At 61.9% G+C, this 911,941-nt stretch carries 812 protein-coding genes, 14 tRNA genes, 1 other RNA gene, 2 pseudogenes and 4 riboswitches; of the genes and pseudogenes, 374 read left to right on the top strand and 455 right to left on the bottom strand.

What is annotated here, in order from left to right; genetic code table 11:
- The first annotated feature begins 194 nt into the window (after positions 1-194).
- From AC1DY9_RS04145 to folD, 3 genes are all read left to right on the top strand, one after another.
- Positions 195-2,762 carry a PAS domain S-box protein gene (locus AC1DY9_RS04145; RefSeq protein ID WP_477665859.1) on the top strand — a complete coding sequence of 856 codons (2,568 nt, stop codon included), beginning with the start codon at positions 195-197 and terminating at the stop codon, positions 2,760-2,762.
- 50 nt (positions 2,763-2,812) lie between these two features.
- Positions 2,813-3,439 carry a response regulator transcription factor gene (locus AC1DY9_RS04140; protein WP_348047552.1) on the top strand — a complete coding sequence of 209 codons (627 nt, stop codon included), beginning with the start codon at positions 2,813-2,815 and terminating at the stop codon, positions 3,437-3,439.
- An 83-nt stretch (positions 3,440-3,522) separates the two neighbouring features.
- Positions 3,523-4,389: a bifunctional methylenetetrahydrofolate dehydrogenase/methenyltetrahydrofolate cyclohydrolase FolD gene (folD, locus tag AC1DY9_RS04135; protein WP_477665858.1), complete on the top strand. Its 867-nt coding sequence runs from the start codon at positions 3,523-3,525 to the stop codon at positions 4,387-4,389.
- A 96-nt stretch (positions 4,390-4,485) separates the two neighbouring features.
- On the opposite strand, the gene AC1DY9_RS04130 is transcribed toward folD, so the two are convergent.
- From AC1DY9_RS04130 to rpsB, 20 genes are all read right to left on the bottom strand, one after another.
- Positions 4,486-4,923: a DUF4149 domain-containing protein gene (locus tag AC1DY9_RS04130; RefSeq protein WP_477665857.1), complete on the bottom strand. Its 438-nt coding sequence runs from the start codon at positions 4,921-4,923 to the stop codon at positions 4,486-4,488.
- Between the two features lie 17 nt (positions 4,924-4,940).
- Positions 4,941-5,417, bottom strand: a complete 477-nt coding sequence (greA, locus tag AC1DY9_RS04125; RefSeq protein ID WP_477665856.1) for a transcription elongation factor GreA — start codon at positions 5,415-5,417, stop codon at positions 4,941-4,943.
- 145 nt (positions 5,418-5,562) lie between these two features.
- Positions 5,563-8,793 (bottom strand): carbamoyl-phosphate synthase large subunit, encoded by a 3,231-nt coding sequence (carB, locus tag AC1DY9_RS04120; RefSeq protein WP_477665855.1) that lies wholly within the window; start codon positions 8,791-8,793, stop codon positions 5,563-5,565.
- Positions 8,786-9,976 carry a glutamine-hydrolyzing carbamoyl-phosphate synthase small subunit gene (carA, locus tag AC1DY9_RS04115; protein ID WP_477665854.1) on the bottom strand — a complete coding sequence of 397 codons (1,191 nt, stop codon included), beginning with the start codon at positions 9,974-9,976 and terminating at the stop codon, positions 8,786-8,788. Before carA ends, carB begins: the two co-directional genes overlap by 8 nt.
- 470 nt (positions 9,977-10,446) lie before the next feature.
- The gene (locus tag AC1DY9_RS04110) at positions 10,447-11,238 is read right to left on the bottom strand and encodes a TrmH family RNA methyltransferase (RefSeq protein ID WP_457280570.1); all 792 of its coding nucleotides are present in this window, start codon (positions 11,236-11,238) and stop codon (positions 10,447-10,449) included.
- On the bottom strand, positions 11,235-11,852 hold the full coding sequence (gene rnhB / locus AC1DY9_RS04105) for a ribonuclease HII (RefSeq protein ID WP_477665853.1): 618 nt from the start codon (positions 11,850-11,852) through the stop codon (positions 11,235-11,237). Before rnhB ends, AC1DY9_RS04110 begins: the two co-directional genes overlap by 4 nt.
- The gene (gene lpxB, locus AC1DY9_RS04100) at positions 11,824-12,960 is read right to left on the bottom strand and encodes a lipid-A-disaccharide synthase (RefSeq protein ID WP_457280568.1); all 1,137 of its coding nucleotides are present in this window, start codon (positions 12,958-12,960) and stop codon (positions 11,824-11,826) included. Before lpxB ends, rnhB begins: the two co-directional genes overlap by 29 nt.
- 92 nt (positions 12,961-13,052) lie before the next feature.
- The gene (gene lpxA / locus AC1DY9_RS04095) at positions 13,053-13,847 is read right to left on the bottom strand and encodes an acyl-ACP--UDP-N-acetylglucosamine O-acyltransferase (protein WP_457280567.1); all 795 of its coding nucleotides are present in this window, start codon (positions 13,845-13,847) and stop codon (positions 13,053-13,055) included.
- A gap of 155 nt (positions 13,848-14,002) precedes the next feature.
- The gene (fabZ, locus tag AC1DY9_RS04090; protein ID WP_457280566.1) at positions 14,003-14,443 is read right to left on the bottom strand and encodes a 3-hydroxyacyl-ACP dehydratase FabZ; all 441 of its coding nucleotides are present in this window, start codon (positions 14,441-14,443) and stop codon (positions 14,003-14,005) included.
- Positions 14,440-15,504, bottom strand: coding sequence for a UDP-3-O-(3-hydroxymyristoyl)glucosamine N-acyltransferase (gene lpxD, locus AC1DY9_RS04085; protein ID WP_457280565.1), 1,065 nt, complete (start codon positions 15,502-15,504; stop codon positions 14,440-14,442). The genes fabZ and lpxD overlap by 4 nt, the downstream gene beginning before the upstream one ends.
- Before the next feature lie 48 nt (positions 15,505-15,552).
- A complete protein-coding gene (locus AC1DY9_RS04080) occupies positions 15,553-16,059 on the bottom strand; it encodes an OmpH/Skp family outer membrane protein (protein WP_457280564.1) in 507 nt (168 codons plus the stop codon).
- A complete protein-coding gene (gene bamA / locus AC1DY9_RS04075) occupies positions 16,059-18,356 on the bottom strand; it encodes an outer membrane protein assembly factor BamA (protein ID WP_457280563.1) in 2,298 nt (765 codons plus the stop codon). Before bamA ends, AC1DY9_RS04080 begins: the two co-directional genes overlap by 1 nt.
- A 13-nt stretch (positions 18,357-18,369) precedes the next feature.
- Entirely contained in the window at positions 18,370-19,743 is a 1,374-nt protein-coding gene (rseP, locus tag AC1DY9_RS04070; protein ID WP_457280562.1) for an RIP metalloprotease RseP, read from the bottom strand.
- 1 nt (position 19,744) lies between these two features.
- Positions 19,745-20,932 carry a 1-deoxy-D-xylulose-5-phosphate reductoisomerase gene (gene ispC / locus AC1DY9_RS04065; protein ID WP_457280561.1) on the bottom strand — a complete coding sequence of 396 codons (1,188 nt, stop codon included), beginning with the start codon at positions 20,930-20,932 and terminating at the stop codon, positions 19,745-19,747.
- A gap of 13 nt (positions 20,933-20,945) precedes the next feature.
- Positions 20,946-21,806, bottom strand: coding sequence for a phosphatidate cytidylyltransferase (locus AC1DY9_RS04060; RefSeq protein WP_457280560.1), 861 nt, complete (start codon positions 21,804-21,806; stop codon positions 20,946-20,948).
- Positions 21,806-22,546: a polyprenyl diphosphate synthase gene (gene uppS / locus AC1DY9_RS04055; RefSeq protein WP_457280559.1), complete on the bottom strand. Its 741-nt coding sequence runs from the start codon at positions 22,544-22,546 to the stop codon at positions 21,806-21,808. Before uppS ends, AC1DY9_RS04060 begins: the two co-directional genes overlap by 1 nt.
- A gap of 26 nt (positions 22,547-22,572) precedes the next feature.
- Positions 22,573-23,133, bottom strand: coding sequence for a ribosome recycling factor (gene frr / locus AC1DY9_RS04050; protein ID WP_457280558.1), 561 nt, complete (start codon positions 23,131-23,133; stop codon positions 22,573-22,575).
- Between the two features lie 52 nt (positions 23,134-23,185).
- Positions 23,186-23,896, bottom strand: a complete 711-nt coding sequence (pyrH, locus tag AC1DY9_RS04045; protein ID WP_036838012.1) for a UMP kinase — start codon at positions 23,894-23,896, stop codon at positions 23,186-23,188.
- A 61-nt stretch (positions 23,897-23,957) separates the two neighbouring features.
- Positions 23,958-24,872 (bottom strand): translation elongation factor Ts, encoded by a 915-nt coding sequence (gene tsf / locus AC1DY9_RS04040; protein WP_457280557.1) that lies wholly within the window; start codon positions 24,870-24,872, stop codon positions 23,958-23,960.
- A 126-nt stretch (positions 24,873-24,998) separates the two neighbouring features.
- The gene (gene rpsB / locus AC1DY9_RS04035; protein ID WP_457280556.1) at positions 24,999-25,751 is read right to left on the bottom strand and encodes a 30S ribosomal protein S2; all 753 of its coding nucleotides are present in this window, start codon (positions 25,749-25,751) and stop codon (positions 24,999-25,001) included.
- 162 nt (positions 25,752-25,913) lie between these two features.
- On the opposite strand from rpsB, the gene AC1DY9_RS04030 reads away from it, so the two are divergent.
- The 3 genes from AC1DY9_RS04030 to AC1DY9_RS04020 all read left to right on the top strand — a co-directional run bounded on the left by AC1DY9_RS04030 (position 25,914) and on the right by AC1DY9_RS04020 (position 30,251).
- Positions 25,914-27,257, top strand: a complete 1,344-nt coding sequence (locus AC1DY9_RS04030) for an amidase (protein ID WP_477665852.1) — start codon at positions 25,914-25,916, stop codon at positions 27,255-27,257.
- Positions 27,258-27,378: 121 nt separating this feature from the next.
- Positions 27,379-28,638, top strand: a complete 1,260-nt coding sequence (locus AC1DY9_RS04025) for a D-amino acid dehydrogenase (RefSeq protein WP_477665851.1) — start codon at positions 27,379-27,381, stop codon at positions 28,636-28,638.
- Between the two features lie 71 nt (positions 28,639-28,709).
- Complete coding sequence (locus AC1DY9_RS04020) at positions 28,710-30,251, top strand: NAD(P)H-hydrate dehydratase (RefSeq protein ID WP_477665850.1); 1,542 nt, start codon at positions 28,710-28,712, stop codon at positions 30,249-30,251.
- A gap of 36 nt (positions 30,252-30,287) precedes the next feature.
- On the opposite strand, the gene AC1DY9_RS04015 is transcribed toward AC1DY9_RS04020, so the two are convergent.
- Both AC1DY9_RS04015 and rnr read right to left on the bottom strand, forming a co-directional pair.
- Positions 30,288-30,857, bottom strand: coding sequence for a YggT family protein (locus AC1DY9_RS04015; RefSeq protein ID WP_457280552.1), 570 nt, complete (start codon positions 30,855-30,857; stop codon positions 30,288-30,290).
- 75 nt (positions 30,858-30,932) lie between these two features.
- Positions 30,933-33,254 (bottom strand): ribonuclease R, encoded by a 2,322-nt coding sequence (rnr, locus tag AC1DY9_RS04010; RefSeq protein WP_477665849.1) that lies wholly within the window; start codon positions 33,252-33,254, stop codon positions 30,933-30,935.
- 167 nt (positions 33,255-33,421) lie between these two features.
- Here rnr and AC1DY9_RS04005 point away from each other — a divergent pair.
- Positions 33,422-33,506: transfer RNA gene (locus tag AC1DY9_RS04005), tRNA-Leu, on the top strand.
- 135 nt (positions 33,507-33,641) lie between these two features.
- Here the strand turns inward: AC1DY9_RS04005 and rimO are convergent.
- The 5 genes from rimO to AC1DY9_RS03980 all read right to left on the bottom strand — a co-directional run bounded on the left by rimO (position 33,642) and on the right by AC1DY9_RS03980 (position 39,303).
- Positions 33,642-35,051: a 30S ribosomal protein S12 methylthiotransferase RimO gene (rimO, locus tag AC1DY9_RS04000; RefSeq protein ID WP_457280550.1), complete on the bottom strand. Its 1,410-nt coding sequence runs from the start codon at positions 35,049-35,051 to the stop codon at positions 33,642-33,644.
- A gap of 65 nt (positions 35,052-35,116) precedes the next feature.
- Positions 35,117-35,695 carry a polyhydroxyalkanoate synthesis repressor PhaR gene (phaR, locus tag AC1DY9_RS03995; RefSeq protein WP_457280980.1) on the bottom strand — a complete coding sequence of 193 codons (579 nt, stop codon included), beginning with the start codon at positions 35,693-35,695 and terminating at the stop codon, positions 35,117-35,119.
- Between the two features lie 185 nt (positions 35,696-35,880).
- Positions 35,881-35,957: transfer RNA gene (locus tag AC1DY9_RS03990), tRNA-Val, on the bottom strand.
- A gap of 90 nt (positions 35,958-36,047) precedes the next feature.
- The gene (locus AC1DY9_RS03985) at positions 36,048-38,309 is read right to left on the bottom strand and encodes a RelA/SpoT family protein (RefSeq protein WP_457280549.1); all 2,262 of its coding nucleotides are present in this window, start codon (positions 38,307-38,309) and stop codon (positions 36,048-36,050) included.
- 82 nt (positions 38,310-38,391) lie between these two features.
- Positions 38,392-39,303: an alpha/beta fold hydrolase gene (locus AC1DY9_RS03980; RefSeq protein WP_477665848.1), complete on the bottom strand. Its 912-nt coding sequence runs from the start codon at positions 39,301-39,303 to the stop codon at positions 38,392-38,394.
- A 118-nt stretch (positions 39,304-39,421) separates the two neighbouring features.
- Between AC1DY9_RS03980 and AC1DY9_RS03975 the strand changes: the two genes are divergently transcribed.
- A complete protein-coding gene (locus AC1DY9_RS03975) occupies positions 39,422-40,204 on the top strand; it encodes a 3-hydroxybutyrate dehydrogenase (protein WP_477665847.1) in 783 nt (260 codons plus the stop codon).
- 3 nt (positions 40,205-40,207) lie between these two features.
- Here AC1DY9_RS03975 and AC1DY9_RS03970 read toward each other — a convergent pair whose 3' ends face one another.
- The 3 genes from AC1DY9_RS03970 to AC1DY9_RS03960 form a co-directional block, all read right to left on the bottom strand.
- Positions 40,208-41,311, bottom strand: coding sequence for an NAD(P)/FAD-dependent oxidoreductase (locus tag AC1DY9_RS03970; protein ID WP_477665846.1), 1,104 nt, complete (start codon positions 41,309-41,311; stop codon positions 40,208-40,210).
- Between the two features lies 1 nt (position 41,312).
- Entirely contained in the window at positions 41,313-42,359 is a 1,047-nt protein-coding gene (locus AC1DY9_RS03965; RefSeq protein WP_477665845.1) for a histone deacetylase family protein, read from the bottom strand.
- A 72-nt stretch (positions 42,360-42,431) separates the two neighbouring features.
- Positions 42,432-43,277: an N-formylglutamate amidohydrolase gene (locus AC1DY9_RS03960; RefSeq protein WP_477665844.1), complete on the bottom strand. Its 846-nt coding sequence runs from the start codon at positions 43,275-43,277 to the stop codon at positions 42,432-42,434.
- Positions 43,278-43,492: 215 nt separating this feature from the next.
- On the opposite strand from AC1DY9_RS03960, the gene AC1DY9_RS03955 reads away from it, so the two are divergent.
- Entirely contained in the window at positions 43,493-44,116 is a 624-nt protein-coding gene (locus AC1DY9_RS03955) for an outer membrane beta-barrel protein (protein WP_477665843.1), read from the top strand.
- A gap of 143 nt (positions 44,117-44,259) precedes the next feature.
- On the opposite strand, the gene AC1DY9_RS03950 is transcribed toward AC1DY9_RS03955, so the two are convergent.
- Complete coding sequence (locus AC1DY9_RS03950) at positions 44,260-45,168, bottom strand: LysR family transcriptional regulator (protein WP_477665842.1); 909 nt, start codon at positions 45,166-45,168, stop codon at positions 44,260-44,262.
- A 125-nt stretch (positions 45,169-45,293) separates the two neighbouring features.
- On the opposite strand from AC1DY9_RS03950, the gene AC1DY9_RS03945 reads away from it, so the two are divergent.
- The gene (locus tag AC1DY9_RS03945) at positions 45,294-45,836 is read left to right on the top strand and encodes a multidrug/biocide efflux PACE transporter (RefSeq protein WP_477665841.1); all 543 of its coding nucleotides are present in this window, start codon (positions 45,294-45,296) and stop codon (positions 45,834-45,836) included.
- Here AC1DY9_RS03945 and AC1DY9_RS03940 read toward each other — a convergent pair.
- Positions 45,805-46,521 (bottom strand): SIMPL domain-containing protein, encoded by a 717-nt coding sequence (locus AC1DY9_RS03940; RefSeq protein WP_457280540.1) that lies wholly within the window; start codon positions 46,519-46,521, stop codon positions 45,805-45,807. The genes AC1DY9_RS03945 and AC1DY9_RS03940 overlap by 32 nt on opposite strands.
- Positions 46,522-46,883: 362 nt before the next feature.
- Between AC1DY9_RS03940 and ompR the strand changes: the two genes are divergently transcribed.
- Together ompR and AC1DY9_RS03930 are read left to right on the top strand one after the other, a co-directional pair.
- Positions 46,884-47,621, top strand: a complete 738-nt coding sequence (gene ompR / locus AC1DY9_RS03935) for an osmolarity response regulator transcription factor OmpR (protein WP_007866319.1) — start codon at positions 46,884-46,886, stop codon at positions 47,619-47,621.
- A 345-nt stretch (positions 47,622-47,966) separates the two neighbouring features.
- Positions 47,967-49,343 carry a sensor histidine kinase gene (locus AC1DY9_RS03930; RefSeq protein WP_457280539.1) on the top strand — a complete coding sequence of 459 codons (1,377 nt, stop codon included), beginning with the start codon at positions 47,967-47,969 and terminating at the stop codon, positions 49,341-49,343.
- A gap of 101 nt (positions 49,344-49,444) precedes the next feature.
- Here AC1DY9_RS03930 and ispF read toward each other — a convergent pair whose 3' ends face one another.
- Positions 49,445-49,927, bottom strand: coding sequence for a 2-C-methyl-D-erythritol 2,4-cyclodiphosphate synthase (ispF, locus tag AC1DY9_RS03925; protein ID WP_477665840.1), 483 nt, complete (start codon positions 49,925-49,927; stop codon positions 49,445-49,447).
- A 49-nt stretch (positions 49,928-49,976) separates the two neighbouring features.
- Positions 49,977-50,711, bottom strand: a complete 735-nt coding sequence (ispD, locus tag AC1DY9_RS03920) for a 2-C-methyl-D-erythritol 4-phosphate cytidylyltransferase (RefSeq protein WP_477665839.1) — start codon at positions 50,709-50,711, stop codon at positions 49,977-49,979.
- A 157-nt stretch (positions 50,712-50,868) separates the two neighbouring features.
- Between ispD and mfd the strand changes: the two genes are divergently transcribed.
- The 3 genes from mfd (at position 50,869) to AC1DY9_RS03905 (ending at position 57,048) form a co-directional block, all read left to right on the top strand.
- Complete coding sequence (gene mfd, locus AC1DY9_RS03915) at positions 50,869-54,369, top strand: transcription-repair coupling factor (RefSeq protein WP_477665838.1); 3,501 nt, start codon at positions 50,869-50,871, stop codon at positions 54,367-54,369.
- Positions 54,366-55,076, top strand: coding sequence for a phosphoserine phosphatase SerB (serB, locus tag AC1DY9_RS03910; protein ID WP_457280535.1), 711 nt, complete (start codon positions 54,366-54,368; stop codon positions 55,074-55,076). The genes mfd and serB overlap by 4 nt, the downstream gene beginning before the upstream one ends.
- A gap of 115 nt (positions 55,077-55,191) precedes the next feature.
- Complete coding sequence (locus AC1DY9_RS03905; RefSeq protein WP_477665837.1) at positions 55,192-57,048, top strand: ABC transporter ATP-binding protein; 1,857 nt, start codon at positions 55,192-55,194, stop codon at positions 57,046-57,048.
- A gap of 171 nt (positions 57,049-57,219) precedes the next feature.
- On the opposite strand, the gene AC1DY9_RS03900 is transcribed toward AC1DY9_RS03905, so the two are convergent.
- From AC1DY9_RS03900 to AC1DY9_RS03885, 4 genes are all read right to left on the bottom strand, one after another.
- The gene (locus tag AC1DY9_RS03900) at positions 57,220-58,806 is read right to left on the bottom strand and encodes an alkaline phosphatase D family protein (protein ID WP_477665836.1); all 1,587 of its coding nucleotides are present in this window, start codon (positions 58,804-58,806) and stop codon (positions 57,220-57,222) included.
- Positions 58,807-58,815: 9 nt separating this feature from the next.
- Complete coding sequence (locus tag AC1DY9_RS03895) at positions 58,816-61,575, bottom strand: 7TM diverse intracellular signaling domain-containing protein (RefSeq protein ID WP_477665835.1); 2,760 nt, start codon at positions 61,573-61,575, stop codon at positions 58,816-58,818.
- Positions 61,576-61,583: 8 nt separating this feature from the next.
- Positions 61,584-61,871, bottom strand: a complete 288-nt coding sequence (locus AC1DY9_RS03890; RefSeq protein ID WP_457280531.1) for an HNH endonuclease — start codon at positions 61,869-61,871, stop codon at positions 61,584-61,586.
- A 68-nt stretch (positions 61,872-61,939) separates the two neighbouring features.
- The gene (locus tag AC1DY9_RS03885; protein WP_477665834.1) at positions 61,940-62,746 is read right to left on the bottom strand and encodes a DUF2726 domain-containing protein; all 807 of its coding nucleotides are present in this window, start codon (positions 62,744-62,746) and stop codon (positions 61,940-61,942) included.
- Between the two features lie 313 nt (positions 62,747-63,059).
- On the opposite strand from AC1DY9_RS03885, the gene AC1DY9_RS03880 reads away from it, so the two are divergent.
- The 6 genes from AC1DY9_RS03880 (at position 63,060) to AC1DY9_RS03855 (ending at position 67,407) form a co-directional block, all read left to right on the top strand.
- Positions 63,060-63,950, top strand: a complete 891-nt coding sequence (locus AC1DY9_RS03880) for a dienelactone hydrolase family protein (protein WP_457280529.1) — start codon at positions 63,060-63,062, stop codon at positions 63,948-63,950.
- A 177-nt stretch (positions 63,951-64,127) separates the two neighbouring features.
- Positions 64,128-64,895: a basic amino acid ABC transporter substrate-binding protein gene (locus AC1DY9_RS03875; protein WP_457280528.1), complete on the top strand. Its 768-nt coding sequence runs from the start codon at positions 64,128-64,130 to the stop codon at positions 64,893-64,895.
- A gap of 18 nt (positions 64,896-64,913) precedes the next feature.
- Positions 64,914-65,681: an amino acid ABC transporter permease gene (locus AC1DY9_RS03870; protein ID WP_457280527.1), complete on the top strand. Its 768-nt coding sequence runs from the start codon at positions 64,914-64,916 to the stop codon at positions 65,679-65,681.
- Positions 65,659-66,390 (top strand): amino acid ABC transporter ATP-binding protein, encoded by a 732-nt coding sequence (locus AC1DY9_RS03865; protein ID WP_457280526.1) that lies wholly within the window; start codon positions 65,659-65,661, stop codon positions 66,388-66,390. The genes AC1DY9_RS03870 and AC1DY9_RS03865 overlap by 23 nt, the downstream gene beginning before the upstream one ends.
- 69 nt (positions 66,391-66,459) lie before the next feature.
- Positions 66,460-66,987: an O-acetyl-ADP-ribose deacetylase gene (locus AC1DY9_RS03860; RefSeq protein ID WP_457280525.1), complete on the top strand. Its 528-nt coding sequence runs from the start codon at positions 66,460-66,462 to the stop codon at positions 66,985-66,987.
- A 3-nt stretch (positions 66,988-66,990) separates the two neighbouring features.
- Positions 66,991-67,407 carry a hypothetical protein gene (locus AC1DY9_RS03855; RefSeq protein WP_477665833.1) on the top strand — a complete coding sequence of 139 codons (417 nt, stop codon included), beginning with the start codon at positions 66,991-66,993 and terminating at the stop codon, positions 67,405-67,407.
- A 2-nt stretch (positions 67,408-67,409) separates the two neighbouring features.
- On the opposite strand, the gene AC1DY9_RS03850 is transcribed toward AC1DY9_RS03855, so the two are convergent.
- Complete coding sequence (locus AC1DY9_RS03850) at positions 67,410-67,976, bottom strand: TVP38/TMEM64 family protein (protein ID WP_457280523.1); 567 nt, start codon at positions 67,974-67,976, stop codon at positions 67,410-67,412.
- A gap of 225 nt (positions 67,977-68,201) precedes the next feature.
- Here AC1DY9_RS03850 and AC1DY9_RS03845 point away from each other — a divergent pair, with 225 nt between their 5' ends.
- From AC1DY9_RS03845 to AC1DY9_RS03835, 3 genes are all read left to right on the top strand, one after another.
- A complete protein-coding gene (locus AC1DY9_RS03845; protein ID WP_477665832.1) occupies positions 68,202-68,798 on the top strand; it encodes a cytochrome b/b6 domain-containing protein in 597 nt (198 codons plus the stop codon).
- A gap of 42 nt (positions 68,799-68,840) precedes the next feature.
- Positions 68,841-69,632 carry a molybdopterin-dependent oxidoreductase gene (locus AC1DY9_RS03840; protein ID WP_477665831.1) on the top strand — a complete coding sequence of 264 codons (792 nt, stop codon included), beginning with the start codon at positions 68,841-68,843 and terminating at the stop codon, positions 69,630-69,632.
- Between the two features lie 92 nt (positions 69,633-69,724).
- Positions 69,725-70,033 carry a pentapeptide MXKDX repeat protein gene (locus AC1DY9_RS03835; protein WP_457280520.1) on the top strand — a complete coding sequence of 103 codons (309 nt, stop codon included), beginning with the start codon at positions 69,725-69,727 and terminating at the stop codon, positions 70,031-70,033.
- A gap of 35 nt (positions 70,034-70,068) precedes the next feature.
- Here the strand turns inward: AC1DY9_RS03835 and AC1DY9_RS03830 are convergent, their stop codons facing one another.
- The 4 genes from AC1DY9_RS03830 to AC1DY9_RS03815 form a co-directional block, all read right to left on the bottom strand.
- Positions 70,069-70,266, bottom strand: coding sequence for a hypothetical protein (locus tag AC1DY9_RS03830; protein WP_477665830.1), 198 nt, complete (start codon positions 70,264-70,266; stop codon positions 70,069-70,071).
- A 492-nt stretch (positions 70,267-70,758) separates the two neighbouring features.
- Positions 70,759-72,444: a ShlB/FhaC/HecB family hemolysin secretion/activation protein gene (locus tag AC1DY9_RS03825; RefSeq protein ID WP_477665829.1), complete on the bottom strand. Its 1,686-nt coding sequence runs from the start codon at positions 72,442-72,444 to the stop codon at positions 70,759-70,761.
- A gap of 531 nt (positions 72,445-72,975) precedes the next feature.
- Complete coding sequence (locus AC1DY9_RS03820) at positions 72,976-73,266, bottom strand: hypothetical protein (RefSeq protein WP_477665828.1); 291 nt, start codon at positions 73,264-73,266, stop codon at positions 72,976-72,978.
- Between the two features lie 114 nt (positions 73,267-73,380).
- Entirely contained in the window at positions 73,381-78,531 is a 5,151-nt protein-coding gene (locus AC1DY9_RS03815; protein WP_477665827.1) for a two-partner secretion domain-containing protein, read from the bottom strand.
- Between the two features lie 395 nt (positions 78,532-78,926).
- Between AC1DY9_RS03815 and AC1DY9_RS03810 the strand changes: the two genes are divergently transcribed.
- Positions 78,927-79,622: a response regulator gene (locus AC1DY9_RS03810; RefSeq protein WP_477665826.1), complete on the top strand. Its 696-nt coding sequence runs from the start codon at positions 78,927-78,929 to the stop codon at positions 79,620-79,622.
- Between the two features lie 54 nt (positions 79,623-79,676).
- Positions 79,677-81,605 carry a sensor histidine kinase gene (locus AC1DY9_RS03805; RefSeq protein WP_477665825.1) on the top strand — a complete coding sequence of 643 codons (1,929 nt, stop codon included), beginning with the start codon at positions 79,677-79,679 and terminating at the stop codon, positions 81,603-81,605.
- Between the two features lie 180 nt (positions 81,606-81,785).
- On the opposite strand, the gene AC1DY9_RS03800 is transcribed toward AC1DY9_RS03805, so the two are convergent.
- The 4 genes from AC1DY9_RS03800 to AC1DY9_RS03785 all read right to left on the bottom strand — a co-directional run bounded on the left by AC1DY9_RS03800 (position 81,786) and on the right by AC1DY9_RS03785 (position 101,721).
- On the bottom strand, positions 81,786-89,036 hold the full coding sequence (locus AC1DY9_RS03800; RefSeq protein ID WP_477665824.1) for a two-partner secretion domain-containing protein: 7,251 nt from the start codon (positions 89,034-89,036) through the stop codon (positions 81,786-81,788).
- 504 nt (positions 89,037-89,540) lie between these two features.
- The gene (locus tag AC1DY9_RS03795; RefSeq protein ID WP_477665823.1) at positions 89,541-92,090 is read right to left on the bottom strand and encodes a two-partner secretion domain-containing protein; all 2,550 of its coding nucleotides are present in this window, start codon (positions 92,088-92,090) and stop codon (positions 89,541-89,543) included.
- A 421-nt stretch (positions 92,091-92,511) separates the two neighbouring features.
- Positions 92,512-101,265 carry a YDG domain-containing protein gene (locus AC1DY9_RS03790; protein ID WP_477665822.1) on the bottom strand — a complete coding sequence of 2,918 codons (8,754 nt, stop codon included), beginning with the start codon at positions 101,263-101,265 and terminating at the stop codon, positions 92,512-92,514.
- Positions 101,266-101,535: 270 nt separating this feature from the next.
- On the bottom strand, positions 101,536-101,721 hold the full coding sequence (locus AC1DY9_RS03785) for a hypothetical protein (RefSeq protein WP_477665821.1): 186 nt from the start codon (positions 101,719-101,721) through the stop codon (positions 101,536-101,538).
- Between the two features lie 84 nt (positions 101,722-101,805).
- Between AC1DY9_RS03785 and AC1DY9_RS03780 the strand changes: the two genes are divergently transcribed.
- The 4 genes from AC1DY9_RS03780 (at position 101,806) to AC1DY9_RS03765 (ending at position 105,413) form a co-directional block, all read left to right on the top strand.
- A complete protein-coding gene (locus AC1DY9_RS03780) occupies positions 101,806-101,940 on the top strand; it encodes a hypothetical protein (RefSeq protein WP_477665820.1) in 135 nt (44 codons plus the stop codon).
- Between the two features lie 232 nt (positions 101,941-102,172).
- The gene (locus AC1DY9_RS03775; protein ID WP_477665819.1) at positions 102,173-102,868 is read left to right on the top strand and encodes a response regulator; all 696 of its coding nucleotides are present in this window, start codon (positions 102,173-102,175) and stop codon (positions 102,866-102,868) included.
- Entirely contained in the window at positions 102,834-104,762 is a 1,929-nt protein-coding gene (locus AC1DY9_RS03770; RefSeq protein WP_477665818.1) for a sensor histidine kinase, read from the top strand. Before AC1DY9_RS03775 ends, AC1DY9_RS03770 begins: the two co-directional genes overlap by 35 nt.
- A gap of 156 nt (positions 104,763-104,918) precedes the next feature.
- Positions 104,919-105,413, top strand: a complete 495-nt coding sequence (locus AC1DY9_RS03765) for a hypothetical protein (protein ID WP_477665817.1) — start codon at positions 104,919-104,921, stop codon at positions 105,411-105,413.
- Between the two features lie 11 nt (positions 105,414-105,424).
- On the opposite strand, the gene AC1DY9_RS03760 is transcribed toward AC1DY9_RS03765, so the two are convergent.
- The 20 genes and pseudogenes from AC1DY9_RS03760 to AC1DY9_RS03665 form a co-directional block, all read right to left on the bottom strand.
- Positions 105,425-106,879: a cobyric acid synthase gene (locus AC1DY9_RS03760; RefSeq protein WP_477665816.1), complete on the bottom strand. Its 1,455-nt coding sequence runs from the start codon at positions 106,877-106,879 to the stop codon at positions 105,425-105,427.
- Entirely contained in the window at positions 106,876-107,907 is a 1,032-nt protein-coding gene (locus tag AC1DY9_RS03755) for an aminotransferase class I/II-fold pyridoxal phosphate-dependent enzyme (protein WP_477665815.1), read from the bottom strand. The genes AC1DY9_RS03760 and AC1DY9_RS03755 overlap by 4 nt, the downstream gene beginning before the upstream one ends.
- On the bottom strand, positions 107,904-108,893 hold the full coding sequence (gene cbiB, locus AC1DY9_RS03750) for an adenosylcobinamide-phosphate synthase CbiB (RefSeq protein WP_477666037.1): 990 nt from the start codon (positions 108,891-108,893) through the stop codon (positions 107,904-107,906). The genes AC1DY9_RS03755 and cbiB overlap by 4 nt, the downstream gene beginning before the upstream one ends.
- Positions 108,894-108,942: 49 nt before the next feature.
- On the bottom strand, positions 108,943-109,575 hold the full coding sequence (gene bluB, locus AC1DY9_RS03745) for a 5,6-dimethylbenzimidazole synthase (RefSeq protein WP_477666036.1): 633 nt from the start codon (positions 109,573-109,575) through the stop codon (positions 108,943-108,945).
- Between the two features lie 92 nt (positions 109,576-109,667).
- Complete coding sequence (locus AC1DY9_RS03740) at positions 109,668-110,507, bottom strand: CbtA family protein (protein WP_477665814.1); 840 nt, start codon at positions 110,505-110,507, stop codon at positions 109,668-109,670.
- Positions 110,508-110,532: 25 nt separating this feature from the next.
- Positions 110,533-110,724, bottom strand: coding sequence for a CbtB domain-containing protein (locus AC1DY9_RS03735; RefSeq protein ID WP_457280507.1), 192 nt, complete (start codon positions 110,722-110,724; stop codon positions 110,533-110,535).
- Between the two features lie 68 nt (positions 110,725-110,792).
- The gene (locus tag AC1DY9_RS03730) at positions 110,793-111,197 is read right to left on the bottom strand and encodes a DUF1636 family protein (RefSeq protein ID WP_457280506.1); all 405 of its coding nucleotides are present in this window, start codon (positions 111,195-111,197) and stop codon (positions 110,793-110,795) included.
- A gap of 9 nt (positions 111,198-111,206) precedes the next feature.
- The gene (locus AC1DY9_RS03725; RefSeq protein WP_477665813.1) at positions 111,207-111,758 is read right to left on the bottom strand and encodes a vWA domain-containing protein; all 552 of its coding nucleotides are present in this window, start codon (positions 111,756-111,758) and stop codon (positions 111,207-111,209) included.
- Positions 111,759-111,889: 131 nt separating this feature from the next.
- A complete protein-coding gene (locus AC1DY9_RS03720) occupies positions 111,890-112,972 on the bottom strand; it encodes a magnesium chelatase ATPase subunit I (RefSeq protein WP_457280504.1) in 1,083 nt (360 codons plus the stop codon).
- A complete protein-coding gene (gene cobN, locus AC1DY9_RS03715) occupies positions 112,969-116,787 on the bottom strand; it encodes a cobaltochelatase subunit CobN (RefSeq protein ID WP_457280503.1) in 3,819 nt (1,272 codons plus the stop codon). Before cobN ends, AC1DY9_RS03720 begins: the two co-directional genes overlap by 4 nt.
- A 168-nt stretch (positions 116,788-116,955) precedes the next feature.
- On the bottom strand, positions 116,956-118,017 hold the full coding sequence (cobW, locus tag AC1DY9_RS03710; RefSeq protein ID WP_457280502.1) for a cobalamin biosynthesis protein CobW: 1,062 nt from the start codon (positions 118,015-118,017) through the stop codon (positions 116,956-116,958).
- A 23-nt stretch (positions 118,018-118,040) separates the two neighbouring features.
- Complete coding sequence (locus tag AC1DY9_RS03705) at positions 118,041-118,886, bottom strand: ABC transporter substrate-binding protein (protein WP_457280501.1); 846 nt, start codon at positions 118,884-118,886, stop codon at positions 118,041-118,043.
- Positions 118,887-118,890: 4 nt separating this feature from the next.
- Positions 118,891-119,460, bottom strand: coding sequence for a cob(I)yrinic acid a,c-diamide adenosyltransferase (cobO, locus tag AC1DY9_RS03700; protein ID WP_457280977.1), 570 nt, complete (start codon positions 119,458-119,460; stop codon positions 118,891-118,893).
- Positions 119,461-119,754: 294 nt separating this feature from the next.
- A pseudogene (locus AC1DY9_RS03695) lies at positions 119,755-120,177 on the bottom strand (ABC transporter ATP-binding protein); the annotation flags it as partial.
- A 92-nt stretch (positions 120,178-120,269) separates the two neighbouring features.
- The gene (locus tag AC1DY9_RS03690) at positions 120,270-121,349 is read right to left on the bottom strand and encodes a FecCD family ABC transporter permease (RefSeq protein WP_477665812.1); all 1,080 of its coding nucleotides are present in this window, start codon (positions 121,347-121,349) and stop codon (positions 120,270-120,272) included.
- Positions 121,346-122,215 (bottom strand): ABC transporter substrate-binding protein, encoded by an 870-nt coding sequence (locus AC1DY9_RS03685; RefSeq protein ID WP_477665811.1) that lies wholly within the window; start codon positions 122,213-122,215, stop codon positions 121,346-121,348. Before AC1DY9_RS03685 ends, AC1DY9_RS03690 begins: the two co-directional genes overlap by 4 nt.
- Positions 122,216-122,355: 140 nt before the next feature.
- Complete coding sequence (gene cobU, locus AC1DY9_RS03680; protein WP_477665810.1) at positions 122,356-122,940, bottom strand: bifunctional adenosylcobinamide kinase/adenosylcobinamide-phosphate guanylyltransferase; 585 nt, start codon at positions 122,938-122,940, stop codon at positions 122,356-122,358.
- Positions 122,937-123,785, bottom strand: a complete 849-nt coding sequence (locus AC1DY9_RS03675; RefSeq protein ID WP_457280498.1) for an ABC transporter substrate-binding protein — start codon at positions 123,783-123,785, stop codon at positions 122,937-122,939. The genes cobU and AC1DY9_RS03675 overlap by 4 nt, the downstream gene beginning before the upstream one ends.
- Positions 123,782-125,122 (bottom strand): cobyrinate a,c-diamide synthase, encoded by a 1,341-nt coding sequence (locus tag AC1DY9_RS03670; protein ID WP_477665809.1) that lies wholly within the window; start codon positions 125,120-125,122, stop codon positions 123,782-123,784. Before AC1DY9_RS03670 ends, AC1DY9_RS03675 begins: the two co-directional genes overlap by 4 nt.
- 18 nt (positions 125,123-125,140) lie before the next feature.
- A complete protein-coding gene (locus AC1DY9_RS03665) occupies positions 125,141-127,051 on the bottom strand; it encodes a TonB-dependent receptor domain-containing protein (protein WP_477665808.1) in 1,911 nt (636 codons plus the stop codon).
- A gap of 84 nt (positions 127,052-127,135) precedes the next feature.
- Positions 127,136-127,421, bottom strand: a riboswitch (cobalamin riboswitch).
- A gap of 46 nt (positions 127,422-127,467) precedes the next feature.
- Here AC1DY9_RS03665 and AC1DY9_RS03660 point away from each other — a divergent pair.
- From AC1DY9_RS03660 to AC1DY9_RS03650, 3 genes are all read left to right on the top strand, one after another.
- Entirely contained in the window at positions 127,468-127,707 is a 240-nt protein-coding gene (locus tag AC1DY9_RS03660; protein WP_457280495.1) for a DUF904 domain-containing protein, read from the top strand.
- The gene (locus AC1DY9_RS03655) at positions 127,704-128,039 is read left to right on the top strand and encodes a cell division protein ZapA (RefSeq protein ID WP_457280494.1); all 336 of its coding nucleotides are present in this window, start codon (positions 127,704-127,706) and stop codon (positions 128,037-128,039) included. Before AC1DY9_RS03660 ends, AC1DY9_RS03655 begins: the two co-directional genes overlap by 4 nt.
- A gap of 337 nt (positions 128,040-128,376) precedes the next feature.
- Entirely contained in the window at positions 128,377-129,177 is an 801-nt protein-coding gene (locus tag AC1DY9_RS03650) for a sulfite exporter TauE/SafE family protein (protein ID WP_457280493.1), read from the top strand.
- An 11-nt stretch (positions 129,178-129,188) separates the two neighbouring features.
- Here AC1DY9_RS03650 and AC1DY9_RS03645 read toward each other — a convergent pair whose 3' ends face one another.
- Together AC1DY9_RS03645 and AC1DY9_RS03640 are read right to left on the bottom strand one after the other, a co-directional pair.
- Positions 129,189-130,148, bottom strand: a complete 960-nt coding sequence (locus tag AC1DY9_RS03645; protein WP_457280492.1) for a LysR family transcriptional regulator — start codon at positions 130,146-130,148, stop codon at positions 129,189-129,191.
- Positions 130,149-130,259: 111 nt separating this feature from the next.
- On the bottom strand, positions 130,260-131,168 hold the full coding sequence (locus AC1DY9_RS03640; RefSeq protein WP_477665807.1) for a LysR family transcriptional regulator: 909 nt from the start codon (positions 131,166-131,168) through the stop codon (positions 130,260-130,262).
- 144 nt (positions 131,169-131,312) lie between these two features.
- Between AC1DY9_RS03640 and gcl the strand changes: the two genes are divergently transcribed.
- From gcl to AC1DY9_RS03610, 6 genes are all read left to right on the top strand, one after another.
- Positions 131,313-133,109, top strand: coding sequence for a glyoxylate carboligase (gcl, locus tag AC1DY9_RS03635; protein WP_477665806.1), 1,797 nt, complete (start codon positions 131,313-131,315; stop codon positions 133,107-133,109).
- Positions 133,110-133,149: 40 nt separating this feature from the next.
- Positions 133,150-133,929: a hydroxypyruvate isomerase gene (gene hyi / locus AC1DY9_RS03630; protein ID WP_457280489.1), complete on the top strand. Its 780-nt coding sequence runs from the start codon at positions 133,150-133,152 to the stop codon at positions 133,927-133,929.
- A 30-nt stretch (positions 133,930-133,959) separates the two neighbouring features.
- Entirely contained in the window at positions 133,960-134,886 is a 927-nt protein-coding gene (gene glxR / locus AC1DY9_RS03625; RefSeq protein WP_477665805.1) for a 2-hydroxy-3-oxopropionate reductase, read from the top strand.
- Between the two features lie 446 nt (positions 134,887-135,332).
- Entirely contained in the window at positions 135,333-135,713 is a 381-nt protein-coding gene (locus AC1DY9_RS03620; RefSeq protein ID WP_457280487.1) for an HAD family hydrolase, read from the top strand.
- Between the two features lie 9 nt (positions 135,714-135,722).
- Positions 135,723-136,490 (top strand): fumarylacetoacetate hydrolase family protein, encoded by a 768-nt coding sequence (locus AC1DY9_RS03615; RefSeq protein WP_477665804.1) that lies wholly within the window; start codon positions 135,723-135,725, stop codon positions 136,488-136,490.
- A 23-nt stretch (positions 136,491-136,513) separates the two neighbouring features.
- Complete coding sequence (locus tag AC1DY9_RS03610; RefSeq protein ID WP_457280485.1) at positions 136,514-137,524, top strand: 2-dehydropantoate 2-reductase; 1,011 nt, start codon at positions 136,514-136,516, stop codon at positions 137,522-137,524.
- Between the two features lie 135 nt (positions 137,525-137,659).
- On the opposite strand, the gene AC1DY9_RS03605 is transcribed toward AC1DY9_RS03610, so the two are convergent.
- A complete protein-coding gene (locus tag AC1DY9_RS03605; RefSeq protein ID WP_457280484.1) occupies positions 137,660-138,556 on the bottom strand; it encodes a hypothetical protein in 897 nt (298 codons plus the stop codon).
- A gap of 313 nt (positions 138,557-138,869) precedes the next feature.
- Here AC1DY9_RS03605 and AC1DY9_RS03600 point away from each other — a divergent pair, with 313 nt between their 5' ends.
- The 3 genes from AC1DY9_RS03600 (at position 138,870) to AC1DY9_RS03590 (ending at position 142,104) form a co-directional block, all read left to right on the top strand.
- Positions 138,870-139,892 (top strand): Bug family tripartite tricarboxylate transporter substrate binding protein, encoded by a 1,023-nt coding sequence (locus tag AC1DY9_RS03600; RefSeq protein ID WP_457280483.1) that lies wholly within the window; start codon positions 138,870-138,872, stop codon positions 139,890-139,892.
- 112 nt (positions 139,893-140,004) lie between these two features.
- Complete coding sequence (locus AC1DY9_RS03595; RefSeq protein ID WP_457280482.1) at positions 140,005-140,526, top strand: tripartite tricarboxylate transporter TctB family protein; 522 nt, start codon at positions 140,005-140,007, stop codon at positions 140,524-140,526.
- A 48-nt stretch (positions 140,527-140,574) separates the two neighbouring features.
- On the top strand, positions 140,575-142,104 hold the full coding sequence (locus AC1DY9_RS03590; protein WP_457280481.1) for a tripartite tricarboxylate transporter permease: 1,530 nt from the start codon (positions 140,575-140,577) through the stop codon (positions 142,102-142,104).
- Between the two features lie 70 nt (positions 142,105-142,174).
- Here the strand turns inward: AC1DY9_RS03590 and AC1DY9_RS03585 are convergent, their stop codons facing one another.
- The gene (locus AC1DY9_RS03585) at positions 142,175-142,783 is read right to left on the bottom strand and encodes a Crp/Fnr family transcriptional regulator (protein WP_457280975.1); all 609 of its coding nucleotides are present in this window, start codon (positions 142,781-142,783) and stop codon (positions 142,175-142,177) included.
- A gap of 265 nt (positions 142,784-143,048) precedes the next feature.
- Here AC1DY9_RS03585 and oxc point away from each other — a divergent pair, with 265 nt between their 5' ends.
- The 6 genes from oxc (at position 143,049) to fdhF (ending at position 152,691) form a co-directional block, all read left to right on the top strand.
- A complete protein-coding gene (gene oxc, locus AC1DY9_RS03580) occupies positions 143,049-144,767 on the top strand; it encodes an oxalyl-CoA decarboxylase (RefSeq protein ID WP_457280480.1) in 1,719 nt (572 codons plus the stop codon).
- Between the two features lie 27 nt (positions 144,768-144,794).
- On the top strand, positions 144,795-146,066 hold the full coding sequence (gene frc / locus AC1DY9_RS03575) for a formyl-CoA transferase (protein ID WP_457280479.1): 1,272 nt from the start codon (positions 144,795-144,797) through the stop codon (positions 146,064-146,066).
- 110 nt (positions 146,067-146,176) lie between these two features.
- Complete coding sequence (locus AC1DY9_RS03570) at positions 146,177-146,623, top strand: PAS domain-containing protein (protein ID WP_457280478.1); 447 nt, start codon at positions 146,177-146,179, stop codon at positions 146,621-146,623.
- A 124-nt stretch (positions 146,624-146,747) separates the two neighbouring features.
- The gene (gene frc, locus AC1DY9_RS03565) at positions 146,748-147,995 is read left to right on the top strand and encodes a formyl-CoA transferase (protein WP_457280477.1); all 1,248 of its coding nucleotides are present in this window, start codon (positions 146,748-146,750) and stop codon (positions 147,993-147,995) included.
- 54 nt (positions 147,996-148,049) lie between these two features.
- Positions 148,050-149,744: an NAD(P)H-dependent oxidoreductase subunit E gene (locus AC1DY9_RS03560; RefSeq protein WP_477665803.1), complete on the top strand. Its 1,695-nt coding sequence runs from the start codon at positions 148,050-148,052 to the stop codon at positions 149,742-149,744.
- 109 nt (positions 149,745-149,853) lie between these two features.
- Positions 149,854-152,691 (top strand): formate dehydrogenase subunit alpha, encoded by a 2,838-nt coding sequence (gene fdhF / locus AC1DY9_RS03555; RefSeq protein WP_457280475.1) that lies wholly within the window; start codon positions 149,854-149,856, stop codon positions 152,689-152,691.
- 204 nt (positions 152,692-152,895) lie between these two features.
- Here fdhF and rraA read toward each other — a convergent pair whose 3' ends face one another.
- Positions 152,896-153,408: a ribonuclease E activity regulator RraA gene (gene rraA / locus AC1DY9_RS03550; RefSeq protein WP_457280474.1), complete on the bottom strand. Its 513-nt coding sequence runs from the start codon at positions 153,406-153,408 to the stop codon at positions 152,896-152,898.
- Positions 153,405-153,896 carry an Lrp/AsnC family transcriptional regulator gene (locus AC1DY9_RS03545; protein ID WP_007873193.1) on the bottom strand — a complete coding sequence of 164 codons (492 nt, stop codon included), beginning with the start codon at positions 153,894-153,896 and terminating at the stop codon, positions 153,405-153,407. The genes rraA and AC1DY9_RS03545 overlap by 4 nt, the downstream gene beginning before the upstream one ends.
- Positions 153,897-153,988: 92 nt before the next feature.
- On the opposite strand from AC1DY9_RS03545, the gene yedA reads away from it, so the two are divergent.
- The 8 genes from yedA (at position 153,989) to AC1DY9_RS03505 (ending at position 164,197) form a co-directional block, all read left to right on the top strand.
- Complete coding sequence (yedA, locus tag AC1DY9_RS03540) at positions 153,989-154,912, top strand: drug/metabolite exporter YedA (protein ID WP_477665802.1); 924 nt, start codon at positions 153,989-153,991, stop codon at positions 154,910-154,912.
- A 110-nt stretch (positions 154,913-155,022) separates the two neighbouring features.
- Positions 155,023-155,481 (top strand): SWIB/MDM2 domain-containing protein, encoded by a 459-nt coding sequence (locus AC1DY9_RS03535; RefSeq protein ID WP_122956824.1) that lies wholly within the window; start codon positions 155,023-155,025, stop codon positions 155,479-155,481.
- A gap of 415 nt (positions 155,482-155,896) precedes the next feature.
- Positions 155,897-156,907 carry an ABC transporter permease subunit gene (locus AC1DY9_RS03530; RefSeq protein ID WP_457280472.1) on the top strand — a complete coding sequence of 337 codons (1,011 nt, stop codon included), beginning with the start codon at positions 155,897-155,899 and terminating at the stop codon, positions 156,905-156,907.
- Positions 156,904-157,803, top strand: a complete 900-nt coding sequence (locus AC1DY9_RS03525) for an ABC transporter permease subunit (protein ID WP_457280471.1) — start codon at positions 156,904-156,906, stop codon at positions 157,801-157,803. The genes AC1DY9_RS03530 and AC1DY9_RS03525 overlap by 4 nt, the downstream gene beginning before the upstream one ends.
- 132 nt (positions 157,804-157,935) lie before the next feature.
- Positions 157,936-158,952 (top strand): ABC transporter ATP-binding protein, encoded by a 1,017-nt coding sequence (locus tag AC1DY9_RS03520; RefSeq protein WP_457280470.1) that lies wholly within the window; start codon positions 157,936-157,938, stop codon positions 158,950-158,952.
- Positions 158,949-159,959, top strand: a complete 1,011-nt coding sequence (locus AC1DY9_RS03515) for a peptide ABC transporter ATP-binding protein (protein ID WP_477665801.1) — start codon at positions 158,949-158,951, stop codon at positions 159,957-159,959. The genes AC1DY9_RS03520 and AC1DY9_RS03515 overlap by 4 nt, the downstream gene beginning before the upstream one ends.
- 136 nt (positions 159,960-160,095) lie before the next feature.
- Entirely contained in the window at positions 160,096-161,733 is a 1,638-nt protein-coding gene (locus tag AC1DY9_RS03510; protein ID WP_477665800.1) for an ABC transporter substrate-binding protein, read from the top strand.
- A gap of 238 nt (positions 161,734-161,971) precedes the next feature.
- Positions 161,972-164,197 carry a DNA/RNA non-specific endonuclease gene (locus AC1DY9_RS03505; protein ID WP_477665799.1) on the top strand — a complete coding sequence of 742 codons (2,226 nt, stop codon included), beginning with the start codon at positions 161,972-161,974 and terminating at the stop codon, positions 164,195-164,197.
- 32 nt (positions 164,198-164,229) lie between these two features.
- Here AC1DY9_RS03505 and AC1DY9_RS03500 read toward each other — a convergent pair whose 3' ends face one another.
- Both AC1DY9_RS03500 and AC1DY9_RS03495 read right to left on the bottom strand, forming a co-directional pair.
- Positions 164,230-165,936 carry a thiamine pyrophosphate-binding protein gene (locus tag AC1DY9_RS03500; protein ID WP_477665798.1) on the bottom strand — a complete coding sequence of 569 codons (1,707 nt, stop codon included), beginning with the start codon at positions 165,934-165,936 and terminating at the stop codon, positions 164,230-164,232.
- Between the two features lie 242 nt (positions 165,937-166,178).
- Complete coding sequence (locus AC1DY9_RS03495; RefSeq protein ID WP_457280465.1) at positions 166,179-166,487, bottom strand: hypothetical protein; 309 nt, start codon at positions 166,485-166,487, stop codon at positions 166,179-166,181.
- A 145-nt stretch (positions 166,488-166,632) separates the two neighbouring features.
- Here AC1DY9_RS03495 and AC1DY9_RS03490 point away from each other — a divergent pair, with 145 nt between their 5' ends.
- From AC1DY9_RS03490 to AC1DY9_RS03455, 8 genes are all read left to right on the top strand, one after another.
- On the top strand, positions 166,633-167,283 hold the full coding sequence (locus tag AC1DY9_RS03490; RefSeq protein WP_477665797.1) for a TetR/AcrR family transcriptional regulator: 651 nt from the start codon (positions 166,633-166,635) through the stop codon (positions 167,281-167,283).
- 160 nt (positions 167,284-167,443) lie between these two features.
- Positions 167,444-168,424, top strand: a complete 981-nt coding sequence (locus tag AC1DY9_RS03485; protein ID WP_457280463.1) for a Bug family tripartite tricarboxylate transporter substrate binding protein — start codon at positions 167,444-167,446, stop codon at positions 168,422-168,424.
- Positions 168,425-168,518: 94 nt separating this feature from the next.
- Positions 168,519-169,682: a Gfo/Idh/MocA family protein gene (locus AC1DY9_RS03480; RefSeq protein ID WP_477665796.1), complete on the top strand. Its 1,164-nt coding sequence runs from the start codon at positions 168,519-168,521 to the stop codon at positions 169,680-169,682.
- A gap of 63 nt (positions 169,683-169,745) precedes the next feature.
- Positions 169,746-170,927, top strand: a complete 1,182-nt coding sequence (locus AC1DY9_RS03475) for a dihydrodipicolinate synthase family protein (RefSeq protein WP_477665795.1) — start codon at positions 169,746-169,748, stop codon at positions 170,925-170,927.
- Between the two features lie 159 nt (positions 170,928-171,086).
- Entirely contained in the window at positions 171,087-172,052 is a 966-nt protein-coding gene (locus AC1DY9_RS03470; protein WP_477665794.1) for a Bug family tripartite tricarboxylate transporter substrate binding protein, read from the top strand.
- A gap of 11 nt (positions 172,053-172,063) precedes the next feature.
- On the top strand, positions 172,064-172,765 hold the full coding sequence (locus AC1DY9_RS03465) for an SDR family NAD(P)-dependent oxidoreductase (protein WP_477665793.1): 702 nt from the start codon (positions 172,064-172,066) through the stop codon (positions 172,763-172,765).
- A gap of 4 nt (positions 172,766-172,769) precedes the next feature.
- The gene (locus tag AC1DY9_RS03460) at positions 172,770-173,666 is read left to right on the top strand and encodes an NAD(P)-dependent oxidoreductase (protein WP_477665792.1); all 897 of its coding nucleotides are present in this window, start codon (positions 172,770-172,772) and stop codon (positions 173,664-173,666) included.
- Between the two features lie 32 nt (positions 173,667-173,698).
- Complete coding sequence (locus AC1DY9_RS03455) at positions 173,699-174,577, top strand: sugar phosphate isomerase/epimerase family protein (protein WP_477665791.1); 879 nt, start codon at positions 173,699-173,701, stop codon at positions 174,575-174,577.
- A 15-nt stretch (positions 174,578-174,592) separates the two neighbouring features.
- On the opposite strand, the gene AC1DY9_RS03450 is transcribed toward AC1DY9_RS03455, so the two are convergent.
- The 3 genes from AC1DY9_RS03450 to AC1DY9_RS03440 all read right to left on the bottom strand — a co-directional run bounded on the left by AC1DY9_RS03450 (position 174,593) and on the right by AC1DY9_RS03440 (position 177,342).
- A complete protein-coding gene (locus AC1DY9_RS03450) occupies positions 174,593-175,171 on the bottom strand; it encodes a histidine phosphatase family protein (protein ID WP_477665790.1) in 579 nt (192 codons plus the stop codon).
- A 25-nt stretch (positions 175,172-175,196) separates the two neighbouring features.
- Positions 175,197-175,994 carry a MipA/OmpV family protein gene (locus AC1DY9_RS03445; RefSeq protein ID WP_477665789.1) on the bottom strand — a complete coding sequence of 266 codons (798 nt, stop codon included), beginning with the start codon at positions 175,992-175,994 and terminating at the stop codon, positions 175,197-175,199.
- 112 nt (positions 175,995-176,106) lie between these two features.
- On the bottom strand, positions 176,107-177,342 hold the full coding sequence (locus tag AC1DY9_RS03440) for an MFS transporter (protein WP_457280447.1): 1,236 nt from the start codon (positions 177,340-177,342) through the stop codon (positions 176,107-176,109).
- A gap of 133 nt (positions 177,343-177,475) precedes the next feature.
- Here AC1DY9_RS03440 and AC1DY9_RS03435 point away from each other — a divergent pair, with 133 nt between their 5' ends.
- Both AC1DY9_RS03435 and AC1DY9_RS03430 read left to right on the top strand, forming a co-directional pair.
- Positions 177,476-178,312 (top strand): AraC family transcriptional regulator, encoded by an 837-nt coding sequence (locus tag AC1DY9_RS03435; protein ID WP_457280446.1) that lies wholly within the window; start codon positions 177,476-177,478, stop codon positions 178,310-178,312.
- 185 nt (positions 178,313-178,497) lie between these two features.
- Positions 178,498-179,334 carry a CAP domain-containing protein gene (locus AC1DY9_RS03430; protein WP_477665788.1) on the top strand — a complete coding sequence of 279 codons (837 nt, stop codon included), beginning with the start codon at positions 178,498-178,500 and terminating at the stop codon, positions 179,332-179,334.
- A gap of 26 nt (positions 179,335-179,360) precedes the next feature.
- Here the strand turns inward: AC1DY9_RS03430 and AC1DY9_RS03425 are convergent, their stop codons facing one another.
- The 4 genes from AC1DY9_RS03425 to AC1DY9_RS03410 all read right to left on the bottom strand — a co-directional run bounded on the left by AC1DY9_RS03425 (position 179,361) and on the right by AC1DY9_RS03410 (position 182,380).
- Entirely contained in the window at positions 179,361-180,107 is a 747-nt protein-coding gene (locus AC1DY9_RS03425) for a hypothetical protein (RefSeq protein WP_477665787.1), read from the bottom strand.
- Between the two features lie 63 nt (positions 180,108-180,170).
- Positions 180,171-180,533 carry a carboxymuconolactone decarboxylase family protein gene (locus AC1DY9_RS03420; protein ID WP_477665786.1) on the bottom strand — a complete coding sequence of 121 codons (363 nt, stop codon included), beginning with the start codon at positions 180,531-180,533 and terminating at the stop codon, positions 180,171-180,173.
- Positions 180,530-180,754, bottom strand: coding sequence for a hypothetical protein (locus tag AC1DY9_RS03415; RefSeq protein WP_477665785.1), 225 nt, complete (start codon positions 180,752-180,754; stop codon positions 180,530-180,532). Before AC1DY9_RS03415 ends, AC1DY9_RS03420 begins: the two co-directional genes overlap by 4 nt.
- A gap of 201 nt (positions 180,755-180,955) precedes the next feature.
- The gene (locus AC1DY9_RS03410; protein ID WP_477665784.1) at positions 180,956-182,380 is read right to left on the bottom strand and encodes a coniferyl aldehyde dehydrogenase; all 1,425 of its coding nucleotides are present in this window, start codon (positions 182,378-182,380) and stop codon (positions 180,956-180,958) included.
- A 211-nt stretch (positions 182,381-182,591) separates the two neighbouring features.
- Between AC1DY9_RS03410 and AC1DY9_RS03405 the strand changes: the two genes are divergently transcribed.
- From AC1DY9_RS03405 to AC1DY9_RS03375, 7 genes are all read left to right on the top strand, one after another.
- Positions 182,592-183,587, top strand: a complete 996-nt coding sequence (locus tag AC1DY9_RS03405; RefSeq protein WP_457280440.1) for a DnaJ C-terminal domain-containing protein — start codon at positions 182,592-182,594, stop codon at positions 183,585-183,587.
- Positions 183,584-183,898: a chaperone modulator CbpM gene (locus AC1DY9_RS03400; RefSeq protein WP_477665783.1), complete on the top strand. Its 315-nt coding sequence runs from the start codon at positions 183,584-183,586 to the stop codon at positions 183,896-183,898. Before AC1DY9_RS03405 ends, AC1DY9_RS03400 begins: the two co-directional genes overlap by 4 nt.
- Positions 183,899-183,975: 77 nt before the next feature.
- Positions 183,976-185,076 carry a DNA alkylation repair protein gene (locus AC1DY9_RS03395; protein ID WP_477665782.1) on the top strand — a complete coding sequence of 367 codons (1,101 nt, stop codon included), beginning with the start codon at positions 183,976-183,978 and terminating at the stop codon, positions 185,074-185,076.
- Positions 185,077-185,254: 178 nt separating this feature from the next.
- Positions 185,255-185,761 carry a CreA family protein gene (locus AC1DY9_RS03390; RefSeq protein ID WP_457280437.1) on the top strand — a complete coding sequence of 169 codons (507 nt, stop codon included), beginning with the start codon at positions 185,255-185,257 and terminating at the stop codon, positions 185,759-185,761.
- 110 nt (positions 185,762-185,871) lie between these two features.
- Positions 185,872-186,591: a glutathione S-transferase N-terminal domain-containing protein gene (locus tag AC1DY9_RS03385; protein ID WP_457280436.1), complete on the top strand. Its 720-nt coding sequence runs from the start codon at positions 185,872-185,874 to the stop codon at positions 186,589-186,591.
- A gap of 59 nt (positions 186,592-186,650) precedes the next feature.
- Positions 186,651-188,543: a PAS domain-containing hybrid sensor histidine kinase/response regulator gene (locus AC1DY9_RS03380; RefSeq protein ID WP_477666035.1), complete on the top strand. Its 1,893-nt coding sequence runs from the start codon at positions 186,651-186,653 to the stop codon at positions 188,541-188,543.
- 288 nt (positions 188,544-188,831) lie between these two features.
- Positions 188,832-189,545 carry a YebC/PmpR family DNA-binding transcriptional regulator gene (locus AC1DY9_RS03375; RefSeq protein ID WP_457280435.1) on the top strand — a complete coding sequence of 238 codons (714 nt, stop codon included), beginning with the start codon at positions 188,832-188,834 and terminating at the stop codon, positions 189,543-189,545.
- 36 nt (positions 189,546-189,581) lie between these two features.
- Here the strand turns inward: AC1DY9_RS03375 and AC1DY9_RS03370 are convergent, their stop codons facing one another.
- From AC1DY9_RS03370 to AC1DY9_RS03355, 4 genes are all read right to left on the bottom strand, one after another.
- Entirely contained in the window at positions 189,582-190,514 is a 933-nt protein-coding gene (locus AC1DY9_RS03370) for a histone deacetylase family protein (protein ID WP_457280434.1), read from the bottom strand.
- A gap of 275 nt (positions 190,515-190,789) precedes the next feature.
- Positions 190,790-193,390 (bottom strand): ATP-dependent chaperone ClpB, encoded by a 2,601-nt coding sequence (clpB, locus tag AC1DY9_RS03365; protein ID WP_477665781.1) that lies wholly within the window; start codon positions 193,388-193,390, stop codon positions 190,790-190,792.
- Positions 193,391-193,695: 305 nt separating this feature from the next.
- Positions 193,696-194,097: a hypothetical protein gene (locus AC1DY9_RS03360; RefSeq protein ID WP_457280432.1), complete on the bottom strand. Its 402-nt coding sequence runs from the start codon at positions 194,095-194,097 to the stop codon at positions 193,696-193,698.
- A gap of 184 nt (positions 194,098-194,281) precedes the next feature.
- Positions 194,282-194,854, bottom strand: a complete 573-nt coding sequence (locus AC1DY9_RS03355; protein WP_477665780.1) for a molybdenum cofactor biosynthesis protein MoaE — start codon at positions 194,852-194,854, stop codon at positions 194,282-194,284.
- Between the two features lie 318 nt (positions 194,855-195,172).
- Between AC1DY9_RS03355 and dapA the strand changes: the two genes are divergently transcribed.
- Entirely contained in the window at positions 195,173-196,084 is a 912-nt protein-coding gene (gene dapA / locus AC1DY9_RS03350) for a 4-hydroxy-tetrahydrodipicolinate synthase (protein WP_477665779.1), read from the top strand.
- Positions 196,085-196,103: 19 nt separating this feature from the next.
- Here dapA and moaD read toward each other — a convergent pair whose 3' ends face one another.
- From moaD to AC1DY9_RS03320, 6 genes are all read right to left on the bottom strand, one after another.
- Positions 196,104-196,355, bottom strand: coding sequence for a molybdopterin converting factor subunit 1 (gene moaD, locus AC1DY9_RS03345; protein WP_457280429.1), 252 nt, complete (start codon positions 196,353-196,355; stop codon positions 196,104-196,106).
- Positions 196,356-196,377: 22 nt separating this feature from the next.
- Complete coding sequence (locus AC1DY9_RS03340; protein WP_477665778.1) at positions 196,378-197,661, bottom strand: molybdopterin molybdotransferase MoeA; 1,284 nt, start codon at positions 197,659-197,661, stop codon at positions 196,378-196,380.
- 60 nt (positions 197,662-197,721) lie between these two features.
- A complete protein-coding gene (mobB, locus tag AC1DY9_RS03335; protein ID WP_457280427.1) occupies positions 197,722-198,270 on the bottom strand; it encodes a molybdopterin-guanine dinucleotide biosynthesis protein B in 549 nt (182 codons plus the stop codon).
- Positions 198,271-198,365: 95 nt separating this feature from the next.
- Positions 198,366-199,781: a threonine synthase gene (gene thrC / locus AC1DY9_RS03330; RefSeq protein ID WP_477665777.1), complete on the bottom strand. Its 1,416-nt coding sequence runs from the start codon at positions 199,779-199,781 to the stop codon at positions 198,366-198,368.
- A complete protein-coding gene (locus tag AC1DY9_RS03325; RefSeq protein ID WP_457280973.1) occupies positions 199,781-201,103 on the bottom strand; it encodes a homoserine dehydrogenase in 1,323 nt (440 codons plus the stop codon). Before AC1DY9_RS03325 ends, thrC begins: the two co-directional genes overlap by 1 nt.
- 96 nt (positions 201,104-201,199) lie before the next feature.
- Positions 201,200-202,423, bottom strand: a complete 1,224-nt coding sequence (locus AC1DY9_RS03320) for a pyridoxal phosphate-dependent aminotransferase (RefSeq protein WP_477665776.1) — start codon at positions 202,421-202,423, stop codon at positions 201,200-201,202.
- A 197-nt stretch (positions 202,424-202,620) separates the two neighbouring features.
- Here AC1DY9_RS03320 and AC1DY9_RS03315 point away from each other — a divergent pair, with 197 nt between their 5' ends.
- From AC1DY9_RS03315 to AC1DY9_RS03305, 3 genes are all read left to right on the top strand, one after another.
- Positions 202,621-203,019: an Mth938-like domain-containing protein gene (locus tag AC1DY9_RS03315; RefSeq protein ID WP_477665775.1), complete on the top strand. Its 399-nt coding sequence runs from the start codon at positions 202,621-202,623 to the stop codon at positions 203,017-203,019.
- Positions 203,020-203,142: 123 nt separating this feature from the next.
- The gene (locus AC1DY9_RS03310) at positions 203,143-203,619 is read left to right on the top strand and encodes a peroxiredoxin (protein ID WP_457280423.1); all 477 of its coding nucleotides are present in this window, start codon (positions 203,143-203,145) and stop codon (positions 203,617-203,619) included.
- A 178-nt stretch (positions 203,620-203,797) separates the two neighbouring features.
- Positions 203,798-205,480 carry a PhoH family protein gene (locus AC1DY9_RS03305; RefSeq protein ID WP_457280422.1) on the top strand — a complete coding sequence of 561 codons (1,683 nt, stop codon included), beginning with the start codon at positions 203,798-203,800 and terminating at the stop codon, positions 205,478-205,480.
- Positions 205,481-205,586: 106 nt separating this feature from the next.
- Here the strand turns inward: AC1DY9_RS03305 and AC1DY9_RS03300 are convergent.
- The 10 genes from AC1DY9_RS03300 to uvrB all read right to left on the bottom strand — a co-directional run bounded on the left by AC1DY9_RS03300 (position 205,587) and on the right by uvrB (position 214,683).
- Positions 205,587-205,661, bottom strand: a tRNA-Val gene (locus AC1DY9_RS03300).
- 45 nt (positions 205,662-205,706) lie between these two features.
- Positions 205,707-206,414: a DNA polymerase III subunit epsilon gene (gene dnaQ, locus AC1DY9_RS03295; protein WP_477665774.1), complete on the bottom strand. Its 708-nt coding sequence runs from the start codon at positions 206,412-206,414 to the stop codon at positions 205,707-205,709.
- A gap of 111 nt (positions 206,415-206,525) precedes the next feature.
- Positions 206,526-206,864 carry an ISC system 2Fe-2S type ferredoxin gene (gene fdx / locus AC1DY9_RS03290; protein WP_457280420.1) on the bottom strand — a complete coding sequence of 113 codons (339 nt, stop codon included), beginning with the start codon at positions 206,862-206,864 and terminating at the stop codon, positions 206,526-206,528.
- A 14-nt stretch (positions 206,865-206,878) separates the two neighbouring features.
- Complete coding sequence (hscA, locus tag AC1DY9_RS03285) at positions 206,879-208,741, bottom strand: Fe-S protein assembly chaperone HscA (RefSeq protein WP_457280419.1); 1,863 nt, start codon at positions 208,739-208,741, stop codon at positions 206,879-206,881.
- A gap of 301 nt (positions 208,742-209,042) precedes the next feature.
- The gene (gene hscB, locus AC1DY9_RS03280) at positions 209,043-209,561 is read right to left on the bottom strand and encodes a Fe-S protein assembly co-chaperone HscB (protein ID WP_477665773.1); all 519 of its coding nucleotides are present in this window, start codon (positions 209,559-209,561) and stop codon (positions 209,043-209,045) included.
- Positions 209,562-209,637: 76 nt separating this feature from the next.
- A complete protein-coding gene (gene iscA / locus AC1DY9_RS03275) occupies positions 209,638-209,961 on the bottom strand; it encodes an iron-sulfur cluster assembly protein IscA (RefSeq protein WP_074575253.1) in 324 nt (107 codons plus the stop codon).
- 42 nt (positions 209,962-210,003) lie between these two features.
- Positions 210,004-210,390 (bottom strand): Fe-S cluster assembly scaffold IscU, encoded by a 387-nt coding sequence (gene iscU, locus AC1DY9_RS03270; RefSeq protein WP_092128183.1) that lies wholly within the window; start codon positions 210,388-210,390, stop codon positions 210,004-210,006.
- 41 nt (positions 210,391-210,431) lie between these two features.
- The gene (locus AC1DY9_RS03265) at positions 210,432-211,649 is read right to left on the bottom strand and encodes an IscS subfamily cysteine desulfurase (protein ID WP_457280417.1); all 1,218 of its coding nucleotides are present in this window, start codon (positions 211,647-211,649) and stop codon (positions 210,432-210,434) included.
- A gap of 106 nt (positions 211,650-211,755) precedes the next feature.
- A complete protein-coding gene (iscR, locus tag AC1DY9_RS03260) occupies positions 211,756-212,292 on the bottom strand; it encodes a Fe-S cluster assembly transcriptional regulator IscR (protein ID WP_457280416.1) in 537 nt (178 codons plus the stop codon).
- 267 nt (positions 212,293-212,559) lie between these two features.
- Positions 212,560-214,683 (bottom strand): excinuclease ABC subunit UvrB, encoded by a 2,124-nt coding sequence (uvrB, locus tag AC1DY9_RS03255; protein ID WP_457280415.1) that lies wholly within the window; start codon positions 214,681-214,683, stop codon positions 212,560-212,562.
- 219 nt (positions 214,684-214,902) lie between these two features.
- Between uvrB and AC1DY9_RS03250 the strand changes: the two genes are divergently transcribed.
- Together AC1DY9_RS03250 and AC1DY9_RS03245 are read left to right on the top strand one after the other, a co-directional pair.
- Positions 214,903-216,099, top strand: coding sequence for an amino acid aminotransferase (locus tag AC1DY9_RS03250; RefSeq protein WP_477665772.1), 1,197 nt, complete (start codon positions 214,903-214,905; stop codon positions 216,097-216,099).
- Positions 216,083-216,685 carry a nucleotidyltransferase family protein gene (locus tag AC1DY9_RS03245; RefSeq protein WP_477665771.1) on the top strand — a complete coding sequence of 201 codons (603 nt, stop codon included), beginning with the start codon at positions 216,083-216,085 and terminating at the stop codon, positions 216,683-216,685. The genes AC1DY9_RS03250 and AC1DY9_RS03245 overlap by 17 nt, the downstream gene beginning before the upstream one ends.
- 130 nt (positions 216,686-216,815) lie before the next feature.
- Here AC1DY9_RS03245 and ygiD read toward each other — a convergent pair whose 3' ends face one another.
- Complete coding sequence (gene ygiD, locus AC1DY9_RS03240) at positions 216,816-217,670, bottom strand: 4,5-DOPA-extradiol-dioxygenase (protein ID WP_477665770.1); 855 nt, start codon at positions 217,668-217,670, stop codon at positions 216,816-216,818.
- Positions 217,671-217,941: 271 nt separating this feature from the next.
- On the opposite strand from ygiD, the gene AC1DY9_RS03235 reads away from it, so the two are divergent.
- Both AC1DY9_RS03235 and rsxB read left to right on the top strand, forming a co-directional pair.
- Positions 217,942-219,354, top strand: coding sequence for a polyhydroxyalkanoate depolymerase (locus tag AC1DY9_RS03235; protein WP_477665769.1), 1,413 nt, complete (start codon positions 217,942-217,944; stop codon positions 219,352-219,354).
- A gap of 74 nt (positions 219,355-219,428) precedes the next feature.
- The gene (rsxB, locus tag AC1DY9_RS03230) at positions 219,429-220,118 is read left to right on the top strand and encodes an electron transport complex subunit RsxB (protein ID WP_457280410.1); all 690 of its coding nucleotides are present in this window, start codon (positions 219,429-219,431) and stop codon (positions 220,116-220,118) included.
- An 8-nt stretch (positions 220,119-220,126) separates the two neighbouring features.
- Here the strand turns inward: rsxB and AC1DY9_RS03225 are convergent, their stop codons facing one another.
- From AC1DY9_RS03225 to scpA, 10 genes are read right to left on the bottom strand one after another with little or no spacing between them, the layout of a single operon-like run.
- On the bottom strand, positions 220,127-220,603 hold the full coding sequence (locus AC1DY9_RS03225) for a VOC family protein (protein WP_457280409.1): 477 nt from the start codon (positions 220,601-220,603) through the stop codon (positions 220,127-220,129).
- The gene (locus AC1DY9_RS03220) at positions 220,600-222,651 is read right to left on the bottom strand and encodes an acetyl-CoA carboxylase biotin carboxylase subunit (RefSeq protein WP_477666034.1); all 2,052 of its coding nucleotides are present in this window, start codon (positions 222,649-222,651) and stop codon (positions 220,600-220,602) included. The genes AC1DY9_RS03225 and AC1DY9_RS03220 overlap by 4 nt, the downstream gene beginning before the upstream one ends.
- A gap of 26 nt (positions 222,652-222,677) precedes the next feature.
- Positions 222,678-223,364, bottom strand: coding sequence for a hypothetical protein (locus AC1DY9_RS03215; protein ID WP_457280407.1), 687 nt, complete (start codon positions 223,362-223,364; stop codon positions 222,678-222,680).
- Between the two features lie 7 nt (positions 223,365-223,371).
- A complete protein-coding gene (locus tag AC1DY9_RS03210) occupies positions 223,372-224,904 on the bottom strand; it encodes an acyl-CoA carboxylase subunit beta (protein ID WP_477665768.1) in 1,533 nt (510 codons plus the stop codon).
- A gap of 31 nt (positions 224,905-224,935) precedes the next feature.
- Positions 224,936-225,808 carry an alpha/beta hydrolase family protein gene (locus AC1DY9_RS03205; protein WP_477665767.1) on the bottom strand — a complete coding sequence of 291 codons (873 nt, stop codon included), beginning with the start codon at positions 225,806-225,808 and terminating at the stop codon, positions 224,936-224,938.
- A complete protein-coding gene (gene meaB / locus AC1DY9_RS03200) occupies positions 225,805-226,833 on the bottom strand; it encodes a methylmalonyl Co-A mutase-associated GTPase MeaB (protein ID WP_477666033.1) in 1,029 nt (342 codons plus the stop codon). The genes AC1DY9_RS03205 and meaB overlap by 4 nt, the downstream gene beginning before the upstream one ends.
- Complete coding sequence (locus tag AC1DY9_RS03195) at positions 226,833-227,300, bottom strand: GNAT family N-acetyltransferase (protein ID WP_457280404.1); 468 nt, start codon at positions 227,298-227,300, stop codon at positions 226,833-226,835. The genes meaB and AC1DY9_RS03195 overlap by 1 nt, the downstream gene beginning before the upstream one ends.
- A complete protein-coding gene (locus AC1DY9_RS03190; protein ID WP_457280403.1) occupies positions 227,297-227,458 on the bottom strand; it encodes a hypothetical protein in 162 nt (53 codons plus the stop codon). Before AC1DY9_RS03190 ends, AC1DY9_RS03195 begins: the two co-directional genes overlap by 4 nt.
- A 4-nt stretch (positions 227,459-227,462) precedes the next feature.
- On the bottom strand, positions 227,463-227,951 hold the full coding sequence (locus tag AC1DY9_RS03185; protein WP_457280402.1) for a hypothetical protein: 489 nt from the start codon (positions 227,949-227,951) through the stop codon (positions 227,463-227,465).
- 32 nt (positions 227,952-227,983) lie between these two features.
- A complete protein-coding gene (gene scpA, locus AC1DY9_RS03180) occupies positions 227,984-230,146 on the bottom strand; it encodes a methylmalonyl-CoA mutase (protein WP_477665766.1) in 2,163 nt (720 codons plus the stop codon).
- A gap of 220 nt (positions 230,147-230,366) precedes the next feature.
- Between scpA and AC1DY9_RS03175 the strand changes: the two genes are divergently transcribed.
- Entirely contained in the window at positions 230,367-231,002 is a 636-nt protein-coding gene (locus AC1DY9_RS03175) for a GntR family transcriptional regulator (protein ID WP_457280400.1), read from the top strand.
- A 37-nt stretch (positions 231,003-231,039) separates the two neighbouring features.
- Here AC1DY9_RS03175 and AC1DY9_RS03170 read toward each other — a convergent pair whose 3' ends face one another.
- The 6 genes from AC1DY9_RS03170 to AC1DY9_RS03145 form a co-directional block, all read right to left on the bottom strand.
- Positions 231,040-232,599 carry a SpoVR family protein gene (locus AC1DY9_RS03170; RefSeq protein WP_457280399.1) on the bottom strand — a complete coding sequence of 520 codons (1,560 nt, stop codon included), beginning with the start codon at positions 232,597-232,599 and terminating at the stop codon, positions 231,040-231,042.
- On the bottom strand, positions 232,596-233,870 hold the full coding sequence (locus AC1DY9_RS03165; RefSeq protein ID WP_477666032.1) for a YeaH/YhbH family protein: 1,275 nt from the start codon (positions 233,868-233,870) through the stop codon (positions 232,596-232,598). The genes AC1DY9_RS03170 and AC1DY9_RS03165 overlap by 4 nt, the downstream gene beginning before the upstream one ends.
- Positions 233,871-233,933: 63 nt before the next feature.
- Entirely contained in the window at positions 233,934-235,856 is a 1,923-nt protein-coding gene (locus AC1DY9_RS03160) for a PrkA family serine protein kinase (RefSeq protein WP_457280398.1), read from the bottom strand.
- A gap of 453 nt (positions 235,857-236,309) precedes the next feature.
- Positions 236,310-237,257 (bottom strand): DMT family transporter, encoded by a 948-nt coding sequence (locus tag AC1DY9_RS03155; RefSeq protein ID WP_457280397.1) that lies wholly within the window; start codon positions 237,255-237,257, stop codon positions 236,310-236,312.
- Positions 237,250-238,320 (bottom strand): tRNA dihydrouridine(20/20a) synthase DusA, encoded by a 1,071-nt coding sequence (gene dusA, locus AC1DY9_RS03150; RefSeq protein WP_457280396.1) that lies wholly within the window; start codon positions 238,318-238,320, stop codon positions 237,250-237,252. Before dusA ends, AC1DY9_RS03155 begins: the two co-directional genes overlap by 8 nt.
- A 73-nt stretch (positions 238,321-238,393) precedes the next feature.
- Complete coding sequence (locus AC1DY9_RS03145) at positions 238,394-238,879, bottom strand: hemerythrin domain-containing protein (protein ID WP_457280395.1); 486 nt, start codon at positions 238,877-238,879, stop codon at positions 238,394-238,396.
- A 302-nt stretch (positions 238,880-239,181) separates the two neighbouring features.
- On the opposite strand from AC1DY9_RS03145, the gene AC1DY9_RS03140 reads away from it, so the two are divergent.
- The 5 genes from AC1DY9_RS03140 to AC1DY9_RS03120 all read left to right on the top strand — a co-directional run bounded on the left by AC1DY9_RS03140 (position 239,182) and on the right by AC1DY9_RS03120 (position 243,609).
- The gene (locus AC1DY9_RS03140) at positions 239,182-240,972 is read left to right on the top strand and encodes a M14 family metallopeptidase (RefSeq protein ID WP_477666031.1); all 1,791 of its coding nucleotides are present in this window, start codon (positions 239,182-239,184) and stop codon (positions 240,970-240,972) included.
- A 224-nt stretch (positions 240,973-241,196) separates the two neighbouring features.
- Positions 241,197-241,592, top strand: a complete 396-nt coding sequence (locus AC1DY9_RS03135; RefSeq protein ID WP_457280394.1) for an RNA-binding protein — start codon at positions 241,197-241,199, stop codon at positions 241,590-241,592.
- A gap of 75 nt (positions 241,593-241,667) precedes the next feature.
- Complete coding sequence (locus tag AC1DY9_RS03130) at positions 241,668-242,201, top strand: cupin domain-containing protein (RefSeq protein WP_457280393.1); 534 nt, start codon at positions 241,668-241,670, stop codon at positions 242,199-242,201.
- Between the two features lie 34 nt (positions 242,202-242,235).
- Positions 242,236-242,955, top strand: a complete 720-nt coding sequence (locus tag AC1DY9_RS03125) for a glutathione binding-like protein (protein ID WP_457280392.1) — start codon at positions 242,236-242,238, stop codon at positions 242,953-242,955.
- Between the two features lie 33 nt (positions 242,956-242,988).
- Entirely contained in the window at positions 242,989-243,609 is a 621-nt protein-coding gene (locus tag AC1DY9_RS03120) for a DsbA family protein (protein ID WP_477665765.1), read from the top strand.
- On the opposite strand, the gene AC1DY9_RS03115 is transcribed toward AC1DY9_RS03120, so the two are convergent.
- From AC1DY9_RS03115 to maiA, 6 genes are all read right to left on the bottom strand, one after another.
- Positions 243,606-245,315 carry a cation:proton antiporter domain-containing protein gene (locus AC1DY9_RS03115; protein WP_477665764.1) on the bottom strand — a complete coding sequence of 570 codons (1,710 nt, stop codon included), beginning with the start codon at positions 245,313-245,315 and terminating at the stop codon, positions 243,606-243,608. The two genes, AC1DY9_RS03120 and AC1DY9_RS03115, sit on opposite strands and share 4 nt — an antisense overlap.
- Before the next feature lie 234 nt (positions 245,316-245,549).
- The gene (phbB, locus tag AC1DY9_RS03110; protein WP_457280389.1) at positions 245,550-246,287 is read right to left on the bottom strand and encodes an acetoacetyl-CoA reductase; all 738 of its coding nucleotides are present in this window, start codon (positions 246,285-246,287) and stop codon (positions 245,550-245,552) included.
- A gap of 140 nt (positions 246,288-246,427) precedes the next feature.
- Complete coding sequence (locus tag AC1DY9_RS03105) at positions 246,428-247,606, bottom strand: acetyl-CoA C-acetyltransferase (protein WP_457280388.1); 1,179 nt, start codon at positions 247,604-247,606, stop codon at positions 246,428-246,430.
- A 78-nt stretch (positions 247,607-247,684) separates the two neighbouring features.
- Entirely contained in the window at positions 247,685-249,451 is a 1,767-nt protein-coding gene (gene phaC / locus AC1DY9_RS03100) for a class I poly(R)-hydroxyalkanoic acid synthase (protein WP_477665763.1), read from the bottom strand.
- A 356-nt stretch (positions 249,452-249,807) separates the two neighbouring features.
- The gene (gene pgeF / locus AC1DY9_RS03095; RefSeq protein ID WP_477665762.1) at positions 249,808-250,617 is read right to left on the bottom strand and encodes a peptidoglycan editing factor PgeF; all 810 of its coding nucleotides are present in this window, start codon (positions 250,615-250,617) and stop codon (positions 249,808-249,810) included.
- Between the two features lie 183 nt (positions 250,618-250,800).
- Entirely contained in the window at positions 250,801-251,439 is a 639-nt protein-coding gene (maiA, locus tag AC1DY9_RS03090) for a maleylacetoacetate isomerase (RefSeq protein ID WP_457280385.1), read from the bottom strand.
- 120 nt (positions 251,440-251,559) lie between these two features.
- Here maiA and AC1DY9_RS03085 point away from each other — a divergent pair, with 120 nt between their 5' ends.
- A complete protein-coding gene (locus AC1DY9_RS03085; protein WP_457280384.1) occupies positions 251,560-252,594 on the top strand; it encodes an NADP-dependent oxidoreductase in 1,035 nt (344 codons plus the stop codon).
- A gap of 38 nt (positions 252,595-252,632) precedes the next feature.
- Here the strand turns inward: AC1DY9_RS03085 and AC1DY9_RS03080 are convergent, their stop codons facing one another.
- Positions 252,633-253,097 (bottom strand): Lcl C-terminal domain-containing protein, encoded by a 465-nt coding sequence (locus AC1DY9_RS03080; protein ID WP_457280383.1) that lies wholly within the window; start codon positions 253,095-253,097, stop codon positions 252,633-252,635.
- A 169-nt stretch (positions 253,098-253,266) separates the two neighbouring features.
- Entirely contained in the window at positions 253,267-254,220 is a 954-nt protein-coding gene (locus AC1DY9_RS03075; protein ID WP_477665761.1) for a LysR family transcriptional regulator, read from the bottom strand.
- A gap of 121 nt (positions 254,221-254,341) precedes the next feature.
- Between AC1DY9_RS03075 and AC1DY9_RS03070 the strand changes: the two genes are divergently transcribed.
- Both AC1DY9_RS03070 and AC1DY9_RS03065 read left to right on the top strand, forming a co-directional pair.
- Positions 254,342-255,544, top strand: coding sequence for an MFS transporter (locus AC1DY9_RS03070; RefSeq protein WP_477665760.1), 1,203 nt, complete (start codon positions 254,342-254,344; stop codon positions 255,542-255,544).
- 12 nt (positions 255,545-255,556) lie between these two features.
- Entirely contained in the window at positions 255,557-256,813 is a 1,257-nt protein-coding gene (locus AC1DY9_RS03065; protein WP_477665759.1) for an SGNH/GDSL hydrolase family protein, read from the top strand.
- Between the two features lie 14 nt (positions 256,814-256,827).
- On the opposite strand, the gene AC1DY9_RS03060 is transcribed toward AC1DY9_RS03065, so the two are convergent.
- Positions 256,828-257,550 carry a GntR family transcriptional regulator gene (locus AC1DY9_RS03060; protein WP_457280379.1) on the bottom strand — a complete coding sequence of 241 codons (723 nt, stop codon included), beginning with the start codon at positions 257,548-257,550 and terminating at the stop codon, positions 256,828-256,830.
- A gap of 52 nt (positions 257,551-257,602) precedes the next feature.
- Between AC1DY9_RS03060 and AC1DY9_RS03055 the strand changes: the two genes are divergently transcribed.
- The 4 genes from AC1DY9_RS03055 to AC1DY9_RS03040 are packed head-to-tail and all read left to right on the top strand — an operon-like array spanning position 257,603 to position 261,178.
- Positions 257,603-259,015 carry a Rieske 2Fe-2S domain-containing protein gene (locus AC1DY9_RS03055; RefSeq protein WP_477665758.1) on the top strand — a complete coding sequence of 471 codons (1,413 nt, stop codon included), beginning with the start codon at positions 257,603-257,605 and terminating at the stop codon, positions 259,013-259,015.
- The gene (locus tag AC1DY9_RS03050; RefSeq protein WP_477665757.1) at positions 259,012-260,496 is read left to right on the top strand and encodes a glutamine synthetase family protein; all 1,485 of its coding nucleotides are present in this window, start codon (positions 259,012-259,014) and stop codon (positions 260,494-260,496) included. The genes AC1DY9_RS03055 and AC1DY9_RS03050 overlap by 4 nt, the downstream gene beginning before the upstream one ends.
- 27 nt (positions 260,497-260,523) lie before the next feature.
- Positions 260,524-260,856, top strand: a complete 333-nt coding sequence (locus AC1DY9_RS03045; RefSeq protein ID WP_457280376.1) for a 2Fe-2S iron-sulfur cluster-binding protein — start codon at positions 260,524-260,526, stop codon at positions 260,854-260,856.
- Positions 260,857-260,875: 19 nt separating this feature from the next.
- The gene (locus tag AC1DY9_RS03040; RefSeq protein WP_457280375.1) at positions 260,876-261,178 is read left to right on the top strand and encodes an antibiotic biosynthesis monooxygenase family protein; all 303 of its coding nucleotides are present in this window, start codon (positions 260,876-260,878) and stop codon (positions 261,176-261,178) included.
- An 88-nt stretch (positions 261,179-261,266) separates the two neighbouring features.
- On the opposite strand, the gene AC1DY9_RS03035 is transcribed toward AC1DY9_RS03040, so the two are convergent.
- A complete protein-coding gene (locus AC1DY9_RS03035) occupies positions 261,267-261,710 on the bottom strand; it encodes a MarR family winged helix-turn-helix transcriptional regulator (protein WP_457280374.1) in 444 nt (147 codons plus the stop codon).
- A 102-nt stretch (positions 261,711-261,812) separates the two neighbouring features.
- On the opposite strand from AC1DY9_RS03035, the gene AC1DY9_RS03030 reads away from it, so the two are divergent.
- The 12 genes from AC1DY9_RS03030 (at position 261,813) to AC1DY9_RS02975 (ending at position 274,183) form a co-directional block, all read left to right on the top strand.
- A complete protein-coding gene (locus tag AC1DY9_RS03030) occupies positions 261,813-263,006 on the top strand; it encodes a 3-hydroxybenzoate 6-monooxygenase (protein WP_477665756.1) in 1,194 nt (397 codons plus the stop codon).
- Positions 263,007-263,032: 26 nt separating this feature from the next.
- Entirely contained in the window at positions 263,033-264,031 is a 999-nt protein-coding gene (locus AC1DY9_RS03025) for a Bug family tripartite tricarboxylate transporter substrate binding protein (RefSeq protein WP_457280372.1), read from the top strand.
- Between the two features lie 16 nt (positions 264,032-264,047).
- Positions 264,048-265,412 carry an FAD-dependent oxidoreductase gene (locus tag AC1DY9_RS03020; protein ID WP_477665755.1) on the top strand — a complete coding sequence of 455 codons (1,365 nt, stop codon included), beginning with the start codon at positions 264,048-264,050 and terminating at the stop codon, positions 265,410-265,412.
- A 36-nt stretch (positions 265,413-265,448) separates the two neighbouring features.
- Entirely contained in the window at positions 265,449-266,543 is a 1,095-nt protein-coding gene (gene gtdA, locus AC1DY9_RS03015; RefSeq protein ID WP_457280370.1) for a gentisate 1,2-dioxygenase, read from the top strand.
- Positions 266,540-267,235, top strand: a complete 696-nt coding sequence (locus AC1DY9_RS03010; RefSeq protein WP_477665754.1) for a fumarylacetoacetate hydrolase family protein — start codon at positions 266,540-266,542, stop codon at positions 267,233-267,235. The genes gtdA and AC1DY9_RS03010 overlap by 4 nt, the downstream gene beginning before the upstream one ends.
- 192 nt (positions 267,236-267,427) lie before the next feature.
- On the top strand, positions 267,428-267,937 hold the full coding sequence (locus AC1DY9_RS03005; RefSeq protein ID WP_457280368.1) for a TRAP transporter small permease: 510 nt from the start codon (positions 267,428-267,430) through the stop codon (positions 267,935-267,937).
- Positions 267,934-269,253 carry a TRAP transporter large permease gene (locus AC1DY9_RS03000; protein WP_477665753.1) on the top strand — a complete coding sequence of 440 codons (1,320 nt, stop codon included), beginning with the start codon at positions 267,934-267,936 and terminating at the stop codon, positions 269,251-269,253. The genes AC1DY9_RS03005 and AC1DY9_RS03000 overlap by 4 nt, the downstream gene beginning before the upstream one ends.
- Positions 269,254-269,334: 81 nt before the next feature.
- Complete coding sequence (locus AC1DY9_RS02995) at positions 269,335-270,387, top strand: TRAP transporter substrate-binding protein (protein WP_477665752.1); 1,053 nt, start codon at positions 269,335-269,337, stop codon at positions 270,385-270,387.
- 278 nt (positions 270,388-270,665) lie between these two features.
- Entirely contained in the window at positions 270,666-271,634 is a 969-nt protein-coding gene (locus AC1DY9_RS02990) for an MBL fold metallo-hydrolase (RefSeq protein ID WP_477665751.1), read from the top strand.
- A gap of 130 nt (positions 271,635-271,764) precedes the next feature.
- Positions 271,765-272,319, top strand: coding sequence for an NUDIX hydrolase (locus tag AC1DY9_RS02985; protein WP_457280364.1), 555 nt, complete (start codon positions 271,765-271,767; stop codon positions 272,317-272,319).
- 147 nt (positions 272,320-272,466) lie between these two features.
- The gene (locus tag AC1DY9_RS02980) at positions 272,467-273,453 is read left to right on the top strand and encodes a recombination-associated protein RdgC (RefSeq protein WP_457280363.1); all 987 of its coding nucleotides are present in this window, start codon (positions 272,467-272,469) and stop codon (positions 273,451-273,453) included.
- Positions 273,454-273,472: 19 nt separating this feature from the next.
- A complete protein-coding gene (locus AC1DY9_RS02975; RefSeq protein WP_457280362.1) occupies positions 273,473-274,183 on the top strand; it encodes an aspartate/glutamate racemase family protein in 711 nt (236 codons plus the stop codon).
- Positions 274,184-274,189: 6 nt separating this feature from the next.
- On the opposite strand, the gene AC1DY9_RS02970 is transcribed toward AC1DY9_RS02975, so the two are convergent.
- The 10 genes from AC1DY9_RS02970 to AC1DY9_RS02925 form a co-directional block, all read right to left on the bottom strand.
- Positions 274,190-277,834 (bottom strand): molybdopterin cofactor-binding domain-containing protein, encoded by a 3,645-nt coding sequence (locus AC1DY9_RS02970; RefSeq protein WP_457280361.1) that lies wholly within the window; start codon positions 277,832-277,834, stop codon positions 274,190-274,192.
- Positions 277,831-278,325 (bottom strand): (2Fe-2S)-binding protein, encoded by a 495-nt coding sequence (locus AC1DY9_RS02965; RefSeq protein ID WP_457280360.1) that lies wholly within the window; start codon positions 278,323-278,325, stop codon positions 277,831-277,833. The genes AC1DY9_RS02970 and AC1DY9_RS02965 overlap by 4 nt, the downstream gene beginning before the upstream one ends.
- A gap of 57 nt (positions 278,326-278,382) precedes the next feature.
- Complete coding sequence (locus tag AC1DY9_RS02960) at positions 278,383-279,120, bottom strand: ABC transporter ATP-binding protein (protein ID WP_457280359.1); 738 nt, start codon at positions 279,118-279,120, stop codon at positions 278,383-278,385.
- The gene (locus AC1DY9_RS02955; RefSeq protein ID WP_457280358.1) at positions 279,120-279,899 is read right to left on the bottom strand and encodes an ABC transporter ATP-binding protein; all 780 of its coding nucleotides are present in this window, start codon (positions 279,897-279,899) and stop codon (positions 279,120-279,122) included. The genes AC1DY9_RS02960 and AC1DY9_RS02955 overlap by 1 nt, the downstream gene beginning before the upstream one ends.
- Positions 279,896-281,791: an ABC transporter permease gene (locus AC1DY9_RS02950; RefSeq protein ID WP_477665750.1), complete on the bottom strand. Its 1,896-nt coding sequence runs from the start codon at positions 281,789-281,791 to the stop codon at positions 279,896-279,898. Before AC1DY9_RS02950 ends, AC1DY9_RS02955 begins: the two co-directional genes overlap by 4 nt.
- A gap of 151 nt (positions 281,792-281,942) precedes the next feature.
- The gene (locus tag AC1DY9_RS02945) at positions 281,943-283,130 is read right to left on the bottom strand and encodes an ABC transporter substrate-binding protein (protein WP_457280969.1); all 1,188 of its coding nucleotides are present in this window, start codon (positions 283,128-283,130) and stop codon (positions 281,943-281,945) included.
- A gap of 93 nt (positions 283,131-283,223) precedes the next feature.
- Positions 283,224-283,808 (bottom strand): amino acid synthesis family protein, encoded by a 585-nt coding sequence (locus AC1DY9_RS02940; protein ID WP_457280356.1) that lies wholly within the window; start codon positions 283,806-283,808, stop codon positions 283,224-283,226.
- A 46-nt stretch (positions 283,809-283,854) separates the two neighbouring features.
- Positions 283,855-284,496 (bottom strand): amino acid synthesis family protein, encoded by a 642-nt coding sequence (locus tag AC1DY9_RS02935; RefSeq protein WP_457280355.1) that lies wholly within the window; start codon positions 284,494-284,496, stop codon positions 283,855-283,857.
- A 22-nt stretch (positions 284,497-284,518) separates the two neighbouring features.
- On the bottom strand, positions 284,519-285,427 hold the full coding sequence (locus AC1DY9_RS02930; RefSeq protein WP_457280354.1) for a UPF0280 family protein: 909 nt from the start codon (positions 285,425-285,427) through the stop codon (positions 284,519-284,521).
- An 11-nt stretch (positions 285,428-285,438) separates the two neighbouring features.
- Positions 285,439-287,076 (bottom strand): 6-hydroxynicotinate reductase, encoded by a 1,638-nt coding sequence (locus AC1DY9_RS02925; protein ID WP_477665749.1) that lies wholly within the window; start codon positions 287,074-287,076, stop codon positions 285,439-285,441.
- 363 nt (positions 287,077-287,439) lie between these two features.
- Here AC1DY9_RS02925 and AC1DY9_RS02920 point away from each other — a divergent pair, with 363 nt between their 5' ends.
- The 3 genes from AC1DY9_RS02920 (at position 287,440) to AC1DY9_RS02910 (ending at position 290,238) form a co-directional block, all read left to right on the top strand.
- Positions 287,440-288,213, top strand: coding sequence for a ferredoxin--NADP reductase (locus AC1DY9_RS02920; protein WP_457280352.1), 774 nt, complete (start codon positions 287,440-287,442; stop codon positions 288,211-288,213).
- Positions 288,214-288,315: 102 nt separating this feature from the next.
- The gene (locus tag AC1DY9_RS02915; RefSeq protein WP_457280351.1) at positions 288,316-289,014 is read left to right on the top strand and encodes a TetR family transcriptional regulator; all 699 of its coding nucleotides are present in this window, start codon (positions 288,316-288,318) and stop codon (positions 289,012-289,014) included.
- A gap of 30 nt (positions 289,015-289,044) precedes the next feature.
- Entirely contained in the window at positions 289,045-290,238 is a 1,194-nt protein-coding gene (locus AC1DY9_RS02910; RefSeq protein ID WP_457280350.1) for an amidohydrolase family protein, read from the top strand.
- A 176-nt stretch (positions 290,239-290,414) separates the two neighbouring features.
- Here the strand turns inward: AC1DY9_RS02910 and AC1DY9_RS02905 are convergent.
- The 12 genes from AC1DY9_RS02905 to AC1DY9_RS02850 form a co-directional block, all read right to left on the bottom strand.
- Positions 290,415-290,491, bottom strand: a tRNA-Pro gene (locus AC1DY9_RS02905).
- Positions 290,492-290,526: 35 nt separating this feature from the next.
- A complete protein-coding gene (locus tag AC1DY9_RS02900; RefSeq protein WP_457280349.1) occupies positions 290,527-291,015 on the bottom strand; it encodes a MerR family transcriptional regulator in 489 nt (162 codons plus the stop codon).
- A 171-nt stretch (positions 291,016-291,186) separates the two neighbouring features.
- Positions 291,187-291,513 carry an integration host factor subunit alpha gene (locus AC1DY9_RS02895; RefSeq protein WP_457280348.1) on the bottom strand — a complete coding sequence of 109 codons (327 nt, stop codon included), beginning with the start codon at positions 291,511-291,513 and terminating at the stop codon, positions 291,187-291,189.
- A gap of 48 nt (positions 291,514-291,561) precedes the next feature.
- Complete coding sequence (gene pheT, locus AC1DY9_RS02890; RefSeq protein WP_477665748.1) at positions 291,562-293,988, bottom strand: phenylalanine--tRNA ligase subunit beta; 2,427 nt, start codon at positions 293,986-293,988, stop codon at positions 291,562-291,564.
- A gap of 31 nt (positions 293,989-294,019) precedes the next feature.
- Positions 294,020-295,084: a phenylalanine--tRNA ligase subunit alpha gene (gene pheS, locus AC1DY9_RS02885; protein WP_457280346.1), complete on the bottom strand. Its 1,065-nt coding sequence runs from the start codon at positions 295,082-295,084 to the stop codon at positions 294,020-294,022.
- A 174-nt stretch (positions 295,085-295,258) separates the two neighbouring features.
- Positions 295,259-295,618, bottom strand: a complete 360-nt coding sequence (rplT, locus tag AC1DY9_RS02880) for a 50S ribosomal protein L20 (RefSeq protein ID WP_348046678.1) — start codon at positions 295,616-295,618, stop codon at positions 295,259-295,261.
- Positions 295,619-295,643: 25 nt separating this feature from the next.
- Complete coding sequence (gene rpmI, locus AC1DY9_RS02875; RefSeq protein ID WP_007870723.1) at positions 295,644-295,847, bottom strand: 50S ribosomal protein L35; 204 nt, start codon at positions 295,845-295,847, stop codon at positions 295,644-295,646.
- Between the two features lie 207 nt (positions 295,848-296,054).
- Entirely contained in the window at positions 296,055-296,654 is a 600-nt protein-coding gene (infC, locus tag AC1DY9_RS02870) for a translation initiation factor IF-3 (RefSeq protein ID WP_457280968.1), read from the bottom strand.
- A gap of 95 nt (positions 296,655-296,749) precedes the next feature.
- Entirely contained in the window at positions 296,750-298,657 is a 1,908-nt protein-coding gene (thrS, locus tag AC1DY9_RS02865; protein WP_457280345.1) for a threonine--tRNA ligase, read from the bottom strand.
- 288 nt (positions 298,658-298,945) lie between these two features.
- Positions 298,946-299,125, bottom strand: a complete 180-nt coding sequence (locus AC1DY9_RS02860) for a hypothetical protein (RefSeq protein ID WP_431095808.1) — start codon at positions 299,123-299,125, stop codon at positions 298,946-298,948.
- Between the two features lie 167 nt (positions 299,126-299,292).
- Positions 299,293-300,612, bottom strand: coding sequence for an isocitrate lyase (gene aceA, locus AC1DY9_RS02855; protein ID WP_457280344.1), 1,320 nt, complete (start codon positions 300,610-300,612; stop codon positions 299,293-299,295).
- Between the two features lie 322 nt (positions 300,613-300,934).
- Positions 300,935-301,369, bottom strand: coding sequence for a gamma-glutamylcyclotransferase family protein (locus tag AC1DY9_RS02850; RefSeq protein WP_457280343.1), 435 nt, complete (start codon positions 301,367-301,369; stop codon positions 300,935-300,937).
- A gap of 172 nt (positions 301,370-301,541) precedes the next feature.
- Between AC1DY9_RS02850 and AC1DY9_RS02845 the strand changes: the two genes are divergently transcribed.
- The gene (locus AC1DY9_RS02845; protein WP_457280342.1) at positions 301,542-302,489 is read left to right on the top strand and encodes a DMT family transporter; all 948 of its coding nucleotides are present in this window, start codon (positions 301,542-301,544) and stop codon (positions 302,487-302,489) included.
- Here the strand turns inward: AC1DY9_RS02845 and AC1DY9_RS02840 are convergent.
- From AC1DY9_RS02840 to AC1DY9_RS02825, 4 genes are all read right to left on the bottom strand, one after another.
- The gene (locus tag AC1DY9_RS02840) at positions 302,434-303,264 is read right to left on the bottom strand and encodes an ABC transporter permease (protein ID WP_457280967.1); all 831 of its coding nucleotides are present in this window, start codon (positions 303,262-303,264) and stop codon (positions 302,434-302,436) included. The genes AC1DY9_RS02845 and AC1DY9_RS02840 overlap by 56 nt on opposite strands.
- Before the next feature lie 61 nt (positions 303,265-303,325).
- Positions 303,326-304,267: an ABC transporter permease gene (locus tag AC1DY9_RS02835; protein WP_457280341.1), complete on the bottom strand. Its 942-nt coding sequence runs from the start codon at positions 304,265-304,267 to the stop codon at positions 303,326-303,328.
- Between the two features lie 36 nt (positions 304,268-304,303).
- Positions 304,304-305,407: an ABC transporter ATP-binding protein gene (locus AC1DY9_RS02830; RefSeq protein ID WP_457280340.1), complete on the bottom strand. Its 1,104-nt coding sequence runs from the start codon at positions 305,405-305,407 to the stop codon at positions 304,304-304,306.
- A gap of 100 nt (positions 305,408-305,507) precedes the next feature.
- Positions 305,508-306,671 carry an extracellular solute-binding protein gene (locus AC1DY9_RS02825; RefSeq protein ID WP_457280339.1) on the bottom strand — a complete coding sequence of 388 codons (1,164 nt, stop codon included), beginning with the start codon at positions 306,669-306,671 and terminating at the stop codon, positions 305,508-305,510.
- 512 nt (positions 306,672-307,183) lie between these two features.
- Between AC1DY9_RS02825 and AC1DY9_RS02820 the strand changes: the two genes are divergently transcribed.
- On the top strand, positions 307,184-309,319 hold the full coding sequence (locus AC1DY9_RS02820; RefSeq protein ID WP_477665747.1) for an acyl-CoA dehydrogenase: 2,136 nt from the start codon (positions 307,184-307,186) through the stop codon (positions 309,317-309,319).
- 9 nt (positions 309,320-309,328) lie between these two features.
- On the opposite strand, the gene AC1DY9_RS02815 is transcribed toward AC1DY9_RS02820, so the two are convergent.
- The 7 genes from AC1DY9_RS02815 to lgt all read right to left on the bottom strand — a co-directional run bounded on the left by AC1DY9_RS02815 (position 309,329) and on the right by lgt (position 318,197).
- A complete protein-coding gene (locus AC1DY9_RS02815; RefSeq protein WP_477665746.1) occupies positions 309,329-310,861 on the bottom strand; it encodes a malonate--CoA ligase in 1,533 nt (510 codons plus the stop codon).
- Entirely contained in the window at positions 310,848-311,678 is an 831-nt protein-coding gene (locus tag AC1DY9_RS02810; protein WP_477665745.1) for an enoyl-CoA hydratase/isomerase family protein, read from the bottom strand. Before AC1DY9_RS02810 ends, AC1DY9_RS02815 begins: the two co-directional genes overlap by 14 nt.
- Positions 311,679-311,685: 7 nt before the next feature.
- Positions 311,686-312,669 (bottom strand): Bug family tripartite tricarboxylate transporter substrate binding protein, encoded by a 984-nt coding sequence (locus AC1DY9_RS02805; protein WP_457280335.1) that lies wholly within the window; start codon positions 312,667-312,669, stop codon positions 311,686-311,688.
- Between the two features lie 55 nt (positions 312,670-312,724).
- Positions 312,725-314,851, bottom strand: a complete 2,127-nt coding sequence (locus AC1DY9_RS02800) for an alpha/beta hydrolase domain-containing protein (protein ID WP_477665744.1) — start codon at positions 314,849-314,851, stop codon at positions 312,725-312,727.
- Between the two features lie 62 nt (positions 314,852-314,913).
- Positions 314,914-316,392 (bottom strand): malonyl-CoA decarboxylase domain-containing protein, encoded by a 1,479-nt coding sequence (locus AC1DY9_RS02795; RefSeq protein ID WP_457280333.1) that lies wholly within the window; start codon positions 316,390-316,392, stop codon positions 314,914-314,916.
- Positions 316,389-317,057: a GntR family transcriptional regulator gene (locus AC1DY9_RS02790; protein ID WP_457280332.1), complete on the bottom strand. Its 669-nt coding sequence runs from the start codon at positions 317,055-317,057 to the stop codon at positions 316,389-316,391. The genes AC1DY9_RS02795 and AC1DY9_RS02790 overlap by 4 nt, the downstream gene beginning before the upstream one ends.
- 303 nt (positions 317,058-317,360) lie before the next feature.
- Complete coding sequence (lgt, locus tag AC1DY9_RS02785; protein ID WP_457280331.1) at positions 317,361-318,197, bottom strand: prolipoprotein diacylglyceryl transferase; 837 nt, start codon at positions 318,195-318,197, stop codon at positions 317,361-317,363.
- A 91-nt stretch (positions 318,198-318,288) separates the two neighbouring features.
- Between lgt and AC1DY9_RS02780 the strand changes: the two genes are divergently transcribed.
- Positions 318,289-318,882, top strand: coding sequence for a DUF4124 domain-containing protein (locus AC1DY9_RS02780; protein ID WP_457280330.1), 594 nt, complete (start codon positions 318,289-318,291; stop codon positions 318,880-318,882).
- Here the strand turns inward: AC1DY9_RS02780 and AC1DY9_RS02775 are convergent.
- Positions 318,869-319,840, bottom strand: a complete 972-nt coding sequence (locus AC1DY9_RS02775; protein WP_457280329.1) for a LysR family transcriptional regulator — start codon at positions 319,838-319,840, stop codon at positions 318,869-318,871. The genes AC1DY9_RS02780 and AC1DY9_RS02775 overlap by 14 nt on opposite strands.
- A 133-nt stretch (positions 319,841-319,973) precedes the next feature.
- On the opposite strand from AC1DY9_RS02775, the gene ilvD reads away from it, so the two are divergent.
- On the top strand, positions 319,974-321,674 hold the full coding sequence (ilvD, locus tag AC1DY9_RS02770) for a dihydroxy-acid dehydratase (protein WP_457280328.1): 1,701 nt from the start codon (positions 319,974-319,976) through the stop codon (positions 321,672-321,674).
- Between the two features lie 127 nt (positions 321,675-321,801).
- Here the strand turns inward: ilvD and AC1DY9_RS02765 are convergent, their stop codons facing one another.
- Entirely contained in the window at positions 321,802-322,047 is a 246-nt protein-coding gene (locus AC1DY9_RS02765; protein ID WP_457280327.1) for a TIGR04438 family Trp-rich protein, read from the bottom strand.
- 124 nt (positions 322,048-322,171) lie between these two features.
- Between AC1DY9_RS02765 and AC1DY9_RS02760 the strand changes: the two genes are divergently transcribed.
- Positions 322,172-322,486: a c-type cytochrome gene (locus tag AC1DY9_RS02760; protein WP_457280326.1), complete on the top strand. Its 315-nt coding sequence runs from the start codon at positions 322,172-322,174 to the stop codon at positions 322,484-322,486.
- A gap of 185 nt (positions 322,487-322,671) precedes the next feature.
- Here AC1DY9_RS02760 and acs read toward each other — a convergent pair whose 3' ends face one another.
- The gene (acs, locus tag AC1DY9_RS02755) at positions 322,672-324,669 is read right to left on the bottom strand and encodes an acetate--CoA ligase (protein ID WP_457280325.1); all 1,998 of its coding nucleotides are present in this window, start codon (positions 324,667-324,669) and stop codon (positions 322,672-322,674) included.
- 149 nt (positions 324,670-324,818) lie between these two features.
- On the opposite strand from acs, the gene AC1DY9_RS02750 reads away from it, so the two are divergent.
- Positions 324,819-325,433 (top strand): YqhA family protein, encoded by a 615-nt coding sequence (locus AC1DY9_RS02750; RefSeq protein ID WP_457280324.1) that lies wholly within the window; start codon positions 324,819-324,821, stop codon positions 325,431-325,433.
- An 18-nt stretch (positions 325,434-325,451) separates the two neighbouring features.
- Here the strand turns inward: AC1DY9_RS02750 and nhaA are convergent, their stop codons facing one another.
- Entirely contained in the window at positions 325,452-326,645 is a 1,194-nt protein-coding gene (gene nhaA, locus AC1DY9_RS02745; protein ID WP_457280323.1) for a Na+/H+ antiporter NhaA, read from the bottom strand.
- Between the two features lie 144 nt (positions 326,646-326,789).
- Positions 326,790-328,124, bottom strand: a complete 1,335-nt coding sequence (gene oxlT, locus AC1DY9_RS02740; protein ID WP_457280322.1) for an oxalate/formate MFS antiporter — start codon at positions 328,122-328,124, stop codon at positions 326,790-326,792.
- Between the two features lie 227 nt (positions 328,125-328,351).
- Here oxlT and AC1DY9_RS02735 point away from each other — a divergent pair, with 227 nt between their 5' ends.
- The gene (locus tag AC1DY9_RS02735; protein WP_477665743.1) at positions 328,352-328,672 is read left to right on the top strand and encodes a hypothetical protein; all 321 of its coding nucleotides are present in this window, start codon (positions 328,352-328,354) and stop codon (positions 328,670-328,672) included.
- Positions 328,673-328,734: 62 nt separating this feature from the next.
- Here the strand turns inward: AC1DY9_RS02735 and fumC are convergent, their stop codons facing one another.
- The gene (gene fumC / locus AC1DY9_RS02730; protein WP_457280320.1) at positions 328,735-330,126 is read right to left on the bottom strand and encodes a class II fumarate hydratase; all 1,392 of its coding nucleotides are present in this window, start codon (positions 330,124-330,126) and stop codon (positions 328,735-328,737) included.
- 182 nt (positions 330,127-330,308) lie between these two features.
- On the opposite strand from fumC, the gene AC1DY9_RS02725 reads away from it, so the two are divergent.
- Both AC1DY9_RS02725 and murI read left to right on the top strand, forming a co-directional pair.
- Positions 330,309-331,859 carry a fumarate hydratase gene (locus AC1DY9_RS02725; RefSeq protein WP_477665742.1) on the top strand — a complete coding sequence of 517 codons (1,551 nt, stop codon included), beginning with the start codon at positions 330,309-330,311 and terminating at the stop codon, positions 331,857-331,859.
- Positions 331,856-332,659 (top strand): glutamate racemase, encoded by an 804-nt coding sequence (gene murI / locus AC1DY9_RS02720; protein WP_457280318.1) that lies wholly within the window; start codon positions 331,856-331,858, stop codon positions 332,657-332,659. The genes AC1DY9_RS02725 and murI overlap by 4 nt, the downstream gene beginning before the upstream one ends.
- Before the next feature lie 79 nt (positions 332,660-332,738).
- Here murI and AC1DY9_RS02715 read toward each other — a convergent pair whose 3' ends face one another.
- Both AC1DY9_RS02715 and AC1DY9_RS02710 read right to left on the bottom strand, forming a co-directional pair.
- The gene (locus tag AC1DY9_RS02715) at positions 332,739-333,734 is read right to left on the bottom strand and encodes a Bug family tripartite tricarboxylate transporter substrate binding protein (protein ID WP_457280317.1); all 996 of its coding nucleotides are present in this window, start codon (positions 333,732-333,734) and stop codon (positions 332,739-332,741) included.
- Between the two features lie 287 nt (positions 333,735-334,021).
- Positions 334,022-334,927 carry a LysR substrate-binding domain-containing protein gene (locus AC1DY9_RS02710; protein ID WP_457280316.1) on the bottom strand — a complete coding sequence of 302 codons (906 nt, stop codon included), beginning with the start codon at positions 334,925-334,927 and terminating at the stop codon, positions 334,022-334,024.
- A gap of 131 nt (positions 334,928-335,058) precedes the next feature.
- Between AC1DY9_RS02710 and AC1DY9_RS02705 the strand changes: the two genes are divergently transcribed.
- The 5 genes from AC1DY9_RS02705 (at position 335,059) to AC1DY9_RS02685 (ending at position 340,732) form a co-directional block, all read left to right on the top strand.
- Positions 335,059-335,646 (top strand): cysteine dioxygenase family protein, encoded by a 588-nt coding sequence (locus AC1DY9_RS02705; RefSeq protein WP_457280315.1) that lies wholly within the window; start codon positions 335,059-335,061, stop codon positions 335,644-335,646.
- 58 nt (positions 335,647-335,704) lie between these two features.
- Positions 335,705-337,297, top strand: coding sequence for a rhodanese-like domain-containing protein (locus AC1DY9_RS02700; RefSeq protein ID WP_457280314.1), 1,593 nt, complete (start codon positions 335,705-335,707; stop codon positions 337,295-337,297).
- 68 nt (positions 337,298-337,365) lie between these two features.
- A complete protein-coding gene (locus tag AC1DY9_RS02695; protein ID WP_457280313.1) occupies positions 337,366-338,361 on the top strand; it encodes a Bug family tripartite tricarboxylate transporter substrate binding protein in 996 nt (331 codons plus the stop codon).
- Between the two features lie 26 nt (positions 338,362-338,387).
- Positions 338,388-339,593, top strand: coding sequence for a cystathionine beta-lyase (gene metC, locus AC1DY9_RS02690; protein WP_457280312.1), 1,206 nt, complete (start codon positions 338,388-338,390; stop codon positions 339,591-339,593).
- Between the two features lie 122 nt (positions 339,594-339,715).
- Complete coding sequence (locus tag AC1DY9_RS02685) at positions 339,716-340,732, top strand: YeiH family protein (protein WP_457280311.1); 1,017 nt, start codon at positions 339,716-339,718, stop codon at positions 340,730-340,732.
- 66 nt (positions 340,733-340,798) lie between these two features.
- Here the strand turns inward: AC1DY9_RS02685 and oppF are convergent, their stop codons facing one another.
- The 8 genes from oppF to AC1DY9_RS02645 form a co-directional block, all read right to left on the bottom strand.
- The gene (oppF, locus tag AC1DY9_RS02680; protein ID WP_457280310.1) at positions 340,799-341,785 is read right to left on the bottom strand and encodes a murein tripeptide/oligopeptide ABC transporter ATP binding protein OppF; all 987 of its coding nucleotides are present in this window, start codon (positions 341,783-341,785) and stop codon (positions 340,799-340,801) included.
- Positions 341,778-342,782 carry an oligopeptide/dipeptide ABC transporter ATP-binding protein gene (locus AC1DY9_RS02675; RefSeq protein ID WP_477665741.1) on the bottom strand — a complete coding sequence of 335 codons (1,005 nt, stop codon included), beginning with the start codon at positions 342,780-342,782 and terminating at the stop codon, positions 341,778-341,780. The genes oppF and AC1DY9_RS02675 overlap by 8 nt, the downstream gene beginning before the upstream one ends.
- Before the next feature lie 8 nt (positions 342,783-342,790).
- On the bottom strand, positions 342,791-343,714 hold the full coding sequence (locus AC1DY9_RS02670) for an ABC transporter permease subunit (protein ID WP_457280308.1): 924 nt from the start codon (positions 343,712-343,714) through the stop codon (positions 342,791-342,793).
- A 12-nt stretch (positions 343,715-343,726) separates the two neighbouring features.
- A complete protein-coding gene (gene oppB, locus AC1DY9_RS02665) occupies positions 343,727-344,647 on the bottom strand; it encodes an oligopeptide ABC transporter permease OppB (protein WP_457280307.1) in 921 nt (306 codons plus the stop codon).
- 165 nt (positions 344,648-344,812) lie between these two features.
- Positions 344,813-346,435, bottom strand: a complete 1,623-nt coding sequence (locus AC1DY9_RS02660; RefSeq protein ID WP_477665740.1) for a peptide ABC transporter substrate-binding protein — start codon at positions 346,433-346,435, stop codon at positions 344,813-344,815.
- 612 nt (positions 346,436-347,047) lie between these two features.
- The gene (locus AC1DY9_RS02655; RefSeq protein WP_457280305.1) at positions 347,048-348,553 is read right to left on the bottom strand and encodes an efflux transporter outer membrane subunit; all 1,506 of its coding nucleotides are present in this window, start codon (positions 348,551-348,553) and stop codon (positions 347,048-347,050) included.
- Entirely contained in the window at positions 348,546-351,725 is a 3,180-nt protein-coding gene (locus tag AC1DY9_RS02650; protein WP_477665739.1) for an efflux RND transporter permease subunit, read from the bottom strand. The genes AC1DY9_RS02655 and AC1DY9_RS02650 overlap by 8 nt, the downstream gene beginning before the upstream one ends.
- 12 nt (positions 351,726-351,737) lie before the next feature.
- On the bottom strand, positions 351,738-353,015 hold the full coding sequence (locus AC1DY9_RS02645) for an efflux RND transporter periplasmic adaptor subunit (protein WP_477665738.1): 1,278 nt from the start codon (positions 353,013-353,015) through the stop codon (positions 351,738-351,740).
- 174 nt (positions 353,016-353,189) lie between these two features.
- On the opposite strand from AC1DY9_RS02645, the gene AC1DY9_RS02640 reads away from it, so the two are divergent.
- Complete coding sequence (locus tag AC1DY9_RS02640; RefSeq protein ID WP_457280302.1) at positions 353,190-353,861, top strand: TetR family transcriptional regulator; 672 nt, start codon at positions 353,190-353,192, stop codon at positions 353,859-353,861.
- Here AC1DY9_RS02640 and AC1DY9_RS02635 read toward each other — a convergent pair.
- The 11 genes from AC1DY9_RS02635 to AC1DY9_RS02585 all read right to left on the bottom strand — a co-directional run bounded on the left by AC1DY9_RS02635 (position 353,858) and on the right by AC1DY9_RS02585 (position 365,866).
- Positions 353,858-354,493, bottom strand: a complete 636-nt coding sequence (locus tag AC1DY9_RS02635; protein WP_457280301.1) for a DUF6806 family protein — start codon at positions 354,491-354,493, stop codon at positions 353,858-353,860. The two genes, AC1DY9_RS02640 and AC1DY9_RS02635, sit on opposite strands and share 4 nt — an antisense overlap.
- Positions 354,494-354,556: 63 nt before the next feature.
- Positions 354,557-354,649 (bottom strand) — tRNA-Leu (locus AC1DY9_RS02630).
- Positions 354,650-354,731: 82 nt separating this feature from the next.
- Positions 354,732-354,805, bottom strand: a tRNA-Cys gene (locus AC1DY9_RS02625).
- Positions 354,806-354,904: 99 nt separating this feature from the next.
- Positions 354,905-354,980: transfer RNA gene (locus AC1DY9_RS02620), tRNA-Gly, on the bottom strand.
- 74 nt (positions 354,981-355,054) lie between these two features.
- Positions 355,055-357,484, bottom strand: coding sequence for an endopeptidase La (lon, locus tag AC1DY9_RS02615; protein WP_477665737.1), 2,430 nt, complete (start codon positions 357,482-357,484; stop codon positions 355,055-355,057).
- A gap of 116 nt (positions 357,485-357,600) precedes the next feature.
- Positions 357,601-358,866: an ATP-dependent Clp protease ATP-binding subunit ClpX gene (gene clpX, locus AC1DY9_RS02610; protein ID WP_477665736.1), complete on the bottom strand. Its 1,266-nt coding sequence runs from the start codon at positions 358,864-358,866 to the stop codon at positions 357,601-357,603.
- A 121-nt stretch (positions 358,867-358,987) separates the two neighbouring features.
- Positions 358,988-359,644 (bottom strand): ATP-dependent Clp endopeptidase proteolytic subunit ClpP, encoded by a 657-nt coding sequence (gene clpP / locus AC1DY9_RS02605; RefSeq protein ID WP_457280298.1) that lies wholly within the window; start codon positions 359,642-359,644, stop codon positions 358,988-358,990.
- A gap of 157 nt (positions 359,645-359,801) precedes the next feature.
- Positions 359,802-361,112: a trigger factor gene (gene tig / locus AC1DY9_RS02600; protein WP_457280297.1), complete on the bottom strand. Its 1,311-nt coding sequence runs from the start codon at positions 361,110-361,112 to the stop codon at positions 359,802-359,804.
- A 108-nt stretch (positions 361,113-361,220) separates the two neighbouring features.
- A tRNA-Leu gene (locus AC1DY9_RS02595) sits at positions 361,221-361,307 on the bottom strand.
- Positions 361,308-361,425: 118 nt separating this feature from the next.
- Positions 361,426-364,671 (bottom strand): efflux RND transporter permease subunit, encoded by a 3,246-nt coding sequence (locus AC1DY9_RS02590; protein ID WP_477665735.1) that lies wholly within the window; start codon positions 364,669-364,671, stop codon positions 361,426-361,428.
- A gap of 7 nt (positions 364,672-364,678) precedes the next feature.
- Positions 364,679-365,866 carry an efflux RND transporter periplasmic adaptor subunit gene (locus tag AC1DY9_RS02585; protein WP_457280295.1) on the bottom strand — a complete coding sequence of 396 codons (1,188 nt, stop codon included), beginning with the start codon at positions 365,864-365,866 and terminating at the stop codon, positions 364,679-364,681.
- Between the two features lie 134 nt (positions 365,867-366,000).
- On the opposite strand from AC1DY9_RS02585, the gene hpnC reads away from it, so the two are divergent.
- The 4 genes from hpnC to hpnE all read left to right on the top strand — a co-directional run bounded on the left by hpnC (position 366,001) and on the right by hpnE (position 369,946).
- Positions 366,001-366,864 carry a squalene synthase HpnC gene (gene hpnC / locus AC1DY9_RS02580; RefSeq protein WP_477665734.1) on the top strand — a complete coding sequence of 288 codons (864 nt, stop codon included), beginning with the start codon at positions 366,001-366,003 and terminating at the stop codon, positions 366,862-366,864.
- A 60-nt stretch (positions 366,865-366,924) separates the two neighbouring features.
- Positions 366,925-367,659: a hypothetical protein gene (locus AC1DY9_RS02575; RefSeq protein WP_477665733.1), complete on the top strand. Its 735-nt coding sequence runs from the start codon at positions 366,925-366,927 to the stop codon at positions 367,657-367,659.
- 39 nt (positions 367,660-367,698) lie between these two features.
- Positions 367,699-368,541, top strand: coding sequence for a presqualene diphosphate synthase HpnD (gene hpnD, locus AC1DY9_RS02570; protein ID WP_477665732.1), 843 nt, complete (start codon positions 367,699-367,701; stop codon positions 368,539-368,541).
- A 133-nt stretch (positions 368,542-368,674) separates the two neighbouring features.
- Positions 368,675-369,946, top strand: coding sequence for a hydroxysqualene dehydroxylase HpnE (hpnE, locus tag AC1DY9_RS02565; protein ID WP_477665731.1), 1,272 nt, complete (start codon positions 368,675-368,677; stop codon positions 369,944-369,946).
- A gap of 95 nt (positions 369,947-370,041) precedes the next feature.
- Here hpnE and AC1DY9_RS02560 read toward each other — a convergent pair whose 3' ends face one another.
- Together AC1DY9_RS02560 and AC1DY9_RS02555 are read right to left on the bottom strand one after the other, a co-directional pair.
- Entirely contained in the window at positions 370,042-370,674 is a 633-nt protein-coding gene (locus tag AC1DY9_RS02560) for a glutathione S-transferase family protein (RefSeq protein ID WP_477665730.1), read from the bottom strand.
- Between the two features lie 28 nt (positions 370,675-370,702).
- Entirely contained in the window at positions 370,703-371,398 is a 696-nt protein-coding gene (locus AC1DY9_RS02555; protein WP_457280289.1) for an HAD family hydrolase, read from the bottom strand.
- Between the two features lie 33 nt (positions 371,399-371,431).
- Here AC1DY9_RS02555 and hemH point away from each other — a divergent pair, with 33 nt between their 5' ends.
- Positions 371,432-372,562: a ferrochelatase gene (hemH, locus tag AC1DY9_RS02550; protein ID WP_477665729.1), complete on the top strand. Its 1,131-nt coding sequence runs from the start codon at positions 371,432-371,434 to the stop codon at positions 372,560-372,562.
- A 22-nt stretch (positions 372,563-372,584) separates the two neighbouring features.
- Here the strand turns inward: hemH and AC1DY9_RS02545 are convergent, their stop codons facing one another.
- The 5 genes from AC1DY9_RS02545 to AC1DY9_RS02525 all read right to left on the bottom strand — a co-directional run bounded on the left by AC1DY9_RS02545 (position 372,585) and on the right by AC1DY9_RS02525 (position 377,919).
- Complete coding sequence (locus tag AC1DY9_RS02545) at positions 372,585-373,580, bottom strand: Bug family tripartite tricarboxylate transporter substrate binding protein (RefSeq protein ID WP_477665728.1); 996 nt, start codon at positions 373,578-373,580, stop codon at positions 372,585-372,587.
- Between the two features lie 161 nt (positions 373,581-373,741).
- Positions 373,742-374,767, bottom strand: coding sequence for a Bug family tripartite tricarboxylate transporter substrate binding protein (locus AC1DY9_RS02540; protein ID WP_457280286.1), 1,026 nt, complete (start codon positions 374,765-374,767; stop codon positions 373,742-373,744).
- Between the two features lie 24 nt (positions 374,768-374,791).
- Positions 374,792-376,297: a tripartite tricarboxylate transporter permease gene (locus AC1DY9_RS02535; protein ID WP_457280285.1), complete on the bottom strand. Its 1,506-nt coding sequence runs from the start codon at positions 376,295-376,297 to the stop codon at positions 374,792-374,794.
- On the bottom strand, positions 376,297-376,815 hold the full coding sequence (locus tag AC1DY9_RS02530) for a tripartite tricarboxylate transporter TctB family protein (protein WP_457280284.1): 519 nt from the start codon (positions 376,813-376,815) through the stop codon (positions 376,297-376,299). The genes AC1DY9_RS02535 and AC1DY9_RS02530 overlap by 1 nt, the downstream gene beginning before the upstream one ends.
- A 144-nt stretch (positions 376,816-376,959) precedes the next feature.
- Positions 376,960-377,919 (bottom strand): Bug family tripartite tricarboxylate transporter substrate binding protein, encoded by a 960-nt coding sequence (locus tag AC1DY9_RS02525; RefSeq protein WP_457280283.1) that lies wholly within the window; start codon positions 377,917-377,919, stop codon positions 376,960-376,962.
- Positions 377,920-378,327: 408 nt separating this feature from the next.
- On the opposite strand from AC1DY9_RS02525, the gene AC1DY9_RS02520 reads away from it, so the two are divergent.
- From AC1DY9_RS02520 to AC1DY9_RS02510, 3 genes are all read left to right on the top strand, one after another.
- The gene (locus AC1DY9_RS02520) at positions 378,328-379,026 is read left to right on the top strand and encodes a response regulator (RefSeq protein WP_477665727.1); all 699 of its coding nucleotides are present in this window, start codon (positions 378,328-378,330) and stop codon (positions 379,024-379,026) included.
- Positions 379,023-380,486, top strand: coding sequence for a sensor histidine kinase (locus AC1DY9_RS02515; protein WP_457280281.1), 1,464 nt, complete (start codon positions 379,023-379,025; stop codon positions 380,484-380,486). The genes AC1DY9_RS02520 and AC1DY9_RS02515 overlap by 4 nt, the downstream gene beginning before the upstream one ends.
- A gap of 71 nt (positions 380,487-380,557) precedes the next feature.
- Positions 380,558-380,959, top strand: coding sequence for an RNA-binding S4 domain-containing protein (locus AC1DY9_RS02510; protein WP_457280280.1), 402 nt, complete (start codon positions 380,558-380,560; stop codon positions 380,957-380,959).
- Positions 380,960-381,085: 126 nt separating this feature from the next.
- Here the strand turns inward: AC1DY9_RS02510 and AC1DY9_RS02505 are convergent, their stop codons facing one another.
- Positions 381,086-381,844 carry an aspartate/glutamate racemase family protein gene (locus AC1DY9_RS02505; RefSeq protein ID WP_457280279.1) on the bottom strand — a complete coding sequence of 253 codons (759 nt, stop codon included), beginning with the start codon at positions 381,842-381,844 and terminating at the stop codon, positions 381,086-381,088.
- 161 nt (positions 381,845-382,005) lie between these two features.
- Positions 382,006-382,899, bottom strand: a complete 894-nt coding sequence (locus tag AC1DY9_RS02500) for a transporter substrate-binding domain-containing protein (RefSeq protein ID WP_457280278.1) — start codon at positions 382,897-382,899, stop codon at positions 382,006-382,008.
- 256 nt (positions 382,900-383,155) lie between these two features.
- On the opposite strand from AC1DY9_RS02500, the gene AC1DY9_RS02495 reads away from it, so the two are divergent.
- On the top strand, positions 383,156-384,367 hold the full coding sequence (locus AC1DY9_RS02495; protein WP_477665726.1) for a D-amino acid dehydrogenase: 1,212 nt from the start codon (positions 383,156-383,158) through the stop codon (positions 384,365-384,367).
- Between the two features lie 3 nt (positions 384,368-384,370).
- Here AC1DY9_RS02495 and AC1DY9_RS02490 read toward each other — a convergent pair whose 3' ends face one another.
- A complete protein-coding gene (locus AC1DY9_RS02490; RefSeq protein WP_457306945.1) occupies positions 384,371-385,294 on the bottom strand; it encodes a LysR family transcriptional regulator in 924 nt (307 codons plus the stop codon).
- Between the two features lie 53 nt (positions 385,295-385,347).
- Positions 385,348-386,211, bottom strand: coding sequence for a LysR substrate-binding domain-containing protein (locus AC1DY9_RS02485; RefSeq protein ID WP_457280275.1), 864 nt, complete (start codon positions 386,209-386,211; stop codon positions 385,348-385,350).
- A gap of 109 nt (positions 386,212-386,320) precedes the next feature.
- Between AC1DY9_RS02485 and bla the strand changes: the two genes are divergently transcribed.
- On the top strand, positions 386,321-387,229 hold the full coding sequence (gene bla, locus AC1DY9_RS02480) for a class A beta-lactamase (protein WP_477666030.1): 909 nt from the start codon (positions 386,321-386,323) through the stop codon (positions 387,227-387,229).
- Positions 387,230-387,525: 296 nt separating this feature from the next.
- Positions 387,526-387,852, top strand: a complete 327-nt coding sequence (locus AC1DY9_RS02475) for a hypothetical protein (protein ID WP_457280273.1) — start codon at positions 387,526-387,528, stop codon at positions 387,850-387,852.
- Positions 387,853-388,069: 217 nt separating this feature from the next.
- Here AC1DY9_RS02475 and AC1DY9_RS02470 read toward each other — a convergent pair.
- The 7 genes from AC1DY9_RS02470 to cysS form a co-directional block, all read right to left on the bottom strand.
- A tRNA-Ser gene (locus tag AC1DY9_RS02470) sits at positions 388,070-388,162 on the bottom strand.
- Between the two features lie 35 nt (positions 388,163-388,197).
- The gene (locus tag AC1DY9_RS02465; RefSeq protein ID WP_477665725.1) at positions 388,198-389,466 is read right to left on the bottom strand and encodes an aspartate kinase; all 1,269 of its coding nucleotides are present in this window, start codon (positions 389,464-389,466) and stop codon (positions 388,198-388,200) included.
- Positions 389,467-389,596: 130 nt separating this feature from the next.
- The gene (gene tilS / locus AC1DY9_RS02460) at positions 389,597-390,565 is read right to left on the bottom strand and encodes a tRNA lysidine(34) synthetase TilS (RefSeq protein WP_457280271.1); all 969 of its coding nucleotides are present in this window, start codon (positions 390,563-390,565) and stop codon (positions 389,597-389,599) included.
- Positions 390,562-391,158 (bottom strand): hypothetical protein, encoded by a 597-nt coding sequence (locus tag AC1DY9_RS02455; protein ID WP_457280270.1) that lies wholly within the window; start codon positions 391,156-391,158, stop codon positions 390,562-390,564. The genes tilS and AC1DY9_RS02455 overlap by 4 nt, the downstream gene beginning before the upstream one ends.
- Positions 391,159-391,190: 32 nt before the next feature.
- The gene (locus AC1DY9_RS02450; RefSeq protein WP_092131429.1) at positions 391,191-392,171 is read right to left on the bottom strand and encodes an acetyl-CoA carboxylase carboxyltransferase subunit alpha; all 981 of its coding nucleotides are present in this window, start codon (positions 392,169-392,171) and stop codon (positions 391,191-391,193) included.
- A 27-nt stretch (positions 392,172-392,198) separates the two neighbouring features.
- Positions 392,199-392,906, bottom strand: coding sequence for a DNA-3-methyladenine glycosylase family protein (locus AC1DY9_RS02445; RefSeq protein WP_457280269.1), 708 nt, complete (start codon positions 392,904-392,906; stop codon positions 392,199-392,201).
- Positions 392,907-392,982: 76 nt separating this feature from the next.
- On the bottom strand, positions 392,983-394,359 hold the full coding sequence (cysS, locus tag AC1DY9_RS02440; RefSeq protein WP_457280268.1) for a cysteine--tRNA ligase: 1,377 nt from the start codon (positions 394,357-394,359) through the stop codon (positions 392,983-392,985).
- A 322-nt stretch (positions 394,360-394,681) separates the two neighbouring features.
- Here cysS and AC1DY9_RS02435 point away from each other — a divergent pair, with 322 nt between their 5' ends.
- The 9 genes from AC1DY9_RS02435 to AC1DY9_RS02395 all read left to right on the top strand — a co-directional run bounded on the left by AC1DY9_RS02435 (position 394,682) and on the right by AC1DY9_RS02395 (position 402,992).
- Positions 394,682-395,725 (top strand): L,D-transpeptidase Cds6 family protein, encoded by a 1,044-nt coding sequence (locus AC1DY9_RS02435; protein WP_457280267.1) that lies wholly within the window; start codon positions 394,682-394,684, stop codon positions 395,723-395,725.
- Positions 395,726-395,811: 86 nt separating this feature from the next.
- Positions 395,812-397,056 (top strand): L,D-transpeptidase family protein, encoded by a 1,245-nt coding sequence (locus tag AC1DY9_RS02430; protein WP_457280266.1) that lies wholly within the window; start codon positions 395,812-395,814, stop codon positions 397,054-397,056.
- Entirely contained in the window at positions 397,056-397,772 is a 717-nt protein-coding gene (locus AC1DY9_RS02425) for a peptidylprolyl isomerase (protein WP_477665724.1), read from the top strand. Before AC1DY9_RS02430 ends, AC1DY9_RS02425 begins: the two co-directional genes overlap by 1 nt.
- Positions 397,773-397,798: 26 nt before the next feature.
- On the top strand, positions 397,799-398,308 hold the full coding sequence (locus AC1DY9_RS02420) for a peptidylprolyl isomerase (protein ID WP_457280264.1): 510 nt from the start codon (positions 397,799-397,801) through the stop codon (positions 398,306-398,308).
- Positions 398,309-398,371: 63 nt separating this feature from the next.
- Positions 398,372-399,148 carry a UDP-2,3-diacylglucosamine diphosphatase gene (locus tag AC1DY9_RS02415; RefSeq protein ID WP_477666029.1) on the top strand — a complete coding sequence of 259 codons (777 nt, stop codon included), beginning with the start codon at positions 398,372-398,374 and terminating at the stop codon, positions 399,146-399,148.
- Between the two features lie 37 nt (positions 399,149-399,185).
- Positions 399,186-399,953 carry a M90 family metallopeptidase gene (locus tag AC1DY9_RS02410; RefSeq protein ID WP_457280262.1) on the top strand — a complete coding sequence of 256 codons (768 nt, stop codon included), beginning with the start codon at positions 399,186-399,188 and terminating at the stop codon, positions 399,951-399,953.
- A gap of 194 nt (positions 399,954-400,147) precedes the next feature.
- Complete coding sequence (locus AC1DY9_RS02405; protein ID WP_477665723.1) at positions 400,148-401,059, top strand: hypothetical protein; 912 nt, start codon at positions 400,148-400,150, stop codon at positions 401,057-401,059.
- Between the two features lie 164 nt (positions 401,060-401,223).
- Positions 401,224-401,823, top strand: coding sequence for a sigma-70 family RNA polymerase sigma factor (locus AC1DY9_RS02400; protein ID WP_477665722.1), 600 nt, complete (start codon positions 401,224-401,226; stop codon positions 401,821-401,823).
- A complete protein-coding gene (locus tag AC1DY9_RS02395) occupies positions 401,820-402,992 on the top strand; it encodes an ankyrin repeat domain-containing protein (RefSeq protein ID WP_477665721.1) in 1,173 nt (390 codons plus the stop codon). Before AC1DY9_RS02400 ends, AC1DY9_RS02395 begins: the two co-directional genes overlap by 4 nt.
- Positions 402,993-403,099: 107 nt before the next feature.
- On the opposite strand, the gene trhA is transcribed toward AC1DY9_RS02395, so the two are convergent.
- The 3 genes from trhA to AC1DY9_RS02380 form a co-directional block, all read right to left on the bottom strand.
- Positions 403,100-403,777 carry a PAQR family membrane homeostasis protein TrhA gene (gene trhA / locus AC1DY9_RS02390; RefSeq protein WP_477665720.1) on the bottom strand — a complete coding sequence of 226 codons (678 nt, stop codon included), beginning with the start codon at positions 403,775-403,777 and terminating at the stop codon, positions 403,100-403,102.
- The gene (locus tag AC1DY9_RS02385; RefSeq protein ID WP_477665719.1) at positions 403,774-406,623 is read right to left on the bottom strand and encodes a DUF349 domain-containing protein; all 2,850 of its coding nucleotides are present in this window, start codon (positions 406,621-406,623) and stop codon (positions 403,774-403,776) included. Before AC1DY9_RS02385 ends, trhA begins: the two co-directional genes overlap by 4 nt.
- Before the next feature lie 455 nt (positions 406,624-407,078).
- Positions 407,079-411,275 carry a DUF748 domain-containing protein gene (locus AC1DY9_RS02380; protein ID WP_477665718.1) on the bottom strand — a complete coding sequence of 1,399 codons (4,197 nt, stop codon included), beginning with the start codon at positions 411,273-411,275 and terminating at the stop codon, positions 407,079-407,081.
- Positions 411,276-412,061: 786 nt separating this feature from the next.
- Here AC1DY9_RS02380 and AC1DY9_RS02375 point away from each other — a divergent pair.
- The 20 genes from AC1DY9_RS02375 to tolA all read left to right on the top strand — a co-directional run bounded on the left by AC1DY9_RS02375 (position 412,062) and on the right by tolA (position 432,239).
- Positions 412,062-412,946: a lytic transglycosylase domain-containing protein gene (locus tag AC1DY9_RS02375; protein WP_457280255.1), complete on the top strand. Its 885-nt coding sequence runs from the start codon at positions 412,062-412,064 to the stop codon at positions 412,944-412,946.
- A gap of 139 nt (positions 412,947-413,085) precedes the next feature.
- Positions 413,086-413,215, top strand: a riboswitch (ZMP/ZTP riboswitch).
- A gap of 44 nt (positions 413,216-413,259) precedes the next feature.
- Positions 413,260-414,504: a serine hydroxymethyltransferase gene (gene glyA, locus AC1DY9_RS02370; RefSeq protein ID WP_477665717.1), complete on the top strand. Its 1,245-nt coding sequence runs from the start codon at positions 413,260-413,262 to the stop codon at positions 414,502-414,504.
- Between the two features lie 100 nt (positions 414,505-414,604).
- The gene (gene nrdR, locus AC1DY9_RS02365; protein WP_457280253.1) at positions 414,605-415,054 is read left to right on the top strand and encodes a transcriptional regulator NrdR; all 450 of its coding nucleotides are present in this window, start codon (positions 414,605-414,607) and stop codon (positions 415,052-415,054) included.
- A gap of 107 nt (positions 415,055-415,161) precedes the next feature.
- Entirely contained in the window at positions 415,162-415,788 is a 627-nt protein-coding gene (locus tag AC1DY9_RS02360) for a GspH/FimT family pseudopilin (RefSeq protein WP_457280252.1), read from the top strand.
- Entirely contained in the window at positions 415,779-416,378 is a 600-nt protein-coding gene (pilV, locus tag AC1DY9_RS02355) for a type IV pilus modification protein PilV (RefSeq protein WP_457280251.1), read from the top strand. The genes AC1DY9_RS02360 and pilV overlap by 10 nt, the downstream gene beginning before the upstream one ends.
- The gene (locus tag AC1DY9_RS02350) at positions 416,375-417,376 is read left to right on the top strand and encodes a PilW family protein (protein WP_457280250.1); all 1,002 of its coding nucleotides are present in this window, start codon (positions 416,375-416,377) and stop codon (positions 417,374-417,376) included. Before pilV ends, AC1DY9_RS02350 begins: the two co-directional genes overlap by 4 nt.
- Positions 417,376-418,059, top strand: a complete 684-nt coding sequence (locus tag AC1DY9_RS02345) for a pilus assembly PilX family protein (RefSeq protein ID WP_477665716.1) — start codon at positions 417,376-417,378, stop codon at positions 418,057-418,059. The genes AC1DY9_RS02350 and AC1DY9_RS02345 overlap by 1 nt, the downstream gene beginning before the upstream one ends.
- 8 nt (positions 418,060-418,067) lie before the next feature.
- Positions 418,068-423,143 (top strand): pilus assembly protein, encoded by a 5,076-nt coding sequence (locus AC1DY9_RS02340; RefSeq protein ID WP_477665715.1) that lies wholly within the window; start codon positions 418,068-418,070, stop codon positions 423,141-423,143.
- A gap of 5 nt (positions 423,144-423,148) precedes the next feature.
- A complete protein-coding gene (locus AC1DY9_RS02335; RefSeq protein WP_457280247.1) occupies positions 423,149-423,655 on the top strand; it encodes a type IV pilin protein in 507 nt (168 codons plus the stop codon).
- A 339-nt stretch (positions 423,656-423,994) separates the two neighbouring features.
- Positions 423,995-424,309, top strand: a complete 315-nt coding sequence (locus AC1DY9_RS02330; protein ID WP_477665714.1) for a hypothetical protein — start codon at positions 423,995-423,997, stop codon at positions 424,307-424,309.
- A 42-nt stretch (positions 424,310-424,351) separates the two neighbouring features.
- Positions 424,352-425,452, top strand: coding sequence for a bifunctional diaminohydroxyphosphoribosylaminopyrimidine deaminase/5-amino-6-(5-phosphoribosylamino)uracil reductase RibD (gene ribD / locus AC1DY9_RS02325; protein WP_477665713.1), 1,101 nt, complete (start codon positions 424,352-424,354; stop codon positions 425,450-425,452).
- 240 nt (positions 425,453-425,692) lie between these two features.
- Complete coding sequence (locus tag AC1DY9_RS02320) at positions 425,693-426,343, top strand: riboflavin synthase (RefSeq protein WP_477665712.1); 651 nt, start codon at positions 425,693-425,695, stop codon at positions 426,341-426,343.
- Positions 426,344-426,346: 3 nt separating this feature from the next.
- On the top strand, positions 426,347-427,453 hold the full coding sequence (gene ribBA / locus AC1DY9_RS02315; protein ID WP_477665711.1) for a bifunctional 3,4-dihydroxy-2-butanone-4-phosphate synthase/GTP cyclohydrolase II: 1,107 nt from the start codon (positions 426,347-426,349) through the stop codon (positions 427,451-427,453).
- Between the two features lie 42 nt (positions 427,454-427,495).
- Positions 427,496-427,960 carry a 6,7-dimethyl-8-ribityllumazine synthase gene (gene ribH / locus AC1DY9_RS02310; protein ID WP_457280242.1) on the top strand — a complete coding sequence of 155 codons (465 nt, stop codon included), beginning with the start codon at positions 427,496-427,498 and terminating at the stop codon, positions 427,958-427,960.
- Between the two features lie 38 nt (positions 427,961-427,998).
- Complete coding sequence (gene nusB, locus AC1DY9_RS02305; protein WP_457280241.1) at positions 427,999-428,514, top strand: transcription antitermination factor NusB; 516 nt, start codon at positions 427,999-428,001, stop codon at positions 428,512-428,514.
- 25 nt (positions 428,515-428,539) lie between these two features.
- Positions 428,540-429,736: a pyridoxal phosphate-dependent aminotransferase gene (locus tag AC1DY9_RS02300; RefSeq protein WP_477665710.1), complete on the top strand. Its 1,197-nt coding sequence runs from the start codon at positions 428,540-428,542 to the stop codon at positions 429,734-429,736.
- Positions 429,733-430,179: a tol-pal system-associated acyl-CoA thioesterase gene (ybgC, locus tag AC1DY9_RS02295; protein ID WP_477665709.1), complete on the top strand. Its 447-nt coding sequence runs from the start codon at positions 429,733-429,735 to the stop codon at positions 430,177-430,179. Before AC1DY9_RS02300 ends, ybgC begins: the two co-directional genes overlap by 4 nt.
- Before the next feature lie 13 nt (positions 430,180-430,192).
- Positions 430,193-430,885 (top strand): protein TolQ, encoded by a 693-nt coding sequence (gene tolQ / locus AC1DY9_RS02290; RefSeq protein ID WP_457280238.1) that lies wholly within the window; start codon positions 430,193-430,195, stop codon positions 430,883-430,885.
- A gap of 18 nt (positions 430,886-430,903) precedes the next feature.
- The gene (locus AC1DY9_RS02285; RefSeq protein WP_477665708.1) at positions 430,904-431,344 is read left to right on the top strand and encodes a biopolymer transporter ExbD; all 441 of its coding nucleotides are present in this window, start codon (positions 430,904-430,906) and stop codon (positions 431,342-431,344) included.
- Between the two features lie 16 nt (positions 431,345-431,360).
- A complete protein-coding gene (tolA, locus tag AC1DY9_RS02280) occupies positions 431,361-432,239 on the top strand; it encodes a cell envelope integrity protein TolA (protein ID WP_477665707.1) in 879 nt (292 codons plus the stop codon).
- Between the two features lie 70 nt (positions 432,240-432,309).
- Here the strand turns inward: tolA and dnaE are convergent, their stop codons facing one another.
- Positions 432,310-435,792, bottom strand: a complete 3,483-nt coding sequence (dnaE, locus tag AC1DY9_RS02275; protein ID WP_457280235.1) for a DNA polymerase III subunit alpha — start codon at positions 435,790-435,792, stop codon at positions 432,310-432,312.
- A gap of 86 nt (positions 435,793-435,878) precedes the next feature.
- Here dnaE and AC1DY9_RS02270 point away from each other — a divergent pair, with 86 nt between their 5' ends.
- A complete protein-coding gene (locus AC1DY9_RS02270; protein ID WP_477665706.1) occupies positions 435,879-436,685 on the top strand; it encodes a sulfurtransferase in 807 nt (268 codons plus the stop codon).
- Positions 436,686-436,798: 113 nt separating this feature from the next.
- The gene (egtB, locus tag AC1DY9_RS02265) at positions 436,799-438,142 is read left to right on the top strand and encodes an ergothioneine biosynthesis protein EgtB (RefSeq protein ID WP_477665705.1); all 1,344 of its coding nucleotides are present in this window, start codon (positions 436,799-436,801) and stop codon (positions 438,140-438,142) included.
- Between the two features lie 14 nt (positions 438,143-438,156).
- Here egtB and AC1DY9_RS02260 read toward each other — a convergent pair whose 3' ends face one another.
- The 6 genes from AC1DY9_RS02260 to AC1DY9_RS02235 all read right to left on the bottom strand — a co-directional run bounded on the left by AC1DY9_RS02260 (position 438,157) and on the right by AC1DY9_RS02235 (position 442,105).
- The gene (locus AC1DY9_RS02260; RefSeq protein ID WP_457280233.1) at positions 438,157-438,852 is read right to left on the bottom strand and encodes a DUF599 domain-containing protein; all 696 of its coding nucleotides are present in this window, start codon (positions 438,850-438,852) and stop codon (positions 438,157-438,159) included.
- A 49-nt stretch (positions 438,853-438,901) separates the two neighbouring features.
- Positions 438,902-439,786: a pirin family protein gene (locus AC1DY9_RS02255; RefSeq protein WP_457280232.1), complete on the bottom strand. Its 885-nt coding sequence runs from the start codon at positions 439,784-439,786 to the stop codon at positions 438,902-438,904.
- Entirely contained in the window at positions 439,783-440,190 is a 408-nt protein-coding gene (locus tag AC1DY9_RS02250; RefSeq protein WP_477665704.1) for an OsmC family protein, read from the bottom strand. The genes AC1DY9_RS02255 and AC1DY9_RS02250 overlap by 4 nt, the downstream gene beginning before the upstream one ends.
- A 40-nt stretch (positions 440,191-440,230) precedes the next feature.
- On the bottom strand, positions 440,231-440,785 hold the full coding sequence (locus tag AC1DY9_RS02245) for a flavodoxin family protein (RefSeq protein WP_477665703.1): 555 nt from the start codon (positions 440,783-440,785) through the stop codon (positions 440,231-440,233).
- A gap of 96 nt (positions 440,786-440,881) precedes the next feature.
- Positions 440,882-441,277, bottom strand: a complete 396-nt coding sequence (locus tag AC1DY9_RS02240) for a DoxX family protein (protein WP_457280229.1) — start codon at positions 441,275-441,277, stop codon at positions 440,882-440,884.
- A gap of 126 nt (positions 441,278-441,403) precedes the next feature.
- Positions 441,404-442,105: a pirin family protein gene (locus AC1DY9_RS02235; RefSeq protein ID WP_477665702.1), complete on the bottom strand. Its 702-nt coding sequence runs from the start codon at positions 442,103-442,105 to the stop codon at positions 441,404-441,406.
- A gap of 124 nt (positions 442,106-442,229) precedes the next feature.
- Between AC1DY9_RS02235 and AC1DY9_RS02230 the strand changes: the two genes are divergently transcribed.
- The 5 genes from AC1DY9_RS02230 to AC1DY9_RS02210 all read left to right on the top strand — a co-directional run bounded on the left by AC1DY9_RS02230 (position 442,230) and on the right by AC1DY9_RS02210 (position 447,200).
- Positions 442,230-443,177 carry a LysR family transcriptional regulator gene (locus tag AC1DY9_RS02230; RefSeq protein ID WP_477665701.1) on the top strand — a complete coding sequence of 316 codons (948 nt, stop codon included), beginning with the start codon at positions 442,230-442,232 and terminating at the stop codon, positions 443,175-443,177.
- Between the two features lie 180 nt (positions 443,178-443,357).
- Complete coding sequence (locus tag AC1DY9_RS02225) at positions 443,358-444,431, top strand: NAD(P)/FAD-dependent oxidoreductase (protein WP_457280226.1); 1,074 nt, start codon at positions 443,358-443,360, stop codon at positions 444,429-444,431.
- A gap of 112 nt (positions 444,432-444,543) precedes the next feature.
- Complete coding sequence (gene gluQRS / locus AC1DY9_RS02220; RefSeq protein ID WP_457280225.1) at positions 444,544-445,524, top strand: tRNA glutamyl-Q(34) synthetase GluQRS; 981 nt, start codon at positions 444,544-444,546, stop codon at positions 445,522-445,524.
- Positions 445,521-446,261, top strand: a complete 741-nt coding sequence (trmB, locus tag AC1DY9_RS02215; protein ID WP_477665700.1) for a tRNA (guanosine(46)-N7)-methyltransferase TrmB — start codon at positions 445,521-445,523, stop codon at positions 446,259-446,261. Before gluQRS ends, trmB begins: the two co-directional genes overlap by 4 nt.
- 18 nt (positions 446,262-446,279) lie before the next feature.
- Positions 446,280-447,200: an RluA family pseudouridine synthase gene (locus tag AC1DY9_RS02210; protein WP_477665699.1), complete on the top strand. Its 921-nt coding sequence runs from the start codon at positions 446,280-446,282 to the stop codon at positions 447,198-447,200.
- 60 nt (positions 447,201-447,260) lie between these two features.
- Here AC1DY9_RS02210 and AC1DY9_RS02205 read toward each other — a convergent pair whose 3' ends face one another.
- The 6 genes from AC1DY9_RS02205 to AC1DY9_RS02180 all read right to left on the bottom strand — a co-directional run bounded on the left by AC1DY9_RS02205 (position 447,261) and on the right by AC1DY9_RS02180 (position 453,606).
- Positions 447,261-447,839, bottom strand: a complete 579-nt coding sequence (locus AC1DY9_RS02205) for a class I SAM-dependent methyltransferase (RefSeq protein WP_477665698.1) — start codon at positions 447,837-447,839, stop codon at positions 447,261-447,263.
- Between the two features lie 108 nt (positions 447,840-447,947).
- Positions 447,948-448,373 (bottom strand): hypothetical protein, encoded by a 426-nt coding sequence (locus AC1DY9_RS02200; protein WP_477665697.1) that lies wholly within the window; start codon positions 448,371-448,373, stop codon positions 447,948-447,950.
- A gap of 260 nt (positions 448,374-448,633) precedes the next feature.
- Positions 448,634-449,347: a hypothetical protein gene (locus AC1DY9_RS02195; RefSeq protein ID WP_477665696.1), complete on the bottom strand. Its 714-nt coding sequence runs from the start codon at positions 449,345-449,347 to the stop codon at positions 448,634-448,636.
- Between the two features lie 1,575 nt (positions 449,348-450,922).
- A complete protein-coding gene (locus tag AC1DY9_RS02190; protein ID WP_477665695.1) occupies positions 450,923-451,432 on the bottom strand; it encodes a hypothetical protein in 510 nt (169 codons plus the stop codon).
- A 352-nt stretch (positions 451,433-451,784) separates the two neighbouring features.
- Complete coding sequence (locus AC1DY9_RS02185) at positions 451,785-452,906, bottom strand: transglutaminase-like domain-containing protein (RefSeq protein ID WP_477665694.1); 1,122 nt, start codon at positions 452,904-452,906, stop codon at positions 451,785-451,787.
- Between the two features lie 142 nt (positions 452,907-453,048).
- Positions 453,049-453,606: a TlpA disulfide reductase family protein gene (locus AC1DY9_RS02180; protein WP_477665693.1), complete on the bottom strand. Its 558-nt coding sequence runs from the start codon at positions 453,604-453,606 to the stop codon at positions 453,049-453,051.
- A gap of 164 nt (positions 453,607-453,770) precedes the next feature.
- Between AC1DY9_RS02180 and AC1DY9_RS02175 the strand changes: the two genes are divergently transcribed.
- Positions 453,771-454,277 carry an N-acetyltransferase family protein gene (locus AC1DY9_RS02175; RefSeq protein ID WP_477665692.1) on the top strand — a complete coding sequence of 169 codons (507 nt, stop codon included), beginning with the start codon at positions 453,771-453,773 and terminating at the stop codon, positions 454,275-454,277.
- Between the two features lie 245 nt (positions 454,278-454,522).
- Positions 454,523-455,551, top strand: coding sequence for an L-histidine N(alpha)-methyltransferase (gene egtD / locus AC1DY9_RS02170; protein ID WP_477665691.1), 1,029 nt, complete (start codon positions 454,523-454,525; stop codon positions 455,549-455,551).
- Positions 455,552-455,654: 103 nt separating this feature from the next.
- Here the strand turns inward: egtD and alaS are convergent, their stop codons facing one another.
- Positions 455,655-458,315 (bottom strand): alanine--tRNA ligase, encoded by a 2,661-nt coding sequence (gene alaS, locus AC1DY9_RS02165; RefSeq protein WP_477665690.1) that lies wholly within the window; start codon positions 458,313-458,315, stop codon positions 455,655-455,657.
- A gap of 92 nt (positions 458,316-458,407) precedes the next feature.
- On the bottom strand, positions 458,408-459,823 hold the full coding sequence (locus AC1DY9_RS02160; protein ID WP_457280212.1) for an aminotransferase-like domain-containing protein: 1,416 nt from the start codon (positions 459,821-459,823) through the stop codon (positions 458,408-458,410).
- A gap of 200 nt (positions 459,824-460,023) precedes the next feature.
- Here AC1DY9_RS02160 and gabT point away from each other — a divergent pair, with 200 nt between their 5' ends.
- The 13 genes from gabT (at position 460,024) to AC1DY9_RS02095 (ending at position 473,628) form a co-directional block, all read left to right on the top strand.
- Positions 460,024-461,316, top strand: a complete 1,293-nt coding sequence (gabT, locus tag AC1DY9_RS02155; RefSeq protein ID WP_477665689.1) for a 4-aminobutyrate--2-oxoglutarate transaminase — start codon at positions 460,024-460,026, stop codon at positions 461,314-461,316.
- Positions 461,317-461,342: 26 nt separating this feature from the next.
- Entirely contained in the window at positions 461,343-462,428 is a 1,086-nt protein-coding gene (locus AC1DY9_RS02150) for an ABC transporter ATP-binding protein (protein ID WP_477665688.1), read from the top strand.
- Between the two features lie 67 nt (positions 462,429-462,495).
- Entirely contained in the window at positions 462,496-463,524 is a 1,029-nt protein-coding gene (locus tag AC1DY9_RS02145; protein ID WP_457280209.1) for an ABC transporter substrate-binding protein, read from the top strand.
- Positions 463,525-463,544: 20 nt separating this feature from the next.
- Positions 463,545-464,798 carry an ABC transporter permease gene (locus tag AC1DY9_RS02140; RefSeq protein ID WP_457280208.1) on the top strand — a complete coding sequence of 418 codons (1,254 nt, stop codon included), beginning with the start codon at positions 463,545-463,547 and terminating at the stop codon, positions 464,796-464,798.
- A gap of 39 nt (positions 464,799-464,837) precedes the next feature.
- Complete coding sequence (locus AC1DY9_RS02135) at positions 464,838-465,662, top strand: ABC transporter permease (protein ID WP_457280207.1); 825 nt, start codon at positions 464,838-464,840, stop codon at positions 465,660-465,662.
- Between the two features lie 62 nt (positions 465,663-465,724).
- A complete protein-coding gene (locus AC1DY9_RS02130) occupies positions 465,725-466,828 on the top strand; it encodes an ABC transporter substrate-binding protein (RefSeq protein ID WP_477665687.1) in 1,104 nt (367 codons plus the stop codon).
- 149 nt (positions 466,829-466,977) lie between these two features.
- On the top strand, positions 466,978-468,456 hold the full coding sequence (locus AC1DY9_RS02125) for an NAD-dependent succinate-semialdehyde dehydrogenase (RefSeq protein WP_477665686.1): 1,479 nt from the start codon (positions 466,978-466,980) through the stop codon (positions 468,454-468,456).
- A gap of 37 nt (positions 468,457-468,493) precedes the next feature.
- Positions 468,494-469,189, top strand: coding sequence for a response regulator (locus AC1DY9_RS02120; RefSeq protein ID WP_477665685.1), 696 nt, complete (start codon positions 468,494-468,496; stop codon positions 469,187-469,189).
- The gene (locus AC1DY9_RS02115; protein ID WP_477665684.1) at positions 469,170-470,672 is read left to right on the top strand and encodes a sensor histidine kinase; all 1,503 of its coding nucleotides are present in this window, start codon (positions 469,170-469,172) and stop codon (positions 470,670-470,672) included. The genes AC1DY9_RS02120 and AC1DY9_RS02115 overlap by 20 nt, the downstream gene beginning before the upstream one ends.
- A gap of 265 nt (positions 470,673-470,937) precedes the next feature.
- Positions 470,938-471,360: a tripartite tricarboxylate transporter TctB family protein gene (locus tag AC1DY9_RS02110; RefSeq protein WP_457280964.1), complete on the top strand. Its 423-nt coding sequence runs from the start codon at positions 470,938-470,940 to the stop codon at positions 471,358-471,360.
- Entirely contained in the window at positions 471,360-472,907 is a 1,548-nt protein-coding gene (locus AC1DY9_RS02105) for a tripartite tricarboxylate transporter permease (RefSeq protein WP_477665683.1), read from the top strand. The genes AC1DY9_RS02110 and AC1DY9_RS02105 overlap by 1 nt, the downstream gene beginning before the upstream one ends.
- Before the next feature lie 139 nt (positions 472,908-473,046).
- Positions 473,047-473,496 carry a DsrE family protein gene (locus AC1DY9_RS02100; RefSeq protein ID WP_477665682.1) on the top strand — a complete coding sequence of 150 codons (450 nt, stop codon included), beginning with the start codon at positions 473,047-473,049 and terminating at the stop codon, positions 473,494-473,496.
- Positions 473,497-473,554: 58 nt separating this feature from the next.
- Positions 473,555-473,628: transfer RNA gene (locus tag AC1DY9_RS02095), tRNA-Gly, on the top strand.
- A 109-nt stretch (positions 473,629-473,737) separates the two neighbouring features.
- On the opposite strand, the gene AC1DY9_RS02090 is transcribed toward AC1DY9_RS02095, so the two are convergent.
- From AC1DY9_RS02090 to AC1DY9_RS02045, 10 genes are all read right to left on the bottom strand, one after another.
- Entirely contained in the window at positions 473,738-477,358 is a 3,621-nt protein-coding gene (locus AC1DY9_RS02090) for an AAA family ATPase (RefSeq protein ID WP_477665681.1), read from the bottom strand.
- Positions 477,342-478,883 (bottom strand): hypothetical protein, encoded by a 1,542-nt coding sequence (locus tag AC1DY9_RS02085; RefSeq protein WP_477665680.1) that lies wholly within the window; start codon positions 478,881-478,883, stop codon positions 477,342-477,344. The genes AC1DY9_RS02090 and AC1DY9_RS02085 overlap by 17 nt, the downstream gene beginning before the upstream one ends.
- Positions 478,884-479,437: 554 nt before the next feature.
- Positions 479,438-479,875 (bottom strand): nuclear transport factor 2 family protein, encoded by a 438-nt coding sequence (locus AC1DY9_RS02080; protein WP_477665679.1) that lies wholly within the window; start codon positions 479,873-479,875, stop codon positions 479,438-479,440.
- A gap of 6 nt (positions 479,876-479,881) precedes the next feature.
- Positions 479,882-480,673 (bottom strand): SDR family NAD(P)-dependent oxidoreductase, encoded by a 792-nt coding sequence (locus tag AC1DY9_RS02075; RefSeq protein WP_477665678.1) that lies wholly within the window; start codon positions 480,671-480,673, stop codon positions 479,882-479,884.
- 6 nt (positions 480,674-480,679) lie between these two features.
- A complete protein-coding gene (locus AC1DY9_RS02070) occupies positions 480,680-481,228 on the bottom strand; it encodes a DUF3833 domain-containing protein (RefSeq protein WP_477665677.1) in 549 nt (182 codons plus the stop codon).
- Positions 481,225-482,538: an MFS transporter gene (locus AC1DY9_RS02065; protein WP_477665676.1), complete on the bottom strand. Its 1,314-nt coding sequence runs from the start codon at positions 482,536-482,538 to the stop codon at positions 481,225-481,227. The genes AC1DY9_RS02070 and AC1DY9_RS02065 overlap by 4 nt, the downstream gene beginning before the upstream one ends.
- A complete protein-coding gene (locus tag AC1DY9_RS02060; protein WP_457280192.1) occupies positions 482,535-483,062 on the bottom strand; it encodes a chalcone isomerase family protein in 528 nt (175 codons plus the stop codon). The genes AC1DY9_RS02065 and AC1DY9_RS02060 overlap by 4 nt, the downstream gene beginning before the upstream one ends.
- 50 nt (positions 483,063-483,112) lie before the next feature.
- Positions 483,113-484,390, bottom strand: a complete 1,278-nt coding sequence (locus AC1DY9_RS02055) for a class I SAM-dependent methyltransferase (protein WP_457280191.1) — start codon at positions 484,388-484,390, stop codon at positions 483,113-483,115.
- Between the two features lie 42 nt (positions 484,391-484,432).
- Positions 484,433-485,242 carry a DUF1365 domain-containing protein gene (locus tag AC1DY9_RS02050; RefSeq protein WP_457280190.1) on the bottom strand — a complete coding sequence of 270 codons (810 nt, stop codon included), beginning with the start codon at positions 485,240-485,242 and terminating at the stop codon, positions 484,433-484,435.
- On the bottom strand, positions 485,239-486,537 hold the full coding sequence (locus AC1DY9_RS02045; protein ID WP_477666028.1) for an NAD(P)/FAD-dependent oxidoreductase: 1,299 nt from the start codon (positions 486,535-486,537) through the stop codon (positions 485,239-485,241). Before AC1DY9_RS02045 ends, AC1DY9_RS02050 begins: the two co-directional genes overlap by 4 nt.
- Before the next feature lie 122 nt (positions 486,538-486,659).
- Here AC1DY9_RS02045 and AC1DY9_RS02040 point away from each other — a divergent pair, with 122 nt between their 5' ends.
- Positions 486,660-487,277 (top strand): TetR/AcrR family transcriptional regulator, encoded by a 618-nt coding sequence (locus AC1DY9_RS02040; RefSeq protein ID WP_477665675.1) that lies wholly within the window; start codon positions 486,660-486,662, stop codon positions 487,275-487,277.
- A 171-nt stretch (positions 487,278-487,448) separates the two neighbouring features.
- Here the strand turns inward: AC1DY9_RS02040 and AC1DY9_RS02035 are convergent, their stop codons facing one another.
- The 4 genes from AC1DY9_RS02035 to AC1DY9_RS02020 all read right to left on the bottom strand — a co-directional run bounded on the left by AC1DY9_RS02035 (position 487,449) and on the right by AC1DY9_RS02020 (position 492,020).
- Entirely contained in the window at positions 487,449-488,414 is a 966-nt protein-coding gene (locus AC1DY9_RS02035; protein WP_477665674.1) for an EamA family transporter, read from the bottom strand.
- Between the two features lie 81 nt (positions 488,415-488,495).
- Positions 488,496-489,488: a substrate-binding domain-containing protein gene (locus AC1DY9_RS02030; protein WP_477665673.1), complete on the bottom strand. Its 993-nt coding sequence runs from the start codon at positions 489,486-489,488 to the stop codon at positions 488,496-488,498.
- A gap of 155 nt (positions 489,489-489,643) precedes the next feature.
- Positions 489,644-490,633, bottom strand: coding sequence for a Bug family tripartite tricarboxylate transporter substrate binding protein (locus AC1DY9_RS02025; protein ID WP_477665672.1), 990 nt, complete (start codon positions 490,631-490,633; stop codon positions 489,644-489,646).
- Positions 490,634-490,712: 79 nt separating this feature from the next.
- Complete coding sequence (locus AC1DY9_RS02020; protein WP_477665671.1) at positions 490,713-492,020, bottom strand: Rieske 2Fe-2S domain-containing protein; 1,308 nt, start codon at positions 492,018-492,020, stop codon at positions 490,713-490,715.
- Between the two features lie 145 nt (positions 492,021-492,165).
- Between AC1DY9_RS02020 and AC1DY9_RS02015 the strand changes: the two genes are divergently transcribed.
- The 5 genes from AC1DY9_RS02015 to AC1DY9_RS01995 all read left to right on the top strand — a co-directional run bounded on the left by AC1DY9_RS02015 (position 492,166) and on the right by AC1DY9_RS01995 (position 496,138).
- Positions 492,166-493,161, top strand: coding sequence for a PDR/VanB family oxidoreductase (locus AC1DY9_RS02015; RefSeq protein ID WP_477665670.1), 996 nt, complete (start codon positions 492,166-492,168; stop codon positions 493,159-493,161).
- On the top strand, positions 493,158-494,357 hold the full coding sequence (locus tag AC1DY9_RS02010) for a Gfo/Idh/MocA family protein (RefSeq protein ID WP_457280183.1): 1,200 nt from the start codon (positions 493,158-493,160) through the stop codon (positions 494,355-494,357). The genes AC1DY9_RS02015 and AC1DY9_RS02010 overlap by 4 nt, the downstream gene beginning before the upstream one ends.
- On the top strand, positions 494,354-494,935 hold the full coding sequence (locus AC1DY9_RS02005; protein WP_457280182.1) for a MarR family winged helix-turn-helix transcriptional regulator: 582 nt from the start codon (positions 494,354-494,356) through the stop codon (positions 494,933-494,935). Before AC1DY9_RS02010 ends, AC1DY9_RS02005 begins: the two co-directional genes overlap by 4 nt.
- A 66-nt stretch (positions 494,936-495,001) precedes the next feature.
- Positions 495,002-495,157: a hypothetical protein gene (locus AC1DY9_RS02000; RefSeq protein ID WP_477665669.1), complete on the top strand. Its 156-nt coding sequence runs from the start codon at positions 495,002-495,004 to the stop codon at positions 495,155-495,157.
- 102 nt (positions 495,158-495,259) lie between these two features.
- Positions 495,260-496,138, top strand: coding sequence for a DMT family transporter (locus AC1DY9_RS01995; RefSeq protein WP_457280180.1), 879 nt, complete (start codon positions 495,260-495,262; stop codon positions 496,136-496,138).
- A gap of 42 nt (positions 496,139-496,180) precedes the next feature.
- Here the strand turns inward: AC1DY9_RS01995 and AC1DY9_RS01990 are convergent, their stop codons facing one another.
- Both AC1DY9_RS01990 and AC1DY9_RS01985 read right to left on the bottom strand, forming a co-directional pair.
- Positions 496,181-496,816, bottom strand: a complete 636-nt coding sequence (locus AC1DY9_RS01990) for a 3-oxoacid CoA-transferase subunit B (RefSeq protein ID WP_457280179.1) — start codon at positions 496,814-496,816, stop codon at positions 496,181-496,183.
- Position 496,817: 1 nt separating this feature from the next.
- Positions 496,818-497,525, bottom strand: coding sequence for a CoA transferase subunit A (locus tag AC1DY9_RS01985; protein WP_457280178.1), 708 nt, complete (start codon positions 497,523-497,525; stop codon positions 496,818-496,820).
- Positions 497,526-497,622: 97 nt separating this feature from the next.
- On the opposite strand from AC1DY9_RS01985, the gene AC1DY9_RS01980 reads away from it, so the two are divergent.
- Entirely contained in the window at positions 497,623-498,180 is a 558-nt protein-coding gene (locus AC1DY9_RS01980; protein WP_457280177.1) for a helix-turn-helix transcriptional regulator, read from the top strand.
- Between the two features lie 83 nt (positions 498,181-498,263).
- On the opposite strand, the gene AC1DY9_RS01975 is transcribed toward AC1DY9_RS01980, so the two are convergent.
- Together AC1DY9_RS01975 and AC1DY9_RS01970 are read right to left on the bottom strand one after the other, a co-directional pair.
- Complete coding sequence (locus tag AC1DY9_RS01975; RefSeq protein WP_477665668.1) at positions 498,264-499,736, bottom strand: protein kinase domain-containing protein; 1,473 nt, start codon at positions 499,734-499,736, stop codon at positions 498,264-498,266.
- Entirely contained in the window at positions 499,733-500,485 is a 753-nt protein-coding gene (locus AC1DY9_RS01970) for a metallophosphoesterase family protein (protein WP_457280175.1), read from the bottom strand. The genes AC1DY9_RS01975 and AC1DY9_RS01970 overlap by 4 nt, the downstream gene beginning before the upstream one ends.
- Before the next feature lie 262 nt (positions 500,486-500,747).
- Here AC1DY9_RS01970 and AC1DY9_RS01965 point away from each other — a divergent pair, with 262 nt between their 5' ends.
- Positions 500,748-501,233: a GNAT family N-acetyltransferase gene (locus AC1DY9_RS01965; protein WP_457280174.1), complete on the top strand. Its 486-nt coding sequence runs from the start codon at positions 500,748-500,750 to the stop codon at positions 501,231-501,233.
- Between the two features lie 8 nt (positions 501,234-501,241).
- Here AC1DY9_RS01965 and AC1DY9_RS01960 read toward each other — a convergent pair whose 3' ends face one another.
- The gene (locus AC1DY9_RS01960; RefSeq protein ID WP_457280173.1) at positions 501,242-501,598 is read right to left on the bottom strand and encodes an HPF/RaiA family ribosome-associated protein; all 357 of its coding nucleotides are present in this window, start codon (positions 501,596-501,598) and stop codon (positions 501,242-501,244) included.
- 198 nt (positions 501,599-501,796) lie between these two features.
- Positions 501,797-502,702, bottom strand: a complete 906-nt coding sequence (locus AC1DY9_RS01955; protein WP_457280172.1) for a LysR family transcriptional regulator — start codon at positions 502,700-502,702, stop codon at positions 501,797-501,799.
- A 134-nt stretch (positions 502,703-502,836) separates the two neighbouring features.
- Between AC1DY9_RS01955 and AC1DY9_RS01950 the strand changes: the two genes are divergently transcribed.
- Positions 502,837-503,862 carry a zinc-binding alcohol dehydrogenase family protein gene (locus AC1DY9_RS01950; RefSeq protein WP_457280171.1) on the top strand — a complete coding sequence of 342 codons (1,026 nt, stop codon included), beginning with the start codon at positions 502,837-502,839 and terminating at the stop codon, positions 503,860-503,862.
- Positions 503,863-503,896: 34 nt separating this feature from the next.
- Here AC1DY9_RS01950 and AC1DY9_RS01945 read toward each other — a convergent pair whose 3' ends face one another.
- The 3 genes from AC1DY9_RS01945 to katG all read right to left on the bottom strand — a co-directional run bounded on the left by AC1DY9_RS01945 (position 503,897) and on the right by katG (position 507,206).
- Positions 503,897-504,412 (bottom strand): GNAT family N-acetyltransferase, encoded by a 516-nt coding sequence (locus tag AC1DY9_RS01945; protein WP_457280170.1) that lies wholly within the window; start codon positions 504,410-504,412, stop codon positions 503,897-503,899.
- Positions 504,413-504,502: 90 nt separating this feature from the next.
- Complete coding sequence (locus AC1DY9_RS01940) at positions 504,503-504,892, bottom strand: carboxymuconolactone decarboxylase family protein (RefSeq protein WP_457280169.1); 390 nt, start codon at positions 504,890-504,892, stop codon at positions 504,503-504,505.
- A 103-nt stretch (positions 504,893-504,995) separates the two neighbouring features.
- Positions 504,996-507,206 carry a catalase/peroxidase HPI gene (gene katG, locus AC1DY9_RS01935; protein ID WP_477665667.1) on the bottom strand — a complete coding sequence of 737 codons (2,211 nt, stop codon included), beginning with the start codon at positions 507,204-507,206 and terminating at the stop codon, positions 504,996-504,998.
- 327 nt (positions 507,207-507,533) lie between these two features.
- Between katG and AC1DY9_RS01930 the strand changes: the two genes are divergently transcribed.
- Entirely contained in the window at positions 507,534-508,157 is a 624-nt protein-coding gene (locus AC1DY9_RS01930) for a peroxidase-related enzyme (RefSeq protein ID WP_477665666.1), read from the top strand.
- 81 nt (positions 508,158-508,238) lie between these two features.
- Entirely contained in the window at positions 508,239-509,141 is a 903-nt protein-coding gene (locus AC1DY9_RS01925) for a metal-dependent hydrolase (RefSeq protein WP_457280166.1), read from the top strand.
- Positions 509,142-509,247: 106 nt separating this feature from the next.
- Here the strand turns inward: AC1DY9_RS01925 and AC1DY9_RS01920 are convergent, their stop codons facing one another.
- From AC1DY9_RS01920 to AC1DY9_RS01905, 4 genes are read right to left on the bottom strand one after another with little or no spacing between them, the layout of a single operon-like run.
- Positions 509,248-509,670, bottom strand: a complete 423-nt coding sequence (locus AC1DY9_RS01920; protein WP_457280165.1) for an acyl-CoA thioesterase — start codon at positions 509,668-509,670, stop codon at positions 509,248-509,250.
- Positions 509,671-509,684: 14 nt separating this feature from the next.
- Positions 509,685-510,587, bottom strand: coding sequence for a DMT family transporter (locus AC1DY9_RS01915; protein WP_457280164.1), 903 nt, complete (start codon positions 510,585-510,587; stop codon positions 509,685-509,687).
- A 3-nt stretch (positions 510,588-510,590) separates the two neighbouring features.
- On the bottom strand, positions 510,591-511,241 hold the full coding sequence (locus tag AC1DY9_RS01910; protein WP_477665665.1) for a LysE family translocator: 651 nt from the start codon (positions 511,239-511,241) through the stop codon (positions 510,591-510,593).
- Between the two features lie 38 nt (positions 511,242-511,279).
- Positions 511,280-512,062 (bottom strand): SDR family oxidoreductase, encoded by a 783-nt coding sequence (locus AC1DY9_RS01905; protein ID WP_457280162.1) that lies wholly within the window; start codon positions 512,060-512,062, stop codon positions 511,280-511,282.
- 125 nt (positions 512,063-512,187) lie between these two features.
- Here AC1DY9_RS01905 and AC1DY9_RS01900 point away from each other — a divergent pair, with 125 nt between their 5' ends.
- The 12 genes from AC1DY9_RS01900 to AC1DY9_RS01845 all read left to right on the top strand — a co-directional run bounded on the left by AC1DY9_RS01900 (position 512,188) and on the right by AC1DY9_RS01845 (position 526,653).
- Complete coding sequence (locus AC1DY9_RS01900; protein WP_477665664.1) at positions 512,188-513,873, top strand: electron transfer flavoprotein-ubiquinone oxidoreductase; 1,686 nt, start codon at positions 512,188-512,190, stop codon at positions 513,871-513,873.
- Between the two features lie 460 nt (positions 513,874-514,333).
- Positions 514,334-515,446 (top strand): UDP-glucose 4-epimerase GalE, encoded by a 1,113-nt coding sequence (galE, locus tag AC1DY9_RS01895; RefSeq protein WP_477665663.1) that lies wholly within the window; start codon positions 514,334-514,336, stop codon positions 515,444-515,446.
- Positions 515,447-515,590: 144 nt separating this feature from the next.
- Positions 515,591-515,923: a hypothetical protein gene (locus AC1DY9_RS01890; protein WP_457280159.1), complete on the top strand. Its 333-nt coding sequence runs from the start codon at positions 515,591-515,593 to the stop codon at positions 515,921-515,923.
- Between the two features lie 2 nt (positions 515,924-515,925).
- Complete coding sequence (locus tag AC1DY9_RS01885; protein ID WP_457280158.1) at positions 515,926-517,449, top strand: lipopolysaccharide biosynthesis protein; 1,524 nt, start codon at positions 515,926-515,928, stop codon at positions 517,447-517,449.
- A gap of 126 nt (positions 517,450-517,575) precedes the next feature.
- A complete protein-coding gene (locus tag AC1DY9_RS01880) occupies positions 517,576-518,943 on the top strand; it encodes an O-antigen ligase family protein (protein ID WP_457280157.1) in 1,368 nt (455 codons plus the stop codon).
- Entirely contained in the window at positions 518,940-519,908 is a 969-nt protein-coding gene (locus AC1DY9_RS01875) for a glycosyltransferase family 2 protein (protein ID WP_457280156.1), read from the top strand. The genes AC1DY9_RS01880 and AC1DY9_RS01875 overlap by 4 nt, the downstream gene beginning before the upstream one ends.
- Before the next feature lie 3 nt (positions 519,909-519,911).
- On the top strand, positions 519,912-520,991 hold the full coding sequence (locus tag AC1DY9_RS01870) for a glycosyltransferase family 2 protein (protein ID WP_457280155.1): 1,080 nt from the start codon (positions 519,912-519,914) through the stop codon (positions 520,989-520,991).
- Complete coding sequence (locus AC1DY9_RS01865) at positions 520,988-522,091, top strand: acyltransferase family protein (protein ID WP_477665662.1); 1,104 nt, start codon at positions 520,988-520,990, stop codon at positions 522,089-522,091. Before AC1DY9_RS01870 ends, AC1DY9_RS01865 begins: the two co-directional genes overlap by 4 nt.
- A gap of 2 nt (positions 522,092-522,093) precedes the next feature.
- On the top strand, positions 522,094-523,272 hold the full coding sequence (locus tag AC1DY9_RS01860) for a glycosyltransferase family 4 protein (RefSeq protein WP_457280153.1): 1,179 nt from the start codon (positions 522,094-522,096) through the stop codon (positions 523,270-523,272).
- Entirely contained in the window at positions 523,269-524,960 is a 1,692-nt protein-coding gene (locus AC1DY9_RS01855) for an FAD-dependent oxidoreductase (protein WP_457280152.1), read from the top strand. Before AC1DY9_RS01860 ends, AC1DY9_RS01855 begins: the two co-directional genes overlap by 4 nt.
- Positions 524,957-525,985, top strand: a complete 1,029-nt coding sequence (locus tag AC1DY9_RS01850) for an NAD-dependent epimerase/dehydratase family protein (RefSeq protein ID WP_457280151.1) — start codon at positions 524,957-524,959, stop codon at positions 525,983-525,985. The genes AC1DY9_RS01855 and AC1DY9_RS01850 overlap by 4 nt, the downstream gene beginning before the upstream one ends.
- A complete protein-coding gene (locus AC1DY9_RS01845; protein WP_457280150.1) occupies positions 525,973-526,653 on the top strand; it encodes a serine acetyltransferase in 681 nt (226 codons plus the stop codon). The genes AC1DY9_RS01850 and AC1DY9_RS01845 overlap by 13 nt, the downstream gene beginning before the upstream one ends.
- On the opposite strand, the gene AC1DY9_RS01840 is transcribed toward AC1DY9_RS01845, so the two are convergent.
- The gene (locus AC1DY9_RS01840; RefSeq protein WP_457280149.1) at positions 526,612-527,379 is read right to left on the bottom strand and encodes a WecB/TagA/CpsF family glycosyltransferase; all 768 of its coding nucleotides are present in this window, start codon (positions 527,377-527,379) and stop codon (positions 526,612-526,614) included. The two genes, AC1DY9_RS01845 and AC1DY9_RS01840, sit on opposite strands and share 42 nt — an antisense overlap.
- A gap of 41 nt (positions 527,380-527,420) precedes the next feature.
- Between AC1DY9_RS01840 and AC1DY9_RS01835 the strand changes: the two genes are divergently transcribed.
- Entirely contained in the window at positions 527,421-527,825 is a 405-nt protein-coding gene (locus AC1DY9_RS01835) for a VanZ family protein (protein ID WP_457280148.1), read from the top strand.
- Here the strand turns inward: AC1DY9_RS01835 and epsG are convergent.
- From epsG to epsA, 6 genes are all read right to left on the bottom strand, one after another.
- Positions 527,812-528,711: a chain length determinant protein tyrosine kinase EpsG gene (gene epsG, locus AC1DY9_RS01830; RefSeq protein WP_457280147.1), complete on the bottom strand. Its 900-nt coding sequence runs from the start codon at positions 528,709-528,711 to the stop codon at positions 527,812-527,814. The two genes, AC1DY9_RS01835 and epsG, sit on opposite strands and share 14 nt — an antisense overlap.
- Positions 528,708-530,105, bottom strand: a complete 1,398-nt coding sequence (gene epsF / locus AC1DY9_RS01825) for a chain length determinant protein EpsF (protein ID WP_457280146.1) — start codon at positions 530,103-530,105, stop codon at positions 528,708-528,710. The genes epsG and epsF overlap by 4 nt, the downstream gene beginning before the upstream one ends.
- 3 nt (positions 530,106-530,108) lie before the next feature.
- The gene (epsE, locus tag AC1DY9_RS01820; protein WP_457280962.1) at positions 530,109-530,993 is read right to left on the bottom strand and encodes a polysaccharide export protein EpsE; all 885 of its coding nucleotides are present in this window, start codon (positions 530,991-530,993) and stop codon (positions 530,109-530,111) included.
- A 106-nt stretch (positions 530,994-531,099) separates the two neighbouring features.
- Positions 531,100-532,299, bottom strand: coding sequence for an XrtB/PEP-CTERM-associated polysaccharide biosynthesis outer membrane protein EpsL (epsL, locus tag AC1DY9_RS01815; protein ID WP_457280145.1), 1,200 nt, complete (start codon positions 532,297-532,299; stop codon positions 531,100-531,102).
- 20 nt (positions 532,300-532,319) lie between these two features.
- Entirely contained in the window at positions 532,320-533,747 is a 1,428-nt protein-coding gene (locus AC1DY9_RS01810) for an undecaprenyl-phosphate glucose phosphotransferase (RefSeq protein WP_457280144.1), read from the bottom strand.
- Complete coding sequence (epsA, locus tag AC1DY9_RS01805) at positions 533,740-534,528, bottom strand: XrtB/PEP-CTERM-associated transcriptional regulator EpsA (protein ID WP_477665661.1); 789 nt, start codon at positions 534,526-534,528, stop codon at positions 533,740-533,742. The genes AC1DY9_RS01810 and epsA overlap by 8 nt, the downstream gene beginning before the upstream one ends.
- A 375-nt stretch (positions 534,529-534,903) precedes the next feature.
- Here epsA and AC1DY9_RS01800 point away from each other — a divergent pair, with 375 nt between their 5' ends.
- From AC1DY9_RS01800 to AC1DY9_RS01755, 10 genes are all read left to right on the top strand, one after another.
- The gene (locus tag AC1DY9_RS01800) at positions 534,904-535,917 is read left to right on the top strand and encodes an acyltransferase family protein (protein WP_457280142.1); all 1,014 of its coding nucleotides are present in this window, start codon (positions 534,904-534,906) and stop codon (positions 535,915-535,917) included.
- 311 nt (positions 535,918-536,228) lie between these two features.
- The gene (gene denD, locus AC1DY9_RS01795) at positions 536,229-537,254 is read left to right on the top strand and encodes a D-erythronate dehydrogenase (RefSeq protein ID WP_477665660.1); all 1,026 of its coding nucleotides are present in this window, start codon (positions 536,229-536,231) and stop codon (positions 537,252-537,254) included.
- A gap of 92 nt (positions 537,255-537,346) precedes the next feature.
- The gene (locus tag AC1DY9_RS01790; RefSeq protein WP_457280140.1) at positions 537,347-538,318 is read left to right on the top strand and encodes a TRAP transporter substrate-binding protein; all 972 of its coding nucleotides are present in this window, start codon (positions 537,347-537,349) and stop codon (positions 538,316-538,318) included.
- A gap of 111 nt (positions 538,319-538,429) precedes the next feature.
- Positions 538,430-538,924 carry a TRAP transporter small permease gene (locus AC1DY9_RS01785; RefSeq protein ID WP_477665659.1) on the top strand — a complete coding sequence of 165 codons (495 nt, stop codon included), beginning with the start codon at positions 538,430-538,432 and terminating at the stop codon, positions 538,922-538,924.
- 202 nt (positions 538,925-539,126) lie between these two features.
- Positions 539,127-540,404, top strand: a complete 1,278-nt coding sequence (locus tag AC1DY9_RS01780) for a TRAP transporter large permease (protein WP_477665658.1) — start codon at positions 539,127-539,129, stop codon at positions 540,402-540,404.
- Positions 540,405-540,476: 72 nt separating this feature from the next.
- Positions 540,477-541,046, top strand: coding sequence for a hypothetical protein (locus AC1DY9_RS01775; RefSeq protein WP_477665657.1), 570 nt, complete (start codon positions 540,477-540,479; stop codon positions 541,044-541,046).
- Between the two features lie 27 nt (positions 541,047-541,073).
- Positions 541,074-541,189: riboswitch (glycine riboswitch) on the top strand.
- Between the two features lie 21 nt (positions 541,190-541,210).
- A riboswitch (glycine riboswitch) is annotated at positions 541,211-541,314 on the top strand.
- A gap of 55 nt (positions 541,315-541,369) precedes the next feature.
- Positions 541,370-542,530: a glycine cleavage system aminomethyltransferase GcvT gene (gcvT, locus tag AC1DY9_RS01770; protein WP_457280136.1), complete on the top strand. Its 1,161-nt coding sequence runs from the start codon at positions 541,370-541,372 to the stop codon at positions 542,528-542,530.
- A 54-nt stretch (positions 542,531-542,584) separates the two neighbouring features.
- Positions 542,585-542,950 (top strand): glycine cleavage system protein GcvH, encoded by a 366-nt coding sequence (gene gcvH, locus AC1DY9_RS01765; protein WP_457280135.1) that lies wholly within the window; start codon positions 542,585-542,587, stop codon positions 542,948-542,950.
- A 58-nt stretch (positions 542,951-543,008) separates the two neighbouring features.
- Positions 543,009-545,903: an aminomethyl-transferring glycine dehydrogenase gene (gene gcvP, locus AC1DY9_RS01760; RefSeq protein ID WP_457280134.1), complete on the top strand. Its 2,895-nt coding sequence runs from the start codon at positions 543,009-543,011 to the stop codon at positions 545,901-545,903.
- Between the two features lies 1 nt (position 545,904).
- A complete protein-coding gene (locus AC1DY9_RS01755) occupies positions 545,905-546,660 on the top strand; it encodes a sulfite exporter TauE/SafE family protein (protein WP_457280133.1) in 756 nt (251 codons plus the stop codon).
- Between the two features lie 11 nt (positions 546,661-546,671).
- On the opposite strand, the gene AC1DY9_RS01750 is transcribed toward AC1DY9_RS01755, so the two are convergent.
- The 9 genes from AC1DY9_RS01750 to AC1DY9_RS01710 form a co-directional block, all read right to left on the bottom strand.
- Positions 546,672-547,442: a transglutaminase-like domain-containing protein gene (locus tag AC1DY9_RS01750; protein ID WP_477665656.1), complete on the bottom strand. Its 771-nt coding sequence runs from the start codon at positions 547,440-547,442 to the stop codon at positions 546,672-546,674.
- 169 nt (positions 547,443-547,611) lie between these two features.
- Complete coding sequence (locus tag AC1DY9_RS01745; protein ID WP_457280131.1) at positions 547,612-548,760, bottom strand: mannitol dehydrogenase family protein; 1,149 nt, start codon at positions 548,758-548,760, stop codon at positions 547,612-547,614.
- 13 nt (positions 548,761-548,773) lie between these two features.
- Positions 548,774-549,784: a zinc-binding alcohol dehydrogenase family protein gene (locus AC1DY9_RS01740; protein ID WP_457280130.1), complete on the bottom strand. Its 1,011-nt coding sequence runs from the start codon at positions 549,782-549,784 to the stop codon at positions 548,774-548,776.
- Positions 549,785-549,806: 22 nt separating this feature from the next.
- Complete coding sequence (locus AC1DY9_RS01735; protein ID WP_457280129.1) at positions 549,807-550,136, bottom strand: L-rhamnose mutarotase; 330 nt, start codon at positions 550,134-550,136, stop codon at positions 549,807-549,809.
- A gap of 133 nt (positions 550,137-550,269) precedes the next feature.
- Positions 550,270-551,277, bottom strand: a complete 1,008-nt coding sequence (locus AC1DY9_RS01730) for an aldo/keto reductase (RefSeq protein WP_477665655.1) — start codon at positions 551,275-551,277, stop codon at positions 550,270-550,272.
- A gap of 50 nt (positions 551,278-551,327) precedes the next feature.
- Entirely contained in the window at positions 551,328-552,272 is a 945-nt protein-coding gene (locus tag AC1DY9_RS01725) for an ABC transporter substrate-binding protein (protein ID WP_457280127.1), read from the bottom strand.
- 68 nt (positions 552,273-552,340) lie between these two features.
- A complete protein-coding gene (locus AC1DY9_RS01720) occupies positions 552,341-553,324 on the bottom strand; it encodes an ABC transporter permease (RefSeq protein ID WP_457280126.1) in 984 nt (327 codons plus the stop codon).
- 31 nt (positions 553,325-553,355) lie between these two features.
- Entirely contained in the window at positions 553,356-554,930 is a 1,575-nt protein-coding gene (locus AC1DY9_RS01715) for a sugar ABC transporter ATP-binding protein (RefSeq protein ID WP_477666027.1), read from the bottom strand.
- A 235-nt stretch (positions 554,931-555,165) separates the two neighbouring features.
- Entirely contained in the window at positions 555,166-555,873 is a 708-nt protein-coding gene (locus AC1DY9_RS01710) for a FadR/GntR family transcriptional regulator (protein WP_477665654.1), read from the bottom strand.
- A 283-nt stretch (positions 555,874-556,156) separates the two neighbouring features.
- Here AC1DY9_RS01710 and AC1DY9_RS01705 point away from each other — a divergent pair, with 283 nt between their 5' ends.
- Positions 556,157-556,567 carry an FKBP-type peptidyl-prolyl cis-trans isomerase gene (locus AC1DY9_RS01705; RefSeq protein WP_457280124.1) on the top strand — a complete coding sequence of 137 codons (411 nt, stop codon included), beginning with the start codon at positions 556,157-556,159 and terminating at the stop codon, positions 556,565-556,567.
- Positions 556,568-556,570: 3 nt separating this feature from the next.
- Here AC1DY9_RS01705 and AC1DY9_RS01700 read toward each other — a convergent pair whose 3' ends face one another.
- Positions 556,571-557,446, bottom strand: a complete 876-nt coding sequence (locus AC1DY9_RS01700) for an alpha/beta fold hydrolase (protein WP_477665653.1) — start codon at positions 557,444-557,446, stop codon at positions 556,571-556,573.
- 471 nt (positions 557,447-557,917) lie between these two features.
- Between AC1DY9_RS01700 and AC1DY9_RS01695 the strand changes: the two genes are divergently transcribed.
- Both AC1DY9_RS01695 and AC1DY9_RS01690 read left to right on the top strand, forming a co-directional pair.
- Entirely contained in the window at positions 557,918-558,931 is a 1,014-nt protein-coding gene (locus tag AC1DY9_RS01695; protein ID WP_477665652.1) for an LLM class flavin-dependent oxidoreductase, read from the top strand.
- A 204-nt stretch (positions 558,932-559,135) separates the two neighbouring features.
- Positions 559,136-559,747 carry a DUF6198 family protein gene (locus AC1DY9_RS01690; RefSeq protein ID WP_477665651.1) on the top strand — a complete coding sequence of 204 codons (612 nt, stop codon included), beginning with the start codon at positions 559,136-559,138 and terminating at the stop codon, positions 559,745-559,747.
- 28 nt (positions 559,748-559,775) lie between these two features.
- On the opposite strand, the gene arfB is transcribed toward AC1DY9_RS01690, so the two are convergent.
- The 13 genes from arfB to AC1DY9_RS01625 all read right to left on the bottom strand — a co-directional run bounded on the left by arfB (position 559,776) and on the right by AC1DY9_RS01625 (position 571,073).
- Complete coding sequence (arfB, locus tag AC1DY9_RS01685) at positions 559,776-560,189, bottom strand: alternative ribosome rescue aminoacyl-tRNA hydrolase ArfB (RefSeq protein ID WP_457280120.1); 414 nt, start codon at positions 560,187-560,189, stop codon at positions 559,776-559,778.
- An 18-nt stretch (positions 560,190-560,207) separates the two neighbouring features.
- Positions 560,208-560,657 (bottom strand): type II 3-dehydroquinate dehydratase, encoded by a 450-nt coding sequence (aroQ, locus tag AC1DY9_RS01680; protein WP_457280119.1) that lies wholly within the window; start codon positions 560,655-560,657, stop codon positions 560,208-560,210.
- A gap of 137 nt (positions 560,658-560,794) precedes the next feature.
- Positions 560,795-561,577, bottom strand: coding sequence for an alpha/beta fold hydrolase (locus tag AC1DY9_RS01675; RefSeq protein WP_457280118.1), 783 nt, complete (start codon positions 561,575-561,577; stop codon positions 560,795-560,797).
- A 47-nt stretch (positions 561,578-561,624) separates the two neighbouring features.
- Positions 561,625-562,017, bottom strand: coding sequence for a carboxymuconolactone decarboxylase family protein (locus tag AC1DY9_RS01670; protein ID WP_457280117.1), 393 nt, complete (start codon positions 562,015-562,017; stop codon positions 561,625-561,627).
- A gap of 3 nt (positions 562,018-562,020) precedes the next feature.
- The gene (gene pcaB / locus AC1DY9_RS01665) at positions 562,021-563,259 is read right to left on the bottom strand and encodes a 3-carboxy-cis,cis-muconate cycloisomerase (protein ID WP_477665650.1); all 1,239 of its coding nucleotides are present in this window, start codon (positions 563,257-563,259) and stop codon (positions 562,021-562,023) included.
- Between the two features lie 124 nt (positions 563,260-563,383).
- On the bottom strand, positions 563,384-564,277 hold the full coding sequence (locus tag AC1DY9_RS01660) for a sugar phosphate isomerase/epimerase family protein (protein ID WP_457280960.1): 894 nt from the start codon (positions 564,275-564,277) through the stop codon (positions 563,384-563,386).
- 13 nt (positions 564,278-564,290) lie between these two features.
- Positions 564,291-565,193 (bottom strand): VOC family protein, encoded by a 903-nt coding sequence (locus AC1DY9_RS01655; RefSeq protein WP_477665649.1) that lies wholly within the window; start codon positions 565,191-565,193, stop codon positions 564,291-564,293.
- Positions 565,194-565,224: 31 nt separating this feature from the next.
- Positions 565,225-565,986 (bottom strand): ABC transporter ATP-binding protein, encoded by a 762-nt coding sequence (locus AC1DY9_RS01650; protein WP_457280114.1) that lies wholly within the window; start codon positions 565,984-565,986, stop codon positions 565,225-565,227.
- A gap of 127 nt (positions 565,987-566,113) precedes the next feature.
- On the bottom strand, positions 566,114-566,872 hold the full coding sequence (locus AC1DY9_RS01645; protein ID WP_457280113.1) for an ABC transporter ATP-binding protein: 759 nt from the start codon (positions 566,870-566,872) through the stop codon (positions 566,114-566,116).
- Positions 566,869-567,876, bottom strand: coding sequence for a branched-chain amino acid ABC transporter permease (locus tag AC1DY9_RS01640; protein WP_457280112.1), 1,008 nt, complete (start codon positions 567,874-567,876; stop codon positions 566,869-566,871). Before AC1DY9_RS01640 ends, AC1DY9_RS01645 begins: the two co-directional genes overlap by 4 nt.
- Entirely contained in the window at positions 567,873-568,748 is an 876-nt protein-coding gene (locus AC1DY9_RS01635) for a branched-chain amino acid ABC transporter permease (RefSeq protein ID WP_457280111.1), read from the bottom strand. Before AC1DY9_RS01635 ends, AC1DY9_RS01640 begins: the two co-directional genes overlap by 4 nt.
- Positions 568,749-568,865: 117 nt before the next feature.
- A complete protein-coding gene (locus AC1DY9_RS01630) occupies positions 568,866-570,077 on the bottom strand; it encodes an ABC transporter substrate-binding protein (protein ID WP_457280110.1) in 1,212 nt (403 codons plus the stop codon).
- Between the two features lie 27 nt (positions 570,078-570,104).
- Positions 570,105-571,073, bottom strand: a complete 969-nt coding sequence (locus AC1DY9_RS01625) for a shikimate dehydrogenase family protein (RefSeq protein WP_457280109.1) — start codon at positions 571,071-571,073, stop codon at positions 570,105-570,107.
- A 193-nt stretch (positions 571,074-571,266) separates the two neighbouring features.
- Here AC1DY9_RS01625 and AC1DY9_RS01620 point away from each other — a divergent pair, with 193 nt between their 5' ends.
- Positions 571,267-572,079, top strand: coding sequence for an IclR family transcriptional regulator domain-containing protein (locus AC1DY9_RS01620; RefSeq protein ID WP_457280108.1), 813 nt, complete (start codon positions 571,267-571,269; stop codon positions 572,077-572,079).
- Positions 572,080-572,350: 271 nt separating this feature from the next.
- Here AC1DY9_RS01620 and AC1DY9_RS01615 read toward each other — a convergent pair whose 3' ends face one another.
- The gene (locus AC1DY9_RS01615) at positions 572,351-573,385 is read right to left on the bottom strand and encodes an SDR family oxidoreductase (protein ID WP_477665648.1); all 1,035 of its coding nucleotides are present in this window, start codon (positions 573,383-573,385) and stop codon (positions 572,351-572,353) included.
- Positions 573,386-573,581: 196 nt separating this feature from the next.
- Between AC1DY9_RS01615 and AC1DY9_RS01610 the strand changes: the two genes are divergently transcribed.
- Complete coding sequence (locus tag AC1DY9_RS01610; protein ID WP_457280107.1) at positions 573,582-574,466, top strand: DMT family transporter; 885 nt, start codon at positions 573,582-573,584, stop codon at positions 574,464-574,466.
- Positions 574,467-574,596: 130 nt separating this feature from the next.
- On the opposite strand, the gene aroC is transcribed toward AC1DY9_RS01610, so the two are convergent.
- The 3 genes from aroC to AC1DY9_RS01595 form a co-directional block, all read right to left on the bottom strand.
- Positions 574,597-575,694 carry a chorismate synthase gene (aroC, locus tag AC1DY9_RS01605; protein WP_477665647.1) on the bottom strand — a complete coding sequence of 366 codons (1,098 nt, stop codon included), beginning with the start codon at positions 575,692-575,694 and terminating at the stop codon, positions 574,597-574,599.
- A 113-nt stretch (positions 575,695-575,807) separates the two neighbouring features.
- A complete protein-coding gene (locus AC1DY9_RS01600; protein ID WP_477665646.1) occupies positions 575,808-576,410 on the bottom strand; it encodes a hypothetical protein in 603 nt (200 codons plus the stop codon).
- Positions 576,411-576,444: 34 nt separating this feature from the next.
- The gene (locus AC1DY9_RS01595) at positions 576,445-576,891 is read right to left on the bottom strand and encodes a hypothetical protein (protein ID WP_477665645.1); all 447 of its coding nucleotides are present in this window, start codon (positions 576,889-576,891) and stop codon (positions 576,445-576,447) included.
- A gap of 309 nt (positions 576,892-577,200) precedes the next feature.
- On the opposite strand from AC1DY9_RS01595, the gene AC1DY9_RS01590 reads away from it, so the two are divergent.
- Complete coding sequence (locus AC1DY9_RS01590; RefSeq protein ID WP_092130677.1) at positions 577,201-577,623, top strand: cupin domain-containing protein; 423 nt, start codon at positions 577,201-577,203, stop codon at positions 577,621-577,623.
- Positions 577,624-577,933: 310 nt separating this feature from the next.
- Here the strand turns inward: AC1DY9_RS01590 and AC1DY9_RS01585 are convergent, their stop codons facing one another.
- Entirely contained in the window at positions 577,934-578,590 is a 657-nt protein-coding gene (locus AC1DY9_RS01585) for a glutathione S-transferase (RefSeq protein WP_477646252.1), read from the bottom strand.
- A gap of 169 nt (positions 578,591-578,759) precedes the next feature.
- Between AC1DY9_RS01585 and AC1DY9_RS01580 the strand changes: the two genes are divergently transcribed.
- Positions 578,760-579,980, top strand: coding sequence for a polyhydroxyalkanoate depolymerase (locus AC1DY9_RS01580; RefSeq protein ID WP_477665644.1), 1,221 nt, complete (start codon positions 578,760-578,762; stop codon positions 579,978-579,980).
- Positions 579,981-580,094: 114 nt separating this feature from the next.
- Here AC1DY9_RS01580 and AC1DY9_RS01575 read toward each other — a convergent pair whose 3' ends face one another.
- The 5 genes from AC1DY9_RS01575 to AC1DY9_RS01555 form a co-directional block, all read right to left on the bottom strand.
- Complete coding sequence (locus AC1DY9_RS01575) at positions 580,095-580,514, bottom strand: hypothetical protein (RefSeq protein WP_457280101.1); 420 nt, start codon at positions 580,512-580,514, stop codon at positions 580,095-580,097.
- On the bottom strand, positions 580,511-580,906 hold the full coding sequence (locus tag AC1DY9_RS01570) for a hypothetical protein (RefSeq protein WP_457280100.1): 396 nt from the start codon (positions 580,904-580,906) through the stop codon (positions 580,511-580,513). The genes AC1DY9_RS01575 and AC1DY9_RS01570 overlap by 4 nt, the downstream gene beginning before the upstream one ends.
- A 75-nt stretch (positions 580,907-580,981) precedes the next feature.
- Complete coding sequence (locus AC1DY9_RS01565; RefSeq protein ID WP_477665643.1) at positions 580,982-581,749, bottom strand: hypothetical protein; 768 nt, start codon at positions 581,747-581,749, stop codon at positions 580,982-580,984.
- Positions 581,750-581,817: 68 nt separating this feature from the next.
- Complete coding sequence (locus AC1DY9_RS01560; RefSeq protein ID WP_477665642.1) at positions 581,818-583,008, bottom strand: MFS transporter; 1,191 nt, start codon at positions 583,006-583,008, stop codon at positions 581,818-581,820.
- A 152-nt stretch (positions 583,009-583,160) separates the two neighbouring features.
- Positions 583,161-583,616 carry a CBS domain-containing protein gene (locus tag AC1DY9_RS01555; RefSeq protein ID WP_457280097.1) on the bottom strand — a complete coding sequence of 152 codons (456 nt, stop codon included), beginning with the start codon at positions 583,614-583,616 and terminating at the stop codon, positions 583,161-583,163.
- A 171-nt stretch (positions 583,617-583,787) separates the two neighbouring features.
- Between AC1DY9_RS01555 and AC1DY9_RS01550 the strand changes: the two genes are divergently transcribed.
- Genes AC1DY9_RS01550 through AC1DY9_RS01540 form a run of 3 tightly spaced genes read left to right on the top strand, consistent with a single transcriptional unit; the run spans position 583,788 to position 587,200 of the window.
- Positions 583,788-585,101 carry an O-acetylhomoserine aminocarboxypropyltransferase gene (locus AC1DY9_RS01550; RefSeq protein WP_477665641.1) on the top strand — a complete coding sequence of 438 codons (1,314 nt, stop codon included), beginning with the start codon at positions 583,788-583,790 and terminating at the stop codon, positions 585,099-585,101.
- 3 nt (positions 585,102-585,104) lie between these two features.
- On the top strand, positions 585,105-585,911 hold the full coding sequence (locus AC1DY9_RS01545) for an alpha/beta fold hydrolase (protein WP_477665640.1): 807 nt from the start codon (positions 585,105-585,107) through the stop codon (positions 585,909-585,911).
- Positions 585,908-587,200 carry a cytochrome P450 gene (locus tag AC1DY9_RS01540; RefSeq protein ID WP_477665639.1) on the top strand — a complete coding sequence of 431 codons (1,293 nt, stop codon included), beginning with the start codon at positions 585,908-585,910 and terminating at the stop codon, positions 587,198-587,200. Before AC1DY9_RS01545 ends, AC1DY9_RS01540 begins: the two co-directional genes overlap by 4 nt.
- Here the strand turns inward: AC1DY9_RS01540 and AC1DY9_RS01535 are convergent.
- The gene (locus AC1DY9_RS01535) at positions 587,193-587,570 is read right to left on the bottom strand and encodes a thioredoxin family protein (protein WP_457280093.1); all 378 of its coding nucleotides are present in this window, start codon (positions 587,568-587,570) and stop codon (positions 587,193-587,195) included. The two genes, AC1DY9_RS01540 and AC1DY9_RS01535, sit on opposite strands and share 8 nt — an antisense overlap.
- Before the next feature lie 159 nt (positions 587,571-587,729).
- Between AC1DY9_RS01535 and AC1DY9_RS01530 the strand changes: the two genes are divergently transcribed.
- A complete protein-coding gene (locus tag AC1DY9_RS01530) occupies positions 587,730-588,098 on the top strand; it encodes an Mpo1-like protein (RefSeq protein ID WP_457280092.1) in 369 nt (122 codons plus the stop codon).
- A gap of 63 nt (positions 588,099-588,161) precedes the next feature.
- Here AC1DY9_RS01530 and AC1DY9_RS01525 read toward each other — a convergent pair whose 3' ends face one another.
- The 4 genes from AC1DY9_RS01525 to AC1DY9_RS01510 form a co-directional block, all read right to left on the bottom strand.
- Complete coding sequence (locus AC1DY9_RS01525) at positions 588,162-588,392, bottom strand: hypothetical protein (RefSeq protein WP_457280091.1); 231 nt, start codon at positions 588,390-588,392, stop codon at positions 588,162-588,164.
- Positions 588,389-588,577 (bottom strand): DUF3606 domain-containing protein, encoded by a 189-nt coding sequence (locus tag AC1DY9_RS01520; protein ID WP_457280090.1) that lies wholly within the window; start codon positions 588,575-588,577, stop codon positions 588,389-588,391. Before AC1DY9_RS01520 ends, AC1DY9_RS01525 begins: the two co-directional genes overlap by 4 nt.
- A gap of 338 nt (positions 588,578-588,915) precedes the next feature.
- Positions 588,916-589,152: a hypothetical protein gene (locus AC1DY9_RS01515; RefSeq protein ID WP_457280089.1), complete on the bottom strand. Its 237-nt coding sequence runs from the start codon at positions 589,150-589,152 to the stop codon at positions 588,916-588,918.
- Between the two features lie 145 nt (positions 589,153-589,297).
- A complete protein-coding gene (locus AC1DY9_RS01510) occupies positions 589,298-590,512 on the bottom strand; it encodes a YihY family inner membrane protein (protein WP_457280088.1) in 1,215 nt (404 codons plus the stop codon).
- Positions 590,513-590,570: 58 nt separating this feature from the next.
- Here AC1DY9_RS01510 and AC1DY9_RS01505 point away from each other — a divergent pair, with 58 nt between their 5' ends.
- The 7 genes from AC1DY9_RS01505 (at position 590,571) to xth (ending at position 597,130) form a co-directional block, all read left to right on the top strand.
- A complete protein-coding gene (locus AC1DY9_RS01505) occupies positions 590,571-590,963 on the top strand; it encodes a DUF2069 domain-containing protein (RefSeq protein ID WP_457280087.1) in 393 nt (130 codons plus the stop codon).
- Positions 590,964-590,979: 16 nt separating this feature from the next.
- Positions 590,980-592,401: an FAD-binding oxidoreductase gene (locus tag AC1DY9_RS01500; RefSeq protein ID WP_457280086.1), complete on the top strand. Its 1,422-nt coding sequence runs from the start codon at positions 590,980-590,982 to the stop codon at positions 592,399-592,401.
- A gap of 70 nt (positions 592,402-592,471) precedes the next feature.
- Positions 592,472-593,302: a thymidylate synthase gene (locus AC1DY9_RS01495; RefSeq protein ID WP_477665638.1), complete on the top strand. Its 831-nt coding sequence runs from the start codon at positions 592,472-592,474 to the stop codon at positions 593,300-593,302.
- Positions 593,299-595,188 (top strand): M48 family metallopeptidase, encoded by a 1,890-nt coding sequence (locus AC1DY9_RS01490; protein ID WP_477665637.1) that lies wholly within the window; start codon positions 593,299-593,301, stop codon positions 595,186-595,188. The genes AC1DY9_RS01495 and AC1DY9_RS01490 overlap by 4 nt, the downstream gene beginning before the upstream one ends.
- 5 nt (positions 595,189-595,193) lie before the next feature.
- Positions 595,194-595,676: a dihydrofolate reductase gene (locus tag AC1DY9_RS01485; RefSeq protein ID WP_457280083.1), complete on the top strand. Its 483-nt coding sequence runs from the start codon at positions 595,194-595,196 to the stop codon at positions 595,674-595,676.
- A gap of 44 nt (positions 595,677-595,720) precedes the next feature.
- Entirely contained in the window at positions 595,721-596,311 is a 591-nt protein-coding gene (locus tag AC1DY9_RS01480; RefSeq protein WP_477665636.1) for a DUF4337 domain-containing protein, read from the top strand.
- Positions 596,312-596,353: 42 nt separating this feature from the next.
- On the top strand, positions 596,354-597,130 hold the full coding sequence (xth, locus tag AC1DY9_RS01475) for an exodeoxyribonuclease III (RefSeq protein ID WP_477665635.1): 777 nt from the start codon (positions 596,354-596,356) through the stop codon (positions 597,128-597,130).
- A gap of 298 nt (positions 597,131-597,428) precedes the next feature.
- Here the strand turns inward: xth and ntrC are convergent, their stop codons facing one another.
- From ntrC to AC1DY9_RS01430, 9 genes are all read right to left on the bottom strand, one after another.
- A complete protein-coding gene (gene ntrC / locus AC1DY9_RS01470) occupies positions 597,429-598,949 on the bottom strand; it encodes a nitrogen regulation protein NR(I) (RefSeq protein ID WP_477665634.1) in 1,521 nt (506 codons plus the stop codon).
- A gap of 94 nt (positions 598,950-599,043) precedes the next feature.
- The gene (gene glnL, locus AC1DY9_RS01465) at positions 599,044-600,153 is read right to left on the bottom strand and encodes a nitrogen regulation protein NR(II) (protein WP_477665633.1); all 1,110 of its coding nucleotides are present in this window, start codon (positions 600,151-600,153) and stop codon (positions 599,044-599,046) included.
- Between the two features lie 41 nt (positions 600,154-600,194).
- A complete protein-coding gene (locus tag AC1DY9_RS01460; RefSeq protein WP_477665632.1) occupies positions 600,195-600,725 on the bottom strand; it encodes a hypothetical protein in 531 nt (176 codons plus the stop codon).
- A 181-nt stretch (positions 600,726-600,906) separates the two neighbouring features.
- Positions 600,907-602,322 carry a type I glutamate--ammonia ligase gene (gene glnA / locus AC1DY9_RS01455; protein WP_431097519.1) on the bottom strand — a complete coding sequence of 472 codons (1,416 nt, stop codon included), beginning with the start codon at positions 602,320-602,322 and terminating at the stop codon, positions 600,907-600,909.
- A gap of 227 nt (positions 602,323-602,549) precedes the next feature.
- Complete coding sequence (locus tag AC1DY9_RS01450) at positions 602,550-603,374, bottom strand: competence/damage-inducible protein A (RefSeq protein WP_477665631.1); 825 nt, start codon at positions 603,372-603,374, stop codon at positions 602,550-602,552.
- A 24-nt stretch (positions 603,375-603,398) separates the two neighbouring features.
- The gene (locus tag AC1DY9_RS01445) at positions 603,399-604,325 is read right to left on the bottom strand and encodes an EI24 domain-containing protein (RefSeq protein WP_477665630.1); all 927 of its coding nucleotides are present in this window, start codon (positions 604,323-604,325) and stop codon (positions 603,399-603,401) included.
- 122 nt (positions 604,326-604,447) lie between these two features.
- Positions 604,448-605,404 carry a sterol desaturase family protein gene (locus tag AC1DY9_RS01440; protein WP_477665629.1) on the bottom strand — a complete coding sequence of 319 codons (957 nt, stop codon included), beginning with the start codon at positions 605,402-605,404 and terminating at the stop codon, positions 604,448-604,450.
- Between the two features lie 5 nt (positions 605,405-605,409).
- The gene (locus AC1DY9_RS01435) at positions 605,410-606,258 is read right to left on the bottom strand and encodes a polysaccharide deacetylase family protein (protein WP_477666026.1); all 849 of its coding nucleotides are present in this window, start codon (positions 606,256-606,258) and stop codon (positions 605,410-605,412) included.
- Positions 606,259-606,409: 151 nt separating this feature from the next.
- On the bottom strand, positions 606,410-607,426 hold the full coding sequence (locus tag AC1DY9_RS01430) for a YVTN family beta-propeller repeat protein (protein WP_477665628.1): 1,017 nt from the start codon (positions 607,424-607,426) through the stop codon (positions 606,410-606,412).
- A gap of 141 nt (positions 607,427-607,567) precedes the next feature.
- On the opposite strand from AC1DY9_RS01430, the gene AC1DY9_RS01425 reads away from it, so the two are divergent.
- A complete protein-coding gene (locus AC1DY9_RS01425; protein WP_477665627.1) occupies positions 607,568-608,374 on the top strand; it encodes an alpha/beta fold hydrolase in 807 nt (268 codons plus the stop codon).
- Positions 608,375-608,493: 119 nt separating this feature from the next.
- Here the strand turns inward: AC1DY9_RS01425 and AC1DY9_RS01420 are convergent, their stop codons facing one another.
- The 6 genes from AC1DY9_RS01420 to ompA form a co-directional block, all read right to left on the bottom strand.
- On the bottom strand, positions 608,494-609,087 hold the full coding sequence (locus AC1DY9_RS01420) for a putative pterin-binding protein (protein ID WP_477665626.1): 594 nt from the start codon (positions 609,085-609,087) through the stop codon (positions 608,494-608,496).
- A gap of 79 nt (positions 609,088-609,166) precedes the next feature.
- On the bottom strand, positions 609,167-609,913 hold the full coding sequence (locus tag AC1DY9_RS01415) for a pseudouridine synthase (RefSeq protein ID WP_477665625.1): 747 nt from the start codon (positions 609,911-609,913) through the stop codon (positions 609,167-609,169).
- 124 nt (positions 609,914-610,037) lie between these two features.
- Positions 610,038-610,424: a transfer-messenger RNA gene (ssrA, locus tag AC1DY9_RS01410) on the bottom strand.
- A 12-nt stretch (positions 610,425-610,436) separates the two neighbouring features.
- On the bottom strand, positions 610,437-611,102 hold the full coding sequence (locus AC1DY9_RS01405; RefSeq protein ID WP_477665624.1) for an HAD family hydrolase: 666 nt from the start codon (positions 611,100-611,102) through the stop codon (positions 610,437-610,439).
- 28 nt (positions 611,103-611,130) lie between these two features.
- Complete coding sequence (gene ubiG / locus AC1DY9_RS01400; protein WP_477665623.1) at positions 611,131-611,838, bottom strand: bifunctional 2-polyprenyl-6-hydroxyphenol methylase/3-demethylubiquinol 3-O-methyltransferase UbiG; 708 nt, start codon at positions 611,836-611,838, stop codon at positions 611,131-611,133.
- 66 nt (positions 611,839-611,904) lie between these two features.
- A complete protein-coding gene (gene ompA / locus AC1DY9_RS01395) occupies positions 611,905-612,543 on the bottom strand; it encodes an outer membrane protein OmpA (protein WP_477665622.1) in 639 nt (212 codons plus the stop codon).
- A 251-nt stretch (positions 612,544-612,794) separates the two neighbouring features.
- On the opposite strand from ompA, the gene gyrA reads away from it, so the two are divergent.
- From gyrA to AC1DY9_RS01330, 13 genes are all read left to right on the top strand, one after another.
- Positions 612,795-615,443 (top strand): DNA gyrase subunit A, encoded by a 2,649-nt coding sequence (gene gyrA, locus AC1DY9_RS01390; protein ID WP_477665621.1) that lies wholly within the window; start codon positions 612,795-612,797, stop codon positions 615,441-615,443.
- The gene (locus AC1DY9_RS01385) at positions 615,443-616,018 is read left to right on the top strand and encodes a DUF2059 domain-containing protein (RefSeq protein WP_457280059.1); all 576 of its coding nucleotides are present in this window, start codon (positions 615,443-615,445) and stop codon (positions 616,016-616,018) included. Before gyrA ends, AC1DY9_RS01385 begins: the two co-directional genes overlap by 1 nt.
- Positions 616,015-617,121 (top strand): 3-phosphoserine/phosphohydroxythreonine transaminase, encoded by a 1,107-nt coding sequence (gene serC, locus AC1DY9_RS01380; protein WP_457280058.1) that lies wholly within the window; start codon positions 616,015-616,017, stop codon positions 617,119-617,121. The genes AC1DY9_RS01385 and serC overlap by 4 nt, the downstream gene beginning before the upstream one ends.
- 83 nt (positions 617,122-617,204) lie before the next feature.
- Positions 617,205-618,287 carry a prephenate dehydratase gene (gene pheA / locus AC1DY9_RS01375; protein WP_477665620.1) on the top strand — a complete coding sequence of 361 codons (1,083 nt, stop codon included), beginning with the start codon at positions 617,205-617,207 and terminating at the stop codon, positions 618,285-618,287.
- A gap of 33 nt (positions 618,288-618,320) precedes the next feature.
- Positions 618,321-619,199 carry a prephenate dehydrogenase gene (locus AC1DY9_RS01370; RefSeq protein ID WP_457280056.1) on the top strand — a complete coding sequence of 293 codons (879 nt, stop codon included), beginning with the start codon at positions 618,321-618,323 and terminating at the stop codon, positions 619,197-619,199.
- Positions 619,200-619,210: 11 nt separating this feature from the next.
- The gene (locus AC1DY9_RS01365) at positions 619,211-621,199 is read left to right on the top strand and encodes a bifunctional 3-phosphoshikimate 1-carboxyvinyltransferase/cytidylate kinase (RefSeq protein WP_457280055.1); all 1,989 of its coding nucleotides are present in this window, start codon (positions 619,211-619,213) and stop codon (positions 621,197-621,199) included.
- A gap of 150 nt (positions 621,200-621,349) precedes the next feature.
- Positions 621,350-623,035 carry a 30S ribosomal protein S1 gene (gene rpsA, locus AC1DY9_RS01360; protein WP_457280054.1) on the top strand — a complete coding sequence of 562 codons (1,686 nt, stop codon included), beginning with the start codon at positions 621,350-621,352 and terminating at the stop codon, positions 623,033-623,035.
- A 63-nt stretch (positions 623,036-623,098) separates the two neighbouring features.
- On the top strand, positions 623,099-623,413 hold the full coding sequence (locus AC1DY9_RS01355; protein ID WP_348043247.1) for an integration host factor subunit beta: 315 nt from the start codon (positions 623,099-623,101) through the stop codon (positions 623,411-623,413).
- Positions 623,414-623,476: 63 nt separating this feature from the next.
- Positions 623,477-623,761, top strand: a complete 285-nt coding sequence (locus tag AC1DY9_RS01350; RefSeq protein ID WP_457280053.1) for a LapA family protein — start codon at positions 623,477-623,479, stop codon at positions 623,759-623,761.
- The gene (gene lapB / locus AC1DY9_RS01345; RefSeq protein ID WP_477665619.1) at positions 623,751-624,896 is read left to right on the top strand and encodes a lipopolysaccharide assembly protein LapB; all 1,146 of its coding nucleotides are present in this window, start codon (positions 623,751-623,753) and stop codon (positions 624,894-624,896) included. Before AC1DY9_RS01350 ends, lapB begins: the two co-directional genes overlap by 11 nt.
- 101 nt (positions 624,897-624,997) lie before the next feature.
- On the top strand, positions 624,998-625,945 hold the full coding sequence (gene rfaE1 / locus AC1DY9_RS01340; protein ID WP_477665618.1) for a D-glycero-beta-D-manno-heptose-7-phosphate kinase: 948 nt from the start codon (positions 624,998-625,000) through the stop codon (positions 625,943-625,945).
- Positions 625,946-625,972: 27 nt separating this feature from the next.
- Positions 625,973-626,977: an ADP-glyceromanno-heptose 6-epimerase gene (gene rfaD, locus AC1DY9_RS01335; protein WP_457280050.1), complete on the top strand. Its 1,005-nt coding sequence runs from the start codon at positions 625,973-625,975 to the stop codon at positions 626,975-626,977.
- 129 nt (positions 626,978-627,106) lie between these two features.
- Positions 627,107-627,667 carry a ComEA family DNA-binding protein gene (locus AC1DY9_RS01330; protein WP_477665617.1) on the top strand — a complete coding sequence of 187 codons (561 nt, stop codon included), beginning with the start codon at positions 627,107-627,109 and terminating at the stop codon, positions 627,665-627,667.
- A 117-nt stretch (positions 627,668-627,784) separates the two neighbouring features.
- Here the strand turns inward: AC1DY9_RS01330 and AC1DY9_RS01325 are convergent, their stop codons facing one another.
- The 11 genes from AC1DY9_RS01325 to AC1DY9_RS01275 all read right to left on the bottom strand — a co-directional run bounded on the left by AC1DY9_RS01325 (position 627,785) and on the right by AC1DY9_RS01275 (position 640,569).
- On the bottom strand, positions 627,785-628,330 hold the full coding sequence (locus AC1DY9_RS01325; protein ID WP_477665616.1) for a DinB family protein: 546 nt from the start codon (positions 628,328-628,330) through the stop codon (positions 627,785-627,787).
- Between the two features lie 410 nt (positions 628,331-628,740).
- A complete protein-coding gene (locus AC1DY9_RS01320) occupies positions 628,741-632,373 on the bottom strand; it encodes a hydantoinase B/oxoprolinase family protein (protein ID WP_477665615.1) in 3,633 nt (1,210 codons plus the stop codon).
- A 68-nt stretch (positions 632,374-632,441) separates the two neighbouring features.
- Positions 632,442-633,044 carry a nuclear transport factor 2 family protein gene (locus tag AC1DY9_RS01315; RefSeq protein ID WP_457280046.1) on the bottom strand — a complete coding sequence of 201 codons (603 nt, stop codon included), beginning with the start codon at positions 633,042-633,044 and terminating at the stop codon, positions 632,442-632,444.
- 18 nt (positions 633,045-633,062) lie between these two features.
- On the bottom strand, positions 633,063-634,025 hold the full coding sequence (locus AC1DY9_RS01310; protein WP_457280045.1) for a TRAP transporter substrate-binding protein: 963 nt from the start codon (positions 634,023-634,025) through the stop codon (positions 633,063-633,065).
- A 49-nt stretch (positions 634,026-634,074) separates the two neighbouring features.
- Positions 634,075-634,842, bottom strand: a complete 768-nt coding sequence (locus tag AC1DY9_RS01305) for a putative hydro-lyase (protein WP_457280044.1) — start codon at positions 634,840-634,842, stop codon at positions 634,075-634,077.
- 51 nt (positions 634,843-634,893) lie between these two features.
- Entirely contained in the window at positions 634,894-635,598 is a 705-nt protein-coding gene (locus AC1DY9_RS01300) for an ABC transporter ATP-binding protein (protein WP_477665614.1), read from the bottom strand.
- Positions 635,599-635,600: 2 nt separating this feature from the next.
- A complete protein-coding gene (locus tag AC1DY9_RS01295; protein WP_457280042.1) occupies positions 635,601-636,311 on the bottom strand; it encodes an ABC transporter ATP-binding protein in 711 nt (236 codons plus the stop codon).
- Complete coding sequence (locus tag AC1DY9_RS01290) at positions 636,308-637,324, bottom strand: branched-chain amino acid ABC transporter permease (RefSeq protein WP_477665613.1); 1,017 nt, start codon at positions 637,322-637,324, stop codon at positions 636,308-636,310. Before AC1DY9_RS01290 ends, AC1DY9_RS01295 begins: the two co-directional genes overlap by 4 nt.
- 2 nt (positions 637,325-637,326) lie before the next feature.
- Positions 637,327-638,193 (bottom strand): branched-chain amino acid ABC transporter permease, encoded by an 867-nt coding sequence (locus AC1DY9_RS01285; protein WP_457280040.1) that lies wholly within the window; start codon positions 638,191-638,193, stop codon positions 637,327-637,329.
- A 35-nt stretch (positions 638,194-638,228) separates the two neighbouring features.
- On the bottom strand, positions 638,229-639,494 hold the full coding sequence (locus tag AC1DY9_RS01280) for an ABC transporter substrate-binding protein (RefSeq protein WP_457280039.1): 1,266 nt from the start codon (positions 639,492-639,494) through the stop codon (positions 638,229-638,231).
- A gap of 121 nt (positions 639,495-639,615) precedes the next feature.
- Positions 639,616-640,569, bottom strand: coding sequence for a LysR family transcriptional regulator (locus tag AC1DY9_RS01275; RefSeq protein ID WP_457280038.1), 954 nt, complete (start codon positions 640,567-640,569; stop codon positions 639,616-639,618).
- A 121-nt stretch (positions 640,570-640,690) separates the two neighbouring features.
- Between AC1DY9_RS01275 and AC1DY9_RS01270 the strand changes: the two genes are divergently transcribed.
- The 3 genes from AC1DY9_RS01270 to AC1DY9_RS01260 are packed head-to-tail and all read left to right on the top strand — an operon-like array spanning position 640,691 to position 643,502.
- On the top strand, positions 640,691-641,674 hold the full coding sequence (locus AC1DY9_RS01270; protein WP_457280037.1) for a TRAP transporter substrate-binding protein: 984 nt from the start codon (positions 640,691-640,693) through the stop codon (positions 641,672-641,674).
- Positions 641,675-641,676: 2 nt separating this feature from the next.
- Positions 641,677-642,186 carry a TRAP transporter small permease gene (locus AC1DY9_RS01265; RefSeq protein WP_477665612.1) on the top strand — a complete coding sequence of 170 codons (510 nt, stop codon included), beginning with the start codon at positions 641,677-641,679 and terminating at the stop codon, positions 642,184-642,186.
- A 20-nt stretch (positions 642,187-642,206) separates the two neighbouring features.
- A complete protein-coding gene (locus AC1DY9_RS01260; RefSeq protein ID WP_457280035.1) occupies positions 642,207-643,502 on the top strand; it encodes a TRAP transporter large permease in 1,296 nt (431 codons plus the stop codon).
- Positions 643,503-643,514: 12 nt separating this feature from the next.
- Here the strand turns inward: AC1DY9_RS01260 and AC1DY9_RS01255 are convergent, their stop codons facing one another.
- Complete coding sequence (locus AC1DY9_RS01255) at positions 643,515-644,231, bottom strand: aspartate/glutamate racemase family protein (RefSeq protein ID WP_457280034.1); 717 nt, start codon at positions 644,229-644,231, stop codon at positions 643,515-643,517.
- A 48-nt stretch (positions 644,232-644,279) separates the two neighbouring features.
- On the opposite strand from AC1DY9_RS01255, the gene crcB reads away from it, so the two are divergent.
- Together crcB and AC1DY9_RS01245 are read left to right on the top strand one after the other, a co-directional pair.
- On the top strand, positions 644,280-644,666 hold the full coding sequence (gene crcB, locus AC1DY9_RS01250; protein ID WP_457280033.1) for a fluoride efflux transporter CrcB: 387 nt from the start codon (positions 644,280-644,282) through the stop codon (positions 644,664-644,666).
- A 127-nt stretch (positions 644,667-644,793) separates the two neighbouring features.
- A complete protein-coding gene (locus AC1DY9_RS01245) occupies positions 644,794-645,957 on the top strand; it encodes a helix-turn-helix domain-containing protein (RefSeq protein ID WP_477665611.1) in 1,164 nt (387 codons plus the stop codon).
- A gap of 15 nt (positions 645,958-645,972) precedes the next feature.
- Here AC1DY9_RS01245 and AC1DY9_RS01240 read toward each other — a convergent pair whose 3' ends face one another.
- The 7 genes from AC1DY9_RS01240 to AC1DY9_RS01210 all read right to left on the bottom strand — a co-directional run bounded on the left by AC1DY9_RS01240 (position 645,973) and on the right by AC1DY9_RS01210 (position 651,088).
- Positions 645,973-646,458 carry a copper chaperone PCu(A)C gene (locus tag AC1DY9_RS01240; RefSeq protein ID WP_477665610.1) on the bottom strand — a complete coding sequence of 162 codons (486 nt, stop codon included), beginning with the start codon at positions 646,456-646,458 and terminating at the stop codon, positions 645,973-645,975.
- A 57-nt stretch (positions 646,459-646,515) separates the two neighbouring features.
- Positions 646,516-647,088 (bottom strand): YcnI family copper-binding membrane protein, encoded by a 573-nt coding sequence (locus AC1DY9_RS01235; RefSeq protein ID WP_457280030.1) that lies wholly within the window; start codon positions 647,086-647,088, stop codon positions 646,516-646,518.
- A 209-nt stretch (positions 647,089-647,297) separates the two neighbouring features.
- Positions 647,298-647,678, bottom strand: coding sequence for a DUF2946 family protein (locus AC1DY9_RS01230; RefSeq protein ID WP_457280029.1), 381 nt, complete (start codon positions 647,676-647,678; stop codon positions 647,298-647,300).
- Positions 647,679-647,902: 224 nt separating this feature from the next.
- On the bottom strand, positions 647,903-648,676 hold the full coding sequence (locus AC1DY9_RS01225) for a molybdate ABC transporter substrate-binding protein (protein WP_457280028.1): 774 nt from the start codon (positions 648,674-648,676) through the stop codon (positions 647,903-647,905).
- A gap of 137 nt (positions 648,677-648,813) precedes the next feature.
- Entirely contained in the window at positions 648,814-649,659 is an 846-nt protein-coding gene (locus AC1DY9_RS01220; RefSeq protein WP_457280027.1) for an ABC transporter substrate-binding protein, read from the bottom strand.
- A complete protein-coding gene (locus tag AC1DY9_RS01215; protein ID WP_457306875.1) occupies positions 649,656-650,345 on the bottom strand; it encodes an ABC transporter ATP-binding protein in 690 nt (229 codons plus the stop codon). The genes AC1DY9_RS01220 and AC1DY9_RS01215 overlap by 4 nt, the downstream gene beginning before the upstream one ends.
- Positions 650,342-651,088, bottom strand: a complete 747-nt coding sequence (locus tag AC1DY9_RS01210; protein ID WP_457280025.1) for an ABC transporter permease — start codon at positions 651,086-651,088, stop codon at positions 650,342-650,344. Before AC1DY9_RS01210 ends, AC1DY9_RS01215 begins: the two co-directional genes overlap by 4 nt.
- A 333-nt stretch (positions 651,089-651,421) precedes the next feature.
- Here AC1DY9_RS01210 and AC1DY9_RS01205 point away from each other — a divergent pair, with 333 nt between their 5' ends.
- On the top strand, positions 651,422-652,534 hold the full coding sequence (locus tag AC1DY9_RS01205; protein WP_477665609.1) for a substrate-binding domain-containing protein: 1,113 nt from the start codon (positions 651,422-651,424) through the stop codon (positions 652,532-652,534).
- A 35-nt stretch (positions 652,535-652,569) separates the two neighbouring features.
- Here the strand turns inward: AC1DY9_RS01205 and senA are convergent, their stop codons facing one another.
- Positions 652,570-653,826 (bottom strand): selenoneine synthase SenA, encoded by a 1,257-nt coding sequence (gene senA / locus AC1DY9_RS01200; protein ID WP_477665608.1) that lies wholly within the window; start codon positions 653,824-653,826, stop codon positions 652,570-652,572.
- 393 nt (positions 653,827-654,219) lie between these two features.
- On the opposite strand from senA, the gene AC1DY9_RS01195 reads away from it, so the two are divergent.
- The 5 genes from AC1DY9_RS01195 (at position 654,220) to AC1DY9_RS01175 (ending at position 660,070) form a co-directional block, all read left to right on the top strand.
- Positions 654,220-655,986, top strand: coding sequence for a FimL-related protein (locus tag AC1DY9_RS01195; protein WP_457280022.1), 1,767 nt, complete (start codon positions 654,220-654,222; stop codon positions 655,984-655,986).
- 126 nt (positions 655,987-656,112) lie between these two features.
- The gene (selD, locus tag AC1DY9_RS01190) at positions 656,113-657,174 is read left to right on the top strand and encodes a selenide, water dikinase SelD (protein ID WP_477665607.1); all 1,062 of its coding nucleotides are present in this window, start codon (positions 656,113-656,115) and stop codon (positions 657,172-657,174) included.
- A 165-nt stretch (positions 657,175-657,339) separates the two neighbouring features.
- Positions 657,340-657,879 carry a TRAP transporter small permease subunit gene (locus AC1DY9_RS01185; protein ID WP_457280020.1) on the top strand — a complete coding sequence of 180 codons (540 nt, stop codon included), beginning with the start codon at positions 657,340-657,342 and terminating at the stop codon, positions 657,877-657,879.
- A gap of 47 nt (positions 657,880-657,926) precedes the next feature.
- Positions 657,927-659,468 (top strand): TRAP transporter large permease, encoded by a 1,542-nt coding sequence (locus AC1DY9_RS01180; RefSeq protein ID WP_457280019.1) that lies wholly within the window; start codon positions 657,927-657,929, stop codon positions 659,466-659,468.
- A 104-nt stretch (positions 659,469-659,572) separates the two neighbouring features.
- Positions 659,573-660,070 carry a hypothetical protein gene (locus AC1DY9_RS01175; RefSeq protein WP_457280018.1) on the top strand — a complete coding sequence of 166 codons (498 nt, stop codon included), beginning with the start codon at positions 659,573-659,575 and terminating at the stop codon, positions 660,068-660,070.
- A 205-nt stretch (positions 660,071-660,275) separates the two neighbouring features.
- Here AC1DY9_RS01175 and AC1DY9_RS01170 read toward each other — a convergent pair whose 3' ends face one another.
- From AC1DY9_RS01170 to AC1DY9_RS01145, 6 genes are all read right to left on the bottom strand, one after another.
- Positions 660,276-661,355 carry a TRAP transporter substrate-binding protein gene (locus AC1DY9_RS01170; protein ID WP_457280017.1) on the bottom strand — a complete coding sequence of 360 codons (1,080 nt, stop codon included), beginning with the start codon at positions 661,353-661,355 and terminating at the stop codon, positions 660,276-660,278.
- A 224-nt stretch (positions 661,356-661,579) separates the two neighbouring features.
- Complete coding sequence (locus tag AC1DY9_RS01165; protein WP_457280016.1) at positions 661,580-662,659, bottom strand: TRAP transporter substrate-binding protein; 1,080 nt, start codon at positions 662,657-662,659, stop codon at positions 661,580-661,582.
- 261 nt (positions 662,660-662,920) lie between these two features.
- Entirely contained in the window at positions 662,921-664,000 is a 1,080-nt protein-coding gene (locus AC1DY9_RS01160; RefSeq protein WP_457280015.1) for a TRAP transporter substrate-binding protein, read from the bottom strand.
- A gap of 259 nt (positions 664,001-664,259) precedes the next feature.
- Positions 664,260-666,161, bottom strand: a complete 1,902-nt coding sequence (gene dxs, locus AC1DY9_RS01155) for a 1-deoxy-D-xylulose-5-phosphate synthase (protein ID WP_477665606.1) — start codon at positions 666,159-666,161, stop codon at positions 664,260-664,262.
- Positions 666,162-666,226: 65 nt separating this feature from the next.
- Positions 666,227-667,147, bottom strand: a complete 921-nt coding sequence (locus AC1DY9_RS01150; RefSeq protein ID WP_477665605.1) for a polyprenyl synthetase family protein — start codon at positions 667,145-667,147, stop codon at positions 666,227-666,229.
- A gap of 70 nt (positions 667,148-667,217) precedes the next feature.
- Positions 667,218-667,478, bottom strand: a complete 261-nt coding sequence (locus AC1DY9_RS01145; RefSeq protein ID WP_477665604.1) for an exodeoxyribonuclease VII small subunit — start codon at positions 667,476-667,478, stop codon at positions 667,218-667,220.
- 278 nt (positions 667,479-667,756) lie between these two features.
- Here AC1DY9_RS01145 and AC1DY9_RS01140 point away from each other — a divergent pair, with 278 nt between their 5' ends.
- The 4 genes from AC1DY9_RS01140 to AC1DY9_RS01125 all read left to right on the top strand — a co-directional run bounded on the left by AC1DY9_RS01140 (position 667,757) and on the right by AC1DY9_RS01125 (position 671,340).
- Positions 667,757-668,875, top strand: coding sequence for an aromatic ring-hydroxylating oxygenase subunit alpha (locus AC1DY9_RS01140; RefSeq protein WP_477665603.1), 1,119 nt, complete (start codon positions 667,757-667,759; stop codon positions 668,873-668,875).
- Positions 668,876-668,971: 96 nt separating this feature from the next.
- Positions 668,972-669,967, top strand: coding sequence for a DMT family transporter (locus AC1DY9_RS01135; protein WP_477665602.1), 996 nt, complete (start codon positions 668,972-668,974; stop codon positions 669,965-669,967).
- Positions 669,968-669,977: 10 nt separating this feature from the next.
- Positions 669,978-670,877: a sulfurtransferase gene (locus AC1DY9_RS01130; RefSeq protein WP_477665601.1), complete on the top strand. Its 900-nt coding sequence runs from the start codon at positions 669,978-669,980 to the stop codon at positions 670,875-670,877.
- Positions 670,878-670,932: 55 nt separating this feature from the next.
- A complete protein-coding gene (locus AC1DY9_RS01125; RefSeq protein ID WP_477665600.1) occupies positions 670,933-671,340 on the top strand; it encodes a hypothetical protein in 408 nt (135 codons plus the stop codon).
- A gap of 130 nt (positions 671,341-671,470) precedes the next feature.
- Here AC1DY9_RS01125 and AC1DY9_RS01120 read toward each other — a convergent pair whose 3' ends face one another.
- From AC1DY9_RS01120 to AC1DY9_RS01090, 7 genes are all read right to left on the bottom strand, one after another.
- Positions 671,471-671,653: a hypothetical protein gene (locus AC1DY9_RS01120; protein ID WP_477665599.1), complete on the bottom strand. Its 183-nt coding sequence runs from the start codon at positions 671,651-671,653 to the stop codon at positions 671,471-671,473.
- A gap of 370 nt (positions 671,654-672,023) precedes the next feature.
- Positions 672,024-673,286, bottom strand: coding sequence for an FAD-dependent oxidoreductase (locus tag AC1DY9_RS01115; RefSeq protein WP_477665598.1), 1,263 nt, complete (start codon positions 673,284-673,286; stop codon positions 672,024-672,026).
- 416 nt (positions 673,287-673,702) lie between these two features.
- Complete coding sequence (locus AC1DY9_RS01110; protein WP_477665597.1) at positions 673,703-673,927, bottom strand: hypothetical protein; 225 nt, start codon at positions 673,925-673,927, stop codon at positions 673,703-673,705.
- Positions 673,928-674,086: 159 nt separating this feature from the next.
- Positions 674,087-674,932, bottom strand: coding sequence for a ZIP family metal transporter (locus AC1DY9_RS01105; protein ID WP_477665596.1), 846 nt, complete (start codon positions 674,930-674,932; stop codon positions 674,087-674,089).
- Between the two features lie 395 nt (positions 674,933-675,327).
- Positions 675,328-676,239, bottom strand: coding sequence for a dienelactone hydrolase family protein (locus tag AC1DY9_RS01100; RefSeq protein WP_477665595.1), 912 nt, complete (start codon positions 676,237-676,239; stop codon positions 675,328-675,330).
- Between the two features lie 137 nt (positions 676,240-676,376).
- Positions 676,377-677,177: a fumarylacetoacetate hydrolase family protein gene (locus AC1DY9_RS01095; RefSeq protein ID WP_477665594.1), complete on the bottom strand. Its 801-nt coding sequence runs from the start codon at positions 677,175-677,177 to the stop codon at positions 676,377-676,379.
- A gap of 158 nt (positions 677,178-677,335) precedes the next feature.
- Positions 677,336-678,241, bottom strand: a complete 906-nt coding sequence (locus AC1DY9_RS01090) for a helix-turn-helix transcriptional regulator (protein ID WP_477665593.1) — start codon at positions 678,239-678,241, stop codon at positions 677,336-677,338.
- A gap of 97 nt (positions 678,242-678,338) precedes the next feature.
- On the opposite strand from AC1DY9_RS01090, the gene AC1DY9_RS01085 reads away from it, so the two are divergent.
- The 4 genes from AC1DY9_RS01085 (at position 678,339) to AC1DY9_RS01070 (ending at position 680,951) form a co-directional block, all read left to right on the top strand.
- Entirely contained in the window at positions 678,339-678,911 is a 573-nt protein-coding gene (locus AC1DY9_RS01085; protein WP_477665592.1) for a GbsR/MarR family transcriptional regulator, read from the top strand.
- A gap of 79 nt (positions 678,912-678,990) precedes the next feature.
- Positions 678,991-679,512, top strand: a complete 522-nt coding sequence (locus AC1DY9_RS01080) for a thiol-disulfide oxidoreductase DCC family protein (RefSeq protein ID WP_477665591.1) — start codon at positions 678,991-678,993, stop codon at positions 679,510-679,512.
- Positions 679,513-679,564: 52 nt separating this feature from the next.
- Positions 679,565-679,987 (top strand): hypothetical protein, encoded by a 423-nt coding sequence (locus tag AC1DY9_RS01075; RefSeq protein ID WP_457279998.1) that lies wholly within the window; start codon positions 679,565-679,567, stop codon positions 679,985-679,987.
- A 25-nt stretch (positions 679,988-680,012) separates the two neighbouring features.
- Positions 680,013-680,951, top strand: a complete 939-nt coding sequence (locus AC1DY9_RS01070; RefSeq protein ID WP_457279997.1) for an SAM-dependent methyltransferase — start codon at positions 680,013-680,015, stop codon at positions 680,949-680,951.
- A gap of 55 nt (positions 680,952-681,006) precedes the next feature.
- On the opposite strand, the gene AC1DY9_RS01065 is transcribed toward AC1DY9_RS01070, so the two are convergent.
- Both AC1DY9_RS01065 and polA read right to left on the bottom strand, forming a co-directional pair.
- Entirely contained in the window at positions 681,007-682,032 is a 1,026-nt protein-coding gene (locus tag AC1DY9_RS01065; RefSeq protein WP_477665590.1) for a M28 family peptidase, read from the bottom strand.
- A gap of 21 nt (positions 682,033-682,053) precedes the next feature.
- Complete coding sequence (gene polA, locus AC1DY9_RS01060; protein WP_477665589.1) at positions 682,054-684,885, bottom strand: DNA polymerase I; 2,832 nt, start codon at positions 684,883-684,885, stop codon at positions 682,054-682,056.
- A gap of 153 nt (positions 684,886-685,038) precedes the next feature.
- Between polA and AC1DY9_RS01055 the strand changes: the two genes are divergently transcribed.
- The 4 genes from AC1DY9_RS01055 (at position 685,039) to AC1DY9_RS01040 (ending at position 688,077) form a co-directional block, all read left to right on the top strand.
- Positions 685,039-685,386, top strand: coding sequence for a hypothetical protein (locus AC1DY9_RS01055; protein ID WP_457279994.1), 348 nt, complete (start codon positions 685,039-685,041; stop codon positions 685,384-685,386).
- Positions 685,387-685,436: 50 nt separating this feature from the next.
- Positions 685,437-686,387: a homoserine kinase gene (locus AC1DY9_RS01050; RefSeq protein WP_457279993.1), complete on the top strand. Its 951-nt coding sequence runs from the start codon at positions 685,437-685,439 to the stop codon at positions 686,385-686,387.
- A 137-nt stretch (positions 686,388-686,524) separates the two neighbouring features.
- Entirely contained in the window at positions 686,525-687,361 is an 837-nt protein-coding gene (locus AC1DY9_RS01045) for a BPSS1780 family membrane protein (RefSeq protein ID WP_457279992.1), read from the top strand.
- Positions 687,358-688,077, top strand: a complete 720-nt coding sequence (locus tag AC1DY9_RS01040) for a FecR family protein (RefSeq protein ID WP_457279991.1) — start codon at positions 687,358-687,360, stop codon at positions 688,075-688,077. The genes AC1DY9_RS01045 and AC1DY9_RS01040 overlap by 4 nt, the downstream gene beginning before the upstream one ends.
- Before the next feature lie 21 nt (positions 688,078-688,098).
- Here AC1DY9_RS01040 and AC1DY9_RS01035 read toward each other — a convergent pair whose 3' ends face one another.
- Positions 688,099-688,935: an IclR family transcriptional regulator gene (locus AC1DY9_RS01035; protein WP_477665588.1), complete on the bottom strand. Its 837-nt coding sequence runs from the start codon at positions 688,933-688,935 to the stop codon at positions 688,099-688,101.
- A 209-nt stretch (positions 688,936-689,144) separates the two neighbouring features.
- Between AC1DY9_RS01035 and AC1DY9_RS01030 the strand changes: the two genes are divergently transcribed.
- On the top strand, positions 689,145-690,278 hold the full coding sequence (locus tag AC1DY9_RS01030) for an ABC transporter substrate-binding protein (RefSeq protein WP_477665587.1): 1,134 nt from the start codon (positions 689,145-689,147) through the stop codon (positions 690,276-690,278).
- Here the strand turns inward: AC1DY9_RS01030 and AC1DY9_RS01025 are convergent.
- The 3 genes from AC1DY9_RS01025 to AC1DY9_RS01015 all read right to left on the bottom strand — a co-directional run bounded on the left by AC1DY9_RS01025 (position 690,271) and on the right by AC1DY9_RS01015 (position 694,671).
- Entirely contained in the window at positions 690,271-690,672 is a 402-nt protein-coding gene (locus AC1DY9_RS01025) for a hypothetical protein (protein WP_457279988.1), read from the bottom strand. The two genes, AC1DY9_RS01030 and AC1DY9_RS01025, sit on opposite strands and share 8 nt — an antisense overlap.
- Positions 690,673-690,722: 50 nt before the next feature.
- Entirely contained in the window at positions 690,723-693,167 is a 2,445-nt protein-coding gene (locus AC1DY9_RS01020; RefSeq protein WP_477665586.1) for a UvrD-helicase domain-containing protein, read from the bottom strand.
- Positions 693,168-693,321: 154 nt separating this feature from the next.
- Complete coding sequence (locus AC1DY9_RS01015) at positions 693,322-694,671, bottom strand: NAD(P)/FAD-dependent oxidoreductase (RefSeq protein WP_457279986.1); 1,350 nt, start codon at positions 694,669-694,671, stop codon at positions 693,322-693,324.
- 233 nt (positions 694,672-694,904) lie between these two features.
- On the opposite strand from AC1DY9_RS01015, the gene AC1DY9_RS01010 reads away from it, so the two are divergent.
- Together AC1DY9_RS01010 and AC1DY9_RS01005 are read left to right on the top strand one after the other, a co-directional pair.
- A complete protein-coding gene (locus AC1DY9_RS01010; protein ID WP_477665585.1) occupies positions 694,905-695,630 on the top strand; it encodes a hypothetical protein in 726 nt (241 codons plus the stop codon).
- A gap of 78 nt (positions 695,631-695,708) precedes the next feature.
- On the top strand, positions 695,709-698,723 hold the full coding sequence (locus AC1DY9_RS01005) for a VIT domain-containing protein (protein ID WP_477665584.1): 3,015 nt from the start codon (positions 695,709-695,711) through the stop codon (positions 698,721-698,723).
- Positions 698,724-698,809: 86 nt separating this feature from the next.
- Here AC1DY9_RS01005 and AC1DY9_RS01000 read toward each other — a convergent pair whose 3' ends face one another.
- On the bottom strand, positions 698,810-698,944 hold the full coding sequence (locus tag AC1DY9_RS01000) for a hypothetical protein (RefSeq protein WP_477665583.1): 135 nt from the start codon (positions 698,942-698,944) through the stop codon (positions 698,810-698,812).
- Between AC1DY9_RS01000 and AC1DY9_RS00995 the strand changes: the two genes are divergently transcribed.
- Together AC1DY9_RS00995 and AC1DY9_RS00990 are read left to right on the top strand one after the other, a co-directional pair.
- On the top strand, positions 698,943-699,920 hold the full coding sequence (locus AC1DY9_RS00995) for a GMP reductase (protein WP_477646359.1): 978 nt from the start codon (positions 698,943-698,945) through the stop codon (positions 699,918-699,920). The two genes, AC1DY9_RS01000 and AC1DY9_RS00995, sit on opposite strands and share 2 nt — an antisense overlap.
- A 73-nt stretch (positions 699,921-699,993) precedes the next feature.
- On the top strand, positions 699,994-700,383 hold the full coding sequence (locus AC1DY9_RS00990) for a tautomerase family protein (RefSeq protein WP_477665582.1): 390 nt from the start codon (positions 699,994-699,996) through the stop codon (positions 700,381-700,383).
- A 9-nt stretch (positions 700,384-700,392) separates the two neighbouring features.
- On the opposite strand, the gene AC1DY9_RS00985 is transcribed toward AC1DY9_RS00990, so the two are convergent.
- A complete protein-coding gene (locus AC1DY9_RS00985) occupies positions 700,393-701,283 on the bottom strand; it encodes an alpha/beta hydrolase (RefSeq protein WP_477665581.1) in 891 nt (296 codons plus the stop codon).
- 136 nt (positions 701,284-701,419) lie between these two features.
- Here AC1DY9_RS00985 and AC1DY9_RS00980 point away from each other — a divergent pair, with 136 nt between their 5' ends.
- From AC1DY9_RS00980 to AC1DY9_RS00960, 5 genes are all read left to right on the top strand, one after another.
- Positions 701,420-702,106 carry a GntR family transcriptional regulator gene (locus AC1DY9_RS00980; protein ID WP_457279980.1) on the top strand — a complete coding sequence of 229 codons (687 nt, stop codon included), beginning with the start codon at positions 701,420-701,422 and terminating at the stop codon, positions 702,104-702,106.
- Between the two features lie 30 nt (positions 702,107-702,136).
- Positions 702,137-703,039 carry a phytanoyl-CoA dioxygenase family protein gene (locus AC1DY9_RS00975; protein ID WP_477665580.1) on the top strand — a complete coding sequence of 301 codons (903 nt, stop codon included), beginning with the start codon at positions 702,137-702,139 and terminating at the stop codon, positions 703,037-703,039.
- A gap of 15 nt (positions 703,040-703,054) precedes the next feature.
- Positions 703,055-703,630: a hypothetical protein gene (locus AC1DY9_RS00970; RefSeq protein WP_457279978.1), complete on the top strand. Its 576-nt coding sequence runs from the start codon at positions 703,055-703,057 to the stop codon at positions 703,628-703,630.
- 19 nt (positions 703,631-703,649) lie between these two features.
- Positions 703,650-705,008 carry an NAD(P)H-dependent oxidoreductase gene (locus tag AC1DY9_RS00965; protein WP_477665579.1) on the top strand — a complete coding sequence of 453 codons (1,359 nt, stop codon included), beginning with the start codon at positions 703,650-703,652 and terminating at the stop codon, positions 705,006-705,008.
- Between the two features lie 69 nt (positions 705,009-705,077).
- The gene (locus AC1DY9_RS00960; RefSeq protein ID WP_477665578.1) at positions 705,078-705,974 is read left to right on the top strand and encodes an NAD(P)-dependent oxidoreductase; all 897 of its coding nucleotides are present in this window, start codon (positions 705,078-705,080) and stop codon (positions 705,972-705,974) included.
- A 204-nt stretch (positions 705,975-706,178) separates the two neighbouring features.
- Here AC1DY9_RS00960 and AC1DY9_RS00955 read toward each other — a convergent pair whose 3' ends face one another.
- The gene (locus tag AC1DY9_RS00955; RefSeq protein WP_457279975.1) at positions 706,179-708,122 is read right to left on the bottom strand and encodes a DEAD/DEAH box helicase; all 1,944 of its coding nucleotides are present in this window, start codon (positions 708,120-708,122) and stop codon (positions 706,179-706,181) included.
- A gap of 380 nt (positions 708,123-708,502) precedes the next feature.
- Entirely contained in the window at positions 708,503-709,066 is a 564-nt protein-coding gene (gene orn / locus AC1DY9_RS00950; RefSeq protein WP_457279974.1) for an oligoribonuclease, read from the bottom strand.
- Between the two features lie 35 nt (positions 709,067-709,101).
- Between orn and AC1DY9_RS00945 the strand changes: the two genes are divergently transcribed.
- From AC1DY9_RS00945 to rsgA, 3 genes are read left to right on the top strand one after another with little or no spacing between them, the layout of a single operon-like run.
- Entirely contained in the window at positions 709,102-710,391 is a 1,290-nt protein-coding gene (locus AC1DY9_RS00945; RefSeq protein ID WP_457279973.1) for a M48 family metallopeptidase, read from the top strand.
- Positions 710,388-710,708 carry a 4a-hydroxytetrahydrobiopterin dehydratase gene (locus AC1DY9_RS00940; RefSeq protein ID WP_457279972.1) on the top strand — a complete coding sequence of 107 codons (321 nt, stop codon included), beginning with the start codon at positions 710,388-710,390 and terminating at the stop codon, positions 710,706-710,708. The genes AC1DY9_RS00945 and AC1DY9_RS00940 overlap by 4 nt, the downstream gene beginning before the upstream one ends.
- On the top strand, positions 710,705-711,688 hold the full coding sequence (gene rsgA / locus AC1DY9_RS00935; protein ID WP_457279971.1) for a ribosome small subunit-dependent GTPase A: 984 nt from the start codon (positions 710,705-710,707) through the stop codon (positions 711,686-711,688). The genes AC1DY9_RS00940 and rsgA overlap by 4 nt, the downstream gene beginning before the upstream one ends.
- 37 nt (positions 711,689-711,725) lie before the next feature.
- Here the strand turns inward: rsgA and hisC are convergent, their stop codons facing one another.
- From hisC to rpsP, 7 genes are all read right to left on the bottom strand, one after another.
- Positions 711,726-712,820 carry a histidinol-phosphate transaminase gene (hisC, locus tag AC1DY9_RS00930; protein WP_477665577.1) on the bottom strand — a complete coding sequence of 365 codons (1,095 nt, stop codon included), beginning with the start codon at positions 712,818-712,820 and terminating at the stop codon, positions 711,726-711,728.
- Positions 712,817-713,845 carry a CobD/CbiB family protein gene (locus AC1DY9_RS00925; protein WP_457279969.1) on the bottom strand — a complete coding sequence of 343 codons (1,029 nt, stop codon included), beginning with the start codon at positions 713,843-713,845 and terminating at the stop codon, positions 712,817-712,819. The genes hisC and AC1DY9_RS00925 overlap by 4 nt, the downstream gene beginning before the upstream one ends.
- A 294-nt stretch (positions 713,846-714,139) precedes the next feature.
- Positions 714,140-714,847 carry a CoA pyrophosphatase gene (locus AC1DY9_RS00920; protein ID WP_477665576.1) on the bottom strand — a complete coding sequence of 236 codons (708 nt, stop codon included), beginning with the start codon at positions 714,845-714,847 and terminating at the stop codon, positions 714,140-714,142.
- A gap of 66 nt (positions 714,848-714,913) precedes the next feature.
- Positions 714,914-715,279: a 50S ribosomal protein L19 gene (gene rplS, locus AC1DY9_RS00915; RefSeq protein WP_077595343.1), complete on the bottom strand. Its 366-nt coding sequence runs from the start codon at positions 715,277-715,279 to the stop codon at positions 714,914-714,916.
- A 142-nt stretch (positions 715,280-715,421) separates the two neighbouring features.
- Entirely contained in the window at positions 715,422-716,201 is a 780-nt protein-coding gene (trmD, locus tag AC1DY9_RS00910) for a tRNA (guanosine(37)-N1)-methyltransferase TrmD (protein ID WP_477665575.1), read from the bottom strand.
- 58 nt (positions 716,202-716,259) lie between these two features.
- Entirely contained in the window at positions 716,260-716,838 is a 579-nt protein-coding gene (rimM, locus tag AC1DY9_RS00905; RefSeq protein WP_477665574.1) for a ribosome maturation factor RimM, read from the bottom strand.
- Positions 716,839-716,961: 123 nt separating this feature from the next.
- On the bottom strand, positions 716,962-717,222 hold the full coding sequence (gene rpsP, locus AC1DY9_RS00900) for a 30S ribosomal protein S16 (protein ID WP_477665573.1): 261 nt from the start codon (positions 717,220-717,222) through the stop codon (positions 716,962-716,964).
- Positions 717,223-717,431: 209 nt separating this feature from the next.
- Between rpsP and AC1DY9_RS00895 the strand changes: the two genes are divergently transcribed.
- Positions 717,432-717,968 carry a GNAT family N-acetyltransferase gene (locus tag AC1DY9_RS00895; protein ID WP_457279964.1) on the top strand — a complete coding sequence of 179 codons (537 nt, stop codon included), beginning with the start codon at positions 717,432-717,434 and terminating at the stop codon, positions 717,966-717,968.
- A 7-nt stretch (positions 717,969-717,975) separates the two neighbouring features.
- Entirely contained in the window at positions 717,976-718,452 is a 477-nt protein-coding gene (locus AC1DY9_RS00890; protein ID WP_457279963.1) for a hypothetical protein, read from the top strand.
- A 140-nt stretch (positions 718,453-718,592) separates the two neighbouring features.
- Here the strand turns inward: AC1DY9_RS00890 and AC1DY9_RS00885 are convergent, their stop codons facing one another.
- The 11 genes from AC1DY9_RS00885 to AC1DY9_RS00835 form a co-directional block, all read right to left on the bottom strand.
- The gene (locus tag AC1DY9_RS00885; protein ID WP_457279962.1) at positions 718,593-719,630 is read right to left on the bottom strand and encodes an inorganic phosphate transporter; all 1,038 of its coding nucleotides are present in this window, start codon (positions 719,628-719,630) and stop codon (positions 718,593-718,595) included.
- Positions 719,631-719,757: 127 nt separating this feature from the next.
- Entirely contained in the window at positions 719,758-720,405 is a 648-nt protein-coding gene (locus AC1DY9_RS00880) for a DUF47 domain-containing protein (RefSeq protein WP_457279961.1), read from the bottom strand.
- 388 nt (positions 720,406-720,793) lie between these two features.
- Positions 720,794-721,156, bottom strand: a complete 363-nt coding sequence (locus AC1DY9_RS00875) for a DMT family protein (RefSeq protein WP_457279960.1) — start codon at positions 721,154-721,156, stop codon at positions 720,794-720,796.
- Between the two features lie 21 nt (positions 721,157-721,177).
- Entirely contained in the window at positions 721,178-722,140 is a 963-nt protein-coding gene (locus AC1DY9_RS00870) for an AEC family transporter (protein ID WP_457279959.1), read from the bottom strand.
- 60 nt (positions 722,141-722,200) lie between these two features.
- Positions 722,201-724,291 carry a TonB-dependent receptor gene (locus tag AC1DY9_RS00865; RefSeq protein WP_477665572.1) on the bottom strand — a complete coding sequence of 697 codons (2,091 nt, stop codon included), beginning with the start codon at positions 724,289-724,291 and terminating at the stop codon, positions 722,201-722,203.
- A 79-nt stretch (positions 724,292-724,370) separates the two neighbouring features.
- Positions 724,371-724,802, bottom strand: a complete 432-nt coding sequence (locus AC1DY9_RS00860; RefSeq protein WP_477665571.1) for a hypothetical protein — start codon at positions 724,800-724,802, stop codon at positions 724,371-724,373.
- Positions 724,783-725,364 carry a DUF3299 domain-containing protein gene (locus tag AC1DY9_RS00855; protein WP_457279956.1) on the bottom strand — a complete coding sequence of 194 codons (582 nt, stop codon included), beginning with the start codon at positions 725,362-725,364 and terminating at the stop codon, positions 724,783-724,785. Before AC1DY9_RS00855 ends, AC1DY9_RS00860 begins: the two co-directional genes overlap by 20 nt.
- A gap of 69 nt (positions 725,365-725,433) precedes the next feature.
- Positions 725,434-725,718 carry a hypothetical protein gene (locus tag AC1DY9_RS00850; RefSeq protein WP_457279955.1) on the bottom strand — a complete coding sequence of 95 codons (285 nt, stop codon included), beginning with the start codon at positions 725,716-725,718 and terminating at the stop codon, positions 725,434-725,436.
- A gap of 7 nt (positions 725,719-725,725) precedes the next feature.
- Positions 725,726-726,943 (bottom strand): ABC transporter permease, encoded by a 1,218-nt coding sequence (locus AC1DY9_RS00845; RefSeq protein ID WP_457279954.1) that lies wholly within the window; start codon positions 726,941-726,943, stop codon positions 725,726-725,728.
- Complete coding sequence (locus AC1DY9_RS00840; RefSeq protein WP_477665570.1) at positions 726,940-727,596, bottom strand: ATP-binding cassette domain-containing protein; 657 nt, start codon at positions 727,594-727,596, stop codon at positions 726,940-726,942. The genes AC1DY9_RS00845 and AC1DY9_RS00840 overlap by 4 nt, the downstream gene beginning before the upstream one ends.
- Positions 727,593-728,153, bottom strand: coding sequence for a Fur family transcriptional regulator (locus AC1DY9_RS00835; protein WP_457279952.1), 561 nt, complete (start codon positions 728,151-728,153; stop codon positions 727,593-727,595). The genes AC1DY9_RS00840 and AC1DY9_RS00835 overlap by 4 nt, the downstream gene beginning before the upstream one ends.
- A 174-nt stretch (positions 728,154-728,327) precedes the next feature.
- Here AC1DY9_RS00835 and AC1DY9_RS00830 point away from each other — a divergent pair, with 174 nt between their 5' ends.
- The 4 genes from AC1DY9_RS00830 to AC1DY9_RS00815 are packed head-to-tail and all read left to right on the top strand — an operon-like array spanning position 728,328 to position 731,127.
- Positions 728,328-728,483: a hypothetical protein gene (locus AC1DY9_RS00830; RefSeq protein WP_477665569.1), complete on the top strand. Its 156-nt coding sequence runs from the start codon at positions 728,328-728,330 to the stop codon at positions 728,481-728,483.
- Positions 728,480-729,274, top strand: a complete 795-nt coding sequence (locus tag AC1DY9_RS00825; protein ID WP_457280959.1) for a metal ABC transporter ATP-binding protein — start codon at positions 728,480-728,482, stop codon at positions 729,272-729,274. Before AC1DY9_RS00830 ends, AC1DY9_RS00825 begins: the two co-directional genes overlap by 4 nt.
- Complete coding sequence (locus tag AC1DY9_RS00820) at positions 729,274-730,176, top strand: metal ABC transporter permease (RefSeq protein ID WP_457279951.1); 903 nt, start codon at positions 729,274-729,276, stop codon at positions 730,174-730,176. Before AC1DY9_RS00825 ends, AC1DY9_RS00820 begins: the two co-directional genes overlap by 1 nt.
- Positions 730,177-730,212: 36 nt before the next feature.
- Positions 730,213-731,127 carry a metal ABC transporter substrate-binding protein gene (locus AC1DY9_RS00815; RefSeq protein ID WP_457279950.1) on the top strand — a complete coding sequence of 305 codons (915 nt, stop codon included), beginning with the start codon at positions 730,213-730,215 and terminating at the stop codon, positions 731,125-731,127.
- A gap of 69 nt (positions 731,128-731,196) precedes the next feature.
- Here the strand turns inward: AC1DY9_RS00815 and AC1DY9_RS00810 are convergent, their stop codons facing one another.
- Positions 731,197-731,466: a hypothetical protein gene (locus tag AC1DY9_RS00810; RefSeq protein WP_457279949.1), complete on the bottom strand. Its 270-nt coding sequence runs from the start codon at positions 731,464-731,466 to the stop codon at positions 731,197-731,199.
- A gap of 181 nt (positions 731,467-731,647) precedes the next feature.
- On the opposite strand from AC1DY9_RS00810, the gene AC1DY9_RS00805 reads away from it, so the two are divergent.
- A complete protein-coding gene (locus tag AC1DY9_RS00805; RefSeq protein ID WP_477665568.1) occupies positions 731,648-732,631 on the top strand; it encodes a M14 family metallopeptidase in 984 nt (327 codons plus the stop codon).
- Between the two features lie 300 nt (positions 732,632-732,931).
- On the opposite strand, the gene msrA is transcribed toward AC1DY9_RS00805, so the two are convergent.
- The 3 genes from msrA to AC1DY9_RS00790 all read right to left on the bottom strand — a co-directional run bounded on the left by msrA (position 732,932) and on the right by AC1DY9_RS00790 (position 734,900).
- Positions 732,932-733,474: a peptide-methionine (S)-S-oxide reductase MsrA gene (msrA, locus tag AC1DY9_RS00800; protein ID WP_457279947.1), complete on the bottom strand. Its 543-nt coding sequence runs from the start codon at positions 733,472-733,474 to the stop codon at positions 732,932-732,934.
- A gap of 118 nt (positions 733,475-733,592) precedes the next feature.
- Positions 733,593-733,871, bottom strand: a complete 279-nt coding sequence (locus tag AC1DY9_RS00795) for a hypothetical protein (RefSeq protein WP_457279946.1) — start codon at positions 733,869-733,871, stop codon at positions 733,593-733,595.
- Positions 733,872-734,006: 135 nt separating this feature from the next.
- On the bottom strand, positions 734,007-734,900 hold the full coding sequence (locus tag AC1DY9_RS00790) for a LysR family transcriptional regulator (RefSeq protein WP_457279945.1): 894 nt from the start codon (positions 734,898-734,900) through the stop codon (positions 734,007-734,009).
- 138 nt (positions 734,901-735,038) lie between these two features.
- On the opposite strand from AC1DY9_RS00790, the gene AC1DY9_RS00785 reads away from it, so the two are divergent.
- The 10 genes from AC1DY9_RS00785 to AC1DY9_RS00740 all read left to right on the top strand — a co-directional run bounded on the left by AC1DY9_RS00785 (position 735,039) and on the right by AC1DY9_RS00740 (position 746,593).
- Complete coding sequence (locus AC1DY9_RS00785) at positions 735,039-736,235, top strand: acyl-CoA dehydrogenase (RefSeq protein WP_457279944.1); 1,197 nt, start codon at positions 735,039-735,041, stop codon at positions 736,233-736,235.
- Between the two features lie 74 nt (positions 736,236-736,309).
- Positions 736,310-737,086: a YdcF family protein gene (locus tag AC1DY9_RS00780; RefSeq protein ID WP_477665567.1), complete on the top strand. Its 777-nt coding sequence runs from the start codon at positions 736,310-736,312 to the stop codon at positions 737,084-737,086.
- Positions 737,087-737,258: 172 nt separating this feature from the next.
- Positions 737,259-737,960: a TetR/AcrR family transcriptional regulator gene (locus AC1DY9_RS00775; RefSeq protein ID WP_457279942.1), complete on the top strand. Its 702-nt coding sequence runs from the start codon at positions 737,259-737,261 to the stop codon at positions 737,958-737,960.
- Entirely contained in the window at positions 737,957-739,150 is a 1,194-nt protein-coding gene (locus AC1DY9_RS00770; RefSeq protein WP_457279941.1) for an efflux RND transporter periplasmic adaptor subunit, read from the top strand. The genes AC1DY9_RS00775 and AC1DY9_RS00770 overlap by 4 nt, the downstream gene beginning before the upstream one ends.
- Before the next feature lie 12 nt (positions 739,151-739,162).
- Positions 739,163-742,393, top strand: a complete 3,231-nt coding sequence (locus AC1DY9_RS00765) for an efflux RND transporter permease subunit (protein WP_477665566.1) — start codon at positions 739,163-739,165, stop codon at positions 742,391-742,393.
- A gap of 62 nt (positions 742,394-742,455) precedes the next feature.
- Entirely contained in the window at positions 742,456-743,139 is a 684-nt protein-coding gene (locus AC1DY9_RS00760; RefSeq protein ID WP_457279939.1) for a protein-L-isoaspartate O-methyltransferase family protein, read from the top strand.
- 63 nt (positions 743,140-743,202) lie between these two features.
- Entirely contained in the window at positions 743,203-743,565 is a 363-nt protein-coding gene (locus AC1DY9_RS00755) for a rhodanese-like domain-containing protein (protein ID WP_477665565.1), read from the top strand.
- A 66-nt stretch (positions 743,566-743,631) separates the two neighbouring features.
- Complete coding sequence (locus AC1DY9_RS00750) at positions 743,632-744,993, top strand: TolC family outer membrane protein (RefSeq protein WP_477665564.1); 1,362 nt, start codon at positions 743,632-743,634, stop codon at positions 744,991-744,993.
- A gap of 56 nt (positions 744,994-745,049) precedes the next feature.
- On the top strand, positions 745,050-746,072 hold the full coding sequence (locus AC1DY9_RS00745) for a cupin-like domain-containing protein (protein WP_477665563.1): 1,023 nt from the start codon (positions 745,050-745,052) through the stop codon (positions 746,070-746,072).
- 77 nt (positions 746,073-746,149) lie between these two features.
- On the top strand, positions 746,150-746,593 hold the full coding sequence (locus tag AC1DY9_RS00740; RefSeq protein WP_457279935.1) for a hypothetical protein: 444 nt from the start codon (positions 746,150-746,152) through the stop codon (positions 746,591-746,593).
- Here the strand turns inward: AC1DY9_RS00740 and AC1DY9_RS00735 are convergent.
- The 3 genes from AC1DY9_RS00735 to AC1DY9_RS00725 all read right to left on the bottom strand — a co-directional run bounded on the left by AC1DY9_RS00735 (position 746,590) and on the right by AC1DY9_RS00725 (position 750,734).
- Entirely contained in the window at positions 746,590-747,969 is a 1,380-nt protein-coding gene (locus AC1DY9_RS00735; protein WP_477665562.1) for a 3-deoxy-D-manno-octulosonic acid transferase, read from the bottom strand. The genes AC1DY9_RS00740 and AC1DY9_RS00735 overlap by 4 nt on opposite strands.
- Positions 747,966-749,024, bottom strand: coding sequence for a lipopolysaccharide heptosyltransferase I (gene waaC, locus AC1DY9_RS00730; RefSeq protein ID WP_477665561.1), 1,059 nt, complete (start codon positions 749,022-749,024; stop codon positions 747,966-747,968). The genes AC1DY9_RS00735 and waaC overlap by 4 nt, the downstream gene beginning before the upstream one ends.
- 324 nt (positions 749,025-749,348) lie before the next feature.
- A complete protein-coding gene (locus AC1DY9_RS00725; RefSeq protein ID WP_477665560.1) occupies positions 749,349-750,734 on the bottom strand; it encodes a phosphomannomutase/phosphoglucomutase in 1,386 nt (461 codons plus the stop codon).
- 243 nt (positions 750,735-750,977) lie between these two features.
- On the opposite strand from AC1DY9_RS00725, the gene AC1DY9_RS00720 reads away from it, so the two are divergent.
- The 4 genes from AC1DY9_RS00720 to AC1DY9_RS00705 all read left to right on the top strand — a co-directional run bounded on the left by AC1DY9_RS00720 (position 750,978) and on the right by AC1DY9_RS00705 (position 754,340).
- Positions 750,978-752,486, top strand: coding sequence for a DNA-3-methyladenine glycosylase 2 family protein (locus tag AC1DY9_RS00720; protein WP_477665559.1), 1,509 nt, complete (start codon positions 750,978-750,980; stop codon positions 752,484-752,486).
- 215 nt (positions 752,487-752,701) lie between these two features.
- Positions 752,702-753,223 carry a methylated-DNA--[protein]-cysteine S-methyltransferase gene (locus AC1DY9_RS00715; protein ID WP_457279930.1) on the top strand — a complete coding sequence of 174 codons (522 nt, stop codon included), beginning with the start codon at positions 752,702-752,704 and terminating at the stop codon, positions 753,221-753,223.
- Positions 753,220-754,173 (top strand): DMT family transporter, encoded by a 954-nt coding sequence (locus AC1DY9_RS00710; protein WP_457279929.1) that lies wholly within the window; start codon positions 753,220-753,222, stop codon positions 754,171-754,173. Before AC1DY9_RS00715 ends, AC1DY9_RS00710 begins: the two co-directional genes overlap by 4 nt.
- On the top strand, positions 754,170-754,340 hold the full coding sequence (locus tag AC1DY9_RS00705) for a hypothetical protein (protein WP_477665558.1): 171 nt from the start codon (positions 754,170-754,172) through the stop codon (positions 754,338-754,340). Before AC1DY9_RS00710 ends, AC1DY9_RS00705 begins: the two co-directional genes overlap by 4 nt.
- 50 nt (positions 754,341-754,390) lie before the next feature.
- Here AC1DY9_RS00705 and AC1DY9_RS00700 read toward each other — a convergent pair whose 3' ends face one another.
- The 11 genes from AC1DY9_RS00700 to AC1DY9_RS00650 all read right to left on the bottom strand — a co-directional run bounded on the left by AC1DY9_RS00700 (position 754,391) and on the right by AC1DY9_RS00650 (position 767,385).
- Positions 754,391-755,050 carry a DUF1345 domain-containing protein gene (locus AC1DY9_RS00700; protein WP_457279927.1) on the bottom strand — a complete coding sequence of 220 codons (660 nt, stop codon included), beginning with the start codon at positions 755,048-755,050 and terminating at the stop codon, positions 754,391-754,393.
- A 32-nt stretch (positions 755,051-755,082) separates the two neighbouring features.
- Positions 755,083-756,237 carry an aromatic ring-hydroxylating oxygenase subunit alpha gene (locus AC1DY9_RS00695; RefSeq protein ID WP_477665557.1) on the bottom strand — a complete coding sequence of 385 codons (1,155 nt, stop codon included), beginning with the start codon at positions 756,235-756,237 and terminating at the stop codon, positions 755,083-755,085.
- 75 nt (positions 756,238-756,312) lie between these two features.
- Positions 756,313-757,137, bottom strand: a complete 825-nt coding sequence (locus tag AC1DY9_RS00690; RefSeq protein WP_457279925.1) for a siderophore ferric iron reductase — start codon at positions 757,135-757,137, stop codon at positions 756,313-756,315.
- Positions 757,134-759,017, bottom strand: a complete 1,884-nt coding sequence (locus AC1DY9_RS00685) for an IucA/IucC family protein (protein WP_477665556.1) — start codon at positions 759,015-759,017, stop codon at positions 757,134-757,136. The genes AC1DY9_RS00690 and AC1DY9_RS00685 overlap by 4 nt, the downstream gene beginning before the upstream one ends.
- Positions 759,014-759,619, bottom strand: coding sequence for a GNAT family N-acetyltransferase (locus AC1DY9_RS00680; protein ID WP_457279923.1), 606 nt, complete (start codon positions 759,617-759,619; stop codon positions 759,014-759,016). Before AC1DY9_RS00680 ends, AC1DY9_RS00685 begins: the two co-directional genes overlap by 4 nt.
- On the bottom strand, positions 759,609-760,847 hold the full coding sequence (locus AC1DY9_RS00675) for an MFS transporter (protein ID WP_477665555.1): 1,239 nt from the start codon (positions 760,845-760,847) through the stop codon (positions 759,609-759,611). The genes AC1DY9_RS00680 and AC1DY9_RS00675 overlap by 11 nt, the downstream gene beginning before the upstream one ends.
- Positions 760,848-760,868: 21 nt before the next feature.
- Positions 760,869-762,182 (bottom strand): lysine N(6)-hydroxylase/L-ornithine N(5)-oxygenase family protein, encoded by a 1,314-nt coding sequence (locus AC1DY9_RS00670; protein ID WP_457279921.1) that lies wholly within the window; start codon positions 762,180-762,182, stop codon positions 760,869-760,871.
- Positions 762,183-762,274: 92 nt separating this feature from the next.
- Positions 762,275-764,668, bottom strand: coding sequence for a TonB-dependent siderophore receptor (locus AC1DY9_RS00665; protein WP_477665554.1), 2,394 nt, complete (start codon positions 764,666-764,668; stop codon positions 762,275-762,277).
- Positions 764,669-764,843: 175 nt separating this feature from the next.
- Positions 764,844-765,911, bottom strand: coding sequence for a FecR family protein (locus tag AC1DY9_RS00660; RefSeq protein WP_477665553.1), 1,068 nt, complete (start codon positions 765,909-765,911; stop codon positions 764,844-764,846).
- A 99-nt stretch (positions 765,912-766,010) separates the two neighbouring features.
- On the bottom strand, positions 766,011-766,589 hold the full coding sequence (locus AC1DY9_RS00655) for a sigma-70 family RNA polymerase sigma factor (protein ID WP_477665552.1): 579 nt from the start codon (positions 766,587-766,589) through the stop codon (positions 766,011-766,013).
- A gap of 301 nt (positions 766,590-766,890) precedes the next feature.
- Complete coding sequence (locus AC1DY9_RS00650) at positions 766,891-767,385, bottom strand: Lrp/AsnC family transcriptional regulator (RefSeq protein ID WP_457279917.1); 495 nt, start codon at positions 767,383-767,385, stop codon at positions 766,891-766,893.
- A 270-nt stretch (positions 767,386-767,655) separates the two neighbouring features.
- Here AC1DY9_RS00650 and AC1DY9_RS00645 point away from each other — a divergent pair, with 270 nt between their 5' ends.
- Entirely contained in the window at positions 767,656-768,642 is a 987-nt protein-coding gene (locus AC1DY9_RS00645; RefSeq protein WP_457280958.1) for a Bug family tripartite tricarboxylate transporter substrate binding protein, read from the top strand.
- An 83-nt stretch (positions 768,643-768,725) separates the two neighbouring features.
- Positions 768,726-769,910, top strand: a complete 1,185-nt coding sequence (locus AC1DY9_RS00640) for an ABC transporter substrate-binding protein (RefSeq protein WP_477665551.1) — start codon at positions 768,726-768,728, stop codon at positions 769,908-769,910.
- 123 nt (positions 769,911-770,033) lie between these two features.
- On the opposite strand, the gene AC1DY9_RS00635 is transcribed toward AC1DY9_RS00640, so the two are convergent.
- From AC1DY9_RS00635 to pip, 10 genes are all read right to left on the bottom strand, one after another.
- Positions 770,034-770,110 (bottom strand) — tRNA-Asp (locus tag AC1DY9_RS00635).
- 105 nt (positions 770,111-770,215) lie between these two features.
- A tRNA-Glu gene (locus AC1DY9_RS00630) sits at positions 770,216-770,291 on the bottom strand.
- A gap of 83 nt (positions 770,292-770,374) precedes the next feature.
- Positions 770,375-770,450: transfer RNA gene (locus AC1DY9_RS00625), tRNA-Ala, on the bottom strand.
- Positions 770,451-770,524: 74 nt separating this feature from the next.
- Entirely contained in the window at positions 770,525-771,919 is a 1,395-nt protein-coding gene (gene gltX, locus AC1DY9_RS00620) for a glutamate--tRNA ligase (protein WP_477665550.1), read from the bottom strand.
- 8 nt (positions 771,920-771,927) lie between these two features.
- A complete protein-coding gene (locus AC1DY9_RS00615) occupies positions 771,928-773,142 on the bottom strand; it encodes an O-succinylhomoserine sulfhydrylase (protein ID WP_477665549.1) in 1,215 nt (404 codons plus the stop codon).
- Between the two features lie 2 nt (positions 773,143-773,144).
- The gene (gene purF, locus AC1DY9_RS00610) at positions 773,145-774,665 is read right to left on the bottom strand and encodes an amidophosphoribosyltransferase (RefSeq protein WP_457279913.1); all 1,521 of its coding nucleotides are present in this window, start codon (positions 774,663-774,665) and stop codon (positions 773,145-773,147) included.
- Positions 774,666-774,699: 34 nt separating this feature from the next.
- The gene (locus AC1DY9_RS00605) at positions 774,700-775,185 is read right to left on the bottom strand and encodes a CvpA family protein (protein WP_477665548.1); all 486 of its coding nucleotides are present in this window, start codon (positions 775,183-775,185) and stop codon (positions 774,700-774,702) included.
- Between the two features lie 22 nt (positions 775,186-775,207).
- Positions 775,208-775,999, bottom strand: a complete 792-nt coding sequence (locus AC1DY9_RS00600) for an SPOR domain-containing protein (RefSeq protein ID WP_477665547.1) — start codon at positions 775,997-775,999, stop codon at positions 775,208-775,210.
- 91 nt (positions 776,000-776,090) lie between these two features.
- The gene (folC, locus tag AC1DY9_RS00595) at positions 776,091-777,401 is read right to left on the bottom strand and encodes a bifunctional tetrahydrofolate synthase/dihydrofolate synthase (RefSeq protein WP_477665546.1); all 1,311 of its coding nucleotides are present in this window, start codon (positions 777,399-777,401) and stop codon (positions 776,091-776,093) included.
- 133 nt (positions 777,402-777,534) lie between these two features.
- Entirely contained in the window at positions 777,535-778,506 is a 972-nt protein-coding gene (gene pip, locus AC1DY9_RS00590) for a prolyl aminopeptidase (RefSeq protein ID WP_477665545.1), read from the bottom strand.
- Between the two features lie 190 nt (positions 778,507-778,696).
- Here pip and AC1DY9_RS00585 point away from each other — a divergent pair, with 190 nt between their 5' ends.
- The gene (locus AC1DY9_RS00585) at positions 778,697-779,041 is read left to right on the top strand and encodes an ArsC family reductase (RefSeq protein ID WP_477665544.1); all 345 of its coding nucleotides are present in this window, start codon (positions 778,697-778,699) and stop codon (positions 779,039-779,041) included.
- 206 nt (positions 779,042-779,247) lie between these two features.
- Positions 779,248-779,952: a glycine zipper 2TM domain-containing protein gene (locus AC1DY9_RS00580; RefSeq protein ID WP_477665543.1), complete on the top strand. Its 705-nt coding sequence runs from the start codon at positions 779,248-779,250 to the stop codon at positions 779,950-779,952.
- 186 nt (positions 779,953-780,138) lie between these two features.
- On the opposite strand, the gene AC1DY9_RS00575 is transcribed toward AC1DY9_RS00580, so the two are convergent.
- Positions 780,139-780,909 carry an anti-sigma factor gene (locus AC1DY9_RS00575; RefSeq protein ID WP_477665542.1) on the bottom strand — a complete coding sequence of 257 codons (771 nt, stop codon included), beginning with the start codon at positions 780,907-780,909 and terminating at the stop codon, positions 780,139-780,141.
- Positions 780,909-781,484 carry an RNA polymerase sigma factor gene (locus AC1DY9_RS00570; RefSeq protein WP_477665541.1) on the bottom strand — a complete coding sequence of 192 codons (576 nt, stop codon included), beginning with the start codon at positions 781,482-781,484 and terminating at the stop codon, positions 780,909-780,911. Before AC1DY9_RS00570 ends, AC1DY9_RS00575 begins: the two co-directional genes overlap by 1 nt.
- 210 nt (positions 781,485-781,694) lie before the next feature.
- Here AC1DY9_RS00570 and ppnP point away from each other — a divergent pair, with 210 nt between their 5' ends.
- The 5 genes from ppnP to AC1DY9_RS00545 all read left to right on the top strand — a co-directional run bounded on the left by ppnP (position 781,695) and on the right by AC1DY9_RS00545 (position 791,340).
- Positions 781,695-782,021 (top strand): pyrimidine/purine nucleoside phosphorylase, encoded by a 327-nt coding sequence (gene ppnP, locus AC1DY9_RS00565; RefSeq protein WP_477665540.1) that lies wholly within the window; start codon positions 781,695-781,697, stop codon positions 782,019-782,021.
- Between the two features lie 98 nt (positions 782,022-782,119).
- Positions 782,120-783,451 (top strand): argininosuccinate synthase, encoded by a 1,332-nt coding sequence (gene argG, locus AC1DY9_RS00560; RefSeq protein ID WP_477665539.1) that lies wholly within the window; start codon positions 782,120-782,122, stop codon positions 783,449-783,451.
- Positions 783,452-783,659: 208 nt separating this feature from the next.
- The gene (locus AC1DY9_RS00555) at positions 783,660-786,449 is read left to right on the top strand and encodes a site-specific DNA-methyltransferase (RefSeq protein ID WP_477665538.1); all 2,790 of its coding nucleotides are present in this window, start codon (positions 783,660-783,662) and stop codon (positions 786,447-786,449) included.
- Complete coding sequence (locus tag AC1DY9_RS00550; protein WP_477665537.1) at positions 786,446-788,194, top strand: GmrSD restriction endonuclease domain-containing protein; 1,749 nt, start codon at positions 786,446-786,448, stop codon at positions 788,192-788,194. Before AC1DY9_RS00555 ends, AC1DY9_RS00550 begins: the two co-directional genes overlap by 4 nt.
- On the top strand, positions 788,191-791,340 hold the full coding sequence (locus tag AC1DY9_RS00545) for a BPTD_3080 family restriction endonuclease (RefSeq protein WP_477665536.1): 3,150 nt from the start codon (positions 788,191-788,193) through the stop codon (positions 791,338-791,340). Before AC1DY9_RS00550 ends, AC1DY9_RS00545 begins: the two co-directional genes overlap by 4 nt.
- 40 nt (positions 791,341-791,380) lie before the next feature.
- Here the strand turns inward: AC1DY9_RS00545 and AC1DY9_RS00540 are convergent, their stop codons facing one another.
- From AC1DY9_RS00540 to murB, 3 genes are all read right to left on the bottom strand, one after another.
- The gene (locus AC1DY9_RS00540; protein WP_477665535.1) at positions 791,381-791,563 is read right to left on the bottom strand and encodes a hypothetical protein; all 183 of its coding nucleotides are present in this window, start codon (positions 791,561-791,563) and stop codon (positions 791,381-791,383) included.
- A gap of 271 nt (positions 791,564-791,834) precedes the next feature.
- Complete coding sequence (locus AC1DY9_RS00535; RefSeq protein ID WP_477665534.1) at positions 791,835-792,692, bottom strand: glycine-rich domain-containing protein; 858 nt, start codon at positions 792,690-792,692, stop codon at positions 791,835-791,837.
- Entirely contained in the window at positions 792,692-793,756 is a 1,065-nt protein-coding gene (gene murB / locus AC1DY9_RS00530; RefSeq protein ID WP_477665533.1) for a UDP-N-acetylmuramate dehydrogenase, read from the bottom strand. Before murB ends, AC1DY9_RS00535 begins: the two co-directional genes overlap by 1 nt.
- Before the next feature lie 45 nt (positions 793,757-793,801).
- Here murB and AC1DY9_RS00525 point away from each other — a divergent pair, with 45 nt between their 5' ends.
- Positions 793,802-794,287: a YajQ family cyclic di-GMP-binding protein gene (locus tag AC1DY9_RS00525; RefSeq protein ID WP_348050062.1), complete on the top strand. Its 486-nt coding sequence runs from the start codon at positions 793,802-793,804 to the stop codon at positions 794,285-794,287.
- Between the two features lie 7 nt (positions 794,288-794,294).
- The gene (locus AC1DY9_RS00520; protein WP_477665532.1) at positions 794,295-794,972 is read left to right on the top strand and encodes a retropepsin-like aspartic protease family protein; all 678 of its coding nucleotides are present in this window, start codon (positions 794,295-794,297) and stop codon (positions 794,970-794,972) included.
- 26 nt (positions 794,973-794,998) lie between these two features.
- On the opposite strand, the gene plsY is transcribed toward AC1DY9_RS00520, so the two are convergent.
- Genes plsY through AC1DY9_RS00505 form a run of 3 tightly spaced genes read right to left on the bottom strand, consistent with a single transcriptional unit; the run spans position 794,999 to position 797,275 of the window.
- Positions 794,999-795,637 carry a glycerol-3-phosphate 1-O-acyltransferase PlsY gene (gene plsY / locus AC1DY9_RS00515; protein ID WP_477665531.1) on the bottom strand — a complete coding sequence of 213 codons (639 nt, stop codon included), beginning with the start codon at positions 795,635-795,637 and terminating at the stop codon, positions 794,999-795,001.
- Between the two features lie 36 nt (positions 795,638-795,673).
- Complete coding sequence (locus AC1DY9_RS00510; protein ID WP_477665530.1) at positions 795,674-796,186, bottom strand: aminoacyl-tRNA deacylase; 513 nt, start codon at positions 796,184-796,186, stop codon at positions 795,674-795,676.
- 27 nt (positions 796,187-796,213) lie between these two features.
- Positions 796,214-797,275, bottom strand: coding sequence for an aldo/keto reductase (locus tag AC1DY9_RS00505; RefSeq protein ID WP_477665529.1), 1,062 nt, complete (start codon positions 797,273-797,275; stop codon positions 796,214-796,216).
- 272 nt (positions 797,276-797,547) lie between these two features.
- On the opposite strand from AC1DY9_RS00505, the gene AC1DY9_RS00500 reads away from it, so the two are divergent.
- The gene (locus tag AC1DY9_RS00500; RefSeq protein WP_477665528.1) at positions 797,548-798,213 is read left to right on the top strand and encodes a YiaD family glycine zipper/OmpA-like lipoprotein; all 666 of its coding nucleotides are present in this window, start codon (positions 797,548-797,550) and stop codon (positions 798,211-798,213) included.
- Between the two features lie 251 nt (positions 798,214-798,464).
- Here AC1DY9_RS00500 and AC1DY9_RS00495 read toward each other — a convergent pair whose 3' ends face one another.
- Positions 798,465-800,372 (bottom strand): acetate--CoA ligase, encoded by a 1,908-nt coding sequence (locus AC1DY9_RS00495; protein ID WP_477665527.1) that lies wholly within the window; start codon positions 800,370-800,372, stop codon positions 798,465-798,467.
- Between the two features lie 8 nt (positions 800,373-800,380).
- Here AC1DY9_RS00495 and AC1DY9_RS00490 point away from each other — a divergent pair, with 8 nt between their 5' ends.
- The 8 genes from AC1DY9_RS00490 (at position 800,381) to AC1DY9_RS00455 (ending at position 810,773) form a co-directional block, all read left to right on the top strand.
- Positions 800,381-801,316, top strand: a complete 936-nt coding sequence (locus AC1DY9_RS00490) for an alpha/beta fold hydrolase (RefSeq protein WP_477665526.1) — start codon at positions 800,381-800,383, stop codon at positions 801,314-801,316.
- Positions 801,317-801,389: 73 nt separating this feature from the next.
- Positions 801,390-802,494 (top strand): peptide chain release factor 2 gene (prfB, locus tag AC1DY9_RS00485; protein ID WP_457279890.1). Its coding sequence is split into 2 segments (ribosomal slippage): positions 801,390-801,470 and positions 801,472-802,494, totalling 1,104 coding nucleotides; the frame shifts between segments, so codons are not numbered across the junction.
- A gap of 68 nt (positions 802,495-802,562) precedes the next feature.
- A complete protein-coding gene (pepN, locus tag AC1DY9_RS00480) occupies positions 802,563-805,286 on the top strand; it encodes an aminopeptidase N (RefSeq protein WP_477665525.1) in 2,724 nt (907 codons plus the stop codon).
- An 18-nt stretch (positions 805,287-805,304) separates the two neighbouring features.
- The gene (locus AC1DY9_RS00475; RefSeq protein WP_477665524.1) at positions 805,305-806,162 is read left to right on the top strand and encodes a tetratricopeptide repeat protein; all 858 of its coding nucleotides are present in this window, start codon (positions 805,305-805,307) and stop codon (positions 806,160-806,162) included.
- Positions 806,163-806,220: 58 nt separating this feature from the next.
- Entirely contained in the window at positions 806,221-807,228 is a 1,008-nt protein-coding gene (locus tag AC1DY9_RS00470) for a class 1 fructose-bisphosphatase (RefSeq protein WP_477665523.1), read from the top strand.
- A 23-nt stretch (positions 807,229-807,251) separates the two neighbouring features.
- A tRNA-Thr gene (locus AC1DY9_RS00465) sits at positions 807,252-807,327 on the top strand.
- Between the two features lie 253 nt (positions 807,328-807,580).
- Positions 807,581-809,671 (top strand): tetratricopeptide repeat protein, encoded by a 2,091-nt coding sequence (locus AC1DY9_RS00460; protein WP_477665522.1) that lies wholly within the window; start codon positions 807,581-807,583, stop codon positions 809,669-809,671.
- Positions 809,672-809,867: 196 nt separating this feature from the next.
- Positions 809,868-810,773 (top strand): amino acid ABC transporter substrate-binding protein, encoded by a 906-nt coding sequence (locus AC1DY9_RS00455; protein ID WP_477665521.1) that lies wholly within the window; start codon positions 809,868-809,870, stop codon positions 810,771-810,773.
- Between the two features lie 42 nt (positions 810,774-810,815).
- On the opposite strand, the gene AC1DY9_RS00450 is transcribed toward AC1DY9_RS00455, so the two are convergent.
- Together AC1DY9_RS00450 and AC1DY9_RS00445 are read right to left on the bottom strand one after the other, a co-directional pair.
- Positions 810,816-811,658: a DUF2726 domain-containing protein gene (locus AC1DY9_RS00450; protein ID WP_477665520.1), complete on the bottom strand. Its 843-nt coding sequence runs from the start codon at positions 811,656-811,658 to the stop codon at positions 810,816-810,818.
- A 173-nt stretch (positions 811,659-811,831) separates the two neighbouring features.
- Positions 811,832-813,169, bottom strand: a complete 1,338-nt coding sequence (locus AC1DY9_RS00445) for a hemolysin family protein (protein ID WP_477665519.1) — start codon at positions 813,167-813,169, stop codon at positions 811,832-811,834.
- Positions 813,170-813,192: 23 nt separating this feature from the next.
- On the opposite strand from AC1DY9_RS00445, the gene AC1DY9_RS00440 reads away from it, so the two are divergent.
- Positions 813,193-814,059: a symmetrical bis(5'-nucleosyl)-tetraphosphatase gene (locus AC1DY9_RS00440; protein WP_457279883.1), complete on the top strand. Its 867-nt coding sequence runs from the start codon at positions 813,193-813,195 to the stop codon at positions 814,057-814,059.
- Here AC1DY9_RS00440 and AC1DY9_RS00435 read toward each other — a convergent pair.
- The 3 genes from AC1DY9_RS00435 to ypfJ all read right to left on the bottom strand — a co-directional run bounded on the left by AC1DY9_RS00435 (position 814,056) and on the right by ypfJ (position 817,837).
- Positions 814,056-814,976: a YihY/virulence factor BrkB family protein gene (locus tag AC1DY9_RS00435; RefSeq protein WP_457279882.1), complete on the bottom strand. Its 921-nt coding sequence runs from the start codon at positions 814,974-814,976 to the stop codon at positions 814,056-814,058. The genes AC1DY9_RS00440 and AC1DY9_RS00435 overlap by 4 nt on opposite strands.
- Before the next feature lie 194 nt (positions 814,977-815,170).
- The gene (locus tag AC1DY9_RS00430; RefSeq protein WP_477665518.1) at positions 815,171-816,616 is read right to left on the bottom strand and encodes a DEAD/DEAH box helicase; all 1,446 of its coding nucleotides are present in this window, start codon (positions 816,614-816,616) and stop codon (positions 815,171-815,173) included.
- 345 nt (positions 816,617-816,961) lie between these two features.
- Positions 816,962-817,837 (bottom strand): KPN_02809 family neutral zinc metallopeptidase, encoded by an 876-nt coding sequence (gene ypfJ, locus AC1DY9_RS00425; protein WP_477665517.1) that lies wholly within the window; start codon positions 817,835-817,837, stop codon positions 816,962-816,964.
- Between the two features lie 154 nt (positions 817,838-817,991).
- On the opposite strand from ypfJ, the gene AC1DY9_RS00420 reads away from it, so the two are divergent.
- Positions 817,992-818,714 (top strand): DUF4136 domain-containing protein, encoded by a 723-nt coding sequence (locus tag AC1DY9_RS00420; RefSeq protein ID WP_457279879.1) that lies wholly within the window; start codon positions 817,992-817,994, stop codon positions 818,712-818,714.
- Between the two features lie 148 nt (positions 818,715-818,862).
- On the top strand, positions 818,863-819,543 hold the full coding sequence (pcp, locus tag AC1DY9_RS00415) for a pyroglutamyl-peptidase I (protein WP_477665516.1): 681 nt from the start codon (positions 818,863-818,865) through the stop codon (positions 819,541-819,543).
- Here the strand turns inward: pcp and AC1DY9_RS00410 are convergent.
- Positions 819,536-819,799 (bottom strand): hypothetical protein, encoded by a 264-nt coding sequence (locus AC1DY9_RS00410; RefSeq protein ID WP_477665515.1) that lies wholly within the window; start codon positions 819,797-819,799, stop codon positions 819,536-819,538. The genes pcp and AC1DY9_RS00410 overlap by 8 nt on opposite strands.
- 52 nt (positions 819,800-819,851) lie before the next feature.
- Positions 819,852-820,268 carry a hypothetical protein gene (locus AC1DY9_RS00405; protein ID WP_457279876.1) on the bottom strand — a complete coding sequence of 139 codons (417 nt, stop codon included), beginning with the start codon at positions 820,266-820,268 and terminating at the stop codon, positions 819,852-819,854.
- Between the two features lie 177 nt (positions 820,269-820,445).
- Between AC1DY9_RS00405 and AC1DY9_RS00400 the strand changes: the two genes are divergently transcribed.
- The 3 genes from AC1DY9_RS00400 to AC1DY9_RS00390 all read left to right on the top strand — a co-directional run bounded on the left by AC1DY9_RS00400 (position 820,446) and on the right by AC1DY9_RS00390 (position 822,913).
- Positions 820,446-821,351 carry a delta(1)-pyrroline-2-carboxylate reductase family protein gene (locus tag AC1DY9_RS00400; protein WP_457279875.1) on the top strand — a complete coding sequence of 302 codons (906 nt, stop codon included), beginning with the start codon at positions 820,446-820,448 and terminating at the stop codon, positions 821,349-821,351.
- A 125-nt stretch (positions 821,352-821,476) separates the two neighbouring features.
- Positions 821,477-821,899: a universal stress protein gene (locus AC1DY9_RS00395; protein WP_457279874.1), complete on the top strand. Its 423-nt coding sequence runs from the start codon at positions 821,477-821,479 to the stop codon at positions 821,897-821,899.
- A 129-nt stretch (positions 821,900-822,028) separates the two neighbouring features.
- Complete coding sequence (locus tag AC1DY9_RS00390; RefSeq protein ID WP_477665514.1) at positions 822,029-822,913, top strand: alpha/beta hydrolase; 885 nt, start codon at positions 822,029-822,031, stop codon at positions 822,911-822,913.
- 72 nt (positions 822,914-822,985) lie between these two features.
- Here AC1DY9_RS00390 and dcd read toward each other — a convergent pair whose 3' ends face one another.
- Entirely contained in the window at positions 822,986-823,558 is a 573-nt protein-coding gene (gene dcd, locus AC1DY9_RS00385; RefSeq protein WP_477665513.1) for a dCTP deaminase, read from the bottom strand.
- A 297-nt stretch (positions 823,559-823,855) separates the two neighbouring features.
- Between dcd and AC1DY9_RS00380 the strand changes: the two genes are divergently transcribed.
- Complete coding sequence (locus tag AC1DY9_RS00380; protein WP_477665512.1) at positions 823,856-826,072, top strand: PAS domain-containing protein; 2,217 nt, start codon at positions 823,856-823,858, stop codon at positions 826,070-826,072.
- A 46-nt stretch (positions 826,073-826,118) separates the two neighbouring features.
- On the opposite strand, the gene AC1DY9_RS00375 is transcribed toward AC1DY9_RS00380, so the two are convergent.
- The gene (locus AC1DY9_RS00375; RefSeq protein ID WP_457279870.1) at positions 826,119-827,012 is read right to left on the bottom strand and encodes a response regulator; all 894 of its coding nucleotides are present in this window, start codon (positions 827,010-827,012) and stop codon (positions 826,119-826,121) included.
- Entirely contained in the window at positions 827,005-830,379 is a 3,375-nt protein-coding gene (locus tag AC1DY9_RS00370) for a hybrid sensor histidine kinase/response regulator (protein WP_477665511.1), read from the bottom strand. The genes AC1DY9_RS00375 and AC1DY9_RS00370 overlap by 8 nt, the downstream gene beginning before the upstream one ends.
- Positions 830,380-830,611: 232 nt before the next feature.
- Between AC1DY9_RS00370 and urtA the strand changes: the two genes are divergently transcribed.
- The 8 genes from urtA to AC1DY9_RS00330 all read left to right on the top strand — a co-directional run bounded on the left by urtA (position 830,612) and on the right by AC1DY9_RS00330 (position 838,219).
- The gene (urtA, locus tag AC1DY9_RS00365) at positions 830,612-831,874 is read left to right on the top strand and encodes an urea ABC transporter substrate-binding protein (protein WP_457279868.1); all 1,263 of its coding nucleotides are present in this window, start codon (positions 830,612-830,614) and stop codon (positions 831,872-831,874) included.
- A gap of 131 nt (positions 831,875-832,005) precedes the next feature.
- Positions 832,006-832,920, top strand: coding sequence for an urea ABC transporter permease subunit UrtB (urtB, locus tag AC1DY9_RS00360; protein ID WP_457279867.1), 915 nt, complete (start codon positions 832,006-832,008; stop codon positions 832,918-832,920).
- A gap of 45 nt (positions 832,921-832,965) precedes the next feature.
- On the top strand, positions 832,966-834,153 hold the full coding sequence (urtC, locus tag AC1DY9_RS00355; RefSeq protein ID WP_477665510.1) for an urea ABC transporter permease subunit UrtC: 1,188 nt from the start codon (positions 832,966-832,968) through the stop codon (positions 834,151-834,153).
- A gap of 33 nt (positions 834,154-834,186) precedes the next feature.
- Positions 834,187-834,930 (top strand): urea ABC transporter ATP-binding protein UrtD, encoded by a 744-nt coding sequence (gene urtD / locus AC1DY9_RS00350; RefSeq protein ID WP_457280956.1) that lies wholly within the window; start codon positions 834,187-834,189, stop codon positions 834,928-834,930.
- Between the two features lie 25 nt (positions 834,931-834,955).
- A complete protein-coding gene (gene urtE / locus AC1DY9_RS00345; RefSeq protein WP_457279865.1) occupies positions 834,956-835,645 on the top strand; it encodes an urea ABC transporter ATP-binding subunit UrtE in 690 nt (229 codons plus the stop codon).
- A gap of 43 nt (positions 835,646-835,688) precedes the next feature.
- The gene (gene fmdA, locus AC1DY9_RS00340) at positions 835,689-836,918 is read left to right on the top strand and encodes a formamidase (protein ID WP_457279864.1); all 1,230 of its coding nucleotides are present in this window, start codon (positions 835,689-835,691) and stop codon (positions 836,916-836,918) included.
- Between the two features lie 18 nt (positions 836,919-836,936).
- A complete protein-coding gene (locus AC1DY9_RS00335) occupies positions 836,937-837,278 on the top strand; it encodes a zinc ribbon domain-containing protein (protein WP_457279863.1) in 342 nt (113 codons plus the stop codon).
- A gap of 254 nt (positions 837,279-837,532) precedes the next feature.
- Positions 837,533-838,219 carry a hypothetical protein gene (locus AC1DY9_RS00330; protein ID WP_457279862.1) on the top strand — a complete coding sequence of 229 codons (687 nt, stop codon included), beginning with the start codon at positions 837,533-837,535 and terminating at the stop codon, positions 838,217-838,219.
- Here AC1DY9_RS00330 and guaD read toward each other — a convergent pair.
- The 4 genes from guaD to AC1DY9_RS00310 all read right to left on the bottom strand — a co-directional run bounded on the left by guaD (position 838,216) and on the right by AC1DY9_RS00310 (position 841,763).
- A complete protein-coding gene (gene guaD / locus AC1DY9_RS00325) occupies positions 838,216-839,508 on the bottom strand; it encodes a guanine deaminase (RefSeq protein ID WP_477665509.1) in 1,293 nt (430 codons plus the stop codon). The genes AC1DY9_RS00330 and guaD overlap by 4 nt on opposite strands.
- Positions 839,509-839,596: 88 nt before the next feature.
- Positions 839,597-839,959 (bottom strand): 6-pyruvoyl trahydropterin synthase family protein, encoded by a 363-nt coding sequence (locus tag AC1DY9_RS00320; RefSeq protein ID WP_457280955.1) that lies wholly within the window; start codon positions 839,957-839,959, stop codon positions 839,597-839,599.
- A 23-nt stretch (positions 839,960-839,982) separates the two neighbouring features.
- Positions 839,983-840,618 carry a 7-carboxy-7-deazaguanine synthase gene (gene queE / locus AC1DY9_RS00315; protein WP_457279860.1) on the bottom strand — a complete coding sequence of 212 codons (636 nt, stop codon included), beginning with the start codon at positions 840,616-840,618 and terminating at the stop codon, positions 839,983-839,985.
- A gap of 260 nt (positions 840,619-840,878) precedes the next feature.
- A complete protein-coding gene (locus AC1DY9_RS00310) occupies positions 840,879-841,763 on the bottom strand; it encodes a LysR substrate-binding domain-containing protein (RefSeq protein ID WP_477665508.1) in 885 nt (294 codons plus the stop codon).
- A gap of 133 nt (positions 841,764-841,896) precedes the next feature.
- On the opposite strand from AC1DY9_RS00310, the gene AC1DY9_RS00305 reads away from it, so the two are divergent.
- Entirely contained in the window at positions 841,897-842,301 is a 405-nt protein-coding gene (locus AC1DY9_RS00305) for a tautomerase family protein (protein ID WP_457279858.1), read from the top strand.
- A gap of 12 nt (positions 842,302-842,313) precedes the next feature.
- On the opposite strand, the gene AC1DY9_RS00300 is transcribed toward AC1DY9_RS00305, so the two are convergent.
- The 7 genes from AC1DY9_RS00300 to AC1DY9_RS00270 all read right to left on the bottom strand — a co-directional run bounded on the left by AC1DY9_RS00300 (position 842,314) and on the right by AC1DY9_RS00270 (position 850,688).
- The gene (locus tag AC1DY9_RS00300) at positions 842,314-843,600 is read right to left on the bottom strand and encodes a YbfB/YjiJ family MFS transporter (RefSeq protein ID WP_457279857.1); all 1,287 of its coding nucleotides are present in this window, start codon (positions 843,598-843,600) and stop codon (positions 842,314-842,316) included.
- A 59-nt stretch (positions 843,601-843,659) separates the two neighbouring features.
- Positions 843,660-844,712 carry an adenosine deaminase gene (locus AC1DY9_RS00295; protein WP_457279856.1) on the bottom strand — a complete coding sequence of 351 codons (1,053 nt, stop codon included), beginning with the start codon at positions 844,710-844,712 and terminating at the stop codon, positions 843,660-843,662.
- 108 nt (positions 844,713-844,820) lie between these two features.
- Entirely contained in the window at positions 844,821-845,969 is a 1,149-nt protein-coding gene (locus tag AC1DY9_RS00290) for a BMP family ABC transporter substrate-binding protein (protein WP_457279855.1), read from the bottom strand.
- Between the two features lie 99 nt (positions 845,970-846,068).
- Positions 846,069-846,989 (bottom strand): ABC transporter permease, encoded by a 921-nt coding sequence (locus tag AC1DY9_RS00285; protein WP_457279854.1) that lies wholly within the window; start codon positions 846,987-846,989, stop codon positions 846,069-846,071.
- Positions 846,989-848,098 (bottom strand): ABC transporter permease, encoded by a 1,110-nt coding sequence (locus AC1DY9_RS00280; RefSeq protein WP_457279853.1) that lies wholly within the window; start codon positions 848,096-848,098, stop codon positions 846,989-846,991. The genes AC1DY9_RS00285 and AC1DY9_RS00280 overlap by 1 nt, the downstream gene beginning before the upstream one ends.
- On the bottom strand, positions 848,095-849,678 hold the full coding sequence (locus AC1DY9_RS00275; RefSeq protein WP_457279852.1) for an ABC transporter ATP-binding protein: 1,584 nt from the start codon (positions 849,676-849,678) through the stop codon (positions 848,095-848,097). The genes AC1DY9_RS00280 and AC1DY9_RS00275 overlap by 4 nt, the downstream gene beginning before the upstream one ends.
- A 77-nt stretch (positions 849,679-849,755) precedes the next feature.
- Positions 849,756-850,688: a LysR family transcriptional regulator gene (locus tag AC1DY9_RS00270; RefSeq protein WP_477665507.1), complete on the bottom strand. Its 933-nt coding sequence runs from the start codon at positions 850,686-850,688 to the stop codon at positions 849,756-849,758.
- Positions 850,689-850,758: 70 nt separating this feature from the next.
- Between AC1DY9_RS00270 and xdhA the strand changes: the two genes are divergently transcribed.
- The 3 genes from xdhA to AC1DY9_RS00255 all read left to right on the top strand — a co-directional run bounded on the left by xdhA (position 850,759) and on the right by AC1DY9_RS00255 (position 855,246).
- The gene (xdhA, locus tag AC1DY9_RS00265; protein ID WP_457279850.1) at positions 850,759-852,345 is read left to right on the top strand and encodes a xanthine dehydrogenase small subunit; all 1,587 of its coding nucleotides are present in this window, start codon (positions 850,759-850,761) and stop codon (positions 852,343-852,345) included.
- 80 nt (positions 852,346-852,425) lie between these two features.
- Complete coding sequence (gene xdhB / locus AC1DY9_RS00260; RefSeq protein ID WP_477666025.1) at positions 852,426-854,777, top strand: xanthine dehydrogenase molybdopterin binding subunit; 2,352 nt, start codon at positions 852,426-852,428, stop codon at positions 854,775-854,777.
- Between the two features lie 49 nt (positions 854,778-854,826).
- A complete protein-coding gene (locus AC1DY9_RS00255) occupies positions 854,827-855,246 on the top strand; it encodes a hypothetical protein (protein ID WP_457279849.1) in 420 nt (139 codons plus the stop codon).
- Positions 855,247-855,390: 144 nt separating this feature from the next.
- On the opposite strand, the gene AC1DY9_RS00250 is transcribed toward AC1DY9_RS00255, so the two are convergent.
- Positions 855,391-855,729 carry an antibiotic biosynthesis monooxygenase gene (locus AC1DY9_RS00250; protein ID WP_477665506.1) on the bottom strand — a complete coding sequence of 113 codons (339 nt, stop codon included), beginning with the start codon at positions 855,727-855,729 and terminating at the stop codon, positions 855,391-855,393.
- Between the two features lie 102 nt (positions 855,730-855,831).
- Here AC1DY9_RS00250 and soxR point away from each other — a divergent pair, with 102 nt between their 5' ends.
- Positions 855,832-856,308: a redox-sensitive transcriptional activator SoxR gene (soxR, locus tag AC1DY9_RS00245; RefSeq protein WP_477665505.1), complete on the top strand. Its 477-nt coding sequence runs from the start codon at positions 855,832-855,834 to the stop codon at positions 856,306-856,308.
- Here the strand turns inward: soxR and AC1DY9_RS00240 are convergent.
- Positions 856,305-857,567 (bottom strand): Nramp family divalent metal transporter, encoded by a 1,263-nt coding sequence (locus tag AC1DY9_RS00240; protein WP_457279846.1) that lies wholly within the window; start codon positions 857,565-857,567, stop codon positions 856,305-856,307. The genes soxR and AC1DY9_RS00240 overlap by 4 nt on opposite strands.
- A 384-nt stretch (positions 857,568-857,951) precedes the next feature.
- Between AC1DY9_RS00240 and AC1DY9_RS00235 the strand changes: the two genes are divergently transcribed.
- From AC1DY9_RS00235 to AC1DY9_RS00215, 5 genes are read left to right on the top strand one after another with little or no spacing between them, the layout of a single operon-like run.
- On the top strand, positions 857,952-859,616 hold the full coding sequence (locus AC1DY9_RS00235) for a cbb3-type cytochrome c oxidase subunit I (RefSeq protein WP_477665504.1): 1,665 nt from the start codon (positions 857,952-857,954) through the stop codon (positions 859,614-859,616).
- Positions 859,606-860,208, top strand: coding sequence for a cbb3-type cytochrome c oxidase subunit II (locus AC1DY9_RS00230; RefSeq protein WP_457279844.1), 603 nt, complete (start codon positions 859,606-859,608; stop codon positions 860,206-860,208). The genes AC1DY9_RS00235 and AC1DY9_RS00230 overlap by 11 nt, the downstream gene beginning before the upstream one ends.
- 18 nt (positions 860,209-860,226) lie before the next feature.
- A complete protein-coding gene (locus AC1DY9_RS00225) occupies positions 860,227-860,826 on the top strand; it encodes a c-type cytochrome (protein ID WP_457279843.1) in 600 nt (199 codons plus the stop codon).
- Between the two features lie 35 nt (positions 860,827-860,861).
- Positions 860,862-861,494: an SCO family protein gene (locus AC1DY9_RS00220; RefSeq protein ID WP_457279842.1), complete on the top strand. Its 633-nt coding sequence runs from the start codon at positions 860,862-860,864 to the stop codon at positions 861,492-861,494.
- The gene (locus AC1DY9_RS00215; RefSeq protein ID WP_457279841.1) at positions 861,491-862,117 is read left to right on the top strand and encodes a hypothetical protein; all 627 of its coding nucleotides are present in this window, start codon (positions 861,491-861,493) and stop codon (positions 862,115-862,117) included. The genes AC1DY9_RS00220 and AC1DY9_RS00215 overlap by 4 nt, the downstream gene beginning before the upstream one ends.
- A gap of 26 nt (positions 862,118-862,143) precedes the next feature.
- Here AC1DY9_RS00215 and AC1DY9_RS00210 read toward each other — a convergent pair whose 3' ends face one another.
- The 5 genes from AC1DY9_RS00210 to AC1DY9_RS00190 form a co-directional block, all read right to left on the bottom strand.
- A complete protein-coding gene (locus AC1DY9_RS00210) occupies positions 862,144-863,106 on the bottom strand; it encodes a hypothetical protein (protein WP_477665503.1) in 963 nt (320 codons plus the stop codon).
- A 119-nt stretch (positions 863,107-863,225) separates the two neighbouring features.
- Entirely contained in the window at positions 863,226-864,284 is a 1,059-nt protein-coding gene (gene rtcA, locus AC1DY9_RS00205; protein ID WP_457279839.1) for an RNA 3'-terminal phosphate cyclase, read from the bottom strand.
- 19 nt (positions 864,285-864,303) lie between these two features.
- A complete protein-coding gene (locus AC1DY9_RS00200; RefSeq protein WP_457279838.1) occupies positions 864,304-864,945 on the bottom strand; it encodes a hypothetical protein in 642 nt (213 codons plus the stop codon).
- Positions 864,932-866,164 carry an RtcB family protein gene (locus AC1DY9_RS00195; protein WP_457279837.1) on the bottom strand — a complete coding sequence of 411 codons (1,233 nt, stop codon included), beginning with the start codon at positions 866,162-866,164 and terminating at the stop codon, positions 864,932-864,934. Before AC1DY9_RS00195 ends, AC1DY9_RS00200 begins: the two co-directional genes overlap by 14 nt.
- A 608-nt stretch (positions 866,165-866,772) precedes the next feature.
- Positions 866,773-868,326 (bottom strand): vWA domain-containing protein, encoded by a 1,554-nt coding sequence (locus tag AC1DY9_RS00190; RefSeq protein WP_457279836.1) that lies wholly within the window; start codon positions 868,324-868,326, stop codon positions 866,773-866,775.
- Positions 868,327-868,525: 199 nt separating this feature from the next.
- Between AC1DY9_RS00190 and rtcR the strand changes: the two are divergent.
- Positions 868,526-870,055, top strand: a pseudogene (gene rtcR / locus AC1DY9_RS00185) (RNA repair transcriptional activator RtcR); the annotation flags it as partial.
- A 103-nt stretch (positions 870,056-870,158) separates the two neighbouring features.
- Here the strand turns inward: rtcR and AC1DY9_RS00180 are convergent.
- The gene (locus AC1DY9_RS00180) at positions 870,159-870,770 is read right to left on the bottom strand and encodes a helix-turn-helix domain-containing protein (RefSeq protein WP_457279835.1); all 612 of its coding nucleotides are present in this window, start codon (positions 870,768-870,770) and stop codon (positions 870,159-870,161) included.
- Positions 870,771-870,845: 75 nt separating this feature from the next.
- Between AC1DY9_RS00180 and AC1DY9_RS00175 the strand changes: the two genes are divergently transcribed.
- The 3 genes from AC1DY9_RS00175 (at position 870,846) to AC1DY9_RS00165 (ending at position 874,765) form a co-directional block, all read left to right on the top strand.
- The gene (locus AC1DY9_RS00175) at positions 870,846-871,979 is read left to right on the top strand and encodes an NAD(P)/FAD-dependent oxidoreductase (protein ID WP_477665502.1); all 1,134 of its coding nucleotides are present in this window, start codon (positions 870,846-870,848) and stop codon (positions 871,977-871,979) included.
- Between the two features lie 63 nt (positions 871,980-872,042).
- The gene (locus AC1DY9_RS00170) at positions 872,043-873,041 is read left to right on the top strand and encodes a Bug family tripartite tricarboxylate transporter substrate binding protein (protein WP_457279833.1); all 999 of its coding nucleotides are present in this window, start codon (positions 872,043-872,045) and stop codon (positions 873,039-873,041) included.
- A gap of 206 nt (positions 873,042-873,247) precedes the next feature.
- Positions 873,248-874,765 (top strand): amidase, encoded by a 1,518-nt coding sequence (locus AC1DY9_RS00165; protein ID WP_477665501.1) that lies wholly within the window; start codon positions 873,248-873,250, stop codon positions 874,763-874,765.
- A gap of 65 nt (positions 874,766-874,830) precedes the next feature.
- Here the strand turns inward: AC1DY9_RS00165 and AC1DY9_RS00160 are convergent, their stop codons facing one another.
- Positions 874,831-876,189, bottom strand: coding sequence for a glycerate kinase type-2 family protein (locus tag AC1DY9_RS00160; protein ID WP_477665500.1), 1,359 nt, complete (start codon positions 876,187-876,189; stop codon positions 874,831-874,833).
- A 133-nt stretch (positions 876,190-876,322) separates the two neighbouring features.
- On the opposite strand from AC1DY9_RS00160, the gene AC1DY9_RS00155 reads away from it, so the two are divergent.
- Positions 876,323-876,658: a DMT family transporter gene (locus AC1DY9_RS00155; protein WP_457279830.1), complete on the top strand. Its 336-nt coding sequence runs from the start codon at positions 876,323-876,325 to the stop codon at positions 876,656-876,658.
- Between the two features lie 89 nt (positions 876,659-876,747).
- On the opposite strand, the gene AC1DY9_RS00150 is transcribed toward AC1DY9_RS00155, so the two are convergent.
- The gene (locus AC1DY9_RS00150; RefSeq protein ID WP_477665499.1) at positions 876,748-877,728 is read right to left on the bottom strand and encodes a tripartite tricarboxylate transporter substrate binding protein; all 981 of its coding nucleotides are present in this window, start codon (positions 877,726-877,728) and stop codon (positions 876,748-876,750) included.
- 79 nt (positions 877,729-877,807) lie between these two features.
- Positions 877,808-878,896: a tartrate dehydrogenase gene (locus AC1DY9_RS00145; protein WP_477665498.1), complete on the bottom strand. Its 1,089-nt coding sequence runs from the start codon at positions 878,894-878,896 to the stop codon at positions 877,808-877,810.
- 101 nt (positions 878,897-878,997) lie between these two features.
- Between AC1DY9_RS00145 and AC1DY9_RS00140 the strand changes: the two genes are divergently transcribed.
- On the top strand, positions 878,998-879,933 hold the full coding sequence (locus AC1DY9_RS00140) for a LysR family transcriptional regulator (RefSeq protein WP_477665497.1): 936 nt from the start codon (positions 878,998-879,000) through the stop codon (positions 879,931-879,933).
- 12 nt (positions 879,934-879,945) lie between these two features.
- Here the strand turns inward: AC1DY9_RS00140 and AC1DY9_RS00135 are convergent, their stop codons facing one another.
- Entirely contained in the window at positions 879,946-881,175 is a 1,230-nt protein-coding gene (locus tag AC1DY9_RS00135) for a urate hydroxylase PuuD (RefSeq protein WP_477665496.1), read from the bottom strand.
- A gap of 202 nt (positions 881,176-881,377) precedes the next feature.
- Entirely contained in the window at positions 881,378-882,214 is an 837-nt protein-coding gene (gene xdhC, locus AC1DY9_RS00130) for a xanthine dehydrogenase accessory protein XdhC (RefSeq protein ID WP_477665495.1), read from the bottom strand.
- Between the two features lie 170 nt (positions 882,215-882,384).
- Between xdhC and AC1DY9_RS00125 the strand changes: the two genes are divergently transcribed.
- A complete protein-coding gene (locus AC1DY9_RS00125) occupies positions 882,385-882,900 on the top strand; it encodes a hypothetical protein (RefSeq protein ID WP_457279824.1) in 516 nt (171 codons plus the stop codon).
- A 155-nt stretch (positions 882,901-883,055) separates the two neighbouring features.
- On the opposite strand, the gene AC1DY9_RS00120 is transcribed toward AC1DY9_RS00125, so the two are convergent.
- Both AC1DY9_RS00120 and uraH read right to left on the bottom strand, forming a co-directional pair.
- Positions 883,056-884,105, bottom strand: coding sequence for a tripartite tricarboxylate transporter substrate binding protein (locus AC1DY9_RS00120; RefSeq protein WP_477665494.1), 1,050 nt, complete (start codon positions 884,103-884,105; stop codon positions 883,056-883,058).
- An 84-nt stretch (positions 884,106-884,189) separates the two neighbouring features.
- Complete coding sequence (uraH, locus tag AC1DY9_RS00115; RefSeq protein WP_477665493.1) at positions 884,190-884,543, bottom strand: hydroxyisourate hydrolase; 354 nt, start codon at positions 884,541-884,543, stop codon at positions 884,190-884,192.
- A gap of 197 nt (positions 884,544-884,740) precedes the next feature.
- Here uraH and AC1DY9_RS00110 point away from each other — a divergent pair, with 197 nt between their 5' ends.
- From AC1DY9_RS00110 to AC1DY9_RS00095, 4 genes are read left to right on the top strand one after another with little or no spacing between them, the layout of a single operon-like run.
- The gene (locus AC1DY9_RS00110; protein ID WP_457279821.1) at positions 884,741-885,406 is read left to right on the top strand and encodes a GntR family transcriptional regulator; all 666 of its coding nucleotides are present in this window, start codon (positions 884,741-884,743) and stop codon (positions 885,404-885,406) included.
- 8 nt (positions 885,407-885,414) lie between these two features.
- Positions 885,415-886,350, top strand: coding sequence for an allantoinase PuuE (puuE, locus tag AC1DY9_RS00105; protein WP_477665492.1), 936 nt, complete (start codon positions 885,415-885,417; stop codon positions 886,348-886,350).
- 2 nt (positions 886,351-886,352) lie between these two features.
- Positions 886,353-888,128, top strand: a complete 1,776-nt coding sequence (gene uraD, locus AC1DY9_RS00100; protein ID WP_477665491.1) for a 2-oxo-4-hydroxy-4-carboxy-5-ureidoimidazoline decarboxylase — start codon at positions 886,353-886,355, stop codon at positions 888,126-888,128.
- Positions 888,125-889,378 carry a M20 family metallopeptidase gene (locus AC1DY9_RS00095; protein WP_477665490.1) on the top strand — a complete coding sequence of 418 codons (1,254 nt, stop codon included), beginning with the start codon at positions 888,125-888,127 and terminating at the stop codon, positions 889,376-889,378. The genes uraD and AC1DY9_RS00095 overlap by 4 nt, the downstream gene beginning before the upstream one ends.
- Positions 889,379-889,385: 7 nt before the next feature.
- On the opposite strand, the gene AC1DY9_RS00090 is transcribed toward AC1DY9_RS00095, so the two are convergent.
- Genes AC1DY9_RS00090 through AC1DY9_RS00080 form a run of 3 tightly spaced genes read right to left on the bottom strand, consistent with a single transcriptional unit; the run spans position 889,386 to position 892,237 of the window.
- On the bottom strand, positions 889,386-890,264 hold the full coding sequence (locus AC1DY9_RS00090; RefSeq protein WP_477665489.1) for a phosphate/phosphite/phosphonate ABC transporter substrate-binding protein: 879 nt from the start codon (positions 890,262-890,264) through the stop codon (positions 889,386-889,388).
- Complete coding sequence (locus AC1DY9_RS00085) at positions 890,261-891,346, bottom strand: hypothetical protein (protein WP_457279816.1); 1,086 nt, start codon at positions 891,344-891,346, stop codon at positions 890,261-890,263. The genes AC1DY9_RS00090 and AC1DY9_RS00085 overlap by 4 nt, the downstream gene beginning before the upstream one ends.
- A 3-nt stretch (positions 891,347-891,349) precedes the next feature.
- The gene (locus AC1DY9_RS00080) at positions 891,350-892,237 is read right to left on the bottom strand and encodes a phosphate/phosphite/phosphonate ABC transporter substrate-binding protein (protein ID WP_457279815.1); all 888 of its coding nucleotides are present in this window, start codon (positions 892,235-892,237) and stop codon (positions 891,350-891,352) included.
- A gap of 769 nt (positions 892,238-893,006) precedes the next feature.
- On the opposite strand from AC1DY9_RS00080, the gene AC1DY9_RS00075 reads away from it, so the two are divergent.
- From AC1DY9_RS00075 to AC1DY9_RS00065, 3 genes are all read left to right on the top strand, one after another.
- Positions 893,007-894,008, top strand: coding sequence for an ABC transporter substrate-binding protein (locus AC1DY9_RS00075; protein ID WP_457280953.1), 1,002 nt, complete (start codon positions 893,007-893,009; stop codon positions 894,006-894,008).
- A gap of 111 nt (positions 894,009-894,119) precedes the next feature.
- Positions 894,120-894,941, top strand: a complete 822-nt coding sequence (locus tag AC1DY9_RS00070) for an ABC transporter ATP-binding protein (protein ID WP_457279814.1) — start codon at positions 894,120-894,122, stop codon at positions 894,939-894,941.
- Between the two features lie 2 nt (positions 894,942-894,943).
- The gene (locus AC1DY9_RS00065; protein WP_457280952.1) at positions 894,944-895,711 is read left to right on the top strand and encodes an ABC transporter permease; all 768 of its coding nucleotides are present in this window, start codon (positions 894,944-894,946) and stop codon (positions 895,709-895,711) included.
- A 646-nt stretch (positions 895,712-896,357) separates the two neighbouring features.
- On the opposite strand, the gene AC1DY9_RS00060 is transcribed toward AC1DY9_RS00065, so the two are convergent.
- Both AC1DY9_RS00060 and AC1DY9_RS00055 read right to left on the bottom strand, forming a co-directional pair.
- Positions 896,358-896,846: a cyanophycin metabolism-associated DUF1854 family protein gene (locus AC1DY9_RS00060; protein ID WP_457282094.1), complete on the bottom strand. Its 489-nt coding sequence runs from the start codon at positions 896,844-896,846 to the stop codon at positions 896,358-896,360.
- 14 nt (positions 896,847-896,860) lie between these two features.
- Positions 896,861-899,203: a cyanophycin metabolism-associated ABC transporter gene (locus AC1DY9_RS00055; RefSeq protein ID WP_457282267.1), complete on the bottom strand. Its 2,343-nt coding sequence runs from the start codon at positions 899,201-899,203 to the stop codon at positions 896,861-896,863.
- A gap of 321 nt (positions 899,204-899,524) precedes the next feature.
- Between AC1DY9_RS00055 and AC1DY9_RS00050 the strand changes: the two genes are divergently transcribed.
- From AC1DY9_RS00050 to AC1DY9_RS00030, 5 genes are all read left to right on the top strand, one after another.
- Complete coding sequence (locus AC1DY9_RS00050; RefSeq protein ID WP_477665488.1) at positions 899,525-901,732, top strand: cyanophycin synthetase; 2,208 nt, start codon at positions 899,525-899,527, stop codon at positions 901,730-901,732.
- On the top strand, positions 901,732-904,326 hold the full coding sequence (cphA, locus tag AC1DY9_RS00045) for a cyanophycin synthetase (RefSeq protein ID WP_477665487.1): 2,595 nt from the start codon (positions 901,732-901,734) through the stop codon (positions 904,324-904,326). The genes AC1DY9_RS00050 and cphA overlap by 1 nt, the downstream gene beginning before the upstream one ends.
- A 232-nt stretch (positions 904,327-904,558) precedes the next feature.
- Positions 904,559-905,389, top strand: a complete 831-nt coding sequence (locus AC1DY9_RS00040) for an urease accessory protein UreD (protein WP_477665486.1) — start codon at positions 904,559-904,561, stop codon at positions 905,387-905,389.
- A gap of 257 nt (positions 905,390-905,646) precedes the next feature.
- Positions 905,647-906,132, top strand: a complete 486-nt coding sequence (locus AC1DY9_RS00035; RefSeq protein WP_457282098.1) for a hypothetical protein — start codon at positions 905,647-905,649, stop codon at positions 906,130-906,132.
- A gap of 302 nt (positions 906,133-906,434) precedes the next feature.
- Complete coding sequence (locus AC1DY9_RS00030) at positions 906,435-906,782, top strand: hypothetical protein (protein WP_457282099.1); 348 nt, start codon at positions 906,435-906,437, stop codon at positions 906,780-906,782.
- Positions 906,783-906,855: 73 nt separating this feature from the next.
- Here the strand turns inward: AC1DY9_RS00030 and alaC are convergent, their stop codons facing one another.
- Entirely contained in the window at positions 906,856-908,091 is a 1,236-nt protein-coding gene (gene alaC, locus AC1DY9_RS00025; RefSeq protein ID WP_477665485.1) for an alanine transaminase, read from the bottom strand.
- 187 nt (positions 908,092-908,278) lie between these two features.
- Between alaC and AC1DY9_RS00020 the strand changes: the two genes are divergently transcribed.
- Positions 908,279-909,478: a cation:proton antiporter gene (locus AC1DY9_RS00020; protein WP_477665484.1), complete on the top strand. Its 1,200-nt coding sequence runs from the start codon at positions 908,279-908,281 to the stop codon at positions 909,476-909,478.
- Here AC1DY9_RS00020 and AC1DY9_RS00015 read toward each other — a convergent pair.
- From AC1DY9_RS00015 to urtE (AC1DY9_RS00005), 3 genes are all read right to left on the bottom strand, one after another.
- Positions 909,459-909,917, bottom strand: coding sequence for a ribosomal maturation YjgA family protein (locus tag AC1DY9_RS00015; RefSeq protein ID WP_477665483.1), 459 nt, complete (start codon positions 909,915-909,917; stop codon positions 909,459-909,461). The two genes, AC1DY9_RS00020 and AC1DY9_RS00015, sit on opposite strands and share 20 nt — an antisense overlap.
- Positions 909,904-910,749 carry a DUF817 domain-containing protein gene (locus tag AC1DY9_RS00010; protein ID WP_477666024.1) on the bottom strand — a complete coding sequence of 282 codons (846 nt, stop codon included), beginning with the start codon at positions 910,747-910,749 and terminating at the stop codon, positions 909,904-909,906. The genes AC1DY9_RS00015 and AC1DY9_RS00010 overlap by 14 nt, the downstream gene beginning before the upstream one ends.
- 156 nt (positions 910,750-910,905) lie before the next feature.
- Positions 910,906-911,598, bottom strand: a complete 693-nt coding sequence (urtE, locus tag AC1DY9_RS00005; protein WP_477665482.1) for an urea ABC transporter ATP-binding subunit UrtE — start codon at positions 911,596-911,598, stop codon at positions 910,906-910,908.
- Between the last annotated feature and the right edge of the window lie 343 nt (positions 911,599-911,941).

Below are 911,941 nucleotides of genomic sequence, written 5' to 3'. Positions count from 1 at the left end.
TAGTGCCTATTGATTTCACATTAAGAAATTTCATGGAAATTCAGCAAATCGATTCCTGCGGGGAAATGCCCCTGGCAAATACCGGCTGCTTTACCGAAACCAGCGATGCAACAGCGCAGCCCGCAACCTCACATTAAAAGATCAGGGTCAACCCTGACCACAGAGGGGCATCTCACTTAAACTGCACCATCCCTATGACCCAGCAAGCACCTGCCCCCGCCGACACGATGGCGAACTCCGCCACCTTTGCCCTGTGGAGGCGGTGGTGGCGCAAGCAGTCGCCGTCGCGCCAGGACCGTTTCATCACCTTGGGTCCCCTGCTGGCCGTGGTACTGTTTCTGGCAGCCGTGATCGCAGCCTTCGGTTACCTGCGCATCGAAGAAATCGACCGGGAACAGCAGGCCGTCAAGCGCGATGTGGAATACGCCCAGCAACGCCTGCGCCTGCGCCTGCTGGAGCGCCAGGAGCAGCTCATGCGCATCGGGCGGGATGTCTCCAACAAGGAAGTGGACACGGAAGAATTCATCTCGCAGGCCGAATCCCTGGTCAACCAGTACCCCGAACTCATGGCAGTCACCTGGGTGGACAGCCGGCGGCGGATCAAGGTGGCTTATGTATCGCCCAGCGCCAATGCCAGCCAGCTGCGCGGCGCCGGCGAGCAACTCAAGGTCGGCGAAACAGACGGCACCTATGACCTGGCAAGAGACCTGCGGCAACCCGTGTATTCGCGCCCGCTGGTGACCAAGGAAGCCAGCGGCTACAACACCCCTACCCTGCAGTTGCAGGTGCCGCTCGATGACCAGGGGAAATTTGCCGGCGTCATCATGGGCGAATACTCCATCGACGGGCTGCTGCGCTTTGGCGTACCGACGGACGTGACGGCCAAATATGCGGTCACGCTGATCGACGACAAAAACACGGTGCTGGCGGGCAACCTCCCGCCGCCCCGCAACCCCGCGGCCCGGCTTTTGCCCTGGACCGATGCCGCCGCCGAATATGAAATACCGGTTTCACCGGTGGGCAACGGCCTGCTGATTCGTGCGGAAGGCTATCGGGCCTCACTGGGCGTGGTGGGCAGCGGCTTTTTCTGGCTGGTCAGCGCCCTGAGCGCACTGACGGTGTGGATGCTGCTGGGCACCTGGCGCCATACGCGCCGCCGTGTGCAGGCCCAGCAGGCGCTGATTTCCGAAACCAACTTTCGCCGCGCGATGGAGAACTCCATGCTGACCGGCATGCGCGCGCTGGACCTGCAGGGCCGCATCACCTATGTGAACCCGGCGTTTTGCCAGATGACGGGCCTCACTGAAGGCGACCTGGTGGGCCGTACGCCGCCCTTCCCGCATTGGCCGGAAGGCGAGATCGAGACCCTGATGCAGCGGCTGGACGATGAACTGCACGGCCGCACGCCGCCCGGTGGTTTCGAGGTGCGCGTCAAGCGCAAGAACGGCCAGATTTTTGACGCTCGCATGTATGTCTCGCCGCTGATTGATCCGCGCGGCCAGCAAACCGGCTGGATGACGTCCATGACGGACATCACCGAGCCCAAGCGCATTCGCGAAGAACTCACAGCTTCTTACGAACGTTTCACCACGGTACTTGAGGGGCTGGACGCGGCCGTGTCCGTGGCGCCGCTGGGCAGTGAAGAGCTGCTGTTTGCCAACAAGCTGTACCGTTCGTGGTTTGGCGGTGAAGTTTCCGGCCACCTGAACCTGATCGCGCAAGCCGGCGTGCCTTCAGCCGTACCCACCGAAGATGCGCTGGATGCAGTCGATGGCCTGGCGGGTCTCCCGACTGACACGCTGACGGCGGCACAGACGGAAAACGCCGAAATTTTTGTGCCCGAACTCAGCAAGTGGCTGGAGGTTCGCTCGCGTTACCTCACGTGGGTGGACGGCCGCCTGGCCCAGATGGTGATTGCCACCGACATCACACCGCGGCGCCATGCCGAAGAGCAGGCGGCCCAGCAGAACGAGCGGGCCCAGACTGCGAGCCGCCTGATCACCATGGGGGAAATGGCCTCCAGCGTGGCGCACGAGCTTAACCAGCCGCTGACGGCCATCAACAATTATTGCAACGGCATGGTGTCGCGCATCAAGGGCCAGCAGATCAGCAACGAAGACCTGCTGGTGGCGTTGGAGAAAACCGCCAAACAGGCGCACCGCGCCGGGCAGATCATCCAGCGCATACGGTCCTTCGTCAAACGCAGCGAGCCCAACCGCAGCTCCGCCGACGTGGCGACTATCGTGAGCAATGCGATGGAGCTGGCCGACATCGAGCTGCGGCGCCATCACGTGCGGCTCAGCCACTACATCGCCGCCCGCCTGCCCGACATCATGGTGGACCCCATCCTGATCGAGCAGGTGCTGATCAACCTGATGAAAAACGCGGCTGAGTCGATTGAACAGGCGCACCTGCCGACGGCGCGGCGCAGCGTCGAATTGCGCGTGGTGCCCAAGCAGATTGAAGACCAGGCCGTGGTGGAGTTTTCGGTGCTCGATACGGGGCGCGGCCTGTCGCCTGAAGTCATGGGCCGGCTGTATGAAGCCTTCTATTCGACCAAGGCCGAAGGCATGGGCATAGGCCTCAAACTCTGCCGCAGTATTGTCGAGTCCCACCAGGGAAGAATGGAGGCCCAGAACCTCTACAATGGGGACGAAGTGGTGGGGTGCCGGTTTACCTTCTGGATCCCCGTGACGCCCCTGCTGGCACCGGTGGTGCCTGCTAGCGATACCATAGCAACCAAGGATACCGGCGTTCATTGAAACCCCTTCAAGAACCGTCTTTTCGAGAAGTTCACGAAAGAAAGTTTGGCATGAGCTTGATTCCCAAAAAAGGTACCGTCTACGTCGTTGATGATGACGAGGGCGTGCGCGACTCCCTGCAGTGGCTGCTCGAAGGCAAGGACTACCGGGTCCGCTGCTACGACTCGGCCGAAACCTTTCTCTCCCGCTACGACCCGCGTGAAGTCGCCTGCCTGATAGTCGACATCCGCATGGGCGGCATGACGGGCCTCGAATTGCAGGACCGCCTGGTCGAACGCAAGTCACCGCTCCCCATCGTGTTCATTACCGGCCACGGCGACGTACCCATGGCGGTCAACACCATGAAAAAAGGCGCCATGGATTTCATCCAGAAGCCTTTCCAGGAAGAAGCCCTGGTCAACCTGGTCGAACGCATGCTTGAGCAGGCCAAGGAAGCCTTCAGCGACTACCAGCAATCTGCCAGCCGCGACGCCCTGCTCGCCAAGCTCACCTCGCGCGAAGCGCAGGTGCTCGAGCGCATCGTGGCCGGCCGCCTCAACAAGCAGATTGCCGACGACCTGGGCATCAGCATCAAGACGGTAGAAGCGCACCGCGCCAACATCATGGAAAAGCTCAACGCCAATACCGTGGCCGACCTGCTCAAAATAGCCCTCGGATCCAACGCACCCAAGGGTTGACCTCCTTTCGCTATCTTTTTGATAGCTGCTTGCGCCCGTGATGATTGGATTTGCGGGCGTTTTTACTTGAAAAATCGATAAAAATGACTGCCCAGCTGATCGACGGAAACGCCCTCTCCAAACAACTGCGCGCTGAAGTCGCCCAACGCGCCGCCGCCCTGCGCGCTCGCGGCATCACACCGGGCCTGGCCGTGGTGCTGGTGGGTGAAAACCCGGCCAGCCAGGTCTACGTGCGCAACAAGGTCAAGGCCTGCGAAGACAACGGCCTGCATTCGGTGCTTGAGCAATACCCTGCCACCCTGAGTGAAGCTGACCTGCTGGCACGGGTAGAGGCGCTCAACAACGACCCGGCCATCCACGGCATCCTGGTGCAATTGCCGCTACCGGCGCATATCGATGCGCAAAAAGTCATCGAATCGATCTCGCCCGCAAAAGACGTTGACGGGTTTCACGTCGCCAGCGCAGGCGCGCTCATGGTCGGCCAGCCTGGCTTCTGGCCCTGTACGCCATACGGCTGCATGAAGATGCTGGAAAGCATCGGCTACGACCTCAAAGGCAAGCATGCCGTGGTCATCGGCCGCAGCAACATTGTCGGCAAGCCGATGGCGCTGATGCTGCTGCAAAAGAACGCCACCGTCACCATCTGCCACAGCGCAACCAAAGACCTCAAGGCCATGACGCTGCAGGCCGACGTGATCGTGGCGGCAGTCGGCAAGCGAAACGTATTGACGGCCGACATGGTCAAACCGGGCGCCGTCGTGATCGACGTGGGCATGAACCGCAACGACGAAGGCAAACTCTGCGGTGATGTGGATTTTTCGGGCGTAAAGGAAGTAGCGGGCTACATCACACCGGTACCCGGCGGTGTCGGCCCCATGACCATCACCATGCTGCTGGTCAATACGCTGGAAGCCGCGGAAATGGCCCCCACGGTCGCTCACTCCGTGTAGCCTGCGGCATCTCCCTGCCCCTTTCATCACGAGAGGGGGCCGCTGCGCCTGCGGTCCGGCAGAGCCGGTCCCGCGGCCCCTGCTTGCCGGCGAAACTCAGGTGATTTCGGTTACCGTCGAGCGACTCAGGCGCCACAGCGCCAGGCCGGCGCACAGCCACTGCACCACATAGAAGGCGGTGCCCAGGCCATGCCAGAGCTTGAGATTGCCGCCTTCGGCGCGTGCGCTGATGATACGCGGCGCAACCCCGAACTCCACCAGCAGGGCCAGCAGCAAACCGGCCACTATGAATTTGATAGCTGCTTGCGCTTGCCACGCCAGGGCTGGATCGTCTTTTTTATTAAGAATCAGCAACAGGAACATCGCACAGCCCGTGCTCAGCCAGGTTTGTGCGGTAAAGAGCTTGGCGGCCATGGCACCAGCCACCGCGGGTGATCCCAAATTGGCGAACAGCATGGGGACCACGACAAATCCCAAACCGGTCAGGCTGCCCCACCAGAGGGCTGCCACCATCACATTGAAGCGTTGCTTCATGACTGTGAGATCTGGATTTAGATGTACATCACCGAGATAATTTCATAGCGCTTGAGGCCGCCTGGAGCCTGGACTTCAGCCGTATCGCCTTCGTCCTTGCCGATCAATGCACGTGCGATCGGCGAGCTGATATTGACCCGGCCGGCCTTGATGTCGGCCTCGTCTTCACCAACGATCTGATAGGTGACCTTGTCGCCGGTGTCTTCATCTTCCAGCTCGATGGTTGAGCCGAACACGACCTTGCCGCCAGCGTCCAGTGCGGAGGGATCGATGATTTGCGCGGCAGACAGCTTGCCTTCGATTTCCTGGATGCGGCCCTCGATAAAACCCTGGCGGTCTTTGGCGGCGTCGTACTCGGCGTTTTCGCTCAGGTCGCCCTGGGCACGCGCTTCGGAAATGGAATTGATGACCCAGGGGCGGTCAACGGTTTTCAGCTGGTGCAGCTCGGCCTTCAGGCTTTCTGCGCCGCGCTTGGTGATGGGGATGGTTGCCATGTTTTTTGYTCCTGCAAAAGCGAAACCGCCACCAGTCACCTGGCGGCGGCGCTCGAACTCAAAATTTCAATCAAACAAGTTTAATGCAAATCAGGTCTGGCTCAATCTGGAAATAGCCCGGGAAACCCCCGGCAAAACCCGACTATCAGGCCAGCTGGGCGTGCAGTTCCTGTACTGAATAAACATTCAGGTTGTCCAGGTACTTCATGCCCTCCACTGCGGCTTCAGCGCCGGCAATGGTGGTGTAGGTCGTCACGCGGGCCAGCAGCGCTGAAGTACGAATCTGCCGCGAATCGGTGATGGCATTGCGCCGCTCTTCCACCGTGTTGATCACCAGGACGATCTCGTTGTTCTTGATCATGTCCACCACGTGCGGCCGCCCTTCGGTCACCTTGTTGACCACAGCGCAGGCAATGCCCGCTGCCTGAATGGCCGCCGCGGTGCCTTTGGTGGCGACGATTTCAAACTTCAGGGCCGCCAGCTTGCGCGCGACTTCCACGGCACGTGGTTTGTCGTTGTTCTTGACGGTGAGAAACACCTTGCCCGACGTCGGCAGCTTGGTGCCGGCGCCCAGCTGCGACTTCACGAAAGCTTCGCCGAACGTTTTTCCCACGCCCATGACTTCGCCGGTGGACTTCATCTCGGGGCCGAGAATCGTGTCTACGCCAGGGAATTTAACGAAAGGAAACACCGCTTCCTTGACGCTGAAATAAGGCGGGGTCACTTCGTCCTTGATCCCCTGCGATGCCAGCGACTGGCCAACCATGCAGCGTGCGGCCACCTTGGCCAGCTGGATGCCGGTAGCCTTGCTGACAAATGGCACGGTGCGCGAGGCGCGAGGGTTGACTTCCAGCACGTAGATCACGTCCTTGCCATCGATGTTCTGGATGGCGAACTGCACGTTCATCAGCCCCACCACTGTCAACGCTTCGGCCATGGCGGCGGTCTGGCGTTTGATTTCCGTCACCGTTTCGGCACTCAGCGAGTACGGCGGCAACGAGCATGCGGAGTCACCGCTGTGCACGCCGGCCTGCTCGATGTGCTCCATCACGCCACCGATGAAGGTACGGCCTTCGGGGTCGCGCAGGCAATCGACGTCGCACTCGATCGCGTCGTTCAGGAAACGATCAAGCAGCACGGGCGAATCATGGCTGACCTTGACGGCCTCGCGCATGTAGCGCTCAAGATCGCGCTGCTCATGAACGATTTCCATCGCGCGGCCGCCCAGCACGTAGCTTGGACGCACTACCAATGGGTAGCCCAGCGCCGCGGCTTTTTCAAGCGCTTCGGGTTCGGTGCGGGCTGTGGCGTTGGGCGGCTGGCGCAGCTTCAACTCATGCAGCAACTTCTGAAAGCGCTCGCGATCTTCTGCCGCATCGATCATGTCAGGCGAGGTGCCGATGATGGGCACGCCGTTGGCTTCAAGGTCCAGCGCCAGCTTCAAGGGGGTCTGGCCGCCGTACTGGACGATCACGCCCAGTGGCTTTTCCTTGTCGACGATTTCGAGCACGTCTTCAAGTGTCAGCGGTTCGAAATAGAGGCGATCCGAGGTGTCGTAGTCGGTGGAAACCGTTTCGGGATTGCAGTTGACCATGATGGTCTCGTAACCATCTTCGCGCATGGCCAGCGCCGCGTGCACGCAGCAGTAGTCAAACTCAATACCCTGCCCGATGCGGTTGGGCCCGCCGCCCAGCACCATGATCTTTTTCTTGTCGGTGGGTGCGGCTTCGCACTCGCTGCCTTCGGCCTCGTAGGTCGAATACATGTAAGCGGTGTTGGTCGCAAACTCGGCGGCGCAGGTGTCCACGCGTTTGTAAACCGGACGCACGCCCAGCGCGCGGCGTTTTTCACGGATGGCCGTATCGGTGGTCTTGAGCTGCTTGGCCAGGCGGCGGTCGGAGAAGCCTTTTTGCTTCAGCGCGCGCAGCGTGACGGCATCAATCTTGTCGAGTGAAGTGGTTTCGAGCTCAAGCTCGATCTTGACGATCTGCTCGATCTGCACCAGGAACCAGGGGTCGATCTTGGTGAGTGCAAACACTTCATCGACGCTCATGCCTTGCGCAAAGGCATCGCCCACGTACCAGATGCGGTCAGGGCCGGGCGCGCCTAGCTCTTTCTCGAGCACTTCGCGGTCCTGGGTCTTCTCGTTCATGCCGTCCACGCCGACTTCCAGGCCGCGCAAGGCTTTCTGGAAGGACTCCTGGAAGGTGCGGCCCATGGCCATCACCTCGCCCACCGATTTCATCTGCGTGGTCAGGCGCGAATCAGCGGCCGGGAATTTCTCAAACGCAAAACGCGGAATCTTGGTGACAACGTAATCAATGCTGGGCTCGAAGCTCGCAGGCGTTGCACCACCGGTGATTTCGTTGCGCAATTCGTCGAGCGTGTAGCCCACGGCCAACTTGGCCGCGACCTTGGCGATCGGGAAACCCGTGGCCTTGGAGGCCAGTGCGGAGGAGCGCGACACGCGTGGGTTCATTTCGATCACCACCATACGGCCGTCGACCGGATTGATGGAGAACTGCACGTTGGAGCCGCCGGTGTCCACACCGATTTCGCGCAGCACCGCCAGCGAGGCGTTGCGCAGGATCTGGTATTCCTTGTCGGTCAGCGTCTGGGCGGGCGCCACGGTGATCGAGTCGCCGGTGTGCACGCCCATCGGGTCCAGGTTTTCAATCGAGCAGACGATGATGCAGTTGTCGGCGGTGTCGCGCACGACTTCCATCTCGTACTCTTTCCAGCCGAGCAGCGACTCTTCAATCAGCAGCTCGTTGGTCGGCGAGGCTTCGAGGCCGCGTTTGCAGATGACTTCGAACTCTTCGGAGTTGTAAGCAATACCGCCGCCCGTGCCGCCCAGCGTGAAGCTGGGGCGGATCACGGTGGGGAAGCCCACGGTCTTCTGGACAGCCCAGGCTTCGTCCATGCTGTGGGCGATGCCGGAGCGGGCCGAGCCCAGTCCGATCTTGGTCATCGCGTCCTTGAACTTCAGGCGGTCTTCGGCCTTGTCGATGGCTTCGGGCTTGGCGCCAATCAGCTCGACCTTGTACTTGTCAAGCACACCGTTGTGCCAGAGGTCCAGCGCGCAATTGAGCGCGGTCTGCCCGCCCATGGTCGGCAGGATGGCGTCGGGGCGTTCCTTGGCGATGATCTTTTCAACCGTCTGCCAGGTGATGGGCTCGATGTAGGTCACATCGGCGGTGGCCGGGTCGGTCATGATCGTGGCGGGGTTGCTGTTGATCAGGATGACCTTGTAGCCCTCTTCGCGCAGCGCCTTGCAGGCTTGCACGCCGGAGTAGTCGAATTCGCAGGCCTGGCCGATGATGATGGGACCGGCGCCGATGATGAGGACGCTCTTGATGTCTGTGCGCTTAGGCATTCTTCTTCTCCCCGGCCTGTTCCATCAGCGCGGTGAAACGGTCAAACAAGTATGAAATATCGTGCGGGCCGGGCGATGCCTCAGGGTGGCCCTGGAAGCAGAACGCCGGCTTGTCGGTGCGGGCCAGGCCTTGCAGCGTGCCGTCAAACAGGCTGATGTGCGTGGGCCGCAGGTTGGCGGGCAGGCTTTTTTCATCGACCGCAAAACCGTGGTTCTGGCTGGTGATGCTGACCCGGCCGTTGTCCAGGTCTTTCACCGGGTGGTTGGCACCGTGGTGGCCAAACTTCATCTTGAAGGTCTTGGCACCACTGGCCAGCGCCATGATCTGGTGTCCCAGGCAAATGCCGAAAGTCGGAATGCCGGTTTCGATCAGTTCACGCACCGCCTTAATCGCGTAGTCACATGGCTCAGGGTCGCCCGGGCCGTTGGCCAGGAAGATGCCATCGGGTTTGAGCTTGAGCACATCGGCTGCAGGCGTTTGCGCCGGCACCACTGTGATGCGCGCGCCGCGCTCGGCCATCATGCGCAGGATGTTTTTCTTCACGCCGAAGTCGAAAGCCACGACATGGAATTTGGGCGTGATCTGCACGCCGTAACCCGCGCCGAGTTTCCACTCGGTCTGCGTCCATTCGTAGGTTTGCTTGACCGAGACGACCTTGGCCAGGTCCAGGCCGGCCATGCTGGGCGCGCCGCGGGCAGCAGCGACGGCTTTTTCGATCGCTGGCTGGCTCACCGCTTCGCCGGCGGGCAAAGCCAGGATGCACCCGTTTTGCGCGCCCTTGGTACGCAGGTGGCGTGTGAGCTGGCGGGTGTCTATGCCGGCGATGGCGACGGTGTTTTCCTTGACCAGGTATTCGGACAAGGTCATGGTCATGCGGAAGTTCGAGGCCAGCAGCGGCAGGTCCTTGATGATCAGGCCGGCGGCGTGGACTTTTTCAGCCTCGACGTCTTCGGCATTGATGCCGTAGTTGCCGATGTGTGGGTACGTGAGGGTGACGATCTGCTGGCAGTAGCTCGGATCCGTGAGGATTTCCTGGTAGCCGGTCATGGCGGTGTTGAACACCACCTCGCCGACTGTGGAGCCTGCGGCTCCAATGGAATTGCCGATAAAGACCGTGCCGTCTGCGAGCGCCAGTATGGCGTGTGGGGATTTTTCGCGTGATCCCTGTAGAGACAAAAGCACTGGGTTCTCCGGGTTGGTTACGGTTCGCCCAAGCGTGCACAAGAAACGTCTCTGGGAGACTCTTGCTGGCTGCCTTAGTTGGCTGCTTTTGTGAGGGTGTTTGCTTTGTCTGCGCTCGGGCGAAGCTGTGTTTTGAAAAGCCCTTGATTATAGCCTAGGGATGTGGCCCCCACGCTCCCCCGCTTCGTGTGAGTCGCTGCCCCCGAGGGGGCCGCCCGCCTGCGGCCCGGCAAAGCCGAAAATGGCACACCCCTATCGGGCTCACTACGTGTAGCCCATTTCCCCTTGCAGGGGACTGCGCCTGCGGCCCGGCAGAGCCGGTTCCGCGGCTCATGCTGGCTTGAAGATTCAGGGCGAATGCAGGGGAGTATTTCACCAGTGGGGGCCGCGGGTCCGGCTTTGCCGGCCCCAGGCGCCGCCCCCTGCAAGGGGAAATGGGCTACACGCAGTGAGCCTGGACGGGGGTGGGTCTATATCTTCAGCGAACTTGCGTACAGGCAAATTGCGGCCGCGGCTGCCACATTAAGAGACTCCTCGCCCCCCGGTTGGTCGATGCGGACCTTGAGCGCCGCCCGGCTCATGAGGTCGTCGCTAACGCCCTGCCCTTCGTGGCCCATGGCCCACGCACACGGCATAGGCAACTTCTGCTGATGCAAAAAGCTGCCCTGGTGCGAGCTGGTGACAACGATGGGCACGGTCAATGCTGCCAGAGCCTCGGGCTCCAGGCCTTCCACCAGCTGCAGTGCAAAGTGGGCGCCCATACCGGCGCGCAGCACCTTGGGCGACCAGAGGGCCGCCGTGCCCTTGAGGGCGAGAACCTGGCCAAACCCAAAGGCCGCCGCGCTGCGCAGGATGGAGCCCACGTTGCCGGCATCCTGTACCCGGTCCAGAATGACCGAGGATGCATGGGGTTGCGGGCTGGCGGGCGCCGGCAAATCCATCACAAAACCCATGCGCGCGGGTGACTCCAGGCCGCTGATTTCCGGCAGCATTGCATCGGGAATCACTATGTTTTTGATAGCTGCTTGCGCCCATTCAGACTGGCTTGCAGACCAAAATGATTCAGAAAAAACTGCGATGGCAGGTTTCAGGCCGCGCGCCAGTGCAGCACGGCATAGATGATCCCCCTCCAGCCAGACGCGGCCCTGCTTGCGGTACGCGGTGCTGTCTTGCGACAGTTTGCGCAGCTCTTTGATCAGGGGGTTGTCGCGCGAAGTGATGTACGTGGCGGAGCCGGAGGACCCGGAGAAGCTGGAACTCACCGCAAGACCTCAGCCACCGGCGCAAAGGACCTGCGATGCTGGGGACAGGCGCCGTGTTCGCGCAACGCAGCCAGATGTTCGGCCGTGCCGTAGCCTTTATGGTCGGCAAATCCGTACTGGGGATACTCAAGATGGAACTCCGCACACCAACGGTCGCGGTAGACCTTGGCCAGGATCGACGCAGCGGAAATCGAAGGCACCAGCGCGTCACCACCCACGATGGCCTCGGACAGGATCACCAGTGTCGGCAGCCGGTTGCCATCGACCAGCACCTTGTTGGGCTTGAGGCGCAGGCCCTCTACCGCGCGCCGCATGGCCAGCATGGTGGCCTGCAGGATGTTGATGCTGTCGATTTCCTCGGCGGTTGCCAGCGCAATCGAGCAGCACAACGCTTTGGCGCGAATTTCGTCATAGAGTTTTTCGCGGCGCACGGCCGTGAGCTTCTTGGAGTCGGCCAGCCCCTGAATGGGATTGAGCTCATCAAGAATGACGGCGGCCGCGACCACCGGGCCCATCAACGGTCCCCGGCCAGCTTCGTCCACGCCAGCCACAAGGCCAGGCGTATCCCATGACAAGGGTGTCTGCTCAGCTTTCAAGAATTTGCTGGATCGCATCTGTCGCCAGTTTTGAAGTGTCCCGCTGCAGTTCCGCATGCAGCGCAGTAAATCGTTGTTCTACGGCCGCTATTTTGTCAGGTGCCGAAGACTTTGCGTCAACCCATTTCAGCACTCCCACTGCCAGCGCCTCAGGCGTAGCGGCGTCCTGCAGCAGCTCCGGAACGACAAACTCCCGGCAGAGGATATTGGGCAGGCCCACCCAGGGCTGCAATTTTTTGCGCCGCATGATTTGCCATGACAGCCAGTTCATGTTGTAGGCGATCACCATGGGCCGCTTGAAAAGCGCCGCCTCCAGCGTGGCGGTACCGCTGGCGATCAGCGTTACATCGCATGCCGCCAGTGCACTGTGGGACTGGCCCTCGATGATCTGCAGATGGGGTTTCATTCCTGCCAGGTCGGCATGGCGTTCAATCATGTGCTTCAACGCGGGAATGGCCGGCACTATAAATTTGATAGCTGGTTGCGCACGTTGAATAAGGGCTGCAGCCTTAAAGAATCGTTGAGCGAGGTACTCTATTTCGGATTTCCGGCTGCCGGGAAGAACGGCCACCACGGTGTCTTCATCCTGCAAACCCAGTTTGCGCCGGGCCGCTGCGCGGTCAGGCTGCAGGGGAATGACATTGGCCAGCGGGTGCCCCACATAGGTCGCGGCAATACCATGAGCGGCCAGCAGCGCAGGCTCAAAAGGAAAGATGCACAGCACGTGGTCCACACTGCGCCGTATCTTTTCAACACGGTCGGCACGCCAGGCCCAGATGGAGGGGCTGACAAAATGCACGGTCTTGATGCCTTGGACCTTGAGCGCCGCCTCCAGGTCAAGATTGAAGTCGGGTGCATCAATGCCAAGGAAAAGGTCTGGACGCTGATCCAGCAGGCGTTGCTTCAGTTGTTCGCGTATGCCGACAATCTCGCGGTAATGCCGCAATACCTCGACATACCCGCGTACCGCGAGCTTTTCACTGGGCCACCAGGCGTTAAAACCGCGACTCGCCATCTGTGAGCCGCCGATACCGTTTGACGTCAGTGCCGGCCAGCGGGCCTTGAAACCATCGAGCAGCAGGCCGGCGAGCAAATCTCCAGAGGTTTCGCCCGCGACCATCGCCACGCAGGGGGAACGGGCTCTCAGGGAATCCGCAACGGGGAGGCCTGCCTCTCTACGGGCTGGCAGAGGGCTTGGCTCCATCAACGACATAGGTCTTACCGGACAATGCCGCGCTGCGGCGAGGTTTGCTCCAGAAATGAAAGCATCATCTGCACGTCAGGCGCAGCATCCGGGTACTTTTCCGTCAGAGCGGCAATGCGCTCGCGCGATACGTCCAGGGTCAGGTCGTCACGGTACAGCGCTTTGTGCATGGCCTTGACAGCGGAAATTCGCTCCGGTGAAAAGCCCCGTCGCCGCAGCCCTTCAAAATTCATGGAGCGCGCCTCGGCCGGTTGTCCCTGCGCCATGACAAAAGGCGGTAAATCGGCAAACAGCAGCGAGCACATGGCGGTGAAGCTGTGGGCACCGATTTTCACGAACTGGTGCGCGACGGTGAAGCCGCCCAGAATCACCCAGTCGCCGACATGCACATGGCCACCCAGTTGGGTGTTGTTGGCAAAAATGGTGTTGTTTCCCACCACGCAGTCGTGCGCCAGATGCACATAGGCCATGAGCCAGTTGTCATCCCCCACACGGGTCACGCCAGTGTCGCCCGGCGAGCCGATGTTGAAGGTGCAGAACTCGCGAATGGTGTTGCGGTCGCCGATCACCAGTTCACAAGGTTCACCCGCGTATTTTTTATCCTGCGGAATTGCACCCAGTGAATTGAACTGGAAAATCCGGTTGTCACGGCCTATGGTGGTGTGTCCTTCGATTACGCAGTGGGCTCCCACGGTGGTGCCGGCACCAATCTTCACGTGCGGACCAATGACCGTATAAGGACCGACGCTCACCGATTCATGGAGCTGGGCTTGCGGACTAATAAGTGCGGTGGAATGTATAGCCGTCATGACAAAATCAACTGTTCAGCGAATAGGTCGGCCAAAAGCCGCATGGGCAAGTCCCCCTTCACACCGGGGCCGCGGGACTGGCTCCGCCAGACCGCAGGCGCAGCAGCCCCCTCGGGGGGCAGCGAATTACGCGAAGCGAAAAGCGTGGGGGCCATTCACGCGATCGTGCGCATGGTGCACATCAATTCGGCTTCGCAGGCAATGGTGTCACCTACCCTGGTGACCCCTTTGAATTTAAAAATGCCGGCCTTCATGCGGTCCAGTGTGACGTCCATGATCAGCTGGTCGCCAGGTTCAACGGGGCGCTTGAAGCGTGCGCCATCGATACCGGCGAAGTAATAGACCGTCTTGTCGTCGGGCGTGACGCCCAGCGTCTCGAAAGCCAGCAGCGCGGCCGCCTGCGCCATAGCTTCCAGTATCAATACCCCCGGCATCACCGGGTGATGGGGAAAGTGCCCCATGAAAAAGGGCTCGTTGATCGTGACGTTTTTGAGCGCCTTGATGCGTTTGCCTTTTTCAATTTCCAGCACACGGTCCACCAGCAGGATGGGATAACGATGCGGCAGCTGTTTGAGAATTTGGTGGATATCCATCATGATTTTTCTTGAGTGTGTCCTGAGTGCAGGATGGCTTTTTCGACCTCCCTGAGACGCTCACGAAGCGTATGAAGCTGCTTGAGCGTAGCGGCATTTTTTTCCCAGACAGCATTGTCGTCGATGGGAAAGAGCCCGGTGTAATGCCCGGGCTTCAAAATGGATCGGGTTACCACCGATGCAGCCGAGACATGCACACCATCGGCGAGCGTCAGGTGGCCCAGCACAATGGCGCCGCCCCCCACCGTGCAATGCGCACCAATCGTGGCGCTGCCCGCGACGCCGGCACAGCCGGCCATGGCGGTATGTTTGCCAATCCGGACGTTGTGGCCGATCTGAACCAGATTGTCGAGCTTCACACCATCTTCCAGCACCGTGTCCTGCAGCGCACCGCGGTCAATACAGGTGTTGGCACCGATCTCGACATCATTGCCGATCTGCACACCGCCGAGTTGCTCGATCTTCACCCACTGCCCCTGGTGCGACGCAAAGCCAAAACCGTCGGCGCCGATCACCGCGCCGGAATGTACGATGCAGCGCTCCCCGACGCGGCAGCCGTCGGCGACAGTCACGCGCGCCGACAATCGGGTGTTCGCGCCGATTTGCGCATGCGGCCCGACGACGCAATGCTCCGCAATCCGCGCATTTTCACCAATCGCCGCGCCTTGGCCGATGCAGGCAAATGCACCAATCGAAACGCCGGACGCCACAGTGGCAGAAGGATCGACATAGGCACTGGGGTGAATGTGCGGAACCACCTGCGGGGAATGCCGCCTCTTCCAGAGTTGGGTGACCAACGCAAAAGCGTGGTAAGGATCGTCTGTGACGATGCAGGCGCCCCGCTTGACTGCGGCCTCGCGCGCGGCGGGCGCCACAATGACGCAGACAGCCTCGGACTGCGCGAGCTTGGACAGGTATTTGGGGTGGCTGAGAAAACTCAGGTCCGCGGGACCGGCAGCCTCCAAAGTGGAGAGCCGCTCTATCTGCAGGCCGGGGTCGCCGACCAGTTCGAGCTGTACTGCACCGGCCAGGGATTCAACGATATCGGCAAGACGGAGTGTCACACTGCGCCTGCCATTTTCACGATGGTGATCGTGGTGAACACCCCGCAATCAACGGGAAGCGTTCAACGCCTTGATCACCTTGTCGGTGATGTCATGCTTGGGATTGACATAGACCGATTCCTGGAGAATCAGGTCGTACTTTTCCGTCTCAGCCAGCGTCTTCACAACTTTGTTGGCGCGTTCGATGACTTGCTGGAGCTCTTCATTTTTGCGGGTGTTCAGGTCTTCCTGAAACTCACGGCGCTTGCGCTGGAAGTCCCGATCCTGGTCAACAAGCTGCTTTTGCCGTGAAACGCGCTGACTCTCGGCAAGCGTTGGGGCTTCACGCTCAAACTTGTCGGAGAGTGTTTTCAGCTGGGTCGCCAGATCGTTCAGCTCTTTTTCACGCTTGCTGAATTCCTGCTCGAGTTTGGTTTGGGCGGCTTTCGCGGAATTGGCTTCCCGGAAAATCCGGTCAAGGTTGACAATCCCGACCTTGAACTCCTGCGCACTTGCGGAGAAACCCGCCAGTGCAATGGCAACGCCCAGGAAAATTTTGATTGAAAAATGCTTCATTAGAAAGATGTACCAATTTGGAATTGCAACCGCTCTATTCTATCGCCTGGCATTTTGCGCAGCGGCGTCGCAATAGCGATGCGCAAGGGCCCCACTGGGGAAATCCAGCTGATACCAATACCTGTGGAGGCCCGCAGGTCATTCACACGGAAACGTTCATTCTCACCAAAAACGTTGCCTGCGTCCACAAACCCATAAAGGCGCAAGGTACGGTCATTGCCCGCACCAGGAAACGGCGCAATGAGTTCGGCATTGAGCGTGAGCTTCTTCGGACCACCGATAGCGAGATCAGACGCATCGCGCGGGCCCAGTGAGCCCTGCTCAAATCCGCGCACGGAACCCAGGCCGCCTGAATAGTAGTTCTTGAAGAGCGGATAGGGCTGGCCACTCAGGCCTTTACCCCAGCCAAACTCGCCGTTAAGCGCAATCGTGAACTGCTTGTTGAGTGGAATGTATTTTTGAGCCTGGTAATTGGCTCGCACAAATTTAATATCGCCGGCAACACCCCAATCACCGTACACACGCTGGTACAGGCCCGAGGTAGGCACCAGCGCGCTGTCGCGGCTGTCGCGCGACCAGCCCACGGTCAACGGAATCGAGTTGCTTTTATAGCCAAACTGGTTCGCATAGTTCAGATAACTGACCGGCAAATTGGTACCCGGCACAATCGTCAATTGCTCGTAGCCAGTACCAAAATAAACCGTGTCGTTCTCGGTAAACGGAACACCGAAACGAATGCTTGCACCACGCGTTTTCAGGCTGTAGTCACCACCTTGGCCCGAGGTCGGCTTCGACGTACGGTCATAGACATCAATGGTGCGCGAAATACCGTCGGCCGTGAAATATGGGTCAATGGTGCTGAGCACAATCTGGCGGTTTGACTTGCTGGTGTTGACTTCAACGCCCAGGTAATTGCCGGAGCCAAAAACGTTTTCCTGCTTGATACCGAATACCAGTGAGAGGCTGTCCGCGCTGGAATACCCCGCACCAAGCTGCAAATTACCGGTTGGTTTTTCAACCACGTTCACCGTAATGTCGACCTGGTCGTTTGTACCGGTCACTTCCTGCGTTTCTACATTCACATCGGTAAAGAAACCCAGACGGTCGACACGGTCGCGGGAAAGCCGGATTTTGTCGCCGTCGTACCAGGACGACTCAAACTGGCGGAACTCGCGACGCACAACTTCATCGCGCGTGCGATTGTTTCCGGCCACGTTGATGCGCCGCACATAAGCACGGCGGGATGGTTCTGCCTGAAGCACAAATGCCACGCGGTTATTGACACGGTCAATTTCCGGCACCGCTTCGACGCGGGCAAAAGCGTAGCCAAAAGTACCGAAATAGTCGCTGAACGCCTTGGTCGTTTCAGCGACCTCGTCCGCGTTGTAGGCCTCACCAGGCGTGATTTTCACTAAAGTCTTGAATTCTTCTTCCTTGTTCAGGTAGTTGCCTTCAAGCTTGACGCCCGAAACCACAAAACGCTCGCCCTCGGTCACGTTGACGGTGATGGCAATGCTTTGTTTGTCCGGGGAAATCGCAACCTGGGTAGAGTCGATCTTGAACTCGAGGTAGCCCCGCGAAAGGTAGTAGGAGCGCAGCGTTTCAATGTCGGCGTTGAGCTTGGTGCGCGAGTAGCGATCCGACTTGGTGTACCAGCTGAGCCAGCCCCCTGTATCAAGGTCAAAGAGGCTCAGGAGGGTTGACTCGCTGAACGCCTTGTTGCCTGTAATGTGGATTTCCTTGATCTTCGCGACATCGCCTTCGGTCACACTGAAAGTCAGGTTGACCCGATTGCGTTCGATCGGCGTGACTGTGGTGACAATTTCAACGCCGTACAGGCTCTTGTTGATGTACTGGCGCTTGAGCTCCTGCTCCGCCTTGTCGGCGAGCGCCTTGTCGAACGGCTGGCCATCCGCAACACCGGCCTCGCGGAGTGCCTTCTTGAGCGCGTCCTTGTCGAACTCCTTGGCACCCACAAAGTCCACGTCAGCAACGGTGGGACGCTCTTCAACGATCACCACCAATACGTCGCCACTGACTTCAAGCCGCACGTCCTTGAACAGACCCAGCCCAAACAGCGCACGAATGGCGGTGGAACCCTTGTCGTCGTTATAGGTTTCGCCGACCCGAAAGGGCAAGGAGGCAAAAATGGTTCCGGGCTCAACGCGCTGCAAGCCTTCAACCCGGATATCACGCACCGTGAAAGGGTCAACGGCCCAAGCCGAACTGGCTGCAAAAAGACCGGCGGCGATAGCGCAAACTGCACGAACTTTGAAGCGATTTATTTGTTTTTGCATGAAATGTAAGGAATTAGCCCAAAAGCCGGGTGACATCGTTAAACAGGGCAACGCACATCATGCCCAGCAGGATAGCAACGCCACCGCGCTGCAACCGGTCCATCCAGGCGTCGGACACGCCCCGGCCGGTGATCCCCTCCCAAAGATAATACATCAGGTGCCCCCCATCCAGAACCGGCAGCGGCAGTAAATTCAGGACGCCAAGGCTCACGCTGATAAGGGCCAGAAACAGGAGATAACTGCTCCACCCAAGGCTGGCTGACTTCCCCGCATAGTCCGCAATCGTGAGCGGGCCACTCAGGTTTTTAAGCGACGCCTCGCCGATGACCATTTTCCCAATCATCTTGAGTGTGAGCAGCGAAACCTGCCAGGTGCGGACGGCGCCTTGCCACAAACCATCGACAGGGCCGTAGCGCACCGTGACAAACTCGGGAGGAGACCCCACGTAGGCTTCAATCCGAGGGACCATCACTCCGTTCACCGCCTTGAGCTCAGGCGTCACTTGCAGCACTACGGATGCGCCGGCACGGCTGATTTGCCATGCCTGCGGGACGACGGAAGCCCCGGCGCCGGGCGAGCGGGCAGAGGTACGTATCACCTCGCGCAGCTGTTGCCCATCCACAATGGCCGTCTCGCCGATGCGAAGCACGAGATCGTCGGCACGCAGTCCGGATTTTTCGGCGGCGCCCCCGGGCATCACATTACCAATTACGGGACGGGTCCAGGGGCCGAGAATGCCAATTTTCCTGAACAGGTCGGCATCTGCTTCGGGTGCACCCAGCGTACTGAGCGGCAACCGCACAGTCTGCCCTGACGCTGCGCCATCGCTGCCAAGCACCAAGGTGAGGTCGCGACCATCCAGTGCACCTTGCGTGAGCCTCCAGCGCAAGTCTTCAAAAGAATGAACGACCTCCAGGTCGTCACCTTCAAAAGCCGCCTGCTGAACCGTTTCTCCGCCATCCAGGCCAGCCTTTTCGGCAAGCGATCCTGCCACCGGGCTGGCCAAAATGGCTTTGGGCTCCTGCAAGCCACTCCAGTTGACCACGGCATACAGCACTATGGCCAGCAGCAAATTGGCGGCCGGGCCTGCGGCCACCACGGCAACCCGCGATTTCAGCGGCTGGGTATTAAAAGCCAGATGGCGCTCGGATGGATCCACCGGGGCCTCACGCTCATCCAGCATCTTGACGTAGCCGCCCAGAGGCAGCATGCCGATGGAAAACTCTGTCGACTTGTTTTTGAGCTTCCAGGTGTAAATCGGTTTGCCGAATCCGATGGAAAATTTCAGAACCTTTATGCCACACGCCACTGCGACGCGGTAATGGCCGTATTCGTGCACGGCAATCAGGATACCGAGAGTCACAACGAAAGAAACCAGTGTCAGCATCTCAGGACTCCAGACCTTGGGTGATTTGAGTGGCAACGCGGCGGGCCTGCTCATCCAGCGCCAGCAAGCCCGCTATATCGTCCACCTGAGAGACTGCCGCGGCCTCCAAAGTTGCATGGTTTACATGATGAATGTGGTCGAAGCGGATGCGCCGGTCCAAAAAGGCCGCAACAGCAATCTCATTGGCTGCGTTCAGTACCACGCAAGTGCCCGGCGGCGCACGCAAACTCTCCCAGGCCAAAGGCAGGCAGGGAAAGCGCTGAAAGTCCGGGACCTCGAATGTCATGGCGGCCATACGGGCAAAATCCAGGCGCGCCGTGCCGCTTTCGATCCGTTCCGGCCAGGACAAGCCATAGGCAATCGGCACCCGCATATCCGGCGTACCCAGCTGGGCCATCACCGATGCGTCATGGAACTGCACCATCGAATGGATGATTTGCTGCGGATGGATCACCACCTCGATCTGCTCCGGCACGACACCAAACAGGTACTTGGCTTCAATCACCTCCAAAGCCTTGTTCATCATCGTGGCCGAATCCACAGAAATCTTGCGGCCCATCGAAAAATTCGGGTGCGTGCAGGCCTGCTCGGGCGTTACGTCGCGCAGAGTTGCCGGATCACGGGCGCGAAAAGGACCGCCCGACGAGGTCAGCATGATTTTTTCGATGCGCCGGGGCCACACCGCCGGGTCTTCGGGCAATGACTGGAAAATGGCCGAATGCTCACTGTCAATCGGTAGCAACCGGGCACCCCCTTCACGAACCGCCCGCATAAACACTTCGCCGCCGACGACAAGGGCCTCCTTGTTGGCGAGCAGCAGGCGCTTGCCCGCCTTTGCGGCCGCCACGCATGGGCCTAACCCGGCAGCGCCCACAATAGCGGCCATGACGGTATCCACCAACTCGTGTGACGCTATCATTTCGAGAGCGTCTTGCGCCCATAGAACCTGCACCGGAAGCTGATTTACCTTGATCTTCTCCGCCAGCAAACGGGCATGCGGCTCACTGGCCATCACCGCGTATTGGGGTTTGAACTGGGCGCACTGCGCCAGCATCAAGTCCGTTTGGGTTGCCGCGCTGAGGGCAAACACCTCAAAGCGCTCAGGGTGGCGGGCGATGACATCAAGCGTGTTGACACCAATGGACCCCGTGGAGCCCAAAACGGTCACACGCTGCTTTTCAAAGGACATACGGGAGCAAAGCCTAAAGGGTAACCAGCATCATCGCCAGGGGCAGTGTGGGCAATAGCGCGTCGACCCGGTCGAGCACGCCGCCGTGGCCCGGCAACAGGCCGCTGGAGTCTTTCACCCCGGCACTGCGCTTGATAAGGGACTCGACCAGATCGCCCACCACACTCATGGCGGCCAGGAAAATAACCGCCAGCAGCATGACGACCATGCCGTGATGATCAGCCAGCCGGCTGTAAAGCGTGGCGTCAGCCCAGAAGCCACCGCCAATGCCCGCGCGGCCCAGCCACACCCAGGCCAGCGACAGCGCCACCACACCGGCCATGCCGCCCCACACGCCCTCCCAGCTTTTACCCGGGCTGATTGAAGGAGCCAGCTTGCCCTTGCTGAACCGGCCTCCCAGGGCGCGACCCGCAAAGTAGGCAAAGATATCGGCCACCCAGACCAGCAGCAGAACGGACAGCAAAAAGTCAATGCCTGCCACACGGGCCTGTGCCACAGCCAGCCAGGCGACCAACAACGCAGCCAGCCCCCCTGGAAGGCGAATTACTTTGGGTATGCGCGGCCAGCCCGCCACGCCATTGCGCAGCAACCAGCCACCGGCAAGCACCCAGGCAGCACCTGCAGCAGCCCAAAGAAGCGGCAGCGGCTTTACGAGCAGGCCAAAGTACCACGCGAGCGCGCACAGCCCGACACAAACGGCGGCGAGCCCCACAGAGGCTCCCTGCCCGAGTGCATTCAGCCGGCCCCACTCCCAGGCACCCGCAGCAATCAACAGCAGCGCGACGGCACAAAAGGGCTCTGGCGTCTTGTAGAAAAGGGCTGGCAGCAAAATAGCCAGAAGGACAATCGCTGTGATCACGCGCTGTTTAAGCATCAGGCAGCCTTTGTATTTTCATTGGTGCTGCGGCCGCTGACCTGGGCGGAGGTCTTGCCGAAGCGTCGTTCGCGAGTCCGAAAGACGGCTATCGCCTCGTCCAGCGCCGTCTCGTCAAATTCAGGCCACAACTTGTCGGAGAAATGCAGCTCTGAATAAGCTGCCTGCCACAGCAAAAAATTACTGATCCGCAATTCACCGCCTGTGCGAATCAGCAGATCCGGGTCCGGCACGTGCGCCAGTGCCATCTCCCTGTCCAGCGACAGCTCGGTAATGGCTTCACCGCGGCTGGCCAATCTGTTGGCAGCCTGGGCAATATCCCAGCGGCCGCCGTAGTTGAAGCACACATTAAAAACCAGCCGTTGGTTGGTGGAGGTGTCGAGCTCAGCTTGCGCCAGCCCTGCCTGGACTTTCTCGGAAAGCCGCAGGCGGTCTCCGACAAAACGCAGTTGCACGCCGTTGGCATTCAGGCTGGGGACTTCCTTGGAAAGAGAATAGGCAAGCAACTCCATCAGCCCGGACACCTCTTCAGCCGGCCGGTTCCAGTTCTCGGAAGAAAAAGCGAAAACCGTGAGGACGCCGATGCCGCGGTCCAGGCATGCGCGAACGCAGCGGCTGAGCGAATCAACGCCCTGCTTGTGGCCCGCAATGCGGGGTAAAAACCGTTTGGTCGCCCAGCGACCATTGCCATCCATAACGATGGCAACGTGGTGCGGGACTATGGGATGGGCGGTGGCCATGGTGAATCAGGCCAGACGACGAGGCGTCAAACCGCCATGATGTCTTGTTCCTTGCCGGCGACCAGTTTGTCGACTTCGGCAATGAAACGATCCGTGAACTTCTGGATATCGTCCTGCGAACGGCGTTCGTCGTCTTCAGAAGCGAGCTTGTCCTTGACGAGTTTCTTGACGCCATCATTGGCATCGCGGCGCAGGTTGCGAATAGCCACTTTGGCGTGCTCCCCTTCGGCGCGCACGACTTTGGTAAGTTCGCGACGGCGCTCTTCGGTCATGGCCGGCATGGGCACGCGGATCAGGTCACCCTGCGCGGCCGGATTGAGTCCCAGGTCTGAATCACGGATGGCCTTTTCGATCTTGGCGCCCATGCCTTTTTCCCAGGGCGAGACGCTGATGGTGCGGGCGTCGAGCAGCGACACATTGGCCACCTGGCTGATCGGCACCATGGAGCCGTAATAATCAACATGCACGGTATCGAGCAAACCGGGGTTGGCGCGGCCAGTGCGGATCTTGGTCAGGCCATTTTTGAACGAGTCAATGGACTGCTGCATCTTTTGCTCTGCCTGCTGCTTGACTTCAACAATGCTCATGGTCGAATCTCCGGATTTTTATAGCGAAAAAGAACAAGCTGGGACAGGAGGCTCAGACGTGAACCAGGGTTCCCTCGTCCTCGCCCTGCACGACGCGCTTGAGCGCACCATGCTTGAAAATACTGAACACCTTGATGGGCAGCTTCTGGTCACGGCACAGCGCAAAAGCGGTGGCATCCATGACCTCGAGGTTTTTGCCCATGGCTTCATCAAACGTGATGTTGGTGTAGCGCGTGGCTTTCGGGTCTTTCTTGGGGTCCGCAGTGTACACACCGTCGACCTTGGTGGCCTTCAGCACGATCTCAGCGCCGATCTCAGCGCCGCGCAATGCGGCTGCCGTATCGGTGGTGAAAAACGGGTTGCCGGTGCCGGCCGCGAAGATGACGACCTTGCCTTCTTCGAGGTACTGCAGGGCTTTGGGACGAACATAAGGCTCGACCACGCGCTCAATGCCGATGGCCGACATTACGCGAGCGATCAGCCCGGCCTTGTCCATCGTGTCGCCCAAGGCGAGCGCGTTCATCACGGTGGCCAGCATGCCCATGTAGTCGGCGGTGGCGCGGTCCATGCCGACGGAACCGCCGGCCACACCGCGAAAAATGTTGCCGCCGCCGATCACGACCGCCACTTCGACACCCATGCGGGTGACTTCGGCAATCTCTTCCACCATGCGCACGATGGTCGCGCGGTTGATGCCAAAGGCATCATCCCCCATCAAGGCCTCACCTGACAGTTTTAACAAGATTCGCTTGTAGGCTGGCATGTGAGAGCTTTCTTTGTTGGGTTGTCTGAAGTTTAGCGGCCTTCCGGCTGGACTGAAATGCTCAAGCAGCCTTGGCTGCGGCGACCTGGGCGGCGACTTCGGCAGCGAAATCGTCCACCTTTTTCTCAATGCCTTCACCCACGACATACAGCGTGAAAGACTTGATCGTTGTCGCTTTTTCCTTGAGCATTTGCTCGACGGTCTGCTTGTCGTTCTTGACGAAAGTCTGGTTGTACAGGCTGACTTCCTTCAGGTACTTCTGCACGCCACCTTCGATACGCTTTGCAACAATTTCAGCGGACTGGACGGCCTTGCCTTCAGCCTGTGCCTTGGCGGCATCTTCAGCGGCCTTGGCTGCAGCAACCGAGCGCTCCTTGGCGACCAGTTCGGCGGGAACTTCAGCGCTGGACAGGGACACGGGCTTCATCGCGGCCACATGCATGGCGACATCCTTGGCTGCGGCTTCGTCGCCTTCAAACTCCACGACTACGCCGATACGCGTGCCGTGCAGGTAAGAGGCCAGCTTGCTGCCCGAGAAACGCTTGAAGCGGCGCACGCTCATGTTTTCGCCGATCTTGCCGATCAGGCCCTTGCGCACGTCTTCGACCGTCGGGCCAAAGCCGTCAAGCGACAAAGGCATGGCGCCAACAGCTTCCACGTCGGCCGGGTTGTTCTTGACAATCCCTTCGACCACTGCCTTGGTGAAGGCCAGGAAGCTGTCGTTCTTGGTCACGAAGTCGGTTTCGCAATTGATTTCCACCAGCGCGCCCACATCGCCTTCGCGGTGCGCAGCCACAACGCCTTCGGCGGTGACGCGGGAAGCGGCCTTGCCGGCCTTGCTGCCGAGCTTGACGCGCAGGATTTCTTCGGCTTTTTCGAAGTTGCCTTCAGCTTCGGTCAGTGCTTTCTTGCACTCCATCATGGGGGCGTCGGTCTTGGCGCGCAGTTCAGCGACCATGCTTGCAGTAATTGCCATCTTTGTTTCTCCGTTTGTCGTTTTTGACACGCTGGAAGCGATCAATTCGCACCCAGCTTTTCGTTAGGTTGTGAAAAAGGGGCTACGCGAGCCCCTTTTTCGCGTCTGGCGCAGAGCCGAAAACTATCAGGCGGCTGCGTTTTCCACTTCCACGAACTCATCCGAGCTCTCAGCCGAAACCGCCTTGACGACGTCGTTCACGGCATTGGCGCGGCCTTCGATGATCGCGTCGGCGATACCGCGGGCGTACAGGGCGACAGCCTTGGAGGAGTCGTCATTGCCGGGGATCACGTAGTCGATGCCGATAGGCGAGTGGTTGGAGTCAACCACGCCGATCAGGGGAATGCCGAGTTTCTTGGCTTCCAGGATCGCGATTTTGTGGAAGCCCACGTCGATCACGAAAATGGCGTCCGGCAGGGCGTTCATGTCCTGAATGCCGCCGATGTCTTTTTCAAGCTTTTCGATTTCGCGCTTGAAGGTGAGCTGTTCTTTTTTGCTGATGGAATCAAGGCCGGCTTCCTGCTGGGCCTTCATTTCCTTCAGGCGCTTGATGGAAGTCTTGACCGTCTTGAAGTTGGTCAGCATGCCGCCCAGCCAGCGCTGGTCAACATAGGGAACACCGGCGCGCTTGGCTTCGGTGGCGACGATGTCGCGAGCCTGGCGCTTGGTGCCTACCATCAGGATGGTGCCGCGGTTGGCAGACAGCTGCTTCGCGAACTTCATCGCTTCCTGGTACATCGGAAGCGACTTTTCCAGGTTGATGATGTGAATACGGTTGCGATGGCCGAAGATGTAAGGGGCCATCTTGGGGTCCCAGAAGCGGGTTTGGTGTCCGAAATGAACGCCTGCTTCCAGCATTTCGCGCATAGTGGTCGACATAGGAATACTCCAAAAGGTTGTGTCTAAAATCAGCGCTTATCGTCCCGTTGGCCTCTTTCGAGATTTCCGGGGCAACACCTTGAGTGGCTGATTTGCGATTTGCCTTGCAAACAACAAAATCGTCATTTGCAAAGCCTGTCGAGTATAACACCCTCCTGACCCATGAGCCAGATACCCCCCTCAGGCGACCTCGATGCCACTCGCCAGGCCATGACCGCCGGTCAGACCTCCCCCCAGCGGGTTTTCGAACAGGCCCTGGCCACGGCCCAAAGTGACGCCTGCCGCCACGTTTTCATGCCGGGGAGCCCAAACCTCGCCGGAACGGCGGAAAACCCCGTTTCGAACGCTGCAGGCCTTCCGCTTGCCGGTATCCCGGTATCGGTCAAGGACCTGTTCGACGTGGCAGGCCACACCACCGCAGCCGGATCCACCGTACTGGCAGGCGCCGCGCCTGCCGCAGAAGATTGCCCTGCCGTGGCACGTCTGCGCGCTGCCGGCGCCACGTTCATGGGGCGTACCAACATGGTCGAGTTCGCCTTCTCCGGCGTCGGCATCAACCCGCACTACGGCACACCCGTCAACCCGGCCGACCCGAAGGTGGCGCGTATTCCCGGGGGCTCGTCCTCCGGTGCGGCAGTCTCGGTGGCCACGGGTGCGGCACTGGTCGGGCTCGGCTCCGACACCGGCGGATCGATCCGTATCCCGGCGGCGCTTTGCGGCATCGTCGGCTTCAAAAGCACCGCGCGCCTGGTGCCCACGCAAGGCGCCCTACCCTTGTCCACCAGCCTGGACACCGTGTGCGCCCTGACCCGTTCAGTGCGCGACGCAGTCACCGTGCATGAAGTCCTGGCGGCACGCAAGGTCCAACTGGCCGGCAAACCGCTCGCCTCCTGTCGCCTGGCCGTTGCCCGCACCGTGATGCAGGACCACCTGGACAACACCGTCGCCGAGGCGTTTGGGCGCAGCCTGCGAATCCTTCGCCAGGCGGGCGCGCATATTGAAGAAATCGACCTGGAAGAGATCGGCGAGCTGGCCGCCATCAATGCCACCGGCGGCCTTTCGGCGGCGGAAAGTTATGCCTGGCACCGAACGCTGATCACCAGACACCAGGCCGAATACGACCCGCGCGTGGCCTTGCGCATCCTGCGCGGCGCCGGCATGAGCGCGGCCGACTACATCGACCTGCTGGCCGCCCGCAAGGCCTGGGTGGCCCACATGGAAACATGCCTGCAAGGCTTTGACGCCGTGCTCTCGCCCACCGTCCCCATCGTCGCGCCGCCGATCACCGGTGTGCTGGATGACGATGCCGAATTTTTCCGGGTCAACGGCCTGCTGCTGCGCAACACCTCCGTGGTGAACATGCTCGACGGTTGCGCCATTTCCCTGCCTTGTCACACACCCGGCCAGTTGCCCGTGGGCCTAATGCTCTGGCATGCGGCGTTGCATGACGACGCGGTGCTGGACCTGGCCCTGCAGGTGGAGACCGCCCTGTCGAATTCGCTATAAAAACGATAGCTGCTCGCGCTCATTCCTATTGGCTTCAAAGCCTTTTTCTTATAAAAATGTACAAAAACATCTCCCCAGCCCCGCGCCCCGTGCCTGCCCCACATGACCGCGGGAGCCTCGCATGAGGGTTGCCGTCATTGGCGCCGGCATCATCGGCATCACCACCGCTTACGAGCTGGCCCTGGACGGCCACGAGGTCACCGTCTTCGAACGGCGCGGCGCGGCGGCCGAGGAAACCAGCTTTGCCAACGCCGGCCTGGTAGCGCCCGGCTACGTCACGCCCTGGGCTGCCCCCGGCATGCCGGGCAAGGTCATCAGCCATCTTTTCAGCCGCCACGCGCCGGTCAAGCTCGGCCTGCCACTGTCGGCCCGCGACCTGGCCTGGATGTGGAAATGGTTTCGCGCCTGCAAGCTCGAAACCTATCTGGCCAACCGCGCGCGCATGCAGCGCCTGGCTTTTTACAGCCGCGAAAGGCTGCACCACCTGACGGCCGAACTGGAGCTCGAGTACGACGGCAGCCCCGGCTACATGGTGCTGCTGCGCTCTGAAAAAGACGCGAAGCTGGTGCAGCCGGGCCTGGCCGTGCTGCGCGACGCCGGCGTGGTATTCAAGGAGATCGGCCCCGACGAGGTGCGCAAGATCGAGCCGGCACTGAGCCCCGACACCGACTTCCTGGGCGCAGTGCACCTGCCGAACGACGAGGTGGCCAATTGCCGCCAGTTTGCCCTGCTGCTGAAGAACGAAGCCCAGCGCATCGGCGTTAATTTTGAATTCAATACGGCTGTAGCCCAATTGGAACGGGCGCAACCAGCTAGTATTTTGATAGCAGGCGAAGCCAGCCCCCGCGGCTTCGACCATGTGGTCATGTGCGCCGGCCTGGCGTCTGCGGAACTCCTGAGGCCGCTGGGCCTGAAGATTCCCATGGCAGCGGTTTATGGTTACTCCATCAGCGCGCCGATCCGCGAACCGCTGAACGCACCACGCAGCGCACTGATGGACGAGCGCTACAAGGTCGCGATTTCCCGCCTGGGCAACCGCGTGCGCGTGGCGGGCAGCGCCGAAATCGGCGGCACGCTTGAAAGCAAACGGGCATCGTCCATCCAGACGCTGTACAAGGTGCTGCACGACTGGTTCCCGGGTGCGGCCCAGCTCTCCAACACCGGCGCCAGCGTGCAGGAATGGAAAGGCGCCCGGCCCATGCTCCCCGACGGTCCGCCCATCATCGGCGACAGCGGCATTCCCGGCCTCTGGCTCAACCTGGGGCATGGCTCCAGCGGCTGGGCCCTCAGCTGCGGCAGCGCGCGGGCGCTGGTCGACCTGATGGCCGGCAAAAGCGCGGACATCGACATGGAAGGCCTGGGCATCGCCCGCCTGGGCTGAAACCACCCCGCGGCTACGCCCAAAGCCCGGCCTGCCGGGCTTTTTACTTTGCGGGGCCGCACAATCGGGCCATGCGAAAAATTTCCAGCGCCCGCAGCGAGCCACTTCACAGTGTGGCGGCCTCGCGTGAACTTGAACGGCATGCCGCCGCCGGGCTGCCGCCCCACACGCTGATGCAGCGAGCCGGCCTCTCGGTGGCGCGCCTGGCGCTGGCCCTGGCGCCGCATGCGCAGCGCATCTGGATCGCCTGCGGGCCAGGCAATAACGGCGGCGACGGTTTTGAGGCCGCCATGCATCTGCACCAATGGGGCAAAGCAGTGGTCGTAACCTGGACCGGCCTGCCCGCCGGAAAAACCAGCCTGCCGCGCGACGCCCATGCCTCGCGCGAGCGCGCCATCGCCGCGGGCGTGCCCATGGCGGCGCAACCGCCCGATGATTTTGATTTCTGCATCGACGCCCTGTTGGGCATAGGCGGCGCGCTGGACCCTGAGCGCCCAGGCACGGCCTTAATCCTGGAGTGGCTGGCGCGAATGCAAGCCGGCAGTGCGCCGCGGCTGGCGGTGGACGTGCCGACCGGCCTGGACGCGGACACCGGGTCTGCTACACATTTGATAGCTGCTTGCGCCCATTCACCGGACGCTACGGCCATTTTTACCTTAAGCCTTTTAACCTTGAAGCCGGGGCTGTTCACCGCCGGCGGCCGGGATTGGGCGGGCCAGGTCTGGTTTAACGATCTTGGCGTCCATGAGACGCAGGCTGCAACACCAGGCCAGACCGACGCCTGGTTGCTGGGCGCCGACCGGGCCGGCCAGCCGCCCCGGTCAGCCAACGCGCATGCCAGCCACAAAGGCAGCTTTGGTGACGTGGCCGTGCTCGGGGGAGAGTCCGCCGCCCACAGCCATATGGCGGGCGCCGCGCTGCTGGCGGCGCGGGCCGCCCTGCATGCCGGCACCGGCCGGGTATTTGTGGCGCTGCTCGGCAAGCCAACCATCGCAGTCGACCCGCAACAACCGGAGCTGATGTTCCGCGCGCCCGAGGCGCTGGACCTCGCACAGCAGGTGGTGGTGTGCGGCTGCGGCGGCGGCGAGGCCGTCAGGGCCATGCTGGCCAGGGTGCTGTCGACAGCCAGGCGGCTGGTGCTGGATGCCGATGCGCTCAATGCCATTGCAGGGGACACGCAGTTCCAGGCGCAGCTCATTGCACGTCACGGCCGCGGCTACCGCACGGTGCTGACACCGCACCCGCTGGAAGCCGCCCGGCTGGCCGGAACCACAGCGGCCGCGGTTCAATCCGACCGGCTGGCTTCGGCCCGGCAGCTTGCCGAACGGTTTCAGTGTGTGGTGGTGCTCAAGGGCTCAGGAACGGTGATCGCGGCGCCGGGCCGCAGCAGCGCCATCAACAGCACCGGCAACGCCCTGCTGGCCACGGCCGGCACCGGCGACGTGCTGGCGGGCATGGTGGGCGCACGGCTGGCGGCCGGGCTGGAGGCTTTCGACGCCGCCTGCAGCGCCGTGTTTGCACATGGCCGCCTGGCCGATGACTGGGCCGCCCAGGCCCCGGGTATGGCCCTGACGGCGTCGGAACTGGCCCGTGCACAAGGCCATCACAAGTGACCTGCGCGGCAGATGGCAGATGAGGCCGATGAGGCCTTACACCAGGATCATCAGCGCGATTTGAATCAGGACGATGAGCACCAGCGCGGACAAATCCACGCCGCCCACCGTGGGGACCACGCGGCGCAGGGGTGCCAGCAAGGGCTCGGTCAGGCGCCCCAGCAAACCATACGCGGATGATCCCGGCTGCACCCACGAGAGGATGGCAAAACCGAGCACCAGGATGAACAGGGTTTGCAGCGCCACCCGGATCAGCATCTTCAGCGCAAAGGACAGCAGCGTCAGCAATACGACAGGCGCAGCCCCGGCAGTCCACACGGTACCCCCCAACAGCAGGCCAAACAACAGGCCCCACAGCAACGCATAGGCCACTGCCAGCAACACGGCCGCCAGAATGCTGGCCCAGTCCACCCGGGACTGCATCACCGGCCTGGGCAGCACGCGGCGCAAGGGCTTGACCAGCCAATCGGTCACGGCCATCACAAAACGGCCGGGCTGGGCCGTCATGTTGACCCGGACCCAGTTCATCCAGGCTCGCAGCAAAGCCGCTGCAATCAACAGGAAGAACAGCGTTTCAAGCAGGAAGGCCAATACGCGTATCAGCATGGGCGGCGTGCCTTATGCGCAGGGAACACAGTCGGGAAAAAGGGTTTGAACTGAAATCTCATGGTGTCCCGATGCCTAACGGCGCGGCTTCTTGCCCTGCTTGCGGCCCGGCGGATTGCCTGCCGCCTTCTTGACAGCCGCCTTGAGGGCCTGGATGGGCGATTTGGGCGCCCTTTCACTGCTGCTGGCGCCGCGGCTGGCTGTGCCGCCGCCGCGGCCGCCTGAGCGCGACTCCGAGCGTTTTCCAGCGCCTTTGCTGCCCGCCTTGCCGCTTCGGGGCTCCGCCGCATGGCGCGAGGCGCCGCGTTCCTGTACAGGCAGTTCCGCCGCATGGCCGCCTGTCTTGTCCTTCATGGCGCGTCCGACCAGGTCCTGGCCCTCGTTCACCAGGCGGAAGTCGATCTTGCGGCCGTCCAGGTCCACCCGGCTGACCTGCACCCGCACCCGCGTGCCGATGGCATATCGGATGCCGGTGCGCTCGCCGCGCAGTTCCTGGCGAGCTTCGTCGAAGCGGAAGTATTCGCCACCCAGCTCGGTGATGTGCACCAGACCTTCGACGTACATCGCATCCAGTGTGACAAAAATGCCGAAGCCCGTGGCCGCGGTGACGACGCCACCGAATTCCTCACCGAGATGCTCGCGCATGTACTTGCACTTAAGCCAGGCTTCCACGTCGCGGCTGGCTTCGTCGGCGCGGCGTTCGTTGGCGCTGCAGTGCAGGCCGGCCGCCTGCCAGGCGAGTTCGTCGGCGCTGGCTTTTTTCGGTTTTTGCGTTGGTTCCTTGACGCGCGCGGCCAGGCGTTTGGACAGCTTGGCCTCAGCCTCGCCCGGCGTGGGCAGGGTCGGGAGCTGGTACTTGGCCTTGTTCAGCACAGCTTTGATGACGCGGTGCACCAGCAAATCGGGGTAGCGCCGGATCGGGCTGGTGAAGTGCGTGTAAGCCTCGTAGGCCAAACCGAAGTGGCCGCTGTTCATCGGCGTATAGATTGCCTGCTGCATGGAGCGCAGCAGCATCGAGTGGATTTGCTGTGCGTCAGGCCGGTCCTTGGTGGCCAGCGCGATCTTCTGGAATTCGCCGGGCGCCGGGTCATCGGTGATGGTCATGCCGATGCCGGCCGCCTTCAGGTAGTTGCGCAGCATCTCCTTCTTCTCGGGCGTTGGGCCTTCGTGCACACGGTACAGGCCCACGTGCTTGCTTTGCGAGATGAAGTCCGCCGAGCAGACGTTGGCCGCCAGCATGGCTTCTTCAATCAGCCGGTGCGCCACGTTGCGGGTGCGGGGGACGATTTTTTCAATCCGGCCTGCTTCGTCGCAAACAATCTGGGTCTCGGTGGTTTCAAAATCCACCGCGCCGCGTTCGCCACGCTCCTTGAGCAGCGCCTGGTACACGTCGTGCAGGTCGAGCAGGTGCGGCACCAGCGCCTTGCGCTGCGCAGCTTCAGGGCCGCGTGTGTTGGCCAGGATGGCGGCGACCTCAGTGTAGGTAAAGCGCGCCTGGCTGAACATCACCGCCGGGTAGAACTGGTAGGCGTGGACCTCGCCCTTGGCGTTGACCAGCATGTCGCAGACCATGCACAGGCGCTCGACATTCGGGTTGAGCGAGCAAAGGCCATTGGACAATTTTTCCGGCAACATGGGAATCACGCGGCGCGGAAAATACACGCTGGTAGCGCGGTCGTAAGCGTCGATGTCGATGGCGCTGCCGGTTTCCACATAGTGGCTCACGTCGGCAATCGCCACCAGCAGGCGCCAGCCTTTGCCGCGGCCCACTTTGGCGGGCTCGCAATACACGGCGTCGTCAAAGTCGCGGGCATCTTCGCCGTCGATGGTGACCAGCGGCACGTCCGTCAGGTCAACGCGGTGCTTTTTGTCGGCAGGCCGCACGGCGTCCGGCAGGGTTCGGGCCAGGGCCAGCGCTTCGTCGCTGAATTCATGCGGCACGCCGTACTTGCGCACCGCGATCTCGATTTCCATGCCGGGGTCGTCGATCTCGCCCAGTACTTCCTTGACGCGGCCCACAGGCTGGCCGAACAGCGCCGGCGGCTCGGTGAGTTGCACCACCACCACCTGGCCGGCCTTGGCCGTGCCGGTAGCGCCCTTGGGGATCAGGACGTCCTGGCCGTAGCGCTTGTCTTCGGGTGCAACCAGCCAGACGCCGCTTTCCTGCAGCAGGCGGCCGATGATGGGATTCGAGGATCGTTCAACGATTTCCGTGACGCGGCCCTCGGGCCGGTTTTTGCGGTCGTGCCGCACGATGCGGGCCTTGACGCGATCCTTGTGCAGGACTGCACGCATCTCGTTGGGCGGCAGGTAAATATCTGCTTCGCCGTCATCGCGCAATACGAAACCATGGCCGTCTCGGTGGCCGGAAACGGTGCCCTCGAATTCAGCGAGCAAACCGGATGAATGGGCGGACGATCCGCCCGGATGGGAGTGAGTTGTTTTGATAGAAAGTCTCTTTTCGTTGGAGGCTGCCGGGTTTAAGTATGCAGCCGAAATATTTCAGGAAAATTTGAGGGGCCGAGCCTGAGAAAGCATTGAAGTAATGGTACACTGCTAGCTGTGCCCGGGTGGCGGAATTGGTAGACGCGCACGGTTCAGGTCCGTGTATCGCAAGATGTGGAGATTCGAGTTCTCTCCCGGGCACCAGATACACCAAACAGCTTCTCCAGACTCTTAAACTGACTCTGGAGTAAAGCAAGATTAAAGCCACTGTGACCCAGTGGCTTTTTTTGTGGCCGGGCCTCTTCTTCAGGCCCGGTTTAGCGTCCGCAGTATCGTTAATCAAACAGGCACGGCAACCAGGTCATGGCCCTGGGTTCCGACAATGCGGGCCCGGGTGAATTCGCCGACTTTCAGCGTCTTGCTGATTTTCTCGGGCGGTAACAGCTTGACGATGCCGTCGATCTCCGGCGCATCGGCATAAGAGCGCCCGGTGCCACCCTTTCGGCCTAGCGCCGGCGCCGAATCCACCAGCACCTGCATGGTTGCACCTATGCGCTGCTGCAGTTTCTGGCTGGACACCGCTTCGGCCACGGCCATGAAGCGGGCGCGCCGCTCTTCACGCAACGCCAGCGGCAGCATACCGGGAATATCGTTAGCCGTCGCACCTTCTACCGCGCTGTAGGCAAAGCAGCCTGCACGGTCGATTTTGGCCTCGCGCATGAAGTCCAGCAGATGGTCGAACTCTGCTTCCGTCTCGCCGGGAAAACCGGCGATAAAGGTGCTGCGAATCACAATTTCAGGGCAGATTTCGCGCCAGCGCGCAATGCGCTCAAGGTTCTTCTCGCCGCTGGCTGGCCGCTTCATGCGCTTGAGCACATCCGGATGACTGTGTTGCAACGGTACATCCAGATAAGGCAGCACCTTGCCGGTGGCCATCAGCGGCAGCACTTCGTCCACACTTGGGTACGGATACACATAATGCAAGCGCACCCAGGCGCCATACGGCTCGGCGATCTCGCCCAGTGCCTGCACCAGTTCCAGCATGCGCGTCTTGATAGGCTTACCATCCCAGAAGCCGGTGCGGTATTTCACATCGACGCCGTAGGCCGAGGTGTCCTGGCTGATCACCAGCAATTCCTTCACGCCGCCTTCAAACAGGGCGCGCGCTTCGTTGAGCACGTCTCCGATAGGCCGCGACACCAGGTCGCCGCGCATGGACGGGATGATGCAGAAGGTGCAGCGGTGATTGCAGCCTTCGCTGATCTTCAGGTAGGCGTAATGCTTGGGCGTCAGCTTGATGCCGGCAATGCCAAAGGCATTCGGCACCAGGTCCACGAAAGGATCATGCGGCTTGGGCAGGTTCAGGTGCACCGCGTCCATCACCTCCTGTGTGGCGTGCGGGCCCGTCACGGCCAGCACGCTCGGGTGCATCTGGCGCACCAGGTTGCCACCGCCCTCGCCCGCCTTGGCGCCCAGGCAGCCCGTGACGATGACCTTGCCGTTTTCGGCCAGCGCCTCGCCGATGGTGTCCAGGCTTTCCTTGACCGCGTCGTCGATGAAGCCACAGGTGTTGACGATGACCAGGTCCGCACCTTCGAAGGTCTTGGAGGTCTGGTAGCCCTCGGCGCTCAATTGCGTGAGGATCAGCTCGGAATCGGTCAAGGCCTTGGGGCAGCCCAGGCTGACAAAGCCGACGCGCGGTGCGGGCTTGGTGTTTACGGAAACAGGTGGGGAAATAACTTCGCTCATGGGGTGTATTGTCTCAGGTCCCTGATTTCCAGGGACCACCAGAGATTCAACCCCTGGCTTTTAACTCAACGTTTCAGGCCGAAAGCCTGCAGCATCTGCTCGCTCTGCTTTTGCATCTGCTCCTGCATTTGCGTAAAAACGGTTTTGGATTGCTCCACGTAATTGCCCATCATGCCCTGCATCATGGGTGACTGCGCATTCATGAACTGCGCCCACATTTCGGGGCTCAGCCCTTTGGACTGCTCGGCCATCTTGACCTGCAGGTCCATAAAACTCTGCACGTTCTTCTCGAGGTAAGCGCCCATGAAGCTCTGCATCGCATTGCCGTAAAAACGGATGATGTTGGCCAGCACGGCTTCGGTAAACATCGGCGCACCGCCGGTTTCTTCTTCAAGGATGATCTGCAGCAGGATGCTGCGCGTCAAGTCTTCATTGGTCTTGGCATCGCGCACCACAAAATCGGCACTGTCCATCACCAGCTGGCGGACTTCCGTGAGCGTGATGTAGGCCGATGTCTCGGTGTCGTACAGCCGGCGATTCGGGTACTTCTTGATCACACGTGAAGCCGCAGCCTTACCGGCAGCCCGGCCGCTTTTGGCGCCGGAAGTGCCGTCGGCAGAGGCGTCGCCCTGTGAAGGCGGCATGCCGGATGACGGGCTGGTGGATTTGCTTTTTGGCACTGATTTCTCCTCTGAATGACGACCGGCGTCGAAACGCCGGGACTCAATACATTCTAGGAATTCTGATGTACTCAATCCCCTTGGTTTACCCTGTGTGCCAGTCCGCATTACAAAGAATGCAGATCTGGATCAGGAACCGTCGAGGGAATTGGTAGGCGCGATTGGACTCGAACCAACGACCCCCACCATGTCAAGGTGGTGCTCTAACCAGCTGAGCTACGCGCCTAAGGACTGTTCGAAGCTCGTATTGTAGCAAAGCAAAACGGCTATCTTGCTTCGCCCCGAAAATTTGCCGAAAAAAGTCCTGCAGCCGGGTTCAACGTCTCCGCGCGGACCGCACGCCGGGCACTTCGGCCACGATGCCCAGCACCTGGTTCAGTCGGCCTGACTGCGCCACTTCCACCGTGAAGGTCATCCAGGCCGTGCCGCCGCGGTTGTCTTTCACCGACTGTGTCTGCACACCGATGACGTTCATCTTTTCCTTGGCGAATACTTCGGAGATATCGCGCAGCAGCCCCTGGCGGTCGGCGGCTTCCACCGCCACATCCACCGGATACACCGCACCGTCTGCGGTTTTGGGCGAGTTCCATTCAACCTCAATCACGCGGTCAGGACTGCCACTCGCCATGTTGCGGAAGTTGCTGCAATCGCTGCGGTGAATGCTGACGCCCTTGCCCTTGGTGACGAAGCCGAGGATTTCATCGGGCGGGGCGGGCTTGCAGCACTTGGCGAGCTGGGTCAACAAGGAACCCATGCCCACCACCAGCACACCGCCATTGCCTTTTTTGGCATTCGGGTTGGGCGCACGCGCCTTTTTGGCCAGCACGTAGTCGTCCTGGCTCATGGCCGGCTCGGGCGGCCTGAGCATGTTTTCGATCGTGCGCAGGGACAACTCGTCCTTGCCCACCACCTCGAACAAATCATCCGCCGTCTTGAATCCGAGCTGCACCGCCAGGTCGTCCAGCTTCATGGACGTCTTGCCTTCTCGCTGCAGCAGTTTTTCAACCGCTTCGCGGCCCCTGGCAACCGTCTGCTCCATCGCCAGCGCGTTGAACCAAGCGCGCACTTTTGACTTCGCGCGGTGACTGCACAAAAAGCCCAGTTCCGGGTTAAGCCAGTCGCGCGACGGCCCGCCCTCCTTGACGGTGATCACCTCGACCGTCTGGCCGTTTTGCAGCGGGGTGTTGAGCGGTACCATCACGCCGTCAAGGCGCGCGCCGCGGCAGCGATGCCCCAGGCTGGTGTGCACGCTATAGGCGAAGTCCACCGTGGTCGCGCCCTGCGGCAGCTCCACGATGGCCGCGTCCGGCGTCAGCACATAGATGCGGTCTTCAAAGAGCCCCTGCTTGTCATCACGCGCTCGCTGGGCAGCTGGCCCCGAGAGATCGCGCTCCCAGGCCAGCAACTGCCGCAGAACAGCAATCTTGGCGTCGTACTCGCTGCTGGCCGACACGCCCGCGTAGCCTTTGGCCCCCGCCTCCTTGTACGCCCAGTGCGCGGCCACGCCGTGCTCTGCGTGGTCATGCATGGCCTGCGTGCGCACCTGGATCTCCACCGCCCTGCCCGCGTCATCGCGCACCACGGTGTGCAGCGACTGGTAGCCATTGGTCTTGGGTTTGGCGATGTAGTCGTCAAACTCGCCGTCCACCGGCGTAAAGCGCGAATGCACGAAGCCCAGCGCCGCATAGCAGCCCTTCACGTCGGCGGCAATCACGCGCAAGGCACGGATATCAAACACCTGCTCGAAGTCGAGCGACTTGCCGCGCATTTTTTTAACGATGCTGTAGATGTGCTTGGGCCGGCCCTGCACCAGCGCGGCAATGCCGTTCTGGTTCAGTTCGCGCTCCAGCTGCGCACGCAAGGCCTCCATGAAGCCTTCGCGCTCCACGCGTTTTTCATCCAGCAGGCGGGCCGTCTGCTTGTAGGTATCGGGCTCCAGGAAACGGAAGGCCAGGTCTTCCATTTCCCATTTGATCTGCCAGATGCCCAGGCGGTTGGCCAACGGTGCAAACACATGCAGCGACTCGTAGGCCAGCGACAGGGGCGCGGTCTGCCGGGTCGAGGCGTAGTGGCGCAGCGTCTGCAGGCGCGAGGCCAGGCGCAGCATCACCACCCGCAGGTCGCGCGAAAACGCCAGCAGCATCTTGCGAACGTTCTCGGTTTGCGCAGCCGGGTCGTCCAGCAGTTGCGCCTTGGCATTGGCCGAACGCGCCTGGCGCTGCACCTGCACCAATTTGGTGGTCTCTATCGCCAGCGCCGCGTAGTTGGCGCCGAAGGCCTTGGTGATCACTTCCTGCGGCTTGGTCAGGTGCTGGCAGGCATACACCAGGTAGGTGGCCGCCTGCATGGCTTCCGAGCCGCCTATGGTTTTGAGGATGGCCGCCACCGCATCAGCGTGCGCCAGGATGTTTTCGCCTGTGTCGTGCGTTTCACTGGCAATCAGGGGCTCGGCAAACGCCCGGGCACGGGCCAGCGCATGCGGCTGGTCCGGCAGGCTGTCGGCCGTGGCGGTCACGATGGAGGCATTCACCCCCTGGGAGGCTGCGGGGCTACCGGGCCCGACCACATTGCTTTTCATGAAACTTCAGTCAAATAGTTGCGAGGCTGGCAGTGCAGCATTGCGGCACTTACCCAGCATTACCCAATTCAATACCAGGGTGCTACCCAAGCAGGAAACCCGCCACGGCGGTCACCTGGTCCGCAGCCACCAGCGTGGGTGCATGGCCTACGCCGTCAAACTCCACCACGCGGGCGCGCGGGCCGCGGGCCGTCATGGCCTGGGCCGTCTGGGGGCTCAGCAAGTCCGACTGCTTGCCGCGAATCACCAGCGTTTCGGCCTTGATATTGTCGTAGAGCTGCCAGAGCACGGCTTCACCCTGGCGCGCGGAGTCCTCGGTCTCCTGCTTGAAAGGCACGGCGATGGCCGGGTCGTAATGCAGGCGCCACTTGGTATCGGCGGCGTCCGAGACGCGCCTGAGCATGGGACGCGACAGCGCCAACCACTGTTCGGGCGTGTGCGGGCCGAAACTCTGGGAAATCGCCCACATCGCATCGGCCGCCTCCTGCACCGACCCGAAGTGACCGGCCTGCCCCAGATAGGTGCCGATTCGCACGATTGCCTGCCACTGGATGGCCGGCCCGACGTCATTGAGCACCAGCCGGCGCACTGCCGTGGGCAAGGGCAGACCAGGCGTCCCACACACCGCCACGCCGATCAAGCCGCCCATGCTGGTACCCACCCAGTCCAGCGAAACCACGGGCGCCTGCACGTGCAGCTGGCCCAGCAGCGCCAGCATGTCGGCGGCATAGCTCCGCAGCTGGTAGCCCATGGGGTCTTTGAGCCAATCGCTTTCCCCACGGCCCACCACATCGGGGCAGACCACGCGAATGCCGTCCGGCGCCTGCTCGCACAGCGTGCGCGCCAGTACATCAAAATCGCGCCCCTGCCGCGACAGGCCGTGCACGCACACCACGACGTGCGCGCTGTCCGGCCGGCCCCATTGCCAGTACGCCATGCGATGCCCGCCTGCGGCGTCCGGGCAATTTACGTAGTTCAGCGTAGGTTGGGTCATGGTGCGGCAGTTCAATTCAAAGGCTTGATAATTGCTTGAAAAATCGGTGATGCGCAGCCTGCACCGCGCGCTGTTCAGAATCCCAGCTCAACCATCGTAAATCATCCGGAGAAACATCATGCTCAAAGGTAAAACAGCCCTCGTCACCGGCTCGACCAGCGGGATCGGCCTGGGCATCGCCAAGGCGCTGGCAGCCCAAGGCACCAACATCGTCATTAACGGCTTTGGCGACGTGGACGGTCCGAAGGCCGAGATCGAGGCGCTGGGTGTACGCGTGGCCTACCATGGGGCCGACATGAGCAAGGTCTCCGACATCGAGGACATGATGCGGTTTGCTGCCGCGCAATTCGGCCAGGTCGACATCCTCGTCAACAACGCCGGCATCCAGCACGTGGCTCGCGTGGAGAACTTCCCGGTGGAGAAATGGGACGCCGTGATCGCCATCAACCTGAGCAGCGCCTTTCATGCCACCCGCCTGGCATTGCCTGCCATGCTGGCCGCCAACGGCGGCAAGGGCTGGGGCCGCATCATCAATGTGGCGTCCGTCCACGGCCTCGTGGGCTCTGCAGAAAAATCCGCCTACGTTGCCGCCAAGCACGGCATCGTGGGCCTGACCAAGGTCACCGCCCTCGAAAACGCCACCACCGGTGTCACCTGCAACGCCATCTGCCCCGGCTGGGTGCTGACGCCCCTGGTACAAAAACAGGTGGATGCCAAAGCCGCGGCGGGCAACATCAGCAATGAGGCCGCCAAGCAGCAACTGCTGGGTGAAAAGGAGCCTTCGCTGCAGTTCACCACGCCCGAAGAGCTGGGCGCGCTGGCGGTGTTTTTCTGCTCACCCGCGGGTAACAACGTGCGTGGCGTGGCCTGGAACATGGATGGCGGCTGGGCGGCACAGTAAAGATCAAGCCATTTGCAACATCCGGCCCACATAGTCGCCAATCGCCAGTGAGCTTGTCAGCCCCGGTGATTCAATACCAAAAAGATTGACGAGCCCTGCCACGCCGTGATCACGCGGTCCCTGGATCAGAAAATCTTTGGCGGCTTCATCGGGCGCCTGGATCTTGGGGCGTATGCCCGAGTAACCCGGCATGAGCGCACCGTCAGGCAACGCGGGCCAATACTTGCGTACTTCGGCGTAAAAGCCATCGCCGCGCTTCGGGTCCACCACCAGGTCGTCGGGTGACTCGACCCACTGCACATCAGGGCCGAACTTGGCCTGGCCGCCGAGGTCGATGGTCAGGTGCACGCCCAGGCCGGCTGCTTCGGGCACGGGGTAGATCAGGCGGCTGAAGGGCGAACGGCCGGGCAAGGTGAAGTAGTTGCCTTTGGCGTAGTGGCTGGGCGGCACATGCTGCGCCGGAAAGCCTGCAAAGCGGCTGGCCAGGTGCTGGGCCTGCAGCCCGGCGGCGTTGACGACAGTCCTGGCCTGCAGCTCCGTACCGTCTTTTGCTATTAAATTAATAGCTGCTTGCGCACACTCCGCATGGGTCAGGGGCGAATTGAGCACCACAAGTCCGCCAGCATTCTCAAGATCGCCCTGCAGCGCCAGCATGAGGCCGTGGCTGTCGACAATACCGGTGCTGGGCGAATGCAGCGCCGCCACGCATTCGAGTTGCGGCTCCATCGCCCGGGCTTCTTCGCGGGTCAGCAGCACCAGGTCCTTCACGCCGTTGGCGGCGGCCTTTTCACGGATGGCCTGCAGCTGCGCCACCTGAGCCTCGCTGGTCGCTACGATCAGCTTGCCGCAGCGCTTGTGGCCTATGCCGCGTTCCGCGCAGTAGTCGTACAGCAGGCCCTTGCCTTCCACACACAGCTGCGCCTTGAGCGAACCCTGCGGATAGTAAATGCCGGCGTGAATCACCTCGCTGTTGCGCGAGCTGGTGCCTGTGCCTATCGCGTCGGCGGCTTCCAGCACCATCACCTCCCTGCCCTGCAAGGCCAGCGCACGCGCCACCGCCAGGCCCACCACACCCGCACCAATCACCACGCAATCGACCTGGTCCATATCAAACGCCCTCAAAACCTTCAATGACGTTGACGGCATTGGTGCCCAGCGCCGCAGCGGCGTAACCGCCTTCGAGCACAAATACCGTGGGCAACCCCAGCTTGCCCAGGCGCTCGCCCAGGCGGATAAAGTCGCCAGGCAGCAGCGCGAATTTGGAGATAGGGTCTTCGGCAAAGGTGTCCAGCCCCAGTGACACCACCAGCGCGTCGGCGCGGTGCTGCTTGATGCGCAGGCATGCCGCTTCCAGCGCCTCAAACCAGCGCAGCACCGTACAGCCGGCGGCCAGCGGCAGGTTCAGGTTAAAGCCCTCGCCCTCGCCCGCTCCGGTTTCATCGGCATGGCCCAGGTAGAACGGGTATTCGGTCAAGGGGTCGCCATGCAGGCTCACAAAAAGCACGTCAGCGCGGTCATAAAAAATGCTTTGTGTCCCGTTGCCGTGGTGGTAGTCCACGTCCAGCACCGCCACGCGCGCGGCGCCGCCGTCCCGAAACGCCTGGGCAGCGACCGCAGCGTTGTTCAGGAAGCTGTAGCCCCCCATGAAATCGGCCCCTGCATGGTGGCCCGGCGGACGGCTGCAACAGAACACGCCGCGCGCGGCGGACTGACCAGTCGCCAACAAGGCGGCAGCCCCAGCGGCGGCATCTGCACCGGCCTTGGCGGCCGTCCAGGTCCCCGCGGAAAGCGGTGATCCGTTGTCCATCGAATAAAGCCCCAGCCGTGCGGTGAAATTGAGGGGCTCCACATCGCTGCGCAAGGTACGCACGGGCCAGACAGAGGGAAAAGGCTGCCGCTGGTCGTTGCCCTCTTCAAGCGCCACCCAGTCGCGCCAGGCATGCTCGAGAAACGCCAGGTAGCGGGCGCTATGCACTTTGGCCAACAGCGCGCGGCTGTCGGCCTGGGGTGTGCGCAGCTCGTGGCCGCGCTCGCTCAGGCGGGCCTTGATGTATTCGGCGCGCGCCGGGGTTTCAAAGCACGGCACGCGCTCACCGCGGTAAAACTCAAACACAGGGGCATGGTCGTGGTGGCTGTCGCTGAAAAAGGTGAGCATGGTGGCGAATGGTTTGGTTCGTTCATGAAAAGGAGGTGATGGTGGTCACCCGAACAGCGCAGCGCGCCGCCATCAAAGTGTGCGCGGGTCGGTCTTCAGCAACACCTCGACCAATGAGCGCAACGTCGCCTTCAGCGGCCCGGCGCCCGGTGTCATCTCCAGCGTGGTTTCGTCCATGTACAGCTTGCGGTTGATCTCCAGCTGGATGCTGTGCCGGTGCCCGGCCGGGTTGCTGTAGCGGCGCACCAGTTCCACGCCTTTATAGGGGTGGTTATAGGCCACGCTGTAACCATGCGCGCGCAGGTTCTCACACACCAGTGTCGACAACGCCTTGCTGGCAGTTGTGCCTTCACGGTCGCCGACCACAAAGTCCGCATGCGCCTCACCCGGAAAATCGGTGGCGCTGCCCGAAGCCACTGCCGGCATGGAGTGGCAATTGATGTGGATGCTGTAGCCGCGCTGCCGCCAGGCGGCGTCAATCGCCTGCGCCACGGCGGCGTGGTAAGGCTTCCAGCACTGCTCGATGCGCGCCTGGATTTCCGCCACCCCCAGTTTGCGGTCATACAGCGGCACGCCTTCGTCGGTGGTGCGCCAGATCAGCCCCTTGCCCAGGCGGACCTTGGACATGACACGGGGATCATCGTCTACCGGTTCGGGCCAGGGCGCATCCAGCAGCGACACATCCATTTCGGTGGTGTTGCGGTTGGCGTCCAGGTAGCTTCGGGGGAAATGCGCCTCAACCCAATGCGCACCCAATGCCGGCGCAAAGTCATACAGTTTTTCAACATGAGTGTCTTCGGCGCTGCGCAGCACGGCGAGCTCGCAGGCATGCCTGAAATCAGCCGGATACATCGTCCCGCTGTGCGGGGAATCAAGAACCAGCGGAGTGCTTCCGGGCAGGTAGGTAATGGAGGGCATGCCCTGACTTTAGCAGCAGCACATTGGCAAACCAGCGGTAGCGTCCCCGCGGTTCAGCCCCTTCGCAAACTTCCGTTTGTCCTACAGCGTTTTAACTTTTAGCCTCACAACGGCGTGTGGGTACGACCCTTAAATTTCACAGCGGAAAGCCAATCAAGCCGCTTTTTCCAGACGAAAAAGTGCATTCCGAAATTTCAGCCATTGAAGGAAACACCATGCCATCCTTGACCCGCAGACTCTCCGCAACCGTGCTGGCCGCCGCTGCCCTGGCTGCGGCCGCAGGGGCCAACGCCCAAAGCGGTTCGACATCGTCCAACACCACGTCCAGCAGCAATTATTCGTTTTACGCACCGGGCTCGCGCTATTTCGGCCTGAACGTGGGGAGCTCAGACTTTTCCCTGCCAAGCGGTGCCGGCGGTTTTCCTTCCGACAACAGGGACACGTCGTACAACATCTACGGCGGCAGCTATTTCAACAACAACTTCGGACTGGAACTGGGCTATACCGATTTCGGCAAGATCAACCGTGGCGGCGGGCAGACCGATGCAGAAGGCATCAACCTGAGCCTGGTCGGCCGTTTGCCAATGAGCAACTCCTTCAACCTGCTGGGCAAGCTGGGGACGACCTATGGACGCAGCCACGTGTCCGCTGCACCTGCGTCCGGCATTGCAACAGGCAGCGAAAGCAATTGGGGCGTGTCGTACGGCCTGGGTGCCGAATGGGCATTCACCCCTACCTTGTCGGCGGTGCTGCAGTGGGACGAACATGACATGAAGTACCCCGGTGGCGGCAAGGAACGCCTCAGTACCACCAGCATAGGCCTGCGTTACCGCTTCTAGACCGTTGTGGCAGCGTAGCCACCAGCCCAAAGCCCGCATGCCTTTCACGGCATGCGGGCTTTTTCACATTTTCGCTTCATGCATTCACTATCAATTTCATAGCTGCTTGCGCCCGTTCTTCTTTGCTTTCAAGCACTTTCTTCTTATAAAACCGCGGGCAGATGCGGTGCCAGCATCTCCTGCAACAGCCAGATTCCGGCACGGCCCAGGGGGCGCTGGCGTGACCACACGGCGTCCACAGGCACCCTGCGCGGCCAGCCGCGCGCATGAAGTTCGACCAGTTTGCCGGTCGCAAAGCGCGTCACCATCCAGCGTGGAATGGCTGCCCATCCAAAACCCAACACCGCCATTTCCAGCAGCATGAGGTAGCTGGGAGCGGACCAGGCGCTGCGCGACTGGCGCGCCCCATGCGAGCCCCGGGCTCCCTGGGCCCCCTGCTCCATCTCTATATAGGTATCCAGCCGCAGTTCCCTGAAATTGGCCAGAACGTCGGGCGTGATGTCTTTCATGCTGGCCAATGGGTGGGCGGTGGCCACAAACAGCGTGATTTCAGACTGCTCGGCAATCGTGGCCGAACCGATGTCGGGCGGATAAGTGCCCTGGGCGGCTACCACGCCAATGTTTGCCCGCCCTGTTTGCACCAACGACACCAGGTCGCCGTGCTCGGCAATCAGGCACTCAAACTCCAGGTCGGGAAAGCTTTTCTCAAAAGCCGAAAGCATTTCTTCAAACCGGTCTGACTGGTAGGTATCTGACCAGACCACGCTGAGCCTGGGCTCCAGGCCTCCCCCAAGCTGGCTGGCGGTGCGGTCAAGCCGGTCGCTGGCCGCCAGGATTTCCTGCACCTTGCCCAGCATGACCCGTCCGTGTTCCGTCAATGCCGGCTTTCGGCTGCTCCGGTCAAACAGGTTCAAGCCAAGGTCGATTTCCAGATTGGCAATCGCACTGCTCACTGTTGACTGGCTTTTTCCCAGCTTGCGGGCCGCGGCCGAGAACGAACCCAGGGTCGCAGCCTCGGCAAAAGCGGTCAAGGCTTCCGGGGAATGGCGCATGGCGGTCTTCTATCTATTTTTTCGATGATTATTGATTTTAATGTATTCGAAATAACGATGAAAATACCGTCATGACAGTAAGGCATCTCGCCTCAACGGTCGGTAAATCATTTAGAACGCGCGTCATGAGCCTCCAAAAATCCCTGAAAGAACGTTTTTTCCACGCCGTCGGCTTTGAAATTCTGGCCATTGCCATCTGCGCGCCGCTCGGCACCTGGCTCCTCGGTTATTCGCTGGCGCACATGGGCCTGCTGACCCTGATGGTTTCGCTGATGGCGATGAGCTGGAACATGGTGTTCAACGTCCTGTTTGACCGGGCGCAGCGCCGCATGGGCTTTCAGCGCACCCTGGCGGCGCGTGCCGTGCATGCCGTGCTGTTTGAAATCGGCCTGATCATCGCGGTGGTTCCGCTGGCGGCCTGGTGGCTGGACATCGGCCTGTGGGAAGCCTTTGTACTGGACATTGCGATCGTGCTGTTCTTCCTGCCCTATACCTTCTGCTTTAACTGGGCTTACGACCATGTCCGCTCACGGGTGGTGGCGCGCCACGCGCGCAAAGCCCAGATGGCCAGCCGTACGGCCGGCGGGCAGCAGCCGGCGCCCGCGCTGCTTTGTGCAGCGCCCGCCGGCAAGTGTCTTACTTCATCTGCACAGAGCCCGACACGATGACCAATACCGTGCTCTTGCCGGCTTCCACAGGCACTGATGCATCGGCCATTTCGGCCTTGGCCGACATTGCCATCATGCGGGGACGCGGTGGAGAGCCCTGGTCGTTGGCATTCACCGAGACTTCGCGCAGCGAGTAGCCGGCAAAACCAAAACTGCGCGCCACCTCGCTGGCTTTGGCCTTGAAACGCTCAATCGCGAGCGCCTGTGCCTCGCCCTCGACTTTGGCGCGCTGCTCCCGGCTCAATGCAAAACTGACGTTGCCCATGGTCAGGGTCTGGATCTTGCCCGCCGTGCTGGTGATGCGCGGGAAGTCCTTGCCTTCCAGCACCAGTTCGGTGGAGCCCTGCCAGCCATTGATCTTGCCGTCTTTGCCATAGCGCGGATACAGGCTGAAATTCCCGGTGCGCACGTCCATCTGTCCGGGCACTGCCGCCTGCTTGGCCTGGGTCAGCGCGGTCTCAAGCGCCTGCCTGAGCTGGCTTTGCACGACGCCTGCGTCAACACCGTCACGGGTTGTGGTCAATGAAATCGACAACAGGTCCTGCTGCACCTCCACCGAGCCACTGACCGATAACTGGGCCACGTTCTGCAGGGATTCGTGGAAGTTGGTCTGGGCCATGGCATGGCTACCCAGCACTGCGCCTGCCAACAGGACACACAAAGCGATCGATTTTGGAGCTCGCATCAGAATTACCTTTCGGGGTGGTGAATTTCAGCCGCTTCTGGCTAAAAAAGACAAGCGTGAAATGGAGGGGAAAATCGCGGTGAACATCCGGAACGCTGCAAATCAAGCAGCCTGTTCACCGCAAGTAACCAGGCGCATTCGCCCGGTATTGCTCTTGCAAAGGCCCGCCAGCGCGGTGCCCGGGGAGCGGCCGATTATTTTTACATGTGTTTTTTCAATCGAATGTAGGCGCATTGCCATAGTCAACACGCACACTTGCATGTGGCCGCAACTTTTGTAACAGTGTGTCAAACCGACTGAAAAATGCGACATCCCGCCTTTTCAGCCTTCAAAATGGCTCTGTTACAAATTACCAGATGACTATGACCCAAGCTCAACCCAACGCCCGTGCCGACAAAATCCTGATCCTTGATGACGATGCCCGCATTCGCGATCTACTGCGCCGCTACCTGGCCCAGGAAGGTTTTGAGGTCATCCTCGCCGAAGACAGCAAAGCGCTGAACCGCATCATGCTGCGCGACGCCGTCGACCTGATCGTCCTGGATTTGATGATGCCCGGCGAAGACGGCCTTTCCATCTGCCGCCGCCTGCGCGCCGCCAATGACCGTACGCCCATCATCATGCTGACCGCCAAAGGTGAGGACGTGGACCGCATTGTCGGCCTGGAGGTCGGCGCCGACGATTACCTGGCAAAACCGTTCAATCCCCGTGAATTGCTCGCCCGCATCCACGCCGTGCTGCGCCGCCGGCCGACGGCCGAAGTGCCGGGTGCGCCGTCCAGCGACCAGGAAGTGATTACCTTTGGGCCGTTTTCCTTCGATATGGGCTTGCGCACCCTGCACAAGAACGGCGAAGAGCTGCCGCTGACCACCGGCGAATTCGCCATGCTGAAAACCCTGGTGCGCCACCCGCGGCAGCCGCTGTCCCGCGAAAAACTGGCACAACTGGCACGCGGGCGCGAATTCGAGCCCTTTGACCGCAGCCTGGACGTGCAGGTATCGCGTTTGCGCAAACTGATCGAAGTGGACGCAGCGGTGCCCCGCTACATTCAGACGGTCTGGGGTATTGGCTACGTGTTTGTGCCGGACGGCACGAACTAGCCCCCACGCTTTTCACTGCGCCTTCGGCTTCGTGTAATGCGCTGCCCCCGAGGGGGCCGCCCGCCTGCAGTCCGGCAAAGCCGGCCCTGCGGCTCATGCTGGTAAAAACATGTGCTCCCACTGTGCCCGCTGGAATTTTTCAACCCAGCATGAGCCGCGGAACTGGCTTTGCCAGGCCGCAGGCGGGCGGCCCCCTCGGGGGGCAGGGAGCCACACGAAGTGAGCGACCGTGGGGGCCTGTATGGCGCGCCAGCAACAGGCGGCAACAGCTTGCCTGCCGCTGCCCAGCTGTATCGTGCTAACGTCCATTTTTCGCCCGCGCTTTGCGGTATGCACTGATCTCCTATGGACGCTACCAACCCAGTTCCCCTCGAAACCGCCCCGGCCCCGCTGGAAATGCGCCCGCGCAGGGGTTTCAGCCTGTTCTGGCGGACCTTCTTTTTCCTGGCGCTACTGCTGTTCGGCTCCATCGTTGCCTGGCTGCAGACCTTCCGGGCACTCGAATCCGAGCCGCGGGCCATCCAGAGTGCGCAGCAACTGGCCTCGCTGGTCAACCTCAGCCGCGCCGCGCTCCGCTATTCCGACTCCATCGCCCGCGTATCGCTGATCAAGACCCTGGCGGACGAGGAGCGCGTACGCATCACGCCGCGCGAGCCCAAGGACAAGTACGAGCTTTTTGAAAGCGATGAACTCGGTGAACGCACGGCCGAAGAGCTGAAGACACGGCTGGGTGCCGGCACTGTGGTGGCCAGCAGCGTCAACGGCCAGAAGGGCCTGTGGGTGGGCTTTACTATCGACGGCGATGCGTACTGGCTGCTCACTGACCCCTCCAAGATCGGGCCCTCACGCAACAGCACCTGGATCATCTGGCTCATCACGGCTGCAGCGCTGTCGCTGGCCGGGGCAGCCTTTATCGCACGCCTGATCAACCGGCCGCTCAAGCAGCTGTCGTTCGCGGCCAGCCGAATGCGGGACGGCGACTTCGATGCCAGCCTGCTCGATGAAAAAGTGGCGACCAGCGAAATCCGTGAGGTCAACATCGGCTTTAACCGCATGGCCGAGCAGCTGTCCAAAATCGAGCAGGACCGGGTCATCATGCTGGCGGGGATTTCCCATGACCTGCGCACCCCGCTGGCCCGGCTGCGCCTGGAAACCGAGATGAGCGTCACCGACATGGATGCGCGCGAGCACATGGCCGCAGACATCACCCAGCTGGACGCCATCATCGACAAATTCCTCGACTATGCCCGGCCCGAGCCACCGCGGCTGGAACGGGTTTCACTCAATGCGGTAGTCGATGCCGCCGTGTACGCCATCGCCGACTATGAAGACATGCGGGTCACCGTCACCATCCCGGACGATATGGCCGTGCTGGCCGACGAGGTCGAGCTGTCGCGCGTGATTTCAAACCTGCTTGAAAATGCCAGGCGCTACGGCAAGACGCCCGAAACCGGCATTGCCTTGGTTGATATTGCGGCCAAAGGCCGTGACCAGTGGGTGCTGATCAAGGTACGGGATCACGGCATGGGCGTGGCGCCCGAAACCTTGTCCAAGCTCACCCGCCCGTTTTTCCGGGGAGACGCCGCCCGCACCGCCGCCACCGGCGCGGGCCTGGGTCTCGCGATTGTCGAAAAGACGATTCACCGCATGGGCGGCGTGTTTGGCCTGGCCAACACAGGCTCCGGCGGGCTCGCCGCGCATATCAAGCTGCGCAGGAGCTGATTCCCCCTGCGGACGGTTGCCCGGCTCCGCAGCCGGCCTCAAAGGGAAATCACCTCTCCGACCAGGCAGGCCGTGCGCGAGAAGCTATCAAAACGATAGCACTAGAAAAGCAGAACAACAGCCCGGGCTTCCATGCTCAGGCCCTGTCCTACCGGGCCGAGCTTTTCGGCGGTCTTGGCCTTGACGTTCACCTGTCCCACTTCCAGCGCCAGCACTTCTGCGATGCGTGTCCGCATTGCCGCAATGTAAGGCGCAAGTTTGGGCGCCTGCGCAATGACCGTGCTGTCGATGTTGCCGATCTTGTGGCCGCGCTCTGCCAGCAAGCGCCCGACCTCTGCCAGCAAGACGGTCGAATCAGCGCCCTTGAAGCGCGCGTCGGTGTCCGGAAAATGCGAGCCGATGTCGCCCAGCCCGGCAGCGCCCAGCAACGCATCGGTGATTGCGTGCAACAGCACATCGGCGTCCGAATGGCCAAGCAAGCCGACGGTATGGGGAATGTCCACACCACCGATGATGAGCTTGCGCCCAGGCACCAACGCGTGGGTGTCCCAGCCTTCACCGATTCGAAAGTTCAAGGTGGTCATCGTCGGGCCTTGCGTGAATGGAATTGCGTGATTGAGTAGCAGCCATGAGCTATTTTCTGCGCCGCTCGAGAATAGCTTCCGCTAGCGCGAAATCCTCCGGATAGGTCACTTTGAAGTTCTGCGCACTCCCACTGACCAGCCGGGGAGAAAGCCCTGCCGCCTCCATGGCACTGGATTCATCCGTGACAGCGTCTCCGGCGCGCTCCAGCGCATCGATCAGCGCGCCGATACGAAACATTTGCGGCGTTTGCGCCAGCCATTTGTCGCTACGGTCCACAGTGGCGGCCACGCGGCCGTCCCGTTCGGTTTTAAGCGTGTCCGGCAGCTTTTGAGCCAGCAGGCCGCCCACGGAATCATTGCGGCATTCATGGATCAGGGCCTTGATCTGCCCGGCTGTGACCAGGCAGCGCGCCGCATCGTGCACCAGCACCCAGTCGGTCAGGGCCGCGCCGCCGGGTTTCCGCGCCACCATCGCTTTGAGGCCGTTCAGCACCGTGGCCGCACGGGTCAGTCCGCCACCAACCGACAGGGTTTCGTTCGCGTTGCCGAAATCGGGAAACACCTTCAAAAAATCGTCATCCGACGGGGAAATGACCACCCACAAACCGGTGAAAGTGCCTGGAAGCGCCCGAAAAGCCTCTACGGTATGGCGGACCATAGGGATGCCGTCAATCATCTGGTATTGCTTGGCTTGAGGGGTTCCGGCCCGGCTACCTTGCCCCGCACAGGGAATCAGCACAAAAAAACGGGGTTCGGAACGGTTATTGGCAGGGCTTGTCGTCATAACTTCATCATAGATTCTAAAATCGATGCTTGAACGCATGCAGGCACCCCACTCCGGATGGTTTGGGGTGTCTGGCTTTTGTCGTTTGGATTTTGGCCTTTCCTGCCTTCCTCTTTCCTGATTGTTTGAAACGACACACTCGCCAGCGCACCGATCAATGCACCTACCCTCACTCGTCACCGGCAAACGCTACACCCTGCCCCAGCCCGTCGGTTCTGCCGATGCCCTGCTGCTGGCACGTCTGGGCACCCGCGAAAAAGCCGCCGGCAAGCTCACCGCCATCATCACGTCGGACGCCACCACGGCCCAGCGCCTGATGGACGAGATCACGTTTTTTGCACCTGACCTGCGCTGCGCGCTGTTCCCGGACTGGGAAACCCTGCCCTACGACACCTTCTCGCCGCACCAGGATTTGATCAGCGAGCGCCTGGCCACGCTGTGGCGAATCCAGCAGCGCGACAAGGAAACTGGCGCCGACGTCGTCATCGTGCCCGCTACTACGGCGCTATATCGCCTGGCGCCGCCCAGCTTTCTGGCGGGCTACACCTTCCAGTTCAAGGTCAAACAAAAGCTCGATGAAACGCGGCTCAAGGCCCAGCTCACGCTGGCGGGCTACAGCCACGTGACGCAAGTAGTCAGCCCCGGCGAATACGCGGTGCGCGGCGGTTTGATTGACCTCTTCCCCATGGGCAGCCCTGTGCCTTACCGCGTCGATCTGTTTGACGACGAGATCGACAGCATCCGCACCTTTGACCCTGACAGCCAGCGCAGCCTCTATCCCGTGCCCGAGGTGCGCCTCTTGCCTGGACGCGAATTCCCGATGGACGACGAGGCGCGTGCCCGGTTCCGCAGCCGCTGGCGCGAACTACTCGACGGGGACCCAACCAAGAGCCGCATCTACAAAGACATGGGCAACGGCGTAGCCACCGCCGGCATCGAGTACTACCTGCCGCTCTTCTTTGAAGAAACCGCCACCGTGTTTGACTACCTGGGCGGCAATGCCACCGTGGTGCTGCACGGTGACCTGGAGCCGGCCTTCCAGCGTTTCTGGCAAGACACCAAGGACCGATACCGGCTGGTGCGTGATGCACCCGACCGCCCGGCGCTGCCGCCCGAGTCGCTCTTCCTGGGCACCGAGCAGTTCTACGCGCGCGCCAACGACTACGCGCAACTGGCCATACGCGCCACGGTCGAAGACGTGGCCGACAACGCGCAGTTTCAAAAGCTGGGCGAAATGGCCGTGGTGCGTGGCGCCGAAGATCCGCTGGCCAAATTCAAGGGCCACGTACGCAACACGGCCCACCGGGTGCTGGTGCTGGCCGAAAGCGAGGGCCGGCGCGAAAGCCTGCTGGACTTCCTGCGCGCGAGCAGCGTCAGCCCGCCGGCGTTTGATTCCCTCGAAGACTTCCAGGCCAGCGACGAAAAGCTCGGCATCGCCACCGCGGCGCTGAACACCGGTTTCAGCTGGCTGGAAGAAGGCATCGACTTCATCACCGAGACCGAGCTGTTTGCCGCGGGCGCCACCGTGCGCCGCCGCAACAAAAAGCAGGAACAGGTCAGCGACGTTGAAGCACTGATCAAGGACCTGTCGGAGCTCAACGTGGGCGATCCGGTGGTGCACAGCGCCCACGGCATTGGCCGCTACCGCGGCCTCATCAACATGGACCTGGGCCAGGGCACCAATGCCGACGGCACGCCGCTGCTGCAGGAGTTTTTGCACCTCGAGTATGCCGACAGCGCCACACTGTATGTGCCCGTCAGCCAGCTGCACCTGATCAGCCGCTACACCGGCGTCAGCGCCGAAGAAGCCCCGCTGCACAGGCTGGGCAGCGGCCAGTGGGAAAAAGCCAAGCGCAAGGCCGCTGAGCAGATCCGCGACTCGGCCGCCGAGCTGCTCAACATCTACGCCCGCCGCGCCGCGCGCGAAGGCCATGCTTTCCGCTATTCGCCCGGCGACTACGAAACTTTCGCCAACGACTTCGGCTTTGAAGAGACCGCCGACCAGCGCGCCGCCATCCACGCCGTGATCCAGGACATGATCAGCCCGCGGCCCATGGACAGGCTGGTCTGCGGCGACGTGGGTTTCGGCAAGACCGAGGTCGCGCTGCGTGCCGCCTTCATCGCCGTGACCGGCGGGCGGCAGGTGGCCCTGCTGGCGCCCACCACCTTGCTGGCCGAGCAGCACTACCAGACGCTGGTGGACCGCTTTGCCAAATGGCCGGTCAAGATCGCCGAGATGAGCCGCTTCCGCTCGGGCAAAGAGATTACCGCCGCCATCAAGGGCCTGGCCGACGGCACGGTCGACATCGTTGTCGGCACGCACAAGCTGCTGAGCCAGGACGTGAAGTTCGAGCGCCTGGGCCTGCTGATCATCGATGAAGAGCACCGCTTTGGCGTGCGCCACAAAGAAGCCATGAAGGCCATGCGCGCCGAGGTTGACGTGCTGACGCTGACGGCCACGCCGATCCCGCGCACGCTGGGCATGGCGCTTGAAGGCCTGCGCGATCTGAGCGTGATCGCCACCGCGCCGCAGCGCCGCCTGGCCATCAAGACCTTTGTGCGCAGCGAAAACAACGGCGTGATCCGCGAAGCCGTGCTGCGCGAGTTGAAACGCGGCGGTCAGGTCTACTTTCTGCACAACGAGGTCGAGACCATCCAGAACCGGCGCGAAAAGCTCGAAGAGATATTGCCCGAAGCGCGCATTGCTGTGGCGCACGGCCAGATGCCCGAGCGCGAGCTGGAGCGCGTGATGAAAGACTTCATCGCCCAGCGCTACAACCTGCTGCTGTGCTCGACCATCATCGAAACCGGCATCGACGTGCCGACCGCCAACACCATCGTGATGAGCCGCGCCGACAAGTTCGGCCTGGCACAGCTGCACCAGCTGCGCGGTCGCGTGGGCCGAAGCCACCACCAGGCCTATGCCTATTTGATGGTTCCCGACATCGAGGGCCTGACCAAGCAGGCAGGCCAGCGGCTCGAAGCCATCCAGCAGATGGAGGAACTCGGATCGGGCTTTTACCTGGCAATGCACGACCTGGAAATCCGCGGCACCGGCGAAGTGCTGGGCGAAAACCAGAGCGGCAACATGCTCGAGGTGGGCTTTCAGCTCTACAACGAGATGCTGAGCGAAGCCGTGGCCTCACTCAAGGCCGGGCGCGAGCCCGACCTGCTGTCGCCGCTCAGCGTGACGACCGAAATCAACCTGCACGCCCCGGCCCTGCTGCCCAACGACTATTGCGGCGACGTGCACCTGCGCCTGTCTTTCTACAAAAAACTGGCCACGGCGAAGAACACCGACCAGATCGACGCGCTGCTGGAGGAAATCGTCGACCGCTTCGGCAAGCTGCCGCCGCAGGCACAGACACTCATCGACGTGCACCGCCTGCGCGTGATCGCCCGGCCTTATGGCGTGGTCAAGGTCGATGCCGCGCCCGGCGGCATCAACATCACCTTCAAGAAAGACCCGCCCATCGATTCGATGGCCATCATGCACCTCATCCAGAAGAACCGGCACATCAAGTTGGCCGGCAACGACAAGCTGCGTATCGAGCGCGAGCTCCCCGAACCCAAAGACCGCGCGCAAATGGTGCGCGACATCCTGCGCTCTCTCGGTCAACCCAAAACCCCCTCCACCACAGAAGCAACGCCCGCATGACCCCCGCTGAAATCTCCCCCGGCCTCGTCGTCAACGTCTCTACGCCAGACCTCAAGCTCAGCAATTTCAGGCTGATCGCCTTTGACATGGATTCCACGCTCATCAATATCGAGTGTGTGGACGAAATCGCCGACGCTGCGGGCCGCAAGGCCGAGGTGGCAGCCATCACCGAAGCCGCCATGCGCGGCGAGATCACCGACTACAAGGAGAGCCTGCGCCAGCGCGTGGCCCTGCTCAAGGGCGTGAGCGTGGCCAGCATGGACGAGGTCTACCGCGAGCGACTGAAACTCAACCCCGGCGCGGCCGAACTGGTGCAGACCTGCAAGAAAGCCGGCATGAAAGTGCTGCTGGTCAGCGGCGGCTTCACCTTTTTTACCGACCGCGTGCGTGACGAACTCGGCATCGACTACACGCGCTCCAACGTGCTGGAGGTGAAAGACGGCTTTCTCACTGGGAAGATGGTCGACCAGCCCTGGGGCGACATCTGCGACGGCGAAGAGAAGCGCAAGATGCTGCTCGAGACCTGCGGCAATCTGGGCATCAACCCGCTTGAGGCGATCGCCATGGGCGACGGCGCCAACGACCTGCCCATGATGGGCGTGGCCGGCCTCTCGGTGGCCTATCACGCCAAGCCGCGCGTACGCGAGCAGGCCATGGTGGCCATCAATGAAGGCGGCCTGGACCGGATGCTGGAGCTCTTCAGCTGAAGCCCTGGTGTTGCCGGCATCACAGCCGGCGCATCAATCACTCCGAAATAAGTCAACGATCCCACAGCCATAACACCTTATAAGCAGACACCTGAACCAAAGACAAACGACATCCATGGTTTTTTTCAAACGATTCGAAAGCCAGCTTCCCGCCTACCCTGACGCCGACCCTTCCTTGCCGCCCAAGGGTTTCATGGCTTTTCTGTGGGCCTGCACCGAAGGCGCGCGCGGCTACATCCTGCAGCTGGCGCTGCTCTCGGCGGTGATGGCGGTTTTTGAGGCTTTGCTGTTCGCCATGCTGGGCCGCATCGTCGACTGGCTGGGCGCGACGGCGCCCGCCAACCTGTGGGTCGAGCACGGCAACACACTGGGCTGGCTCGCCTTCATCGTGGTGGCCAGCATCGCCGCCGTCGCGCTGCAGACCACCGTGAAGCACCAGACGCTGGCCATCAACTTCCCGATGCGGCTGCGTTGGAACTTTCACCGCCTGATGCTGGGGCAAAGCATGTCCTTCTACCAGGACGAATTCGCCGGCCGGCTGACCACCAAGGTCATGCAGACTGCACTGGCGGTGCGCGACACGCTCTTCGTGCTGGCCGACGTGCTGGTGGCCATGGGCGTCTATATCGCCACCATGACGGTGCTGGCCGCCGCGTTCGACACGAAACTGGTGGCGCCCTTCCTGGTCTGGCTGGCGCTCTATATCGCCAGCCTCTATTACTTCGTGCCGCGGCTGGGCCGCATTGGCAAGCAGCAGGCCGACGCCCGGTCGCTGATGACCGGCCGCATCACCGACGCCTACACCAACATCACCACCGTCAAGCTGTTCTCGCACACCCGGCGCGAGGCCGGCTTCGCGCGCGACGCCATGAGCGAGTTCATGAAGACCGGCTACACCCAGATGCGCCTTGTCAGCGCGTTCGAGATCGTCAACCACACGCTCAGCATGGGCCTGATCCTCGGCATGGCCGGCACGTCCTTATGGCTCTGGCACCTGGGCCAGGTCGGCGCGGGTGCGGTGGCCGCGGCCACTGCCATGGCACTGCGCCTGCAAGGCATGTCGCACTGGATCATGTGGGAGACCACCAGCCTCTTTGAAAGCGTGGGCACCGTGCAGGACGGTATCAACACGCTTTCGCGGCCGCACACCATCGTCGATGCGCCCGATGCGGCCGCGCTGGACGTGCCGCGCGGCGAGGTGCGCTTTGAAGCCGTGAACTTCAGCTACGGCAAGAACAAACCCGTGATCGACCAGCTGACACTGACCGTCAGGCCCGGTGAAAAAATCGGCCTGATCGGACGCTCGGGCGCCGGCAAATCGACGCTGGTCAACCTGCTGCTGCGGTTCTATGACCTCGACGGCGGGCGCATCCTGATCGACGGCCAGGACATCGCCACCGTGACGCAGGACAGCCTGCGCAGCCACATCGGCATGGTGACGCAAGACACCTCGCTACTGCACCGCTCGGTGCGCGACAACATCACCTACAGCCGCCCCGGCGCCACGGACGACGACATGCGCCTGGCCGCGCGGCGTGCCGAGGCCGACACCTTCATCGCCGACCTGACCGACCCGCACGGCCGCCACGGCTACGACGCCCACGTGGGTGAACGCGGCGTGAAGCTTTCAGGCGGGCAGCGCCAGCGCATCGCGATTGCGCGCGTGATGCTCAAGGACGCGCCCATCCTGCTGCTGGACGAAGCCACCAGCGCGCTCGACTCCGAAGTGGAAGTCGCCATTCAGAGCAGCCTCAACACTTTGATGCAGGGCAAGACGGTAATCGCCATCGCCCACCGCCTCTCAACCATCGCCGCCATGGACAGGCTGATCGTGCTGGACCAAGGGCGCATCGTCGAAGAAGGCGACCACCGCAGCCTGCTGGCCAACGGCGGCCTGTATGCACGGCTCTGGGCGCACCAAAGCGGTGGCTTCCTCAGCGACAACCTGGAAGAAGAAGAGCTGGCGGCTTGACGCTGCTGGCCGCGCCGGGTGCCGCGCCTCAGGTACTCATCTGGGGCGGGCACTCGTTTGCTATTGTTTTAATAGCTTCTCGCGCATGCACTGAAAGGGCTAGAGCCCGATTTTTCTTACGAAAAAGCCTCAAAATACCTGAACCCGGGGCCTGCTGCACTCATGCCGGATTCAGGCTTTCTCGATCACCGGGCGCCCCGCCTGCACCGCAAACTGCGCCAGTGTTCGCACACCGCTGTCGGCGCGCGTCACGTCGCTCACCACACGCAAGGTGGTAGTGAGCTTGCGCGGGGTCAGTTCCACCACGCCGTAGCCCTTCCGTTCTGAGTCCGCAAACACGAAATGCGGATTTTCGGCGAGGTAGTCCGGAATTTTCGCGTTACCGGCTGAACGGGACGTGATACTGGTGCCGCAGAATTCGGTGCCCACGGACGGGCTGGAAGTATCCGCGTAGTCGGCCTTGATGTGGCCAACCCAGTTTTCATGCACATCGCCGCCCAGGATGACCGGGTTCGCAACGGCGTGCTTGCGCAGGGAGTCCGTGAACCGCATACGCGCCGCGGCATAACCGTCCCAGCCGTCGTTCCAGAAGACCTGCTCAGGCCCACGGCGAAAGTCCCGCTGGCCAAAAAGCGATTGCTGGCCGACCAGATTCCAGCCGCTCTCCTTGCTGGCGGCCCGGCTCCATTCAGCATCCAGCCAGCTTTCTTGCTGCGCCCCCAGCATGCTGCGGGCCGGATCTTTCCACGCAGCGCAAGTGGCGGGGTTCAGTGTGCCGGAGCCAGCTTTGCCGTCACGCGTGCAGGCCTGCGCATCTTTGTATTGGCGGGCGTCCAGCATGTAGAGCGAGGCCAGGCGGCCGTAGGGAACGCGCTGGTAAATGCGCATTTCTGCGCCGCTTGCCAGGCCGCCCACGGCCCGCGTCAGCGCCGAAGCGCGCACGGGCATGTGTTCATAAAACGCCTGGTAAGCGGCAGCGCGGCGGGCGGCAAAGTCCGGCGCCGGCGGCCCGCTGTTGCCGGGTGTGGCGCCCGCGTAGTCGTTTTGCACCTCGTGGTCATCCCACGTCACCAGCCAGGGGCAGGCTGCATGCATCGCTTGCAGGTCGGCGTCAACCTTGTGCATGGCATAGCGCTGGCGGTAGTCGTCCAGCGTGAGCACCCAACCGCCCGTGGGCACACGCACCGGCTGGCCGGCGTTGGGGTACTCGTAGATGTAGTCGCCCAGGAAGAGCACGAGATCAAGCTCTTCAGCAAGCATATGGCGGTAGGCGCTGTAGTAGCCGTGTTCCCAGCGTTGGCAAGAGGCATAGGCCAGCCGCAGCCGCCCCACAGCGGCATCGGGTGCCGGAAAGGTGCGGGTGCGGCCGGTGGCGCTTAACGCATCGCCCACCGCAAAGCGGTAGAAATACCAGCGGTCGGCTTCCAGGCCCTGCACTTCCACATGCACCGAGTGGGCCAGACCGGGTACGGCATGGGTCTGGCCGGCTTGCACGATGCGCGAAAAATGATCGTCGTGCGCAATCTCCCATCGCACGGCCACCGGCGCCGGCTGCAAGCGCATGGCCGCATCATTGTCCAGAAGCAGCCGCGTCCAGAGCACCACCGAGTCATGGGTGGGGGAGCCGCTGGCCACGCCCAGCGTGAAAGGATTGCCGGTCAGCCGTTGCTGGGCCGATGCCCTGGTTGGCAGGTAAAAACCAGCACCCGCCGCCGCCAGCGACTGAAGCAACCGGCGCCTGTGGATTACGGGAGTCATGTGGATCGCTCAGTGCCTGGCCGGCAGGCGCACAATGAAGGTGGTTCCCGAGCCGGCGCTGCTGTGCACATCGATGGTGCCGCCGTGGATGTCGACCGCGTTGCGCACAATCGCCAGGCCCAGGCCGGTGCCCTGGATGGTGCCCACGTTACTGGCGCGGTGAAAAGATTCGAACAGGTGCGGCAACTCGTCCTCCGGAATACCGATGCCCTCGTCCGCCACCTCCATGACGGTCATGTCCTGATCGATGCTCACGGTGAACCGCACAAGACCGCCCAGCGGCGAGTACTTGACCGCATTGGAGAGCAGGTTGCTGAAGATGTGGCGCAGGAGCTTCTCGTCGTACAGGCCTTCTCCCGCCCCGGCGGAATAATCCAGCTGCAACTCGCACAGGCTGTCCGGTTGCTGGGTGCGCGCCTCTTCCACCAATTGCTGGCACAGCCTGTGCAGGTCCAGCGGATGCGGTTCAAACTCCAGCATCTGGGCATCGGCCTTGCCCAGCAGCAGCACGCGGTCCAACATGCCCGTCATGCGTTTCACGCCGGCGGCAATGCTGTCCAGAATCTCCAGTTTTTCCGACTCAGGCAAGCGGCTGCCGTAATGCCTGAGCAATTCCTCGGCGGAAAGAATGCCAGACAGCGGTGTACGGAACTCATGGCTGGTCATGGCCACGAAGCGCGTGCGCAGTTCATTGAGCGCCTTTTGCTGCTCAAGGGCCTCGCGTGTGTCTTCTTCCGATTTCTTGCGTTCTGTGATGTCAAGGAACGCCCAGATCACGCCTGAATCAGGGTCATGGGGCTGAACACAGCTGCCGGCCATCTGCACCCAGAAGAGCTGTCCGTCCCGCCTTCTGAGCCGGCGTTCATTGATATAACTGCCGGTGGCAATCAGCGTCTCACGCGCCTCCTTGCCGAACTGCTCCCAGGTGGCAAGGTCGGGATGAATATAGCTGGAAGACTGCCCCATCAGTTCTTCGCGCGGGCCGCCGATCATCTGGGCGAATTTCTCGTTGACCCACTCATGGCGCCGGTTCACCGACAGCACAATGCCCACCAGCGCGCTATTAAGAATGGCTTCACGCTCCGAGGATGTCCGCAGCAGCTTGGCCTCCAGTTCCTTGCGCTGCGTGATGTTGATGATCACCCATACGGTGCCCTGCGAGAGGTCGCGTTCGGCAACGGACTTGCCCGAAAGCGACACCCAGATCAGCGTACCGTCAAACTGCCGGACCTGGATCTCACCTTCGTAGTTTTCACCGCGGCTCACGCAGGCGGCCACTTCACCGCCCACCGTCAGGTACTGCTCACGCGACAGGTAAAACGGCTCCATCGAGGTCAATGGATTGCTGCCTGCACCGAATACCTTGAGCATGGCCTGGTTGGCCCAGCGAAAGCGGCCATCCGGTGTCAGGAAGGCAATGCCCACAATGGAGTTTTCCAGGATCATTTCGCGCTCTTTCAGCAGGGTGCGAAAGTTTTCCTGGGAAACGCTCAAGGCCTCCACCATGGATTGCTCAGCCATGATGCGGGCCTGGGCCTGCTCTTTTTCCTGCCGGGTGACGTTGATGCGGTCCGCCAGCGCAAACGACAGCACCACCATTTCCAGCGCCGACCCGATCAACAGCGAATTGGCCGTGAGTACATTCGACGGCAGGACACCCGTGTTGTGCAACGCCAGCGTCACCACACCCACCAGCAGCAGGGCCCATGCCGCCAGGAAATACCGGGCCCCGGGATGCCCCATGCGCACGCTCAGCAAACCCACCGCGACCAGCGTGGTGACACTGAGAACCGCCAGCACGGTCACCATCCATGAAGACACCACATAAGGCATCGTAAAAGCGGCCAGCAGGGTCAGCAGCCAGCCGCCCACCAGCGCCTTTATAAAGCGGTCCATGCGGGGCATCTTGAGTGCACTGGAAAGAAAGCTGCGTGCAAACAAAATGCCGAAAGAGGCGGTCGCCGCCATGCCCGCAGGGGGCGAAATGCTGTTCCACCAGGTAAGGCCCGGCCAGATGAATTGCGCGCCAAAACCCGTCAACGCGGCCTGCGCGATGGCCATGCAGCCGACAAATGCCACATAGATCAGGTAGGCCCGGTCACGCACCGAGAAAAACAGCAGCAGGTTGTAGAAAAAGAGCCCGACCAGCAACCCAAAGTAGAGGCTGATCGTGGCGTACTCAGCCTGGTCGTGCCGCCACAGCGCCGCGGGCTGCCAGAGACGAACGGGCGCAGACACCGTGCCGTCCGACGTCACCCGAAGGTAGAGCGTATTGACGGCACCGGGCTTGAGACGCACCGGCATCACGTGGTTGCGGTGCACCACGGCCCGATCTGCAAAAGGCAACAGGTCACCGCCCACCTGCCACACAAAGCCGCCCTTGCCGTCCGGTGAATACAGCTCCAGCCGGTCCAGCGGCGGATAGGCCAGCTCCAGCATCCAGTCTGCGGGTGTGCTGCGTTCGGTCCGCAGGTTCACACGCAGCCAGATGGCCGAGCTGGTCAAACCAAAATTGGTGGCCGAGCCGGTTTGCGGCACCGGCTGAAAGCGCGCCTGGGCATCCGGTTTCAAAAGGTCGGCCAGTGTCAGCTCGCCGCCGGCGTCTTCAAGGTAGGTAAACGACTGCGACAGTACATATCTGTCGTCGCCGCCGATGGTGATCTCACCCGCTTCGGTGCGCTCCTGCACGGGCTCCTGCGGCTGCGCCCAAACCAATGGCCCGGCACCCACCAGCAGCAAGGCAAGCACAAACCGAAACAGGTACCGCAAGCAAGATGTCATGGATTGGCGGCAAGAAGCGGGGACTTGCGCCTTTGGACCTGCCCCGGCGAGACGGCAGAAGCCGGAACGGCACCTGCAGCGTGCCGCTGGCCGTTGCAGACTTCATGGCTGATCGCCAGGTTTTCTGCATGGCTGTTGCCCCCTTCGCTCAGGGGCAGGATGTGCTCCAGGGTGGCGGCCTGGGGCGTGACATGTTCGCCGCACACCCAGCACGGAACTATTCCGTGGAGCTGCCGCGCCACGGTTTTATAGATTTTGTCCCGGGTAAGCCCCAGCCTGCTCACGGCAGAGTTTTCATCTGGCGGCCGCCATGGGCAGACGCCTCGGCCTTGGACCCGCTCATGATCACGCCTTATTCGATCCTGGCCGGCCGCGCATCGGCGGGTTGAGTAAAGGAATCTTCCCACTGCGTGGCGAAACGATTGTTCTTGTCTATGCGAATGCCCCCCGTACCGTCGGGATTGAAGCCGACGTTACTCGTAGCCGCGGCCCGCGAGACTTCTGGCTGGTTGTCCTTGTTGAGTTCCTTGAGCGCGGCGTCCTTGGCGGCCTTGACACGTTCCCGGGTGAAAGATTCCAGGTCGGCGTGGAAACTGCTGTCGCCGCCGCGGGTTTCCTGGTGCTCCTGCACCAGCTCCTCCGGAATTTCCCCCAGGAAGGCGGCACGCATGGCGCTGACCGTGGGCGGACGGCCGGCCTTGATGGAGGTGTAGGCAATGCCGCAATCCGACAGCAGTGTCTCCTTGAGCTGGCGGGTGGCCTTGCTCACATCACGTTTGCCGCGCAAATCCACGCAACCGACGACCTTGCCATCCAGGCTGCAGATGGTGAAAGTCGTGTAGACGCCATTGAGCAGCTCAAGCAGGCGTTCGGTTTTTTCCTTGTCTTTTTCCTTTTCCTTGTCTTTTTCCAGCGGAATGGTAAAGCGCAGCACCGGCAGCTTGACCATCACCGCGTGGTCGTGGAAAGTGCTTCGCAGCCATTTCCATACCTCGTATTCATCGTTGGTAACCACCCCGCGGGCACGCAGCGGCCATTTGTGGGGTATCCGCAGCTTCGCACTCGCGCTTTTGCGCAGCCAGGCGGCATACAGCAAAACACCTGCAAGCGCGCCCACGGCGACGCCCAGCAACGTCATCAGCCAGGAAATCAGGTTCAAGATGCAGTTCTCCTCTATCGATTGGGGATGCCGCCGAAGCCAGGCAGTGCGAACAGCGACCCCAGTGAGTCACAGAACGGACGCCCTGTCAATTCAGGCCAGCGTCCCGGTGCGTTATTAAAACAGGTTTTGCCGGTTTTCCAGGGGTTTCAGGCACAAAAAGAGCCTCCAGCCCAACCCCGCCGTGCGCAAGCAGCTATATTTTTCATAGCATCCGGATGGCGCCGCAAAACACTGCGGCCCTGCGGGTTGACGATGACCTTTGCCACGCAGGCCACGAATCGGTATGCTCGATTTTTTGCAGGAGCCCAACATGCCACGCAAGACCGCCCAGGATTTTGACCAGGAACTGCTGATTCTGTTTGATGCCTATGTCCACGGCACCATTGACAGGCGCGGGTTCCTGGAGCGCGCCCAGAAATTCGCCACCGCCGGCCTGACCGCAACAGCCCTGCTGGCCGCCCTCAGCCCCGATTTTGCCGCGGGGCAGCAAATTGCCCGGGATGACAAACGCATCAAGACCGACATGGTCAGCTATCCGTCGTCCGCCGGCTCAGGCACAGTCAAAGGCTATCTGGCCAGGCCTGCCAATGCCACGGGCAAACTGCCCGGCGTGCTTGTCATTCATGAAAACCGCGGCCTCAACCCGCATATTGAAGACATCACCCGCCGGCTGGCGCTGGACAACTTCATCGCCTTCGCACCCGACGCACTCACCCCCCTGGGCGGCTACCCCGGCGACGAAGACAAGGCGCGCGAGTTGTTCGCCAAACTGGACCAGCGAAAGTGCGTGGAGGATTTCGTGGCGGCCACCACCTGGCTCAAGAGCCGGGACGACTGCACCGGCAAGCTGGGTGTGGTCGGGTTCTGCTATGGCGGCGGCATGTCGCACACACTCACCACGCGCCTGCCGGAGCTCAGCGCAGCCGTTCCCTTCTACGGAAACCTGCCGGCAGCGGAAGATGCCGCCAAGGTCAAGACACCGCTGCTGATCCATTTCGCTGCGGTGGATGAGCGCATCAATGCCGCATGGCCTGCCTACGAGGCGGCACTCAAGGCGGCAGGTGCGAATTACACCGCCTACCAGTACCCGGGCACGCAACACGGCTTCAACAACGACACCACGCCGCGTTATGACGCCGCCGCGGCCAAGCTGGCGTGGGAGCGCACCCTGGCGTTTTTTAACAAACAGCTCAGGGCCTAGAACCGGTCAGGCATCGCGGGCCCGCTGCCCGCCCATCCCTGCATCGTCCCCCGCGAAAACCCTGCCCGGAACGCGCCAGGCACGGCTTTTGCACGCGTTACCATTGGCTACTTTCGCTTTTCGGCCTCTCCGCGAGCCGGCGAGCGTTTCCCTCACTCAGATCCTCTGGACACAACCATGAACATTCTGCAAAAAATTGCCGCGACAGCCGGCTTGCTTACCTGTGCGCTGGGCGCAGCCCAGGCCCAAAACAGGGAGCTGGTCGTCGGCTCCAGCGCCACCTACCGTCCGTTTGCCTATGAAAGCCCGACCAAGGAAATTGTCGGCTATGACGTAGACATGATCAAAGCCATCGCCCAGAAATCCGGCCTGCAGATCAAGATCGTCAACACCCCCTGGACCGGCATCTTCGCGGCCCTCAACAACGGCGATGTGGACCTGGTCATCTCGGGCGTCACCATCAACGACAAGCGCAAGCAGTCCTACGACTTCACCGCCCCCTACTTCGAAGCCCGCCAGTTGATCGCCGTGCACAGCAACAGCACGGCCAAGAGCCTGAAAGACCTTGCCGGCAAAAAAATCGGCGTGGTCACCGGCAGCACCGGCGACGACATGGCTTCGCGCGAATTCGGCAAGACCAACCCCGACATCCGCCGCTTTGAAAGCACCCCGGTCGTGATCTCCGAGCTGGCCAACAACGGCCTGGACGCCGCCATCGGCGACAACGGGGTGATCGCCTTTCGCGCCCAGGAACACAAACAGCTCAAGACCGTCAGCGACGCGAGCTTTCCCAAGGAATACTTCGGCATCGTCGTGAAACAGGGCAACAAGGCGCTGCAGGACAAACTCAACGCAGGCCTGGCCGCCGTCAAGGCCGACGGCAGCTACGCCGCCATCTACAAGAAATGGTTCCAGGCCGACGCTCCCGCGTTGCCCGCCCAGTAAACATCAGGACACCTCCTTATGGAACACGTCCTCTGGTTCGGCTGGTTCCGGGCCGACATCATTGCCGAGTACAGCGTGCTGTTCTGGCGCGGCCTGCAGATGACCATCATGGTGACACTGATCTGCATCGTGCAGGGCACCTTGCTGGGCCTGGCGGTCGGCATGGCGCGCGTGGCCGAATCGCGCCACTCGCCCGCGCGCGCGATCTGCAAATACGCCCTGCGCTGGCCCTCTACCGTCTACGTCAGCTTTTTCCGCGGCACGCCGTTGTTCGTGCAGATCCTGCTGATCCACTTCGCAGTGCTGCCGCTGTTCATCAACCCGACTGACGGCCTGATCATCTCGGGCGAGACAGCGCGCGACATCAAGCAGAACTACGGCGCCTTCCTGTCCGGTATCGTGGCGCTCACGCTCAATGCCGGCGCCTACATTTCCGAGATCTTCCGCGCCGGCATCCAGTCCATCGACAAGGGCCAGGTCGAAGCCTCGCGTTCGCTGGGCATGTCTTTTCCGCGCACCATGTACCACGTCGTGCTGCCGCAGGCTTTTCGCCGCATGCTGCCGCCGCTGGGCAACAACGCGATCTCGCTGCTGAAAGACTCGTCGCTGATCTCGGCGATTGGTCTGGCCGAACTGGCCTACGCCGCGCGCACCGTCGCCGGCGCCTATTCACGCTACTGGGAGCCCTACCTCACCATCTCCCTCATGTACTGGGTGCTGACGCTGGGCCTGGCTTACCTTGTCAAAAAACTGGAGGCTCGTTATGGACGAGGTGATTCGCGTTAAGCGGCTGACCAAGCAGTTTGGCCACACGCCGGTATTGCGCGGCATCGACTGCGCCATCAAGGCCACCGAAGTCGTCTGCGTCATCGGCCCTTCCGGCTCGGGCAAAAGCACTTTTTTGCGCTGCCTGAACGGACTGGAAGACGCCAGCGGTGGCGAGGTGCTGGTGCACGGCGTGTCCGTACATGAACCCAAAACCGACGTCGATGCCCTGCGCTCGGAAATCGGCATGGTGTTCCAGCGCTTCAACCTGTTTCCGCACAAAACCGTGCTGGAAAACATCACGCTGGCGCCCACCAAGGTGCGCAAGCTGACGGCACTTGAGGCACGCAACCGCGCCAGTGAGTTGCTGGTCAAGGTCGGGCTGCTCGAAAAGATCGACGCCTACCCCAACCAGCTTTCGGGCGGGCAGCAGCAGCGCGTGGCAATTGCCCGTGCGCTGGCGATGCAGCCGCGCATCATGCTGTTTGACGAACCCACCTCTGCGCTCGACCCTGAAATGGTCGGCGAAGTGCTGGCCGTCATGCAGGCCCTGGCCGAAGAAGGCATGACCATGGTGGTCGTCACCCACGAAATGGGTTTTGCCCGCCAGGTGGCCGACCGCGTGATGTTCATCGACGAAGGCCTGGTGATCGAAGAGGGCTCACCGGCGGAGATCTTTGACAACCCCAAGGAAGAGCGTACCAAGCGCTTTTTGAGCAAGGTGTTGTGAGACAGCGCGCGCCCGCTCCTGCGGGCACGCGTTTCTCCCAGCAAGGTTCAGCCATCCAGAGAGGTCGCCATGCCTGCAACCCTCCGGGCCGTCCAGGCCGACATCACGAAACTGCAGCTTGACGCCATCGTCAACGCTGCCAATTCATCGCTGCTGGGCGGCGGCGGTGTCGACGGTGCCATTCATCGCGCTGCAGGGCCTGAACTGGTCCATGAATGCCGCCTGCTGGGCGGCTGTAAAACCGGCGAGGCCAAAGCCACCAAAGGCTACCGGCTCCCGGCGAAGTTCATCATCCACACGGTGGGTCCGGTCTGGCGCGGTGGCGGCAACGGCGAGCCTGAGTTGCTGGCCTCCTGCTACAGGCGCGCCATGGAAATCGCGGCAGCCAAAGGCGTCACGTCGATGGCCTTCCCCAGCATCAGCACCGGCATTTACGGCTACCCGATTGAGTTGGCTGCCCAGGTCGCAGTGGCCAGCGTGCGCCAGGCTCTGCAGCAACCCTCTTCCTTGACGGAAGTGGTGTTCTGCTGCTTTTCGGCGCAAGACCTGGCGGTCTACCAGCATGTGCTGGGCAAGGCCCTTGACTGCGGAGATTGACGCATGCCAGAACTTCCCGGCCTTGTCCCGATTGCATTCACCATTTTTTCGTATGTTGTCTGCGTCAAACTGGCGGCCTGGCTTTATCGCCGTACGCAACTGAGCTGGAAACACGCATTCATTTTCGGTGTTGTCCTGTTCATGGTTCTGTTCGCCGTCGGTGCTGTTGTCAGGTCGCTGGGCGCCGGCTCGGACCCCATACGCCAATCCCTTGTGGACCTGGCCACCGGACTGGCGGCACAACTGGGTCTGGGTGCATGGTGGCTCGGCTCGCGAGCCAGAACAAGGGCGGGTGCACCCCTTGAATTGAAAGGCGGAGCCTTGCTCGCCCTGATGACCTATGGGCTGGTTTTTTTCTTCTCTCTTGCGGCAGCGATTGCGCTGCCCTTCTTTGCCCGCATGGCAGGCAACGCCGTTTAGGTTCAGTACCCCGGCACCTTCAACACCCGCGCCAGGTAATCAAAAAACACGCAGTACAGCGCAATCGGCAGCGGCAGGCCCAGCAGGGTGCCCACCAGATAGTCACGAAACTTCACGCCTGACATTGCCAGCGCATAGTTCAGCGCCGGTACGGTCTGCAGCAGCGTGCGCAGCACCACGATGCTCGCCACCGGCCGCGCGTCCAGCTGGGCCAGCGTGCGTTGAGCCCACCGACCCTTGATCTGCCGCAAAGCGTCCCCGCCCATCAGGCGAATCAGCCAGAAGGTGAAGGCGCATGAGATCACGGCTGCGAGGTAAGTTGCCAGGCCACCCCACATCTCGCCGAGCGCCAGCACAGCCGCGGCCAGAAAAATCCAGCCGGGGATCTGGATCAGGTTGCCCAGCGCAAACAGCGCGATAAAAATCAGCAAGCCGCTGACTTCGTTGTCCAGGAATTTCTGGTGCAGGAAGACCAGGCTGAAGTTGTCGCGCAAACCGGAAAGCTGGAACACCGCCAGCAGCAGCCCCAGAAACGCGACCACGGCGATCAGTCTTTTGTAACGATGCATCTTGACTCTATTGCGGGTTTGGGCAGGGACACCGGCCGATTTTAGGTGCCAGCCAACCCATGGCCATCCAGCCAGCCCGGGGCCCTTTTTGCAAATAAATGCCATCAGCCTGTAAGAAGCGCCCGCCCGGCCCGACCAAACAGCAACACGCAGCAAGACTGCGGCGGAAATCCCGGCAATCCACTGGAAACCCGGGCGTTGCGGCCAGCACAAGAGGAGCATTTCATGAACACTTCCCGGCAGATCATCCACCCCGGCTGGTTGCGCGCCATGCACTGGCTCAACGCATTGGCCGTGGTCGTGCTGATGATGAGCGGCTGGCGCATCTACAACGCCACGGCCTTCCTGGGCTTCAGCATTCCCAAAGACCTCACGCTGGGTGGCTGGCTGGGCGGTGCGCTGCAGTGGCACTTTGCGGCCATGTGGCTGCTGTTCTTTAACGGCCTGCTCTATCTGGCGTTCAACATCGTCACACGCAGGCTCTTTCACAAATTCTTTCCGCTTTCACCCAGGGCGCTGGTCGCCGACCTGCTCGCTGCCCTCAAGGGCAAGCTGGCCCATGCCGACCCCAACCACTACAACACCGTGCAGCGCCTGGCCTATCTCTTCGTCATGGTGGACAGTGTCCTGCTCGTCGTTTCCGGCCTGGTGCTCTGGAAGTCTGTGCAGTTTCCGCTCCTGCGCGAACTGATGGGGGGTTACGAAGGTGCGCGCCTGGTTCACTTTTTCGCCATGGCCGCGCTGGCCGCATTCGTCGCGGTTCACCTGGTGATGGTGGCGCTGGTGCCGCGCACCCTCGTCTACATGGTTCGCGGCCGCTGACCCGCCGAACTGCCCAACCGCCGCAAAGCGCAAGGATTCCCCATGATCATCAAGCCCCCTCCCCGTATGGACATCGACAGCGCCGCTGTGCTGGACGAAGCCGTTGCACGCATTGCCCACACCCGCAAGCTCGGCACGGCGCGCCGCAATTTTTTACGCACCTCGCTCACGCTGGGTGGCCTTTCCATGCTGACCGGCTGCATGCTGGACGACAGCGAAAGCGTCAACACGGCTCTCAGCAAGATTTCGCGTATCAACGACGAAGTGCAGGGCTTGCTGTTTGACCCCAACCGCCTGGCGCCGACCTACCCCGAATCCATGATCACCCGGCCTTTCCCCTTTAACGCCTACTACGGCGAGGACGAAATCCGGGAAATCGAAGAAAGCAGCTACCGGCTGGAAGTCACGGGCATGGTGTCCGACAGGCGCAAATGGGCGTTGCCCGAGTTGCGCGCCATGGCACAAGTGGACCAGGTCACCCGCCACATCTGCGTGGAAGGCTGGAGCGCGATCGGCAAATGGGGCGGCGTGCACTTCGGCAGTTTCCTGCGTCATGTGGGCGCCGACCTGAGCGCGAAGTACGTCGGCTTCAAATGCGCCGACGACTACTTCACCAGCATCGACATGCCCACCGCGCTACACCCGCAAACCCTGCTGGCGCTGACTTACGACGGCCAGCCGCTGCCGCCCAAATACGGCTTCCCGATGAAGCTGCGCATGCCCACCAAGCTGGGCTACAAGAACCCCAAACACATCCAGGCGATTTTTGTCACCAACACCTACCCTGGAGGCTACTGGGAAGACCAGGGCTACAACTGGTTCGGAGGTAGCTGAGCGCCGCTCAGAGACCCTGCAACGCGGGCAATCATTTAACGATTGCCTTTTTTCAACAATCCATTCATTCACTACCACTCAAGGACAACACCATGAACAAATTGACTGCAACCCTCCTGTCTGCCTGCATGCTCTTCGCCGGCGGCAGTGCCATGGCGCAAGACGCGATGAAAAAGGACGCCATGGGCAAAGACGCCATGGCCAAAGACGGCATGAAGAAGGATGCGATGAAAAAAGATGCCATGGCCAAGGACCCGATGGCGAAAGATGCCATGGGTAAAGACGCCATGGCGAAGGACGGCATGAAGAAGGACGACAAGATGGCCATGGCCAAAAAAGACAAGATGAAAAAAGACCCCATGGCCAAGGACGCCATGGGCAAGGACGAAATGAAAAAGTAAGGCCGCTGCGCGCCGCGCCGCTTGTGGCCGGCCCGCTATGTCCCGTCTGGGGCCGGCACAACCGGCTTGAGCCACAGCGCCGCGGCGTCAGCGGGCGCCATGCGCCGCAGGTTCACGTCCTGCCAGATGACTGCTGCGACCTCTTCAAGCTGGTCAGGCCCGACGGTGTGCCATCGCTGGTGCAGCCTTTCAGCGCAGCGGGCAATCCATTCGGGTGGGGTGTTTGTGTCCATGGGTAAATCATAGTTGAAGACTGTATATATGTACAGTACCATTGTTCTTCAAAGTGATTCCATAGAACAACCCAACCCAGAGACTGACATGCAGCTTCTACATGACCCGCCCACCAGGCCACCTTTCACTCCTGTCACCCTGGCCACGCCAGTCACTCCGGTCACCCGGCCGCCACAGGGCCGCACCTCTGCAAACTGGCCGTTTTACGTACAAGCTCCGAAGCAGCTCTCAAGCGATGTCCGGGCAAACGCCTTGCGCGTCCTGGAAACCTCGGCGCGCTATTTTTTCAGCGCGCCTAGCGCGCGATAGTGCCTCCCCTTACCGCCCTGCTCCAGATCACCAGGCCGCAAAAACTTCTACACGGCAACCCGCAAGGCAGCGCCCTGGTGTTGCTATGTTTTTGATAGCTTCTTGCGCCCGTCCTTATTAGCCAAACATCCGTTTACTTCGGGAATTTGAGAGCCGCCGGCAGGCCTCAGATACCTGGCCCTTCAGAAGGCCATGGACGCCTGCAGCCACAGCGTGGGCCGTTTGGCCGATGAGGCCGGGATGGAAGTTGGCAGGCCGCCGTCGGTGCGCCAGGCCAGCGAAGAACGCAGCTGCACACCCGCCAGGCTGACATTCAGGCCAAAGCCCGCGCCGGCCAGCTGGCGGCTGTTGGAAGCCGCCGCGCCGAAAGGGTTGCGGTTGATGGTGACCTTGCCCCAGTCGTAGAACACCGTGGCCTGCACATTGGCCATCACGTTGTGGCGCAACTCAACCGTGCCGCGGTAGCCCTCATCGCCGCCAGCCTCACCCTGCGGATAGGCGCGCACGCCGTTGACGCCGCCCAGGGAGAACTTCTCGGACGAATCCAGGTTTTTGCTGGCCAGCTGGCCCGTCACTGACACGGCCAGGAAGGTGCTGTCGGTAAAGCGTTGCAGCCGGGTGGCGCCGTAAGAAACCCGGGTGTAGCTGCCGTTGGACTGGGCCGAGGCCGCGTCAATGGCCAATGCGGTGGGCGAGTTGATGCGCAGGTTGCCCATCGCCACCGACAGGTCCAGGCCGGTGATGCCCCCGCCGCCCAGGGCGTCCTGCAGGTTGCCTGAAAGGCCGAAGGTGGTGACCAGGATTTTCTTGGGTGTGAAGGTAGAGGTGGCGTCTACATAGTCTTTGAGCTGCTTGTCTTCCACCGACACCGTGCCGTTCAGGTTTTTAAGCTGGCTGCGGATGAAGGGGTAAGCGGCAAACAGGCTGGCAGAGGTGGCCGTGCCATGGGCCTGCAGGGTTTCAAATTCCTGGCCCAGCTTGTAGCGCGTATCGAAGTACGCGGCGCCTACCTTGAGGCCGTCGCTACCGACAGGCAACTGATAGGCCAGCCGCGTGAAGTTCAGGTTGCGGCCGCTGGTCAGCGCATTGACGGTGAGCTGGTCACCGATCTTCAGCGGGCTGACGAGGTTGAACGTACCGGCCACGCGGTATTCGCCGGTGTAGCGGCTGCCGTAGTTGTCGACCACGACATTGCCGCTGTAGGGCTTGGCCGGGTTGACCTCAATCAGCAGCTCGGACGTGCCCACGCTGGCGCCGGGCTGCAGCGTGGCGCGCGAGGTGCTGACGCCTGGCGTGTCTTGCAGCAGCAACAGGCCGCGGTCAATCTGGTCGGACTTGATGACGTCGCCGTCCTTGACCTGGCCCAGGTAGGCCTGCGCGCGTTCGTCACTCAGTAGTGACTGGTTGTTGATCTTGTGGCTGGAGATGCGGCCTTCAATCACGCTGATGGTGACAGCGCCGTCGGTGATGTCCTGCGCGGGCAAATAAGCGCGGGCCACGGCAAACCCCTGGCTGCGGTAGTAGGCGGTGATGCGGCGGGCAGCAGCGTTCAGCTGGCTCAGCGACCGCTCGGCGCCGACCAGGCCGGCCACCAGGGGCTGCAGCTGTCCGGTGGGGATCTCCTGGTTGCCGGTGATGGTGATGGATTTGACGAGCACCCTCGCCTCGCCCTTCTGGCTGGGGTCGGCTGACTCTTCGATGCGCTGCAGCGGAACGCTCTGTGGCGGCGGCAAGGCGGGCGCCTGCTGCAGGTCGCGCAGCACCTGGCCGGCGTCGGGGGCTGGGGCAGTCTGCGCCCAGGCGCCGGTATGCAAGGCCAGCATCAGGGCTGAAGCCAGCGCGGAAAGGGGTAACGAATTCTGTTTCATTGTTTCGCTCTACTTTTCTTAATGCTCATCCAACACAAGCCACTGCTCCTTCATGGCAGCTGACCATCCATACACCCCATCGCCCCCCCAGGGCCATGGCTTCGATGCCCCGGGCGACATCCTGCAATTGTGTGTACCCGACTCTCATGCAGCCATACTGCGGATGCAGTACGTCCAGCGTGACCGCTCCGGCAATGTCGCAGAGACAGCTCATCCTGTATGTCCCCATTTTTAGGGACATGAAACCAATCGTAACTATATCTGCCGGTTTTGCCTGTAGCACAAATGCGCTATGAGGCCCACCCTAATCCGTCGCCCAACGTCGCCCAACGGCGCCCCAATTGATGTAAGCGCTCAGCCCAACCAGGGATTCCCTGCAGGCTCCGAAATGGCCAGGCCGCGCGTCCAGCTTGCCATCGTTGGGGGACGACTTGGCTTTCGCGGAGTCATTGCTACATTTTTAATAGCTGCTTGCGCCCGCCCATAAATGGCTACAGCCCGACTGAGCTAATGAAGAGCCATGAAAATGGTTTATTCACAAGTGGCACGGCTAACGCTTTTGGGCATCAATAAACCGCAGCTGACGATACTGACCAGCGAGTTCAACAGCCTGGCGTTGCCGCTGTCACCGCTGTTGCCGTTACTGCCGTTACTGCCGTTGCCATTCCCGCCTGCCTCATCGTCGCGCTTGTCGGGCTCAATGAAGCTGGCGGGGCCGCTGTTGACCGTCTCGCGGCTGGTTTGGTAGACGGTTTGCAGCGCGATCCTGTACTGCACTGTGTCTGGCGTGCCGGGCGTAGTACTGCCTGTACTGGCAGTCACCAAAGGCAAGCCAGTGGCCAGCAAGGTCACCACACCCGTGCAGGCTGCCTGCGCAGAGTCTCACCGCAGGCCCACCAGGGCCTCGCCTACCCCGCCTCCTCCCCAAGCTGCCGCCTATTCGCCTCTGTCCTGGCGGGCTGCCTCTGCGGCGGCATTCAACGCCTTCATGCGCGCGCCATCATCCAGTATGTTGAACGGATCGTCGTCCACCGCGCTCGATATGCTGCCTGTGCCATCTCCATTGGCGCTATCGGCGCCACCCGTGACGCCACCCATGGCATTGCCCGTGCCGGCAATGGTGTTGAGCGCGGTCACATAAGGCCCATCCAGCGCTGCCGTCACGCCGAAAAGGGATGCAGGCAAAGGCGGCGTACCGGTCATCGTCAGCGTGCCGTTGGTATAGACGACGTTGTAACCCAGGGCCGATGCCAGCGTGCCCTGCGTGATGGCATGTGTGGGGCTGGTCGTGGCGGCGCCTGTGGGCGCCGACAGCGCACCGTTCAGCGCGCTGGCCGCGGTGTCGCCCGCCACCAGGCCGCTGTTGACGGCGTAGGTGAGAGCCGGGTCGGCGCCGCCGTAAGCCTTGCTCTGGTTGTCGCCGCTGACGTTGAGCGTCGGCACAACGCTGTAGACAAAGCGGTTGCCGGTGATCGAGGTCATCGACGCATCGCTGGGCGCATTGGCGGCGTAACTGCGGCCAAAGGCATTGCCGGTGGAAGCCATGCCGCCCAGGGTGCTGGCAGCCGGATCGGTCGAATACACGAGGAAACGGCCGCCCGCGCCTGGGTTGAGCGCGCCAGCCCCGGCGTTGTTCACAAAGTTGCGCCCAGCGGCCAGCACCAGCGAATCGTTGGCTGCGCTGCCGGACGTGACGCTGTTGGCCAGCGTGAGGTCGCTGGCCGCGCCCGTGGTCCGCACCAGCACCTTTCCGGTGCCCGTCAGGCCTGCCGTGTTGACGGTGCCCACCGTCAACGCACCGGCCTGCGCGTAGGCCACATCGCCTGTGTTGCCGGCCAGCGTCGTGACCGCATTGCCTGCATTGTTGAGGATGTGCGTGCCCGTGCCCAGCAGCTCCAGGCCGGTGGCCGTGATGCCCGCGGTTTGTGTGCTGGTACCGGCGGTGCTCAGCGTGAGTTCGCTGGCCGTCAGCGCGCCGTTGATGGCGATGTTGCCACCGGTCGTGATCAGCTTGAACTTGTCCTGCGCATTGCCGAAGGCGTTGTCGACCGTGATGCCGGCCGCGGATGACACGCTGACTGTCTGCGCAGACCCGGCGTTAGTGCTGATGGCGAGATTGCTGGTACTCAGCGCATTGGCGGCAGTGAGGCTGATGTCGCCCGCAGCGCCAGGTTCTGTGGTCGCCAGCGTTTGCAGGCCGGTCACATTGGTGCCCAGCGTGATGCTTTCCCGTGCGGTCGCGTTAAGCGTGGTGCTGGTGATGTTGTTGGCCGCGCCATTGGCGTCAAGGATGGCTCCGAGCGAGGAGCTGAGAGTGACCGAGCTGCCGGACACCGTCTTGACCGCCAGGGCGAAGGCAGCGGTGACGTTCACCGCGCCCGTTGCACTGACGTTTTCCAGGGTGCCGCCGTTGGCCAGGTCCAGGTTGACCTGTGAACCGGCGCCGCTCGCCACCGCAACGACCGGGCCGGTCGTGTAAATGGTGATGGGGCGGGCGGTGCTGGCGCCTATGCTGCCGTTGCCCGCCTCCAGGTAGACCGAGCCACCCGAGAGGGGATTGATGTTGGTCTGGACAGTTTGCGTACTGATGCCGCCCGTGGCCACCATGCTGAAGCCGGCGGTGCCCGCAGTCGTACCCGTGGCGTTGCTCAAAAAAGGCATGTAGGAGCCCACCATCAAGATATTGCCCGTGTTGGCGATATCGACGCGGCCGGCGCTGTTGAAGCTGCCCTGGAAGCTGGCGGTGGCGGCGGTGTTGCGAAGGGTGATGTCGCCCGATGTACTGTTGTTAAGTCTGCCGAAATTCTGGATCTGGTTGCCTGCGTTGGCCAGCGTCATGCCCCCGAAACTGGTGGCCTGCAAGGTGTTCGCGACGATGGCCTGGGTTTGCGACAGCGCGCCGCGGCTTAGCAGCGCAACAAGACCGGTGCCGGACTGGGTGATGCCGGCCGTTCCGTCCACCGTCCCCACCGACAATGCAGAGTAGGAGCTAACCTCGAAATTGTTCGTTCCGTAGGCGCGACCGCTGACCTGGCTGATCTGGTTGAGTGAGTTGGCCAGGATGACGGTTTGTGCATCGGCCTTCAGGTTGGCAACCGTGAATGCCGCTGTTTGCGAGATGCCCGAACCTGCAGCGTTGCTGTTTATCAGGCTCAAGCTGGGTGCGCTGGCCAGGTTGATCGCGCCGCCGGTGTTGCCGATGACTATGCCGCCTGTATTGGAAGTGCTGCCGATCGCGATCACCGACGCGGTGATCCGGTTAAGCTCGGCGTTGCTCAGGTTCATGGCGGCGGTTTCTGATGCGCCGCCGAGTGTGATCGGCTGGTTGGCGCTGAAGATGTCCGTGTTGACCAGCACCTTGCCCGCGCCCGCGTTGACGGCGGAGCCGATGTTGATGCGGTCGCCCAGCAGCGTGATCGCACCGCCTCCGCTGGTGATGCTGGTGCCGTCGATGTTCAGGGCGTAGCTGCCGGCCGGCGCAATTGCACCCGCTGGAAAATTCATTCCGCGCAGCGTCATGGCCGCCGTGTTGGAGTTGATGCTGCCGCCGGTCAGGCTCACGGCATGCCCCCCGCCCATAGAACTTGTCCCACCGAGGTTGCCGATCATGGTGATCTCGCCGGTCGAGTTGATGCTGCCGCCCACCATGGAGATGCCGGTAATATTCGCCGTTCCCCCGTTTGAACTACTGAACAAACCCGTACTGTTAAAACCAAGCCTGCCCGCGATGATGTCTGCGCCTGCATCGATGAGGACGCCGGAGCCGCTGATCCCGGCAGCATTTAACGAGGACGAACCGTCGAGCGTGATGCTGCGCAAGGTGCCGGACTGCACTTTTCCTCTTGCTATAAGGCCCTTGACCTCGGTGGCGGCACTACTGACACCGGCCCGGCCGGTAGCGGTGATATAGCCGCCGGTGCTGGATACCTCCGAGCCGGTGCCGAGTTCCACGCCGGCAGTACCTGCCAGGGAAAACAACCCTGTACGCCCGGTGATGTCGATGTTGCCCGCACCCGTGATCCTGGCCAAAGAATCCAGCCGTACCCCGCGGGCCACCTGAGCAATGACCCCGGTCGTGCCTACGTCACCGGCGATAGTGACGGTGCCGGTACCGCCGGTCACGCTGGAATTGGTGACGACCACGCCGCCCGAAGAGCCGCCCGTGGCGCTGCCGCCGCCGTTCACCAGTCTGCCGGTGATGTTTATCGTTCCGCCCCCGCTGACGCCGACGTTGGTTTGCGTGGCGCCTTCATTGACGAGCTCGAGCGCGTGGTGGCTCGTCCTGGCACCCGACGCTTCGACGGTAATGTTTCCGGTGCTTGCCACGCTGGTGCCCGCCAGCTTCACGGCGCTATCGGCGCTGTTGATGTTGGCATTGCCGCTGGTAAGCGTGGAGCGGTCCAGCAGCACGCCATACTGCGACTGGTCTGTCGTGGTGCCGTTGATGGTGAGGGCGCCGGTGCCGGCGTTCAGGGTGCTTTGGGACACCAGCACGCCCGAGTTCCCGGCCTGGCCCGCCCCGGTCAGCGAGATGGCCCCTCCGCTGGTCTGCACAACCGCGTTGCTGATATCCAGCGAGCCGGCGGAGTTGATGTTGATCGTGCCGGCGCCACTGGTCACGGAAATTGCGGAGGTCTTGATGGCCTGGGTGGCCGCCGCTGTGGTCACGCTCGCCGAGCCCCCGCCGGAGACCTTGAACGTCAGGCCGGCGCCATGCGTGCTGCCCGTGAGGTCGATGCCGGTACCGGTGGGGCCGGTGGTTCTGATTGTGAGATTGAGGCCACTGAGGAGCTCCACATCGGCATTGCCGAAAGTGCCCGTGACGTTGATCGAATCCGTGGCTTCGATCAGCATGTTGGAGCTTGCCGACTCAATAAAGTCTTCGTAAATGGTGTCGGCCGCCCCGCCATTGCCGCCCGCGATGGTCATCGTGGCCGGGTCGAGCAGCCAGGTGCCGGTCTTGCCCTGCGGCGCCCGCGTGTTGACCTTGAAGCCCGGCAGGATTTTGAAGTTCGAGGCACTGGTCTCGATGAAGCCGCCGTCACCGCCATCCGGGGCGCTGGCATCCAGCGTGCCGCCGATGTTGACCAAGCCGTGTTCCATGTCGCCGATCAGCATGATGCGGCCGGCCTTGTTGGCAATCGTCTTCGCTTCAATGACGCCGGTGTTGTTGACGGTTCCCATGGTGAGGCTGTCCAGCGCTTTGGCGCCGAGCAGCACCTGGCCGCCGTCGGCCTTGATGAGCTGTTTGTTCTCGGCCAGTGCGTTGATCGCGCCCTGATCGATGCTGTAACCGAGCAGGCTCCCGTTGTCCAGATTCAGGGTGATCTTGTTGCCGGCTGCCAGAAGCGCCGTGCCAAGGCTCGCGGTCATGACGCCTTCGTTGCGCACCTCGGGCGCCAGCAGTGCCAGATAGCCGCCCTGCCCTGCGTTCAGCGTGCCCTGATTCACCACCGAGCCACCGGAACCCGTGAACACGTTGTTGCCGGCCATGAAGTCGGCATTGCTCATGGAAAGGGTAGAAGCCACCAGGCCGCCAACGTTGACCTGAGAACCCGCACCAAACAACACACCGTTGGGATTGAGAATGAAGACCTGGCCGTTGGCCGTGAGGCTACCCAGCAGCTCGCTCGGGCTGCTGCCGGTGATGCGGTTCAGCGCAATCGCCTGCGCATTGGGCTGGTTGAATCTCAGCGCTTCGTTCGCTGCGGTAGACAGGGATGTCCAGTCGATGGCTACCCGCTGGGAGCTTTGGTTGATCGTGGTGGTGTTGCCGACCGTGGTGATGCCAGCCGCACCCGCGGTCACGCTGGCATTGGCCGCATCGGCAGCACGCGCCTGGTGCGTGACCACGGCAAGAGAAGTGAGCAATACCAGCGCTGCGCGGCAGGCGGTATTGAGCCTGAAGCCCGCGCCTTCGCCACCCCCTTCAGCCGATTCGGCCGGTGCCGAGCCGAACAGCACGCTGCTACGCGCAGAGCCGCCCTTGCTTTTGCCTCTGGCGTTCTCAGCCACAGCCACCCACAACCCTAAAGCCGCGTTCCAGACGAGGCGGTAAATACGGTTCATGCTGGCGTGGCTTTTCATGGAAGACTTTCGTTGAAGGGCGGAGCTTGCAGCGGACCAGGCGGTTCGCCAATCAGCCGGGCCCGCGCCCCGGCTGTTATGGAACGCTCTGGCCGACTGGCCGTCATCGTACGAATCACGAAAGCCGCTGTCTGTAGCGCATATGCGCTACGCCAGATACCTTCAGGCGCCCCGTTCTAGAGACGAGATCGGGCTGCATACCAACAGAAATGGGCGCAAACAGCTATCAAAAATATAGCGATCCGGTCGGCCGGATGGCATGATGATCGGCACCGACGGGGCAGCGAACAAGCCCTGCCGGCGACCAGACACTCGCTACCGGCTTGCATGTAGAACAAACGATCTACACAAATAGCGAGTGGTGCGCCCGAAAACCGTCGCAAAATGTCTGCCTGATGAATGCACCTCCCGCTGAACAAGACCTGCCCATGATCCATGTCGCCATCGTCGAGGACGATCCGGGCTTTCGCGGAGCGCTGAGCCGCGTGGTGCAAGGCGCTTCTGACATGCGCCTGGTGGGCGCGGCAGGTACCCGTGCCGAAGGCTTGCAGATGCTGATGCAGCCGCCGGCCGATGTGCTGCTGGTTGATTTGGGCCTGCCCGATGGCTCGGGCATCGACGTGATCCGCGCGGCTTCCCGACAGTGGCCGGCATGCAGCATCATGGTGAGCACCAATTTTGGCGACGAGACGCACGTGATGCAGTCGATTGAGTCCGGCGCCGCCGGCTACCTGCTGAAAGACAGCTCACCGCTGAAAATGGCGGCAGAGATTCGCAGCCTGGCCAGCGGCGGCAGCCCGATCAGCCCCATCATCGCCCGGCAGGTGCTGGCGCGCTTTCGCCGCAGCACCGCAGCCGGCGTCGGCACGACGCCCGCCGATATCGACGCGTCATCGCTGCTGTCGGCACGTGAAAAAGAAGTGCTGGACTACATCACCAAAGGCTTCACTGCGGTGGAAATCGCCAGGCTGATGGAGTTGTCGCACTTCACGGTGCGCACCTTTGTGCGGCGCATCTACAGCAAACTCAAGGTTACCTCCAAGGCTGAAGCGATCTACGAAGCCAGGAACCAGGGCATTTTGGCGCAGTAGTTGCCCGCGCGAATGCCCTTTCATCACCACCGCCTCCTGCGTTTTTCGCCCCGCATGTTAGCGCTGCTGGCAGCAGCTGCGGCGCTGACGGGTCTTGTCGCCTGTGATGCTGTGGGCACCCGCGCGGGTGATTCCCCCAGCGCAGCGGCCCTGCATCTCACCCAGGCTGACTGGCAGGTGCAAACCGATGCGGGCTTCACCTCGCCACCGCTCACCCTCGACGGCCAAATCCTGCTGGACCGCTGGCAAGCCGTTACGCTGCCGCACGCCTTGCCCGTGGCATTAGTGGGACAGGCCCGGGCTGCAGCATCCGCCGGCGAGGCACCCGTCACACGCACCAGCTGGTTTCGACTGACCGTGCCGCGGGCCCCGGCATCGTCCACGCCACTGGCGCTGTATGCGGCCCGCGTGCGCACTGACGGCACCCTCGCGGTGTATGCCGACGGTCACCTGGTACACACCGCACAGCAGCAAGGCCCGTTATGGAACAGCCCGCACACGCCGCTGTGGGTGCTGCTGGAGAAATCAGCCGATGGCCGGCCGCCGCACGAGATCACGCTGCGCATCGAGCACACGGCTGCGACGCAGGTGGCGCTGTCATCACTGTGGCTGGGCCCGGTGGATGCCATCAGCTGGCGCTACCGCGGCCGCCAATGGCTGCAGCAGGAATTGCCGGGCATGTTCAGCTCGGCTTTCCTCGCGGTCGGCATCTTCGCCTTGCTGGTGTGGTTGCGGCGCCGGCATGAGCCGGGCTATCTGCTGTTTTTTGTGCTGGCGGTCATGTCCTTCGTGCGGGGCCTGCATTTTTATGTGAGCTTCCCGATTGCCAACGACTGGTTTGCCTGGTTCACCGTCAACTCGCTGTTCTGGCTGGTCACGGTGGTGCACTTTTCAATCGGCCTGCTGCACCGGCGCCAGCAACTGTGGCTGACGCGGGCACTGATCACCGCGTCCGTGCTGATGGCCCTGCTGACCCTGCCCCTGTGGTCGGCCCTGCCCAACACGCCGAGGACCACACCAGTGCTGTATGTGGTGGCCGCACTGATGGGCGTGAGCGTCAGCGTGGCGGGCGTCATCAACGCCTGGGGGCGCTCTCGCAGCGCCATGGTGGTGGCCATCGGGACGGTGCTGGCCACGCTCTTTAGCGCGACCGACTGGCTGGTGCAGAACAATTTCATCAGCCCCGAAAGCTGGTATATGGGCCCGCATACCAACGCGATCACCTTCAGCGTCTTCGGTTATGTGATGTACCGCCGTTACACCGGCGCCATTGCGGAAGTCGAGCAGGTCAACGCCAGCCTGGCCGAGCGCCTGCGGGCGCGTGAAGCCGAACTTGAAGCCAGCCACCGCAGCCTGCGCGAGATCGCCCAGCAGCAGATGCTGAGCGATGAACGCCAGCGCATGATGCAGGACATGCACGACGGCCTGGGCTCGACGCTGATCAGCGCCATCCGCTCCATCGAAGTCGGCGGCATGAGCGACGAACGCGTGACGCAGACCCTCAAGGACTGCATGGACGACCTGAAGCTCGCCATCGACTCGATGGAGCCGGTGGAGGCCGACCTGTTGCTGCTGCTGGCCACACTGCGTTTCCGGCTCGAACCCCGGCTGGAAGGCACCGGCGTCACGCTGCTGTGGGAAGTGCAGGTACTTCCCACGCTGGACTGGCTGAACCCTTCCAGCGCGCTGCACATCCTGCGCATCATCCAGGAAAGCGTGGCCAACATCCTGCGCCATACGCATGCGACCGAGATCCGCTTTAGCACTGCCATCGAAGGCGCCGGGGTGCAGGTCATCATCGAAGACAACGGCCAGGGCTTTGATGTCGACCAAGCCTTTGGCGACGCCGCGGGGAAAGGCCTGCAAAACCAGCGGCGCCGCGCGCAAACCATTGACGGCACGGTCAACTGGCAATCGGGGCCGGCGGGCACGCGCTTTACCTTGTGGCTTCCATTGGCCCCCACAGTCACTCACTCCGTGTAGTTCCTTGCCCCCCGAGGGGGCCGCCCGCCCGTGGCCCGGCAAAGCCGGTTCCACGGCTCATGCTGGTTGAAGAGTTCTGGGCGCATAAACGGGGGTCGCGGGACTGGCTTTGCCAGACCGCAGGCGCCGCCCCCTGAGGGGGGAACAGGCTACACGAAGTGAGGCTGGACGGGGGTTGGCTTATTCCTCGTTCGTATTTCCGGCTTCGGCAGCGGCGGCTTTCAGGGCGTCACTGGGATCTGCACCACCACCCTGTGCGCCGCCACCGTCACCTGAAGCGCCAAGGCTCGCGATGTTCCGCAGCGCACTCAGGTAAGCGTCGCTTGCCGGGTTGCCGCCTGGCACTGCGGGCACCGGCACTATCGGCACAGGCACTGCTACAGGGTTGATGGTCAGCACACCGTCCAGGTACGACAGCGCGTAGTTGCCGGCACTGTAGCCGCCGGGCGTAATGGCGTAGCTGCCCACGGCGCTCGCGCCTTGCGAACTGCCGCCGTAGGTCAGCGCGCCGCCCAGCACGGCGGCCGTTTCGCCGCCCACAAAGCCGTTGAAACTCACGCCGTTTCCGCCGGTATAGGCGGCGCCGCCGACCGTCCTGCTGTCGTTGTTAGCTGTCACGCCCAGATTGGCCTTGGCGATGTCTGCTGTCGTGGTGACGGGCGCCGCCGCCAGCTGGTAGTTGCTGGCCAGGCCGCCCGCGCCGTTGGCCAGGCCGTAAGTGGCGGTCACGGTCTTGCCGTTGGCGGCATTCGCGTCGGAGAAGCTGGCACCCGTGGAATTCAGGGTCAATAGCTCGCCGTAGGCCAGGCCCGTCAGGGTGCCGACGTTGCCCAGGGTCGCTGTTGCGCTGCCATCGTAGGTTTTGTTGTTGGCCGCCATGCCCGTCACGCTCACCGTGGCTTTGCCCACCGTCAGGGTGCCGTTGGTGTACGCAATGCCGTAGCCCAGGGCTGAAGCCAGCGTGCCCTGGGTGATGGCGTGCGTGCCCGCGGAGGCCGCGGAACCCGTCGGCGCTCCCAGCACACCGGCCAGCGCGGTTGCGGCCGTGTCGCCGGCCACCAGCCCGGAATTCAGCGTGTAAGTCAGGCCCGGGTCGGCCGCGCCATAGACCTTGGCCTGGTTGTCACCCGTGATGGTGAGCACCGGCGTCACGCTGTACACCATGCGGTTGCCGCTGAGCGAAGTCATGGAAGCATCGGTGGGCGCATTGGCCGCATAAGTGCGGCTAAAGGCGTTGCCGGTAGAGGCCAAGCCGCCCATGGTGTTGGCCGTCGGATCGGTTGAATACACCAGGAAGCGGCCCGCGCCCGGGTTCAGCGGTGTGGCGCCAGCGTTGTTGATGAAGTTGCGCCCGGCGGCCAGCACCAGCGAGTCGTTCGCCGCGCTGCCTGAGGTGACCGCATTGTTCAGCGTGATGTCGCCCGCCGCGCCGGTGGCGCGCACCAGCACCTTGCCGCTGGCGGTCAACCCTGCCGTGTTGACGGTACCGATGGCCAGCGCGCCGGCCTGCGAATAACTGACGTTGCCGGTGTTGCCGGCCAGCGTGGTCACCGCGTTGCCTGCATTGTTCAGCGTATGGCTGCCGGTGCCCAGCAGTTCCAGGCCCGTGGCAGTGATGGCCGCGCTCTGGGTGCTGGTACCGGCGGTGTTCAGCGTGAGTTCGCTGGCCGTCAGCGCGCCGTTGACGGCAATATTGCCGCCGGTCGTGATCAGCTTGAGCTTGTCCTGGCTGTTGCCGAACGCGCCGCCCACCGTAATGCCGGCATTCGAAGCCAGGCTGACGGTCTGGGCGGAACCCGCGTTGGTGCTCACGCTGAAGTTGCTGGTGTCGATGGCATTGGCGGCGGTGATGGTGATGTCGCCGGCTGCGCCCGTGGTGCTCAGCGCCTGCGCACCGCTCACATTGGTACCCAGCGCGATGCCGTTTTGTGAGGAAGCAGTCAGAGACGTCCCTGAGATGTTGTTCGCCGCGCCGTTGGCGTCGGTGATGGCGCCGGCCGCGGCGCTGAGGCTGACCGAGCTGCTCGACACCGTCTTGACCGCCAGGTTACCGGTCGTGGCCGTGACATTGACGCTGCCCGCCGCGAAGATGTTTTCCAGCGTGCCGCCGTTGGCCAGGCTCAGGTTGACCTGCGAGGCGCCGCCTGCCGCCACCGCAGTGACGGACGCAGCGGAAATACCCACCGCACCGGCGGGGCTGGTGCCTACACTGCCTGCGCCGCCGTCGAGGTAGACCGAGCCGCCCGCCGAATTGCTGATGTGCGGAGCCGCGCCGCTGGCCACAATGCCCTGCGAGCCTTTGACGCGCACCGCCGCTGTGCCGGCGGTGGTACCCGTGGCCGTGCCGCTGCTGGTGATGCCGCTTGACGCCAGCGTGACCGTGCCGATGTTGTCGACGTCAATGCGGCCCGTACCGGTATTGGTGAGGGACGTGAGTGTGGTGTTGATGCCGTTGCGCAGCACGATATCGCCCGCGCCGCTATTGGTCGCCGTAAAGGCGCCGATCTGGTTGGCAGCCAGGTTGAGATTGACGCCACCCACACCGCTGCCGGTGAAGCTGCTGGCCACAATGGCCTGGGTCTGCGCGATGGCGCCGTTCAGGTTGGTGAGCGTGGTGGCGTTGCTGCCCGAGTTGATGCCTGTGTACCCGTCAACCGTACCAACCGTGAGCGGCGCAGCCTTGCTGCTGGTGGCGGCGAATGCGCCGGTGGTAGAGCGCCCGCTGATCTCGTCGATCTGGTTGCCGGCGTTGGTCAGGGTCACGGAGGAGCCTACCGCGTTGAGCTTGCCAACACTGATGGCCCCCGTCTGGCTGATGGTGCTGGCATTGAGCAAACTGATGACCGGCAAGGGTCCCGGTGCGGCAGTTATGGCACCACCAATCTCAATGCCGCCCGTGCTCGTCAGGGTACCGATCTGCAACACCCCCGCCGTGATGTTGTTGATCTCAGTGGTACTCAAATTCAGTGTTACGGCTTCAATACCCCCCACCGGTGACGAGAGCGTGATCTCCCGGTTGGTGCTAAAGGGCGCAATCACCACACGGCCGGCCCCTGCATTGACCGTACTGTCAATCTGGACCCGGTTGCCAATAATCTGGATTTCACCGCCACCGCTGGTGACCGTCGTACCGCTGAGATTGACATCACGGGAAGCCACAGGCGCAGGCGCAGGCACGCCGGAGCCACGCAAAACGATGTTCGCGCCATTGGAGTTGATGGTGCCGCCCTCCATGACCAAGCCGGAGCCTCCGACGATAGATCCCCCGTCGAGGGTGCCCGTGATGTCCATTGCACCGGTGGAGCTGACAATGGGGCTGACGCCACCAATGCTGACGGTGATGGATGTGCCGACGACGCTGGTGGCAGTGGTCGCGGAGCTGGTGGTGCCCACAATGGTCAAACCACCCGTGCCCGCGAGCAGCTCCGCCGCCCCATCGATCAGCACACCCTTGCCTGCGCTACCGCCCACCGTAGCCGAGCCCGTAAGCGTGATTTTTTTGCTGGCGCCGGACTGCACCTTGCCGCTGACATGCAGGCCCGTACCATCAAGGATGGAATGATTGGTTAGCGTGCCAGTGAGCGCAACGTCTCCACCGGTGCTGGAAACTTCCGCCCCGCCGGCCAACTGCAGGCCTTTGCTGGTGGCCAGCGAACTGCTGCCGACCCGGCCCGTGATGCTGATGTTGCCGGCGCCGGTAACTTTCGCGCCCGAATCCAGGCGCACGCCACGTGACACTTGCGGTAAACCGGAAGGCCAGCCCGCATCGCCCGAAATGGTGATGACTCCGTTGCCTGCGGTGATGTTGGAATTGGTGACGACCACGCCGCCCGCCGAGCCGCCGGTGGCGCTGGCGCCGCCGCTCGTCAGGTTGCCGTTGATGGTGATGTTGCCTGTGCCGGTGGTAGTAACGTTCGATTGGGTAGCGCCGTTGTTCACGATCTCCACCGAATGCGTCGCGCTGGCGCCAGCCGCGCTAAGCACAACGTTGCCGCCGGCCGCGCTGACCGTGCTGCCCAGCACCTGGATGCTGCCGTTGGTCGCTGCCAGGCTGACGTTGCCGCCCACGACGCTGTTCTGTATGCCATCGCCCTGCCCCAGGTCTGTTACCACCAGCGTGCCCGTGCCGGTGTGCGACAGTGCAATATGGCCGCCGACTGAATTGATGGCGCTCAGGCGCGCCGCATCAATAGCCGCTGCACCGCCGATGCCATTGCCTATGCCGCCTGCCGCCGTCAGCATCAAGTCGCCCGTGCGCAGCGTGGCACCGGTCTGCACGTTGATGGCGCCGCCCGAATTGACGTTCAGGCTGGTCAGCGCCGTGGTGGCGCCTACCGACGCATTGAAATTGGTGGGCCCGGCGCTCGTGGTGCTCAGCGCATTCGCGCCATTGACCGTGTTGGCAAATGTGATGCCGCCGCCGGTGCTGACCAGGCTGACGGTGCCGGCAACCGTTACTGCGCTGTTGAAGGTCTGCGCGCCGCCCGTCTGCAGCGTTCCGCCGAACAGGTTGATGCCACCGGCCGCCGTCAGCGCGAGGCCGCCACTGAAGGTTTGCGTGCCCAGGTTGATGGCTCCGACGTCCCTGATCATTGTCAGTGTGCCGGAGTAGGTGGGCGTGGTGGGAAAGGCAAAGCCCGTGCCATAACGGAAGGCCATGTCTCTGACGCTGCCACTGCCATTGACCGTCACGCCGCCGCCGAAGGTGTTGGCCGAAGTGCCCAGCAGCACGTCCTTGCTGGTGCCGTTGAGCGTGAACGTGGAAGCACCCGTCACATTCAATGCACCGGCTTGCGAAATGGAGCCGTTGCCAGACGTTGCCGTCAGGCTGCCGCCCACGGTGGATGGGCCCAGCACCAGGTCGTTCACATTCCGGATGGCCACGGCGTTGTTGCCGGAATTATTGAGCCCGACCGCGCCCGTGAAATTGTTGCCCGCGTTGCTCAGGTCTATCGCGCTGGCGCCGCCGTTGATGGTCACCGCGCCCGCGCCGGCGGCCTGCGTGATCGCGCCCGTCTGCGCGATGTTGTTGCCGCTCAGGCTCAGCGTGCCGCTGCCGACCGACACAGTGCCCAGGGTCAGCGCACCGCCCGCGTTGTTGATCGCGACGTTGTTCACGCCCAGGTTGCTGACGCTGACTGCGCCGTTGAAATTGTTGAGGCCGCTCAAGTTGACGCTACCCGCGCCGGCATTGACGGTCGTCGTGCCGCCCGCGACCAGGACGCCGGCGGTTTGCTGGATGGCCGCATTACTCGCGGTGAGCGCCAGGTTGCCCGTCGCCGTGAGGTTCCTGTTGATGTTCAGGCCGCTTGTTGCGGTCAGGCTGAGGTCTTTGGCGCCCAGGTCGCCGCCCAGGGACATAGAGCCGCCCGACAAGGTCAGGTTGCCTGCGCCGGTGTTCAGGGCCCCCAGCGTCGTTAGCGTGCCACCGCCGGCCGCCAGGCTGACGTTCTGGTTGGCGCCCGTCAGGGTCAGGGCATTGAGGTTGAGGCTGCCAGTCGCGCTGACGTTCACGTCCTGGGCTGCCGTGATGGAAGCGTTGGCGATGGCTGAGGCACTCAAAAAGTCGACCTGGCCACCTCCGCCTGTCCCCAGGGCGGTCAGGTTGAGCGTGCCTATGGCATTGGAGAAGCTGTTGATGCGTATTCGGCCATTACCCGTGTTGCCCGCAGATGCGGTGAAACTGCCGCCGGGGGCACTCATGGTGGCGTTGACGGCGCCGGCATTTCCCCGGATGTTGGTACCCGCGTACAGGTCGAAGGAAGAACCCTGCCAGTCCACGCCGCTATTCATGACCACTTCACCCGTGGTGGCTTTCAGCTTCAAACTGCCGGCAAAGATCTGCCCCAGGCCGTCGGTGCCGCCGATGCTGCCGCCGGCCGTCATGTCCAGCGCACCGCCGTTCAGGTTCAGGGTTCCCGTGCCGGTAATATCGCCGGCAGCGTTGGCCGTCACAGAAAGAGTTGTGGAAGGCCCGCCCACACCGATATTGCCGTTGAGGAGGATGTTGCGCCCGGCGGTCATGGTCATACCGGCCGCGCCCGCATTGGTTTTGGTGATGTTCGCGAGGCTATTGATGTTGATGTCGCGCTCGGCAGTCAACGTGAAGGTGTTGTTGTCCGTCCGGTTGATCGCCTGGTTGACGTGGATGTCGCCGTTGCCGCCGGCCGTGCCCATGGTCGCGGTCTGGATTTCAAAGTTGCCGCCAGTCAAAGCGGCCGCGACGGCTGCGGCCGTCATGTCGCCCCCGGCGGAGATGGTGAAATCGTTGGGGTCTATCAGCCATTTACCGGTGTTGCCGGCGGAAGCCAGCGTGGTGACCCTGGCGCTGTCGGCCACCTTCACATGCGCGGCGCTGGTTTCGACAAAGCCGCCATTGCCGCCATCGGGAGCCGAGGCATCGAGCGTGCCGCCGACATTGACCGTACCCGTCTCCATGTCACCCATCAGCAGGATGCGCCCGGCCTTGTTCTGCAGGGTTTTGGCTTCAATGACGCCGGTGTTGTTCACCGTCGCCGTGGTCAGCTGGTCCATGGCCTTGGCGGACAGCAGAACCTGGCCGCCATTCGCCTGGATCAGCAACTTGTTTTCAGCCAGCGCGTTAATGGCGCCCTGGTCAATGCTGTAGCCCAGCAAATTGCCGTTGTCCAGGTTCAGGGTGATCTTGTTGCCCGCTGCCAGCAAGGCGGTTCCCAGCATGGCCCGGATGACGCCTTCGTTGCGTACCTCGGGCGCCAGCAAGGCCACATAGCCGCCATTCGCAGCCGTCAACGTGCCCTTGTTGGTAACCTTGCCGGCGCTGCTGCCGGTGCCAGCTTGGCCGGGGTCTGTGCCAAACGTGGTGCTGCCGGCCATGAAGTCAGCATTGCTCATGGAAAGCGTCGAAGCCACGAGGCCGCCGACATTGACCTGGCTGCCCGCACCAAACAGCACGCCGTTCGGGTTGAGGATAAACACTTGGCCGTTCGCCGTCAGGCTGCCCAGGAATTCGCTCGGGCTGCTGCCGGTGATGCGATTCAGCGCGATGGCCTGCGCATTCGGCTGGTTGAACACCAGCGCCTCATTGGCCGCGGTGGAAAGATGCGTCCAGTCGATCGCCAGGCGCTGGCTGGCCTGGTTGATCGTGGTGGTGGCGCCGCTGGTGCTGACATTGCCGCTGCCCACCACCACGGTGGAATTCAGCGCATCGGCAGCATGCACCTGCAAGTTAAAGACGGACATCGCCAGCAGCATGACCACGGCAGCGCGGCACCGTTCATGCAGGACAAAAACGAGGCCCCCACGAGGGCCGGCGGAAGCAACTTCAACACCGCTGCGCGCGGAGCCGCCCCTGCTTCGGCCTTTGGCGGTTTCAGCCACGGCCACCCACAGGCCAAGCGCGGCGTTCCAGACCAGGCGATAGATGCGGTTGATGCTGGCGTGACTTTTCATGGGAGTCTTTTCGGAAGGTCAGGAAATCCGGCTACCGCCTGGGCGAGCGGGGTAACAAGGGCCCCGTGAAGGTAACCATAAGTATCCTTGAATTACCCCCGAAATGCATGGGGAAACGACTGCATGTGGCGTTTCAACACCGGCGTACCTACGCGGGTGCGGGAACCAACGATGCCCGCGCGTGTTGGAGGGGGATTTTGACGCTATGTTTTTAATAGCTGCTCGCGCACGTCCATATTGCGCTGGAGGCACTTTTTGCATTAAAGAACAGGCCGGAATTGGCTGAAAAAAACGTTTAGCGCTGTTTTCCAGCCCTGTCGGGGTGCGTAGATCCCAAAAATCCCATTTTGTTGGCAATTTTTGACCAAGAAATCACGCCTACAGGCAATACAGACGTGCGCCAGCAGCTATAAAAAACATAGCACCCCTCCAGTCACTTCCTGACTTCCTGGGTGGTACCGCATGACGAGAAGCGTTTCCTGTCCTCCACCGCCAGCTTGACACTTACTCGTCTTCACCCGTGTTGCCGGCTTCGGCGGCGGCCGTCCTCAGGGCATCGACCTGGGCGTCGGGGCTGAGGCCGATGCGGGGGTTCGCGGAGCGGTTCACGCCGGCCAGGTAGATCATCGCGCTGCGGTAGGCCTCGTCGATCAGGAAATTGCCACCCGAAATCGTCAGCGTGCCACCCGTGATGTCGTAGCCCTCCTGGTCCGACCAGGCGAAGTAGCTGCCAGGGTTGGTGCCGCTGGCGGCCGTGACGCCCGGCGCACCGGCGCCCGACTGCTGCGCACCGTTGTAGGCCACGCTGGTGTCGGGCAGCGCGAGCGGCTGCAGAAAGCTGCGCAGCAGCGGACCGGTCTGGCCTTCATAAATGCGCCACGTGGCCGTGGAGCCGCCTTGGGTGGCGATGTCCCAGCCGCTGAAAGTGCTGGCCTGCGTCAGCTGCGCACTGGTCTTGCCGGTGCCGCCCGCGCTGGTGGCCTGCCCAGAAGTGCCAATGTCCCAATAGCTGTTGTTTGTCGCTGCCGTTCCAACCTGTTCGGCCACCAGCCCGCCTGCCATGCCGGTGGCAGTGACGCGGCCGGTGCTGTAGGCGCGCGTGATGATGCCGTCCAGCGAGCTGCCGACCAGTCCGCCCACCTTGTCGGCGCCGCTCACGGCGCCGCTGGCGTACGCGTCGGTGATGCCGCCCTGGCTGAGTTCGCCCACCAGGCCTCCAACCTCGTCGTTGCCCTGAACCGATGCTGTGCTGTAGACATTGCTGAAGGTGGTGCAGCAGCCCTGCCCCGCGATGGCGCCCACAAAGTCGGCGCCGGTGATGCTGCCGCCCACCAGCCCGAGGTTCTGGATGCTGGTGCTCTGCGTAAGGCCGAACAGGCCCACGAAGTTGTCGCCCGGGCGGTTGATGAAGAGGTTGCGGATCTTGTGGTTGAGGCCGTCAAAACGCCCCTCGAAAATACCCGGCGCGCCGACGCCACCCAGGGTATCGAAACCCGCGCCGGCGTTCCAGTTCACCGTGTCGCTCGCGTCGATGTCGGCGCCCAGCACGTAGTTGCCGGTGGGATTGCCGTTGATGCCCTGCAGGTCGGTGCCGGTGGTGCTGCCTGCCACGCCCAGGCTGGTGATGACTTTGTACGGGTCGGTGACGCCGTCGCTGCCCAGCCGGGTGCTGAAGTTGTCGCCAGCCCGCAGGTTGACTGTCGCCCTGACGTTGTACGTTGCAGTGTTCCCCGCATTGATGGCGCCCAGTCCGTATTCCAGTGCCAGCTTGCCATTGGCGTGCTGCGAGGTGATGGACGCGTTGATGTTGATATTGCGCCAGGCGCTCAAGGTCAGCGTGGTGCCCGCGTTCCAGGTGAAGGCCGCGTTGACGTGAATGTCGCCGTTATCCGTACCACCGGCATTGTTGGTCGCCAGCGCCACATTGCCCAGGTTGAGGCTGGCGGCCAGGGTACCCGCGCCTATGCCGCTGCCGGTCAGCGCACCGCTGCCTGCGGCGACGGTGAAGTCGGTCGGGTCTATCAGCCAGGTGCCGTGGTGGCCCCCACCGCCTGCAGCGGCCAGTGTGGTGATGACGGCACCGTCAGCCACCTTGACGTGTGCCGCCGACGTTTCGACAAAGCCGCCATCACCGCCCATGGGTGCCGATGCATCCAGCGTGCCACCTGCGTTCACCGTGCCGGTGTCCATGTCGCCCATCAGCAGGATACGGCCGGCCTTGTTCTGGATCGTTTTGGCTTCGATGACACCGGTGTTGTTCACCGTGGCGGTGGTCAAGCTGTCCATGGCTTTCGCGGAAAGCAGTACTTGCCCGCCGTTCGCCTGGATCAAATGTTTGTTCTCGGCCAGCGCGTTAATGGCGCCCTGGTCGATGCTGTAGCCCAGCAGGCTGCCGTTATCAATGTTCAGCGTGACCTTGTTGCCTGCGGCCAGAAGTGCAGTGCCCAGCGATGCCGTCATCACGCCTTCATTGCGTACTTCGGGCGCCAGCAAGGCGAGGTAGCCACCCTGCCCCGCGTTCAGCGTGCCCTGGTTGACAACCGAGCCGACCGAGCCTGTGAACACATGGTTGCCGGACATGAAGTCGGCGTTGCTCATGCTGAGCGTCGAGGCGACCAGGCCGCCGACATTGACCTGGCTTCCGGCGCCAAACAGCACGCCGTTCGGGTTCAGGATAAACACCTGGCCGTTGGCCGTGAGGCTGCCAAGCAGTTCGCTCGGGCTGCTACCGGTGACGCGGTTCAGCGCAATCGCCGACGCATTGGGCTGGTTAAAGATCAGCGCCTCATTGGCCACCGTAGACAGGCTGGTCCAGTCAATCGCCACGCGCTGGCTGGTCTGGTTGACGGTGGTGGTGTTGCCCACCGTGGCCAGGCCGGCGGCGCCCGCAGACACGCTGGCGCTGGCGGCGTCTGCGGCCCGGGCCTGCTGGGCACCTCCGGCAAGCAGGAGCAATGCAGCGCTGCAGGCAGCGTTGAGTGTGAACCCGCCCGTTGCACTGGCGCGGCGTCGGGCCAGGCGGTAAATGCGGTTGATGCCGGCATGGCTTTTCATGTGTAGCCTTTCGGGACAGGACGGGCGGCGAAGCCCCCAAGATCTCTCTTTTCCTGCCGGCGATGGTATGCCAGTTGGGGCCACAGGCCCATGCGCCGCGCATGACAAATGCCATATTACGACGCCCCGGACCGACGCGATAGCCTGGGTTTCACGCACAGCGCAGCCTTGCGCCCCTTGTTTGCTACAGTTTTGATAGCTGCTTGCGCCCATCTTTATTGCGCTGCAGCCTGATTTCGCTATCAATCCTGGTGCAGGCGCCCAAACGACTGCTACGAGCGCATCAGCCGCGGCGTTGCCGCCGAAACCACCACCGCCCGACGAGCCAAGCAGGGGCCGAGGGTCCGGCTTCGCCGGCCCCAGGCGCCGCCCCCTTTGAGGGGGAACGGACTACACGCAGTGAGTCTGAACGGGGGTGAGTCTAGTTCTCGTCGGTATTGCCCGCTTCCGCCGCGGCGGCCGCCAGCGTGCCGGCCATGGCGTCAGCGCTGCCGCCAAATCCACCACCACCWGCACCACCACCTGCACCACCGCCGGACGCGCCGCCCATGCCGGCCACAGCCTGCATCGCGCTGTCATAGGCGCCGACCAATGCTTCACTGCCAAGCGCCACGGTGCCGGCGTCGGAGGTCTTGATGCTGAGCGCGCCATTCGCAAAGCCCAGTGCGTAGTTGCCGGAGATCGAGTTCAGCCCGCCCGGCGTGATCACATAGCTGCCAGCGGCCACGGCCCCCTGAGAAGATCCGCCATAGCCCACGGTTCCGCCGATATCAGCCGACGTATCGCCCGCCACAAAACCGCTGTAGCTCACGCCGTTGCCACCGCTGTAGGCCGTGCCGTCGTAGTTCTTGCTGTCGTTGTTGGCTGTCACCGTCAGTGCCTTGGGCGTGATGCTGGCCGTGGTCGTTGTAGTGGTGTTCAGCAGGTTGTAGTTGCCGGCGTCGGTGCCTGAAGTGCTGATGCCGTTCACGCCGACGGTCTTGCCCACACCGGCGTTCTTGTCGGCAAAGGATGCAGTGCCCGTGACGCCCAGCACATCACCGGCCACACGGTTGTCGCCGTAGCCCACGGTGGCTGCCGTCGTGCCGTCATACACCTTGTTCACGCCAGCGGCTGTCACCGTCAGGTCCCTGGCGGTGATGTTGGCTGCAGCAGTGCCGCCTGCCGCGATGCTGTAGTTGCTGGCCAGTCCGCCGTTGCTGCCGTCTGCCAGCGTCGCGCTGTTGACGGTGACCAAATTGGCCGTGGCCACGTCCTTGCTGTTGAAAGTTGCCGTTCCGTTGGCGTTGACGGTCTCCGTACCGGCCAGACCTGTCAACCCGCTCAGGGTTGCGGTGGCCGTGGTGTTGCCGTCATAGGTCTTGTTGGCGGCGGCCGTGCTGTAGGTCAGGGCCTTGGCGGTGATATTGGCAGCAGCGGTACCACCTGCTGCGACGCTGTAGTTGCTGGCCAGCCCGCCGTTGCTGCCGTCCGCCAGCGTCGCGCTATTGACGGTGACCAGGTTTGCCACCAGCACATCTTTGCTGTTGAAGGTGGCGGCATTGCCCGCCACACTGACAGTTTCCGTCCCGACCAGGCCGGTCAGGCCGCTGATCGTGGCCGTTGCACCCATGCTGCCGTCGTACTCCTTGTTGGCCGCTGCCGTGCTGTAAGTCAGGGCTTTGGCCGTGATGTTGGCGACAGCAGTGCCACCTGCCACGATGCTGTAGTTGCTGGCCAGGCCTCCGTTGGCGCCGTCTGCCAGCGTCGCACTGTTCACGGTGACTGTGTTGGCGGCCAGCACATCTTTGCTGTTGAACGTTGCCGTTCCGTTGGCAGTTACGGTCTCCGTCCCCACCAGGCCAGTCAGCGCGCTCAGGGTTGCAGCGGCTGTGGCATTGCCGTCGTAGGTCTTGTTGGCAGCAGTCGTGCTGTAGGTCAGCGCTTTCGCAGTGATGTTGGCCGCAGCGGTACCGCCAGCGGCGATGGAATAGTTGCCGGCCAGCCCGCCGTTGCTGCCGTCTGCCAGCGTGGCGCTGTTGACGGTCACGAGGTTGGCGGTCAGCACATCTTTGGTATTGAACGTTGCACCGGCACTGGCCGTCACTGTCTCGATACCCACCAGTCCCGTCAGGCCACTCAAGGTTGCGGTGGCTGTGGTGTCGCCATCGTAGGTCTTGTTGGCAGCGGTGGTGCTGTAGGTCAGTGCCTTGGCGGTGATGTTGGCCACAGCAGTGCCACCTGCCGCAATGCTGTAGTTGCTGGCCAGCCCGCCATTGCTTCCGTCGGCCAATGTGGCGCTGTTGGCGGTGACCAGGTTGGCCGTGGCAACGTCTTTGGTGTTGAACGTTGCACCGGCACTGGCTGTCACCGTCTCGGTACCCACCAGACCCGTCAGCCCGCTCAAGGTTGGGGTGGCCGTGTTGTCACCGTCGTAAGTCTTGTTGGCAGCTGCCATGCTGTAGGTCAGTGCCTTGGCGGTGATGTTGGCCACAGCAGTGCCGCCTGCCGCGATGCTGTAGTTGCTGGCCAGCCCGCCGTTTGTTCCATTGGCCAGCGTGGCCGAGTTCACTGTCACGAGATTGGCGGTCAGCACATCTTTGGTGTTGAACGTTGCACCGGCACTGGCCGTCACCGTCTCGGTCCCTACCAAGCCAGTCAGTCCGCTCAGGGTGGCAGTGGCCGTGCTGTCACCGTCGTAGGTTTTGTTACTTGCAGTAGTACTGTAGGTCAGCGCTTTTGCGGTGATGTTGGCTGCCGCAGTTCCGCCGGCGGCAACGGAATAGTTGCTGGCCAGTCCGCCGTTGCTTCCGTCGGCCAGCGTGGCTGAATTGACGGTCACAAGGTTGGCCGTGGCGACATCTTTGGTGTTGAACGTCGCATCGGCACTGGCCGTCACCGTCTCGGTCCCTACCAAGCCAGTCAGTCCGCTCAGGGTGGCAGTGGCCGTGCTGTCGCCGTCGTAGGTCTTGTTCGCCGCTGCCGTGCTGTACGTCAGCGCCTTGGCCGTGATGTTGGCCGCAGCAGTGCCGCCTGCTGCGATGCTGTAGTTGCTGGCCAGTCCGCCGTTTGTTCCATTGGACAGCGTCGCGCTATTGACGGTGACCAGGTTGGCCGTGGCAACGTCTTTGGTGTTGAACGTCGCACCGGCACTGGCCGTCACTGTCTCCGTACCAACCAGGCCTGTCAATCCACTCAATGTCGCAGCGGCTGTGGCGTTTCCGTCATAGGTCTTGTTGGCAGCTGCCGTGCTGTAGGTCAGGGCTTTGGCTGTGATGGTGGCTGCCGCAGTTCCGCCCGCGGCGATGGAATAGTTGCTGGCCAGGCCGCCGTTGCTGCCATCTGCCAAGATGGCACTGTTAACGGTGACCAGGTTGGCGGTCAGCACGTCCTTGCTGTTGAACGTTGCCGTTCCGTTGGCAGTTACGATCTCCGTGCCCGCAAGCCCGGTCAGCCCGCTCAATGTCGCAACGGCTGCGGCGTCACCGTCGTAGGTCTTGTTGGCGGCTGCCGTGCTGTAGGTCAGGGCTTTGGCGGTGATGCTGGCTGCAGCGGTGCCACCAGCCGCGACGCTGTAGTTGCTGGCCAGCCCGCCGTTTGTTCCATCGGCCAGCGTAGCCGAGTTCACAGTCACGAGATTGGCGGTCAGCACATCTTTGGTATTGAACGTTGCACCGGCACTGGCCGTCACCGTCTCGCTACCCACCAGGCCGGTCAGCCCGCTCAGGGTTGCTGTGGCGGTGTTGTCACCGTCGTAGGTCTTGTTAGCGGCTGCTGTGCTGTAGGTCAGCGCTTTTGCGGTGATGTTGGCTGCAGCAGTTCCGCCAGCAGCGATGCTGTAGTTGCTGGCCAGCCCACCGTTGTTTCCGTCGGCCAGTGTGGCTGAATTCACGGTGACCAGGTTGGCCGTGGCAACATTCCTGGTGTTGAATGTTGCACTGGTGCTGCTGGCCGTCACCGTCTCCGTACCCACCAGACCCGTCAGGCCACTCAAGGTTGCGGTGGCTGTGGTGTCGCCATCGTAGGTCTTGTTCGCCGCTGCCGTGCTGTAGGTCAGGGCTTTGGCCGTGACGTTGGCTGCAGCGGTACCGCCAGCGGCGATGCTGTAGTTGCTGGCCAAGCCGCCGTTTGTTCCATTGGCCAGCGTCGCGCTATTGACAGTGACCAGGTTGGCCGTAGCAACGTCTTTGGTGTTGAACGTCGCACCGGCACTGGCCGTCACCGTCTCGGTACCCACCAGACCCGTCAGGCCGCTCAGGGTTGCGGTGGCCGTGTTATCGCCGTCGTAGGTTTTGTTGCTTGCAGTGGTGCTGTAGGTCAGCGCTTTCGCGGTGATGTTGGCTGCAGCGGCACCGCCGGCGGCGATGGAGTAGTTGCTGGCCAGCCCGCCATTGGTGCCATCGGCCAGCGTAGCCGAGTTAACGGTCACGAGGTTGGCAGTCAGCACGTCTTTGGTATTGAACGTTGCACCAGCACTTGCGGTAACCGTCTCGGTACCGACCAAGCCCGTCAGGCCGCTCAGGGTTGCGGTGGCCGTAGTGTCACCGTCGTAGGTCTTGTTGGCAGCTGTGGTGCTGTAGGCCAGTGCCTTGGCCGTGATGTTGGCCGCAGTGGTGCCGCCAGCGGCGATGCTGTAGTTGCTAGCCAGCCCGCCGTTTGTTCCATTGGCCAGCGTGGCACTGTTAACGGTAACCAGGTTGGCCGTGGCAACGTCTTTGGTATTGAAGGTAGCGCCAGCAGTACTTCCCAGGGTTTCCGTATTGACCAGCCCTATCAGGTTCAAGCTGGCCGAAGCCGTAGTGTCGCCGTCGTAGGTCTTGTTGGCAGCGGTGGTGCTGTAGGTCAGTGCCTTGGCGGTGATGTTGGCCACAGCAGTGCCACCTGCCGCAATGCTGTAGTTGCTGGCCAGCCCGCCATTGCTTCCGTCGGCCAATGTGGCGCTGTTGACGGTGACCAGGTTGGCCGTGGCAACGTCTTTGGTGTTGAACGTTGCACCGGCACTGGCCGTCACCGTCTCGGTACCCACCAGGCCCGTCAACCCGCTCAAGGTTGCGGTGGCCGTGTTGTCACCGTCGTAAGTCTTGTTGGCAGCTGCCGTGCTGTAGGTCAGCGCCTTGGCGGTGATGTTGGCCACAGCAGTGCCGCCTGCCGCGATGCTGTAGTTGCTGGCCAGGCCGCCGTTGCTGCCGTCCGCCAGCGCCGCGCTGTTCACGGTGACCAGATTGGCCGTGGCTACGTCCTTGCTGTTGAAAGTTGCCGTTCCGTTGGCGTTGACGGTCTCCGTACCGACCAGACCTGTCAACCCGCTCAGGGTTGCTGTGGCCGTGGCGTCACCGTCGTAGGTCTTGTTCGCCGCAGTGGTGCTGTAGGTCAGTGCCTTGGCCGTGATGTTGGCTGCCGCCGTACCACCTGCCGCAATGCTGTAGTTGCCGGCCAGGCCGCCATTGCTTCCGTCGGCCAATGTGGCGCTGTTGACGGTGACCAGGTTGGCCGTGACAACGTCTTTGGTGTTGAAGGTGGCACCGGTGCTGGTAGCCGTCACCGTTTCCGTCCCAATCAGGCCGGTCAATCCACTCAATGTCGCCGCGGCTGTGCTGTCACCGTCGTAGGTCTTGTTGGCAGCGGTGGTACTGTAGGTCAGGGCTTTAGGCGTGATCGTGCTGCTGGTGTTGTCTGCATAGCTGACGTTGTAGTTGCCACCGCTGTTGCCGTCGTTCAACGTGGCGCCGCCCACGGTCACCGTCTTGCCGGTGCCCGCATTTTTGTCGAGGAAGGCAAAGCTGCCGCCAGTGGCGGTGTCGGTGTCAAACAGTTGGGTGCTGCCGGTGGCGGTGAACGTGCCGGCCGCATCGAGCTGGCCGTTGTAGGTTTTGCTGACGTCGGTGGTGGTCAGCACCAGGTTGGCCTGGGTGATGGTGAGGTTCCCGCCGCTGATGTCGTAGCCCTGCTGGGTGGAGTAGTAGCCGTTGTATAAGCCCGCATTGCGGCCGCTGGCTGCCGCTCCCAGCAGGTTGGCATCGACCAGGGTGGTCGCTGCGGCGGTTTGCGTGGTGCCGTTGTAGGTCTGCGTGGCGTTGAGGGCATCGGCCAGGTTCAGTGGCGTGAGGAAGCTTCTCAGCAGCGGCATGCTGTGGCCCTCATAGATACGCCACACTGCGTTGCTGCCGCCTGCAGTGGCAATGTCCCAGCCGGCGAAGGTGCTGGCCCGCTTCAACTCGTCATCGGTCTTGCCAGTGCCGAAAGCGTCTGGCAGCCCCGGGTTGGCGGTGGCGCTGTGGTAGCTGTTGCTGATCGTTCCGTTGTTGTAGCCGATCAGCCCGCCGACATCGCTGCCGCCGGTGACCGTACCCGTCGTGGCGTAGCTGTCGCTGATCGTGCCGCCGTTGTAGCCGATCAGCCCGCCGACATAGTCGCCGCCGCTAACGTCGCCTATAGCGTAGCTGTTGCTGATCGTGCCGCTGTCGTTTGACCCCACCAGCCCGCCGACATTGGCGGCCCCGCTGACGTCGCCCGTGGCGTAGCTGTTGCTGATCGTGCCGCCGTCGTTTGACCCCACCAGCCCGCCAACATTGGCGCCCCCGCTGCCGCTGACGTCGCCCGTGGCGTAGCTGTTGCTGATCGTGCCGCCGCTGCTGCTCCACCCCACCAGCCCGCCGACATAGTAGCCGCCGCCGCTGACGACGTTGCCAATGGCGTAGCTGTTGCTGATCGTGCCGCCGTCATTTGACCCCGCCAGCCCGCCGACATAGTAGAGGCTGCCGCTGACGTCGCCCGTGGCGTAGCTGTTGCTGATCGTGGCGTTAGTGTTCTGCCCCACCAGTCCGCCGACTTCCTCGCCACTGCTGACGCTGACGTCACCCATAGCGTAGCTGTTGCTGATCGTGGCGTTAGTATTCTGTCCCACCAGTCCGCCGGCAAGACGGCAATAACCGCTGCAGCTGACGTCACCCATAGCGTAGCTGTTGCTGATCGCGCCGCCGCTGCTGTTCGACCCCACCAGCCCGCCGACATAGCCGCCGCCGCTGACGACGTTGCCAACGGCGTAGCTGTTGCTGATCCTGCCGCCGTCGTTTGACCCCACCAGCCCGCCGACAAGGCCGCCGCCGCTGACGTTGCCAATGGCGTAGCTGTTGCTGATCGTGCCGCCGTCGTTTGACCCCGCCAGCCCGCCGACATAGTCGCCGCCGCTGACGTCGCCCGTGGCGTAGCTGTTGCTGATCGTGGCGTTAGTGTTCTGCCCCACCAGCCCGCCGATATTGTCGCCGCCGCTGACGTCACCCGTGGCGTAGCTGTTGCTGATCGTGCTTCCGTTGTAGCTATATCCCACCAGACCGCCGACATAATTGACACCGCGAACGCTGCCACCCACCAGCCCTACGTTGCTGATTTGCGCTCCGCTGGCCCTACCAAACAGGCCAACGAACTGCGCGCTCCGGTCGATGGTGAGGCTGGACACCGTATGACCGAGGCCGTTGAAACGGCCGTTGAACGTATTGCCAATTGGATCGAATCCTGCGTTGCCGTTCCAGGCGGAAGTGACGCTGGCGTCGATGTTAGCGCCCAGGGCGTAGTAGCCGTTCAAATCGCCGTTCATACCCTGCAGGTCGGTGCCGGTCGTGCTGCCTTCGCCCCCCAGGCTGTTGATGACGGTGTAGCCATTTCCGTTGATGGTGAGGAAGCCGGTGCCGTTGCGGGCGAAGTCCACCCGGCCGGTAAAGCCGGTTGAGGTCAGGCCAACCTTGACGGTGCCGCCTGCCACACCCGCATCGGCGCCGTTGGTCGCGCCAGTGTTCAGGGTCAGCGCGGAGTTGCCGCTGGCGGTCATCACCGCATTGATATTGATGTCGCGCGCTGCCGTGAGGGTCAGGGTGTTGGCGCTCCAGGAAACGTCGTCGTTGACGTGGATGTCGCCATTGCCGGCCGTGCCGCCGCCGCTGCTTTGCAGTTCCACGTCGGTGGTACCAAGGTTCGCGCTCAGGGTTGCACCGGTCATGTCGCCACCCGATGCGGCGATGGTGTAGTCCTGCGGGTCAATCAACCATTTGCCGGTGCGGCCTTGCGGCGCCTGGGTGGTGACACGTGTGCCCGCTGCCACTTTGACGTGCGCGGCAGATGTTTCAATAAAGCCACCATCACCACCATTCGGGGCGGATGCATCGAGCGTGCCCGCCACATTGACCGTGCCGGTCTCCATGTCGCCCATCAGCATGATGCGGCCGGCCTTGTTCTGAATCGTTCTGGCTTCTATCACACCCGTGTTGTTGACGGTTGCAGTGGTTAACGCATCCATGGCCTTGGCCGATAGCAGCACCTGCCCGCCATCGGCCTGAATCAGTTGTTTGTTTTCAGCCAGCGCGTTAATCGCACCCTGGTCGATGCTGTAGCCCAGCAAGGAGCCGTTGTCCAAATTCACGGTGACCTTGTTGCCGGCTGCCAGCAGGGCGGTACCCAACGAGGCGGTCATCACGCCTTCGTTGCGAACTTCTGGAGCCAGCAGGGCGAGATAGCCGCCGTTCGCCGCCGTCATCGTCCCTTGGTTGACCACCGAACCGTTGCCGCCCGAATTCGTGAAAACGTTATTGCCGGCCATGAAGTCGGCATTGCTCATATTGAGTGTCGAGGCGACAAGACCACCGACGTTCACTTGCGACCCGGCGCCAAACAGAACGCCGTTCGGGTTGAGGATAAACACCTGGCCATTCGCCGTCAGGCTGCCGAGGAATTCGCTGGGGCTGCTGCCGATGATGCGGTTCAGGGCTATCGCTGAAGCATTGGGCTGGCTGAACACCAGCGCTTCGTTGGCGCGGGTGGACAGGCTGGTCCAGTCGATCGCCAGGCGCTGGCTGGCCTGGTTGATGGTGGTGGTGTTGCCGAGTGTGGAGACATTGCCCGCGCCGGCAGTTACGCTGGCGTTGGCCGCATCGGCCGCGCGGGCCTCGTGCGTAACCACGGCCAGGGAAGTGAGCAGCACCAGCGCAGCGCGGCAGGCGGTGTTGAGCGTAAAGCCTGAGCCTTCACTTCCGCCTTCACTTCCACCTTCAGCCCCTTCGCCAGGGGCCGACCCGAACAGCACGCTGCAGCGCGCCGAGCCGCCCTTGCTTCTGCCCTTGGCGTTTTCCGCCACCGCCACCCACAGGCTCAGTGCGGCATTCCAGACAAGGCGGTAAATGCGGTTCATGCTGGCGTGGCTTTTCATGGTTGTGGCTTTCTGGAAAAACGGGCGGTTTGGGAGCGCCTGCGCGCACCCCAAAGGTGGCGCGCGCAATGGTTACAAAACGTGCAAATCGTAGGATGGGCATTGCCGTCTGTATGTCCCCAGTTCTAGGGACAGGGCTGTAACGCCGGGGGGAATAATCCCCTCTGAAACGCACTTCCGGTCACCGCACAAGCGCTGCCATACAACGTCCCAGGACGTGAAGAGATGTATGCACGAGGAAGCAAGGCCGCGTCGCGGCTCGTTACCTGGCTATTCGACCCATGCAGCGAGGCGGAACAGATGGCTGTCTGTCCCCAGTTTTGGGGACACGCCTGCAAGACCACTCACCGCAAAATCGGCAATAGACGTCAGCAGGTTGACGTGGCCCAACCTTTCGCTACGTTTTTGATAGCTGCTTGCGCCCGTTGATACCGGGCTGGAGACCGATTTGCCCATTATTTCATTCCGCGGAAGGGTTCGTTACCGATGGCGGGCGGGATTGTTGACGGGGTGTCTGGCGGCTGAAGCACTGGCTGCGCTGTGACCGCAGCAGCACAGGCCAGCGAGATGCGCGTGACTACCGGTGCGACTGGCGGCTGGGTCAGTGTCAGCACTGCCGACAACGGCAGGGGCTTTGCGGTGAAACGGGCGCTGGACAGCAGCGGCAAGGGCTGATCGAACCAGCAGCGCTGCGCACAGGCGGTAGGCGGCGACGTGGAGTTTGAATCTTCGCTGGCAGGCACGCGGCTGACCTTGCACCTGCCGCAACGCCGCCCATTGCGGCCCCGATCGCCTGAGCCAGGGCGGCCGCAACAGCAACGTGTCGCTAAATATGGGGACACGCGCAGGCCGTGCATTGACGCACAATGCATGTTTGCGGATGCGGCACCCCGCAGGAAGCGACGACATGCAATCCAGTTCGACCCCATCCCTGATCCACGTGGCGCTCGTCGAGGACGACGTTCACTTCCAGAACGCCATCGTGACTGCTATCGCGGCCTCGCCCGACATACGCCTGATGAGCCTGGCCAGCACGCGCGCGCAAGGCCTGCAGTCGCTGCAAAGCGCACCGGCCGACGTGCTGCTGGTCGACTTGGGCCTGCCCGACGGCTCGGGCATTGACGTGATCCGCGCGGCACATACGCTGTGGCCGACCTGCGCCGTGATGGTGTGCACGGCTTTCGGCGACGAGGCGCATGTGCTGCAGTCCATAGAGGCCGGCGCCTCGGGCTACCTGCTGAAAGACAGCGAGCCGGACAACATGCTGCACGAGATCCGCAGCCTGCACGGCGGCGGCAGCCCCATTAGCCCGCTGATCGCGCGGCAGATCCTGATGCGCTTTCGTGCCGCACCGGCGCCGGCTGCCGCGCCCGCAGTGGCACCGGTTGCGTCTGCCAATGAGCAAGCCGCGCTGTCCAGCCGCGAAAAAGAAGTGCTGGAGCTCATCACCAAAGGCTTTACCGCCGAGGAGATTGCCCGGCTGATGCAGGTGTCGCAGCACACGGTGCAGACTTACGTGCGGCGCATTTACAGCAAGCTCAATGTGAATTCGCGGGCCGAAGCGATTTATGAAGCCAGGCACCAGGGCATTCTGGCGGCCTGAGGTGCACAAGGGCCTGGCGCGCCGGCTGCTGCTGGGCGCCTGGCTACTGGCCTGCGGTGCCCCCATTTGGGCCGCGGGACCGGTGGTGCATTACACCGAAGCCGAGATGATCCGTGAAGAGGCGGCCAGCTTCAAGCCGCTGGCCGCTGCGGTGGACGAAGCCGCCTTGCCGGGGCCCTGGACGAAGGTGAAGTTGCCTTCTGTCATTCAAAAACCGGTGGTATCAAGCGGCGGCAAGCTCCCCGTCGTCACGACCTGGCTGCGCATACGGCTCGATGAACTGCAGGGCATGAAAACCCCCACGCACTTCTACCTGACCCGCTGGCTGGCAGCCGGCCAGATCGCGGTGTATGCCGACGGCCAGCTACGCTTTCGCTCCACGGGCAGCCCGGTCTGGAACCTCTTCAGCCACCCCGCGCTATTGCTGCCGCTGAACCTGGCCGCAGACAGCCCGCCGCCGCAAACCCTGTTGATACGCCTGGACAGCCTGCCCTCGCCCGAGGCCGGGATTTCCTCGTTCTATGCCGGCGACTCCGACAGCCTGGTCGAGATGGCCGCCAAACGCGACTGGCTGGCCAACCAGTTGCCCTTTATGTGCAGTGCGGCTTTCCTGGCGGTCGGGCTGTTCTCGCTGGCCGTGTGGGTGGTGCGACGTCACCCCGCCAGCCTCTACCTGTTTGCGATTGCCGTGCTGAGCGCGACACGGCGCTGGCATTTCCAGCTGGGGCCGGAAAAGCTGATCGTCAGCGACGCCTGGTTTATCTGGCTTACCCTCAACGCGCTGATGTGGCAATCATTGATTACGCATTATTTCCTGCAGTTTCTGCACGGCCGGCTCATGCGCTGGCTCAGCCGCGTGATGCTGGGAATGGCTGTGGTGTTTTCCGTCGTCACGCTGCCCTTTGCCTCCGTCTTTCCCAGCCTGCTGACACTGCGGCCCCACGCTTACCTGCTGCTGATCGGCATGGCCACGGTGATCCTGGTGGTCGGGCTGTGGCATTCATGGCGCAGCCGGTCGCTGGACGCCAAAATGCTGTCGATCGCCTTTTTGCTCAACTATGTGTTCGGCGTCTACGACTGGGCCCGGCTCAAGTACGTGCTGGACCTGGAAAGCTACTACCTCACACCCTACGCGGCCATGGCGCTGTTCGGCGTGTTCGTCGTGATCATGTTCCGGCAGTATGTGGGCGCGCTGGGTGGGGTGGAGCAGCTGAACGCCAGCCTGGAAGAGCGGCTGCAAAGCCGTGAAGCAGAATTGGCGGTGAGCTACGACAAGCTGCGTGAAATCGAGCAACGCGAAACGCTGAGCCAGGAACGCCAGCGCCTGACACAGGACATGCACGACGGGCTGGGCTCCTCGCTGGTCAGCGCACTGCGCGTGGTGGAAGGAGGCCAGCTCAGCGAGGCCGATGTGGCGGAAGTTCTCAAGGGCTGCATCGACGACCTCAAGCTGACCATCGATTCGATGGAACCGGTGGAGGCTGACCTGCTGTTGCTGCTGGCTACCCTGCGCTTTCGCCTGGGCCCGCGGCTGGCGGGCGCCGGTGTGTCGCTGCGCTGGGAGGTTTCCGATGTACCACCGCTGGATTGGCTGAACCCGCGCAACGCGCTGCACATACTGCGCATCCTGCAAGAAGCCTTCACCAACACCCTCAAGCACACCCAGGCCAGTGAAATCCGCGTCGGCACCGGGGTTGAAAACGGTGGGGTCAGTGTCGTCATCAGCGACAACGGGCAGGGATTTTCGCTGGAAAACGCCTTGCAAAAAGGCGGCAAGGGCCTGCAAAACCAGCAGCGCCGGGCACAGTCAATCGGCGGCGAGATCCACTGGCACTCTGATGACCGCGGCACCCGTGTCACCTTGTGGCTGCCGGAGAAACGCCCGCCGGGTTGACGGCAGAGAGCAAGCCCTTATTAGCTATGATTTTTATAGCAGCCCGCGCTTATCCCTATTGGTCTATGGGCTTGTTTTCCTAAAGAATAACACTTGGCGACAAAGGGATGGCTCTGCACGCAGAAAGCTGCGCTGCGGCCTCTTCATAATCACCCCATGAAGTTTTCACACCGCTATCCCCATTCCATGGCCAGGAGCCACCCCTTGCGCAAGCTGACGGGTTTGGCCCTTGCCACCTTGTTCTGTGGCCTTGCCGCTGCGCAGACGGCCAAGCCCACACCACCCGCCCCAGCGTCAGTACCCTCGCCCCACCCTCTCGTGGGCACCTGGAGCTGGACGCTGGCAGGAAAAGCCTGCACCGAAACCTGGCAATACAGCGCCAAGGGCACCCGGCTTAACACCAGCGGCGAAGAAGTCACGCGAGGCGACTACGAAATATCCGCAGCGCCGAGCGCGCAAGGGTTTTACCGGCTCACCGACACCGTGACCGACAGCAATGGCAAGCGGGACTGCTCAGGCGACCTGCACGAAGCGTCGGACCCGCCAGTCGTGCGCTTCATCCAGTTCAGCCCCAAGCAGGACCAGTTCATTGTGTGCAAGGCCGAGTCGTTGCAGGCCTGCTTCGGGCCTTTGAAGCGGATGCCTGGATAGGCCTGAGAGGCTTACCGGTCGCTGATCAGCGATTGCAGTACACCGGGTGCAAAGTGCTCGCCGATGTAGTCGGCCAACCCATCAAACACCGAGTCCAGCGTGGGCACCGTGGCGCCAAACAGCGCCTGCAATACCGCCGGGTCTTCAAACATGCCGTGCAGATACAGGCCCAGCACATTACCGCGAATGTTCTGCCAGGCCAGGCCTTCTGCCATCACCGCGCTGGCCGTGTCGCCCGCTGCGGCCAGCGCCGGGTGCTGCGCGGTCTGGCCGTGGTGAATTTCATAGCCCTGCAGGGCCACGCCTGACAGTGCCGCCCAGGCGCCGTCCAACGCACCAAAGCGGGCCTGCCGCTGCCGTACCGTTTTGCTTTCTTCGAAGACGGTGACCACCGGCAGCAGGCCCAGCCCTGGCGCATTGCCGTCGATGCCATGCGGGTCAATCAACGCTTCGCCGAGCATCTGCAGGCCACCGCAAATGCCCAGCACCGCGCCGCCCTGCCCTGCGTGGGCGGCAATGGCCTGGTCCAGCCCCTGCGCGCGCAGCCAGGCCAGGTCGCCGCTGGTGTGCTTGGAGCCGGGCAGGATGATCCAGTCGGCGCCGGCCAGGTCGGCCGGGCTGCGCACCCACTTCAAACGCACGCCGGGCACATTTTTCAGGGGCTGGAATTCGTCGAGGTTGCTGATGCGCGGGTAGGCAATCACGGCCACGGTGGTGGAGACTTCCCCTGCCGCGGTGCTGCGGTCGTCAAACACACCATCCTCTTCAGGCAGGCCGTGTTGCCACCACATCGGCAGCGTCGCCACCGCGGGAATGCCGGTCAGGTCCTGCAGCATTTGCGGGCCGGGCGCCAGCAGTTTGGCATCGCCCCTGAATTTGTTGAGCACAAAGCCCTTGATGAGTTTGCGCTCGGCTTCGTCCAGCATGGCCCAGGTGCCATACAGGTGGGCAAAGGCGCCGCCGCGGTCGATGTCAGTCACCAGCAGGCAGGCCGCATTGGCGTGCTGCGCAGCGCGCATATTGACGATGTCGCTGGACTTGAGGTTGATCTCGGCCGGCGAGCCTGCACCCTCCATCACGACCACGTCGTTGTCCGCAATCAACTCATCGAGCGCCCGCGACACCACCGGCCAGACCGAGGCGCTGCGGCCGCGCCATTCCATGCGCGCGAGTTCGGCGTTGACCTGGCCCATCAACACGACCTGGCTTTGTGTGTCTTTTTCGGGCTTGAGCAGCAGCGGGTTCATGCGCACGTCGGGTACAGCTCTCGCCGCCAAGGCCTGGAAGTATTGCGCGCTACCGATCTCTCCTTGCGCGACCACCCTTGCGTTGTTGCTCATGTTCTGCGCCTTGAAGGGCGCAACCTTGAGCCCCTGCCGCGCGTAGTAGCGGCACAGCGCTGTCGTCAGCCAGCTTTTACCAGCGCCGCTGGTGGTGCCCAGCACCATGACACTTTTTGCACTCATGAACTTGTCCTGGAGAGTTGTTGCCATGCGTTGTGCAGGGCATCCTGCGCGGCTGGCGGCTGCACGCCCAGGCGCACATGGCCGGGTAAGCCGAATGATGTCGTGTCGCGCAGCTTGGTGCCTTGGGCGCGCAGTGTGGACAGCGCCTGCTGCAAGCTCAGGCCTTCGGGCAAGGCCGGCTGGGCGCAGAAAAAATTGGCATCGCTGGGCAGGCAGCGCCAGCCCAATGATTCGCACAAGCTGATCTGCCGGGCTTTCCATTCGCGCAAAGTATGAAGGCTGCCGGCGAGCCAGGCTTGTGCCTCGTCGCTCACCCAGGCTTGCAGCATGGCCTCACCATGCGCGCCCACCGGCCATGAGGGGCAGAGCTGCTCCAGCGCTGCAGCGTTGTCCGATTGCTCCATCGGTGCAATCACATAGGCTGCACGCACGCCGGTCAGGCCCAGCGCCTTGTTGGGCGTCCAGAGCTGCCAGGTGGTTTGCAGCTGCTGCGGCGTGAGCGTGGGCACAGCGCTGAGCCGCAAGGGCTCGTAAGCGCGGTCCAGCACGACAAGGGCTGACACTTCCACCACTTTCCGGCCGTCAACCAGCTCACCCAGGCCGCGATGCGCAGCACCCAATGGGCTGGAAGGCTCACAGGCCCAGAGCAGCTGCACATCCTCGGGTTTGTCGGCCACCTCCAGGCCATGCGCCCCCGCTGCCTGTGCGTAATCGCCGTAGCTGTGCGGTGGCAGCCACACCGCGCGTGCGCCCTGCTGCGCGGCCAGGGTGGTCATGCGAAAGATGAATTCGCTGGCGCTGGCCGCCAGCAATACACGCGCCTCATCGACACGATGAAAGACCGCCAGTTGCCTGCGCAACTGTGTGTAGCCGGCGTCGGGGTAACGGGTGGCGTCAGCCTGGGCGACAGCAGCCAACGCTGCAGGGCAAGGCCCGCAGGCATTGCTGTTGGTGGAAAAATCGTACAGCGGCACACCCAGCGCGTCGGGTCCGCCGTGAATGCGCGTGGTGACGAGGCTGGTGCTCATGCCGATACCGCCAGCGCCATCAACAGCATCGCCAGAGTGGCAACCAGGGTTTGGGAGAACACCGCCTTCGAGGCCAAGGTTTGGGCCAGGGCCGTGTCCGATGCTTCAGGTGGCCGCCCTTGGGGGTTCAAGATATATACGCCCGGCTTGCCGAGCGAGATACCCAGCGCCAACGCCATGGCCGCCATGGGCCAGCCGCTGTTGGGCGACGGGGTCTTGCGGGCTTCTTCGTGCAATGCCTTGAGCGGCAGGCCTCTTGCCGCCAACGCCAGCAACAGTGCCGTCAGGCGTGCCGGCAACCAGGAGAGCACGTCGTCCGCGCGCGCCGCCCACTTGCCGGCCCATTCCCAATTTTTGCCGCGGTAGGTGCCGCGGTAACCCCACATGGCGTCCGCCGTATTGGCGAAGCGGTAAATGGCCGCCCCCGGCAAACCCAGCAACGCAAACCAGAAAACCGGGGCCACCACAGAGTCATTGAGGTTTTCGGCCAGCGACTCGATCGCGCTTTCCCGCACCTGGCTTTCAGTGAGCTGGGCGGTGTCGCGGCTGACCAGCCAGGAGAGGCGCTCCCGTCCTGCTTCCAGCGACTGGCCCAACGCCAGTTCGACCGCACCGACTTCTTCGCGCAGCATGCGCCATGACAGCATGCATTTGAGTAACCAGGCCATCGGCGCGGCCAGCAGCGCAGTGTCGATGGCGGCGCCCCAGGCCGGCGCCTTGATGTAGCCGGCGAGCTGCCAGAACACCAGTGCCTGCACTCCCCAGGCTGCTGCGCCCACCAATGCCACACCCACCCACCAGGCCAGCGTGCCGAGGAAAAAAGCCGGCCCGGGCGGGCAGCGCACGGTAATGCTTCCGCAGGCCCGAAGGTAGTTGCCCATCCAGACCACCGGATGCACACCTGTGGGTGGTTCACCGAAAGATTTGTCTACCCATAAAGCCAGCAACAGCACTACACCGAGCACGCACGCCGTGTGCCCTGCCATGGAAGCAGGAACGGACAAGGCATGAAGGCTGGCCCAGTGCGTGAACATCTCAGCCGGCTTCCGGCTCACGCGGGGTGGTCTGGCCCCAGCTGTCTTCAAACACCATGTCGGCCAGCGGGGCACGGCGCGCCCACTTTTCAGCCTGCAGCATGGGCTGGTCGTAAAAAGCGTGGACAGGGCCCAGGCACAACACCGCAATCGGCTTGCTGCCTTCGGGCATCTGCAACAACCCGCCCAGCTGCTGCGGATCAAAAATCGAAACCCAGCCCATGCCAAGGCCCTCGGCACGGGCCGCCAGCCAGAGGTTCTGGATGGCGCAGGCCGCCGAGGCCAGGTCCATTTCGGGCAAGGTACGGCGGCCAAACACATGCTGTTCGCGCCCCGGTGGCAAGGCCACGACCAGCACCTCGGCCGCATCGAGCACGCCTTGCACCTTGAGTTTCATGAACTCGTCTTCGCGCTCGCCCAGGGCCCGGGCCGTGAGCACACGTTCCTGCTCAATCAGCGCGTGAATACCTTCGCGCAAAGGCCGGCTGCGCACGCGAATAAAACGCCAGGGCTGCATGAAGCCGACGCTGGGTGCGTGGTGCGCGGCCGACAGCAAGCGCTGCAGTATGTCGTCAGTGACCGTGCCGCCGCTGAAGTGGCGCATATCGCGCCGCTCGAAAATGACCCGGTACACCGCCTGCTGCTCAGCGGTGCTGAAGGCGTGGCCGGGCCGGGCCGCATCGGCCGGGTCCGCATCGGCGGCGGAGACAAAGCCCGTCACACCATTCACTGAGGAGCTTGCACCGCGCCAACAGCAGGCACGTCAGCGCGCTGCAGTACCGCCAGCAAAGCCGGGCGCACCCAGCGCTGGAAGGCCAAACCACTGACCAGGCCCAGGCTCACCCAGAACGACAGAGACACCCAGGTCGTGGCCCAGATGAACTGCGTGCCGAGCTGTTCCAGCGCGGCATGGGCTTCGGGACCAAAACCGGCCAGGGCATCACCTTGAAGCTTGGGTGCACCCACCACAAACGGCAGCGCCAGCAAGGCTGCGGACACCAGCCAGCGCCAGGATGCGCGCGCAAAACCGGCTACGGCGCAGGCACCCGCTGCACTGCTCACTGCCAGCACCCACCAGACCTGGCGGGCCTGCAGCGGCGCGGCTTCCATGCCGGGTACTTCCGCATGCAAACCCAGCGAAGGCCAGAGGTGAAAGCTCAACCAGCCAGCTGCAGCCACCACACCGGCCAGGCGCAGTGAAGCCACCGCGCCACCGCGTTGTGCGTCACGTTTGTAAAGCCACACGCCCATCACCGCAAACACCAGCAGCGCCATGCTGAAGGCGTGCAGCATGTTGGCCACCCAGGTCCAGCCAATGCGCTCGGCGCCGTTCGTGGGTTCCCATTCCTTGGCAGCACCGTGCTCGTGCGTATGAGGGGCCGTACCTTCGGCATGCACGTGGGCAGCGGGAGCGGCGGCGGGCGCCGGAGCCTCCACCTTTTGCTCCTCGTACACCTCGGCCGCCAGAATCAGCGGGGCGGCTTGCCAGCGCTGCACGCCGGTTTGCACGCTACCCACCACCACGGCAGTGGCCAGCGCCGCCCAGATCAATCGTTGAAAAACCATAGCTGTCTCCCGGTGAAAGTGCTGCTCAATGGCAGGGTTTGACGGTGATATGGCGCACATCGTGCGCGGCGTTGTGGGCCAATGGGCTCTCGGCAAAGGCCACGCCGTACAGCACCACCAGGCCCAATGCGGCGGCGCCCAGCAGGGGACGCAGCACGGCCAGGCCGGGATTCAGGGTGTGAGAAGGGTTGTGGGTCAGCGTCGTCGGTTCAGTCATGGCGTTCTCCTTGAGGTAAGTGGGAGGGTGGGTGGGGTGAAAAAAACAAACTTAGTGCATTTGGCCGCTCATGTCGAGCCCAGGCCGTTCAAACCAACAGGAGGCAATCGGGCAAGGATACCGCTGCGCAGGCGATCGGGCCGTGCATTGCGGGCCAGGTTGCCGTCGGCACTCTGCACGTGCAGTTGCGCGCAGGCAATCACCTGGGCCGCGGTCTCGGCATCGGGGGCCAGGTCGCCAAAGTAGTAGCTGAATTTGCCCTGGGCTTGCAAGGTCACGGTGCAGGCGCGGGTGCAGCCGCTCATGCACGCCTGGCCGCGCACCTGAAGGCCCTTGTGCAGCCCGGTGTCCAGCTCACACACCAGCAGCGCTTCCTGAACCGCTTCGAACAAGGCCAGGCCATGGGCGGGCAGCTCACGCGAGGCGCCCGACGGGCGGCAGGTGGTGCAGACAATGATTTCGGTGTCGGACATGACGATCTTTTACGGTTGGTAACTCGGGGCCATGGCCAGGCGGTGCTCCGCGCCCCAGCGCATGGCCCAGGCGGCACAGCGGCCCAGGTTCTTTTTCGGATCGTCAAAATCGACAATCACCAGGTGCTGCGGGGTCAACGGCGCCTGCGGTTGCTCCAGCGTGCGGCCGTCGGTCAGCAGCCACAGCCAGCACTCCGTGGGGCCACTTTTGCGCAGCGTGCGTTGCAGCAAGCGGTCAGCCTGAAACAGCGCCTCGGCCAGCGGCGTGCCACCGCCACCGCCCAGCGGGCGCAGGCGCTGGCTGCCGGCGGCACGCGCGCGGCCAGGGGGCAGCAGCAGTTCCACACCCTGCCCGCCAAAGCGCAACAGCGCCACATCGTCGCCCTGCCGCGCGGCCTGCTCGATCATGAAGGCCGCATGGCCCTTGGCCAGCGCCAGACGGCCGCGCTGACGCATGGAGCCCGAGGTGTCGAGCACGATGCAATGCAAGCGCCCGGCGCGCAGCGCGACCGGCTGGTGGCGCAGGTGCGCGCGCTGCAACGGCGCAGGGCCTTTGGCCACGACGGTGGGCAGCCAGGCAATCGCACTGCTGCGCTGCCGTGCGTTGGGCGCGGCTGAACTTCCAGAGGGAGATTGGGGCGGAGGCCACCGCCAGCTGCCAGTCCCGTTGCGCGGGCGGCGGCTGGGGTGGCCTAGGCTTTTTTTGGCGGCCACCCGGCAATTTTTTGAACCTTGGTCGTTCCCTCGGGCTGGGCAGGCAAGGCGCCCCAATCGCCCTGGGGCGCGGACGCAGCAGCTTGCGGGTCTTGCAGGCGCTGCGGGTTGTGTTGCGGTTGCTGCTGCGGTGCGCTGTGGGTGCCGGGCGCTGGTGTCGCACTGCCTTCGGGTCGGCGGTGGGCCAGTGCCAGTTCAGCCACAGCGTCTACATCGGCCACAGACACTTCGCTGCGCCCTTCCAGCGCGGCAAGCGCGCGTGCGGCGCGCAGCATCACCAGATCGGCGCGCATGCCATCCACACCGGCGGCAATCGCGCAGGCAGCGGCATGGTGCAGCACCGCGTCCGACCAGATCAGGCGTGGCAAGGCAGCGCGGGCGGCCACCAATGCGGCGCTCAGCGCACCTTGTTCTTCGGCATGCTGCGCGCCCAAGGCCCCGGGGTTTTCATCAAAACCCAGGCGCGCGCGCAGGATGGCGGTGCGCTCTGCGGCATCCACCGGGTTGGCCAGCACCAGCGAGAGGCCAAAGCGGTCCAGCAGCTGCGGGCGCAGCTCGCCCTCCTCCGGGTTCATGGTGCCCACCAGCACAAAGCGCGCGGCGTGCTGTTTTGAGATGCCATCGCGCTCCACCGTGTTCACGCCGCTGGCTGCCACGTCCAACAGCGCATCCACCAGCGCATCGGGCAACAGGTTGACCTCGTCCACATAGAGCACACCGTTGTGGGCCCGCGCCACCAGCCCAGGCGCCAGGCGCACCTGGCCGTCGCGCAGCACGTCTTCCACATTCAGCGTGCCCACCAGTTGCTCCAGGCTGGCGGCCAACGGCAAGGTGACAAAGGGCGCACCGGGCAGCAGCGCGGCCAGCGCACGGGCCGCAGTGGACTTGGCCGTGCCACGCGGGCCGCTGATCAGCACACCGCCAATGCCGGGGTCTATGGCTACCAGCTGCAAAGCCAGCTGCAGCTGCGGCTGGCCGACCAGCGCGGTGAAGGGAAAGGCCGCGCGGGTGGCGGGCTCAACAGGAATGTTCAGTTCAGGAATGCTCATGGTCGTGCTCATGTCAAAGGTCCTTCTCCGTGTTCTTCAAGCCGGCGCTCCAGCGCCAGCAAATGGTCTTCGATGCGTTCGCGCTGGTCGCCCGGCGCCTCCCACAGGCCGCGCTGCATGGCCTCCAGCAGGCGCTCGCCAATGCTGCGCAGTGCGCCGGGGTTGTGCTGCTGCAAAAACGCGCGGTTGGTGTCGTCGTGCAAATAAGCATCGGCCACCAGCGCGTACTGGTGGTCGCCCACCACGCCTGTGGTGGCGTCAAATGCAAACAGGTAGTCCACCGTGGCGGCCATCTCAAAAGCCCCCTTGTAGCCATGGCGGCGCACGCCCTCCAGCCACTTGGGGTTGACGGCGCGCGAACGCACCACGCGCGCCACCTCTTCGCCCAGCGTGCGGATACGCGGCGCACCAGGCACGCTGAAGTCGCCGTGATACAGCGATGCGGGCGCACCCGCCAGATGTTCGACTGCCACCGCCATGCCACCCTGGAACTGGTAGTAGTCGTCCGAATCGAGCACATCGTGCTCGCGGTTGTCCTGGTTGTGCAGCACGGCATCCAGACCGGCCAGGCGCTGCTCGAAACTGCCACGCGCTGGTGCGCCGTGCTCGCCCTGCCCGTAGGCAAAGGCGCCGGCGCGCAGATAGGCCTGAGCCAGATCGGCGCCGTCGTTCCAGCGGCCGCTGGCCATGACCTCTTGCAGACCAGCGCCATAACCGCCGGGGCGCGGGCCAAACACGCGCCAGGTGGCTTCGCGCTGGGCGTCCTCTGCACTCAAGCCCTTGGCCTGTGCCTCGGCCGCTTCGCGCTGCACCCGGGCGCGGATGGGATTCACGTCGTCGGGCTCGTCCTCTTCACTGATCGCGGCCACGGCGCGCACGGCGGTATCAAACAGGTCAATCACATTGGGGAAGGCATCGCGGAAGAAACCCGAAACGCGCAAAGTCACATCCACGCGCGGACGGTTCCTGATAGCCATGGGCAGCACTTCAATGTCCACCACCCGGCTGCTACCGTCGGCCCACTTGGGCCGCACGCCCAGCAACGCAAAGGCTTGTGCAATATCTTCGCCGCCCGTGCGCATGGTGCTGGTGCCCCAGACCGACAGGCCCAGGCAGCGCAACATCTCGCCATGGTCTTGCAGGTGGCGCTCAATCACGCGCTCAGCCGCCGCGGCGCCCATGGCGTAGGCGGTCTGTGTGGGCACGGCACGCGTGTCCACCGAATAGAAGTTGCGGCCTGTGGGCAGCACGTCAGGCCGGCCACGCGAGGGTGCACCGCTGGGACCGGCGGGCACAAACTTGCCAGACAGGCCGCGCAGGCACTGCGCAATCTCCTGCGGACCACAAGCGTCCAGACGGGGGCGCAACACAATGCGCATGCGCTGCAGCACCGGGGCGGCGTGCGGCCAGGCAGTGGCGTCCCATGGCGCATCGGCCACCACATGGCTAGCTACCAATTGCCGGGCCAGCAGTTCCAGCCGCTCGCGTGTATGGCCGGCGTGACGCCAGGCTTCGGTACTCATGTCTTGCAACACCGGAGGGAATGGGCCGCCCCAAGGTGCGGCCCATTCGGGGCTCAACACGCTGAAGCCGTCCACACCATCCAGCTCCAAATCCTGAGTCAATGCCACCAGCAGGCTGCGCTGGCCGGCGGCCGTACCACCTGGAAAACGCGCCAGCGCCACCAGCGTGTCGATTTGCTGGCGGCCCTGTGGTGATGTGCCCAGGATGTGCAGCCCATCGCGGATCTGTGACTCCTTGATCTCGCACAGGTAGGCGTCCAGCCGCAGCAGCAGCGCTTCACGGCCCGCGTCATCGGCGGGTTTGGCAAAGCCCAGGTCAGTGTGCAGGTTCTCAGTCAGCACACGCTCCAGAATGTCGCCGCGCAGGCGTTGGGCGCGGCGTGGGTCCAGTGACAGGGCCTCGTAGTACTCGTCCATCTGGCGCTCGAGTTTTTGCAACGGGCCGTAGGTTTCGGCGCGGGTCAGGGCCGGCATCAGGTGGTCGATGATGACGGCCTGCGTGCGGCGCTTGGCCTGGCTGCCCTCGCCGGGGTCGTTGACGATGAAGGGATACAGGTGCGGCAAGGGGCCCAGGATGGCGTCGGGCCAGCAGGCTGCGCCCAGCGCCACGCTTTTGCCAGGCAGCCATTCGAGGTTGCCATGCTTGCCCACGTGCACCACCGCGTCCACCGCAAAACTGCGGCGCAGCCAGAAGTAAAACGCCAGGTAGTTGTGCGTGGGCACCAGGTCGGCATCGTGATACGTGGCCACCAGGTCCAGGTCGCGCCCTCGCGCGGGCTGGATGCCGACAAACACGTTGCCCAGGCGCAGGCCGGAGACCATGAAGCGGCCGCTGCGCACCATGGGGTCCTGTTCGGGGGAGCCCCACAGCGCGTTCACTGCGTCGCGGCTGGCAAGGTCCAGTTGGTTGAAGTCCTGCAGGTAATCGGCCATGGCAAGACTCTGGCCTGCCGGCCGGATGCCGTTCGCGTCCAGGTTGTTGGTCACGCCTGCCACCAGCGCGGCGATCAGTGCGTCACCGCCTTCGGGCAAGGCACCTGTGACATAACCTGCGTCCTGCATGGCGCGCAGCAGGCCCACCGTGGAGGCCGGGGTGTCCAGGCCCACACCATTCGCCAGACGGGCATCGTCGTTGGGGTAGTTGGCCAGGATCAGTGCGATGCGTTTATCGGCATTCGGCCTGTCACGCAGCACACACCAGCGGCGCGCCAGCTCGGCCACAAAGGCCATGCGTTCGGGTTCGGGCTGGTAACGCACCACGTCCACCTGGGTGCGCTCGTCACGCCACGCCAGGCCCTTGAAGCTGATGGCGCGGGTGCCAATGCGGCCGTCCACCTCGGGCAGCACCACCTGCATCGCCAAGTCGCGCGGGGCCAGGCCATGCGGGTCTTCTTGCCACTGCTCTTGGGAACAGCCCGCGGTGATGAGCTGTAGTACCGGTGCATCACCAGCCAATGGGGCCATCTGCGCGCCGTCCACACTGTCCACATCGTCGCCATCGAGTGCGGTGATGGCAAAGCTGGTCGCGTTGAGCACCACGCCCACGCCGTGTTGCGCGGCCAGCGACTGCAACAGCTCCAGGCTAGCGGGGTTCTTGAGCGAATCCACGGCCACGGCCACAGTGTTCAGCCCTTGATCATGCAATGCGACCAGCATCGCGTCAAACACCGCAGTGTTGCCGGCCTGCACATGGGCACGGTAGAACACCAGCAATGCCACCGGCGCGCCGTCTTGCCACGCTTGGGCGCCCAGCGATTCGTAAATTATGGCCGGTGGCAACACCGTAGGCGGTGTGGGCCGAGTCCCCAGGCCAAACGCGGAATAGCCTATCAATTCAAAAAAGTTACGGGCGTTGTCGCGGCCGCCTTCGCGCAGGCAGCGCCAGAGCTGGCGGCAGTCCTCATGCGGGGCGGTACTGCGCAGCAGCAGTTGCAAGTCTTCACTCGCGTCACCCGAGAAGAGCGCCAGCCACTGGCCGCGTTCGCGTGCGAGTTCGCGCACGCGCTCCACCACATAGGCCCAGTCGCTGGCAGCGCCCAGGTGGTCAATCACCACCACGCGCGCATGTTGCAGCACCTCGTCCACATACATGTCGGCCGAAGCGGGCTGGCGCAGCCACATCAGATTCGCCAGGCGGACCGTGGGAAAGCCTTCAGGCAATGCACCCGCCGCATCGGCCAGCAGCGACAGCGTGGTATCCGCCGCGCTGAGCACCACGATGTCGCCCGGCGTTTGCTCCACACGCACCACGCCCTGACCACCGTCTTCAACGTGGCCGCCAGGGCGGGTGGAGAGCAAATGCATGTTTTATTTCACAAGGTAAGGTTGAACAGCCCATCCTGGCGCAGGTCGATGGGGCGCTCTGCGCAGCGGCATAAAGGAGGAGCCCGCAGGGCGGAGGACAGCCGCGGAGCGGAGTGCCCCGTCGGCCTGTGCCCGCCACAAAACTAAAGCTTCAGCGTGCATTTGGATTCAAGCCGCGACGGGTGCCGCCAGCGCCGCACTCAACTCAGCCTGCAACACAGCCGCATTGAGCTCGGAACCAATCAGCACCAGGCGCGACTGGCGCACTTCATCCGCACGCCAGGGGCGATCGAAGTAGCTGTCAAAGCGCGTACCCACGCCCTGCACCACCAGGCGCATGGCCACGCCGGGCAAGGCCACAAAACCCTTGACGCGGTAAATCTCGTGGCGCCCCACCACATCGCGCAACGCAGCCAGCAATGCTTCGCGGCCGGTCACGTCCAGCGCCACCTGCACCGAGTCAAAGGCGTCGTGGTCGTGGTCTTCTTCCTCGTCGTGGTGGGTCTTGCGCTGGTCGATCTGGTCTTCCACTGCGCGCTCCAGGCCCAGCAGCACGCCGATATCGATGCGGCCATGTTGGGCATGCACCAGCTTCACGCCGGGCAAGGTCTCGGCGCGGATGGCGGCTTCCACACCCACCAATTCTTCGGCCGTCAGACCATCCGTCTTGTGCACGATCACCAGGTCGGCCGTTGCCAGTTGGTCTTCAAACAGCTCGTGCAAGGGCGAGTCATGGTCCAGGTTGTCGTCGGCGCGGCGCTGGGCGTCCACGGCCACCGGGTCGTCGGCAAAGTCTCCCGCGGCAACCGCAGGCGCGTCCACCACGGTCACTACGGCATCCACGGTGAAGGTATTGCGCAGCGCGGGCCACTGGAAGGCCTGCACCAGCGGCTTGGGCAGCGCCAGGCCCGAAGTTTCGATGATCAGATGGTCGATCTGGTCGCGGCGCTTGGCCAACTGCTCCATCACGGGCGCGAACTCTTCCTGCACCGTGCAGCACAGGCAGCCGTTGGCCAGCTCATACAGCTGGCCATTTTCTTCACCGTTCTCGTCGCAGCCAATGCCGCAGCCGCGCAGCAATTCGCCATCGATACCGAGTTCGCCAAACTCATTAACGATGACCGCGATGCGGCGGCCCTGCGCGTTGGCCAGCAGGTGGCGCAAGAGCGTGGTCTTGCCGCTGCCCAGGAAACCGGTGACGATGGTGGCGGGAATTTTTCGGGTTTGCATAAGAGTCTCTCGGGTAAAGAAAATTAACGGGGCGCGTCACGGGGAGGCAGGGCCTTGAGGCACTCCACCAGCATCTGGGCGGCCTCGCCCAGGCGGGGGCCAGGGCGTGACAGCAGGTCCATGCGTTCAGTATCCAGCAGGCACAGCTGCTGCTGGCGCACTGCCGGCAGTGCACTCCAGCCGGGGCGGTCTGACACGTTGGCCAGCGTGGCGCGCGGGCCAATGATGAGATCGGGCGGACGACGCAGCAGCAGCTCGGGGTTGATCCTGGGGAACAGGCCCAGGTCGCCGCTCACCACATTGACCAGGCCCAACCTGGCCACCGTCTCGCCAATAAAGCTTTTTTCGCTGGCTGCGGATGAACCTGCCCCCACTTCCACATACACGCTGCGCCCGCGCAATGCGGCGGGCATGCGGCCCGCGGCGATGTCGAGTTCGGTGTCGATACGGGCTATCAGTTCGGTGGCGCGGGCCGGTTCACCCAAGGTGTCGCCCAACTTCACCAGCATGCGTTTCAGATCCGAATGGGTGCGGGCATCCAGCATCATCACCGGCACGCCCAGCGCCTGCAGGCGTTCCCCCGCGCGGCTGCGCGGACCCAGCAAGACCAGATTGGGACGCAAGGTCACAATGCGCTCGACCTGCGCGTCTTCCAGCCCTCCCACCTTGGGCAGCGCCAGTACCGAAACGGGCCAGGTGGAGTGGCGATCAGTGCCCACCAGCTGCGCGCAGCGGCCCAACGCACACACCGCCTCGGTCAGCGAAGGCGCGAGCGTGACGATGCGCGAGACGGGTTGTGCGCCCTGCGCTGCGGCCAGGCTGGAGAACAGCCACAAAGCCAATCCACAAGCAATGAAAAGGAAACGCAAAACTCTAGTCCTCAATGCCGCGTTGGGCGGGAACGCCGGCTTTAAAGTGGTGCTTGATCAAAGTCATCTCCGTCACCGTATCCGCCAGGTCCACCAGCTCGCCCGGCGCATTGCGGCCCGTCAACACCACGTGCACATGCGGTGGGCGCTCGCGCAGGCAGGTGAGGATGGTCTCCAGCGGAATCCAGCCGTAGCGCAGCGGGTACATGATTTCGTCGAGCACCACCATGAAGTGTTCTCCCGCGCGTATCGTGGCCTCGGCCTTGGCCCAGCCGTCGAGTGCCAACTGGGCCGAGTGGTCCAGGTCGCGACTCTTCCAGCTGAAGCCGTCGCCCAGGCCTTCGATGGGAATGCCCAGTTGCTCAAACAAGCGGTGCTCACCAAAGCGCGCCGTAGGCACCTTCATGAACTGGTAGACCTTGACAGCCTTGCCCCGGCCATGGGCACGCAAGGCCAGGCCAAAGGCGGCCGTGCTCTTGCCTTTGCCGTGGCCGGTATTGATCATGATCAGGCCGCGGCGCTCGGCCGTGGGAACGACACGTTCGTAATCGACGGGTGGGGTTTCAATTTGCATGGGAGCTCTCTTTGCAGGATGGTTGACTTTGGGCAGCGCAATCCACTGCCCTTGCAAGGGATGAACAGCAAGGCGTCCGTCAAATACGTCTTCCAGTGCGCGGTGTGTGGCCAGATCGGCGCAGGCGCCTTGGTGGGTGATGCGGCCTTCAGCCATCACGACCATGGTGTCGGCTTGCAATGCCATGGTGATCTCATGCAGAACGCTGACCACGGTTTTTCCTTCGGCCACCAGCGCACGCACCACGTCCAGCCAGTCGGCCTGGTGCGGCGGGTCGAGGTTGGCCAGCGGCTCGTCCATCAGCAGCACCTGGGCCTGCACCGCCAGGGCGCGCGCCAGCAGCACGCGCTGGCGCTCGCCGCCCGACAGTTGCCCCAAGGCGCGCTCGCGCCAGTCCCAGGCACGGGTGGCGCGCAGGGCCTGCTCCACCGCTGCACGGTCGGCGACGCTGGGCGGGGCCAGCCAGGCCTGGTGCGGCAAGCGGCCCAGCATGGCCACGTCCCACACCGTCAGGTCATCGGCCGAGGTTTCGTTCTGGCCCAGCCAGGCCAGCTGGCGGGCGCGTTCGCGGTGCGGCAGGTTTTGCATGGGCCGGCCCAACAACGAGACGCTACCACTGTGTGGCAGCACACCGGCCAGCGCCCTGAGCAAGGTGGACTTGCCTGCGCCGTTGGGGCCGACGATGCTGGTCCACCGACCCGCAGCAATGTCCAGGCTGATGCCGTGCAGTACGTGTTGCTTTTGCAAGCCATTTCCGAGGCTGGCCCTTATAGAGTCTGCGCCGATAGCTATTGAATTCATAGCGTTTCTCATGCTGCACGGCCTCCGCCCAGGCTGCTGCTGCGGTGCATCAGCCACAACAAATAGCCGCCGCCCAGCACCGCGGTGAGCATGCCCACGGGCAGCTCCTGCGGCGCGATCAGCCAGCGTGCCAACGTGTCGGCCGCCATCAGCAACACGCCGCCCATAAGGCTGGAGAGCAGCATCAGGTGCGCGTGCGTGGTCTTGACCACCGAGCGCACCAGGTGCGGTGCGGCCAGGCCTACAAAAGCGATCAACCCGGTTTGAGCCACCGCGGTGCCCGTAGCCAGCGCCAGTACCGCCACCAGCGCCGCGCGCATAGGCGCCACCGGCAGGCCCAGGCTGATCGCCGTAGCGTCACCCAAACTCAAACCATCAAGGACGCGCGCCAGCAGCCATGCCGCCAGCACGCACACGCCCCAGACACTGGCCATGAGCACGCACGACGTCCAGCCCACAAAGGCCGTGGAGCCCAGCATGAAGGCCTGCATGGCCTGCAACGATTCGGGTGAGAACAGCAGCACCAGGTGCGTCATGGCACCCAGCACAACGCCCACCACCACACCGGCCAGCAGCAGGCGCAGCGTGTGGCCCACACCGCGCGACAGCACCAGCGTGAGCATCACCGCAAACACGGCGCCCAGAAACGCCGCACCGGTCAACCCCAGACGCACCCACAAGCTGCTGGAGAACACACTGACGGCCATACCGCCGCTCATCATGCTGCCGCCCAACATGCCGGCGCCCCCACCCAAAGCGGCCAATGCCAGCGCCACGCCCAGCGAGGCACCCGAGGCGCTGCCCAGCAAATACGGGTCAGCCAGGGGGTTGCGAAACAGGCCCTGGGCTACGGCACCGGCCAGGCCCAGCAAGGCGCCGGCGGCCCAGGCGCCCAAGGTGCGCGGCAGGCGGATCTGCCAAATGATTTGCTGTGCCATGGCGGTTTGCTGCGGGTCCTGTGCGGGGTTGAGCAGCGGACGAATCAGGTTCTCCAGTCCGGCGCTGCCGACACAGATACCCAACGCCACCAAAGCCAATGCTCCCAGCACACCGGCCCAGACCAGCCAGAAAACGCGGGTTTGCATCATGGTTTGGCTCCCGGGGCGGGCGCATTTTTCAGCAGACATTGGGCCATCAGGCGCGCACCTTCAGCCATGCGCGGGCCGGGACGCACCAGCATGTCGGCCTCGTCGGGTGGGAAAATGCAGACCCGCTGCTCGCGCAGTGCGCGGATGCTTTGCCAGCCGGGCCGCACCGTCAAACCGCCGGCGCTGCGCTGGCCGATCATGATCAGGTCAGGGTTGGCGCGGACGATGTATTCGGGGTTGAGCTTGGGGAACGGCCCGAGCTTGGCAGGCACGATGTTTTTGGCACCCAGGCGTGTGAGCGTTTCGCCAATAAAGGACGACTCGCCCGCTGCATACGGCCCCTGGTTCACTTCGAAGTAGATCTTCACATTGCGCACGCTGGTCGGCAACGACTGGGCTGCAGCCGAGACACCGGCATCAATCGCGCGCCAGATGCGTGCGGCATCACGCACCTCCAGCAACTGGCCGAGCTTGAGCATCACGCGCTGCACGTCGGCATGGCTTCGCGGCTCCAGCGCCACCACCTTGATGCCCAACGCCTGCAGCCGCTCGCCCGCGCGCGACGAGGTGGCCATCAGCACCACATCGGGCTTGAGAGAGACGATCATCTCGATGTTGGGGTCCAGCCCGCCGCCAACTTGGGGCAGTTTTTGCACGCTGGCCGGGAAGTTGGAATAGCGGTCTACCCCCACCAGGCGCTGGCATTGGCCCAGCTCGCACACGGTTTCGGTCAACGACGGCAACAGGCTCACAATGCGCTGCGGCGCGGCGGGGAAGGTGACGGTGACCCCTCGGTCATCGGTGACCTGCAAGGCACGAGCGACACCCGCCAGACCAAAGGTAAAGGCAAACGCAAAAACGAGCATCACCGAGACGCGGGGTGGCAGAGCGTTTTGCGCAGGTAAAGGAGGAGCCCGCAACGCGGGCGGGGGACACGGAGCAAAACGCTCTGCCACCCCGCGTCTGTGCAACAGAAAGGGGCAAAGAAAGCGGCGGATGTCCATCTTCATCCCGCATCCTTCAAAGTCAGTGGCAAGCCTGCCGCCATCAGCGTCACGCGCTGGCACGCAGCGGCCACATCCTGGTTCAGTTTGCCCAAGGCATCCACAAAGGCGCGAACCTCGCGCCCCATGGGAATTACGCCCAACCCAATCTCGTTGCCCACCAGCACCACCGGGCCAGGGGCCTGGGTAATTGCTATCAAAAGAGAAGCGGCTGGCGCACTGTCCATGGGGGCTAGAGGCTTATTTTGTTCAAAATCCACGGGCATCAACCGGTTGGTGAGCCACAGCGTCAGACAGTCCACCACTACCAAGGTGTCGGGCTGGCTGTGTTTTTGAATCGCCTCCGCCAGTGCCAACGGCTCTTCCACCGTGGTCATGCCGGGCACGCGCTCGGCGCGATCCGCCTGGTGGCGGGCGATGCGCTGGCGCATCTCCTCGTCCCAAGGCTGTGCGGTGGCAATCAGCACGGCGCGGTGGCCCAGTCGCTGGTCCAGCCACTGGCGCGCCAGCAGTTCGGCACGGCGTGACTTGCCACTTTTCTGGCCGCCCAGAATCAGTTCGCTTTTGGCAATCGTCATAGCGCTCATGATCGGAACGCTCCGGCTTGTTCAGCGTCCATCCACTGCAGGATGATCTGGTGCATCCTGGCCACGCCGTCGGTCAGCGCAGCGGGGCCGGGCTGCAGTATGTCGGGCGACTTGATTTCAAACAGCTGGTTGTGACGCACCGCATTCACCGCACCCCAACCCTCGCGTGCCACCACGTTCTCCGGCCGGAATTTCTTGCCGCACCAGGAGCCCAGTATGAGATCCGGGTTACGGCGGACGATCTCGGCCCCGTCGGCAATGATGCGGTTCTTGCCCAGCGATTCGGCGGCGAGCTCAGGAAAGCAATCGTCACCTCCCGCGATGCCGATGAGCTCCGACACCCAGCGGATCGCGCTGATGTGCGGGCTGTCCCATTCTTCAAAATACACCTTGGGGCGGCGCGCACCCTTGGCGACCCTGGCCGCGACGGCCGCCTGCATGGCACGCAAATCGGCCTGCATCTGTGCAATGCGCTGCGCACCCTGCTCTGCCTCGCCCACCATGGCGGCCAGCTGGAACAGCATGGAGAAAATTTCGGCCACGCTGCGCTGGTTGAAGATGGTGACCTGCACACCGCGCTTGACCAGGTCCGAAGCAATGTCGGCCTGCAGATCCGAAAAGCCCAGCACGCAGTCGGGCTGCAGTTCCATGATCTTCTCGATCTTCGCGCTCAGAAAGGCGCTGACGCGCGGCTTCTCGTCGCGCGCGCGTTTGGGCCGCACGGTGTAGCCCGAGATGCCCACAATGCGCTGCTGCTGGTCCAGCAGGTAGAGCCATTCGGTGGTTTCCTCGGTCAGGCAGACGATGCGCTGCGGGCCGGGCTGGTAGTGCAGCAAGTCCGTCATGCAGTCACCTCTACAGATGTGGTGAATAGCGCTGCCACCGCTTCGGGGCAGGATGGAAACCAGGCATGAAAGTAACTGGCGCGCACCGCACCATGCTGCCACACGGCCTCGCCCACGTCCGGCGCGGGCGCGGTGCCCGGCCGCGAGGTGCGTGCCGCGGCCTGTAACGGCGTGGCCGTGGTCGAGTAATGGAAAGTGTGGCCGCGCAAGGTGCCGCTTTCCAGGGCCAGCTGCTGCGGGCCCAGGCCGGCCAGCAGCTTTTGCATGGTCACTTCGCCAGGTAGCACACCCCATTGCACATGGCGTTTGCCATCCAGTGTGACCAGCGTCTCAAACAGGGCCATCATGCCGCCGCACTCGGCCCATACAGGTTTGCCTGCGGAAATGTGTGCGGCCAGGCTGGTGCGTAGCGCGGTGTTTGCCGCAATTGTCTCTGCGTGCAGTTCGGGGTAACCACCAGGAATCCACATCGCGTCGCAGGCCGGTACAGCCGCGTCAGCCAATGGCGAAAAGAACACCAGCTCAGCACCCAGCGCGCGCAGGGTATCGAGGTTGGCGGCGTAGATAAAACAGAAAGCGGCGTCGCGCGCAACAGCGATGGTTTTGCCTTTCAACATGGGAGCAATGGGCGCAGAGGCTTCCGGCGCCGCGAAGTCCACCGCCCATCGCTGCAAGTCGTCCAGGGTCATCTGACCCAGCGGCGTGGTGGCCAGCGTATCGGCTGCGGCGTCCAGCCTTTCCATGGCATCTGCCACTTCGGTCGCGACGGTCAGCCCCAGGTGGCGCTTGGGCAGGCTCATGGCGGGATTGCGCAGCACCGCCCCCAACCATTGGTCCGGTGCCACACTGGCCTGCAGCATGCCCGCATGCCGCGCATTGGCCACGCGGTTGGCCAGCACCCCGGCCCAGGGCATGTCGGGGCGATAGTGCTGCAAGCCAAAGGCCAGCGCGCCGAAGGTTGCCACCATGCCCGATGCATCCACCACCGCCAGCACCGGCAAGCCAAAGCGTTGTGCCAGGTCGGCCGCGCTGGGTTCACCGTCAAACAGGCCCATCACGCCTTCCACAATGATAAGGTCGGCCTCCAGCGCCGCCGCATGCAGGCGCGCGCGGCAATCGTCCTCGCCCGTCATCCACAGATCCATCTGGTACACCGGCGTGCCGCTGGCCAGGGCGTGCCAGCACGGGTCCAGAAAGTCCGGCCCGCACTTGAAAACCCGAACCCGGCGGCCCTGCCGCGCATGCAGGCGCGCCAGCGCGCAGGTCACCGTCGTCTTGCCCTGGCCGGAAGCCGGGGCGGCGATGAGTATGGCAGGGCAACGGGCGGAAGTTTGCATGGCTGGTGTGGATGAGGCTTACTGGGGTGCCCAGGTCAGGCCGACGTACACAGAGCGTCGGCCATTGGCGTAAGTACCGGCAGTCTGGTAGGCCTTGTCGGTCACATTGTCCAGCTTGGCGACCAGTTTCCAGTCGCGCGACAGCGCCGTCGTGGCGCTCAGGTTCACGAGCGAGTAGCCCGGCAGCACCACGTTGCTGGCGTCGCTGTCGAAGGTGTGCGAAGCCATCACAAGGTCCGTCGCCAGTTGCCAGCCGCCCACCGGCATCTCGGCGCCCAGCGTGCCGTATTGGCGGGAGCGGCGCTGCAGGGTTCGGTTGGTAACCAGGTTCTTGGGATTCTGCAGATCCAGCGAGCCGTGGATGTGAACATTGCCCAGCGTCTCGGCAGCCGTGAATGTCAGCCCTGTGTACTGGGCCTGCGCCGTGTTGGCATAGCAACCACGATTGCTCAGCACCGTCGGCGGGCCGCCATTGATGCAGGGACCGTTGCCCGTGACGAAGCTCAGCAGGTTGGTCAGGCGGTTGCGATAAGCGGTGACACCGTACTGGGCAGTCCCCTGGCTATATTTGAGCGCCATTTCCACGCTGCGGCCGGATTCGGGCTTCAAGGTCGAGGTGCCGTAAATGCTGAAACGCTGGTACAGCGTGGGGACCCGAAAGGAGGTGCCGGCGGATGCGGACACTTTCCACTGTGGCGTGAGCGCAAAGGCATAGGCGGCGGAGCCGGTGGTCTTTCCGCCGAATTCGCTGTCCGTGTCATGGCGGGCGTTGAACTGCACCGTGTGCGCGCCGCCGCTCCAGCCGTAGCCCAGGCTCACGCCATCCAGCGAACGGTTCCCGTTGAGGGTGCTCATGCCAGCCGGCACGGCCGAAGAGCCGACCAGGCGGAACACATCGCGACGGCTTTCCAGTGTAGCGCTCAGGAGATGCGCGCCAATGCGGTATTCGTTCTGGAACAACAACGTGCTGATGGTGCTCTTGTCGTAAGAAACCTGCGGGGTCGAGCCATTCAGGCCTTCTTCACCGGAGTCGGTACCCTGCGTGACCGCCAGCTTGGTGCTGTATTGGCCAGACCATTTGGCTTCCCACTGCAGGCCCAGGGTCTGCAGGTCGCTGATACGGCGAAAGTCGCGTGTGAGGCCGCCGTCGTACTGCGCATCCATATGGCTCTGCAACACATTGGCTTCAATGCGGTGGTCAGGATTGATTTGAAAACCCAGCTTGGCATTGGCACTCTGGCTTTTGTAGCCGTCGGCATCGGGGTTTTGAGCCGGGATGGTCCGGGCATTGAAGCCATCGCTTTGTCCCTGCGTCAAGCCCAGAGAATAGTCAAAGCCGCCCGCTGAACCGCTGGCGGCGAGCTCGACCCGGCTGGTATTGTAGGAACCGTAACCCACCGTCACGGAAGGCGAAAAAGGGCCTTGGCCGCGCTTGGTGAATATCTGGATCACGCCGGCCACGGCGTCGGAGCCATAGACTGCGCTGCTGGGGCCGCGCACGATCTCAATGCGATCAATCAGCGAGAGTGGAATGTTGTTCCAGGAGGCGGCTCCAGCCGTCGTCTGCGACTCCATCCTCACCCCGTCTACAAAAACCGGGGTGTGGCGGGTTTCACCGCCACGCACAAAAACGCTTGTATTGCTGCCGATACCGCCGTTACGGGTGATCTGTATGCCCGGCACGCGAACCAGAACATCAGCCAGCCCCACCGGGCCGGCCCGCTCTATGGTTTCACGGTCAATGACCGTGACATCAGCAATGACATCGCCGATGGGTTGGGCGCTGCGCGTAGCGGTTACCACCATTTCCTTGAGTTGTGGCGCCGCGCCGGCCTGGGCCGCCGGGGCAGTCTGGGACAAGGAGGGAAAGGCAGCGGCCACAGCCAGCGGAAGCACGGCAAGGCGTGTGTGGAAAACACAGGTTTTCATGGAATCAGACAATCAACAAAATACCCTCACTGGCTTCCCCGCCAGTGCATGAGCGTTACAAACGCTCATGCCAGTTCATGGACGTGCGCGTTCACCTTGTTGGCCGGTATCCGGGCTGACGGAACTGCCTCCATCGCCTTCCCAAGCGTGTGTTCAAAACGCTCAGTGGCTAGTGATGAAAGCTGAATGGGCTTCTGACTTGGCGTCAGGAGCCCATTCGTCCGTATTACCGTTGCGGGGGCAGCGCAGGTTAAAGGTCTCGGCGCCAGCGAATCAGGTTGACCTGATGCATGGCTTTGACCCCCTCCTGCTTCCCGTTGAACTGCAGCGTGCGAACCACACTGCGGGCACCAACAGGGCAGATTCTACGCGGGCCTTCCCCATGTCCGGCCGCAAACCCTACAATCGGAGCTGCCATGTCGAACCAAACCCAAATCGACCAGATCGTCGAACGCGTTGAGCGGCTCCTGCTGCGCTATGAGGAGCTGCAGCGTACCAACGAGCTCCTGGTGGAGCAGGTTGGCGTTCTGACGCACGAACGCGACTCCCTCAAATCGCGGCTCGGCGCGGCACGCGCCCGTGTGGATGCACTGCTGGAGCGCCTGCCCGAAACCAACGGGCATGCCGCCAAAAACACCGTGGGAACCGAGTCATGAAACAGCTCGAAGTGCAGATCATGGGCCAAAGCTATTTGCTGGGCTGCCCCGAAAATGGCGACGCCCGAATGCTGGACGCGGTCAACCGTGTTGACATGGCCATGTGCAGGATTCGCGATGCCGGGAAAATCAAGGCACGTGACCGCATTGCCGTTCTGGCGGCGCTCAATCTCGCCTTTGAGCTCCCCGAGCGCACGCCAAACGCTACGCCCACACCCGCCGCGACAACAGCGGAAACAACCGCCAGTGCTGGCGAAACAACGCATCCGCAACTCACAGCCTTGCTACAGCGGCTTGACACAGCCTTGGGCGTTGACGGCCGCCTGCTTTAAGCCCGCACCCCTGCGGTAAATCACTCCCCCACTTCGCGCGCGGGAGCCGCAAAGGCCTACAATGAACACGTCTGCGATGCGCATTGGGCTTTATATTTCCTTGAACCAATGCTCTTCGAGCACGGGCTTGGTAAATTGTCCGGCAGGTGTGATCGTCTCGCGTCAGACGAACCCGAAACCTGACTGCCCTCGCCCACCTGAACCCCGGTTCAGGATGACGGTCCAGTGGCACTCGCAGACACCTTTCTTTTCTTGTCCCGGATCCGAACGGAATCCAGGCCGCGAACAAAAACAATAGCCGGTTGCGGGCCCAGCCCGCCGTGCCACAGCAGATCTGATGTCTCTCGAACCCCAACTTATTGCCGAACTTCTCCTGTTGGGTCTGTGCACCGGTTTTCTCGCAGGCCTGCTGGGCATCGGCGGCGGCATGCTGATGGTGCCGTTCATCACCTTCATCCTCACGGCAAAAGGCTACCCGCAGGAATACACCGTGAAAATGGCGGTCGCCACCTCGCTGGCCACCATCTGCTTCACCTCGTTGTCGTCAGTGCGTGCGCACCACCGGCGCGGGGCCGTGCTATGGCCCATCGTTCGGCTGCTGGCGCCCGGCATTTTGCTGGGGTCATTGATTGGTGCCCAACTGGCGGTGGCCTTGCCGGGAAAAATCCTCAGCATCCTGTTTGCCGTTTTTGTGGCGTTTTCAGCCACCCAGATGTTTCTGGGCCGTAAACCCAAACCCAGCCGCACTCTGCCCGGCCGCCTGGGCACCTTTGGCATGGGTGGTGTCATCGGCATGCTGTCTTCGCTGGTGGGCGCAGGCGGCGCCTTCGTTTCGGTGCCCTTCATGACCTGGTGCAACGTGAAAATCCATGACGCCGTGGGAACCTCGGCAGCGCTTGGTTTTCCGATTGCGCTGGCCGGCACCTTGGGCTACATCTGGGCTGGCCAGAACCTACCTCAAATGCCGCCCGGCTCCATCGGCTTTCTTTACCTGCCAGGACTGGTCATCATCTCGGTGGCCAGCATTTGTACGGCGCCGCTGGGCGCACGCACCGCGCACCGCATGGACATCCAGCCGCTGAAAAAAGTCTTCGCCGTCGTGCTGTATATCCTGGCAGCCTATTTCCTGCTGCGCTAACCCTTGTTGTGCTAACGGCGGGTGACAGCACGCCGGGGCTGTGCCGTTTTGGGCCGAAAACCAATTGTCTGCTCGATCAACGCCCCGCCATCCGTCATCAAAAAAGTCTTGAACGCCTGCGCTACCGGCGTCAGCCGCTTGTTGCGACGGTGCACGACATACCAATTCAGCATCAACGGAAAACCCTGCACGTCGAGCACGGTCAGGCTGCCCACCTGAAGTTCGCGGCTGATGGTATGCGCCGACAGAAAACTCACCCCCATGCCCGCGATCACGGCCTGTTTGATGGTTTCCGTGCTCTTGATCTCCATCGCGATGTTGAGGTCGGCCAGGTGCGTGCCGAAACCCTCCTCCATCGAATTCCAGGTATCAGAACCTTTTTCACGCACAACAAAGGGTTCGCTGGCCAGGCGCGATAGCGGAATGCGCTTTTTGGCGGCCAGCGGATGGTTGGGTGCTGCCACAACAACATAGGGGTGCGGGGCGAAAGGTTCGCTCACCGTGTCCATATCCAGTGGCGGGCGCACCATGACGGCCAGATCTGTCAGGTTGTCGGTCAGTTGGCTCAAGAGTTCCTCGCGATTGCAGACGCCGAAGTCCAGCGTCACGCCCGAGTGGCGCCGTGCAAACTCAACGAGCAGGCGCGGAAAGAAATAGTCGCCGGCGCTGATCACCGCAACGTTCAGCTTGCCGCCGGAGATGCCCTTGAACTGCGCCATGGCTTCCTCCACCTCCTTGAACTGCTGGATGATGATCCGGCTGGAATGAAGCATCTCAATGCCCGCCGGCGTGAGATGAATTTTTTTGCCGAGCTGCTCAAACAGCGGAAGGCCTGCGTGGTCTTCCAGTTTGTTGACCTGGATGGACACTGCTGGCTGCGTCAGGTGCAGCTCTTCGGCGGCTCGCGAAAAACTCAAGTTGCGGGCCACAGCCTCGAACACCTTGAGCTGGCGCAATGTCGCATTCTTCATCTCGGCCCCTTTAGTCCATAACTCACAAGTAATTCATGGTATCAAATGGATTAGCAATAAATAATCATTCATTGCAAGCCGGTCGACCTGGGGGCAAGCTTTCGCCTGTGGCTATTTCTGGTCCGCCCACCAGGACTCGCCGAACTGGCCTTGCAGCCAGCCGACAAAACCGTTGACCTTGGCCGGCACCAGTTGGGGTGAGGGATAGACAGCATGGATTTCCTGCGACGGCAGCACCCAGCCGCTCAGGAGAGGCACCAGGGTGCCGCTGCGCACTGACTCATGCGCCACATACCGGGGCAAGGCCGCCACGCCCATACCGCCACGCGCTGCCACCAGCAGCGCCGAGAGATTGTTCGAGCGCAGCGGCCCACTGACCGAGACCTGCCACGCTTGGCCTTCGGCTCCGTTGAAATGCCAGCGCGCATCACCTTGCACCGTGCTGTAGATCAGCGCATCGTGCGTGACAAGATCCGCAGGATCGGCCGGCGCACCGCGCTTCCTGATGTATTCGGGCGAGGCCACGACCACCCACGGGTTGATACCCAGGTAACGCGCCCCCAACGTCGAGTCAGCGAGCGGTCCCATCCGGATCGCCACGTCAATGCCCTGCTCAACCAGGTTGACATAACGGTCTTCAAAGTTCAACTCGATTTGCAATTTGGGGTGCATCTGCATGAACCGCATGACCAGCGGCACCAGCACACGCCGTCCAAAAGCTACGGAGGTAGTGATTCGCAGGCCGCCCTGGACCTGCGACTGCAATAGCGCCGCCACCGTCTCGGCCTCTTCGACATGATGTGCAATCAGCTTGCACTTGGCGTAATACAGCGCGCCTATCTCAGTGGGCGTCACGCCGCGGGTCGAGCGGTGGAGCAGCCGCGAACCCAACTGCTTTTCCAGTTGCACCACCAGTTTGGTGGCCGACGGCTGGCCCATACCCATGTCGGCCGCCGCCTTGCTGAAAGAGCCGAGGTCCACCACGCGAATGAAAAGCCGGATGGCTTGAATGCGGTCCATGGCCACAAGTAGACCACGGCGACATCGGCCAGGCAATCATTTATTCCAGTTTGGAATAAGCGTAATGCACAGGATGGGGCTTCCCCGCAACCACCAACGCCGCGACCATCCGTCTCAACGATCAGCAACCTCTAGGAGACTTCGATGGCAAAAATGAAGGCCGCCATGGCCGCCATTCTGGTGATGGAAAAAGAAGGCATCACACAAGCTTTTGGTGTGCCCGGCGCGGCCATCAACCCGTTTTACTCCGCACTGCGTGAGCGCCAGTCGATCACGCATATCCTGGCCCGGCACGTCGAGGCCGCGTCGCACATGGCCGAAGGCTACACGCGCGCCAAGGCCGGAAACATCGGTGTGTGCATTGGCACCAGCGGCCCGGCCGGCACCGACATGATCACCGGGCTGTACTCGGCGATTGCCGACAGCATCCCCATTTTGTGCATCACCGGCCAGGCGCCGCGTGCGCGTCTGTACAAGGAAGATTTTCAGGCGGTCGACATCGAGTCCATTTCCAAACCGGTCACCAAGTGGAGCGTGACCGTGCGCGAACCGGCTTTGGTGCCGCGCTCCTTCCAGCAAGCCTTTCACCTGATGCGCTCGGGACGACCCGGCCCGGTGCTGATCGACCTGCCTTTTGATGTGCAGATGGCCGAAATTGAATTCGACATTGACACCTATGAGCCGCTACCGGTCTACAAGCCGGCTGCCAGCCGCAAACAAATCGAAAAAGCACTCGACATGCTTGCTGCTTCCAGCAAGCCTTTGATCGTCGCCGGCGGCGGCATCATCAACGCCGATGCTTCAGATCTGCTGGTCGAGTTTGCCGAGCTCACCGGTGTGCCGGTCATCCCCACCCTGATGGGCTGGGGCACCATTCCCGACGATCATCCCCTGATGGCCGGCATGTGTGGGCTGCAAACCAGCCACCGCTACGGCAACGCCACCATGCTGGCCAGCGACTTCGTCATCGGCATCGGCAACCGCTGGGCCAATCGCCATACCGGTTCGCCCGAGGTGTATTGCAAAGGCCGCACCTTTGTGCACGTAGACATCGAGCCGACACAAATCGGCCGGGTGTTCAATCCCGACTTTGGCATTGTCAGCGACGCCAAGGCCGCGCTGGAACTTCTGGTGCAAGTCGCCCGCGAACGCAAGGCTGCCAAGAGCCTGCCCGACTATGACAGCTGGGCCGCCCGTTGTGCCGAGCGAAAAAAGCTCATGCACCGCAAGTCTCACTTTACCGAGACACCCATCAAACCGATGCGTGTGTACGAGGAAATGAACAAGGTGTTCCCCCGCGACACCATTTACGTGACAACCATTGGCCTGAGCCAGATTGCCGGGGCGCAGTTCCTCAATGTGTACGGACCACGCCAGTGGATCAACTGCGGCCAGGCGGGTCCGCTGGGCTGGACCATCCCCGCGGCCCTCGGTGTGGTGGCCGCCGATCCGACACGTACCGTTGTCGGGCTGTCCGGCGACTACGACTTCCAGTTTTTGATGGAGGAGCTGGCCGTGGGCGCGCAGTTCAATCTGCCCTATGTGCAGGTGCTGGTCAACAACAGCTATCTGGGCCTGATCCGCCAGGCCCAGCGAGGTTTTGAGATGGACTACTGCGTCCAGCTGGCTTTTGAAAACCAGAACGTACCGGAAGGCGAAGGCGATCTGCGCAGTTACGGTGTGGACCACCAGGCTGTAGTGCAAGGCCTGGGCTGCAAGTCATTGCGCGTGACCGACCCTGAAAAGATCAATGACGCCATGGTCGAAGCACAGGTGATGGCACGCAAATACCGGGTGCCGGTGGTTGTGGAAGTCATCCTCGAAAAGGTCACCAACATCGCCATGGGCACGGAGATCGACAAGGTCAACGAGTTTGAAGACATCGACTGTCGCCACCCCAAGGGCCGAGAAGGCCTGGAACTGGCTGGCTTGCTCGAATAAGCCCCCCAGCAACGCCCAACGCCCCACCAGCAGAGAAACCATGCCTAAATTTTCCGCCAATCTCAGCATGCTTTATACCGAACATGCGTTCCTCGACCGCTTTGAACCGGCCGCCAAAGCTGGCTTCAAGGCCGTGGAGTTTCTTTTCCCCTATGCCTTCAGCGCCGCTGACATCAAGGCCAGGCTCAATGGCAATGGTTTGCAGCTGGTGCTGCACAACCTGCCCGCCGGCGATTGGGAAGCCGGCGAACGCGGTATTGCCTGTCACCCCGATCGCGTGGAAGAATTCCGTGCCGGTGTGGCCCAAGCCATCGCGTATGCCCAAGTGCTCGGTGTGGGTCAACTCAACTGCCTGGCCGGCAAAACACCCGCGGGGGCCAGTGACACCGTTCTGCGCAAGACTTTTGTCGATAACCTGCACTATGCAGCCAGCGAACTGAAAAAAAACGGCCTCAAATTACTGATCGAACCGATCAACACCTTTGACATTCCGGGCTTCTACCTGAACCGTACGGCACAGGCACTGGACATTCTGGACGAGGTCGGCGCCAACAACGCCTTCGTGCAGTACGACATTTACCACGCGCAGCGCATGGAAGGGGAAGTGGCGGCGACGATACAAAAACATCTGGCACGCATCGCTCACATCCAGCTGGCCGACAACCCCGGCCGCAACGAGCCGGGCACCGGCGAGATCAACTACGCATTTTTGTTCACGCATCTGGACCGCCTTGGCTATGGCGGCTGGATAGGCTGCGAATACAAACCTGCCAGCACGACGGACGCAGGACTGGGCTGGCGCCAGCGCCTGACAAGCTGACCCGCACCATCTCACAAGGAATACTTCTACATGACCTCCAACGCCCTGAAAATCGGCTTCGTCGGCCTCGGCATCATGGGCACGCCCATGGCCGGCCATCTGATCAAGGCCGGGCACCAGCTGTTTGTCCATACCCTCGGCAAGATGCCCGACGCGATTGCCAGTGGCAGCGCCACGCAATGCGTAAATGCCCGCGGCGTGGCTGAGCGCGCGGACATCATCTTCATCATGGTGCCTGATACCCCCGACGTGGAGGCTGCGCTGTTTAGCGACGGCGGTGTTGCAACCGGTCTGAAGGGCTCGTCCGCAGACGCAGGTGAACGCAAGGTTGTCGTCGACATGAGCTCCATCTCGCCCATAGCCACCAAAACCTTTGCGCAGAAAATCAACACACTGGGCTGCGACTACCTCGACGCACCGGTGTCGGGCGGCGAAGTCGGTGCAAAAAATGCGACGCTGTCCATCATGGTCGGCGGCCCGGAAGCCGTGTTTGAACGCATCAAGCCGCTGTTTGAATTGATGGGAAAGAACATCACCCTGGTTGGCGGCAATGGTGACGGCCAGACCGCCAAAGTGGCCAACCAGATCATCGTGGCGCTCAACATCGAAGCGGTGGCCGAGGCGCTGCTGTTTGCCGCCCGCGCCGGTGCCGACCCGGCGCGTGTACGCCAAGCCTTGATGGGCGGCTTCGCGTCATCGAAGATTCTGGAGGTGCATGGTGAACGCATGGTCAAGCGCACGTTTGGTCCGGGTTTTCGCATCGAGCTGCACCAGAAGGACTTGAACCTGGCGCTCTCCACCGCGCGCCTGCTCGGCATCTCGCTGCCCAACACGGCCACCGCGCAGGAGCTGTTCAATTCCTGCGTCGCACACGGTGGCAAAACCTGGGACCACTCTGCCATGGTGCGTGCACTGGAGAAACTGGCCAACTTCGAGATCGGCCAGCAAGCCGGGTGATCGTTGCCGGAACGCGCGGCACAAGCGGGGATCCGGCGTCTTTGCGTTGCGCCCGTTTGCACCGGGAGTTAACCGTCCCCAAAGTCGCACCGCTCATGCAGCCGGCATTGGGCCCGTTATTGGTCCAGCCGAAGAAAAAGTCTCGTGCGGCCGGATCGCATTCCGTGATGGAACTGCCGAAAAAACTCCAGCCTCCATTTCTGACCTCACTTGCTCGGGATTGGCGTCCGCACGCAGGCGCACCGGAAAGTCACTGCACTCTTACCCACCTGCGTGAACCACAACCCTTCGCGCCAGGCAATATTTATATATAACTCATAGATAATCATTTATATGAAATACTTTAACTATCATTAATCATCTATTCTTTCTACAGTTGTCTCAAGCCCGGTGCATCGCGCATCGAAAAGTGCCCCCAGAGCATCCACCCATCAAAGGAGACCTCCATGCTCAACGCCTCGCTTGACAACACCGCCGCCGACCGGACCGACCAGACCCGCCACGCCTACAACGCCGCATTCGAAGAGCTCGGTTTGACCTGGCACTGGGATGCCGCCACTTATGCCCGATTGCAGGCCCAAGGTCGCGATGCCGTGCGCACCTATCTGGAAACCGAGCAGGCGCATCTGCTGCGAGCCTACGAAGCAGATTTCCTGGTTGAGGCCATCGAAGCGGCCAAGGCCCGCTGCCATGCCAGCATGGTCGCCAGCCGGGCAAACCCGGCTCCTTATGCCGGCTGGTCCAGCCATTCACTCACGCCAGCCAATAGCCGGCCAAAAAACACCACCCCTGCACCCCGGTTCACGCCGAGTGCGCTGTACACGTGAAGGGCCGGAATGTCTAACCGTTGGCTACGTTTCAGGGAAGGCAATTCAACCGGCTTCGGAACTCTCGAGGGAGAGAACATCCGGGTTTGCCAGGGCAACATGTTCTCCGGTGCGACACCCACAGACCGGGCGTTGCCGCTGGCCAGCGTCGAGCTTTTGATGCCGGTACGGCCCAGCAAGGTCATCGCGATGTGGAACAACTTCCACGCCCTGGGTCAAAAGCTCAATCTGGCCGTGCCGGCCGAACCGCTCTACTTAATCAAGGCGCCGAACTCCTACCTGGATCCAAACGGAATCATCGTAAAACCTCCATGCGATGGCAAGGTTGTTTTCGAAGGCGAACTGGGCATCGTCATCGGCAAAACCTGCAAGCAGGTTTCCGAGCGCGATGCAATGGATCATGTGTTCGGCTACACCTGCGCCAACGATGTGACGGTCGCCGACATACTGAACCGTGATGCCTCGTTTGCCCAGTGGGTACGCGCCAAAGGGCTGGATACCTTCTGCCCCTTCGGCCCCGTCGTTGCCACAGGCCTTGATCCGGAAAAGCTGGTGGTTAAAACCATCCTCAACGGCGAGATCCGCCAGGACTATCCCATTAGCGACATGCGCTTTTCAGTGAAGCAGCTGGTGAGCTTGATATCCCAGGACATGACACTCTATGCAGGCGATATCATCCTGTGCGGTACGTCAATCGGCGTGGGATCCATGAAACCGGGAAGCACGATCGAAGTGGAGATTGCCGGTATCGGCAGGCTCAGTAACCGGTTCGAATAACGTTTTTTACCAGGAGCACGGGTGTGAAGATTGCGATCATTGGGGCCGGAGCCATCGGCGGTTATGTGGGTGTGAAATTGGCTTTGGCCGGTGAGGACGTAACCTTCATCGTACGGGGCGCCAACCTGGATGCTATTCGCAAAAAAGGCATGAAGCTCATCATGCATGATGGCACCGAACACGTTGCGGAAAATGTCAAGGCGACCAACAACTACACAGAAGCCGGCCCGCAGGATCTGGTGATCCTGGCCATGAAGGCACATCAGGTAGAGGCTGTAGCCAACGATCTTCCCAAGCTGTTTGGGCGTGACACCACAGTCGTCACCATGCAAAACGGCATCCCCTACTGGTACTTCCATAACCATGGTGGCCCGTTTGAAGGAAGCCAGGTCCATAGCGTGGACCCCAGCGGTACGCTGTCAAAAATGATCCCTCCGCAGCGCGTCATCGGCTGTGTCGTCTACCCGGCCTCTGAACTTGTGGCGCCAGGTGTCGTGAAACATATCGAAGGCGACCGCTTTCCGGTCGGCGAGCTTGACGGCTCAATCAGCGAACGTGTCACGCGAATTTCAGAATGTTTTGGCAACGCGGGGTTCAAGGCGCCCGTTTTGGACAACATCCGATCGGAGATCTGGCTCAAGCTTTGGGGCAATCTCACTTTCAACCCCATCAGCAGCCTGGCCCATTCCACACTGGTGGACATTTGCCAATATCCGCTGACACGCGAACTGGCTGCCAGCATGATGCGCGAGGCGCAGGAAGTCGCGCACAAACTGGGCATCGAGTTCCGCGTCACGCTGGACAAGCGCATCGCCGGTGCGGAGAAAGTGGGCAAGCACAAAACATCCATGCTGCAGGACATCGAAGCCGGTCGAGCCCCGGAAATCGACGCCCTGGTGGGTTCAGTAGTCGAACTGGGACGCCTTACGCAAACACCAACGCCGCACATCGACACGGTATATGCCCTGGTCAAGCTGCTCGCAAAAACCATGGACGAAGAGCGCGGACAGGTGCGCCTTCAGCTCGCGGCCTGATTGCCCGGTAACGCCGGGCTTTGGGCTTGGCACCGACAGGACTGTGCCAGCCAATCAGGCCTCATCCAATTGCTGCGGCGCACAACGGTTTTTCTTGTTGCCGCGACCTGCGGCAAGCCTCAAAAACGATCCGACTCAAGGTCCAAAGGCCAACGATTTCTTCATAGCCTCAACCACTGCGTCCGAAGGAGTGTCGAAATCGAACTTGGCCCCAAGGTCCAACGCCTTTAACAGAAGCGGGTTTGCGTTCTTGAGGGAGTCGAACAGAGTAGCCGCTTTTTTGGTCACATCTGCTGGAGCGCTAGGGTGAACGTACAGCCCGTAGCCCCAACTCGCGTTGGCGGTCGGCACAATCACCAGTTGCGCCATATGGATGCGTTCATCGGTACCGTGGTGGCTTTTCATGGTGGCAGCCTGTGCACTCTGTAGCCGGGTAATCAGGCCGGCCCACCGGTCCGCTTGCCAATGAAATGCCGCTTTGGTCGGCAAGTAGCTTTGCCCCAGCCCTTGTTGAGGCAATATTTCGACCACCGTGCCGCAAAAATTCTCGGCTTTTACGAGCGATGTGGTCACACCGCTTTTCATGCCAAAGCAACTGGTCGCCTTGAGCTTGGCGAGCACTTTGGCTTGATCAGCGGGAGGGAGCGTCTTCAACTCGACCGGTTTGCCGTCCTTGACCGTTCCGATGTCAGCCAGAATCAGTACAGCCGACTGGATCGGGTCCATGTTGACAGCCACCGGCTTATAGCCCGAGGCAAGACCGACCACGGGGTTGCCATAGACCCAGCATGGTGGAGCCGGCTTCTTGACGGCTGTCAAAACATCCTGCGTCTCCCGGATGTTGAGCACCGGCGTGACCGACAGCCCCGTGGGACGGATAAAGTCAACGAGTTCTTTCAGGGCACTTTCGGTTTGCGAGGCTCCCTCGCCCCGGATCACTTGCGGATTAAGGTAAAGCCCGCCTTCGCACGACTGCGCTTGGGCGGTCACACCGCAGGAAAACAGAACTGCCAGGAACAATGCGTTTTTCATGGTTTTTACCTTTCAAAGCATGTGTGAGGTTCCAGTCACGCACCTCGACGCGGAGCATCAGCTAGCCCGCTGAAATTCATGTTACGGCGTTGTCACACTTTCCTCCTAGGGACATACGCTATCTAGGCGCGCCATACAGCGCCGAAGCGGCTCCGGAGAAACCCTAGAGCGGCTCGAAAATCCCGCAAACTTGACCCCTGTCAAGAGTTTTTGGCCCACTTGGTAAGACCATACGTCTGCAATATGCTCGGCTAGGGAATCAGTAAAGAAATTCCAGCCAACAACAGAGTTACCCAATACAGGAGACAACGTGATGAAAACCAGATTTGCGAGCATCAAGAATAAAGTGGCTGCAGCAGGGACATGCGCCATCGCAGCAGCGGCGCTGACGGCTTTCCCGGCCCACGCGGCCTGGGAGCCCACCAAGCCGGTGGAGTTCGTGGTACCAGCAGGTACCGGTGGCGGGGCCGATCAGATGGCTCGCCTGATGCAAGGTATCGTCATCAAGCACAAGCTGATGAAAGAGCCGCTGATCGTCGTCAACAAGTCCGGCGGCGCGGGCGCCGAGGGTTTCCTCGAGGTGAAAGGGGCCACGGGCAATCCGCACAAGATCATCATCACGCTGTCCAACCTCTTCACCACGCCACTGGCAACCGGTGTTCCCTTCAACTGGCGCGACATGACCCCCGTGTCCATGATGGCGCTGGACCAGTTCGTTCTTTGGGTGAATGCGGAAAACCCCGCCAAGACCGCCAAGGACTACCTGGCAGCTGTGAAAACCGCAGGCCCCAGCAAAATCAAGATGGGCGGCACCGGCTCCAAGCAGGAAGACCAGATTATCACCGTCGGCATTGAGCAGGCCACCGGCACCAAATTCATCTATGTCCCCTTCAAGGGCGGTGGTGAAGTCGCTGTGCAGCTCGTCGGAAAACACGTTGACTCTTCCGTCAACAATCCGATCGAGGCAGTTGCCCAGTGGCGCGCCAACCAGCTCCGGGCCCTCTGCGTCTTCGATGACAAACGGATGACTTACAAGACCAAGGTCACCGATACCCAGTCGTGGGCCGATATCCCGACTTGCAAGGAAGCCGGTGTGCCCACCGACTACACCATGCTGCGCGGCATTTTCATGGCGCCCGGTGTGTCCAAAGACCAGCTCGAGTTCTACGTCACGCTGCTCAAGAAGATTCGCGACACGCCTGAGTGGAAAGACTACATGGAAAAAGGCGCGTTCAACCAGACCTCCATGTCCGGCGACGAGTTCGGCAAATGGCTGGGCAGCGCTGAACAGCGCCATCGCGAGCTGATGAAGGAAGCCGGCTTCATCGCGAAGTAACGATCAAGAAAGCCCCGTTCGCCGGGTTTTCCCCTGCGGGCTGGCCACGCGCCAGCCCCACAATCAATCAAGTTCGCCCTGGTGCAGGGCACTCAATCCAACGGAGTTGCTCATGGAGCCAAACCAAGAATCCGGCGCGGAAGTCCGCTCGGGCGTCGCGACCTATGTCGTTGAAGCAATCGTCGCCACCTGTATCGTCATCCTGGGCGCCATAGTCATCCAGGGCAGCTGGGCCCTCGGGTCCGGCTGGACCAGCGACGGCCCCGGCTCAGGCTACTTCCCGTTTTATATCGGCATCATCCTGTGCATTTCAGGCGCCGGCACCCTTTATCAAACCCTGTTCGGCAAGGAAAAAAATACCGAAGTATTCGTCGACGGCGAACAGCTCAAACGCGTTTTATCGGTCCTGATTCCTGCCATCGTTTACGTGGGGGCGGTCCAGTTTTTAGGCCTCTACGTTGCATCGGCCGTTTACATCGCACTGTTCATGATCATCCTGGGAAAATTTTCCCCGATCAAAAGCGTGATCACAGCCTTCCTTGTGAACGCACTTTTCTTCTTCATGTTCGAGGTCTGGTTCAAGGTTCCCTTGTTCAAGGGCCAGTTCGAGCCGCTGAGCTTCCTCGGCTACTGAGCCCCCTCTACCCACAACGAGCCCACTGAACTTTTACCGGATATCGAAATGGAAGAACTTAACTCGCTTTTTCACGGATTCAGCGTCATCCTGACGCCGATGAACATCGTCCTGATGTTCGTGGGCATCATTCTGGGTGTGCTGATCGGCGTGCTGCCCGGCCTGGGCGGCGCCAACGGTGTGGCTATCTTGCTGCCACTGACTTTCACGATGTCGCCCACTTCGGCCATCATCATGCTGTCCTGCATCTATTGGGGTGCGCTTTTTGGCGGTGCGATCACCTCCATTTTGTTCAATATTCCGGGAGAGCCCTGGTCGGTGGCCACCACCTTTGACGGCTACCCGATGGCCCAGCAAGGCAAAGCCGGCGCCGCGCTGACGGCTGCGTTCACCTCCTCTTTTATCGGCGCTTTCGTTGCCGTGGTGATGATCACCTTCCTGGCGCCACTCGTCGCCAAGTTCGCGCTCAAGTTCGGCCCTCCCGAGTTTTTCGCGGTCTACCTGCTGACTTTCTGCAGCTTTGTGGGCATGGGAAAAGGGTCTCCGTTCAAGATCCTCGCGTCCATGACGATCGGCTTTGCGCTGGCGTCTGTTGGGATGGACACCGTGACCGGCCAGTTGCGCCTGACCTTCGGCATCCCGGACCTTATGCGCGGTTTCGATTTCCTGATCGCGGTGATCGGTCTGTTCGGTATCGGCGAAATCCTGCTGTCCATGGAAGAAGGCCTGGCTTTCTCTGGCAAGAGCGCCAAGATCGACCCCAAGGTCGTACTGGAAACATGGAAGAAGTTGCCGAAATACTGGATGACGTCCCTTCGCAGCTCGCTGATCGGCATCTGGATGGGCATCACCCCTGGCGGCGCCACACCTGCCTCGTTCATGAGTTACGGCCTTGCCAAGAAGATGTCAAAGAACGGCTCGAAATTCGGCACCGGCGAAATCGAAGGCGTGATTGCGCCCGAAACCGCAGCGCATGCCGCCGGCACCAGCGCCCTGCTCCCCATGCTGGCACTGGGCATTCCAGGCTCACCCACCGCAGCCGTGCTGCTCGGCGGCCTGCTGATCTGGGGCCTGCAGCCCGGACCGCTGCTGTTTGTTGAACAGAAGGACTTCGTCTGGGGGCTGATCGCCAGCATGTACCTGGGTAACCTGGTGGGCCTGATCGTTGTGCTGACCACCGTCCCGTTGTTCGCATCCATCCTGCGCATTCCGTTCTCCATCATTGCCCCTGTGATTGTGGTGATCTGCGCGATTGGCGCCTACACCGTGCACAACGCCATGCTGGATATCTGGTTCATGATGCTGTTCGGTGTCATCGGCTATCTCTTCAAGAAGCTCGACTATCCGCTGGCGCCGCTGGTTCTGGCACTGGTTCTCGGAGACAAGGCTGAGGATTCATTCCGCCAGGCCATGCTTGTGTCGCAAGGTGAAATGTCCATCATGTGGTCTAACCCACTGGTCGGCGGCATCACCACGCTGGCCCTGGTGTTGCTGTTCTGGCCATTGATTTCTCGCGTCATGGCAAAGATTCGCCCACCCAAGAAGAGCGAATTCGCGGCAGAACAGCCGGTGGACTGACCTCCTGCGAAAAGCCACAAAAAAGCCGGGTACATCACCCGGCTTTTTTATTTCCGCTTCGCTGAACCTGTCAGATCTTGCCGCGTTGTTTAAGCCGGCTAAGGGTTTCTGCTGAGAGATTCAGGTAAGACGCCAGTTCCTTCTTCGGAATGCGGTCAAACAGCTCCGGATGTTTGCGCTGAAAGCGCTTGACGCGCCCCGGTGCATCCAGCAAATGCAGCGTGATGGTATGGGCCATGATTTCACTCATCAGGCGCATCACGTAATACTCGAACGACTGCTTGATTTCATGATGCCGCTCCAGGAAAGCCACCCATTCGGGCAAGGGCAGCTTTGCCACCCGAACCTTGGTAACGCAGACCGTGCTGTATGGCGTGGGGGTGCCCAGGCGCCAGGCCGCGTAGCTGGTTTCCATGTCCCGCTCGTCGGCAAAGCGAAGAATCATCTCCTTGGCCTGCTCGTTGGTCACCACCCGCTTGAGGATGCCCTCAAGAATGAAATATTGCTCCATTTCGTGCACGCCCTGCTCCAGCAGGGAATCACCTTTCTGGCCGTCAACAATGACCAGGTGCGACTCCAATTCTGCACTCTGTTCCGCCGTCATCCCCTTCAAAACAATGTTCTGCGCCAATTGCACGCGAATGACGTTTCTCTCGGGATGATTTGGTATGGACGACATGGAGGCAATAAGGATTGAGCGAGACGCAGATTGGCGGGTTTTTCGGGGTGGGGAATCCACCGAAAATTGACCGTGGTCAATGGCCAAATCTGAATCGATTCCTATGATACCTCGACGGTGCAAATGACCCGCCTGAGTGCAAAAAGTGAAGCAACGTGACCCACCGCGGAAGACCCTGATTCAGGTCAATACGTTTTCCAGGGCGGGACACACAGCCAACTGCTTTGCTCAACCTTTATCGAAGTCACACGAAGAGACATTCATTATGACCAACGCGACCTCCACGACAGAGCAGATCGACGGTTTTCACCTCGTCATCGATGCCCTCAAGCTCAACGGCATTGACACGATCTTCGCCCTGCCCGGCATTCCCATTACCGACCTGACCCGCAAGGCGCAGGCCGAAGGAATCCGCATGATTTCTTTCCGCCACGAGCAGCACGCCGGCAACGCCGCTGCGGCTGCGGGCTTCCTGACGCAAAAACCAGGGATTTGCCTGACGGTATCCGCGCCAGGCTTCCTCAACGGACTCACCGCCCTGGCCAATGCAACGACCAATTGCTTCCCGATGATCCTCATCAGCGGCTCCAGCGAGCGCGAGATTGTCGATCTTCAGCAAGGCGACTACGAGGAAATGGACCAGCTGGCAATTGCCAAGCCATTGTGCAAAGCAGCATTTCGCGTCCTCCATGCCGAAGACATCGGTGTCGGCATCGCTCGCGCCATCCGTTCGGCGCTGTCTGGCCGTCCCGGCGGCGTTTACCTCGACCTGCCGGCCAAACTGTTCAGCCAGTCGATGGACGCCGCAGCCGGCAAGAAATCGCTCATCAAGGTGGTCGATCCCGCACCGCGCCAGATTCCCGCCCCCGATGCGGTCAAACGCGCACTGGACCTGCTCAAGGGCGCCAAACGCCCGCTGATCGTGCTTGGCAAAGGCGCTGCCTATGCGCAGTGCGACGCCGATATCCGCACCCTGATCGAGAAAACCGGCATCCCTTATTTGCCGATGTCCATGGCCAAAGGCCTGCTGCCGGATACGCATCCACAGTCGGCTTCGGCCACCCGCTCTCACGTGCTGGCAGAAGCCGATGTGGTGATGCTGGTCGGTGCGCGCTTGAACTGGTTGCTCTCGCACGGTAAAGGCAAGACCTGGGGCGGCCAGAATGCCGACACCCGCCAGTTCATCCAGATCGACATCTCGCCGACCGAAATGGACAGCAACGTACCGATCGCCGCACCCCTGGTCGGCGACATCGGTTCGTGCGTCTCCGCGCTGCTGGCAGGCCTGGGCTCAAGCTGGGCCAAACCGCCGGCCGAATGGACTCAAGGGATCAACGAACGCAAGGACAAGAACCTGTCCAAAATGGCGGCGACGCTGGCGCTCAATCCGCCCACGATGAACTTCCACAGCGCACTGAACGTCATCCGCAATGCGGTCAAGGCGCGTCCCGACGCCATCGTGGTGAACGAAGGCGCGAACACCCTGGATTTCGCGCGCAGCATTGTCGACATGTATGAGCCCCGCAAGCGTCTGGACGTCGGCACCTGGGGCATCATGGGCATCGGCATGGGCTTTGCCGTCGCGGCCGCGGTGGTTACGGGTAAACCCGTAATTGCCATCGAAGGCGACAGCGCTTTCGGCTTTAGCGGCATGGAGGTAGAAACCATCTGCCGCTATAACCTTCCAATTTGTGTCATCGTCTTCAACAACAACGGCATTTACAAGGGCACTGACGTCAATCCGCTAGGCGGCGATGTGGCACCCACCGTTTTCGTCAAGAATGCACGCTACGAAATGATGATGCAGGCTTTCGGCGGCGTGGGCGTTCTAGCCAACACACCGGCAGAGCTGGCCAAGGCGCTGGACGAAGCCGTCAAGTCCGGCAAGCCGACCCTGATCAACGCGATCATTGACGAAACTGCAGGCACCGAGAGCGGCCGGATCACAAGTCTGAATCCGCAAAGCGCTGCAGCAAAGAAGTAATCCAAAGCATCCTAAGGAGAAATCAAAATGAGCAACAAACCACTCGCCGGCATCAAGATCATCGACTTCACCCACGTTCAGGCAGGACCCGCCTGTACCCAGATGCTGGCCTGGTTCGGCGCTGACGTGATCAAGGTCGAGCGTCCTGGCTCTGGCGACGTTACCCGAAGCCAGTTGCGTGACATCGAAGGCGCTGACGCGCTGTATTTCACCATGCTCAACAGCAACAAGCGCGGCCTGACGCTGGACACCAAAAAGCCCGAAGGCAAGGAAGTGTTGGAGAGGCTCATCAAGGAATCCGACGTGATGGTCGAGAACTTTGGTCCCGGTGCGCTGGACCGTATGGGATTCACCTGGGAACACATCCAGTCACTCAACCCAAAAATGATTCTGGCATCCGTCAAGGGTTTCTCTGACGGCCACCACTACGAAGACTTGAAGGTTTACGAAAACGTGGCCCAGTGCGCAGGCGGTGCAGCGTCCACCACCGGCTACTGGAAGGGCGAGAACTCAGGCCCCACCATTTCGTCTGCCGCCTTGGGCGACAGCAATACCGGCATGCACCTGGCCATCGGTATTTTGACGGCCTATATCGGCCGGCAGAAGACTGGCAAGGGCCAAAAAGTCGCCGTGTCCATGCAGGACAGTGTGCTCAACCTGTGCCGCGTCAAAATGCGCGACCAGTTGCGTCTGGACAACCTTGGCTACCTGGAAGAGTACCCGCAATACCCGCATGAAATGGAAGCTTTCAAAGACGGCGTGGTACCGCGCGGCGCCAATGCCGGCGGTGGCGGACAACCCGGCTGGATTTTGAAATGCAAGGGCTGGGAGACCGACCCCAACGCCTATATCTATTTCACGGTCCAGGGGCACGCCTGGGAGCCGATCTGCGACGCACTGGGCAAACCAGAGTGGAAAACCGACCCGGCCTACACCACGGCCAAGGCACGCCAGCCGCACATCATGGATATCTTCGCCACGATTGAAGCATTCATCGCCGACAAGACCAAGTTCGAAGCCGTGGACGTCTTCCGAAAATTTGATATTCCTTGCGCGCCCGTGTTGTCGATGAAGGAGTTGTTGCATGACAAATCCTTGCGTGCCAGTGGCTCCATCGTTGAAGTCCCGCATAAAGTGCGCGGTAGCTACTTCACCGTGGGCAGTCCGATCAAGTTCTCTGACACCAAGCCCGAAGTAACGGCATCGCCCCTGCTGGGCGAGCACACCGATGAGGTTCTGGCCGAACTCGGTTACAGCAAAGACCAAATCGCGGCCATGCACACTGCAAAAGCGGTGTGAGCGCAATCTTGAAGTAGCGGTCTTGATGGCCCAGAAAGACGGCGTTCAGATTGAGCGCCGTTTTTTTTAAGGCCTCAGTCAGCTTATTTTTCGGTAACAGGAGTGGACATATGCAAACAACAACCGACCTGAAACAGCTTGTGGAGGCTGTTGGCGATGCCATTGTGGCTTCCGATGCCGGTGGTGCAATTGTCTTGTGGAACCCTGCGGCCCAGCGGATGTTTGGCTTCACAGAAGAAGAAGCCCTGGGTAAATCGCTGGACATCATCATCCCGCAGCGCCAGCAGCAGCGCCACTGGGACGGCTACCACAAGACAATGGCGACCGGACAAACGCGGTATGGCAACGACGTCCTTCGTGTGCCCGCAGTGCACAAGGACGGGCACGGGTTGTCTATTGCCTTTACCGTCGCGCTGTTACATACCCCGGACAACAAGGTGTCGGCGATCGTCGCGGTGATCCGCGATGAAACCGCCCGCTTTGCCGAAGAACGCAATCTGAAAAAACGCCTGACGGAACTGGAGATGCAGCTTGTCCCTCAAGGCAAAACACCGTAACCCAAAAGACAAAGGCACATCACCGGTGCAGTGATTAACATAGGGGTTGAACCGGGCACCCAGGTGTCCTGCAGCATGGCGCAAGCCACACGAGCATCCATTTCAACCTCCAGCAGGAACTTTCATGAGCAAAGCGTTAGACGGCGTTCGCATCCTTGACTTCACCCACGTCCAGTCCGGGCCTACGTGCACCCAGTTGCTGGCATGGTTCGGCGCAGACGTCATCAAGGTCGAGCGCGCCGGCGAAGGCGACGCGACTCGCGGACAGTTGCGCGATATTCCCGGCGTGGACAGCCTGTACTTCACCATGCTGAACCACAACAAGCGTTCAATCACGCTGGACACCAAGAAGCCGAAGGGCAAGGAGGTCCTGGACACCCTGATCAAGGAATGCGATGTGCTGGTCGAAAATTTCGCGCCAGGCGCGCTGGACCGCATGGGTATCACCTGGGAACACATCCAGAAGCTCAATCCCCGGATGATCGTCGCATCGGTCAAGGGTTTTGGCCCCGGCCCCTACGAAGACTGCAAGGTTTACGAGAACGTCGCCCAGTGTGCCGGCGGCTCGGCCTCCACTTCCGGCTTTGACGACGGCCCGCCCATGGTCACGGGCGCACAAATTGGTGACAGCGGAACCGGCCTGCACCTCGCGCTCGGCATCGTCGCAGCCCTCTATCAGCGCAACACCACGGGGCGCGGCCAGAAAGTACTGGCGCCCATGCAGGATGCCGTGCTGAACCTGTGCCGGGTCAAACTGCGCGACCAGCAGCGCCTGGAGCGCACCGGCACCATGCACGAGTATCCGCAGTACCCCGACGGCAAGTTCGGCGAAGCGGTCCCCCGCGCCGGCAATGCTTCTGGCGGTGGCCAGCCCGGCTCCATCCTGAAATGCAAGGGCTGGGAAACCGACCCCAATGCCTACATCTACTTCATCACCCAGGGCGCCGTATGGCCAGCCGTGTGCAAGGTGATCGGCGAAGAGAGCTGGATCGACGACGAAGCCTTCGCGACGCCGGCCGCCCGCTTGCTGCACTTGAAGCCGATCTTTGCGCGCATCGAAAAATGGACCATGACCAAGACCAAATTCGAGGCCATGGAAATCCTCAACAAATACGACATCCCCTGCGGCCCCATTCTGTCGATGAAGGAAATTGCGGAAGAGCCCGCGCTTCGCGAAACCGGAACGATTGTTGAAGTCGACCACCCCACCCGCGGCAAATACCTGACCGTGGGCAACCCGATCAAGATGTCCGACAGCGCCACCGAGGTCACCCGCTCACCCCTGCTGGGTGAGCACACCGACGAAGTATTGACGCAATTGGGCTACGGCGCCGATTACATCGCCGAATTACGCGCCGAACGCGTCATCTAGGTCGGGCAACTCTCACGCCACCAACGCCAGCCACACAGCGAGCCCACACGCTTCATGAACCACCCCATCATTCCCATCGCCGTCATCGACGCCTCCAAGCAGCGAAAGCGTCAAGCACCCAAGGGGCGCCGCGTCGACCCGCAGTCGTTGGCCGAAGTGCAGAGCCTGTTGGGCACCGAGTCGCGTCAGCCGGACCTGCTGATCGAACACCTGCACAAGATTCAGGATAAGTTCGGTCATCTGTCGGCCGCCCATCTGGCCGCACTGGCTCAGGAGATGAGGCTGGCGCAGACCGAGGTCTATGAGGTGGCAACCTTCTATCACCACTTCGACGTGGTTAAGGAGGGCGAAGCCGCTCCAGCCGCACTCACGGTGCGGGTCTGCGATGGCTTGGCCTGCGAAATGGCAGGCGCCAAAGACCTTTTGGACAGGCTGCCCGCCCTGCTCGGCCGGGACATCCGCGTCATCGCAGCGCCTTGCATTGGTCGATGCGAGCAGGCCCCTGCGGCCGTGGTGGGACAAAACCCGGTGCCGAACGCCAGCTGCGAAACCATCGCCGCAACCGTGGCGGCAAGGGCCACCCAGCATGTTCCCGAAGGTTTTACCGACCTGCCCGCCTACCAGGCGAAAGGCGGCTACAGCCTGCTCAAGCAGTGCATTTCGGGCGAGCGGGATATCGAGACTGTTCTCAAGACCATGGAAGACTCCGGCCTGCGCGGTCTGGGCGGCGCCGGCTTTCCTTCCGGCCGAAAGTGGCGCATCGTACGTGCCGAAAAAGGCCCGCGCCTGATGGCGGTCAACATCGACGAAGGCGAACCCGGCACCTTCAAGGACCGCGTTTACCTGGAGCGTGACCCGCACCGCTTCCTCGAAGGCATGCTGATCGCTGCCTGGGCTGTCGGCATCGAAAAAATCTACGTTTACCTGCGCGACGAATACCACGGTTGCCGCAACATGCTGGAGGCCGAAGTGGCCAGGCTGAGGCTGGACCCCCTGATGACCGGCATGCCCGAAATCGAACTGCGCCGCGGCGCGGGCGCCTACATCTGCGGCGAAGAGTCGGCCATGATCGAATCCATCGAAGGCAAACGCGGCATGCCCCGCCTGCGCCCCCCCTACGTCGCACAAGTGGGCTTGTTCGGCCGGCCGACGCTCGAGCACAACTTCGAGACTCTGTATTGGGTGCGCGACATCCTGGAAAAAGGCGGTGAGTGGTTCGCTTCGCACGGCCGCAATGGCCGCAAAGGCTTGCGCTCGTTCTCCGTGTCCGGGCGGGTCAAGGAGCCTGGCGTCAAGCTGGCACCGGCCGGCATCACCATCCAGGAGCTGATCGACGAATACTGCGGCGGCATGCTGGACGGCCAGAAGTTTTATGCTTACCTGCCCGGCGGTGCTTCAGGCGGCATCCTGCCCGCCACGATGAACACCATCCCGCTGGACTTCGACACGCTGCAGCCTTACGGCTGTTTCATCGGCTCGGCCGCCGTGATGATCCTGTCCGACAAGGACACAGCCACCGATGCGGCACGCAACATGATGCGATTCTTCCACCACGAGTCCTGCGGCCAGTGCACGCCCTGCCGTGTCGGCACGGCAAAGGCGGCGCATCTCATGGAGCAACCCAAGTGGGATCTCGCTCTGCTGGCAGACCTGTCTCTGGTCATGCGCGACGCATCGATCTGCGGCCTCGGTCAGGCAGCGCCCAATCCCATGGACTGCGTCGTCAAGTACTTCTCCCATGAACTATGAGCCCCCACGCTTGTCGCTTTGCGTACTACGCTGCCCCCCGAGGGGGCTGGCCTTGCTTGGGGCGGCCCGGCGCTGCGGCCGGCCTAGCTGTGCACTTTAAGGATCTCCCATGAATGCAATTACCCGCCAGGAACTCGCCGAACTCGACTCGCCGCTCGTAAGCTTCAGCCTCAACGGCCGCGAAGTCCAGGGCCGCGCCACTGAATCCTTGCTCCAGGTCGCCAAGCGCGAAGGCGTGGAGATCCCCCACCTGTGCTTCAAGGAGGGCCTGGAAGCCGTCGGCAACTGCCGCTCCTGCATGGTCGAGATCAACGGTGAGCGCGTACTCGCTCCCTCATGCTGCCGGGCACCGGCCGCCGGCATGAAGGTCGTCACCGATAGCGAGCGCGCCGTGGCATCGCAAAAGATGGTGCTGGAACTGTTGCTGTCGGATATGCCCGAGAAGGAATACACCCGCAACAACGAGGTGGACCAGTGGGCGGCCAAAATCGGGGTCGGCAAGCCTCGCTTCGAGGCGCGCCCGCAGGTGCGTCAGGATGTGTCCCACCCGGCCATCGCCGTGAACCTTGACGCCTGCATCCAGTGCACGCGCTGCCTGCGCGCCTGCCGTGACGAACAGGTCAATGACGTGATCGGGCTGGCCTTCCGCGGCGACCAGGCCAAGATTGTTTTCGACATGGACGACCCCATGGGCGTGTCCACCTGCGTGGCCTGCGGCGAATGTGTCCAGGCCTGCCCGACAGGTGCGTTGATGCCGGCCCGTGAAGCTGCACTCACCGTGCCGGACAAGCAGGTCGAGTCGGTCTGCCCGTATTGCGGTGTCGGCTGCCAGCTGACCTACAACGTCAAGGACGACAAGATCCTGTTTGTTGAAGGGCGCGACGGCCCCGCCAACCATGAGCGCCTGTGCGTCAAGGGCCGCTACGGCTTTGACTATGCACACCACCCCCATCGCCTGACCAAACCCTTGATCCGCCGCGAAGGCATGCCCAAAACCGGCGACTTCACGATGGATCCGGACCGCGTGATGGACGTGTTCCGCGAAGCCAGCTGGGAAGAAGCGCTGGAATTCGCCGGCGGCAAGCTGGCCGCCATCCGCGACCAGCATGGCAAGAAATCGCTGGCCGGCTTTGGCTCTGCCAAGGGCAGCAACGAAGAAGCCTACCTGTTCCAGAAGCTGGTGCGCACCGGCTTTGGCAGCAACAATGTGGACCACTGCACGCGCCTGTGCCATGCATCGTCGGTCGTCGCCTTGCTGGAAGGCATTGGTTCTGGCGCCGTCTCTAACCCCGTCATGGATGTCACCAAGGCCGATGTGGTCGTGATCATCGGCGCCAACCCGACGGTGAACCACCCGGTGGCCGCCACCTGGATCAAGAACGCCGTGAAAAACGGCACCAAGCTGATCGTGATGGATCCGCGTCGCTCCGACCTCACGCGCGTGGCGCACCGTCACCTGCAGTTCAAGCCCGATACTGACGTGCCCATGCTCAACGCGATGATGAACGTCATCGTGACCGAGGGCCTGGTGGACCAGGCCTTTATCGACAGCCGCACCATCGGCTACGAAGAATTGCGCAAGAACGTCGAAGGCTACACGCCCGAATTGATGGCGCCTATCTGCGGCATCGATGCCGACACGCTGCGTTATGTGGCCCGGCTGTTCGCCACTTCCAAAGGCTCGATGATCCTGTGGGGCATGGGTGTGTCGCAGCACGTGCACGGCACCGACAACGCGCGTTGCCTGATCGCCCTTTCGCTGATGACCGGCCAGATCGGCCGTCCCGGTACCGGCCTGCATCCTCTGCGCGGCCAGAACAACGTGCAGGGCGCGTCCGACGCGGGCCTGATCCCCATGATGCTGCCAGACTACCAGCATGTGTCCAAGCCCGAGGTCCGCGCCAGTTTCGAGAAGGCCTGGAAGCTGGCCCCCGGCACCCTGGACGACCAGGTCGGCCTGACGGTGGTCGAAGTGATGCACGCCATCAAAAAGGGCGGCATCAAGGGGATGTACGTGCAGGGCGAGAACCCGGCCATGTCCGATCCCGACGCCAACCACGCGCGTGAAGCCCTGGCGGCGCTGGAGCACCTCGTGGTGCAGGACATCTTCCTGACCGAAACGGCCTACCTGGCGGACGTGATCCTGCCGGCCAGCGCCTTTCCTGAAAAGGACGGCAGCTTTACCAACACCGACCGCCTGGTGCAGATGGGCCGCAAGGCGATCAACCCGCCCGGCGATGCGCGCCAGGACCTCTGGATCATTACGCAGATCGCCAACCGGATGGGCTGCGGCTGGCATTACAACCATGTCAGCGAAGTCTTCGACGAGATGCGCCACACCATGCCGAGCATTGGCGGCATCACCTGGGACCGGCTTGACCGCGAGCATTCGGTCACCTACCCCTGCATGAAGGAAGGCGATCCCGGCCAATCGGTGGTATTCGTGGACGACTTCCCCCGCGAAGGCGGCCGCGCGAAGTTCGTGCCGGCCGACATCATCCCGGCCAATGAGCGCCCGGACACCGAATACCCGATGGTGCTGATCACCGGGCGCCAGCTGGAGCATTGGCACACCGGCAGCATGACCCGGCGCGCCACGGTGCTGGACGCGATCGAGCCCGATCCTGTCGCCCTGGTACACCCGCTCGACCTTGCCGCCATGGGTGGCAAGCCCGGCGACGTGGTGACCATTGAGTCACGCCGCGGCAAGGTGGAGCTGTATGCCCGCGCCGACGAAAGCTCGCCACGCGGCGCGGTTTTTGTACCTTTCTGTTACTACGAGGCAGCCATCAACAAGCTGACCAACGCCGCGCTGGACCCGTTTGCGAAGATCCCGGAGTTCAAATACTGCGCGATCCGCGTGTCGCTGGGCGGCGTGCCACCCGAGCAGGATAGCTACGGCGGTGGGCAAGCGCTGAAGAACTCGATCGCTCTTGCGGGGTTCTGAGTATTTTTTGGCAGCAATGAGAAGCAGGGCATGAGCGGCACGCCTCTGCTGCGTAAAGACAGCGCGTGAGTGCTATCAAATTTATAGCCGCTTACGCCCTTGTTTATTGGGTTTCAGGCCGATTTTGCCAATAATCCATCCAGCGCCCCCGCTGCAAACTTCTGCGCCCGGCGGCAGAGCGCCTGGATTGCAAGCGCCCTGCGTCTACGCTTGCGCAGGCGCCGGCATCACCACCACCCCGTCCTCGTCGGAGTAGAGCCAGTCGCCCGGCCGCACCCAGACGCCCTGTATCTGCACAGCGATGTCACGCAGGCCCGCCTGGCGCCTTTCCGTGGGCAGCGGCATGCTTGCCAGGGCGCGGATGCCGGTCTGGCATTGCGCCAGCTCCGCCACGTCGCGCACGCAACCGTCAATCAGCACCCCTGCCCAGCCGTTTTTGGCGGCGGCGGCGCCCAGATTGCCGCCCAGCAGCGCGCGGCGCAGCGAGGCGCCCCCGTCCACCACCAGCACGCGCGCCTCGCCGGGCGACTCCACCGCCGCCTTGACTGGCGAGTTGTCTTCAAAGCACTGAACGGTGACCACAGGCCCGCTGAACTTCTGATGCCCGCCATAGCTCCTGAAAACCGGCGGAAGCACCCTGAAGCGGCCCGAGGTGTCGCCTTTGTGGAGGTCGCAGAGATCGCAGGTGGCGAAGGAGGCGAGATTGTCTTGGCTCATTTTCCGGTGACTTTCTTGATGACGGGTTTGATGTCTTCGCGCCGGGCGGGCAAGACCACCGCATTCTCGCGGGGGGCGTTCAGCACGATGGAGGTCGAGGTCTCGGTGAGGATGCAGAACTTGGTCACCACCGCGTCCAGGTGCGCCACGTCGATCACCGCGATTTCCAGCACCCAGCTGTCCTCGCCGGTGACGTTGTAGGCATTGATCACTTCGGGCGTCTGCTCGATCAGCTTGACCACCCGGGCGTACTCGACCCGCCCTACCCGCGCGATAGCGCGTATGCCGTAACCCAGCCGCGCCAGGTCAACCTCGGCCCGGTAACCTTTGATCACGCCGCCCAGTTCGAGCTTGCGCACACGCTCCGTGACTGCCGGCTGGCTCAGGTGAACACGGCGGCCCAGCTCGGCCATGGTGATCCGCGCATCGCGCTGCAGTTCGCCGAGGATGCGGCTGTCGTAATGGTCCCATTCGGTGGTTTCGGTCATATCGCTTTTTAAGCTTTAAATTTAAAGGCCAGCTGCAGTTTTGCCGTTAGTTTTGCATAGTCTGAGGGCGTTTGGCAACCTACCATGCGGGCATGACCTCCGCACTCATTTCATCCTCCGCCACCGGCAAAGCGCCGGCGCTTTTGATCCCTGCCCTGCTCGCCTGTTACCTGGTGTGGGGCTCCACTTACCTGGCAATCCGCTTTGCCCTGATCAGCTTTCCGCCTTTCTTCCAGATGGGCACGCGTTTCCTGGCGGCCGGCCTTCTGATGATGGCTTGGGTGCTGATACGCGGGCACAAGCTGCCCAGCAGGCGCGAGTGGGCCAACGCCGCCGTCATCGGCACCCTGATGCTGGGCGGCGGGATGGGGCTGACAGCATCGGCTGAAGTTCACATCGGCTCCGGACTGATCGCCACCTTCATCGCGGTGGTTCCCATGATGGTGTCGGCCTGGGGCCTCCTGCTGGGCCAGCGGCCCAGCAGGCTGGAGTTCCTGGGCATGGTGGTGGGGCTGGCAGGTGTGCTGATGCTGGTGCAAGGCTCCAGCTTTAGCGCTGCTCCCGTCGGCATGGCGTGCATTGCGGGGGCGACCTTGCTGTGGTCACTTGGCTCGGTGCTGTCCACCACCCGGCTGCCGCTGGCGAACGGCCCCGCGGGTTTTGCCAGCGAAATGTTGTGTGGCGGCGCGGTGTTGATGGCGATTTCTCTTGCATTGGGTGAGCACCGCGAAGCCGCTGCCAACTGGCCCGCGCAGCCTGAAGCYGTGCTCGCGTGGCTCTATCTCGTGGTGTTTGGCTCGCTCATCGCCTTCAGCGCCTACCTCTATTTGCTGGCCAATGCCCCACCTGCAGTAGCCACGAGCTATGCTTTTGTGAACCCCTTGATCGCGATTTTTCTGGGTGCATTCTTCGCCGGAGAGCACGTCACTGGGGGCGAATGGGCCGCTTGCGGCGTGATTCTCATGGGCGTTTTCCTGATTTTCAGAGGTAAATCTGCAACATCCAGGCGCAAATAAAGTGCGTTTCCACTAGGAAACTGCGTTTTTCTCCAGTAGCATCCGCATTGCCACAAGGAAGAGTAGTTATCCGTGTGGTGATTTATCAACTTCTAGAAGGAAAATCAATCATGGCAACTGCAAAAAAAGCACCGGCTAAAAAAGCGCCTGCAAAAAAGGCTGCTCCGGCAAAGAAAGTAGCTGCGAAGAAAGCAGCTCCTGCGAAGAAGGCTCCTGCGAAAAAGGCAGCGCCTGCAAAGAAGGTAGCCGCGAAGAAAGCAGCTCCCGCCAAGAAAGTTGCGGCCAAAAAGCCAGCAGCGAAAAAAGCGCCTGCCAAAAAGCGCACTCCCAATGCAGCGTTCATGAAGGCACTGACCTTGAGCCCCGCACTGGCAGCCGTGGTGGGCGACAAGCCTCTGCCACGTACCGAGATCGTCAGCAAGCTGTGGGTTTACATCAAATCCAAGGGCCTGCAGGACAAGGTCAACAAGCGCATGATCAACGCCGACGAAAAACTGCGTGCCGTCTTCGGCAAGGCGCAGGTGTCGATGTTCGAGATGGCTGGCCTGATCGGCAAGCACGTCAAGTAATCGGCTCTTGCCGATATCAAAAGGCCGGTATCTACCGGCCTTTTTTTATGCGCGCGTGCAGCGGGGCCTATGCCAAAGCGCCCAGCCGCTGGCACGCTTCCTGCGTTACTCCGGCGCTCTTCCGCCCGCTTCCATTAACGCCCAAAACTACCTGAAACGTCTGCTAATGCCATAGGGTTACTCGGTAGCCTGCCACCAGCGGCACAGTCGAAAACAGACGCTATTGTTGCTAAGATAAAAAATTCCCCGCGGCACCGCCCGCACCAGACTTAACAAAACAAGACTCCATGTCGATGCCACTGCAGCTACTGCATTCAAAAACCGAGGCGGCGGAAAATTTCGCGCGCCCTGCCTGTCACCAGCGCGACGGTTTTCCCACACCCTGCGCCAAGTCCTGCCTTAGCATCCCGCGATAATGCTGCGCTTTATTTTTACCCGACTGAGCCTGATCATTCCCACCTTTTTGGGGATGACTCTGCTGGCCTTCTTCCTGATCCGCATGGTGCCCGGCGACCCGATCGAAACCATGGCGGGCGAGCGCGGCATCGATCCGGTGCGCCACGCGCAATTGCTCAAGGAATATGGCCTGGACCGACCCGTAATGGTGCAGTACGGCATCTACATCGGCCGGGTCCTGAAAGGCGACCTGGGCAAGTCCCTGATCACGCAGGAGCCTGTACTGCGCGAATTCCTCACGCTGTTTCCGGCCACCATCGAACTCGCCGTGTGCGCCATCTTGTTTGCACTGCTGATCGGCATCCCCGCGGGCATTCTGGCGGCGGTCAAGCGAAACTCCATACTCGACCATGGCGTCATGGGGGTGTCCCTCACGGGGTATTCCATGCCTATTTTCTGGTGGGGGCTGCTGCTGATCCTGCTGTTCTCGGTGCAGCTCGGCTGGACACCCGTGTCGGGCCGGCTCTCCGTGCAGTACTTCATCGAGCCCACCACCGGCTTTCTGCTGATCGACTCGCTGCTGTCGGACGACAAGGGCGCGTTCTGGTCGGCCGCCTCGCACCTGATATTGCCCATGATCGTGCTGGGCACCAACCCGCTGGCGGTGATCGCGCGCATGACGCGCTCGGCCATGCTGGAAGTGCTGGGCGAGGACTACATCCGCACCGCGCGCGCCAAAGGCCTCTCCAACCTGCGCGTGGTGGCCCTGCATGCGCTGCGCAACGCGCTGATCCCGGTGGTCACCGTGATCGGCCTGCAGGTGGGCGTGCTGTTCACCGGCGCCATCCTCACCGAAACCATTTTTTCCTGGCCGGGCGTCGGCAAGTGGCTGATCGAAGCCATCAGTCGCCGCGACTACCCCGTGCTGCAGGGCGGCATCCTGCTGCTGGGCGCCATCGTCATGGCCGTCAACCTGCTGGTGGACATCACCTACGGCATCATTAACCCACGCATCAGGCATCAGCGATGAGCACGGCCACCTTGAAACCCGCTACTGCGCCCGCGCCACCGCATCCGCTGCGCGAATTCTGGAACTACTTCAGTGCAAACAACGGCGCCGTGATCGGCCTGGTCATTGTCATTGGCGTGTTGCTGATCGCGCTGTTCGCGCCGCTGCTGGCGCCGCATGCGCCCAATATCACCAACAACGCGGTGTTCCTCAAACCCCCAGCCTGGCAAACCGGCGGGTCATGGACTTACCCCCTGGGCACAGACGCGATCGGCCGGGATATCCTGACCAGGTTGATGTACGGCGCCCGCCTGTCGCTGGTCATCGGCCTGGCTGTGGTGGCGCTGTCGGTGGTCGTCGGCACGGTGCTGGGCCTGCTGGCAGGCTTTTTCCGCGGCATCTTCGAGATCGCGGTGATGCGCCTGATGGACATCATCCTCACGCTGCCCAGCCTGCTGCTGGCCATCGTGATCGTGGCCATCCTCGGTCCCGGCCTGATGAACGCGATGCTGGCTGTCGCCATCGTCGTGCTGCCGCATTACGTCCGTATCACACGCGCCGCGGTGATTGCCGAAACCTCGCGCGACTACGTAACCGCCGCACGCATGAGCGGTGCCAGCCGCATCCGCCTCATGTTCAGCGAAATCCTGCCCAACTGCACGGCGCCGCTGATCGTCCAGGCCTCGCTCGGCGTGTCCACCGCCATCCTGGACGCAGCCGCCCTGGGCTTCCTGGGCCTGGGCGCCCAGCCGCCCTCACCCGAATGGGGCACCATGCTGGCCGACGCCCGCGAATTCGTCCTGCGCGCCTGGTGGGTAGTCACCTTCCCCGGCCTCGCAATTTTGATCACTGTGCTGGCCTTCAATTTGCTCGGCGACGGACTGCGTGATGCATTCGATCCCAAGCTAAAAAGATGAACAAGATTCACCCACCCCTCATGAACCTCTTCGCAAGTAACAGCGCGGAACCGGCTTTGCCGGGCCGCAGCTGTTGCCCCCTGCGGGGGGATCCGGCTACACGAAGTGAGCCGAGAAGGGGGAGTTACTAATATGGCCCTTCTTGAAATCGAAAATCTTTCTGTTGAATTTCCCTCACAAAACGGCGTGATGCACGCCGTCGACGGCATCAGCCTGTCGCTGGAAGAAGGCGAAGTCCTCGGCATCGTGGGCGAATCCGGCTCCGGCAAGAGCGTCACCATGATGGCCTTGATGGGCCTGGTGGCCTACCCCGGCCGCGTGAAAGCCGACAAACTGCGGTTTGCCGGCCACGACCTCCTCAAGCTGTCGCAAGGCGAGCGCAACAAGCTCATCGGCAAAGACGTGGCCATGATCTTCCAGGAACCCACGACCAGCCTGAACCCCTGCTTCACCGTCGGCTTCCAGATCACCGAAACCCTGCGTCTGCACCTGGGCATGGATAAAAAGGCGGCCACACGCAAGGCCATCGAACTGCTTGAGCAGGTCGGCATCAATTCACCCGAAAGCCGCCTGAAGGCCTATCCGCACCAACTGTCGGGCGGCATGAACCAGCGCGTGATGATTGCCATGGCGATTGCCTGCAACCCGCGCCTGCTGATTGCCGACGAGCCCACCACGGCGCTCGACGTCACCATCCAGGCCCAAATCCTGGACCTGCTGCGCAGCCTGCAAAAAGAGCGTGGCATGGCCCTGGTGCTGATCACGCACAACATGGGCGTGGTGTCCGAAATGGCACAGCGCATCGCGGTGATGTACGCCGGCCAGATCATGGAAGAGCAAAGCGCACACGCCCTCTTCAACACCCCGCAACATCCCTACACCGAAGCACTTCTGTCGGCCCTGCCCGAGCGCAGCGACGGTAGCGCGCGCCTGGCGACCATCCCCGGCATGGTGCCCGGCCTCTATGACCGCCCTGCCGGATGCCTGTTTGCCCCGCGCTGCGCCTATGCCACCGAACATTCCCGCAACGAGCGCCCGCTGCTGCGCGCCTGGAAGGACGGCATGGTTCGCTGCCACTACCCACTGGGTGATCCCAGCCGCGAGGCCAACATCGAACGCGACACCCCCGTGATGGAGGCCGCGCAATGAGCACCGCCACCGTCACTACCCCAGGCACCCTGCCTACCGGCCCCGTCGTCGAGGCCAAAAACCTCAAACAGGTTTACGAAATCCGCCGCGGTTTCATGCGCAAGTCCGACCACCTGCAAGCCGTCGGCGGCGTGTCCTTCTCGGTCCATGCCGGCAAGACGCTGGCTGTCGTGGGCGAATCCGGCTGCGGCAAATCGACGCTGGCCCGCATGGTGTCGCTGATCGAAACGCCCACGGGCGGCGAACTGCGCATCACCGGCATCGACGCCGTCGGCTCCCCCGAAAAGCGCGTGGGCCTGCGCAAGGCCGTGCAGCTGGTGTTCCAGAACCCCTACGGCTCACTCAACCCGCGCAAGAAAATCGGCGCCATCCTTGAAGCGCCGCTTGAAATCAACACCACCCTGAACGCTGCGGAGCGCGCCGAAAAGGCACGCGCCATGCTGGCCATGGTGGGCCTGCGCCCAGAGCACTATGACCGCTATCCCCACATGTTTTCAGGCGGCCAGCGCCAGCGCATCGCCATCGCGCGCGCGCTGATGCTCAACCCCACCGTGGTAGTGGCCGATGAGCCGGTGTCGGCTCTTGACGTCTCCATCCAGGCCCAGGTGCTCAACCTGCTGGCCGACCTGCAGCAGTCCATGGGCTTGGCTTACCTGTTCATCTCGCACGATCTGGGTGTGGTGCGCCACATCGCCCACGACGTGCTGGTGATGTACTTGGGCCATGCCGTTGAACAAGGCGAGAAAAATGCCCTGTTCAACCGACCCCTGCACCCCTACACCCAGGCCCTGCTGGCCTCCACACCCGGCTTGGCCGGCACCGGCGTCAAACAGCGCATCGTGCTCAAGGGCGAGCTGCCCTCGCCGCTGAACCCGCCCACCGGTTGCGTGTTTTCCACCCGCTGCCCCCACGTCACCGACCGTTGCCGCGCCGAAAGGCCGCAGCTGCGTGAAGTTGCAGAGCGGCAGGTTGCGTGCCACTATGCTGAAAACTTTCTCACTGCGTGACCTGAAACCATGCGCTCAAGCACCGGTTTCAGGCCACGTTTTTCAATGACCAGGGCGCACAACGTCACAAATGTTGTGCAATCTGGCCGCAAGCCCCGCTGCAAGAAGCAGCATTAACCTCCAAAGGGATCGTCAAATGATTCAGACCAAACCAAGTGCAAGCCGGCTGCGTCCGGTCCAGCGCGCATTGCTGTGCGCTGTTGCCCTGCCAGCGCTGCTGGCACTTTCACCCGTCTCCGCGAAGACGCTGGTGTTCTGCTCTGAAGGCAGCCCCGAAAACTTCTACCCCGGCGTCAACACCACGGGTACGTCGTTTGATGCCAACGAACCCGTCTACAACCGCCTCGTGGAATTCGAATACGGCGGCACCAAGGTCGTTCCCGGCCTGGCCGAAAAATGGGACATTTCCGCCGACGGCAAGGAATACACCTTCCACCTGCGCAAGGGCGTGAAGTGGCATGCCAGCAATAAGGCCTTCAAACCAACGCGCGACTTCAACGCCGACGACGTGCTGTTCATGTTCGAACGCCAGTGGAAAGAAGACAACGCTTTCTTCAAGGTCACCAGCCCCAACCACTCCTACTTCAGCGACATGGGCATGCCCAAGCTGCTGAAATCGGTGGAAAAAGTCAACGACTACACCGTCAAGATCACGCTGGACAAGCCTGAAGCACCGTTCCTCGCCAACCTGGCCATGCCTTACGCGGCCTTGCAGTCCAAGGAATACGCCGACGCCATGCTGAAAGCCGGCACGCCGGAAAAAATCGACCAGGACCCGGTCGGCACCGGTCCCTTCTACCTGGTGCAGTACCAGAAAGACGCGGTCATCCGTTACAAGGCCTTCCCGCAATACTGGGGCGGCAAAGCCAAGATCGACGACCTCGTGTACTCGATCACGCCTGACGCTTCGGTCCGCTGGGCCAAGCTGCAGAAGAACGAATGCCACGTCATGCCCTACCCCAATCCCGCCGACCTCGACGCGATCCGCAAGGACGCGAACGTGACGATCGTCGAGCAGGCCGGCCTGAACGTGGGCTACCTCGCCTACAACACGACCAAGAAGCCGTTTGACGACGTGCGCGTGCGCAAGGCCATCAACATGGCCATCAACAAGAAAGCCATTGTTGACGGTGTGTACCTGAGCACCGGTGTTGCCGCCAAGAACCCGATCCCGCCAACCATGGCCGCATACAACAACGCCATCAAGGACGACGAGTACAACCCCGAAGCCGCCAAGAAATTGCTGGCCCAGGCCGGCTTCCCCAACGGTTTCACCACCGACCTGTGGGCCATGCCCGTGCAGCGCCCGTACAACCCGAACGCCAAGCGCATTGCCGAGTTGATGCAGGCTGACCTGGTCAAGGTCGGTGTGACCGCCGAGATCAAGAGCTTCGAATGGGGCGAGTACCGCAAGCGTTTGCAGGCTGGCGAACACCAGATGGGCATGCTGGGCTGGACCGGCGACAACGGCGATCCTGACAACTTCATGTACACCCTGCTCGGCTGCGCTTCAGCCCAGTCCGCCAGCGGTTCCAACATCGCCAAGTTCTGCTACCAGCCTTATGAAGACCTGGTCCTGAAAGCCAAGACGGTGRCCAATCCTGCCGAGCGCATCAAGCTCTACCAGCAGGCCCAGGTCATCTTCAAGGAACAGGCTCCCTGGTTCACCATCGCCCACGCGGTGCAGCTCAAGCCCATCCGCAAAAGCGTGATCGGCTACAAGAACAGCCCGTTCGGCCGCCACAACTTCTACGCTGTCGACATCAAGGAATAATCCTTCATGGCTTGAAGCGGCTTTGTCATAAAGCCGCCTCCATTCAAAACCCTCCTTCTTCAAGGAGGGTTTTTTCATTGTGGCGCCTTGTTTTTCGCGAGCCGCTGTACGTCTTTACAGGTCTGCACTAACCCTGCTTGTGAAGCCTCCTCCGACTGGAGGGTGCATTTTCCCGTGGAATGGAGGAATATCCATTTCCCCGAATTCTGCAGGCCGAAGGCCGGCGAAGGAACAAGAAATGGGACAGACACTCGGAGCGGTCAAGACGAGGCAACAGGGCATCCTGACGGATGCGGCCCGGCGTTGGGAAGAGCGCATGAAGCAGCGCGAAACCGGCCTTGAAAAAATCCGGAACCAAGGCCCGGGCGCCGCCGACACACCCAAGCGCCAAGCGGAATGGACAGCCCGTCAATTGACCAGGGCCGCGGGCGGCTTTCCCCTTTTCCCCGAGCGTGTCATTGGTACGTGGAATCCCGTGGAATACGCGCCCAGCGTCCAGGCCTCGGACGCCGCGAAACCCGTGGCCCGCATCGTCCAGCAGCGCAGCGCCGGCCATACGCCCATCGGCGTGGCCACGGGCCTGCTGATCGGGTTCGACCTGCTACTGACGAATCATCACGTGTTTCCTTCGAAGATCGACGTCGACGGCCACGCGGCGAATTTTTTCTACGTGCGCGATGAGTACGGCATCAACAACGGCAAGTACTACGACTTCGATCCAGAACGTTTCTTTGTTACCGACCCGGACCTCGACTTCACGATCGTGGCGGTGCAGCCCCGCAGCCGCGAGAGCGACCAGATTGCCTCATGCGGCTGGACGCGGCTGATCGAGGCAACGGGCAAGGTGTTGACGGGCGCTCCGGTCAATATCATCCAGCACCCCGCCGGCGGGCCGCGGGCCTTCGCCATCAGCGACAACAAGTTAATGGACATCCTGCCCACCGGCTTTCTTCACTATGAGACGGACACGCGGCCGGGCTCCTCCGGCTCCCCGGTCTACAACACCGACTGGGAACTGGTGGCGCTGCACCACTGCGGCGTGCCGGCGATGCGGGACGGCCGGATCCTGGACAAACGGGGCGCCCCCTGGGACCCGGAGTCGCAAAGCGACGACGACATCCAGTGGATCGCCAATGAGGGCGCGCGCGTCAGTTTCATCGTTGAAAGGCTTAAATCCATGTCGATTCCAGAATCCATGCGCATGATCGCCCGGCAATTGCTGGCGACCACGGCAGACCCGCTCACCGGCACAGAGAGCGTGCCGGCCGGCCCCCCCTCGTCATCCCTCTTACCTCTCGCCTCACGGCCCGGCGGCGGCAACACCTTCAATTTCTCGGGGCCTGTAACCCTGCACGTCTATGGCGGGCAGGCGCTTCAGCCCGGCGTGCCTGCCGCCGCTGCGCCCGTGTCGGTGCCTGCACCCGCGGCGGCCGCGCAAGTTCGTTTGCCTGATGGTTCCGGTGCGCCTTCGGCGGATGGCCTCTTCACCGCCTTTCAGGAAAAGTCCCTGGTTTTCGACGAGGACTACGCGGGCCGCAAGGGATACAACCCGAAATTCCTCGGCCAGGAGGTTCCAGCCCCTGTGGCCCAATCGCGATGGGATGGTGCCCTCTATTCGGTTGCCGATTATGAGGAATTCAATGCCAGTGTGGACGACGTGCCCGCAGTGAAGACAAGCCACCTGGCGCCGGCCGATCCGCTACCGCTTGACTACCACCACTTTTCCCTCGTGATGCACAAGCCGACACGCATGTGCCTGTGGACCGCCTCGAACTACGACTACCGCCCCAAATCACGCACCGACCCGCGGAAGCGGGCGGATTTCGGAGGGGAAAACTGGCGAGAAGACCCGCGGCTGCCGCTGGAATACCAGTTGCTCAACAAGGACGTCTACGGCCCGGCCAAACGGATTGACCGCGGGCACATTGTCCGCCGCGAAGACAACTGCTGGGGCGCCGACGCGGACGAAACCGAATTCGCGAACGCCGACAGCTACCACTGGCCCAACTGCACGCCGCAGCATGAGGCATTCAACCAGGAGAACCCCAATGACCGCAGCGGCCAGCGCGTCTATGAAGGCGGAGTGGTCGGTATCTGGGGCCAGTTTGAGCGCCTGCTCACCGACCAGGTTCAGGAGTCGGGCGGGCGCGCCGTGCTGTTCGCGGGGCCGGTGCTCACCGAATTCTTCGAGTCCAAAAACTGGGGAACCGGCAAGGTCAAAATCCCCAAAAAATTCTGGAAGGTTGTGGTCGTGCCCGAATCGCAAAAACGCGGCGCGAAGCTGTTGGCCTATGGTTTCGTCTTCAGTCAGGAAAAACCGATCAGGCAGTTCGGCGACACCTATGAGTCGATAGACATGCCGGCCTTCGAACGCAACCAGGCCGCCATCGCGGAGATCGAGGAACTGGCCGGCTTGAAGTTCGACCCCAAAATCGTCGCCGCGGACCAGTACGCAGGCCAGTAGCTATCCGGTAGCGGCCCGCATTGCTGCAATGGTTACGGCGCCTTGGCCAGAGCGTTTTGCGTAATCGCCGACAAGGTGCCACGCGTGGTGATGACTTCCGGATCCAGCGCGACCTCAATCACCGTGCCCTCCTTGCGAGCCAGCGCCGCAAGCAATTCCGCCTCAAAATCCGCGGTGCGCGTGATGCGCACGCCGGCGTAACCGTAGGCGCGCGCCAGCGCCGCAAAATCCGGGTTGTTCAGGCTTGAACCACTTTGGTGTGTTGGATACTCCCGCTCCTGGTGCATGCGGATCGTCCCGTACATGCCGTTGTTGAGCAGCACGATGATGCTTTTGGCGCCGTGCTGCACGGCAGTGGCCAGCTCCTGGCCGTTCATCAAAAAGTCGCCATCACCCGCGATGGTGAAAGCCACCCGTCCTGTCGTGATGGCCGCAGCAATACCGGCCGGCACGCCATAACCCATCGCGCCCACGGTGGGGGCCAGCTGCGTCTTGTGGCCTTTGACGAGACCGTGATGCTGAAAGAAACGATGCACCCAGCTGGCAAAGTTGCCGGCGCCGTTGGTCAGCACTGCATCCGCCGGCAGGTGCTTTTGCAGCATGCCGACGATGGCGGGCATGTCGATATCACCCGGCAGGTTCGCGGAAGGTGTCGGCTTGAGGTTTTCCAGATAGTCCTCGTTCGCGGATGTGGTCCAGGCTTCCCAGGCCACAGACACCGGCGCCGTGAGTACCTCCAGCGATCGCGCAGCCGCGTTCATGGTGGCGTTGATGGCCAGATCGGCCTGGTAGACGCGGTTGAGCTCCTCGGCGCTCGAATGGATATGCACCAGCTTTTGCTTGGGCCGGGGCGCCTCCAGCAGCGTGTAAGTACCGGTCGTCATCTCACCCAGGCGCGGGCCTATGGCGATGATCAGGTCGCTTGCCTTCACGCGTGCGGCCAGCTTCGGGTTCAGGCCGATACCCACGTCGCCCGCGTAGAGCGGATGGTGGTTGTCAAAGGTGTCCTGGAAGCGAAAGGCATTGCCCACCGGCAGCTTCCAGTTTTCGGCAAAGCGCTGCAACGCCTGCGCCGACTGCGGCGTCCAGCCGCCGCCGCCGGCGATGACGAGCGGGCGCTCGGACTTGAGCAGCATCTCGCGCAGCGTACGCAGCGAGCCCGGGTCGCTCCAGGCCTGCACCGCCTCCACGCGCGGCAACGGTTGGGCGGCGGTCATCTGCGTCAGCATGTCTTCCGGCAGCACCAGCACCACGGGGCCGGGCCGGCCATTCATGGCGGTGGCGAAGGCGCGCGCCACGTATTCAGGAATGCGGTCGGCCTGGTCGATCCGCTCCACGCGCTTGGCAAAGCCTTTGGTACTCGGGCCAAAAAAGTTGAAGTAATCGACTTCCTGAAAAGCCTCGCGGTCGCGGCAGTCGCTGGCCACGTCCCCAACCAGCAGCACCATGGGGGTTGAATCCTGGAAGGCCGTGTGCACGCCGATGGACGCATTGGTGGCGCCCGGCCCGCGCGTAACCATGCACACGCCCGGCCGCCCTGTCAGCTTGCCGTGCGCCTCGGCCATGAAGGCCGCGCCGCCCTCTTGCCGGCAGGTGACGAACTGGATCTTGTCCTGGCGCGCATGCAGGCCGTCCAGCACAGCCAGGTAGCTTTCGCCGGGAACGCCAAACGCATGGGTAACGCCCTGGGCCAGAAGGCAATCGACGAGAAGGTGGCCAGCAAGTTGAGGGGTGGTCATGAGCCTATTGTGCCGCTGGAATGTGCACAGGCGCAGCGACCTAGCGGCGACTCTTCAACCAAGCGGGTGCCGCGGAACCGGCTTTGCCGGGCCGCAGGCGCCGTCCCCTGCAAGGGGAAAAGGGCTACACGAAGTGAGCCCGATAGGGGTGGCTCAATTTTTCGGCTTTGCCGGGCCGCAGGCGCCGCCCCCTTGAGGGGGGAACAGGCTACACGCAGTGAGCCTGGACGGGGGTGGAACAATTATTCGGGCGTAGCCGCGTCGCCGTCACCGCCGCCGGCGGCGAGGGCCTGACGCGCCAGCTCTTCGTCGCTCAGCGGCGGGGCCGATTCGAGGGCGGCCAGTTCGTCGAGGAACTCCTGCGTCGGCTCCTCGTGTTCGAGCAGTACTTCTTCCAGCTTCTGCCGGCCGGTCTCTACGTGCACCGAGGGAGAATGCAGTTCGGACGGCGGTACCGGGAATTTTTCACCCAGTTCAAATTTGAGCGCCTCGGCTTTCTGGTCTACCCAGTTTGCGAAGTCGCCGTCTTTCGGCGTGTCTGAATTGTTCATGACCATCTCCTTTGCCTCAGGGGCGCCGGCGCGGACGGCCGGTACCTGCTTCATTATGGAGGTACCCTTGGCCGCTGTCTGTCATCCAATAACGATGACTCTCGAGTGTTCTTGCTTTAATTCACCAAACAGTTAAATTCTTGCCATGCCGACCCCTAAAACCAAGCCCGCCGAACCCCGCTCGCGCGATGCCGACCGCTCCCAGCTGGCCATCCTGCTGGCGGCCCGCGACGAGTTCGCACAACACGGCCTGGGCGGTGCGCGGGTAGACCGGATTGCCGAGCGCGCCGACGTCAATAAACGCCTGATCTACTACTACTTCAAGAGCAAGGACGAGCTCTTCCTGGCGGTGCTGGAAAACGCCTATGCCGACATCCGCGAGGCAGAAACAGAGCTGCATCTGCGCGACATGGATCCGGCGCAAGCCATCCGCCGCCTCACGGAATTCACTTGGGAATACTACATTGCCCATCCGGAGTTTTTGACGCTTCTCAACAGTGAAAACCTGCACCAGGGGCGGCATCTGGCCATGTCCAGCCGCGTACAGGAAATGAACTCGCCCCTGGTCCAGACGCTGGCGGAAATCCTGGAGCGCGGGCGCGCAGACGGGCTGTTTCGCGGCGGCATCGACCCGGTGCAGCTCTACGTTTCCATTGCCGGCATGTCGTATTTCTACCTGTCGAACAACCACACGCTGTCGGCCATTTTCGGGCGCGATCTCATGACGCCCAAAGCCCGCCACGAGCGACTCTCGCACATGTGCGAGGTCATCCTAGGGTATGTCCTTAGAAACTGATTCCGGGCAGTCATTGACGCAGCGACGAGGCCATTTTTACAATTCGTAATTCACTTATTGGTGAATTATGAGTAAACTGCATTCCGGTAACCCAACAACACCGGCGGCATGCACAGGTCTTTCGCAGTCCTTCAATGACCCCTTTCAGGAGACAAAGCACATGAAATTCACACGTCGTGCCGCAGTGGCCAGCCTCACCTGCCTGGCGGCACTGTCACCCCTGGTGGCCAGCGCCCAGGGCGCCTACCCCAACAAGCCCATCCGGGTCATCGTGCCTTTTGCCGCGGGCAGCACCACCGACATCATTGCCCGCGCCATCACCGACAAGATGAGCCAAAGCATGGGCCAGACACTGGTGATCGACAACCGCGGCGGCGCCAGCGGCACCATCGGCCAGCAGGCCGTGGCCACGGCCGCGCCGGACGGCTATACCATCATGATCCACTCGTCCTCGCACACGGTCAGCCCCTCGACATTCGCCAAGCTGCCGTTCGACACCTTGGGCGACTTCACGGGTGTGACGCCGATCTCCAGCACGCCCAATGTGCTGGTCATGTCGCCGGCCAAAAACATCAAGACCCTGCAGGAGCTGCTGGCCGCGGCTCGCGCCAAGCCCGGCAGCATGAACTTCGCCTCGGCCGGCCAGGGCAGCGCCACCCACTTGAACGCCGAGAAATTCAAGCTCGCCGCCAAAATCGAAGCCACCAACATTCCCTTCAAGGGCTCCGGTGAAGCCGTGACAGAAGTGATGGCCGGCCGCGTCGACTACTACTTCTCGCCGATCGCACCGGTGATAGGCCAGATCAAGAACGGCCAGCTCGTGGCCCTCGCGGTCGGCTCGCCCAAACGCGCCAGCGCCCTGCCCCAGGTCCCCACCACGGCTGAAGCCGGCGTTCCGGGTTCAGAGTTCAACTTCTGGATCGGCATGATGGCCCCCGCGAAAACACCGCGCGACATCGTCAACCGCCTGCACGACGAAGTGATCAAGGCCCTGAACACGCCCGAAGTCAAGGAACGCTTCGCCGCCCTGGGCGCCGACACCTGGACACTCTCGCCCGAGCAGTTCGACACCTATATCAAGGACGAGATCAAGAGCAATGCCGTGCTGGTCAAGGCCGCTGGCCTGCAGCCCACCCAGTAACACCCGGTCAGTTTCCCCGCAGCGTCCCGTCCCTCCAACACCCCTGGCCGGACCAGGTAGGGCCGCCGCATTTTTCACCTCCTCAAAGGACCCCATGGCTACTCAACGACTAGGACTCATCATGCACGGCGTCACCGGACGCATGGGCATGAACCAGCATCTGATCCGCTCCATCGTCGCGATCCGCAAACAGGGCGGCGTCACGCTCTCCAACGGTGACAAGGTGATGCCCGACCCGATCCTGATCGGCCGCAACGCCGAAAAGATTGAAGCCCTGGCCAAAGCCCATGGCCTCGCGCGTTGGGGCACCGACCTCGACGAGGCGCTGAAGAACAAGGACGACACCATCTTCTTCGACGCCGGCACCACGCAGATGCGCCCCACCCTGCTGGCCAAGGCCATCCGCGCCGGCAAACATGTCTACTGCGAAAAGCCGATTGCCACCAACCTCAACGAGGCCGTCGAGATCGCCCGCCTGGCCGAAAAGTCCGGCCTGAAACACGGCGCCGTACAAGACAAACTCTTCCTGCCCGGCCTGCGCAAGCTTGACATGCTGCGCCGCGCCGGCTTCTTCGGCAAGATGCTCTCGGTACGGCTCGAGTTCGGTTACTGGGTCTTTGAAGGCGACCTGCAGCCGATCCAGCGCCCGAGCTGGAACTACCGCACCGAAGACGGCGGCGGCATGATCCTGGACATGATGTGCCACTGGCGCTACGTGCTGGACAACCTGTTCGGCGAAGTCAAGTCCATCTCCTGCATAGGCGCCACCCACATTCCCGAACGCTGGGACGAAGCCGGCAAGCCCTACAAGGCCACCGCCGACGACGCGGCCTACGCCACGGCTGAACTGGTCGGTCACAACGGTGAACCCGTCATTGCGCAGATGAACATGTCCTGGGCCACACGCGTGCGCCGCGACGACCTGGTCACCTTCCATGTCGACGGCACACACGGCTCGGCCGTCGCCGGCCTGTCGTCCTGCCGGGCCCAGTCGCGTGTGACCACACCACGTCCGGTCTGGAACCCCGACGAGAAGCAGACCATGAACTTCTTCGACCAGTGGCAGGAAGTGCCGGACTCCCAGACCTACGACAACGGCTTCAAGATCCAGTGGGAGCACTTCATCCGCCACGTGGTGGAAAACGAACCCTACAAATGGACGCTGCCCGAAGGCGCCAAAGGCGTGCAGCTGGTTGAAGCCGCGCTCGAAAGCTGGAAGGAACGCCGCTGGGTGGACGTGCCCGCGCTACAAGTTTGATAGCTGCTCGCGCCCATGAGATAAGGGCTACAGGCACATTTTTCATACAGAAAAGGTAGATTCATGGCTTTAACCCTTTCCCTGCCTGTCGCCGCGGGCGGCCTGCGGCCTTACACGCTGCAAGGCCGCACACCGGTGAAGCCCGCACCGGGCGTCAAATTCAACCGCATCGCCTACTCGGCCGCCCACGTGGTCGCCGACCCGCTGGCCGCGATCGACCCCTGGGTCAATTGCGCGATCGACTGGGACACGACTATTGCCTACCGCCGTCACCTGTGGTCGCTGGGCCTGGGTGTGGCCGAAGCCATGGACACGGCGCAGCGCGGCATGGGCCTGGACTGGCCCACTTCTCTGGAACTGATCCGCCGTTCACTCGACGCCGCCAAGGAAGTGCCGGGCGCGCTGGTCGCTTCCGGTTGCGGCACCGACCACCTGGTGCTGGAAAACGTCAAGAGCGTCGATGAAGTCATCGCCGGCTACGAAGAGCAGATGGCCGCGATTGAAAAACTCGGCGGCAAGCTCATCGTGATGGCCAGCCGCGCGCTCGCCCGCGTCGCCAAAAGCCCCGCAGACTATGAACGCGTCTACGACCGTATCCTGAGCCAGGCCAGGCAACCCGTGGTGCTGCACTGGCTGGGCGACATGTTCGACCCGGCGCTGGCGGGTTACTGGGGCAGCAGCGATGTTGAGAAAGCCATGAACACGGCGCTCGGCATCATCAACGCCCACCCCGACAAGGTTGACGGCATCAAGATCTCGCTGCTCGACAAGGACAAGGAAATCGCGATGCGCCGCAGGCTGCCAGCGGGCGTACGCATGTATACGGGCGACGACTTCAACTACGCCGAGCTGATTGCCGGCGATGGTTTCGGCAAGGAAGCGATGCACGGCCAGAGTGATGCGCTGCTGGGCATCTTCGACGCCATCGCACCGGCCGCCAGCGCCGCACTAGGCGAACTCGCGCAAGGCAATGTCGAGAAATTTCACGCCATCCTCGGCCCCACCGTGCCGCTGTCGCGCCACATTTTTGCCGCACCCACACGTTTCTACAAAACCGGCGTGGTCTTCATGGCCTGGCTCAATGGCCACCAGAAGCATTTCACGATGGTGGGCGGGCAACAGAGCACGCGTTCGCTGCAGCACTTCGCCGAGCTGTTCCGCTTGGCCGATGCCTCCAACCTGCTTGAACAACCGGACTTGGCAACCCAGCGCATGAAGACGCTACTGGCGCTGCACGGCATGTAATGGTTCCCCCCCGTTGCCGACTCACTGCGTGTAGCGGTCTCCCCCCTCAAGGGGGCGGCGCTGGCGGCCCGGCAAAGCCGGTTCCGCGGCGCCTGCTTGAAAAAACCGTCGCGATATTCCTGTCAGATCGTTCATAAATAAATTCACCTGGAGACAACCATGAAGACACGCACTTTCCTCAAGGCCACCCTGGCCACAGCCCTCGCAGCCGCAGCCTTCGGCGCCGCGGCGCAGGCTTACCCCAGCCGCCCGGTCAAGGTCATCATCCCCTTCCCGCCCGGCGGCACGCTGGACGCGGTGGGCCGGCAACTGGCGCAAAAGCTCAGCGAACAGATGGGCCAGCCCTTTGTGGTGGAAAACCGTGCGGGCGGCAACGGCACCATCGGCGCGCATGTGGTCGCGCAGGCGCCAGCAGACGGCTACACCCTGCTCTTCAATGCCTCCACTTTCACCACCGCACCCATGACGATGAAGTCGGTGCCTTACGGTGTGGTGAAAGACTTTACGCCCGTCTCGCTGGTTGCCAAGGCGCCCTTGTCGATTGCCATCAACAAGAACCTGCCGATCACCGACGTGAAGTCGCTGATTGCCCACGCCAAGGCCAATCCCGGCAAGATGACGTTTGCGGTCGGCTCCATTGGTTCGGCCGGCCACCTGTCAACCGAACTCCTCAAGCGCGCCGGCGGCATCGAATACACCGTGGTGCCCTACAAGGGCACGGCGCCGGCGTTCCAGGACCTGATCGGCGGCCAGATCGACGGCTTCATCGACCCCATCCTCGGCTCGCTGCAGTACCACAAGAGCGGCATGCTGCGCGTCGTTGCCGTGACCGGCGACAAGCGCGTGCCCAATCTGCCCGATGTGCCGACCGTGGCCGAGACAATTCCCGGCTACGAGTTTTACAGCTGGTACGGCCTGTGGGGCCCGGCAAAATTGCCGGCAGACATCACGCAGAAACTCAACGCCGAAACCAACAAGGCGCTCGCCAGCGACATGCGTGAAAAGCTCCTCCAGCAAGGCCTGGTGCTGACACCCGGCACGCCCGAAGACTTCGCGAAGTTCCAGAGCAGTGACATGGCACGCTCGCAGAAGATCATCACGGACGGCAACATCCGTGTCGAATAACATGCACAACCATGGCCACTGAAGATGTGAAACGCGCCCTGGTCACGGGCAGCAGCTCAGGCATCGGCCTGGCCATTGCGCAAGCGCTGCTGGACCAGGGTTGGGACGTGGTCGGCCTGGACCTGGCGCCTGCGCGCATCGTGCATCCGGCGTTTTCGTCCACCGAAGTCAATCTGTGCAATACCGAAACCACGGAGCGCGCCGTGCGTGCGGCTGGCGGGGTGCAGGCGCTCATCCACGCCGCCGGCGTGCTGCGCGTCGGCCAGCTTGGTGCGCTGCGCAACGAAGATTCAGCGCTGATGTGGCAGCTCCACGTGGATGCCGTCACGCGCATCGCCAACCTGGTGGTACCGGCCATGGCACAAGCGGGCACAGGCCGCGTGGTGCTGGTCGGCAGCCGCGTGGCGCGCGGCATGGCCGGCCGCAGCCAGTACGCCGCAACCAAGGCCGCGCTGGTGGCCCTGGCACGCAGCTGGGCTGCCGAAACCGTGGCTTCAGGCGTCACTGTCAATGTGGTGTCGCCGGCCGCCACCGAAACAGCCATGCTTGCCGACCCTGCGCGAACGACGGTCCCGCCGAAGCTGCCGCCGCTGGGCCGGTTGATCCAGCCGCGGGAGATTGCCGCGCTGGTCACCTTCCTGCTCTCACCCGACGCCGCGGCCATCACCGGCCAGGAGATCCAGATCTGCGGAGGCGCGTCGCTTGCGGCGTGAAGGCATGGCTCCAGCTGCAAACGCTATCGGCATTGTCGGTCTGGGCCTCGTCGGTACCGCGCTGGCGCAGCGCCTGATGGCCGCCGGTTTCCAGGTCACCGGCTTCGACCTGCGCGAAGAAGCCCGCGCGGCCCTCACCGCCCAGGGCGGCCGCGCTGCCGGCTCCCTGGCCGAAGTTGCCAATGCGGCTTCCTGCATGGTGTTGGCGGTCTTCAATACCGACGACGTGCTCAAGGTGGTCGAAGGGCCGGGCGGCCTGCTGTCCGTCTTCGGCGTTCGCAGCATCATCGACTGCTCCACCGGCACACCTCACGAACTCGCGGCCCTGGCCGCGCGGCTCGCAGCACGCGGCATCAACTTCATCGAAGCGCCGCTCTCGGGCTCCAGCCAGCAGATCGCCGCCGGTGAAGCCACCCTGCTGCTGGGCGGCGAGGCCGGGGCATTGCAAGCATGCGAATCCGTTCTGGCCGCCATTTCAGACCAACGCATCCACGTCGGCGGCGCCGGCATGGGCGCCAAAGCCAAGCTGGCTACCAACCTGGTGCTGGGCCTGAACCGGGCGGTGCTGGCCGAAGGCATGGTCTTTGCCGAAAACATGGGTATTCCCCCCGAGCAATTCCTGGCGCTGGTGCTGGCCAGCCCGGCCACATCAGGCGCGGCCGAGGCCAAGGGCCGGATGATGGTGGAGGAAAACTTTGCGCCGCAGTCGCGCATCCACCAGCATCTCAAGGACGTCAAGCTGATGATTGACAGTGCCGCGGCCGAAGGCCAGAAACTGCCCTTGTCCGAAGCCCATGCAGCGCTGATGCGTGCAGCCATTGCCGCCGGCGACGGCGAGCTCGACAACGCAGCCATCATCCGCGAACTGCGCCGGCAGAAAATCGCACCACCGTCCAACTGACTTCACTAAAACTACACCCCTACCTTTACCGCATGCGTAATTTTTCCCAGGACCACCGCTGGCTCTCCATCAACACCGCGACCGTGCGCAAAAGCCGCGGCGTCGAGCAGCCGCTGACCACCATCATCGAAGCCTGCGTGCAGCGCGGCATCAAGGCGATCTCGCCGTGGCGCGACCAGGTCACGGCCGCCGGCCTGCCCGCTGTTTCGAAACTCGTCAAAACCCACGGGCTTGAACTCTCCGGCTACTGCCGCGGCGGCATGTTCCCCGCAGCCGACGCCGCCGGCCTGCAGGCTGCCCACGACGACAACCGCCGCGCCGTCGATGAAGCCTGCGAACTCAAGGCCGCTTGCCTGGTGCTGGTGGTGGGCGGTTTGCCCGGTGCGCTGGCCGGCAAGGCGGCGCACAAAGACCTGGAGCTGTCGCGCAGCCAGGTCACCGACGGCATTGCCCAATTGCTCGAATACGCCACAAGCTGCAACATGCCGCTGGCCATCGAGCCGCTGCACCCCATGTATGCGGCAGACCGCGCTTGCATCAACACCATGGAGCAGGCACTCGACGTCTGCGATGCCCTTGACCCCTCAAGAAGTGGCGCGCTCGGTGTGGCGGTAGACGTGTACCACGTGTGGTGGGACCCGAAACTGCAGCGGCAAATCGAACGGGCCGGCAAGGAACGCCTGCTCGCCTTCCACGCCTGTGACTGGCTGACACCCACGGCCGATTTGCTGAACGACCGCGGCATGATGGGCGACGGCGTCATCGACATCCCGAAGATTCGCGGTTGGGTGGAAGCCCAGGGCTTTGCGGGTTACAGCGAGGTTGAGATTTTTTCGGCAGCCAACTGGTGGCTGCGGGATGGTGGCGAGGTGCTGGACACCTGCATTGCGCGCCATCGTTCAGCGGTGTAAATCAACACGGCGCGTTCAGGGTTTATGGGCGATCATCCGCCCCGCCACTTTGAAGCGGCCCTCGCCCTGCGGCGTGAGCACCACCATCTCGGCGGTGTCCGGCGATATGCCGGTCAGGGCCAAAATGGTCGAGCCGTGCGAGACCATCACCGTATTGCCCTTCACAGGAATCTGCCCGGCCAAGGGCCTAAGCGCGGCCAGTTGCCGGCCCGACTCCTCGCTGCGGCCGAAGAGGTTGCCCAGCGCCGGCGTCAGGTCCGGCGCTTTTCCAAAAGCCAGCTTCGCCGTCTCGATCGACCTGCACCACGGGCTGGAGAGCAGGCTCCCGACGGCAATGCCGCGCTGACGGAAGGCCTCGCCCAGCTGCCGCGCGTGCGCGCGGCCTTCATCGCTCAGGTTGCGCTGCGTACCGCAGTCGCCGATCTTCATGCCGGGCGGGTCGCCCACGCCGGGTGTGGTCAATGCATGGCGGACCAGCACCACCTGGCCGCCGCTCTTGAGCAGCGCCCACAAGGCCTCGTCCGCCCAGACAAAAGGCGCCCACACCAGTGCCGCCGTCAAGGCCAGCAGCCGCCCGATACTGTTGTGGGTCATCGCAGTCCCCATGGACCTTGCAGGCCTAGCGGAAGCGGTACGACACGGCGATAAACCCGGTGTCCTGCGTCCGGCGGCTGACCAGGGGACTGCCCTGAACCGAAGACCCCAGCCACTTGCGGCGCAGCTGCATCGTCAGCACCCAGGGGTCACCCAGCGGCACATCGACCCCCAGGCCCAGCGTGGGCGCTGTCGAGGCGCCGGCGTTGTAGGTTGTAAACCCGCTGGCGGCTGACTCGGCCGGGGTCACACCGTAGAGGTAGTTGTTGTATTTGGCGCTGGTGTGTTCCAGCCCCACCTGCGGAAAGAACGACCAGCTGCCGACCTTGAACTCCGCCGCGTAAGTGGCTTCCAGCAATGCACCGTGCGACTTGTTGGCGTCCACAAACGCGTTCACGAAAAACCCGCCGTAAGGCGTTTCCTGAAAGGTCCCTATGCCCAACGGGATCGGCCGCTTGCGGTCTTTCAGCCCCGACAGCGCGGCCGTATCGGCGCGCCAGCCGTCCTGGCTGATACGGCCAGAAAATTCCAGGTAGCCGTAGCCCATCCTTGCGGTCTTGATGCCCAGTGTGTCGACACGCGCAAAGAAGCGGCCATAGTCCGCATAGGCATAGGGCAGCAAGGCGGTGTCGTTGCTCTTGCTGCGGATCACGCTTTGCGTGCCATACACGGCGCCGCCGATGTCGCCCGTCAGCTGGTATTTGAGCGGGGTGGGTTGTGCCTGCGCGATGCCCGTAAACACCAAGCCGGTGAAGATCACAGCGGACGGCAAAAACCGAACACCCTGAGGTACAGGAGAAGAAGCCCGGGTAAGACGTTTCATCGCATGCCTTCTTTCCGGAAATGATGCGATCCAGTATAGGACCGGGCAGGAAAAACTGCGCACCCGTCCTGCAGGCGCGTCGCGGGGCCGCGACACTCAAGCCCCGGAACGCTCAGGCCGTGGCGAGTACTGTGCGGCGCACCCGGCGCACATTGAAGGCGCTGGCGATCAACACCGCCTGCATCAGCGCCAGGCCCAGCAGCACGCCGCGGTAGTAGCCATGGTCCATCATCGCGCCGAAGATCAGCGGCGACACGGCCTGGCCGATGTCCAGGCCTGCATACACCACGCCGTAAACCCGGCCCGAGGCGTTTTCGGGGGTTGAGCGCTTGACCAGCAGGTCACGCGACGGCCCGGCGATGCCGGTGGCGAAGCCCATGATGCCGAACAGCACAGGCACGACCCATGCGGGGTAGCTGCCCGCGGCCAGCAGCACCGCCACGGCAGCCGCCGCACCAAACCCGATGCCCACAATGCGCTCGCAGCGTGCGGGATCCGACGCCAGGAAGCCGCCAAAAACCATGCCGCCCGCGCTGCACACCATATAGACCGTCAGGCAAATGGCCACCAGCGCGAGCGGCACGTTGTGCAAGTGGCGCGCGGCTTCAGGTGCAAAGGCCTGCACCACGCTGAGGACAATGGCATACCAGAAGAAGAAAGAAAAACACATCCAGACGGCCGGTATCTTCAGAAAACCCAGACTGCTGTCGGCCGCGGGCGCGCCCTTGACCGGTGCCGCCATCGTGAGGGTGAGCTTGTCGCGGTTCATCACCAGCACCGCCAGCACCGCAAAAGCCAGCACACCGGCCGCCGCCAATGCCACGCGCCACGAATAGGCAAACGTCAGCGTCACCACCACTGCGGGGGCCAGTGCCCAGCCCAGACTGCCGGTGATGCCGTGCACGCTGTAGGCGTGGCCCAGGCGCGGCGCGCTGACTTTGCGGTTCAGCAGCGTGTAGTCCACCGGATGAAACACACCGTTGCCGACACCGGCAATCACGGCAAAGCCGGCCAGCATCCAGTAGCTGGTGCTGACGGAATACCCAAAAGCCGCCACACCGAGCAGGCTCAGCCCGGCAAACAGAATGGGGCGCGGCCCGAAGCGGTCGACCACAAAACCCGAGAGCGCCTGCACCGCGCATGACACCACAAAAAAGATCGTCATCAAGAAGCCCAGCTCCGCATAGCTGACGCTGAACTCTTCCTTGAGCCAGGGAAACAGCGGCGCCAGCAGCAGCTGACTGAAATGGCTGATCATGTGTGCGAGGCCCACCAGGCCGATCACGCTGGCGTCGGCACGAAAAGGGACTGCAGCGGGCGCGTTCAGGGTCGTACTTGAAGTATTCATGGCGCTATCGTAGTATTGGCCAAGCCTTCTGAAATGCGACATAAAGCCATGTTTCGGCGAATTTCAGACAAACCGCTTTGATGGCATTCGCCCCACGATCACATCCAGATTCAGGTGAACAGAATCTCCAACCATGCCGCAACGTAAAGCCCCGCTCCATTTCGTGCCGGTGGGCGACACCGACAACTTCACACCCAGCCGCCAGCGGCCGGTGCGCGTGCGGGCGCGGACGCTGGAAGCCGATACCCATTTCAAGCCCCATTCCCATGCCTGGGCGCAACTGGCTTACTGCTCTACGGGTGTCTTGCAGGTCACCGCCGAAAAGGCGGGCCATGCCGGCGGCGAAGTCACCTACATCGTGCCGCCCTCCCGCGCCGTGTGGATCGCGCCGGGGGCGCAACACCATGTCACCGTGCTGGAAGCGGCCGAATTCCGCACGCTGTACCTCGACGCCAGCGCCACCCCAAAGGGCTGGACTGGTTGCCGCGTGATGGTGGTGTCACCGTTGCTGCGCGAGTCCATCCACGCGCTCGATGCGGCCACCCCAGAGCACCCGCTGCCGACAGCCCGGGAACAACTCCTTTCCGGCCTTGTGCTGGACGAACTTGCGCGCGCCGACACCCAGGCGCTCGGCGTGCCCATGCCACATCCGCAAACCGGGGACAAACGGCTGCGCGCGCTCTGCGAAGCCGTGTTGCGCGCACCATCAGAGCGGGCCACGCTGGCCGAATGGGCTGCCGGCACCGGCGCCAGCGAACGCACGGTGGCCAGGCTTTTTCGCGACGAACTGGGCCTGAGCTACCAGCAATGGCGCCAGCAAGCCATCCTGGCCCACGCCCTGCCCCTGCTCACGCGCGGGCAATCGGTCAGCACCGTGGCGGCGGCCAGCGGTTATGCCAGCGACAGCGCCTTCACCGCGATGTTCAAGGCCGCCATGGGCCAGCCACCCAGTCATTTTCAGAGTAAATAGACCTACCCCCGTCCGGGCTCACTTCGTGTAGCCCGTTCCCCCCTCAAGGGGGCGGTGCCTGGGGCCGGCAAAGCCGGACCCTCGGCCCCACTGGTGAAATACCCCTCGCTGGCTATCATGGCTTGATGCAACTCCCCGCGACAAAGAATACCCAGCAAAGCCGACGGTGGCGTGCCGCAGCATGCGTGGCACTGACCGCCTGGCTGGCCGCGGCCAGCCAGGTACACGCACAGCCAGCCCCCTCAAACCACCCAACCCTGCTGCGCGAGCTGAACCGGGTACGGGAGGACGGTTGTGACGGGCGCGGCGCCAAGGTTTCCCTGCTGCGTGAAAACAGCGCCCTGTCGCGGGCGGCACAGCTCATGGGCGGCGGCCGCACGATGGACGAGGCGTTGAAAGCTGTCGACTACCGCGCCGTGCGGACCGCACAGATTGCCGTGCGCGGCGCGACCGGCCCCTCAGCGCTGGCGCGCAGGACCCTGGGCAAATCATGCAGCGCAGTCATGCATGCCGAGCTCGCTGAAGCCGGTTTCTACCAGCGCGGGGCACAAACCTGGGTCATTCTGGCCGCCCCCTTCTCGCCTCCCGCGGCGGCCCAGGCCGGCGATGTGCAAGCGCGGGTGCTGGCTTTGGTCAATGAAGCACGCGCCAGCCCGCGCCGCTGCGGTGCGCAGGCTTTTGCAGCCGCAGGACCGCTGCAATACAGCCCCCTGCTGTACAACATCGCCGGGGTGCATGCCACAGACATGGCGAGGTACAGCTACTTCAGCCACACCGGGCGCGATGGCAGCGACGTGGCCAGCCGCGCCACACGCGCGGGCTACGGCTGGAAGGCCATTGGCGAAAACATCGCCGCGGGGCAGATGCAGGCCGACACCGCCGTGCAGGGCTGGCTGAACAGCCCCGGCCATTGCGCGAACATCATGGCGCCCGCGTATACCGAAATGGGCACGGCCTTTGCGGTCAACACCCAGAGCAGCGCCGGTATTTACTGGGTGCAGGTGTTCGGGGCGCAGCGGTAAGTCACCTTGCCCGGGGCGCCCTGCTGTCAGTGTTTTTCAAACGCCGCGTTGAGGCGGCGCAGCAAGGGCTTGTTCAGCTCGCGTGTGTGCCTGTTCCAGCGTTCCATGGACCGCTGCAGCTCAATCTGCAGGCGCGCGCTGGTGGCGGTATCCCCGTTCATCGCGGCCCAGATGGCGTATTCAGCGCGGCTTTCAAAGCTGCCAAAACGGTCCACGGCGGATTCAAACTCCGCTTTCGCGTCCGCCCCCCTGCCGGCGCCGGCAAAGGCCTGGGCAAGCAGCAGCGACACCAGCTCCGCGCGAAAGGCGGGGTCGGTCTTGCGGATGAATTCAAGGTGAGTGATGGCCTCGGCATAGCGCTCGCAGGCGAAATAGGCCCTTGAGGCGCCCAGCCGGATTTCCAGGTCGGAGGCGAATGGGCCCTTTAGGCATGCGTCGTAACTCTGCGCAGCTTCCAGCGCCTGGCCGGCTTCGAGCAGCGCAGAGGCCAGCCGCATCTGGTTCTGCGCGGTGGGCGTGTAGTCAAACGCAGCGTGTGCTTCACGGAGTTCGCGTGTCGGGTCCAGTGTTTTTGCGGCTGCGGCCACGACCTTGCGCGCACCGCGTTCCAGCCGCGAATCCGGCAGGTAGACCGCCAGGAAGTAGACGAGGCTGCCCAGCATGGGAAACGAAAACAGGATGATCAGCCAGTACATCTGCTGGCCGCTACGCAAGGCATGAACGGCAAAGAACACCGCCACAATGAAATGAAGTCCCAATCCGACAAAAGGCATGGCCCATCCCTCCAGTTATTTTGGGGGGATTCTAAAGGGGCGTTAAGGAATGGGCCAGACCTTTCAGTTACCGGCAGGAAGCGCCGTCTCCTCCCCATCGCCATCAAATAGGCGCAAGGCGAGCAGGCCGTGCCCCACGCTGGCGCCTGCCCGCACAGCCGCCGCAACCAGTACCACTTCCGCCAGCTCCTCGCGCGTCACGCCCAGCCGCCTGGCCGCGCGGGTGTGCACGTCCAGGCAATAGCCACATTGGGTGGTAAGCGCCACCGCCAGCGAAATCAGCTCGCGCACACGGGGCTCAAGATGGCCGCCTTCGCGCTTGGCCGCATGGTCAAACGCGAGGAAAGCCCGGGCCTCCACAGGCGCCAGCCGCACGAAGGCTGGCGCCAGTTGCAGGTCTTGGGGTGACTGGTAACCGGCGCTCATGGCTGGCCTTTGCTGTCTGCTGACCTGCGGCGCCGCGCGATGGTTTCAAACAGGCCCACAAGCCAGCACATCGGGCAGCCGCGCATCAACACCAGCGCGCCCGCCAGGGGAAGCAACGCCCACAGGGAATGCACCTGGAAAACCAGAGCGGCGCACACGAGCAAGGCCAGCGCGCCTATCCCGCGCAGCAGATGTTGGGTGACCGAGGTGCTACAGAACATGGGCACCTCCGGTGGATGCGGTGCCACCCATGGTGCCGCCCGGCGCACAGTCAGGAAGATTTCGTTGCGGAAAAAACATCAGGATCTCCTTGTCGGTGGTTGATACCGGCAAAGAGGCCCACATTCAGCAAAAGGATTCGGGTTTCCTCAAAGAAATTTGAACGGCGCCATCACCAGAACGCCAGCCCTTCAGGTCAAACCTCAGATCAAGCGCTTGAGCAAGCCCATCACCTGGTCAAAGCGTTTGCCATAAGGCGGATAAAACAGGTCGCCCCTCGCCCACTTTGACTGCACCATCACCGGCTTTTGCTGCGTCAGCCGCAGGAAACCGGTTTCGCCGTGGTAGCTGCCCCAGCCGCTTTCGCCCACACCGCCGAAAGGCAGGTTCTCGTGCGCGATGTGCATCAGCGTGTCGTTGACAGTGACGCCGCCGCTCACGGTGCGCGCCAGCACGTGGTCGCGGGCACCGGCGTCGGTGCCAAACCAGTACAGCGCCAGCGGCCTGGGGCGGGCGTTGACATAGCCAATCGCGTCATCGATCGACGCATAGGGAATCACCGGCAGGATGGGGCCGAAGATTTCCTCGCTGAGCAGTTTCGAGCCGGCGGGCACATCGAACACCAGCACCGGCGCCATCTGGCGCGACGCCGCGCCCGCGCCGGGCGCACCGGCCTGGATGGTTTGCAGGCGCGCGCCCTCACCTTCGGCCTGGGCCAGCAGCGCCTGCAGGCGTTCATGGTGGCGCGGGCTGATGATGGCAGCGTAATCGGGGTTGCCGGCGATGGTGGGAAACAGCGCGGCCACGGCGCGCGCAAAGGCTTCGCCAAACGCGGCTTCACTGCCCTTGGGCAGCAGCACGTAGTCGGGCGCGATGCAGGTCTGGCCGGCGTTCAGCAGTTTGCCGTGGGCGATCTTGATGGCGGCCTTGTCGATGTCGCAGGACGCGTCGATGATGCAGGGTGACTTGCCGCCCAGTTCCAGCGTGGTGGGCGTGAGGTTGGCGGCGGCCGCTTCGGCGACCTTGCGGCCCACGGCGGTGGAGCCGGTAAAAAACAGGTGGTCAAACGGCAGCCCGGCAAATTCGGCGGCCAGGACGCCGTCGCCCTGCACCACGCAGAGTTCATCAGGTGCGAAGGATTGTTCAATCAGGGCCGCCAGCAAGGCAGAAGTTTTCGGCGTCAGCTCACTGGGCTTGAGCATGACGCGGTTGCCGGCCGCCAGCGCGGTGATGACCGGCCCGAGCGACAGCTGCACCGGGTAGTTCCACGGCGACACCACGCCCACCACGCCCAAGGGCTGGCGCTGCAGGTAGGCCCGCGCGGGCTGCAGGTACAGCGGCGTGCGCACTTTCACGGGTTTCATCCACTTTGGCAAATGCCGCAGGGTACTGGACAGCAGCGAGCGCAGCACAAAGATGTCGGCGATTTCGGTGAGCTGGGGCGACCGCACGCCGAAGTCTGCGTTGACGGCCTGTGCCAGCGCGCTGCCGTGCTCATCCAGCAAAGCACGAATACGCAGCAGGCGCTCCCGCCGCAGGGCCAGCGGAACCTCTGTCTGTGCCCGGCTGGCCTGGTGCTGGGCTTCGAACAATGTGCGAAGGACGGACGGAGGTGTGCTGGAACTCATGCGGCCATGATAGGGGCCACAGGGGCAGAGCAGTAGGGACGCAACTCCAGCAGCACTGCGGGTTGACCCTGAGGCACTTGACCCCATTTACAGACCTGATGCAGAACCTGTTGACGGTCTAAACGGGTTCTCAGGCATTTGGCTGACAATCGCGCCGGCACTTATCCGCTATGGTGGTTGGCAGGTAAACCATCCCTGATGAAAGTGTTTCATGGAATTCAAGGATTACTACAAGGTCATGGGCGTAGAGCGCAGCGCCACGCCCGACGAGATCAAAAAGGCACACCGCAAGCTGGCACGCAAATACCATCCCGACGTCAGCAAGGAAAAAAACGCCGAGGCACGCTTCAAGGAAATCGCCGAAGCCTACGAGGTGTTGCGCGATCCTGAAAAGCGCACCGCTTACGACCAACTGGGCGCCAACTACCAGGCCGGGCAGGACTTCCGCCCGCCACCGGGCTGGAACCCGGGGCAGGCCTCCAGGGGTGCCACCGGCGCTCCCCATTTTGGCGGAGCCGAAGGTTTTGACCACAGCGACTTTTTCGACGCGATCTTCCGCGGCATGGGCGGAGGGCCGCAAGGCCGGGGTGGTTTTGACGATATGCGCGGCAGCCGAAGCTTTGACATGCATGGCCAGGACCAGCACGCCAAAATCCAGATCGACATCGGCGACTCCTACAGCGGCGCCACGCGCAAGCTGCAGTTGCGCATGCCGATGGAGAGTGAAGCCGGCGTGACGATGCAGGACCGCAGCATCGAGTTCGTCATCCCCAAGGGCATACGCGCAGGCCAGCACATTCGCCTGGCGGGCCAGGGCTCTCCCGGTATGGGTCAAGGCAGCCCGGGCGACCTTTACCTGGATGTTGAATTTCTGCCGCATGCCCTGTACCGTGCCGAGGGCCATGACGTGTACATGAATCTGCCCGTCGCGCCATGGGAAGCCGCGCTGGGCGCCGAGGTGGAAGTGCCCACGCCCACCGGCGAGGTGGAGCTGAAAATCCCGGCGGGCTCTGCCGGCGGGCGCAAGCTCAGGCTCAAGGGACGCGGGCTGCCGGGCAAGACCCCGGGAGATTTTTATTTTGTGCTGCAGGTGGTCTTGCCGGCCGCGGACACGGATGCGGCAAAGAAAGCGTACGAAGACATGGCGGCGGCATTCAAGGCCTTCAGGCCGCGCACCGCCCTGCAAACCTCGGGAGCCAAGGCATGAACACCCCCACCCGCTACCTCGCCGGCTTCATCCTGGAAGACCAGGATGAACTCACCCTTGACGATCTCTGCCGGGCCTGCTCCGCGCAGTCGGAGCTCATCGTGGACCTGGTACACGAAGGCCTGCTGGCGCCTGTGGGAGAGGCTCCTGAGGTCTGGCGCTTCACCGGCGTGCACTTGCACCGGGCCACCGTGGCTGTGCGCCTGCAGCGCGACCTGGGGGTGAACCCAGCAGGTGCGGCGCTGGCAATGGAACTGATGGACGAGCTGGACAGTCTGCGCCGACAGCTGCACCGGCTGCAGGACAACTGACTCATCGGCGCGGGCAATCTTCTATATAGGACAGATCATGGCGCTCGCTGCCAAAGCAGCATGGGAGAATTCGCGCCATGTCCACCGAAGCAGCGCCCGCCCTGAAAAACATCTTTGACAAGGCGCGCTACCACCACATCGCGGCTGAAACCGCTGTGATCTACCCGCGTTTTGACGGTAAAAAATTTCTTGCACTCGCGCTCCCTGGCCTGGACGAGCTCTCGCTGATGCAGCGCCTGCGGCGCACCAGCGAGTGCCTGCACGCCACATTGCCGGCTGACTTCCCAAAAGCCATCGCCATCCTGCGCAAGCTGGCCCCGCGCATCAACAGCGGCTTCGTCACGCTGGTACTGCCGGACTATGTGGGCCTGTATGGGCGCGATGATTTCGACACCTCCATGGAGGCGCTGAAGTTTTTCACCGCCTTCGGGACCTCGGAGTTCGCCATCCGTGAATTCATCCGCCAGGACCCTGCGCGCACGCTGGCCGTGATGAAGGCCTGGGCCAAAGACGGGAGCGAGCATGTGCGGCGCCTGGCCAGCGAAGGCAGCCGCCCTCGCCTGCCCTGGTCTTTCAGGCTGGATGCGCTGATGGCCGACCCCGAACTTGCCGCGCCCATCCTGGAATCGCTGAAGTCCGACAGCAGCCTCTACGTACGCAAGTCGGTGGCCAACCACCTCAACGACGTCACCAAGCTGCACCCCGACTGGGTGCTGGAGCGTCTGAAGAGCTGGCCGCTGGACAACCCGCACACCGCGTGGATTGCCCGGCACGCGCTGCGCACACTGATCAAGCAGGGCGACAGGCAGGCGCTGGGTGTGATCGGCGCCGGTAAAAAGGCGGACGTCGGCATCAGCGGTTTGTCCATCACCCCCAAGAAACTCACCCTGGGCGAGCGGATGTCACTGTCGTTCACACTGCAATCCACCTCGCGCCAAAGCCAGCGGCTGGTGGTGGACTACGCGGTGCACTACGTCAAGAAATCGGGCAGCAGCTCGGCCAAGGTATTCAAACTCAAGGAGTTAACGCTGGCCGCCGGCGAAAGCGTGCAGCTGTCGCGCAGCCAGGTCGTGCGCGACTTCACCACCCGTGTGCACCATGCCGGGCGGCACGCGGTGGACATCATGGTCAATGGGGAACGCCTTGCGAGCGGGCATTTTGACCTGGTGAAGACCTGAAATGGCTACAGCCCAATAAAGACAAGAGCAAGCAGCTATCAAATATATAGCAATCCAATATACTACCTTGTCGCAGGGCCGCGCAGCCCAGGCACCTGGCGGCGGGCTTTGTACAGTAGCTACCTGACGCCCTCCCGCCGCCCTTCCGATTCCCATACCAAGCACCAAGGACATGTTCATGCGCCAACTCACCCTGCAACGATTCAGCCCCGCCTATTGCGCCCTCAGCCTGGTGCTGCTTCTGTCCGCCTGCGGAGGCGCCGGCGGTGAAGAGATCGGCGCGGTCGACACGGTCTTCAAATTCATCGGGCCGGACCACAAGATCGTGGTGGAAGCCTATGACGACCCCAAGGTGAGCGGCGTCACCTGTTATGTCTCGCGCGCCAAGACGGGCGGTATCAAGGGCGCATTCGGCGTGGCCGAAGACAAGGCCGAAGCCTCGATAGCCTGCCGGCAGACCAGCGTGATCAGTTTCCCGGGAGGCAAACCGATCGAGAAGCAGGAAGAAATGTTCAGCGAACGCATTTCGCTGGTCTTCAAAAAGCTGCGTGTGGTGCGCATGGTGGACACCAAACGCAACACCCTCGTCTACCTCACCTATTCCGACCGCGTGATCGAAGGTTCGCCGCAGAACAGCGTGACAGCGGTTCCGGTGCCGGCGGGCACGGTGATTCCGGTGAAGTAAAGGCCCGGCTACGGTCTTCGCGGCTGGCGGGTCTGAATACCCCCGCTGGCCAGCGGGACTAGCGTACTGTGCCATCGGCGTTTTCGCTTTTGACAACAGAATTCCGACCCATGACCCAAACCACCGCCACCTCCCTGAGCGATTTCCCCATCACCCGGAAATGGCCCGCCCAGCACCCTGACCGCATCCAGCTGTATTCGCTGCCCACGCCCAATGGCGTCAAGGTATCGATCATGCTGGAAGAGTGCGGCCTGCCCTACGAGCCGCACCTCGTCGACTTTGGCAGCAACGACCAGATGTCGCCGGCATTTCTGTCGCTCAACCCGAACAACAAGATCCCGGCCATCCTCGATCCGAACGGTCCTGGCGGTAAACCGCTCGGTCTGTTCGAGTCCGGCGCGATCCTGATCTACCTTGCCGAGAAGACCGGTAAATTCCTGCCAACGGACGCAGCTGCCCGTTACGAAACCATCCAGTGGCTGATGTTCCAGATGGGCGGCATCGGCCCGATGTTTGGCCAGCTCGGCTTTTTCCACAAGTTCGCCGGCAAGGACTATGAAGACAAGCGCCCGCGCGACCGCTACGTTGCCGAATCCAGCCGCCTGCTTGGTGTGCTGAACCAGCGGCTCGAAGGCCGCAGCTGGATCATGGGCGACGACTACACGATTGCCGACATCGCCACCTTCGGCTGGGTGCGCAACCTGATCGGGTTTTATGGCGCCGGTGAGCTGGTGGAGATCCAGAAATTCCCCAACGTGACGCGCGTGCTCGACGCGTTTGTGGCGCGCCCTGCGGTCGTCAAGGGGCTGGGCATACCCGCGCGCGGCTGACGCCCCCACGCGAACACGGCGGACAGGCCGGGATGGTCAAATTGGCTATCATGGCGGGCATGTCCGCCAAGCCAGCTCCTAGCCCGGAACAGATTACAACGGACCGCTTTCGCCTGCTGGTGGATGCGGTGCAGGACTACGGCATCTTCATGCTCGACACCGCGGGCAACGTGATGTCCTGGAATATCGGCGCCCAGCGCATCAAACAGTACCGGGCCGACGAGATCATCGGCCGGAATTTCTCCACCTTTTACCCCCCTGAGGCCGTCGCCGCCGGATGGCCCGCCGAGGAATTGCGCCGTGCGGAAAGAGATGGGCGCTTCGAGGAAGAAGGCTGGCGCATCCGCAAGGACGGCAGCCGTTTTTGGGCCAATGTCGTCATTACCGCGCTCAGGGACGAGAACGGACAACTCGCCGGCTTCGGCAAGGTCACACGCGACCTCACGGAACGCCGGGCTCACGAGGAAGCGCTGCGCGAGAGCGAGGAACGCTTCAGGTTCATGATCGAAGGGGTGCGGGACTACGCGATCTTCATGCTCAGCCCCGACGGCGTGATCGAGAGCTGGAACAGCGGCGCGCAGCTCATCAAGGGCTACAGTCCGAGCGAAGTCATCGGCAAACATTTCAGCCTGTTTTACCGTCCTGAAGACCTTGAGGCCGGCAAACCCCAAGCCGAACTGAAGGCGGCCCTGGAGCATGGCCGGGCTGAAGAAGAAGGCTGGCGCGTTCGGCGGGACGGCTCGGTGTTTTGGGCCAATGTGGTGATCGCCCCGGTGTATGACACGGGCCGGCAACTGCGCGGCTTTGTCAAAGTCACACGCGACATGACCGAAAGGCGGCGCCTGCACGAGTTGGAAAAATCCAGCAAGCGCATGAGCGAGTTCCTGGCCATGCTGGCGCACGAGCTGCGCAACCCGCTGGCCCCCATCCGCAACGCCATCACCATCCTGCAACTGGAACCCTCCCCCAGCCCGCTGGTTCGAAGCAGCCGCGACATGATTGACCGGCAGCTCACGCACATGACACGCCTGGTTGACGACCTGCTCGATGTCGGGCGGCTGACCACCGGCAAGATCCGGTTCAAGACGGAGCRGGTTTCCTACAACCAGGTGGTGGCCCGCTCCATTGAGGCCGTGCGCCCCTTGTTTGATGCGCGGCGCCACCGCCTGAAGGCAGACATCCCGGCCGCGTCGCCGCTGGTGCAGGGAGACGCCACACGGCTTGCCCAGGTCCTGCAGAACCTGCTGGTCAATGCCGCAAAGTACACCCCCGAGGCGGGCCTGATCGGGCTGAAAGTCTGGCAAGAGGGCACGCAGCTCTACACCTCGGTCCGCGACAACGGGCTGGGTCTGTCGTCCCAGGCGCTCAGCCAGATCTTCGAGCTGTTCTCCCAGGGCGACGCGCAGACAGCCGCGCGGGAAAGCGGGCTGGGCATCGGCCTGACGCTGGCACGCTCCCTGGTGGAAATGCACGGCGGCGCACTGCATGCTGAAAGCGAGGGCCCAGGCCGCGGCAGCACATTCACTTTTTTCCTGCCCAATGCGCAGACAGGCGTGCACGGCACCGATGACGCAAGCGGTCCGGGCGCGGCCATCCTGGTGGTGGACGACAACCGCGACGCAGCCAATAGCCTGGCGGAGATTCTCAGGCTGATGGACTGCCAGGTGAAAGTGGCCTATGACGGCCCCGCTGCGCTGGAGATGTTTCGCCAGCAGGCACCCCAGGCCGTTTTGCTGGACCTCGGCATGCCGGGAATGAACGGCTACGAGGTGCTGGCAGCCCTGCGCGCCCTGCACGGCGGCGAGCAGGTGACGGTCGCGGCCCTCACCGGCTTCGGCACGGACGAAGACAAAAGCCGCGCGCTGGCCGCCGGGTTCGACGAGCACCTCACCAAGCCGCTGGACTTTACCGCCCTGCAGGCATTTCTGCAGACCGCCGGCGTGGTGGTTTGAGCGTTTGGGCGGCCAGGAAGGCTGTTTCTGCCCCTTTTCAGGCATCAAAAATGTCTGCAGCCTAATAACATCGTGCGCCAGCAGCTATCAAATAGATAGCAATTTCAGGAATGCCAATGTGTGTAGCTCGCCCGCAAGGCCCGCCGGCAGGCCGCCGCGGCCATGGGTGTATAACCAGAGCCCCCGGTCCCGCGCTTTTTCCTCATCCCGCGCGTGGCCGCTCACCTCACATCAATAAGCATCAAGCCGGGCGCATCGGGCGCCACGACACACCAAGGAAGATCAAACATGGGCGCGCAGTGGAAAGCAAAAGGCAAGGAACTGGCCGCAAATGCCAAGGGCAAGGTATTTGGAAAACTGGCCAAGGAAATCATGGTGGCCGCGCGCAGCGGTGCCGACCCGTCATTGAACGCCCGCCTGCGGCTGGTGGTGGAGCAGGCCCGCAAGGTCTCCATGCCCAAAGACACGCTGGAGCGCGCCATCAAAAAAGGCGCCGGCCTCACGGGCGATGCGGTTCATTTTGAACACGTGATCTACGAAGGTTTTGCCCCCCACCGCGTGCCGGTCATGGTCGAATGCCTGACCGACAACCTGAACCGCACCGCATCCGAAGTTCGTGTGCTGTTTCGCAAGGGGCAGCTGGGCACTTCCGGCTCGGTGTCCTGGGATTTTGACCACGTGGGCATGATTGAAGCCGAACCTGCCGCAGCAGGCGCCGACCCCGAGCTGGCCGCCATTGAAGCGGGCGCCCAGGACTTTGAGCCGGGCGAAGAAGAAGGCACCACCCTGTTCCTGACCGACGCAGTCGACCTGGACCTGGTGAGCCGCGCACTGCCGGCCCAGGGTTTCAGCGTGCTGTCGGCCAAGCTGGGCTACAAGCCGAAAAACCCGGTCGATCCGGCAACCCTCAGCGCCGCCGAACTCGAGGAAGTCGAAGCCTTCCTGGCCGCCATCGATGCCAATGACGATGTGCAGACCATTTATGCGGGCCTGGGCAGCTAGGGCCTGTCTGTTTGCGTTCCCCGGGCGTTTCCCGGGTCAGTTGCCCATCAGCGCGCGCACATGCGCCGCCGTGCCGCTGGCCAGGCCTTCCATGCTGTAGCCTCCCTCGAGGACGGAAACCACACGGCCCTCGGCGGTTTCATCGGCCACCTTCATCAACTCCCGGGTGATCCAGTGGTAATCGTCGTCCGTGAACTTCAGGCCGCCCAGCGGATCCAGATGATGGGCATCGAAGCCCGCGGAGATGATCAGCAGCCCGGGCGCAAACTTGCGCAGGGCCGGCAACAACTGGTCGGTCATCGCGGCGCGGAAGGCGGCAGACCCGGTGCCCCGCGGAAACGGCACATTCACGATGTTTCCAGCCACGCCGGTTTCATGGCGCGCGCCGGTGCCGGGGTAAAACTGGGACTGGTGGCAGGAACCGTAGAACAGGTCCGGGTCGTCGTAGAACGAGTTCTGCGTGCCGTTGCCGTGGTGCACGTCGAAGTCCACCACCGCAACACGCTGGATGCCGTGCCGCTCGCGGGCATGCAGCGCTGCAATGGCCGCCTGGTTGAACACGCAAAAACCCATGGCCTGGTCGGCCTCGGCATGGTGGCCGCAGGGGCGGGTAGCGCAAAAAACGTTGCTCGCCTCCCTTGTCACCACATCGTCCACGCCGGCACAGGCCGCACCCACGCAACGCATCACCGCCTCCAGCGAGCCCGGCGACAGGATGGTGTCACCGGCATCGAGCGCGCGGTAACCCTCGGCCGGCGACACAGCCTGCACTTGCTCCACATAGCCGGGTGTGTGCACGTGGAGCACCTGATCGAAGGAGCCCAGCGGCGCATCGCGCCAGAGCGCCTTCGCAAACTCCGGTGTCTTCAGTGCCCGCAGCACGGCTTCGAGACGCTCGGGCGACTCCGGGTGGTGCGGGCCGGGACGATGGTCGAAACAGGCTTCGTGGGTGTAGATCAGGGTGCTCATGGGCGTTTGTCTCCTTTGCAGCGCCGGCGCCGCCATGCAGTCGATGGCTTTCATGGCTGCGGGTTTTTGTACGGTCTCGTGAATGACTTTAACGGATCCTGTCCGCAAGCCGCTCTGCCAGCCGCCTCAGACGGCGAGCAAGAAAAAACCCGTTGCCTGCGTGCGCAGGAACGGGTTTTTGTCTTTTTCACATCAATAATGGCCACCAGCCCCCGCTGGTAAGCGCGAGCAGCTATCAATCCGATAGCAAGCTGCAGGCGCCGCTCAGCCCGGCCTCACCCGGCCGCCGCTTCGAAGCTGAACACCCCCGGATTCTGGATCGGGTCCACATCCACCGGGATGGTGCTCTTGGGCGGGAACTTGCCCTCAAGCAATAACTTCGACAGCGGGTTTTCAATGCGCTGCTGAATCGCACGCTTGAGCGGGCGCGCGCCAAACACCGGGTCGAACCCGACCTTGGCGAGCTCGGCAATCGCCGCTTCCGACACCTCCATGTTGAGGTCCATCTTCTGCAGACGCGCTATCAGCGTACGCAGCTGGATGCGGGCGATGGACTCGATGTTTTTCGCGTCGAGCGAATGGAACACCACGGTCTCGTCGATACGGTTCAGGAACTCGGGCCGGAAGTAGTTCTTCAGCTCGCCCTCCACCGCTTCCTTCACATCCTCATAGGGCTGCCCCACCATGGACTGGATGATGGGCGAGCCGATATTGCTGGTCATGACGATCACGGTATTCTTGAAGTCCACGGTGCGGCCCTGGCCGTCGGTCAGGCGGCCATCGTCCAGCACCTGCAGCAGCACATTGAAGACATCGGGGTGGGCTTTTTCCACCTCATCGAGCAGCAGCACGCTGTAGGGCTTGCGGCGCACGGCTTCGGTCAGGTAGCCGCCCTCCTCGTAGCCCACGTAGCCGGGAGGCGCGCCGATCAGGCGGGCCACGGAATGCTTTTCCATGAACTCGCTCATGTCGATGCGGATCAGGTGGTCTTCGCTGTCGAACAGGAAACCCGCCAGCGCCTTGCACAGCTCGGTCTTGCCGACGCCGGTGGGGCCCAGGAACAGGAAAGATCCCGTAGGCCGGTTCGGGTCGGAAAGACCCGAACGCGAGCGGCGGATGGCATTGGCCACGGCGCCGATGGCTTCGTCCTGGCCGACCACACGCTCGTGCAGCTTGCCTTCCATGAGCAGCAACTTGTCGCGCTCGCCCTGCATCAGCTTGCTGACGGGGATGCCGGTGGCGCGCGCCACGACCTCGGCGATCTCTTCAGCGCCGACCTGGGTGCGCAGCAAGGTGGGCGCACTGGACTTTCCCTTGCTGGCTTCGCTAGCCTGCGCTTCTTTGAGGCGCTTTTCCAGCTCGGGCAGCTTGCCGTATTGCAGCTCGGCGACTTTGTTGAAGTCGCCCTTGCGGGTGAATTCCTCGATCTGGAAGCGAATGCGGCCGACTTCTTCCATCACGTCCTTGGAGCCGAGCGCCTGGGCTTTTTCGGCCTGCCAGATTTCATCGAGGTCGGATATCTCCTTTTGCAGCTTGGCGATCTCCTCTTCAATCAGGTCGAAGCGCTTTTTCGAAGACTCGTCTTTTTCGCGGCGCACGGCTTCGCGCTCGATCTGTAGCTGGATCAGGCGGCGGTCGAGCTTGTCCATGACCTCGGGCTTGGAGTCCATCTCTATCTTGATCTTGGCCGCGGCTTCATCGATCAGGTCGATGGCCTTGTCGGGCAGGAAACGGTCGGTGATGTAGCGATGGCTCAGCTCGGCCGCGGCCACGATGGCCGGGTCGGTGATCTGCACGCCGTGGTGCTCTTCGTATTTCTCTTGCAGGCCACGCAGGATGGCAATCGTCGCCTCCACGCTCGGCTCGCCCACCAGAATCTTCTGGAAGCGGCGCTCCAGTGCGGCGTCTTTTTCGATGTACTTGCGGTATTCGTCGAGCGTAGTGGCGCCGACGCAATGTAACTCGCCGCGTGCCAGCGCAGGTTTGAGCATATTGCCCGCGTCCATGGCGCCTTCTGCCTTGCCGGCGCCCACCATGGTGTGCAACTCGTCAATGAAGACGATGGTCTGGCCTTCGTCCTTGGCGAGTTCGTTGAGCACGGTTTTCAGGCGCTCTTCAAACTCACCGCGGAACTTGGCGCCGGCCAGCAGTGCGGCCATGTCCAGGCTCAGCACACGCTTGCCCTTGAGCGAATCCGGCACCTCACCGGCCACGATGCGCTGGGCCAGGCCTTCTACGATGGCGGTCTTGCCGACGCCGGGCTCGCCGATCAGCACCGGGTTGTTTTTGGTTCGGCGCTGCAGCACCTGGATCGCGCGGCGGATTTCATCGTCGCGGCCGATCACCGGGTCGAGCTTGCCCAGGCGGGCGCGCTCGGTCAGGTCCATGCAGTATTTCTTGAGGGCTTCGCGCTGGCCTTCGGCGTCGGCGCTGTTCACGCCCTGCCCGCCGCGCACGGCGTCGATCGCCGCTTCCAGCGCCTTGCGGGTCAGGCCGTTTTCTTTGGCCAGCCGGCCCACGTCGCTCTTGCTGTCGGCCACAGCCAGCAAAAAGAGTTCACCTGCAATGAACTGGTCGTTGCGCTTGATGGCTTCTTTTTCAGTGGCCTGCAGCAGCCTGGCGAGGTCGGGGCTGACCTGGATCTGGTCCTGGCCCTGCACCTGCGGCAGTTTTTTAACGGCCGCATCAGCTGCCTGCGTGAGGCCGCCCACGTTGACGCCGGCTTTTTCAAGGAGGGCACGCGGGCCGTCTTCCTGGCGCAGCATGGCTGCCAACAGGTGAACCGGCTCGATATAGCCGTTGTCGTTGCCCAGCGCGAGGGACTGCGCATCGCTCAGGGCTTCCTGGAATTTGGTGGTTAGTTTGTCTTGTCGCATTGAATTTGACTCCGCAAAGGGGCTCCGGGCTCACGAAGGAGCGGTTATTGCCGAGTTTGGGGCTTTTACGCCCCTTTTCAAGTCATCTAGCAGCAAGCAAGGCAAGCCATTGGGCCGCGTTTGATGTGCGTCAAGCCCGCCCGGTTCAGGCGTTGCCGGACCACCTTGTCCAGCGGCTTCGGGATCCACCAGCCAAAGACGCCTCGCTGCCCTTGGGAAAAGAGCCACTGCCGGTCACAGAGATCAAGGTGTTTTTGCTTGCGTGAAGCGCAACGGCCTGCTACCTGAACTTGAAAACCGCCAAACTACTGCGCCCTGACCTTGATAATTCCTGCCGCAGCCAGCTCCGCAACAGCCGTTCTTGCAAATTTGCCCGCCACGCTTTTGCTGTCACTGCCGATGGGCGTACCTCCCTTGATTTCAACGGACCAAGGCTTTGTGCCTGGCGGTGATTCCTTGAAGTGAACGGAAACAACCAGAACAGCCCCTGGACCCGTTATGGTGTGGTGAGTCCCAGTGACCCGGATACGAATCTGCGCATCATCGCCGCGCGTTGCACCGCCGTCTTTTAGCGCTGTTTCAATCTGGGCAGTCATTTGCCCCCGGATTTCAGTCAGCAGCTCTTCGACCTCTTTCCTGGCAGATACGACATATGCGCCGCTGACAGGCGGAGGGGAATAGCCGTAAGTGGAAACGGTGACGGCCATGGGTATGGCGCCAGGATTGACCCACACAACTTCGGCGCTGCTTACCCGCCTGGTCTGCACATCGGGTGTTTGTCGCGTGATATTGCTTGCACAACCAGCCAAGCCTATGAAGCAGATAAACAGCGATAGAACTCTGTAACAACGAAACATAAATACCTTCCAGAGAAATCAGAAAATTGCGGGGCTAAGCGTTTCGGGCCGAAATTCCCCATTTGGCCAGCGCCGCATCGTCGGTGACGCGGGCATCCACCCAGCGGGCGCCTTCCGGCGTTTCTTCCTTCTTCCAGAACGGCGCCTGGGTTTTCAGGTAGTCCATCAGGAATTCGCAGGCCTTGAAGCTTTCGCCGCGATGGGCTGACACTACGGCCACCATCACCACCTGGTCCAGCGGCTGCAGCAGGCCGACGCGGTGGATGACGCGGGCGCCAAAAATATCAAAACGCGACATCGCCTCATCGATCATGGCTTCGATGGCTTTTTCGGTCATGCCGGGGTAGTGTTCGAGCTCCATGGAAAGTACTTCTCCCGCGCCGGCCGACGAACGCAGCGAAGGGCCGCCCCGAGCAAGTTCAGCCCCCTCGGGGGGCAGCGAGGACACGCCAGTGCCGGGCGTGGGGGCCATATTGCGGTCCCGAACCGTGCCGGTGAAGGTGCAGACGGCGCCGACGCGCTTGTCGTTTGCGCGCAGCGCGGCAACTTCATCGGCGAGGTTGAAGTCGTCGGTGGTGATGAGGACGCGGGGGGAAGACTGGGCCATAGTGGCAATTTTGCCACTGGGCCAACCAGGCCGGTGCTTATTCGACGCCGAAACAGTGCCACAGCCCGGCCCCTCAAGTAATATGGCGGCATGACTGGCCACATTCACCTCCTTGCCACCCGGACGCCCGACAGCGCCCGTGGCTTTGAGGCGTGCGCCAGCAAATCGAAAAAACCGTTGCTCATTTGACCGGGGCTGCGGTTCCGTCGTCGAATGAGCGATGGAACCGCCGGTTACTTTTCCAGAGTCTTTTGCGGACACCTTCTCTTGTTCTGATGACGGCCTTTTTAGCCGGTCAGTTTTTTGGGATGTGTATTCATGCAAACAGCGCTCAATGCCGAGCAGGCGAATCAAGCCACTCAGGCAACTCACGATTTCTCGGGACTCTGGATCCCGCTCGTTACCCCGTTTGACCAGGACAAGGTCGACTACGGGGCCTTGAAGCGCCTGGTAGCGCACTACCAGGCCTGCGGCATCGCGGGGCTGGTGGTATGCGGCTCTACGGGTGAAGCTGCCGCGCTCAGCGATGAAGAGCAACTAGAGGTGCTGCAAACCGTGATGGCAGAAGCCCCCGACCTGCCGGTGATCATGGGCTTGTCGGGCTATCACCTGGGCAAAACAGTGGCGCGCGTTCGTGCTTTGAGCCCACTGAACCTCGCGGGCATCTTGCTGCCGGCGCCCAGCTATATCCGGCCCTCACAAGAGGGACTGATCGAATGGTTTACCACCCTGGCCGATGCCAGCGCGGTGTCGGTGGTGCTTTACGACATCCCCTACCGCACGGGGAGCCAGATGGCACTCGAAACCATCCGGGCGCTGGCGGCCCACCCGCGCATACAAGCCGTCAAGGATTGCGGGGGTGACACGGCAAAAACGCGGGCACTGATCGCCGATGGGCTATTGCAGGTGCTGGCCGGTGAGGATGCAAACATCTTCGCGACTGTGGCAGCAGGCGGCCGGGGCGCTATCGCGGCAGCGGCGCATTTGCATACGTCGCGATTTGCGGAAATTGTTCAGCGCCTTCGAGCGGGTGACGTAGCTGGGGCCGAGGCTTTGTGGAGACCGCTGCCGCCGCTGATTGAAGCCCTGTTTGCAGAACCCAATCCAGGCCCGCTCAAGGCATTGCTGGCGCGACAGAGTTTGCTGAGTGACGAGTTGCGCAGCCCGATGACGCGCGCGTCTGCGGCGCTGGTGGAGCGGCTTGTGAAGCTGGATGCGCTGGTGGTTTGAGCCGCCGAGAGTGAGTGAATCAACCGCCGGTGACGGGGGGAAAGAAGGCGACTTCGCAGCCTTCGCTGAGTACAGCCGACTCATCGCTCATGACCTGGTTGAGCGCCATGCGCACCGACTTGCCGCGCGCAAGCGCTGCAGCGTGCGCGGGCGTGGCCGCCAGCAACTCATCGCGCAGCGCGGCCAGCGTAGCGGCAGAAGTGTCGCGCAACTCGCTGCCCTGCCCTATGGCTTCGCGGATCGAGGCAAAGTATTTGACGGTGATTTTCATAAAGGTCTTACCGGGAATGCCCTCACGACATCAAGGCTGAAAACGGAAGGAACTGCACCACGTCCCCGTGCGCGATGGTCTGGCCTGCCGGGTTGTCGATCACGCCGTCGCCCCAGACCACCGAGGTCAGCACGCCGGAACTCTGGTTGGTGAACAGTTCCAGCCCGCCGGACGCGTTGCGCCTGACGCGCAGGAATTCGCGGCGCTTGTCGGCTTTGGGCCAATTGAAATGGGCCGGCGCCGCAATCGGGCTGACGGCGGTTTGCACAGCCCCTTGCAACTTGAGCAGGAAGGGCCGCACCAGGACCAGGAAGGTCACAAAACTGGACACCGGGTTGCCAGGCAGGCCGATGAAGTGGGAGCCTGCAATCTTGCCGTAGGCGAAGGGCTTGCCCGGCTTCATGGCGATCTGCCAGAGCGCCAGTTCGCCCAGCGCCTGCACGGCGGGCTTGATATGGTCTTCTTCGCCCACCGACACGCCACCGCTGGTGAGGATCAGGTCGTGCTGCTCGCTGGCGCCCTTGAGCGCGGCGATGGTGGCGTCCAGGCGGTCGGGCACGATGCCCAGGTCAGTGACCGTACAGCCCAGGCGCAGCAGCAGCGCACGCAAAAAGAAGCGGTTGGAGTTGTAGATGGCGCCGGGCTTCATGTCGGCGGGTGCAACCTCGCCAGGCATGACAAGTTCGTCGCCCGTGGAAAACAGGGCGACGCGCACCCGGGGCGCCACCTGCAATCTGTCGAAGCCGATGCTGGCGGCAAGACCAAGCGAGGCCGGCGTCAGGCGCTCGCCACGGTGCAGCACCACGGCGCCGGCAGCGACGTCTTCGCCCCGACGGCGAATCCACTGGCCCGCTCTGGGCGCTGTCTGAATGCGCACGCCGGCCTGGCTTTCGCTGCCGGCGTTGACCGTCTCGCAGTCTTCCTGCATGACCACCGCGTCGGCGCCCGGCGGAATGGGGGCGCCGGTGAAAATGCGCGCCGCAGAGGCTGGCGCGAGCATGTGGCCGCTGCTGCCGGCCGGAATGCGCTGGTTGACCTGCAGCACCGCATCGGCCGACCAGTCGGCAACACGCACCGCATAGCCGTCCATGGAACTGTTGTCGTGTGCCGGCACATCGAGGCTGGACACCAGGTCCTGGGCCAGCACCCGGCCGTCGGCATCGAAGGTGGAAACCGTCTCGGCACCGGGCAGCAATGCCGCGCGGCCCAGCAACTCGGCCAGCGCCTGGTCCAGCGGCTTCAAGGGGGCCCGGCCGGGCTGCGGCGCAAGCGCCGGGCCGGCGGGCGCGGAGGAAACAGAACTCATGGTCGGGGTGTCCGGAACAAAAACATGAACGGAACGAAAAAAGCCTGCTTTGGCGAACGTTTAACCGAAACGGTCTTCAAACGAATAGGCGAAGCGTTCCTGATTGTTGACCAGGTACTCCGCCACGGCGTCGGCGTCGTCCAAATCCAGCACCGGGCGCAAGGTTGCTTGGGGCAGCTTGCCGGGTGCATCCGTGGCAACGGCGACGATGAAATCGTCGTCCGGGTAGAGCGGGGGCTTGCCGGCATAGTCGGCCGAAGGCGCACGCCAGACTTCGATCTTGAGCAGGTCGCTGCTCTTGAAGCCCTCTACCAGCACCCAGTCCACGCCGCCATACAGCTCGGCGATCAGCTGGTGAACGGTGAGCTCGGACGGCTTTTCAAATTCACGCATCAGCGCAAGCCGGTTTGGCGAGGCCACGACCACTTCAAAGGCACCGGCCTGGCGATGCCGGAAAGTGTCTTTGCCGGGATGGTCAATGTCGAACTTGTGGTGCGCATGCTTGACCACCGACACGCGCAGGCCTCTGGCCTTCAGTGCCGGGATCAGCTTTTCGACCAGTGTCGTCTTGCCCGAACCGGAATACCCGGCAAATCCGACCACGTTCATGATGTCGCTCTCACAGAAAGAAAGGCCGGAAGACGCCCAGGCCGCTATTAAAAATATAGCTGCTTGCGCAAGTCAGATATGGGCTACAGCCCGATTTAATGCACATTGTCGGCAATGTAGCGTTTGATCACGGCTGCATCGGCCGGCAGCACCTTGACGCGTTTCGGCAAGGCCTCAATGCCTTCGAACTTCGCCGGCCGCGTGGGCAACCGGCCCAGGGCTTCTTCAATGGTCGCCGCGAACTTGATGGGAAGCGCAGTCTCCAGCACGATCATGGGCACACCGGGTTGCAACTGCTCGCGCGCCACCTTCACGCCGTCGGCGGTGTGGGTGTCGATCATGGTGCCGAAGCGTTTGTAGGTGTCGCGGATGGTGGCCAGCCGGTCGGCATGGGTGCTCTTGCCGCTCACAAAACCGTAGCGCTGCGCGGTCGACTTGAAGGCTGCCTCCGCGCTCAGGTCAAAGTAGCCCTGGCTGCCGAGCTGGTCATGGAACAAGGCTTTGGTCTTGGCGCCGTCACGGCCCAGCAGGTCAAACACAAAGCGCTCGAAGTTCGAAGCCTTGGAAATGTCCATGGACGGGCTGGAGGTTTCGTGTGTGTCGGCGCTGCTGCGCACGCGGTAGACACCGGTGCGGAAGAACTCGTAGAGCACGTCGTTTTCGTTGGTGGCCACTACCAGCTTGGCTATAGGCAGGCCCATCATGCGGGCGACATGGCCGGCGCAGACGTTGCCGAAATTGCCGGAAGGAACGGTGAAGTTGACCTTCTCGGCATTCGATTGGGTCGCTTGAAAATACCCCGCGAAGTAATACACCACCTGCGCCATCAGGCGCGCCCAGTTGATTGAGTTGACGGTACCGATCTTGTACTGGCGCTTGAAGGTCAGGTCGTTGGAGACGGCCTTGACGATGTCCTGGCAGTCGTCAAACACACCGTCGATCGCGATGTTGTGGATGTTCTCGTCCTGCAAGCTGAACATCTGCGCCTGCTGGAAGGGGCTCATGCGGCCGTTCGGCGAGGTCATGAAGACGCGCACGCCCTTTTTGCCGCGCATGGCGTATTCGGCTGCGCTGCCAGTGTCGCCGCTGGTGGCGCCCAGGATGTTGAGTTCTTCGCCTCGGCGGGCCAGTTCGTATTCGAACAGGTTGCCCAGCAGCTGCATGGCCATGTCCTTGAAGGCCAACGTGGGGCCGTTGGAGAGGGCTTCGAGGTAGAGGCCGTCTTCAAGCTTTTTCAGCGGGACGATGGCTTTTGTGCCGAACACCTCTTCGGTGTAGGTCTTGTTGCAGATAGCCTCGAGGTCGACGGCGGGAATGTCGTCGACGTAGAGCGAAAGAACCTCGAACGCCAGTTCAGCGTAAGGCAGGCCACGCCACTTCTGCAGCGTGGCGGCATCCACCTGCGGATATTGCTCGGGCAAGTAGAGGCCACCGTCGGGCGCCAGGCCTTCGAGCAGGATTTCACAAAAACGCTTGCGTTCGGCGTGGCCGCGGGTGGAGATGTACAGCATCAGGCCAGCTCCTCCTTGCGGATGCGCGTGATGGGCGCCAGCACCGTAGGCAGCGCCTGCATTTGCGCCAGGGCTTCGTTCATCTTCGCTTCCACGCACTCATGCGTGAGGATGATGAGGTCGGTGTGCGTGGAACCCACGCCGCCCACTTCATCGGCTTCGCGCTGCAGCACGGCGTCAATGCTGATGCCCGTGCCGGCCAGGATGCCGGTGACCTTGGCCAGTACACCGGCCTGGTCTGCGACTTTGAGGCGCAGGTAGTAGCTGGTGACGACTTCGGACATGAGCACCACAGGCAGGTCGCTCATCGCATCGGGCTGGAAGGCCAGGTGCGGCACGCGGTGCTCGGGATCTGCGGTGTGCAGACGGGCGATGTCCACAAGGTCGGCGATCACGGCGCTGGCGGTGGGCTCGCTGCCCGCGCCCTTGCCGTAGTACAACGTGGTGCCGACGGCGTCGCCCTGCACCACCACGGCGTTCATCGCGCCTTCAACATTGGCGATCAGGCGCTTGGCCGGCACCAGGCTCGGGTGCACACGCAGCTCGATGCCATTGGCGGCGCGCTTGGTGATGCCCAGCAGCTTGATGCGGTAACCGAGTTGTTCGGCATAGCGAATGTCTTGTGCGGCCAGGCCAGTGATGCCTTCGACGTAAGCCTTGTCGAACTGCACCGGGATGCCGAAGGCGATCGCCGACATCAGCGTGACCTTGTGGCCGGCGTCCACGCCTTCGATGTCGAAGGTGGGGTCGGCTTCGGCGTAACCCAGGCGCTGTGCTTCTTTCAGCACGACGTCGAAGTCCAGGCCCTTGTCGCGCATCTCGGACAGGATGAAGTTGGTGGTGCCGTTGATGATGCCGGCGATCCACTGGATGCTGTTGGCGGTGAGGCCTTCGCGTAAGGCCTTGATGATGGGGATGCCGCCGGCCACGGCCGCTTCAAACGCGACCATCACGCCCTTGCGGTGAGCCGCTGCAAAAATCTCGGTGCCGTGCACAGCCAGCAGCGCCTTGTTGGCGGTGACCACGTGCTTGCCGGCTTCGATGGCTTCAAGCACCAGTTGTTTGGCGATGCCATAGCCGCCTATCAGTTCGATCACGATGTCGACGTCAGGGCTGGCCACGACCTTGCGGGCGTCGTCCACGACCTGCACACCGGGGCCGACTGCGGCCTTCGCGCGCGCCACGTCGAGGTCGGCCACCATGGTGATCTCAATGCCGCGGCCGGCGCGGCGGCGGATTTCTTCCTGGTTGCGCTGTAGTACGTTGTAGGTGCCGCTACCCACGGTGCCAATGCCCAGAAGGCCTACCCGGATCGGGCTCAAATTCGTCGGTTTCATAGTCGCTGAGGTCTTGCTTTACGTTGATTTGGAGTCCTGCCCTCAAAAGAGCGAGGAAGAGGAATGGGGCCGAATGCAGGGTCAAGTTCGGTTGTTGCGGTAGTTCTCGAGGAACTTCGCAATGCGGCCAATGGCTTCGCGCAGGTCTTCCTCATGCGGCAGGAAGACGATGCGAAAGTGGTCCGGCTCGGGCCAGTTAAATCCCGTGCCCTGTACCAGCATGACCTTGGTCTCCTTGAGGAGCTCCAGGAAAAACTGGCGATCGTCCTTGATTGGGTAGACCTTGGGATCGAGACGGGGAAACATGTAGAGCGCAGCGCTGGGCTTGACGCAGCTCACGCCCGGAATGGCGGTGATCAGCTCATAGGCCAGGTCGCGCTGGCGGCGCAAGCGCCCGCCTTCGCAAGTCAGGTCGTTGATGCTTTGGTAGCCGCCCAACGCCGTCTGGATGGCCCACTGGCCGGGCACGTTGGAGCACAGCTTCATGTTGGCCAGCATGTTCAGGCCTTCGATGTAGTCCTGCGCCTGCTTCTTGGGGCCGGACACCACCATCCAGCCGGCGCGGTAGCCACATGAGCGGTAGCTCTTGGAAAGCGAATTGAAGGTCACCGTGAGCACGTCAGTCGACAGGCTGGCGATGGCCGTGTGCTTCACACCGTCGTACAGCACCTTGTCATAAACCTCGTCCGCGAGAATGACCAGACCGTGCTCGCGTGCGATGTCGATGATGCCTTTGAGCAGTTCGTCGGAGTACAGCGCGCCCGTCGGGTTGTTGGGGTTGATGACCGCAATGGCCTTGGTCTTTGGCGTGATCCTGGCGCGGATATCGTCCAGATTGGGCATCCAGCCATTGCTTTCATCACACCGGTAATGCACCGGCGTGCCGCCCGAGAGGCTGGTGGAAGCCGTCCACAGCGGGTAGTCTGGCGCCGGCAGCAGCAGCTCGTCGCCGTCGTCGAGCAATGCGTTGGTGGCCATCGAGATCAGTTCGCTCGCGCCGTTACCGAGGTAAATGTCGTCCAGCGTCACGCCCTTGATGCCCTGCTTCTGGGTTTCGTGCATCACGGCCTTGCGCGCCGCGAAAATGCCCTTGCTGTCCGAATAACCGGCCGAGGCAGGCAGGTTGCGGATCATGTCCTGCTGGACTTCTTCGGGCGCATCAAAACCAAACACCGCCAGATTGCCAATATTGAGCTTGATGAGCTTTTGGCCTTCTTCTTCCATCTGCTTGGCGGCATCCATGATCGGACCGCGGATGTCATAAAGGACATTGGCCAGCTTGGCAGATTTGGTGATCGGTTTCATGCGGTTTTATCGGTATGTGGGCAAGGCCTCGGGGCCCACCATGCTGGCAACGGGGAAGAAGCGTCAGCACTGCGGCGGGAAATTCGGGCGGAATCTATAATTTGACCACATAAAAGAGGGTTTTCGCCTCTAAAACCCGTCAAACCGCCCCGTGCATCGGCGCCCTCCGCACCATCGAAACGCCCAAATAATCCCGTATGAAACTTCAGCCAGACCGTCTCGATGTTCAGTCCATCCTTGGCTACGGTCCAGGCTGGGTCGGCCTGGGAAGCAATGGTGTCGCGGAGAAAATCGAACACAGCATCGTGATTGGCTCAAGGGGCGAGAAGTTTGACTGGAACTGCACGCGTTTTGAGCAACTCACGGCAGAGCATTTCGCCCTGCTGGCCGCGACGCAGCCTGAACTCGTGATTTTTGGCAGCGGCTCCCGGTTGCGCTTTCCGCCTCCGGCCTTCCTGCGCACGCTGATGGAGCGCCGCATCGGCATTGAGACCATGGACACATTGGCGGCATGCCGCACCTACAACATCCTCGCGGGAGAAGGCCGGCAGGTAATTGCTGCCCTGCTGATTGAAACAGAAGGAACAGAAGGCTGAAATGCCCTCTCTTTCAGGGTAAAATCTAGGGTTGCACTTGGCACCACATCCAGGACTCACGTCCCGGGCCGGTTGCCAAAAGGCGCGGCTAATTACAACTACTTTCGTCAGGGTCTACTCAGTATGGCAGTCGTCGTCAATAAACCACTCCCCGAATTTGAAGCGATCGCCACAAGCGGCATCAAGGTTTCCAACACATCCCACCTCGGCAAAGTCGTTGTGCTGTATTTCTATCCCAAGGACAACACACCGGGTTGCACCACGGAAGCCATGCAGTTCCGTGATCGCTACAAGGACTTCGTCAAGGCCGGCGCAACCGTGTTCGGCGTGTCCCGCGACAATATGAAGTCCCACGACGAGTTCAAGTCCAAGCTTGAACTCCCGTTCGAACTGATTGCGGACACCGAAGAAAAAATGTGCCACATGTTCGGTGTGGTCAAAAACAAGATCATGTACGGCAAGAAGGTCAAGGGCATCGAGCGCAGCACCTTCCTGGTGGGCGCCGACGGTCAGCTGAAAGAAGAGTGGCGCGGCCTGAAGGTGCCCGGCCACGTGGACGACGTGCTCAAGGCCGTCAAGGCGCTCAAAAAGGCTGCCTGAAACAGCCCTGACGCCAGTTAGCAACAAAGAATTGCAAAGGATTGCCCTGTCACGCGAGTTGTGCATAATGAACTCATGCTGTTGACCTTCGCAACTGCGCCAAAAGAACAAGCCGCCCTGGTTTCAAGGCGGCTTTTTCGCTTCTGGAACCCTTCTTTTTTAGAGAGTTTTAAGCACTATGCCCCTGCCCCCCGCCCCGACCAAACGTGCCGCCCTGCTCTCCCCCGACGCGCTTGACGCGCCTGCCCGCTCGCCCTCCAAAGCACGCAAGACGGAAAGTGCCGAATCCGCCCAGAAACCCCCGGTGATGGACCTGTTTGACAGCCGCGCAGCAGGGGATGGCAGCCAGCATCCGTCAGCGTTTCAAGGAAAAGAGCCTGCCAACCCTTCAAGGACGAGCGCAAGCAGCTATAAAAAAGAGAGCATTCCACTGCCGCAGCCGGCTGCCAAGCCCAAAAAGGCCAAGCGCACCGGCCCCACCAAATTGTTCGTGCTCGACACCAATGTGTTGATGCACGACCCAATGTGCCTGTTCCGGTTTGAGGAGCATGACATCTTCCTGCCCATGATCGTGCTTGAAGAGCTCGACGGCCACAAAAAGGGCATGACCGAGGTGGCGCGCAACGCCCGCCAGACCAGCCGGACGCTGGACGCGCTGGCAGGCACCCAGGGCGCTGACATTGCCAAAGGCCTGAAACTGGACACCACCGGCCACCCTGAAGCTGGTGGCTGCCTGTTTTTCCAGACCAAACCGCTGGATTACACCCTGCCCATGAGCCTGCCGCAGGGCAAGGCCGACAACCAGATCCTGGGCGTGGTCGAGGCCTTGCGCAAGGAATACGCGCCGCGCGAGGTGGTTCTGGTGTCCAAGGACATCAACATGCGCGTCAAGGCCCGCGCCCTGGGCCTGGCCACAGACGACTACCAGAACGACAAAACCCTGGAAGATGGCGACCTGCTGTATTCGGGCTCGCTGGCCCTGCCGGCTGACTTCTGGACGCGCCAGAGCAAAACCGTCGAAAGCTGGCAGCAAGGCAGCCACACCTTCTACCGCATCACGGGCCCCATCGTGGGTAGCCTGCTGATCAATCAGTTTGTTTTTTTTGAAGCCCCCGGCGAACCCCCGCTGTATGCCCGCGTGACGGAAATTCGGGCCAAAACCGCCGTTCTGAAGACCCTGAAGGACTACAACCACCTCAAAAACGCCGTCTGGGGCGTCACCACGCGCAACCGCGAGCAAAATTTCGCGATGAACCTGCTGATGGACCCCGAAGTGGACTTCGTCACGCTAGCCGGCACGGCAGGCACTGGCAAGACGCTGATGGCACTGGCCAGCGGCCTCACGCAGGTGCTGGATGACCGTCGCTACACCGAGATCATCATGACGCGCGCCACGGTGAGCGTTGGCGAAGACATCGGTTTCCTGCCGGGTACCGAAGAGGAAAAAATGGGCCCCTGGATGGGCGCACTGGACGACAACCTGGAAGTATTGGGCAAGACCGACAGCGGCTCGGGCGAATGGGGCCGCGCCGCCACCAACGAACTGATCCGCTCGCGCATCAAGGTGAAAAGCATGAATTTCATGCGCGGCCGCACCTTCCTGAACAAGTACGTCATCATCGACGAAGCGCAAAACCTGACGCCCAAACAGATGAAAACGCTGATCACGCGGGCCGGTCCCGGAACCAAGATCATCTGCATGGGCAACCTGGCGCAGATTGACACACCGTACCTGACTGAAGGCTCATCGGGCATGACTTTTGCCGTCGACCGCTTCAAGGGCTGGCCGCACGGCGGACACATCACGCTGGCGCGTGGCGAACGTTCGCGGCTGGCTGATTTCGCGAGCGAAGTGCTCTAAGCACGACGGCAAAAAAGCGGCGCTTATTGGCGCCTATCGGTGTTTACGGCGCCGAAATGAAAAAAGGCCAAGTCGCAAGACTTGGCCTTTTTTGTTCTTCAAATTCTGGTGGGCGGTGCAAGTTTCGAACTTGCGACCCCTGCAGTGTGAATGCAGTGCTCTACCCCTGAGCTAACCGCCCTATTGGTCAGCCTAAGATTATATGCTGTTTCGATGGCTTTATTGTTTACGCCGCCAAAACACGCCAAACCGTTTTACCCTTGCTGGCCTTGTCAATATCCACCAGCAGCTTTTCATGGTCGGCGATCTCCTGGTCGTTGGCTGCGAGCAGCGGCAGGTCAAAGGCGCTGAGATCCATCTGGGGCACGTCACTATCGCCTTCCCGGGCGCTGTCCCCAACGTCCATCACCAGCGCATTCTGGCCACGGGTCAGATTGATGTAGACATCGGCCAGCAGTTCAGCGTCCAGCAAGGCGCCGTGCAAGGTCCGGCCCGAATTGTCGACTTCCAGCCGGTCGCACAAGGCGTCCAGCGAGTTGCGTTTGCCCGGGAACAGCTCCTTGGCCATCATCAGGCTGTCGGTGACCTTGGCCACGCAATGCTTGATGGGCGGCTTGCCGATGAGTTCGAGTTCCTTGTTGAGGAAGCTCACGTCAAAAGGCGCGTTGTGGATGATGATCTCGGCGTCCTGCAGGTACTCCAGCAGTTCATCGGCCACGGCCGAGAACTTGGGTTTGTCTTTCAGGAACTCGTTGCTGATGCCGTGAACCTTGAGCGCGTCCTCGTGGCTGTCGCGTTCGGGGTTCAGGTAGAAGTGGCGGTTGTTGCCGGTGAGCTTGCGGGCTACCAGTTCGACGCAACCGATTTCGATGATGCGGTCGCCGTTTTCAGCGGAAAGACCGGTGGTTTCGGTGTCAAGAACGATTTGGCGCATGGCTGGATTATCGCTGTGCTGGGTCAGTGGATGTTTTTCCGCCGGGCCGCCCCTAGGAAAAATGCGCCCCCTCGGGGGGCAGCGCAGCACACGCGGTGGCAAGCGTGGGGGCTAATGATTTTCCTTTGCGTGATTGATGGAGTATTTGGGTATCTCCACCGTCACATCCGACTGGGCCAGGAAGGCCTGGCAACTCAGCCGTGAATTGGGTTCCAGGCCCCAGGCGCGGTCCAGCAGGTCTTCTTCGCTCTCGTCGAGCTCATTCAGCGAATTGAAACCTTCGCGCACAACGATGTGGCAGGTTGTGCAGGCGCAGCTGAGGTCGCAGGCGTGCTCGATGTTGATCTTGTTGTCGAGCAGGGCTTCGCAAATCGAGGTGCCGGCCGGCGCACTGATTTCAGCGCCCTGTGGGCAGTATTCGGGATGAGGCAGTATTTTGATGATGGGCATGGTTGTCAGTCGGTTCAGACCGCCTCGATGTTTTTACCGGCGAGGGCTTGCTTGATGCCCCGGTTCATGCGCTGGGCGGCAAAGCCTTCGGTGCCTTTGGCCAGCGCCTGGGTGGCCGCTTCGATTGCGGCCGCATCACCGTGGGCACGCGTGTCGGCGAGGCCGACGATCAGGCTGTCGATCTGCGCCCGTTCATTGGGACTCAGCAGGTCGGCATCCGCTGCCAGGGCGCTTTGTGTGGCCAGAATCATGCGGTCGGCATCGACCTGGGCTTCGGCCAGGGCACGGGCCTGCATGTCTTGCTGCGCGGTTGAAAAGCTGTCTTGCAGCATGCGCGCAATATCGTCGTCCGACAGGCCGTAGGAAGGCTTCACGTCGATGCGTGCCTCAACGCCGCTGACCTGTTCTTTCGCATTCACACTGAGCAGCCCGTCGGCATCGACGGTAAACGTCACGCGGATGCGGGCAGCGCCCGCCACCATGGGCGGAATGCCGCGCAGCTCGAAGCGGGCCAGGCTGCGGCAGTCGGCCACCAGGTCGCGTTCGCCCTGCACCACATGCAGCGCCAGGGCGGTCTGGCCGTCCTGGTAGGTGGTGAAGTCCTGTGCCATGGCCGTGGGGATGGTCTGGTTGCGCGGCACGATGCGCTCGACCAGCCCGCCCATGGTCTCGATGCCCAGCGACAGCGGGATCACGTCGAGCAGCAACAGGTCTGCGCCCATGTTGTTACCGGCCAGTTGGTTGGCTGAAATGGCCGCGCCCAGCGCTACCACTTCATCGGGGTTGAGGTTGACCAGCGGCTCGCGCCCGAAGAAGCTGGCAACCGCCTTGCGCACCTGCGGCATGCGGGTGGAACCCCCAACCAGCACCGCGCCCTGGATGTCTTCTTTGGCCAGTTTGGCATCGCGCAACGCCTTGCGGACGGCCGCCAGCGTGCGCTGTGTCAGGTGGGCGGTAGCAGTTTCAAAATCTTCCGCTTTCATTTCGAAATTGACGAGGGCTTTAGCCAGTTGCACCGAAAAAGGCACGGGGTCCGCAGACGACAACGCCTCCTTGCAGTTCCGGGCGGTACGCTGCAAGGCCGCCTTATCGGACGGCGTGAGCGTGTCCGCCGCAAGCCCGGCCTTGGCCAGCACCCAGTCGACAAGCGCACGGTCGTAGTCATCACCGCCCAATGCGGAATCGCCACCGGTCGCCACGACTTCGAAGACACCTTGCGTGAGGCGCAGGATGGAAATGTCAAAGGTGCCGCCACCCAGGTCATAGACGGCATAGACGCCCTCGCTACCGTTGTCCAGCCCGTAGGCAATGGCAGCCGCTGTGGGTTCATTGAGCAGGCGTAATACATTGAGGCCAGCCAGTTGCGCGGCGTCTTTGGTGGCCTGACGCTGGGCGTCGTCAAAGTAGGCCGGCACCGTGATTACGGCGCCATAAATATCGTCATTAAAAGTGTCTTCGGCGCGGTAACGCAACGTGGCCAGAATCTCCGCGCTGATCTCGACCGGGCTTTTCTCGCCGGCGACAGTCTGCAGCGTGACCATGCCCGGCTTGTCGTTCAACTCGTATGGCAACTGAGCGCGGCTGCCGATGTCGTCAATGCCGCGGCCCATCAGACGCTTGACAGAAGAAATGGTGTTGCGCGGATCTTCCACCTGCGCGGCCAGGGCTTCATAGCCGATCTGGCGCTTGTCGTCCTCAAGGTAGCGCACCACGCTGGGCAGCAGCACCCGCCCCTGCTCGTCGGGCAGGCATTCGGATACGCCACTGCGCACGCTGGCGACCAGCGAATGTGTGGTCCCCAGGTCAATCCCCACCGCGATGCGTCGCTGGTGCGGGTCGGGCGTCTGGCCGGGTTCGGAAATTTGCAGGAGTGCCATGCGCGGTTGTCGTACTTTTTCTGTAATGCCTTGGAACCTGTTCAATGTCTTTTTGGAGATCGCATTGGAGTGCAATCGGGATGAGTGGATACCTCGGATGCGCCGCATGGGCTGATGCCCATGCAAGCGGCCGGGGTGTCCAATCGCCCGATTTCACTCCAACCCTTCGGGCAAGTGCCTTGTCGGGCGGTCTGCGGCGTTGCGGCGCTTGCCAATAGCCCAGCTATTGGCGGTGCACCGCGCCTTGCATCCCATCCCGAAAAGGTACTTGTGCGACTCCAAAAAGACATTGAACAGGTTCCTATTGTCCCAGCTGGTCGATGCGTGCATCAACCTCACTGGCAAAGCGCTCAATAAACATAAGGCTTCTGACCTGCTGGGCTGCGGCAGGAAAGTCCTTGTCCACGTCCAGCAGTTGCTCTATCTTTGATAGCTGCTTGCGCTCGTCAGCTGTGGCTTGGGAGGCTATTTCTTCAAAATCTTCAGTTGTTTCGGCATCGTCGAGCGCTTCGCGCCACTGCATCTGCTGCATCAGGAAGTCGTGCGGCATCGTGGTATTGTTTTCGGCGTTAATGGGCGCACCGTTCAGCTCACACAAATAGCTCGCCCGCTTGAGCGGGTCTTTCAGCCGCTGGTAGGCCTCGTTGATGCGCACCGACCACTGCATGGCCACACGCTGGGCGGCCGTACCCTTAGCCGCGAATTTGTCAGGATGCGCTTCGCGCTGCAAATCCTTCCAGCGCGCGTCAAGCGCCGCGCGATCCTGCGCGAAGCGCTGGGGAACACCGAAAAGCTCGAAGTCGTTGGATTGGAGATTCATGCCGAGAAAAAGCCGCCAGCACAATCAGTGGAGGCGGCTTTGATAAGGGTGCAGCACGCGTTCGACCGCTCGCCCGTCAAACCCGGAAGCTTTCGCCACAGCCGCAACGGTCACGTTCGTTGGGGTTGATGAACTTGAAGCCTTCGTTCAGGCCTTCGCGCACAAAGTCGAGCTTGGTGCCATCGATGTAAGCCATGCTTTTAGGGTCGACCAGCACCTTGACGCCGTTGTCTTCAAACACGACATCTTCCGGTGCGATCTCGTCGGCGTACTCCAGCTTGTAAGCCAGGCCGGAGCAGCCGGTGGTCTTCACGCCAAGGCGAACGCCCACACCCTTGCCGCGTTTGGTCATGTAGCGGGTCACGTGGCGGGCGGCGGCATCAGTCAGGGTAACGGACATTTAAATCACTCGAAGGAAACAGGTGACGGGCAATGCGATTGATCAGTGCGTGTGCTTTTGCTTGTAATCGTTCACGGCGGCCTTGATGGCGTCTTCCGCCAGGATGGAGCAGTGAATCTTCACAGGCGGCAGGGCCAGCTCTTCAGCAATCGCGCTGTTCTTGATGCTTGCCGCTTCGTCCAGCGTCTTGCCCTTGACCCACTCGGTCACCAGCGAGCTTGACGCAATCGCGGAGCCGCAGCCGTAGGTCTTGAAACGTGCATCTTCAATCACGCCCGTCACCGGGTTGACCTTGATCTGCAGCTTCATCACGTCGCCGCAAGCAGGCGCGCCGACCATGCCGGTGCCTACCGTTTCGTCGCCCTTTTCAAAGGAGCCGACGTTGCGGGGGTTTTCATAGTGGTCTACCACTTTTTCGCTGTATGCCATTTTGTTTACCTCTTTAAGCTGTCTTGAATTGCGGGCTCGCCTTAATGGGCGGCCCACTGGATGGTGGATAAATCAACACCATCCTTGAACATCTCCCACAGGGGGGAGAGTTCGCGCAGTTTGGCCACGTTTTCCTTGATGGTGGCGACCGCGTAGTCGATTTCTTCCTCGGTGCTCCAGCGGCCAATCGTCATGCGAAGGCTGCTGTGCGCCAGTTCGTCGCTGCGGCCCAGGGCGCGCAGCACATAGCTGGGCTCCAGGCTGGCCGATGTGCAAGCCGAGCCGCTGGACACGGCCAGACCCTTGATGCCCATGATCAGCGATTCGCCTTCGACGAAGTTGAAGCTCATGTTCAGGTTGTGCGGCACGCGCTTGTCGGCGTGGCCATTGAGGAACACTTCTTCCACGTCCTTGAGCCCGTTGAGCATGCGCTCATGCAAGGCAAGGATGCGCTTGTTCTCTTCGTGCATCTCGGCCTTGGCAATGCGGTAGGCCTCGCCCATGCCGACGCACTGGTGCGTGGGCAAAGTACCCGAACGCATGCCGCGCTCATGGCCACCGCCGTGCATTTGCGCTTCCAGGCGTACACGCGGTTTGCGGCGCACGTACAGGGCACCAATGCCCTTGGGGCCATAGGTCTTGTGCGAGGTCAGGCTCATCAGGTCGACCGGCAAGGTGGCAAGATCGATGTCAACACGGCCGGTTGCCTGCGCGGCATCCACGTGGAAGATGATGCCTTTTTCACGGCACAGGGCGCCAATGGCCGGGATGTCCTGGATCACGCCGATTTCGTTGTTGACGAACATGACGCTGACCAGAATCGTGTCGGGGCGGATAGCGGCCTTGAGCGCCTCCAGGTCGAGCAGGCCGTCGGCTTGCACGTCCATGTAGGTCACTTCAAAACCCTGGCGTTCCAGTTCGCGGCAGGTGTCCAGCACAGCCTTGTGCTCGGTCTTGACCGTGATGATGTGCTTGCCCTTGGTCTTGTAGAAATGAGCCGCACCCTTCAGGGCCAAATTGTTGGACTCGGTCGCGCCGCTGGTCCAGACGATCTCGCGCGGATCGGCGCCAATCAGGTCGGCAATTTGTTCGCGTGCCTTCTCGACAGCGGCTTCCGCTTCCCAGCCCCAGGCGTGGCTGCGGGACGCGGGGTTGCCGAAGTGCTCGCGCAACCAGGGAATCATGGCGTCCACCACCCGCGGATCGCAGGGGTTCGTGGCACTGTAGTCCATGTAGATGGGAAAGTGTGGGGTGTCCATGTGGCTAGCTCTTTAAATTCACAGGCTGGCTGGCAGCGCGATCAATGAAGTCAATGCAGTCGGTTCACAAAAGGATGGTGCCGGGCAGACGCCCGGCATCGCTCCATCAGGATTTGGAAAATGCATTGCCCAGTGCGAAGACCGAGTTCGGTGCATTCACGCGGATCGGCTTGACAACCGGCGCTGTGAAAATGGCTTTTTTCACCTGCGGGGTATTCTCGATCACCACGCCCTTGGCGAGCTGGTCTTCCACCAGTTTTTGCAGGGTCACGGAGTCCAGGAACTCCACCATGCGGCTGTTCAGTGAAGCCCACAGCTCGTGCGTCATGCAGCGGCCGCCTTCGCCCAGGCAGTTTTCCTTACCGCCACACTGGGTGGCGTCGATCGGCTCGTCCACCGACACGATGATGTCAGCCACGGTGATCTCGGAAGCCTTGCGGCCCAGCGTATAACCGCCGCCGGGACCACGGGTGGATTCCACCAGTTCGTGACGGCGCAGTTTGCCGAACAGCTGTTCGAGGTAGGACAGGGAAATCTGCTGGCGCTGGCTGATGGCGGCCAACGTGACCGGGCCGTTGTTCTGACGCAATCCCAAATCAATCATCGCGGTGACCGCAAAGCGGCCTTTGGTCGTGAGGCGCATAACAAGCTCCTTTAAATGGCTTGACTGTCGTTTTCACCCTGAAAGCTTGTGACTTACAGGGAACTCTTCCTCCAGCCGCCCAGGTCAGTCAACCGGTATCGCGGGGGCTTTTTTGTTGTTCTGATATTGTTCTTGACTGTTTTCGTCAAGTATAACACGAGCAGGGTTTTTCCCGCTGAGGGTGCTCAAAACATGAGGGCTAACCCGTAGCTCGACTCACTTTATGCACCATATCCGTGCACAAAGTGAGTGGTCGGGTCGATCGGCCTAGGCGCGGGTTTGGCCTGCGGCGCTTAGCGGTACGACATTATCGGTGCCAGGCGCGCCAAAAGCCTGCTCCTTGAGGATGTGCAACTGGTCCCGTACCCGCGCGGCTTTTTCGAACTCGAGATTCTTGGCGTGTTCGATCATCTGCTTTTCCAGCCGCTTGATCTCGCGGGCGATGTCCTTCTCGCTCATGTCTTCCACCAATGCCTTCTGCATCTCGATCTTTTCGGCTTCCTTGCCGGATTTCTCGCTGTAGACACCATCGATCAGGTCCCTGATGCGTTTGACCACGCTGCGCGGCGTGATGCCGTGCTCCAGGTTGAAGGCAATCTGCTTGTTACGCCGGCGTTCGGTTTCATCCATGGCTTTTTTCATGGAGTCGGTGATGCGGTCTGCATACAAAATCGCACGGCCGTTCAGGTTTCGGGCCGCGCGGCCAATCGTCTGGATCAGGCTGCGCTCGGCGCGCAAAAAGCCTTCCTTGTCGGCGTCCAGAATGGCCACCAGCGACACCTCCGGGATATCGAGCCCCTCACGCAGCAGGTTGATACCCACCAACACGTCAAACGCGCCCAGCCGCAGGTCACGCAGGATTTCTACCCGCTCGACCGTGTCCACATCGCTGTGCAGGTAGCGCACCTTCACACCGTTGTCGCTCAGATAATCCGTCAGCTGTTCGGCCATGCGTTTGGTCAGCGTGGTGATCAGCACCCGTTCATTCTTCTCGACCCGGATGCGGATTTCCTGCAGCACGTCGTCGACCTGATGGGTAGCCGGCCTCACTTCCACCTGCGGATCCACCAGCCCGGTGGGCCTGACCACCTGCTCCACCACCTTGCCTGCGTGCTCTTTCTCATAATTCGCTGGCGTGGCCGAGACAAAAACGGCCTGCCGCATCTTGGCTTCAAACTCCTCGAACTTGAGCGGCCGGTTGTCCAGCGCGCTCGGCAGGCGAAAACCGTATTCCACCAACGTGGTTTTGCGTGCGCGGTCGCCGTTGTACATGGCGTTGAGCTGACCGATCATGACGTGGCTCTCGTCGAGAAACATCACGGCATCCTTGGGCAGGTAATCGCACAGCGTCGAAGGGGGTGATCCCGCCGGCGAACCGCTCAGGTGGCGGGTGTAGTTCTCAATGCCCTTGCAGTGGCCGATTTCACTGAGCATCTCCAGGTCGAACCGGGTGCGCTGCTCGATGCGCTGGGCTTCCACCAGTTTGCCGTCGGCGACGAACTGGGCCACCCGCTCGGACAGCTCCAGCTTGATGGTCTCCACCGCCGTCATGACCTTGTCGCGCGGCGTGACGTAGTGGCTCTTGGGGTAGACCACAAAGCGCGGGATTTTCTGGCGTATGCGGCCTGTCAGTGGGTCAAACAACTGCAGCGACTCGATCTCGTCGTCGAACAGCTCGATGCGTATGGCCAGCTCGGAATGCTCGGCCGGGAAAATGTCGATCACGTCCCCGCGCACCCGGAACGTGCCGCGCGCGAAGTCCTGCTCGTTGCGCGTGTACTGCATGCGGATCAGCCTGGCGATCACGTCGCGCTGGCCCATCTTGTCGCCGATGCGCGCAATGAACCGCATCTGTGTGTAATCCTCAGGCGCACCTATGCCGTAAATAGCGCTGACCGTACCGACGATGATGGTGTCGCGCCGCTCCAGCACGCTCTTGGTGGCCGACAGGCGCATCTGCTCGATGTGCTCGTTGATGGCCGAGTCTTTCTCGATGAAAAGATCGCGCTGCGGCACATAGGCTTCAGGCTGGTAGTAGTCGTAGTAACTGACGAAATACTCGACCGCGTTTTTCGGGAAGAACTCGCGGAACTCACTGTAAAGCTGCGCGGCCAGCGTCTTGTTGGGCGCAAACACGATGGCCGGCCGGCCCAGGCGGGCAATCACATTGGCCATGGTAAAAGTCTTGCCGGAGCCGGTCACGCCCAGCAGGGTCTGGAACACCTCGCCGTCGTTGATGCCCTCGACCAGCTGGTCAATTGCGGTGGGCTGGTCGCCCGCAGGCGGATAGGGCTGGAACAGCTCGAACGGCGAATCCGGGAAACGCACGAACTCGCCCACAGCGGGGTCGGTGTTGACTGAATCAGTTATGACTTCCATAGCTTCTGGCATAAAACCTCGATCAGGCCCCGTTAAAATTCAGGGCAACCAAACAGAATACGACATTCGGCCGAAAATGGAAATTGCAATCCCCATTCGCCTTGTAGTTGCCCCCGCTATCGCTTTTGACACCTCTTGTAGCCTTTTTTCCGGTCAGCTTGTGACCTAAATCCGTGACCTGAACCCCCTATCGTCGCTTTCGCCTTCTTTTCACTTCTCTGAGGATATTTCATGTCTTTGTTTACCGCTGTCGAAATGGCCCCGCGTGACCCCATCCTGGGCCTGAACGAGCAGTTCAATGCCGATACCAATCCTGCAAAGGTCAACCTGGGCGTGGGCGTGTACTACGACGACAACGGCAAGCTCCCCCTGCTGCAATGCGTACAGGCGGCAGAAAAACTCATGATGGAATCTCCCAAGGCGCGCGGCTACCTGCCAATTGACGGTATCGCCGCCTACGATGCGGCCGTCAAGGGCCTGGTTTTCGGCGTCGACAGCGAACCTGTCAAAAGCGGCCGCGTGGCCACCGCGCAGGGCATTGGCGGCACAGGCGGCCTGAAGATCGGCGCCGACTTCCTGAAAAAGCTCAGCCCCAATGCCAAAGTCCTGATTTCGGACCCGAGCTGGGAAAACCACCGCGCGCTTTTCAGCCAGGCCGGTTTCGTGGTTGAAAGCTATCCTTACTATGACGCAGCCAAGCGCGGCGTCAACTTCGACGGCATGCTCGCCGCCCTCAATGCAGCCGCCGAAGGCACCATCGTCGTGCTGCACGCCTGCTGCCACAACCCGACCGGCTACGACATCACCGCAGCCCAGTGGGACCAGGTGATCGCCGCCGTCAAGGCGCGAAAGCTCACGCCTTTCCTCGACATGGCCTACCAGGGCTTTGGCCACGGCATTGCGGAAGACGGCGCCGTCATCGGTAAATTTGTGGCTGCCGGCCTGAGCTTTTTCGTGTCGACGTCCTTTTCCAAGAGCTTCAGCCTCTACGGCGAACGCGTGGGTGCCCTGTCGGTGCTGTGCGAATCCAAGGACGAAGCCGACCGCGTGCTGTCGCAGCTCAAGCTGGTCATTCGCACCAACTACAGCAACCCGCAGATCCATGGCGGCATGGTGGTGGCCACGGTGCTCAATACCCCCGCGCTGCGCACCCAATGGGAGCAAGAGCTGAGCGAAATGCGTGTGCGCATCAAGGCCATGCGCCAAAAGCTCGTGGACGGCCTGAAGGCCGCCGGCGTCAAGCAGGACATGAGCTTCATCACCGCCCAGATCGGCATGTTCAGCTACTCGGGCCTCAGCAAGGACCAGATGGTGCGCCTGCGCAATGAATTCGGCGTTTACGGCACCGACACCGGCCGCATGTGCGTGGCCGCCCTGAACAGCAAGAACATCGACTACGTCTGCGCGTCGATTGCCAAGGTCGTCTGAGGCCGTACTCCCGGATGAATTCATCCGGGACGCGCTGAAAAACCGCCACAACCGGTTCATTCTGGAACACCTGCCTGCGCTGGGACTGCCCGACGCATGGCTGGTGGCGGGATGCCTCTTCCAGACAATCTGGAACCTGCACGCGGGCCAGCCACCCGAAGCCCACATCAAAGACTACGACCTGTTTTACTTTGACCCTGCCGACCTTTCAGGCGCAGGCGAAGCAGCCGTCAATGAACGTGTCAGCGCCTGCTTTGCGGGCCGGGGCATTGTGGTGGAAGCCAAAAACCAGGCCAGGGTCCATACCTGGTATCAGGAGTATTTCGGCTTCCCCTACCCCGCCCTGCAAAGCTCCCGCGATGGCATCGACCGGTTTCTGGTGAGCTGTACGTGTGTCGGCTTAAGGGCAAATACTGCGGAGCGGACGGATGTAGAGCTTTATGCGCCCAACGGCCTGGCGCAGTTGTACCAGGGCAAGCTCAGCCCCAACCTGCTGTGCAACCACCTGCCGCTGTTCGAGAAAAAGGCGAAGGCTTATCAGGATCGCTGGAGCTGGCTGCAGGTTATCCATCCGCAAGTGGCCTGACCGGCCCCCAGCACGGCAGTGGCAAAAGCCAGGCTCTTCAAAAAAAACGGCTGCAGACCATGACTGACAAGCGCAAGCAGCTATCAATTTAATAGCACAAAAAGCTATCTGACACTCCGCTCCAACGGATTCATCCCCAAATTACTGACCGCATGGAAATGGAGCCAGCCTGGAAGCTGGTGTTGAAAAACCGTATTGGCTCCTTCGCGTCAACCGCGCCCGCCGTATACAGCAGCGGAAGGTAGTGCTCGTGGGTGGGGTGCGCCATCTTCGCCACCTGGCCCAGCTTCTGGAAATTCTGCAGCGCATCCAGATTGCCCTGCTGCAGATAACCACCGATAGTCTGGTCAAACTCCAGCGCCCAGTCGTAGGCCTGGTTACCCGCGGCCCCGCGCTGCATCTGGCGCAGGTTGTGCACGATATTGCCGCTGGCCACGATCAGCACGCCGCGGTCCCGCAACGCCTTCAGCTGCTTTGCCAGCGCATAGTGCTCGTCGGGAGCCCGGCTGTAATCCATGCTGAGCTGGATGACCGGGATGTCCGCATCCGGAAACATGGGCTTGAGCACCGACCAGGCACCGTGGTCCAGTCCCCACTCGCCTTCGTCGAGGCCGAGCGGCGCCGATGCGCGCTGCCTGACCAACTGGCTGATCACCTGCGCCGCCGCGGTGTCGCCGGGCGCGGGGTATTGCTGGTCGAAGAGCTCCTGCGGAAAGCCGCCAAAGTCGTGGATGGTTTTGGGCTTGTCCATGGCCGTCAGCCACCAGCCTTCGGTCAGCCAATGGGCGGAAACGCACAGAATCAGCTGCGGCCTGGGGAATTTCGACCCAAACTCGGCGCCCAGCGCCTGCCAGCTGCGCCGGTACTCGTTGTCGCCGATGGCATTCATCGGGCTGCCGTGGCCCACAAAAAGCACCGGCATCCGGTCTGATTTCTTCAGGGAGGCCAGCTGCTCCAGTGCGGAGACGTCAATCGGGGGAAGCATGTTGTTTTTCCTGTTGAAGGGCTGCAGCTTCAGGGCGGGCAAAAACCACCGGCTGCAGGCAGAATGGTAAGTGTTCTTTCAATTCCGCAGGTGGTGGCGGTTTCTCGGTCCGCAAGCCAGGCTGGCACCATCGTGGTGCTTTTGGCGTCAACAGTGTGAAAACCGCCCGGTATTGGTGGTTATCCTCAAATCAGTGCGGCAACCCCCTGTTATATTGCACTGCAACATATTACGATTTACCGAAGTAACCCTAACCCCAAGGTCGACCCCGATGCTGTACCAAGTCTATGAAGCCCAACGCACCTTGATGGAGCCCTTTGTCGACTTTGCGCAAGCCGCTGCAAAGCTCTACGGCAATCCCCTGTCGCCCATGGGCCAAAACCCGTTTGCACAACGCGTAGCCGCCGGCTACAGCCTGATTTACCGATTGGGCAAAGACTACGAAAAACCGGCTTTTGACATCCGGACGGTGGATGTCAACGGCACCGAGGTCAGCATCCACGAACGCGTGGAAATCGACAAGCCCTTTTGCGAGCTGCGCCGCTTCAAGCGCTTCACCGACGATCCCGCCACGCTGACAGGCCTGAAGGGCGAGCCCGCCGTGCTGATCGTGGCGCCGCTGTCGGGCCACTATGCAACCTTGCTCCGGGACACGGTCAAGACCATGCTCAAAGACCACAAGGTCTACATCACCGACTGGAAAAATGCGCGCACCGTGCCGCTTTCTGAAGGTTCATTCAACCTGGACGACTACGTCAACTACGTCCAGGAGTTCATTCGCCACCTCCAGGGTATTTACGGCAATTGCCACGTCATCAGCGTTTGCCAGCCCACTGTGCCGGTGCTCGCTGCCGTGTCGCTGATGGCCTCCCGAGGCGAAACGACGCCCTTGAGCATGACCATGATGGGCGGCCCGATCGATGCCCGAAAATCGCCTACGGCCGTGAACAACCTGGCCATGAACAAGAGCTACGAGTGGTTTGAAAACAATGTGATTTACCGCGTGCCGAGCAACTTTCCGGGCGCAGGCCGCCGCGTCTACCCCGGCTTTTTGCAGCACACCGGCTTCGTCGCGATGAACCCCGACCGCCACGCCAGCAGCCACTACGACTACTTCAAGGACCTGCTCAAAGGTGATGACGCCAGTGCCGAGGCGCACCGCAAGTTCTACGACGAGTACAACGCCGTGCTCGACATGGACGCCGACTACTACCTTGACACCATCAAGACGGTGTTCCAGGAATTCAAGCTGGTCAACGGCACCTGGGACGTCAAGGGCGTGGATGGCCAAATTGAGCGTGTGCGGCCCGAAGACATCAAGACCACAGCCCACTTCACGGTCGAAGGCGAGCTGGACGATATCTCGGGCTCTGGCCAGACCGAGGCAGCACACGGTCTTTGCCACAACATCCCCAAGGCACTGCAAAAGCACCTGGAAGTCAAGGGCGCGGGCCACTACGGGATTTTCAGCGGCCGCCGCTGGCGCGAGATTGTCTACCCGCAGGTCAAGGCCTTCATTCTTGAGAACAATCGGGCTCCAACCCAATCCAAGCGTGCGCCAGCAGCTACCAAAACGATAGCAAAACCGGTGCGCACCGCAGCAGCAAAGCCTGCCGCCAAAGCCGCCCCGAAGGCCGCAGCAAAGCCGGCGGCAAAAAAAGCAGCACGCAGCAAGAAGGCTTGAGGGCGGCGGCAAGGCCGGAGTCGCGAAGGTAGAGCGCAGGCAGAGCGGGCCATGACTGGTAGGACAATAGGCGGGTGACCTCCCCCCCCGACTCCAGCCTTTTCGAGCGCATCAACGCCGCACTGCCCCAAACCCAGTGCACCCGCTGCGGCTATCCTGACTGCGCGGCGTATGCCACGGCCATTGCAACAGGTCAGGCCCCCATCAACCAATGCCCGCCAGGCGGCGCCGAAGGCGTGCAGCGGCTGTCGGCCATCACCGGTCAGCCCGTTCAGCCGCTCAATCCCGCCAACGGTACCGAAGGCCCACGTGCTGTCGCCTTCATCGATGAAGACTGGTGCATAGGCTGCACCTTGTGCATCAAGGCCTGTCCGACCGACGCCATCATGGGCAGCAACAAGATGATGCACACCGTCATCGAGCCCTGGTGCACAGGCTGTGAGCTGTGCATACCGGTCTGCCCTGTCGACTGCATCAGCCTGGAAAACGTCACCGGCGAGCGCACGGGCTGGACGGCATGGTCTCCGCAAGAGGCCGACACCGCCAGAGCCCGTTATGAATTCCATCAGAACCGGTACAGGAACAGCACAAGCCCGGAGGACAAAGGCGCAGGGAAAGCGAAAAACCCGCCACAGGCCCCGCTACCAGCTTCAGCTGCACGCCCCGAGGGCGACCCCGCCGTGGCGGACCGCAAGCGCATGGTGATTGAGGCCGCCCTGGCCCGGGCCCGTGTGCAGCGCGAAAAAAGCGGCAAAAAAGACTGAGCAGCCCCTCAGCCCAGGGCAGAGAAAGCCTTGATCACCTCGGGCGGTGCCTGCACCAATTCAATCAGTACACCTTCACCCGAAACAGGAAACTCATCGTTAGCCTTGGGGTGCAGGAAACAGATGTCAAAACCCGCTGCGCCCTTGCGAATGCCGCCGGGTGCAAAGCGCACCCCCTTGGCCGTCAGCCACTCAACGGCTTTGGGCAGGTCGTCTATCCACAGGCCCACGTGGTTGAGCGGCGTGGTGTGCACCGCGGGTTTCTTGTCCACATCCAGTGGCTGCATCAGGTCAACTTCGACCTTGAACGGGCCGCTGCCGATCGCGCAGATGTCTTCATCGACGTTTTCACGTTCGCTGACAAAGTTGCCGGTGACTTCCAGGCCCAGCATGTCGACCCACAGCGTGCGCAGCCGGTCTTTGCTGGTGGCACCGATGGCGATCTGCTGGATGCCCAGCACTTTGAAGGGTCGAGTGGCACTCATGCCTGGAACTCCACAATCGGCTGGTCCACGCTGAGCGATTCGCCCTTGGCCGCCAGCACCTTGCCGACCACGCCGTCGGCTACGGCAAACAGCACGTTCTCCATCTTCATCGCCTCAATCACGGCCACGCGCTCACCGGCCTGCACTTTCTGACCCACCTGCACGGCCACATCCACCAGCAAGCCCGGCATGGGCGAGAGCACATAGCGGCTCATGTCCGGCGGCGCCTTGTAGGGCATGAGCGCATGCAGTTGCGCCGCGCGCGGCGACAGCACCAGCGCATCCAGCCGTGTGCCGTTGTGCGCAATGCGGATGGCCAGCGGGTTGCGGCCCACACCGCGCTCCACCTGCGCGGCGAAAGGCTGCCCATTCACCGTGCCGCGTATGCGCGCGCCGCCCAGATGCCAGTTGCTACAAATTTCATAGCTACTAGCGCCCGTATCTACTGTGCCGGAGCCCGATTGGGCTTGATAATTTCGCACCGTTACAGGGTGCTGCGTGTTCTGCCCCGCAGAGCCCAGGCTCACCACAACGAACTCTTCCCCCACCGTCACGCCATGGCCCGGCAGCTGTCCGCTGATGCCGGCGGCACGGCCCAGCATGCGGCGATTGACGTAAGCAGCCAACGCCAGCAGGAACGAAGGATCGTCATGCGGCACGTCTTCGGCATGAAAGCCCTTGCTGTAGTTTTCGGCGATGAAGCCGGTATTGAAGTCGCCCGCCACAAACTTCGGGTGCGCCAGCAAAGCCGCCTGGAAAGGAATGTTGCTGGAGATACCGCGAATGACGAAACCGTTAAGCGCCTCGCGCATCCTGGCGATGGCGTCCTTGCGATCCTTGCCGTGCACGATGAGCTTGGCAATCATCGAGTCATAAAACATCGGGATCTCGCCGCCGTCCTGCACGCCGGTGTCCACGCGCACGCCGTACAACTGCGAGGTGTCGGCCGCGAACATCGTCTCCTTGGGCGGCTGAAAGCGCACCAGCCGTCCGGTAGAAGGCAAAAAGCTGCGGAACGGGTCTTCAGCATTGATACGGCATTCAATCGCCCAGCCATTGCGCTGCACGTCTTTCTGCGCGATCGGCAGCTTCTCGCCGGCCGCCACCCGAATCATCAGCTCCACCAGGTCCAGCCCCGTGATGCATTCCGTCACCGGGTGCTCTACCTGCAGGCGGGTGTTCATTTCGAGGAAGTAAAAGCTCTGGTCCTTGCCGACCACAAACTCCACCGTGCCAGCGCTCTGGTACTTCACGGCCTTGGCCAAGGCCACCGCCTGTTCGCCCATGGCCTTGCGCGTCGCGTCGCTGATGAAAGGCGACGGCGCCTCTTCAATCACCTTTTGGTGGCGCCGCTGAATGGAGCACTCGCGTTCGTTCAGGTAAATCACATTGCCGTGGCTGTCACCCAGCAGCTGAATCTCGATATGGCGAGGTTCCTCGACAAATTTCTCGATAAAGACGCGGTCGTCGCCAAAGCTGTTCCTCGCTTCATTGCGGCAGCTCGTGAAACCTTCGAATGCTTCCTTGTCGTTAAAGGCCACCCGCAAGCCCTTGCCCCCGCCGCCGGCCGAGGCCTTGATCATCACCGGGTAACCGATGCCCTTGGCAATCTCCACCGCCTTCTCGGCCGTTTCAATCGCATCGTTCACGCCGGGAATGCAATTCACACCCGCCGCACCGGCCAGCTTTTTCGATTCGATCTTGTCGCCCATGGCGGCAATCGAATAGTGCTTGGGACCGATAAAGATGATGCCCTCTTCCTCGACCCGCTTGGCAAAGCCCGCGTTCTCGCTCAGGAAGCCGTAGCCGGGGTGCACCGCCTGCGCGCCGGTCTGCTTACAGGCCGCGATGATCTTGTCGGCCTGCAGATAACTGTCACGGCTGGGCGCGGGGCCGATGTTGACGGCTTCGTCCGCCAGTTCGACATGGCGCGCGTCCTTGTCGGCGTCAGAATAGACGGCAACGGTCTGGATACCCATCTTGCGGGCTGTCTTGATGACCCGGCAGGCGATCTCACCTCGATTTGCGATCAGTATTTTTTTAAACATCATTGAGCCTGTCTTCGTTAACCGCCTCAGCGGTTGATAAACATCGTGTAAATCGGTGGATTTTGTGAGCGATCGACAAACACGTAAGCGATGCCGTCCGAGCAGAAGTTGGCGACCTCGGCCGCACTGCCACTCTCCAGTTCTACCCAGTTGTCAATCTGCAGAAACAGCCGGCCGGGCGGCATCCGCTGCGCACCGTTGGCGGTCCAATAGGGAACGCCTCCACTTTTGGTGCACCAGGGGCTCTCCCAGTCGTGGGGGTGTCCAAGCTCCGGCGGCAGCTCAAAGTGGCGGGTGTAATCGTAAAAGGCCTCTTCGAGCTCGGGCGGCGCGCCATCGTCGTCAGTGCGCCAGCTCACGACGCCCAACTCGGACAGCACAGCCGGCAGCCCGTCACTGGCAGCGGCGGGCGGGTCGGTTGCAAGCGTGCCCAGTTGGCTTTGCGGCACCGTGAAGGCGGCGTTTGCGCCGGCATCAGACTCCCAGAAGCTGCAGATACTGTCCCACTCGCACTTGAAAAGGAACAGCACTTCGCCATCCGCGAGCGGAAGTTCAGGAACAGCGGCCGGCAGTTGCGCAAGATGGCTCATGGCCCGCCCGCACTCCTTGCAAACGGGCCAAAGATGCGCGGGCAGCCCCCAGGGCAAGCCGCCCAGCTTGGGCACAAGGCCGGGTGCCGCGCCTTCGCGGAATCGGGGATAGTGGCTGATCATGCTACGTTCACAGCGGGATGTTGCCGTGCTTGCGCCACGGGTTCTCAATCTTCTTGTCCCGCAACATCACCAACGAACGGCAGATGCGCTTGCGCGTCTCATGCGGCAAGATCACGTCGTCGATAAACCCACGCGCGCCCGCGACGAATGGGTTGGCAAAGCGAGCCTTGTATTCGGCCTCTTTGGCAGCCAGCTTGGCCGGGTCGCCCTTGTCTTCACGAAAGATGATTTCCACCGCGCCCTTGGCGCCCATCACGGCAATCTCGGCGTTAGGCCAGGCGAAGTTGACGTCGCCGCGCAGATGTTTGGAGCTCATCACGTCATAAGCGCCGCCATAGGCCTTGCGCGTGATGACAGTGATCTTCGGTACCGTGCATTCGGCATAGGCATACAGCAGCTTGGCGCCGTGCTTGATGATGCCGCCGTATTCCTGTGACGTGCCGGGCATGAAGCCGGGCACGTCGACAAAAGTAATGACCGGGATATTGAAGGCATCGCAAAAGCGTACAAAGCGCGCTGCCTTGATGGAGCTCTTGATGTCCAGACAACCAGCGAGCACCAAAGGCTGGTTGGCGACGATGCCCACCGTCTGCCCCTCCATGCGAGCAAAACCAATGATGATGTTCTTCGCGTACTCGGGCTGAATCTCGAAGAAATCGCCGTCGTCCACCGTCTTGACGATGAGTTCCTTCATGTCGTACGGCTTGTTCGGGTTCTCAGGCACCAGCGTGTCCAGGCTGAGGTCCATGCGGCCAGCCGGGTCGGCGCTGGGGCGCACCGGAGCCTTTTCGCGGTTGTTCAGCGGCAGGTAGTTGTACAGGCGACGCAGCATCAGAAGCGCCTCGACGTCGTTCTCGAATGCCAGGTCGGCCACGCCGCTGCGCGTGGTGTGGGTGGTGGCGCCGCCCAGCTCCTCGGCCGTGACTTCCTCGTGGGTCACGGTCTTGACGACCTCAGGGCCCGTGACAAACATGTAGGAGCTGTCCTTGACCATGAAGATGAAGTCGGTCATGGCGGGGGAATACACGGCGCCGCCGGCGCTCGGCCCCATGATCATGCTGATCTGCGGAATCACGCCGCTGGCCATCACGTTGCGCTGAAACACATCGGCATAACCGCCCAGCGAAGCCACGCCCTCCTGGATGCGGGCGCCGCCCGAGTCGTTGAGGCCAATAACTGGTGCGCCCACCTTCATGGCCTGGTCCATCACCTTGCAGATTTTCTCGGCATGGGCTTCGCTCAGGGCACCGCCGAACACGGTGAAATCCTGGCTGAAGACAAACACCAAACGGCCGTTGATCATGCCGTAGCCAGTGACCACACCGTCGCCGGGAACCTTGTTGTTTTCCATGCCGAAGTCGGTGCAGCGGTGCTCGACAAACATGTCCCATTCTTCAAACGTGCCTTCGTCGAGCAGCAGTTCCAGCCGCTCGCGCGCCGTCAGCTTGCCTTTGCCGTGTTGCGCATCGATGCGCTTTTGCCCGCCGCCCAGGCGCGCCGCAGCGCGTTTCTTTTCGAGTTGTTCAAGGATTTCTTGCATGGTGTATTCCGCAATGGTGGGACGGTGAAATTTATTTAACGGGTTCAAACAAAAGGCGCGCGGCGGCCTGGCTCATACGGCGTGAGTCATGCCCCACGCCCGGCACGGTGACACGCTCCCAGGCCAGGGGGGTGCCCAGCTTCTGCGCCTGCGTCTGGGCCTGCTCGAAGAAGTGGGTGCCGCGCTCAAAGCGGTTCACGCCCTGGGCGGTGGCTTGCCTGGCCTTGGGAAGGTTGGCCTCATCGGTTTTTATGTCAGTTTCACCGAGCAGCACGATCAGCTTGCGGGCAAAAACCTGCCTGAGTTTGTCGGGGCTGACAATGCTTTCGTTAAGCGCGTAAGGGAATTTGTCTTCCATCAGACCTGGATAGCGGGGCATGGTGTAACTGCCGGCATTGGCCGCCACGGCGACTGAAACGCGGGGTGCCTCGGTCAGCAGCATGAAGCGGTGCACAAACTGCCCACCTGCCGAGTGGCCGAACAGCAGGTAGTCGCTCGCCGCGAGGCCCTCACCAGCACGGACAAAATCAAAAAGATGCTCGACGATCTGGAAAGACCACTGGGCACGATCACGGCTTTCAATGCCGCCCATGTTGAACAACCTGGAAGAAAACCGCGCCTCGTCAAACTCCGGGGCCAGCACGATGAGTTTATTTTTCTCCGCAAAGGGCATCCAGTTGTCGCGCATGCGCGAGCCCTGCCGCTCCGCGCCGTGGATCACCATCATCACCCGCGCATCCGGACCAGCGCTGCGCGCCTTGTAGTAATGCACCGTGACGGGCTTGTCCGCGAAATAGCCTTTGTCGGTGAAGACAAAACTCTGCGGCTCGCCGGCGACCATGCCGCCGGCCCAGGCGAGGCAGGCCTGCAGAAGCAGTACGCAAAGAATGGCGATTTTCTTCATGAGTTCCCCTCTTTGGATGCCAGGGCCAACAAGCTCCTCGCAGCTGTCGATGCCGCCACTTCGCCACGCGCCACCTCAGCGAGCAGGCCGGGCAGGCGCTCGCGCACTTGCGGATCCTGGCGGAAAGCCTGCTTGAGGCCGGCGTCTATGCGTTCCCACATCCAGGCCAGCGACTGCTGCTTGCGGCGTGCTGCCAGCTGGCCGTTGGCGGTCTGTAGGGCCTTGAACTGCGTCACGGCTTTCCAGAACACGTCCACGCCCTTGTTGTGAAGGGCGCTGAGCTGGATGACTTGCGGGTGCCAGTTCTTGTCGAAGCTGGCGGCCTGCGTGCTATTCATCGCGTTATTGACCAGGCCGAACAGGCGCATGGCGGAAGTAATCTGCGCCTCGGCCCGCATCGCCGCGTCGGCATCGATGTCGGCCTTGTTGATGATGACCAGGTCGGCCAGCTCCATCACGCCTTTTTTGATGGCTTGCAGGTCGTCGCCGGCATTGGGTAGTTGCATCAGCACAAACATGTCGGTCATATTGGCGACGGCGGTTTCGCTCTGCCCCACACCGACAGTTTCTACGATCACCACGTCGTACCCGGCGGCCTCGCACACCAACATGGCCTCTCGCGTCTTCTCGGCCACACCGCCCAGGTTGCCGCCGGAAGGGCTGGGACGGATGTAGGCACGCTCATGCACCGAGAGCTTTTCCATGCGGGTCTTGTCACCCAGGATGGAGCCACCCGAGACTGAAGAGGAAGGATCGACGGTAAGCACAGCGACACGGTGGCCCTGCGCGATCAGGTAGAGGCCCAGCACTTCGATGAAGGTGGACTTGCCCACGCCGGGCACGCCGCTGATGCCCAGGCGCATGGCTTTGCCGGTATTGGGCAGCAAAGCAGTCAGCAACTCGTCGCCTTGTGCCCGGTGGTCGGCGCGGGTGGACTCCAGCAGCGTGATGGCCTTGGCGATGGCGCGGCGCTGCACCATTGGGTCCGGGCCCATGATGGCCTGGAGGAAATCGGGCGCGGCCATCACGTCGCCAACTCCGTCACTGACCATACATAGTGCAGATCCACGCCCTCTTCGCCTTGCAGCACAAAACCGTGGCGCAGATAGAAACGGTTGGCATCACTTTCTTTCAGCGCGGTGAGCCTGACAACCAGACCGCCCTCGCGCGCCTGGGCCAGCACCAGCCGCAGTACCCATGCGCCTATGCCCTGGCCGCTGGCACTGCTGCGCAAATACAGGTGATCAAGCCGCAGGGCCGCTTCGCCTTCAGGCTTGAGCGTGAAAAAACCCACACGCTCGCCATCGAGCAGGATGTGTTGCATGTGCTGCGGAATGAATCCCGCTAACAGGCGCTCGCGCGAGCGCGCAAGGTCAAAGCGCCCGACACGCTCCAGGCTGGGGCGCATGGCGTCGACGCGCAAGGCCAGCATGTCCTCGAAGTCGCCGGCAAGCACCGGCTGCAAGGACAAGCGGGAACTGATGTCTGTCACCGCACACTCCTTTCGCAACAACGGCTTGAATCTGGTCCCGCACATCCGCGGTGCCGGCCAGGATCAACGCGGATGGACTCCATCAGCATGACGACTTTGGCGATGGCGCGGCGCTGGGCCATCGCATCGCCGTCTAGCAGGGCGGTCAGGGTATTCATTGCTTTACCAGCAGGCTTGGCAGTCAACATCAATACTCATGACCCGTCCACTCCTGTGCTCCAGCAGCAGACCGGCACATTCCCCCAGTAGCTTTATCGGGGAGGGCATCGTGGCGCTGATCGGCACCCCGAATTTCTGGCTCACAGATGAAAGCGTCTCGCCAATTTGAACTTGCCTGAGAAAATGCCAATGGGGTTCATTGACCTTGAAGGTCAAAACGCTGATGTCCTGCGACTTCTTCGTTACCAGCAACCTGGCGTTCAAGCCCACAAAATCGAGCGTCCTTATCTCGCAGGAATTTTCTGGCTCGCAATACTCCCCAGCAGACTCGACCGTCTGGCTTTTCACCTTACCCAAAGCCACAGCCTCGCTTAGCTTTTTAGGGAATGAGGACTGCAATTCGCTACAAATCAACGCTGGATCGGCTTTGCTTGTCCTGATCCACTCTTGCGGCGGGTTTGCATACGCATTGAGCGCACCGGCAAGCAGCATGATGGGACTGAGCCTCAAAAACACCCTGAAAATCACTTCAACGCAGCCCGAATCTGTTCCAGCACGTCCTTGGCACTCGCCGGAATCGGCGTACCCGGGCCGTAGATGCCTTTCACGCCGGCCTCGTACAGCATCTCGTAATCCTGTCGCGGAATCACGCCGCCGACAAACACGATGATGTCATCGGCGCCCTGCTTCTTGAGCTCGGCGATGATGGCCGGCACCAGTGTCTTGTGGCCGGCCGCCAGCGTGGAGACGCCCACCGCATGCACGTCGTTCTCAATCGCCTGGCGCGCGCACTCTTCGGGCGTCTGGAACAGCGGCCCCATGTCCACGTCAAAGCCCAGGTCGGCAAAGGCCGTGGCCACCACCTTGGCGCCGCGGTCATGGCCGTCCTGGCCGAGTTTGGAAATCATCACGCGCGGGCGGCGGCCCTGCTCTTCGGCAAATGCGTTGATTTCGGTTTTGAGGGTTTCCCAGCCTTCGGCGGAGTCATAAGCAGCAGCGTACACACCGGTCACCTTTTGTGTATCGGCGCGGTGGCGCCCGTAGACTTTTTCTAGGGCATCACTGACCTCACCCACCGTGGCGCGCAGGCGCACGGCCTTGATACTGAGGTCCAGCAGATTGCCGTTGTTATTTTCGGCGGCTGCCGTCAGTGCGTCCAGCGCGGCCTGCACCGCCGCATTGTCGCGGCTGGCCTTGATGGCCTTGAGCCTTGTGATCTGCCCGTCGCGCACCGCCACGTTGTCGATGTCGCGCGACTCGATGGCGTCTTCGGTTTTGAGCTTGTATTTGTTGACGCCGACGATGACGTCCTTGCCGCTGTCGATGCGCGCCTGCTTTTCAGCGGCAGCCGCTTCGATCTTGAGCTTGGCCCAACCGCTGTCGACGGCCTTGGTCATGCCGCCCATGGCCTCGACTTCTTCAATGATGGCCCAGGCAGCGTCAGCCATGTCCTGCGTGAGCTTTTCCATCATGTAGCTGCCGGCCCAGGGGTCGATCACGTGGGGGATATGGGTTTCTTCCTGGATGATGAGTTGGGTGTTGCGGGCGATGCGGGCGCTGAACTCGGTGGGCAGTGCAATCGCCTCGTCAAACGAATTGGTGTGCAGGCTTTGCGTTCCGCCAAACACGGCCGCCATGGCTTCGATGGTGGTGCGCACCACGTTGTTGTAGGGGTCCTGCTCGGTCAGGCTCCAGCCGGAGGTCTGGCAGTGCGTGCGCAGCATCAGGCTCTTGGGGCTCTTGGCGTTGAAGCCTTTCATGATGCGGCACCACAGCAGGCGCGCGGCGCGCATCTTGGCGACTTCAAGGTAGAAGTTCATGCCGATGGCCCAGAAGAAACTCAGGCGCCCGGCGAATTCATCCACGTCCAGGCCCTTGCCCAGCGCGGTTTTTACATACTCTTTTCCATCGGCCAAGGTGAAGGCCAGCTCTAGCGCCTGGTTGGCACCGGCTTCCTGCATGTGGTAACCCGAGATCGAGATCGAATTGAACTTCGGCATGTTCTGCGCCGTGTATTCAATGATGTCGCCAATGATGCGGATGCTGGGCTGCGGCGGAAAGATGTAGGTGTTGCGGACCATGAACTCCTTGAGGATGTCGTTCTGGATGGTTCCGCTCAATTTGTCCTGGCTCACGCCCTGCTCTTCGGCCGCGACCACATAGCCGGCTAAAACCGGCAGCACCGCACCGTTCATGGTCATGGAGACGCTGACCTTGTCCAGCGGGATCTGGTCGAACAGGATTTTCATGTCCTCGACCGAATCAATCGCCACACCGGCCTTGCCCACGTCGCCGGTCACACGCGGATGGTCGCTGTCGTAACCGCGGTGCGTGGCCAGGTCGAACGCCACCGACACGCCCTGCCCTCCCGCGGCCAACGCCTTGCGATAGAAAGCATTCGACTCCTCAGCCGTGGAAAAGCCGGCGTACTGGCGAATCGTCCAGGGACGCACCGCATACATGGTGGCCTGCGGCCCCCGAATGAAAGGCTCAAAACCCGGCAGCGTATTGGTATGGGGAAGGTCTTTGGTGTCCTCAGCGGTGTAGAGCGGCTTGACGCTGATGCCGTCAGGCGTCTGCCAGTTCAACCCGCCCACATCGCCGCCGGGCGCTGATTTGGCAGCGGCTCTGGCCCACACCTCGAGGCTGGCTGCGGGAAATTCAGGTTCTTTGCTGGGCTTGGACATGGGATGGGTTACCGTAACGGGTCTTCACGCCGGGCGTCGCGATGGGAACAGCATAGGCTCAGCATGAGAGGAAGTCATGAATCCGGTCAAGTTTACATCATTTATAATTATTGATGCAAAATTCAGTTTGAAGTAAAATGCCCACTAACTCGCGTGCAGCGCTGATCGAAAGCAACGCCCACTCGAAGCTTTCGCACATTCAAAACACACCTTTATGCCCATGGCCGCAGTGTCCCTGACCCCTCGAGCGCTTTACGAAGAAGTGGCGGAGCTTTTGCGCCAGCGCATCTTCAACCGCGAGCTGACGCCGGGCAGCTGGATTGACGAGCTCAAGCTGGCCGAGGAATACGGCATCAGCCGAACGCCGCTGCGCGAAGCCCTGAAAGTGCTGGCCACCGAAGGCCTGGTCACGATGAAAGTGCGCCGCGGCGCCTATGTGACCGAAGTATCTGAACGCGACCTGGCCGACGTGTACCACTTGCTCGCGCTGCTGGAAAGCGATGCGGCCAGCGTTGTGGCAACCCAGGCCACGCCTGCCCAGTTAAAAGAACTGCAAAGCCTGCACAACGAACTGGAAAAAGCCGTTGCCAATCGCGAACGGTTCTTCGAGATCAACGAAGCCTTTCACATGCGCCTGCTGGAAATCGCCAACAACCGCTGGCGCGACCAGATGGTGGCCGATTTGCGCAAGGTGATGAAGCTGAACCGGCACAACTCGCTGCTCAAAAGTGGCCGCATTGAAGAGTCGCTTGCCGAGCATCGCGCCATCATGCAGGCGCTGTCGTCAGGCGACGCGAATGCCACCGCGCAGCGCATGCGGGAGCACTTCAGGAACGGACTGGAAGCGGCGGCCTGACAACCTGGCCTTCGGCCGACCCCTGAATGGAATGGAATCAGGCCTGCGGCACCGCCTCCCAGTGCTGCACCACCTTGCCATGTTTGTCCACACTTTCAAGCAGGACGGGAAAACCCCAAAGGCGCGCAACATGCTTGATCACCTCCTGGACATCGTCGGTGAGCGTTCGGTCGTTGTGGCGGCTGTGGCGCAAGGTCAGGGAGCGGGTCCCGCGTACGTCAACGTCCCAGACCTGTATGTTGGGCTCGCGGTAATTCAGGTCATGCTGGCGCGACAGCGCCTCGCGTACATGCCGATAACCCGCGTCGTCATGAATGGCCGCCACTTCAAGCTCGGACCTGCTCGCGTCATCCACCACTGAGAAGAGGCGGAATTCGCGTATCAGACGCGGCGAAAGGTATTGCCCGATGAAACTCTCGTCGCGGAAATGCCGCATCGCGTAGTCCAGCGTCTCCAGCCAGTTGGAGCCGGCAACGTCCGGCAACCACTGCCGGTCTTCTTCCGTGGGAGATTCGCAAATGCGTTTGAGGTCGCTGAACATGGCAAACCCCAGCGCGTAGGGGTTGACGCCGTTGTAGCCCGGATGTGTCACCGGCGGCTGGTAAATGACATTGGTGTGGGACCGCAGGCATTCGATCATGAAGCCGTCGGTCAGCAAGCCCTCGTCGTACAGGGAATTGAGCAGCGTGTAATGCCAGAAGGTGGCCCAGCCTTCATTCATGATCTGCGTCTGGCGCTGTGGGTAAAAATACTGGCCGATCTTGCGCACGATGCGGATCACCTCGCGCTGCCATGGCTCCAGCAGGGGCGCGTTCTTCTCGATGAAATACAGGATGTTTTCCTGCGGCTCCGGCGGAAAACGGCGATGGGTTTTTTCGGCCGGCTTGTCGGCAGACCTGGGGACTGTGCGCCACAGGTCATTGAGCTGCTGCTGCAGATAAGCCTCGCGGTCCTTGCGGCGGGCTTCTTCCTCCGCCAGCGACAGCTTCTGCGAGCGCTGGTAACGGTCCACGCCGTGGCTCATCAGGGCGTGGCAGGAATCCAGCAGTTGCTCGACCGCCTCCCAGCCGTGGCGCTCTTCGCACTCGGCAATGTAGGCCCGTGCGTACACCAGGTAATCGACGATGGCGCCGGCGTCGGTCCACATCTGGAACAGGTAGTTGCCCTTGAAGAAGGAGTTGTGGCCGTAGCAGGCATGCGCCATCACCAGCGCCTGCATGGGCATGGTGTTTTCTTCCATCAGGTAGGCGATGCAGGGGTTGGAATTGATCACGACTTCGTAAGCCAGCCCCATCTGGCCGCGTCGGTAATTTTTTTCCGTCGAGATGAACTCTTTGCCGAAGGACCAGTGCCGATAGTTCACCGGCATGCCTACCGAGGCATAGGCATCAATCATCTGCTCGGCCGTGATGACCTCGAGTTGAACCGGGTAGGTGTCCAGGCCGAAGGACTTTGCCTTTCGCGCAATCTCGCCGTGGTAGAGCTCGATCAACTCGAAGGACCAGTCGGATGGGCTGGGCAGGCAGGCATGCCGGCGCCCGGTGCCGGACAAGCCAGGCGCCGCCACTTCGGCAGGCTTTTTTGCGGTCTTTGTCATGGCTTGGCGCCTTTTTTGAACAACTCCCTGAACACCGGGAAAATTTCGTCCGCAGCTCCGACCTTGCGCATCGCGAAATTCCGGTTGTCCTCTTGCACCTGGGTGTACTCCTCCCAGAGGTTCTGGTCCTCTTCACCGACCTGGACATAGGCGAAATACCGCGACACCGGCAGCAGCTTGCCGACCAACAACTCGCGGCAGCGGGCCGAGTCCTGGTGCCAGTTATCGCCGTCCGAAGCCTGGGCACCGTAGATGTTCCAGTCGCCGGGAGGGTAGCGCTCCTGGATGATCTGGTGCATCAAGGCCAGTGCGCTGGACACCACGGTGCCGCCGGTTTCGGTGGACTGGAAGAACTCCTCTTCGGACACCTCGGCGGCCTGGGTGTGGTGGCGAATGAAGATGACGTCGGTTTTCTCGTAATGCTTCCTGAGGAACAGGTACAGCAGGATAAAAAACCGTTTGGCGATGTCCTTGCGCGTTTCGTCCATGGAGCCCGATACATCCATCAGGCAAAACATGACCGCCTTGGCACTGGGCTGCGGCACTCTGACCCGGTTGCGGTAACGCAGGTCGAAGGGATCAAAAAACGGGATAGTCTTGAGGCGCCGGCGAAGCGCGTCGACTTGTGTCCTCAAGGAAAGAATCTCGTCAGGCAAATCCGGCGCGTCGCGCAGGGCCAGCGCCAGCTGCGCCTCCAGTTCATGCACCTGCCGCCGCGTCTCCCCGCCTATGGCGATGCGCCGGCTGAGCGCGACCCGCAGCGAACGCACCACGTGCAGGTTGGTTGGCGTTCCATCCGAGATGAAGCCGGCACGGCGGGATTTCCATTCCGGCGCATCGGGCAAAAGCTGGGTACGTATGAGATCGGGCAGCGCAAGGTCGTCAAAGAAGTACTGCATGAACTCTTCGCGTGTGATGCGAAAGACAAAGTCGTCTTCCCCCGCGCCGTCGGGACTGGCCTCACCGCCCGACCCGCCGCCGCTGCCACCCTGCGGCCGCGCGATGTGATCGCCGCGCACGTATTCACGGTTGCCGGGGTGCACGGTCTCGCGCGTGCCGCCGGTGTGCCCAAACACCGGCTGGTAAACATCGCGCCGCGGCAATGTGACGTCTTCGCCCTGTTCGATGTCATGGATGCTGCGGCCCGCGACAGCACGGCGCACGGCGTCACGTATCTGCCCGCGGAATCGGCGCAGGAAGCGCTCGCGGTTGCCGATGGACTTGTTCTTTCCCGCCAACCGCCTGTCAATGACTTGCTGGAGCACAGTGATCTCCGGTCACATACACATGACTACACCTGACACAGGACGCGCCGCCACGGCGCGCCGTGGGCCTCAGGAACTCTTGCGTACCCGCAGGTACCAGTCGCACAGCAACCGGACCTGCCGCGTGGTATACCCCTTGGCGACCATGCGGTTGACGAAGTCTTCGTGTTTTTGCTGCTCGTCCGCGCTGGCCTTGGCGTTGAACGAAATCACCGGCAACAGGTCTTCGGTGTTCGAGAACATTTTTTTCTCGATCACGGTGCGGAGTTTTTCGTAGCTGGTCCAGACCGGGTTCTTGCCCGCGTTGTTGGCGCGTGCGCGCAACACGAAATTGACAATCTCGTTACGGAAATCTTTCGGGTTGCTGATGCCGGCGGGCTTCTCGATTTTCTCGAGCTCGGCATTGAGCGCCGAGCGGTCGAAGATTTCACCGGTATCGGTATCGCGGTATTCCTGGTCCTGGATCCAGAAATCGGCGTAGGTCACATAACGGTCGAAAATGTTCTGCCCATATTCCGAATAGGACTCCAGGTAGGCCGTCTGGATTTCCTTGCCGATGAACTCGGCATAACGCATGGCCAGGATTTCCTTGATGTAGGCCAGGTACTTCTGCTCGGTCTCAGGCGGGAACTGCTCGCGCTCGATCTGCTGCTCCAGTACATACATCAAATGCACCGGGTTGGCCGCGATTTCGGTGGAGTCGAAGTTGAACACCTTGGACAAAATCTTGAAGGCAAAGCGCGTCGAGATCCCATTCATTCCCTCATCGACGCCCGCATAGTCGCGGTATTCCTGGTAGCTCTTGGCTTTCGGATCGGTGTCCTTGAGGTTTTCACCGTCATACACCTGCAGCTTGCTGAAAATGCTGGAGCTCTCGGGCTCCTTCAGGCGCGTCAGCACAGCAAACTGCGCCATCATCTTCAAGGTGCCGGGGGCGCAGATGGCGTTGCGCAGCGAGGAGTTGTGAATCAGCTTTTCATAAATCTTCACCTCCTCCGACACGCGCAGACAATACGGAATCTTGACGATGTAGATCCGGTCCAGGAAAGCCTCGTTGTTCCTGTTGTTCTTGAAAGCCTTCCACTCGCTTTCGTTGGAGTGCGCCATCACAATGCCGTCGAAGGGAATGGCGCCAAAGCCCTCCGTGCCCTTGAAGTTGCCCTCCTGGGTGGCGGTCAGCAAGGGATGCAGCACCTTGATGGGCGCCTTGAACATCTCGACAAATTCAAGCAGGCCCTGGTTGGACAGGCACAGGCCGCCGGAATAGCTGTATGCGTCGGGATCGTCCTGGGCGTAAGTCTCCAGCTTGCGGATGTCGATCTTGCCGACCAGCGAAGAGATGTCCTGGTTGTTCTCGTCGCCGGGCTCTGTTTTGGAAATGGCGCACTGCTTCAGGATAGAAGGAAAGCGCTTGACCACGCGGAACCGGCGAATGTCGCCACCGTACTCCTCGAGGCGCTTGACCGCCCACGGCGACATGACCCGCTGCAGGTAACGCGGTGCAATGCCGTACTGGGATTCGAGCAGCGGAAGGTCCTCTGCATTATTGAACAGGCTCAGCGGAGACTCATTAACAGGCGAGCCCTTCAAGGCGTAAAAAGGTACCTGCTCCATCAGCTGTTTGAGCCGCTCGGCGATGGACGACTTGCCGCCGCCCACCGGGCCGAGCAAGTACAGAATTTGCTTTTTCTCTTCCAGGCCCTGCGCGGCATGGCGGAAGTAAGAGACCACCTGCTCGATGGGATCCTCCAGGCCGTAGAAGTCGCGGAACGCCGGGTAGATCTTGATGACCTTGTTGCCGAACAGGCGCGACAGGCGCTGGTCATGCCGGGTGTCCAGCAGTTCAGGCTCGCCAATGGCGGCGAGCATCCGCTCAGCCGCAGTGGCGTAGACGAGAGGACTGCGCTTGCAGGCGTCGAGGTAGTCCTCAATGGACAGCTCCTCTTCTCGCGTCTGTTCATAACGCGTCAGAAAATTACGGACGACATCCATAAAGCCTCCTTTGCGCGCGGGAACCGAAGCACCCCGACTCGTGATGGAAATCTGCTTCAGATTCCGCGCAATGCATCGACTGTTATCTCACACCATGCGATTGATAGATCGCAGCGTCAACGGAAAGTTCCAAGGAACAATCGTCTCCATTATTTTCCAAATGCGCGAATAGGTACAGCGTATTTTTTAACGAATGCGGACGATATGTATGCGTGTGTGCACTATGTCGGCACCATCGCACGTCTGTCTTCATGGTCGTTGAGTTTGCTATTTTTTTAATAGCTCAGTGCGCAGGCAATCAGGCAGCTTTGAATGTTTTGTTGAAGAATGCAAAATCGCTGGCCGCGATTCATTTCAAACCCGGAGCGCATTCAACAGACAAAAATCACACACACGCATTGCATGGACAAACAGCAGGCCACTAGCTGAAGTCACCAATGCGTGTCAGGAATTTCAAGTGCCTTCTGTCAGTATCGGCCCTGAATGTTTTTTAGTCAGCCCCTTGTCGGCGCCCGTTACAAAAAATACGCCCGGCAATATCAATGCAGCACCCAACGCGTGGTGCCAGCCCAACGGTTCGCCCAGCACAACCCAGGCAGCCAGTGCCGCATAGAGGGGGCCCAGGTAAAGCGACACCGCCACACGGCTGGCGCCCAGGATTTTTTGCGCCCAGCCGTAAATCCAGTACGCGCCCAGTCCCGGCACAATCGCGGCCACCACGATCAGCCACAGCCCGTAGCCGCTTAACGGCAGGACATCAGGCCGCGACATTTCCCACACAGTCAAGGGAAGCAACACCAGGCTACCGCCTGCGCAGATGGCCGCCAGCCGGGCCGTGGCGCCAAGCGGGCTGGGCCACTGCTTTTGCAGCAAGGCATAGGCCGCCCATGACACCGTGGCAGCCACGATCCACAGGTCTCCCGCCGAGAACTGCACACCGGCCAGTGCCGTCCACTGGCCTTTGACCACCACATGCAGCACGCCGGCAATAGCCAGCACCACGCCCAAGCCCTGGCGCAGGCCCAGGCGCTCACCAAGCCAGATCACCGCCCCCAGACCTATCAGCACCGGCGACGCCGCATAAATAAGCGCGATATTCATCGCACCAGTGGAACGTGCCCCCTGGTAGACCCAAGCGCCACAAATCACCATGCCCAGGGTGCCCAGCACCAGGTACTGCCACCACACCTTGGCAATGTGGCTGCGCTGGCGCCACAGCTCGGACCGCGTGAGCACCAGCAGAAACAATGCCACCAGGCCCCAGCGCCCGAAAGCCAGCAGATAGGGGCCTATCACGCCCGGCGCCTTGCGCGCCACAATGTAGTTGACCGTCCAGAGCGCCGGTACCAGCCAGAGCAAGGCCAATGCCTGGCGCGCCTGTTTTTGCGCGGAATCAGGCATCGGCCATGGTGGTGGTGTCGACAAGCACTGATGGCGATAAAGCCGGCATTTCGTGTGCCAGCGCCATCACGGCATGCGGCGGCAAGTCGCGCAAGCGGTGGTCGCTCCAGACCTGGCGCCAACGCCGCGCACCAGGCAAGCCGTTGCGCAGACCCAGCATGTGGCGCGCAATGGCGCTCTTGGGCGTGCCATGCTCGGCAGCCTCGCGCACCATGTAGTCACACATCTGCGACTCCACAGCTTCACGGGTTGGCAGGGATTCGGCAGCGCCGAAGAAGGCGCTGTCCCAGGAAGCCAGCCACCAGGGGTTGTGATAGGCCTCACGGCCGATCATCACGCCGTCGAGCACGTTTAGCTGCTGTGACACCTGTTCCAGCGTGTTCAGGCCACCATTGATACAGATGACAAGGTGCGGAAATTCCTGCTTGAGGCGATGCACGAGCTCATAACGCAGCGGCGGCACCTCGCGGTTTTCCTTGGGGGAAAGGCCCTTGAGCCAGGCATTGCGCGCATGCACGATAAAGACCTTGCAACCGGCCTCGCTCACCGTACCCACAAAGTCGCGCACAAACTCATAGCTTTCAGCCTTGTCGATGCCGATGCGGTGCTTCACCGTGACCGGCACATCGACCACATCGACCATGGCTTTCACGCAATCAGCCACTAGCTGCGGCTCGGCCATCAGGCAGGCACCGAAAGCCCCGCGCTGCACGCGCTCGCTGGGACACCCGCAGTTGAGGTTGATTTCGTCATAGCCCCATTGTTCGCCCAGCTGCGCGCAGCGCGCCAGATCCACCGGCTCGCTGCCGCCCAGCTGTAACGCCACGGGATGTTCTTCGGCGTTGAAGCGCAAGTGGCGCTCCACGTCACCGTGGATCAAGGCACCCGTGGTCACCATTTCGGTGTAAAGCAAGGCGTGGCGCGACAGCAACCGGTGAAAGTGGCGGCAATGCCGGTCGGTCCAGTCCATCATCGGCGCCACGCTCAGCCGCCAGGGATGGCCCGGCAATGCGGCAGAGGCGCCAGATGCAGGCGCAGCGGGAAATGGGAAAAGGGCTGACATAGCCCCATTTTCCCAGAAAGGACGCACCCGCAGCTGCGCAGGGTCTTGGCCTGCGCAACCGGCTGAAACCCTGTCAGACTTCAGCGGTCTTGAATTCGTCCATCAGCTCCATTTTGCGCTGGCTCAGCTCGTCGGCCAATGCAACCAGGTCCAGCCTGGACTTGCGGGCTTTGACGAACATTTCCTCGCGCTCTTCCTTCACGTGGTGGTCGATGTATTCGCCCAGTACCGTCACGCGGGCGTCATACAGGTCGTCTTCCGGGTCCATTCCCGATATCTGCGCGATCAGGTCCTTGGCCGTACCGTGCTCCACTTCCGCCTCGTCGAGCAGCGCGTCGTCGTTGATGGCCGCGCGAACTTGAGGATAGAAGATTTCTTCTTCAATTTGCGCGTGTACCGTCAGCTCCTGGCAGATCTTGTCGGCTACTTCGCGCTTCTCCTCGCCGGACGCATGGCTGTCGCATAACTTCCTGAATGTGGTGAAAAGCTTTTTAACGGCAATATGGTCGGCATCCAGCAGATCTACAGCATCGTGCTTTTTTGGAGGTGCTTTGCTCATGGGGATCCTCTTTGGGGTTAATGGTCAGTCTGTTTGTGGGTTGAAATTCAATGCGGCCGGCAAAACCAATCGCCCAGCCAATTTAGGCCGACGCTCGCGCGAGATTTGTGGGAAACCCGGGAGCGCTTTTGTAGGAATACAGGAACCTGGCGGAGCCGAGCGAAAACCGTGGCGGCCTTGCTGCAGAGGTCCGTCTAATTCGCCCGAACCCGCGCGCTGCGGGCTGCCAAGCGGGTAATATGGGCGGCTACACCTCTTCGAACAGTTCAGGCCCTGAAGTGCAGGAACAAATGACGCCGACCATGCCGCACAACTCCACCTCACACGCACACGTTCCGCCCACATTCCGGATACATCCGCTTGTCGCACTGCTTCCGCTGACGTTGCTAATCGCCTGCACTTCAGTACCGCTTCCGCCATGGACGCCACCCTCCACGCAGACTTCTGCGCCCTCACCAGCCCCAGCGCCCGCCGCGCAACGTCCTGCGCCTGTGGCCGCTGCGGTCCAGACCTCGCCCGTCGCGCCCCCAACAGCAACGGTCGGCCAACCCGCACCTTATAGCGACGCGGTTGCCGCGCGCTTTCCGGCACCCTCCGTTGTTTACAACACGCCAGGGCTTCAAGCCGGCCGCACCACGTTCACCACGCAGGCCGAGATCCAGGCATGGCTGCGCGAGCAGGCCGCCGCAGCTTCCCGCACGCCCGGGGTCAGGGCTGCCGTGCTGCCCATTGGCCGGTCACAGCGCGGTGAAACACTTGAAGCACTGGTCCTGACCCGCGCCGGCGGCACGGACCCCACGGTAATGCAGTCAGCAGGCAAGCCCACGGTGCTGCTGGTAGGCCAGCAGCACGGCGACGAGCCTGCCGGCAGCGAAGCGCTGCTGGTCATCGCTCGGGAGCTTGCCCAAGGTTTGCTGCAGCCTGCCCTGGACCGCATCAATGTGGTGATTGTTCCGCGCGCCAATCCTGATGGTGCAGCGAATGAGCAACGTGCGACCACAGGCGGGCTGGACATGAACCGCGACCACATGCTGCTCAACACGCCGGAAGCCCAGGCGCTTGCCAGGCTCGCCCGCGATTACCACCCCACCGTGGTAGTCGACGCCCATGAGTACACGGTCGTGGGCCGCTTCCTGCAGAAGTTCGGCAGCGTGCAGAAATTCGACGCGCTGTTCCAGTACGCCGCCACCGCCAACCTGCCCGAGTTTTTGACCAAGGCCGCGGAAGAGTGGTACCGGCGCCCTCTGCTGGCAGCCCTCAAGGGCCAAAACCTCACCACGGAGTGGTACTACACCACCTCAAGCGACCTGGCCGACAAAAAAATCTCGATGGGCGGCACCCAACCCGACACCGGCCGAAATGTTTATGGACTGAAAAACGCCATCAGCCTGCTGATCGAAACACGCGGAGTTGGCATTGGCCGCCTGCATATCCAGCGGCGCGTTCACACCCATGTGACAGCCATCACCAGTGCGCTGGCGAGCACCGCCCAGCGCGCGAACGAGCTGCAACAGCTGCGGCCCTACCTCGACAAGGAAGTCGGCGCCAAAGCCTGCAAGGAGGAAGCAGTCGTGGAGGCAGCGCCTACTTCCGCACAGTACGACCTGCTCATGCTCGACCCCGTGACAGGCGCCGACAAGACCGTGTCCGTGGACTGGGATTCTGCCCTTGCGCTGCGCGTCCTTAAAGCTCGCGCACGCCCCTGCGGCTATTGGCTGTCGGCGGCCTCCACCGTGGCCGTCGACCGGCTGCGGCTGCACGGCGTCCATGTGCAGCGCGTTGCCGAACAGGGTTCCATGCTCGGCGACAGCTATCGGGAGACTTCCAGCACCTCGGGCGAACGCCAGGACGTACGCGGCACCATCGCCGACGCCAAGGCCGTTCTCAAAGTCCAGGTCAGCCTGACACGCGGCGTGGTGGACGTGCCTCGCGGCAGCTACTACGTGCCGCTGAATCAACCGCTTGGCAACCTGGTGTTTGCTGCACTGGAGCCCGACACCCAGAGCAGCTACTTCGCCAACCAGCTCCTGCAGGGCCTGCAAAGCACGGTGCGTGTGATGGCTGAGCCGACCATCAAGCTGGAAGACCTTTAGCCCCCACGCTTTTCACTTCGTGTAATGCGCTGCCCCCCAAGGGGGCGCTGCGCCTGCGGCCCGGCAAAGCCGGTTCCGCGGCCCCTGCTGGCATAAGAGGTGAGCCTCGGGCCTGACTTGACGTCTGCGTCTGACAGGAAGAGGATGTGATTGCTGACCGGGAATTTACAGTTTTCGCGCCTTAATGATTCGTTGAACCAACGCAATGCATGAAAGGACTCGCCATGAAGAACTTCGAACTGACCAAAAAAATGCTCAGTATGGGGGGTGTCTTTTACCCCACCGGCTACGCCTTCATCATGTTCCCGAATCTTGAAGACGCCAGGCACGTGGCCCATGAACTGGAAATGGCCAGTAACGGCATCATGCTGCTGACACCGGAAGACATCCTCGAAGACATCGGCAAGGCGGATGGCCATTCGGACGTGAGCCTGCCGCGTGTCGGCACTGAGGGCGCAACAGTTCACAAGTACGTGGACCTCGCACGGGAAGGCCACCACGCGCTGATGATTCCGGTGCCGTCCAAAGACGCCACGGAGCGCATCATGGAAGTCGTGCGGAGGGTGCCTTTTTCCTATGCGCAGAAGTACCACAGCCTGGCGATCGAGGACCTGGAGTAACGCCTGTCCCGCAGGTGCCCAAGGACCATCGGGGCAGATTGAAAACCGGCCCGGGTTTAAGGCACACTGCGCCTCATGCCCCTGCCCAGCCACACGCCAGATCCATTCACTACAGCGCCCCGCGCCCGCCAGCTCATTGAACAGCTGCGGCTGAAACCGCATCCCGAAGGAGGCTGGTACTGCGAGGTGTTCCGCTCCACACAGCAAGTTGCGCCGCAGGACGGAAGACCGGTGCGCAACGCACTGACCTCTATTTACTTTCTGCTTGACGCCACACAGCACTCTCGCTGGCACCGCGTTCTTTCTGACGAAGTGTGGGTCCATCTGGAGGGCGCACCACTCGATCTCTGGACATGGAACGCGGAGGACAACCGCCTGAGCAGCACGGCGCTGGGCCCTGTCAGCGTAGCAACCACCCCTCAACACGTTGTAGAGGCCGGCCTTTGGCAGGCAGCCAGGCCACAGGCGAATGCCGCGATGGGCTACACCCTCATGGCCTGCATGGTGGGTCCGGGCTTTGATTTTTCCGACTTCCGGATGATGGAGCCGGGCGGCAACGAAGCCCGGCAAATCGCCGCCGACCATCCACAGCTGGCGCCATTGATCTAACGCTCAACAAGTTCAAAAACCCCGAGGATTTCCCATGATTGACCTGCACTACTGGCCTACACCCAACGGCTGGAAAATTTCCATCATGCTGGAAGAATGCGGCCTGCCTTACCGGCTGGTCCCGGTGAACATCGGCAAGGGTGAGCAGTTCACGCCGGAATTTCTCGCGATCAGCCCCAACAACCGCATGCCGGCCATCGTCGACCACGCGCCTGCCGGCGGTGGGGCGCCTGTGGCGGTGTTTGAGAGCGGCGCCATACTGGTGTACCTGGCTGAAAAGACCGGCCGCTTTCTGCCTGCCGAATTGCGCGAGCGCTACCAGGCTATGCAGTGGCTGATGTGGCAGATGGGTGGGCTCGGTCCCATGGCGGGGCAAAACGGGCATTTTCTTTTGTATGCGCCGGACAAAATCCCCTATGCGATCGAGCGCTACAGCAAGGAAGTGGACCGCCTTTACGGCGTGCTCGATGCGCAACTGGCACGAACCGGTGTGCATGTGGCGGGTGCTGCTTACTCCATCGCCGACATGGCCATCTTTCCCTGGGTGCGTACACACAAGGCTCAGCAGGTTGACTTGCAAAAATTTCCCCATGTACAACGCTGGTACGACGCCCTGTTTGAAAGGCCTGCCGTCAAACGCGGGCTGAACCTGGGCAAGGAACTGCGCGCACCGGCGCTGACCGATGAGGCACGCAAGGCCCTGTTTGGCCAGACAGCGCAAAGCGTACGGGACGGCGCGCACAAGGTTTCCTGACCCCCTTTTCCTTCCTCAAAAATCGAGATACCCATGATTGAATTCTTCTTCGACTGCTCCAGCCCCTGGACCTACATCGCTTTTCGCAACATCCAGCCGCTGGCAGCCGAGTTAGGGGAAGCCATTCGCTGGCGGCCGGTGCTGGTAGGAGGCATCTTCAACAGCGTCAACAAAGGCATTTATGCCGCGCGGGAAGACATGAATTCGCCGAAGAACCGCTATACGCTCAAGGACGTGCAGGACAACGCGCGCCAAGCGGGCCTGAAGATTGCATTTCCACCCCAGGTATTTCCGGTCAACAGTGTCAAGGCCATGCGCGGCTGTCTGTGGATTGCACAGGATGCCACGGCCGAGCTGCACTACCTTGAGTTTGTCGAAGCCACCTTCGCGGCGTATTTCACCCGTGAGGAAGACATCTCCCAAGACGAGGTGCTGACCGCCATCTGCCGACAGACCGGCATCAACGCGGAGGCATTTTTGACCGGCATTGCACAACCCGATATCAAGGAGCAGCTCAAGGCCAACACCGACGAAGCGATCCGGCGCGGTGCGTTCGGTTCACCCACCTTCTTTGTGGGTGACGACATGTATTTCGGCAACGACAGGCTTGCGCTGGTGCGCTCCGCCGTGTTGCGGGCCAAAGCAAGCACCTAATGCGCTGCGGTTGACGCGCCCGCGGTGCCGGCGCGCTCCAGCACATGGCGCGCCATGGACTGCGCCAGCTCCTGTTCACCGAGGAAGACCTTGCCGGCCTTCTCGTTGTCGAGCAGGCGCGCCTCGGCCTCGTTGTGGGTGCGTACCACGGTTTCAATGGCCGGATTCAGTGAACGCGCAGTGGCGACCATACGTCTGACGTCCAGCGTGTCGGGCGTCGCGATCACGAGCATGCGCGCCTGCGCGATGTGAGCCTGAACCAGAACTTCCGCCTCCACCGCATCGCCAGACACGGCCGCAATACCCTGTTCCCGAAGCTGTTCCACTGCCTCGCGATTCTGCTCTGCCACCACAAACGGAATGTGATGGGACTTCAGTGCATCGGCGATGCGCCGTCCTACCCGTCCATAGCCCACCAGCACCACATGATTCGACAGATACTTCGGGTCGGTCGTGGCCGGCAGCTCCGCCGTCGGGTCATCGCGGGCCTCCAGCTTGCGCGCCAGGGGTGACTTCGCCAGGATCCATTGCTGCAAGGGTTCAACGGCCTTGAAGACCAGCTGGTTGAGTGCAATCGAGATCAGCGCACCCGCCAGCACCAGGCTTTGCCCTTCGGGGGGCAGCAGACCCAGCGATGCACCCAGGCCCACCAGAATGAACGAGAACTCGCCGATCTGCGCGAGACTGGCCGAGACGGTGAGCGCGGTGTTCAGGGGATAGCGAAATACCATCACCAGCAAGCCGGCCGCCAATGTCTTGCCGACGATAATGATGCCCACCACGGCCAGCACCTGCAGTGGCCGCTCCAGCAATACCCAGGGGTCGAACAACATGCCTACCGACACGAAAAACAGCACGGCGAAAGCGTCGCGCAATGGCAGCGACTCTTCAGCAGCCCGGTGGCTGAATTCAGATTCGCGCATCACCATGCCGGCGAAGAAGGCGCCGAGCGCAAAGGACACACCAAACAGCGCCGTCGCGCCGAACGCGATGCTCACGGCGGCGGCCACCACGCACAGCGTGAACAGCTCGCGCGAGCCAGTGCGCTGCACCTGCCACAGCACCCAGGGGAAGAAGCGGCGCCCCACCACCAGCATCAGCGCCACAAAACCGCCCACCTGCAGCAGCGTAATGCCCAGTGTTTTCCACAGCGCATTGACATCGGCATCGACCTTGCCCGACAGCCAGCCGCCCAGCGGCGGAAGAAGAACGAGCACCAGCACCATGGCCAGGTCCTCCACGACCAGCCAACCCACGGCAATCCGCCCATTGACCGAGTCGAGGATGCCGCGGCTTTCAAGGGCCCGAAGCAGCACCACGGTACTGGCGACCGACAGCGACAGGCCAAACACCAGCGCCCCGCCGAGGTTCCAGCCCCACCAGTGCGCAAGGCCCATGCCGAGCGCGGTGGCAACCGTCATCTGCACGATGGCGCCAGGCACCGCGATCTTGCGCACCGCCAGCAGGTCGTCCAGCGAGAAATGAAGCCCGACGCCGAACATCAGCAGCATCACCCCGATTTCAGCGAGCTGGCTCGCGATCTCCGCATCCGCCACAAAGCCGGGCGTGAACGGCCCGATGATCACACCCGCGAGCAGGTAACCCACCAGCGCGGGCAAACGCAGCCGCACGGCGAGAAAACCAAAAATCAGGGCCAGACCCAAGCCGGCGGCAATCGTGCTGATCAGGGAAACGCTATGGGGCATGCGAGAGGGATTCCTTCTGGAAACGATCAAGAGCCCGTTCAGACTCAAGGGAAAGCCTGCGACGCAGCCCGGCATACGGGCTGTCCCCGTAGAACATGTCTCTTTAATTTACTACAGACGATTGAAATGGCCCATGGCCAATTCCCCACGCGTTCGCAGGTTGTTTACGCCAAACAGTCAGACATTAAAAAACCCGCCGAAGCGGGTTTTGATCAACCGCCCGGACGACGGTGCTCAGCCCATGTGCAGGCCGCCATTGAGCGAGAAGTCGGCGCCGGTGGCGTAGCCGCCTTCATCGGACGCGATCCAGGAAATGATGGAGGCAATCTCCTCGGGCTGGCCGAGCCGTTTGGCGGGCACGCCTGCGACGATTTTCTCCAGCACGTCAGGGCGTATGGCTTTGACCATGTCGGTGCCGATATAGCCGGGGCTTACCGTGTTGACCGTCACGCCCTTGGCGGCCACCTCTTGCGCCAGCGCCATCGTGAAGCCGTGCAGGCCGGCCTTGGCGGTGGAATAGTTCACCTGGCCGAACTGGCCCTTCTGGCCGTTGACCGACGAGATGTTGATGATGCGCCCGAAACCCGCTTCAATCATGCCCTCGATGACCTGTTTGGTCACGTTGAACATGCTGTTGAGGTTGGTGGAGATCACGGCATCCCAATCGGCCTTGCTCATCTTGCGGAACTGGCCATCGCGCGTGATGCCGGCGTTGTTGACCAGCACAGCCACGGGGCCATGCTCGGCCTTGACCTTGTCAAAGGCCGTGACGGTGGAATCCCAGTCGCCGACGTTTCCCACGGAAGCATAAAAAGTATGGCCCAGGGCTTTTTGCTCGTCGAGCCATTTGGTGAAGTCGCGCGTGGGGCCGCATCCGGCGATCACCGTGAACCCATCCTTGTCCAGCCGTTGGCAGATGGCAGTTCCAATGCCGCCCATACCGCCCGTGACATACGCTACTTTCTTTGCCATTTCGCTCTCCTTGATTTTGTGAATTATTCGAAACCGTTTACCTGATGACTTCCCTGCCGAACGGCCCACCGTGATTCGCTATCGATTTAATAGCTGCTTGCGCACGGTGCAAGCCAGTCTCAGCCTCTTTTACCTTATATTCAGCGTTCCAGTGTGAGGGCAACCCCCATGCCGCCGCCGATGCAGAGGCTGGCAATCCCTTTTTTCGCATCGCGCCGCGCCATTTCGTGCAGCAGCGTCACCAGGATGCGGCAGCCGGACGCGCCAATCGGGTGGCCGATCGCGATGGCGCCGCCGTTGACGTTGACCTTGCTGGTGTCCCAGCCCATCTCCTTGTTCACCGCGCAGGCCTGGGCAGCAAAGGCTTCGTTGATTTCGAGCAGGTCGAGGTCCTGGGCCTTCCAGCCTGCGCGCTGCAGCGCCTTGGTCGACGCGGGTACCGGGCCCATGCCCATGTAGGCCGGGTCGAGACCGGTGGTTGCGTAGCTGGCGATGCGCGCCAATGGCTTGAGGCCCAGTGCGGCGGCTTTTTTGGCCGTCATGACCATCACCGCGGCAGCGCCGTCATTCAGGCCCGAGGCATTACCGGCCGTCACACCACCAGCCTTGTCAAACGCTGGGCGCAGGCCCGCCAGGCCTTCGGCGCTGGTTTTGCGGTTGATGAATTCGTCCGCGGCAAATACCACCGGATCACCTTTTTTCTGCGGAATGGTGATGGAGATGATTTCATCCTTGAACTTGCCGGCGTCCTGCGCGGCCGCGGCCTTGGTCTGGCTGCCCAGGGCCAAGGCGTCCTGCGCCTCGCGGCTAATCTCGTATTTCTTCGCCACGTTTTCGGCGGTAATGCCCATGTGGTACTGGTTGTAGACATCCCACAGGCCGTCGACGATCATGGAGTCGATCATCTTCCAGTCGCCCATGCGCTGGCCGTCGCGCGAACCGTTGAGTACGTGCGGCGCGGCGCTCATGTTTTCCTGGCCGCCGGCAATGACGATTTCGCTGTCACCCGTGGCCACAGCCTGCGCTGCCAGCATGACGGCTTTGAGGCCGGAGCCGCAGACCGCATTGATGGTCAGGCCCGGAATGCCGTTGGGAAAACCTGCCTTGATGACCGACTGGCGTGCCGGGTTCTGGCCGACACCGGCGGTCAGAACCTGGCCCATGATGACCTCGCCGAGCTGGTCGGCGCTGAGGCCGGAACGCTCCAGCACACCCTTGATGACGGCTGCGCCGAGCTCGGTTGCGGGTATTTTGGCGAGCGAGCCGCCGAATTTACCGACGCCGGTGCGGCCGGCAGCAACGATAACGATGTCTTCCATGATGTGTCCCTTTTGAAGTTTTAGGATGCGTTTATGAATGCGTTTATAAATGCGGTCTGAGAGGCGCGGCTTGCTGTGTCAGGCTTTTGCCTTGACATAGCGGCCCGGCGCAGGCTCGATGGCTTTGTACTTGCGGCTGCCATAGGTTTTGGGTGCAGCAATTTGCTTGCCAGCATGGCCCTTGAGCCATTCCGACCAATCCGTCCACCAGCTGCCAGGATGTTCTGTCGCGCCTTCGAGCCAACCGGCTTGCGTCGCGGGAAACTTCCCCTGTGGCAGCTTGTCACGGGTCCAGTAGCTTCGTTTTTTCTTGGCCGGCGGGTTGATCACACCCGCAATATGGCCGGAAGCACCCATGACAAAACGTTTTTTTCCAGGCAAGTGCTGCGTGGAGGCATAGGCGCCGCCAATCGGCACGATGTGGTCTTCACGCGAGCCGTAGATGTACACAGGAATGTCGACCTTGCGCAAGTCTACTTTCTGGCCGCACACCACGGTCTTGCCCGGCTTGATGAGATTGTTCTCAAAATAGGTATTGCGCAGGTACCAGGCGTAAAACGGGCCCGGCAGGTTGGTGGAGTCGCTGTTCCAGTACAGCAGGTCAAACGGAGGCGGTGTTTCGCCCTTCAGGTAATTGCCGACCACGTAATTCCAGACAAGGTCGTTTGGTCGCAGGAAGCTGAAGGTGGAAGCCAGGTCTTGCCCCTTGAGCAAGCCGCCCTCCCCCATCTCGGCCTCACGGTACTTGACCGAGGTTTCGTCGATGAAGATATCAAGGATGCCGGTGTCGGTGAAATCAAGAAACGAGGTGAGCAACGTGGCACTGGCCACCGGCTTTCTACCCTGTGCGGCCAGCACGGACAGCGCTGTTCCGAGGATGGTGCCGCCCACGCAAAAACCCAGTGCGTTCAGGGTCTTGGCGCCGGTGATCTCCTGCACTACCTCGATCGCCTTGATGGCGGCGTGCTCGATGTAGTCGTCCCACGTCTTCCGGGCCATCGACTCGTCCGGATTGCGCCAGCTCACCACGAAGGTGCGGTGGCCCTGGCTGACGGCATAGCGGATCAGCGAGTTCTCGGGCTGCAGGTCAAGGATGTAGAACTTGTTGATGCATGGCGGGATCAGCAGGAAAGGCTTTTCGTACACCTTTGCCGTCAGGGGCTTGTACTCCAGCAGTTGAAAGAATTCATTTTCAAACACCACCGCGCCTTCGGTGGTGGCAACGTTTTTACCGACTTCGAACACACGTTCGTCGGTCATGGATACGTGGCCCTGCTTCAGATCGTGCAGCAGGTTGGTGAGACCCTGGGCGATGCTTTCGCCCTGGCTCTCGATGGCTTTTTGCTGCGCCTCTGCATTGAGCGCCAGGAAATTGCTGGGCGCCGTGGCCGCCATCCATTGCTCGACCGCGAAGCGCACGCGTGCGCGGGTCTTTGCGTCGCCTTCGACGGCGTCGGCCAGGGCCATGAGGGTGCGGGCGTTCAGCAGATAGGTGGAAGCCGAAAATTTCGAGACGGGGTTGGTCTTCCAGGCCGCGCTTGAAAACCTGCGGTCAGAAGACACCAGCGTATCGGCGCCGTCCTGCAACCCCTGATTCCACAGGGCTGAGGCGTCCGCGATATAGCGCTGCTGCAAATCCTGGAGCCTGGCCGGATCGAACTGGAGTGCCGGTGGGGTCTGGCCTGTGCTGAATGCACCCATTGGCGCAAATCCGTTGTTTGCACCAGTATTGAAGCCGGCGCTTGATCCGGCGTTTGCCATGACACTCATGGCCTGCTGCAGGCCTGCCGCAAAGGTCTCTTGCATCTGCCGGGCCGCTTCGGCCTGCTTTGCGTCAAAATTCATCTTGTCTCCCCGATCCATGTTGAGTCCTGGTGACTCTTTTGAGCACACCAACAGTATCGTAGGATTTGCATTACAAATTGCTCACCAGGGCCGCGGAGTTCTACGTATTTATGTATTTGATTGTCATCGCCTGGATTTACGTTGTGCTCATGATGAGTGTTGCCGAAGCCACCAACAGCAACGGCACACTTCTGGGGGCACTGGTCACCTTTGTACTCTATGGACTGGGTCCTGTGGCATTGGTGGTTTACCTGATGGGTGCACCTGCCCGCAGCAAGGCGATCAAGAAGCGCGCAGCAGAGAAGCGCCTGCAGCAAACTGCAGACGCGGACGCAGCCCCAGACAAACCCTCACCGTCACACGCGCCAGATACAGGCGGCCATGCGCCCCGTGGTGCCAAACCCATTACCAGTGACGCCGGCATCCCGCCGGTGGGAAAAGAACCTTGACGGATTGCCCACGGTGCACCATGCATCGCTGCCATCATTGCCGTACACCTGTGTAATCCCCATCGCCTTGAGGCGCAACCGCGCCAGCGCCGGCAAGTCGGCCAAGTATTTATCGCTGCCGCACGGCGTAAAGCAGCGGCCGGCGTCAGACTGAACGGTTTCGAACGCGGCCTTGACTTCAGCGCCGACTTCGAACGCTGCAGGCCCGATGCACGGTCCGAGCCATGCTATTATTTTGATAGCTGATTGCGCTTGTTTTTGTTGGGCCAGAGCCCGAAATGACTCATAAACTGCCTCAAGTACACCGTGCGGGCCCGTCGGGCTTCCTGCCAGCCCGCGCCAGCCCGCATGCGCTGCGGCCACCACAGCGCCCTCTTCGCTCGCGAACAGCACCGGCAAGCAATCGGCCACCATGATGGTGCAGGCAAGTCCCGCCTGATCCGTCACGCAGGCATCGGCTGTCTGGCCGTCGGCGGCATCGGCGCTCAACACCAGCACCTCGCTGCCATGCACCTGCTGAAGGAACACCGGGTGGCTGCCCGTTGCCCGCCGCAGCACATCGCGGTTCGCCGCAACATTGGCCGGCTGGTCGCCGACGTGGTCACCCAGGTTCAGGCTGTCATAGGGAACGGGCGACACGCCACCGGCACGCGTGGTGAACACTGCACGCACGCCGGCAGGCACCGGCCAGTCGGGAATCAGCCAATCAGTATGCAAAACAGGCACCGGTAATTTTCCGACGGGCCGCCCCCAGGAAAATTGGCCCCTGAGGGGCTGGAGCCTGCGGCTCCGAACCTGCTTGAGCAGGTTTGGACAGGCGACAGAGGCGTAGCGTCTCGCAAGCCGCGGCCTGCAAGGCCTCGTGAACCACACGAAGTGGGGAACGTGGGGGCCACATATTTAGGCTTCGTTGTCGGGGCAGGCCGAAGGCTGGGCTTTCTGGAAGGCCGGCAGCGCCATACAGGCGTCGAACGCGGCCATGGTGCGCGGCAGTCCGTCAAAACTCACGTTAAAGCGTTTGGCATTGAATATCTGCGGCACCAGGCAGCAATCAGCCAGTGTCGGTGTATCGCCATAGCAATAGGTCGATGCCGGCAATTGGGCCAGCTGGCGTTCAAAGGCCTCCAGGCCTTCACGGCACCAGTGCACATACCAGGCGTTCTTTGCAGCTTCGTCGAGCTTGAGTTCCTTGACCAGGTATTTCAGGACGCGCAGGTTGTTGACGGGATGGATTTCGCAGGCAATGGACTGCGCCAGCGCGCGCACCTTGGCGCGGCCCAATGCATCCGCCGGCAGCAAGGCCGGTTCCGGGTGTTTTTCATCCAGGTATTCGATGATGGCCATCGACTGCGACAGCTTTTCCCCATCGACTTCCAGCAGGGGCACCAGGGTGTCGGCGGCCAGGGCGGCGTAAGGCGGCTGCTTGTGCTCCCCTTTGGCAATGTGCACAGGAATGTAGTCGTAGCTCAGGCCCTTGAGCTCCATCGCAATGCGTACACGAAACGACGAAGAAGAGCGGAAATAGTTGTGGAGTTTCATCTCTAAAGCATAAACCCAAACCTTGCCAGCCCGCCGCGCGAATCGCCTGCGCGACTGGTGCAAAGCCCGGTCGCCGCTACCATCCTGGCGACAACCTTCCCCAATTCAGCGGAGACCACCATGAGCGCCATCGCCACCTTAGCCAACCACCAGATTCGCCTGGCAAGCCGCCCCGTCGGCTTGCCCACACGCGACAACTGGAGCTTCACCACCGAGCCCGTGGCCGAACCCGGCCCGGGCGGCGTGCTCGTCAAAACCCTGTACCTGTCGCTGGACCCGGCCATGCGCGGCTGGATGAACGACGCCAAAAGCTACATCCCGCCGGTGGAAATCGGCGCCGTGATGCGTGCCGGCGGTGTGGGCAAAGTGATCGCCTCGCAAAACCCGGCCTTTGCCGTGGGCGACTACGTGAACGCCGCACTCGACGTGCAGGAATATTGCCTGATCCCGGCCGACCAGATCAAGCGCAGCGGCATGTTCAAGATCGACCCGCGCCTGGGCCTCACATCCTGGCTTAATGTGCTGGGCCTGCCCGGCATGACCGGCTACTTCGGCCTGCTGGAAGTCGGCCTGCCCAAGGCCGGCGAAACCGTCGTGGTTTCCGGCGCGGCCGGCGCCGTGGGCCAGACAGTAGGCCAGATCGCCAAGCTCAAGGGTTGCCGGGTGGTGGGCATTGCCGGGGGCAAGGCCAAGTGCGACTGGGTGGTCAAGGAACTGGGCTTTGACGCCTGCATCGACTACAAGAACGGCGACGTGCGTGCCGGATTGAAGGAACATTGCCCCAAGGGCATCGACATCTACTTTGACAACGTGGGCGGCGAGATCCTGGACATGGTGCTGGCGCGGCTGGCGCGCGGTGCCCGCATCATCATCTGCGGCGCCATCAGCCAATACAACAACACCACGCCCGTGAAGGGCCCCGCCAATTATTTATCGCTGCTGGTCAATCGCGCCCGCATGGAAGGCATCGTGGTATTTGATTACGCCGACCGCTACCACGTCGGTGTGGCGGAGATGGCCGGCTATCTCAAGGCCGGCACCATGAAAAGCAAGGAAGACATCGTCGTGGGGCTGGACACCTTCCCGGAAACACTGCTCAAGCTTTTCAACGGCGAGAACTTCGGCAAACTGGTGCTGCAGGTGGCCAAAGACTGAGGGCCGATGCGCCGGCTGCTGCCGGCGTTGGGTGCCGCTTACTTCGCATTGCGCACCAGGCGCACGACGGCCGCCGTGGCACGCGGGGCTTCACCGGCACTGCCGTCGCTGAAGCCCACAAAGGTGAAATAGCCCGGGCCGGTGCTGCTCGATGTCCAGAAGCGCGCCACGGGCGTGCCCGGAAAAGCATTCGGATCTATCGCCGCCTTGTCCACGTCAGCCTCTCGTGCAGAGACGATGCTGGAGAGTTCTTTGAGAATCGGCAAGCGCCATTGGGCCTCCGGCGCGGAAGCCGCCTTGGCACGCGCGGCCGCATCGGGATGGTTCAGGAAAGCCGGTTGCCCGGTGCAGGTCTTGCCCTTCCAGACCATGCCCTCCGCGCAACGCCGCCAGACCAGGCCGGTGCGGCTGTCGGTGACTTCCTGGTTGTCTGCGGATACGCTGAAACGCTCCTGCGCAAAACTTGCGCTGGACAATGCCAACAGCAAAAGGGAAAGACCCAAGGTGTGAACAGAATTGCGGTGCATAGAAATCTCCATGGCCGGAGCGGCCTTGCAGCCTTACGACTTGTTACCAATACTAGGCAAGTTATCTCGCTGCAACCATAGGGAACCTATGTAGGGGGTAGTACTTAGCGCTCACGCACTGTTTGTGTGCGGGCGCATTCAGGCGTCAGGGTTGATGCAGCTGGTAGTCATGCCCGAGCCCGCCACCATCAAGAACCTCCTGCGTGACCTGCTCAACCAGAAAATCCAGCAGCACGCGCACGCGCGCCGGCAAGCGGCCGCCCCGGCCGACAAATACTGCATGGATGGGTTCGCGCTCGCCCGGGTTCAGGCTTTCAGCCACCGGCACCAGGCGGCCCGCGTCAATGTCGCGGCCGACGTGGAACATCGACATGCGGGCTAGCCCCGCCCCCGCCAGTACCAGGTGGCGCAGCGCCTCGCCGTCGCTGGCACGCGCATAGCCGGTGATCGGCAACTGCTGAACCTGCCCGTCTACCCGTACCGGCCAGTAATGCATATTGCGCTTGAAGGTATGGGCCAGGCGCTGGTGCACTTCCAGCTCTTCCAGTGTGCGCGGTGTGCCGTGCCGGGCGAGGTACCCGGGACTGCCGACAATCACCTGCGCCGTATCGCCCAGGCGCCGCGCCACCAGTTGGGACGACGCAAGTGCACCCCAGCGGATTGCCACATCGGTGCGCTCGTCCAGCAAGTCGACCACGCGGTCTGTCAAGGTAATGTCCAGCGAGATATCCGGAAAGCGCTCGTGAAAGGCCGGCACCAACGGCAGCAGCAAGCAGTGCGCGGTGGGCATGCTGGCGTTGATGCTGACGCGCCCGCGCGGCATGGCGCCGGCGGCCGCACCGCGTTCGGCCTCGTCCATGTCGGCCAGCACGCGCGTGCTCTGCTCGTAAAACGTCGTGCCTTCGGGTGTGAGCTGCAACTTGCGCGTAGTGCGGTTGACAAGCCGCGTACCCAGCCGCGCCTCCAGCCGCGTCACCAGCTTGCTGACGGCCGAAGGGGTCATGCACAGCTGCCGGGCGGCGGCCGAAAAACCGCCCTTGTCCACGACCTGGACAAAGGCCTCCATCTCGCCGGAGCGGTTGACGTCTATGCGGGGCATGCTCTGGTATTTTTTCGTGAATTATTGTGAATTGAATTCATAAATGATTGTCTTTGCGGCATTCTAGTCAAGATATAACTTAGTCTTCACACTCAGCACATCCTCTTTTTAGGCGACTTTCATGGATGCGCGCAAATCACTCCCTTCACTTCCGTTAGGCCTGCTGGCCCTCACCGCGGGCTCCTTTGGTATCGGCACGACCGAATTCGTCATCATGGGCCTGCTGCTGCAGGTTTCCGCCGACCTGGGCGTGACCATCGCGTCGGCGGGGTTGCTGATTTCAGGCTACGCGCTGGGCGTGGCGGTGGGCGCGCCGGTGCTGACGCTGGCCACGCGCAAGCTGCCGCGCAAAACCGTGCTGCTGGCCCTCATGGCCATCTTCACGCTGGGCAACCTGGCCTGCGCGCTGGCGCCGGACTACGGCAGCCTCATGGCCGCCCGCGTCATTACCTCGATGGCGCACGGCACCTTCTTCGGCGTGGGCTCCATCGTGGCCACCGGCCTGGTCGCGCCCGAGCGCAAGGCCTCGGCCATCGCCATCATGTTCAGCGGGCTGTCGCTGGCCACCCTGCTCGGCGTGCCCGCTGGCGCCTGGCTGGGCCTGCACTACGGCTGGCGTTCCACTTTCTGGGTGGTGACGCTGATCGGCTTGCTCGCCTTTGTGGTGCTGGCCATTTTTGTGCCGCGCAGCGCGGCTGAAAACGGTACCTCGACCATCCGGCAAGAGCTGGCCGGCCTGGCCCGCCCGCAAGTACTGCTGGGCCTCTTGATGACGGTGCTCGGCTTCGCCGGCCTGTTTGCGATCTTCACCTACATCCAGCCCATCCTCACGCAGATCACCGGCTTCAGCGAAGCGGCGGTGTCGCCCATCCTGCTGGTGTTTGGCGGTGGCTTCTTTGTGGGCAATCTGCTGGGTGGACGCCTGGCCGACCGCGGGCTGCGGATGTCGCTGCTGCTCACACTGGGCGCGCTCGCGCTGGTGCTGGGCGTGATGGGCTTTGTGCTGCATTCGCCGGTGGCCACGGTGGTGTTTATCGGGCTGCTGGGCGCGGCCTCTTTTGCCACGGTGGCGCCGCTGCAGATGCGCGTGCTGCAGCAGGCGCACGGCGCAGGCCAGAACCTGGCGGCCAGCCTCAACATCGGTGCCTTCAATGTGGGCAATGCGCTGGGCGCGTGGCTGGGCGGCCTGGTCGTCAACAGTTCCTTCGGGCTGGGCGGCTTGAGCTGGCTGGCTGCGCTGATCACGGTGGCCGGCATCGCGGTCACTCTGTACAGCCTGTCGCGCGACAAGGCCGAGCCGCGCGCCATCCCCGTCACTTGCTGAGAGAACCACACCATGAACACATTTTTCCTTTCAAAGCGGCGCGTATTTCAAGCCGTTCTTTCATTCGCGCTGCTGTTTGCCAGTGCTTTACCGCAGGCGCAGGCAGCTGGTGCCGGCGTGTGGATGCCAAGCTGGACGGCAAGCCCCCAACCCACCTGGAGCAATGACTTTGTGCTGCCGCTGGGCCTTCCCGCCACGCTTCACGACCAGACCGTGCGCCAGACCGTCCGGGCCAGCGTGGGCGGCTCACGCGTGCGCATCGTGCTGTCCAACGAATATGGCTCACAAGCCTTGCAGGTAGGCGCGGCCCAGATAGCGCCTGCCGGCGAAGCCGGAAAGGCAGTGACCTTTGGGGGGCAACAGGCCGTTACCGTGCCGGCAAGCGCCGTCGTGATGAGCGACCCGATCGAGACGCGCGTCGCACCGTTGGCCCACCTGTCGGTCAGCCTCTACTTTCCACAAACGACACCACTCACCACCATTCACTGGGACGGCCTTCAGCCCGCGCAGATTGCGGCAGGCAATGCCGTGAACGCGAGCGTCCTCAAGGCAGATGCCACGGTGAACAGCCGCCTCTTTCTCAGCGCGGTGTTGGTCGACGCCGCACCGGGCACACGCAGCGTGGTGGCCTTTGGCGACTCCATCACCGACGGCGCGGCGTCCACGCCGGGCGCCGACCAGCGCTGGCCGGATTTTCTGGCGCGCCGCCTGGCCAGTCAAAACGTGGCCGTGCTCAACGCGGGTATTTCGGGCGGACGGGTGCTCAAGAACCACATGGGCATGAATGCACTGGCCCGGTTCGAGCGCGACGTGCTGGGTCAGCCCGGTATTGCCACCGTAGTGCTGCTCATGGGCATCAACGACATCAGCTGGCCTGGCAGCACCCTTGAACCCAAGGAGCCCGCCACACAGACTGACGCACTGATCGCCGGCTACCGGCAGCTGATTGCTCGCGCCAGGAGCCGCGGCGTGCGCATCGTCGGCGCCACGCTGACCCCATTCGAGGGCGCGCTGACAATGCCGGGCTCACCGATTGCCAATTACTACAGCCCCGCAAAAGACGCGGTGCGCCAGCGCGTCAACGCATGGATACGCGACAGCGGCGAATTCGATGCGGTGCTGGATTTTGATGCGGTGGCGCGCGATCCGCAGAACCCGCTGCGCATCCTGCCCGCCTATGACTCGGGCGACCACCTGCACCTGGGTGATGCCGGCAATAAGGCGGTTGCTGAATCCATCGACCTGAAGTTATTAATGGGAGAGCGCTAGACCGCGGGCAGGCGCTAGCCGCCCACCACAAGGCGCAAACCAGGCATCAGGCTTTCGGTTTCGGCGCGCCGCTGCAGCGCCATGCGCATGTTCATCTGTGCGACTTCCGTGTGTTCGACTGCCAGCGCCTGGGCACGCGCCCCCTCCCCGGCCTTGAGCGCTGCAAACAGCATGTGGTGCTGGCGGTGCGCGTAGTGCATCCAGTCGCGGTCCTGCTCCAGCGTGGACTGCATGGGCAACATGGCCGAGGCTGACGCGAAGGGGAGCTTGTCGTTCAATTCGATCGCGCGTTGCAGTGCACGGTTGCCGCTGGCCTCCAGGATAAGCGCGTGGAAGCGGTCGTTCATGGCCGCATAGGCCGCGTAGTTGTCATAGCCCAGCGGGTTGGCGGCCAGTGCGCGGTCGCCTTCGTCCAGGCAGGACTGCAAATCAAGTTGCAACTGGCGTGACACACCGTGCTCAGCTACCAGCCGCGCCGCCATGCCCTCCAGATGGCCGCGTACCGCAATGGCATCGGCCACCTCGCGCGGGGTGAACTGGCGCACCAGGTATTTGCCGGTGTCATTGGCCTCGACCAGCCCTTCCTGCTCCAGCGTGACCAGCGCGGCCCGCACCGGTGTGCGCGAGGCGCCCAGGCGCTCGGCCAGTTGCTGCTCGGCCAGGCGCTGGCCCGGCTCAAACTCGCCGCGCAAGATCAGGTCGCGCAACTGCATCAAAACGGTTTCTTGCAAGTTCATGCCCGAGAATGTACACTGAATTTTAATTTCGGTATACCGTTTTAAGGTCTCCATGAACGCTGAACAGAACGAACTGCTCACCCGCATCACCGCGGGCACGCCCTGCGGCAAGCTGCTGCGCCAGTACTGGCAACCTGCGGCGCTGGTCGATGAGTTCAACCCGGCGCTGGACCCGCGTATGGAGATCCGCCCGGTCAAGGCGCTCAAACTGTTCGGCCAGAATCTGGTGCTGTTCAAGGACACCTCCGGCGCATGGGGCCTGCTGGACCGCGACTGCGCGCACCGCGGCGCCGACCTGTCGTTTGGCCGCCGCGAAAGCGCCGCGCAAGGCGGCGGCCTGCGCTGCCCTTTTCACGGCTGGAAGTTCGCCACCGACGGCCGCTGCCTGGAAACACCGGCCGAGCCCACGGGCAGCAAGTTGTGTGAACGCATACGCCAGCGCAGCTACCCCGTGATTGAAAAAGCCGGCGTGCTGTTTGCCTGGATGGGCGACGAGGGCAGCACACCGCCGCCCTTTCCCGCTTTTGATTGCTTTACCGCACCGGCCACGCACAGCTTTGCCTTCAAGGGTTTGTGGAACGCCAACTGGCTGCAGGCTTTTGAAGTGGGCATCGACCCGGCGCACCCGTCTTTCCTGCATCGCTTTTTGCAGGACGATCCGCTCGACGAAATCGGCGAAAACCCGGCCGGCAAGCAGTTTCGCAGCGCCAGCGCCGGCACAAAGGACGGCGAGCAGTGGCCGATGACGCGCATCATGCGCGAGTTCGCCCAGCCCGACATCAGCTTTGAAAACAAGCCCTGGGGCATGCAGCTGACCGCACTGCGCGCCATGACCGACAAGCTCACGCATGTGCGCGTGACCAACGCCATCTTTCCGGCCACGTTTGTGATTCCGCTGTCGGAAACCATGACCATCACGCAGATGCATGTGCCGGTAGACGACACGAACACCTACTGGTACACCTTCTTCACCAGCTTTGGCGCCCCGCTGGACCGCGAGAGCATGCGCGCGCAGCGCCAGCAGTTCATTGCCCTGCCCGATTACATTCCCAAAGCGGGCCGCCACAACAACTGGGGCTTCAACGCCGAAGAGCAGATGAGCACCACCTACCTGGGCATGGGCGAAGAAGACATCAATGTGCACGACCAATGGGCCGTGGAAAGCATGGGCGAGATCCAGGACCGCACACGCGAACACCTGGGCACCTCCGACAAGGTCATCATGGCCAACCGGCGCGTGCTGCTCAAGGCGATTGAGACCGTGCAAAACGGCGGCGTGGCGCCCGGCATCGCCGACCCTGCGCTGGCCGCAGCGATCACCGGCCCGGACACGGTGGATGGCATTGCGCCGGCGGGCGAATGGTCTCAGTGGTGGCAGCAAACCGCGCGCACCAAACGCGAGAGTGCGCCGTGGCTGGGCGCCAGAGCCACCTCCGACTCACCCAGCACCGTCACTCAGCCATGAGCAGCTTTGCGGCGCAATGCGGCGTGCAAGACGCGGCAAGGCAGGCTGCGCTGGCCGATGCCACGCGGCGCATCGAGGCGGGCGGCCTTGAGCTGGTGCGCTTTGCCTGGTGCGACCTGCATGGCATGTTGCGCGGCAAGACACTGGTGGCCGCAACTGCCGCACAGGCCATGACCGAAGGCGTGGGCATGGTGAGCACGCTGCTGCTCAAGGACACGGCCGACCGCACCGCCTACAAAGTGTTCGAGGCTGGCGGCGCCGCTGAACTGCCGGGCTTTGAATTTGGCGGCAATGTGATGCTGCTGGCCGACCCGGCGAGCCTGAAAGAATTGCCCTGGGCGGAGAAGACCGGCTGGGTGCAGTGCCAGCCGTGGTTCCCCGACGGCAGCCCCGTGGAGTTCGACACTCGCCGCGTGCTGCAAAGCGCCCTCGCCAACCTGGCCGAAGCCGGCTACGGCATGAAGTGTGGGCTGGAAATCGAGTTCCACATTTACCGGATTGCCGAGGGTGGCAGCGTTCCCCAGCTTGACCCGACGCGGGCCGACTGGCCGGGCTTGCCGCCAGAGGTGACCATGATCCATCCCGGCTACCACCTGCTGTCAGAGCAATGGGTGGACATGGCCGAGGAGCCGCTTCGCATCGTACAGCGCACGGCGCAGGCGCTGGGGCTGCCCCTGCTGTCGCTGGAAATCGAGCTGGGGCCCAGCCAGGTCGAGGCGGTATTTGAAGCCACCGATGCGCTGACAGCCGCCGACAACATGGTGCTGTTTCGCAGTGCGGTGAAACAGGCCTTGCGGCGTGCCGGTTACCACGCCACCTTCATGTGCCGCCCGCCCTTTCCCAACATCATGTCCAGCGGCTGGCACCTGCACCAGTCACTGGTGCACCTGAAAACCGGTGCCAACGCCTTCAAACGCCAAAGMCCCGCGGACGGAAGCACACCCGCGCACGCGCAGTACACGCTGACCGAAACCGGCGAACACTACCTCGCCGGGTTGCTCGCGCATGCGCGCGGCATGACGGCCTTCTGCACGCCCACCATCAATGGTTTCGGCCGCTTTCGGCCGAATGCGCTGGCGCCCCAATCGATTTTGTGGGGCCGGGACAACCGCGGTGCCATGCTGCGCGTGGTTGGCCAATGCAACGACAACGGCACACGTATCGAGAACCGCCTCGGCGAACCCGCCGCGAACCCTTATCTCTATCTGGCCTCGCAAATCCACGCCGGGCTGGACGGCATCGCGCGCCGCCTGAAAGCCCCCCCAGCCACCGACGCGCCTTATGGTGACACCGCCAAAAGATTGCCCACCAGCCTCGAAGAGGCGCTGCAAGCCTTGCAAGGCGACACGACGCTGGCGGAGGCATTCGGCAGCGCGTTCATCGCTTACCTCACGCGGGTCAAACAGGCCGAAATCACCCGCCATGCCGAGGCCCAGGACCAGGACGACTGGCAAAGACGTGAATACTTCAGCCGGATCTAACCGCCGCGGCCCGCATAAAAAATAACCATGATCACCATCCATTTCATCGAATCGGGCGGCCGCTCCACGCCGGTAAAAGGCAAAGTCGGCAAAAGCCTGATGGAAGCCGCAGTGGCCGCAGGCATTGACGGCATTGCCGCCGACTGCGGCGGCCTGCTGACTTGCGCCACCTGCCATGTACACGTGCAGGAACCTTTTTCCTCGGACACGCAAACCCTGCCGCCACCTGATGGCGAAGAGCTCGGCATGCTGGCATTTACCGCCGCGCCGCGCCTTCCCAACAGCCGGCTCAGTTGCCAGATCAAGCTCACGCCCGCGCTCGACGGATTGACGGTAGAGTTGCCTTCTACCCAGTATTAATTACCTCAGAAAGTTGTTCATGATTCTCGAACTCGCCGACATCCGCATTCACCCGGGCCAGCAAGCAGCCTTTGACGAAGCCATCCAGCGCGGCATCCGCGAAGTCATTTCCAAAGCCAGGGGCTTTCAGGGCTTCAAGGTCAACAAGGGCATTGAAAGCCCCGAACGCTACATCCTGCAGATCTTCTGGGACACACTGGAAAACCACACCGTCGACTTTCGTCAGTCGCCCGCCTTTGCCGACTGGCGTGCCATCGTCGGGCCCTTCTTTGCCGGCCCGCCCACGGTGGAGCATTTCGACCTGGTGGCCAAGTCAGCCTGAGCCTTGAGCCAGGGCCTGGCAAACAGGCAGACAATAAAAACGGGGCTGACGGCCCCGTTTTTTTGTCTGCGCGCAGTTCTGATGCCGGCTACCTGGCCGCGTTTTCGTGGCCGCTGATCAGCTTACCAAGCAACAGGCCGAGCTGCACCCGCTCGTCATCATCCAGCGGGCTCACGATGCGCTGCTGTGCCTTGCTGACAGCACGCTTCATCTGCAGTGCAACTTTTTCCCCTTCGGGCGTCGTCCACAGCAGTTTGCGGCGCTTGTCGGATGGGTCAGCCTCCCGCTTGACCCAGCCTTTGGCCTCCAGCCGCCCGATCACCGACCCGAAAGTGGCCGGGTCAAAGGCAACGCGGCCCGACAGAGTGATCTGGTCTTCGCCCGGGTCGTCCATCAGCGCATTCAGGATGGCGAACTGCACGGGTGTCGCATCAAACCCGGCCGTCTCCTCCATGAAGATCGCGACCGCGAGTTGTTGTGCCCGGCGGATCAAGTGCCCGGGGGCCTCGCTGAAGTTAAAGCTTTTTGCCATTTACCGAGTTTACCGTTCAGCTTTGCGCTCAGGGTATGTACTAGCGTACATACATGATAAGCATACTTATCATTGTCGAAGCCCCCTGATACCCTCTCACACATGTCACACACATCCCCCATCCTCATCTCGGGCGGCGGCATCGGCGGGCTGGCCGCGGCCCTGGTGCTCGCGCAGGACGGGCATGCCGTGACGCTCATGGAACAGGCGGCGAGTTTTGGCGAGATCGGCGCCGGCATCCAGCTCGGTCCCAATATTTTCCGCATGTTTGACTACCTGGGCCTCACTGAAGCCGTCAACCGTGTGGCGTTCTTTCCCACCGGTCTTGGCATGAACGATGTGCGCACGGGCGAGAAAGTTGTCCGTGTCCCGCTTGGCGACCTGGCCCGCGCCACCTATGGGTTTCCTTATGGCGTGATTTACCGCGCCGACCTGCACCAGGTGTTCCTCAATGCCTGCCGGGCGCAGCCCAACGTCACCTTGCGCACCAGCGCCAGGGTGGAGTCGTTTGACCAGTCGGAAAGCGGCGTGACCGTGCACCTTGCAGACGGCGAAACCGTGGAAGGCAGCGCGCTGATAGGCGCAGACGGCATCTGGAGCCGCATCCGTGAAGCCGTGGTGGGCGACGGCAAACCTCGCGTGTCGGGCCATATCGCCTACCGCGCCGTGCTCAAGCGCGAGGATGTACCGGCCCATCTGTGGAGCGACGATGTGCTGCTTTGGGGTGGCGAGAAAACCCATCTGGTTCACTACCCCCTGCGCCGCGGCGAACTCTTCAACCTGGTGGCTGTTTTTCACAGCAACAAATACGACGAGGGCTGGAACACCTTTGGCGATACGGCCGAGTTGAACGAACGTTTCGCCGATGCCTGCCCGCAAGTCAAGGAACTGCTGGGAAAAATCGAGACCTGGAAGATGTGGGTACTGTGCGACCGTGAACCCGTGAAAAACTGGACCGACCGGCGCGTGACCCTGCTGGGCGACGCCGCCCACCCGATGCTGCAGTACCTCGCCCAGGGCGCCGGCCAGGCCATTGAAGACGCTGTCGTGCTGCGTGAAGCGCTGCGCTTTACCCGCGGCGATGTGCCAAAGGCTTTTCAGAAATACCAGCAAAAGCGCTACCTGCGTACCGGCCGCGTGCAATTGACTGCCCGTTTTTACGGTGATATTTACCATGCGGCCGGTGTTCAACGCGAATTGCGCAACCAGATGTTCCAGAGCGGCACCGAGAGCGCGGGTTTCGCCGGCCTGAAGTGGATGTACGACGGAATCGAGCCGTCAAAACTGTTCCAATGACGGTTTCAAAAGTCCCAGGGATTGTCATGACTCTTCTTCCCAACACCGCTGCTCTCCGGGTAATTGCTACGCTTTTGATAGCTGCTTGCGCTTATCCCTCTTGGGCTGCAGCTCCAAAAGACTTAAAAGATGCGGCCTGGCCGACCAGGCCGGTGCGCATCCTTGTGGGGTTTCCGGGCGGCTCTACGCCCGACATGGCGGCGCGCAGCCTGGCCGAACCCCTGGGCCACGCCCTCGGCCAACCCGTGATTGTGGAAAACAGACCCGGCGCGTCAGGCAACATCGCGGCCGACCAGGTCGCCAAAGCCACTGACGACCATACGCTGGGCGTCGTCATCAACGGCAACCTGACCTCGGCCAAGCTGCTGTACTCCAGGCTGCCCTATGACCCGGCCAAAGACTTTGCGCCCATTTCACTGCTGACCACGGCGCCCCTGGTGCTGGTAGCGCCTGCGGGCCAGCCTGGCGGCGCCGAATTCTTCGCTGCCGCGCGTCAGGGCGGCAGCCAGTGGAACTACGGCTCGGTCGGCAACGGCTCGGTGGCGCACCTGGGCATGGAGCTGCTGAAAAGCCGCATGCCCGGCGTCTCACCGGTTCACGTGCCCTTCGCCGGCAACCCGCAGGTGGTGACCGCCATGCTGGGCGGCCAGATCCAGATGGCGCTGATCCCGCCCGGCGTGGCCATGCCGCATGTGCGGTCGGGCAAGCTCCGGGCGATTGGCCTGGCCGGCGGACGCTCTTCCCTGGTGCCGGAAGTGCCGTCGCTGGCCGACGCCGGCGTGACGAATGTCAACCTGGAAGTCTGGACGGCCCTGATCGGCCCGGCCAGCCTTTCCAAAGCGGCCCAGGCGCGGCTGGCGCAAGAAGTGCCGCGCATCATTCGCGACGCCGACACGCGGCAAAAGTTGTTTAACCAGGGATGGCAGGCTGTGGGCACTTCGCCCGACGGCCTGAGGAGCCGCGTCAAAGACGAAGCCGCCATTTTGGGCGGCATCATCCAGTCGCGCGGTATCAAGCTTGAATAGGCAACTGAAGACAGCCATGCCCACCGTCACCGAACCCGCACGCTCCCTGCCCGTCTACGGCGAATTTGACGTTGTCGTAATCGGCGGCGGGCCAGCAGGGCTTGCTGCCAGCGTCAGCGCAGCTCGGCACGGCGCGCGCACCTTGCTGGTGGAGCGCTATGGTTTCCTCGGCGGCATGGGCACAGCCGGCGGCGTCACCAATTTCGCGGGCCTCTACGGCCGCAAAAACGGCCAGATGCAGCAGGTAGTGCGCGGCGTGGCCGACGACCTGCTGCAGCGCATTGACGCGCTGGGTGGCCTCAACGCGCCGCAAGACGGCATGCAGGGCCGCATCCGCGTGCGCTCTTATGACGTGTCGGCCTACAAGTGCGCAGCCGACCAGTTGCTGGTGGCGGCCGGTGTGCAAATCCTTTTCCATGCCTGGGCTGCTGCGGTGGTGATGGAAGGCAATCGCGTCAGCGCCCTGGTGGTCGAGACCAAATCCGGCCGCCAGGCAATCCGTGCCGCGCGTTTCATCGACTGCTCGGGCGACGCCGATGTGGCGAACTTCGCCGGCGTGCCGTTTGAGCTGGGCGACGGGCATGGCAGCGCACTGTTTCCCTCCACCATGTTTCGCGTCGGCCACGTGGATGCACCCCGCGCGCTGGCGGCTGTGGGCGAATTCAAAGCCATCAACACCCTGATGGCCGAGAGCCAGGCGCGCGAGCCAGGCCGCTACAAGTTTCCCCGTGAAGGTGCCATCCTCCGCCCCCAGAAGAACCCGACCGAGTGGCGCGCCAACGTCACGCAGATCCGCAACGCGCAAGGCACGGCCATGGATGCCACCGACGCGCGGCAGCTCAGCGAAGGTGAGCTTGAAGGCCGCCGCCAGATCACCGAATACTTCCGCTTCCTGAAGCATGAAGTGCCGGGCTTTGCGGAGTCCGCCATCGTCGACATCGCGCCGCAGGTCGGCATCCGCGAAACACGCCGCATTCAGGGCCTCTATGCCTTGAGCGGCGAAGACATCCTTTCATCGGCCCGCTTTGACGACACCATCGGCGTCAATGCCTGGCCAATGGAGCTGCATGCGGACGGCCGGATCGACTGGCAATTTCCGCGCAACACCGATGAGGCGCAGGGCCGCGTCTACAACGATCTCCCCTGGCGCATGCTGGTGCCTCAGGGCGTCGCCAACCTGCTGGTGGCCGGCCGCTGCGCCTCGATGACGCACGAAGGCCAATCGGCCGCGCGAGCCAGCGGCGGCTGCTTTGTGATGGGCCAGGCAGCGGGTACGGCGGCGGCCATGCCCGGCGCCGGGCAGGCTTTTTCCGATACCGACGTGAAACAGCTGCAGCAGTTGCTCATGCGGGACGGCGTGTATTTCGATAACGACCTTTAAGCGGCGATCTTTCACCCCAGAGACTGGACATCCATCATGGACATGACGCCCCCTACCGCCCCAGGCCAGCCCTCAGCACCCCACGGCGCTGCACGCAAGGCCTTTTATGAAGCCATCTCGGCGCACAGCATGACGCCGCTGTGGGAAGTGCTGCACGCGCTGGTGCCGCAATCGCCAAGCACCCCCTGCCAGCCGGCGCTGTGGAAGTACGCCGACGTGCATCCCTTCCTGATGAAGTCGGGCGAGCTGATCACCGCTGAAGAAGCAGTACGCCGCGTGCTGATCCTGGAGAACCCCGGCCTGCGTGGGCAGTCGTGCATCACGCAGTCGCTGTACGCAGGTCTGCAGGTCATCATGCCGGGTGAAATAGCGCCCAGCCACCGCCACACACAAAGCGCATTGCGCTTCGTGGTGGAAGGCCATGGCGCCTTCACCGCCGTGGATGGCGAGCGCACGCAGATGAAACCCGGCGACTTCATCATCACCCCCAGCTGGACCTGGCATGACCACGGCCACGAAGGCCGCGTGGAGTCCGATACACCGGTGGTCTGGCTGGACGGCCTGGACATCCCGATGCTGCGCTTCTTTGATGCAGGCTTTGCCGAAAACGGCACGGCCAAGCAACAGGAAGTCACCAAGCCCCAAGGCATCAGCAGCCACCGCTACGGCGCCAACATGCTGCCGATGCGGTATGACGCCCCGTTCGGTGAAACCTCACCCATCTTCAGCTACCCCTACGACCGCACGCGCGAAACCCTGCACCAGCTGGAAACCCATGCCGACATCGATGCCTGGGACGGCGTCAAGCTGCGCTATGTGAACCCGGCCACCGGCGGCTCGCCCATGCCGACCATGGCCACCTTCATGCAACGCCTGCCGGCCGGCTTTGAGGGCAAGTCATGGCGCCAGACCGACGGGGCCGTGTTCAGCGTGGTCGAGGGCACCGGTTCCGTCAGCATTGAGCGCGATGGCAAAACCTCGACTTTTGAGTTTGGCCCTTGCGACCATTTTGTGATTCCGTCGTGGCACACTGCGCAATTGCGTTCGGCGCAAGGTTGTGTGCTGTTCAGTTTTTCAGACCGCCCGGTGCATCAGGCCCTGGGCATACACAGAGAAGAAAGGTTGTCATGAGTTTTGTCATCACCCCACCGGCCGCAGTGTCCGTCCCTGTTGTGGGCACCAAAGACCGTTTTCCGGTTCACCGCATTTACTGCGTGGGCCGCAACTACGAAGAGCACGCCAAGGAAATGGGTTTTACAGGCCGTGAGCCGCCCTTCTTCTTCCTCAAGCCCGCAGATGCCGCTGTCGTGGTGGACGCCGGCGTCACCGGCACCATCCCCTACCCATCGCTGACCAAGAACCTGCACCATGAAATCGAGCTGGTCGTGGCCATTGGCACGGGCGGCAAAAACATCCAAGCCGCCGACGCGCACAAGCACATCTACGGCTACGCGGTGGGCCTGGACATGACGCGTCGCGACCTGCAGGGCGAGATGAAAAAGCAGGGCCGCCCCTGGTGCATTGGCAAAGCCTATGACCACTCCGCGCCCATCGGCCCCATCACACCCGCGGCCCGAGCCGGCGACGTGGCCAATGCCGAGCTCTACATCCAGGTGAACGGCGAGGACCGCCAGCGCAGCCATGTCTCCAAGCTGATCTGGAACATCGCGGAAACCATTGAACACCTGTCGGCAGCATGGGAGCTGCAACCGGGCGACCTGATTTATACCGGCACGCCTGAAGGCGTCGCGGCTGTGGTTTCGGGCGACACCATGGTCGGCGGTGTGGCGGGGCTGGAAACACTCACCGTCAAAGTCATCTGAACACGGGGTTAGCAAGCGCATGTCACGGCGGGGCAGCTGCGCGATAACCGCGCAGCTGCTTTAATCACCGCGCAAATACCCCGCTTTACCCGGGGTAACCCGCCTGACTGCTTGCCTCCTCAATTCTGATAATCGGCTTACCCGGTTTTTGGGAGCTCCCAAATGCCAAGACCTGCTTTTTGGAGAGCCTTCTTGAAAATCCTGCAGTCCCTTGCAAAATTCTGCGCTGTGCTGGCGGGCGTTCTGCTCACGGTGATCACGCTCATGACCTGCGCCAGCCTGATCGGCCGCAACCTGCTGGGCGCTACCCTCGTCGGCGACTTCGAACTCACCGGCGTGGTCACGGGGGCCGCGATCGCGCTGTTCATGCCCCTTTGTCAGATCAAACGCGGCAACATCATCGTCGACTTCTTCACCGCCAAACTGGGCGAAACCTCTAACGACAGGCTGGACCGTTTCGGTGCGTTGCTGTTGGGCCTGGTGTTTGCCCTGTTGGCCTGGCGCACGGTGCTGGGCGGCCTCAATTCGTACAACACGCACTCTGAAACCCAGATCCTGGGCTTTCCCGAATGGACGGTGTATGCCGCCATGGTCCCGCCTTTTGTGCTGACCTGCGTGATCGGTGTGTGCCAATCCGCGTTCGGCTTCGGCGACGCCCATGCGCCGCACAATCCGCTGGACGAGCTGGAGGCACACGTATGAGCTCCATCACCCTGGCTCTCGTCATTTTCGGCATCATGCTGGTCTTCATGGCCGTGCGTGTGCCTATCGCGGTCGCCATGTTTACCGCGGGCGCCATTGGTTACGTGATGCAGACCGGCTGGGGGCCGTTTTCCAGCTTCCTCAACACTCAGGCCTTCGCGCGCTTTGCCAGCTACGACCTGTCGGTGATCCCGCTCTTCATCCTGATGGGACATTTCGCAACGCAGGGCGGCATCAGCCGCGCCCTCTTCGGGTTCGCAGCAGGTGTGATGGGCCGGTTCAAGGGCGGTCTGGCCATGGCGTCCATCCTGGCTTGTGCGGCTTTCGGCGCCATCTGCGGGTCTTCTGTCGCCACAGCCGCCACCATCACCGGCGTGGCGCTGCCCGAGATGAAGCGCCACGGCTATTCGGGCCGCCTTGCCACGGGTACGCTGGCAGCCGGCGGCACGCTGGGCATTTTGATCCCGCCCTCGGTGCCACTGGTGATTTACGCCATCCTCACGGAGCAGAACATCGCCAAGCTGTTTGCCGCAGCCATGGTGCCGGGCATCATCGCGATGTTCGGCTACATGGTGGCCATTGCCATCTATGTACGGCTGGTGCCCGGACAGGCGCCCGAAGTAGACAACGACAGGCCGCCGATGACGCTGACTTCCCTGCTGGGCATACTGCCCATCGCCATCATCTTCATCATCGTCTTCGGCGGCATTTACGGCGGCCTGTTCACGCCGACTGAAGGCGCTGCGGTGGGTGCCGCCGCCACTTTCGTAGCCGCCTTGCTCAAGCGCGAGATCACCTGGGCCAAATTCAAGCTGTGCTTTTATGCCACGGCGGAAAGCTCGGCCATGATCTTCCTGATCTTTATAGGCGCCGACCTGATGAACTCAGCCCTGGCCCTGACGCAGGTACCCAACCAGCTCGCCGGCGTGGTCGGCGGCTGGGGACTGTCGCCACTGATGGTTGTCACGGCCATCCTGCTGTTTTACGTGGTGCTGGGGGCAGTGATGGACGAGTTGTCGATGCTGCTGCTGACGATTCCTATCTTTTTCCCGATGGTGATGGGCCTGGACTTCGGCATGACCAAGGAATCCACCGCGATCTGGTTCGGCATCATGGTGCTGATGACCGTCGGCTTTGGCATGCTGGCGCCGCCGGTGGGCCTGAACGTCTATGTGGTCAATGGCCTGGCCAAAGACGTGCCTATCAGCGAAAGCTACAAGGGCGTCATGCCCTTCCTGATCAGCGACACCCTGCGCACCACCCTGCTGCTGCTTTTCCCCGGCATATCGCTGTGGCTGGTGAAATACATCAGCTAGGGTCTATGGCTAGGGCTTTTACCGCTTCTCAAACCCATCCGCTTGCCTTAAGTTAGTCAAATTGTTTATAGGAGACACGCAATGATTCAGCGACGAACCCTTCTCAAGACCAGCGCCGCCGCAGCCTTGGGCGCACCGGCGCTGTCGGGCCTGGCCCAGCAGGCCGTGACACTGAAGTTCCATACCTTCATGTCGCCCTCGTCCAATGTCTGGCTGGCCATGCACAAGCCCTGGATGGAAAAAGTCGAAAAAGAATCCGGCGGCCGCATCAAGTTTGAAGGCTATCCGGCCATGCAGCTGGGCGGCACGCCTGTGCAGCTCTACGACCAGGCCAAGGACGGCGTGGTCGACGTGGTGTGGACATTGCCTGGCAACACGGCCGGCCGCTTCCCGCGCATCGAGGTGTTTGAACTGCCCTTCATGATGTCCAACGCCGAAGCGACTTCCAAGGCATTTTGGGAATACGTGCAAACCGTTGCACCCGATGAATTCAAGGATACGCAGGTGCTGGCACTGCAGGTGCACGGCCCCGGTGTGATCCACACGGTCGACAAGCCCGTCAAGTCGATTGCCGACATGCGCGGCCTCAAGCTGCGCGCGCCGACCCGCCAGGTCACCAAGCTCATGGGCGTGCTGGGCGCCACGCCCGTCGGCATGCCGCTGCCGCAGATTCCCGACGCGCTGAGCAAGGGCACCATTACAGGTTGCGTGATTCCCTGGGAAGTCGTGCCTTCGGTCAAGGTCAACGAGCTCACCAAGTTCCACGCCGAGTTCGACCCCGCCGGCGGCAGCCTTTACACCACCACCTTTGTGATGGCCATGAACAAGGCGAAATACAACTCGCTCGCACCCGACCTCAAGAAGGTCATCGACAACAACTCCGGCATGGCCACCTCGGCCTGGCTGGGCAAGGTGCAGCAGGGCAACGACGTTCCCGGCCGCAAGACCGCCAGCGACCGCGGCAACACGATTTACACCGTGAGCGCGGCCGAAGCCCAGGAATTTCGCCGCAAATCGCGTACGGTGGAAGTCGAATGGGTGGAAGACATGAACAAGAAGGGCTTTGACGGCAAGAAACTGCTGGACACGGCACGTAGCCTGATTGAAAAGCACACCAAGACGACCAAAGCCTGATCAATACCCGCGCTGGGTGCGCATTCATGAAACCGGGCTTATGTCCGGTTTTTTTATGCTTCACCTATGTTCTTGTGCCTTTTCGGCCTTCAGCCCAATGAATACGGGCGCAATCAGCTCCTGATTTGATAGCGATCCACTTCAGGCAAAACCTGCATGACAGCCGGGTTACTGCGGCGGCGGCTTCATTCATGGCGCGCCTGCATAAGAATCCACCCGGTCCCCGTATGGCGGGTGAGTCCGGTCCATCATTCCATTTACCCCAAGGAAGTTCTTTCATGTCACGCTTTTTGAAAACCCTGGCAGCCATCATCCTGGCCTCAAGCCTGAGCGCTTCTTTCACCTTGCCCGCTTTTGCGGCGGGCCCCATGGTCAAGACCCAGGCGCCCGGTTACTACCGCGTCACACTGGGCGATTTTGAAGTCACCGCCCTGTCGGACGGCACTGTCAAGCTGCCCGTGAAAAACCTGCTCACCAACACAACGCCGGCGAAAGTCGGCGCGGCACTGAAGCGTTCATTTTTACCTGACGCAGTCGAGACTTCAGTCAATGCCTACCTCATCAACACCGGCAGCAAGCTGGTGCTGATCGACACGGGTGCGTCCGGCCTCTTCGGCCCGACGCTGGGCAGCCTGCAGGCCAACCTCAAAGCCGCCGGCTACCAGCCCGAGCAGATCGACGAGATCTATATCACCCACATGCACCCCGACCACGTGGGCGGCCTCGTGGTGAACGGCGCCATGGCGTTTCCGAATGCCGTGGTGCGTGTGGACAAGGCGGACGCCGATTTCTGGCTGGATGAAGCCAAAATGAACGCAGCGCCCAAAGAATCCCAGGGCTTTTTCCAGGGTGCCATGGCGTCCATCAAGCCCTACGCAACGGCCGGCAAGCTCAAGACCTTTGAAGGCGCCACCGAGCTCGTGCCCGGCGTGAAGGCGCAGCCCACCCACGGCCACACGGCCGGCCACAGCGTGTATGTGGTGGAAAGCAAAGGGGAGAAGCTGATGCTGTGGGGCGACCTGATGCATGTGGCGGCAGTCCAGTTCGACAACCCGGAGGTCACCATCAAGTTTGACTCCGAGTCCCCACCGGCCGCCAAGGAACGCGCCAAGGCCTACGCCGATGCCGCCAAAAATGGTTACCTGGTCGGCGCGGCGCATATTGCCTTCCCCGGCCTTGGCCATGTGCGCAAGGGCGCGGGCAAGGCTTACACCTGGGTACCGGTGAATTACTCGTCGCTGAAATAAGAAAACAAACGAAATACGCGTTAAGCCCAATAAAAACGGGCGCGAGTAGCTACTTTTTTGATAGCACGGCAGCAAGCCTGCCGTGCGCCTCGGCAGGCCTCGGCCGGCGCAAAGCCGCTACACTCATCTGATGCAACGACCGCCCCTGAACCACTGCCGCGTCTGCGGCACCGCCGTGGCTTATCGCTTGCCGGACGACGGCGACACAAAAGAGCGGGCCGTCTGCCCGGCCTGCAATACGGTCCATTACGAAAACCCGCTCAATGTCGTTGGCACCGTGCCCAGCTGGGGCGAGGACGGCGCGCAAGTGCTGCTCTGCAAACGCAATATCGAGCCGCGTCGGGGCAAGTGGACATTGCCTGCCGGCTTCATGGAGTTGGGCGAAACCACCTCGCAGGGCGCAGCCCGTGAAACGGATGAAGAAGCCGGCGCCCAATATGAGATGCTGGGCCTTTTTACGGTCATGAACGTGGTGCGCGTCGGGCAGGTGCACATGTATTACCGGGCTCGGCTTTTGAGCACCGAATTCAATCCAGGCCATGAGACCATGGAGGCCAAACTGTTCACTGAGGCCGAAATTCCCTGGGACGAAATTGCCTTCAAGACGGTCAAGCAGACGCTGGAGCAGTACTTCGAAGACCGCCGCAAGGGTGCCTACGGCATCCATTCGTTTGATATTGAATGAAGGCCTTCAAGCCCGTGCCGGCCGTTACATTCTGCAGGCAGGACGCCCGGTAGAATTTCTCTGTATCCGGCTGGTTCTCACCGCGGATTTTCCGCCCCCTCATCGGCCTTCCGGCAGTCTCTTTTTTTAACCTCTTCCCCGGATTTCATGTTCAACACCGCAATCTTTTTCCGCATTGCCGACGATTTTGTGCTTCCTCCGCTGGAAGCGCTTGAAGAAATTTTCCAGTCCCACCGTTTCGTTCCCTGCGGCGCAACAGAGCCTGAATCCAGTGGCTGGGTGCCACCGCGCGGCAACAAAAGCACCGTCCTGCTCGAAAGCGTGGGCCGCCAGCTGATCGCCCGGCTCTGCACCGAGCGCCGCCCTGTGCCATCGTCCGCCATCAAGGCCGCGGTGGAAGAACGCATCGAAAAATACAAGGAAGAAACCGGCCGCGAACGCGTGGGCGCCAAGATCAAGAAGGAGTTCAAGCAGGAAGTCATGCTGGACCTGTTGCCGCGCGCCTTCACCAAGCGCTCGACCACCACGCTCTGGATCGACGTCGTCAACAAATTCCTGGTGGTTGACTCCGGCAACCTCACGGGCGCCGACAAGATCGTGAGTTATCTCGTGGAAGCGTTGAGCGAGGTGCCGGGCGCCCTGCCCGGCCTGAAGGCCAGCCCCATCCAGACGCAGATGTCGGCCGCTGCCGCCATGTCGCACTGGCTGTCGACGCGCGAAGCGCCATATAACTTCACGGTAGACCGCGACTGCGAGCTCAAGACGCCGGACGACCAGAAATCCACGGTGCGCTACTCGCGCCACACGCTGGAGATCGAGGAAGTGGCCCAGCACATTGCCGCCGGCAAGTTGCCGACGCAGCTGGCGATGACGTGGAACGAGCGCGTGTCTTTTGTGCTGACGGAAACCGCGCAGCTGAAAAAACTCAAGCTGCTCGATGTGGTGCTGGACGGCGTTCAGGAAAGCGGAAAGGACGACGACGGCTTTGACAGCGATGCAGCCATCATCACCGGCGAGCTGTCTTCGCTGATTCCGGACATGCTGGAGGCGTTGGGCGGGGAACTCGCCGAGGGAGAAGTCACACCGCACCCGGCCACCTCGCCTGCTGCCGACCCGGTACCAGAGCCCGCGTAGCAAATAAGGAAGACAGGTCATGCCCCAACACATCGGTATCGTCGGCTGCTCTGCCGAAGGCGCTGCGCTTTGTTATCAAACCATCTGTGTGGAAGGCGCCAAGGCCATGGGGCCGCATGCCCATCCTGAAGTGTCGATGCATACGCCGTCGCTTTCAGATTACATGGCGTGCATTTACCGCAATGACTGGAATGGCGTGGGCGACATCATGCTCGCTTCCGCGCACAAGCTCGCAAAAACCGGAGCTGACTTTCTTATCTGCCCGGACAACACCATCCATCAGGCTTTTGCTTACGTGCAGGAGCGATCCCCCTTGCCCTGGCTTCATATTGCGGAAGTCGTTGCCGAAGAAGCGGTCAGGCGCGGGTTCCGGTGCATCGGCATCACCGGCACGCGATGGCTCGTCGACAGTGAGGTCTACCCCGACAAGCTCGCGGCCCGCGGGCTGCAATACTTGCGTCCAGACAGCGCGGAGCGCGACGAAATCAACCGCATCATCATGGACGAGCTGGTGTACGGTGTCTTCAAGCCCGAAGCGATCGCATATTTCCAGAAAGTCATCGAGCGGATGAAAAGCGACGGCTGCGACGCAGTCGTCCTGGGCTGCACGGAAATCCCCCTGATCATGAGCGATTCAAACTCGCCCCTGCCGACTCTGGACTCCACACGCCTGCTGGCGCGCGCGGCGCTTGTCAGGGCGACGCAGGCCGTGCGGCCTTCGCCTGATTGAAAAGATTCAGTGCTGGCCCGGCGTAGCGCGGAGGCGTGAAACGGTTGCCGGCAAATCCTGCCAGGCCGGTTCCGAGGGTGCATAGCGTCCGCGCATATAAGCCACCAGCGCGGCAACCTGGGCATCATCCAGGCTGTGACGAAAAGCCGGCATGAACCCGATGTCTTTGCTCGCCGGTGACTGAATTCCCTCAAGGATCACCTGCACCAGATTGTCGGGCCGCTCGCTGTGCAGCTTGCTGTTAAGGGCCAGCGGCACGTTCACCCCCAGCAGTCGCGGGCCGTCGCCGTCGTGATGGCACGATGCGCAAGCGCCACTGAACAGGCGCTGGCCAGGGCCCGGCAAGCTGACAGCCGATTGCCGGGTGGACAAGACGATCTGCCCGGTGCGCTGGACGCTTTCAGCTTCCGTAGTTGGCTCATTAAAAGACACGAGATAAGTCGCCATCGCACGAATATCTTCTTCAGGCAAGGCGGCCAACTCCTTGATCACTGGTGCCATCGGACCCGCGGCAATGCCGTGCTGCGGTGAGTAGCCGCTACGCAGGTAGCGGTACAGCTCCGCAGCATTCCAGGGTACGGGCGCACGCGAGAGTGCAGTCAGCGCTGGAGCGTCCCAGCCATCCACCACGGCTCCGCTTAAAAAGGCCTTTCCGCTGCGCTCGGCGCCTGCGGCGTTGCGCGGCGTATGGCAGGCGCCGCAATGGCCCAGACCGTTGACCAGGTAGGCGCCACGATTCCATTCGGCAGTCTGCGCCGGGTCGGCACGGTAAGGCGCCGGCTCATGAAACAGCGCGTTCCACCCGGCCATCAACGGCCGCACGCTGAACGGGAAGGTCAGCCGCGTGGCCGGTGGTTCCGATCGCACGGGGGGCTGGGCCATCAGGTAGGCATACAGCGCGGTCAGGTCTTCATCGCTGGTTTTGGCGAACGCGGTATAGGGAAACGCGGGATACAAATAGCGGCCATCGCGGGAAATTCCTTCACGCATGGCGCGCTGGAAGGCGCTGAAGGACCACAAGCCTATGCCGGTGTCCGCATCGGGTGTGAGGTTGGTGGTGACAATCTTTCCGAAAGGCGTATCCATGGCCCTGCCGCCGGCATTGGGTATACCGCCGGGTGCTGTATGGCACACCACACAATCGCCCGAGGCCGCGAGCTGCCGGCCGCGTTCCAGCGTTGCGGCGGTGTAAACGGATGTGCCGCTTTGCACCACCGGAGCGATGACCGACCGGCCACCTGCCAGCGCCCACACGATGCCCACAACCCCCGCGAGCAAGGCGCCTGCGCGTGACCACCAGGCCACGCCTTTCGGCCATGCCGCGCCCTCAGGTACGGGATTGGGCAACCGAGCTGGAGCTGTTGGGATGTCCGGCTCGGGTGCCAGCCCGGGATTGAGCGCGGCACGCACCACTTCCGGCGTAAAAGGCGGCTGGCGAAAGCGCACGCCGGTGGCATCAAAAATGGCGTTGGCGATGGCTGCCGTACCCGGCACCGAAGACGACTCTCCGGCGCCAAGCGGTGGCTCACCGGGGCGCGCCATGGTCACGACCTCAATCACCGGCACGTCCCTGAAGTTGAGGATGGGGTAGCTTCCCCACTCCAGGCTGGTCACCTGATTTGTTTGGGGTGACACCGTGACCTGTTCCGTGAGTGCACGGCTGGTCGTCTGCACCACGTTGCCATGGATCTGGTGCTGAACCCCGGCGGGGTTGATCAGCGTGCCGGCGTCATGCCCTACCACGACGCGCCGGACATGCACCTCGCCCGTCTTGCGATTCACTTCGACGTCAGCCACCCAGGCCGCCCACGCCGCCCCGAACCCCGGCCATTTGCTGTGCATGTAGCGGGCATACGCAAAGCCCTGGCCGCGCACGACGTCCTGTGGATCACCAGGCGCTGTAGGCTGCTGCTGCGGCGTCGTATGCGCCATCCAGCCGGCGCGCTCGGCCGTGGCACGCACCAGCTCGGCGGCGCGCGGCTCCTTCAGGTACCGCAGCCGAAACTCCACCGGATCGACACCCGCTGCTGTTGCCAGTTCGTCGATGTAGGACTCATGCGCGAATGAATTGGGCAGCGCCGAGACACCGCGCAGCCATGACGCACGCAATAGCGGCGCCATGTCATTGACGGCGATGCGCATGTTGGCGTATTCGTAGGGTGGCCGGGCGGTTCGATCGCCCATTTCATAGGACTGCGCGACCGGTTCGATGGTGCGGGTGAGCAACAATGCCAGCGTGGGCGCGCCATTCGAAGGATAAGACGTTTGAAAGTCATATGCCGCGACCGACCCGTCGGCATTGAGCCCACCGTTCACCTGCATGAGCTGGGCTGCGCCTTTGGGTTCCCAGGCATGTTCCTGCTCACGCGTCAGCTGCACACGGACAGGGCTGCCCACAGCACGCGAAAGCAGCGCGGCATCTGCCGCCACATCGTCAGCGCAGTTTCGCCCGTAGCAGCCCGCCGCCTCCATGCGGATCACGTCGATGGCGACGTCGGCAAGGCCGGTCAGGCGCGACAGGTCAGCCCGCAGCACGTGGGGGTTTTGGGTTCCTGCCCATACCGTCAGGCGCTCCTGCTGCCAATCGGCCACGGCACACGAAGGCCCGAGGGAGCCGTGCATTTGATAGGGCCAGACGTAGTTGCGCGCCAGGGCTTGTGCCGCGCTTGCCATCGCGGTGTCCACGTTGCCGTCGTCGACAAGCCTGCGCTGCGTGGCCGGGTTGTTGCGGATCGCCTGCTCAAGGTCGCCCAGACTGGCGAGACCGGGCCACGGCTTCCAGCTGACACGCAATTCACGCAGCGCCTGTTCGGCCTGCTCTTCCCGCTCTGCAACGATGCCGACAAAGTCGCGGATCACCACCACCGCGCGAATGCCCGGAATGTGGGAAATCGATGATTCGTCCACCGATTCCAGCGTATTGCCGATGAAGTCGCCGTGGTCAGCCCCGGCATAGGGCGGGCGCACGACGCGGCCGTGCAGCATGCCGGGTACGCGCATGTCGTGCACAAATGTCAGTGCCCCGGTGGCCTTGGCCGGGATATCCAGGCGTGCCGCGCTGGTCCCCACCAGGCGGTAGTCGGCAGCATCCTTGACAGGGGTGCCCTGCACCAGCGAGAGATGTACATGCTCATTGGCCAGCAACGCGCCATACGTCACCGATTTATCTTCCTGCCCTGCCACCGAAACAACGCCATCTCGCACGGCGAGGAGGGAAGGATCCACCTGCAGTACGCCCGCTGCGCGCATCACCAGCCACGCGCGTGCCTGCGCCGCCGCGGCCCGCAAAGGGACGGCATGAACCTGGATGGACGCGCTGGCAATCGTGGCCCCCTGATTGGGCGCACGCGTCGTGTCCCCAAGAACCATGTTGACCTGCCCGAGCGCAACGTCGAGCTCTTCAGCCACGATCTGCGCCAGGGCCGTCCGGATACCGGTGCCTAGATCGACATGGCCGTTCAGGGCCGTCACGCTGCCGTCATCCCACACGGCAACCAGTATTTCAACGCCCTCTTGCGGATTGGCGCTGACCAATGCAGGTTGGCCACGGGCGGGTGGAGGCGCCGGCGGCGGCTCGCGGCTCACCAGCAAGACGCCGCTGGCCGCATGAAAATCGGCGCGTGTCAGGGGCGCATCGGCGCGACGCGTCATGGCGAGTTACCCCGGGCAAGGCTTTGGCGCGTCAGCTCTGCCGCACGCAATACAGCCCTCACGATCTCCAGGTGCGTGCCGCAGCGGCAGAGATTGCCGGACAGCTCGCGACGTATGTCGTCCTCGCCCGGTGCGGGGTTTCGCGCCAGCAATGCGACAGTCATCAGGATCATGCCGTTCAGGCAGTAGCCGCACTGGGCGGCCTGCTCTTCGATAAACGCCTGTTGGACCGGGTGAAGGGCCGCCGGCGTACCCAAACCCTCAAGGGTGGTGATTTCGCGGCCTGCCACGCCACATGCCGGAATAACGCAAGCGCGTGCCGCCACGCCATCGACCAGCACGGTGCATGCGCCACACTCGCCCAAACCGCAGCCATATTTCGGGCCATTCAGCGCGAAATCGTTACGCAGCACGGTCAGCAGGCTGGCCTGCTCCGCAACAGGCAGCGTACGCTCCAGCTGGTTAACGGACAGTGTGACGATGAAACCCATATTTACCGAACCGGTGCGGGCTCGCGTGGTGATTTCTCAACATCGATGAGATACGGCCTACACACTGAGATAGGCACGGCGCACTTCTTCATTGGCAGCCAGATCCGCCATGGATCCTTCAAAGCGGATTTGCCCTTTCTCCAATACATACGCCCTGTCGGAAACCAATTCGGCGAAATGCATGTTTTGCTCGGACAGCAGAATGCTGACACCGTGGGCCTTCAGCTCCAGGATCATGTTGGCCATTTGCTCCACAATGACGGGCGCTACGCCTTCGGAGGGTTCGTCAAGCAGAACCAGATAGGGATTGCCCATCAAGGTCCTGGCCACTGTCAGCATTTGCTGCTCGCCACCACTCATGCGGCCGCCGGGACGCGTGGGCATCTCACCCAGGTTGGGAAACAGCTTGAAGAGGCGTTCCGGCGTCCACAAGGGCGCCTCACTGCCGTCGGGCCAGCGGCGCGGCGCCTGCCGCCCTACTTCCAGGTTCTCGGTCACTGTCAGGTCGGTGAAGATTCGCCGGTCTTCCGGCACAAAGCCCAGGCCCATGCGAGCCGCATGGTGTGGTTCACTGCTGGAGATATCCTTGCCAAGAAAAGCCACGCTGCCGCGGCGCTTGTCGAGCATCCCGATCAGCGTCTTCAGGGTGGTCGATTTGCCGGCGCCATTGCGCCCCATCAGGGCAACGACTTCGCCGCGCCTGACAGCCAGGTTGACGCCAAACAGTATTTGCGCCGCGCCATACCAGGCCGACAGGTCTTTCGCCTCCAGCAGTATCTCGTTGCCGTTGCCCATCACGCAGTTTCCTTTTCAATGGCTTTTTTCTCGAAGGTCTTGCCACTGCCGAAATAGACTTCCTGGACTTTGGGGTGGTCGCGGATATCCTGCGGCTTGCCTTCCGCAATCAACCGGCCACGCGCCAGCACGATCATGCGGTCAGCATAGGCAAACACCACGTCCATGCTGTGCTCGGTAAAAAGCACCGCCATGCCCCGGTCAATGACCAGTTGTTTGGTCAGCGCCATCAAGTCGTTTCGCTCCCTGGGAGCCATACCGGCTGTCGGCTCATCCATGAGCAGCAACTTGGGGTTGTTGGCCATGGCCATGGCCAATTCCACACGCTTGACATCTCCATATGCCAGCACGCTGCAAGGGCGGTCAGCCTGCGGCTTCATGTTGACCTGCTCAAGCAGCGCCATGGCCTCGTCGCGCTTGTAATCTGCGGCACGGCGCCACATGGAAAAAAGCCGATGGTCTGCGGACAGCAAGGTCATCTGGACGTTCTCCACGACCGTGAGTGAAGAAAAGGTTTCGGCGATCTGGAATGTCCGGCTGACACCGCGCCGCCAGATTTCACGGGGAGCCAGGCCGATCAGCTCCTGCGAGTCCAGCTGGATGGAGCCTGTATCTGCGCGCAGCTGACCGTTGACCATATTGAACGTGGTTGACTTCCCGGCACCATTGGGTCCGATCAAAGCCAGCAGTTCACCCGCCGCCAGCTCAAAGTTCACACCATCGACAGCCCTGACACCACCGAACGATTTACCCAGTCCTGACACCTTCAGCAAGCTCATGACTTCTCTCCCGCACTGCGGCGACTGGCCAGCAGCTGTTTGGCAAAGCCTGCAATCCCCTGGGGAAACAGCAGCACAAGAACCAGGATGATGGCGCCCAGCATGGCGCGCCAATAGTCGGTATTGCGCGCCACGGTATCGTGCAGCCATGTGAACGTGACGGCCCCCACGACAGGTCCCAAAAGCGTCTGGATACCCCCCAGCAAAACCATCACCAGACCGTCGATCGACTTGCTGACGTGCAGGCTTTCAGGCGAGATGCTGCCTTTTGAAAAGGCATAAAGCGCGCCAGCCAGCCCCGCAAAAGAACCCGCAATCACAAACGCGGCCCATTGCAGACGTTTGACATTCATGCCGATGGCATCAGAGCGCAGCACCGAGTCGCGTGCCGCACGCATGCCATAGCCAAACGGCGAATACAGCATCCGGTGCATCAGCAAGACGCCCCCGGCCACCAAGACAAGGGTGAGGTAGTAATAAATACGTTTGTCCGCCAGCCACTCAGAGGGCCATACGCCGGTCAATCCGTTGCTGCCGCCGGTGAACACGTCCCATTGATAACAAATAGCCCAGGTAATTTGCGCAAAGGCCAGCGTCAGCATGGCGAGGTAAACACCGGACAACCTGACGCAGAACCAGCCATAGACAAAAGCGCCCAGGGCCGCCACGAGGGGTGCAACGACCAGCGCCAGCTCCATGGGCATGTTCAGGCTGCGCACCAGCAGCGCGGCACCATAGGCCCCAAGGCCGAAGTAGGCGGCATGCCCGAACGAGTGCATCCCCGCGGGTCCCATGATGAAATGCAGGCTGACAGCGAACAGGACGGCAACCAGCAGATCAATCAGCAGCACTGTCACGTAAGGCGACTGCGCCGCCAGCACAGGCATCAAAGCCAGTACCGCCAGCAGGCCCGCACAACCCCAGGCATACAAGCGGTGCGGCCTGCGCAGCGGTTCTTCAGCCATGCCTGTATGCCGGCTGGGCGCCTGGGGCCTGCCGAACAATCCCCAGGGACGGGCCACCAGGACAACCGCCATTACGACGAACTCCACCACCAGGGTCAGCTTGGAAAAAGAGATGCTAATGCCCGCAATTTCGACCAGCCCCAGCCAGATGCAAATGGCCTTGAGTTCGGCAATCAGCAGTGCCGCTACGTAGGCACCCGGGATGGAGCCCATGCCCCCGACCACCACCACCACAAACGCGGCGCCGATGATGTTGAGGTCCATTTCCAGGTTGGCGGGCTCGCGCGGTAGCTGAAGCGCGCCCCCAAGGCCCGCCAGAAGTGCGCCCAATGCAAAAACGGCTGTGAACAGCCACGCCTGGTTCACACCCAGCGCGCTGACCATTTCGCGGTCCTGGGTAGCAGCCCGGACCAGGGTACCCCATCGGGTTTTAGTGAGCAAAAGCCAGAGCAGGCCCAGGACAACAGGTCCCGCGACGATCAGAAAAATGTCATAGGAAGGAAACTGGCGTCCGAGAATCGCCACGGAGCCCGTCAGACCGGGCGCCCGGGGACCAAGCAGTTCTTCGGCACCCCAAAACCAGAGCACGCCGTCCTTGATCACCAGGCCCAGGGCAAACGTTGCCAGCAGCTGGAATAGCTCCGGTGCACGATATATACGGCGAAGCAACAAGACCTCGACCAAGCCACCGAGAACACCTACAGCCAAAGCAGCCATCAACAGAGCAGGCCAGAAACCCAAGGTATTGCCGAGAGCACTGACCAATGAATAGGCAACGTAGATACCCACCATGAAAAAAGATCCATGGGCAAAATTGACAATCCGCGTAACACCAAAGATCAACGACAAACCAGCTGCCACGAGAAACAGCGACGATGCGCCGGCCAGGCCATTAAGCAACTGCACGATAAAGCCTGAGAAGCTCATGAACAAACCTTTTTTCTGCGGGATAGCGTGGCCGGCAAGCAGGGCACTGCGTACACACCCCTAACATGACAGCGGCTCCGGAGCTGCCGGCAAACCGCGATGGGTGCATGCACGAGGCGCGGCACCTGCCGCCGTCAGCACTTGCCTCGGTCTAGTCGGCAGCGCGCATTTTTTTCACTTCAGCGTTGCTGGGCTGGACTTTTGAACCGTCGATATATCGATAGTCGACCATCACGCCCTTGCCGCCTTCATTTTTTGTGCGGCCCACATAGGCCCCCATGGTGGACTGGTGGTCTTCCGGTCGAAAAACCACGGGGCCGAAAGGTGTCGTCACATTCAGGCCGCGGAAAGCGGTAATCAGCTTTTCCGTATCGGTTGATTTCGCCTTTTTCATGCCTTCGGCCAGGGATTTGATGGCGCTATAGCCGACCACGGAACCCAGGCGCGGATAGTCTTTGTACTTACTGTGATAAGCAAGGAAGAAAGCCTTGTGTTCGGGCGTCTGGATGCCGTACCACGGATAGCCGGTAACCACCCAGCCGTTGGGCGTTTCTTCCTTGAGCGGATCGAGATATTCGGGTTCGCCCGTCAACAAGCTGACGACTTCACGCCCCTGAAACAGGCCGCGGGTATTGCCTTCACGAACAAACTTTGAGAGGTCGGCACCAAAAAGAACATTGAAGATGGCATCCGGCTTGGCGTCCGCCATGGCCTGCACAACACTGCCAGAGTCGACTTTGCCCAACGGAGGCGCCTGCTCGGCCACGAACTCCACATCGGGCTGTACGGCCTTCAGCAAGGTCTTGAACGTCGCGGCTGCGGACTGCCCATACTCATAATTGGGGTACACCACTGCCCAGCGCTTTTTCTTCATCGCGGCGGCTTCAGGGACCAGCATGGCAACCTGCATATAGGTGGAGGTCCGCAAGCGGAATGTGTAGCGATTGCCGTTTTGCCAGACGATTTTGTCTGTCAGAGGCTCGGCCGCCAGAAAGAAGAACTTTTTCTGCTTGGCAAAATCGGTCAGCGCCAGACCGATATTGGAAAGGAAGGAGCCCGTCAGCACGTCAACTTTTTCGCGCGAGACAAGCTCTTCGGCCGCACGAACCGCATCACCCGGATTTGCGTTGTCGTCGCGGATAACCAGCTGGACTTTCTTGCCGTTGATGCCGCCACCAGCATTGATTTCTTCAACGGCCAGCTCCATGCCTTTCTTGTACGGTTCCAGGAAAGCTGGCTGGGCCTTGTAGCTGTTTATTTCCCCTATCTTGATGACGCCCTGCGCATGCGCGTTCACGAATGAGGTCATCAGTCCGAGGAAAGCGACGGTGCTCAGCATTTTGTGGTGCAGCTTCATAAATACTCCTGGTTGTCGTGGATCAGATAGACGGCGATGGTGAGTCATTGGTGATAAGTAGGTTGGCAGCCGGGGCTACCTTAACCCATCCTCCCCCTTGATTTCGTGGATTTGAAGCCCCCCCACGCGCGGCAGGGGGCGGCCACTGTCCGTGACGACGACAGCCACCACGATTTCGTTGGCCCGGGGGGCATCGGCAATGCGCGCCTCCATGGCATCAAAGTGGCTGCGCACGAATGCGGCATCCTTGTGTCCCAGCGGCACGTCAATGGCAGTACCCAGGCCACCGCGCTTTTTACTTGACGGCACCAGAGCAGCACCCTTTTCCACCGCCAGGCGCAGTGGGGCGCCCAGTCTGGGATGCAGGATCGCTGCCGCATGCTCGAGCTCGCCTGCCTCACCCACGATGGCGGCCTTGCCGTAACTATGGGCCTGGCCCGGCGCAATGCCAAGGGCCTGCACGCACTTTTGCCCCAGCAGGCCGCCAAGCTCTTCGCCGATGTCAATCAGCGCATCGAGTTTTTCCGCGTACACCCCGGAAAAAGGATTCTCGATCACGGCCATCGCCAATGCCTTTCGCGTCGGAGGAGCGACGACCTTTCCCATCTCGATGTATGTTTCGTCGATTTGCACAACAATTTTTCGAATCCTGGCTGTCATGGTTTTTCCTTGTCTCGGTGACTGCTAAATATCTGGCGCATCGGGTTTAACGCAAGCCATCCCATTTGGCGATGGCGCTGGCGGCCAGCCCACCCACCCGGGCGTGAATGCGCGGGCCCGTGCTCATGGCCAGGATGAAAACGATTTCGTCTGGCAAGGGAGCCCCTGGCACACGCACCTCAATGGCGTCGAAATGGCTACGGACATAACTCGCATTGACGTGCGTTAAAGGAACATCCAGCGCCGTACCCGGCGCACCCACTTTTTTTGTCGAAGGAACGATGGACAAGGCATTACCGGGTTGGCCGGTTTTTTCCTCAGCCTGCCCACGGGCATAAGCGTTGCGATCACCTTTCCAGCCAAGCAGCTCACGCATCGCGTACCCGCCGGGCACATGCCAGAGCGCACCATGCTCCAGTTCCCCTGCCGCGCCCACAATCGCTCCTTTTCCGTAACCCTCAATATGTTCGGCCGGCACCGCCATTGCGGCGCGCAGACGCTCAGCCATCTGGATACCCACGGGCTGAAGCTGGTCCATCATCGGCAGGAGGTCGGGCTCATACCGCCCCGCAAACGGGTTGGTCAGCACCGCGCCAACTGCCCCGCGAAGCAGAGGCACCGGCGCTATCGGACCGAATTCATGCCGTATCTGCTCCACGTGCGTAAAAATACGCCGAATTTCAATCATGGTGTGAGGTCCATTCATTTCATTAAGCAAATACCGAACCAGCCGGCACTTCAGCACTGTGATTTTGCAATCGTTGCGACGTTTTATCAGAGGTGGTCATCAGCTGGTTTTGGCAAACCAGCGCAGCCGACCAGATCAATCCCGCCGCCTGCAGAGCCTGTGCGCGTTCAAGCCCGGTGCGCAGTGCGCGCCGAACCGTTTCCGCCTCCAGCAACGGCACCTCAATTGTCACCAGCATTTCGCCAAGGTCGGTGTCGTCCTTCACGTCACAAGCTCTGCTGCGTTTGATTCGCACGTCGGCAACATCGACCGCATTCGCAATCATGGTGGCTGCAGCATCCGCTTGCGCGGCAGTACGCGCAAGGACCGTCACGCTGTCGGCAATACCCAGAGAAAAGCTTCGCCCTCGCCAACCGCTGGTAGCGACGCCGCGAACAGGAAGCGCGCTGGAAACCTCGAATTGCCCGTCGGTATGAACGCCGGCCAATACCTCGTTCACATCGAGGCGCGCCAGATCTGCATACAGGCCGATCCGCACAGATTGCGCTGGCGCCAAGTGCAGGGCAATGTCACCGCCGTTGTTGACCCAGGCGCGGTCTATCCCGCCATTGGCATAACAGGCGACCAGCTCCTGCGCGACTGCACCGGCAACGGCCGCCATCGGGGTGATGAAGCCATGCCGGTAAGGGTGGCACGCATTCCACATGCGCCGGGCTATGACCCCTTCCAGATGGCACTCGTCCCGTACAGGCTGCCGCAGGAGAGGAAGTTCCCCGACCAGCTCGCCGAGGATATCGCTGAAACGCTCCCACGCTTTGGCATGAGCGTCCTCTACCGCAGCCGGCCTTCCATGGGCGCCAATGATGATATCCATCGGACCATGCTGGAAATGCCAGCGCCCGTCGGGAAGTTGCAAGCGTTGAGAGTTCATGTGCAAGTGCCTCAGCCCAATAACGGAGAACGCGCCAGAGGCCAGGGGTTGGCGGAAGGTAGCTTGGCCCATTCCAGAGCTACAGGTGCACCCTCGTTGTGCCAGGCACCGCGACACAACACATCCTCCAGCGTGCGCACATAGTCCATGTGCCCGCCCAGCGCGCGATAGTCGTCAAGCTTCATGCTGAATTCAATGGGAGCCACGATGGCCGGCGTAGGAACGGTTCCGAAACTGTTGTCCGGCATGCGCATGACATCGGCCATCACGGTGATCCCTCCACCGGGCCAGACGTAGGCAGGAGCCCCGCCACAGGTCACATTCACCAGGGAACTCTTGATGGCGCGCGTCAGCAAAACCGGATTTTCAGTGACACCGGCCCGCAGGCTGCCACCGGCTCCCGCAAGAAAGAGCACCGTCGCCAGCGAGGGCTCGCAGTTTTCACCGATACGCTCAACGACATGGCGCACTTCCGCCGGCATCTCTTGCTCCACGGGAACGAGCTCTTCATTGAGCACATACCAGCTTGCATGCTCACCGGTGGTGGACGTCATCAACAAGCGCAGGCCCGGCCAGGCGACATTACCGTCCCACGCCTCGATGATGGACAGGGGATCGGCGATATCCGTCCCACCCCAGCCCGTTCCAGGATTTGCCACCTGGAAATAGCGCCCCGGCGTGGACTTTCGTCCGCGCATCCGGATACCTGACGGGCGCATATCGAGACAACGCCCCGCCTGATGCTCGGTCAGCACACCGGTAATGTGGTCGTCGACCACCACCACCTCGTCAAGCTTGCCGAATAACTGCTTCGCAAAAATTCCGACCGTAGCCGACCCGCAACCCACGCGCATGCGTTCTTCCTCAACGCCATTCACGACAGGCGCACGGCCAGCCTGAATCAGTATCTGGGAACCGCCGTCAATCGTAAACTCCACGGCCTGCTTGTTGCCGAGCGCCTTCATCATTTCGACCGTGACACGGCCCTCTTTCTTGCTACCTCCCGTCAGGTGATGCACACCACCCAGGGACAGCATCTGCGAGCCATACTCGGCCGTCGTCACATGCCCGATTACCTCTCCCTTGCAGCGCACATTGGCCTGCTCGGCACCCAGGAAGCGGTCAGTGTCAATTTTTACCTTGAAGCTGCAATAGCTGAAAATTCCTTCCGTGACCACAGTGACCAGATCAACACCGGCCGCTTTCGATGAAACGATGAATGGTGCCGGCTTGTAGTCGGGATAGGTTGTTGATGAACCCACACCCGTGACAAACACTTCATCAGCCAGTAGAAGATCACCGCTCCATGGAACCGCTGATGCGCCATCCGTGCCACCGGACAGATCTTCTGGCGCGGGAAGTCTGGCATCTGTACGCCCCGCAAACGGCACAATATGCGCCCCTCCGACGGACAGCGTACGGCGCAACAACAACACCGGGTCGACCCGAACAAGCGTTCCGCCGTGGTTGGCATAGCGATCGCAGGCCCCGCTGCGCCCTTCGGATATCTGGCATAGAACCGGGCAGGCATTGCACTCGATTTTCTCGCTATTCATTCGCTCGTTTCGCGGCCGGGCCTTTTCCAAAACCAGCGGAAACGTCAAGGCATCCATGCCTGGCAAGCCGTCCGTCTTTGTATGTTCAGTCATCGTGCTCGTCCTTCTGCCACTCTCACCATCTTGGGGCGAATTCACCAATGTAGTGCCCGCTTAATTTACATGTTGCATTCACTACATATGAGATTCAATGTAGCGCATGCGGATTTCTCATGCAATAGTATTTACATGGCTGTCTTAAACTTATTTTAAAATGTTGTACACACTGAATTTAAATGTTGCGTTCACTACATTAATGTGGCACATTGCCTCCGTGGCGGCATCGTTTGGCCAGGGCATGCAAATACCTATCGAGACCGCGCAATGGAAAGATCGGCTCACAAGCCGGCAGATCCTGAAACCATGAGACATCAACGCAGCCTCTCCAATTCATAACCATCACTCCCGAATAACACCATGAGCGCTTTCAATGAAGAAACTGTGCTGTCCGTCCATCACTGGACTGACCGCCTGTTTACCTTTACCACCACACGCGACACATCACTGCGCTTTAGCAACGGCCACTTCACCATGATCGGGTTAAGGGTCAACGACAAGCCTTTGCTGCGCGCCTACAGCATCGTGAGCCCCAATCATGAAGAGCATCTCGAATTCCTCAGCATCAAGGTCGCGGAAGGTCCCCTGACGTCACGGCTGCAGCACATCAAGGTCGGCGACAAAATCATCGTTGGACGCAAGCCAACCGGCACACTGGTAATTGATTACCTGCTGCCGGGCAAAAGGCTTTACCTGCTCTCGACCGGCACGGGCCTGGCGCCATTCATGAGCATCATCCGGGACCCGGAGACTTACGAACGGTTTGAGCAGATAGTGCTCGTCCATGGCGTGCGGCAGGCAGACGAGCTGGCCTATCACGACCTGGTTGTGGATCACTTGCCCCAACATGAGTTTCTCGGTGAGCTGATCTCCAGGCAGTTGCTGTACTACCCTACCGTTACGCGGGAGGCTTACCGCAACATGGGTCGCGTCACCGACCTGATCGAAAGCGGGAAGATGTTGGCCGACCTGCAGTTGCCGGCACTGGATCCGGCGCATGACCGTGTGATGATCTGCGGCAGCCCCGCCATGCTCAAGGACCTCAAACACATGCTCGAAGGCAAAGGCTTCATCGAAGGCAATACGTCCAAGCCGGGAGATTTCGTGATCGAACGCGCCTTTGCCGAACAATGAAGATGGCCCAGCGCTTGCTTTCAAATCATTGCATTTCCCCGGGAAGCCATCCATCACACCTTTTCGCTTGATCACGCATAAACCGCGACTGGACACCTCTACATGACAGCGAAGACGGCCAAAACCATCAAGCCGCGCACTGCCACAACCAAACGCACGATTGCCAAGCGGCCCGGCGTACGGGAGCAAGCCGCGCAGACCACGCGCGACAACATCCTGCGGGCAGCCACCCGCGTCTTCGCGCGCTATGGGTATGACGGCGGGAGCGTAGAGAAAATATCCAGGTCGGCCAAGTCATTCGACCGCATGATTTACTACTACTTCGGCAGCAAGGAAGGCTTGTTCATCGAAGTGTTGGAAGACATGTACCGCCGCATGAATGACGCCGAGCTCGAGTTGTCGCTGGACATCGAGCATCCCGTGGAATCCCTGACCGACGTGATTTGCTTCGTGGTGTCCTACTACAGCAAAAATCCGGAGTTCATCACGCTGCTCAATACGGAAAACCTGCACCGCGGCAAGCACATTGCCAAATCGCAACGCGCCCGGGATTACTCGTCTCCCGCCATCGCCATCATCCGGCAACTGCTGGAAAGCGGTGTGCGCAAGAAAATTTTCCGGGCAGACATCTCCGCCCGCAATGTCTACCTGCTGATTGCCGCCACCGGCTACTTCTATATCTCTAACCGCCACACGCTGTCAGCCTTCCTCGGCGAAGACCTGCAAACACCTGAGGCGCTGGCGCAATGGCAGGCCTTCATCATCAGCACCGTGCTGCGCACTGTCATGCTGAATCCTTGAGCTCAACCCCACGCATTTGAAAGGCCACCCATGGCAGAAGCGGCATCAAGCGGAAAATCAGGAAAGGTCGTCATCAGGAACATTGGCCTGCTGCTCTCCGGAGACATCGACCAGCCTATCCTGGACGCGGACACCATCGTTGTGAACGACGGTCTCATCGTAGCTATCGGAAAGGCCAAGGACTGTGACACGGCGCATGCGCAGACCGTGATTGACGCGCACCAGACTTGCGTGGCACCCGGTTTGATCGACAGCCATGTGCATCCGGTTTTCGGCGACTGGACGCCGCGCCAGAACCAGATCGGCTGGATTGACTCCACCATGCACGGCGGCGTCACCACCATGATTTCTGCCGGCGAGGTTCACCTGCCAGGGCGCCCCAAGGATATCGTGGGCCTCAAGGCGCTGGCCATAACCGCACAACGGGCATTCGACAACTTCCGCCCAGGCGGCGTCAAGGTACTTGCCGGTGCACCCATCATCGAAAAAGGGATGACCGAACAAGATTTCAAGGACCTTGCCGACGCCGGCGTAACCTTGCTCGGCGAGGTGGGCCTGGGTTCAGTCAAGGCGGGCTACGAAGCCAAAGAGATGGTGGGTTGGGCGAGGAAATACGGCATCCAGAGCACCATTCACACCGGTGGCCCTTCCATTCCCGGCTCAGGCCTGATTGACAAGGACGTGGTACTGGAAGCAGACGCCGATGTCATCGGCCATATCAATGGCGGTCATACGGCACTGTCGGAAGCACATGTTTGCGAACTCTGTGAGAAATCATCGCGCGCCATTGAAATTGTCCATAACGGCAATGAAAAAGTCGCAATTGCAGCCGCGCAGGCGGCGCTGCAGCTCAAGTGCCCGCATCGCGTCATCCTGGGTACCGACGGGCCGGCCGGGTCCGGTGTCCAGCCGCTGGGTGTGCTGCGCCTTATCGCCCTCCTTTCCAGCCTGGGCAATATCCCGGCGGAGCTGGTTTTTTGCTTTGCCACGGGTAACACCGCGCGCATTCGCAAACTCAATTGCGGTTTGATAGAAACAGGCCGTGATGCTGATCTGGTCTTCATGGACAAAGCCCAGCACTCAGCGGGGCTCAACCTGCTGGACAGTGTGCAACGCGGGGATATTCCCGGCGTTGGCATGGTGATGATTGACGGCCTGGTTCGCTGCGGCCGCAGCCGTAACACCCCGCCGGCCACGCAGATCCCCAGCATTGTTCCGGCCTGATACGCAGGCGCTTGCGACTTGCCATCGCGTTTTCCCCAGACACAATTGCGTCGAGCTAATCGACGGGCAATCCTCTGACGTCGATCTCAAAGACAGCCGACCGGATACTTCAACAAATATTCGATCCAAACAAAAAAGCCGGTTAGCGTTAGCTAACCGGCTATCTGTTGGTTTTATGGTCGGTGTGAAAGGATTCGAACCTTCGACCCCTTGCACCCCATGCAAGTGCGCTACCAGGCTGCGCCACACACCGACAAGCCTTTTATTATAGCGTGCCGAAAATGCTTCTCAGTGCCCGGCGCTGAGGAGATCACGAATTTCAAACAACTCGCGCCGTACCAATTGCAGTCGTTGCTGAGCCGCGCTGCCGCTGGGCAAATCCGCGCCCTCCGGCTCGCTGTCTTCGAAGTCCGAGTGGTCACTGGAATCCTCAAAATCCTCCAGCAGGGACTCACCGCCTTCCAGCACTTCTACGCCGTCAAGCATGACTTCACCATTACGGCGCTTGTCGCGTTCGGTCTGAACGATTTCCTGAAGCTTGTTGCGTGCGCCGCTGATGGTGAAGCCCTGGTCATAGAGCAAATCACGGATCCGGCGGATCATCAGCACCTCATGGTGCTGGTAGTAGCGGCGGTTGCCACGCCTTTTCATCGGGCGTAGTTGCGTGAACTCTTGCTCCCAATAACGGAGCACGTGAGGTTTGACGCCGCACAAATCACTGACTTCACCGATGGTGAAATAGCGTTTCGCGGGAATGGGTGGGAGCGTTTTCTCCAATTAAATCAATGCGCTAAGGAGGAAACCTCCAAATCTACTCTAAGTCGAAACTTAGCGCAAAGAGTTGTACCGGTTTTTTGGCATGTGTTGTTCCGTCACACAGGTGACATTTAATTACAAACACCTACCAGGATACGTAAATCCGGCGGACGAAGCCACCGGGTTTAGTACTTATTCGGCAACAGTTTCGCCCTGGATCTGGTCCTTGAGCTTATGGCTGGCGTGAAATGTCACCACCCTGCGGGCCTCAATGGGGATGGCTTCGCCGGTTCGCGGGTTGCGACCGGGGCGGGGAGCTTTGGTGCGAATCTGGAAATTACCAAATCCGGAAATTTTCACGTCATTTCCGTCCACCAGGCTGTCCGAGATCAAGTCAAAAAACGCGTCGATCATGTCTTTCGATTCGCGTTTATTGAGCCCAATTTGTTCAAACAGCAACTCGGCCAGATGCGCCTTTGTCAGCGCCGGGGTTTCCAGGCTTTCTACAGAAAAATCCATGCAACGGTACTCCTGGCGACTTTTATTGTGAGCGGTATTCGTGAAAGGTCAGGCCCGCAAGCGGGCACCCAACTGACCTTGCAGATTGTCGAGCACCGACTGAACGGCCGCCTCAATCTCCTCGTCTGTCAGTGTAGCGGCGCCGCTCGAAAGCACCAAGCGCACGGCCAGGCTTTTTTCGCCGAGCTGCATGCTCGCGCTTGCCTGCTGCGGCCGATAGACGTCAAACAGCGTTGCCCCCTTGAGCAGGCCTTTCGTATTGGCGCCATGGATGGCCGACATCAGCGCGGCATGGCTGACACCCTCCGCCACGATGACGGCGATATCACGCTCTACCGGCTGTAGCTTGCTGACCGGCTTGAACTCGGGCACCGGCCGTTGCAGCACGGCATCCAGTTCCAGCTCAAACAGGAGTGGCGCCTGGGCCAGGTCGTAGCCCTGGCGCCACTGCGGGTGCAGCTCGCCCACAAAGCCGATCGACTTGCCGCCTACAGACACGCTCGCGCAGCGGCCGGGGTGCATGGCGGGGTGCGCCGCAGGCGAAAAGACAGCCTGAAGCGGCGCGAGCAAAGCCTCCACGTCGCCCTTGATGTCGAAAAAATCCACCCCCTTGTCAGGCTGGCTCCAGTTCAGTGCCGCCCGCGGGCCATAGGCCAAGCCAGCCACACGCATGGGCTGGTTGAAGCCGGCCACGGTGGTATCGGTATTCTGGACATCTGCGTCACGCAGGAAAACGCGGCCCAGTTCAAACACGTTCACGCGGGGCGCCTTGCGATCCAGGTTGAACTTGAGCACCTGCAGGAGCGAGCCCAGCAACGAGGAACGCATCACGCTCATCTGGCTGGCGATGGGATTGAGCAGCTTGATGGGGTTGGGATTACCGGCAAGCTCATGCTCCCAGCGCTCTTCCACGAAGCTGAAGTTAATGGTTTCCTGGTAACCCAGTGACGCCAGGGCGCGACGCACGCCAAAGGGGCTGCGTTCGGCTTCAGCGCGCAACCTGGCGGTGATGGGGGCCAGCGGCGGCGTCTCGGGAAGCTGGTTGTAGCCCACCATGCGCACCACTTCTTCAATGAGATCTTCTTCAATCTGCAGATCAAAGCGGTAGCTGGGTGGTGTCACGGTCAACGTGCCCTCGCCCTGCGTCACCGGCAGGCCGAGGCGCTGGAGCGCATCGAGGCATTGAGCCTGTGTGAGCGGCATGCCGATCACCTTGGCTGCACGCGCCACCCGCAAAGTGACTGGCACCGCTTTGGGAACGTTAACCTGCTGGTCATCCATGGGGCCGCACACCGTTTCCGGTGTGCCGCAGATGTCGATGATCAGCTGGGTGATGCGCTCGATGTGCTCGACGGTCTGCCCGGGATCAACGCCTCGCTCAAAACGGTGGCCTGCGTCGGTCGAGAAGTTATAACGGCGCGAGCGACCAGCGATGGCCTTGGGCCACCAGAAGGCGGCTTCGACGTAGACATGTTTCGTGTCGTCCGAGACGGCGGTCGCATCGCCGCCCATGATGCCGGCCAGCGACTCCACCTGCGCGTTGTCGGCAATCACGCCGACCTTTTCGTCAACCGTCACGGTATTGCCGTTAAGCAGCTTGAGCGTCTCGCCGGGCTTGCCCCAGCGGACATCGAGCCCGCCATGGATTTTTTCGAGGTCAAAGATGTGCGAGGGACGGCCCAGCTCGAACATCACGTAGTTGGAGATGTCCACCAGCGCCGTCACGCTGCGCTGGCCGCAGCGCACCAGGCGATCGACCATCCATTGTGGTGTGGCAGCTTTCGTATTGACGTTGCGCACCACGCGGCCGGAAAAGCGGCCGCACAAATCGGGCGCGCTGATCTTCACCGGCAGTTTCGCGGTGTCGGCGGCAGCCACGGCGGGAATGGCCGGCGTCTTCAGCGGTGCACCCGTGAGCGCAGCGACTTCGCGCGCAACACCGTAGACGCTCAGGCAATGCGCCAGGTTGGGCGTGAGCTTGAGGGTGAACAGGGTGTCGTCGAGCTTCAAATGCTCGCGGATGTCCTGGCCCAGCGGCGCATCGGCCACCAGTTCGAGCAGGCCGCCGTGGTCTTCAGAGAGCTTGAGTTCGCGCGCCGAGCACAGCATGCCCTGGCTTTCCACGCCGCGCAGTTTGCCGACCTTGATCAGGAAGGGCTTGCCGTCTTCACCGGGAGGCAACTCGGCGCCGACCAGGGCACATGGCACCTTGATGCCGACGCGGGCGTTGGGCGCACCGCAAACGATGTTGAGCAGGCTGCCCTGCCCCACGTCGACCTGGCAGACGCGCAGGCGATCGGCATCCGGGTGTTGGACGGCTTCCTTGATTTCACCAACAACAATCCTGGTGAACGGAGGTGCCACCGGCTTGAGTTCTTCGACCTCCAGGCCGGCCATGGTGAGTGTGTCGGCGAGCTGCTGGGTCGTCAAAGGCGGGTTGCAGAATTCGCGCAACCAGGATTCTGGGAATTGCATGGTCTAACCTTGTTTTCTTGTTCTTGTTATTTCAGGACTGAAACTGGGAGAGGAAGCGGATGTCGCCGTCGAAGAAGAGACGCAGGTCGTTGACGCCGTAGCGCAGCATGGTCAGGCGGTCAGGGCCCATGCCGAAGGCAAAGCCGATGTATTTCTCGGGGTCCAGCCCCATGTTGCGCACCACATTCGGGTGCACCTGGCCAGAGCCGGCCACTTCCAGCCAGCGGCCGGCGAGCGGGCCGGTCTGGAACTGGATGTCGATCTCGGCGCTGGGTTCCGTGAACGGGAAAAAGCTGGGGCGAAAGCGCAGCACCAGGTCATCGCTTTCGAAGAAAGTACGGCAGAAATCAGTGAAGACGAATTTGAGATCCTTGAAGCTTACGTTCTCGCCTATCCACAGGCCTTCGCACTGGTGGAACATGGGCGAGTGGGTGGCATCGCTGTCGACCCGGTAGGTGCGGCCCGGTGCGATGACCCGGATCTCCGGCATGCGGCCGCCTGCATCGATCAAGGCACGGTGTTTTTTGACATGCTGGACTGCATAGCGGATCTGCATGGGACTGGTATGGGTGCGCAGGAGATTGGGCGCGGCCTCGGTGCCGCCCTCGACATAAAAGGTGTCGTGCATCGAACGCGCTGGATGGTCTTCGGGCGTATTGAGCGCGGTGAAATTAAACCAGTCGGTCTCGATCTCGGGGCCTTGGGCCACGTCGAAACCCATGGAGCCGAAAATACCTTCGATGCGTTCCAGCGTCAGTGACACCGGATGCAAGCCGCCCTGCGTGCGCTGACGGCCGGGCAGGCTCACGTCGAGCGCTTCCGCCTTGAGCTGCTTTTGCAGTTCGGCGTCGGCCAGCGCCTGCCGGCGCTCGGTCAACGCGGTTTCAATCGCCTGTTTGGCGAGGTTGATAGCGGCGCCACGGGACTTCTTCTCTTCGACGCTGAGCGCTGCCATGCCTTTCATCAACTCCGTGACGCGGCCGGTTTTTCCCAGGAACTGCGCCTTGGCGTTTTCCAGGTCGGCGGGCGTGTTCGCCTGGGTAAAACTGGCCTGGGCGCTGCTAACCAGTTCTTGGAGGGCATCGGGTTGAGTCATACGTTCTCTTGTTCGAAATACAAAACAGCGAAGGCGCTTTCAGCAGCACTTCTGTTCCGTGAGTACTGCAGGAAGGCCATGAAAAAGGGCCAGAGCCTTTTCAAGCCCCAGCCCTTTATTTTCGTGCGCAAGCAGCTATTGATTTAATAGCACCAACACTGCCCGGCTTGAAAATCAGGCAGCCAGCTTGGCTTTCACCTGTTCAACGATGGCGCCGAAAGCAGCGCTGTCATGAATGGCCATGTCGGATAGAACCTTGCGGTCGATCTCGATACCGGCTTTCTTCAGGCCGTTGGCAAACTGGCTGTAGGTCAAGCCGAAGGAACGGCTTGCAGCGTTGATACGGGCGATCCACAACTGGCGGAACACGCGTTTCTTGGTACGGCGGTCACGGTAGGCATATTGCCCAGCCTTCATTACCGCTTCTTTGGCGATACGGAAGACATTGCCGCGGCGGCCGCGGAAACCTTTTGCAAGGGCTAAAACTTTTTTGTGGCGGGCGCGAGCCGTTACACCACGTTTGACGCGAGGCATGTGTGTACTCCTTGTTCGTCGTTAATTAAATGCCCTGGCCTGGGAGCATCTGTGCCATGTGACCCATATTGGTCTCATGAACAGTCACCGCACCACGCAGATGGCGTTTGTTTTTGGTGGTCTTCTTGGTCAGGATGTGACGTTTGAAGGCTTGGCCGCGCTTGACGGTACCACCCGGACGAACGCGGAAACGCTTTTTAGCGCCGCTCTTGGTCTTCATTTTGGGCATGTAAATGCTCCTTTTCATTTGTGCTCGTGAGGCGCTGCGAACCTTCCGCAGACTTGATGGCCCCGAGACACTTGTTAAGCGGGAAATCTTGCGACTTCCCGCTGCTCGCAAAAGGTTTGACCCTTCTGCTTTTGGAAAGCCGGCTTGCACCTGCTTTCACCGGAACGCCGCAAAGCGCCCCTTATCTTTACCCTCTGCTCGCCAGCCTCAGGCTGCGGACGGTGCCGGGGCCGTCTCGGCTGCCGGTTTGGCAGCACCCGGCTTTTTACGGCCCGGCGCGATCATCATGACCATCTGCCTGCCTTCAAGCTTGGGGAACTGCTCCACCACAATCAAATCGGCCAACTCATCACGAATACGCGCCAGCAGGGCCAAGCCCAGTTCCTGGTGCGTGATTTCGCGACCACGAAAACGCAAGGTAATCTTGCATTTGTCGCCTTCTTCCAAAAAGCGCTTGATATTGCGCAGTTTGATGTTGTAGTCCCCATCGTCAGTGCCGGGCCGGAATTTGATTTCCTTGATCTCGATCACTTTTTGCTTGGACTTCGCTTCCGCCGCCTTCTTCTGCTCGGCGTACTTGAACTTGCCGTAATCCATCAACCGGCACACCGGTGGAACCGCTGTGGGGGAGATTTCGACGAGGTCCACATCGGCCTCACCCGCAAGGCGCAAAGCCTCGGTGATGCTGACAATGCCCAGCGGCTCATTGTCTGGCCCGCTCAGACGTACTTCAGGGGCCATGATTTCACGGTTCAAGCGATGCTTGCGTTCTTCACGGTGACGGCGGTCACGAAATTCAGTAGCGATGGTTCTATCCTTTAACTCTTGCTATAAAAGCTATAGCTGCTTGCGCCCGTCCTGTAAGGACGACAGGCCAAATTCATCAACAATTTTGTTAAAAATCAGGCTTTTTTCGCGATGTCGGAAGCGATCGTTTCAGCGAAGGCTTCAAGAGGCATCACTCCAAGGTCTTTGTTACCCCGGGCGCGCACTGCAACGGCACCTGCCGCTTTCTCCTTGTCGCCTACGACAAGGATATACGGCAGCTTTTTCATCGAGTGCTCCCGTATTTTATACGTAATTTTCTCGTTGCGCAGGTCCAGATTGACCCTAAGCCCTTGATTTTGCAGTGTTTTGGCAACTTCCCGGGCATATTCAGCCTGGGAATCGGTGATATTGAGGACCGAAACCTGCTCGGGGGCCAGCCAGACTGGTAGCGCGCCGGCGTGTTCCTCGATCAAAATCCCGATAAAACGCTCCAGGCTGCCCACAATCGCGCGGTGCAGCATTACAGGCCGGTGACGGTTACCGTCTTCGCCCACATATTCGGCATCCAGCCGCTCCGGCATGGAGAAATCGACCTGCATGGTGCCGCATTGCCACTGGCGGCCGATGGCGTCTTTGAGCGTGTATTCGATCTTCGGGCCGTAAAAAGCGCCGTCGCCGGGGGCGATTTCAAATTCGCAGCCGGACGCGCGCAGGCTTTCCATCAGCGCATGCTCAGCCTTGTCCCAGCTTTCGTCCGAGCCGATGCGAGCCTCGGGGCGCGTGGCGACCTTGTAGATGATGTTCTTGAAGCCGAAATCTGTGTACACCTTCTGCAGCAAGGTCGTGTAGTCCACGCATTCCTTCAGGATCTGATCTTCGGTGCAGAAGATATGGCCGTCGTCCTGCGTGAAGCCGCGCACGCGCATGATGCCGTGCAACCCGCCCGAAGGCTCGTTGCGGTGGCACTGGCCGAACTCGCCGTAGCGCAGCGGCAGGTCGCGGTAGCTTTTAATGCCCTGCTTGAAGATCAGGATATGGCCGGGGCAGTTCATGGGCTTGAGCGCATATTCGCGCTTTTCGCTCTCGGTCGTGAACATGTTGTCACGGTACTTGTCCCAATGGCCGGTTTTTTCCCACAGCGTCTTGTCGATGATCTGGGGGCCCTTGACCTCCTGGTAGCCGTTGTCCTGGTAGACCTTGCGCATGTACTGCTCGACGCCCTGCCAGACCGTCCAGCCTTTGGGGTGCCAGAACACCAGGCCGGGCGCATGGTCGTCGATGTGAAACAGGTCCAGTTCCTTGCCGAGCTTGCGGTGGTCGCGCTTTTCAGCCTCCTCCAGCATCGTGAGGTACTGCTGGAGTTCGTCCTTCGTGGCCCAGGCCGTGCCGTAAACGCGCTGCAGCATTTCATTGCGGTGATCGCCGCGCCAGTAGGCACCGGCCACCTTCATGAGCTTGAAGAACTTCAGCTTGCCCGTGCTGGGCACGTGGGGGCCGCGGCACAGGTCTTCAAAAGCACCTTCGCGGTAGAGCGACACATCCTCATTGGCGGGAATGCTCGCAATGATTTCCGCCTTGTAATGCTCGCCTATGCTCTTGAAATGCGCCACGGCTTCATCGCGTGGCAGCACACGGCGGGTCACCGGCTCGTCCCTGGCGGCAAGCTCGGTCATGCGCTTTTCGATCGCCACCAGGTCTTCCGGCGTGAAGGGGCGCTTGTAGGAGAAATCGTAGAAAAACCCGTTTTCAATCACCGGGCCTATGGTGACCTGCGCATCCGGGAACAGTTCCTTGACGGCGTAGGCCAGCAAGTGGGCTGTCGAGTGACGGATCATGTCCAGTCCATCGGCGTCCTTGGCTGTGATGATGGAAACCGAGCTGTCCTTATCAATCAGATAGCTGGTGTCGACCACTTTGCCGTCAACTTTGCCGCCTAGGGCCGCTTTGGCCAGGCCGGTGCCGATTGAGGCAGCGACTTCGGCCACCGTAATGGCCTGGGGGTATTCGCGCTTGGAAGCATCGGGGAGCGTGATTTGAATCATGGGAATAACTTCTATAAGCAGGCTGAAATCAGAAAAAACAAAAAAGCGCGGAACCTGCCGCGCTTTGATAGGGGGATATGGATTTAAGCTATGAAATCAGTAGCTAACAATCACCAAGGGGTGCGGACTAGCGCCCTGGATGACTCCAGAAAACGGACGAGGGCGTAGTTCGCGGTGTMATAACCCGAACGATCCTTCCTGTTTCCAGCTTGATTGATTGCATGCGGCTATTTTACGGCAGCTTGCAGATGGCTCGCCGGCCACCTGTTCGCCTCGCGCCACAAAGTCCTATTGAGGCGAAGCCGGCGGCAAAAATCCCAGGCCAAGGCAACGCGGACATTCGGTAATCACCGTTTGTTTTTCGACTTCAAAATGCTCATTGATGTTTTCGCTTTCAATGCGCAGTTCGCCGGTGCCATTGCAATCGGGACAGGGAACACGCTTGAAACCCACGGTTAATTCCGACACGGCAACCTCCTCCGGTTAATGATGCACATCTTGTGTTTTATGTAACAAACTGCACTCTACGCTAAAAAACGCCCGTAAAAAAGCCCGGACAGGCCCTAGGTCCTGTCCAGGCTGAAAAGCTGCGCTTCAAGGGCGCAAGCGTCTGGGTAATCGTCGGTCAGGTGAGATCAGTGGAACTGCTCTTCTTCGGTAGAGCCGGTAAGTGCGGTCACGCTGGATTTGCCGCCCTGAATGGCGGTGGTCACTTCATCGAAGTACCCAGTGCCAACTTCCTGCTGGTGCGACACAAAGGTGTAGCCGCGGTCACGTGCTGCGAATTCGGGCTCCTGCACCTTCTCGATGTAAGCCGTCATGCCGCGCTTGACGTAGTCTTGCGACAGGTCGTACATGTTGTACCACATGGAGTGAATGCCAGCCAACGTGATGAACTGGTACTTGTATCCCATGGCGCCGAGCTCGCGCTGGAACTTGGCGATGGTGGCATCGTCGAGGTTTTTCTTCCAATTGAAAGACGGCGAGCAGTTGTAGGCCAGCATCTTGCCTGGGTGAACCTTGTGCACGGCATCGGCGAATTTCTTTGCGAAGTCGAGGTCAGGCGTGCCGGTTTCGCACCACACCAGGTCGGCGTAGTGGGCATAGGCGTTAGCGCGGGCGACAGCCTGCTCCAGACCCTTGCGCGTCTTGTAGAAGCCTTCGGCGGTACGCTCACCCGTCAGGAAAGGTTTGTCGATCTCGTCGTAGTCGGAAGTCAGCAAATCGGCGGCTTCGGCATCGGTACGGGCAATCACCAGCGTGGGCACGCCGCAGACGTCGGCCGCCATACGCGCGGCAATCAGCTTCTGGCAGGACTCGCGGGTGGGCAGCAAGACCTTGCCGCCCATGTGGCCGCACTTCTTGACGGAAGCCAATTGGTCTTCCCAGTGCACGCCGCCGGCGCCGGACTTGATCATGGCCTTCATCAGTTCGAAGGCATTCAGAACACCGCCGAAACCGGCTTCGGCATCCGCCACGATGGGTGCGAAGTAGTCGATGTAGTCTTTGTCGCCGGCATCAATGCCTTTGGAGTGCTGGATTTCGTCCGCACGGCGGAAGGTGTTGTTGATGGTTTCAACGACCTTGGGCACCGAGTCCACCGGGTACAGGGACTGGTCCGGGTACATGGCGGAGTAGCTGTTGTTGTCGGCAGCAACTTGCCAGCCCGACAGATAGATGGCTTTGACGCCGGCCTTGACCTGCTGCATGGCCTGGCCGCCTGTCAGGGCACCGAGGCAGTTGACGTAGGGCTCGTTGTGCAGCAGATCCCACAGTTTTTCGGCGCCGCGGCGGGCCAGCGTGTGCTCGATCGGGAAGGATCCGCGCAGGCGCACCACGTCGGCGGCGCTGTAGCCGCGCTTGATGCCTTTCCAGCGCGGGTTGGTGGCCCAGTCTTTTTCCAGGGCGGAAATTTGCTGGTCGCGGCTCAATTGTTCGGTCAGGGTTTGCGGCATGGTGGGCTCCGTAGGTTGAAAAAAAGAAATGGCGAATTCGATGGATCAACTTTAAGTCTTCTACAAGACCTTGTGAAGCTCTTATGTCTTATATAAGACAAAAATAAAATTCAATAAAATCAACGATATTTATTTAACTTATCGTAATATAAAATTCTATCTCTCATATTGAGAAATAATTTTGCACTGCAGCATTTATTGATTCCACATTGCGGAATCAATTTATTGAATGATGAAATGTGAACGGCGGCTTGCATCGGTGGTCAGCGCGCACATCAGCCCCTGCCCTCCTCTCCGGGTCCTGAAGCCCTTTGCGAACGACTCAGCTGGCGCCGCCGGTTCGATGCAACACCCAGTCGCCCAGCGTAATCACCGGTTTGCCGTGAATCCGTTCGGGGGCGATCTCATAGAGGAAACACACTAGTTCCCGCGCGCGCTCCGGTTGACCAGACCCGGATACCGGCTCAAGTTGCACCGCCACTTCGCGCTTGGTGTATTCACCGGTCTGCTGCGGCCAGACCTCCTCGATTTCATCCAGCACACGCTCCAGCTCGGGCGCCACCGCATACACCTCTCCCTGCACGGTTCCCGGTCCGGTCAGCGTCAGGCCCGGATAGCTACCCAGATGGTGCATCACGCCTGCCACGCTGGCGCGCCCTATCCAGCGGGGTGGCGGCTGCAAATGGTTGATGTCGCGCTGCTCACCCTTGCGCAGGGTGCCGTAAACAAAAACATAACGGACAGGAGATTGAGGCATTGTTTGAGTGTCGTCGCCAGAGAGTCGTCATCGGATTGTGGGCTGTCCAGGCTGCGTGTAACCGGCAATGCCCCACTGAAATTAAGGCATGATTTCAACCTCTGCCAGGCCGTTCCCGGCCGGTACAAACGCAGGCCCCGCACTGGCCCGCACCACAGGAGTCTCCAGTTTAATGAACCGAATCGTGGCTTACGCCTGCCTGGCGCTCAGCATGTCGCTCGTTGGCAGCTACGTAGCGCTTTCCAAACCCCTCGTCATCGCCTTCCCCGTCTTTTTGCTGGCCTGGCTGCGTTTTGGCATCGGTGGCAGCGCCATGCTGCACTGGCTGAAAAAACCGGCAGGCGAAGTCCCCATGAGCCGGCAAACCGGCCGACTGCTGTTCCTCGAATCCTTTCTGGGCAATTTCCTGTTTTCCATCTGCATGCTGTTTGGCGTGAGCATGACCAGCGCGGTTGCGGCCGGTGTGATCATGGCGTCCATTCCGGCAGCCGTTGCGCTGATGAGCTGGCTCTTCCTGCGGGAACGCATCGGTGCGCGCGTATGGGGCGCTATAGCCTGCGCAGTGGTCGGCATTGGCCTTGTTTCGCTATCAAAAAATGAGCTGGTTGCGCCCGTCAGCATTGGCCCGGAGGCCGATTTGGCACACAGAAATGCCTGGCTGGGCAATCTGCTGCTGGTGGGCGCGGTTTTATGCGAGGCGGCCTACGCCGTGATCGGCAAGAAGCTGACCGGCGTACTCAGCCCCAAACGCATCACCGCACTGATCAACCTCTGGGGCTTTGCCCTCGTCACCCCTTTCGGCCTCTGGATGGCCTGGGGATTTGACTTTGGCAAGGTGGCGCCCTCCGCCTGGCTGTTGCTGCTGTTTTATTCGCTCGCGGCCAGCGTATGGACGGTCTGGCTCTGGATGACCGGGCTCAGGAAGATTCCGGCGAACCAGGCCGGCGTTTTCACCGTATTGCTGCCGGTCAGCGCCGCAGCGGTCGGCGTCATTGTTCTGGGAGAAAATCTCAATGGCACCCAGATCGGTGCTTTTGCCATCGCGCTGACCGGCGTCGTGCTGGCTACTTTGCCCGGGCGGGGTCCGGGAAAGCCTGTTCCGGTCGAGCCGCCGCACTGATTTCGCGGTCCAGCCGTTTTTGCCGGCGCATCACGGAGATGCTGTAGGCAATGATGCCCAACGACACCACCGTGATCAAAATCGTGGCCGCTGCGTAAATCGACGGGTTCACACCGCGGCGGGCGTAGCTGAAGATCACCTGCGGCAAGGTCGTCACGCCGGGCCCCGACAAGAATTCGGAGATCACGACGTCGTCAAACGACAGTGTGAAGGTGAGCAGCCAGGCCGATACCAACGCCGGCGCAATGCTGGGCAAAGTCACCAGAAAGAACACCTGCACAGGCCGGCAACCCAGGTCCATGGCGGCTTCTTCCAGGGTGCGGTCCATTTCGCTGAGCCGCGACTGGATGACCACCGTGGCGTAGGCCATGCCGAGCAAGGTGTGCCCCGTCACGATGGTGATGAAACCCCGGTCCGGCCAGCCGATAGCGCGCTGCACCGCCACCATCAGCAGCAGCAGGGCCAGACCGATGATGACCTCGGGCATGACCAGGGGCGCATTGACCAACCCGTAGAACAGCGTACGCCCGGTAAAGCGCAAATAGCGAACCAGTACAAAGGCAGCGAAGCTGCCGAGCACCACCGACAGCGTGCCGGTGATCAGCGCCACCTTGAGCGACAGAAAAAATCCTTCCACCAACCGGGAGTCCGACAGCAGCGCCTCATACCAGCGCGTTGAAAAGCCGGTGAAAACACCGTCTTGCCGGGTACTGTTGAAAGAAAAGACGATGAGAAAGATGAGCGGAATGTACAGGAACAGGTATACCAGGCCCATCCAGATCCGGCCGACGTTGTTCTCAAAAAACCGGAGGATTGGTCTCAACACGTTTTTCATGTCAATGCCGTCCTTGCGCATCGCGGTCGCTGCTGGAGCGGTAGTAAAACGCCAGCGGCACCAGGATCAGGAGGATCATCACGACAGCCAGCGCGGATGCGCGCGGCCAGTTGTTGCTGCTGAACATCTCGTCCCACACCACGCGGCCGATCATGATATTTTCAGCGCCCCCAAGCAGCGACGGAATCACGAACTCGCCGACGCTGGGGATGAAAACCAGCATCGAACCGGCGATGATCCCGGACTTGCTGAGTGGAACAGTGATCAGCCAGAAAGCCTTCCAGGCGCTGGCGCCCAGATCATGGGCAGCCTCCAGCAGACGAAAATCCATCTTCACCAGGTTGGCGTAAAGCGGCAGGATCATGAAGGGGCAGTACACATAGGTCATACCGACCAGCATGGAAACGTCGGTGTAGAGCATCACCATCGGCTCCTGGATGATGCCCAGCGATAGCAGCAGGTTATTGAGCACGCCCTGATCGGCCAGGATGCCCTTCCACGCATAGACCCGCAGCAGGAAAGACGTCCAGAACGGCAACATGACCATCATCAGCAAGGCCGGGCGAATCGCCGGCCGCGAGCGCGCGATGAAGTAGGCAAACGGATAGCCGATCACCAGGCAAGACAGCGTGGTGAGCAAGGCGTACTTCAGCGAGGTCTTGTAAGCCTCCATGTAGATGGTGTTGCCAAAACCGCCTGCCGTATCGGCCGCCTTGTCGATGAAGATGGACGCATAGTTGTTGTAGCGCAGCATGACGTGCCAGGACCCCTGCACCGTCTCGATCAGCGGCGCGAAGGGATCCACGCCATTGCCCATGTCCGTGACACTGATCCGCAACAGGATCAGGAAAGGCAACACAAAGAACAGCAGCAACCAGACATAAGGCACGCCGATCACGAAGCGCCGCCCCAGGTTGAGTTGAAGCCAGGAATGAATTTTCATCGCGGTAGTGAGATAGCTTGGCGTCGCAGCAGCAGCTTATTGAGTCAGCACCACGGGCGCCGAATCGTCCCACCAGAAGAACACCGCGTCTTCCCAGGTGATCAGGGAGCTCTCGTGGCGCGTGGTGTTGGTCTCGGTGATTTTCACCCTGCGACCGCCCGGCATTTCCACAATGAAGGTGTTGTAGCTGCCGAAGTAAGCGATCTCCCGCACCTTGCCGGTGAACAGGTTGACGTTCACCTCAGGACGGGTCTTGGCAATGTGAATCTTCTCCGGCCGCACCGCGATGGCCACCGACATCCCCAGCGTGCCGCTGATGCCGTGGCCCACGTTCACCACGCCCTGCTCCGTCGTGACTTCACAGCGGTCCGCCTCGTCCAGCGTGAGCTCGCCTTCAAACATGTTGACGTTGCCGATGAAGTCGGCCACAAACCGGCAATTGGGGTGCTCGTAAATTTCCTTTGGCGTGCCGACCTGCAGGACGCGGCCGTGGCTCATGACGGCAATGCGGGAAGCCATGGCCATGGCCTCTTCCTGGTCGTGGGTCACCATCACGCAGGTGACGCCCACGGATTCAAGAATGTTGACCAGTTCGAACTGGGTGCGTTCGCGCAGCTTCTTGTCGAGCGCGCCCAGCGGCTCATCGAGCAGCAGCAACTGGGGCCGCTTGGCCAGGCTGCGCGCCAGGGCCACACGTTGCTGCTGGCCGCCTGAGAGCTGGTGCGGCTTGCGTTTGGCAAAGGTCTCCAGCTGGACCAGCTTGAGCATCTCCTGCACACGCGCCTCGATCTCACCCTTGGGCATGCCTTCGCGCTTGAGTCCGAAGGCAATGTTGTCCCACACCGTCAGATGGGGAAAGAGCGCGTACGACTGGAACATCATGTTGATGGGCCGTTCGTAAGGCGGAAAAGAGGCGATGTCCACACCGTCCAGGATCACCGAGCCTTCGGTCGGTTTTTCAAAACCCGCCAGCATGCGCAGCAAGGTCGACTTGCCGCAACCCGAGCTCCCGAGCAGCGCGAAGATTTCGCCCTTGTGAATCGACAGGGACACATCGTCCACCGCCGCCACGCCATCAAAGCGCTTGACCAGCTGCTCAGTCCGCAAAAATCCGTCACCGGCCGGGAGGGGTAGATTCATGAACAGGGGTTCTCACCAAGAAAAAAGCTGCGCACACAAAGCATTGCATGCACAGCCGGATTCACACTGAAATCAGCGCTTGCCAGAGATCAGTAAAACGTCACTTGCCTTTTTTGAAGGCCGTGAACACATTGCTCATGGATTCACGCGCTTCGTTGCTGAAGCTGGCCGGAGACACCATTTTCTTCAGATTGTCCGCATCGGGAAATACCGCCTTGTCCTTGGCGATCTCTGGCTTGACGTTGGCCAGGCTGGCCTTGTTGGCGGTGGCGTAACCCAGCTCGTTGGTCAGAGATGCAGATACCTCGGGACGCAGCGAGTAGTTGATGAAGGCCAGCGCGTTGTTCGGGTGCTTGGCATCCTTCGGAATGGCCAGCGTGTCAAAGAAGATCAGGCCGCCGGTGCTCGGCAACAGGGCCTCGACGTCATTGCCGCTCTTGTTTTCAAGGGCTCGGGCACGGGCGATGTTGATGTCGCCGGCCCAGGCCAGTGCCACGCAGGCCTTGCCGCCGGCCAGGTCGTCAATCATGGTGCTGGAGAACATGCGGATGTGCGGACGCACCTTGGCCAGCATTTCGGCCGCAGCCTTGTGGTCGGCCGGGTCGTTCGAATAGGCGTTTTTGCCCAGGTAATGCATGGCGGGCGGCAGCACTTCGGTTGGCGAGTCGAGGTAGGCAATACCGCAGGATTTGAGCTTGGCGGTGTAGACCGGGTTGAACACCAGGTCCCATGCGTTTTCAGGCATGGGGGTGGAGCCCAGCGCCTTGGTCACCTTGGCCTTGTTGATGCCGACCGTGGTGAAGCTCCAGGCCCAGGGGACGAGGTAGGCGTTACCCGGGTCGATGGTGCCCAGCTTTTCCATGATGGCGGGGTCGAGGTTGCCGTAGTTGGCGACCTTGGACTTGTCGAGCTTGGAGAGCAGGCCGCCGTCGATTTGCGGCTTGGCGAATACAGCGCCGGGCACCACGATGTCGTAGCCGGTGTTGCCTGCCACCAGCTTGGCATGCAGGGCTTCGTTGTTTTCAAAGGTCTGGTAGTTGACCTTGATGCCGGTTTCTTTTTCGAAGTTGGCGATCATGTCCTTGGCGACATAGTCAGGCCAGTTGTAGACATTGAGCACCTTTTCTTCGGCGGGGGCAGCGGCGGGTGCGCTGGCTGCGGGAGCCGGAGTGGCCGCGACAGGCGCCTCCTCTTTTTTACCGCAACCGGCCAGCATAGCTGCCAGGATGGTTGAAATCGCCAGATAGCCAAGATGCTTTTTCATAATGTCCGTAACTCCTCTTAAAACTTGGAAGTAAAAACCAGGAAACTCAAGCAAAAATCAGACCGGAGCAATTGTATAAGAGGGCTAGGGCCTGTCATCATATAAATCGCCCCCGCGCTGGGGCTGCAAGGGGCGCAGCGCTAGGCGCAGGCCCTTGACCGGGGTATCCCCCGGTCAAGGGCTGCAACAACGCGAGGCGCCCCTTGCAGCCCCAGCCCTACGGGTGGCACCCGGAAAAGGCCGCACTCGTCGTTGCGAAGCCTCACCGGGGGCCTACCCCGGCTTCATTTCGCGCCTAGATTGCGACCTTTTCCGGGTGCCACACAGCGGCGATTTATATGATGACAGGCCCTAGAGCCGCGGGAACTTTTTCTCCCCGGGGCCTGCCTCCACGGCAGCCCGGCATCTGGGCCAATTCGCCTACAGCCAGATACGCCCAAGGACGGCTGCCCAAATGGCTCGCGCTGCATACGCTAAGGGCAATTCCCTTACTTTCAGCTCAGGAGAAACCCATGGGACTTACCCAATGGTTAGGCCAGGCCGCCATGAAGCCCTTTGCCCGCGCGCTGCCCGCCATGGGCGACACCGAGCGGGCAGCGCTGGAGGCGGGCACGGTCGGGTTCGAAGGCCGGCTGTTCTCGGGAACACCCCATTTTGATGCCCTGCTGGCCGCTGGACCCAATGTACTGAGCGCCAAAGAGCAGGCCTTCCTGGACAACGAGGTCACGGCATTGTGCGCACTGCTGGACGATTTCGCCATCGACCAGGCCGGCGACCTGCCAGCCGAGGTCTGGGCTTTCATGCGCGGCAGGCGCTTCTTCGGAATGATCATTCCCGAGGAATGGGGTGGCCTCGGGTTCAGCCACTACGCCCATGCCACGGTAGTGACGCGTATCGCCACACTCAATATTTCTGCCGCCGTGACCGTCATGGTGCCGAATTCGCTGGGCCCGGCCGAACTGCTGCTGCGCTATGGCACAGCGGCACAAAAAGAGCACTACCTGCCACGCCTGGCCGATGGCCGCGACCTGCCCTGCTTCGGACTGACCTCGCCTTATGCGGGCTCCGATGCCGCGTCCATCCCTGACCGCGGCGTTGTCACCGAGCGCGAGATCGACGGCGTCATGGTGCGCGGCTTCAGTGTGGATTTCTCCAAGCGCTACATCACGCTGGCGCCCATCGCCACCGTGGTCGGCCTGGCCTTCAACGCGGTGGACGAAACCCTGCCTGAAGGCCAGCGCAACCTGGGCATCACCTGCGCGCTGATTCCCGTGCCGCAACCGGGCATGCAGATCGGCAGGCGGCACCGGCCGATGGACGCCGCCTTCATGAATGGCCCCATCGAAGGCCGTGAAGTCTTCATCCCCATGGACTGGATCATCGGCGGCGAGCAGCAGGTCGGCCAGGGCTGGCGCATGCTGATGGAATGCCTGGCCGCAGGACGCGCCATCTCATTGCCTGCGCTGGGCTCGGCCATGCAGCAAACGGCTCTTTTCGTCGCCAACGGTTACGGCCAGGTGCGGGAGCAGTTCGGGCTTCCCATCGGCCGCTTCGACGCCATTGCCGGCGTGATTGCGGAGATGGCCTGCGAGCTCTATGCGACGGACGCCGCACGCCGCTACACCGCTGCCGTGCTCGACAAAGGAGAGCAGCCCAGCGTGGCCAGCGCCATCCTGAAAGTGCACCTGACCGAAGCTGGGCGGCGCGCCGTCAGCCACGGCATGGACATTCTGGGCGGGAAAGGCATCATCCAGGGCCCGTCCAACCTGCTGTCGGTGGCCTACCGCGGTGCGCCCATCGCCATCACCGTCGAGGGCGCCAACATCCTCACCCGTTCCCTGATCATTTTTGGACAAGGCGCGGTGCGCTGCCACCCCTACGTGATGAAGGAAATGCAAGCCGTGCAGGGCAACGATGCGCAGGCGATGGGGGAAGCGCTGATCGGCCATGGCGGACACGTGCTGCGTAACTTCTGGCACAGCATCGCCGGCGCACCCTTGCGAGGCTCGCCCCCCGCGGGCCTGGAAAAAGAAGCCCGGCTGATCGCCCGCCTGAGCAGCCAGTACGCATTGACCTGCGACCTGGCCATGGGCTTGCTGGGCGGCAAGCTCAAGCGCATGGAGTTGCTGTCGGCAAGGCTGGGCGATGTGCTGGCCCATCTCTACATGGCCAGCGCCTGCCTTTGGCGCTATGCCTTCGACAAGGATACGACCATGCTGCCGGTCGCACAGGCGGCCATTCGCGTGCAGCTCGATGAAGCCGGCAACACGCTGGAGGCCCTCTACGCCAACTTTCCTTCGCCGCTAAGGCGTGTAGTGGGTGCACTGGTGCTGAACCGCAGCACGCGCCTGGCACCGCTTCGGGACGTTCAGCTGCTGGAACTTGCCAAACTTCTGCGAACCAAGTCCGCTGTCGTGAGGCGTCTGTGCCCCGATTTGGCTATGCCAACAAGCGGTGGGCTGCGCGACCTGATGGATGCGCTCGATCTGGCAACGCAGCTCGGCGAAGAAACCGTGGCGCTGAACAAGGCCGTGCGCAGCAATCAGTCCATGGAGCACGCCGCGCAAGCCTCAAGCCGCCCGAACCTGGCGTTGGCTTATTTGCGCGCCGCCGACAAGGTGATCCAGGTCGACGACTTTGCGCCTTAGAACCTGTTCTTAAGCCGCGGCCCGGGTAAACAATCCCTTGTACTGCTCACGCAGCAAATTCTTCTGTACCTTGCCCATGGTGTTGCGCGGCAACTCGTTGACCACAAAGCAGTGCTTGGGAATCTTGAAGTTGGCCAGCTTCGATTTCAGTTCGCCCACAATCCTGCTTCCCTCGAGCACGACGCCCGGCTTGGCGATCACGACGGCCACGCCGACCTCGCCGAAATCCGGGTGCGGCACACCGACCAGCGCGCTTTCGGCCACGCCGGGCATGTCGTTGATGTAGCCTTCAATTTCGGCGGGATAGACGTTGTAACCGCCGCTGATGATGAGGTCTTTGCTGCGGCCCACGATGACGATGTAGCCGCGCTCGTCGATCTTGCCCACGTCGCCGGTCTTGAAGTAGCCGTCTGCGGTGAACTCTTCTTTTGTCTTCTCCGGCATGCGCCAATAGCCCTTGAAAATATTCGGGCCCTTGACCTGGATGCCGCCGATCTCACCGGCCGGCAATGACTCGCCGCCTTCGTCCTGCACTCGCAGGCTGACACCGGGTAACGCAAAGCCCACCGTACCGCCGCGCCGCTCGGCACCCTTGTAAGGGTTGGACGTGAGCATCACGGTTTCCGACATGCCGTAGCGTTCCAGAATGGTGTGGCCGGTGCGCTCTTTCCACTCGTTGAAGGTCTCGATCAGCAAAGGCGCCGACCCCGCCACAAAGAGCCGCATGTTGCGGCAGGCTTCGCGGGTCAGCCCCGGCTCGGCCAGCAGGCGCACATACAGCGTGGGAACGCCCATGAACACCGTGGCTTGGGGCAGCCTTTTCACCACCAGCTTGGGGTCGAATTTGGCCAGCCAGATCATCTTGCTGCCGTTGATGAGCGCACCGTGAATGGCAACAAAGAGTCCGTGCACATGAAAAATCGGCAGGGCATGGATCAGCACATCGCCTTTTTTCCAGCCCCAGGCATCTTTGAGCACCAGCGCATTGCTCAACATGTTTCCGTGCGAAAGCATGGCGCCCTTGCTGCGGCCGGTGGTACCACTGGTGTAGAGGATGGCGGCCAGGTCGTCCGCCCGCCGTGTCACCACTTCATGCTGGTCGCTGCAATGCGCCGCACGGTCCAGCAGCGAGCCTGTGCGGTCATCGTCCAGTGTGAACACGTTCTGCGTGCCGGCCTTGAAGGCGATCTTGCTGACCCAGCCAAAATTCTTGCTGCTGCAGACCATCACGGACGGCTCCGCGTTGTCGATGAAGTATTCGATCTCGGCGCTTTGGTAGGCAGTGTTGAGCGGCAAAAACACATAGCCGGCGCGCAGCGTCGCCAGGTAAAGCATCATGGCTTCCACCGACTTCTCGACCTGCACCGCCACCCTGGCCCCTTCAGGTAACCCCAGCGAGGCCAGCAGGTTGGCCATCATCGCAGTGCCGCGTTCGAGGTCGCGCCACGAATAGCAGAGGCCGTTGTCAGTTTCGACGGCGACTTCATTGAGCGAAGAAGGAAATGCGGCTCGAAGCGCTGCAAACAGGTTATGGTTTTTCATGGGTCAGGCTGGCTATGGTTGGAATGTCGGCCGCCCGGCGATCAAACCGGGGCAGGCGTTTTTCAGTGAAAGCGGCAATACCTTCGCGGTGCTCGGCAGAAGGGGCATAACGGTAGGCTGTTGCTATCAAATCAGTAGCTGGTTGCGCTGATCCAGTGGGCGCCAGAGCCCTGAATGCCTGTTTATTCAGGCGCGCGGCGCCAGGCGCAAGGGCACAGGTGCGATCCACGCACGCCATGACCAGGGCCTCGACGTCCTGGCCTGGCGCAACCTGGTTGAGAAAGCCGCGCTGCTTCATCTCGGCGGCCCCCAGAACGGCAGCCGAAAGCAACATCTCCCGAGCGGTCAGCTCTCCGGCGGCACGCATCACCAGCGCAGCCTCGCGCGGCGCCATCGGGAAGCCGAGTTTGGCAATGGGTGCCCCAAACTTCGCTGTGTCGCCGGCAATGCGGATGTCGCAGCAGCAGGCAATCTCGACGCCGGCGCCCATGCAGTTGCCTTCGATCTGCGCGACGATGGGGACGTCGCAGTCCAGCATGGCCTGCAAGCCGCCCCATACATCGTCTTCATGAAACGCGCGCAGGCCCGCTTCTTCAAAGCGAAAGCCGGCGTATTCGGAGATGTCGCCGCCCGCGCAAAACTGCCCGCCCTCTCCCCGCACCAGCACGCAACACAACGCTGCGCTTTGCTGGATGCGCTCAAACGCCGCGCGCAACTCGCGCCACATGGCGCGAGACATGGCGTTGAGCTTGCCGGGATGGGACAGCGTCACAAAGGCAACGGGGCCTTTCACTTCCAGTAAAACGACACCGGTCATCAAGGGGTCAGTCGAGTTTGGCGCCGGAGGCCTTCACCACCGCCGACCAGCGTTTGACCTCGTTGCTCACAAACGTGCCGAACTGCTGGGGCGTGAGGTTGCCGAAGTCCGCGCCGTTGTTGGCCCAGATGGCTTTGAGCTCGTCGCTGGTGGCGGCCTTGCGCAGGTCTTCCACGATGCGTGCCTGCACGTCGGCTGGTGTGCCCTTGGGCGACCAGATGCCGTACCAGGTGGTCACGGTGTAGTCGGGCAGGCCGAGTTCGCCGGCGCAGGGCACGTCCGGGAAGGCCGGGTTGCGTTTCGTGCCCGACACCATCAGCGCCTTGATGCGGCCGCCCTTGATGTGGTTGGCGGAAGAGCCCAGGCCGTCAAACATCATGTCGACGTTGCCGCCAATCAAGTCCTGCAGCGCAGGGCCCGCGCCGCGATAAGGGATGTGCGTGATGAAGGTCTTGGTTTGCTGCTTGAAGAGCTCCCCGGCCAGATGGTGCGAAGTACCCGCACCGGCGGAGCCGTAGTTGTATCTGCCGGGTGCCTTGCGCACGGCCGCGATGTAAGCCTTGAAGTCTGCGAACGGCATGTTGCGGGGATTGACCACCAGCACCTGCGGCACATTGGCCATCAGGGCCAGCGGCACAAAATCTTTCTCGATGTCGTAGTCCAGCTTGGGATACATCGACGGCGCAATCGTGTGATGCACGGCACCCATGAACAGCGTATAGCCGTCGGGCTGCGCCTTGGCGGCGATGCTCGCGCCCAAGGTGCCGCCGGCTCCGCCGCGGTTGTCGATGATGAGCTGCTTGCCTGTGAGTTTGGCGAACTGCGCCGACAGCGGCCGTGCGAACGCATCGGTACCGCCGCCGGCTGGAAACGGCACGATCATCGTCACCGGCTTGGTGGGCCAGGCTGACTGCGCATGCAGCAGGGGTGATGCGGTTGCAGCGCTGGCCGCAGCGATGCGCAGGACGTCGCGCCGGTTAAATGAAATCATGGTTTGTCTCCTTTGATAAGTTTTACTACGGGATGATATTCGTTAAAAATCGCCTTCAACGCAGCACCGCGCTGGCTTCGGCAGCCTTGATTAAGCGCACCGCGTCTTCGGCCAGCAGGAAACCCTGGGCCTGGGCTTTGTCGGCGGCCTTGCGCACGGCGACCACATAGCCCTCGTGCGAACCGTAGCGCTCCTGCAGCGACAGGCGCGGGTCGCCGTTGGCACTGCGCTCCTGCGCCGTGCGGGCAAAGGGCACCATGCCGCCCACGTAATTGCAGATTTGTCCCTGATGGAACGGCCGGGCGCCGCCCGTCGTGATGTTCCAGCCCAGGTAGGTGCCCAGCGGCGCTTCGAGCAGCACTACCGGCACGCCGCCCAGCTCATTGCCGTCGGCGTCCACACGCGGCGCCAGCATGGGCAGCACCCGGCGGATGGGCGGCGGCGCATTGGATGCCACGCCCGAGCCATCGGCAGGGTTGAACGCGGGGCCCCAGTCATAGTCAAGCACCGGCATGATGAAGTCCGGCTCGGGCACGGTGGGGCGCAACTGCGGCAGCGTGGGAAAGCCGATGCCTTCCTTGGTGGCCAGCGCCAGCGAGCCGCGCGGCTCGCCGGCACGCGGCGCCAGGGTAGGCCAGCGGCTGGGCGGTGGCTCGGCGCCACGCATCACCCAGTTGCGAAAGTGCGCGCGCAGCGCGTTCACGGTTTCGGTATGCGGCACCGGGTTGGCGGGTAACACACCCATGCCGAAATTGTTGCCCGGACAACTGGCGCCTGCCGTTGGAAGGCCCACGCCCGGCAGGCTGGTGTCAAAGCCCCCTGCCCCGCCGCCGTGGCTGGAGCTGGCAATGTAATAGCGCCGCACGTTGGCAGGCAGAGGCAGGTCGGCCCTGGCATCGGTACCCACCCATTCCGGCGTAAGTTTCAGGGCCCAAACCTCGGCCGAGCCAAAGTGCTCAACGATTTTCGGGCAGGTCTTGCTGGCTTCGCAACGATCAAGAATACCGGCAGGCGGCCCACCGCGCACCGGGTCGGCCGCGCGTGCCCACCACTGCGGCCCTTCACTGCCGGCCTGGTACAGCTCCAGCACGCCATCGGGCTGGGCCCAGCGGAAGTTCAGCGCGATGCGCCGGCCCGCAATGATGGGCCAGAGGCCGTCATGCACCTGGCGCCCGGCTTCGTCCCGGTTAAAGCCCAGGTGCAGCCAGCCGCGCAGAAAGTTACCGGACTGCGAGACGCCCCGGCCAATGCTGTGGGTCACCACCCCAGCCACCGGGTTCGGTGTGCCGGCGTCATCGGCCCTGGCCGTCTTGAAGAACACCCCCATATCGCGCCAGGCGGCAAAGCCCACGCCCAGCAGGTAGGGGTCGGCGGCCTTGAACACTACCTGGTAAAGCTTGCTGGCATCGAAGCCGTTCTTCAGGCAAATCTGCGTGGCATCAGGTATGCCGGGAAAAGGATTGGCCGCATCGCATTTGGCCCAGGCCCAGTCGGTGGAAGGAATCACTGTCTCGCCGGTCACATCGCCACGGGTGGATTCAGCCGTGCGCGACACCAGGCGCGACTGGCGCGTGTCCAGGCTCACTGGCTTGTACGGAACAGGATTTGTTTGCACGATCAGCGGCTGCGAACCCGGGCCGGTGCGATTGACGATGCGGCCAAACACCTCACCGGTGACGGGTGAGCCATCGGCGTTTCTTGCCACCGGCACCTTGAGCCAGTGGGCAAGCTCGACCGCAGCAGTGGCCCGCACCATGGTGGCGCCGGCGTTGTCGCCCTGCCAGGCGCTGGTGAGGTCGATGTCACCCAGCGCACGCTCCTGCACCACATTGGGCCGGCGCAAACCACGGTTGGGCACCTCATGCCACATCAGGCCGCTGGCCCTGGACGAATCAACCGGCTTGGTCAACACAAAGGTGGCCACGTAACGCACCTTGCCATCGGCCTCTTTGCCCAGTTCAATGTCCTGGATGATGGCATTGCCAGGCGCCTTGGGGTCCAGCTCGCCGAACGCGCGGCCGGCAACCTGTTCAAAGGCAACACCACCTGACAGGTCTGCCGCCAGGGGAACGGTTTCGTCAATCACGATCCGCGTGACGCGGGCCTGGGCGGAATGTCCCAGCAAAAACACGGCGGCCAGCGACGCAAGCGCCAACCTTCCCATCAGGTGAACGGGTCTCATGTCTGTCTCCTTCGTTTTTATCTGTCTACATCTGTCTACTGCTCGTCTGCAACTGCAAAAAACTACAAAAGCGATTCAATAGCGCCGGACACAGCCACCTTTCCTTGGGCCAGCAAGGCGCGGTGCTTGTCCAGGCGCTTGAGGTCATAGAGGTAATTCACCATCAGGCCGTACGATTGCCTGAGCCCTTTGGGCGTCGGGTCGCCTGCCCAGTTGATGCGCTCTACGCGCGCCCCGTTGCCCAGATGAAAGCGTGCCACCGGATCCAGCGGCTTGCCCTCTTCCAGGGCCCGGCCCAGGTAATGGGCGGCGCAGTGCAGCAGCATCTTTCGCACCGGCGACTTTTCGTTGAGAGCCAGCGGATTCTCTGCGGCGGTCAGCAGGTGCCCCGCAGTGGGCGGCTCAAACCCCACCGCCCGGCCCAGGGCGGCAAGCTCCTTGTCTCCCAGCGTTTCCAGCATGGCCGCCGCGTTCTTGCCCAGCCAGCTGCGAAACCCCGGAATCGGTGAAAGGGTGGCAAAGGTCTTGAGCTTGGGAAACTCCTCTTTCAGGGTCTCCACCACGCGCTTGATCAGTGAATCGCCAAAGCTCACGCCGCGCAGGCCGGCCTGCGTATTGCTGATGGAGTAGAAAATCGCAGTGGTCGCACGGCTCAGGTCCGAGGGCGCTGCCAGCTCATCAAGCAAAGGCATGATGTCGCCCGCAATCGTCTCGACCATCGCGACCTCGACAAAAATCAGCGGCACTTCTGGAAGACGCGGGTGGAAGAAGCCATAGCAGCGACGGTCACTGTCAAGCCGGTTTTTGACGTCGGCCCATCCCTTGATGTCATGGACCGCTTCGTACTTGATCAGCTTTTCAATCAGTGACGCCGGTGAATCCCAGGTGATGCGGCGCAGGTCAAGGAAACCGACATCGAACCATGTCGAGAACATGTATTCCATTTCGACATCCAGCGCCAGCAGACGCTTGTCGGCCTTGAGGCTGGGCTGCATGTCGGCACGCATCTCGACCAGGAACTGGATGCCGCCCGGATAGACGCTGAAGCGCTGCAGCAGACGCCGGCGCGGCGAGACAGTGGCACGGCGGTAACGCACCTCGGCCACGGCCTCTTCGGGTGTACCCACGGCAGCCGCAAACTGCGCCTGCGCGGCCTTGACCTTCTGCGGATTGGCGACGAACTGCTCACTCATCAGCATCCACAGGTCGCGCCGGCGAGCCGGGGTGGCGCCCTGGTACCAGGCCGCGATGGCCATGGCGCGCCGGCCGCCTTCCACCTCACTGACGCGGGGATCAATGATGGCCTGCAACTCCTGCAAGGTGCGGCGAAGTACACGCGGCGACAGCGCTTCGTCCTTATGGCTCAAAGTTGCCAGAAGCCGTTCATGCGTGCTTCGTGCGGGCAATTCGACGCTAGCTGCTATCTTTTTTGTAGCTGCTTGCGCACGGTCTGTTTGCCCTGCGGCCGTTTTTTCTGTAAGGCCTTTCTCGCCTGCCGTGAGCCGCGAAACATTGCGGCTGAGCCAGTCTGCGGCGCTCATGAGGCCACCCTGGAGCGCTGGCTGCGGGAAAGGTCACGCAGCGCTTCGCGCTGGCGCGTCAGGTGCGTGCGCATGGCAGCATCGGCACCTTCGCTGTCACGGCTTTTGAGGGCCGCAAACACCGTCATGTGCTCTGAAAGACTTTGCGCCAGCCGGCCCGGCGCGTGCAACTGCTGGAGCCGGGCAAGCTTCAATATTTTTCGCAGGTCCGCAATCGCCTGCGCGAGCCAGCGGTTGTTGGCCAACAGGATGATGGCCTCGTGAATGGCGAAATTGGTCGCGTAATAGTCATTGATCCGGCCGGCTTTGGCGTGACTGTTAAGCCGCTCATGCAAAGTAGTGAGCGCAGCCAGATCGGCGTCGGTGGCATTGCGTGCCGCCTCATAGGCGCAGCGCCCCTCCAGCAAGGCGATGACCGGGAAAATGTCGTCCAGGTCTTGCTCGGTCACCTCATTGACAAAGCAACCACGCCGGGGTTCGTGGCGCAGAAGCCCTTCCGAGGTCAGTACCTTGAGCGCCTCGCGCAGTGGCGTGCGGGAGATTTCCAGCCGTTCGCATAGCGCCACCTCGTCCAGAAAACTCCCGGGCGCCAGCTGGCCGGCAAAAATCTGCTCGCGCAGGGTATTGGCGACCTCCTGATGCAATGAACTCTGGACCAGACGCATGACAGACCCCTTTTGACCGGCTGACGCAATGAACCCAAATACACGACACATCCACCGAACCCGGCAACTGCGGTGGCCCGGCACGTCCCGAAAAATCCACCTGCTTCCATACAACTGCCCCGGCAGCGTCTGGAGTTTTCAGAATTCCAGCGGTAATTTCAAGTAATTACACATAATTATGAGAGTTAAAAAGCAGTCAGACAAGTGAGTTGTGCCTGAAAACGACAGGGAGAAACCCTAGCGCCCCGAAGCGAGAGGCTCAGGGCACCAGACAGTCCTGACGCCCGGAGCTATCGCCACAAGTCAATAGCTGCCTGCGATGGATTTTTGGGGTTGACCCTGCCGGGAAGCCCACACCCAGAGCCAGGCACCCGCTGCGATCATGGGCACGCAAAGCCATTGGCCCATGCTCATGCCCAGGGCGAGGATGCCGAGGAAGTCGTCTGGCTCACGGAAAAACTCGGCGATGAAACGAAACACGCCGTAGCCGACCAGGAAGGCCCCGGAGACCTGCCCCACCTTACGCGGCTTGCGCGCGTACAACCAGAGCAGCACGAACAGCAACAAGCCCTCCATCAGGAATTGATAGATTTGTGAGGGGTGACGCGGCTGCATGGCGCCGCTGCCCGGAAATACCATGCCCCAGGGCAAAGCAGGGTCGCTGAAGCGTCCCCAGAGCTCACCGTTAATGAAGTTGCCAACGCGCCCCGCCGCCAACCCGGTCGGTACGCAAGGCGCGACGAAGTCCATGACCTGCAGCCAAGGCCGCTGGCGCGAACGGGCAAACCACCATTGCGAGGCCAGCACACCCAGCATCCCGCCGTGAAAGCTCATGCCGCCCTGCCACACAAAAAAGATTTCAAGCGGGTGCGACAGGTAGTAACCGGGCTTGTAAAAAAGGCAGTAGCCGAGCCGCCCACCGACCACCACACCCATGACACCCAGGAACAGGATGTCCTCAATGTCCCTGCGCGACCAGGCGCCGGGGCCGGTGATGGACGCATAGGGCTCGTGGCGAAGGCGCCGCGTAGCCAGGAAGAAGAAGAGGCCAAAAGCCGCCAGATATGTCAGGCCATACCAATGGATGGCCAGGGGACCCAACTGCAGGGCAACCGGATTGATTTGCGGATGAATAAGCATGGGCCGTATTTTTGCATGCGAGGCTCGTAGGAAAGGGCTTACAGTGAGCCCGCTCGCTTAAACTGGGAGCAACGCCGTACAGGATCACACCATGCGTCATTTATTCTGTTTTACCGTTGTTTCAGGCTTGGGTTTGTTGTGCATCCAACCCGCTGCGGCACAGGTCTACCAATGCCTTGATTCAGCCGGCAAAAAGGTGTTTTCACAAACGCCCTGTGCGACCGGCGGCGGTGGCAATGAAAAGCTCATTGTCCGCGCACCCGCCCCTGCCGCGGCACCAGCATCCACTGACGGCACACCTGTAACAGGCGTGCCCGGCGTGCTTTATGGCAATGGAGGAGCCGCCGCAGCCCCCAAGGATTGGGCGGCGGAAAACGCTGCAGCGAATGCGCGGGCGGCTGCTGCTGACCGATCCAGCGGCGGATCGCGCCAGGCCATGCCCTCGGCACTGGGCGGCCTGCGCAAAGGCGGTGCCCAAACCCAGGCGCAAGCCTCCGACAAACAGATCATTGCCAATTGCGAAGCCACCCACGGCGCCCGCTGCAGCAGTGCCGGCGAAATAGCCCAACGAAGAATGGAGCAGCGCGAACTCACCCCAGCGGAAAAGCAGCAGCAGCAAAGTGCGGTGGCGGCGCGCCGGCAACGCGAACGGGAAGAAGCCTTCGAGCGGTCTATGCGCCGATAAAGGTGATAAAGCGGGCAAGCGCCGGGTTGGCGCTGGCCCGCGGCCAGACCAGACTGGTCTCACAGCCAGGCACCACGGCCGAAGCACCCCGTGCACCACTACGCATGGAAGGCCTGCCACCAGGCAGGCTGCGATACACCACGCCAGGGCGCTGAAACTGCCGCACGCTCTCGGGAACCCAGGCCACGCCGAGCCCGGCGGATACCAGGTTCACGATGGTCTGCATCTGGATGGCTTCCTGGGCAACCTGCGGCAATTGCCCTGCGGCGTGATACATCGCAAAAATCGCGTCGTAAAGTGACGGAACGATTCGCCGCGGAAAGATCACTAAAGGCTCGCCCAGCAGATCAGGGAGCGCTAGCGTCGCCTTGCTTGCCAGCGAGTGCTGCCCGGGTAGCGCCACCACCAACGGGTCCTGGCTGATGTGCCGGCAGGCCAGGCCTGGCGGCGCGAAACCAGGGGAATGCAACATGAAGCCCGCGTCGATCTCTCCGCGCTCAAAAGCCTGCAGCTGCACGTCGCCGGTCGCCTCTATCAATTCCAGCTGCACCTTGGGGTATTGCTCGCGAAAGGCCTGCACCCAACGCGGCAACAACTCAAAACCGACCGTAGACACAAAAGCCAGCCGCAAGCGCCCGGCCTCGCCGTCCGCGCTGGCGCGCGCATATGCCGGAAGAGCCAAGGCACGTGTCAGCAGGTCACGCGCTTCGGGCACCAAGGCAGCACCTGCCGTCGTGAGCTGCACGCTACGCTTGGTGCGGTCGAACAATCTGAGGCCCAAATGCGCCTCCAGCTGCGCAATGGCCTGCGTGAGCGGCGGCTGGGTCATGTTGAGGCTTTTGGCAGCGCGGCCGAAATGAAGTTCCTCGGCCACTGCCAGAAACTGACGCCACAGGCGAAGCTCGATCAAGGGCGGTTTACGGGAAGCCATGCCCGTGGTGCCGAGAATATCTTTCATATGCCATACATATTAATAGATGATTAATAATGGATTGGAAAGAATCAATCAAAGCACGCATACTCTGTTTCTCCCGATGAATGCCCAAGGTCAAACGCGGGCAAGCCACAGTAGCCAACACCACGAGACACCCATGGAAACCAAAACCGTCAACATCGTTGCCAACCCACGCAGCAGGAACATCACCGAGGGTAAATCGCGCGCGCCGAACCGCTCCATGTACTACGCCATGGGCTACGAGGCCGACGATTTCAAAAAACCCATGATCGGCGTGGCCAATGGGCACAGCACGATCACGCCCTGCAACAGCGGCCTGCAAAAACTGGCCGACGCGGCAATTGCCGGTATCGAGGAAGCTGGCGGCAACGCGCAGGTATTCGGCACACCCACGATTTCCGACGGCATGGCCATGGGCACCGAGGGCATGAAGTACTCCCTCGTGAGCCGCGAAGTGATCTCCGACTGCATCGAGACCTGCGTGCAGGGCCAGTGGATGGACGGCGTGCTGGTGGTTGGTGGCTGCGACAAGAACATGCCGGGCGGCCTGATGGGCATGCTGCGCGCCAACGTGCCGGCGATCTACGTCTATGGCGGCACCATCCTGCCGGGCACCTACAAGGGCAAAGACCTCAACATCGTCAGCGTCTTTGAAGCCGTGGGCGAAAACGCCGCCGGGCGCATGAGCGACGAAGACCTGCTGCAAATCGAGCGCCGCGCCATTCCGGGCACCGGCAGCTGCGGCGGCATGTACACGGCCAACACCATGTCCAGCGCTTTCGAGGCCCTGGGCATCTCACTGCCCTACTCCAGCACCATGGCCAACCCGCATGACGAAAAAATGAATTCGGCCAAAGAGTCGGCCAAAGTGCTCGTCGAAGCCATCAAGAAGGACATCAAGCCGCGCGACATCGTCACAAAAAAGGCGATTGAAAATGCCGTAGCCGTGATCATGGCCACCGGTGGCTCCACCAATGCCGTGCTGCATTTCCTGGCCATCGCCCACACAGCCGGCGTCGAATGGACCATTGATGACTTCGAACGCGTACGCCAGCGTACGCCAGTGCTGTGCGACCTGAAGCCGTCGGGCAAATACCTTGCCGTGGACCTGCATCGCGCCGGCGGCATTCCACAAGTGATGAAAACGCTGCTGGCCGCCGGCCTGCTGCATGGCGACTGCCTGACGATCTCCGGCCAGACCATCGCAGAGACGCTCAAGGATGTACCCGAGGTGCCGCGCGCCGACCAGGACGTGATCCGCCCCATCAACAATCCGATGTATGCGCAGGGCCACCTGGCCATCCTGAAGGGCAATCTCTCGCCCGAAGGCTGCGTAGCCAAAATCACCGGCCTGAAGAACCCCGTCATGACCGGCCCGGCCCGGGTGTTTGATGACGAACAGTCCGCGCTGGCAGCCATCCTGGCCGGCAAGATCAAGGCCGGCGATGTCATGGTGCTGCGTTACCTCGGACCCAAAGGAGGCCCCGGCATGCCTGAAATGCTGGCCCCCACCGGCGCGCTGATCGGTGCCGGCCTCGGCGAAAGCGTGGGCCTGATCACAGACGGCCGCTTCTCGGGCGGCACCTGGGGCATGGTGGTCGGCCACGTGGCGCCTGAAGCTGCGGCTGGCGGCAATATCGCCTTCATTAACGAAGGCGATTCGATCACCATTGATTCGAAGCAACTCCTGTTGCAACTGAATATCAGTGACGCCGAATTGGCTAAACGCAAGGTCGGCTGGAAAGCCCCTGCGCCACGCTATACCCGGGGCGTCCAGGCCAAGTTCGCTTTCAATGCATCAAGTGCCAGCAAGGGTGCGGTGCTGGACGACTATTGATTTGATCCGCTGAAACGCAAAGAGCCCGTGAAGTTACAGACTTCACGGGCTCTTTGCTTTGGGGCCAGCTGCCAGTTGCGAAAACCGGGTAACTTGACTGGCGTCTTAGCTAGTTGCGCTGTATCAGCTATTTCTTTTTCTTCGCCGAAAGCATGCCCATGGCTTCACGCTGCTTGTCGATGCGGTCTTGCCTGCGTTTGTCCATCTTGTCCACTTCCTTACGCTTGGTATAGCCCGATGCATCCGCCCACCACCACCAGAGGGCTGCAAGCGCGAATGGAGAAAGCACAATCCACCAGCTCAATGTAGCAACGGGACCGATTTCGAGATACTTCAGTGCCAATGCAGCAATTCCAACCAATAGAAAAAACATCTGTAACTCCTCTGAATGTGTGGTGGTTTGGCCGGGTCAACCCTTGAAACCCGGGTCAACCGGCACCACTACAATGACGTTAATTGACTGTAACCGAATCCACAACTCCCCACGAGGACAATCCATGAAACGCATTCTTTCGGTCATCGCTTCCATGGCTGCAGTTTTTGCAGTATCAACCCCTGCACTGGCGGATCTGCAACTGGCAACCGCAAAAAACTGCATGGCTTGCCACGCCGTTGACAAAAAACTGGTTGGACCCTCCTACAAGGATGTCGCAGCCAAATATGCAGGGCAAAAAGACGCAGCAGACAAGCTGGCCGCCAAAGTCATCAAGGGTGGTTCAGGCGTCTGGGGCCCGGTGCCCATGCCAGCCAACGCCCAGGTAAGCCCAGACGAAGCCAAAAAGCTGGTTGCCTGGATCCTGACCCAGAAATAACCGAGGGCTTCTGGCCCAAAAAAAGCCCGTCATTGACGGGCTTTTTTTATGCCGCTTCAAATCACTGCTTTTCAGACAGCTGATCGAGAATGGCAGGGTTTTGTGGCCACGTCACATCGCTTCGCGATATGAGTGTCCCCCAACCCTGCCCCAGCTTCGCTGACGCGGCTACGCCACGTTCTCGATCACTGCTTTTCAGACAGCTGATCGAGAATGGCAGGGTTTTCAAGCGTCGAGGTGTCCTGGGTGATGGTCTCGCCCTTGGCGATGCCGCGCAGCAGGCGGCGCATGATCTTGCCGCTTCGGGTCTTGGGCAGGTTGTCGCCAAAGCGGATGTCCTTGGGCTTGGCGATCGGGCCGATTTCTTTGCCCACCCAGTCGCGCAGCTCCTTGGCAATCGCCTTGGCTTCCTCACCCGTCGGGCGTGAACGCTTGAGCACTACAAAGGCCACAATGGCTTCGCCCGTCAAGTCATCGGGCCGCCCCACCACGGCGGCCTCGGCCACCAGCGTAGAGTGCGCTACCAGTGCCGATTCGATTTCCATGGTGCCCATGCGATGGCCCGACACATTCAGCACGTCATCGATGCGGCCGGTGATGCGGAAGTAGCCGTTGTCGACATTGCGCACTGCCCCGTCGCCGGCCAGGTAAATCGTGCCGCCCATTTCTTCGGGGAAATAGCTTTTCTTGAAACGGTCCGGATCGTTCCAGATCGTGCGGATCATGGAGGGCCAGGGCCGCTTGACGACCAGCATGCCGCCTGCGCCATTAGGGAGATCCTTGCCGGTTTCGTCGACGATGGCGGTCATGATGCCGGGCAATGGCAGCGTGCAGCTGCCGGGCACCAGCGGCGTAGCGCCGGGCAGCGGCGTGATCATGTGGCCACCGGTTTCGGTTTGCCAGAAGGTATCGACGATGGGGCAACGCTCGCCACCCACGTTCTTGTAGTACCACATCCAGGCTTCGGGATTGATCGGCTCGCCAACAGAGCCCAGGATGCGCAGGCTGCTCAAGTCTGAGCGGGCCGGATGCACCTTCTCGTCAGCCTCGGCGGCCTTGATCAATGAACGGATGGCCGTAGGCGCCGTGTAGAAAATCGTGACCTTGTGTTTTTCGATCATCTGCCAGAAGCGGCCCGCATTCGGGAAGGTCGGTATGCCTTCAAAGATGATCTGCGTTGCGCCGGCAGCCAGCGGGCCGTAGGCCACGTAGGTGTGGCCGGTGATCCAGCCGATGTCGGCGGTGCACCAGAACACGTCGGCGGGCTGGATGTCGAAGGTCCAGTCCATGGTGAGTTTGGCCCACAGCAGGTAGCCGCCGGTACTGTGCTGCACGCCCTTGGGCTTGCCGGTCGAGCCCGAGGTGTAAAGGATAAAAAGCGGGTGCTCTGCGCCGACGAACTCGGGCTCACACACCGGTGCCGCCTTGGCGGTGATCTCGTGCATCAGGCTGTCGCGGCCGGCCACCATGTTGCAGGCAGTGGCGGTGCGCTGGTAGACGATCACGTTCTTGATCGACTCGCAGCCGCCCATGGCGATGCCTTCATCGACGATGGCTTTGAGCGGCAGCTCTTTGCCGCCACGCAACTGGTAATTGGCGGTAATAACGGCCACGGCGCCGGCGTCCTGAATACGCTCCTGAAGGCTCTTGGCCGAGAAGCCGCCGAAAACCACCGAATGCGTGGCGCCTATGCGCGCGCAAGCCTGCATGGCCACCACGCCTTCGACCGTCATTGGCATGTAGATGATGACGCGGTCGCCCTTTTTGATGCCGGCGCCTTTCAGCGCGCTCGCAAACTGACTGACCCTGGCATGCAATTCTTTGTAAGTGACGTTGGTGACCTTGCCGTCGTCGCTTTCAAAGATGATGGCTTTTTTGTTTTCGACCGGTGTGCCCAGATGGCGGTCCAGACAGTTGTAGGAAGCGTTGAGTTCACCATCGGCAAACCACTTGTAGAACGGAGCATTGGACTCATCCAGTGTCTGGGTGAATGGCTTCTTCCAGCTCAGGTTTTCGCGCGCCAGGCGAGCCCAAAACCCTTCAAAGTCCTTCTCGGCTTCGGTGCACAGCGCCTGGTAGGCCGGCATACCCGAAATACGCGCGGCCTTTACGGTGGCTGGTGTCGGCGGAAAGATGCGATTTTCAACCAGGGTGGATTCGATCGCGGATGAAGGGGCGCTCATTGGTTTTGTCTCCTGTTTGTCACTGAATGCGTGGTACTGTCTTCTGCCGCACTTACAAGCCACTGACTGGCTTGAACCTTACAACTTCTGCAATTCAGGGGATACCTGCGCTCCCCCTACAATGCCGCAAACCCCCAGCTTACGCCATCATGACTGAATCCACCCAATCCCCCACCCCCGCCAAAATTTCGCCCCTGCGCCCCTTGCCCAACCTGATTTTTGCCAGCCGCTGGCTGCAATTGCCGCTGTACCTCGGGTTGATCGCCGCTCAGGCCGTGTACGTGCTGCACTTTCTGGTGGAGTTGTGGCACCTGATTGAAGCCGCCTTCGGCAGCCAGACCGCACTGCAGTCGCTGATCACCAGCATCGGCTACAAGACCTCCACGCCCATCGTGTCGCTCAACGAGACGGTCATCATGCTGGTAGTGCTGGCGCTGATCGACGTGGTCATGATCTCGAACCTGCTGATCATGGTGATCGTGGGCGGCTACGAAACCTTTGTGAGCCGCATGAACCTCGAAGGCCATCGGGACCAGCCCGAATGGTTGAGCCACGTGAACGCCTCGGTATTGAAAGTGAAGCTCGCAACGGCCATCATCGGCATCAGCTCCATCCACTTGCTGAAGACCTTCATTAACGCCGACAATTACACCGACAGGGTCCTGATTGCGCAAACGGTGATCCACATCACCTTCCTGTTGTCGGCGATTGCGATCGCCTACACCGACAAGATCATGTCCGCCATCGCCGCGCAAAAGCACTAAGCGAGCCACGCCGGACAGCTAGTCCGGCGCCTTTTTTGGGGTGCTGGCGCGCATCAGCATCACCGCACCCAGCACCCCTGACAACAACGAACCGCACAGCACACCCAGCTTTAGTTGCGTCTCGTATGCCGCATCCTGGCCGGCAAATGCGAGCGCACCGATGAAAAGGCTCATGGTAAAGCCCACGCCGCACAGCAGGCAGACACCAAAAAACTGGCTCCAGCCAGCGCCGGCGGGCAGGCGTGCACCGACAAAGCGAATCAGCAGCCAGGAAGCCCCAAACACGCCGACCGCCTTGCCCACCAGCAGGCCTGCCGTGATACCCAAGGGCACGCTCTGAAGAAGCGTTCCGACGGTCACCCCCTGAAGCGACACTCCAGCATTGGCGAACGCAAACATCGGTAACACCGCAAAAGCCACCCAGGGGTGCAGCGCGTGCTCAGCGGTTTTCAACGGCGAGCCGCCTTTGCCGTCTGAAAGGGGAATCGCCAGCGCGGTAATGACGCCCGCCAGCGTTGCATGAATGCCCGACTTGTAGACGAAAAGCCAGATCACCAGGCCCACTGCCACGTAGGGCCCTACAACCATCACCTTCGCCCGGTTAAAGGCCAGCAAGAGCAACCCACCGATCGCGGCGGCCACCAACGCCATCACCGACAAACCCTCGGTGTAGAAAAACGCAATGATCAGGATGGCGCCCAGGTCATCAATGATGGCGACAGCCGTCAAAAACACCTTGAGCGATGCCGGCACGCGGCTGCCCAGCAGCACCAGGATGCCCAGCGCAAAGGCAATGTCGGTGGCGGCCGGAATCGCCCAGCCGCGCATCGCGACCGGGTCGCCGGCATTGATCGCCATGTAGATGAGCGCCGGCGCCACCATGCCGCCCAACGCAGCGCCCGCCGGCAACAGCGCCTGTGCACGCGAGGCCAGCTCGCCCTCGATCAATTCGCGCTTGATCTCCAGGCCCACCAGAAAGAAAAACACCGCCATCCACAGGTCATTGACCCAATGCAGTAGCGACTTGGAAAGCACCAGCAGATCACCGCCCACCCGCAGTTCGCCTGGCAGTTGCACAAACCGGTTGTAAGTCTCACTCCATGGCGAGTTGCTCAGTACCAGCGCCGCCACAGCGGCCAGCGCCAGCACCACGCCCGAAAGCGACTGCGAATTGATGAACTGGTTCAGTGTGCGGTAGACAAACTTGAGCATGCCGCCATTGTCCCAGAGACGCAGCCTGGCAGGCAGGTACTCCCACACAGCGGAGGCCGCAGCTCATGGCTCAGCCGTGATGTCAGCCATTGCGGCCAAGCGCCACTGAATGCATCGGACCGCAAGCCCTGACCTCTACTCTATTTATTGCGCGGACTGCGGAAGATGACCGAAGCTGGCAGCCTTGCCGGAGGCGGCCGCCGGCAGCACAGCCTTTTCCATCTCGGCGCGCCGCATCGGGCGCAGCACATACCACGCCATCAGGGCAGCAATCGCGTTCATGACGCTGCCGACAATGAACACGGCGTGCCAGTTGCCCGTCATCGCCGTGAGCACGCTGGACAGCGGAACCAGCAGCGACGCCGTGCCCTTGGCGGTGTACAGCAGGCCGGCGTTGGATGCGGCGTACTTGGAGCCAAAGGTATCGGCGCAGGTTGATGGAAAGAGGCTGTAGATCTCGCCCCAGGCGAAGAACACCATGCCCGTCAGTACCACGAAGGCAACCGGGTTGTGGCCAAACTGGTAGAGAGCCAGGATGCCCACCGACTCGATGCCAAAGGCGATCAGCATCGTTTTTTCACGGCCGATCTGGTCCGACACCCAACCAAAGAACGGACGGGTGAGCCCGTTAAGCACGCGGTCAATGGCCAGGGCAAATGTGAGCGCCGGCAGCGCCAGACCCATGATGCTGACGGGCACGTCGCCGACGTTGAAATCCTTGGCGATAGGTCCGAGCTGGGCCGTAGCCATCAGCCCGCCGGCCGCCACCATCACGAACATGACGTACATCACCCAGAACACCGGTGAACGCAGGACTTCGGACGGTGTGTAGTCGCGCCGGCTCTGCTGCACATTGATCGTGGAGATCGAGCCGCTCTTGGCCAGGTTCGCCGGTGCCCGCGTCAACAGGAACGACACGACAAATACGATCACGCCCTGAATGATCCCGAAGTACAGGAAGGCAGACTGGTAGCCGCTGCCCTTGATCATGGCCGAGATCGGAAGAATAGTGAGCGCGGAGCCCGCGCCAAAACCTGCAGCCGTGAGACCCGCAGCCAGGCCTCGGCGATCCGGAAACCACTTCAAGGCATTGCCGACACAGGTACCGTACACCGCACCCGCGCCAACGCCACTGATCGCAGCAGCGATGTAGAGCAGCATCAGTGAATCGGCAAAGGAATTAATAACCCAGCCCACGCCGCAAAGAATGCCGCCGACCATGACCACCGGACGTGGCCCGAAACGGTCGACGAGATAGCCTTCAATCGGCACGAGCCAGGTTTCAGTCAACACAAAAATCGTGAAAGCAACCTGGATGGCGGCCTTGCTCCAGCCGTACTTGTCGGCAATCGGATTGACAAAAAGGGTCCAGCCATATTGCAGGTTGGCAATCATCGCCATGCAGACGATGCCCAAGAGAAGCTGTATCCAGCGATGAGCGTTCGATGGCGCGGGGGTGGCCGTATTGGCGTGTGTCATGAAAGTCTCCTGTCGTTGTATGCCGTGGAAATTGCGTTTGCAATCGCTGATGCTGTTGTTGTGGGCGGATTGTGAGAGCGCGCATTTCGAAGCCCGCTTGATCGCGATCAAGTTTGGAAAAAACTTTACGCAACGCGAAAAAAACGAAAGCTGATTGAAAGAATCATGCAGCGTTACCCCCCGGTTTCTGCGACGGATTCAATTCACAAGATGAGGGTGTGCGGGTAATGGCCGAGCTGAGCCTGAACACGCAATTCGAGGGTCAGCAAACGCCCGGCGTTGCACCGGGCCTGGGAGGCACTGAAAAAAAAACGAGAGAGAGAAAAGCAACCGCGTCACGCGGTCTATCGATGGCGGCGCAAACCGCCCGGCAACAATTAGCGGGGCCGCAGCGCGCTGATAAAAATATGCAGAGGCGTAGCAGCAAGCAACTCACGCAGCACAAGGCGTGCGCGCGCCCTGACGGCGGGTTGGGCAATTTTCAGATACAGGGCGAAAGCGGTCATGAGTTTCCTTTGTTGCGTGAGCATCTACAGAAGCAATCATAGGGTAAACCCTTGGCCTCTTCAAACCATCAGCCAACCACCGCCGAACCGGGTTGCGGCCGGCGTCAGCCCACCATGTTTTGAGGCCGCACCCAGGCATCAAACTGCTCGCCCGTGACATGGCCCGAGGCCAGTGCCGCATCGCGCAGGCTGCTGCCTTCCTTGTGCGCCTTTTTGGCGATGAAGGCGGCCTTGTCATAGCCGATGTGCGTGTTCAGTGCCGTCACCAGCATCAGCGAGCGGTCAACCAGCTCGGCGATGCGTTCGCGATTCGGCTCAATGCCGACGGCGCAGTGGTCGTTAAAGCTCACCATGCCATCGGCCAGCAGGCGCACGCTTTGCAAAAAGTTGTGCGCCACCATGGGCCGGAACACATTGAGCTCGAAGTTGCCCGAGGCACCGCCGAAGTTGATGGCCACGTCGTTGCCGAACACCTGCGCCGCCAACATGGTCACGGCTTCGCTCTGCGTCGGGTTGACCTTGCCCGGCATGATGGACGAGCCAGGTTCGTTCTCGGGAATGCTGAGCTCGCCGATGCCGCTACGCGGGCCGCTGGCCAGCCAGCGCACGTCGTTGGCAATCTTCATCATGCTGGCTGCCAGTGTTTTGAGGGCGCCGTGCGCATGCACCAGGCCGTCGACCGAGGCCAGCGCTTCGAACTTGTTGGGTGCGGTCACAAAAGGCAGGCCTGTCAGCGTGGCCAGTTCGGCCGCCACTTGCTCCGCATACCCCTTCGGTGCATTCAGCCCCGTACCAACGGCAGTACCGCCGAGCGCCAGTTCATACAGGTGCGGCAAGGCGGCACGCACATGCTTTTCGCCGTGGTCAAGCTGCGCGACATAACCCGAGAACTCCTGGCCCAGGGTGAGTGGTGTCGCATCCTGCAGATGGGTACGTCCAATCTTCACGATGCTGTCGAAGTCTTTGGCTTTTTGCGCCAGCGTCGCGCGCAACTTCGCAATCGCTGGCAGGAGCTTGTGGGTCATGGCCTCTACAGCGGCAACATGCATGGCGGTAGGAAACACATCGTTGGACGACTGGCTGCGGTTGACATCGTCATTGGGGTGCACCAGGCGGCCCTCGCCGCGCTCGCCGCCCAGAATTTCGCTGGCGCGGTTGGCCAGCACTTCATTGACATTCATGTTGGTCTGCGTGCCGGAGCCCGTCTGCCATACCACCAGGGGGAATTCGTCCGCATGCCCGCCCGCGATCACCTCGTCGGCTGCGGCCACGATGGCTTTGGTTTTTTTCTCGTCCTGAAGGCCCAACGCATGGTTGACCCTGGCCGATGAGCGCTTGACCTGCGCCAGCGCCTTGATGATTTCACGTGGCTGCTGCTCGCCCGAGATGTCGAAATTCTGCAACGAGCGCTGCGTCTGCGCACCCCAGAGTTTGTTGGCCGGCACCTCGATAGGGCCAAAGGTATCGCGCTCCGTGCGCGTGCTGCTTGTCGTCATGGAAATATCCTGCGCGTCAAAAAAGATGGTTAAGAGTCCTAGTATGACTGCAGACGAGAAAGATTCTCATCTGAAGGGTTTTGGATCCTCTCGCCCGACATGCCCGAGTTGCCCGCCAAGGGCGGATAATTGCGGGGTTTGCCCGAAATTTCCCCGAAACGCCCTCATAACGACGACCCACCATGACCACGATCAAGCAAGCCGACCTCATCGAATCCGTAGCCGCTGCCCTGCAGTACATCAGCTACTACCACCCCACCGACTACATCGCCCACCTGGCGCGAGCCTATGAGCGCGAGCAAAGCCCGGCCGCCAGGGATGCGATTGCACAGATCCTCACCAACAGCAAGATGAGCGCGACCGGCCAGCGCCCGATCTGCCAGGACACCGGCATCGTCAACGTGTTCCTTAAAGTCGGCATGGACGTTCGCTGGGAAGGCTTTACCGGCAGCCTGGACGACGCCATCAACGAAGGCGTGCGGCGCGGCTACAACCACCCTGACAACACCCTGCGCGCCTCGGTGGTGGCCGACCCGCAGTTCGACCGCAAGAACACCAAGGACAACACACCGGCCGTGATCTTCACCGAGCTGGTGCCCGGCAACAAGATCGACGTGACCGTGGCGGCCAAAGGCGGCGGCAGCGAAAACAAAAGCAAGATGGTCATGCTCAACCCCGGCGATTCGGTGGTCGACTGGGTGCTCAAAACCGTGCCCACCATGGGCGCCGGCTGGTGCCCGCCCGGCATGCTGGGCATCGGCATTGGCGGCACCGCCGAAAAAGCCGTGCTGATGGCCAAGGAAAGCCTGATGGACGACCTGGACATGTATGAGCTGCAAGCCAAATCGTCTTCGGGCGCCAAGATGACCAAGACCGAAGAGCTGCGCCTTGAACTGTTTGAGAAGGTCAACGCGCTGGGCATAGGCGCGCAGGGCCTGGGCGGCCTGACCACCGTGCTGGACATCAAGATCAAGATGTACCCGACGCACGCCGCCAGCAAGCCCGTCGCGATGATTCCCAACTGCGCTGCCACACGCCACGCGCACTTCGTGATGGACGGCAGCGGCCCGGTCTATCTGGACCCGCCTTCACTGGACCTCTGGCCCAACGTGAACTGGACGCCCGACTACAAGAAGAGCAAGAAGGTCGATCTCAATACGCTGACCAAAGAAGAAGTTGCCAGCTGGAAGCCCGGCCAGACCCTGCTGCTCAACGGCAAGATGCTAACCGGCCGTGACGCAGCGCACAAGCGTATCCAGGACATGCTGGGCAAGGGCGAAAAGCTGCCGGTTGATTTCACCAACCGCGTCATCTATTACGTCGGCCCGGTTGATCCGGTGCGTGATGAAGCCGTAGGACCTGCCGGCCCGACCACCGCCACCCGCATGGACGGTTTCACTGAAATGATGCTGGCTGAGACCGGCCTGATCTCGATGATCGGCAAGTCCGAGCGCGGCCCGGTTGCCATCGAAGCCATCAAGAAGCACAAGAGCGCCTACCTGATGGCTGTCGGCGGCGCTGCCTACCTGGTCAGCAAGGCCATCAAGACCGCCAAGGTCGTGGGCTTTGCCGATCTGGGCATGGAAGCGATCTACGAATTCGACGTGGTCGACATGCCGGTGACCGTGGCGGTGGATGCGGGCGGCACCAGCGCGCACATCACCGGCCCAGCCGAGTGGCAAAAGAAAATCGCCACCGGCGAGTTCAAAAACATTCCCGTCGCAGCCGCGTGAGCGGAGGCCATGCCGGCGCCGACCGGCCGGTCGGCGTGTTCGACAGCGGCGTGGGTGGCCTTAGCGTCTTCAAGGCATTGCGGGCCGAATTGCCCGTGGAGTCCTTCGTCTACCTGGCCGACGCGGGCTTCGCGCCTTATGGCGAGCGCGGCGACGCTTTTGTCATTGAGCGCACGCGTGCCGTCGTGCGCAAATTGCGCGAAGAGCATGCGATCAAGGCACTGGTGATCGCGTGCAATACCGCGACGGCGGCCGCCGTTCACCTCGTACGAACCGAGCACCCTGACCTGCCGCTGGTCGGCGTCGAACCGGCACTCAAGCCGGCCGTCGCGTTGAGCAAGACACGCCGCATCGGCGTGATGGCGACGCGCGGCACGGTGGCAAGCGCCAAGCTGCGCGCGCTGCACGATTCGCTGAAAGGCCAGGCCGAGTTCATCCTGCAGCCGTGCGACGGGCTGGCCGATGCGATCCAGAACCATGATATTGCGCAGATCAGTGCTTTATGCCGTGAATACACGCAAGCGATCGGACCCTTCGGCGGCCAAGCCGGGCAGGTCGATACTCTGGTGCTGGGCTGCACGCATTACGCCTTCGCGTGGGACACACTGCAGAAAATGGTGGGCACCGACGTCCGCCTGATCGAGACCGGCGAGCCGGTCGCGCGGCAGACCCGCCGTTTGCTCGAAGCCGCCGGGCAGTTGCGGCAAGGCGACGCACCCGGCCACATCACTTTGCTGACAACGGGTCTGCAGGAGTCGCTGAACGCAGCCGCACGACGCTGGCTGGGCCTGCAGCTATAGCACCACAGCGCCGGCTGGACTCGCCGGCGCTGGTACTCATCGACTCAGTGATGAGCCGAATCCGTTGAAGCAACTGAAGTTATTGCGGCTTCAGTCCCACGTTACGCGCCAGGGTGCGCCAGCGCTCCGACTCCGCCCGAAGGAATCCACGCAACTGGTCGCGTGAAGTACCTTTCATTTCCACGCCCAAAGCAGACATACGTTCCACCACCTTGAAATCCGACATCGCACTCAGGAGTTCGAGGCGAAGCCGCTCGGTGACTTCAAGCGGCGTGGTCGCTGGCGCAACAAGCGCCCACCACTGCGCCACATCCATGTTCTTCAAGCCGAGCTCAGTCATCGTCGGCAAGGAGCGCAGGATGGGGACGTCCGAGCGCTTGCGGCCCGTCACCGCCAGCGCCTTGACCTTTCCGGCGGCCATGAGACTGGAGCCGGTCGCCAGCGTGGCGAAGTAAGAGGACACCTGGCCGGCAGCCAGGTCAACCATCGCCGGCGCGCCGCCGCGGTAAGGCACCATGTTGAACTTGATTTTGGTTTCCTGGGAAAACAGCTCACCCACCAGGTGGCTGATAGACCCTGTGCCGCTGTTCGCCATGGCAGGGGGCCCACCCTTGGTGGTCGAAGAAGTTTTCAGGAAAGTCTTGAAGTCGCTGTTTTCGGGACCCATGCCGGTAAACAGCACCATGGGCGATGTACCCACCAGCGTGATCGGCGTGAAGTCGCGCAGCATGTCGTAAGGCAGGTTGGCAACAACTGCGGGCGCGTACACGTGCGACAACTCCACGATCGCCAGCGTATAGCCATCGGGTGCCGACTTGGCGGCCTGGTCAATTCCGACGTGGCCCGCGCCACCCGGCTTGTTGTCGACGATCACGGGTTGCTTCAGCCCTTCGCTCAGCCGCTGTGCCAGCACGCGGGTAATGGCATCGGTGCTACCGCCCGTTGCCCAGGGAACGATGATCTTGATGGGCTTGTCGGGGTAGGCAGCCCATGCGGGCGCAGCGCCAAGCGCCAGGGTGGCTGCGGAACCAGCAAGCAGCGTGCGCCGCTTGATGGGGAATGTTGAAACTGACATGAACTCTCCTTGCATTGATCGGATACGCGAGACAACCCCACCTCCTCGTGGGCATCGTCAGCGTCCGGCGAGCGTACACCGCGGATGACGCATGCACCGTGTTACCACGCAGATACAACCGCTACATGTGGCTCGCGTCCAACGTTTTTCGCGCGTTTATTTTTTGTGATCTCGCGACACCGAAAATTCACACGCGATTATTTTTAGCAAAGTAATTAAAAAGTCTGCAGTGCATCGTGGATACGTTTTCCGCCGGAATTCTGGCCGTTTATTTTTCCCGACGCTGCTTAAATTTCCCGATCAGCACGCGCGGCAGGGATAGCCGGGTCCGCCGCGCTGCGAATCAAACCGAGGTTGGATTTCAGCATCTCGAACACCTTGCGTGTCACCGGGTTAATGACATTCTTTCGAACGAACAGGTAGTAATCAAGCTCAGGCAAGCGCGGCAGTCCATCGTTTTCGCCCAGCACGCGCAGGTCGCTGCCCGCCATCTCGATGCCGCGCGCAGTCACACCCAAACCCGCACGCAGTGCAGCCTTGATGCCGATCAGGCTGGAAGCGGTATAGCTCGGCGACCAGGGAATTCCGGCAGCGTCCAGCGCCTCGCGTGCCAGCCTGTGAAATACGCTGGGGCCCTCCACCAGGATCAGCGGCACCGGCTTGGCGCGGTCATGTACGTAGCTGGCTGAGCACAACCATACCGTGGGTGAGGTACGCAGCACCACGCCGTCGAGTGCCGGGTCGTTGCGGTTGGAGATAGTCATGTCGATCTCGCCGCGCTTGAGGGATTCCATCAGGAAAGGGCTGCGCCCCACATGGATGTCTAGCTGCAACAGCGGCGAAGCACGCGCCACCTGTGCCAGCAGCGTCGGCAGCATGGTGTCGGCCACGTCGTGCGGCGCGCCTATGCGCAGTACACCCTCCAGGTTGCCTTGCTGCAGGCTGCGCAAGGCATCGTCATTGATGGCCAGCAGGTGGCGCGCATAACCGAGCAGCTTTAACCCATGCGGCGTCAGGCGCTTCTGGCGCCCATGCTTTTCAAACAGCGGGTGGCCGATCTGGTCTTCCAGCCGCTGCATTTGCTGCGTCACCGCCGACTGTGTTTTGCCCAGCTGCACGGCGGCGCTGGCAAAGCTGTCCTGCTCGTCGATGGCCACCAGCGCTCGCAGCAATTCCAGATCAAGGGTTTTCATTTCCAGGCGTTTTGCAAATATCTACTTATTACAAATGCTAATGTATTTATCTCTATTTCTGAGTTGTTTCAGAAATACGAGTTGACTATATTAGGCCAAGTAAACCCAAAACCTCACTCAGGAAGATGCCCATGACCGCAGCAGCCGAGCGCAACCAGGTAGTTGGCGCCGCCATTCAAAACATTAAGATTATTGTTGGGAGCGGCGAAGCAAATCGCCAGTCGCTGGCCAAAGTGCTCGCGGTCCTGAACCAGCTGGCCGGCCAGAAGGAGCTGTGGAACGCTACGGATTTCGCTGCGCCCGAAAGCCCCGAACTGCAGGCGCGCTACCTGATCGCTGAAGACGCCGACCAGAGCTTCGCGCTTTACCTCAACGTGATGCGTCCCGGCAAACGCATCGTGCCGCACAACCATACGACCTGGGCCTGCATCAGTGCCGTGGAAGGCTCCGAGATCAACCGCGTGTACGAACGCCAGGACGATGGCTCAGTGCCGGGCAAGGCGCAGCTCAAAGAGGTCAACTCCGTCGTGGTCGAGCCCGGCACGGGCATCGCCCTGATGCCCGAAGACATCCATTCGGTGGAGATTCCGGCCGGCCAGGTGATACGCCACTTGCACATGTATGGCCGCGCGCTTGAAACGCTGAACACGCGCACCGGCTACGACCTGGAAAAAGGTACGTACGAAACCATGGGCATCGGCGTGCAGACGCGCCGCTGAACACCCGCGCGCCCTTACCCCCTTCCCTGAATTTCCGAACCTACACGCCCCCTATCCCATGACACGTTTTGTAGACGCGGCCACGCTGAAAGCCTGGCTGCACGACGGCGCGGAAATCGCCCTGTTTGATGTGCGCGAGCACGGCCAGTACGGCCAGTCGCATTTGTTTTACGGCATCCCTCTGCCCTACAGCCGGCTTGAGCTGGACGCACCGCGCCTGGCGCCGCGCCGCAGTGTGCGGCTGGTGGTGTATGACGACGACGGCAGCGGCGCAGCGCCTTTGGCCGCGCGCCGCTTCAGTGCACTCGGCTACAGCGATGTGCAGGTGCTGCAGGGCGGCACAGCCGGCTGGCAAGTCGCTGGCTTCCCGTTGTTTGCCGGCGTCAACGTGCCGTCCAAAACTTTCGGCGAACTGGCCGAGCAGGTCTATCACACGCCCCGCGTCAGTGCGACTGAACTTGCAGCCATGCTGGAGCGGCAAGACGACGTGGTGGTGCTCGACGGTCGGCCGTTTTCGGAGTTCCGCAAGATGAACATCCCGACGGCGATCAGTTGCCCGAACGGCGAGCTGGCCCTGCGCATCCGTGACCTGGTCCCCAGCGAAAGCACGCACATCGTGATCAACTGCGCAGGCCGCACGCGCAGTATCATCGGCGCGCAAACGCTGATCAACCTCGGCTTGCGCAACCCCGTATCGGCGCTGGAAAACGGTACCCAGGGCTGGTACCTGGCAGACTTCAAACTCGAGCACGGCGGCACGCGCCGCTACAAGGACTCGGCCCAGCCCACAGAGCCCGCCGGCATGCGCGCGGCAGCCCAGGCGCTGGCAAAGCGTTTCGATGTACCTGTCGTCAACGCACAGACTGTACGCGGCTGGGCCGGCGACGCGCAGCGCACGCTCTTTTTGTGCGATGTCCGCAGCCCCGAAGAATTTGCACGCGGCAGCCTGCCCGGCGCGCAGCACACGCCGGGCGGCCAGCTGATCCAGGCCACCGACCAGTATGTGGGCGTGCGCCAGGCCCGGCTGGTGCTGTTTGATACGGACGGCATACGCGCGCTGACGGTCGCCAGCTGGCTGCGCCAGCTGGGCCACGACGCCAGCGTGCTGGACCAGGGCCTGGCCAGTGGCCTGGCGCTGCCCGCCACGGCGCCCGTGGCCCTGCCCGCGCTGCCCGCCACCACCGCGCAGGCCCTGTCGGCCGGGCTGGCCGATGGCACCGTGGTCGCCATCGACCTGCGTCCCAGCATGCAGTTTCGCCAAAACCATATCGCGGGTACACGCTGGTCCATCCGCCCACGCCTGGCACAGGCTCTGGCCGGTGAACACCGCCCGGTGGTGCTGGTTGCCGACGAGCCCGCTGCGGCCGCCTGCGCGGCCGTTGACCTCCAGGCGTTGGGCCTGAAAGCCAGCCTGCTCGAAGGCGGCCTCGACGCCTGGCGCGCCGCCGGCTTTGCGCTGCAGGCCACTGACAACATTCCCGCCGACAGCGACTGCATCGACTACCTGTTCTTCGTGCATGACCGGCACGACGGCAACAAGGAAGCTGCCCGCCAGTACCTGGCCTGGGAAGTGAACCTGATCGGGCAGCTCGACGCACTGGAACTGAACGCATTTCACTTGCCCGATGCCGCGGCCACCCACCCCGCGTAATACCGATTTGGCCCCGCGCCGCCTCATTTTTTTATTCATCTTTTGCCCCAATTCATTCAGGAGCCCCCATGCTTGCCAAACTGAAATTGACCGCAGCCTCGCTGTGCTGCGCCCTCCTCTACGTACACGGCGGCGCCTCAGCCCAACCCATGCCGCAGGTCGGCGGCTTCCCGAACCAGGCCATCAAGTTTGTGTCGCCGTTCCCGGCCGGCGGCGGCAATGACGCCACGACGCGCTTCGTGACGAGCCGACTGTCCGACATCACCGGACAGAGCGCCATCGTCGACAATCGCGGCGGCGCCGGCGGCAACATAGGCGCCAAGGCCGTGGCCGACGCCAAGCCAGACGGCTACACAGTGCTCACGGGCCAGGTCTCGTTGATGGCCGTCAATCCCTCGCTGTATGCCTCGCCGGGTTTTGACCCGCTGAAAAACTTCCTGCCCATCACCCAGATCAATGCCGCACCGCTGGTGCTGGTAGTGGCCAGCAACTCGCCCCTGAAAAGTTTTGCCGACCTCGCCGCGCAGACCAAAGTCGCAGGCGGTCGAGTTACCTATGCCACGCCCGGCAATGGCACACTCTCGCACCTCGTCGGCGTGGTTCTGGAAAAAGACAGCGCCATCAGCATGACCCACGTGCCCTACAAGGGCGCGGCGCCGGCCATCACCGACCTGCTGGGCGGCCAGGTGGACGTGCTCATCACTTCCACCGCCTCGGTGTCCAGTTTCATCCAGAACGGCAAGATGCGCGCCCTGGCCGTCACCAGCCCGCGCCGCATCGGCGTGTTCACCAAGGTACCGACACTGGAAGAGCTGGGCTACAAGAACACGACCTTTGAAGACTGGTACGGTTTCTTCGCACCGGCGGGCACGCCACCCGAACGCGTGGCTTACCTGCACGACAGCATCGTGCGCTCGCTCAAGTCGCCGGAAGTCAGCAAGCTGATCACCGACGGCGGCAGCGAAGTGGTGGGCAACACGTCGGCGGCTTTTGCCGCGCAGCTCAAGGCGGACATTGCCCGCTGGTCGCGCGTCGTCAAGCTCTCGGGCGCCAAGCTAGACTGACCCCGGATTCATCAAACCGCCCCGACATGAGCAAAAAAACACCACCGGCCACCGCACCCAGTGCGTCACCCCTGACCCGCCTGGTCCACGCCGGCAAGCAGCCGGCCTATGACGGAGGCCGGCCGGTCAACCCGGCCGTGGTGCGCGCCAGCACAGTGCTGTTTGACAACACAGCGCACCAGCGCGAGATGCGCCTGCGCCGCGGCGATGAGCGCGTGTTCACCTACGGGGCGCGCGGCAACCCGACCAACTACGCACTGGAAGACATGGTCAGCGAGCTGGAAGGCGCCTGGCGCACCCGGCTCTTTCCCACAGGCCTGGCCGCCATCGCGATGACGCTGTTGTCCTACCTCAAGCCCGGTGACCACCTGCTGATGTCGGACAGCGTCTACGAACCGGCGCGCAAGCTGGTGGAGTCCTTCCTCACGCCCTACAACATCCGCTGCACTTTCTTCGCGGCTGATGGCAGCGACGTGGAAGAAAAAATCGAGGCCGGCACGCGCATGATTTATGCCGAATGCCCGGGTTCGCTGGTGTATGAAATGTGCGACCTGCCGCGCCTGGCCGGCATCGCCCGTGCACGCGGCCTGCTGCTGGTGGCCGACAACACCTGGGGCTCCGGCTACCAGTACCGGCCGCTGGCGCTGGGCGCCGACGTGTCCATCATGGCGGCCACCAAATACCTGTCGGGCCACTCCGACGTGATGATGGGCACCGTAGCCACCACGCAAGCCGCCTGGCAGGCGCTGAACGAACGCAGCGATGCCTTCGGCATGACGGTAAGCCCCGACGATGCCTACCTGGTGCTGCGCGGCACACGCAGCATGGCCGCGCGCCTGGCCCTGCATGAACGCGGTGCCCTGAAGGTGGCTGCCTGGCTGCAAACACGCAGTGAAGTGGCGACCGTGTTCTGCCCGGCCCTGCCCGGCCATCCAGGCCACGCCATCTGGCAACGCGACTGCAAGGGCACCAACGGCCTGTTGTCCTTCGAGCTTCAGCCCGCCTTCGACCAGACCGCCGCCGAGCGGCTGATCGACGGCCTTCGGCTGTTCGGCCTGGGCGCTTCGTGGGGCGGCTATGAAAGCCTGGTCACGCTGACCAACATGCGCGGTGCCCGCAGCGTGACCGACTGGTCGGGCCACGGCCAGATCGTGCGCTTGCACATCGGGCTGGAAGACCCGGCCGACCTGGTGAGCGACTTGCAGCAGGGGTTTGCCGCATTGGCGGCCTGAGGGTTTTACCTCTGCGCCCTTGCCCTTCGCATCACCCCCAGCCCCTTTCCTCTCCCCCATTCGATTTCATCCGCCCTCTGCGGCGGCCCTTGCCTGCCTTTTTCCTTCCGGTTTGCATCACCATGCCCAGCAACGCATACCTTTGGCTCCAACGCACCCGCAGCCTCTGGCCGGGCATCGCCTCGCCGCTGCTCATCATGCTGGCCGCTACCTTTGTCTCTGAACATTACGGCGGCCCACAACTGCTGTACGCCCTGCTGTTCGGTCTGGCCTTTCACTTCCTGCACCAGGACGAACGCTGCCGACCCGGCATTGAGTTCTGCGCCAAAACCCTGCTGCGCATCGGTGTAGCCCTGCTGGGCGCGCGCATCACGCTGGCGCAAATCGGCCAGCTCGGCATCGGTCCGCTGGCCACCGCCCTGCTGGGGGTTGCCAGCACCATTGCACTGGGCGCCTGGCTGGCGCGGCGCCTGGGCCTTGCCACCGACTTCGGCCTGCTCTGCGGTGCAGCCGTGTCCATCTGCGGCGCGTCGGCGGCACTGGCGGTTGCGGCCGTCATGCCGAAAACCGAGGAGAACGAGCGCCACACGCTACTCACCGTGGTCGGCGTAACAGGCTTGTCGACGCTGGCAATGGTGGTCTACCCCTTGCTGGTCAAGGTGCTGGGCCTGGACGAAACCAGCGCCGGCATCTTTCTGGGCGGCACGATCCATGACGTGGCGCAAGTGGTGGGTGCAGGCCTGATGATTTCCCATGATGCCGGCGATGTGGCGGTGATCGTCAAGCTGTTCCGTGTCACGCTGCTGGTGCCGGTGGTGGCAGTGCTGGCGTACTACTGGCGGAAGCAGGCCAGCACGCCAGGCGGTGCAGGACAGCGCGCACCTCTGCTGCCTTTTTTCCTGGTGGGCTTCATGGTGCTGGTGCTGCTCAACAGTGCGGGCCTGGTCAGGCAGCAACTCACAGACGCACTGGGTCATGTCTCCCGGGTCTGCCTGGTGATTGCCATTTCAGCGCTGGGCATTAAAACCTCGTTCGAGGAACTGGTGCGGCTGGGCTGGCGGCCCATGGCGTTGATGCTGGTAGAAACCGTGTGGCTCGCCGCGGTGTTCGCCGCCTACCTCTGCGTTCTTCGGGCCTGAACCAGATCGCTATAGTTTTGATAGCTGCTCGCGCCCGCCCTGATTAGGTCGCAGCCATAAAATCCCTCAAGCCAGCAGGCAAGCCGCTTCAGTCTGGTCGTCCAGGCGGCGAAGCTCGGGCACCTCTTCGGCGCAACGCGCGATGGCCTGCGGGCAGCGCGTTCGAAACACGCATCCCGAGGGCGGCGACATGGGCGACGGCAGGTCGCCTTGCAGCAACTGAATCACCTTCTTTCGCTCCAGCGCCGGATCGGGAATCGGGATCGCCGAGAGCAACGCCTGCGTGTAGGGATGGCGCGGCGCGGCATACAACGCTTTCTTTTTCGCCACTTCCATTTCATGCCCCAGGTACATCACCAGGATGCGGTCGCTGATGTGTTTGACAACCGCCAGGTCATGCGCGATGAAGATCAGCGCCAGGCCCATGGACTTTTGCAGGGCCTTGAGCAGGTTGATGATCTGCGCCTGGATCGAGACATCCAGCGCCGACACCGGCTCGTCGCAGATGATGAGCTTGGGCTCCAGGATCAGCGCCCGGGCGATGCCGATGCGCTGGCACTGGCCGCCTGAAAATTCATGCGGGTAGCGGTTGATCTGCTGCGGCATCAGGCCGACGCGGCTCATCATGGTTTTAACGCGCTGCATCACTTCGGCCTCGGGCATGCGCGGCCGATGCGTGCGCAAAGGTTCGGCAATGATTTGCGCGATGGTCATGCGCGGGTCCAGCGAAGCCAGCGGGTCCTGGAAGATCATCTGGATGTCTGACCTGACGCCCAGCCAGGCCCGGGGGGAGGCGCCGGTCATTTCCTGCCCCATCCACACAATGTTGCCGGCGGTGGCAGGAATCAGGTTCAGCACGGCACGCGCCAAGGTGGATTTTCCGCAGCCCGACTCACCCACCACGCCCAGCGTTTCGCCCGCATGGATGTCGAAGGAAATGCCGTCCACGGCCTTCAGGGTGCGGGCGGGCGACCAGGGCCAGGCGCCGCTTTTGATCCTGAAGTGCACTTTCAGGTCGCGCACCGACAAAATGGGTTGAGATGCATCACGCATGGACGGCTCCCTTGGCCGCAAGTTCAGACACAGCCTCGCTGGATTTGTGGCAAGCCCTCAGCACCGCCGGGTTGTGCGTGGCCGGCAGCAACGCGGGCATCACGTCACGGCATTGGTCACTGGCCAGCGTACAGCGTTCGCTGAACGGGCAGCCCTTGGGAAGCCGCGCCATGTTGGGCGGTGCACCGGGGATGGCCACAAGCGCTTCCTCATCCGCGTCCAGGCGCGGTATGGCGCCCAGAAGGCCCACGGTATACGGATGGGAGGCACCATAAAAAATGCTGTCGGCACTGCCCTGCTCCATCACCCGCCCACCGTACAGCACCATGACTTCATCGCACAGACCGGCCACCACGCCCAGGTCGTGCGTGATCATGACAATTGCGGTGCCAAAGTCGCGCTGCAGGTCGCGCAGCAAGGCGATGATCTGCGCCTGCACCGTCACGTCCAGCGCCGTGGTGGGCTCGTCGGCGATCAGCACTTCGGGCTCACAGAGCAAGGCCATGGCGATCATCACGCGCTGGCGCATGCCGCCCGAAAATTCGTGCGGGTACATGGTGATACGGCGGGCAGCTTCCGGGATCTTGACCGCATCGAGCAGTTGCACCGACCTGGCGCGGGCGGACTTCCGGTCCAGGCCCTTGTGGAACTGCAGCACTTCAGTCATCTGCCGCTCTACCGTCAGGTAAGGGTTCAGCGAAGTCATCGGGTCCTGGAAGATCATCGCGACGCGGTTGCCGCGTATCTTGTTGAGCTCGGCCGGCTTCATGGCCAGCAGATCCTGGCCCTTGTACAAGGCCTGGCCGGTGGCTTTGCCATTGCCCGCGAGCAGCCCCATCATGGCCAGCACGCTCTGGCTTTTGCCGGAACCGCTCTCGCCGACGATGCCCAGGGTCTGGCCGCGCTCCAGCGAAAAGTTGATGCCGTTGACGGCGTAGATCAGCCCGTCCTGGGTCTGGAACTGAACCCCGAGGTTATTGACTTCAATCAGGCTCATGGTGCGGCTCAGCGGTCTTTGGGGTCGAGCGCATCACGCAGGCCGTCCCCGATGTAATTGAAGCAGTACAGCGTCAGCGAGAGCATCCCCGCCGGAAACAGCAGCATCCAGGGCGAGACCTCCATGACGGATGCACCGTCGTGGATCAGCACGCCCCAGCTTGTCATGGGCTCCTGGATGCCCAGCCCCAGGAATGACAGCACGGACTCGACCAGGATCACGGCCGGCACGGTGACCGTGGTGTAGATCGCGACGATGCCCAGAAGATTGGGAACAATGTGCTGGAAGATGATGCGCCGCGTGGGCACGCCCAGCGCACGGGCCGCTTCAATGAACTCCTTGGAGCGCAGCGACAGCGTCTGGCCGCGCACCACGCGTGCCATGTTCATCCAGGAGAACACCGTGATGGTGATCACCACCAGGTAAAAAGCCCGCCCCAATATGGTCACCATCAGGATGGCGATCAGCAGGTAAGGCACGGCATACATCATGTCGACGACACGCATCATGAAGGCATCTACCCTGCCGCCTATGAAGCCCGCCGTCGCACCCCACACAATGCCCAGCGTCACGGCCGACAGCGTCGCCAGGAAACCCACCAGCAGCGAGACGCGGCCGCCCACCAGGCTGCGCACCAGCAGGTCGCGGCCCGACTCGTCGGTGCCGAAAAAATGGGCATTCTTGAGCGTGGGCGGCAGGCTCATCGCGTCCCAGTCGGCCGCATCGAAGGCATGCGGCAGCAGCCAGGGCCCGACGATGCAACACAGCGTGATGAATGCCAGCAGGTACAGGCTGAACACCGCGGCCTTGTTGCGCATGAAGCGTACGCGCGCATCCGCCCAGGGGCTGCGGCCGTGGATCTCGGCGTCGGCCAGCGTCTGGCCAACAGCCGCGGCGAGCTGGTCTTGTCTGGTTTTTTGTTCAAACAACATGCAGATCCCTGCTCAGTACCGGATTTTCGGGTCGAGCAAGGCGTAGGCCAGGTCCACCAGCAGGTTCAGCGTAACGGCGATCACAGTCACCAGTACAACGAGGCCCAGTACCAGCGTGTAGTCGCGGTTGGCGGCGCCATTGACGATCAGCTTGCCGATGCCCGGCAGGGAGAACACCGACTCGGTCACGATAGCCGACGTGATCGATGAGATCGCCAGAGGGCCCATGACGGATACCACCGGCAACAGCGCGGGCTTGAGGGCGTGGCGCAGGATGACGGTGCGCATGGGCAGGCCCTTGGCGCGCGCAGTGCGGATGAAGTTGCTGTGCAGCACCTCAATCAGGCTGCCGCGCATGACGCGCGCGATGGTGGCCACGTTGATGAAGATCAGCAGCAGCATGGGCAGGATCATGAAACGCGGGGCGAAATCGCTCCAGCCCCCGGCCGGCGCCCACTTCAGCCAGACGGCGAACACCAGAATCAGGACTGGGCCGATCACAAACGACGGAAACACATGCCCGGCGTTGCCGAGCAGCATCACGAGGTAGTCGACCGCGCTGTTCTGGCGCACGGCGGCCACCGTGCCCAGGAACACACCCAGAAAGAAGGAGATGACGATGGCACCCCCACCTATCGCCGCGGACACCGGCAGCGCGTTGGCCACCAGTTCATTGACAGACCAGTCGGCATAACGGAACGAAGCGCCCAGGTCGCCGTGCAGCAGGCTGTTGAGGTAATACAGGTATTGTTGCCACAGTGGCAGATCGAGGTGGTACTTGGCCTGCAGGTTGGCCAGCACCGCAGCGGACACCTTGCGTTCGTCGTCGAAAGGCCCGCCGGGCGTGCCGTGCAGCAGGAGATAGCAGACGGTGACGACGGCCAGCAAGGTGGGAATCGTCGCCAGGATGCGCCTGAAGGTGTAGGACCACATGGGGAATATCTCCGGGCTAGGTCTATGTCAGTGTGAGCGCCTGAGCGCGTCGGCCAGGCACAGCTTAGCCCTGAAAGACCTGCGAGGCATCAGAAAAAACATTGAAAGGCGGTGAAAAGCAGATCAAGGACAGGCAGGCACACAGGGCACCTGCCCGGACGGACATCAATGCTTGACGATGTACAGGTCCTTGCCGCGGTAGCGGTCCAGCGCGTTGGTGGTCGAGTAGCCACCCACATAAGGCTTGACCAGCCGCGGTACGGTGTATTGCAGCAAAGGGATGATGGGATAGTCTTCCATGATCATCTTTGCGGCTTGCGTCAGCAGCACCTTGCGCTTGGGCGGGTCCATCGACTGGTTGCCTTCGTCGATCAGCGCGGAGGCCTTGCGGTTGCAGCTGTTGTGGTAGTTCTGGTCAGAATCGCACTGCACCAGCGTGAGCCAGGTGGTGGCGTCGTTGTAGTCGGCGATCCAGCCGTTGCGGGCGATCTGGTAATCCTTGTCGGTGCGCTTCTTGATGAGCACCTTGAACTCCATCGCTTCGAGTTCAACGTCCAGGCCCAGCTTGGTTTTCCACTCCGAGGCCGCGAAGATGGCCATTTTCTTGTGATAGTCGCTGGTGTTGTAGGAGAACTTCAGCTTGGTGCCGGCCGGAAGGTTGGCCTCCTTCAGCAGCTTTTTGGCTTCGGCGATGCGCTTGTCGGCGGGCCATTTGGCCCAATCGTAAGAGGTGACGTCGGCGCCCGAGGTGCCTTTGACGATCACGCCGTAAGCAGGGGTCTGGCCGTCGGCCGTCACGCGCTGCGCGAGGATGTCGCGGTCCAGCGCCATCGACAGCGCCTTGCGCACACGGATGTCCTTGAGTGCCGGGTCTGCATTGTTGAGCGAGTAATAGCGCAGGCCCAGCATGTCGGTGTTGCGGATTTCCTTGGGGTATTGCGCCTTGTACTTGTCGAAGGTGCCGGGCGGGAGCTGGTAGACCCAGTCATTCTCGCCCGACTCATAGAGCTTCACATCGGCATTGCCGTCTTCGACAGAGAGATAGGTGAGTTTGGTGAGCTGGACATTCTTCGCGTCCCAGTACGACGGGTTCTTGACCAGGATGATCTTGCTGTTGACCTGCCAGTCTTTCAGCGAGAAGGCGCCGTTGTTCACCATGTTGGCGGGCCGGGTCCAGTCTTTGCCGAATTTCTCGATCGTGGCTTTATGCAAGGGCGCGAGCTGGGGATTGGAGACGACCTCGGGCAGAAAACCGACCGGGAAAGGCGTCTTGATCTCCAGGGTATAGGGATCGATGGCCTTGACGCCGAGTTCGGTGACGGGCTTCTTGCCTTCAATGATTTCTTTGGCATTGAGCAGGAAGACGCCGTAGGTGGAAGCGTATTTGGAGGCGGTCGCCGGATCGACGAAGCGGCGCATGCTGTAGATGAAATCTTCAGCCGTCACCGGGTCGCCGTTGGACCATTTGGCGTTCTTGCGCAGCTTGAAGACCCAGGTCAGAGGGTCGACCTGCTTCCAGCTCTCCGCTACGGCAGGGACGATCTTGCCGTTTTGGTCGGCAGCAGCCAGCCCTTCGAACATGTCGCGGATCACGTTGTTGGCCGGAACACCAGTCGCCAGTGCCGCATCCAGGGTTTCAGGCTCGGAGCCATTGTTGCGGACCAGTTCCTGCGTCTCGTGCAGCTTCACGCCCGCGGGCACCGTGGCCGCAGCCGCCAGGCCAGCCAGGCCGGCCAAGGCCAGCAGCACGGCGCTTGTCAGCGCCTTCATCGTCCAGTTTGAGTTCATGCCTGTTGCACTCCCGAATAGAAAATTGGCGGGCTTGTGGCCCGCCATGGTTGATGGAACGGGGACCCTCTCGTGAGAGGAGCCCCCGTTTGCCTGTCAGTCGGCGCGAATATACCGCCGCGTCAGGTGCGGCCCCGTAGGGAGTAACCCTTCAGCAATTAACGTGCCTTCACGAAGCCATGGGTGGCGCGGAAGTCAGGGGGATACATAGGGAACACTTGCTCACAATTGAACGAGCGAGGCGACAGGACGCGGCAGCCACCGGGCACGGGCAGGTACCGCGATTCAAGCCGTGCATCGCGGCACGGCTGGAGCCAGTGCCTGGCTCAAGCCTTCATGCAATTCCGGCGGCGAAGTGGCGGCGCCTTCTGACGCCATGGCGAGTGTCCGCAGGGTTGCTATTGTTTTGATAGCTGCTTGCGCCCACGATGATTGGCTTGCAGGCACAAATCACCTGAATTTTGGGTGCCGGAAGAAAACCGGCTGTCCTGCTTTTTGTGAGAATTCATACAAAAATAGCTGCCAGCCCAATAACCATGTGCGCAAGCAGCTATCAATCTTGTAGCACGCGTGTCTGATCCCCGCAGACGCCCTCAGGCGCCGCGCACCCGCTCAGCGGCTGAGCTGGGTGGACGCCTTCAGGCTCAAGGCTTCCTCAGGCGGCTCTTTCCAGCCGCCACCCAGGGTCTTGTACAGCGTGACCTGGCTTTGCAGCTGGGCCAGCCGGGTTTGCACCACCGCCTGACGTGCGGCGAACAGCGAACGCTGCGCATCGAGCTGGTCCAGGTAGCTGGCCACACCGTTCTGGTAGCGCAGATCAGCCAGCTTGAAACGCGTCGCCTCGGCATTGGCCTGCGCCTGCTGGGCACGCAGTTGCTCGCCCAGGGTGTCGCGGCCCGCCAGCGCATCGGCGACTTCACGGAAAGCTGTCTGGATGGACTTTTCGTACTGGGCGATGGCAATGTCACGCCCGGCGTTGGCCGAATCCAGCCCGGCACGGTTACGGCCTGCATCAAAAAGCGGAAGGATCAGCTGCGGCGCCAGCGTCCAGCCGTAGGATCCGCTCTTGAACAGGCCCGACAGGTGCGAGCTGGCGCTGCCGGCAGAAGCCGTGAGCGAGATGCGCGGGAAAAAAGCCGCACGGGCAGCGCCGATGTCGGCGTTGGCAGACAGCAGCTGTTGCTCAGCCTGGCGGATGTCAGGGCGGCGTTCCAGCAAATCAGACGGCAACCCCGCCGGCACGTCCACCATCATGGGTGCGTCGGCCAGGCCTTTGCCGGCAGGCAAGGCCACCGCCAGGTCACCGCTGAGGGGCTGGCCGATCAGCAGGGTCAGGGCGTTCTGGTCCAGCGCACGCTGGCGCACCAGTTGGGCCAGCGATGCACGGGCGGCTTCGGTCAATGACTCGGCCTGGCGGAAATCCAGCTCGGAAGCAACGCCGTTGTCAAAGCGCAGCTTGCTGAGCTTGAAGGACTCTTCCCGTGTAGCCAGCGTCTGCTGCGTGATGGCCAGCAGTTCTTCGTCGGCCAGCAGGCTGAGGTAGGTGTTGGCCACCGACGCAATCAGGCTGATCTGTGCCGTCTTGCGACCTTCTTCCGTAGCCAGGTACTGCGCCAATGCCGCTTCCTTCAGGCTGGAGACCCGGCCGAAAAAGTCGAGCTCATAGGACGGCATCAACAAACCGCCGGTGTAGGAGCTCGTGATGCTGCCGTTACCGTTGGCATTGGGCTGGCGCGAACCGGTGATGCCGGCATTGATCGTGGGGAACTGGTCGGCACGCTGGATCCGGTACTGGGCCCTGGCTTGCTCAATATTGAGCACGGCAATGCGCAGGTCGCGGTTGTTGCGCAGCGAGGCCTCGATCAGCTGCCGCAGTTTGGGGTCGCTGAAAAAAGCCTGCCACTCGATGTCGGCCGCAGCGACAGTCGGAGCCGGTGCGGTAGCAGCAGGCTGCGCCTTCGCGGAACCGGTGGTGAAACCGGAAACAGCCGGCCACTGGTCTGCAACAGGCGCAGCCGGGCGCTCATACTTCGGGATCATCGAGCAGCCGGCCAGCAGTGCCGCAGCACCAACCGCCAAAAGCTGCGGAAACCTGGGTTTCATGCTGGATTTATTCATGGGCTTTACCCTCACTTCCTTCTTCTCCGGTGATGCCTGCTGCTTTGGCATGCTCCGAATACATCCTGTTTTGCCGCTCGCTGCCCTTGAAGAGGCCGCGCACGACCACAAAGAACACCGGAACGAAAATCACCGCCAGGATCGTGCCGGTGATCATGCCGCCGATCACGCCGGTACCGATGGCGCGCTGGCTCGCGGAGCCGGCGCCGGAAGCCAGTACCAGCGGCAGCACGCCCAGGCCGAAGGCCAGCGACGTCATGACGATGGGACGGAACCGCAGATGCGCGGCGGCCAGCGCCGACTCGATGACACCTGTACCCTGCGCCTGCAGGTCCTTGGCGAACTCGATGATCAGAATCGCGTTCTTCGCCGACAGGCCGATGATGGTGATCAGCCCCACCTGGAAGTACACGTCATTCGAATAACTGCGCAGCAGCGTTGCCAGCAACACACCGATCACGCCTAGCGGCACCACCAGGATCACCGCGAGCGGAATGCTCCAGCTTTCGTACAGGGCGGCAAGGCACAGGAACACCGCGAGGATGGCAAAGCCGTAGAGCAGCATGGCCTGCGCGCCTGCGAGTTTTTCCTCGCGCGACTGGCCCGTCCATTCGAAACCGAAGCCCTGCGGCAGTTGCGCTGCGAGCTTTTCCATCTCGGCCATCGCTGCGCCCGAGCTGTAGCCTGGCGCGGCGCTGCCGCTGATACGCACGGCCGGGTAGCCGTTGTAACGCACCGTTTGCATGGCACCCTTGATCCACCGCGTGCTGGCAAACGACGACAACGGAACCGGCAGGCCGCGACTGTTGATGGCGTTGAGCCGGAGCAGGTCGTCGGGCTGCATGCGCGAAGGCGCGTCGGCCTGGACCACCACGCGCTGCAGGCGTCCCTGGTTGGGGAAGTCGTTCACATAGCTGGAACCCAGCGAGGTGGACAGGACCGCGTTGATCGCGTCAAACGGCACGCCCAGCGCATTGGCTTTGTCGCGGTCAATGTCGAGCTGCAGCTGCGGCGCATCTTCCAGGCCATCGGGCCGTACTTGTGTGAGCACCGGACTCTTGGCAACCATGCCCAAAAGCTGGTTGCGTGCGTTGATAAGCGCATCATGTCCCGCACCGCCGCGGTCCTGCAGGCGGAAGCTGAAGCCCGAGGCCGTGCCCAGTTCGGGAATGGGTGGGGGGCTGAGCGGAAAGATGAAGGCATCACGCACACCCATGAGGGCGCCGAAAGCCCGTCCTGCTATCGCTGAGGCCGAATGCGCTTCGCCGTCGCGCTCGTTCCAGTCCTTGAGCGTCACGAACGCCAGCGCGGCATTCTGGCCCTGGCCGGAAAAGCTGAAGCCAAGCACGCCGACCATGCTTTCGACTTCCGGCTGCTTGAGCATGAAACCCTCGACTTTTTCCATCACCGAAAGCGTGCGCTCGTAAGTTGCGCCCGGCGGCAACTGCACGTTCACCAGCAGGTTGCCCTGGTCTTCATTGGGCAGGAAGGATGTGGGCAAACGCAGGTATACCACCGCCACAGCGGCAATGATGGCCACATAGATCACCAGGTAACGTGCGGCGCGTTTGAGAATACGCGCGACCATGCTTTCATAGCTTTTTGCGGTGCGCGAGAACCCCCGGTTGAACCAGCCGAAAAAACCCTTTTTCTCGTGATGGTGCCCAGCCTCAACCGGCTTGAGCAGCGTGGCGCAAAGTGCCGGCGTGAGGGACAGGGCCAGGAAGGCGGAAAAGCCGATGGACGAAACCATCACGGCGGAGAACTGGCGGTAGATGTTGCCGGTCGAGCCCGCGAAGAATGCCAAAGGCACAAACACGGAAATCAGCACCACGGTCACGCCGATGATGGCGCCCGAAATCTGGCCCATCGCCTTGCGGGTGGCCTCCAGCGGCGGCAAGCCCTCTTCGGTCATGATGCGTTCGACGTTTTCGACGACCACGATCGCATCGTCAACGACGATACCGATCACCAGCACCATGCCGAACATGGTCAGCACGTTGATGGAGAAACCGAGCGCCAGCAAGGTGGCAAAAGTACCCAGCAGTGCAATCGGCACCACGATGGTCGGGATGATGGTGTAGCGCCAGTTCTGCAGGAACAGGAACATGACCAGGAACACCAGGGCTACGGCCTCGAACAATGTTTCAGCAACCTGGGAGATCGAAATCTTGACGAAGCGCGAGCTGTCGTAGGGGATGCTCCACTTCATGCCTTGCGGAAAATAGCGCTCGAGCTCGGTCATCTTGGTTCGAACGGCCTTGGCAGCGGCAAGCGCGTTGCCGCTGGGTGCCAGCTGAACACCGATACCGATCGCCGTCTTGCCGTTCAGGCGAGCCGACGTGGCATACGTCTGGCCACCCAGTTCGATGCGGGCCACGTCTTTAAGGCGCACCGACGACCCGTCGGTATTGGCGCGAAGGACAATGTTGCCGAACTGCTCGACATTGGCAAGCTGGCCGGTGACTACCACGGTGGCAGCAATGCCTTGTCCCGCCACATTGGGGCGGTCGCCGATACTGCCGGCCGACACCTGGGCGTTTTGCGCGCGGATGGCGTTGTTAACGTCATTTGCCGACAGGCTGAAGCCCGTGAGCTTGGCCGGGTCCAGCCAGATGCGCATGGCGCGCTCACTGCCGAAGAGCTGGGCCTGGCCGATTCCTTTGACACGCTGGATCTCGGGCACGATGTTGCGCGAAGCGTAATCACCGAGCGCGACGGGGTCGTGCGCGGGATTGTCGGACGACAGCATGATGAACAGCAGGAAGTTGGAGCGTGATTTGTCGACGCGAACGCCTTGCTGCGTGACGGCGGCGGGCAGCCGCGGTGAGGCGCGCGACAGGCGGTTCTGCACATCCACCTGCGCGAGATCGGGATTGGTGCCGGGCTCGAAGCTCAGCGTGATGCTGCCGGAGCCGTCGGCCTGCGCCACCGACTCCATGTAGATCAGGCCGGGTGAACCGTTCATCTCTCGCTCGATCACCGACAGCACGCTGTCTTCGAGCGTCTGGGCAGAAGCGCCGGGATAGGCGGTGTTGACGACAATCGAAGGCGGCGCGACCGGCGGGTACTGGGCTATCGGCAGCTGCGTGATCGCCACGCCGCCAACCACCAGGATGAACAGTGCGATCACCCAGGCAAAGATCGGCCGATCAATAAAAAACTTGGCCATGTAGTTGGCTCCTTACTTCGCTGCTGCAGAAGCAGCGGAGGCAGCAGGCGCAGCAGCTTGCGCACCGGAGGCGGCGGATGCGGGGGCGGAAGCCGCATCGGCCGGCTTCGCACCGGCCGGTTGCCACGGCACGGGCTTCACCGGTGCGCCCGGCTGCAGTTTCTGGAACCCGTCCACCATGACTTTTTCGCCGGTCTTTAAGCCGTCGAGCACCACCCACTGGTTGCCCTTGGCGGAGCCGATCTTGATGGGACGCGGGCTGACTTTTCCATCGTCGCCCACCACCATGACAGTGTCGCCCTGCGCGGTGCGCGTGACAGCTTGCTGGGGCAAGGTGATGGCGTTGCTGGCCTGCGCCTGCTCCAGGCGTACGCGCACATAAAGGCCGGGAAGCAGCTGGCCCCCGGGATTGGGCACTTCAGCCCTCAGGGTCACCTGCCCCGTCGTGGAGTCGACCGTCAGGTCGGAAAACAGCAGGCGGCCGGGACGGGCGTATTCGGTGCCATCTTCGAGCACGATGCGCACGCTGGCCGCTTCGGCGCCCGTGGCACGTTTGAACTGACCACTTTCCATGGCAGCACGCAGCTTCATGATTTCAGGGGCGGATTGCGTGAAGTTCACATACATCGGGTTGATCTGCTGGACGACAGCCAGCTGGGTGGCCTCGCCTTGGCCGACCAAAGCGCCTTCGGTGACCAGCGCACGGCCAATGCGGCCCGAGATTGGGGCTGTCACTGCGGCGTAGCTCAGGTTGATGCTGGCTGTCTGCACATTCGCCTTGCCCACAGCAACGTCGGCCTCTGCCTGCTTTTGCGCTGCAACGGCGTTGGCATATTCCTGCTTGCTGATGGCGTTGGCCTCTACCAGCGGCTTGTAACGCTCGGCCAATGCGGCGGCCTGCGCCAGGTTGGCCTCAGCGCGCGCCTGGCCCGCTTTCGCGCTGGCGGCGGCGGCGGCATATGGTGCGGGATCAATCGTGAACAGCGCCTGCCCTTCTTTTACGTCGCTGCCTTCACGGAACAGCCGTTTTTGCAGGATACCGGCCGCGCGGGCCCTGACCTGTGCCACGCGTGAAGCCTCCAGGCGACCCGGCAACTCGGTTACCAGACCGACGTCACCCTGGGTAACTGTCACCACACCCACTTCCGCAGGAGGCGGTGCCCCGCCGGGAGCACCGGCACCCTTGCCGCATCCGGCCAGGAACAATGTGAGTGCAGCAACCAGGACGAGAGGCTGGTATGGCGCAAAAGGGGAGAATAAAGGCGAATGGACAATGCGAGACTTGGGCATGCTGATCCTCAAAATTTGGGAAAAAAGCGGAAAGCGAAATATGTGAGCGGCGTTTGATGCAAGTCATCGTTTTGCCGAAAACAAAAAGAATAAGGGTTTTTACGAGTGATATAGTTTACATACATTTGTGAATGTATACGACAACCCGCTAAATTGACTTGCAGGAGACATGGATTGGCCCGTCGGACAAAAGAAGAAGCCATGGCGACCCGGCACAAGCTGCTGGATGCGGCTGAACATCTATTTCAGGCGCAAGGTGTCTCACGCACGAGCTTGCAGGACATTGCACGCCGCGCAGGCGCCACACGCGGTGCGGTCTACTGGCATTTCAAGGACAAGGCAGACCTGTTCAACGCCATGATGGAGCGGGTTACCCTGCCCATGGAGAACTCGTTCAACCAGGAAATAGATCCGCAGCAACATCCGGGCGAGGACTTCCTCAATCCGATGGACAGGATACGACGCTCCACTGCCAACGCGCTGCGACAAATTGTGACCGACGCGCAAACGCGGCGCGTCTTTGAAGTCGCGACCCAGAAGGTCGAATATGTGGAAGAACTCCAGGCGGTTCGCCTGCGTCATCTGGCAGTGCGCGGTGGTTTTTTATCCGGCATCCAGCAAAGCATAGAGGCGGCAGCTGCACAAATGCGCCTCCAGTTGCCTGCGCCGGCTTCAGCGGCGGCGCAGGGGCTGCATGCGCTGATCGATGGCCTGATACAGAACTGGCTGCTGGATCCGGGGGCTTTTGACCTGCTGGAAGTCGGCCAGCATGCGATAGACGTTTACCTGCGGGGACTCGGCTTTCCTGGCTCGCCCGCAGCCTCAGACTCACCCAAGCCGGCTTAGTGCAAATGCCGGGGCTTGCGGCCACCGCCGCCATGGCCGGAGCCACCTTGGGGTCCGCCCAGGCCGCGCGGCGGTTTACCGAGTTGCATGGAGTTCACCAGTGCATCAAAGCGCTGCTCGAACAGCTTGTCGACGGCCGCAACGACCTCACCGAGCTCTGATCCGTCAAAGTGGCGCTCCATCAGGCCGATCATGTCCTGGACCAGGAGATCGCGCTGCACCTGCATGATCGCTGCCGGCGTGGGACCTACAAAATACATCGCGAAATCATCACGGGCTTCCTCTTCGTCTGCGCCTTCATCTTCGTCAAAGTCGGAGTCGTAGAAGGTCACTTCGATGGGAGCGCCCGCTTCAGCGAGGTCGTTCAGGCCCATGCACATTTCGTCGAGCGCCTGGCGAAAGTCTTCGTCGCCAGGGACTGTCCAGCACATTTGAAGCAAATGTTTTTGCGCGTCGAACCGGATGCCCGGCTCTTCCTCATAAGCGCTGGCAGCACCGGCCGCCAAGGACTTGGAGCCGGTGTATTTCCACAGTGGCTTGAGAGCCTCCTGCAGCTGTTCAAAATTAACGTCCGCGCGCAATGGCACTTCGCCGTGGACGTGGATCTCAAAAGGTGTGTTGTAGCGGGACATGATGGAATTTATCTTACCCAGTTTTCGAAAGCGCGCCCGGCGCGTGGGTGAGCCGCCCAATCGTGGTGCCTGAGACCGGAATCGAACCGGTACGCCCGTTATTCACGAAGCGGCGGATTTTAAGTCCGCTGTGTCTACCTATTTCACCACTCAGGCTCAAACGCCGTTTTCAAACGGCCGGCAGCGTATTGTCAAACAAAAAAGCCCCATAACTGGGGCTGGTTGCAGGGAGCTGTGATGGAGGCGCGGGCCGGAGTCGAACCGACCTACTCGGATTTGCAATCCGGTACATAACCGCTTTGTTACCGCGCCGTATTCTGTCTGCTTGATAAAGCCCGACGGCTTTACCCAATAATCCAACGAAACCCCCAATGAAAAAGGACAGCATTTTTAAAGTGCTGCCCTTTGAATTGGAGCGGGAGAAGAGTCTCGAACTCTCGACCTCAACCTTGGCAAGGTTGCGCTCTACCAACTGAGCTACTCCCGCGATTACAGCCTCAAATTATAGCGCAGTTTTTTGGGCTTTTCCAAAAGCCGCAAAAAACTTTGCGAAAGGCCTCATTAATGCTTCACCGTACCGGCTGCTTCCGCAGGCGGAACCACAGCAGCCGGCGCAACAACAGCGGCTTCCTCGTCGGTCAGCGGAACAGGCTGGCGCTCGAGCGCAACCTGCAACACCTGGTCGATCCATTTCACCGGCACGATCTCCAGGCCGCTCTTGACGTTGTCTGGAATCTCCTGCAGGTCCTTGGCATTTTCCTCGGGGATCAGCACGGTCTTGATGCCACCCCTCAAGGCGGCGAGCAGCTTTTCCTTGAGCCCGCCGATGGCCGTGACCTCGCCGCGCAGGGTGATCTCACCCGTCATGGCCACATCACCACGCACAGGGATACCCGTCATCGCGGAAACAAAAGCAGTGGTCATCGCGGCGCCCGCGCTTGGACCGTCCTTGGGCGTCGCACCGTCCGGTACGTGGATATGGATATCGCGCTTTTCGAACATCTCGTCCTTGATGCCGAGAACCTTGGAGCGGCTGCGCACCACCGTGCGTGCGGCTTCGACGGATTCCTTCATGACATCGCCCAGCGATCCCGTACGTGTGATCACGCCCTTGCCGGGCATCATGGCAGCCTCAATCGTCAGCAAGTCGCCGCCGACTTCCGTCCAGGCCAGCCCCACCACCTGGCCGACCTGGTTTTGTTGTTCGGCACGGCCATAGTTGAACTTGCGCACCCCCAGAAAATCGTTGAGGTTATCGGGTGTCACGACGACCTTGGGTGTCATCTTCTTGAGCTGGATTCCCTTGACCACCTTGCGGCAGATCTTGGAGAGTTCGCGTTCAAGCGAGCGCACGCCGGCTTCACGTGTGTAGTAACGCACGATGTCGCGCACGGCCTGCTCCTGCACTTCAAGCTCTTCTTCCTTCACGCCGTTGTTCTTGACCTGCTTGGGCAACAGATAGCGCATCGCGATGCTGGTCTTTTCGTCTTCGGTGTAACCGGACAGGCGAATAACCTCCATGCGGTCCAGCAAGGCCGGCGGAATATTCATCGAGTTCGAGGTTGCCACGAACATCACATCGCTCAGGTCGAAGTCCACCTCGACATAGTGGTCACCGAAGGTGTGATTCTGCTCAGGGTCGAGCACCTCCAGCAGCGCGCTGGAGGGGTCACCACGGAAGTCGGTGCCCAGCTTGTCAATCTCATCCAGCAGGAACAGCGGATTGCGCGTGCCGGCCTTGGTCAGGCTCTGCAGAACCTTGCCCGGCAAGGCGCCGATATAGGTGCGGCGATGGCCGCGAATTTCAGCCTCATCGCGCATGCCGCCCAAAGCCATACGCACGTACTTGCGGCCCGTAGCTTTGGCGATCGACTGGCCCAGGGAGGTTTTACCAACCCCCGGAGGCCCAACCAGACACAGGATCGGAGCCTTGAGCTTGTCCACGCGCTGCTGCACCGCAAGATACTCAACAATACGGTCTTTGACTTTTTCAAGACCGTAGTGGTCTTCGTTAAGAACGTTCTCGGCGTTGCCCAGGTCGTGCTTGATCTTGGTCTTTTTGCTCCACGGCAGGCCGGTCAACACATCGATATAGGTGCGCACCACGGTCGCCTCGGCGGACATGGGCGACATGAGCTTGAGTTTTTTGAGCTCGCTCTCGGCCTTTTTACGGGCTTCCTGCGGCATCTTGGCGGTCTTGATCTTTTTCTCGATCTCTTCGATGTCCGCCCCCTCTTCGCCTTCGCCTAGTTCCTTCTGGATGGCCTTGACCTGCTCGTTGAGGTAGAAATCGCGCTGGTTCTTTTCCATCTGACGCTTCACACGCCCACGGATTTTTTTGTCGACGTTGAGGATGTCGACCTCACGCTCAAGCTGTTCGTACAGGTTCTCTAGCCGGGCCTTGACATTGTCAAGATCCAGGATCACCTGCTTCGCATCCAGCTTGAGGGGAAGGTGCGCGGCGATCGTGTCGGCCAGGCGTCCCGCATCGTCGATGCTGGAAATCGAGGTCAGTATCTCGGGCGGAATTTTCTTGTTCAGTTTGACGTAGTGGTCAAACTGCTGCATCACGGCACGGCGCAGAGCTTCAATCTCACTGGTCTTGTCACCGGCGATCACCACCACCGGCTCAACAGGTGTGACATTGGCCGTGAAATGCTGCTCGCCCTCTTCGATCTTGTTAACACTGGCGCGCTGCTGTCCTTCCACCAAAACCTTGACGGTACCGTCAGGCAATTTGAGCAGTTGCAGGATCGTGGCAACACAGCCCACCTGGAACATATCTTCCACCGAAGGCTCATCCTTGGCAGCGGCTTTTTGTGCCACCAGCATGATGCGGCGCTCGGCTTCCATGGCCGACTCCAGCGCCTTGATGCTCTTGGGGCGACCCACGAACAGCGGGATCACCATGTGCGGAAAGACCACCACATCCCGCAGAGGCAGGAGAGGAAGGTCAATGGGGGTGGAAGGCAATGAAGTTTGTCCGGACATATAAACCTTAAACGTTGGCCGTGGCAGCCAGTTGCATGGCCCGGCGAAACACAATCAACCCAGACATGGGGCGCAGGAGGCGCTTTTCAAGCATTCCGGCCAGCCTTTTGGGGTGTTCAGGCTTTCTTGGCCGCTTCACGGTACACAAGCAAGGGAGCTTTGTTTTCTTCGATTGTGGACTCGTCCACCACCACTTTATCCACATTGCTGGCATTCGGCAGGTCGAACATGGTGTCGATCAGCGACTGCTCCAGGATGGAACGCAAGCCGCGCGCACCGGTTTTACGGGCCAGCGCCCTGCGGGCAATGGCTTTGAGTGCGGAGGGCCGGATTTCCAGATCAACCCCTTCCATGGCCAGCAACTTGCTGAATTGTTTGACCACGGCATTTTTGGGTTCTGTCAGGATTTGCACGAGTGCGTCTTCTGTGAGCTCGGCCAGCGTCGCCACGACCGGCATCCGGCCGACCAGCTCAGGAATCAGCCCGAACTTGATCAGGTCTTCAGGCTCGACATCCTTGAAGGCTTCGGTCAGGCTGCGGGCCTTCTTGCTCTTGACGGCGGCGCCAAAACCGATCCCGGAAGCTTCGGTCCGGTTCTCGATGACCTTTTCCAGACCTGAGAATGCACCGCCGCAGATAAACAGGATATTCGTGGTGTCCACCTGCAAGAAGTCCTGGTTGGGGTGCTTGCGGCCGCCCTGTGGCGGCACCGACGCCATCGTTCCTTCAATCAGCTTGAGCAGCRCCTGCTGCACACCCTCGCCTGACACGTCACGCGTGATGGACGGGTTATCGGACTTGCGCGAAATCTTGTCAATTTCGTCAATGTAGACGATTCCCTGCTGGGCACGTTCAACTTCGTAATTGCAGCTCTGCAGCAGCTTTTGGATGATGTTTTCGACGTCCTCACCGACATAACCGGCTTCGGTCAGCGTAGTAGCGTCGGCCATCACAAAGGGAACGTTGAGCGTACGCGCGAGCGTTTGGGCCAGCAGGGTCTTGCCGGAACCGGTGGGGCCGATCAGCAAAATATTGCTTTTGGTCAGCTCCACATCGTCTTTTTTGGCTTTTTCCTTATGGCGCAGGCGTTTGTAATGGTTGTACACCGCCACTGCAAGGGTGCGCTTGGCCGGTTCCTGGCCAATAACATAGCCGTCCAGTGTTCCCTTGATCTCTGAGGGCGTGGGCAGGTCGGTGCGCGTCTCACGAACGTCGTCACCAGCGGGAAGTTCGTCGCGAATGATCTCGTTGCAAAGATCGATGCACTCGTCACAGATAAAAACCGAAGGGCCAGCGATCAGTTTTTTGACTTCGTGCTGACTTTTACCGCAGAAGGAGCAGTGCAAAGTCTTTTCGCTGGAGGAGCCTTTTTTCTCGGCCATTGGGGGGATGCCTTTAAGGAGCCTGAAGGGGGAACTGTTACCTAATGATAACCAATAAAAAAACGGCGTTTCTGTTACAGAAAACGCCGTTGTTGCAGTGCAACTGAAGAACTTTCGACGCTCAGGGCCGCTTGGAAATGACCTGGTCGACCAGCCCGTACTCTTTGGCGTCTTCCGCAAACATGAAATAGTCACGTTCGGTGTCGCGCTCGATCTTTTCGATAGGCTGGCCGGTATTGGCCGCCAGGATGCGATTGAGCTGATCCCGCGTCTTGAGAATGTCTCGGGCATGGATTTCAATGTCCGACGCCTGGCCTTGCGCACCACCGGATGGTTGGTGAATCATGACGCGCGAGTTGGGCAGCGAAAAGCGCTTGCCTTTGGTGCCGGCCGACAGCAGGAAAGCACCCATGCTGGCCGCCATGCCCACGCACAGGGTGGAAACGTCGGGCTTGATGAATTGCATGGTGTCGTAAATCGCCATGCCGGCCGTCACGGAACCGCCGGGGGAGTTGATGTAGAAGGAAATGTCCTTGTCCGGGTTTTCGCTTTCCAGGAAGAGGAGCTGGGCCACCACCAGGTTGGCCGTCTGGTCATTCACCGGACCCACCAGGAAAATCACGCGCTCCTTGAGCAGGCGCGAGTAAATGTCGTAAGAGCGCTCGCCGCGGCCGGACTGCTCGATGACCATGGGCACCATGCCCAGGCCTTGCGCATCCTGAGCGCCTGCTTGCGGGCCGGTATAGCTGCCGCCGTAAATACTGTTTCGGACCATCATGTTTTCTCCAGAGATGTTTGTACTGTACCCAAAAACTCCCCCAGGGAGTTTCGGCGATGGCTGACAACAGACTCGCGAGCCGTTGTGCCGTAGCTCAAAGAAATTGGGGCCTGTGCCGCAAAGCACAAGCCCCAATGTCAGCAATAGCGCTGAAGAATCAGTTCTGGCCCATCAGCTCGTCGAAGGAGATGGTTTTTTCGCTGACTTTGGCCTTGCCCAGCACGAAGTCGGTCACGTTGTTTTCAATCACAACAGCCTCGACTTCGGCCATGCGGCGGTTGTCGCTCAGGTACCAGCGCACCACGTCTTGCGGCTTCTCGTAGCTGGCGGCCAGCTCTTCGATGTGCGCCTTGAGCTGCTCAGGCTTGGCCTGCAGGTCATTGCTGCGCACCAACTCGGCCACCACCAGGCCCAGGCGCACGCGCTTTTCGGCTTGGGGACGGAAGATTTCTTCGGGAATCGGCGCCTTGTCGGCGTCCTTGATGCCGCGCTGCTTCAAGTCGGCGCGGGCGCCTTCGATCATGCGGTCCAGTTCGGCCTGGACGCTGGACTTGGGCAGGTCGAGTTCGGCGTTGGCCACCAGCGCGTCCATCACTGCGTTCTTGTTACGGGCCAACAGGCGGAACTTGACTTCGCGCTCGAGGTTTTTCTTGATGTCGGCGCGCAAGCCTTCGACCGTGGAGTCAGCGATGCCCAGGGACTTGGCCAGTGCTTCATTGACTTCGGGCAGGTGAGCTGCTTCGATCTTTTTGACCGTCACGAGGAAATCGGCCTGTTTTCCGGCCACATCTTTACCGTGGTAGTCGGCGGGGAAGTTCAGGGGGAATGTCTTGCTTTCGCCGCTTTTCATGCCGCGCACGGCGTCTTCGAATTCCTTGAGCATCTGCCCGTCGCCGATCAGGAACTGGTAGTCCTCGGCCTTGCCGCCTGCGAAAGGCTCGCCGTCGATCTTGCCTTCGAAGTCGATGGTGGCGCGGTCACCGTCTTGCGCCGGCGCATCGGCTGCGCGCTGGGCAAAGGTACGGCGCTGCTTGCGCAGGATATCCAGCGTCTTGTCGATGGCGGCGTCGCTGACTTCAGCGCTGACCTTTTCGACTTCGGCGCCCGACAGGTCGGCGATCTTGACTTCAGGGTAAACCTCAAACACCGCGTCAAACACCAGTTCGCCCTCAGGCGCACCTTCTTTTTCGCTGATGCGCGGCTGGCCGGCAACGCGCAGCTTGGCTTCGTTGGCGGCCACGGCAAAAGCCTCGCCGACCTTGTCGTTCATGACTTCGTAATGCACCGAATAGCCATAACGCTGGGCCACCACGTTCATGGGGACTTTGCCCGGACGGAAACCGTCCATCTTGACCGTGCGGGCCAGCTTCTTCAGACGGGTGTCAACTTCCGACTGGATGGTGTTGACGGGCAGCGTGAGCGTCATTTTGCGCTCGAGCTTTTCAAGGGTTTCAACAGTCACGGCCATGATGGTTCCTAAGATCAAAAATAGTCAAAACAGGTTTTCACCTGGCATGTTGCGGGATTTCCGCAACGGCTGAGCGCACGGGGCAACAGGTGCCCACAGGTCTCAGGGTGGTGCGCGGGGGGGGACTCGAACCCCCACACCATTGCTGGCGTCAGGACCTAAACCTGGTGCGTCTACCAATTTCGCCACCCGCGCGCCGGAAACAAAAACGGGAATCCGAAAAACCTCCGAATCCCCGCTTGAAATCGGTCAACTCTCTATTTTAGCCGTTATCGGGCCCGGTTTTCCGTCCGCAACCGGCGGCCAGAGAGAATCACGCCGGCAGTGGCTTGGCGCTGTCTTGTGGCTTGATGTCCTGCCCGTCTTCCCGTTTGACACGGAACCACGCTGCATACATGGCAGGCAGAGCCAGCAAGGTCAGCACCGTCGCCACCACCAGGCCGCCCATAATGGCGACCGCCATAGGCCCCCAGAACACGCTGCGCGACAGCGGGATCATCGCCAGCACCGCGGCGGCAGCCGTCAGCACGATAGGCCTCAACCGGCGCACGGCGGATTCGACGATGGCGTCCCAGGTGGGCACGCCTCGGGCACGGTCCTGCTCGATCTGGTCGATCAGGATGACGGAGTTGCGGATGATCATGCCGAACAGTGCAATCACGCCCAGCAGCGCGACGAAACCAAACGGCCGGTTCAGCAGTAGCAGTGCTCCGGCCACGCCTGCGATGCCCATGAAGCCCGTCAGAAAGGCGAGGATCGAACGGCTGAAACTGTGCAGTTGCAGCATCAACAGCGTGAGGATGATAAACAGCGCCACCGGCAATCCAGCAACAATGGAAACCGAACCCTTGCTGCTTTCTTCCACCGCGCCAGCCACCTGGATGCGGTAGCCCGTCATGCCATTGCCCTGCCATTTGGCTTCCAGCGCCTTGAGCTTGGGCATCAACTCCTGCGTCACCGTGGCGCCTTGCAGACCTTCAACGATGTCGCTCTGCACCGTGATGGCGTAGTCGCGGTTCTCGCGCCACATCACACCCGGCTCCCAGGTAAATACCGGCTTGGCAATCTGCGTCAGCGGAATCGCTTTGCCCGACGCCGTGGGCAGATAGGCGTTGCCGATGTCGGTGATGGCGTTGCGCTCGTCCAGCGGCTGGCGCAGCACGATGTCAATCAGCTTGTCGCCCTCACGGAATTGGCCCACCTGCGTGCCTGCCAGGATGGTGCGCGAAGCCTGTGCAATCGACTGGCTGGTCACGCCCAGCGTGCGCGCCTTGGCCTGATCCACTTCCAGCCGCAGCACTTTCACCGATTCATTCCAGTTGTCGTTGACGCCGCGCGTGTTGCCGCTTTCGCGCATCACCGCCTTGACTTCATCGGCGCGCTCGCGCAGCACCAGCGGGTCAATGCCCACGACACGGAACTGAACCGGGTAAGGCACCGGCGGGCCGTTGGGCAGCAGCTTGACGCGGCCCCGCACCTCGGGAAATTCGGTGGCCAGCAGCGCCGGCAGCTTGATGCGCAATGATTCGCGCACCTTCAAATCCTGAGGCACCACAATCATCTGCGACACGTTGGTCTGCGGAAAGACCTGGTCCAGCGGCAAATAAAAGCGCGGCACGCCCGAGCCTATCCAGGTGCTCACCGTGCTCACGCCCTCTTCCTTCATCAGGCGCGCCTCAACCCGTTTGGCCGTAGCCTCGTTGGCGGCGAAGGAAGTCCCTTCCGGGAACCAGATGTCGACCATGATTTCAGGGCGGCTGGAGTCGGGAAAGAACTGCTGCTGCACCTTGCCCATCCCCACGATGCCCAACGCGAAGATCAGCACGGTGGATCCGATCGTGATCCAGCGGTGCTGCACGCACCAGTTCACCGTTTTGCGGAAATTGCTGTAGAACGGGCTGTCGAACATTTCGTGCGGGCTGTCCTGGCCCGCGGCCACTTCCTGCACATGCGGCGRCACCTTGAGCAGCAGCGTGCCCAGGTAAGGCACGAAATACACGGAAACGATCCAGCTGAGCACCAGCGCGATCACGGTCACCGCAAAAATCGCGAAGGTGTATTCACCGGTGGTGGACTTGGCCAGGCCGATAGGCAAAAAGCCCGCGGCGGTAATCAAGGTACCCGTCAGCATGGGCATGGCGGTGATCTCATAGGCGAAGGTGGCGGCGCGCACCTTGTCGTAGCCCTCCTCCATCTTGCGCACCATCATTTCGACAGCGATGATGGCATCGTCCACCAGCAGGCCCAGCGCGATGATCAGCGAGCCCAGCGAAATCTTGTGCAGCCCGATACCGTAGTACCACATGGCCAGAAAGGTCAAGCTCAGCACCAGGGGAATGGTGATGCCCACCACCAGGCCGGGCCGCATGTCGATGTAATAGCGCTTCCACAACGGCAACTGGCCGGGGCCGTTGTGTGGCCGCTTGTGAAAGCCCAGGGCGATGAAACTGACCGCCAGCACGATCACCACGGCCTCGATCAGCACGCGCACGAATTCATTCACCGAGGTCGCCACCGCCTTGGGCTGGTTCTGCACGTTCACCAGTTTGATACCGGCGGGCAGGGTTTTCTCGATGCGGGCTGAGAGCGCGGTCAGCGACTTGCCCAAAGCGATGATGTCCCCGCCCTTACCCATGGACACGCCCAATGCAATCACTTCCTTGCCCTGGTGGTGCACCTTCACGGAAGGCGGATCCACATAGCCGCGCTTGATCTCGGCAATGTCACCCAGTTGTAGCTGGTTGCCCGAACTGCCCCGGATCGGCATCACCCGCAGCTGCTCAATCACTTCGAACTGGCCCGCCACGCGCACCTGCACGACATCCAGCGGCGTCTGAACCGCCCCGGCCGACTCAATCGCGTTTTGCTGGCCCAGCTGCGCCAGCACTTGGTTCAGGTCCAGCCCCAGTTGCGCCAGGCGCTTTTGCGAGATTTCGATGAAAACTTTTTCATCTTGCACGCCGAAAAGTTCAACCTTGCTCACGTCGGGTACGCGCAGCAGTTGCTGGCGCACATCGTCGGCAAAGGTCTTGAGTTCGGCGTAATTAAAACCGTCGGCCTCCAGCGCGTAGATCACGCCATAAACGTCGCCGAAATCGTCGTTGAAGAACGGCCCCTGGATACCGCCGGGCAGGGTGCCGCGCATGTCTGCGACCTTCTTGCGTACCGAATACCAGACGTTGGGCACGTCCGCGGGCTTGGACGAATCCTTGATCTGGAAAATGATCTGCGACTCGCCCGGCTTGGAGTAGCTGCGTATCTTGTCGGCGAAGGGCGCTTCCTGCAGCGTGCGCTCCAGCTTGTCGGTCACCTGCTCGGCCACCTGCTGCGCCGTGGCCCCCGGCCAGTAGGTGCGCACCACCATGGCGCGAAAGGTAAACGGTGGGTCTTCGTCCTGTCCGAGCTGAAAGTAGGCGGCAAAGCCCAGAATCATCAGCACCAGCAGGAGGTAACGGGTGAGCGCCGGATGGTCCAGCGCCCATTTGGAAAGGTTGAACCGGGTCGAGGGCGAAGCCAGTTCGCCGGCAGCGCTGCTGCTGTCTGGGTGGGGTTGCGTCATGCCGCCCTCACTTCGCAGCAGAAGCTGCGGAAACGGCAGCCGGCGCCGTGACAGGGGCCGCAGGCACCACAGGTGTTGCTACGGAATTAATAGCTGTTTGCGCAGGACTGGCACCGGCTACAGCCACACTCGGCTGGTAAATACTGACTTTCTGGCCCGGTGAGAGCACATGCACGCCGGCGCTGACCACCATCATCCCGGGCTGCAGCCCGGAAGCCACCACCACGTCGTTGCCGTCTGCCGTGGCAACCTGAATGAGTTGCGGCTTGACGGTCATGGTGGCCTTGTCAACCACCCATACCGCCGTGGCCTTGCCTTCCTGGCGCAGCGCCGTTGTCGGCAGCTTGATGACCGGCGCACCCACCACGCTGCCGGCCTGCGGCACCACATACACCGTGGCGCCCAGCGGCGGCGGTTCTTTCGCGTCAACAGAAACCTTGACGGTGTAGGTCCGCGTGACGGGGTCGTTGCTGGCCGCCACTTCGCGCACTTTTCCGGTCAATTCGGCGGTCTGGGACCACACGCGGATACTGACCGGCGAGCCGACCTTGATCGCCGCCACCTTGTCTTCGGGCACAGAGAACACCACATCACGCACACCATCCGCTGCAATCCGCACCACCGGCGCGCCGGCCGTCACGACCTGGCCCGGCTCGGCCTCGATGGCGGTGACGACACCTGACACGTCGGCGACCAGCGCCGCGTAGTTTGCCTGGTTGCCCTGCACTGCCAGCTGGGACTGGGCTTGCTCCAGTTGCGCCTGGGCCGCCTTCAGCGTGGTTTCACGGCGCTCAAGCTCGGCACCGCTGATGAAGTTCTGCTCTTTCAGCTCCCTGTAGCGCTTGAAATCGGCAGCAGCAAGGTCGCGGTTGGTGGCCGCAGCTGCCACCTGCGCACGGGCTGCATCGGCCGCGAGCTTGTAATCCTGGGGATCGAGGTTGGCAAGCACTTGCCCGGCCTTGACGCGCTGGCCCAGTTCAGCCTGCCGCTTGATGATCTTCCCCGCAACCCGAAAGCCGAGCCTCGATTCCACCTGGGCGCGGACCTCGCCGGCATATTCGTGGCTCGATGAAAAGGCGTTGGTCCCGACAGTGATCACCTTGACGGCGCGAACCGGCTCTTCTGGCGGGGCGGGTTTGGAACAGGCTGCCAGCAGGACGGCGGCGCCCACCAGGGAGAAAACGGTTTTGTTCATGATCTGATCGGGATGAAACCCGCTTGGATGGCAGGGTAAAAAATGAGCCTGGAAAAGAGTCAGGAAGCTGCTACTGACTGACCGGTTAGTAATCTAGGGTAATTGCCAGGGCTTGTCAAGCGACAATCGCCCGCATGACCCAAGGCTCCCAATCGCCAGCCACCCTGACGCCGTCTCTGCAGGGTGTGGCGCACTATGAAAACTTCCCGGTGGCTTCGCTGCTGTGCCCACCGCGCCTGCGCCCGCCCATCGCGGCGATTTACTGGTTTGCCCGCACGGCGGATGACATCGCCGATGAAGGCGATGCCCCGCCGCAAGCACGCCTGGATGACCTGGCGGCCTACCGCGCCGACCTGGTGGCCGCCTCCACAGGCCTGGCGCCCTCGTCTCGCTGGGCGCCGGTGTTTGCACAGCTGGCGCCCATGATGGCGGAATTCCAGCTGCCGGTAAACCTGCTGGCTGACTTACTCAGCGCTTTTGAGCAGGACGTCGTCAAGCAGCGTTATGCCGATGAGGCCGAACTGGCCCATTACTGCAACCGCTCGGCCAATCCCGTGGGCCGGCTGCTGCTGCACCTGTACGGCATCCATGACGCCGCCTCGCTGCACATGAGCGACTGCATTTGCACCGCCCTGCAGCTCATCAACTTCTGGCAAGACCTCAGCGTGGACATTCCGCGCGGGCGTATTTACCTGCCGGCCGATGCCTGGACTCGCCACGGCGTTGACGAAGCGCAGCTGCTGGCGCTGGATGCCAACCCCTCTACTATCAATTTGATAGCTGCTTGCGCACGCTCTGCAAGGGCCACGATGCTAAAAGGCTTGCCACTCACGAAAAGAATACCGGGCCGCGGCGGCTGGGAGTTGCGCCTGGTGGTGCAAGGCGGCTTGCGCATCCTTGAGAAGATCGAGGCCCAGGGATTCAATACCCTGCAGCGGCGCCCCAAGCTGGGCCCCCGGGATGTGCTGGTGATGGGCTGGCGTGCGCTGTTCATGTAGGCAAACAACCGGATCTCACCGGGGACGGACAGATCTATCAACAAACCCACAGAAAGCCACATGGCAACGCCACCGGCAAAACTGCCTCCTTCGGGACTCCATCGCGCGCTGGTGTGGGGCCTCTTTCTCTTTTGCATCAGCTTCGCGCTGATCGGCGGCGTCATTGCAGAGCAGGCCCTGGCCGCCCTCAATTGCCAATTCCATGCAGACCCGCGAGCCGGAACGTGTTCCTTCCTCCAGAACGCGTTGGCCTCAAGGCTCACACCCTTTTTGTCTGCAGAGACGCCGCTGGACTACCCCTTCATGCTGCTGCGCAGTTTCTGGGGGCTCATCCTGGCCTGGCTGGTTGCCATCGGCTGGAGCCGCCATGCCGCCCAGAACCCCCGCAAGCCCGTGACCACTTCGCGTGCGCCTGTCCCGGCAGCAATTTCCTTCCGGCGGGCCTTGCACCGTTTTCTGCAATCCAGCTTCTGGATTCTGCTGCTGGGGTTGATTGCGTTTTGCATCGCCTTCGGCACGCCCTTCCTGAGCACGTATGTATCGCGCGAAATACTGCAGGCCCTCGGATGCAATCCGGGCAGCTTCGATCCCCTGGTATCGGCCTGCATGTCCAGGCCTGGTTTCTGGACACCGCGGCTGCAGCCGTTCCTGCTGCCCTTGCTGGGTCAATTAGGCTCTCCGCTCTGGCTCTTCTGGCAATTCGGCGATGTATTGATCGTCTGGGTCGTCCTGATTGCCTTGGTGCTTGCGCTGAAGCTTTACGTCGCCGAACGCACTGCCCCCAAAGCATCCTGATACCCATCCGGCCAACAAGTCCCATGTGACAATTACCGTATGACGCCTGAGCAATATGTCCAGCAAAAAGCCGCCGCATCCGGCAGCAGTTTCTATTACGCCTTCCTGTTTTTACCCAAGGAACGGCGCGCCGCCATCACCGCGTTCTACGCCTTTTGCCGCGAAATCGACGACGTCGTCGACGAAATCACCGACCCCGGTGTAGCGCGCACCAAGCTCGCCTGGTGGCAAGGCGAAGTGCTAAACGCCTATGCCGGCACCCCGACGCATCCGGTGATGAAAGCGCTGATGCCGCACGCCCCAACTTACCGCATCGAAGCGCGCCACCTGCAGGCTGTCATCGACGGCTGCCAGATGGACCTGGAGCAGAACCGCTACCTGGATTTTCCCGGCCTGCGGCAGTATTGCCACCTGGTGGCCGGCATCGTGGGCGAAGTGGCGGCGCGCATCTTCGGCCAGACCGACGAAGCCACCACCGCCTACGCGCACAAACTCGGCCTGGCGTTCCAGCTCACCAATATCATCCGGGACGTCGGCGAAGACGCGATGCGCGGCCGCATCTACCTGCCCGTCAACGAGCTGCAGCAATTTGACGTGAAGGCGCATGAGGTCCTCAAGCGCCAGTACTCCGACCGCTTCAGCGCGCTGATGAAATTCCAGACCGACCGCGCGCTGGCACTTTACGACGAAGCGCTGGCCATGCTGCCCGAAGCCGACCGCCGCGCCCAGAAACCCGGCCTCATGATGGCCAGCATCTACCGCACCCTGCTGCGCGAAATCGCCGCCGACGGCTACCAGGTGCTGCACCAGCGCGTCAGCCTCACACCGCTGCGCAAATTCTGGTTAGCGTGGAAGACCCAGGCCTTCGGCAAAATCCAATGAGCCCCCACGCTCCCCACTTCGTGTGGTTCGCAGCCCCCCGCGGGGGCGCTGCGCCTGCGGTCTGGCAAAGCCAGTCCCGCGGCCCCGGCTGGTATGGAACTCGCGCAACCCCCGGCCTGCAAGCGTGCCCGTCATGAGAGTCGCCGTGATCGGCGCCGGCTGGGCCGGCTGCACTGCGGCTGTCGAGGCCACGCGCCTGGGTTATCAGGTCACGTTGTTTGAGGCCACCCGCATCGCCGGCGGGCGGGCGCGCCGCGTTGGCGGCACTGTGGCAGGCAAGCCGGTCGTGCTCGACAACGGCCAGCACATCCTGATTGGCGCTTATGCCGAAACGCTGCGCCTGATGAAGGACCTGGGTGTCGACGCAGAAACTTCCTTGCTGCGGCTGCCGCTGACGCTGCGGTTTCCGGACGGCAGCGGCCTGAAGCTTCCGCAACTGCCGGCCCCCCTCGATGCGCTGGCCGGCATCCTCCTGGCGCGCGGCTGGTCCTGGGCCGACAAACTTTCGATGCTCAAGGTCGCCGTTGGCTGGCAGCTCGCGAAATTCAAGTGCGACCCCGGCGTGTCGGTGGCCGACCTGTGCCGCAGCCTGTCACCCGGTGCCATGGCCTCATTGATCGAGCCCCTCTGCGTCTCGGCGCTGAACACCCCTGCAGAGCGGGCCAGCGGCCAGGTTTTCCTGCGCGTTATGCACGACTCGCTGTTTTCGGAAAGCGGCGGTTCCAACCTCTTGCTGCCGCGCGCCGACCTCAGCGCGCTGCTGCCCGACGCCGCCCTGCGCTGGCTGGCGGCCCAGGGCAGCACCGTGCGGCTGGGCGCCCGCGTGCAATCCATTGCGCCCCTCGGTTCCAGCTGGGTGGTCAACACCGACATCAGCGCAGCCTTCGACTGCGTGGTGCTGGCCTGCCCGCCCCATGAAGCGGCGCGGCTTGCGGAAGACAGCGGCCTGCAACCCGGCGACTGGCTGGCGCAGGTGAAAGGCCTTCAACACGAAGCGCTGACCACGGTCTACGCCTGGGCGGCAGGCGTGCGCCTTGAGCAGCCCATGCTGTCCTTACCCGCCGATGCGACCGCACCCGCGCAATTTGTGTTCGACCGCGGGCAACTGGGCGGACCCACCGGCCTGCTGGCTTTTGTGATCAGCGCCAGCACGGGCGATGGCGCGACGCTTGCCGCGCAGGTGCTGGCGCAGGCGGCCCAGCAACTGGGCCTGGACACCTTGCAGGTGGTGCAAACCATCGTGGAAAAACGCGCGACTTTTGCCTGTACGCCAGGCTTGCTGCGTCCGGCCACTGATGTGGCGCCTGGCCTTTACGCCTGTGGCGACTACATCGCCGGGCCTTATCCGGCCACGCTGGAAGGCGCCGTGCGCTCGGGGCTGGAAGCGGCGCAGCGCCTGCATTGATCTGCCCCGGCACATCCGCGCTCCGCGGTCATTGCGGCCACGTCACCCGTATTGCTATCAATTAAATAGCTGTTTGCGCAAAGCCACAAAGGGTTTCAGGCACTTTTCGCCATCAATCTCACTGCACGGTACGCCGGACGCGCAAGACAGCGCTTGAGCCACTCGTCCACTGCCGGGCATTGCGCCATCAGACCGGCAGCACCCTGAATCCACGCCAGCACGGAAGCCACGCAGATATCGGCCGCCGTAAAGCGTTCACCCGCCAGGTAGCTGCGCGACTGCAAATGCTGCTCAAGCACCCGCAGTGGGCCCAGCAGATGCCGCTCGGCGTCCTCGGCCAACTGGGGCTTGCGGCGCTCTGCCGGCATCATGATGCGATGCATCAGGAACGCCAGGGCGTCTTTCTCGCACTCGGTCACCACCCAGAAGCTCCAGCGCAGGATGTCTGCCTGCTCCGCAGGGTTCTGTGCGGCAAGGCCTGGCGCATCGTTTTTTTTGAATCGCTCGGCCAGGTAAAGCACGCAGGCCATGGACTCCCAGACCAGAACCCCATCGTCGTCCACTACCGGGATGCGGCCGTTCGGGTTGATGGCGAGAAATTCCGGCGTGCGCGTGGCGCCACCCACATACGGCAACGCAACGTGCTCATAGGTCAGGCCCATTTCCTGCGCTGCCCACAGGGGGCGCGCTGCGCGTGAGGCAGCTGTGCCGTAGATTTTGAGTGTCATGGAAAGCGCCTCCTGAAAGTCAACCCGTTCAGCGCGGGAACAAATCGCACAGCTCGGTCAGCGTGGTCACTGTTTCGTGCGGCACCGCGGGGTGTGCCCACATCTGGTCGGAGCGATTCACCCACACCGTCTGCATGCCGCAATTAAGCGCGCCCAGCACGTCCAGCGTGGCGTCGTCACCCACATGCAATACTTCCTGGGGCTGCACCTCCACGGCCCCAGCTGCCGCATGAAAAATGCGCGGGTCGGGCTTGCCCACACCGAACTGCTGGGCGCTGATGGCCGCCCTGAAATAGCGGCCTATACCGATTCGTTCGACGTCCGCGTTGCCGTTGGAAACCGCCACCAGCGGGTAACGCCCGGACAGGAATTCCAGCGCCAGCACCGCGTCTTCAAACAAGGTGACCCGGTTGCGCTCTTCAAAGAAGACGTTGAACGCGGCTTCCGCCAGCAACGGGTCTTCGCCGGAGCGGTACAGCGCCACCCGTATCGCCTCCCGGCGTATCGCGCTCAGGTTGTATTTGAGCTCCGGGCGCGAGCGTGTGACGTGCTCCCGGATCTCATGGCGCGCCGCCGGATTGGAGAACAGCGCCGCGGTCATCGGTGCATGCTGGCTGAGCCAGTCGTCCAGTGCTTTCTCGGCCCTTTCAATGGCAGGCCAGATGGGCCACAGGGTGTCATCGAGGTCAAGTGTGATGGCTTTTATGGTGGACAGGTCAAGCATAGGCAGCGTCAATGGGATAGGCGAGAATAACCCATGTCTTTTCGCTCGCGCATCCTCACACCTTTCAACCCTGAGCCCCCCTTCACGCACGGTGCAGCGCCGGCCACGCCCACGGCCTGCGGCACGGCCGTCCTGCTCTGCAACCTGGGTACGCCCGATGAGGCGACGGCACCGGCATTGCGCCGCTACCTCGCGGAGTTTTTAAGCGACCCGCGCGTGGTGGAGATCCCCAGAGCGCTCTGGTGGCTGATCCTGCACGGAATCATCCTGCGCGTGCGGCCCAAAAAGTCCGCGGCCAAGTACGCCAGCATCTGGATGAAGGAAGGCTCGCCGCTGCGGGTGTGGACGCAAAAGCAGGCTGTCATGCTGCGCGGTTACCTGGCAGTGCGCGGACTGCCCGTCGAGGTGCGTTACGCCATGCGTTACGGCCATCCATCCATCGCCTCGCAGCTTGACCAGCTCAAGGCCGACGGCGTCATGCGCATCCTCATCCTGCCGGCCTATCCGCAATACAGCGGCACCACCACCGCCAGCGTCTTTGATGCGGTCTACACCTGGGCGGCGCGCATACGCCGCATCCCCGAGTTCCGCTTTGTCAACCACTACCACGATCATCCCGGCTATATCAGCGCGCTGGCGGCACGCGTGCGCGAACACTGGCGCACCGCCGGCCGCGGCGAACAACTGGTGATGAGTTTTCACGGCGTACCCGAACGCACCCTGAAGCTGGGCGACCCGTATCACTGCGAATGCCATAAAACCGCCCGGCTGCTGGCCACCCAACTGAACCTGCAGCCTGCGCAGTACAAGGTGACCTTCCAGTCGCGCTTTGGCAAGGCCAAATGGCTTGAGCCGTACACCGAGCCCACACTGGTGGCCCTGGCAAAGGCAGGTGTCGGGCGCGTCGATGTAATCTGTCCCGGCTTTACCGGCGACTGCCTCGAAACGCTGGAGGAAATCAACATGGAAGCCCGCGAGGCTTTCCTGCACGCGGGCGGCAAGGAGTTCAGCTACATCCCCTGCCTGAACGACAGCCATGAATGGATTGCGGGGCTTGCCGAGCTGGCGCAGCAGCATCTTTCAGGCTGGCCGGCAGCCGGTGCAGACACCGCGGAATTGGCCAGCACACGCCAGCGCGCGCGGGCCCTGGGCGCCACCCAATAAGCCATATTCCTTGCGGTGGCTATCAAGCCTTGAGCTTGAGCAGCTGCATCATCAGCTGTGTGGTCTTGGTATCAAAGTCGATAAAGTTGGTAAGGTCAGCCCCGGACAGCCAGGACTGCTCCCAATAACTTTCCTTGAGCGTTTTTTTCCAGAGCTCATAGGCCAGCGACGCCTTGACGCCTTCAACCATCTCCGACTGGCGCGCGGGCGTGACGCCCTGGCCGGTGAAGACAGCCCGCCAGTTCGCCATGTCCAGATCCAGCCCCTGCTCTCGCACGGACCGCACACCGTAGCTTGTCTTCTTGGATGACACACCCACCGCGCGCAGCTTGCCGCTGGCCAGTTCTGCGCTGAAAGTTCCGTATCCGGAAACACCAGCCACTGCTTTCCCGGTCAATACCGCATCCACCAGCTCAAAATTGCGGGCAAAGGGCAGGTACACCGGGTCTTCAGGGCGGCTACCGGCCGACTTGGCCAGCAGGCCGGCGAACACGTGGTCCACACCCCCAACAGAACCAATCGCCATGGGCGTCAGCCTGGGGCTGGTGCGCAGGCGCTCAGCCAGTTCGTTGACGGTCTTGATGGGCGAGTTGCCAGCGACCACCACCACCAGGTAGTCACTGGTCAGGCGGGCCACCGGGCGGAGCCGGGTCAGGTCCACGGCTGGTTTTTGCAAAGCCACTGCGCCGACCAGGTTGCTGTCGCCCATGAAAAGCGCATTGGGATCGGAGCCGTACTTGCCGGCATACAGGGCCAGCCCCGTGGTGCCGCCGTTGCCCTCCTTGTTTTCGTATTCAATCTCGTCGCTCAGGCCCAGACCGACCAGGGCATCGCCGAGGGCACGGCCCGCTTCGTCCAGCGTGCTGCGCGAGGCGGCTGGTATGACGATGCGCAACCTGGGCGCAAGCTTGCCCTTCACGGCAGCCTGTGCCCACAAGGGTGCAGGGACAACGCCGGCGGCAGCTGCGCCCAGGCAAGAGAGCCCACCGAGAAAAATACGTCGTCGAACAGTCGGCATGAGATTCTCCAGCGGTGGTGGCATGTATCAGGCAACAGGCCGGCATTTGCCGGCTTCCCCAGCAGGTACAGCACTTTCCATGCCATCCATCAGATGGATGCCGGAGAAAGAAAAGGGGTGACCCACGCGGTCGCCCCTTCCGAAAACCCTGCCGCAGAGTGTCAGGCTTTGAGCTTGAGCAGGTGCACCATGACTCGCGAGGTCGTCAGGTCAAAGTCAATGAAGCTGGCAAAACCGGGCCCCGAGAGCAGCGAAGAGTCCCAGTGGTTCTGCTTCAGTGTTTTTTGCCAGGACTCATACCCTGCGGCGGCTTTCACCGCTTCGACCATTTCGGCCTGGCGGGCGGGTGGCACGTTTTGGCCGGTAAACACGCCACGCCAGTTGGCCATGTCCACATCGAGCCCCTGCTCGCGAATCGAGGGAATGCCAAAAACCGTGCGCTTGGACGACACGCCAATGGCACGCAATTTTCCGCTGGCGAGTTCATCGCTGAACTCGCTGTAGCCCGATATGCCGGCCACTGCCTTGCCACCCAGCACAGCCTGCACCACCTCGGCACCGCCGGCGAAAGGCAAATACACCAGTTCTTCCGGTTTGCTTTGGGAGGCTCGGGTCAACACCCCTGCAAACACGTGGTCCACACCACCGGCCGACCCGCCGGCGATCGGCACGTCTTTGGGGTTGGTGCGCAGCCGGCTGGCAAGATCGGCAACGGTACGGATCGGCGAGCTGGCAGCCACCACCACCACGAGGTAGTCACTGGTCAGGCGGGCTATCGGCTGGATGCGAGTCATGTCGACCGCGGGTTTTTGCAAGGCAACCGCGCCCACCATGACCATACCGCCCATCAACAGGGTGTTGGGATCGTTGCCGTATTTTTCGGCGTAATAAGCCAGGCCGATGGTGCCGCCCTTGCCGCCCTTGTTTTCGTATTCAATCTCGTCAGCGGCGCCGACACCCAGCAAGGCCGTACCCAGCGCACGGCCGGTCTGGTCCCAGCCCCCGCCGGCGTTGGCCGGTATCACAATGCGCAGTTTCGAAGTTAGTTTGGCGGCCTTACCTTTTGGAGAAGCGACAGCTGCCGCTGCCTTGGCGGATTGCGCCAATGCAGGGAATGTACTGCCCAATGTGGTCAGGCCCAACCCGGCGAGCCCACCCAATGCGGTGCGTCGTTTGATGTTCAGCATGTCATCTCCTTTTAGTAATAAAACTCAACTTGCAGGTTTTTTCGCCTTCCAGTATTTAGCCATACGCGGAAGCACCAGCACCGCAACCACAATCACGACCAGCGTGATCGACATGGGGCGCTGGAAAAACACGGCGGGGCTGCCTTCGCCAATCGACATGGCATTGCGCAATTGAGCCTCAGCCAGCGGGCCAAGGATCATGCCCACCACCACAGGGGCGGTCGGAAAGTCAAAGCGTCGCATCAGCACACCGAGCAGGCCGATGGCGTACAGCAAAAAGAGGTCGAATGCACTTTGCCGCATGCCGTATGCGCCCACCGTCGCAAAAATCAGGATGCCCGCGTACAGCTGCGGTTTGGGAATTTTCAGCAGTTTGACCCACAGGCCCACCATGGGCAGGTTCAGCACCAGCAGCATCACGTTGCCGATGTAAAGCGAAGCAATCAGCGCCCACACCAGGGCGGCTGACGTGGTGAACAGTTGCGGACCGGGCTGGATGCCGTAGTTCTGGAACGCGCCCAGCAAGATCGCCGTGGTGTTGGAGGTCGGTATGCCCAACGTGAGCAGCGGGATCAGCGCAGCCGTCACGGTCGCATTGTTGGCAGCCTCGGGGCCGGCCACGCCTTCGATGGCGCCTTTGGTGCCGAACTCCGCACTGTGCGGCTGGTTTTGGGCCAGCTTCTTTTCCGTTGCATAGCTCAGGAAGGTCGGGATCTCGGTGCCGCCCGCCGGGATGCACCCGAAGGGCGTGCCGATGGCCGTGCCACGCAACCAGGCGGGGATCGACCGCTTCCAGTCCGCCTTGGTCATGTGCACGCGGCTGAGCTTGTTCTGCTCTTCCACCATGCGGCCTTCATACAGCACCCCATAGAGCACTTCGGCAACCGCAAAGAGGCCCACCGCCACCAACACGATTTCAATGCCGTCCAGCAGTTCCGGGATGCCGCCGGTATAGCGCCCCTGGCCGGAGATCTGGTCGAGTCCCACGCAGCCTGCGGCCAGGCCGACCAGCAGCGCCGTCATTCCGCGCAAGGTGCTTTTGCCCAACACCGCACTCACCGTGGTGAAGGCCAGCAGCATCAAGAGGAAGTATTCCGGTGGACCCAGCTTGACTGCGAACTCGGCCACAAAAGGCGCAAACAGCGTGACGATGACGGTGGCAATGGTGCCTGCCACAAACGAGCCGATAGCAGCCGTGGCCAGTGCCGCGCCCGCGCGCCCGCTCTTGGCCATCTTGTTACCCTCCATGGCCGTCACCATGCTGGCGGTTTCGCCAGGCGTGTTCAGCAGGATGGACGTGGTCGATCCGCCATACATCGCGCCGTAGTAAATGCCTGAGAAGAAGATCATCGAGGCCGTGATATCGACCTTGCCGGTAATGGGCAGCAGCATCGCCACCGCCACCGCCGGGCCGATGCCGGGCAGCACACCCACCGCTGTGCCGAGAGCACAACCCACCAGACACCAGAGCAAATTAACCGGCGTGATCGCTGTCGCGAAACCCGCCATCAGGGCATTGAAAATATCCATCAGATCCACCCCGTGCTGGTCAGGCCCGGCAGATTAATCGCCAGGAATTTCGTGAACATCCAGAACACCGGCGCAGAAATCGCGAAACCCACCCCAAAATCGGTGACCCAGGTAAGCGGCGCATTGACGCTTGCCTGGCCACCCGCACGGCGCAGGCCTTGCACAGCCAGCAAATAACACAGCGTGCAGCTCAGAATAAAACCGATGGTGGTGATGAGGGCGGCATTAAGCAACAAGCCCGCCGAGACCCATACAAAACCCGGCCAGTAGGCCTGCGCCGCACCCGAAGGCAGGTCCAGGTCCCGAAAGCCGCCACTGCGCGCCTCCCAGATGATGAAGGCGCCACAAATGGCGAGGCCCACCGACACCACCCAGGGCAGGAAATTGGGGCCTACACCGCCATAACCTGCCTCGGAAGAAATGCTGATCGCACCAAAGGCCAGCGCCAGGCCGGTCAGCAGCACACCGGCACCGACCAGAGTTTGCGGCCAGACGGCCGAGGGATCTGAAGTTGTCATCGTTATAGTTCCCGAAAGGCGGGGAAGGTTGGCCAGACATGAGCAGTCTGGGGGCACGCGGGCCTTTCGTCAAATTTTCATCAAATTTGACGGAACCGCGTGCCGCTGGTACGCGAAGCGTGGGAAGCGTAAAAACGCGGAAGCTCAGACCATGCCGGACTTGACCATCGTGGCGCGCAGCGCCGCAAAATCGTCGTCCACAAACTTGGCAAATGCCTCGCCTGTCAGTACTGCGGGAGTCCAGTCGTTTTTCTTGACGGCCTCGGCCCAGGCGGGCGACTTGAGCGCGGCCAGCACCATGTCGGTCAGCGCTTTGCGCTGTGCGTCCGTGATGCCGGGCGCGCCGTAGACACCGCGCCAGTTGCCGATTTCGACGTCGATGCCCTGCTCCTTGAGCGTCGGAACATCCACACCGGGGAGGCGTTTGCCCGAAGTCACCGCAATGGCTTTCATCTTGCCGGCCTTGATGTACTCGGCAAATTCGCTGTAGCCGCTACCGCCCACCGTGACGTTGCCGCCCAGGATGGCTGCCGTGGCCTCACCGCCGCCGCGGAAAGCCACATAGTTGATCTTCGAGGGATCGGCGCCGACCTTTTGCGCGATCATGGCGGCCGCGATGTGCTCGGTGGAGCCGCGGGAACCGCCGCCCCACTTGACGCTGCCGGGATCTTTCTTGAGCTGCTCGACCACATCCTTCATGGACTTGAACGGCGAATTCGCGGGCAGCACAAACACGTTGTATTCGCTGGACAGGCGTGCAATCGGGGTGGCCTGCGACAGGCTGACCGGCGGTTTGCCGGTGATCAGGCCGCCCAGCATCACGGCGCCCATCACCATCAAGGCATTAGGGTCACCCTTGGAACCGTTGACGAACTGGGCCAGGCCCAGCGCACCGGCGGCGCCGCCCTTGTTGTCGTAGGTCACGGTGTCGGCGGCCTTGGAGTCCGTCAGGGCCTTGCCCAGGGCGCGGCCCGTGGTGTCCCATCCGCCGCCGGGATTGGCGGGAATCATCATCTTCACGTTGGCGGCGGCGAAAGCCGGCAGGGGCAAGGCGCCTGCGGCCGCCATGGCAGCCAGGGATTTGAGGAAGGTATCGCGACGCATGAATGTCTCCTTGAAAATAGGAATATGAAATTGTTGAGCTTGCCGGGCTGGCGAAGGTATCCAGCCGACCACGGGCTTATCATGCGCTTCGTTTCTGTCAAACGGCTGTCCGCAAGTATTGGGGAAAGTGCTAATGTCTAGGGCCTGTTAACACTATGTTTGCAAATGCGAATGGGGTGAGAAAGCCGCCAATCAAGGCGCGTGACGACGCCCAGACCTTCGTCTGGGCTAGGAGCGCAACGCCGAGTGGCGGCTTTCTCACCCCATTCCCTCCGGGTTGCGATCAAAAAAGCCTTGCGCGGCGTTGCAAAGCCTTGACGGGGTCCACCCCGCCTGCGTTTTGCGCCTTGCTCAAGGCCTTTTTGACTCGCAACGCATCTTGCAAACATAGTGTTAACAGGCCCTAACATGTTGCCCCCCATGAAATTGTTACTGATCGAAGACGATGCCTCGATGCAGGCCGCGCTGCAGCGAGCACTGGGCCGCCGCGGCATGGAGGTTTTCAGCTGCACCGACGGCCGCCAGGCGCTGGCGCAATGGACGGACACCCAGCCCGATGTGGTGGTGCTGGACCTCAGCCTTCCCGGCATGGACGGCTTGCAGGTGCTCGAGCAGGCACGTCTCAAGGGTCTTGCCGCACCGGTGCTGATCCTGACCGCTCGCGGCACGGTAGGTGACCGCATCATGGGCCTGAACACCGGGGCCGACGACTACCTGCCCAAACCCTTCGACCTCGATGAGCTGGAAGCACGCCTGCGTGCCCTGAGCCGCCGGCGTGCGGCAACCGCCCTTCCCATGGAAAACGACGCCGGCGCACAGATCGTGGGCGAGTTGCGCTATGAAAAAGACAGCGGGGCCATCTACCACCGCGACCAGGTGCTGGAGCTGACGCCCCGTGAACTGGCGCTGTTGCAGGCACTGATCGCCAAACCCGGCCATGCAGTGTCAAAAGAGCGCTTGTTCGAGCTGGTGTTTCCCGGCGAGGCGGACGTGCAATACGAGGCGGTGGAAGTGGTGGTGTACCGCCTGCGCAAGAAACTGGCGCAAACCGGCGTCACGCTGGTCACGCTGCGCGGCCTGGGCTATTTGTTGAAAGTGGATGCATGAGCTCCCCGCAGCCGCGACAGGACGTTCAGGCAGTTCCCCCCGCAGCACCCGAAACAAAACCCGGCGCAAGCGCCATCTCCCTGCGCAGATACCTGCTCATCGGCATTCTTTTGCCGGTGGGCCTGCTGGTAGTGGCCAACACCTTCAGCCTGTACCAGCAGGCATTGGGCGCGGTGAACACGGCTTATGACCGTACGCTGCTGGCTTCTGCCAAATCCATCGGCGAGCAGCTCGATGTTACGGGCTACGACGAGCAGTCCGAGCTGCGCGTCACAGTGCCCTACGCGGCGCTGGAAGCTTTTGAAGCTGACAACCAGAGCCGGCTTTTTTACCGGGTCTCCAGCCTCGGCGGCAGCATGGTGTCCGGTTTTTCGGAGTTGCCGTTCTGGCACGGGCGCATCCCGGCACGGCCCCCCTATTCGGCGCTGGTGGATTTTTATGACGACGTCTTCATGGGCGACGATGTGCGGGTCGCGGTTCTGCTCCAGCCCGTGTCCAGTGCAAAAGGCCGCGCCATGGCGGTAATCCAGGTGGCCGAAACCCTGGAACTGCGCAAAACACTGGCCCGCAAAATCCTGTTCGACACGTTGTGGCGCCAGGCCCTGCTGCTGGCGGTGATCGCCTTGGTGGCGATCGTCGTGGTGCAGCGCGCCACCCGGCCCGTACGGCGCCTCAGCGCCGAGCTGCAGGCCCGTCCCGAAGGCGACCTGACGGCAATTACCGCGCCCGATGCGCCCCGCGAACTTCTGCCGCTGGTGGATGCCACCAACGAGGTTATGGGCCGGCTGCAGCACCTGCTGGACAACCAGAAGCGCTTTGTCCGGGATGCGGCCCACCAGCTGCGCACACCGCTGGCGGTGCTCAAGGTACAGGTGCAATCCGCACTGCGCGGCGACATGGATGCCCGTGACGCGCTGGCGGAAATCAACCAGACGGTGGACCGCGCCACCGTCCTGGCCAACCAGATGCTGGCGCTGGCCAAGGTGGAGCAATTGCGCCAGCAGGCTGACCTGCAGGCCATCGACCTGGCGCAGGTGGTGCGCTCTGTGGCGCTGGACCTCTCGCCCCTGATTGCCGAGAAGGACATCGATTTCGAGATAGAAACCGTGCCGGCGCGCGTCACATCGCATGAATGGATGCTGGGCGAACTCACGCGCAACCTGCTGCACAACGCCATCAAGCATACGCCGGCCGGCGGCACGCTGACGGTGCGCATTGTGCGCGATGCAAGCGTTGTCGCCATGACCATCAGCGACAGCGGGCCGGGGGTGTCGGCAGAGTTGTCGGCGCGGCTCTACCAGCCTTTTTCCGCAGGCAACGTGCGCCACGGCTCCGGGCTGGGCCTGGCCATTTGCCGCGAGATCACCGAAACCATGCATGGCAGCATTACGCTGGAAAACCGCGTCGTGCACGGCCGTGTGACGGGCCTGGACGCCACGGTACGCCTGCCCACGACGTGAGAACCTGTTCACGATCCAAACGCGGCGCGATCCTACACAGCGCCCCATGCCTTGGTACAGAATAGGCCCCAATGGACAAATTGCGAATCGACAAGTGGCTGTGGGCCGCCCGCTTCTACAAGACCCGCGCCCTGGCAGTGGAAGAAATTGACAAGGGCCGCGTACGCATCAACGGCATCGAAGCCAAGCCCGCGCGTGAAGTCAAATCCGGCGACACCGTGACACTGCGGCAGGGCCCCTACACCCGTACCCTGATGGTGCGCGGCATCAGCAAGCTGCGAGGCGCAGCGCCGGTGGCCCAGCAGCTCTACGAAGAAACCGAAGAAAGCCTGCGCCTCAAAGCCGAGGCCGCCGAGCAGCGCCGGGTGGCAGCCGATCCGGCCGGCAGCCAGGAACATGGACGCCCCACCAAACGCGACCGGCGCACGCTCGACAAGGCCTGGGACAACCGCTGGAGCGCATCAGCCGATTGAGAGACTGGGAAACTGCCCCGTTTTCGCTATCATTTTTATAGCTACTCGCGCACATTCCCATTGGACTAGAGGCCTATTTGATTCAAAAATTGGCTGTTCTGAGCCATGCAGGATGGTGATGAACGCTCAGGCATACGCTCGCTGCGCCAGCGCCCGCGCCAGCAGGGCCGCCGGATCCACCAGTTCAAGTGAATCCATGCCAGGCACCGCGCTGAGTGCCAGCGGAATCTCGGTGCAGCCCAGAACCAGCACTGAAAGACCGTGCCGCCCTGCAAGCGCGCTGGCCACGCCTGCAAAACATTCACGCGCCAAAGCCATGTTGCCGGCTTTCACGCCCTCATAGATGCCGCGCATCAGGCGTTCACGCTCTTCAACGGAAGGAATGTGGCATTGCAGCCCCGCCTGGCGCAAGGCCTGGTCGTAGAGGCCCGCCCGGTACGTACCCTCGGTCGCCAGCAAACCTACTTGCCCTACCCCGCGGCCGGCCAGGTTTTGCGCGACCTCACGCGCCACGTGCAGCACTTCAAGCTGGGGAAAGCGCTCCTGCAATTCGGCGTGCCACGCATGGGCCGTGTTGCACGCCACCGCGACAGTGGTGGCACCTAACGCGGCGAGTTTCCCCATTGCTTGCAACATGGGATCCAGGGGCTGATGGCCGCCCGGCCCCGGTGAACCCAGCGCGTTGCTGCGGTCCGGCACCGGCACCTGGGCCAGCCAGTGCTCGGGGAATGCCTGGTCAGACACGGGAATCTGCAGCGACCGCATGTGATCCGCGCACGCCTGGACAAACAGCCGCGCAAAGTCCGCGCCGGCCGCCGGGCCCATGCCGCCCAGGATGCCGACCACATGGGCTCTGTGCAGGGCCTGTCTTTCAGTGCTGCTCATGGCTCAAACTCCAAAACAAAATTCAAGGCGCGCACCCACCCACTGGCGCCAAAGGCTCCGGGTTGGGGATTTCTGGGGGAGGAGAAGCTGCGGACCCGATCGGGCGCGGCAGCTGTGAAAGCAGGACGGGGAGCGGCGCGCAGGCGCTCCCCGTCTGGTGCTTACATGGCCGGCTTGTCGCTCAGCGCCTTGAGGTTGGCCTTCAGCTCTTCGCTCATCGGCAGGTTCAGGTTCACGCCCTTTGGCGGGATGGGTGAGGTGAACCACTTGGCGTACATCTTGGCAAAGTCGCCGGACTTGATCAGGCGGATGATCGTGCCGTCCACCAGCTTCTTGAACTCAGGGTCGTCCTTGCGCAGCATGCAGGCATAGGGCTCCACCTGCAGCGAATCACCCACCACTTCCAGCGACGCCGGATTCTTGGAGTTGGCCATCAGGCCGAACAACAGGATGTCGTCCATGGCAAAAGCCAGGGCGCGATCGCTCTCGACCAGCAGCAGCGAATCGTCGTGGTCCTTGCCCAAGATGAGCTGCATGTCGAGCTTTTTGTCGGCGCTGTACTTGCGGATCACTTGCGCGTTGGTGGTGCCGGTCGTGCTGGCCACCGTCTTTTTGGCCAGGTCGGCGTAGTTCTTGATGCCGGATGATTTTTTGACCAGCAGGCGGGTGCCGGTATAGAAGTGGTTGATGGCAAATGCCACGTCCTTGCCACGCGCGCTGTTGTTGGTGGTCGAGCCGCACTCGAGGTCGTAGGTGCCGTTGACCAGCAAGGGGATGCGGTTTTGCGAGGTCACGGGCATGTAGGCGACTTCGAGATTGGGTTTTTTCACCTTCTTGCGAATGTCGTCAATGATGGCTTCTGTCAGTTCTGCCGAAAAACCCACCGAGGTTTTGGACCCGATCAGGTAGCTGAAAGGCACCGAAGCTTCGCGATAGGACACGGTGATCTTGTTGCTGTCGGCGATCTTTTTCAGGGTCGGCACCGTTTGCGCGCCGGCAGTGGTGGCCAGGCCGGCTGTCAGCAGCACGGCGGTCATGAGGATAGTGAATTTCATGCTTGTCCTTTCGGGGGGGGGCGGTGGGTTGGTAGTTTCGGGAAGCTGGCATCGCTAGTGTAGGAACAGCAGCGTCTGGCGTGTCATTCATTTTCGCGGCAAACCCATGACCAAAACTCATGGTTTACCCAGAATCCCTTCGGCCACCCTTCGCAGGAGGGCATAACCACACGTCATGACCCTCGCGCATTCAGCATTGTTCAAACCTGTACCCACTGCGTAAAGTGGCGCTCTTTCAGGGAACAAAGAGGCTTCTATGCATGTGTGTGTGCTCGGTGCAGGAATCGTGGGACTGGCAACCGCCTACAGCTTGCGGCGGGCCGGCCACGAGGTGACAGTGGTGGACCGCGCCAGCCCCGGCAGCGGCGCCAGCGGCGGCAACGGCGCACAACTGAGCTACTCCTACGTGCAGCCGCTGGCAGATCCCGCCATCTGGCGGCAGCTTCCCAAGCTGCTGCTGTCGCCCTCTTCCCCGTTGAAGCTGCGGCCTCGCCTGGATGTGCGCCAGTGGTTGTGGGGCGCGCAGTTTCTGGCGGCCTGCAACAGCAAGACCTCACGCAACACCACCAGCCATTTGCTGTCGCTGGCGGCGCTCAGCCGCCAGTCTTTTGACGCGATGATGGCCGAAGAAAAACTGGATTGCGATTTCTCGGCCACGGGCAAGCTGGTGCTGTACGCCAGCGATGCCGCGTTCGCTGCAGCGCGCCGGCAGATGTTGCTGCAACGTGAACTGGGCAGTACCCAGGAGGCGGTCAGCGCCGACCGCTGCGTGGAGATCGAGCCCGCGCTCAAAAACCGCCACGGACAAATCGCCGGCGCCATCTACACACCAGGCGAGTGTGCGGCCGACTGCCAGAAGACCTGCGATGGCTTGTTCGCGGTGCTGCGCCGGGAAGGCGTGCGCTTCCTGCTGGACACACCCGTCGAGCAACTGGTTGTGCGCGGCAACCTGGTTGCAGCTGTCGCGACGCCGCAAGGCCATCTCGAAGCCGACCGCTATGTGATGGCGATGGGCGCCGGGTCTGCGCGCATGGCACGCACGCTAGGTGTGCACCTTCCGGTCTACCCGCTGAAGGGTTACAGCATCACGGTGGACGTCGCACCTGGCGATGGCGCAGCACCGCAGGTGAGCGTGACCGACAGCGCCCGCAAGGTGGTATTTGCCCGCATCGGTTCGCGCCTGCGCGTGGCAGGCATGGCCGAGCTTTCGGGCTACGACACCGCCGTCGACCCGGCACAGATTGCTTCGCTGAAAGCGTCGACGCAGACAGTGTTTCCGGATTGCAGCCACTTTGAAACCCTGAACCCCTGGGCCGGCATGCGCCCTGCTACTCCCACCGGGCTGCCGGTCATTGGCACGCATGCCAAAGGCCCGGCCAACCTGTTGTTCAACACCGGGCATGGCGCCCTGGGTTTCACCCTGGCGTTCGGCTCTGCGCAGCGCATCAGCCGCATGCTGGAGCGCTGACCTTCAGGCTTTGCGCAACGCGGGAGTTGAAGCGCGCTGCGTCAGGGCTTGCTGAAAACACTTCACAAATGACCGCACGATGACCGAGCCGGGTTTGCCTGCGGGCAACAGCGCATTGATCGGCACCGGGATCAAGGGTTCCAGTTCCAGCAGGTCCACACGCGTCAGATCGGCGGACGCCGCTGTGCACGTGTCAATCACCGCAATGCCCAGCCCGTGGTGGGCCAGCGCCAGCGCCGAGTGGTAGGTCTGCACGGTGATATGGAATTCGAGGCCCACCCCTGCCTCGCGGCAGGCCTGGTTGAGGCTGCGGCCCACCGGGTCCATCACATCAAGCCCGACGACCGGTACCTTGGTGAGGTCCTCAAGCGTGACACTGCCACGCTTGACCAGGCGCGCAGGCAGCATGCCCTTGGGCGCCACGCACACCATGCGGCCGTCGGCCAGGTGTTCCTGTGCCAGCGCCGAATGCGCTGCCGGGCTGAAAAGGAAACCGACATCCCCCTCCTGTAGCGCCAGCGCCGAGATAATTTGCGGCGAATGCAACGCCCGCACGGTAATCGCCACGTCAGCATGCTTGACCCGAAAGAGCTTGATCGCGTGGGGCAGGATTTCGTAGCTGAGCGCCAGCACCGTCAGGATGCGGAGTTCCCTGGCGCTTTCGCCGGTTTTCAAGTTGGCCGCCAGGCGCTGCACTTCATCGAGCTGGGCAAACAGCCGCTCGATGTGCGGGTACAGCGTCAACGCTTCGGAGGTCGGCGTCAGCCGGCCCTTGCTGCGCTGGAAGAGGGCAAAACCCAGCTGCAGCTCGGCATGCTGCAGGATGCGGCTGACGGCGGGCTGGGTGACATTGATCAGGCGGGCCGCCCCGCTGACGCTGCCGGTGAGCATGACCGCGTTGAAGACTTCGATGTGGCGCAGGCGCATGGGTGATTCCGTGGTGCGTGTTCAGGCGGGATGGTGCAGGCTCGGCACAGCAATTATCGTGCGCAGCATGTGCGGGTGATCCAGTCACGAAAAACGCCCATGGCCCCCGTCACGCGCCGGGATTTGAGCCGGGTCAGCCAGTAACTGCCGTTTTCAATTTCCAGTGGAAACGGCCTTGCCAGGCGCCCTTCGTGCAGCTCTCGCGTAAACAGATTCACCGGGAGCAAGGCAACGCCGGCGCCCTGCGCGGCAGCTTCCGCCATGGTCAGGGACGAATCAAACACCGCCCCCCTGACCACCGGGCAGTCCACACCGGCCAGGGCAAACCAGCTCACCCATTCATCGGACCGGTAAGAGCGCAACAGCACCTCACCGGCCAGATCAGCAGGTTCTCGCAGACGGGAAGCCGTTACAGGAGAGCAAACGGGTGACAGCGGCGAGGGAAAAAGCAGGTCGGCTTCGGTGCCGTGCCATGCGCCGTCGCCAAAGCGTATGGCGTAGTCCAGGCCCTCGCCGGCCAGGTCCACGCGGTTGTTGTTGGTGAACAACCTGAAATCAACAAAAGGGTGGACCTGCTGGAACGCCGCCAGACGGGGGATCAGCCAGCCCACGGCAAAAGTCCCGACAGCCCCGACGCTCAGTACCTCCCTAAAGCGGCCATCGCGGAATTGCTCCAGCAACGCGCCGATGCGGCCGAACGATTCCGACAGCGCGGGCAACAGTGCCTGGCCCTCGTCGGTCAGGGCAAGGCCGCGCGGAAGCCGCCGAAACAGGGGAACGCCCATGCGTTCCTCCAGGTTTTTAACGTGCTGGCTGATCGCGGTTTGCGTGACGTTCAGCTCGTCTGCGGCCCGTGTAAAGCTCAGGTGGCGCGCGGACACCTCAAAGGCGCGCAAGGCGTTCAAAGGAAGATGCATCTGTTCAAGCCCAAGATTTACTTATGAGTTGCCTCGATTATTCCCGTTTGCCGGAATTGCAGCCCTTCAATATCGTTACCGTTTTCATACCAACCCGAGAGTAAAAATGATGCAGAGACGACAATTTACCGGCGCACTGGGAAGCTTCATAGCGGCGGGCATGGTTTCAGCTCATGCCCAGAATTTATGGGGTATGAGCGGCGCACCGCAAGCCGCTGATTCAAGTTCGGTCATCGGGCGGCTCAAAGCCCTTGAACGGGAAAGCGGCGGCCGGCTCGGTGTTGCCATCCTCAACACCGGTACCGGCGTGCAGCATGGACACCGCGCGGCGGAACGCTTCCCCCTGTGCAGCACCTTCAAGCTGCTGGCCGCTGCGCTGGTGCTGCACCGGGTAGACACCGGAAAGGAACGGCTGGACCGCCTGCTGCCTGTTGACGGCGCGGCACTGGTTTCCCATTCACCGGTCACCGGGCCAAGAGCCGGTGGCAGCATGTCGCTCGCGGAGTTGTGCGAAGCCACTATCACCGTCAGCGACAACACGGCCGCCAACCTGATGCTGGCCAGCTTCGGCGGGCCCAAGGGCCTGACCGACTACGCGCGCTCGCTCGGTGACCGCATGACACGACTGGATCGCATTGAAACCGCGCTGAATGAAGCCACGCCCGGCGATCCACGCGACACCACTACGCCTGCCGCCATGCTGGGCACCGTGCAAAAAATCGTGCTGGGCAATGCGCTGTCAGACACCTCGCGCCAGCAGATGCGCCAGTGGCTGATCGCCAGCAAGACATCCGACCGGCGATTGCGCGCCCTGCTGCCGCGGGACTGCCCGGTTGGCGACAAGACGGGTACAGGCGCCCATGGCACCACCAACGACATCGGCGTTTTGTGGCCTGCGGGATGCGCGCCTGTGGTGATCACGGTGTATTTGACCGGGAGCCCAAAGCCCCTGGAGGAACGCGAAGCCATCGTGGCAAAGGCCGGTCAATTGGCGGCTTCTTTGGCCACGCCAGCTTGAGAACACGAGACAACATAGTTGGCCGCCTCCGGGCGACTTTTTTGCGTTGCGGGGAAACACATTCTCAAACGGCAACGCTGTCACCAAGGTAAAGAGGTCGGGCATGAGAGCCTGCAGTCTATTGCCGGGGTTTGGCGCTTAACAAAAACGTTGGTTCCGACGAATTTTCTATTGCAATTGATGAAATTATTGAAAACGAAATGCCGTATTAACTAGAGATTGGTTACAACAGAGATAGAAAAATGTAATACTAAAGATCGATAATCAGGAGATTCCTAGAAGAGCTCACATACAACATGAAAATAAACCCGCAGGTAGTGATCGATGAACTTATCGACCACCTCACTGCCCTCGTTCTTCACACGCCTGAGATTGAAAAATTACGGCAGCGAAGAAAAGAGGGCAGGTTCAGCCGGGCTGGTTATCAACTCCTTGGGGCGCTTCCCGACGGTCCCGAAAAGCTCGACTTCATCTGCGAAATCACACTGCAGACGGAGAAGCAGCGCAGTTCATTCCTTGTAAAAGTACTCGGCCAGGCAAGCCATGACGGTTCGCACTGGAAAATCACCGAAATCTATGACGTGGAAGTCGAGCTGGCGGACAGCAGTCCTCCCGTGCCGTAGCAAAGAAAAATGGACGGCCATATTTGCGTGGTCGTTGATTGATTTTCATGCCCGTGCCAGGTATCTGACCTGGAAAAGCTTGAGTCCAAGAGCGTGGCAAGGTAACAGCGCGACGGACGCTTCGCGTTGAAAGCAAGGTTACCCATTCTTGAAACAATCGCAGAAATCCGGCGMAAAAAAACCGACTCTGCCCCATGCGGGAGAGAGTCGGTAGTCTTGGCGGAAACGGAGGGATTCGAACCCTCGATGAGGCTCTACACCCCATACTCCCTTAGCAGGGGAGCACCTTCGGCCACTCGGTCACGTTTCCAATAAATCGATTATCTCACGACTTCTCAGCCATTTTCAGGTGGCGGGCTGGTCCAGGTCAAAAGCCTTGTGCAGGGCCCGCACGGCGAGCTCCATGTATTTCTCGTCGATGACGACCGAGGTCTTGATTTCGCTGGTGGAAATCATCTGGATGTTGATGCCCTCTTCGCTCAGCACGCGGAACATCTTGCTGGCGATGCCCACGTGACTGCGCATGCCGATACCGACGATGCTGACCTTGCAGATCTTGGCGTCGCCGGTGACTTCCTGCGCGCCCAGCTTGGGCACCACCTGGGTTTTCAGCAGGTCGATGGCTTTGGAGTAATCGTTGCGGTGAACCGTAAAGCTGAAGTCGGTCTTGCCGTCCTTGCTGACGTTCTGGATGATCACGTCGACTTCGATGTTGGCATCGGCCACGGCGCCCAGGATCTGGTACGCGATACCCGGGGTGTCGGGTACGCCGAGCACGGAAATTTTGGCTTCATCGCGGTTGAAAGCGATGCCCGATACGATGGCTTGTTCCATGTTTTCGTCTTCCTCAAAGCTGATCAAAGTGCCTGACTTGGCTTCTTCGTTGATGTCGATGTCCCATTCGGTGAAGCTGGACAGCACACGCAGCGGCACCTTGTATTTGCCGGCAAATTCCACCGAGCGGATCTGCAGCACCTTGGAGCCCATGGAGGCCATCTCCAGCATCTCTTCAAAGCTCACGGTGTGCAGGCGGCGCGCCTCAGGCACCACGCGCGGGTCGGTGGTGTAAACGCCGTCGACGTCGGTGTAAATCAGGCATTCGTGCGCCTTGAGCGCCGCGGCAATGGCCACGGCCGAAGTGTCGGAGCCGCCGCGGCCGAGTGTGGTGACGTTGCCGGCCTCGTCCACGCCCTGGAAGCCGGTGATGATGACGACCTTGCCGGCGTCCAGGTCGGCGCGTACGCGCTCACCGTCGATGGACTCGATGCGGGCCTTGGTGTAGGCATTGTTGGTCTTGATGGTGACCTGCCAGCCGGCGTAGCTCACGGCCGGCATGCCTTCGGCCTGCAGCGCAATGGCCAGCAGTGCGCTGGAAGCCTGCTCGCCGGTAGCGGCCAGCGCATCAAGCTCGCGGCCATAAGCATCGCTTGTCCTGGCGGGTGCCAGTTCTTTGGCCAGGCCGAGCAAACGGTTGGTTTCGCCGCTCATGGCACTGGGAACGACCACCATCTGGTGGCCGGCCCGCGCCCACTTGGCCACGCGCTTGGCGACATTGCGGATGCGCTCGGTGGAGCCCATCGACGTGCCGCCGTATTTATGAACGATCAATGCCATTGCAGGATGTCAATCAGGAGTTGTTGCGGATTTTTTGCCGGGAACCTGTGTAAAAGCGCCCGTTTGAGGGCTTTTAACGGCGATTTCGCGCCAGCAAAGCCTTCAATTATACCTAGGGACTACTACCTGGTTAGCTCGCCTTATCCCCTGCAGCCGCATAGTTCAGCACCTGGCCAGTGCGCGTGACATGCCCGGTCGCCACCTTGAGGTGGATCTGGTGCCCGCGCGTGGTGCAGGCGGCGATTTGCAGGAGCAGTTGGTCGAGCTGTGCTGCGCTGGGAGTGGCTTGTTGCAGCGTCAGCCAATAACGCAGCACATTGGCCTGCCGCGGCTGTGACAGGGATTGCAGGGATTTGATCACCGGGGGGGTTCCCACGACAACCAGGTCTTGCTGTGCCACCTCGACCAATAACCCGTGCGCCTGGGCCGCGTGACGCGCGCTGCGTGCAAAGGTTTCACGAAACTGCGGAAAGGTTTGCGCCAACGCGGGCAGCAGGCGGGCCCGGATGCGGTTGCGTGTGAACTGCTCGTCGGTGTTGGTCGGGTCTTCCACCCAGGTGATGCCGCGCGTCACCAGCCAATCGCGCAGCAATGCCCCGGGCACCGTCAGCAGCGGACGGTAATAGGTCATGCCGTCACGCTCCCATCTCGCCGGCATGGCGGCCAGCCCGGGCAGCCCCGCGCCGCGTGATAACGCCAACAGCATGGTTTCCACCTGGTCATCGGCGTGCTGGGCAATTGCTATGTTTTTAATAGCTGCTTGCGCATATCCTTCCTGGGCTGCAGCCTTAAACGCCGCATAACGTGCCTTGCGCGCCGCGTCTTCCGGACTCTCGCCAGAAGCATGACGGGCGTCCACACGCTGGACGATTAGCGGCACATTGAGCTGCGCGCAGAGGGCAACGCAGTGCTGCTCAAAGTCGTCGGCCGCCGCCTGCAAGCCGTGATGAATATGAATGGCGTGAACCTGCCCCGGCCATTTCTCGGCGCAGGCTACCAGCAAGGCGACAGAATCGGCGCCGCCGCTGAGCGCAACGGCCAGCGGCAAAGCAGGTTGAAATTGGGAAATCGCAGCGGCGATCACGGCGCTGTCATTCATGGCTTGGCTTCGGCGAATCTTTCCCGGTCAATCCTGGCACGCACCCATAGCACCCCGAGCGTGCCACCGATGGCGAACCAGCACCACAGGAGGTAGACGCCGCGTAGCGCTATGCCAAAAATACTCGAGACCAAACCATGGTCCCGCCAGGAGGGCACCCCACCGTCCGCAACAGGCCAGATGGCAGCAAAAACCAGCAGGAAACACCAGAACAGCAGGCTCCAGACCAACATACGGTTCGGGCTCTTGATTCGCGCGTAGCGGTCATGCTTGACTAGATAGTCCAGCCCAGCCCACAAGCCCACAAGGCCGGCAACAGGCGAAATCAGCCAGAGCACCGCGTAGTAAAAACGCAGAAAAGGGTCATAACCAGGAGTCTTAGGCAACTGGTCCAGCATGGGCACGACATGGGCCATCGAGTCCATAAAGGAAACCGCCAGCGGCTCGGCGGCAAGCTCGCGTGGAACGAAACCGAACATGACCGACAGAAAAATCGCATAGAGCGCGGCAGAGGTCAACCAAAATCGCCGGCGCAACTTCGCCAGGGCTTGCTCTTCCTCGGCACTGTAAGGACCGATACGGGGGCGCACCATGGTCTTGTCGCTCCAGCTTGTGCCGGGGCGCCTTACTTGCCGGCGTCGGCCTTGGTGTCGGTGAAGCGGCCGTAGCTTTGCAGGCGCTCGTAGCGGCGGTCGAGCAGCTCCTTGACCTTCAGGTCACTGACCTGGCGGAAGGCGTCGTTGAGCGCACGTTTCAGGAAAGCGGCCATTTGCTTGTGGTCGCGGTGGGCGCCGCCCACGGGTTCGTTCACGATCTTGTCGATCACGCCCAGGGCCTTGAGCCGGTGCGCCGTGATGCCCAGCGCCTCGGCGGCTTCCTGCGCCTTGTCGGAGGTTTTCCAGAGGATGGACGCGCAGCCTTCAGGGCTGATGACAGAGTAGATTGAATACTGCAGCATGACCACCTGGTCGGCCACCGAGATGGCCAGCGCGCCGCCGGAGCCGCCTTCGCCGATGATGGTGGTGATGATGGGCACTTCGAGCTGCGCCATCTCAAAGATGTTGCGGCCGATGGCCTCGGACTGGCCGCGCTCTTCGGCGTCAATGCCGGGGTAAGCGCCGGGCGTGTCGACAAAGGTGAACACCGGCAGCTTGAACTTCTCGGCAGTTTTCATCAGGCGCAGGGCCTTGCGGTAGCCCTCGGGCTTGCTCATGCCGAAGTTGCGCAGGCCGCGTTCCTTGGTGTCGCGGCCCTTCTGGTGGCCCAGCACCATGCAGGCGGTGCCGTTGAAGCGCGCCAGGCCGCCCACGATGGACAGGTCGTCGGCAAAATGCCGGTCGCCGTGCAACTCAACAAAATCCGTGAAGATTTCGTTGACGTAATCCAGGGTGTAGGGACGTTCCGCGTGGCGGGCGATCTTGGTGATCTGCCAGGGCGTGAGGTCGCTGTAGATGTCTTTGGTGAGCTGTTGGCTCTTTTTGGCCAGCTGGTCGATTTCTTCAGAGATATCGACAGCCGACTCGGTCTGTACGTAGCGCAGTTCTTCAATTTTTCCTTCAAGCTCCGCAATCGGTTGCTCGAAATCGAGGAAGGTCTTCTTCGCCATGTGCTGCTCCTCAGGGCTTCATGAAACTTAAATTTGCTCGGTACCCGTGGGGGTACCCAGAACCGGTAATGGGTCCAGAGAGCGCCAAATATACCAAGTTGCCACGCTGCAGTAAGGCGACCAGGCGGCGGCCACCTCTCGCGCGTCGCTTCGGCTGACGGATTCACCCGAAAAGTAATTCTGGCTGATGCCGGTGATCAGCCCCACATCGTCCAGCGGCAGGACATTCGGTCGCATCAGGTAAAAAATCAAAAACATCTCGGCCGTCCAGCGGCCGATGCCGCGAATGGCCACCAATTCTTCGATGATGGCCTCATCGTCCATCGCCGCCCAGTCTTTGACGTGGACGGTGCCGGCGTCAAAGTGGATCGCCAGGTCCACCAGGTATTCGACCTTGCGGGCGCTCAGCCCGGCCGCGCGCATGTCGTCAACTTTAAGGCGCAGCACATTGGCAGGCGTCACTTTTTTCGGCAACGCCGAAAATTTGGCCCAGACACTTTGCGCCGCCTTGACCGAAATTTGCTGGCCCACGATGCTGCGCGCCAGGGTGCCAAAGGCATCGCCGCGGGTTTGCAGGCAGGCGTCGCCGAACAAGGGAATCAGCCGCTTCATCACGCGGTCTTTTTTCACCAGGTGTTTGCAGGCATCGGCCCAATACTCGGGCACCGTGGTGGCCGGCTCGGGAACGTCGGCCAGCTCGGCGCTGCCCGGGCCGCTTTTCACTATCTTTTTCATAGCTGCTTGCGCCGGTCCTTATTGGTCTGGAGGCCGAAATGGCTTGAAAAACAGGGTGAAAAAACAACCCGGACCCTCACGATTGCACCTCCCAGGTGGTGCCGGCGGGCGAATCCTTCAACACAATGCCTTTGGCCAGCAGGTCCTTGCGGATACGGTCGGCTTCGGCGAAATCTTTTGCCAGCTTCGCAGCTGCCCGCTGCGCGATCAGCTGCTGGACGCTGGCGTCGTCAAGGCCGGCGCCTGCCTGAAGGTAGGCCCCAGGCGCGCCCTGCAGCAGGCCCAGGCAGCCGCCCAGGTTTTTCAACAGCCCTGCGAGTTCGGCAGAGCCCGTCCGGTTGACTTCACCCGCCAGCTCAAACAACACTGCCACGGCCTCCGGCGTTCCGAAGTCTTCGTCCATGGCCGCCTTGAAGCGCTGCGCAAACGGGTGCGCCCAGTCGGTCGGCAGCGCTGCCGGCTTGACGAGATCCAGCGACGTATAAAGCCGCTTGAGCGAGTTGCGCGCATCGTCCAGGTGGGCGTCGCTGTAATTCAGGGCGCTGCGATAGTGGGCGCGAACGATGAAGAACCGCACGGTTTCGGCATCGTATTTGGCCAGTACTTCGCGGATGGTGAAGAAGTTGCCCAGCGACTTGGACATTTTTTCGTTGTCGACGCGCACAAAACCGTTGTGCACCCAGAAGCGGGCCAGCGGCTTACCGTTGGCCGCCTCGCTCTGGGCGATCTCGTTTTCGTGGTGCGGAAACTGCAGGTCCGCGCCGCCGCCGTGAATGTCGAAGGTCTCGCCCAGCGTGCCGCGGCACATGGCCGAGCACTCGATGTGCCAGCCTGGACGGCCGGGGCCATAGGCGCTGTCCCACCTGGCGTCGTCGGGCTCGGTGGGTTTGGCGCTTTTCCAGAGCACAAAGTCCAGCGGGTCTTCCTTGCCGTCGAGCACAGCGACGCGCTCGCCGGCGCGCAGCTCGTCGAGTGACTTGCCCGAGAGCTTGCCGTAGCCGGGAAACTTGCGCACCGCGTAATTCATGTCACCGGTGGAGCCCTTGTAGGCCAGGCCTTTTTCCTCCAGCGTGGCGATCATGCCCAGCATCTGCGGCACGTACTCAGTCGCACGGGGTTCCAGCGATGGAGGCTCTATGCCCAGCGCGCCGATGTCCTGGTGCATGGCCGCGATCATCTCGTCGGTCAGCTGGCGGATGGTGATGCCGCGCTCAACCGCCCGCTTGATGATCTTGTCGTCGATGTCGGTGATGTTGCGCACATACGTAACCTTCAGGCCGCTTGCCTTGAGCCAGCGTTGCACCACGTCGAACGCCATCATCATGCGCGCATGGCCGATGTGACAGAGATCGTAAATCGTCATTCCGCACACATACATGCGCACATGGCCGGGATCAAGCGGGGAAAATTCTTCCACGGCACGCGACAGCGTGTTGTAAATGCGAAGGCTCATGAAAATTATGCTGCGAAGCCTGGCATCGGCCGGAAGCAGCCGGTGGTCAGGCAAAGGAAAGAAGCTTTATCTCACGGACGCCGCGGGCGGGCAAGGGCCATTCGGCGTACACGCGAAAACGTGCGATAAAAACGGAAAGTACGGGATTCTGGGGGCCATGAACTATACCCCCCTCAGTTACAATCGCCCAGTATATCCAGCCCGTCGGACAACGTTCAGCGGCTCCCGGAGCGCCCTGAAAAGCCTGGCTGTTTATGTTGACTTTCCGCCCAACGGCTGCCAAAACAGCACCGGGGGCTTTAAAACAAATCGCGAGAGTGCCATGCCCACGCCAAACTTCCTTACACGCAATCCGCTGTCCGCCGCCCTGCGCATGCTGGCCGTGGCGGTCACCCTGTCGGTGTCCGTTGCCCATGCCGACGACTACGCCGACGTCAGCCGCCTGATGCGTGCCGGCCAGTATGCCGAGGCGCAGGCCAAGGTTGACCAGTACCTCGCCAGCAAGCCGCGCGACCCGCAAATGCGTTTCTTCAAGGGCGTGATCCAGACCGAAACCGGCAAGACCAGCGACGCGATCGCGACCTTCACCAAAATCACCGAAGACTACCCCGAGCTGCCTGAGCCCTACAACAACATGGCCGTGCTGTATGCCGGCCAGAGCCAGTTCGACAAGGCCCGGGCGGCGCTTGAAATGGCGATCCGGACCAACCCCAGCTACGCCACCGCACATGAAAACCTGGGCGACGTCTACGCCAGGCTCGCCAGCCAGGCCTACAGCAAGGCCCTGCAACTCGACGGCGGCAACGCTGCCGTTCCGCCCAAGCTGGCACTGATCCGCACCCTGTTCTCCGCCGAATCAAAAAGCCCGACCAAGCCGGCTGCCGGCGCACCGACGTCTGGCCCGGCCACAACGGCCCCTGCGGCTCCCGCAGCGGCTGCCAAGCCAGCGCCGGCAGCCCCGGTGGCCGCAGCGCCTGCTCCTGCCGCGCCACCGGCAACACCCGTAGCACCGGCTGCCGCCGCAGGCACCGAAAAAGAAGTCGAAGCAGCCGTGCGCAGCTGGGCTCAGGCCTGGTCCGACAAGGACATGAACGGCTACCTCAGCAGCTACGGCCAGAACTTTGCGCCTCCCGGCAAGCAGGCACGCAAGGCCTGGGAAGAAGACCGCCGCGCGCGCATCGTCGGCAAGTCACGCATCAGCGTGAAGCTCTCCGACCTGGCCATCGCCGTACAGGGCGCCAAGGCCACGGCCAGGTTCAAGCAGGACTACAGCGCCGACTCCATCAATATTTCCAGCCGCAAGACGCTGGAGATGGCCAAGGCCGGTGATCGCTGGGTCATCGTCAAGGAATCCACAGGCGGCTGATCGCTGGCGGCCGGCCTGACCCAAGTGCATTGTTCAGCCTGTTCCTGTCCGTCTGTGTTGGCCGGCAAACTTTCGTGGAAGCCCGCATGAAAAAAGCGGCCGCAATGCTTCTCTTCATCGCACCGTCCCTGGTGCTGGCCTTTTCGCCTGCGCGGGCCGAAACCCGCGCGCACACAACCAAGCGGCCCGCCCCGGCAAAAGCCTCCGCCCCGCATGAGGCGCGCGGCGGCGAAGCGGAAGCCCGGTTGATTGAAATCTACAAACTGATCGGCCAGGCAAATTCACGCGAAGCCCTGCGCAAGGCCGAAGGCCTCGTGAAGGACCACCCCAACTTCCAGCTGGCCCAACTGGTTTACGGCGACTTGCTGGCCGGCTTTACACGCCCTGTGCGCACGCCCGGCGATGTTCCAGACGCTGCTGCCAAGGCCGCGGCAGCCCTGCTGGCCGAGTTGCGGCAGGAGTCGCTGCTGCGCCTGCGCGCGCTGCGCGAGAGGCCCGCCCCCGGCCTGGTGCCGTCGCAATTCCTGGTGCTTTCATCGCGTAACAAACACGCCATTGCCGTCGATGCGTCCAGGTCACGCCTTTACCTGTTTGAAAACACCAGCGCGGGCCTCAAACTCGTGGCGGACTATTACATCTCGGTTGGAAAATCCGGTATTGAAAAATCCGTCGAAGGCGACCTGCGCACGCCGGTCGGCGTCTACTACATCACCAGCAACCTGAACCCCAAATCGCTGCGCGACTTTTACGGCTCGGGCGCGCTGCCCATCAACTACCCCAACCAGCTCGATGTCAAGCGCGGCAAGACCGGCGGCGGCATCTGGCTGCACGGGACACCACCGGCGCAGTTTTCCCGGGCACCGCTGTCCACCGACGGATGCGTCGTGCTGGCCAACCCCGACCTGGAGCGCATCATCCGCACCGTCGAGGTGCGCAGCACGCCCGTCGTGATTGCCCACAGCCTCAAATGGGTGGCGCCGCAATCACTGGCGGCCGACACCCGGTCGTTCGAAACCGCGCTGCAAAGCTGGCACCATGCCAAGTCCAGCGGCGACATGGCCAAACTTACAACCTGGTACACACCCGACTTCACAAGCTACGGCAAGACGCTGGCCGAATGGACGCCGCTGCTGCAAAGCGAGCTCAAGCAACTCGGTGGGCGCGACATCCTGCTCAAGGACGTTTCTTACCTGCGCTGGACCGACAGCACCGATACGATGGTGGTAACCTTTGGCGAACTGATCAAGGGCGCCAAAACCGGCCGCACCAAACGCCAGTACTGGATCCGCCAGGGAAACCAGTGGAAGATTTTTTTCGAAGGAACCATTTGATGGCAGTTCACAGGACGTTTGCCGCGCTCGCGGTGTTTTCTCCCTTGCGCCGCGCCACACTCGCAGCAGTAGCGGCGGCGGGCGTGGCCCTCCTGGCCGGTCCGGCGCTCGCGCAAAGCGCACCCAAGGTCAAGTTCGTCACCAGCGAAGGCGACTTCGTGGTCGAGGTCTATCCCGACAAGGCGCCCAAGACCGTTGAAAATTTCCTGCAGTACGTCAAGGACAAACACTACGACGGCACGATTTTCCACCGCGTGATCAGCAACTTCATGGTGCAGGGCGGCGGCTACGACGCCACCTACGCCGAGAAGAAAACCCGCCCGCCGGTGCCGCATGAAGGCCGTGAGGCGCTCGCCAAGGGCGGCCCCAAAAACGTGGTCGGCACGCTCGCCATGGCGCGCACCAACGACCCAAATTCCGCATCGTCGCAATTCTTCATCAATGTGAAAGACAACGACTTCCTGAACCCCACCGTGATCCCCCCCGGCGACCCGGTTCCCAAATTCGAATACCAGGGCCGCGTGTATGAAAACACCCCACGCGCCCAGCTCGTCAACGCACCGCAGCTCTTCGGCTACACCGTGTTCGGCAAGGTCGTGAGCGGCATGGACGTCGTGAACAAGATCAAGGCCGTGCCCACCGGCGCCGGCGGCCCCTTCCCGACGGACGTTCCCAAGACGCCCGTTCTCATCAAATCAGCAACCCTCGTCAATTAATTGACACAGCCCTACAGGACACCATCATGAGCAATCCCAAAGTAGACCTCCACATCGCCGAATACGGCGTCATCACGCTGGAGCTCGACGCCGCCAAGGCACCCAAGACCGTTGCCAACTTCCTGAACTACGTCAACAAGGGCCATTACGCCAACACGGTGTTTCACCGCGTCATCCCGGGCTTCATGGTGCAGGGCGGCGGCTTTGAGCCGGGCATGAAACAAAAGCCAACCGACGGCGAAATCGAGAACGAAGCCAACAACGGCCTGAAGAACAACAACTACACCGTAGCCATGGCGCGTACCAACGCACCGCACTCGGCCAGCTCGCAATTCTTCATCAACGTGGCCGACAACGGCTTCCTGAACCACACCGCACCGAACGCATCGGGCTGGGGTTATGCCGTGTTCGGCAAGGTAGTGGCCGGCACCGACGTCGTCGACAAGATCAAGGCCGTCAAGACCGGCCGCAAGGGCTTCCACGACGACGTTCCGATGGAAGACGTGATCATCCAAAAAGCCGTTGCAGTGGCCTGAGTGCCCTTTCGGGCCGCGCTTGCCGAAATCCAGCCGGTGAACACCCCCCAGGCCGTGCCCCCCATGGCGGAGCTGCCGGCTCCGCCCGTGTGGCGCACGGTCGATTTCATTTCCGACCTGCATTTGCAGGCCTCGGAGCCGGCTACTTTTGCGGCCTGGCAGCACTATCTTGAAACCACGCCGGCCGATGCGGTCTTCATCCTGGGCGACCTCTTTGAAGTCTGGGTCGGCGATGACGCCGTGGAAGGCGACCTGCTGGACCCTGCCGCCGGCTTTGACGCGCGCTGCGTGCAGGCCATGGGCAATGCTGCAGGCCGGCTGGCCCTGTTTTTCATGCACGGCAACCGTGACTTCCTGGTGGGCCAGGCCCTGATGGACCTGTGCAACGCCACCTTGCTGGCAGACCCGACCGTGCTGGTTTTTCCCGCCGGCACCGGGCGGCGCTGGCTGCTGTCGCATGGTGACGCCTTGTGCCTGGACGATGTCGACTACATGCAGTTTCGCAGCCAGGTCCGCAGCCCCGAATGGCAGCGCGCCTTCCTGGCCAGGCCGCTGGCCGAACGCCAGGCGATTGCGCGCGGGCTGCGCGAGCAAAGCGAAGCGCGCAAGAAGTCCGGCGCACAATATGCCGACGTCGACACCCGGGCTGCGCGCCAGTGGCTGCAGGCGGCCAATTCCCGCACGCTGATTCACGGCCACACGCACAAGCCTGCCGTGCATGACCTGGGTGGCGGCCTGTCGCGCGTGGTGCTCAGCGACTGGGACCTGGGCGCCCCGGCGCCGCGCGCGGAAGTGCTGCGCCTGTCCGCAGGCGGGCTGCAAAGGATTGCGCTGTGCTGACCCTTGTTTCATTTCGCTTAACCACAACCTTCATCCCATGCTGAACTGGTTACGAACACTTGGCGGCTCCAAAGCCCCTGCCAAAACCATCCCGGAAACCCTGTGGATGGACACCCTGCTGCAGTTCCCTTTTCTGGCCCGGCGGCCGGTCACCGAGCTGCAAGAGCTGAACGCACTGACCGACAAATTCCTGAAGCAAAAGGAATTCACCGGCGCACACGGCCTGAAGGTCACCGATGAAATGGCGGTCGCGATTGCCGCACAAGCCTGCCTGCCGGTGTTGCACCTGGGCCTGCGCTGGTACGACGACTTCAAGGGCATCGTGGTTCACCCCGGCGCCATGCTGGCGCGCCGCCAGGTCACCGACCAGGCCGGCGTGGTGCACCACTACAGCGAAGAGCTGCTGGGCGAAGCCATGCAGGGCGGCCCCGTCACACTGAGCTGGCAGGACGTGGCGGGCGCGGGCGACTCGGCCGAGCACGGCCACAACGTGGTAATTCACGAATTCATCCACAAGATCGACATGCGCGATGGCGCCGCCGACGGCTGCCCGCCCTTGCCCACGCGCAGTGCCCTCACCTCGTGGCATGCGGTCATGCAGCCGGCTTACGACGGGTTCTGCGAAAAAGTCGCCATGGCCACACGTTTCGGCGCCGAGCCGCCATGGCTGGACAGCTATGGCGCCAGGTCACCGGCCGAATTTTTTGCCGTGGCCTGCGAAGCCTACTTTGTGAACCGCACACGGTTCACGCAGGACTTCGCGCCCCTGACGGTGCTGTTCGACAAGTTTTTTATGCCGAAATAAGCGCCCGGCGGCTTTCGGGCGCCACGCTGACAATTTCGGAGAGACAAATCGCCCCTTAACCCAATCTGAACGGGCGCAAGCAGCTATCAAATACATAGCAACCGGCCGACCCGGTCTGGCCCTTTTCAGGCCGGCTTAACCCCATTTCCCTCGCCCCTTCGTTTCAATGGGCTCCACCACTTTCTGGAGCTCACGTGAAAACCCCCCTTCTTGCCTCTTCGATCCTGCTGGCCATCCTCACCATGGCCGCCCTGCCCGCGCAGGCCGTCGGCCGGCTGGCCGATGTGACCGTGATTGACCGCAACACCGGCGCCACGCTGCCGCTGTACCACCACCGCGGCGAATACTGGGTGGCCGGCCAATACGGCGCCAAATACGCCATCGCCGTGCGCAACAAGCTCGGTGAACGGGTGCTGGCCGTGACCGCCGTCGACGGCGTGAACGTGCTGAGCGGCGAAACCGCCGCCTGGGACCAGACCGGTTATGTGTTTTCGCCCTGGCAGCAGTACCAGGTCACCGGCTGGCGCAAAAGCAGCAGCGAGGTCGCGGCATTTGAATTTTCTGCGCTTGGGGATTCTTACGCCGGCCGCACCGGCAGGCCCGGCAACGTCGGCGTGATCGGTGTGGCGCTCTTCAGGGAGCAAGCTCCCGAGCCGGTCGCCCAGGCGCCCGCCTATTCCGGCCGCAACGAGCGCGAGGCCGACGCATCACTGGGCCTGCGAAACGCCCCCTCGCCTTCATCAGCTCCACCGGTACCTTTGGCGGAATCATCCACCGCCGGAAAATCCGCGCTGGCCGACCGCGCCAGCGGCAGCGCGGAAGCTTCTGCCTTGTCCGAAGGCCGGGTCAGAAGGCTGCCTTCCGCCCCCCTGCCAGCCCCCAAACTGGGCACGGGCCACGGCGCACGGGAAAACTCACTGGTATCGCAGACCACCTTCGCGCGCCTGCAAACACAGCCCAACGAGGTCATCCGCATCCGCTACGACAGCCGCGAGAACCTCATCGCCAGCGGTGTGATCCGCGAACCCGTCGCGCGCAACCCCATCCCTGATCCGTTCCCGCAGTCAGGAAACCCGTCTTATGTGCCTGACCCTCCACGGTATTGAGCCCCCACGTTCGTTCACTTCGTGTAACTCTCTGCCCCCCGAGGGGGCGCTGCGCCTGCGGCCCGGCAAAGCCGGTTCCGCGGCCCCTGCTGGTCTGGAGAGCCCCTGCGCGGTGGTCTGTTGTCGTGAGAAAGATCGCGCGTTGCGCCGTGATAATCTGGTACATGCCCAGCGCCACGCCGACCAACGATGCAGCCGAAGACAGCGACGAATCGCTGATGCTGCGTTATGCGGCCGGGGACATGGCGGCTTTTGATGCGCTGTATGCGCGGCATGAACTGGGCGTGTGGCGCTATGTGTTTCGCAGTGTGCGGGTGCAGGCGGTGGCCGACGACCTGCTGCAGGATGTCTGGTTTGCCGTGGCCCGCAGTGCCGCCACCTATACGGTGACAGCGAAGTTCAAAACGTGGCTGTTCACCATGGCACACAACCGGATGGTTGATTACTTCCGCACGGCAAAGCAGCACGTCAGCATCGATGGACGCGGCGACGATGAAGAAGGCCTGGGCCTTGGCGATACGCTGGCAGCCGACTCGGGCTTCGGCCCGGTGCGCCGTTTGGAGTCCAGCGAGCAGGCCGAGGCCCTGATCGCCGCGGTGGAACGGCTACCGCTGGAGCAGCGCGAAGCCTTCCTGCTGCAAGCCGAAGCCGGCATGAGCGTAGAAGACATCGCCACCGCGACCGGCGTCAGCTTTGAAACCGCCAAGAGCCGCCTGCGCTATGCCCGGAACAGCCTGCGCCAGCAGCTACAGGAGTTTGCATGACAGAGCCTGATCACAGCCCGCACAGCGACGAGCTGTTGCAGCGCTACCGTGAGGCCAGCGCAGACGACACACGCCGCCCCGGCGCGCATGTGCGCGACGCCGTGCGCGCCCACGCGCAGATGGTGATCGAAGCCGGCAAGCAGGCAGGCGCACCACAAGCCGGGGCCACCATCGATGCAGCGCAACGCCCGGCAGCCAACCAGTCGCGCTGGAAAATCTCCGCGCTGGCGGGCTTTGCGCTGGCTGGCCTGACCGGGTTGCTGGTGCTGCAATTTGACCGCGGCACCGACGAGGAAAAAGAACTGGCGTTTGGCCAGCCCAGCGCCACAACACCTTCATCGTCATCGTCATCGTCGCCAGCTTCACCGCCGGCAGCTTCGCCATCGAAGGCTCCAGTTCCCGCTCTGGTGGCACCGCAACCACCCGCCACCGAGGCCGACGCCAAAAAACGATCTGCCGACATTGCAAAGCCGGTTTCGAAATCACCGGCTCCTGCGGCGCAGGACAAAGCAGTGGCCTCGCCCCCGGTGACTGAACCTGTTGTCCGGCAAAGAGAAGCTGAAGCCGCGCCAGCACTGGCTGCCGCAGCCCCTCCAGCCGCGCCGCCTCCCGCACCAGCGCCCGTTGCCGCGCCCGCGCCTGCCGCCGCCGTCCAGGAAAACACGCAGCCCTCGATCGTGCCACGCATGGCCGGCGCCGCGGCCGGATCGCTGTCGGCGCCACCAGCGCAGGCTGATATGGCCGCAGCAGCGCCGGCTGTACGCCCCGCACCTGCGGCGCCTGCCGCAGCAGCGCCCGCCGCGCCTGCAGCACGCGCCGTAGCGCCTCTACAAAAGCAGGAAAGCACCCTGCAATACCGCGCGCCGCGTGCAGAAGCAGGTGCCGGGCCCAACCGCCTGGCAGGTGCCTTGCAGGAGGCAGCACGCGCAGGACGCCTGGCGCTGCTGGAACGCCTGCTCCAGCAAGGCGCACCCGTCAATGCAGCCGATACAGCAGGCCGCACACCGCTGATCCTGGCTGTCATGCAGGGCCATACCGCCGTGGTTCAACGCCTCCTGGCAGCCGGGGCCAACCCGGCGCTGGTGGATCAGGAAGGACTCAACGCCCTGCAGCACGCACGGCGGCTGGGCTTTGACGGGATTGCCCACCTGATTGAAGCGGCTTCCTGAGCGCAAGAGCCGCATTGCGCTCGCGGTTTATATGAAAATCGGCCTCTAAACCAATAGAGGTAAGCGCAAGCAGCTATATTTTTAATAGCAGCTGCAGGCCGGGAATTTCAACCGGCGTAATACAGCACCGCCACAAAATGGCACACCGTACCGGCCGCGACAAACAGGTGCCACACAAAGTGGCCGTAGCGCAACCGTGAATCGGTGGCAAAGAAGCCGACACCGAGCGTGTAAAAAAGCCCGCCGGCCACCAGCCAGAAAAGCCCCCAGCCTGGAATCAGCTCCAGCATCGGCTTGATGGCGATCACGGCGATCCATCCCATGGCGAGATAGAGGATGGTGGACAGCCGTGGCCAGCGCACGCCCGCGAAGGCTTTGACGGCCACGCCGGCCAGCGCCATGGCCCAGACCAGGCCGAACAGCGTCCAGCCCCAGGGCCCGCGCAGCACGCCCAGCGTGAAGGGCGTGTAGGTGCCGGCAATCAGCAGGTAAATGGCGCCGTGGTCCAACACCTGGAACACCCGCTTGGCACGCATCGCCCGGATGGCAGGCAAGGCGTGGTACAGCATCGAGGTGAAATACAGCACCACCATGGTGGCGGCAAAAACGCAGACTGCCGCCACATCGAGCGCGTCACCGTCGCGCGCGCTGGCGATGACCAGGAAAGGCGCCGACACCAGCGCAGCGAGCAGCGCGAGACCGTGGCTCACGCTGTTGGCGATTTCCTCACCCAGCGTCTGTTGCCGCTCCTGGGGCAAGGCCACAGCAGCGCCAACCTCGCTCATCGCTTGAGCAATGCCTTCAGCACGTTCTGCACACGCCTGGCGTTGCCGGCGTCAAAGTCAGCAGCCAGCACCTGGGCGGTGTCTTCACCCCAGGTTTCAGCCGGCGCGGGGGCATTGCGCTTGGTCAGCAGCTGCAGCTGCAGCATACGGCGCGCACTGATGTGCTCGGCCGGTGTCGGCAGTTCGGCGGCAATTTCAAGGCGCAGCAGCGCTTCGGAAGCGTCCTTGCCGGAAGGCGTGCTGACAGCCTGCACCCAGCGGTTGCGCACGGCCGGTGCCACGGCTTTGCCCAGGTCCTGCGCGCTCGGCAGTTGTGCGGGGTCGCGCTTTTCCCAGGCGGTGAGCAAGTGCGTCAGCACTTCGCCATGCGCCTGCATCGCGAGTTTCTTGAGCGCCTGGTTGGCGGCTTCAAAGGCTTCGCGCTGGGCGCGGAAGGCCGCATCGCCCAGGCGTGGGCCGCGCTCTTCGAATGCAGGGCGTGCATTGCGGTCGCCACGGTCAGCGCCGCGCGGGCCGCGGTCATCGCGGCCTTCCCGGTAAGGCTCAAACTTGTTGTCGGTGCTCTGGCGCGGGCCGCCGGGCTTGCTGCCCGGGCGCGAATCCTTGCGGTCGCCAAACTTGCCGCCGCGTCCGGCCGCTGCGGGCTCAGGTTTCTTCATGCCCGGGCGGTCGTCCCCGCGCCGTGCCACCACGGGTTTGGGTGCGGGCTTGGGCGCGGGTGCCGGTTCGGCAGGCGCACTCGCCGGCTCGCTGGATTCGGCAAATTCGGTGGCCGCCGCTTCGCTGGCGGCTTCCGTGGCAGCAGGTGCATCTGCTACGTTTTCTGTAGCTGCTTGCGCAGGTTCCACGGGCGCTACAGCCTCATTTTCTTTCAAAACCGGGACAGCGTTCGCATCAGCCAATGCGGCTTCGACCGACGGCGCCGCCGGGGCAGCAGCAGGTACCGCAGCCGGTGCGGGCACAGGCACCTGTCCGCGCACGATGGCTTCCAGTGCCTTGGCAGCCGCGTGGATCTTCTGCACATCACCGCTGGCGGTGGCGGCTTCAACGGCCTTGGATGCGTCCAGCACCATGCGGTCGTATTCGCCCAGCGCCGCAGCGGCTTTTTCGCGTTCGGCAGTCTTGCGCTGGAAGGCATCGTCGATGGGTTTGCGGAAGGCGTCCCACATCTTTTGCTCTTGTTTGCGCTCGACCGGCACGGCCTGCGCTTCATGCTGCCAACGCTGTTGCAGCGACTTGACGGCGTCGATGCGCAACATCGGCTCGGCGCCCAGCACATTGGCTTCTTCAATCATGGCCTTGCGGCGTGCAATGCTGTCGTGGCGCGCAGCGGTCAGCGGAGCGTCTGCGGCGTCCATCGCGGCTTTCCATTGCGGCTGGATTTCGGCAAACGCCTTTTCACCCAGATGACCGGCTTCACGCCATTTTTCGACAAAGCCATTGAGGCTGCGGATGTGGTGCTTCCAGTCGGTGTTGCCCTTGTTGGCTTCGGCCCAAGCCAGCACTTCGTCGATCAGCAGCTTGCGCTCGGCCTTGACGGTTTCGCTTTGTTCTTTGACCTTCTCCAGCCAGGCCTCAACAACCTTGTGCGCTTCGTTGCAGGCATCGTCAAAACGCTTCCACAGCGCGTGGTTGGGCGTGCCGCCCTGGTCGCTGGTCTTCCACTGCTCGCGCATGGCGCGCAGGGCTTCCTGTTGCTTGCGTCCGCCCAGCGGCTTGGCCACCAGGGCCTCGGCTTTCACGACCAACTCTTCGCGGATCTGGTCGGCGCGCCAGCGCTGCCAGCCTTCGAGTTCGCCGGCAGCCGTCAATGCGGCGTGCGCGGCGGCTTCGAGCTTGCTGTCGATGTTGCGGATATGTTCCTTGAGCGCATGGCGCAGGTCGGCCGCTACCTTGGGGGTGGACTTGCCATGGCCTTCGGTGACTTCGTGCTCAAGCCGTGCCAGCGCTTCCTGCACGATGGCCGACGATTTTTCGCGCATGTCTTTGAGCACGGCCGGGTCGATCTTGGCCTTGGGCGCACGTGCAGGCTGCTCACCCGCTGCAGGGGGCAGGCCACGCGCGGCGCGCAGCTCGTCGGCCCACACCGGCACTGCGGGCAGCGGCGCCGCCGTATCTTCAGCAGCCTTCTGGGCCTGCGCGAGCGCACCTTGAAAGGCCTCCCACACGGCCAGCAACTGCGCGCGAGATGCGTCGAGCAGCGGAGGGAACTTGGCGTCCACACTGGCCCAATTGGCGTCGTGCGTGATGTCATCGGCCTGCGACTGCCAGTGCGTGACGTCACCGCGCAGGGATTCGAGAGCCGCTTCGGCATCACGCCAGGGCTTGAGCGACAGCACTTCGGTGCGCTGGGCCAGCAGCACGGCGGCTTCGCGCTGCACCTGGGTGCGGTGCTGCAGGTCTTCAATGGTCTTGACACGGTCGGCCAGCTGCACTTTCAAACCGGCCAGCGGCTCTTTGGACAGCGGCGCGCCGGCCTTGGCGGCGTCGCGCTGCCAGGCCAGGGCGTCGGCCAGGTTGAGCTTGGGCACGGCCAGCAGCGCCTGGGCTTTTTCGGCCCACTCGGCGGCCACGGCCTCCTGGCCCTTGCTGCGCTTGAGCTCGTCGAGCTTTTCTTTCAGCGGCTTGGCGGCGCCCTTGTCGCGGTTGGCCAGGTCCTTGTAGACCTCGGCCATCTGCTCTGCCGACGGCTCAGTCGCCAGCCAGGTGCGGATGCGCGCCGTGCGTTCACCGGATGTGGGCGCAGAGAATGCGCCGCCGGTCAGGCCGTCCAGCGGATGGGCTTCAGCCTGCTTGGTGGTGGGCGTTTTCACGGCGGGGGTTTCAGGTTTGGAAGATTTAAACATGGGAACGCAAGGTCAAAAAATAAGTGCCACCAGCCGCAAGGCTCCCCGGGGAATGGAGGACTTTGCGGGCGGCAGCGGGTGTTGGATTGGATGGGGGGCCGGCGCCGCAACCCGTGTTGCGCGCCCAGGCCCAAAGGCCCCATAAAAGCTTTATCAATAAAGCACTGACGCTATTTTCGCTGTTTTAAGAGCCTGTTCATGATCTATTTGGGGCCACGCAGGCATTTTTTCGGGATGGGATGCAAGGCGCGGTGCGCTGCCAATAGCCCCGCTATTGGCGAGCAGCGCAACGCCGCAGACCGCCCGAAAAAATGCCTGCCCTTCGGGTTGGGGTGAAATCGGGCGATTTGGCGCCCCGTTCCCTTGCATGGGCAGTAGCCCATGCGGCGGGATCCGGGCCACCAACTCATCCCGATTGCACCCCAACGTGGCCTCAAATAGATCATGAACAGGCTCTAAGGCATCGCCAAATTCAGCTCCGCGCGCGGTGTCCATTTGGCCTCCGGCGGCACGGCTTTGGCGGCCCCCAGAAAGAGCCTTTCAGGCGGTAAATCGCGCGAAGCCAGGTAGTCTTTCACCGCCACGCCGCGCTGCACGGCGAGCTCGCGCATGGCGTCGTCATTTACTTTAATGTCGGCCAGCAGCAGCTTTTCCATCTCGGGCACGGGCAGGTCTTTGGCCAGGCCGACCAGGTTGCGCGGCTTGGGCATGTCGGCGCGTTTATAGACTTCCTTGAGCAAGGCCGGATATTCGGCCGGGCTGATGCTGACTGCCGCCGTCGCGGTGCCGCCCTCTTTGGCCGTGGCGCGGCGCTTTTCGGCGCGCACCAGGGCGTCGAGCCGCTCGCGTTTGAAACCATCGCGCTCGGCGTCGACACTGCTGGTGCCCACCACGGTGAGCCGCAGCGATGGCCGGTCAACCAGCGCCTTGGCCACCTTGTCGAGGCCGGCTTTAGCCTCCGGGCCCAGCTCGGCGCTGCCGGTGGCAAAGCCCACGGTGCTGAGTTCTTCCCCGCCGCCGCCCAGCGCATTCGCCAGCAGGCTGAAAGGCGCGGTGATGGCTTTCACGATCACGTTGAGGATGACCTTGACGATGATGGGCCCGAGGCTGAACTGCGGGTCATTGAGCGAACCGCTGATGGGCAGGTCGATGTCGATCACGCCGTTGCGGTCGGCCAGCAGCGCCACCGCCAGCTTGACCGGCAGGCTGGCCGTGGAGCCCTCCACCTTGTCGCCAAAGCTGAGCTGGTTCAGGATGACCTTGTTGGTAGCGGTAAGCCGCCCGTCGGGTTGCACCACATAGCCCACGTCCACGCTGAGCTTGCCGCGGTTGATGCCGTAACCCGAGTACTTGACCGAGTACGGCGACAGCGGCGGCAGCTCAAGGTCGCGCACCTTGCCCTTGATGTCGAGCGCCAGCGGCTTGGCCAGCGGGTTGAGCTTGCCCAGGATTTCCAGCGAAGCCGTGCCTTCGGCGCGCCCGCGCAGCTCGAGGTCGGCCATGTTGGGCACGGTGGCCGTGGTACCCGGCACGGTGGGCGCCACCGATGAAAAAGCACTGAGCTTGCCGGTCAGGTCGCTCAGGTCGGCCGAGTAGTTGGGCTTGACGAAACGGTCGGAGAACAACACCTTGCCGTTGATCAGGCTGATCGGTCCGAAGTTAACGATGGGCGGTGGTGAGCCGCCAGCCGCCGCGGCGGAGGCCGTCGGGCTGACCGGCGCTGTTGACACGAATTTTGAGCCTTTTTGGCCGCCAGACGGCAATGGCTGTGCGCCAGCAGCTATCGTTTCAGTAGCAGATGAAGCTTGCGGTGAAGATGACGCCGATGATGGCGAAAGGGCCAGGGTGGCCGTTCCGCCTTCCGCACTGGCGGCCACGGCGTCTTTGCCGGGCTTCACCAGGTTCTGCAAATTGATGCGGCCATCGGGCAGGATGATCACGCGTGCAAAGAAGTCGGTGAGCACGGTTTCCCGCACGTCCACCCGGGTGGCTTTGGCCGGGTCCAGCGCCACATTCAGGCCGCGCAGGTTCAGGGCCTTCCACGCCAGCAGGTCTTCGCTGGGCGCCAGCGTGTTGGCCCTGAATTCCTCCAGCGACACATCACCGGCCACCTGCGCCTGCGGGCCGGCCGGTGTCTGCCGGTAAGCCACACGCCCCTTGAAGCTGGCATCTGCGCGCAGCAGTTCGATGTTGAGCACATCGGCAAGGTAGGGCTCGAAGGCCTGCACCGGCAGCCTGTCGACCACCAGCCGGCCCTGCGCCTGCACCGGACTCAAGCCGAGATTGCCGTTGAAGTCGACCTTGCCGGGTTCAAACCGGCCGGTGGCCAGGCGCAGGGAGGCGGTCAGCGGCATGGGTTTGGCGGCTTGCGCTTTGGCGTCCGGCCTGTCGTCCAGCACCAGTCCGCCCAGCTGGGCTTTGGCGGCGGTCACTTCAAACGCCACCGGCTTGCTACCCGACTGGTCGGAAAACGACATGGCGCCGCCGTCCAGCTGCACATCGGCAATGGCCACGGCCCATGAAGGCGCCGCCGCGCGTGTTGCCGCGTCGGTAGGGGGCGGCGCCGGCGTTGCGGTGCCCGGGCTCGCCATCCAGCGCTGGTACATCCAGCGCTTGTCGGTGTCGCGGTCGACTTTGGCTTTGGGCTGGTCCAGCTGCATTTTGGCGGCCTTGAAGGACTGGCCTGTCACGTCGATGTCAACCTGCGCGAGTTCGACACGCTTGACGGACACCAGCGACACCTTGCCCTGCGCCAGCAGGATGTCGCTGACAGCCAGTTGCGGGGCGGTGACCTGCAACTGCTGCGGCTTGTCACCGCTGGGCGCCTGCCAGTTCACGCCGAGCTGGGCGTCCAGTTGCCCGTTCAGCGCCGGCAGCAGGAACTGGCCGACGTATTTGGCGGCCATGCCCAGGGGCCAGGCGGCCACGGTGGCCGTAGCCTGGGCGGCCTGGTCAGTGGCTGTGCCGCTAAAGGTGAGCAGCGCCGGTGTTGCAATCGCTTGCGCAGTGGATGCCGCAGATGAGGCCGATGTTTTGGCCGGTTGTTTGGCGCCGGTTTTTGCCGGCGCGGGTGCCGGCGCTATGGCTGCTGGCTCCAGTCCCAGCGAACCATTGAACCGCAGGGGCGCGTTAGCCGCAAAAGGCATGGCGATGCCGGAGGCATCGAGCGTCAGCCCAGCCAAGCGGATGTCAGCGGGTGAGGCCAGTGATTCGTCCAGCCAGTTCACACGGCCGGCACGCACCGCCACGCGGGCGATCTGCACTTTCCAGGGGGCGGACGAAGGCGTGGTTTTAGTTGAAGGTGCAGACGCCGGGGCGCCAGCCGAAGCCGCACCGGCAGGTGCCTGGGCTTGAATATCGGAAGAGTTTTGGCCTGTAGCCCTTTCTGGCTGTGCGCCACCAGCTCCTTTTTTAATAGCATCCGGCGCAGGCGACAGCAGATTCAGCCGCCCTGCCCGGTCCCGGGCGAGGGACAACGTGGGGGCCGTGAGCTCCACCGCAGACAGTTTGACGAACTGCTCCAGCGGGCGCACGTCGTCCATCGTGATCTGCAGGCGCTCAAAGGCCAGCAAGTCGGCGCGGGCCGGTGGCTGGGCTTCGCCGCCTGCAGCGCGCTTGCCGGATGCACCGGGTTTTGCAGCCCGCGCCGGCGCCACAGCCGGCGACTGCCCGACCGTTTGCGCAGCCAGCACACGAACCTTTTCCGCCGTCACGGTTCCGGAAATCCGCACCACCGTGGCGGGTGTCTGCTCAAACGCGACTTTGGCGTCGGCATGCAGCACCGCGCTTTGCAGCCTGACGGGCAGGCTCGCCGGCCAGTACGCCAGGTAAGGGTTCAGGTCAAAACCGCGCAGCGTGAAGGTGGCGTCGGTTTTGTGGGTCTGGGCAAAGGGCGTGCCTTCGGCTGCGGTGTCAAAGCTGCTGCCATTGAGCTTGAAGGCCAGGTGCGGCGAGGTTTTGACCTCTCGCTGGGATTTGAGGTTGCTCAGGAAAGGCACCGACAGGCCCAGCTCCCGCAGTTCATGGGTCTTGCCGACGGACTGGTCGGTGAAGTCCATGCGCCCGCCGCTGACGACGATGTTGTAGACCGCGAACTTCGGCGGGTCGCCGGCAGGGGCATCTGCGGGTGTTTTGAAGCGCTCCAGGATGTCGTCGATGTCGTAACGGCCCTCACCTTGATGGGTAAGAAACGCGATGGGTTCGTCCACCTGAACAGCGTCGGCCACTGGGGCGAGGCGAAGCAGGGACTCCAGCTCTGCATCTATATATAGGCGCTTGACGGAAAACTGGGGCGTTGCCTGGGGAGAAGCTGCCGAAGCGCCACCCACAGGGCCGGCACGGGCGACGGCCAGGTCGCGAAGAGTCAGTTCGAGCGACCAGGGCTTGAAGTCGACCTCGCCCACGGTGACCTGGCGGCCCAGCTTTTCAGAGGCGATCTTCTCCAGTTGCGATTTGAGGATGGGCGGCACGGCCGCATAGGCCACCACCCACAACACCACCAAGCTGCCCACCGCCCAGGCCGCGCGACGCTGCCAGAGCGGCGACCGGCCCACGGCGGCCGCCCGTGCCGGCAGGGTTTTGCCGATTTCCCGCCAATTGGTCTCGCGCCAGTTGAATTCCTGCCATTTTTTCTTCAAATCTTTGATTGCCATAGCCGTCGAGTTTTTAGCGCCGGGGCCGCCAGGTCAATGATTTATTTGAAAAAGACGGTCAATCGAAGGGCATTGAAGCCTGTGAAAAGCGGCGCCTCAAAAGAAAAAACCCCGGGCAGTTAGACCGACCGGGGTTGACGGCGGGCGTTTATGCTCATGCCGTCGGGGTTCCGCAAAGAAGAGAGTTATCGTCTCCAGTGCGATGAAAGCAAGTGATTGCTTCCAGATTTTCCGGGGTTGGTTACCCGGTTGATGCGTGAGTGAACACGCAATTGCAGGTTAAACCCCTGCCGTCCCGCAAGCAAGACCATCTTTTCAATCACAGCGCAGGATGTGATTGCCGATGCCTTTTTGTGTGCTCCCAGGCAACCCAGGCCGGCCGCAGGCGCCGATCCGGCGACTACATGCAACATGGAAAACGGCCTACAACCGCAGCCGCGAAAGGCTGATCGCGCTTTTTAGAGGCAAAACTTAACTTAGAGCTCCATCTCAAATAAAGCCCGTAAACACCTTGATTCAGGCCGGTTTTGCCGGAAATCAAGGTTTTTATTTGACTTTTTGATATAAAGAATTGATTTGTTATTATTGACAGGTTATTAACCAACCCCATAGAATCCCGCCAGTCCCACGAATCCTAGGGACAACCCGAACCCGCTGCCCTATTCCTCAAAGAAGCCGGCAACGTCAAACAAGGGTCAACACCCACAAGGCTTGCCTTGGTTTGATGGCGACCCAATCAAAGCCTGCCTGGCCCCCAAAGGGCCTGCAAGCGTAGAAAGGAGTGCTATGACAGCGCTAGGACAATTCGGCCTTAACCTGAATGTCAACGCACACATCAAGAATGTGCGAAGCAGTGTTTCAAACATTGTTGATGACATCTCCCAAGGCTTTTTCGAGATTACCCACAACAGCTTCGCCCTTCTGGGCCTGGCGGTCGTGTTTGCGGTGATCACCCTGACAGCCCGGCCCGACTTGCGTCAGGCCGGTGAATTCAAGCTCATGACCTGGCTGCAGCAGCGCCAGGAGGCTGCCATCGGTTTTACCGAGCCGGCCGCCATTGAGCGCGCCACGGCGTCCAACCCGAAAGACCTGCCCGCCCAACAGGCGGCAGTGGCCTATTGGCTGAGCAAGAAGTACGGCGTCGCGCCCGAGCCGCTGAGCGTGCTGGTGGCCGAGGCCTTCGAGATCGGCCAGAAAGCCAAGCTCGACCCCACCCTGATCCTGGCCATCATGGCGATCGAGTCCGGTTTCAACCCGTTTGCGCAAAGCCCGGTCGGCGCCCAGGGCCTGATGCAGGTCATGACCAAGGTGCACCACGACAAGTACGACAACTTCGGCGGCAAGCTGGCGGCGTTTGACCCGGTGACCAACCTGCGCGTAGGCGTCAAGGTGCTGCAGGAATGCATCGCCCGCGCCGGCTCTGTCGAGGGCGGCCTCAAATACTATGTGGGCGCAGCCAACATGGACGACGACGGCGGGTACGCCGGCAAGGTGATGGGCGAACATGCCCGCCTGCTGGCCGTGGTGGCGTCTGCCTCCAAGCGCGGTGCGCCCTCGCCTTTCTTCACCACACCCGGTGGCACGTCGCGCCCGGTACCGGCCTCCCTGCCGGCCACACCCGACGCTGAAGGCAAGACGCCTGACAAGGTGGCGCTGCTGAACCAGTCCTGATTCGGCCGCTTTGTGGGGGCCTTTTCACCCCATGCACTGCCAAAAAGCCGGGCCGCTGCCAGCGCCCCGGCTTTTTGCTTTTCGGGCTGCAGGTGAAGAACCCCGGAGGCGGCAGGTTTTAGGCGCGCTCAGTTACACTAGCGAGGTGCGCGACTGGCGATAGGCTCAAGGTTTTCGCAACCATTGGAGCTGACGTGGGACACCACTGGGAAGCGCACCGCTGAAAGCCGTTGGGCCGAAGCGTTCAGCCGTTCGCCTGGGCAGCCCTTGTTTCATTCATTGAATAGCAGGGACCACGTCTTTAAGGACTGCCATGTACCACCGCAACATCCTGGTCGAACAAACCGATCCCGAAATCTTCGCCGCCATCCAGGCTGAAAATGCCCGGCAAGAGCACCACATCGAGCTGATTGCCAGCGAAAACTACGCCTCGCCCGCCGTCATGGCCGCGCAGGGCTCGCAGCTCACCAACAAATACGCCGAAGGCTACCCCGGCCGCCGCTACTACGGCGGCTGCGAGCACGTGGACGTGGCCGAGCAGCTGGCCATCGACCGCATCAAAACCATCTTCGGCGCCGAGGCCGCCAACGTGCAGCCGCATTGCGGTGCTTCAGCCAATGAGGCCGTGTTCCTGGCTTTCCTCAAGCCCGGCGACACCATCATGGGCATGAGCCTGGCCGAAGGCGGCCACCTGACGCACGGCATGGCCCTGAATATGAGCGGCAAGTGGTTCAACGTCGTCTCTTACGGCCTCAACGACAAGGAAGAGATCGACTACGACGCAATGGAGCGCAAGGCTCACGAGACCAAGCCCAAACTGATCATCGCGGGCGCGTCGGCTTACAGCCTGCGCATCGACTTCGAGCGCTTCGCCAAGGTGGCCAAGGCCGTCGGCGCGATCTTCATGGTCGACATCGCCCACTACGCCGGCCTGGTGGCCGCAGGCGTGTATCCCAACCCGGTGCCGCACGCCGACATCGTGACGTCGACCACACACAAGAGCCTGCGCGGCCCGCGCGGCGGCATCATCCTGATGAAGGCCGAGCACGAAAAAGCCATCAACAGCGCCATCTTCCCAGGCCTGCAGGGCGGCCCGCTGATGCACGTGATCGCAGCCAAGGCCGTGGCCTTCAAGGAAGCCATGGCGCCCGAGTTCAAGGCTTACCAGCAGCAGGTCGTGAAAAACGCGCAGATCGTGGCCGACACCCTGACGCAGCGCGGCCTGCGTATCGTCAGCGGCCGTACTGAAAGCCACGTCATGCTGGTCGACCTGCGCGCCAAGGGCATCACCGGCAAGGAAGCCGAAGCCGTGCTGGGCAGCGCCCACATGACGATCAACAAGAACGCCATCCCGAACGACCCGGAAAAGCCGATGGTCACCAGCGGCGTGCGCATCGGCACCCCGGCCATGACGACCCGCGGCTTCAAGGACGAAGAAGCCCGCATCACGGCCAACCTGATCGCCGACGTGCTGGACAACCCGCGCGACGCGGCCAACATTGAAGCGGTGCGTGCCAAGGTCCACGCCCTGACCAGCCGTTTCCCGGTCTACCGCTAATCATGACGGGCAGCGCGGACACTATGATTTTGATAGCTACCCGCGCATGTCCTGATTGGGCTGGAGGCCGATTTATGCCTTCAAACCCGGACCAACCCTGATGAAATGCCCTTTTTGCGGCCACCTTGAAACCCAGGTCGTAGAGACGCGGGTGGGTGAAGACGCCGAGTTCATACGCCGCCGCCGCCAGTGCGGCGCGTGTGAAAAGCGCTTCACAACCTATGAGCGGCCCGATGTCACCTTCCCGTCCATCGTCAAGAAGGACGGCAGGCGCATCGAGTACAAGCGCAGCAAAGTCCTGGCGTCCCTGAACCTGGCGCTGCGCAAGCGGCCCGTCAGCACCGAGCAGGTCGACTCGGCGGTTGAACGTATCGAGGAAAAGCTCCTGAGCCTGGGGCTGCGGGAAGTGCCGTCCAACCGTATCGGCGAGCTCGTCATGCGTGAACTCCGCAAGCTCGACAAGGTCGCCTATGTCCGCTTTGCGAGCGTCTACCGCAGCTTTGAGGATATTGACGAGTTCAAGACGCTGGTGGACGAGGTCCGGCGGTAGAAATCGCTCGCGGCGCAGAAAAGCGTCCTGTCCGCTACCAGATTAGTGGTAGCCAGAGTCCGACAGCCGGAGCCTCGCGCGACAAACCCGGTTCCTATACTCACGACATGCGAATGACCGTGTGCTCAACATCCTTACGCCGCCCAGCCAAAGCGGCCCCGCGCGCTTGCAACGCAGGCTTCACCATCATCGAAATCATGGTGACAGTTGCTGTTTTAGCCATGATTTTGGCCATAGGGCTGCCTAATTTGAGGCAGTTTGTGGTGCGAAACCAGGCTGGCGCCATCGCAGCCGAATTTACCAATGACATATCGCGTGCGCGGGTTGAGGCGATCAGCAGAAATAACTGCGTCACCATCTGCATGTCAACCAATACGTCAAACGCATTGACCGGCGGTACCCCCACGTGTGCAACCGCAGGGAGCAACTGGCAGACTGGCTGGATAGTTTTTTCCAACCCCAGCTGTAGTGCTACCCAAAACAACCCGACAACAGTCGGTTCAAGCCTGATTTCCGTGCGCCAGACCGGCAACGAAAGCTTTGAGCTGGCCTCTAGCGGATCGGATCGGCGCATGACCTTTGACTCGCGAGGGCTCGCTGCGGGTATTCAATCCAACTTCACGCTTGCCTATATCCTGGAAAACACCAGCAGTCCGCACTACCGGTCTATTTGTATCAGTTCTGCAGGTCGAGTGAGCGTTAAACAATATGCGGGAGTCAGTGCATGTCCATAAGTCGCCAGCGAGGTGCAGGCCTGATCGAGGCCTTGATCGCCATGCTTATCCTTTCCATCGGTGTGCTGGGCATGGTTGGCATGCAGACAGCCTCTCTCAAATTTGAACAAACCGGATGGGTGCGGTCAGCACTGTCGTCCAGCATCAGCGGCTTTGCGGACCGCATCAGGGCAAATGCCAGTGCGGTCGAGACTGATTACAGCTTCTCCCGGACCTATGCCGCCGAACGTGCATCCATTGATGGAACCCCAACCTACCTGAACCCGGCCAAAGATTGCAACACTGCAACCTGTACCCCGACCGAGCTGGCGGCCTATGACCTCGCTGTCTGGCGTCTTGACCTGAACAGCCAGCTGCCGGGCGCGGTGGGCATCGTGACGTCGACCGGAACCAAGGGCACCAACCTGCGCTTTCTGGTGACAGTGGCCTGGTATAGCAAGGACAACCTGGATGGCACGACTCTGCGTTCCCCCGATTCGTGCACAGCCACTACAACAGGCATCGCGTCGCGAAACTGCTGCCCCGCAGCGCTGGGCACCTCTACCGCCCTGGCCGGCGTGCAATGCGCCAATCTAGAGATGATTCCATGAAAACACTTCACACCGGAAGGGCGCAAGCGCGCTACCGCCAGCGCGGTTTGACACTGATCGAACTGCTGGTCAGTCTGGTCATCAGCCTGGTGCTCGCCCTCGCGGCAGCGGCGGCCTACCTGGGGACTCGCGCAACCGCCACTGCTTCCGCCAATATGGCGATGCTAAACGAGACCGGCAAGCTTGCGCTGGACATGGTTGGCCGGGACCTTCAGATGGCGGGCTTCTATCCCGCGATCATGGCCACCACCTCCGCGGCGCCCAACTTGTTGGGCAAGTTCAGCAACACCAAAAACTCAACGGCTCCAGCCTACGAGCAAGGGTTGTTTGGATGCGATGGCGCGGTATTCAACCCGACCACCAGGACTTGCGGTACCACCGTAGCCAACGCACCAGACTCGGTCGTTATCAACTATTTCGCCATGCCCGAGCTGGACGCGAGCACTTTTGGAAATGGGTTTGACTGCCTCAGGCAAGCAGTTTCACTTGACCCGAACAATGCAGGCCAGATCACCGCAGGACTGCCGCGCTACGTGTCCAACCGCTTTGGCCTGGTCGCCACCAGCTATACGGCCCAAGGGGTCGGCAGTACCACCCGAACAGTGAACACCAAAAGCCTGGGATGCAACGGCAATGGGAAAAACCCGGAAGACACTGTTTATCAACCGATTTTTGAAGGCATTGAAGACATGGTGATCCGGTATGGCGTGGCTGCCGGGGTAACCAGCCTGTCTCCTGAGACCTACCATACTGCTGCCGAAGTGACCGCATTGCCCAAGGTCGGAGATTTGACCTCGTGGCAACGCGTCACTGCGGTCAGGGTGTGTTTGCTGACCCGCACGCAGGAAAATTCACGCACCCAGGACAAGGCCGGCTCCTTGCGCAGCTATGCCAATTGCCGGGGTGCCAACGTCACCTATACGGCCTCGGACCGCACTATCTACAAAAAGTACGAGCGCGTGTTTGCCATTCGCAACAACTTGACAGGTATCTACTAATGCGAGCCGGCATACCAATCACCGCCCCACGCCTCGAAAGAGGAGTGTCCCTGCCTGTGGTCTTGATGTTCCTGCTGGTCATCACGATTCTCAGCACCATCGGCATGCGGCGCGCAACCACCGGTGAAACGCTCTCGAGAAATCAACTCGACTATGAAGTCGCCCGCCAGGCAACAGAAGCCGCACTGCGCGACGCAGAACGGGACTTGCGTTCGCTTGTACCCACGGTACTCCCCAATGCCCTGTGCGCGCGCAACGACGACAGGCCCGTAGGAGGAGCAACCAGGGCGCCGAACTTCGACAATACCTGCCCCAGAGGGCAATGCCGGTTCGAACGGACGTATTACGACACGAGCAACTACACCACCGTCACCAACCCTGAACCCTGGTGGCCGACCATCAACGGGAAAAAAGGACTCTGGGAGGGGCCACCTGCTTCGCCCAGTGCCAAACCGAGCGATGCGTTAGGTGTCGGCACCAATTGCACCTTTACCGGCGCAGTACCTCTGGGCACCTTTACCGGGGTCCCGAGATTCGCCGGCGTCGCACGGCAGCCTGAATACCTGATTGAGTACCTCGCCGCAGGCAACGACAAAGTCATGCGCATTACGGCCCGTGGTTTCGGTGCAGATCTCAATACTGAAGTTGTGATGCAGACTTATTTTCGCCCCTACATGAAGTGAGAAAATCCATGAAAAAAATCATTACTATTGCCGGATTTTTACTTGCAGCGCTCACTTCGCAAGGCGTGGCATTCGCGCAGGCACTGACTCCGGCCATCCCGCCAAACATCGTGACCTCGACCCCGAGGCCCATGATCATGCTGAACATGTCGAAAGACCATCAGCTTTTTTACCGGGCGTATGACGAGTTCTCGGATCTTGACGGCGACGGAATCCCCGAAACCACCTACAAGCACAGCTTCAATTACTACGGGTATTTCGACTCCTATAAATGCTATAGCTACAGCGGCACGACAAACCGCTTTGCGCCCGTCAGCACCAACACGGACAAATATTGCACGGGCAACTGGAGCGGCAACTTCCTGAACTGGGCCACCATGACCCGCATGGACGTGGTGCGCAAGGTGCTGTACGGCGGCTTGCGTTCCACCGACACCAATGCACTGACCATTCTGGAGCGTACCAGCCTGCCGACAGATGCCCATTCATTCGCCAAGTATTACAAGGGCGACGACCTGGATCAGCTTACGCCTTTTACGGCCAGCCAGCTTGCGGCTTCGAGCGTCATCAGCAACGACAACACCAATAACGCGCGGCGCCTTATCGAGTTTGCGTTCAATTCCAATAAGGCTCACAAGAACGGTCCCGGCACCGCGCCAGCGGCAGCCATTGCCACCACTTGCCAAACTCTTGTTGAAACTTACTATGGCGGTGCAACCAATGCCCCCCCTCAGTACAACTGTGTGACGCATTCCGTCGCCCAGGCCACCACATTCAATGTCGAGGTCGGCGACCAGATCAGGGCGGTGTACACGACCACGCCAGCCCAATACATGGAAGGTGTCGCGGTGGCCGTAGACCCTGCCTGGATCACCATGGTGATCACGCCAACGGGTTATGTCGGTGCGACCGCTGGAACACCTACGCTGACCATCAAGCAATGGACCATCCAGAACCTGACCCAGACTTCTGCCACCATCTGCAATACCACGCTGGGTGACAACCTGACCGCCAACTCGCCGTTCAATACCAACACGGCAGGCAACGGCGATTCCCACACCAATGCCAACCCGCCCTTGATGCGGATCGCCAAGGGCGACTACCAGCTCTGGAATGCCAATGAGCGGTGGCAGTGCCATTGGAGTGGAGAAAAAAGTGCCTCCAACGGTAACAACGTAGGCGTCACCGGATTGGGATCCGGCTCCAGCAATCCCACAAAGAGCACGGCGGGAGTCATCATTGGCACCACTGGCCCTGACTTTATCGTGCGGGTCGAGGTTTGCGCATCGGCGCTGCTGGGTACCGAAAATTGCAGGCAATATCCGTCCGCCAATTTCAAGCCAATCGGCTTGCTGCATGAGTACGGTGAAGGCAACCTTGCCGAATTCGGACTGATGACCGGCTCCTTTGCCAAAAATATCAGCGGCGGTGTCCTTCGAAGTAATTTGCAGACATTTCGCAATGAAGTGAACTACACCACCGATGGCACGTACACCGCCACGCAGGGCATTGTTTACACCATCAACAAGTTGCGCGTTTATGGGTATCGCTATAGCGACGGTACCTATATCGGGGACGGCAACTGTACTTTCCAGCTGACATCACTGACGGACAACCAGTGCACCAGCTGGGGCAATCCCATGGGTGAGATGTTCACCGAAGCGCTTCGCTATCTTGGTGGATTGTCGGCAAGCGGTACTTATGACTACACACAAACAGGCTCAAAAGATGCCGCCATGGGGCTGCCAAAGCCTGCCTGGATTGACCCGGTGAACCGGGCCAACGCCGCCGCCAAGACAGCTGCCGATGCCATTTTCGGCCAGGGCCAGTGCCGCGCCATCAATGCCATCAACTTCAATGCCAGCGTGACGTCTTATGACAACAACACGAGCACCCAGTGGAGTCCTTTCGCCACATTGCCGGGCAGCCCAAGCCTGGTCAACATGATCAATGTGATTGGTACGGATGAAGGGATTCATGGCAACAAGTTTTTCATCGGGAACAATGGCACCACAAACGATGGAACCTGTACCGGCAAGACAATTTCCACGCTGGCAGCAGTAGACGGTCTGTGTCCTGACGCCCCAACGTATGCCGGCTCGTATGCGCTGTCTGGTGCGGCCTATTGGGCCAGAACCAACGCCGTGCGAACACCGACTGCCGCGCAGCTGGTTGCCAATCCGGATGCATTCAAGGTCAAAAGCTTCTCGGTCGCGCTGTCGCCCGGAAAACCCCGCATTGAAATTCCGCACCCCACCATTGCGGGTCGCAAAATCATCATCCAACCGTCCTATCAATTGCTTGTGGGTGGCGCTGTTGGCGGTGGCACCCTGGTGGACTTCCGGGTGGTCGGTACCCCCACAGCTACATCCGGAAAGTTCCTGATCATCTGGGAAGACTCCGAGCAGGGTGGTGACTACGACAGCGATGCGTCCGGCATCCTGCGCTACGAAGTCGTGGGCAACAAGGTCTACGTCTACACCCGGGTTTTTAATGCTGCGTCACTGAACCCCCAGGGTTTTGGATACACCATATCGGGCAGCACCAAAGACGGCGCGCACTTCCATTCCGGCATCTATACCTACAACTTCACAGACAGCACCACGCTGACAGTGAAGAAGGCGGATGGTACCGTGCACCCCAACATCAATACATCGGGCGGCTGCAACAACTGCGAAGTGAACCAGGAAGAAAGCCGGGCTGAATACGATTTTGGAACAGCGACGGCAGCACAGTTGCAAGATCCGCTCTGGCTTGCCGCGAAATGGGGCGGATTCAGTAAAAATGAAAACGTTACCGTACCGCCATCAGTCCCGAAAATTTACTTCGAAAAACCCACCACCGACAAGGCCAACTGGGATGTGAAGAAGCTGGATGGCACGTCTGGCGCAGATGGCTTCCCCGACAACTATTTCCTGGCGATTCGCCCAAGCGAGCTGGAAAAAGCCTTGCGCGCCGCCTTCAGTGCCATCGTGGGAGCCTCCAACACCGCCCCTGCTGTCGCTTCTGCCCAGATCCAGACCGGCAGCCTGAAATACCTGGCCAGCTTTGACGGCGATGATGGTCATGGAGAATTGCTGACATTCATCGTCAAGCCGGACGGTGACTTTGATATTCGCCTCAAGAGTGACGGCACACTGGACCGGACGTACTATTACTGGGACGGCCATACCAAATTGACGGCATCCACCACTCGCCAGGTCATTACCAATGTCGGGAACTCAACCGGCACGCCGTTTACCTGGGCTGCACTGTCGAATGCCGTCAAAACCACCGCAGTGGGCGGTACCGATGCAACGGCCCAAGCCAAGCTCAACTGGCTGCGGGGCAGCCGGGTTGACGAAGCCCCGACAGGCCTCAGGTTCCGCAAACGCAACGCCAATTCCATCATGGGCCCCGTCGTCAACTCCAACCCCGTGGTGACGTCCAAGCCCAATGCAGACTACTTCGGCACTGTCTTTCCGGGCTACGGTACGTTTGTCACGGCGCAAAAAGACCGCAAAAACATTGTCTGGCTTGGCGCAGGTGACGGCATGTTGCACGGTTTCGACGCTTCCACTGTTGCATCAGTAGGCGGTACACCCATCATTTCGTACGTGCCACAACTTATTCATTCCCGCCTGCAAGATTGGGTGGACCCTGCCGGCGAAAAAGTTCAGTCATTTATGGATGGAACGCCCTACTCCGCAGATGTATTGCTGGGATCCACGATCACCAATGCGACAGCGCCGGGCTATGACGCACTGGCCCCTGCGGCTGCGTGGAAAACCTATCTGTTTGCGTCTTTGGGACGCGGCGCCAAAGGCGTGTTTGCTCTTGATGTCACGGATCCCACTACATTGACGGAAACGAATGCAGCGAACGTCTTCAAATGGCAGTTCTCCGAGGCAGACGACAGCAGCGGCGACCTCGGGTACAACCTGGCGCAAATGGGCACCACGAATCGTTCAAGTGAACAAGCCGGCGCTGTTGCCAAAATGAACAATGGCAAATTTGCCACGATTGTTCCGAACGGCATCAACAGCACCAACGGATCGGCGGCGCTCTATATCCTGTTTGCAAATGGCCCGTATAGCGGTGTCTGGACGCCCGGCGTGAATTACGTCAAGCTGGTGGCTGCCGCGGGGCCCAGCAATGGATTGTCGCAAGCCACCTGGGTGGACACGAACAATGACGGAGTCGCGGACGTCATCTATGCGGGCGACCTCAAGGGCAACCTGTGGAAGTTCGACGTTTCGAGCCCTAATCCAGCGCTCTGGAAGGTTGCTTATGCCAATACGGATGGCACCAACAAACGGCCGCTGTTCATCGCCAAGCCCACGGACGCATCGGTTGACCGCCTGCCCATCACGTCTGCCCCAGAGTATCGGTTCCATCCATTGGGTGGTGTGGTGGTGAACTTCGCCACCGGCAAATCCGTCGTCAGCTCCGACTTCCCCGACGGTAGCGGCCGCGTTCACGGGATTTTTGGCATCTGGGACAAACCCCTCTATTCCAGCGCTGCCTACATTGCCGACCCTACATTGCTCGACAACACGACGACCGGCCTTCCCCGCCTGCGGACGCAGCTGGCAGCCCGCACATTCGTACGCATTACTGTGGATGACGCGGACCCCACCAATGGCATTCTGGGCCAAGGTTATGTGACTGGCGCAGCCATGGACTGGACAAACAACAAGGGCTGGTACATCAATTTGCCGGACACCTCGGAAATGGTGGTGAGTAACCCGACCATGAGCCAGGGCCTGCTGGCTACTGTGTCTATCGCACCGGCGGCCACGAGCAGCAACATCTGCTTTAGTGGACCGGCTGCCTACATTACCTTTGTAGACCCCATCACCGGCCTGTTGAACACGGGACTCTTTGGCACCATCACGATTGGTGGAGTCACCTATAACACCGCATCCATCAAAATCACCGATCAGCGAGTCACTGTATCCGGGGATGCAACCACTTCCCAGTGCGCGTCGGGCCAGCTCAATTGCACACGTATTATTGGTGACACCACCGATGAAGGCGGTAGCTCAAACAATACAAATGCGCGAATTTACTGGCGCGAGATCCCCTCCTTCAAGACCAGGTAAATCCTATGAAAATTCTTTCTCACGAAACTACAAGGGAAAATCGATTGTTCGGCATTGCCCATCGAAGCAGAGGCTTCACGCTGATTGAGCTGATGATCGTGGTCGCCATCATTGGCCTCTTGAGCGCTGTCGCACTTCCGAGCTACAAGGAATACGTGGCAAGAGGACGCAGGGCTGAAGTCCGGACTGTGCTCCTTGAAGCATCGCAATGGATGGAGCGCCACTACACGGAAAACATGAAATACGACAGCAATACCGCAGGTACCCTCGTGGCCGATTTGTTTCCGGGAAATTTGAAGCAATCACCTCGTGATGGCGGCGGTGCCTACACCATCGCTGTATCTGCCGCGGCGGCAAGAACTTATACCGTCACCGCGACACGCAGCTCACCCGGTCCGATGTCTGCCGATAAATGCGGCGACTTCCAGATTACGAATACGGGGGTGAAAAGCAACGTTAATTATTCAGGGTATTCATCTGCTCTGGATGCCGCCACTTCTTGCTGGAAATGATGCGCCCAGCCATGCCAACCGGTGAAACATAAGACGGGAAGAGGCCTATCTCAACGGACGTGCTGGGTTCTTGCGGCCATCGTTTCACTGCTCATGCACGGTGGCTTGCTGTTATTGGTATCGCAATCTATCGAAAAGCCCAGAAAAACCTCGGCAGCGATAAGCCCGGTTAAGCGAAACATGGTCGCCCGGGTGATATCCGGGCCCGGCAACGCTGTTCAGGCGGAGCCGACCGAACCCACACCCGAGAACTCCGCCGCAACAAGCAAACCATCGCCTGTTGAAGGTGTGGTCACGCCCAGCCAGGTGCTTTCCTCCACGAGCCCGAGAAAACCGGGTATGTCTGACCTTCGCTTTTTTGACATTGAAGAGGTAGATCAACCTGCCCTTCCGATGCTCGACTGGAATTTCCCTGAGAAAATTGCAGCAAGCCTGAAACTGCGTCGTCTGGTCATAGAAATATGGATTGCAGAAGATGGCCGTTTGCTGGATATGAACATCATTTCTTCGAGACCGGAAATCAGCCGGAGCCAGCAGGCCCAGATCATAGAGTCCCTTATGCAAACGAAAATGAACCCCGCGACAAGACAAGGGAATATAGTCGCCAGTCGAAGGGTTCTCGAGATGGGCTTTGCCTCCGAGTCAAACCCCTGATCCTCCAGTTCCCCTCCCAAAATCTGAGCCGTTAGAAAATCCATGAACCTTTTGATGCTGCAGACCTTGCGGGTGTCCAAAGAAGCCCTGTACCTCAGCGCTCCAAACCCTCGCGTTGGTTGCATCTTGGCAGATTCAAGTGGGAACAATATTCTGGGAACGGGACATACCCAGCAGGCAGGCGGCCCCCACGCCGAAATCATGGCCCTGCGCGATGCAGCGAATAAAGGCCACTCGGTCAAAGGCGCCACCGCCTATGTCACCCTCGAGCCCTGCTCTCACCACGGGCGAACAGGCCCCTGCTGCGATGCGCTGGTTGCTGCCGGCATCAAAAAGGTGGTTGCATCGATAGCGGACCCCAATCCTCTGGTGGCCGGCCAGGGATTTGAGCGCCTGCGGGCCGCTGGCGTCGAAGTGGAGGTCGGGCCGGGCGCCGGGGAGTCCAGGGAACTGAATATCGGCTTTTTTAGCCGGATGGTCCGCAAAACCCCCTGGGTCCGCCTGAAAGTTGCCGCCTCACTGGACGGCACCACAGCGCTGGCCAACGGCCAGAGCCAGTGGATCACCTCGCCTGAGGCGCGGACCGATGGCCATGCGTGGCGGGCCCGGGCCTCCGCAGTGCTGACGGGCATCGGGACCCTGCTTGAAGACGACCCGCAGCTGGACGTCCGGCTGGTGGAAACGCCGGTGCAACCCTGCCGCGTGATTGTCGACAGCCTGCTGCAAACACCGCCTGGCGCCAAAATATTCCGGTCGGGCGGCCCGGTGTGGATTTATACCGCCACCCGGAGCTCACCCCAGGAAGCCGCGCTGGTCGCCAAGGGCGCGACGGTCACCTGCCTGCCCGACGCCCGGGGAAAAGTGGACCTGGCGGCCATGATGAAAGACCTGGCGCAGCGCGAAATCAACGAACTGCACGTCGAAGCCGGCAGCAAGCTCAATGCATCCCTGATCCGCAGCGGGCTGGTGGATGAATTTCTGGTTTACCTGGCGCCCAGGCTGCTGGGGCCGGGCCAGGGCATGGCTGCCCTGGAACCCTTGCAAACACTCGCCAACGGGCTCGAACTGCAGTTTGTGTCTGCCGAAAGGATTGGGCCCGACCTGCGTATCGTCGCCCGTGTGGCGGGTCGGGACGCTTTTTAGCGCGATGGTGGGCACCGGCCTGCCCGGTGAACGCAGACGAAACATCGCCCGGTCGCTATAAAAATAATAGCTGCTTGCGCTCGTCAATATTGGGCTACAGCCATTTTCCTTTGAATAAAGACGGCTAAACCGGCCCGCGAATCCCGCGCAAGCCCTGTGAATCACGGCTGAACGCCCTCTTTTCCGGGCCTTTGGCGCCGTCCGCGCCGCCGCACCCGGAATCCCTGCGAAAATGGCACCATGTTTACCGGAATCATTACCGGCTTGGGGCGCATCGTCGCCATCCAAAGCCTGGGCAGCTCTTCAGACCACGGCAAGCGCCTCACCATCGAGACGCCTGCGGGTTACCTTGATGACGTGGGCCTGGGCGACRGCATCGCCCTCAACGGCGCCTGCATGACGGCCACAACGCTGGACCTTCCCCTCAACCGCTTCACCATCGACATTTCCGCCGAATCCCTGGCCAAAACCACCGGGCTGGCGGAAACCGGCCCCATCAACCTCGAAAAAGCCCTCCGTGCGCATGACCGCCTCGGCGGCCACATCGTTTCCGGCCATGTAGACGGCATCGGCAGCGTGACGCATTTCGCCCAGGTGGGCGAAAGCTGGGAGCTGCGCATTCGCACCCCGCGCGAGCTGGGCAAGTACCTGGCCTACAAGGGCTCCATCACCGTCAACGGCGTGAGCCTGACCGTCAACCGCGTCACCGACCTGGCCGACGATGCGGGCGGCACGGAAATCAGCATCAACCTCATTCCCCACACCGTGCAGAACACCGCGCTGGGCCGGTTGGCTGCAGGCTCCGACGTCAACCTCGAGATCGACCTGATCGCACGCTACGTCGAGCGCATGCTGGGCGACACCCATAACAACATCCCCAAAAAGCCCTGAACCATGACCACTGCCATTTCCCCTGTTGAAGACATCGTTGCCGACATGCGTGCCGGCCGCATGGTCATCCTGATCGACGAGGAAGACCGTGAAAACGAAGGTGACCTGGTGCTGGCGGCGGACCACGTCACTGCTGAAGCCATCAACTTCATGGCGCGCTTCGGCCGCGGTCTGATCTGCCTGACCCTGACCCGCGAGCGCTGCGAGCTGCTGCAGCTGCCGCCCATGGCCACACGCAACGGCACCAAGCATTCCACCGCCTTCACCGTGTCCATTGAGGCCGCCGAAGGCGTGACCACCGGCATTTCAGCCGCCGACCGCGCCCGCACCGTGCAGGCCGCGGTGGCCAAAGACGCCAGGGTCAGCGACCTGGTGCAGCCCGGCCACATCTTTCCGTTGCAGGCTGTCGACGGCGGTGTGCTGATGCGCGCCGGCCACACCGAAGCCGGTTGCGATCTGGCCGGCATGGCCGGCTGCTCACCGGCCGCCGTCATTTGCGAAATCATGAAAGACGACGGCACCATGGCCCGGCTGCCGGATCTGTTGCTGTTTGCGGCGCAGCATGGCCTGAAAATCGGCACCATCGCCGACCTGATCGAACACCGCAGCCGCAACGATTCGCTGGTGGAAAAAATCGGCAGCCGCACACTGCAGACCGCCTTTGGCGAATTCACCGCCCATGCCTTCCGGGACAAACCCAGCCAAAGCCTGCACCTGGCCCTGGTCAAGGGTGCGTGGTCTGCCGACGATGTCGTGTCCGCGCGGGTACATGAGCCTCTGTCGGTGCTGGACGTTCTTGAAACAGGCCGCTCCATGCATTCGTGGAGTCTCGACCAGAGCCTCAAACACATTGCAGAACAAGGCAGGGGCGTTGCCGTGCTGCTCAATTGCGGTGAAAGCGCGGCGCAATTGCTCGCCCAGTTTGAAGGCACCGCGCGCGCCAGCCAGGCACCCGAACGCGGCCGCATGGACTTGCGAACCTACGGTGTGGGCGCACAGATTTTGCGTGAATGCGGCGTGCACCGGATGAACCTCATGGGCAACCCGCGCCGCATGCCGAGCATGACGGGCTACGGCCTTGAGATCGTGGGCTACACCACCAAAGACTAGTCCATTCATTTAGCTTAAAAAATCAATCAAAAGGGATACACCGTGTTTGGAGCAGAAAAAGGTTCAGGCGACAAGCTTGACGGCAAAAAACTTTCCATTGGCATCGTGCAGGCGCGCTTCAATGAAAGCATTACCAATGCGCTCGCAGAAGCCTGCAAACACGAGCTGTCCGCGCTGGGTGTGCAAGAGGACAACATCAAACACGTCAAGGTGCCCGGCGCACTGGAAGTCCCTGTTGCATTGCAGGCCTTGGCCGAAAGCAACAAATACGACGCGTTGATCGCCCTCGGTTGCATCATTCGCGGTGAGACCTACCATTTCGAACTGGTGGCCAATGAGAGCGGCGCCGCCGTCACGCGCCTGGCGCTTGACTACCAGTTGCCTATTGCCAATGCCATACTCACGACGGAAAACGTCGCACAGGCTGAAGCCCGGCAGGTCGACAAAGGGCGCGACGCCGCCCGCGTTGCCGTCGAAATGGCCAACCTGATCAATGAAATTGCCTGAGCGCCTGCTCCTGCATCCCTTAACCTGACTGGCACTTCATGGCAGACCCCATCACCAAACCCAAACGCCCGCCCCAAACCCGCACCGGCCTGACCGACACCGGCGTCAAAAAGGCGGCGGACAAATCCGCCCGCACGCGCGCACGCGAGTTCGCACTGCAGGCGCTCTACCAGCACCTGGTAGGCCGAAACGAAGCGGATTCGATTGACGCGTTTACCCGAGACCTCGTGGGTTTTCACAAAGCCGACTCCGCCCACTACGATGCGCTTTTGCATGGCTGCATCGAAGGCGCGGCAACGCTCGATGCAAACATCACGCCCCTGCTGGACCGGCCCATGGCCGAAATATCGCCGGTGGAGCATGCTGTGCTGTGGATAGGCGCCTATGAGTTCACCCACTGCCTCGATGTACCCTGGCGTGTCGTGATCAACGAGTGCATCGAGCTTGCCAAAGCCTTTGGCGGCACCGACGGCCACAAGTACGTCAACGGGGTCCTGAACAAAATGGCGCCCTCGCTGCGCGCCGCTGAAGTCGCTGCCGACAAATCCCGATAGGGGCTCGCCCCGTGAAAGGCCAGCCTTGAAAATCGCCCAGCGGGCTCAGCGGATTGAGCCCTTCTATGTCATGGAGGTTGCCAAAGCGGCCTCTGCGCTGGCGCAGGAATTTGCGCACAGCGCATCGCCCATGATCTTCCTGAACATCGGCGAGCCCGACTTCACGGCGCCGCCTTTGGTGCAACAGGCCGCAGCCCGTGCCATCGAGCGCGGCACCACGCAATACACCCAGGCCACCGGCTTGCCGGCCCTGCGAGAACGCATCAGCAGCTGGTATGCTTCCCGCTTCGGGGCGCAGGTGGCGCCCAACCGCATCATCATCACCGCGGGCGCCTCCGCTGCCTTGCAACTGGCCTGCCTGGCCCTGATTGAGGCGGGGGACGAAATCCTGATGCCCGACCCGAGCTACCCCTGCAACCGGCATTTCGTCAGTGCGGCAGAAGGCAATGCGGTGCTGGTCCCCACCACCGCCGAAGAACGCTTTCAGCTGACCCGCGAAAAGGTGGAAGCGGCATGGAACTCCAAAACACGCGGCGTGCTGCTGGCTTCCCCGTCCAATCCCACGGGCACCTCGATTGCACCGGAAGAGCTGCAGCGCATCCACGAATTTGTGCACAGCCGCGGCGGCATCACGCTGATCGATGAAATCTACCTGGGCCTGAGCTACGAAGAGCACTTCGGCCATTCGGCGCTGGCCATGCCCGGCGAGCTGGGCCACAGCGTGATCAGCATCAACAGCTTCAGCAAATACTTCAACATGACCGGCTGGCGCCTGGGCTGGCTGGTGGTGCCCGAAGCGCTGGCGCCGGTGATCGAGCGCATCGCACAAAACCTCTTTATCTGCGCCAGCACCGTGGCCCAGCATGCCGCCCTGGCCTGCTTCGAGCCGGAGAGCCTGCAAGAGTACGAACGCCGCCGCGCCGAATTCAAGGCGCGCCGCGACTACTTCATCCCCGAGCTCAACCGCCTGGGGCTCACGGTTCCGGTGATGCCGGACGGCGCGTTTTATGCCTACGCCGATTGCACTGCCGCGGCCGCCCGCCTGGGTGTCAGCGGCAGCTGGGACTTCGCCTTCGAGCTCATGAAGCGTGCCCATCTGGCCGTCACGCCGGGCCGTGACTTCGGACATGCGGCACCTGAACAATTCGTACGGTTTTCCACGGCCAACTCCATGGATCAATTGAAGGAAGCTGTGGCCCGGCTCAAGGCGGTGCTGGCATGAAGCCGGCTGCGCGCGTTTTTAGTTGGCCGGTAAGGGTGTATTGGGAAGACACCGACGCCGGCGGCATCGTTTTCTACGCGAACTACCTGAAATTTTTTGAACGTTCGCGCACCGAGTGGCTCAGATCACTCGGTGTTGAACAACAGCGCCTGAGGGAAAGTACCGGTGGCATATTTGTGGTGGCAGAAACCAGCATCCGCTACCATCGCCCTGCCCGCCTGGACGATGAACTCATTGTTACGGCAAGCCTGGTAGAAGCAGGCCGCGCGTCCATGATAATTGGGCAGCAGGTGCTATTAAAAACAGAGCAAAAAACAGAGCAGGAAGAGGGACAACCACCCATCTTGCTTTGTGAGGGAAGCATCAGGATCGGCTGGGTCGACGCCGCCAGCCTGCAGCCCAGGCGGATTCCTGCTGCCATTCTTGACAGCCTAAAAACTTGAGCAAAGCTTCAACATGAATCAAGACCTCTCCATCGTCAGCCTCATCCTCAATGCCAGCTGGGTCGTTCAGGCCGTGGTGGCGTTGCTGGTCGGCGTGTCCATCGCCAGCTGGGCCGCCATCTTCAGGAAAATCATTGCCCTGAAAAAAGTGCAGAAGCTCAATGACGAATTCGACCGCGAGTTCTGGTCGGGTACGAGCCTCAACGACCTTTTCGCCGGTGCTGCGCAAAACGCCAAGCACTCCGGCCCCATGGAACGCATTTTTGCCAGCGGCATGCGTGAATACCAGAAGCTGCGCGAGCGCCGCATCACCGACGCCGGTACCCTGCTGGACGGCGCGCGCCGCGCCATGCGCGCAAGCTACCAGCGTGAGGTGGACGCGATCGAAGCCAATCTCTCCTTCCTTGCCACCGTTGGCTCCGTCTCGCCTTACGTCGGCCTCTTCGGCACGGTCTGGGGCATCATGCACGCCTTCACCGGTCTGGCGGCCCTGGAGCAGGTCACGCTGGCCACAGTGGCACCGGGCATTGCCGAGGCGCTGGTCGCCACCGCCATCGGCCTGTTCGCCGCCATTCCGGCTGTGGTGGCCTACAACCGCTTCTCGCACGACATTGACCGCGTTGCCAACCGGCTCGAAACCTTCATCGAAGAGTTTTCCAACATCCTGCAGCGCAACCTGGGCGCCCAATCTCCTTCGGGACACTAGAGCTGTAAGGAGACCGCCATGCCAGCAGTCAATTCCCGCCGCGGCCGCAACCGGCGCACCATCAGCGAAATCAACATGGTGCCGTTCATCGACGTCATGCTGGTGCTGCTCATCATCTTCATGGTGACGGCGCCGCTGATCACGCCCAGCATGATCGCGCTACCCAAGGTCGGCAAGGCGCCCAGCCAGCCGCAGAACCCGGTGCAGATCCTGATCAGCAAGGATGAAACCGTGCAGATCAAAATCAAGACCGACAGCGTGCCCAGCAACGTGCGCAACGTCGCAGGCGACATCGCCCGGCTGGAACCGGCGGTGAAGGCCGCCGGCGCCGAAGCGGTACCCGTGGTCATCAGCGCCGACAAATCGATCAAGTACGAAACCGTGGTCCAGGTCATGGACAACCTGCAAAAAGCCGGGGTGTCACGCGTGGGCCTTTCGGTACAAACCGGCACCAAGTAGCCGCCCGTAACCCACCATGCCCAGCGCCGCAGATCGCCTCGAATTCGGACCGCCCCGCGACAGCGGGTCGTTGCGCGCGTTCGGGCTGGCCTTGTTCGCCCACATCCTGCTGATGGCCGCGCTGACCTGGGGCATCAACTGGAAACACAGCGACAAGGCCGTGTCGTTTGATGCAGAAATCTGGTCCAGTGTGCCGCAGGCGGCAGCGCCCAAACTGGTGGAAGCCCCTACCCCACCGCCGCCCCCACCCGCGCGCCCCACGCCGGAAGTGAAGACGCCGCCGCCGGCATCCAATGTCGATATCGCCCTGGAGCAGGAGAAAAAGCGCAAGCTGTTGCAGCAGCAAAAAGAGGCCGAGAACCAGAAGCAGGAAAAGCTCAAGGCCGAACAGCTCGCGAAAAAAGAAAAAGAACTGAAGGCCAAAGAAGAGCAGGCCAAACGCAAGGCTGCCGAAGACGCCAAAAAGGCCGAAGCGAAGAAGCAGGACGCGAAAGACGACGAGAAGCAAAAACTGGCCGATGCTGCTGCGAAGAAGCTGCGCGACGAAAACCTCAAGCGAATGATGGGCCAGGCCGGTGCCACCGGCGGCGCCGAGGCCAAAGGCACAGCGCAAAAAGCCGGTGGGCCCTCAGCGAGTTATGGCGGCAAGGTCAGGGCCAAGGTCGTGCCCAATATCGTGTTCACCGAAGACATTGCGGGCAACCCGACCGCCGAGGTGGAAGTGCGCACCACACTGGACGGCACCGTCATCAGCCAGCGCCTGGTCAAATCCAGCGGTAACAAAGCCTGGGACGATGCGGTGATCAAGGCCATCATCCGCACTGGCACCATGCCGCGCGACGTGGATGGGCGGGTTCCAACGCCCATGATTCTGGAATTCAGGCCCAAGGACTAGGCCCCGCGCAACAGTCCGCTATCAATTCAATAGCTGCTCGCGCACATCCTTATTGGCCCAGAGGCCAATTTCATTCATAAACAATCTGCACCAGCCCTTTGTCGGCCTGCGCCATCCAGCTGGCCAGCGCGGCATCGGTGGGGAAGAATTTGGCCGCTTCCCCCAGATGAAGCTCCGCTGTCACGCCGCCGGCCTCGCCTTGGCGCCTGAGGCTCAACCGTACCGGCAAACCGCGGCTCAACTCTCCCTGGTCTGACATCTCGCGGCGTGGCGGGAAGTCCCTGACCAGCCGGGAGATATCCGGTGCGGTACCGTTGACCGCCACCCGCAGGTACTTGCCGAATTTGCAGCGGGCAGTTTCCAGGTCCCAGACCTGCGTGACCTTGAAGCGGCGGCCGAAGCGCTCCGACGCACCCTGCAGCGTACCTTGCACGATCACCAGTTCGTCGTCCTTGAGCAGGTTGCGGTTGGCGTTGAAGGTCGTTTCGTCCACCGAGGCTTCAAGCACGTCGGTCTTGTCGTCGAGCTTGAAAATGATCAGCTTGCCGCGGTTGCCGTTGATGACGCGCAGGTCGCTCAGAATGGCAGCCAGAAGCTGAGGTTCGCGCGAATCGATCAGGTCCTCAATCTTGCGCTTGGCAAACTGGCGCACTTCGGTCTCCACCTCGTCAAAGAGGTGGCCCGAGAGGTAAAACCCGATCGCCGTTTTTTCCAGTACCAGCCGCGCCTTCACACCGAAAGGCATAGCCTCGACCAGCGCCGGCTCCTGGGTGCTGGCCGCGTGCGAGTCGGACATGTCGAACAGCCCGCCCTGGTTGGCATTGGCTTCGGTCGCAGCGGCAAACTCAAAGGCGCGGTCCACCGACGCCAGCAGCGACGCACGGTTGAGCTGCAGGTTGTCAAAAGCTCCGCCCTTGATGAGGGCCTCGACCGTGCGCTTGTTGAGCCGGCTGCGGTCCACACGTACGCAAAAATCGTAGAGCGAGGTGAACGGGCCGCCTTCCTTGCGCGCCGCCACGATGGCGGCAATCGCCTGCTGGCCCGTGCCCTTGACGGCGCCCAGGCCGTAACGCACCGATGTGGCGCTGATCGGCTCGAAGCGGTAGTCGCCGCGGTTGATGTCGGGCGACTCGAACTGGATGCCCATCTTCTGCGCGTCACCGAACAGGATCTTGAGCTTGTCGGTGTCGTCCATTTCCACCGTCATGTTGGCGGCGAAGAATTCAGCGGTGTAGTGCACCTTCAGCCAGGCTGTGTGGTAGGCCAGCAGCGCATAGGCGGCGGAGTGCGACTTGTTGAAGCCGTAGCCCGCGAATTTTTCCATCAGGTCGAAAACCTCGTCGGCTTTCTCCTCGCTCAGGCCGCCCTCGCCCGCACCCTTGCGGAAGATCTCGCGCTGGGCGTCCATCTCTTCTTTTTTCTTCTTGCCCATGGCGCGGCGCAGCAAGTCGGCGCCGCCTAGCGAATAGCCGCCCAGGATCTGCGCGGTCTGCATCACCTGCTCCTGGTAGACCATGATGCCGTAGGTCTCTTCGAGAATGGCCTTGACGCGCGGGTCCGGGTATTCGGGCACTTCCTTGCCCTGCTTGCGCGCGATGTAGGTCGGGATCAGCTCCATCGGCCCTGGCCGGTAGAGCGCGTTCATCGCAATCAGGTCTTCGAGGCGGTCCGGCTTCGCGTCTTTCAGCATGCGCTGCATGCCGATACTTTCAAACTGGAACACGGCTTCGGTCTGGCCCCGGCCGAACAACTCGTAAACCTTTCGGTCGTTGAGTGGCAGGTCTTCAAACTTGAAGTCTTTTTGCGCCGGGTGGCGCGCGATGATGAACTCCCGGGCGATTTCCAGGATGGTCAGCGTGGCCAGGCCCAAAAAGTCGAACTTGACCAGGCCGATCGCTTCCACGTCGTCCTTGTCGAACTGGCTCACGGCGGAATCGCTGCCAGGCTGCGCATAGAGCGGGCAGAAATCGGTCAGCTTGCTGGGCGCGATCAGCACGCCCCCGGCATGCATGCCGACGTTGCGGGTCAGGCCTTCGAGCTTTTGCGCGAGCGCCAGCAATGTTTGTACGTCCTCTTCCTTGCGCTCGCGCTCGGCCAGGATGGGCTCCTGCTCCTTGGCTTGTTCAATCGTGATGTGCTGGCCCGGCTTGTTCGGAATCAGCTTGGAAATGCCGTCGCAAAAGCCATATGGAAAGTCGAGCACGCGTCCCACGTCGCGGATGGCGGCGCGCGCGGCCATGGTGCCGAAGGTCACGATCTGGCTCACGGCTTCCTTGCCGTATTTGTCTTTCACGTAATCGATCACGCGGTCGCGGTTGCTCTGGCAAAAGTCGATGTCGAAGTCGGGCATGGATACCCGTTCCGGATTCAGGAAGCGCTCGAACAGCAGGTTGTACTGCAGCGGGTCCAGGTCGGTGATCTTGAGTGAATACGCCACCAGCGAGCCCGCGCCCGAGCCCCGGCCCGGCCCCACCGGGCAGCCGTTGTTCTTGGCCCAGTTGATGAAGTCACCCACGATCAGGAAGTAGCCCGGGAAACCCATCTTGAGGATGGTGTTGATCTCGAACTCCAGGCGCTTCACATACTCGGGCCGCTTCTGGTCGCGCACGGCCACGTCGCGGTACAGGTGAGTCAGGCGCTCTTCCAGCCCTTCAAACGACGCGTGGCGGAAGTATTCGTTGATCGGCATGCGCACGCCATTGACTTCCGGCGTGGGATAGTCGGGCAGCATGGGTTTTCCCAGCTCCAGCGTGAGGTTGCAGCGCCGGGCAATTTCCACGGTGTTGGCCAGCGCGGTGGGCACATCGGCAAAAAGCGCCGCCATCTGCGCGGCCGACTTGAAGTACTGCTCCCGCGTGAACTTGCGCACGCGGCGCGTGTTGCCCAGGATTTCGCCTTCCGAAATACACACCCGGGCCTCATGTGCCTCGTAATCGTCGTAAGTCAGGAACTGCACTGGGTGGGTCGCCACCACCGGCAGCTTGAGCCGCGCGGCCAGCTGAACGGCGGCCGCCACATGACGTTCGTCATCGGGACGCTGGGCGCGTTGCAGTTCGAGGTAAAAACGGTGCGGGAAGAGGCCCGCAAAGTACAGCGCACATTCGACGGCGCGTGCGCTGTCGCCCTGCAGCAGCGCCTGGCCCACAGCCCCGCCCTGCGCCCCCGACAGCGCAATCAGGCCTTCATTGAGTTCCTGCAGCCATTCGAGCTTGACCACCGCCTGGTCGCGCACCACGTTTTTTGTCCAGGCCCGCGTCAGGATCTCGGACAGATTCAGGTAGCCCTGACGGTTTTGCACCAGCAGCAGCAGGCGCGCGGCGGGCGCCCCGGCGTCCTTGCCCGGCACCTGCACCCACACATCGGCCCCAATCAGGGGTTTGACACCAGCACCCCGGGTTTCCTTGTAAAACTTGACCGTCCCGAACAGATTGCTGAGGTCGGTGATGGCCAGGGCCGGCTGGTGGTCGGCAGCCGCAGCGGCCACAACTTCATCGATGCGGTTGGTGCCGTCGACGACTGAAAACTCGGTGTGAAGGCGCAAATGAACAAACATAAAGGTCATTTTAGGGCCGAGGCTGTCCGCTGAGGCGCCGTGACGCAGTGCAAGGCCCCGCATGCCTGCCTACAATCGACCGGATCATGCAAATCCTGAACATTGCGGCCTATAAATTCGTCACGCTGGCGCACCCTGCGATGCTGCAGGGCAGCATCGAACAGGCGCTCCAACAACGCGCGATCAAAGGCACGGTACTGCTGGCAGAAGAAGGAATCAACCTCTTCCTGGCGGGCCCGGCGGCAGATATTCATGATTTTTTGGCATGGCTGAAACAGGATGCCCGCTTCAGCGACCTGCAAGCCAAGGAAAGCTGGTCAGCTGCCCAGCCGTTTCGCAAGCTGCTGGTCAAAGTCAAGCCGGAAATCATCCGCATGAACCACCCCGCTATCCAGCCGGCCGCTGGGCGCGCTCCGGCGGTGGACGCCGCCACGCTCAAGCGATGGCTTGACGCGGGCTGCGATGATACCGGCCGCCCGGTGGTGACGCTGGACACCCGCAATGACTTTGAGGCCGATGTCGGCACTTTCAAAAACGCCATCGACTGGCGCATCAGCAAGTTCACCGATTTTCCCCAGGCCCTGCTGGCACACCGGCAAGAGCTTGCGGGCAAAACTGTCGTGAGTTTTTGCACCGGCGGCATTCGCTGCGAAAAGGCAGCCATCCTCATGCGCGAAGCCGGGGTGGAAAACGTCTGGCAGCTCGAGGGCGGCATCCTTAAGTATTTCGAGGAAAGCGGACGCGCGCATTTTGACGGTGAATGTTTCGTGTTTGACGAGCGGCGCGCGCTGGACCCTGAGCTGAAACCTCAGGTCAATCCCGTGGCCAAACCACTGTCAAGGCCTGTTCCCCTGGCTGTACCTCCAGCATTCGGGGTCTTGTCTGACAGCTGAGGAATGAGTGCCGTGCGAAGCTTTTAGTTGCTCACCACCGTCACATCCACACCCTGCTTTATTTTGTGCATGCCAATGAGGCGGAGCCCGCCCCCAAATACACGGTAGCCATCATGCCCCTCGAGTCATCCCATTCACGCATCCCCGGCGCCAAGGCCCGGTCGTCCGCATTGGCCACTCGGTTCAGCGCGGTACGCCAGCAAACCGAAGCCCTGATCAAACCCCTGAGCCCCGAAGACTGCCAGCTCCAATCCATGCCGGACGCCAGCCCTGCCAAATGGCACCTGGCTCACCTGACCTGGTTCTTCGAGACTTTCATCCTCGAGCGGTTTGAACCGGACTTCAAGCCGTTTGATCCCGGCTTCAGGGTGCTGTTCAACAGCTACTACAACGGCGTAGGCGACAAGTACCCGCGGCCCAAACGCGGACTGATCAGCCGCCCCTCCCTCGATGAGGTGCTGGCCTATCGCGCACAGATCGACCAGTGCATGTTGGCCGTGATCGCACAGGTGGAGGCCGGCACCGACACCGCGCAGCGCAGAGAATTAGCGGAACTGGTCACCCTCGGTCTGCACCACGAGCAACAGCACCAGGAACTGCTGCTGACAGACATCAAACACGCGCTGTCTTTCAATCCGGCACGTCCCGCCTATGCCAGCCGCTGGCCGCTTGCCGGCATACATCCGCAACCGGTGGACTGGCTGCGCCACGACGCGGGTCTGGTGGAACACGGCTTTGACGCGGGACGCGACGGTGGGTTTGCCTTCGACAACGAAACGCCGCGCCACAAGGTGTATGTGGCGGCCTTCGAGCTGGCCAGCCGGCCCGCCACCAACGGCGAGTTCATGGCCTTCATCGCCGACAGGGGCTATCAGCGCCCGGAGCTATGGCTTTCCATGGGCTGGGACTGGGTCACTGAGAACGGCGTTAGCCTGCCCTTCTACTGGCAGGGCTCCAGTGGGCGCTACCAGCACTTCACGCTGCAAGGGCTGATTGATGTAGACCCGAACACGCCGGCCTGCCATCTCAGCTACTTCGAAGCCGATGCCTTTGCGCGCTGGTCCGGTGCACGCCTGCCGACAGAGTTTGAGTGGGAACTGGCAGCACGCAGTGTGGCGGCCAGCCCTGTGCCGCAAGGCAATTTTGTAGAAAAATCGGCATACCACCCCCTGCCACAGCAGGAGGAAAGCCAGGGTGTGCCGGCGCAGATGTATGGCGACGTCTGGGAATGGACACAGTCCAACTACAACCCCTACCCCGGCTACAAGCCCTGGGAAGGCCTGGTGGGTGAGTACAACGGAAAGTTCATGTGCAACCAGTTTGTGCTGCGCGGAGGCTCCTGCGCCACGCCGCAAAGCCACATACGTGCCAGCTACCGCAACTTTTTTCCGCCCGATGCCCGCTGGCAATTCAGCGGCCTGCGCCTGGCGCGTGACCTGCCCGACGGCCGGCCCTGAGAAGCACTGTCAGGCTATTCGCGCAACACGTCCAGCACATCCGAGTTGAATTCGCGGTTGTACAAAATCAGCACCACCACGGCGGTGGCCAGCGCAAACGCAAAGGTGGAAAAAAACCAGGCCATGATGCCGAAGCTGAAGTAGTAGGCCCGGAGCCCGTCGTTAAAGGTTTCGGCCGCCAGGCTCACCATGCGGCTGGCGCGCGTGGCAAACGCTTCACGGTCGAACTTCCCCACCTCAAACTCCTGCGGCGACGGCATGGAGCCAATCAGCAGAGCGACAAAGGTGTATTGGCGCATGGACCAGCTGAAGCGGAAAAACGCATAAACAAACACGGCCACCATCAGCAGCACCTTGAGGTCGAAAATCAGTACCGAGGTGCGCACGGCAAACGGGATTTCGCGCACCAGCTCGGCCGCCTTGTCGGTGGTGCCCAGCAGCGCGAACAGCCCACCGATGATGATGATCGTGGTTGAAGAGAAAAATGCCGGTGTGCTGGAAAGATTCTGCGTGATGATGCCGTCGATCACGCGCGGGTCGCGCGACGTGGCCTGTATCAGCCAATGGTGCCGGTAACGGTTGGTGGTACGCAGCAGCGAAGGCCGTTTGACCCCATAGTGCCGGGCGAACCATGCATAGCCCATCCAGCCGCCAAAGAACCAGACAATGGCCATCCAGTCGGACCAGGGAAGCAGGCTGAAAATTTGCATCGCGTGATCTTAAACGCTGCGCTTTCCCTGAAAAGGCTTTGATCGCGCCTCAGCCCGCAGTGAATTTCCGTTCAGGCAACGGGATGAATTCAGTCTCCCCGGGCACCTGCCCCATGGCCTGGGCGGCCCAGTCCTCGCCGGCCTGCACGATACGTTCCTTGCGGCTGGAAACAAAGTTCCACCACATGAAGCGATGTGCATCCAGTGCGTCGCCGCCAATCACCACCAGCCGCGTCGGGGTGTTTGCGCTGAGCTGTACTGCTGTGCCGGGCGAGAGGGTCGCCAGCGTGTGCATTGCCAGCGGCTCGCCGTCCAGCAGCAGGTCGGCGTCCACCGCATACAGAGCCATCTGCGCTGCCAGCGGCGGCAACGTGAAAGGCGTGCCCGCCGCCAGCGCCACATCCAGGTAAAGAGTTTTGGAGAAGGTCTTGACGGGCGAGACTTTTCCGAATGCCTCACCGACCAGCACACGCACCACCGCACCGTCCACGGATACCTCTGGGATGCTGTCCGCCGGCGTGTGTGAAAAACCCGGCGCTGTTTCTTCAAACTCTGCGGGCAAGGCAGCCCATAGCTGCAAGCCATGGTTCACATATGGGATGTCACGCAGGTCGTCGGGCGCGCGCTCTGAATGCACAATGCCCCGCCCTGCCGTCATCCAGTTGATGGCACCGGGTTCTATGCGCTGGGCAGAGCCGATGCTGTCGCGGTGCATCATGGCGCCTTCGAACAGATAGGTCACAGTGGCCAGGCCGATGTGCGGATGCGGCCGTACGTCATGGTTGGTACCGGGTTGTTCGGTCACCGGGCCAAAGTGGTCAAAGAAAATGAAAGGACCAACCGACTGCTGCTGCGCGGAAGGCAGCAGGCGGCGCACCATGAAGCCGCCGCCCAGGTCTTTGTGATGTCCTGTCAGTTTCAGCGCAACGCTCATGCCAGCCGCTCCACATCCGTCGTGATTTCCGTCGTGACCGTGCTCATGAGCTTGTGCACCGGGCATTTCTGGGCCACGGTGTGCAATTCCTGCAACTGGGCATCCGTCAGGGCGCCCTTGATCTGGAGTTTGGTGGCAAGCCTGTAGACACCGGCGCGCTCCTGAGAGTCGTCCCGCTCAACCCGCGTTTTTATCTCATCGACAGGAATCCCCTTCTTGCGGGCGTACCACATCACCGTCACGGCCTTGCAGGCGCCGAGCGCCGCGTCATACAGGTCGTGGGGTGAGGGGCCGGCATCGTCACCGCCTTCTGCCAGCGTAGCGTCGGTAATCAGCTCGTGGCTGCGGATTTGCAGATGCTGGGCCAGCTCCGCCGGAGGGTTGCGCCTGAGTTCAACGGTCATGACAATTCCTGTAAAAAGAAAGCTGGTTTAGAAAGCTGATTCAGGGAGCGAATCTCGCGGCGATACCGGCCACGCGCTGCCCGAAGTTGCGGGCGTTTTCCAGGTCGCCTGCATTCATTTCGCCGGCACCTGCATCCGATGGCGATTGTGCGACAGCGCCACTGTAAGAGCCAAGGTAGTTGGTGTCGCTGCGCACCGCCGCCTTGCTGTTGCTGGGCAGTACGCCCTGGCTGACCCAGATGCCGCCATGCTGCATGGCCAAAGTAAAGAGGTAATTCAGCGTCGACATCTTGTCACCGCCCATGGCTGCGCTGTTGGTGAAACCGGCAAACAGCTTGTCCTTCCAGGCCTGGGTGTACCAGGGTTTGGACGAAGCATCGGCAAATTTCTTGAACTGCCAGCTGACACTGCCCATGTAGGTGGGTGACCCCATGATGATGGCCGTGGCGGCATCGAGGGTTTCCCAGCCGCCTTCGGGCAGGTCGCCGTCGGCATTGATGGCCACCAGTTCAGCGCCTGCGCCTTCGGCGATTGACTGCGCCATGCGTTGGGTGTGGCCATAGCCGGAGTGGTAAATCACGACAACTTTGGACATTCGGTGTCTTTCGCGGCAGAGAGTTGAAATCTAAAGCAGGCAAACAAAAAGGCTGCAGCAGGGCTTCATGCCCAAAGCTGCAGCCCCGTTGATGGATCAGCCTTTGGTCTTGCCGTCTACGCTCCAGGCGCCGCCGCCAAAAGCTGCGACGGTGAACAGGCCGCCGACGATGGCCATGTTCTTGAAGAACGCCATCTGTTGCGCAGGATCAACCCAGAACGCGTGAAAGACGCAGGTGATGACGACGGTGAAGACGCCAATGGCCAGCGCGGCCCAGCGCGTCTGGAAGCCCACGGCCAAAAGGATGCCCAGGCCGAGCTCTACCACGATGGCAATGGCGGCAGCGACTTCAGGCAGCGGCACGCCTTTGGAGGCGATGTAGCCAACCGTTCCGGCAAAGCCGGCGATCTTGCTGAAGCCGGCAGGCACAAACAGCAGGGCCAGCAGCAAGCGGCCGATCAGGGAGAGAGGGTTTTGCAGGGAATTGAGCATGACGAGTCCTTATAAATAAAGTAAACGGGGAAATGATGGAGGAAAAAAACACTCTGGGCAAGCGCCATACTGCTGCCAGCATTCGGCGCTTGACCTGGGTGATGGGTTACAGCATGTGACCGGGCGTTACGGCGTCAGGTCAAACACCAGCACCTCGGCGTCCTGGCCGTGGCCCAGTTGCAGTGTGCCTTCTGCCTGCAGCGCAGCGGCATCGCCGGCCTTCAGCACCTGGCCGTTGACTTCAAGCTGTCCGCGAACCAGGAACACATAGGTCTTGCGTTTCGCGTCGAGCGACAGCGTGGCGGTTTCCGCGCCGTTGAAGAGGCCTGCATAGAGCCTGGCATCGGCATGGATCAGCACCGAGCCCTGGCTGCCGTCGGGCGAAGCCACCAGCCGCAACGTGCCGCGCTTTTCGGCATCGGCAAACGTTTTTTGTTCGTAGCTGGGGGGAATGCCGGTCACGTTGGGTTCAATCCAGATTTGCAGGAAATGCGTGGTCTGGCCGTCTGCGTGGTTGAACTCGCTGTGCTGCACGCCGGTGCCCGCGCTCATGCGCTGCACATCACCGGGCGGGATGCCCTTGATGTTGCCGATGCTGTCTTTGTGCGCCAGCTCACCGCTCAGCACATAGCTGATGATTTCCATGTCCTTGTGGCCATGGGTGCCGAAGCCGCGGCCGGCGGCAATGCGGTCTTCGTTGATGACGCGCAGGTTGCCAAAACCCATGTGGGCCGGGTCGTAATAGCCGGCGAACGAAAAGGAATGAAAAGATTTGAGCCAGCCGTGGTCGGCATAACCGCGTTCGCCGGAGGTTCTTAAAGCCATCATGAGGTGCTCCTTTCAAGGTGCGTTGAACTGCGTTGCAATGACTCCAATGTAGGCGCCGGCAGCCCGCTTTTCATTGCTGCGTTTTGATGGCATCATTCAAATTATTTGAATGATATTTCTCCCAATGAGCAATAACCGGATTCGCGATGCCCTGACCCCCGAGAGCATCAGCCTGATTGGCGCCGTGCACCGGGCCGGCAGCATGGCAGCTGCGGCACGCGAGCTGGGCCTCGTTCCCAGTGCCCTCACCTACCGCATCCGCCAGGTGGAAGACGCCCTGGACGTGCTGCTGTTTGACCGCTCTTCGCGCCAGGCCAAGCTGACCGAGGCCGGCAAGGAACTGCTGCGTGAAGGCAACCGATTGCTGGCCGAACTCGACGCCGTGGCCAATCGCGTCAAACGCGTCGCCACCGGCTGGGAGCCGCAGCTTACGCTGGCCGTGGACAGCGTGATCTCGCGCACCACCGTGATGGAGCTGTGCGAGGCTTTTTTTGCCCTGAACCCACCCACACGCCTGCGGATCCGCGAAGAAGCGCTCTCAGGCACGCTGGAAGCGCTTACCTCAGGCCAGGCAGACCTGGCCATCGGGGTGGCCATGGAACCGTCCGTCAATACATCGGTGCAGCACAAGACGCTGGGCAGCATTCATTTCATCTACGCAGTGGCGCCCCATCACCCACTGGCAAAAGCTGCTGAACCGATAACGGATGCGATGCTGATGCCCCACCGGGCCGTGGCCGTGGCAGATTCCGTGCAGCGTGGCAGCGGCATCACTGTGGGCCTGCTCGGCGGCCAGGACATTTTTACGGTGCCCGGCATGCAGGAAAAACTGCAAGCCCAGCTGCGCGGCCTGGGCGGCGGCTTCCTGCCTGAATACCTTGCGCGTCCGCATGTCGCCACCGGCAGGCTGGTCGAGAAAAAAATGCAGCGAGCCCCGCGCCTCGTGCCCATGAGTTATGCGTGGTTGCGCGCCGTGGACGGCCATGGCGGGCGGGCACTGCAGTGGTGGCTGAAGCAACTGGAAAATTCCGCCACACGAAAAGCCCTGCTGGAGCGCGACCAGTCTGCATGAAAACCCGTAGTGGCACGCAATAACTGCGCATGCGCTGCGGCTGCGTGTAGAGTGTGTGCGTAGAACAGCTTCCTGAAGTTTTCGTTTATGGTTGAGATGTGATGACATACGCCGGGACGCCGCAAATCACTTGAACGATCCGCAGCACCCCATTCGTCAAACCGCACAAAGTACAAAGACATGACAAAAAAATCCATCCGCTCCCCTGAATCCGCGGCTCCGCGCCGCATTGCCGTCATAGGCGCAGGCATTGCGGGCATTGCCTGCGCCCGTACCCTGGTGCAGGCCGGGCACCGCGTCACCGTGTTTGAAAAAAGCCGGGGCGCCGGCGGCCGGATGGCCACACGCGAAAGCGAATTCGGCGGTTTTGACCACGGCACGCAATATTTCACCGTGCGGGACGCGCGCTTTGAAAAGGCCCTGGCCACCGCTACCGGGCTGGTCCGGCCCTGGAGCGCCAACACCGTGCGCATCCTCGATGAACTGGGCCGTGTCGTGGCCTCGGCGCTGCCGCCCAAGGAAGCCCACTGGGTCGCCTCACCCGGCATGAACGCACTGGTGCGGCTGTGGGCCCAGCCCCTCGATGCCGCCGGCCAGCTCGCGCTGGAAACCGAAGTCATGCGGATCGAACCCGACAAGCTGCACGCCAGCCAGTGGCAATTGCAAACCGAAGGGCCCGGCGCAGACAGCCGCGTGCATTCGGGCTTTGACACCGTCATTCTGGCGGTGCCGTCTTCGCAGGCGCAGGCCCTGTTGCTCAGCTCGCAACAGGCCAAGCCCCTGGTGGCCGAGTTGTCAGAGGTCAGCGTTGCGCCCTGCTGGACACTGATGCTGGCTTTTCCGCAAGCGATGCAGCCCACCATGGCGCACCTGGGGCCCCATTGGAATGCAGCGCGCAGCACGCACCACCGCATTGCCTGGCTGGCGCGGGAATCGTCCAAGCCTGGGCGCAGCCCGATCGAACGCTGGACCGTGCAGGCCAGCCCGGAATGGTCGGAACGCCACCTGGAAGACGATGCCGAGCGTGTCAAGGCCAAGCTGCTGAAGGCCTTCACAGAAGTGACCGGCATCCGCGCCCAGCCGCCGCATGCGGCGGTGCACCGCTGGCGCCACGCCCAGACGCAACAACCCCTGGGCAAAACCCACGCCTGGGACGCCAAATCGCGCATTGGCGCGTGCGGCGACTGGTGCCTCGGCCACCGCGTCGAAGATGGCTTTGTCTCGGGCCTTGAGATGGCCCTCGAAGTTTGTTAGCCCCCACGCTTGTCGCTTCGCGTACTGCGCTGCCCCCCGAGGGGGCTGGCCTTGCTTGGGGCGGCCCGGCGCGGCGGCCGCCAGGTTAGCTTTCTCATAGTTTCTTCTGCTTATGGCCTCGGGCTACAAAGGTAGGTTTGCGCCTTCTCCCACAGGCCCGCTCCACGCGGGCTCGCTGGTGGCGGCCCTGGCCAGCTGGCTGGATGCCCGGGCGCACCACGGCCGCTGGCTGGTACGCATCGAAGATGTCGATACCCCGCGCTGTGTGCCGGGCGCAGACCGCGTCATTCTTGAACAGCTCGCCTGTTGTGCCCTGGTACCCGATGAAGCACCGGTTTACCAGTCACAACGCGGCGCCCTGTACCAGAACGCCCTGGATTCACTGGTCACCCGCGGCCTGGCCTACCCCTGTGCCTGCACACGGCAGGACATTGCGCGGGCGCTGGCCGCGTCCGGGCAGCCACGCGAACGCCATGGCGAACTGGTGTACCCCGGCACCTGCCGCAACGGGCTGCATGGCCGTGCTGCACGTGCATGGCGGTTTTTGACGCCAAATTATGTGCCAAATAGCGCCCTGGCCCAATCAGGTATTGCGCGAGCAGCTATTAATTTAATAGCAACTGATGCCACGCCGCTGGCTACCGCACAAGCCGAAGTCCGCTGGGACGACCGCCGCCTGGGCACACAGATGCAAGACGTCGGCCGCGATGTCGGCGACTTTGTCCTGAAACGGGCGGACGGCCTCTGGGCCTACCAGCTGGCCGTGGTGGTGGACGATGCAGCCCAGGGCATCACCGACATCGTCCGCGGTGAAGACCTTGCCGACAATACCGCGCGGCAAATCCTGCTGCAGCGCGCACTCGGCTTGCCGCTGCCGCGCTACCTGCACACGCCGCTGGTGCTGGGCGCCAATGGCGAAAAGCTGTCCAAGCAGAACGGTGCCCAGCCGCTGGACACCTCCCAACCGCTGACGCTGCTGGCCCAGGCGGGCCAAACGCTGGGGCTGGAAGTCGAGCGAATAGCCAACGCCGCGACACCCGCCGCCTGGCTGCAACTGGCCGCGCCACTCTGGGCGACTAAAATCGGCAAGTGATTGAAACCCTTCCCCCCGTGCCGCCTGCCTCGCCCGAAGGCGCGCCCGCCGACACCCACCCGCCCCACAACATCCGCAGCTTTGTGCGCCGCACCGGCCGCACCACGGCAGGCCAGGCCAAGGCCTTTGCCGATGTGGGCCCGAAGTTTTTGCTGCCATATGCCGATGCAGCGCTGGATTTTGAAAAAGCCTTTGGGCGTAGCGCCCCCACCATCCTCGAAATAGGGTTTGGCATGGGCGAGGCGACAGCGCACATTGCCGCGCTGATGCCCGAGAAGAACTTCATTTGCTGCGAAGTGCATACGCCCGGCGTGGGCGCCCTGCTCAAGCGTATCGACGAGCAGAGCCTGTCCAACATCCGCATCCTGCAGCACGATGCCGTCGAAGTGATTGACGACATGCTCCCCCGCGCCAGCCTCGACGGCGCACACATCTTTTTCCCCGACCCCTGGCACAAGAAAAAGCACAACAAGCGCCGACTGATCCAGCCGCCGCTGATCACCAAGCTGGCGGCCCGCCTCAAACCCGGCGGCTACCTGCACTGCGCCACCGACTGGCAGCCTTATGCCGAGCAGATCCTGGAAGTGCTGGGCGCCGAGCCGATGCTGAAAAACACCGCAGACAACAGCGCCGGCGGCTATGCCCCCAAGCCAGCCTACCGCCCACTGACCAAATTTGAAAACCGCGGCATCAAGCTCGGGCACGGCGTCTGGGACGTCGTGTTTGTCCGTGCCTGATTTTGCGGTTGCGCAGGTGTGAGTAAAACACCCAAGCTCGGGCTGCATGGTTTGGCCACGCGGGCTGGCATCAGCCCCAGCTGCGTCGGCCTTCCGGCCGGCAGCTGGCCCAGCATCACTGACTTTCTGGTGGAACGCTTCCCGGCCATCTCGCGCCAGGTGTGGCTGCAGCGCATGCGGGACGGCCTGGTGGTGGATGAATTCGGCGAAGCCGTCACCGCCGAGCGGCCCTACCGCGGCCACATGCGCGTGTACTACTACCGCGCGCTGGACGAAGAGCCCCGCATTCCCTTTGAAGAGACCGTGCTGTTCCAGGACAAACACCTTGTCGTGGCCGACAAGCCGCATTTTTTACCTGTGACGCCCTCCGGCCACTATCTGCAGGAGACCCTGCTGGTGCGCCTGAAAAACCGGCTCGGCATCGACGGCCTCGTACCCATCCACCGCATCGACCGCGAAACCGCGGGCTTGGTGCTGTTCTCAGTCAACCCGGCTGAACGCGATGCCTACCAGTCACTGTTTCGCCGGCATGAAGTGACCAAGCATTACGAAGCCGTGGCCCCATGGCGCAACGACCTCAGCTTTCCCCTCACACGCAAAAGCCGCATCGTCGAAGACGAGCCTTTTTTCCGGCAGCGTGAAATAGAGGGCCAGCCCAACAGCGAAACGCTGATCGATGTGATCGAAGTACGCGGCGGCCAAGCGCTCTATGCACTCAGCCCCGTAACAGGCAAGAAGCACCAGCTGCGCGTGCACATGAATGCGCTTGGCCTGCCGCTGATGAATGACCGCATGTACCCACCAGTGGAAGTGACACCGGAAGACGATTACCGCTACCCGCTGCAGTTGCTGGCCAAATCCATTGCCTTCATGGACCCGGTAACAGGCGAACAGCGACGCTTTGAAAGCCGGCTGGCGCTGCAGGATCTGCGGCCTTGATCAGGCCTTGGAATATCTCGCCCCAGCGCCAAGCCGAAGGCGGTCCGCTGGAACGATGGGTCAGGCGCCGCGTTGGACCACGACTTCCCACAACGCTTTCTTGCGAACGTACTTGTTAGTCGTTTGGTGCTCCCTGGACAAGACCTGCCATCCGGTTGCGAACAGTTCGTCGACGCCCTGCTCATCAAAGAACCTCTTGGCCTGGCCGTCAACAAGGTAGTAGTTCGGCTCAATGGCAGGATGCCCAGTGGCTCCAAAGTTCTTGTCCTCGACCGAGTTCAGCCGGCACAAGAGCAGCCCACCCGGCTTGAGCGTCTGCCTGATCCGGCTCACAAGTCCCAGGGTTTCATGCCATGGAAAGTAGTGCAGGGTGAGGCTTGCCACAACAGCACCAGCTTCGCCAGGGAGAAGGGGAAACGGATCTCTGATGTCCTGGCATGAGATGCGTGCCTGAGGCGCCCGGAGCCTCGCAGCGGCGACAGAAGTGGCGGAAAGATCGAAGGCGAGAACGGAAAGGCCGGCACCGACCAGGGTGGATGTGTCTGCGCCTGTTCCACAACCGATCTCAAGCACCGGCAGTGAGCCAGCGGACTCCTGGAGCATCGGAAGCCATCGGCTAAGCCACGGGTCGTGGAGCATGTGTTTCTCGGCTCCTAACGTTTGAAGTAAGCAGCACGTGACGGCGCCACCGATACGGACGAAGCGGGCAAGCCTGCCCCGCCGTTGTGTGTCCGTTTGGCTGAAGGGTTAGATGACTTTGGTGGCAGCATGAATGAACACCGCGAAGAGTGCAGCCAGAATACTGACGACAAGCCACATTGGAACTTTCACGCCCTGCGGCTTGAGCAGGCCAGCCTCAGTGGCCGCAAGGAATACCTTCTCTCGACGTGAAGGTGAAGCGAGCACGACCCCGAGAGGACCACCTGCACCGACGAGTACAAACAATGCGCCGCAAATGATGCGCAACCACACCTCGAACTGGAATGTTACGGCATGAGGGCCGACGGCATACGCAATAAAGGACGGGCCCAGTTTGCGGTAGACCGTGATTTGCCCAGACGCCCAGCCGTGCCAGCCGCTCCGGGAAAGAAAAATGCCGACTGCCAATATCGCAGCAAAGGCAAGAGCGAGGCGAACAATCGTTCTCTTGCGGATAAGTGAGACTTCCGACATGTATGTGCACCTAACGTTTGACTCAAGCGGACCGCCGAAGGCGGGACCATTCGAAGGAAGGGTTAGCCGTCAACTTCACGGGAACCTCGCCAGTAGACTGGCCCTTGTCATGTGGGCAGGCATGTGAAGACTGATACATAGGTAGGCAACGACGTTGCGAGAAGGCCCAGGCACATGACGCAGGCAGCCGCGGGAACGATAGGTTAGGTTTCATGGACTGCGAAAAGCGTAAGTGACTTACATCCCACCGGTCGTGCCACCTAATGTGCCTTTTTTATTTGTTGAGCAGCGAGTTGCGCCGTCCTCTTGATTCCATCTCGATACGCCTCAACCAGCTCCGCCGCTCTACTGAGGGCATCCTCGAACGATGCGAAGGTGTAATTCGCGTTGGCGGTGATCTCGTCATCCGAATTTTTGTTGGCGTCTGCGCCATAACTGATGGACTGCGAATAGATCGAATTCTCTGTCTTTATGTCTACGAGTTCAAACGAGACATTCAACCTGGGCGCGAACGTCGTCTTTAGCCGACTGGAATAAAGTCCCATATTCGATATGGTCACCGTCAGTATGCTGTCCGCGGCGATTACGCTATTTTTGTAGTCAATCGACGTCGGGTCGTCCTTTTCATATTTGATCCCATCTCCCGGTATGGCACTTTGGTTGGCCTCCTTCAAAGCACTCAAGGTGGCAGATGCAAGTTCCTCTTGTACGTTGAAGGCCTGCTTTTCCAGCGCCGCCTTAAGTTCGTTGATTCGATTCTTTTCAACCCCCTTCTTCACGAAGAAGGCCGGGCCGGGAAAGATAATATCCAGGCCGTTTGGCGCATTTTCAATTGAAAACTTTTCTACCGGCTGAACGGAGGCTACGGCGATAACTCTTTCACCGGGAGTCAAACTCGCCTCTGCTGCAGATAATTGCAATGGAAGAATCGAGATAAAGAATAGTGCGATGGTTGTTCGAGTCAAGTGAATCATGTCGTGGGCATAGCGTTTAAAAATTTAATGAAACCTGACATTGGAGTTGGCCGGCACGCAGTGGCAATGCGCCGCCAGACGTATGCTCCTGCACACGGCTCGCTACGCATTGTCGCGGCGTGTCCGTATCGAGCGACCCGCTAGACCGCGTAACCCTGCTAAGGACGTCGCTGGACAAAGAGCCTCCATGCGGGGTATCCGGCAAGTAGCAGGCAAGTGGCGAGTATTGCGACCAAGCCATAACCCGACACGATGCCCGGCGCTAGCCACTCGACCAAGCCCACGAGGGCAAAAAACCAGACAAGCCCCATCGCGAAGAGCGCGCCAATGAAATGAATGGCCTTGGACATGGGCGGCTGTTCTTACGCGACCAGACGTTTGACATGAGCTGCAGTCACAAGCGGACCAAACCAGCTTGTGACTGCCCATTCGATGAAAGGGTTAGGCGTCATTTCTAGCGGCCAACTCGCTCGACTCTTCCTGGCGTCGTAGCAAGAAACTGATACGACGACTTCCGAAAAGGCGGCATGTTCTCCGTAGCCACAACAGTGAGAACGACTCCCTTGCCCGGCTTCGGCTTGAGCGTTACGTCGAGCAAGGTGGTTCCTTCCGCTACGGGTAACAAGGGCGTTGCGGTGGAAACAACCTCAAAGTTGCCTCCGCGCGAGGACGGCGCTGCGACCGATTCAACTCGAAGCCTTGACCAAACATGTTCCCATCCTTCCTGAACAACCACGGCACGGTACGCCCCTTCACGCGATCCGTTCTTCCAGTACCCAGCCGTTCGAACCTGGACGACGTCGGGCGGCAAAGCGGTTTCGGGTGCAGCATGCGTTGCAACGGCAGTAAGGGCTATTCCAACGAGAAGGAGTGCAGTGCGTGGGTTCATGATGCCTAACGTCGACGTTGTACGGCGGGCAATACGCCGCGCAGCGGCATTTTGCTGCTGCATGTCCGTGACGAACAACCTGTTAAAACTCGTCGCACCTGACACTGCGAGACTCCTTTTTGGGATCATGTTCTGTGACCCGTCCATACGCTTTTGCGGAATACATACGAGCATTGTCATCGACGATCTCAACGACACAACCGAAAGGTTGCCCTCTTCCAAAGACCATATGCCGCTTCAAGTCGTCCTCCGATACTGAGAAGTCAATATGAACCCTTGCTACAACAACCCACGACGGCGAAAGTTGTTGCGTTGCCAATTGCTTGCCCAATTGCTTTCTGTATCGATCCGCTACGAGTCCAACTGTATTTTCGGGGAGAGGTTGATCGCTTGGCGCCAGTAAATCAATTAGGAGCTGCGTCGCACCTGAAACATTTGCGTACCTAAGGAGCTTCCCCATGGCCCAATAGCCATCAGCATCGTTATTTCTGCTTGCAAAAGATGTCGCGAGGCCACACGCAACTCCCTTCAGAGATCTTCGCCGCACCATTGTCTTTGTAGAGTTTTAACGTTCGAGCTAACCGGCCCGCGGAGGCAGGCGGCGTAAGCCTGGTACGAGATGATGCACCATGTGCCTCGGATCAGGCTTACGCTGCCTGCCGTAGCGGGTCCGGTTGAGCGAGTGGTTAGGCCTGCCCGCGAACGCTGCTGCCATCGATACTTGGCTTTGCTTCGGCAAGAAGCGTCCCTGATGCGATCCACCGGAACGTTGCCTTGTCGACCGTGAAGGCACTGCTGTCTTGGGACACGACAAACTTGTGTGAAGTGACGTTGGCTACCTTGAGTCGGATGTGCCCCGGTCCGGACAAGCGAATCAGTTCGACCTCAGGCGGCTCTTTGAATGGATGAGGGAATGGAATCTGAAGCGAACTGAACGCATCGATCACAAACTCGTCCTGTACCTTGGTTATCGTTCCAGTTCCGGTGGGGGACTCGTAGTGCCGCATGAGTTTCGCCGCAACATTCCGCTCTATCAGGTTGCCAGGCACAAACAGGACGTAGGTGACAAAGACCGCAGTAAGCACAAACAGAAGTGCCAGAACCCAAGAACGATAGTCTGTGAAGGCCGTAATGTAGAGGCCGACCAGTGATGCCCCTCCGGCCAAGACGTTGAAAGCAGCAAGTAGTCTTCCCAATCGATCTCCCCCAAGAGTAGGTTGGCAGGCCTAACGTAATGTATGCTGCAAAACCTGCGGTATAACCTGGCGCTTGCAATCTAATCTGGACATCTAAAACCCCTGTAAGCCGCTTGCATGCTGGGCTTCAAGCCCATACACGGTAAATTTATACAGTTATAAAAATTCCGTGAAACCCCGCAAATTTCCAGCCCAGTTTCACACAGCTTTTTGCATTGAGCAAGTTGATGACGCAAGCCAAAACGATGAAGAGCCCCGCAGCAAGCCGTCTTTAAAAATTCCGGTTCCAATCGCTGTCCCGCTATTTTTCTGCATCATCAGCCTTTTTTAGGCCGCACGCCGCAGGGACGCTTTAAGCCTTGACCTCTTTTGCCGTGATTTGGTACTTGAAATCATCCGGTGCGTAAGAATCAAAACGGCCGGCTGCGTTTTCAGCCACGGGGTACATGAAGAAGCCGAGCTTCTCGCCGCTGGCTTTGGGCAGCGCGACATCATGCGCGGTGTTGTAGGCCATCCAGTTGCCTTCCCAGCCGCCAAACAACGCCTTGTTGACAGGCGCCACCACCGGGTTGGCGGTGGTCTTGATCCATTCGGCCGTTTCCAGGCGCATGACCTTGGCCACATCGGCCGGATCCATCGCCACCCAGCCGTAGCCCTTGAGGTAGACCTCCGAGCGGCAATGCTGCGCGCCCTTGAGGCTGGCGGGGTTGCCCGAGAGCTCCTTGTAGCCAAAGGCCGAAGGCACCAGGCGAATGCCGTACACGTCGCGCGCAGGCAGGCCCACCGAACGGCACAGGCCCACGAACAGCGCATTCAGGTCGGCGCACTTGCCGCCCAGGTTGCCGGTTTCCAGCATGGTCTTGATGTCGCCTTCGCCGCAGCCGCGCACCTTGGGTTCACGGTAGGTGTTGGCCACGATCCAGTCGTAAAGCTTTTGCGCCTTTTCGACATCGGTTTTCGCGCCCTGGGTGGCGGCCAGCGCTGTCTTGCGCACAATGCCGTCGGTCGGGATCAGCGCCGTGGGGCGCGTGAAGTAACGCAGCGTGTCGGCGCTTTCGGCTGGGGCTGTTTTCTGCGACCAGTCCATCGCTCGGCCTTGCGTCTGCACGCGGCTGGTCAGCTCCACATAGGGCTTTGGCTCGCTCGCCGCAAACTCCACATACAGCATCTTCGCGCCGTCCTGACCGTCTTGCATGAGCTTGGCAGTGCCGTTGCTGGAGAAACCATTTTCGAGCGATTGCTGGTAGTCGCTGTTGACCGAGGGGATCGGCAGCCACACCTTGGTCACGCCTTGCGGTTTGAGGATGTCAACGCGCGTGGTCACGTCGAAAGTTCGCCAGGCGCCGCTTTGGGGTGCGAAGTTGCTGCGGCTGGGCGCGGTGGCGGGCGTCTGGGCAAAGTTGATAGTTGGCAATGCAGCAGCCACGGCGGCGGCTGCGGTGTTCTTCAGGAAAGTGCGGCGTACGGTCGACATGAAAGGTATCTCCGGGTGGGTGTGAGTGCGACGTGCACCGGGGCAGGTAAAGATGCTCCGGGATGTCTGGCAGCCCACACGGCCCGCAAAGGCAGCGCGAGGGCTGGCCTTCGATTATCGCTGGAGCCGTGCCGAGGCAGATTCAGGGCTTGAGCAAGCCGGCGATCAGCTTTTCTGCAGCCGGGCTGGTCCAGTCGACCTCGCCTGTCACGCGCTGGCGCGGCCGGCCGCTGCGGTCAATCATCAAGGTTGTCGGAAAAACCTTCACGCCCCAGCCCCGGGCGACTTTGCCATCAAGATCCAGCAGCACCGGCAGCGTCACGCCAGTGGTTTTGGCGAACTGCAGCGCACGCGCTGCCGGCTCCTTGAAGTTGATGGCCAGCACCAGCAGTTTGTCGTCGCCGTAGAGGTCGGCAATCTGCTGCAGCGTCGGCATTTCAGCGCGGCAGGGCTCGCACCAGCTGGCCCAGAAATTCAGCAGCACGGCACGGCCGCGCAAATCAGACGGGCGCCAGGTCTTGCCGGTTGTGTCCACCAGCGAGAACGCTGCCAACGGGCCCGCCCAGGGAGCCACCTCGTAGGCCGGGCCGGTCAGCCCCTGCGACATTGCGGGAAGCACGGCGACACCTGAGCCGGCGGCGATTGTCTGCTGCAGGAAATGGCGGCGGGAAATAAACGGGATCGGAAACGGGGTCGGCATGGGCCTGGCGTGATACGCAGGTTGAGGGGTAAAAATGGGGTGGATGACTTCTCTCTCGCAAGACAGCAAGATGACGCAAGAACATGCACTGCCTGCATTTTAGGGACCGTATAGCATCCGCTGCATGCGCCAGCCGGCGCCTTCACACAAATCACAGGAACTTCATGAACATCCATATCCGGAATGCGCAAGCCGGCGACGCCGCAGCGATTCACGCCTTTATCGTTGAACTGGCCATCTATGAAAAAGCAGAGCACGAGGTCATTGCGAGCGTCGCAGACATCGAGCGCAGCCTGTTTGAGGCCGGGACGCCTGCCCGGGCCCTCATCTGCGAGATAGACGGCCAGCCAGTGGGCTTTGCGGTGTATTTCCTCAGCTACTCCACCTGGCTGGGACGCAAAGGCATGTACCTGGAGGATTTGTACGTATCGCCCCAGCACCGGGGTAGCGGCGCCGGCAAGGGGCTGTTGCGTCACCTGGCCCGGCTGGCTTTTGACAGCGGCTGCGGGCGGTTCGAATGGAGCGTGCTGGACTGGAACGAGCCGGCCATCCAGTTTTACCAGTCGCTGGGCGCCAAGCCGCAAGCTGAATGGGTGCGCTACCGCATGGCCGGCGAAACCCTGCAGCACTTCGCGCAGGGGGACACAAGCCAGATTCGGCCAACGCCCTGAGCCGCTCGCGCAATACCGGGGCGGACCCGGCTTTTTGTAAGAAATGGCAGCATTCAGCGACCAAGTGACACAGGAAGTACAGATGGCGGTGATTGACCGCGCTCAGCCCAGCGGGCGGTCCAAAAGAACCCTATATAGGACAGCATTTGGCCGGCACCGCTTGCGCCCAAAGCGGTTCAGTCCTACAAAGGCGTTTCGCTATCTGCTTTTAAATCTGTCGATATCACTTAACTGGCTGATCCAACGTGAACCTGCCCCTCAAATTTCCCGGTCTCGCTGAGGCCCTGCCAACGGCATCGCCGCAGTTCATCAACCTCTACAACGAGTCGCAATCGGGCCAGACCCAGAATGTGGCGCAGGAGCTGGAAGAGGGTTTGCTTGAGCCCACGGCCACCATCAGCCCCAAATTCTTTTACAACGAGCTGGGCTCGAAACTTTTCGAGGCCATTACAGGCCTTGAGGAGTACTACCCAACCCGCACCGAGGCCGCCATTTTTGCGGCGTCCTACCCGCAGATCGCCGCCACGCTGAGCGCGGCTGGCGTTCACAACGCCTGCCTGATCGACCTGGGTGCCGGCAACTGCGCCAAGGCTGCAGCGCTCATTCCGCATCTTCAGCCGCGGCAATATGTGCCGGTCGACATCTCGGTGGAATTTTTGCGCGATGCCGCCGCGCAGGTGCAAAACAGCTTCCCCGCGCTCGACATCGTCGGCCTGGGCATGGATTTTTCGTCCGGCCTGGTGTTGCCGCGCGAAGTGCAAAGCCAGGAGCGGGTGTTTTTCTACCCCGGCTCCAGCCTGGGCAACTTTCATCCGGCAGAGGCCCTGCGGTTCTTGCAGCACATCGCCGACCCGGCACAAGGCAAGGCGCGCGGCCTGCTGCTGGGCATTGACCTGGTGAAGGACACCGCACGGCTGGAGGCAGCTTACGACGATGCGCTGGGCGTGACGGCTGCTTTCAACAAAAACGTGCTGCTCAACGTCAACGAGCTCCTGCAGGCGGATTTTGATGTTCGCCAGTGGCGCCACGTGGCGCTCTTCAATACCGCGGAGTCGCGCATTGAAATGCACCTGGAAGCCTTGTCGGACCTTACGGTGCGCTGGCCTGGGCATGCGCGGCGCTTTGGCGCCGGCGAACGCATCCACACCGAGTGCTCTTACAAGTACACCGTGGAAAGCATGACGGCGCTGTTGCGGCAGGCCGGATTCGGGCAGGTTCGCTACTGGACCGACCCACAAAGCTGGTTTGCGGTGTTCTGGGCCGCCGTTGAGTGAAAAAACAATGAAAAAAGGCCAATTTCTTGAACGAAATTGGCCTCCAGCCCTTTACTAGCTTGCGCGAGCAGCTATCAAATTAATAGCGATTTAACGGACCGCCTCAGGCGCGCTCGGTCACCCAGGCCTGCACCGACTTCAGCGCATCACCGAGCTTGGACGCATCGGTGCCGCCGGCCATGGCCATGTCGGCCTTGCCGCCGCCTTTGCCGCCCACCTGCTGGGCCACAAAATTCACCAGTTCACCGGCCTTGACCTTGCCCACGCTGTCGGCGGTCACACCCGCGGCGATCTGCACCTTGTCGCCATCGACGGCCGCCAGCACGATGACGGCGGTTTTGAGTTTGTCCTTCAGCTTGTCCATGGTGTCACGCAACGTCTTGGCGTCGGCGCCTTCGAGCTTCGCGGCCAGCACCTTGAGGCCCTTGACGTCAACAGCCTGCGTGACCAGTTCGTCGCCTTGTGAAGAAGCCAGCTTGCCCTTGAGCGCAGCGATTTCTTTCTCCAGCGATTTAACCTGGTCCAGCACCTGGCTGATGCGGCCCTGCAGCTCGGATGGGCTGGCCTTGAGCGAACCTGCCGCGGCTTCCACCGTGGATTCAAGCGACTGCAGATAGGCCAGCGCGTTTTCGCCAGTGACGGCTTCCACGCGCCGCACACCTGCGGCCACACCGCTTTCAGCCACGATCTTGAACAGGCCAATATCACCGGTACGTTTGACGTGAACGCCACCGCAGAGCTCCTTGCTGGAGCCGATCGTCAGCACGCGCACGGTCTCACCGTACTTTTCGCCGAAGAGCATCATCGCGCCGGACTTCTGCGCATCTTCCATGGCCATCACGCTGGCATCGGTCGCCACGTTGGACAAAATTTCGGCATTGACGCGTGCTTCGATCTCGCGGATCTGCGCGTCGGTGACGGGCGCGTTGTGCGCAAAGTCAAAGCGTGTGCGTTCAGCGTTCACGAGTGAACCCTTTTGCTGCACGTGGTCGCCCAGCACTTCACGCAAGGCCTTGTGCATCAGGTGGGTGGCGCTGTGGTTGCGCACGGTGGCGGCGCGCAGCGCGGTGTTGACCTGCGCGGTCACGGTGTCGCCGACTTTCAGCGCGCCCTCTTCCTGAGTGCCGTGGTGGCCGAACACATCAGCCTTGATCTTGAGCGTATCGTCCACCGTGAAGGTGGAACCGGCGGCCGTGAGCCGGCCCTGGTCACCAACCTGGCCGCCGCTTTCGGCGTAGAACGGTGTCGTGCTCAGCACCACCACGCCGCTTTGGCCTGCATTGAGTGCCTGCACGGCCACACCGTCGGCATACAGCGCGACGACTTTGGCGGGCTCTTCCAGCAATTCGTAGCCGGTGAACGCATGGCCTTCGCCGCTGTACTCCAGCGCACGATCCATCTTGAACTTGCCGGCGGCGCGCGCCTGGTTCTTCTGCTTGTCCATCGCGGCCTTGAAGCTGGCTTCATCCACTTCCACACCGCGCTCACGGCACACGTCGGCCGACAAGTCCAGCGGGAAGCCGTAGGTGTCGTGCAGCTTGAAGGCCACGTCGCCCGGCAGCACCTTGGCGCCACCCGCCAGGGCGGTGTCCAGGATGGTCATGCCGATTTCCAGCGTTTCGAAGAAGCGCTCTTCTTCGGCTTTCAGCACAGATGTGATGCGAGCTTCGTCGGCCTTCAGCTTGGGATAGGCATCGCCCATCAGGCGGGCCAGGTCAGCCACCAGCTTGTGGAAGAACGGTGTCTTCTTGCCCAGCTTGTAGCCGTGGCGGATCGCGCGGCGGATGATGCGGCGCTGCACATAACCCCGGCCTTCGTTGGACGGATTGACGCCGTCGCTCACCAAAAAAGCGGTGGCACGGATGTGGTCGGCAATGACAAACAGGCTCTTGTTGCCCAGGTCTTTTTCGCCAGTCTCGCGCGACGCCGCCTTGATCAGCTCGGCAAAGATGTCGATTTCATAATTGCTGTGCACGTGCTGCAAGATGGCGGCCAGGCGCTCCAGGCCCATGCCGGTGTCGACGCAAGGCGCTGGCAATTTGGTGACGCTGCCATCAGCGGCCATGTCGAACTGCATGAACACGTTGTTCCAGATTTCGATGAAGCGGTCGCCGTCTTCATCGGGGCTGCCGGGTGGGCCGCCGGGGATGTGGTCGCCGTGGTCGTAAAAGATTTCGCTGCACGGGCCGCAGGGGCCGGTGTCGGCCATCATCCAGAAGTTGTCGGACTTGTAGCGGCCGCCCTTGTTGTCGCCGATGCGGATCACGCGCTCGGGCGGCAGGCCAATCTCTTTGGTCCAGATGTCGTAGGCCTCGTCGTCCTCTTCGTACACCGTGGCCAGCAGGCGCTCGGGTGGCAGCTTGTAGACCTCGGTCAACAATTCCCAGGCCCACTTGAGCGATTCGCGCTTGAAGTAGTCGCCGAAGCTCCAGTTGCCCAGCATTTCAAAGAATGTGTGGTGGCGCGCGGTGTAGCCCACGTTCTCCAGGTCGTTGTGTTTGCCGCCGGCGCGCAGGCAGGCCTGTACCGAGGCCGCGCGCACGTAGGGGCGCTTGTCGGTGCCGAGGAAAACGTCCTTGAACTGCACCATGCCGGAGTTGGTAAACATCAGCGTCGGGTCGTTGCCCGGCACCAACGAGCTGGATGGCACCACGGTGTGGCCCTTGGACGCAAAGAAATCGAGAAATGTCTTGCGAATGTCCGAGACGGTGAATACGGGCGTTGAAGCTGACGTGGGGGCTGACATGGAAGTGGGATGGCTCATGGTCTGCAATAGTGGTTTTGGCAAGGCGGCGCCCTCGGGCTCACCCGCTTGGGCTAAGCCTTTGATTATAGGTTTGAGGGGGATGCCCCCGCTTATTGGGCAGCTTGCCGGCCCAGATCAATGCGGTGGGACAAAAAGCGCCATATGCGCTCATCGTCGCTGAAAGCCACGTTAAAGCGGAGCCAACCCGTCGGATGGGGCTCCAGCAGAAACAATTGTCCCGGGCCGAGCATGATGCCCTCGGGCGTAGCCTCTTTGGACAGGACGGCGCCATCGGGAAGGTCCGGGTGCCGGGCCCACAGGTACATGCCGGCCCCTGGCTCATGGAAAAGCTCAAAACCCAGGCTGGTCAGGTTCTTTTCGGTCTTGCGATGCGCTGCAGCCAGCTTCTCGCGAAGCGACTTGAGGTGCTTGCGCCAGCGGCCGTCTGTGACCACCCCGAAAGTCAGCCGTTCGGCGATATCGGACGAGGTAAGGCCCGAAATCATCTTGAGCTGGGCCAGGTCCTCGATCAGCTCGCCTCGCGCCAGCAGGTAGCCCACGCGCAGATTGGGAGAAATTGTTTTGGAATAGCTGCCGATATAGACCACGCGCTGCAGCTGGTCCAGGCTTGCCAGCGTGGACCGCGAGACCGGGTCCATGTCGGCGTAAATATCGTTTTCCACCAGCGTGAAGCCGTGCGCCTCGGCCAGTTGCAGCAAGCGGTGCAGATGGGCCGCGGACGCAATCGAACACGTCGGGCTTTGCAAACGGGGTTGGGTGAAGAAGGCCTTGGGCTTGTGCTCGGCCAGCAGCGCCTCCAGCGCGGCCAGGTCGTACCCGGTAGGGGTGCGCGGCACCCCCACAAGGTTGGCGCCCAGAAAACGCAGCATGAACATCAGGTTGGGATAACCGGGGCTATCGACCAGCACGGTGTCTCCCGGTTTGACCAGTTGCCGGGCCACCAGGTCCAGCGCCTGGCTGGAGCCTTGCGTCAGCAGCACCTGATCCACCTCGACCGATATCTGGTTTTCAGCCAGCGCCTCCGCAATGACCATACGCAGGGCCATATGCCCATAAGGCAGGCCGTAACCCTCAAGAGAGGAACCGTCCACCGACAGGTGCCGCATGCTGCGGCGGAGCGCGTCCCCGAACAGGAAATCGTGCGGCAACCAGCCACAACCGGGCTTCATCGGCAGGTTGCGGTTTTCAAAAATCTGCTTGAGGTACCAGCGGGCGTCAAATTTAGGTTGCGGGGGCTGCGCGTACGGCACACCCGATGCACCATCATCGCCCCTGCGCTTGACGAAAAACCCGGCATTGGCCCGGGAAACAAGCCATCCTTGGGCCACAAGGCGGTCGTACGCCTCCACCACCGTAAAGACGCTGACGCCGTGCATGGCGGCAAAACCGCGGATGGACGGCAGCTTGACGCCCGGTTTCAGCGCCTGCCCGGCAATCATGCCCCGCAGGCCGTCGACGATCTGGCTCACAAGGGGGGTCTGCAGTTCCGGGCGAAGTGTGAGCATCAAAAAACCAAAAAGGGCAGATTGTGCATCGCAATGCCCATGCACCGGGTTGGGGAATCCATGTACAGGATTCTAGACCCGCACAGTATGTCGAAAACAGCGCGGCGGTGTACATGGACGGGGCTGGCGCCGGCTTCTAAAGTCCGCTCATCTCCTTCCTCCACCCAGTCAATCCAGAACTTCCGGAAATCACCTTCACCATGCAGCCAAACCAGACTTCCAGCAACGCCGCCCTGATGGCGCGCCGCCAAGCCGCCGTGACACGCGGCGTAGGCCAGGCCCACGAGATTTTTGTCAGCCGGGCCAAAAACGCCGAGCTGTGGGATGTGGAAGGCCGCCGCTATATCGACTTCGCCGGCGGCATCGCCGTGCTCAACACCGGCCACCTGCATACCGAAGTCATTGCCGCAGTCAAGGCCCAGCTCGACCTCTACACGCACACCTGCTTTCAGGTCGTCGCTTATGAACCCTATGTTGAATTGGCAGAAAAGCTCAATGCCCTGGCGCCCGGCAACTTCGCCAAAAAGACCCTGCTGCTGACCACCGGCGCCGAAGCGGTCGAGAACGCGGTCAAGGTGGCCCGGTCTTACACCAAGCGCCCCGGCATCATCGCCTTTACCGGCGGCTACCACGGCCGGACCAACATGACACTGGGCATGACTGGCAAGGTGGCACCCTACAAGCTGGGGTTCGGCCCCTTTCCCGGCGAAGTGTTCCATGCCGAATACCCCAACGCGCTGCACGGCGTGAGCATCGACCAGGCGTTGCACTCGGTTGAACAGATTCTCAAAAACGATGTGGAACCCGAGCGCGTGGCGGCGTTCATCATTGAACCGGTGCAAGGTGAAGGAGGCTTCTACATTGCTCCGCCGGAGTTCATCAGCCGCCTGAAGGCGCTGGCCGACCGGCACGGCATCCTGCTCATCGCCGACGAAGTCCAGACCGGTGCCGGACGCACAGGCACCTGGTATGCCAGCGAACAGTGGCCGGTGGCGCCCGACCTGATCGCCATTGCCAAATCCATGGCGGGTGGCTTCCCGATCTCCGGCCTGGTTGGCCGCGCCGAGGTCATGGATGCACCCGGCCCCGGGGGCCTGGGCGGCACCTACGCAGGCAGCCCCATCGGTTGCGCGGCAGCACTGGCCGTCCTCAAGGCCTTTGAGAAAGAAAAACTCCTGGCGCGCAGCAAAACGCTGGGCAGCTACCTGGTCAAGGGACTGCTCGCCATCGCAGAGAAGGAAACGGCCGTTGGCGACGTGCGCGGCCTGGGTGCCATGGTGGCCATAGAGCTTTTTGAAAACGGGGACCCAGCCCGTCCCGATGCGGCGCTGACCAAACGCGTGGTGACCGAAGCCGCCCGGCGTGGATTGATATTGCTCTCATGCGGCACCTACGGTAATGTGATCAGGATTCTGGTTCCCCTCACGGCCGCAGACGCCCTGCTGGACGAAGGCCTGCAAATCCTGGCCGACAGTCTCGCCGCATCGCGCTGATCTCCGTGGACAGCTCAGGAAAAACGATGACCGATAACGATGTCCTTGTGCGCTTTTCTGGCGTGCAGAAAACCTATGACGGCGAGCAGCTTGTCGTGCAGCAGCTAGACCTCGACATTCATCGCGGGGAATTCCTGAGCCTGCTCGGCCCTTCCGGCTCGGGGAAAACCACCACACTGATGATGCTTGCCGGTTTTGAATCGCCGACTGCCGGGGAAATTTTCCTCAACGGTTCGCAGATCACCGGCACACCGCCGCACAAACGCAACTTCGGCATGGTGTTTCAGAACTATGCGCTGTTTCCGCATCTCACGGTGGGCCAGAACGTGGCCTATCCACTCACGGTGCGCAAGGTATCAAAAAGCGACCAGGCCAGCCGCGTCAAGCGTGCGCTCGACATGGTTCGCCTGTCGGGCATGTCGGACCGCCTGCCCGGGCAGCTGTCGGGTGGCCAGCAGCAGCGCGTTGCCCTGGCGCGGGCCCTGGTGTTCGAACCCCAGCTGGTGTTGATGGACGAGCCGCTGGGCGCACTCGACAAGCAGCTGCGCGAGCACATGCAGATCGAACTGAAGGAACTGCACAAGCAGCTGGGCGTCACGTTTGTCTATGTCACGCATGACCAGGGGGAAGCCTTGACGATGAGCGACCGGGTGGCGGTTTTCAACGACGGCGCGATCCAGCAGCTGGCGCCGGCAGAGGCACTGTATGAGACGCCCTCCAACCGCTTTGTTGCCGGTTTCGTCGGAGACAGCACGGTACTCAAAGGCAAGGGAAATGCCACAGGCATCGAATTGCCGGATGGCCGCGTTCTGGGCGGCACCAACGTGAATCAGGCAGTTGCTGACGCGCAGGTCGAAGCCTACATCCGGCCGGAGCGCATTGTGTTGCATCGCCAGGTGCCTGCATCGCCTGCCAATGCGCTGCCCGCACACGTGGCCCGCATCATCTATTTCGGCGACCACCTGCGGCTGCTGTGTGAGGTCGGTGCCGGCCAGGCGGAAGCGACAGTCAAGCTGCCGCTCACCCTGTTGAACGGCCAGCCGCCGCCGCAACCGGGCGAAGCGGTGCACCTCGAATTTCCGCCCGCATTTACGCGGATTTATGCGGTGTAACCGCTTTCTCTTTTCACCATTTTCAACGTTCCCTTCTGCCTTTATCAACCACCGAGGAAATAGCACCATGAAGAAAAACATCATTGCCCTTGCCATGGCTTCGTGCCTGGCCGTACCCGCGTTCGCGCAGCAGCAGATCACTGTCGTGAACTTCGGCGGCGCCAATGCCAATGCGCAGAAAAAGGCCTACTACGAGCCCTTCGAGAAAGCAGGCACCAAAGTCGTTGCCGTGGAATACAACGGCGAGCAAGCCAAGATCAAAGCCATGGTCGAGACGAAAAAAGTCACCTGGGATGTGGTGGAAGTCGAAGCACCTGATGTGCAGCGCGGTTGCGATGAAGGTTTGTTCGAGAAAATCGACTTCAGCAAAATCGGCCCCAAGGCAGACTTCTTGCCCGCAGCGGTCAAGGAATGCGGTGTAGGCGTTTTTGTGTGGTCCACCGTGATGGCCTGGAATGCCGACAAAGTCAAGACTGCGCCCACCAGCTGGGCTGACTTCTGGGATGTCAAGAAGATCCCGGGCAAGCGCGGCATGCGCAAGGGCGCCCGCTACAACCTCGAGTTCGCACTGATGGCTGACGGCGTCAAACCCGCCGACGTCTACAAGGTCCTGGCCACCAAGGACGGAGCCGACCGCGCATTTCGCAAGCTGACAGAACTCAAGCCCAGCATCCAGTGGTGGGAAGCCGGCGCCCAGCCCGCCCAGTTCCTCGTGGCAGGCGACGTCGCCCTCAGCACCGTTTACAACGGCCGCATCGACGCCGCCAACCGCGAAGGCCGCAACCTGAAGATCTACTGGCCCGGCGGCATTTATGACCTGGACTATTGGGTCATTCCCAAAGGCGCGCCCAACAAGGATGCGTCGATGAAATTCATCGCCTTTGCCAGCCAGCCCGCCACCCAGGCCGTCTATGCGCAGAACATTGCCTACGGCCCCGTCAACAACCAGGCTTTGGCCAAGCTCGACAAGAAGGTGCTGGACGATCTGCCAACGTCGCCGGCCAATGCCAAAGAGGCGATCCAGATGAATGTTGGTTTCTGGGCCGACCAGGGCGAGGCGCTTGAAAAACGCTTTGCTGCCTGGGCTACGCAATAAGCCGGCGGAGCAACCACCCCATGAGCAGCATCACCAGCCAGGGCGCCCCTCAGGGCAATGACGCCGTCACATTGCGTCAGGCGCTGTCGCGCGCAGACGCTCGTCGAAAATGGCGCGCCTTTGCACTCACAGTGCCCTTGCTGGTGTTTTTGCTGCTGACCTTGCTGGTGCCGATTGCGGCCCTGTTGCAACGCGCCGTTGAAAATCCGGAGGTGGCGAGGGCGCTGCCCCGGACGGCGAAAAGCCTCAAGGACTGGAACGCCCAGACGCCACCCGGCCCTGCAAGTTACGCAGCACTGGTGGAAGACCTGGGCCATCTTTCTGACAGTTCAGATGCCGGTGCACTGGCACGTCGCCTCAACTCCGAAGTGCCGGGTGCGCGCTCCCTTGTCATGGGGACCTATCGCGCGCTGCCTGTCACAGGCTCGCCTGAAGAAATACAGGCCAGGCTGCTCCAGCTCGACCCACGCTGGGCGGAACCCCTCTTCTGGCAAGCGATTGCCAAAAACAGTTCCCGCTGGACGCCCGACTATCTGCTGGCATCGGTGGACTTGCGGCGAGACAGCAAGGGCGAGGTGGAACGCATGCCGCCGGACCAGCGCGCGTTTGGCGCCATTTTGCTGCGAACTTTTCAGATCAGTTTTCTGGTCACCGTCTTTTGCCTTGCGCTGGGCTACCCCCTGGCCTGGTGGCTGGCCTCATTGCCGGCGCGCAAGGCGAACCTTTTGATGATTCTGGTGCTGGTGCCCTTCTGGACATCCATTCTGGTGCGCGTGGCGGCCTGGATCGTCCTGCTGCAATCAGAAGGCCTGGTCAACCGGGGGCTGATGGGTATCGGCCTCATAGACAGCCCCCTGGCGCTGCTGTTCAACCGCGCAGGCGTGGTAATTGCCATGGTGCACATCCTGCTGCCCTTCATGATCCTGCCGCTTTACAGCGTGATGAAGAATGTGCCGGCAACCTACGTGCGGGCCGCCGTGTCGCTTGGCAGCGCACCCCTGTCTGCCTTCTTTCGGGTGTATGTGCCGCAGACCTATCCCGGCATCAGCGCAGGCGCGCTGCTGGTGTTCATCCTGTCGATCGGCTATTACGTCACCCCCGCCCTGCTCGGTGGTGCGGATGACCAGATGCTGAGCTACTACATCGCCCGCTATACCAACGTCGAAGTCAATTGGGGCATGGCCTGTGCGCTGGGTGCAGTTTTGCTGACGGCCACCATGGTTCTTTACAGCGTTTACCGGCGCATCGGCAAGGCCGAACTCAGCATCGGTTGACATCCCTTTTTCTTTTACAGACGCAGACGCCAATTCATCATGCTCAAAATCAAAGGGCCCGCCTTTCCCCGCTATGCCACCCTGGCAGACAAGGCCGGCTGGTGGCTGGTGCGCGCCGCCTGCGTTGCCATTCTGGTTTTTTTGCTGGCGCCCATCCTGGTCATGGTGCCGCTGTCTTTCTCCGACAGCTCTTTTCTGAGCTACCCAATCCCGGGCTGGTCGCTGAAGTGGTACCGCAACCTGCTGGATTCACCTGAATGGGCCAGGGCCGCCAAAAACAGTTTCATCGTGGCCCCCGCCGCAACACTGATCGCCACCGCACTGGGCACTTTGGCGGCTGTCGGCCTGTCCAGAACCAACTTCCGGTTCAAGAGCCTGCTCATGGGCATCCTCATCGCGCCCATGGTGGTCCCCATCGTTGTCGTCGGGGTGGCCACCTACCTGTATTTCGCTCCGCTGGGTCTTGCCGACAGCTACTTCGGGCTGATCGTGGTGCATGCCGCGCTGGGTGCGCCTTTTGTGCTGACCACCGTGCTCGCAACGCTTGCCGGCTTTAACCACAACCTGGTGCGCGCGTCGCTCAGCCTTGGCGAGACCCCGTTGCGGACGTTTTTCAGGATCACCCTGCCGGTCATAGCGCCGGGTGTCATCTCGGGCGCGCTGTTTGCATTTGCCACCTCGTTTGACGAAGTGGTGGTCACGCTGTTTCTGGCGGGCGCGGACCAGGCCACCCTGCCGAGGCAAATGTTTACCGGCATCCGGGAAAACATCTCGCCCACCATCGCGGCAGTGGCCACCTTGCTCATCCTGTTCACCACCACCCTTTTACTGCTGCTCGAATGGCTACGCGGCCGCAGGGCCTGACAAGCCCGGGTGGACTCTACAAACTTACACCCTTGCCCTCAAGCACCCGGAGCGCTGCCTCAATGAAAACACCCCACACACTGACACTCGTGATAACACTCGGCCTGGCGCTCTCCGTACAAGCCCAGACGCCTGTTCAAGCGCCGATGCAGGGATTGACCGTCGCCAACTTCGGCGGAGCCAACGGCAAAGCCCAGGATGTGGCTTTCATCCAGCCTTTCAAGGCAGCCTACAAAACCGATGCACGAGGGGTCGAGTACTCAGGAGAGCTCTCGGCCGTCCGGACCATGGTGACCGAACGCAAGAGCGAATGGGACGTGGTTGAAGTGGAGTCCGCGGACCTGAAGGCGGGATGTGATGCCGGCCTGTTCGAGCGCATCGACCGCGCCAGCATTCCCCATGCCGGCATGTTGCTGCCTGGTACCGTGCAGGATTGCGGCGTCGGCGCTTTTGTCTGGTCCACCGTGATGGCCTACGACCCAGGCCGGTTCAAGGAGACACCGCGCAACTGGCAGGATTTCTGGAATGTGCAGCGCTTTCCCGGCAAGCGGGGCCTGCGCAAGGGTGCGCGCTACAACATGGAAATCGCACTGATGGCCGACGGGGTCCATCGCCGCGACGTGTACACCACACTCGCTACCGAGGCGGGCGTCAAGCGCGCTCTCGCCAAGCTCGAGCAACTCAAGCCCCATATCGTCTGGTGGGAATCGGGCTCCCAGCCGCCCCAGCGCCTGGCCTCCGGCGAAACCACGCTCTCCACCGCCTTCAATGGCCGCATCGCTGCGGCCAACCGCGAACGGCTCACCCCACTGTCTATCTCGTGGCAGGACGCCGTGTATGAACTGGACTATTGGGTCATCATCAAGGGCTCGCCGAGGCGCGAGCTGGCACGCGCCTTCGTCAGTTTCGCTACCTCTGAAGAAGCGCAGCTGGCCTTTTCGCGTGAAATACCCTATGGCCCCACCCACTTCAACGCCATCCTGCGCTACGACACCGGACACAGCCGCCCTGCCGCCAGCGCACCGGTCACGGACCTGTCCATGGCGAATAGCGACTTGCCATCGGCGCCCGGCAACATGCGCCGGTCGCTCGCCTTTGACCCCGCTTTCTGGACACGCGGTAGCGGGGCCGAGCTGGAAAAGCAGTTCGCCCAGCGCATGAAATAGCCTGCCGGCCGGCAACAGCCGCCGAGCCGCACTGGCTGACCGGCGCCCACACCTGCATTTCCCTCCTTTCATCCGGAAGCCCGAAAACTGTCAGAATAAAAGCAGTTCCGGGCTTTCCATCACGCCCCCCGTTTTTAGGACACCAGCACATGGACATGAAAACTTCCCCCATCTCCCTTCTCAAAGACCCCAGCATTTTCAAGACCAACGCACTGATCAATGGCCAGTGGGTCACCGGTTCATCCCGCTTTGATGTCAATGACCCGGCCACCGACCTGAAGCTGGCCGATGTGGCCAACCTGGGCGCCCAGGATGCCGAAGCCGCCATTGCCGCGGCCAACGCGGCCTGGCCCGCATGGCGCAGCAAGACCGGCAAGGAGCGCCACGCCATCCTGCTCAAGTGGTACCAGCTGCTGATGGCCAACCAGGAAGACCTGGGCCGCATCATGACCGCCGAGCAGGGCAAGCCCTTTGCCGAGGCCAAGGGCGAAATCGCCTACGGTGCGAGTTTTGTCGAGTGGTTTGCCGAGGAAGCCAAGCGCGTCAACGGTGAGACCCTGCCCCAGTTCGACAACAACCGCCGCCTGATGGTCATCAAGCAACCGATCGGCGTGTGCGCGGCCATCACGCCCTGGAACTTCCCGCTGGCCATGATCACGCGCAAGGTCGCCCCTGCCCTGGCAGCCGGCTGCCCGGTGGTCATCAAACCGGCCGAGCTCACACCGCTGACGGCCCTGGCCGCCGCCGAGCTGGCCATCCGCGCCGGCATCCCGGCCGGCGTGCTCAACGTGCTGACAGCCGACAGCGCCAATAGCATTGCCGTGGGCAAGGTGTTCTGCGCCAGCGACGTGGTGCGCCACATCAGCTTCACCGGCTCCACCGAAGTTGGCCGCATCCTGATGGCGCAAAGCGCGCCCTCCATCAAGAAACTGGCGCTGGAACTGGGCGGCAATGCCCCCTTCATCGTGTTCGACGACGCCGATGTGGACTCGGCCGTTGATGGGGCCATGGCCAGCAAATACCGCAATGCGGGACAGACCTGCGTCTGCGCCAACCGCATTTATGTGCAGGATGGGGTGTACGACCAGTTCGTTGAAAAGTTCGCTGCCAAGGTCAAGCTGCTGAAGGTCGGCAACGGTTTTGAGGACGGCGTGGTGCAGGGCCCGCTGATCGAGGACGCCGCTGTCGACAAGGTGCAGCGCCATGTGGATGACGCGATGGCTAAAGGCGGAAAACTACTTGCGGGTGGTCACAAGATCAAGGGCCAGTTCTTTGAGCCGACCGTCATCTCCGAAGCCACCGCAGACATGCTCTGCGCCCGCGAAGAAACCTTCGGCCCTTTCGCGCCGGTCTTCCGCTTCCAGAAAGAGCAAGAGGCGATTGACGCCGCCAACAACACCGAATTTGGCCTGGCCAGCTATTTTTACAGCCGCGACATCGGGCGCATTTACCGCGTGGCCGAGGCGCTCGAATACGGCATGGTCGGCATCAATGCCGGCGTGATCGCCACTGAACATGTGCCCTTCGGCGGCGTCAAGCAGTCCGGCCTGGGCCGCGAGGGTTCCCGCCATGGCATGGAGGAATACCTGGAGATGAAGTACCTGTGCCTTGGGGACATCCAGCGCTGAATCGATTCACTCACAGCAAACAGCGAATCGAACCAACATGCGCCTGCTGCTTGTGGAAGACGAAGCCGAGATGGCCTCGTGGCTGGTGCGCGCATTCAAGCAAAGTGGCTTTGTGCCCGACCATGCGCAGGACGCCGGCACCGCCGAGTCACTGCTGGCCGGCAATGACTACGACGCGATCGTGCTCGACCTGCGGCTGCCCGACAAACACGGGCTGAACCTGCTGGCCGATATTCGCAAGGCCGGCAACCGCACGCCCGTGCTGGTGCTGACTGCGCAGGGCTCGCTTCAAGACCGGGTCAAAGGCCTGAACGTCGGAGCCGACGACTTCCTGACCAAACCCTTTGCGATTGAAGAACTCGAGGCCCGCATCGCCGCGCTGGTGCGACGCAGCCGGGGGCGCTCGCACGCGCCGCTGCAGTGCGGTTCGCTCTCGTGTGCCCACGACAGCCGCGCCTTCACGTTGGCCGGCACGCTGTTGCAACTTACACCGCGCGAAAGCGCCGCGTTGTCGGTGCTGCTGGCGCGCAGCGGCTCGCCGGTAGAAAAGTCGCAACTCTCGGCCAAGGTCTTTCCGGCCGACAGCAATGCCGGCCCTGACGCCATCGAACTGGTGCTCCACCGGCTGCGCCGCAAGCTCGACGGCGGCGACGTGCGCATCGTCACCGTGCGCGGCCTGGGCTACATGCTGGAGGCCACCGCACGTGAAGCGCATGAAGATACTGCGGACTGACCTCGACCGCTTCGGCATACGCGCGCGACTGCTGACGCTTCTGCTCCCGGCCATCCTGGGCCTGCTGGCCCTGGACAGCTGGAACGACTATCGAGCCTTGCGGAACCAGGTGCAGGACGCCTACGACCAGGCCATGCTCGAATCCGTCCATGTACTGCGCGGCAGTCTGTCGGTAGGTCCGGACGGTTTGCTGCACCTGAATGCGCCATTGGCGGTACAGGCGGTGGTCGATGCCGCCGGCCCGCTGCAAAAGTACCTGCATATCGGATTGACTCCGCTAGGGGTGGACTCTGCAAGTGAGGTGACCTTGCTAGGCGCAACCGACTTGCCTGCACCGCCTGCGCAGCAGGCCCCCTCGCCCTCTTCCATCGCCTCCCCCGTGGTCTGGTACGACAGCGACTACCGGGACCATGCAGTGCGTGTGGTGGCGCTTCAAAGCAAAGTGCTTGACGAGCGTGGCCAGGCCTTTGACCTGCTGATCCAGGTGGCCGAAAGTACCGAGCCGCGCGACCGGGCGCAGGCGGCCACGCTGCGGCAGGAATTGATACGCGACACCCGCATGGTGCTGGTGATGGTTCTGCTGGTCTGGCTGGGCGTGACCTGGTCCTTGCGGCCGCTGGAGCGCCTGCGCAAAACCGTGTTGGAAAACAAGGGCCGTGACCTCAAGCCGCTGGACACCAGCGGCGTGCCGCATGAAGTGGCGCCGCTGGTCGATGCCGTCAACCAGCACCTGGCCAGCTACCGTGATTTGCTTGAGCAGCAGTCGCAGTTTCTGGCCGACGCATCGCACCAGCTGCGCACACCGCTGGCCATCATGCTGACCCAGGCCGGTGTCGCGCTGCGCGAAAAAGACCCTGAACAGCTTCACACCACACTGCGCGCCATGGTCGTGCAGATCTCGCGCAGCCGGCGCCTGTGCGAGCAACTGCTGTCGCTGGCGCATGCAAACGACAGCGCACTACCCGAAGACGCACCCGCCGTCGTCGACCTCAACGGCATCGCGCGGGACGTGGTGCTGCAGCACCTGACATTGGCCCATGAAAAAAACCAGGACCTGGGCTGGGTAGACGCGGCTGAAGATGCACCGGTGTCCGGCGCATCGCACGAAAGCCCCGCGGTCCCGGTGCTGGCTCGAGGCGCCGAACTGCACGAGGCGCTTTCCAACCTGGTGCACAACGCCATCGTCTACACGCCGGCAGGCGGACACATCACCGTGATGGTGAACATCGTTGATGAGATGGCGATGGCCGAAGTACGCGACGACGGCCCGGGTATTGTCAAGACGCGGCGTGCTGAAGTGTTTGAACGATTTCATTCGGCCGGCCCGACCGAGAAAGGTGCGCGCGGCGCCGGGCTAGGTATGGCCATTGCGCGCGCTTATGCCAGGCGCAACGGCGGCGATATCGAACTGGCCGATGCGCCCTCAGGCACCGGCTTGCGTGCCACCCTGCGGCTGCCGCTGGCATCCGGCCCACAGGGCTGAGCGCACCCGGTTGAGCCGCAGCCAGCGGCTTCACAGGCGCGCCTCTACCCGTTAGTGATAACACGTATTTTGAGTTCGGCTGCGTAAAACGAAAGCCGATTGGAAGCCTCGCTTCCTAACATCCGCTCCATCCCAAACGCCCCCAGTCGGTTGCAACTTGTGCACCGGCCAAAGGCGGGGCCACCACCAAGGAGACACGGATGAATCACCCCCCGTTTGTGACAACGCCCGCAGCGGCGCAGCCATGGAGAAAACCGCTATGAACATGAAGAACCGTAACTTCGTGCGGGGCCTCTGCCTCATGGCGATCGCCCTGCTCTTTGGCGGGGTGTCGCTGAATTACACAGTAGGCGAATTAAGCCGGTCCGGACCCGGCATGTTCCCCTTGATCGTGAGCTCCCTGCTGTTTGTGATTGGCGTGCTCACGGTGGTGCGCTCGCACTTCTATGACCCCGTCCCCCTGGACTACGGCGTCAAAAATATCGCCCTCATTCTGCTGAGCCTCGTCGGGTTTGCAGTGATCTCCCACTACATCAACATGATTCTGGCCATCATATTTCTGGTGTTTTGTTCCACGCTTGCAGGTACGTCGTATTCCGTGGTGCGCAACATCAAGATCTCGGTGGGTCTGATCCTGGTTGCCTTTGCCTTCAAAAACTTTCTCGGCCTTAGCCTGCCCCTCTACTGATGGACATCCTGCATAACCTCTCGCTGGGTTTCGAGCATGCGCTGACCTGGCAAAACCTCCTTTATTGCGCTCTTGGCTGTACGGTGGGAACACTCATCGGACTGCTGCCGGGACTGGGCCCTTTGTCGACCATCAGCCTGCTGCTGCCCCTGACCTATTCCATTCCCACCGGCGGCGCGCTCATCATGCTGGCCGGCATTTACTACGGGGCCCAATATGGCGACAGCGTGAGCGCCATCACCATGAAGATCCCGCATGCCAGCAGCATCGTCGCCTGTATAGACGGCTACCAGATGACGCTCAAGGGGAAGACCGGCCTGGCCCTGTTCACCGCGGGCATTTCCAGCTTCATTGGCGGCACCGTGGCCATTCTGGTGCTTTCGACCCTGGCTCAACCACTGGGTGAAGTGGGCTTCCTGTTTGGGCCGGCTGACTACTGCGCCCTCATGCTGCTGGGTTTTTTCTGCGTGAGCTTTGTCAGCAGCGGCAGCCTGCTCAACGGCCTGGCCATGGCCATGGTTGGCGTCCTGCTTGGGATGGTCGGCACCGATGTGAACAGCGGCACTGCGCGCTACACCATGGACCTGCCGTTCCTGATGGACGGGATTGGCCTGATCAGCATCGCCCTGGGCTGCTTCGGCATTGCAGAGGTGGTGAAAAATCTCGACAACAAAAACGTGCTCACCCCGTTCAACGGCGAGATCAAGCTCATGCCGACCTGGCCCGAGTTCAAGCGCATCATCCCCAGCGCCCTGCGCGGCAGCATCATCGGCTCGGTCCTGGGCATACTGCCCGGCGGCGGCCCCACGATTGCCCAGTTCGCCGCCTACGCCGCCGACAAGAAGTTCAGCAAGTACAAGCATGAGATCGGCACCGGCTGCATCGAAGGCGTGGCCGGGCAGGCCGCCGCCGACGAGGCCGCCGCACGCACCAGCTTTATCCCGCTCATGGCCATCGGCATTCCCGAAAATGCCGTCATGGCCCTGATGATGGCCGCCTTCGTCATCAAGGGGATCCAGCCCGGCCCCAATATGATCGCCAGCCACCCCGATTTGTTCTGGGGTCTGGTAGCCAGTATGTGGGTGGGTAATTGCTTCCTGGTCATCCTCAACGTGCCCCTGGTGCGCTACTGGCTGTCGGTCTTCAAGATTCCCTACACCGTGCTGTTTCCGGCGATTCTCTTTTTCTGCTGCATCGGCACCTTCAGCATCAACAACAGCCTGGACGACATCTACATCACAGCCGTGTTCGGCCTGGTGGGTTATTTGTTTTTGCGCCTGGAGATGGAAGCCGCGCCACTCCTGCTGGGTTTCATTCTGGGACCCATGCTGGAGGAAAATTTCCGCCGCGCCATGCTTCTCAGCCGGGGGAGTTTTAGCGTCTTCGTCAACAGACCCATCAGCGGAACCTTGCTGGCCATGATCGGAACGCTGGTCGTGTGGCAGGTCGTGGTGTTTGTCCGCAAGCTGATCAAGGCGCCCGACCATCACATCCACTCGGACGGCAATGCGCCCGCCGTACCGCTACCCGCAACCGGCGGTAAATGAGGTCGACGCGAGGCAAAGGCGGTAGAGCCCGCCGGTTCTCCCCCGACCCTGAAAGCCCCCAAGCCTCTCACGAGCTTGGGGCTTGTTTCATGCGGCCGTTGTGTTGAAATGAGCCCTCCCCTTCAGGAGACACACCAACATGAACCGCAGACTCTTCATCCAGGCCGGGGCCGTCGGCTCGCTAGCCCTTGCCGCTCCTTTTTTGATAGCTGCTCGCGCACAACCAGCGGGCGCCACAGGCACAAAACGTCCGGGAATTGTGATCCAGATCAGCGACAACGACCCAGCCAAGTGGAACCTGGCACTGAACAACGCCAAAAACCTGCAGGACGACGTGGGCGCCACCAACGTCGACATTGAAATCGTCGCCTACGGGCCCGGCATCGGCATGCTCAAGCTGGAGTCTCCCACCGGCGCGCGCGTCGGCGACGCCGCCAAAGCCGGCATCAAGGTCACCGCCTGCGAAAACACCATGCGCGGCCAGAAGTTGACGAAAGACGACATGCTCGCCGGCATCAGCTATGTGCCCGCCGGCGTCACCGAAATCATGAAGAAGCAGCATGAAGGCTGGGCGTACCTGCGGCCGTGATCGACAGCTCAGGCTTGGCTGGCTCCGCTGGGCGACCGCTTCTATAATCGACAGAGTCGCGGGTGTAGTTCAATGGCAGAACGGCAGCTTCCCAAGCTTCATACGAGGGTTCGATTCCCTTCACCCGCTCCAAACCCTTGTAAGTCCTTGATTTAGCAAGATTTACATAGCAATCTCACATTCGTTGCGTGAAGCCGCTGCAAAAAGCTTCACGACGCCCTTAAATCTCCAATAGCAACTGCTACGCGGAAATTTCGGACACCATTGGGCCCTCTGAGCCAATGGCTTGGAACCGATAAAACTTCGCAGATGTCCCCATATGACGGAATTTGTGGCGAGCTAGCTGCAATAGCTTCTCGTCGCAGGTAGAGATGACGAACTGCCGCTCGCCTTCCGGAGAACTCTGCAGGCCAAGAATCAGGTCGAGTAAGGCATACGTGTTCAGGTCATCGAAGTGAGTTACCGGATCGTCCATCATGATGGACGAAAAACCCGACCAGGTCTGCGAACTGCAAGCGGTGAGAAACAGACCCAAGACCAATGTCTGCACCTGCGACTGACTGAAGAAGTCCGTCGGCCTCAACGTCTCTCCCTTGCGATGGACACGGATGCTGATGGCAGCGTCCTTGCTGGACACCTCAATTTCGCCAAAGCCGTAGACCGGACGAAGCCGCTGTTGAATAACAGCGGTCCTTGGCCCGTACTCGGCGATGAAGTGGTCGGTCGCGAAGGCTTGCTGCGTGCTGAGAAGTTTCTTGACCTCAGTGAAATACCCGACCCAAGGCTGGACTTGCTGCGCGCGAGCGGTAGCTTCCTGAACCACTGTCTCATTCGCAAGAATGCGCTGGCGGATGTTCTCGAATGCGGCGGAAGTGGCGGCGGTGTCAACGGCCACCTCCAATTCCGCAACGCGGTCTCGCAACCCTAACGCTGAGGCTTCGCGTGCTGCGGCGACTTCCCCTTGCTGACGGAGCTCCTCCAGCGAAATCGCACTGTCGAACTTTGCAGCTGCCAGCTCCGACAAGATCGACTGAACGCCGGATTGATGCCCTGTCCAAGCTTGATTCGCCTGCTGGTGGCTAATTCGAGCGGCAGTAACGGCCGCCTTTGCCGCCGCCTGGGTTGCCTTCTGACGGTCGACGTGCTCATTCGCTGATTGGGCGGCCGCGCTTGTCAAGATCCTTTGTTCTTCGGTGGCGCGCTCCGCGTCTGTCAGAGCCTGGAGGCCGCTTGCCAGATTGATGGAGCCTCGATTGGCTTCATTGAGCAACTCGGTCAAGCGCTTCTGTGCAACGCTCAGCGCTGATTCAGCGGCCTGCCGCTGCTGGCCGAGCGCTTGATCGGCTGCATGGGCAGCTGTGAGCACGGCTTCGGCTGTTTCAAGCGATTGTCTCGCTGAGCCAATGGCCGCCGCGGCGTTCACCTCATCCTCATGAACCTTGATACTGAGGATTTGCGTCTGCTGCGACGTCTCGCTGGTTAAAGGAATCCCAATTGAGCTCAGCGACGCCTCGAAGTTCGCGCGCTGTTGCTCCAATTGCGACCGTTGGGTCTGCGCATGCGTGAGCTGCAACTCCTCCTGCTTCACTCGTTCGGCGAGTGCTTGACCTTGGCTTACAAGCATATAGAGCGCTGCCCGCTGTGTCACGGCAATATTGCTAAGCTGGACGATACGGTCACCGTGCTGCATTCGCCGGTCGATGGCTGCCAATAGGCCTTCCGTGCTTCCATGGTCGTGCCCGCACAGTTGACAATTTGGCCCATCCACATGGCCGCGAAGTTCCGAAATAAGCTCCTTGAGCCTCGAATCGCTGCTGCTGGCCTCTGCAAGCTCCCGCTCGGCCTGTGCAACTGAAAGCTCCTGCGAGTGTTCGTCCAACCGAACATCTCTGAGTTGCCTGCGAAGTTCCTCGATTGAGGCCTGTAGTTGAGCCTCAGCGCTCAGAAGATTAACGAGGGTTGGCGCAGCTTGTTCCCACGCTGCGGCGACTTCTCTGACCGATTGGAAATGAGCTCGCTTCTCCGATGCGGCTTTAAATGCGGTCTCGGCCCATTGGACCAACGCCACGGCTTCGAGTTGAGCCGCTTGCGCTTGCTCTAAGCTCGCACGTTGTTGACTCACACGCGAGGAAAGTGCGCTTAGCCCTGCCGCCAGACTTTGAGCTTGGTTTGTCAACTGTTCATACTCGGGTTGGACCGACACGGCCCAGTTCAACCAGTCCCGTCGAAGTTGAAAGCCCTGTTCCTGCATCTTTAGCTGCGCTAACTGGCTAGACACGGTGCCGAGATGTTCTGACGCCTCCTTCTCTTGCGCTTCAGCATGCTGCAGTTGGACCTGCCGCTCAGTCAACTGAACTCTCATCGGCTCAAGTTGCTCGCGAAGAACGCCGAGCTTCCCGACGTGATCTATAGCCCGCGACAACATCGCCCGCTGAGCGACTGTCTCAGTCGCCGCAGCGTCTAGCATGGCCCTCAAGCCTCTAGTGTCGCGTGACGCAATCCCGGAGATGTCGAAGCCGGCGGCCGAGATAGCTTCCTCCAAACCAGCGAAGCGGGCGTCCAGCGCTTCTGAGGAGGTATCCGAGGCAGCAAGTCCCTCCAGACGTTCTAGCTCTTTGCGCTCAAGCGCGATGGCCTGTTTGGCGTCGCCTATGTCGCTAGTTGCCTTGCTGTGTTCCTGCGCTGCGAGCTTCAGCACTTCCTCGGCCTTCTTGAGACCGTTCGCGTAGTCCTCGAAGGCGAGCATCCGCGAGACCAACTCTGACGATAGCTCGCACTTCGACGCCACGTCTTGCGTGAGTTCTTGGTTCTCTTGGCTGAACAGGTGCGTTGCTCGGAAAAGGTCCACTAGGCTGTCTACTCGATCGGCACCCGGGGTCGTTCCGCCGGTCAGCAGACTAAGAACTTCTTTACGTGGTGTGACCTTGCCGTCAACCAAGGCGTTGTTGTAATCAGCAAGATTACGCGTGATGACATGTGTCTTGCCTTCCCGCTCCAGCGTAAGTGAGACCTCTGTGGGGTCGCTCCCGCTGTCCAGGTGCTTTGCGATCCGGGTTAGCCCGCCAGGTGCCTTGGCGAGGCGACCGACACCACCAGTGACAGCGAAATCGATGGCATCGAAGAACGATGTCTTTCCGAAGCCATTGGGACCGTAGAGGATGGTCACTGCCGATCCGAGTTCGAACACCTTCTTCGTCCGATAGGCTCGAAAGTTCTCGATAGAGATGAACTTCAGGGTGGCTTGAGCCCGGTCTTCCCCGGTCTCAGTAATCGCACTGGGACCTGCTACCGACTGCAGTGCTTCGGAGGGGCCATAGATGCCAGCAAGACAGCCGTGCAGGATTGTCGATGCGCTACTCGTCGACGGCACCACGAGCGCCTTAGCAAGGTCCGCCTTGAGATTGCGCTGACGAAGCAGTGTCTGCGCTGACGGCGGCCTCGTCTGGGTGCCTGGAGTAATGGGCGAAAGAGGAAGAAAGGGCAACCTGGCCAAGCTATTGGCCAGGGCACCGTCAAGACGAACGACGTATTTCCTGCAGAAGTACACGTCGACCTCCACACGCGAACAGAAGTTTGCGTCCACAGTGACTTCCGCCGGAAGGCAGTACACGAAGGCCACGTCCTTCGTTGACCACTGCGCACTATTCTTCAAGTAGTGCTTCTTGAAGGCTTCATACAGCGGCAAATAATCGTCTTGGTCGCCGACGGCGAAGGCGGCCAACGAATGTTGGCGCAACATCATCACGACGGGCAGGCAGCCGTCCCGGAGGACCTCTTCAGAGAACGTCGCTCCCCCCATGAGGTCCGCCAAAGTGGCCCTCAGTTCTGCCGGTAGGCTCAAAGTCTCAGGAGAGCTTTGCATCGAGTGCCTCCTTCAACTTGTCTTGGTTCGCCGCATTCCGATACGCGCCAAGCACATCGTGGTAACCAACGCGAATGATCGCGCTGGTTGGTTGAGTGAATTTCGCTTCGGTAGATGGCTCATCTTGGACTTGATCGTAGATGGACTTGAAACGCGGGTCCCATGGGGTGTTGTCCTCGTCTCGGCTGACAACCACCAATTGCCCCCTGTGCTCAGGCAAGCAGTTGAGCACGTGCCTATCGCAGTCCTCATGGCTGGCTCCCATCACGGCAATAACCTCCAGACTGCTATCGTCCTTCATGATGGTCGCATGAGCCCCGTTTCCATGGAATGTTGCCGGGTAATGAGCCAAGTCGAGAATCGAGAAGGTGTGTAGAAGGTGCTTCACAGCATGGCTTTCGCCGCCCGTCCATTCGTCCGGCGTGCCTTTGCAAGCTGTGAGACTCGCAAAGTTCACGGTGGAACCGAGAGCACCTGCTTTCAGCTTACGTAGCTCACCGACCGCCCGCCGGTGTGCGACACCAGCCGCTGCGGTCAATGGCAGGTGTGCGTGCGCAGTGGCCAATGACTTTGAAGGCTCATCAAGTTCATCGTTCATCCACTTGACAACCGCAGGTACAGCGCCTCCGGGTGCCCTGGGATCATCCACGCCATGAAACGGGTGTACGGTAGGTTCACGTAGCGCGAATCGGCGCCCTGCCGATCCCGGAGGCAGCGTTGACGGATGAATGACCAAGAACGAGTGAATACAGGCTCCGCGCTCGCGAAAAACAGCGTCTCGAAAGTTCTCTAGTATTTCCCCTCCTCGCTGCGGCGTACCTCCGTTGCCGTATGTCGGCATGCACTTTGGGCGCGAGAAGCGGCTCTGTGTAACGATGACTGCGGACTGGCCGAACTTCTCAGCTTTGCCGGGCGTCTCCTTACCGGCGACGTTTGCCATTACCAAGCAGGTCTCGTCGCGAGTGACTCTCGGATATTGAGCGGGATCAAAGAATGGCCCCACCTGGCTCATGAAGGAAGCATGAGACGGCGCAGGGTTGCATTGCGCTACGAACAACCAAGTCAGAGGAAGCATGCCGCCTAACTGGCCAGCCCGTGTGGCAATCCCATCGAGTAGCCACTCCCACATTCGCTTCGCATCCGTTGACCCGATCCAATCGAAGCAAAGCAGGGTGGCGAACTGGTACGGGGCATCGGCGTTCGAGTGGACGCCTTTAAACACGTAGATTGAACGGCCTTGGTACATCGACATGTAATTGACGTCTAGTTCAACCCAAGCAGGGGAGAGCTTCGGCTGTACCCAACTGTGAACTTCACCGTTCGGCAGTTTCGCCCAGGTGACCACGCAATTCACCCATTGATGCGCCTGTATCCGGTCAAGTCGGTTTTCGACGATGTCATACGTCGTATTCGGCTTTTGAACCAGTTCAACAAACTGATCTTTAGTCAGTCCATCCACTCCGCCGATGACGAGCGTTTCCATTGGCCACTCGGCAGCTTCCATGACCGCCGTAATGCGATTCACGCCATCCAGTCCTGGAATCGTACATTCGGGAAAGATGGTGAAGTGAGTTTTTTCTAAGCCGTGCGCGCAACTCCGAGAGACCGCCAGAGTTTCATCTATGCACTGCAGACCCCGCTGTCGTTCTGCGAGAGTCCACGTAAAGGGCTCCTGCGGTAGGAGAACTAGGTGGGGTTGCGCGATGACCATAGCAACCTCCCCGCGCGGAAGGCGTACCCCTAGCAAACCCAAGTCAACCTCTGCGACCGCAACCATTGAGTCTCCCCGCTACTTTTGCAGGCGATTCTGACACGAATGGTGACAATTCAACTAATTTTGGTGTTCGAGCCTCTTGCTTGGCGATGCATCCTCAATGCACACCCTTTGCGGATTTGAATCGATAGAAGTCAGCCTCGCTTAGTCAGTTTGGTCCTCTTCTTCAGTGCTAGGCCAATTGCTGCTTTTACTGCCAACGGCGAGAGTGTCTTTGCGGCAATCTATTCGCATCTGTAACGGTCGACGCACCAACGTGCGTATTGACCCACTGACATAACTAGGAGCCGCCGCGCCTGCCCGCCTCACGAACTGCTGCGCCGCTTCAACCATCTCATCAAGCCACCGACCACAGGCAGCTTTTCATACAGCTCTTCCGCCGCGTCCCAGTAATCGCGATGCAGCGTGATGCGGCCTTCGCCGTCCAGCACCAGGTGCGAGCCGCCCAGGATGCACTGCGCCCTTCCCCGCTGAAAACGTTTGAAGGCAAAGTGGAACTCCCAGGTCAGAAAGCATTGCGTGCCTTGCACGATGCGCCCGGTGATGACGAAGCGCGGGTTCTCCAGGGTCTCATACATGTGGCTGTAGATCTGCTGGATCGCGGGCAAGCCATGCACATCGTTGAACGGATCTTTAAAACGTGCATCGGGAGCGTAGATGGCGCCCAGCTTTTCCACGCCCGCGGGGGTGAGGGTCTGGAAGGTGTCGGCAATGCGGTCGACAGCGTAGTTGGCGAAGTTCATGGATTTCTAGGCCTGCCTGAGGCGGCGGGTCGCCGCGAAAAATAGGAAATAGGGCAAAAGCCGCAGGGCTTTCATCCAGAGGGTAAAGCGTTTGGGGAAGTGGATTTCAAATTCTCCGCGTGCCCAGCCCTTGAGTATTTCCTGGGCCGCCTGTTCGGGGCTGATCAAGGCGGGCATTTTGAACTGGTTCTGTTGCGTGAGCGGTGTGTTGACAAAGCCGGGGTTGATCAGCGCAACACCCACACCCCGGGGTTGCAGGTCCAGGTACAAGGTCTCGGCGAGGTTGATGAGCGCGGCCTTGGTGGGGCCGTAGGCCAGGCTGTTGGGCAGGCCGCGGTAGCCGGCGACGCTGCCCATGAGGCTGATGTGGCCGCGCTGGCCGTTGCGCGGGTTCGGCGGCCGCGCCAGCAGCTGCGGCACCACGGCGTCCAGCAAGTAGAGCGCGCCGAGGTAATTGACTTCGTTGTGGCGTAGCAGGTCACCCAGGTCCATGTGGGCGGCGTCCATGGCGTGATAGTGGCCCGCGCAGTACACGACGCAGTCCAACGCATCCTGGGCGGCCAGGGCCGATGCCGCGGCCTTGACCGCGCACGCGTCGGTCACGTCCAGCGGCAGGGCCAGGGCGCCGGGGTGGGCGTCGACGAAGGCGTTGAGCGCATCCACGCCGCGGGCCGAAACCACCACCTTCGCGCCCCGGGCGTGCAGCGCCGAAGCGGTGGCCCGTCCTATGCCGGTGGATGCGCCTACCAGCCAGACCGTGCGGCCGCGCCAGTCCGCGATGCGAGAGTTCAGTGCCATGCTGATCTATCGCTTGATGAAGGACAGCGTCACTTCGCCCAGGCCCACACCCCACTTGCGCATGGCGGCCTTGTTGAGCATGACTTTGTCGTTCATGAGGTACATCCAGTCGTCAAACTGCACGTTGATGACCCGGCCGTCCACCGGCAAGGCCAGGGTGTAGGCCCAGTTGAAGGCGTTGCCGCTTTGCCGGCCCTCGGCGGTGCCCACGACGTCGTCGGCCTGGCCGGTGTAGCGGCCGTCGGCGTGGCGCGTCAGGCGCCAGATGCGCCGCTGGGTCGTGCCGTCGGAATAGCTGAAGGCTTCGTCGAGCACGCCGGCGTCGCCTTTCCAGGTGCAGGTCATCACCACGCTAAAACGCTTGACGACCTTGCCGGAGCGGTCGGTGAAGATGCCGTAGGCGTCGAGCGTGCCGTTGAAGTAGTCTCTCAACTCCAGCACCGGGGCCTCCTTGGCGTAGTCCTGCACTTGCGGCGTGCTGCATGCGCCCAGCAAGGCGGCGCACACCACGACGGCGAGAAGGCGTGAGCGGTGGAAAAAAGTGCGTTGTGTCATGGGGTGTGCGGCTGGGCCGTGGTTGGGAGGATGAAAAAATGGAGCGCACCGGCCGCCAGGGCTTTGAGCGCGCAGGGCAGGAGGCAGTAGGCGGCGGTGAGCAGGGCGGACGCGTTGGCATCCCGCACGCCGGGCACATAACCGAGCCAGCCCAGCAAAGGCAGGGCCAGGCCGGCGGCCAGCGCGAGATTGAGCTTGGTGGCGAAGTTCCACCAGCCGAAGTAAGCCCCTTCGGCGCGACCGCGGTCACCGGCCCTGGCGATGACGCCGGCCAGCAGCGCGCCGGGAAGGACCAGGTCGCTGCCCAAAGCCGCGCCCGACAAGGCGCACACCAGCAAAAACCAGGATGCGTCGCCCGCGCCCAGCCGGCTCGCGCCCAGAAAAACCGCAATGGACAGCAGCATGCCAAAGCGCCAGCTGTGCACCAGCCCCCAGCGCTTGACCCCGCGCAGCCACAGCGGCATGGACAGCGCGCCGCACACAAAGTACACGGCCAGCGCGGCGGACTGCATGGCCTCGCTGGCCAACAAACGGTCTTGCAGAAAAAACAGCACCAGCGTGGCAGGGATGGCGCTGGCGATGCCGTTGAGCAGGTAGACGCCCAGGAGGCGGCGAAAGTCGGGATTGCGCCACGGATGCCGGAGCACGCCGGCCGTTGTGTCTGCAGCGGTTGTCGCCGCATGGCGGCGCCCAGGCCGGGGCGCCGCACGCCAGGCCCACCAGCCGACTGCCAGGYCGGCGACCAGCAGGGCCAGCATGACGGGCACGCCCAGCAGCGCGGGCGTGACCGACGCGAGCAGCACGCCCACCAGGCCCAGCCCTTCGCGCCAGGCCACCACGCGGCTGCGATACAGCGCGTCGCCGCCCAGCATGGCGCCCCAGGACTGGTGCGCAATAGACAAAGCGCTGTAGGCCGCGTAGGTCACGACCAGCCAGAACCCCGCCCACCAGAGCAGTGCGGTGGGATCACTCACCAACGGCACAAACAAAAAAGAAAATCCCACGGCGAGAACGGCTCCGGCCAATGCGCCCATCACCAGCACGGCGCGAAGCGATACGACATAGAGTCGATCGCACAAGCGGCCCAACAACGGATCGATGACCGCATCGAGCAGACGTGCGCCCAGGAGCACGGCGCCCAAAGCCGCGAGCGAGACGCCCCAATGGCGCGTGTACAGATTGGGCATTAATACATACAGCGGCAAGGCGCAAAACGCCAGGGGCAACCCCAGCAGGCCGTAGCGCGCCCCGCCGCTCAGACCCAGAACCCGGGGCTCCGCTTCGATGCGCGCGGCCATAGAGGAATTCATGGTGCGGCACCCACCGGGGCCGGGGATTTCTCCTGCGCCAGCAGCGCGCGGCGCATTTGCGGCTCGGAGGTTTGCGGTGACAGCCAGATACCGAAGAAGAGTTTGGCAAACAGCGGGTCGCGCACTTCACCGAGCAGGCGGCCGTTGCTCCAGAATACCGCGCCCGTGGCGGGCTGGTGCACCCCGGTGATGCGATCGCCGGTTTTGACATCCGGGAACAGCGCGCGCATCTGGTTTTCCCAGGCAACTTCCTGCGCCGGGGTCATGGGGGTGACGGGCGCCTGGCGGCGCATCTCCGCAATGGATCGCCGGGCAATGTCGGCCCCTTTGAAGTCACGCAGGTAAGCCAGCTCCAGCGCAAACGGGCTTTTTTCATAGGCTGGCCCGTCGAATCCTGGTGCGACCCAGAGGGTCGCCCGGTAAACCTCAAGGCCCCAGAATTTCAAATTAGCCTGACCCGACAGGCTGGCCGCGGGCAAGGCGGAGCGCAGCTCTTGCGGCAGGGGCAGAGCCTGAACTTGCAAGCAAGACAAGCACCCAATGACCGCCAATATCGCGCAAGCAGATGCGTTTTTCATATCGAAAGCGCTTCAGGTTTGCGCAAGGTGTACTGCATCAGGTTGATATCACCCGTGTCAAAGGCAGCCTCGCAGTAGCCCAGGTAAAACTCCCAGATGCGCATAAACCGTTCGTCAAAGCCGAGCGCCGCCACCTCGGCCTTGCGGGCGATGAAGGCGTCGCGCCAGCGGCGCAGCGTCTCGGCGTAGTCCGCGCCGAAGGCGAATTCGTCCACCACCTCCAGCCCCGCGGCCTGGGCCTGGCAGCGGAACTCCCGCGGGCAAGGCAGGCAGCCGCCGGGAAAGATGTACTGCTGGATGAAGTCGGTCGAACCGACATAGCGGTCGAACAGTGCGTCGTTGATGACGATGCTTTGCACGCAGGCCCGCCCGCCGGGTTTGAGCAGGCGGCTCACGGTGGCGAAGTAGGTGGGCCAATAGGCCTGGCCCACGGCTTCCACCATCTCGATGGAGCAGATCGCGTCGAACGGCGCATCCTGGATGTCGCGGTAGTCCTGCAGGCGCAGGTCGGCCCGCCCGCCCGCGCCGGTGCCGACGTCCAGGCGCTGCATGCGGGCATTGGCATAGGCCAGTTGCTCGGTGCTCAGCGTCACGCCCACCACGGCCGCGCCGCGTTCGACGGCGGCCTGCTCGGCAAGCGCGCCCCAGCCGCAGCCGATTTCCAGCACGCGGTCGCCGGACTTCACATTGGCCATTTCCAGCGCGCGGCGCACCTTGGCGTTCTGCGCCTCGGGCAAGGAGCGGGACAGGTCGCCGTCAAACCAGGCGCCGGAGTAGTTCATGGTCTCGTCCAGCCACAGGCGGTAAAACGGGTTGCCCAGATCGTAGTGGGCATGGATGTTCTTGCGGCTGTTGGCGCGGCTGTTGTGGTGCAGCAGGTGCTTGACGCGGTACAGCAGCAGCCCGAACCATGTGCCGAAGATCATGGCGTCGACCTCCCGGCGGTTGGCGGAGAACAGCTTGAGCAGTTGGGTCAGGTCGGGCGTACTCCAGTCCCCGGCGATGTAGCTCTCGGCAAAGCCAATGTCGCCGGACTTGAGCGCGGCGCCGAACACCTTCCAGTTGTGCAAGGTGATGCTGGCGCTGGGGTGTCCGGGCATATGCATGTCGTGCTGCTGCGGGTGCTCGCCAAAGCGGCGCTGCGAGCCGTCGGGCAGGTGCAGGGTCAGCGCGCCGTGGCGCAGGTTTTGCAGCAGGCGCAGCGCGCTTCGGGCGGCGGCCGGCGCATCATTTGGAAACGCAAGGCCTTGGACGGTGCGGGTAACGGCGTTCATGTCGGACTCCTGGAATGGGGCTTATGCATTGCGCGTGCGCCTCTAGCGCGAGACAAGGCTTTGCGGCGGCGAGGGTTTGCGAAAGAAAGGCACTTTTTTCAGCCACAGGCGCAACGCCTGGACGTGGATGTGCAGCACCACGCCCAGCGTCATCGCGGGATAGCGCCACAGGGCGCCGCGCAGGACGGCGGGCGTGATGGCCTGCAGCGTGCCGCTCACGCTGGTCTGCAGCACGGCGGCGTCGGCGACGACTTCGTCGTAGAAATCCACGCGGGCCACCGTACGCGCCTGTCCGTCCTGTTCGCCGTGTTCGCTGCGCATGAAGCGAAAGCGGTAGTGGCCCTGCACCGGGTTGAAGGGGGAGACGTGAAACACCTTGTCCGCGCGCTGCTCCACGCCATAGCGCGGGGCGTCCAGCACATAGCAGTGACGCTCGCCGAAGGTGTTGTTGACTTCCACCACGATGGCACGCAGACCGCCCTCGTGGTCGCCCGCCGCGCGGTGGCAATACCAGAAGCTCACCGGCTTGAAGGTGTAGCCCAGCACGCGCGGATAGGTGTGCAGCCAGGCCTCGCCGGTCGCGTCATGGATGCCCTCGCGCCGCAACACTTCGTCCAGCCAGGCGATGGCGCCGCCCTGCTCCGGCGCGCGCCCGTCGCCGTGGTCGGCCTCGAAAAAGCTCAGCGCGCCCCCGCGATTGATGCGCCACTGGCCCGGTTGCGGCGCCTGCTTTTGCAGGCTGCGCAGCGGCAGCATCAGGAAGTACGTGGGGTAAACAAACGCGTGGCGCCGCGGGCGCAGGCGGGTGTGGCGCACCTGGCCGAAACCGATGAGCGGCACGGGCTGGCTCATGCGTCCGCCAACAGCTGCGCGGCGGCAGCCAGCCCGGCCTTGAGGCCGTCTTCATGAAAACCGTAGCCCATCCACGCGCCCGCAAAGTAGCGATGGTTTTTGCCCTGCAGCGCCGGCATGCGGGTCTGCGCCGCCACGGCGGCTAGGTCGAACACCGGGTGGGCGTAGTCGTACTCGCCGATGATTTTTTCCTGTGCGATGGGGCGCACCGGGTTCAGGGATACGACCACCGGCTGCTCCCAGGGCAGAGGCTGCAGGCGGTTGATCAGGTAGTGCAGGCACACCCGCGCGCCCTCCTGTTCGGCTCCGCCTGCACGCTCGTAGTTCCAGGCCGCCCATGCGGCCCTGCGCGTCGGCAGGGCGGAGGCATCCGTGTGCAACACGGCCTTGTTGGACTGGTAGTGAATGGCTCCCAGGGTTTCACGCTCCTGCGCCGTCGGCGCGGTCAGCATGCGCAGGGCCTGGTCGGAGTGGGTGGCGATGATGACCTTGTCAAACAGCTCGGCGCCCGCGTCGGTGTGAATGCGCACGCTGGCTTTGCCGTCCGGCGTGTTGCCAACGTGTTCGATACGGCGCACCGGGGTGTTCAGCCGCTTGTCCGCAATGCCCTCGATGATTTTTTCGACATAGCGCCTGGCACCGCCCTGCACGGTCCACCACTGGGGGCGGTTGGTGATTTGCAGCAAGCCGTGGTTGTGGCAAAAGCGCACCATGGTCGACACCGGGAACTGCAGCATCTGCGCGGTGGGGCAGCTCCAGATGCAGGCCATCATGGGCAGGAAGTACCAGTCGCAAAACGCGGCACCGAAGCCGTGCTCGTCCAGGAACTTTCCGAGGGGTTGGCCCAGTTGCGCATCGGTTCCGCTTTGGGCCATGCGACTGGTCAGGGCGTTAAAGCGCAGCAGGTCGCGTAGCATGCCCCAAAAGCGCGGGTTGGCCAGATTGCCGCGTTGCGCAAACACGGTGTTCAGGCTGGAGCCGCTCCATTCCATGGCGCGGCCGTTGGCAAAATCGTCGGTCTGCACCGAAAACGACATCTCTGACTTGACGCTTGCCACGTCCAGCTCCGCCAGGAGCTTGATCAGTTGCGGGTAAGTGCGCTCGTTAAGGACCAGAAATCCTGTATCCACCCCATGGGTGACCTCACCGCGCGGTGTGGGAAGCGTCACGTCGACGGTGTGGGTATGCCCGCCAAACCAGGCGCCCGCCTCCAGCAGCGTGATGTCTGCCTTGCCCCTGAGGGCGTGGGCGGCCGCCAAGCCTGAAATACCCGAACCGACGATGGCTACTTTGATTGACACCCGCACTCCTTGAATTGCTCAGGTCAATTATATACTACTCAGTATTTATTAAAACTATTCAGTATTAATATTTCCTCATAATTCTTTTTTCAAACTAAACTGGCTAAAATCACAGCATGACGAGCCCCCTCCCCCCCAAGGCCTCCTTCAAGGCACAAATGCTGCTGGCGCGTGAAGACGCCATCATCCAGTCGGTGAACCGTTTGCTGGCTGAAAAAGGGTTTGAAGCCATGACGGTGGACGAAGTGGCGGCCGACGTGGGCATTGCCAAAGCCAGCCTTTACAAGCACTTCCCCAGCAAGGAAGACCTCGCCGCGGCGGCCATGGTGTCCGTCATGCGCCGGGCGCAGGCCTTTCTGGACGACTTGCAGCCCGAGTTGTCCGCCGTGGACAAGCTGCGCAAAGTGGTGGCTTGGACCATGGGCCTGAAGCTGGCGGGTGAAATGCCCTCGCTACCCAGCCAGAACTCCAGCCTGCGCACCGCGCTGATCGCCAACAAGGACTACATGGACGGGCTCATGGACGTGAGTGACCGGCTGGGAGCCTGGATTGAGGCGGCGCAGGCAAAAGGAGCCCTCAACCCCAAGCTCCCGCCCATTGCGGTGCTGTATACCCTGTATGCCCGCGCCTGCGATCCCGTGCTGGAATTTTTGAAAATGGGAGAGCTGTACACCGACGATGAAATTGTCGCCCTGGTGCTGAGCACGTGCTTTGAAGGCCTTGAAGCCCGCTGATTGCCGGCGCACAGGGGGCCGACCTTAGGGACCGGCATAACTGCTTCGGAGCCTTCCAGGATATCTGTGCCTTGAGTTCCTTCGTAACCGCGTACCCCAATCATCGGGGCTGTGCCGGCTGGGTGCCTTTTTGGCACTGCGGTATTGAGTTTCCGGGTCAGGGTCGGTGCGTTAACGCATCACGATGATCACGATACCGAGCAAAGTCAAGCCACTGCCCGCCAGCGTGGTGGCCTTGATGGCGTCCTGGTCCTTGAACAGCAGATGGCTGAGCGGAAACACCAGGACCGGCGTGCACAACGTCACCAGCGTGGCAACGGACAGCGGGATGTAGCGCATGGCGCCGATCACGCACATCTGCGCTGAAATGGTGGTCACGCCGATCAGGGCGTAGAGCGCCATGCCACTGCGGCTGGCTGAGCGCAGGCGGGCCGCCATCGCACCCTTGTCGGCGCTGAAAACCAGGAGCAGCGCCAGGCCGCTGGCGGCGCCTATCAGCGCGCCCACGACGGGTTCATTCCAGCTGCGCACAGCTGACCCCCTGAGCACATTGCCGATCGCATACGCCAGCGAGCTACCCATGCCCAACAAAAAGGCGGACTGCAACGCCCGCTGAAGCGCCGTGGGCCGCGTGGCTGCGGGTGCGGGGCCTCCGTCGGGCGCCAGCGCTGGCGTGGAACCGCGGCGTGAAAAAAATCCGGGCTTGTAGCTGACCAGCATCAGGCCGCCAATCGTCATGACCATGCCCAGCGCCACCAGCAAGCTCAGGCGCTCACCCAGCAGCAGCCAGGCCATCAGTGCGGTGAACAGCGGGCTGCTGATCTGGAAAACACTGGCCTTGGCCGGTCCAAAACGCACCACGGATTCGTAAAAAAACCAGCGCCCCAGGTAAGTGGCAAACGCGCCAGCAGCGGCAAAAAGCCAGAACGCCTGCGCGTTCCACCGCAAGCCATCCGTGCGCAGGCCCATCTGCACCAGCGTGGCCAATGCGGAAAACACCACGTTGGAGGAAGCCGCGATGAGGAAGCCCAGGCCAAGCTCCAGGCGGCTGGACGCCACCTTGGTAACGAGGATGGAGACCGTGAAAAGCAACAGCGCAGCGCTGGCCAGCAGGTAACCGAAAAAGGTATCAGACATCCAGATCAAGCATCAAATCGGCATTCAGCCCTTATAAGACGGGCGCAAGCAGCTATCAAAACAGGAGCATTCATCACCATGTCAGATCTTGAAAGCTTCCAGTGACTCGGGGGCAAAGAGCTCCTGCGGCGTGAGCAACCGCTTTGAAAGGCCCTGCTCAAACGAGTACCGTAAAAAGGTCTGCAGCGTGGCTTCATTCTTCTCAAACCCGTAAGGCCAGAAGTCTTCGCCCATCTCACGCTTGACCTGCTCGACGTGCGAAGTCAGCCAGGGCAGCATGACCTTAAGCGCCGCTGTTTCGTACAGGTCTTCGTAAGTGCGCCGCTGGGACTCCTCCAGCGCTTTCATCAGCGAGCGTGCCACCCAGCGGTTGGCTTCATACACGTCGCGGCGAATCGCCACCGTATGCATGATGGGGAATATTTTCGTTTCCTTGAAGTAATTGCGTTCGACCTGTTCGTAGTCTTCAAAAAGGCGCTTGACCTTGCCGCCCCCCTTCAAAAAGCTCGAAGGCATGCGCGCGGTGTAAAGCGCGTCGATCTCGCCGTCGAGCAGCATCTGCGCCAATGTCTGCCCGGGCCCAATGCGCTCGACCTTGATGTTGGGCGGCAAATCCAGCTTGATCTTTTCGGATCGGCCGGGTTCTTCTTCGCCGCCGGTGAAGTAGGTCACGCTGTCAACAGGCACGCCGTAGTGGTCGGACAGGATACCGCGTATCCACACCGGCGCCGTCATCTGGTACTCGGGGTTGCCGACGCGCTTGCCTATCAAGTCCTTCGCCTCGCGAATGCCGGACCTGGCATTCACGTAGATGCAGGAATGGCGGAAAAATCGCGAGGGAAACACCGGAATCGCCACAAACGGCCGCGACTCGTTGAACAGGGACACGGTGTACGACGAGAGCGACATTTCAGCCGCATCAAATTCCTTGTGCCTGAGCATGCGAAAGAAGGTTTCCTCCACCGGCATGTTGAGGTAGTTCAGGTCGATGCCATCGGGCTGCACGCTCCCGTCCATCAAGGCGCGGGTGCGGTCATAGTTCCAGCAGCCGAAAGTCAGTTTCAGTTTTGACATGTCGCAGTGTGTTCCTTGAGAGATTTGATGGATTGAAGGTTTAGAGACGTTCACAAAACCCAGCGGAGCGGTCCTGGCTAGGCGCGTCGCCGCAGACAGTGCTACAGCACGGCAAGGCGGCGCAACAACGCCAGGAGGGTTTTGTGGGCGGCTCCTTATTCCGGCTTGATGCCGGAGGCCACGATGGCCTTGGCCAGGCGTTCGTTTTCACCGAGGATGGCCTTGTTGTAGTCGGCAGGGCTGCTACCGATGGGCTCGATGCCGGCGTTGTTCAGCGTGGTGATGACTTCCGGCATCCTGGCGATCTGGGCCATCTCGGCGCTGATGCGCTCTATCGCACTCGCCGGCGTGCCCGTAGCGGCCAGCACGCCCACGATGGGCGCGAAGTCAAACCCAGGAATGGTTTCCGCAATCGCCGGCACATTGGGCTCCTGGCTGGAGCGCTGGGCCGCATTGTTGGCCAGCAGCTTGACCTGCCCGCCTTTCACAAAACCGGCCAGGGACGGCAGCGCCGAGAACAACACGTCGACCTGTCCACCGATCAGCGCCGGAACCGACTGGCCCGTGCCCTTGAACGGCACATGCGTGATTTGCAGGCCGAGCGATGCCTTCAGCGCCTCCATGGTCAGGTGGTGCGTGCTGCCAATGCCCGAAGAGCCGTAGTTCAAGGTTCCCGGTTTGGCCTTGGCGAGCGCGATGAACTCCTGAAATGTATTGACCTGTACTTTGGGATGAACCGCCAGGTACAGCGGCGCGCGAGCCGCGAGCGACACGGGCATGAAATCGCGTTTGAAGTCGTAACCCAGGCTTTTGTAGATGGCGGGATTGATGGAGAACATCGAGCCGTCCGTTACCAGGAAGGTGTAGCCGTCTTTCGGGGCGGTGGCCAGCGCCTGCGCGGCCACGACGCCATTGGCACCCGGACGGTTGTCAACCACCACTGACTGGCCGAGCTTGTCGCCCAGCCGCTGCGCAAAAATGCGGGCCACGGTGTCGGGCAGGCCGCCGGCCGCGTAGGGCACCACGAACTTGATGGGGCGATTGGGGTAGGCACCCTGGGCGGCGGCAAACATCGGCAGCAGAGTGCCGGCTGCCAGGATGGCGCTGGCCCCTAGAAGATGAAGAAGATGACGGCGCTGTTTCATGAAATGTCTCCTGATGATTTTTTAAAGTGTCATGGCGGAAAAGAAGCACAGAGGCAGAAAAAATGCCCTATGTGGCGCCCTAGGTGGAATAGGACGGTTCCAGCGCTGGCTCGCGGGAATCCCACACATAGGACGCCTGGTAGGCACGCCAGTCCGTCGTTTTCGGAACAATAGCCTGAAAAGCGACCACACTGGGCGGAATACGGAGCTCGCCTGTGCCGATGGCGGCTTCCCCCGCCTGGAACGCGCTCACCGCCTCCAGCATCTGCCTGCGAAACTCCACCACCGCCATGTCGCTGGCGCCCAGACGTTCATGCGTTCTGTCGGCAATCGGGCCCATGGTCACCCACATGGCGATGTCCTGATTGGGGAAACCGGTGATACCGGTGAAGTTACCGGCTTTCATGGCTTCGCGGTCCTGCCAGAAGTGGTTGGCACGATTGCGCAGTGGCTGGTATTTGTCGTCCAGGTCGGCGCCCAGCTGCTGGCCAAGGAATTTGCGCCAGGTGCCGGTGTCGGGCGTCTGCGACGGATGGCCCCACGCAATGAAATAGAACGCGGTGTTGGTGTCGTCCATCGGCACGTTGATGTTGGCGACGTTGTACAGGTTGTTGGGCGGGATCAGTGCGGTGGCGGGCGCCACAAACACCGTCGAGCGAATGTAGTCGTTGGTTGCCGCGTTCTTGATGGGGCGGCGTATGGCCGCATAACGGAAACCGTAAGCACCGCGCTCCACCTGCATGCGCGGCGCCTTGTCGGTAGAGGGCCGCAGCCAGTTGGTATCCGTGGCCTCCGCGCCTTCCACGCGCGCCGGCACCATGTCTGAAGAATGCAGGCTGGAGCTGTGGGCCGAGTCGATCGCGCCTTCCAGGATTTGCGCCCAGTTGCAGGGAATCAGTGCCTTGGCAATCGTCACCCTCGTGTCGGCGGTGGGGGCCCAAGCCGGTGGCACAAAATCAGGTTGCGTCTCTTTCGGCCCCATGTAAGCCCAGACAAAACCGCCCCACTCCTTCACCGGATAAGCCAGGTGCTTGACCTTTTGCGCCATGCCGCTGGCGGCGGGTTCTGAAACCATCTCCAGCACATTACCCTCCACGTCCATCTTCCAGCCGTGATAGAGGCAGCGCAGGCCGCAATCTTCGTTGCGGCCAAACACCAACGACACACGACGGTGCGGGCAGTATTCGTCCATCACGCCGACCCGGCCTTTGGTGTCGCGAAACACCACCAGGTCTTCCCCAAACACCCGTGCCTTGACCGGCGTGCCGTCAGGCTCACTGACTTCTTCGATCAGGCAGACCGGTGTCCAGTGACGGCGCATCAACTGGCCCATGGGAGCCTGACCCTCCACGCGGCACAACAGGTCATTTTCTTCAGCGGTCAACATCGCAAATATCCTTCACATCGGTTGCTAATTCATGGGCTCGCATGCAATCAAAAAGCAGCTTGCAAATCCGGGGCAAGCAGATTATTCTTAGCACACTAAGAATATCGGACTTTTGATATTTGTCAACAACCGTGCGGAGACAACGATGAGCGTTAACCCTAGCGTCGCAGCAGGCAGCCCTGCCGCGGCCGCCATTGAGCCGGATTTTTTTAACCTGCGGGTGATCAGGAAGGAAGCGGTTGCACAAGGCATTTACCTGTTCGAGTTGCGTCATCCGGACGGCGCGCCCCTGCCCGCCTTCACGCCCGGCTCGCACCTGACGGTTGAAGTGCCGAGCGGCGTGCGGCGCAACTATTCCCTGTGCAGCGACCCGGCTGACAACGGCTCCTGGCAGATCGCTGTCAAGCGTGATGAGCGCGGCCGTGGCGGATCCATCAGCATGGCGGACGACGTGCAAGCGGGGCAGTTGCTGCCAGTCAGCGCGCCGCGCAATAACTTCGAACTGGCAAGCCACGCCGCTGAGTCGATCTTCGTGGCGGGCGGTATCGGCATCACGCCGGTGCTATCGATGATGCGCCACCTCAAGCGCACGAACACCAGCTTCAAGCTCTACTACTGCACGCGCGATGCGGGCAGCACGGCGTTCATCCACGAGCTGCAATCCGAGTTTGCTGGCCAGGTGCAGATTCACCACGACAACGGCGACATCGACCAGGCGCTGGACCTGTGGCCGGTGTTTGAAAAGCCCACCGCCGCGCACATTTACTGCTGCGGCCCCAAAGGCCTGATGGACAGCGTGGCCGACATGTCGGGCCACTGGCCTTCGGGTTCGGTGCATTTTGAAAGCTTCGGCGTCGACGCCACGGTGTATGCCGATAACACGCCCTTTACCGTGCGGCTTCAAAAGAGCGGGAAGAGCGTCGAGGTTAGTGCAGAACAAACCATTCTGGAGGCCTTGCGCGCCACGGGCCTGCGCGTGGCCAGCTCTTGCGAAAGCGGCACCTGCGGCACCTGCAAGACCCGCCTGCTGGCAGGCGAGGCCGAGCACCGCGACATGGTGCTGACCGACGAGGAAAAGGCTGACCACATCATGGTCTGCGTCTCGCGGGCAAAATCGCCTGAACTGGTACTGGACTTATGACAAACCGCACACTGAAGATGGGCGTGGTGGGCCTGGGACGGGCGTTCACGCTCATGCTGCCCACCTTTGTGCATGACAGCCGCGTCACGCTGGTGGGCGCGACCGACCCGATTGCCCAGGCCCGGGCGCAGTTTGAAAAAGATTTCGGCGCGCCCAGCTACGAATCCATCGAAGCGCTGTGCGCCAATCCGGCCGTGGAAGTGCTCTACATCGCATCGCCCCACCAGTTCCATGCGGAGCACGTGCGCCTCGCCGCCTCCTTCGGTAAACATGTGCTGGTGGAAAAGCCGATGGCCCTGACGGTTGACGAATGCACCAGCATGATTGAAGCGGCCCGCAGCGCAGGCGTTCACCTCATCGTCGGCCACAGTCACAGCTTCAACACGCCGATACGGCGCACGCGCGAACTCATCGACAGCGGCCGCTGCGGCGCGGTGAAGATGATTCACGCCATGAACTACACCGACTTCCTCTACCGGCCGCGCAGGCCGGAGGAACTCGACACGGCAGCCGGTGGTGGCGTGATCCACAGCCAGGCCACGCACCAGATGGACATCGTCCGGTTGCTGGGCGGCGGGCTGGTGCGCAGCGTGCGGGCCCACAGCGGCGCCTGGGATACCGCTCGCCCCACTGAAGGCGCCTACAGCGCATTGATCGAATTTGAAGGCGGTGCGTTCGCCTCTGCCACCTACAGTGGCTATGGTCACTATGACTCGGATGAGCTGCTGGGCAACATCGGCGAAATGGGCCAGGCCAAAAACCCGAATGACTATGGCGCCGCCCGCAAACGGCTGCAGGTTGCGTCCACCCCCGCTGAAGAAGCCGCGCTGAAAGCGGCGCGCAACTACGGCGGCAGCCTGTACATGGCCGGCACCGCCCTGCCGCAAGGCCTGCAGCACCAGCACTTCGGCCAGTTCATTGTCAGCTGCGAAAAAGCGGATCTTCGCCCCGGTCCGGCAGGCATCGCCATCTACGCTGACGGCGAAAAAACCTTCGAACCCCTTCCAGCCCCGCCGGTTCCGCGCCAGGAGGTGATCGACGAGCTCTTTGCCGCAGTGGTGAACGGCGACTCACCGGTTCACAGCGGTGAATGGGCCCGGGCCACCACGGCGGTGTGCCTGGCGCTGCTGGAGTCTGCCCGCACCGGGCGGGATTGCCAGCCGGGGTATCAAGTGCGTCACAATGCCGGTTCATGACCAACGACACCCAAAACATCATCCGGCACTGGCGTGAAGCCGTTCCCAATGACCGCCTCGCGCACCTGATCCGTGATGCCTCACGGGCCTTTCACCGCGCGCTGCAGGTGCGGCTGGCAGAGCATGGTGTTCCCTTTGGTCACTGGACCTTCCTGCGCATTCTCTGGGAGTCGGACGGGCTGACGCAAAAGGAGCTCAGCGCGCGCGCAGGCGTGATGGAACCCACCACGTTCATTGCGATGAAGGCCATGGAGTCGCTGGGCTACATCGTGCGCAAGCAGCTGCCCACCAACAAGAAAAATATGTACGTGCACCTGAGCGACAAAGGCCGGGCGCTCAAGAAGCTGCTGGTGCCTTTGGCCGAAGAAACCAACAACGTCAGCATCGAAGGCATTGCACCCGAAGACATCAAAACCACGCGCGCGGTGCTGCTGGCGATGATTGAAAACCTCGCAAAAGACGAGCTGCTGCAAACACCACCCGCAACGAAGCGCAAAGCTGCCGCAAAACCGGCCGCCCAGGCCACCCAGTCACCCTCGGCCACGCGCAGCAAGCGTGGTAAAAAAGCCGCGTCCTGAACCCCGCGCGGCGTCCCTTCATGAAGCCATCGCTCCCGCACCCGTTTCGCCGGGTATAGTCTGCCCATGTACACGCCTTTTTCAAGCCATGCCACTGCGCCAGCCCTGCTGGCCGATGACATGCGCCTGACAAGCGGCTTTACCGCTCCCCCACCTGCCGCACCTCCGCGCAACGTGGTCGCTTCCGGCGCTTACCCGCCGGCCGCGCGCGTTCCCGGCTGAGTTCCAGCCGGTCCAGCTCTCCAGCCTCGTTTGATTCAGCCACTGGCGCAGCCGCGCCACGTGCGCTCGCTGGAGCTTGTCCTCTTTTCGGCAGGTAATTTCATGATTTCAAAAAACACGGCCTGGGCCACCTTCGGCCCGACTTCCCTTTTCGTCCTGATCTGGAGCAGCGGCGCGCTTTTCTCCAAACTCGGGCTGCAGCACGCCAGCCCTTTCGCCTTTCTGGGTTTACGGTTTGCCCTTGCGCTCAGCATTCTGCTGGCACTCGGGTTGGCCAGACGGCGTTGGCTGCCGGCGCCCGGCACGCGCCTGCGCGTCGCGCTGACGGGGCTTTTGATGATCGGCAGCTATTCCATCTGCCATTTGCTGGCGCTGGACCACGGCCTCACGCCCGGCGTACTGGCCACCGTGCTGGGCGTGCAGCCCATCCTGACGCTGGCACTGACGGAGCGCCAGGCCTTTTCGCGGCGGCGGCTGGCAGGCCTTGGCCTGGCCCTGGGCGGACTGGTGCTGGTGGTGTATGAAAGCATTGCGCGTGCGCACTTCACCACCACCGGGATGCTGTTTGCTTTTGGCGCTTTGGCTTGCATGACAGTGGGCGCCATCCTGCAAAAGTCAGTCAGGCAAGCGCCGCGCGAAGTGCTGCCGCTGCAGCTGGCCTGCAGCCTGTTGCTGTGCCTGCTCTTTGCGCCGTTTCAGCCGATGTCTGTTGATCTGGGCACCGGCTTCTGGGTGGCACTGGTGTGGATGGGGGTTGTCATGTCGGTGGTAGCCACACTGCTGCTGTACCGCCTGATTCACGCGAGCAATCTGGTCAACGTCACCAGCCTGTTCTATCTGGTGCCTGCAGGCACGGCTGCCCTCGACTACCTGGTGCTGGGCAACCGCCTGGCGCCCTGGAGCCTGGCGGGCATGCTGGCGATCCTGCTGGGCCTGGTGCAGGTCTTCCGCAACCCTGTGCAGCCGTTAGCCGCACGCTGAAAGTTGCCGGGCGGCAGTGCAAAACCACCGCCCGGCTGCAGATCAAATCAGCTGGACACCCGTCTTGGCCTGCAAGACCTCGCGGGTGACGCCGGGTGCAAGCTCCACCAGCTTGAGGCCTTCGGGCACCACGTCCATCACGGCGAGGTCTGTGATGATGCGGTCCACCACGCCCACGCCCGTCAACGGCAGCGTGCATTTCGGCAGTATCTTCATGTCTTCGGTGCCGTCTTTCTTTTTGGCAACGTGCTCCATCAGGACGATCACGCGCTTGACGCCGGCCACCAGGTCCATCGCGCCGCCCATGCCCTTGACCATCTTGCCCGGGATCATCCAGTTGGCAAGGTCGCCTTTTTCGCTGACCTGCATGGCGCCCAGAATCGACAAATTGATCTTGCCGCCGCGAATCATCGCGAAGCTTTCATGGCTGCCAAAGATGGATGAGCCCTTGATCGTCGTCACGGTCTGTTTGCCGGCGTTGATCAGGTCGGCGTCCACCTGGTCTTCGGTCGGAAACGGGCCAATGCCCAGCATGCCGTTTTCCGACTGCAGCCACACTTCCTTGTCACCCGTGAAGTTGGCCACCAGCGTCGGGATGCCGATGCCGAGGTTCACATAGAAACCGTCTTCGAGTTCCTGGGCGGCGCGTGCCGCCATTTGGTCTTGGGTCCAGGGCATATCAAACTCCCGCTTTCTCGGTGATGGTTCGCTTTTCGATGCGCTTTTCGGGGTTCGCATTGAGCACAATGCGATGCACATAAATACCGGGCAGATGGATGTCGTCCGGCGCCAGCTCGCCGACCTCAACGATCTTCTCCACCTCGACAATGCAAATCTTGCCGGCCATTGCGGCGGCCGGGTTGAAATTGCGGGCCGTGAGGTTAAAGCGCAGGTTGCCGGACTTGTCGGCCGTGTGCGCCTTGACCAGCGACACATCAGGCACCAGTGAACGTTCCATCACATAGGTCTCGCCGTCAAACTCGCGCAGCTCCTTGCCGTCTGCCACTTGCGTGCCCACGCCGGTCTTGGTGAAGAAGGCCGGAATGCCGGCACCGCCTGCGCGCAGCTTTTCTGCCAGCGTGCCTTGCGGCGTGAAGTCCAGCTCCAGCTCGCCCGCCAGGTACTGGCGCTCAAACTCCTTGTTCTCGCCGACGTAGCTCGAAATCATTTTTTTGATCTGCCGCGTTTCCAGCAGCTTGCCCAGGCCGAAGCCGTCAACACCGGCGTTGTTGGAAATCACGGTGAGGTTCTTCACCTGGCTGTCGCGCAGGGCTTCGATCAGCGCCTCGGGGATACCGCACAGGCCGAAACCGCCAACGGCCATCAGCTGGCCGTCCTTGACGACGCCCTTGAGGGCTTCTGCGGCGGAAGGGAAAAGTTTTTTCACAAATAATCTCCTTGTGTCGTGACGCTGGCAGGTGCCATCAGCAATCCATTACGATACTACTTATCAAGTTAGGTAGTTTTCCGTAAAGGTAAGTACTGTGGAAGTCGATTACCAACTCGCATTCGATCTGGCACCGGTGGGACTGGTGCTGTCCCGCAACCGCTCCATTGTGGACTGCAACCAGCATTTGTGCGAGATGTTTGGCGCCACGCGCGAACAGCTCGCCGGCCAGTCATTCATGATTCTTTATCCCAGTGCGGACGAGTACGAGCGCATAGGCGCACGCATGATTCCCATCCTGAACGCCAAGGGCCTGTATTCCGACGACCGCATCATGAAGCGCGTGGACGGCCGCAACAAAGGTGAAACCTTCTGGTGCCACGTCACGGGGCGGGCACTCAACCGCAGCGCACCGCACGAAGCCGGCATCTGGACTTTCGAGGACCTGAGTTCGCGCCGCCCCGTCACGGCCGAGCTCACCGCGCGTGAACGTGAAGTGGCCGCGCACCTGATGGACGGCATGACCTCCAAGGAAATCGGCCGCGCGCTGGTGATCAGCCACCGCACCGTCGAAATTTACCGCGCCCGCCTGATGCGAAAGTACAAGGCGTCCACCACGGCCGACCTGGTACACCGGCTCATGGCCGGCTCGTGAACGGACCATTTTCAATTTTTTAATTTGCTACGTTTTATATAGCGCCTTGCGCTCGTCCACAAAGGGATGGGGTGGCTTTCCGCTTAAACCATTGGCGTGTTGATGCCGGCGAGCGTCGGTGGATCCGCCTCATTCCCCAGCTGGTCAAACGGCAACTCCTGCTTCACCAGAATCACCGTACAGGGCGCCGCCATGGCGACCTTGATCGGCACCGTCGCCAGCAGGCGCTGCATCTGCAGGCCATGCGTCGCAGCGCCCATCACGATCATGCTGACATGATTGCCCTGGGCATAGTGCAGCAGTGCCTGCGCAACATCGCCCGATTCGATGACGTGGAAAGACACCGTCTGGCTGCTCAGGTGCAAAGGCTGAGCCCACTGGCGAAGCATGCCCAGGTAGCGCCGGTGCACGGTGGTTTCACTCGTCTGAGTGTCGTGGCCCGGGGTTGCCGCAGGATCAATCACCGTCACGCAGGCCAGCCGTGCGCGTGGTGTCGTGCCCAGCACCCGCATCACGGCGCGCCGCAATGAATACAGCGTGGCGTCGCTCACGTCCAGGCAAGGCACGGCCACCAGGATGATGGGCGCCGCATCAATTTGCCGGGAAGGCAGCGGGCTGGGTTGGTAATCTTTGCCCGCTGCGCGCAACCACCGCTTGAAATGCATCCAGAAGCCCGTGGGTTGCAGGCGCTGGCCCAGCCTCGTCACGGCGATCTGCGCTGGGTCAGAGAGATCCAGCGCCAGGTGTGCAGCCGACGCATAACGCCGGTCAGCTTCGTTCTGCAGGCAGTGCAGGATCACTTCCTGCAGCCATTCGGGCAGGTCGGGCCGCAGCGTGCGCGGCGGCACCGGGTCCATCCACAGGCGCTGCCGCAGGCCGCCGCGGGTCTGCGGGCTGCCAAAAGGCAGCGCCCGTGTGGCCAGTTCGTACAACATCACGCCGATGGCAAAGATGTCGCTGCGCGGATCGCCACGCACGCCCACCACCTGTTCGGGCGCCATCCAGGTGGGGGAACCAACGGCGGGGCGCAGCTCTTCGGCCAGCAGGTCCGGGTAATGCGCATGGCAGGATAAACCGAAGTCGAGCAGCACGGCATTGCCACCGGGGCGTATCAGCACGTTCGCCGGTTTCAGGTCCAGGTGGCAGGCATCCTGCAGATGCAGGCTGTGCACCGCCTGGGCCACTGCCACACCCAGCCGGGCAATTTCTTCCGCGGGCAGCGGCGCTGCGGCCTCGTCCAGCAGTTGTTGCAGGGTGCGGCCGGGGATGTATTCCATCACCAGGTAGGGCAGTTTTTCGAGGTCTCCCGCAGCCACCAGCCGCGGCACATGCGGCCCGGTCAGCACGGAAAGCAGCTGCAGCTCGACCTCAAAACCCACAATGTTTTCCGCGCCGTCGCCGGGCGTCATGCGCGGCACCTTCATCACCAACGGAAAAGGTACGGCGTGCGTTGCGTCGGCATACCCCACCTGGTAGATGTGCGCCATGCCGCCGGCATGCAGGCATTCGCCAACCACAAATCCATCTACCACGGTGCCGGGTGCCATCAACCTCACAGGCCCGCCTCCAGCCGCTGCGCAAAGTATGCGGGCAGGCCGGCAGCGCGCACATCGGCTGCGGCAGCCAGGTGGTCATAAGCCACGCGGTGGAAAGTCAGCTCGGCCAGCTCCGGGTCAAACAGTGCATACATGGCTTTGGTATTGCCGTCGCGCGGCTGGCCCACCGAACCCACGGTGGCGAGCCAGTAACGGTGCGCCGGCACCGGAATGAGCACGCCCGGGGTAGGCTGAAAGCGCATCAGCCCCTGCCCCGCACCGTGGAAATACAGCGTCTGCTGGTGTACGTGACCGCAAAACACATAGCGCACGTCCGGATCGAGCGATGCAGCATCAAGGCTGGCCTCCGCGCGGCGTTCGTTGTCCACATAGTGCCAGCGCCCCGGCGAGTCGGCACTGGCGTGTACCAGCAGCGCGGTGCCAATGGTGGCCGTCAGTGGCAGTCTCTCCAGGAAGTCCAGCGCATCCTTGTCCAGCCGTTCGTGCGTCCAGGCTGCGCCGCTCTGGTCGAGCGAGCGGGCCTGTACGGGCGGTGTCACGGTGTGCTGGTCATGGTTGCCCCTGAGCACGACGGCGCCCTCCCCAGCCAGGTCGCGAATCCGTTGCACCACCTCGGCCGGCTGCGCGCCATAGCCCACCAGGTCTCCCAGTATGGCCAGACGGCCGGCGCCCTGCTCTGCAGCGTGGGCAAGGCAGGCCTCCAGCGCACGCAGGTTGGCATGCACATCGGACAGCAGGGCTATTTTCATAAGGTGAGGCGCAGTTTTATTTCACAGCAGCCAATCCCAGGCAGCTGATGTCCTGTCATTCGGGAGCAGGACATTACAGTTTGCCGTAAAAGGAAGAGGCCGTGGCTGTTTTTATCCGCGTCAGCGCAACTGCCATGCGCCAATGACCAAGATGGCGGCCATTGGCATGCTACTGAATTAATAGCTGCTTGCGCCCGCCCTGACTGGGCTGCAGGCCAAAATCACCTTTATCATCGCCTGCTTTATCGCTGTTGATCCCATCATGCATATCCGCCCTTACCAGGATTCAGACCTCGCCGCAGTCGCCCAGCTGTTCACCGATGCGGTTCATGGCCTGGCGGGAAGCCACTACAACGCCGCGCAGCGCGAGGCCTGGGCGCCCCGCCCACCCGATCTGGGCCCATGGAAAGCGCGGCTCAGGCCATTACAAATTTTGCTGGCGCAAGACGCGGAAGGCGGCGGTCTGCTGGGCTTTATTGCCTACGAAAAAAATGGCCATATTGACCTCCTGTTTACGTCGCCCGCTGCCGCGCGCCGCGGTGTGGCTTCGAAGCTTTATGGCCATGCCGAAACTGCGCTGCGCGGTCTCGGCATCGTGGAGCTTTTTACCGAGGCCAGCCTGGTGAGCCGGCCATTTTTCGAGCGCCAGGGATTCGCGGTGAGGGAAGAGCAATGCGTTGAACGGCGCGGGGCCATGCTCCGCCGCTTTGCGATGGCCAAAACCGTCCCCCTGGGCGACCAGGGTTAGTCAACGGTTCAGATGGCGTCCGGCTCGTGCCGGATGGTCTCACGCGTGCGGTGGTGGTCGCGCAATTTTCCCAGCGTGTGGTCAAGCACCCGTTTGAGCTTGTCGCTTGCGCCGCGAAAGGCTTCGTCCTGGCTGGGCGCGTGGTGGTTGACGGCCAGTGGCTCATGATGCGCCAGCCGCGCCTCCATCACGCAGCGTTTCTGGTCGGGGCTGATCTTGTCGCTGTTTTCATCGCTCATATGAACCTCAATGCGCGTGATGTCACCCTTGAAGCGGCTCAGTGAGGTGTTGAGTTCGGTGCTGGCCCAGCGCTCGAACGATTCGCCGGTGTGCATGGTGTGATTGGAATTGACTTGGACTTGCATGGGTATTGTTTTCCTTTCAGGACGGTTGCAGCGAAGAGGCCTGCCGGCCGGGCTGTCTCGCAGCTACCAGGGAGGCAACTGGAAAATTCATTGTGCGCCCCGCACGACCGCGAGCGTGTAGTCCTGATCCCCACCCTGAAGTAAGGGTGGTTTTCCACACCGCACACGGACCTACGGTTTCCTCATGTGGCGAGTGCTTCACCGGGCTTCGGAAAGCGCCAGGCAGCGTGCGCCGATAAATTCCCTGAGCAGGCGCAGGCCGGGCGTCAGTTGCCGCCGCCCCGGTAACACCATGTACAGCGGCACAGCCTCGGTTTGCCATTCTGTGCACAGAGCGACCAGCCGCCCCGCAGCCAGGTCGCCCGCCACATCCAGCCGCGACTTGTAAGTGATGCCGCGGCCGGCCAGGGCCCATCGGCGAACCGCGTCGCCATCGTTGGCAACATTGCCGCCAGTGGCACGCACCGTGAGCTCTTCGCCATTTCTCCAGAACTTCCAACGGTCATACACGTCTTCACCCAGCATGAAGCACAGGCAAATATGCTTTGTCAGTGCCTGCGGCGTGTCAGGCGTGCCGTGCGACGCGAGGTAGGCAGGTGACGCACACAGCACGCGCCGATTCGTCAAATCCACCGGCAACGCCAGCATGCTGGAATCGGGCGGCTCGCCTTGCCGAAAAGCCGCATCCACCAGGTCGCTGTAGACATTGGTCACGCGATCCGACAGGTGCAGCCGGTATTGAATGCCGGGATGCAACAGCTGAAACGCTTCCAGCCAGGGCAGCAGCACATTGCGGCCAAAATCTGATGGCGCGGCCAGCTGCAGCACACCGCGCACCTGCTGCCGGCCGCTGGCAAGTTCCAGCTGCGCATCGCGCAGGGCGGCCAGCGCGGGCCGGCAGTGTGCGAGGAAAACCTCACCTTCGCGCGTCAACCGCAGGCTGCGGGTGGAACGTACAAAAAGCGGCGCCTGCAATTCTGCCTCCAGCCGTTTGAGTGCCGCGCTGGCGGCCGCCGGCGTCAGGTCCAGGCTGCGGGCCGTGGCCGACAGGCTGCCGGTGTCGACAGTGCGAATAAAGATTTCCAGGTCTTGCAGGGCTTTCATTTACAAATTTTATTTGTAAATAGCTTCAATTGAAAGCTTGTTTATCTTCATTTTCAAATCCAATACAGTTCAAGAATCAGTTTTGAGCACTGCTGAACACAACGCCACGCAACATCACACGCAAAGGAATCACCATGAAAGCCATCGGCTACACACAAGCCCACGCACTCAACCAGACCGGCCAAACCGGGTTGACCGACATCACCCTGCCCGACCCGACGCCCACCGGCCACGACCTGCTGGTCGAGGTGAAAGCCGTTTCAGTGAACCCGGTGGACACCAAAGTACGCGCCAGCGCGGCGCGCAGCGCTGGCTCGGATTACAAGGTGTTGGGCTATGACGCCAGCGGCATCGTGCGCGCCGTCGGCCCCGAGGTCACACTGTTCAAGGCCGGTGACAAGGTCTGGTATGCGGGGTCCATCGCCCGGCCCGGGACCAACAGCGAACTCCACCTGGTCGATGAACGCATCGTCGGCCGCATGCCGCAAACGCTGGGGTTTGCCGAAGCGGCCGCCCTGCCGCTGACCAGCATCACCGCCTGGGAAATGCTGTTCGACCGTCTCGGCATCGTGCCGGGCAAAACACCCAACAACAAAACACTGCTCATCATCGGCGCCTCGGGCGGCGTGGGCTCGATCATGACGCAGCTGGCCACGCGCCTGACCTCGCTCACCGTGATAGGCACCGCGTCACGGCCCGAAACCCAAGCCTGGGTGAAGGAACTCGGCGCCCATCATGTCATCGACCACAGCCGGCCGATTGCCGAAGAGCTCAAGCGTATCGGCATCCCCGCGGTGGACTACATCGTGGGCCTCACGCAAACCGACAGCCACCTGGCACAAATCGCCGAAGCCATCGCACCACAAGGCAAGTTCGGCCTGATTGACGACCCGGTGAAGTTCGACATCACGCTGTTCAAACGCAAGAGCGCATCCATCCACTGGGAACTGATGTTCACACGCCCCCTCTTCGGCACACCCGACATGGTGGCGCAGCACCGCCTGCTCAATGAGGTCGCCCAACTTGTCGATTCCGGCTTGATCCGCACGACGCTGACGGAAACGTTTGGTTCGATCAATGCCGCCAATTTGCGGCGGGCGCATGAGTTGGTGGAGTCTGGGAAGGCGCGGGGGAAGGTTGTGCTTGAAGGATGGGTTTGAGTTTTTCTTGTTGAGGCCGGGGCTTGTCCCGGCCTCAACGCCGCAAAGTCTTGAACATCACAAACGCATCCACCAACCCCAACCTCACATGCCGAAAAGCCCCCGGCAAGGTCCCCACAATCTCAAACCCCAATCTTTGCCATAACCGAACAGCACGCTCATTCGTCGACACCACCAGGTTGAACTGCATCGCCAGAAAACCCATGGCCAGCGCTTCCTGCTGGGAGTGCTCGCACATCGCCGACGCCAGGCCTTTGCCCTGCGCTTCGGGCGCGACCACATAGCCGCAGTTGCAGACATGCGCACCCAGCCCCGGCTGGTTGGGTTTGATGAAGTAGGTGCCTAGCACTCGGCCGTCGTCGCTGTTCCCCTCACGCACTACATACGTCGCCCGGGGCGCGTCCATCCACACCGCGTGTATTTCAGCTTCTGTGCTGTGGGGCGAAAAGGCATAGGTGTCGCCTGCTTCAAAGGTGGCGCGCAGCAGCGGCCAAACGGCGGGCCAGTCGGCCTCGGTGCAGCGGCGGATCAAGGGCTTGGGTTCATTCATGGCGGATAAGGATAAAAGTTATTTGCTATCTTTTTAGTAGCCATACATCCATGTATTGGAAGGGCTGCAACCTCAAATCGCTTACAGACCTCAAGCCTTTGGAGGCGCATCAACAACCTCGGCCGCCGTGCGAAATGCCTCGACCGCGGCGGGCAGGCCGCAATAAATGCTCGCGTGCAGCAGCACTTCCTGAAGCTGCTCCGGCGTCACGCCGTTGTTGAGTGCGGCACGCACATGACCCTTGAGTTCATGCTGTTTGCCGAGGGCCGTCAGCATGGCCACCGTGATCAGGCTACGCGTCTTGAGATCCAGCCCCGGCCGCTGCCATACATCGCCCCAGGCGTTGCGGGTAATGAAATGCTGGATCGGCAGGGAAAAATCGGTGGCCTTGTCGAAAGCATTGGCCACAAAATCCTCGCCCATCACCTGCTTGCGGGTGGCGAGGCCTTTGTCGAAATCCTTGTCTGCGGGCTGCGTCATGAAGGCTCCTAAAAGACGAAGCGTAATGGAAAGCAAAAAAGCCCGCTCCGGTCTTCACCAGGGCGGGCTTGGCCTCAATCAGCGCCTATGAGGGTCTGCTCAATCAGGCAAGGTCGTAGCGGTCCAGGTTCATCACCTTGTTCCAGGCCGCCACAAAGTCACGCACGAAGACCTGCTGCGAATCGCTGCACGCATAGACCTCCGCAATGGCCCGCAGCTGCGAGTTCGAACCGAAGACGAGGTCTATCACCGTACCCGTCCATTTGAGTTCGCCCGTCGTGCGGTCGCGGCCCTCCAGCACACCTTCAGCGTCGGCAGATTTCTGCCACTTCGTGCGCATCTCGAGCAGGTTCACAAAGAAGTCGTTGCTCAAGGTTCCGGGCCGCTTGGTGAAAACGCCATGCTGTGCCTGCCCGACATTGGCATTCAGGGCGCGCATGCCGCCGACCAGAACCGTCATCTCGGGAGCGCTCAGCGTCATCAGGTTCGCGCGATCCACCAGCTGCTCGGCTGCCCGCTGCGCCTGCCCCTTGCGGGTGTAGTTTCGGAAACCGTCTGCGGCCGGTTCCAGCACGGCAAACGACGCCACATCGGTTTGCGCTTGCGAAGCGTCCGTACGGCCCGGTGAAAAAGGCACCTTCACGTCGTGGCCAGCCTTCCTGGCAGCTGCCTCGACGGCCGCGCAGCCACCGAGAACGATCAGGTCAGCCAGCGAAATCTTCTTGCGGCCAGACTGCGCGCCATTGAACTCGCCCTGGATGGCCTCCAGCACTTTCAGGACTTTCGCCAGCTCGGCCGGTTGATTGACTTCCCAATCCTTTTGCGGTGCCAGGCGTATGCGCGCACCGTTTGCGCCGCCGCGCTTGTCGCTACCACGGAAGGTGGAAGCAGACGCCCAGGCCGTTGTGACGAGCTGGGAGATGGAGAGCCCGGACGCGAGGACCTTGGCCTTGAGGCCCTCAGTATCCTGCTCATTGACCAGCGGATGATCGACGGCGGGAACCGGGTCCTGCCAGATCAGTGCCTCCTTCGGCACCAGCGGGCCGAGGTAGCGCGCAGCCGGGCCCATGTCACGGTGCGTCAGCTTGTACCAGGCCCGGGCGAAGGCGTCGGCAAACTCCTGCGGGTTCGCCATGAAGCGCCGCGAGATTTTTTCGTAAGCCGGATCCATGCGCATAGCCATGTCGGCGGTCGTCATCATCGGGGCATGGCGCAGCGCGGAGTCATGGGCATCCGGCACGGTGGTCGACGCGGCAGGGTCTTTGGGCTTCCACTGGTGGGCACCGGCGGGGCTCTTGGTCAATTCCCACTCGTAGCCGAACAGGTTTTCGAAGTAGCCGTTGTCCCACTTGGTGGGGTTCTTGGTCCAGGCACCTTCGATACCGCTGGTGACGGTGTGCACGCCGTGGCCGCCGCCGAACTTGTTGATCCAGCCAAACCCCTGGTCTTCAATGGTGGCGCCCTCAGGCTCGGGACCCACGTACTGGCCCGGATCGGCTGCGCCGTGGGCCTTGCCGAAGGTGTGCCCGCCGGCGGTGAGCGCAACAGTTTCTTCGTCGTTCATCGCCATGCGGGCGAAGGTCTCGCGGATGTCCCGCGCCGAACCCAGCGGGTCCGGTCTGCCGTTCGGGCCCTCGGGGTTCACATAGATCAGCCCCATCTGCACAGCACCGAGCGGGTTTTCGAGTTCGCGGTCGCCGGTGTAGCGCTTGTCGCCCATCCACTCGGCTTCAGGGCCCCAGTAAATCTCTTCCGGCTCCCAGACGTCCGGGCGCCCGCCGGCAAAGCCGAAGGTCTTGAATCCCATGGAGTCCATGGCCACGGTGCCGGCCAGAACCATCAGGTCGGCCCAGGAGATTTTTCGGCCGTATTTCTGCTTGATCGGCCACAACAGGCGGCGTGCCTTGTCGAGGTTTCCGTTGTCCGGCCAGCTGTTGAGCGGTGCGAATCGCTGTGTGCCGGAGCCGGCGCCGCCGCGCCCGTCGGCGATCCGGTAGGTGCCTGCGCTGTGCCACGCCATGCGAACGAAGAATGGGCCATAGTGGCCGTAGTCCGCAGGCCACCACTCCTGCGAATCCGTCATGAGCTCATGGAGGTCTTTCACCACGGCATGCAGGTCCAGGGTCTTGAATTCCTCGGCATAGTTGAACGCCTCGCCCATGGGATCGGACAGCGACGAGTTCTGGTGAAGGATCTTGAGGTTCAGCTGGTTGGGCCACCAATCGGCGTTCGTTGCGGCACCAGCCAGAGCATGTTTGCGGGCGCCACCCGAGAATGGGCAGCCGCCTTCGCTTTGCGTGTTGTGATCAGCCATGATGAGTTACCTTTGATGATTAAGTGGTGCCGAATGACGGCATGGAATTGCACTGCGGGACAGCCGGGACGCTTTGGTCAAGGCCGTGTGGGTGGGGCTGCTAATGGGGTCTCCTTTGACGGGCTTGCCAGGTGATGGCCTGTGAAGCACAGTCTAGGTTTCACTGCAAAATAATCAAAGGCAATTAAAGATATTTACCTAATAGTTTTTATCAATTGCATCTGTTTTGGCTTCAATTCCCCAGCGCGACCTGACGGGTAATCTTGCAGTTACGCTTGGGTCCGAGTCACTTATCGAGTCACTTATAAAGCCTTTGAAGGAACCCTCATGACCAGCCCCAAAACCGCCGGCACAGCACCCCGGTACCCTGCTCCCGAACTGAAGGACCTGCCGGAAGACATCAAAGCCAAAGTCCTGGAGGTGCAGGAAAAAGCCGGCTTCGTGCCCAACGTATTCCTGGCCCTCGCGCGCCGCCCTGCCGAATGGCGTGCCTTCTTCGCTTATCACGATGCGCTGATGCTCAAGGAAGAGGGCTCCAACCCCAACGGCAGCCTGACCAAGGGCGAGCGCGAGATGATCGTCACCACGACGAGCGCCGCCAACAAATGCCTGTATTGCGTGGTGGCGCACGGCGCCATCCTGCGCATTTATGAAAAGAAACCCCTGGTGGCCGACCAGGTGGCGGTGAACCACCGCAAGGCCGACATCACACCACGCCAGCGCGCCATGCTCGACTTCGCGATGAAGGTATGCCTGCAAGCGGACCAGATTGAAGACAGCGACTTTGAAGCGCTGTACGGCCACGGCTTTGACGATGAAGACGCCTGGGATATCGCGGCCATCACGGCTTTTTTTGGCCTCTCCAACCGCATGGCGAGCTTCAGCAACATGCAGCCCAACCCCGAGTTTTACCTGATGGGCCGTGTGCCCAAGCCGTCCAAGGCCGCCTGAAACCGCTCAGGCGCGAATCACGCCCAGGACCCTGCGCACCCGCTATGCTCATGAATCAGCCTTCTCACAAGACTTAAAACCATGGCACCAGACGCCACATCCACCGCCTCGACATCTTCTACCCCATCAGCCGGCGCTTACGGCCTGACCGTGCGCAAGCTGGAGATCGACCTGAGCGATGGCTTTGACCGCCACTGGTTTGGCGGCGATGCCTTCCTGAGCCAGTACCACAACGCCTTGTCGATGAGTTTTCCGGTCGGAGAGCAGTCGTTCATCGAGGCCGTGCGCGACTGCGCCAAATTGCTGCCTCGCACGCCAGAGCACGCGCTGCTGCATGAAGCCACTGCGCAGTTCATCGGCCAGGAGGCTACCCACCGCCACATCCATGGTCTGTACAACGCACAGTTGGAGAGGCAGGGCCTGGTTAACCGCTGGCAACACTGGGCCACGGCCCGCATTGATTTTGCCAAAAAACGCGGTGTGGCGCCCCACCACTTCCTTGCGGTCACGGCAGCCTACGAACACCTCACGGCCGTGCTGGCCGACTACATGCTTCGCCACGGCGACGCGCTGGATCAGGCAGACCCGAAGATGCAGACCCTCTGGCGCTGGCATGCAGCCGAAGAGACCGAGCATCGCGCGGTAGCCTATGACCTGTACCAAGCGCTTGGCGGAAACCACGCATGGCGCGTGCGCTGGTATGTCTACGCGCTGCTGCTGTTTTCGTGGGACTCGGGCCGTCAAACGGTGCTGAACCTCTGGCATGACGGCACGCTGTTCAAACCAGGCACATGGTGGAGTGCGATGAAATTTTTCTGGGGAAAAAATGGCGTTGTGTGGCGCTGCACGGCCCCGTTGCTGGCCTACTTCAGGCGGGACTTCCACCCCGACCAGGAAACTGTTGCCGAACCCGGCCAGCAAACCCGCGCCATTGCCCAGCGCTGGTTGAAAGAACACGCGGACAGCTTTCGCACAGTTCGCTGAAGCTTTTTCTGCGATACCGCAGCACCCATATGCCACCAGTATTGCTATTTTATTGATAGCTGCTTTCGCACGGCCTGATTAGGCCTGCGGGCTTTTTCTTTCAGGATTACGCTTCAACCAGCTTGCGCATCCACTCGGGCAGGGCTTTGGCCTTTTGCGCCGGGAAGTCCACCCAGATGGTGGTGGCGCCGCCCGCGGCGCAGATCACGCCCGGCGTATCCGCGCGCTCCATCGTGGCCCAGCTTTCAAACGTGGTGCGCCCCGGGTCGCTCACGTACATCTTCATCAGCACGTCGCCCGGGTATTCCAGCTGCTTGTAGAAATTGCAAAAAGCGTTGACGATGACCGGGCCTTCGCCCGACGGATCGGGCTTGCAGCCAATGCCATACATCCAGTCAATGCGGATAGTTTCGAGATAACGGAAGTAAGTGCCGTTGTTGAGGTGGCCCATCGCGTCCATGTCACCCCAGCGGATGGGGATATGCATCTCGTGGACCAGCTTTTTCTTTTCGGGAATTTCAATTTTCATGATGCCAATTGCCTCTATCGATGGGCCCTGATGGAGGCCAGAATTCCCAGCGTGAACAACACGCACGCAGACAGTTGTACCAGTGTGGGCCAGTGGCCATCCCAGGCAAACGAATACAGCAGCGCAAAAATGGTTTCGCTCACGATGAGCTGCCCGCACAGGCTGGCACTGAGCCGCTGGCTGGCCATGTTCCACAAAATCGTCGCCAGCCAGGTGGAGCCCAGACCGGCCAGCACGCAGAGCAACACGAACACACCGCGGTCTTCGCGGCCGGCCAGCACGCTTGCGTCCGAACCCGCAAGCAGCCACATCAGCAATGCCCCGAGGCCAGTCGCCACACCCAGCCAGTTGGCCCAGTCGGTGGCATTGACTTCAGGATGCCGCTTGAGCCAGGCAGAATTCAGGATCGCAAACGCCGTCCAGCACACCAGTGAGGCCGACACAAACAGCATGCCACGCCAGAAATTCGTGGCGGTTCCCTGACCGGCCTCGTGGGTGGAACCCATCATGAGCGCCAGCCCCGCCAGGGTGAGCGCCAGGCCGGGCAGCAGGGAAGCCCAACGCAGGCCTTGCGGCTTGCCCAGCAACATGACCCAAATGGGAATGGTGCCGATTACCAGCGAAGGCACTTCGGTGCCGGCGTCGCGTATGGCCAGCACCAACAGCAGGTAGTAGCCGCTGAACCCGAGAATGCTCATGACCAGAGCGGCCCACGCCTGCCGCACCGTGGGCAGGCGGCGAGTGCGCCATCCCGCCAGCATCACCAGCACAGCCACCACGCCGTATACCGCAAAGCGCCCGGCCGTCAGGTCAATGGACGAATAGCCACCCGCACCCATGTCGAGCATGCGCGGCGCCACAAACACCAGGCCCCACAGCGCGCCCGCCGCGAGCCCGGCCAGAATGCCCGTCAGCATCCGTCAGACAGTGTGCGCAGTGGCTACCAGGCGCAAACCTAGCAGCCCCATCGCACCGGCGGCGGTGCGGTCTACCGCAGCCTTGCTGCGCAGGTAGGCTGCGCGCGGTACAGCGGAAGACAAAACCACCGCCACCACGGCATACCAGCCGGTTTCCATCACGAGCACGCCCACAAGCACCAGCAGGGCTGCGGGCAAGGGAAACTGTGCGGGCAACAGTGCCGCGAACACGCTGCTGTAAACCACCACGATCTTCGGGTTGCTCAGCTGCGTCACCAGCCCCTGGCGAAACGATTGCAGCACCGTGCGGCGCGAAGCGCCCGTGTCACCGCCGCCCATTTCCAGCGGCTGGCGCGCGCCGCGCCAGATATTAAAGGCGATCCACATCAGGTACAGGCCGCCCACGACCTTGAGCGCCATGTAGACACCAGGCAAGGCGGCCAGCAGGGCCTGCAGCCCGGCCAGCGCCAACGCGGCAAACACCAGCGCCCCCAGGCCCATACCCACCGCGGCAGCCAGGCCGTCAGCGCGTGAACGCGAAACCGCGATGCGCGCAACCTGCACAAAACTGGGGCCCGGGCTGACCACGCCCGCCAGCAAGGCCAGGAAGATCAGGCCTATCGGGCCGAGGTAGGGCACTACGGAATCCATCATGTTCTTCTCCGAAAATTAATCTTTGTTATGCCGATCGATCAAACGCCAAACCCGTCGTCGGCTGCAATCACTGCACCATTGACGAAATGGCTCTCGCCACTGGCCAGCATCACCAGCAGTGCATCCAGGTCTTGCGGTTTGCCGATGCGCTTGCGCGGCAACATCTGCACCAGCCTCTTGCCCTGCTCGGTTTCCCAATGGTGGTGGTTGATCTCGGTGTCAATATAGCCGGGGCAGATGGCGTTGACGTTGATGCCGAACTTGCCCCACTCCAGCGCCATGGCTTTGGTCATCTGCACCACGGCGGCCTTGCTCATGCAGTACACGCCGATCTGCGGCAGTACGCGCAAGCCGGCCATGGAGGCGATGTTGATGATGCGGCCGCCGGCATAGTTGCCGGGCCCGGCACCGCGCGAACGGGCCAGCATGCGCTTGCCGACTTCCTGCGCCACGAAGAAGGCGCCCTTCACATTGGTGTTGAAGATGAAGTCGTAGTCTTCCTCGCCGACGTCCTGGATGCGCTGTGTGGTGCTCACGCCGGAGTTGTTGACCAGAATGTCGATGGGCCCGACTTCCGTTTCAGCATGGGCCACACCGGCCTTGATGCTGGCGTGGTCGGTCACGTCGAGCTCAACCACATGCGCATCGCCACCCGCAGCCTCAATCTGCGCGCGCAGGTCCTTGAGCTTGTCGAGCCTGCGGCTGGCCAGCACCACGGCCGCGCCGGCACGGCTCAGTGTTTTGGCGAACTGCGCACCCAGCCCGCCGGATGCACCGGTCACGAGAGCGACACGCCCCGACAGATCAATGCTGTAAGCCATTAGAGGCTCCTCTCTCAATTTAAACCGTACAAAAGAGAACGACCGTTCGCATCGCCGCATTCGCGACATAAAATCCAACGCGAGACCGACAATCCTTCCTGAAAATCATTATCAGCGAGTCCCCGATGAATACCCAAGAAATTCTGGCCCAGTTCGGCCCGCGCGAAGCAATGGAATATGACGTGGTCGTGGTGGGCGGCGGACCCGGCGGGCTGGCTACCGCCATTCGCCTGAAACAACTGGCCGCAGAAAAAGGCACGGACATCTCCGTGGTGGTTCTCGAAAAGGGTTCCGAACCCGGTGCCCACATTCTTTCGGGCGCGGTGATGGACCCCAAGGCATTGACCGAACTGATTCCGGACTGGAAAGCGCAAGGCGCGCCATTGAACCAGCCTGTCACCGCCGACGAGGTTCTTTTTCTCAGCGAGAAAAGCGCGATCAGGACGCCCGCCTTTTTTGTGCCCGACTGCTTTCACAACGAAGGCAACTACGTCATCAGCCTGGGCAATGTGGTGCGCTGGCTGGCGCAGCAGGCCGAAGGCCTGGGCGTTGAAATCTTCCCGGGCTTCGCGGCGGCCGAAGTGCTCTACAACGACGACGGCTCCGTCAAGGGCGTGGCCACCGGCAACCTCGGAATCGGCAAGGATGGCCAGCCGACCGACAACTTCCAGCTCGGCATGGAACTGCACGGCAAGTACACCGTATTTGCCGAAGGCGCGCGCGGCCACCTGGGCCGCCAGCTGATCAACCGCTTCAAACTCGACGAAGGCCGCGACCCGCAAGGCTACGCACTGGGTGTGAAAGAGCTCTGGGAAATCGACCCGGCCAAACACAAGCCGGGCCTCGTGATTCACACCGCCGGCTGGCCCATGGACAGCCAGACCTACGGCGGCGGCTTCATGTACCACCTGGAAGACAACAAGGTCACGCTGGGCATGGTCACCGGCCTGGACTACACCAACCCTTACCTCAGCCCGTTTGAAGAGATGCAGCGCTGGAAGACCCATCCCAGCATCAAGCAGTATCTCGAAGGCGCTAAGCGCATCAGCTACGGCGCGCGTGCCATCACCGCAGGCGGCGCATTGAGCCTGCCCAAAACCGTGTTCCCCGGTGGCGCGCTGATCGGCTGCGAAGCCGGCTACCTCAATGCCGCCCGCATCAAGGGCAGCCACGCGGCCATCAAGAGCGGTATGCTGGCCGCTGAGGCCGCCTATGGAGCGGTCACCGCCGGCCGCCAGCACGATGAACTGGCCGCTTACCCTGAAGCCTATGCCAAGAGCTGGCTCGCGCAGGAGCTCAACCAGTCGCGCAATTTCAAGTCCTGGTTCAAGAAGGGCCTCTACGTCGGCGCCTTCATGACCGGCATCGAGCACTGGCTGCTGCCCAAGCTGGGCTTCAAGTCGCCGCCCTGGACCATCCACAACAGCATTCCGGACTACGCCAAGCTCAAGCCGGCGGCCGAGTGCACGCCCATCGTGTATCCCAAGCCCGACAACAAGATCACCTTCGACCGCCTTAGTTCGGTTTTCGTCTCCAACACCAACCACGAAGAGCACCAGCCCGCGCACCTGACGCTCAAGGACGCGAGCGTGCCGGTGAGCATCAACCTGGCCAAGTACGCCGGCCCCGAAAGCCGCTACTGCCCGGCCGGTGTCTACGAGTTCGTAAAGAACCCCGACAATACCGACCGCCTGCAGATCAACGCGCAGAACTGCGTGCACTGCAAAACCTGTGACATCAAAGACCCAACACAAAACATCGTGTGGGTCACGCCCGAAGGCGGTGGCGGACCCAACTACAGCGGCATGTAAGCAAAGCATCTCCATCAACAAAAGCCCGGCCTCCCCCGGGCTTTTTTCATGCGATTTGCTACGCCGGGTTAATTCCCGGGAATTCAGCGCACTGTGCGAGCAGTCGCAGCAGCCCCTGATCTTTGTGACTTTTTGTCGTTTGCCGTTGGGATGCCAACTGCTCACGAACAGTTCAGCTGCCCGCCAGCTGGCGATTTGCAACCGTCATTCACAAGTGCTTACCGAACGATTCGAAACGCTTTGAGGCCAGCGTGACAGCTTCCCACGCACATATGCGGCTTACGCTGACATCCTTTCTCCACGCGTCAAAGACACTCGTACCTAGCCCCTGAAAGGGAATGGTCTGGTGATGTCTGGATGCTGCCTGTCCATGCAATCCCTCACGCGAACATGTTTCAGCAGTGTTACGCCGGCGCCGTGACCCGTATCAAATCAACCCGCTGCCATGCAGCCTTTTGCAATGACCCTGAACAAACCCAGTGTGCTATTAACCGGTGGGGCCGGATACATCGGAAGCCATACTTTTGTGGCGCTGGTGAATGCCGGCTACCAGCCTGTCATCCTCGACGACTTTTCCAACAGCCATCCTGCCGTGCTGCACCGGCTGCAGCAGCTGACGGGTCAGCCCGTACCCTGCGAACGCGGCAACGTACTGGACACCGATTTTGTGGCCGGAGTCCTGCAACGCTACCACTGCGTTGCGGCCGTCCACTTTGCCGGGTTCAAGGCCGTAGGGGAAAGCGTGCAACGCCCTCTCATGTACTACCAGAACAATGTTGGCGGCCTCCTGAGTTTGTTGCGGGCGATGGAAACGACGGACTGCCGGGCCGTAGTCTTCTCTTCAAGCGCCACGGTCTATGGGGACCCCGCCACCGTGCCCATCAACGAGCAGTTTCCATGCATGCCGGAGAGCCCGTATGCCCACACCAAACTGATGTGTGAAAACATCCTGGCATCGCTGCGTATTTCAGATGCGGCGTGGCGGGTCGGGGTGCTGCGCTACTTCAACCCGGTGGGCGCGCACCCCAGTGGACTGATCGGCGAAGACCCCAACGGAATCCCCAACAACCTGATGCCCTACGTCACCCAGGTGGCCGTGGGCAAACGGGCCACGCTCAATGTGTTCGGCAATGACTACCCCACACCCGACGGCACCGGGGTGCGCGACTACCTGCACGTCACCGACCTTGCAGCAGGCCATGTCGCCGCAGTCGATGCTTTGCTGGCAAGCGGCAAGAGCTTTACGGTCAATCTGGGCACCGGCGAGGGCACCAGTGTTCTCGGTGTGGTCCAGGCGTTTGAGCGGGCAAGCGGACGGCCGATTCCTTATGAATTTGCACCTCGACGAGCCGGGGATGTCGCACAGTACTTTGCAGATGTTTCCCTGGCCGGCAGCCTGCTGGGCTGGCGTGCCACATGCACGATCGATGACATGTGCCGCGACTCCTGGCACTGGCAGCAGCGCAATCCCGAAGGCTACAGGAACACCTCTGAAACCGATATGGACATATCTGCATCTGAGCCCATGCGCAATAGCCCGAACGGACTCATCCAGCCGGCAGTCAGCATGTGAGCAATTCAAGTCTTGCCCCAAGAATGCGCCACGCTTTTTTGAACTCAATAAATAGCATAAAGCGCGCCATGAGCCATTCGGACTATTGTCAATTGCTGCACTGCACAACAAACTCTTTTCCTGCTTTGACAGAAGGAAAACCCTATGTTTCGAACCCTGTTTACCGCCATTTTGGCCACCTGGATTGCTTCAGCAACGGCGTCTACCAACCCGCCTGCAGCGCCCGCAGCGGTGACGCCAACGGGAGCTACCGCCAAAGCGACACGTATGAAACTGCAGCCCGGCACTGAGCCGGTCAAGGTCAACACAGTCCACAGTGTGGACGCGGTGCGCAGTGGCCAATCCGGCCTGGGTGTCACGGCGGCGGGCGAGGCAGATACGGACGAATCCGGATGGCACCCTTACGGCACGCTGCTGGCCACATTGGCGTTGATGGGCGTGATTGCCGTTCGCCGCCATAAAGCAGAGAGGTCTTGAGGATGAGTGGCCTCGGCCGTCCGGGTGTTGCAGCGGTCAAATGGAGCGCCGTTTCCACAGCGGCACGCTTTGGGCTGCAGCTGGTGGCCCAGGTGATTCTGGCCCGCACCCTGGGGCCGGAGATTTTTGGCGTTTTTGCCATCGGCATGGTGGTACTGACATTCGCCACATTTGTCTCCGGTTTTGGCTTCAGCTGGAGCCTGTTGCAACGCACCACACTGAGTGACGAAGATGTCCGGTTTGCCTGGACATGGCAACTGATCGTGGGTATTGCCACCATGCTTGCCCTGTATTTTCTGGCGCCGCTGCTGTCGGCTTATTTTCGGGAGCCGCGCTCGCAATTCGTCATTGAATGGTTATCGGTGGCGTGCCTGCTGGGTGCTGCGGCAGCACCGGCTACCTACCTGCTGCAGCGTGACTTGAATTTCCGGGCAGTGGGACTGATTCAGGTCGGCAGCTATGCCGCTGGGTATGTGGCTGTTGGGGTGCCGATGGCACTGCTTGGCCAGGGTGAGGCTTCGCTGGTAGCGGCCTGGCTGGTTCAGGCGGCTGTCGTGTTTGTTGCAAGTTATGCCCTCAAGCCGCATGCGCTTCGCCCGCTGTTCTGGTATGCCGATGCAAAGTCCGCTGTCGGCACGGGGCACACGGTCTTTTTGACCAATATCGTCAACTGGGTGCTCAACAACCTTGATCGGGTATTGATAGGCCGGTTGCTCAACGCGCAATCGCTGGGTCTCTATAACGTGGCTTACAACCTGGCCACGATGCCCAACACCTTGCTGCTGGGCGCACTTCAGCCCGCGTTCCTGGCGGCGGGCGCACGCCTGCAAAACGACCGGCCACGACTGGGCCGCGCTTATCTGCAGATGCTGGCCACCATTGTGGTGTTGGGACTCCCCGCCTTTGCGACGCTTGCCTTTCTGTCGCCCGACATCGTGCGTGTGCTTTATGGGCCCGCATGGAGTGGGGCAGCCTGGGTGCTGGGAATTTTGTTCCTCTGCATGCCGGCGTACGTCATCTGGGGACTGTCGACACCCGTGCTGTGGAACACCGGACGCAAGTACTACGAATTTGCGCTGCAGCTCCCGCTGATCGTTTTGGGCATCCTCGGTTTTTACCTGTTTGCAGGCCAGGGAATCCACATGGCTGCAGTCGTGGCGGGTCTGTTGCTGGTACTGCGCGCAGCCGTTACGGCTACGGCTGCATTCCGTGCACTGGAGCTTGGCTGGATGTCCCTGCTACCGGATGCCCTGCGCGGGTTTCTTCTTTGTGCCGCTTGCGTTTTAGGTGTGATGGCAGGTCAGCACGCGGTTGCACGGTTTGATATTCCCCTGCTCTCGCTGCTTGCCGGAAGCCTGTCCGCAGTAGTCCTGCCGGCATTGCTGCTTGCCCTGAGGCCGCAAATGCTGGGGCGGGAAACATCCGAAATGGTCATCCGGTTTGTCCCCGGACTGGCGAAGTTTTTGCGCCGCGGTGTTTCGGCACCACGTACCGATCTTTCCAATTCCCTTGAGCAGCCACTCTAAGGAGCTATCCTGGATCAACCCATCGTTATTTCGGTTCTGGTTGCCGGTGCCATTTTGGCGGCGCTTTTGGCGACGCTGGGCATGGCGGGTGCAGTTCATGTCACGTCACGCCGTGCGCACGGGTACATGCATGTCATTTTCTACGCCATCCTGGCAATGGTGGCCCTGAACAATTTCCTCTCGGGGCGCGACCTCTCCAGCAGTGCATTTAAATTGGACGAAGTTGCGGTGGTGGTGCGCCACCCGTTGGTGGCTTTGGCGCAGCCGCTGGTTTCCCTCTTGCTGCTCACGCTGGCGGGGGAACGCATCATCACGCACTGGCTTCAACGCGACAAGACGGTGCAGGCCCCCCCGGTGATGTTGATCACCTTTGTTCTTTTCTGGGCAGGCACGGTGGCCTCACCGGCTCTTCTGGGCCTGCATCCGCATGTGTCACACGATTACGTGTACCCGCTGCTCATCGGCATCGCGGCAGTGCTTGCCACCAGCATGGAAAGAGACCTCGCATTCAAGGCGGCTCGCAACGCCCTGCTGCTCTTTATGGCAGCGGGCTTGCTGCTGATCCCTTTCAAGCCAACGCTGGTGCTGGACCTCTCCTATACACAGGGCTTGCTGCCTGGTGTACCGCGGCTGGCAGGGCTGGCTGCACATGCCGTGTCACTCGGCATGCTGGCTCAGCTGGGCTTGCTGTGTCTTCTCGCGCGTCCTCTGCAGAGCGTCTGGCTGAATCGCCTGGCGTGGGGAATGGGGCTCCTTGTCCTTTTTCTCGCTCAATCCAAAACAGCCTGGATTTCTTTTACCCTGTGCTCCGCCTGCATTCTTGCTGTACGCCAGGGGCCCGCGTTTCTGCGCCGCGCCACTGACCCGGTGCGGCCGGAATTCGGCATCGTCTCGTTGGTGGGGTTCATGGTTGCGGTGGCCGGCGTCACGTTGGTGCTGATGTTTGGCGATATCGATGCGCGTCTGTCCAGCTTCTTTGACAGCGCCCAGGGCGCGCAACTCGCGTCCATGACCGGCCGTGATCAGATCTGGGCAATTGCCTACGACGAATGGCAGCGCAACCCTGCGTTCGGCTACGGACCCACCCTGTGGGATGTCAGTTTCCGTGAAAGCATCGGTATGCCCAATGCGACCCACGCGCACAACCAGTTTATGGACACGTTATCGCGCTCCGGCACGGTGGGTGCCGCTGCATTGGTGTTGTACGCACTGGTGCTGCTGGTCCTGTCCATCCGCTATGCACGTGCCAGCGGCGGCCTTTCACTGGCGTTGTTCGTGGCGCTGGCACTGCGCGCCATCAGTGAAGTGCCGCTGCTGCTCTTCGGTTACGGCCCCGAGCTCACTACCCACGTGCTTTTGCTGATGACACTGGCCGCTGCAGCGCGCGAAGCCCATGCCCGCAGAGCGCAGCCGGCAAGCTTGCCGGAAGGCGCCATGCCCCGCTTCGCCGGGAACTTCCATCCGTCCCCGGCTACCTCTCGAGCCCGACCATGAAATTTTCGATTGTCATTCCGCTTTACAACAAGGCACCGTACATCAACGACACCATCGCGTCGGTGCTGGCACAAACCTTCTCGGATTTTGAGGTCATTGTGGTGGACGACGGTTCCACCGACGGCGGTGCGGAACTGGTAACGTTCATACCTGACCCGCGGTTGCGCCTGGTGCGCCAGGCCAATGCCGGTGTTTCCGCCGCCCGGAACCTGGGAATTTCTCTGGCAAAAGGCGAATGGGTTTCCTTTCTCGACGCCGATGACTGGCACCATCCCCAGTACCTGGAAACCCTTCTGTGGACGCAGGCGCGTTACCCGCAGGTCGACACGGTGGCCACCGACTTCCTGCCGGTTCCCGATACCCACACCATGTGGCCGCCGAACTGGCCAGTGCTGGCAGATCAACCGGAAGTGGAACTCATCACCGATCTGCCGCGGCGCTGGATGAGCGCGCCGTCGCTGTGCACCAGCGCGGTGTCCGTGCGAAGCACGCGCTTGCGGCAAATGCAGCCATGCTTTCCTTCGGGAGAGTCGCACGGCGAAGACCTGGATCTATGGTTCCGTCTGGCTGAGAAGACCCCCGTTGCGCTAGTCCGGTCGCCCTTGATGGCGTATCGGCTGGCGGTGGAAGGCGGCCTGACAACATATCACCCCGACCTGGCCATGCCACCGTTTCTGGAACGCATGCGGGAACGTGCACTTTCAGGGACCATGACCATCATGCAACGCCGGTCTGCACTGTGGCTTGTGGCGCAACACGAGTTGACGCTGGCACGGCAGGCACTGGCATCCGGAAGCCGCCGTGAGGGCTTCGACTGGCTGGTGCGCGCCCACCGCGCGGCTACCGGAAGACGGTGGTGGCTGACGGCGGCCATGCTTTTCATGCCGGGCCAGGTGGTAAAAAACTGGCAGCTTTGGCGCACGCGCCGGACGGTTCACACCGGCAGTCCGGCCGAAGCAGGATAAAAAATGAACCCCAAATCACCCCGCAAAATCATCCCTCTCTGGCATTCCTGCCGGGTCTCCGTGGTCATCAAGGCACTGAATGAGGAAAAACGCATCCGGGCGACCATCGAGAGTGCGCTGCGCGCTGTTTCCGCCGTGGGCGGAGAGGTCATTCTTGCGGACTCCTGCTCGACCGACAGCACAGTGGAACTGGCATGTACTTACCCCATCCGTATCGTCCAGCTGGCCAATCCCAACGAGCGCTGCTGCGGCGTGGGCCCGCAACTGGGCTACCAGCATTCGCATGGCGACTTTATTTATATCCTCGATGGCGACATGCAGATGCAGGAAGGCTTTCTTGAGAAAGCACTCGATTTTCTGGATGCCCATGAGGACGTCGCAGGCGTCGGCGGACGCGTGGTGGAGCAAAACACCGAGAGCCTGGAATACCTGTCGCGTGGAGAACGCGCCTCGCCGCACCTGCTGCCTGGCAAGGTCGACCGGCTCGACGGCGGAGGCCTTTACCGTCGCACAGCCATTGAGGCCGCGGGCTATCTTTCCGACCGTAACCTGCACAGCTATGAAGAGTTTGACCTGGCCATCAGGCTGCGCGCTCTCGGCTGGCACCTGTGGCGCCTGCCGGTGGATGCCGCCAATCACTTTGGCCACGATGCACCACCCTATCGCTTGTTGATGCGGCGCTGGAGCACCCGCTATATCTGCGGGCTGGGCGAACTGGTCCGCGCTGCCGCCGGCCAGCCCCGACTGCATCTGGCGCTGCAGGGCCTGCGGGAACTGCGCCTGTACCTGGCCGTCCTGGGCTGGTGGGCGGTCATGGCCAGCCTGGTATTCTGGCCGGTGTCGGCTCCCCTGCGCATGGCATTCTTTTGCATCATCGTCACGGCGCCGGTGTTGCTGATGACCTGGCGAAAACGGTCTGTCACCAAGGCGCTGTATTCGGTGATCTCATGGTGCTTCAATGCCGCAGGCCTCATACGCGGCCTGCTTCGCCGGCAACGCCCGGCTGGCGAGGCCATCGCGAGCCGGGTACTCAAGGACTTCTCAATGGCGCCTCGCCAGGTAATTCAGGGGAGCGCGCATTGAGCGGCCCAGATGGAAGCCTGCAGAAGCAACGGGCGACGCAGCAATTCACGGGCATACAGATTCTGAGATTTGCCGCGGCCATGCTTGTCGTGGTCATGCACATTACCCAGGCGATCTCCATCCACATCGGCGGAACCGGGCCAACCCACTATTGGGCAGACGGCTCCGCAGGAGTGGACATCTTCTTCGTCATCAGCGGTTTTGTCATGGCCATGTCAACGTCGGCATTGCCTTCCGACGCTGCGTCCCGGGTCAATGCCGCCTGGGTGTTCATGCGAAGGCGCTTGCTGAGGATCGCGCCGCTCTACTGGTTCTATACCTTGTTGAAGGTCGTCCTCTTGCTGGCTTTGCCGACCCTCGCGTCCCGCGCGTCCGTCGAGCCCGGGCATCTGGCCGCCTCCCTTTTGTTCATCCCTGCCGTGAGCCCGTGGGGCCTCGTATTGCCCGCGCTGCCCGTCGGCTGGACATTGAATTTTGAAATGCTTTTTTATGCGGTTTTTGCGGCAGCCATTGCGCTGGGCGCACCACGCATCCGGTTTTGTTTGCTGGTTTTTCTGCTGATTTTCACGGCTGGGCGGTATGTACCGGACTCGGTGGTGCTGGGTTTCTACGCCCAGAGCATTGTTTTTGAGTTCATTCTTGGGGTCTGCATTGCCTATGCCTTTTTGCATTTCCGGCATGCATCGCCAGGAGTCGGCCTAATCGTCATCGCCGCTGGCGTGATGTTCATGTTTATCCCTGACTGGGGGCACTCGGCCGACCGTTTCGCCACATGGGGCTGCGGTGCTGCGCTGGTCGTCCTCGGGTCAATCTGGCTCGAGCCATGGACCTTGCGTGCGCCACTGGCTTCCCGCCTGTCTTTCCTGGGTGACGCTTCCTATTCCATCTATCTCTCGCACACCTTCGTGGTACCGGCCGGTGTGCTGGCGCTGAAAAAACTGGGCGTGCAGGACAGCCTGGCCATCGTGCTTGCTGTGGGCACGGCCGTGGTGGTTGCAGGCTGCATCTCGTACGTGTGGCTGGAGCGTCCCATGACCACCTTCTTCAAGCGCGCACTCTTTAGAAAGCCCGGTCTTTCTTATCAAGGTACAGGAAAGTAATTATGAGAAGTGAATCGCTGCCGCATTCGGCCGCACGAGAACGCGAGGGGCGCTATATCTACCTTGCGTGTCCCTGGACGCCCAAAGGCGGCGGCATGTTCAAGGTCGCGGACTACCTGATTCAGGCCCAGGCGTTTTCCGCCCCTGCCGATGCGGCGGAACTCCGTCCGCTTGACACCCGCGGCGGCGCCAACGCGCTGTATTCACTTTGGGTGCTGGCAACTGCCATGGCCAGAATAGTGCGCGGAAAACTCAACGGCCGGCTGGCGGGTGTCCATGTGAACATGGCCGAGCGGTTGAGCCTCTTTCGCAAGAGCGTGATCATCATTGTCTGCCGCGCCCTCGGTATTCCGGTGGTGCTTCATTTGCACGCTGCGCAGCTGCATCATTTCTACCGGTCGTTGCCCCGTCCGCTGCAGATGCTGACGCGCTGGGTATTTTCGCTGCCGGCCAGTTGTGTGGTGCTGGGATCATCCGCACGGCGTTTTGTGGTCGAAGAACTCGGCGTGCCGGCCAATCGCGTGGAGATCGTTATCAACGGTGTTCCCGAACCTACCCATGCACGGCGCATAGCCTCGGAACAAATCGTGCAGCGCGTGCTCTTTTTGGGAAACCTGTCGGAGCGCAAGGGGGTATCGGATCTTTTGCAGGCGCTGGCGCTCCCGGGATTTGATGCCTCACGAACCGAAGTGATTCTGGCCGGCGGCGGCGATATCGAAGCCTACCGGATAAAGGCAAAGCAACTGGGCATCGAAGCACTGCTTGATTTTGCCGGCTGGTCCGACCAGCAGCAGGTCGCACGCCTGATGGCTCGCGCCGATGTCCTGGTATTGCCTTCTTACGACGAGGGCCTGCCACTGGTCATCCTGGAGGCCATGGCCAACGGCGTTGCGGTGGTCTGCAGCCCGGTAGGCGAAATACCTTCCGTGTTGACCGATGGGGTCAATGCGTGCTTTGTGCAGGCTGGCGACGCAGCCGGTATTGCCAGGGGCCTGCAGCGGGTGCTGAACGAGCCTGCGCTGAGGACTTCACTGGAGCGCAACGGCCGGGCACTTTACGAACAGAACTTTTCCCTTGCCCGTTTCTTTGCCAGCGTTGCGCGCATCCACCAGCGCAATTTCGGCGTAGCAGCCCAACCGCTGCGCACCACCGCCAAATCTGTCCCGGACACCCACCTATGATCACGCAGGCCAATGACATTCAGGCCGGCAGCCGCCTTCAGGCGGACGTCTGCGTAGTGGGTGGCGGCCCTGCGGGCATTGCATTGGCGCTCACCTTGTCGGAGCAAGGGCATTCCGTGCTTCTGCTGGAGTCGGGGCAGCTGCAGGCGCACGCTCCCACCCAGTCGCTCTGCGAGGGAGAAGTCGCGGATGAGCGGCTGCACAGCCCACCCGGCAAATATCGCCAGCGGCGCCTGGGGGGATCCACCGCGATCTGGGGCGGACGCTGCATGCCCTTCGATCCCATTGACTTCGAGACCCGCAGCTACATTCCGCACAGCGGTTGGCCACTGTCTTACGAAGACCTGCTGCCCTACTACCCGCGTGCCAATGCCCTCGCGGAAGCCGGGCGGTTCATTTATGACGCGGGTGAAGCCCTGGAGCCGGAAATCGGTCCGATGATTGCAGGGTTCGACAGTTCGCGCGTGCTGACCAATGGGCTGGAGCGGTTTTCCTGTCCCACGCATTTCGGCAATCGCTATGCACGGCGGCTTGAGCTGGCGCCCAATATCCAGGTGCTGCTGGGAGCCAACTGCACCGCAGTGCGGCTGCACGCCGACGGAAGGGCCATCCGGGAACTCGAGGTACGCACCCTGGCAGGAACACACTTTTGGGTGACTCCGAATACCACGGTACTGGCCATGGGCGGGCTCGAAACGGCGCGTTTGTTACTGGCGTCGCGGGATGTCGTTCCGCAAGGCGTCGGCAACCAGCATGATGTGGTGGGACGCTACTACATGTGCCACATCGCCGGGAATGTCGGCACCCTGACCGTTCATGGGCCCGTCAGCAATGTGCGGCACGGCTATGAAATTTCCCCGGAAGGCATCTATTGCAGGCGCAGGCTGTCTGTGGCCGCCCACGAGCAAAGGCGCCTGGGCCTTGCCAACGCAGTCGCCCGCCTGCATTTCCCGCGCATCACCGATCCGGTGCATCGCAACGGGGTGTTGTCGGGGCTGTTCCTGGCCCGCAAGCTGATCAGCTACGAATACGGAAAGCGGCTCAACGATGGCCATGCCCCCACGGCAGGGACTTACGCCCGCCATCTCCTCAATGTGGTGGCCGACCCTCTGGACACCACGGCTTTCCTGGCCCATTGGTTGGCCAGGCGCTCCTTCGCTGAACGCAAATTCCCGTCAGTGATTCTGCGCAACCGCACCAACCGCTTCAGCCTTGAAGTTCATGGTGAGCAAATACCCCAGGCCCACAGCCGCGTCACACTTGCCGGCGCTGTCGATGCGCTGGGCATGCCTCGCCTGAAGGTGGATTGGCGCTACAGCCAGGCTGATATCGACTCCGTCCGCAAAACCCTGGACGTGATGGCTGAAGAATTCGCGCGCAGCGGAAAGGCCCACTTCGACTACAACCGCCAGACCCTTGAGGACGACCTCGTGCGCTTCGGTGCCTACGGGGGACACCACATCGGCACCGCACGAATGGGCAATGACGTGCGCACCAGCGTGGTCAATGCCGACTGCCAGGTTCACTCGGTGCACAACCTGTTTGTAGCCGGAAGCGCCGTTTTCCCTACGTCAAGCCAGGCCAATCCGACTTTGACCCTGATTGCCATGTCGCTCCGGCTGGGCGACACGCTGTCGCATCGCTTGCGTGCAGAGCGGGCACCGATCCAGTTGAAGGAGGCCGCATGAAGGTACTGGTATTGGGAGGGTCAGGCCACATCGGCAGGCGCCTGCTGGAAATGCTGCACAGCACTTCGTGGGCGATCCCCACGGGCGCGTCCAGACAGAAGAATCTTTCGAACGGCACGGAAAAGTTGCGGGCCGAATGGCTGGAACTAGATACCCGAGACGCCGGGCAACTTGCGGTGGCACTAAAAAACTTCGATGCGGTTGTTAACTGCGTGGCGGGCGATGCAGCGTCGATTTCTGAAGGCATGCACGTCCTGGTCGACGCCGCGCTCAAGGCAAACTGTCCGCGCATTGTTCATTTGAGCACCATGTCGATTTATGGCCCTGCAGAAGGCCTTATCCGTGAGGGTGCGCCACGTGATCCCAGCCTGGGTTGGTACGGCCGTGCCAAGTGCGAAGCGGAAACCAGTCTGGAGGAATTTGCTCGTCGCGGCGGTACAGCCGTGATGCTGCGGCCAGGCTGTGTTTTTGGTCCTGGCAGTGAACTCTGGGTCGGACGCATCGGCCGATGGCTTCAGTCCGGGCGTCTTGGCGACCTTGGCATCGCAGGCGATGGTTGGTCCAATCTTGTCCACGTGGACGACGTTTGCCAGGCTCTGCTGGTTGCACTGCAGCTGCCGGTGGCTCCAGGCGAGTTGCCGGCTTTCAATCTGGCTGCGCCGGACAGTCCTCGCTGGAACGACTACTTTGTCGACCTGGCTATCGAAATCAGGGCAACGCCGGTGAAACGCATCGGCGGGCGCCAGCTGAGCGTGGACTCCTGGGTAGGTGGCCCGCCACTCAAGGCAGCTGAGCGGGCTTTGAAATTGCTTGGCATCACCGGCTGGCGGCTACCCGATGCGTTGCCACCGGGATTACTCCGTTTGTGGTCACAGCACATTCAACTCGACTCGCAGGCAGCAACGGAACAATTGGGATTGGCGTGGACACCTTATCGCACCGGCGTGCATGACTCGGCCCGGTGGTTCTGTACCGGGGCATCAACCAGCAGCCAAACCATGGAAAAAATAGCATGCCTTCCCTGAAAGCCGATATTCACCGGAAATTTGGACGATCCGACAGGCATCTGGCATTGAAAGGCGCCCTTCTGGATCCGGCATTTCGTGTGGTGGTCACCTTGCGTCTTTGCCAGACAGCCCAGCAACTTCCGCCTGCATGGCGCTGGCTCGCGATGATTCCCGCAAAACTGCTGTACCGCCTGACGAGCCAGCTGGCAGGAATCGAAATACCCTGGCGAACCGCCATTGCGCCCGGGCTTGCACTCACCCATGGCCGCGGCATCGTCGTCAATGCGAACGCACGTATCGGCAGCAACGTCACGCTGTTTCATGGCGTAACGATCGGGCAGCGGGATTACATTGACAGTGAGGGCCGGCGGAACACCGTTTACCCGGTCATTGAAGACGATGTGTGGATCGGTCCGCACGCGATTGTGGTGGGCGGTGTGACCGTGGGGAAAGGCAGCAGGATTGCCGGCGGAGCGTATGTCTTTGAGAACGTTCCCCCCTACAGCGTAGTGATGGGCAACCCCGGTCAGATTGTTAAAGCCAACTGCACACCGGATGTAGACAACCGTTACGCACCGGTAGCCGTAGACGAAGAAAGCCAGCACTTGCGGCCGCAACGTCAATCGCTCGCAGTGAATGCCGCATCAGCGTCGGTTCAGCGAGGCCAGGCGCAAGGCCCGCGTTAAGAATAGCGGATTGCCTATCACGTAGCGCTGAAACAACCGGCGCGGCTCCAGCGCCAGGCGAAACAACCACTCCAGACCGGCCCTTTGCATCCACATCGGTGCGCGCGGTGTTTTTCCACCCAGAAAGTCAATGATGGCTCCGCCGCAAACGATAAGGCAGGGGAAATCCAGCAAAGCGCGCAGCCTGGCCGCCACTTCCTCCTGCCGGGGCATACCCATGCCGAGCACGATCAGCGCCGGTTGATGCTGAACTGCCAGCAGCGCGTATGCCTCTACATCCAGGAAACCATCGGCGGCAATGAGCTGGCTGTGGGGAGCCAGTTCTTGCTGCACACGCAGCCGGCCCTTGGCCAGATAGGGATCACGTGTCCCGAACAACGCAATGCGGCGGCCGTCAAACGCCCGGATCAATTGCGGAATGAAGTCCGTCCCATTGAGATTGAGACCGGGCTGCATCCGTAGCAATTTAAACAGCGTTGCCATGCCGGAGCCGTCCCTGAGCACCAGGTCGGCCGACCGCATTGCCTCAAAAAAAGGAACCGATGCCACCATGGAATTCATCGCATGAGCATTGGCAAAAGCCAGTACCAGCGGCCTGGCAGGATGGCTAAGGGATGCCAGCAGCACCTGGCTGTCGACAGGGCTTTGCACCCGCTCAATCTTTTCCACCAGCAGCGACCAGCGCTGGCGCCAGTCAGCGGGGCCGTCAAAGGAAGAACTCAGCACGGCCTCACCCATTCAGCCTGCGGCATGACAAAATCGTGGTCATGTTGAACACCGTAACCACCGGCAGTCCCCTGCGTACCCTTCGCATCCTGGCGGGCATTACCGTCGTCCTGACGGCCACAGCGCTTTACATTCTTGGCGCACAGCCCGTTGCCGTTGGGCTGTTCCCTTCGCCTTGGGACAAACTGGCGCATCTGCTTGTCTTTGGCATGGTGGGCGTGGCTGCCGGTATTGCAAGCGGCACGCGCGGCTGGCGCATGGCGCTTTGCTGCGTAGCCAGCGCCATCATGGTAGGTGCCATGGATGAGTTGCATCAGGCTTTCCTGCCGGGCCGGACAGCCAGCTGGTCTGACCTGGCAGCAGACGCCGCAGGCGGGCTTCTGGGAGCCGCCGCACATGAGGCCGCCTACAGGCTGGGGGCTGGCCGATTCTTCAAGCATCGTTAAGCACGGAGCCTACCAAAGCCACCCCGAACTCCCGCAGGCTGTGGGTGAAGCGGGTCATTTGCGGCATGGAACTCATGTTCTGCCTCGCCACAACCAGAGCAGCTCCTGCGCGTACGGCCACCGTATGCGCATCGGCGCATTCGCTGGCCGGCGGTGTATCGATGATGATGACGTCAAAGTCTTCGCCCAATGATTGCAACAGTTTGGAAAACTCCTGCCGCCCGAGCAGCTCCTGTGGATTAGGCGGAATGACCCCCGCAGGCAGCACCGACAGATCCTGCAGGGCCGGTATGCTGATGACCGCTTCCGGCCCGGCGCGGCCAGCGAGCATGTCAGACAGGCCCGCAGTCGCCCCAAGGTTAAAAAGCTGGTGCTGCCGTGGCGTCCGCATGTCCGCGTCGACCAGCAAAGTACGTTCCCCCAGCTGTGAAAACACGATAGCCAGGTTAGCCGCGATATAGCTGCGTCCTTCTTTCGCTCCGGCGCTGACAATCGCCAATCCCCGGCGCTCGGCCCCGGTGTCAAACCAGCGCAGCATCAACTGGCTGCGCAGCGCACGCAACTGTTCAACCGGCTGGCTACCCGGCTGGTAAGCCGCCACAAGCTCCCGGCTGAGCTTGGTTTCATTGGCAAGGTAGGGGTAATCAAACTGGACCGAGAGGGCAAAACGCACATCGTCGTCATTCAACAGGCCCAAGGCTTTGCCGGAATCGCCAAAGCGCAAGCCACGGTCCCGCTGAAAATGGAGAATACGTTCGGCATCCGGCGGCGACAGCCGACCTGCGTCCACCAGGATTGTCCCCATGGAGCGGCCGGCACCCGTGGCCGGTTTGCTGGGAACTGTCAGGGGAACCGATCGTATCGTCGGAGCGTTGTTTCTATTCATGCTGTCCCTCCATTGCCTAGCATCAGGCGACGCGAACCGGGAAGCCTGCCGCTTCCTCCATCCGAAGAAATGCTTGCCAGCACAGGCAGGCCCAATATCTGCACAAGGTCTTCAGCAGAGCGTACCCGGCGGTTGGCCAGTTCCAGCAGCAATCCGCATGCAATGCCGAACAAAGTCCCGCCAAAAGCAGCGACCAGCAGATTCACCAACAGTTTCGGGCTCGAAGGATTGACGGGAGGCGTTGCCATGTTCAGCCGCACAACATTGGTCTGATTGCTCAGGCTCTGGAGGCGTGTCTGCGATGCACTTTGGCTGACGGCCTCAAAAGCACGTTGCGCTGACTCCACATCACGGCGATACACATTAAGCTCATCCCGCTGCTTGTTCAGTTCGAGGACACGCGCTTTCTGTGCGCCCACCGCGGCCTGCAGTTCACGCTCCCGGTCTTTGCCCACACGGTAGGTTGTTTCGATAGACGCCGTGATGCGCGCTGTCTCGGTTGCCAGCCGGCTTTTCACGGCGGCCAGTTCGGATTCAGCGCGTTGCCGCTCAGGGTGGTTAGCCCCGAGGCGCACGCTGATTTCCTGTACCTTGGCCTCCAGCCGCGAAAGATCGGCCTTCAGGCCATTGATCAGCGGACTCTGCATGACTTCAGCGACGGTATCTCCACGGGAGCTGCGTTTGCTCTGGCTGTCGGTAGTCTCGCCCTGCACAGTCGTCAGCTGGGAGGAAATTTCCCCAAGCTTCGCGGTCTCGTAGTCCACACGCTCGTCGCTGCTGACAATACCGGCCTTCTGCTGGTACTCCGACAGGCGCGCCTGGGCCTCTTCGAGCTTCGCGCGAGATGCCTTGGTCTGGTCATCAAACCATTCGGCGTAGATCTTGGCAGGTTCCGTCTTTAGCGACAGGTTGGTATCGAGATAGGCCTGGGCAAAAGTATTGGCCGTAGTGGCGGCGACATCCGGATCGCTGCCCTTGTAGGTGATGTTGATCACGTTGCTTTCGCGCGCGGGCCGCACATCCAGGCCCTTCTGCAGGGACTCGGCCAGCCAGCTCTCAAGCGACCCGCGTCCGTCGGTGGCCTCAAGCCAACGGGCTTTGGTGCGTGGGTCTTCATCCAGCTTGAGCATTTTCACCACACGCTGGGCCACACGGTCACCACCGATGATGTCCACCTGGGTCGCCATATAGCTGGGTGCGACCAGGCCGGGCAAGGCCGCGCCGCCGGCAACCGGATCAGGTGAGCGCACGTCAACCAGTACGGCGGCCTGGGCGGTGTACTTGCGGGGAAGCGCGAGGCTGACGGCCAGCGCGGCCAATATGGCCACCAGCATGACGAGCACAACAACCCGATAACGGGCCCGCAGGATCAGCAGGAATTGATGGAGTGTCATGATTTAAAAGAGGCTTTCACGAACATAGATCACATCCTCGGCGCGAACGGGGTCGGTGAGCCGGGGGGTTGTTTCCACGACCTTCCCCGCCGCGTCGCGGCGATGCAGGCGCAGCCGGTTTTCGCTGCCGCGCACCGTGGGTCCGCCGCCCTGGGCAAGCGCTTGCATCACGGTCATGCCCCGCTCAATGCGATACGGTCCGGGGCGCTGTGCCTCGCCGTAGATATAAAACATCGGCGCCTTGTTGACATACAGCGTGTCTCCGCCCGCCAGCACAATATCTTCATCTGATTTCTCGTTCAGAAAGAGTGCCGGGATATCAATCACTTTCCGAAACGGCTTGCCTTCACGCTGGCCGGTCAGGATCAGTACATCGTCACCCGTAGGGGTCACACCGCCGGCAGCAGCCAGCATGTCGCTGACACGGGTGTTGAATGTTTCCAGGGGGAAACGGCCTGGGCGGCTTACCTGCCCCAGCACGGCGACCTGATTGCCCCGTACCTGCCGCAGGACGATGTTGACCTGCGGTACCTTGACGAAACCGCCGGTGCGCAAGGCATCTGCAATTTTCTTCTCGGCCTCTCCAATCGTCAGGCCACCCAGCTGAACGCTGCCAATCAGGGGATAGCTGATCACGCCGCTTTCAGATACCCGTGCGTCGACCGAGAGATCCGGACTCTGGTACACCTGCACGCCAATGGAATCGCCGGCGCCCAGGCGATAGTCCTGGTTGGTCGGCACAGCCGCAGCACCGGCAGCAGCCGGTGCAACAGGCGCAACCGGAGCCGTCACTGCAGCAGACTGACTTGGTGCGGCCGGCTGGGCGAACGCGGGAACCGTCATCGCCAGAAGCAAGGCCAATAAGACCGGAGGAAAGTTACGAATCATGAATTTCATCTTGTTGTCGCCTTTTCGGAAAGCAAAATGTCTGTAAAGGACGCCGCAGGCTGGGGCCACGCCGGCGCCTGAAAGCGGGGTTGGTTGAAGGATTCCATCAAAAGCTCGCTTGTGCTGAAAGACCAAAGGCATTGCTGGTGTAGTCAAAACCCGGCTCAGTGGATTTGCGCCTGTCGCGCTGCACTGAAGCTATCAACTTGAGGGCACGCAGCGCCTGCCACTCAAGTGCCAGGGAAACCAGATTGCTGGTGTCGTGGCGATCCGTTGCGGCAAAGCCCGGCAAAGGCCCCCGGAAGTCGCGTGCGCCGTGGTCGTAGCGCAGGCGAACTGCCGTCTTCTCGCTGGGCTTCCAGGTCGGCGCGATAAAGAAGCGATAGCCTTCGTAATAGCTGGCTGTAGAAGTCTGATAGCTGCCCAGTTCCCGCACCAGGCCTCCGGCAAGACTTGTCTTTGCCGTGATGTTCCAGGTCGCATCAAGCTGGCCGGTAAAACCCGAAAAATCCCGCGCAGCCAATCCGTCGTGCTCGCGGTCGAGGTGGGACAAGCGTGCCCGCAGGGTGGTTTTTCCGGTCGGCGCCCAGTCCAGCCGAACCTCGTGCTCAGTATCCGTAAAGCTCCCCGCAAACGTTGGCGACGGCACCCGGCCCGGATAGTCGCCGTTGCCCCGCTTATAGCGATAAGCCATGGAAGTGTTCGAGGGGAAGACATAGCGTACGCCGCCCTCGGCTCCCCGAATTCGTGAGTCGCCTTCAAAGGTGAAGGGCTGGCTGCTGGTGCTGGTGCGTTCGAAAAGTCCGCCAACCAGCCGCCACGCACCATCGAGCTCGTATTCCGCATCAAACACGGTCGAGCGGTTGGTCCGGCGATTGAGTTGACCTGAATTCTGGACGTCGGCCGTGTTGTCGACAAATTCCCGCCGATCGGAGGTCAGGTTGCCATGCAAGGCCGGCGTAAAACTCCAGCGCCAGGCGGCCGCATAGTTCACCGCGGTGAAATCAAGATTGGAAAAGCGGCTGTAATGATGGTCTTCGACCCCAGCGTCGAGCTCAAATCTCTGAAGCCCGAAAGGCTTGTTTATCTTAAAACCTGCTGTCGTCACCGAAACTGTGTCCGCGCGGTCCGTGGTTCCTATCAATGCCTGGGCATTCGCTGTATCGGACAACCGGAAGACATTGCTGTCGTGCGTGACGGACTGCCCAGCCTTGAACTGAAGGGTGTCAAGCTCATCGGCACGCACCGCCAGGGGAATCAGGCTCAGCAACAAGAGCGGAATGGGAAGGAGGTCGCGGTGAGGCATCAGCTGTCCTTTTTTTGCTTTTAGTAAGCCGCACTGTCCTTGAAGACCAGGCGGATCGTTTTCAGAATGATGAAAAAATCGAGCTGCAGCGACCAGTTGCGCAGGTAATCCAGGTCGCAATCGATACGCGACTGCATCTTGTCGAGCGTGTCGGTTTCGCCGCGCTGCCCATTCACCTGAGCCCAGCCGGTAATGCCGGGCCTGACCTTGTGGCGAACCATGTAGCCCTTGATGAGAGAGCGATACATTTCGTTGTGTGCCACGGCGTGCGGGCGCGGCCCGACGATGCTCATGCGCCCTTGCAATACGTTGATGAATTGCGGTAATTCGTCGAGTGAGGTTTTGCGCAGGAAAGCGCCCAGGCGGGTGATCCGCATGTCATTCTTGCGAGCCTGTTGAATCGTGCCACCGTCTTCGGTAACAGCCATGGACCGGAACTTGTAGACCAGAATCTGCTCACCGTCCAGGCCATAGCGCCGCTGCTTGAAAATAACCGGCCCGGGAGAGTCAAGCTTGACCATGATCCCGATCACCAGCATGACCGGAAAAATCAGGAACAGGATCAGCAGTGACAGCGCGACGTCGCTGGCCCGCTTCAGTACGCCGCTGACACCCCGGAACGGCGTATCACAGACAGATATCACCGTGACCCCGCAGACCGAATCGCTGCGGCCCTGTATCAGGTCGGTAATGAACATGTCGGGGACAAAATAAATCGACGCTGTGGTGTCCTTCAGGCCATCAAGCACCTGCAGGATGCGCGGCCGCGATGCCATGGGCAAGGACAGATAAATAAACTGGATACGGTGCTGCTTGACGTAAGCCGGAAGGTCGTCAATTTTTCCCACCAGTTGGTAGTCATCCTGTGACTCCCTGCGGTCCTCCCCGCGGTCGTCGAAAAAACCCTTCAAATCAATGCCCGAATACGCCGAGCCTGTGATGTGCCGGGCCAGAGAAACGCCTTGCTCGTTCATACCGACGATGACAGCACCCCGAACCGCCCCCTGCAATTTCAGCAACTGCGGAGCGGCAGCACGCAGAGCCACATGCGCACCCGCCTGGGCAACCGGCGCGACCCATAGCCAGTTAACCAATACCGTCATGGAAAATTTATAGAAATATTCGGTGGCAAAACCCGTCAGCAACAACAAGCCGGCAATCCATATCCAGTGAAATGCAATCTTCGAGAACACCTTCCACACGGGCAAACGCAATTGGGAGGTACCGGGAAACGTCAGCGAAAACACGATGACCGACAAAATTAGATAGGCAGGACGCACCGACCCTTCAAAGAACAAAGCCAGTCCCCAGAGCGAGAACACCAGAACCAGAGGGTCCAGCGCGGCCTCCACTGCGGTGAAAAGATGACTTCGACCCAACCCCATGGAGCGGGGTTCGCGCCGGTTAAGCCATGCCGAGGCTGAATTGAGCGGGTTGACATCATCCATGCAAGCTCACCCGCGTAATCCTGGAGACAGCCTGGGCCCGGTTAAATACGTTGAGCTTCTGGAATATGCGCTGCATGTGATTCTTCACCGTATAGCCACTGATGTTGAGGATGGTTCCAATCTCGGCATTGGTTTTTCCCATGGCGACCCAGGCCATGATTTGCGTTTCACGTTCGCTCAGGCCGGACGCGTCGTCGGCTCCGTTGCGCACCGTAACGACAGCTTGCGGGTGCTGCTGTGGCAACAGCGCCATCTGCCGCAGCGCGTTATCAATGGCAGGCATCAGCATCCTCATGGCCTTCAGCCCAGACTCCCTGGGAATCTCATCTGCACGGAAAAACGCATACAGACAGTCCTGGTGCGCCCTTTCGTCATGCATCGCGTGAACGAGCACCGAGCGCATCCCCGCCAGGGTACGGGTGAAGGAGCCCGGCAAGCTCGCATTGCCGAGCAAATATTCGAACTGGCTGAAATTGAGGAGGCAGGGCTGCCCACCGGCCGCCACCCAGTGGTCATGAAGCCGGCCAAGCAAAAAGGGCACGCCGTCTGTACCGTCTGCATAAGAACGTACGCCAGGCAATTCAGAAAGAATGTCGTGCTGGATAGCACCTTCCTGAAAGTCGCCCCAGCCCACCATCAGGATGTCATGTGGAAGGGAATACTGGACGTCACCGCGCAACCATTCGAGCAGGTCGGCGTGCCGGGTGATGGCCGTAGCCTGCGTTATCAGCGCCGTATAGTGCGCAGGATCTTCGCTAAAAAGCGGAGCGTGAGATTTCATGCCTTGATATCACTTCCTGTGTTTTGTTCTGCCCCCTGCCTGCGTGTGCAGGCGTGGCAGAAGGGGCCCACTGAGAATCGTCTAGCTTGGTATAAGTCGCAATACCAAAGACGGCACAGTTGATGTAGGAACAAGACGACTCAGTGTAGGGTGGCAGGCATGCAATTGAGGTGTCAGACCCCGCGCGTATTGGTTGCAACTACGTAACAGCTGTGCGCTTGATGGCAGTTGCTTCGCAAAACGATACGGCTTGCAACAGTTTGCTTTCTTTTGGCGCACAGCCGTGGCAGCTATTGGCTACGCTGCGCACATAATTTGTGCACGCAGTTGCAGTGAGCAAGACAGCAAAGAAACAAGAAGAGGAACGCAAGGCTGATGACCGGTAAGAAAATGAAGCGCAGCATGGAAGTGGATACGGTAAGAGGCATCGCCTGCATCTTGCTGGTTCTGTTTCATGTAGTAGGGGATACGCCCTCAGTGGGCCTGAAGGTTCCGGAGGGGCACTGGTTGCAGATGTTCAATGAAGGGCTGGCCTATATCCGCATGCCGCTCTTCTCTTTCATCTCAGGCTATGTGTATGCATTTCGCCCCTATGAAGGCAATGCTGCTGAATTCATTAAAGGCAAGGTCCGGCGGCTGCTGCTCCCCCTGATTACGGTGGGAACTATTTTTGCCGTCGTGCAGGCCTTCACGCCAGGCGCCAACTCATCGGTCAACCAGTGGTGGCTGTTGCACATTGAGCCCGTGGGGCACTTCTGGTTTCTTGAAGCGCTTTTTATTGTCTTCCTGGTCGTTCTGCTGCTGGAACACCTCAACGCACTTTCTACTGCGGCCGGATTTGCGGTCGCCTGGGCGCTCAGCGCGGTACTGTTTGACTACTTCAGTCCTCCCAACTATTTCGCCGCCCGCGGCGCTGTTTACCTTCTGCCTTTTTTCCTGGCCGGACTTGCCTGCAAACGATTTGACATCGGAACGCCAAAGGCCCGGCTTGTAGCAGCGGCCGTATTTATTTGCGCCGCTACCGGGGCCATGCTTTTTCCGCAATTTTCCGAGCAGGGAAGTTCTGTCGCCGCACTGGCGCTCGGTGTCTCAAGTGCCTTTCTTCTTTTGCGGAGTGGCTGGAGTTTCGCGCCCCTGGCCTACATTGGATCCTTCTCATTTGCGATTTACCTGCTGCATGTTTTTTTTACGGCTGCGAGCCGTATCGCCTTCAGGAAACTGGGTATCACGGACACCTATGTCCTGATGACGCTGGGACTCGTCGCCGGGATTGCTGGTCCTGTCGTATCCGCGCTGCTCATCAGCCGGCACGCAGGCCTGAATCTGTGGCTGCTGGGAACTGTGCCGGGCAAGCCGAAAACCAATCCGAAGCCCGTGGTAGCAGCCTGAAGGATCGGGGCTCGAGCCAGCGGCCCATTTCATTCTGGCGCCAAGCCGCTCATCACTGGCGGCGTCCTGGCGCCCCAATCAGTGACTGTGCCGCCGCGGCGAATCCTGAACGGCTCGAATGTCGGAGCAGGAGCCGTGCCCCCCGGGAGTTGCACGATGTCTTTTTCTCCAAGCACCATCCAAACCGGCACCATCTGTCGGCTGCATGGAACGACTCCTCCTTCGAACTAAACTGCCTGACATACCGCAGGCAACCGGATCGGTGCGGGCATGCAGGCGAGTAACCTACAAAAAATGGAGACAACATACCCATGAATATCGTCATCACCGGTGGCGCCGGATTTCTCGGGGCCAGGCTGGCCCGGCAACTTCTGGACGCGGGGCAATTGGCTCTTGCGGGCAGCGCACCGCAAACCATCCGGACAGTGACACTGGTTGACAGGGTGGCGCCCCCGGCCGCGCTGGCCGCGGACAACCGCATTCGAACCATCACCGGCGATCTGAACCGGCTGCTGGAAGACGGTCATCCGCAAGCACTCGTGGTGACAGAAAAAGACACGCTGATATTCCATCTGGCGGCGGCGGTCAGCGGTGAATGCGAAGCGGATTTCGACCTTGGGATGCGCAGCAATGTCGACGCCACGCGTGCGCTGCTGCAGGCGTGCCGTGCCCTGAATACATCGCCCACCGTCGTATTCGCCAGTTCGCTTGCAGTGTTTGGCAATTCACCCGAGCAACCACTCCCGGCGGTCATCGATGACAGAACGCTGCCCACACCACAGAACAGCTACGGCATCCAGAAATTTATCGGCGAGCAACTGGTGGCTGATTACGCGCGCAAGGGTTTCATACGCGGGCGCAACGTACGCCTGATGACCGTGAGCGTACGGCCCGGAAAACCCAACGGTGCGGCATCGAGCTTTCTCAGCGGCATGATCCGGGAACCCCTGGCGGGGATCAGGGCGCAGTGTCCTGTGCCGCCCGAAACGGCGGTGGCTCTTGCGTCGCCCGGCCGTACGGTTGAGGGATTGATTCGCGCTGCGCAAGCCAGCGACACCGAATGGGGTGCCCGCACAGCCGTCAATCTGCCGGCCCTCAAGACCACGGTCGGCGAAATGGCGCAAGCCCTGGCACGGGTGGCAGGAAAGAACGTGGCGGATTTGATCGACTGGGTGTACGACCCCGTCATCGCAGGAATCGTGGGCAACTGGCCGGCCAATATCGACGCAGCACGCGCGCGGTCGCTGGGCCTGCTGCCTGACAGTGATTTTGAAAGCATCATCGCGGCGTACTTAAGCGAAAACCCGCGCACAACCGCTGGTGCATCGCGGCAATAATGCGTGTGCTTATGGTCGGAAAATCCTGATGCGGGACCGGCCCCAGTCGTCCACAGGATTCCCGGCCCGATCACCCAACGGAGACAAACAACATGAAGCTTTCAAAACTGATTATCGGTATGACGCTCGCAGCGGGATTCATGGCGTCTGCAAATGCACAGACCACCATGAAGATCAGCATTTCCACGGCCCAGAATTCGCATCAGGGCATTGCCATCGACACCTTTGCCAAAGAAGTCGAGAAACGCACAGCAGGCCGCTACAGAGTCCAGACCTTCTACAACGGAGCCCTGGGCGGCGAACGCGAATCCATCGAGGCCGTGCAGCTGGGCACCCAGGAGCTGGCCCTCTCCTCCACCGGCCCCGTACCCAACTTTGTCCCCGAGACCAAGATCCTCGACGTTCCCTTCCTGTTCCGGGACAAGGCGCACGCACGCGCCGTGCTGGACGGCCCCATCGGCCAGAATCTCCTGACCAAATTCGATGCCAAGGGCTTTAAGGCGCTGGCCTGGGCCGAGAACGGCTTTCGCCACATGACCAACAGCAAGCGGGATGTGAAAGTTCCGGAGGACCTGAAGGGACTGAAGATGCGCACCATGGAAAATCCGGTGCACATCGCCGCCTACAAAGGCCTTGGCATCATCACCACGCCCATGGCCTTTCCCGAAGTGTTCACGGCGCTGCAGCAAGGCACGGTCGACGGCCAGGAAAATCCCCTGTCTGTGATCATGTCCGCCAAGTTCGACCAGGTGCAAAAGCACCTTTCACTGACCGGTCACGTTTATTCACCCTGTATTTTTGTCATGAACAAGGCAGCTTTCGACAAGCTCAGTGCTGGCGACAAGACGGCATTCATTGACGCTGCCAAGGAAGCGACCAAGGCGAACCGGGCCCGCGTGGACCAGGACGATGCCAACGGTGTAGCCGAGCTGCGCAGCAAAGGCATGACCGTGATCGAAAACGTCGACAAGGCGAAGTTCGTGGCAACGCTGGCGCCAGTCAACGCCGAATTTGAAAAGCAGTTCGGCAAAGCCAACATCGACGCGATCAGGAACTACAAGTAAACCGTACCGCAGCTATTTTGCTACTTTTTTTGTAGCTACTTGCGCCCGCCACCATTGGTCTGCGGGCGTTTTCATTGAAATTTTCAATTCTCCTCATGTATCGGCGCATCCATGAAACAAGTATTTCTCCAACTTGAACGGTGGACCACCGGCTTCTCCATGCTGGTGGCCTGCGTGATGCTGGTCATCGCATCGGGGCTCGGCGTGTTCCAGATCCTGACGCGTTTTGTCTTCGAGCAGCCTGCAGAGTGGAGTGAAATTCTGATCCGCCTCAGCCTGATCTGGATGGTCTTTATGGGAATTCCCACGGCTTTCCGCCAGGGCGCCATGGTCAGCGTGGATGTGCTCTATCGCTGGAGCCCACCTCGCATCCGGCGGGTGCTGGACTGGCTGGTCTGCCTCGCCGCCCTGTTCCTCGTCGCAGTCATCGTCTGGTGGGGCTGGGACTATTCCCTTCGCGGGCGTGTGCAGTCCATGGCCGGCCTTGAATCCATTTCCATGTTTTGGGGCTATGTGGCCATGCCTGTCGGCGGCATGTTCTGCGTGATCGGCATCATCGGCAACCTGATCGACCCACAGCGGAATGAATTGGAAACCGCACAATGAGAACAAAAACTGGATTTCACCTTCAAGCAGGGGCCGCGGAACCGGCTTTGCCGGGCCGCAGGCGCGGCCCCAGAGGGGCTGGAGCCCGCGGCTCCAAGCCTGCCTGCGCAGGCTTGGACGGGCGACAGAGGCGAAGCGTCTCGCGAGCCGCGGCCTGCAAGGCCTCGCGCATTACACGAAGTGAAAAGCGTGGGGGCCAAGTATGACCGCGGTAATGATTTCCACCATGGTGCTGTGCTTTGCACTCACCGTTTCCGTGGCCGTTTCCATCGGCCTGGCGTCCATCTTCGGTATCCAGGCGTCCAACGCCAACATGCTGATTTCAGTCAAGGAGATGTTCTCCTCGATCAACAAGTTTCCGCTGGCCGCGATCCCCTTCTTCATCCTGGCCGGCAACCTGATGGAAACCGGCGGCATCTCGCGCCGCCTGGTCGAGTTCGCCAAAAGCATTGTGGGCGGCGTCCAGGGCGGCCTGCCCATGACCTGCGTGCTGACCTGCATGATTTTTGCGGCCGTGTCGGGCTCTTCTGTGGCCACTACTTTCGCCATAGGCGCCATCCTGATCCCGGCGCTCATCAAGCACGGCTACCCCACCGCCTACGCCGCAGCCCTGCAGGCCACCAGCGCAGAACTGGGCGTGATCATTCCGCCATCCATCCCCATGATTCTTTACGGCGTGAGCGCCGAGGTCTCGATCGGAGAACTCTTCATCGCCGGCTTCGGCCCGGGGCTTTTGATCGGCTGCGCGCTGATGCTGTTCGTGCACCTGTACTGCCGCTGGAAGGGCTGGGGCAAGCACGACGGCGACGGCCGCCTGAGCTTTGGCAAGGCGACCTGGCAGGCCAGCTGGGCGCTGCTGATGCCGGTGATTATTCTGGGCGGCATTTACGGCGGGATTTTCACGCCGACCGAGGCGTCGGCGGTGGCGGTGTTTTATGCGCTGGTCGTCGGCACCGTGATCTACCGCGAAATCAAGCCGGCCGACCTGTACGTCATCCTGCGCAAATCGGTGCTCTCCAGCGCCGTGATCATGTTCATCATCGCCAATGCCGGGTTGTTCGCCTTTCTGATCACCCGGGCCGGCGTGCCGGACGCCATAGGCCATTGGCTGGAAGCAGTGCTGCAATCGCCCGCCCTCTTCCTGCTCGGCGTTAACGCGGCGCTGTTCATCATCGGCATGTTCATTGAAACCAGCGCCGCCATCATTGTTCTGGCACCCATCCTGGCGCCAGTGGCTGTGCATTTCGGCATCGATCCGGTGCACTTCGGGCTGGTGATGGTGGTCAATCTTGCCCTGGGCATGATCACACCGCCTTTCGGCGTGAACCTGTTCGCGGCCTGCACCGTCGCCAGGATATCGCTGGACCGCATCGTGACCCACCTGATCCCCTTTGTGCTCGTCATCCTGGCTTGCCTGATGGTGGTCACTTACGTCCCGCAGCTGTCGCTGGCTCTGCGGGATCTCGTCTACGCAAAATAGCTTTTCGGACGGGATTCACGAGGCTGTCATTTTCAGCAGCCATGCTCGGGGTTTCATTTCAGGATGAAATCCATGCAGCTCCACAAAACCGACCGCGCCCGTGCCGAGCTCAAGCCCGGCGTGAGAACGCTAGGCCAGCGCGAGCGCACCCTGCTGCTGATGGCCGACGGCAGCAAGTCGGCCCAGGACTTCCGCCCGCTGTTTGAGGGCGACGGCGAAGCCATTGCCCTGCGCCTTTTGCGCGACGGCTTTCTGGAAGCCCATCCCGGCAAGACGTCCGCGCCGGCAAAAAACCCTGCGCCTGCACCCGCCCAAACACTCACGCCGGCGCAGTTACAGAACTTTCCCAGCCCCGAAACCACCCAGGCCATTCAGGTCTCTGCCGATCAATTTGAAGGCAAGCGCTCGCTTGCCACAACCCGGATGTTCCTGTTCGACATCTGCGAACGCATGTTCGCCCGGCGCAACCCGGAGATGGCCGAGCGCTTTCGCGAAGCGCTGCGCAATGCCAAAGACCGCGAGACCATGCTCAGCGCCTCGCGCGAAATGATCGAGGAAATCGAAAAAATCGCGGGCCACGAGCGCGCCGACTCCATCAGCGAGCGCATCGCCATGCTGCTGCCGCAGCACCAGGCCGCCTGATCGAGCCGACAGCGGCTTCCGTTACACTCAGCGGTGTCAGGAGAGAGTTTTCCTCGCGAAAACCGCCGAAGGCGCACGAGCACCCTGGGGGCACCCCCCTTGAGTAGCACTGAACGCTCAGGCAAAAGGACTGGCAACCGCCCTGCGGCGCACCACGCGGCAAGGCGTTCCCTACTGGAGAGAGGCCGCCTTTCACGGGCAGCCCACCGAAGGAGCAAGCCTGCATCGCCGGGTGAATCTCTCAGGTAAAGTGGACAGCAGGGGCAGCCCATGGATTGAGAACAAGTTCTTGCCATGACCGTGTTTGCCCCCTGGAGAATGCCTTGTCCGATTCGTCCACCTCTTCCGCCGCCCCCGAAACCTTGTTGAAAACGCCCCTGCATGACCTGCATGTGGAGCTTGGCGCGCGCATGGTGCCTTTTGCGGGCTATTCGATGCCGGTGCAGTACCCCGCGGGCCTGATGGCGGAACACCACCACACACGCCAGGCTGCCGGCCTTTTTGACGTGTCCCACATGGGCCAGCTACGCCTGGTGGGTGCTGATGCCGCAGTCGCGCTGGAATCCCTGATACCCGTTGATGTGATCGACCTGCCCGCCGGCAAGCAGCGCTACGGCCTGCTGTTGAACGACGACGGCGGCATCATCGACGACCTGATGTTCTTCAACCGCGACTACGCCAACGGCGGCGACCTCTTTGTCATCGTCAACGGCGCCTGCAAGGTCGGCGACATTGCACACATCCAGGCAAAGATCGGCTCGCGCTGCGAAGTCATCCCCATGCCGGAAATGGCGCTGATGGCGCTGCAGGGCCCACAGGCCGTCACTGCCTTGCAGCGCCTGGCGCCCGGTGTCGAAAAACTCGTATTCATGACCGGCGGCCGCTTCAGCGTGGCCGGCTGCGACTGCTTCATCACCCGCAGCGGCTACACCGGTGAAGATGGCTTTGAAGTCTCGGTGCCTGCTTCGCAAGCTGACGCACTCGCACGCGCGCTGCTCGCGCAACCTGAAGTCAAACCCATCGGCCTGGGCGCGCGCAATTCGCTGCGGCTGGAGGCCGGCCTGTGCCTCTACGGCAACGACATCGACACCACCACCACGCCGGTGGAAGCCAACCTCAACTGGGCCATGCAAAAGATTCGCCGCACCGGCGGCGCGCGTGCCGGCGGCTTCCCTGGCGCAGACAAAATTCTGGCCCAGCTGGCCGACCCCGCCCTGCTCACCCGCAAGCGTATCGGCCTGGTGGCGCTGGAGCGCGTTCCTGTACGCGACCACACCGAACTGCAAAGCACCGACGGCATGGCTATCGGCGAAGTCACCAGCGGTTTGTTGGGCCCCACCATCAACCAGCCCGTCGCCATGGGTTACATCAAACCTGAGTTCGCTGCGCTGGGCACACGCGTGAACGCCATCGTGCGCGGCAAGCCGGTGCCCATGGAAGTGGCCGCCATGCCTTTCGTTCCCGCCCGCTACTACCGCGGTTAAGCACCAGATCAAGCTCCCCGTTTTATTCACCCCACTCAACCCCTGGAGAACCTCATGACCGTCAAATACACCGAAGACCACGAATGGGTCAAGATTGAAGGCAACGTCGCCACCGTCGGCATCACCGTGCATGCGCAGGATGCGCTGGGCGATGTGGTGTTTGTGGACCTGCCGGCTGTCGGCACCACCTTCGCCCAGAAAGAAACCGCCGGTGTTGTCGAATCCGTCAAGGCCGCGGCCGACGTGTATATGCCCTTGAGTGGCGAAGTCACCGAAATCAACGAAGCCCTAAGAGACGACCCATCTCTCGCTAACAGCGACCCGATGGGCGCCGGCTGGTTTTTCAAAGTCAAGCTGTCCGACCCAACGCAGCTTGACGCGCTGATGGACGAAACCCGCTACACCGCCTTCGCTGCCTGATTTTCTGACCGATTCTTTTTTCTGACTCCTGGCTGCCAAGCCTGACACGGGACCCGACATGTTGATGCAATCCGCCAAGCCCTTGGGCGATCTTGAAAACCCTGCCGAATTCATCGCCCGCCACATCGGCATCGATGACGCCGACGAAGTCCACATGCTCAGCATCGTGGGCTCAGCCTCGCGCCGCGCGCTGGTGGAAGGCATTGTTCCACGCTCGATTGCACGCAGCACCGCCATGGCCATCCCGGCCCCCGTCACGGAGGCGGCCGCGCTCAAGCAGCTCAAAGCCATCGCGGCCAAGAACCAGGTGTTCAAGAACTTCATTGGCCAAGGCTACTACGGCACCTACACGCCGGGCGTGATCCTGCGCAACATCCTCGAGAACCCCGCCTGGTACACGGCCTACACGCCCTACCAGGCTGAGATTTCGCAGGGCCGCATGGAAGCGCTGATCAACTTCCAGACCATGGTCTGCGACCTGACCGGCATGCCGATCGCCAACGCCTCCATGCTCGACGAAGCCACCGCCGCCGCCGAAGCCATGACCCTGGCCAAGCGCAGCGTGAAAAGCAAAAGCAATGTCTTCATCGTCGCAGGCGACTGCCACCCGCAAACAATTGAGGTGATCCAGACCCGCGCAAAGCCCTTGGGCATCGAGGTGAAGGTCAGCACGGCAGCCGTCACGGTGCCGCAACTGATGGCCGAAGGCAATTACTTCGGCGTGCTGGCGCAATACCCCGCCACCACAGGTAGCATCCATGACCTGCGCCCGCTGGCCGGCCAGGCGCATGTCGATGGCGCAGCCCTCTGCGTTGCGGCCGACCTGCTGGCGCTCACGCTGCTGGCCCCGCCCGGTGAATGGGATGCCGACATCGTGCTCGGCAACACCCAGCGCTTCGGCATGCCCATGGGCAACGGGGGGCCGCACGCGGCTTACCTTGCCTGCCGCGACGAATTCAAGCGCTCGCTGCCCGGCCGCCTGGTCGGCGTGACCATCGACAGCCACGGCAACCCGACCTACCGCCTGGCGCTGCAAACCCGTGAGCAACACATCCGCCGCGAGAAAGCCACCTCCAACATCTGCACCGCGCAGGTGCTGCCAGCCGTCATCGCCAGCATGTACGCGGTCTACCACGGCCCGCAAGGCCTCAAGCGCATCGCCGAGCGTGTGGCGGCCTATACGGCCATCTTCGTGCAGGGTCTCAAAGAGCTGGGCTATGAAATCACCAACACAGGCGCCTTCGATTCCGTCACGGTGAAGACGGGTGACGCTACCAATTTGATAGCTGACCGCGCACGTTCGGCGGGCGCCAACCTGCGTTTTCGCTTGAATAATCACCTGGGCGTGTCGCTGGACGAGACCACCAGCCGCAAGGACATCGAACTGCTCTGGTCCTTCTTCGCCAGGCCCGGCCAGACCGTACCCGTGGTCAGCGCTTTCGAAAAGGGCATCGAGTCGCTGATCCCCGCCGGCCTGCGCCGCACCAGCGCCTTCCTGTCGCACCCGGTGTTCAACACCCACCACTCCGAAACCGGCATGCTGCGCTACATCCGCATGCTGAGCGACAAAGATCTCGCACTGGATCGCAGCATGATTCCGCTGGGCAGCTGCACCATGAAGCTCAATGCCACCAGCGAGATGATTCCCATCACCTGGCCGGAGTTCGCCAACATTCACCCCTTCGCACCCGCAGACCAGCTGCAGGGCTATGCGGAACTCGACAAGCAGTTGCGCGACTGGCTGTGCCAGGCCACGGGTTATGCAGGCATCAGCCTGCAGCCTAACGCCGGCTCGCAAGGCGAGTACGCGGGCCTGCTGGTCATCAAGGCCTTTCATGAAGCCAAAGGCCAGGGTCATCGCAACATCTGCCTGATCCCTTCGTCGGCTCACGGCACCAACCCGGCCAGCGCCCAGATGGTGGGCATGACCGTCGTCGTGACCGCCTGCGACGCGCTGGGCAATGTCGACATGGCCGACCTCAAGGCCAAGTGCGAACAGCACAGCGCCAACCTCGCCTGCGTGATGATCACCTACCCCAGCACGCATGGCGTGTTCGAAACCCAGGTAAAAGAGCTCTGCGCCATGGTGCACAGCCACGGCGGACGCGTTTACGTGGACGGCGCCAACATGAACGCACTGGTGGGCGTGGCCGCGCCGGGCGAGTTCGGCGGCGACGTGAGCCACCTGAACCTGCACAAAACCTTTTGCATCCCGCACGGCGGCGGCGGCCCGGGCGTTGGCCCGGTGTGCGTGGTGGCTGACCTGGTGCCTTACCTGCCCGGCCATGCCACGGCCGGCATTCCCGTCAACGGCGTGGGGGCGGTTTCTGCGGCCCCCCTGGGTAACGCAGCGGTGTTGCCCATCAGCTGGATGTACTGCCGCATGATGGGACCAGAAGGGTTGACGCAGGCGACTGAAGTCGCCATCCTGAGCGCCAACTACATCAGCTCGCGCCTCAAGGACCACTACCCCACGCTATACGCCAGCGAGAATGGCCATGTCGCGCATGAATGCATTCTCGATCTGCGCCCGCTCAAGGAAACCAGCGGCGTCACCGCCGAAGACGTGGCCAAGCGCCTGATGGACTACGGCTTTCACGCGCCCACATTGAGCTTCCCTGTGCCCGGCACCCTGATGGTCGAGCCGACCGAAAGCGAAACCCTGGCCGAGCTGGACCGTTTCATCGACGCGATGATCGCCATCCGCGAAGAGATCCGAAAAATCGAAGCTGGCCAATGGCCGCAAGACAACAACCCGCTCAAGCATGCGCCGCACACCGCGGCCAGCCTGATGGGCGCTGACTGGGACCGCCCTTACTCCCGCGAAACCGGCGCCTTCCCATTGGCCTCGCTCAAGCAGGTCAAATACTGGCCGCCGGTGGGCCGCGTCGACAACGTTTACGGCGACCGCAACCTTTTTTGCAGCTGCGTGCCCGTGAGTGATTACGCCTGAGTTGGACGCTCACATCATCCTGATCGTCGCGGGGGCGGCGGCAGCGGGGTTTGTCCAGGGCCTGTCGGGTTTTGGCTTCAGCCTTGTCGCCATGTCTTTCTGGGCCTGGGCTATAGACCCGAAGCTGGCGGCTGTCATGGCGGTGTTCGGCGGCCTGACGGGCCAGGTCATGGCGGCCTTTACGGTCAGCCGCACAACTGACTGGAAGCGCCTGCTGCCGTTTCTGGCCGGCGGCCTGCTGGGGCTCCCGCTGGGTTTGCTGTTGTTGCCGCAACTTGACGTCCAGCTCTTCAAGCTGTTTCTCGGCATGCTGCTGGCGCTATGGTGCCCGGCCATGCTTTTTTCGGGCAAGCTCCCGCGCATTCACCATGGGGGCCGCGTCGCCGACGGCACGATTGGCGTTGCCGGTGGTTTCATGGGGGCCTTGGGTGGTTTCAGCGGTGTGATTCCGACACTGTGGTGCACCCTGCGCGGCTACGAAAAGAGTGCCCAGCGCGCCGTCATCCAGAACTTCAATCTGGCCGTGCTGACCGTCACCATGGCCAGCTATGTTGCCGCCGGCCTGGTCACGCGCGAAACGCTGCCCATGCTGGCCATCGTGGCGCCTGCTGCGCTCATTTGCGCCTGGCTGGGCGGGCGTGTTTACACGGGCATCAGCGACCTGGCCTTTCGCAGACTGGTGCTGAGCCTGCTGACCTGCTCCGGCGTGGCGATGCTGGTGTCATCCGTGCCGGAGTTGCTGCGGCGGATGGGCTAGGGCCTGTCATTTCAATAAAAACGCGAGCCGGCCCGCAGCTCACGAATGGCCCGAATCATGGTCGGAGCCAGCGCATTCCATTGCAAGGCCCGCAGTGATCGACGGTAACGCAGCCCGCTGCCCCCGAGGGATGCCGACACCAGTTCCAGAGGATCGCTCACCACGCACAGAAGCCGCGTGAGCATGGGGTCCTGCTCGGTAGGCACACCGCCGAGGAAGGCGTCGTTCTTTCCGTCCCACAGAAGCTGGGCATTGATGTGGATACCCCAGCCGCACTCCCAGCCGTTCGCTTTCAGGCGTTCGAGCGCCGCAGCCACGTATTCGGCATCGAAGATGTAGGTGTCGGTGCGCACCCAACGGCCCAGCCAGAACTCCGCCAGCGGCCGCGCCGCCGGCGTGGCCCGCGGGATCAGGCCGCGAAGCATCTCGCCGCGCATCTCCATGTAGCGCACACGGGCCGGGATGCCGGCGGAGCGCATCAGCGCGATCAGCAGCGTCACCTTGTCGTCACCGTCGCCTCCGCGCGCCTCAAGTACGTCGCGGGCGGTCGGGTACTGCAGCTTGATCCGCTTGGTATAAGGCAGGCGCTTGACGAAGCGATAGATAGCCAGTGCCTTGTCCCGGTCGGTGCGGCACAGCTGGACAATCGAGCGAGCCTTCAGGCGCAGCTTGGTGTCGTCCAGGTCCAGCAGGGGCGTTGTGCCAAGCCAGTCCTGCGGCCGGTCGCTGGCTCTTTGATGCAGCCGGCGGGGCGAATCGAATTGTGCGGCAAGTGCCACCATGGAACCACCGACGGAGTGAATGGTTTACGCATCGTAACCCCGGAGGCGCAATTGCGGCGAATTTCCGTTCCACGCCCGGGCGCTGAGGGACTGGCCCCTGGCATGAGGGCTCGCGGCGTCGGATGTTGCGCCGCAGCATGTCATCAAACGCAGGTGACCAGCCGGTGGTTCAGGCACCAGTGCCCAGGGTGCTTCCGGTTTCAGCTAACGCATTGCGCAGCTGGGTCTGTGCGATGGGCAGTTGCAGCGCCACGGCGCGCTCTAGCACGGGTGCCAGGCGGCGCAGCTTCTTCTGCGCGTGGTCCTTGGCAATGTCGGCCAGACGGTGTTCCAGAAACGGGTTGAGCAGGCGGTCGCGCAATTCCACCAGGTAGGCGTGGGCCTCGGGGCCTGTGCCCTCGGCGTCAAATACCGGCAGCACCTCGTCGGCCCACACGGCCTCCAGCGGGGTGCGCAGCGCCGGGGTGTGCATGGCCTGCATCACGGTCATGTCAGCAGCACCGCCCAGCAGCTGCCAGCGTTCGGCCAATATCGTGTGGCCCAGGTTCAGCAGCCAGAGCTTGCGTTGCTCGAAGGGGGCCAGTGCATCCGTCACCACCATGGCCGGGTGGCTGCAAGGAAGCACCATGCGCGGCTGGCGTTCGATGGCCCACAGCGCATAGGGCTCGGCCACTGCACCGGCGGGTTCCAGCGGAGACGACACGATGCGGTCCACCAGTGAATTGACCCACACGCAGTGCTCCCGCACATAGCGAAGGAAGGCGGGCGTAACGCCCCAGCTCTGTGCCAGCGTGGATACCAGGTTGCGCAGCGTGTCCCCGTTGCGGTTGACCAGTTCGCAGGGGTACAGCGTCAGGGGAGCCTCCGGCTGCTGCTGCCAGCGGTGGTGCAGAAGCGCCACCAGCTTGGCCGGGTAGCTGCGCGGCGGCGGCGTCGTCGTCGGGCTACGCAGCAGCGCCGCGGTGTCGGAGTCGTCCAGTGCATAGCCCATGTCCGCGGTGTTGGAGATGATGACCTGCACGGTGGTAGCCATGGCATCGCGCAACAGTGTCCAGTCGCGGCGGGCATGCCAGACGGCCTGTACTGCGTTCACTTGCACGGTTTCCTCGATACGCCGGCCATGTTGCATGCCGCGCAATTCGACGCGGTAGCCATGTGCCAGTGCCGCGGCGCGCGCGCTGCTCTGCGGGCTGTCTGTGCTCTGCACCACGGTTATGCCGCCCAGCGCCTGGCCCTGGGCCAGGGCCTCGGACACAAACAGGTCCGCATGCGCCTGCAGAAAGCGCCCGGTGCCAAACTGGAGGATGGGCGTGCTCACGTGGAGACTCCGGTCAGCATTCGATCAGCGCCTTGACGACGCCCTGCGTGGGGTCCAGCAGGGTGGCGAACTGGGCGGGTACATCGGCCAGGGCCATGCGATGAGTGTTGAGTGCTGCGGTGGGGATTTTGCCGCCCCGCATCGCCTCAAGCACCGTTTCGAAGTCTTCCATGGTGGCATTGCGGCTGCCCAGCAGCGTCGCTTCGCGTTTATGAAACTCCGGATCGGCGAACGTAATATTGTCCAGCACTATCGACACCAACACATACTTGCCGCCATGGGCAATGAACTGGAAGCCGCGCTCCATGGCCCTTGCGTTGCCCGTGGCGTCAAAAACGACATCGTAAAAATCTCCATCGGTCAGTGCGCGCAGCTCGTCCAGGTCGTTGTCACCTATCACAACACCCGCATGCGCCCCCAGGTGTTGTTTGCAGAATTCCACCCGCTCCTTTCGCGTGTCCAGCGCTGTGACCTGACCACCACGCAGGCCGGCGAATAGCAAGGCAGCCATGCCGATGGGGCCCGTCCCTACCACCAGTACACGCTGGCCGGGCTGCACGTCGGCGCGACGTACAGCGTGGGCACCAATAGCCAGAAATTCCAGCATGGCGGCCTGGTCCAGTGAGACACCCTCTGCCTTGCGCACAAACTGCGCGGGTACGTTGAGATACTCTGTGAAGGCGCCGTCGCGGTGCACGCCCAGCACCTGGATGTGGACGCAGCAGTTGGTCTTGCCCTGGCGGCAGGCTACACACCGGCCGCACGACAGGTAAGGCATGACGAAGACGCTGTCGCCGGCCTGAAGGGGGCCGTCCGCTGGAGCTTCCTCTACGGTACCCGCGATCTCGTGGCCCATGACGCGTGGATAGGCCAGGAAGGGTTGCTTGCCGGTGAAGATGTGCAGATCTGTGCCGCACACCCCCACGCGGCGGATGCGCAGCAGCACATCGCCTTCATTGCGGATGGGCATGGCCCCTTCGACCGTGCGCAGCACGCCGGGAGTTTCGCAAATGACTGTCAGCATAGATGTCCTTGGGTGGAAGTGGTTAGTCAATGTGGAATACGGATTCCATGGCGGCCCAGTGCTCGCCTGGGCCGCGGGTTTGAAGGGGGCGTTGGCAGGGGCCGCAGAGGGTCCACCAACGCTGCGTCTCAGCATCAGCGGCGATAGCGGCCATGTCCGCGTCAAAGTCCCGGCCGTGGTATTCCCAGTAGCCGAACAGCAGGTTTTCCGGCTCTCGCAGAAAAATGCTGTAGTTGCGCACCTGCGATTGGTGAATGCGCTGCAGCACAGCGGGCCAGACGGCCGCGTGCAGCCGCTTGTACTCGGCGATGTGCCGGGGGTCGATACCAATGACCCATCCCATTCGTTGCATGTCAATTTCCGTCTATATGTTGGCCAAGGTGGTACAGGCGGCGCGCATTGCCGCCAAAGATGACGACCAGTGGCCAGTGCGGTTTGCCAGATTCCAGAAATGCGGGTGCGCGTCGATCAGCATGGGGGCCTCCTCAGACTGGTACCGGCGCATCGGGATGCAGCAGGCCGCGGGTGCGCAGGGCCTGCCACAGCGTGGCGGGAATGGGCGTCTCCAGCCAGGCGACGTTCTGTTGCAGCTGGGTTGCGGTGCGGGTGCCGGTGACGCAGCTCACCACCGCAGGGTGCGCCAGTGGAAACTGCAGTGCGGCGGCCTGCAGGGGCACGCCGAATTCCTCGCAAGCCAGCGCCAAGGCTTGCACGCGCGCCACCACGGCGGGCGGGGCTTCCGCATAATTGAATTTGGTGTTGCCCGCCAGGACGCCGGAGTTGAACGGCGCGGCCACCACGATGGCGTTGCCGCGGCGCATGCAGTCGCCCAGAAAGGGGGTGATGCAGTCCTGCTCCAGCAGGGTGTAGCGCCCGGCCAGCATGGTGCAGTCCAGGTCGAACTCCTGCATGCTGTCCATCACCACCTGCCATTCGTTCACGCCCAGGCCCACTGCCTTGGTGGCACCGCTTGCGCGCAATTCGTCCAGCGCGCGGAAGCCGCCCCCCGTGGTCAATTGTTGCCAGTAATGCGCATGCTGTTCGCCGTGGGTGTCGCGGCCGATGTCGTGTACGTACAGGATGTCGATGTGGGCCAGACCCAACCGTTGCTGGCTGTCCTCGAATGAGCGCATCACGCCGCTGTAGCTGTAGTCATACTGCGGGCGAAACGGGTAGGGGTTGGCCCATCCGCCATCGCCAGCAGTCACACTGGCATCAGGACGCAGCAGGCGGCCCACTTTGGTGCTGACTACATATTCGTGCCGGGGGCAGTCGGCCAGCTGGGCGCCCAGGCGGTGCTCGGAGCGGGTGTAGCCGTAGTAGGGTGCCGTGTCGAAATAGCGCACGCCGGCCGCCCAGGCGTTCGCAAAGACCTCCTCTACCTCGCGGGCGCTGGTGGCACGGTACAGGCCCCCCATTTGCGAACAGCCGAGGCCCAGGGCTGTCAGCCGCAGGTCCACGCGGGGAAGGAGTTTCAGATCCGTGGTGTGCATATGCCCATCCTCCGGCAGCCGGTGCCGGAGGGTCCTTGGGTTGGAACGGTTTAGTAGAGAACGTTCTTGGCTGCGGGCGTGTCGATGTTTTTCTTGGTCACCATCAACACACCGGTATCGCGGAAGGCGGGCACTTTCTTGCCTGCCACGATTTCCGCCACCGTCTTTACGCCGAGGTTGCCCATCTCAAAGGCGCTTTGCACGGCAATCGCCTCGATGGTGCCGTCTTTCACAAAGCCTTGCAGGTCGGAGTTTCCGTCAAAGCCAATGGCGACCACCTTGCCGGCTTTGCCCGACTGAACCAGTGCGCGGCCCATGCCGATAGCGGTGGGTTCGTTAGCGCCGAAGATGCCCTTGAGGTCGGGGTTGGCGGCCAGCACGTCGGTGGTCTGGTTCAGTGCGGTACCCATCTGCGAGTTGGAGTAGAAGGGGCCCACGATCTGCAGCTTGGAATGCTTCTTGATGTAGTCGGTGAAACCTCCCACGCGGCCGATTTCGGAGCCCGAGCCCGCGGTGTAGGACATGACGGCAATTTTGCCGGTGGTACCGACTTTCTCGATCAGCGTCTTGGCGGACATTTCTCCGGCAGTCTTGTTGTCGGTGGCCAGGAAGGACTGGTAGTAAGCCTTGCCGGAATCCGATGCGGCGGAGTCAATCAACACCACAGGAATCTTGGCTTCCCAGGCTTTTTTCATGGCGGGGATCAAGGCATCCGGATCCGACGGGGCCAGCACGATGCCGGCGACCTTGCGGTTCACGGCGTTTTCCACCAGGGCCACCTGCCCGGCCAGGTCGGTGTCGGATGCTGCGCCCTGGAAGGTGGCGGTGTAGCCCTTGAGATTTCCCACGGCAGCGTTGGCACCCTTCTTCACGTTTTGCCAGAAGTCCGAGTTGGCGGTCTTCACGATGACGGCAATTTCCTTGTCGGCGGCCATAGCCATCGACGACGCAGCCACCAGGGCGGCTGCGATCAGTGTGTGGACAAATTTTTTCATTTCTTTCCTCATGGGTAGTGGTTGTGGAGGTTGTCTCTCGAAGTCCCGGTAAGCCCTGCCGGTAGGGATCACTTGCGATGGCGCATCTGGTCGATCCATACGGCCAGCAGGATGACGACGCCAATCAGAATTTGTTGAGTGAAAGCGGACACGCCGCTCATGTTCAAACCGTTGCGCAGGATGCCAATCACGAACGCGCCAATGACGGTGCCCGACACCGTGCCCACACCACCCGTGAGCGAGGTCCCGCCTATCACCGCGGCGGCAATGGCATCAAGTTCGTACATCAGGCCCTCGCTGGGCTGGGCCGTGACCAGGCGTGACATCAGCACGCAACCGGTCAGCCCGGCCAGCAAACCGGAAAGCACATAGGCAAACAGCGTCACGCCGTTGACGTTCACGCCCGAGAGCCGGGCGGCTTCCAGGTTGGAGCCGATGGCGTACAGATGGCGGCCCAGCGTGGCACGGTTAAGCAGGACGGAGACGGCCAGCGCCAGCACGATCATGAGCACCACGGGATAGGGAATGCCGACGAACACCACATCGGGGAAGCCGTCCGCACCGATATTGACGATGCGGAACAAGGCTCCGTTGCCCAGTTCTGCGAAGCTGTCGCCCAGGCCGCTGATGGCGCGGGCATCGGTCAGCTGCAAGGCCACGCCGCGTGCCACCAGCATCATTCCCAGGGTGGCAATAAAGGGCGGCAGTTTGAGCACCGTCACACACAGGCCGTTGATCAGCCCGCACAGGGCACCGACCAGCAGGCCGGCAAACATGCCCAGCGGCACGGGCGCGCCCGCCTTGACCAGCATGGCGGCCACGACGCCGGACAGTGCCAGGATGGCACCTACCGAGAGATCAATACCCCCCGTGATGATCACGCAGGTTGCTGCGATGCCGAGGTAGGCAATGGATGTCACCTGCAGCGCCACGGTCATGCCATTGCCCACGCTGAAGAAGGCGTTGCTGGTGAACGAGAAGATGGCGATGAGTCCCAGCAGGCTGGCCAGCGCGGCAAATTTCTGAAACAGGTCTTGTTGTTGTTCGGTCATGGTGTGGTTCGGGAAAGAAGTCCTGGAGGGTTCAGTGGGTCAGCTGGTCGGCTTGCAGGGGCGGCACGCTGCGGCCGGAGGCGTAGTGCATGACCTCCTCCTGATCGGTCTCGCGGGTGGGGAGGATGGTGACCAGGCGGCCTTCATGGAAGATCGCGACACGGTCGGTCATCCCCATGATTTCGGGCAGCTCGGAGCTGATCATCACGACGCCAATGCCCTGGCCTGCGAGCTGGTCCAGCAACTGGTAGATCGCGTACTTGGCGCCCACATCAATGCCGCGTGTGGGCTCGTCAAAGAACAGCACGCGTGATTGACGGAACAGCCATTTGCTGATCACGAGCTTCTGCTGGTTGCCCCCCGAGAGCAGGCGCACGATCTGGCTGCTGCTGGGCGTGCGAATGTCGAGAGCGCCGATGTAATGGCGTGCGGCATCCTGCTCCTTCGCAAACTGGATCATGCCCGCACGGTTGGACACGGCTTCCATGTGGGCCAGTGTGATGTTTTGCGCCACATTCATCTTCAGTGCCAGCCCGTCGTGCTTGCGGTCCTCTGACAGGTAGGCCAGTCCCTGGCGCACGGCATCCCGTGGCGAGTGAATGGTGAGTCGCTCCCCGGCCAGGAACACCTCGCCGGCGTCGATAGAGTCGGCACCAAAAATGGCGCGGGCCACTTCAGTGCGGCCGGCCCCCATGAGCCCTGAAAAGCCCAGAATTTCGCCGCGGCGCAGCTCAAAGTTCACGTCGTGAAACACACCCTGGCGTGTCAGGCCTTGCACGCGCAACAACACGTCGGTCGTGGGCACGGACGTTCTTTTGGGGAATACATCGTCCAGCGAGCGCCCCACCATCCTTGCCACGATCTCTTCCACGCTGGTGTCGGCCAGGCGTTCGGTGGACACGTAGCGTCCGTCGCGCAAGACGGTGACCCGGTCCACGATGAGCGCCAGTTCGTCGAGGCGGTGGGAGATGTAGACAATGCCCACCCCCGTACGCTTGAGCTCGTGGATGATGGCAAACAGCTTCTCGGTCTCCGACTCCGTGAGGGACGAGGTCGGCTCGTCCATGATGAGCACCTGGGCGTTGAGCGACAGCGCCTTGGCAATTTCCACCATCTGCTGTTGGGCGACCGAGAGGGTTTTGACCAGGGCGTCCGGTGAGATGTCCTGCCCCAAGCGGTCCAGGCATTGCTTTGCCTGGCGGCGCAGTGCCGCCCGGTCGATCAGCCAGCCTTTGCGTGGCTCGCGGGCCAGGTAAATGTTTTCGGCCACCGTGAGGTGCGGAGCCAGGTTCAGCTCCTGGTGAATGATGGCAATGCCGACAGCCTGGGATTCGGCGGTGGATTGGAACTGACAGACCTCGCCGCGGTAGTACAGGGCCCCCGCATCGGGCTGGTACTGGCCGCTGATCACCTTCATCAGCGTCGATTTGCCTGCGCCGTTTTCGCCGCATACCGCGTGTACCTCGCCGCTTCGCACCTCAAAGCCCACACCATCCAGCGCCAGCACCCCCGGGAAGCGTTTGGTAATCCCTTCCAGGCGCAACAGTACGCCGGCCTCGGCGGGGCTGGGCGCGTCGGGACGAACCGGATCGGACACGGAAGACAGCAATGCGAACTCCTCTTGGTAGGTCAGGGGACCGGGAGGGATGAATCTGCCGCCCTGCAAATTGGTAAGGCCACCTGACACGATGTGGCGTATTTGGCCTTACCGGGAAGTGCGTGTGTATTGGTGCTTACCCGTGATCCGGGATCAAAATCGGGGTGAAAAAAACGGGAAAAAGCCTGCGCAATTGCACAGGCCTGACCACGGATACAGGGGGTAAAGGTTAACAGGCCCTAGCTCATGACCATTCACGGCGGTTCTCGACCCAGCGCTGTTCGGAGGCTTGCAGATGCATGCGCATGGCGTTCTGTGCGGCCAGTACGTCCCGGTTCTCCAGGGCGCGCAAGATGGCTTCATGCTCCTGCAGCGCAATCGCCCAGCTTTGGCCCGATTCGGAATGCGCGCTCAGGCGCGCGGCAATCGGGCTGTGGCGCTCGTCAAACAGCTCGCCCACCAGCCGCTCCAGCACGGAGTTGCCTGTCATGGCTGCAATCGTTTGGTGAAACTGCCGGTCAAAGGCCAGGGGCGAGCGGTTTTGCGCCATGGCGGACAGCATGTTATCCAGAATCTGGCGCAGTGCCAACAGTGCTTCGGGCGTGGCCCTGGCGCAGGCCTGCAGCACGATGGTGCCCTCAAGGGCGGCGCGTGCCTGCATCAGTTCGATCGGGCTTTCGCCCATGGCAGCCAGGGACTGCGGCTTGCGCTGGGCCGCGCTGCAGACATACACGCCAGCGCCCATGCGCACTTCCACGCTGCCCTCAATTTCCAGTGCAATCAGTGCCTCGCGCACCGAGGGGCGAGAGACGCCCAGCTGCAGGGCCAGATCGCGCTCCGGCGGCAACCGCGCACCCGCGGTGTAGTTGCCCTTGTCAATGAAGGCGCGAATCTGCTCGGCAATTTGTTGGTAGAGCCGACGGTTGTCGACCTGTTTGAGTTGGTCCAGCATGAATCCTCCGCGTGAAGTGCAGTTTATGCGACGGCGGTTTTTGCTATGGGGTTATGGTTCGAACTGGTAAGGCCAATGCAAAATTTTTCACGCTGACGTTACCAATTTGAGCCAATTTTGATTGGCTGGAGTACCACTCATACCTTCCGCCCCCTCAGGATCCAGCTCAGCGACCTGACAACCTGAGATAGGCGAGCCGGCACCACTGAGGCAAGGCGAGAGCCAGGACGATAATCCAGGTCACCCTCTCCGATTACCCCATAGCCACGAAAGCATGACCTCCATGAAGACATTGACCGCCGCGCTCATCGCCCTGGCCTCCATTGCCCTGTCCAGCACCGCCCTTGCCGCCGCCCCGGCCGAGACCCTGCCCAGCGGCGTGAAGATCGTGCACAGCACCGACGGCACCGGCGCGCAGCCCAAAGCGACGGACACCGTCAAGGTGCACTACCGCGGCACGCTGGCCGACGGCAAGGAATTTGACAGCTCTTACAAGCGCGGCGCGCCCGCCACCTTCCCGCTGAACCGCGTGGTGCCATGCTGGACCGAAGGCGTGCAGAAGATCAAGGTCGGCGGCAAGGCCACACTGACCTGTCCACCCGCCACGGCCTATGGCGACCGCGGCGCCGGCGGCGTGGTGCCACCCAATGCCACGCTGACCTTCGACATCGAACTGCTCGCGATTGAAAAGTAAAAGCTAAAGAGGCGCTTCGAGCGTCGTGAGGAGGGCTTTGTCGAAGGCCTCCGCGCGCTCGAACTGCAGCCAGTGGCCGGCGCCTTCGACCRGGGCCAGGCCCCTGAAGTCCGCAGCTCGCTCCAGGGCTGCCCGCAGCCCATCAAGCTTGCCGCGGTACAGCGCATCCTCTTCCCCGTAAATCGCCCACACCGGGCAGCGCAGCCGCGCCAGTGACTGAGCCAGCGCGCCGGTGCGCGCCAGGCTGCGGCCCTTCATGCGGTCGCGCAGCACGTTGGCGATGTGCAGGCGCAAGGCCAGTTCGTTGATCGCGTCCGCGCGGTACAGCATCAGCGCCGCGAGGTTGTGGCGATGGATCTCGTCGCGCTGGCCCGCATCGGTGATATGCCGCCATGCGCGCAGGCGTATGGCTTTTTCGGGCGCGACACCCAGGCCGGGCGCACCCACCAGCACCACACGCGCCGCCCGGGCGGGGAAGCGCTCCGCCACAAAGCCGGCCACCATGCCGCCAAAGGAAAATCCCACGAGGTCGCAGGCCGCCTCGCCCGCCAGCAGGGCCAGCCCTTGCTCGACCGGTTCGGGCAGCACGTCGGCATCGGTGCCCCGTAAAGGCGCGGCCGAATCGCCAAAACCGGGAAGGTCGGGCACCAGCACCCAGCGGCCCGACGCGGCCAGCGCGGGGATGTTGCGCAGCCAGTGCATCCAGCTGCCGCTGCCGCCGTGCAGCAGCACCAGGGGCGCGAGCCCGGGCCGGCGCGTGGCCTGGCCCCACGTGTGCCAGACCATGGTGCCGTCGCCGCAAGGGGTTTCAAAACGGCTGGCCGTGCGCAGCATCGCAAGCGCTTCGGAGGGCAGCTCAATGTTTGCCGAATCTGTCATGGGAGATAGAACCTGTTTACGGTCTAAACGGAGCCGCGTTGGGGTGCAATCGGGATGAGTGGGCCGACCGGGCCCTTGCATGGGCTAATGCCCATGCAGGGGCCTGGGTGGCTCAATCGCCCGACCGCCCAGCCGGCCGGCTGGGCGTCGTGCAGCTGCCCCAATGGGGATGCAAACGCGACCGCGTTTGCGTCACCCCAACCCGAAGGGCAAGCCCCTTCTCGGGCGCTCTGCGGCGTTGCGATGCTAACCCATAGCTGTGCTATGGGCGTCGCACCGCGCCTTGCATCCCATCCCGAGAAGGGGCTTGCGCGGCCTCGTTTAGACCGTAAACAGGTTCTTATACCCTGCCCCTCATGCGGCCATCGCCAAGCTCCTAAACTGGCCCGGCACCCTTACAACAACATCCATGAATTCAGGCCGGCTCGCTTCCTCTTCACTCCCACTCCTTCGGGGAGAGGGCGCAAAAACATGATCCCCTTTTCAGTCCTCGACCTGTCCCCCATCGTCACGGGCGCCACTGCCGCCGATGCCTTTCGCAGCACCCTGGCCCTGGCCCGGCATGCCGAACAACTGGGTTTCAAGCGCTTCTGGCTGGCCGAGCATCACAACAACCCCGGCATCGCCAGCGCCGCCACCGCGGTGGTCATCGGCCATGTGGCGGGCGGCACGCAAACCATACGCGTAGGCTCCGGCGGGGTGATGCTGCCCAACCACTCGCCGCTGGTGATCGCCGAGCAGTTCGGCACGCTGGCTTCGCTGTACCCTGGCCGTATCGACCTCGGGCTGGGACGCGCACCGGGCACCGACCAGCTCACCGCACGCGCGCTGCGGCGTGACAACCAGAACAACGCCGACACCTTTCCGCAGGACGTCGAGGAATTGCAGGCCTATTTTGAACCGCTAGAGCCCGGCCAGAAAATCCGCGCCGTGCCGGGCGCGGGCCTCAAGGTACCACTGTGGCTGCTGGGCTCCAGCCTCTTCGGTGCCCAGCTCGCTGCCATGCTGGGCCTGCCCTTTGCCTTCGCATCGCACTTTGCTCCTGACATGCTGATGCAGGCGCTGGACCTGTACCGCAGCGGCTTCAGGCCCTCCGCCCAGCTCGCCAAACCTTATGCCATGGTGGTGGCCAATGTCGTCGCGGCCGAAACGGACGAAGCGGCACGCTACCAGCTCACCTCCGTGCAGCAGGCCATGACCAACCTGTTGCGCGGCACGCCGGGGCCGATGCCGCCGCCTATCGACAACATCGAAAGCTACTGGTCACCGGCCGAGAAAGCCGGCGCGCAGCGTATGCTGCGCTATGCCGTCGCAGGTTCGGCGGCAACGGTTGAAAACCAGCTTCAGCGCTTCATCGAGGACACCCGGGCCGATGAACTGATGGTGACCACTCACATTTACGACCCCGCCATCGCCCGGCGCTCCCTGGAAATCACTGCACAAGTGCGGGACAGACTGCAGCAAGGAAACCAGCGCCGCGCATAGCGCTACTGTTTTGATAGCTGCTCGCGCATACTCCTATTGGCCTGGAGCCCTAAATCATGCATATTTAGCGCCTGGAAAGCGCAATCCTGGCTTGCGGGGAACACGGGCGCATCGCCTTTTGCGCGGACGAGCGTGCCGCCAGCACTGGCACAAATCATGCACAGCTGCTGCAACCTGCCCGCAGCCAAATATCCCAGCGTCCCCATGGCCCCATTTCCTCCCCCCGAGCGCCACACCCTTTTTGACGATGCGCAAGGCATCTTCACGGGCACGCTGTTTGTTTCGCTGGCAATGGTGATCTTCAACCAGGCGGGCCTGTTGACGGGCGGTACGGCCGGCGTGGCCTTTGTGCTGCACTACGCCACAGGCGTGAGTTTCGGCAAGCTGTTCTTTCTGGTCAACCTGCCCTTCTATTGGTTCTCCTGGAGCCGCATGGGCCGCGAGTTCACCATCAAGACCTTCCTGTCCATTGCATTGCTGTCGCTGCTGGCGGACTGGTCGCCCCGGGTGCTCGACATCGCAGACATCCACCCGCTGTACGCCGCGCTGGTGGGCGGCCTGCTGCTGGGGACCGGCTGCCTCTTCCTGGCCCGGCACCGGGCCAGCCTGGGCGGCGCCACCATCGTGACCCTCTATCTTCAGGAAAAGCACGGCTGGCGCGCCGGCAAGATACAGATGGCCATTGATTCGGCCGTGGTGTTGATGGCGCTGGCAGTCGTGCCCCCTGAGCGCGTGGCGTATTCCGTCATGGCCGCCGTACTGATGAGCCTTTTCCTCTGGGTCAACCACAAACCCGGGCGCTATATGGTGACCTGAACGGTACCTGGTGGACTGCCGGCAGGACTCAGTCGCCGCCCACCTTGCCCCGCGACGACTTGATTTCCGAGCGCTGGCTTTTGCCGGCCAGCCGGCGCTGCTTCGAGCCGTAGGTGGGTTTCGTCGCGCGCCGCGCCCGGGGCGGTGTGGAGACGCTGTCAACAATCTCCTGCAGGCGCGCCATGGCATCGCTGCGGTTCATTTCCTGGGTGCGGTGCTGCTGGGCCTTGAGCACCAGCACGCCCTCCTGCGTGATGCGATTGTCACTGGTTGCCAGCAGCCGCTCCTTGACGGCATCAGGCAGTGACGAGGCCGCAATGTCAAAGCGCAGGTGAATCGCGCTGGAGACCTTGTTGACGTTTTGCCCGCCCGCACCCTGAGCGCGGATGGCACTGAACTCCACCTCACGTTCGTCAACGGGAAATTTCGGTGGCGCAGCCATGGGTCAGCCGCAACCGGATCAGGCCGCCAGCTCGGCCAGGCCCGCGATGGCCAGGGCGTAGCCCTTGACGCCGAAGCCGGCCATCACCGCCTTGGCAGCCGGTGAAATATAAGAGTGATGCCGGAAAGCCTCGCGTGCATGCACATTGCTGATGTGCAGCTCGATCACCGTGACGCCCGCGCCCTTGATGGCATCGTGCAGGGCCACGCTGGTGTGGGTGTAAGCACCGGCATTCAGCACGATGCCTGCCAGCGTGCCAGCCGCCTGGGCGCGCCCGGCTTCATGGATGGCGTCAATCATCACGCCTTCGTGGTTGCTTTGGCGAAAGTCGAGCCTGAAACCGTGGGTTGCGCAGGCCTTGGTGCACAGCGCTTCCACATCGGCCAGGGTCTGAGAGCCGTACACGGCCGGCTCACGCGTTCCCAGCAAGTTGAGGTTGGGGCCATTCAGGACAAGGATTGTTTTCATGAAGCGGGGCTTTCCGGATGTTCGGGTGGGTGGGGCTTGGCTATTAGCCTGGGCCGATTATCGACGCCGCCGCCCCATCACCGAAGCACCCTGCCCCCCCGCTCCCGCACCTGCCCGATCAGGCCGCCGGCAGCGCCCTAGCGCAGGCTTTCGAAAAAGCGTTCCAGCAAGTCGGCAAATGCATCTGGTTGCTCCACCGCGCTCAAATGAGCCGCTGGCAAGGTGCGCAATTGCGCGCCCTTGATGCTGGCGCAAATCGCTTCAGACATGGCCACGGGCGTTGCCTCGTCGCGCGTGCCGGCAATCACCAGGGCCGGGCACTGGATCGCGCCGTTACTGATTCGGAAGTCGATGCGGGAAACCGCCTCGCAGCTGGCCGCATAAGCGGTGGCATCGGTGGTTTCAAGCACCTTGCGTAGCGCGGCTACCTTGCGCGCACCGCCGCCCGCCTCGTCCGCCCTGAATTCCGGCGTAAACCAGCGCTGCATCGCACCGTCTGATATCGCCGCCACGCCCTGGGCCTGTACGGTGTGAACGCGCGCCTGCCACATGGCACGCGCCGCGTCGTCGTAAAACATGGCGGCGTTGGCAATGACGATGCTTTTGAGCAGCTGCGGATGCCGCGCTGCCAGCGCCTGCGCCGTCATGCCGCCCATGCTGAGCCCGACAAAATGCACCGGGCCACCGCCCTGCCCATTAATAAGGCCCACCACATCATCGGCCAGCAGGTCGAGTGTGTAAGGGCCTGGTACCGCTTCCGATTGGCCGTGGCCGCGGTGGTCATAGCGCAGCACGGTGTAACGATTCTTCAGGATGGCCGTCACGCCGTCCCACATCGTGAGGTCACAGCCCAATGCATGGCTGAGCACGACGACAGGCCCCTGGCCTTCACTGATCCAGTGCAGATGAGGTTCTTTCATGCGTCTTTCAATGATGTATTGCTTGGGAGCCGCAGATGCGTGCCCTGTCAGTCGGCGAGCAGGCCTTTTTCGCGAAGGATGTCACCCGCCACAGAGAACGCATGGTTGGCGGCGGGAACACCGCAGTAAATGGCGGCCTGCAGAATCACTTCCTTGATATCGTCCGGCGTGAGCCGCGACTCCGGCGGGCCGTCGAGTGCGGCGCGTACATGCATGGCAAATTCTTCGTACGCCTTGAGCGCAATCATGGTCGACAGGACCATCAGGCGGCGCGTCTTGTCGCCGAACGCCGGCCGGCCCCAGACTTCATTCCACGCATAACGCGTGATCAGGTCCTGGAACTCGCCGTTGAAGGCATTGCTTTTGGCGATGGAACGGTCCACCCAGGCATCACCGAGCACGCGCCTGCGGTTGATCATTCCCTTGTCATGGTCGTTCATGTTTTACCTTTTTGCGGTATTGGTGCGATGGCTGTCAGTGTGCGTTTGCCCCACCAGTGCTTCAACAGCGTCGGCTTGGGCATGCGCGAGTGTTGACGCATGCCGCACCAGCGCCGGGTTAAACCACTCGTCGGCGGCATCAGCGGGCAGCACGGAACGCAGCGCCTCCAGGTTGGCACTCATGCGCTGGGTGTCCACCTGCAGGCCCGGCAGGGCCTGGGCCATGGCGCGGACGGATCCGTGCGCCGACATCAGAAGCCCCGGCCATTCGGCCAATTCGGCCTGCCAGTTCCCCAGGGCGCGCTCATGCTCCTGCGCCATGGCCGCCAACAGGGCGGCCACGCGCTGCGGCGCGCGCTGCGCTGCAGCCAGTCCCACCATGCAGGCGACCGGATTGCGCTTGTGCGGCATGGCGGATGAACCGCCGCGGCCCGGCTCGGTCGGCTCCGCCAGTTCGCCCACTTCGTACTGGCCCATCAGCGAGATATCTTTGGCGATCTTCCCGAGGCTGCCTACCAGCAGGCCCAGCTCGCAGCCCAGCGCCACCCACTCATCGCGCTGGGTGTGCCAGGCAAATGCAGCGGGCTTGAGCTTCAGGTCGGCCGCCATATGCGCCATGATTTGCGGGCCCTTGCCGTTCATCTGCGCCAGTGTTCCCACGGCCCCGCCCAGCTGCACGGCCAGCGCATTGTGGCGGGCCACCTGCAGGCGCTGCAGGCTGCGCGCCAGCGGCGCGGCCCAACCCGCGCATTTGAAACCAAAGCTGGTGACCGATGCCGGCTGCATCAGCGTGCGGGCCAGCACAGGGGCTGCGGCATGGCGGCGGGCCAGCACCAGCAACGCCGCCACTGCCTTGCGGATGTCGGCCTCAATCAGGTCCAACGCATTGCGGGTCACCAGCGCCAGCGCGGTGTCGATCACGTCCTGGGAGGTCGAGCCGAAATGGACAAAACCGGCAGCCTCCTTGTTGAAGAGTCCTACGGTTTCCTTGAGGGCTTTGACCAGTGGAATGGCGATGCTGCCGGCGCGCCCGCTTTCGCGAACGATCTTGGCCACATCAAACAGCTCGACCTTGCAGGTGCCGGCGATGGAACGGGCCGCCGCCTCGGGAATCAGACCGGCCTCGGCCTGCGCCTGTGCCAGCGAAGCCTCAAAGCGCAACATGGCATCCAGGAAGTTACGCTCGCTGAAGGCCTCCAGAATTTCCGGCGTGGACAAAAAACCTTCAAAAATACTGCTCATGCCGTGAACTCTCAAAAAACAATGGCTGATGTTTTTCCACCGGGCCGCGCCAAGGGGAAATGCGCCCCATACGCGGAAGAATGGGGCAGCGCACCGCAGGCACGAAGTGACGAGCGTGGGAGCTTCATTTTCTCAAGCGGATCTGGTTAGGCAGCGGCACGGAACGACGCAGCACATCCTCCCCCAGCCACAGTGCAGAGCGCCATGCGCGCTGGGCTACTGTGGGCAAAGGCATTTGCTGGTAGTCGTCGTTGAACACTTCAAAGCTGTAATCGCCACGGTAGCCCAGGCCATGCAGCTTGGTGACCAGTGTGGCCAGCGCTTCGCTGTGCACACCCTCACCTGGAAACACGCGGAAATGCCGGGCGGTGGCAATACGTTCCTCGACCGACTTGATTTCCGTCCACATGAAGTCGGCCAGCTGCACCAGAAAAATTTTGTCCGGATCCAGTATGTCCAGCTCATCCAGCGAGGTCTTTGTCGCAAACATATGAAAGGAGTCAAAGCCCAAACCCAGGTTGGGCATGTCGGCTTCACAAATAATGTCCCAGGCCTGCGGGAACTCATTGACGGTGCGGCCCCACGACAAGGCTTCGTAGGCGATCTTGATATTCATCGGAATCGCCAGCATGGCCAGCTTGCGCAAGTCCCTGACCAGCGCCTGGGTTTCACCCGTGGCGTGCACCGAGGTTGACGAACAGATCAGCAGCAGGCGGCAGCCCAGCGCATGGCACATTTCCAGCATCGATTTGGCGATGTCCATCTTGTAGTCGTGCAGGTGCCCGGACAGCCCCTCAAAATCACGCAACACCTGGAACCCGGTGACGCGCAAACCGCTTGCACGCACCGCAGCGACGGCGGCTTCCATGCCGTCTGGGTGGCCTACCAGGTCTTTGGCCGCGAGCATGATCTGCGTAAAGCCAGCCTCGCGCACGGCTTTGAGCTTGGCTTCCAGCGGACCTGCCAGCGAGATGGTGTCCATCCCGAAATCGTCGATGTTGCCGCTGTAGTGGCTCATGCCTGGCGCCTGTTTAGCGTACGTCATGGACCAGCTCAAAACTCACGCTGCCCATCCAGCTCTTGGTCAGCGCGCCGCGGTCCTCGGTATGGACCCCGGGTGACTCGAGGAATTCCACGCCGCGCTTGCGCAGCTCGCCGACAGTGGCCAGCACGTCTGCGCTGCCCAGGCCAATGCGCTGCAGGCTTTCATCCCCTTCCACGTCGAGCACGCTGGCTTCAGGCTCGATCAGCTGAAGGTAAAAGCGCGACGAAGGCGGGCACGGGCTGCGAAGGATGCGTCCCTTGGGCAGAATGCCGAAGCGCTGTTCGTCAGGCAGGTCGGTAAAGCCAAACAGCTCGCGGTAAAACTCGGCCCAGTCTTCAGTACGGTCATTGCCGATGTATTGCACGACACCAAAGAAATGCAGTCCCGCCACCGCCGGCGGATGCTGCTCCACCGTGGGAATGGGGACAAAGTCAACGTCATAGATCGAAAACTTGTCGTAACGGTCGACAAAATAAATGCGGCTTTTTCCCACGCCATGGATGGCCGGGATGTTCAGTTCCATCACCTCGACGCGCGACGGCACGGCCCAGGCGCCCCGCTCCAGCGCACGGTGGTAAGCGTCTGCCGCGTCCCGCACGCGCAAGGCCACAGCGGCAATCACCGGCTTGTCGGTCGGCGCGGCGCCATCCGGCATGGCGGGAATGTGGGCATTGACAATCACGTTCATGCTGCCTTGCCGGTACAGCAATACCTCGCGCGAGCGGTGGCGGGCAACCGGACGGAAACCCATCGTTTCCAGCACCTGTCCCAACGCCTGCGGCTTGGCAGTGGTGTATTCAATGAACTCAATGCCGTCCAGCCCCAGGGGGTTGGCAACTTCGGGAATGGCTTCCCGGTCTGCGGTTGGTGCCTGTGCAAAGGTGCTCATGGTGTGTCTCCGGTGAGAGGTTGCAGCAGATTCAGGAAGTTGCCATGGCGGGCGCCACGGTTGCGCCCGGCACATGGCCGCCGCCGAGGAAAAGGCGTTCGATGTTGGGGTCTGCCAGCAGCTCGGCCGCCGGCTTGTGCAGCACCAGTTGCCCCGACTCAAGCGCGATGGCGTCATCGGAAATTTTCAGCGCACTTTTGACGTTTTGCTCAACCATCAATACCGTGGTGCCCTGCGCCGCCAGCTTCTGCAACAGCTTGAACACGTCCTGCACCACCATGGGTGATAGCCCGATCGAGGGTTCGTCAATCAGGATAACCTTGGGGCGCAGCAGCAAAGCCCGGCCGATTTCAAGTTGCTTCTGTTCACCACCCGAAAGCGCTGACGCCTGGGAATGCAGGCGTTCCTTGACGCGCGGGAAAAACTCCAGCACCTCGGGAATACGCTCGTGTGTGGTTTTCGTACCCAACGTGATGCCGCCCAGCTCCAGGTTCTGCCACACGGTGAGCTGGCCAAACAGGTTGCGCCCCTGGGGCACAAACACAATTCCTTTGGCCAGCAATTCTTTCTGGCTGACGCCCGAAATGTCCTCGCCGTTCAACAGGATGCGGCCCTGGCGCGGTTTGAGCAGGCCAAACAGCGCTTTCAAAACCGTGGACTTGCCCGCACCATTGGGGCCCAACAGCAGCGTGATGGAACCCGTACGCACCTTGAATGACAGGTTGTTCAGGATCATGAAGTCCTTGTAACCCGCCACCACATCGTCAAATTCAATACAGATGTCACTTGTCATATCAATCTCCATGAAGCCTCAGTTGACCTCTTTCCAAGCAACGGCGCGGAACCGGCTCCGCCGGGCCGCAGCGGTTGTCCCCCCGAGGGGGATTCCGGCTACACAAAGTGAGCCGAGACAGGGGGCTCTAATTACCAAGATATGCGTCCAATACCTCTTTATTGGCCCGAATTTCCGCCGGCGTTCCAATGGCCAGCACCTTGCCTTCGACCATCACCATGATGCGGTGGCACAGGCCCATCACAAAATCCATGTTGTGCTCGATCACCACAAACGACGCCTTGCGGCCAAATTTGGGGTTCTGGTTCAGATCCCGGAGCAGCGACGAAATGCCGCCCACCAGGCTGGGATTGACGCCGGCACACGGCTCATCAAGCAGTACCAGATCCGGTTCGGCCATGAAAGCCATGGCGATGTCCACCAGCTTTTGCTGACCGTAGCTCAAGGTGCCGGCGAGCTTGTCAGCCACATGGCGGATACGGAACTGGTCGATGAGCGCATCGGCCTTGTCACCCAGCCCCGAGTCGCCGGGCGCAAACATGCGGCCGAGCAGGCTGCCCTTGTGCTCCTGGGCTGCCACGATCAGGTTGTCGCGCACCGTCATCTTTCCAAACACCTGCAGCGTCTGGAAGGTGCGGCCCACGCCGCGCCGGCTGAGCTCCAGCGGTGACAGGCCGGTAATGGTTTTGCCGTTGAGTTCGATCGTGCCGGCATCGGGGCTGATCTGGCCCAACACGCTGTTGAACATGGTGGTTTTACCCGAGCCATTGGGTCCGATGACACCAAAGATTTCCCCCGGCATGACTTCAAAGGAGACCCCGCCCACAGCCTGAATGGCGCCATAGGCCTTCTTGAGCCCGGCAACTTTTAACAATGCGTTTGTCATGATGCCGCTCCGATCCGGCTGGCTGCAGCCGCACGTGCCTGGGACGCCTCACGCGCTGCGCGCTTGGCACGGATGCGGTCAGGAATGCTGAGCAACCCATCGGGCAGCCACACCATCAACAGCACCACCGCAGCGCCGAACATCGGCAAATACCAGTTGGACACCAGCGGCACATCGCGCAGCCATTCCGGCAGCACCACCCCCACCGCGGCGCCCACGATGGGGCCCAGGAAATAGCCCGCACCGCCGACCACCACCATCAGATACATCATGATGGACGCGGCCACGGTGAAGGGCCCCGGCTCAATAAACTGCACCAGCGATGCAAACAGCGCACCGGCGATGCCGGCGTAAGCCGCGCCAATGGCAAAACTCAGCAGCGTGTAATTGCGGATATCCACCCCCAGGCTCTCGGCCCGTATCGGGTTGTCGCGCAAGGCCGTGAAAGCTTTGCCCCAGGGTGAGCGCAGCAACCCCCACAGCAGGCCCGAAAGGATGACCGTCACGGCCAGTACAAAGTAGTAGTAAGGCAGGTTGCCTTCGAGCGAATAACCGAAGAGGGACGGCCGTGCAATGTTGTTGATGCCGAAGGTGCCTCCGGTGAGCCACTCTTCATTGCGCATGACCAGCCAGATGGCGGTGTTAAAACCCAGCGTTGCGAATGCCAGGTAAATGGCTTGCACGCGCAGCGCCGGGAAGCCCAGGATCAGCCCGACGGCAAAACAGATCAGTGCGGCAGCCGGCAAACCAAGCCAGAAGCTGACACCCGCCTTCATCAGGATGGCGACGGTGTAGGCGCCAATACCGAAGAAGGCCGCGTGGCCCAGCGATTTCTGGCCCGCGTAGCCAATGGTCAGGTTCAGTCCCATGGTGGCAATGATAAAAACCAGCCAGTAGGTCAGCAGGTAGATGCCGTAGCTCTTCAGGAACTGCGGCACTGCCAGTACCAGCAAAGCGGCCAGAACCGTCAATACCAGGGCAAATTTGTTGTTGGCGAGCTTCATACCTTGCGCTCCTCTTTTTTACCCAGCAGGCCTTGTGGCTTGAAGAGAATCACCACCATAAAAATAACCAGCGCCACGGCGTCCTTGTAGGCCGGTGAAATATAGGCGGCAGCCAGGTTCTCGCATACCCCTACGATCAGCCCGCCCAGCAAGGCGCCGCGCGAGTTGTTGAAGCCGCCGATGATGGCGGCGAAAAAAGCCTTCGTACCCAGGCCTTCGCCCATGTCGAACTTGGCAAGGTAAGTGGGCGTGACCARCAGGGCCGCCGCCACCGCCAGCACGGCATTGATGGCGAAGGTGTAGAAAATCATGCGCGGCACATTGATGCCCAGTACCGAAGCACTTTCGGTGTTTTGTGCCACGGCCTGCATGGCACGGCCCGTGACGGTTTTGGCCAGGAAAGCCTGTGTCGCCATCACGATGATCAGGGCCAGCGCAAAAGTGCCGATGTCCTGCAGCGTTATCGTGACGCCGGCGATGTTGAACAACTTGTCGGCAAACAGGCTCGGAAAAGGATGGGCTTCGGCGCTGTAGCCGGCGCGCACGCCATTGCGCAGGGCAATGGAAAGCCCGATGGTCGCCACGACGATGGGCATCATGCCGTACTTGAAGAGCGGATCCACCACCCCCCGCTTGAAGACCCAGCCCAGCAGCAGCACGGCCAGCAGCACCGCCAGCACAAAGCTCACCAGCATGGGTGCGCCCAGCGAAATGAAGGCCAGCATCATGAAGGCCGGCAGCATGACAAATTCACCCTGCGCAAAGTTGATCGTTCCCGAGGCCTGCCACAGCAAGGTAAAGCCCAGGGCTGCCAGCGCATAAATGCTGCCGGTGGCCAGGCCCGAGAAAAAGAGTTGGAGAAAGTCTGTCATGGGAAGGTCCGATGGAGAAAGTCGGTTGCATTCAGCGGAGTTCTCAATGGGAAGGGCTTGCGCCCTGCCCCATGAGCGGCCGGCCCCGCATGGCCGGCCGAGGTTGCAGTTACTCAGTTACTTCTTCGCGGCCGGCTTGGCCGCAGCAGGTGCCAAAGGAAGGGTCTTGCTCACGTCCCGGGTGGCCAGGCCAAGCGGGGGAACCATGTCAATGACTTCCTGCTTGCCGTTTTTGACTTCCACCATGAAGCTCATGCGGTCGAGGTCGCCCTTGTTGTCGAACTCGGTGTACATCAGCGCGCCGGGGTATTTGTCGGTGTTGACCTTCAAGCCCTTCATGGCCGCAGCCACGGCCTTGCGATCCAGCTTGCCGGCTTTTTCGATGGCGGCCTTGAGCACGTAGACACCGGAGTAGCCCTTCATGCCGTTGTGGTCGGAGATGTACTTGTAGTCTTTTTCGAACTTGGCCTTGAAGGCGCGGATGGCGGGCACCGGCGCATCCACCGTCAAGCCTACGTGGGCAATCGCGCCGTTGGCAGCCTCACCGGCCAGCTCAATGACCTTCTGGCCCGTCAGGGTGGTTTCACCGATGATGGGTTTGTTCCAGCCCTGCTTGCGCAGCTCGCGCAGCAAGCGTGCCGACTCTTCTTCGTTCGAATAGGCGAACACGCCGTCTGCATTGCTTTGCTTGGCACGCAGCACCGCGGCGGAGAAGTCGACCTGGCCGGGTTCGGTGGAGATCTCGCTCAGGATTTTGGTCGGCGAATTGGCGAGGGCCTTCCTGATCGAGTCCATGCCACCCTTGCCGAAATCGTTGTTCACATAAATGACGGCAATGCTTTTGAGCTTGGCCTGGTCACTGATGTAGCGTGCCACCTTGGGCATGGCAGTGGCTTGCGTGAAACTGGTGCGAAACACGTAAGGGTTGCCCTGCTCGGTGATGCTGGCTGCCTCGCCCCCGGTGAAGTTGGGCACCTCGGCGCGTCGTGATTCGGCCATGCTGACCATGATGGAGCCGGAGAACACCGGGCCGAAGATGGCAAACGCGTCATCATCGATGGCCTTTTGCGTCAGCCCCTTGGCCACGCCCGCATTGCTTTGCGTATCAGCGGTGGTTGTCTGGATTTTCTTCCCCAGGATGCCGCCGTTGGCATTGATTTCCCTGACGGCCAGCTCAACGCCGTTCTTGAAGTTGGTGCCTGCCGTGGCGCCGCCGCCGGACAGCTCGACAATGTTGGCGATTTTGATGACGTCTTGCGCAAAACCGGCGCTAGCGCTTACTGTGAGCGCGCAAGCAGCTATCAATTTGAGAGCGAATCGTTTTTTCATGGTTGTCTCCTCTGGGGGGTTAAAAAATCAAGGTGATGCGAGTCGTGCTTCCCCGACTCCTGGGATGGGAACACTGTCAGATGGTGTGGTTTGGAAGGGGCGCCTGATTTCACCGGCCATCGTGGCGGGGTACAAATGCCCGCGGATAAAGGTGGCATCGCGGCGAACGGCCTGCGCCGCTGCGGCATGCCCAAAAAAATCCAGGTAGTCCGGCACCTGCTGGATCAGCATCTCAAATCCGGGCTGCGCGGCCAGACCGCGCTCGCGGGCAGCCCGAACCAGCGGCGTCGGCTGGTTCTTCATGAGGATGTCCATGACGGCCGCGTGCGGCGCCATACGGGACACATCGCACGGCAGGGGATCATCGGCCCTGAGCCCCAGCGGTGAGGCATTCACCACCACGTCATGGCCCGACGGGTCGCCGCTGCTCACAGCCGCGATGCTTGCGTTTGACAGCGGCATAGCGGCGGCAATCTGGTCGGCCAGCACCTGCGCCTTGCCGGGCGCCGGGTCATAGAGCGAAATGGCGGCTGGCGCCTGGCTGCCCGCCATTGCGAGTGAAGCGGTAATCGCGGCAGCCGCGCCGCCTGCGCCCAGTATCAACACGCGCTTGCCGGCGTAGGCCACACCGAAATAGTCCAGCGACAGGACAAAACCTTTGCCGTCAAACAAGGCGCCTTCCAGTTCACCGGCTGCGTTACGGCGAATGCCATTCACCGCGCCGGCTACCCGGCCCGCGTCATTGCAATGCGAGAGCAGGCTCATCACTTCGGCCTTGTGCGGAATGGTCAGCAGCATGCCTTTGACGTTCCTGGCCAGGAAAGCGGCCTTCACAAAAGCCTGGATGTCCCCGGCAGCCACATGCACCGGGACAAGGACAGCATCAATACCCAGCGTCTTGAAGATCAGGTTGAACACCTCCGGCGCACGCACCTGCCCGACCGGATCGCCGGGGATCAGATACACATCGGTATTGCCCTGAATGGTGGAAAACATGCTGGATTGCCTGAAACGTTCGATAATCGATTGAAATTGCCAGATTCGGTGTGAACTTTAGTAGCTAGCCCCAGGAACCCCAACAGGTTTATTACTCGATTGATCGTTTATCGCTCATTTAAGATCGATGATCGAACGAAACAAGGGTTTGACCTACGCCTACGTTGACACCGTGTTGTGAATACTTCAGCAAATGACCGCGGCCAAACTCCCCATTTCACCCTCTACATTGCAGGGCCCCAGCCCTTCCACGCTGGACAAGCGGGACTGGATTGCCGGGCTGGAAAAAGGCCTGTCCGTCATCGAATGTTTTGACGACGCCAACCCACGCCTGACCGCCAGCCAGGCCGGGGCGCGCTGCGGCATGACACGAACGGCCGCCCGCCGCTATTTGCTGACGCTGGAACACCTGGGGTATGTCGCCGGCGACGGCAAGCTCTTCTGGCTGACACCGCGTGTGCTCAGGCTGGGCCAGTCCTACCTGGAGTCGGCACGCCTGCCGCGCATCGTGCAGCCCTTTTTGCAGCGCGTGACCGCCGGAACGCAGGAGAGCGCGTACGTCAGCGTGATGGACGGCGACGACATCGTCTACATCGCCCGCAACGGCTCCAGCCGCGCCATGAACACCGGCTACGTGCTGGGCTCACGCGTGCAGGCCCAGGTCACGGCTGCAGGCCTTTTAATGCTGTCGATGCGCGACCCCGCCTGGCTGGAAACCTGGCTGGCCAGTCACGAACTCAAGGCCTATACCTCGTACACGATCGCCAGCAAGGACCGCCTGCGGATAGAACTGGCGCGCGTGCGGGCGCAAGGATGGGCAATTTCCGAGCAGCAGCTGGAACTCAATTACCGCGGTATTGCCGTACCGCTGCGGGACCGGCACGGGGAAGTGGCAGGCGCGCTCAGCGTGACCATGCCCATGGGGCATGAGTCGAGTGAGGATGCGGGGGGACGGGTTTTATCGGTGTTGCGGGAGACGGCGCAGGCGATGAGAAACCTGATTTGAGTGCATCTGCCAGGGCGGTTCTTGCTCTGGCGATGCGCGCTTTGCTGAGGGTGGCTGGCCGGGGGTTGCCCGGCATGCAAGTAACTTTCTTTTGCTTACTTTTCTTTTGGCGAAGCAAAAGAAAAGTGAGTAGCCGCCGGGCTACCCCCGGCCAGCAGATCTCAGAAGAAGGCACATAGCCGGAGCAACATCCGGCCTCAAAGAGGCGCTATCAATTCAATAGCTGCTCGCGCCCACTCCCATTAGTCAAAAGCCTTTTTTTACGAAAAAATCAAACCGCCCCAACACTCCCCGTCACCGGTAAAACAATCCCCGTGACATAACTGGAACAAACAGGAGAAGCCAAAAATACATAAGCAGGTGACAACTCCTCAGGTTGCGCCGGCCGCCTCATGTCGGTCTTCCTGCCGAAGTCCTTGATGACATCGGGCGGTGAATCCGCCGGATTGAGCGGTGTCCACACCGGGCCGGGCGCCACGGCATTCACGCGAATGCCTTTGTCCAGGAGGTTGCTGGCCAGCGCCTTGGTGAAGGCGTGAATGGCCCCTTTGGTCGCAGAATAATCCAGCAGCCTGGCGCTGCCTTCCAGACCTGTGACCGAGCCGGTGTTAATGATGCATGAGCCCTGCTTCAGGTACGGCAATGCCGCTTTGGCCATATGGAAGTAGCCGTACACATTGGTGCGCAGGGTTTCGTCGAAGCGTTCTTCCGTGAGGTCTTCCAGCGAATCGGCATGCTCCTGGAAGGCCGCGTTGTTCACCAGGATGTCGAGCTTGCCCAACGATTTGACGGTTTTCTTCACCGCCTCACGGCAGAACCCGGCATCTTTCACGTCACCGGCAACCAGCACGCAACGGCGGCCTTCCGCTTCAACACAGCGCTTTGTTTCTTTGGCATCCTGGTCGGAATCAAGATACGCAACGGCCACGTCGGCGCCTTCGCGCGCAAACAGCACCGCGACGGCGCGGCCAATGCCGGAATCTGCACCGGTGATCAATGCCGTCAGCCCTTCCAGCTTGCCGCTGCCCTTGTAGTTGGGCGCCATGAATTGCGGTTTGAGTTCCATTTCGGCTTCCAGGCCGGGCTTGCGCAGGTGCTGCTTCGGCAACGGCGGCTCCGGGTAATCCTGCAGGCCGGCCTGCACGGCTTTTTTCTGCTTGCCGGCAGTGGTTTCGCGCTCGGCACGCTTGGCCTCGTCCTTGCTGTCCTGCTCTCGCTGGATCTTTTGCTGTTTGGCGGTGACGGGCTCCGCGCGTGCGGATGGGCGCGTGGAGGACGTCCGTGAAGAGGGAGTGATTTTGGGCATGGCGCTTCCTCGAAAGTGAAAGTGGATGGGTGAAAACCTCCATTTAGAGTGGCCCGAGCCCGGCGCGGTGTAGGAAAAATCCGCGCCTTCACCCCGGCCATGCCTTGCGGGCCGCTGCAGCGTCGGGCCGAATCTTGCACAATCAAGGCAGCCACCTTTTCCATTGCCGCTTTTGTTGCCGCCCGAGCGGCGTTTGATGCAAACCCGACACTTCCTCCAGCTCATCGCGATGTCCGCCCTCTGGGGCGCATCATTTCCCCTGCTGCGTATCGCCAGCCCCGCCCTGGGGCCGTGGGTGGTAGCGGCCACCCGCTGCGTCCTGGCCTCGATCGTGCTGGGCCTGCTGATGAGCAGGCTGCGCGGCCAATGGCCGCCGCGCGAGGCGTGGCCCCGGCTGGCGCTGCTGAGCATGCTGTCGGTGGTGGTTCCCTTTGTGCTGTACAACTGGGCCGCGCTGGTCATCCCGTCGGGCTATTCGGCGGTGCTCAATGCCACGGTGCCGCTCTTCGGCGTGATGGCCGCCGCGCTGGCAGGTGAGGAAAAACTCACCCGCATCCGCCTGCTCGGCTGCGCGGTCGGCTTTGCCGGCGTCGCGCTGCTGGTGCAACTGGGGCCCGTCGCCGTCACGCCCCGGGTCGTGCTGGCGGCGTTGGCCTGTGTGGCCGCGTCGGCCAGCTACGGCTTCGGTGCCATCCTCATGAAACGCGCCACCATGGCCTATTCGCCGCTGCCCTCGTCAGCGGTGGTGCATGTGGCCGCGGCCCTGATCCTGCTCATACCGGGCGGGATCGCCGCACCCTCGGCTGTCCTGACGCCGGGCGCCGTGGCTGCCGTTACGGTGCTGGGCACGTTTACCTCCGGGTTTATGTACTGGATCAGCATGCGGCTGATGCGCGAGATTCCGGCCAGCGCCACCACGTCGGCGGCCTTCATGATTCCGCTGTTCGGCGTGACCTGGGGCGGGCTGTTTCTGGGGGAGCCGGTGACGATCAGCATGTTGCCCGGTTGCGTGCTGGTGCTGTCGGCCACCGCGCTGATCACGGGCTTTAACCCGTTTCGGGCTGCGCCACCTGAGCCATAAAGCTTAAGGCACGCACCGGCGCGAAGTCGTAAAGAAATCGTGGCGAGCGGCCCGAAGTCGCGTCGAAGACCGGGGCCGTACACACCGTACGGTGAGGACCGCAGATGCGAGATCGGGCCGCGCAGCAGATTTATTTGCGGCTTCGCATGATGTTGGGCGTGGCGACCACCACATCCGCATTCTGCGCACGCTGACGCAGCGCATGCTCCATCACCACCAGGGCCAGCATGGCCTCGGCAATCGGCGTGGCGCGAATGCCGACACAAGGGTCATGCCGGCCCTTCGTCACCACTTCGGAGGGGTTGCCCGCGGTGTCGATCGACTGGCGCGGTGTGATGATCGAGCTCGTCGGCTTGATGGCGATGGACACCTCCAGGTCTTGCCCCGTGCTGATGCCACCCAGCACACCGCCGGCGTTGTTCGACTGAAAGCCCTCTGGCGACAGACCGTCGCCGTGCGTGGTACCGCGCTGCGTGACGCTGGCAAAGCCGGCGCCGATTTCAACGCCCTTGACGGCGTTGATGCCCATCATGGCAAAAGCAATGTCGGCATCCAGCTTGTCAAAGAGCGGATCACCCAGGCCCACCGGCACTTTGGACGCCGTGACACGAATGCGCGCGCCGCAGGAGTCGCCGGCCTTGCGCAGCGCGTCCATGTAGTCTTCCAGTTTCGAAACGTCAGCCACCGGCGCGAAGAACGGATTGCCCGGCACGTGTTCCCACGATTCAAACGGAATCGCGATGTCGCCAATCTGCGTCATGCAGCCGCGAAAGGTGGTGCCGTATTTTTCAGCCAGCCACTTCTTGGCCACCGCGCCGGCAGCCACCATGGGGGCCGTCAGACGGGCGGAGGCACGGCCGCCGCCACGCGGGTCGCGCCGGCCGTATTTGTGCAGATAGGTGTAGTCGGCATGGCCTGGGCGGAAGGTTTCCAGGATGTTGCCGTAGTCCTTGCTGCGCTGGTCGGTGTTCCTGATCAGGAGGCAGATGGGGGTCCCCGTGGTCTTGCCCTCATACACGCCGGAGAGGATCTCGACAGCATCGGGCTCATTGCGCTGGGTCACATGCCGGCTGGTGCCTGGCCGGCGGCGGTCCAGGTCGCCCTGAATGTCGGCCTCACTCAAGTCCATGCCGGGCGGGCAGCCGTCAATCACGCAGCCAATGGCCGGGCCGTGGGATTCACCGAAGTTGGTGACTGCGAATAGGGTTCCGAAGGTATTTCCGCTCATGGGGGGATTATCCCAGAGGGGGCTGAGGGGGCGCGGACAGCCTGATTCAGGCCCGCCGTTGACACGCCCGGACAAACCCGGAGTGTGGGTAGCGCTGGTTTCTCGTGGTCATGTCAGAGCAATGCCGAAGGGGCCGGCCCTTTCGGCAAGAAGGTAACAGCGGAAAAGTCGCTGCGCCAGAACATTGCCGATGTTATTGGGGCTCCCCAGGATTCAATGTAGGCAAGCACATCGCCTCGCTGCAATCGTTTCCGCTTTAATCGCTGCTGATACTTTTCCAGGTTTTCGAAGGACAAAGGATCTCCCTTTTGATAGAAGTCCCAACCCGGGTTGTCACTCATAACGCGTACAAAGCGCAACAAAGCGCCTTGGGAATAAGCCGAGAACTCATTGAGCGCGTCCTTCTTGCAATCATCAGCCGTACTTCGAACGGAAATTACATCAAAGCGAAACGTCGACTGCGCATAGGCTGGCACGTAACCATCTCCCGCAGACAGGTGAGGCATAAAAACCGTTAGCCCAGGGGCGTTAGCCGGTGACCACAGAATGAGCGGCGACGCGTCTTTGTCTTCCGTGTACGGCTGTTCTGGCAAGACAAACGGGGTTGGGCTGCTATGAACCCGCATTGGCGGATAGCGATCAAACGCCTGGGCAACCTCGGCGACCGGTGCCCTGATCACAGACAGATTGAAGAATGGTCGATCCAGAACAGACATGATGCGAGCGTTTGGTTGCTTGCCGGCACTGCGACTACGCGAACTCTCCGTGGCGCGGTGCAACTTCGCCCTGCAGAAGAACACGTAATGTGAACTTGAGCGGGAAGACCTGAGACTCTTTCATGCGCAGCGCGGCCGCAACCGCCTTGCGTTCTTTTTTTGCTTGCGGGTACTCGGCCGAGGGAACGAAGATGTGGTCGTTTTCGTGCAGCAGCACCCCATGCCCAAACTCGAGATCGCCAGCTGTGGTCAAGCCAACAAAGCCGGTGAACGTCTGGCCTGAGGAAGCAAGGAAATCAGCAGCAACGGACAGGGCGTAAAGGTCTGGACCCATCATCTTCGCCGGATGGGGACGAACCCAGGTTTCGTCCTGCTCTTCATCCCCTTCCTCGTCGCTTGCGAACTCCCAGATGGGAAAAGCGATGAGGTCTTCCGGCTTGAGTTGGTCAATGGGCTTTCGGGTCTTCAACGATGGACGCATGGACAGTGTCTTCTAAGGTGAAAGTGTCAACAAAACCGATCAAGCCCGGCCCTCGCTTGAAGAAAGGGTCAGGCCTCTGCTCCCCCTTGAGGAAACGAATGAGCTTGAGCCACATGTCAAACGCCTTGGAGTCGGATGGGTGGTGGATTTAGACGCTCCTGAACTATAGCTTTGCAACCGGCCGCTCTCCCTGTCGCCCTGGCTGTGCAGCCAGCGGTGTAGCGCCTGCCGTACACACTCTGGAACACTTCATGCTTGCTGCACCGCACCAATCCTGAATTGGATGTCTTGATTGAACAGGAGCACCCCATGCTGGACCGCACCGCGACCAAGTTTTCCCATGTCAAGCCTGGCGACACGCAGTTTGTCTCCGGTGGTTTGCGCGATTTTTTCCTGTACCGTGACCTTGGCATTGCCGACGCGACCAACGGCAAAGTCATCGCGCACCTTGTGAAGGCGAATATGGCACCAGAAACAGGCACGGGATGGCACCGTCATGAGGCAGATTTCCAGATCGTCATCATGACCAAGGGCTGGGCCCGCTTTATGTACGAAGACAAGGAGACCCTGGTCGAGGCCGGCGACGTGGTGCACCAGCGACCAGGCATCAAGCATTTCCTGTTCGACTACTCCCCCGACATGGAATACCTGGAAATCGTCGGGCCAGCGGACTTCAAATCTATAGACGTAGACCCGGTCTGCGAAATTCCACCACCCACCCCCTGGAAATAGCGCCCCCACGGTCGCTCACTTCGTGTAGCTCCCGAGGCCTTGCAGGCCGCGGCTCGCGAGACGCTTCGCCTCTGTCGCCCGTCCAAGCCTGCACAGGCAGGCTTGGAGCCGCGGGCTCCAGCCCCTCCGGGGCCGCCCGCCTGCGGTCTGGCAAAGCCAGTCCCGCGGCTCATGCTGGCTTGAAGATTTCAGGGCGTATGTAGCGGGGGTATTTCATCAGTGGGGGCCGCGGGTCCGGCTTCGCCGGCCCCAGGCGCCGCCCCCTGCAAGGGGGGAACAGGCTACACGCAGTGAGCCTGGACGGGGGTGTTCAAAATTCCGCATCCAACTCATCAATGTCATCCGGCTCCTTCTTCGCCTCAGCCACCCACTCCTTCATCGCCGGCAACTCCATGATGCGCTTGCAATACGCGGTACAAGCCTTGTCCAGCGGCACGTCGTAAGTGAGAAATCGGGTCACCACCGGCGCATACATGGCGTCGGCCACCGACAGCTGCTTGCCGAACAGGTAGGGGCCGCCATAGGTGGCCAGGCATTCCTTCCAGATTTCCAGGACACGGTCAATGTCGGCCTGCGCGCGGGACCAGACCTTGAAGTTCGAGAAATGGGCCTTGATGTTCATCGGCAGCGCAGCGCGCATGGAGGCAAAGCCTGAATGCATTTCGCCGCACACCGCCCGGCAGTGCGCCCGCACCTTGATGTCCGCGGGCAGCAACTGGGCTTTGGGCTTGATTTCATTGAGGTATTCGGCAATCGCCAGGGTGTCCCACACCTTGACGTTGCCGTGCTGCAGCGAAGGCACCAGCATGCTGGACGAGAGCAGCAGCATTTCGGCCTTCATCGCCGGGTCGTCCGGTGAAATCACTTTTTCGGTGAATTCCAGACCCGCGAACTTCGCCAGCAGCCAGCCGCGCAGGGCCCACGCTCCGTAGTTCTTGCTGCTGATCGTCAGGATGGCTTTGGCCATACACATGCTCCTTGAACCGGAAAGGCCCTGCTGGCTAGCAGGATGGATGCATGAACTCCCGCAAGGCTTATGCCAGCCTGCGCTTTTCGGCTCCGACTGGCCCGTAACTTGCCTGCATGGACTGGCAGAGACAAAGAGACAACGAATTCCGATTCATGTCAGGACAACCATGCTTTACCAGGCCTACCAAACCCAGTCCGACCTGCTGTCGCCGTTTCGCCTGTTCGCCCAAAGCGGTAGCGCGGCATTCTGGCTGGGTAAAACCGAAGGCAGCCTGCTCCGCAAGATTTCGGCGTCGATGGAGGTGTTTTCACGCCTGCGGCTGACGCATACACGGCCGGCCTACGGCATCAGTTCAGTGAAGGTGGGCGAGCGCGAACTTGCCGTGACGGAAGAAACCGTTCTGTCCATGCCCTTTGGCACCCTGCTGCGCTTTCGCAAGGAAACACCCGCGGGCCTGCCCTTCCAGCCGCCGGTGCTGCTGGTGGCGCCGCTGTCGGGCCACTTTGCCACGCTGCTGCGCGAAACCGTGCGCACCCTGCTGCAAGACCACGACGTGTACATCACCGACTGGCACAACGCGCGCGATGTGTCCCTGAGCCACGGCCCGTTTGCGCTGGACGACTATATCGACCATATGATCCGCTTCACCCAGGCCATTGGCCCGGGCACACATGTGGTGGCGGTTTGCCAGCCTTGCGTGGCGGCGCTGGCGGCCACCGCCATCATGGCTGAAGACGACGACCCGGCCCAGCCTCGCAGCCTGACCCTGATGGCCGGCCCGGTGGACTGCCGCGTGAACCCCACCGGCGTCAACACCCTGGCTACCAGCCAGCCGATTGAGTGGTTCGAGAAAAACCTGATCAGCCATGTGCCGCTTCCGCACACCGGCTACATGCGCCGCGTGTATCCCGGTTTTGTGCAGTTGAGCGCTTTTCTGAGCATGAACCTGGACCGGCACAAAAAATCCTTCCAGGACATGTACCAGCACCTCGTGGACGGTGATGTGGAAAAGGCCAATATCATCCGCGTGTTTTACGACGAGTACCTGGCCGTGAACGATTTACCAGCCGAGTTCTATCTCGAAACGGTCGAAAAAGTCTTCCAGACCTACGACCTGCCGCTCGGCAAGCTCAGCTATCGCGGCCGCCTCGTCAAACCTGCCGCCATTCGCCGCACAGCTTTGATGACCGTTGAAGGCGAACGCGACGACATCTGCGCCGTAGGGCAAACGGTTGCGGCGCAGGATCTGTGCACCGGCATCCGGCCCTACATGAAAACCCACCATGTGCAGACCGGCGTGGGGCACTATGGGGTGTTCAGCGGGCGCAAGTGGAACCAGCAGATTTATCCGCGGGTTCGGGAGATGATTCACTCGAGCATGGGCTGAAATTCATAAAAAATCGGCCTCCAGGCCAATGGATACGGGCGCAACCGGCTCCTGAATTAATAGCGCCAAGTTGAACCTTGAGCGAGCGCTTGCCGGCAGAGTCCGATGCCCTGCCTAGACGTCATCGTGCCCATTCAACACAACTCTGCGCAGCATCGATCGGTACTTGAGCGCCATGAGCACGGCAAGCGGATAGCCCAGACATCGCATCGGGTTCAGAAAGTGAATCCAATATGGCCGGGCGTACCAACGCTCCATACGCTTCTTGAGGTACTTCTCTTCGTATCCCCAGTCCGGCATGATCATCCACAGCATGAGCGGAAAAATCAGGAATGTGTCAAAGGCAAACGAGGCGCAGACATCCCTGAAGATGATTCGATCGACGAGCTTGAGGTCATCCGCCGAGATATTGCCTTTCAGCACAAGTTGCCGGCATTCGGTGTCCTCGATTCCGATCTCGGTCCATGCGTACGAGATGATTTCCCAGACATAGTATTTCTCACCCATGTCGGCGACACCTAGCGTCGGAGTCATCCGACCAGGCTCCTGAGCGCAAAGAACAAGGCAATTCCCGCCAGCACAAAACTTAAACGCCAGCTCGTGCGGCCCACCACCACAGCGGTACTGAGAAAACCGTCATCAAGCTCCCGGTGGCGTGAACTGCGCAAGAATTTTTTGAATCGGCCAAAAGCGTCACCAATGCCCCACGACAAGTCTTCATGGTTAGCGCCGATCTCGTTGTAGATATCGCGATGACCGGCACTTAGGCGATGAAGGATGAATGAGACAGACACAGAACCGGCAACCCCAAGCGCAACAGCGCCGCCCAGGAATATCTTGTCGAATGTCTCCGGCCATCCCGTCGCGGCCACAAACACGCCGACAACCATGCCGGATAGCGCGAAGAAGAATTCTGTACGGTCCATGACTGCTGTTTGAGGTGAAATGCTAGATGCGGCTTTGCGGCACACGTTTGTTCGATACTGTAGTCAGGTCATTTCTCAACATGGCACTGCCTGCAAGCTGGACCCAACAGCACTGAATATGGCGTTGATTAGCCGCGTCGTAAGGCGCGCCCTGTTGAACACAATGTCCGTGAGCAAGGCGATTGCAAGCCCCAAATAGATGAAGTACCCCAAGCCAACATAGTCCGAGAAGAGAACAGTGTGCAGCCAGTTCTGATGGAAGAGGTACAGATACCCAACCAATCCTGCGGCCCCAAGCAGCACCACCGTCGGCAGCACAAGTTGCAGCCCGGCGCGCTTGCGAAGAGCTGCGGCAATGGCGAGCAGCGAGAAGACGAGCGCGTTTGCGCCGGTAAAGATGCGGAACTCTCGCGTCAGTGATTCCGCCACACCCATGTACTGGGTGCGAATCAGAAGTTCGAGCCGCTCGTTGATGCGCGACAGATCGGCGGTTCTGCGCTCAAGAATCCCGGTCATGGATTTTTCGATCGCCTTGCGGCACTCGCAATCGATATTTCTCATTTGCGCAGCGACAGCGGCAACCTTTTGAGGAAGACCTTCAGCCAGCTTGCGTTTGAGTTCGGCGATCTCCGATGAATTCCTGCCAGAAAGGCCTTTTGCCATTTCCGCGAGCTTGCCGCCGTCCAGTGCTTCGATTCGTTCGCTCACTCTGCGCTCCACTTCCATTCGGATCGCATCACGCGCCAAGGTCTCGACAAGGCCTGGATTGACATAGGAGGCAACAAAGGCGACCCCAAACAGGACAAGCCCTGCGAAGGCGACGATGGTGACAAAGAGACGCATTGACGCTACTTTCAGGTCGTTAAGGTTTGACGGTGGCGTAGGGCCAGAAATTGCACATGGATTGCAATCTAATCGCCTCGCCTCATCCAGGCAACCAAAATCCCAATCAAACCCATCACCCCCACCAATCCCAAAATCACCCCACGCCCCTCCATCACCCCTGCAAACACCCCCACCAGCATCCCCGCCAGCGGCTGCGACAAATTGTTGAGCATCACGATCACGCCAGTAGTCTTGCCCAGGTCGCGCGGTGGAATCAGTTTCTGGCGCAGGCTGCGGATATAGACGTTGAACATCTTGTCAAAGCCGATCACCAGCAAGAAACCGGCGGTGTACACCCAGAAGCTGCCGGCCAGCCCCGTCAGCAAACCGCCGGCCAACATCACGCTGTATGACACCAGGCCCAGGGTGCGCAAGGGCAGCACAGTGCGGGCGATGAACAGCAGGATGATGACGGTGGCAATGGCGCCGGCCGTTTGCAGCAACGCGTAATCGCCCGCAGAGCGCTGCAGCAGCCCGGTCACCATCGCGGCCGAGGTGGCGAGCGTCACGCCGATCACCAGGTTGACGCCGGCCGCCAGCGCAATCACTTTTTTCAGGCCCGGCAGGTGCAGCACCTGCAAAAACGCGGTGCGGATGGGCAGCAGCCAATGGTCCGGGGCGGTCTCGGGCGCGGCCAGCTCAACCGGGTTCTTCCGGTGCCACAAGGTCACGGCGCCATCGGCCAGCAAAAAGAGCGCCGCGGTGGCCGCCACCACCGCGGGCCACGGCATCCAGCGCAGCAGCAGTGACGCCAGCACGGGGCCCAGGACCATGCCGAGCTGGTCGGCAATCTGCGCATGGGCCAGCACTTTTTCAAAGCGGTGCTGCCTGAATATCTGCGGCAGCATGACCTCGCGGGCCATCAGGCCCTGCGTGGTCAGCACACCGCAGACCGCCGACAGGGCAATCAACCAGCCAATGCCGCCCAGCCACTGAAAAGCGGCCGCCCCGCCGATGCACACGAGCGCGCGGTAGAGCTGGCTGATGCGCAAAAGCTTGAGAGGCGAAACCCGGTCGCACAGCGCGCCGCACACGGGAAAAGCCAGGAAGCGGGGGAGCGTTTCTACCGTGAAGGCGATACCTGACCAGGCCACACTTCCCGTGATTTCGAAAACCACCAGAGGAACCAGGAACAGCAGTATCTGGTCGGCAAGCCTGGAAAGGAACAGGGAGCTATAAAACAGCTGGCCGTTGGCGTTGTTGGCGTTGTCGCGCACCCCTGCTCCCATCGCCTTGCCCCGCAAAGCAGGCCAGATACCTAGCGCACCTGGCTATTATTTTGATAGCGCCTTGCGCTCTTCCTGATTGGGCTGATTGGGCTGGCGGCATCTTTTATGCAAAGAACACCATCAGGCCCGTACCACTCGTGTCAGCTGCGGTCGGCGCCGTCTTCTTCCGGCCAGTCGCGGATGTAGGCCTTGAGCATCTTGTTTTCGAAGTTCTGGCTGTCCACCACGGCCTTGGCCACGTCGTAAAGGCTGATCACGCCCATCATGACTTTCTGGTTCATCACGGGCATGTAGCGCGCGTGGCGTTCCAGCATCATGCGGCGGACTTCGTCGAGTTCGGTCTCCGACGTGCAGGTGAGCGGGTGGTCGTCCATGGCGGTGCGCACCAGCGTGCTGCCGATCTCGCCGCCGTTTTTGACGATGCAGACAATCACTTCGCGAAATGTCAGCATGCCGACCAGGTCACCATGCTCCATGACGACCAGTGAGCCGATGTCTTTTTCGGCCATGATCTGGGCCGCCTTGGCAAGGGGTTCGTCAGGCTGGACGGTGTAAAGCGTGTTGCCCTTCACGCGCAGTATGTCTAGAACCTTCATGGCCATCTCCTCGGTTGTGCTGCTTGCCGGCCCTCATTGTCCCACCACAGCGCGGCAACAGGGAATTCAGTTTAAATATAGCCCACAATCAAACGGCAGGTTGCAAGAATCTGTTCGGGCTCCTGCGATTGCCCGGCGCACCGCCACTTTTTTCTGACTGGAGACAAACCCATGCCCGGTTACTCAGACCCCGGCTTCGACACCCTGGCGTTGCACGCCGGCGCCGCGCCCGACCCATCCACCGGCGCGCGTGCCGTGCCGATTCACCTGACGACTTCTTTCGTCTTCGAATCCAGCGACCACGCGGCCAGCCTCTTTAACCTCGAACGCGCGGGCCATGTCTATTCACGCATCAGCAACCCGACCAATGCGGTGCTGGAGCAGCGCGTGTCGGCCCTGGAAGGCGGCATAGGCGCGATTGCTACGTCGAGCGGGCAGGCTGCGCTGCACCTGGCAATTGCCACCTTGATGGGCGCCGGCTCGCACATCGTCGCCAGCACCGCGTTGTACGGCGGCAGCCAGAACCTGCTGCACTACACCTTGCGCCGTTTCGGCATAGCCACCACCTTCGTCAAGCCCGGCGACCTGGACGGCTGGCGCGCCGCCGTGCGGCCCAACACCAAACTTTTCTTCGGGGAAACCGTGGGCAACCCGGGCCTCGATGTGCTGGACATCGAAGCGGTGTCGAGCATTGCCCATGAAGCCGGCGTGCCTCTGCTGGTGGACTCCACCCTCACCTCACCCTGGCTCATCAAGCCCTTTGACCACGGCGCCGACCTGGTCTACCACTCGGCCACCAAGTTCCTGAGCGGCCATGGCACGGTCATTGGCGGCGTGGTGGTGGACGGCGGCAGTTTCGACTGGGAAAAGTCCGGCAAATTTTCCGAGCTGACCGAGGCCTACGAAGGCTTTCACAACATGGTGTTCAGCGAGGAAAGCACCGTGGGCGCCTTCCTGCTTCGCGCGCGGCGTGAAGGCCTGCGCGACTTCGGCGCCTGCATGAGCCCGCACACGGCATGGCTGATTCTGCAAGGCATTGAAACCCTGCCGCTTCGCATGGCGCGGCACATGGGCAATACCGAAAAAGTGGTGCAGTTTCTCGCCGCCCACCCGCTGGTCTCGCGCGTGGGCCATCCGATGCTCGAATCGCACCCCAGCCACGCACTGGCCAAAAAACTGCTGCCGCGCGGCGCCGGCTCGGTGTTCAGCTTCGACATCAAGGGCAACCGTGAACAGGGCAAGGCCTTCATCGAAGCGCTGAAAGTCTTCAGCCACCTGGCCAACGTAGGCGACTGCCGCAGCCTGGTGATCCACCCTGCCAGCACCACGCACTTCCGCATGAGCGACGAAGCGCTGGCGGCCGGCGGCATCACACAAGGCACGATTCGCCTGTCGATTGGCCTGGAAGACCCGGACGACCTGCTGGACGACCTCAAGCGCGCCCTCAAGGCGGCAGAAAAAGCCGCCGTGAAAGCGGGGACCTGAAGCATGTACCTCGACGTCAACGGCCATAAAACGTATTGCTACACCGGCGGCAAACCTTTTGATGCGGCCAAACCCACGGCTGTGTTTATCCACGGCGTTCTGAACGACCACAGCATCTGGATACTGCAGACCCGCTACTTCGCGCACCACGGCTTCAACGTGCTGGCACCCGACTTGCCCGGCCATTGCAAAAGCGAAGGTGAGCCGCCGCAATCAGTCGAAGAAGCGGCGGCCTTCATCATCGCGCTCCTCGATGCGGCCGGCATCAAGACCGCCGCACTGGTGGGCCACAGCTTCGGCTCCCTCACGGCGCTGCATGCGGCGTCCACTGCACCGCAAAGGGTGACGCACCTGGCGCTACTGGGAACCGCCGCACCGATGACGGTTTCCCCCGCGCTGCTGGACAACGCGCTGAACCAGCCCATGAAGGCGATTGATATGGTCAACACCTTCTCACACTCCATGCTGGCGCCGCCACCCTCATCGCTGGGCCCGGGCACCTGGCTGTACGGAGGGTCGAAGGCGCTCATGAAACGGGTGCTGGCCAGCAATACCAAAATCAACCTGTTCCACCGCGGCTTCAAGGCCTGCGACGACTACACCGGCGGTGAAGCGGCCATCGAAAAAGTACAGTGCCCGGTGCTGTTCATCCTGGGCAAGAACGATTCCATGACCTTGCCCAAAATGGCGGCGCCGCTGCAGGCCAAAGCAAAAAATGCCAGGACGTTGATGCTGCAGGCCGGCCACCAGATGATGACCGAAGCACCCGAAGGGGTTTTGTTTGCACTGAAGGATTTCATCAAGCCATGAGCGTGCTGACGGCCACGCCGGCGATGACGCAGCAGCGTGCGCAGGAAATCGCCGCCAGCTTCGACCTGCGCGCCTTGCCGCCGGATTTTTACGCCAACCCCTATCCGGTGTACGCACTGCTGCGCGAAACCGAGCCGGTCAAGCGCATGCCGGATGGCTCCTGGTTTCTCACGCGTTACGCCGACCTGGTGGCGGTGTACCGCGATGCGCAAACCTTCAGCTCGGACAAGAAGGTGGAGTTCGAGCCCAAGTACGGAGCGGGCTCGGCCCTGTTTGAACACCACACCACCAGCCTGGTGTTCAACGACCCGCCGCTTCACACGCGCGTTCGCAAACTGATCATGGGCGCCCTTACGCGGCGCGCCATTGCCGATATGGAGCCCGGGCTCATCACGCTGGTCGATAGCCTGTTGGATGCGATCGAAAGCCGGGGCGGCGGTGATTTGATTGAGGATTTCGCTTCGGCGATCCCGGTGGAGATCATCGGCAACCTGCTGGGCGTGCCGCATGCCGACCGGTCGCCGCTGCGCGGCTGGTCGCTGGCCATACTCGGCGCGCTGGAACCCAAACCGACGCCCGAACAGGAAGCCCTGGGCAATAGCAGCGTGCGGGACTTCACCGGCTACCTCAAGGACCTGGTGGCCGACCGGCGCAAACACCCTGGCGACCCGGAACACGATGTGCTGACACGGCTGATCGGCGAAGAAGCGTCGGGTGAAAGACTCAGCGAAACCGAACTGCTGCAAAACTGCGTGTTCATCCTCAACGCCGGCCACGAAACCACGACCAACCTCATCGGCAACGCACTGGTTTTACTGCAGGAATGGCCGGACGCGAAGCAGATGTTGCTATCAAAATTAGAGCTGCTCGCGCAAGTAAATAAAGGGTCGCAGGCCGATTTGACTGTTGAAATCGATGAATTTCTACGTTTTGAGTCATCCAACCAGCTGGGCAATCGGCGTGCGCTCAAGGCCTGCCAGGTGGGCGGTGTGGACTTGCCCGAAGGCGCGTTGCTGACGCTGTGCATTGGAGCCGCAAACCGCGACCCGGCGCAGTTTGCCCAGCCCGAACACCTGGACCTGGCACGCCAGGACAACCGCCACCTGGCCTTCGGCTTCGGCATTCACCAGTGTGCCGGACTCAGCCTGGCCCGGCTTGAAGGCCGCGTTGCCATCGGCCGCTTTCTGCAGCGCTTTCCGCACTACCGCCTGACCACCAGCCCCACTCGCGGCGGCCGTGCGCGCTTCAGGGGTTTTCTGAAGGCGCCGTTTTCAACGACGGCTACCTGACCTGGCGTTGCGTGCCCACGCGGTGCGGCGCCGTTTCCAGCGCCCGCAACAGTGCCTGCGTGGATGGCAAATGAGGCACTGCCCTGATGTTGGTCTGCTCCAGCGAGTCCAGCAGGCGTGCAAGGGTTTGCGCATGCGGCGTCAAGGGGCCCAGAAAGTGCGTGCCGCCCGCATCGGCAATCAGCAGCGTGGGAAAGGTTTCCACTTCCAGGTCTCCGACCAGCTCGGCTTCGTCTTCAATGTCCAGCCAGACAAACCGGCTTTCCGGATAGCGCAAGGCCATTTCCGAGAAGACGACACCGTAGTCGCGGCAAAGGCCGCACCAGTCCGCGCAGAGGCAAATTACCCATCGCGCGGGGGGCGTCGTCACAGGCGGTTCACCATGGGGAGTTTCTGGAAGCAGATCGGTTGGCATGCAGGCAGGAGCGCGGAAAGGGTGTGACGAGGGCTGGCGGCCATGGATTGACTATTATGGCCAGCGTCGCAAAATGAGGCGCACCACCGGATATCCGGCGCAGGAGACAAACCCATGAATGCCATCAGCCCCGATTCGGCGGAAACCGGCGCCACGACACCCGTTGATCCCCGCAGCTTTGCGTCTTTCGCGGATTTTTACCCCTTCTACCTGGGCGAGCATCGCAACCCGACCTGCCGCCGCCTGCACTTTGCAGGCTCAAGCCTCACGCTGCTCTGCCTGGCGGCGCTGCTGATGACCCGCAACCCGTGGTGGCTGCTGGCCGGCCTGCTGTGCGGCTACGGCTTCGCCTGGATCGGGCATTTTGGGTTCGAAAAGAACCGGCCCGCCTCGTTCAAGCGGCCACTCTACAGCTTCATGGGAGACTGGGTCATGTACCGCGACATGTGGGTTCAGGCCTTGCGGCGCATCAAAGGCAACTGAGCCCGTTTCCAGGCGTGGCCTTAGCCTCCCACAACGGGCTCTAACGGACCTTATCGGGCTTTATCAGGAGTCCAGTGACTGCAAAGGGCCGGTTTTTAACGCCTTGAGGCATGCCGCACCTGCCTGCAACGCCGCCTCATGCGTGGGGTACGGGTGGTCGGAGCCTTCAATGCGCAGGTCCGCCATGTGCTCTTGGGCTGACAGCTGCGTGACCACCCAGTAAAAAAGACCTGCTGACGGCTCCTTCACCCGCACCGCGAGCGGCCCGGGCGCATCGGGAATGGCGGCACTCATAAAGACCGCCCGAGCTCAGTGCTCACGTCTTTGGCGGCAGGGCCTACTTCCGCCACGGCAACACGCAGTTCAAGCTCGCTGCAATCGAGTGCGCTGACCCAGTATTTCAGGGAGGCTTCCTCGTTGATGTTGATGGGCTCGTTTGTCAGGGCCGGGTCGGCGATCAGGTTCGATGGTGATGTCACGGTTCTCTCCAGCTTGGTTGTCAATTGAGGGGATTGCAGCAGATGGAGAGAATCGTGGCGTAAGCATAAAGATGGTCTTGTAAGAATTCCTCCCGCGCGCCTGAAGGCCTAACGGGCGAAAATTTGTGCGGTGCAGCATAAAAATTCTTACAAGGCTTACGTCCCCCGAACGGCTTTTGCAGGATGAGGCAATCAGGCTTGAAAACGGGCTCAAACCTGCCTCCTGGCACGCATTTGGGCTGAAGCGGAGTCTTGCCAAATCGCAAGGAGGCCACGTCAGGAGGGCAAAACGACGCGGGTATGCGCTTGACCCGCCGCGAAGGCGCGACGCAAAAAAATTAAAGGCCGGACTCGCCGTCTACCCGGATGCCCAACTGCTTGACCTTGACGCGCTGCTCCACGGCCTGACTCCACATTTCGAAGTCTTTATTGGTGGGCGCCGGGCCCTTGCCGGTCTGGTAGGCCCACATTTTCGCCGTCAGCTCTTCGTAGATCTGTCGGGCTTCCTGGTGCGCCTGCCGTTCATGGGCAATGGCGCCGTCCAATTTTTCCCTGGCTGGTGTTTTTGATGGCATTGTCAGTGCGTGAAAAAATCAAAAATCAGATTTTGTTACAACACGCCGGCAGGCACAAATATCCCCAAACAGCGACTGGTTTTTAGTCCGGATGGACTAGCCCCGAAACCTGCTGTGCGGGGATTGGCGGGTCGGAGTTGGCGGTTTACAGCGCGTCGCGCAGCCGTATGGCCGGCCACCGGGCCTTTTCCCAGAGGCCCTGGACCGCTTCGGCTTTGTCCAGCAGAAGTTGCTGTATCAGCGGCTCCAGCGGCGTGGCGTCGGGATCGGCCAGCAGCAGGTAACGGGCTTCTACCTCGCCCTCGGCTTCATTGAGCTGGCCTACCCAGTCCAGGGCAACCAGTGTTTCCAGTACCGGCTCCAGCTGCAGCCCGTCCACCTGAAGCAGCTCGGCCAGCTGCGAAGCGCTGACGCCCTTGCGCGGGGTAGCCAGTGCCCGGTGCAACTGCTGGAGCACTTCAATGGCCAGCTGGAAATGCCAGCCATGCGCGCTGCCGCGACGGGCCACTCCGGCCAGGAGACTGGGCAGGTACGCGGCAATCACAGCGCCCATCAGCACGATGACCCAGGACACATAAATCCATACAAGGAGGATGGGCAAGGTAGCGAACGCGCCATACACCAGCGAATAGGTCGGCACGGCGCCCAGATACAGGCTCAGCACGCGTTTGGCCACCTCGATGCCCGCAGCCACAAACAGGCCCCCTACCCAGGCATGCGACCACTTCACGTAGGTATTGGGCACATAGCGGTACATCGCCGCCATGCCCCCCGCCACCAGGAAAAACTGCAGAACGCTGAGCAGAAAACGCAGGCTGACGGGCAAAGCGCCCACCAGGCCGCCCGAGGCCGACAGCACATAAGAAGTGACCGCCAGGCTGGCCGCCAGCAGCAGCGGCCCCAAGGTAATGGCAGCCCAATAAATGAGCACACGCTGCGTCAGTGGCCGCGCCTTTTTGACGCGCCAGATACCGTTGAGCGTTCGGTCAATGGTCAGGATGAGCGCGATGGCCGTGACCAGAAGCACGGCCAGGCCCGCGATGCCCAGCTTATTGGCCTGGCGGCTGAATTGCGTCAGGTAACCCAGCACCTGGCGGGCGATGTTGTCGGGGATCAGGCTCTGAATCAGCCAGGCCTGCAGGGCGCCCTGCAACTTCGAGAACATCGGGAAGGCCGTAAAGATGGCCAGCGCCACCGTAAAAAACGGCACCAGCGCGATCGAGGTGGTGAAGGTCAGGCTGCTGGCGGTCAGGCCCATGTGGTCTTCCCGGAAACGGTCACGCAGCGTGAGCGCTGTGCCACGCCATGGAAAGCGCGACAGGTCGCTCAAGAGGTCCTCGAGATATTGCTGAAATTTCATCCCCGGTATCATGCCACTGACCTTGAACCTGTTGACGGTCCAGCGGGTTCCCATGACCATGAACAAAACAACGCAAATTGACATCACCCGCCGGCTCGCGCTGGCCAGCCTGCTGGGCCTTATCGTGCTGGGCCTGGCCTGGGAAATGTGGCTGGCGCCCATACGCCCGGGCGGCTCATTACTGGCGCTCAAAGTGCTGCCGCTGTGCATCCCGCTGGCCGGCATCATGAAAAACCGCATGTACACCTACCGCTGGGTCAGCCTGCTGGTGTGGCTTTATTTCACCGAAGGCGTGGTGCGGGCCTGGAGCGACCGCGCCCCCGGCAACTACCTGGCCTTCATCGAGGTACTGCTGTGCCTCACGCTGTTTGTCGCCTGCGCGATGCATGTGCGGGTGCGGCTGAAAAACGCCTCCACCGCTTCCAGCGCCTCAAATCCATCAACCCCTTAACCTGAAGCCGAACATCGTGAGCACACACACCCAACTGATTGAGTCCCTGCGCCAGATCGTCGGCGCACCCAATGTCCTGATTGATGGCGACCTGACGCCCTGGGTACAGGACTGGCGCAGGCGCGAAACCGGCAAGGCCCTGGCCGTGGTGCGTCCTGGCTCCACGCCTGAAGTCGCGGCCGTGGTGAAAGCCTGCGCCGCAGCACGCGTGAGCATCGTGCCGCAAGGCGGCAATACCGGCATGGTGGTAGGGTCGACACCCGACGACACCGGCACGCAGGTCGTGCTCAGCCTGACACGCATGAACAAGGTGCGCACGCTGGACGCCGGCAACCTGACCATCACGGTCGATGCCGGCTGCGTGCTGCAAAACCTGCAGGAAGCCTGCGAAAAAGCCGGTTTCCTGTTTCCCCTGAGTCTGGCCTCGGAAGGAAGCTGCACCATTGGCGGCAACCTCGGCACCAACGCCGGCGGCACCCAGGTCGTGCGCTACGGCAATACGCGCGACCTCTGCTTGGGCCTGGAAGTCGTCAACGCGCAGGGCGAAATCTGGGACGGCCTCTCTGGCCTGCGAAAAGACAACACCGGCTACGACCTGCGCCACCTGTTCATCGGCAGCGAAGGCACGCTGGGCGTGATCACCGGCGCCATCATGAAGCTGTATCCCATGCCCAAATCCCAGCTCACCGCCTTTGCGGCCGTGCCGTCGCTTGAGGCCGCCGTACAGCTGCTGGGCCTGGCGCATGAGCACCTGGGCTCCGGCCTGACCGGTTTCGAAGTCATGGGCCAGTTCGCACTGGGCCTGGTGGCCAGGCACTTCCCGCAACAACGCGTGCCTTTCTGGCAAGAGCACGCCTGGTGCGTGGTTCTGGAGAACTCGGACAACGAATCCGAAGCCCATGCGCGTGAATGCTTCGAACGCTTGCTGGAAGCCGCCATGGAAGCCGGTTGCGTTGCCGACGCCGTGGTCGCCGAGAGCATGGCGCAGGCGCACGCACTGTGGCACATCCGTGAAAGCATCCCGATGGCGCAGGCCGAAGAAGGCCTGAACATCAAGCACGACATCTCGATCAACGTGTCGCGCATCCCCGAATTCGTGACTGAAACCAATGCCCTGCTGCTCGCGCGTTTTCCCGGCGCGCGCATGGTCGTCTACGGCCACCTGGGCGACGGCAACCTGCACTACAACGTGCAGGCGCCGGAGAATGAAGACCAGGCACGTTTCCTGAACGAGCAGGAGACGCCCATGAATGCCCTGGTCTACGAAGCGGTGGACCGCTACCGGGGCTCGATCTCGGCCGAACACGGTGTGGGGAGCCTCAAGGTCAACACGCTGCCCAAGCACAAATCACCTGTGGCTCTGGACATGATGCGCGCCATCAAACAGGGCCTGGACCCTCATAACCTGATGAACCCGGGACGGGTGCTAAAGGCATAATTAAACCTTTGGCCGCACGCCGCCCCGCCGGCCCCCSCCCCCCTCCTGACCCCAAGCCGACTGGTTGTAAATGACCCGCTCCATCCGCTCTCAATATGAAGATTTCATGCGCCATGTGGACACCCACGGCGCCTTCAAGGCCGACCGCACCGGCACCGGCACGAAAAGCGTGTTCGGCTACCAGATGCGCTTTGACCTGAATGAGGGCTTTCCGCTGGTGACCACCAAAAAGGTTCACCTCAAATCCATCGTGCATGAGCTGCTGTGGTTTCTGCAGGGATCGAGCGACAACAACTGGCTCAAGGAACGCGGCGTCACGATCTGGGACGAATGGGCGCGCGAAGACGGTGACCTGGGCCCGGTTTATGGCGTGCAATGGCGCAGCTGGCCAACGCCGGATGGCGGCCACATCGACCAGATCAGCGAAGTCATCAAGACGCTGAAGACCAACCCTGATTCGCGCCGCATCATCGTGAGCGCCTGGAACGTGGCCGACCTCTCCAAGATGGCGCTCATGCCCTGCCACGCGTTTTTCCAGTTCTATGTGGCGCCATCTGAAGTCCAGGGTCAGCCCGGCAAACTGAGTTGCCAGCTCTACCAGCGCAGCGCTGACATTTTCCTGGGCGTGCCTTTCAACATTGCCAGCTACGCTCTCCTCACCCACATGGTGGCGCAACAATGCGGCCTGGGTGTGGGTGATTTCATCTGGACCGGTGGCGACTGCCACATCTACAGCAACCACCATGAGCAGGTGGCCTTGCAGCTGAGCCGCAAGCCTTTTGCCTACCCCACGCTGCAGATCAAGCGCAAACCCGAATCGATCTTTGACTATCAGTTTGAAGATTTTGAGTTTCTCGAGTATCAGCATCACGACGCCATCAAGGCGCCGGTAGCGGTGTGACATCCGTGCAGGCAGGCGCTCCCTCCGCAGCGCCGGCTTCCACGTTCAATTCGCGGCAACGGTTTTCACTCACACTGCTGGCTCTGGCCTCGGAGCTGATCTTTGTGACGGTGGTCATCTTGCCGATCGCGCCCTTCGTGATGCTTCAGGCCGCCATTTGGGGACCCGGTTTTGCCGCGGTGTTTGGCCTCGCGGCCTTTCTCTTCCTGTGGTGGCTGGTCCAGCCCTCGCCCGGCACGGTTGGCCGGCACACCATTCGCCGTGAAGAAGCACCCGCGCTCTTTGAGATGGTGGACGGCTTGTGTACCAGCGCCGCGGCGCCGCGCATCCACCGCATCGTGCTGGACAACGAACTGAACGCGGCGGCTTATCAAACCGGCGGCTTCCTGTCGTTGTTTGGCAGCCGCCGCACTCTCATACTGGGTGTCCCCTTGCTGAAGATGCTGAACAAGGACGAAGTGAAAGCCGTCATCGCGCACGAGCTGGGGCACTTTTCCCGCAACCACGGGCGTCTGGGTCACTGGATCTACAGGGTGCGGGCCAAATGGGACCACTACCTTCACATGCAAGGCAACGACAGCTTCGTGGATGGGGGGCTGAAGGCCATCGCGTCCTGGTTTGTTCCCTACTTTGTCTCGCGATCATCCAGCTGGTCCCGCCAGTGTGAATTCGAGGCCGACGCCGTCGCAGCGCGGACTTCCTCAGCGCGCCACCTCACCGACGCTCTTGCCAGGCTGGAATTTATTTCTTTTCTTCTGGCCCGGAAACTGCCCACGCAATTGAGCAACCTGCGCATGCAATCGGCGCAAGCGCCCGGCAACTTCTGGGGGCTGACATCCGATTTTGTCGAGGCCCATGGCAGCTTCATGCCGCAGGCGCTCGCGGAGGGAGCCAGCCGCCCACGGCGTGCGCAAGACACCCACCCGCCGCTGCATGAACGTGCGGCGGCGCTCGGCCTGCAGGTCGAGCCGCCGCCGGTTGAAAGCTCGCCCTGCGCCGGAGACATGCTTCTCGGCAAGGAATGGGCCCGGGTTTTGTCGGCCTGCAATGAGGATTGGCAGAAAAACACGCAGGCCGACTGGCGATTCGAACACCTGCGGATGCGGTGGCTGGTGGCCGGTGGGGTGCATGTGCTCTTCTCCGAACAAACGCCCGCCCAGACCGAACTGGCGACGGCGATTGTGCAAGAGCAGTTGCAGAGCGACGACTCAAGCCTGACCCTGCTGTCTGCAGCGGCCGCCCGCCATCCCGAAATGGCCATGGCCCGGTTCTACTTCGGCCTGGCGTTGCTCGAAAGAGGCGACAACGCCGGCGTCGAGGAATTGCGGCAATCGATCCGGCTGGACAAACGCATCGCCCTCGGGGCGCAGAACGTCATTTGCGGCTATCTCGCATCGCACGGCGACCCGAAGGCCGCACGTGAAGCCGTCATACGCCGCCGCTACACGCACAGGAGGCTGACGCCGCTGTACGAGCAGTTGTGGGAGGCCCTCCTGTGCCGCCCTGTACGCGCCATCGCACCCGGTGCGGCGCCGCTTCTGGCGGAGGTGCTGGCGGGTGAATCACTGACCGACGGCTGCTGGGCCGTGCAGCTGGACCTGCCCGACGCGGCAGGCCTGTCTCATACCGTGAATATCCTCGTGGTGCGGATTGACCATGAGCAAGCCCACACAACCGGCCTTGGCGAAGACGCGCTTCGCTCGCGTTACCAGGACTACCTTCAGGCCGTCACACCGCCCGACCAACTGGCGATGGTGCACACTGTCTATACCTCCGAGGCGCTCAATCCACGCCTGCTCAAGCAACTGCAAGCAGTTCCCGGCAGCGCGATCATCGCGCCGGCCAGGCCCCTGAATCTGGATATCATCCGGATCGATTCCCTCTGAACACCATGAAAATCCACATGATCTTCGCCCGCGCCGCCAACGGCGTGATTGGCCGCGACAACACCATCCCCTGGCGCCTGCCGGAAGACATGGCGCGCTTAAAGCGCCTGACGACCGGCTGGCCGGTCATCATGGGCCGCAAGACCTGGGATTCATTGCCGGTGAAATTCCGCCCGCTGCCCGGCCGCACCAACATCGTCATCACGCGGCAGCCTGACTGGAAAGACACCGGCGCCGAAACGGCCGCGAGCCTGGCCGACGCGCTGGCGCTGTGCGCATCTTCAGCCGAGGTGTGGATCCTGGGCGGCGCGCAGATTTACGCGCAGGCGATGCCGCTGGCAGATCGCATAGAAGTCACAGAGATCGCCGAAACTATTGAGGGCGACGCCTACGCGCCGCCCTTGGGGCCCGAATGGCGGGAGGCCGCACGTGAAAATCACGTGTCGGCCAACGGAATGAAGTTCAGCTTCATCACCTACCAAAAATAAAACCATCCATAACAGATAACAACACACACACGAGGGAAACAGATATGTCAGGAGGCGGATTTCACGTACACGGGCCCCACGACCATGAGCTCGAGCATGCGGCTCAAGGCGGCCACGGCGGCCACGACAACGGCGGCATGATCGCGCAAATCGCGGTCATCACGGCCATCATTGCCACCATAGGCGCCATCTTTGCCTACATGGGCGGTGCCACGCAGGCCAATGCGGGCTTGTATAAAAACAACGCGGCCATCAAGAAGACGGAAGCTTCCAACCAGTGGAATTACTTCCAGTCGAAAAGCACCAAGCAGTCGCTGGCCGAACTCGCCCGCGACCTGGCGCCTGAGGACAAAAAAGCCGGCTACCAGGGCAAGGTAGACCGCTACGAAAAGGAAAAGAATGAGATCAAGGCCGGCGCCGAGAAGCTAGAAGCCGAAGCCACCACCTGGGACAAGTCGTCCGATGAGCAGATGCACCAGCACCACCGCTGGGCGCAGGCCACCACGGTGCTGCAGGTGGCCATTGCCCTTGCGGCCATTGCGCTGCTGACCCGCAAGAAGTGGCTTGAATACGGCATGTTCGTCGTGGCCGGTGTGGGGCTGGTCATCGGCGTATTTGCCTTGCTACATATTTGATAGCTGCTGGCGCAGGTCCTTATTGGGCTGGAGCACTAAATCATGAAAATTTCCACCTGGAACGTCAACTCCCTCACTGCGCGGCTCGCGCATGTGCTGAACTGGCTTGCGGCCAATCCGGTCGATGTGTTGTGCCTGCAAGAGCTCAAGATGACGGACGACAAGTTCCCGCTGGAAGCGCTCAAGGCCGCCGGCTATGAAGCCGCCGCTTTCGGCCAGAAAACTTACAACGGCGTGGCCATCCTGTCGCGCACGCCGCTGCGTGATGTCGTGAAAAACATTGTCGGTTTTGAAGACGAGCATTCACGCGTCATTGCCGCCACGGTGGATGGCCCTGCGGGACCCGTCCGGGTGCTGAACGGCTATTTCGTCAATGGGCAGGAGCCCGGCAGCGAAAAGTTCGCCTACAAGATGCGCTGGCTGGGAGGTCTGCAGGCTTATGTACGCGCGGAGATGGCAGCCCACCCACAACTGGTGTTGCTGGGCGACTTCAACATCACACCGGAAGATCAGGATTCGTTCGACCCGGAGGGCTTGCGCGACACCATTCACCACACGAAGGAAGAGCGTGAGCATTTCCGCCAGCTGGTGGCGCTGGGCCTGACCGACAGTTTCCGCATGTTCGAGCAGCCGCCCAAAAGCTTTTCGTGGTGGGACTACCGCATGCTGGGCTACCAGAAGAACCGCGGCCTGCGCATCGACCACATCCTGGTCAGCGACGCCCTGAAGCCGCAAGTCAAAGGCTGCACCATAGACCGCGTGCCCCGCAAATGGGAAAAGCCCAGCGACCATGCGCCGGTGACCGTGGAGCTGGGCTGACCCCCGTCCAGGCTCACTTCGTGTAGCCCGTTCCCCCAAAAGTGATGCACCCCTGTCCAAGCTCACTGCGTGTAGCTTGTTCCCCCCTCAAGGGGGCGGCGCCTGCGGCCCGGCAAAGCCGGTTCCGCGGCTGCCCACTGGTGAATACCAGCCCTCACTGCTTACGCACTGAACTCTTAAAACCAGCATGAGCCGCGGGACTGGCTTTGCCAGACCGCAGGCGGGGGGCCCCCTCGGGGGGCAGGAAGCTACACGAAGTGAGCGACCGTGGGGGCCACATCCACCGTGGGGGCCACATTCACTCCAGGTTGAGCTCCTGAATCTTGCGCGTGATGGTATTGCGGCCTATGCCTAACTTTTGAGCGGCCTCAATGCGGCGCCCGCGTGTATTGACCAGTGCGGTCTGAATCAGCTTGGATTCAAAACGCCGGGTCAGCACATCCCACACATCGCTGCGACCGGTCGCCAGCAACGCCAGGGCTTCTGCTTCAAGACCACTTTCCCAGCTTTGTTCAGGGCCAGAGACCGGCGGAACCGGTACGGCCGCTTCAGCCCCATGGCTGGCAGGAGTTTTCTCCGCGGCGCCTGCCGACCACTCCGCTTTGGCCGCCCCAACCTTCTCTGCGAAAACGGGGTTTCTGCCCGATTCGGGAACAATGCCCAGCACTTCGGGCGGAAGATCCTTGGGCTCAATCACCTGCGCCGGCGCCATGACGGTGAGCCAGTGGCAAATGTTTTCGAGCTGGCGCACATTGCCGGGAAAACCAAAGTTGCTGAGCTGCTGCAGCGCTGTATCGGAAATCCGCTTGGGCTCCACACCGAGCTGCTTGGCGCTTTGTTGCAGGAAGTGGCGTGTCAGCATGAAGACATCCTCGCGCCGCTCGCGCAGTGCGGGCAGGCGCAGGCGGATCACATTGAGTCGGTGGAACAGATCTTCGCGGAAGCCGCCCTCCTTGACGCGTTGCTCCAGGTCCTGGTGAGTGGCAGCGATCACGCGCACATTGGCCTTGACGGCGTTGTGCCCGCCGACGCGGTAGAAATGGCCGTCACTCAGCACACGCAAAAGGCGCGTCTGCAAGTCAAACGGCATGTCGCCGATTTCATCGAGAAAGAGCGTACCGCCCTCAGCTTGTTCAAAGCGGCCGCGCCGCATGGTCTGCGCGCCGGTGAACGCGCCGCGCTCATGACCGAACAGTTCGCTTTCCAACAAATCCTTGGGGATGGCCGCGGTATTGATGGCCACAAAGGGCCCGTTGGCGCGCGGCGAATGCTTGTGCAGCGCACGCGCCACCAGTTCCTTGCCTGAACCGGACTCACCGGTGATCATCACGGTCACCATGCTCTGGCTCAGCCGTCCGATGGCGCGGAAAACGTCCTGCATGGCCGGCGCCTGGCCAAGCATTTCGGGCGCGGAGGCCATGCGCTCTTCAGCCACCTCTTCGCGCTGGCTTTCTTCCACTGCGCGGCGAATGAGTTCTACCGCCTTTGGCAAGTCAAACGGCTTGGGCAGGTATTCGAAAGCGCCGCCCTGGAAGGCGGACACCGCGCTGTCGAGGTCGGAGAACGCGGTCATGATGATGACCGGCAGGCCGGGGAGTTTTTCCTTGACCTTTTCGAGCAGGTCGAGGCCAGAGCCGCCCGGCATGCGTATGTCGCTCACAAGAATTTGCGGCCCTTCATCCTCCGTCGCGCTTTCCAGTGCGGCAAGAACTTCGCGGGGATTGGTGAAACTGCGCGTAGGAAGGTCCTCGCGGAGCAGGGCCTTTTCCAGAACAAACCGGATGGACTGGTCATCATCAACGATCCAGATCGGTTTCATGTAGTGCAGTCCCTTTTTTCGTGCTTTCAATGCAGGGCTTTCTGGAACCCTCTGCACGATCGCGTTATGTATCAATCATGGCTGAGAACACATTTCAAGGCAGCGGTATAAGCAGCTTGAAATCTGTACGGCCCGGCACACTGTCGCACTCAATCAAACCGTGGTGTTGCTGGACAAAGGTTTGCGCCAATGTCAGCCCCAGCCCCGAACCACCTTCCCGCCCGGATACCAGCGGATAGAAGATGCGGTCTTTGATGGAGTCCGGCACACCCGGTCCATTGTCGATAACATGCAATTCCAATGCCAAGCGATAGCGCTGCTTGCCAAAAGTTACCTGCCTGGCGATTCTTGTCCTGAAAGTGATGTGCGCATTGCCTGCCGCCACCCGTTCCACCAAAGCCTGCGCGGCGTTGTGTGCGATGTTCAACACCGCCTGAATGAGCTGTTCGCGGTCTCCGCGGAAATCAGGAATCGAGATGTCGTAGTCGCGTGTAACCCTCAAACCTTTTGGGAACTCCGCCAGGATCAGGGAGCGCACGCGCTCACACACTTCGTGAATATTGACATCGCCCACCAAGTGCGGGCGGCGGTGCGGGGCCAGCAGGCGATCTACCAGCGTCTGCAGGCGGTCTGCCTCATGGATGATGACCTGGGTGTACTCGGTCAGGTCCTTGCCGATTTCCATCTGCAGCAACTGCGCAGCGCCGCGAATACCGCCCAAGGGGTTTTTGATCTCGTGGGCCAGGTTGCGGATCAACTCCTTGTTGGCCTGCGCCTGGTCGATCAGGCGCTCTTCGCGCTCCTGCTTGGCCTGCTGCTCCAGCGGCAGCAGCTCCACAATCGCCTCACCCGGGGTGTCGGTTTGCGCCACCACCACATGCACGGGCAGCGGTTCGTGGTTCAGGCGCCTGAGCCACGCGTCGTAACGCAGGGCGGCAAATTCATTGCTGCCCGCGCCCTCCAGCGCATTTTGCAAAATGAGCGGCTCGGTAAAGCAATCGGGGAGCTGCGAGCCTTCAATGGTCCGCCGCGAGGTGCCCAGCGCGTCTTCCAGCGCGGCATTGGCAAACACCACAGTGCCGTCGGTACGCACCACAGCCACCAGCGTGGCCAGCAGGTCAAACGCCTGAAAGCGGGGGGGAAGTCCGGTGACCGGGACGGACGATAAAGCGGCACGGATGGAGGGCTTGTTCAAGCCATCCATTTTCCTCCAGAAGCCGGCTCGCCGCGGCTTATCGCCTTGGTTTAATTGACGACGGCGGCTGAGGCCGGGGCAGGCAGGCGGGAAATTTCGCGCTTCAGGCCGGCAATGTCACTCTGGTTACGGGTGATGCTGTCCTTGAGCTCGGCCACGCGGTCCAGGTAGCGCTGGTAATTACGGCTCTCAATGCCCTGTTTTTCAGGTTCACCGTTGTTGAATTCTTTTTGCTGCTCGGCCAGCTTGGCTTCGGCCTTTTTCAACTCGGCCTCAAGGATGGCGCGCGAATCGTTGTCGCGGGTCCGCTGTTCGGGGCTACCATCGGTGCGCGGGCCACTGGAGCCTGCGGCCGCAGCCACGCGAACCGCGGCTTTGGGCACCGGCGTGCTCTGCATCACCGTCACATTGCCGCCGGACAGCAGTTTGCAGCTCCGGGTTTGGGCGTCTTTTGTGTTGTTGATGTATTCAGGGGCCGCACCCCCGACTCCTGCGCAGCGGTATACCTGCTGCGCCCATGCAGCATTCCCCGCGCCAGCCAGCAGCAACGACAAGGTAGAAAGCAATAAGGTGTGTTTCATAGGTACTCCCGATGCCCAATAAGGGCGAGGACGGTCTATCAGTATGCGGCAAAGGCGCCGAAATACAAAGCCAGCAAACCCACAACCGGCTTGGGCAATAAAAAAGGACGGCATATGCCGTCCTTTTTTGACCACAAACTGTGTAAATAAACAGTAGGCGGTTGGGCTTTCGCCCCCCTGATTACAGGGAGTAGTACATCTCGAATTCGATAGGGTGGGTCGCCTGGCGCAGGCGGGTCACTTCACCCATCTTCAGTTCAATGTAGGCGTCGATCATGCTGTCGGTGAACACACCGCCCTTGGTCAGGAAGCTGCGGCCCACGTCGAGTGCGTCCAGCGCCTGGTCCAGGCTGTGGCACACGGTTGGTACTTTTGCATCTTCCTCGGGTGGCAGATGGTACAGATCCTTGGTGGCGGCTTCGCCGGGATGGATCTTGTTTTCCACGCCGTCCAGACCCGCCATCATCAGGGCCGAGAAGCCCAGGTAAGGGTTCATCAGTGGATCGGGGAAACGCGCTTCGATACGGCGGCCCTTTGGATTGGCAACGTAAGGAATGCGGATCGATGCCGAACGGTTTTTGGCCGAGTAAGCCAGCTTGACCGGCGCCTCATAGCCAGGAACCAGACGCTTGTAGCTGTTGGTGCCTGGGTTGGTGATGGCGTTCAGGGCGCGTGCATGCTTGATGATGCCGCCGATGTAGTACAGGGCGAAATCAGACAGGCCTGCATAGCCGTCACCGGCAAACAGGTTTTTGCCGTCTTTCCAGATGGACTGGTGAACGTGCATGCCGGAGCCGTTGTCGCCGACAACAGGCTTGGGCATGAAGGTGGCGGTTTTGCCGTAGGCGTTGGCCACGTTCTGCACGACGTATTTCAGGACCTGGGTCCAGTCGGCGCGCTGAACCAGCGTGCTGAAACGGGTACCGATTTCGTTCTGGCCGGCACCGGCCACTTCGTGGTGGAACACTTCGACGGGGATGCCCAGCGACTCGAGGATCAGGGCCATTTCGGCGCGCATGTCTTGCGTGCTGTCGACAGGAGGCACGGGAAAGTAGCCGCCCTTGACGGTAGGACGGTGGCCGCGGTTGCCGCCTTCGAGCTTGGCACCAGAATTCCAGGGCGCTTCGTATTCTTCGATCTTGAAGAAGGTGCCCGACATGTCGGTGTTCCAGCGCACGTCGTCAAAGATGAAGAATTCTGGCTCGGGGCCGAAGTAAGCAGTGTCGCCCAGGCCGGAAGCCTTGAGGTAAGCCTCTGCGCGCTGCGCGATGGAGCGCGGGTCGCGGTCATAGGCCTTGCCGTCGGCGGGCTCAAGCACGTCGCAGCTCATGAACAGCGTGGTTTCTTCAAAGAACGGATCGATGTTGGCCGTCTTTGGGTCAGGCATCAGTTGCATGTCGGAGGCTTCAATGCCCTTCCAGCCGGCAATTGAGGAGCCGTCGAATGCATGGCCCGACGTGAATTTGTCTTCGTCAAAGTGGGACACGGGCACGGTCACGTGCTGTTCTTTGCCCCGGGTATCGGTAAAACGAAAGTCAACAAACTTGACTTCGTTTTCCTTGACCATTTTCATGACGTCTGCGACGGTCTTTGCCATCAAAATCTCCTGTTGCTGGATGGGTGGTTGAAAAATCTATTCGGGCTGTCGAATGCACTTTTTGTGCCACAGACATTGGCGGTTGAGTTTCCCGCCAAGCCCCGGATTGTGCCGTGATCTGGCTTCAGTTCCAGCCTTTGGCAGGCTGAAAATGCAAAAAACACCGGCCAGCACCGAATGCACCATGATCGTGCATCAACATACACGCACAAGCTTGGTGCAAAAAATTAACGCACCAACTCGGGGCCTAACTTCAGGTCAAATTTGTGCAGCCCGGCCAGCATGGCTGGATAGGCCAAATTGACCGCCTCGGGCGCGCCTTTGACGCCCAGTTCAATATGGCGGCCATATTCCGGGTGGTCCACGCTGGGCAGGCTAAACACTTTCACTCCCGCATGGGCCGCTTCAATATCGAGCATCAGGGGCGTGAGCATGGCCTCCATGGACCCAAAAATGATCACCGACTTCTCGGTGTAAGGCGATTTTTGGTGCAGGTGGGCGTACTGGTTGTCGAGCACCCATTCAATCATCGGCCAAGCCATCACCGGGAAGCCGGGAACGAAGTGAACCGCCCCCTGCCCCGCCCGGCAGGTAAAGCCCGGTATCTTGTTATAGGGGTTCGGAATAATCTCCGCGCCGACCGGAAACACGCCCATGTTCAACCGGTGGATGTTGTCGTCGCGGTCAGGCTCGTAGGGTGTCCCCTGCTCTTTCGCCACATCCGCCATGCGCTCAAGGATCAGGGTTTTGGCCGTGGGGTGCAGCGCGAGCTCAAGGCCCAGCGCCTTGGCCGCGCACTGCCGCGTATGGTCGTCCGGTGTGGCCCCTATACCGCCGCAGGAAAAGACCACGTCGCCGTGTTCACGCGCGGCGGCAAACGCCCGCGCCAGCGTGGCCGTGATGCGGGCGGGGTCGTCGCCCACGTAGTCGGCATAGGCCAGCTGCAAGCCGCGCGCGCCCAGCAGTTCGATGGCTTTGGGCAGGTGCTTGTCGGCACGTTTGCCGGAAAGGATTTCGTCGCCGACGATGATGAGGCCGAATTGTGGGGTCATGTTCAGGCTTGTCAGGTAACGGGTTCAGGGTTGTGATTCGGGCTTGCCGCCCAGTGAGCCGAAGCTGGGCGCCGGCCCGGGGAGGGCATCGGGGGCCAGCTCATTTGCTATCGATTCAATAGCTGCTTGCGCAAGCGGGTCGGGCGCCAGGGCATTATTCTTCTTGCGAAGTTGTTCCAGGGCCGACAGCGTATAGTGCGCAAACCAGAGCGAGGAAAACGCAAACACCAGGGTGTAGATCCAGATGGCCACCGGCACCAGGATGGGCGCCATTGCCACAAACATCGCGCCCGAGGCCCACAGCAGGCTGGGGGCCGCACCCAGGTAACCGCTGAACACACCGATCGCCAGCAGCGGCAGGCGATGCTCCTTGAATATCTGGCGCCGCTCTTCACTGCTGGCGTGGTCCACCATGGCGTCATAAGACATGACACGGTAAGTCAGCCAGCCCCAGATCAGCGGCGGCAGCACCAGGATCAGCGGTGGAATCAGCCAAAGCGGAATCGAAACGACCAGCGCCACCACGGCCAGCAAAGTGGAGCCCAGCGACCAGAACAGGCTGGTAAACAGGGAGCCTCCACGCTTGCGCTCCATCTGGGGAAAGCGCCGTTCAGCCACCAAGGCCACCATGGCCGGCGTCATGAGCAATGCCACGAAGAGCAGTGAGACGATGATGATCACGGGGATGATCAAAAGCAGGAGCAGCACCTTGGGCAGTACAGACTGCAGCTGGCCCAGGCCCAATCCCTCCAGCCAGCGAACCATGGCATCAACCAGCTCGAAGCTCCCAAGTTGCACGCGGATGGCTTCCGCAGCACTGTCCCAGAAGAAGTAGCCCAGGGTCAGCGAAACCCCCCCCATGATCACCAGCGGCAGGATCGACAGCACAATGACCCGCGGGTGCAGGCAATACATCGCGGCGCGCCAGAAGGCGTCAAGGAGTTTGCTCATGCTGAAAGTGTAGCCCCCACAGTCGTTCACTGCGTGTAACTCCTTGCCCCCGAGGGGGCCGCCCGCCTGCGGTCTGGCAAAGCCAGTCCCGCGGCTCATGCTGGGTTAAGAACTCAGCAAGTTCAGGCTTTGCCAACGAGGCGTTTCAGGCCCAGCCACTGCTGCGACCAGAAACCTTTGCCGTAGTCGCGGTTGGCTTCGACCTGGTCGCGAATGCCCGTCGGGTCATAACGCTGCTCAAAATTGACAGTGCGGAACAGCATGTCCCACCAGGGGAGCAGCACGCCGAAGTTGTGGCCCCCCAGTGTTTTGGGTCCGTGGCTTTCGTGGCCAATGCCAATGCTGTGGTGCAAGCGGTGAAAGCGCGGGCTGATCCACAGGCGCTCGCCCACATGCCCGAACCACATCCGCACATTGGCATGCTGAAAGCTCTCGCTGAGCTGGGTAAAGGCCACGATGGCAATGAACTGCCCCGGCGCCACGCCGATGAGCTGGGCCACCAGCACGACGATGGAATCAACCAGGATGTCGTCCAGCAGGTGGTTGCGGTTGTCGCTCCACATCGTCATCTGCCGCTGCGCATGGTGCAGCGAATGCAGGCGCCACCACCACTCGATCTGGTGCTGGCCGCGATGCGTCCAGTACGCCACAAAGTCAAACACCACGAGGTAAATCGCGAAGCTGACGAGGGCGTTGTCCGTCACACCTGGCCAGAGCTGGTCCAGGTGGAAAGTGCCATAGCCGGCCGTGCGCAGCGCGCCAAAAGCCTCGTCAAACCACGGGTCCAGCGTGAAAAACAGCGCGATGCGAAACAGGCCCAACCGGTGGATCAGGGTGTAGAGCACATCGGTGCGTATGGTGGCCCGGTCCAGCACGGGTTCTACCGGCCGCCAGCGCTGCAGCGGGCCGACGATGGCCAGCAATATCAGCACCTGGATCACGCCCACCATGAACCAGGCAGTGGCGTCGTAGCCGTCTTCCAGCAGATTGCCCATGCCCAGCGCAAACATGGCCGGCTGTACGGCCGACTCAAACAGCCACTGCTGCGCCATTGAAAAGAGATCGCTGAACCAGTCCATGTGGCTTATTTTGAAGGCCTGGCAGGCACCGGGGCGGCCTGCGACGCAATCCAGTCTTTGTACTGGGGATGTTCAGCCAGGGTCTTGAAGCAAAAGCCCCGCGACTGCAGGCCGGTGATGAGCGGCTCCAGCACGGCAGGCGCCCAGGGGTCCTTGCGCGACCAGATGCCCAGGTGGGCCAGCAGGATGTCGCCGGAGCGGATGTCGCGCAGCGCCTTCTTCAGCAGGAAATCATTGCCGAATTTTTCGCTGGACAGCTCGTCGCCCAGAAAACCAGCGGGCGACCAGCCCACATGCTCAAAGCCGCAGGACTTGGCCGCCGCCAGCAACGCGGGCGAGGTTTTACCGCCCGGCGCACGAAAGAGCGGCAGTGTTTTTTTTCCGGTGATTTCTTCGAGGCGTTTGCTGGACTTGCCGATTTCCTCGCAGTACTGCTTCGCCGTCCAGGTGAAGTCCTTGCCTTCCAGCGGGCCCGCAGAAGGCCGCATCTTGAACTGCACCGGTGCACCGGGTGCGCCGGGTACATCGCCCCGCCAATAAACGTGGTCCCAGGTGTGCGAGGCAAATTCGTGGCCTTCGCCCGCCCGCGCCTTCCACCAGCCAGCCCACTGTGTGCCCAGGCTGCCATCGCCGGTTTGCGTGCGCTCATTGGCGRCAAAAAAGGTGACCTTGACCTTGTGTCTGTTCAACACCTCAGCCATCAGCGGCGCAACAGCCATGTGGCCGGTGTCCAGCGTCAGGTAGACGGGTTTGCAGGCCGCTTCGGCCGGCTGCGGTGCATTTTGTGCGGCTTTTTGTGCATTGTTTTTGCCTGCAGCCCAAGCAGGATGAGCGCAAGCAGCTGCAAAAATGATAGCAAGTAACGCCCGCAGCGGACCCGGTGCAGCGGCGGTCCACTGGGACTCTTCAAGCAAGCAGGGGCCGCGGAACCGGCTTTGCCGGGCCGCAGGCGCAGCGGCCCCCCCGGGGGGCAGCGACCCACACAAAGTGGGGGAGCGTGGGGGCCTATCTAGGTGCGTGGTCAAGCGTCCAGACGCCATGGGGGCTCTTTCCAACATTGACCTGCCGGACGATCTTGTGGCTTGCCACGTCGATCACCGTGAGCTTGCGCGCCCAGCGCGATGTGACCAGTATCTGCTTGCCGTCACGGCTCACGTCGATACAGTCAGGGCCGCCCGGCGCGGGGTAGTTGTCCACCACTTCCAGGGTCTGCAGGTCGATCTTGCTGATGCTGTTGGCCACGCGGTTGCTGACCAGCACATGCCGTTTATCGCCGAAGGCGCGGAACGCGTGCGCGCCGGCGCCGGTCTTGATGACCTTGGTGCGCTGCGGCTGCGCGCCGCTCACGTCATACACCTCGACGGCGTCGCCGCCGGTCAGGCCCACCAGCAGGTGCTTGTCGTCGGCAGTGCCGTACACGTCAGCCGGGATGGAACCGGTCTTGACACGCCACTTGATGGACTGGCTGGGCAGGTCGATGGCGATCAGCTCGTCGCTGTCCTGCATGGTCGAATAAATCGTGGTGCTTTTGGTGTCGATCCACAAATGGCTCGGTGTCCGGCCGGTGGCCACCCGCCTGGCCAGCGTGATGTCCTTGCCGTCCCACTTGTAGATGTCGATGTGGTTGAGGCGGTTGGCGGCCGTCACAAACCATTTCATGTCGGGAGAAAAGCGCAGCTGGTACGGGTCGATGATGCCGCGCACCGTGCGCTGCACTTCAGCGGTTTTCGGGTCGATGAAGGTGAGCGAGTCCGACAGCGCGTTGGCAACAATCACCGACTTTTCATCGGGCGTGAGGTACAGGTGATGCGGCTGCTTGCCGGTGGCAATGCGTCTGGTTTCCGTCCAGGTGGCCGGGTTGATCACGCTGACACTGTCTTCGAGCGAGTTCAGCACAAAAACAGGCGTTGTGATTCCCGAAAGTGCGGCACCAGCGGCGGCCGTCTGGGCAAAGGCGGTGGAGCATGCCAAACCGGCAAGGGCAAGCAGCCAGGCGGCGGCAAAACGGACGAAAACATTCACAAAAACGGTCTTTCTACGTGCAACCGGCTAGTGTACCGGGCGTCAGCCATGGCAAATGCCTGAAGGTGCCCAAAAGTCCTCTGCGGCCCCTTTTTCCAACGCCAGATTCGCCCAATCGTTTACATCCTTTACGATGCAGCGATGAATTTGATGGAGATCAACGGCGCGCGCCTGGAGGTCAGGCACATCGCCGGGCGCGCCGACCTCGCTCCGGTGGTTTTCCTGCATGAAGGCCTGGGCTCGGTCAGCCTCTGGACGCAACGCGGCCTGGACTGGCCCCAGGCGGTATGCACGGCAACCGGACGGGCGGGTATGGTGTATTCGCGACGCGGCTATGGGCAGTCAGAGCCCGTACCAAACGTACGCGGTGAACCGGCAAAGCAGAACGGCCAGCGCACCGGCCGCCTGCTACCCGACTACATGCACCGCGAGGCCTGGGAGGTGTTGCCCGCGCTGCTGGATACGCTGCGGGTTGAAAACCCCGTGTTGCTCGGCCATTCCGACGGCGCCAGCATCGCCCTGCTCCACGCCAGCCGGCACCCGGTTTCGGCCTGCATCGCGATGGCACCGCACGTGCTGGTCGAAGACATCGCAGTTCAGGCAATTGCCCAGGCGACCACTGCATTCGAGTCTGGCGGCCTGCGCGAACGCCTGGCTCGTTACCACGCTGATGTGGACGTCGCTTTCTGGCAATGGAACGATGTCTGGCTGTCGCCGGACTTTCGCAACTTTGACATCCGGCCGGACTGCACGCGCATTGCGGCGCCGCTGCTGCTCATCCAGGGGTTTGATGACGAGTACGGCACGATGCGGCAACTGGACGAGATTGCGCTGGCCGTACCCCATGCCCGTCAACTGAGGCTGGCCGCCTGCGGACACTCACCCCAGCGCGACCAGCCTGAAAAAATGGTTGAAGCGATCACTGACTTTCTCAAAGACATCGATTGAACCGCTTGACGGGTGCTACGTTTTTTATAGCTTCTTGCGCCCGTCCCTATTGGCTAAAAGACCGATTTCATCTGGAAAAAGAAGGCCTGGACCGTCATTTCAACGGGAGCAGGCGCCGCTCAAGCCTCTTTGACTTCGATGTGGTACATCGCCCACGGGCAGGATGCAAAGCGCGCCGGCAGCGGCTTGGCAGCCATGTCGGAAAAACGGTCGGCATCGTACACCGCCCAAAGCGGACCCAACCCACCCAGCGTCATGGGCTGGCCGTCCAGGTGGGTGGCAACGATGAAGCGGTATTTGCTGGCTTCGGCGGCGGTGACCTGGGCTGCATAGCCGTCCACGGCGCGCAGGAAAAGCGTCGTCTTGTCCGTCAACTTCACACCGGCAGCTTTCATAACATCGGCCAGCAAAGGGCCTTTCAGGGTGTGCGGCTTGCTGTCGTATTCCAGCGTCGGCTTGATAGTGACAGCCGGCAGCGCGGTGAGCGCGGCAAAGTCAAAGGCATGGGCCTTGTCGAACTGGATTTTCTGCTTGCCCATCATCTGGTCGAACGCCGGATCGAAGGCGCCGCGGTTGCCCGCGCCGATCCGCCCGCTGACGGTTAACAGGACTGGGCCTCGCGACGCTTTTGGCGCGTGCTGCGCCAGGGCCAGCGACGGCGCGGCCACGGCACCGATTGCGGCGGCATTCAGGAATTGACGGCGTGGGTTCATGTTTCCTCCAGGTTTGCTTTTTGCGAAGCTGGCAGCGTAACCGCTTGCCGCCGCGTCTGGGTCAGGTTTTTTACCGGTTTCAGGGGGTTTTGGCCGAAGGCACTGAAATGCTCGCCATGTCTTGCGGCGTCAGCCAGCGCCATTCGCCGGGTTTCAGGTCAGGCGGCAAATCCAGCGAACCGATGCGTGAACGGTGCAAGCCGCCCACTTCCTCGACCCGGTTGCCCACCGCGGCAATCATGCGCTTGACCTGGTGGTATTTGCCTTCGGTGAGGGTCAGGCTGAGCTGGTTTTCACCAGTTTTTTCACACGCGGCGGCTCGCACGGGTTTCGGGTCGTCGTCCAGCACCACGCCAGCCAGCAGTTTCTGGATTTGCTTGTCGTCGACCGGGTGCTTGGCCCGCACCTCGTACACCTTGGGCACATGGTGCTTGGGCGAACTCATGCGGTGGATGAACTTGCCGTCATCCGACAGCAGCAAAAGACCCGTCGTGTCCTGATCCAGCCGCCCTACCGCCTGCACGCCGGCAGCCGCGCCACCGCCGCGCTGGCGAATCGGCGCCGGCAGCAGGGTGTAAATACTGGGATAGGTGCTGGGCTTTTGCGAGCATTCGTAGCCGGCCGGTTTGTGCAGCATCAGGTAGGCTTTCTCGTGGTACTCCCAGGCCACGCCCTGCACCGTGAAGTGCAGGCCTTCTGCTATGAATTCCATAGCTGGTTCCGCACAAAGGACGCCCGCTACAGCCACAAAACCCTGTTGAATAAGCCCCGCGCACACGCGCCGCGTGCCAAAGCCCTGAGAGAAAAGAATTTCTTGAAGTTGCATGCTTGCCATGGGGCTATTGTCGCCCGGTACCAGGGCGGCGGGCATGAGCAGGGAGCAGACAGGCACCCCGAAAATACGCGCCCAATGAAAAAGCCCAACCGGTAAAGGCTGGGCTTTCGTGAAGTGGTGGAGCTGGGGGGATTTGAACCCCCGTCCGCAAGCCTTGTTCGGGCAGATCTACATGTTTAGCGGTCTGATTTGAGTCTCGCCACCTGTGTCGCGCAGTCGCACGCTACACAGGACGCCAGCACCCTATTTTCTTGCCCCGGGTTAAGGTACCCAGCCCGGAGCCAGCCGATGAAATTATCTTTACAGCCGGGAGCATTTAACTTGCGCTAAACACCCCTTGCCCAGCCCATCGGCCTGCTGTTGTAAAGCTCACTGGCAATTAAGCAGCGAGTGCGAAACGTTCGTCGTTTGCAGTTAGTTTGTTTGAATCAGTTTTACGAGCACACTCAGCTCGACATGCACCACACCGCGTCCGAACCCACGTCGAAACCAATGCAGCCCCAGGAAGCCTAGTTTACGCCATTCGCAGCAAATTCAAGAGCGCGCCGGGCGCCGCGATAGTGGCATCGGCCTTCCAGCCCTCGGTATCGGCGGCTTTGCCGAGGTAGCCGTAGGCTGCGGCCACCGTGGGCATGCCCGCGGCCCGGCCTGCGAGGATGTCGCGCTCGTCATCGCCGACATAAATGCAGCGCCCGGGGGCAAGCTCGAGCTGGCGTGCCGCTTCCAGCAAGGGAGCCGGATGGGGTTTGGCATGCGGCGTGGTGTCGCCACTGATGATGGTTTTCGCTGTATTGAACAAAGGCATGGCCTTGGTCAGCGGAATGGTGAAGCGGGCGGACTTGTTGGTCACCACGCCCCACTTCAGCCCCATCTGGTCGATGCGCGCGATCAGATCCGCCACCCCCTCAAACACTGAGGTGTTTTCGGTCATGCGCGATTCGTAATTGCTGAAAAACTCTTCCCGGAGCACGCCAAAGCCGGTGTCTTCGGGCGTCAACCCAAAAGCCACGGCAATCATGCCGCGCGCACCCGCGCCGGCCATGGGACGGTAAAGCGCAAGGGGCAGCGATTCCAGGCCACGGTCCGTGCGCATTTTGTCGGCCGCTGCGCCCAGATCAGGGGCACTGTCAATCAGGGTGCCGTCGAGGTCGAACAGCACGGCATCGGTGTCTTTGAACATGTAGCGCGAATGTGGGTAAAAACGAGACTCAGCTCTTTTGCGTGGCCAGCAGGTAATTCACGCTGGTGTCCGCACTGAGCCAATAGTGACGTGTCAGGGGGTTGTATTCCATGCCCCGGGTTTGCTCAAGCGAGAGACCGGAGACGCGGCAGTATCCGGCCAGTTCACTGGGTTTGATCAGTTTGGCGTACTCGTGGGTGCCGCGTGGCAACATATTCAGTACGTATTCCGCCCCAACGATGGCAAACAGAAAGGCCTTGGCATTGCGATTGATGGTCGAAAAAAACACATACCCCCCAGGCTTGACCAGCGCGGCGCAGGCTTTGACGATGGAAGACGGGTCGGGCACGTGCTCCAGCATTTCCATGCAGGTGACAACGTCAAAACGGCCAGGCTGCTCGGCTGCCAGCGCTTCGGCGCTGATTTCACGGTATTGGACACCCTCGGTCTGTGCCTCCAGCGCGTGAAGCTGGGCGACTTTCAGCGCTTTGGTCGCCAAATCGATGCCCAGGACATCGGCGCCTCGGCGCGCCATCGAGTCGGCCAGGATGCCGCCGCCGCAGCCGACGTCGAGTACACGCAGCCCTTTAAGTGGGACCAAACTCTCGATCCAGCCCAGGCGGAGCGGATTGATCTGGTGCAAGGGGCGGAATTCACTTTCGGTGTCCCACCAGCGGTGGGCCAGGTCTGAGAATTTCGCCAGTTCGGCGGGGTCGAAGTTATCGCTGATAGACATGACGCATTATCGTTGAGGCATAAAAAAACCGCGCCGTAGCGCGGTTTTTTAAGCGATCCGAAAGGATTACTTGTTGGCGCGGGTGCCAACCACTTCGATTTCCACGCGGCGATTCTTCGCGCGGCCTTCGGCGGTCTTATTGTCAGCAACTGGCTGTTTCTCGCCCTTGCCTTCAGTGTAGACGCGGTTTTTCTCGATGCCCTTGGACACGAGATATGCCTTGACGGCTTCCGAACGGCGAACCGACAGCTTCTGGTTGTAAGCATCGCTACCCACGGAGTCAGTGTGACCCACGGCAATGATGACTTCCAGGTTGATGTCCTTGATCTTGCCGACCAGGTCATCCAGCTTGGCTTTGCCTTCTGGCTTGATCACTGACTTGTTGAAGTCAAAGAAAGCGTCAGCAGCGTACGTAACTTTCGTTGCGGCAGGAGGAGGAGGAGTGGCAGGAGTAGGGGCAGGCTTCGCAGCTTGACCAGCAACCGGAGGAGCAACAGGAGCCATTGCAGGGGCAATTGCGCCATCGCAACCAGGCGCTGCAGTAGCAGGCGTCCAATAAGCGTCACGCCAGCACAGTTCGTTGGTACCGTTTTTCCAGACCAGTTCGTTGGAACCGTTTTTCCAGTTGTCGATAGTTTGTGCACCAGCGGCGGTAACAAGCGCTGCGGAAGCAAACAACATTGCCACTTTGTTGAGTTTCTTCATGGTTCTCCTCTAGAGAAAAGCCGCAGACTGGCTGCGATTAGTAATTTACACGCCGTGAGTGACCATCACTCAAAGCGTTACATCGATTGTGCCACACCTGCCTGAACCTTCAAGCACGCTATCGGCTTCGTCTGACACAGACTTAAGATTCTTCAGCATTTGTTGCTGTCCCGCCACAGGCCATCGCTTTAAACTCCGGCCTTAAAATCAGCGGTTTCCTTCAAGATCTCGAAATCCCAACCAGGCCGCTCATGACCCAGTTCGCTAAAGAAACCCTGCCCATCAGTCTTGAAGAGGAAATGCGGCGAAGCTACCTCGATTACGCGATGAGCGTGATCGTGGGGCGGGCTCTGCCCGATGCAAGGGACGGCCTCAAGCCGGTACACCGGCGCGTGCTTTTTGCCATGCACGAACTGAACAACGACTGGAACCGTCCTTACAAAAAGTCAGCGCGTATCGTCGGCGACGTGATCGGCAAGTACCATCCGCACGGCGACCAGTCAGTCTACGACACCATTGTGCGGATGGCCCAGGATTTTTCCCTGCGCCACCTGCTGGTTGACGGTCAGGGGAATTTCGGCTCTGTCGATGGCGACAACGCCGCGGCCATGCGCTACACCGAAATCCGCCTGTCAAAAATTGCCCATGAGCTGCTCGCCGACCTTGACAAGGAAACTGTCGATTTCGGCCCCAACTACGACGGCAGCGAGCAGGAGCCGCTGGTCATGCCGACCCGCTTGCCGAACCTGCTGGTCAACGGATCGGGCGGTATTGCGGTGGGCATGGCGACCAACATTCCGCCCCACAACCTCAACGAAGTGGTCGATGCATGCCTTCACATGCTGAAAAACCCGGGGGCCTCCATTGACGAATTGATGGAGATCGTGCCCGCACCGGACTTCCCCACGGGCGGCATTATTTACGGCATCAATGGCGTCAAGGACGGCTATCGCACCGGCCGCGGCAAGGTGGTCATGCGTGCCAAGTGCCATTTCGAGGACATCGACAAGGGCCAGCGCCAGTCCATCATCGTCGACGAGCTCCCCTACCAGGTCAACAAAAAGACGCTTCAGGAGCGCATGGCCGAGCTGGTGCACGAGAAGAAAATCGAAGGCATCAGCCATATTCAGGATGAGAGCGACAAGTCGGGCATGCGCCTGGTGATCGAACTCAAGCGTGGCGAAGTGCCCGAAGTAGTGCTGAACAATCTGTACAAGCAGACCCAGCTGCAGGACACCTTCGGCATCAATATGGTGGCACTGGTCAATGGCCAGCCCAAGCTTTGCAACCTGAAGGACCTGATCCAGGTCTTCCTGTCGCACCGCCGTGAAGTCGTGACGCGCCGTACCGTGTTCACGCTGCGCAAGGCACGGGAGCGGGGACACGTGCTGGAAGGCCTCGCAGTGGCCCTGGCCAATATTGACGACTTCATCGCCATCATCCGAAATGCCCCCACGCCTCCCGTCGCCAAGGCCGAGCTGATGCTGCGCCCCTGGGACAGCAGCCTGGTGCGCGAAATGCTGACCCGCACGCGTGCCGATGGCGGCGTGGTGAACGCCGATGACTACCGCCCCGACGGTCTCGAGAAGATGTTTGGCATGGGCAACGACGGGTTGTACCGCCTCTCGGAAACACAGGCACAGGAAATCCTGCAGATGCGCCTGCAACGCCTGACCGGCCTGGAGCAGGACAAGATCGTGGCGGAGTACAAGGAAGTCATGGCCGAGATCGACGACCTGCTCGACATCCTGGCCAAGCCTGAGCGAGTGTCCATCATCATTGGCGAAGAACTGACAGCCATCAAGCTGGAATTCGGCCAGACAAAGCTCGGCGCTCGCCGCAGCCAGATCGAGCACAGCTCGTTCGATCTCAGCACCGAAGACCTGATCACCCCCACTGACATGGTGGTGACGCTTTCACACACCGGCTATATCAAGAGCCAGCCGCTGTCGGAATACCGGGCACAAAAACGCGGTGGCCGCGGCAAGCTGGCCACCGCCACCAAGGAAGACGACTGGGTCGACCAGCTCTTCATCGCCAACACGCACGATTACATCCTGTGCTTTTCCAATCGCGGCCGGCTCTACTGGCTCAAGGTCTGGGAAGTACCCGCCGGTTCTCGCGGTTCTCGCGGTCGGCCCATCGTCAACATGTTCCCCCTGCAGGAAGGTGAAAAAATCACCGTCGTCCTTCCTCTCACGGGCGAAAAGCGCAGCTTCCCGGCTGATCAATACGTCTTCATGGCCACCTCCATGGGCACCGTGAAGAAAACCGCTCTCGACGAATTTAACAATCCGCGTAAGGCCGGCATCATCGCGGTCGATCTTGACGCAGGCGACTACCTGATTGGTGCGTCGCTGACCGACGGCAAGCACGACGTGATGCTGTTCAGTGACGGTGGCAAGGCCGTGCGCTTCGATGAGAACGACGTGCGCCCCATGGGCCGCAATGCACGCGGCGTGCGCGGCATGATGCTCGAAGACGGCCAGGGCGTGATCGCCATGCTGGTCGCCGAAGACGAGCAGCAAAGTGTGCTGACAGCCACCCAGAACGGATATGGCAAACGCACGTCCATCACCGAATACACACGTCACGGCCGCGGCACCAAGGGCATGATCGCCATTCAGCAGAGCGAGCGCAACGGCAAGGTGGTTGCGGCCACACTGGTTCACGTGGACGACGAGATCATGCTGATCACCGACAAGGGCGTGCTGGTCCGCACGCGCGTCAGCGAAATCCGCGAAATGGGAAGGGCTACACAGGGTGTTACGCTCATCGGCCTTGATGAAGGTTCACAATTAAGCGGCCTTCAGCGCATCGTTGAAAACGATGCCACGCTGGATGAACCCGATACTGAAACCGGTACCGGCACAGACACCCCCAACATCGAAAGTACCTGATGAAAAACTTCCTTACCGCTATCACGATCGCTGCCATGGCCTGCGGCGCCACGGCTGTTCACGCGCAAGCAGCAGATCCGAAAACAGAGCTGGCCAAAAAAGTGGTCGCGCTGCAGCAAGGGCCGGAGCTTGACCGGCTGGTGAACCAGCTTGCGGGCACCACGGCGCAGGAACTCATTGTTAAATGGGCTCCAAAAATGGAGGCAAATGTTCCCAAAGCCAAGCAGCCAAAAGCGTCTGAAGAACTTAACGCCGAACTCAAGAAATATGCCGATGATGCGAGCCAGCTGATCAGCAAGCAGGTTAGCAAAGTCAGCGCCGAATCGCTGGTACCTGCGTATGCAGAGCGGTTCACACAGGAAGAACTCCAGCAGCTTGCTGCTTTTTTTGAATCACCTGCCGTCAAGAAATACCAGGCTACGGCGCCCGAGCTGGGCAATGTCTTTGTACAAAAGCTGGTAGAAGCCTCGCGTGCCGACGTCCTCGCACGTGCCAAGCAGTTCGACGACGTGGCGCTGAAGATCATTGGCACCGGCCCCGCGCCGGGAGCAGGCAAGCCGCCCGCCAAGAAATGACCCGTCCTTTCAATTTTTCCGCTGGCCCGGCGAACCTGCCCGAAGAGGTCTTGCGGCAGGCGGCGGGCGAAATGCTGGACTGGCACGGCAGCGGCATGAGCGTGATGGAGATGAGTCACCGTGGAAAGGAGTTCATTTCCATTTATGAAAACGCGGAGGCCGATTTCCGCGAGCTGATGGCCATTCCGGCCCACTTCAAGATCCTGTTCATGCAGGGCGGCGGACTTGCCGAAAATGCCATTGTTCCCCTCAATGTCTCGCAGGGTCGTTCGGCCGATTTCGTGGTAACAGGCAGCTGGAGTGAAAAATCGCAAAAAGAGGCACGCAAGTATTGCGATGTCCAGGTCGCTGCGAGCAATGCAGACAACGGGCACACGCTGCTACCACCTCCGTCCGGCTGGAAGCTGCGGCCGGACGCAAGCTACGTCCACCTGTGCACCAATGAAACCATCCACGGTGTGGAGTTTCAAAGCCTTCCAGACCTTAAGGCCTTGGGAAGCGATGCGCCACTGGTCATCGATTTTTCCTCTCATGTAGCATCGCGGCCGGTTGACTGGTCTCTCGTTGGCCTGGCATTTGGTGGTGCACAAAAAAACCTGGGGCCTGCAGGTGTCACGCTGGTGGTCATCCGGGAAGACCTGCTTGGCCGTGCGCTGGCGATTTGCCCCAGCGCCTTTGACTACAAGACCGTAGCGGACAACCAGTCCATGTACAACACGCCCCCCACGTACGCAATCTACATTGCAGGCCTTACCTTCGCGTGGCTCAAGCGCCAGCAAGAAGGCGGCGCTACCGGCATTGCCGCAATGGAAGCGCGCAACAAAACCAAGGCGCAGTTTCTGTATGACGCCATTGACGGCTCGCAGTTTTATCTCAACAAGGTCGACAAAAACTGCCGGTCCCGGATGAACGTTCCATTTTTCTTGCGGGACGAGTCACGGAACGACGCGTTTCTCTCAGGTGCCAAGGCACGGGGCTTGCTTCAGCTCAAGGGTCACAAGTCAGTGGGAGGGCTGCGCGCCAGCATTTACAACGCCATGCCACTGGCCGGTGTCCAGGCACTGGTGGAGTACATGCGAGAATTCGAACAAAAACACGCCTAGGATGAAATGTTTTTTCGCCCTCATTATGGTTCGCCTTTCCGGCAGGTCTGCAGCGCCCGCCGCATGGCCGGGTGGTCTCTGACATGACCACCCATCTTGCAGATTTACGCGTACAGATTGATGCACTGGACCGAGAACTGCTCGCCCTGCTGAATCGCCGCGCCCAAGTCGCGGAGCAGGTCGGCGAAGTCAAGAAGCGCGAGGGTACGCCCTTCTTCCGCCCGGACCGCGTCGCCCAGGTTATTGAGCAGATCCAGCAAGCCAATCAAGGGCCGCTCAAAAACGAACATGTTGCTGCCGTATGGCGTGAAATCATGTCGGCTTGCCTGGCACTGGAATCTCCGGTGCGTGTGGCATACCTCGGTCCCGCCGGCACTTTCAGCGAGCAGGCAGCGCTGCAGTTTTTTGGCGCCAGCATCGAGCATGTTCCCTGTGTCAGCATCGACGAGGTTTTTCGTGCAACGGCTGCCGGCAGCGCCAGCTACGGGGTTGTGCCGGTCGAAAACTCGACCGAGGGCGTCGTGTCCCGATCTCTCGACCTGTTCCTGAACTCTCCCCTGCACATCGTTGGCGAGATCAGCCTGATGGTGCGCCACAACCTCCTGCGGCTTTCCGAGTCCCTGGAAGGTATCGAAGCCGTGTATGCACACCCCCAGGCCCTGGCCCAATGCCAGGGCTGGTTGACCACGCACCTGCCCAATGTGGAGCGCCGGGCAGCCTCCAGCAATGCGGAAGGTGCACGCCTTGCCTCCACCAACCCTGCATGGGCCGGCATTGCCAGTGATCGGGCCGCCACCCAGTTTGGCCTGTATACGGCCGCCCACGCCATTCAGGACGACGCGTTTAACCGCACGCGCTTTGCCGTAGTGTGCCTGCCGCAAACACTACCCTCCCCGCCCCTCTCCGGCAAAGACTGTGTCAGCCTGGTGGTCTCCGTACCCAACCGCCCCGGCGCCGTCCATGACATCCTGATGCCGTTGAAATCTCACGGCGTCTCCATGACCCGCTTTGAATCGCGCCCGGCACGCTCCGGCCAGTGGGAATATTATTTTTATATCGATTTGCAAGGCCATCCGTCGCAGGACCACGTCAAGGCGGCACTGGCTGACCTGCAACAAATGTGCGCCTTTTACAAGGTTCTCGGAACCTATCCTGTCAGCGATTAATGCACGAACTCACAAAACTCCTGGTACCACGACATGTTTGAACAATTAGGTCTCATTGGATGCGGCCTGATGGGCGGTTCTTTTGCGCTGGCTCTCAAGCGCGCCGGTCTGGTCAAACGCGTGGTGGGCTACAGCAAGTCGCCTTCGACGACCGAGCGCGCACGCCAGATGGGTGTCATTGACGTAGAGGCACCTTCCGCCCTGCTGGCGGTCTCCGGAGCTGACATTGTCCTGCTGGCGGTGCCGGTTTCTGCAACCGAAGCCACCTTCAAGGCGATCCGGCATCTTGTTGGCCCAAACACCCTGATCATGGATGTCGGCTCCACCAAGCGCGACGTGGTCGATGCCGCACGGCGGGTCCTGCAGGGTAACGTCGGCTCTTTCGTTCCCTGCCATCCCATTACCGGCAAAGAGGTGTCGGGTGTCGAACACGCCGATGTCGACCTCTACAACGGAAAGCAGGTCATCCTGACCCCCATAGAGCGGACTTTCACGGTCCAGCTGCAAAAAGCCACCGACGTATGGACCGCCATGGGCTGCCATGTCCTCAAGATGTCGCCGCAGGCACATGACGCTGCGTACGCCGCAGTCAGCCATCTGCCCCACCTGATCGCCTTTGCACTGATCAACGGCATTACCGGACAGGAGCACGGGAAGGACTACATGTCCCTGGCCGGGCCCGGCTTTCGCGACTTCACACGCATCGCTGCCAGCGATCCGAAAATGTGGCGCGACATCCTGATTGCCAACCGCGAAGAGTTGCTGGCGCAGTCCAAGATCTTTCAGCAGACCCTGCAGTCCCTCGAAGTACTCATTTCGAGCAGCAACGGCGACGGCCTGGAAGCGCTCATTGAGCAAGCCAGCGAGACGCGCGCCAACTGGCGCATCTCTTCTCAAAAATCGCATAAATAAACCTGCGATTCATGTTCGACATCGAGTTCCTGGACATTCCGCCCCTCAGTGGAGCGGGAGGCACTGTCCGCCTGCCCGGATCCAAAAGCATTTCCAATCGCGTCTTGTTGCTGGCCGCCCTGAGTCACGGGGAAACCACAGTTCACGATCTCCTGGCGTCTGACGACACCGCCGTGATGCTGACGGCGCTCAGGCTGCTTGGCTGCGAAGTAAAACAAGAGGGCAGCACCGCGATGATCACCGGCCTTGGCGGCCGCAACGTTCACACACCGGTCAAGCTGTTTCTGGGCAATGCCGGTACTGCCATGCGTCCATTGACGGCCGCTCTGGCCTTGCTGGGCGGAGAATTTGAGCTGTCGGGCGTGGCCCGTATGCACGAAAGGCCTATCGGGGACCTGGTTGATGCCCTCCGGCAGCTGGGCTGCTCCATCGACTACCTGGGAAATGAAGGTTTTCCGCCCCTGCGCCTGCGTTCCGGCCAATTGAACCTGAAAGAGCCCATCCGGGTGCGCGGAGATGTTTCCAGTCAGTTCCTGACCGCCCTGCTGATGGCTCTGCCCATTGTGGCTGTCGACGACATCTGCATTGAGGTCGTGGGGGAGCTGATTTCACGGCCTTACATTGAAATCACGCTCAAGCTGCTCGAACGTTTCGGCATTGACGTGCAGCGTAAAGGCTGGGAGCAGTTCATCATCCCCGCCGGCAGCCGCTACCAGTCGCCCGGAGAAATCCATGTTGAAGGCGACGCTTCCTCTGCTAGCTATTTCATAGCGCTTGGCGCAATAGCATCGGGCTCTGCAGGCCAAAATGGCATAGAAGTTTTGGGGGTCGGGGCCGACTCCATCCAGGGCGACATTCGTTTCGTGGAGGCCGCACGAATGATGGGCGCGCAAATCGACAGCACGCCCAATTCATTGCGCATCTCGCGCGGTGCTTGGCCGCTCAAGGCGATTGATCTGGACTGCAACCATATTCCCGATGCCGCGATGACGCTGGCCGTGATGGCGCTGTATGCCGAGGGATGCACCACCTTGCGCAACATCGCCAGCTGGCGCGTCAAGGAAACCGACCGCATCGCCGCGATGGCCTGCGAGTTGCAAAAGCTCGGCGCCACGGTGGAGGAAGGGGCGGACTATCTCAAAATTACGCCGCCCCGGCCCGGCGAATGGAAAACCGCGCCCATTCACACCTATGACGATCACCGCGTAGCCATGTGTTTTTCGCTGGCCGCTTTCAATCCGGCCCGGTTGCCCATCCGGATTCTTGACCCCAAATGTGTCGGCAAAACATTTCCGGACTACTTCGAGGCCCTGTTCACGGTGGCCAGAGCAGATGTCAACCATATTCCGGTGATTTGCGTCGATGGCCCCACTGCCTCGGGCAAGGGTACCCTGGCAGCTCTGACGGCCCAACGGCTCGGCTACCACTATCTTGACTCCGGCGCCCTGTATCGCTTGAGCGCATTTGCCGCCTTGCGTGCCGACGTTTCGCTCGACGACGGGGCGGCTGTTGCGCAAATCGCCCGCACCATGCCGGTTCGCTTTCAGGGCGACCGGATTTTCCTCGGGGCGGAAGATGTGTCAGAAGCCATCCGCTCCGAAGCTGCCGGAATGGCCGCTTCCCGGGTCTCGGCCCATCCCCAGGTTCGCGCTGCGCTGCTGACCCTGCAACACAGTTTCCGGCAGTTGCCCGGGCTGGTAGCAGACGGGCGGGACATGGGAACCGTCATTTTTCCCGATGCACCGCTCAAAATCTACCTGACGGCCAGCGCCCGGCACCGCGCTGAACGACGGCATAAGCAGTTGATTTCAAAGGGAAATTCAGCTATAATCAGCGAGATTCAGCAAGATTTAGAGGCACGTGACGCCCGCGATTCATCGCGAAAAGCCGCCCCTTTGAAGCCTGCTGATGACGCCCGTCCCCTGGACAATTCCTATCTGTCGATTGAAAAATCGGTTGATCAGGTGATTGACTGGTGGCAAGGCACCCGGCCCTTCTGACCCCCGACGCGCACCCTGCGCTTGGTCAGCAGGTTCATTAACGTAACCCGCAGCCTTATTCAACGTCTGGCCGCAAGCAACCGCCGCAAGCAGCTATAAAAACAATAGCAATTCCGCTATTGGAACCCTGTTGTGTGGATGAGGAAAATCATGTCTGAATCTTTTGCCGATCTATTTAACGAATCGCTCCAGCGCTCTGAAATGCGCACCGGTGAAGTCATCACCGCTGAAGTCGTTCGCATCGACCACAACCACGTCGTCGTCAACGCCGGACTGAAGTCCGAGGCCTATGTGCCGCTCGAAGAATTCAAAAACGACCAGGGCGAACTCGAAGTCCAGGTCGGCGACTTTGTCTCCGTGGCCATCGACTCCGTCGAAAACGGCTATGGCGACACCCTGCTGTCCCGCGACAAGGCCAAGCGCCTGGCCTCGTGGATGAGCCTGGAAAAAGCCCTGGAGTCCGGCGAATTCGTCACCGGCCAGACCAGCGGCAAGGTCAAGGGCGGTCTCACCGTCCTCGTCAACGGCATCCGCGCCTTCCTGCCCGGCTCGCTCATCGACACCCGCCCCATCAAGGACTTGTCTCCGTACGAGAACAAGACCATGGAATTCAAGGTCATCAAGCTGGACCGCAAGCGCAACAACGTCGTGTTGTCACGCCGTGCCGTGGTCGAAGCCAGCATGGGCGAAGAACGCGCCAAGCTGATGGAAACCCTGAAGGAAGGCTCCTCCGTCAAGGGCGTCGTCAAGAACATCACCGAATACGGCGCGTTCGTTGACCTGGGCGGCATTGACGGCCTGCTGCACATCACCGACATGGCATGGCGCCGCGTGCGTCACCCAAGCGAAGTGGTGACGGCTGGCCAGGAAATTGTGGCCAAGATCCTGAAGTTCGACACCGAAAAGAACCGTGTCTCGCTGGGTCTGAAACAGATGGGCGACGACCCATGGATGGGCGTGAACCGCCGCTATCCACAAGGCACGCGCCTGTTCGGCAAGATCACCAACATCGCCGACTACGGTGCATTTGTTGAACTCGAGCCAGGTATCGAAGGCCTGGTCCACGTGTCCGAAATGGACTGGACCAACAAGAATGTGGCACCGAGCAAGCTCGTGGCGCTGGGCGACGAAGTCGAAGTCATGGTCCTCGAGATCGACGAAGACAAGCGCCGGATCAGCCTGGGCATGAAGCAGTGCAAGGCCAACCCATGGCAAGAGTTCGCACAGGAAACCAAGCGCGGCGACCGCGTCAAGGGCCCCATCAAGTCGATCACCGACTTCGGCGTCTTTGTGGGCCTGGCTGCCGGCATCGACGGCCTCGTGCACCTGTCCGACCTCTCGTGGAACGAACCCGGCGAAGCCGCCGTTCGCAACTACAAAAAGGGCCAGGAAGTCGAAGCGATCGTTCTGGCAGTCGACGTCGACCGCGAGCGCATCTCCCTGGGTATCAAGCAGCTGGATTCCGATCCGTTCACCACGTTCGTGTCGATCAACGACAAGGGCGCGATTGTGACCGGCAAGGTCAAGACTGTTGATGCCAAGGGCGCTGAAATCGATCTCGGCGAAGACATCATCGGCTACCTCCGCGCCAGCGAAATCAGCCGTGACCGCGTCGAAGATGCGCGCAACGTGCTGAAAGAAGGCGACGAAGTGTCCGCAGTCGTGGTGAATGTGGATCGCAAGACCCGCAACATCCAGCTGTCGGTCAAAGCCAAGGACAACGCTGACCAGCAAGAAGCCATGGCAACCCTGAGCCAGCAGTCTTCGCGTGAAAGCGCTGGCCTGACCAACCTTGGCGCCCTGTTGCGCGCCAAGCTGGACAACAACGAAAAGTAAGGCGACCGTGCAGCGGTGTGATGCGCCCCTGGCGGATTGCATCGCTGTACAGCTACTTTATCCATGACCCGAAGCGATCTTGTCGAAGAACTGGCAGCCCGATTCAGCCAGCTGACGCACCGCGACGCCGAATATGCCGTCAAGACGATTCTTGATGCCATGAGCGACGCCCTGGTGCGCGGCCACCGCATTGAAATCAGGGGATTTGGCAGTTTTTCCATCAACCGCCGCCCGCCTCGCATGGGCCGCAATCCGCGTTCCGGTGAAAGCGTGGCCATCCCTGAAAAACGGGTGCCCCATTTCAAGCCGGGCAAGGCGTTGCGGGAAGCAGTGGATGCCCGTACCCAGGAGCTCCTGGCGGTCACGGATCCGAAGTAAGGTCTTGCTGTTTTCCCCCGGTGGTCTGGCTACAATCGCGAGACCACCACGGGGGACGACCAAGTGAAATACCTCATGTGGCTGCTCAAGGCAGCCATTTTTTTTACGCTGTTTGCTTTTGCACTGAATAACCAGCAAACGGTTTCGGTGAATTTTTTCTTTGGCACGATGTGGCGAGCACCTCTGGTGCTGGTTGTCCTGAGTGTCTTCGCCTGCGGGCTGGCGCTCGGTATTCTTGTCATGATGCCGCGCTGGTGGAAAAAGCGCAGATCGGCGAAATATGCCTCCTCCACCATGGGCCCCCATACCGTGACCGAAGACCCCTCCACCCTCCACCATGGAATTTGATTTCACCTGGGTCCTGCTCGGGTTTCCGATCGCCTTTACCTTAGGCTGGCTGGCTTCGCGACTGGATTTGCGGCAACTGCGCATCGAAAACCGCCAGGCGCCCAAAGCCTACTTCAAAGGCCTGAATTTTCTGCTCAATGAGCAGCAGGACCAGGCCATTGACGCCTTTATCGAAGCCGTACAGAACGACCCCGACACGTCCGAGCTTCACTTCGCCCTGGGTAACCTGTTCCGCCGCCGCGGCGAATACGAGCGCGCCGTGCGGGTGCACGAACACCTGATGTCGCGCGGCGACCTGACGCAACCGGAGCGCGACCGCGCCCAGCATGCACTGGCCCTGGATTTCCTCAAAGCCGGCCTGCTCGACCGTGCCGAAATCGCGCTGCGCAAACTGGAGGGAACGCCGTTCGAGGAAGAGGCCCGGCTTGCGTTGCTGTCCATTTATGAACGCTCGCGGGATTGGCCTAACGCAACCGAAATCGCCGCCAGGCTGGGTACCTCCAGCCATGGCAGCTTCAGTGCCCGGCAGGCGCATTACCTTTGCGAGCAGGCCATTGCGTCCGCAGCGGCAGGCGACACAAGCCAGGCCCTGGAGACATTGCAGCAGGCTGTCGCCATGGCCCCGGTGTCGGCCCGCCCACTGATTGACCTGGCCAAACTGCAGCACCAGCTCGGCAAGTCCCAGGATGCCTTGCGCACATTGCAGAAGCTGGAAGACCTGGCACCGCAAGGCCTGCCACTTGCCGCCGGCCTGCTTGCCAATATCGCCCAGGCAAGCGGCCAGGAAGCCGCCGCACTGGAGTTGCTGAAGACCAGTTACGCCAACACGCCGTCCATTGACGTGGTTGAAGCCATCGTCAAACTGGAAAAAGACCCTGCGTCGGCACGCCAGTGGTATGCCAGGCATATGGAACGCCAGGCGTCCCTGGTGGCCGCCGGCAAGTGGATAGAAGGGGAACAACTCCAGGATGCGCATCATCACGCACTGGTGCAGCGCTCGCTGGGTCAGGCAACCAAGCCGTTGATGCGCTATCGTTGTGCCGCGTGCGGCTTTGAAGCCACGCAGCACTTCTGGCACTGCCCTGGCTGCCAGGCCTGGGACAGCTACCCGACCCGCCGAATAGAAGAATTATGAACACCCCCGTGGAGGCTTCGCCTCCTCCCCCCTTGCAGGGGGCAACAGCTGTGGCCCGGCGAAGCCGGTTCCACGCTGTTCTGGTTTGAATACAGACAGACATGACCACTACTCTCACACTATCCGCTGAACGAATCGCCAAAGCCCGTGTCCTCGTGGTGGGCGATGCCATGCTCGACCGGTACTGGTACGGCGCGGTAGACCGCATCTCGCCTGAGGCCCCGGTGCCCGTGGTACGTGTCACGCGCACCGAGGAACGCATAGGCGCCGCGGCCAACGTGGCCTACAACATCGTCACGCTGGGCGCGCAAGCCTCGCTGCTGACCGTGGTGGGCGATGATGAGGCCAGCCACCAATTGGAGGCGCTGGTCGAAAAAACCGGCATCGCCCCTTACTTCGGCCGCGATGCACGGCTCAAAACAACGGTCAAGCTGCGCGTCATTGGCCGCCAGCAGCAGCTGATCCGGCTCGACTTCGAGAACACGCCGGAAAACGAGGTGCTCGCCTCCCAGTCCGCCACCTTTGAAAAACTGCACACGCAGCACGACGCCGTGCTTTTTTCCGACTACGGCAAGGGTGGCCTCGCGCATATCGTGCTGATGATCGCCCAGGCGCGCGCTGCCGGCAAGGTGGTGCTGGTCGACCCCAAGGGGGCGGACTACGCACGCTACAAAAACGCCAGCATCATTACGCCGAATCGCGCCGAGCTCGAGCACGTGATCGGCACCTGGAGCGACGAAGCCGAGCTGCGCACCAAAGCCCACAACCTGCGCACCGCACTCAATCTTGATGCCCTGCTGCTGACACGTAGCGAAGAAGGCATGACCCTGTTTGACGCCCAGGGTGAGCTGAATGTACCGGCCGTGGCACGTGAGGTGTTCGACGTCACCGGCGCCGGCGATACGGTGATCGCCACACTGGCTGCCATGGCGGCCACGGGCATGAGCCTTCGTGATGCGGTGCCCATCGCCAACCGTGCCGGCGGCATTGTGGTCGGCAAGTTCGGTACCGCAACGGTCAGTTACGACGAACTGTTTGCCGCGCATTAAATTGCGCCTCAGGTTAAAGGAATCATCATGAAAGTAGTAGTCACGGGTGCTGCGGGTTTTATCGGCAGCAATATCATCAAGGGCCTCAATGCCCGCGGCATCGACGACATCATCGCGGTCGACGACCTGACCGAAGGCGACAAATTTCGCAACCTGGCCGGCCTGCAGATCGCCGACTACGTGGATGCCGACGACTTCTACGACCTCTTTGCCGAAGGCGCTTATGGTCAGGTCGAGACAGTGTTCCACGAAGGCGCCTGCAGCGACACGATGGAGCCCGATGGCAAGTACATGATGGACAACAACTACACGCTTTCGTGCGAGTTGTTTCATGCCTGCCAGGACCAGGGAACACGCCTGCTGTATGCCTCGTCGGCCGCCACCTACGGCGGATCCGACACGTTCAGGGAATCGCCCGAATTCGAACGACCACTCAACGTCTACGGCTACTCCAAGCTGCTCTTTGACCAGCGCCTGCGGCGTGAACTCGGCAACCGGTTTGAAGGCGCAGCCACCCAGGTTGCGGGCTTTCGCTACTTCAATGTCTACGGCCCCCACGAACAGCACAAGGGCCGTATGGCCAGCGTGGCCTTTCACCAGTTCAACCAGTTCCAGGCCGAAGGCAAGGTCAAGCTGTTTGGCGAATACGGCGGCTACGGCGCCGGCGGCCAGATGCGCGACTTCGTCTTCATCGACGATGTGGTGGCCGTGAACCTCTGGTTTTTTGACCATCCAGAACAATCCGGCATTTTCAATCTTGGCACCGGAAAGGCCCAGCCCTTCAACGATGTCGCGCTCGCCGTCGTGAACACCTTGCGCAAAGGGCAGGATGCTGCGGCGCTGAGCCTGGAAGATGCCGTGCGCGGCGGGCTCATCGACTACATCACCTTCCCGCCAGCCTTGGTGGGTAAATATCAAAGCTACACGCAGGCCGACCTCGGCGCCCTGCGTGCCGCTGGGTGTGACCATGTGTTTGCTGATGTGAAAGCGGGTGTAACTGCTTACATGCAGTGGCTGGGCAAGAATCGCTGAGGCTTGGGGTTCCCCAACCCAATCGCATCAGGCAGGTCAACCCCGTGTGAAACCGGGCCGTTATAAACACAGCATTCTTATTCACAGGATGCATAACGCGCTTCGCCACTCACCACTGAGGAGATTTCCATGTTCAAGAAAGTACTGGCGTTTTTCGCCGCCATGTCTCTCGTTGCAGCCTTTGCTGCGGTCGACGTCAACAAAGCCACAGAGGCCGAACTCGACGGCATCAAACACATCGGCCCCGTCACCTCCAAGCTGATCATCTCCGAGCGCAAGAAAAGCGAGTTCAAAAACTGGGATGACTTCATCACCCGCGTCAAAGGCGTGGGAGAAAAACGCGCAGCCGAGTTCTCCGCCGCAGGGCTGACCGTTGGCGGTGCCGCCTATACCGGCCCGGCCGCCRCAGATGCGAAGGCAAAAACCAAGGCCGAAGCCAAAGCGGACGCCAAAACCAGCAAGAAGGCCGACAAGCCGGTCACCGAAAAGGCCAAAGACGCAGCCATCGCCACCAAGGATGCAGTCAAGGGTGCGGCTATCGCGACCAAAGACGCCGTGGTGGAATCGGCCAAAGATGCCAAAGAGGCGGTAACGTCCAAAAAAGACGCCAAGAAGGACACCAAAAAAGAAACCAAAACCGAAGTCAAGGTTGAAGCGGCCAAGCCTGCTGCAAGCGCTGCCAAGAAGTAATTGGCCCGCATCCATAAAAAAACCCGCCTGGAGCGGGTTTTTTATTGCCAACTTTTGCCTCCAGCCCTTTAGGGGCGAGCGCAAGCAGCTATCTATTTCATAGCACCTTAAAGACCTCTACACCAGCGCAATCAGGTCCGTCACGCCCACCGCTGCCCCAGCCTGCGTGACCAGTGTCGTCACTTGCCCTCTATGGTGTGTCTGGTGATTGAAAAAATGCGTGAGGGCCTTCCAGACCACGTGCTCGCGCTGCACCCCTTTCGAGTTGGCGTACCGCATGGTCATGGCCGGGTAAGCCTCAGGCATGTCGGCAGCCCACTGCTCGATGGCGCCATCGAGCTGCTGCCGTTTGGCTTTCAGTCCGGCCCAGTCTTCGTAGAGCACCATGTCCAGCGTGTAGGCCTGCGGCATGTCCAGCACTTCAGCGCCCAGCGACGTGAAATGGATTCCGTTCTCATTACCGCACTGCGCAAAGCGCCTGAGCCAGACCTGGTCGGCCAGGACAAGATGGCCCAGCGTGTGATGGATCGAGCCGAAAAAGGCACCACGGTCACGCTTGCGCTCCTCATCTGACAGGGTTTCACACGCGCCATACAGCCGTTCATTGATCCAGCGGTTGTACTGGGCCAGAAGTCGGTAGTTGTCGGAAAATGCACCGGTCATACATGCTCCTGAATTGATAGCTTCCCGCGCTCGTGCTGATTGGCCCAGGGCCGGATTTCATATGAAATTACGGCATTCCGCACCCCTAAAAGCCTGCCTGCCCCCGTCACAAGGTGCGCTGGCTCCACTGCAGATTTTCCACTGTCCTGGCGATGGCCGATCGTTGCCGTGCAAAAAAAGATAGTGCTAAACGGGAGGGAGGTCCGGTTTACGGCGCGTCCGCGATGCACAGCGTCGAGCCGTTTGCAGGTACTAAAGCCAGCCCCAAGTGTTACGGGCGGCTGAGCAGATGACTTTGCGAATGACGATCAGGCGCACGCGTGAACGGGCAGGCGCTTTACCCACCCGTCACAGCTGCGCGGTCGCTCCGCTTGGGAAGCAGGCCGGCATACACCGGCCCGTGATTGGCATCAAGCTTTCCCGAAGCCACCGCCGCCCGGCGTATGGATTTCAAAAATATCACCGGGCTGCATCTCGGCCTGGCCGATATGGCCCAGTGTTTCGATCTGGCCTTGCGCCCGGACCACAACGTTTTGCCCGACCTGCCCGGCCTGGCCCCCGGCCATGCCGAAGGCGCCGTGTTTGCGCCCGTTTGACAGGATGCTGGCCGTCATGGCTTCCAGGAAGCGCACACGGCGCACCCCGCCATTGCCGCCCTGCCATCGGCCCGCACCACCAGAGCCCTGGCGAATCTCATAACTTTCCAGCCGCACCGGGAAGCGGAATTCCAGCACCTCCGGGTCGGTCAGCCGCGAATTGGTCATATGTGCCTGCACTACAGAGGTGCCGTCAAAACCCGACACCAGCTTGCCCGCATCATCCAGCTTTCCGCCGGCACCCGAACCACCCGAAATGGTTTCGTAGTACTGGTGGCGTGCATTGCCGAACGTGAAGTTGTTCATCGTGCACTGGCCGGCGGCCATTACACCCAGCGCGCCATAAAGCGCATTGGTGATGCAGGTGGAGGTTTCCACATTACCCGCCACCACCGAAGCCGGCGGGTTCGGGTTAAGCATGGAGCCCGGCGGGATGATGACCTTGAGCGGCTTCAGGCAGCCCGCGTTCAGCGGGATGTCGTCGTCAACCAGGGTGCGGAACACATACAACACTGCGGCCATGCACACCGCCGTCGGCGCGTTGAAGTTATTGGTCTGCTGCGGCGATGTGCCGGTGAAGTCGATCTCGGCGCTGCGTCCTTTGACGTCAACACGGATGGACACCTTGATTTGGGCGCCGTTGTCCAGCGGCAAGGTGAACTCGCCATTTTTGAGGCGCGTGATCACGCGGCGCACCGACTCCTCGGCGTTGTCCTGCACGTGGCGCATATAAGCCAGCACCACCTCCAGGCTGAAGGTGTCCACCATCTTGCGCAGCTCCTGCACGCCCTTTTCATTGGCGGCGATCTGCGCTTTCAGGTCGGCCATGTTCTGCTGCGGGTTACGGCTGGGGTATTTGCCGCTTTTGAGCAGCGCAATCATTTCCGCCTCGCGCAGCACACCGCGCTCTACCAGCTTGACGTTGTTGATCTGCACGCCCTCTTCTTCAATCAATGTCGAGAACGGCGGCATGGAGCCCGGCGTGGTGCCGCCGATGTCGGCATGGTGTCCGCGCGAACCGACATAAAACGTCGGCTGTGTCGCCGCACCAAGGTAGACCGGCGTAATGACGGTGATGTCGGGCAGATGCGTGCCGCCATGGTAGGGGTCGTTCAGCACATACACATCACCAGGCTGCATCTTTCCGGCGTTCTCGCGAATCACCGTCTTGATGCTTTCGCCCATGGAACCCAGGTGCACCGGCATATGCGGCGCATTGGCGATCAGGTTGCCTTCGGTGTCAAACAGTGCACAGCTGAAGTCCAGGCGCTCCTTGATGTTGACGGAGTAAGCGGTGTTCTGCAGCTGCAGGCCCATCTGCTCGGCAATGTTCATGAAGAGGTTGTTGAAGACCTCCAGCAGCACAGGGTCTACCGTGGTGCCCGCCGCAAACTTCACGGCGCGTTCGGCCCGGCGGTCCAGCACCAGGTGGTCCAGCGCCGTCAGCGCGGCTTCCCAACCCGGTTCCACGACCGTGGTGGCGTTCTTCTCGGCAATGATGGCCGGCCCCGAGATGATGTCGCCCGGCCGCAGATCTTCACGCACCACCAGCGCGGCGTCATGCCACTGGCCGCCGGAGTACATGCGCACGGTTTCGCGGCGAGGTACTTCGCGCGGCTCATGCGTGGTGTGGCGCGGCTCGGCAGGCGCGTCGCCTGCCACCACGGACTCTACCGACACGGCCTCAACCACCAGGCCCTTGCCCTGCATCAGGAAGGCAAAGCGCTGGCGGTAAGCGGCTTCGAACCCGGACTCGATCTCGTCCAGCGTACCGAAGGGCACGATGAGCGCGGAGTCACTGCCTTCATAACGCACATGCACGCGGTGATGCGTGGTGATGCTGCCGGTGCTGACCTGCTGGCGCTGCAGCTCGGCCTCTGCCGTCGCAGCGAGCGCGTTGAGCTTGTCGGCAATTTCCGGAAGCACGGCGGCCGAGAGCTTGAGCTCCACCGCCTGCTCACGAATCACATTCTGGTCGGCCAGGCCCATGCCATAAGCGCTCAGCACCCCCGCCAGCGGGTGCACAAACACCTTGGTCATGCCCAGCGCATCGGCCACCAGGCAGGCGTGCTGCCCGCCCGCACCGCCAAAGCATTGCAGCGTGTAGCGTGTCACGTCATAGCCGCGTGCCACTGAAATTTTCTTGATGGCGTTGGCCATCTGCTGGACCGCGATGTTGATGAAGCCTTCAGCCACCACCTCGGCACTGCGCCCGGTCTGCCCGGCCAGTTCGTTGAACTGGGCCTCTACCGCCTCGTAACTCAACGGCTCATCGGCATTGGGACCAAATACCTTCGGAAAGTAGCGCGGCTGCACCTTGCCGACCATCACGTTGGCATCGGTCACCGCCAGGCGGCCACCGCGCCGGTAACTGGCGGGGCCTGGGTTGGCGCCTGCGCTCTGTGGACCAACCCGGAAGCGCTCGCCGTCAAATTTGAGGATGGAGCCGCCGCCCGCCGCCACGGTGTGGATACTCATCATGGGTGCCCGCATGCGCACACCGGCGACCTGGGTTTCGAATTCGCGCTCGAACTCCCCGGCGTAATGCGACACGTCCGTCGAGGTGCCGCCCATGTCAAAGCCTATGACCTTGGCATGGCCGGCGATTGCGGCCGTGCGGGCCATGCCCACAATGCCGCCCGCCGGGCCGCTCAGGATGGCGTCCTTGCCCTGAAATACATGCGCATCGGTCAACCCACCGGAAGACTGCATGAAAAAGAGCCGTACCCCCGGCATCTCACTGGCGACCTGTTCCACATAACGTCGCAGGATGGGGGAGAGGTAGGCGTCCACCACCGTGGTGTCGCCGCGGCTCACAAACTTCATCATCGGGCTGGTTTCATGCGAGGTGCTGATCTGGGTAAAACCCACCTCGGTCGCGATGCGCTTGGCGGCCTTTTCATGCTCCGTGAACCGGTAACCATGCATAAAAACAATTGCAAGGCTTCGCAGCCCTTTCTGGTACTGCGCAAGCAGCTCCTTTTTTAATAGCACTTCGTCGAGCGCCTGAAGCACCTCGCCTTGCGCGCCCACACGCTCCTGGGCCTCCACCACCGCGCTGTAAAGCAACTCGGGCAGCACGATGTGGCGGTCAAACAGACGGGGGCGGTTCTGGTAGGCAATGCGCAGGGCATCCCGAAAGCCGCGCGTGGTCACCAGCAAGGTCGGCTCACCCTTGCGCTCCAGCAACGCATTGGTCGCCACGGTCGTTCCCATCTTCACGCAGTCCACCACGTCGGCGCGTATCGGCTCGCCCGCTTTCAGGCCCAGCAGGTGGCGGATGCCGGCTACCGCCGCATCGCGGTACTGCTCCGGATTTTCCGACAGCAGCTTGTGCGTGACCAGCGAACCATTGGGCTTCTTGGCCACGATGTCCGTGAAGGTGCCGCCGCGGTCTATCCAGAATTGCCAACGGTCGCCGCCCGGTTTTGAAGTGGTGTCTTGCATAATTTTTTTGATTTCAGAGTTAACGTGTTCTTTGCTGATCTCTATGGATCTTATTGATCTTGCTGCTGTCAGACCTGGCTTGGCACGACGCTGTGAGGCGTTGCCGGCCGGGATCTCTTGTCCGGAAAATTGGCCATCTGCGCCCTGCCAATGTACCCAAGTACCGGCGCCAGGTGCTGGATGTCCGGCGCGCCCCGCAGGGCCGTTGAAGCCGGGCACCAGGGATAGGGAAGACCGGCGACCCAATCCATGACCTCGTCAGTGTGCGAGGCCGGCAGGGTCTGCATGCTCGCGATGGTGATTGAAAGGCTTTCCGCCAGACATGAAGGCGGCGAAAAACACCAATCGTAGCGACCACACCCGACCCGCACGGCGCGGCTGTCCTTTTCCGTCATGGCAACCAGCCAGTCACAGCAAAACACCTGCGCGTCGGCCTCCGGCGGCGAGCTCAGGCAGAAGGTGTAGACATTCTCGTAGGACTGGCCAAAACGGCGCACCAGCACCTCGCCGATGGCGTCCCTTCCCCGTGACACCGGAGGAAACGAGATCGCGCCGGTGTGGACGGTGACCTGCAGCAGGGCATCGTCCGTAAAGGCTTGCGCCAGCAGGTGAGGCCGGTTGCCATCCTTGGCATGAAGGTAGGCGGCGATGGATGCAGAAGGAGTTTTCATGCGATTCGAAGCCTGTGCTTATTGCGGCATGTAGTACGGCACGAAAATATCATTGGCTTCATTGCCCACCGATCGTATCCACTCGCGCGAGAACTTCTCGCCCATGCGCTTGATCTCAGTGTCCAGTTCGGGGGGAATGCGTTCTATCTTCACGCCGTTGGCGCGCAATTCCTCGGTCGCGCTGGTCGCCAGCGCCTGGCTGGCCTGCCAGCCGCGGACTTCCGCCTCGCCTGCCGCCTTGAGCACGGCAGCGCGCGCCTCGGGCTTCAGTGCATCAAAGACCTTGCTGTTCACAAACACCGCGTTTTTGGGGAACCAGGCATTGATCTCGTAGTAATACTTGATCGGGCCCCAAACCTTGTTCTCCACGCCGGTCAGCGCCGACGTGATCATGTTGTCCATCCGGCCTTCGGCCAATGCCTTGCCCACATCGACCATGGCCACATCCACCGGCTTGGCACCCAGCATTTCGGCGATGCGCATGGTGGTCTGGTTGTAGGTGCGCATCTGGGTGCCCCGAAAATCCGTCGGGCCCCGCACCGGCTTGTTCGAATGCAGGCCTTGCGGCGGCCACGGCACTGCGTACAGGAGCTTCATGCCATGCTCGGTGAAATGCTTTTCAAGGCCTGGCCGCTGTAGTTTCCAGAGGCGTTGTGCGTCCTTGTAGGAGGCCACGACGAAGGGAATGGAGTCCGCGCCAGCCAGCGGAATTTCCTTGACCATGCTCGCCAGGATGGTCTCGCCCGCTTCGGCCTTTCCCTGCTGCACGGCCGCGCTGATGTCCGCCAGCTTGGCCAGGGTGTTGTTGGGGTACACCTGTATGACCAGCTGTCCGCGCGTGGCCAGATCCACATCGCGCCCAAATTGCAGGAGGTTCTGCGTATGGAAGGACTCTGCCCGGTAGCCCGTGGCCAGCTTCCAGGTTGTCTGGGCGTGCGCTGCCCCCGCCGTGACGAGCACGGCTATTAAAACTGCTTTCATGGGAACTCCTTGGGAGTTGAGAATTAGCCCGGCGGCGGGTGCATGGAACTCACCCTTTCAGGTCCGTCACAAACATCTTGCCCGGCGCATGGGTGATGCACATCGACAGTCGGCTCTTCTGGGCAACCCATTGCGGCGTGACGCCGCAACCCCAAAACACCGGGATTTCATCATCCTTGATGTCGACTGCATCGCCGTAATCCGGTCGCGACAGGTCGGTGATGCCGATCGCCTCCGGATTGCCGATGTGAACGGGCGCACCATGCGCAACGTCAAACCGGCCAGAAATCTCCACCACCTTTGCCACATCGCGGCTCTTGATGGGCCGCATGGTGACGACCATTTCACCGCTGAACACACCAGCGGGCTGGCACTGGAGACTGGTACGGAACATCGAGACATTGCGGCCCTGCTCGACATGCCTCAGGGGAATGCCGGCCTGGGTGACCGCGGCCTCGAAAGAAAAACTGCAGCCGATCAGGAAGGCCACATAGTCGTCCTTCCAGATCGACCGGATCTCATCGCGCTCTTCAACAAACTCGCCGTCACGGTAAACGCGATAGCCCGGAATGTCGGTCGTGATGTCCGCCCCCGGTGCACACAAAGGCTCCGTGGCGCCCGGCTTCAGAACCTCCACCAATGGGCAGGGCTTGGGATTGCGCTGGCAGAACAACAGGAAGTCAAAGGCCTGGGCCTGGGGGACGATCATGAGGTTGGCCTGGATATGGCCGTTCGCGTGTCCCGCGGTGGGCAGGGCAAACTCGCCGCAACGGCTGGCCATCCGGAGGTCGGCGGGACGATCAAAAATCTTGTTCATGGCAGGGTAAAGCTTGATTGGAAAAAATAGGGTGATACAGCGGCTTTTCCGTCAAAGGCCCAGGTAGGCCTTTTTGATCCGGTCATCATTGAGGAGCTCATGACCCTTGCCCTGCATCACGATACGGCCAGTCTGGATGACATAGCCGTAATGCGCGATGCCCAAGGCCTTTTGCAGGTTCTGTTCCACCAGCAATATCGAGACACCTGTGGCATTGACCTGCTGGATAACCTCCAGCACCTTGGTCACAAACTTGGGCGCGATGCCCCACGAAGGCTCATCCAGCATCAGCAGCTTGGGCCGGGCCATCAGCCCGCGGGCGATGGCCAGCATTTGCTGCTCGCCCCCACTCATGGTACCGGCCAGTTGTGTGGCGCGCTCCTTGAGGATGGGGAACAGCTGCAGCATCTCTTCAATGCCCCGCGCCACCTCGTGCTTGTCCGTGCGCGTAAAGGCACCGAGCTCCAGGTTGCGAAGCACTGTCAGCCGGGGAAACAGGCGCCGGCCTTCCGGCACCAGCGACAGACCTAACGGGACGCGTTTGTGCGCCGGCATGCGGTGAACCGGCTCACCGTTGAAGGTAATACTGCCCGCTGCGGCGGCATTGAGGCCTGCCACGGCGCGCAAGGTGGTGGACTTGCCGTTGCCGTTGCCGCCTACCAGCGCGACGATCTTGCCGGGCTCGACCTGGAGGCTGACGTCGGAGATGGCCAGCACGTCGTCGTAGCAGACCTTGAGGTTTTTGATTTCAAGCATCTTCAGTCCCCGAGGTAGGCGGTAATCACGGCAGCGTCGTTCGACACCTGCTGCGGCGTGCCTTCGGCGATCTTCACGCCGCGGTCCAGCACGACGATCTTGTCGGCGATCGGCATGATGCCTTCCAGCACATGCTCGACGATCAGGCACGCAATGCCCTTGTCCCGGATCTTGAGAACGACGTCGACCGCTTCGCGAACTTCCGACGGGTTGAGACCCGCCATCACTTCATCCATCAGCAGGATGCGCGGCTGTATGGCCAGCGCACGCGCCACGGCCAGGCGCCGCTGCTCGCTGATGGTCATGCTGGCGGCAGGCCGGTCGGCAAAGCGTTCAAGCCCGGCAAAAGCCAGCCAGTCCATGGCAGCCTGGCGTGCCTTCGCAACGTTGTGCTGCAGCAGCATGGCCGCGGTCATCACGTTCTCGCAGGCCGTCATGCTGGTGAAGGTGCGCGCAATCTGAAAAGTCCGTGCCACACCGGCACGGGCGCATGTTTCAGGCGGCAGTCCTGCGATGTCGCGGCCGCCCAGCATGATGCTGCCCGATGTGGGAGCGAAAAACCCCGCCACGCAATTGAACATGGTGGTCTTGCCGGCGCCGTTGGGGCCGATCAGGCCCACCACCTGTCCGGTGTCCACGCTAAAGGACACATCCTGGTTGGCGACCAGCCCGCCGAAACGCTTGCTGACCTGTTTGACTTCCAGCAACTTCATACGGCCTCCTCGCCGGCGTTCTGCACGGTGGCGGTGGGCACCGCCATCTGCCGCGATGCATCGGCGCGTGCCTCGCGGCGCTCCCGGAAGCTGCGCAGCCAGCCAATGAGGCCCGTGGGATAAAAGACCGCGATCACGATGATGAGGCTCGCATAAATGATGACGTCAGTGCCGCGGCCCGTACCGCCGAAGGCAATGCGCGTGAATTCCTCGATGCTGGTCAGCACCACGGCACCCACAACCGGACCGAACAAGGTGCCCACACCTCCAAGAATGGATACCAGCGCCATCTTGATGGAGAGCGCCGTCGAGAGCACCGAATTCGGATCGATATAAAGCTCTTTCTGTGCGTACAAGCTGCCGCCGACTGCCGTGAGGAAAGCACTGACCGACAGTGCCACCTGCTTGTAGCGGGCGATGTTCACGCCGATGCTGCGGGCCGCGTCGGGTTCATCCTTGATGGCCCTGAAGTAGTAGCCGAGGTAGCTGCGCTCTATCCACCAGTTCGCGCCCAAGGTGATGATCAGCAGTCCCAGTGCCAGCCAGTAGTACGGCAATTTGGTAGCGAAGTTCAGCCAGAGCCAGCCTTGTTTGTCCATCGGCACGTAAAGCCCGACCGCCGCACCGCCGTAATCCCACTCAGTGAAGAAAATCTGCACCAGTTCGGCCACCGCGATGGTGGCCATCGCAAAGTAGTGGCCCTTGAGCCGGAAGCAGGACCAGCCAAACCCCAGGCTGAGCAAGGCTGCCACCAAACCGCCGGCGAGCACGCCTATCCAGGGATTGATGCCGAACTTGATCAGCAGCAGTGTTGAGACATAGGCGCCAAGTCCGTAGAAAGCCGCATGGCCGAGGGACACCTGTCCCGCATAGCCACCCACGATGTTCCAGGCTACACCCACCTGGGCCGCCATGAGGATGAGGATCGCCATGTTCAGGTGCGAGGCATCCGTGACCGCGGGGACGGCCAAGGCAAGCGCCAGAGCGGCGATAACAAAAAAGAGTTGCTTCATGATCATGCCTTGCCCATCAAACCCTGCGGGCGGAACATCAGCACGCCGAGGAACAGCACGAGCACGATGGCCGTCTTGTACTGCGGTCCGAGCAGCAGGCCGCCCATGACCTCGATCACGCCGACCAGGATGCCGGCCCAGAAGGCGCCCGAGACGCTGCCGAAGCCGCCCAGGTTGACCACCACAAAAGCCAGCAGGATGAAGCTAGCGCCAACGTCCGGAAAAATCGGGAAGAAGGTTGACAGCAGCACCCCGGCTGCGCCGGCGCAGGCCGCGCCTATGCCCCAGGCTAGCGAGAACATCTTGTGCGAATCAATGCCCATGAGACGGGCCGCTTCCTTGTCAGAGGCGGTGGCTTCCAGCGCCGCACCGAGCCGGGTCTTGTTCAGGAAGAAGTAAATCAGGCCGGTGACCACGACGGCCCCTACACCGGCGACCAGCTGCGGCTTGCCCAGTTGCACGCCCAACAGCTTGACCGTTCCGCTGACCGCCGAATTCTCGATGGAGCGGAAATCCGGTTTCCAGAGGAACTGGGCCACGCCGCGCAGCAGGATCATGATGCCGAAGGTCGTGAAGATCTGCGACAGCATGGGCGCGTTGATGATGCGCACGATCACCAGTTTGTACAGCAGCACGCCGAAGCCGAACAGCATGATCACTGTCAGCGGCAAGGTGAGCATGGGGTCCAGCGCATACAGGGAAAACAGCCAGAAGGCCGAGTACATGCCCAGCATGAGGAATTCCCCGTGCGCGAAGTTCACGATGTCCATGACGCCGAAAATCATGGTCAGGCCGATAGCCACCAGCGCGTAAATCAGCCCGATCAGCACGCCGGAGGCCAGCGTCTGAAGCAATATTTCCGTAGTCATGGTTGTCTCTTGGCTTTCAGGTCAAAACTCGCGGCTTATTTGCGCTGGTCCCACTTGGGCATGGGCCAGGTCACTTCACGCGAGGCCATGTCGAACGGCCAGACCGTGTTGTATTTGCCGCCGATGATCTGCACCAGGATGCCCTGGCCCAGGGTGTTCTGGCCGGTCGCATCGAACTTCACACCCTTCCACGGCATGATCAGCTTGCTGCCGGGCATGTCGGTGGCGGCCAGCGCCTTGCGGATGGCTTCGGGTTCGGTGGAACCGGCGCGGTTGATGGCGTCCGCCATCACCATCAGGCCGGTGAAAGTGCGCGAGGAATTGCCGGTGAAGTTGATCTTGTAGCGACTGTTGAACAGGTCGTTGACCTGCTTGATCAGAGGATTGCGGTTGGCCAGGTCCAGCGCCCAGACTTCACGCGTGATGATGTAGTCGGCGTCCTTGCCGAGTGTCCTGATGAAATCGGTATCGGTGAAGCCCGCGTTGTTCGCCAGGATCATGTCCGGCGAAAAGCCGAGTTCCTTGTAGGTCTTGATCGACAGGATGGCATCGGCCGTGTAGGACGACTGCAGCACCAGGTTGGGATTGGCGGCCTTGAGCGTCTGCACTTCCGAAGTCAGCTGCGTGGTCTTGGCCGGGTACATCACCTGCTTGACCAGGTTCTGCTTGAACTCGGGCGCGAGTTTGGTCTGCAGCTTGGTGGTTTCCGTACCCCACAAGCCGTTTTCGTTGAGGCTGGCGACCACGCCCGCCTTGATGCCTTTTTTGGCTTCGAGTTCTTTCAGGAAATCAAAGGCGTTGTGCACAAACAGGTCGTCATGCGGCGTGGTGCGAAAGAACCACTTGAAGTTGCGCTGCGTGAGCGATGCCGACGACGATTCAGGGTTCAGGAAAGGGATGCCGGCGCGCTCGGCGATCTGGCTGGCCGTGGCGGTGACGGCGCTGTTATAGGCGCCCACGAGTGCCACGACTTTTTCCTGCGTGATCAGGCGCTCGGCTTCCGTAGCGCCAGTCTGCGGGTTGGCCTGGTGGTCGGCAAACACCAGCTTGATTTTTGCGCCCTTGAGGTTGGGCAAGCCCTTGCCGGCAGACAGCGGCAGCTCGGAAACACCGGGCGCACCGTTATTGATGATGTCGGCGGCGAGTTCCAGCGCACTGCGCAGCTCGGCACCCACGGAGGCGGCCGGCCCGGTGAGCGGATAAAGCACACCGATTTTTATCTCTTGCTGTGCATGCACGCCAAAGGCCATGCCGGTTGACAACAACACTGCGGCCACTTTGGCCCACCAAGATTTCTTCATGACGCACTCCTCGTAAAAACATGACGGTTGGATGACATGTGACGAAGTGTGCGATTAGCAAATGACGAAATCAAACAAGTAATTTTTTGCTTACGTCATCGATTTTTTCGATGATTGGTATTTACCCTGACGCACCTTTTTTGCCTGTTTTTGCAACCCTGGCCGCCGGCTTGCGACCCGTTTTGGTGCCGGCTCCCGTGCTCTCCGCGGCAAACTGCACGGCCGACCTGACCACTGTCTCGACCACCGATGAAGTCGGGTCGGTGCGGTAGCTCGCGTGGATCGGCAACGACTTCACACGGGTGTCGCAGGTGAGCAATTTCAGGCTGGCGAACCCCGTCAGGCGCTGCACTGCGATGCGCGGCAGAAGGGCCACGCCAAAGCCGCCCTGCACCAGCTGGACCATCGCGGAAATGGATGAAATGGCATGCACCTTTTTGGGCTCCATGCGGTTCTGCTTGAACAGGTCGACCAGCGTGACGTGCGGCTGCGAGCCTTTCTGGAACGTCAGCAATTCCATTTCCGCGAGTTCATCCAGCCGGTAATTTCTTTTTTTATGCAGCGCCGGATTTCCCACAAAAGCCATATCCATGGGCGGCAAAGCCTGGTTGCGCACACCGTCCGCCGAAGCGGGCAACGCGGCGAAGACCAGGTCCAGCGTGCCGCGCTGCACCTGGTCCATCAGGATGGGCGTGGTTTCCACCGTCAGCTCCAGCTCCAGCCCGGGGTGGTCTACGCGGAGCTTTTCGAGCCAGGGAATCAGCCAGGAGTGCAACACCGATTCGATGGCGCCTATGCGCATCGATACCGCCATGGCCGCACCCGAACCCATCTCGTGTTTGACCTCGCGCTGCAGCTCCAGCAGCTTTTGCGCATAGACCAGGAAACGCGCGCCCGCGACGGTGAGCTTGAACTGCTTGTCGCGCCGGTCCAGCAGCAGGATGCCCAGCTCTTCTTCCAGTGTGGCGATCCGGCTGGACATGGCAGACTGCGTCAGGTAGAGCTTCTCCGCGGCGCGCGAGATACTTTTGAGCGAGGCAACCCAATAGAAAGCTTCAACAAAACGCAGGTTCATGGCGGGGCCTCAAGGTCGCAAAACAGGTAGGCGCCGGCTTTTCGGGGTATGCCCGGTGAACTGGCGCGGGATTTGCGTCTATCCTATTACTACTTACTAATTCCTTGTCCTGGAGCTTTTCATGAAATTCAAAGTCACCCTGGTGGCCGCCGCTCTCGCCTTCGGCGCCAACGCCTTCGCCCAGACCAAGTGGGATTTGCCCGCGGCCTACCCGGCCAGCAACTTCCACACGGAAACGCTGACGCAGTTCGCGGCAGACGTCGACAAGGCCAGCGGCGGCAAACTCAAGATCACGGTGCACGCCAACGCCTCGCTCTTCAAGGCCAACGAAATCAAGCGTGCGGTGCAAGGCGGCCAGGCCCAGATCGGTGAGATCCTGTTAGTCAACTTCGAGAACGAGAACGCAATATTTGGTGCAGACGGCCTGCCCTTTGTGGCCTCCAGCTACGCCTCGGCACACAAGCTGGCCGAAGCGCAAAAGCCGGCGCTTGAAAAACTGCTGGGCGCGCAAGGCATGAAGCTGCTCTACACCGTGGCCTGGCCTCCCCAGGGCATCTACGTCAACAAGGAAATCACCGCCGTCGCCGACATGAAAGGCCTCAAGTGGCGCGCTTACAGCCCGGCCACCAGCAAGATTGCCGAGCTGGTCGGCGCGCAACCCGTGACCGTTCAGGCCGCGGAGCTGAGCCAGGCTATGGCAACCGGCGTCGTCAACAGCTACATGAGTTCGGGCTCCACCGGCTACGACACCAAGACCTACGAAAGCATCAAGTACTGGTATGACGTGCAGGCCTGGCTGCCCAAGAACGCCGTCATCGTGAACAAAAAATCCTTTGAGGCGCTGGACGCACCTACCCAGGCTGCCGTTTTGAAGGCCGCTGCGGATGCCGAGACCCGTGGCTGGAAAGTCAGCGAGGAGAAGAACGACTTCTACAAAAAAGCCCTGGCCGAAAAAGGCATGAAGATCATGACGCCCTCGCCCAAGCTGGTAGCCGACCTGCGCCAGGTGGGCAGCATCATGAAGGCAGACTGGATCAAACGCGCCGGCCCCGAGGGTGAAGCCCTGCTGTCTGCATTCGAAAAATCCAACGCAGCGAAGAAATAGCCATGCGCCGCATGCTCGATGCGCTGTATGACGGTGCGGCATGGCTGGGCGCCCTGTTCATGATCGGTACGCTGGTGTCGGTACTGGCCGGCGTCCTCGACCGCCAGTTCGCCTGGTCGCTGCGCGGGACCGACATGTATGCCGGTTACTGCATGGCTGCCAGCGGTTTTCTGGCGCTGGCCCACACCCTCAAGAAGGGTGAGCACATCCGCGTCACGCTGATCCTCAACGGCCTTCGTGGCAGCGCCCAGCGCGCGCTGGAAATCTGGGCCCTGGCCGCGGCTAGCGCCCTTTCGATGCTGTTCGCCTGGTACAGCGTCATGCTGTCGGTCAACTCCTATGCCTACCACGACATTTCCACCGGGAATGACGCTACGCCGCTATGGATTCCCCAGATCACCATGGGCGTAGGTGCCGTCATCCTGATGATCGCATTCATCGATGAACTGGTGCTGGAAATCAGAGGCCGGCGCACCCAGGCCAGCAGCGACGAAGCGCTGCATCACGAATAAGCAAGAACAAAAGAGCTTCAATGTCCGATCTCGCCATCACCTCGCTGCTGATACTTTCGCTTTTCCTGATTCTGGGCTCCGGTGTCTGGATAGGCCTCACGCTGTCGGGTGTGGCCTGGATAGGCATGCAGCTTTTCTCTTCGCGAGCCGCGGGCGACGCCATGGCGGTGACCATCTGGGGGTCTTCCTCAAGCTGGACACTGACGGCCCTGCCCCTTTTTGTATGGATGGGAGAAATCCTGTTTCGTACCAAGCTCAGCGAAAGCATGTTCAAGGGCCTCGCCCCCTGGGTCAGCCGGCTACCGGGTGGACTGCTGCACACCAACGTCATCGGCTGCACCATTTTTGCCGCGGTCTCTGGCTCCTCAGCGGCAACCTGCGCCACCATTGGCAAGATGACTCTGCCGGAGCTGGCCAAACGCGGTTACCCGGAAGACATCACGATAGGCTCCCTCGCGGGCGCCGGCACGCTGGGCCTTCTGATCCCGCCATCCATCATCATGATCGTCTATGGCGTCAGCGCCGACGTGTCGATTGCCCGCCTGTTCATAGCGGGTGTTTTTCCCGGCCTGTTGCTGGCTTCTCTTTTCTCAGGCTACCTGGTCGTCTGGGCCTTGCTCAACAAAGGCAAGATCCCGCCGCCCGATGCCGCGATGAGTTTTGGCGAAAAAATCTACGAGTCACGCCACCTGATTCCGGTCGTACTCCTGATCGGCGCCGTGTTGGGTTCCATCTATACCGGTGTGGCCACCGCGACCGAAGCCGCAGCCATCGGCGTCGTCGGCTCGCTCGTGCTGGCCGTCGTGCAGAGATCCATGAGCTGGAACACCTTCAAGGAATCCTTGCTGGGTGCGACGCGGTTGTACTGCATGATCGCGCTGATCCTGGCCGGCGCCGCGTTCCTGACGCTGAGCATGGGTTACATCGGGCTGCCGCGCCACCTGGCCGAATTCGTCTCCAGCCTCGGTCTTAGCCCCTTCATGCTCATCATCGTGCTGAGCATCTTCTACGTCGTCCTGGGCTGCTTCCTGGACGGCATTTCGATGGTGGTGCTGACCATGGGCGTCATCCTGCCCACGGTGCAGGCAGCCGGACTGGACCTGATCTGGTTCGGTATCTTCATCGTCATCGTGGTCGAGATGGCGCAGATCACGCCGCCCGTGGGATTCAACCTGTTTGTGCTCCAGGGCATGACCAAAAAGGAAATCACCTACATCGCGCGAGTGACCTTGCCGTTTTTCTTCCTCATGTGCGGCATGGTATTGCTGCTCTGGTTCTTCCCGCAGATCGCCACCTGGCTGCCGGGCAAGATGTGAGGCCAGCGGCGCTCATCTCCACGGGCGCAGCAGCCGTTCATCGTCGGTCAGCGCCCAGGTCTTAAAGCCGGTGGCCTCTTCAATCGCTTGGCGATACGGCGGCAAGTTGGTGCATTCAAGCACTACCGCCTGGAGGGTAGGCTCACGCTGACGGAGAGCGATTGCCGCTGCCACCACGTCACCGCACGCCTTCTCCATGACCATGATTTGGCGATTCCCCAAAATAGCGGTGGCGAATTCACCGTCAGGATTGACCCCCTGCACCACCACATCCGCCAAGCGTTCATGAGTCACACCCGCTGCACGCAAATGCTCTGCGCCCAACGCCGCTGAACTGATGGTCAGTACGCCCACCCTGGCGTGGCGTGCAAGCAGCGTCGGCAATTGAAGCAGGCTGGACGTGACAACAGGAACCGGCACGGCCGCCTGCAGCTCGTCCTGCAGCAGCACGAGGAAACCGCAGCTGGTGGTGATGGCCAGCGCACCCTCGCTCGCCAGGGCCTGCACCGCCTGCACAAAAGCCGGCAGCACACCCGCAGCACGCAGGCCGGCGGCGGTCTGCACAATCTTGCCGGGCCCGGCTCCCGGCACCACCCGCTGGCGAACGGGCACGCCAAAAGCGTCGGGGTGGCCGATGTCACCCGGTAGCCGCGGAAAGCGCGTGTCGAGCATTACCACCCCCAGGAAGCCCGAAGGCTCGCTGAAAGCGGGTGCTGAGGTTAAAGTCATGGCTCTATTCTCCCGCCAAACAACCAACTCACCGCCGCCACTACCGTCATGCTGAACGTCATCGCGATTTCCATTGGAGCTTCAATCGGTGCGCTGGCGCGCTGGGGCCTCGGCCTGTGGCTGACGCCTGGCGGCCTCATTCCCTGGGGCACCCTTGCGGCCAATCTTATTGGTGGCTACCTGATTGGTATCTGCATCGCCGGCTTCCAGTCCATGCCGCAGCTGGACCCAGTGTGGCGGCTGGCGCTGGTGACCGGATTCCTGGGCGGCCTCACCACGTTTTCCTCGTTTTCGGCCGAAGTGGTGATCTTCCTGATGGAAGCGCGCTATGGGCTGGCCGCGCTTACGGCCACCGTACACGTGCTGGGATCCCTGCTGATGACCGTGGCCGGCCTCAAAACCGCTATGTTTTTTATAGCTGCTGGCGCACGCTAAGAATCGATTCCGGCCACTTTCCACCCAGAAAAAAAGTAATCACTCCGGTTTGCCTGTCCTATATTGCAGGAGCACGGCCATCCGCATCGCACGCTGCACGTGCCGCAGGAATTGGCCACAATGCACCATGGCATCCATGACCCCTTTTCACTCCGCCCCGGCGACGGGCGGGCAAGACAGGCTGGCGCGCATCGGACACGCTCGCCAGGCAGTTCTTCACGGCGATCCACTGCCAGCAGGCACCGCGCCGCTGGTTGAGAACTGGATAGAGCGGTCCTGGATGCGCTGCCTGGCCCAGGGCCATCGGCCGGAGCAGGCTCCCTCCTTTGACATGGTTTCTGCCGCCGCACTGCGGCGCACCCTGGAAGCCAACCACCGGCTGGTGCAGGCTGCGGCGCCTGTGCTGGAAAAGCTGGGCCAGGCCATTGCCGACACGCGCTACTTCGCCATCCTGACCAACCAGGCCGGCGTGGTCATCAATGTGAATGGCCCCATCGACCGGCGCGACCGCCGCGCCGACATGATCACACGCATCGGCACGGACCTTTCGGAACAACAAGTGGGCACTACCGCCATCGGCGCAGCGCTGACCGAACTGCAACCGGTGTGGCTGCATCGGGGTGAGCATTTTTTTGATGCCACCTCGGTCTACAGCTGTGCCGGCGCGCCCTTGTTCGGCCCCGACGGCCGCTGCGCCGGCATGCTGGACCTGACGGGCATCGAAGTGGTCGAGAGGCCCGAGCTCAAACACCTCGTCGCACAATCCGCGCGCAGCATAGAGAACGCGCTCACTTTGGGCAAGCCCCATGCATTGCTGATCCGGCTGAATTGGCCGGGCCGCACGCTGGGAGATGAAACCGATGGGCTGGTGTGCGTGGATACCGATGGTTGCGTCACTGGCGCCAACCAGGCGGCGCGGCAGATGATTTCGCAGCTGGGCTTCACCGCAGGCATGGCGCCGCATTGCAACGATCTCTTTGCCATGCCCTTCGAAATGCTGTTTGACGCGGCGCAGCGCCAGGCGCCAGTGAATGGCGGCATCCTGGAGGTGCCGCTCTGGACGGGCCTGCGCCTGCATGCGCTGCCGCAGTTGCCCGGCCGAGACTCGCCGCCCCCTGCAACCAGCCTGCCGCCTTCAGGCGCCGCGTCGCGAACGCTGAAGGAACTCGAAACCGCCTTGATCCGCAAGGCAGTGACCGATTCACGCGGCAATGTGCTGCAGGCCGCAAAAGCGCTCGGCGTCAGCCGGGCCACGGTTTACCGCCGCCTGGGCTCGGGCAAACGCAGCTAACCCGGCAAACACAAATCAGTGCTTGTGCTCGGCCGTGGCACCGGCTGCTCCCGGTGCGGCGGTGGCAACCGGCAGCTTCAGCTCGAGCTTGCTTTCCACACCTTTGGCGTCCCTGAACAGCAGGGTCACGGGGATTGTGCTGTCTTTGGCCAGCGGTGCCTTGAGGTCCATCAGCATGACGTGGTAACCCCCTGGCTTGAGCTCGACCTTTTTGCCGGCAGGCAAATCAAGCGATGGCACGGCCCGCATTTTCATGACGTCGCCGTCCATTTTCATTTCATGCACTTCAGCCACGCCCGCCACCGGCGACGACACGCCGATCAGCTGGGCCCCATCTTTGGCGGTGAGGCTCATAAAAGCCCCCGTGCCTTTTTGCCCTTGCACAGTAGCGCGCGCCCACGCCCCATCGACCTTGACGGCGGCCGTCTGGGCCAGGGCGAGCATGCTGGCCAGTGCCATCGAAAATGCCAACACGGCTTTTGAGAATTTTGCGGATGTCATGTGTAAATGCTCCTTGAAGCAGTGAATTGAATCTGAAACCAAGACTACAGGGCTCGCTCAGTGATTGTGCTCACCACCACCCGCCGACATCAGCTCCAGCGCGGCAGCAGGGTTTTTGAGATCGGACAATTTTTTTCCCGGCTGAGGCACTTCGGCCCAGTCAACCTTGCCGGTCTCGCAAACCTGGCTTACCGGCCAATACAACATGCCCGCTTGTGCAGGCAGTTTGGCCTGCAGCACAAATTCGTCGTACCAGTCGTTCTGCAGATAGTCAGCGGGGGTTTTAGCCGTCCAGCTGATTCGCGACACGTCTTCGGTGACGGTTTTGCCGTGGTCCAGCAGCGGCTGCGCCAGCTTCTCGCGTGTAACCTCCAGCGTCCAGCCTGCTTTGGGCATGGGCTTGGCACCCTGCACACCCGCGGGGATGGTGACCACGATCTGTTTGACGGGTGAATTCCCGCAGCCATGCCCGACCTTGAATGTGCCCTTGTAGTAGCTGCCTGCATTGGCGACCTGGTATTCCAGGGTGACGTGTGCGGTGGCAGGCAGGGATACAGCAATAAAGATAGCTCCAGCCCAATAGGGACGAGCGCAAGCAGCTATGGTTTTAATAGCATTTGGGTATTTCATGATTGATTCTTACAGGATTGAAAATTAAAGGCACCAGGATTTGCGGCTGAAATTAGGGCCAGCCAGCGCAGCGAGCGCCATGCCGAACGGAGCGCACGGGTGCGCAGAAATGGCTCGTGAAAGTGCACGCTGAAATGAACGATGGCACGGCGCCGGCCGCAAGGCCCGTGCGCGGGATGCCTGAGGCCTCCAGCGAGAGGCGGTTCAGTTCAAAGTGCGGGAGGTGCGCGGCTGAAAGGCAGCCCGGAGATGGCAGTGCCGGTGGTTGCCGGAATATCCGCCACCGCAACCGTGGTACCGGTGACACAGGAAACGCTTGCTACCGGTAGAGGTGGCAGCACCAGCCCTGCTGAGCCGCACAGGTCGCAGCGCTGGCCTGGGGAGGCTGCATTGCCATCGGTGGAGTCCATGCCGGCATCAGACGAAGCGGTGTTGACGCTGCAAATGCCGCTCAGCTTGCCGCTGCGCACGTCCTGGGCGAGCATGGACACCGGTGCCCACAACGCCGCCGCCACGGCCAGGAAAGCCAGCCAGGCGGCAAGGCGTTCCCATACGGGAAGGGTCGAGCGGGATACGGGGTGGTGGGGCACGGGGTGATTATATGTAGCCCCCACGCTCCCCCACTTCGTGTGGGTCGCTGCCCCCCGAGGGGGCCGCCCGCCCTGCGACCCGGCAAAGCCGGTTCCGCGGCTCATGCTGGATTAATGAGTGCAAGCGGGCAGCCGCGGGACTGGCTTTGCCAGACCGCAGGCGCCGCCCCCTCGAGGAGGGAACAGGCTACACGCAGTGAGACTGGACGGGGGTGGGTGTCTTGCTAGGGCGCCCCAAAACCAAACCGCCGAAACACCTCCTGCGCTTCCGGCGTCAACAAGTAGGCAGCAAACTGCCCAGCAGCAGCATCCCCGCTTCGCGCAGTCAAACCGTAGGCCGCACTCACCTGTAGAGCCGCCGGCATCTGCACCACATTCATCCGCGGCAGGTCCTTGCGAACCGCCACAGCATTGGTGCAATAAGTCAGGAACAGATCAGCACGCCCTTCCGAAACCAGCCACTCATAAACCCCCCGGCCTGCTGGAGGCTGGGGCGCTTCGGGCGAACCGGTGAGCTTGAGTGCCTTGGCGTCCAGTGCCGTGTAAGCACCGGGCTTGAGTGCTTCCGCCTTGCGGAACGCTTCCCATGCATAGTCGCCCGACGGGTCCGCCCTGGGCGTGGAGGTGCCGAGCTTGACGGCGGGATCCAGCATCAGGTCGAGCAACTTTCCCGAATCGGCATTGAGCTGCGGCACGGCCAACGCGCACAGCTGGTTGCGCACGAAGAGCGTGGGTTGCGCCCATGAACTTCCCGCTGCGGCATACAGGCGCTGGGGATGCTGCGTGTCGGCCGAGGCAAACACCTGCGCCGGCTCACCCTTCTCGATGCGTTCGCGCAGCAGGCCAGAGGCGCCAAAGGTCAGCTGGGTTTTCACGCCCGTGCGGGTTTCATACGCGCGCGCGGCTTCAGTGAGCGCTTCGCGCAGGCTGCCCGCCGCATACACGCGCAGCGGCGCGGCGCCTTCAGCAGATGCTGCGGGCGATTGGGCATGCGCCATAGTCAAGCCTCCTGAAAAAACAACCGCAGCAGCAATCCATACCAGCAGGCGCCGCGGAACCGGCTTCGCCGGGCCGCAGGCGCCGCCCCCTGGAGGGGAGGACAGGCTACACGCAGTGAGCCTGGACAGGGGGGAACTCATTTTGCGTTTGGAAAGAACAGCTGCTCGCCATTGATCTTGTAGCCGGCAATCACGTTCTGGCCAGCTGGTGAAATCACCCAGTCCACAAACTTCTGCGCTTCCACCACTTTGGTCTGCGGATGCTTGGCGGGGTTCACCACCATCACGCCGTACTGGTTAAACAGCTTGGTATCGCCTTCGACCAGCACGACCAGGTCGCCGCGGTTTTTGAAGGACAGCCAGGTGCCGCGGTCGGCCAACACATAGCCGCCGCTGCTGGCCGCGATGTTGAGCGCCGGGCCCATGCCGCAGCCGCAAGCCTTGTAGTTGGCAAACGCAGGCTTGTCGCCCGGCGTCTCGACGCCCGCGGCTTTCCAGTAGCGAAGTTCGGCGGCGTGCGTGCCGCTCTTGTCACCGCGAGAGATAAAACCGGCATTGGCGGCGCTGAGTTTTTTCAGCGCTTCGACAATGTCCCTGCCCCTGGTTTTGGCTGGATCAGCTGCGGGGCCGATCAGCACGAAGTCGTTGTACATCACGGGAAAACGCTTGATGGCAAAGCCCTCAGCCACGACTTTTTCTTCCGCCACCTGGTCGTGCACAAAGAGCACGTCAGCATCACCCCGGCGGCCCATATCGATAGCCTGGCCGGTGCCGACAGCGACTACTTTCACGTCAATGCCCGTGGCTTTTTTGAACTCGGGCAGCAGGTAAGGAAACAGGCCTGACTGCTCGGTCGAGGTGGTTGACGCCATCACGATAGTGCTGGTTTGTGCTATCGAAACAGTAGCTGCCAGCGCAAGCGGGACAAGCGCCAAAGCCCTGATCGACCCGAAAATTCCCGACACCATGCTCAAGCTGTTCATGCAAGTTCTCCTTTTAAAAATGCTTCTGCCGCTGCGGGGACAGGACCGGTGAAAAAGGCCGCAGTCGGCAAGTCGGCTACCAGCCGGCCGTGCTCAAGGTAAATCACCCGGCTGGCCAGCCGCTTGACCTGCCCCAGGTTGTGGCTGCTGAAAATGAGCGTCATGCCGGCATCGGCAAATTCCGCCATCAGGCGCTCGACCTCGCGCTTGGCCGTGGGGTCCAGGCTGGCCGTGGGCTCGTCGAGCAACAGGACCTGCGGCTTGAGCGCCCAGGCACGCGCCAGCGCCACACGCTGCTGCTGCCCGCCCGACAGCGCCTTGGCATTGCGTGTAGCCAGGTCTTCCAGCCCCACGCGCTCCAGGGCAGCCAATGCCTGGACTTTGGCCTCTTTCCAGCGCACACCACCCAGCCACAGTCCGAGTGCCACGTTGTTCAGCACGCTGGCGCGCAGCATGTAAGGCCGCTGGAACAGCATGGCCTGCCGCAATTGCACGTCGTGTTGAAAGCTGCCGGCAGAAGGCCGTACCAGGCCGTTGAGGGTTCGCAGCAGCGTGCTCTTTCCGCTGCCGTTGGCGCCCACCAGTGCCAGCCTTTCGCCGGCCTTGATACGCAGGCTGCAGCCGCTGAGCGCATGGACCTGGCCGAACTGCACACCGATGGCGTGCAGGTTGAAAACCTGCGTCATGGCTGTGCGCCCCCGGTGGCCAGGGCCACATCCGGCAGGCGGTCGTCGAACTGCTCGCGCCAGCGCCGCACCAAGGCTATCAGGATGTTGAGCAGCAGCACCACACCCAGCAGCACGATGCCCAGCGCAAGCGCCAGCGGCAAATCGCCCTTGCTGGTTTCCAGCGCGATCGAGGTCGTCATCACGCGCGTGAAGCCGTCGATGTTGCCGCCCACCACCATCACCGCGCCGACCTCCGAGATCGCCCGGCCGAACGCGGCGATCAGCACCGTCAGCAACGCATAACGCTCGTCCCACAGAAGGATGAGGCCTCGCACGAAGCGGCCCGCACCCAGCGACTGGAATTGCTCGCCATGAGAACGGTCGGCATCTTCAATCGTCTGGCGAACCAGCGCGGTGACGACCGGCAGCACCAGCACAGCCTGCGCCAGCACCATGGCCTTGAAGGAAAACAGCCAGCCCAGGAAGCCGAGGGGGCCGGTTCGGGAGAGCAACAGGTACACCACCAGCCCGACCACCACCGAGGGCAGGGCCAGCGCGGTGTTGAGCACAGCCAGAACCGCACCGCGGCCGCGAAAACGCGACACACCCAGCCACGCACCGAGCAGCAGGCCAGCGCTGCAGGCAATGAGACAGGCGCAGGCACTCACGGCCAATGAACGGGCCACGATGCTGGCCAGCATGGGATCGAGCGAGGTGATGAGCGTGAATGCCGTGGCGGCGCTGTCTGAGAAGGTGTTCATGTGGGAGATCTGCGGGGCACTGGTACTGCAATCCGGAAGTAGCGAAACACAATGAAAGTGATGGATTCGTGCCCAGGGCGAGGCGCAAGCCGCAGCGAAGGCTATACGCCTTCGCAAGGATTGCAACGCTGCCATGGGTTACGAATACGCGCTTTCATGTTTCGATACTTCCGGATCGCAGTACCAATCGTAGCGCCCAAGTCCTTGATTTATATCGGGAATCATCGCTATGAATTGATTTGCATAGGCTGATCCCCGCTTCGCAGCGCGGCCCGCCCTTCGCCCGTCGCTGCTGACCTGTGCACTCATAATCAGTGCACTTACCGCCTCGCCATGCATAAAGTCGAACTCTCTTACCTGCTCACGCCACAGCGGGGCAAAAACGCCCTGATACGCAATCCGCTGATGGACATGCTCCATGCGGTGCGTGAACAAGGCTCCATCTCCAAAGCCGCCAAGGCGCTCGACCTGTCGTACCGCCACGTGTGGGGTGCACTCAAAGACTGGGAGCAGACCCTGGGACGAACACTGATCGTCTGGGACAAGGGCCAGCGGGCACGGCTCACGGAATTCGGAGAGAAACTGCTCTGGGCCGAGCGGCAGGCACAGGCTCGGCTGGCGCCCCAGATCGAAGCATTGCGGGGCGACATCGAACGGGCTTTTTCCACCGCCTTTGACGACAACGCCCATGTGCTCACGCTCTATGCCAGCCACGACGCAGCGCTTTCTGCGTTGCGCGAACAGGCGAGCCCGCGCGGGCTGCACCTGGACATCCGCTTCATGGGCAGCGTGGACGCCATTGCCGCCCTGAACGCGGGGCGCTGCATGATGGCCGGATTTCACACGCTGGACCAGCCTGGCAGTCAGTCCGTGACGGCCCTGACCTACCGCAACCTGCTCAAGCCCGGACTGCACAAGCTGATCGGTTTCGCCCATCGCATGCAGGGCCTGATCGTGGCCAAAAACAACCCGCTGCAGATCGCCGGCATCACCGACCTGGCAAGGCCGGGCGTGCGTTACGTGAACCGGGCGGAAGGCACCGGCACACGCGTGTTGCTGGACGAACTGCTGGGCAAAGCCGGTGTGGCGACTTCAGATATCCAGGGCTACCAGAGCCAGGAGCCATCCCATACGGCCGTGGCCCAGGCGATTGCCAGCAATGTCGCCGATGCCGGCCTTGGCATTGAAACGGCAGCGCGCGAGAAAGGCCTGGGCTTCATCCCGCTGGCGCAGGAGCGCTACCACCTGGTGTGCCTGAAGTCCGAACTGCCCACGCCGCAGGTGCAGGCACTGCTCAAGGAGCTCCAGAGCCGCGACTGGCAGGCCACGCTGGAAGAGTTGCCCGGCTACAGCGGCGAAACGGCCCAGAGCGGCAAAGTGCTGTCCCTGCGCGCCACCTTGCCCTGGTGGACATACCGCAAGGAAAAATTGGCGAAAAGTGCCTGAAACCCTTTCAGGACTAGCGCTACCAGCTATTCTTTTTATAGCGCACAGGACCTGAAGCCACAGAACATATCATCCCGGCCAGGCAGGCAGAAATTGCGGAACCGGGGATGCTTCAGGCGCGCACGCGTGGCGAACGAACCGCCACGCAACACCTTCTGGCTGCCGAACCAGGGTTCGGAATACGCGGCGAAAGGACCGGGCACAAAACCCGGGTAAGCGCGAAAGGTCGTGCCCGTCCACTCCCACACGTCGCCCCAGCGAAAGCCCCTGCGGGCGGCCGTGCACGCAGCGGTTTCCCATTCCACTTCTGCGGGCAGGCGGCGCCCGGCCCAGCGGCACCAGGCGTCAGCTTCCCACCAGCTCATGTGCATGGCCGGCTGGTTGCCGAGCATGCGCATGGCCTTGCCAAAGCGGGTCAGCATTACGGCGCCGCTGGCCACACCAATCTGTTCAACGTAACGCGGACCGCGCCTGCCTTCGCTTTTGACGATGGCCTGCAACCACTCCCATCCCTCGGGCTGCCAGAACTCGGGCCGGTCATAGCCGCCGTCATCGACAAACTCCACGAACTGCGCCCAGCTCACCGGCTGCGCGTCGATCTCGAACTCGGGCACGCTGATGTCGTGCTGTGCCAGCTCGTTGTCAAAAACAAAACCTGCAGTGCCCGATGGTGCGGCAGAGCCCATTTTCCAGGTGGTAGCCGGGATCAACAGCGCGCCCCGCAGTGCCATGGGCGGGGGTGTGAAGGCTTGCAACAAATCCTTCTCAATAGGCACACCCAGCATCTGCGCTGCGTGGGTCAAGGCTTCGGCCTGCATGTCCTCATAAAAGAGGCACAGGCGGTAGAAGTAGAGCGCGTCGCCGTCCTCCCCGGCTTTGCCCAGTAATTCCAGCGTGCTTTCCAGCGTGTCGAGCAGATAGGCACGGCAAACTTCCACATCGGGCAGGTCAAGCGACCAGCGCTGGCTGTGCGGAACACTCGCAGGGTCCCACCAGCGGTCGGCATTGGGTTCCATCGAAGCGAGGCGGGTGTGCCCCGGTGCGCAGCGTATTCCCTGTGCACGCTGCACATTGCGGCCGATCCACCATTCCTGGAACCAGCCGACGTGGCCGAGCATCCACAGCGGGGGGCTCAGCAGCGGGGAGCCCGGCACGGCAAAACCAACGGATTCCAGCGCCTGCTGGTACTGGCCAAAAATCCGCAAGGTGTGATTGCGGGCATCCATCAGCGCCAGCGACAGGACGTCACGGCCGGCGCTGCGCATGAGGGGCGAATCGATCTGGCGGTCCATCGCGAAAAAAATGATTGCTGGCGGGAGTAATGAAAAGGTGTAGCGTCTTGAACCCGCACAAAGTCTGGCAAGCACTGACACGAATGGACACAAACAAGACACCATCAAAGCCGCGCGCCGATTGAGACCAGAATAGCAGACGGACGACCGGCTGGCGCGCATAAGTGTTTAGGTTGCATACTGGGCTCGAGGACAAACAAGGGGGCCTGCCAACCCGACGAAATATTGATGGCAAGGTGTCGCGCCACGGCGACTTACCCCCTTTTGTAACAACAAGTACACGGATAGACTCCGGCCAGTCGCCCCGTATCTTGAGAATGCCTGCGGGTGTCTGGAGGACGCATCGACTGCCCCTTGACCCCGCCCCTTGACTCACTCACCAGCACGCCACTTATGCAACCACACGATCTGAACTCATCGCCCGCCGAGCTCGACATGACGCTCCTGGACCTCGGGCCCCTGGCGTGGGTGCTGGAAGAACTCCGCAAGTCGCTGGAAGGTTCCAACAAAGCCCTGAAACGCTTTTTGCGGGAGGCTGAAGGCGTCAGCAACTCCGATCTCGCCGCACTGGATGCCGGTCAGTTACGTACTGCCCGCCAGCAGTTGCACCAGGCGGTCGGCGCGCTGGAGATGGTCGGCATGAGCGCGCCTGCGCTGGTGCTGCGGGCCATGGAAACGGCGGTGCAAAAATTCATCCAGACACCGGGGCAATGCACACAGGACGCTGCGACCAAAATCGAACTGGCCGGTTTTTCCCTGACGCATTACCTCGAAGACGTGCTGGCCGGCAAACCGGTGTCTGCGGTGTCACTTTTCCCCCAGTACCGCGACATCCAGGGCTTGGTTGGCGCCGACCGCGTCCATCCGGCGGATCTCTGGGTGTTCCAGTGGCGCTGGATAGAGCCGGTCCTCAATATCACTGTCGATGCCAGGGCGTACGGCGGGGAATCCAGGCAGCTGCTGGACCGGTTGATGCTGACCCTCATCCGGACCGGTGACGCGGAAGCCGCGCAAAGCCTCAGCGATGTCTGCCTGGGGTTCGCCCAGGGCCAGACCGGCATTGAGCCCAGGACCTTCTGGAAAATTGCAGCGGCGTATTTCGAAGCACTGGCAAAAGGCCTGCTGAAGATCGATCTCTATGTAAAGCGTGCAACCCTGCGCATCCTGCTGCAGTATGTCTGGCTGGCCAAGGGTACGGAGGCGTCGGCCCGGCTTGCGGAAGATCTGCTTTTCCTGTGTTCCCAGGCGAAAGTCCCACGCTCCAGCGACGCGCCGGTGCTGTCGGCGGTTCGTTCAAGTTATGGCTTGACACGGTTCAAGCCGGTGGACTATGAGTCGGTCCAGTTCGGCCGCTTCGCCCCGGCCCTGATCGCGCAGGCCCGCAAGCGCATCAGCTCGGCAAAGGAAACATGGTCTGCAGCCACCGCCGGAGACCTGAGCAAGTTCAAATCCTTGAACGACCAGTTCAGCCTGGTGACGGATTCACTGGTAAAACTGCATCCACCGAGCGAGCCGATGGCGCGGTCGCTGACGCGCGTGATCGCCTCGACGGTCAGTTCGGGTCAGGCCCCCAGCCCCGAACTGGCGCTGGAGGTGGCAACCGCCGTGCTGTACCTGGAAGCCGTGTTTGACGATTTCGACCCCAACGACCCGCGCCTGTGGGCCCGGACAGCCCGGCTTGCGGAGCGGCTTGAAAGCGCCAGGACGGGCGGACAGCCACAACCACCGGAATCGTGGATGGAGGAGCTGTACCAACGCGTCAACGACAAACAGACCATGGGAAGCGTGGTGGGTGAACTGCGCGTGGCCCTGGGTGTGCTGGAAAAATCCCTCGACAGCTTTTTCCGCACGCCGGAGGACAAAAAACCCCTGGCCGTGGTACCAGGGCAGCTCGCGCAGATGCAGGGCGTGCTGTCCATGCTGGGGGTAGACCAGGCAGCCCTGGCGGTAATGCATATGCGCGAACTCGTGGAACAGATGCTCAAACCTGGTGCCAATGAGCAGCAGGCCCACATGGCGGGATCGGTCGATCGCCTCGGCAATAACCTCGGAGCCTTGAGCTTCCTGATTGACATGCTCAATTACCAGCCCGGTCTGGCCAAAAAGCTGTTTGTGTATGACGCGGTGAAAGGCGAACTGAAGGCCGACAAGGACAACTGAAGCGCCAGGAGCGCGGCCGGGGTTGCGCCTGAGGGCAGCAGGTGAAATGCCCGAGAAAACCCCCTTGTTTTAAACTGGCTGCCCCGCGCACCGCCGGTACCGCGGGAACGCCATTGAAAGCACGCCATGAACGCCCCTGAAACACTTCCGGGCACCCCACCCCGGCTCACCAGCCTGTCGCATGGCGGCGGTTGCGGCTGCAAGATTGCGCCTGGCGTGCTGAGTGAAATTCTCAAAAACTCCAGCAACCTCCCGATTCCGCCGCAGCTGCTGGTAGGCATTGAAACCGCCGACGACGCGGCTGTTTACCTGCTCAATGACGAGCAGGCGCTGATCGCGACGACCGATTTCTTCATGCCCATCGTCGATGATCCCTACGACTTCGGCCGCATCGCCGCCACCAATGCAATCAGCGACGTCTATGCCATGGGCGGCACGCCCATCATGGCGCTCGGGCTGGTGGGCATGCCCATCAATGTGCTGCCGCTGGAGACCATAGGCGCGATCCTGCGCGGCGGGCAGGACGTCTGCCGCGATGCGGGCATCCCGATCGCGGGGGGGCACACCATCGACTCGGTCGAGCCGATTTATGGCCTGGTGGTGCTGGGCCTGGTGCACCCTTCGCGGGTCAAGAAGAATTCCGGCGCGCGCACCGGTGACGTGCTGGTGCTGGGCAAGCCACTGGGCATCGGCATCCTGTCAGCGGCGCTGAAAAAAGAACAGCTGGATGCCGAGGGCTATGCCCGCATGATCGCGCTCACCACACAGCTCAACAAGCCGGGTATCGAGCTGGCACGCATGGAAGGCGTGCATGCACTCACCGACATCACCGGCTTTGGCCTGGCAGGCCACGGCCTGGAACTGGCCCGCGGGGCCGGCGTCCAGCTGCGTATCGACTGGCATCGCGTGCCGCTGGTCAGTGGCGCGCGCGAACTCGCGGCACAAGGTTGTGTGACGGGCGCCTCGGGGCGCAACTGGGCCAGTTATGGAAATGAAGTGAGTTTGCCCGCAACCTTTGCCGAAGCTGACAAAGCCCTGCTCAGTGACCCGCAAACCTCCGGAGGCCTGCTGGTGTCCTGCAATGCAGACAGCGCCGCCGAGGTTCTGGCAATTTTCCACGCCCAGGGCTTTGCCGAGGCAGCGGTCATCGGGGACGTCACCGCCGGCCACGGGCTGGCCGTACGCTGAAAAAATGCGCGAGAGTCTGGCACAAGCCGTAAAACCCTAGGGTAAACCCGGAAATTTTTTGTCAGTCTTTATTCAGTGCTGCGGGTGGCATCCGTCGTACCATTCATGCCTCGACGTACCCGGGTGGGTACTTTCTCATTCAAAAGAACTTATCGGAGACATCCCGTGTCCGCACTCCTCAAACTCGCACTGGCCTACGACTGGCTGACCACGCGACTGGGCAAGATCGCCGCCTGGACGGTATTGCTCGCCGCGATGATTTCCGCCGGCAACGCCTTTGTGCGCTACGGCCTGGACATCAGCTCCAACGGCTGGCTTGAAATCCAGTGGTACCTGTTCGCCGCCACCGTGATGCTGGGCGCACCTGTGGTCCTCAAACTCAACGAGCACGTGCGGGTCGACATCATTTACGGCAAGCTCAAGGGCAACGGGCCGGTGTATGTAGACATCTTCGGCCTGGCCATCTTCCTGCTTCCCGTGATGGGCCTGCTGGCCTACCTGAGCTGGCCGCTGTTCGTGAGCATGCTGCGCTCAGGTGAAGTCTCAGGCAACGCCGGCGGCCTGATCCGCTGGCCCGCGATGCTGCTGCTGCCGCTGGGCTTCGGTCTGATGTTCGTACAGGGCCTCTCGGAAATCATCAAGCGCATCTGCTATCTCCAGGGCAAATTCGAGATGGATACGCACTACGAAAAACCGGTTCAGTGATCCGTTTGCATCGCTCGTTCCCATAAAAATACTTTCAGGACTACCCCATGCAGATGGAAAATTTTGCCCCGATCATGTTCGCGGGCCTCGTGCTGATCATGCTGATCGGCTTTCCCGTCGCCTTCTCGCTGGCCGCCCTCGGGCTGGCCTCGGGCTTCCTGGCCATCGAGATGGGCTGGTTTCCGGCCAGCTTCATGTCCAACCTGCCGCTCAACATGTTCGGCATTTTGTCGAACGAGCTGCTGCTGGCCATTCCCTTCTTCACCTTCATGGGCGCCATCCTTGAAAAGTGCGGCCTGGCCGAAGACATGCTGGACTCCATGGGCCAGCTGTTCGGCCCCGCCAAGGGCGGCCTCGGCTACTCGGTGATCATCGTCGGCTTCATCCTGGGCGCGATCACCGGCACTGTGGCTGGCCAGGTGATCGCCATGGCGCTGATCTCGCTGCCCGTGATGATCCGCTATGGCTACAACATGCGCTACGCCACCGGCGTGCTGGCGGCCTCCGGCACCATCACCCAGCTGGTGCCGCCGTCACTCGTGCTGATCGTCATGGCTGACCAGCTGGGCCGCTCCGTCGGTGACATGTACAAGGGCGCCTGGGGCCCCTCCATCCTGCAGGTGCTGATCTTCGCGGGCTACACCTTCATGCTTGGCGTGTTCAAGCCGCACCATGTTCCCGGCGTTCCGAAAACCGCGCGCACGCTCAACGGCTGGGCGCTGTGGGGCAAATGCCTGCGCGGCATCATCCCGTCGGCCATCCTGATTTTTGCCGTGCTCGGCTCCATGGGTGGCCTGCCCGGCATCAACACCGCCATTGCCACGCCAACCGAAGCCGGCGCCATGGGTGTGGTGGGTGCGCTGATCCTGGCGGCCATGCACAAACGCCTGACCCCGGCGTTGATCTGGGAAGCCATGAGCGGCACGATGCGCCTGACAGCCATGGTGGTCTTCATCCTGATAGGTGCACGCGTCTTCTCGATGGTGTTCCAGGGCGTGGACGGCGCCAAGTGGGTCGAGCACATGCTCAGCGGCCTGCCTGGCGGCCAGACCGGCTTCCTGATCGCCGTCAACCTGTTCATCTTCTTCCTGGCTTTTTTCCTCGACTTCTTCGAGATTGCTTTCATCATCCTGCCCATGCTGGGCCCCGTCGCCGACAAGCTGGGCATCGACCTGATCTGGTTCGGCGTGCTGCTGTGCGTGAACATGCAGACCAGCTTCATGCACCCGCCCTTCGGCTTTGCGCTGTTCTACCTGCGAGGGATCGCCGACACCCTGTTCAAGGAAGGACGCATTCCCAAGCCGATCAAGTCCAATGACATTTACCTGGGCGCTATTCCCTGGGTGGCGATGCAGCTGATTCTGGTGGCGATCGTCATCTTCGTGCCGCAAACGGTGACGATCTTCCTCGACAAACCCGAGGTGGTCGACCTGGACAAGGTCAAGATCGAGATCCCCGTCGACGAGAGCGCGACCCCGCCCGCGGGCGGGGCCAGCGGTGCAGCAGGCACAGACCCGCTGGCCCCGCCGGCGGAGCCGAATGCCGATGACGAACAGAAAAAACTCGACGAACTGTTCAAGACCAAATAACCGATCGCAGCCTTCCAGGCCAGCGTCCAACGCCCCTTTCGCGAGGGGCGTTTTTATTGGCAGCCCATACTGTCAGTTTTTCCTTTCCATACCGCGAGCACTCCATGGACCCCGTACCCGCCCCCAGCACCTATTTCGGCCCACCGCCCTTCAAGTTCACCCCGACAGGTGGGAGCATCTCGGGGCAGGCGTTTTCCGTGCCCTTCAAGGTGTTGGCCACCGCCATCGTGCTGGCCCTGGCCGCGGCTTTTGTCCAGGCCTGGCTGGCTGGGAGGGCCTCAGGCGCGGCTGCCGGCGGGGGGTGGTTCATCGCCGGACTGCTGATGGTGGGCTACACGTGGTGGCACATCCTGCGCAGCGTCACGCGCCTCGACGAACAAGGCCTCTACCAGAGCTGGGTCTGGGACAAGCACATGGAGCTGCGCGAACTCGCCTACGGCAAGCTGATCCGCGTGCGCGGACTCGAATGGCTGATCGCACCACGTCTGTATGTGCGTACCTTGATGGGGAAGTTCGCGGTGTTCTACGCCGCATCGCCCGAGATGGTCGCGGAATTTGAACGGCTGGTAAGCGAGTTGAAGACCTTTCGCAGCCAACGCTGAGGGCACGGCTCACTGCCGCCGGAAAGGCAGGCGAAAAAAAACCGCGACATGTCGCGGTTTTTTATTTCCCGGGAAAACGGGGAACCACTGATTTCCCTTTCAAGCAGGGGCCGCGGAACCGGCTTCGCCGGGCCGCAGGCGCAGCGGCCCCCTCGGGGGGCAGCGCATTACACGAAGTCGAAGACGCAGTGAAAAGCGTGGGGGCTTATAAGGTGACACCCTGCATGTACGTGTCGAAGCGCGACTCGGCGAAGCGGAACCAGAGGATCTGGTCCTTCTGGAAAGCACGGTAGTCGGTGTATATCTTTTTCCAGTCAGGGTTCTTCTCGGCCAGCTCGGCATACAACTCCATCGACGCCTTGAACGAGGCATCGAGCACGGGCTTGGGAAAGGGCAAGACCTTGGTCTTGGCGCCCACCAGCTGTTTCAGTGCGGTCGGGTTGCGTGCATCGTACTTGGCCTGCATGTCGATGTGCGCATGTGAAGCGGCGGCATCGATGATCGCGCGGTACTCTGCGGGCAGGGCTTCCAGCGCCTTGTTGTTGACGAAAAAATCAATCTCAGGGCCACCTTCCCACCAGCCGGGGTAGTAGTAAAACGGAGCCACCTTGTTGAAGCCCAGTTTCTGGTCGTCGTAAGGGCCCACCCACTCTGCGGCATCTAGCGTGCCTTTTTCGAGTGCCTGGTAGATTTCACCGCCAGGCAGGTTCTGCGGAACCACGCCGAGACGCTCCACCACCTTGCCGGCAAAGCCGCCAATACGGAACTTCAGGCCTTTCAGGTCAGCCACGGTCTTGATTTCCTTGCGGAACCAGCCACCCATCTGGGTGCCCGTGTTGCCGCCAGGAAAGCTCACCAGGTTGTATTTGGCGTAGAACTCATTCATGAGCTTGCGGCCATTGCCTTCGTACATCCAGGCCGACATCTGGCGCGAGTTCATGCCGAATGGAATCGCTGCGCCGATGGCAAACGCTTCGTTCTTGCCGAAGTAGTAGTAAGGCACGGTGTGGCACATTTCCACGGAACCCTGGCCGACACCATCGACCACACCAAAAGCAGGCATCAATTCGCCGGCGGCGTGGACGCTGATCTGGAATTTGCCGCCAGTCATTTCGCTGACCTTCTTGGCGAACACTTCGGCACCGCCGTAAATGGTGTCAAGCGGCTTGGGGAAACTGGAAGCCAGGCGCCAGCGGATGGCCGCTTGCGCGTGAACAGCAGGTGCCACACCGGCGGCCAGTACACCGGCAATGCCGGCGTTTTTGATAAGTGAACGACGATCCATTAAATGCTATCTCCTGAAGGGTGGTCGGGTTTGCGGTCCGAATGGACGTGCGGGGCGCCCAGCTGGCAATCGACGGCTATGCAAGCCGCGCTTTTGAGCAAGAGGGCGGAGATCTATTTTGTCAGCATTTCACACCACTTGCCCAACCCGGTTTTACAGTATCGGGACAGACGTAAAAAAACCGCCTGCAAGAGGCGGCTTTCGGGATGACCGATGGGCCGGGTTCAGAGTTTCTGGGCTTGCATGAAGCGGTCAAACGTGGCTTCCGTGAAGCGGAACCACAGGTTCTGCTCGGCGCGGAACTTGGAGTAGTCGGCGTAGATCTTCTTCCAGTTTTCGTTCCTCGCGCTGATCTCTTCGTAAAGCGCCATGGACTCCTTGAAAGCAGCGTTCATCACGTCGGTCGGGAATGGACGGAGCTTGGTACCCGCACCCACGAGCTGCTTGAGCGCACCCGGGTTTTTTGCGTCGTATTTGGCCTGCATATCGCCATGGGCCTGGGCTGCAGCTGCTTCCACAATGGCCTTGTTCTCAGGGGTGAGGGCGTCAAAAGCCTTGTTGTTGATGAAGAAGTCCAGCTCGGGGCCGCCTTCCCACCAGCCGGGGTAGTAGTAAAACGGAGCGACTTTGTTGAAGCCCAGTTTCAGGTCGTCGTAAGGTCCCACCCATTCGGCGGCGTCAATCGTGCCTTTTTCGAGGGCCTGGTAAATCTCGCCACCGGGAATGTTCTGCGGCACACCGCCGATGCGCTCCAGGACCTTGCCGCCGAATCCGCCGATGCGCATTTTCAGGCCCTTGATGTCTTTCAGCGACTTGATTTCCTTGCGGTACCAGCCACCCATCTGCGCGCCGGTGTTACCGCCGGGGAAATTGACGATGTTGTATTTTCCATAGAACTCGCGCATCAGCTTCAGGCCGTTGCCTTCGTACATCCATGCGCTCATCTGACGGCTGTTCAGACCGAAGGGAATGGCACAGCCAAGGGCAAAGGTCTCATCCTTGCCGAAGAAATAGTAGGGGGCCGTGTGGCACGCCTCGACAGAGCCTTGCTGTACGCCGTCGACCACGCCAAAAGCGGGCATCAATTCCCCAGCGGCATGAACCGACACTTCGAACTTGCCGCCCGACATGGCCTTGACGGCTTTGGCAAATACTTCGGCGGCACCAAAAATGGTGTCAAGGGACTTGGGGAAGCTGGAGGCCAGGCGCCAACGAACGGCAGCCTGCGCATGAACAGCAGGTGCTACACCTGCCGCCAGCACACCGGCAATACCGGCGTTTTTGATAAGTGAGCGACGATCCATAAAACTCTCTCCTGAAGTTATCGAATTTTGCGTTGATCTGCCAGATCGGTTCGGCCTGCTACAACTGTTGAATTGCATTGCCTTGATTGAATCGGCGGAGCATGGATACTTTGTCACTCTTTTGCATAAAAACACCCCGTTTTTACCCGTAGATCGCGCACAAAAAAGCCGCCTGGGCAGGCGGCTTTTTGACGAAAACGTTTCAGCGAGCGGCTTGCCAGTTGCAAGCCGCTCGCCCCCTATCTGATCAAGTTGATGGCTTTACAGCTTCTGGCTCTGCATGAAACGGTCGAAGGTCGCCTCGGTAAAACGGAACCACAGGTTCTGGTCGCCGCGGAATTTCGAATAGTCCGCATAGACCTTGCGCCAGTTTTCATTTTTGGCCGACAGCTCTTCATACAGCTTCATCGACTCCTTGAAAGCGGCGTTCATGACATCGGCGGGGAACGGCCGGAGCTTGGCGCCAGCACCCACCAGCTGCTTCAGGGCCGTCGGATTCTTGGTGTCGTATTTGGCCTGCATGTCGACGTGTGCGGCGGCGCTGGCCGCTTCCACAATCGCCTTGTATTCGGGCGACAACGCGTCGTAGGCTTTCTGGTTGATGTACAGGTCCAGTTGCAGGCCGCCTTCCCACCAGCCGGGGTAGTAGTAGTTGGGTGCCACCTTGTTGAAGCCCAGCTTCTGGTCATCGTAGGGACCGATCCATTCGGCAGCGTCGATGGTGCCTTTTTCCAGCGCCTGGTAAATCTCGCCGCCGGGAATGTTCTGCGGCACGCCGCCCAGGCGCTCGATGACCTTGCCGGCAAAACCGCCGACGCGGAATTTGAGGCCCTTCATGTCGGCAATGGACTTGATTTCCTTGCGGAACCAGCCACCCATTTGCGCGCCGGTATTGCCGCACGGAAAGCTGATCATGTTGTATTTGGCGTAGAACTCGCGCATCAGTTTCAAGCCGTTGCCCTCAAAGGTCCAGGCGCTCATCTGGCGGCTGTTCAGGCCAAAAGGAATGGCGCCGCCGATGGCAAAGGTTTCGTCCTTGCCGAAGAAATAGTAAGGCGCCGTATGGGCTGCCTCGATGGAGCCTTGCTGCACGCCGTCGACCACACCAAACGCGGGCATCAGTTCGCCTGCAGCATGGACGGAGATTTCAAACTTGCCGCCTGAAATCGCCTTGACATGCTTGGCAAACGTTTCAGCACCTCCATAGATCGTGTCCAGCGATTTGGGGAAGCTGGATGCCAGGCGCCAGCGAACAGCGGCCTGTGCGTGAACAGCCGGCGCAACGCCTGCTGCCAAAACACCGGCAACGCCGGCGTGTTTGATGAGTGAACGACGATCCATCAGGTTGACTCCGAAAGGTAAAAATGAAAATTCCACTGGGCTCAGGCACCAGTCAGACCGTTTTGCAGGTCTTTGGGAATTCTAAAAATGAGGGGGTCTCGACCCGGCCGGGTTTACCCTTGAAGAGCTGACGGGAAGCTGAACAGATGTGGCCCCCACGGTCGTTCGCTTCGCGTAACTCCCTGCCCCCCGAGGGGGCCGCCCGCCTGTGGCCCGGCAAAGCCGGTTCCACGGCTCATGCTGGCTTTAAGAGTCTTGCCTAAGCTACCGACTTTAGGGTGGGCTTGCCGGTTCCCAGCAGAGCAGAAAACCGCGCCCTCACGGACGCTTCGATGCCTGCGGCATCGAGGCCTTGGAGGGCGAGCAGTTTTGCGGGATCGCCGTGTTCGATGAACTCGTCTTTCAGGCCCAAATGCAGCACCTGTTTGTTGACACCTGCGGCTTGCAGGGCTTCGCTGACTGCGCTGCCGGCGCCACCCATGATGGCACCCTCTTCCACTGTCACCAGGGCTTGGTGGGTGGCTGCGACCTTGAGCAGCAACTCGACATCCAGCGGTTTGGCCCAGCGCATGTTGACCACTGTGGCGCCTAGTTTTTCTGCGGCTTGCAGGGCCGGGTATAGCAAGGTGCCGAAAGCCAGGATGGCAACACCCGAGCCTTCGCGGCGGACTTCGCCTTTGCCGAAGGGCAGCGCCTCAAGGCCGGTTCCCGGCTTGATGCCGGCGCCGGCGCCGCGCGGGTAGCGTACAGCCACCGGATGGTTTTGCTCGAAAGCCGAGCTCAGCAGCATGCGGCATTCATTTTCATCGGCGGGGCATGCCACACTCATGTTGGGAATGCAGCGCAGGTAAGGAATGTCATAGGCGCCCGCATGCGTGGCGCCATCGGCGCCAACCAGGCCGGCGCGGTCCAGCGCGAACACGACAGGCAGGTTTTGCAGGGCCACATCGTGGATCAGCTGGTCGTAGCCGCGCTGCAGAAAGGTGGAGTAAATCGCGACCACGGGCTTGAGCCCTTCGCAGGCCATGCCCGCGGCAAACGTCACCGCATGCTGTTCCGCAATACCGACGTCATGGTAGCGTTCAGGAAAGCGCCTGTGGAACTCAACCATGCCCGAGCCCTCTCGCATGGCCGGCGTGATGCCGACGAGCCGGCTGTCGTGCTCGGCCATATCGCACAGCCACTGGCCGAACACCTGGGTGAAGGTCTGCTTGGCCGGTGCGGTGGATTTTTGCAGCCCCATGGCCGGATCGAACTTGCCGGGGCCGTGGTAGGCGATGGGGTCGGCTTCGGCGAGCTTGTAGCCCTGGCCTTTTTTGGTGACCACATGCAGGAACTGCGGGCCGCCCTTGGTGTCCATCAGGTGCTTGATGTTCTCCAGCGTGGGGACCAGCGACTCCAGGTCATGACCGTCGATGGGGCCGATGTAATTAAAGCCGAAGTTTTCAAATAGCGTGGCAGGCACGACCATGCCCTTGGCGTGCGACTCCAGGCGTTTGGCCAGTTCCAGCAGCGGCGGCGCCACGCGCAGCACCTGCTTGCCCATGTGCCTGGCGGATGCATAAAAACGCCCGCTCATCAGCTGGGCCAGATAACGGTTCAGCGCGCCCACCGGCGGGCTGATGCTCATGTCGTTGTCGTTGAGCACCACCAGCAGCTTGCAATGGTCATGCACACCCGCATTGTTCAGGGCCTCGAAGGCCATGCCGGCGCTCATGGCACCGTCTCCAATGATGGCCACCGCATGGCGGTCTTCGCCTTTTTGCTGGGCGGCCAGCGCCATGCCCAGTGCGGCGGAAATCGAGGTCGATGAGTGGGCCGTGCCAAAGGTGTCGTAGGGGCTTTCGTCGCGGCGCGGAAAACCCGACAGGCCGCCAAACTGCCGCAGGCTGTCCATGCGCTCGCGCCGGCCCGTGAGGATTTTGTGCGGATAGGTCTGGTGACCCACGTCCCACACCAGGCGGTCTTCGGGGGTGTTAAAGACGTAATGCAGAGCCACCGTCAGCTCCACGGTGCCCAGGTTCGAGCTCAGATGGCCGCCGGTTTTTGAAACGCTGTCAAGCACGTAGGCACGCAGTTCGTCGGCCAGGGGTTTCAGGTCAACGCGGGGCAGGCTCCGCAGGTCGGCGGGGCTGTTGATGGTTTCAAGCAATGGGTACATCGTGGTGTCGCTGTTTATGGCAAGGCCGGTTTCCCGGTCCGCGGTATTCAATCCTGATGACGGCTTCAATGATGACGGTTCACAAGCATGTCCGCCAGTGCGCGCAGAGCATCGGTGTGACCCAGCCCGCTGGCGTCCAGGCTGCGCAGTGCCTTGCCCAGCAGTTGCTGCGCATAGGCTTTGGAGTCTTCCAGCCCCATCAGCGATACAAAGGTGGGTTTGTCCTGGGCGGCGTCCTTGCCGGCCGTCTTGCCCAGTGTGGCGGAATCAGCGGTGACGTCGAGGATGTCGTCAACGACCTGGAAAGCCAGGCCGACGGCGGCGCCGTAATCGTGCAAGGCGTCTTGAGCGGCCGGTGTCGCAGCACCACAGGCCGCGCCCATCATCACGCTGGCCTGCAGCAGCGCACCGGTCTTCAGCCGGTGCATTTCATGCAGCTGGACGGACGTCAGCGGCAGGCCCACGCTGGCAAGGTCAATGGCCTGGCCGCCGGCCATGCCCTGAAAACCGGCCGCCTGGGCCAGCATGCGGCACAGGCGCGCCTGTGTGGCCGCATCGACTGAGTCATCGGGAGGCGTGAGGAATTCAAATGCCAGCGCCTGCAGGGCGTCGCCGGCCAGTAGTGCCTGGGCCTGGCCGAACTTGACATGCACCGTGGGCTTGCCACGGCGCAGCACATCGTTGTCCATGCAAGGCATGTCGTCGTGTACCAGCGAATAGGCGTGGATCAGCTCTACCGCGCAGGCGGCCCGCAGGGCGGCTTGCGCATTGCCCTGCACGGCCTCGCAGGCCGCCATGACCAGCAGCGGCCGCAGGCGTTTTCCACCGTCGAGCACGGCATAACGCATGGCGTCGCCAAGGCCCGCAGGCGCAGGCGCATCGCTGGGACAGGCAACCCAGCGCGACAAGGCGCTCTCGACATTGGCAAGCTGCCCGGCACTCCAGGCGCTCAAGGTAAACAGGGGCAGTTTTTCAGGGGCGTTCAATCGTGGGTCTCTTTTTTAGGGGGTGAAGGAATGTTCTGCCTGCAATGCGCCGTGGCGCCGGCTGCGCCGGTTATTCCTGCACCCACGGTTTGAGTTCCGTGCCTTCCAGCACCTTGATCTGGGTTTCCACGGCCTCGAGCTTGTCCCTGCAGAACTTCAGCAGCTGCGCACCGCGCTGGTAACCGGTGAGCAACTGGTCCAGCGGCAGCTGCCCGGATTCCAGGCTGTCAACCAACCCTTCGAGTTCCTGCAATGCGGCCTCATAGCTGGCGGGCAATGCCGGAACAGCGGTAGCGGAAGCAGCAGCGGTGGACGAAGGACTTTTGGCCATGGTGATTTGGATGAAGGCTGATTTTAGGCCGTTGCAGGCAGGTTGCGGCCCCGGCGCCCGAGGCTACGAATCCATACATCTCTATTATCCGGTGGCGGCGCGCGAAGACCCGCAAAAAAGCCCGCGCGGGTACAATTGATAACAGTTCTCGATAACGGCAGTACCCCTGCTGCGGGATATCCGGCCTTGTTTTCTCCGTGGGCTGTCGCTCAGCCTGCCTACCCGCTTGTCAACAGCCTCCACCGCCTTGGCGCGGAGGCATGTTCACCGAAATTTGCATGTCTGATCTCAGCCTCCGTCTCCTGCAGGCCACCAGCCAGCTCCCCATTTCCAGCTATTTTGATGCGGGCCTGTACCAGCGGGAGCAGCAAAAGCTGTTTGCCCGCGGGCCGCGCTACCTGGGCCATGAACTGGCCGTGCCCCACCTGGGCGACTATTACGCCCTGCCGCATGAGGGCGAAGGCCGGGCGCTGGTGCGCAACGCTTCGGGCATCGAACTGATCTCCAACGTCTGCCGGCATCGCCAATCCACCATGCTGCAGGGCCGCGGCAATACCGGCAGCAACATCGTCTGCCCGCTGCACCGCTGGACCTACAACACCTCCGGTGAGCTCATCGGCGCACCGCACTTCGAGATCGACCCCTGCCTGAACCTGAACCGCTACAAGACCACGACCTGGAATGGCCTGGTGTTCGAGGACACCGGCCGCGACGTGGCGGCCGAGATGTCGCAGCTGGCCACCTACGCCGACCTCGACTTTTCCGGCTACCAGCTCGACAAGGTGCACCTGCACGAGTGCAACTACAACTGGAAGACCTTCATCGAGGTCTACCTGGAGGACTACCACGTCGGCCCCTTCCACCCCGGGCTGGGCGGCTTTGTGACCACCGACGACCTGCGCTGGCAACTTGAACCAAACTATTCAGTGCAGACCGTGGGCGTGTCAGACAAGCTGGGCAAGCCCGGCACCGACACCTACAAGAAATGGCATGACGTGGTGCTGCAGTACCGCAAGGGCGTACCGCCCAAATACGGCGCCATCTGGCTCACCTACTACCCGCACGTGATGGTTGAGTGGTACCCGCATGTGCTGGTGGTCAGCACGCTGCATCCACAGGGCCCCGACAAGACGCTCAATGTGGTCGAGTTTTTTTACCCCGAAGAAATCTGCGCTTTCGAGCGCGAATTCATCGAAGCGCAACAAGCCGCCTACATGGAAACCTGCGTGGAAGACGACGAAATCGCCCTGCGCATGGACGCCGGCCGCAAGGCCTTGATGGTTCGCGGCGACAACGAGTTCGGGCCTTACCAAAGCCCCATGGAAGACGGCATGCAGCACTTTCACGAGTGGTACCGCCGCGAAATGGGCGCCAGCAAAACCACGCAGATGATCTGACGGCACCGGAACTGCTATTTATTTGATAGCTGCTTGCGCAATACCATTGCGGATCCCAGCCACTTTTACCACTCATAACTTCTTACCCTGAAATCGATGCAAGCCGTCTGGATGATTCTTTCCTCCTTCCTGTTTGCCACGATGGGGGTCTGCGTCAAGTACGCGTCGGAACACTTCAACAGCGCCGAACTGGTGTTCTATCGCGGCACCCTGGGCATCGTCTTCATGGCCGCCTACGCCCGCGCGCGCGGCATCACCCTGGCCACCCGCTACCCGTCCATGCATGCCTGGCGCAGCGTGATTGGCGTGATGTCGCTGTCGGCCTGGTTTTACGCCATTGCCCATCTGCCGCTGGCGACCGCCATGACGCTCAACTACATGAGCAGCGTGTGGATTGCGGCCTTCCTGGTCGGCGGCGCTTTGATGGCCTGGGCGCCGCCGAAGGCAAATGACACGCTGAGCGCCGCCGGGCCGCCCCAAGGCGCGAGCGCCCCCTCGGGGGGCAGCGCAGCACGCGAAGCGGCAAGCGTGGGGGCTCTATTTTCCAGCCAGGGGCCTCTCGTCATGGCCATCCTCGCCAGCTTTGCCGGCGTCGTCATGTTGCTGCGCCCTGCCATCGACCAGAACCAGACCTTCGCCGGGCTGGTGGGCCTGATGTCCGGCCTGGGCGCCGCCTTTGCCTACATGCAGGTGATGGCGATTTCGCGCATGGGTGAGCCCGAAACGCGCACCGTGTTTTATTTTGCCGTGGGCACGGCGGTTGCCGGCGCGCTCGGCATGTGCGTCATGGGCATCACACCCTGGAATTGGGAACACGCGCTGTGGCTGCCGCCCATCGGCATCCTGGCTTCGCTGGGCCAGCTGTCCATGACCAAGGCTTATTCCATGTCAGAAAACCATGGCGGCACGCTGATGGTGGCCAACCTGCAGTACTCGGGCATTGTGTTCGCGGCTATCTACAGCCTGATCCTGTTTGGCGACAATATCCCCCTGATCGGCTGGGCCGGCATGGGCCTCATCATCGTCAGCGCGATTGCCGCAACTGTTTTGCGCGCCCGCGCTGCGCCCAATGCCCCGGCTGAAGAGCATTAAGGAGTTTTCCATGAGCTACACCACCCTGATTTCCGCCGAACAACTGCAAGCCCTGATGGCATCGGCCAAGCCCCTGCGTATCTTCGACTGCACCTTCGACCTGATGAAGCCGCACGCCGGCCAGGAGCAGTACCTGGCCTCGCACATTCCCGGCGCCGTGTATGCCAACCTGGACACCGCATTGAGCGCCAAGCACGGCGTGGCGGGCGCCCATGGCGTGATCACGGCCAGCGGCGCTGATGCACCGGCATCAGGTGGACGCCACCCGCTGCCAAACCGCGAGAAGTTCGCCACCTGGCTTTCCAGCGTCGGTTTTGCCAACAACATGCAGGCGGTGGTGTATGACCGCAACGGCGCCAACTACTGCGGGCGCCTGTGGTGGATGCTCAAGTGGGCCGGTCATGAAAACGTGGCGGTGCTCGACGGTGGGCTGCAAGCATGGCAGGCCGCCGGCGGCGCCGTCAACAGCGGCGAAGAACCTGCGCATTTCCAGGCCAGCTTCCTCCTGGCGCCGGAAAAAGCCACATTGGTATCGGCCCAGACCGTGGCGAGCCAGTTGGGCCGCCCGGCACAAACACTGGTTGACGCGCGCGCCACGCCACGCTTCAAGGGCGAGGTGGAGCCGCTGGATCCGGTGGCCGGCCACATCCCCGGCGCATTGAACCGCCCCTTCGGCCAGAACCTGGGGCCCGACGGAAAGTTCAAGCCGGCAGTCCAGCTCAAGGCCGAGTTTGAAGCCCTGCTGGCCGGCCGCGACCCGGCCACCGTGGTACACCATTGCGGCAGCGGCGTCAGCGCCGTTCCCAACATCATTGCCATGGAGTTGGCCGGCCTCGGAAGAAGCGGGCTCTACGCCGGCAGCTGGAGCGACTGGTGCAGCGACCCGGCGCATCCGGTCGCACAGGGCTGAGGCCGCCCCGCTTCGCGGCGCCGCCAGAAACACAAAAACCTGCACGCTGGAAAGCGTGCAGGTTTTTTTCATGTTGAAGCGGCCGCGCAGGACCCGCTCAAAAAGTACCGGTCAATGCCGGATTTTCATATCCGATTACTTGGCCGGAGCGCTGGCTGCCGTACCAGGCGTCGCTGCGTCACCTGTCATCGGAGACGTGCTGGTTCCCATTGGGGTGCTACCGGTTGTGGACGTACCCATCGAAGAGCTGCTGCCTGTTGGGGATGGCGTGGTCGACGGCGAAGGTGTGGTCGAGGGTGAAGCGGCAGGTGTCGAAGGCGACGCGCCGGTGTCTTCCACCTTTTTGCCACAGGCTCCCAGTGCCAGCAAAGCGGCCAGGGCAACGGCGGTAAGGGCAGCAGGTTTGAATTTGGATGCGTGCATGTCGGTTTCCTTTTTTGAAGATGAAATGGCTGAACGGTGAGTGGCTGAACGTCAGCCGGAATTCAATTTAGCCCGCTACATCGGGCTTACCCCATGAGACGGTGTCCCACAGGGCTGTAAGCGTTTTTCGCCTGATGCGCACGCGAACGTTTGATGAAAAAGCACCCGCATCAATGCGCGCGTGCGTGGCCGGACAGCCGGATGCGCTTGTGCGGGTTGTCAAGGCGTGACCCCGACGAAGGGCCGGCACCACGACTGCTCCGCGAGCCGTTGTCCGGCCGGTCACCCAGGCGTCCTTTCGAAGGGCTGGGTTCGGGCCTGTGGGAGTGAATTGTCTCTGCGGCGGTTTTCATGACGGTCTCCTTGAAGGTCACCTCTGCTTGCGGCAGAAAGCCGCAGCGAGGTGCAGACTGTTGAGTGGGATTGGGGGGTGGGTTGCGGCGCTTGCACACCTGCTACGCACCTGTGCCTGCCTTATTCACTGTAGGCATCGTTGCGGCCGAGGAATGTAGGCAATGCCTGTGGATTGCGTAGGAACAAGCCTACAAACCCTCTTCTTTCGTCTTTTTCCTTCGGACGCCAGCGTTCAAATCCCACTGGAAAAGAAAGCCACGCAGGTCAGTACCGGCCACCAAAAATATTCAAAAATCGAAACAAAAAACGGTCGTTTGCCATTATGGGAAAAGCGCAATCAGCTATCAAATCAATAGCATTCACGACCATTCAGCCGGTATCGGAAGTCACCGGCTGCGCTGGTGAGCGCACATGCTCCGGCCGCACGCCCACGCCGACCGCATAGGCCGGCAGCGCCTGCAGCAGGGGCCAGCGCCGCATCAACTTCAGTGGCCAGGGCAGTGCCATGGGCGGGCCGTCGCGCCCCCGCGCCGCCAGTACCGGGCTGAGCAGGCGGTTCTGGATGGCGACCTGCACCGCCTGCGTGACGCGTGTGGGAAACAACCGCCGTCTTTGCACCTGCGCCAGAAAGGGCGTCAGGGCGGCCCGGTCCACCTGCGGGTTCGCCAGCGGCGCAGCCAGAATATTGGCCGCCGCCACGGCATCCTGTACCGCCAGGTTGATGCCCACGCCGCCCACAGGCGACATCGCATGTGCAGCGTCGCCGATGCACAGCAGGCCGGGCTTGTACCAGTGCTCCAGCCGGTCCACCGTCACACTCAGCAGCTTGATGTCGTCCCAACTGGCCAGGGTGGCGATACGGTCGGCAAAGAGCGGTGCTACCTTCACCACATCAGCCCTGAAAGCCTCCAGCCCCTGCGAGCGAACGGCCTCGATGCCGCCCTTGGGAATCACATAGGCGCACTGCCAGTAGGTACGGCGGTCAATCATGGCCAGGAAGATGCCGTTGGTAATGCGCCCGCCCGTCGTGGAAGGATCGCCCGGCATCTTGGGCAGGCGCATCCACAGCACATCAATAGGCGCACCCAGATCGCGCACGACCAGCCCCGCCGAACTGCGCACCGTGGACCGCCTGCCATCGGCGCCGATCAGGAGGTCCGCCATCACCTGCAAGGCGCCCCCGGGCGTGGCGACCTCCACGCCCGTCACCACGCCGCCCTGCTGGATCACGCCGGTCACTTCGGCGTTCTGGATAAGGCGAAAACCGGGATACAGCTCCGCTTCATCGCGCACAAAATCCAGGAACTCCCACTGGGGGATCATCGCGATGAATTTGCAGCGCAGGCGCAAATGCCTGAAGCTGGCCAGCACGAGTTCGGTGTTGCCGACCACGGCGCGCAACTCGCTCACTTCATCGTGCGGGCGCGCCAGAAATTTCTCCAGCAGGCCCAGCTCGTGAATCACTTCGAGGGTGGAGGGATGCACGGTGTCGCCGCGAAAGTCACGCAGGAAATCGGCGTGCTTTTCCAGCACAAGCACCTGCACCCCGGCGCGTGCCAGCAACAGGCCTAGCATCATGCCGGCCGGGCCGCCTCCTGCGATGCAGCAGCGCACATTCAGAACGTCGGCCATCGTGTCTCCCGGGAATGAAATCCCCCGACCATATCCAGACTTGATGGCCCTTGCAAGCTCCAGGCGGGCAGCCACCGCCCAGACCCGTCAACATTTCTTGCGGAGCTGTTTTCGCCTATTTCAGCGTCATTGGCATGGGGGTGGTCTGCACTTCGCCCGGGTCCGGCGGGGTGTCCAGGGGCGGCAGCGGCTCGGGTGGCGGAACGTTCGGGTTGGTGGCCATGGCTACTTCCTGCCTCCCTTTCCGGCGTCGTTGTGCAACTTGCCAGGCGACTGCAGAGACTGCGGCGGCTCCACCCGTCTGGGCAAGTCGCGGATCATCGCTTCACCTTTCTCGTCCCGGCCGYCGGACGGCAGGTCCGCCTCCGATGTCGGTTCGGGCTCTTCATTGCCCGGCCGCTTGCGCGTGCCGCTCATCACAGGCCCACCACCATCAAAGGCATGTCATGGATTGCCAGCGCAGCAGCGGCTGCCATGCTGGCGAAAACGGTAATGAAAAAAGCGATGTACGCGGCTGCGCGCGGGCGATGAAAACTACGCGGCTTGCGCTGTGGCGCTTCTTGAGCCAACTCGCCGCTGACATCGTAGGCCGAGGGGCGGAAAGCGCTGGAAACCGTGGTGGAGTCTGAATGGAAGTTCATGGCGGGCCTGCCTTTTGCACAGTGTTTTGCACAACGCAACGGGGCATCAGGAAGATGCTTGGCCTTATCTTCCCGCTCCGCCCGAAACCCGCCTATAGGTCGCCAGGCCTTGTACTTGTCAGGCGCCGTCTGACAGCAACCGCAGTTGCGCCTTGCCGCTCAATGGTGGTGCGCAAGGCCGCTGATCAGCGTGACCAGGCCGATGCCGATGCCCAGCCAGGCGATTTGCGCCATGGTTTCCCGGGCAGTGACGCGTTTTTGCAACTGGGGAATCAGGTCGGCCAACGCGACATAGATAAAGCTGCTGGACGCCATGATCAGGAAAAACGGCAGGTAGTCGTACAGCTGGTCGACCAGCGCATAGCCGACCACGCCGCCCAGCGCGGTGACGGCACCGGCCAGCGACACCTTGATGAAGGCGGCGCGGCGGTTGTTGGATGTCTGGCGCAGCACCACCAGGTCACCCATGTGGTGAGGCACTTCATGCACCAGCACCGCCAGCGCGGCGACCACGCCCAGCCGCAAATCGGCCATGAAGGCCGAGGCGATGAGGATGCCGTCGCCGAAAGCGTGCACGCTGTCGCCGGCCAGCACAGCCCAGCTGCCGCTTTTGGCTTCGCCATGCGTATGGCCGTGGTGGCCGTGGTGGCTGTGCGCGGCATGGACATGCTCTGTATGGTCATGCTGCGCATGCGCCGCCACCTCGGGGCCATGGTGTTCGCCGCCATGGTGCTCATGGCCGTGATGCCACAGCTCGGCCTTGTCCAGCAGAAAAAAGAAGACCAGCCCGACCAGCAAGGTGGCAAACAGTTCCTTGGCCCCGGCCTGGCTTTCAAAAGCCTCGGGCAGCAAATGCATGAAGGCCGTGGCCAGTAGCGCGCCGGCCGCCAGGCTGAGCATGTGCTGGGTGTACCGGGCCAGTACGCCAAAGCTGAGCAGCGCCGCCAGCCACACGCTGCCAATGCCTGCAGCCAGGGTTCCCACCAGGATTGCTATCAAAGTCATAGCTGCTTGCGCTCGTATTTATTGGGCTAAGGCCCGAAATCACTCAAAATTATCCGCAGAGGTTACACCACAGATGACAAAACCCCGGGCGCGGCATCCAATGCCTGCGGCCGGGGTTGTTTCAATCTTATCAAGCCTGTCAAGTGGTTAGCCCCCACGGTCGCTCACTGCGTGTAGCTCCCTGCCCCCCGAGGGGGCCGCAGAACTTGAGCCCCACGGTCGTTCGCTTCGCGTAACTCCCTGCCCCCGAGGGGGCCGCCCGCCCTACGGCCCGGCAAAGCCGGTTCCGGGGCTCATGCTGGCTTGAAGAATTCTTTGGGCGCAACTGGTGGGGCCGTAATAAAAAAGCCGCCGGCCCTTTCGGGCTTGGCGGCTTGCGGCCTGCAGGCGGGGAATCAGGCTACGCCGTGGCCCTTGAACCACTCCAGCGCACGCTTGAAGCCGTCATCTGCCGCATCTTTGCGGTAGCTCGGGCGGTAGTCGGCATGGAAGGCGTGGGGAGCTTGCGGATAGACCACAAACTCGGAGGCGGCCGCGGCCTTGTTGCCCTTGGCGCCAGCCTCGGCCAGGGCGTCTTTCATCTGGTTGACGGTGGTCAGCGGGATGCCGCCGTCCTGCCCGCCGTAGAGACCCAGTACGGGCGCCTTGAGGTTGGCTGCCAGGTCCAGCGGGTGCTTGGGCGTCAGCGCTGATGGCTGGCCGACCAGGCGGCCGTACCAGGCCACGCCGGCTTTGACGTTCTTGCTTTGTTCGGCATACAGCCAGGTGATGCGGCCACCCCAGCAAAAACCGGTGATGCCCACCTTTTTGGCATTTCCGCCGTTAGCGGCTGCCCACTTCACGGCGCCGTCCAGGTCGGCCATGACCTGTTCGTCAGGCACTTTGGACACCACTTCGGCCATGAGCTTGGCCATTTCGTTGTACTTGCTCGGGTCGCCCTGGCGCGCATAGAGCTCGGGGGCAATCGCCAGGTAGCCGGCTTTGGCAAAGCGCCGGGCCGTGTCGGCGATGTATTCGTGCACGCCAAAAATTTCCTGGATCACCAGCACCACCGGCAGGTTGGTCTTGCCGGCCGGCGCCGCGAAAAACGCGGGCACCTTGAAGCCATTGACTTCATAGGTGGTTTCGCCGGTCTTCAGGCCTTCTGAGGAAGTTTTGATGGCTGTCTGCGCCATGATGGGCATGGCGGTGGCGGCATACCCGACCCCCAGGGCCGTTTTGAGCGCGGTGCGGCGGCTGGCGCCGGCTTCGGTGGACCGCCCGGGCAGCAGGGCGTCGAAGTCTTTCTTCTGGTCGTGTTCAAGCATGGCGGTTTCCTCGGTAGATTGTGGGAGGTTGTCAAAAGGCAAACAGTCGGAGTCTATGCGGCCCCGGAAGTTCTTGCCACCGCAAGGCAATGACGCTGGTGTTTTCCCTTGCCCACCGCCCTGCCCCACACTCAAACTCAAACGATCTTGACACTGAGCTCCGGCAGGCCGTCGATATGGCATTCGATGACATCGCCCTTGACCACCGGGCCGACGTTTTCAGGCGTGCCCGAGTAAATGATGTCGCCGGGAAAGAGCTCAAACGCTTCAGACAGCTTGGAGATCTGCTCGGCCACCGACCAGATCATGTGGTTGAGCGTGGCGTTCTGCTTGACCTGGCCGTTGACCTTGAGCCAGATTGCGCCCTTGGTGTAGTGGCCTGTCTGCGCAACCTTGTGAATGGGACCGATGGGAGCCGACATGTCAAAGCTCTTGCCGATTTCCCAGGGCTTTTTCTGGTCGCCCATGCCGCGCTGCAGGTCGCGGCGCGTCATGTCCAGGCCCAGTGCGTAACCGTAAACACGATCCAGCGCCTCGCTCATCGGGATGTTGCGCCCACCTTTGGCCAGCGCCGCCACAAGTTCGACTTCGTAGTGGTAGTTTTTGGTCAGCGTGGGGTACGGGTGGTCTGCGACCTTGCCGGGCGGCACCACCTGAATGGCGTCCGTCGGCTTCTGAAAGAAGAACGGCGGTTCACGGCTCGGATCCGAACCCATCTCGATTGCATGTGCTGCGTAGTTGCGGCCTATGCAGTAAATGCGGCGCACCGGAAACATTTCGGCGCTGCCCGCGATGGGGATGTAGGTCTCAGCCACCGTGAAAGGCGTGGCCGGCGCATTGGCCGCCGTGCCCGGCGTGGCGCAGCCGACGACAGCGCCTGTCGCCATCAGGGCGCCTGTTTGCAGAATTCCGCGTTTGCTCATGTCTGGTTGTGTCATGTGTGTCTCCTGGGATTGATAAAAGCTGGAGCTTGTTGTCAGCGTTTTTTCTCCAACCATCAAGCTTAGGACGGGCATGGCTTCTATGGGAGGACGCAATTACGCATTACCCGGACGATTCAATGCAGTGCTGCTGCACCGCAGCAGATGCGGATGGATCAGGCGCCGGAGATTTTTGCTCGCACGCTGTCGCGGTAGGCCTTGGGCGTCTGTCCGAAGCGCTGACGGAAGCGCCGTGCGAAATAGGCCTCATCGGCAAAGCCCGAGGCATGGGCGATGCTGGCGATGCGCTGGCTGCTGTGCGCCAGCTGTTCCTGCGCAAACTCCAGGCGCCGCTCTGTCACCAGGTCGGTGAAAGTCTTGCCGGTTTCTTTCTTCAGAAGGTGCGCCAGGTAGTTGGGCGAGAGGAAAGCGGCCGCTGCCGCGTCGGCCAGCGTGACCTCGCCGGCCAGGTGCTCACGGATGTAGCGCACCGCGCGCTGCAGGCTGGCGCGCCGGCTGCCCTGCTGCGCCTGGCTGGCCGAAAAACGCAGCAGGTCGGCTTCGTACTTGCGGCAGACCATGCCTATCAGCTGCAGCATCAGGCCGCGAATCATCTCGATGGAGCCGAAGCGGCGATGCGCGTTCTCCAACGCGAGTTTTTCCAGCAGCGCTTCGATCTCGGGAAACTCTTCCTCGGAAAAATAGAAGTCAGCGTACTCCTGGAACAGGAAGGGCGCGAGTTCGGGCGCGCGGCTCAAGGGCACGTCTTCCAGATCCAGCGGATCCACATCGAGGCCGGGGCGCAGGAACTGCTGCGACATGTTGATGATGACGTAGCGCGAACCCTCGGGATGCGGGATCACATGCACGCGGTAAGGCAGGATAAAACTCAAATAGCCGCGCCGGAAAGGCCGCACCGTGCCGGCCACATTCTGTTCGGTGTCGCCCTGCAGACTGATCTGGATCTGGAAATACTCGTGCCGGTGCGGGCGTACCAGCGGCGGCCGCACCAGCTGGGACCGGATGTCGAAGTCGAGGTGGTCGGCCCGCTCGGACATGCCGTAGGTCTTGATGTCTGTCATGCGCCGTATTCTCGGGCTTGGGCCTTTGCTGTTGTTTCTTTTCAGAATCTTTTATTTCTGTATTGACAGAAATTTCAGACGGCGTATATTCAAAGCCATGGAACTCAGCCCCGTCGCCCGCAAATTCGTCGTCCACTGGGGAGAAATGGGCACCGCCTGGGGCGTGAACCGCACCGTTTCACAAATCCACGCCCTGCTTTTCTTCCACGGCCGCCCGCTGCATGCCGAAGACATCGCCGATACGCTGGAAGTGGCGCGCTCCAATGTCAGCACCAGCCTCAAGGAGCTGCTGAACTGGAACCTGATCCGTGCGACCCATTTGCTGGGCGACAGGCGCGACTATTACGAAACCTCGCTCGACGTCTGGGAACTCTTTCGCACCGTGGTGCGCGAACGCAAGGAGCGCGAGTTTGACCCGACCGTGCGCATGCTGCGCGAGTTGGTGAAGGAAGACGGCTTTGAGGCCGAGTCCGCCGATGCCCAGGACCGGGTACGGGAAACGCTGCGCCTGATGGAATCCCTGGGCTCGTGGGCCGACGAGATGCTGCGGCTGTCACCCACCACGCTGGAGAAAGTGCTGCGCATGGGCGCCAGCGTGCAGAAGTTCGTGCGAGGCGACAGCGACGCGAAACTCATGGACCCCTCCGAACTTTTACCGCCCACTTTTTGATTTAGAGGACCTGGCCAGCTTTGGCCCTTTTTTTGACTATTGATTTCTGTTTGTACTGAAATTTCTAAAGGAGAGAAATATGACAAGCGCCCGCATAACCACCCGCAGCGTTCCCGACCTGGGCAACACCCGTTACGACAGCTTCAAGGCCGGGCTGGATCCCACGATTTATCCGCTGACCCTGTTCTACGAATCCGCCTGCCCGCTCTGCAATGCAGAAATGAGCAACCTCATGCTGCGCGACACCGAAGGCCATCTGCGCTTTGCCGATGTCTCGGCGCCGGACTTCGCCGATGTGCCTGCCGGCGCCACGATGCAAGACCTGCTGGACCTCATCCATGCACGCACTGCGGACGGCCGCGTGCTCAAGGGCGTCGAGGTGTTCCGGCTGGCTTACGAAGCCGTCGGCCTGGGCTGGGTCAGCTCGGCCATGCGCATGCCCTTGCTGCGCCCGCTGGCCGAATGGGGCTACCCGGTGCTGGCACGCAACCGCCACCGCATCCCGCGCGGCTTCGTTCGCCTGCTGTTTGAAGGCGCTGTGCGGCGCGCGGCCGAGCGCTCGGTCCTGGCGCGCTGCGACGCCGGAAGCTGCTCACGCTAAGCCGTTCCATCACCACTCACCCAACCATCCGAGCAAACGAAAGGAAATCATCATGAGTGCCAACCTGTTTTTTGTCTCCCTGCTGATCGCGCTGGTCGGCCCGGTCGTTGCGATCACTTACCTCAAGCCCATCCTCTACAAGGTGCTGCGCATGCTGTGCGACGCCGACGGCGGGGCCGAGTTCTGGATACGCTGCGCCTACCTGCTGGCGGTGTCCGGCACCTTGCTGCTGATGCTGACCTTCGGCGAATTCAATGACCGCAGCAGCGTCATCGACACCGTGCGGCGTTCGCTGTGGCTGGTGCTGGCGGGCGTGTTTGTCACCGTGGCGATCATTTCGCGCAATGTGTGGATGCAGGTGCGGCAATGGCTGGCTGCGAAAGAGCTGGCCACCCATGTGCAGGGCGCCCGGATCGCCAAGCCCGCCGAATCCGCTGTATCCGATGAATCCTCCACGGCCGGCTGGCCCGCCTGAAGAGGCTCATGAACGGAGAATCAAAATGATCACCGCAACGCCTGCCACCAGTCGCGTCATCACCCAGCCGGCCAAAGAAGGCGAAGCACGGCTGGCGGACATCAGGTCTTACTACAACGCCGTGGCCGACGACTACCGCGCCTGGAGCCCCGGCATGAACATGCACTTCGGCTACTGGTCCTGGAAGGTCAACCCCTTGGGCCGCGAAGCCATGCTGGAGCGCATGAACCTGGAAGTACTGCACCGGCTGGCCCTGCCAGCCAATGGCGCCGTCCGGCTGGCCGACCTGGGCTGCGGCGCCGGTGCCACGGCGAGGTCCATCGTCAAAGCCCGTAAGCACAGCACGGTAGACGCCGTCACGCTGGTGGCGCGGCAAATCGTGCAGGGAGCCGAACTCAACCAGGCCGCGGCCTTGCCCAACCAGGTCCGCTTTCACCTGGCCGACTATGTGGACACCGGCTTGCGCACGGGTGCCTACGACGGGGTCTACGCACTGGAAAGCGCCTGCCACGCGCCCGGCGCCGACAAGCGCGCGCTGGTGCGTGAGGCGGCTCGCTTGTTGCGTCCCGGCGGCACATTGGTGATTGCCGACGCCTTACGGCGCAACAACAAACCCCTGCCCGGATTCATGGAACGAATCTACAGGCTGTGGTGCCATCACTGGGCTGTGAACGAGCTGGCCGAGAAAGACGCGCTGCACACTGCGCTTGCAAGCCAGGGTTTCACCGACATCCGGTTTCAGGACATCAGCCTGCGCCTGGCGCCGAGTGCATTGCAGATTCCGCTGTTCGCCACGCGCTTTGCCTTGCGTGAACTCTGGCGCGCCCGCTTTCGCCTGTCGCCGCTGCGCCGCGGTCACATCGTCGCATCGTATGCAGCCTTCCTGCTGGGCGTGTGGTTGCCGGGGTTCGGCTACTACATGGTTACCGCGCGCAAAACTGCCGATGACCAAGCATCGCACTAAACCTGTCACAACACCCATCATTGCGTAACAAAACAAGGTGCAGGGGGCAATAAACCTAACGTGCCGACCCCGCGACTGCAGCGTGCTGCATGACCACCGCGCGCACTCCATCGACGACTTTCGCCATGCGCCGGTAATCCAGCCTGTCTGCGGTGTCCTGCGGCGTGTGATACGCCTTGTTCCGGTAGAAAGCCGTGTCGGTGACCATCATTCCCACATAGCCTTCGTTCCAGTAATTGAGGTGGTCTGAAAAATCGACACCCACCACGAAACCCGGCGCGTTGATGGAATACACCGGCAGGTCGGAGGCCGACTTCATCGCCGCCTTGACCTGGCGTGCGATGTCGCCGTCCTGGTAGAAACCCACCAGTGAAATGAAATTTCCGGTAGTGGGGTAGATCGCATTGAGAAGCCGCACGGGATGGTCCTGGCTTCCCGGCTCATCACTGAAGTAGCCGATGCACTCGAGCGACAACATGAGGTATGCGCGCTTGCCGGACTCTGCGAGAGACCGGGCGTGAATGGCGCTGCCCATGTAAGGTGTGCGGAAAAAAGGAGGCTCTTCATTCGTGTAGATCACCAGTTCTACCCGCTGGCGGAAAGATTGGCCCTTGAGCAAGCGTGCCAGCTCAACGAGGCCCGCCACGCCGCTGGCATTGTCGTCCGCGCCGGGCTGCTCACCAGCCACGTCATAGTGCGCGCCCACCACCATCACCTCAGGTGTATCAGGACCCAGCTTCACGACCAGGTTGCGGTATGGCCTGCCTTTGGCCGTGAAGCGTTGGCTCTCCACCTGAAGACCCAGTCCGGAAAGCTGTGACTCCAGATAGACGGCAGCACCTTCAAGCCGGGTTCCGTTATCGAACGTGCGGTTCGGAAAATCGGTGGAGAGTTTGTAGACCAGTTGCTTCAGTCTCGCGGCGGATGCCGTTTGCGAAGCAGGTGCTGGCGTCTCGCCAGCCGGCACAAACGGCTGGGTCAACCGGTACCAGGCATAGCCTGCCGCGGCGCCAGCCATCAGCAAGGGCAGGACAACACCAGCGACGAGGATTTTCCAGCCCCGCCTCACACACAGCCCCATCGCAGGGAAAATGGAGCCGGCTTAATGTGCCTTGTCCCAGTTGGGCCCAACGCCAATCTCCGCCAGCAACGGCACTTTCAGCTCAGCGACGCTGGCCATCAGGCGCGGGATCTCGGTACGCAGCCACTCGACCTCTGCCTCCGGCACTTCAAACACCAGTTCGTCGTGCACCTGCATGATCATTTTGGTGGCGCGCTTTTCTTCGTCAAGCACCTGCTGCACCTTGTTCATGCTGAGCTTGATCAGGTCGGCCGCCGTGCCCTGCATGGGCGCGTTGATGGCCTGCCTTTCCGCGGCCTTCTTGCGTGGCCCGTTGCCGCCGGTGATTTCCGCCAGGTACAGCTGCCGGCCAAATACGGTTTCGACGTAGTGGTGTTCCTGGGCAAACGCCACGGTCTGGTCCATGTAGTTCTTGACGCCGGGATAGCGCTGAAAATACTTGTCGATGTAGGCCGCCGCGGCCTTGGTTTCGATGCCAAGGTTGCGCGCCAGCCCGAAACTGCTCATGCCGTAAATCAGGCCGAAGTTAATGACCTTGGCGTAGCGGCGCTGCTCGCTGCTGACCTGGTCGACCGCCACCCCGAACACCTCGGCGGCCGTGGCACGGTGCACGTCCAGGCCGTCGGTGAAGGCGCGCAGCAGTGCTTCATCGCCGCTCAGATGCGCCATGATGCGCAGCTCGATCTGCGAATAGTCAGCGCTGGCGATCACGCTGCCTGCAGGCGCGATAAAGGCCTCACGTACGCGCCGGCCTTCTGCCGTGCGAATGGGAATGTTCTGCAGGTTGGGGTCGTTGCTGGAAAGCCGCCCCGTGACCGCGACGGCCTGCGCGTAATGCGTGTGCACGCGGCCGGTACGGGGCAACGCCAGCTGCGCGAGCTTGTCGGTGTAGGTACCCTTGAGTTTGCTCAGCGAGCGGTGCTCCAGCAGCTTGGCAGGTAGCGGGTAGTCTTCGGCCAGCTTTTCCAGCACCTCCTCGTCGGTGCTGCGTGCGCCACTGGGGGTTTTCTTGATGACCGGCATGCCGAGCTTGTCGAAAAAAATCTCGCCGAGCTGCTTGGGACTGCCCAGGTTGAAGGGCTGACCGGCGATCTCATAGGCCTCGGCTTCCAGCTGAATGATGCGCTGGCCCAGCTCGTGGCTCTGCGCGGCCAGCGTGGGCGCATCGATCATCACGCCGTTGCGCTCAATGCGGTACAGCGTTTCGCTGCTCTGCATCTCCAGCTCATAGATAAAACGCAGTTTCTCGTCGGCCTCCAGCCGCGGCCACAGCACACGGTGCACGTCCAGCGTCTGGTCGGAGTCTTCACAGGAGTATTCGGCGGCCTTGGCGATGTCGACCTGGTTGAACTTGATCTGGTGCGCGCCCTTGCCGCACAGGTCTTCATAGTTGATGCCGCTGCGGCCCACATGCCGCTCGGCCAGGCTGGCCAGGCCGTGCGGCTTGGTCACTTCCAGCACATAGCTTTGCAGCATGGTGTCGTGCGCATAGCCCTGCACTTCCACGCCGTGGTTGGCAAACACATGGCGGTCATATTTGACGTGCTGGCCCAGCTTGGCTTTGCTCGGGTTTTCCAGCCAGGGTTTCAGGCGCGCCAGCACATCGTCGCGCGGCAGCTGGGCGGGTGCATCAGGGTAATCGTGTGTGAGCGGGATGTAGGCCGCCTCGCCGGGCGTGACACTGAAACTCAGGCCGACGATTTCCGCCAGCATTTCGTCGAGTGAGGTGGTTTCGGTGTCCAGCGCCACCAATTCTGCCGCTTCAATCTTTGCCAGCCAGCGATCAAACGCTTCCCAGGTCAGCACCGTGTCGTAGTTCAGGTTGCTGGCGCGTTCGGCCGGTGGCGTATCGGTCAGGGGCGCTTCGTCAAACAGGCTCGGCGAATCCGAACGGCCGCCTGGACCGCCGGCGGGCACGGGCTTGTGCCTGCCTTCAGGTCCGCCAATCAATTCCGGCGGCGTGCTTTCGATTTCGATCTGCTTGACCAGGCCTTTGAAACCATACTTTTCATAAAAGGCTTTCAGGGGTTCCGTCTGCTGGCCGCCGATGGTGATGGCATCCAGGGCGGGCAGGCCGGGGATGTAGCCGTCCAGTTCGCAGTCCTTCTTGATGGTCAGCAGCTCACGGCCTTTGGGCAGCCAATCGAGTGACTGGCGCAGGTTCTCACCCACCACGCCCTTGATCTCGCCGGCGCGTGCCACCAGCGCATCAAGCGAGCCGTATTCGAGCAGCCACTTCACGGCCGTCTTGGGGCCGACCTTGGGCACGCCGGGCACGTTGTCGACCGCGTCGCCGACCAGGGCCTGGTAATCCACCATGAGCCGCGGCGGTACGCCGAATTCAGCCTCCACCCCGGCCAGGTCGCGCCGGCGGTCGTTCATGGTGTCGATGACGGTGATGTTTTCGTCGACCAGCTGGCTCAAGTCCTTGTCGCCGCTGGAGATGATGACTTCGATCCCCTGAGTTGAAGCCATGCAGGCGAGCGTTCCGATCACGTCGTCGGCCTCCACGCCGGGCACGTCCAGCACTTTCCAGCCCAGCAGGCGCACTACTTCGTGGATGGGTTCGACCTGGCTACGCAGGTCGTCGGGCATGGGTGAGCGCTGGGCCTTGTATTCAGGGTACAGCGCATCGCGAAATGTCGGCCCTTTGGCATCGAACACGCAGGCAGCGAAGTCAGCGCGCACGTCCTTGCGCAGCTTTTGCATCATGTTGACCATGCCGCGTATGGCGCCCGTGGCCGGGCTGGCCGGGTCGCCCGGGTTGGCGCGCAGGTCGGGCATGGCATGAAAGGCGCGGTACAGGTAGCTGGAGCCGTCCACCAGCAGCAGTGTTTTTTTGTCGGTACTCATGAAGCCGATTGTCGGGGATATCGGCCCGCCGCTGCCCGCGGCGCCGATAGCGCCCCGCGCTGGCCTGTGGGGAAGCTTTCCGCCTACAGCCGCAGCCCCCTTATTACGACATGCCGGGCTTGTCGGCCGGGCCCTGCGGCCTACAATGCAGGCATGAACCACGCTTTCCGCCCTCTTCTTGCCGCCGCGTTTGCGGTGCTGCCGCTGGCTGCGGCCATGGCTCAAGCGCCTGCACAAAACGCAGTGCCGCCCGTGACCGCGGAGGCCCCGGCGCCTGCCGGCCGGCCGGACAAGGCGATCCAGCGCATTCGCACTGAAGACGCGGGCAGCCGGATCGACGAACTCCGTGTGGGCGGCGAAACGCAGCAAATCCTGGTCCAGCCCAAAGTCGGCGGTGCGGCTTACGAAATCAAGCCCGCAGAAGGCGCCCGGGGCACCGCCCCCGCGTCGACCAACAACGACACCAACGGCTCACGCGTCTGGAACGTGCTGAAGTTCTGATTTTTCGCAGCCCCCACGTACTCCAAGAACTCCAGGATCCAGTTTCAGGCATGGCCGTATATACCGAAGTCTCGTTTGACGAGGCTGCAGCGTTCTTGAACGCCCTGAATCTGGGGCAGCTTCAAAATATCAAAGGTGCCGCGGGCGGCATCGAAAACACCAACTACTTTGTCGACACCGACCAGGGCCAGTATGTACTGACCCTGTTTGAGCGCCTGACATTCGAGCAGTTGCCGTTTTACCTGCACTTGATGAAGCACCTGGCGGCGCACGGTATTCCGGTGCCAGATCCGGCAGCCGACCCCAAAGGGAACATTCTTCACCGCCTGAAGGACAAACCGGCCTCCGTCGTCAACAAGCTGCGCGGCCACAGTGAGCTGGCACCTACTGCCGGCCACTGCGCAGGCGTCGGGGAAACACTGGCACGCATGCACCTCGCAGGCCTCGAATACCCGCGGCGCCAGCCCAACCTGCGGGGCCTGGCCTGGTGGAACGAGACCGTTCCGGTCGTGCTGCCCTACATAACACCCGAGCAGCGCAGCCTTATTTTGGGCGAGCTGGCCTACCAGAACCATGTAGCGGCTTCATCCGCCTTTGGCAGCCTGCCGCGCGGCGCCATACACGCCGACCTCTTTCGCGACAACGTGATGTTCGAAGACGGCAGGCTCACCGGTTTTTTTGATTTTTACTTCGCCGGCTGCGACACCTTCCTGTTCGACATTGGTGTATGCCTCAACGATTGGTGCATAGACCTGGAAACCGGTGCGCAGGACGAAACCCGTTCGGCGGCTTTCATGAAGGCTTACGAAAGCGTGCGTCACCTGACGCCGCAGGAGCGCAGGCTCCTGCCAGCCATGCAGCGCGCCGGAGCCCTGCGCTTTTGGCTATCGCGGCTGTGGGACTGGCATTTGCCCCGTGAAGCCGCAGTGCTCAAGCCGCACGACCCCAGCCATTTCGAGCGTGTCCTGCGCGAGCGGCTCACGCACCCATACGTCCTCTAGCCCAAGCCACCCCGCGGGCCTGATTGCCCTTCGGCCAAGGCCTGTGTGAGGGCCAGCGCCAAGCATCGCTGCTTTCAGGCAAACTGCCCTTCTGCAATCGCCCGGTTTCGTCCGGCTCTCTTTTCCCGCTGAAGACCATGAAACTTAATATTGTTCCCGCAAGCACCGGCATGACCTGGGTCAGGTTGGGCATCAAGACTTTCATGCAGCAGCCGCTGGCCATGTCGGGCCTGTTTTTCCTGTACCTGGCCGCAGTCACGGTGCTTTCCTTGCTGCCGTTTTTCGGACTGATCCTGGCGCTGATGATTGTTCCCGCTGCCATGCTGGGCCTGATGGCCGCCACACAGGAAGCCGTGAAGGGAAAATTTCCCATGCCCACGGTGCTCCTCAGCGCTTTTCGCGCGGGACGCGAGCGCTTGGGCGCGATGCTTGTCCTTGGCGCGATCTATGCGGCGTTCTGCGTGCTGATCAACTGGATCGTACCGATGCTGGTGGATCCCCCGGTTGCCGCCGACGCGAGCCGCGAGGCGATGATGACGCCGCAGTTCCAGCTGGCCATGGCCAAGAACATGTCGGTGTCCCTGCTGCTGTACCTGCCGGTGCTGCTGCTGTTCTGGCACGCACCCGCCCTGGTTCACTGGCACGGCATTTCTCCGGTCAAAAGCCTCTTTTTCAGCGTTGTCGCCTGCGTTCGCAACGCGGGAGCCTTCCTCATGTTCGGGCTGGGCTGGCTCGGCGTATCCATGGGCATGGCCATCGTGCTGAGCGTGCTTGCCGGCCTGACAGGCAGCGCCGAGTTCATGGCCGCGGCAATGATGCCCCTGGGCTTGCTCATTGCAGCCATGTTTTCCACCTCGATTTACTTCACGTTTCGTGATAGCTTCGTGGCCACGCTACCCGGTGACTCGCCGGACGGCGCCAATAACCCGGAAAACACCAACAACGACCCCGCTACCCCAGGAGATTCTTCATGACCCAGCACCAGCTGCAAGGCCGTACCGAACAGGAAATTTTGTGGTTTCAACGGCGTGACACGCTCAAGGCGGCAGCCGCCTGGGTGGCAATGGGGGGATTGCCGGCCGCTATGGCCCAGCAGCGAAGCAACATCGTCGAGCTCCGGGGCGATGCCCTGCTCAACGGCAACCGGCTGCAGACCGGCCAAACCATCCTCACCGGCGACCAGATACAGACGGGCCCGGGTTCCAACCTGATGTTTGTCATCGGCAACTCGGCATTCCAGGTGCGTGAGAACTCCATGATGAAGGTGGAACGCGGCAGCTCGCTCAGTACCGTGAGCCTGCTGCGCCTGCTCACGGGCGCCGTGGTCAGCGTCTGGGGCAAGGGCAGCAGCCGCGCCATTGTCCTGCCCACGCTGACGGCCGGCATACGCGGCACGGGCGTCTATGCCGAGGTCTTCGCCGACCAGGGCAACCGCAGCTATTTCTGCAACTGCTATGGTACGGTTGACATGGAGTCGAACGGGGAAAAGACCGTGTCACAGTCAAGTTACCACCAGTCATTCTGGGGCGAAGTGGAGCCCAAAAACGGCCGCCGCCTCACCCCCGCCAACGCGATCAATCACAGTGACGAGGAACTGGAATTCCTCGCCGGCCTGATCGATCAGCGGACCTCCTGGCAAATTGCAGGCAGGAAAGGCATCAAGGACGGTAGCGGAAAAATGACCTACTGATTCCGGCCGCGCCAGCGCTGCCTACAAGGCATCGCCGGATGCGTCTTGCAGCCGCCTGACCAATGCCACCAGTTGCGGCTGCACCTGCGTCATCAGGAAATGCGGCGAAAGATTGAACCCCGGGCCACCGCAGCTCACCACCATGACGGAGCGTCTGCCCGCAGGCCGGAATGCAGCAGCAATAGCGTTAACGTCCTTCTGCCAATCACCAAAAGAGGCGCAGCAGCCGTGATCGCGGTAATGCGCCAGCGCCAGCGCCATCACCTCGCGGGTTTTAGGCCACGCTTCCTCGTCCTGGACCCGAATACGCTCAAGCAGGGTCTCACGCTCCTTATCCGAACAGCCGCACAGGTAGGCTCGCCCCATCGCAGTGCTGGCCAGTGGAATGCGCGAACCCACGTCCAGGCTGAGCGTGAGCGCAGATTCGCTGCGGCAGTTTTCCACATAAATCATGCTCAGGCGATCGCGTATCCCCAACGACACCATGGCCTGCGAACTGTCGGCGAGATCCTGCATCAACGGCCTGGCGAGCTGCCGCATGTCCATGCGCGCCAGCATGGCGCTTCCCAGCGCCAGTACCGCACTACCCAGCCGATAACCGGCGCGGCCGCTGGCGTCCTGCGCATGCTCCAGGTAGCCGTGCTTGGTCAGCGTATAGGTCAAACGCGAAATCGTTGACTTGGGCAGGCCGCAACGGCGTGCCAGTTCCGTGTTGCCCAAGGACCGGTCTCGCGAGCGAAAAGCACTGAGCACATCCAGGCCGCGTGCCAATGCCGTCACAAAGTGCCGATCTTCCTTGGCATGAACAGGGCTGACCGCTCCGGGAGCCGGCCTGCCGGGAAAAGGAGATTGAGACATTGCTAGTTCTGCATTGCAGAATAAAAAGTCCAGCGATTGTGGCACCCAGACAGCATTGCACTCATCACCCGAGGGAAATCCACTATCAAAAATGTATCTTAATGTTTCACAATTTGAACGAATGATCGGGAAAATAGTTCTGCAATGCAGAACAAGTAAGTAATCTTAATTAACCAGGAAGACTGATGGAAAACAAAAAAATACATCTCATGGCCAAAGCCATGAGCTTGGCCGCCCTGCTGTCGGTTGTCCTGTCCGGGCAGGCGGCGCCGGCACGCGAAGATCTGGTGATCGGGCAGGTGGCACCGCTGACGGGCACCATCGCCGGAACCGGTAACGAATACGTGGCCGGCGGCGCTGCATATTTCGCCTATGTCAACGACAACGGCGGCATTTATGGCCGCAAGATACGCGTCGCACTGAAGGATGACAGCTACAAACCGGACCAGACCCTGGCCCTGACGCGTCAACTTCTGGCAGAGGAAAAGCCTTTGGCCCTGTTCGGTTTTGTCGGAACCGGCAACGTGCTGGCCCTGAACAAGAACAAGGTGCTTGAGGAAGCGGGCATTGCCCTGCTGGCGCCCTACACGGGTGCTCAAGAGTTGCGCGACCCGGTGAACCCCCTGATTTTTCACATCCGGGCCAGCTACGCCGACGAAACTGCCCGCATGGTGGAACACCTGCACACCATTGGCCTGCGCCGCTTCGCGGTGATGTACCAGGACGACCCCTTCGGTAAAAGCGGCCTGGCAGGTGCGGAAAGCGCGCTGAAAAAACTGGGTATGACGGCCGTGGCCACGGGCAACTATGACCGCACCAAGCCCGAGGAAGTTGATGCAGCGGTCTCGGCCATCACCCCTGCCAATCCGGACGCCATCATCATGGTTTCAGTCAACCGTGCCTCCGCCGCTTTCATCAAGAAGATGCGGGCGCAAGGCAGCAAGGCTCGCCTGTTCAGTATCTCGGTGGTGAATTTCAAGGAACTGCTCAAAAATGCCGGAGAGGACAACGCCCGCGGCATCGGTATTTCCCAGGTCATGCCCTACCCTTATTCCACCCTGGCGCCGGTGGCCCGCGAGTTCCAGACCCTGATGGCCAAATACCAGCCGGACAAGGTGGTTTCTTATGCCAGCATGGAGTCCTTCATTGCAGCCAAAATTCTTGTTGAAGCCATGCGCCGCAGCGGCGCCGATCCAACGCGCCAGAAAATCATCACCCAGCTGGAGAAGATGAACAGCTACGACGCAGGAGGTTTCAAGGTCAGCTTTTCGCCGGAGAACCGTGTCGGCTCGAAGTTTGTTGAAGTGACCGTGATCGGCCGCGACGGCAGGTTGCTCAAGTAGCGCGGCGCACTTCGAGTATTTCGTACTCCATCGCTTCTTCGTAGGTCTTGGCGTCACTGAGCGCCAGGTGCAGCAATATCTTGGGCGCATGGGCCTTGATAACCCTGTGCATCAACACGCCGACGACGACCATCGGCAGGCCCACCCAGAGGTAGCCGTACATGGAAAGCACCACACCGATGCCCAGGAGGGGCAAGGAAATGCCGACCACAAAGAGCCGGTGCTTGACGTATTTTTGTGCACGCTCCGGATTCACGATCACGCGGAACCGGCCGTGCGGCAGGCCGGTGCGGAATTCCTGGTGCGGAACGTAAATCGCTGACGAGCCTTCAGGATTTTCAGTGCCTTCATTTTTTCCGGTCTCGATTCCGGTTTCGGAATTTGTCTCTGTCATTTTTTTCCCGTCAGTTTGAATTCATCAAAATGCCTCAGCCGGCCCGGCAACTACACCACCGTCAGTTTGGCCACGCTCAGGGCCAGCCACTTCACACCGTGCCGCGTGAAGTTGATCTGTGCGCGCGCATCGTCGCCGCTGCCCTCCAGCATCAGCACTTTTCCTTCGCCGAACTTGGCATGGAACACTTCCATGCCGCTTTTGAGCCCATGCGAAGGCGCATTCTTCTGAGGCGGCACCGGCGGGTTGGCAAAACGCTCTGCGCTGCCGGCTTTTGAAGAAAAAACGCCGCTAGCCCAATCTCCACGTGCGTTACCAGCTCCTGAATTGCTAGCACCAGCCCATCCGCCGGAGCCCATGCCCGACGCAAAACCGGGGTTCTTCGGCGTGATCCACTTGAGTGCGGCTTCGGGCAACTCGTCAAAAAACCGGCTCTTGAGGTTGTAGCGCGTCTGGCCGTGCAGCATGCGGGTTTGCGAATGACTGAGATACAGGCGCTTGCGCGCGCGCGTGATCGCGACATACATCAGGCGGCGTTCCTCTTCCAGACCGTCGCGGTCGCTCATCGAGTTCTCGTGCGGAAAGATGCCGTCTTCCAGGCCGGTGATGAAGACGCAGTCAAACTCCAGCCCTTTGGATGAATGCACGGTCATGAGCTGCACCGCATCCTGTCCGGCCTGCGCCTGGTTGTCGCCCGACTCCAGCGCCGCGTGCGTGAGAAAGGCCGCCAGGGGCGACAGTGTTTCACCGGTCTCGGTGTCGGGCGCCAGGGCCTCGGGCAAAGGCTCGCTGACAAGCGGCGCGGATGGGTCCAGCCCCTGGCTGGCCGGTGACTGCGTGAGCCGCGCGCCCAGTTCGTCGACCGGCAGCGCCACTGCGTCACGGCCAAAACCTTCCTGGCTGACGAAAGACTCGGCAGCATTGACCAGTTCGGCCAAATTCTCCAGCCGGTCCTGGCCTTCCTTTTCGGTTTTGTAGTGTTCTTCGAGGCCGCTGTGCTGCAGCACCAGCTCGATAATCTCCCGCAGCGTCAGCCCCGTGGTCTGCTCGCTCAGCACCTGGATTTTGGCGGCAAAGGCGCCGAGGTTCGCACCCGCCTTGCCCGGCACAGCGCTCACGCCGTCGTACAGCGAACAGCCGGCCGCACGCGAGATGTCCTGCAACTGCTCAATGCTGCGCGCGCCAATCCCGCGCGGCGGAAAATTGACGATACGCATGAAGCTGGTGTCGTCGTGTGGATTCTCCAGCAGGCGCAAGTAAGCCAGCGCATGCTTGATTTCAGCGCGCTCGAAAAAGCGCAGGCCGCCGTAGACGCGGTAAGGCACACCGGCGTTGAAGAGCGCGGTTTCCATCACCCGGCTTTGCGCATTGCTGCGGTAAAGCAGCGCGATCTCCTTGCGCTCGGTGCCGTCACGTACCAGTTGCTTCACTTCATCCACAAACCACTGGGCCTCGGCAAAATCACTGGTCGACTCGTACACACGCACCGGCTCGCCCGGCCCCGCTTCGGTGCGCAGGTTTTTGCCCAGGCGTTTGCTGTTGTGGCTGATCAGCTCGTTGGCTGAATCAAGAATATTGCCGAAGCTGCGGTAGTTGCGCTCGAGTTTGATCTGATGTGTCACCTCGAACTCGCGCACAAAGTCAGCCATGTTGCCCACACGCGCGCCGCGAAAGGCATAGATGCTCTGGTCGTCATCACCCACCGCCACCACTGAGCCGCCCGGCATCGCGCCGGTGCCCTGGATCGCATCGGGCCCTTGCCCTGCCAGCATCTTGATCCACGCGTATTGCAGCTTGTTGGTATCCTGAAACTCGTCGATCAGGATGTGGCGAAAGCGCCGCTGGTAGTGCTCGCGCACCGGCGCGTTGTCACGCAGCAGTTCGTAGCTGCGCAGCATGAGTTCGCCGAAATCCACCACGCCTTCGCGCTGGCACTGCTCTTCATACAGGGCATAAATTTCGACCTTCTTGCGGCCTTCCTCATCGCGCACCTGCACGTCTTTGGCGCGCAGGCCGTCTTCCTTGTTGCCGGCAATAAACCACATCAGCTGCTTGGGCGGAAAACGTTCGTCGTCCACATTGAACTGCTTGCACAGGCGCTTGATGGCCGAAAGCTGGTCCTGTGTATCGAGGATCTGGAAACTCTGCGGCAGGTTGGCCAGCTTGTAGTGCGCGCGCAAAAAGCGGTTGCACAGGCCGTGGAAGGTGCCTATCCACATGCCGCGCACATTCACCGGCAGCATGGCCGACAGCCGCGCCATCATTTCCTTGGCGGCTTTATTGGTGAAGGTGACAGCCAGAATGCCGCCGGGCGACACCTGGCCGGTTTGCAGCAGCCAGGCGATGCGTGTGGTCAGCACACGGGTCTTGCCGGACCCGGCACCGGCCAGGATCAGCGCATGCGTATTGGGCAGCGTGACCGCTGCGAGTTGCTCCGGGTTAAGGTTTTGCAGCAGAGGGGAACTGGAGACTTCTGTGGGGACTTCTGGGAACATCCCCCATTGTAGAAAGAACACCGGCTCCGGCACTGTGCCGGGATGCTCCCCGTCCGCCCGAGGCAGATTTTTCTTCACCAGCCGGGGCCGCGGGTCTGGCTTTGCCAGCCCTCGGGGGCAGGGAGCTTGCGCGTTGTGAGCGACCGTGGGGGCTCTAGCTCCCGTCCGTCTTCAGGATGGTCTCGCCCTTGAGCGCTCCTACGTCGCGGATGGCCATGCGGTGGCGCTTCCAGCCGTCCCAGGTACGGCGGAAATTCGCCAGCGAAATACCGTAATAGATCGCCTTGAACATGCGCAGCCGTCCCCAGAACGGCGTCTTGCCGAAAATATCTCCCGCCAGAAGTGACAGCAGGGCTTCCTTGACGCGCAGCGGGTTGGCCGGGTGCATGAACATGTGCCGGATGGTCGGGTTGGTCACGCGGTAGATGAACCACGAATACTCGCTCGGGCCCTTGCGCATCATGGCTTCGAAGCTTTTGCGCACAGCGGGCAGGTCGGCCGGCTGGTCAAGCGCCGTTGCCACCAGCTCGGCACCGTCAAAAGCGCTGTGCATCGCAAGGTAAACACCTGACGAGAACATCGGGTCGATGAACGTGAATGCATCGCCCAGCATCAGGTAGCGGTCGCCGGTAGCGTGGGTGCTGCTGTACGAAAAATTACCGGTGGCATGCACGGCGTCATCGACCAGCGTGGCATTGGCAAGACGCCGTTTCAGCTCCGGCGCCAGGGCAATGGTGTCCATGAAGAACTCGCGCAGCGGCTTTTCGCGCGACTTCAGGTAATACGGCCAGCACACCGCGCCGACACTGGTGGTGCCGTCGGCCAACGGAATAAACCAGAACCAGCCGTGCGGAAACCAGCAGATGCTGATATTGCCTTCGCGCTTTCCCTGCAGCCGCTCGACATTCGTGAAATGGCCAAACAGCGCCGTACTGTTGTGTTCCTTGCTCTTGGCTTTGGAGCGCAGCTTGTTCGCCAGCAGCGTGTCGCGCCCGGAAGCGTCCACCACGAAGCGGGCCCGCCAGCTGCGCTTCGCGCCGCCCTCCAGCTCCGCCTGAACGGTGGCGCCTTCCGCGTCAAACACCACATCGCGCACGGTGCAGCCTTCGAGCGTTTTTGCCCCACGCGTCGCCGCGTTGCGAAACAACAGTTCGTCGAGATCAGAGCGCCGCACCTGCCAGGCCGAAGGCATCGATTTGTCCCAGGCGTCGGCGAATTCGATGTAACTGCAGTGCGCGTGTTCGGGTGAAACAAACTCGATGCCCCATTTGGGCATGCCGATGCGGTCAACCTGGTCGCGCACCCCCAGGCGTTCGAAAAGCTCCACATTGGCCGGAAGCAGCGATTCACCGATGTGGAACCGCGGGTGGTGCGCTTTTTCGAGCAGCACCACGTCGCGCCCCTGGGCGGCCAGCAAGGCTGCAATGGTGGAGCCGGCCGGGCCGCCGCCCACAATCAGTACGTCACAGGTGGAAGTAGATGCAGAAGCGGGGATTTCGTTCATGGCAGGCATTGGCTATGGGTTCGCGCAACGGCATGTCAGGCACGCCGCTGCAATTGTGAAAGACTGCGCGCAGGGTAACACCGCTCGCGCCGCGCGTTCAACTTTGCCTCTTTTGAAATTGTATGGTTCAGTTTCTTCTGCACCCGCCGGGTATACGCCGGACTGCGACCGGGAAACCCGTAAATCCCCGTCCGGCCGCAGCTTCTGCGAACATAGCCATATTTGGGGTTTTCATGACTACAGGTTTGGGCCCATCAGGGCCTGCTTGGCTGGCCGCCAGCCTTTTGGCGGTGGGCCTCGGTTTTGCCGGCATGGCGCGTGCGCAGTCGTCCTGCTCCAGCGACGGCCAGGGCCGGCCGGTGATGCTGCTTGAGCGTTTTATCAATGCCAACTGCGACACCTGCTGGGCCGACCCGGCCACTCCGCAAGCCACGGCCGGCCAGGTTGCGCTGGATTGGGTAGTTCCGGGCGACAAGGGCAGCGACGCCCCGCTGTCCGCCGTCGCCGCAAGCGAAGGATTGCAACGGCTGGAGGCGCTGCGCCAGGCCGTGCCCGCACAGAGCCTGGCCACCACCTCGCCCATCAAAGCCATCAAGGGCGCCACCCTGCGTGTCGCGCATGGTCTGCCGCTCAGCGGCTACCTGGGCACTTCCATCGAGCTCAAGCCCATCCCGGCCGCCGCAAAGGGCCGCCAATGGACAGCCTGGCTTGCCCTGGTCGAAACCTTGCCGGCCGGCACCGAAGGTTCCCCGGTCGAGCGGAATTTGATTCGAAACGTGCTCCAGACCAATTGGAACGGGCGCAAGCAGCTATCAAAAACAGAGCAAAACCGGTTCTTTGATGCACGCTCAATGAGCATTGCAGAGGGCGCCAACCCGGACCGTATGCGCGTGGTGGGCTGGGTGGAAAACGAAAAAGGCCTGGTGGTGGCCGCGGCGCAGTCGCGCTGCGTGCCTTAAAAATATTTGGCGTCATTTAACCCCTTTGTGTTGCGCGCGCCGTTTCACGGTGCATCGCCAACAACAAAAGGGGTTTTCATGCCAAACGGCTTTCACGTCTTTCGCGGGTTCACCCGGCTGACTGCCGCCCGCATCCTTCAGGCCGCCGCCGCAGCCTGCTTCAGCCTGCAGGCGCTGGCGCTCAGCCCGATGCCGCAGCCTTTCCCCAACGGAAAGTTCGCGCCGCCGCCCGACTGGCGGCCGCCGGTCATCGCTGTGAACCATGCGGGCCAGCCCATCCAGCTGCGGGCCGTTTCCATCGAAGTCGATCTGTTCGGCGACCAGGCCCGCACCAGCGTCGAGCTGCGCCTTTTCAACCCCAACCCCCGCGTGCTCGAAGGCGAGCTGCAGTTCCCACTGCAGGAGGGCCAGGTCGTGACCGGCTTCGCGCTGGATATCAACGGCCAATTGCGCGACGCAGTGCCTGTACCCAAGGCCAAAGGACAGGAGATCTTTGAAGACATACGCCGCCGGCGCGTAGACCCGGGCCTGCTGGAAGCCGCCGCCGGCAACCAGTACAAGCTGCGCGTTTATCCCATCCCGGCCCAGGGGGAGCGCCGCGTGCTCATCACATTCAACGAGACCCTGCCGCGCCAGCGCGATGCGGGTGTACTGAGGGTGCCGCTGGTGTTCGCGTCAAGCGTGGGCCAATTGCAGGTGAAGGTGCGCGCCCATGGCGCAGCCCACCGGGACGTGGAACTGCTGCAGGCGCCCGCCGGCACCGAGCTGAACGCCAGCGCCACCGGCACAGAACTGGCCCTGCAAAAAACGCACTGGCAGGCGCCCCAGGGCCCTGCGGGCTGGCTTCAGGTGGCGCTGCGCCGCACCGGCAAGCCGCAGGTCATGGTCGGTGAATCTGCCGGCAAGCCGTTCTTTGCCGGGCAACTCGACGTGCGCGATGAGCTGGTGAGACGGCCCGCCCCTGCACACATCGCACTGGTGTGGGACGCATCGGCTTCGGCCGCCGCGCAGGCCCGGGTGCTGCCGGTGCTGGAGGCTTACTTCCGCAAGCTGGGCAAGCCCGTCAAGCTCAGCCTGCTCGTGGTGCGTAACAAGGCCGAGGCTGTGCGCAGCTTCACCGTCACGCCGGGCCGCTTCGGTGATCTAGCCGATGCATTGCGCGCAGAGCCCTTCGACGGCTCCAGCAATTTTGACGACCTGCCCATTCCCGCCGACGTGGACACCACCCTGATGGTGACCGACGGCCTGATGACGGACGGTAAAAAACTCATTCGCTACACCCACACGGCACCGGTGATGGTGATCAACGGCGCAGCCTCCGCCGACATGGCGCGCCTGGCCAGGCTGGCCGACCGCACCGGCGGTGCGCTGGTCGATGCTGCGCTGCAATCGCCCGAAGAGGGCGCGCAAGCCATGCTGATGCACGGCTGGCGCATTGAGAAGCTGGACAGCCTGTCCGCGCGGCAACTCGTGACGCCGACAACGCGGATCAGCCAGGGCCGCGTCTCGGTGGCAGGCGAGCTGCTGGACAGCACCGCCCGCATCGACATCACGCTGGCGCACCCGGACGGCCGCAAGCGCACACTGGCGCTGCAGGTCAGCGCCAAGCCGGTCAGCGGCCACTGGCCCGGCCAGCAGTGGGCCCAATGGCGCAGCGCCGAGCTGGCTGAAAATGCCGGCCTGCACAGCGCAGAACTTCAGCGCATCGCGGCGGCGCACGGCGTCGTGGGCCCCAACAGCTCGCTGATCGTGCTGGAGCTGGCCACCGACTATGCACGCTACAACCTCCCTGCCCCGCCCGAGCTGGCGGATGAAGTGGCGCGGCTGGGCCAGCAACAACTCGCACAGGCCGCGCAGACGCGGCAGTCACACATTGAGGCCATGGTGAGGCAGTTTGACGAGAAGCAGCGCTGGTGGGGCAGGGACTTTCCCAAGGAAGCACCCAAACATGCGGAGCCCAAGGCCGAGAAGCACATCAGCCAGGGCGGCCTCGGCAGTCTGGCCGGCACAGCACGGTCGCGCGAGCAAGCCCAGGGCGCACCCGCAGCACCACTTTCCTTCGCCCCTGCTGCCCCTGCCGCTGCAGCCCCCGCAGCCGCACCGGCCGTGATGGCCGAAGCACGCTCCGACGTCATGGACAAACGCAGTGCCAAGGCGGTTGCCGCCGCGCCCGTAGCCACCATCGCGCTGCAGGCCTGGGTGCCCGACGCGCCCTACATGAAGCGCCTGCAGAATGCCGGCAAGGACGAGCTCTACCGCGTCTATCTCGACGAACGCGCCGCCTACCTCAGCAGCAGCTCTTTCTACATGGATGCAGCGGGCGTGTTCTTTGACCGCGGCCTGCCCGAGCTGGGGCTGCGCGTGCTCTCCAACCTCGCGGAGATGAACCTGGAGAACCGCCAGCTGCTGCGCCTTTACGCCTACCGCCTGGTGCAGGCGCGCCGCAACGACCTGGCCGTGCCGGTGTTCGAACGCATCAGCGAACTGGCGCCCAATGAGCCGCAGTCCTGGCGCGACCTGGGCCTGGCGCTGGCCGAGAGCGGCCAGCCGCAGCGCGCCGTCAACGCCTTGTGGGAAGTGGTGTCGCAGCCCTGGAACGGCCGCTTCGCCGGCATCAACATGATTGCGCTGGCTGAACTCAACGCGATTGCCGCCCAGCCCGTCGCCAGCGGCCAGCCGGCGCTGGACATGAGCCTTGTGGACACACGCCTTCGCCGCAACCTGCCGCTGGCCTTGCGTGTGGTCATGGCCTGGGATACCGACGACACGGACATCGACATGTGGGTGAGCGACCCGAACGGAGAAAGGGCCAGCTATGCGAATCGGCTGACCCATCAGGGTGGCGCGATGAGCCCCGACGCCAGGGGTGGCTACGGGCCTGAGGAGTTTTCGCTAAAGACCGCCAAAGCCGGCAAGTACAGCGTGGAGGCGCAGTTCTACGGTCACCGCCAACAGGTGCTGTCGGCTGGCACCACGGTGATGGTGCGCGTTACCACCGGGTTCGGCACGCCGCAGGCACGTGATGAGTGGACGACCTTGCGCCTGGCGCGCGGCCAGGAAACCGTGCGCGTGGCCGAGGTCGAAGTGCGCTGACGCCTCGCTTCAAACACAAGATGCCACTATGCATATAAAGGCTATACCGCTTTGCGGGGTAGCGCCGGTATGAGAGGCGCATAGAATCAATCACCGGGCCCAAGCAATTGCGCCCGGTTTTTTGTTTCTGCCTTGCTTTGTTGCAAGCGCCCGCAAACGAACCGGTCCAGTCCAAGCGCCTTCTGTTTCTTCAACAGTTTTTTCAAAGGCTTGGGAATCATGGAAATCTTCGACTACGACAACATCCTGCTGCTGCCGCGCAAATGCCGCGTGGAAAGCCGTTCCGAATGCGACGCCAGCGCCACGCTGGGCGGCCGCAGCTTTCGCATCCCGGTGGTGCCGGCCAACATGAAGACGGTCATCAATGAGGAGATCTGCGCCTGGATGGCGAAAAACGGCTACTTCTACGTGATGCACCGCTTCGACCTGGACAACGTGCAGTTCGTGAAAGACATGAAGGCCCGCGGCGCCTACGCCTCAATATCCCTGGGCGTGAAGAAGCCCGACTACGACACGGTGGACCGCCTGGCCGCCGAGGGCCTGGTGCCCGACTACATCACCATCGACATCGCGCACGGCCATGCCGACACGGTGCAGAAGATGATCGCCTACCTCAAGCAGAAGCTGCCGGCATCCTTCGTGATTGCCGGCAACGTGGGCACGCCTGAAGCCGTGATCGATCTGGAAAACTGGGGCGCCGACGCGACCAAGGTCGGCATCGGCCCCGGCAAGGTCTGCATCACCAAGATGAAAACCGGTTTCGGCACCGGCGGCTGGCAGCTGTCGGCGCTCAAGTGGTGTGCTCGCGTGGCGACCAAACCCATCATTGCCGACGGTGGCATTCGCGAGCACGGCGACATCGCCAAGTCGGTGCGCTTTGGCGCGACCATGGTGATGATCGGCTCCATGCTGGCGGGCTTGGAAGAAAGCCCGGGCAAGACCGTCGAAGTGGACGGCAAGCTCTTTAAGGAATACTACGGCAGCGCCTCGGACTTCAACAAGGGCGAGTACAAGCACGTCGAAGGCAAGCGCATCCTGGAGCCGGTCAAGGGCACGCTGGCCGATACCTTGCGCGAGATGGAAGAAGACATCCAGAGCTCCATCAGCTACGCCGGCGGCACGAAGCTGCTGGACATCCGCAAGGTCAACTATGTGACCCTGGGCGGCGACAACGCGGGTGAACACCTGCTGATGTAGGCCGGCGGTAACAAATAGTAGCGAGGCCGGCTCCGGCGACAATAAGCCTTGTTCCTGAAGAGACCCACTCCCCTTGCCCACCGCAGCCATTGAAGTACGCCGGCCCTGTTCCGGCGAAGAAGAAGCAGCCCTCATGGACGCCGTCCAGGAGGCGTTGACCTCTGCGCTGAAGGTACCGCTCTGGACGACCTCCGTCCGGCTGGTTGTCCATGAGCCGCAGCGCTTTCGCGCGCCGCCCGACAAAGGGGACCGCTACACGCTGGTGACGATCGACTGCTTCGTCGGCCGATCCCTGGAAACAAAACGCGCCCTGTACCAGGCCATCGTGCAAAAGCTCGGGCTGTGCGGCATTCCCGCAGACCACGTGAAAGTGCTGCTGCGTGAGGCCTCGCGCGAGAACTGGGCGATCCGGGGCGGCCTGCCGGCGTCCGACGTGGTGCTGGAATACGACGTCGATATCTAGGCTGGTTAGCTAGCGCCTGCTGCCCGCCAGCAGTTGCAACGCAAGCTGGTGCAGGCGGTGAGACGGCTCCGTCAGCGCCTCCAGGATGCTGAAATGGTTGCGCCCCAGATGGGACTCGCAGACCGGCACCACCCCGGCGCCCCAGGCTTGCTGGATCAGCACGTTCTGGCGCAGGAACTCAGCGCTTTCGTCGGCGCCCGCCACGCTGTACAAGGTACCGCGGCCCGGCGCGGGCAGCAGGGCCGGGCTGGCCTTGAGCACCTGTTCAGGCGTGAGTTTCAGCGAATCCTTCAGGAAAGGCGTGTGGCGCATGGGTTCGAGGTCATACAGGCCTGAAATCGACAGGGCATTTTTCAAAAGGTCTGCCGGCAGGTCACGGGCATAGGCCTGCCAGTCACACGCCGTTAACATGGCAGCCAGGTGCCCCCCGGCTGAATGGCCTACCACCGTGATGCGGGACGGATCCCCGCCGTAGCGGGCAATGTGGCGCCAGGTCCAGGCCAGCGCCGCCACCATCTGCATCGTGATCTGGGGAATGGTCACCGCGGGGCACAGCGCATAGTTCGGCACCACGACGCAGGTGCCGGCCTGCGTAAAGGCCGGCGCCACAAAGGAATGGTCGGCCTTGTCGAGAGACCGCCAGTACCCGCCGTGAATGAACACCAGCACCGGCGCACCGGCCTGGCCCTGGGTGCCGCCATGGGTGGCGAAATCACCCGCCGGAAACACGTCGAGCATTTCACCCGCATGGTTGCCATAGGGAATATCGATCTGGCAGGGCACGCGCTTGCGAATGGCTTGCGAGCTGTCAGCCCAGCGCGTGAAATACACCCCGTGGTCCGACACGAGAGCCCGGTTGTTGTACATGCGGTCAAGCCAGGCGGGATCGGGCTGGGTCATTGTTCTTCTCCTCAAAGTGTCAAAACGGCTTCAATGGGTGCCATCTTGGCACAGCCCGGCCGCCCGCAGCCATTTACGGGTAAACCCGAAATTTCAGGTCTTCGATCACAGTGTATTCTGTATACAGAGTACGAATATGACGCAACAACTGATCAAAATCGAATCCACGCCCGACCTCGTCGACCAGGTCTACCGCAGCCTGCTGGACGCCATCAGCGAAGGCTCGCTGGCACCGGGTGCGCGCATCATGCAGGAAGACATTGCCGAGCAACTCGCGGTGTCGCGACAACCGGTACTGCAGGCTTTGCGCCTTTTGAAGAAGGACGGCTTTGTACTGGACGCCCCGGGGCGCGGCGTGCTGGTGGCGCCACTGGACGTGGCCTGGCTGGTACAGATCTACCAGGTGCGCAGTGCACTCGATGCGCTGGCCGCCCGGCTGGCCGCGCAAGGCCGCTGCCGGCTCGACCCGCAACTGATCAGCCAGGGCCGCAAGGCCGCGCGGGGCGGCGACGTCAAGGCCATGATGGCGGCCGACGCGCAATTTCACGCGGCCATTTACGCCGCCTCGGGCAACCCGTTGATCGCCCAGAGCGCGCAGCTGCACTGGCACCACATCCGCCGCGCCATGGGTGCTGTGCTGCAGGTATCAACCATGCGCGAATCGATCTGGGATGAGCACGAAGCCATTGCCGAGGCCATCGCGGCCGGTGATGAAACCCAGGCCGAAGCGCTGATCCGCGAGCATGGCGAGGAAGCGGGCCACAACCTGGCAAACCTGCTGTCCAGCGCACTCAGCCAAACCGGCGCTCGCGCAGCGCCCTGACACCCGACAACACACACCAGGAGACATGCGATGAAACTGACCCCGGAGCAACTTGCGCAATTCGACCGCGACGGCTACCTGTTTTTCCCCGGTCTCTTCACACCCGAAGAAACCCGGGCGCTCAACGATGCCGTGCCCGAGCTCTACAGCCGGCGCGAAGACTACAACGTGCGCGAAAAGGGCAAGGACGCGGTGCGCACCAACTTCGCCGCGCACATGTACAGCGAACCTTTCGCGCGGCTGGCGCGGCACCCGCGCATGATCGAGCCGGTGGAAGACCTGCTGGGCGAGAAGCTCTACATGCACCAGTTCAAGATCAACGGCAAGATGGCGTTTGAAGGCGACGTGTGGCAGTGGCACCAGGACTACGGCACCTGGCTCAACGACGACATGATGCCGACCGAGCGCGCGATGAATGTGGCCATCTTCATGGACGACGTGACCGAGCACAACGGCCCGCTGATGTTCATCCCCGGTAGCCACAAGAAAGGCGTGGTCGATGCGAAACACGACCTGACCACCACCAGCTACCCGCTCTGGACGGTGGACAACGATTTGATCCGCCAGCTGGTGCAGCGCGCCGGCGGCAAAGGCACTTACGACGCGGCGGGCCGCCACGTCGGGGGCGGCATCGTCAGCCCCAAGGGCCCGGCCGGCTCGATGATCCTCTTTCACTCCTGCCTGGTGCACGCCTCAGGCAGCAACCTTTCGCCCTTCAACCGGGTAAGCGTTTACCTGAGCCTGTGCGCCATCAGCAACCACATCCGCCGCCACAAGCGCCCCGAATACATCGCGCACCGCGACTTCACGCCGATCGAATGCCTGCCCGACGACTGCCTGCTCAAAGACTACCCGGTGGATCTGCCGTGGAAGGACGGCGTGCCGGCGAGCGCGCTGCAAACCTCGATGGAAGAACTGAAATTGGCTGCGTAACCATTGGCAGAACTGATGATGAATATGAATCGCTTGGCTTGTATCGCTTTCGGAATTGGCCAATTTATTGCGTCACCCGCAACTGCCGAGGAGGAACTCGGTGGTCCAGGCACTCATTGCGAAACGCATGAACTGGTCGTGTTGTCGTGCCCAATCGCGGGGAAAAGCGATAAACACATGTCGATCTGCCGCACATCTGCCCAGACATCCGCGAATGCCTACATGCAATACCGTTTTGGCAAACTAGGTCAGACTCCCGAGCTGACATATCCAGCTACGACCCAAATGCACGCCAGGGAAGCGTTTCAGTTTTCCGTACGTAGCCCGAATGGTTGGACAGGTGCAGATAACCTTCATTTCAAAATCGGCCAAGCGTCGTACACCGTGTACCAATTTTCCTCTGCGCGATTCCCTGAAAAAGAAGCAGGCGTCGTAGTACGCGTGGGAGAAAAAAAACCCATATACATCGAATGCACGGAATCCAGCACGAGTCATTACAGAGACCTTAACGAACTGCGCAAGTTGGAATTACCTGAGATGACAACCCCCGTCGTCTTCGGTCCAAAAGCAAACAAGATTTATCGAAATTAATCAGCAAGACCGCTCATCCATGAACCTTTACTCCAAACTCCAGCAGCGCGCGGCCGAAGGCAAACCGGTGCGCATCGGCCTTATAGGCGCCGGCAAATTCGGCTCCATGTACCTGGCGCAAGTTCCACGGACGCCTGGCGTACACCTGGTGGCGATTGCCGACCTGTCGCCTGACGCGGCGCGCACCAACCTCGCCCGTGTGGGTTGGAATCCGGCTCTAGCCCAGGCAAAATCTGCGCAAGCAGCTATCAAAACAGGAGCAACCTGGATCACCGACGACTGGCAGGCAGTGGTGACGCATCCGCAGATCGACATCATTGTGGAATGCACCGGCAATCCGATCGCGGCGGTAGAGCATTGCCTGAAAGCCTTTGCACACGGCAAGCATGTGGTCAACGTCACGGTAGAAGCCGATGCCTTTTGCGGCCCGCTGCTGGCGCGCAAGGCCGCAGAATCCGGCGTGGTGTATTCGCTGGCTTTCGGTGACCAGCCGGCGCTGATCTGCGACCTGGTGGACTGGGCGCGCACCTGCGGCTTTCCGGTGGTGGCGGCAGGACGCGGCCACAAATGGCTGCCGCATTTTTGCGAATCAACACCCGAAACCGTGTGGGGCAACTACGGCCTCACGCCCGAACAGGCCGCGCGCGGAGGGCTCAACCCAAAGATGTTCAACAGTTTTCTCGACGGCTCCAAGCCCTCCATCGAATCGACTGCTGTGGCCAACGCCACGGGCCTGACCGTGCCCAGCAATGGCCTGCTTTACCCGCCGGCCAGCGTGGAAGACATTCCCTACGTGACACGCCCCATCAGCGAAGGTGGCGTGCTCGAGCGCAAGGGTATGGTCGAAGTGATCTCGTCACTCGAAGCCAATGGCCGAAAAATTCCCTATGACATCCGCATGGGCGTCTGGGTCACGGTAGAGGCCGAAACGGACTACATCAAGAACTGCTTTGAGGAATACAACGCGCACACCGACCCGAGCGGGCGCTACTTCACCTTGTACAAACGCTGGCACCTGATCGGGCTGGAAGTCGGCGTGTCGGTCGCCAGCGTCGCGCTGCGCGGCGAGCCCACCGGCGTGGCGACCTGCTGGAACGCCGACGTGGTGGCCACCGCCAAACGCGACCTGAAGCCCGGTGACATGCTGGACGGCGAAGGCGGCTACACCGTGTGGGGCAAGCTGCTGCCGGCCGATACTTCCATGAAGATGGGCGGGCTGCCGCTGGGCCTGGCGCATAACGTCAAGGTCGTGCGTGCGGTCAAGAAAGGCCAGAGTCTGAGCTGGGCCGATGTGGCGATGGACACATCGACCCACGCCTGGAAAGTGCGCCAGGAGATGGAAAGCATGTTTGCGCCGGCGCTGAAAAAAGCCGCCTAGAAAGCTGCCTGACAGCCTTCTCCCCGCCGGTTCCTTCATGATGGTTCAACGCCATTCCGAGGACATGAATTGACCATCACAAGTGACACGCCCCTGCCCCGTATCGCATTTTTGGGCATGGGCATCATGGGCCTGCCCATGGCCAGGCGCCTGTGCGAAGCGGGCTACACACTGCAGGCATGGAACCGCACGCCGGGCAAGGCCGACTCGCTGGCGGCGCTAGGCGCCACGCCACATACACAAACCAGTGCCGCGGTGGCCGCAGCCGACATCGTCATCAGCATGCTCGAAAGCGGCCCGGTCGTGGAAGACGTGCTGTTCACGCAGGGCGTGGCCGCCGCGATGAAACCGGGCGCGCTCTTTTTAGACATGGCGTCCATCCAGCCGCGCGAAGCGCGCGACCATGCGGCGCGCCTGGGCGCATTGGGCATTGCCCATGTGGACGCACCGGTGTCGGGCGGCCCCGGCGGCGCACAAAGCGGCACGCTGGCCATCATGGCCGGAGGCAAGGCGGAAGATTTTGCGCGGGCCCTGCCTGTACTCAAGCACCTCGGCCACGCCGTGCATGTGGGCCCGCACGGCAGCGGCCAGCTCACCAAGCTGGCCAACCAGATGATTGTGGGCATCACCATAGGCGCGGTGGCCGAGGCGCTGCTGTTCACCGCGCGCGGCGGGGCCGACATGGCGAAAGTCAAGGAAGCGATTACCGGCGGCTTTGCCGACAGCCGCGTGCTGCAGTTGCACGGCCAGCGCATGCTGGAGCGCGACTTCGCGCCGCGCGCCCGCATGGATATCCAGCTCAAGGACATGCGCAATGCGCTGGCCACCGCACAGGAGATCGGCTTTGAAGCGCCGGTCACGGCACTCTTTGAGCGACTCTATGCCGAAGGCGTTGAAAACGGCCTGACCGATCTCGATCAGTCGGCGCTTTTTGTCGAGCTGGCCAGCCGCAATGGCATGAGCTGACTTGTGCTGCCCATGCAGGCATACAAAGGCACCTGTCATTTCTCATAAAAATCGCCAGAAAGCCAATACCAGCGAGCGAAAGCAGCTATCAAATTAATAGCAATTCGTATGGTGCGAATCGGCCACTCCCATGAAAAATGCCGCTGCAGATTGCTCCGAAGCGGCATTTTTCTGAGGCGGTCACCAGGGACCGTCTTTTAACGTTCAGTCACGCGCTGGCTTGGAAAACTTGCCGGACTTCTTGGCCGCATCACGGGGCACAAATACCTTGCCAGCTGGCTTGGCAAAGCCGCCTGGCTTGCGGTTGGCAAAGTCAGGGCGCGGTGCAAAACCTTCGTTGCGGGAAGCAAAGCCTTCGTTGCGCGGAGCGAAGTTGCGGTCTTCACGCGGGGCGAAACCGGTGTTGTTGCCGCCGCCGAAGCCGCGGTCATCCTGGCGGCGCGGGCCGCGGTCATTGAAACCGGAACGGTCGCCATAGCCACCCTGTGGTCCAGGAGCGCGGCCCTGGAAGGGAGCGCGGTCGTCACGGTCGTTGTGGCGAGGAGCGCCGAAGCCGCCACCGCCAGCGCCACCACCAAAGCCACCTGCGGGCTTGCGGCCGGCATAGCCGCCACGATCACCACCGCCGCCGCCGAAGCTGCGGCCACCGCGGTCGCCGCGATCACCACCGAAGTTGCCGCGGGGGCGGTCGGAGGTCGGGGCAAAGCGCTGCTGCGGCTCCAGACCGGCGATCACACTGGGCTTGAGGTTCTGCTGCATGTAGTGCTCGATGTCCTGGATCTTGCGGCGATCGCGGAATTCGGCAATCGTGATCGCCTGGCCTTCGCGGCCGGCACGGCCGGTGCGGCCAATGCGGTGCACATAGTCTTCGGCTTTCATCGGCAGGCCGTAGTTGATCACGTGGGTGATCGACGGAACGTCCAGGCCGCGGGCAGCCACGTCGGTCGCGACCAGGATCTGGACGCGGCCATCGCGGAAAGCCATCAGGCGGCGGTTGCGCAGGCCCTGGCCCAGCGCGCCGTGCAGCGCCACAGCGCTGAAACCTTCCTGTACCAGGTCGTTGGCCAGGCCGTCGCATTCAACCTGGGTGCAGGCAAACACGATCGACTGGTTCATGGTGGTGTCGCGCAGCGAATGATCCAGCAGCTTGCGCTTGTGGGTCATGTTGTCGGCCCACAGCAGCGACTGGGTGATCGACGCATGTTTTTCATGCGGCGAGTCGATCTCAACACGCTGCGGCTGGCGCATGACGCGCGTGGCCAGTTGCATGATGCGCGGCGCAAACGTGGCGCTGAACATCATGGTCTGCTTGCGCTCGATCGTGAGCTGGTTGACTTCGGTCAGGTCATCGGCAAAGCCGAGGTCCAGCATGCGGTCGGCTTCGTCGACGACCAGGAACTGCACCTGGTCCAGCTTGATCTGCATGCTGCGCTGCAGGTCGAGCAGGCGGCCGGGGGTGGCCACCACGAGGTCGGCATTTTGCAGCTTGGCAATTTGCAGCTGGTAAGGAATGCCGCCCACCACGTTGGCAATGCGCAGGCCGCGGCAATGGCGAACCAGGTCGATTGCGTCGGCGCAAACCTGCTGGGCCAATTCACGCGTCGGGCACAGGATCAGCGCGCCGGGCGTGGCAGCCTTGAAGTTGCGCGGGCTGGTCGGGTCCTTGCGCTTGGGCTTTTTCAGCGGTGCTTCGCCGCGGGCGACGGCTTCTGCGCTCAGGCGTTCAAATTCGGAACGCTCAAAGCGCTCGGCTTCTTCCTGCTGTTTCAGCAGGGTGTGCAGCACGGGCAACAGAAAGGCTGCGGTCTTGCCGCTACCGGTCTGGCTGGAAACCAGCAGGTCGGTGAATTTGGCTTTGGGGTCGCTTTTGGCGTCGTGGTCCAGGGCCTGCATGGCCTTGGGGATGGTTGCCATCTGCACGGACGTCGGCTGGGTAAAACCCATGTCGGCGACAGCTTGCAGGAGTTCCTTGGCCAGGCCCAGCTTCACGAAACCATTGGGTTCGGCTACTACGGCTTCCAGGGAGGTGGGAGCCATCGAGGGCTCGTCCGAAGAAAAATCCGGAATCACGTGGATCACGGCTTCAGCGGCGGTATCAATATTTGTGTCGGGCAAAACGTCGCCACGAGCCTCAAAAGAGTCAGTCATGTTTTTCTCACTAATCACCTGTGCGCAACGCTTTTGGCGAGGGAACAGGAAACTTCACCCCCGCGATGCGGAGGATTCGTTCATGGTTAATAAAACATCAACCATCAAACGAATATGCGGTCCAGGCAGCAGAAATGTGCCCGAAGCGGTGACTCCGTTATTGGAGTCAAAAGTGTGAGGTAGATGTACAAATGCAGGGCACCCAGTGCACTGCAAGCCCACGATTATAGCGTGCTTTGCGGGTTTCTACCAGTCCCACTGACCAAACGAGTCCATTGCGGCTTCCTGCCGCAGCCGCATGCACGCTGATTTGCTATCATTTCAATAGCTTCTTGCGCCCGTCCTGCCTCGCCAAATCCCAAAAAAGGCTTAAGCCACGTTCACTTCAGAAAGTGTTGCCGGTAGTGCTCAAGCTCGTCAATCGACTCATGCACATCGGCCAGGGCGGTATGGCTCTGGCGCTTTTTGAAGGCGCTGTAAACCTCGGGACTCCAGCGCTTGGCCAGTTCCTTGAAGGTGCTGACGTCAACGTTGCGGTAGTGCAGGAAGGCTTCGAGTTTGGGCATGTACTTGACCAGGAAGCGCCTGTCCTGGCTGATGGTGTTGCCGCACAGCGGCGAAACACCCTTGGGAACGTATCGGGCCAAAAAAGCCAGAATCTGCGCTTCGGCATCTGCCTCGTCCACAGTGCTGGCCTTGACCTTGTCGATCAGGCCGCTGCGCCCGTGGGTGCCCTTGTTCCAGTTGTCCATCTGGTCCAGCAACTCGTCGGTCTGGTGGATCGCCAGAACCGGGCCTTCGATGCGCGGCGTGAGTTGCGGACCCGTGACGATGACGGCGATTTCGATCAGGCGCTCTTTTTCCGGGTCGAGGCCGGTCATTTCGCAGTCCAGCCAGACGAGGTTCTGGTCTGATTTTTTGAGTAGGGGTTCAGTTTCAGGCATCTTGCGATTCTCGCTGATCGCCTAAACTGCCAGCCATGACCGACTATTCGCTTGTTTTCACCGGGGTGTTTTCTGCCTTTCTGGTGCTGGGGCTGCTCACGAAGTTCTACCTGGCTTCGCGGCAGATCCGCCATGTGGCCCGAAACCGCGATGCAGTGCCCGCCGCTTTTGCGGCCACGATTTCGCTGCAGGCGCACCAGAAGGCAGCCGACTACACCATTGCCAAGGCGCGCTTCGGCATGCTGGAGATGGCCTTCGCCGCCGCCGTGCTGCTGGGCTGGACGCTGCTGGGCGGCATCGATGCGCTGAACCAGGCCATCGCCGGTTCCGGCCTGACCGCCTGGGGCGCGCTGGTGCCGCAGCTGATCCTGCTGGCCGCTTTTGGCCTCATCAGCGGTTTGCTCGACCTGCCCTTCACCCTTTACAGCACCTTCCGCATTGAAGAGCGTTTCGGCTTCAACAAGATGACCTTGAAGCTCTGGCTGGCCGACCTGGTGAAATCGACGCTGGTCGGCATCGTCATCGGCCTGCCCATCGTGGCGCTCATCCTGTGGCTGATGGGCAGCGCGGGAAGCCTGTGGTGGCTGTGGGCCTGGGGCGCCTGGATGGGCTTTAACCTGCTGGTGCTGGTGCTCTACCCCACCGTCGTCGCGCCGATGTTCAACAAGTTCAAACCGCTCGAAGACGAAACGCTGAAGGCGCGCGTGACAGCCCTGATGCAGCGCTGCGGCTTTGCGGCGAAAGGCCTCTTCGTGATGGACGGCAGCAAACGCTCGGCCCACGCCAATGCCTATTTCACCGGCTTCGGCGCGGCCAAGCGCGTGGTGTTTTACGACACCCTGCTCAAGCAGCTCAACCCCGGTGAAGTTGACGCCGTGCTCGCGCACGAGCTGGGCCATTTCAAGCACAAGCACATCATCAAACGCATCGTTTCGATGTTTGCCATGAGCCTGGCCGGGTTTGCCTTGCTGGGCTGGTTGTCGTCGCAGGTGTGGTTCTACACGGGCCTGGGCGTGCGGCCCAACCTCACCGGCGCCAACGACGCGCTGGCACTGCTGCTCTTTTTGCTGGTAGTGCCGCTCTTCAGCTTCTTTGTCTCCCCGGTGTTCGCCCAGTTCTCGCGCAAGCATGAGTTCGAGGCCGACGCCTACGCCGTGGCGCAAACGGATGGCAAGGATTTGCAAAGCGCTTTGCTCAAGCTCTACCAGGACAATGCCAGCACCCTCACGCCCGACCCGGTATTTGTGAAGTTTTACTATTCGCATCCGCCCGCCTCCGAACGGCTGGGCCGCATGATTCCTTCTGTTGAAAGCACCGCGACATGAGCAACCCGATCCACCAAAACCGCCGTGCCCTGAGCGCCACGGAAATCGTCACCCAGCTGAGCAAGCTCAATGGCGAGCAGGCCCTGGGCTGGCGCCTGATCGACGGCTCACTGGAAAAAACCTACGCCTTCAAGAACTACTACGAGACCATCGCCTTCGTGAACGCGCTGGCTTTCATTGCCAATGCCGAAGACCATCACCCCGACCTGGCCGTGAGCTACGGCAAATGCACCGTGCGCTTCAACACGCACGATGTCGAGGGTGTCTCTGTCAGTGATTTTTTCTGCGCGTCGAAGGTTGACGCCTTGCTGGCTTGAGCAAACCGGCACGCCCAGCCGCCGCTCCCGTCGCGGGCACGCGGCCCGGGCTGGTGGTGGCGGGCTTTGGCCGGCACGTGCTGGTGGAGACCGATACCGGCGAGCGTGTGATCTGCCACCCGCGCGGCAAGAAAAGCCAGGCCGTGGTGGGTGACCGCATTCGCTGGCTGCCTTCCGAAGACGAAGGCACCATCGAGAAAATTGAAGAGCGCCGCAACCTGTTTTACCGGCAGGACGAGATGCGCACCAAATCCTTCGCCGCCAACCTCGACCAGGTGCTGATCCTCATCGCAGCCGAGCCCGAGTTTTCGGAAAGCCAGCTGACCCGCGCGTTGATTGCCGCTGAGGCCGAGGGCATCACCCCCATCATCGCCTTGAACAAAAGCGACCTCACCGAGCCTTTCGGGCGCGCCTGGGCCAAGCTGGCGCCCTACCGGGCCATGGGCTACAGAATGCTCTCGCTGGCCATCAAACCCAAAACAGCGACAAGCGGGCCGGCCGATGCCCCGCACCCGGAACTGCAGGAACTGACAGACTTGCTGCGGGACAAAAAAACGCTGGTACTGGGACCTTCAGGCGCCGGTAAAAGCAGCCTGACCAACCTGCTGGTGCCCGATGCACGGGTGCTGACGGCGGAAATATCGCAGGCCCTCAATTCAGGCAAACACACCACCACCAGTACCACCCTGTACTGGGTAAATACCGGCACGGGCGGCCAGAGGAGTACCGCGCTGATCGACTCGCCGGGCTTTCAGGAGTTCGGGCTGCACCACATTGACCCAATGCAGCTGGCCAACTACATGCCCGACCTCAAGGCACACGCCCAGGACTGCAAGTTCTACAACTGCACCCACCTGCATGAGCCGGGTTGTGGCGTTATTTCAGTGGTCAAATCGGGGCCCAGCCCAGATGGAATCAGCGCGAGTCGCTATCGTTTGTATAGCGAACTTTTTGCCGAGCTGTCTCAACCCCGCTATTGACGGGAATTGACGGGCAGCGCCCGGCCGGGCAACAACGTCAGGCCTTGAGCAGCTCGCGGCAGGCCTGCACCAGCGCCTCACATTGCGCCGGCGTGCCCACGCTGATGCGCAAATGCTGGTCGATGCGCGGCTGCCTGAAATGGCGCACCAGGATGTTTTTTTCGCGCAAGCCGATCGCGAGGGCCGCTGCGTCGTGGTCAGGATGGCGAGCCAGCACGAAGTTGGCTTGCGAAGGCAGGACCTCAAAGCCCAGTCCTTGCAGCTGCCGGCTTAACAGATCGCGGCTCTGGATCACGGCCGTGCAGGTCGCTTCAAAATAAGCACGGTCCTCGTAAGCGGCCACGGCGCCGGTGATGGCCAGACGATCCAGCGGATAGGAATTGAAGCTGTCTTTCACCCGCTCAAGGGCTTCGATCAGGTGGCGCTGGCCGGCCGCAAAACCAACACGCAATCCGGCCAGCGAGCGCGACTTGGACAGCGTGTGCACCACCAGCAAATTGGGATAGCGCGCAATCAGACTGATGGCGGTCTCACCGCCGAAATCGACATAGGCCTCGTCCACCAGTACCACCCGCTCGGGGTGCCGCAGCAACAGCTGCTCGATGTGCGCCAGCGGCAGGCCAGTGCCGGTGGGCGCGTTCGGGTTGGCAATCACCACGCCCACGCATGGCGCGGTGTAATCCACCACATTGATGCGCAAGGAAGCATCCAGCGGCACGAGCCCGGCCTCAATGCCATAGAGCCCGCAGTACACCTTGTAAAAGCTGTAGCTGACATCCGGCATCAGCAGGGGCTGGCCGTGGCGGAAAAATGCGCAGAAAGCGTGCGCCAGCACTTCATCCGAACCATTGCCGGCAAACACCTGGCCCGCGTCTATGCCGTGGCAGCCGGCAATCGCCCGCCTGAGTGCGTTGGCCTGCGGGTCGGGATAAAGCTGCAAACCGTTTTGAGCCGCGGCCGTGATGGCGGCAACGACACGGGGCGACGGCGGGTAAGGGTTCTCGTTGGTGTTGAGCTTGACCAGGTCCGCAACGCCGGGCTGCTCTCCCGGCACATACGGCACAAGACCGCGCACCGCAGGGCTCCAGAAGGATTGCCCGAAGGGCAAAGCGGAAGGCGTGCTACCGCTCATCCGAGCAGGCGTGCCAGGGTCAGCAGCGCCAGCAAGACCATCCACAGCACCACGGAACGCCACACCAGCCCCACGATGCTTCGCAGGTGCGCCACTTCGGGCTCCCGGCCAGGCGTGGCTTCTGTGGCGATGCCGTCTTCCGCGTCCAGGCCACCCGCCTGGAAACTTTGCGAGGTGTCCGCCGAAAACGTGGTCTTGAGCGCTTCGCCGCCCAGGCGCACGTTCACGGCACCGGACGTAGCAGCCAGGATGATCCCGTCGTTGCGGTTTTCAGAGGCCGAAGGTGTGCCAACCGGAAACCGATGCGTGTAGTTGCGCCAGGCATCAATGGCGTCTTCAAAACTGCCGACCACCGCGAAGCCCAGCGAGGTGACACGGGCGGGCACAAAATCAATCACGCCCCAGGCTCGGCTTGCGGCGAGCTGCAACGCCGTGCTGGCGCCCTCGCCTGCCGCGGCGGCGGTCCTTCTTTTATAGGCCCAGTAGCGTGAAACGAACTCGCTCATGCGGTAGAGCACGGCGCCTGCGGGCCCCAGCCCCAGCGCAGCGAGCACCGAAAACCAGCCCAGCACGCCGAACACATGGCGGTGCGCGGCCAGCACCGAATATTCAATCACGTGGCGGACGATTTCGCTGCGTGGAAGCTCGCTCGCATCGACCTGGCGCCACTGCGCCAGCAATTCGCGCGCTGTCGTTTCGTCGCCGTCATCCAGCGCATCGCGTATGTCCGTGAAGTAGTGGCTGAACTGCCGGAAGCCCAGCGTGACATAGAGGATTGCCACGTTCCACGCAAAAGCCAGCACGGGATTGATGGTCCACAGCAGCCAGTGAATCAGGAAGGTGACCAGCGCCGGCACCAGCACGGCGACCGTCCATGCGATCCAGCCATGGTGCGGTTTGCCGGCATCCAGGCTGCGGTTGGTCCAGCGGGCCCAGCCCCGAAATCCCGCATGAATCCAGTTGCCGCGGGCCAGCGGACGGGCCTGTTCGATGATGAGTGCAAACAAAACGGCAAAAAAGCTCATGAGGAATCATAACTTGGCCCCCACGGTCGCTCACTTCGTGTAGCTCCCTGCCCCCCGAGGGGGCCGCCCGCCTGTGGCCCGGCAAAGCCGGTTCCACGGCTCATGCTGGTTTGAAGAATTCGATGGGTGCGACCAGTGGTGGAGGTATTTCACCAGTGGGGCCGCGGGACTGGCTTTGCCAGACCGCAGGCGCCGCCCCCTCGAGGGGGGAACAAGCTACACGTAGTGAGCTTGGACAGGGGTGTACCAATTTTTGGGGGAACGGGCTACACGAAGTGAGCCCGGACGGGGGTGTTACGCAACTAGAAAACGATAGAGATTACGCAGCATGCCAGCCGTCGCGCCCCAGATATAGCGCTCCCTGGCCTCGTTGCCATCACCTTCCATGGAGGGGTCTGAGTACGGCATGGAAAGCCATTGGCGTAGGGCGCCGTCGAATTCCATCTCGTGGCGGCGATGGTTGGCCGGGTTCATCAGGTAGCCCAACGGCACCTCGAAGACATCTGCGACTTCACCGGGGTTGGGCTGCAGCACGAAGCCGGGCCTCACCAGCGCCACGACCGGCGTGATGATGAAAGCGGTGCCGGTGACGTAGGTCGGCAAGGTGCCCAGCACCTCCACATGGTCGCGCGGCAAGCCCACCTCCTCGTGCGCTTCCCGCAGCGCGGTGTCCACTGCATCGCGGTCGGTCTCGTCCGTGCGGCCGCCCGGCAAGGCGACCTGGCCCGAGTGCGTGGACAGGTTGGTGGTCCGCTCCGTCAGCAGCAGCGTCAGCTCGTCCCGCATGACCAGCGGAATCAGCACCGCAGCCAGTGCGGGCGTGCGATCGATAAATTTCTTTTCGACGCTGTGTTCGGGAGTCCACACAGGCGGATGCCGAAAACGCTGGCGCAGGGCCTCCGGTGAAAGGTGCGCCGAAGGGACCCCCGCCAGATGGTCATCAATGCCCAGCACCGGGATGCTGCGCGGGTCAAACTTCGGCAGGGGCCGGGTGTTGTTCATGGAATGAGAGGTTAGCAGGCAAAAAAAAGCCGCTCGACAGAGCGGCTTTTCAGGGCGGAGGTGCTTTTAGGCAGCCTTGGCGCCCAGCTTTTCCTTGATACGTGCGGATTTGCCGCTGCGGCTACGCAGGTAGTACAGCTTGGCACGGCGCACATCACCACGGCGCTTGACTTCAATCTTCGCGATCAGCGGGCTGTAAACCTGGAACGTACGTTCCACGCCTTCGCCGTTGGAGATCTTGCGAACGATGAAGCTGGAATTGAGGCCGCGATTGCGCTTGGCAATCACCACACCTTCAAAAGCCTGCACACGTTTACGCGTACCTTCCACCACATTGACGCTGACGATCACGGTGTCGCCGGGAGCGTAAACGGGAATGGTCTTGTTCAAGCGGGCGATTTCTTCCTGCTCAAGGGTCTGGATCAGATTCATGATTTTTCCATCTAACTTCTTCGCTCATACACGCGCTACGCTAAAGACCGCAAATCCATGGATTCACCCGAAGATGATTCAGATGGTTGCAGTGGCCGCCAGAGGATCGAAAAGCCTTTGATTATAGCAAGTCAGTGCTTTTTTAAGCGTCTTTGTCCGGGTTTTCGACCAAATCGGCCAGAAAAGCCTCGTCACTTTCGCTCAAATTCCCACTCTGCCGTGCCATTTGCACCAATTCTGGGCGCTGGCGCTGCGTCAGCGCCAGGCGCTGTTCGCGCCGCCACCGCTCAATGTGGGCGTGGTTTCCAGACATCAGGGTGGTCGGAACAGGCTGGCCGCGCCAGCTTTCGGGCCGCGTGTAATGGGGGCAATCCAGCAAGCCGTCGAGTGCAGGATTAAAGCTGTCCAGCTGATGGCTGCCCTCGTCATTAAGCACCCCGGGCTGGAGCCGGGCCACCGCATCCAGCAAGGCCATGGCGGCAATTTCCCCACCCGACAGCACAAAATCGCCCAGGCTGATCTGCAAGTCAACATGGGCCTGGATGAAGCGCTGGTCCAGCCCTTCGTAGCGGCCACAGATCAACACCGCACCGGCGCCGGCCGACCAGCCTTCAACGCCGGCATGGTCCAAAGCCTTGCCCACGGGAGAAAAAAGCACCGTGGGAACTTTGGGCGCACCACTCACAGCACGGTCAGCCTGTATTTTTTCAAGGCACAGCGCCAGCGGCTCAGCCATCATCACCATGCCGGGGCCGCCGCCGAAAGGCCGGTCGTCCACGCGGCGGTAGTTGCCGTCGGCAAAGTCCCGCAGGTTCCAGAGCTTCACCTCGACGAGGCCAGATTCGTAGGCGCGGCGGGTCACGCCGCTGACCAGGAAGGGCGCAAAAAGCTCGGGAAAAAGTGTGATGATGTCGAAGCGCATGGGGCTATTGTGTGCGAGCCCGGCGCTTCGGGGCAACAGCCCCTTTGGGCCATAAAAATCAGTAGTCCGGCTGCCAGTCAACCGTGATGCATTTGCCGGCGATATCCACCGTGTCGACATACACGGAGACAAACGGAATCATGCGTTCGGCGGTCACGCTCGTGCCGTCTTCCTGCTGGACGGTGTACTCCACACACAGGACAGAGTGCGGGCCGGTGGCCATCAGGTCACGCACCAGGCCCAATGGCACGCCTTCGCGGTTGACCACGTTCAGGCCGATCAGGTCGACCCAGTAGTACTCATCCTTGGAGGCGGCGGGAAAGCTGCTGCGTGGCAGGAAGATGCGTGCGCCACGCAAGGCCTCGGCCGCATTGCGGTCATCAAGGCCCATGAACTTGGCGACGACGGAATCGGAGTGGACTTTGGCTTCGTCGACGCTGAGCGTGACTGTGCCGGAGAACACGGTAAACCCCGGGCGGAATTTGGCGTCAGGCGCCTGCAAAAACCAGGATTTGGCCGCGAAAAGCGCTTCTGGATCGGTGCTGTGCGGCAGGATTTTCACCCAGCCCTTGACGCCCCATGCATCCAGGATGCGCCCGACTTCGATGGCGTCGTGCGGAAGGCTTGAGGGTGTCAAGCCTGCCGACGACTGAAGGCCGGGAAGAGCGTTAGCCCCCACGCTCTTCACTCCGTGTAATACGCTGCCCCCCGCGGGGGCTAATTTTCCTTGGGGCGGCCCGGCGGAAAATTTTCACTCCAATCAGGCGGTGGCTGGAGCAGCCGTAGCACCTTGCTTGACCAGGCGCAGAACGGTAGGAGACGGCTGTGCGCCCACACCGATCCAGTGGGTCAGGCGGTCTTGCGCAATGCGCAGGCCTTCTTCGCCACCTTTGGCAATCGGGTTGTAAAACCCGATGCGTTCGATGAAACGGCCATCGCGGCGAACGCGCTTGTCAGCCACAACAATATTGAAAAAAGGACGGTGCTTGGAACCGCCGCGTGCAAGTCGAATGACGACCATGATTTATCCTTCGGGTGGTGGGGCTTACCGGTAAGGTAGATACCCCAATGTTCTGCAGCGCTTGAGACACACGACATGGCCACCCGGCCAGCGAATTGCTGCAAAGCCTGAGATTATAGCCTGCCGAACGGTTTTTGCCCAAATTCACCCCTACCCCGCTCCTGAAGCCCCCGCACACCCATTCTCCTGTCTCCGAAACCACCACCGACATGCCCCTCATCCGCCCCAGCCGCGAAGAAGACATTTCCGCCATCACGGCCATATACAGCCACCACGTATTGCACAGCACAGGCACCTTCGAAACCGAGCCTCCCAGCGTGGCCGACATGACCGCCCGCCGGGCCGACGTGCTGTCCAAGGGCCTGCCTTACCTGGTCGCCGAAGAGGATGGAAAAATCGCCGGCTTTGCCTACGGCAACTGGTTCAAGCCCCGCCCGGCCTACCGATTTTCAGTGGAAGACTCGATCTACCTCGCGCCTGACCTGCACCGCAAGGGCCTGGGCCGTGCGTTGCTGGCCGAGTTGCTGGCACGGCTTGAAGCGGTGGGCGTACGCAAGGCCATGGCCGTGATCGGTGATTCGGCCAACGCCGGCTCGGTGGGCGTACACCGCTCGCTTGGCTTCAAAGAGGTCGGCACCATTGCCTCCTGCGGCTGGAAGTTCGGCGCCTGGCGCGACATCGTGATCATGGAAAAGACCCTGGGCGCAGGTGACACGCAGCCGCCGGTGGATGCACCCGCCGCATAATCGCCGCATGCAAGCAACCGCCTCCACAGCCCCTAAAGCGCCCAAAAACAAAACCCTCGCCGCCTGGCTCGCCTTCGCAGCCGGCCAGCTCGGCGTGCACCGCCTCTACCTGTTCGGCCTGGGCGACATCTGGGCCTGGCTGCACCCCATCGCCGCCGCGCTGGGCTGGTGGGGCGTGGAACGTGTGCGGCTTTATGGGCAGGACGATCACCTCGCCTGGGTGCTGATTCCGCTGCTGGGCTTTACGCTGGCCGGTACGGCGCTCACCGCGATTTACTACGGCCTGATGTCGACCGACAAATGGAACGCGCTGCACAACACGGCTACGCCCGATACCCAGGCGGGCAACACCAACTGGCTGACCATAGGCGCGGTGGTGTTTGCCCTGTTGTTCGGCACCATCTCACTGATGTCCAGCATCGTCTTCAGCTTCCAGCGCTACTTTGAATACCAAGTCGAAGAGGCCAAGAAGATATCGCAGTGAATATGGCCCCCACGGTCGCTCACTTCGTGTAGCTCTCTGCCCCCCGAGGGGGCCGCTGCGCCTGCGGCCTGGCAAAGCCAGTTCCGCGGCCCCGGCTTGATTAAAGAGAGGCCACGACGCATGCTCAGTGCGTGGCGCGATCAGAAAACCTGAAGACTGACCCAGTACGCGATTGCTGCCACGAATGCTGAAGCCGGGATCGTGAAAATCCAGGCCCAGACGATATTGCCGGCCACGCCCCAGCGCACGGCTGAAGCGCGCTGCGTGGAGCCTACGCCCACGATGGCGCCGGTGATGGTGTGCGTGGTGGAAACGGGAATCCCCAGCCCGGTCGCCAGGAACAGCGTCAGCGCGCCGCCGGTCTCGGCGCAGAAGCCGCCCACGGGCTTGAGCTTGGTGATTTTCTGGCCCATGGTTTTCACGATGCGCCAGCCGCCGAACATGGTGCCAAAGCCGATGGCGATGTAGCAGACGATGACCACCCAGATCGGCAGGTGTTCCGTGGTCGCCATCATCCAGACCGGCAGGCCCTGCACGTTGCTGGTCGTTGCGGCGATCAACAGCAGCCAGATGATGCCGGCGGTCTTTTGCGCGTCGTTGCCGCCGTGCCCCAGGCTGTAAGCGCCGGCGGAGACCAGCTGAAGCCGGCGAAACCATCGGTCGGCCTTCGACGGGGTCGTCCTGCGACACACCCAGGCCACCGCCACCATCATCAGCGAGCCCAGCAAAAAGCCGAGCAACGGCGACACGAAAATGAAGGCCACCACCTTGAACACGCCCGAGGCGATCAGCGCGCTGGCGCCGGCCTTGGCGATGACGGCCCCCACGATGCCGCCTATCAGCGCATGCGAAGAACTGCTGGGAATGCCGTAGAACCAGGTGAGGATGTTCCAGGTGATGGCGCCCATCAGCGCGCCAAACACCACATGCGTGTCCACCACGCCCGGCATCACGATGCCCTTGCCGATGGTGGCCGCCACGCTCAGGTGGAAGATGAAATACGCCAGGAAGTTGAAGAAAGCGGCGAACAGCACCGCCTGCCCCGGCTTGAGCACGCCCGTCGACACCACCGTGGCGATCGAGTTGGCCGCATCATGAAAGCCGTTCATGAAGTCGAACGCAATGGCCAGGAAGACCAGCAGGAACACCACCCACAGGGCGGCCTGTACGGTTTGCATATTTATCCCAATGAGGTAGCTAGGGAAACGAACGCGCCGGGACGCAGCGCAGGGCCGCCCCAAGCAAGGCCAGCCCCCTCGGGGGGCAGCGAACTACGCGAAGCGAGGAGCGTGGGGGCTGCCATCTTCAGGAGTTCTCGAGGACGATGCCCTCGATCAGGTTGGCCACATCCTCACACTTGTCGGTGATGGTTTCGAGCAGTTCGTACACCGCCTTGAGCTTGATCACTTCCCGTACATCGGGCTCTTCGCGGAACAGCCGGCTCATGGCCGAGCGCATGACGCGGTCGGCGTCGGACTCGAGTTTGTCGATTTCCTCGCAGGTTTTCAGGGCGGCTTCAGCCGTCGCGGCATCGCTGACTTTTTCGATCAGCGCCACGGCGTCCTGCAGGCGTTCGCAGCATTTGACGCTCAGGTCGGTCAACCGCACGATGTCGTCGGTCATGTGGCGCACGTCGTACAGCGCCATGGTTTCAGCCGAATCCTGGATCAGGTCGGCCACGTCGTCCATGGTGTTGATCAGCTTGTGGATCTGCTCGCGGTCGATGGGCGTGATGAAAGTCTTGTGCAGCGCCCGGTTGACTTCATGCGTGATGCGGTCGGCGGCACGCTCGGCGTGGTCGACTTCGCGGTTGAAAGCTTCGCGCTTTTGCACGTCCGCGTAGTTCGCAACCAGGTTCGAAAACGCATGGGCGGCCTCGACGATGCGTTCGGCATGCTGGTTGAACATCTCGAAAAAATTGCCTTCGCGCGGCAGCAATTTGCCAAACAGCATGTCAGTTCCTCAGGAAATATGTCAAAAGTATGACGTTTTTGTGACTGCCGGAAGTTTAACCGCCTCGGATTTCGGAGCGATTTGGGTGTTTGGGCACTGGATTTTCTGCTTAGGCGGCTGGCCGGGGGTTGCCCGGCGGCTACTCACTTTTCTTTTGCTTCGCCAAAAGAAAAGTAAGCAAAAGAAAAGGCGACCCTGCTGTCTGCGTCCCTGCGCTTCGCTTCGGGCAACCTGCGGTGCTCGGTCCAGACGGGGTCTCGCTCGAACTCGCTACGTTGCACTTCGCTCAGACAATCGCGATCCCTGATCCGTCTGGCCCTGCGCTCCTCGGCGCATCCAGAAGGGGTGGGACAGGAATACCAAACAGCCGAATACCAATACCGAAGATTCAAGCGCTGCGGAAGATGAAGTAGACGGCGCCTACCATGCACAGCGCCGCCCACAGGTAGTCAAGCTTCAACGGCTCGTTCAAATAGAACACTGCAAAAGGCACGAACACGCTCAGCGTGATGACCTCCTGCATGATCTTGAGCTGCCCGACGCTGAACTGGGTAAAGCCGATGCGGTTGCCGGGCACCTGGAGCAGGTATTCAAACAGTGCGATGCCCCAGCTGATCAGCGCTGCGATATACCAGGGCGAGGTGGCCAGGTTTTTCAGGTGTCCGTACCAGGCAAAGGTCATGAACACGTTGGAAAGCAGGAGCAGGCCGATGGTTTGCGCCGATACCGGCAGGGACTGGAGGAACTGCATCAATGGCTCCGTGAATGAGATTTAGACAAACCGCCCGACCAGCAGCAGCACAATGGTCAGCGTCACCAGGGCCAGCGCGGTAGACACCACGACACTGGCAGTAATCAGGTCTTCCGCCACCTTGTAGCGCTGGGAAAACAAAAACACATTGGCGCCAATGGGGAGGGCCGAAGCCACCACCATGACGGCCATCGGCACGCCGCCCACACCCAGCAGGCGGCACAGGCCAAACACCAGCAAGGGGTGCAGCAGGTTTTTCACGCCCGCCAGTGCCAGCGCCGGCCGCCAGTGCTCACCCACACGCGTATTGGCCAGTGTCACGCCCACCAGCACCAGCGCCAGCGGACCGAAGGCATTGGCCAGCAGTTCCAGCGGCTTGTCGATCACCACGGGAATCGCAAGGCCGGTTTGCGCAAACAGCAGGCCGGCAATGATGGGCAGCGGCACCGGGTGCAGCAACGCGTTTTTCACGGCCATCAACACCGTGGCCACCGGGTGGCGCGGCGCAGTGGTGACTTCATCAGACGTGCCCAGCTTCTGTTCATGCGCCACCGCCAGCTCCAGCACCACCGTGGCGCTGGTCAGCAGCACCAGCGAATGCACCGAGACCAACGTGAACAGCGTAATCAGACCTTGCGGTCCATACATCAGCCCGATCAGCGCAATGCCGATCATCACGGTGTTCGAAAAAGTATTGGCCAGCGCCAGCACCGCTGCGCGGCGGTTAAAGCCCTGCAGCAGCAAGGTGCCGCCAAATAGCACCACGACCGCCAGAAAGTAAGCCAGCACCGGCTTGAAGTCCAGTTCCTCCACATGCACCCGGCTCATGGTGCGAAACAACAAAGCCGGCGTAAGCAGCAGGAAGATCAGGTTTGAAAGGTCTTTTATCGCTTCGGGCCTTATCCACTGTGCGCGACCAGCTATGAAACCTGTAGCAATCAACAACACGACGGGAAGCAGGGACACGAAGACAAGCTGGTTCATCCGCACAATCTTAGCGCGCGGGCGGTCAGCGAGTCTGCGTGTTTTACGTAGTGGCCCCGCTTAAAAAGCGAGCTGCATGCCCACCTTCAGGCTGCGCCCCGGCAGCGGCGCCTTGGGAAACGCCGTGGTCGTCAGTACCGAGGCCGCGCTGTAGGCCAGCTGGTTGGTCAGGTTGTCCACCTTCGCATACCAGAGGATGTTGCTCACGCCTGCCTTCATGCGATAGGTGGCCGCCAGGTTCCACAGCGTGTAGGCCGACGTGGCACGCTGGCCGGCGGCCACACGGTTTTGCGCCATCGAATGGTCAAAGCCGATGCTGCTGCCCCACGGCCCGTGGGCCCACACCAGGCTTGCCCCCATGCGTGCCGGCGCAATGCGCGGCAACGGCAGGCCGTTGCTGAGGTTGGTGGCACGCACCACATCGCCGCGCAAGGCCAGGTCCAGACTGGAGGCTCCTTCGATCAGGCGGATGTTGCCGCTGGCCTCCAGGCCCACAAAGCGGGCGCGCACGCCGGTGTAAGCAAACTCCGGCAGCAGCTTGTTGTCCGGGTCGTTGTCGTCCACGCCGTCACCGTCCAGGTCGGCCGGGTTCAGCGCGCCGTCTTCCTGCCCATAGTTGTTGCCCGTGGCCAGCAACCCGATGTAGCTTTTGAAACGGTGCACATAGGCATTGGCCGCAAAGCTGTTGGCGCCGGACTTCCAGGCCGCGCCAACATCCAGGCTGGTCGACTTCTCCTTGCCCAATGTGGCGTCGCCGCTTTCCCAGGCTTTGGTCGCTACGTGCGGGCCCTGGGCGAAGAGCTCGTAGTCTTTGGGCGCGCGTTCGGTATAGGCCAGGTTGCTGGTGAGCTGCCAGCCCGGCGCCGCGTTCCACAAGGCACCCAGCGCATAGCTGTGCGGCGTGAAGTCGCGCGTCAATGGTGCAAAGCGCGCCACCAGCGGGTTGCCCAGCGACTCCACCTTGACCGACTCCAGGCGCCCGCCAAAGCTGAGCTTGCCCCATCCGGTGGTGTATTCCTCATACGCAAACAAGGCGTTCTGCGAGGTCTTGCTGTAAGGCGCGAAAGCCTCGGCGCCGTCGGCCGAAAACTTGTTGTTCTCGGCCTGAAAGCCGATCACGCCGTCCAGGTTGCCGATGCGCGCATGGCGCGCCTCCAGCCGGAAATCACTGCCCTTGTTCTTGAACACCGTGCCGGGGTTGGGCCCCTCAAACTCGGTGTGTTCATAGTCGGTGTGGCTCAGCTGGCCCTTTACGCTCTGGATAAACCCACCCAGGTTGCGCACCTCGCCTTCCAGCGCCACGCGGTTGGACTTCATGTCAATCGTCACGTCGTCTTCAGCCACCGTGCCGTAGTTGCCGCGGTAGGTGCTGACGGACGCGCCCAGGTAGCCGTGGTCAAAAAACACCGAGCCGCCCGCCGCACCACCGCGCACTTTGCTGTCCGAATTGCAGATGCGGTGGGTGATGGTGTTCACGCCGCCCTTGCTGCAAGCCAGGTCGGTGGGCACCTTCACGTCGCCGGTTTCGCGGCTGAACACGTCAACATGCAGGGCGTAGCGATTGTTGCCGCCTTCGAGCAACACGCCGCTGCTTTTCTCGCGGTTGCCGGTGGCCAGGCCCAGGTCGACCTTGCCGCCGACACCGCCCTTCTCATCAAACAGCGGCTCGCGCGGAATGCGGTTGTCGATCACGTTGACCACGCCGCCCACCGCACTGCCGCCATACAGCAATGCGCCGGGGCCGCGCAGCACCTCCACGCGTTCGATGCTGATCGGGTCGGACGTCACCGCGTGGTCATAGCTCAGGCTGGAGGCGTCCAGCGTGGCGCCGCCGTTGCCCAGGATGCGGATGCGGTCGCCGTCCAGGCCGCGGATGATGGGGCGGCTGGCGTTCGGGCCGAAGTAGGTGCTGCTCACACCGGGCACGCCGTCCAGCGTTTCGCCGAGTGTAGTTTTGGATCGCAATAGCAGCCCGGCGCCCGAGTACTGTGCGGCAGGCGCTATCAAATCAGTAGCGCCCAGCGGGTTACCGGTGACGGTGACTTCTTTCAGGCTGGGGGCAGATGCTGGCGAGGCGGTCTGGGCAGTCGCCAGGCCGCAGGAGAGCGTCGCCGCGACGCAGAGCGCGCGGCTGATAAAAGGTGGGTTCATGATGACTCGCTGAATCGAAAAACAAGAGGGCAAAGCTGCGCCCTGGCCAGGTGGCCGGCGCACAGAAAAACGGGGAGATTCAGCGAGTGGAAGGCGGGCCGCGCGCGTCGAACAGCGCCGCCCAGCGGGCGAGTGCTTCGCCGCGGGAGATGTCAAATGCCACGCTGGAGAGCACCAGCGGCAAACTCAGCAGGGGAAGCGTGGGCGCCGCCTGGCCGTGGCTGGCCTGGTCAAACAGGCGGCAGTCCGGATCGCCGTCATGCGAGGAAAACAGAGAAGCCAGCCAGCCGCCTTCACTCTCTCCCTCTTCTTCCGCATGCGCAAGAGCGGCGTGTCCCTGATGGTGGCCGTCATGATGCATATTCGAATGTGAATGGATGTGCGCCTGCGGGCTGTGCACCACGCCGTGCATCAGCCCCAGCAGTTGCGCAAGCAATAGCGTGGCGGCCAGCAGCCAGGCCAGGGCCCGGGCGCGACTCAGACCCCGACGCTCACTTGACGCTGGTGGCATCCGTGATGCGGTAGTAAAGGCCGTAAGAGTCGTCATTGAGGACGAGGAAGCGCCCCTCCACCACCACCGGCTCCATGCTGTATTTCACCGGCGTTTTGGTTTTGACTTCGACCATGCTCTCGGGCCCGCCGGGCAGGCAGAAGGCGCAGGTCAGCGGCACTGACGACAGCAAAAAATGCTTTTGCTTTTCGCCCGGGTCCAGCGGCATCATGAAACCCTGGATGCGCTGGGTTTTCTGGTTCAGCGCCATCTGGTCGAGGGTGAAGACCGGAAGGATGCGGTTTTTCTCGTTTTTGGTTTTCACCGCCGTCAGCACCGACCAGGGCACCACATCCGTACGGGCTGCCAGCGGCGGAAACGGACTGTTGGCGCCATGCACGCCCGCGCCCTGTCCGACCGGTATGTCAAACGCCGGCCCTGCCGCGGCAGGCTTGCCGCCATTCGCCAGCGGTGAAGACAGCGTTTGCGCCGAAAGGCCTGTAGCGGCCAGCAGCGTGCTGCAGGCCAATGCCCACCTCAGTCCGTAAAGGCTTGGAGTGCGAGGGCGAAAAGAGGCAGTCATGCAGTACTCCAGAAAATCCAGAAAAAAGGTGAGGCCACTTCAGGGGCGTCGCGGTGACGTCAGTGGACGTCAATGAACGTGTTTCATCCCGCAGTATTTGCCGACAGCCAGGCCTTTGCAAGCGGCCTGCAGCTCTTTTTCACAAACTTCGTCTTTCTTGCCCGATTCCAGGCATTTGGCGGCGTTTTCGTGGGCGGCGGCCATGGCGCGGTGGCGCTGGATGTCTTCCTTGGTTTCCTTGTCGTTGTGCTGCGCATGGGCCAGCGAAAACGTGGCGCTCAGGGCTACCGCCGCAAACGTGGCCGCAACAGGAGACAGGGTGAGGAATTTTTTGATGGAAGAGAGGTTTGTCATAAGAAGGTTACCTTGATTGGAGAAGTTCAAACACACTGACCCGGTAGGCTTCCCAGGCGGGCAGCAACGCAGACGCCAGCGCCACCCCCAAAGCCAGTACCGGCACACTGACCAGCTCGACCGGCCATGACAGCGCACCGATCAGGACAGATTTTTCAAGTTGCAACGCCCAGGCCAGCAGTGCCGTCAGCCCCTGCCCCGCAAGCACCCCCAGCATGGTTGCCAGCAACGCCAGCCACAGCGCTTCGCACAGCAGCAGGCCGGCCACGCGGGCCGGCGGCGCGCCCAGCATGCGCAGCAGCGCCAGGTCGGCCCGGCGCTCACGCACGGCACCCCACAGCGCAATGAAGACGCTCAGGCCCGCCGTCAGCAGCAGCACGCCGGCCAGCGCCCGCAGCACGTCGGTGCCCACACCCACCATGCTCAGCAGGCGCGTGATTTCCAGCGCCGGCGCGGCAGCCTGCATCTCGGTGCTGCTATTGATGTAGCGCGGAAAGGTCACGGCCGCCAGCGGCGTCTTGTACTGGATCAGTGCCAGCGTGATTTCGCGCTCTTCTTCCAGCACCTTGCGGTCGTCGTCGTCCAGTGCCGTGTCGGTTTCATGCACCTGCCAGACAGACTCGGTAGCCGTCAGCACCAGGCGGTCCAGCACCGTGCGGCTGCTGGCCAGGATGCCCGACACCACGTAGGGGCTCAGCTTGTGTTCTTCACCGCCGCCGCCCAGGCCGTGCGTGCCGGTAAAGCTGTCGCCCACTTTCAGGCCGGTCTGCTGCGCCACCTGCGCGCCAATGACGGCCTGCATCGGCCTGGACCACAGCGCGCCCTGCGCCAGCTGCGCGTCGTAATGGTGGATGTAGTCGGGCGTGGTGCCCACGATGCGAAAGCCGCGAAAACTGTCGCCCAGGCTGATGGGGATGACCTTGGCGACCTGCGGATGCTTTTCCAGCTCCTTCACCGCCGCCAGCGGCACATTGCCCGTCGGCACGTCGAGGTGAAACACGCCTGACAAAATCAGCTGCATCGGGCTGCCCTTGGCGCCCACCACCACATCAATGCCGGCCACGTCACGGTCAAACGCCTGGCTGATCTGGTGGCTGACCAGCAGCAGAAAAGTGATGGAAGCCAGCCCCAGGGTGAGCAGCAGCAGGTTGAGCGCTGCCGCCAGCGGCCGCGACCACAGGTAGCGCCATGAAAACACAACGGTTTTGAATGCTATCGTTTTCATAGCTGCTTGCGCTCGACCAATAAGGACTGCAGGCCTTTTTCGTCTTTAAAAAAGGCCTGGACACGCGCATCGTGCGTGGCAATCACCAGCGTGGCGCCCTGCTGCTGCGCCGCGCTTTGCAGCAAGGCCAGCGACGCCGCGGCCGCGTCGTCGTCCAGGCTGGCGGTGGGTTCATCGGCCAGGATCACGCACGGCTTGAGCAACACCGCGCGCGCCAGCGCCACACGCTGCGCCTGCCCGCCAGATAGTTGGGGCGGCTTGCGACCAGCCAACGCGCGCACGTCCAGCGCGTCCAACGCTTCGGCAATGCGGCCTTCGTCATCCGGCTGGCCGGCGGCCCACTGCGCCATGGCCAGGTTGCCCTGCACCGTCAGCGCTGCGCTCAGGTGAAGCTTCTGCGGCAAAAAGCCAATGGTTTTTGCCCGCCACGCGTCGCCGGCACGTCCGCCCAATGCCTTGATGGACTGGCCGGCCACTGTGATGTCGCCCTCACTGGGCGCCAGCAAACCTGCCGCCAGCGCCAGCCAGGTTGATTTGCCCGAGCCCGACGCACCGCGCAGCAGCAAGGTGCCGCCCTGCGCGACGTCCAAGTCCGCAAAGCGCAGCTCGGGACCATTGGTGTAGCGGTAAGCCAGCTGGCGGGTGCTGATCATGAAGAAGCCGTGCCGTTGGCGCAGTCGGCGCACACGCCCCGCACGGCAAAGTCCATGCTCATGCCCTGGTAACCCAGCGCCTTCAATGCTTCCAGCGCGGTTTGCGCGGCGCGTTCCAGGTCTTTGGTGCTGGCCTTGAGCGCACCCGAACGCTTGCCCGACAACGCACCCGACAAGGGGCTGTCGCGGTGGCAGCTCTGGCATTCGAAGTGGGGAATGGCGTGCACGCTGCTCGGCATGGCCTGGTAGCGCCGCACGCGGTTGGCGTCCACGCGGCACAGCAGCAAACCCACCTGCGTGAGCCGGTCGATCAGCCGGTACAGCGTGACGCGATCCAGTGTCACGCCTTCGCCGGCATCATCGTCGCCGCCCAACGCGGCCTGCAGTTGCGCGTGCGTGTAGCTGGTGTCCGGGTGGGCCAGCAGCCAGCCCAGCACCAGACGCGCAGCGCTGGTGCGGCGCAGGCCGTGGGCTGACAACAGCACATCAATCGGGTCCGCGTCGGCGGTGATGCCGGGCTCGGTTTTGGAACGCCTGACAGGGTGGACGGATGCCATGGGATGAAGCCGTTCGGAAAGAGTTTGGCAAAAGAGCGCGCGGTGTATTTTCGCAATGTGCGCGCATAACGCAACAATGTTGCATTAGACTATACAGCAATTCAGTTGCATTATTACCGCAACCGAGTGGCTTTTGATGACTTCCCGGCCCGCTTGTTTGTAAAGACGACTCCCTTGCCAGCTTCACCTCCTCCCTTCCCTCCACCACCTCTGCGCCGCCGCAGCATCCTCGCCTGGCCGGCCTGGCGCCGGGTGCTCGCGGTGTTGCCGGCCGTGGCGCTGCTCTGGATGGCGGTCGCCTGGGCTTCGGCGGAAATAGCGCCATGGTGAGCGCCATGGTCGCGCTGGACAACCTCACCGTCAGCTACCGGCAGCATCCGGCGCTGCACCACGTCAGCGGTCACTTCGCGGCGGGTTCGCTGACTGCGGTTGTTGGCCCCAACGGCGCCGGCAAAAGCACGCTGTGCAAAAGCATCATGGGTTTGCTGCCCCGTTCGGGCGGACAGGTCACCACGGCAACGCCGCGCGCGCGCATTGCCTACCTGCCGCAACAGGCTGAGCTGGACCGGAGCTTTCCGATGGACGTGTGCGACGCCGTGCTGCTCGGCTGCTGGCCTTCGCAGGGCGCGTGGGGCGGCGTCAGTGAGGCGCAGTGGGCCGCCGTCGGCGCGGCCTTGCGCACCGTTGGCCTGGAGGGTTTTGAAGCGCGGCCCATTGGCACGCTTTCCAGCGGGCAGTTCCAGCGCGTGCTGTTTGCCCGCCTGCTGGTGCAGGACGCCCGCCTGATCCTGCTGGACGAGCCCTTTAACGCAATAGACAGCAAGACCACCGCCGCCTTGCTGGCGTTGATTCGCCAGTGGCATGCCCAGGGGCGCACCGTGATTGCCGTGCTGCACGACGATGCCCAGGTGCGGGCGCATTTTCCGCAAACACTCCTGCTGGCGCGCGAAGCCGTCGCCTGGGGGCCCACCGCACAGGTCATGACCGAAGGCAACCTGGCGCGCGCCCGCGCGATGGCAGAAGCATGGGACGAAAGCGCCGAAGCCTGCCGCATCGACGACAAGGCAGTAGCCACACCAGTGGCATTGCACGAGCCCCTGCTGCACAAGGCTGCGGCGTGATGGAAGCCGCGCAGCACGCCCTTCACGGTGCCTGGGCCATTCTGTTTGCGCCGTTCGCCGAATATGCGTTCATGCGCCGCGCGCTGGTGGCCACGATGGCGCTATCGCTCAGCGCCGCACCACTGGGCGTTTTCCTGACCTTGCGGCGCATGAGCCTGCTGGGTGACGCGCTCAGCCACGCCATATTGCCGGGTGTCGCCATCGGGTTCATGCTGTGCGGCCTGTCGCTCACGGCCATGGCAGCAGGCGGCGTACTGGCCGGCATGCTGGTGGCCGCGCTGGCCGGCTTCATCAGCCGCGCCACCACGCTGAAAGAAGACGCCAGCCTGGCTGCCGTTTACCTGGTGGCGCTGGCGCTGGGCGTGACGCTCATTTCCGGCCACGGCACGCAGCTTGACCTGCTGCACATTCTGTTCGGCAGCGCGCTGGGCGTCGACACGCCGGGCCTGCTGCTGGTGGCCGGCGTGGCCAGCATCAGCCTGGTCGCGCTGGCGGCAGCCTACCGCGGCCTGGTGCTCGAAAGTTTTGACCCGGTGTTCCTGGCTGCAACGGGCCGCAGCGCCTCTTTCAAATGGGCGTGGCAGCAGGGCTTTTTGATGCTGGTCGTCATCAACCTCGTGGCCGGCTTCCAGACACTGGGCACGCTGATGGCCGTCGGCCTGATGATGCTGCCCGCGGTGTCGGCGCGCCTCTGGCATGACACCCTGCCCGCGCAGCTCGCCAATGCCGGCGCACAGGCCATGGCGGCAGGTTATGCCGGGCTGCTGCTGTCTTACCACTTCGATACACCTTCGGGCCCGACCATCATCGGCTGCGCCGGCGCGCTGTACTTTGCATCACTCTTGCTGGCGCCCAGCGGCTGGCTGCCGCGCACATTCGCACGTGCGCATCGTGTTGCCTGAGTCCACTTTTTTTGTTTTACCAATCCGGAGCCTTCCATGACATCCATCCAACACATGCTACGCAAACTGCTGACACCCCTGGTGGGGGCTGCACTGCTGTCCGCCGCCACCGCCGGCATGGCCGCCGACAAGATCCCTGTGGTCGCCAGCTTCAGCATCCTCGGCGACCTCGTCCGTGTGGTCGGCGGTGAACGCGTGGCTGTCACCACCCTGGTCGGCCCCGATGAAGACGCGCATGTGTTCGAACCCAAACCCGCTGACGCCAAAAACCTGTTGCAAAGCAAACTGCTGGTCAGCAACGGCCTGGGCTTTGAACCGTGGGCGCAAAAACTCGTCAAGTCCGCCGGCTACAAGGGCCCGGTGGCGGTGGCTTCGCAAGGCGTGAAGGCCCGCACCATGCCCGGTGAAAAAGGCGGAAAAGAAACCGACCCGCACGCCTGGCAGGATCCAACCAACGTCGTGATCTACGTGCGCAACATCGCCGCAGCCCTCGCCCGGCTCGACCCCGCAGGTGCAGCCACCTACAAAGACAACAGCGAAACCTACGTGAAGGAGTTGCAGGCGCTGGACGCCTGGGCCAAAGAACAGCTCAGCGCCGTCCCGTCTGCCAAACGCAAGGTCATCACCTCACACGACGCCTTCGGTTATTTCGGCGCGCACTACCAGGTCAGCTTCCTGGCGCCACAAGGAATCTCCACCGAAGCCGAACCCAGCGCAAAGGAAGTTGCCCAACTGATCCGGCAGATCCAGCGCGAAAAAATCAAGGCCGTGTTTTTTGAAAACATGAGCAACCCCAAGCTGCTCGCCCAACTGAGCAAGGACGCGGGTGTGACACCCGGCCCCGCGCTGTATGTCGATGCCCTGTCAAAAGCTGGTGGCCCAGCTGACAGCTACCTCACGCTGATGCGGCACAACGTGACACAACTGGTGGCGGGGATCAGGCAGAACTGAGTTGGAATGAACCGGCATCGTGGAACGGCTCGTTGGCCGCGCTGGCCTCCGGGCAAAGCTGTGAAGCGTTCAGTCGCGATAGGGTTGATTGCTTCGGGGCGCATCCGGCAACTGTTCATCAAACGACTGGCGGTAACGGATACAGCCGCGAAAGAACTGCGGCCAGTCGGGTACAACGGGCACCGGGTCGCTCTTCTCCGGCAGCAGCGCCCACAGCGCCGGATGATGCCAGCACAGCTCATGGCCTGTGCTGTCGCGGTGCTCGCGAATGCCCTGGCGGAGCTTTTTGACTTCCACAATGAGTTGTTCACGCGACAAGCCTTCAAGGTCGGCGTCCATGTTGCCTCCGTAGCGATATGGGTTGAGCAAGGTCTGGAAACGCCGCCATCATAGGCAGGAAGCTTCGCCGCACGGCATGCCCATTGGCAACAAATAGCAACGCCCCCGGATGCTTCACCTTCCCTTCCAAACCGCTGTATAACCAAGCCATGAACGCCACACCTGCAGCGGTGCATTACCCATGACTTCCATTCCTGCCCAACACCCCACCCACCTGCGTGCCCACACCTACCATGGCCTCGCCCCCGGTCCGCGCCTTCTGGTCACCGGCGCCGTGCACGGCAATGAGACCTGCGGCACGCGTGCCATCACGCAGCTGCTGGAAGAAATCGACAGCGGCCAGTTGGGCATTGAACGCGGCACCGTGACTTTTGTGCCCGTGACCAACCCGTTGGCCTACCGGCTCAAGCAGCGCATGGGTGAGCGCAACCTCAACCGCAACATGGCGCCGAGTGCGATTCCCCAGGACTTTGAGGACCGCATCGCGAACGTGCTGTGCCCGCTGCTGGATGCGCATGATGTGCTGCTGGACCTGCACTCTTTTCACACGGGCGGCGCGCCGTTTGTGATGATTGGCCCGCAAAACAACACGGGGGCGCTGGAGCCCTTTGACCATGCCGCGGAAGAAATGCAGCTGGCGCTGCACACCGGGCCGCACCGGATCGTGGAAGGCTGGCTGGAGACGTACGCCCGGGGCGTGCAGCGGCGCGCGGCAACGGCTGCGGGCGCTGCGGGAGGCGCCCGCGCGCAGACATTGGTGACCGACCCGAACTACGGCGTAGGCACGACCGAATACATGCGTTCACGCGGCGGCTACGGCGTGACGCTGGAATGCGGCCAGCATGACGACCCGCAGGCGGTGCAGGTGGCGCGGCATGCAATTCAGCAGACGCTGGGCCTGCTGGGGCTGATTACGCAGAAACCCGCGCCGGTGCCGATGACGCGCGAAATCCTGCGGCTCGTTGACGTGGTGGACCGAGAGCATGCGGGCGACACCTTCACGCGCGAGTGGCGCAGCTTCGACGCCGTGAAAGCCGGCGAGGCGATTGGCACGCGAAATGGCGGCGCACCTGTTGCCGCACCGGCGGACGGTTTTGTGGTGTTTCCGAATCCACGAGGCGAAGTGGGCCAGGAGTGGTTCTATTTCGCGCAGCGGCGGGTTTGAGCGCGGATGGGCCGGGCCAGCGCCGTTGCGGGGTGGCTACGGCTTGCCGCAAGGTGCCGACATTGCTATCTATTTAATAGCTGCTTGCGCCTACCCCTATTGGCTTGCAGGCCAATTTGATGGTTAAACGAAGGGCTTTTTTGCGTCAAAACGGGCTAAAACCCGTTTGAAAACCCGAAAAGGTTGGTTTCAGACGGCCAAAGCCGCCAAAAACACGATTTCTCAGTATCAAAAGTGGCCGCAGCCCAATACTGAACTGCGCCAGCAGCTATTTATTTGATAGCGACCGCAACCATCCATTCAATCCTTCACACGTGACGCAAAGGTCTTGCGGAATTTGTCGACTTTGGGGCCGACCACAAACGCGCAGTAACCCTGGTTGGGGTTGTTTTCGAAATAGTCCTGGTGGTAGGACTCGGCGGGCCAGTAGTTTTCGAGCGGCAGCACTTCGGTGACGATGGGTTTGCCAAAGGTTTTATCCTGGCTGACCTGACGGATGAAGTCGTCGATCTCCGCCTTCTGCTCCGGCGTTGAGTAATAGATGCCGCTGCGGTATTGCGTGCCGGCGTCGTTGCCCTGGCGGTTCAGGCTCGTCGGGTCGTGGATGACGAAGAAAATTTCGAGGATCTCGCGCAGCGTGATGTCGGCCGGGTCGTAGGTGAGCTTGACGACCTCGTTGCTGCCGGTGCGGCCCGTGCAGACCTCTTCGTAGCTGGGCCGTGCGGCCTGGCCGTTGCTGTAGCCCGACTCCACGTCGGTAACACCGCGCACCTTGACGTACACCGCCTCGGTGCACCAGAAGCAGCCGCCGCCGAGCGTGATGGTTTGGGGGGAAGAAGGCATGGAAATCTCCGCTGAAATCCGTTGGTCGTACGGGGAGCGGCAATCTTACGCCGCGACCCGCGGGCCTGCGCAGAGGCCTGCACATGGCCCCCTGAAACGAAGCGGAAACGCGCCCGGCTCAGTCGCGCCGGCGCGGGCCTTTGGTGACGTGCTGGGGGCCGATTGCACGGCGCATCAGCCGCAGCAGGGCCAGCGCCACAAGCCCGCCGGCCACAGCCAGGCCGAGCGAACCCATGCTGAAGACCTTGTCGTTGGTGGCGCCCTTGCTGAGCAGGGCAGCCACGAAGTCGCCGCCGATGAAAGCGCCGAACATGCCTACGCCGATACTTTCGAGGATGAGGATTTTTTCGCGGGTGCCCGCGAGCAGGCAGGCAGCTCCGCCGAGAAGGGCACCCACCGCACACCAGATATACGGGTTGATGCCGTTCTCCTGAAGACTATGAACTGCCCCATGGTGACAGCTTTACGTCCCCAGCGGTGGACATACTTTTACCAAGGTCATTCGCCAGGGCACCTGGGCGGGATGGAATCTTCATGCCTTCGCCGCCGGGGCGATTGCGCGCACCGCCTTCACAAACGCGGCCAGCGCCTGGTGGTCGCGTGCGGTTTTCCAGAGGCAATGCGTTTCATAAGGTGTGGTGGCGGCATCCAGCGGCACAAAGGCCGCCCCCGCCATGGCCGACTGCCTGAGCGCAGCCGGCACCAGCGCCACGCCCATACCCTGCGACACCAGCGACACCACACTGAGCCAATGCCGCAGTTCGTAGCGGATCTCCGGGTAAAAACCGGCTTCAGTACAGATTGCCAGGATGCGTTCGTGGTAGTCGGGCGAGACAGTGCGCGACACCACGGCAAAGGGTTCGCCCTGTAACTGCTGCAGCGATATCGAACGCTTTCGCGCCAGCGCGTGCCCCGCGGGCAGGCAACCGACAAAGGCCTGGCTGGACACCAGCACCTGCGACAACTCGGGCGGCACGCGTGTGGTGTGCACAAAGCCGAGGTCCAGCCGGTCATGCGCCAGTTCGATCAACTGCTCGCTGGAGTTGAGTTCCTTCAGCGTGAGGCGCAGCAGCGGGTGTTCGGCCTGGAAGCGCTCCAGGATCTTGGGTAGGCCGCTGTACAGCATGGTTCCTGAAAAGCCGATGGCCAGGCTGCCGGCCATGCCCTGCCCCACGTCGCGTGCATGGCCAGCCGCCTGCGCGGCCTGATCCAGCAAGGCGCGCGCCGCCGGCACAAAGGCCTGCCCGGCGGCGGTGAGTTGCACCGATTTGCTGTTGCGCGTGAGCAGCTTGGCGCCGACCGAGGCTTCAAGCTGCTGGATGTTCAGCGACAGCGGCGGCTGGGAAATCGACAGGCGCCGGGCCGCCCGGCCGAAATGCAGCTCTTCGGCCAGGACAAGGAAATAGCGGAGGTGACGAAATTCCATGAATATGTTTTTTATATCGTTGGATCGATATTTGATATTAGACAACTATTCATGCTTGTCAAACAATCGAGCTGCCCGCGGGCATCCCAGCCACGCGCCCTACACTGCAAACCAAGCCACCTTTTTCGGAGACAACCCATGAAAACCCAATTCAACTGGCAAGACCCGTTTTTCTTTATGGAGCAGCTGAGCGAAGACGAGCGCGCCATTGCCGACGCCGCCCACGCTTTCTGCCAGGAAAAACTGCAGCCCCGCGTGCTGATGGCCGCACGCCACGAGAAGTTCGACCGCGAAATCATGAACGAAGCCGGCGCCATGGGTTTCCTGGGCTCCACCATTGAAGGCTATGGCTGCGCCGGCCTCAATTACGTGAGCTACGGCCTGGTCGCGCGTGAGGTGGAACGCGTCGACAGCGGCTACCGCAGCGCCATCAGCGTGCAGAGCTCGCTCGTCATGCACCCGATCAACGCCTATGGCAGCGAAGCGCAAAAACAAAAATACCTGCCCAAGCTGGCCACCGGTGAATGGGTCGGCTGCTTTGGCCTGACCGAGCCCAATCACGGATCCGACCCCGCCAGCATGCTGACGCGCGCCAAGCCTGTCGACGGCGGCTTCATCGTCAAGGGCGCCAAGATGTGGATCACCAACAGCCCGATCGCCGACGTGTTCATCGTCTGGGCCAAGCTGGAAGACCCCGACGGCAAGGTCGGCGGCCAGGAAAGCATCCGCGGCTTCGTGCTTGAGAAGGGCATGAAGGGCCTTTCCGCCCCCAAGATCGAAGGCAAGATGAGCTTGCGCGCCTCGATCACCGGCGAGATCGTGATGGACGACGTGTTTGTGCCCGAGGCCAACCTGCTGCCCAACGTGAGCGGCCTGAAGGGCCCCTTCGGCTGCCTGAACAAGGCGCGCTATGGCATAGCCTGGGGCGCTCTGGGCGCGGCGGAAGACTGCTGGTTCCGCGCCCGCCAGTACACCATGGACCGCCAGCAGTTCGGCCGTCCGCTGGCGCAGAACCAGCTGATTCAAAAGAAGCTCGCCGACATGCAGACCGAGATCACGCTGGGCCTGCAGGGCTGCCTGCGCGTGGGCCGGCTGATGGACGAAGACAAGTCCGTGCCGGAAATGATTTCGCTGATCAAACGCAACAGCTGCGGCAAGGCGCTGGACATCGCCCGCCTGGCGCGCGACATGCACGGCGGCAACGGCATCCATGACGAATACCATGTGATCCGCCACATGATCAACCTCGAAACGGTGAACACCTACGAAGGCACGCACGACGTGCATGCGCTGATCCTGGGCCGTGCCCAGACCGGCCTGCAAGCCTTTTATTGATGACCTTTCAGGGCTCCAGCCCAATCAGGACGTGCGCAAGCAGCTATATTTTTCATAGCAAATAAATACAACGCATGGAATTCGGCGCGCTCAAGCCTTTGCTCACCAGCCTGGCGCTCCCGCCAGCCTTGCTGCTGTTGCTGGCCTTGCTGGGCCTGGTGCTGGCCTGGCGTAATAAAAAAGCCGGGCTGGCGCTGGCAACCTTTTCGGTGCTGCTGCTGGCGCTGCTCAGCTGCCACGGCACGGCCGTATGGCTGGCGCGCACCGTGCTGCCGCAGTTTGCCGCCATGCCGGTGGCCAGCCTCAAGGCCCACAAGGTGCAGGCCATCGTGGTGCTGGGCGGCGGCGTGCTGCCTGAAGCAGCTGAATACGGCAGTAGCCAGCCAGGCGCGCACACAGCGGCGCGGTTGCGCTACGGTGTGTGGCTGGCGCGGCAGTCGGGCTTGCCGCTGGCCTTTACCGGCGGCATGGGTTGGGCGGCCAGCAGCGCACAGACCGATTCCGAAGCCGTGGTGGCCGCACGCATGGTGCAGCAGGACTACGGCATGACGCTGCGCTGGAACGAAGCCCAGTCGCGCGACACAGCGGGCAATGCCCGCCTGCTGGCGCCACTGCTGCAGCAAAGCGGTGTGCAGCGCATCGCGCTGGTCACCGACGCCTGGCACATGCCGCGCGCTGTCCGGGCTTTTGAGCGTGCCGGCCTGACGGTAACGCCCGCCCCCATGGGTCAGGTACAGCCGGCACAGCACGACCTGATGGAATGGGTACCTTCCGCATCGGGCCTTATGGTGTCGCAGCAGGTACTGCGCGAATGGCTGGCGCTGATGGTTGGTCGGTTCACGCCCGTTTAGACAGCCGGCCTCTCGCGGTCCCTTTCGCCTGGGCCCGCGGCAGACCCGGCTGCTTTACCGCGGGTTTACCTTTCAGGGCACTACCGGCTCCCCCGCCTCGGTGTAGCCTAGGCGGTTTTGGTTGACGGTCGGAAAGTAAGCAGATATATTACTAACCAGTCAGTCAGTAACTATGTCACTTTCCAAATTATTTTGCGACAAAACCTCCGCGGTCGCCGCCAAACGCGAGCGCCGCAAGGAAGCACGCCCCGGCGAACTGCTGGACGCCGCGCTTGACCTGTTTGTGGAAAAAGGCTTTGCCGCCACCCGCGCCGAAGAAGTGGCCGCCCGCGCAGGGGTATCGAAAGGCACATTGTTCCTTTACTTCCAGAGCAAGGAAGAACTGTTCAAGGCCGTGGTGCGCGAAAACATCTCGGGCCGCTTCACGGAATGGCGCGCCGAGCTGGACACCTTTGAAGGCACCACCCCTGAATTGCTGGCTTACTGCATGAACAGCTGGTGGGAGCGCGTGGGCCTGACGCGCGCCTCGGGCCTGACCAAGCTGATGATGAGCGAGGCCAAGAACTTCCCCGACATCGCGGCCTTCTACCAGCAAGAAGTCATCATGCCGGGCCACGGGCTGATCCGCAGCATCCTGCAACGCGGCATGGACCGCGGCGAGTTCCGGCCCATGGACCTGGACTATGCGGTTTACCTGGTGGTCGCTCCGATGATTTTCCTGATCCTGTCCAGGCACACCGCCGGCATCTGCATCAGCAGCGACGCAGACCTGGATCCGCAAAAATACATCGCCTTCCAGGTGGAAACCATCCTGAACGGCATCTCCGCACCGGCCGGCGCCGCCGCACAGTCCAACAGGAAAGCCGCAGCATGAAGCGATGGGTCAAGTGGGGGGTCGCCGGACTCATCGTGCTGCTCATCGCGGGCGGCGTGCTGCGTGCATTGTCCGCACGCAAGGCCCAGCAACAGGCGCTTGCCGCAAGCACCGCCGTCAAGGACATGGGACAGGTCGAACTGGCCGCCACCGATGTGGTCAAGGCGCAAACGCGCGACGTGGTTCAGGGGCTGCCGGTGTCGGGCTCGCTCAAGGCCGTCAACTCCGCCGTCATCAAGGCACGCGTGGCCGGCGAGCTGCAGGGCCTCACGGTTCGCGAAGGCGACGTGGTCAAGGCCGGCCAGGTGATTGCGCGCATCGACGCCACCGAATACCAGTCACGCGTGCGCCAGGCCCGCGAGCAGGCCGAGTCGGCCAAGGCGCAGGTGGATGTGGTGCAGCGCCAGTACGACAACAACAAGGCGCTGGTTGACCAGGGTTTCATCTCGAAGACCGCGCTCGATACCTCGCTGGCCAACCTCAACGCCGCGCAATCCACCTACAAGGCGGCGATGGCTGCCACCGAGGTCGCGGCCAAATCGGTGGACGACACAATCCTGAAAGCCCCCATCTCCGGCCAGGTGTCGCAGCGCCTTGCCCAACCCGGTGAGCGCGTGGGCATCGACACCAAAATCGTCGAGGTGGTGGACCTGAGCCGGCTCGAGCTGGAAGCCACCTTGAGCGCCACCGACTCCATGGACGTGCGTGTGGGCCAGACCGCACAGCTGCAGATTGAAGGCAGCCGCCAGCCCGTCACGGCCAAAGTGGTGCGCATCAATCCCACGGCGCAGGCCGGCAGCCGCAGCGTGATGGCTTACCTCAGCATCGACAACCCGGGCGCAGCAGGCGACGCCGGCGCGCCACCCTTGCGCCAGGGGCTGTTTGCGCAGGGCACGCTGGGCACGGCCAGTGCTTCGCTGCTGTCGGTGCCGGTCAGCGCCGTGCGCACCGACAAACCCACGCCTTATGTGCAAGCGGTGGAAAACGACCTGGTGGTGCACAAGAGCGTCGAGTTGGGCGCTCGCGGCACCGCCGGCAAAGACAGCGTGGTCGCCGTCAAGGGCCTGGCCGACGGCGCGGTGGTGATTCGCGGCGAGATCGGCGCATTGCGCGAGGGCACCAAGGTGCGCTTCACACAACTTCCGGCTGCGGCGCAAGCAGCCAGTGCACCGGCCAAGCCGGCGCCCTGAGGACTCGCGCGCATGTGGTTCACGCAGGTCAGCCTCAAGAACCCGGTGTTCGCCACCATGGTCATGCTGGCCATCGTGGTGCTGGGGCTGTTTTCGTACCAGCGCATGCGCGTCGACCAGTTCCCCAACATCGACTTTCCGGTGGTCGTCATCACCGCCGAATACCCGGGCGCTTCGCCCGAGATCGTTGAAAGCGAAGTCACCAAAAAAATTGAAGAAGGCGTCAACTCGATCGCCGGCATCAACGCGCTGACCTCGCGCAGCTACGAAGGCCAGTCGGTCGTCATCATGGAGTTCCAGCTCTACGTCGACGGGCGCCGCGCCGCCGAAGATGTGCGCGAAAAAATCGCCGCCATACGCCCCAACTTTCGGGACGAAGTGAAAGAGCCACGCGTGCTGCGCTTCGACCCGGCAAGCCGGGCGATCTGGTCCGTTGCGGTGTTGCCCAATGCCCAAAGCGGCAATGCCATGTCGGCCGTGGAGCTGACCAACTGGGCCGACCAGGTCTTGAAAAAGCGCCTGGAGAACGTACGCGGTGCAGGCTCCGTTACGTTGGTGGGCGGCACCAAGCGCGAAATCAACGTCTACCTGAATCCGCAGGCCATGGAGTCGCTGGGCATCACGGCCGACCAGGTGGTCAATGCCGTGCGCAACGAAAACCAGGATTTGCCGGTGGGCGCCATCCGCTCGCTGCAGCAGGAGCGGGTCGTCAAGATCGATGCACGCATGAAGCGCCCCGAAGACTTCGGCAAGATCATCGTGGCGCGCAAGGGCGCCGCGCCGGTCACGGTGGACCAGGTGGCGCGCATTGCCGACGGCGCGCAGGAGATCGACAGCCTGGCGCTGTACAACGGCCAGCGCACGCTGCTGCTGTCGGTGCAAAAAGCGCAGGACGAAAACACCATTGCCGTGGTGGATGGCCTGAATCAGGCCATCAAGGACATCCAGCCGCAACTGCCGCCCGGCGCCCGGCTGGAGCTGATCACCGACGGCTCGCGGCCGATTCGCGTGGCGGTGGAAAACGTGCGCCGCACGCTGATTGAAGGCGCGCTGCTGACGGTGCTGATTGTTTTCCTCTTCCTGAACTCGTGGCGCTCCACTGTGATCACCGGGCTCACGCTGCCGATCTCCATCATCGGCACCTTTTTGTTCATGAACCTGTTCGGCTTCACCATCAACATGATCACGCTGATGGCGTTGTCGCTGTGTGTGGGCCTGCTGATCGACGACGCGATTGTGGTGCGCGAGAACATCGTGCGCCATGTGCAGATGGGCAAGGCACCCTACCAGGCCTCGCTGGACGGCACGCAGGAGATCGGCCTGGCGGTGCTGGCCACCACGTTCTCCATCGTCGCCGTGTTCCTGCCTATCGGCTTCATGGGCGGCATCATCGGCAAGTTCTTCCACGAGTTCGGCGTGACCATCGTGGCGGCGGTGCTGATCTCGATGTTCGTGAGTTTCACGCTGGACCCGATGCTCTCCAGCATCTGGCACGACCCTTCCATCGAAGCGCACGGCAAACGCCATGCGCCCGTCACTTTCTACGACAAGACCATAGGCCGCGTCACCGGCTGGTTCGACCACGCCACCGACTCGCTGAGCAACAGTTACCAGGGCATCCTGCGCTGGTCGCTGGGACACAAGCTGGCCACCCTGGCACTGGCACTGGTGATTTTTATCACCAGCATTTTCATGGTGCCGTTGCTGGGCACCGAGTTCGTGCCCAAGGCCGACTTCTCGGAAACCTCACTCAACTTCTACACGCCGGTGGGCTCGTCGCTGGAAACCACCGAAGCCAAGGCGCGGCAGGTGGAAGCCATCATCCGCGAATTCCCCGAAGTGAAGTACACGCTGGCCACCCTGAACACCGGCAACGCCCAGGGCAAGATGTACGCCAGCATTTACGTGCGCCTGGTGGACCGCAAGGCACGCACCCGCAGCGTCGACGAAATGTCGGGCGTGTTGCGCGAACGCCTCAAGCAGGTGCCAGGCATCACCGTGACGCACGTCGGGCTGCTCGACGCGGTGGGCGGCAACAAGCAGGTGGAGTTCTCGCTGCAGGGGACGGATTTGAAAGAGCTGGAACGCCTCACGCGCGCCATCAACGACAAGATCCGCGGCATCCCCGGCCTGGTGGACCTGGACTCCAGCGTCAAGGCCGACAAGCCGGTGATTGAAATTGATGTGCGGCGCGACGCAGCCTCCGACCTGGGCCTGTCGGTGTCGCAGATCGCTGCCTCATTGCGCACACTGGTGGCCGGGCAGACGGTGGGCAACTGGCGCGCGCCCGACGACCAGACCTACGACGTGAACGTGCGCCTGGCACCCGATGCGCGCAACGCGCCGCAAGACCTGGAGCGCCTGCCTTTCATGAGCACGCCCGGCAGCAGTGCCGACGGCGCCGCGCACATGGTCCGGCTCAACCAGGTGGCCACCGTGAAGGAATCCACCGGGCCCAACCAGATCAACCGGCGCGACATGGCACGCGAAGTCGCCATCAACGCCAACGTCTACAACCGCTCGGCCGGCGAGGTGTCGAACGACATCAAGGCCGCGCTGGAAAACTTCAGCTTTCCGCCCGGCTATCGCTATCAGTTCAGCGGCTCCACCAAGAACATGGCCGAATCCTTTGGCTACGCGGTGTCGGCACTGGTGATGGCCATTTTGTTCATCTACATGATCCTGGCCAGCCAGTTCAAGAGTTTTTTGCAGCCGATGGCGCTGATGACCTCGCTGCCGCTGACCCTGATCGGTGTGGTGCTGGCCCTGCTGCTGTTCCGCTCCACGCTCTCGATGTTTTCCATCATCGGCGTGGTGATGCTGATGGGGCTGGTGACCAAGAACGCCATTTTGCTGGTGGACTTTGCCATTCGTATGCGTGCCGACCAGGTCGACGTGGATGGCCACCGCGTTCCGGGCATGAACCGCAGCGATGCGCTGCTGCACGCCGCCAAGGTGCGGCTGCGCCCCATCCTGATGACCACGCTGGCGATGATTTTCGGCATGGTGCCGCTGGCTTTTGCCCTGACCGAGGGCTCGGAGCAGCGTGCGCCCATGGGCCAGGCCGTGATCGGCGGTGTCATCACCTCTTCGCTGCTGACCCTGGTGGTGGTGCCGGTGACGTATTGCTACCTGGACGACCTGGGCCAGTGGTTCAAGCGCAAATTCGGCCCCAAAACACCGCCGCAAGACCCCGCGGACATGCCTGCTGCAACGCCGGCCGCCGTCATGGGCGACCGTTAAAATCAAAGGTTTATCTCGTGTACAGCTCACCCTCCCCCATTTCGCCAACTTACAGGTCCGCCATGAACTACGAACAAGCCCGATTCAACATGATTGAGCAGCAAATCCGCCCCTGGGAAGTGCTGGACAACCAGGTCCTTTCCCTGCTGGCCGTGGTCAAGCGCGAAGACTTTGTGCCGGCCGCCCAAAAGGCACTGGCCTTTGTCGACATGGAAATCCCGCTGGGCAGCGGGCTCGGCCAGTGCATGCTGGCGCCCAAGGTGGAAGCCCGCATCCTGCAGGAACTGGCCGTGCAAAAGCATGAAAAGGTGTTGGAAATCGGCGCCGGCTCCGGCTACATGGCCGCACTGCTGGCCCACCGCGCGCAGCAGGTGATCACGCTGGAGATCGACCCCAAGCTGGCGCAGACCGCACGCGACAACCTGCAAAGGGCGGGCCTTTATAACGCCGAAGTGCGCACCGGCGACGGCGCCGCAAAAATCGCCCAGGCCGTTTCCAGCAACGACCCGCTTCGTGGACCGTTTGACGTGATCGTGCTCAGCGGCTCGGTCGCCGAAGTACCGGCTTCGCTGCTGTCCCTGCTCAAGGTGGGCGGCCGCCTGAGCGCCATCGTGGGCTTTGAGCCGATGATGCGCGCCACCCTGGTCACACGCGTGGCCGAAGACGCCTGGCGCACCACCCAGGCCTGGGACACCGTGGCGCCACGCCTGCTGAATTTCCCTGAACCTTCGAAATTCAGCTTCTGAGCCTGGGCGCCGTACACGACTTCACCAACGCCAAGCACGCATTCCAACGCAGGACAGCCGACCATGATTCCCCAACTGAGCCCCGCCAACTTCGCCGAGTGGCGCAACAACGCCGGGGAAGGCGCGCCCGCCCTGCCTGTGGTGCTGGACGTGCGCGAGCCCTGGGAACTGCAGACGGCCTCGGTCAAGGAGGACGGCTTCAGGCTGGTGCACATCCCGATGCGGGAAATACCCACGCGCCTGGCTGAGCTGCAGGAAATCGGAGCCGGCACCGGCCAGCCGATCGCCTGCCTCTGCCACCACGGCATGCGCAGCCTGCAGGTGGCCAACTTTTTGACGCAAAGCGGCTTCACCGAGGTCGTCAATCTGCAGGGCGGCATTGACGCCTGGTCGCAGCAGGTGGACCCGTCGGTCCCTGTGTACTGACCTTTGCCGCCGCTGCACACCGTATTCACCTCCACATCGCCGATTCACTCATTCCTCAGGACCTTTATGACCACGCCCAAGAAACCGCCGGCGCTACGCCTGTCGATGTTGCCCCTGTCGATCGCCGTCACTGCGGCGCTGATGATGGCGGCCCCGGCCGCGCAGGCCCAGAGCCTGGTGGAGCTGTATGATTCGGCCCGCGCCTTCGACGCTGCCTACCAGTCCGCCAAACTCCAGTACGACGCCAACCTCGCCAGGGCCGCCCAGGCCAAGGCCGGCATCTTGCCGACAGCCGGCATCTCGGCGGGCGCGTCGCGTACCAGTTTTGAAAACACCGCACCGGTGATAGACCGCAGCTTCAATACGCAAAACGCCACGCTCAACCTTTCGCAGCCGCTGTACCGCCCGGCCAACTGGGCCACCTACCAGCAGGCATCCCGGCAGGTCGAGCAGTCCCAGGCGCAACTCGAAACCGCCAACCAGGACCTGATCGTGCGCACCAGTCAGGCGTACTTCGACGTGCTGGCCGCGCAGGACACGCTGACGTTTGTCCGGGCGCAAAAAGCCGCAGTGGCCGAGCAACTGGCGTCGGCCAAGCGCAACTTTGAAGTGGGTACCTCCACCATCACCGACACCCGCGAGGCGCAGGCACGCTACGACCTGGTCATCGCCCAGGAGATCGCCGCCGAAAACGATTTGCGCGTCAAGAAAATCGCGCTGGACACGCTGGTCGGGAAAACCGAAACGCAACCCAAACCCTTGCTCGCGCCCGTCAATTTGCCGGCCGTAGAACCCGCCGATGTGAATACCTGGGTGCAGCAATCCGAAGCAGTGCACCCGAATATCCGCCTGGCCCAAAGCGGGCTGGAGATCGCCGATCTGGAAGTCCAAAAAGCCGAAGCCGGCCACAAGCCGACGCTGGACGCGACGGCCAGCTATAACGTGACGCGCAACCCGTCGGGCACGGCCACCACCATCCCGCCGTTTGCCTTTCGCACCAACACAACCACCATCGGTGTGGTGCTGAACGTGCCGCTGTTCGCCGGTTTTGCGACGCAAAACCGCGTGCGCGAAACACTCTCGCTGAAAGACAAGGCGCAAAGCGACCTTGAAGGTGCGCGCCGCACCGTGGCCCAGGCCACGCGCACCGCGTTTTTCGGCGTGCAGTCGGGCCAGGGCCAGGTGAAAGCGCTGGAAGCCGCCGAGCTGTCAAGCCAGAGCGCACTGGATGCGAACAAGCTGGGTTACCAGGTCGGCGTTCGCATCAACATCGACGTGCTCAACTCGCAGAGCCAGCTGTTCCAGACCAAACGCGACCTGGCCAAAGCGCGCTACGACGTGCTGCTGGGCGACCTGAAACTGCGCCAGGCCAATGGCACGCTGACACCGGAAGACCTGCAAAAAATCAACGCACTGCTGGCCAGGTAAATCGCGGTACGCTTCACAACACTCCAACAAAGGCCCGGCCCGGGGCCAGAATTTCCATGTTGATGCCCGCACACAATCCCCTGCCCTTGCCGATAGAGGCTGAACGCGTGACCGATGCGCCGGTACACATCCCCAAAGGCCCCAGCTTCGAGCTGATCGAGGAAACCACCTGGGAAGAACTCAAGCGCGCGGGCCGCCAGCAACCGTTTGACAAACCCGTGCTGGTCAAGGGCGGCATCCATCACTGGCCGGCCTGGAAAAAATGGTCGTTTGAATTCCTCGCCGACGTCTGTGCCGGCAAGGGCGCCGAGGTGCCGGTCAAGTTCACCGATGGCCTGGTCGAACAGGGCGTGACCAAGGGCCGCCCCTTCCTTCCGGTCGCGCCCTACCTGCGGGAACTCGGCAAGTCGGCGCAACGCACGCCGGACCCCATGGCCGGCCTGCTGCCCAAGCCGGTGCGGGACAGCTACAAACCCGGCGAGCGCTTTCACCTGAACTGGGCCCACATGCAGTCGTTCAAGCCGACGACCTTGTACCTGGCGCAGTGGGACATTCTCGAAAAATACCCCGAGCTGCGGCGCGACCTGCTCATCAAGAGCCTGTGGCCCGGCCGCATGACCTGGGAATATGTGTTCATGGGCCCGGCCAATACCGTGACCGGACTGCACAACGACTTCCCGCACAACTGGTTTGTGCAGCTCCAGGGCGTCAAGGAGTTCATCCTTTTCTCACCCGACCAGCGCCAGCACATGTGCCCGGCCGCCAAATACGACTGGGGTGCCACGCTGAGCGACGTCAACGTCTCGCGCCTGCCTGAGCAAGTCCGCGAACTCGCCTCCTTCGAAAAAGCCCATGGCTACCACGCCCGCGTTGAAGCCGGCGATGCCCTGTTCATCCCCAAGCGAACCTGGCACTCGGTGGTGTCAGTGGAGCCCTCCATCAGCCTGGGCATGTTTGGCCTGACGCCGTATGAAGTGGCGACCGGCGGCGCCTGGGCCACGCTGCGCGACTGGGCGCATCACCTGCGCCTTTATGCGTGGGGAAATTGCACTTGTCATCAGGTGCTGGGCAAGCGCTAGGCCATCGAACGAACGCCTTTCAGCAAAACGTCACTTGCCCCCGTGTTGATGTCAATCGCTGGACCACCAAAACAGCCATGAAGCCGCTCGATCTCGATCACTTTCCCCAGCCGGACTCCAACGCTGCCGGTAGCGTGGAAGCCGCGCTCGACGCGCTCTGGAATGCATACGACGAATCGACCGCAAATGACGCCTACGATGCGCTTCTCTGGGCAACTGGAAACAACCACAGGGGTACGTACTATCCGGTCGTCTTGGGTGTCCTTCCGGAGATTGAACAGATTCTCATGAAGGGGAAAGAGTGGGCGCAGCGAGCAGTTATGGAGTCATTAATAGATCTTGGTGGCTCATTCGTCCCTGAAAAAGGTTACGACACATATCTTGGAGCCTCGGTCAAAGCAACACTCAATGCGTTCATCCACTCAATGCGCCACCGCATTGCACCACTCGCTAACGGCACGGATGCGCGCGCCAAAAGTGCAATTGAGCTGTTGGAGCTCATTGACGACCAGGCGGCCTAGGTGCCGTTAAAGCCACTTAAATAGGTCTGGAGCGCATCCACCGTCTTCACCGTCGCACCGCGGTTGCTGTCGGCGAAAGCCAGCCCGGCGGCCACCGCGGCAGCGCGTGCTTCGGGTTTATCGATGAGCTTTCTCGCGGCGCGCACGCCTTGCTCCATGTCCACCACGCGCCGGGCTGCACCGGCCTCGATGGCCAGCTCGGCGGCTTCGGTGAAGTTGAAGGTATGGGGGCCCATCACGACCGGGCAGCCGCAGGCAGCCGCCTCGATCAGGTTTTGCCCGCCCAGCGGCGCGAAGCTGCCGCCCAGCAGCGCGACATCGCTCATCGCGTAATACAGCGCCATTTCACCCAGTGAGTCGCCCAGCCATACATCCGCCTGCAAGGCATCGTCGTTCACGGCCGGGCCGCTTGCCGCCTCGGGCCAGTGCGAGCGGCGCGAGACACGCAGGCCGTGTTGCTGCACCAGCGCCTCCACCTCGTTGACCCGTTGCGGGTGGCGCGGCACCAGCAACACCCTGAACTGGCTTCCCGGCCCCTCCTTGTGCGCTTCTTCCCGCGATTCATATGCTACAAAATTGATAGCTGTCTGCGCTTGTTCAGATTGGGCCGCAGCACTTAATTGCTTTAAAAACTCCTGCTCTTCGCCTTCACGCGAGCTGGCAAACATGAGCACCGGCAGCCCGAGCGCCCGGCGCCAGACCTTGCCTTTTTCCAGCTGGGCGTCGTCAGGAGAGGCATCAAACTTCAGGTTGCCAAACACGCCACTCACCGCAGCGCCGGCCTGGCGAAAGCGCCGCGCGTCGTCATCGGTCTGGGCATACACCGCAGACAACGCCGCGTAAGCCGGAAACGACAGCGGCGACATTTTCAACGCCTGCTGCAGGGACTTTTCAGACAGCCTGCCGTTGACCAGCACCAGCGGCATGGCACGCGTCTGGGCTGCGGCCACCATGTTGGGCCAGATCTCGGTTTCCATCAGCAGGCCCAAGCGCGGCTTGAAGTGATTAAAAAACCGCGCCACTGCACCCGGGCTGTCCCAGGGCTGCCATACCTGCACGTCGCCGGGCTGCAGCAGGGCCACACCCTCGGCACGTCCCGTGGCCGTGCCGTGCGTCAGCAAAATACGCAAACCGGGATGCTGCGCGCGCAGCCCCTTGAGCAAAATGGCCGCCGTGCGCGTTTCACCGAGCGAAACGGCATGCAGCCAGACCAGCTCCGAGGCGGTTTCTGCTGGCTGAACGTAGTGGCCAAACCGTTCCTGCACCGCCTGAAGGTAGCCGGGCTCCTGCCTGCCGCGGCGCGCCAGCTTGCGGCGCAGCAGCGGCTGGCCCAGCCACATCAGCAGCGAATAAAGTTTCAGGGCCAGCGCGCTCATTTCGCCCCTTCGGCACTGGCGGGGCTGCTCACCGCCCAGCATGCCAGCCAGGCCTGCCAGACGGTTTCCACCGTGGGTGCCGGCCGCGCAAACACGCTGACCTGCCGCCCCCCGTGGCCGAGGGTGCCGGGGCCGGTGCGCCACGCCGTGTCGAAGTTGTAGATCTGAACATGCGGCAAATCCAGTGCCACGGCAATGTGGCTGACACCGCTATCGACACCAATGACACCGGCGCACTGCGCCAGCGCTTCAGTGAGCGCGTCAAGCGGCAGCAGCGGCAGCACCAGGGCGATGTCCGCGGCGGTTTTGGCCAGCGCCTGCGCAATGGCCTGGCTGGTGGCCAGCTCGTGTGCGTTGCCGTGCGCCAGTGCCACCGGGTAGCCGGCCGCATGGAGGCGCCGCCCCAGAGTGATCCAGTGATCCAGCGGCCACTCCTTGTCGGCGCGCGAGGTGCCGTGGACCAGCACCACCCGGCCTTTCGACGCTGCAGGTGCTATCTTTTCAGGAGCTGCTTGCGCCCGTCCCTCATGGGCTGCAGGCATTTTTAATCCAAAATCCGGTGCGCCTTTCAGGGTGTAGCCCAGCGCACGCGCCGCCAGCTCGCGCGAGCGCTGCACCGCGTGAATATGCGGTGGGAGGGTGATGGCCACGTCGGCCACCCAGCGGGTAGGCGCCTCATAGCCCGAGCCCTCGGTCTGGTTCGCCAGGGCGTAGCGCTTGCCGCCGGGCGCCACCGTGGCAAGCCGCGCCACCAGCGCCGACTTGGTCAAGCCCTGCAGGTCGATGACGATGTCATAGGCTTCACGTTGAAGGTCGCGCTGGAAGGCACGCCATTCGTTTCGCGTGGCCAGCGTCCAGAATGATTTGCGCCAGCGCCGGATCTCACAGGGAATCACCCGGTGCAGACCTTTGTGGCGCGCCAGCAAGGGGGCAAAGGCCTTTTCCACTACCCAGTCAATCTGCGCGTCCGGGAGCGCGGCATGGATGTCCCGCACCACCGGCAGGGTGTGCACCACATCGCCGAGGGAGGACAGCTTGACCAGCAAAATTTTCATGAAGCATTTTAGACCCCCACGCTCCCCCACTTCGTGTGGGTCGCTGCCCCCCGAGGGGGCCGCCCGCCTGCGGTCTGGCAAAGCCGAAAAATTGGCACACCCCTATCGGGCTCACCGCGTGTAGCCCTTTTCCCCTTGCAGGGGACGGTGCCTGCGGCCCGGCAAAGCCGGTTCCGCGGCACCCGTTGGTTGAAGAGTCCGATGGGCGTAACTAACGGGGGGTATTCCACCAGTGGGGGCCGAGGGTCCGGCTTTGCCGGCCCCAGGCGCCGCCCCCTTGAGGGGGGAACAAGCTACACGTAGTGAGCTTGGACGGGGGTGGGCCTAGTGAGCGGCTGCAGCGAAGCTGGCGCCGGGCTTCACGCTCCGTAACAAGGTCAGCATGTCGGCCTCGATGCGCTCCAGTGCCTGCTGGGTGTGGCCCTCAAAGCGCAGCACCAGCACCGGCGTGGTGTTGGACGCACGGATCAATCCAAAGCCGTCGGGCCAGTCAACGCGTACGCCATCAATCGTCGAGATCCTGGCAGGCGCCGCGAATTTCGCGGATTTGATCAAGGCCTCCACCACCGTGTGCGGCTCGCCTTCCTTGCAGGCCACGTTAAGTTCGGGCGTGCTGAAGCTGGTAGGCAGGGCATTGAGCACAATGCCGGCGTCGGGCACGCGGCTCAAAATTTCCAGCAGGCGCGCGCCGGCGTAAGTGCCGTCGTCAAAGCCGTACCAGCGTTCCTTGAAGAAGATATGGCCGCTCATTTCGCCGCCCAGCGGCGAATCGACTTCTTTCATCTTCGCCTTGATCAGCGAATGGCCGGTCTTGTACATCAGCGGCACACCGCCGGCTGCCTCGATCTCGGGCGCCAGGCGCTGCGAGCATTTCACGTCGAACAAGATGGTGCCGCCCGGTACGCGCGAGAGCACGTCGCGGGCAAACAGCATCATCTGCCGGTCGGGGTAAATGTTCTGGCCGTCTTTGGTCACGATGCCGAGGCGGTCGCCGTCGCCGTCAAAGGCCAGGCCCAGTTCGGCCTTGCCGCTTTGCAGGGCCTTGATCAAATCCTGCAGGTTTTCGGGCTTGCTGGGGTCGGGGTGGTGGTTGGGGAAATTGCCGTCCACCTCGCTGAAGAGTTCGGTCACCTCGCAGCCGAGCGCACGAAAGATCGCAGGCGCCGAAGCGCCGGCTATGCCGTTGCCAGAGTCGATAACGATTTTGAGCGGACGCTCGAGCTTGATGCCGGACACGATGCGGTCGCGGTAGGCCGTTTCGACATCGACCTGGCGAATGGCACCGGCCTGGGACGGCAACACCCATGTCTCGCCTTCCATCGCGCGGCGCAGCGCCTGGATTTCTTCGCCATAAATGGCGCGGCCTGCCAGCACCATCTTGAAGCCGTTGTAGTCCTTGGGGTTGTGGCTGCCTGTGACCTGGATACCGGAAGCCGTGAGGGTGCTGGCCGCAAAGTACAGCATGGGGGTGGTCACCATGCCGACGTCGATCACTTCCAGCCCCACCGCGGCCAGGCCGCGCATCAGCGCAGCACTGAGCGATGGCCCGCTGAGGCGCCCGTCACGGCCTACCGCCACGGATTTCTCACCTTCGGCCAGCGCCGCCATGCCAAAAGCCTTGCCCAGCGCCTCGGCCATTTCCTCATGGATGGTGGAGGGCACGACACCGCGGATGTCGTAGGCCTTGAAGATGGACGGGTTGATTTGCATCGGCGAGATCCTTCAATTTGATGGGTTTGATTGTAGGGGGCGGTCCTTTCGCGAACTGTAGGCCGCCACCGTTTCCAGGGGGCCCGTTCAGACTATGGAAAGCTTCGGCAAAGTGGTATCTAACCGGTCTCCAACGAGGCGAAAAACGGCTAGCCTGGACAGGAATTTTGAAGGCTTTTTCGGCCAAAGGGACATGTCCGGAAACGGCTAGTCAACAGCCTGCTGCGGCGTATCATTTCCCTCATGAACCGCGAAACCACCCCTCTTGCCGACAACGACTGCTACCTCGCCCTCAAGGCGCGGGACGCCCGGTTTGACGGCAGTTTTTTCACCGGTGTGACCTCCACCGGCATCTATTGCCGTCCGGTCTGCAGCGTGAAAACCCCCAAACGCGAAAACTGCCGCTTCTTTCACCACGCGGCCCAGGCCGAGAGCGCGGGCTTTCGTCCCTGCCTGCGCTGCCGGCCCGAGCTGGCGCCGCATTCAGTGGTGTGGTCAATACAGGATGCGTCCTACATCCTGGCGCACCAGGCGGCGCGCCTGCTGGATGAGCCCGAGGTGTGGACCGAGGAAGCACCTTCTGTAGAAAAGCTGGCTGCCAAGCTGGGCGTGAGCGACCGCCACGTACGGCGGATTTTCGAGGCACAGTTCGGGGTCTCGCCCATGCAATACCTGCAGACGCACCGGCTGCACACCGCCAAACAATTGCTGGCCGACACCAATCTGCCCATCACGCAGATTGCGCTGATCAGCGGTTTTGCCAGCGTGCGGCGCTTTAATGCTGCCTTTGTGGAGCACTACAAACTCAACCCCACGCAGTTGCGACGCCAGGGCCCGGCCCGGGTCGGCGAGGTGGGTGAAGGCGTCATCGTGCGGCTGGGCTACCGCCCGCCCTATGACGTGCAGGCCATGCTGGCCTTCTTCAGCAAGCGCTGCATCAGCGCCATTGAATTCATTGACGCGGACGCTGCGCAGCCCGCTCTGGGCAGGACTTTCAGCATCGAGTCGGGCGGCAAGCTGCATGCCGGCTGGCTGCTGGCAAGCTTTGATGAAAGCCGTTCTCAGCTGGTGCTGCGCGTGAGCGATTCGCTGCGCGAAGTGCTGCCGCTGGTCATACGCCGCGTGCGCACCACCTTTGACCTGGACGCTGATCCGGCCACCATCAACAGCGTACTGCACGATAGTTTCCCCGAAGGCGACGGCCTGCGAGTGCCAGGCGCGCTGGATGGCTACGAGCTGGCGGTGCGCGCCGTGCTGGGCCAGCAGATCACCGTGGCCGCCGCACGCACGCTGGCGCAGCGCATGGTGGACCGTTTTGGCGAACCGGTGGAAACACCGTGGCCGCAGCTAACGCGCCTTTTCCCCGCACCGGCCGTGCTGGCCGCGGTCAGCGGCGACGCGCTCGGGCAACTGGGCATCGTCAGGCAGCGCCAGGCCGCCATCGTGGGAATCGCGCAAGCAGTGGCAGAAAAACGCCTTCAATTGCACAGTGGCGCCGACATCAACACGACGGTGACTATGCTGAAAGGGTTGCCCGGCATCGGTGACTGGACGGCGCAATACATTGCCATGCGGGCATTGCGCTGGCCCGATGCGTTTCCTTCAGGCGATGTGGCGCTGCACAAGGCACTGGGTGTGCAGGAAAAAAAGAACCCGGCACGGGAGGCTGAGCTGGCCTCGGAGGCCTGGAAACCCTGGCGCAGCTACGCGGTGATCCGCGCCTGGAGCGGCACGCTGGAGCGTCCCGGCTGACGGCGCAACAGCGACGACATGGCGATTCATGCGTTCGGGGAATGAATGCAGCGCCTCGATTTCATTGGACGGTCCAGCGCCTTGGCGCGAACATCGCCGGTGAATGATCGAGCCAGTCTTTGCCCGCAAAAGAGACAAGTCAGCTTCAGCCGCCTATTCAGGCCCAAAAAGGACCTCATAAGGCAGAAACTCGAAACCATTCAAAGGTGAACAAGATGAAATTCGACAACTCCATCGTCCAGACGACCTTCCACAGCCCCTTGGGGGAAATGATCATTGCCGCGACTGACAAAGGCCTGGCCGGCACCTGGTTTGCCGGCCAGCGTCACCTGCCGCCGCAACTCGTGAAACCTTATGTGTGGCGCGAAGACCCGGACCACCCGGTGCTCAAGCAGACCATCAAGCAACTCACGGAATACTATGCCGGCACACGCACCGAATTTGACCTGCCGTTGGACCTGGGGCACGGAACGGCCTTCCAGCAGTCGGTGTGGCAAGCGCTGCTGGCCATCCCGCAGGGCGGCACCCTCAGCTACGGCCAGGTGAGCCAGCGTATCGGCAAGCCGGAAGCCGTGCGCGCCGTGGGCGCAGCAGTCGGGCGCAACCCGGTCAGCGTGATCGTGCCCTGCCACCGGGTGCTGGGCTCCGATGGCTCACTCACAGGCTACGCAGGCGGCCTGCACCGCAAAACCGCCTTGCTTAAACTCGAAGGCGCACTTCAGGAGAGCACGCTGTGAGTTCCAGTCCCTCCGGTATCGCCGCGCCGGTGGGTGCGGCCCTCACCAAGCCCAAAAACTGGGCTGCCGATTTTGTGATGCTGGCGGCCATCTGGGGCTCTTCCTTTCTCTTCATGCGCATCAGCACGGTGGAGTTCGGTCCCCTGCCCACCGCCGCAGTGCGCGTGGGCATTGCGGCGCTGTTCCTGCTGCCCATCGTATGGTTGCGCGGCCTGTTGCCTGACCTGAAGAAAAACTGGAAACGGATTTTCTTCATCGGCATACTGAATTCGGGCATCCCGTTTGCGTGCTTTTCGTTTGCCCTGCTGTCCATCACCACCGGCTTGTCGGCCATCCTCAATGCCACGGTGCCGATGTTCGGCGCCCTGGTGGCCTGGCTCTGGCTGAAAGACAAACCCAATGCCTCACGCGTGCTGGGCCTCTTCGTGGGTTTTGCCGGCGTAGCCATGCTGGCCTGGGACAAAGCCACCTTCAAGCCCGATGCTTCAGGCGTAGCGCCAGGGTGGGCCGTGCTGGCCTGCCTCTTTGCCTGCATTTGCTACGGCATATCCGCCAGCTACACCAAGCGTTATCTGTCAGGCATGCCGCCGCTGGTCACCGCGGCGGGCAGCCAGATTGGCGCAACCCTCGGCCTGGCCCTGCCCGCCGCCTGGCTGTGGCCGGCGCAGATGCCGGGCGCGCATGCCTGGCTGGCGCTGCTGGCCGTAGGCGTGGTCTGCACCGGGCTGGCCTACATCCTGTTTTTTCGCCTGATCGAAAACGCCGGCCCGCCGCGCGCGCTGTCGGTCACCTTCCTGGTGCCGGTGTTTGCGGTGATCTATGGCGTGATCTTCCTCGGTGAGCATGTGACGGCCTGGATGGTGATCTGCGCCGTGGTGATTGTGATTGGCACCGCGCTGTCAACCGGGCTGCTCAAGCTGGGCCGCAAACCTGAACAGCAGAAGGCATGACGTCGGCCCGCAAGACCAAGCTGAAGATCAAGCTGACCACGCCCAAGCCGCGCAACCCGCTGGTTGCCCCGGCGACGCAGCGTAAGGCCGGCTCACACCGCAAGTCTGAAGCGAGCCTTCGCAAGAAGGAAAAGATGGCGCTGAAGAAGCAGTTGCTTCGAATATAGGAAGCCAGGAACCTGTGCGCTGGGCCTGAGTAAATAGGCGTTGCGGCCGCTTATTGCAGCGCGCCCGCCACCACATTGATGCTGAGCGCCAGGATCAGCATGTTGAAGCCGAACGACAGCACGCTGTGCACCAGCGTCAGCCGGCGCATCTCGCGCGAGGTGACCTGCACGTCGGAGACCTGTGAGGTCATGCCGACCACGTGGGCGTAGTACAAAAAATCGAAATAGTCCGGATCCAGCCCGCCGGGAAAACACAGACCGGGTCCATCGGGCTCTCCGAGTTTTTCTTCGTGGTAATAGCGATGGGCATAGCGAAACGCGTAAATCGTCTGCATGAAAAGCCAGGAGGCAGCCAGCGCCGCAACGGAGAGCACGATGTGCAGCGTGCGCTCCATACCCGACAGGTTTTTTGCCTGTTGCATCATCAACGTAATGGCAGCGACGCAGGCCATGGTGGCCAGCAGCATCAGTAAAAACAGCACCACGCTGGGTTCGTCCTGAGCCTGTGCACGTTCGCGCGTTCGTTTGGCGTCAAAGCGCACGCACAGCCACCAGGCCAGCCACAGATAAACGCCGACGCCGGCACACCAGCCCAGCAAGCCGCAAAACTGCCAGCCCAGGGGCAGCGGCAGCGCCGCCACAATCAGCCCGGCCACCAGGCCCAGGGTGAGCCGCTGCGGGCCCGTGGTTTCGGAGAAATGTTTGCGCATGGCTGCATTGTGAGGCTAGCGGCATCCCGGCTTCAAGGGGGAGATGAGGCACCCATGGTCCGCCGGTACCACTCGTGGAAATGCTGCATGCCGTCTTCCAGCGGCGACTGGTAGGGCCCGGTGTCCGAGACGCCGCGCGCCAGCAGCGCGCGCCGGCCCGCATCCATGCGCTCGCCGATCTCGTCGTCTTCCCGGGCGGTTTCCATGTAGGCGGCGCGGTGCGCTTCGATGAACTCCCGTTCGAAGGCGGCGATCTCTTCGGGATAGTAAAACTCCACCACATTGACCGTGTCCTGCGGCCCTTTGGGATAAAGCGTGGAGAGGACTAACACATGCGGGTACAGCTCGATCATGTGAGTGGGGAAGTAAGTCACCCAAACCGCGCCGAAGTCGGGCGGGGTGCCGGTGCGGTAATTCAGCAGACGGTCGTGCCAGGTACTGTAAATATCAGAGCCCGGCGCACCAAGCGACTCATGCACACCGACACGCTGCATGCTGTACCAGTCGGCAAAGTCCCAGCTCAGGTCGTCGCAACTGACGAAGCTGCCCAGGCCGGGATGGAAAGGCGCGACGTGGTAGTCCTCCAGATAGACCTCGATAAAGGTCTTCCAGTTGTAGTTGCATTGGTGAATTTCCACGTGGTCGAGCACGTAATCCGAAAAATCGAACTCGGGCCGCTCGAACAGCGGCGCCATATCCTGAGCCGGGTCGCGCGGGCCTTCGAACAGCTGGCCGTGACAGTTCCGCAAGGGAAAACGCTGCAGGTTCTTGCAGGGTTTTTGCTCGAACTGCGGCGCGCCCAGCAACTCGCCGCTGCTGTTGTAAGTCCAGCGATGCAGCGGGCAGACGATGTTCCCGCCGGCAGCCGACAGGTTGCCTTTGGGGTTGGCCGGCCCGCTGACGTTGCCGGTTTCACCGCCCAGGATCAGCGCCTGCCGGTGCCGGCAGACGTTGGACAACAGCTCCACGCCCTGCGGGTTGCGCACCAGCACGCGGCCTCCGCCTTCCTGCGCGAGCCGGTGCCAGTCGCCGACCTGCGGCACGGCTTTTTCATGGCCGAGGTAGCGGGCGGACTGGTTGAAGATCAATGCCTGCTCACGTGCGAACAAGGCCTCGTCAAAGTACGCGCCTACGGGCAATTGCGGGTCCGCCGGCATGACATGCACCAGGCGTGCGATATCGTTCATGGAACTCTCCAGGGCGTGGCGAAGCATACCGGCCTTGAGAAAGGCACAGCCGCATCGCGGAATCAATGGCCCGGACTACGAAGGATCAGCCAGCAATCGGGCGATACGCTTGTCGAGCGGGAGCTTGGGGCAGGTGCTGCATTTCTCGCCGTCATGGCGGCGAAAGTAGTGGCAGCACACCTTGCGGTCGAGGGCGAGCGCGGGCGTCCCGTCACGCGCCCGGTAGGCAAAAAAGCCGCAGCCGCCGGCAATACCCAGCTGCACCAGCCATTCCTCTCCGAGCGCCGCAACTTCGGCATCCCCCAAGGCGGGGGTGCTGCGATGGACCAGCAGCAGCGCGCCCAACACACACTCGGCCTGCAACCGGTCAGCGGCGCGGGCATGCAGGGTCACCAACGGCATCAGTGCCGCGCGCGTGGATTGGCACAGTTCGCGCAGCTCGCCTGATGCCAGGTGGATGCGTGAAGGCAGCGTCGCGGCCTTCATGGGCGCGTGCACCGGCAATTGAAAGCCGCTGGGAAACCCGTCCACCACGGGTTGTGCCAGGCCAGCCAGCCGCGGGACATGCGTATCAAGATGCGCGGCGATCACGCTCAAGTAGACCGGCTGCCAGATCGCCAGGCCCCAACAACGCAGCGCCACATAGTGCGCGCCGGCTTCGGGGTAGGCCTCTGCCCAGTGCCCGCACAGCGCCCGCAACGGACCCGGCCTGGCCGCTGCGTCGTCGCCATGACGCAGTGCGCTGGGCAGCGGTGCATCGCCCTGCTCGCCGCGCAGCGAGGGTGCGATGCGCCCGGCCAGTTGCAACACGCGGGCGAGGTCAGCGTTGGGCGCGGACGCCCACGCCTGCAGCGGCGCGCCGTCGCGCACCGTGTCCTCCGCCCGCATGTCAAAGCTCATGCAACGCTTTCCGCAACCGGTTCTGCCTCGGCCCGGTGCGCGGCGCGGCGGCGGAGCCCGGCAATCGGGTTCACGAGATTGCCGGCCATCTTCAGGCTGGAAGCGGGATCGGCCAGGTTGACCATCTGCACGTTGTTGCCGAGTTGCAGGCGGTTCAGGCAGGAATGCAGGAACTCGGGCACAAACATGTCATAGTGCGCGAACTTTTCGGCCATCCCGGGATGGGCGTCTTCGTAGTCAGACACGCAGTCGGCCACCGATTGCCAGAAGTCGTCCTCGTTGCAGCAGGCGTTTTCCACCAGCACCTGGTTGATATGGCGCAGCACGCCGTCGAACACGTCGATAAAGATACCCAGCAGCTTGAAGTGGTCGGGCACATCGACCGCCAGTCGGTTGACGCGCTCCGGCAGCAGCGCCTTCGCTTCGATATTGAGGATGGCGCATTCCTCGGCAATGTCTTTCATGATGGCGCGCACCGGCACATGTTTGTCGAGCACCAGGATCAGGTTCTCGCCGTGCGGCATGAAGGTCAGGTCGTGCTTGTAGAAACAATGCAGCAGCGGCGTCAGGTAAGCCTTCAGATAGCTTTTCAGCCAGGCTTTCGTGCTCAGGCCGGAACGGCGAATCAGCTCGGGCAGCAGGGCATGGCCGTCTTTGTCGACATGCAGCAGCGCGGCCATGGTCATCAGGCGTTCGCCCGGTTTGAGCAAAGGCAGCGGGCTCTCGCGCCACAGCGCCGAGAACATCTTCTTGTAGGGGGTGTCGACCGGTATCGCGGCTTCGTAATAGTGGTTGCGAAAGCCGATTGACGCGACCTCTCGCAGGATGGTGAAGCCGTTCGCGCGCAGGAAGGCATCGCCCGACACCAGGTCCTTGAGGAACTCATTGATAGCCGGTGTGCCCGACATGTAATAAGGCGACAAGCCGCGCATAAAGCCCATGTTCAGGATGGACAGCGAAGTTTTCACATAACGCTTGCTGCGGTCACTGGTGTTGAAGAAGGTACGGATGGACTGCTGGGCGATGTAGTGGTCGCGGCCATAGGCCAGGCAGATGATCTTGCGCTGGGCAACATAGCCGGCGAAGGCGATCGACAGCTTGTTGAACCACTGCCACGGGTGGGCCGGCATGAAGTTGTAGTCGACTGGATCGACGCCCAGCGCTGCCACTTCACGGGTAAAGCCGTCCACGGTCTCCTGCCCCAGCTCTTCGGCCAGCAGCTGTTCGTAGCTGAGCGTGGAGATGCTGGAGAAAGCCGCATGGTCCTTGTGCACGGCCAGCCAGATGACTCGAATCTCCGAGCCGGCCTCAGGCGCGTAGGCCTGATAGTCGGCCGCGGTGAAGCCCAGCCGCCCGTTGTTGGCGACAAAACCCGGATGGCCTTCGGTCATGGCGACCTCAATGGTCTGGAAGTCGGTGGCGTCGGCCAGCTGGGCGCTGCTGGGTGCGTCTGCCTTCATGCGCTTGTAGGCACTACCGAAGAGCGTGCTGCTGATCTCGTCGAGGTAGATGGGCAGCAGCTCATCACGTATGCCCAGACGTTGGCGGCATTCGATGATGAACTGGAGCGCGTCCAGCGACTGGTCTGCGCCGTTCACCAGCTTGCGGATGGATTCCGGTTTGATGTACCAATGGCGCAAGGCCAGGCGCTGGGCCTCGAACTGGTAGCACACGGCGCCGTCGTCGGAGCAAACCTGGTACAACGCGAAGCCACCCTTCCCTGCACGCAGTTGCTCCGGTTCAATGATGATCTCATGGGCATATTCGGCAATGGCTTTGCGCAACAGCAGGCGGTTGGCCTGAGCCCAGACCTCCGGCGTCAGGTGGGCGGCGAACTGGGCCGGGTCGTGCGCGATCTGGTGGGCGATGGTGACGTTCATGAATGGACTTCCTCTAAGGTGGCGGCCGTAGCCTGTTCAAAATCCCGCCGTGTGCAAAAGGCGAGGCTGGCGATCTTCTCGGGGAAGACCACATCACGGTCGTAGGCAAAGCCTGCCGACCGGTTCAAGGCATGGACCTTGTGATTGGTGGCGTCGGGCTCCACGACGATGCGCTGCGCACCCAGGTGCTCGAACATGAAGCGCATCAGCGCGTAAAACACAGTGCGCGAGTGCCCGGCGATGCGCTGCTGGGGCGGGCCGATAAAGATGTGCATGCCCAGGTCGCCGGGCCGCACCGTGTAGAAGGCCTTGATGCGGTCCTGCGCGGGGTCGTAGCACTCAGCCAGGAAAGCCGGTCGCCCTTCGTGCCAGCCGATGTAGGGTGTGGCGGTGCCGGAATCCATCATGCGCTGGTAGGCCTCACGAACTTCGTCCTCGGTCTTGTCCTGCATCAGCCAGAAGGCGGCACGCTCCTGGATGAACCAGCGGTGCAAAGTCGGGATGTCCTCCGGTATCCGCAACGGGCGGAACACAAAACCCGTCTCGTCGCAGTACGGCCTTTGCACGGCGTCGGCGCGGCGGTGCAGCGTGTCAGTTGGCATGGGCGGGCTCCTTTAAAGATGAAGAATTTGTGACGCTTCCGGTTTCATCCAGATGTCCGGCGCTGGGCACTTTGAGGATCAGGCGATCCAGTAGTGCGGTGAGGACAAAGCCGCCGGCCGCCAGCAGAAAGGGCACATGCAGCCCATAGCGATTGACAATCGCGCCCGCCGCAAACGAGGACAGCAACACGCCCATGTTCTGGAAGAAATTGGTGATGCTGTAGTCCTGCGCATAGCGCTGCGGCGTGGACAGGCGGAACAGGTTGACCTCCAGCTTGACGATGATCTGGAAGAAGGCCCAGCCATACAGCACGCGCCCCAGCACGACCAGAAAAGGATCGGGCGCAGCATGCAGCAACAGACCGGCCGCGCCCAGCAGCAGGTTGCCTACCGTGTGGTCGGGCAGGTCGCCGCCGCGCGCCCTTATCCAGGCGTGCAGCCGCAGCGCGACGATGGCCACCACACCTGGTATGGCGAAGGCCATGCCCGACAGCAGCTCGCTGTCGTTGCCAGTGATCTTCTGCCAGTACAGCGCGAAGAAGGGGCGGATCAGGTAGGCGCTGAAGTCGAACATCAGCATCACCAGCGCCAGCTTCAGGATGGGCAGGCGGGCCAGCAGCCCGACGCGGCGCGCTTCGGTGGCTTCGGCCATTGCCTGCTCCCCGGTGTTGACGCGAATGATCTTTCCGCTGCGGATCAGGTAGAAGCAGACGGCCATCTGAAAATAGTCGCCGGCCGCCATGGCAAAAATGCTGGCGCGCGGCCCCCAGGTCTGTAGCACAAAGCCGCCCACCACCGCGCCGAAGATGGCGCCGAAGTGGACTACCACCGACAGAATGCCAATGGTGGCCGCATGCTGCTCTTTGGGGGTCAGGCGCATCATGTACGGGTACATCAGCAGGTAGCTGCTCTTGCACATGAACATCAGCATCGACAGTATCCAGTAGATCTCCACGGTAGGCGCCCAGTCGCTCAGCAGGCTGAAGGTGCCGGCGGCAAACTGCGTGTAGACCAGCAGGTGCAGCGGTTCGACGCGGCGTGCCACGCGTGCCCACAATGGCAGGGTGCACATCACGGCGATGGAGATCGCCGCCACGTAGGCGCCCACGTGAACAGGGCTGTCGATGCCGTAGCGCGCGCTGAAAAACTGCGGGTAGAAGGGAATCAGGATGGCGTCGCTGATAACGGCCAGTACCGTCATCGTAATGATGTGAAATCTCAGGTTCATGTTTGTTGTGCGCCTCAGGCCTCAGAGCAGGACGAAGTCCGCTGTGGACGGAATAGTGAAATCCTGGATCGCGACGCGACGCTCAATCTTGTAGTGCTCCACGCCCGTGAGTTCGCGCAGGATGTAGGAGTTGCGGTAGCAGCTCATGCCCAGGTCCTGGTTGGTCATGCCGTGGGTGTGCTGGCCGGCGTTCTGCACGAATATCTCGTTGCCGTTGAAATCGGCGGCGTAATTGCGCGCGAGGCGATAGCGGCCTTGTTCGTCCCAACGCAGGCGGTGGCGGATGCCGTCAACGAAAGGCGGGATGTTCTCGCGGTAGCCCGTGGCGAAGACCAGCCCCTCGCTGCGATGCGCATAACGTGCGTCGCAGTCAAGCTGGCGGAATTCGATCTCGTAGCTGTCGCTTCCGGCGTCGTAGCGACACCCCTGCAACTCGCAATTGGTAATGAGGTGCGTGCGCAGCGGCCCCTGCTTTCGCCTGTCGTCCAGCAGGTCATAGATCTGGTTGATCAGGCTGGCATTGACGCCCTTGTACAGGCTGTCCTGCGCGCGCACGATGCGCTCCTTCTTCCCATCGGCCAGGTTGTAGAAGTAATCGATGTAGTCCGGGGAGAACATCTCCAGCGTGAGCTTGGTGGTCTCCATCTGGAAGAAGCGCGAAGAGCGGGTGATCCAGGTCAGGCTGTAGTCGTGCCCGTCGGCGTCCTTGAGCAGGTCGTGGTAGACCTCGGCCGCGCTCTGGCCGCTGCCGACGATGGTGATGGAGCGCTTCTTCTGCAGCTCGGCCTTGCGGGTGATGTAGTCGGCGGTATGCAGGTAGCGATGCCCGCCCGGCGCGCAACATTGTGGGAAACGGGGCTTGGAGCCAACGCCCAGCACCAGCTTGCGGCAGCGCATGACAAAAGGCTCGCGCTGCGGGCCTTGCACACCGGTCACGACATAGCAGCCGTTCTCGATGTCGTGGACGATCTCCTGCACGTCATATTCGAAGCGCGCGTTGGACAGGCGCGCCGCCGCCCAGCGGCAGTAGGCGTTGTACTCAGCCCGCGTCAGGTAGAAGCTCTCGCGGAAGTAGTACGAATAGATTTTCCCTTCTTCCTTGCAGTAGTTGAGAAAGCTGAAGCAGCTGGTGGGGTCCGCCAGGCTCACCAGGTCGGCCAGGAAGGGGTTTTGCAGTGTGGTGTTGTCAATCAGCATCCCGGGGTGCCAGTTGAACTCCGCATTGCGCTCCAGAAAAACCGCGTTCACCCCGGTGATCGGCTCCGCCAGACAGGCCAGACTCAGATTGAAGGGTCCAAGCCCGATCGCAATAAAGTCATAGACATCATTTTTCATTGCACTGAACTCCCTGATTTCTGGTGCGCCATCCGGTGGCGCATGGTGATCAAAAGAATGCCCGCCGCTGACTACCGCACCGGGCCGCGTTCCTACCACTGATACGTCACGGTCGCGTTGACGCTGCGCGCGTCGCCCCAGTAGCAGTACTGCTGGCTCAGGCACGACGCCACATAGGTCTTGTCGAGGAGGTTATTGACGCTCAGGCGAAGGTTGGCGCCCTTGAGCGACGGATTCAGCTGGGCCAGATCGACGCGCAGCATCAGGTCCACCAGCGTGTAGGGCGGCACCTTCATGCTGTTGGCGTTGTCGACCCAGCTCGAGCCCACATGGCGCACGCCCGCACCCATGGTGTAGCCCTGCGAGAAGTTCCAGTCGCCCCAGACCGAGGCCATATGGCGCGGCGCCTGGTACGGCGTGTTGCCGGTGAAGCCGTCCGACGATTCGGTGAACTTCATGTCGGTATAGGTGTAGCTCGCCATCACCGAGACCTTGCGGCTCAGCTGCGAACGGGCCTCCAGTTCCAGGCCGCGCGAGCGCACCTTCCCGGTAGGTTCAAAGTAGGTGGCGCCTACCGGGCGTGTGGCGACATTTTTCTGCGACAGGTCGTACACCGCCGCCGACAGCAAGGTGTTGGAGTCCTTGGGCTGGTAGCGTATGCCGACTTCCAGCTGTTTGGTCTCCGCGGGCGGCAGGTTGTTGCCTTGCCGGTCATTGCGCAGGCTGGGATTAAAGCCGTCCGAATAACCCACGTAGGGCGCAACGCCGTTGTCAAACAGATAGACAATGCCGGCCCGCTTGGTGAATTTGGAGCCGCTCCACTGCGCCGGATTTCCCGAGCCATACTGGTTGGAGGCCTTGGCCCAGTCCATGCGGCCGCCCAGCGTGAAGCGCCAGCGGTCCAGCTCCGTCTGGTTTTGCAGGTAGAGGCCGGTTTGCTCGAGCTGGCGATCGATAGGGTCGCTGGTCACGCCGGTCAGGCCCGGTGCGCCGTAGCCTGGATTGAACACGTTGATCGGCAGCGCGCTGCCCGACTCCCAGCTCCCGCTGACGCGGCGCTTCTGGTAGTCCAGCCCGGTCAGCAGGGTGTGCTTGAGCGCGCCCGTCTCGAAGTGGCCTTCAAGCTGGTTGTCGATGGTGTTGCCGCGTGTCGACTCCGTGGCGCCGGAATAGTAGCGCGTCAACTCGTTGGCGCTGGCCCAGCCATAACCGTAGATCTGGCGCAGCGTGGTATTCGCCGTCACGTGGCGGAAGTTCTGCCGGAACTTCCACGCATCGTTAAAGGCATGCTCGAACTGGTAGCCGAGGAAGCGTTGCTTGCGCTGGTATTTCTCGACACTGGAATCTCCATCGAAGAAATAGCGCGAAATCAGGCGGCCGTTGTGATTGGCATTGAGACTGGCGTCCGCCGGAACCCCGCTGTGATAGCTGCCCTCCGGGTCATCCTGGAGATAAGCCTGCAGCAACAGGCGCGTGTCGTTTGACGGGTTGATCGCCAGGGATGCAGCAATCGCCTGGCGCTCTTCCTTGACTGTGCTGAACTGTGAGTCGAGCGAGCGCGTCAGTGCCGTCAGGCGAAAGGCCATCACACCGTCTTTGTCGATGGGCCCCGAAAGATCGACAGCCGCTTCCCGGCGGTTGCGGTTGCCGGTGGTGACTTGTACTTCCCGGTAAGGCTGGTACTGCGGTGTCATGCTGGTCAGCGCCACCAGGCCGCCCGGCGACGCGCGTCCGTACAGCACAGACGCAGGGCCCCGCACCACGTCAATGCGCTCCAGGAAATAAGGATCCACCTGCATCGAGGTGTAGCTGCCCTGGTCACTCAACATACGCAGCCCGTCAAGCAGGGTGCTGTCTACGCTGCTGTCCTTGAAGCCGCGCAGCGCCACGTAGTCGTAGCGATTGGACGCGCCCACCAGCCCTGTGAAGGCGCCCGGCGAGTAATTCAAGGCCTCGGAAACGCTGCGCGGTTTCTGGTCTTCCAGCTGCTGCTTGGTCACCACCGAGATCGACTGCGGCGTCTCGATGATGGGCGTGTCGGTCTTGGAACCCGAGGCACTGCGCTTGGCGACGTAGCCATTGCCGCCGCTGGTGGCCGTTTCCTGCTCCGCGCCGGCCGTCACGGTCACCAGCGGCAAGGTTGCCGCGCCCGATGACGTTGAAACAGGCTTGACCACAAACACATTGCCGTCGATGGTCGCCGCCAGGCCGCTGCCGGCCAACAGCCTGTCCAGCGCCTGTTGCGGCGTCAAACGGCCAGACACAGCCGGCGCCGTCTTGCCCGCCACCAATGCGGGCTGCACCATCAACTCAAGCCGGGCCTGCTGCGCCAGGTCGTTCAGCGCCTGGGCCAGGGGCTGCACCGCAATGCTGACCTGTACCGGTATGGCGGCACGCGTGCTGCCGGTGTTTTGGGAAAAAGCCACCGTACTTCCGAGGGCCAAAGCCAGGGCCAACGGGGGTAGATGGAAGCGGGAACGAGGCATGCGTGCAATCTCCGGGAGAAGGTTTAAATAAGAATCCTTCTCATGTAGACGCGTGGGCTCTGGGAAACCCTAGGTCGGGCACAAAAGTTTTTTTGTGTCCTGATGTCACCTGCTTCGGCCAGCAGGCCAGGCAGCTCAAGCCGATAACTAATAGTTAGTGGCTAACGGCGAATGACTAATGACCGGCAGAGACGATCTCGGCCTCGCCGCCCTGCTCGCGCAGCTTCACGGGCAAGACCTGCTGCAGGATGCGGGCGAAGTTGCCCGGCCGCCGCGGGTCGAACGTGCCCGTCACGCGCAGCGCGGCCACGGCCGGCTCCCGCACCGTCAGATGCACCGGGCCGTAACGCTCGAACTCGGCCAGAGCCTGGTTCAGAGGCGTGTTGTCAAAACTGACGCGGCTTTCACGCCAGGGCGCAATCCCGGCTGCGGGCAAGGCAGACACCGCGCCCAGCAATCCCGACATGTCGCTCGCGATCTGCTGGCCGGCGACCAGCTCAACCGCCGCATCGGTAGCGGACCGTTCGGCGCGCGCCACGCGCACACGCCCTTCTTCCACCGCAACCTGCACACCCGCACGGCCCGGCACACCGGGCGTGTAGCGCACAGAAAACCGCGTGCCGACCACCGTGATGCGCAAAGGCCCGGCCAGCACATCGAAAGGACGCGCCGGGTCACCCTTGACCTGGAACATTGCCTCTCCCTGCGGCAGGCGCACTTCACGGCGCTCACGGTAAAGCGTGACGTCGGCGGTGGTCAGGGTGTCCAGCCTCAGGCGGCTGCCTTCCGGCAAGACCACCTCCAGCTGCTGGCCTCGCGTGGTGGCAAAACTCTGCTCGAACACCGGTTGCTGCCGCCAGAGGCTCCAGGCCATATAGCCCCCGCAGGAAACCATCAACGCCACGGCGGCCAGTGCGCCCTGCGGCAACCAGGCAGACAGCCCCTGCCACCAGGCGCGCCGGCGCGGCGCGGTACGGACGGCGGCAGCGGCTTTGTCGTCGGCGAGGTTCTGTCTCAGCGTGCGCAAGCCATCTGCCGGCAGCGCGTCGAGCAAACGCCAGTCACGCTGGTGGCGCGCAAAGGCCGCGCCGTGGGCGCTGTCCGCCGCCAGCCAGGCCAGGAACGCAGCCTCGTCCGCCGCGCCAAGCTGCCCACCGGTATGCCGCACGAACCAGTCCAGCGCCGCTTCGTCGGGCTCTGTGGACGGTGCGGCTGGCGGGTGGGCTGGCGGCGGGATGTTCATGGTGTGCTTATCGGCTCTTGGATGTAGACGCACGAACAAGCCGAAACCCTATGCCGGGAAAGCAAGAATACAAATAAAAATTCATTCGAAAGCCGAAAGTCATTCGCGGGCGGGTTTTTTTCGTCGGAGCACCGGGGTAGAGATGGGGGTAGAAGTTGGGCCGGCGGTGGCGGGTGCCCCGTCGAGCGCGTCTTTGCAACGCCTGCAGGCGTCCATGGCCAGCTTGATGTGCTGCTCGACCATCTTGCGCGAGATGCCCATCTGCTCGGCCACCTCCGCATGCGGCAGGCCGTCAAACTTGTGCAGGATAAAAGCCTCGCGGCAGCGCAAAGGCAGGGCATCAATCGTGGCCAGCAGGGCGTTCACCCCTTGCGCGGAAGACGCCGCAGCATCGGGCTCGCAGGCCAGCGGCGCCGCGAGGTTCTCGAGCTCGGCGGCCGAGGCCTCGGCATCGGGATGCAGCGCATCGCCGCGCACTTCACTGCGGCGGTGCTGGTCGATCTGCAGGTTGCGTGCTGTGCGGTAGAGCAGTGCGCGCGGCTCAGGCACCGCCTGGCCGGAATGCTGCACCGCCAGGACGCGCGCATAGCTCTCCTGCACGACATCAGCCGCAGCATCGCGGTTTCGCACCGTGCGGGAACAGAAGTTCAGCAGTTCTTGGTAATAGCGCTCAAGCACAGGTCGGTCATTGCCATGGAGGTGACGGATCCCTTCAAGCGGCAGACGAGATGTGGCGGTGGCTGACCAGGCGCGCGTCGTAGATGGGAATTATTCTCATTATGAACGAAACACGCTATCGGACTCTGCTGCGGGGACCATCGTTACCTTTGATACCACCACTGCCCTGTTGAGCGGTCGCTCCTGAATTCACATGCGAGTCTCAAGGACCCGAGACATCGCAAGAAGGAAGCGAGGAAATGCGCGTTGTCTATGGTCGGGTGTGCTTCAACCTTCATCGGGATTGTCAACACCCTGAAAACTACATAACAGGCAGTTCCGTCGTTGAGAGCACCTGCTTCAGCACGACGAAGGTGCGGATCTGCCGCACCCCCGGGAGGTAGAGCAGCTCCGCGGCATGCAGGCGGTTAAACGATTCGTTGTCCTGCGTGCGGACGGTGACGAAGTAGTCGAACTCGCCCGTCACCACCACGCATTCCAGGCAGCCCGGCACCTTCTGCACCGCTTTTTCGAAGTCGGCGAAGGACTGCGGTGTGGACCGGTCCAACACCACGCCGATCACGACCAGCATGCCAAGGTTCAGCGACGCAGGATTGAGCAGCGCGACGATGCGCTGTACCAGGCCCATCGATTTCAGGCGCTCCACCCGGCGCAAGCAGGCTGCGGGGCTCAGGTGCACCTTGGCCGCCAGTGCCACATTGGAGATCGATGCATCGCGCTGGAGCAGGCGCAGGATCACGCGATCAACCCGGTCCAGGTCAGGTCGTGGGGCAGTTGTTTCATTCTGTAAACGCACTTTTATTTCTCTTTTTTCTTTAATCACACACTTCTCCAAGTTTTAAAATCTAATTATTCGAATAACTGATCTTAAAAGTCAATTATGTTGCAACCCTGTTGCGCGGCCTCGGCGATAGACTTTCCTTGACTCCTCAAGCGGATTTCCGACATGCCCTCCAACTTTGCCGCTTGGGATTCTGGATACGTCGAAACGCAATGCCTGCAGTTTCCTGTTTCGCAACGGTTGATCAACGCGGCCCATGCCGTATCAAAGAGGAGCAATACGATGATGAACCCAAGGTATGAGAAGCGCTTCTTCCTGGCCATGGCGCTGGTCTTGCTGGCCCCATGGGCCAGCGTTCACGCGCAGGGCTATCCGTCCAAGCCGGTCCAACTGGTCATTCCTTTTCCGCCGGGCGGCGCCACCGACATCGCCGGACGGCTGGTCGCCAAGAAGCTGGGTGAGCGCCTGGGGCAACCTGTGGTCATCGACAACCGGCCGGGCGCCGGCACCATCGTCGGTGCCGCATTCGTCGCCAAGGCGGCGCCGGACGGCTACACGCTGCTTATCAGCTCGGGATCCACTTTCACGGTCAACCCGGCACTCATGCCCAAGCTGCCTTACGACCCGATCAAGAGTTTCGAGCCTGTCGGGATGGTGGCGCGCGTTCCCCTTGTTCTTCTGGCCAACTCCGATGTCCCGGTCAACGACCTGAAGCAGCTGATCGCAGCGGTGCAACGCGCACCGGACAAGTACGTGTACGGGTCGTTCGGCAACGGCACCACAGGGCACTTCGCCGGTGAAATGCTCTGGAGCGCCGCTGGCATCAAGCTGCAGCACATCGCTTACAAAGGCAGCGCACCAGCGATGACCGACCTGATGGCCGGCCAAATCCCCTTCTCGATTGACACCGTCGCGGCGGCGCTGCCGCAACTGAAGGCGGCGAAGCCGAGGATCAAAGCCATCGCCGTCACCGGCGAAAGCCGCGCGACGCAAATGCCCACGGTGGCGACTGTGGCGGAGAGCGGTTTCAAAGGTTTCTCGGCCGATTCCTGGCTGGCCATTGCCACGCCCAAGGGGGTGCCGGCGGATGTAAAAGCCAAGCTGCAGAAGGCGCTGGCCGAGACGATGAAGGATCCCGAGCTTCGCGAAAAACTCGTCGCGAACGGACTCGAATACGCCTGGGAGCCCGCTGCCACGGTTGCGGCGCGCATCGAAAACGAGCTGCCCCGCATGCGCGTGATCGCCCTGCGTTCCAACATCCGGATCGATTGAAAGTGGCGGCCGGCAAGGACCTCGTGGCCTTCTCCGATTGATTGTTACCCATGGGGCTGGACTCACTATCTACAGCCTCAGGCTTGACAGGTGAAAGCGTTGCACGTGCGAGTTGGACCGCGTTAAGGAAACTGGAAATGAGAACTGGTCAGTTGATTGCCCGCCTGGCGGGCCTGGTTATCGCAAGCGGTATAACGTCGTCCGTACTGGCCGCGCAGCTTGTAGTCGGTCAGGTGGCGCCGTTGACCGGTATTGACGCGAGCCAGGGCCGCGCCTATGCAGCTGGAATGCAATTGCATTTCAACGCCGTGAACAAGGCGGGCGGGGTCAACGGAAACACCTTCATCCTGGCGCGCCGCGACGACGCTGGACGTCCCGATGAAACACTCACCCAAACGCGCGCGCTTCTGGCCGAGGACAAGCCAGTGGTGCTTGCCGGCTACTTTGGAAGCCGCAACATCGCCCAACTGGTCAGCGCGGGCGTATTTGAGCGCGAGCGCATCGTGCTGGTCGGCTTCCGCGCGACCGAACTGAATCTGGACGTGCCACAACTTTATGGCGTGCGCGCCACATTGCGGGACGAACTTGCGAGAATCACGGCGCACCTGGCGACAGTCGGAATCACCAGGCTTGGCTTGTTTTACGAAAACGGCCCCGGTGCTGCGCCACTCGTCGCCGCCGCACAGGAAGCAGCGGCGAATGCCAAGGCCAGGATCGTGCAAACGGCGGGTTATGACGCCGGGACCAGCCGCGTGACTGCCGCCGCTGACGCCATGCTGCAAGCCTCGCCGCAGGCGATCATCATGATTGCAAGTGGAGGTGCAGCTTCCGGTTTTATTGAAAAATACCGCTCGGCCGGAGGAACGGCCCAGCTGTTTGCACACTCGGGCGCGGACATTGAGCAGATGGCGAAACGGCTTTCTGACGAGCAGATGCAAGGCATCGCGATCGCTCAGGTTACGCCCAGCCCCTACAAACTGACAAATCGGCTTTCCAAGGAGTTCAACGACATCGCGGCAACAGCCGGAGCGCAGGATGTTCCGATCAGCTACGCAATGATGGAAGGCTTCATCGCGGCCAAGGTGATTGTTGAAGCGGCCCGGCGGCAAGGCTTGCGTGTGACCCGTGAAGGTTTTGCTTCCGCTCTGGATGGACTGGACAGCTTTGACCTGGGAGGATATGTCATCGGATTTCGCCCGGGGATGCGCAATGGTTCGCGCTTCGTGGAGATGACGATCGTCAGTGGAAACGGAAGAATCCGGCAATAGAAAAAGCAGGGCCGATACCGCTGCTTTGCGCCACGCACCAAATCTTGAGGACGCAGTCAGGAAACAAGGGCCGGAAAAGAGAAAAGGGTTAGCAGATACTTACCTGCTAACCCTTATCAATATTGGCGGAGTGGACGGGACTCGAACCCGCGACCCCCGGCGTGACAGGCCGGTATTCTAACCAACTGAACTACCACTCCTGGTAGTGACAACATTCGCTCTTTCGAGCCAAGTCGCTTGAGCCCTTGCGGGCCGGCGGTTGTCAACTTGCGCCTTGGGCATCACACGCAAGGTGTGATGAATTCTGGCGACCCTAAGGGGATTCGAACCCCTGTAGCCACCGTGAAAGGGTGGTGTCCTAGGCCTCTAGACGATAGGGTCAAAACCTTGGAACTTCCGGATGAGCCCCTGCTTTCACACGGACCCACAAAACTTCAAATTCTTCCCGACTAACTTTTAACTTTTGGTGGAGGTAAGCGGGATCGAACCGCTGACCTCTTGCATGCCATGCAAGCGCTCTCCCAGCTGAGCTATACCCCCGTCAAGTTATTGAGGTTTCCCTGCAATTGTCGAGCCTTGAATTATAGCCCGAAAAATTGGCCTATTTCAAATCCTCAAACAAGCTTGAGCCGGGAGACCACATCTTCGCGTTTCATGAGCTCCAGAATCGCGTCGAGGGACGGGGTTTGCGGCGTGCCCATGACCAGCACGCGCACGGGCATTGCCAGCTGCGGCATCTTCAGGCCCGTGTCGGCCAGCACCTGTTTGATGGCGGCCGAGATCGCGGCCTTGCTCCACTCGCAGGCCACCAGGGAACTGCTCAGCTTTGCAATGGCAGGGCGCACCGCCTCTGTCACATGCGTGCTGATGTCCTCAGCGCTGGGCTTGCCCCCGGTCACCAGCAGTTGCAGCCAGCCGGCCAGCTCTACGAGTGTGCTGCAGCGGTCTTTAAAAAGCCCGCAGCCGCGCGTCACCCATACCGGGTCCACGCCGGTGATGCCCTGGGCTGCCAGGAAGGGCTGCACCAGCGTTGCCAGTGTGTCATCAGGAGTGGCCTTCAGGTGCTGGGCATTGACCCAGCGCAGCTTGGTTTCATCGAACTGCGCGGCACTCTTGCCCAGGTGATCAAGGTTGAACCATTCAATGAACTGCTCGCGGCTGAAGATTTCGTCGTCGCCGTGGCTCCAGCCCAGGCGCGCCAGGTAATTGACCATGGCGTCCGGCAAATAGCCTTCGGCGGCGTACTGCGTCACTGGCTTGGCGCCATTGCGTTTGCTGAGCTTTTCGCCCTGCTCGTTGAGCACGGTCGGCAGGTGGGCGTACACCGGAGGCTCTTTACCCAGGGCCTTGAAGATGTTGATCTGCCGCGGCGTGTTGTTCACGTGGTCGTCGCCGCGAATCACGTGGGTCATGGCCATGTCGATGTCGTCGACCACCACGCAGAAGTTGTAGGTCGGCGTGCCGTCAGGCCGGGCGATCACCAGGTCGTCGAGTTCGTCGTTGCTGATCTCGATGCGGCCCTTGACCTTGTCGTCCCAGACCACGCTGCCGCCCTGCGGGTTCTTGAAGCGCAGCACGGGCTGCACGCCTTCGGGCACGGGCGGCAGGGTCTTGCCGGGGGCCGGGCGCCAGGTGCCGTCGTAGCGTGGTTTCTCTTTGGCGGCCATCTGCTTTTCGCGCAGGGCGTCGAGCTCCGCCACGCTCATGTAGCAGGGGTAGACCAGGCCATCAACCTGCATCTGGGCAAGCACAGCCTTGTAGCGGTCCATGCGCTGCATCTGGAAGAAGGGGCCTTCATCGTGGTTCAGGCCCAGCCAGCGCATGCCTTCGATGATCACATCGACGGCTTCCTGGCTGGAGCGCTCGACGTCAGTGTCTTCGATGCGCAGGATGAAATCGCCGCCGGTAGCGCGGGCAAACGCCCAGGGGTAAAGCGCCGAGCGGATATTGCCGAGATGGATAAAGCCAGTCGGTGAAGGGGCGAAACGGGTTCTGGTTTTTTGGGTCATTACTTCAGTCATGCGATGAGGCTCAGGCCGCGCGAAAGATCGGCCTTGATGTCGTCCACGTGGTCCAGCCCGACGGCCAGGCGGACCAGGCTCTGACCAATGCCGGCGGCCTGACGCTGCTCTTCGCTGAGGCGCCCGTGCGAGGTGGTGGCGGAATGGCTGATGATGGTCTTGGTGTCACCGAGGTTGGTCGCGATGCTCAGCACCTGCGTGCTGTTGATCACCTTGAAAGCGTTGGCACGTGCCGCTTCCGGCGTGTCGCCGCGTACGTCAAACGACAGCACCGCGCCACCCAGTCCAGATTGCTGGCGCATGGCCAGCTCATGCTGGGGATGCGATTCGAGACCAGGGTAATAAACGCGCGCCACCGCAGGCTGCGTTTCAAGCCACCTGGCAACGGCCAGCGCGTTGGCGCTCTGTGCCTGCATGCGGATGTTCAATGTCTCCAGGCCCTTGAGCACGACCCAGGCGTTGAAGGGCGCGAGCGTCATGCCGGCGGTGCGCACGATCGGGCCAAACACATCAACGATGAGTTTGGACGAGCCGCAGAGCGCACCCGCCATCACACGGCCCTGGCCGTCCAGGTATTTGGTGCCCGAATGCATGATGAGGTCAGCGCCGAATTCCACCGGACGCTGCAGGGCCGGTGAGCAAAAGCAGTTGTCCACCGCGAGCAAGGCGCCCACGCTGTGCGCCAGATCAGCCAGCGCCCGGATGTCGCAGACTTCGGTCAGCGGATTGGTCGGGGTTTCAGCAAACAGCAGCTTGGTGCCGGGTCGCAATGCGGCCTTCCACTCGCTCACGTCGGTCTGCGACACAAACGTGGTTTCAACGCCGAACTTCCCGAACTCGCGGCCTATCAAGGCGATCGTCGAGCCAAACATCGAACGCGAGCAAATGACGTGGTCGCCAGACTTCAGCAATCCCATGCACATCATCAGGATCGCGCCCATGCCGGTCGAGGCGCCGATGGCGGCTTCGGTGCCCTCCATCGCGGCGAGGCGGCGTTCAAAGCTTGTGACCGTCGGGTTGGACGTGCGGCCGTAGGTGTAGCCTTCTGTCGGGTCGGCAAAGCGCCGTGCCGAGGTCTCGGCATCGGGTTGCACAAAGCCGCTGGTCAGGTACAGCGCTTCGGAGTTTTCGCCGTGCTGGCTGGGCTCCAACGCCACGCGCACGGCCAGCGTATCGCGGTGCAGGTTGTCAGGCAGTTTTCTTTTCGTCATGCTCAGGCTTCTTGCGGATTGGGCAATGCCAGGCGGGACACGTCCACGTCGCCTTCTTCGCCGGCGGTGTCGGCGCGCTGTGAATTCATCGCGGCGATGGTCTCTGCAGTCACGTCGCCCGTGATGTAAACGCCGTCAAAGCAGGAGGCGTCAAAGCCGTCGAGCTTGCCGTTGAGTGAGCCAATGGCGCGCTTCATGCCTTCCACGTCCTGGTAAATCAGCGCGTCGCAGCCGATCACTTCGCGGATTTCTTCAATCGTGCGGCCGTGGGCCACCAGCTCATCAGGTGTGGGCATGTCAATGCCGTACACGTTGGGAAAGCGCACCGGCGGCGCAGCGCTGGCAAGGTAGACCTTGCGCGCACCGGCGTCACGCGCCATTTGCACGATCTCGCGGCTGGTGGTGCCGCGCACGATGGAATCGTCGACCAGCAGCACGTTACGGCCCTTGAACTCGCTGGCAATCACGTTGAGCTTCTGGCGCACGGACTTCTTGCGCACGCCCTGCCCCGGCATGATGAAGGTGCGGCCCACGTAACGGTTCTTGACGAAACCTTCGCGGTAAGGAATGCCCAGCAAGTGCGCCAGCTGCGTGGCACTCGGCCGGCTGGATTCGGGGATCGGGATGATCACATCGATCTCGCTGGGTGGCACGGTAGAGACCACGCGTTTGGCCAGCGTCTCGCCCAGGTTCAGGCGGGCCTGATAGACCGAAATACCGTCCAGCACGGAGTCAGGACGCGCCAGGTACACAAATTCGAAGATGCAGGGGTTGAGTTTGGCGTTGGGTGCGCACTGCTCGGCGTGCACCACGCCTTCCATGTCTACATACACGGCTTCGCCCGGGGCGATGTCGCGCTCGAACTGGTGCGAAGTGCCTTCGAGCGCCACCGATTCGCTGGCCACCATGACGGTCGTGCCGTTTTCATTCTCGCCGCGGCCGATGCACAGCGGTCGGATGCCAAAGGGATCACGGAAAGCCAGCAAGCCGTGACCGGCGATCAGCGCGACGACGGCATAAGAGCCCTTCACGCGCTTGTGCACACCGCGCACTGCGGCGAACACATCAACCGGCTTGAGCGGCAGGCCGCGTGTGGTTTTTTCTAGCTCATGCGCCAGCACGTTGAGCAGCACTTCAGAATCGCTGTCGGTGTTGATGTGACGGTGGTCAGTGTTGAAGAGCTCGGCCTTCAGCTCGGCCGCATTGGTCAGGTTGCCGTTGTGCGACAGCACGAGGCCGAAGGGCGCATTGACGTAAAACGGCTGGGCTTCGTCTTCGCTGTAGGCGTTGCCTGCTGTGGGGTAGCGCACCTGGCCCAGGCCCACCGTGCCCGGCAGCGCGCGCATGTTGCGGGTGCGGAACACGTCGCGCACCATGCCCTTGGCCTTGTGCATGTAGAACTTGCGCCCCTGCTGCGTGACGATGCCCGCGGCATCCTGGCCGCGATGCTGCAAAAGCAGCAGTCCGTCATAAATCAGCTGATTGACCGGGGCTTTGCTGACGACGCCGACTATCCCGCACATGGTGTTCCGATCATGATGAGTTGACTCTTCAAAGTTAAATTAAATACTTGGCAAACTGTTCGGGCAATACCGGCTTCAGGGCCTTGAGCGTGGCCGTCAACACCGGCGCGCCCTTTGATTCCCGCCACCAACTGCTGGACTTCAGCGCCGTCATGTCGATCACAACGGTCGCCGCCAGCAGCAAAACAATTCCGCGCAACACACCAAAAGCGGCTCCGAATACTCTGTCCACAGGCGCCAGGCCGACGGCAGCTACCAGCTTCTTCACCACAAAGGCCAGCAGCCCTGCCGCGAACACGGCGGCAATAAAGATCAGCACAAACGCCGCCGCATAACGCACCGGGTCAGAAGCAGACTGCACCGGCAAGCGGGTGGCCAGGTCGGGCGCAAACCATTGCGCCACAAAAAACGACACCACCCAGCCCAGCACCGACAACACCTCATACACCAGCCCGCGCCATGCGCCCAACAGCATGGAAAAAACCAGCACCCCCAGCAAAATCCAGTCAACAGCCGTCACGACACCACCGGGGCAGTACCCATTACAAGGTCAGGATGGCAGCGGGTAAATCAAGGCCCTTGATCTTGGTCGCCGCCTTGTCGGCCTCGGCCTTGGTGGCAAACGGGCCCACGCGGACCCGGATGCGCTTGCCGTCTTTGGTTTCCGCCACTTGTGTATAGGTTTTGAGGCCCGCCTTTTCCACCTTCAGGCGCGCTTCGCGGGCCTTGGCCACATCGGCAAACGCGCCGACCTGAACCACAAAACGGCCATCCGCCTCGCTGGCAGACGGTTTGGCGGCCGGCGCGGCGGTGCCGTTCAGCAGTGCGGCGGCACGTGTGGCGTCGTCGTTCGCAGCGGGCTTGGCCGGCTTGGTTTCCGGTTTGACCGCAGGCTTCACCTCAGGTTTGGTTTCCGGTTTTGCTTCATTTTTGATAGCTGGTGGCGCAGATGCAGCAAGGGCTGGAGCCGGTTTTGATGAAAGAATTTCTTCCCTGGGTGCCAGGCTGGCGTCAGCGGTCACTTTTTCGGCGGGCTTGTCGGCCACCTTGGGGGCAGATGCGGAAGTGGCTGCCGGGGCACCGGGCCCGGGAATCACCAGGGGCTTGACCGTGCCTTTGCCGGGAATTTCAATCGGGATATCGACCGGAATGGGCCTGGGCTGGGTGTCAAACAGCAGCGGGAAACCCAACACGCCGATCAGCACCAGCACGGCAGAACCGATCAGCCGGTGTTTGGCGCGCTTGCGAATCACTTCCACGCTTTCCGTTTGAGCGGCTGACCCGGCATTGGAGGCAGCGTTGGAGCCGCCCCGGCGGAAGTTGAAAAACGGCATGGTGTGGCTTGGATCCGATAAGGGGTGACGTTAACGGTGAACGCGGGCTGACGGCCCTTTTTTGAACGCGTTGCGGGCCGCTTGTCAGGTCTCAGGCGGCCAGGTGCGGGGCCGAAAGACGCGGCACACCGTCCTTCAAAATGCCGCCCACCGTGTAGAAGGAGCCGAACACGACAATTCTATCAGCGGGGGTTGCGGCCCTGACCGCCGCCTGCAGCGCCGCTTCGGGGGATTTGTAAGTGCCGGCGCTTGCATCAGGCCGGGTATTGGCCGCCGTCCACCTGGCCTGCAAATCCTCGGCAGAAGCGGCCCGCGGCGTCGGCAAATCGGTGAAATACCACTTGTCGATAAGCGGCGCCACCCGTGCCAGCATGGGCGCCAGGTCCTTGTCGGCCATGGCACCGAACACCGCGTGCGTGCAGGGGTAAAAGCCCATGGCATCGAGGTTTTCAGCCAGCGCGGCCACCGAATGGGGGTTGTGCGCCACATCCAGCACCAGCGTGGGCTGGCCGGGCACGATCTGAAAGCGCCCCGGCAGTTCGACCATTGACAAGCCGTTGCGCACCGCCTGGGCCGTCACCGGCAGGCGCTCACGCAAGGCCGTCAGCGCCGCCAGCACGCCTGAAGCATTGACAAGCTGGTTGGCGCCGCGCAAGGCCGGATACGCCAGGCCGGCATAGCGGCGCCCACGCCCTGCCCAGCCCCATTGCTGCTTGTCGCCCGAAAAATTGAAGTCGGTGCCGAAACGCCACAAGTCAGCACCCACTGCGGCGGCGTAGTCAATGATGCTTTGCGGCGGCACCGGATCGCTCACGATGACCGGCTTGCCGGCGCGCATGATGCCGGCCTTTTCGCGGCCAATGCTTTCACGGTCAGGGCCCAGGTATTCCATGTGGTCCAGGTCGATGCTGGTGATCACCGCGCAGTCCGCGTCCAGCATGTTCACGGCGTCCAGACGCCCGCCCAGGCCGACTTCGAGGATGACGACATCCAGCTTTGCGTCGGCCAGCAGCTGCAGGATGGCCAGGGTGGTGAATTCAAAGTAGGTCAGCGAAATCGCATCCCCGCCCTGCGTGCGCGCCGCCTCGACGCGCGCGAATTGCGCAACCAGCTCGTCAGCCTTCACGATGTCGCCGCGCACCCGGCAGCGCTCTTCAAAATGCACCAGGTGCGGCGAAGTGAAGACGCCGGTGCGGTAGCCGGCCTGCAGCAAGATGGCTTCAAGCATCGCGCAGGTCGAGCCTTTGCCGTTGGTGCCGGCCACCGTGATGATGGGGCAGTCAAAGGCCAGGCCCATGCGCCTGGCCACAGCGCTGATGCGCGTCAGGCCCATGTCGATGCCGACGGGGTGCAGATGCTCGCAATAGGCGAGCCAGTCGTCGAGAGTTTTCAAATTTTGCATACAGCCCCCTATTGTCGCAAAGCCGGCCTTTCCTCCAAGCGGGGGCCGCGGTCCGGCTCTGCCGGTCGCAGGCGCCGCCCCCTGCAAGGGGGGAGGACGCTACACGCAGTGAGCGTCAACGGGGGTGTTCGAGCTATTTGGCAAACCGGTCGGTGGCTGCGATCAGCTGGCGCAGGATGCCGGGCTCGTTGAAGGCGTGGCCAGCGTTGTCGACCATGTGGAATTCAGCCTCCGGCCAGGCGCGGTGCAGATCCCAGGCGGTTTTGGCCGGTGTGGCCACGTCGTAGCGGCCTTGGACGATGACACCGGGAATCCCGGCCAGCTTGTGCGCATCGCGAATCAGTTGCCCTTCTTCGAGCCAGCCGGCGTGCACAAAATAATGGTTTTCGATGCGGGCGAACGCCAGCGCAAAAGCGTCGTCGCCGTGCTGGGCGGTAAAAGACGGGTCAGGCAATAGCGTAATCGTCTGGCCTTCCCACAGGCTCCAGGCGCGGGCAGCCGCCAGTTGCGCAGCACGGTCGGCGCCCACCAGCCGTTTTCGGTAGGCGGCAATCAGGTCGCCGCGCTCTGCCTGGGGAATGGGTTTGATGAACTCTTCCCACAAATCAGGGAACAACCAGGACGCCCCTTCCTGGTAGTACCAGAGCAGTTCGGCACGCCGCAGCGCAAAAATACCCCTGACGACGAGCGCCGACACGCGGGCCGGATGCGCCTGCGCATAAGCCAGCGCCAGTGCGCTGCCCCAGGAGCCGCCGAACACCAGCCAGCGCTCCACACCCAGCAGGGTGCGCAAGCGCTCGATATCGGCCACCAGGTGCCAGGTGGTGTTGTTTTCCAGCGAGGCGCTGGGGCGGGAACGGCCGCAGCCGCGCTGGTCGAACAGCAGCACGCAATAGCGTTCGGGATCAAACAGGCGGCGATGCTCGGGCGAGCAGCCGGCGCCAGGGCCGCCATGCAAAAACACTGCCGGCTTTCCTTTGGGGTTGCCGCACAGCTCCCAGTACACCGAATGGCCGTCACCCGTTTCAAGAATGCCCGTGCGAAAGGGTTCGAGAGGCGGGTAAAGAACGGCGGGGGCAGTGCGCGTGGCTGAAGCAGCGGTCATGGGGCAAGGCATCCATACAAAAAAAGGTTGCGCCGGTCGGCGTTCTTCATTATTCCAGCCTTGCCAAAGGCCCGCTTACGCGCCCGGGCCCTTGCCCGCCTTTGCAGAAACGCTACTAATTTGATAGCTGCTCGCGCTCGTCCCGCTTGGCCGGAAGGCCTGTTTTCCTTAAATCTGCGAAAATCGGGCCATGATCATTCTTTACGGCATCCCCAATTGCGACACCGTCAAAAAGGCCCGCGCATGGCTCGGCGAACAAGGTGTTGACTACCAGTTTCACGATTTCAAGAAGCAGGGCGTGCCGCCCGACCAGCTGACGCGATGGGCCCAGGCAGCCGGCTGGGAAAAGCTGCTGAACCGCCAGGGCACCACCTGGCGAAAGCTGGACCCGGCGCTGCAGGCCGGCGTGCATGACAGCGCCAGCGCCCAAACGCTGATGCTGGCCAACCCCAGCGTCATCAAGCGGCCGGTGGTGGACTGGGGCAAAGACATCACCGTCGGTTTTGACGCCCCGGGCTGGGCTGCGAGGGTTTGAACGCACGGCAGGCCGACCGGTTACGTTTTGCAGCCTGTTTTGCCTCCAGAGGGCTTTAATGGGCAGCTTTACCGTCGATTTACCGAACTCCGCGCCCCAAAATGACTCTGACTTACTAAAATTACGTTTGCCGCCCGAGCCATCACCCGACCAGGGTGAGACCTTTGGCGGTGCAACTTCAGCCACGGGCTGAAAAGGGTTGAATCATGAAAAAAGCGCTTGTTCTCTCTGCTCTGGCCGCCGCCTCCGGGTTGGCAGCTGTACCCGCCTCCGCCATGGACATCCTGGCCCGGGTGATTTCAAGCACGCCGGTGGTGCAGCAAGTGGCCGTACCGCGCCAGGTCTGCAGCAACCAACCCGTCGTCGTCCAGCAACCGAACTCGGGCGCAGGCGCGCTGATGGGCGCCCTTGCGGGCGGTGCAGCCGGTAACGCCATCGGCAATGGCGGTGGCCGTGCCGTCGCCACCATGATCGGCCTGGTGGGCGGTGCCATCGTTGGCGACCGCATCGAAGGCTCAAACAACCAGGTTCAAAACGTGCAGCAGTGCGCGACGCAAACCTATTACGAAAACCGCCCCAGCCACTACAACGTGGTGTACGAATACCAGGGTACGCAGTACAGCACGCAGATGGCCACCGACCCGGGCCAGTATGTACGCCTGCAGGTCACGCCGGTCGGCGCCATGGCGCCTGCGCCGCAGACCTTCCAGTCCGCGCCGCAGCAGCCCCAGACCTATGTGCAACCGGCACCCCAGCCCGTGTACGTGCAGCCTGCTGTGACTTACGTGGAGCAGCCGGTGGTTTACCCGGCTTACTATCCGCGGCCCTACTACCAGCCTTATTACGCCCCCATCGGCCTGTCGCTGAACTTCGGTTACAGCCGGGGCTATGGCCACCATCACTGGCGCTGAGACCAACTGGCGGGCTAATAAACAAAAAAAGGGGCGTTACCAACGCCCCTTTTTGCTGCCCGCCCGATAGCTCTAAGAGCCGCTCACAAAGCCCAGCGAAGCGGTCCTGGCTAGGCGCGTCGCCGCAGACAGTGCTACAGCACGGCAAGGCGGCGCAACAACGCCAGGAGGGTTTTGTGAGCGGCGCTATTTGGGTGTCTCGATGAGCGCGCCCTTAAACAGCACCGGCCCGGTCGGCCCGCTGCCCGGCGGCACGCCACCCTTGGGCTCAAGCGTGATCGCCAGCGTCGGAACCTGACGCATGTCGGTGCCCGCGGCGGTCAGGCGAACCACGGGGTCCGCATTCATCACACCCAGCGATTTGGGCGCCGCGCCGGGCGGCAAGGCCCACAGTTCCAGCGACTTGTCAGGTTGCTCCCTGAAGCTGCCCACGCGCTTAAGCACCAGCGTTTTGTTCTTCGGATCAAACGTCACCAGCAGCGATGCCGAAGCCTTGTCATCCGTCAGTACGGCCACGTATTCGATCTCGGGCGTGGCTGTCAGTTTGGCGGTCAGTTCGCTCACTTGCCCGCTCAGCCGGCCGTTCACGTTCAGCCCCACGACAACCGCCGCTGCAGTCGCGAGTGCGCCCGCCACGGCCCCGCCGCGCCACAAGCCCAGGCTGGACCACCAACCCACGGCACTCGGAGCGGCCCGCGCCGCCTGCATGGCGCGCGCCTCCTTGTCGGCCCGCACCAGGTTTTCAATGCGTTTCCAGACCACCGGGCTGGGCGCCTCTTGCGGCTGCAGCTCAGCCACCGACGACAGCCGGCTTTGCCAGACCAGCGCCGCAGCACGCAAGGTCGCGTTGTCACGTGCCAGCGTCTCAAACCGGCGACGCGCGCCGCCGCGCAAGGTGCCCAGCGCATAGCTGGCTGCCAGTTGATCCATCAGGGCGGGGTTGTTCTGGATATTCATTACGCGAACCTCGCCATGCAGCCGCGAAGCTGTTCCAGCCCACGCCGGATCCAGGTTTTAACGGTACCCAAAGGCAGCTTCAGCTGCTCAGCCAGCTCGCCATGACTCAAATCCCGCAAATACGCCAGGCTCACCACTTCACGCTGCTTGTGCTCCAGCTGGCCCAGGCACTGATGCAAAGCCCAGGCCTGTTCGCTGGCCTGGGTCGTGTCCATCGGGTTGGGCGAGTCGCCGGCCACCGTGTCGGAAATCACGTCGTCAAGTTCCTGCATCAGGTCGGCCCGGTCCGAAGCCCGGCGCCGCAAAAAATCCAGGCCGCGGCTGCGCACCACCAGCGCCATCCAGGCCATGGGCGGTGAGAGGGTCGCCTTGTAGTCGCCTGCGATGCGCCAGATGTTCAAAAAAGCTTCCTGCAGCACGTCTTCAGCCCATTCACGGTTGGTCACCACACGAATCGCGACACCGTAGAGCTTGGACGAAGTCAGCTCATACAGCTCCCGCAGGGCCGACTCATCGGCCTGGGCCACGCGGTCAATCAGCGCGATCAATTGTCTGTCCGGGCTTTCTGGCTTCATGAAGAACATTGTCAGGCATTGGTGGCTATCGGGAAACACCGGCAGGCGGCTGGTACGGGGGATACGCCACAAAGCGCCAACCGGATTCACCGCGGGCCCGGCGAAGGGCTCCGGGTGACCTAAAATCAACGGTTTGGGCGCCACGCGGTGCTTTCCCGCAGCCCGGAACAGCCCCTTTCGCCCCTTTCAGTCTCTTTTCAGCACATTCCCATGCCTACCGAACAAATCGACAACATCAGCGTGACCACCAAGGCCAACGTCTACTTTGACGGCAAATGCGTGAGCCACGGCATCACGCTGGCCGACGGCACCAAAAAATCGGTCGGCGTGATCCTTCCGGCCACCCTGACCTTCAACACCGGCGCGCCCGAGGTCATGGAATGCGTGGCGGGCGCCTGCGAATACAAGCTGGCCGGCAGCGACAGCTGGGTGAAGTCTTCGGCCGGCGAAAAGTTCAGCGTGCCCGGCAACGCCAAATTCGAAATCCGCGTTGCAGCGGGCGAAGCGGCTTACCACTACATCTGCCACTTCGGTTAAAAAGCGTCTTGGTCCACCCCCAACCGATCCTTCGCTCCTTTTTTCATAGCTGCTTGCGCAGGTTCTGCGCGGCTTACAGCGATACTCAGGCCTAAAAAATGTCCAACACCATTCTGCAAAACATCCCCGCCAACCAAAAGGTCGGCATCGCGTTCTCTGGCGGCCTGGACACCAGCGCCGCGCTGTTGTGGATGAAACAGAAGGGCGCCCTGCCCTACGCGTACACCGCCAACCTGGGCCAGCCCGACGAAGCCGACTACGACGAGATTCCGCGCAAGGCCATGGAATACGGCGCCATCAAGGCCCGCCTGGTCGACTGCCGCCCGCAGCTCGCCGCTGAAGGCATTGCCGCGCTGCAAAGCGGCGCGTTCCACATCACGACTGCCGGCGTGACCTACTTCAACACCACGCCACTGGGCCGCGCTGTCACCGGCACCATGCTGGTGTCGGCGATGAAGCAGGACGACGTGAACATCTGGGGCGATGGCTCCACCTTCAAGGGCAACGACATCGAGCGCTTCTACCGCTACGGGCTGTTGACCAACCCCGCGCTGAAGATCTACAAACCCTGGCTGGACCAGCAGTTCATCGACGAACTGGGCGGCCGCGCCGAGATGAGCGCGTTCATGACAGCCAACGGCTTTGGCTACAAGATGAGCGCCGAGAAGGCCTACAGCACCGACAGCAACATGCTGGGCGCCACGCACGAAGCCAAAGACCTGGAAAACCTCAACAGCGGTATCAAGATCGTCAACCCCATCATGGGCGTACCGTTCTGGAAAGACGACTGCGTCGTCAAGGCCGAAGAAGTGAGCGTGACCTTTGAAGAAGGCCGCCCCGTGGCCCTGAACGGCGTCGCATACCCTGACCTCGTGAGCCTGATCCTCAAAGCCAACGAAATCGGCGGCCGCCACGGCCTGGGCATGAGCGACCAGATCGAAAACCGCATCATCGAAGCCAAGAGCCGCGGCATCTACGAAGCCCCGGGCCTGGCGCTGCTGTTCATTGCCTACGAGCGCCTGGTTACCGGCATCCACAACGAAGACACCATCGAGCAATACCGTGACAACGGCCGCAAGCTCGGCCGCCTGCTGTACCAGGGCCGCTGGTTCGACAGCCAGGCCATCATGCTGCGCGAAACCGCCCAACGCTGGATCGCCAGCGCCATCACCGGCACCGTGACGATGGAACTGCGCCGCGGCAACGACTACTCGCTGCTGAACACCGAATCGCCCAACCTGACCTACGCGCCTGAGCGTTTGAGCATGGAAAAAGTGGAAGACGCGCCGTTCAGCCCGCTGGACCGCATTGGGCAACTGACTATGCGCAATCTGGACATTACCGATACACGGGCCAAGCTGGGGATTTATTCCAATGCCGGGATGCTGGAATTGGGCAAGGGGGATGATTTCTTGAAGTTGGGCAAGTAAGTCCCGGTTAACGCCTAAAGACAAAGCCCGTCAGGTGTTAGCCTGACGGGCTTTGTTGTTTTGGTGTTTCGTAATTCAGTAGCGCAACCACAGCTTTCAACATCGACTGCTACACGTGTCATGAGCGCTGCAGTTGCAACTTACAGTCGGAATGTGGCCAATTCAATCGGTATCATTGCCCGATACAAATTGATTAGGGGAGCGTACCTTGGTAACAAAAAAGAATACTGCCGCGTCTGTAAACCAAACAACGGACTACCAGCACACCCAGAAGGCCACCCAGCGCCCGGATGTTGGCGTGCAGGACCAGTTCACCACCAAGAAGCCACCAAAGATCTACCGCTACGACAGCAGCCTGGACCCTTCCCTGAGCTGGGACGAAAACCGAGACCGCGATCTAGCCGAATGGCTTCTGGGCCTGGTGCAACGCTGTGCCACTGAAGGCGAGGCGGCGGTATTTACCACGCCACAGGTGTGGGCCGGCGGTGGCGTGCAGGTGCAGTCGCTGAAGGCGACGGCCGACCTTCTGCAGGCTCTTAGTCAGCCCTTCCTGAACTGGACCGGTAAAGCCGAGCGGCACCAGATTTCTGTGCCGACGGTGCCGCTTTTCGTGCACGAGCGGCACTCGACCAGGGCCATCCTGGAGGGCATCAAGCACCGCAAGGCCAAGGGCACCACCTATGACCTGTTCGGCGACGGTGGCGGACTGGACGTGACCGACAAGCTCGATGCCTACGAGCACAAGGGGCCGTGGCAGAACCGGATGATTCTCGGGGACAGCCTGCAGGTGATGAATTCGCTGCTGGAGTTTGAGGGCCTCGGAGGGCAGGTCCAAATGATTTATATGGACCCGCCCTATGGCGTGAAGTTTGGCTCAAATTTTCAGCCGTTCGTGCGCAAGAAGGAGGTGAAACATGGCGGGGATGAGGATATGACCCGCGAACCAGAAATGGTCAAGGCCTATCGCGACACGTGGGAACTTGGACTTCACTCGTACTTAACCTACATGCGGGACCGCCTGAGCCTGACACGAGAACTGCTCGCTGACACCGGGAGCGTTTTTGTCCAAATATCTGATGAGAACCTGCACCGCGTCCGCAATGTGCTGGACGAAGTTTTCGGTTCAGACAACTTCATTTCCGTGATTGCTGTGCGCAAAACTGGTGGAGCGACTAGCGATACTCTGCCGACTGTATGCGATTACTTGGTTTGGTATGCCAAGCAGCGCAAGACTATGAAATATCACGCTTTGTTTGTTGCCAAAACGCTTGGAGAAGAGGGGGCGACGGAATACAAGAACGTCGAGCTTGCCAGCGGGGAAACTAGGCCCATTACAGAGGATGAGCTAATGGGGCGAGCGCCGCTTCCAGATGGTGCCAAGGTATTTGCGACAGATTCCGCGGTCTCGGATGGGTTCCGCACCAACACTTCGGTTCCATTTATTTGGAATGGCATCAAATTCGACCCGACGAGAACAAAGAACTGGAAGACCAGTATTCAGGGGATGCTACGTCTGTGCGAGTTGGGGCGAATCGTCCCAAGACCAGGGTTTCGCATCTACAAGCGCTACTTTTCAGACTTCCCCTTTCGCTCGTTAAACAATATATGGACAGACGTGAGAGGTGCGCTCGACAGAAAGTATGTTGTCCAGACTGCACCGCAGGTTATTGAGCGTTGCATGTTGATGTGCAGTGTGCCAGGCGACTTAGTGCTTGACCCGACATGCGGCTCCGGCACGACGGCCTATGTCGCCGAACAATGGGGCCGTCGCTGGATTACTTGCGACACCTCTCGCGTGCCGCTCGCGTTGGCTCGGCAGCGCATTCTTACTGCGACATTTCCATATTTCGAACTAAAGGAGCATCAAATTGGCCCGCAGGGCGGTTTTGTCTACAAGCGCAAACAGAACCGCAAAGGTGAAGATGTTGGCGGACTGGTGCCACATATCACGCTGAAGTCCATCGCCAACGACGAGCAACCCGCGATGGAAGTGCTGGTGGACCAGCCGGAGGTGAACGACAAGGTGACGCGCGTCGCGGGCCCGTTTGTTGTCGAGGCGACCATTGCGCCCGCACAGACAGTCGAGACTTACGAAGCGGAACCAAAGGCCGGCCCTCAGAGCCTGGATGCAGCTCTTGGCGAGGCGGACGCAGCCAACGGCGGCTTGCCCCTGCAGGTGGCCGAGCCAGCCGGCCGGTACGCCGACCCAGCCACGCATATCGAGCGCATGACCCAAGTGTTGCGCCAGTCTAAGACGCTGCGCCTGCCAGGCAACCGCGAACTGGTGTTGGCCGACATCCGCCGCATGACCGACAGCGACGCCATCCACGCCGAGGGCATGGACGCCGAGGGCAACCGAATCGCCGTGGTCTTCGGCCCGGAGGACGGCGCCATCTCGTCCGACGTGGTGTTCGAGGCGGCCCGCGAGGCCTACTTCCTGAAGTTCCCGCACCTGTACTTCTTCGGCTTCGCCATTCAAGCCAAGGCACGCGAACTGCTGGAAGACCGCGCCAAGCTACGAGTGCCCTGCACCTACGTCACCGTAACGCCCGACGTAGCCATGAGCGACCTGCTGAAGACAAACCGCGCCAGCCAAATCTTCTCAGTCACCGGCCTGCCCGACGCTGTGGCGCGCAAGACCGGCAAGAAGAACGACGACGGCGCCGACCTGTGGGAAGTAGAGCTGCGCGGCCTGGACATCTTCAACCCTGCCACGATGGACCAGGAAGACATCCCCGCGCAGAACCTGCCTGCGTGGATGCTGGACACCGACTACGACGGCATGTGCTTCTATGCCACTCAGGTCTTCTTCCCCAAGACCGCTGCGTGGGACAACCTGCAGAAGTCGCTGAAGGCCGAGTTCGACCCGTCGGTGTGGGAGCACCTGGCCGGTACCGTGAGCGAACCGTTCTCCATCGGACCGAAGCGCCGCGTGGCGGTGAAGGTCATCGACGAGCGTGGCAATGAGCTGATGCGCGTTCTGGAGGTGAAGGCATGAGCTACAAGCCGAGCTCGCTCTACAACCTCATCCAGGTCATCAACAAGGGGCTGTTTCTTCCGCATATTCAGCGGCCATTCGTCTGGGAGGAAGAGCAAATGCTCAAGCTGTTCGACAGCTTGATGCGCAACTACCCCATCCAGACCCTGCTGCTCTGGAAGACCAAGGACGAAATCAAGGCGCGCAAATTCATGGAAGAGGTCGAGTGGGACCCTGACCTGAGTGACTACTACGAGCCGAACGTCAGCAAGGCCGGATGCGAGAAGACGTTCGTTCTTGATGGCCAGCAGCGGCTGCAAACCCTGTATGCCACCTTTGCAGGTGCCATCAAGGGCCCCGACGGCGAGCGCCTGGAGGCCTACTTCGATGCCAGCAGCGGAGCAGCGCTGTCCGACGACGGGCTGCTGTACACCCTGAAGTTTTCGAAGGTTGCGCTGCCGCACCCTTGGTATCGGGTGGCCGATCTAGTTGGCAAGGACGCCCAGCGTGTGGCCGAGGAACTATCGGAGGAAATGAACGACAGCCTCGATAAGGCCGACGATGCGCTCACGGCAGAGAAGCGGCCGACGAGCCAGGACCAGAGGGCGCGGCAGAAGCGCGTGCGGCGCAACTTCGGCCAGCTGGTATCGCTGCTGCGCGAGGACAAGCACTTCTGGATTCAAGAGCTAGACGGTGTGGCGAACAACTACACCTACGGGACTGTGCTGGACATCTTCGTTCGGGTGAACTCCGGGGGCACAAAGCTTGATGCGTCCGACCTGATGTTCGCCGCCATGAAGGAAGGCTGGGACGAAATTGAGGAGGCGATCGAAGACACGACAGAGCTGCTGAACAGCACCAACATTGGGTTCGACAAGACGTTCCCGCTGAAGTGTCTGCTAGTGGTGCATGAGCGCGGTGCCGAGGCATCGGCCGAGAAGTTCACTGGCGCCGACGGGACCAAGCTGCTGGCGGAAATGAAGGCAAACTGGGACAAGGCCGAAGCCGCCTTCCAGGAACTGCGCGACTTCCTCAAAACTGACCTGAAGGTCTACGCCGAGAAGGTAGTCCGCAGCCACAACAGCTTCATCCCGCTGTTCGACTATCTGTACTTCAACCCGAAGCCCACGGAGCGCAGCCGGGCACTGATGCGCGGCTACTACTACAAAGCCCAGCTCTTTGGTTGGTACTCGCAGGGCACCGACAAGGTCATCAACGGTCTGCATTCGGTGGTCGGGCAGCCGGCCCCTGGCGGGTTTCCGATGCAAGCGGTCAAGAATTACTTCATCGGGCGCGGCTACCCGACCGAGTTGCAGAAGGGCCACCTGGAACAGACGCGGTTGCGATTCCTGCTGCTGAACCTGGTGTACGTGGACCAGATGGGGGCATCGCCGTTCGACGTGAAGTACAAGGGCAACGAACCGCACGTCGACCACATCTATCCGCGACATGCTTTGTCTACGAAGCTGGGACTCGGCAGCACCGAGGTGAACACGCTCGGCAACTACCGCTTTGTCGGAGCGACCGACAACATCCGCAAGCGGGCCGAACTGCCCGACAGCTACTTCGGCCGCCTTAAATCCTATGGCTCGCCCATTGAGAAACACCTGCTGCTGGACGAGTTCGCGGCTGACACGAAGAAGCTGGTCTTTGACACGGCGACCTACCGCAGCTTCCGCGACCAGCGCCTTCACCGAATCTGGGAGATTTGCGGCCGCACCGTGAACCCTGAGCTGGCGGCCATCACGGCGGGAGGCGCGCCATGAGCCAAATCAACGCCGTCGAAGCGCCCATCATCAACCTGCCTTATGTGCCGCCCGCATACCACTGGCACATCGAGGAAGGCAAGCACCCGGAGAAGCGGCCAGGCCGTCGCCTGGCCTCGTACTTCTTCCGTGTGCCTGACCGCGCGGCGCGCGGGCGCAAAACCAAGAGCCAGCAGTCGCTGCTGGATGACGCATCCAAGGGCCAGGAATACCTGCTGGACTTGGCTAACCTCATTCGCCAGCGGCTACAGGAGTGGCGCGAACGGGACTATGCAGGCGTCACCAAGGTCACGCGGGAATTGCTGGAACTGTGGCGGTCGCCCGACCGCTCGCAGCGGCTGTTCTTCGCCCAGCTCGAAGCCGTGGAAACGGTGCTGTTCTTGGTGGAGGGGCCGGACGACCTGAAGCAGGGCATCAACGTGCCCAGCGATGAGCCGGGCGACGACGCCAAGGCTGATGGCTATAAGGCCTTCATGCGCTACGCACTGAAGATGGCCACGGGCAGCGGCAAGACTACGGTGATGGGCATGCTGTCGGCCTGGTCCGTCCTGAACAAGGTGGCCCAACCGCAGGCGTCGGCCTACTCGGACACAGTGCTCATCGTTTGCCCGAACGTCACCATCCGCGACCGGCTGCGTGAGCTCGACCCGAACCAGGACGAGCTGAGCCTGTACCGCACCCGGCAACTGGTGCCGCTGCACCGCATGCCCGACCTGCGCAAGGGCGAGGTCTTCATCACCAACTGGCACAATCTGGAGCGGCGCGAGCTGACCGACGTGAACGGCACGTCGGCCAAGGTGGTGAAGCGGGGCGTGCCGGTGGAGAAGCTGCGCACCGTGAAGGTGGGCGGCAAGGACGCGCTGACCGAGGCCGACATTCGGCAGCAGGCGCTGACCGGGGCCTTCGACATCCTGCGCGAGCTGCGCGACAACAAGAGCCAGCTCACCGGCTTCGAGGTGAAGGAGGTGCGCTACTACGAGAGCGACGCCGCCTTCCTGCGCCGTGTGCTGGGCAACCGCAAGGGGCGCAGCTCGGCCATCCTGGTGATGAACGACGAAGCCCACCACGCCTACCGGCGCGGCAAGCTCGACGCCGAGGACACCTTTGCCATTGACGAGGAAACGGCCGAGGTCGATGCCCGCGAGGCCACGGTGTGGATTGAAGGCCTAGACCGCATCAACAAGGCTTTGGGCGGCCGGACCAATGGCGTGCGCCTGTGCGTGGACTTGTCGGCCACGCCCTTCTTCATCCAGGGCAGCGGCAACGAGGTGGGCAAGCCCTTTCCGTGGGTGGTGTCCGACTTCAGCCTGCTGGAGGCCATCGAAGCCGGCCTGGTGAAGATTCCCCAGCTCCCTACGCAAGACATCGGCGGCACCGCGACGCCGGCCTACTTCAACGTGTGGCGTTGGGTGCAGGAGATTGCCGAGAAGGAAGGCCACAGCGGCAAGCTGACTCCCGACGTGCTGATGCGCTATGCGACGCAGCCCATCGTGCAACTGGCGGACGAGTGGCGCAAGACGGCCGAGCAGTGGTCGGCGCAGTTCAAGGCGGGCCATCGCAAGACCGACGTGCCGCCGGTCTTCATCATCGTCTGCCGTGACACCGCGCTGGCCAAGGAGCTGCACGACTGGCTGGCCAACGGCAACGGCACCTACGGCGCGGCGCCGGAGCAGTTCCGCAACGCGCCGGGCCGTGAATGGACCGTGCGGGTGGACAGCAAGGTGGCCGAGGACATCGCTGAGGGCGGGGGCAAGAACGACGAGGCTCGCCGCCTGCGCTTCGTGCTGGAGACCATCGGCAAGACCGGCTGGCTGGGCGGCAAGATGCCCGAAGAGTACGTGGCCATGGTCGAGAAGCACAACCGCAAGGCACTGGAGGACGACGACAACGGCCTGGTCACCATCGACGCCAGCGTGCCGCCCGGCCGTGACGTGCGCTGCATCATCAGCGTGGCCATGCTGTCCGAGGGCTGGGATGCTACGACGGTGACGCACGTGGTGGGCCTGCGCCCCTTCGGCTCGCAACTGCTGTGCGAGCAGGTGGTAGGACGGGCGCTGCGGCGCACGTCTTACGCGGTGGACGAGGCCACCGGCTTCTTCCGCGAAGAGACGGCCAAGGTCTTCGGCGTGCCGTTCGAGCTCATCCCATTCAAGGTGGAGGGTGGCGCCCAGCAGCCCCCCTCACCGCCGGCCAACCAGATTTATGCGGTGCCGGCCAAGGCGCAGTACGAGCTGGGATTTCCGGTGGTGGAGGGCTACACCGACCCCGGCGTGACCCGGCTGACCATGGACTGGCAAGAGGTGCCGACTCTGGAGCTGAACCCGATGACGGTGCCTGACGTGACCCTGATGAAGGGACTGACCACGCAGGACGGTGCCCTGGCTGCCTACGGCCCCGGCGCGGCCGACGTGGTGAATCTGGAGCAGTGGCGCGCCAAGGTGCGGGTGCAGCAGGTGGCCTTCACGATGGCCAAGGTGCTTACACAGCAGTGGCTGGCCGACCGTGGCGACGTCATCCCCACGCACCGGCTGTTCCCGCAACTGCTGGGCTACACCACGCGGTTCCTGGCCGAAAAGCTGAAGCTGTCGGGAAACCGGGCGCCGCAGGACGTGGCGCTGAACCCGTACTTCCAGCAGGCGGTGGGCATCCTTCTCGACTCGCTGATGCCGGTGGACGAGAGCGGCAAGACGCAAGAGCGGCCCATCATCACGCCGGGGCCGGCGGGGGAGCGCTCGACAAGGCATGTCGAGTTTTTCACCGGCCGCCAGCCCTGGCCGGTGCAGAAGTGCCACCTGAACGCCATCGTGGCCGACACGAAGACGTGGGAGCAGGCAGCGGCCACCGCCCTGGACGCGCACGCGGGCGTGGCCAAGTGGGTCAAGAACGACCACCTTGGCTTCATCGTGCCGTACCGCAAGGACGGCATCCGCCGTCGCTACCTGCCGGACTTCATCGTGGACCTGACCACGGGTGAGCGTTTGATGGTCGAGGTGAAGGGGCAGCCTGGCGACGCCGAGGTGAAGGCCCAAGCCGCGCACCGCTGGTGTACCGCCGTCAACAACGACGGGCGCTTTGGGCGGTGGAGCTATCACATCGTTCGGCAGCCGCCGGACCTGATGAAGCTACTGGACAAGTTGTCCCGTTAGAGTCAATTTGATGGCGTGCTACTCAGACCTGTTCGGATAACTAGACAAACAGCTTCTGATGCTCCCGGCAATACTGCAACCCGCCAAAACGCTTGGCGTTGTTCCAGCAGAATTTGCCTTCGGGTAAGCTGATCTTCTCACCGCAATGGGCGCAGATCAGCTTTTGGCCATCCGCAGTCTCAGGGCTTACGCCAGTGGGCCTTGCCTCCATGAGCAGCTTCACCAATAGCTCATTGATGAAGTCACCGGCTTGCCGGCTGCGAGATTTGCCAAGTGGGTCAACACAAACGCCTCTTGGCCCTTGGACAACCCGCTACAGGTACTAAAAGGCACTCAGAGGCCTCAAAAACTGTCCTGAAGGCCCTAAAACCGTCATTTTTAGGTATCAAAAGTGCCTGAAATTCCCTACCGACGGGCGCAAGCAGCTATTAAAAACATAGCAAAAAAACCGCCTTCGGGCGGCTTTTTTTTTGGTCTTCGTCACCCGGCACGCCCTAGTCGCCACCCCCGCCGCAACCTCCGCCGCATCCACCACCGTCGCTACTGCCATCACTGCCTCCGTCGCCATCACCGCCGCTACTGCCCTCGGAGCCGCCAAACCCGTCCGCATCGCCGCTGTAGCTGCCGTCGGAAAAGCTTTCACCGCAATAAGCGCCCGCTGAACCGCCTGTTCCGTCGTCGCGCTGAGGCTGGCTGCAGTCGGGCAGGTAATGAAAACCGTTGGGGATCGCCAGTTTTGCATCAAGGGCAAAGAGCAGCGGCAGGCGGCTGGGGGAGCGCGGCTTGATGGCCTCGTCGCGGCAGGCCCAGTACCAGGCGCGCCGCAGGCCGTCGTTGCTGGAAGCGCGGCGGCCCAGCACCTCGGCCGGCACATGGTCCATGAAACGACCCAGCACGAGGTCACACCACTCGCGGTAGGCGCGCGTGTGCAGGATGAATTCGTGCCACATGCTGTCGACCACGCGCGACGGCATGGCCACAAACTTGCCCTTGCTGCGAACGCAGGCCAGGAAAAACTGGCGCAGCCCGCGCTCGACCAGCTCGGTGTCTTTTGCGCTCAGATGCGGATAGGTGTCGCGCAGCTTGCGCTTGAGGAACTGCGGCAGCGGCGCCTCGCGCACCAGGCGTTCGCGTTCACGCGTGGCCCACACAGCCAGCACCACCATGGCGGCGACCAGCCCGAATATTCCGGTTGCCAGCCCCGTCGGCTTGCGCCAGCCGGCCTCGCCGGCCATCATCAGCACCACCCAGAGGATGACCAGCACGACCGCAAGCTGCCGCGCATGGCGCAGCACCAGGCGGCGCCAAAGCGCGATGTCGGGCCCGGTGTAGACCTTTGCGGCGGTCGCCATCAGACCACCACCGGTTCAGGCTCCAGCAGGATGCCAAAGCGTTCGTACACACTGGTCTGGATGGCCTTGGCCAGCGTCATGACCTCGCCGCCCGTGACCGGATTGGCCGTACCGCCGCGGTTGACCAGCACGAGTGCCTGTTTTTCATAGACACCGGCATTGCCAATGGTCTTGCCCTTCCAGCCGCAGGCGTCAATGAGCCATCCGGCGGCCAGCTTGACCGTGCCGTCGGCGAGGTGGTAGTGAACGATTTTGGGCTCCCTCTGGATGATGTCGGCGCATTGCTCGGGCGAAACGGTCGGGTTCTTGAAAAAGCTGCCGGCGTTGCCAATGACCTGAGGATCAGGAAGCTTGGCTTTGCGGATTTCGCAGATCCAGTCGTAAATTTGCTGGGCGTCGGGCGCCTGGATGCCGGACTGCGCCATTTTTTTGTCGATGTCGGCATAGCCCAGCACCGGCTTCCACGCCTTGGGAAGGGCAAAGCGCACCCGAGTGATGAACGCCTTGCCTTCCAGCCCAAAACCATGGGTGGCCGACTCCGGCGCCGAACTGCTGTGCTTGAACACCGAATCACGGTAGCCAAACGCGCATTGCGCGGCATTCAGGGTAAATGGCTGGCCGGTCGTCAAATCGATGGCGTCGAGCGACTCAAAGCGGTCTTGCAGCTCCACCCCATAGGCACCGATGTTCTGAACCGGTGAGGCACCGACCGTTCCGGGAATTAATGCCAGGTTTTCCAGGCCCGGGTAGCCGTTTTGCAGCGTCCAGGTGACGAGGTCGTGCCAGTTTTCACCGGCGCCGGCCTCAATGATCCAGGCCTTGGCGTCTTCGCGGAGCAAGCGCTTGCCCATGATTTCGACCTTGAGGACCAGCGGCTTGACGTCCCCGGTCAGCACAATATTGCTTCCCCCGCCCAGCACAAACTTGGGGGCAGCCTTCAGGGCCGGGTCCTGCAAAGACGCGGCAATATCGGCCTCCTTTGTCACCCGCACCAGGCTGAGTGCCTTGGCGACGATGCCAAAGGTGTTGGAATGCTGGAGTGGAACGTTTTTCTCGACTAACATCCGGGTGATTGTCTCACCCCAACCCCCGTAAAAAAGACTTGCACCATGCCCTCTTTCGACACCGTTCTTGAAGCCGATCTGGTCAAGGTCAAAAACGCCGTGGAAAACACCTCCAAGGAAGTCGGCAATCGCTTTGACTTCAAGGGCACCTCGGCCTCCATCGAGCTGAAGGACAAGGACATCATTCTCGTCGGCGACGGCGACTTCCAGATCGACCAGATCAATGACATCCTGCGCTCCAAGCTCGCCAAGGCAGGCGTTGACGTACGCTTTCTGGACACCGGCAAGATCGAGAAAATCGGCGGCGACAAGGTCAAGCAGACCAACAAGGTCCGCAATGGCATCGACACCGAAACCGCCAAGAAGATCCAGGCCGCCATCAAGGCCAGCAAACTCAAGGTGCAGGCCGCCATCCAGGAAGAAAAAGTCCGCGTCACGGGCGCCAAGCGCGACGACCTGCAGGCCGCCATGGCGCTGATCCTGTCGGAGATGAAGGACTTTCCGCTGAGTTTTGACAACCGTCGCGATTAGGATTGCCATGAATCTTCTGCCTGCCCTCACCCAAGCAGCATTTTTGCTGTCCGCGACTTTGCTGCTGCACGGCGCCGCCCGGGCACAGAGCGAAGGCCAATCCGTGGCGCTGGCCGGCATGATGGGCACCAAGGCCCTGCTGGTGGTCAACGGCGGTTCACCCAAGAGCGTCGCGCCCGGTGAAACACACCAGGGCATAAAGATTATTTCCACCACCAGCGATCAGGCTGTCATCGAGCAGTCCGGCAAACGGCACACGCTGCGGGTGGGCGATGCGCCGGTGAACTCCGGCGGCAGCACTGCCTCAGCCGGTCGGGGCACGCGCATCACCATCACTGAGAGCGGCGGCGGCCACTTCATGACGGCCGGGCAGATCAACGGAAAGGCCGTGCAGTTCATGGTTGACACCGGTGCGACCAGCATTGCCATGAGCGCGTCGGATGCGGAGCGCTCTGGCATTAACTACAAAGACGGGCAGCCTGTGCGCATGTCCACAGCCAACGGCACCACACAAGGCTACCGGGTCAAGCTCAACTCGGTACGCGTGGGTGACGTGGAGGTCTTTGACGTGGATGCAGTCGTCATACCGCAACCGATGCCTTTTCTGCTGCTGGGCAACAGTTTTTTATCGCGCTTTCAGATGAAGCGCGACAACAACCTCATGACGCTGGACAAGCGTTATTAGCCCTTCGCGGTGCGTTGCCGGCCGGGCTATTTGGTGGCCTGTTTTGAACCACCCAGCTTCGACTCGGTTCCCTTGATCAGCTTGTTGATGTTCTCGCGGTGGCGATAGATCAGGAGCGCACTGACTACGACCATCATGGCCAGCAGGCTCTTGTCGACATACCAGGCGGCCCGGTCGCCAAACAGGTAATACAGCGGCGAAAAAACGGCCGCCACCAGTGATGCCAGTGAGGAGTAGCGCGAAAAGAAGGCGACGATCACCCAGGTTGCGAGCGTGGCAACACCCAGCACCCAGCTGACACCCAGCAACACCCCGGCCGCCGTCGCGACACCCTTGCCACCCTTGAACTGGAAAAACACCGGATAGAGGTGACCCAGGAATGCCGCCAGACCGACGGCAGCCATCGTGCCTTCACCGAGGCCATAGTCACCGCCAAACCATTTGACAAGCACCACCGGCACCCAACCCTTGAGGCCGTCCAGCAGTAACGTGATTGCCGCCGCGGCCTTGCTGCCGGAGCGCAGCACGTTGGTGGCGCCGGGGTTCTTGCTGCCGTAGCTGCGGGGGTCACTCAAACCCATCACCCGGCTGACGATGACGGCAAACGACAGCGAGCCGATCAGGTAGGCCAGCAAGGTCGCGCCGGCTGAATACACGTAGTCCAAATTTATCTCCCTTGTTATGTGGTGGCCACCGGCATTTCAGCCGTGGCCCGTTGCGTTGTCCAGGCTCAATGCACAACGGACTGATTTTGCACCCAGCAAGATGACACAAACCTGCGGGTCAATACCAATCAGGTAGCCCCGCCGCCCGCCGTTGATGGCGATTTTGGGCAGGGCCAGGATGCTTTCCTCGATATACACCGGCATCGCCCTGCGCGTGCCGAAAGGCGATGTGCCGCCGACCAGGTAGCCGCTGTGGCGGTTGGCGACTTCGGGCTTGCACGGTTCGACCGACTTGGCCCCGATCTGCCGCGCCAGGTTTTTGGTGGAAACCTTGCGGTTGCCATGCATCAACACCAGCAAAGGTTTGGCGTCCTGGTCCTGCATGACCAGCGTTTTGACGACGGTGAATGGGTCAAAGCCCAGCACCTCGGCGCTGTGCTGCGCTCCGCCGTGCTCAAGGTATTCGTAAGGGTGCTCGGTGAAGGGTACCTTGCTGACCTTTAGCAAGGCAGTAGCCGGTGTCTCGCTGACGTGATCTTTTTTTGCCATGACGCGACGTGCGCAGCAGACCGCAGCTTACAAGGCTGGGTCGCGCGTTTCCCATCGGATTTTGTCGATCTCGGCCAGGACCTCCGGCGCCAACGTGGTGCCCCAGGCATCCAGGTCTTCATCCAGCTGCGCGACCGAGGTTACGCCGATGATGGTGCTGGCCACATGCCACTTGGTGTAGCAGAACGCCAGCGCCAGCTGGGTCGGGGTCAGCTTGTTGTCACGCGCCAGCGCGTTGTAGCGCCGTGCGGCGGCCAGTGCCTCGGGGCGACCCCAGCGTTGTTTGCGCACCGACTCGAATTTGGCGATGCGCGCATCCTTGGGCGCGGCCGGGCCTTCAGTGCCCGACTGGTCGTATTTGCCTGTGAGCAAACCGAAGCCCAAGGGCGAATAGGCCAGCAGCGAGACGCCCAGGCGGTGCATGGTTTCGTCCAGGCCGTTTTCCACCGTGCGGTTGACGAGGCAATAAGGGTTCTGCACGGTGGCCACACGCGGCAGGCCGTGCTGCTCGGCCAGGCGCACAAACTCGTGCACGCCGTAGGGTGTTTCGTTGGAAAGCCCGATATAACGCACCTTTCCGGCTTTCACCAAAGCGCCGAGTGCCTCGAGCTGCTCATGGATCGACGTGGCAGAGCGCTCTTGCGCAGGGTTGTAATACAGCGCGCCAAACGCCGGCACGTGGCGTTCGGGCCAGTGAATCTGGTAGAGGTCGATGACGTCGGTCTTCAGCCGCTTCAGGCTGGCATCGCATGAAGCCGCGATGTCTTGGGCCGTCATGCCGCTGCCTTCACGCACCCAGGGCATGCCGCGCGAAGGTCCGGCTACCTTGGTGGCAAGCACCAGTTTGTTGCGTGCTGAAGGATTTTTGGCAAACCAGTTGCCGATGATGGTTTCGGTCGAACCGCAGGTCTCGGCGCGCGCCGGCACCGAATACATTTCGGCGGTGTCGAGAAAGTTGACGCCGCGCTCCAGCGAGCGGTCCAGGATGGCATGAGACGTGGGCTCATCCACCTGCTCGCCGAATGTCATGGTGCCCAGGCAAATGGGGGTCACGTGAAGGTCGCTGGAGCCGAGTTGAACTTTATTCATGGAGGAGTCACATGTGAGATTGAAGAGGCCGTACGACAGCAAAAACGCTGTGACGGAATTCACGGAATTGACAAAACGACTAGTTTAAGGTCTCCGTAAACGGCGTGCAGGCGCGCCTATATCGCGCCCTTGTCTTACAACTGCTCACTTTTTGCATGCCTAGTATTCACACACCCGCGCTTTAATGCGCTGCTGATTGAAGTAAGACCGACAACCGTTCTCCTTCACTCCGATACCTAGATTAACGACATTAACTTTCCGAGGAACATTTCATGAACAAACTGACCATCACATCCATTACCTGCGCGGCGCTGGCTGCATTGACCCTCTCCGGCTGCGCCAACATGAGCGAAACACAGCAAGGCACCGCCAAGGGCGCGGGCATTGGCGCTGTTGCAGGTGCCGTGCTGGGTGCGGCAACTGGCGGCTCCAAGGGCGCAGCCACCGGTGCCGTTCTGGGCGGTGCCGTGGGTGCCGGCGGCGGTTATATCTGGTCCAAGAAAATGCAGGACCAGAAAGCCGCCATGGAAAAAGCGACCGTCGGCACCGGTGTGGCCGTCAGCCAGACCACTGACAACCGCCTGAAGCTCGACATCCCCAGCGACGTTTCTTTTGACGTGGGCCGTTCCGCCATCAAGCCGAACTTCGCCCCCATCCTGAACCAGTTCGCCACCAGCCTGAACCAGAACCCGGTGACGACCGTGACCATCATCGGCCACACCGACAACACCGGCTCTGACGCCATCAACAATCCGCTGTCCATTGACCGTGCCGATTCGGCCCGCGATTACCTGGTCAGCCGCGGTGTGGCGCGCACCCGCATCGTGACGGACGGCCGCGGTTCGCGCGAGCCGGTGGCTGACAACAACTCACAGCAGGGCCGTGACAAGAACCGCCGCGTTGAAATCTACGTGGCTGAGCAGGTCGCAACCAGATAAATTGCACACCCCTGCCGGCGCTCACTTCATGTAGCACCACCTCCCCTTGCAGGGGACAGGCGCCTTGGGACTGGCAAAGCCAGATCCCGGCCCCTGCTGGTAAATAGGTACACCCCTATCGACGCTCACTGCGTGTAGCGCCTTTTCCCCTTGCAGGGGACGGCGCCTACGGCCTGGCAAAGCCAGTTCCGTGGCGCCTGCTAGAAGAAAAAAAGCACCCTCTCGGGTGCTTTTTTTATGGCGGTTCGCTACTACGTTTTTGATGCTTTGAAACGCTCTTCTTCCTGCAGGCGCAGCACGCGCCTTTGCACCTTGCCCGTCGTGGTCATGGGCAGCGCGTCTATGAATTCAATCTCCTTGGGGTATTCGTACGGCGCGAGCATGGTTTTGACGTGGGCTTGCAGCTGCAGCGTCAGTTCATCATCAAATCGGGCTGTACCGCCCGGGTGGCTTGCGCGAGAAGCTATCAAATCAGGAGCAAGTACGACATACGCCTTGACGACTGCACCGCGCTCGCGGTCGGGCTTGGGCACCACGGCGGCGTTGGCGACGGCTGCGTGCTTGACCAGGCAGTTCTCGATTTCGCCGGGGCCGATGCGGTAGCCGGCGGCCTTGAAGACGTCGTCTGCGCGGCCTTCGTACCAGAGGTAGCCATCGGCATCGCGCCTTGCCAGGTCGCCTGTGCGGCACCAGTCGCCGGTGAACTTGCCGCGGGTGGACTCATCTTTCTTCCAGTAGCCCAAAAAGAAAATCGGATCCGGGTCGCCGTGAATGTCATAGCGGTTGACCGACACATCGCCCGGCACACCCACCGCGCATTCCTTGCCTTCGTCATCAATCACCGCCACGCGGTGACCCGGATAGCCTTTGCCCATGCTGCCCGGCCGGGCGGGCCAACCTGCAAACGCCCCCACGCTTTTCACTTCGTGTAATGCGCTGCCCCCCGAGGGGGCTGAGCTTGCTTGGGGCGGCCCGGCGCTGCGCTCGCCATGAACCCTGTTCATGCTGCAGTTGCCCACCACGTAATTGATTTCGGTCTGCCCGAACATTTCATTGACGGTGACGCCGAGCTGATCCTTGCAGTACGCAAACACCGCATCGCCTACGGCTTCGCCGGCGCTCATCATGGCCTGCAGTTTCAGCTTGAAGTGCTGCCTGGGCCGTGGGTAGGCCTTCATCATGGCCTTGAGGGCCGTCGGGAACAGAAAGGTGTGCGTGACGCCCTGTTCCGCCATCAGGCTGAAGGCCAGTTCGGGGCTGAAGCGGCCGTTGAAGGCAACGATGGGCCGGCCGAAGTAGAGGCTGGGCAGCAAGGCGTCCATCAGGCCGCCTGTCCACGCCCAGTCTGCCGGGGACCAGAAAACAGCGTCGGACTTTTTATTGGTTTTGCCGTCAAAGCCAAACCAGTTCTGGCTGCAGATGAAGCCGGGCAGGTTGCCAATCAAGGCGCGATGCGGCAGCAGCGCACCCTTGGGTGGGCCGGTGGTGCCGCTGGTGTAGATCAGGATCGCGCCTTCGTCGGCCTTGGTCTTGACGGCGGTGAAGGCGCTCCTGTGTTTCGCTAACGCAGTTTCGTAGTCCACGTCACCCTTGCCCTGCGCCGTACCTGCTGCCACCACCGTGCGCAACGCCGGGCAGTTGCCGCGGATGGCATTCAGGCTGTCAATCGAACTTTCGTCGCAAATGGCCAGCACCGCATCGCTGTCTTGCAGGCGGTATTCGAGCGCATCAGGGCCGAACAGCATGGACAGCGGCATGGCGACCGCCCCCATCTGGAAGACCGCCATGTAAGCCACAGCGGTTTCAAAACGTTGCGGCATCACGATGGCGACGCGGTCGCCGCGCTGAACGCCCAGGCCAGCCAGTACATGGCTCAAGGCATCGGCAGCGCCCTTCAGTTCCGAATAGGTATAAGAAACGGCTGCAGCGCCCGGCTGGTGAGCGCGAACAGCTATTCTTTTAGTAGCACCCGCCGTTGCACCTTCACCCCTGGCCCAGCGGCTGCAACATACTTCGGCGATGTTGAAGTGCTCGTCGACCTGCCAGCGGAAGCCGGAATGAAGCGCCGCGTACTGGTCGGCTTGCCCGACGGCGGGGGATTTGGGACCGGCCGGCTTGTCCCTGTTTTGACTGCGCGTCAACTCGTGTCTCTTTATCATGGGAACCAATGTACAAAGAAAAACGATCATCACGCAGCGAGTTTGTCCCTATACGTGGCTTGAGTTACCACGTGTGGCTCTGGGAAAGCGCGGCAGGCGCGAACCCGGCATTGCCGCCGCTGGTTCTGGTTCATGGATGGATGGACGTGGCAGCCTCTTACCAGTTCATGGTGGACGCGCTGTCGGACGCTTTCGTGCAAGGCCGGACCATCATCGCACCCGACTGGCGCGGTTTCGGGTTGACCGGCTCCGGCCCCGCAGGCAACCCTGCCGACAATTATTGGTTTCCCGATTACCTGGCGGACCTGGACTTTCTGCTCGACCACTACGCCGGCGACAAACCCGTTGATTTGGTAGGCCACAGCATGGGCGGCAATGTCGCCATGCTGTACGCGGGCGTACGGCCCGCACGCATCCGCAGGCTGGTCAACCTGGAGGGCTTTGGTCTGCCATCCACCCAAGCTGGGCAAGCCCCCGGCCGTTATGCCCAATGGATGAACGAACTCAAAAGCCTGCATCGGGGCGAGCTGGAACTCAAAGCCTATACCGACGTGGCCGGCGTGGCGCGCCGCCTGATGAGAACCAACCCGCGCCTGTCCGCCGACAAGGCCGGCTGGCTGGCCAGCCATTGGTCCCGGCCAAATGCCGAAGGCAAATGGGAGATTCTGGGAGAAGCTGCCCACAAGATCACCAGCGCGCAGCTCTACCGCGTCGACGAGGCCCTCGAGGTCTACCGCTGCATCAGTGCTCCGGTGCTGGCCGTCGAAGCGTCCGACGACTCCCTGGCCCTGTGGTGGAAGGAAAAATACACCCTGGCCGAGTACCACGAACGGCTCAAACAGGTCCGCCAGGCGCAGGTCGCGGTGATCCAGGATGCCGGCCACATGCTGCACCATGACCAGCCCGAACAGCTGGCAACACTGATTGAGGGGTTCTTGGCCTGAAAGGCCCTGCATCATGAGAAAATGCCGGGTTACGCCGCCCAATGCGGCTCCCACCATTTAGGACAGAAAAATCATGGACGCAGAACGCATCAACCTCATCAGCAACCAGCTCGTGGACCTCAGCAACCGGGTCAATGAACTTCGGGGGTATCTTTGACTACCCTGCCAAAGAACGTAAGCTGAACGAAGTCAACGCCGCACTGGAAGACCCGAAGGTCTGGGACAACCCCAAGCGCGCGCAGGAGCTCGGCAGGGAAAAGAAATCGCTGGAAGACGTGGTCCATGTGATCGACCGCCTGAGCGCCGAGCTGGCCGACAACACCGAACTCTTCGAGATGTCCAAGGCCGAAGGCGACGACGCCGGCATGCAGACGATTGAAGGCGAAGCCGCCAAGGTGGCTACGGAAGTCGAAAAGATGGAATTCCGCCGGATGTTCAACAACCCGGCCGACCCCCTGCCCTGCTTCCTCGACATCCAGGCCGGCGCCGGCGGCACCGAAGCCTGCGACTGGGCCAGCATGCTGCTGCGCCAGTACCTCAAATACGCGGAGCGCAAGGGTTTCAAGACCACGGTTGAAGACGAATCGCCCGGCGACACGGCCGGCATCAAGGGTGCGACCATCAAGATCGAGGGCGAGTACGCTTTCGGCCTGCTGCGCACCGAAACCGGCGTACACCGTCTGGTGCGCAAGTCGCCGTTCGACTCCTCCGGCGGGCGCCACACCTCGTTCGCTTCGGTGTTTGTCTACCCCGAGATCGATGACTCGATTGAAATCGAGATCAACCCTTCAGACGTGCGCACCGACACCTTCCGCGCCAGCGGCGCCGGCGGCCAGCACATCAACAAGACCGACTCGGCCGTGCGCCTGACGCACATTCCGACCGGCATCGTGGTGCAGTGCCAGGACGGCCGCAGCCAGCACAGCAACCGTGACGTGGCCTGGAAGCGCCTGCGTTCGCGTCTGTATGACTTCGAATTGCGCAAGCAGCAGGAAGCGCAGCAAAAACTCGAAGACACCAAGACCGACGTGGGTTGGGGCCACCAGATTCGCAGCTACGTGCTGGACAACAGCCGCATCAAGGACCTGCGCACCAATGTAGAAGTCTCGGCCACGCAGAAAGTGCTGGACGGCGACCTGGACGTGTTTATTGAAGCCTCACTCAAACAGGGTGTGTGAGGGCGTGTGAGCGCGTGCCTTTCGACGCGCTCGGGAAGTTGTGAAATTTTGATTTTCAGGAATTAACCATGCTGCATATGCTTGACGGAGCGAGCCCCGGCGCCGCGGTGGTCATCAACCGCGCCGACTACGTCGCGCCCGCCTACTGGATCGATACGGTCGATCTGTGCTTTGACCTGGACCCGCAGAAAACACGCGTGCTCAACAAGATGAGCCTGCGCCGCAACCCGGACGTGCCGGCACAAGCCCTGAAGCTGGACGGCGAAGAGCTCAATCTTTCGCGCGTGCTGGTGAACGGCCAGGGCACCTCCTTCAAGATGGAAGGCAACCAGCTGGTGCTGGAAAACCTGCCAGAAGGCACCGAGCCCTTTGAGCTGGAAATCTTCACCACGACCTGCCCCGCCAAAAACACCAAGCTGATGGGCCTGTACGTCAGCAACAACTCCTTCTTCACGCAGTGCGAGGCCGAAGGTTTCAGGCGCATCACCTACTTCCTGGACCGCCCCGACGTGATGGCCAGCTACACCGTGACCCTGCGCGCCGACAAGGCGCAGTACCCGGTGCTGCTGTCCAACGGAAACCTGGTCAGCCAGGGCCCGCTGGAGCCCGGCCCCAACGGCGCGCGGCATTTCGCCAAGTGGGTAGACCCGCACAAAAAGCCGAGCTACCTCTTTGCCCTGGTGGCCGGCCAGCTGGTGGCCCGCGAGCAGCGCGTCACCTCCCGCGCAGGCAAGGAGCACGTGCTGCAGGTTTATGTACGCCCCGGCGACCTCGACAAAACCGAGCACGCGATGACATCGCTGATGCATTCGGTGGCATGGGACGAAGCCCGCTTCGGCCTGCCGCTGGACCTGGAGCGCTTCATGATCGTCGCCACCAGCGACTTCAACATGGGCGCGATGGAAAACAAGGGCCTGAACATCTTCAACACCAAGTACGTGCTGGCCAACCAGGCCACCGCCACCGACGTTGATTTCTCCAATATTGAAAGCGTGGTCGGCCACGAGTACTTCCACAACTGGACGGGCAACCGCGTCACCTGCCGCGACTGGTTCCAGCTCAGCCTGAAGGAAGGCCTGACGGTGTTCCGCGACCAGGAGTTCAGCCAGGATCTGTGCGGCGAGGCCTCGGCCCGCGCCGTCAAGCGCATTGAAGACGTGCGCGTGCTGCGCACCGCCCAGTTCCCCGAAGACGCCGGCCCCATGGCCCACCCGGTGCGGCCCGACAGCTACGTCGAGATCAGCAACTTCTATACCGTCACCATTTATGAAAAGGGCGCTGAAGTCGTCCGCATGATGCAGACCCTGGTGGGCCGTGAGGGCTTTGCCCGCGGCATGACGCTTTACTTTGAGCGCCACGACGGCCACGCCGTGACCTGCGACGACTTCGCGCAGGCGATTGCCGACGCCAACCCGATGTCGGACCTGGCGCGCCTCTTGCCGCAGTTCAAGCGCTGGTACAGCCAGGCCGGCACGCCGCGTGTGCACGCGCAGGGTGCTTATGACGCGGCGGCGCGCACCTACACCCTGACCTTGTCGCAAAGCTGCATGCCCACGGCAGGGCAAGCCGTGAAGGAGCCGTTTGTCATACCGGTCGGCCTGGGCCTGCTGGGCGCAGACGGCCAGGACTTGCCGCTGCAGCTGGCCGGTGAGAGCCAGGCACCTGCCCGCACCCGTACTGTAGTGCTGACGCAGGCCAGCGAAACGCTGACCTTCGTCAACATCGATGCCGAGCCGGTTCCCTCCATCCTGCGCGGCTTCACCGCCCCGGTGGTGCTGGAGTTTGACTACACCGACGCCCAGCTGCTGCATTTGCTGGCGCATGACAGCGACCCTTTCAACCGCTGGGAAGCCGGGCAACGCCTGGCCGTCAACCGCGCTATCAAATCAATAGCTAGTGGCGCAGGCCCCGTAACGGCTGCAGTGCTCGATGATGCCTATCTTGACGCGATGCGCCAGGTGCTGCGCCACCCCGCGCTGGACTCGGCCTTCAAGGAGCTGGTGCTGACCCTGCCATCCGAAACCTACCTGGCCGAACAGCTGGACGTGGTGGACCCGCAGCGCATTCATGCAGTGCGCGAAGCCATGCGGCAGCAGCTGGCCACAGCCCTGGCAGCCGACTGGCAAGCCGTGTACGAGGCCAACCACGACACCGGCGCTTACACGCCTGACCCGGCCTCCTCGGGCCGCCGCGCGCTCGCGGGAATGGCACTCACGCATCTGTGCCTGGCGGCGCAGGCTTCCGGCGATACCGTCTGGCCGGGCAAGACCCTGCAGCGCTTCAAGGACGCCGGCAACATGACCGACCGCTTCAACGCGCTGGCCGCCCTGGTCTCCAGCGGCCACGCGCTGGCCGCCGAGGCGCTGCCACTGTTCCACGCCATGTTCAAGGACGAAGCCCTTGTCATCGACAAATGGTTCGGCCTGCAGGCCGGCGCGCCTGACCGCGGCGGCAACATCCTGCCCGCGGTCAAGCAGCTCATGAAGCACACCGACTTCAGCCTGCGCAACCCCAACCGCGCCCGCAGCGTGGTCAGCACCTACTGCCAGGGCAACCCGGCCGCGTTCCATCGCGCCGATGCCGCCGGCTACGTGTTCTGGAGCGACCGCGTGATGGAGCTCGACGCCATCAATCCGCAAGTGGCGGCCCGCCTGGCGCGCGCGCTGGACCGCTGGAGCAAGCTGGCCGAGCCCTACCGCAGCGCGGCGCGCGAAGCGATTGCCCGCGTCGCAGCCAAGACCGATTTGAGCAAGGACACGCACGAAGTCGTCTCTCGCGCACTGGCCGACTGAACGCGGACAGCACCCGCCATGGCATTGTTCACATTCAATAACCCCGCACAGCGGTTTGCGAAGAAGTTCAACCCGCTGCGCGACACGGTGTACGACGCCGGCGGCATGTTCAGCGGTTCGCGCATGTCAGCCGACCTGGCCGCGCTGGAGCCTCTGGCCGAAGCCCTGGGCGCCGACTCCGCCGAGATGGCTAATTGGCTGTGGTTGCAGTTCGTGGTGTTCCGCAAACGCCAGCTGGATGCCGAGGGCCTGCCCCTGGGCCTGCGCGCCCTGGCCATCCGCGCTGCCAAGGGCAGCCTCACGCCTACCGAGCGCTACGAACAGCATTACGCCATCGGCGAGTCGGCCCTGGAAGCCGAGGAGTACGACACCGCCGTCGAGCACCTTCAGCAGTCGGCCCACTGGGCCGCGCACGAAGGCGCCCCCCTGAACACCGAGCAGAAGCTGGGAATCCGCGAAGAGACAGGCTACGCCCTGCACGAGGCCGGCCGCTTCGCCGAGGCACTGGCGCACAACCGGCAACTGCTGGCAGATGCACAAAGCGCCTTCGGCTCCGGCACGGACAAGCGCCTCTTCGGCCTCATCAACAACCTGGCGCAAAATGCCTACGAGCTGGGCGAGCATGCGCAGGCTCAGGCCTGGCTGCAACAGCGTCTGGCGCTGGGCCAGGCCTTGCAGGACACGGACATCGTGCTGGACACCCTGTTCCAGCTGGGCGTGCTCGCGCACGAAACGGGCCAGCCCAGCGAAGCGCGCGCCCTCTTCCAGCAACGCGTGGACATTGCCCGTGCGAAGGACGACGAGGACCTGCTGGACGACACCCTGGCCACGCTTGCCGAATTTGAAGAACGCGAACAGCAAGGCGAGCCTGGCTAAGCGCCCGCCCAGCCATACGCCGCCCAAACGAACTATCCCTCAACCGAATGGAGCCCTCATGTCCCAAAAAATCTCCCTGACCCGCTACCTGATCGAGCAGCAGCGCATCGACGGTCACATTCCCTCGCAGCTTCGCTTGCTGCTCGAAGTGGTCGCCCGCGCCTGCAAGAGCATCAGCCAGGCCGTCAACAAGGGTGCGCTCGGCAGCGGCATGGGCAGCGCCGAAAGTGAGAACGTGCAGGGTGAGATCCAGAAGAAGCTGGACATCATTGCCAACGAAGTGCTGATTGAGGCCAATGAATGGGGCGGCCACCTGGCCGGCATGGCCAGCGAGGAAATGGAAGGCATTTACGTGGTGCCGAATCGCTACCCCCAGGGTGAATACCTGCTGCTGTTCGACCCGCTCGACGGCTCCAGCAACATCGACATCAACTCCAGCATTGGCACCATTTTCAGCGTGCTGAAAATGCCCGAGGGCGACCGCGCTGTGGATGAAGGCGACTTCCTTCAGGCCGGCCACAAACAGGTGGCGGCGGGTTACTGCATCTACGGCCCGCAGACAACGCTGGTGCTGACCGTCGGCGACGGCGTCGCCATGTTCACGCTGGACCGTGAGCAGGGCTCCTTTGTGCTGATCGAGGAAAACGTGCAGATCCCGGCCGACACCAAAGAGTTCGCCATCAACATGAGCAACATGCGGCATTGGGACGAGCCGGTCAAGCGCTACGTGGACGAGCTGCTGGCCGGCAAGGACGGTCCGCGCGGCAAGGACTTCAACATGCGCTGGGTTGCCGCCATGGTGGCCGACGTGCACCGCATCCTGTGCCGCGGCGGCATCTTCCTCTACCCCTGGGACAAACGCGAGCCCGAAAAGGCCGGAAAACTGCGCCTGATGTACGAAGCCAACCCCATGAGCTGGCTCATCGAACAGGCCGGCGGCGCCGCCACCAACGGCAAACAACGCATCCTGGATTTGCAGCCCACCAAGCTGCATGAGCGCGTCAGCGTCATACTCGGCTCCAAAAATGAAGTCGAACGGGTGACCTCTTACCACTCCGGGCTATAATTGAAGGCTGTATTTGATACAAAGCCGGTGTAGCTCAGTCGGTAGAGCAGCTCATTCGTAATGAGAAGGTCGGGTGTTCGATTCATCTCTCCGGCACCAATTGAAGCCCCTGTTTCGCAAGGAACAGGGGCTTTTTCATATGGCGAGAATGCACTTGAAAAAGTCCGACTCAACTAAAGCGGCCTACGAGTTGCGCACTCGTCTTGTCCGACTGCAAAGTGTGCGTGTACTCACCCAGTAATTGCGTGAATGTCCGAGGGGCTCGGAGGCCTGAAGCCCTGGTCTCAGCGGCATCTGTTTACGCACGAAGGGCATGCGAAGATATAGACCTCCCGGAACCAAAAAAATCAAAATGCTGGAGCAGCTTCTTTCCAACTACATCGGCAATGCCGGCGCCGCCAACGCTCGCGGTGAATACGCCGCCGCCGCCGAGTGGTGCCAACGAAGCCTTCAACTCGCCCCTGACCTGCCTGAAGCCTGGTATCACCTGGGAAACGCATTCGGTGGGATGGGCAGAAAACCAGAGGCGGTAGACGCCCTTGAAAAAGCCCGGGTTCGAACGCTCAATTCGGCGGACGCGCAAAACAGCATCGGCCTGCAGCTGACCGAATTGGGCGCATACCTTAAGGCGGAGCAATGTCTGAATCAAGCGCTGGCATTGGCGCCGGACTATGCTTTTGCCCACTCCAACCTGGGCAAACTCCGGAGCAACCAGAGACGACTGGACGATGCCGAAACAGCCTTCAGGAAGGCAATTGCATTGAATCCGGATCTGGCTCCCGCCTATGTCAATCTAGGCGGCGTATTGAGTGACCAGAAAAATTACGGGGCCGCCGAAGCCGCCTGCCGCAAGGCAACCGAACTGGCGCCAGATTCAGCCGAGGCCTGGCTCAACCTGGGGGTCGCGTTGAACGGACTGAAGCAGCATGAGGCAGCCGAATCTTCTTACGCGAAAGCGTTGGCGCTTGCGCCAAATCTATCGGATGTGTGGGTCAATTTAGGGATCGCTCTCGATGAGATGAAGCGCTATGAAGCGGCCGCCGATTGTTACAAGCGAGGTATTGAACTGAATGCCAATGCCGAGTTCGTATTTGGTTCGCTGTTGCACGCAAAAATGAAAATTTGCGACTGGCGTTCGCTTGCAAATGATTTGCCAAAGTTTTTTCAGGACATTGAGGCCGGAAGGAAAGTCGCCATACCGTTTGGCATGTTGGGATTTACAGCGGATTTGTCATTGCAGTGCAAAGCGGCCACCTTATGGGTCAAAGACAAAGGCCTGGATTCAGCAACCGCCAGCAGCATCCCCAAACACCAGCGGCGCGACAAGATTCGGGTGGGATACTTTTCCGCGGACTTTCACGATCATGCAACCATGCGTCTGATGGCCGAGTTGTTTGAGAAACACAATCGATCCAGGTTTGAGCTGTACGCTTTCTCATTTGGACCCGACAGGAAGGACGCAATGAGGGACAGGGCTTTGGCAACTTTCGACAAGTTTCTTGATGTTCGACTCCAATCCGACAAAGCAGTCGTACAACTGTCAAGAGACCTGGAAATAGACATTGCCATCGACCTGAGTGGTTTCACACTTGGAAGCCGGCCAGATATTTTTAGCCTGAGAGCTGCACCTGTTCAGGTGAACTATCTCGTCTATCCGGCGACCATGGGCGCCGATTTCATGGACTATCTGATCGCAGACAAAACAGTTATTCCCGAAGAAAGCCGGCGGCAATACAGCGAAAACATCGTCTATCTTCCCAATAGCTATCAGCCAAACGACAGCAAGCGTCTTATTGCAGACAAGGTACCGAGCCGCGAAGAAGCTGGTTTACCCGCAATCGGTTTTGTTTTCTGCTGCTTCAACAACAGTTTCAAAATTACACCCGAGGTTTTTGATTGCTGGATGCGAATATTGAAGGCGGTGGAAGGAAGCGTGCTTTGGCTCCTTGAGGACAACCCAAAAGCAGCGATCAATCTGCATAAGGAAGCACTGCAAAGAGGCGTTGACCCGAAGCGGCTGATTTTTGCAAAGCGGCTACCTTCGGCCGACCATCTTGCAAGGCACCGCTTGGCCGACCTGTTTCTGGATACGCTGCCTTATAACGCCCACACAACAGCCAGTGATGCCTTGTGGGCCGGACTACCTGTATTGACATGCATGAGCGAATCTTTCGCCAGCCGGGTGGCCGCAAGCCTGCTTCATACGGTTGGCTTGACCGAGCTGATTACCTTGAACATGACGGACTATGAGGCCTCTGCGATTGAGCTGGCGACCGTCCCCCGGCGCCTCGCACAGATCAGGGAGAAACTGGCCCGAAACAGGCTGACAACACCGCTGTTTGACACGCCTTTGTTCGTCAGTCACATCGAGGCGGCTTACACGGCAATGTATGAGCGCTATCAAAGCGACCTGCCGCCTGCATGCATTTACGTTCAACAATAGTTCTACAGCGGTCATTGCCGAACTGAAGGCATCTTGGAATCAACAGTGGGTACGATCCTGGGCCTTTTTCATTCATAGCTGCCGATGATTGCAGCGCGATGAGTACCTTGGCTGTATCGGGAAAGTCATCACCCCGCATTGTTTGCGAACCTGGCCCTTTTCCATAAGAATCTAACCCAGCAACAGGGGGATTCGTATGGGGATATTTCCGCTTCGTCCTTTTCGACAACGGCTGTTTCCGGCCGTCCTGGCTATAGCAGCGATTGCCGTACCGCAGTGGGCTCAAGCGCAGGCCACACTGGAGAAAATCAAGAGCCGCGGGCAGATCAATGTGGGCTACCGCGCAAACTCCGCGCCTTTCTCGTTTCACCAGACGGCGGAAAAGCCTCTGGGCTATAGCATCGAATTCTGCAAGCCCATCATCGAGCGGCTCCGCCAGGCTGCCGGCAAGCCGAACCTGCCGGTACGGTATATCGAAACGTACGTGGACGCCCGCACACGCTTGCTGTCTGAAGGCAGTGTCGATTTGCTGTGCGAGAACGTAACCGACACACCGGAGCGCCGGGCGCGAATGGATTTCTCGACACCGATTTTTATCGAAGCCGTCCAGGTGGCGGTGCGCACCAAGGACAAACTCAGCGCGCTCGACCAACTGCAAGGCAAAAGCATTGTGGGCATTGCCGGCACCACCGTGGTTCCCGCGCTGGATCTCTACGCGCAGCAGCATTCATTGAAGTGGCAACACGCCAAGGCAGTCAACGCGGATGCCGCCCTCGGACAGTTGCAACTGGGCTGGGCGGCAGGGTACGCCCGCGACGGTGTGGCGCTCGCCGCGCAATTGGCGAGCCTGCCCAATGCAGGCGACTACCTGATCCTGCCGGAACGCCTGTCGGTAGAACCTATTGCCATTGCCTACCGCAAGGGGGACGCCGCCATGGGTGACCTGGTCAACGCCTCTATCAAGGAATCCATGCGCAGCGGCGCAGCGCAGGGCTGGTATGAACAATGGTTTTTAAAACCCATGAAACCGGGCGGCAAACCGCTGACAACCGTGATGCCGGCGGAAACGAAGGCATTGTTTGACACCGCGAAAGCAAATTGAATAAAGCCCGCAGACCCGCAACACCGCTGCGGCTTTAAACGCTCAGGCGTTGGTGCCGTTCGGCGTATCCGGCTCTTCCGGTGTGATGAAAGAGTCTTCCCACTGCACAGCAAAATTGTGGTCGGCGTTGTCATGAACAATGCCGGACCCTGTGCTGAGCGGGTCGAAATTGGTGAACCGTATCCTGCGGTTGCGTTCCAGCTTGGCTTGCAGGCTGCTTCGGGCTGCCGCAATGTCCATGCTGGCGACTTTTGGCGCCTCCTCCAGGAGGGTTCCGTTGGCAGCGCGCATGGTATCGGGCACGGTGGCCATGGCATCGGCGTCGGCATCCACCTCAACCGGCAAGGCCAAGGGGGGCTCGCCGAGCACATCGGGTTCGTCGTCGGACAGGTCGATTTCTCCGAGGAATGCCGCGCGAACATCTTCCAGGGAGGGAAGGTTGCTCGCACGCACGACGGCGTAGGCAATCCCGCATTCTTCAAACAGCTTGCGCTTGAGGTCACGGTTGCTGGCCTTGAGCCCACGAGGGCCGGGAACATCCAGGCAACCAATGACGGTTCCATCCGCGGCGCATACAGTGAAAGTGCAGTAGACGGTTTTCAGCAATTCAAAGGAACGCTGCCCTTCGGCTTCGGTCCGCGGCGAGACAAAGCGGATGACAGGGACTTTGATCAGGACATGGTGGTCAAAAAAGGCCCGCTGAAGCCAATGCCACACGTCCTGTTCGGCCTCCAGTAGCAGCGGCCTTGGCTGCAGGTGCCAATGCGTGGGAAGGCGCCTTTTTTTGCGCGCGGAACGCGCCAGCCAGCCATGATGGCAGGCTGCTCCCGTCGCCATTGCAGACACCGCCGTCGCAGTGAGCGCCAACACAAAAACATCAAACATGAGTGCCTTAACTTTTTTTCAGTTTAAACACAGCCCCGTTAAGTTACAACTATTTACGTATGAAGGTGTTGTGAACGCGACTCATATTGAATCCAATCTACCTAAAAGTGGCCTTTTTTCACATATATGTTCCGCCAATACAACCCAAGTGGTCTACTGGTAGAAACAAATATTTACATATTGAGATCGACCGGAATGGGGCTGGCCAGGATTTTGTCGATCCGCTTGCCATCAAGGTCAAGGACTTCGAAGCGCCAGCCCGCGCATTCCACCCGCTCGGCCGTTTTCAGCAGCCGCCCCGAAACGCTTTGAAGCAGGCCGGCCACCGTGTTGTAGCGGCCCCGGCCTTCCTCGGGCAGTTCCCTGATATCCAGACGGGCTTTGAGTTCAGAGACAGGCATGACACCGTCAATGAGCCAGCTGCCGTCCTCTCTTTCGGTCGCCCACGCGTCCATCTGCGCGCCGGGCTGCAACTCACCGGTGATGGCTTCCAGCATGTCCATGGGCGTCATGAGACCCTGCACTACCCCGTATTCATCGACCACAAACACAATGCGGGTGGAACGGGCCCGGAACTGCTCCAGCAACTCCATGCCCGTGAGCGTTTCCGGCACGAAGACCGCCGGCACGGCATAAGCACCGATGCGGTCGGTCACCGAGGGTACCGCGCCCGAGCTTTGGCCGGAAGCGGCGGGCTGGATCTGGCCGCGCAGCGCGAGCAGCTTGGCCACATTGACCACGCCCACCACGTCATCAAGGCTGCCGCGGCAGACGGGATACCACGAGTGGCCGGTGGCGCCGGCCTTGTCGATGGCCTGGGCAATGGTGTCGGAAGCGTCGAGCCACTCAATGTCGGAACGCGGCAGCATCAGTGAAGTGAGCAGGCGGTCATCCAGCAGAAACACGTTCTGCACCATCTGGTGTTCATGCTCCTCAATCAGGCCGGCGTCCACCCCCTCCTCCAGGCTGGCCGCGATTTCTTCTTCGGTGACGGCCCGGCCGGCGCTGTTGTCGATACGCAGCAGCTTGAGTACCGCCTGCGTGCTGATGGACAGCAGCCTGACAAAGGGTTTGAAGCCCGTCGCCACCCACATCATGGGCCTTGAAACCAGACGTGCGACGGTTTCCGGGTACAGCTGCCCGATGCGTTTGGGCACCAGCTCGCCAAAGACGATGGTGATGAAGGTGATGACTGTCACCACCAGCGCGGTGGCGGTGATCTCGGAGACGCGCGGCCGCACGCCGAAGGTCTGGATCCACGCCGCCAAACCGCTGCTGAAAGCCGCCTCGCCAATAATGCCGTTGAGCATGCCGATAGAGGTGATGCCGACCTGCACCGACGAAAGAAACTGCGTAGGGTTGTCCAGCAGCCCCAGCGCCGCCTGCGCGCCCTTGTCGCCGGATTCGCCCATGGCCGAGAGCCGGGCTTTGCGGCTCGAAGCCAGTGCCATCTCCGACATGGCAAACACACCGTTGAGCAAGGTCAGAAAAGCAATCAGGAAAAAGTCCATGGGGCCTGGCGCAAAATAAACACATGTCACTTTACTGTATCGGCGACCTGCAGGGCTGCCACGCACCTTTTCAGCGCTTGCTGGACAAGATCGATTTCTCGCCAAGCCGCGACACTCTCTACATCCTTGGCGACCTGGTCAACCGCGGCCCCGGCTCCCTGAAGGTGCTGCGCAGCCTCTCGGCATTGGGCGACGCTGCGCAATGCCTGCTCGGTAACCACGACCTGCACCTGCTGGCTGTGTGGCAAGGCGTGCGCAAGCCGGGCCGCAGCGACACCGTACAGGACATTCTGGAGGCCAAGGACAGCGAGGAACTGCTCGACTGGCTGCGCCACCGCGCCATGGCCATCCATCGCCACGGCTGGCTGATGGTGCATGCGGGCGTGCTGCCGCAATGGAATGCGGCGCAAACCGTGGCGCTGGGCTCAGAGGTGGAGCAGGTGCTGCGCGGCGGCCATCTCAAGGACTTTCTGCAGGCCATGTACGGCAACACGCCTGATCACTGGAGCGACAGCCTCAAGGGCGCCGACAGGCTGCGGGTCATCGTGAACGCACTCACGCGCCTGCGGTTTTGCACACCCGAAGGCGTGATGGACTTCAGCAGTACCGACGGCCCCGGCAGCGCGCCAGAAGGCCACCTGCCCTGGTTTGATGTTCCCGGCCGGGCCACAGCAGATACGCCGGTGGCGTTTGGCCATTGGTCTACGCTGGCCAGCGGCAAGAACAGCACACCCGCCCTGCGCAACAACACCTTGCCACTCGACACCGGCTGCGTGTGGGGCGGCTGCCTGACGGCGGCCAGATTGGGGACGGCGCCCGGCGAGTTTGAACTGGTCAGTGTGCAATGCGAAGAAGCGCAAAAACCTGGCAAGGCCGGCAAGCCGGCTTAAACCGGTTGCCGCGCGGCACTTGCCTCATCCGCCCAGGCCCGGGCCATGCTTGCAGCCAGCAACAGCACAGCCGACGAAAAGTAAATCCACATCAGGATCACCACCAGTGAGCCCGCCGCGCCATAGGCCGACACAATCGCAGCGGTCGAAAGATAAAAAGCCATCAGGTGCTTGCCGACCGCAAACAGGATGGCCCCCGCCGCGGAACCCATCACCAGATAGCGTAAAGCGGGCTTGGGGCCTACGCTCATTTTCATGAGCGCCACAAAGAGCACCACGCAAAAGCAGAAAGACACAACCTCATTGAGGACCCAGGCGATCTTCTCAATCGGCAAATAGCCGCCTGCCCAGCCTGAGAGAAGGCTCAGAAAAGTCGAGATCGCCAGCGAAACCAGCAAGAGAAAACCGAAGGCCAGGATGTAGGCCACACCTCGCAGCCGCAAAGAAGCGCTGTGCCACCATTTCTGCTGCGGCAGCTCACCACTGCCTTGCCGCCACAGGCGCTCAAACGCATCCTGCAGTTCGGCAAAGACGCCGGTCGCACCCGACAACAGCAGCGCAAAAGCAAACAGCGAAGCCGTGATGCCCTCTGAAGGAGCCTGGGCACTTGAAAGTGCCTGCTGTACCACCTGTGCGCCCTGCGCGCCGATGACGCTGCGGATCTGATCCACCAGGCTGGTTTCGATATACCGGCGGTCCAGCCACCAGCCGAGCACTGCCACCAGCAGCACCAGCAGCGGCGCCAGGCTGAGGATGCCGTAGAACGACATGGCCGCGCTCATGCGCATGCCGCCTGCATCAATCCAGTGGTCGATGGCCTGCCACAGGGGCCGGTAAAGAGGCCTGAAAATCTTCTGAAGGGAAGAAAGCGCGAAGGCCGGCGGGGCCTGAACATGCGGATCGGGTTTCTCCATCATCCCGAAAGCTTAGGAAACCCGCAGCAAAGACCCAACCGGACAGCAGCTCCCTGCACCGTAGGCGTGAACCGACGGGAGTATGGAAACTGGTGGAGGAAATCGGGTAGAGGCGCTGCTCAGCGCCCCGCAATGAACCGGTGCTGGACGGGCGCGCCCTAACCGGTTGTCTTAACCGGTTGTCTTAACCGGTTGTCTTAACCGGCTGTCTTGAACAGCGCTGCGACTTTTTTCTTCGGCTTGATATTGGCCGACACACTGCTGCGCGCAGGGGCGGCCTTGGCGGCAGCCTCCCAGGCGGGCGTGGCATCGGGCGCAGCGGTTGCTTCGTAGGGCTGGTCGAAGAACGGGTCACGCGGCGCCGCCGGCTGGCGATGCGGCGTGTACTCGCGCCGCTCCCGCGGCTGGCGCGCTTCACGCGCATGGCCGCCCTCTTCACCTTCACGGTACATGCGGCGGCCGTCATTGATACGGCCCTGCTCGCTGATCCGGGGCTGGTCTTCCTCGAACTCGATGGGCTCCAGCTCGATCTTGGTCTTGATCAGCTTCTCAATATCAGCCACAAGGCGCTGGTCGCTGCTGGCAACAAAACTCACAGCCAGGCCCGATGCGCCGGCCCGGCCGGTACGGCCGATGCGGTGCACGTAATCTTCGGCATTGAAGGGCACATCGAAGTTGAACACCGCGGGCACATCCTTGATGTCCAGGCCGCGCGCCGCCACGTCGGTGCACACCAGCAGGTCGACTTCGCCCTTCTTGAAGGCTTCCAGCGCCTTGAGGCGTTCGTCCTGGCTCTTGTCGCCGTGCAGCGCCGTGGTCTTGAGGCCTTCACGTTCCAGGGAACGCGCCAGCCGCGCGCAACCGAGCTTGCTGTTGACGAACACAAAAGCCTGCTTCATGCCGCGCTGTTTCAGTATCTGGTGCAGGGCACGGCGCTTGTCGTCAGCGCCCACGCTGTAGAAATGCTGCTCGACGGTAGAAGCCGTCGCGTTGGAGCGCGCCACTTCAATCGTGACCGGATCCTGCAGGTAACTGGAAGCCAGGCGCTTGATTTCAGGCGAAAAAGTCGCCGAGAACAGCAAGGTGATGCGCTGCTTGGGCAGGTAGCTCAGGATGCGCTGCAGGTCGGGCAAGAAACCGATGTCCAGCATGCGGTCGGCTTCGTCGAGCACCACGTATTCGACCTGGTTGAGTACGGCGTTCTTGGCTTCAATGTGGTCAAGCAGACGACCCGGCGTAGCCACCAGCACTTCAACGCCTTTTTTGAGCTCGGCCGTCTGCGGCTTCATGTCCATGCCGCCAAACACCACGGTGCTGCGCAGATTGGTGTATTTGGCGTACAGCTCGACCTGCTGGGCCACCTGCACGGCGAGTTCGCGCGTGGGTAGCAGCACCAGCGCGCGCACCGGGTGGCGGGCTGGCGACGTCGAGGCGTTCTCGTGCTTCATCATGCGCTGCAGCAGGGGCAGCGCGAAAGCCGCGGTCTTGCCGGTGYCGGTTTGCGCGGCGCCCATGACGTCTTTACCCTGCAGGACGACCGGGATGGCCTGTTCCTGGATGGGCGTCATGGTTTCGTAGCCCATTTCGGCCACGGCGCGGGCCAGCGGTTCTGCCAGCGAAAGATTGGAAAAAGAGGATGTCATAAAAAGGCTTGGCGGTACTCTGCGGGTTGTCTTGCGAAGGGCGCGCGGACCGGCGCGCTGGCAGCCAACGGCACCGCTGCACCATTGGCAAGAAAGGGAGCGCGGCGGGCCGCCCGGCGTGGCACGGTCAGCGACCATGATGGGGCTGTTGCAGCGCTTCCTCAGCCTTCTATTGTCGCACTTTAGGCCCCGATGCCGGTTTTGCCGGCCCACTGCGCCTTCAGGGCCATTTGGGCCAGGGCAGCCACTGGGGCAATGCCCCTTTATTGCTATCTATTTTATAGCTACTTGCGCACGTCAGTAAAGGGCTACGGCCCGATTTCACTCTAAATTGTTGACTGCCGGCTAAATACTGCGGGCACTAAAGGTGTCGCAGGCCTTCATGCTGCCGGTTTTCAGGCCGGTGTCGAACCAGCGCTGGCGCTGGGCGCTGGTGCCGTGGGTGAAGCTTTCAGGCACCACCGCGCCGCCACCGGCCCGCTGCAGGGCATCGTCGCCGATTTTGGCGGCGGCGTTCATGGCCTCCTCCACGTCGCCCTGCTCCAGTATCTGGCGCGCGTTCTGTGCGTTGTGCGCCCAGACGCCGGCAAAACAGTCGGCCTGGAGCTCAAGGCGAACGCTCAGGGCGTTGTATTCGGCCTTGCTGACCCGCCCGCGCATCTGGTCCATCTTGCCGCTGATGCCGAGCAGGTTCTGCACATGGTGGCCCACCTCATGCGCGATCACATAAGCCTGGGCGAAGTCGCCGGGTGCTCCCAACCGGCTACGGAGGGTTTCGTAAAAACCCAGGTCGATGTAGACCTTCTGGTCGCCCGGACAGTAAAACGGCCCCATGGCGGCCTGGCCCTGCCCGCAGGCCGTTTGCGTGGCGCCACGAAAGAGCACCAGCCGCGGTTTCTGGTAAGTGCCGCCGCCCTTGGCAAACACATCGGTCCAGACATCTTCGGTGTCCGCCAGCACGGTGGAGACGAATTTCGCCATGCGGTCATCGGCCGGCGGCTTGGGAGCCGGGCCCTGTTGTACCTGTGCCGGCGGTCCGCCGCCGCTGAGCAGGCTCAGAATGGTCATCGGGTTGATGCCGAAGATCCAGCCGCCGACCAGCGCCACCACGATGGTGCCGATGCCGACGCTGCGGCCCCCAAAGCCGAAGCCGCCTCCCCCGCCACCGCCGTCGCGCCGGTCTTCAACGTTGTCGGATTCGCGATTGCCTTCCCACTTCATGGTGTCTCCCTGTCTGTCATCCGTGCATACTGGCCTTTCCGGCCCGCTGCGGCACCTGCCCCAAAGCCCGGTCCGCTGTCAGCGCATGCGCCGACTTTACTTGAGCAGCACCCCTGCCGTGGAACAAAATTGCACCCTCATGTATCCATTCCTCATGAATACTTTTGCCCATCCCGCGCCTGAAGGCGCCGGCATGCCACGCAGCGCCATTTCCGTGTTTTTCCCGCTACGCCTGGCGCTTGCGGTGCTGCTGGCTGCGCTGCTGACGGCCTGCGCCAGCCCCATCACCACCCGCGTGACCAGCTTCAACCAGTGGCCGGCCGATACGGCAGGCGCGACCTTCAGCTACATCACGCCGGTGGACTCGACACGGCAGCTGGAACAAGCCACCTATGAGGGCTATGTGCAGGCCGAACTGGAAAAGCGCGGCCTCAAACGCGCACCTGAAGGACAGACCGGGCGCCTGCACGTCGACGTGGCGGCCAGCAGCCGCAGCGAGGAGAAAACCTTTCTGCAGCCGATTTACCAGGACAACTTTGTCTTCCTGCCGCCTTACCGCGACGCCGCGGGCCGCGTATACGCGGGAGGCTGGGTGCCCGACCCTTTCGGGCCGCGCTATGTCGGCGACAGGCCGCTCAACATGACGATTTACACCAACAGCCTGCGCGTGCGGTTACTTGACACCCAGGGCACGCCCCCCGGCAAGCCGCCGCGCACGGTGTTTGAATCGCGCGCCGTGTACGAAGGCGGCAGCGGCGACCTTCCGCTGGTCGTGCCTTACCTGGTTCGCGCGGTGTTTGACAACTTCCCCGGTCAGAACGGCCAGGTGCGCGTCGTGAAGTTCGACAGCGAAACCGGCGCGGTGATCAAAAAGTAAGCTCAACCGCCGAGCAATCGAGTGGGGCCCGGTCTCCCGTTTCACCCCACCCCGGAAGGCTGGTACCTTTTCCGGGGGGCGGCAACCAGCGCGGAAATGTCCGGATGGTTGGGGTAGCCAAAACACTGCCGTCCTTCACAATGGCGGCATGCGCACAGCCCTTTCTGCTTCTTCGCTCCCCCGTGTCCTGCTCACCGGCTTCGACCCCTTCGGCGACACCGGGCACAGCAGCCTGCCCCTCAACCCCAGCTGGCTGGCGGTGCAGGCACTGGGTGGCAAGCGCATAGGCGGCCACCTCCTGGTGGCGGCGCAATTGCCCACCGTGTTTCAGGGCTCCATCGCAGAACTCATCCGGCTGCTCGCGCTGCATAAGCCGGTACTGGTGATCTGCGTCGGCCAGGCGGGCGGGCGCAGCGCGATTTCGCTGGAGCGCATTGCCATCAACGTCAACGATGCCCGTATTCCCGACAATATCGGCGGCCAGCCCGTCGACACGCCGGTAGTGGCGGGYGGGCCTGCGGCCTATTTCAGCAGCCTGCCCATCAAGGCCATGCTGCAGGCGCTGCAAGAGGCGGGCGTGGCTGCCGAGGTATCGCAAACCGCGGGCACCTTTGTCTGCAACCACGTGTTTTATGCACTCATGCATGCCCTGGCCACAAAGCGCGGTTTCAGGCGCACGCGCGGCGGCTTTATCCATGTGCCCTATGTGCCCGAACAGGGCGCGCCCAGCTTGCCGCTCGGTGAGATCGTGCGCGGATTGCGGCTGGCCATAGCGGCGGCGCTGGCCACACCGCACGACATCGTCAAAGGCGCCGGGGCCGTCAATTAACGTCAGGGTTAGCGTCTTGCGCGCCGGCATTCTGCGTGGGCGCGGCAGGCTCATCGCGCAGCAGGCGCCACAGCAGGAACGTGCCAATCACGGCGTTACCCAACGCAAAACAGGTGACCAGCACCGTGGCCCAGGCATTCAAGGGACGGGTATGCACCACCCAGGCCAGCGCGGGCGACAGGGCATTGAGCGTGAGCATCAGCCAGAACAGGGGGTTTCGCGGCTGGTAAAGACGCAACAGGCGTGACAGATCCATCGTGGCCACATGCTAACCGCACCGGCCGGAAAACCTTCCGATGATTGCTGAATCAGCGGATGGCGAAGGACGCCGGCATAAAGCCCTGTGCAGGCTGCATTGGCAGCATGCTGCTGACAGTGGCGCCTGCTGCGTTGCTGGCCATCACACCGCTGGATTCCCCCGATGAATCGGCCACAGCCTGACCCTTTTGCGCGCTGGTGATGACGGGCGGCAAGGCTGAGGCGGCCGCGACGCGGGCCTGCTGGATACAGCCCTGGCGGGCGGCACCGGCGGTGTTTTCGATGCACTGCGCAATCGCCTGCACTTCAGCCTGGCGCTGATAGTCGCGGATCCTGGCTTTGGTGACTTGCCCGTCCGCCACAAACGCGAAGGCTGCCAGCTGGCAAACAAACACCAGCCCAGCCGCTACCCAGAGCAGCGTCTTGTAAGGCATTTTGTCGAATTTTTGCAAGTGGTCAGAAAACATGGCAGGCCTCCCTGTGAACCTGTTTTCATCCTAGGGAAGCGTTTGCGGTTTCCATCCAGCACTTTTCCCGGGAATATGTAGGATAAAAACCTTTCATTTTTTTACGCGACGTAACGCGGGGCACTGACACCCTCTCGTCCCGCCCTTCCACTTCCCTGCTCGCTTTACCATCGCCCCATGACGCCCACCCTGCTTAACCCCGCCCAGACCGCCGCCCGCCTGCCTTACCCATTGCTGGTCAGCGAGCTGACGCACCTGCTCAAGGACAGTTCCGTCCAGGTGCCGCCGCGCGTGGTGCAACCCCTGCCCGGGGGCGGCAGCCTGTTTGTGATGCCGGCGCTGGACGACCGCACCGCGATCACCAAACTGATCACCTTCACGCCTGGCAATGCCGGCACCGGCCGACCCACTATCCAGGGCGACGTTGTGGTGTTTGACGTGGCCACCGGCAGTCGCCGGCTGATGCTCGACGGGCCCACCGTCACCGCCCGGCGCACGGCAGCCGTCTCACTGCTGGCCGCGCAGCGGCTGGCGCCCAACACGCACGGCCCCATGCTCATCGTCGGTGCCGGTGTCCAGGGACTTGCGCATCTGGAGGCTTATGCCGAAGGCCTGGGCGTGCACGAATTTCGCATCGCTTCGCGCAGCTACGCCAGCGCCCAGGCCCTGGTGCAGCATGCAGAGGCGCTGGGCGTGAACGCCCGCGTGGTGCACGACGCCGATGCTGCGCTGGCCGACTGCCCGCTGGCCGTTACCTGCACGCCGGCTGCCGCCGTAGTCCTCAGCGCGCTACCCCGGCCTGACGGCTTCATCAGCGCCGTTGGGGCTTTCACCCCTGCCATGATGGAACTGAGCGCCGCGTTATGCCAATACTTCGCGGCGAAGGGTTCGGTGTTTGTCGACACGGCTGATGCCATCCACGAGGCAGGGGACCTGCTGCAGGCCGGACTGGACGTGGCCCGCTTCGCCAGCCTGGGCGATGTGATACGCCAGGACACCAAAAAGCCCGCCGGGCCGGTGCTGTTTAAAAGCTGCGGCTGGGCAGGCTGGGACTTGGCCGCGGCACGGACAGCGCTGGCTTGAACGGCGCCAAGTCGGCACCTGGAGCCAAGCCATTTTCCCCGGACTGCAAGACGAAAACAGGCGCTCACCTACAGCAGTACGAGGGCGCTGGTGTTACGCTGATCCGATCACACCGGAGAAAAACCATGAAGATTCTGTTCGCCGCCGATGGCAGCAAATACACCAAAAAGGCCCTGGCCTTTCTGGTCAACCACGATGAACTCGCCGGTACCGAAGGCGAAGTGGTGGTGATCAATGTGCAGGCTCCCGTGCCGGGGCGCGTCAAGACCATGCTGGGTTCGGCCAACGTCACCGCCTACCACGCCGAAGAATCGCAAAAGGTGCTGGCGCCGATCGAGCGTTTCCTCCAGCGCCACAAGATGGCGTTTAGAACTCTCGCCGTGGTTGGCTCGCCCACCGCTGAAATACTGCGTGCCGCCAAGCGCGAAAAAGTGCACCTTATCGTGATGGGCACACACGGCCAGGGCCTGCTCAGCCGCGCGCTGATCGGCAGCGTGGCCCAGCGCGTGGTCGCCGAGTGCGAGATTCCGGTGTTGCTGGTCAAGTAGCAAGGTTCACCGAGGCCCAGTCCCGCCCCCGGGGCATCCGTTGAGCCGCTGCGTGAGAGCGCTTTCATGCGTCCGGGATTTACCGGATACTTGCCCTCACACAACAAGGAGCTCAAGATGGAGACAGGCATGGGGTTCAAGTCGATTCGCAAACTGCTGGGCTGGTTTTTACTGGCGCTTGTTGCGGCTGGCGCACCGCTGTCGTTTGCCAGCGAGGTCACCGTCAGGTCCTTCAACTCAAAGGCCTTGAGCGCAGACTACCGCTACACCATTTACCTGCCGGACGGCTATGAGAGCGGCCGGCTGCGCTACCCGGTCCTGTTTCTGCTGCACGGCAACGGCGGCGACCACAATGACTGGCCGGTCAAAGGCCAGGTGCAGGCGACCATGGACACGCTGGTCAGGGAAGGCCGCGTCCAGCCGGCCATCATCGTGATGCCGGGCGGCGGCTCCACCTGGTGGGTGGACGGCAACAAGGACAAGGCCGAGACCGCGCTCATCAAGGAGCTCATCCCGCACATCGACACCAACTTCAGGACCATCACCGCGCGTGAAGGCCGCATGATCGCAGGGCTGTCCGCCGGCGGTTTCGGCACGGTGAACGCCGTTTTCAAGTACCCCGAGCTGTTTGTTTCCGCCGCGGCGTTGAGCCCGGCGATCTATTCACCGACACCCCCGGGCCACTCTTCGGCCATGCAGGTGGCGCCGTTCCAGGCAGGCGGCAAATTTGACCAGGCCTCGTGGGACCGCCTGAACTACACCGCCAGCTGGGAAGCCTACAAAAGCAAAAAAATCGTGGTACCCCTGTACATCAACAGCGGCGACCACGACACCTTTTCCATTGCCTACCACTCGGCCGGCCTGTTCCAGAAATTGTTTGAATACCAGCCCAAGCTGGTGGAGTACCGCGTCGTCGACGGCGACCATGAATGGCCGGTGTGGCGCGACACCATTGGCGACGCCATCAAATACATGAGCGGCTTTGCCAGCCGCCCCCAGGTCGCCAAACCCTGAGGCTGTAGAGGGCAGAAACGAAAACGGACGCCCTTTGCAGGCGTCCGTCCAAATCAGTCGTGTAGATGTCCGTTACGCCTTCGGCAAGGTCACCCCAACCTGCCCCTGGTACTTGCCGCCGCGGTCCTTGTAGCTGACCTCGCAGACGTCGTCCTTGTCGCTCTCGAAGAACAGCACCTGCGCGCAGCCCTCACCCGCGTAAATCTTGGCGGGCAGCGGCGTGGTATTGGAGAACTCCAGCGTTACATAACCTTCCCATTCGGGCTCAAACGGCGTGACGTTGACAATGATGCCGCAGCGCGCATAGGTGCTTTTTCCCAGGCAGATGGTCAGCACATTGCGCGGGATGCGGAAGTACTCCATGGTGYGGGCCAACGCAAAGCTGTTGGGCGGGATGATGCAGCTGTCACCGTGGAAGTCGACAAAACTTTTTTCGTCGAAGTTTTTCGGATCCACCACCGTGCTATGGATGTTGGTGAAAACCTTGAATTCAGGCGCGCAGCGGATGTCATAGCCGTAGCTGCTGGTGCCGTAGCTGATGATCTTCTGGCCGTCCCGCTGGCGGATCTGGCCGGGTTCAAAAGGCTCGATCATGCCGTGCTGTTCGGACATGCGGCGTATCCATTTATCGCTCTTGATGCTCATGGGATGGGGCTCCTGTTGTGGCTGTGATTGTAAGTTGGGGTTGGAGTGCCATCCCCATTGACCGCCAGTCCGGAAGCAGTCAGCCCTTCCTCACCAAGGGGCCAGTTGGCAAAAGGCACGGGCTGAGGACTATCGCTGCCCCACAATCCGATAAAAGCGCCGCGGACGCATGGACGGGGAAAGTGCCGCTGGTCAAGACACCGCATTCCGCGTAACGTTGCCCCTATAACAGGCACAAGCTCAAGCGGAAGTGCCGTTGTCCCATATCTAAAGCCGGTTCAGGCGAGGCGCCCCACTATGAAAACAAGATCTACCCACAACAAGGACCGCATTCTTGTCGTGGACAGCAGCCCCGGCATTCACGATGCCTTCCACAACATGCTTGTTGAAGATGAGAATGTGCAAGGGAAATTCGAACTGGATGGTGCCCGCGACGCGCGCGAGGCGCTGGCCCTGGTACAACAGTCGCTTCTGGCTTCGCGCCCCTACACCGTGGCATTTATCGGTGTTTCTGGTACGGCTGGAGGAAATGCGCTCGAAATAGCACCTCAAATATGGGCGCTTGATCCGGGAGTCCAGATAGTGCTTTGCGCGGAGCGACTGGATTTTTCTTCTGATGCACTGTTCGCAGCCATGGGAGCCATGAATAGCAGGTGGCTGGTGCTCAAGACGCCGCATGATCCCGTAGAAGTCATCCAATCGGCATACTCCCTGGCAGAGAAGTGGCATTTGCAACAACTCGCCGGGTCTCATCCAGGCGGGCACCCAGAGGCGGATGCCACGGAGAAGGGGAGCGCGGCGGCTGCCTCCCAGATCAACGAGCAGGATTTGTTGCGCACGCTTCTGGACAACGCTCCCGATCACATTTATTTCAAGGATGCGCAGTCCCGCTTTCTCAAATGCAGCAAGGCACAGGCGCTGCAGTTTGGGGCATCACCGGAGGAGCTGGTGGGCAAGACGGATCACGATTTTTTTTCCGAAGAGCATGCGCGCCCCGCCTACGAGGATGAACAGGAAATCCTGCGCACAGGTCAGCCGATCATCGGCAAAGTGGAGAAGGAAACCTGGAAAGACGGACGCGATGAATCCTGGAAGCTGAGTACAAAGATGCCGCTGCGCAACAAAGCCGGAGCCATCATTGGTACCTTCGGTATTTCCAAGGACATTACTGCCCTGAAGCAGACTGAAGCAGCGCTGGCGCATCACCGTGATTTGCTGGCTACGCTGATGGAGAGCTCACCAGATTCCATCTTCTTCAAAGATCTGAAATCACGTTTGGTAAAAGTCAGCCGCTCGGAGGTTCACAACCTCCTGCGGCTATCGATCAGCCGCTATCGCGCAGCACATCCGGACATGGGTGAGGAGACACTTCCACCGCATTTGGCCAGTGTGGAGGAGTTTGAAAAGTATGTGATTGGTAAAACCGATGCAGACATTTACGGCCAGGACAGGGCGAGTGAATTTAGCCACGACGAGGAAGAGATTATCCGGACGGGGAAGCCCATCCTCGAAAAGAGCGAAAAAACCGTTCATCCTGATGGGCGTGTCGTCTGGTACCTCACCACCAAAGGCCCCTGGAGAGACAGGAACGGCACACTGATCGGGACCTTCGGGACTTCGAAAAACATATCCGAATTGAAGGAAGCGGAACGAAAAATTGAAGAGGTTCAAGCCCAGCTGCTCACCACGGCGCGCCTGGCGGGCATGGCAGAGATCGCAACCAACGTGTTGCACAACGTGGGGAACGTTCTCAACAGCGTCAACGTGTCGGCCGAATTGATTGGCAGCCAGTTGCGGACGTCCAAGCTCAAGGGGCTCGCCCGCTCTGTGGGTTTGATGGACGCCCACATCGGGGATTTGGGGGGGTTTTTGACGCAGGACAGCAAAGGCAAGCTGTTACCCGCCTATCTGCGCGAATTGGCCCGGACACTGGAGGCAGAGCATGAATCCATCGCGAAAGAACTCGAGGCACTTTGCAGCAGTGTGGACCATATCAAACAGGTCATCGCGACCCAGCAATCATACGCAGGCACCCCGCGTGTCGTCGAATCCGCCAAGGTGGATGAGTTGCTGGACGACGCGCTGCGCATGAATGCGGATGCACTGACGCGTCACAAAGTGGATGTTGAAAAAAAATACGCAACGTTGCCCACCCTTTTGCTGGATCGGCAGCGCGTGTTGCAGGTGCTGGTGAACCTGATCAGCAACGCCAAGCAGGCTTTTGGCACGATTGCAGACAGGCGCCCCTTTATCGTGCTCAATGCTGTTTTGCTGGAAGGGCCCGTGCTGCGCATCACGGTGACAGACAATGGGGAAGGCATTGCGCCGGAGAACCTGACGCGCGTTTTCTCCCACGGCTTTACCACCCGCAAAAACGGGCACGGCTTTGGTCTGCACAGCTGCGTTCTGGCTGCGCAGGAAATGGGCGGCAGCTTGCACGTCCACAGCGACGGGCCTGGAAAAGGCGCATCGTTCATCCTGGAGGTTCCCGTCGCAACCGCGCAGGTTCATTGAACGCGCCAAAAAAAAGTTTTTTCGCCCAGGCAGGGCTTGGGCCGGCTTAAAAGACATGCCCGGTCGCCAGTGCCGCGGCTGCTGCCCGTGTTTCCACGCCCAGCTTTTCAAAAATGTGCTCCAGATGCTTGTTCACCGTGCGATGGCTCATGCCCAAGATGTCGCCGATGTCGCGGTTGGTCTTGCCCTTGGCCAGCCATGAGAGGACCTCGGTTTCCCGCGGCGTCAACGCGGCATTGGCCAGGCGCGAGGGCGAGGCGACATTCGCACCGCGCTGCTCCAGCAACAGCATGGTTTCGCCTATGCCGACCCGGCCCATGTTGCGCACCGACAGCTGCACGCCGGCCAGGGCCAGCAGCACCTCATCGGTGTCGCCTTCCAGCGCCGCATGGACCGCATCGGGCAACCGCCCCGGCTGCACACCGCCTCCGGCGCCTTGCAGCCACAGGGCCGCTTGGGGCGATCGCCAAGCGATGCGCCCGCGCGCATCGACCAGCACCACGCCGAAGCCGGCCACGTCCACGGCCTCACGCGCCAGCCGCGTAATGCGCGCATTGCGCGTATGGGTGTGCAGGCGCGCCACCACTTCCTGCGCGCGCAGCGGCTTGACGACGTAGTCGACACCGCCGCAGGCAAAACCTTCCAGCACGTGCGGCGTCTCCGACAAGCCTGTCATGAAGATCACCGGGATGTGCGCCATGGCGGGGTTGGCCTTGATCTGCCGGCAGGTGTCAAAGCCCGAGAGGCCGGGCATGACGGCGTCCAGCAGGATGGCGTCAGGCGCGACCAGCTCCAGGCGCTGCAGCGCCGAATCGCCGTCGCGCGCCACCAGCACGGTGTAGCCCTCGCCTTCCAGCGTGTCGCAGAGCATGCCCAGGCTGCTGGGAGCGTCGTCCACCACCAGCACGACAGGGCGTTGTTCTTCAGCGGCTTCAAGCATCGACGCCCTCCGTCAAATGATCGAGCAGCAACTCAAGCTCGCAGCGGCTCACAAAGCCGCGCAGCCGCGCGCAACTGGCGGCCAGCGTGGGGTCTTCGGTCGCGACGCGGTCCAGCAGGCGGTGCAGGCCGTGCACGTGGCCCAGCTTCACCAGCCGTATTAACCCCGCGCGGGCCTCCTCGGGCAGGCCCAGCGAACTCTCCCCAGCCGGGCTCGCCAGCGGCGCCGGGGAGACCACGGAGGTCACCCACTCCAGCCCCAGGTGGCGCTGCAGCGCGTCCATCAACTCGGATTCGAGCACCGGCTTGCCGACAAAGGCCTGGCAACCCGATGCCTTCAGGCGCGAGGCCTGGTTCTCGAACACATTGGCCGACACCACGATGATGGGCACCCCGGCATAACCCCGGCCGCGTATCTGCAGCGCGGTTTCCCAGCCATCCAGGTCGTCCATACTGATGTCCAGCAGGATGGCGTCGGGCACGCCGTCCTTGAGGCTGTCTATGCATTCCAGCCCGCTGGCCGCCTCTTTCACATCAAAGCCCAGCGGCGTGAGCATGCCGGCCAGCATCTGACGCTGCACTGGCTGGTCGTCCACCACCAGTAGCGTCCTGCGCTTGCCGAAGAAGCCGGCGATCTGGTGCGGCGGGTCGGCCAGTGGGCCGGGATCGTCGATCTCGCGCAGGTACAGGCGCACGCTGAAGGTGCTGCCCTTGTCAGGCTCGCTCTTCAGGCTCAGGTCGCCACCCATCAGCGCGGTCAGCAGCCCGGTGATGGTCAAGCCCAGGCCTGTGCCCGGCTCGCCGCGGCGGCGGCCCGCGGCGCCGCGTTCAAAAGGCAGGAAGATGCGCTGCTGGTCCTGCGGCGCGATGCCTATACCGGTGTCCACCACGTCGAATCGGATCACCTCGCGCCGACAGTCCACATGCAGCTTCACGCTCCCCGTGTCGGTGAACATCACCGCATTGCTCAGCAGGTTGATGATGATCTGGCGCAGCCGCTTGGCGTCGGCTTGCACCCAGGCCGGCATACGGCCGCTGTGGGTATAGAAAAAATCCACGCCCTTGGCTTCGGCCTGCGGCCGCACCATGCTGACCAGGCCTTCGAGGAAGTCGGGCAGTGGCACGGGGATCGGCTCCAGCCGCAACCGGCCGGCCTCGATGCGCGCCAGGTCGAGCAAACCGTCGACCAGTTGCAGCAGGTGCTCGCCACTGCGCTGTATGGTCTGCACGGCTTCGCGCGGCGTGCTGGCCAGCGCCTCGCTTTTGAGCAAAATCTGCGAATAACCCAGGATGCTGTTGAGCGGTGTGCGCAGCTCGTGCGTCATGCCGGCCACATAGCGCGTCTTGGCCTGGTTGGCCGACTCGGCCACTTCCTTGGCGGTCTGCAGCGCCGCGTCGGTGCGCTGGTGCGCCTCGATCTCGCGCGACAGCAGCTGGTTCTGCCGGTTCGACTCGTCCTGCGCCATGCGCCGGCTTTCGCTGCCGAGCACCACCCACCAGCTGCAGACAGCGACGATCAACAGCAACATGGCGAACACCTTCACGAAGGCCGAGCGCAGCAGGCCGGAGAGATCGCCCGACAGCGGGAAAGCCGTTTCCTGCGTGTACACCATGCCCATTACGGTGGCCAGCAGCGCGCACAGCGACAGCATCACCACCATGTAGTGGCCGACGCGAAAGTTGACCCGGCCCGACAGCGCGCCGGGCAGCAGCGTGCTTAAAAACTGTTCGGCCTGCTCGGCCGCGCGTGAGCGCGTCTTGCAGCGATCGTGGCAGCGCGACTCCAGCGTGCAGCACAGCGAGCAGATGGGCGCACCGTAGGCGGGGCAGCTGGCCATGTCCTCGGCCTCAAAGGCGTTCTCGCACACATGGCAATGCACCATCTGGCCCGGCGCGCCCATGGCCTGCGGCTTGCGCGCGATGTAATAACGCCCGCCGGTGAGCCAGGCCAGCAGCGGCGACAGCACCAGCGCCAGGCCCAGCGCGATAAAGGGCGAGAAGGCCTCGGCCTGCGGGCCCATGGCGCCGGTGTAGGCAAACACACCGGCCGTGGCGGCCAGCAGCATGGAGCCCAGGCCTACCGGGTTGATGTCGTAGAGGTGCGCGCGCTTGAACTCGATGCCCTTGGGACTCAGGCCCAGCGGTTTGTTGATCATCAGGTCGGCCACCAGCGCGCCGACCCAGGCGATGGCCACGTTGCCGTAAAGCCCCAGCACCTTTTCCAGCGCCGAGAACACATCCAGCGTCATCAGCAGCAAGGCGATAGTCACGTTAAATACCAGCCACACGACGCGGCCCGGATGGCTGTGCGTGAGGCGCGCAAAAAAGTTGGACCATGCGAGCGAGCCCGCATAGGCGTTGGTCAGGTTGATCTTGAGCTGCGACACCACCACAAACAACACGGTGGCCGCCAGCACCCAGGCCGGGTTGCTGAAGACATACGCAAAACCTGCCAGGTACATCTGCGTCGGCTCCATGGCCCTGGCCGCCGGCAACTCATGCTGCAGCACCAGAAAAGCCAAAAAGGCGCCGCCCAGCATTTTCAGCATGCCCAGCACGATCCAGCCCGGCCCCGCCATCAGCACCGCGCCCCACCAGCGCACGCGGTTGACGTGGGTCTTTTCGGGCAGGAAACGCAAAAAGTCCACCTGCTCGCCGATCTGCACCACAAGCGAGAACGCCACCGTGGCGGCAGCACCAAACATGAGCGGATCGAACTCGCTGCTGCCCGACGTGCGCCCGGCCAGGCCGGTGAAGTCGAAAAAAGCCTGCGGGTTCTTCCACAGCACGGCCAGGTAAGGCAACAGCAGCAGCATGCCCCACAGCGGCTGTGTCCACATCTGTAGGCGCGAGATGAGCGTGATGCCGCGCACCACCAGGGGCACGATGACCACCGCGCTGATGACGTAACACCAGGCAATGGGAATATCGAGGTACATCTGCAGCGCCAGCGCCATGATGGCCGCCTCCAGCGCGAAGAAGATGAAAGTGAAGCTCGCGTAGATCAGCGATGTGATGGTGGAGCCCAGGTAACCGAAGCCCGCGCCGCGCGTGAGCAGGTCCATGTCCACGCCGTAACGCGCCGCGTAGTAGCTGATGGGCAGGCCGGTGAAAAAGGTGATCAGCCCCACCACCAGGATGGCCCACAACGCATTGGTAAAGCCGTAGTTCAGCGCAATGGCCGCGCCTATGGCCTCCAGTGCCAGAAACGACACCGCACCAAAAGCCGTGTTGCCCACGCGCCATTCCGACCACTTGCGAAAGCCGCGCGGCGTGTAGCGCAGCGCGTAGTCCTCGATGGATTCGTCGGCCACCCACGCGTTGTACTCGCGTCGAATACGAAAAATTTTCTGGGTGGCGATAGTCAAGAGAGATCTCCGTCGAACGGCCGGTTGGCTGCAACAGGTTCCGCAAGAAGTGTGCCCGCATCTGGTGCAACGCACCAAGACAGGTGGCTACGTTGATTGACGTATAGGGATGCGCAGCCCTTGTGAACATGATTCACCTGACCAGAACGTAAGCCTTCCTCTTTTTATTGCGTCAGTTTTCTCCCCTTCAACTTTTCACGTTTTCACTTTTCACCAACCGCAGGAGCCCAGCATGTCCAACGACGATCGCGATCCATCTTCCTTCATCAACCGCCGCCGCCTCATGCAGGGCGTCGCCGCGGCCCTGCCGCTGGCCGGCTTGCCAGGCTGGGCGCAAGCCCAGCAATTTCCCACAGCCAAGGTCAACACCACAAAGCTGGCCGTCACCGACACCGAAGTGACCGTGGGCCAGTTGCACTCGGCCACCGGCACCATGGCGATTTCCGAAACGGGCTCCATCCAGGCCGAGCAGCTCGCCATCGACCAGATCAACGCCATGGGCGGCGTGCTGGGCCGCAAGATCAAGGTCATCAAGGAAGACGGCGCCTCCGACTGGCCGACCTTCGCCGAAAAATCCAAGAAACTGCTGGTCAACGACAAGGTCGCCGCCGTGTTCGGCTGCTGGACCTCGGCCTCACGCAAGGCCGTGCTGCCCATCTTCGAAAAAGAAAACGGCATGCTCTACTACCCGACCTTTTACGAAGGCCTGGAGCAGAGCAAGAACGTGATCTACACCGGACAGGAAGCCACGCAGCAAATTCTCTACGGCCTGGACTGGGCTTCCAAAGAAAAGAAAGCCAAGACCTTCTTCCTGGTCGGATCCGATTACATCTGGCCGCGCACCTCGATGAAGATAGGCCGCAAGCACATTGAAAGCCACCTCACCGGCAGCAAGGTCGTCGGCGAAGAATACTACCCGCTGGGCCACACCAACTTCAACTCGCTGATCAACAAGATCAAGGTCGCCAAGCCCGACTGCATCTTCATCGCGGTGGTGGGAGGCTCCAACGTGGCTTTCTACAAGCAGCTCAAGGCCGCGGGCGTGACGGCAGACAAGCAGTTCCTGCTCACCATCTCGGTCACCGAAGACGAGGTGCTGGGCATAGGCGGCGAGAACATGAAGGGCTTCTACGCTTCGATGAAGTACTTCCAGTCGCTGGACAACCCCAACAACAAGGCTTTTGTGACGGCCTTCAAAGCCAAGTACGGCAAGGATGCGGTGATCGGCGACGTGACACAGGCCGGCTACCTCGGCCCCTGGCTGTGGAAAGCGACGGTTGAAAAAGCCGGCAGCTTCGACGTGGACAAGATCGCCGCGGCCTCCACCGGCATCGAGCTCAAGACCGCACCCGAAGGTTACGTGAAGCTGCACGAAAACCATCACCTGTGGAGCAAGGCCCGCATCGGCCAGGCGCAACCGGACGGCCAGTTCAAGGTGGTGGCCGAATCAACGGCACTGATCGAACCCAATCCCTTCCCCAAGGGCTACCAGTAAGCGTTGACGCTGGCTCCTACCGGTTCACTCCGCCCTATGGCTGGGTGAGCCGGCAGGGGCTTCTTCTTTTCTTCCTCACAGACACCTTGCCTTTTTGGCATTCGACCCACCCGCCGCACCGGAGCCCCGCCATGAATCTTTCCGAAATGCTCAACATCGGCCTGATGCAAGGCTTTGCCGGGCTCAGCCTGTTTTCCGTGCTGCTGCTCATGGGCCTGGGACTGGCCATCATCTTCGGCCAGATGGGCGTCATCAACATGGCGCATGGCGAGTTCATGACCATAGGCGCTTACACCATCTACCTGTTTTCACACCTGTCCGAAACCTACGCACCGGGTTTCGTGCAGGCCTACTTTCCCTTCGCCATCGCGGCGGCCTTCATCTTCGCCTTCGCCGTCGGCTGGCTGGCCGAATGGGCTTTCATACGCCACCTCTACAAACGCCCGCTCGATACCCTGCTAGCCACCTGGGGCCTGTCGCTGGGCATGCAGCAGATCTTCCGCACTACCTTCGGTGCCAAGGAAGTCAGCCCCACCCTGCCCGACTGGCTCATGGGCTCCTGGGCGCCGGCGCCCGGCCTGGACATCCCAATCAACGGCCTGTTCGTGATGGCGCTCACGCTGGTGGTGACCTGCGGGGTGCTGATCGCGCTGCACAAGTCGCGCTGGGGCCTGCGTGTGCGCGCCACCGTCGCCAACCGCGTGATGGCCAACGCCACCGGCATCAACACCAAGAAGACCGACCGCCTGACCTTTGCCATCGGCTGCGGCATCGCCGGCGTGGCCGGCGCGGCCTTCACCACGATTGGCTCCACCGGCCCGACCAGCGGCTCGCTTTACATCGTCGACGCCTTCCTGGTCGTCACCTTCGGCGGCGCGGCCAGCCTGCTGGGCACCGTGGTCTCGGCCTTCGGCATCGCGCAGACCCAGTCCATCGCCGAGTTCTTCATGACCGGCTCCATGGCCAAGGTGCTGACGCTGATGACCATCGTGACGATTTTGATGCTGCGCCCGCAGGGCTTGTTCGCCTCCAAGGTGCGGCGCTGAGTTTTCATTCCATTCCCACGGCAACCTAGACAACCGGAGTTTTTCATGAACAGCCTCAAGCAATGGATAGTGCGCAACGGCCTGGGCAACGTCGCCCTGCTGGCCCTGGTGCTGCTGGTGGCCTTTCCGCTGGCGCTGGATCTGTTCCGCCTCAACCTCGTGGGTAAATACCTCAGTTATTCCTTCGTCGCGCTGGGCCTGGTGATGCTGTGGGGCTACGGCGGCGTGCTGAGCCTGGGCCAGGGTGTGTTCTTCGGCCTGGGCGGCTACGGCATGGCGATGTTTTTGAAGCTTGAAGCCAGCGACCCCATCACCACCAAGATCCAGTCCACACCCGGCATTCCCGACTTCATGGACTGGAACCAGATCACCGCGCTGCCGATCTGGTGGAAGCCTTTCCAGTCATTCCCACTGACGCTGCTGCTGATCCTGGTCGTGCCTACGCTGCTGGCCTTCATCATCGGCTACGCCATGTTCAAGCGGCGTGTCGGCGGCGTCTACTTCGCCATCATTACGCAAGCCGTGGCGCTGATCCTCACGGTGCTCATCATCGGCCAGCAGGGCTACACCGGCGGCGTCAACGGCATGACCGACCTCAAGACCATCCTGGGCTGGGACACACGTACCGACAGCGCCAAGTACATCCTCTACTTCCTCACCGCCGGCCTGCTGCTGGGCGCCATCGTGCTGTGTACCTGGATCCAGAAGAGCAAACTGGGCACACTGCTGCTGGCCATGCGTGACAAGGAAGACCGCGTGCGCTTTTCGGGCTACGACGTGGCCATGTTCCGGGTTTTCGCCTTCTGCTTTGCGGCCATGCTGTCGGCGGTGGGCGGTGCCATGTTCACCCTGCAGGTGGGCTTTATGTCGCCCTCTCTGGTCGGCATCGTGCCGTCGATCGAGATGGTGATCTTCGCCGCCGTGGGCGGGCGCATGTCGCTGGTGGGCGCGGTTTACGGCGCGCTGCTGGTGAACTTCGGCAAAACCTATTTCTCCGAGAGTTTTCCCGACCTCTGGCTGTTCCTGATGGCCGGCATGTTCCTGGGCGTGGTGCTGGCCTTTCCCGACGGCCTGGCCGGCGTCTACACGCAGCGCGTCAAACCCTGGCTGACCAAGCGCTTCACGCGCCGCGAGAAAGTCGCCCCGCCTGCCGCCCCGCCCATGGCGCCCCCGCCGGTTGCGGCCCAAGCAACGCCCCCGCTGCCCGCTGGCTTGACCGGCCAGCAGACCTGAACACCCAAGGAAGCCACCATGATCGCTCCTGCCATGACCCCCAACGACTTCGTGCTGTCGGTCGAAGACCTGACCGTGTCTTTCGACGGCTTCAAGGCCATCGACAGCCTGAACCTCTACGTCGACCAGAACGAGCTGCGCGTGATCATCGGCCCCAACGGCGCAGGCAAGACCACGCTGCTGGACCTGATCTGCGGCAAGACCCGCGCCAGCCACGGTCGCATCAAGTTCAAGAACGCCGAGATGACGAAACTGCCCGAATACCAGATCGTGCGCTCCGGCATAGGCCGCAAGTTCCAGACACCGTCCATCTACGAAAACCTGAGCGTGTTCCAGAACCTGGAAGTGTCTTTCCCGCGCGGACGCGGTGTGTTCGGTGCGCTGTTCTTCAAACGCAGCGAGGAAGTCAAGGCCCGCGTGCAGGCCGTGGCGGCCGAGATCGGACTGGACGGACAGGTGGATACCGAAGCCGGCCTGCTCTCGCACGGGCAAAAGCAGTGGCTGGAGATCGGCATGCTGCTGATGCAGGACCCTGAGCTGTTGATGCTGGACGAGCCGATCGCCGGCATGAGCGTGCGTGAGCGCGAGCTCACGGCCGAGCTGCTCAAGCGCATCTGCAAGGGCCGCGCCATGATCGTCATCGAGCACGACATGGAGTTCGTCAAGCGCATCGCCGACAAGGTGACCGTCATGCACCAGGGAAAGATTCTGGCCGAAGGGTCGATGGAAAAAGTACAGGCTGATCCCCGCGTGATCGACGTGTACCTGGGCCACTAAGCACCAAAGCATCAAGGGAACCACCATGCTCAACGTCAACAACCTTCACGTCAGCTACGGCCAGAGCGAGGCGCTGCACGGCATCACCTTCTCCGCTAAGAAAAACGAAACCGTGGCCATCATGGGCCGCAACGGCATGGGCAAGACCACGCTGTTCAAGTCGCTGATCGGCATCCTGCCGCTCAAGTCCGGAACGATTGAAGTCGACGGCCTGGACATCTCGAAAGACGAAAGCTATCAGCGCGTCGCAAAGGGCGTGGCCTACGTGCCGCAAGGCCGCATGATCTTCCCGACGCTGACGGTGCAGGAAAACATTCTGACGGGCCTGGAGAACGCCAAACACAAGCAGATCCCGGACGAGATCTACGCGCTGTTCCCGGTGCTCTTCGACATGCGCGGCCGCAAGGGCGGCAACCTCTCGGGCGGCCAGCAGCAGCAGCTGGCGATTGCCCGCGCGCTGGTGACCAACCCCAAGGTGCTGCTACTCGATGAGCCGACCGAGGGCATACAGCCTTCCATCATCAAGGACATCGCGCGTGCGCTCAACGAGATCCGCAAGATGCGCGAAATCACGATTGTGGTGTCGGAGCAGGTGCTGAGCTTCGCGATGGACGTGGCCGACCGGCTCTTCGTCATCGAGGGCGGACAGCTGGTGCACGAGAGCACACGCGCCGGCACCGACACGGCGCGCATCAAGCAGTTTCTTTCCGTCTGATTTTCCTTTCCTTCCTTTATTCATCACCACCAGGAGATATGGCATGACCGACACGCTGATCAAGGTTGACCTGACGAAGTCGCCCACCCTCAACGAGAACATCCACAACCGCTGGCACCCGGACATCCCCATGGCCTGCTGGGTCAACCCGGGCGATGATTTCATCCTGGAGACCTTCGACTGGACCGGCGGCTTCATCAAGAACAACGACAGCGCCGACGATGTGCGCGACATCGACCTTTCCACGGTGCATTACCTGTCAGGCCCGGTCGGGGTCAAGGGCGCGGAACCCGGTGACCTGCTGGTGGTCGACCTGCTGGACATAGGCGCCAAGCAGGACAGCCTCTGGGGTTTTAATGGTTTCTTCAGCAAGAAGAACGGCGGCGGCTTCCTGACCGACCATTTCCCCGAAGCGCAGAAATCGATCTGGGACTTCAAGGGCATGTTCACGAGTTCGCGCCACGTGCCGGGTGTGAACTTTGCCGGGCTGATCCACCCCGGCCTGATAGGCTGCCTGCCCGACAAAGCCATGCTGGAGATGTGGAACACGCGCGAACAGGCGCTGATCGACAGCGAGCCGACGCGCACGGGTCTCGCCAACCCGCCTTCGGCTGGCACCGCCCACATGGGCAAGATGACGGGCGCGGCGCGCGACAAGGCCGCGGCCGAGGGCGCGCGCACCGTGCCGCCGCGCGAGCACGGCGGCAACTGCGACATCAAGGATTTGTCGCGCGGTTCCAAGGTCTACTTCCCGGTCTACGTCGACGGCGCGGGCCTGTCTGTGGGCGACCTGCACTTCAGCCAGGGCGACGGCGAGATCACCTTCTGCGGCGCCATCGAGATGGCCGGCTGGGTGCACATGAAGGTCACTCTGATCAAGGGCGGAATGGCCAAGTACGGCATCAAGAACCCTATCTTCAAGCCCAGCGTGATCACGCCGCGCTACGACGACTATTTGATCTTTGAAGGCATCTCGGTCGACGAGGCCGGCAAGCAGTACTACCTGGACGTCAACGTCGCCTACCGCCAGGCCTGCCTTAACGCCATCGAATACCTGAAGAAATTCGGCTACTCGGGCGCGCAGGCGTATTCCATCCTGGGCACGGCGCCGGTACAAGGCCACATCAGCGGCGTGGTCGACGTGCCGAATTCCTGCGCCACGCTGTGGCTGCCGACCGGCATCTTCGACTTCGACATCAACCCGAACGCATCGGGACCGGTCAAGCACATCGACGGCAAGATCAGCATGCCGCTGTCGCCCGACCTGCGTTAAAACCCCAGGGGAAGCACCATGCCCACCTACGACTACGACTGCCCGCAGTGCGGCAGCTTCGACGCGCTGCGCTCGGTTTCCATGCGCAACCAGGCGGCGGCCTGCCCGGTGTGCGGCGGCCCAGCCGCGCGCATTTTGTCCGTCGCGCCCTCGCTGGCGCTGATGGAAGACGACGCGCGGCGCGCGATGGACACCAACGAGCGGGCCCGCCATGAGCCCAAGCGCTCGGGCGACTACGCGCGGCTCAAGCATCCGGCCGGATGCGGCTGCTGCTCCAGCGGCAAGCGCGGAGCCACGATGACCGCACCCAATGGCAATAAAGCTTTTCCGAGCAAACGCCCCTGGATGATCAGCCACTGAGGACACCCTTCACAAGGAGCACGACATGATTCACGGCGATATTTCAAGCGGCAAGGTCACCGTCGGCGCGGCGTATCCATTTGTCGCTTTTGATGCTGATTGCGTTCTTTTCCCATAACCCTGTGTGATGCTCCTCTTATAGAAGTCTGCCTGCCCACAGTCCCGAAAACCCGAAATCCTGGCCAAAGCGGGCCGTGGACCCACTCTGGCGGTGTGCTTAAATGGCGCATCACTACACAACAGGGGGAGCGGCAATGAACTGCAAAACTTGGATGGGGATCGCCGCAGGGACCGTGCTGATGCTGCTTGGCGCCGGGGCACAGGCGCAGAAGATGCATCGCTGCGGCAACGTCTACCAGGACCGCCCCTGCGACACGGTGCAACCGGGCACTGAAGTGCGCAATTTCGACAATGCCCCCCGACCCGTCGCCAGCGCGGGCACGGACACACAGTGCCGGCAACGCGGCATCGACTCCCAGAAAATTGTCTGGTCTCGCGAAGCGGGAGCGCAGGCGGAAAAACTCAGGGCCGCCGCCTATTCGGAAGAAGAGAAAACCCTGATCACCGAGGTCTACGGCAAACGCGGCACCGCACCGGAAGTTCGTGCCAGCATCGAAGCCGACTGCATCGCGGCCAAGAAACATGCCCAGGAGGTTGCGGCGGCGCTGGCCGCCGTGGGAAAACTGCCCGGCAGTCCGGCGCCAGGCGTCGCGCCTGCGCGGCCTCAGGCCATGGAATCCAGGGCCGTCGAGGCTGCGCAGGGCGGCGATGCCTCCGCGCTGCGATCCGCCGAATCGCAAAAGAGGCGTTGCAGCAGCATCAACACCAAAATTGAGGGCATCCAGAAGAGCCAGCGCAGCGGCGGCAGTGTGGCTGCCATGGAAAGCCTGAACCAGCGCCGGCGCGACGCGGAAGCCGAACGCGACCGGGCCGGCTGCTAGGCTGCGCCGCCCGCCTGGGAAATCACGGCCTTTTCAATCACCCGGTCGTCACCCAGCACAATCAGTGCGAACAGCAGCTCGTCCAGGCTGGCGGCTTGCGCCGTCTTGCGCGCCAGCAGCGGCGTGGCCTGGAGGTTGAGCACGACAAAATCTGCTTCGCAACCGGGCTGCAGGTTACCGACAACGCCTTCCAGGCCCAGTGCACGCGCCGCACCCGCCGTGTGCTGCCACCACAGGTGCTGCGGCTTGAGCGACAGGCCGGTTTTGGTCTGCCCCTCTCTTCCCACGTAGTAGGCCGCCAGCATGGTGTGGAAAGGGCTGAACGAGGTGCCGCCACCCACGTCGCTGGCCAGGCCATAGGGGAAACCGATGCGGTCTGCACCCTCGTAGTCAAAAAAACCGCTGCCCAGAAACAGGTTGCTGGTCGGGCTCACGGCTGCCGCCGTGCCGGTGCCGCGCATCAGGGCGCGGTCTTCGTCGTCGATGTGGATGCAATGCGCATATACGGCGCGCGGGCGCAGCAGTCCGAACTGTTCATAGACGCTGAGGTAGCTGCGCGCCTTCGGATAGAGCTGGCGCACCCAGGCGATCTCGTCCTTGTTCTCCGCCACGTGCGACTGGATCCACACGTCCGGGTATTTCGCGGCCAGCTCGCCGGCACCGCGCAGCTGTGCTTCGCTGCAGCTGGGCACAAAACGCGGCGTGATGGCGTAGCCCAGCCGGTCTACGCCATGCCAGCGCTGGATCAGCGCTTCGGTGTCCTGCAAGCTTTGCACCGTTTCGTCGCGCACGCCGTCCGGGGCATTCTGGTCCATCAGGCATTTTCCGGTCATGAGGCGCAGCTGGTTTTTCTGTGCCTCGGCGAACAGCGCGTTGACGGATTCCACATGCGAGGTCGCGAAGGCCAGTGCCGTGGTGACCCCGTTGCGAAGCAGTTCTGCTATGAAAAACGTAGCTGCTTGCGCACAGTGGTCCTTGCTTGCGAAGCGTTTTTCTTCTGGAAAAGTATAGTTTTCAAGCCAGGGCAGCAGCCCTTCGGCAGGCGAGCCGATCACGTCCAGCTGCGGATAGTGAACGTGCATGTCGACAAAACCCGGCGCGATGAGGCGGCCCGGCAGGTGTTCGGTGGGCACCTCGGCAAACCCGGAAACCAGCGCGTGGTAGCTGCCGACGGCTTGCACCACCTGGCGGCCTTCGGCATCGGGTCCGGTCACCAGCAGGCCATCAGCCTCATAAACGGCCTGCGCAGGCGCGGCAAAGTACAGGAGGGCGGCGCGATAGGCTTTCATGGCTGCAAGATTAACCCAGTCACCGGCGGGCTGAATATTCAAAACCCGATAAGGCCTATTGGGCTTGTTGCCAGCCGGACAGTCTGGTTCAGCGGCTCACACGGCAGCCGTCGCCCAGCGAGGCGCGCCAGACCCGTACCGAAGTCAAGCCCGGCAGGCGTGCGTCCAGCTTGCGGAAGATGAACTGGCACAGGTTTTCCAGCGTGGGCGGGCCCAGATCTTTCACGTCGTCGAGCAGGTGGTGGTCCAGTTCCTCGCGCAGCACCTCGATCTCGCGCCGCACCAGGCCCAGGTCCATCACCATGCCGGTGGCCGCATCGGGCTCGCCAGCGACAAAAACCTCGGCGTTGTAGGTATGGCCATGCACGCGCTTGCTGCTGTCGGCCTCGATGACACGCTTCAGGGTGTGCGCCGCGTCAAAGTAGAAAGTCTGGCTGATCTCGCAGCGCATGGGTTCTGGCGTGGGGAGCTTTTTCATCGGATGCCCGTGATTTTGTGGGTCTGCAGGCTCAGGCGCCAGGCCGGGCGTGCCATGCACAGCTGGATGCAGGTTTCGGTGTTCTGCTGGCGCTGGGGGTTGTCCATGGGCTGCAGGTAGCGGTGGGTGAAGTCGGCAGCCTCAAGTTCGGCCAGGTCGAAACTTGGCTGTGGCCAGACGACCTTGAGCTCCTGACCCGCGCGTTGCACCCAGGGTGCGCCGGCCTTGGGACTCACGCAGATCCAGTCAATGCCCTGGGGCGCGGCAATGGTGCCGTTGGTTTCCACCGCAATCTGGAAGCCGCGCGCATGCAACGCGGCGATCAGTTCGGCATCGACCTGCAGCAAGGGCTCGCCGCCCGTCATCACCACAAAGCGGTGGGCACTGTCGCCCGCCGGCCACTGCGCTTCAATTTTTTGGGCCAGCGCATCGGCATCGGCAAACTTGCCGCCCAATGTGCCGTTGGTACCTACAAAGTCAGTGTCGCAAAACTGGCAGACGGCCGTGGCACGGTCCTGCTCGCGGCCTGTCCACAGGTTGCAGCCGGCAAAACGGCAGAACACCGCCGGCCGCCCGGCATTGGCGCCCTCGCCCTGCAGCGTGTAGAAAATTTCCTTGACCTGGTAGCTCATGGCGCGGCTTTCGCAGCGCCATAGCCGCGGCGCGCCACAGGCAGTTGCCGGGGCGAAGGGAGACATTGAGCGGGAGAAATAAAACAGGCGCCCACTGAGGCCGAAAGACCGGGGGTCGCGAGGTTTTTATACATGGTAGTCCTCTACATGGCCCCGGAAACAAAGCAAATGCCGGCGCGCCGAGGCAGCACGCAAGCCCTGATTTTAACGGCCAGCGGCCAATAGCGGGATTTCGGGGGATTTACCGGCCAATAGCGGCTTCAGGGCGCGGGAGCTTCGTGTGCCTGTTTTTCCAGCCAATCGCAGAATTTGTCCAGCCGCACATTCGCCCGGGCCCGGCGCCTGGCCACGTACTGGTAGCTGCTTTCCTCAAAGCCCAGCGGCGCCACCAGCCGTCCCGCGCGGATATCGTCCATCACCAGGTGCCAGGGCGCAATGCAAACGCCCAGGCCAGCCACTGCCGCCTCCAGCGTGAAGTAATAGTGCTCAAACTCAGGACCGTCCTGAATAGGAAGGGCAAGGCCGCGCGACTCACACCACATCTGCCAGGCATCCCGCCGCGTTCGGGTGTGCAGCAGCGGCAAGCGGGCCAGGTCGATCGCTTCACGCACATTCGCCTGATTGGCGAGCGCAGGCGCCATGACAGGTCCCAGGCGCTCCACAAACAGCGGCAGCAGCGTGCCCGATTTTTCGCTGCCCCGCCCGTCTACCGTGATGACGAGGTCGTAACCGTCACGGTCCACATCGACCACACGCTCGGCGGCGCTGAGCCGGACGTCGATATCGGGATGGCGCGCATTAAAGTCATAGAGACGCGGAATCAGCCATTTGACGGTGAAGGTGCTGAAGCAGGAAACGTCCAGCGTTCCGGCCTCGCTGCTGCGCACTTCACGCACGGCGGCTTCCATCTGGTCCAGCCCAGCGGCAAGGGCCGGCCACAGCGCGGCGCCGGCAGCGGTCAGTTGTGGCTTGTTTTTGGCACCTTCGAAGAGCGGCACGCCCAGGGACTGCTCCAGCTGGCGCACCTGCCGGCTGATGGCGCCGGGGGTCACCGACAGCTCCTCGGCCGCAGCTGTCATGCGACCCAGCCGGGCAGCGGCTTCAAAGGCACGCAGGGCATTCAAAGGTGGGAGATGGCGCTTCATCATTATGTGAGTTTATGGCACATATGACTTGCGAACAAATCGCTTTTCCTGACGGTCATTGATTGTCAGAATTCGAGCAACCTCGGTGAAAGCTTCAATTCACCACCATCTATTTAAATTGAGGAAAAATCACATGCCTTTTGTCCGCACCAGCGTCCACCACAGCACCAGCCCCGAACAACGGCAAGGCATCGTCGACGGGATTCACCAGGCGCTGGTCGACAGCATTGGCATGCCTGAAGACGAGCTTTTTAATTCGGTCAGCAGCTACGATGCGCAGCAGTTCTTCTTCAACCGAAGCTTCAACGGCATGGCACGTTCAGAGCAGCCGGTGGTCGTCGAGATCACGATGCGGCGCGGCCGCAGCGACGCGATGAAGCGAGCACTCTATGCGGCCATCGCGCGCAATTTAAAGACCAACGCCGGTGTTGCCGCCGATGACGTTTTCATCTTCATGCATGAAAACGACTATTCGGACTGGTCGGTGGGCGGCGGCAAGTTTGCCATGGCGCTGGTGCAACAGCCCGGTCCTGACTGATGAGCGAAGCGCTTACTTCTGCGCCGCTACGCCGCCAGACGGTAAAGCCGGCAGTACCGGATAAGCCTTCGCCATCCACCCATACACCACAGCGCCCACCAGCAGCGAGGCCGCCGCAATTTCCAGCGACATCGTGAAACCCACACCCGCGTTGGGTGTGCGCCGCAGCAGCACGGCCACCAGCGGCGGGCCGAGGATCTGGCCGACACCGTAGGTGGCTGTCAGAAGGCCCATGAAACTGGCGGCTGTGGCGGGCTTCAGGCGGCGCACTTCCTGCATCGCAAAAAAAGTGATGGCGGTAAACGGTATGCCCAGCATCAGGCTACCGATGGCAAAGCCCGCGAGGCTGGGGCTCCAGAGGCTGGCGGCAATACCCAGCGCCTGCAAAAAGTAGCAGCCGGCCAGCAGCAGGCGGAAATCTTTGCCCGGCGGCAGGCGTGTGGCCAGCAGCGCACCCACCATGACGCCCAGGCCGAAGATGGGCCAGAACATGTCCAGCCAGGCCGATCCCGGCAAGGCCGCACGCGCGATCACCGGCAAAAAAGTGGCGGTAATGATGTAGCCAAAACCGGCCAGGCCATAGGCCAGCGTGAGCAGGGTCATCTCGGCATTGCCGTGGTGCTGCGGCGCATCACCCGGCCGGGCAGCAGCGCGCGGCGCCAGTGCAATCAGGCGTTCATCGCCGCCGCGCAAGACATGCCACACCGAGGCTGTCAGCGCAAACGCCAGCACGCCGAAAATCATCCAGCCCGTGGCGGCCGTCCAGTGCCAGGCGACCATGCCAGTGGCAAACAGGCCACTCACCAAAATGCCGGCGCCCGGCCCGACGTAGATGATGCCGCCCATCGCGGGAACGCCACGCTTGGCCAGCTGCGAGAGGCACCAGCCCGAAGTAAACACAAACACCACCGCGCTGGTCACGCCCGCGGCAAAGCGCAGCAGCGGCCATGCAGCCGGAAAATGCCAGCCCATGGCCAACGTCAGCACGCCTGTGGCAACCAGACCGGCGCGCACCAGGGACGAGTACGCCAGGTGCGGCAGCCACTTGAAGCGCGCCCACAGCCAGGGCTGCAGCGTGCAGAGAATCGCACCCAGCATGTAGCCAAAGTAGTTGGCGCTGGCCAGCCAGCTGGCCGTCGGCAAATCGACCACGCCGTCGTTGAGCATCATCGGCAGCAGCGGCGTGAAGGCAAAGCGCCCTAGACCCATGGCCACCGCCAACGCTACCAGCCCCGCCAGCGCGATGGGCCAGGGGTTTTGGGCGACAGGGGTTTGCCCTTCTTTTGGCGTCAACGCCATACACAGTTCTCCGTCATGTTGAATTCAGGCCGTGCCTTGGGGGCAACGCGCTGATAGGCTTATTGAAATGTTTCGAAGGCCTGATGGAGGCGGTCGACATAGCGGGACTTTGCCGAGGCTTCGATGAAACTTGCCTCAAAGCTGTTGCGCGCCAGCACATAGGCATGCTGCGCATTCAGCCCCGTCGCAGCAAAAGTCTGCGTGAAGTTCTCATTCATGTAGCCGCCGAAATAGGCTGGGTCGTCTGAATTGACGGTGGCCACCAGCCCGGCATCGAGCAGCTCGCGCAGGTTGTGGCTGGCAAGGTCCGGGAATACGCAGAGTTTGAGGTTGGAGAGTGGGCACACGGTCAGCGGAATGCGGTCTTTCGCCAGACGTTGCATTAGCGACGCATCGCGGCTGGAGCGCACACCGTGGTCCACGCGCTCGACCTTGAGCACGTCAAGCGCCGTCCAGACGTATTCGGGCGGGCCTTCCTCCCCGGCGTGGGCCACCAGGTGAAAGCCCAGCTCGCGGCAGCGCGCAAACACACGGGCGAATTTTTCAGGCGGGTTGCCCACCTCGCCCGAATCAAGCCCAATACCGATGAATTTGTCGCGGAACGGCAAGGCCTGCTCCAGCGTTTTAAACGCGTCCTCCTCGCTGAGGTGGCGCAAAAAGCACAGGATCAGCGAGGCGCTGACGCCCAGCCCGGCCTGTGCATCCACGCAGGCGCGGTGCAGGCCGTTGACGACCGTTTCCATGCTGACGCCGCGCGCCGTATGCGTTTGCGGGTCGAAGAACATTTCGGTGTGCACCACGTTGTCAGCGGCAGCTTTGCGCAAGTAGGCATAGGCCATATCGTAAAAATCCTGCTCGGTGATGAGCACGCTGGCACCTGCGTAGTAGATGTCGAGAAAGCTCTGCAGGTTGGTGAAGGCATACGCGCTGCGCAATTCTTCAACGCTGGCGTAGGGAATGCTCACGCCGTTGCGGCGGGCCAGTGCAAAGATCAGTTCGGGCTCAAGCGAGCCCTCGATGTGCATATGCAGCTCGGCTTTGGGCATGCTTTTGAGCAGCTCAGGCAGGCGGTCCGCGGACACGGGTTTTACATTGAATGGTGCGGGCGTCATTTCAACTCCAGAAACAAAAAAAGCTGCCCGAAGGCAGCTTTGAAACTACGTTGCGAGCGCTCCGGCCCGGGAACTGTTGCCCCAGGCACGGCGCTGCGTCCATTATCCTCAGTTGCCGGGAACCTTGCCTTCGACACCCTTGACATACGTCTTCAGGCCGCCGAGAAATTTGTCGTCCGCCACCACATCCTTGGCCAGCAGCTCCTTGCCGGTGTTGTCGGTGATGGGGCCTTTCCAGATCGAGAAGCTGCCGTCCTTCAGGCCCGCCTTGACTTCGTCGATGCGCTTTTTGGTGTCGTCCGGCACATCGGCGGCAATTGACACGATGTCAATCGCGCCTTCCTTGACGCCCCACCAGGCAGCGGTGTTGCCCGTCCATTTGCCTTCAAGGGCCTCACCCACGGATTTCACGTAGTACGGGCCCCAGTTGATGATGGCCGATGCCAGGTGGGCCTTGGGGCCGTAAGCGGTCATGTCCGAATCCCAGCCGAAGGCGCGTTTGCCCATTTTTTCGGCGGTCTGCAGCACGGCGGACGAATCAGTGTTCTGGAACAGCACGTCGGCCCCACCATTGATGAGAGCGGTGGCAGCCTCGGTTTCCTTGGGTGGGTTGAACCATTCATTGACCCACACCACCTTGGTCTTGACCTTGGGATTGACCGACTGCGCGCCCAGCGTGAAGCTGTTGATGTTGCGCACTACTTCAGGAATCGGCACCGAGCCAACCACGCCCAGCGTGCCGGTCTTGCTCATCTTGCCCGCGATCACGCCGGCCATGTAGGCGCCTTCGTAAGTGCGGCTGTCATAGGTGCGCATGTTGGCGGCCTGCTTGTAGCCGGTGGCGTGCTCGAACTTCACGTCTTTGGTGTCGCCTGCTACCTTGAGCATGGGCTCCATGTAGCCGAAGGTGGTGCCGAAGATCAGCTTGTTGCCCTGGGCTGCCATGTCGCGGATCACACGCTCGGCGTCGGCTGACTCGGGTACTTTTTCGACGAAGCTGGTGACAACCTTGTCGCCATAGGCTTTCTCCACGGCCTTGCGGCCGTTGTCGTGCGCGAAGGTCCAGCCGCCGTCGCCCACAGGGCCCACATAGGCAAAGGCAATTTTCAGAGGCTCGACCTTGGCAGGCGCTGCCGCCGCTGGTGCGGCAGGCGCCGCTGCCGGCTCTTCCTTCTTGCCGCAGCCCATCAGGGCTGCCCCCGCCACGGCCGACAGGGCCGCCAGCTTGAGCAGGGAACGTTTTTGCAGGTCAGTCATGTGAACTCGCTTTCGTTGTAGGAAATGACATTGAAATGAAAAGTGGAACGGGAAGGCGAAAAAAAGCAATTATGCGGCGGATCGGCCGTCAATACACCATCAGGCCCCCGGGTAAAAAGGCTTGCCGATGGAGCTGGGCATGTTGACGCGAATCCATAGCGGGTTGCGCGAGATCAGGACCAGCACCACGATGGTGGACAGGTAGGGCAGCATGCTCAGGAATTGCGTGGGCATGTTGACGCCCAGGCTTTGCAGGTGAAACTGCAGCATGGTCACGCCACCGAACAGGTAAGCACCCAGCAAAACCCGTGCCGGGCGCCAGGTGGCAAAGGTGGTGAGCGCCAGCGCGATCCAGCCTTTGCCGGCGATCATGCCCTCCACCCACAGCGGCGTATAGACCACCGACACATAGGCGCCCGCCAGCCCGCACAGCGCACCGCCGGCCACCACGGCCGCCAGCCGGATGCGCCGCACCGGGTAGCCCAGCGCATGCGCCGACTCGGGGCTTTCACCCACCGAGCGCAACACCAGGCCAGCGCGCGTGCGGTACAAAAACCAGATCAACCCGGCCGTCAGCGCCATCGCGATGTAAACCATGGGGTGCTGGCGGAACAGCGCCGGGCCCACGAGCGGAATATCAGCCAGGAAGGGAATCGGGTACTGCGACTGTTCGGGCAGCTTCTCTTGCACGTATTTGATGCCGGCAAAGGCCGAAAAACCCGCGCCGAACAGGCTGAGCGCCAGGCCTGTGGCGTACTGGTTGGTGTTGAGCCAGATCACCAGCACACCGAAAACCGCGGCCAGGAACGCGCCCGCCGCCATACCGGCCACAAAGCCCAGCCAGCTGTTGCCGGTGTGCACCACGGTGGCAAAGCCGGCAATGGCGGCGCACAGCATCATGCCTTCGGCGCCCAGATTGACGATGCCGGCCTTCTCGTTGATCAGCAGGCCGAGCGCGGCAATGGCCAGCACGGTGCCCGCACTGAGTGTGGCCGCGATGAGCAATGCGGTGGAGTCCATCAACCGGCTCCTTTCACAAGGTCGGTGGAAGGAAGCGTGGCCACCTGCACGGGGATGGGCCTGGACAGCCTGAGCCTGTAGGCGATCAAGGTATCGCAAGCCAGCAGGCTGAAGAGTAGCAAGCCCTGGAACACGCCGGTGATCGACTTGGGCAGCCCCAGGCGCGACTGCGCGAGCTCGCCGCCAATGTAGAACATGCTCATCAGGATGGCCGAGAACACCACGCCGACCGGGTGCAGGCGCCCGACGAAGGCGACGATGATCGCGGCAAAACCATACCCCGCCGGCACATAAGGCGTGAGCTGGCCGATGGGGCCGGCCACCTCCAGCGCGCCTGCCAGGCCCGCCGCGGCACCCGATGTCAGCAGCGCCAGCCACAACGCCCGGCGCGACGAGAAGCCGGCATAGCGCGCAGCAGCAGGCGCCAGGCCGCTGACTTCATGCCGGAAACCCGCGTGTGTGCGGAACATGAACAGCCACAGCCCGGCCACACCCAGCAGCGCGAGGATGATGCCGATGTTCACGCGCGAGCCCTGCATGAGCCGCGGAATCTGTGTCACGGCCTCGAAAGTTTTGGTTTGCGGGAAGTTGTAGCCGTTGGGGTCTTTCCAGGGGCCGAAGACGAGGTAGTTCAGCACCATCTCCGCCACATAGACCAGCATCAGGCTGACCAGGATTTCATTGGCGTTGAAACGGTCTCGCAGCAAGGCGGTGATGCCGGCCCACACCATGCCGCCCGCAAGGCCTGCCAGCAGGATGGCCGGAACGATCCAGGGGCCGGTGGTTTTTTCAGCCAGCAGCGCCACGCCGCCTGCGGCGATCGCACCCATGACGAACTGGCCTTCGGCGCCGATGTTCCAGACATTGGAGCGAAAACACACGGCCAGCCCCAGCGCGATGATGAGCAGCGGCGTGGCCTTGACCAGCAGTTCGCCGATGGCATACGGCGACTTGATGGGTTCCCAGAAAAACACCTGCAACCCCTTGACGGGGTCTTTGCCCAGTGCCACGAAGAGCGCCACGCCGATCAGCACGGTAATCAGCAGGGCCAGCACCGGGGAGGCATAGCTCCAGAAGGAAGACGGCTGGGGACGGATTTCGAGCTTCATGCCGAGGCCTCCGCCGTGGTTTGTGTTGTTTCTGTTGGGTGCGTGCCGGGCGCCCAGAGCCCGCTCATCCACTGCCCCACCAGTTCCACCGTGGCGTCGACGCGAGGCAGCGAAGGCGAGAGCTGACCCTTGGCCATCACGTACAGCCGGTCGCAGATGTCGAACAGTTCTTCGAGTTCCTCGCTCACCACCAGCACCGCGCAGCCGGCATCGCGCAACTTGAGCAGCTCGCCGCGGATCTGCGTGGCCGCGCCCACGTCAACACCCCAGGTCGGCTGCGAGACGATCAGGAGTTCAGGCCGGGCATCAATCTCGCGGCCCATGATGAACTTCTGCAGGTTGCCGCCCGAAAGGGATTTGGCCACTGCCTGCGGCCCGCCCGACTTCACCTTGTACTCGGCAATGATGCGGTCGGCCTGCGCCTGCAACGCGCCGCGGTCGAGCCAGCCGCTTTTGCCGACGGCCTCCTTGCGCGTGAGCAACAGGTTGCGCGCCAGCGAAAGCGACGGTACGGCGCCGCGGCCCAGGCGTTCTTCAGGCACAAAGTGCAGGCCCAGTGCGCGCCGGCCACCCGGCCCGAGCTTGCCCACCGGCTGGCCTTTCACCGCAACCGCATCGGCCGCAGCGCGGGTATCTTCGCCCGACAGCGCATAGAGCAGTTCCTTCTGGCCGTTGCCCGACACTCCGGCGATACCGACGACCTCGCCGGCGCGCACCTGCAACGCGACCTGGTGCAGGTCGACGCCGAACTGTTCTTCTTTGGACAAGTCGAGCTGTTTCACCTCTAACACCACGGCGCCGGTGCGCACCGCCCGGTGTTCCAGCGCGGGCGGCTCGGCGCCAATCATCAAACGGCTCAGCGAGGCGTTGGACTCCTGCCGTGGATCGCAGAAACCGGAAACCTTGCCGCCGCGCAACACCGTACAGGCGGTGCACAGCGCGCGGATTTCATGCAGCTTGTGGCTGATGTACAAAATACTGCAGCCCTGCGCGGCCAGTGTCCTCAGCGTGACAAAGAGGTTCTCGACCGCCTGGGGCGTCAGCACCGACGTGGGTTCGTCCAGGATCAGCAGCCGCGGATGCGTGAGCAGCGCCCTGACAATCTCCACCCGCTGGCGCTCGCCGACGCTCAGGGTATGCACGGGACGTGTCGGGTCCAGCTGCAGGCCATAGGCTTGCGTCGTCTGCATGATGCGCTGCGAGACCTCGGCCAGCGTGAGGTGTTTGTCCAGCCCCAGCCAGACGTTTTCGGCCACCGTCAGCGTGTCGAACAGGCTGAAGTGCTGGAAGACCATGCTGATGCCCAGCGCCCGCGCTTCGTGCGGGTTGCGCACCACGACCGGTTTGCCGTCCATCGCCACGCTGCCGGCGTCGGGCTTGACCGAACCGTAGATGATCTTCATCAGGGTGGATTTGCCCGCGCCGTTTTCACCGAGCACGGCGTGGATCTCACCGGGCTGAACCGTCAGCGAAATGCCGCTGTTGGCCACCACGCCGGGGTAGCTTTTGGTGATGCCGGAAAGCTGCAGCCGCGGCGGCTGGCCGGGCGGGCTGTCAGTCTGGGGCGGGGCTGCGGTCATTGTCTCTGGGGTATCCGGTTTTGTCGTCGGTTTATAGGTAATTCCGGCTGCAGCCCATACAAGACGGGCGCAAGCAGCTATTCTTTTCGTAGCGTTGAGGCCACGGACTTGACACGTTCGCGCAGCCAGCGGGCCGAGTTGGAGGCGTGCGTGCGTTCGTGCCAGAGCTGGTAATACATCATGCGGGGAAAGGCGATCGGGGTGGGCAGTATTTTCACCGGCAGCAGGCTGGCAAAGCGTTCGCAGTACTGGCGCCCGGTGGTCATCACCAGCAAGCTTGATGCCACCATGGACGGCATAAGGCTGAAGTGCGGGCAGCGCACCGTGATGTTGCGCACCATGCCCAGGGTGTCGAGATGCTCGTCGATCACACCCTTGGCGCCGGGGTGCGTGGCGGTAGGGGCGATGTGTTCGGCTTCCAGCCAGGTCGCGGCATCCCAGCCGCGGCGCACCGCCGGGTGGTCTTTGGCGACCAGGCACACCACTTCGTCGCCGAAAAGCCGCGCCATGTGCAGGTCGTCGGGCGGTGCGGCCCAGTTGCCTATGACAATGTCGGCCTGGCCTTGCGCCAGGTGCATGCGGTAGTCGGATTCAGCGGACAGCGGGTGGATTTCAATATGGCAGAGCGGCGCCTGGGATTTGATCTGTGCCACCAGTTGCGGCAGGAAAGACGGGTCCAGGTAGTCGCTCGCCGCCAGGCGAAAGGTGGTTTCTGCCGTGGCAGGGTCAAACCCCCGCGCGTCACTGAACAGCATGCCGGCCGCGCGCAAAATGCTGGCCGAGGGCTCGATCATGCGCAGGCCCGCATCCGTAGGCACCATGCCGGAGCCGGACCGCACCAGGATAGGGTCACCCGCCAGCGTGCGCAGGCGCTTGAGCGCCGCGCTGACGGCGGGCTGGTACATACCCAGGCGGAGGGCGGCGCGTGATACGCTGCGTTCAGTAAGCACGGTATTCAAGACCCTGATGAGATGGAGGTCTATCTTGTCGAAAAGCGCCTGGTCTTTCATACCTTTTCACCCATGCGGTTGATATGCACTTTTGTATGCTGGCCGCGGCGCGACTGTTTTAACCTGAAGCATGGCTGTCCCATCTTTTTCCAGACCCATCCGCTTCGTCAGGCGGGGTGAAGTTGTTTCCGTCAGCAATGTACCACCCAGCCGCACCCTGCTGGAGCTGCTGCGCGAGGACCTGGCCTGCACCGGCACCAAGGAGGGCTGCGGCGAAGGCGACTGCGGCGCCTGCACCGTGGTGCTGGGCGAGGCGGCCGGCGGCAAGCTCGAATACCGCGCCATTAACAGCTGCATTCGCCTGGCGCATTCCATTGACGGATTGGCCGTCTGGACCGTGGAAGATATTGCCCCCACGCTTTTCACTTCGCCTTCGGCTTCGTGTAATGCGCTGCCCCCCGAGGGGGCGCTGCGCCTGCGGCCCGGCAAAGCCGGTTCCGCGGCCCCTGCTGGCGAGGGAGAAGGGGTTGAACCAGCGCTACATCCTGCCCAGCAAGCCATGGTCGACAAGCACGGCTCCCAATGCGGCTTCTGCACCCCCGGCTTCGTGATGAGCCTGTTCGGCATGTACCAAAACCACATCTGCAAGGGCGAGCCTGTCACGCGGGAGCTCGCGCAGGAAGAACTTTCGGGCAACCTCTGCCGCTGCACCGGCTACCGGCCCATCCTGGAGGCCGCGCAAACGATGGGCAGCCTGCGTCCCGTTCGGATCGACGAAGCCGGTTTGCTACAAAAACTGGAGCTGCTTGCGCCCGTCCCTATTGGGCTGCAGGCCGATTTGGCTTACAAATCGCCGAAAACACTGGCAGCCCTGCTGCAGGCCCGCGCCGCCCACCCTGGCGCCCAGCTGGTGGCCGGCTGCACCGACGTGGGCTTGTGGGTGACCAAGCAGCATATGCAGTTTGGCGAAGTGCTTGACGTCACCCGGGTGCGGGAGCTGCGCCGCATTGAAGACTACCCGCGGCACATCGCCATTGGCGCCGCAGTGACACTGGCCGACGCCTATGCGGCGCTGGTCAAAGACCGGCCGCAGTTGCACAACTTCGCGGCCCGCTTTGCCGGGCTGCCGGTGCGCAATTCCGGCACGCTGGGCGGCAACATTGCCAACGGCTCGCCGATTGGCGACTCCATGCCCTTGCTGATTGCGCTGGGGGCCAACATCGTCCTGATGAGCGTGCGCGGCCACCGCGAAATGCCGCTGGAAGCGCTTTACACCGGCTACCGCAAGAACCTGATGGCGCCCGACGAAGTGCTGGCCTGGATCAAGGTGCCCAAGGCGCAGCCCCGGGAGGCGATGAAGGCTTACAAAATCTCCAAGCGCTACGACGACGATATTTCCGCCGTCTGTCTGGCGATCAATCTGCAGATTGAAAACAACACCGTGGTCACTGCGTCCATCGGTGCGGGCGGCGTCGCCGCCACGCCGGTGCGTGCCATCCAGACCGAGGCGGCGCTGACGGAGAAACCCTGGACGCAGACCACTGTGCAGCACGCCATCGCTACGTTACGCGCCGAGTTCTCGCCCATCTCGGACATGCGCGCCTCTGCGGCCTACCGCAGTCAGGTGCTGGGCAACCTGCTCCAGCGTTACTGGCTTGAAAGCCAGGGACTGCAGCAGATCAACCTGGCGAGCTTCCGGCTGGAGGAAGCCGCATGAACGCCGCGAAAGACATCTCCGTCAGCCGCGATGCGGTGGCCGACCCGGACGTACGCGCAGCCAACGCCCGCGCTGGTGATATGCCCGCTGCGGACCTGGCGGAAAAAACGTCGCTGGCCAAAAAACCTGCAGGCACGCAGGCGGCGGGCCGCTCGACGCCCCATGAAAGCGCTCGCGCGCAAGTCGCCGGCGCCGCCACCTATGTCGATGACATTCCCGAGGTGCGCGGCACGCTGCATGCCGCGCCCATTTTGTCGACCGTGGCACACGGAAAGCTGCTGGGCGTCGACACCACTGCGGCGCTGGCCATGCCGGGCGTGCGCGATGTGATCCTGGCGCGCGACATTCCGGGCGACCCGGTGCTGGGCAATTTCTCGCACGACGAACCGGTATTTGCGCAGGGCACGGTGCAGCACATCGGCCAGGTGATCGGCGTGGTGGTGGCCGACACCGTCATGCAGGCCCGCCGCGCCGCACGCAAGGTGGTGTGCAACATCGAACCCCTGCCTGCATTGTTGACCGTGCGTGATGCACTCAAAGCTGAGAGTTATGTATTGCCGCCAGTCTTCGTCAAACGCGGCGATGCGGCAGCTGCACACAAAAAAGCTCCGCACACGCTGCACGGCACACTCGAAGTCGGCGGCCAGGAGCACTTTTACCTCGAAGGCCAGGTTGCCTACGTTGTGCCGCAGGAGCAGCAGCAATGGCTGGTGTATTCGAGCACCCAGCACCCCGGCGAAATCCAGCATTGGGTGTCGCACGCACTGGGCATTGCCAACCACGCAGTGCGCGTTGAATGCCGGCGCATGGGCGGCGGCTTTGGCGGCAAGGAAACGCAGTCAGGCCAGATGGCCGTCTGGGCCGCCATCGCTGCCCACAAACTGCATTGCCCCGTCAAGCTGCGGCTGGACCGCGACGACGACTTCATGGTCACCGGAAAACGCCACCCGTTTGCATATGAATACGACGTGGGTTTTGACGAGACCGGCCGGCTCAGCGGCCTCAAGCTCATGATGGCGGTGAATTGCGGCTTCAGCGCCGACCTGTCGGGCCCGGTGGCCGACCGCGCGGTCTTCCACGCCGACAACGCTTACTTTCTGGAGGACGTGGAGATAGCGTCCTACCGCTGCAAGACCAACACGCAAAGCAACACCGCCTTCCGCGGCTTCGGCGGGCCGCAGGGCATGATCGTGATTGAAGCCATCATGGGCGACATCGCACGCACGCTCGGGCTGGACCCGCTGGAGGTTCGCAAACGCAACCTCTACGGCATCGGTGAGCGCGACGTCACCCACTACCAGATGAAGGTCGAGGACAACATCCTCGACCCGCTGCTATCAAAGCTGGCGCTGTCTGCGCTTTATTCACAACGCCGTCAGAAAATTTCTGCCTGGAACACCCAAAGCCCGGTCATCAAGCGCGGCATCGCCATCACACCCGTCAAGTTCGGCATTTCGTTTACCGCCACCCTCTTCAACCAGGCCGGGGCACTGGTGCATGTGTACACCGACGGCAGCGTACAAGTGAACCACGGCGGCACCGAAATGGGCCAGGGCCTGAACACCAAGGTCGCGCAAATCGTGGCCGACGAACTGGGCGTGCCCTTTGCACAGGTGCTGGCCACCGCCAGCGACACCAGCAAAGTGCCGAATGCGTCGGCCACCGCTGCATCGGCCGGCACCGACCTGAACGGCCGCGCCGCGCAATACGCCGCGCGCAATGTGCGCGACAACCTGGCGCAGTTTGTCGCGGGGCTGGACCGCTGCGGCGCGGGCGCTGTTCGTTTTGAGGGGGGCGAAGTCATCACGCCCGAAGGCGCGCGGCCTTTCACAGAAGTCGTGAAGCTGGCCTACGCCAACCGCATCCAGCTGTGGAGCGACGGCTTTTACCGCACACCCAAAATCCATTACGACAAGACCACCCTCACCGGCCGGCCGTTCTACTACTTCGCTTACGGCGCAGCCTGCACGGAAGTGGCCATCGACACCCTGACGGGCGAAAGCCGTGTACTGAAAGTCGACATCCTGCATGACGTAGGCACCAGCATCAACCCGGCCATCGACATCGGCCAGATCGAAGGCGGCTTTATACAAGGCATGGGCTGGCTCACCACCGAGCAGCTGGTGTGGAACGACAAGGGCCTGCTGACCACGCACGCCCCCAGCACCTACAAGATTCCCGCGACCGGCGACGTACCCGAACACTTCAAGGTCGATCTATGGCCCGAGCCCAACCGCGAAGACAACGTCTTCGGCAGCAAGGCCGTGGGCGAACCGCCGCTGATGCTGGCGATCAGTGTGTACGAGGCACTACGGGATGCGGTGGGGGCTGGAAAGCCAGGGGATCAACTTGTGGTGATGGATGCGCCGGCTACGGCGGAGAATGTGCTGAGGGCCGTCGGCTATGGTGATTCGCCAAAATTATTGACGTAGGCTCATGCCCCTGGACAGATCAACATCAAGCCGTGCAAGGGAGCAACGCATGTGGCAATCCGCTTTATTAATATTCGTTCTGGGATTCACCATTTCAGGCGCAGAGGCGCAAGGCTCCCCTTCTCTCTGCTGGGTTCGTAGCACCTCGCTGTCCGACACAGGCGAAGCAATTGTGAAATTCGATCCTGCTGCCCGTGGGTTTATGGGCATCACGTCTCCCGGCGCCCAACAGCCGGATACGACCTTCTCCCTGGTACCCGAAAGCAGCAACGAGAACGGGAGCGACTCTACGGTGCGTATCCCAAAAAACAAGGAGGCCTGGTTGCGCCAAGGCCATGAAGGCTGTGAGTTTCGATGGGCCCAGGAAGGCGGCAGCTCAGGCATACGCATCAGTGCGACCAGTTCCTACGTCCCGCCAGGAGCCGCACCAGCGACTGCGCATGCATTTGTTCCTTTCTCGAAAAAATGACTGTGCCTGGATTCCTCGCGCGCCGTTGCCAATACTTCACGACAACAGGCGGGTCCACGCTTCGCCCAGGCGTGGTCAAACACAGCGGTAGCCTGCGACCCCGCAGCTACGGCAGCGTTTGAGCGCCTGATCCGAGACGGAAAATCAAGCCTCGCGGTACATCCCCGAGTCGCCCCGTACGCCCAGCTTTTTCCGGAAAGCCTGAATATCAAAGCCCTCGCTGGCGAGCTGCTTTTGCATGACGGTCTGGGCGGCGGCCACCGCATCGGCATTGGCCCACTCGACCACGGTCACCACATCGAACTCGCTGCTGTCGCCCGTCTGGGTCAGCACATGTTTTTGCAGGCAGCCGGGCTGCTCGCCCAGCATGCGCTGGACCTGGTGAATGCGCTCGACAAAAGCGGAGATCGATTGCGAGGGCACGACGAATTTGTCGACGCGGAACACGGAGGCGGAAGCGGGGCTTGATAAATCGCTGGACATGAAAACAACTCCTTTGAAATAAGCGGGCCGGATTGGCCTGAAAAATGAGGAGTCTGAAACCTCAAGTAAAGTTTAGGTCAAGCATTTTTTTCAAGGAAATCCATGGGCACGGAACTGGAACAGGCCGGCATCTTTCCCACACTCTCGGTCGGCGACATGRCACGCCGCAGCGGCGTGGCGGTGTCCACCCTGCACTTTTATGAGAAAAAAGGGCTGATCAGCAGCACCCGCACCGAAGGCAACCAGCGTCGCTACGCACGTGAGATGCTGCGTCGCGTGGCTTTTGTGCGTGTGGCGCAGCGGGTGGGCATTGCGCTGGCCGACATCGAGGCAGCCCTGGCCACCCTGCCCGCGAAGGCGGCCCCCAGCCGCGCGGACTGGGCCCGACTGTCGGCAGCCTGGCGCGCCGACCTGGACGAGCGCATGGCCCAGCTCAAAAAACTGCGCGACACCCTGGACGACTGCATAGGCTGCGGCTGCCTGTCGATTGACAAATGCCGGCTGCGCAACCCGTATGACCAGCTCGCCGGGCAGGGCGCGGGGCCGCAGCGTTTGTGGGTTCGTCGCCGGGAAGCCTAGAACAAGGGGCGGATCAGATCCAGCAACATCATCGCCACCGCAAAGCCCATCACCACCACACCGCCCCAGCCGAACCACGTGGTCTTCAGGCCCGAGGTGAAATTGCCCATCACCGATTTCCGGCCGGCCAGCAGCATCAGGCCGGCCATGATGGGCACGGCCACCACGCCATTGATCACGGCACTCCAGTAAAGCGCTTTCATCGGGTCTATGCTGGTGAAGTCCATGCCCGTGCCTACCACGGTAGCAATGACGATGATGGCGTAAAAGCGCTTGGCTTCGTACCAGTGGCGCTCCAGGCCTTCGGGCCAGCCGAAGGCCTCGGCCACGGCGTAGGCAGCTGACGAGGCCAGCACCGGCACGGCAAGCAGGCCGGTGGCGATGATGCCGCCGGCGAACAGCGCAAAGGCAAAATCGCCGGCCAGTGGCCGCAAAGCCTGCGCCGCCTGCGCGGCTGATGTCACATCATGGATACCGGCCGCATACAACACCGCACCACCCAACACCATGATGAAAAAGGCGATGGCATTAGAGAAAAACATGCCGATGTAGGTGTCGCGCTTGACGCGGCGAAGGTCGCGGCGGATCTTCTTTTCAGCGCCCAGCACGCCGCCCTTCAAGCGCAGCTCTTCGACCTCCTGCGAGGCCTGCCAGAAAAACAGGTAAGGCGAAATCGTGGTGCCCAGCAGCGCGACGATCATCATCCAGTAGCCCGAGGTCCATTGCAGTTTGGGAACGACCAGGTCATGCAGCACCTGGGCCCACTGCACCTGCACCAGGAACACGGCGATCACATAGGCAAAGAGAAAGAGCGTGAGCCATTTCAAAATGGGTGCGAGCTTGCGGTAAGGCACAAACACCTGCAGCAGCACGGTGATGATGCCGAAGGCCACCGCATGAAAGTGGTCGCCGCCGCCCACAGCCAGCTGCAGCGCCTCGCCCATGGCGGCAATGTCGGCGGCGATGTTGATGGTGTTGGCAATGACCAGCAAAAACACCATGCTCATCAGGAAGGCGCGCGGCGTGTGCTCGCGCAGGTTGGCCGCCACACCCTTGCCGGTGACGCGACCTATGCGGGCGCTGACCAGCTGGATGGCGATCATGAAGGGCAGTGACAAAAACACCGTCCACAGCAGCCCGGTGCCGAACTGCGCCCCCGCCTGCGTGTAGGTGGCGATACCGGAAGGGTCGTCATCGGCAGCGCCGGTGACTACACCTGGGCCGACATGGCGCAGGAAAGAGGGGATGCGGTTCAACATGGCCGCGAGGCTAACACGGCTTGATGAGGCCTGGCTTAAGCCAGATCAACATATCGATTCAGGCTACAGACCAATGCAGGCGAGCGCCAGCAGCTATAAAAACAGTAGCAGATGACTGGAATACAGCCTGGCGTCCAGGCTGGCAGCCATCAAAGGCGTAGTATGGAACACCTGCGGCAAGTTCTCGCGGCCCCACCCGACCGGCGCCAGGCAGCAGATGGCGTCTGCGGGTTTTCACACCGGAGAAATCATGACAGTTGCACCATGCACAAGCGGCGGACCGGCTCAGTCGTTCAGATGGCTGACACCGCTTTTTCTGGAAACCCGGAGCGCGGGCAATGAGAACCCGACGATGCCGCGCGCGTTGCCTGCGGGAGCTGCATGATGGACAGCGCCGCCCTCAGCCTTCTGGGTGCTTTCCTGTTGTCCATCATCGGACTCTTTGTCTTCATCTGGTCGCTGCGCAAAGGTCTGCTGCAAGAAAACCCTGTCGCGGCTTCCGTCATCTTCGCGCACGGCGAGATCGGCCAGGTCGACGACCCCGCGCTACAGGACGCGGCACAGGCGTCAATGCAGAAGGTAGTGAAGGAAGGCGGCATCAAGACGCACGCGGCCGACGCCGCCGAACTGCTGGACCGCATCACGTCCGACCGCTCCACCGCGTTTCCGGTGTTCATGTTCATCACCTTTGCCTGCCTGTGGCTCATCGTGGGCTCGATGGCGGGGCTGGTGTCGTCCATCAAGCTGCATGAGCCCGACTGGCTCACCGACTATGCCTGGCTGACCTTCGGCCGGATACGCACCGTGCACCTGACCGGCGTGCTCTACGGCTGGATCACCAATGCGGCGCTGGGAATGATCGTGTGGCTGCTGCCGCGACTGCTGCGCACCCGGCTCTACGGCGCCATCTGGGTCATGCTGGGCGGGGCGCTCATCAACATGGGCATCGCCGGCGGCATAGGCGCCATCGCGACCGGCTGGAACGACGGCATGGAATACCTGGAAATTCCATGGCAGATCGCGATCTTCATGTTCGCCGGCTTTGCCCTCGTCATCCTGCCGGTGCTGTTCACGCTGGTCAACCGCAAGGTCTCGCACCTGTACGTCAGCGTCTGGTACATGACGGCGGCGCTGCTGTGGATTGCCCTGCTCTTCCTGGTCGGCAAGATGCCCGGCGTGCACACCGGCGTGCAGCAGGCCACCACCAACTGGTGGTATGGGCATAACGTGCTGGGCCTGTGGTTCACGCCCGTGAGCGTGGGCGCCATCTATTACTTCCTGCCCAAAATCATCGGCCGGCCGATACGCTCCTACAACCTCTCGCTGCTGGGCTTCTGGACGCTGGCGTTTTTCTACGGCCAGGTCGGCGGCCACCACCTCATCGGCGGCCCGGTGCCCGGCTGGCTCATCACGCTGTCGATCGTGCAGAGCGTCATGATGGTGATTCCGGTGATCGCCTTCAGCATCAACATGGGCGCCACGCTGCAGGGGCGCATGCACCTGGCGCGTTATTCGCCGACGCTGCGCTTCATGATGTTCGGCGGGCTGATGTACCTTGCCTCATCGCTGCAGGGCTCGCTGGAGGCGCTGCGCAGCGTCAACCAGATCACCCACTTCACCCATTTCACGGTGGCCCATGCGCACCTGGGCGCCTATGCCTTCGTCACCATGGTGCTGTTCGGCGCCATCTATTTCATGATGCCCCGGGTGCTGAACTGGGAGTGGCCGTACCCGAAACTGATCACCCTGCATTTCTGGCTGGCGGCTGTCGGGGTGACGATATATTTTGTCGGGCTCACCATCGGCGGCTGGCTTCAAGGTGTGGCGATGCTGGATGCCGCCCAGCCCTTCATGGCTTCCGTCGAGCTGACCCTGCCCTACCTGAAATGGCGATCCGTGGGCGGCGGCCTGATGGTACTCAGCCATCTGGTGTTCGTCGGCCATTTCCTGGCCATGGCGCTTCGCTTCGGGCCGGGCCGCGCGGGCGCCGCCCTCTTCTGGCCCAACGACGCACGCAGCGCTGAAATGGGAGCCGCTCATGGAAAATGAAGTCAAGCTGGCATCGGGCGCCATGGTGGCCCTGGGCATCGCCACGGCGGCCCTGGTGGTGATGCCCTACATGCAGGTACGCGACATCAAACCGCCGCCGGAGCTGAAAAACTACACCAGCGCCCAACTCCGCGGGCGCGAGGTCTACATTGCCAATGGCTGCGTTTATTGCCACAGCCAGCAGCCGCGTGACCGGAACTTCGGCCCCGACGCGGAGCGCGGCTGGGGCCGGGCCTCGGTGCCGGGCGATTACTTCTATGACAGGCCGCATTTGCTGGGCAGCATGCGCACCGGGCCGGACCTCTTCAACATCGGGGCGCGCCAGCCGAGCAAGGACTGGCACCTGGGCCACCTGTACCAGCCGCGCGCCTATGTGCCCGGCTCCATCATGCCGTCCTACCCCTATCTTTTCACGGTGAAGGACGCCAAAGACGCCGAAAGCGAGGGCGAGCAGCCGCTGGCCCTGCCACCCGCCTACGGGCCGAACATCGGCCAGGTGGTCGTGCCTTCGCCGCAGGCGCTGGACCTGGTCAAGTACCTGCAGGGCCTGAACCACACCTACCCGGTGCTGCCACCCGCCCCCAAGCCCTGAGCCACACAAGGTCATCCCATGCTGAACGACAAGACATCTGAAAGCCGGGCCCAGGAGCGGGAACAGGCCGAGCCTTCCGAAAAAAGCCAGCCCATCCCGCTAATCTTCCTGGTCGGGGCATTGGCCCTGGTGCTGTGGGGCGCGGGCTACATCGTGCTGTCCGGCTCCTTCGGCCGCGCCGACCTGGGTGACAAGCGCACCCTGGCGGACCTCTCGGGCCCCGCGCCGGGCGCTGCGGCCAACGGCAAACAGCTGTTCACCGCCAACTGCGTGGCCTGCCACCAGGCCACCGGCAAAGGGCTGCCCGGGGTGTTTCCACCGCTGGACGGCTCCGAATGGGTCACCGGCGACGAGCGCACCGTGGCCAACATCCTGCTGCACGGCGTCACGGGCGAGATCACCGTCATGGGCAACACCTTCAAGGGCGCCATGCCGGCCTTCGCGCAGCTCAGCGATGCCGAACTGGCCGCGGTGGCGAGCTACGTCCGCGCCGAATGGTCCAACAAGGCGGGGGCCGTCAAGCCCGAGCTGTTTGAAGCCGAACGCAAGGCCGGCACGCGCACCACACCGTTCAACGGCGCTGCCGAGCTCAAGGCGCTGGCGGCCAAAAGCTCCTGAGCTGAAGGGGCAGCAAGCGTGGTGGGCCAGCCCTGATGCTTCGCACCGCCTTGCTCAGCGTCATGCTGGCCCTGGCGGGTTACGCCGCCGCCGCGTGGCTGACGCACGACTTTCAGGTCTGGACCGCCGAGGGCGCCCGTCGGCTCGAAGTTGCACTGCGACCTGTCGCAACCCCCGCAGTCAGCGTCGACGGGCCCGGCATCGCCTCTCAGGCACTGTCGCAGCATCTCGCCGACGGGCAGTCCGTCACGCTGGTGGATTTCATCTACACACGTTGCCAGACCGTCTGCCTGGCGATGGGCAGCAGCTTCCAGCAAATGCAGCAGATATTGCAGGCGAGGCAGGAGCGCGGCGGCAGGGTCAAGCTGCTGTCGATCAGCTTCGATGGGCGTCACGACAGCCCCGCCGTGCTGCAGGCCTATGCAGCACGATTGAGCGCTGACCCGGCGCTGTGGCGCTTTGTGCGTGTGCAGGACCCGCGGGACACCCAGCGCCTGCTGGCGGGTTTCCAGGTCGTGGTGGTTCCTGATGGCCGCGGCGATTTTGAACACAACGCGGCGCTGCTGGTCATCGACCAGAAAGGCCGGCTGGTTCGCATTTTTGACTACGCGGAACAGCAGCTCGCGCTCGACTATGCGCAGCACCTTGCGCAGGCTGCCCCGCCATGAAGAGGCTGGCGCCTCCCTCGCGCGGCACCCTGGCGGTTATGGCCGTCGCCCTGCTTTGCCTGCTGGCCTTGCCCGGCCTGCGGCATGGACTGGAAGCCAGCATGACACTTCATATGCTGGTGCAGTATCCCCTGCTGGCGCTGGCCGGCTATCTGCTCGCCACTGCACTGCCGGGGCGCTGGCTGGCTCGCCTGGGGCTCTGGAATGCCCACGGCATCAGCGGTTTGTTCGCTGCCGCGGTGGTGCTCGCGATCCTGATGATCCCCCGCGTACTAGACCTTGCGCTGGTGGACGGCCGCATCGAAATCCTGAAATGCCTGGCCCTGCTGGCCTGCGGCGCCGCCGTGCGCCTGTCCTGGCAAGCGGCGGGCCTGCTGGTGCAGGGTTTCTTTCTGGGCAATGTGCTGCCGATGATGGCAGTCGTGGGCAACCTGTATGAAACTTCGCCGGTACGCGTCTGCAACGCCTACCTGCTGGACGATCAGGCGCGCCTGGGGCAGATGCTGGTTTGGATTGCAGCAGCGATTGCCGCTGCGTGGTTTACCTGGCTGGTCCGTGCCTTGATGCAAAGAGACACTGCCATGCTGCCTGACGATGCAGTAACGAAACCCACGGCACGCTGACACCACTCATGCCGCCGGGGCGCCACTCACATGGCAAGGTTCAGATCCACTTCCAGGCCTGCCCGCTTCATTTCACGTGCCAGCAGCAGCCGCCACAATCCGGCCTCGTCGACCGAAATGCTTGTAGCGCCTTTCAGGACATCCGGCAAGGCGTCGTCTTCGGACAGCAGGCAGGCAATGCGGTTACGGCCGAGCGCGGCCAGCATGAACCCGATGGCCAGCATGGCCGCTGGCGCATCGGATTTGTTGCCCGGCAGGAGCAGCAAAAACGCCACATTGCGCAGCCCCTCCAGCTGGTCGATGGTGACGGCGTCGAGTATCGCCGCCTCCAGCCCCAGCTGCTCCATGAACTGGCACGCGTCGCCCACGGCATCTCCGCCCAGGCCCAGGATGGCCACGCGAGAACCGGACACGGCTTGCGGCGCGGTGGCGGAAGAGAGATCGGTCTTGGACATGGGCATCCTCGTTGGAATGGAAGGTGAAGGTGTGGAGATCTGCTCCGGTTCCGGCTCCGGTTCCGGTGCTGGTTCCGGTGCTGGTGCTGGTGCTGGTGGGGGCGGTGGTGGGGGCGGTGGCACCGGTTTCGCCTCCGCAACCGGCTCCACTATCGGCGCTGCAGTGCCATCGAGGTAGTCGCTCAGCAGCTTCTTGGCCGCATTCACGCGCATGATGGCCAGATCGATCCCTTGCCTGACTTTTTGCTGGCGTTCGTCGTCCGTGAAGCGGTCGCCGAAAGTCTTGTCCAGCAGAAAATCCTGTATCGCGACGGCAAACTGCCGGTATTCGGGCGTGCCCACGCCAAAGCTGTCGGCCAGGGTGGTGTTGACTTTCTTTTGCAGGGACTCCACGCTCGAATCCCAGCCGGTTTGCGTCACCGATATTTTGAAGGCCCGCAGAATCTTGATCTGCCGATTGACCTTTTCGATCGCGTTCTCGATCTGGGCTTTATCGGGGGCGCCGGATGGTAGTGTATTTTTGCCGTTGGACATGCAGGTTCCTCATGCGACCAGCCCATACTGTAAGGCTTCTCTGGTTCCGGACTCAACACCAGCAACGTCCCGCAGTTTTCATATTGGCATGCATCGGCCAGGAATGACCCGGCCATTCATCACATCTGCAGCGAAATCACCGTTCCGCCACCGCATGGCTCGCATGAGAACTTCACAGGCAGGAAGGCTTCGATGGTCCGCGCATTGGTGCGGGTGTGCTCGGTCAGCTCCGTCGCCCAATAGCGACCCATCCGACCCTGCAGGCCCGCCAGTGCCATGGGAATCATCAGCTGGTCTGCCAGGTGCGGGCCTACCGGCGCCTCGTGTGCCTGGTAATCCTTCACTTCCTGCAGCACACGGCGGGCAACCTGCTCGGCACTCACGCTCTTTTCGCCATAGGCAGCAAAGACCTCGGTGATGTTTTCATAGCGCAGGACAGCCAGCAGCGCATTGCCCGGCCCTTCGTTGCTGCGCAGCCCGCGGTCGCGCAGGCAGTCTTCCTGCCAGCCAAGCCCCTTGCGCAACACGTCCAGCTCACGCTCGGCCACACCTCTCGGCAGGCCGGCGTGCAGACATTCGGCGTATGCCTCTACCAACGCGCCACGTTCCATGAGGTGAATGGCCGAAAAGCCGTGCGCGGGCGGGTTCAGGCGCACGCGCGCCTCCCCGCCTCCCGCCGGGTAGAAACCGTGGCGGCGCAGTTCAATGTCAAACAGTGCCTCGCCGCTGCCGGCGAAATAAGGCGCCAGCGCGGTCAGAAAGGAACACGACGGCGCCATCGGGTTGTGCGTGCCGCCGCTGAGCAGCAGCGTCGAAGCCGCCTCGGCCTGCAGTAGCGGCCACAGCACGGTCTGCAGCACCAGCATGCAGCTGCCTGCCGAGCCGACCGCAAATTCGTAGTCGCCCGCGCGCACCTCACCTGGCGTGAACAGCAACGTGGTTTCGCCAATCTGCACGGCCTGACCGGTGGCATTGACGGCAGAAGTCTCATCGCCGCCGCCGCCCACAGCCACAGCCGCGTTCACGCAGGCCAGGTGCTGGCGCATCAGGCCGGGCTTGGGCCGCTTCGCACGGATGTTGTTCATGCGAAACGGCTTGCCCGTGACCAAGCTGAGCGCCAGAGCCGTGCGCAGAATCTGCCCGCCGCCTTCGCCTTGCGAGCCATCGAGTTCAATCATTGTTTTTCTTCTTTCATCATCAGTCAGTTGCGCTGGCGGCAAGCACGCTCAAGGTCCGGTTAACAGGGTTCCACACCGTCAGGCACCAAATGCCCCACCACTCTTTTCCCGCTTCAAAATAGTTACTCCATTGGCTGCGCGATGGTTCAAGATCAGGATCACCAACCCAGTCGATCACCTCAGGAAGATGGCCCGGGATCAAACCTAAAATTTGACACCACCGATCAAACAGCGCCTTCGCGTCAGCATCTTTCATGAAACCGTAAGGTGGGTCACTAAAACTCAAAAACAAACAAGGCGCACCGGCTGGATGCGCCGCGCAGGAAAAGAGGTCCTGTACTTTTTCCACCGGCAAAATTTCCGGACTCGCAGCGGCACAGTCGTAGTCGAGCTGATGAAAATTCGACGCACTAAATTGCGGAAATTTTTTGATGGCCTCCTGGTGGTTTACCAACCATCGCTCCCGTACGTCCGCGAACAGCAGCTCCAGCGCGCACCGATGCAGCGCCGCAGAAGGATCAATGCCTTTCTCCAGCGTGTAAACAGCAAAATCAAATACGCAGCCTGCTTCGGCAAGTTTTGCCCGAAGAGCCGTCAGGGCAGGACCGGACAATGCCTGCAGAGCGTTGTCCTTTTGCCCCCCTCCCTCAACCTTTGACACACACCACCTGCTTGAGCGTGTAAACCACTTCCACCAGATCACTCTGGGCCAGCATCACGGCGTCAATGTCCTTGTAGGCCATCGGGATCTCGTCGATCACCTCCGCGTCCTTGCGGCATTCCACGCCTTCGGTAGCCTTGATCTGGTCGTCCACCGTAAACAGCTTTTTGGCCTGCGTACGGCTCATGGTGCGACCTGCTCCGTGGCTGCAGCTCATGAAACTGTCCGGGTTACCCTTGCCGCGCACGATGAAACTCTTGGCGCCCATGCTGCCTGGAATGATCCCGAGCTCTCCCGCCTTGGCGCTCACGGCACCCTTGCGGGTCACAAACACCTCTTGCCCAAAGTGCGTTTCCTTCTGCACATAGTTGTGGTGGCAGTTCACCGCCTCCAGGTGCGTCTCGAAGGGCTTGCTGATCACCTTGCGCAGCGCGCCAATGGCGGCCTGCATCATCACCTCGCGGTTCAGGCGCGCAAATTTTTGCGCCCAGCCCACACCGCGCACATAGTCGCCAAAGTACTGCGAACCTTCTTCGAGGTAGGCCAGGTCCTTGTCGGGCAGGTTGCGCTGGTGCAGCTCGGCGTCTTTCTTCGCGAGCTCGATGAAGTGCGTACCGATGGCGTTACCCACCCCGCGCGAACCACTGTGCAGCATGATCCACACCCCGCCGCCTTCGTCGAGGCACACCTCGACAAAGTGGTTGCCGCCACCCAGCGTTCCCATGTGGCGGTGGTTGTTGGTGTTCTTCAGGCGTGGGTAGTCCAGGCAGATTGCCTCGAACTCTTCGACCAGCTGGCCCCAGGCCGCATCTGCCGCGCTGGGCGGATTCGTCCAGGCGCCGACCTCTCGCACTGAACCATTCCTGCGATAGGTCTTGGGCGCCGAGCCGTGCGGCACGGCTTTTTCGATCTCCGAGCGCAGCGGACCCAGGTTGTCAGGCAGGTCTTCGGCGCGCAGCGTGGTTTTGCAGGCCATCATGCCGCAGCCGATATCCACGCCCACCGCAGCTGGAATGATCGCCTTGAAGGTCGGGATCACGCTGCCGATGGTCGCGCCCAGGCCGTAATGCACGTCGGGCATCACGGCCACGTGCTTGAACACAATGGGCAGGCGGGCGGAGTTTTCCAACTGCTTCAGGGCCTGGGCTTCCACCGGTACGCCGTTGGTCCACATCTTGACCGGCACACCGCCGGTGACTTCATGTTGTTGGTAGTTCATTGTTTTTCTTCCTTTTTCAATAAAAACGGATGACTAGAGCTTGTGAAATGAAATTCCGCCACTTGTTGCCAAGCTGGGGCTTGAACCCAGACCCCGCGCCTTTCAGCGCGAGAGCGTTTGCACGCCGCGTCTACCTGTAATTTCACGGGCATTCATCCAAAACCTTTTGATCACCAGCAGCAACAAAATTGTTGAAATGGATACGTGCTCTACCAGACTGAGCTACGGTGCTGCAATGGGCTCGGGCACAAGCCCATTGCAGCACCGGCGGGATTCGAACCCGCGACCTCGGCATTAACAGTGCTGTAATTCCAACCGCATTTGCCGCCGGCAATCAAAACTTTTTGCTCTCTCTTCAAGAACTTTCAAAAACACGACAAGGATCGGTGAGATTTTCATGTGCATTCAGTTTCCTGTGATGCACATGGCCAGAGTCGAACCGGCTATATCCAATGTAATCCCGCCAGCATTCGTGCTTTTGAAAACCCTCTTGCCAATCTTTAAAAAAGGCCCCCGCCTGAGGACTAACAGTTGTGTGATAGAAACAGTTTGGATGTAATCACACCGGCATTCCTCAGGCGACGACGCTCAACACATCGAGTCATGGCTTACAAAGCCAGCTCGTCTATCAATCCGACCCAGTGGTCGGCTCCCAACGCCCCCGCGGCAAACAAAGCCAGTACCTTGAACACTTCATCGGTAAAACCGCCGATGTTCAGGATGTCAGGCCGTTCAAGCGCCTGCGTATGGGCGTAAGGCTGGATGTCGATACACACCAACCTGGCTTGCGGGTTGCGCTGCTTGAACACTTCCCATTCACGCAAGGTTTGCGTCGCACCGGCACGCTTGCTATCCACCCATGACTCGTTGTCCGACACCAGCACCACCAGGTCTGCCTTGGCCTTACCGGCGTTCAACAGGGCCAACGGCGCCGAGCAGTTGGTTCCGCCACCGCCCACGGCAGCCAGTTTCTCCGCATTGGTCATCACCGAGTCACGCGGGTTCAACGACAAGTTGACGACTTTCTGCTCAAACGGCAGCACCATGGTTGCCGGGTTCTTGCGCAGCAGAGCCGCAGCCACCAGGGCCGCCACGTCAATACAACGCACCGCACTGGTTGCAGAACCACGGTGTCCAGACACCGCCGAGCTCATGGAGCCCGACACATCAGGACACACCACCACCTTACCCACCAGAGCGGGCACGTTCTTCAACGCGATTTCCATCGCGTCTTGCAATGCTTCACGTACCTGCAGAGGAACGGTTTCATCCGTCGCTTTGTAGGCAGCCATCAACTGGTAGGGCAACACGCGGGCCTTCTCAATGCTCTGCACATCACGCAGTTTGGCGGCAATGGCCTTTTCAGCCTTGGTCGTACCAAACACACCGTGGCGCGCAAAGGTGTTGAGGTTCTGTCGAACCATCTGCCACGAGCCGTTCTTGGCAATCTGGGTCCACTGGTTGGTGGTCAGGTTCAACGCGGTCAGCATCTGAAAAGGCACATCGGGTGCCGCACCGCAGCGGTCCTTTTTGTAGGCTTCAAAAGCACGCGTCGCCTCGGGCAACTGGCTCACGTCAAAGTCACGGCCAATCAACCAGGCAAACCACGCGGCGCGCCAGGCCTCAGCCGGTTTTGGGTGAACCATCTTCACGACGTCGGCCAATGACGGGCTGTTACCCACGCTGGCGTTCAGCAGCTGCTTCTCGCTTGCATTGCACAACCAGGCCTGCACCAACTTCTTGGGACGCGAACCCATTGACTTACGGCCCACACGGCCGCTACGCAGAATTTGCACCACGTTACGCAGCATCTTGCCGTTGTCCACGACGCGAGGAAACGCCTTGGCAAACAGTGCCACATCGCGGGTCGCCAGCGAGGCCAACAGCAGCGCCGGCATGTCTTTCATATGGCCGCGCTCACGGGCATAGATGGCGGTTTTGGCCACGAAGCCCGCATCCACCTGCGCAGCCAGCTCCAGCACTTTGTCCAGTTGCTCGGCAGCACCGGCGTAGTAAACATTGTTCAGGCAACCGGTGACGGCCAACTGCACCAGCGCATGCCGAGGTGCCAGAGCATAAGCCACACCACCCGCCTCGTTGACAGTGGTGGAAGCAGACGGGAAAGCGCCTTTGCTGTTTTGAAATAGTTGAGTGTTTGCCATGTTCTTGTTCCTTGTTTGCATTCACCGTTGTGGTGACGAACTATGTATTGCAGGCAGCGTGCCAACTCTTCAAAACTTTTTCTCCATCACCGTAGATCATTGATTTAATTGAGTATTTTTCATAAAAATCAAAAAATAACCGGTTCATCTTCACTCATCTCTCCTATTTTTTTAGCTTTAAAGCTAGTACATTAGAAATATGAAGAAGAAAGTGGTGATGGGTTTCCTGGGTACCCAACTGGATTCGGGCCTGAGTGCTTCCCGTTGGGAGAAATGGCGGCCGACGGTGTCGATCGCACAGCATGAGGACCTGATCGTCGACCGGCTGGAGCTGATGCACGACGTGCGCAACAAGGCGCTGGCCGAAAGGGTGCGCGAAGACGTGGTTCAGCTCTCGCCCGGCACCGAGGTTCGCCTGGTCGAGATGAACCTGGCCAACCCCTGGGATTTCGGCGAGGTCTATGGCGCGCTGTATGACTGGATGCGTGCCTACGCCTTCGACACCGAGCGCGAAGAGTACTGGGCGCACATCACCACCGGCACCCATGTAGCGCAGATCTGCCTGTTCCTGCTGGTCGAGGCGCGCTTCATTCCCGGCGTTCTGTTGCAGACGGCGCCGCCCAGGGGCCGGCAAGGCCAGGGTGTGGGCAGCTATGAACTGATTGACTTGGACCTCTCGCGGTATGACGCGATCAACACGCGGCTTGCGGTGGCGCAGCAAGATGCAGTGTCCTTCCTCAAAAGCGGCATCGCCACACGCAACCCCCGCTTCAACAAGTTGATCGAGGAAATCGAACACATCGCCGTCCAGAGCAAGGCGCCCATCCTGCTGACCGGACCGACCGGCGCGGGCAAGTCGATGCTGGCGCGGCGCATCTTCGAGCTCAAAAAGTCACGCCACCAGGTCAGCGGCAGCTTTGTCGACGTGAACTGCGCGACGCTGCACGGCGACGGTGCAGGCTCCACGCTGTTCGGCCACAATAAGGGAGCGTTCACCGGGGCGGCCAATGACCGTCCCGGCCTGCTGCGCACCGCCGACAAGGGCGTGCTGTTTCTCGACGAGATTGGCGAGCTGGGCCTGGACGAGCAGGCCATGCTGCTCAAGGCCGTGGAAGAAAAGCGCTTCCTGCCCGTAGGCGCCGACAAAGAAGTCGAAAGCAGCTTCCAGCTGATCGCCGGCACCAACAAGGACTTGCGTCTGGAAGTCGCCCGCGGGCGCTTCCGCGAGGATCTTTTTGCGCGTATCAATCTGTGGACGTACACCCTGCCCGGCCTCAGCCAGCGCCGGGAGGATATCGAGCCCAACATGGACCACCAGCTCATGCTCGCATCCGAAGATCTGGGCAGAAAAACCCGAATGACCGCCGAAGCCCGCGCCGCCTACCTGCGATTTGCACAATCGGGCAAGGCCATCTGGGCTGGCAATTTTCGGGACTTGAGCGCATCCATCACCCGCCTTGCCACGCTGGGCGACAACGGCCGCATCGGCGCGAGCCTGGTGGAGGCCGAGATCGCGCGGCTACGCTGGCAATGGCAGGCCACAGAACAGGAAGCCAGCGGCGGCGCTGCCTCACTCGCCGAATTAATGGGAGGTACCGCGGACACACTCGATTACTTTGAACAGCTACAGCTTCAAGCCGTGATTGAGGTTTGCCGCAGAAGCGCTTCCCTCAGCGACGCCGGGCGGGTGCTCTTCAATGTCTCACGTACCCAGCGCAGCGTGGTGAACGATGCGGACCGGTTGCGCAAATATCTGCTGAAATTTGACCTGACCTGGGAGAAGCTGTCGACCTGAACCTGGGTACAAACCCGAGACACAAGGCCAGGCAGCCCTATTCGCTCATCACCACCAGCACCTGCGCATCGCTGCGGCCCAGCGAAAGGTAGATGTGGCCCACGCCACTGTCGAAATAGGCCGACTCATGGCGCCCCACTTCGATGATTTCGCCGGTCTCGAACTCGATGCGCACACGGCCCGACAGCACGATTACGAACTCCTGCCCTGCGTGGCGAATGAAGTCGGGGAACTGGCTGCGGCTGCGCGCCACGATGCGGCCGTGCATCGGCGTCATGCGCTTGCCCGGAAAGCCGGCGGCCAGCGCGCCGTAGTCATAGTTGCCAGAGCTGTAGGCTGGCGCACCGCCCGCCTCGGACCAGACCACCACCGGCTTTGCAGCGCCGGGGGCCGGCGCCGCGGCCCGCGCGTCCAGCAGTTGCCCCACGTCCAGCGACAGCGCCCGCGCCACGGCGGCCAGCTTTTCATAGCTGACCGAAATCTGGCCCAACTCCATCTTGGACAGCGTGGACAGCGCGACGCCGGAACGGCCGGACAGGTCCTTGAGCGTCAGCCGCCGCACCTTGCGGTGCCCGCGCAGGCTCAGACCGAGCCGCACCCGGTCCGCCTCGGGGGCGGCGGCAGGGTTGCGGGCGGGGCGTGCAGGCATGGTGTTTTCCCTTTTTTCGAAAAATCCCGGTAAATGGGCTGGACAGGCACGATTCTCGCATGTGAGAATTCTCAAATGAGAGAATTTGACATCCTGATCTTCGGCGCCGGCATTGCGGGCGCATCTTTGGCCTGGCGCCTGGCCGGGCAACGCAGCGTTGCGCTCGTCGAACGTGAATCCCAGCCGGGGTTTCACTCCACCGGCCGGTCGGCGGCCATGTTCATGGAAACCTATGGCCCGCCCATGGTGCGGGCACTGACGCGTGCCAGCCGCGGGTTTTACGAACGGCCGCCGGAAGGGTTTCACCCGGCGCTGATACAGCCCCGGGGCGTGCTTTACCTTGCCACGCACGGCCAGGAAAAAGAACTGGCGCACACCCGCCAGGAACTGTCCGCAAGCTGCCCCGGCCTGGTGACGCTGGACGCCGACACCACGCTGGCCCATGTGCCCTGCCTGCGGCCCGATGTGGTGCACGGCGCGCTGTACGACGCAGGCGCGCAGGACATGGATGTGCATGAACTGCATCAGGGCTTTCTGCGCGGCTTTCGCCAGAAGGCAGGCGCCGACGGAGAGCTGCGCACCGCCGCCACACTGACACAGGCCACGCATGACGGACAGCGCTGGGCCCTGCAATTCAGCGACGGCGAGACGCTGCGCGCCAAAACCGTGGTGAATGCCGCAGGCGCCTGGGCTGACGAGCTGGCCGCCATGTTTGGCGCGCAGCCCATCGGCCTGGTGCCGCACCGGCGCAGCGCCTTTACCTTCAAGGCGCCCGAGGGCATGGACGCCTCACACTGGCCCGCCGTGGTGGGTGTGGACGAAAGCTATTACTTCAAGCCCGATGCCGGGCAGCTGCTGGGCTCACCCGCCAATGCGGACCCGACGGTTCCGCACGACGTGGTTCCTGAAGAGCTGGACATTGCCATGGGTATCCACCAGATCGAAAGCGTGTCGACACTGACGATCCGCCGCCCTTCCAGCACCTGGGCCGGCCTGCGCTCTTTTGTACCCGACGGGGAAATGGTGATTGGCCACGACAACGCCTGCCCCGGTTTTTTCTGGCTCGCGGCGCAGGGCGGCTACGGCATCCAGAGCGCGGCCGGTGCAAGTGCGCTGGCCGATGCGCTGATCCGCCAGGCGGCGCTGCCTGAAGAGCTGCGCCAGCAAGGCGTTGAAGCCTCCAGGCTCGCACCGGCCCGTTTGCGTTAACTCTTGAGCCCGCCCCTTCGAATCACCCCCTTCCGATTGATCAAATTTTCAACGAGGCCTACCATGCAACACATGTCTTTCAAAGCAATGCGCCGCACGCTGGCCGCCAGCGCTGTCTTTTTTTGTGGACTTGCCGCCGTGGGCGGGCCCGCCCATGCGGCCGAGTTTCCTGAGCGGCCCGTCACACTGGTCGCACCCTTCCCAGCTGGCGGTGCGGCCGACGTGCTGGCGCGCATCCTTGGCAAAGCCCTGGGTGACCAGCTGGGCCAGCCCGTGGTGGTCGAAAACAAGCCGGGCGCCGGCACCGCCATAGGCGCCGCCGCAGTGGCCAACGCCAAGCCCGACGGCTATACCCTGCTCGTGAGCTCCAACTCCACCTTCACACTGAACCCGGCGCTGCAACCCAAGCTGTCTTATGACCCGGCCAAGGGCTTTGAGGCGATAGGCATGGTGGGCTCAGTGGCGCTGGCCATGCTGGTGAACCCGTCGGTCACGGCCGCCGACGTGCACCAGTTCGTGGCGGCGGCCAAGGCCAATCCGGACAAATACCTGTACGGCAGTTTCGGAAACGGCACCAGCTCCAACTTCGCCGGCGCGATGTTCAATACGGCCACGGGCCTGAAGATGACGCATGTGCCCTACAAAGGCTCCGGCCCCCTGATGACCGATCTGATCGGCGGCCAAATCCCGGTGTCTTTCGACACCGTGGTCGCCGCATCGCAGCAACTCAAGTCCGGAAAGATCCGCGTGCTGGCCGTGGCCATGAACAAGCGCTCGGCCCTGCTGCCGAATGTGCCGACCATGGCCGAGGCCGGCTACCCAGCCGTCGACATGAACGCCTGGCTGGCCGTGGTGGCGCCCAAGGGCCTGCCGGCGCCCGTCAAGGCACGGCTGGAAAAGGCCCTGGCCACGGTGATGGCCAGCACCGAAACACTGGACAAGCTCAAGGCCGCCGGCTTCGAACCCGGCTATACCGCGGTTCCCGACTGGTCCGGCTTGGTGACGGCCGAGATCGCGCGCATGAAGGCGCTGGCCGAACGCTCCCAGATCAAAACAGATTAGTCATGACGGCCCCCACGCTCGCCACTTCGTGTGCTTCGCTGCCCCCCCCCGAGGGGGCGCGTTCCGCCTTGGGGCGGCCCGGCGGCGAGACCTGGCCCCCACGCTCGCCACTTCGTGTGCTTCGCTGCCCCCCCGAGGGGGCGCGTTCCGCCTTGGGGCGGCCCGGCGGCGGAACATGACCATTTCCTTCGACACAAGACATTGATATGCACTCCACCCTTCCAGACATCTCCGCCGTCGAACTCCGCAGCCTGATCGCCAGCCGCGAGGTATCGCCGGTGGAGCTGATGGACGCCTGCATAGACCGCATCGAACGCCTCAACCCCGCCATCAACGCGATCTGCGCGACCGACTTCACGCGTGCGCGCGAGGGTGCACGCGAAGCCGAAGCGCAAGTGATGCGCGGGGGGGCGCTGGGCCCTTTGCACGGACTGCCGCTGGGGGTGAAGGATCTGCAGGACACCGCGGGCCTGCTCACCACCTACGGCAACATAGGACTTCGCGGCAACGTGCCGGCCAAAGACAACGCACTGGTGGCCAAACTGCGCGCGGCCGGCGCCATCGTCACGGCCAAGACCAATGTGCCCGACATGGGCGCCGGCGCCAACTCGCGCAACCCGGTGTGGGGCGCGACGGGCAACCCGTTCAACCCCACGCTCAACGCGGGCGGTTCTTCCGGCGGCTCGGCGGCGGCGCTGGCAGCCGGCATGCTGCCGATCTGCACCGGCTCCGACACCGGCGGCTCGCTGCGTATTCCGGCTTCGCTCTGTGGCGTGGTCGGCCTGCGGCCTTCGCCCGGGCTGGTGGCCAACGACGCCCGGCCGCTGGGCTGGTCTGTCATCTCCGTGCTGGGGCCGATGGGGCGCAACGTGGCCGATACGGCGCTGCTCTTTGCCGCCAGCGTGGGCGCGAACGCACGCGACCCGCTTTCCTACCCGGTGGATGCCTCCACGTTCTGGCCCTTGAAGCAGGTGGACCTTTCCACCTTGCGTGTGGGCACCACGGAAGACTTTGGCATGTGCATCGTGGACCCGGAAATCCGGCGCGTGTTCCGCCAGCGCGTGGAAGCCGTCCGGCCGCTGGTAGCGAGCTGCGAGCCGATAGACCTTGAATTGGGCGATGCCGACCGCGCCTTTGACACGCTGCGCGCAGAAAGTTTTGTAGCGGCATTCGCCGATACCTATCGCAACGCCCCCGAGACCCTGGGCCCGAATGTACGCGCCAACATGGAAATCGCGGCTGCCATCACGCTGGCGGACCGCGCCTGGGCGCACCTGGAACAAACACGCATTTCACGCCGCTTTGCCAAGGCTTTCGAGCAATACGACATCATCCTGGCGCCCGTCACGCCGGTCACACCCTTTCCCTGGACGGAGCTGTATGCCGGCAACATCGACGGCCAGGCCATGCGCAACTACTACCACTGGCTGGGCCTGACCTATGTGGTGACCCTGGCCACCAACCCGGCGCTCGCGCTGCCCTGCGGCAAAGACGAACACGGCATGCCCTTCGGACTGCAGGTGATTGGACGGCTGCACGCCGATGCGCAACTGCTGGCTGCATGCCAGGCGCTGGAACAGGTCTTTGAGGCCAGCGACACGCTGCGCAGGCCGCAACCCGATTTGCAAACTTTGCAGACGGCACGGCCGGAACTCAAATCCATCGTCACGCATCCGCCCGAAATCAGCGCGGCGCCCGGCACAGGTGGTTTGACAGCCGTGTGAGGCTTTTTTTCGCCTGTTTTATGTATCAAACAGGCCCGCAGCGCAGGTAGAACCTGCGCGAGCAGCTACAAAATCAATAGCACCCGGAAGTCATTGACGTTGGTATGTGTGGGCCCCGGAATGACCAGGCCACCCAGCGGCTCGAAGTAGCCGTAGGCGTCGTTGCGGTCCAGGTACTGGTCCAGCTTCATGCCTTTGGCCAGTGCGCACTGCAGTGTGTCGGGCGCTACATAGGCACCCGCGTTGTCTTCCACACCGTCGATGCCGTCGGTGTCTGCTGCCAGCGCATACACGCCCGGCTGGCCTTGCAGGGCCAGGGCCAGGCCCATGCAGAATTCGCCGGCACGGCCTCCGCGGCCGCGCGGCGTGCCTTCTGCTTGCTTGCGAACGGTCACTGTGGTTTCCCCGCCGCTCAGGATCACGCAGGGCTTGCTGAAGGGCTGCCCCTTGAGCGCCACGGCACGGGCCAGCGCCGCATGCACCTTGCCGACCTCGCGGGATTCACCTTCCATCTCGTCGCTCAGGATGTGCGCCTGCAAGCCGGCTGCGCGCGCCACTGCGGCGGCAGCCTCCAGGCTTTGCTGCGGCGTGGCGATCATGTGCACCTCATGGCCTTTGAAGACCGCGTCGCCCGGCTTGGGGGTTTCGAGTGCGCCCTGCTCCAGCAGGCTCATGATGGCGCCCGGCACTTCAATGCCGTAGCGCTGCAGGATGGCCACCGCCTCGGCGCAACTGGTGGCGTCGGGCACCGTCGGGCCGCTGGCGATGATGGACGGATCGTCTCCCGGCACATCGCTGATGGTCAGCGTCACCACACGCGCCGGCGCGCAGGCTGCGGCCAGGCGGCCGCCCTTGATGCGCGAGAGATGTTTGCGCACGCAGTTCATCTCGGAAATATTGGCGCCACTGTTGAGCAGCGCCTTGTTAATGCGCTGCTTGTCTTCCAGCGTCAGGCCTTCAGCCGGCAAGGTCAGCAACGCCGAGCCGCCCCCCGAGATCAGGCACAGCACCAGGTCGTTTTTACCCAGCCCCTGCACCATGGCCAGGATGCGCTGTGCAGCTTCCAGCCCTGCCGCATCCGGCACCGGGTGCGCGGCTTCGACAATCGCGATGCGCTGTTTCAGTCCCTCGGGGCGCGGCGGGATGTGGTGGTAGCGGGTCACGACCAGGCCTTCAAGCGGTGCGTCGGCGGGCCAAAGTGCCTCCACCGCCTGCGCCATGGAACCGCCGGCCTTGCCCGCACCGATCACGATGGTGCGTCCGCCGCTTTCGGGGGTGGGCGGTTTGGGCAGGTAGCGTGCGGTGTTCTCAAGCGGCAGCGCGCGCGCAACGGCGGCGGCGTACAGGTGCTCGAGGAACTGGCGCGGCTGGGTGGCGGCGTCCGGGATGGGCGTGCCGGGGGTAGGTGTCTTGGCTGCAGTCATTGAAATGTCTCCACCCCGGATTGTGCCGTGGTAACCGGGCAGTAACCCGGCAACGCGGGAGGGTTTGGGATTTCGCCGGAAAGGCAGCTTCCTAGAATGAGCCATCATCCACCGAAGCAGAAAGAAGAGCCTCATGAACGCTTACCTGGCCCTGGGCATTGCCATCGTTGCCGAAGTCATTGCCACCACGGCACTCAAGTCCAGCGACAGTTTCACGCGCCTGGTGCCCTCGTTGATCAGCATCGCGGGTTATGGCACCGCGCTGTATCTCCTCACGGTGACGATGAAGTCCATCCCCACCGGCGTGACCTACGCAATCTGGTCGGGCCTGGGCATTGTGCTGATCAGCATCACCAGTTTCTTCGTTCACCAGCAGAAGATTGACCTCTGGGGCATGGTGGGGATGGCGCTCATCATTGCCGGCGTGGTGGTGTTGAACCTTCTTTCCAACACCACCAGCCTCCACTGACGCCCCGGTCTTGCGGCCCTGACAGGACTTTCATCTCACGGCAAAGATCCGACATTGAAGTTGAAGCCATAACCGACCGGCGCCGGGAGCTACTTTTTCCCCAGGCCCAGGCGCTTCGCACCTTCGGTGTAGATACGGATGCGCTCCTTCATGAAGCCGTCCATCTGGTCCAGGCCCACGCTGACGAGTTCAAAGCCATTTTTGGCGGCGAGTTCCTTCATCTCGGGGTCGTTGTTCAGCACGGCCCACATGTCGGACAAGCGCCTGCGCGCCTCCAGCGGGGTGGATTTGGGCACGCCAATGCCGCGGTAGGCGCCGTCCACCCAGTCCACACCGAGCTCCCTGAAGGTGGGCACGTCGGGCATCATCGGGTGGCGTTTTTCCATGGCGACTGCCAGCGGGCGCACCCTGCCCTTGTTGCCGATGGCAAACGGCGTGTAGGTCATCGCACCGTCGACCTGCGAGCCGATCACGGCCATCGACATGTCGCCCGTACCCTTGTAGGGCACGTAGGTGCTCTTGACGCCGAAGGCAGCGTTGAGCCGCTCATGCGCCGCATGGTTGGCGGAGTTCAGCCCCGAGCCGCCCAGGTTCAGCTTGCCGGGGTCTTTTTTGGCTGCGGCGATGAAGTCTGCAAACGTTTTGATCGGGCTTTTCTCGGGCACCACCAGCACGTCGGGGGTGTAGTGAAACCAGAACACCGGCACGATGTCGGCAGTCTTGTACTGCACCTCGCCCTCGATGGGCTGGAACACGATGTGCGGCAGGTTGATGCCCACTACATTGAGGCCGTCGCCCGGCAGGCTGTTCATCTGGCCCCACATCAGGCCGCCGCCGGCGCCCGCCTTGTACTGGATGATGGTGTCGACGGCCGGGCATTTTTTCTTGAGCACGACCTGCTGGTGGCGCGCCGACAGGTCCGACTCCCCACCCGGTGGAAAGGCCTGCCAGTACAGCACGTTCCTGTCGGGGCACACCACACCCGCTGCGGGCGCGGCAGTCTGCGCCATCGCGGCGGGCACTGCGACCATGCAGAAAATGCCTATCCACTTTTTCACTTCAACTTTCATGGTGTGTCTCCTGAATGTTTCTGAAGCGGAAAACTCGCCGTCATGCGTAGCCTGGTTGCACCGGCTTTCACTGAAAGGCTCAAGCGGCCTGCAGTAGTCGCTGCCTGCCGACCTCTGCACAGACGGCCTCGGTGACCTGCGCCGTGGTAGCGCTTCCGCCCAGGTCGCGCGTATGCAGGGCGACGTTCGCGGTCGCCTTTTCAATCGCCGCCATCAACACCGCGGCCGCACCGGTTTCGCCCAGGTGCTCCAGCAGCATGACACAACTCCAGAAAGTGCCAATAGGGTTCGCCAGGCCTTTTCCCATGATGTCGAAGGCCGAGCCGTGAATCGGCTCGAACATGCTCGGAAAGCGGCGCTCGGGGTCGATGTTGCCGGTCGGTGCAATGCCCAGGCTGCCAGCCAGTGCAGCGGCCAGGTCGCTCAGGATATCGGCGTGCAGGTTGGTGGCGACCACGGTGTCGAGCGATGCGGGGCGATTGACCATGCGGGCAGTGCAGGCGTCGACCAGTTCCTTGTCCCAGGTCACGTCCGGAAACTCCCGGCTGATCTGCAGCGCGATCTCGTCCCACATCACCATGGCATGGCGCTGGGCGTTGGACTTGGTGACCACGGTCAGCAGCTTGCGCGGGCGGGACTGGGCGAGCCTGAAGGCAAAGCGCATGATGCGTTCAACACCGGCGCGGGTCATCATCGACACATCGGTGGCCACTTCGATCGGGTGGCCCTGGTGGGCGCGCCCGCCTACGCCTGAGTACTCGCCTTCGGAGTTCTCGCGCACGATCACCCAATTGAGCTGCTCCGGTGTGCAGCGCTTGAGCGGCGCGTCGATGCCGGGCAGGATGCGCGTGGGCCGCACATTGGCGTACTGGTCAAAGCCCTGGCAGATTTTGAGGCGCAAGCCCCAGAGCGTGATGTGGTCGGGGATGTGCGGGTCGCCGGCCGAGCCAAACAGGATGGCGTCTTTGTCGCGCAGCGCGTCCAGGCCATCCTCCGGCATCATCATGCCGTGCCGGCGATAGTAGTCGCCGCCCCAATCGAAAGCACTGAAGCTGAAGGCGAAACTCTTTTGTGCCGCGGCCAGGGCCTGCAGCACCTGCTGGCCGGCCGGTATGACTTCCTTGCCAATGCCGTCGCCGGGGATGCAGGCGATCTTGTAGGTCTTCATGTTGGTTCCTCTGTTTTCTCGGTTGTGATCTGCTCACTGTAGCGATTGGCACAGGCAATAAAACCTCTTAAAGTAAGATCACTGTTAACTACAGGTTATGAATGAATCCGGTCAATACAGCCCCCTCGGAGATGGCTTTTTTCAGCCTGCTGGCGCGCTACGGCAGCCTGTCGGCTACGGCGCGCGAGCTCGGCGTCAGCACGGCAGCCGTCAGCAAGCGGCTCGCGCAGATGGAGGCCAGGCTGGGGGTGCAGTTGCTGAGCCGCACCACGCGGCGCGCCAACCTCACGCAGGAAGGCGAGATTTACCTCACGCACGCGCGCCGCATCCTCGCCGACATTGACGACATGGAGCAGCAGGTGTCCAGTGCCGTGGCGGCGCCCAAGGGCCTGCTGCGCGTGAACGCCACCATAGGCTTCGGCCGCAGCCATGTGGCGCCGCTGATCTCGCGTTTCGTGAAAGCCCATCCTGAGGTGGAAGTGCAGTTGCAGCTCACGGTCAATCCGCCGCCGCTGACTGAAGACGCCTTCGATGTTTGTGTCCGTTTCGGTGAACCGCCGGACGCCCGCGTGATTGCGCGGCTGATCGCGCCAAATCGCCGCCTGCTCTGCGCTTCACCGGCCTATCTGGCCCGCCACGGCACGCCCAGGGTGCCGCACGACCTGGCGCAGCACAACTGCATCGGCATACGCCAGGGCGACGAGGCCTACGGCATGTGGCGCCTGGCGTCCGGCAAGCACACGCAGGCCATCAAGGTGCACGGCAACCTCAGCACCAGCGACGGCGAGATTGCGGTGAACTGGGCGCTCGATGGCCACGGTATTTTGATGCGCGCCGAATGGGACATCGCCAAATACCTGCGCAGCGGCAGGCTGGTGCAGGTGCTCGAGAACTACCGCACACCGGCAGCCGACATCCATGCGGTGTACCCGGCCCGCCACCAGCATTCGGTGCGGGTCAGGGCTTTTGTGGATTTCCTGGCCCAGCACTTCGGCAAGCCGTCCACACGCGCTGCGGGGCTGGCGGGCAACTGGTAAGGCTTGCCCGGCTTACTGTGTTTTGGCGCCCGCATCGAACCACTGCCTGATCGCCTGCCGCTCGGCCTCGGTGATGCCCGTGGCATTGTTCATGGGCATCAGCCGCGTGACCACCGCCTGCTGGTAGACCTGCGTCGCGTGGCGCGCCAATGCCTCGGGCGAATCAAGCCGCACGTTTTTCATCTGCACCTGCGCACCGTGGCACAGGTAGCAGCGCTGGGCCATGATGGCCTGCACTTGTTGAAAGCTGTTTTGGCTTGCAGCGCCCACTGGTTGTGCGCCACCAGCTACTGAATTGATAGCGCCCACAGCGACAGGAGGTTTCATCCAGACGATCACGGCGGCGATGACAGCCACGCCCACCAGCGCATACGGCAACGGGTGTCGGTTGCGGCCCAGCTTGTAGCCGTGGCGCAGCACAAAGAACTGGCGGATGGCCGCACCGGCCAGCATCATCAAAATCAGCACCAGCCAGTTCTGCGGGTGGCTCCAGGTGAAGCTGTAGTGGTTGCTGAGCATGGCGAACAGCACCGGCAGCGTGAAGTAGGTGTTGTGCACGCTGCGCTGTTTGCCGCGCTGGCCGTGCACCGCATCGACCGGCTCGCCGGCCTTGATGGAGGCCACCACCTTGCGCTGGCCGGGGATGATCCAGAAGAACACGTTGGCGCTCATGGCGGTGGCCATCATGGCGCCTACCAGCAGGAAGGCCGCGCGCCCGGCGAACCAGTGGCAGGCCAGCCACGAGGCTGCGCACACCAGCACCGCGACCAACGCGCCGACGATGGCGTCTCCGTTTTTCTTGCGCCCGAACAGCTGGCAGATGCCGTCGTACAGCATCCAGAAAATTACAAAGAAGGACAGCGCCACCGCACCGGCCGCACCGGGCGACCAGTTCATCAGCGATTTGTCGACGAGGTAGGTGCCGGCGTTCCACAGATAGGAAATCGTGAACAGCGCAAAGCCCGACAGCCAGGTGCTGTAGCTTTCCCAGTAAAACCAGTGCAGATGGGCCGGCAGCTGCGGCGGCTTGACGGCAAATTTGACGGGGTGGTAAAAACCGCCGCCGTGCACCGCCCAGAGCTCGCCGCTCACGCCCTGCTTTTTGAGGTCTTCATCCTCGGGCGGCGTGAGGCTGCTGTCGAGAAAGACAAAATAAAACGAGGAACCCACCCAGGCGATGGCGGTGATGACATGGACCCAGCGCAGCAGCAGGTTGGCCCAGTCGAGAAGGTAGTTTTCCATATCTCTCAACCTATGCAGCACGCGAGGGCGCTGCCTTGTGCAACCTGCTCACCACTGCGGGCGCTGTAAGCAGAAAACGTGGCCGCGAACAAAAGAAGCTGGCGCCAACTTGAAGTTAGCTCCGGCTTCCCGGCTCCGCTGCGGCCTGACGCGCCAAGTTTATAGAGTTTGGCTTCAGCTCCGAAAAATTTCTGCGCCGCGCTCAACCCGCGTTGATGGTTTGCAACAGCTGGGCCGCTACCGCCACGGCGATGACTTCTGGCTCCTTGCCGGTAATGCCGGGCACGCCGATGGGGCACGTCACTTGCGCCAGCTCGCCCGCGGCGAAGCCTCGAGCTTCCAGGCGGTGGCGGAATACCGCCCATTTGGTCTTGCTCCCGATCAAGCCGATGTAGGGTAAATCGGATTTCTCTCGCTGGCGCAGCAGGCAGGCGGCCACGATGTCCAGGTCTTCCGCGTGGCTGAAGCTCATGATGAGCACACGGGACTGCGGCGCCAGGCCAGGCACGGCGGCTTGTACGGGATCGGAATGTTCGGCCATCACGCGCGGCGGCACGCTGGCGGGAAACACGCCATCGCGGCTGTCTATCCAGGTGAGTGAAAACGGCAAGGGCGCGAGCACCCGCACCAGCGCGTGGCCGACGTGGCCGCCGCCGAACAGCGCCACCGGCGTCAGCGCGGCCTGGCCCAGCCGCAAGGCGAGCGCCTGTATGTCACCCACGCTGACGCACTCAAAGCGAAGCTCCACCACGCCGCCGCAGCATTGGCCCAGCGAAGGACCCAGCGCCACGCGCACGGTTGTCGCCTGACGCCCCTCGGCGCCATCCGCGAGCAGCGCACGAGCTCTGGCGATGGCGTCGTATTCCAGGTGGCCGCCGCCTATGGTGCCCACCAGCGCATCGGGAAAGACGGCCATCCAGGTTCCCGCCTCGCGAGGCACCGAGCCCTGCGCCTCTGCCACCTCCACCAGCACCGCCGGCGCCGAGGCCAGGCGGGCCAGGAAGTCTTCAAGTTGCAGACTGGAGACACTGGAAACCATTGGTGACGACTTGACAGGTGGGTGGACAAAATATTGGGCAAAATGCCTTGAACGCCACCTTAGCACCACCTTGGCCCCTGGCAGCTACGGGGCGTGATAGCAGGTATATACAGAATTCAATGAGCCGGCCGCTCAAAAAGCCGGCAAAGGCAAGCACGATGAGACAAGACATGTCCGACTCCACACCGCGCCGCTTCTGGCTGGTGGCCCTGCTTTCTGCAGCCGGTGCAGCAGTGGTGAGCGCCTGCAAGACCGCGCCGGAACCCGCAGCACCGACATCGAAGGCCCCGGAACCCTCTTCCCCGGTGATCGGGCCGATCGCGGGGCCGCAAGGTTCCGCCAGAAGTTCGGGGGCGTCTACACCGCGCGCCTACCGGGAAGACGGCGCCACGCACATCTACGGCCTCAATTCCGACCGTATCTACAAAGGCCGCATGCCACCGCTGCTGTATGCCGTGGGTGTGCTGAATGTGGAAATCGACAGGGTCGGCCGCGTCACCCGCCTGGACTGGATGCGCGCACCGCGCCATGCACCCGAAGTGATAGCGGAGATCGAACGCACCATCCAGCAGGCGTCCCCCTTCCCGGCGCCTACGCGCATGGGCAAGGTGGTCTACACCGACACCTGGCTTTGGCACAAGAGCGGCAAATTCCAGCTCGACACCCTTACTGAGGGACAGGACTAGCCCCCACGGTCGCTCACTTCGTGTAGCTCCCTGCCCCCCGAGGGGGCCGCCCGCCTGCGGTCTGGCGAAGCCAGTCCCGCGGCTCATGCTGACCTTTGGTCGGCTCGCTTCGCATCGCCAGACCCTGAGCCGCTACCCCTGCTAGGGTCAAGCCCTCACTCTATTTTGAGGTTCTGGGTTTTGACGACGTTGCGCCAGGCGCGGTAGTCGGCTTCTATAAAGTGGCCGAGCAATGCGGGCGAGCCGGGTGCGGCCTCCACGGCGTCGGCCTTGAACCGCGCCACCACCTCGGGCAAAGCCACGACATTGTTGATGGCCGCGTTCAGTGCATTGACGATGGTTGGCGGTGTACCGGTGGGTGCCATCAATGCGAAGTAATTGACAACGTCAATGCCCGCCAGGCCGGCTTCCGTCATGCTGGGCACGTCGGGCAAGGCACTTGAACGTTTGGCGCTTGTTACCGCCAGTGGCTTGATGCTGCCGTTTTTGATGAAAGGCAGCAGGGCCGGGATGGTGCCCGTGATCAGCTGGATCTGCCCGCCGATCATGTCCATGGTGGCGGGCGCCACACCGCGGTAAGGAATGTGCGTGATGAAGGTACCCGTACGGGCTTTCAGCAACTCAAGCACGAGGTGGTTGACACCGCCCGCCCCGGCCGAGCCGTAGTTCAGCGCGCCGGGCTTTTGCCGGGCCAGCGTGACCAGCTCTTTCATGGTGTTGGCCGGCAGCTTGGTGTTGGCCGCCCAAACCAGCGGTCCGCTGGCGATCATGCCCACCGGCGTGAACTGGCGCAGCGGGTCGTAATTGGCGCTGGGCAGGGAGGCCGCCACGGTGGTGAAGGGTGAGGCCACCAGCAGCAGCGTGTAGCCGTCGGCCGGGGACTGCGCCACATACTGCGTGCCTATAGCGCCGGAAGCGCCCGCACGGTTGTCCACCACAAAGGTGGCATTCATGGTTTCGCCGAGTTTTTGCGCAATCAGTCGTGCCATGGCGTCGGTGCCGGCGCCGGGGGCAAAAGGCACGACGATCTTGACGGCGCGCTCAGGATAGATGCCGGCGGGAACGGATGCGGCCGAGGCCGGTGAGCCGGCAGAACCCGCTGAAGGGCCTTGGGCCAATACGGCTGGAGCCACGAGGCTGGCGGCGGTGCCTGCGGACAGCAGCAGGGCCTGGCGGCGGCTCAGGGTCATTGGCTTGACATTCATGGAGGAGGAAGAAAGTTGCACAAACCGCTGATTGTCGCCGCCCCGGATGACGGCGCCATGACACGGGTCTGGCCTGGCACCCGCTCAGCTGCCGCGATAGGTGGAATAACTCCAGGGGCTGACCAGCAGGGGCACGTGGTAATGAAGGTGCGGATCGGCCACACCGAAGTCCAGCGTCACCTGGTCCAGGAAAGCCGGCTCGGGCAGTTTCACGCCGCGCGCCTTGAAGTAGGCCGCCACCTCGAACACGAGCCGGTAGGTGCCGGCTTTCAGATTAGCGCTGTCGTATAGCAGTCCATCGGGATTGCGCCCATCTTCATTGAGGATGAAGTGCTTCACCAGCGTCGCCTGACCCGCATGCGTGGTGTAGAGCGACGCCTTCATGCCGCCTGCCGGCGTGCCGTGCATGGTGTCCAGTACATGTGTGCTCAAGCCCATGGTATTCCTTGGTAGTAGTTGAGGGAGCTGCTCAAAAAACCCTCCTGGCGTTGTTGCGCCACCTTGCCGTGCTGATAGCACTGTCTGCGGCGACGCGCCTGGCCAGGACCGCTTCGCTGGGTTTTTGAGCAGCTCTTGTTTTGATCCGGTTTACCAAAAGTGTATACACTTTTCAGCATTCCGGCTATTATCGACCGATGGAATCGTCAACCACCCACACCATCGTCGAAGCCCTGACCAAGGCTATTGTGGAGCACAGGCTGCATCCGGGCACCAAGCTGGCCGAGCAAAAACTGGCCGACCATTTCGGCGTCTCGCGCACACTGGTGCGGCAGGCACTGTTCCAGCTTTCGCAAAACCGCCTGATCCGCCTGGAACCGGCCCGCGGCGCTTTCGTGGCCGCGCCGTCCGTGATGGAAGCGCGGCAGGTGTTTGCCGTGCGCCGCATGCTCGAAGCCGAAATGACACGGGCCTTTGTGCGCGAAGTCACCCCCGCCAAAATCAAGGCACTGAAGGAACACGTCGCACGCGAAAAATCCGCGGTGGACCTCGGCGACGTTTCGGGCCGGACGGAGTTGCTGGGCGACTTTCATGTGCGCATGGCCGAGCTCATGGGCAATGAAGTGCTGGCCCAGATGCTGGGCGAGCTGACCTCGCGCTGCGCCCTCATTACCCTGATGTACCAGACAGCCAGTGCTGCTGAACACTCCAATGACGAGCACGCCGAAATCGTCAAGGCGCTGGCCGCCAGGAACGAAGCGCTGGCCGTACGCCTCATGAATGACCACCTGCTGCACGTCGAGAAGAGCCTCGCCTTTGACCGCAAGGTACCGACGAACGATATTTCCATGGCGCTGTCATGAGTACTGATATGAACACTGGCTACCCTAGAAATTTGGTCGGCTACGGCCGCAACCCGCCACAAGCCAACTGGCCGGGGCGGGCACGCATCGCCGTGCAGTTCGTCCTCAACTATGAAGAAGGCGGCGAAAACTCGGTGCTGCACGGCGACGCCGGCTCCGAACAGTTTTTGTCCGAGATGGCCAATCCACCCAGCTTTGCCGACCGGCACCTCAGCATGGAAGGCATCTACGAATACGGCTCGCGCGTGGGCGTATGGCGCATCCTGCGCGAGTTTGAAAAACGCAAGCTGCCGCTCACCGTTTTCGGCGTTGGCATGGCGCTGCAACGCCACCCCGAAGTCGCCGCGGCTTTCACCGAACTCGGCCACGAAATCGCCTGCCACGGCTGGCGCTGGATCAACTACCAGCAGATCGACGAGGCCACCGAGCGCGAACACATGCGCCTGGGCCTGGACGCCATTGAAAAACTCACCGGCACACGCCCGCTGGGCTGGTACACCGGACGCGACAGCCCCAACACGCGCCGGCTGGTGGCCGATGACGGCCGGCTCGAATACGACAGCGACTACTACGGCGACGACCTGCCCTTCTGGACTGAGGTGAAACGCACCGACGGTCAGGTCGTGCCGCGCCTGGTGGTGCCCTACACGCTGGACACCAACGACATGCGCTTTGCCCTCCCGCAGGGCTTCTCGCAGGCCGATGATTTTTTCATCTACCTGCGCGACAGCTTTGATGCGCTGTATGCCGAAGGCAGTGCGTCGCCCAAGATGCTGAGCGTCGGCATGCATTGCCGCCTGCTGGGTCGGCCGGGCCGCATCGTGGCGCTGCAGCGTTTTCTTGACCACGTGCAAAAGCATGAGCGCGTCTGGGTCTGCCGCCGCATCGATATTGCGCGCCACTGGCAGGCCAACCATCCTTACATGCCCCGGCAGGAAAGCTGAACATGGCCATCACGCTGGAACAAGTCAATGCCGTACCGCGCGCAGAAGCGCTGCAACTGCTCGACGGCCTCTATGAGCATTCCCCCTGGATTGCCGAAAAGGCGCTGGACGCCCGCCCTTTCCAGTCCCTCGCCCACCTGAAGCACACCATGGCGCAAGTACTGCGCGAGGCCGGCAAGGACGCGCAGGTCAAGCTCATCCAGGCCCACCCCGAACTGGCCGGCAAAGCCATGGTCAGTAAAAGCCTGACGGCGGAATCGACCAACGAGCAAGGCAAGGCCGGCCTCACGGACTGCACGCCCGAAGAGTTCGCCACCCTGCAAAAGCTCAATGCCGACTACAACGCGAAGTTCGGCTTTCCTTTTATCCTGGCGGTGCGCGGCCCGCGCGGCGACGGTTTGAGCAAGCAGCAGATCATCGAGACCTTCGCTCGGCGCCTGCAAAATCACCCTGACTTCGAGCTGCAGGAAAACCTGCGCAACATCCACCGCGTGGTGGAGCTACGGCTCAACGACAAGTTCGCCGCCACGCCCGCGCTGGGCAACGACGTGTGGGACTGGCAGGAAACGATGTCGCAGTACAGCGATCCGGGCTATCTTGAAAAGGGCCAGCTCACGGTGACCTACCTCACTGATGCGCACCGTGCCTGCGCGGCTTTCATCAGCAACACCATGCGGGACTGCGGCTTTGACGAGGTGAAGATCGACGCGGTCGGCAATGTGGTGGGTATCTACAAGGCCGCCACCCCCAACGCCAAGACCCTGCTGACCGGCAGCCACTACGACACCGTGCGCAACGGCGGCAAATACGACGGCCGGCTCGGCATTTTTGTGCCCATGGCCTGCGTACGCGAGCTGCACCGCCAGGGCAAGCGCCTGCCCTTTAATTTTGAGGTGGTCGGCTTTGCCGAAGAAGAAGGCCAGCGCTACAAAGCCACCTTTTTGGGTTCAGGCGCGCTGATCGGTGACTTCAAGCCCGAGTGGCTGGAACAGAAAGACGCTGACGGCATCACCATGCGCGAGGCCATGCACAACGCTGGCCTCAAGCCCGAAGACATCACGAAGATCAAACGTGACGCGGACAACTACCTCGGCTTTATCGAGGTGCATATCGAGCAAGGCCCGGTACTCAACGAGCTCGACCTGCCGCTGGGCATCGTGACCTCCATCAACGGCAATGTCCGCTACCTGTGCGAGATCACCGGCATGGCCAGCCACGCCGGCACCACGCCCATGAACCGCCGCCGTGACGCCGCAGCAGCCGCGGCCGAATTACTGCTGTATGTGGAACGGCGCGCGGCGCAAGACGGAAATTCCGTCGGCACGGTCGGCATGCTGCAGGTGCCCAGCGGCTCCATCAATGTGGTGCCCGGGCGCTGCCTCTTTTCGCTCGACCTGCGCGCGCCCATCGATGCGCAGCGCGACGCGCTGGTGGCCGACGTGCTGGCCGAACTCAAAAGCATTTGCGAGCGCCGCGGTATGCACTTCACGACCGAATTGACCGAGCGCGCCGCCGCTGCCCCCAGCGCACCTGCCTGGCAACTGCGCTGGGAAGCCGCAGTGCAAAGCCTGGGCGTGCCTCTGTACCGCATGCCCAGCGGCGCCGGCCATGACGCGATGAAACTGCACAAGGTGATGCCGCAGGCCATGCTTTTTGTACGCGGCCAGAACTCGGGCATCAGCCACAACCCGCTGGAAAGCACCACCAGCGACGACATCGAACTTGCGATCCATGCCCTGGCGCATCTGCTTACCCATCTTTCTCCTGAACAACAATGACCCTCACTACAGATTACGCCCGGCTTGACAGCTGGATCGATGCCCATTTCGACGAAGAAACGGTATTCCTGCAGCAGCTCATCCGCGTGCCCACCGACACGCCACCGGGCAACAACGCGCCACATGCCGAGCGCACGGCAGAGCTCATCAAGGCCTTCGGTTTTGACGCTGAGAAATACCCCGTGCCCGAAGCCGAAGTGCGTGGCTACGGCATGGAGTCCATCACCAACCTGATCGTGCGCCGCCATTACGGCAACAAAGGCGAAGGCAAAACCATTGCCCTCAACGCCCACGGCGACGTGGTGCCGCCCGGCGAAGGCTGGACCAAAGATCCCTATGGCGGCGAGATTGAAGGCGGCAAGATTTACGGACGCGCATCAGCCGTCAGCAAGTGCGACTTCGCCAGCTTCACCTTTGCAGTGCGTGCGCTCGAATCACTGGACGCACCACTCAAAGGCAGCGTTGAGCTGCATTTCACCTACGACGAAGAGTTCGGCGGCGAGATGGGCCCGGGCTGGCTGCTCAAAAAGGGCCTGACAAAACCCGACCTGCTGATCGCGGCGGGTTTCTCATACGAAGTCGTCACCGCGCACAACGGCTGCCTGCAGATGGAAGTCACGGTGCACGGCAAGATGGCGCACGCCGCCATTCCCGACACCGGCATCGACGCCTTGCAGGGCGCGGTGCACATTCTCAATGCGCTCTATGCGCAGAATGCGCTGTACCAGCAGGTGACTTCAAAGGTCGAGGGCATCCAGCACCCTTACCTGAACGTGGGCCGCATCGAAGGCGGCACCAACACCAACGTGGTGCCGGGCAAGGTGATGTTCAAGCTGGACCGCCGCATGATCCCCGAGGAGAATCCCGCCGAGGTCGAGGCCAACATCCGCAAAGTGATTGCCGACGCGGCCGCCGGCTGCAAGGGCATCTCGGTCGACATCAAGCGCCTGCTGCTGGCCAACTCGATGCGGCCGCTGGCGGGCAACAAGCCCCTGGTGGAGGCCATCCAGAAGCACGGCGAAGCGCTGTTCGGCCAGGCCATCCCGGCCATGGGCACGCCGCTGTACACCGACGTACGGCTGTACGCTGAGGCCGGCATTCCCGGCGTCATTTACGGCGCCGGACCGCGCACCGTGCTGGAGTCGCATGCCAAGCGGGCCGATGAGCGCCTGGAACTCGAAGACCTGCGCCGCGCTACCAAGGTGATTGCGCGGACGCTACTCGATCTGCTGCTGCCCGGCCCGGTCTGATGGCAGGTTACTCGCGGGTGTAGTCCAGCAGCGCGAGATATTCCTTGCGCTCGGCCTTGACCCACTGCTTGACGCCGATCTCGGACATGATGCCGGCCGACTGGCTGTTCATGGCCAGCAGGGAATCCTGCAGGCGGCTGATCATGTCCGCCGGCACGCCGGGGGCGGCCAGCACCGACCAGTTCACCACGGGCTGGGTTTCACCAATGATGCGGCCTCCGCCTTCCTGCCATTTCCTGGCGATGGTCGGATTCACCGCACCCACCTCGGCAAGGCCTGCCGCCACCTGTGCCGACACGGAATCCTGGTAGCGTGTGTAGGAAATATAGGGTTCGCGCACATTCAGGCGGCGCATCTCGGCACGCGCGACCGCCACCGTGGCGGACGATTCGTCAGGCATCAGGATCTTCTTGCCGCTCAGTTGCCCGATGTTGTTGATGGGCGAGCTGTTCTTCACGATAAAGGCGGCCTGGTAGGGCTCGGGCCGGCGCACCAGGGGTTGGTAACCTCCATCGCGAACCAGCTTGGACAGCTGGTTGACGGATTTTCCGAACACCATCAGGGGCTTTTGCTCTGACGATGCCTGCCGCACGAAGTTCTGGATGTCGATGACGGGGTCAACCACCACCTGCTTGTTGCGGATCTGCCCTCCCAGGTAGTCGGCCAGCCCCCGGTAACGCAGGGCCAGCATCGAAATGCTGAGGTCTGCCGTAACCGCCTCATTGATCAGCAGCCTCCAGCGATCAACACCCGCCAGCTGGCCCGCCGCCTGCTGGCTCCAGCTGACCATGGGAAAGCCCTGCCAGGCCACGGCAACCGCGGTGCCCACCACACCGCGAAGAACCGCGCGGCGACCGGTAACTTGTGACAGCAACGGAGTATTCATTTGATCACCTTCAAAGGGTTAATTGCAGATTGCACGGTCTTCTTCGCTGCCTCGTCTTCCCATTGCCTGGCAGCTGTCAAGGTTGCCTTGAATGCCAGCGCACTCTCAAGCAGCCATTTCTTGTTGTCTTCCGAGAGCGCGTAGCTCAACCTGAACTCGTCCATCGGCATGCGGTCTTCCCGCACGGCCTTGATCAACCGGTCCACCTCTGCCGCGGCATGCGCGGGTGTAGACAGCAGCACCAGGCGGCTCATCTTGTCGGGGTTGTTGGGTACATGGCAGTTCACACACTGCGACTCGCGCATCTGCAGCGCCAGGTCACGGTAGCGTTTGTCGACGTTGCCCAGATGCGGGTTTTCCGGCCGGTACAAGCCGTCGAACAGCGTCACCGCCGGTTGGGTGTGGCCCTTGTCGTCAGTCCAGAGCCATGGGCCCTGGTATTTTTCATGCTGCACCGTCTGCACCGGTTGCAACAGCGGCGTGGGCGCCACGTCGGTGAACTGCGCTACCTTGATGGTTCCCGTTTCGGGGCTGATCCAGAGCATCATGCTGCGGGCGTTTTCGTACATCGACCACTTGGCCTCGTCGTGCCAGAACGGATAAGGAAACTGGCCCGGCGGCAGGCGGTTGCGAAAGGCCGCCTCAAGCCGCACCAGGAACATCTTCTCGTCGGCCACCCACTCCACGGTATGCCGGCCGTTGAACATGAAGAGCGGCGCATACATGCCGGTCCAGGCGTCAGGGGCGAACTGGGTCAGGTTGGTCTGGCGCAGGGTGGCGTTGTCCTTTTTGTTTTGCCGACCCCACAGCATGATGGGCGCCACATGTGCACGCAGCTGGCTCGGGCCGAACAGGGTTTGCCGGCACTGCGTGTAGGCATTGACGTCACCGGCCGGCGCCAGCGGGCAACTGCTGGCGAGCTCCGCGGCAATTTCAGCCGCTGCCTGTGCGATGTTGGGCGGTATCGCCCTTTTTTCCTGGGCTTGTACGCCGCAGGAAAATGCCAATATGGCTGCCAGCAGTCCGGCCCGCCATGGCGAAAGTGAAAGTGAAAACAGACGTGCTTGAATCAACGTACCCATTTTTTACTCCCTCGTGTAGTCCAACAAATCCAGGTAGTCCTTCCGTTCCGCTTTAGCCCAGGCCTTCACGCCCATCGAAGCCATCACTGCGGCGCTTTCCGAATTGGTGGCCAGCAGCGCGTCGCGCAGCTGCTGCACCATGTCCGCCGCCAGGCTGGGACTGGCGAGCACCGACCAGTTCACCACCGGCTGGGTTTCAGCCACCACGCGCCCGCCCTCTTCCACCCACTTTTTGGCAATGGTGGGATTGACCACGCCGATCTGGCCCATTCCGGACTTCACAAACTGCGCGACTTCCTCCTGGAAGCGAACGTGTGTCACGCGGACCCGGCCGAGTTTTTGCCGCCGCAGTTCCGCCAGGGCCACCGCACTGGTGGCGGCAGACTCGTCGGGCATGATGACCTTTGCATCAGCCGCATCCGCCAGGGTTTTAATGGGCGAATCCTTGGCCACGATGAAGGCCGCCTTGTAGGGATCGGCGCGCCGCACCACCGGCTGGTAGCCGTTGTCGCGCACCAGCTTGGCCAGCTGGTTGACGGACTTCCCGAAGACAAACTCCGGCTTGCTGGCGCCTTGGGCCACCGCCATGAAGCGCTTGATATCCACCATGGGCTCCACGACGATGGGCCGCCCCTTGAGCTGGGTGCTGATGAAGTCGGCGGCAGGGCGATAACGGTTGGTCAGCAAAAATGAGTTGGTGTCGCCCCCCACCGCTTCATTGATCAGCAACCGCCAGTTCGCGCCACCTGCGGGTTTTTTAGCAGCAGAGGCAGCGGCAGCAGCCGAAACCTGGGCCCAGGCGTTACCCGGCCCACCCATACCCCCTGCGAGGGCGCCCAGGCCCAGGATTGACAACATCTGACGGCGAAGCTGCGAGGAAGGTGTTTTCATGAAAGCCTTGTTTTGGAAAGCCCGCTAACCCAGTACATCGTTGCTGGATGACTTCGGCTACTGCCCCAAGGCTTTGTCAAGGCTTCGGAACTGCATGGCCTTGCGGCTTAATCCTTGTCACCTACGCAAATACACTCTATGGACGGGCCGCAAAAATAGTCAAAGCCTGTTCATGGCGTCCGCCCTGTCAGGACTGACAGGTGAAACCTGCCATGGGCATGGGCGCGGCGGTGCCCGGCCCAAATCACCGGCAGCTGCTCCGCTCAAACGTAAACAGCTGTAACAGCCTCAGCCTTCCTCCAGAACTTCCTGGCGGCCAGGAACAGGAGGTGCCAGCGGCCACCTTTTTAATGGCTGCCTTTGGGCATCCTCCCGGCCAGGGCCGCTCAATGTGCGGAAAGCAGGCCAGCCGTACATCCAAAAATACGGATGCCGATACATCACAAAATGCATCCTGTGAGTAATCCCAGTGTGCGAAAACTGACAGCACCTGAACGCGGCAGGTGTTGCTCTTAGGCCAATCCGCATCGCCCAGCGGCAAGACCCACCAGACACCTGAACTGCCGGGGCAATGCCAAAGTTCTACTCCGCAGCGTGGCAGGCATTGTTTTTGCTGTATCGTTTTGAGGTTCGCTTCGATTTCACGGCCACCGCGTTCTTATGCTGATTGCTGGCCTGCCGGTTTCCCCTTTTGCAACCCCTTCAAGAAAATCCCGCCATGAAAAATCGTGCACCTGCCGCATCTGCCTTTCCCAGCCTTGTAGCCAGGATGACCGGGGCGGTGATCGCCCTGGCAGCCCTGAACGCCCATGCGCAAAACACGCCGATCAAGTTCCAGCTCGACTGGCGCTTCGAAGGCCCGTCCGCCCTCTTCCTCACGCCGGTGGCCAAGGGGTACTTCAAGGCCAACAAGCTCGACGTGACGGTGGACGCCGGCAATGGCTCAGGCGGGGCGGTGACCCGTGTGGCCTCGGGCACCTACGACATGGGTTTTGCCGACATGGCCTCGGTGATGGAGTTTCACGCCAACAACCCGGACGCACCCAACAAGCCGGTAGGCGTGATGATGGTCTACAACAACACGCCGGCCTCCGTCATGGCGCTCAAAAAATCAGGCATCAAGACGCCCTCCGACCTGAACGGCAAAAAAATGGGCGCGCCGGTGTTTGACGCCGGCCGCCGCGCCTTCCCGATTTTTGCCAAGGCCAACAACATCACCGGCTTCCAGTGGACAGCCATGGACCCGCCGCTGCGCGAAACCATGCTGGCCCGCGGCGACGTGGACGCCATCACCGGCTTTACCTTCACCTCGCTGCTCAACCTGGAGGCGCGCGGCGTGAAGGCTGAAGACGTGGTGGTGCTGCCCTATGCCGACTTCGGCGTGAAGCACTACGGCAACGTGGTGATCGTCTCGCCCAAACTCATCAAGGAAAACCCGGCCGCCATCAAGGCGTTTTTGCAGGCCTTTACCAAGGGCGTGAAAGACGTGGTGGCCGACCCGGCCGCCGCCATCGAATTCGTGAAAGCGCGCGACGGCATCATCAATGTGCCGCTGGAAGTGCGCCGCCTGCGCCTGGCCATCGACACCGTCGTCAACAGCCCCGACGCACGTGCCGAAGGCTTCGGCCAGGTCAAAGCGCCGCGCCTCTCGCTGATGGCCTCGCAGGTGTCGGACGCTTTCGGGACCAAGACCCGTGTCAACCCCGACGCAGTGTGGAACGGCTCCTTCCTGCCCACGGCAGCCGAGCTCAATGTGCTGCCGAAGAAATAAGTCCTGGCCTCAGGCTCTGTGCCTGGCGCCATGCCTGCCCGGATTGCTACACTTTTAATAGCTGCTTGCGCACATCCCGATTGGGCCAGCAGCCGTTTTCCTACCTAAAACATGCCCCTCGCCACCGCTGACAGCCCTTTTGTTGACTTCCGGGACGTCTGGCTTGCCTACAACGACGAGCTGTTGGCGCGCAAACAGTTTTCCGTTGAAGCCATCGATCTGCAGGTGCGCCAGGGCGAGTTCATTGCCATCGTCGGGCCCTCGGGCTGCGGCAAGTCCACTTTCATGAAGCTGGCCACCGGGCTGAAGATGCCGTCGGCCGGGAGCATCCTGATTGACGGACGGCCAGTGACAGGGCCCCTGAAGATTTCCGGTATGGCCTTCCAGGCGCCATCGCTGCTGCCCTGGCGCACCACCGTCGACAACGTGTTGCTGCCGCTTGAGATTGTCGAGCCTTATCGCAGCCAGTTCAAGGCCAGGCGCAAGGAGTTTGAAGAGCGGGCGCGCAAGCTGCTGCAGAAGGTGGGCCTGGCAGGCTATGAAGACAAATTCCCCTGGCAGCTGTCTGGGGGCATGCAGCAGCGCGCCAGCATCTGCCGCGCGCTGATCCACGAGCCCAAAATGCTGCTGCTCGACGAGCCCTTCGGCGCGCTCGATGCCTTCACGCGTGAAGAGCTCTGGTGCATCCTGCGCGACCTCTGGACCGAGCAGCGCTTCAACGTGATCCTGGTCACGCATGATTTGCGCGAGTCGGTGTTCCTGGCCGACACCGTCTATGTGATGAGCAAAAGCCCGGGACGCTTTGTCGTGCGGCGCGAGATTGAACTGCCGCGTCCGCGCGACCTGGAAGTCACTTACACCCGCGAGTTCAGCGACATCGTGCATGAGCTGCGCGGCCACATCGGCGCGGTGCGCGGCGGAGCCGCCGTATGAACATGAACAACAAACAGCTCGAACGCTGGGCGCCATGGGTGTTACTGGCAGCCGTGGTGGCGCTGTGGCAGGCGGTGTGCGCCGGTTTCTCGGTGCCGGAGTTCATCTTTCCCGCGCCGCTGGCCATTGCCCAGGCCATGCACGAATTCGCGGGCCCGATTGCCGAAGCCGCCTGGAAAACCTTCTGGGTCACGATGGTGGGTTTCGGCCTGTCCATCGTGGTCGGCGTATTGCTGGGCTTTCTGGTGGGCTCGTCGCGGCTGGCCTATGCCGCGGTCTATCCGCTGCTGGTGGCTTTCAACGCGGTGCCCAAGGCCGCGATTGTTCCCATCCTCATCGTCTGGTTCGGCATCGGCGTGGGCCCCGGCATCCTCACGGCTTTCCTGATCTCGTTTTTCCCCATCACCGTGAACATGGCCACGGGCCTGGCCACGCTGGAGCCAGAGCTGGAAGACGTGCTGCGCGTGCTGGGCGCCAAACGCTGGGACGTGCTGGTCAAGGTCGGCCTGCCGCGCTCCATGCCCTTCTTCTTTGCCTCGCTCAAGGTCGCCATCACGCTGGCTTTTGTCGGCACGGTACTGGCTGAAATGACTGCGGGTGATTCAGGCATTGGCTACCTCATGCAAAGTGCCGGGTCGCAGCAACGGCTGGCGTTGGCTTTTGCCGGGTTGGTGGTGATTGGGGCGATGGCTATGGCGATGTATGAGTTGTTTAGCTATGTCGAGAAGCACACTACGGCGTGGGCGCATCGGGGGTCGCAGAACGGCTAAGGTATTGGTCGGGTCTTGCTCCGGCCTTTGCGCTCTTTGCTGAGGGCTGTTGGCCGGGGGTTGCCCGGCATGCAAGTAACTTTCTTTTGCTTCGCCAAAAGAAAGTCACCAAAGAAAAGGCGACCCTGGTTCCTGCGTTCCTTCGCTTCGCTGCGGGCAGCCTGGTGCTCGGTCCAGCCGGGGTCAAAAACAACTCGCTTCGCTCAAACGAGTTTTTGCCCCGATCCGTCTGGACCTCCGCTCCTCGGCGCATCCACAAGGGCCAATCGGGAACGGGGACCGRATACCAAAGACAAATACCAACCAGGACTCGCCAGGGCGAGTCCTGGTTTCTTCTGGTATTCCGGGTTTTGTCTTCGGTTGTTTGGTATTCCTGCCTCCACCCCCTTCTGTCTGCGCCGAGGAGCGCAGGTTCAGGCGGATCAGGGATCGCGATTGTCTGAGCCGAAGGCGAGTTCGAGCGAGACCCCGCCTGGACCGAGCACCACAGGTTGCCCGTAGCGAAGCGCAGGGACGCAGACAGCAGGGTCGCCTTTTCTTTTGCTTACTTTTCTTTTGGCGAAGCAAAAGAAAAGTGAGTAGCTGCCGGGCTACCCCCGGCCAACAGCCCTCAGCAAAACGCACAAAGGCCGGAGCAAGACCCGGCCTAAAGAAACCGCTCCAACAACCGCCGCGACCCCCGGTCCAGCGCCGTCATATCCCGCACGCTGTACTGCACCCCCTGGCTGCCTGCAATCAGCAGCCCCGTGCGCCCCAAACGGCGAATATCTTCTTCGCCCTTGAGCACAAAAGACGTCTCACCCCGGTCGGTCTCCACCGTCCACACACTGGGGGTGGCAAAGGTCGAAACGCTTTTCAGCCGCGTCACCTCGGGCACAAAGTCGCGCAGCGCCAGCTCTTCTTCCAGCAAGGTGCGTGCATCCGCCGGCAATGCCTGCAGGTTTTCCACCCAGGCAACCTCGTGCCCTTCGGTGTTGACCAGTGAAATGCCTTCATCGGGCGCGGCCAGGGGAAAGGCCCGCACCGGCACGACGCCAGCATGCTGCTGGCCACCGGCATCGACGAACACCAGCCGGCCCGACGCCGTGCGTTCCAGGGAAAATGAAGTGGAAGAGAAATGAGAAGAAGTTGTCATGTGCAATCCTTGGCTCACCGGTTGCCGGTGTGCTGCGCGGTGTGGGCCAGTTGCGAGGTGGCCAGTGCGATGCGGCTTTGCTCGACTTCCTCGCCGCCCTCTTCGCTGTCGACCTGCCGCGCCTGGGCTTCGTACAGCCGCCAGTAAGCACCCTGCTTCGCCATCAATTCGTCGTGCGGCCCCACTTCCACCACCTGGCCGCGGTCCATCACCACCAGGCGGTCGGCCTTGCGCAGCGTTGAAAGGCGGTGGGCAATGGCAATCGTGGTGCGGCCCTGCACCAGGTTGTCGAGGGCACGCTGGATTTCTTTTTCCGTTTCGGTGTCTACCGACGAGGTCGCTTCGTCGAGGATCAGAATGCGTGGGTTGATCAGCAAGGCACGCGCAATCGAGATGCGCTGGCGCTCACCGCCCGACAGCCCCTGGCCGCGCTCACCCACCAGCGAGTCGTAGCCCTGGGCCAGCCGCAAAATGAATTCATGCGCATGGGCGGCACGCGCGGCCGCGACGATTTCAGCGCGCGTGGCGCCCGGCTTGCCGTAGGCAATGTTTTCGGCAATCGTGCCGAAGAAAAGAAACGGTTCCTGCAGCACCAGGCCGATGTTGCGGCGGTAGTCGGCCACACCGAAGCGGCGGATGTCGGTGCCGTCCACGCTGATGGAGCCGTCGCTCACGTCGTAAAACCGGCAGATCAGGTTGACCAGCGTGCTTTTGCCCGAACCGCTGTGGCCCACCAGGCCGATCATTTCGCCGGGACGGATCTGCAGGTCCAGCCCGCGAATGACCGAGCGGTTGCCGTAACGGAACCCGAGGTTCTTCATGTCGATGCGGCCTTCGAGCGCGCCAATCTTCACCGGGCTGGCCGTTTCGGGCACGTTGGAGACATGATCGAGGATGTCGAAAATGCGCTTGGCGCCGGCGGCGGCCTTTTGCGTGACGGAAACGATGCGGCTCATCGAATCGAGCCGGCCGTAAAAGCGGCCGATGTAGGCGATAAAAGCCGTCAGCACGCCGACCGTGATCTGCTGGCGCGACACCAGCCAGATGCCAAAAGCCCAGACCACCAGCAGGCCGACTTCTGTGAGCAATGAGACGGTGGGCGTGAACAGCGACCAGGTCTTGTTGAGCTTGTCGTTGACCGCCAGGTTGTGCTGGTTGACCTCACGAAAACGCTGGGCCTCACGCTTTTCCTGGGCAAAGGCCTTGACCACGCGGATGCCCGGAATCGTATCGGCCAGCACGTTGGTCACGTCCGACCAGACGCGGTCGATTTTTTCAAAACCGGTGCGCAGCTTGTCGCGCACCACATGGATCATCCAGCCGATAAACGGCAGCGGCAGCAGGGTCACCACGGCCAGCCAGGGGTTGATGGAAATGAGGATCACCGCGGTCATCACGATCATGAGCACATCGGTCGCGAAATCCAGCGCATGCAGCGACAAAAATACGCAGATGCGGTCGGTTTCCGAGCCGATGCGGGACATCAGGTCGCCGGTGCGCTTGCCGCCAAAGTAGTCCAGCGAGAGCTCCAGCAAGTGGTCGAAGGTGGCGGTGCGCAGGTCAGCGCCTATGCGCTCGGACACCAGTGCCAGCAAATAGGTACGCGCCCAGTTCAGCGCCCAGCCCAGCACGGCCGCGCCCAGCAGGCCACCCAGCAGCAATCCCACCTTCCAGGGCTCAATCTTCTGGCCGTTCTGGAACGGTATCAGGATGTCGTCCATCAACGGAATCGTGAGGTAAGGCGGCACCAGCGTGGCGGCGGTGGAGGCCAAAGTCAGCAAAAAACCGGCCAGTAGCTGGTAGCGGTACGGATCGGCAAACCGCCACAGGCGCAGCAGCACCCAGGTGGAAGGCGGCGTGTGCAACTCGCGTGCGCAGGCCGGGCACTCTTCGCTGTCAGGCGGCAGCGGCAGGTCGCACTCGGGGCACAGGGCTGTGTCCTCGGCCAGTGCCGTGGCATCGCCCGCCGCCGGGGCCTGCTGCTGGGCAAACAGGCGCACCAGGCGCAGGGCCTGCACATTGGCACCCAGGGTAAACCGCCAGCTGGCCAGCCGCCGGCCCGCTTCATGCAGCTCCAGCGTACCCACGCCGGCATGGTCGAAATGGCGCAGTGAAAGCCCTTGCAATACGGTGCCGGCGGCGTCCGCCGTGGGCCAGCTGGCCCATACGCCTTCGGGGTTGCAGGCCAGCAGCCGGCGGTCCGTCAGGGCCAGCAGGCCCCGGGCGAAATGAAGTTGGTTATCCAGGTCAACCACCAGCGTGCACAAAACGTTCTCTTGGGTTGCAAGTTGTGAGCGAAGCCCTGCCAGAACAGGGTCGGTAGGGCTGGAGTCGTCTGCCGGGTGGTTGTGTTGCATTGTGTTGTGGAAAATCTTGGCGTCCCGCATCTGGCGCGGCAGGGTATTCGCAGGTTCTTCGTAGTTGTGCGAATAGGCCCGAAACAGGGATTTTCGCCGAATGCGGCCTGAAGCGACCGGTTTGACCATATCAACCCCCTGAAAATGACGGAACCATCAAAATCGACCCCTGGCGGCCATCGCCGCGACAAAAACAACAACATAACGAGACACAGGGACCCACCGAGACCTTGACAGGCCTCACACTGAAATCCATCGGCCAGGGCCGAGGCTTGCCCCCGGGGGTACCAAGGCCTAACCCTGCCGACAATTTTGCGAAAAATGAGCCCACAGGACGACATCAAGCTGCTGCGCATCAATTACCTGCGCGGCCCCAACATCTGGACCTATCGGCCCGTGCTGGAAGTCTGGCTGGACCTCGGCAGCCTCGAAGACTTTCCCTCCAACCTGTTGCCGGGCTTCAATGACCGCCTGGTCGCCCTATTGCCGGCGCTCGTCGAACACCACTGCGGCGTGGGCGAGCGCGGCGGCTTCATCCAGCGCCTGCTGGAAGGCACCTGGTCCGGCCATGTGCTGGAGCATGTGGTCATCGAGCTGCTGAACCTTTCCGACATGCCGACCGGCTTCGGCCAGACGCGCAGCACCTCCCAGCGCGGCGTTTACCGCATGGTGTTCCGTGCCCGCGACGAGCAGGTGGCCCGCACCGCGCTGGCCGAAGGCCATCGCCTGCTGATGGCCGCCATCAACGGCACAGACTACGGCCAGGCCGGCGTGCAGTCCGCCGTCGAGAAAATCCGGACCAAGGTGGACGACTGCTACCTCGGCCCCAGCACGGCCTCCATCGTGGCCGCGGCCACCGACCGCCGCATTCCCCATATCCGGCTGAACGACGGCAACCTGGTGCAACTGGGTTACGGCGCCAGCCAGCGCCGCATCTGGACGGCCGAAACCGACCTCACCAGCGCGATTGCCGAGGGCATCGCCCATGACAAGGACCTCACCAAAAGCCTGCTGGCTACCTGCGGCGTGCCGGTGCCTGAAGGCCAGATCGTCGCCACAGCCGAAGAAGCCTGGGAAGCGGCCGAAGACATCGGCCTGCCGGTGGTCGTCAAGCCGTCCGACGGCAACCACGGCCGTGGCGTGTCGCTGGACCTCAAAACACAGGCCGAAGTGGAAGGTGCGTTCGAGGTTGCGGCGCGCCATGGCAGCGAAGTCATGGTCGAGCGTTTTGTGCGCGGCAACGAACACCGCCTTCTGGTGGTGGGCGGCCGTGTGGTCGCCGCGGCGCGCGGCGAAGCGGCCTGGGTCACCGGCGACGGCACCTCGACCGTCTCACAGTTGGTAGACGCACAGCTCAACACCGACCCGCGCCGCGGCATCGGTGAAGACTTCCCGCTGGGCCGCATCAACACGGCCAGCGACGGCGCCATCATTCTTGATCTGCAGCGCCAGGGCCTGAGCCCCGAAGCCATACCCGCCGTTGGCCGCGAGGTGCTGATCCAGCGCAACGGCAATGTGGCCATCGACTGCACCGACCAGGTTCACCCTGACGTTGATCACATCGTGTCGCTGGCCGCCCGCGTGGTGGGCCTGGACATCGCCGGGGTCGATGTGGTGGCGCAAGACATCTCGCGCCCGCTGCACGAGCAAGGCGGCGCCATCGTTGAAGTGAACGCCGGCCCAGGCCTCCTCATGCACCTCAAGCCGGCCGAAGGCGCGCCGCGCCCGGTGGGCCGTGCCATCTGCGACCACCTTTTCCCTGCCACCGACTCCGACAGCCCTGACGGCCGCATTCCCATCGTCGGCATTGCCGGCTCCAGCGACAACCAGCGCGTGGCGCGTCTGGTGGCCTGGCTGCTGCACCTGTCGGGCCGGCACACCGGCCTGGCCTGCCAGGGTGGGTTGTTCCTGGACCAACGCTGTGTGGACGCATCCAACTGCGCCAACTGGGAAGCCGGCCAACGCCTGCTGATCAACCGCGCCGTGCAGGCGGCGGTGTTTGAAAACGGCGCCGACACCATCTTGCGCACCGGCCTGCCCTATGACAAATGCCAGGTGGGTGTTGTTACCGACCTGGGCGGCGCCGAAGGCCTGGCCGAATTCGACATCACCGAAGCCGACCAGATGTACAAGGTCATGCGCTCGCAGGTCGATGTGGTGCTGCCCGGCGGCGCCGCCGTGCTCAATGCCGCAGATCCCCGCATCGCCGAAATGCAGGAGCTCTGCGACGGCGAAGTCATTTTCTACAGCACCGACCCCAAGGCCGAGGCCATTGCGGCGCATTGCGCCAAAGGCGGCCGTGCGCTCTACCTGCGCCAGGACCAGGTCGTGCTGGCCACCGGTGCCAGCGAGGCTTTTTTGCCGGGCCTCGGCAAGCTTGCCGCCTGGCGCGAACGCCGCGGACTGTCCGAGGGTGGACTGCTGGCCGCCGTGGGCGCCGCCTGGGCGCTGGGCATCCCCCTCAATTTGATAGGCGCCGGCATGGAAGCCTTTGAAACCACCCCTAAAACCGCCGGGAGTGCCGAGTAATGGAAGTGTCCCGTATCCGGGCCCTGCGCGGGCCCAACCTCTGGAGCCGCCACACGGCGCTCGAAGCCATCGTTGCCTGCACTGCGGTGGAGTGCAATATCACTGGTCTGCCAGGCTTTGAGCCGCGCGTGCGCTCGCTGTTCCCCGAGATGGGCGCCTTCCGGCAGACCGGCCACGCAGGCCCCGTCTCACTGGCCCATGTGCTTGAAGCCGCCGCGCTGGCGCTGCAGACGGCTGCCGGTTGCCCCCTCACTTTCAGCCATACCGCCTCTACTGTTGAAGCGGGCACCTACCAGGTCGTGGTCGAGTACAGCGAAGAAACCGTCGGCCGGCTGGCCTTCGAGCTGGCGCAAGCATTGATCCACGCCGCCCTGCGCGACACCGCCTTCGACCTGGACGTCGCGATTGCCCAACTGCGCGAACTCGACGAAGACGAGCGCCTCGGCCCCAGCACCGGCGCGATTGTCGACGCCGCCGTGGCACGCGGCATTCCCTACCGGCGCCTCACCAAAGGCAGCATGGTGCAGTTCGGCTGGGGCTCCAAACAGCGGCGCATCCAGGCCGCGGAAATCGACGCCACCAGCGCCGTGGCCGAATCCATCGCGCAAGACAAAGACCTCACAAAAAAACTGCTGCGCGCGGCCGGCGTTCCCGTGCCGCTGGGCCGCCCGGTCACCGATACGGACGATGCCTGGGCCGCGGCCCTGGAAGTGGGTTTGCCGGCAGTCGTGAAACCGCTGGACGGCAACCAGGGCAAGGGCGTCACCGTCAACATCACCACGCGCGAACACCTGGACACCGCCTGGAAGGCGGCCGCCGAATATGGCGAAGTGATGGTCGAAAAATTCCTGCCCGGCAGCGACTTCCGCCTGCTGGTGGTGGGGAACAAGCTGGTGGCCGCCTCGCGGCGTGAGCCGCCACAGGTCGTGGGCGACGGCCTGCACACCGTGCGTGAGCTGGTCGACATCGTCAACCAGGACCCCAAACGCGGCGAAGGCCATTCCACCTCGCTCACCAAAATCCGCTTCGACGACATCGCGGTGGCCCGCCTGGAAGCACAGGAGCTCACGCCCGAATCCATCCCCGCCAAAGGCCGGCGCGTCATCCTGCGCAACAACGCCAACCTGAGCACGGGCGGCACGGCGACCGACGTGACCGACGACGTACACCCGGCTGTAGCCGCCCGCGCCGTGGCTGCGGCGCAAATGGTCGGCCTGCACATCTGCGGCGTCGACGTGGTGTGCGAAAGCATGCTGCGCCCGCTGGAGACACAAAACGGCGGCGTCGTGGAAGTCAATGCCGCGCCAGGCCTGCGCATGCACCTGTCGCCTTCATACGGCAAGGGCCGCGCCGTAGGCGTCGCCATGATCGACGAACTTTTTGCCCCCGGTGACAACGGCCGCGTGCCGGTGATTGCCGTGACCGGAACCAACGGCAAGACCACCACCACGCGACTGATTGCCCACCTGCTGGCCGCCGACGGCCTGCGCACCGGCATGACCAACACCGACGGCGTCTACATCAACGGACGGCAGACCGACAGCGGCGATTGCAGCGGCCCCAAGAGTGCGCGCAACGTGCTCATGCACCCCGACGTCGATGCAGCCGTGTTCGAGATCGCCCGCGGCGGCGTGCTGCGCGAAGGCCTCGGCTTTGACCGTTGCGAAGTCGCCGTTGTCACCAACATCGGCAGCGGCGACCACCTGGGCCTGAACTACATCACCACGGTGGAAGATTTGGCCGTGCTCAAGCGCGTGATCGTGCAGAACGTCTCGACCACCGGCTACGCAGTGCTCAATGCCGCCGACCCCATAGTCGCCGACATGGCCGCCACCTGCCCCGGCAAGGTGATCWTTTTCGCCGCCGACCGCCACCACCCGCTGATGGCCACGCACCGCGCGCAGGGCAAGCGCACCGTGTACGTCGACGGCGCCATGCTGGTCGCCGCCGAAGGCGCCTGGGTCGAACGCATCGCGCTGCAGGGCGTTCCCGTCACACGCGGCGGCACCATCAGTTTCCAGGTCGAGAACGTCATGGCCGCCGTCGCGGCCGCGTGGGGCGCCGGCATCAACTGGGACACCATCAAGCGCGGGCTTTCCAGCTTTGTGAACGACGCGCACAACGCGCCCGGCCGTTTCAACGTCATGGACTACAAAGGCGCCACGGTGATCGCCGACTACGGCCACAACCCTGACGCCATGCGCGCCCTGGTGGCGGCTGTTGACGCCATGCCGGCCACGCCAGGGCAGCGCCGCAGCGTGGTGATCAGCGGCGCCGGCGACCGCCGCGACAGCGACATCCGCGACCAGACCATCATCCTGGGCAGCGCGTTCGACGACGTCATCCTCTACCAGGACGCCGCTCAGCGCGGCCGCGCAGACGGTGAAGTTATGGGTCTGCTGCGCCAAGGCCTCGACAAAGCCCGCCGCACCAAACAGATTGACGAGATACGCGGCGAGTTTCTGGCCATCGACACCGCACTTTCGCGCCTGTCACCCGGTGACCTCTGCCTGATCCTGGTCGACCAGGTGCAGGAAGCGCTGGACCACCTGGCCGCGCGGGTGAAGGAAGCTAAAGAGAAAGTCACAAGCTGATCCCCCAGGCCAGCAGTCGGCAAAAGAGGAGCGAAAGGCGCAAGGGGCATCACCCTGCTGCCTTTCGCCGACTCCGAAGCCTTCCAAGCCTCCGAGAAGCCTGATAAACGAAAAAAACGCTTCTCGAGCCCAAAATTTAAGCAAAAAGAGGCTGCGGCGCATACAGAACCTGCGCGAGCAGCTCCTGAATTGATAGCAAAGCCAGGCTGCCTGCCCGCGTTAAACTTGCCCCATGACCTGGAACGCGACCCTCGCACTCGACTACACCCACCAGGCCGGCAAGACCCTTGCCCACTTTCGCCATAGCGGCCCCCTGCGCATCCTGCAAAGTCTTTATCCCGAAGGCGACGCGATTTGCCACAACGTCATCGTGCACCCGCCCGGCGGCCTGGTCGGCGGCGACACGCTGGACCTGGCCTTCAGCGCAGCACCCGGCACACACGGCCTCATCACCACGCCCGGCGCCACGCGCTTTTACCGCTCCGCCGGCGAGCCCGCCCTGCAGCGCACCCGCCTTGACCTGCAGGCCGGCGCCCGCATGGAATGGCTGCCGCTGGAGGCCATTTGCTACAACGGCTGCCTCGCCGAGAACCGCCTCACCATGACGCTGGCGCCCGGCGCCGAACTGATCGGCTGGGACGTCACCGCCCTGGGCCTGCCCGCCGCCAGCCTGCCGTTCGAGAGCGGCAGCTTTCGCCAGCACATCGAAATGCCCGGCGTCTGGCTCGAGCGCGCGCGCATGGATGCCGAAGACACCTTGCTGATGAACAGCCCGCTCGGCATGGCCGGCAACCGCTGCCTCGCCTCACTTTTTTTTGTGGCCGGCAGCAAGCTCGAGCGCCATCGCCGCCAGCTGGCGCTGGACTGCGCACGTGAGGTGATGCAGGCCCACGCACTGAGCGCCAGCGCCGGTGCAACCAGCCCCGACGGGCAGGTCGTCGTCGTCCGTGTGCTGTCGCCAGTGGTTGAACCTGCCATGGCCTTGCTCAAGCAGGTCTGGCAAGCCTGGCGCACACAGCTCTGGCAGCTGGCGCCCTCCACTCCGCGCATCTGGTCGATGTAGTTCTGCAGCTGCTCACGCAGGCTGTACAAAAAAACATCTTCAGAAAATTCGTTACGCCGGCCCCGCAGCTCAACGGGTTTTGTAGTCTTTAGTTAGCCGCGCGAGCCCCGGCCTCAACAGCCGCTGAAAGACCTGTCCTACAGGCGAATGGGCTTAGGGCACGGCTTACCCGGACCTTTTCCTTTCATGGCCGTTTCAGGTAGCGGCCCAGACTCCATTTATCGATATCCATCGAGTTTCGAACAAGGAGTTTGACCATGACCTCATCCCTGAATTTCCGCCTTGCGCGCACTGCTGCCTGTTTCGGCGCTGCCGCCCTGCTTTCCCTGGGTGCCGCGGCCCAGATTGCTTCCGGCACCACCGGGATCGACGCCACGGGTGACGCCAGGAGCGAAATGGCCGCCTGTAACAACGGCAAGACCCAGCAAGACCGGGCAACCTGTATCACTGAAGTCAAGAACGCCAACGCCGCCAAACGCGCCGGCAAGGTCGACAACGCCAATGGACAGTTTTCCGCCAATGCCTTGAAGCGCTGCGATGTCTTCAAGGGCGAAGACCAGGTCGCCTGCCAGGCCCGTATCGTGGGCTACGGCAAGGCTGATGGCAGCGTCGCCGGCGGCGGTGTCGTGCGCCAGGTAGAAACCGTTGTAGTGCCCCCGGGCGCCACCAACGTTCGCGTGCAGCCGCAGACCTCGACAGACATTGTGGTGATCCCGGCGCCCGTCGCCTCACCGCCGCAATAACCAGTTGCCACTCGCTCCGCCGGGGTTTGATGAATTCACCGGWTGAAGCAGAAGMAAAGGTGGGCCGCTTGCGGCCCACTTCTTTTTTGTGTGCGTTTTATGGGCAGGTTTTCCATATCGCCGGTTTCTCCAGGCGACGCATATTTCATTCGCCGCCAAACACAGGTAACCCTCCCGTAAAGTCCACCCGGTCAACGGATTTCGCGTGCATGATGAGGGGGACTATCGCGCGTCCACTGCGGGACGCCGTCTCCATGCTCCCCCGGCCATTACCCGCCACGTCACCCGCCACGAAAGCATCCATGCAAAAACCCCAGAACACCTCGCCCGAGAAGCCACAACTGGCGCGAGCGCTCGAAAAAAACGATGCCGTGCAGGACACAGTGGAAAGATCCGCACAAGAACTGCTGCTGATCAACAAGGTCCTCGAAAAAGAAATTCCACCCGCGGTCAAAACAGGCGACGTTGCGATGGCGCTGGTAAAAACCGCGGAACTCGAAGACAAAATCCAGAGCTCCGCGGAAGAGCTGGCACACGTCAACGACCTGCTGGAACGGGAGATTGCGGAGCGTGCCGAACTGGAGAAAAAACTGCTGGCAGCCACAGCCGGTATCGCAGAAAAAGACACGCCCAACGCCACCGGCAGTTGAAAAAACCAGCGCCGACACCTTTGGTGCCGGTCTTGAGTCATGTCAAAGTGGACCGCTTGCGGCCCACTTTTTTTTAGCCTTCCTGCTTATCGGTTTGTGCGGATTTCAGCACCCCATCCGCCTTGAACATGGCCTTGATGCCGCGCACCGCCTGGCGGATGCGGGCCTCGTTCTCGATCAAGGCAAAGCGCACATGGTCGTCACCGTGGTCGCCAAAGCCGATGCCGGGTGACACGCACACCTTTGCCTTCTCCAGCAGCTGCTTGGCAAACTCCAGCGACCCCAGCTTGCGGTAAGCCTCGGGAATGCGCGCCCAGATATACATCGACGCCTTGGGGCAGTCCACCGGCCAGCCCGCTTCGGTCAGGCCCTTGTAGAGCACGTCGCGCCGCGCCTGGTATTGCGCGGTAATGTCCTTCACGCATTGCTGGTCGCCTTCCAGCGCGGCAATCGCGGCCACCTGCAGCGGGGTGAAGGTGCCGTAGTCGTGATAGCTCTTGATGCGCGCCAGTGCGGCCACCAGGTCGGGGTTGCCCACCATGAAGCCGACGCGCCAGCCCGCCATGTTGTAGCTTTTGGAGAGTGTAAAAAACTCCACCGCGATGTCTTTGGCGCCCGGCACCTGCATGATGGACGGCGCCTTCCAGCCGTCGAACACGATGTCGGCATAGGCCAGGTCGTGCACCACAAAAATGTCGTGCTTGCGCGCCAGTGCAATCACCTTCTCGAAAAACTCCAGCTCCACGCATTGCGCGGTGGGGTTGGACGGAAACCCCAGCACCATCATCTTGGGCTTGGGGTAGCTGCCGCGAATGGCTTTTTCCAGCTCGGCAAAAAAATCCGTGTCGGGTGTCAACGGCACCGAGCGAATGTCGGCCCCCGCGATCACCGCGCCGTAAATGTGGATGGGATAGCTCGGGTCCGGGACCAGCACGGTGTCGCCGCGGTCCAGCGTGGCCAGCATCAGGTGGGCCAAACCCTCTTTGGAGCCGATGGTGACGATGGCCTCGGTGTCAGGGTCAATCGCCACCTGGTAACGGCTCTGGTACCAGTGCGCAATGGCGCGCCGCAGCCGCGGAATGCCCTTGCTGGCCGAATAGCCGTGCGTGTCGGGCCGCTGCGCGACCTCTGTGAGCTTGGCCACGATGTGCGCGGGCGTGGCCCCATCGGGGTTGCCCATGCTCATGTCGATGATGTCTTCGCCGCGCCGGCGCGCCGCGATTCTCAGCTCGGCCGTGATGTTAAAAACGTAGGGGGGAAGCCGGTCAATGCGCGCAAAGCGGCGCTTGCCTGAAGAAGAGGCGGACATAAGAAACTTTCACGTAAGCGCCCGGAACCGTCCGAGCGACGTGGCTGGCAATGGGGCCAGCCGACGCCATGGTAACCGACAGGCAGGCCGCTTACAACCGGCGCCACCGCCATGGTCTACCATGCGGGGCTTGGCCGCCGGCACGGAGCCGGAAGGCATAAAAACAAGGGGAACCATGGACTCCGCAATGACCACCACCGAAACCTATTTGATCGCCATGGCGCTCATCTTCGCGGTGCCCTACCTGATCTGGCGGGTTCTCGGAACCGACTACTACGCGCCACTGGTGGTGGTGCAGATGATCGCCGGCATTTTGCTGGGCCCGGGCATCCTGGGCAAGGTCTACCCTGACTACTACGCCTTTGTCTTCAGCGCGCCGGTGGTGCAGTCGCTCAACGGCATTGCCTGGTGGGCCGTCATGGTGTTTGTCTGGATCGCCGGCATCGAGCTGGACCTCAAAAAGACCTGGGAACACCGGCGCGAAAGCGGCATCACCGCCGGCCTGGCGCTAAGCACACCGCTGGTGTTGGGCTGCGTCGTGGCCGCAGGCATGCTGATGTACCCAGGGTGGCTGGGCACGCAAGGCATGCCCTGGCAGTTTGTGGTGGGTGTCGGCATGGCCTGCGCCGTGACGGCGCTTCCCGTGCTGATCCTGCTGATGGACAAGCTCGCCATCCTGCGCCAACCGGTTGGCCAGCGCCTGATACGTTACGCGAGCCTGGACGACATCGCGATCTGGGGCGTGCTGGCGCTCATCCTGATGGACTGGAAACGCGTGGGCACCCAGGTCGGTTTCCTCGTGGCGTTCGGCGTCGTGAGCTACGCCTTCCGCAAGCTCATGGTGTGGCTGCCCGAGCGTGACCGCTGGTACGTCGGCTTGATCTGGCTGATCATCTGCGCCTTCGGCGCGGAATGGGCCGGGCTGGACTACATGATCGGGGCTTTCCTGGCCGGCGCCGTCATCGACGGTGAGTGGTTCGACCAGGAACACATGGACCTGCTGCGCCATCACGTGCTGCTGGTGATGATGCCGGTGTTTTTCCTCAGTGCGGGGCTGCGCACCAACTGGTCCGTCGGCGGAGAAGCCGTTTTTATCGCCGCGGCGGTGCTGCTGGTGGCCTCGGTCGGCGGCAAGTTGATGGGCACTTACATCGCAGGCAAAGTGCTGAAATGGGCGCCCGGTGAAGGCTCCATCATCGGCTGGCTGCTGCAGACCAAGGGCCTGATCATGATCATCTTTGTCAACATCCTGCTGGGCAAGAAAATCATCTCCAATGAGACCTTCACCGCCCTGCTGCTGATGGCCATTGCCAGCACCATGCTGACGGTGCCGATGACGGCACCCCGGCTTCAGCGCATGAAGGAAATCATCTTTCGCTCGAAGTAACAAGCGTAATCGGAGTAATCGGCCTTCTGGCGGCCTTCCAGCGGGCCAGCAGGAACTCCAGCGCCAAAACCAGCAGGAATCCGCAGGCATAGGCGAGCACGTCCATCCAGTCGGCCACCGAACCCAGCAGAATCTTCAGCACCCGGTTCTGCACATGCCAGCCATTGACGCTGGCCACATACTGAGCCAGCTCCACGAGGCAACCCACCGCAAACGCCACCAGCGCCAGGTTGCGGGTGTTGGCCTTGATCACGGTCTTGAGCAAAAGGTACACCCACACCACAGCCAGCACGTCGCCGACAAAACCCCGCAGCCAGCGGTGGTGTGACCACACAGTCGCGATCAGCACTTCAATGATGAAAATAAAAACCGCCCAGAGTGCAGCCTCGCGGTCAAAGCGCAGCTTCACGCGGGAAACGCCTGTCTCAGTCGGGGACATGGATGCGCGCCTTCACATGCTTCAGGTTGGCCACGATGGTGAAGGTCATGACCACCAGCAGTGACCAGGAACTCCATTTGCCCACATGAACAAGGGACCAGGCGCCCAGCTGGTTGGGGTAGTGCCACAGGCTGAAGAACGTGCTGATGTTTTCAGCCACCCAGATAAAGAAGCCGATCAGCAAAAAAGCCAGCAGCAAGGGCATACTCCGGTCCCGGTCATAGGGCCGGAAGATCACCGTGGACCTGGCATACAGACCGCCCAGGCAGGCGGCGATGTACCAGCGGTAGTCGCCCCAAAAGTGGTGCGCGAAAAAGTTGCCATAGATCAGCAATGCAATCACCACGCCCATCCAGTAAGGCGGGTGATGCCGGATGCGCAGGTCAAACAATCGCCACGCCTGGATGATGTAGCTGCCCACCGCCGCATACATGAAGCCGGAAAACAGCGGCACGCCAAACACCTTGGTATAGGCAAAGTCCGGGTAGCTCCAGGACTGGATGGACCCGGAAGTCTTGAAGACTTCCAGCGCAAACCCCACCACGTGAAAGAGGCAGATGGCCTTCAGCTCATCCAGGGTTTCCAGCTTGGCCAGCACCATCCAGCCTTGAATCAGCAGCGCTATCAAAAGCAGCAGGTCGTAGCGCGGAACACCGGCCACGCCTGCCCGCGGCACAAGGAACACCGCTGCAAAGAACAGCCCGGCAAAGAGGCAGGCCCTGGCTTCCTTGAGGCCGAAGCAGCCAAACTCCACCAAAAAGCGGCGAAAGCCCGACAGGCCCGCATGAGATTTCGTCTGGATCAGCCAGTTGTCCAACGCAAGCAACGCCATCGGCATCTACCTTTTTTTGATTGTTTTTTGCCGGTTTGTTTCGGCGACCGCTGCGATTCTACGTTCGCGGAACTGATACGAATATCGGCATGCCTGCAGGCACAAAAAAGCCCGGACAAACCGGGCTTTGACGCAAGGCGACGACAGGCACCCTGCTTAAATCGCCACCAGCTGCCGCACGCCGTTGGTTTCCATGTCCTTGCCCTGGCCGCGCGCAATGAATTCGCCGCGCTCCATCACCAGGTAGTCGTCGGCCAGTTCCTGCGCGAAGTCGTAGTACTGCTCCACCAGCAAGATGGCCATGTCACCGCGATCGGCCAGCATGCGGATCACGCGGCCGATGTCCTTGATGATGCTGGGCTGAATGCCCTCGGTTGGCTCGTCAAGAATCAACAGCTTGGGCTTGGCCGCCAGTGCACGCGCAATGGCCAGCTGTTGCTGCTGCCCACCCGACAAGTCACCACCGCGCCGGTTCAGCATTTGCTTGAGCACCGGAAACAGCTCATACAGCTCGGCAGGAATCGGCGTGCTCGCGCTTTTGTAGGCCAGACCCATGCGCAGGTTTTCTTCCACCGTGAGGCGTGCGAAGATTTCACGGCCTTGCGGCACAAAGCCGATGCCTGCGCGGGCGCGCTCATACGGCGTGTTGCCCTGGACAGGTTTGCCGTCGAATTCAATCGTGCCGGTCTTGATGGGGATCAGGCCCATCAGTGATTTGAGCAGCGTGGTCTTGCCCACACCGTTGCGGCCCAGCAGCACCGTAACCTTGCCCAGGTGAGCGTCCAGGCTCACGTCCCGCAGGATGTGGGAGCCGCCGTAGTATTGGTTGATGTTTTTGGCTATGAGCATTTGGATTTCCTTACTCTGCCGAAGGCTGGGTTTTGTCGAACGAGCGCGTCCTGCTGAGGGTAGCTGGCCGGGGGTTGCCCGGCATGCAAGTAACTTTCTTTTGCTTCGCCAAAAGAAAGTCACCAAAGAAAAGGCGACCCTGGTTCCTGCGTCCCCTTCGCTGCGCTACGGGGCAACCTGCGGTGCTCGGCTCAGGCGGGGTCTCGCTCGAACTCGCCTTCGGCTCAGACAATCGCGATCCCTGATCCGCCTGAGCCTGCGCTCCTCGGCGCATCCACAAGGGGAAATCGGGAGCGGGGACCAATACCAACAAGGACACGCCATGGCGTGTCCTTGTCCTTGT

Source organism: Polaromonas sp. P1_F6, assembly GCF_056405695.1.
Note: the sequence above shows the minus strand (reverse complement) of the source record. Positions and strands in the feature narration are given on the sequence as shown.

Excerpts from the sequence above, each read along its gene's own strand:
- AC1DY9_RS02965 (WP_457280360.1), bottom strand. The coding sequence starts at position 278,325 with ATGGGTTTCATCGTCACACTGTCCGTTAACCAGCTGGAGCGTACGCTG.
- AC1DY9_RS03490 (WP_477665797.1), top strand. The coding sequence starts at position 166,633 with ATGCCGACCCCTAAAACCAAGCCCGCCGAACCCCGCTCGCGCGATGCC.
- AC1DY9_RS01810 (WP_457280144.1), bottom strand. The coding sequence starts at position 533,747 with ATGGATGATGTCAACCCGCTCAATTCAGCCTCGGCATGGCTTAACCGG.
- AC1DY9_RS01090 (WP_477665593.1), bottom strand. The coding sequence starts at position 678,241 with ATGACAGACATCAAGACCTACGGCATGTCCGAGCGGGCCGACCACCTC.
- AC1DY9_RS01645 (WP_457280113.1), bottom strand. The coding sequence starts at position 566,872 with ATGACAAACGCATTGTTAAAAGTTGCCGGGCTCAAGAAGGCCTATGGC.
- AC1DY9_RS00470 (WP_477665523.1), top strand. The coding sequence starts at position 806,221 with ATGTCCCAAAAAATCTCCCTGACCCGCTACCTGATCGAGCAGCAGCGC.
- AC1DY9_RS01630 (WP_457280110.1), bottom strand. The coding sequence starts at position 570,077 with ATGAAAAAACGATTCGCTCTCAAATTGATAGCTGCTTGCGCGCTCACA.
- AC1DY9_RS04060 (WP_457280560.1), bottom strand. The coding sequence starts at position 21,806 with ATGCTTAAACAGCGCGTGATCACAGCGATTGTCCTTCTGGCTATTTTG.
- AC1DY9_RS02175 (WP_477665692.1), top strand. The coding sequence starts at position 453,771 with ATGAACATCCATATCCGGAATGCGCAAGCCGGCGACGCCGCAGCGATT.
- AC1DY9_RS01965 (WP_457280174.1), top strand. The coding sequence starts at position 500,748 with ATGCATATCCGCCCTTACCAGGATTCAGACCTCGCCGCAGTCGCCCAG.
- AC1DY9_RS00850 (WP_457279955.1), bottom strand. The coding sequence starts at position 725,718 with ATGACAAACCTCTCTTCCATCAAAAAATTCCTCACCCTGTCTCCTGTT.
- AC1DY9_RS02465 (WP_477665725.1), bottom strand. The coding sequence starts at position 389,466 with ATGGCATTGATCGTTCATAAATACGGCGGCACGTCGATGGGCTCCACC.
- AC1DY9_RS01860 (WP_457280153.1), top strand. The coding sequence starts at position 522,094 with ATGAGAAGTGAATCGCTGCCGCATTCGGCCGCACGAGAACGCGAGGGG.
- AC1DY9_RS00970 (WP_457279978.1), top strand. The coding sequence starts at position 703,055 with ATGATGAATATGAATCGCTTGGCTTGTATCGCTTTCGGAATTGGCCAA.
- AC1DY9_RS03145 (WP_457280395.1), bottom strand. The coding sequence starts at position 238,879 with ATGAGCAAAGCACCTCCAAAAAAGCACGATGCTGTAGATCTGCTGGAT.
- AC1DY9_RS03395 (WP_477665782.1), top strand. The coding sequence starts at position 183,976 with ATGTCCACCGAAGCAGCGCCCGCCCTGAAAAACATCTTTGACAAGGCG.
- AC1DY9_RS01385 (WP_457280059.1), top strand. The coding sequence starts at position 615,443 with ATGAAAAACTTCCTTACCGCTATCACGATCGCTGCCATGGCCTGCGGC.
- AC1DY9_RS03310 (WP_457280423.1), top strand. The coding sequence starts at position 203,143 with ATGGCAGTCGTCGTCAATAAACCACTCCCCGAATTTGAAGCGATCGCC.
- AC1DY9_RS03660 (WP_457280495.1), top strand. The coding sequence starts at position 127,468 with ATGTCGAACCAAACCCAAATCGACCAGATCGTCGAACGCGTTGAGCGG.
- AC1DY9_RS02205 (WP_477665698.1), bottom strand. The coding sequence starts at position 447,839 with ATGCTCCACGACCCGTGGCTTAGCCGATGGCTTCCGATGCTCCAGGAG.
- AC1DY9_RS01890 (WP_457280159.1), top strand. The coding sequence starts at position 515,591 with ATGTTTCGAACCCTGTTTACCGCCATTTTGGCCACCTGGATTGCTTCA.
- AC1DY9_RS01750 (WP_477665656.1), bottom strand. The coding sequence starts at position 547,442 with ATGGTGGCACTTGCCGCACAATTCGATTCGCCCCGCCGGCTGCATCAA.
- AC1DY9_RS00755 (WP_477665565.1), top strand. The coding sequence starts at position 743,203 with ATGATTCCCCAACTGAGCCCCGCCAACTTCGCCGAGTGGCGCAACAAC.
- AC1DY9_RS03125 (WP_457280392.1), top strand. The coding sequence starts at position 242,236 with ATGATTGACCTGCACTACTGGCCTACACCCAACGGCTGGAAAATTTCC.
- AC1DY9_RS00890 (WP_457279963.1), top strand. The coding sequence starts at position 717,976 with ATGCAAGCAACCGCCTCCACAGCCCCTAAAGCGCCCAAAAACAAAACC.
- AC1DY9_RS02670 (WP_457280308.1), bottom strand. The coding sequence starts at position 343,714 with ATGTTGTTTGAACAAAAAACCAGACAAGACCAGCTCGCCGCGGCTGTT.
- AC1DY9_RS00790 (WP_457279945.1), bottom strand. The coding sequence starts at position 734,900 with ATGGAATTTCGTCACCTCCGCTATTTCCTTGTCCTGGCCGAAGAGCTG.
- AC1DY9_RS00945 (WP_457279973.1), top strand. The coding sequence starts at position 709,102 with ATGACCGACTATTCGCTTGTTTTCACCGGGGTGTTTTCTGCCTTTCTG.
- AC1DY9_RS02530 (WP_457280284.1), bottom strand. The coding sequence starts at position 376,815 with ATGACAACTTCAGATCCCTCGGCCGTCTGGCCGCAAACTCTGGTCGGT.
- AC1DY9_RS02780 (WP_457280330.1), top strand. The coding sequence starts at position 318,289 with ATGCGTCATTTATTCTGTTTTACCGTTGTTTCAGGCTTGGGTTTGTTG.
- AC1DY9_RS01080 (WP_477665591.1), top strand. The coding sequence starts at position 678,991 with ATGACAAGCGCCCGCATAACCACCCGCAGCGTTCCCGACCTGGGCAAC.
- AC1DY9_RS00615 (WP_477665549.1), bottom strand. The coding sequence starts at position 773,142 with ATGACGAAAAGAAAACTGCCTGACAACCTGCACCGCGATACGCTGGCC.
- AC1DY9_RS01835 (WP_457280148.1), top strand. The coding sequence starts at position 527,421 with ATGTTGAACACCGTAACCACCGGCAGTCCCCTGCGTACCCTTCGCATC.
- phbB (WP_457280389.1), bottom strand. The coding sequence starts at position 246,287 with ATGGCAAAGAAAGTAGCGTATGTCACGGGCGGTATGGGCGGCATTGGA.
- nrdR (WP_457280253.1), top strand. The coding sequence starts at position 414,605 with ATGAAATGCCCTTTTTGCGGCCACCTTGAAACCCAGGTCGTAGAGACG.
- AC1DY9_RS03470 (WP_477665794.1), top strand. The coding sequence starts at position 171,087 with ATGAAGACACGCACTTTCCTCAAGGCCACCCTGGCCACAGCCCTCGCA.
- AC1DY9_RS03010 (WP_477665754.1), top strand. The coding sequence starts at position 266,540 with ATGAGTTTTGTCATCACCCCACCGGCCGCAGTGTCCGTCCCTGTTGTG.
- AC1DY9_RS01735 (WP_457280129.1), bottom strand. The coding sequence starts at position 550,136 with ATGCAACGAATGGGATGGGTCATTGGTATCGACCCCCGGCACATCGCC.
- AC1DY9_RS01545 (WP_477665640.1), top strand. The coding sequence starts at position 585,105 with ATGTACCTCGACGTCAACGGCCATAAAACGTATTGCTACACCGGCGGC.
- AC1DY9_RS00600 (WP_477665547.1), bottom strand. The coding sequence starts at position 775,999 with ATGCCGTTTTTCAACTTCCGCCGGGGCGGCTCCAACGCTGCCTCCAAT.
- pheT (WP_477665748.1), bottom strand. The coding sequence starts at position 293,988 with ATGCAATTCCCAGAATCCTGGTTGCGCGAATTCTGCAACCCGCCTTTG.
- uraD (WP_477665491.1), top strand. The coding sequence starts at position 886,353 with ATGGCCATCACGCTGGAACAAGTCAATGCCGTACCGCGCGCAGAAGCG.
- AC1DY9_RS03810 (WP_477665826.1), top strand. The coding sequence starts at position 78,927 with ATGAATGCACCTCCCGCTGAACAAGACCTGCCCATGATCCATGTCGCC.
- AC1DY9_RS00220 (WP_457279842.1), top strand. The coding sequence starts at position 860,862 with ATGCTTCGCACCGCCTTGCTCAGCGTCATGCTGGCCCTGGCGGGTTAC.
- AC1DY9_RS02040 (WP_477665675.1), top strand. The coding sequence starts at position 486,660 with ATGACGAGCCCCCTCCCCCCCAAGGCCTCCTTCAAGGCACAAATGCTG.
- AC1DY9_RS03800 (WP_477665824.1), bottom strand. The coding sequence starts at position 89,036 with ATGAAAAGTCACGCCAGCATCAACCGCATCTATCGCCTGGTCTGGAAC.
- AC1DY9_RS00885 (WP_457279962.1), bottom strand. The coding sequence starts at position 719,630 with ATGCAAACCGTACAGGCCGCCCTGTGGGTGGTGTTCCTGCTGGTCTTC.
- hpnD (WP_477665732.1), top strand. The coding sequence starts at position 367,699 with ATGACGCCTGAGCAATATGTCCAGCAAAAAGCCGCCGCATCCGGCAGC.
- serC (WP_457280058.1), top strand. The coding sequence starts at position 616,015 with ATGACCCGTCCTTTCAATTTTTCCGCTGGCCCGGCGAACCTGCCCGAA.
- AC1DY9_RS03060 (WP_457280379.1), bottom strand. The coding sequence starts at position 257,550 with ATGAACTTGCAAGAAACCGTTTTGATGCAGTTGCGCGACCTGATCTTG.
- acs (WP_457280325.1), bottom strand. The coding sequence starts at position 324,669 with ATGAGCGCCCCTTCATCCGCGATCGAATCCACCCTGGTTGAAAATCGC.
- AC1DY9_RS00070 (WP_457279814.1), top strand. The coding sequence starts at position 894,120 with ATGCCCCTCGCCACCGCTGACAGCCCTTTTGTTGACTTCCGGGACGTC.
- AC1DY9_RS00435 (WP_457279882.1), bottom strand. The coding sequence starts at position 814,976 with ATGATGGAGAAACCCGATCCGCATGTTCAGGCCCCGCCGGCCTTCGCG.
- AC1DY9_RS00320 (WP_457280955.1), bottom strand. The coding sequence starts at position 839,959 with ATGCGCTGCGAGATCAGCCAGACTTTCTACTTTGACGCGGCGCACACC.
- AC1DY9_RS03590 (WP_457280481.1), top strand. The coding sequence starts at position 140,575 with ATGGAAGAACTTAACTCGCTTTTTCACGGATTCAGCGTCATCCTGACG.
- AC1DY9_RS01105 (WP_477665596.1), bottom strand. The coding sequence starts at position 674,932 with ATGACTTTGATAGCAATCCTGGTGGGAACCCTGGCTGCAGGCATTGGC.
- AC1DY9_RS01960 (WP_457280173.1), bottom strand. The coding sequence starts at position 501,598 with ATGCAAGTCCAAGTCAATTCCAATCACACCATGCACACCGGCGAATCG.
- AC1DY9_RS02255 (WP_457280232.1), bottom strand. The coding sequence starts at position 439,786 with ATGAGCGTTGCGCTGAAACTGACAGGACATCACAAAGACCTGGGCGGC.
- AC1DY9_RS00865 (WP_477665572.1), bottom strand. The coding sequence starts at position 724,291 with ATGAACCCACCTTTTATCAGCCGCGCGCTCTGCGTCGCGGCGACGCTC.
- AC1DY9_RS03650 (WP_457280493.1), top strand. The coding sequence starts at position 128,377 with ATGTCTCTCGAACCCCAACTTATTGCCGAACTTCTCCTGTTGGGTCTG.
- AC1DY9_RS02500 (WP_457280278.1), bottom strand. The coding sequence starts at position 382,899 with ATGAAATTCACTATCCTCATGACCGCCGTGCTGCTGACAGCCGGCCTG.
- AC1DY9_RS00475 (WP_477665524.1), top strand. The coding sequence starts at position 805,305 with ATGGCATTGTTCACATTCAATAACCCCGCACAGCGGTTTGCGAAGAAG.
- AC1DY9_RS02705 (WP_457280315.1), top strand. The coding sequence starts at position 335,059 with ATGACCGCAGCAGCCGAGCGCAACCAGGTAGTTGGCGCCGCCATTCAA.
- AC1DY9_RS00075 (WP_457280953.1), top strand. The coding sequence starts at position 893,007 with ATGACCGGGGCGGTGATCGCCCTGGCAGCCCTGAACGCCCATGCGCAA.
- AC1DY9_RS03160 (WP_457280398.1), bottom strand. The coding sequence starts at position 235,856 with ATGGATGTCGTCCGTAATTTTCTGACGCGTTATGAACAGACGCGAGAA.
- rpmI (WP_007870723.1), bottom strand. The coding sequence starts at position 295,847 with ATGCCCAAAATGAAGACCAAGAGCGGCGCTAAAAAGCGTTTCCGCGTT.
- AC1DY9_RS01290 (WP_477665613.1), bottom strand. The coding sequence starts at position 637,324 with ATGAAGCAACTCTTTTTTGTTATCGCCGCTCTGGCGCTTGCCTTGGCC.
- AC1DY9_RS02105 (WP_477665683.1), top strand. The coding sequence starts at position 471,360 with ATGGACATCCTGCATAACCTCTCGCTGGGTTTCGAGCATGCGCTGACC.
- AC1DY9_RS02285 (WP_477665708.1), top strand. The coding sequence starts at position 430,904 with ATGCCAGCAGTCAATTCCCGCCGCGGCCGCAACCGGCGCACCATCAGC.
- epsE (WP_457280962.1), bottom strand. The coding sequence starts at position 530,993 with ATGATTCGTAACTTTCCTCCGGTCTTATTGGCCTTGCTTCTGGCGATG.
- mfd (WP_477665838.1), top strand. The coding sequence starts at position 50,869 with ATGCACCTACCCTCACTCGTCACCGGCAAACGCTACACCCTGCCCCAG.
- AC1DY9_RS00750 (WP_477665564.1), top strand. The coding sequence starts at position 743,632 with ATGACCACGCCCAAGAAACCGCCGGCGCTACGCCTGTCGATGTTGCCC.
- xdhC (WP_477665495.1), bottom strand. The coding sequence starts at position 882,214 with ATGGTTTCCAGTGTCTCCAGTCTGCAACTTGAAGACTTCCTGGCCCGC.
- AC1DY9_RS00310 (WP_477665508.1), bottom strand. The coding sequence starts at position 841,763 with ATGAAGCGCCATCTCCCACCTTTGAATGCCCTGCGTGCCTTTGAAGCC.
- AC1DY9_RS00295 (WP_457279856.1), bottom strand. The coding sequence starts at position 844,712 with ATGACGCCCGCACCATTCAATGTAAAACCCGTGTCCGCGGACCGCCTG.
- AC1DY9_RS02485 (WP_457280275.1), bottom strand. The coding sequence starts at position 386,211 with ATGCATCTTCCTTTGAACGCCTTGCGCGCCTTTGAGGTGTCCGCGCGC.
- AC1DY9_RS02140 (WP_457280208.1), top strand. The coding sequence starts at position 463,545 with ATGAGCAGCATCACCAGCCAGGGCGCCCCTCAGGGCAATGACGCCGTC.
- rplT (WP_348046678.1), bottom strand. The coding sequence starts at position 295,618 with ATGCCTCGCGTCAAACGTGGTGTAACGGCTCGCGCCCGCCACAAAAAA.
- AC1DY9_RS02935 (WP_457280355.1), bottom strand. The coding sequence starts at position 284,496 with ATGATTGAAATTCGGCGTATTTTTACGCACGTGGAGCAGATACGGCAT.
- AC1DY9_RS03130 (WP_457280393.1), top strand. The coding sequence starts at position 241,668 with ATGCCCCTGCCCAGCCACACGCCAGATCCATTCACTACAGCGCCCCGC.
- ispC (WP_457280561.1), bottom strand. The coding sequence starts at position 20,932 with ATGTCCTTTGAAAAGCAGCGTGTGACCGTTTTGGGCTCCACGGGGTCC.
- aroQ (WP_457280119.1), bottom strand. The coding sequence starts at position 560,657 with ATGAAAACAATCCTTGTCCTGAATGGCCCCAACCTCAACTTGCTGGGA.
- AC1DY9_RS01145 (WP_477665604.1), bottom strand. The coding sequence starts at position 667,478 with ATGGCCAAAAGTCCTTCGTCCACCGCTGCTGCTTCCGCTACCGCTGTT.
- AC1DY9_RS00665 (WP_477665554.1), bottom strand. The coding sequence starts at position 764,668 with ATGCCTCGTTCCCGCTTCCATCTACCCCCGTTGGCCCTGGCTTTGGCC.
- AC1DY9_RS00840 (WP_477665570.1), bottom strand. The coding sequence starts at position 727,596 with ATGATCAGCACCCGCCAGCTGGCTTACCGCTACACCAATGGTCCCGAG.
- tig (WP_457280297.1), bottom strand. The coding sequence starts at position 361,112 with ATGGCCGTGACTGTTGAAACCCTTGAAAAGCTCGAGCGCAAAATGACG.
- AC1DY9_RS02735 (WP_477665743.1), top strand. The coding sequence starts at position 328,352 with ATGGCCGAGCTGAGCCTGAACACGCAATTCGAGGGTCAGCAAACGCCC.
- fabZ (WP_457280566.1), bottom strand. The coding sequence starts at position 14,443 with ATGATGGATATCCACCAAATTCTCAAACAGCTGCCGCATCGTTATCCC.
- cysS (WP_457280268.1), bottom strand. The coding sequence starts at position 394,359 with ATGAGCCTTCGCATTTACAACACGCTGTCGCGTGCCGTGGAAGAATTT.
- AC1DY9_RS01620 (WP_457280108.1), top strand. The coding sequence starts at position 571,267 with ATGACCGCGGCCAAACTCCCCATTTCACCCTCTACATTGCAGGGCCCC.
- xdhA (WP_457279850.1), top strand. The coding sequence starts at position 850,759 with ATGGCTGTCCCATCTTTTTCCAGACCCATCCGCTTCGTCAGGCGGGGT.
- AC1DY9_RS01855 (WP_457280152.1), top strand. The coding sequence starts at position 523,269 with ATGATCACGCAGGCCAATGACATTCAGGCCGGCAGCCGCCTTCAGGCG.
- AC1DY9_RS00835 (WP_457279952.1), bottom strand. The coding sequence starts at position 728,153 with ATGGCATCCGTCCACCCTGTCAGGCGTTCCAAAACCGAGCCCGGCATC.
- AC1DY9_RS01650 (WP_457280114.1), bottom strand. The coding sequence starts at position 565,986 with ATGACAAGTGACATCTGTATTGAATTTGACGATGTGGTGGCGGGTTAC.
- AC1DY9_RS02835 (WP_457280341.1), bottom strand. The coding sequence starts at position 304,267 with ATGAAAATTCATTCCTGGCTTCAACTCAACCTGGGGCGGCGCTTCGTG.
- AC1DY9_RS04140 (WP_348047552.1), top strand. The coding sequence starts at position 2,813 with ATGAGCTTGATTCCCAAAAAAGGTACCGTCTACGTCGTTGATGATGAC.
- AC1DY9_RS02375 (WP_457280255.1), top strand. The coding sequence starts at position 412,062 with ATGACAGCGCTAGGACAATTCGGCCTTAACCTGAATGTCAACGCACAC.
- carB (WP_477665855.1), bottom strand. The coding sequence starts at position 8,793 with ATGCCTAAGCGCACAGACATCAAGAGCGTCCTCATCATCGGCGCCGGT.
- AC1DY9_RS03655 (WP_457280494.1), top strand. The coding sequence starts at position 127,704 with ATGAAACAGCTCGAAGTGCAGATCATGGGCCAAAGCTATTTGCTGGGC.
- AC1DY9_RS00775 (WP_457279942.1), top strand. The coding sequence starts at position 737,259 with ATGTCACTTTCCAAATTATTTTGCGACAAAACCTCCGCGGTCGCCGCC.
- AC1DY9_RS01280 (WP_457280039.1), bottom strand. The coding sequence starts at position 639,494 with ATGAAGAAATCTTGGTGGGCCAAAGTGGCCGCAGTGTTGTTGTCAACC.
- AC1DY9_RS00740 (WP_457279935.1), top strand. The coding sequence starts at position 746,150 with ATGAAGCCGCTCGATCTCGATCACTTTCCCCAGCCGGACTCCAACGCT.
- AC1DY9_RS00580 (WP_477665543.1), top strand. The coding sequence starts at position 779,248 with ATGAAAAAAGCGCTTGTTCTCTCTGCTCTGGCCGCCGCCTCCGGGTTG.
- AC1DY9_RS02800 (WP_477665744.1), bottom strand. The coding sequence starts at position 314,851 with ATGAGACCCGTTCACCTGATGGGAAGGTTGGCGCTTGCGTCGCTGGCC.
- AC1DY9_RS00110 (WP_457279821.1), top strand. The coding sequence starts at position 884,741 with ATGGAATCGTCAACCACCCACACCATCGTCGAAGCCCTGACCAAGGCT.
- lgt (WP_457280331.1), bottom strand. The coding sequence starts at position 318,197 with ATGCTTATTCATCCGCAAATCAATCCGGTTGCCCTGCAGTTGGGTCCC.
- AC1DY9_RS01320 (WP_477665615.1), bottom strand. The coding sequence starts at position 632,373 with ATGCAAGACACCACTTCAAAACCGGGCGGCGACCGTTGGCAATTCTGG.
- AC1DY9_RS02940 (WP_457280356.1), bottom strand. The coding sequence starts at position 283,808 with ATGACAGCCAGGATTCGAAAAATTGTTGTGCAAATCGACGAAACATAC.
- AC1DY9_RS03170 (WP_457280399.1), bottom strand. The coding sequence starts at position 232,599 with ATGACAAAGACCGCAAAAAAGCCTGCCGAAGTGGCGGCGCCTGGCTTG.
- AC1DY9_RS00010 (WP_477666024.1), bottom strand. The coding sequence starts at position 910,749 with ATGGCGTTGCTTGCGTTGGACAACTGGCTGATCCAGACGAAATCTCAT.
- crcB (WP_457280033.1), top strand. The coding sequence starts at position 644,280 with ATGCTGAACGTCATCGCGATTTCCATTGGAGCTTCAATCGGTGCGCTG.
- AC1DY9_RS02240 (WP_457280229.1), bottom strand. The coding sequence starts at position 441,277 with ATGCTCAATTCCCTGCAAAACCCTCTCTCCCTGATCGGCCGCTTGCTG.
- alaC (WP_477665485.1), bottom strand. The coding sequence starts at position 908,091 with ATGTCCGCCTCTTCTTCAGGCAAGCGCCGCTTTGCGCGCATTGACCGG.
- AC1DY9_RS02230 (WP_477665701.1), top strand. The coding sequence starts at position 442,230 with ATGAGCAATAACCGGATTCGCGATGCCCTGACCCCCGAGAGCATCAGC.
- AC1DY9_RS00145 (WP_477665498.1), bottom strand. The coding sequence starts at position 878,896 with ATGAAGACCTACAAGATCGCCTGCATCCCCGGCGACGGCATTGGCAAG.
- AC1DY9_RS01885 (WP_457280158.1), top strand. The coding sequence starts at position 515,926 with ATGAGTGGCCTCGGCCGTCCGGGTGTTGCAGCGGTCAAATGGAGCGCC.
- urtD (WP_457280956.1), top strand. The coding sequence starts at position 834,187 with ATGACCCCCAACGACTTCGTGCTGTCGGTCGAAGACCTGACCGTGTCT.
- rraA (WP_457280474.1), bottom strand. The coding sequence starts at position 153,408 with ATGAGCCAAGACAATCTCGCCTCCTTCGCCACCTGCGATCTCTGCGAC.
- AC1DY9_RS00495 (WP_477665527.1), bottom strand. The coding sequence starts at position 800,372 with ATGATAAAGAGACACGAGTTGACGCGCAGTCAAAACAGGGACAAGCCG.
- AC1DY9_RS02695 (WP_457280313.1), top strand. The coding sequence starts at position 337,366 with ATGCTTGCCAAACTGAAATTGACCGCAGCCTCGCTGTGCTGCGCCCTC.
- AC1DY9_RS03795 (WP_477665823.1), bottom strand. The coding sequence starts at position 92,090 with ATGAAAAGCCATGCCGGCATCAACCGCATTTACCGCCTGGCCCGACGC.
- AC1DY9_RS01005 (WP_477665584.1), top strand. The coding sequence starts at position 695,709 with ATGCCAAACGGCTTTCACGTCTTTCGCGGGTTCACCCGGCTGACTGCC.
- AC1DY9_RS01515 (WP_457280089.1), bottom strand. The coding sequence starts at position 589,152 with ATGCCATCAAAAACACCAGCCAGGGAAAAATTGGACGGCGCCATTGCC.
- AC1DY9_RS03775 (WP_477665819.1), top strand. The coding sequence starts at position 102,173 with ATGCAATCCAGTTCGACCCCATCCCTGATCCACGTGGCGCTCGTCGAG.
- AC1DY9_RS02385 (WP_477665719.1), bottom strand. The coding sequence starts at position 406,623 with ATGTTTAAATCTTCCAAACCTGAAACCCCCGCCGTGAAAACGCCCACC.
- AC1DY9_RS03740 (WP_477665814.1), bottom strand. The coding sequence starts at position 110,507 with ATGGTTTTTCAACGATTGATCTGGGCGGCGCTGGCCACTGCCGTGGTG.
- AC1DY9_RS01050 (WP_457279993.1), top strand. The coding sequence starts at position 685,437 with ATGGCCGTATATACCGAAGTCTCGTTTGACGAGGCTGCAGCGTTCTTG.
- galE (WP_477665663.1), top strand. The coding sequence starts at position 514,334 with ATGACCCTGAACAAACCCAGTGTGCTATTAACCGGTGGGGCCGGATAC.
- AC1DY9_RS01235 (WP_457280030.1), bottom strand. The coding sequence starts at position 647,088 with ATGAAATACCCAAATGCTATTAAAACCATAGCTGCTTGCGCTCGTCCC.
- hscB (WP_477665773.1), bottom strand. The coding sequence starts at position 209,561 with ATGAATCTCCAATCCAACGACTTCGAGCTTTTCGGTGTTCCCCAGCGC.
- AC1DY9_RS03480 (WP_477665796.1), top strand. The coding sequence starts at position 168,519 with ATGGCTACTCAACGACTAGGACTCATCATGCACGGCGTCACCGGACGC.
- AC1DY9_RS03435 (WP_457280446.1), top strand. The coding sequence starts at position 177,476 with ATGCCGCAACGTAAAGCCCCGCTCCATTTCGTGCCGGTGGGCGACACC.
- AC1DY9_RS03720 (WP_457280504.1), bottom strand. The coding sequence starts at position 112,972 with ATGAGCACGACCATGAGCATTCCTGAACTGAACATTCCTGTTGAGCCC.
- AC1DY9_RS01640 (WP_457280112.1), bottom strand. The coding sequence starts at position 567,876 with ATGAAGCTCGCCAACAACAAATTTGCCCTGGTATTGACGGTTCTGGCC.
- AC1DY9_RS00525 (WP_348050062.1), top strand. The coding sequence starts at position 793,802 with ATGCCCTCTTTCGACACCGTTCTTGAAGCCGATCTGGTCAAGGTCAAA.
- AC1DY9_RS00735 (WP_477665562.1), bottom strand. The coding sequence starts at position 747,969 with ATGAGCGCGCTGGCCCTGAAACTTTATTCGCTGCTGATGTGGCTGGGC.
- urtB (WP_457279867.1), top strand. The coding sequence starts at position 832,006 with ATGAATCTTTCCGAAATGCTCAACATCGGCCTGATGCAAGGCTTTGCC.
- AC1DY9_RS02750 (WP_457280324.1), top strand. The coding sequence starts at position 324,819 with ATGACTGAATCCACCCAATCCCCCACCCCCGCCAAAATTTCGCCCCTG.
- AC1DY9_RS01600 (WP_477665646.1), bottom strand. The coding sequence starts at position 576,410 with ATGTCTGTTCTGGATCGACCATTCTTCAATCTGTCTGTGATCAGGGCA.
- AC1DY9_RS00500 (WP_477665528.1), top strand. The coding sequence starts at position 797,548 with ATGAACAAACTGACCATCACATCCATTACCTGCGCGGCGCTGGCTGCA.
- AC1DY9_RS01130 (WP_477665601.1), top strand. The coding sequence starts at position 669,978 with ATGAGCTACACCACCCTGATTTCCGCCGAACAACTGCAAGCCCTGATG.
- AC1DY9_RS02150 (WP_477665688.1), top strand. The coding sequence starts at position 461,343 with ATGACCGATAACGATGTCCTTGTGCGCTTTTCTGGCGTGCAGAAAACC.
- ompR (WP_007866319.1), top strand. The coding sequence starts at position 46,884 with ATGACCCAAGCTCAACCCAACGCCCGTGCCGACAAAATCCTGATCCTT.
- AC1DY9_RS01725 (WP_457280127.1), bottom strand. The coding sequence starts at position 552,272 with ATGAAAAAATTTGTCCACACACTGATCGCAGCCGCCCTGGTGGCTGCG.
- pcaB (WP_477665650.1), bottom strand. The coding sequence starts at position 563,259 with ATGAGCAGTATTTTTGAAGGTTTTTTGTCCACGCCGGAAATTCTGGAG.
- tsf (WP_457280557.1), bottom strand. The coding sequence starts at position 24,872 with ATGGCAATTACTGCAAGCATGGTCGCTGAACTGCGCGCCAAGACCGAC.
- AC1DY9_RS01900 (WP_477665664.1), top strand. The coding sequence starts at position 512,188 with ATGAATACCCAAGAAATTCTGGCCCAGTTCGGCCCGCGCGAAGCAATG.
- AC1DY9_RS02225 (WP_457280226.1), top strand. The coding sequence starts at position 443,358 with ATGACAAAAAAATCCATCCGCTCCCCTGAATCCGCGGCTCCGCGCCGC.
- AC1DY9_RS03965 (WP_477665845.1), bottom strand. The coding sequence starts at position 42,359 with ATGCTCACCTTTTTCAGCGACAGCCACCACGACCATGCCCCTGTGTTT.
- glnA (WP_431097519.1), bottom strand. The coding sequence starts at position 602,322 with ATGGCAAAGACCGTCGCAGACGTCATGAAAATGGTCAAGGAAAACGAA.
- AC1DY9_RS02725 (WP_477665742.1), top strand. The coding sequence starts at position 330,309 with ATGACCACGATCAAGCAAGCCGACCTCATCGAATCCGTAGCCGCTGCC.
- AC1DY9_RS00510 (WP_477665530.1), bottom strand. The coding sequence starts at position 796,186 with ATGGCAAAAAAAGATCACGTCAGCGAGACACCGGCTACTGCCTTGCTA.
- AC1DY9_RS01020 (WP_477665586.1), bottom strand. The coding sequence starts at position 693,167 with ATGTTCCCAGAAGTCCCCACAGAAGTCTCCAGTTCCCCTCTGCTGCAA.
- AC1DY9_RS02830 (WP_457280340.1), bottom strand. The coding sequence starts at position 305,407 with ATGAATCTACCCCTCCCGGCCGGTGACGGATTTTTGCGGACTGAGCAG.
- AC1DY9_RS00545 (WP_477665536.1), top strand. The coding sequence starts at position 788,191 with ATGAGCCAAATCAACGCCGTCGAAGCGCCCATCATCAACCTGCCTTAT.
- AC1DY9_RS03040 (WP_457280375.1), top strand. The coding sequence starts at position 260,876 with ATGATTCTCGAACTCGCCGACATCCGCATTCACCCGGGCCAGCAAGCA.
- AC1DY9_RS00050 (WP_477665488.1), top strand. The coding sequence starts at position 899,525 with ATGAGCCCACAGGACGACATCAAGCTGCTGCGCATCAATTACCTGCGC.
- urtE (WP_457279865.1), top strand. The coding sequence starts at position 834,956 with ATGCTCAACGTCAACAACCTTCACGTCAGCTACGGCCAGAGCGAGGCG.
- cobN (WP_457280503.1), bottom strand. The coding sequence starts at position 116,787 with ATGCATTTGCTCTCCACCCGCCCTGGCGGCCACGTTGAAGACGGTGGT.
- AC1DY9_RS02250 (WP_477665704.1), bottom strand. The coding sequence starts at position 440,190 with ATGACCGTTGAACTCAGGCGCAACCCTCCGGCGGAGCTGGCCCAGCAT.
- cobU (WP_477665810.1), bottom strand. The coding sequence starts at position 122,940 with ATGAGCGCTATGACGATTGCCAAAAGCGAACTGATTCTGGGCGGCCAG.
- AC1DY9_RS01505 (WP_457280087.1), top strand. The coding sequence starts at position 590,571 with ATGAACAAAACAACGCAAATTGACATCACCCGCCGGCTCGCGCTGGCC.
- AC1DY9_RS02990 (WP_477665751.1), top strand. The coding sequence starts at position 270,666 with ATGTCACGCTTTTTGAAAACCCTGGCAGCCATCATCCTGGCCTCAAGC.
- hisC (WP_477665577.1), bottom strand. The coding sequence starts at position 712,820 with ATGAGCGGTAGCACGCCTTCCGCTTTGCCCTTCGGGCAATCCTTCTGG.
- AC1DY9_RS03475 (WP_477665795.1), top strand. The coding sequence starts at position 169,746 with ATGGCTTTAACCCTTTCCCTGCCTGTCGCCGCGGGCGGCCTGCGGCCT.
- hemH (WP_477665729.1), top strand. The coding sequence starts at position 371,432 with ATGTCTTTTCGCTCGCGCATCCTCACACCTTTCAACCCTGAGCCCCCC.
- gtdA (WP_457280370.1), top strand. The coding sequence starts at position 265,449 with ATGGACATGACGCCCCCTACCGCCCCAGGCCAGCCCTCAGCACCCCAC.
- rfaE1 (WP_477665618.1), top strand. The coding sequence starts at position 624,998 with ATGACCACTACTCTCACACTATCCGCTGAACGAATCGCCAAAGCCCGT.
- AC1DY9_RS00065 (WP_457280952.1), top strand. The coding sequence starts at position 894,944 with ATGAACAACAAACAGCTCGAACGCTGGGCGCCATGGGTGTTACTGGCA.
- greA (WP_477665856.1), bottom strand. The coding sequence starts at position 5,417 with ATGGCAACCATCCCCATCACCAAGCGCGGCGCAGAAAGCCTGAAGGCC.
- ypfJ (WP_477665517.1), bottom strand. The coding sequence starts at position 817,837 with ATGAAGTGGGAAGGCAATCGCGAATCCGACAACGTTGAAGACCGGCGC.
- AC1DY9_RS00805 (WP_477665568.1), top strand. The coding sequence starts at position 731,648 with ATGACTTCCATTCCTGCCCAACACCCCACCCACCTGCGTGCCCACACC.
- AC1DY9_RS00155 (WP_457279830.1), top strand. The coding sequence starts at position 876,323 with ATGAACGCTTACCTGGCCCTGGGCATTGCCATCGTTGCCGAAGTCATT.
- AC1DY9_RS01085 (WP_477665592.1), top strand. The coding sequence starts at position 678,339 with ATGGAACTCAGCCCCGTCGCCCGCAAATTCGTCGTCCACTGGGGAGAA.
- AC1DY9_RS01275 (WP_457280038.1), bottom strand. The coding sequence starts at position 640,569 with ATGAACCTGCGTTTTGTTGAAGCTTTCTATTGGGTTGCCTCGCTCAAA.
- AC1DY9_RS03215 (WP_457280407.1), bottom strand. The coding sequence starts at position 223,364 with ATGATCAGCCACTATCCCCGATTCCGCGAAGGCGCGGCACCCGGCCTT.
- AC1DY9_RS03220 (WP_477666034.1), bottom strand. The coding sequence starts at position 222,651 with ATGTTTAAAAAAATACTGATCGCAAATCGAGGTGAGATCGCCTGCCGG.
- AC1DY9_RS01285 (WP_457280040.1), bottom strand. The coding sequence starts at position 638,193 with ATGACTACGGAAATATTGCTTCAGACGCTGGCCTCCGGCGTGCTGATC.
- AC1DY9_RS00450 (WP_477665520.1), bottom strand. The coding sequence starts at position 811,658 with ATGTTTGATGTTTTTGTGTTGGCGCTCACTGCGACGGCGGTGTCTGCA.
- AC1DY9_RS02655 (WP_457280305.1), bottom strand. The coding sequence starts at position 348,553 with ATGAATAAATCCAGCATGAAACCCAGGTTTCCGCAGCTTTTGGCGGTT.
- AC1DY9_RS02635 (WP_457280301.1), bottom strand. The coding sequence starts at position 354,493 with ATGTCCCGCTACAACACACCTTTTGAGATCCACGTCCACGGCGAAGTG.
- AC1DY9_RS04080 (WP_457280564.1), bottom strand. The coding sequence starts at position 16,059 with ATGAAGCATTTTTCAATCAAAATTTTCCTGGGCGTTGCCATTGCACTG.
- AC1DY9_RS00690 (WP_457279925.1), bottom strand. The coding sequence starts at position 757,137 with ATGAGCTTTGACATGCGGGCGGAGGACACGGTGCGCGACGGCGCGCCG.
- AC1DY9_RS03955 (WP_477665843.1), top strand. The coding sequence starts at position 43,493 with ATGCCATCCTTGACCCGCAGACTCTCCGCAACCGTGCTGGCCGCCGCT.
- AC1DY9_RS01175 (WP_457280018.1), top strand. The coding sequence starts at position 659,573 with ATGGACCCCGTACCCGCCCCCAGCACCTATTTCGGCCCACCGCCCTTC.
- AC1DY9_RS01875 (WP_457280156.1), top strand. The coding sequence starts at position 518,940 with ATGAAATTTTCGATTGTCATTCCGCTTTACAACAAGGCACCGTACATC.
- AC1DY9_RS02455 (WP_457280270.1), bottom strand. The coding sequence starts at position 391,158 with ATGGTGCGCCCCCGTATCGGTCCTTACAGTGCCGAGGAAGAGCAAGCC.
- AC1DY9_RS01215 (WP_457306875.1), bottom strand. The coding sequence starts at position 650,345 with ATGACGCAGGTTTTCAACCTGCACGCCATCGGTGTGCAGTTCGGCCAG.
- arfB (WP_457280120.1), bottom strand. The coding sequence starts at position 560,189 with ATGGCTGCGCCACCGAAATTTCCCGTTGACGAACGTGAGGTGGAGTTC.
- AC1DY9_RS03075 (WP_477665761.1), bottom strand. The coding sequence starts at position 254,220 with ATGCCCCGCATAGACGTCAACCGCTCCGGCGAGATGGAGGCCTTTGTC.
- iscR (WP_457280416.1), bottom strand. The coding sequence starts at position 212,292 with ATGCGCCTCACGACCAAAGGCCGCTTTGCGGTCACCGCGATGATTGAT.
- iscA (WP_074575253.1), bottom strand. The coding sequence starts at position 209,961 with ATGTCCGTTACCCTGACTGATGCCGCCGCCCGCCACGTGACCCGCTAC.
- AC1DY9_RS00080 (WP_457279815.1), bottom strand. The coding sequence starts at position 892,237 with ATGAAAACACCTTCCTCGCAGCTTCGCCGTCAGATGTTGTCAATCCTG.
- AC1DY9_RS00190 (WP_457279836.1), bottom strand. The coding sequence starts at position 868,326 with ATGGCAAACACTCAACTATTTCAAAACAGCAAAGGCGCTTTCCCGTCT.
- AC1DY9_RS00035 (WP_457282098.1), top strand. The coding sequence starts at position 905,647 with ATGACCTCATCCCTGAATTTCCGCCTTGCGCGCACTGCTGCCTGTTTC.
- rnhB (WP_477665853.1), bottom strand. The coding sequence starts at position 11,852 with ATGCGATCCAGCAAATTCTTGAAAGCTGAGCAGACACCCTTGTCATGG.
- oxc (WP_457280480.1), top strand. The coding sequence starts at position 143,049 with ATGACCAACGCGACCTCCACGACAGAGCAGATCGACGGTTTTCACCTC.
- rseP (WP_457280562.1), bottom strand. The coding sequence starts at position 19,743 with ATGCTGACACTGGTTTCTTTCGTTGTGACTCTCGGTATCCTGATTGCC.
- AC1DY9_RS00160 (WP_477665500.1), bottom strand. The coding sequence starts at position 876,189 with ATGACTGCAGCCAAGACACCTACCCCCGGCACGCCCATCCCGGACGCC.
- AC1DY9_RS01625 (WP_457280109.1), bottom strand. The coding sequence starts at position 571,073 with ATGTTTTCCACCATTCAGGGCAATACCGATGTGTATCTGATCCCCGGC.
- AC1DY9_RS03560 (WP_477665803.1), top strand. The coding sequence starts at position 148,050 with ATGAACCACCCCATCATTCCCATCGCCGTCATCGACGCCTCCAAGCAG.
- AC1DY9_RS00090 (WP_477665489.1), bottom strand. The coding sequence starts at position 890,264 with ATGAATACTCCGTTGCTGTCACAAGTTACCGGTCGCCGCGCGGTTCTT.
- AC1DY9_RS03400 (WP_477665783.1), top strand. The coding sequence starts at position 183,584 with ATGAACACCCCCACCCGCTACCTCGCCGGCTTCATCCTGGAAGACCAG.
- AC1DY9_RS02400 (WP_477665722.1), top strand. The coding sequence starts at position 401,224 with ATGCCCAGCGCCACGCCGACCAACGATGCAGCCGAAGACAGCGACGAA.
- ispD (WP_477665839.1), bottom strand. The coding sequence starts at position 50,711 with ATGACGACAAGCCCTGCCAATAACCGTTCCGAACCCCGTTTTTTTGTG.
- AC1DY9_RS00670 (WP_457279921.1), bottom strand. The coding sequence starts at position 762,182 with ATGAAAAATGATGTCTATGACTTTATTGCGATCGGGCTTGGACCCTTC.
- AC1DY9_RS00015 (WP_477665483.1), bottom strand. The coding sequence starts at position 909,917 with ATGTCCCCGACTGAGACAGGCGTTTCCCGCGTGAAGCTGCGCTTTGAC.
- AC1DY9_RS03405 (WP_457280440.1), top strand. The coding sequence starts at position 182,592 with ATGGAATTCAAGGATTACTACAAGGTCATGGGCGTAGAGCGCAGCGCC.
- AC1DY9_RS00985 (WP_477665581.1), bottom strand. The coding sequence starts at position 701,283 with ATGACCCAGCCCGATCCCGCCTGGCTTGACCGCATGTACAACAACCGG.
- AC1DY9_RS01445 (WP_477665630.1), bottom strand. The coding sequence starts at position 604,325 with ATGAGCAAACTCCTTGACGCCTTCTGGCGCGCCGCGATGTATTGCCTG.
- AC1DY9_RS03520 (WP_457280470.1), top strand. The coding sequence starts at position 157,936 with ATGGCCCTTCTTGAAATCGAAAATCTTTCTGTTGAATTTCCCTCACAA.
- AC1DY9_RS01115 (WP_477665598.1), bottom strand. The coding sequence starts at position 673,286 with ATGGCCGACGTTCTGAATGTGCGCTGCTGCATCGCAGGAGGCGGCCCG.
- AC1DY9_RS01880 (WP_457280157.1), top strand. The coding sequence starts at position 517,576 with ATGCATGTCATTTTCTACGCCATCCTGGCAATGGTGGCCCTGAACAAT.
- AC1DY9_RS01485 (WP_457280083.1), top strand. The coding sequence starts at position 595,194 with ATGAAAATCCACATGATCTTCGCCCGCGCCGCCAACGGCGTGATTGGC.
- AC1DY9_RS02815 (WP_477665746.1), bottom strand. The coding sequence starts at position 310,861 with ATGAAAAACCATAACCTGTTTGCAGCGCTTCGAGCCGCATTTCCTTCT.
- AC1DY9_RS03945 (WP_477665841.1), top strand. The coding sequence starts at position 45,294 with ATGAGCCTCCAAAAATCCCTGAAAGAACGTTTTTTCCACGCCGTCGGC.
- AC1DY9_RS03135 (WP_457280394.1), top strand. The coding sequence starts at position 241,197 with ATGAAGAACTTCGAACTGACCAAAAAAATGCTCAGTATGGGGGGTGTC.
- gyrA (WP_477665621.1), top strand. The coding sequence starts at position 612,795 with ATGACCCAGTTCGCTAAAGAAACCCTGCCCATCAGTCTTGAAGAGGAA.
- AC1DY9_RS03185 (WP_457280402.1), bottom strand. The coding sequence starts at position 227,951 with ATGCTGCTTGCCGGTGCGCTCAATGCGTATGCAAACCCGCCGCAAGAG.
- AC1DY9_RS03515 (WP_477665801.1), top strand. The coding sequence starts at position 158,949 with ATGAGCACCGCCACCGTCACTACCCCAGGCACCCTGCCTACCGGCCCC.
- AC1DY9_RS00780 (WP_477665567.1), top strand. The coding sequence starts at position 736,310 with ATGGAATTCGGCGCGCTCAAGCCTTTGCTCACCAGCCTGGCGCTCCCG.
- AC1DY9_RS00940 (WP_457279972.1), top strand. The coding sequence starts at position 710,388 with ATGAGCAACCCGATCCACCAAAACCGCCGTGCCCTGAGCGCCACGGAA.
- AC1DY9_RS02700 (WP_457280314.1), top strand. The coding sequence starts at position 335,705 with ATGACACGTTTTGTAGACGCGGCCACGCTGAAAGCCTGGCTGCACGAC.
- AC1DY9_RS01035 (WP_477665588.1), bottom strand. The coding sequence starts at position 688,935 with ATGTCTCAATCTCCTTTTCCCGGCAGGCCGGCTCCCGGAGCGGTCAGC.
- AC1DY9_RS02185 (WP_477665694.1), bottom strand. The coding sequence starts at position 452,906 with ATGTCGACCGTACGCCGCACTTTCCTGAAGAACACCGCAGCCGCCGCC.
- AC1DY9_RS03640 (WP_477665807.1), bottom strand. The coding sequence starts at position 131,168 with ATGGACCGCATTCAAGCCATCCGGCTTTTCATTCGCGTGGTGGACCTC.
- waaC (WP_477665561.1), bottom strand. The coding sequence starts at position 749,024 with ATGAAAATTTTGCTGGTCAAGCTGTCCTCCCTCGGCGATGTGGTGCAC.
- AC1DY9_RS03595 (WP_457280482.1), top strand. The coding sequence starts at position 140,005 with ATGGAGCCAAACCAAGAATCCGGCGCGGAAGTCCGCTCGGGCGTCGCG.
- AC1DY9_RS02945 (WP_457280969.1), bottom strand. The coding sequence starts at position 283,130 with ATGCTGAGCACCGTCGCTTTCCTCGGACTGATGACCTCATTCGTGAAC.
- AC1DY9_RS01655 (WP_477665649.1), bottom strand. The coding sequence starts at position 565,193 with ATGAGCACCTTTGCACAGGCACCAACCGCAGACCGGGAAGCCATTCCC.
- AC1DY9_RS02495 (WP_477665726.1), top strand. The coding sequence starts at position 383,156 with ATGCATGTGTGTGTGCTCGGTGCAGGAATCGTGGGACTGGCAACCGCC.
- AC1DY9_RS00085 (WP_457279816.1), bottom strand. The coding sequence starts at position 891,346 with ATGGGTACGTTGATTCAAGCACGTCTGTTTTCACTTTCACTTTCGCCA.
- AC1DY9_RS00150 (WP_477665499.1), bottom strand. The coding sequence starts at position 877,728 with ATGAAAGTTGAAGTGAAAAAGTGGATAGGCATTTTCTGCATGGTCGCA.
- AC1DY9_RS02790 (WP_457280332.1), bottom strand. The coding sequence starts at position 317,057 with ATGCGTCTGGTCCAGAGTTCATTGCATCAGGAGGTCGCCAATACCCTG.
- AC1DY9_RS00955 (WP_457279975.1), bottom strand. The coding sequence starts at position 708,122 with ATGACTGACTCTTTTGAGGCTCGTGGCGACGTTTTGCCCGACACAAAT.
- AC1DY9_RS00490 (WP_477665526.1), top strand. The coding sequence starts at position 800,381 with ATGTACAAAGAAAAACGATCATCACGCAGCGAGTTTGTCCCTATACGT.
- AC1DY9_RS03370 (WP_457280434.1), bottom strand. The coding sequence starts at position 190,514 with ATGAGCACCCTGATCTACACCCACGAAGCCTGTTTCGACCATCGTCCC.
- AC1DY9_RS02200 (WP_477665697.1), bottom strand. The coding sequence starts at position 448,373 with ATGTCGGAAGTCTCACTTATCCGCAAGAGAACGATTGTTCGCCTCGCT.
- AC1DY9_RS00695 (WP_477665557.1), bottom strand. The coding sequence starts at position 756,237 with ATGAACGATATCGCACGCCTGGTGCATGTCATGCCGGCGGACCCGCAA.
- ntrC (WP_477665634.1), bottom strand. The coding sequence starts at position 598,949 with ATGAAACCGATCTGGATCGTTGATGATGACCAGTCCATCCGGTTTGTT.
- AC1DY9_RS01790 (WP_457280140.1), top strand. The coding sequence starts at position 537,347 with ATGAAGCTTTCAAAACTGATTATCGGTATGACGCTCGCAGCGGGATTC.
- AC1DY9_RS03865 (WP_457280526.1), top strand. The coding sequence starts at position 65,659 with ATGGACGAGGTGATTCGCGTTAAGCGGCTGACCAAGCAGTTTGGCCAC.
- AC1DY9_RS03545 (WP_007873193.1), bottom strand. The coding sequence starts at position 153,896 with ATGACCGAAACCACCGAATGGGACCATTACGACAGCCGCATCCTCGGC.
- AC1DY9_RS01720 (WP_457280126.1), bottom strand. The coding sequence starts at position 553,324 with ATGACCGAACAACAACAAGACCTGTTTCAGAAATTTGCCGCGCTGGCC.
- gltX (WP_477665550.1), bottom strand. The coding sequence starts at position 771,919 with ATGACCCAAAAAACCAGAACCCGTTTCGCCCCTTCACCGACTGGCTTT.
- AC1DY9_RS03440 (WP_457280447.1), bottom strand. The coding sequence starts at position 177,342 with ATGAATACTTCAAGTACGACCCTGAACGCGCCCGCTGCAGTCCCTTTT.
- AC1DY9_RS02125 (WP_477665686.1), top strand. The coding sequence starts at position 466,978 with ATGGACATGAAAACTTCCCCCATCTCCCTTCTCAAAGACCCCAGCATT.
- AC1DY9_RS01310 (WP_457280045.1), bottom strand. The coding sequence starts at position 634,025 with ATGAAAGCAGTTTTAATAGCCGTGCTCGTCACGGCGGGGGCAGCGCAC.
- bamA (WP_457280563.1), bottom strand. The coding sequence starts at position 18,356 with ATGCAAAAACAAATAAATCGCTTCAAAGTTCGTGCAGTTTGCGCTATC.
- AC1DY9_RS00720 (WP_477665559.1), top strand. The coding sequence starts at position 750,978 with ATGAACCGCGAAACCACCCCTCTTGCCGACAACGACTGCTACCTCGCC.
- frr (WP_457280558.1), bottom strand. The coding sequence starts at position 23,133 with ATGAGCATTGTTGAAGTCAAGCAGCAGGCAGAGCAAAAGATGCAGCAG.
- AC1DY9_RS01055 (WP_457279994.1), top strand. The coding sequence starts at position 685,039 with ATGAACCACGCTTTCCGCCCTCTTCTTGCCGCCGCGTTTGCGGTGCTG.
- AC1DY9_RS03505 (WP_477665799.1), top strand. The coding sequence starts at position 161,972 with ATGGGACAGACACTCGGAGCGGTCAAGACGAGGCAACAGGGCATCCTG.
- AC1DY9_RS00855 (WP_457279956.1), bottom strand. The coding sequence starts at position 725,364 with ATGACTGCCTCTTTTCGCCCTCGCACTCCAAGCCTTTACGGACTGAGG.
- glnL (WP_477665633.1), bottom strand. The coding sequence starts at position 600,153 with ATGGATGGCTTGAACAAGCCCTCCATCCGTGCCGCTTTATCGTCCGTC.
- AC1DY9_RS03535 (WP_122956824.1), top strand. The coding sequence starts at position 155,023 with ATGGCAACTGCAAAAAAAGCACCGGCTAAAAAAGCGCCTGCAAAAAAG.
- AC1DY9_RS01270 (WP_457280037.1), top strand. The coding sequence starts at position 640,691 with ATGAAATTCAAAGTCACCCTGGTGGCCGCCGCTCTCGCCTTCGGCGCC.
- AC1DY9_RS01995 (WP_457280180.1), top strand. The coding sequence starts at position 495,260 with ATGATTTCAAAAAACACGGCCTGGGCCACCTTCGGCCCGACTTCCCTT.
- AC1DY9_RS00040 (WP_477665486.1), top strand. The coding sequence starts at position 904,559 with ATGACCTGGAACGCGACCCTCGCACTCGACTACACCCACCAGGCCGGC.
- AC1DY9_RS03530 (WP_457280472.1), top strand. The coding sequence starts at position 155,897 with ATGCTGCGCTTTATTTTTACCCGACTGAGCCTGATCATTCCCACCTTT.
- gabT (WP_477665689.1), top strand. The coding sequence starts at position 460,024 with ATGCAGCCAAACCAGACTTCCAGCAACGCCGCCCTGATGGCGCGCCGC.
- AC1DY9_RS01450 (WP_477665631.1), bottom strand. The coding sequence starts at position 603,374 with ATGACCCCACAATTCGGCCTCATCATCGTCGGCGACGAAATCCTTTCC.
- AC1DY9_RS01590 (WP_092130677.1), top strand. The coding sequence starts at position 577,201 with ATGCTGGACCGCACCGCGACCAAGTTTTCCCATGTCAAGCCTGGCGAC.
- AC1DY9_RS03450 (WP_477665790.1), bottom strand. The coding sequence starts at position 175,171 with ATGACCCACAACAGTATCGGGCGGCTGCTGGCCTTGACGGCGGCACTG.
- AC1DY9_RS02715 (WP_457280317.1), bottom strand. The coding sequence starts at position 333,734 with ATGTCAGTTTCAACATTCCCCATCAAGCGGCGCACGCTGCTTGCTGGT.
- AC1DY9_RS03000 (WP_477665753.1), top strand. The coding sequence starts at position 267,934 with ATGAGCTCCATCACCCTGGCTCTCGTCATTTTCGGCATCATGCTGGTC.
- AC1DY9_RS03105 (WP_457280388.1), bottom strand. The coding sequence starts at position 247,606 with ATGGAAGACATCGTTATCGTTGCTGCCGGCCGCACCGGCGTCGGTAAA.
- AC1DY9_RS00925 (WP_457279969.1), bottom strand. The coding sequence starts at position 713,845 with ATGAGCTTTTTTGCCGTTTTGTTTGCACTCATCATCGAACAGGCCCGT.
- AC1DY9_RS01905 (WP_457280162.1), bottom strand. The coding sequence starts at position 512,062 with ATGGCTTACAGCATTGATCTGTCGGGGCGTGTCGCTCTCGTGACCGGT.
- AC1DY9_RS01135 (WP_477665602.1), top strand. The coding sequence starts at position 668,972 with ATGCAAGCCGTCTGGATGATTCTTTCCTCCTTCCTGTTTGCCACGATG.
- AC1DY9_RS03570 (WP_457280478.1), top strand. The coding sequence starts at position 146,177 with ATGCAAACAACAACCGACCTGAAACAGCTTGTGGAGGCTGTTGGCGAT.
- pilV (WP_457280251.1), top strand. The coding sequence starts at position 415,779 with ATGTCCATAAGTCGCCAGCGAGGTGCAGGCCTGATCGAGGCCTTGATC.
- AC1DY9_RS00335 (WP_457279863.1), top strand. The coding sequence starts at position 836,937 with ATGCCCACCTACGACTACGACTGCCCGCAGTGCGGCAGCTTCGACGCG.
- AC1DY9_RS00725 (WP_477665560.1), bottom strand. The coding sequence starts at position 750,734 with ATGCAAATCAACCCGTCCATCTTCAAGGCCTACGACATCCGCGGTGTC.
- polA (WP_477665589.1), bottom strand. The coding sequence starts at position 684,885 with ATGAGTACCGACAAAAAAACACTGCTGCTGGTGGACGGCTCCAGCTAC.
- AC1DY9_RS03025 (WP_457280372.1), top strand. The coding sequence starts at position 263,033 with ATGACTCTTCTTCCCAACACCGCTGCTCTCCGGGTAATTGCTACGCTT.
- AC1DY9_RS00240 (WP_457279846.1), bottom strand. The coding sequence starts at position 857,567 with ATGTTGAACCGCATCCCCTCTTTCCTGCGCCATGTCGGCCCAGGTGTA.
- ribBA (WP_477665711.1), top strand. The coding sequence starts at position 426,347 with ATGACCACTGCCATTTCCCCTGTTGAAGACATCGTTGCCGACATGCGT.
- AC1DY9_RS01010 (WP_477665585.1), top strand. The coding sequence starts at position 694,905 with ATGACTACAGGTTTGGGCCCATCAGGGCCTGCTTGGCTGGCCGCCAGC.
- AC1DY9_RS01570 (WP_457280100.1), bottom strand. The coding sequence starts at position 580,906 with ATGGACCGTACAGAATTCTTCTTCGCGCTATCCGGCATGGTTGTCGGC.
- AC1DY9_RS01710 (WP_477665654.1), bottom strand. The coding sequence starts at position 555,873 with ATGCTGGACCAACTCAAACAGGTCGACAACCGTCGGCTCTACCAACAA.
- AC1DY9_RS03390 (WP_457280437.1), top strand. The coding sequence starts at position 185,255 with ATGCGCCAACTCACCCTGCAACGATTCAGCCCCGCCTATTGCGCCCTC.
- iscU (WP_092128183.1), bottom strand. The coding sequence starts at position 210,390 with ATGGCATACAGCGAAAAAGTGGTAGACCACTATGAAAACCCCCGCAAC.
- cobO (WP_457280977.1), bottom strand. The coding sequence starts at position 119,460 with ATGCAAATTGAAACCCCACCCGTCGATTACGAACGTGTCGTTCCCACG.
- urtA (WP_457279868.1), top strand. The coding sequence starts at position 830,612 with ATGTCCAACGACGATCGCGATCCATCTTCCTTCATCAACCGCCGCCGC.
- AC1DY9_RS03770 (WP_477665818.1), top strand. The coding sequence starts at position 102,834 with ATGAAGCCAGGCACCAGGGCATTCTGGCGGCCTGAGGTGCACAAGGGC.
- AC1DY9_RS03460 (WP_477665792.1), top strand. The coding sequence starts at position 172,770 with ATGGCTCCAGCTGCAAACGCTATCGGCATTGTCGGTCTGGGCCTCGTC.
- AC1DY9_RS01040 (WP_457279991.1), top strand. The coding sequence starts at position 687,358 with ATGACCCAGCACCAGCTGCAAGGCCGTACCGAACAGGAAATTTTGTGG.
- AC1DY9_RS01870 (WP_457280155.1), top strand. The coding sequence starts at position 519,912 with ATGAACCCCAAATCACCCCGCAAAATCATCCCTCTCTGGCATTCCTGC.
- phaR (WP_457280980.1), bottom strand. The coding sequence starts at position 35,695 with ATGCCGCCTTCACAGGGCGACGCCTCTGCCGACGGCACTTCCGGCGCC.
- AC1DY9_RS01305 (WP_457280044.1), bottom strand. The coding sequence starts at position 634,842 with ATGAACAAGATTTTTGATCGTCCCGCCGACCTCCGGATGGCCAGCCGT.
- AC1DY9_RS01045 (WP_457279992.1), top strand. The coding sequence starts at position 686,525 with ATGAAACTTAATATTGTTCCCGCAAGCACCGGCATGACCTGGGTCAGG.
- rpsA (WP_457280054.1), top strand. The coding sequence starts at position 621,350 with ATGTCTGAATCTTTTGCCGATCTATTTAACGAATCGCTCCAGCGCTCT.
- egtB (WP_477665705.1), top strand. The coding sequence starts at position 436,799 with ATGCCCCTCGAGTCATCCCATTCACGCATCCCCGGCGCCAAGGCCCGG.
- AC1DY9_RS01255 (WP_457280034.1), bottom strand. The coding sequence starts at position 644,231 with ATGACTTTAACCTCAGCACCCGCTTTCAGCGAGCCTTCGGGCTTCCTG.
- AC1DY9_RS02015 (WP_477665670.1), top strand. The coding sequence starts at position 492,166 with ATGAGCGTTAACCCTAGCGTCGCAGCAGGCAGCCCTGCCGCGGCCGCC.
- AC1DY9_RS02510 (WP_457280280.1), top strand. The coding sequence starts at position 380,558 with ATGGACAAATTGCGAATCGACAAGTGGCTGTGGGCCGCCCGCTTCTAC.
- AC1DY9_RS02795 (WP_457280333.1), bottom strand. The coding sequence starts at position 316,392 with ATGAGCGCCGCAGACTGGCTCAGCCGCAATGTTTCGCGGCTCACGGCA.
- AC1DY9_RS01075 (WP_457279998.1), top strand. The coding sequence starts at position 679,565 with ATGAGTGCCAACCTGTTTTTTGTCTCCCTGCTGATCGCGCTGGTCGGC.
- AC1DY9_RS00375 (WP_457279870.1), bottom strand. The coding sequence starts at position 827,012 with ATGCTTGAAGCCGCTGAAGAACAACGCCCTGTCGTGCTGGTGGTGGAC.
- AC1DY9_RS01365 (WP_457280055.1), top strand. The coding sequence starts at position 619,211 with ATGTTCGACATCGAGTTCCTGGACATTCCGCCCCTCAGTGGAGCGGGA.
- urtE (WP_477665482.1), bottom strand. The coding sequence starts at position 911,598 with ATGCTCATAGCCAAAAACATCAACCAATACTACGGCGGCTCCCACATC.
- pheA (WP_477665620.1), top strand. The coding sequence starts at position 617,205 with ATGACCACCCATCTTGCAGATTTACGCGTACAGATTGATGCACTGGAC.
- AC1DY9_RS02080 (WP_477665679.1), bottom strand. The coding sequence starts at position 479,875 with ATGAACTTCGCCAACTACGCTGTCGACCGCATTGCCGACACCTTCCAG.
- fmdA (WP_457279864.1), top strand. The coding sequence starts at position 835,689 with ATGACCGACACGCTGATCAAGGTTGACCTGACGAAGTCGCCCACCCTC.
- AC1DY9_RS00995 (WP_477646359.1), top strand. The coding sequence starts at position 698,943 with ATGGAAATCTTCGACTACGACAACATCCTGCTGCTGCCGCGCAAATGC.
- AC1DY9_RS00285 (WP_457279854.1), bottom strand. The coding sequence starts at position 846,989 with ATGGACTCCACCGCATTGCTCATCGCGGCCACACTCAGTGCGGGCACC.
- AC1DY9_RS02985 (WP_457280364.1), top strand. The coding sequence starts at position 271,765 with ATGCAACGACCGCCCCTGAACCACTGCCGCGTCTGCGGCACCGCCGTG.
- AC1DY9_RS01295 (WP_457280042.1), bottom strand. The coding sequence starts at position 636,311 with ATGAAGTTGCTGGAAGTCAAACAGGTCAGCAAGCGTTTCGGCGGGCTG.
- AC1DY9_RS03875 (WP_457280528.1), top strand. The coding sequence starts at position 64,128 with ATGAACATTCTGCAAAAAATTGCCGCGACAGCCGGCTTGCTTACCTGT.
- AC1DY9_RS00700 (WP_457279927.1), bottom strand. The coding sequence starts at position 755,050 with ATGCGCAAACATTTCTCCGAAACCACGGGCCCGCAGCGGCTCACCCTG.
- AC1DY9_RS03140 (WP_477666031.1), top strand. The coding sequence starts at position 239,182 with ATGCCGCACAACTCCACCTCACACGCACACGTTCCGCCCACATTCCGG.
- AC1DY9_RS01460 (WP_477665632.1), bottom strand. The coding sequence starts at position 600,725 with ATGAAACACACCTTATTGCTTTCTACCTTGTCGTTGCTGCTGGCTGGC.
- AC1DY9_RS02425 (WP_477665724.1), top strand. The coding sequence starts at position 397,056 with ATGGCAGTTCACAGGACGTTTGCCGCGCTCGCGGTGTTTTCTCCCTTG.
- AC1DY9_RS01420 (WP_477665626.1), bottom strand. The coding sequence starts at position 609,087 with ATGAACCCACGCCGTCAATTCCTGAATGCCGCCGCAATCGGTGCCGTG.
- ompA (WP_477665622.1), bottom strand. The coding sequence starts at position 612,543 with ATGAAGAAACTCAACAAAGTGGCAATGTTGTTTGCTTCCGCAGCGCTT.
- AC1DY9_RS00195 (WP_457279837.1), bottom strand. The coding sequence starts at position 866,164 with ATGAACTACCAACAACATGAAGTCACCGGCGGTGTGCCGGTCAAGATG.
- AC1DY9_RS03960 (WP_477665844.1), bottom strand. The coding sequence starts at position 43,277 with ATGCCCTCCATTACCTACCTGCCCGGAAGCACTCCGCTGGTTCTTGAT.
- AC1DY9_RS03120 (WP_477665765.1), top strand. The coding sequence starts at position 242,989 with ATGATTGAATTCTTCTTCGACTGCTCCAGCCCCTGGACCTACATCGCT.
- AC1DY9_RS03030 (WP_477665756.1), top strand. The coding sequence starts at position 261,813 with ATGTCACACACATCCCCCATCCTCATCTCGGGCGGCGGCATCGGCGGG.
- rpsB (WP_457280556.1), bottom strand. The coding sequence starts at position 25,751 with ATGTCGACCACTATGCGCGAAATGCTGGAAGCAGGCGTTCATTTCGGA.
- AC1DY9_RS02955 (WP_457280358.1), bottom strand. The coding sequence starts at position 279,899 with ATGAGCTTGCTGAAGGTGTCAGGACTGGGTAAATCGTTCGGTGGTGTC.
- AC1DY9_RS02135 (WP_457280207.1), top strand. The coding sequence starts at position 464,838 with ATGCTCAAAATCAAAGGGCCCGCCTTTCCCCGCTATGCCACCCTGGCA.
- AC1DY9_RS01000 (WP_477665583.1), bottom strand. The coding sequence starts at position 698,944 with ATGATTCCCAAGCCTTTGAAAAAACTGTTGAAGAAACAGAAGGCGCTT.
- AC1DY9_RS02005 (WP_457280182.1), top strand. The coding sequence starts at position 494,354 with ATGACCAACGACACCCAAAACATCATCCGGCACTGGCGTGAAGCCGTT.
- AC1DY9_RS02930 (WP_457280354.1), bottom strand. The coding sequence starts at position 285,427 with ATGAACTCTCAACGCTTGCAACTTCCCGACGGGCGCTGGCATTTCCAG.
- AC1DY9_RS01030 (WP_477665587.1), top strand. The coding sequence starts at position 689,145 with ATGGCCAAAGCCATGAGCTTGGCCGCCCTGCTGTCGGTTGTCCTGTCC.
- AC1DY9_RS03315 (WP_477665775.1), top strand. The coding sequence starts at position 202,621 with ATGAAACTTCAGCCAGACCGTCTCGATGTTCAGTCCATCCTTGGCTAC.
- AC1DY9_RS02430 (WP_457280266.1), top strand. The coding sequence starts at position 395,812 with ATGAAAAAAGCGGCCGCAATGCTTCTCTTCATCGCACCGTCCCTGGTG.
- AC1DY9_RS02505 (WP_457280279.1), bottom strand. The coding sequence starts at position 381,844 with ATGAGCAGCACTGAAAGACAGGCCCTGCACAGAGCCCATGTGGTCGGC.
- AC1DY9_RS01220 (WP_457280027.1), bottom strand. The coding sequence starts at position 649,659 with ATGAACAGCTTGAGCATGGTGTCGGGAATTTTCGGGTCGATCAGGGCT.
- AC1DY9_RS00705 (WP_477665558.1), top strand. The coding sequence starts at position 754,170 with ATGACGTCGGCCCGCAAGACCAAGCTGAAGATCAAGCTGACCACGCCC.
- AC1DY9_RS01240 (WP_477665610.1), bottom strand. The coding sequence starts at position 646,458 with ATGACATCCGCAAAATTCTCAAAAGCCGTGTTGGCATTTTCGATGGCA.
- AC1DY9_RS02980 (WP_457280363.1), top strand. The coding sequence starts at position 272,467 with ATGTTCAACACCGCAATCTTTTTCCGCATTGCCGACGATTTTGTGCTT.
- AC1DY9_RS03880 (WP_457280529.1), top strand. The coding sequence starts at position 63,060 with ATGCCACGCAAGACCGCCCAGGATTTTGACCAGGAACTGCTGATTCTG.
- AC1DY9_RS00680 (WP_457279923.1), bottom strand. The coding sequence starts at position 759,619 with ATGCCAACTGACACGCTGCACCGCCGCGCCGACGCCGTGCAAAGGCCG.
- guaD (WP_477665509.1), bottom strand. The coding sequence starts at position 839,508 with ATGAAAGCCTATCGCGCCGCCCTCCTGTACTTTGCCGCGCCTGCGCAG.
- AC1DY9_RS03385 (WP_457280436.1), top strand. The coding sequence starts at position 185,872 with ATGACCCAAACCACCGCCACCTCCCTGAGCGATTTCCCCATCACCCGG.
- selD (WP_477665607.1), top strand. The coding sequence starts at position 656,113 with ATGAACGCCCCTGAAACACTTCCGGGCACCCCACCCCGGCTCACCAGC.
- AC1DY9_RS03860 (WP_457280525.1), top strand. The coding sequence starts at position 66,460 with ATGCCTGCAACCCTCCGGGCCGTCCAGGCCGACATCACGAAACTGCAG.
- bla (WP_477666030.1), top strand. The coding sequence starts at position 386,321 with ATGCAGAGACGACAATTTACCGGCGCACTGGGAAGCTTCATAGCGGCG.
- AC1DY9_RS03605 (WP_457280484.1), bottom strand. The coding sequence starts at position 138,556 with ATGAAAAACGCATTGTTCCTGGCAGTTCTGTTTTCCTGCGGTGTGACC.
- lon (WP_477665737.1), bottom strand. The coding sequence starts at position 357,484 with ATGTCCGGACAAACTTCATTGCCTTCCACCCCCATTGACCTTCCTCTC.
- pepN (WP_477665525.1), top strand. The coding sequence starts at position 802,563 with ATGCTGCATATGCTTGACGGAGCGAGCCCCGGCGCCGCGGTGGTCATC.
- AC1DY9_RS02475 (WP_457280273.1), top strand. The coding sequence starts at position 387,526 with ATGAAAATAAACCCGCAGGTAGTGATCGATGAACTTATCGACCACCTC.
- AC1DY9_RS02525 (WP_457280283.1), bottom strand. The coding sequence starts at position 377,919 with ATGCGTCGCGATACCTTCCTCAAATCCCTGGCTGCCATGGCGGCCGCA.
- AC1DY9_RS00215 (WP_457279841.1), top strand. The coding sequence starts at position 861,491 with ATGAAGAGGCTGGCGCCTCCCTCGCGCGGCACCCTGGCGGTTATGGCC.
- AC1DY9_RS01530 (WP_457280092.1), top strand. The coding sequence starts at position 587,730 with ATGAATGCCATCAGCCCCGATTCGGCGGAAACCGGCGCCACGACACCC.
- AC1DY9_RS02035 (WP_477665674.1), bottom strand. The coding sequence starts at position 488,414 with ATGTCTGATACCTTTTTCGGTTACCTGCTGGCCAGCGCTGCGCTGTTG.
- AC1DY9_RS02335 (WP_457280247.1), top strand. The coding sequence starts at position 423,149 with ATGAAAATTCTTTCTCACGAAACTACAAGGGAAAATCGATTGTTCGGC.
- AC1DY9_RS01670 (WP_457280117.1), bottom strand. The coding sequence starts at position 562,017 with ATGAACGACCATGACAAGGGAATGATCAACCGCAGGCGCGTGCTCGGT.
- AC1DY9_RS00330 (WP_457279862.1), top strand. The coding sequence starts at position 837,533 with ATGAACTGCAAAACTTGGATGGGGATCGCCGCAGGGACCGTGCTGATG.
- AC1DY9_RS00575 (WP_477665542.1), bottom strand. The coding sequence starts at position 780,909 with ATGAATATCCAGAACAACCCCGCCCTGATGGATCAACTGGCAGCCAGC.
- ispF (WP_477665840.1), bottom strand. The coding sequence starts at position 49,927 with ATGACCACCTTGAACTTTCGAATCGGTGAAGGCTGGGACACCCACGCG.
- ribD (WP_477665713.1), top strand. The coding sequence starts at position 424,352 with ATGAACCTTTTGATGCTGCAGACCTTGCGGGTGTCCAAAGAAGCCCTG.
- glyA (WP_477665717.1), top strand. The coding sequence starts at position 413,260 with ATGTACCACCGCAACATCCTGGTCGAACAAACCGATCCCGAAATCTTC.
- AC1DY9_RS01845 (WP_457280150.1), top strand. The coding sequence starts at position 525,973 with ATGCCTTCCCTGAAAGCCGATATTCACCGGAAATTTGGACGATCCGAC.
- AC1DY9_RS03340 (WP_477665778.1), bottom strand. The coding sequence starts at position 197,661 with ATGAGTTCTGTTTCCTCCGCGCCCGCCGGCCCGGCGCTTGCGCCGCAG.
- AC1DY9_RS01705 (WP_457280124.1), top strand. The coding sequence starts at position 556,157 with ATGAAGACATTGACCGCCGCGCTCATCGCCCTGGCCTCCATTGCCCTG.
- gcl (WP_477665806.1), top strand. The coding sequence starts at position 131,313 with ATGGCAAAAATGAAGGCCGCCATGGCCGCCATTCTGGTGATGGAAAAA.
- AC1DY9_RS02555 (WP_457280289.1), bottom strand. The coding sequence starts at position 371,398 with ATGCTTGACCTGTCCACCATAAAAGCCATCACACTTGACCTCGATGAC.
- AC1DY9_RS00170 (WP_457279833.1), top strand. The coding sequence starts at position 872,043 with ATGCAACACATGTCTTTCAAAGCAATGCGCCGCACGCTGGCCGCCAGC.
- AC1DY9_RS03500 (WP_477665798.1), bottom strand. The coding sequence starts at position 165,936 with ATGACCACCCCTCAACTTGCTGGCCACCTTCTCGTCGATTGCCTTCTG.
- AC1DY9_RS04030 (WP_477665852.1), top strand. The coding sequence starts at position 25,914 with ATGAGCCAGATACCCCCCTCAGGCGACCTCGATGCCACTCGCCAGGCC.
- AC1DY9_RS03425 (WP_477665787.1), bottom strand. The coding sequence starts at position 180,107 with ATGCCTTTTGTCGGATTGGGACTTCATTTCATTGTGGCGGTGTTCTTT.
- AC1DY9_RS00290 (WP_457279855.1), bottom strand. The coding sequence starts at position 845,969 with ATGACTGACCTGCAAAAACGTTCCCTGCTCAAGCTGGCGGCCCTGTCG.
- AC1DY9_RS00870 (WP_457279959.1), bottom strand. The coding sequence starts at position 722,140 with ATGAACCAGCTTGTCTTCGTGTCCCTGCTTCCCGTCGTGTTGTTGATT.
- phaC (WP_477665763.1), bottom strand. The coding sequence starts at position 249,451 with ATGAATTTTGACGCAAAGCAGGCCGAAGCGGCCCGGCAGATGCAAGAG.
- AC1DY9_RS03320 (WP_477665776.1), bottom strand. The coding sequence starts at position 202,423 with ATGAAACCGATCACCAAATCTGCCAAGCTGGCCAATGTCCTTTATGAC.
- AC1DY9_RS00760 (WP_457279939.1), top strand. The coding sequence starts at position 742,456 with ATGAACTACGAACAAGCCCGATTCAACATGATTGAGCAGCAAATCCGC.
- AC1DY9_RS03375 (WP_457280435.1), top strand. The coding sequence starts at position 188,832 with ATGGGCGCGCAGTGGAAAGCAAAAGGCAAGGAACTGGCCGCAAATGCC.
- AC1DY9_RS01405 (WP_477665624.1), bottom strand. The coding sequence starts at position 611,102 with ATGTTCAAAGACACCGATGCCGTGCTGTTCGACCTCGACGGCACCCTG.
- metC (WP_457280312.1), top strand. The coding sequence starts at position 338,388 with ATGAGCAAAAAAACACCACCGGCCACCGCACCCAGTGCGTCACCCCTG.
- pheS (WP_457280346.1), bottom strand. The coding sequence starts at position 295,084 with ATGACTCAACCCGATGCCCTCCAAGAACTGGTTAGCAGCGCCCAGGCC.
- AC1DY9_RS00765 (WP_477665566.1), top strand. The coding sequence starts at position 739,163 with ATGTGGTTCACGCAGGTCAGCCTCAAGAACCCGGTGTTCGCCACCATG.
- AC1DY9_RS00395 (WP_457279874.1), top strand. The coding sequence starts at position 821,477 with ATGAAGATTCTGTTCGCCGCCGATGGCAGCAAATACACCAAAAAGGCC.
- mobB (WP_457280427.1), bottom strand. The coding sequence starts at position 198,270 with ATGAACGTGGTCGGATTTGCCGGGTATTCCGGTTCGGGCAAGACGACA.
- aroC (WP_477665647.1), bottom strand. The coding sequence starts at position 575,694 with ATGAGCGGAAATACCTTCGGAACCCTATTCGCAGTCACCAACTTCGGT.
- hpnC (WP_477665734.1), top strand. The coding sequence starts at position 366,001 with ATGACCCAAGGCTCCCAATCGCCAGCCACCCTGACGCCGTCTCTGCAG.
- AC1DY9_RS01930 (WP_477665666.1), top strand. The coding sequence starts at position 507,534 with ATGACCAGCCCCAAAACCGCCGGCACAGCACCCCGGTACCCTGCTCCC.
- AC1DY9_RS00455 (WP_477665521.1), top strand. The coding sequence starts at position 809,868 with ATGGGGATATTTCCGCTTCGTCCTTTTCGACAACGGCTGTTTCCGGCC.
- AC1DY9_RS01170 (WP_457280017.1), bottom strand. The coding sequence starts at position 661,355 with ATGGATCGTCGTTCACTTATCAAAAACGCCGGCATTGCCGGTGTACTG.
- pip (WP_477665545.1), bottom strand. The coding sequence starts at position 778,506 with ATGACCGCTGCTTCAGCCACGCGCACTGCCCCCGCCGTTCTTTACCCG.
- folC (WP_477665546.1), bottom strand. The coding sequence starts at position 777,401 with ATGCAAAATTTGAAAACTCTCGACGACTGGCTCGCCTATTGCGAGCAT.
- dapA (WP_477665779.1), top strand. The coding sequence starts at position 195,173 with ATGCAAACAGCGCTCAATGCCGAGCAGGCGAATCAAGCCACTCAGGCA.
- AC1DY9_RS01480 (WP_477665636.1), top strand. The coding sequence starts at position 595,721 with ATGTCAGGAGGCGGATTTCACGTACACGGGCCCCACGACCATGAGCTC.
- AC1DY9_RS00380 (WP_477665512.1), top strand. The coding sequence starts at position 823,856 with ATGAAAACAAGATCTACCCACAACAAGGACCGCATTCTTGTCGTGGAC.
- AC1DY9_RS02445 (WP_457280269.1), bottom strand. The coding sequence starts at position 392,906 with ATGAAAAAGATAGTGAAAAGCGGCCCGGGCAGCGCCGAGCTGGCCGAC.
- AC1DY9_RS03735 (WP_457280507.1), bottom strand. The coding sequence starts at position 110,724 with ATGACTGAACCGACGACGCTGACCCACAACCCTTCTCACACCCTGAAT.
- AC1DY9_RS00275 (WP_457279852.1), bottom strand. The coding sequence starts at position 849,678 with ATGACCGCAGCCCCGCCCCAGACTGACAGCCCGCCCGGCCAGCCGCCG.
- AC1DY9_RS03855 (WP_477665833.1), top strand. The coding sequence starts at position 66,991 with ATGCCAGAACTTCCCGGCCTTGTCCCGATTGCATTCACCATTTTTTCG.
- AC1DY9_RS02585 (WP_457280295.1), bottom strand. The coding sequence starts at position 365,866 with ATGAACAAAACCGTTTTCTCCCTGGTGGGCGCCGCCGTCCTGCTGGCA.
- lpxA (WP_457280567.1), bottom strand. The coding sequence starts at position 13,847 with ATGACGGCTATACATTCCACCGCACTTATTAGTCCGCAAGCCCAGCTC.
- dnaE (WP_457280235.1), bottom strand. The coding sequence starts at position 435,792 with ATGTTTGTTCATTTGCGCCTTCACACCGAGTTTTCAGTCGTCGACGGC.
- cbiB (WP_477666037.1), bottom strand. The coding sequence starts at position 108,893 with ATGGCAGGGCACACGGCGTGCGTGCTCGGTGTAGTGCTGTTGCTGGCT.
- AC1DY9_RS00405 (WP_457279876.1), bottom strand. The coding sequence starts at position 820,268 with ATGTTTTCTGACCACTTGCAAAAATTCGACAAAATGCCTTACAAGACG.
- AC1DY9_RS02520 (WP_477665727.1), top strand. The coding sequence starts at position 378,328 with ATGTTGCCCCCCATGAAATTGTTACTGATCGAAGACGATGCCTCGATG.
- AC1DY9_RS03905 (WP_477665837.1), top strand. The coding sequence starts at position 55,192 with ATGGTTTTTTTCAAACGATTCGAAAGCCAGCTTCCCGCCTACCCTGAC.
- AC1DY9_RS02910 (WP_457280350.1), top strand. The coding sequence starts at position 289,045 with ATGGCAGAAGCGGCATCAAGCGGAAAATCAGGAAAGGTCGTCATCAGG.
- AC1DY9_RS00815 (WP_457279950.1), top strand. The coding sequence starts at position 730,213 with ATGACATCCATCCAACACATGCTACGCAAACTGCTGACACCCCTGGTG.
- AC1DY9_RS02380 (WP_477665718.1), bottom strand. The coding sequence starts at position 411,275 with ATGGCAATCAAAGATTTGAAGAAAAAATGGCAGGAATTCAACTGGCGC.
- trhA (WP_477665720.1), bottom strand. The coding sequence starts at position 403,777 with ATGAGCGAGGTTGGCGCTGCTGTGGCCTTGCCCCAGGAGCGGCAACAG.
- hpnE (WP_477665731.1), top strand. The coding sequence starts at position 368,675 with ATGAGAGTCGCCGTGATCGGCGCCGGCTGGGCCGGCTGCACTGCGGCT.
- AC1DY9_RS03940 (WP_457280540.1), bottom strand. The coding sequence starts at position 46,521 with ATGCGAGCTCCAAAATCGATCGCTTTGTGTGTCCTGTTGGCAGGCGCA.
- AC1DY9_RS03620 (WP_457280487.1), top strand. The coding sequence starts at position 135,333 with ATGCTCAACGCCTCGCTTGACAACACCGCCGCCGACCGGACCGACCAG.
- AC1DY9_RS02330 (WP_477665714.1), top strand. The coding sequence starts at position 423,995 with ATGTCTGACCTTCGCTTTTTTGACATTGAAGAGGTAGATCAACCTGCC.
- AC1DY9_RS01370 (WP_457280056.1), top strand. The coding sequence starts at position 618,321 with ATGTTTGAACAATTAGGTCTCATTGGATGCGGCCTGATGGGCGGTTCT.
- AC1DY9_RS03600 (WP_457280483.1), top strand. The coding sequence starts at position 138,870 with ATGAAAACCAGATTTGCGAGCATCAAGAATAAAGTGGCTGCAGCAGGG.
- msrA (WP_457279947.1), bottom strand. The coding sequence starts at position 733,474 with ATGCCTTCTTCCCCCCAAACCATCACGCTCGGCGGCGGCTGCTTCTGG.
- AC1DY9_RS02995 (WP_477665752.1), top strand. The coding sequence starts at position 269,335 with ATGATTCAGCGACGAACCCTTCTCAAGACCAGCGCCGCCGCAGCCTTG.
- AC1DY9_RS01695 (WP_477665652.1), top strand. The coding sequence starts at position 557,918 with ATGATCCCCTTTTCAGTCCTCGACCTGTCCCCCATCGTCACGGGCGCC.
- AC1DY9_RS01800 (WP_457280142.1), top strand. The coding sequence starts at position 534,904 with ATGACCGGTAAGAAAATGAAGCGCAGCATGGAAGTGGATACGGTAAGA.
- AC1DY9_RS00980 (WP_457279980.1), top strand. The coding sequence starts at position 701,420 with ATGACGCAACAACTGATCAAAATCGAATCCACGCCCGACCTCGTCGAC.
- AC1DY9_RS01425 (WP_477665627.1), top strand. The coding sequence starts at position 607,568 with ATGAATTTGATGGAGATCAACGGCGCGCGCCTGGAGGTCAGGCACATC.
- AC1DY9_RS03035 (WP_457280374.1), bottom strand. The coding sequence starts at position 261,710 with ATGGCAAAAAGCTTTAACTTCAGCGAGGCCCCCGGGCACTTGATCCGC.
- AC1DY9_RS01100 (WP_477665595.1), bottom strand. The coding sequence starts at position 676,239 with ATGCTTGAACACGACCAGAAGAAAGACTTCGACGCCCTGCTGCCCGGG.
- AC1DY9_RS04025 (WP_477665851.1), top strand. The coding sequence starts at position 27,379 with ATGAGGGTTGCCGTCATTGGCGCCGGCATCATCGGCATCACCACCGCT.
- AC1DY9_RS02350 (WP_457280250.1), top strand. The coding sequence starts at position 416,375 with ATGAAAACACTTCACACCGGAAGGGCGCAAGCGCGCTACCGCCAGCGC.
- AC1DY9_RS01265 (WP_477665612.1), top strand. The coding sequence starts at position 641,677 with ATGCGCCGCATGCTCGATGCGCTGTATGACGGTGCGGCATGGCTGGGC.
- AC1DY9_RS00715 (WP_457279930.1), top strand. The coding sequence starts at position 752,702 with ATGAAATTCGACAACTCCATCGTCCAGACGACCTTCCACAGCCCCTTG.
- rtcA (WP_457279839.1), bottom strand. The coding sequence starts at position 864,284 with ATGATTGAACTCGATGGCTCGCAAGGCGAAGGCGGCGGGCAGATTCTG.
- AC1DY9_RS02070 (WP_477665677.1), bottom strand. The coding sequence starts at position 481,228 with ATGACACAACGCACTTTTTTCCACCGCTCACGCCTTCTCGCCGTCGTG.
- AC1DY9_RS03360 (WP_457280432.1), bottom strand. The coding sequence starts at position 194,097 with ATGGCCGTCACCGTTTCCACTTACGGCTATTCCCCTCCGCCTGTCAGC.
- AC1DY9_RS03495 (WP_457280465.1), bottom strand. The coding sequence starts at position 166,487 with ATGAACAATTCAGACACGCCGAAAGACGGCGACTTCGCAAACTGGGTA.
- AC1DY9_RS01550 (WP_477665641.1), top strand. The coding sequence starts at position 583,788 with ATGCCCGGTTACTCAGACCCCGGCTTCGACACCCTGGCGTTGCACGCC.
- AC1DY9_RS02765 (WP_457280327.1), bottom strand. The coding sequence starts at position 322,047 with ATGTTTTTTCTATTGGTTGGAATTGCTGCATTGGCACTGAAGTATCTC.
- AC1DY9_RS02675 (WP_477665741.1), bottom strand. The coding sequence starts at position 342,782 with ATGAGCCTGATTGAAGTCAATAACCTCGGGGTTCAGTTCCAGACCCAG.
- AC1DY9_RS02535 (WP_457280285.1), bottom strand. The coding sequence starts at position 376,297 with ATGGATATTTTCAATGCCCTGATGGCGGGTTTCGCGACAGCGATCACG.
- rfaD (WP_457280050.1), top strand. The coding sequence starts at position 625,973 with ATGAAAGTAGTAGTCACGGGTGCTGCGGGTTTTATCGGCAGCAATATC.
- AC1DY9_RS01945 (WP_457280170.1), bottom strand. The coding sequence starts at position 504,412 with ATGAATGAACCCAAGCCCTTGATCCGCCGCTGCACCGAGGCCGACTGG.
- AC1DY9_RS00460 (WP_477665522.1), top strand. The coding sequence starts at position 807,581 with ATGCTGGAGCAGCTTCTTTCCAACTACATCGGCAATGCCGGCGCCGCC.
- AC1DY9_RS00390 (WP_477665514.1), top strand. The coding sequence starts at position 822,029 with ATGGGGTTCAAGTCGATTCGCAAACTGCTGGGCTGGTTTTTACTGGCG.
- AC1DY9_RS03665 (WP_477665808.1), bottom strand. The coding sequence starts at position 127,051 with ATGAAAACCTGTGTTTTCCACACACGCCTTGCCGTGCTTCCGCTGGCT.
- uvrB (WP_457280415.1), bottom strand. The coding sequence starts at position 214,683 with ATGCCAGAAGCTATGGAAGTCATAACTGATTCAGTCAACACCGACCCC.
- epsG (WP_457280147.1), bottom strand. The coding sequence starts at position 528,711 with ATGAATAGAAACAACGCTCCGACGATACGATCGGTTCCCCTGACAGTT.
- AC1DY9_RS01325 (WP_477665616.1), bottom strand. The coding sequence starts at position 628,330 with ATGACCGGTGCATTTTCCGACAACTACCGACTTCTGGCCCAGTACAAC.
- AC1DY9_RS00270 (WP_477665507.1), bottom strand. The coding sequence starts at position 850,688 with ATGAAAGACCAGGCGCTTTTCGACAAGATAGACCTCCATCTCATCAGG.
- AC1DY9_RS03070 (WP_477665760.1), top strand. The coding sequence starts at position 254,342 with ATGGATGCGCGCAAATCACTCCCTTCACTTCCGTTAGGCCTGCTGGCC.
- AC1DY9_RS02775 (WP_457280329.1), bottom strand. The coding sequence starts at position 319,840 with ATGAAAGATATTCTCGGCACCACGGGCATGGCTTCCCGTAAACCGCCC.
- AC1DY9_RS03730 (WP_457280506.1), bottom strand. The coding sequence starts at position 111,197 with ATGTCCGACACCGAAATCATTGTCTGCACCACCTGCCGCCCGTCGGGC.
- AC1DY9_RS03825 (WP_477665829.1), bottom strand. The coding sequence starts at position 72,444 with ATGAAACAGAATTCGTTACCCCTTTCCGCGCTGGCTTCAGCCCTGATG.
- AC1DY9_RS00570 (WP_477665541.1), bottom strand. The coding sequence starts at position 781,484 with ATGAAGCCAGAAAGCCCGGACAGACAATTGATCGCGCTGATTGACCGC.
- AC1DY9_RS00535 (WP_477665534.1), bottom strand. The coding sequence starts at position 792,692 with ATGGCGACCGCCGCAAAGGTCTACACCGGGCCCGACATCGCGCTTTGG.
- AC1DY9_RS03835 (WP_457280520.1), top strand. The coding sequence starts at position 69,725 with ATGAACAAATTGACTGCAACCCTCCTGTCTGCCTGCATGCTCTTCGCC.
- nusB (WP_457280241.1), top strand. The coding sequence starts at position 427,999 with ATGGCAGACCCCATCACCAAACCCAAACGCCCGCCCCAAACCCGCACC.
- ygiD (WP_477665770.1), bottom strand. The coding sequence starts at position 217,670 with ATGCTTCCCCCGATTGACGTCTCCGCACTGGAGCAGCTGGCCTCCCTG.
- murB (WP_477665533.1), bottom strand. The coding sequence starts at position 793,756 with ATGTTAGTCGAGAAAAACGTTCCACTCCAGCATTCCAACACCTTTGGC.
- oppF (WP_457280310.1), bottom strand. The coding sequence starts at position 341,785 with ATGCGTGATGCATCTCAACCCATTTTGTCGGTGCGCGACCTGAAAGTG.
- AC1DY9_RS00175 (WP_477665502.1), top strand. The coding sequence starts at position 870,846 with ATGAGAGAATTTGACATCCTGATCTTCGGCGCCGGCATTGCGGGCGCA.
- oxlT (WP_457280322.1), bottom strand. The coding sequence starts at position 328,124 with ATGACACACGCCAATACGGCCACCCCCGCGCCATCGAACGCTCATCGC.
- thrC (WP_477665777.1), bottom strand. The coding sequence starts at position 199,781 with ATGCTGTACATCTCCACCCGCGGCCACGCCGAACGCAAGCGTTTTTGT.
- AC1DY9_RS02645 (WP_477665738.1), bottom strand. The coding sequence starts at position 353,015 with ATGCCCAAGTCTCGCATTGTCCATTCGCCTTTATTCTCCCCTTTTGCG.
- AC1DY9_RS04145 (WP_477665859.1), top strand. The coding sequence starts at position 195 with ATGACCCAGCAAGCACCTGCCCCCGCCGACACGATGGCGAACTCCGCC.
- AC1DY9_RS00305 (WP_457279858.1), top strand. The coding sequence starts at position 841,897 with ATGCCTTTTGTCCGCACCAGCGTCCACCACAGCACCAGCCCCGAACAA.
- AC1DY9_RS02805 (WP_457280335.1), bottom strand. The coding sequence starts at position 312,669 with ATGATTTCATTTAACCGGCGCGACGTCCTGCGCATCGCTGCGGCCAGC.
- AC1DY9_RS03205 (WP_477665767.1), bottom strand. The coding sequence starts at position 225,808 with ATGAAGAAAATCGCCATTCTTTGCGTACTGCTTCTGCAGGCCTGCCTC.
- AC1DY9_RS01415 (WP_477665625.1), bottom strand. The coding sequence starts at position 609,913 with ATGCAACTTCAAGAAATTCTTTTCTCTCAGGGCTTTGGCACGCGGCGC.
- AC1DY9_RS01940 (WP_457280169.1), bottom strand. The coding sequence starts at position 504,892 with ATGACGCAGCCCGCAGACAAGGATTTCGACAAAGGCCTCGCCACCCGC.
- AC1DY9_RS00180 (WP_457279835.1), bottom strand. The coding sequence starts at position 870,770 with ATGCCTGCACGCCCCGCCCGCAACCCTGCCGCCGCCCCCGAGGCGGAC.
- AC1DY9_RS02245 (WP_477665703.1), bottom strand. The coding sequence starts at position 440,785 with ATGTCCAAAGTTGTCGTGATTTACCACTCCGGCTATGGCCACACCCAA.
- AC1DY9_RS00300 (WP_457279857.1), bottom strand. The coding sequence starts at position 843,600 with ATGGCGTTGACGCCAAAAGAAGGGCAAACCCCTGTCGCCCAAAACCCC.
- dusA (WP_457280396.1), bottom strand. The coding sequence starts at position 238,320 with ATGTCAGCCCTTTTCCCATTTCCCGCTGCGCCTGCATCTGGCGCCTCT.
- AC1DY9_RS02970 (WP_457280361.1), bottom strand. The coding sequence starts at position 277,834 with ATGACGCGTCGCGCCGATGCGCCCCTGACACGCGCCGATTTTCATGCG.
- AC1DY9_RS02050 (WP_457280190.1), bottom strand. The coding sequence starts at position 485,242 with ATGAGCCAGCCCGTGCCGCTCATCGGTTTCGGCCAGGTGCGCCACACC.
- AC1DY9_RS02110 (WP_457280964.1), top strand. The coding sequence starts at position 470,938 with ATGAAGAACCGTAACTTCGTGCGGGGCCTCTGCCTCATGGCGATCGCC.
- AC1DY9_RS03815 (WP_477665827.1), bottom strand. The coding sequence starts at position 78,531 with ATGAAAAGCCACGCCAGCATGAACCGTATTTACCGCCTCGTCTGGAAC.
- AC1DY9_RS04015 (WP_457280552.1), bottom strand. The coding sequence starts at position 30,857 with ATGCTGATACGCGTATTGGCCTTCCTGCTTGAAACGCTGTTCTTCCTG.
- AC1DY9_RS01260 (WP_457280035.1), top strand. The coding sequence starts at position 642,207 with ATGTCCGATCTCGCCATCACCTCGCTGCTGATACTTTCGCTTTTCCTG.
- AC1DY9_RS01510 (WP_457280088.1), bottom strand. The coding sequence starts at position 590,512 with ATGAAATTTCAGCAATATCTCGAGGACCTCTTGAGCGACCTGTCGCGC.
- AC1DY9_RS02975 (WP_457280362.1), top strand. The coding sequence starts at position 273,473 with ATGCCCCAACACATCGGTATCGTCGGCTGCTCTGCCGAAGGCGCTGCG.
- AC1DY9_RS03830 (WP_477665830.1), bottom strand. The coding sequence starts at position 70,266 with ATGGACACAAACACCCCACCCGAATGGATTGCCCGCTGCGCTGAAAGG.
- AC1DY9_RS01925 (WP_457280166.1), top strand. The coding sequence starts at position 508,239 with ATGGCACCAGACGCCACATCCACCGCCTCGACATCTTCTACCCCATCA.
- AC1DY9_RS02025 (WP_477665672.1), bottom strand. The coding sequence starts at position 490,633 with ATGAAACAGCGCCGTCATCTTCTTCATCTTCTAGGGGCCAGCGCCATC.
- AC1DY9_RS00820 (WP_457279951.1), top strand. The coding sequence starts at position 729,274 with ATGGAAGCCGCGCAGCACGCCCTTCACGGTGCCTGGGCCATTCTGTTT.
- AC1DY9_RS00230 (WP_457279844.1), top strand. The coding sequence starts at position 859,606 with ATGGAAAATGAAGTCAAGCTGGCATCGGGCGCCATGGTGGCCCTGGGC.
- AC1DY9_RS00920 (WP_477665576.1), bottom strand. The coding sequence starts at position 714,847 with ATGAACAACACCCGGCCCCTGCCGAAGTTTGACCCGCGCAGCATCCCG.
- AC1DY9_RS02915 (WP_457280351.1), top strand. The coding sequence starts at position 288,316 with ATGACAGCGAAGACGGCCAAAACCATCAAGCCGCGCACTGCCACAACC.
- AC1DY9_RS03265 (WP_457280417.1), bottom strand. The coding sequence starts at position 211,649 with ATGGACACCCCACACTTTCCCATCTACATGGACTACAGTGCCACGAAC.
- AC1DY9_RS02490 (WP_457306945.1), bottom strand. The coding sequence starts at position 385,294 with ATGCGCCTGCGCCACATCGAAGTCTTCAACGCGGTCATGCTCACCGGC.
- AC1DY9_RS00895 (WP_457279964.1), top strand. The coding sequence starts at position 717,432 with ATGCCCCTCATCCGCCCCAGCCGCGAAGAAGACATTTCCGCCATCACG.
- AC1DY9_RS00645 (WP_457280958.1), top strand. The coding sequence starts at position 767,656 with ATGAACCCAAGGTATGAGAAGCGCTTCTTCCTGGCCATGGCGCTGGTC.
- AC1DY9_RS03445 (WP_477665789.1), bottom strand. The coding sequence starts at position 175,994 with ATGAAACGTCTTACCCGGGCTTCTTCTCCTGTACCTCAGGGTGTTCGG.
- AC1DY9_RS01580 (WP_477665644.1), top strand. The coding sequence starts at position 578,760 with ATGCTTTACCAGGCCTACCAAACCCAGTCCGACCTGCTGTCGCCGTTT.
- AC1DY9_RS01160 (WP_457280015.1), bottom strand. The coding sequence starts at position 664,000 with ATGGATCGTCGTTCACTCATCAAACACGCCGGCGTTGCCGGTGTTTTG.
- scpA (WP_477665766.1), bottom strand. The coding sequence starts at position 230,146 with ATGTCCAAGCCCAGCAAAGAACCTGAATTTCCCGCAGCCAGCCTCGAG.
- AC1DY9_RS01775 (WP_477665657.1), top strand. The coding sequence starts at position 540,477 with ATGCAGCTCCACAAAACCGACCGCGCCCGTGCCGAGCTCAAGCCCGGC.
- AC1DY9_RS02845 (WP_457280342.1), top strand. The coding sequence starts at position 301,542 with ATGAACCGAATCGTGGCTTACGCCTGCCTGGCGCTCAGCATGTCGCTC.
- AC1DY9_RS00400 (WP_457279875.1), top strand. The coding sequence starts at position 820,446 with ATGACGCCCACCCTGCTTAACCCCGCCCAGACCGCCGCCCGCCTGCCT.
- AC1DY9_RS00845 (WP_457279954.1), bottom strand. The coding sequence starts at position 726,943 with ATGAAAACGATAGCATTCAAAACCGTTGTGTTTTCATGGCGCTACCTG.
- AC1DY9_RS03675 (WP_457280498.1), bottom strand. The coding sequence starts at position 123,785 with ATGACGGACTTGCTGCACTACCAGCCCGGCCCGCAGCGCATCGTCTGC.
- AC1DY9_RS00165 (WP_477665501.1), top strand. The coding sequence starts at position 873,248 with ATGCACTCCACCCTTCCAGACATCTCCGCCGTCGAACTCCGCAGCCTG.
- AC1DY9_RS02545 (WP_477665728.1), bottom strand. The coding sequence starts at position 373,580 with ATGCCGACTGTTCGACGACGTATTTTTCTCGGTGGGCTCTCTTGCCTG.
- AC1DY9_RS02415 (WP_477666029.1), top strand. The coding sequence starts at position 398,372 with ATGGCGGAGCTGCCGGCTCCGCCCGTGTGGCGCACGGTCGATTTCATT.
- AC1DY9_RS03250 (WP_477665772.1), top strand. The coding sequence starts at position 214,903 with ATGTCTTTGTTTACCGCTGTCGAAATGGCCCCGCGTGACCCCATCCTG.
- AC1DY9_RS02160 (WP_457280212.1), bottom strand. The coding sequence starts at position 459,823 with ATGCTCACACTTCGCCCGGAACTGCAGACCCCCCTTGTGAGCCAGATC.
- AC1DY9_RS00445 (WP_477665519.1), bottom strand. The coding sequence starts at position 813,169 with ATGGACTTTTTCCTGATTGCTTTTCTGACCTTGCTCAACGGTGTGTTT.
- AC1DY9_RS02950 (WP_477665750.1), bottom strand. The coding sequence starts at position 281,791 with ATGAGCTTCTCAGGCTTTATCGTGCAGTTGCTTAATGGCCTGGCCGGC.
- puuE (WP_477665492.1), top strand. The coding sequence starts at position 885,415 with ATGAACACTGGCTACCCTAGAAATTTGGTCGGCTACGGCCGCAACCCG.
- epsL (WP_457280145.1), bottom strand. The coding sequence starts at position 532,299 with ATGCCTCACCGCGACCTCCTTCCCATTCCGCTCTTGTTGCTGAGCCTG.
- denD (WP_477665660.1), top strand. The coding sequence starts at position 536,229 with ATGAATATCGTCATCACCGGTGGCGCCGGATTTCTCGGGGCCAGGCTG.
- frc (WP_457280479.1), top strand. The coding sequence starts at position 144,795 with ATGAGCAACAAACCACTCGCCGGCATCAAGATCATCGACTTCACCCAC.
- AC1DY9_RS00505 (WP_477665529.1), bottom strand. The coding sequence starts at position 797,275 with ATGAATAAAGTTCAACTCGGCTCCAGCGACCTTCACGTGACCCCCATT.
- frc (WP_457280477.1), top strand. The coding sequence starts at position 146,748 with ATGAGCAAAGCGTTAGACGGCGTTCGCATCCTTGACTTCACCCACGTC.
- queE (WP_457279860.1), bottom strand. The coding sequence starts at position 840,618 with ATGAGCTACCAGGTCAAGGAAATTTTCTACACGCTGCAGGGCGAGGGC.
- AC1DY9_RS01495 (WP_477665638.1), top strand. The coding sequence starts at position 592,472 with ATGACCCGCTCCATCCGCTCTCAATATGAAGATTTCATGCGCCATGTG.
- AC1DY9_RS03845 (WP_477665832.1), top strand. The coding sequence starts at position 68,202 with ATGAACACTTCCCGGCAGATCATCCACCCCGGCTGGTTGCGCGCCATG.
- AC1DY9_RS04020 (WP_477665850.1), top strand. The coding sequence starts at position 28,710 with ATGCGAAAAATTTCCAGCGCCCGCAGCGAGCCACTTCACAGTGTGGCG.
- AC1DY9_RS01300 (WP_477665614.1), bottom strand. The coding sequence starts at position 635,598 with ATGCTTGAAATCAAAAACCTCAAGGTCTGCTACGACGACGTGCTGGCC.
- AC1DY9_RS01210 (WP_457280025.1), bottom strand. The coding sequence starts at position 651,088 with ATGAACACCTTCTCAGACAGCGCCGCCACGGCATTCACGCTCATCACC.
- AC1DY9_RS00770 (WP_457279941.1), top strand. The coding sequence starts at position 737,957 with ATGAAGCGATGGGTCAAGTGGGGGGTCGCCGGACTCATCGTGCTGCTC.
- AC1DY9_RS02145 (WP_457280209.1), top strand. The coding sequence starts at position 462,496 with ATGAAGAAAAACATCATTGCCCTTGCCATGGCTTCGTGCCTGGCCGTA.
- AC1DY9_RS02560 (WP_477665730.1), bottom strand. The coding sequence starts at position 370,674 with ATGACACTCAAAATCTACGGCACAGCTGCCTCACGCGCAGCGCGCCCC.
- AC1DY9_RS01785 (WP_477665659.1), top strand. The coding sequence starts at position 538,430 with ATGAAACAAGTATTTCTCCAACTTGAACGGTGGACCACCGGCTTCTCC.
- AC1DY9_RS01025 (WP_457279988.1), bottom strand. The coding sequence starts at position 690,672 with ATGACAGAGACAAATTCCGAAACCGGAATCGAGACCGGAAAAAATGAA.
- AC1DY9_RS00120 (WP_477665494.1), bottom strand. The coding sequence starts at position 884,105 with ATGAATGTCAAGCCAATGACCCTGAGCCGCCGCCAGGCCCTGCTGCTG.
- AC1DY9_RS00675 (WP_477665555.1), bottom strand. The coding sequence starts at position 760,847 with ATGAACCTGAGATTTCACATCATTACGATGACGGTACTGGCCGTTATC.
- AC1DY9_RS02810 (WP_477665745.1), bottom strand. The coding sequence starts at position 311,678 with ATGACCGGTGTCGTTTTACTGGAAGTGAAAGGCCCCGTTGCCTTTGTG.
- gcvH (WP_457280135.1), top strand. The coding sequence starts at position 542,585 with ATGACCGTCAAATACACCGAAGACCACGAATGGGTCAAGATTGAAGGC.
- AC1DY9_RS01970 (WP_457280175.1), bottom strand. The coding sequence starts at position 500,485 with ATGAAAATAGCCCTGCTGTCCGATGTGCATGCCAACCTGCGTGCGCTG.
- serB (WP_457280535.1), top strand. The coding sequence starts at position 54,366 with ATGACCCCCGCTGAAATCTCCCCCGGCCTCGTCGTCAACGTCTCTACG.
- AC1DY9_RS03455 (WP_477665791.1), top strand. The coding sequence starts at position 173,699 with ATGCGTAATTTTTCCCAGGACCACCGCTGGCTCTCCATCAACACCGCG.
- AC1DY9_RS00860 (WP_477665571.1), bottom strand. The coding sequence starts at position 724,802 with ATGCCACCAGCGTCAAGTGAGCGTCGGGGTCTGAGTCGCGCCCGGGCC.
- AC1DY9_RS03305 (WP_457280422.1), top strand. The coding sequence starts at position 203,798 with ATGCCCCTGCCCCCCGCCCCGACCAAACGTGCCGCCCTGCTCTCCCCC.
- tolQ (WP_457280238.1), top strand. The coding sequence starts at position 430,193 with ATGAATCAAGACCTCTCCATCGTCAGCCTCATCCTCAATGCCAGCTGG.
- ppnP (WP_477665540.1), top strand. The coding sequence starts at position 781,695 with ATGCCTACCGAACAAATCGACAACATCAGCGTGACCACCAAGGCCAAC.
- AC1DY9_RS02130 (WP_477665687.1), top strand. The coding sequence starts at position 465,725 with ATGAAAACACCCCACACACTGACACTCGTGATAACACTCGGCCTGGCG.
- AC1DY9_RS01315 (WP_457280046.1), bottom strand. The coding sequence starts at position 633,044 with ATGAAAACTCCTTCTGCATCCATCGCCGCCTACCTTCATGCCAAGGAT.
- AC1DY9_RS03465 (WP_477665793.1), top strand. The coding sequence starts at position 172,064 with ATGGCCACTGAAGATGTGAAACGCGCCCTGGTCACGGGCAGCAGCTCA.
- ubiG (WP_477665623.1), bottom strand. The coding sequence starts at position 611,838 with ATGTCTATCAGCGATAACTTCGACCCCGCCGAACTGGCGAAATTCTCA.
- alaS (WP_477665690.1), bottom strand. The coding sequence starts at position 458,315 with ATGAGCCATCCCACTTCCATGTCAGCCCCCACGTCAGCTTCAACGCCC.
- trmD (WP_477665575.1), bottom strand. The coding sequence starts at position 716,201 with ATGCGCTTCGACATCATCACACTTTTTCCCGAGCTTTTTGCGCCCTTC.
- AC1DY9_RS01615 (WP_477665648.1), bottom strand. The coding sequence starts at position 573,385 with ATGCCCAAAATCACTCCCTCTTCACGGACGTCCTCCACGCGCCCATCC.
- AC1DY9_RS02650 (WP_477665739.1), bottom strand. The coding sequence starts at position 351,725 with ATGGCCAAGTTTTTTATTGATCGGCCGATCTTTGCCTGGGTGATCGCA.
- AC1DY9_RS02825 (WP_457280339.1), bottom strand. The coding sequence starts at position 306,671 with ATGAAAAAGCATCTTGGCTATCTGGCGATTTCAACCATCCTGGCAGCT.
- AC1DY9_RS01095 (WP_477665594.1), bottom strand. The coding sequence starts at position 677,177 with ATGACACAACCAGACATGAGCAAACGCGGAATTCTGCAAACAGGCGCC.
- AC1DY9_RS00875 (WP_457279960.1), bottom strand. The coding sequence starts at position 721,156 with ATGCAGTTCCTCCAGTCCCTGCCGGTATCGGCGCAAACCATCGGCCTG.
- AC1DY9_RS01225 (WP_457280028.1), bottom strand. The coding sequence starts at position 648,676 with ATGGCGCATGCCCAATCGCCCGCAGCATCTGCTGAAGGCGCCGCGCCG.
- AC1DY9_RS03980 (WP_477665848.1), bottom strand. The coding sequence starts at position 39,303 with ATGACCCAACCTACGCTGAACTACGTAAATTGCCCGGACGCCGCAGGC.
- AC1DY9_RS00410 (WP_477665515.1), bottom strand. The coding sequence starts at position 819,799 with ATGGATCTGTCACGCCTGTTGCGTCTTTACCAGCCGCGAAACCCCCTG.
- katG (WP_477665667.1), bottom strand. The coding sequence starts at position 507,206 with ATGGCTGATCACAACACGCAAAGCGAAGGCGGCTGCCCATTCTCGGGT.
- AC1DY9_RS00135 (WP_477665496.1), bottom strand. The coding sequence starts at position 881,175 with ATGGAAAACTACCTTCTCGACTGGGCCAACCTGCTGCTGCGCTGGGTC.
- AC1DY9_RS00125 (WP_457279824.1), top strand. The coding sequence starts at position 882,385 with ATGTCCGACTCCACACCGCGCCGCTTCTGGCTGGTGGCCCTGCTTTCT.
- AC1DY9_RS02840 (WP_457280967.1), bottom strand. The coding sequence starts at position 303,264 with ATGGGCCTGGTATACCTGTTCCTGTACATTCCGCTCATCTTTCTCATC.
- AC1DY9_RS03410 (WP_477665784.1), bottom strand. The coding sequence starts at position 182,380 with ATGAGTTCCAGCACACCTCCGTCCGTCCTTCGCACATTGTTCGAAGCC.
- AC1DY9_RS04130 (WP_477665857.1), bottom strand. The coding sequence starts at position 4,923 with ATGAAGCAACGCTTCAATGTGATGGTGGCAGCCCTCTGGTGGGGCAGC.
- oppB (WP_457280307.1), bottom strand. The coding sequence starts at position 344,647 with ATGTGGTCCTACACCTTCAGGCGCATCCTGGCGACGATTCCCACCTTG.
- maiA (WP_457280385.1), bottom strand. The coding sequence starts at position 251,439 with ATGAAACTCCACAACTATTTCCGCTCTTCTTCGTCGTTTCGTGTACGC.
- AC1DY9_RS00440 (WP_457279883.1), top strand. The coding sequence starts at position 813,193 with ATGTCACTTTACTGTATCGGCGACCTGCAGGGCTGCCACGCACCTTTT.
- AC1DY9_RS03585 (WP_457280975.1), bottom strand. The coding sequence starts at position 142,783 with ATGTCGTCCATACCAAATCATCCCGAGAGAAACGTCATTCGCGTGCAA.
- AC1DY9_RS02960 (WP_457280359.1), bottom strand. The coding sequence starts at position 279,120 with ATGGGCAACGGCAACGAGATACTGCTGGAGGCGAAAGACCTGTCGGCC.
- AC1DY9_RS00550 (WP_477665537.1), top strand. The coding sequence starts at position 786,446 with ATGAGCTACAAGCCGAGCTCGCTCTACAACCTCATCCAGGTCATCAAC.
- AC1DY9_RS01120 (WP_477665599.1), bottom strand. The coding sequence starts at position 671,653 with ATGAAAACCGCCGCAGAGACAATTCACTCCCACAGGCCCGAACCCAGC.
- AC1DY9_RS02850 (WP_457280343.1), bottom strand. The coding sequence starts at position 301,369 with ATGCCTCAATCTCCTGTCCGTTATGTTTTTGTTTACGGCACCCTGCGC.
- AC1DY9_RS01675 (WP_457280118.1), bottom strand. The coding sequence starts at position 561,577 with ATGAAAGAACCTCATCTGCACTGGATCAGTGAAGGCCAGGGGCCTGTC.
- AC1DY9_RS00030 (WP_457282099.1), top strand. The coding sequence starts at position 906,435 with ATGCAAAAACCCCAGAACACCTCGCCCGAGAAGCCACAACTGGCGCGA.
- AC1DY9_RS03235 (WP_477665769.1), top strand. The coding sequence starts at position 217,942 with ATGCTGTACCAAGTCTATGAAGCCCAACGCACCTTGATGGAGCCCTTT.
- AC1DY9_RS03985 (WP_457280549.1), bottom strand. The coding sequence starts at position 38,309 with ATGAAAAGCAATGTGGTCGGGCCCGGTAGCCCCGCAGCCTCCCAGGGG.
- AC1DY9_RS00880 (WP_457279961.1), bottom strand. The coding sequence starts at position 720,405 with ATGCTGTTTGGCAAATTGCTGCCGCGCGAAGGCAATTTTTTCGAGATG.
- AC1DY9_RS03045 (WP_457280376.1), top strand. The coding sequence starts at position 260,524 with ATGATCACCATCCATTTCATCGAATCGGGCGGCCGCTCCACGCCGGTA.
- AC1DY9_RS00785 (WP_457279944.1), top strand. The coding sequence starts at position 735,039 with ATGAAAACCCAATTCAACTGGCAAGACCCGTTTTTCTTTATGGAGCAG.
- AC1DY9_RS00095 (WP_477665490.1), top strand. The coding sequence starts at position 888,125 with ATGACCCTCACTACAGATTACGCCCGGCTTGACAGCTGGATCGATGCC.
- AC1DY9_RS00420 (WP_457279879.1), top strand. The coding sequence starts at position 817,992 with ATGAATACTTTTGCCCATCCCGCGCCTGAAGGCGCCGGCATGCCACGC.
- AC1DY9_RS00685 (WP_477665556.1), bottom strand. The coding sequence starts at position 759,017 with ATGAACGTCACCATCGCCCACCAGATCGCGCACGACCCGGCCCAGTTC.
- AC1DY9_RS03415 (WP_477665785.1), bottom strand. The coding sequence starts at position 180,754 with ATGTTCTGTAGCACCTCGGTCACCCAACATCTGCTGCGCGGGATAGGC.
- clpB (WP_477665781.1), bottom strand. The coding sequence starts at position 193,390 with ATGCGACAAGACAAACTAACCACCAAATTCCAGGAAGCCCTGAGCGAT.
- AC1DY9_RS01065 (WP_477665590.1), bottom strand. The coding sequence starts at position 682,032 with ATGGGGCTGTGTGTGAGGCGGGGCTGGAAAATCCTCGTCGCTGGTGTT.
- AC1DY9_RS03870 (WP_457280527.1), top strand. The coding sequence starts at position 64,914 with ATGGAACACGTCCTCTGGTTCGGCTGGTTCCGGGCCGACATCATTGCC.
- AC1DY9_RS01140 (WP_477665603.1), top strand. The coding sequence starts at position 667,757 with ATGTCTGATCTCAGCCTCCGTCTCCTGCAGGCCACCAGCCAGCTCCCC.
- AC1DY9_RS03685 (WP_477665811.1), bottom strand. The coding sequence starts at position 122,215 with ATGCTCGTTTTTGCGTTTGCCTTTACCTTTGGTCTGGCGGGTGTCGCT.
- AC1DY9_RS03765 (WP_477665817.1), top strand. The coding sequence starts at position 104,919 with ATGAAGTTTTCACACCGCTATCCCCATTCCATGGCCAGGAGCCACCCC.
- AC1DY9_RS03785 (WP_477665821.1), bottom strand. The coding sequence starts at position 101,721 with ATGGGCAAATCGGTCTCCAGCCCGGTATCAACGGGCGCAAGCAGCTAT.
- AC1DY9_RS01180 (WP_457280019.1), top strand. The coding sequence starts at position 657,927 with ATGCAGATGGAAAATTTTGCCCCGATCATGTTCGCGGGCCTCGTGCTG.
- AC1DY9_RS02260 (WP_457280233.1), bottom strand. The coding sequence starts at position 438,852 with ATGCAAATTTTCAGCCTGCTTCCCTGGTCCGACTGGATGGCCATTGTC.
- AC1DY9_RS03930 (WP_457280539.1), top strand. The coding sequence starts at position 47,967 with ATGGACGCTACCAACCCAGTTCCCCTCGAAACCGCCCCGGCCCCGCTG.
- AC1DY9_RS03020 (WP_477665755.1), top strand. The coding sequence starts at position 264,048 with ATGCCCACCGTCACCGAACCCGCACGCTCCCTGCCCGTCTACGGCGAA.
- AC1DY9_RS00020 (WP_477665484.1), top strand. The coding sequence starts at position 908,279 with ATGACCACCACCGAAACCTATTTGATCGCCATGGCGCTCATCTTCGCG.
- argG (WP_477665539.1), top strand. The coding sequence starts at position 782,120 with ATGTCCAACACCATTCTGCAAAACATCCCCGCCAACCAAAAGGTCGGC.
- ybgC (WP_477665709.1), top strand. The coding sequence starts at position 429,733 with ATGAAGCCGGCTGCGCGCGTTTTTAGTTGGCCGGTAAGGGTGTATTGG.
- epsA (WP_477665661.1), bottom strand. The coding sequence starts at position 534,528 with ATGAAATCTCACGCTCCGCTTTTTAGCGAAGATCCTGCGCACTATACG.
- AC1DY9_RS00520 (WP_477665532.1), top strand. The coding sequence starts at position 794,295 with ATGAATCTTCTGCCTGCCCTCACCCAAGCAGCATTTTTGCTGTCCGCG.
- AC1DY9_RS00585 (WP_477665544.1), top strand. The coding sequence starts at position 778,697 with ATGATCATTCTTTACGGCATCCCCAATTGCGACACCGTCAAAAAGGCC.
- AC1DY9_RS01015 (WP_457279986.1), bottom strand. The coding sequence starts at position 694,671 with ATGAACGAAATCCCCGCTTCTGCATCTACTTCCACCTGTGACGTACTG.
- AC1DY9_RS01850 (WP_457280151.1), top strand. The coding sequence starts at position 524,957 with ATGAAGGTACTGGTATTGGGAGGGTCAGGCCACATCGGCAGGCGCCTG.
- AC1DY9_RS01595 (WP_477665645.1), bottom strand. The coding sequence starts at position 576,891 with ATGCGTCCATCGTTGAAGACCCGAAAGCCCATTGACCAACTCAAGCCG.
- AC1DY9_RS02420 (WP_457280264.1), top strand. The coding sequence starts at position 397,799 with ATGAGCAATCCCAAAGTAGACCTCCACATCGCCGAATACGGCGTCATC.
- fdx (WP_457280420.1), bottom strand. The coding sequence starts at position 206,864 with ATGCCCATCATCAAAATACTGCCTCATCCCGAATACTGCCCACAGGGC.
- gcvP (WP_457280134.1), top strand. The coding sequence starts at position 543,009 with ATGTTGATGCAATCCGCCAAGCCCTTGGGCGATCTTGAAAACCCTGCC.
- AC1DY9_RS01920 (WP_457280165.1), bottom strand. The coding sequence starts at position 509,670 with ATGAAAATTGAAATTCCCGAAAAGAAAAAGCTGGTCCACGAGATGCAT.
- AC1DY9_RS03175 (WP_457280400.1), top strand. The coding sequence starts at position 230,367 with ATGGCCGCAGTGTCCCTGACCCCTCGAGCGCTTTACGAAGAAGTGGCG.
- AC1DY9_RS01205 (WP_477665609.1), top strand. The coding sequence starts at position 651,422 with ATGCATAAAGTCGAACTCTCTTACCTGCTCACGCCACAGCGGGGCAAA.
- fumC (WP_457280320.1), bottom strand. The coding sequence starts at position 330,126 with ATGACGACAAGCAGCACGCGCACGGAGCGCGATACCTTTGGCCCTATC.
- AC1DY9_RS02340 (WP_477665715.1), top strand. The coding sequence starts at position 418,068 with ATGAAAAAAATCATTACTATTGCCGGATTTTTACTTGCAGCGCTCACT.
- epsF (WP_457280146.1), bottom strand. The coding sequence starts at position 530,105 with ATGACACTCCATCAATTCCTGCTGATCCTGCGGGCCCGTTATCGGGTT.
- dnaQ (WP_477665774.1), bottom strand. The coding sequence starts at position 206,414 with ATGCGCCAAATCGTTCTTGACACCGAAACCACCGGTCTTTCCGCTGAA.
- AC1DY9_RS01990 (WP_457280179.1), bottom strand. The coding sequence starts at position 496,816 with ATGCCCTGGACCCAAGACCAAATGGCGGCACGCGCCGCCCAGGAACTC.
- AC1DY9_RS00225 (WP_457279843.1), top strand. The coding sequence starts at position 860,227 with ATGCTGAACGACAAGACATCTGAAAGCCGGGCCCAGGAGCGGGAACAG.
- AC1DY9_RS02920 (WP_457280352.1), top strand. The coding sequence starts at position 287,440 with ATGAGCGCTTTCAATGAAGAAACTGTGCTGTCCGTCCATCACTGGACT.
- AC1DY9_RS02540 (WP_457280286.1), bottom strand. The coding sequence starts at position 374,767 with ATGCTGAACATCAAACGACGCACCGCATTGGGTGGGCTCGCCGGGTTG.
- AC1DY9_RS01780 (WP_477665658.1), top strand. The coding sequence starts at position 539,127 with ATGACCGCGGTAATGATTTCCACCATGGTGCTGTGCTTTGCACTCACC.
- rimO (WP_457280550.1), bottom strand. The coding sequence starts at position 35,051 with ATGAGCGAAGTTATTTCCCCACCTGTTTCCGTAAACACCAAGCCCGCA.
- moaD (WP_457280429.1), bottom strand. The coding sequence starts at position 196,355 with ATGAAAATCACCGTCAAATACTTTGCCTCGATCCGCGAAGCCATAGGG.
- AC1DY9_RS03085 (WP_457280384.1), top strand. The coding sequence starts at position 251,560 with ATGAGCGCCATCGCCACCTTAGCCAACCACCAGATTCGCCTGGCAAGC.
- thrS (WP_457280345.1), bottom strand. The coding sequence starts at position 298,657 with ATGATTCAAATCACGCTCCCCGATGCTTCCAAGCGCGAATACCCCCAG.
- AC1DY9_RS03950 (WP_477665842.1), bottom strand. The coding sequence starts at position 45,168 with ATGCGCCATTCCCCGGAAGCCTTGACCGCTTTTGCCGAGGCTGCGACC.
- AC1DY9_RS02020 (WP_477665671.1), bottom strand. The coding sequence starts at position 492,020 with ATGTTGACCGCTGAAGAAAATGACCTGTTGTGCCGCGTGGAGGGTCAG.
- AC1DY9_RS03755 (WP_477665815.1), bottom strand. The coding sequence starts at position 107,907 with ATGAGCACCAGCCTCGTCACCACGCGCATTCACGGCGGACCCGACGCG.
- AC1DY9_RS02345 (WP_477665716.1), top strand. The coding sequence starts at position 417,376 with ATGCGAGCCGGCATACCAATCACCGCCCCACGCCTCGAAAGAGGAGTG.
- AC1DY9_RS00250 (WP_477665506.1), bottom strand. The coding sequence starts at position 855,729 with ATGTCCAGCGATTTATCAAGCCCCGCTTCCGCCTCCGTGTTCCGCGTC.
- AC1DY9_RS03210 (WP_477665768.1), bottom strand. The coding sequence starts at position 224,904 with ATGCAAGAAATCCTTGAACAACTCGAAAAGAAACGCGCTGCGGCGCGC.
- AC1DY9_RS00255 (WP_457279849.1), top strand. The coding sequence starts at position 854,827 with ATGTGGCAATCCGCTTTATTAATATTCGTTCTGGGATTCACCATTTCA.
- clpP (WP_457280298.1), bottom strand. The coding sequence starts at position 359,644 with ATGATGGTCCGAAACAGTATTTACGGCGGCAGCTATACCGGCCCGCAA.
- AC1DY9_RS03900 (WP_477665836.1), bottom strand. The coding sequence starts at position 58,806 with ATGACTCCCGTAATCCACAGGCGCCGGTTGCTTCAGTCGCTGGCGGCG.
- nhaA (WP_457280323.1), bottom strand. The coding sequence starts at position 326,645 with ATGCTCAAGTTTGTCTACCGCACACTGAACCAGTTCATCAATTCGCAG.
- AC1DY9_RS00280 (WP_457279853.1), bottom strand. The coding sequence starts at position 848,098 with ATGAAGCTCGAAATCCGTCCCCAGCCGTCTTCCTTCTGGAGCTATGCC.
- folD (WP_477665858.1), top strand. The coding sequence starts at position 3,523 with ATGACTGCCCAGCTGATCGACGGAAACGCCCTCTCCAAACAACTGCGC.
- AC1DY9_RS02760 (WP_457280326.1), top strand. The coding sequence starts at position 322,172 with ATGAAACGCATTCTTTCGGTCATCGCTTCCATGGCTGCAGTTTTTGCA.
- ilvD (WP_457280328.1), top strand. The coding sequence starts at position 319,974 with ATGGAAACCAAAACCGTCAACATCGTTGCCAACCCACGCAGCAGGAAC.
- rpsP (WP_477665573.1), bottom strand. The coding sequence starts at position 717,222 with ATGGTCGTCATTCGACTTGCACGCGGCGGTTCCAAGCACCGTCCTTTT.
- AC1DY9_RS01910 (WP_477665665.1), bottom strand. The coding sequence starts at position 511,241 with ATGATGGATTCCGTAGTGCCCTACCTCGGCCCGATAGGCCTGATCTTC.
- AC1DY9_RS02395 (WP_477665721.1), top strand. The coding sequence starts at position 401,820 with ATGACAGAGCCTGATCACAGCCCGCACAGCGACGAGCTGTTGCAGCGC.
- hscA (WP_457280419.1), bottom strand. The coding sequence starts at position 208,741 with ATGGCACTCCTGCAAATTTCCGAACCCGGCCAGACGCCCGACCCGCAC.
- AC1DY9_RS02660 (WP_477665740.1), bottom strand. The coding sequence starts at position 346,435 with ATGAACTCAAACTGGACGATGAAGGCGCTGACAAGCGCCGTGCTGCTG.
- xth (WP_477665635.1), top strand. The coding sequence starts at position 596,354 with ATGAAAATTTCCACCTGGAACGTCAACTCCCTCACTGCGCGGCTCGCG.
- AC1DY9_RS00660 (WP_477665553.1), bottom strand. The coding sequence starts at position 765,911 with ATGAACATCCCGCCGCCAGCCCACCCGCCAGCCGCACCGTCCACAGAG.
- AC1DY9_RS00975 (WP_477665580.1), top strand. The coding sequence starts at position 702,137 with ATGAAACTGACCCCGGAGCAACTTGCGCAATTCGACCGCGACGGCTAC.
- AC1DY9_RS03485 (WP_457280463.1), top strand. The coding sequence starts at position 167,444 with ATGAAATTCACACGTCGTGCCGCAGTGGCCAGCCTCACCTGCCTGGCG.
- AC1DY9_RS03155 (WP_457280397.1), bottom strand. The coding sequence starts at position 237,257 with ATGCCTGATTCCGCGCAAAAACAGGCGCGCCAGGCATTGGCCTTGCTC.
- AC1DY9_RS00745 (WP_477665563.1), top strand. The coding sequence starts at position 745,050 with ATGTTGATGCCCGCACACAATCCCCTGCCCTTGCCGATAGAGGCTGAA.
- AC1DY9_RS02010 (WP_457280183.1), top strand. The coding sequence starts at position 493,158 with ATGACAAACCGCACACTGAAGATGGGCGTGGTGGGCCTGGGACGGGCG.
- orn (WP_457279974.1), bottom strand. The coding sequence starts at position 709,066 with ATGCCTGAAACTGAACCCCTACTCAAAAAATCAGACCAGAACCTCGTC.
- AC1DY9_RS03615 (WP_477665804.1), top strand. The coding sequence starts at position 135,723 with ATGTCTAACCGTTGGCTACGTTTCAGGGAAGGCAATTCAACCGGCTTC.
- AC1DY9_RS02360 (WP_457280252.1), top strand. The coding sequence starts at position 415,162 with ATGCGAATGACCGTGTGCTCAACATCCTTACGCCGCCCAGCCAAAGCG.
- AC1DY9_RS03525 (WP_457280471.1), top strand. The coding sequence starts at position 156,904 with ATGAGCACGGCCACCTTGAAACCCGCTACTGCGCCCGCGCCACCGCAT.
- AC1DY9_RS02195 (WP_477665696.1), bottom strand. The coding sequence starts at position 449,347 with ATGATTCACTTGACTCGAACAACCATCGCACTATTCTTTATCTCGATT.
- fdhF (WP_457280475.1), top strand. The coding sequence starts at position 149,854 with ATGAATGCAATTACCCGCCAGGAACTCGCCGAACTCGACTCGCCGCTC.
- AC1DY9_RS03840 (WP_477665831.1), top strand. The coding sequence starts at position 68,841 with ATGATCATCAAGCCCCCTCCCCGTATGGACATCGACAGCGCCGCTGTG.
- AC1DY9_RS01070 (WP_457279997.1), top strand. The coding sequence starts at position 680,013 with ATGATCACCGCAACGCCTGCCACCAGTCGCGTCATCACCCAGCCGGCC.
- tolA (WP_477665707.1), top strand. The coding sequence starts at position 431,361 with ATGCCCAGCGCCGCAGATCGCCTCGAATTCGGACCGCCCCGCGACAGC.
- AC1DY9_RS01915 (WP_457280164.1), bottom strand. The coding sequence starts at position 510,587 with ATGCTGACGGGCATTCTGGCCGGGCTCGCGGCGGGCGCGCTGTGGGGC.
- AC1DY9_RS03850 (WP_457280523.1), bottom strand. The coding sequence starts at position 67,976 with ATGCATCGTTACAAAAGACTGATCGCCGTGGTCGCGTTTCTGGGGCTG.
- AC1DY9_RS03225 (WP_457280409.1), bottom strand. The coding sequence starts at position 220,603 with ATGAGTGCCACTCGACCCTTCAAAGTGCTGGGCATCCAGCAGATCGCC.
- AC1DY9_RS01730 (WP_477665655.1), bottom strand. The coding sequence starts at position 551,277 with ATGCACACCACGGATCTGAAACTCCTTCCCCGCGTGGACCTGCGGCTG.
- cobW (WP_457280502.1), bottom strand. The coding sequence starts at position 118,017 with ATGCAAACCCGAAAAATTCCCGCCACCATCGTCACCGGTTTCCTGGGC.
- AC1DY9_RS03760 (WP_477665816.1), bottom strand. The coding sequence starts at position 106,879 with ATGAGTGCAAAAAGTGTCATGGTGCTGGGCACCACCAGCGGCGCTGGT.
- purF (WP_457279913.1), bottom strand. The coding sequence starts at position 774,665 with ATGTGCGGGATAGTCGGCGTCGTCAGCAAAGCCCCGGTCAATCAGCTG.
- AC1DY9_RS01610 (WP_457280107.1), top strand. The coding sequence starts at position 573,582 with ATGCAAACCCGACACTTCCTCCAGCTCATCGCGATGTCCGCCCTCTGG.
- AC1DY9_RS01740 (WP_457280130.1), bottom strand. The coding sequence starts at position 549,784 with ATGCTGACAGTCATTTGCGAAACTCCCGGCGTGCTGCGCACGGTCGAA.
- AC1DY9_RS00210 (WP_477665503.1), bottom strand. The coding sequence starts at position 863,106 with ATGTCCAACGGCAAAAATACACTACCATCCGGCGCCCCCGATAAAGCC.
- AC1DY9_RS02115 (WP_477665684.1), top strand. The coding sequence starts at position 469,170 with ATGAAGATACTGCGGACTGACCTCGACCGCTTCGGCATACGCGCGCGA.
- AC1DY9_RS00235 (WP_477665504.1), top strand. The coding sequence starts at position 857,952 with ATGGACAGCGCCGCCCTCAGCCTTCTGGGTGCTTTCCTGTTGTCCATC.
- AC1DY9_RS02030 (WP_477665673.1), bottom strand. The coding sequence starts at position 489,488 with ATGTCAAAACTGAAACTGACTTTCGGCTGCTGGAACTATGACCGCACC.
- AC1DY9_RS02180 (WP_477665693.1), bottom strand. The coding sequence starts at position 453,606 with ATGCCGACCCCGTTTCCGATCCCGTTTATTTCCCGCCGCCATTTCCTG.
- AC1DY9_RS03420 (WP_477665786.1), bottom strand. The coding sequence starts at position 180,533 with ATGAGCGCCGGTTACCAGTCACCCCAAGACCTGCAACTGGCGCCAGCC.
- AC1DY9_RS03670 (WP_477665809.1), bottom strand. The coding sequence starts at position 125,122 with ATGCAAACTTCCGCCCGTTGCCCTGCCATACTCATCGCCGCCCCGGCT.
- lapB (WP_477665619.1), top strand. The coding sequence starts at position 623,751 with ATGGAATTTGATTTCACCTGGGTCCTGCTCGGGTTTCCGATCGCCTTT.
- AC1DY9_RS01525 (WP_457280091.1), bottom strand. The coding sequence starts at position 588,392 with ATGAGTGCCGCCATTCCCGATGCGCCCGGGCCGCTCGCGGTGCGGGTG.
- senA (WP_477665608.1), bottom strand. The coding sequence starts at position 653,826 with ATGGACCGCCAGATCGATTCGCCCCTCATGCGCAGCGCCGGCCGTGAC.
- tilS (WP_457280271.1), bottom strand. The coding sequence starts at position 390,565 with ATGAATGACAGCGCCGTGATCGCCGCTGCGATTTCCCAATTTCAACCT.
- AC1DY9_RS02450 (WP_092131429.1), bottom strand. The coding sequence starts at position 392,171 with ATGGCGAAGAAGACCTTCCTCGATTTCGAGCAACCGATTGCGGAGCTT.
- AC1DY9_RS01540 (WP_477665639.1), top strand. The coding sequence starts at position 585,908 with ATGAGCGTGCTGACGGCCACGCCGGCGATGACGCAGCAGCGTGCGCAG.
- AC1DY9_RS01660 (WP_457280960.1), bottom strand. The coding sequence starts at position 564,277 with ATGAGCCACTACAGCGGCAACATCGACGATTTCGGGATGGACACCATC.
- AC1DY9_RS02410 (WP_457280262.1), top strand. The coding sequence starts at position 399,186 with ATGCTGAACTGGTTACGAACACTTGGCGGCTCCAAAGCCCCTGCCAAA.
- AC1DY9_RS00140 (WP_477665497.1), top strand. The coding sequence starts at position 878,998 with ATGAATCCGGTCAATACAGCCCCCTCGGAGATGGCTTTTTTCAGCCTG.
- AC1DY9_RS03115 (WP_477665764.1), bottom strand. The coding sequence starts at position 245,315 with ATGCCCCATAGCGTTTCCCTGATCAGCACGATTGCCGCCGGCTTGGGT.
- AC1DY9_RS01575 (WP_457280101.1), bottom strand. The coding sequence starts at position 580,514 with ATGACTCCGACGCTAGGTGTCGCCGACATGGGTGAGAAATACTATGTC.
- AC1DY9_RS03975 (WP_477665847.1), top strand. The coding sequence starts at position 39,422 with ATGCTCAAAGGTAAAACAGCCCTCGTCACCGGCTCGACCAGCGGGATC.
- gluQRS (WP_457280225.1), top strand. The coding sequence starts at position 444,544 with ATGGCCTCGGGCTACAAAGGTAGGTTTGCGCCTTCTCCCACAGGCCCG.
- AC1DY9_RS01355 (WP_348043247.1), top strand. The coding sequence starts at position 623,099 with ATGACCCGAAGCGATCTTGTCGAAGAACTGGCAGCCCGATTCAGCCAG.
- AC1DY9_RS00055 (WP_457282267.1), bottom strand. The coding sequence starts at position 899,203 with ATGCAACACAACCACCCGGCAGACGACTCCAGCCCTACCGACCCTGTT.
- AC1DY9_RS02075 (WP_477665678.1), bottom strand. The coding sequence starts at position 480,673 with ATGGCACTGAACTCTCGCATCGCGGACTGGCGCGGCCGCACGGTCTGG.
- pyrH (WP_036838012.1), bottom strand. The coding sequence starts at position 23,896 with ATGCCAGCCTACAAGCGAATCTTGTTAAAACTGTCAGGTGAGGCCTTG.
- AC1DY9_RS02820 (WP_477665747.1), top strand. The coding sequence starts at position 307,184 with ATGGGACTTACCCAATGGTTAGGCCAGGCCGCCATGAAGCCCTTTGCC.
- AC1DY9_RS01950 (WP_457280171.1), top strand. The coding sequence starts at position 502,837 with ATGAAAGCCATCGGCTACACACAAGCCCACGCACTCAACCAGACCGGC.
- glxR (WP_477665805.1), top strand. The coding sequence starts at position 133,960 with ATGACCTCCAACGCCCTGAAAATCGGCTTCGTCGGCCTCGGCATCATG.
- AC1DY9_RS03355 (WP_477665780.1), bottom strand. The coding sequence starts at position 194,854 with ATGGCCCAGTCTTCCCCCCGCGTCCTCATCACCACCGACGACTTCAAC.
- AC1DY9_RS03065 (WP_477665759.1), top strand. The coding sequence starts at position 255,557 with ATGAACACATTTTTCCTTTCAAAGCGGCGCGTATTTCAAGCCGTTCTT.
- uppS (WP_457280559.1), bottom strand. The coding sequence starts at position 22,546 with ATGGCCACCGCCCATCCCATAGTCCCGCACCACGTTGCCATCGTTATG.
- AC1DY9_RS01565 (WP_477665643.1), bottom strand. The coding sequence starts at position 581,749 with ATGCGTCTCTTTGTCACCATCGTCGCCTTCGCAGGGCTTGTCCTGTTT.
- AC1DY9_RS00060 (WP_457282094.1), bottom strand. The coding sequence starts at position 896,846 with ATGACAACTTCTTCTCATTTCTCTTCCACTTCATTTTCCCTGGAACGC.
- AC1DY9_RS02925 (WP_477665749.1), bottom strand. The coding sequence starts at position 287,076 with ATGACTGAACATACAAAGACGGACGGCTTGCCAGGCATGGATGCCTTG.
- rplS (WP_077595343.1), bottom strand. The coding sequence starts at position 715,279 with ATGAATCTGATCCAGACCCTTGAGCAGGAAGAAATCGCCCGCTTGAAC.
- AC1DY9_RS03645 (WP_457280492.1), bottom strand. The coding sequence starts at position 130,148 with ATGAAGAATGCGACATTGCGCCAGCTCAAGGTGTTCGAGGCTGTGGCC.
- AC1DY9_RS03190 (WP_457280403.1), bottom strand. The coding sequence starts at position 227,458 with ATGAATACCCTGACCGCCCTGCTAGACGGCGATGCGATGGCCCAGCGC.
- AC1DY9_RS02100 (WP_477665682.1), top strand. The coding sequence starts at position 473,047 with ATGAACCGCAGACTCTTCATCCAGGCCGGGGCCGTCGGCTCGCTAGCC.
- AC1DY9_RS02575 (WP_477665733.1), top strand. The coding sequence starts at position 366,925 with ATGGCAACGCCACCGGCAAAACTGCCTCCTTCGGGACTCCATCGCGCG.
- AC1DY9_RS03805 (WP_477665825.1), top strand. The coding sequence starts at position 79,677 with ATGTTAGCGCTGCTGGCAGCAGCTGCGGCGCTGACGGGTCTTGTCGCC.
- urtC (WP_477665510.1), top strand. The coding sequence starts at position 832,966 with ATGAACAGCCTCAAGCAATGGATAGTGCGCAACGGCCTGGGCAACGTC.
- AC1DY9_RS00965 (WP_477665579.1), top strand. The coding sequence starts at position 703,650 with ATGAACCTTTACTCCAAACTCCAGCAGCGCGCGGCCGAAGGCAAACCG.
- AC1DY9_RS03690 (WP_477665812.1), bottom strand. The coding sequence starts at position 121,349 with ATGATGCAAACCCGCGTTTTCTGGCTGGTCTGGGCCGGTGTGCTGGGA.
- aceA (WP_457280344.1), bottom strand. The coding sequence starts at position 300,612 with ATGCCGCAAACCCTGACCGAACAATTGAGCCGCGACCAGCAAATTTCC.
- AC1DY9_RS01690 (WP_477665651.1), top strand. The coding sequence starts at position 559,136 with ATGGCCCCATTTCCTCCCCCCGAGCGCCACACCCTTTTTGACGATGCG.
- AC1DY9_RS02435 (WP_457280267.1), top strand. The coding sequence starts at position 394,682 with ATGCCCACGCCAAACTTCCTTACACGCAATCCGCTGTCCGCCGCCCTG.
- AC1DY9_RS03970 (WP_477665846.1), bottom strand. The coding sequence starts at position 41,311 with ATGGACCAGGTCGATTGCGTGGTGATTGGTGCGGGTGTGGTGGGCCTG.
- xdhB (WP_477666025.1), top strand. The coding sequence starts at position 852,426 with ATGCCCGCTGCGGACCTGGCGGAAAAAACGTCGCTGGCCAAAAAACCT.
- AC1DY9_RS02685 (WP_457280311.1), top strand. The coding sequence starts at position 339,716 with ATGCCCAGCAACGCATACCTTTGGCTCCAACGCACCCGCAGCCTCTGG.
- meaB (WP_477666033.1), bottom strand. The coding sequence starts at position 226,833 with ATGGCCGCGCCCGATTTCCTCCAGGCCATCATGGGCCCGGACCCAATG.
- uraH (WP_477665493.1), bottom strand. The coding sequence starts at position 884,543 with ATGGGCTTGAGCACACATGTACTGGACACCATGCACGGCACGCCGGCA.
- AC1DY9_RS01110 (WP_477665597.1), bottom strand. The coding sequence starts at position 673,927 with ATGAACTTCCATTCAGACTCCACCACGGTTTCCAGCGCTTTCCGCCCC.
- AC1DY9_RS03055 (WP_477665758.1), top strand. The coding sequence starts at position 257,603 with ATGAACGCTGAACAGAACGAACTGCTCACCCGCATCACCGCGGGCACG.
- AC1DY9_RS02235 (WP_477665702.1), bottom strand. The coding sequence starts at position 442,105 with ATGATGGCTTTAAGAACCTCCGGCGAACGCGGTTATGCCGACCACGGC.
- hyi (WP_457280489.1), top strand. The coding sequence starts at position 133,150 with ATGCCTAAATTTTCCGCCAATCTCAGCATGCTTTATACCGAACATGCG.
- AC1DY9_RS02270 (WP_477665706.1), top strand. The coding sequence starts at position 435,879 with ATGCAAATCCTGAACATTGCGGCCTATAAATTCGTCACGCTGGCGCAC.
- AC1DY9_RS02055 (WP_457280191.1), bottom strand. The coding sequence starts at position 484,390 with ATGAACGCCGTTACCCGCACCGTCCAAGGCCTTGCGTTTCCAAATGAT.
- AC1DY9_RS01165 (WP_457280016.1), bottom strand. The coding sequence starts at position 662,659 with ATGGATCGTCGCTCACTTATCAAAAACGCCGGTATTGCCGGTGTGCTG.
- dxs (WP_477665606.1), bottom strand. The coding sequence starts at position 666,161 with ATGTACCCATTGCTTGAAACCATCAACAGCCCCGCCGACCTGCGGAGC.
- AC1DY9_RS01245 (WP_477665611.1), top strand. The coding sequence starts at position 644,794 with ATGGCATCCATGACCCCTTTTCACTCCGCCCCGGCGACGGGCGGGCAA.
- AC1DY9_RS02895 (WP_457280348.1), bottom strand. The coding sequence starts at position 291,513 with ATGGATTTTTCTGTAGAAAGCCTGGAAACCCCGGCGCTGACAAAGGCG.
- AC1DY9_RS02120 (WP_477665685.1), top strand. The coding sequence starts at position 468,494 with ATGCGCCTGCTGCTTGTGGAAGACGAAGCCGAGATGGCCTCGTGGCTG.
- AC1DY9_RS01955 (WP_457280172.1), bottom strand. The coding sequence starts at position 502,702 with ATGAAAGCCCTGCAAGACCTGGAAATCTTTATTCGCACTGTCGACACC.
- AC1DY9_RS01555 (WP_457280097.1), bottom strand. The coding sequence starts at position 583,616 with ATGAAGGTTCTAGACATACTGCGCGTGAAGGGCAACACGCTTTACACC.
- AC1DY9_RS01195 (WP_457280022.1), top strand. The coding sequence starts at position 654,220 with ATGCAACCACACGATCTGAACTCATCGCCCGCCGAGCTCGACATGACG.
- AC1DY9_RS02515 (WP_457280281.1), top strand. The coding sequence starts at position 379,023 with ATGAGCTCCCCGCAGCCGCGACAGGACGTTCAGGCAGTTCCCCCCGCA.
- AC1DY9_RS02000 (WP_477665669.1), top strand. The coding sequence starts at position 495,002 with ATGTACACGCCTTTTTCAAGCCATGCCACTGCGCCAGCCCTGCTGGCC.
- AC1DY9_RS02090 (WP_477665681.1), bottom strand. The coding sequence starts at position 477,358 with ATGCAAAGCTCTCCTGAGACTTTGAGCCTACCGGCAGAACTGAGGGCC.
- AC1DY9_RS02710 (WP_457280316.1), bottom strand. The coding sequence starts at position 334,927 with ATGAAAACCCTTGATCTGGAATTGCTGCGAGCGCTGGTGGCCATCGAC.
- AC1DY9_RS01440 (WP_477665629.1), bottom strand. The coding sequence starts at position 605,404 with ATGGACTGGTTCAGCGATCTCTTTTCAATGGCGCAGCAGTGGCTGTTT.
- AC1DY9_RS01585 (WP_477646252.1), bottom strand. The coding sequence starts at position 578,590 with ATGGCCAAAGCCATCCTGACGATCAGCAGCAAGAACTACGGAGCGTGG.
- AC1DY9_RS00810 (WP_457279949.1), bottom strand. The coding sequence starts at position 731,466 with ATGGACGCCGACCTTGAAGGCTTGTCGCGTGAACAACTCATTGTGGAA.